This is a genomic window from Conexibacter sp. JCM 18997 (assembly GCF_055391915.1).
Genome location: NZ_AP043885.1, coordinates 2757028 through 3643088, shown reverse-complemented (window position 1 = coordinate 3643088; position 886061 = coordinate 2757028). Strand labels below are relative to the sequence as shown.

Sequence of the window (886061 nt, the reverse complement as noted above, 5' to 3'; positions counted from 1 at the left end):
ACAGAAGCCGCGTGGGCAGCTCGGTCCACCGCGTGAGCCAGTAGGGGACGGTCTCGTAGGCGTAGTACAGCGGCGGGTTCTGGCCGACCGGGTTGGGGCCCGTGCCGTCGGAGCGGAAGTTGTCGGGCGGGTTGCGCAGGAAGCGGTCGTAGCCCTGTTCCTCGGCCGGGTTCCAGCCCGGGCGGGCGCTGACCACCCCGATCAGGGCCAGCAGGTTCTCCCACGCGTGCAGCTGCTGCTGCTCGGTCGACCAGCTCCCGCCGGTCGTCGGTCCGAAGCTCGGGCCGCTACCCGTCTCGGCCAGGTTCTGGACGTAGCCGACGTGGTTGTGCTCGTCGGGGCCCTGCAGCGGGGCCATCGTCACCGCCCAGGCGACCGACAGCAGCGTGCAGGCGATCAGCAGGCCCAGCAGCGGTCGCGGGATCGCCGGCCAGCGCGTGCGGGCGCGGGCGGGCGCGGAGGTCACGGCGACGGCCAAGGGCAGCGTGCGGTCGGCTAGTCGTCGGACGCGTGGCGCGCGCCGACGGGCTCGATCTCGGAATCGTCGGGCAGGGCGACGCCGCGTTCCTCCTGCCGGCGCAGGCGCTCCTCCAGCAGCGCCAGGCGCTGGGCCAGGACCTTGGACTGGTCGGCCAGGCGCGAGACCACGGCGGAGAAGTGCAGCAGCAGGATCAGGACGAAGGCGAACGCGACGAAGAACAGCGCGTTGGGCGCGTAGGCGATGCCGAAGGCGTTGGCCAGCCGAGCCAGCCCGTCGCGCCAGATGGCCAGGCCCAGCAGCACCGTGGCGCAGAACAGCCACACCAGCGCGTAGCGCTCCAGCAGGCGGCGCCGGCGGACCATCTCCAGCACGAAGAGCAGCAGCCCCGCGGCGCCGACGATCGCGACCGCCTGAATGCGACTGTCCACGGCTAGATCCCCGTCTCCGCGGCCACGGGCGCCGCTCCGCCGGGCTCGGGCACCGGACGGCGGCGGAACATGCCCACGAACAGCGCCAGCAGCACCTTGACCATGTAGTACGCCGACTTGCCCGACGAGATCGAGGAGACGCCGCCGCCGCGGGTGTACATCCGCACGGGGATCTCCTCCATCTGCAGGCGGTGGTGATGGAGCATCAGCACCGCCTCCACCTCGGGGTAGTCGTGCGGGTAGTCGTTGGCGAACAGCCGGATCGCGCGGCGGTTGTAGAGCCGGAAGCCGGACGTCGGGTCGCTGATCGGCTGGCGCACGAAGCGCGACAGCAGGAAGGCGAAGATGTGGATGCCGGCGCGCCGGCTGATCGGCGCCGGGTAGCGATGCTCGTTGTCGCGCAGGAAGCGCGAGCCGCACACGACGTCCAGCTGGGGGCGGGCGCGCATGTGGTCGACCAGCTTGTCCAGCTCGGCCGGGTCGTGCTGCCCGTCGCCGTCGACCTGGGCCATGTAGTCGTAGTCCTGCTCGGCCGCGTAGACGAAGCCGGCCTGCACCGCGCCGCCGATGCCGAGGTTGAACGGCAGGCGCACCACGCGGGCGCCGGCAGCCTGCGCGGCCCGCGTCGTGTCGTCGGTCGAGCCGTCGTCGACCACCACGACATCCCACTCCGGAGCATCGGCGTGGATCCGGCGCACGACGTCGCCAACCGTGGCCGCCTCGTTGTAGGCGGGGACCACGGCAAGGTGTGAGGTGTCTGGGCGCACAGAGGTCATGACGTGTGGCGGGGCCGTTCGTTGCGCAGGTGACCGCAGCCCGAAGCTCCCGGATTGTACGAGCCGCCCTCCTAGGATCGCCTGCGTGCGCCTCTCGCTCGTCGTGGTGACCTACGGATCGGCCCCCGCGTTGGAGGCGCTGCTGCCCGCGCTGGCCCGTGAGCTGGAGGCCGACGACGAGCTGATCGTCGTCGACAACGCCTCCGTCGACGACTCCGTGCAGCGGGCCGAGCAGGCGGGCGCGCAGGTCGTGCGCAACGCGGGCAACGTCGGGTTCGCCGCCGCCTGCAACCAGGGCGCCGCGCGGGCCACCGGCGACCTGCTGGTGCTGCTGAACCCCGACGCGATCCCCGAGCCGGGCTTCCGGGCGGCGATCAGCGCACCCTGGGGCGGCGCGTGGGACGCGTGGATGGGCCTGGTGCTGGACCGCGACGCGATCAACACCAGCGGCGGGGTCGTGCACTTCACCGCGATCGCCTGGGCCGGCCAGGCCGGCGAGCCGCCCGCCGCCGCGCCGGCCGCACCCCGTCCGGTGGGCTTCCTGTCGGGTGCCTGCCTGGCCCTGCCGCTGGCCACGTGGCGGGCGCTGGGCGGCTTCTCGCCGGAGTTCTTCATGTACCACGAGGACGTCGACCTGTCGCTGCGCCTGCGGTTGCGCGGCGGGCGCCTGGGCGTGGTGCCCGACGCGCGCGTCGACCACGACTACGCGTTCGCCAAGGGCCAGGCGAAGTGGCGGATGCTCGAGCGCAACCGCTGGGCGACGATCCTGCGCACCTATCCGACGCCGCTGCTGCTGGCGCTGGCGCCCGCGCTCGCCGTGCTCGAGCTGGCGCTGTGGCCGGCCGCGCTGGCCGGCGGCTGGGGTCGGCCCAAGGCGCTGGCCACGCTCGACGTGCTCCGCGCGCTGCCGCGCCTGCGCCGCGAGCGGCGCGCCGTCCAGGCCACGCGCACGGCCAGCGTCGCCGACTTCGCCGCGGCGCTGACGCCCGAGCTGTCGTCGGCCTACCTGGGCGCGCTGGGCCGCTCGACCGTGCTGGCCGGCGCGCTGCGGGCCTACTGGTCGCTGGTGCGCGCGCTGGTCAGTCGAGCTTGACGTCGAGCACCTGCACGCCGCGCGTGGCGTCGGGTGGGCCCAGCGCGCGCAGCGTCAGCAGCGTGTACTTCGTCTTGGGGTCAAAGCGCGCGGTGCCGTGCACGACCGTCGTCTGGCCCGCGGCGATCCGGCCCCGGCGGCCGTCGAACTCGTAGCGGGCCGGCTGGTCGCCGGGCCACGTGCCCAGCGTCACGGTCACCGGGACCGACCGCTCGTCGGGCGTGCGCGGGGTGGCGGCCAGGTAGGACGGCGGCGCGCCCTGGGCCAGGCGGCCGGTGTCGTCGAAGGTGGCCACGAGCTGCCAGTCGGCCACGGGCGGGGAGGGCGTCTGCAGCAGCTGGATGCCGAAGCGGTCGACCAGCAGCTGGGCGTCGCGGAACGCGAACGAGCGGTCGCTGGCCGCCTTGACGAAGTACGGCCCGTCGCCCACGCCGAGGCTGTCGGCCAGGGCGATGAACTCGCCGGCGGGGCCGATCGCGAACTGCTGGGGATAGGGCTGCTGCAGGTCCGGGGTGGTGGGCAGCTGCAGCGTGCGGTCGACCGACGCGTTCCAGAACGACACGTCCCACCACACCCCGTAGGAGGAGCCGGGGTCGCCCAGCGTCGAGGCGATCACCTGGGCCTGGGCGCCGGGCGGCAGCGTCGCGTCGACCCAGCGGCGCCCGTCGATGAAGTCCTGGCTGACGCCGGCCTGGGTGTCGGCGATCTTGCGCAGCGAGTAGGCGGTCTCGGCGGCGCAGAACAGCGTCACCGCTATCAGCAGGGCGACGCCGGCCGGGCGCCCCCAGCGCCCGCGGCGGGCCAGCGCCAGCAGCACGACGACGATCAGCGCGACGACCGCCATCAGGTGCGGGAACGTCAGCTCCGGCATCCCCAGCGTCTTGCCCAGCTGGGCCGAGCGGCCGATCAGCACGGTGTGGAAGGTCTGCTCGGGTGAGACCAGCGACGGCCCGGCCTGCGTGATCTGCGCGCCGTAGACGATCCAGGCCACCCCGGCCGCCGCCAGCGCCAGCGGCCACGTCGCCGGCCGGCGATCGGCCACCAGCGCGACCATGCCGACGAACAGCAGCGGGCACAGGTAGAACAGGTAGCGGCTGTTGATCCCCTGCGGCGTGTAGCGCGCGGTGAACGCCCCGACCACGAGCGTCAGCAGCACCGCCGAGATCACGGCGACCAGCGCGAACGCGTGCTGCTCGCGGCCCAGCGGACGCCACAGCGTCTGCAGCGCCCAGGCCGCCGCCAGGGCCAACGGGACCAGGGCGACGCCCACGGCGACGTAGGCCAGCATCTCGCGGCTGAACATCCACTGGCCGGTGGCGTCCAGCGCGTTGCCGGCCACGCCCTGGCGGCTGTAGCCGCCGAACAGGTTGGGCCGGGCGATCGCGTAGACCACGACGCCCAGCAGCGCGGCGCCCAGCAGCCAGCGGTGGCGCACGACCGCGGCGCGCAGCCCGCGGCCCAGGCGCACGCGGCGCGGCGCCGTGGCGTCGGCCGGGTCGGTGGCGAAGCGCAGCTCCTGCACGAGCAGCCCGGCGATCAGCGCGACGGCCAGCACGGCCAGCTGCGGGCGGGCGGCGTAGGCCAGCAGGATGCCCAGCACGCCGATCAGGTCCCCGCGCCCCGACGGTCGGGCGATCGCGTGCTGCACCGCCAGCGTGGCCCACAGGAACGCCGGATAGGCGGCCACCTCGGTCATCATCGTGGACGCGGCGGCCATCCACGGAACGATCACCGTCAGCAGCGCCACCAGGTAGGACAGGCGCCGGTCGGCGACCACGCGCATCGACAGCAGGTAGGCGGGGATCGCGGCCGAGGCCATGATCAGCGCGTTGACCACGCCCATCACCTGATGGGCGACGTTGGTGTCGCGGATCATCCACACCGGCGCCAGCAGGATCGGCTGCAGCTGCGACCACGACGTGAAGTAGGCGTCGCCGGGCAGCAGCGGATGCAGCTCGTCGCCGATCTGGCGCGACTGCTTGAGGTACTCCAGCTCGTCGGGCTGGATGAAGTACTGCACGCACTGCAGGACGAACCAGATCGTGATCGCCGCGCCGACGGCGATGATCGCCACCAGCGGCCAGCGCACCCGCACGCGGGCCAGCCACGCCGGTCGGCGGCGCGCGCGCTCCTCGGGCGCGGGCGCTCTTACGAGAACGTCGCTCGCCATAGCACCGAGTTCATCGCCCGCCACAGGGCGTCGGGATCGCGCCAGACGCCGGCCCGCACGTCGGCCGCGACCGCCGCGCGGTCGATCGCCGGGTCGCCGGCGTTGTCGTCCAGCAGCACGTCGGTGGCCCAGGCGCGCCCGGCGTCGGAGCTCAGCCAGGCCGCCTGGGGCGGCTCGAAGCCGACCTTGTCGCGGCGGGCCAGCACGTCGGCGGGCACCAGGTCGCGCACGGCGTCGCGCAGCGCCGACTTGGTGAAGCCGTCGCGGATCAGGAAACCGGGGGGCAGCGACAGGGCCAGCTCGGCCACGCGCCGGTCCAGGAAGGGCAGGCGCACCTCGCGGCTGTGGGCCATCGAGTTGCGGTCGCCGTAGCGCAGCAGCTCGGGCAGGCTGGTGAAGAACGCCTCGCGCAGCAGCTCGTCGCGCAGCGGGTCGCGCGGGCGCGGCCAGTCGGGCTCCTGCGGCGTCGCGTCGGCCCCGGCCTGGGCGGCCGTGGCGCTGGCGTAGGGCGAGACGTCGCGCCCGCGCAGGCGGCGGGCCAGCGCCTCGGGCATCAGCCCGCGCCCGACCGCGGCGCGCAAGGGCAGCCGCGTCTCGGGCTGGGTCGCGTAGGCCTGGGCCATGGCCACCGGTCCCATCGAGCGCAGCGCGTAGCCGCGGGTGAGGATGTAGCCGGCCAGCAGCTCGTCGGCGCCCTGGCCGTCGAGCAGCACGGTCACGCCGGCCGCGTGCGCCGCGGCGAACACCGACCACTGCGCGTACTGGTTGAGCTTGAGCACCGGCTCCTGCTGGGCGGCGACGAACGCGGGCAGGTCCGCGCGCAGCGCCTCCAGCGTCGGCTCGGTGGCGTGGTGCTCGGCCACGCCGGCCGCGCGGGCCACGGCGTCGGCGTAGCCCCACTCGTCACGCGCGTAGCCGGGGAAGCGCGCGGTGAAGGCGTGGCGGGAGTGCTCGCCGGCCAGGTGCGCGGCCAGCGCGACGATCGCGCTGGAGTCGACGCCGCCGCTGAGCGAGGTGCCCACCGGCACGTCGGCGCGCAGGCGCAGGCGGATCGAGTCGGTCAGCAGCTCGCGCAGCTCCGCGACGGCGTCCGGGTAGTCCTCGGGCACCGCGACGGGCTCGGGCGCCCAGTAGCGGCGGGTGTGCAGCTGGCCGTCGTGCCAGCGCAGCACGTGCCCGCCGGGCAGCTTGCGCACGCCGGCGAAGAACGAGCGCTCGACGGGCGGCATCGTGCCGCGAGCCACGAACGCCGCCACCGCGGCCTCGTCGGGCGCGCCCGCGCCCGGGATCGCCTCGATCAGCGCCTGCACGTCGGAGGCGAAGGCGATGCGCCCGGCCTGCGGCACGTACAGCAGCGGCTTCTCGCCGAACGGATCGACGGCCAGCGTCAGCGAGCCGTCGCGCTCGTCGAACACCGCCAGCGCGAACATCGCGTTGATGCGATCCAGCGCGCCCTCGCCCCACTCCTGCCAGGCGTGCAGCAGCACCTCGGTGTCGGACTCGGTCACGAACGCGTGGCCCAGCGCCTCCAGCTCCGCGCGGCGCTCGCGGTAGTCGTAGACCTCGCCGTTGAAGACGATGTGCAGCGGGCCCAGGTGCATCGGCTGCATCGCCCGGTCGGCCAGGTCGATGATCGCCAGCCGGCGGAAGGCCAGCCCGCAGCCCTCGTGCATCCACGTGCCCTGCCCGTCGGGGCCGCGGTTGGCCATCGCCGCGGCCATCCGTTCGAGCACGGCGCGATCGGGCAGCGGGGCCCCGGCGATGCCTGCGATGCCGCACATGCAGGCGTCGAGGCTAGCTTGGACGGCATGCGTCGTCTCGCCCTCGTCCTGTTCGCCCTGGCCCTCCTGGCGGCCGCTCCGGCGGTGGCCGCCACACGCATCAGCGCCACCAGCGGACCGGGCAAGAAAGCCGCGGCCACGGCGTTGGCGGCGACGCACGGCGGCACCGTGGTGCGCGTCACGCGCGACAACAAGGCGCCGGCCTTCATCCGCTACGACGTCGTCGTGCGCAAGGGCTCCAAGCGGCTGTCGGTCGACGTGGCCGCCGACTTCAGCGTCACGCGGGTCGGCCCCGCCGGCTGACCTCGCTCAGGCGGCGCGGGCGGGCGCGTCGGCGAACGCCTCGGCCAGCAGCTCGTAGGAGCGCAGCCGATCGGCGTGGTCGTGGACCATCGTCGTGACGATCAGCTCATCGGCGTTCGTGCGCTGCTGGAGCTCGAGCAGCTCGCGCCGGACGGTCTCGGGCGAGCCGACGATGTGCGACGCCTGCCACCCGTCGACGAACGTCCGCTCGGCCGGCGTGAACTCGTAGGCCGCCGCCTCCTCGGGCGTGGGGAAGCGCCCCGGTCGCCCGCTGCGCAGCCGCAGGAAGGACAACAGCCCCGGCCCGTGCAGGAAGCGCGCGTGCTCGTCGGTGTCGGCCACGACCACCTGCACGCCGATCGAGGCGTACGGGTCCTCCAGGCGCAGCGACGGCTGGAAGCCGCTGCGGTACAGGTCCAGCGCGCCGAGGGTGTTGGCGGGCATGAAGTGGTGGGCGAAGCTGAACGGCAGGCCGAGCGCCGCGGCCAGCTGGGCGCTGTAGCCGCTGGAGCCCAGCAGCCAGATGTCGGGCGCGTCGCCCTCGCCCGGCGTGGCGTGGACGCGCTGGATCGAGCCGTCGAAGTACCCGCGCAGCTCACCCAGCAACTGGGGCAGGTCGTCCCCGCCGCCCTCCATCGAGCGGCGCAGCGCGTAGGCGGTCACCTGGTCGGTGCCCGGCGCGCGGCCGATGCCCAGGTCGATGCGGCCCGGGTGCAGCGCCTCGAGCGTGCCGAACTGCTCGGCGATCACCAGCGGCGAGTGGTTGGGCAGCATCACGCCGCCCGAGCCGACCTTCAGCGTGGTCGTCGCGGCGGCCAGGTGGGCGATCAGCACGGCGGGCGCCGAGCTGGCGATGCCGGACATGTTGTGGTGCTCGGCCACCCAGTGGCGCACGTAGCCCAGACGCTCGACGTGCTGGGCCAGATCGATCGAGTGACGCAGCGCCTCGCCGGCGCTGGAGCCCTCGGAGACCGGCGCGAGGTCGAGGACGGAGAGGCTGGCGGAACCCACTGACGGCATGCATCCAGTGTCGCAAACCGCCAGGTTCGGCATCTGCGGGTTGTGGGCGAGGCGTCAGAACGAGAGGATCCGGTTCATGCGGGCCGGGGTGACCACGATGATGGTGCTGTGCGGGCTGGCGAGCGCGCCGGCGGTTGCGTCCGCGCAGCCGGGTGTGACGGCGATCGCCGTGCAGGTGGTGGCCCCGCCCCAGGTGGTGCTGGGCAGCGACGGCCGCCAGCACATCGAGTACGACCTGCTGGTCACCAACGCGTCGACCGCCGACGTGACGCTGACCTCGTTGGAGGTGCGCGACGAGCGCCACCACCGGCTGCTGCGCCTGGAGGGCGACGCGCTCTCGGGCGCCACGTCCGCGCTGCTGGAGGACGAGCCGACCGCGACCGTGCCGGTGTCGGGCACGGTGCAGGTGGTCGTCGACGTCGCGGTGCGTCCCGGCGCGGTGCCGGCGCGGCTGTCGCACCGCATCGCCTACGCCGTGCCGCCCGACGCGCCGGCCCCCGAGCTCGTCGAGAGCACCCGCGTGGACGGGCCGGCCGTGCGCGTGCCCCGCCAGCGGCCCGTGGTCATCGGCGCGCCGTTGCGCGGCGCCAACTGGGTGGCCATCAACGCCTGCTGCCGTCCGTCCAGCCATCGCGACGGGCTGTACGCCGCCAACGGGCGCTTCGTGACCAGCGAGCTGTTCGCGATCGACTTCGTGCGGCTGGACCGCGGGAACCTGTACGTCGGCGGCGGCAGCACGGCCGAGTCGTGGGCGGGCTACGGCGCGCGGGTCGTCGCTGCCGCGGCGGGCACCGTGGTGCACGCGGTCGACGGCCGCAAGGAGATCGCGCCCGTGCCGTTCGGCACCCGCGGGCCGTTCGCCTCGCTGGACGAGCACGGCGGCAACTACGTCGTCCTGCGGATCGCGCCCCGGGTCTACGCCTTCTACGCCCATCTGCGGACCGGTTCGGTGCGCGTGCGGGCCGGCCAGCGCGTGCGCGCTGGGCAGGTGCTCGGTGCGCTGGGCAACAGCGGCAACACGAACGCGCCGCACCTGCACTTCTCGATCAACGACGGTCCCGATCCGAAGACCGCCAACGCGATCCCCTGGGTGCTGGACCGCTTCCGCCTGAGCGGCACGGCGACGATCACGCCGACCGCCGAGGGGGGTCTGCAGGCCGCCGTGCCGGTGGCCGGCGCCGCGGGGTCCATGCGCTTGCGCTACCCGGTCAGCAACGCGGTCGTCACGCTGGAGGGACCGTGACCGACCAGGAGGCCCGCGACGCCTTCGGCCAGCCCTCGGGCGCGGCGAGCTCGGAGGCGGTGCGGCCTCCGAAGCCGTCGCGCCGGCGTGAGCCGACGGACGGCCGGCCGCGGCGCAGTCCGATCCCGCTGCTGTTCACGCTCGCGGCGATCGTGGTGACGGGCTACGTGCTCTACCAGTCCGACCAGGACGCGCTGGACTCGCCGACGGTCATCCGGCGCGAGCTGGACGGCCACGCGCTGGCCGGACCGTCGCTGGTGCGCGCCGCCAACCTGCGCCGCGCGCTGGGCGCGGTGCGCAGCGAGATGGAACCCGGCGAGGTCCTGCTGAGGTTGCAGCTGAAGCCCGAGGGGCTGTCGACCACGGTGCGAGACGACAACGGCAACACGCGGTTCATCGACGTCGGTCTGAACTTCGACGTCCGCGCCCGGGACTGGTCGACCGACACCAGCTCCAAGCCGCTGGACATCGCGGCGCTGGACCCGGCCGCGGCCGAGAAGGTCGTGCGCGGGGCCCTGCGCGGCGCCAAGGCCGACGACACGCATCTGGCCTACGCATCGCTGTCGGGCGGCGATCCGCCCACCTGGTACGTCTCGCTGGAGGACGTGCCGATCGGCGAGCAGACGTGGTCGGCGGACCTGGCCGGCATCGCCGTGACGCATCCCGGCGAGCTGCCCTTCGCCTCGGGGCTGACCGGGCGCTCCCTGCTGCGCGACGAGAACTTCGCCGCCGCGCTGGAGCAGGCCAGCACGTACGGCCGGCGGGTGACGTCGGTGCGCCTCGGCCCCCAGTCGCTCAACGTGACCGTGCGGGGCGACGGGCGCTCGCGCGACGTCCAGGTCGACGCCGCGCAGCGCCTCACCGTCCGCGACACGTCGGGCAGCACGTCGGGCCCGTCGATGGCCATCGACGCGATCGACACCGCCGCCCCGGCGCGGGCGTTCCGCACGGCGGCCGAGCGGGGCGGCGTCTCGCCGGCCAAGGCCGACTACGCGGTCCTGTTCCCCGCGTCCCCCGGCGACCAGACGGGCGCCCGGTGGGGCCTGTACTTCAAGGACGTTCCCGACGAGCGCGCCTACTGGCGCTCCGACGCCGCCGGTCGTCACGTGGAGCGCACCGGATGATCCGCACGGTCCGCCAGCTGGTCGGTGCGGCGCTGGCGCTGGCCGGCGTCGTGATCCCGGCCTGGGCGGTCTTCCACCTGTTCCGCGAGGGCTCCTGCGGCAACCCGGGTGAGGTGGCCTGCCCCGACGAGCTGGGCTGGTGGATCATGGGCCTGGTCGGCTCGTACTGCCTGCTGCTGCCGCTGGGCGTGCTCCTGGCGGGCAAGGACCGGGCCACCGGACGGCCGCTGCTGCTGGGCCCCGTGATCGCGCTCGGCGGGACGGCGCTGGTGGCCGGCGTCGTCTACTCGTTCCTGGGCTCCTCCGCCAACCCCGACACGCGCTGGGTCGGCTACGTGGTCGGTGGCATCGCCGCCGTGATCCTGATCCCCGTGATCCTCGGCGTCATCGGCGGCCTGTCCCGCAGCACCGTGTCGGCGCCGAAGATCGCGCTCACGCCCCATCCGGTCGACACGGCCGAGACCGCGGCGTTGGATCAGATGGCCGCGCTGGCCGCGACGCTGCAGCAGGTCCGCACGGCCAAGCCCAAGCCCAAGGCGTCGACCGCGGCCAAGACCGACTTGGCCGAGCGCCTGAAGACGCTGGACGACCTGCACGCCTCCGGGTTGATCGACGACGCCGAGCACCGCCGCCGGCGCGACGAGATCCTGGCCGAGATCTAGCCCGTGGCCGAGCGGTCGCGGTCGCGCGCCCGCAGCGAGGCCTCGGGGCGGACCGGCTCGCCGGGCACGTAGCGCTGGACGAGGTAGGCGCCGTGGCGGGGGTCGATCCGGGTGGCCAGCGCGGCCGCGCGGACCGGGAGCGGGTAGTAGCCGACGGTGCGGGCCAGGTCGACGCGCAGCCCGTGGTACTCGGCCAGCTCGGCCAGGGCGCGCCCGGTGAACAGGCGCATGTGCATGTGCACCCGCTCGCCCAGGTGGCCTTCCATGAAGTCCATCGGGTTGCCGACCACGACCTCGTCGGAGACGTGGCTGACCTGCGGCTGCCAGCCCAGCACCAGCGAGGCGATGTTGTGCCAGCTGGCCAGGTTGTTCGTCGACACGACCGCGTAGCCGCCGGGGCGCACGATGCGGCGGATCTCCTTGAGGAAGTGGTCGGTGTCGGCCAGGTGCTCGATCACCTGGTTGCTGTGCACGACGTCGACCGAGGCGTCCTCGAAGGGCAGGCGCTCGGTCACGTCGGCCTCGACCACCTCGATGCCGCGCTCGCGGGCCTGGGCGGCGTCGAACGGGTCCAGCTCCACGCCGATCACCCGCGCGGCGCTCGCGCGCTGGGCGACGCGGGCGGTGAACGCGCCGTCGCCGCAGCCGAGATCGACGAGCGTGCCCTGCGGCCGGGGCAGGATCGTGGCCAGGATCGCCCGGTTGTTGGCCTCGTGGGTCTCGTCGTAGATGCGCGCCAGGGCTGACATTCGGCGCGCAACCTAGCCCAGCGCCGTGGCGAGCACCGCGGCGACCGTCGGCTCCTCGGCCGCCCAGCTCAGCCCTGGCGCGGCCCGCTGGACGTTGGCCCGGTAGCGATCGAGGTCGCCCCGCAGAGCGGCGATGCCCGCAGCCAGCGCGTCGGGGTCCGCCGGATCGACGACGACGCCCAGGTCGTCGCGCTCGCAGGCCTCGCGGATCGCCTCCATGCCGGCCGGCACGATCAGCGGCAGCCCCGCGGCGACGGCGTGGAACAGCCCGTTGACCAGCATCGTGGGGGAGTTGGCGTTGACCGGCACGTACAGCAGCGCGGCGGCGTCGGCCGGCGCGATGAACGCCGCGATCTCCGCGGGTGCCACCGACCCGACGTAGGCCACGCCCTCGCGCGCGGGCTGGTCGTCGTAGCCGTCGCCGACGAAGGCCAGGCGCACGCCCGCCGGCAGCCGCTCGGGCACCACGGTGCCCGGCTTGTGCTGGCCGACCATGACCAGCAGGAAGTCGTCGGGCGCCGCGCCGGCCAGCGCGCGCAGGTCCGCGGTCGCCGGCCGGGCCAGCCGCGCGTCCTGGGCGTTGCGCAGGACGGTGAACGAGCGGCCGTGTCGCGCCTGGTAGGCCCGGGCCATCGCGTCGCTGGTGGTCACGCACGCGGCGGCCCGGCGGATGCACCGCGCCTCGATGCGGGCCCGCACCCAGTGCGTCGCGCGTTCGCTGCGCCGCAGCCGGCGCCCGTCGAAGGGCAGCGCCTCGTACAGGTCGTGGGCGTCGTAGACGTAGGGACGGCGCCGCACCCAGACGGCCAGCACCTGCTCGAAGCCGTGCACCCAGTAGAGGTCGGCGGCGGGCAGGCGGCGCGCGGTCAGCAGGTTGAACGCCGCCCACGAGGCCAGGAAGTACAGCGGGCCGGCCACGCGTCCGGCCAGCGCGGTCAGGCGCTGCACGACGTCGCGCCCGACGTCCGGGGCGTCGCTGCCGGCGTCGGCCAGCGATTCGCCCACCGAGCGCAGCGTGAGCAGCTCGAACGGCGCGGCGGAGAAGTCGACGGCCGAGGCCTGGGCCTCGACGACGATCGACTCGTGGCCCAGCCGGGCGATGGTCGTCGCCTCCTTGAGCGTGCGCGAGTCGCGCTCCAGGCGCGCGGGGGTGAGGGAGACGACGCGAGCCACGGTCCGCGGCGAGCCTAATGGGGCTCGAAGCCGAGGATCGCGGTGGCGCGGTCGACGTGCGCGGCTCCCGGGCCCGACCAGGAGGCCCAGCGCAGCCGCGAGGCACCCGCCCGCCGGGTCACCGCGGCGACGGCGGCGACCAGCGCGATCGCCGCGCGCACCCCGCCGCCGGCCAGCTCGACGGCGATCAGCTCGGCATCGTCGCCGGGCGCCGCCGGCCAGCGCACCAGCGCCAGCGGGGCCAGCACGCCGGGCAGCGCCACCATGCGCAGCGGGTCGCTGGCCGCGGTGGCCGGCGCGCCCACCAGCGCGGCGGGCGGGAAGCCGCTGGCGTCGCGCGCGGCGGCATGCCCCGGTCGCAGCAGCGTCGCCCGGACCGCCAGCCCCACCAGCGACGCCCACGCGCCGCGCGGGCCGGGCCGCAGCGCCAGCGCGCGCTCGGTCACGCGCCGTTGGCGGCCGCGCGGCGCTGGGCGCGGGCCATGGCGAAGCGCTTGAGCGGCCGCGCGATCGGGCCCGGGATCGAGGCCAGCGCCTTCAGCCACAGCGGCATCACCACGCGCATCAGCACGGCCACGAACCACCACGACGCGCGGTCCTGCCATTGGGCCACGGCGAAGGCGCGGGCCGCGGCCGGCGCGTCGCCCGCGGGCGCCACCGCCTCCACGCTCTCCACGAACCCGCGATAGGTCCAGCGCCCGCCCTGCACCACGTCGGCGAACGCGGCCTGCGTGATCGCCGCGCGGCGGTCGTCGCGGCGCATCGTCTCCAGCACCTCGTCGAGGTTGGAGAAGTCCGGCTCCAGGGGGATGTAGTGGCGGTCGGCCTCGAGCACGCCGTTGTACTCGCCGCGCACGAGCACCTGGCAGGTGCGCGACACGCAGGCCTCCAGGTGGCGCGGGGAGATCGCGAACAGCTTCAGCTCGCCGTCGCGCCCGGGGAAGCAGGCCGCCTCGACCTCGGCGAACGTCGCGTCGGGGTGGTCGAGCTCGTAGTCGTAGACCTTGACCCGCAGCGACCCGTCCTGGTCGAGGATCGAGGCGCCGCCCTCCACCCCGATCGTGTACTTCGAGCGGGCCTGGAAGCGCGACCAGTCGTCGCCGTACAGCGTGTCCTCGTCGCGGGTGGAGATGTCGACGTGCAGGCCGTGTGCCGGGCCCTGCTCGGAGAACACGCGGGCGATCTCGGTCTTCAGCTGGCCGTGGCGGCCCAGCCACTTGGCCGCGTGCCAGGCCCGGTAGCCGACGTCGATGTCGCGGCCCGGCCCGGCGTCGACGTCCTCGGCGATGGCCACCATGCGCGCCACCTCGTCGTCGTCCAGGTAGCCGGTCAGGGCCACGTGGAAGCGCACGCGGTCGAGGTCCATGCGCCCGTAGACCTTGCCGTGCTCGGAGGGCGGCACCGGCGTGAACACGTGATCGACGCCCAGCTCCTCCATCACGTCGGCGACCAGGTCCGAGCGCAGGAAGTCGTCCTGGGGCAGCGCCACGCGCACCCGGCCCAGCCCACGCAGCGCCTGCGAGCGCCGGCGCATCCACGGCGCCCCGTCGGGCGTCCAGCGGTAGGTGGCCAGGTAGGAGGTGTGGAAGACGACCAGGTCCCACCGGGTGCGCCGCACCCACGCGGGGACGTGGCGGCGGACTGCCAGGTTCAGATACGCCGTGCGCCCGGACGAGTAGCGCTCGAACGCGTACAGGTGGTCGCGGATCGTCGCGCGCAGGGGCGACTGGCGCAGGGCGTAGACCACGAGGACGTTGGGGCCAGCGGGCATGCGGGGACGACGGTAGCCTGCCGCGCGTGCATCCCCGTGTGGAGCGAGTCGCCAGCAAGGTCCTGCGCTTCGGCATCGTGCCGAAGGCCAAGGCCCGCGCGGGGCAGGCCTACATGCAGGCGCGCGCCCGCCGCGGGGGCCCGGCGCCGCAGATCCGCAGCGCCGACGACGATCACAACGCCGTCGACGACTACTGGACCGGCCACCTGGTCAACAGCGCGCCGTTCCTGACCGCGCGCCAATCGGCGCGCTACCTGGACTGGCGCTTCGACCAGTACCCGCTGTTTCGCGAGTTCTCCGGGCTGTACGGCCAGCACGACGGCGAGACCGTGCTCGACTACGGCTGCGGCCCGGGCAACGACGTCACCGGGTTGGCCATCCACACGGGCGCCCGGCGGATCGTCGGCGCCGACGTGTCGCCCAGCGCGCTGGAGCTGACCCGCCACCGGCTGTCGCTGCACGGCGTCGGGCCCGATCGCGTCGAGCTCGTGCGCCTCAGCGACGCCCACGTCGGCCTGCCCTTCGACGACGCCAGCTTCGACTTCGTCTCCAGCCAGGGCGTGATCCACCACACCAGCGACCCGCTGGCCATCCTGCGCGAGCTGCACCGGGTGCTGCGGCCCGGCGGCGAGGGCTCGATCATGGTCTACAACCGCGACTCGGTCTTCCTGCACCTGCACGTGGCCTGGGAGCTGCAGATCCGCGACGGCCGCTTCAGCGACCTGCCCGTCGAGGAGGCCTTCGCCAAGGCCACCGACGGCGAGGACTGCCCGATCGCCCTGTGCTACTCCGGCCCCGAGTTCGTGGCGCTGCTGGAGCAGGCCGGGTTCGAGGCGCGCTACCTGGGCGGCTACCTGTCGCAGTGGGAGCTGCGGGCCATGCAGGAGTCGTGGGGGTTCGCGATCGCCGACGAGCGCCTGGCTCCCGAGCACCGCCGGTTCCTGCGCGAGCTGCGCTACGACTACAACCACCGCCCGATGGTCGGCGACCTGCACGCCGGCTACGGAGGCGCCTACCGGATCCGTCGCGTGGCATGACGCCGGCGCGCGGCGGGCGTGTCCTCGCGGTCGACGGGCTGCGGGCCTGCGCCGTCCTGGCCGTCATGTGCTTCCACTCCGGCTTCGCCGTGGTCGGGCACGGCGGGTACCGGGGCGTCGACATCTTCTTCGTCCTCAGCGGCTTCCTGATCACCGGCGTCCTGCTGGGCGAGCGCGAGGCCACCGGCCGCGTGTCGCTGGGGCGCTTCTACGCCCGCCGGGCGCTGCGGCTGTACCCGCCGCTGATCGTGCTGGTGATCGTCCTGACGCCGTTCGGCGCCTCGATCGCCCACAGCTTCGACGCCTGGGTGTCGGCCAGCTTCCTGGCCCTGACCTACACCACGGACCTCGTCCAGTTCTTCCCCTGGCTACCGCACGGGTCGTCCAACCCGTTGGGTCAGACCTGGAGCCTGGCCGTCGAGGAGCAGTTCTACCTGCTGTGGGCGCCGCTGTTCGTGCTGGCCGGGTTCGGCCTGCGCGAGCGGCGCGGCCTGCGCGCCGTGATCGCCGTGCTCGGGCTGGCCGTCGCGCTCGTCGGCCTGCTGCTGCTGACCCGCCGGGCGGACCCGACCTCCGCCTCGGTCTACGACCGCCCCGACCTGCGCTTCGCCCAGCTCCTGGTCGGCGCCGCCCTGGCCTTCGCGCTGGACGCGGCCCGGCCCGGCCCGGCGCTGCGCCGCGCGCTCGGCCCGCTGTCGCTGCTGGCGGTCGCCGGCATCGTCCTGACCATGCACGAGCTCCCGTTCCCGTTGGGCAGCCCGTGGGGCTCGTTCCTGATCTGGACGACGGTCCTGACGCTGTGCACCGCGGTGGTCATCGCCCGGCTGGTCACCGACGACCGGGCGGTGCTGTCGCGGATCCTGGCCTGGCCGCCGCTGGTGGCGATCGGCGTGCGCTCCTACGCCCTGTACCTGTGGCATGTCCCGCTGTTCGAGCTGATCCAGCCCGAGCTGCTCGGGCGCTCGCTGTCGCGAACGACCGAAGCGGTGATCGAATGGGCCGTCACGTTCGCCGCGGCCGAGCTGAGCCTGCGGCTGGTCGAGCGCCCGGCCTGGCGGCTGAAGGACCGGCTGCGCTCGACGCCGGTGGCCGGCATCGAGCCGGTCGAGCCGCTGCGGTCGGTCGCCTGAGCGTCACGCCCGGCGGCTAGCCTGCGGCCCATGGACATCCGGGGCAAGAAGCTCGTCGTGATCGGCGGCGCGGGGCTGATCGGCTCGCACACGGTCGACGCGCTGACGCGTGAGGACGTCGGCGAGATCGTCGTGTTCGACAACTTCGTGCGCGGCACGACGGAGAACCTGGCCGGCGCGCTGCGCGACGACCGCGTGTCGGTCTTCGAGATCGGCGGCGACGTCACCCAGACGGACATCCTCAACGCCGCGCTGAAGGGCGCCGACGGCGTCTTCCACTTCGCCGCGCTGTGGCTGCTGCAGTGCCACGAGTACCCGCAGTCGGCCTTCGACGTGAACATCCGCGGCACGTTCAACGTGCTCGAGGCGTGCGTCGCCCAGGGCGTCCAGCGGCTCGTCTACTCCTCCAGCGCGTCGGTCTACGGCGACGCGGTCGAGGAGCCGATGACCGAGGACCACCCGTTCAACAACCGCAACTTCTACGGCGCCACGAAGATCGCCGGCGAGGCGATGGCCCGGGCCTACAACGAGCGCTACGGCCTCGACTACGTCGGGCTGCGCTACATGAACGTCTACGGCGCCCGCCAGGACTACCGCGGCGCCTACATCGCGGTGATCATGAAGATGCTCGACGCGATCGACCGCGGCGAGCCGGTGACGCTCTACGGCGACGGCTCCCAGGCCTACGACTTCGTCTACGTGACCGACTGCGCGGCGGCCAACGTGTGCGCGATGCGCTCCGACGCGACCGACGGCTTCTACAACGTGGGCACCGGCGTGCGCACGTCGCTGCGCGAGCTGGCCGAGATCGTGCTCGACATCACCGGCTCGGACGTGGGCATCCGCTACGAGCCGCAGGGCCTGACGTTCGTCAAGAACCGCATCGGCGACCCGACCGCGGCCACCCGCGACCTGGGCTACCGGGCCGCCGTCGGCCTGGAGGACGGGCTGCGCGAGCTCGTGGCCTGGCGCCGCGGCCACCTGGACGAGGTGGCCCGCAAGCGCGACCTGGCCGCCGGCGAGCAGCGCCGCGCGCTGGAGCTGGAGCAGCCGGTCGCGGCCGAGGCCGGCGCGGAGTAGGCCATGCTCGGCGCGCCCCTGGCCCGCCTGCGCGTCGCATGGCAGCGCCAGCGGGAGCGCGGCGACGCCGTCGAGTGCCCGATCTGCGGCGGCACCTTCCGCCGCTTCCTGCCCTACGCCGGGCGGGAGGGCGCGGTGTGTCCGGGCTGCGGCTCGGCCGAGCGCCATCGGCTGCTGTGGCTGTGGCTGTGTGAGGAGGACCGGCTGAAGGGCCGCGTGCTGGCCTTCGGCCCCGACGACGCGACCGACGCCAAGCTGCAGCGACTTTCGCGGGTGCGCTACGTCTCCACGGACATCGATGCCAGCCAGGCCATGGTCGCCGCCGACATCACCCAGCTGCCCTTCGACGACGACACGTTCGACGTCGTGCTGTGCTCGCACGTGCTCGAGCACGTCGAGGGCGAGCAGGCCGCGCTGGCCGAGCTGCGCCGCGTGCTGCGCCCCGAGGGGTGGGCGGCGCTGATGGTGCCCGTCGACCGCACGGTGGCCACCACCCTGGAGGACCCGACCGCGACGACCCAGCAGCAGCGGCTGGAGCGCTTCGGCCAGATCGACCACGTGCGCCTGTACGGCACCGACGTGGCCCAGCGGCTGGGCGCGGCCGAGGTGATCGACCCGCTGACCCGCTTCGGCGCCGAGCGCGAGGCGCGCTTCGGCCTGCGCCGCCAGGACCACTTCGGCCCGGACGAGATCTACCTGCTGCGGGCCGACCCGCCCTCGGCCTGATGGCCATGCGGCGCGCCATGGGCGCGGTCGTCGGGCTGTTCGTCGTCGCGCTGACCTGGGTGGCGGTGTGGGTGCCCTACCACGCCACCGACGCGCTCATCTACGGCCGCTGGTCGCGCCTGATCGAGCTGGGCGGGCCGATCGCGCCCGAGTCGCTGGGCGCCGGCTATCTGCACCGCCCGCTGTTCTACGTCGTGCAGGGCTGGCTGTGGGAGCTGTTCGGGTTCCACGAGTGGATCGGCCGCCTGTGGGCGCTGGTCTTCCTGGGCGCGCTGGTGTGGGCGGTGTGGCGGCTGTCGGGCAGCGACCGCGGCGGCGCGGTCGCCGGGGCGATCGGCGCGCTGCTGCTGGTGGCCACGCCCGACGTGGTGCAGCTGGGCGCCTCCGGCCTGACCGACGTGCCGGTGGCCGCCACGGTCGGCGTGGCCGGGGTGCTGGCGCTCGGCGTGGGCGGCCCGCGCAACCGCTGGAGCCTGGCCGCGCTGATCGCGCTGGCCAGCGTGCTGGCGGGCCTGGCCAAGCCGTCGAGCTTCATCGCGCTGTTCGGCATCGGGTTGGCCCTGTTCGTCGGCCCGCGCCGCGAGCTGCTGGCGCGGCTGGTCTGGCGCGGGGTGCCGCTGGCCGCCGGCGCGCTGCTGGCGCTCGTGTGGGCGGTGATCCAGGCCGGCCGGCTGGACCTGGGCGTGACCGCGTTCCTCAAGGGCGGCGACGCCGACACGATCAGCGCCGCGGTCTACAGCTTCTACGACCAGCTCAACGCCCAGTCGCGCGGCTCGTTCATCGCCGGGATGGAGTGGCTGGGCCCCTACCTGACGCTGCCGCTGATCTTCGCGATCGTCTACGCGGCGTTGCGCATCGCCGCCCGCTCGCACCGGCTGTCGGCCACGATCGCCGCGCCCGTGGCGATCGTGCTCTCGTGGCTGCTGCCCTTCCTGGCCAACCCCGCCGGCGGCACGGTCGGCCCCTACGACCTCGACCGGCCGATCGCCGTCGTGGCCACGGTCGTGCTGTTCGTCCCGCTGTGGCTGTCGCGCGACTGCCCCGAGGACGAGGCGCCGACCCGCGAGCACCTGGCCCGCATGGCGCTGTGGGCGCTACCGCCGACGCTGGCCTGGATCAGCTCGGCGCCGTTCAACACGCGCTACCTGTCGCCCGCCTGGGCGCCGCTGTTCGCGCTGATCGCCGTCGCGCTGTGGACCGCGCTGCGGGGCACCGCCGCGGCCCGCGGCGCGCGCTGGGCCTGGGTCGTGGTCGTCGTGCTGCTCGTCGTCGGCGTGGTCGACCTGCGCAACCTCGACGGGCTGGGCCAGCGGCCCGACGGGTCGATCGACGCGGCCCGCACGCTGCGCGAGCTGAAGGTCACCGGCTGGTTCGATGCCGACCGCGCGCGGGTGGCCGCCGATCCGTCGCTCGGCCTGCTGGTCGAGGACACCGCCGCCGCGCTGCGCGCACCCGGACGGCTGATCTCCGCCGACGGGCGGCTGCCCTTCTACTGGCCGCTGCGCACCACGCGCGCCGAGCCGCAGCGCTGCGGCGACCTGCGCGGCTACCGCACGCTGGTGGTCACCCAGAGCGCCAGCGGGCTGGCCGCCGATCGCCAGAAGGCCCTCACCCCGGCCGAGCTGGCCGAGGCCACCGGCGGACGCGCGGCGCAGATCGGCTTCTGGCCGCGCTGCCAGGATCCGCCGGTGCGCACGCTGTCGGCCGTGCCGCGCGAGTTCGCCGTCTTCCGCGTGGGGTCGTGAGCGTCCCCGCCGCGGCCCCCGCTGACGGGCCGCGGTCGCTGCGCAGCGGCGCGCTGCTGATGGGCGGCGCGCAGCTGCTCACGGCGGTCACCGGCTTCGCCACGACGATCGTGGTCGGGCGCGTGCTCGGGCCCGACGGGGTGGGCGCCTACACCGTGGCCCTGTCGGTCGTGCTCGTGCTCGGCGTGCTCGCGCCCCTGGGCCTGGAGAACGGGATCGCCTGGGCGGTGGCCGGCGGGCGCTGGGCGCCGCGCGACGCGCTGGCCCAGTCGCAGCTGGCCGCGTTCGTGCTCGGCCTCCTCGCGGCGGTCGTCGCGGTGGCCGCGCGCCTGGCCTTCCCCTCGGCCTTCGCGGGGCTGACCGTGGCGCTGATCGCCGCCGTCGGGGTGGGCCTGCCGTTCTACATCTCCTGGCAGTACACGCGCTGGCTGGCGGTGGCGCTGGACCGCTACGAGGCGTTCGTGCTGCCGCCCGCGCTGGCCTCGCTGCTGGTGCTCGTGCTGTGCGGGATCGGCGCCGGCGTGGACGGCGAGCGGGGCATGATCATCGGCATCCCCGTGGCCTACGCGATCACCGCCGCCGTGTCGCTGGGCGACGCGCTGAAGCGCACGCCGCACGACCATCCGGCCACCGCCCGCCACGGCGCCGAGCCGCTGCGTGAGGCGACCGGCTTCGGGCTGCGGGCCAACGCGGCCAACGCGCTGCAGTTCCTCAACTACCGGATCGACCTGTTCGTGCTCAGCGCGGTCGTCTCCGCGCATGACTTGGGCCTGTACTCGGCCGCGGTGGCCGTCACCGGCGTGATGTTCCTGGCCCCGCAGACGCTGGCCTACGTCGTCTTCCCGCGCGTGGCCGCGCTGACCGCCGGCGGCGCGGACGAGCTGGCCGCGCGCGCCGTGGTCGAGCGCAAGTCGCTGCGCCACGTGTCGCTGCTGACGCTGGTGTCGCTGCCGGTGGTCGCCGCCGCGATGGCCATCGGCATCCCGCTCCTGTACGGCTCGGAGTTCGACGGCGCGATCACGCTGGGCCTGATCCTGCTGCCCGGCGTGGCCCTGTTCGGCATCGCCGCGGTACTGGCCGCCACGATCAACGGCCGCGGCTTCCCGACCTACTCCCTGCGCGCGGCGGTGATCTCCACGCCGGTCGCGCTGGTCCTCTACGCGGCGCTGATCCCCACGCTGGGCGACAACGGCGCCGCGCTGGCCTCGACCGTCTCCTACGCGTTCAACTTCGCCGTCACCGCCGTCTACTACCATCGCGCCACCGGCGACCGCGTGGCGCCGCTGCTGGTGCCCACGCGCGAGGAGATCGCCGACCTGCGCGGGCTGGTGCGCCGATGATCATCGTCGCCCGCAGCCCCGGTCAGCTGGGCAACCAGCTGTTCCTGTTCGCCCACGCGCTGGCCTTCGCCGCCGAGGCCGGCGTGCCCGTGGCCAACCCCGCCTTCGCCCGCTACGGCGCTTGGTTCCCGGCCTTCGCCGGCGACCCGCTGTGTCGCTGGCCGGCCGCCCCGGGCTGGCGGCCCCGAGGCCGGCGTGTGCGCCGCGCCGCCACCGGGCTGGCCTCCCGCGGGCTGCCCGTGGCCCGGTGGCTGCCCGGCGTGGACGTCGTCGCGGTGGCCGACGACGAGGCGGCCGACCTCGACGATCCGGCGCTGCTGGCCCGCGCGCGATCGGCCCGCGCGCTCGTGCTGGCCGGTTGGGAGCTGCGGGGGCTGCGGGGGCTGGCCCGTCATCGCCAGACCGTCCTGCAGGCGCTGGCGCCCGACCCCCGGACCGAGGCTGCCGCCCGATCGGTCAGCGACCGCGCCCGCGGCGCCGGGCCGCTGGTCGGCCTGCACGTTCGCCGCGGGGACTACGCCGACTACCAGGGCGGGCGTTTCGACTTCGGGCCGCAGCGCTACCGCGCCATCGCGGAGCGAGCGCTGGAGGCCCACGGTCCCGGGGCGACGTTGCTGGTGTGCAGCGACCAGCCGTTGGACCCCGGCGTGCTGGACGGGCTGCCCGCCACGCCGGGACCGGGCGACGTGCTCGGCGACCTGTGCGCGCTGCGGGCCTGCGACACGCTGATCGGGCCGCCGAGCACGTTCAGCATGTGGGCCTCGTTCAGCGCCGGGCTGCCGCTGCAGACCCTCCAGGCGCCCGATGCGCCGATCGGGCCCCAGCACACCCGGATCGTCGCCGGCTGACCGGGCTCAGGCCGCGGCGGCCGCGGCGGCCGCCGCGACGTGCGCGACCTCGGCGTCGGTCAGCTCGGGGAACAGCGGCAGGGAGACGATCTCGCCGGCCAGCCGCTCGCTGACGGCCAGCGAGACGCCGTGCTGCCCCAGCTCGGCGTAGGGCGGATGGCCGTGGATCGGCCGCGGGTAGTGCACGAGCGTCTGCACGCCGGCCGCCTGCAGCGCGGCCTGGAAGCCGTCCCGGTCGGCCACCCGCACGACGTACAGGTGGAAGGCGTGGTCGCGCTCGGGCAGCCGGGCCAGCGGCCGCGCCGCGGTCCCGGCCAGCGCCGCGTCATAGGCCGCGGCGATCGCCTGGCGGCGCCGCACGCCAGCGGCGAGTCCGGGCAGGCGCACGCGCAGGATCGCCGCCTGCAGCTCGTCCAGGCGGCTGTTGACGCCGTGCTCGACGTGCAGGTAGCGCTCGGACTGGCCGTAGGCGCGCAGCAGGCGGACCCGCTCGATCAGCCCGGGATCGGGTGAGGCGACGGCGCCGCCGTCGCCCAGCGCGCCGAGGTTCTTCGTCGGGTAGAAGCTGAACGCGGCCAGGTCGCCCAGCGAGCCGGCCGGGCGGCCGCGCAGCCGGGCGCCATGGGCCTGGGCGCAGTCCTCCACGATGGCCACGTCACCGGCCACCGCGCGGATCGCGTCGACGTCGGCGCACTGGCCGTACAGGTGCACGGGCACGACGGCCCGGGTGCGGGGGGTCAGCGCGTGACGCAACGAGTCCGGGTCCATCGTGCCCGCCTCGTCCTCGACGTCGCACAGCACCGGCGTGGCGCCGGTGCGCTCGATGCCGGCGATCGTGGGCACGCACGTGTTGGCCTGGGTCACGACCTCGTCGCCGGGGCCGATCCCCAGCGCGCGCAGCGCCAGCTCGATCGCGTCGGTCCCCGACGCGACGCCCGCCGCGTGGCCGCCGCCGCACACCGCCGCGGCGAACTCGGTCTCGAAGGCGCGGCCTTCCTGCCCGAGCACGTACCAGCCGCTGTCGAGCACCCGGGCCAGCGCCGCGTCGTGCTCGGCCCGGGTCGCCGCCACCGCGCGGGTCAGGTCGTTGAACGCGACCTTCACGGCGCGGCCTGCGTGCCGTTGGGATAGCGGATGCGGGCCAGCGCGGGAAAGCGGCGCAGCGCGCTCTCGCCGAAGCGCACGCGCAGCTCGGCGACGCGCTCGGCGATCGGCGGGTCGTCGCCGAAGCCCGCGTCGAAGCCGGGGTCGATCGCCTCCAGCTCGGCCCGCGCGGCGTCGAGCGCGGCCAGGTAGGGCCGGTAGATCAGCCGCATCGTGCGACGCGGGACGTGGTAGCCGGGCGGGTGGTAGCCGTGGTGGCCGCTGCGGCGCAGCTGCACGCGGTGGAAGTGGAAGAACACCAGCGGGAGCCCGTCGACGGTCACCCGGCCGTCGCGGGCCACGATGTCGTACTGCAGCGCGTTCCACGGCGCCAGCCCGCCGCCGGGATGGGCCAGCTCGTGCACACCGTCAAAGCGCGTGGGCCAGTCGTCGAGGTACTTCTGGTCGCCCAGCTTGCCGTCCTCGAGGCGGTAGTAGCACCACTCCAGGCAGCGCTCACGCCACCAGCGCAGCGCCTCCAGGCCGTCCGCGGTGCGCCGGAAGGTCAGGAACTGGACGTTGTAGATGCCCGAGATCGCGTGGTGGGCGTACTCCGGCGCGTAGCGGTGCGGGGTGATCAGCACCGACGCGTCGCCCATCTCGTCGAACAACGGCTCGGGGCTGGAGTAGAACAGCAGGTCGGCGTCGAGGTAGGTCACCTCGGTCAACTCCGGACGCGTGTCCAGGAGGTAGAGCGGCAGCGCCGGCGTCGACGTCCAGCAGTACTCCACCGGCGTGCGGTCGCTCTTGACCGCGGCCAGGCTGGTGTCGTGGGCCTCCAGGTCGCGCAGGGGCACGACGGTCAGGTGCGGGAGCGCGAGGCGCCCGAGCAGCTCCTCGGCGCGCTCGTCGAACGTGAAGGCGGTCAGGTGGAACGGCTGGGCGACGCGCTCCATCGAGCGGTACATGGCCAGCGCCTTGACCAGGTAGTTGCTGTCGAAGAGCGTGCAGTACTCCCGCATCGCGACGGATGCTAGGAGCCGGACCCGATCGGCCGGGCGGGATTGCCGGCCACGATCTGCCCACGCGCGACGTGGCCGGTGACCACCGCGCCGGCGCCCACGACCGCGTCGTCCTCGATCGTGGTCCCCTTCAGCACGATCGCGCCCGTGCCCACGAAGACGTTGCGCCCGATCGACACGCGGTGCTGGGGCTGCGGCGTGGGCATCGGCGCGTGGCGGCGCTCGATCGGCTCCGTGGGATGGAAGTCCGTGTCGGCGATCGTCACGTTGGCCCCGATCAGCGTCCCCGCGCCGATCGTCACCTCGATCGCCGCGATGATCGCTCCGCCGCTGATGCCGACGTCCGGGCCGACGACCAGGCGCGCGCCCGGCGCCAGCGTGCGCAGCACCGTGGGGTGGTTGACCCCGAGGTCCGTTCCGCGCGAGTTGGAGCAGATGTGGACCTTGTCGCCCAACTCGATGGTGGAGCCGGGCACCAGGGAGACGATCGGGATGCCGTCGAAGACGACACCGGCGCCGACCGCGACGCCCTGCGCGCGCACGAGCCGGTCGGCCAGCCGCTGCTGCACCGCCCGCCAGCGGGCCTGCGCGGCGGGAAGGAGCGACGCGATCATCGTCTGGAGTCTATGACCGCGGCTTGGCCTGATGCCGCTCACGAAGGCCTGAGCGCGGCCCCCCTCGGGGCTAGGCTGTCGGACGCATGTCGGCTCAGGCAACGCTCGACCGGACGGATCCCACGCCGAACGGCGACGAACACCCGCACGCGGCGCGCCACGTCCGGATCGAGGCCACGCGCGGCTGGGTCTCGCTGCGCCTGGGCGACCTGTGGAGCTACCGCGAGCTGCTGTTCTTCCTGGCCTGGCGCGACGTCAAGGTGCGCTACAAGCAGACCGCGCTCGGCGCCGTATGGGCCGTCCTGCAGCCGCTGGCCCTGATGGCCGTGTTCGCGCTGATCCTCGGCCAGGTGCTGAAGGTCCCCTCCGACGGCGTGCCCTACCCGGTGTTCGCCTACACCGCGCTGCTGCCGTGGACGTTCTTCGCGCAGTCGCTGAACGCCTCGTCGACCAGCCTGGTGGCCAACGCCAACCTCGTGTCGAAGGTCTACTTCCCGCGCCTGGTGCTGCCCATCTCGGCGACGCTGGGCTTCCTGATCGACCTGGTCATCGGCCTGTGCCTGCTCGTGGTCATGATGGCGCTGTACTCGGTGCAGCCGACCTGGTGGGCGCTGCTGCTGCCCGTGCTGATCCTGTTCACGCTGATGACCGTGCTCGCCGCGGCGGTGTGGCTGGCCGCCGTCAGCGCCCGCTACCGCGACGTGATCTTCGGCATGCCGCTGCTGATCCAGCTGTGGCTGTTCGCGTCGCCGATCGCCTACTCGTCGTCGGTCATCCCGGGCAACTGGAAGTGGCTGTACGCCCTCAACCCGATGGCCGGCGTGATCGACGCCTTCCGTTGGGCGCTGCTGGGCGCCGACTCCCCGGGGCCCGAGGTGATCGTGTCGATCGCCGTCACGGTGATCGGGCTGGCCACGGGCGTGGCCTACTTCCGCCGCACCGAGCGCAGCTTCGCGGACGTGATCTGATGACCGACCTCGCCGTGGCCGTCAAGGGTCTGTCGAAGGAGTACCGCCTGGGCATGAGCGGGCCGCAGTACGGCCGCCTGACCGAGTCGATCTCCGACGCCTTCCGTCGCCGCGGCCGCCGCGAGCGGCCCGCCGTGGAGGAGCGCTTCATGGCGCTGGACGACGTCGACCTGGAGATCCGCGAAGGCGAGGTCGTGGGCATCGTCGGGCGCAACGGCGCGGGCAAGACGACGCTGCTGAAGATCCTCTCGCGCGTGACCGAGCCGACCACGGGCACCGTCGACCTGTGGGGTCGCGTGAGCGCGCTGCTGGAGGTCGGGACCGGGTTCCATCCCGAGCTGTCAGGCCGCGAGAACATCCAGCTCAACGGCGCGATCCTGGGCATGAGCCGGGCCGAGGTGGCGCGCAAGTTCGACGAGATCGTGGAGTTCGCCGAGGTCGAGCGGTTCATCGACACGCCCGTCAAGCGCTACTCCAGCGGCATGTACGTCCGCCTGGCCTTCTCGGTCGCCGCTTCGCTGGAGCCGGAGGTCCTGATCATCGACGAGGTCCTGGCCGTCGGCGACGCGCGCTTCCAGAAGAAGTGCCTCGGGCGGATGACCGAGGTGGCCCGCGAGGGCCGCACCGTGCTGTTCGTCTCCCACAACACCGGCGCGGTGGCGGAGCTGTGCACCCGGGCGGTGCTGCTCGAGCACGGCCGCAAGGTGACCGAGGGGCCCGTGGGCGACGTGCTGGTCGCCTACGCGCGCCTGGCCGGACCGGAGGACCACGAGGTCGACTTCGACGAGGACGAGTCCCTGCCCGTGTCGATCGTCGGGCTGTCGCTCCGCGACGGCAGCGGTGTGCCGTCCACGACCTTCGATCTCGCCGACGAGGTCGAGCTGCGCGTCACCTACCGCGTCCGCGAGCCCACCCACGGCTACCAGGTCGTGCTGAACCTGGCCCGCAACGTGGTCGACGTCCTGCACAGCTTCGACACCGATGAGCCGGACGCGCCGGAGGAGCCGCGCGGCCCGGGCACCTACGAGGCGACGTGCCGGCTGCCGGCGATGTTCCTCAAGGCGGGGCTGTGGTCGGTCAACCTGGCCGCCGGGACGCCGTCGCAGCTGTTCCAGTCCTGGGAGGGCGTCGTGCGCTTCGAGGTCGAGGAGCGCAACGCCAACACGCAGTTCCGCGGCTACCGCCGTGACCGTCCCGGCCACGTGATCTCGCCGGGCCGCTGGAGCACACGGGAGCTGCCGGAGTGACGCCGTCGCCCGAGCGGGTCGAGGTCGCCGCGCCGGCGCTGTTCGACGCCTTCCGTGAACGCCGCACGCGCGGGCAGCGCCGGCGGGCGCGGCGCGACGCGGTCTACACCGCCGTGGCGCGCCTGCGCCGGCGGCTGGGGCGCGGATGAGCGACTCGCTGGAACGCTCGTGGGGCGCGTTCACGCCCGGCCTGGCCGGGCGGTACCTGCGCAGCTACGGCGCGCCGGCCGAGGGCTCGCGTGTCCTCACCGCCGAGGTCATCGAGGAGCTCGCGCCCGCGGACCGTCCGGTTCGCGTCGTCGACCTCGGATGCGGCAACGGGCAGCTGCTGGAGCTCTTCCGCGAGCGCCAGATGAACCTCGAGTACGTCGGGGTGGACTTCTCCGAGCCGCTGCTGGACGTCGCCCGCGACCGGTTCGCGGGGGACGCGCGCGCCGCGTTCGTGGTCGCCGACGTCAACGAGCCGACCGGGCTGGAGGGCGGATTCGACGTCGCGCTGTACTCGCACGTCGTCGAGATCCTGTCCAGCCCCGAGGCGTCGTTGCGCCGCGCGCGCGAGCTGGCCCGCTACACGCTGATCCGCTTCTTCGAGCCGCCCGAGCATGACGTCGACGTGGTCGAGCTGCGCGAGATGGAGATCGGCGACGGCGCATCGGTGCCCTACCTGCGCCGCAAGATGGCCCGCGACAGCTACCGGCTCATGCTGGCCCGGCTGGGCTGCAGCGCCGTCGACGTCTACCGCGACCAGGGCTCGCGCGACCAGGTCCACGTGCTGCATTACCCGCCGCGCTGATGGCCAGCCTGCTGAAGCTGCCCGACGCGCGCACCAAGGGCGTGCTCACGGTCACCACGCAGGAGCGCGACAACCTGCTGCGCCCCTCGCCGGAGCTGACGGCGCGGCTGCTGGGGCTCAAGGACCGCTGGGTCGTCGGCCTGCACCACAACTGGCACGACCACCAGTTCCGCTACGACCCCCTCTACGACTTCAGCATGGCCGGCCCCGACGATCTGCGCGAGGTCGACGGGCGCCCGGTGCCGCTGGTCCAGCTCGACGCCTGCAACTTCACCCCGGCCGACTTCCGCCCGGGCCAGGTCGAACGCTTCTGGGACGTCCTCTACGTGGCCCGCCCGGTCGCCTTCAAGGGCTTTCCCACGTTCCTGGAGACGGTCCGGCGCCTGTACGACGACGGGCACGACCTACGGGTGCTGTGCCTGTGCCCGATGCCGCCCTACGTCGAGGCCGACCGCGACACCGTCATGTACGACGTGCGCGAGCGCTACGAGGCGCTGTTCCCCGACCGGGCCGAGCAGGACCGCTTCACGCTGCTGACCATGGACTGGCGCTATCCCTTCCCGCTGGACCTGCCCACGCTGGCCCACCTGTATCGCTCCAGCCGGGTGTTCGCGCACTTCGCTCCCGACGAGCGCCGGTGTCGCGTCGCCGCCTACGCCTGGTCGACCGGCCTGCCGGTGGTCGGCACCGCCGCGGTCGGCTCGCTGCTGCCGCCCGAGCTGCGCCGTCCGCCGGCGTTCTTCGAGGCCCAGCCCGACAAGGCCAAGACGTTCGCGCGGGCGATCGTCCGGGCGCTGGGCGAGGGGCAGGGCTATGACGCCGAGCCCGTGCGCGGCGAGGTGTCCGAGACGCGCACGACCGACCGGTTGCGCCAGGAGATCGACGCGGTCACCCCGCAGGCGGGCTGCGCGGGCGCGCAGATGGCGCTGGGCAAGCTCGATCTGCGCCTCGGCCGCCACCACGGCATCAGCCTGGGGACCAACCGCGTCCCGATGACGCTCGAGCAGCTGCTGGCCCGGATCACCCATGTGGATGAGCCGCTGCAGGCGGCCATGCGCGCGCCCGACCCCGAGCTGGCGCTGGCCGAACCGCCGATTTCGGGCCGCCGAACACTGCTAGCCTCGAAGAGCCTTCGACTTCTTCGACCCGGGAGCCGAGACCGATGAGCCTGACTGCCACCGCCAAGAAGATCCGCCACAACGCGCTGCCCACCGCGGTCCAGCTGCGGGCCGACTTCGACGACTACCGCGCCGGACGCGGCAACGACCTCGAGAGCAAGCTCGATCCGCGCCAGCTCAAGGCGCTGGCCGATCTGCGCCGCGATGGCTACGCGGTGATCGAGAACTACTGGGAGCACGACCGCGCGATCGCGCTGCGCGACCAGCTCGAGGCGCTCCTGGCCGAGGGCCAGGACCGCGACTGGGACGACGCCTGGCTGCGCTTCTGGGACGGTCGCGGCTACGACCAGGGCGTGCGCCGGCTCTACCACGTCGAGCAGGTCGTGCCCGAGCTGAAGGAGATGAAGGACGACCGCTTCATCTTCGACATCGCCGACGCCTACTACGGCCTCCCGTTCTACAGCGGCGCGCTGGTCTTCCAGCACAACCTGCAGAGCAACGCGAACACCCGCACCTACCACGTGGACGCGTTCATCAAGGAGTTCAAGTCGTTCCTGTACCTCGACGACGTCGACAACGGCAACGGCCCGTTCACGTACCTGCCCGGGACGCAGCGCAAGCACCTGCTGCGCCTGAAGAAGCAGCTGATCGGCAACGGCGAGGGCGAGTCCCCGACGACGGTCTTCCCCGAGGACATCAAGGCCAGCGAGATGGCCCGCGAGACCCGCATCACGGGTCCCGCCGGCACGCTGATCCTGGCCGACGTGCGCGGCCTGCACCGCGGCTCTCCGCAGGAGAACCGCTCGCGCTCGGTGCTGGTCAACTACATCGTCAAGCACCAGCACCAGCTGCAGATCGACCGCTAGCGGACCGCCTGCTCGAACTCCGGCGCCAGTGCGGCGCTGGTGGTCACGCTGATGTGCCCGCCGTCGCGGAACAGCGGTTCGCCGTCGCGGTGGGTCGAGCACACGTCGTGCGGGCAGAAGAACGCGCGGAGGTCGAGCACCTGCGCGCCGGTGGCCCGCGCCACGTGCTCGATCGCCGCCCGCGGCGCGGCCTGGATCTGATCGGCCAAGGCCCGCGGGGTGAGCACCGGGCTCGGGCAGCGGCCGCGCAGGACGCCGAGCGTCGTGCAGCGCGTCGGATCGAACAGGATGTCCACGTCGTCCCCGTCCACGCGCTGAGGCTTGGGGATCGGCTGCAGCAGCAGCACCGACTGGTCCGCCCCCTGGAGGCCCTGGACGATCGTCTGCAGGTCGCTCTCCAGGTAGGGGTGCTTGATCTTGGGGTCGTCGCTCTCGCTGACCCGGTCAGGTCCGGCGCCGACGTGTGGATCGACCCACAGCGAGTCGGAGATCCCGATCACCACGTCCCCCGGCATCGCCTGGGCCAGCCAACCCAGCGTGCCGTCGACGTAGGCCCGGCAGGCCTGCTGATGGGCGTCGTCGGAGTCCGACCAGGAACGGCCCAGGAACGAGCAGCCGTTGAACGTGGAGATCAGCACCGGCCGCCCCAGATCCTGGCCGGCGCGGATCAGCGCCTCGCTGAACTGATCGGCGTTGGAGTCGCCGATCACGTAGATCGGCTTCCCCGTCGCGTCGCCGTTCCAGACGCAGGTCGGCGTGGGCGTCGGCAAACCGTTGGTGCAGCCCGCCTCCGCGGCCGCATGCAGCGAGTCGACCGACGCCTCCAGGTCGCGCACGTTCGTGGACCAGAACCCCTGGTTGACCGCGACGAGCAGCAGCGCAGCCAGCGCCAGCGGCGGCACCAGCGTGGCCACGACGATCCGCCCCATGCGCTTCCAGCCCACGCTGCGCAGGCTGCGGATCGGCTGCTCGACGTAGCGATAGGAGAGCACCGCCGGCCCGAGCGAGACGAGCGCGGCCAGCTCGGTCGCCAGGTCATGGCCCGGCCACAGCAGCGCGGCGAACACGATCAGCGGCCAGTGCCACAGGTACCAGGAGTAGGAGATGTCCCCGATCCAGACCAGCGGGCGCGTCGACAGCAGGCGGGTGACCGGGTTGTCGTCGGCCAGGCCGGCGTGGATCAGCAGGACGGTGCCCACGACGGGCAGCAGCGTGGCGAACCCGGGGAACGTCGTCGTCGAGGTGATGACGTGCAGCGAGACGGCCAGCAGGAGCGCGCCGGCCAGCCCGCACAGCAGGCGCAGCGTGCGCCCGCGCAGCACCGCGGGAATCGCGATCAGGGCCAGGAGCGCTCCCGCGCCGAACTCCCAGGCCCGGGTCAGCGAGCTGTAGAACGGCTGCGCGGGCAGGTGCGAGATCCCGTAGCCGCCGCGGGCGATGACCACCGTCAGCAGGAGCGACAGGCCGGCCACCACGGCGGTGGTCAGCACCGGCCCCCAGGCGCCCAGCCGCAGCCGACGCCCGAGCCACCAGCCGACCATCAGCACGAGCGGGAACACCAGGTAGAACTGCTCTTCGACCGACAGCGACCACGTGTGCAGCAGCGGGTTGATATCGGCGGCGGCGTCGAAGTAGCCACCGGTCGTGTTGGCGATGACGATGTTGGCGACGAGCAACATCGCGCCCAACGCGGTGTGGGCGGCGTTGTCCTGGCCCTGGATCGGCGACAGGATCAGCGCGGACAGCACCATCGTCACGGCGACCATGAGCGCCAGCGCCGGGGTCAGACGGCGGAAGCGCCGGGCGTAGAACCGGGGCAGGTCGATGCGGCCCGACGCGCTCGACGTGCGGCGCAGCATCGCCGTGATCACGAAGCCCGAGATGACGAAGAACACGTCGACGCCGACGAAGCCACCCGGGACGGGAAGGCCGGCGTGGAAGACGACGACGAACAGGATCGCGACGGCGCGCAGACCCTGGATGTCCGGGCGCCGGCGACCCGGCTGCTCCGGAGCTGAGCTGGGCACTGGCGACACCCTAATGCGGCGAGGGATGTACTAGCTTGGCGCGAATGTCCCCCACGGTCGTCGCCGTCATCCCGGCCCGCGGCGGCTCGCGGCGGCTGCCCGGCAAGAACCTCGTCCCGGTGGCCGGGAAGCCGTTGCTGGTCCACACGATCGAGCAGGCCCGCGCCGCGGCGCGCGTACACGTCGTCCTCGTCTCCACCGATGACCAGCAGATCGCCGCGGTGGCCGACGCTGCGGGGGCCGAGGTGGTCGTCCGGCCGCCCGAGCTGGCCGGCGACCACGCCACCAGCGAGTCGGCGGTGCTGCACGCGCTGGACGCGCACGGGGACGATCCCGACATCGCGGTGCTGCTGCAGGCCACGTCGCCGGTGCGTCGTCCGGGCGACATCGACGCGATGGTCGCGCTGGTGGCCGAGGGCGGCGCCGACTCGGCCTTCTCGGCGGTGCCCGGGCACGTGTGGCTGTGGGAGGAGCGGCCCGAGGGCGTGCGCTCGGTCAGCTACGACTGGCAGGCGCGGCCGCGCAGCCAGGACCAGCACCCACAGCTGCTCGAGGACGGCTCGATCTACGTGACCCGGACGATGCTGCTGCGCGCGACCGGGAACCGGCTGGGTGGCCGCATCGCCGTGCACCGGATGGCCGTCGACAGCGCCATCGATCTGGACGACGCCGACCAGCTGGAGGCGCTGGAGGCCGCGATGGCGCGGCTCGACGTCCACTAGCCTCGGCGGCCGATGTCCGACGCTCCCTGGGCACCCCACCCGATCCGGCTGCGCGATCGCACGATCGGCGAGGGCGAGCCCTGCTTCATCATCGCCGAGGCCGGGGTCAACCACAACGGCCAGCTCGACCTGGCGCTGAAGCTGGTCGACATGGCCGCCGACGCGGGCGCCGACGCGGTCAAGTTCCAGAAGCGCCACCTGCCCAGCCTGTATCCGGCGGGGCTGCTGGCCGACGCCAACACGGCCGAGTGGAACTTCCAGTACCTGCTGCCCACGCTGCGCGACACCGAGCTCTCCGACGACGAGTTCCGCCGCATCCGCGAGCGCTGCCGCGAGCGCGACATCCGCTTCATGTGCACGCCGTGGGACGAGCACACGCTCGAGTTCCTGGAGGACCTCGACGTCGAGCTCTACAAGGTGGCCTCCGCCGACCTGATCAACCTGCCGCTGGTCGGCGCGATCGCCGACACCGGGAAGCCGCTGGTGCTGTCGACCGGCATGGCCACCTTCGACGAGATCGAGACGACCGCCGCGTTCCTGGGCGAGCGCGACGCGTCCTTCGCGATGCTGCACTGCGTCAGCACCTACCCGGCCCCGTTCGAGGGCCTGAACCTGCGCCTGATCGAGCGCCTGAAGGGCCTCGGGATCCCGGTCGGCTACTCCAGCCACGAGCGCGGCATCGCCATGCCGCTGGCCGCCGTGACGCTGGGCGCCTGCATCGTCGAGAAGCACATCACCGTCGACCGCACGCTGCCCGGCCCCGACCATCCCGCCAGCGTCGAGGCGGCGGGCATCCAGCGCCTCGTGCGCGACATCCGCAACCTCGAGCTGGCGCTGGGCGACGGCGAGGAGAAGACGCTGTCGGCCATGGAGCTGCAGAACCGCCAGGTGCTGCGCAAGAGCCTGGTCGCCGCACGCGACCTGCCCGCGGGCACCGTGGTGGAGCGCGACATGGTGGCCACGCTGGGCCCGGGCAAGGGCCTGTCGCCCCAGCGCATCGACGAGCTGGTCGGGGTGGAGCTGCACCGTGACGTGGCGGCCGACGAGCCGTTCGACGACGGCGATCTGGAGGGCCCGGCCGACCTGCAGATGCACACCGAGGGCCTGCGTCGCCGATGGGGTCTGAAGGCGCGCTTCCACGACCTGGCCGAGGTGCAGGCGCTCAAGCCCGACATCGTCGAGCTGCACTTCTCCGAGGACGACGTCGGCCACCCGTTCGTCGCGCCGGCCACGCCCTACGAGCAGCAGCTGGTGATCCACGCGCCCGAGTTCGCCGACCAGCGTCTGCTGGACCTGTGCTCGGCCGACCCGGACACGCGCGAGCGGGCCCGGGTCCTGATCCAGGCCACGATCGACCGCGCCGCCGACCTGGCCCCGCACTTCGCCGGCGGACCGGTCTCGATCGTCATCCACGTGGGCGGCATGTCGATGGACGAGCCGCAGCTGGACATCGACGTGCAGCTGCAGCGCGCGGCCGACGTGTTCCGCTCGTTCGATGACCGCGGGCTGACGCTGCTGCCCGAGAACCTGCCTCCGCGGCCCTGGTACCTGGGCGGCCAGTGGTTCCAGAACGCGTTCACGCACCCCGACCACCTCGTGTCCTTCTGCGAGGAGCTGGGGATCGGCTGCACGCTGGACATCTCCCACGCGCAGCTGTGGTGCGCGGAGAGCGGCATGCCGCTGCAGGAGTTCGTCGATCGCACGCTGCCCTTCGCGCGCCACCTGCACCTGGCCGACGCCGCGGGCATCGACAACGAGGGCCTGCAGATCGGCGAGGGCGTGATCGACTGGACCGCGCTGCTGACCCAGCTCGAGCGGGCCGAGTTCTCGTGGGTGCCGGAGATCTGGAGCGGCCACCTGCACCACCACCAGGGCTTCGTGCACGCGGTCAACCGCCTGGCGGCGCTGGGCGGGCTGTGAGCGACCCGCAGCGACGGCGGGCTCACGACTTCCTGACCACGCTCAGCGACGCGATCGCCGCTGCCGTCGACGACGCGGGGCCGGACGCGCTGCGCTACCGCGGTGCCGGCCTCGGTCCCGCCATGGAGCGCGGCCTGTTCGTCGCCTTCAGCAACGACGCCGCGCTGTACGACGCCTTCGCCGACGGCGCCGGGCTGGCGGTCAACGGCGTGCTGGAACGGGCGGTGGCCGAACGGTTGCTGGACGGACCGGTCACCGGACCGGGGGCCGTGCGGCGGCTGTGGGCCGGCCTGGGCGAGCGTCGTCTGCTCGGGCGGATGGGGCACGCGTCGTCGTCGTCGGCGGCGGGCTTCGGCGACCCGCCCGCCGGTGAGACGTGGTTCGTGCTGGACCATCCGAAGTTCCTGCCCCTGGTCGAGCCGATCGCCGGTGCGCTGGATCAGGCGCCCGCGCGGATCCTGTGGGCGGACGCGGCGTTGCGTCCCGCGGCCCGGGCGGGCGATCCCGCGCTGGACGAGGCGCCTGGCGCCGAGCCGTCGCGGATGGGCGACGCCGGCCGGGCGCTGCGCGGGCACGCCGGGCTGCTGGCCACCTACGACCGGCTCCTGGCCGCTCTGCGGGCGCTGGCCCCGCGCCGGCTGGTCGTGGTCGAGGGCAACAGCCCGTTGGACGCGCTCGTCGGCGCGGCCGGGGAGACCCTCGACGTTCCGGTGGTCTGCGTCCAGAACGGCTGGTCGCCGATCGTCCACGCCGGCTTCCGGCGCATGCCCTACCGGCGCATGTGCGTGTGGGGTGAGGGCTTCGCGGAGCTGCTGGCTCCGCACAACCCGAGTCTGGAGCTCGTCGCCACCGGTCATCCGACGCTCTCGGGCGACATCGGCGCGCCGGCCGAGCAGCCGACGGCGGGGTTCTTCCTGCAGCCCGGCTCGCCCTACAACGCGCCCGCCCATCTGGTCGAGCTCGACGCGCTCGTCGATGCCGTGGCCGAGGCCGCCCCGCAGGCGCGCGTCCTGGTCCGGGAGCACCCGGGGTATCCGGCGCCGACGCGCCCGCGCCCGGTCAACGTCGAGGCGGCCAACGCGCCGCAGGTCGCCCTGCGCGATGTGCTGTCGGCCAGCCGCGTCGCGGTGTCGATCTACTCGACCTCGCTGGTCGAGGCGACCGCGCTCGGGCGCCCGGCGGTGTCGCTGAACCGCACCGCGCTTCCGCGGCTGTCGCCCGATCTGCAGGCCGAGGGGGCGGGGATCGAGACCGCCGACCCGGCCGCCGCGTGCGAGGCGATCGTCGGGTTGCTGCAGCCGGGGGCCGGGCGACCATACGAGGCGGGCATGGCGCGGATCCGCGATCGCTACTTCGACGGCTTACGGCCTGGCGCCGCCGCCCGCGCCGCCGGCGCGATCATGGAGGTCTAGTGCGCATCGCGATCGTCGACACGCTCTACGCGGCCTTCGTGGCCGATCACTACGCGGGCCGTCCGGGGCTGGCCGACGCGTCCTACGACGCCCAGCACGCGGCGCTGATGGCCCGGTCGTTCGGGACGTCAGACGCCTACTCGGTCAACCTGCGGGCGCTGGGCCACGACGCGGTCGACCTGCTGGTCAACGTCGAGCCGCTGCAGCGCGCATGGGCGCGCGAGCACGGGGTGCGGCCGGCGCGCACGCTGTCGCCGCGGCTGCCCGCGCTGGTCCGGGCCCGCCTGGACGGCGGGGCGCGTCGCGTGGCCCGCGCGCAGATCGCCGCGCACGAGGCCGAGGTCGTCTACTGCCAGGACCTCTCGTTCTTCACGCGCGCGGACCTGGACGCGCTGCGCGGCGAGGGCCGCCTGGTCGTGGGGCAGATCGCCTCGGCGCCGCCCGACGAGGAGCGCCTGCGCGGCTTCGACCTGATCCTCACGTCGTTCCCCCACTACGTCGAGCGCTTCCGCGCGCTGGGCGTGGGCAGCGAGTACTTCGCGATCGGCTTCGACGCACGCGTGCTCGACCGCCTGCGGGCCGAGGGCGTCGATCCGGACCCGGGTGCGGCCGGGCGCGACGGCGCGGTGTTCGTCGGCGGGGTCAACCCACACGTGCACGGCACCGGCGTGCAGCGCTGGGAGCGCCTCCAGGAGCAGGTCCCGTTCGCGGTCTACGGCTACGGCGGCGAGCAGCTGGACCCGGCCAGCCGGCTGCGGGCCGCGTGGCGGGGCGAGGCGTGGGGGCTGGACATGTACGCGGCGCTGGCCCGGGCCGGCATCGCGCTCAACCGGCACATCGCCGCGGCGGAGGGCTTCGCCAACAACATGCGGCTGTTCGAGGCCACCGGCGTGGGCGCGCTCCTGCTCACCGAGCAGGCCCCGAACCTGGCCGAGCTGTTCGCCCCCGGCAGCGAGGTCGTCACGTACGCCGACGACGACGACCTGGTCGAGCAGCTGCGCCACTACCTGGCCCACCCCGACGAACGCCGCGCGATCGCGGCCGCCGGCCAGCGGCGCACGCTGACCGACCACACCTACGCCCAGCGGATGCGCGAGCTCGGCGAGATCCTCGCCGCCCACAGCGTCTAACGCGGCCGCAGGTCCCAGGCGTCGAGGTCGTGGAAGCGCACCGGCGTCGCGTCGTGCGTCGCCCGCCACAGCCGTTCGAAGGCGGCGCGGTTGCGCAGCCAGCCGGCGTTGGTCGCACCCCGGCGCGACAGCCGGCGCCGGACCTCCCAGGACATGCGCCGCAGGCCGGCGATCTCGCTGGCCAGCACGAGGACGCGGTGTCCGGCGAAGCGCCGCATGAGCGCGCGCCACTGGGCGTTGGTCAGCTCCGTGTCGACCCGGTGGAACAGGTGCAGCGGGGCGTCCAGCGGCGCGTCGGTGAGCAGGTCGAAGCGGAGCACCTCGGCCTCGGGAAACAGCGCGCCCAGCCGCTCGATGGCTAGCGGCGTGTAGTCGCTGAGCACGAGCGCGCGCTGCGGGCGCTCGCGCCACAGCAGGTACTCGAAGACCGCGCCGCCGACGCCGTAGGAGGCGATCCGGTCCAGGCCCTGGCCGTCGAGCCAGGTGTTCAGCGCCGCCGCGCGGCCCACCAGCTCCGGGCGCGACAGGGCGGTCTGCTCCCAGGTCGCGCGGTCGGCGGGCAGGGCGAACGGGCCATCGGTCTCCACGCGCAGCGCGTCCCAGGCCTCGGGGCGCACCAGGTCGTCCCCGACCAGCGCTCGCTCTCCGCCGAAGTCGTAGACGTGGCGAACGGTCAGCGGGATCATCGGAACAGCCCCGCGCGGATCGCCAGCCGGCCCAGGCGCGCCTGCACCCGCTCGCGGCCCGACAGGCGCGCGGCGAACAGCTCCTCGAAGCGCCGGGCCTCGCGCTTGAACGGCTCCAGGTCCGCCGACTTGGCTTCGCCATGCATGTACCGCACCGCCAGTTCGCGATCGACGAGGGCGGGCAGCTCACCCGCATAGGCCAGGCGCAACATGAACTCCGTGTCGAAGACGTAGTGCAGATCCTCGCGGAACGGACCGTACCGCTCGAACAGCTCGCGGCGCCAGAACGTGGCCGGCTGAGGCACCGCCCACGGCTGCAGCAGCCAGGAGAAGCGCCGCCCCTGGGGCAGCACGGGCCGCCACACGTGATCGATCTCGCCGCTGTCGCCGTCGACGAACTGGCAGGCGCCGGAGACCCAGCTGGCGCCCGTGCGCTCCAGCGCGGCCACGGCCGCGTCGATCGCCCCGGGCAGCAGGTAGTCGTCGCTGTTGACGTAGGCGATCACGTCGCCCGTGGCCCGGCGCAGCGCCTTGTTGAGCGCGTCGGTCTGGCCGCGGTCGGGTTCGCTGACCCACCAGGCCAGGCGGTCGGCGTAGCGCTCGACGATCGCCACGGTCTCGTCGGTCGACCCGCCGTCGACCACCAGGTACTCCAGCGGCTCGTAGCCCTGGTCGAGGATCGACAGCAACGTGCGCTCGATGTAGGCACCCTGGTTCAGCGAGGGCGTGATGACCGTGACCGACGGGCCGCTCACGACCAGTAGTGCTCCCCGTGCTCGCGGTAGAAGGCGAAGGTGCGCTCCAGGCCGTCGCGCAGCGTGACCTGCGGTTGCCAGCCGGTGAGCGCGCTGAGGCGATCGTGGGAGACGTAGATCGAGCCGATGTCGATCTTCTCGCGCTCAGGCGGCCACGGAACGGTCGTGGCGGTCCCGCCCGCGCCGGCCAGCTCCTGGCACAGGCGGGCCACGTCGAGCAGCGAGACGGGCTCCTGCCCGCCGACGTTGAAGGCGTGGCCGAAGGCGTCGTCGTGCAGCGCGGTGAGCAGGAACGCGTCGACGCAGTCGCTCACGTAGGTGAAGTCGCGCAGCTGGCTGCCGTCGCCGAACACCTGGAGCGGCTGGCCCTCCAGCGCGCGCCGGATGAACACGGTGATGAACCCCTGGCGGCCGTGCTTCATGAGCAGGTGCGGTCCGTAGGTGTTGGTCAGGCGCAGCGACGCCGCGCGGATGCCGTGCACCTGGTGGTAGAGCAGGTGGTAGCTCTCGCCCGCGATCAGGTTGATGCCGTTGACGTCGACCGGCACCAGCGGGTGGTCCTCGGTCACCGGGACGAACTGGGGCCGGCCGTACTGCTGGCGCGAGGCGGCCAGGACGATGCGCACGTCCGGGTTGCCCGCCCGGCAGGCCTCGAGCAGATCGACCTGCGCCTTGACGTTGATCTCCAGGTCGGTCTGCGGGTCGGTCATCGAGTCCACATGGCTGACCTGACCGGCCAGGTTGAACAGGAAGTCCTGGCCGCGCACGAGCTGGCGCAGCGACCACGGATCGCGGATGTCGGACAGGTTGATCTGGACGTCATCGGCGATGTCGCGCACGTTGAACAGGTTGCCGCCGTACTCGGGGATCAGCGAGTCGACGATCGTCACGTCGGCGCCGAGCTGCACCAGCCGGCGCGCCAGGTGCGAGCCGATGAACCCCAGTCCGCCGGTGATCAGAACGCGCGCACCGTTGTAGGACTCTTCGGGAACGGCCACGGGCGGCGATGGTAGTGGCCCTGGGTACCATCCGACCGCTCTGACCGTCTCTGTCGTCGTCCCGTCGTTCAACGGCGCCCGGTTCCTCGAGGCCGCGCTGCGCAGCGTCCTCACCCAGGATCCGCTGGAGGTGATCGTCCAGGACGGCGGCTCGACCGACGACACCGCGGCCGTCGTGGCCGCGCTGGACGATCCACGTGTGGTCTTCCTCAGCGAGCCCGACGCGGGCCAGTCCGACGCGCTGAACCGCGCGATCGCCCGGGCCCGGGGGGAGTGGATCGCCTGGCTGAACGTCGACGACCTGGCGCTTCCGGGGCTGCTGGCCACCGGCGCCGCGCATCCGCACGCCGATCTCGTCTACGGCGACTTCGACTTCATCGACGAGCACGATCGGGTCGTGCGCCACTTCGACCCGGAGCCGACGCTGAGCGCCCACCGGCTGCTCACCCACGGCTGCTACCTGTTCTCCGGCGCGGCCCTGTTCCGGCGCACGCTGTTCGAGCGCTACGGCGCGCTGGATCCGCAGCTGCGCTACGCGATGGACTACGACCTGTACCTGCGGGTCGCCCCGCACATCACGGCGGCCTACGTGCCCCAGACGCTGGGCGCCTTCCGGGTGCACGGCGCGTCGAAGACCAGCGGCCTGACCTGGGGCATCTTCCGGGAGACCGCGACGGTGCGCCGCCGCCACGGCGGCTACGGCTTCGAGACGCGCGTGCCGGTGCTGGTCAACCAGGCCAAGCAGCTGGTCGACCTGGCCACGCTGCCCGTGCGCCGACGCGCGGGGTGGCGATGACCGTCGGCGATCCCCAGCGCGCGGCCCTGCGGATCATCCAGGCGTTCCTGGCGGTGGTGCTCGTCGTGGCGCTGTTCCTGGCCCTCGTCGTGCCCTACCACGCGACGGACGGGCTGGTCTACGGCGCCTTCTCCAAGGAGCTGTCGCTGCATGGCGGGTTCCTGCTGGACCAGGTCGGCTACGGCTCCTACGCGCGCCCCCTGTTCTACGTGCCGCAGGGCTGGCTGTGGTGGGCCTTCGGCGCCCACGACTGGATCGGGCGGCTGCTGTCGCTGGCCTTCTTCGCGCTGCTGCTGTGGTCGGTCTTCCGGCTGACCGCCGACCGCACGCTGCCGCGCGTCGCGCCGTGGCTGGCCGTCCTGGCGCTGTTCGCCAGCCCCGACGTCGTCGTGCAGGCCTTCGCCGGCCAGACCGACGTGCCGGTCGCCGCGCTCCTGGGGGCCGCGGCGGTCGTCCTGTGGCGCCGGCCCGGCAGCTGGGGTGCGTTCGCGCTGATCGCGGTCATGGCCGCGGCCGCGGTCCTGGGCAAGTCGACGGCGCTGCCCGCGCTCGTGGGCCTGGGCCTCGCGCACCTGATCGGTTCGCGCCAGGAGCTGGCCGGGCGGGTGCGCTGGGGGATCGCGCCGCTCGCGCTGGGCGCGGTCGTCGGGCTGCTCTACGACTTCGCGCTGGCCCGGCACTTCGGCGTCTCGATCGACGTCTTCCTGGGCGGGGCCTACACCGATCCCGGCCAGTCGTCCCTGACCGGCGCGGTCTCCGCCCTGCCCGACGGCGTCGCCGCGGCGACGCCGTCGGGGGCGATCACCGAGCGCGTGCGCATCGCCTTCGACGCGTTCTTCGCCAGCGACCGGCACGCATCGGCGCTGGTCCAGTTCGCCTGGCTGGGCCCGTACCTGCGCCTGGTGCTGCTGTTCTCGCTGCTCTACGCGGTGGCCCGTGCGGTCGGCGTCGCGCACCGGCGCAGCGCGCTCGCCGCGATCGGCGTGACCGTGATCGTCTTCGTGATCGGTCCGCTGGTGCTGCCCGGCGCGGGCTCCATCGGCGGCGGCGGCGCGATCGCGCTGCTCGGGACGGTGGCCCTGGCCCTCGTCCTGGCCAGTTCGGCCTGGGTGCCCCAGGAGTGGGTGGTCTCGCGCGAGCTGGTGGCCCGGCTGCTGGTCTGGTCGATCCCCTCGATCGCCGCCTGGGTGCTGTTCGGCATCCTCGAGGACACGCGCACGATGTCGCCCGCCTGGCCCGCGGTGTTCCCGCTGATCGGGGCGACCACCGCGATGGGCGTCGCCGCGATCGCGGCGCGGCGGGCCTGGCTGGGCGCCGGCGCGGCGGTCGTGCTGCTCGTGCTGGCCGTGGCCAACTTCCGCAACTTCGACGGCCTCGGGGTCCAGCCCGACGGCAGCTACTCCGCCTGGTCGGCGCTGCGCAAGCTGACCCCCGGCACGTGGACCGACCCGGCGGCCGCCCGCCGGGCCGCCGATCCGCAACTGGGCGGGCTGGTCGATGGCGCCCTGGCCCGCGCGCCTGGGACGGCGGTGCGCACCAACGACGGGCGGCTGATCTTCTTCGATCCCGAGCGGACCACGGTGGAGCCGGCCCTGCCCGCCGACTGCGCGGAGTTGAAAGGCACCGGCGCGGTCGCGGTCATCACCGCCGGCTACCCGGCGGCCGATCTCCAGCGCCTCGCCGCGCTGCCCTGCCTGGAGCCGATCGGCGGCGCGCCCGGGTCCTGGGCGACCTACCGGGTGACCAGCTAGGGCACGCGCCGCGCGACGAGCTCGACGTTCGTCGCGAACTGGTTGAGGCCCGGCACCCGGGCCAGCGCGCGATTGGCCGCCCACACCGGGCCGGCCACGCGCTCGCCGCGCTCGCCCGTGATGCCCAGCGGCAGCATGTTGGCCAGCCGCAGCTCGGTCACCTCGAAGCCGCGCGCCTGCAGCAGCCCGCGGGCCACGGGGCGGGTGTACATCGTGTCGAAGGGCATGTGGCCGTGGTAGTACAGGCCGGTCCGCCGGGCCACCAGCTCCAGGTACGAGCGCCGGTTGGGCAGCTTGTAGACGTACAGGATCCCGCCGGGGCGCAGGACGCGATGGAGCTCGTCGAGGCTGCCCGCGGGGTCGCGGACGTGCTCGAGCACCCCCATCGAGAGGGCGGAGTCGAAGCTCGCGTCGGGGTAGGGCAGCTTGACCGGCTCGGACGTCATCAGCATCTCGACGTCGGGGTAGCGCTCGGAGCGCACGAGCGCCCCGTCGGTGGCGGCCGGATCGTGCTCCAGGGAGCTGACCGTCACGCCGCGCTCCTTGAGCAGATGCGACAGCTGGCCGTAGCCGCAGCCCCAGTCCAGCAGATGGCCCGGGCGGTCGGCGGCGATGCGGTCGGCGGCGGCGAGGTACTCGCGCATCTGGGGGCCCGAACGGAGGTGCACGTCGGCGCCGCGGTCGCGGCGGGCGCTGCGCTCGAGCTGTTGCTTGGCAGTCGGCATTCCGCCGCGGGAGCCTACTGCGCGTCGTTGCGCAGCCGGCCGACGAGCACGGCGCGGGCGCTGGAGTTGCGCCAGTCGTAGCTCAGCCCCAGAACGGTGCGCGGATCGACCTCCTGCCAGGCTGGACCGGCCGCGGTGCGCCGCAGCGCGCGCAGCTCCAGGCCGGGCAGCTCGCCGTCGGCCAGCGCGCGGTCCAGCTCGGGGTTGTAGCCCACCGGCACGGTGACCAGCAGCTCGCCGCCGGGGGCCAGGCGGCCGGCCAGCAGCGACGCCGCGGCCGCGCCCCGGCGCGGATCATGGGGGGCGTCGTCCACGCCGACGTGCTCCAACGTGGAGATCGACAGGATCAGGTCCCAGCGGCGGTCGGGCTCCAGATCGAGCACGTCGATGTTGCGCACGCCCGGGCCGTGCTCGTACTTGTCGACGACCTCGTGGGGCGGCGCGCCGTAGTGGGCCAGCACGTTGCCGATCTCCAGCACGCGCTGCCCGGCGTGCTCGGCGATCGTCTGCTGGGCGATCGGCACCTCGACCGCCCGCTCGTTCATCCACGTGTTGTTGTAGCGGTGGTACAGGTAGCCGACCGGCTCCCCGTCGAAGGTGAACTGGCGGCCGCCGCCGGTGAACGTCCGCAGGATGCCGGTCAGGAACACCGGATAGGAGTCCAGCGTCGGCACCGGCGACCCGCGCCGGGTGACCGTGCGGTGGCGCATCAGATGGCGCGACCAGTCGTGGCCGTCGGGCCGGTGTCCGCCGATCGGGCGAGCCAGGTCGGCGGGCCGGGCGTCGTGGGCGTCCTTGCGCGCCGCGGCGACCAGACGGGGCACGAGCTGCTCGGCGCCGAAGCGCTCGGTCAGCAGCGCGCGTTCGGCCGCCCCGTCACCGGTGGGCGCGGGCTGGGCCAGCGCGGCGGCCAGGCCGGCGGGATCGCGGTAGCGGCGCACGGTCAGGCCGTCGAAGTCCTCGCTCCACAGCACGTCGCGCAGGATCACCGGGCGCCCGTAGAGCAGCGCCTCGATGATCACCGTGGGCTGGCCCTCGTTGCCGGTCGAGGGCACGACGAGCGCATCGACGCCGGCGAAGAAGTCGCGCAGGCCGTGGACCTCGCCCAGCAGCTCGATGCGGTCGCCCAGGCCGAGCTCGGCGATGCGGGCCCGGACCGTCGCCTCGTAGCGCGCGTCCTGGGAGGGCGCGCCGATGCGCACGCGCTCCCAGGCGTCGGGGATCGCGGACAGCTCCTCGACCAGCTCGAGCAGGCCCTTCTCGGGGATGAAGCGGGCCAGCACGCCCAGCACCGGCCGCTCGCCAGCCGGCAGCGGCGTGCGCTCGGCGGCCATCCGGGCCATGTCCGCTTCGCCCAGGAAGTTGTTGATGCGGGTGACGGCGACGTCGGGCAGCCGGTCGCGGTAGGCCGAGGCGGCGTTCTCGCCGACCGCGACGAGCGCGCCGAAGCGCCGGTAGACGGCCCGTGCGCTGATCCGCTGGGCCGAGTCCTGCTCCTGCATCAGGTGCACGAACAGCGGCCGCTGGGGCAGCGCCAGCATCCCGGCGGTGGCGTAGCCCTGACAGCGGGCGGTGTTGCCGATGACCAGCGCGCCGGGCGGCAGCTGGTTGAACAGGTGGCGCAGGCGGTGCACGGTGGTCGGCATCGCCCAGAAGGCCGGCGGGACCAGGCGCGGGTAGTGCACGTCGGCCACCTCGAACCCCGCGGCCGCCGCCTCGCGCCCCAGGCGGGACTTGGCCGGGACGGCCAGGCCGACGTGGATGCCCTCGGTGCGCATCAGGTCGGCGAGGCGCAGCGCAAAGCGCTGTCCACCACCCATGATGAGGCCGTCGTCGAGGATCCAGGCCTCGGACGGGCGTACGTACTCGGCAGCCATGGGCCTCAGGACACTAGCCCGCGACGACGCGATCGCGGCCGATGTCGGACGGTTCGTGAGGCTCTTCGACCAGCTCGCGCTCGGGCGCCGCGTCGATGCCGCTGACGCCGGTGGTGCGCAGCCGGTCCTTCAGGCGCAGGAACGGGTTCTCGACGACGCGCCGGCTGATGTAGGCGGCCACGAAGGTCGCCGCGACGACGCAGGCGCCGCGCACCCACACGTTGTCGATGTGCGGGCGCAGGAGGATCAGCAGCGGCAGGTGCCACAGGTAGATGCCGTAGGAGATGTCCCCGGCGAACAGGAACAGCCGCCGTTTGAGGATCCAGGCCATCACGCCGTCGTCGCGGTGCGACAGCCGCAGGATCACCCCCGCGGCCCCGAACGCGGCGAACGGCAGCAGGATCAGGAACGTCGAGATGCGGATCGAGAAGGGCTCGGGGATGAAGATGACCATCAGCACGATCCCGATGCCGCTGACGTTGCCGATCCACGGGATCGCCCGGTCCAGCCAGCCGGGCAGCGGGCGGGGCAGCGCGGTCAGCGCGATGCTCATGGCGCAGCCGATCAGCACCTCGGCGAAGCGCAGGTCCGGGCGCGAGTAGACCGTCAGCGAGTTCGGCCACGGGCGGTGCACGAGGAAGTTGAAGACGTACAGCGCGACCGCCACGCCCAGCACCCACGCGGCCACCTTCAGCGTCGGCATCCGCTTGCGCATGACGAACACCAGGACGGGCGCCCACAGGAGGTAGAACTGCTCCTCGATGGCCAGCGACCAGGTGTGGGCCAGGCCGCCCATGGTCGACTCGTTCCAGTAGGTGGGCAGGTCGATCGTGTAGGTGATCGACAGCAGCGCGTCGCGCAGCCACCGGCCGTAGTCGCCGTACAGGGCCACGTCGCGGCCGAACGGCATGAGCAGCAGGATCATGACCAGCAGCGCGGGATACAGGCGCAGGAAGCGGCGGTAGTAGAAGCGGCCCAGGCGCACCCGGCCCTTGGCCTCGCGCTCGCCCAGCAGCACGCCGGTGATCAGGAACCCGCTGAGCACGAAGAAGATGTCCAGCGTGAAGTAGCCGCCGTTCGTCATCCCCGGGATCTCCGCGTGGAAGAGGACGATCGTCAGGACGGCGATGCCGCGCAGGCCGTCGAGCGAGACGAGCCGGCCGGCCGCGACGGCGTTGGAGCGCTTCGACATCGACGGCGAAGCGTAGATGAGTCGTACCCTGTCGCCCCGTGCATGTCGGGCTGAACCTGGTGTACCTGGTGCCGGGCTTCACCGGCGGCACCGAGGTCGTGGCGCGCGAGCTGCTGCCCGCGCTGGTCGCCGCGGCCGGCGACGACGTCCGCTTCACGGCGTTCGTCAACCGCGAGGCGGCCGAGGCGCCCGGCGGGCCGTGGAAGGAGCTGATGCCGACGGTCACGGTGCCGGTGCGCGCCCGCAACCGCGTCGAGTGGGTGCGTGGCGAGCAGCAGCACCTCCCGCGCCTGGCCACCCGCGCCGGCGTCGACGTGCTGCACAGCCTGGCCAACACCGCGCCGGCCTGGGGGCGCTTCCGGCGCGTGGTCACCGTGCACGACCTGATCCACCGCTTCTACCCCGACACCCACGGGGGGCTGAAGGCCAAGGGCATGCAGGTGCTGGTGCCGCTGGCCATCCGCCGCTCCCACCGGGTGATGGCCGACTCCGCCTCGACCGCCGCCGACCTGGAGCGCGAGCTCGGCGTACCCGCCGCCAAGGTCGACGTGGTGCCGATGGGCGTGGGCACCACCGCGCGGGCCACGCCCGAGCCCGAGGCCGAGCTGCGCGCCCGCCACGAGCTCGGCGACCGCCCGTTCGTCCTCACGGTCGCGGCCAAGCGCCCGCACAAGAACCTGCCGCGCCTGATCGAGGCGATCGCCCAGATCCCGCCGCAGCGCCGCCCGCTGCTCGTCGCGCCGGGCTACGGCACCTTCCACGACGACGAGCTGGCGCAGCTGGTGCAGCGCCTCGGCGTGGCCGGCGACGTGCGCCTGCTGGGCTGGGTCTCCGACGAGGAGCTGGAGGGCCTGTACGCCGCGGCGGCGCTGTTCGTGCTGCCGTCGCTCTACGAGGGCTTCGGGCTGCCGGTGCTGGAGGCGATGGCCCGCGGCCTGGCCGTGGCCTGCAGCGACCGCGGCTCGCTGCGCGAGATCGCCGGCGACGCGGCCCGCGTGTTCGACCCCGAGCGACCCGACGACATCGCGCGGGCGATCTGCGAGGTGCTCGACGACCCCGTCGAGGCCGAGCGCCTGCGCGTGGCCGGGCGGCTGCAGGCGGCCCGCTTCACCTGGGCCCGCACCGCCCAGCTCACGCTGGAGGCCTACCGGCGAACCTAGGCCTTGGTGGCGCGCAGCCCGACGACCCGCTTGGCGCTGACGAACACGTCGGCGGCGGCGAAGTGCTCGGTCGCCGCGGCCCGGAACGCGTCGTCGATCGCCGGGTCGTACAGGTTGTAGGCGCTCCAGTAGCCGACCAGCGCGTCGGCGGAGTCGAAGCGCATCTCGTCGGTGAACTCGAAGCGCTCGACCGTGGCGAACAGGTCGGCGCACCAGGCGGGCGCGTCGGTGGCCATGAACGCCTGGGCCGGCGTCGGGCCGGGCACCGGCTGGCCCAGCAGGCCGAAGTGCAGCTCGCGCAGCTCGCGGTTGTTGGCCACCGACGGGCCGCAGAAGAACAGGACGCCCGCCGGCTCCAGCAGCGCCTCGATGCGGGCCAGCAGCGCCTGCTGGTCGTCGGCGTAGTAGAGCGAGTAGCAGGCCAGCGCGCGCTCGAAGCGCCCGTCGCACGGCTCGCCGATCAGGTCGTCGAAGCGCCCGGCGCGTGTGGTCACGTTGTCGCGCCCGGCGGCGTCGATCGTGGCCAGCGACTCGGCCGAGGCGTCCACGGCCAGGATCGAGCGCACGTCGGGGGCCAGGCGCAGCGTCTGCTGGCCGGTGCCCGCGCCGAGCTCGAGCACGCGGTCGTCGGGACGGGCGCCCAGGTGCTCCAGCGCCCAGCCGGTCATGTCGCCGGTCGAGTAGCGCTGGTGGGCGGCGTTGCGGGCCTGCAGCGCGGCGGTGTCGGTGTCGAAGCGGCCGATCTTGCTCATCAGGTCGTGACCTCGGTCGGGGACAGCAGGCCGCTGCGGCGCGAACGGCGCACGACGTTGGCCAGGGTGCGGTCGAAGGCGAGCGCGTCGAACGGCGCCAGGCCGTTGGTCTGCTCGCGGTAGAAGGCCTCCAGGCGGTCGCCCGCGCTGAGGTGCTCGTCGCCCCACCAGAACGGGTGCACGAGCAGCTGGACGGTCTCGCAGGGTGGCTGGCGCATCAGCGGGCGCGGGTCGCCGTGGCGCCAGGCGCCGGCCGAGTCGGCCAGGTAGCAGCCCATCAGCGGCGCGGCGTAGGCGTTGACCATGCCGCAGACCTCCGACACCGGGCCCAGCGCGGCGACCAGCGGATCGGCGGGGCGATGGAAGGAGATCGAGCACACGTCCTGGCCGAGCACGGCCTGCAGGCGGTCGCGGCAGGCCTCGACCTCGGGCCGCACGTCCTCCAGCACGAGGCCGACGCGCTCGCCGCGCGGTCCCAGGTCCATGTGCAGGCCGACGTCGTGCCCCTGCTCGACGAGCGTGCTCAGCGCGGCCCGGGCGGCGGCCCGGTCGAGGTCGTACAGCGGCGAGTCGACCATCACCAGGAACGTCGCGGGCACGCCGGCCTCGGCCTCGACCGCGCCGACGGCCACCGCGCGCTCGAGCGACAGGTCGATGTCGTGGCGCACGACCAGGCCGGGCGCGTCGACGCCGTCGGCCAGCCGGCGCACGTCACCGCGCTCGCGGGCGATGGCCAGCAGCTCGCGCAGGAAGTCGTAGGTGAAGTCGCCCGCCCAGGGCCCCGTGGCGTTCACGCCAGGTCCCCGATGCGCGCGCCGCCTCCGTCCTTGGCCAGGCGATCGGCGAGGTCCAGGAACGCGGTCATCGCGCCCGGTCCGCTGTTGCGGAACTTGACGGCGTCCAGCTCGCCCACCTCGGCCAGCGGCTTGGACGCCTTCAGGCGCTCGTAGGGCTCGAAGGTCCGGCTGTTCAGCCACACGTGGACGGGATGGAAGTCGAAGATCCGCAGGCCGGGCGCGTCGGCCACGGCGGCGGCGTTCCAGTTGGGCTCGGGCGAGTACATCTCCATGTTGTCCTGCCAGACGTACGGGAGGCGCAGAAGTCGCCCGGCCGGGCTCCACTGGACGACCGGCTCGACGTCGACCGCGCCGGGCAGGAACAGCGAGACGTCGATCTGCACGTCGCTGCCCCGGATCAGCTCGTCGTGCAGCGGCGTGGACTGCAGCAGGCAGTGCGTGCGCACGGCGCGGGCGCCCGGCACCAGCGCGGCGCAGTGGGCGACGACGTCGGCGGGCGTGCGGCCGTGCGACGAGCCCTCCAGGAAGTTCGGGTGGATCCCCAGCTCGAACAGCTCGGGGTGCTCGCGCAGCCGGGCCACCGCCTCGCTGTGGTGCGTGAGGAACCAGGTCGCCTTGACCTCGCGGTCGACGAGCGCCTGCGCGGCCGCGTCGATCATGAAGTCCGGCGCCCAGTCGACGTCCAGCGTGATCGCGACGCGGCTCATGGGGCCACTCCCTGCAGGTCGATGGCCACGCCGTCCTCGAAGGAGATCGGCTCGGGCAGATCCAGCACGGCGCGGCGCTTGGTCAGGTCGGCGACGAAGCAGGGCGGCTCGCCGTCGCGCGCCTCGAAGACCGGCGCGCGCCCCACGACCCGGCCGATCGCCTCGGCCATGTCGCGGATGCCCAGCTCGGCGCCGCCGACGTTGAGCAGGTCCAGCGCGCCGGTGGCCGGCGGCCGCTGGACCGAGGCGATCACCGCGCGAGCGACGTCGGAGGCGTGGATCGGGCTGGTCAGCAGGCCGCGCTCGCCCTGGACGGTCACCGGGTGCCCGGTCTCGACGCGGTGCAGCAGGTCGGCGACCAGGCGCCCGTCGCGCACGGCGCCGTAGGTGGTGAAGATGCGCAGCGCCCGCACGGGCAGGTGCGCGGCGTAGGGGATGGCCAGCAGCTCGGCCGAGCGCTTGGAGGCGGCGTAGACGGAGTGCACCCGGACCGGCGCGTCCTCGGCCAGGGGCTCGGGGCGCGGCTCGTAGACGGTGGCGGTCGAGGCCAGCAGGACCTGCCCGATGTCGTGGCGGGCGGCGTGGTCCAGCAGCGCGGCGGTCGCGGTCACGTTGACGGCGACGACGCCGGGCGCGCACTCGGGGAAGTGGCGGTAGTCGCGCGCCTGGGCCAGATGGACGATCGCGTCCAGCCCGGTCGGGAGCATCGCGGCGAAGCTCGGATCGGTGAGGTCCGTGGTGACCGTCGCGATCCCGGGGATCTGGGCGCGCGCGACCGCCACCAGCTCCCAGTCGGCGGGCGCCTGGCGGACGACTTCGCGCCCGATGAGACCGGTCGCCCCGGTCAGCAGGATCCGCATCGGCTCGGAGGGTATCCCGCAACACGGGCGCCTAGGCTCCGTCTCCGCTCCTCGCCATGTGTGGCATCTCCGGCATCCTCAACCTCGACGGTGAGCCCGTCGCCCCGCACGCCGTGCGCGCGATGGCCGACGCCCTCGCCCACCGCGGGCCGGACGGCGAGGGCAGCTACGTCGACGGCGCGCTGGGCCTGGGGCATCGCCGGCTGGCGGTGATCGACCGCACCGCGGCCGCCGAGCAGCCGATGGCCACGCCCGACGGGCGCTTCGTGCTCAGCTACAACGGCGAGGTCTACAACTTCCGCGAGCTGCGCCGCGAGCTGGAGGCCCAGGGCTGGCAGTTCCGCTCGACGGGCGACACCGAGGTCGTCCTGTACGCGCTGGCCCAGTGGGGCGCCGGCGCGCTGGAGCGCTTCAACGGGCTGTTCGCGCTGTCGCTGTGGGACACGCAGGAGCGCACGCTGCTGCTGGCCCGCGACCGCTACGGGATCAAGCCGCTGTACTGGACCCGCCAGCAGGACACGGTGCTGTTCGGCTCGGAGATCAAGGCGCTGCTGGCCCATCCGGCGATGCGCGCGCAGATGGACGAGCGCGCGCTGCTGGAGTACTTCACCTTCCAGAACCTGTTCACCAAGCGGACGCTGTTCGCCGGCGTCGAGCTGCTGCCGCCCGGCACGTTCCTGCGCCTGCGCGGCGGCGACCCGATCCCCGAGCCGACGGTCTACTGGGACTTCGACTTCCGCGAGCCCGGTCCCGACGAGGGCCCGGTCGACGAGCGCGAGTACCTCGAGGAGCTCGACCGCCTGTTCCGCCAGGCGGTCAACCGCCAGCTGGTGGCCGACGTGCCGATCGGCTCCTACCTGTCGGGCGGCATGGACTCGGGCTCGATCACCGCGGTCGCCGCGCCCCAGTTCGACGTGTTCAGCTCGTTCACCGTCGGCTTCGACCTGAGCTCGGCGTCGGGCATCGAGCTGGCCTTCGACGAGCGCGACCGGGCCGAGCGCATGTCGTACCTGTTCTCCACCGAGCACTACGAGATGGTGCTCAAGGCCGGCGATCTGGAGCGCGTGATGCCCGCGCTGACCTGGCACCTGGAGGACCTGCGCGTCGGCCAGTGCTACCCGAACTACTACGCCGCCCGCCTGGCCTCGAAGTTCGTCACGGTCGCGCTCTCGGGCGCCGGCGGCGACGAGCTGTTCGGCGGCTACCCGTGGCGCTACTACCGCGCCGTCGTCAACAACAGCTTCGACGACTACGTGAGCAAGTACTACGGCTTCTGGCAGCGCCTGCTCCCGCCCGACCAGATCGAGCGCGTCTTCGCCCCGATCTGGCCGCGGGTCCGCGACATCGACACGCGCGAGATCTTCGCCTCGGCCTTCGCCACCCACGCATCCGAGCTGACCCGCCCCGAGGACTACATCAACCACTCGCTGTACCTCGAGGCGCGCACGTTCCTGCACGGCCTGCTGATGGTCGAGGACAAGCTCTCGATGGCGCACTCGCTGGAGACGCGCCTGCCCTTCCTGGACAACGACCTGGTCGACTTCGCCCAGAAGGTCCCGGTGGGGTTGAAGCTGGGCAACCTGGGCGAGGTCGTGCGCCTGGACGAGAACGAGCCCGGCTGGAAGACCGAGAAGTTCTTCAACAACGCGCGCGACGGCAAGCTGCTGCTGCGCCGCGCGATGGAGCGCTACGTGCCCGCCGACATCACCGGGCGCGAGAAGCAGGGGTTCGCCGCGCCGGACGCGTCGTGGTTCCGGGGCGAGTCGATCGACTACGTCCGCCGGCGCCTGCTCGACGGCGACGCGCGCATCTACGACTACCTCGACCGCGACGCCGTGCGCGTGCTGATCGAGGACCACCTGTCGGGCCGCGAGAACCGCCGCCTGCTGATCTGGTCGCTGCTCTCCGTCGAGGAGTGGTGTCGAACCTTTCTCACGAATTGAGACGCGAGGCGTAGAGTCGCGGCATGTTCATGCCACGTCGGCGGCCGCTCATGCGCGGCGCCATGATCGGAGGGGCCGGCTACATGGCCGGCAAGAACGCGGCCAACAAGCGCGCCGCGGAGCAGGATCAGAACGAACGCATCGCCGAGCTCGAGGCCCAGCAGGCGCCCGCGCCGGCCGCGGCCGCGATGGCCCCGCCGGCCGCCGCTGCCCCGGCGCCGCCCGTCCCGGCCGGCGGCACCGACATCGTCGCCGAGCTGACCAAGCTCAAGGGCCTGCTCGACGCCGGCGTGCTCTCCCCGGACGAGTTCGAGGTGGCCAAGCAGAAGGTGCTGGCCTCATGATCGGCCCCGTGCAGCTGCTGATCGTCGGCTTCGATCCCGAGGCCGAGCTGAAGGGCGAGATCCTGGCCGAGCTCGAGCGCCTGTCCGAGGCGGGCATCGTGCGCGTCGTCGACGTGCTGATCGTGGCCAAGGGCGAGGACGGCCTGATCGCGATCATCGACGCCAACGAGGACGGCATCGCCGCCACGCTGACCGGCCTGGTCGACGAGGACGGCGACGGCGTGCCCGACTCGATCGCCGGCATCGACGACCCCAACGTGCTGGTCGTGGCCGACGAGATCCCGCCGGGCGCGACGGTGGCCATCGTGCTGCTGGAGCACCTGTGGGCGCTGGGCCTGAAGGGCGCGATGCAGAGCACCGGCGGCATGCTGATCGCCGAGAGCTGGATCGACCCGCTCGAGCTCGAGGCCGTCGGTCTGACCTGATCCTTGCGGGGCCGGACGTGCGCGCGCCATACCATTTGGCGCCGCATGTCCGAGACCCGTTTGCAAGAAGCCTTCCAGACCGCGCTGGATCTCCCGGCTGACACCGACTGGGCGTCGCTGGCCTACGCCCAGCACGAGCACTGGGACTCGCTCGGTCACATGGCCCTCGTGGCCGAGATCGAGGAGGCCTTCGACATCATGATGGAGACCGACGACGTGATCGGCATGAGCTCCTATCCCGTCGCCGTCGAGCTGCTGAAGACCCGCTACGACGTCGCGCTGTGACGCCCGGCGTGGCGCTGGTCACCGGCTCCACGCGGGGCATCGGGCTGGCGGTCGCGCGCCGGCTGGCCGAGGACGGGTACACGGTGGTCGTCAACGGGACGGACGCAACGGCAGCCCAGGCCCGCGCCGAGGAGCTCGGCGCCGACGCGCTGGCCTTCGACGTGTCCGACGCCGACGCGGTCCAGGCCGCGGTGCGCGACCTCTTCTCCCGCCACAAGCGCCTCGACGTGCTGGTCAACAACGCGGGCATCCTCGACGACGCGCTCCTGGGGATGATCCAGCCGCAGCGCACGTTCGACATCAACGCGATCGGCGTGCTCAACACGATGCAGTCCTGCGCGCGCCTGCTGGCCCGCGGCGACGGCGGCGCGATCGTCAACGTCGCGTCGATCATCGGCGTGACCGGCAACACGGGCCAGGTGGCCTACGCGGGATCCAAGGCGGCGGTCATCGGCATGACCCGCAGCGCGGCCAAGGAGCTGGCGCCGAAGGTGCGCGTCAACGCGATCGCCCCGGGGTTCATCGACACCGACATGACCCGCGCGATGACGCCCGACGTGTTCGACGAACGCGTCGGCCAGGTCGCGCTGGGCCGCGCCGGCACGCCCGAGGAGGTCGCCGAGGCGATCGCCTTCCTGGCCTCCCCGGCGGCGCGCTACATCACCGGCCAGGTGCTCGGCGTCGACGGGGGGATGGTCATCTGAGCGACCCGGTCTTCCTGGAGGGCGACCGCACCTGGAGCGCCGACGAGTTCGCCGGCGAGCTGCCCGGGCGCGAGCTGGTGCTCGTGCGCACGCGCGCCGACGCGCGCTCGGCGCTGGCCTACCTGGCCGCCTTCCGCGCCGGCCACGCGGTGATCCTGCTCGAGGCCGACGCCGATCCGACGGCCATCCTCGAGACCTACGACCCGCGCTTCGTCGTCACCGGCGAGCAGGTCGAGGTGCGCGAGGACGCGGCGCCCGCGCAGCTGCACCCCGACCTGCGCCTGCTGCTGTCGACCTCGGGCTCGACCGGCTCGCCCAAGCTCGTGCGGCTGACCGAGGCCAACGTCCAGGCCAACGCGCGCTCGATCGCGCAGTACCTCGACCTCGGTCCCGGCGAGCGGGCGATCGCCTCGCTGCCGCTGTCGTACTCCTACGGCCTGTCGGTGCTCAACAGCCACCTGCACGCGGGCGCGTCGGTCGCCTTCTCGCCGCACAGCGTCATCCGGCCCGAGTTCTGGGCCGACGTGCGCCGGCACGGCGTCACCTCGTTCGCCGGGGTGCCCTACGCCTACGCGATGCTCGAGCGCATCGGCATGCGCGACATGGACCTGCCCACGCTGCGCACGATGACCCAGGCCGGCGGCCGGCTGGCCCCCGACGTCGTCGACCGCTTCGCGCAGCGGGCCCGCTTCTTCGTCATGTACGGCCAGACCGAGGCGACCGCGCGCATCGCCTACGTGCCGCCCGAGCGCCTGGCCGACAAGCGCGGCTCGATCGGGATCGCGATCCCCGGCGGGACCCTGGAGATCGACGACGGCGAGCTCGTCTACCGTGGTCCGAACGTCATGCAGGGCTACGCCACGCAGCGCGAGGACCTGGCCCGGGGGGACGACCTGGGCGGCGTCCTGCGCACCGGCGACCTGGGCCATGTCGACGACGAGGGCTTCTTCTACGTGACCGGGCGGGCCAAGCGGATCGCCAAGGTCTTCGGTCAGCGCATCAACCTCGACGAGATCGAGGCGGCCATCGACGGGCCCGCGGGCGCCGTGGCCGGCGACGACCGCATCGACGTCTACGCCGAGCGCGGCGCCGACGCGCGCGCCCTGGCCGCCCGCTTCCGCCTGCCCCCGCGCTCGATTCGCGTGCACGAGATCGACGCGCTGCCGGTCAAGGCGTCGGGCAAGATCGACTACGGAGCGCTGGCCGGTGGCTGAGTACGCGCAGCCCCAGGCCGAGAAGGCGGCGCGGTTGAGCGCGCGCCTGAGCGAGCTCGTGCGCCACCACCGCGACGCCTGCGCGCCCTACCGCCACATCGTCGACCACGTCGCGCCCGGCTTCGAGTCCGCGACCAGCGTGGCCGACGTGCCGCACCTGCCCGTGTCGCTGTTCAAGACGCACGAGCTGCGGTCGATCCCGGCCGACGAGGTCTTCAAGACGCTGACCTCCAGCGGCACCACCGGCCAGCTGCCCAGCCGGGTGTTCCTCGATCGCGCGTCGGCCGCCGCGCAGACCAGGACGCTGTCGACCACGATGCAGCACTGGCTGGGGCCCAAGCGGCTGCCGATGCTGATCGTCGACACGCGCAGCGTCCTGCAGGACCGCACGCAGTTCTCCGCGCGCGGCGCCGGGATCCTGGGCATGGCCCCGTTCGGGCGCGACCACCTGTACGCGCTCGACGTCGAGCCCGCGGAGGTGCAGGCCTGGCTGGACAAGCACGCGGGCGAACCGGTGCTGGTGTTCGGCTTCACGTTCATGGTCTGGCAGCACCTGCCCGAGGGCGTCGACCTGAGCGGGGGCGTGCTGATCCACTCCGGCGGCTGGAAGCGCCTGATCGAGCAGGCGGTCTCGCCGGCCGAGTTCCGGCGGGTGATCACCCAGCGCACGGGGATCGAGCGGATCCACAACTTCTACGGGATGGCCGAGCAGACCGGCACCGTGTACGTCGAGTGCGAGGAGGGCGTGCTGCACGCGCCCGACTCCGGCGACGTGGTGATCCGCGACCCGGTCACCTGGGCCGCGTGCCCGCGGGGCGAGCAGGGCGTCATCGAGGTCGTCTCCACGCTCCCGGAGAGCTACCCGGGCCACGCGCTGCTGACCGAGGACCTCGGCCGTGTCGTGGCCGTCGACGACTGCCCCTGCGGGCGCCTCGGCCAGGCGATCGTGATCGACGGTCGCGTCCCCAAGGCCGAGCTGCGCGGCTGCAGCGACACGGCGGTCTGACCGTGCGCGTCGAGACGCTCGTGCCCGCCCGCGGAGAGGGCGAGCTGGAGGAGATCGCCGCGAGGCTGTCGGCCGCGCCGTCGGCCACGCCGTTCGCCGACGAGGTGCTGGACTTCTGCCACGGCGTGTCGCGGGCGCTGTTCGCCGACAAACGGGCCAAGCGCCACCCCGAGCTGGTGCCGCTGGCCTCGTTCCTGCGCCGGGCCAGCGTCAGCGCGCTGGCCGACGAGTTCGCCGCCGGGGCCGTCGAGGGCGTGATCCAGGTCCCGCGCGGCCTGGCCTTCCACGTGCCACCGTCCAGCGTCGACACGATGTTCGTGTACTCGCTGGCCGTGTCGCTGCTGGTCGGCAACCGCAACGTCGTGCGCCTGTCCCAGCGTCGCTCGGAGACCACCGAGGTGCTGATCGACGCGCTCAACACCGTCGCGGCCGAGCATCCGGCGGTCGCGCGCTCGCTGGCCGTCGTCTCCTACGGGCACGAGCTCGAGCCCAGCGCCCTGCTGTCGCGGGCCGCCGACGTGCGCGTGATCTGGGGTGGCGACGCGACGATCGACACGATCCGGGCGCTGCCGCTGGCCCCGCACGCCACCGAGCTGCTGTTCGGCGACCGCTTCTCGCTGGCCGTGCTCGACGCCGACAGCGCCGAGGACGACCTGCCCCGGCGGCTGTTCAACGACGCCTACTGGTTCGATCAGATGGGCTGCTCGTCGCCGCGCCTGGTCGTCGCGGTGGGCGCCGGCGGGCCGCAGCGCCTGGAGCAGCTGTTCGACGGCCTGCACCACGAGATCGCCCAGCGCCACTACGAGCTCGAGCTGGGCGCCGTGCTGGCCAAGCGCGCCTACGCCTACGGCGCGCTGGCCGACCGGCCGATCGCCCGCTTCCGCGAGCTGGGCAACGCGCTGACCGTGCTCGAGCTGTCCACGCTGGACGGCTTTGACCGCACGCATCCGGGCGCGGGCCTGTTCTACGCGATCGCCCTGCCGTCGCTGGACGACCTCGCGCCCTACGTGGTGCGCAAGGATCAGACCATGACGATCAGCGGCATCGCGCCTGACCGCCTGGCCCGGTTCGTGCGCAAGGTCAACGGGCGCGGCATCGATCGCATCGTCCCGTTCGGCGAGGCGCTGACCTTCGGGCGCTACTGGGACGGCTACGACCTGCTGGCCGAGCTCACGCGCCGGGTGTACGCGCCGTGATCTCGCCCACCGCGCAGATCGCCCCCGACGTGATCATCGAGGCCGACGAGGTCACGATCGGCGACGGCGTCAAGCTGCTGCCGGGCACCGTGCTGCGCGGCAAGTCGATCCGCATCGACCGCCGCTGCGAGCTGGGGCCCGACGTGCGCATCGACTGCCGCGAGGTGATCCTGGGTGAGGAGACGATGCTGCGCGCCCGCGTGACCGCGGCCGGCCTGGCGCTGCCCGACTCGCGCCTGGAGCTGGGCCGCCGGGTGCGCGTCTTCCAGGACACCTTCCTGAACCCGTCCAAGCCGCTGACCGTCGGCGACGAGAGCGGCCTGGGCGGCCGCTCGCTGATCTTCACCCACGCGGCCTGGCAGTCGATCCTCGAGGGCTATCCCGTCGAGTTCGCGCCGATCACCATCGGGCGCAACGTGTGGCTGCCCTGGCAGGTCTTCGTGCTGCCCGGCGTGGAGATCGGCGACGACGTGACGGTCGCCGCCGGCAGCGTGGTGTCGCGCTCGATCCCCAGCCGCTCGCTGGCCGCCGGCTACCCGGCGCGCGTCCTGCGCCGCGCGCCCGACTACCCGCCCACGCCGGAGCCCGACGAGCAGTGGGAGATCGCCCGCCGCGTGTTCCGCGACCTGGCCTGGTTCCTGACCGAGCGCGGCGAGACGGTCACCGCCAGCGAGGGCGACGGCTGGCTGTCGCTGGGCACGGTGGCGCTGGTCCGCGACGGCCACGCGGCGATTCCGCCCGGCGCGCTCGTCGTGGCCGCGCTGCACGGCCGGCCCACGGTCGACGACGACGTCACCTGGCTGGCGCTGCTGGAGCGCGAGCGCGGAGGGCCCGAGACCGAGACGGCCGAGGCGGTGGCCGAGTTCGTGTCGCGCTACGGCCTGCGCTTCCAGCGCACCTAGGCGGCGACGGCCCGCGCGCCCAGCGCGGCGCGGACGATCGTGGTCGCCGCGTCGCTCCCGGTGGGCTGCTGCACGTCGATCGCGCTGAGCAGCGAGGCCACGAACGCGTCGGGCAGGTCGCGGCCGGCGGCAGCCACCTGGTCGGCGGCGTCCAGCGCGTTGCGGCGCACGACCGCGCGGGCCAGGCCGCGGGTCAGGTCGGCGATCTCGCGGCCGACCAGGAGGGGGGCCAGCCGGCAGACCACGCGGGCCAGGTAGGCCTGCAGCTCGGGCGCGCCGTTCTGCAGGCCGAAGCCGATCGCCTCGACGATCTGGGCGCGGGCGCCGGGCATGAAGTCGTCCCACAGCAGCGGCGCGGCGGCCAGCGCGGCCCAGCCGTGCACGATGTGCTCGCCCTCCAGCCAGCCGTCCTGCAGCTCGAGCGCCAGCACGGCGGGAATCACGATCCGGTCGCCGGCCTCCAGCAGGTCCAGCACGCTGGGGCTCAGCGCGGCGATCGCGCGCCGGCGCTTGCTGGGATCGCGCAGCAGCGCGCTGCAGCGCCCGGCCGCGGTGGCCGCGCTGGCCTCGTCGGCCTCGACGATCCGCAGGTACAGCGCGCGCGTCCCGCCGGCGGCGGGCGTCGTGCCCGGGCGCAGCAGGTCGTCGACGAGGTGCGCGGTGACCATCGGCCAGGCCCCGCGCGGCACCTCGGCCAGCAGGCGGTCGAGCTGCGCGGGCGTGGCCGTCGCCGCCAGCTGGGCGCTCTGCACGACGACCCGGCGGACCTGCTCGGCGCCGACCGCCTGCTCGACGAACCGCGCGCACAGGCTCAGCGCGGAGAGCAGCTCGAAGGCCGCCTGGGGCGAGGTCGCCGCGACCGCCTCGGCCGCGGGGGCGAGCGTCGACGTGGCGTTCAGCAGCGCCTCGATGCCGTCCTGGACGGCGAGCGCTCCGTCGGTCCCGGGCTCGACGAACCAGACGTCGCCCGCGGGCCGCGCCTCGGACACCGCGGCCCACGCGGCGCACACGGCGGTGCTCAGATCGCCGCGCGCCCAATCGGGCCGCGCCGCCTCTCGCACCAGCTCATGAAGGCCATCCAAGCCATCCGCATGCATGACCACTGTGTCGGGCGATCGGATGAGTGAGGCATAGCCGAGGTGCCGGTTTTCGATCAGATGTCCAATACCGACCCAGCACGGGTAGCGTCCGCACCATGGATCTGTGCGTGATGATCGAAGGCCAGGAGGGCGTCTCGTGGGCCGACTGGCAGGCGATCGCGGAGGCCTGTGAGGCACACGGCATCCCGGCGCTGTTTCGCTCCGACCACTACCTCCCGCTCGGCGGCCACGAGGAACGCCAGGTGCTCGACGCGTGGGGCACGGTGATCGCGCTGGCGGCGACGACCTCCACGCTGCGGCTGGGCACGCTCGTCTCGCCGGGCACGTTCCGCCACCCGTCGGAGTTCGCCAAGCTGGCCGTCACCGCCGACCACGTCTCCGGCGGGCGCATCGAACCCGGACTGGGCGCCGGCTGGAACGATCGCGAGCACGCGGCCTACGGCTTCCCGTTCGCCGACAGCGCCGAGCGCTTCGAGGTCTACGCCGAGCAGCTGGAGATCGTGCGCGGCCTGTGGGGCCCGGGCCCGTTCACCTTCGCCGGCAAGCACTACCGCCTCGACGACATCGACGCGCAGCCCAAGCCGCTGCAGGATCCGATGCCGCTGATCGTCGGCGGGTTGGGCAAGCCGAAGACGATCGCGCTGGCCGGGCGCTTCGCCAGCGAGTACAACACCGTCTTCGCCACCCCGCAGGAGGCGCGCGAGCGCCGCGCGCTGGTGGATCCGCGCTTGCGCTTCTCGGTCATGACCGGCCTGGTCGGCGGGCGCGACGAGGCCGAGCTGGCCCGCCGCCAGCGCCGCCTGGCCGACGAGCACGGGCACGAGGAGCTGATGGAGGGCTGGATCGTCGGCCTGCCCGACGCGCTCGAAGCCCGCCTGCGCGAGTACCGCGACGCCGGCTGCGATCGGCTCATGCTCCAGCTGCTGCTGCACGACGAGCTCGACCAGATCGCCCTGATCGGCGAGCTGGCCCAGCGGCTCTAGCGTCCGCGCGCCACGCCCGTTGTCCGCTTGAGCCCGCAATGCGGGTCGAATCGGACAACGGGCGCGCGAGGCGGACGCTCGCGGCCCGGGAGGTCAGCTCAGGAGCCGGTTGACCAGGTCGGCGTAGCCGGCCTTCAGCCGCTCCAGCGGCATCGAGCGGACCTGGCGCTGATGCACGAAGTTCTGCGGGCTGAGCGAGCTCAGCAGCACGTCGGTGGCGTAGTCGACGTCGCAGGACGGCCGCGCCGCCTCGACGAGCATGCGCATGTGCAGCCAGTAGACCGCGTACGGGCCTGAGCGGGCGAAGCCGCCGCCGCTGGCCTTCTCGGCGTCGAACAGGATGTCGGTGTTGGCCTCGAGGTGGTCGAGCATCGCGTCGCCGAACGCCCGCAGCCGCTCGCACGGTGCCGCGCCCGGCCCCAGCGGCGGTGGTCCGTGCAGCGCGCCGTCCTGGAGGGCGCGGGTCGACTCGTCCAGCACGGCCAGCGCCAGCGACGCGCGGTCGCCGAAGCGGCGGAACAGCGTGCCCTTGCCGACGCCGGCCTCGCTGGCGATCGCGTCCATCGAGGTGCAGGCCACGCCCTGCTCGGCGAACAGCTTCTCGGCCGCCGCGAGGATCCGCCGGCGGTTGCGGGCGGCGTCGGCGCGCTCGGGCGGCTCGGGCTGGAGGACGGGAAGTTCCATGGGGGACGTGGGAAGAAGCATCTCTATCGGACTGCGGTCCGGTTATGGTACCGTGCTCTGCAACAAGCGGACCGTAGTCCGATACAGCAACCCCAAGGAGCAACCGATGGCCACCGACGTCACCCAGGACCGCTTCACCGGCACCTGGAACTTCAGCCCCGTTCATTCCGCCGCGACCTTCTCGGTCAAGTACCTCGTCGCCAGCTTCAGCGGCTCCTTCAGCGAGGTCGAGGCGACGTTCGCCGACGGCAAGCTGTCGGGCGACGTCAAGGTCGCCTCGATCGTCGTCAAGGACGAGAACCTGGCCGCGCACCTGCTGGCGCCCGACTTCTTCGACGCCGAGCAGCACCCGACGATCTCCTTCGCCTCCGACGCCCTGACCGTCGACGGCGACGACCTCACGCTCGAGGGCGCGCTGACGCTCAAGGGCGTCACCAACCCCGTCCGCGCCACCGGCAAGGTCCAGGGTCCGACCGAGGACTTCATGGGCAACACGCGCCTGGGCTTCACGCTGTCGGCGACGATCGACCGCACCGCCTACGGCGTCAACTGGAACGCCGACCTGCCCAAGGGCGGCCGCGCGCTGGGCAACGACGTGACGCTGACCGTCGAGCTCGAGTTCGTGAAGGCGGCGTAGCGCGCATGCGGATCCTGGCCATCTCGGGATCCCTGCGACGCGAGTCGCACAACACGGCGCTCCTGCGGGCGGCAGCGGACCTGCTGCCGCCCGGGGTCGAGCTCGTGCTGCACGACGGACTTCGCGAGATCCCGCCCTACGACGACGACACGCGCCACGATCGCCCCGCGAGCGTGCAGCGCCTGTGGGACGAGGTCGCCGCGGCCGACGCCGTGCTCGTCTCCACGCCGGAGTACAACCACTCGATCCCCGGTCAGCTGAAGAACGCGCTGGACTGGCTGTCGCGCCCGCTGGCCGACTCGCCGCTGAAGGGCAAGCCGGCGGCGGTGGTCGGCGCCTCGACCGGCATGTTCGGCGCGGTCTGGGCCCAGGCCGAGGCGCGCAAGGTGCTCGGGGCGATCGGCGCCCGCGTGATCGATCGCGAGCTGCCGGTCCACACCGCCGACGAGCAGTTCGCCGACGGCCGGCTCAGCGACGCCGACATCGAGGCCGAGCTGGTCAGCATCATCGCCGAGCTGGTCGAAGCGACCCGCGCGCGTGACGCGGCCCGCGCCGCCGCGTAACGTTGTTGTCCGGTTTGGGCGCCCCCGTGCGTCTGACCGGATGACATGACCCAGCTGGAGACCATCTTCCACGAGCAGCAGCGGCCGCTGATGCGCCGGTTGGTGCGCATCGTCGGCGACCGCGAGACCGCGGCCGACCTGTGCCAGGAGACGTTCGTGCGGGCCTGGCGCAAGGCCCCGCGCGAGGCCACGCCCGACCAGCACCGCGGCTGGCTGCACACCACCGCCTCCAACCTGGCCCTCGACGAGCTGCGCCGGCGCCGGCTGCGCACCCACGCGCCGCTGGACGAGCAGCTCGACGCCGCCCCCTCCGACGACACGATCGAGCGCATGCACGCCCGCGAGGCGATGGAGACGCTGGCGCCGCACGAGCGCCTCGTGCTCCTGGCCCGCTTCGACATGGGCCTCAGCCACCGCGAGATCGGCGCGCTGCTGGACCTGACCGAGGAGGCGGCGCGCAAGCGCGTCGAGCGCGCCCGCGCGGCCTTCATCGCGGCCATACGCCGCGAGCGTCCGCTGGCCACGCCGACGGTCCTGTTCATCCGCGGCGAGCACGACGACGACTGCTACCGCGTGTGGGTCGAGCGCGCGGGCGGCCGCTTCAAGCCGATCGACCACCGTGACGTCGAGCGCGAGATCGCCTCGGCCGACGCGCTGCTGCTGGGCGGCTCCTACCGCGACGTCGACCCGTCGCTGTACGGCGAGACCGAGCGCTTCCCCGACGCCGAGTACCCGGTCGATCCCGTCGCCGACCGCCGCGACCTCAAGGCGCTGCGCCTGGCCCTGCGCCACGACGTGCCGATCGTCGGCGTCTGTCGCGGCCACCAGCTGCTGAACATCGTGCTGGGCGGGACGCTCTGGCAGGACATCGAGGGCGACGGCGCCGGCCACACCGACCACCGCGGCGGCGACCACTCGATCAACACCGGCGAGCACTCGCTCTCGCGCACGATCCTGGGCCGCTACGCCGAGGTGGCCTCCGAGCACCACCAGGGCGTCCGCCGGCTGGGCCGGGGCATCCGCGTCACGTCGGCCACGCCCGACGGCGTCGTCGAGATGCTCGAGGTGCCGTCCAAGCGCTTCGTCCTGGGCCTCCAGTGGCACCCGGAGCGGGCCGACGTCTCCGACGCGGGCGACCGCGTCGCCGAGTCCCTGCTGGCCGCGGCGCGCACGCGCCGGGTGCAGCTCAGCCGCGCGGCCTAGGGGTGCCGTAGGCGACCCCGACGCCGACGCGACGCCGGGCGGTGATCACGTCGCCGGAGACGGGCCCCCCGGGCGCAACCGGTAGAAGTGATAGGACCGCCAGGCGTCGATCTGGTGGTCCTCCTGGCCGGTCACGTCGAGGCCGGCGGCGGCGAACAGCGCGACCGCCTCGTCGGGTCCGAACCGCTCCATGTGGAAGCGGTCCTCGGCGCCGTCGGGCACCTCGAGCGCCTCGTACCAGTCGTGGGAGACCGTCGGCTTGGGTGCGCCCTCGCGCTTGTGGCCGAGGTAGACGGAGATCGTGCCGCCGGGGCGCAGCACGCGGATCGCCTCGGCCAGGGCGAGGCTGGGGTCGACGAAGTGGTCCAGCGTGCCGGCGAACAGGACCACGTCGAAGCCGTCGTCGCCGAAGGGCAGGTGCTCGGCCAGGGCGCGGAAGCGCTCGTAGCGGGCCTCGCGCTCGCCCACGAGCGGATCGACGCCGGTGAAGCGGGTGCCGTCGGCGTGGTGGTCGAAGTAGGCCGGCCAGGGCTGCGGGCCGCAGCCCACGTCGAGCACCTCGCCGTGCAGGCCGCTGAAGCGCGAGTAGCGCTGCACGTCCTCGCGGGCGCCGACGCCGAGGTTGTGCTCGGGGTCGGCCTCGTAGGACACGGCGCCGTTGGCCTGCAGCTGCTCCCAGGTGGCCCATTGCCCGTCGGTCAGCGCCTCGCGCGGCGGCGTCAGATCCCAGGCGAAGGGCAGGCGCGCGTAGCGTGCGCCGCAACCGGCGCAGCTGATCGCATCGCCCTCCAGGGCGGGCAGCGGCGTGCGGCAGGCGGGACAGGCGAGCGTCATGCGCCGGCTGAGGCTAGCCGGGCGTGGGTATCGGATCGCCATGCTCCTCCGTCTCGTCCCGGCCGCGGTGCTCGCGGTCCTCGCCGCGCTGGTGCTCGCCGCTCCGGCTCCCGCCGCCTTCCGCTCCTGCGGCAAGATCCCCATCGGGTTCACCTCGGCCAAGATCTCCGGCCAGGGCATGTCCTGCTCCGCCGCGCGCGAGCTCTTCCGCGCCTGGCGCGTGGTGAACCGCAAGGCGAGCAACGGCGGTCGGCCGCCCGCGCGCGTCACGGTCGGCCTGTTCTCGTGTCACCTCGGCGGCAACGACCTGACCGTCAGGCTCGACTGCGCCGGGGCGGACGGCAAGCAGGCGATGAAGGGTCGCTGGGGCGGCTAGCTCCGACTGTCGCGCCGGCTTGGGCGAACGGAATCATCGAAGAGAGCGTGCGCCGAGCGGCGCTGCCGGCGTTCGCGACAAGCGAGACGGTCCATCCGACCTCCGAATCTGTTGTCGTGCCGAGTGGCGTATTTCGCCCGCTGGGCGGGCGATATTCGCCACTCGGCGGAGATGGGGCAATCGGTCTCGCCTCTAGGGCTCAAGTGGGGCGCAAGCGTTTCGCTTCTCGCACGCGTTGGCGTCACGCGACCGCTCGCGTGCCTTCGATGATGTCGTTCGGCAGTCTCACCCCGCCAGGTAACGCTGCAGCGTCGGGCCGTAGAGCACGGCCAGCTCGTCTGACGTAGCCGAGGCCACGGGCTCGATCCGCAGCACGTAGCGGGCCGTGACGAGCCCGAGCACCTGGCTGACCGCGGCAGCGGCGCGCAGGGGCGCATCGGGGCGGTCGATCACGGCGGCGAACCGGCTGACGATCTCGCGCTCGATGAACTCGCCCAGCGCGTCGCCATGGCTGGGGGCGGAGCGCAGCACGGCCACGAGTGGGGCGCCGCGCTCGGGGTCGTCCCAGACGGTCAGCAGCGTGCGCACGAGCCGATCGCCGATGTCCTCCAGCCCGCCGCTGAGCAGGCCGTCGATCACCTGCCCGGGCGTCACGGGCAGCTGCAGGGTCGCGATGAACAGGGCGTTCTTGGAGCCGAAGTGATAGCTGGGCAGCGCGGCGTCGACGCCGGCGGCGCGGGCGATGGCCCGCAGCGTCGTGGCGTCGTAGCCGTTGAGGGCGAACTGCTCACGGGCGGCCTGCAGGATCGCCTCGCGCGCCTCGCCGGTGTTGGCTCTCGGTCCCCGCTGTTTCATCAGATGTTGAAATCTACACGACGTCGTGGCATAGTCGGTTTCAGCACCTGTTGAAATCAACCACGGAACTCCTCATGACCACTACCCAACGCCGCGTCCTGGCCGTGATGTGCCTCGCGCTGGCCACCGTCGTCAGCGCCGTCTCCTCGCTCAACGTCGCGCTGCCGGATCTGGCCCGCGCGACCGGTGCCTCGACCACCGAGCTGCAGTGGATCGTCGACGCCTACGCGCTCGTGTTCGCCGGGCTGCTGCTGCCCGCCGGCGCGCTGGGCGACCGCCTCGGTCGTCGGCGCATCCTGCTCGTCGGGCTTGGCGTCTTCGGCGCCGGCGCCCTCGCGGCCATGCTGGTCAGCGACCCGTCCACGCTGATCGCCATCCGCGCCGTCATGGGCATCGGCGCCGCGCTGATCATGCCGACGACGCTGTCGATCATCACCGGCACCTTCGGTCCCGACCATCGTGACCGTGCGGTGGCCGCCTGGGCGGGCGTGGCCGGCGGCAGCGCGCTGCTCGGCCTGCTCGTCTCCGGGGCGCTGCTGGAGGTCTTCTCGTGGTCGTCGGTGTTCGGCCTCAACGTCGTGCTCGCCGGCCTGGCGCTCGTCGGCACGCTGCGCTTCGTGCCCGAGGTGGCGACAGAGGACCGCACCGCGCTGGACCCGATCGGCGCCGTCCTGTCCGCGCTCGGCCTGGGCGCGTTCGTGTGGGCGTTCATCGAGGGCCCGCAGCGCGGTTGGACCGACGCGCTGGTGGCCGGCGGCTTCGTCGCCGCGGTCGTCCTGCTGACCGCCTTCGTCGTCTGGGAGCTGCGCCGGCGCGAGCCGCTGCTGGACCCCCGGCTGTTCGCCCTGCGTGGCTTCAGCGCGGGCTCGGCGTCGGTCTTCGTCCAGTTTTTCGCGGCCTTCGGGATGATCTTCGTGCTGCTGCAGTACCTGCAGCTGGTGCTCGGCTACTCGCCGCTGCAGGCCGGCGCCGCGCTGGCGCCGGTCGCGCTGGTGATGGTCGCCGTCGCGCCACAGGTGCCCAAGCTGGTCGAGCGCGTCGGCGTGCGGCCGGTCGGCCCCACGGGGCTGGCGTTGATGGCCGCGGGCTTCGTCGTGCTGTCCACGATGGGCGTCGGCTCGTCGTACTGGCATCTGCTCGGCGCCGGCCTGCTGTTCGGCCTGGGCATGGCGCTGGCCACCGCCCCGGCCACGACGGCGATCGTCGCGTCGCTGCCGGCCGGCAAGCAGGGCGTGGCCTCCGCGGTCAACGACACCGCCCGTGAGGTCGGCGGTGCGCTGGGCATCGCGGTGCTCGGCTCGATCCTGGCCGACCACGTCCAGGTCGGCCCGGGGATGGACCCCGGCGCGTTCGTCGACGGCTTCAGCGCCGCGCTGCTGGTCGGCGCGGGCGTCCTGCTGGCCGGCGCGGTGTTCGTCGCCCTACGGGTTCCCGGTGCCGCGCATCAGCGCGTCGACGATCGACAGGCCGGGCGGCCCGCCGGTGTCGGGATGGGTGAAGCCCAGTAGCCGGAAGCCCAGTCCGGCGGCGGCGTAGCGCGGCTCCTCCTGGTAGCCGTCGGCGCCGTCGCCCGACAGGTAGGCGTCGCCGCCGGCGGCCTGGACCAGGCCGATCAGCAGGTCGGTGGCGGCGGCGTCGACCGCGGGCAGGTCGGACTGGCGCACGAGCTTGTGCGCGTGGTCCGGGGCCAGCCGGCGGATCGACTCCTCGTTGAGCACCGCGATGCGGTCGGTGTCGAGCTCGAGCAGCTCGCGGACGATCGGCATCACCTCGGCGAAGCGCGGCGTCTTGGCGTAGCTCTGCTCGATCGACTTGATCGCCTTGCGCCGCCAGGGTTGGCGGTCGTCGATGCGGATCTCGCCGATCTCCTGGACGCCGTCGCGCACGACGGGCACCGTCACCCAGGCGGGCTGGCCGCCGATCAGCAGCTGCACGCGGTTGGTGTAGGTGCCGCGCGAGGTGCGCGGGAACTGGACCCGGTCCAGCAGCACGAAGCGATCGGCCTGGGCGAGCTTGTCGAAGTAGCCCAGCCAGGGCAGGAAGTTCGGCTGATGGCAGGCGACGAGCATCAGCCGGCCTGCCGCTCGAGGACGACCTTCTGGTCGTCGGTGGCCAGCGCGTCGACCGTCGTGCCCAATCGCGTGGCCTGCTCCTCGAGGATCTCGCGCAGCTGGCGGCCCGACCACAGCGTCGGATGCGTGAGGAACTGGATCCGCTGCGCGTCGCGCAGCTCGGCCTCGGGGTCCTTGCCGCGGAAGTTCTGGTTGGAGTCGCTCAGGTAGGCGATCTCGCTGAAGAAGCGCGGCGCGTAGGTGTTGACGCGGTCCTCGCCGAGCTCGAGATGGCCGACCGGGCGCACGCCGGGCATGTGAAACGAGACGACGCGGATCGGGGTGTCGTAGCGCTGCTCCAGCTGGTCGGCCTCGCGTGCGACGCCCTCGACCACCTCGTCGTCGGACGCCATGCCCGACGAGTCGAAGTGCAGGCCGAGCTCGTGGCCGTGGTCCAGCAGCGCGGCCACGGCGCGATCGGCTTCCATGTCGAGCCCGTAGAACGGCGAGCGCACCTGCAGGCAGTAGGTGGCCACCGCGCCCTGCTCGGCCTCGACGGCGGCCATCGGCTCGATCCAGCGTGGACGGTCGTCGATGTCGTGGCGCAGCAGCAGCGCGCGCTCGGGCAGCTCGTCGGTGAAGCGGAACGACGCGGGCGCCAGCGCGAGCAGGCGGCCGTAGTTCTCGAAGGTCATGACCCGTGACATGCGACGCGGAGGGTACTTTCCGTGGCCGTGGTCACCCTCGAGCCGCTTCGCGACGACGACTCCGACGCGCTGTTTGACTGGATCAACGACCGCGACCTCGTCGAGCACAGCGCGATCTTCCGGCCGGTCACACGCGCCGAGCACGACGCGTGGTTCTTCGCGGTGCGCACGCGCGACGACGTCGACATGCACGCGATCCGCGAGGACGGCCTCCTGGTCGGCACCTGCCAGCTGATCGTCGACGGCGCGCAGGCCGAGCTGCGCATCCGCATCGGCGTCGCCCGGGCGCAGGGCCGGGGGATCGGCACGTGGGCGGTCGACGAGCTGGTCCGCCGCGGGTTCGAGCAGCTCGGTCTGCAGCGCATCTGGCTGCAGGTCTTCGCCGTCAACGCCCGCGCGATCCGCAGCTACGAGAAGGCCGGCTTCTCCACCGTGGCCACCGGATCGACGCTGATCATGGAGATCCGGCCGGCCTAACGCGTCGCCGCCGGGCAGCGGGTCGTCTTGCACGGCCCGGCGGGTCGCGCGGGCGGCGACGGAACCGCCCGCCGCCCGCGCCCCGCCGCGCAGCGATGCGTCCGGCACGTGGCCGGCCGCTCGATCGCACGTCTGTGGCTCATTCGGTCGTTCACCCGACCATCTCCCGCGCCGGCCCGCCGGGGAGGAACATCGGCAGCGCGTCGGCCAGCGGCGCGACCGCGATGCGCAGGAGCGCCGGGCCGGGCTCGGCCAGCGTCGCGGCCAGCGCGTCGGCCAGGCCGTCGGCGTGCTCGACCGAGCGGGCGGCGATGCCGAAGCCGCCGGCCAGCATCCGCCAGTCCATCGTGTCGGCGAACTCGCTGGCCGCGCGGCGGCCCTCCCAGAACATGTCCTGCTGCTGGCGGACCATGCCCAGCGAGCCGTTGTCGATCAGGATCACCTTGACCGGCAGCTGCTCCTGCACCGCCGTGGCCAGCTCCTGCAGGTTCAGCAGCAGCGAGCCGTCGCCGCTGATGCACACGACCTGGCGATCGGGGAACGCCGCCTGAGCGCCCAGGGCGGCCGGCAGGCCGAAGCCCATCGTGCCCAGGCCCCCGCTGGTCAGCCACCGGCGCGGCGTCTCGAAGCCGATCCGGTTGGCCGCCCACATCTGGTGCTGGCCGACGTCGGTGGTGACGATCGCGTCGCGGTCCAGCGCGGCGGCCAGCAGGTCCAGCGCGCCCTCCGGATCGATCTCGCCCTCCTCGCCGTGCTCGGCCTCGCGCAGCGGATGCGCGGCGCGCCAGCCGTCGATGCGCGTCCACCACTCACGCCAGCGGCCGGGACCGGGGGCCAGCGTCGACAGCTCGCGGGCGATCCCCTCGAGCGCCTGCTTGGCGTCGCCCACGACCGGCACGTGCGCCTCGACGTTCTTGCCGATCTCGGCGGCATCGACATCGATGTGGATGATCCGCGCGCGCTGCGCGAACGTGCCCAGCTGGCCGGTCACGCGGTCGTCGAAACGCGCGCCCACCGCGATGATCAGGTCGGCCTCGTCCATCGCCCAGTTGGCCGGCCGCGTCCCGTGCATGCCGAGCATGCCCAGCCAGCGCCGGTCGGACGCCGGGAACGTGCCCAGCGCCATCAGGGTCGTGGTGACGGGCAGATCCAGGCGCCGGGCGAACTGCGTGAGGACCTCCGAAGCGCCCGAGTGCACCACGCCGCCGCCCGCGTAGAGCACCGGCCGGCGGGCCGAGGCGATCGCCGCGGCCGCCTTGCGCAGCTGCTTGCCGTTGGGCACCACGCGCGAGCGGTAGCCCGGCAGCGACGGCCGCTCCCCACCCTCGCGGGCCGGCGACTTGGCCGCATCGGCGGGCACGTCGACCACGACCGGTCCGGGTCGGCCAGTGCGGGCCACATGGAACGCCTCGTGGATCGCCTGCGCCACCTGGTCGGGACCCTCGACCGTGATCGAGTGCTTGACGATCGGGTGCGTCATCCCGATCACGTCGCACTCCTGGAAGGCCATCGTGCCCTTCAGATGCGTGGCCACCTGGGCGGTGATGAACACCGTCGGCACCGAGTCCATGAACGCGTCGGCGATCGGCGTCATCAGGTTGGTGGCGCCCGGGCCGCTGGTCACCAGCGCCACGCCGACCTTGCCGGTGGCCTTCGCGTATCCCTCGGCCGCGTGCCCGGCGCCCGCCTCGTGGCGGACGAGGACGTGGCGGATGGGCGCGTCGTGCAGCGCGTCGTGGATCGAGAGCGACGCGCCTCCGGGCATCCCGAAGACCGTGTCGACGCCCTCATCGACGAGCGCCTGGATCAGCCGGTCGGCGCCGCGCATGACCACTCCTGATGAAGATCGATGTTGGTGAGGACGGGGATGAGTACGAGCTCGAGAATGCGCATGGACGCGCTCCTTGCGGAGAGGGGGACTTGGGCGGAGAACGGTCGGACGGGCGAGAGCCCGTACGACCTAGCGAATGCCGATGGAGGAACCGGCTACTCGTACGCCGACGAAGACGCCTACGGAGGCGCCCGGAAGTCGAGTCGGCGTGAGGTGACGAGAAGTCACGGCGACGAATGATGCCACAACGGGCGCGCGGGTTCTACGGGCGGTTGCGTCCGTAGGCGTCGTGGGCGTCGACCCACTCCTCGGCGACGATCGCCGAACCCAGTGACAGCTCGCCGCACAGCACCGTGGCCGCGACGATCTCGGTGAACTTGCCGACCTTGCCCGAGCCGTAGCAGTCCATCAGCTCCAGGCACTCGCGCTGGGTGGCCAGGCCGGTGCCGCCGCCGTAGGTGGCGACGATCAGCGAGGGCAGGGTGATCGAGTAGTAGTAGTCGCCGTTGTCGCGGCGCTCGGCGTAGACCATGGCCGCCGAGGACTCGGCCACGTTGGCCACGTCCTGGCCGCAGGCGATGAACATCGCGGTGATGCCGTTGGCCGAGTGGGCGCCGTTGTTGTTGACGCCCGACAGGAACCCGCCCAGATGCGACACCTGCCGCGCGCGGTACATGTCGGCGCTGTTGGTGTTCATCATCGAGCGCAGGAGCGCGTCGGGGATCGTCGCCTCGGCCACGACGCGCTTGCCGCGCGTGCGCAGCATGTTGATGCGCGAGGCCTTCTTGTCGGTGGCGAAGTTCGCCTCCAGGAAGAAGCGCTCGATCTCGCCGGGGTAGTTGGCCAGGATCCACCGGCAGGCGTGCTGGGTGGCCTTGCCGGTCATGTTCTGGCCGGCGGCGTCGCCGGTCGTGTAGTCGAAGCGCGTGTAGAGGACGCGCGACGCGTGGTAGCGCTCGATCTCGATCAGCGTCCCGGAGCTGGTCGTCTCGCCGGCCACCGCGGCGATCGCGTCGAAGGACTCCTCCAGCCAGGTGGCGAACGCCTTCGCCCCGCGGGCGCTCTCGAACACGAACGCGGGCGCGCGCTGCATGCGGTCGTCGACGATCGTCGTCGTCACGCCGCCCGCCGCGTGCAGCAGCTTCATCCCACGGTTGTAGGAGGCGACCAGCGTGCCCTCGGCGGTGGCCAGCGGCACGTAGAACTCGCCCTGGGCGTGCTCGCCGTTGACCACCAGCGGCCCGGCCACGCCGATCGGCACCTGCGCCACGCCGGTGAAGTGCTCGACGTTGCCGGGCAGGATCGCCGGGTCGAACGAGTACTGCCCGACGTGCTCCAGCGACGTGCCGGTCTGCTCCGTCAGGAAACCGCGGCGCAGCTCGGCGGCCTCGCGGCTGTAGTCGTCGGACGGGTGGCGGGGAACCGGGACGCGTTCGTTCACGGCAGGGAGGATGCCGCATCGCCCCACGGCGCGGGCGGCAGCGTCCCGTCCAGCAGACCGCGGTAGATCCCGTCCCAGGCGCGCGCGGCCTCGCGCGAGCCGTGCCACTTGACCGCGAACTCGCGCGAGCGGCGGCCGATCTCCAGGCGCTTCTCCGGGTGGTCCATCAGGTCGATCAGCACGTCGCGGATGGTGTCGGGCGTGGCGCTGATGACCGGCAGCTCGTCGGCGTAGGCCGGCAGCTCGCGGCGCATGTTCTCCAGCCACTCGGGCTGCAGGTAGCAGACCACGGGCTTGCCGAGCATCATGCCCTCGCGCGCGGTGGCGCCGAAGAACCCCGCGGTGAGCATGTCGACGAACACGTCGGACTGGGCCTGGTAGTAGCGCAGCTCGAGGTTGGGGACGTCCTTGAAGAACAGCAGCTCGATGTCGCGGCCCTCGGCCTTGAGCCCGTCGATCAGCGGCAGGTAGACGTGCGTGGACTTCGTGTTGCGCATCGTCCCGGCCTGCGAGCGCGTGTCCGCGTTGCCGACCGAGTGGTAGACCTTGAACGTCTCGTCGGGGAGCCCGAGGCGGAAGTTGGAGGGGATCAGCAGGTCGGGCTGCCACAGGTCCTCGTCCAGGCAGTAGACCCACGGGTTCTCGTGCACGTTGGGCGCGACGTTGGCGTCGTAGCGGTAGCCGCCGAGCAGCGCGACGTAGTCGCTCAGCGCGTTGCGATCGCGGCCCCAGCCCACGTTCATCGCGTCGTTGCAGACGTCGGGGCGGGACTGGAACGGGCAGTCGTCGCAGGTCGGGAAGGGCGGCACGTTGCGGTAGGTCGTCTGGGCCACGCCGTCCAGGCAGCCGTTGGTCGTGTAGACGATCTTCTTGCCCAGCCGCCGCAGCAGGCGGATCTCGTCGTACTCGTGGAAGCGGTGCGCGGCGAAATCGTGGATCGCGTCGCCGAAGCGCAGGCCGTGGGCGTTGGCGAAGTGGAAGACGTCGTACTCGCGCGCGGCCCGGGCGAAGAACGCGGTGTGGCGGACCAGGTCGCGGCGCGAGCGGCCGACCAGCCGGACGTCCTGGCCGTGATAGTGGCCGGCGTGCCCCGCGTCGAAGTTGACCAGGTCGGCCTTCCAGCCCAGGTCGCGCAGCCGGCGCGACAGGTACCAGTGGTTGTAGTAGGCCTGGCCGACGAAGAGGACGGAGCGGCGCATCAGCTCGGCGTCAGCTCGTAGATCGCGCCGGCCTGGTCGTCGGAGACGTACAGCGACCCGTTCGGTCCGACGACCGCGTCGGCGGTGCGCCCCCAGCGCGTGCCGTCGGCCGCCTGGAAGCCGCGCAGCAGATCCTGGGGCGGGCCCAGCGTGCCGTTCTTCCAGGGCAGGAAGACGATGCCCGGGGGCTTGGGCGGCTGGCTGTTCCACGAGCCGTGCAGCGCCAGCGTGGCGCCGGCGGGCAGGTCGCCCAGCGCGCCGGCCTTGATGAAGTGCAGGCCCAGCGGCGCGTTGTGGGCGGGCAGCTTGACCTCGATCGGCGGCAGGTCGTCGCAGTTGCGCAGCGTGCCGCCGGGGTTCGTCTCCGCGTCGGGCGTGAACGTGTCCGAATCGGGCTCCGGGTTGCACGTCGGCCACCCCAGATCACGGCCCTTCCACAGCTTGGCCAGCTCCTCGGGCGGGTGGTCGTTGACGTAGGCCTGGTCGACCTTGCCGGTGGCGGGATCGAGGATGTTGTCGCGGTTGTTGACCGCGGTCCACAGCGACCCGTCGGGCGCGAAGGCCAGGCCCTCGCCGTTGCGGATCCCCTTGGCCCAGATCGTCAGCGACCCCGTCTTGGGGTCCACCTGGGCCACGGTGCCGCGCGGCGGATCCATCCGCTCGTCGGCCAGGCCCGCGTTGGTCGAGCTGGGCAGGGGCAGGTAGAGCATCCCGTCCGGACCGACGACGACGGACTTCCAGCGATGCACGTCGTCCCCGTCGATGTCGGTGTCGGGCAGGTGGTCGATCACCGTCTCGCGCGCGCCGAGCCGGCCGTCGGCCCAGCGGTAGCGCAGGATCGCGTCGGACTCGGCCACGTAGAGGGTGTCGTCCCCGGCGAAGGCCATGCCCTGGGGCTGCATCAGGCCGGAGGCGATGACCTTGGGCCGGCCGTCGACGATCTCGCTGATCGTGCCGTCGTCGGGAGAGGTGACCAGCAGCGTCTTCTGCGGCGTCCAGGCCAGCCAGCGGGGCTGGTTGAGCCGCGCGTAGACCGAGGCCTTCCAGCCGTCCGGGACCTGGACGTCGTGTCCGAGCAGCGTCGGCTTCTCGCTGCTGCCGCACCCGACGAGCGCCACCGCGAGCAGCGCGATGACCGCCAGCCGCCTCACAGCAGCCCGGGCACGTCGGCGATCGAGTCGACGGTCGCGGTCGGCCGCCAGCCGGAGGACTCGACCAGCTCCGCGCGGTACTTGCCGGTACGCACGAGCACGCCGTGCAGCCCGGCCTCCAGCGCGCCGCCGACGTCGGCCTCGACGTCGTCGCCGACCATCACGCACTGCTCGGCCGGGACGCCCACGCGCTCGACCGCCGCGGCGAAGAGCGCCGCGGACGGCTTGCCCACGGTCAGCGCCTTGACGTCGGCCGCGTACTCCAGCGCCGCCGCCCACGCGCCCACGTCGAGCATCAGGCCCTGCGGCCGCTGGTAGTAGCGGTTGTGCCCCAGCGCGAGGAGCTGGGCGCCGGCGATCAGCGCGCGGAAGGCCGCGTTGAGCGTGTCGACGTCGAAGCCGTGGCCGGTGTCGGCCAGCAGGATCGCCTGCGGATCGCCGTCCAGGCCGACGTCGTCGAGCTCGGTCAGGTCCTCGCGCAGGGCGTCGGCGACCAGGAGCGCGACGCGCTGCAGGCCGCGCTCGTGGCACGCGCTCACCGCGATGCCCGCGGGCGTGATCACGTCGCCGGGCTCCACGTCGAAGCCCAGCCCGCGCAGCTGCGCGACGACCCCGCCGCGGGACTTGGTCGTCGTGTTGGTCAGCAGCGCCACGCCGTCGGCGCGCTCGCGCAGCGCGGCCAGCGCCTCCAGCGCGCCGGGGATCGGCGCGCTGCCGTCGTGCAGCACGCCGTCGATGTCCAGCAGCACGCCGCGCACGTCGTTCAGTGAGGTCATCCGTCCACGCTCCAGGAGGTCTGCGGTCGCAGCGCACCGCGCACGACCGCCCACGGCCAGCGATCCTCGCCGCCGTCGAAGGCGGTGTTCAGCGCGGTGAAGGTCAGGGCCTGCTCGACGAAGTCCATGGTCAGCCCGATCAGCCGGTGCATGCCCACGTCGATCGTGAACTCACCGGGCAGCAGGGTGGTCGAGTCGAAGCGGGCGCGGATCTCGTGGCGGCCGGGCGTCAGGTTCAGCAGCGTGCCCTCGCCGTCGACGTTCTGCACGGTGGCCACGCGCGTGCCGTCGGCGGTCGAGATGCCCAGCTCGATGACCCCGTCCTCGACCGGCTCGTTGACCAGGAACGTCATCGCCACGCTGAACGGCTGGCCCAGCGTGAGGCGGTCGGTGGGCACGTTGTCGGCGCCGATCAGCGCGACCTGCTCGAGCGTCACCGCGCCGGTGGTCGAGCGCGGCACGTTGGGGCCGATCGTGGCGATGCCGCCGTCCTGCGTGGCCCCGGCGTGGTGCAGGTACTGGGCCACGACCTCGTTCGTCGGGCCCTCGGCCTTCAGTTGCCCGCCGTCGATCCAGTAGCAGCGCTGGCACAGGCGGGTGACCGCGCTGAGCTGGTGGGAGACGAACACGACCGTGCGCCCGCCGCGGGCGACGTCGTCCATCTTGCCGAAGCACTTGCGCTGGAACTCTGCGTCGCCGACCGCCAGCACCTCGTCGACCAGCAGGATGTCGGTGTCCAGGTGCGCGGCCACCGCGAAGGCCAGGCGCACGTACATGCCGCTGGAGTAGCGCTTGACCGGCGTCTCCAGGAACTTCTCGATGCCCGAGAACTCGACGATCTCGTCGAAGCGGTCCTGCACCTCGCGCCGGCGCATGCCCAGGATCGTGCCCGACAGGAACACGTTCTCGCGCCCGCTCAGCTCGGGGTGAAAGCCCGTCCCGACCTCCAGCAGCGTGCCCACGCGCCCGGTCAGCTGGATGCGCCCCTCGGTCGGCGGCGTGATGCGCGAGAGCACCTTCAGCAGCGTCGACTTGCCCGCGCCGTTGCGCCCCACGAAGCCGACGACCTCGCCCTGGTCGATCTCCAGGGAGACGTCGCGCAGGGCCCAGAAGTCCTGGCCCTTGGGCGCGCGGCGGCCGATGCGCTCGCTCAGCAGGTCGGTGGACGCGCCGCCCAGGCGGTAGCGCTTGCCCAGGCCCTCGACGTGGATGGCGGTCTCAGATGACATCGGCGAAGTCCCGTTCGGCTCGGGCGAAGTACCAGGCGCCGGTGACCAGCAGCACCACGGCGGCGGCCAGCGGGATCAGGATCAGCGCGCCCGGCCACTCGGCCGCCGGGAAGAGCATCCAGCGGAACGTCTCCAGCACGCCGACCATCGGGTTGATCGCGTAGAACGGCTGCACCGACTCGGGCACGCTGTCGAACGGGTAGACGATCGGCGTGACGAACAGCCCGACCATGATCAGGAAGGGCACGGCCAGGCGGATGTCGCGGTAGCGCACGTTGAGCGCGCTCAGCCACAGACCAGCGCCCAGCGCGACGACGAGCGTCACCGCCATCAGCAGCGGCACGAGCAGGATCTGGATCGGCGGCACGATCCCGTAGGCCAGCTGCACGATCAGCGCGACCACGAAGGCCGGGATGAAGTCGATCGCCGGCGGTACCACCGCCGAGACCGGGATGATCATGCGCGGGAACCAGACCTTGGCGATCAGCTCACGCGAGGACACCGTGGAGTCCGACGCGAACTGCATGGCCTGGCTGAAGTACAGCCACATGGTCATGCCGGTCAGCGCGAACACGGGGTAGGGCACGTCGGCGCCCGAGGGCACCTTCGCGTAGTGGCCCAGGAACACGCTGAAGACGACGGCCAGCAGCAGCGGCTGCAGGATCGCCCACACCGTCCCGATCAGCGTCTGGCGGTAGCGGATCGAGACGTCGCGCTTGACCAGGAAGAAGGCGAGGTCGCGGTACTCCCACAGCTCGCGCAGGTTGGGGACCTGCCAACCGCGCGGCGGGGTGATCTCGCGCGTGTCAGCCAACTAGGCCGCCGCAGCCATCTGCGCGTCGTGCTTGGCGATGCACGACGCGATGAAGGCCTCGTTCTCGCGCGTCCAGGCGATCTGGCGCTGCAGCCCCTCGCGCAGATCCACGGAGGTCGAGAAGCCCAGCTCCTCGCGCGACTTGGTCGGGTCGCCGAAGCGCTTGCCCGAGCGGTCCCAGTCGCGGGCCGGCGCCACCTCGACCGAGCCCGATCCGGCCAGCTCGACGATCGTCTCGGCCAGCTCCAGGATGCTCGTCTCCACACCGCTGGCCAGGTTGTAGACGCCGCCCGGTTCGCCGCCGTCGGCGCAGGCGATCAGCCCGCGCGCCATGTCCTCGACGTAGATGAAGTCGCGCGTGGCGATGCCGCCGTTGTCCAGCGGCAGCGCCTCGCCGTGCAGCGCCTTCCACACGAACGTCGGCGTGACGTTGCGCCACACGGTGTTGACCGTGCCGCGCCACTGCCCCGCGCCCAGCACCTCGCCCGGCCCGTACACGTTCTGGAAGCGCGCCTTGACGATCGGCAGGCCCTTGCGCATCCAGAAGTAGTTGCCGTACAGCTCGCCGACCACCTTGGAGATCTGGTACGGCGAGTCCAGGTACAGCGAAACCGGCGCGTCCTCCTGCGTGGCCGAGGCCGACTCGAACGTCTTCTCGGCCACCGTGCAGCCGGCGCCCGCGTAGACGACCTTCTGCAGGTTCGGCAGCTCGCTCAACCGCAGAAACAGGTTGAGCGAGGTCAGCAGGTTGTGCTCGTGGTCGGCCAGCGGGTTCGCCATCGACGACTGGTTGCCGTGGTAGGTGACGAGGTTGAACGCCAGCTCGATGTCGTCGGGCACCTCGAAGTCGTTGACCGAGGCCTCGACGAGGGCCGCGCCGTCCGGCACGTTCTCGCGCTCGGCGCTCAGCAGGTTGTCGACGACCGTGACCTCGTCGCCGCGCGCCAGCAGCGCGCGGACGAGGTTGGAGCCCACGAAGCCGGCGCCACCGGCCACCAACACCTTCATCGAACCCGCAGCTCCTCTTCCTTGAGGTGCGTGTAGGTCTGCTCGATCCCGTGCTCGCGGTACCAGGCGATCGCCTGGGCCACGCCGTCGGGCATGGACACGCTGGTCTTCCAGGAGAAGTCGGCCTCGGTGCGCGAGGGATCCAGCAGGATCGACTCGGCGTCGTCGGCCGCGCGCGGGCGGATCTCGACGTCGATCGAGCCCAGGTCCAGCGCCGTGGTGGTCGCGTCGAACAGCTCCTTGATGGAGACGTCCGAGCCGCTGCTCACGTGGTAGGCGCCCGAGCCGGCGCCGTCGATCGCCTTGACGACGACGTCGACGAGGTCGGTCACGAACAGGAAGTCGCGCCGCGTGTCGGTCACGAAGCAGGCCTTGTCCGCCGTCAGGCGGCTGAAGAACGTGGGCAGCGGGCCCGACAGGTTGCGCGGGCCGTAGACGTTGGCCAGCCGGAACGAGACCCAGTTCAGCGAGCTCAGGCGGATGTAGTCCTCGCCGGCCGTCTTGGAGATCGCGTAGCTCGACTCGTACGGGCGCAGCGGATGGTTCAGCGTGATCGGCTGCTCTTCGGGCTTGACGCCGTAACAGAGGGCCGTCTGGAAGTAGATGAAGCGCGACACGCCGGTGCGCTCGGCCGCCTTGACCACGATCGCCGTGCCCAGCGCGTTGGTGCGGGCGTCCTCCTCCCAGGCGTCGGGGTCCTTGTAGGACGCCGCCGCGTGGACGATCGCCTCGGGGCCGAAGTCGTCGACGACGCCGTTGAAGAACGTCTCGTCGGCGATCGAGCCCTCGACGATGGTCAGGCGGTCCTGCGGCGTGAGGTTGTCGCGCCGGGACGTGGCGTACGTGTCGACGGTGAGGACCTCGTGGCCCTCGGACAGGAGGCGATCGGCGAGGTTGGAGCCGATGAAGCCGCCTCCGCCGGTGATGAGGATCTTCATGTGGTGGTCTCCGTGGTCGGGGCGAGCAGCGCGTGGAACTCGTGCTCGCGGTCGTGGAAGCGTTGCTGCCAGAGCTCGAGGCTGAACAGCCCCCAGAAGGTGCGGCCGTACTTCGCCTCGCCATCCAGGCTGGCCAGCGGCAGCTCGCGGTCGCTGTTGGCGAAGACGTCGTTGACGTAGTCGCGGGCCGGCCCCTTGGCCCACTCGACGAGCGGCACCGGGAAGCCCATCTTGTCCTTGCGCTGGGCGATGCGCTCGGGCACGGCGGCCCGGCTGGCCTGCTTGAAGACGTGCTTGAGCTCGCCGCCGGGGAACTTGACGTCGGCGGGGATCGTCGCGGCCAGCTCGACCAGCGGGTGGTCCAGCAGCGGCACGCGCGACTCCAGCCCGTGGGCCATCGAGACCCGGTCCTCGACCTGCAGCAGCGCCGGCAGCAGCGTCTTGAAGTCGAAGTGGGTCATCTTGTCGAAGTAGGACTCGTGGCCGACGTTGCGGCCGTTGAAGATCTCGGCGAACGTCTCGAACGGGTCGTACTCGCCGTCGCGCTGGGCCAGGCGCGGCGCGCGGTTGATCAGCCGGAAGTAGCGCCGGTCGAGATCCTCGAACAGCCCGTCGCGCCAGAACTCCTGCAGCATCGGCTTGTAGTTCCGCAGCGAGGCCAGCTGGGGGATGATCGACTCGTAGGTGACGACGAACTTGCCGCTGCCCGACGTGCCCTCGATCGCCGCCTTGATGCACTGCTCGAAGTAGGCGATCAGGTAGCGCGTGTAGCCACCGAAGATCTCGTCGCCGCCCTGGCCGCCCAGGATCACCTTGACGTCGCGGGCCGCCGCCTCGGAGACCATGAACTGCGGGAACGAGCCGGGGCCGGCCACCGGGAAGTCGAGGTGGTAGATGACCCGCTCGATCTCGCGGGTGAAGTCGTCGACGCCGATGTCGACGACGCTCAGGTCCAGGCCACGCTCGTCGGCCAGCAGCCGCGCGTAGCCGGACTCGTCGTACTCGGGTCCCTCGGTGAAGCGGCCGGTGAAGGCGCGCATCGGGTCGTCGGACTTGAAGCTGGCCAGCCCGGCGACGGCGCTGGAGTCCAGGCCGCCCGAGACGTAGGCGCCGACCGGGACGTCGGAGCGCAGGTGCAGCCCGACCGACTCGTGCAGGAGCGACTCGATGCGCTCCTCGAACCACGCCTCGCGGTGCTGCCAGTCGAGGTCGTAGTAGACCTCCCAGTAGCGCTCGGCCGTGGCCACCCCGCCGCGCACGACCAGGCGATGACCGGGCAGCAGCTCGCGGACGCCCTCGAACAGCGTCTTGCCGGCCAGGCAGAACTGGAAGGCCAGGTAGTCGCGCAGCCCGTCGGCGTCGGTCCGGATGGCGGGCAGGAAGGGCAGCAGCGCCTTGGCCTCGGAGGCGAAGTACAGGACGTCGCCGACCTGGGCGTAGTACAGCGGCTTGATGCCGAACCGGTCGCGGACCAGCAGCAGCTCGTCGCTGTGCTCGTCCCACAGCGCGTAGGCGAACATCCCGCGCAGGTGGTCGACGGCGCTGCGGCCCCAGCGCTCGTGGGCCCGCAGCAGCACCTCGGTGTCGGTCTTCGTCGCCCAGGAGCCGCCGAGCTCGGTGCGCAGCTCGGGCCAGTTGTAGATCTCGCCGTTGAAGCTGGTGACGCTGCGGGCGGGGCCGTGCATCGGCTGGGCGCCCGCCGCGGACAGGTCGAAGATCGACAGACGGCGGTGGGCCAGGCCCACGTGACCGTGCTCGTGCGCCCACGTTCCGTGGCCGTCCGGACCGCGATGCGCGATCAGCTCACCCATCACGTCGAGGCGACGTGCAAGATCCGGCACGGGTTCTCCGCGCAGGTTGATGGCTCCGGCGATTCCGCACATAGGGCTGTTCGATCCAACGAGTCCAGCGGTGGGAAGTCGCGCCGCTGGCGGATTTCGCCAGACTCCCCGGCCGTGAACGTGACCGGAATCGAACAGGGATCGTACTTCCTGGGTCGGCTCAGCTCGGTGCTGGGCGGCCGTGACCTGCTGCCGTATCTGGGCGAGCTGCACGACTCGCCGCTGCCCCGGCAGTTCGAGCGCATCGTGGCCGACGAGCCGACCTTCGCCAAGAAGCGCTTCGACTCGATCTGGCAGCTGCGCCTGTATCGGGTCTGGGTGTACTGCCTGGTGCGTGACCTGCGGCCCACCGTGTTCATCGAGACGGGCGTGCTGCACGGCATGCTCAGCGCCTTCGTCCTGGAGGCCATGCGGGTCAACGGCCACGGGCGGCTGATCTCGATCGACCTGCCCTCCTACGCGGAGTCGGGGCCGAGCAACGTCGACGGCTACCAGGGCACGCTGCCCCCCGGCCGCGAGCCCGGCTGGCTGGTGCCCGACGAGCTGCGCGACCGCTGGGACCTGCGCCTGGGGCCGTCGCTGGAGCTGCTGCCGGGCGTGATCGACGAGACCGCGGGCCAGCTCGACGTGTTCCTGCACGACTCCGACCACACCCACGAGACGATGAGCGGCGAGTTCGACCTGGCCTGGCCGGCGCTGCGCCCCGGCGGTGCGCTGATCGCCGACGACTCGACCGACAACACGGCGTTCGCGGAGCTGTGCGAGCGCGTCGGTCAGACGCCGCTGCTGTTCCCCAACCCCAACGAGCAGCCCCACGACGAGGCCCGCGCGGGCCTGATCGTCAAGCCACCGACGTCGTGATGCAGCTCTGGACCTTGGCCTCGGAGGCCGGATCCAGCGCACCCGACGTGGCCACCTCGAGCACGTTGCCGACGGCCTGCGCGGCGGTGTTCACGACCGTCGCGTAGTCGGTCGGGCGGACCTGCTGCATGCGCTGCATGCGGGCCTGGATGTCCTGGTAGCCGAGCTGGGCCGCCTCGGCGGAGGGGAAGACGATCAGCGTGACCGGCTTGCCCTTGAGCGTGACGGTGAAGCCGGCGCCGTCCAGCTTGGTCGCGTAGTCGACGGTCCCCTGGAACCACTGGTAGGTCTCGGCCGCCTTGCCGCCGACGCACGGCTCCAGCTTGGCGAACTGGGCCTGGGCATCGATGGTGCCCGACGTCGTGGGCGTGGTGGCCGGGGTGGTGGCGGTGGTCGTCGTCGCGGCCGTCGTGTCGGTCGTGGCGATCGTCGGCGGGGTCGTCTGGCCCTCGACCGGGGTGGTGCTCGTGTCGCCACCGCAGCCGGTGACGGCCAGAGCGACGAGAACGATTGCGGCTACGAGGACACGCGGCATCAGGGGGCGTGATGGTAGATCGCGGCCTCGATCTCGGTCTCCAGCTCGGCGGCCAGCGCGTCGTAGTGGAACTGCGGGGCGACGCCGTCGGGTGCCGTGGGCACGCGGCCGGCGACGACGTCGGCCAGCGCCCGGGCGATCGCCTCGGGGTCCTCCATCGGGGCCGCGCTGCCGGCGCGCGCCTCGACGACGATCCGCGCCGCCTCGGTGCGGTCGCCGACGACGAACACGGGCCGGTCGGCGGCGAAGTACTCGTACAGCTTCTGGCCGGTCTCGCTGGGGTTGCCGGTGGTGATCAGCAGCAGCGTGTCGGTCGCGCGCTGCAGGCGCATCGTCGTCTCGCGATCCAGCGAGCCGAGCACGCGCGTCATGCCGGCCAGGTCGGGCGCCTCGATCTGCGCGCGCTCGTCGTCCTCCAGCGGTCCGGCGAACAGCACCTCGATGCGGGCGGCCACGTCGGGCTGGGTGGCCTGCAGCGCGCGCAGGCCGGCCAGCAGCGCGGCGGGGGAGCGTTTGACGTAGCCCAGACGCCCGGTGTACAGCAGCGAGTGGCGGTCGGGGTTCAGCAGCCCGTCGGGCGGCGGCCCGCTCAGCGTGGCCAGCTCCTCGAGGTCGAAGCCGTTGGAGATCGTGGTGGCGTGCGCCGCGCCCAGGCGCCGGTGGGCGTCGTTGGCGATCGGCGCCGTCACGGCGGTGACGCGGTCGGCCGATGACGTCAGGCGCTGGTCCAGCCAGGCGTCCAGCGCGCGCTGGACGGCCAGCGGGAAATCGCCGTGGTTGCGCTCGAAGCGCCAGCCGTCACGGATGTCGGCGATCCACGGGAGGCCCAGGCGCTGCTGGAGCGCCAGGCCGACGAGGTTCGTGGACGGCGGCGGCCCGGTCGTCCACACGACGTCGGGGCGTTCCTCGCGGGCCACGCGCAGCGCGGCGGGCAGCGCGAACGGCACCCAGCCCACGAGCGCCAGGTCCGGCACCACGACGTCCTCCAGGCGCGACGGCGCGGGCGCGGCGGCGCCTTGGGTGTTCTGGCCCTGCAGCGCGTCGAACGAGCCGCGGCGCCAGTTGAGGTTGGAGGCCATCACGTCGCGGGTGCGCACGACCCGGGCCGCACCCTCGATCGGGCCGCTGCCGGAGATCTTCGAGGTGACGACGATCACCCGATGCCCGCGGCGGCCCAGGTACTTGGCGAAGCCGGCGGTGCGGCGTGCCGCCGACAGCGGTGAGGGCGGCGACAGGTGCGCGACGAGCAGGATGGTCCGCTTCACGGGGCCGTACGGTACGCGGCGCCATGTCCGAGCATGCCGACGTCACCGCCGTCGTCCCCTGTTTCAACTACGGCGCGTTCGTCGCCGAGGCGGTCGACTCGCTGCTGGCCCAGGAGGGCGGGCCGCCCCACGTCGTCGTCGTCGACGACGGCTCCACCGATCCGGCCACGCTGGCGGCGCTGGCCGCGCTCACCGTGCCGGTCATCCGCCAGGAGAACGCGGGGTTGTCGGCGGCGCGCAACACCGGCTACGCCTCGACCGACACGCCGCTGGTCATCTCCCTGGACGCCGACGATCGCCTACCGCCGGACGCGCTGCGCGCGCTCAAGGCGCCGCTGGACGCCGATCCCGGCATCGGCTTCAGCTACGGCGTCACGCACTTCTTCGGCGATTGGGACGGCGACCTGGCCTTCCCGCCGCTGGACGCCTACCGCCTGCTCTACCGCCACATCATCGGCCCGGTCGGGCTGACCCGCCGCGCGCTGTGGGAGGACGTCGGCGGCTACGACCCGGCCTTCCGCACCGGGTATGAGGACTGGGACTTCTGGCTGGGGGCGCTGGAGCGGGGCTGGCGGGGCGCCAAGGTCGACGCCGTCACGTTCCTGTACCGCCGCCACGGGGAGACGATGGTGTTCGGCGCGCGGCGCGAGTATCGGCGCCTGTTCGCGCAGCTTCGCGCCAAGCACGCCGGTCTGTACGCTCGCCAACGCGAGCTGGCCCGGGCCAGCGATGCCGGGCGTCTGGAACAGGCGATATACCGCTACTTCTGGGGCCCGCGGCCCGTTCCCCCACAGATGGAGCAGGCCATCTACCGGCTCGTGTTCCGCTCCAAGCGCTGACGCTACCCTCGGAGACCTTCATGCCACTGCTCAAGCCAAACGTCGGTCGCCTGCTGAGCGCCATCGGCGCGCTGATCGTGGTGCTGGCGCTGTTCATGACCTGGTACCAGATCACCCGCAGCACCGGGGCCGTGGAGGACTCCACGGGCTGGGACACGTTCACCAACCTGCGCTGGGTGATCCTGGCCGGCGGCATCCTCACGGTGCTCTCGGCGATCCCGGCCCAGACGCGCCCGCTGCTGATCGCCCGCACGCTGCTCGGCCTGCTGCTGTTCGTCCTGATCGTGCGGCGCATCATCGACCCGCCCGACCTGGTCGACGCCACCGTGAGCGCGCAGATCGGCGTGTACGCCGGCGCCATCGGCGCCGTGCTGGTCGCGTTGGGCGGGCTCGTCGACACCGGCCGCCACGTGGTCGAGGTCTATCCGAGCCTGTGGCGCCCGCCCGCCGGCGAGCTGGGCCGCGGCTCGCGCTCGCTCGGCCCCGGCGACGACCGCTAGCCCTCCCGCGGCAGCCGTCCTCGCGGTGCGTCGCCCTCGCGTTCCACGGCCCCTGCTCGCCGTGCTCGGCGTGGTGCTGGTCGCCGCGCTGGCCTGGACGTTCGCCGTGCCGCCGCTGCAGGGCGCCGACGAGAGCGCGCACTTCTCCTACGTCCAGAAGGTCGCCGACGCGCACGACATCCCCTGGACCCGCGACGAGTCCGGGCTGCTGCAGCCGACCTTCGGGCCGGCGGTGTCGACCGAGCTGGTCACGGCCTGGGTGTGGGCGGGGCTGGAGCCGTTGCGCGGCAACCTGGCCGCGCGGCCGTTGTGGACCAAGGAGGACGAGCGCATCTGGGCCCGCCAGAACGCGACGCTCGGTCCCGAGGCGCGCCGGGACGGGGTCGGCTCCAACGTCTTCCTCAACCCGCCGCTGTACTACCTGAGCGCCGCGGTGCCCTACGAGATCGCGGGCGGCACGTTCTTCGATCGCCTGTACGCGATGCGCCTGTACGGCGTCGCGCTGCTGCTGATCACCGTCGCGCTGACCTGGCTGCTGGCCGGCGTGCTGTTCGCCGGTCGGCGCGAGGCGCAGGTGGTGGCCGCGGTGGCGGTCGGCCTGCAGCCCGTGCTCCTGGACGTGACGACGCGCGTGACGCCCGACGCCCTGCTGATCCCGTTGTGTGCCGCGTCCCTGTATCTGATGGTGCTGCTGGCCGCCCGCGGGTTCTCGTGGCGGCTGGTCGCGCTGCTGGCCCTGGCGGTGACCGCGGCCTGCTTCACCCAGGGCCGGGCCAACGCGTTCATCGTGCCCGCGCTGTTCGCGATCGGGCTGTCGCTGTGGCGGCGCGGCCGACCGCTGGACGGCGAGCGCCGGCTGGGCCGGGGCGCGACCGCGGCGGCCTGGGCCGTGGGCATCGTCGTCGTGGTGCTCGGCTTCGGCTTCTACGCGGCGCGCTTCTCGGTCAGCGACATCTCCGGCTTCTGGTCCTACATGTGGCAGTTCTACCTGCCCAAGCTGCCCGGGATGGCCCAGCCGATCGGGCCCGACTGGGACGTCGACAACGTCTACCTGACGCGCTTCTTCGGCACGTTCGTGCAGTTCGAGGTGGGGTTCCCGCGCGACCTGCTCAACTGGATCCGGCTGTGCGTGTGGATCGGGCTGGCGCTGCTGGTGCTCGCCGCCTGGCGCCATCGCGCGGCGGTCAGCCGGCGGCGCGACGTCGTGCTGGTGCTCGGCGTGGCGCTGGTGCTCGTGCTGATCGCCGTGCACGCGGCGGCCTTCCGCGCGCTGCTGGAGAACCCCGCCGATCCGGTCATCACCGGGCGCTACCTGCTGATGCTGATCCCGTTGTACGGCGTGGCGGTGGCCGGTGCCATGCGTGCGCTGCCCGGGCGGCTGCGGGCGGCGACGACGGGCGCGCTGCTGGCCGGGCTGGTGCTGCTGCAGCTGTCGGCCTTCGGCCTGATCGTGGAGCGCTTCTATGCGTAGCGCGGCGATCCTGGGCGCGGTGGTCGTGTTCGTCCTGGGCGGCCTGTTCGTCGTGCGCCCGTTCGTGGCCACCCAGCGCGACATGCCCGCCGAGATCCCCTCGCCGGCGTCGCTGCTGCAGACCTCCAGCGTGCCGCTGGCCCCCGGCCAGCCGGTGTGCTTCGACGACGCGGTGGCCGAGGCCCACAGCGAGCTGATCCGCTTCCGCGTGTCGGCGCCCGACGGGCCGGCGCCGCAGATGACCGTGACCATCAAGGGCCCCGCGTATGCGGCCAACGCGGTGATCCCGGCGGGGCTGCAGGACACGCAGACCGCGCAGGCGCCGATCCCCGCGCCGCTGGTCGACCAGCCGGTGCGCGTGTGCATCCGCAACGACGGGACCACGCCGACCGCGTTGTTCGCCTCCAACGACCGCACGCGCTCGCGCTCGCTGGCCCAGGTCGGCGGGAAGACCGTCGACAGCAGCGTGTGGTTCTCGTTCTACGAGCCGCGCTGGCGGGCGATCAGCGAGCGCGTGCCGCTGACGATCGACCGGATGACCGTGTTCCGCCCCGGCTACGCGGCGCCCTGGGTGCTGTGGATCATCGCCGTGTTGTTCCTGGTCGGCGTGCCGATCGCCACCGTCTGGGCGCTGGTGCGCGCGCTGCGCGAGGACCACGTCGACGACCCCGCGCGGGTCGATGTCGACGTCGCCCGGCCGGCCTGGCGGCGCTGGCTGGACTGACCGCTCAACGGTTCGAGGTTGCACGCGACGTTGCATGTGCGATATGACACGTCATGCCTGGAGGAGGAGAGGGCGGTGCCCCGCTCGCGCTCGGCCCAGGTCGCGAAGGTAAGCGTGTCAAGCCGGCACCAGGGTCAGCCGGCCAGTGCTTGCAAAGGAGAAGCTTCGCGACCGGGGGCCTCGAGCCGGCGGGGCGCCGTTCACCTTTCGGTGACGGTGACCGTGGCGCGCCCCGGCCTGGTCGTCGCGTCGCCCGCGTAGCGCACGCTCACGCGCGCCCGTCGCGTCGTCTTGGGCAGCGTCGTCGTCAGCACGAACCGTCCGCGCTCGATCGGACGCCGGACCGTCCGCCGCTTCGTCCCGGTGGTGATCGAGATCTCGACCGTGCCCGTGGCAGCGCGGTCGAGCGCGCCCCGGAGCGCGAGGCGGCCGGTACGCCGCGACAGCGTCGCCGTCGTGAGCCGCAGCGCGGCGTCCGCCTTGGCCGGCGTCGTCGGGAAGGTGGGTGTCGTCGGTGTCGTCGGTGTCGTCGGCGTCGGTCCGGTGGGGATCGTCGGCGAGTCCGGCGCCGGGGCGTCTGCGGGCGGGGTCGCGGGCTTGACCACGCCGCCGCCGCCTCCTCCGCCTCCGCCACCGCCGGCGGACGGCGCCGTGTAGGAGATGGTGTCCGAGGCGGCGTTCAGCGGCGTCGCGTTGCCGGCGCCGTCCACCAGCCAGACACGGACCGTGTAGGTCCCGCTGACGCTCGGCAGGTTGCCGCTCGCGCCCGCCAGGGTGCCGGTGCCGGTCACGCAGGTGCCCGACGAGCAGGCGTCCCACCGCGTGCTTGCGTACGGCGACCCACCGTCGGCGGCCGGCGCCGTCCAAGCCAGGTTGATCCCCGCCGACGCCCCGCCCCCGGTGACGTCCAGTGCGGTCGGAGCCGGCGGCGCCGTGTTGTCGACCTGCACCCCGAACGCCCCGCCCTTCGTCTCATTCCCCGCGGGGTCCACCACCGCCGCCTGAATCGACCGAGTGCCATCAGCAAGCCCCGTCGTGTCCAGCGAATAGCTCACGTTCGACGCATCCGCGCACGGAACCGTCGTCGAGAAGTCACACGCCCGATCGGCGCTCGTCGACACCAGAGCCCCGTCCGCGTACCACCGCACCTTCTGCACCCCCAGGTTGTCCGACCCAGAGATCGTCCCGGCGACGCTACCGCTCTTCCAGCCCCCGGTCGTCACCGCGCCTGCGGCCGTGACGCTTGTGGGGGCCTGGTTGTCTGTGAGCGTGACGGTCGAGGCGTAGATGTGCGCCCAGGCTTGGTGGAGAGACGAGCCGGTGTTGCACGATGGGTATCCGAGGTCACCACACTCAAAGCCCCAGGCGATCCACGCCGTGTTAAGGCCTGAGAAAGTCTGAGGCGCAGTTCCTGAGCCCCCTACGTAGCAAACGGCCTGTCCACCCGGGATCGCACAGGAGTTGTCGAGTACGGCGCCGCTCGCGGTCTTGCCGTAGAGCGCGTAGCCGTCGTTGCGCTTGCCGAGATCGCGCTTGAGACTCACTGCCGTGATCACGGTCCCCGCCGGCGCAGTGAGGCGCATCTGCGCGCCGTCGCCTGCCGTCGGCGCCACACCTGACATGAGCTTCGTCCAAACAGATCGGCCGAGGATCTGAGGGTGATCAAGATCTGTGCCGATGGCCGTGCTCGTCGGCGGGCACGCGGCGGTTGGAACTTCGTAGCCTGCCAGGTTGTCGGTGATCGGTTGCCACGCATTATCGACGCCGCCTGTGGGCGCATCACCGCAACTCCTGACCTCGACCGTCCCAGCAAGCGCGGTTGGCGAGGCAGCGAGCACGAGCGTGGCGACCCCGAGAGCGACAGGTGCGATGAGTCGAGCGAGGCGCGGCAGAGACGGAGACATGTGATCGGCTGCGGAAGCTGAAATCAGCTGGAGTCGGCGATCTAGCTATCGGTGCGGGACTTGGCGACTTTAATTCTGACTATAGGGATCGTCTGAGTGTCTAGAACTCGCGTTCTGCCCGAACGGTCAGCGACGGTGACACACCCACTCCTGGCCGCAAGAGGCGCACTTGGACCGCTCTCCAGCGCTTCGACGCCAGCCTGATCTGCAACACCGAGGTTGCACGGATGTACGTCTTCCTGTCGATGCGGTAGATCGCTAGCTCGCCACCCTGGCGGCCCGAAATCCGCACGGTCAGAACCCCATTTTTCATCGAGAGCGATCGAAGAGTCGGCCTCCGCAACCGAGACGCACCGACTGGGGCGGAGACGGTCGGAACATCCATGATCGGGGCTGCGACCGGAGGGGCCTGCATCTCGATCGGGTCCGATACCGGTTGAGCGTCGTGCTTCGCCGCCGTCGCCGCTGAACCGCCCGCGCCGACCGGAGCCGCCGAGGCCGCTTCACATCGACTGGCGGCCTGTGCATCGATCCCGCTATGCGGCGCCCCGGCCACCATGCCAGCAACTGCTGGGTCAGCCAAGAAAGCGTTCGCGACGTTAAGGACCCTGAAGCCATTGACGATATCCGCACCGTCGAGCAACAGTTGCTCGGCGTGAGCAGGCGAGAGCGCCGGATCGTACGAGCGCAGCGCGGCCAGTGAGGCACTCACTAGCGGTGCTGCATAGGACGTGCCATCGCCACTCGCGAGGCGGGTGCCTCGACTGGTCGTGATGCAGACGTCGACGCCAAGGGTCGAGATGTCGAGCCCGGCGCCACGGTTGGAGAAGGGTGCGATCACGCCGCTTGAGTTCGTCGCGCCGACCGCAAACACCCCGTTCGCGCTCGCCGGATAACCAACCGTTGTCGCCGAGCCGTTGTTCCCAGCGGCGGCGACGACATTGATGAAGTAGGGCGCTCCCAGTACCTCGGTGATCTTGTCGTTCAGACTGTCTCGCTGAGCGATCGTTGTCGCACCTAGGCCCGACAACGACAGGTTGATCACTTTCACGCCTGCTTGGTTCGAGCACCACGCCATCGCCCGGATGTAGTCGTTCACCGTCGTTGTTGCGGCGCCAGCGAAGACACGACTCGAGTAGATCTTTGCCGCGGGCCAGATGCCACTCGTGCCGATGCCGTCGGGCTGGCTGGCGACCACGCCGGCGACGTAGGTGCCGTGCTTGGGCAGCGCGTCGCCTGTGTCACTGACTGATCCCGCGTCCCCCGGATCGCCTGAGACACCGCCGATCTGTGCGACCCGACTCACGAGCGCTGGACCTAGGTCCGTGTCCGTGTCCACGCCTGAGTCGATGACGCAGACACCTCCGCCTGCTGGGGGTGCGGGTGCGTTCGCGAGGAACGTGGCGTTGGCGGCGGTGGCCTGTGGGGTTCCCGGGCCTTCGGCTCCGGCCCAGGCGGTGGCTGGCACCGCGAGGAGGGCTAGGAGGGTGGCGGTGGTCAGGCGCTTCATCGGGCCTCCTTGGCGGTGACGCGCACGGATTGGGTGGTTGAGGGGCCGCTTTGCGTCAGGGTGCGGAAGCGGTAGGTCTGGCTCTGGAGGGTTCGGGTGAACCGGTAGCGGTGGCTGAAGGCGCCGTTGCGCAGGCGCGGTGTGGCGATCGTCTTCCAGCGGCTGCCGACTTGGACCTGGAGCTCGACGTCGGTGGACGCCGTTCCGCGGAACAGGACGGACTGGCCGTTGGTGACCCTGGTGCGGTCGATCGTCAGGGTCGGCGAGGTCGTCGCCGCGGCGATCGGGACGCTGGCCCAGTGGACGTAGGTGGCGTCGGACAGGTGCTCGCGGTAGCCGAACGTGAAGATCCGTGCTCCGCCCGGCGGGGGCCGGAAGGTGAAGCGACCGTCATCGTCGGTCTGGACCGCGCCGGCGATCTCGCCCTTCGCTCCCCGGACGGCCGCATGGACCATCACGTCGAGCTGGGCGTCGGCGATCGGCTCGCCCGTCGCGGTGGTCAGGCGGCCGGCGATCGAGTCGGCCCGCAGAGCGGCCGCGACACGCGCGGTGCTCTCGCCGTTGCGGCCGTTGACCCGGTGGACGAGCAGCACGGTGGGTGTGGGGAGCTCGTCCTCCGTCAACCGGACCGCCGCGCCACCACCCACCCCGCCGCCGGTGGCGGCCTGGGCGATCACGTCGCGTAGGCCGCCGGCGCCACCCGCTCCGCCGCCGAGGCCCGTGCCGGCGATCGCGTAGGACGGGGCCGACCGAGCCACGACCGTGCCGCCGTTGGTCGTCGCGCTGACCACCGAGCGCACGGTGTGGTCGGCCATCGCCACCGTGAGGGTCAGGGTGGAGCCGTTCTCGCCGGCGATCGGCACGCAGGCCAGCCCGGCGACGTCGCAGAGCTCCCACGCATACGCGTACGTCGCGCCGACGACGTCGTTCCACGTGCCGGTGTCCGTCGACAGCGCGCCGAAGGTCGTGGGCGTCCCCGTCAGCGTCGGCGTGATCGTGTTGGCAGGCGCACGCGCGATGCACGTGCCCGACTCGTCGTGAACTCCGTTGGCGCACGCCGTGCCCGGATCGGCGAGCGTGCCGCCGGGCGCGTTGACCCGCAGGGTCAGCGCCGGATCGATCACGGTCTCGCGGCCGCCAGCGTCCTCGACGCCGAGCGTCAGCCCCGGATGAACGCCGTCGCCCAGCGCAGCCAGCGAGAACTCCGGCGCGTACGCACGATCACCGGTGCCGCAGGGCACGAGCGACGTCGTCGTCGCGGTGAACTCGTACGCCGAGCCGATACCGGGTCGAGCGTCGCGGCAGGTTGCGCTGGCCGGATCGGCGAGCGCGTAGGTCGTCGTGGCGCCGTCGCGCAGGAAGAAGCGGTAGACGCCGGCGCCGGTGTCGGCGCCACGGACGGCGGCGACCTCGCTGCCCAGGGTCTGCCAGGTGCCGTCCAGCAGCGCGCCGCCCGTGCCGTCGAGCGCGGCCGTCGGGGCGGTTGTGTCGCCGATCGTGAGCTCCAGGCGGCGCATCCGCCACCAGCTGTCCGGGACGCAGCGCGGGTCCGGGTCGCTGCCGCCGATCGTCTGGCTGCAGCGCACGGTGACGCTCAGCGTCGAGGGATTGTTGATCGTGAGCGCCCCGTCGCCGGACTCGCCGGTGTAGCCGGGGATCGCATCGACGTCGCCGCGGTACTCCCAGCTCGTGAAGATCTGCGGTTGATAGATCGCGGTCCCGGCCGGTGCGTCGAACGCCCGGTCGACCCATGCCGAAGCGAATGTCAGTCCCGGCGGACGTGCCAGCGTTGCGCTGCGACTCCAGCCGTCGCCGACTCCCGTCGGCAGGACCATCTCCAGCGGCCCTCCGCTGAGCGTGCCGCTGCTCCATCCGCCGTCGGTGCTCGCCCACGGCCCGGCGGGTGTCGGGGTTCCGTCGGGCATCGAGACGAGGTACTGGGTGTAGCGGCCGGGGGCGGCCGCGGCGGGCGCCGCGGCCAGCGCCAGGGCCCCGAGGGTGGCGGCCAGCGCGTACAGGCGGGTCATGGCCGCACCTGCACGCTGACGCGGTTGGACGTGCCCGTCTCGTAGGGCCAGCCGGCGTCGGTGCGCACGACCGTGCGGAAGACGTACCGCGTCGAGCGGGTGGTGCGGGTGAACCGGTAGCGGTAGCCGAAGCGGCCTCCGTGCAGGCGTGTCGTCGCGAACGTCAGCCAGTGGTCGTCCTGGTAGACCTGCAGCTCGACGACCTTGCGCGAACCGGCCGGCGCGCTCTCGACGCGGCCGCGGAACGCCACCGAGTCGCCGTTGCGCAGGGCCCGCGGCGAGGCCTGCAGGTGCGCCACCGCGCGCACGCCGATCTCCAGCTCGGCCGTGTCGGCGTCGTCTCCGTCGTCGGCGAACGCGCGGTAGCTGAAGCGGATCGTGCGCGACGCGCCGGGAGCGATGACCGCGCGAAACGCGCCATCAGCACCGGTGACGACCGGAGCCTGCGGCGTGCTCGCCTTGCCGTTGACGGCACTCACGCCGACGCTGGCGCCGGCGATCGGCGCGCCACCGCGGCCGGCCAGCTGGCCGGTGACGACGACGGTCTCGCCGTAGGCGACGCTCACCCGCCGGGTCGGCGCCCCGTTGACGCGCAGGCTCAGCGAAGCGGCAGCGCTGGCGCCGGTGCCGTTGCCTCGCCGCTCGTCGGCTGCAGGCGTCACCGCGACCGGCGTCGCGACGACGGGAGCGACCGGTGTCGAGACCGCGCTGGCGGGCACGGGCGTGACGCCACCCGCCCCGCCGGCCCCGCCACCGCCTCCTCCTCCGCCACCGCCACCGCCCGCGGCGGCCACCTGGCACACGCCCGCCTCGTCGTAGGTGCCGCCACCGCACGCCCCGCCGGGGTCGCCGAGCGCCCCGCCGGTGCCGTTGACCCGCAGCGTCCGGTTGGTCAGCACGGTGCGCTCGTTGCCGCCGGCGTCCTCGATCCCGAGCGACACGAGATGGCTGCCGTCGCCGAGCTGGGTCAGGTCGAAGCTCGGCACGTAGGTCGCCGGGTTGGTCTGGCAGGGCACGAGCGTGAGCGCGGACGACACGAAGTCGTAGGCGCTGGCGTTGCCGGGCCGAGCGTCACGACAGCGCGTCGCGGCGGGGTCGGCGGCCGCGTACCAGGTCTGACCGCCCTCGCGGATGAAGGCGCGGTAGACGCCGGAGCCGAGATCTGAGGCGTTGACGCTCAACGACGCCGCGTTGCCGGTCTGCCATGAGCCATCGAGCAGGTCGCCGGTCATCGAGCCGGTCACCGAGGGCGCGTCGTCGTCGTGGAGCACGAGGTCGAGGCGGTCGATGTAGTAGGCGCTGGGGGTGCACGACCCGGCAACGCCGTCGAAGTTGACGCAGCCGACGCGGACCGACAGCGCCGTCGGGTTTCCGGCGGACACCGAGCCGCTGCCGGCGTCGCCCGGGTACCCGCCGTAGATCGTGGTGCCGGCATACGGATGCCCGCGGTTCTCCCAGGTGGTCACCGCCTGCGGCTGTGAGTGGTTGGCACCGGCCGGCAGGTCGTAGTGGCGCTGCGCGGTGGCCGAGGCGAACGACAGGTGCGCCGGTGCCGACAACGTCGCGGTCCGGGTCCACCCCTCGGACACCGCGCCCATGACGACGCCGAACGACCCGGTGCCGCCAGGGGCGTTCTCCGTCAGGCCTGTCCATGGCCCGACGGCGGTCGGGGTGCCGTCGGGCAGCGCGCCGAGGTGAACATGGAGGTCGCCCGCGGCGTGCGCAGGTCCGGCGCAGGCCAACGTGACGGCGACGACAGCAAGAGCGCGTGCAGGAACCGCCCGAGAACGGGTGGGTGAAGCCAGCATTCGAGGAGCTCCTCAGGGGAGGTTGGTGATGTCTGCTGGCCCTAGGTGGGGCGGGCGAACTTCTCGCCCCCCGGGCCAGCCGAATGCCCGGTGTAGCGTGATCTCTCGAACGCTAAAAGCGTTTGTGGACGTTCGTCGCAGGTGAAATCTGCGCTAATTGCGAAGCAATTGTTGCTCCAGCGGCATCGCGAGCGACCGAGCGGGGAAGCGCCAGGTTGTCGACCGCGACCGCGATCGAACGCTCGTCGTTGACCACCGCGCAGGCGAACCCCGCGTCGCGGGCGATCCCGATTGTCAGGTCGCTTACATCGCGGCCGGGCACGCCGAACGGATAGGAGAACGCGGACGGCGTCGAGCCGACCCACCGGGCGAGCTCGCCGCGCGAGCGCTCCATCTCCGCGCGCTGCTCCGCGGCGGGCAACCAGCGCAGCGACAGGTGGTTGCGGCCGTGGGCGCCGATCGTCACGTGCTGGGCCAGCTCGCGCAGCTCGGCCAGCGTCAGCGGGCGTGGATCCTCGCCGGCGGGTGCGTCGGCCCACGCGCGCACCTGCGCGAGCGCGCGCTCGATGTCGGCGACGCTGCGCACCTGCAGCCAGGCGTGCAGGCCGCGCCGGGCCAGCTCGCGGCCGGCCGCGTCGCGCGCGGGCCAGGTGCGCACGTCGTCGTCCAGCGCGACGGTGAGCGGGGCCGACGCGGTCGCGGTGGCCAGCAGCCGGGCGAGCTCGTCCCACCAGAACGTGCGGCCCTCCTCGACGTGGCCGGTGGAGATGAACACGGTCACCGGCACGTCGATCCCGCGCAGCGCGGGCAGGTTGTCGGCGTAGCCGTCGTCGAAGGTGATGGCCACGGCGCCGTCGGGGAAGTCGCCCGAGGCGAGCTGCTCCAGCGGGACGATGCGGTCGCGCAGCGCGTCGATGTGCGAGGCGAAGTTGGCCGGGGAGACGGCCAGGCCGAGCGGGTCGTGCTCGACGTCGGCGACCCGGTGATAGAGCAGCGCGGTGCCGCGCGGGCCCTCGTCCTCGCGGCGCAGGGACGGGAGCTTCAGCGCACGCTGGGGCTCGGGCACCGAGGGCCGGAACGGCGTCGAGGGCGCCGTCGGCTGCAGGCCACGGTGGGCGACCAGGGGCGCCGCGATCGCGCCCGCGTTCTCGACCGCGCGGCCGGCGCGATCGGACGCCGTCGCCACGTCGCCCTGGACCAGCGCGGCGCCCGCGCCGGCGATCCCGGTCGCCGCGGCCTTGAGCGCGCCACCGATGTCGCGCTTGGTGCCGACCAGTTGCGCCCGCCCGCCGTAGCGCAGCCGCTGCGTGGCCAGCTCGCGCGGCTTCAGCGCGCCCACGCGGACGATCCGCTCGACGGTCAGCTCGGGGCGGTACTCGATCGACCAGCCGGCGGCGCCGAGCTCGCGCTGGGCCAGATGCTCGACGGAGAACCAGTCGCGCTCCCCGGCCAGCGAGGGCCAGAAGCCGCCGGCGGCGCGCAGCGCGGCGGTGCGAAAGCCGATGTTGCCGCCGCGCAGCGTGCGTTGGCCGGGATCCAGCTCCAGCGCCTCGGTGCCGTAGTCCAGCGGGGCCAGCGTGGGCAGCAGCCCGTCGGCCAGCCAGCGGGGACGCGGCGCGTCGAAGCGCAGCGCGATCGGGCCACCGAGCACGGCGCGGTGGTCTGGGGCGGCGTCCCAGGCGGCCTGGACGCGGGCCCGCCAGCCCGTGCTCAGGGCGACGTCGTCGTCGAGCAGCACGAGGACCTCGGCGTCCCCGGCCGCGGCCAGCGCAGCGTTGCGCGCCTGCGCGATCCCGGGCTCGGCCTCGACGACCTGCGCACCGGGCACGGTGCGCGCGGTCATCTGGCGCACCGCGACGATCTCGGCGGCGGTCAGCCCGGCCGCCGCGATGATCGGCTCGGCGACCTCACGGCCGACGGCGGCCAACGCCTCGGGCAGGGCCGGGGCCAGCCGGTCCAGGCACACGGCGACGACGATCGCGGGCATCGCGGGCAACGCTAGCCGGAACGCGATCGATGTCTCGTCAGCGGGCGGTGCTAGCGGTGGCTAGCACCAGCGCTAGCCACGGCTAGGGCTTTCCCAAATCACGATGACGATCCGAATTGCCAGCGGCGAGCTAGCCGGCCAGCGCCGAGCCGGTGCGGCCGGCAACGCCGAGGCCGCGCATCAGCAGGTCGTGCAGTTGGGCCAGCTCGGCCTCGTCGAGCCCCTCGAACAGCTCGGCGACGACCTGTTCGGCCAGCTTGTCGGCCTTGGCCAGCGTGCGCTCGCCCGCCTTGGTCAGCATCACGCGGGAGCGGCGGCGGTCGGCGGGGTCGCGGGTGCGCTCGACCAGGCCCTCGGCCTCGAGCGTGTCGACGGCGGTGACGACGAGCGCGGGGGCCTTGCCCAGCAGGCGCGCCAGCTCGAGCTGGGAGCCCGGTCCGTCGACGTCGAGGATCGAGAGGATCGAGTAGGTGCGCCCGTCGAGGCCGGCGGGGGCGAGCGCGTCGTCGGCGCGGTCGATCAGGAAGCCGCCGGCGCGCGACAGCAGCAGGGCGGTGCGCGTCTCGGCACCACGCGGGATGCAGAACTCGCCCTCGTGCATGGGCAGCAGCCTACCCGTGGGAGAATCGTTCACGAGTTGAATCATATCGAGACTGTTGTTACATTTCCGACCGAATCGTTCAACCGACAAACGTTTCGGAAGGTGAATGCAAATGCGAACGAGCCGCTGGGCCACCCTCGCCGTCCTGGCATTGGCGCAGTTCATGGTGGTGCTCGACGTGACGATCGTGAACGTCGCGCTGCCCGACATCCGCTCCGCGCTGGGCTTCAGCGCCGACGGCCTGCAGTGGGTCATCTCCGCCTACGCGCTGGCCTTCGGCGGGTTCCTGCTGCTCGGCGGCCGCGCCGCTGACCTGCTCGGTCGACGGCGGGTCTTCTTCATCGGGCTGGCGCTGTTCGGCGCTGCCTCGCTCGTCGCCGGCCTGGCCACCAGCCCCGGCATGCTCGTCGCCGCGCGGGCCGCGCAGGGCTTCGGCGGCGCGCTGCTGTCGCCCGCCGCGCTGTCGATCCTCACCGTCACCTTCGCCCACGGGCGCGACCGCAACATCGCCATGGGCGTGTGGGGTGCGCTGGCCGGGCTGGGCGGCACGCTCGGCGTCATCGCCGGCGGCGTGCTCGTCGACTGGCTGGGCTGGGAGTCGATCTTCTTCGTCAACGTCCCGATCGCCATCGCGACGCTGATCGCCACGCCGCTGATCGTGCGCGAGAGCCGGGTCGACGGCGCCGCGCGCGACTTCGACATCCCCGGCGCCGTGCTCGGCACGACCGGGCTGCTGGCGCTGGTCTACGGCGTGATCCGCTCCGAGCCGCTGGGCTTCGGCTCGGCCGAGGTGATCGCCTGCCTGGTCGCCGCCGTCGGCCTGCTCAGCGCGTTCCTGTGGGTCGAGTCACGGGCCACGGCCCCGCTCGTGCCGCTGCGGCTGTTCCGCTCGCGCGGCCTGCGGTCCTCCAGCGCGGCGCTGGCCCTCAACGGCGGCGCGTTCATCGCGATGTTCTTCCTGACGGCGATCTTCCTGCAGCAGGCGCGCGGCGACTCGGCCCTCCAGGCCGGCCTGCACTTCCTGCCCATGGGCTTCGCCGCGGTGATCGGGGCGACCGTCGCCTCGCAGTTCGTCACCCGCGTGGGCACGCGACCGGTGCAGCTGGTCGGCGCGCTGCTCAGCGTGGCCGGGCTGGTGCTGCTGGCCCAGGCCGACGCGACCGGCTCCTACGCGCTGGAGATCCTGCCCGGGATCGTCGTCTTCGGCGTCGGGATCATGGGGATCGGCGTGGCCGCCCAGATCGGCGCGATCGCCGACGTGCGCCATGACGAGGCGGGCGCCGCGTCCGGCCTGGTCAGCGCCGGCTACCAGATCGGCGGTGCGCTCGGGCTGGCGATCGTCACCACGATCTCCGCGCAGGCCGACAGCCTGACCGGCGCGTTCCAGCGGGGGATGCTGGTGGCGGCGGCGTTCGCGGCGGTCAACGTCGTCCTGGCGGTCGTCTCGCCGCGGATCGAGGCCACGCCGGAGCTGCTGGCCGAGGCGGCGGCGGCCTGAGCGGGGGCGTCAGCGGGATGGCGTGCACGCGGGGGCGCTGATCGACGCGTGGATCACGCCATCGCCGCTCATCACCCACAGCGTGTCGTCGGTCTGGGCGACGCGCGCCGGGCCCGGCTGAGCGGCGTCGCGGTACTCGGCCGTCGCGTCGAGCACGTCCACCTCGCCGAGACGCTCCTCGAGGATCTCCCAGTAGGCCGCGTTGTTGACGTGGTCGGCCAGGTCCACGTCGGCGGCGCGGAAGCGCCAGTCGGACTGGGCCGCGTCGGCGGGCGGCGAGCCGTGCTGCAGGCGGGCGCGCTCGGCCCGCCGGCCGGCCGCGGCCTCGCCGTAGACCGCGTCGAAGCGGTCGTCCAAGCGGGCGGGCATGAGCGTCTCCCAGTCCAGGAAGATCCACAGCGCGTCGGCCTCCACGCGCGCGCCGCCCGCGCCCGTCAGCGACGTGCGCCGCTGGGCCCAGCGCGGGCCGGTGCCCGAGCAGAAGGTCTGCAGCGTGACGGGCTCGTCGAAGCGCGGAAACCGCTCGACGACCAGGCGCGTGCGGCGCACCACCCAGGAGCCGGCGTCGGCCAGGCCGGCGTCGCTGACGTCGTCGTAGGCCACGTCCTGCAGCCAGCGCACGAGCGCGTCGGTGCGCACGCGCCCGGCGGCGGTCACGTCGCCCAGGCGCCCGCGCGCCTCCCCGCCGAAGATGCGGCCTCGCTCGGGCAGAGCGACGAGCTCGCTCATGCGGCCCAGCCGCGGATCGCCGCCTCGAGCTGCGCGGAGGCCTGGGGCCAGGTGCGCGTGCCGGCCAGGGCCAGGCCCGCGGCGGCCCGGCGGTCGCGCTCGGCGTCGTCGTCGAGCAGGCCGGCGATCGCCTGGGCCAGCGCGATCGGATCGAACGGCGCCAGGGCGATCGGCCCGTCCGCGCCGAACGTGCCGCGCATCGCATCGGAGGCCAGATCGACGACCGGCAGCCCGCAGGCCAGCATCTCCAGCGGCACCAGCGACGGGTTGGTCATCGACAGCACGACGCCGACCGTCGCCTCGGCGTACAGCTCGGCCAGCTGCGGGCCGTCGAGCACGCCGGGCTGCTCGGCGTCGAAGCCCGCGTCGATCGGGCGCGCCTCGCCGTACAGGACGATGCGCGTGCGGGGGCGCTGGCGGCGCAGCTCGCGCAGCGCGAGCAGGCCGAGCGGCACCGCCCGGCGCGCGGTGACGGCGCGCGCGTACAGGGCGACGGTGTCGGCCCGGCGCTCGACATCGGCCACGGGCGCGTAGACGGCGTGGTCGACGCCGAGGTCGAACGCGTCGGCGCGCGCGCCGTAGCGCTCGCGCAGCAGGCCCGCCAGCCAGGGCGACGCGGCGATGCACGGGAGCCCCAGCCGGTAGGTCTCCTCGGCCCACACGCGCTCGGCCGACGTCCCGTAGAACTCGGGCTCGTGGTCCTGGACGAGGTACCCGCGGGCGCCCGCGTTGGCCAGCCGCAGGACCCGATGGACGGTCTGCCAGCCGGTGGCCAGCACGACGTCGGCGCCGCTCCAGGCTTCGAACGTCGCGTGCACGTCGATCGCGCTCGCGCCGAACCACTCGCGAAACAGCGCCTCGACCTGCTGCGGCTCCTGGCCGTGGTGCGTGCCGTCGGAGTCCTCGATCCACACCGAGCACGAATGCCCGCGGGCGGCCAGGCCGCGCAGCAGGTGCAGGATCGTCGAGTGGCCGCCGCTGCCGCGACGGAACTGGGGCACGACGACGGCGATGCGCAGCCGCTCGGCCAACAGGTTCGCGCTGCCCAGCGGCACGATCCCCTCGTGCGCGACCTCCAACAGCGCAGGCGGCGCGGTCACGCGCAGTGGGCCGCCGTCGCCGCGGCCCAGCACCCGGCGGGCAGCGCCGCGGATCACGACGGGCGCACCCTTCGCCACACCTTGCGCAGCGGGGCCAGCACCCAGCGCAGCGGCGCGCGCTCGACGATCGCGTCCAGGCGCTCCAGCGGCGCCACGCGGTAGCGCAGCTTGTCGCGCTGGCTGACCACGAGCGCCTGCGCCTCGACGGCGGCGCGCACGGTGCCCAGCGCGTTGGCCAGCGCGGGCGCGGAGTCGGGCTGGGGGCGGCGCACCAGCTCGCGCAGCGCGGCGGCCATCACCGTGCCCGACTGCTCCCACGACGGCCAGGCCCGCGCGGTGGCCAGCGCGCCCAGGCGCAGCCGGTGCAGCAGCGCGCGGTCGGCGGCGAGCAGGTCCAGCGCCCGCGACGTGCCGCGCGGGTCGTCCCAGTCGACGACCAGGCCGTTGACGCCGTGCTCGACGTACTCCTCGTGGCCGGTCACCGCGGTGACCACGCAGGTCGCGCCCATGTGGAAGCCCTCCAGCGGCGGGCCGAACATGCCTTCCACGCGCGAAAGCTTCAGCACCACGTCGCTGCGCGCGTACAGCGCCGCCATCTGCTCGTGGCTGAGCGGGCCGACGACCTCGTCGGCGCCCGTCGTGTCGACGTCGCGGACACCGGTGACCAGCGTCACGTGCCGGGGCTGGGACATCGCGCGCACGGCGCCCAGCGCCTCGCCGACGCCCTTGAACCACACGTGCGGGTTGCCCTCGATGACGATCCGCAGCGGCTCGCCGCGGCGCACGTCGAGGCCGGGCGGGGAGACGAACACGTCCTTGGCGATCCCGTTGCGCACGAGCAGCACCCGCTGGTCACCCCGCAGCTCCTCCAAGGTCTGGGCGATCCAGCGCGCCTCGGTGATCACGTGCACAGGCAGGTCCTGGGCCAGCGCCGCGCCCAGCCGCTGGGGCTCGTCGCGGCGGTAGAAGCGGTCCTCGAGCGACTGCACGAACGCCGCGCGGTGGTCGGCGTCGAGGTCGAACAGGACCGCGCTCGTCTCCCACCAGGTGCTCAGCGCGACGTCGAAGCGGCGCTCGCGCGCCTGCCCCAGCGACAGCACCTCGACCTCGCCCAGCCCGCGGAAGCGCCAGTCCGGGTCCTCCTGCTCGCGGGCCAGCACCAGGTGTGCGGTGATCCCGTGTCCGGCCAGCTGCCGCGCGTGCTCGACGACGACCCCCACGCCCCCGGAGAGCTGCAGGTCGTTGACGAGGAACGCGACGTTCAAGACGGCTTCAGCTGGGCGTTGAGGCGCGCGATCTCCTCCGAGGACCACTTGACGTTGGCGCGCAGCTCCTCCAGCTCGGCCTCGAGCACGGCCAGCGTGGACTCGCGCTGCCGCTCCCAGGTGCGCTGCCCGTCGAGGTCGGAGGGGATGGCCAGGGCGCGGGCGACGAGCTCGCCGCCGCGCGGGCCGAACGCGGCCAGGAAGTGGGAGGGCACCGCGTCGGGGCGCGGCGTGACGGGCGGCAGCGCCAGCGGGACGCCGTCGCCGACGACGAGGTGCGAGCCGTCCAGCGGGATCTGCTGGGCGACGACCGCGTTCTCGGGCAGCAGCCGGCGCAGCTCCTCGAACGCGCCCTCGCCCCACATCGTCTCGTGGTAGGGGTTCTCCAGCGCCCAGAAGGCGTCGTTGGGGACGCTGAGCACGACGCTCCAGCCCTGCTCGGCCAGCTCGATCAGCGCGCCGATCAGCGGGACGAACGTCGGCAGGTGCTCGATCACCTCGAAGCAGGTGATCGTGCCGGCGGTGTCTCCGAGGGCGGCGCGCACGGCGGCCACGCCCTGGTCGGTGGCCAGGTCGGCCTGCACGCGGACGGTGTCGCGGGCGCGCAGGTCGCGCCCGGCCTGGTCGAGCGCGTCGGCGTCGGCGTCGACCAGCACGACGCGGCCGAGCTGCTCGTCGCCGAGCGCGTCGGCGGCGGCCACGCCGGCACCGCAGCCCAGGTCGACCCAGGTCGGGGCGCCGATCACCAGCGGCACGGCGGCGGCGTACCGCAGGTCGTGCTCGACGCGGATCGAGGGCTTCGTGTCGCGCGTGATGCGCTCTTGCCAGTCGGCCATGGCGCCGTGGAGCGTACCCTCCGCTCGCGATGACGCCCCGCTTCGGCGAACCGCTGCGCCTGGCCTTCGTGGGACAGCAGACGTACTTCGAGGCCTGCGCGCTGGACGAGCGGTCCGCGCGCGTGCGCACGACGTACGTCGACTTCCGCGAGGGCGCCGACGCCGAGGCGATGCGCGCCGCGCTGGATCGCTTCGCCCCGCACGCCGTCGTCGTGTTCCGTCCGGAGATCGTCCCGGCGGGCGCGTTCGACGGCCTGAAGGCGCTGACGATCGGCTTCCTGACCGAGCCGATCCCGCGCGACAGCGGGCGCAAGACGCACATCGACCTGCGCCGCCGGCGCGAGGACCTGCGCAAGGCGGACCCGGGCTCCTGGGATCGCACCGTGGCCTTCGACCCGATGATCGTCGAGACCGCCGACGCGATCCTGCCGGTGTGGCGGGCGCTGCCCATCCCGGTGGCCGATCGCTTCTACGCGAGCGCCAGCGGCGGGGACGGCGCGCCCCGCCTGGCCTTCGTCGGGCGCTCGACCCCGCACCGCGAGGCGTTCCTGCGCCACCCCAAGCACGAGCTCGACATCCTGCACGTCGCCTTCGGGCTGCACGGGGCCGAGCTGGACGAGCTGATGCGCACGGTGGACGTGGCCATCAACGTGCACAACGAGCCCTACCCGTCCTTCGAGAACCGGGTCTGCCTGCACCTGGCCGCGGGGCATCTGGTGGTCAGCGAGACGCTGTCGCCCACGCACGGGCTGGAGCCGGGCATCGACTACCTGGAGTTCTCCGAGCCCGACGAGCTGCTGTCGATGCTGCGGACCGTCGCGCGCCACCCCGGCGCCTACCAGCGCGTGCGCGTGCGGGGGCGGCGCAAGGCCGAGCAGTACCGGGCTTCGGTGGTGTGGCCGCGGCTGGTGGCCGACGCCTTCGAGGACGTCGCGGCCTTCGGAACGAATCGCCGCTGAGAGCGGGAACAAGGCCGCCGGTTCGTCCGAGGCGGGTACTAGGGTCCTGCGTCCCGATGGTCCCCCTGCAACTCCTCGAACGCGGCCCCGTCGCCCAGCATCATCCGCTCGGCGCATCGACGGGCTACATGGCGCAGCAGCGCGGCGACTGGGAGGCCTTGGTCGCCTCGGCGCTGGAGACCTCGTCGTTCGCGGTCGAGCTGGCGGCGCTGTCGGAGACCGAGCTGCCGGGCCTGCTGGCCTTCCTGGACGGGGCGCCGCCGCTGCCCTTCCGCTACGTCTCGGTGCACGCGCCGACCAAGCACCTGCGCATGAGCGATGCCGAGCTGGTCGACGCGCTGCTGGACGGGCTGCCGGCCTGGATCGACTCCGTCGTCATCCACCCCGACGTGATCGAGGACATCGGCGCGTACCGCCGCCTGGGCGCGCTGGCCGTCGTCGAGAACATGGACCCGCGCAAGCTGGCCGGGCGCACCGCCGACGAGCTCGAAGGCCTGTTCGTGGCGCTGCCCGAGGCCGGCTTCTGCTTCGACATCGCCCACGCCGCCGCGATCGACGCGTCGATGGACGAGGCGCACGAGCTGCTGGACCGCTTCGCCGGTCGCCTGCGCCATCTGCACGTCTCCTCGCTGGACGAGGACTGCCACCACGAGCCGCTGACGGCCGCCGACGAGTCCGCCTGGACGCCCGTCCTGCGCCGCTGCCGCGACGTGCCGTGGATCCTCGAAGCACCCCTGCACGGCTGACGCTGCAACGCCGCTGTCGCTGATCGCCGCGGCGATCGGCGATCCTGCCGCGCGTGGCGACTCCCCTGGAGGAGCTGGCCGTGCGCAGCCTGGACGGCTTCCCGCACCTGCTGGCCGCGCGAGAGCGCACCGATGTCGCGCTGGCCGCGGCGCGCGAGCGGCTGGCCGGCGTGCCGCGCGATCGCGACGCGGCCGTGGTGCTGTTCGGCTCCTGGGGCCGGCACGAGCTGACGCCGGGCAGCGACGACGACTGGCTGATCCTGGTGGCCGGCGCGCACCGCGACGGCGTGGCGCCCGACGCCGCGGCCGTCGACGCCGCGCTGGGGCGGCGGCCGGGGCAGACCGGCACGTTCGGCGAGATCAGCTTCGCCGGCGAGCTGGCCGGGCGCATCGGCCTGGACGAGGACACCAACCGCAACCTCACCCGCCGGATGCTGCTGATGCTCGAGTCGGTCGCGGTGGCCGGGGAGGACGCGCACCGGGCCGCGCGCGACCTGGTGCTCGACGGCTACCTGCAGGGCGACGTCAAGGACCACCGCCCGCCGCGCTTCTTCCTCAACGACGTGATCCGCTACTGGCGCACGGTGGCCGTCGACTTCGTGGGCAAGGAGCGGGCCGGCGGCGGCGAGAAGGGCGCGCTGCGCAACCTGAAGCTGCGCCTCAACCGCAAGGTGCTGTTCGCCGGCGGGCTGCTGCCGCTGCTGCTCTGCCATCGCCTGCGGGCCGACGCGATCGCCCCCGAGCTGCGCCGCCAGTTGGACCAGCCGGCGACCGACCGCCTGGCCGAGGTGTTCCTCGAGTTCGACCCCGACGCGGGGGTGCGCACCCTGGGCGCCTACGACCGCTGGCTGGGGATGCTCACCGACGACGAGGTGCGCGCCGAGCTGGCGGGTCTGACGCGCGAGCAGGGCGACACCAACCGCGCGTTCCGGACCGCCCGTCGCCACGCCGACGAGCTGCAGAACGGCCTGCTCGCCGTGCTCTTCGAGGGTCCGCTCCTACCGCTGGTTCGCGAGTACGGCATCTTCTAGCGTCGTGCGATCGAGCTCGTCCTCAATCGCCTGGGTGATGCGGTTCTGGACGCCGGTCATCAGCCCGCCGATGCGCGCGCCCACGGGGCACGCCTCCGCCGGCCCATGCAGGCCCAGCACCGGCTCGTCGCCGTGCACCGCGCGCCACACGTCGCCCAGCGTCAGGTCCGCCGCGGCGCGGGTCAGCAGCCACCCGCCGTGCGGTCCGGGCCGCGACGACACCAGGCCCGCGTCGCGCAGGCGGCCGAGCACGCGCCGCAGGTAGACCGGGCTGGCCTGCACGCTGCGGGCCATCTCCTCGGAGCTGACCGGACGCCCGTCCGCGGTGACGATCAGCACGAGCACGTGGGCGGCGACGGCGAACTGGGTGTTGGTCGGGCGGGTCATCGACCACCGATCCTATAACTGCAACCGGATCGGCTACGATTTCCGGTCATGACCACCTTCGCCATCACCGGTGCGTCCGGCCACCTCGGTCGCCTCGTCACCCAGGAGCTGCTGGACGGCGGCGTCGCCGCGTCCGACCTCGTGCTCATCACCCGCTCGCCCGACGCGCTGGCCGGCGTCGGCGCCGACGTGCGCCACGGGGACTTCTCCCAGCCCGACACCCTCGCCGCCGCCTTCGCCGGCGTCGACCGCCTGCTGCTGATCTCCACCGACGTGGTCGGCAGCCGGCTGGACGGTCAGCGCGCGGCGATCACGGCGGCCGCGGCCGCGGGCGTCCAGCGCATCGTCTACACGTCGGCCGGCAACCCCGTGCCCGAGAACCCGGTCGCGGTGGCGCCCGACCACCGCGGCACCGAGGAGGCGCTGGCCGCCAGCGGCGTGGCCTGGACCGCCCTGCGCAACGCGATGTACGCCGAGTTCGACGTGCCCAACATCCAGCACGCGATCGCCTCGGGCGAGCTCGTCACCAACCAGGGCGACGGCGCGACCACCTACGTCAGCCGGGCCGATTGCGCCGCGGCCGCGGCGGGCGCGTTGCTGGCCGACGAGGGGGTCGACAACGTCGCCTTCGAGATCACCGGCACCGAGCTGCTAACCGCCGCCGACCGCGCCGCGCTGGCCGGCGACCTGGGCGGCCGGCCGGTCGCGGTCGTCCAGGTCGACGACGCCGCGCTGGTCGCCGGTCTGGAGGGCGCCGGGCTGCCGCCGGAGGCCGCCACGGTGATCGCCTCGTTCGGCACGGCGATCCGCGAGGGCTTCCTCGACCAGCAGACCGACGCCGTGCAGCAGCTGGCCGGCCGGCCGCCTCGCAGCCTGCGCGAGGTCGTGGAGTCCGCGCTGTAGCGGGTTCTTGAACGCCGTTCGACACGAGGGCGTATACGGAACAGCAACGTCTCGACCACATGTCGATAACCGTGGGCGGCGCTGACTGGGAGGGTGCCGACTTCGCCCGGGCACGGCCCGGGCGCTGCTCGGCCCCCACACACATCGGAGACGGACCCCTTGTTGCGAAGCAGGACGAGCGCCGCGATGGCAGTGGCCGTCGCGTCGCTCATCGCGGTGCCATGCGCGAACGCCGCCACACTCTCGGTCGACGACGACGGCGCGCAGTGCCCAGCCGCGCCGTATCAGTCGATCCAAGCCGCGATCAACGCGGCCACGGCCGGTGACACGGTCGCGATCTGCCCAGGCACGTACGCCGAGGGCAGCGGTGCCGTCGCGTCCAACGCGCTGACCATCACCAAGAGCGTGACCCTCAAGGGCGCCGGGGCAGACCTGGTGACGATCACCCCCGTCAACGCCGGCGGCCAGATCGCCGAGGGCGGGACCCCCGACATCCGCAACGGCATCGGCGACATCGTCGTGGCCAAGGGCCTCGTCGGTGCGCCGATCACGGTCAACATCTCCGGCGTCACCGTCTCTGGCGCCGGCGTGGCCTCCGAGGCCGGCGTCGTCTTCCTCGACGCCCAGGGCTCGTTGGTGCGCAGCCGCGTCACCCGCGTGGTGACCTCGCAGGCCAGCGACGCCGCCACCCAGCCCGGTGGCTACCGCAGCGCGATGCCCGGCTACGGCGTCGCGCAGGTCAGCGCCGCCGACGGCACGATCAGCGGCCTCGCGCCGCGGCCGCTGCTGATCGATCACACGCGCATCGACCAGTACAACCGCATCGGCGTGCTGGCCGACTCGGCGACCACCACCGCCGACAGCGGCACGCTGACCCCCAGCGGCGCGGTCAACAACCTGACGCTGACCGGCAGCCAGATCGTCGGGCGGCTGCTGTGCATCAACTACGTGGCCGACGGCAACTGCGCCTCGGTCAACCTGCTCACCACCGGCCAGCTGTACGGCCAGGACGGCGTCCGCGTCACGGGCGGGGCGACGGCGGCGGTCAGCAACACGCTGGTCTCGCAGAACCTCGTCAACGGCGCCGGTGCGCCGACCCGCAACTCGGCGACGAACAACGCCAACCTGACGCTCGGCGCCGGGCTGCGCTTCGTCGGCGCGGGCGGAAGCTCGGTCACCGGCAGCAATATCGTCGACAACGCCTACGGCATCCTCAACCTGACGGCCGCGCAGACGGCGGCCAACACGACGACGCCGGTGGCGGCGGAGAACAACTGGTGGGGGCTGCGCTACAACTCGTCCACCAACCCCGGCCCGGCGATCTCGCCGACCACCAACCCGCAGGTGCCCGAGAACCCGGTCAACGGCACGGCCGTGGCCGACGGGGCGGGGACGACGTCGACCGCGGTCGACTTCTACCCCTTCCGCAACGGACCCCAGGGCAGCCCCAACACGGGCCAGTACGCGCTGCAGATCGCGCCGCTGGCCATGGCCGACCTGGCCCCGCGGATCACCGCGTTCAGCGGCACGCCCGAGCCGTACTTCCCGGGCGGGACGCTGACGCTGCGCGCCGGCGCGACCGACGACTTCGGCGTCAAGCGCGTGGTCTTCTACCAGGGCGCGGAGGTCATCGGGATCACCGATCGCCCGGCCTACGAGGCGTCGCTCACGCTGCCCACCGAGTTCTGCGGGCAGCGCACGTTCACGGTCGTGGCCGAGGACTTCCTCGGGCAGACGGGCGCCAGCGTCATCGTCGTGCCGGGCCGGTGTGAGCCCGAGGTCGTCGCCGGCGGTGGTGGCGGCGGTGGCGGCTCGACCCCCGCCGGTGGCGAGCCCAGCACGGCTCCGCCCCCGACGGTCGCGCTGATCAGCCCGCCGACGACCATCGGCGCCCAGGGCACCAAGCTGACCGTTGATCCGAAGGCCGACGCGGGCGTCGCGCGCGTCGACTTCTTCCTCGGCAACCGGCTGGTCTGCTCGGCCGCCAGCGCGCCCTACACGTGTGACGTCAGCCCGACCGGGGCCGACGTCGGCAGCCAGACGCTGCGGGTCGTGGTGACCGACAACACGGGCGCCACGGCGGAGACCACCAGCCAGGTCACGGTGTCGAAGTTCGACCCCGCGGCGCTGACGCTGAAGGTGGCCAAGAAGAAGGCGGGCAAGGGCCTGACCAAGCGGACGATCTCCGGTGGCCTCGACCTCCCCGGCAGCGTCACCGCGGCCCAGGGCTGCACGAGCGGCACCGTCACGTTGACGGTCAAGCGCGGTGGCAAGACGTTCGACAACACGCAGGTGAAGCTGGACGGGAAGTGCGCCTTCTCACGGTCCTTCACCACTCGCACGAAGGGCAAGCCCTTCTCCGTGAAGGCCGAGTTCGGCGGCAACGCCGTGCTGGCCCCGATCAGCAACACCCGGAGGTTCTCCTGATGTCCTGCCGCCGTCTCCTGGCGGCCGCCACCACCGTGGCGGTCGCAGCGGCCCTCGCTGCGCTTCCGGGCGCGGCTGTCGCCGCGCCGGATCCGGAGGGCTGTACGCAGGACCTCCAGTTCGACAGCTCGATCCCGACGTTCCAGCAGGTCACGGGCGTCGAGCTCGGCGCGGGGGGCACGGGCACCAGCCCGCGCAACCCCTCGGCGACGCTCTACGCCTACGGCGACGCGCTGGTGACGGCCACGGCCGACAACCCGCGTGTGCGCGTGATCCCCAAGACGCTGGGCACCACGACGCTCGGCACGCGCCCGCTGAAGATCTACGTGATCGGCACGCCCGAGAACATCGCCAACCTCGACGCGGGTCGCAACGACGCCGCGTTCTGGTCGGGGGTGCGCGCGGGCACGATCTCCGAGGCCGACGGTCTGGCCGCGGTGGACACGCGTCCGGCGTTCGGCTGGATCACGGCGACGCCGCACGGCAACGAGCCGGCGGCGGGCGAGGCGATCAGCCGCGTCATGTACGAGCTGGCCGCGCGCCTGGACTGCGACAACGCCAAGCGTCTGGCGAACCTGGACTTCTTCCTGGACCAGGTCCGCAACCCGGACGGTCGCGACAACAACCAGCGCACCACGGCGTGGGCGTTCGACCCCAACCGGGACTTCGGCACGCAGACCCAGAAGGACAACGCCCTGTTCATCCCCGAGATGAACCAGTACCCGGGGCCGTTCTTCATCGACGCCCACCAGCAGTCGTCGGGCTACTTCTTCCCGCCCAACGAGGACCCGGTGCACCACGAGCTGTCGGACTTCTCGCTGGAGTTCATCCAGCAGAAGATCGGCCCGTCGTTGCAGCAGGCGTTCAACGACCAGTCCTCGCAGTACCGCAACTACAACACCTACGACCTCTTCACCCCGGAGTACGGCGACTCCGTCCCCTCCCTGGTGATGGGCGCCGCGGGCATGACGTTCGAGAAGGGCACCAGCGAGGTCTACGGCAAGCAGGTCTACGACCACTACCTGGCCATCGACGAGACGATGAACGTCACGTCGGAGAACAAGATCGAGCTGATGACCGAGTGGGTCAAGCAGTGGCAGGAGGCCATCGACCAGGGTGCGGCCTGCCAGCTGCAGCCCAACAAGCTGGTCAGCCCGCTGCACAGCGAGATCATCCAGCAGCCCTCGCAGTCGGTGTGCGGCTACTTCTTCCGGGCCGGCGAGCACGCCGGTGACCTGTCGAAGCTGTTCACCGAGCTGCAGGACCTGGGCGTCCACATCTACCGTCTCGACGGCGACGTGACGACCGCGGGCGTGCACGAGTTCGGCAAGAGCGACACGGCCGCGACCCTGACCGCCGGGACGTACTACATCCCGATGGCGCAGGCGCAGAAGCACTGGATCCAGGCGGTGCTCGGGGAGAACCCGTACATCACCTACCGGTTCTGGTACGACGTCGTGACCTGGTCGTACTCGCTGCAGCGGGGCCTGGCCGGCGACGGCTTCCTGTCCTCGCCGCTGCCCGCGGGCACGGCGATGACGGAGATCGGCACGCCGCAGTTCGGCACGGTCACGCCGGGTGACGGCACGGTCTACGCGTTCGACACCGACTCGGCCGCGGGCCTCGCGCTGGCCGCCGACCTGCTGTCCAAGGGCGCGCAGGTCGATCGCGGCGCGACCGCGTTCGACGCCGCCGGCCGGCACTTCGACACGGGTGCCGCGCTGGTGCGCAAGTCGAGCCTGGTCGGCATCGACGTGGCGGCGCTGGCCGCCAAGCGGGCCACGCCGGTGTACTCGATCGACGGCTACCCGGTGGCGCACTACGCGCTGACCACGCCGAAGATCGGCATCTACGCCGGCGCCTCGGTGCCCAACAACCCGGTGACCAACGGCCAGCACTGCACGAGCTCGGCCTTCTGCGAGATGTACTTCGTGCTGTCGCAGAAGCTCGGTCTGCCGGCGTCGATGGTGGTCCCCGTGACCAACGCCGACCTGCCGACCCTGCGCACGGCCGGCTTCACCGCCCTGATCAACCCCAACTCGACGATCAGCGACACCGCATCGGTGACGTCGTTCGTCAACACCGGAGGCCGCTACATCGGCTACAACGCCAACGCCACGACGACGGCACGCAACGCGGGCCTGACCACCCTCAACGCGAACGCGATCTCCGGCATCGCCACGCCGGGCACCGAGTTCGACGGCACGTTCGACACGACGAGCCCGGTGGCCTGGGGCTTTGACTCGGGCGGCTGGATCTACCGCGACGCGACCGGCAACCCGATCTACGACCCGAGCACGCTCGGGGCCAACGGGAAGGCGGTCGTCTCCTACGGGACCGACCCCAGCAACTACGTCAACCTGGTGGGCAAGTACGGCCTGTCGGAGAACGCGCAGGGGCTGTCCGGTCGCCCGGCGGTGGTCGAGTCCACGCTCGGCTCGGGCCGCGCGGTCCTGTTCGGCTTCAACCCGTTCTACCGCGCCTGGAAGGCGCAGGACGACCGGCTGGTGCTGAACTCGGTGCTGTACCCGCTCGGCGCCCCCGTCGCGGCGGACACGGTGTCGACGCGCGCCGACAAGAAGGCGGCCGACGAGCCGCTGGCCGAGGACGAGCTGCCGGAGACCGGTGACACCGGGCCGACGCCGATCTCGGGCATCGACGACGACGTGATCATCACGGTGGAGCCGAGCAACGTCTCGGCGCTGAAGGCCACCGTGGCCACGGCGGAGATCCCGAAGAAGTGGCGCAAGAAGGCGGCCTACGTGACGGCGCCGGGCGGGAAGGTCTCGCTCGTCATCCGCAACGTGCGCACGGACGACATGCACGACCGTCAGCCCTACGTCACGGCGCTGATGAGCGGGCTCAAGGCCAAGTCGGTGCTGCCCTACAGCGCGCAGCTCTGACCGGAGGTTCCCGACTGGAGGGGACACGCGGGGCCGGCGATTTCGCCGGCCCCGCGGTCGTTCTCAGCCGGTGATCGCGAACGAGTCCTCGACGGTCTCGGTGTCCAGCACGTCGTCGGGGGTGCGGTCCAGCGCGTCGACGGTCAGCGTGACGAAGCGGTCGCCGTCGCGGGCGATCACCGTCGTCACGCGGTCCTCGCGGTCGGGATCGGTGAAGGTGATGCGCCGCGCCTCGTCGGCGCCGGGGACGTCGACGTCCTCGCGGCGCAGGTTCTCCGCGCTCGGCGCCGCCATCTCGATGTTCTCCAGTGTGAAGCGCTCGTACTGGGCCATCGACCGGCCGCGGGCGGGGACGCCCGCGACCTGCACGGCGTTGCCCTCGTTGTCGCCGGCGGCCACGAACACGTCGGGCTGGCCGGAGATGACGGTGCGGAAGCCCTCGGAGTCGGGCAGGTAGGCGCGCACGTCGCGCTGGGCGAACACGCGGTAGCCGTCGGGCGGCCCGGCGGTCGAGGCGACGGCCACGATCGCGCCCAGGCCGACGATCACGCACGCGCAGGCGATCGGGATGCGCGTCCTCATCCGCGCCGCCCCTTCAGCCACCAGCGCACGCGGCGCACCGGCGCCGTCGCCTTCAGGAAGATCCCACGCAGCCACAGCCCCACCTTGTACGCGTTCTGGTCCTTGACCTCCTTGAGCACCGTCGAGGTGATCGTGTGGTCCAAGGTCATCCGCTGGCCGATGGCCAGGTTCATCTGGAAGTCCCGGGCCAGGCGCGCGCCCGCCACCCGGGGCGACGGCGCGGGCTCGGCGGCGATGCGCCGGAGGGCCAGCGCCATGAAGGCACCCGCCTGCTCCCACGACGGCCAGGCCCGCGCGGTGGCCAGCGCGCCCGCGCGCAGCTGATGCAGCAGGGCCCGGTCGCGGGCCAGCAGGTCCAGGGCGCGCGCGGTGCCGCGCGTATCGTCCCAGTCGACGACCAGGCCGTTGACGCCGTGGCGCACGTACTCGTCGTAGCCGGTGACCGGCGTGACGACGCACGTGGCGCCCATGTGGAAGCCCTCCAGCGGCGGCCCGAACATCCCCTCCACGCGCGAGAGCTTCAGCACCACGTCGTGCTCGGCGTACAGGCGGGCCATCTCGCTGTGGGGCACCGCGTGGATGACCGCGTCGGCGCCGGCGGGCACGTCGCCGTCGCGGTCGGGGGTGACGAGCGTGACGTGGCGCTGCTCGCTCATCGCCGACGTCGCGGCCAGCGCATCGCCGATGCCCTTGAAGGCGATCTGCGCGGAGCCCTCGACGAGGATCCGCAGCGGGCCACCGAGCGCGACCGGCGCCTGCGCGGGGGAGACGAACACGTCCTTGGCGATCCCGTTGCGGACCAGCAACGCGCGATTGCCCGGCTGCAACGCCTCCAGCGCGCCGGCGATCCAGCGCGCCTCGGTGACGAACCGCACCGGCAGGTCCAGGGTCAGGCCGGCGGCGATCCGCTCGACCTCCTCGGGCAGGTAGAAGCGCTCCTCCAGCGACTGCACGAACGAGGCGTAGCGGGCCGCGTCGAGGTCGAACAGCCAGTCGCTGGTCTCCCACCAGGTGCTCAGCGCGACGTCGAACCGCATCGCGCGGGCATCCTGCAGGCCCACCACGTGCAGGTGCTCCAGGCCCCGGAAGGACCAGTCGGGCGCGTCCTGCTTGCCGGTCAGCACCAGCGACACGTCGAAGCCGTGGCGGCGCGCGAGCTGCGAGGCGTGCTCGACGATCACGCCCACGCCGCCCGAGAGCTGGAGGTCCTGGGTGAGGAAGGCGACGCGCACGCGCGGTTACTGTACGGCCCGCCCATGCGTCAGCCCCGCTTCGGAGAGCCGGTCCGCGTCGCCTTCGTCGGCCAGGAGACGTACTTCGCCCAGTGCGCGCTGTCGGCGCCGACGGGTGGCCTGCACCCGCGCTTCTTCGACTTCCGGGCCGGCGTGGGGCACGACGCGGGCGCGCTGCGTGAGGCGCTGGACGACTGGGGCGCGCACGTGGTCGTCGTGTTCCGGCCCGAGATCATCCCGCCGGGCGCGTTCGCCGGCCTGCGCGCCGCCACGCTGGGCTTCGTCACCGAGCCGCTCAAGCGCACCGGCGGGGAGGACCACCCCGACCTGGACTGGCGCGAGTCCGAGCTGGCGCTGACCGACCCTGCCAACTTCGATCGGATCGTCGCCTTCGACCCGCACGTGGCCGGCACCGCCGACCGCCACGCGCCCGTGTGGCGCTCGCTGCCGCTGCCGGTGGACGACCGCATCTACCAGCCGGTCGCGGCCAGCGCCGCCGTCCCGCGGATCCTGTTCGTCGGGTACTCGACCGATCACCGCGAGCGCTTCCTGATCAACGCCAAGCACGAGTACGACGTGCTGCACTACGCGCACGGCCTGCACGGGGAGGAGCTGCGCGACGTCTTCGCCCGCACCGACGTCGCGCTGAACCTGCACGGCGAGCCCTACCCGTCCTTCGAGAACCGGGTGCTGCTGCACCTGGCCGCCGGCCACCTGGTGATCTCCGAGCCGCTGGACCCCACGCACGGGCTGGAGGCGGGGATCGACTTCCTGGAGATCCGCCGTCCCGACGAGCTGATGACGATCCTCTACCAGCTCACCCGCCGCCCCGACACGTTCGAGCGGGTCCGCCACCGCGGGCGCGCGAAGGCCGACGACTACCGGGCCAGCCGCATCTGGCCGCGGGTGATCGGCGACCTGCTGCGCGACCTCAGGGCGTTTGGCGCACGTGCGGCTTGAGCAGGCCCTGGAACGCCTCGACCTTCTGCTGGTACTCGGCCGGGCAGCCCTGCAGGCGGTCCTCGCCGAGGATCTGTAGCTGCTGCACCTGGTTGAAGGCCTCTTCGCTGGAGCCGGCGATCCAGCAGACGATCGAGTACGCGCGCTGCTGGTCCAGCGAGTGCGAGTCCCAGTAGTCGGCGGGCGCGAGCTTGCGCTGGCGGGCCGACAGCGCGTGGAAGAACCGCGCCGCGTCGAACGCGTACTCGTCGCCGCCGTCGACCAGCTTCGTCATGAACACCGTGGCGATCGCGTCGGCGGCGTCCTCCTCCTTGCCCAGCACCGGCAGGTCGAAGACGTCGACCAGGGTGTGCGCGAACTCGTGGACGAGGATGAACCCGTCGACCGCGGCCAGCGACCGGCCGAACTGCTCGTCGTTGGTGCGCAGCTCGGGGAAGTTCTTCTTCAGCAGCCCGGCGGTGTAGTCGACGAAGCCGTAGGACAGCGTGATCGTCTTGTCGGCCGGCGTGTAGTGCGGGCCGACGGTCCCGTTGACCACGTGGATGGTCACGTCGGTGGGCAGCTTGAACGACTTCGTGAAGCCGGCGGCGACGCCGTCGGTGCCCCCGAGGCTGAGGATCTCCTTCGCCGTGGCCGCGATCGTGTCCTCGGGGTCGTCGTAGATGACGTTGATCTCGTGGATCTGCTCGGTGGTCGCCGTCCGGGCCGGCGTCGAGCTCGTGCCCGAGCTCGACGCGGTCGACGAGGACTCCGACGAGCCGCAACCGACGGCGAGCGCCATGATCAGCGCGGCGCCGCCCAGCCCGGCGACCAGGCGGCGCGCGCGGCTCATGCGCAGTCCGTGGCGCCGAGCTTCTTGGCCGAGCTCTCGACCTTCGCGCCCAGCGGATCCATCTTGGCCAGGTCCTCCATGCCGCTCGGATCGGCCGCGTCGGCCTTCTTGCGGATCGTCTGGACCAGCTCGTTGGCCGCGTTCTGCTGCACCATGAACGCGTCGTAGTCGGCCTTGACCTCGTCGTCGGGCTCCAGCGCGGACAGCTCGTCGACCTGCTGCTGGATCAGCGGCGCGGCCTCGTCGAAGTAGGCGGCGGCCTGCGAGGCGTCGGTGATGTCGGTCGGCTCGGCGATCTTCTTGCCTTGCGTCTCGATCTTCTTGCAGATGTCGTTGGCCTGAGCCGTCAGGTCATCGCGGTTGAGTCCGCTGGAGTCCTCGCCGCCGCAGGCGGCCAGCGCGAGGACGGTGGCGGCGAGCGCGGCCGCAGTCAGGGAGCGAAGCAAAGTGTGGGGCATCGCGGCATCCTCCGTTGCTGGTTGCACGTCCCGCATCGGGGTCGACACCCCGATCTTTTGCCGGCCGCCAAAGGTCAGGGGGGACCCCCGGATGCCGCCGAGCCGCTCGCGCTTCACCATCGCGTCCGTGAACCCGGTGCAGCTGCAGCTCACGATCACCGCTCTCGAGCCGCTGGCCGGCCACTTTACCGGCGCCGACGCGCGCCTGCTGACGTTCAGCGGATGGGCCGGTTTGGCCGTCGCGCTGGACGCCGCGATTCAGGCCGACAGCGCAGCCGACAGCCCGTCGCGGCCCGGGACGTCGAGCTTGCGATAGGCCTGACGCAGGTGCGTCTCGACGGTCTTCATCGTCACGAACAGCTCCTGCGCGATCTCGCGGTTCGTCAGCCCCGCGGCGGCCAGGTCGGCCACGCGGCGCTCGCTCGCGGTGAGCGCGTCGACGCCGCTGGTGCGCAGCCGTCGCGGCCGCGCGCCCAGGATGACCAGCTCCTCGCGGGCCCGTTCGGCCGTGGCCGTCGCGCCGCAGGCGGTGGCCGCGTCGGCGGCGCGCTCGAGCAGCTCGCGCGCCTCCGTGCGGCGCCCGTCGCGGCGGAACACCAGCCCCAGGGCCGCGTCCACCCGTGCGCTCTCGGCCCGCAGGCCCGCGCCGACCAGCGCGGCCTGCGCCTCGCGCAGGAGCGCGTCGGCCGCCTCGGTCGGCCCGAGCATCGCGTGGGTGCGCAGCGCCGTGGCCAGCGGGCCGGGTGCGCCCCAGGTGCGGCACAGCTCGAGCTCCTCCGCGGTCAGCGCGAGCGCGGCCGCGGTGTCGCCGGTGGCCGCGGCGGCGCGCGCCGCCCAGGGCCGCCACGACGCGGTGCGGTCCTCGTAGCCCACGGCCCGAGCCGTCGCGCCCACGGCCAGCAGGTCCTCCAGGGCTTCGCCCGAGCGTCCCTGGGCCAGCGCGACGATGCCGCGCGCCTGGCGGACCCAGGCCAGCTCGGGGCGCGCGGTCAGGTCGTGGTCGGCCGCCTGGTCGCGCACGAGCGCGGCGGCCAGATCGAGCTTGTCCTGCTCGACGAGCACGTCGGCCAGCCACAGGATCGCCACCGACAGCACGCGCAGGGCGACCGCGCTGTCGCCCCAGTCGCGGGCCAGCCGCACCGCCGACGTGCCGTAGGCGGCGGCCTGGGCCAGGTCGCCGCGCTGGCGGCAGGTGTCCAGGCGCATCACCTCGTGGGTGAGGAAGTCGATCGAGGAGCCGCGCGCCCGGGCGCGCACGAGCACGGCGTCCAGCTCGCGATCGGCGGCGTCGAGATCGCCGCCCAGGGTGAGCGCGTACAGCGGCGGGCCGTAGGCGGCCGGTGGGACCAGCGGGTCGCCGATCAGCGCTCCGTCATGGAGCGCGCGGCGGGCGATGGCCACGACGTCGGCGGCCCGCGCGCTGGGGACGAACGCCGCGGCGATCGCGGCCGTCGACAGCGCGGCCCGCTCGGCCGGCGTGTCCCCGGGCAGGCCGGTGAAGCCGAGCATCTCGCGCTGCGCGGCCAGCGTGCGCGACGGGTCGAACAGCGCGATCGTCACGCGCTGGACGTCCAGGCGCATCGCGGGGTCGCCGGCCAGGTCGGACGCGGTCGCCTCGAGCATCTCGACCGCCCCGCTGATGTCGCCGGCACCGGCCAGCGCCTCGGCCAGGACCTGGGCGATCGGGACACGCCGGTCGGGATCGGTCTCGGCGGCCAGCGCGGCGCGCAGCTCGCCGCTGGCGCCGGCGCCGTCGCCCAGCGCCAGGCGGGTGCGGCCCAGCGCGAAGCGCACGTCGGGCAGCTCCGCGGCCACCGGCGGTTCGGCCACCGCGCGGGTCAGCAGGCGCTCGGCGATCGCCGCGTCGCCCCGAGCCAGCGCGGTGGAGCCGGCGCGGGCCAGCGCACGGGCGTGGTCGGGGTTCCCGGCGGGCTCGGTGGCCAGCAGGTGGTGGGCGATCCGGTCGGGCTCGGCCTGAGCGGCGATCAGCGCCGCGGCGGCGCGCTCGTTGAGCAGCACGCGCGTGGCGGCGGTGAGGTCGTCGTGGACCGTCGTGCGGACGATCGGATGCACGAAGCGCGCGACCGCGTCGGGGGAGGCGATCCCCGCTTGGGCCAGCGTGTGCAGCGTGTCGAGCACGACCGCACGCGGTCGGCGGCTGACCGCCGCCAGATCGTCCAGCGCGCAGTCGTCCCCCAGCACCGACAGCGCCTCGGCCACCGCGCGGGCGTCGGCGCCCAGCCCACCCAGGCGCAGCAGGAGCGCGTGGCGGACGGCGTCGGGCACCAGCGAGCGGACGAGCTGCACGGCGTCGGCGTCGGTCGCGTGGGCGCGCAGCGCGGTGCCGATCTCGCCCAGGAAGAAGGGGTTGCCGCCGGTCACCTCGTGGCCGGCGCGGGCGGCGTCGGCGGGCAGCGTCGCGCCGGCGCGCGCGGCCAGCAGCTGCGACGCGGCGGCCGGGCTCAGCGGTGCCGGGCGCAGGACGACGGCCCCGGGCTCGGCGGCCAGCTGGTCGAGCAGCTCGGCGCCGTCGGGCGCGTCGGTGCGCCCGGCGACCACGAGGATCAGCGACAGCCCGGCTCGGCGCCGGGCCAGGTGGACGAGGAAGGCCAGCGAGGCGGCGTCGGACCAGTGCGCGTCGTCGATCAGCAGCAGCAGCGGCCCGGCGTCGACCAGGTTGGCCACCAGCCAGTACAGCCCCTGGCGCAGCGCGCCCTCGTCGACCGCCGGGGCGGCGGCCGCGGTCAGCGCCGGCAGGGCCAGCCGCGCCGCTCCGGCCAGCAGCCGCTCGCGTTCGGCGGGGTCCGCCTCGACCACCCGGCGCTCCAGCAGCTGGATGACGACGCCGAGCACGAGGTCGCGCTCCAGGGCGCCTCCGCGGGCCTCCAGCACCGCGATCCCCGCCGCCGCGGCCTGCGTACGGGCGACGTCGATCAACCGCGTCTTGCCGATGCCCGCGGCGCCGCGGATGACCACCAGCGGGCCCTCGCCGCCGCGCACGCCGGCCACCGCAGCGGCGATCGCCGCGATCTCCACATCACGTTCGAGCAGGTCGGTGGGCTCGCGCACTTGGCGAGTCTAAAGCGGATGTCCGCGTGCGGACCGAAACTCGGGCGCGGCGGCGCTACGTGTACGTCGACGGGCGCGGCGGCTTGGCCGGGGTGTAGAGGTAGTCCTGGAAGAACTGGTCCAGGTCGCGGCCGCTGACCTCTTCGGCCACCGCGATCACGTCGGCGGTCGAGATCGACCCGTGGCGGTAGCGCGCGGCGATCGTCGAGAGGATGTCGAAGAAGTCCGTCTCGCCGACGATCTGCCGCAGGCCTTCGTAGGTCAGGAACCCGCGGTAGTAGACCGACGAGGAGAACAGCTGCTCCGCGGTCGGCGTCGCCGGCGCGATCGCCCAGAATGACGGCCCCGCGCCGTTGTAGATGCCCTCGAACTGCGTGGCGGTGGTCTGCGGGTTGGCGTTGACGTCGTGGTTCCAGCGGGTCTCGAACCACGAGGCCATGCCCTCGTGGATCCACAGGTCGCGGATCTGGCGGTAGGTGACGCTGTCGCCGAACCACTGGTGCAGCAGCTCGTGGGTGTGCGTGGTCGCGGGCTCGGTCGCGCTCGGGTAGAACGGCTTGGTCGCCACCTCGAGCGCATAGCCCAGGTTCGGGGCGTCCGCGGCGATCGCGCCGTAGGAGCCGAACGGGTAGGGCCCGAGGAGGCCGGCGATGTAGTCCACGGTCGCGGTCTGCTGGGCCAGGATCGGGTTGAGCGTCAGCAGATCGACCGGGGTGAACGCCTGGTCGACGAAGTTGTTGATCTGACGGCCCTGCGGGTCGGTCGCCTGCGTGACGTCGTAGTTGCCGATCGTCGCGGTGGTCAGGTAGGTCGAGATCGGCTCGCCCATGTGCCACCGCCACGTCGTCCGGCCACCGCCGCTGGTCGTGCCCACCAGCTCGCCGTTGCCGATCCCCGACATGCCGTCCGGCACCGTGATGGCCATGTCGAACGTGGCCTTGTCGTAGGGCACGTTGTTCTGCGGGAAGATCGCCTGGCAGCCGATCGGCTGGCACACGACGGCGCCGCCGCCGGCCGTGGGGAACCAGCCCTCCTCGGCGTCGTCGGGATCGACGACGGTGTCGGGCACGCCGCTGTAGTCGACGGTGACCGAGAACGGGCTCCCGTCGACGATCCCCGACACGGGCGTGATGACCAGCTTGGAGGCGATCGTCTCCGCGTTGCGCGCGGCCTGCGCGGGGAGCTCGCGGCTGAACGTGACGTTCTGGCCGTTGATGCGCACGCGCTGCACGGTCATGCCCTGGAAGTCCATGGAGAACTGGCCGAGGTTCTGCGTCGCGACGGCGTCCATCGTCGCCTCGCCGGTCAGCGACGCGCTGGCCTGGTCATAGGAGAGCTTCAGGTCGTAGTGCCGCGCGTCGTAGCCGCCGTTGCCGATCTGCGGGAACAGGATGTCGCCGCCGCTGCGCGCGCCGGGCGGGAACAGGATGGGCGCCGCGGGCGGGGACGTCGCGGGCGGGGCGGGCGGCAGGTCGGTCGACGGCGCGTCGGCGGTGACCGGCGGCGTCGTGCGAGGTGGCGGCGCGAGCACCAGGACCTTGGGGCCGGCGGTGCGGCAGGCGCGCGCGACGCAGGCGACGACGTCGTAGCGGCCGGTGGCCGTGCCGTCGGGGATCGTCGCGGAGACCCGGTAGCGCGTCTTGTTGTGCGCCTTGGCCCGCACGCGAACCGAGCCGATGGTCCGCGTGGTCCCGTCGGCGCGCAGGCTGAGCCGCACGGTGACCAGCGCGGCCCGGTTGCCGCGGTTGGCCACCTTGCCGCCGGCGGTCAGCGTCTGGCCGGCGGTCAGCCCCGCGGGGCTGAAGCCGAGCGAGCCGACGGTCGGTGCCGCCTGGGCGGCGGTCGCTCCCGCCGCGAGCGACAGCACGACGACCAAGCCACCGCTCAGGACTCTCCCCATGGCCACCAACCTACAGATCTGCCAGGGCTACGCTCTGCGCGTGCCGCCCGCCCCGCCTGCGGTCGCCGTCGACGGCGTCTCGAAGACCTTCCGCCTGCCGCACGAGCGGGTGCACACGCTCAAGGAGCGCGCGCTGCACCCGCTGCGGCGCATGGGCACGGAGGCGTTCCCCGCGCTGAAGGACGTCTCCTTCGCCGTCGACAACGGCGAGTTCTTCGGGATCGTCGGGCGCAACGGGTCGGGCAAGTCGACGCTGCTGAAGTGCCTGGCCGGCATCTACGCCGCCGACGCCGGGCGCATCTACGTCAACGGGCGCCTGTCCACGTTCATCGAGCTCGGGGTCGGCTTCAACAACGACCTGCCCGCGCGCGACAACGTGATGATCAACGCGACGATGCTCGGGCTCTCGCCGCGCGAGGCCAGGCGCCGCTACGACGCCGTGATCGACTTCGCCGAGCTGCGCGAGTTCGAGGACCTCAAGCTGAAGAACTACTCGTCGGGCATGGAGGTCCGCCTGGCCTTCAGCGTGATGATGCAGGTCGACGCCGAGGTGCTGCTGATCGACGAGGTGCTGGCCGTCGGCGACGCCTCCTTCCAGCAGAAGTGCTTCGACGAGTTCGCGCGCCTGCGCCGCGAGGGGCGCACGGTCATCCTGGTCACCCACGACATGGGCAACGTGCAGCGCTTCTGCGACCGCGCGATGCTGCTGGAGCGCGGCCAGGTCGTCGAGCTGGGCGAGCCCGACCGGGTCGCGTCGCGCTACCTGGAGCTGAACTTCAACCGCGGCGACGTCGAGGCCACCCGCGAGGACGCCGACATCGGCCGCTACGGCGACCGCAAGGCCGAGATCGCCGAGACCTGGTTCGAGGACGACGCCGGTGCGCGCGTCCAGACGATCCCCGGGGCCCATCGGCTGGCCATCTGCTTCCGCGCGCGCTTCGTCGAGGAGGTGGTCGATCCGCTGTTCGGCGTGGTCTTGGCCGACGACCGCGGCACGCCCGTGTTCGAGGCCTCCAACCTGCTGCGCGGGCCCTCGGGCACCTTCGCCGCCGGCGAGGAGACGACGATCCGCATCGCCTTCGACAACGTCCTGTCGTCCGGGCGCTACGAGGCCACGCCGGCCATCGCCCACAGCGGCAGCGGCGCCGCCTGGATCGACCGGCGCGAGCGCATCGCCTCGGTCGTGGTGACCGCGTCGCGCTCGACCGACGCCGTGCTCGACGTGCCCTTCGACCTCGAGGTGGGGGCCCGTGAGCGCCGCTGACACGTCCCTCGGACGCCAGATCAAGGGCCCGTCGGCGGTGGGCAGCGACCCACGCCGCTTCTGGCATCTGACCCGCGCGCTGGCGGTCACCGAGTTCAAGCTGCGCTTCTTCGGCTCGGTGCTCGGCTACGCCTGGCAGGTGATGCGCCCGCTGCTGCTGTTCGGGGTGCTCTACCTGCTGTTCACGCAGGTCATCGACGTCGGCAACGACGTGCCCTACTACGGCGTCGCGCTGCTGCTCGGCCTCGTGCTCTACACGTTCTTCAGCGAGGCCACCGGCGCCGCCGTCGGCTCGATCGTCGAGCGCGAGAACCTCGTGCGCAAGATCGAGTTCCCGCGCCTGGCCGTGCCGCTGTCGGTCGTGCTGACCGCGCTGTTCAACCTGGGGCTGAACCTGTGCGTCGTCGTGGTGTTCCTGCTCGCCTCGGGCGGCAGCGTGCGCTGGAGCTGGCTCGAGCTGATCCCGCTGCTGGTGCTCCTGGCCATCCTGGCCAGCGGCGTGGCCATGCTGGTCAGCGCGCTGTTCGTGCGCGCGCGCGACATCAAGCCGATCTGGGACGTCGTCCTGCAGGTGCTGTTCTACGCCTCGCCGATCTTCTACGCGATCGAGACCGTGCAGGAGACCGCGCCGACGTGGGTGGCCAAGGTGCTGATGCTGAACCCGTTCGCGGCGATCCTCCAGCAGGCCCGCCACGCGATGATCGACCCCCAGTACGACACGGCCGCGCAGGCGATCGGGCCCGACTGGCGGCTGCTGATCCCGCTGGCCATCATCTTCGGCGTGTTCGTCCTGGGCTACCTCGTGTTCCGCCGCGCGGCGCCGCGCCTGGCCGAGGACCTGTGAGCACGGCCGACCGGGCCCGTGCCGCGCTCGGCCGCGCCTACACCCGCGCCTGGCACCGCGGCACGCCGCGCTCGGCCCGCCGGACGCCGCGTCTGCCCGAGGCACCGCTGTCGCAGCGGTTCGGGCAGGACCGCGGGCGCCCGATCGACCGGGTCTACATCGAGCGCTTCCTGGCCCAGCACGCCGACGACGTGCACGGCCGCGGGGTGGAGATCTACGAGCCGACCTACCTCGAGCGTTTCGGCCGCTGCGACCGGATCGACGTGCTCGACGCCGATCCGCAGGCCGCCCGGGCGACGATCCACGGCGACCTGTCGGCCTTGCCGCCGGACAGCTTCGACGTGTTCATCTGCACCCAGACGCTGCAGGCGATCGCCGATCCGCTGGCCGCGCTGCGCCACGCCCACGACGCGCTGCGGCCCGGCGGCGTCCTGCTGGCCACCGTGCCGGGCATCTCCCAGATCGCGCCCGGCGATCCGTTCCCCGACCACGTGCGCTTCACCTCCCACGGCCTGCGCACGCTGGCCGATCAGGTCTTCGCCGACGCACAGGTCAGCGCCCACGGCAACGTCGCCACCGCCGCGGCCTTTCTGTACGGGCTGGCCGAGGACGAGGTCGACCCGGGGGCCTTCGGCTCCGACGATCCGGCCTACGAGCTCGTGGTGACGCTGCGCGCGCGGCGCGCTCCCGCCTGAGCCGGCCTCACGTCCCGTGTTCGGCCGCCCGGGCGCGCCGCTCCTGCGCGACCATCGCGCGGGCCACGTCGAGCGCCCGGTCGATCGCCGCGGCATCCGGCGCCGCCGCCCACCCCATCGCCACCGGCGTCTCCCGCGGGTCGCTGTTGAGCAACGTGCGCACGCGCACCGCGGTCTCCATGCAGGCGGTCACCTCGCCGCCGCGCATCAGCACGGCCAGCTCGGTCGGGCCGACGCGGGCGACCAGATCGGTGCTGCGCGCGTTGGCCCGCACCGCGGCCGCCACCCGGCGCAGCGCGTGGTCCTCCGCCTCGCCGTCGACGAGCAGCACGGCGTGCGGGCCGTCGCCGCCCGCGGCGCGCCGGCGGACGGTCTCGTCCCACCCGCCGAGGTTGAGCAGGCCGGTGACCGGATCGCGATGCGCGGTGGTGCGCCGCGCGGGCGGTGGTCGGTTGTCGGGCCCCGGCCGGACCTCGTCGCTGGGGAAGAAGGCGCGCACCGCGGCGGCCGCGTAGCGCGCGGCCCCGTCGGTCGGCGGCGCGGCGAAGCCGGCCAGCACGACGATCGTGCTGCCCCGGCGGTCGTGGTGGGGGACGAGCACGGCGTCGGTCGCCCAGTACGGACCACAGATCCGGCGCCGCGGGCCGACCGGGCAGCGGACCGTGCCGTGGCCGGCCAGCGCCTCGCGGATCAGCGGCTCGTTGGCGGTGTCCAGCGCCAGCGGCCCGTGCCAGTGCTCGCCGGCGACGATCGCCTCGGTCAGGGTCAGGTGCTGCGGGCCGCGCGAGTGCACGAGCAGCAGGTCGGCGGCGCCGGCGATCCGGGCGGCATCACCCAGGGCGGCGGCGCGCAGCTGCGAGCGGTCCGAGGGGCTTGGTGTCGGATGAGAGGTGGGGGTCATCACGCCCGCTTGTCGTGCGCGGCCGGCGTCTGACCCCCCTCGAATACTTGGCCAGAACGCCCTCTGACCGTTCAAGCCCTGGCATACTTCGAGACCACGATGTCCCAGCTCGGGGTGCAGCAGACATGACCCCGCGGGTCCGCGCGGGACGCTTTCGGGCTCAGCGTCAGCTGGAGCGCGATTACGAGGCGCTGAAGCCCACGACCCTGCGGTCGGTGGCGTCCAAGCTGCGCAGCCGCGGCATCACCGTGCCCGACGCCGATCTGGAGGCGTTCTACAACCAGGCCTGGCACGCGCTGTACGAGCAGGTGTCCGAGGGCGTCGCGGTGGAGAACACCGGCGGGTTCCTCGTGCAGGTGGCCTACCGCCGCGCGTTGGACGACCTGCGCCGCCAGGCGCCGCTGCAGCGGGCCGACTTCGCCGATGTCGAAGGCCACGCGGTCGAGGACGCGACGCTGGACCGGATCGACGATCGCCGTCGCCTGCGCGAGTTCGTCGAGGCCATGCGCGACGAGCTCGACGAGCGCGAGCGGACCGCGGCCAGCCTCTGCTACCTCCACGGCTACACGCGTCCGCAGGCCGCGGAGGCGATGGGGCTGTCGGAGGGGCGCATGAAGAAGGTCATGGACGACGTCTCCAAGACCGTCGGCCGCTTCACCCGTCAGATCGAGGCGGGCACGCGCTGCGAGTCGCGCGACTCTGCCAACAAGGCCTACGCGATCGGGCTGCTCGATCCCGAGGGCCCGCGCTACACCGCCGTGCGCTCGCACCTGGACGACTGCTCGGCCTGCCGCGCCGACGTGCTGCGCATGCGCGGCCTGGCGATCGTCGCCCCGCCGGTGCTGCTGCCCTGGGGCGCGGCGCTGGCCGCCGGCGCGATCGCGGGCGGCGGCGGAGCCGCGGCGGCCGGTGGCGCGAAGGCCGGCTCCGGGGGCGCCGGCCAGGGCTCGCGGACGGCGCAGGTGGCCGTCGGCGCGGGCGTGGCCGCCGCGGTCGCCGCGGCGGTCGTGGTCGCGGTGTTGGCCCTGAGCGGCGGCGACCCGGCGCCGGAGCCGGTCGCCGAGGCGCCCGCGGCGACGACGCCGTCGGCCTCCACCCCGGCGTCGACCCCGGCGCCTGCGGCGACCTCGAGCACGCCGGCGGCCAAGACCAAGCCCAAGGCGACACCGGCCCAGGCGGCAGCGCCGACCAAGACGCAGACGACCCGCACCCAGACCGAGCAGAAGACCGAGCCCGCGCCCCAGACGACGACGTCGGCGGCGTCCGCGTCGACCAGCGCGGCGGCGCCCGCGGCGGCGACGCCCGTCGCGACGCCCGCGCCCGCACCCGTCACCCCGCCCACGCAGACGGCGACGCAGCCTGCCGCGCCGCCCGTCGATGCCTCCCAGGAGTTCGGAGTCGAGCCGTGAAACGAGCCCTGATCCTCGCCGCCGCGACCGCGGCCGTCGTGGCGGCCGCCCTGCCGTCGGCCGCGTCGGCGGCGGACTTCAGCGTGTGGGCCTGCCGCGACGCCAGCGGTGCCCCCGCGCCCTCGTCGGCCTGGGCGCCGTACGGCACCGTCCCCAACGCGGCCACCCGCACCGACACGTGCGCCTCGGGCGGGTACCTGGAGGTGACGATGCCCGACGCTGCCGACCGCCCGCCCGGCGGCACGACCGGCTTCAAGTACGTCTTCCCCGCGGGCGTGACGCCGATCGCCTACCGCATCGAGATGGCCGGTGAGACGTCGTCGCCGCCCGGCGGCACGCTGTTCGGGATCGGCCTGACCGTCGGTGGCGATCCGGCCACGGAGCACATCACCGACGGCTGCCAGGACGACTCGGCCACGTACTGCACGTTCGGTTCGCTGACCGGCGCCTTCGACCAGGCGGCCAACGTGCACAGCGGGACGCTCGCGCCCGGGGATGGCCTGGCCTTCAGCGCGGTCTGCATCGCCAGCACGAACTGCGTCCCCAGCGATGTGGTCAACACCGGTCGCCTGTACCGCAGCGAGGTCACCTTCCGCGACACGGCCGACCCGACCGTGGGCGCCGTCTCGCTTCCGGCGACGGTGACCGGTCATCAGCGGGTGACCGCGGTCCTGCGCGACGTGGGCAGCGGCGTCCAGCGCGCCGACCTGCTGGTCGACGGCGCGGTCGTCGACTCGATCACGGGCGACGGCGACTGCGTCGCGCCCTACACGTCGCCCACGCCCTGCCTGGGCGCCTGGAACGTCGCCTTCGACCTGGACTCGACCACGCTGGCCGACGGCCCGCACGACGTCGCGGTGCGGGTCACCGACGCGGCGGGCAACGTCACCGACGGCGGCACGCAGCCGATCGACGTCTCCAACCCGCCCGTGCCGCCCACGATCGTGGCGGTCCCCGGCCCGACGCGGACGGTCGAGGTGCCCGTCCCGGCGACCCAGGAGCCTTCGGCGCAGGCGCCCCAGGCGGACGAGACAGAGACCCCCAAGCCGGTCTCGGTCACCCTGCGCGCCGCGGCGGCGCGGTCGACGCTCCCGCTGGCCTCCGCCCTGCGCGGCACCGCGACCGCGGCCGACGGCAGCCCCAAGGGCGGCGTCCAGCTGACCTTCGAGCGCCGGCCGTTCGGCGGTGACGAGGACGACTGGAAGACGGTCGGCGCCACGACGACCGCCGGCGACGGCTCGTTCCGCTTCCCGGCGGTCCGGCAGTCCGGGCAGGTTCGCGTGCAACCGACGCTGCCCACGGTCGGCGGACGCGCGCTGATCGTCGGCTTCGTGCAACCGCTGGAGGCGACGCTGGCCAGCTCGGCCGACACGCTGGCCAACGGCGACACGGTCACGCTGCGCGGGCGCATCGACGGCGACGGCGGCGCCTGGGCCGGCCGCGACGTGCTGATCCAGGCGATCGTCCGCGGCACCTGGCGCACGATCGACAGCGCCGAGGTCTCCGACCGCGGCCGCGTGACCTGGGACTACGCGTTCGCGCACACCCAGAACACCGCCGACTACCGCTTCCGGTTGCGCCTGCCCGCCGCACGCGGACTGCCCTGGAAGGCCGTCACCACCGACCCCGTGTCGGTGCTGGTCAAGGGCGGCTGACAGAGGAGTATCTTCGGTTGATGGTGCACGGCCGGGAGTTGTTCCCCGCCGACCGGGGACTGCAGGCGCGGATGGTCATGGCGGCCGTCGTGACGCCCCTGCTGGTTCTCGCGGCCATCGTCGCCGTGGTGTGGATCGCCCCGACCCGCGTGATCATCTTCGTGGGCATCGCCGCGATCATCGGCATCGCCATGGCGGCACGGGCCTACGGCGAGCGTGGCCACACCCAGCCGGTCTCGCTGGCCGACGCGCCGGAGCTGCATGCCGTCACCGAGCGGCTGTGCGCCGTGGCCTCGCTGCCCAAGCCGGTGCTGTTCCTCGACCACGAGCGCCAGCCGAACTCCTGGGTGATCGCGCGCCCGCTGCGCCCCGCCGAGCTGCACGTCACCGACGGCCTGGTCGCGCTGCTCGAACCGGTCGAGCTGGAGGCCGTCGTGGCGCACGAGCTCGCCCATCTGGCCAACCGCGACGCCACCGTCATGACCGTCGTGGGCGGACCCGGCGCGGTGCTCATGGAAGGCGGCGCCCCGCTCGTGCGCATGGGCTTCTGGGGCATTCCCGGCGGGCTGGTGGCGATCGGGATCGGCTGGATCTCGCGGCTGGGCACGAACACGCTGTCGCGCTATCGCGAGCTGGCCGCCGACGCGGGCGGCGTCGCCCTGACGGGCCGGCCCAGCGCGCTGGCCTCGGCGCTGGGGAAGGTCAGCGGGCGCATCGACTGGATCCCCGTCGAGGACCTGCGCGTGGTCGCCGGCCGCGACGCCTTCCACCTGCTGCCGGTGGGCGAGCGGGCGGACGCGCCGTGGTTCCACAAGGGCGTCGGCGCCACGCATCCCGCGGTCAAGCTGCGCATCGAGCGCCTGGAGGCGATGGAGCGCCGCCTCCAGAACGCTCGCCTCCCGAATTACTAGTCTCCCGCGTCCTATGCGACGCCTCGACACGCGCCTGCCTGGCCCGATCCTGCTCGAGCCGACCGTGCACGGCGACGACCGCGGCTTCTTCGTCGAGACCTTCCGGGCGTCGGCGTTCGCCGAGGCCGGGATCGACACCACGTTCGTGCAGCACAACCACTCGCGTTCCTCGCGCGGCGTGCTGCGCGGGATGCACTACCAGCACGGGCTGTCCAAGCACGTGCGCTGCGCCCGCGGCCGCATCCTGGACGTCGTCGTCGACATCCGCCGCTCGTCGCCCTGCTTCGGCCAGTGGGAGGCGTTCACGCTCGACGACGAGCGCCACCACCAGCTGTTCGTCCCCGCCGGGTTCGCCCACGGCTTCGTCGTGCTCTCCGACGTCGCCGACGTCGTCTACCTGCAGGACGACTACTACGACCCCCAGCGCGACCGGGGCATCACCTTCGCCGACCCCGACATCGGCATCACGTGGCCGCGGGATCTGGAGCTGCAGACGTCGGAGCGCGATCGCCAGGCGCCAAGGCTGCGCGAGGTCGATCCGGAGGATCTGCCGGAGTAGGCGCCGTCTCGCGCAGGCGTAGCGCGCTGGTCACCAGGTGGGCCAGGCCGACGAGGCCGAGCATCATGTAGGTGATCGACGTGCGGTCGGCCGCGGTGTCCAGATGGAACTGGATCTCCAGCACGCCGGTCCAGAACACCCACAGCAGCGAGGCGAAGAACAGCAGCACCGCGGCCAGGTAGAACGCGGCGATCGCGCGCAACCGCCCGCGCCCGACGGCGATCGCGGCGATCGTCAGGGCCAGGAACGTCGGCGCCACCCACAGGTACACGCCCTGGTTGCCGACCACCACCAGCAGCCGATGGAAGGCCAGGTCCAGGCGATCGGTGCGGTCCGACAGGTAGCTCCAGCTCAGGGTGGTGCCCAGGCCGGGGACGTCGCGGTTGGAGATGTCGTGCGCGGCCATCCAGATCTGCCAGGGCACGATCGCGAAGGCGGCCACGCCGACCGCGATCAGCCACGGGCCGAAGCGCTCTCGCCAGGGCGCCCGCTCGCGCCGGGCCAGGATCACGACCAGCGCCACCACCAGCACGATCAGCGCGGCGATCAGGCCCTCGTTCTTCGTGGTCGCCGCGCCGCCCAGCAGGACGCCGCCGAGCACCGCGCGGCCCGCGCGCCCGTCCTCCAGCCACAGGGCGATCAGCAGCGCACCCGACACGCTCAGCCCGGCGACCAGCGTGTCGACGTTGCCCAGCGCGATGTTGTCGACCACCGGCGTGAGCATCGGCAGCACCACGACGAACGGCAGCCAGCCGATGATCCGCCGGCCGCCGCTGGCCAGCGCCCAGCCCACCGTCCAGGCGAAGGCGGCCATGCAGATCCACAGCTCCAGGTGCACCAGGCGCAGGTCCTCGCCGCCCATGAACCGGAAGATCGTCGAGTTCAGCAGCGGGACCAGCAGCGGGTAGTCCAGATGGCTGGTCGAGTAGGCCGCGCCGGTGAACATGTCCTTCTGCAGGTCGCCGTAGAAGAACAGCCCCAGCGTGCGCAGCGACCAGATGCGGGCGTCGTCGACCTGGGTGGGCAGCTGGTCGAACGAGCGCGAGCCGAGCACGAACCAGACCGTGGTGATGGCGATGCCCAGGTAGGACAGCGTGCGCTCGGCGGTGGTCCGGAAGGCGGCGGGCCCGGGCAGGGGCGGCTCCAGGCCCCGGCGGCGCCCGATCGCCCACAGCGCCGCGCAGAGCAGCACCGCGACGACCAGCGCGGAGGCCAGCGACAGCCCGATCCCGAGGATCGCCTGCAGCTGCAGGATCGGGAACGTCAGCGCGATGCCGAGCAGATAGGCGGGGCCGATGGCCAGCGCGGCCGAGCGCAGGCGGGGCTGGATCATGCTCGTGCACCACAGCAGGAGCAGGCCCGGCGCCAGCAGCACCAGGTGGGCCACGATGAAGCCCAGCACCGCGCGCATCAGCCGCCCACCTTCAACACGCCCAGGTTCGGGGCGTACGACTGGTAGTCGGGGTTGCCGGCCACGGCCTGGTCGGCGTACTGCGGCGGGATCGCGCCGAAGAACACGACGTACTGGGCCCGCGCGGGGTCACTGGTCTGCACCGACGGCGCCAGGATCAGGGCCAGGCACATCGGCAGGCCGGTGGCGTCCTGCGCCGTCGGCAGCGCCAGCTCGTAGCGCGAGTAGTTCGGCACGTTGGCCTGGACGAAGCGGATGAAGTTCAGGTCGGGCAGGCCCGGCTCGTTGACGCACCACGTGCGCGCGCTCGCCTTGTCGGTGATGGCGAACTTCTTGTCGACGCTCTTGAGGTAGTCGACCGCGCCGTGCACGCCGACCGCGTACTGCCCGGCCAGCAGGACCGCGGCCACCCCGGCCAGCGCGACGGTGAACGCGCCGCGGCGGCGCGCGCCGAACAGCGAGAGCGCCACCCAGCCCGCGACGACGATCGCCAGGACCTGGAGGAGAAATCCGAACCAATCGGAGTCCAGCACGGCGGCGCACCATATTCCTATCCTCCAGAGCGGTGCTGTCCCGTCTGCCTCGCATCAGCCCGCGTGCCTACGCGATCGTCACGATCGTCGCGCTGGCCTCGCTGGTGATCATCGTCCTCAGCGGCGCCGCCGTGCGCGTCACCGGCTCGGGTCTGGGCTGCCCCACCTGGCCGGAGTGCAACGGCGCGTTCCTGCAGACCGAGCTCAGCTCACACGCGGCGATCGAGTACGGCAATCGCCTGTTCACCGGCGTGGTCAGCGTGGCCACGATCTTGGCCGCGCTGTGCGCCTTCCTGCGCCGCCCGTTCCGCCGGGATCTGGCCATCCTCGGCCTGCTGCTGCCGCTCGGCGTCGTCATGCAGGCCGCGCTGGGCGGGCTGACCGTCATCTACGACCTGCGCCCCGGCTTCGTGATGAGCCACTTCCTGCTCTCGCAGCTGTGCGTCGCCGCCGCGGTCGCGCTGGCCTGGCGCGCCTCCCACGAGCCCGGCGATCGCCCGCGCATCGCCGACCGCTGGGCGGTGTGGCCGGTGCGGGCGCTGCTCGTCTACGGCGGGCTCGTGCTGTTCGCCGGCACCGTGGCCACAGGCGCGGGGCCGCACGCCGGCGCGTCGGGCACCGGCGAGGTGGTCACGCGCCTGAGCTTCTGGGGCGGCGGCACCGCGCACAAGGTGATCGAGTGGCACGGGCGCATGGGCACGGCGCTGTTGATCGCGGCCATCGGCGTGTGGGTGCTGCTGTGGCGTCGCGGGGCCAACGACCAGGTGCGCCGCGCGATGACCGTGGTGATCGGCGCGATCTGCGTGCAGGGCGCGATCGGCATGTGGCAGTACTGGGTCGGCGTGCCCGCCGAGCTCGTGTGGTTCCACGTCGTCGCCGCGACGGGCACGTGGCTGGCCCTGCTGTGGGCCACCGCGGCCGCGGGCAACCTCACGCCGTCCCGCGGCACCGCCGCGGAGCCGGCTCAGCGGTCGCGGCCGCTGGACGTCGAGCCCGAGCGCGTCGGCGCGTAGCGCGCGACGCGGCGTGTGCGGCCGCCGGGGAGCAGTCGCCGCCAGCTGCGGCGTCCGGTCCAAGTGCGGTCGCGACGGGTCATCGACGACGCGTAGATGAAGGCGGGGCGCTCCATCGTCTCCTCGTCCCGGAGCCGACCACGCGCCGCCCGGCGCCGTCAACCCGTGGCGGCCGGAGATCCCGCAACCTCCGGGGTTTGCTCGTCCCGCGGCGGCGGGCGCAGCACCAGCAGCGCGATGTCGTCGCGCTGGGGCTCGTCGGCCTGGAAGGCGATCAGCGCCTCGTCGATCAGCGCGGCGACCTGACCCGCGGGCTCACCGGCGCCGGCGGCGACCACCTGCTCCAGGCGCTCGAACCCGAAGCGGTCCCCGTCGCCGCGCGCGTCGGTGACGCCATCGGTGTAGAGCACGATCGCCTCGCCGGGCTCCAGGGTGGCCCGCACGTCGTGCCAGTGGCCGGGCTCGAACGCGCCCAGCAGCGTGCCGGGGCGGCCGATCTCGTCCAGCTGGCCGCCGGCGCGCACCCGCAGCGGCAGGGGGTGCCCAGCGGTGGACACGGTCAGGTCGGCCAGCGCGCCGTGCTCCTCCTCGCGCGGCTCGACGAGCACGCACAACGCGGTGCACAGCCGCCGCCGCTCGGTGTCGTGCAGCAGGACGTGGTTGAGCCGCTCCAGCACGCGGCTGGGCTCGTCCTCGTAGAGCGCCGCGGTGCGGATCGTGTAGCGGGCCAGCGCGGTGATCGCCGCCGCCTCCGGGCCCTTTCCGGTCACGTCGCCCATCACGATCATCCAGGCCCGCGGCGTGCCGGGCACCTCGAAGACGTCGTAGAAGTCGCCGCCCACGCTGGTCCCGCCGCCGGTGGCCCGGAAGCGCGCGGCCAGCTCGATCCCGACGATCGCCGGGAGGCTGGGTGGCAGCAGCGCGGCCTGCAGGGTGGCGGCGATCTCGGAGCGGTCGCGGTGCACGCGCGCGTGCTCGACGGCGATCCCGGCCCGGCGACCGAGCTCCTCGGCCAGCAGGAGGTCGTCCTCGCCCAGCCGGCGGTGCGACTCGATCGTGCCCATCGTGATCGTGCCGATGGTCCGCCCGCCCGCGATCATCGGCACGATCAGCACCGAGCGCGCGCCGACGTCGCGCAGCGCCTGCAGCTGCGCGTCGTCGGTCGAGGCCATCCGCAGCAGCTGCTCGTCGATCAGCGGGTACAGCTCGGAGACGCCGGTGCGCATCACGTTGGGCGGGCCCACGGGCATCTGCGGCAGGCCGGTGTTCTCGGCGATGACCAGGCGCGACAGGACGGTGCGCTCCGGGGAGCGGTCCGCCGTGGCCACGCGCTGCAGCCGGCCGCGATCGTCGGGCATGTCCACCGCGCACCAGTCGGCCAGGTCGGGCACCGCCGCCCAGGCCACGTCCTGCAGCGTCTGCTCGGGATCCAGCGACGCGGTCAGCAGCTTCGTCGCGTTGGCCAGGAACGTCTGGCCCTGCTCGCGACGGCGCTGGTCGGTGATGTCCTCGACGACGGTCACGGCCAGCCGCGGCCGCCCGTCGGGGCCGGCCACCGGCGAGGCCTTGGCCAGCCGCCACTGCAGGCTGCCGGTGCGGCGATCGACGACCTGCAGCACCTGCTCGGGCTGCTGGACGCCGGCCATCGCGCGGCGGCCGGGGAGCTGGGCCGGGAGGACGGGGGCGCCGTGCTCGTCCAGCAGCTCGAAGCGATCGAACAGGACGCGCTGCGGATGGTCGAGCAGCTCGCGCACGGTGGCCACGCCGCTGATCGCCGCGGCCTGCTCGTTGGCGTAGACGATGCGCCCGGCGCGGTCCTCGACGAACACCGCCTCGGCCAGCACGCCGAGGATCGTCTCCAGCTCCGAGGCGACCTCGCCCAGCTCCGTGTCCAGGCGCGCGTGGTCGATGGCCAGGCCGGCGCGGCGGGCCACCGCCATCGCGACCTCGAGGTCGTCGGGGCTGAACTGGCTGCCCGTCTTGAACCGGACCAGCGCCAACGTCCCGATCGTGCGCCCGCGCGCGCTCAGCGGGACGATGATCGCCGAGCGGTAGCTCAGGCGCCGCAGCAGCTCGAGGTGCACCGGGCCCGTGCCGCTGGCCCACCGCTGGAGCCGGTCGTCGCCGAAGTTGTTCAGCAGCACGGGCTCGCCGGTGCGGGCGACGACGGCCACCGGGTGATCGCTGTCGGGCTGGACGGGGTTGGCCTGGCGCGCGTCGCGCATCGCCTGGGCGTCGTTGGCGTTGCGCCCGGCCACGCCGCCCGCGCGCAGGGCGCCGTCCTCACCGATCAGGTCCACGACGCACAGGTCGGCCAGGTCGGGCACCGGCAGCGCGGCGATCGCGTCCAGGTGGGCGAGCGGATCGGCGCCGCTCTCGAACAGCTGGCTGGCCCGGGCCAGCAGCGTGCTGCGGGCCAGCGCGCGCTCGGCTGTGCGCCGCAGCGCCCGCTGGCGCTCGCGGGTGGCGGCGACGATCGCGCCCAGCACCGCGCCGACCAGCACGGTGGAGATGGCCACGATGTGCGTTCCGGACCCGCCCTCGCCCACGACGACGCCGAGCACCACCGCGGCGATCACCGCGACCGCGCCGACGATCCCGGCGCCGCGGGCGTCGGTCGTCGCGGCGGCCAGCAACGGCCCGACGACGAGCAGCGGGACCAGCGTCACGTCGGCGTCGGTGATCAGATCCAAGGCCGCGATCGCGACCGTCGCGGCCAGTGCCGGAGCCAAAGACCGCAGCGTTTCCCGCATCGCGGCCGACTCTACCCGCGCCGCTTGGGTAGGGGTCCTGATGTACCCCAACCAGGAGAATCCCGATGCCGGTCGCACGACGCAGAGCAGAGACCACGTGGCAGGGCAGCGCCGCTGAGGGCAGCGGAACGCTGGTGCTGGCCACCAGCAACGCGGGTGGAGCGTTCCCCGTGAGCCTGTCCAAGCGCGCCGAGGACGGCGATCGCACGCAGACCAACCCCGAAGAGCTGATCGCCGGCGCGCACTCCACGTGCTACGCGATGGCCTTCTCCAACTACCTGTCCCAGCAGGGCAACGTGCCCGACTCGCTGGACGTCAAGGCCCGGGTCACGCTCGACAAGGCGGGGGAGGGCTTCGCCATCACCGAGTCCGAGCTGACCGTGACGGGCGTGGTGCCCGGTCTCGACCAGGCCGCCTTCGAGGAGGCCGCGCGCCAGGCCGAGCAGGCCTGCCCGGTCTCCAACGCGCTGCGCGGCAACGTGGAGATCGTGTTGAAGGCGACGCTCGAGAGCTGAGCGCCGCCCGGGAAATGGAACGGCCGGGCCCGAAGGCCCGGCCGCACCCTCCCGCGACAGGAGCTTGGTGGAGCTATGCCCGGTGGGCGACCGGCGCGGGCTCGAGAGCGACCTCGAGCACCTCGTCGATGCTCATCACCGGGTGGAACGTCATCTGCTCGCGGACGTCCTGGGGGACGTCGTCGAGGTCCTGGCGGTTGCGCTCGGGCAGGATCACGTCGGTCAGCCCGGCCGCGTGCGCGGCGAGCACCTTCTGCTTGAGCCCGCCGATCGGCAGCACGCGTCCCTGCAGCGTGACCTCACCGGTCATGCCCACGGTGTGCTTGACGGGGCGGCCCGTGAGCAGCGAGGTCAGCGCCGTGGTCATCGTGACCCCCGCGGACGGTCCGTCCTTGGGGATCGCGCCGGCCGGCACGTGCACGTGGAACTCGCGGTCGTCGAAGGCGTGCGGGTCGATGCCCAGCTCCACCGCGTGGCCGCGGATGTAGCTGAGGGCGATCCTCGCCGACTCCTTCATGACGTCGCCGAGCTGGCCGGTCAACGTCAGCCCGCCGCCCTTGCCGTCCATCGAGGTGGCCTCGACGAACAGGACGTCGCCACCGACGCCGGTGACTGCCAGGCCGGTGGCCACGCCGGGCACCGCCGTGCGGATCGCCGCCTCCTGGAACACCTTCTGGCGGCCCAGGGCCTCACGCACGAGCTCGACGTCGACCTGGACCGGCGCCTGCGCCGCGCCCGAGGCGATCTTCGTCGCCGTCTTGCGCAGCACCGTCCCGAGCTCGCGCTCGAGCTGGCGCACGCCGGCCTCCCGCGTGTACTCGCGCACGATCAGCTCGAGCACGTCGTCGCTGACGGCGACCTCGTCCTCGCGCAGGCCGTTGCGCTCGCGCTGGCGCTTCCACAGGTAGTCGTGGGCGATCTGCGTCTTCTCGGCCACGGTGTAGCCGTCGAAGCGGATGACCTCCATGCGGTCCAGCAGCGGGCCGGGGATCGTCTCGGCGGAGTTCGCCGTGGCGATGAACACGACCTGCGACAGGTCGAGCTCCACGTCCAGGTAGTGGTCGCGGAACGTCGAGTTCTGCGCCGGATCCAGGACCTCGAGCAGCGCCGCGCTGGGGTCGCCGCGCCAGTCGGCGCCGACCTTGTCGACCTCGTCGAGCAGGATCACCGGGTTCATCGTCCCCGCGTCGCGCAGCGCGCGCACCAGGCGGCCGGGCAGCGCGCCGATGTACGTGCGGCGGTGCCCGCGGATCTCGGCCTCGTCGCGGACGCCGCCCAGCGACATGCGCACGAACTCGCGGCCCATGGCCCGGGCGATCGACTCGCCGATCGAGGTCTTGCCGGTGCCGGGAGGCCCGATCAGGGTCAGGATCGCGCCGGCCTTCTTGTCGGCCTCGATCCCGCGGTCCTCGCGCAGCTTGCGCACGGCGACGTACTCGACGATCCGGTCCTTGACGTCGGACAGGCCGGCGTGGTCGGCATCCAGCACCTCGCGCGTGTGCGTGGGATCCAGGTCCTCCTCGGAGAACTCGCTCCACGGCACCGCGACCAGCCAGTCGAGGTAGTTGCGGATCATCTGCGACTCGCCGCTCTGCTCGCCGGCGCGCTCGAAGCGGGCGAGCTCGCGCTCGGCCTGCTCGCGCACGGCCTCGGGCATGCCCGACTCCTCGATCTTCGTGCGGTACTCCTCGATGACCGAGCCGTCGTCGTCGCCCAGCTCCTTGCGGATCGACTCCAGCTGCTTGCGCAGGATGTACTCGCGCTGCTGCTTGGCGGCGCCGGACTCGACGTCGTCGCGGATGCGGCGGCGCACCTGCAGCTCGGCCAGGCGCTCGCGCTGCAGCGACAGGGCCATCTCCAGTCGGGCGGTGACGTCGATCGTCTCCAGCAGCTTGACCTTGTCGTCGAAGCCCAGGTCGGGGGAGTAGCCGGAGGCGTCGGCCAGCGCGCCGGGCTCGGTGATCGCGCGCAGGAACTGCGAGACGCGGCCGTCGTCGCCGCGCAGCTCGAGGATCTCGTCGTAGGTCGCGCGCAGCTCGCGCTCGAGCGTGCGGGTGTGGCCGTCGACCGGAACGTCGTCGGGGGCCTCGGTCACCTCGACGCGCAGGCGTCCGCGCGAGTCGTTGTGGGCGGCGCCGGCGATGCCGCGCGCGACGCCCTCGAGCTGCGCGCCGCGAGCGCCGCCGGGGAGGCGGACGACTTCGGCGACGCGGGCGATCGTGCCGACCGACGCGAAGCTGCCTTCGTGCCGCGGGACCAGGAGCACGCGCTCCTCGTCGCCCACGTCCACGGGCAGGGTCACGTCCATGGTCGGGAAGACGACGGTGTCTTCCAACGGGACGATCAAAAGCGTGGTGGTCAGATCAGGCACTGGAGCATCCAAACTGTTGAGGTCATAAACCTTTGTCCGTGCATAGTAGCGCACGATCTGCGTGGCGTCCACTGAGATCTCTGGGAGGCGTAGGCTACTCCCGGTGAGCCCGGTCCAGGCCCGGTTGACGATCATCGCCGCGGTCCTCGGGTCGGTCGTCGTGTTCGTCGACTCCACCGTCGTCAACGTCGCCCTGCCCGCGATCGGCGACGACCTGGGCGGCGGCCTGGCCGGCCAGCAGTGGCTCAGCGGCTCCTACCTGCTGACGCTCGGCGCGCTGCTGCTGGTCGGCGGCTCGCTGGGCGACCGCTACGGCCGCCGGCGGATGTTCAGCATGGGGCTGATCGGCTTCGGCGTCACCTCGATGCTCTGCGCGCTCGCGCCGACGATCGAGACGCTGATCGTGGCCCGCGCGCTGCAGGGCGCGGCCGGCGCGCTGCTGGTGCCCAACACGCTCGGGCTGATCGTGGCGAAGTTCGCGCCGTCCGAGCGCGGCGCGGCGATCGGCTCGTGGACGGCGTGGGCGGGCATCTCGACGATCGCCGGTCCGCTGGTCGGCGGGGTGATCGTCGACAGCATCTCCTGGCGCTGGATCTTCGTGGTCAACGTGATCCCGGTGCTGGCCGCGCTGATGATCGTCGCGCGCCTGGACGCGGCCCACGACACGCCCGGCAACCGCCACATCGACTTCCTCGGCGCGACGCTGGGCACGCTCGGCCTGGCCGGACCCGTGTTCGCGCTGATCGAGCAGCCCCACCGCGGCTGGGGTGACCCGGTGATCTTCCTGCCGCTGATCATCGGGATCGTGCTGCTCATCGCCTTCGTCGTCGTCGAGCGGCGCGAGCGGGAGCCGATGCTGCCGCTCGAGCTGTTCGCGATGCGCAACTTCACCGTCGGCAACATCGCCACGCTGACCATCTACGGCGGCCTGGGCGCGGCGCCGTTCTTCCTCGTGCTCTACCTCCAGCAGGTGGCGGGCTACGACGCGCTGCAGGCGGGCCTGGCCACGCTGCCGATCACGTTTCTGATGTTCGTCCTGTCCAAGCGGTTCGGCGCGCTGTCGGACCGCTGGGGCCCCCGGTTCTTCATGGGCGCGGGGCCGCTGATCGGCGCGATCGGGATCGCGCTGTACACGCGCCTGGACGCGTCGGGCGACTACCTCACCCAGGTGCTGCCCGCGGTGCTCGTGTTCGGCTTCGGCCTGTCGCTGACCGTCGCGCCGCTGACCGCGACGGTGCTCGGCGGCGTCGACGAGCGCGAGGCCGGGATGGCCTCGGCCATCAACAACGCGGTCGCGCGCATCGGCGGCCTGCTGGCGGTCGCGGCGATCGGCGCGGTCGTCTCGTCGCGGCTGGGCAGCTCCGAGGCCACGCTGGCCACGGTGCCCGTGGACACCGCCACGTCGGCCTTCCACCTGTCGATGTGGATCATCGCCGCCCTGGTCGGGCTCGGCGGCATCGCCAGCGCGATCGGCATCGAGAACCCGCGGCGCAAGGTGCCCGCCGCCGACTGCCCTGGTGGGGCGATCGTCGGCGCCAGCCGCGACGCGGACGGCCGCGCCGCCGCGCCGGCCGCGGCCTAGTCGCCGCTGACCTCGACCAGTTGGGGCGCGGCCGCCGGTGCCGCCGGCTCGCGGCGCGGGAAGCGCACCGTCGGCGTGGGCGTGGCCGGTGGGACGGGCGCTTCGCCCGCGCCCTCCGCGCCGAAGTACAGGACGCTGCGCCAGTCGCTGACCCGCTCGGCCGTCGGCACGGGCACCGGTCGCGCCTCGCGGGCCGGGACCGCCGGGCGCTGCGCGCCCGCGGGCACATACAGCCATGACACCACGTTGATCCACACGTCGGCCAGCGAGTGGCGCAGGCCGACGAAGGCGACGATCGCGTACGCGCCCAGCGCGGCGTTGCCCGCGGCGAAGAACGCGTTGGCCCAGTGGTGCAGCGCGATGTCCTGGCGCAGGGTGACCAGCGACAGCGCGATCAGCGCGTACGGGAAGACGACGTAGAGCAGCGCTGGGACGGTGCGGCTGCGGACCTTCGGGGTGCGCCGGAACGTGCCCTTGGAGCCGGTCAGGCCCTGGGCCAGCGAGCTGGCCCAACCGGCCAGGTTGACCGCCACCAGCAGGAGGTTGAAGGCGTAGATGCGCAGGACGTCCAGGCCCTTGTAGCCGCAGGCGCGCAGGTCGATGCTCATGGCCACGAAGTACGGCGCGGCCATCAGGAAGACCAGCGGGCTGAGCAGCTGGCCGTCGAACTGGTAGACGAGCAGCAGCGGCAGCGAGATCGACGTCCAGCAGATCGACATCATGTAGTTGGAGCGCAGGCACAGCTCGGTCATGCTGTTGCGCTCGCCCCGCGCCCGGCGGGCCCGGATGTAGCTCAAGAGCTTGGGGGCGATCAGCAGGCCGCCGTTGGCCCAGCGCTGGCGCTGGATGCACAGCGAGCCGAAGTCCGGCGGCGTCGCGCTGTAGCTGAGGCGCTCGCAGACGTTCAGCAGCTGCCAGTCGTGGATGACCAGGTCGATGCTCGACTCGGTGTCCTCGATGACCGTGCGGTCCTTGATGTAGCGGTGCACGGGCGCGTCGCCCTCGTACGTCGTCTCGACGATCTCGTTCAGCGCGCGCTTGCGCAGCACCGCGTTGGCGCCGACCCAGAACGTCGCGCCGTAGTGCGTCATGCCCTGGTGGACGATGTGCTGGACGTCGGTGGTCGCGCCGGCGATCCGCTCCAGGCGCGTGTCGGCGCCCGGGTAGGCGCTGTACGGCGTCTGGGCCACCGCGATGCGCGCGTTGTGGGGCTGCTCGAGCACGTCGACCAGCCGCATGCAGTACTCGGGCAGCAGCACGCTGTCGGCGTCGAGCGTCAGCACGTAGTCGGGATCCTCGACGACCAGATCCGCCGGACCGTCGCCCGCATCGACGAGCGCCACGCCGCCGGGGCTGGGCACCTCGCGGTACCGGCCGCCCATCAGCCCGATGTACGAGTTGAGGTTCATCGCCTTGTTGGGCTCGTGCGACAGCGACGTGTAGCGCTTGCGCTCGAAGCTGGACAGCCGGGCGGTGAACGTGTTGACCAGGCGCGCGTACAGCTGGTCGACCCGCGGGGCCGGTAGCGCGGACCGCTGGTCGGCGGCGCCGCGCAGCGCGGCGGCGGTCACCGACAGGTCGGCGGCCAGGCGGCCGAGCACGTGTCCGGCGACGAACTGCTCGGCGTTGTCGCCGTGCTCGTAGCCGGCGCTGATGTCGTGCAACCAGCGGACCGCGGCCTCGTAGTGGGCGGCCAGCTCGGCGATCTCGGTCGGCGTCGCGTCGCCGCCTGCGCGGCCCCGCGTGGCGAAGCGCTCGCGGGCCGCGCGGAAGCGGGCGGCGGGGGCCTCGAGCAACGACTCGACCTGCCGCGGGAGCCCCAGCGCCGAGCGCCGCAGGACGTCGGGGCCGGCGTGGCGCGGGCGCGGCGGGTCGTCGATGAGCAGCACGATCTCCAGGTCGGGGTACTCCTGCAGCGCGGCGGTCAGCAGCGTCAGGCGCACGACCCCGGCCTCCTCCTGGTAGGAGGGCACGATCATCGTCAGGCGCGGCGCGTGGGTGCCCAGGCGCTCGTCGAGCAGGGCGCGCGGGGTGCGCCGGTGCTCGCGCGTGCGCATGAAGAAGCCCAGGCGGGCGATCAGGTAGGCCAGCGCGGAGTAGGCCAGCGCGCTGACCAGCGCGACGTAGATGAGCGTCTCGGCCAGGCCAGGCGGGTTCGCGCCCGGCTCGACGAAGCGCTTCCACAGCGTGACCACGCAGAAGGCCAGCCACGCGGCGAAGGTGATGACCACGGCCATGCGGGCCACGGCGATCGTGCCCTCGCCGGCCGCGGCGGGCACCGTGCGGATCGGGTCGTTGTGGCGATCGGCACCCCATTGACGTCCGCGGGCCATCAGGCGCCTCCTCCAGGTTGGCCGGGTTCGCCGCGCGCGCTGAACAGCTGCTTCCAGGGCGCGTCGGGGCCGGCGGGGATCTCGGTGTCGGGCACGATGCCCTGGACGTACCAGCGGGCCTCGAACGGCAGACCGCGGTAGATCACGCGGTCGCCGGCCCGGTAGGTGGCGCCCGCGGTCCAGCGCGGGTGGTCCAGCCCGGTGGTCATCGTCATGCGCATCGGCGGGTCGTCCTCGCGGACCGGGCCGAGGAGCAGCCACGGCGTCTGCGCCGCGGCCGACACGGGGCTGTCGGGCGCCTGGTTCTGGCTGAACCACTTGGCCTGGTAGACGTCGCCGTGCCAGACCACCTTGAAGGCGGCGGGATACGCCGCCGCGGCGCGCCAGATCGGGAAGGGGCTGGTGGCCGGGTCATCGGCGGGCGGCTCGGCGACCTGCGGGATCGCCGCCTGATGCAGGGTGGCCGCGTCGGCGGTCGCGGTGCCGGGCAGGCCCATGAGGATGTCGGTGAAGGCCAGCGGCGCCTGGCGCACGCCGCTGCAGGTGTTCGACAGGACGGCGACGCGGGCGAACACGGCGCCGCACTGCGCGTCGCGGTTCAGCGACCAGGCCGATACGCGGCGCAGGTCGTGCTCGGCGGCGAAGGTGACGAGGCCACGAGCATCGGCCAGCGTGAAGACCTGCCCGGGCACGTCGTTGCGGCCGATCATCACCGTGGCGCCCAGCCGGCCCCACAGCGCGCGGTCGTCGAGGCTCAGGCCGGCCCGCCGGGTCAGCGACCCGAGCTGGTCGTGCGTGGCGGTCAACGAGCGCTGCACGGCCTTGAGCATGGTCAGCCCGCGCACCGAGGCCGGATCGAAGTCCATGGTCATCGCGTTGACGCCGGCCAGCCGCACGCCGGCCCGCAGCATCGAGGCGATCGCGGCCTGGCCCTGGACGGTGAGGCCGTCCGTGCCGGCCGGAAGCGTCAGCCACACCGACAGCGGGCGCTTGGCCGCGCGACGGGAGCGCTGGAGGGCGGCCACCGCCTGGGCGCGGCGATCGTTGGCCGCGGTGTCGGCCAGCGCGGCGCCCTCGATGTCGAAGTCGGCGGTGCTGACGCCGTAGCGATCCAGGACGCTGGCGTAGGCGCGGGTCAGCGCGCCCGTGTCGGCGCAGGCCAGGGCCAGCTCGGTGTTGGCCTGTCCGCCGAAGGAGACCACCGGGGTACCGCCCTGGGTGGTCACCTGGGCGATGCGCCGGTCGAGATCGAGCGCGGACTCGGCTTGGCTCATCGTGTACGCGCCGCCCCAGCTGGGTGCGCAGTTGGCGGCGGGCTCGCGGGCGGCGGTCACGAAGCCCAGCGCGACGTCGCCCACGGGGTTGGCCGTCGGGTCCTGGAACGCGTAGCTGGGGGTCAGCGTCACGTCGACGTAGGGCGAGAACACCGGGGCGCCGGCGGCGGCGTCCGCGGGTGCGATGGCCGCCCTGCCCGGGGCGAGCGCGACGACGATGACCGCGGCCAGCGCGCCGGCGACGAGCACCAGCGCGGAGATCAGCCGGATCGGCGACAGCCGCGGGGGCGGCGGGTCGCCCAGCTCGGACGGCGGAACGTCGAGCGCCCAGTCGGTCCGGTCGTCGATGAGCAGGGGAGCCACGTGGGCCACCTTACTGCAACGCGTTCCAATAAGGTAGTAACGCGTTACAACAAGGCCACACGCTCAGGCGTCGGCGGAGGCCTCGAGCGCCGGGATCGTGTCGCGCACCAGCTGCAGGCCGGCGAGCGTCAGCAGCCGCTCGATGTCCTCGCGGCTCTGGTCGCCGGCCATCCAGCCGCGCACGGCTTCGACCAGGAAGGCCTGGAAGCAGCGCAGCGCGAAGCGGGTCGTCGGCGTGTCCCGCAGCACGTCGCTGTTGGCCTCGAGCATGCGGTTCACGCTGCGCTCGCGCAGGGCGATCATCAGCGCGTTGATCTGCGGGTCCCCGCCGGTGCCGTGGCCCACGATCGCCAGCCACGTCTCGCGGTTGGCGGCGATCACGTCGAGCCCGGCCGCCACGTTGCGGGCCAAGCGCTCCTCCAGCGGGGTCTCCGGACCGGCGGCGCGCTCGTCGCTCAGCTGCGCGCCGCTGGCGGCGACGACCGCCCAGAAGACCTCGTGGATGCCGCCGAAGTAGTGGTGCACCAGCGACCGCGCGACGCCCGCCTGCGCGGCGACGTCGGCCGTGGAAACCTGGTTGAGGGGGCGGTCGGAGAACAGCGTGCGTGCCGCGTCGATGATCTGCGCGCGGCGTTCGGTGGGCGACATCCGCCGCCGCGCGGCGGCCGTCTCGTCGGGATCGCGGGCCATGGTCCAAGCGTAGTTGCTAACCGTTCCAACAGCACGCCGGCCGCGGGTTGTTGAAACCGATCACTGTGTAGTACCGTGCCCGACCGCATGGATGCTCGCGGCCGAGTCGTCGGCCTCTCTCTGGTGCTCGCGGCGCTCGCGTGCACCCCGGCCGTGGCTCAGGCCCGCGGACCTGTCTACGTCGTCGGCGCCAAGGGCCTGAGCGTCACGCAGCGCGACGGCGGCCCGGCCGTCGTGCGCCTGAGCGACCCCACGGCGCACGCGACCCACGTCTCGGCGCGCGGCCGGGCGCGGGGCGGCATGACGACGCAGCGCCTGGTGCGCCACTGGCGCAAGTTCGGCTTCCACGGCCGCGCGCTGGCCACGATCGACCCGGCCGGCGACCGCCGCGGGGCGACGCTCGTGCGGCTCGGCCGGCCGCGTCTGGTCGCCGACGGCACGGCGCTGGTCGCGCCGGTGCGCGTCGTGGGCGGCTCCGGCGGGCCGCTGGCCGACCGCCTGGTCGACCGCGCCGCCGCCCTGCCCGCGACGGCCGGTCCGACGACGCTGTCGATCGACGCCGACGGCGTCGACCCACCGCCGGTCCCCGGCCAGTGGGTCAGGATCCTGCTGCTCCACTCGCTGCTGCTCGACGGCCGCCCGGGCGACCCCGCCTGCGACGGGTGGGCCGCGGCCAGCGGGACCACTGGGAGCTGCACGCTGCAGGTCTACGCCGGCCTGCCGCCGTTCGTCGGCTGCGGGTGCACCTGGGCGTGGACGGACGGGCTCAACGCGATGAGCATCACGATGCGCTCCCAGGACCAGCGCGAGTTCGCCAAGCTCGTCGGCTCGCTCCCGGACACGGCGTACACGCTGAGCGTCAGCGGTGGGTACGTGAGCTCGCCCGATCGGCCGGTCCACACCGGCGCCGATCCCAAGCTGGTCGGCAAGCAGGGCGGGCCGCTCGCGGTCGATCCCGAGCCGTACTACAACCAGGGCACCGGCGCGACGGGCACGACGGTGCGCATGGAGGGCTATGTCTGGCAGCCGGACAAGCCCGCTTAACGGCGCCTGAGCTTCCTGCCGATACTGCAGGTGGGATGCGCCGTGCTCTGCTCATGTGCTGCGCGCTGCTGGCTGCCCTGGCCACCATCGCGCCTGCTGCCCACGCCCGGTTGGCGTGGCCGTCGACGACCCTGCAGATCGGCGTCGACGACGAGGAGGGCGGCGCCGCGGCGCTACGGGCCAGCGCGCCGTTCGGCCTGCGCTACCACTACCTCGCGGGCGGGGTGAATACCGGCTCCACCTGGCAGACGTGGGCCACCGGGAACGGCAGCTTCGTCACGAACTTCGTCAACGACTCGATCGCCAACGGCGTGATCCCGGTGTTCTCCTACTACGAGCTGCGCCAGAGCCAGCCCGGCGGCGGCCAGGGCGACGAGAAGACCGCCGTGCTCGGCAACCTGGGCAACGCGCAGACGATGCGGGCCTGGTTCGAGGACCTGAAGGTGTTCTTCCAGCGCGCCGGCGCCACCGGGCAGCCCGTGGTGCTCCAGCTCGAGCCCGACCTGTGGGGCTACGTCCAGGTGCAGGGCGGCGACGACGCGGCCGACGTCCCGGCCCAGGTCGCGGCCAGCGGGCTGGACGAGCTCAAGGACCTGCCCAACACGGCCGCGGGCGTGGCCCAGGGCGTCAAGCGCCTGCGCGACGCCTACGCGCCGCAGGTCCGCCTCGGCTATCCGATGTCGATCTGGGGCACCGGCAAGGACATCGCGGTCTCCAACGAGGGCGACGAGTCGATCGACGCGCTCTCGCAGCGCTCGACCCGCTTCTACCGCTCGCTGCACACCGCCTTCGACGTGCTCTTCACCGAGGTCGCCGACCGCGACTCCGGCTACGCGGTCAAGCGCGACGGCAAGAGCGCCGACGGCGCCTGGTGGGACGACGCCGACTGGGCGCGCTTCTCGCGCTACATCGGCAACGTGCACGCCGACACGAAGCTGCCGGTGACGATCTGGCAGATCCCGCTGGGCAACACGCTGTACCGGGCCATGAACGACACGCCGCACCACTACGCCGACAACCGCGTGCAGTGGCTGCTGGGCGGCAGCGACCGGGCCCACCTGCAGTCGCTGATGGCCTCCGGCGTCGTCGCGCTCATGTTCGGCTCCGGCCAGGCCGACGGCACCTGCGCCTGCGACGCGGCCGGCGACGGCGTCACCAACCCCCCGGCCAGCGGCACGGCGACGCGCGACTCGATCGACTCCGACGACGACGGCGGCTACTTCCGCTCCCGGGTGCGGGCCTACTACGGCGCCGGCGCGCTGGCCCTGCCCGCCGCCACCCGCGGGCGCCAGGTGAAGGTGCGCGCGCCCGAGAACCTGAAGAACGCCGGCCGCTTCTCGACCCGCGCGAAGGTCAGCCGGGGCACGGTCGGACACGGCGGCAGCGTGACGATCCGCGCCGCGGTCCGCCCGACCAAGACGCAGAAGGCGCTCGTCTCGATCGAGGTCTACTCGGGCACCAACCAGATCTTCCAGCGCTACTACGACCACGTCGTGCTGCAGCGCGGCCGCGCGCGCTCGTTCGCGGCCAAGTGGAGCGTCGGCGACGCCGCCGCCGGCAGCTACACCGTGAAGATCGGCGTGTTCAGCACGGGCTTCGGCACGCTGCGCAACTGGAACGACGGCGCCGCGCACATCACCGTCCGGTAGCTACGCGCCTCATCTCCATCGAGTTGCATCTGAGTGCCGCTGAGCGCAACTCAGACGCAACTCGACAGAAAGAGGACGATGGCGTCTCGCTACGAGCCCTAGCCTGCGGGGCATGGAGCTGGAACAGGTCGGCGCGACCCTGCGCTCGTTCGTGTCCAAGAGCGGCGCGCTGCAGGCGATCGCCGCGACGCCGTTCGGGCTGGTCACGTGCGACGTCGCCGGCACGGTCGTCTTCCAGGCCACCGAGGACGACGAGCCGGTCGCGGTCGACACCAAGGGCGTCGAGCCGGTCGCGCTGGACATGGAGGTCCGCCGCCTGCCGCCGTTCGTCGTGGACGAGCTGCGCGGCGAGGTGCACGGCCCGCTGGGCGGGCTGGAGCACGTGGCCGAGGGCGTGCTGTCGCTGACGCGCGCGCTGGGTGCGCCCAGCGTGGCGATGACGTGGCCCCCGACGACCGATGACGAGACCCAGTTGGTGGTCTCCGGGCGCGAGGGCGAGGGGGTCGTCGTCGTGATCGGCGACGAGTCCTTCACGATGGACGAGGGCTGGCCGCCGAAGCGGCCAGCACCCTAGCCCAGGTCGAGTCTTACTTGCGGAACGACTTGCTGCCGTTCTTGAACGCGGTGTAGCCGGGACGGATCGACCCGTCCGCGTTCACGAGGCCGGCGTCGAAGCGCTCCTCGCAGTCGTTGCCCCAGTACGCGTAGGCGTACATGCGGTCGAGGTAGCGGTCGTACTTCTTGGCGAACTTGAACATGTAGGAGATGCGGTTCGCCGCCCGCTTCTCGTTGCAGGGCCACGCCCGGCCGAAGTCGACCAGGCCACCGGTCTCGGTGATCCAGAAGTGGGCCTTGCTGTTGTACTTGCGCGTCGTCTTGAAGGCATCGATCGTGCCCTTGGCGCGCATGCGGTTGACGTCGGAGTAGTTGTGGATCCCGACGAGCTTCGCGCGGCCGCGCCACGTCTTGCTCAGCGACTTGTAGAAGCCGTCGATGTAGCTGCCCACCGACGGGGAGGTCTGGTCGAGCACGTCGAGCGCGACGACCGTGCAGCCCTTGCACATGCCGTACATGGCCTTGAAGAACTCCGCGGCGCGCTTGGGCGACTTGTAGGTCGGCTGCGAATCGTGGTTGGCCTCGTTCCAGACGCCCCACTCGTCGACGCCCATGGCCTTGTAGCGCTTGACCAGCGCACCGACCTTGGACTTGTAGGACGCCACGGAAGGCAGCTTGGCCTTGCGGACGGTGAGGTTGTCGGTCGACGGGGTCATGAAGACCTCGGCGCCGTCCTTGCGGGCCTCGTCGACGAAGATGTCAGCCTGCTGGAGCTGGTAGTCGTCGTCGATCGCGTTCCACTTGATGAAGTAGCGGACCTTCTTGACACCAAGGTCCTTGAAGTTCTGCTGGCCGAACATCGAGGCGCTCTGGTCGCCGAGTCCGACGTACACGTTGGTTGCGGCGGAGGCGCTCGCGGGGAGCGCGACCGCACAGAGCGCCACGGCGGCGCTCAGCAGCATCGTTCTGAAGGTGGGCATATCCCCCCGAACCGATCCTGCGCGCGTGAGTTGCGGTCTGTGTGCGCTGGGTCACACAATGGTGACGCGCGTGCAGCAGAACGTTCACCGCTGAACACTTCACCCAGTCAGCGCATTTCGGTGCGGTCGGCCGGGTAGATACCGGCTCCATGCTCGCTGCTGCAGGGATCGCGCTTGAGCTCGGCATCGTCGCCGGTGGGGTCATCGTCGTGCTGGTGACGATGCGCATCGCCGCGCGCGCCCGCCCGCCGGTGGCCGCCACCGCAGCGCCCGCGGTGGCCTCCGGGCCCGCGATCCGCAAGATCGCCGGGCCCGAGCGGCGCTCGCTGACCCGCGCGCCCGTGGTGCGACCGGTCGTGGTGCGCCGCCCCGCCGGCGAGCAGCGCACCTTCGCGCTGGACGTGAGCACGGGCGGCCTGCTCGTGGCCGGGCCGGCCGACCTGACGATCGGCGAGCTCGTCGACCTGCAGCTGGACCTCGACGAGCCGGTGCGCGCGCAGGCCGAGGTCGTCCGCGACGCGCCCAACGGCATGAAGGGCCTGCGCTTCAACGCGCTGGGCGACGCCGACCGCGACCGCCTCGAGCGGTTCGTGCGGTCGAGCGTGCCTCAGCCCGCGTAGGAGACGTTCAGGCTCACCGGGCCGCTGGCGCCGCCCTGGCGCTGGAGGTGCACGGTGACCGTCTCGGTCGGCTTCTCGCGACAGCCCGAGGACAGCGACCACGTGCGCGATCCCTCGCTGTGCTTCAGCGGCACGGTCTGCGAACCAGACGTGAGCGTGACGTTCAGCTTGGCGCCCGAGGGGGCGGTCGCCGTGACCTTGAACGACCCGTCGAGCGTGAGCGGGATGTCGAAGGCCTGCGAGTTGCGGTCGGCGGCCATCTCGAACGTCTGGCTCGTGTTGCCCGACCACGGCGTCGTGACGTCCTTGAGCGCCGCCGCCAGGGCGCCGGCGTCCGGGCGCAGCAGACCCGTCCACGTCCACGGCTGCTCGGGGTAGGTCAGGCGGGCGTAGGCCTCAGCCCAGGCCTCGCCCGGGTTGCTGCTGTAGTGCGCGTTCTCGTCGCCCGGGAACAGCTTCCCCTGGCCCGACAGGTCGCAGACCAGCTCGTAGGAGGCCCAGTACTTCGGCCCCAGGTCCACCGCGGTGCCCCGGCCCAGCGGGCTGCGGCGGTTGAACGCGATGTGGTGGCCGTACTCGTGCGTGAGCACGTAGCGCACGGTGTACTCGCCCACGGTCGTCGCCGTGTCCAGGCCGGTGGACGGCACGATCATCTGGTTGCTGGCGTAGCAGCCGAGCACCTGGCTCTTCTTGTCGATGCTGCCACCGCACAGCCGGTTGACCTCGCGCGGCTTGGCCACCAACAGGCTCAGGTCCCCGAGCTCGGGGCCGTGCGGCAGCGACTCCAGGAACGCGACGTACTGCTGGGCCAGCACGGGCTGTCGGCCCACGGCGGCGGTGAACGAGACCTTCACCGACCCGCCCTCGATCAACGGGACGTCGATCGGGCTCGACCCGGCCTGGGCCGCCTTGGCCGTCGGGGTGCTCGTCGAGCTCTTGGTGGCGACGCGGTCGTTGAACGGCGCCGCCTGGGCAGCGGCGGGGACCGCAGCGAGCAGCGCGATCGTGAGCAGGGCAATCCGACGAGACATGAGGCCCAGGGTGGATGCCCAACATCAAGAGCGCTGAAAAATGTGGAGGACCGCATCGGACACTCCCGAAGGGTGTTCCGATCGCCGATGCGCGTCCGCCCCGTTCTGCTCGCCTCCCTCCTGCTCGCCCTGCTGTTGCCCGCCGCGGCGTCGGCGCAGGACAGCCCCGTCGATCCGTTCTCCGGCCACGGCATGTGGATCTGGCAGCTGCCCAAGGCCGCGGGCGGCGATCCGGTCGGGATCGCCGCGCAGGCGCGGGCCGCGGGCGTGGACACGCTGATCATCAAGGCCGCGCAGGGACGCACGCGCTGGACCCAGTTCTCGCCTGACCTGGTCGCGGCGCTGCAGGCCGAGGGCTTCACCGTGTGCGCCTACCAGCGCCTGGAGGGCTCGCGGATGGTCGCCCAGGCGGCGGCCGCCGCGGCCGCGGTCGACGCGGGCGCCGACTGCTTCGTGATCGACGCCGAGGCCGAGCTGGAGGGCCGCTACACGCAGGCGCGCCAGTACATGGCCGCGCTGCGCTCGCGCATCGGCGACGACTTCCCGCTGGGCTTCACCTCGTTCCCCTACGCCGACCTGCACCCGCTGCTGCCCTACTCCGTCTTCCTCGGAGCCGGCGGCGCGACGGTGAACATGCCGCAGATCTACTGGAAGGACATCGGCAACTCGCCGAGCGTCGCCTTCGCCCGCACCGTGTCGGCCAACCGCCTGTACCAGCGGCCGCTGGCCCCGGTCGGGCAGCTGTACCTCAAGCCGTCGACCAGCGAGGTGCTGGCCTTCCGCCGGCTGGCTCTGGCCTACGACGTGCTCGGCTCGAGCTGGTGGAGCTGGGACTCGGCGGTCTCCACCGGCTGGAGCGCGATCGCCCGCGCGGTCACCGCGCCGGCGCTGCCGGCCAGCGTGCCCGCCTATCCGACGGTCCGCCCGGGCGCGCGCAGCGACTACGTCGTGTGGGCCAAGGACCACCTGCGCGCGCTCACCTACAAGGTCACGACCGACACGCGCTTCGACACGACGACGACGCGCGCCGTGCAGGCCTTCCAGGCCGACAACGGCCTGCCGGTCACCGGGATCCTCGATCCCGACACCTGGAGCGCCTTGCTGGACGCCCAACCGCTGTCAGACTGACGCCCATGTCCCGTTGTCTTGTGCGCGCCCTGGTCGGCGCGTGCGCGCTGCTGCTCCTCGCGCTCACCCCCGCCGCCAACGCGGCCACCAACCCGTGGATGACCGATCGCTTCCTGAACTTCGCCCACCAGGGCGGGGAGGACGAGCTGCCGTCCAACACGATGTACGCGCTGCGCACGTCGCTGGCCGCCGGCGCTGACGCGCTCGAGCTCGACGTCGGCTACACGAAGGACGACCAGCTCGTGGTCATGCACGACAACACGGTCGACCGCACGACGAACGGCACGGGCAGCGTCAACGACCTGACGCTGGCCCAGGTGCAGGCGCTCGACGCCGCCTACTGGTTCGTGCCCGGGCGCAACGCCGTCCACGGGCTGGACCCGGCGGCCTATCCGCTGCGCGGCATCCGCACCGGCGCCAAGACGCCGCCCAAGGGCTTCAGCGCCGACGACTTCCGCATCCCCTCGCTGGCCGAGGTGCTCAAGGCGTTTCCCGACACCCCGCTGAACATCGAGATCAAGGGCCGCGACGGCAGCGACGACGCCGTCTACTTCCACGGCGCCGACCTGCTGGCCGCGCAGCTCAACGCCGCGCGCCGCACCGACATCATCGTCGCCTCCTTCAACCAGAAGGCGATCGACCGCTTCCATGCCGCGGCGCCGACGGTCGGGGTCGCGCCGGGCATCGACGGGATGGCCAGCTTCCTGCTCTCCAACGGCTCCCCGGGCCCCGGCGTCGTCGCCTTCCAGATCCCGATCACCTTCCAGTTCGGCGGGACGACGCTGACCGTCACCTCGCCCGACACCGTCATGCGCGCCCACGAGGCCGGCTACGTCGTGCACGTGTGGCTGTCGGACGACGGGGAGGATCGCGCGACCTACGAGAAGCTCCTGGACATGTGCGTCGACGGGATCATGGCCGCCAACCCGACGGCGCTGGAGCAGCTGCTGGACGAGCGCCACGTCGTGCGGCCCAAGGACGACGGCCGGGGCTGGACGGGCTGGGATCCGTGCGGCACGAAGGTGTCGGCCCGCTCGGCCACGGTCCAGGGGACGAGCGTCGCGCTGGCCATGACCCGCCAGGGCCAATCGCAGGAGGCGCGCTCGGGCACGGTCACCCTGCGGGCCGGCAGGCGCGTGGTCGGCCGCGGCCGGTTCGCGCTCGGGCAGAACGCCGCCACGACGTCCGCGACGGTGCGCCTGACCACCGCCGGCCGGCGCGCGCTGGCCGCCCGTCCGCGCCTGAGGGTCACCGCCGACGTGATGGAGCGGGTGCCCGCGAGCCAGTCGGCGCTGACGCTCAAGCGCTAGCCAGCGACTACCCTCGGGCCTCGATCCCATGGGCGACGATCCTCGCGACATCCTGGTGTCCACGGTGAAGGCGGTCTACGCCGCCTTCACCCGCGGCGACGTCGAGGCCGCGCTGGCCTACGTCGCGCCCGACTGCGAGATGCGGCCCGAGGGGACGTCGGCGGCCACCGGGCGCGCGGTCTACCGCGGCCACGACGGCATCCGCGACTACTTCGCCGACGTGGCCCGCGTGTGGTCGGGCGGGCTGCACATCTCCCCGCTGGACTACCGCGCGGTGGCCGGCTCGGTCGTCGTGTTCGGCCGCATCCACGGCGTCACCGACCAGGGGCCGGTCGACCGCGAGGTCGTGTGGGTGTGGAAGCTGCGCGACGGGATGCTCGTCTCCGGCCAGGTCTTCGCGACCAGCCAGGCGGCGATGGCCGCCGCCCAGGCCGCCTGAGCGGCTCAGATCGCGACGGGGGTGCCGTCGGTGCCGTGTCCGCGGCCGACGAACAGCGCCAGCACGGCGCCCACGAGCGCCAGGCCGATCGAGACCTCCATGCACGCGTGCAGGCCGCTCATGAACGCCTCGAACGAGCCGTTGGTGACCGCCGCCGCGGTCTGCGCGGACATGTCGGAGGTGACGGGCGCGACGCCCTGGGAGACGAGCTCCTTCTGGTCGGCGACCGTGCGCGCGACGCCGGCCGGCACGCCCGCGGAGAGCAGGTCGTCCAGCAGCCGTGAGCCGACGACGCTGACGATCACCGAGCCGAGCACGGCTGTGCCCAGCACGCCGCCCAGCTGGTTGGCCGTCGACTGCAGGCCGCCGGCGACGCCGCCGCGCTCGACCGGAGCGTTGCCGACGATCGCCTCGGTCGAGGCCACGATCACCAGGCCCAGCGCCAGGCCGACGCCGAAGAAGTACGGCCACAGCGCGCTGTAGCTGGAGTCGACCTCCAGCCCGGTCAGGCCCCAGAAGCAGCCGGCCATGATCAGCATGCCGGCCAGGAGCGGGATGCGCGGGCCGAAGCGCTGCGTGAGCACGCCGCCCAGCGGGGCGCTGAACGCGAACACGCCGGTCAGCGGGAGCATCCGCACGCCGGTCTGCACGGGCGAGTACCCGTGGACGTTCTGCAGGTAGAGCCCGACGAAGAACAGCACCCCGAAGAGCGCGAAGAACGCCACGATGACCAGCACGACGCCGGCCGACAGCGAGCGGTTGGCGAACAGCTCCAGTGGCAGCAGCGGTTCGCGGGCGCGGTGCTCGCGCAGCACGAACAGGCCGAGCAGCGCCAGCCCGACGCAGCCGAAGCCAAGCACGTAGGCCGACGTCCAGCCGTGATCCTGGGCCTTGATCAGCGCCCAGATGACCAGGAACAGGCCGCCGGACAGCAGGCCGACGCCGGGCAGGTCGAAGCCGCCGACGCTCGTCGTGTCGCGCGACTCGCTGACCCAGAAGAACGCGACCACCGCGGCCAGCGCGCCGAGCGGCAGGTTGAGCAGGAAGATCGACTCCCAGGAGACGTGCTCGACCAGCAGCCCGCCGATGATCGGACCCGAGGCGACGGCCAGCGCGGAGGAGCCGCCCCAGATGCCCACGGCCTGGTTGAGCTGCTCGGGCGGGAACGTCGCGCGCAGGATGGCCAGGGTGCTGGGCAGCAGCAGCGCGCCGGCCACGCCCTGGAGCACGCGGAAGAAGATCAGCAGCTCGATCGAGCCCGACAGGGCGCAGCCCAGCGAGGCCAGCGCGAAGCCGACGATGCCGGCGATGAACACCCGCTTGCGCCCGAACCGGTCGCCCATCTTGCCGCCCACGATCAACAGGACCGCCAGCGCCAGCAGGTAGCCGTTGGTGACCCACTGCAGCCCGGCCAGCGTCGCGTCGAGGTCACGCTGGATCGTCGGGTTGGCGACGCCGACGACGGTGCCGTCCAGCCCGACCATCATCACGCCGAGCGAGATGGCCACGAGCGTCAGCCAGGGGGAGCGGGTCTTCGCCATCGCGTAGACGGTACAGCGAAGTCTCGATTCGGTGTGCGCGGTACGTTTCGACGAATGGCGAACCTGGGACAGACCGACCTCGACGTCCATCCGCTCTGCCTGGGCGGCAACGTGTTCGGCTGGACCGCCGATCGCGACGCATCCTTCGCGGTGCTCGACGCCTACGCCGCGGCCGGTGGCAACTTCATCGACACCGCCGCGGGCTACTCGGCCTGGGTGCCGGGGAACCAGGGCGGCGAGTCGGAGACGATCATCGGCGAGTGGTTCGCGGCCCGGGGCAACCGGGACGACATCGTCGTGGCCACGAAGATCAAGGACGATCTCACGCCCGACAGCGTCCGCCGCCGCGCGCAGGAGTCCGCCCAGCGGCTGCAGACCGACGTGATCGACCTGTTCTACATCCACTACGACGACGTCGATCGTCCGCTGGAGGAGATCCTGGCCGGGTTCGACGCGCTCGTGCAGGAGGGGCTGGTCCGCTACAACGCCTTCTCGAACATCACCCCGGAGCGTCTGCGCGAGGCGCTGGCCATCATCGAGCGCGAGGGCTACGCCCCGTTCGTGGCCTGGCAGCCGGAGTACAACCTGATGGAGCGCGCGACGTTCGAGTCGCAGCAGCGCCCGGTGGCCGAGGAGGCCGGGCTGGCCGTGCTGCCCTACTGGGCGCTGGCGTCGGGGTTCCTGACCGGCAAGTACCGCCCGGGCGTGGACGTCGACAGCCAGCGCGCCCCGGCCGTGGCCAAGTACGTCGACGACCCGCGGGCCGAGGGCGTGCTGGCGGCGCTGGACGAGATCTCCGCCGCGCACGAGACCACGGTCGCCGCGGTCTCGCTGGCCTGGCTGGCCGCCCAGCCGACGGTCTTCGGGCCGCTGGCCAGCGCCCGCACGGTCGAGCAGCTCGCCGGCCTGCTGGCCTTCGTCGACCTGTCGTTGACCGACGCCGACCTGGCCCGCCTGGACGAGGTCAGCGCCGGGTGAGCGCGCCGTACACGTCCGCGCTGGCCGCCGAGCTCGGCCCGGGTCTGCTCGAGCGGTTCGACCGCTACGCGCGCGTGTTCACGACGTCCGGCCGTGACGGCGAGGGCACGCCCTCCAGCCCCGGGCAGTGGGATCTGGCCCGCATCCTGGTCGACGAGCTGCGCGCGCTCGGCCTCGACGACGCCGACGTCGACGCGCACTGCTACGTGACGGCCACCCTGGTCGGCGACGGGCCGGCGATCGGCTGGATCGCCCATCTGGACACGTCGCCCGACGCGCCCGGCGAGGGCGTCGAGCCGATCGTCCATCACGCGTACGACGGCGGCGTGATCACGCTCCCGCGCGGGGGCACCGTGCTGGATCCCGAGCGCATGCCCGAGCTGCGCGACGCGGTCGGGCACGACGTCGTGACGTCGTCGGGCGACACGCTGCTGGGCGCCGACGACAAGGCGGGGATCGCGGCGATCATGTCGGCGGTCGCCCACCTGGTCGCCTACCCGGACCTGCCGCGCCCGACGCTGAAGGTGTGCTTCACGCCCGACGAGGAGATCGGCAGCGGCGCCGCCCTGCTCGACCTCGAGGCCTACGGCGCGCGGTTCGCCTACACGGTCGACGGCTCGACGCTGGGCGAGCTGCAGGACGAGACGTTCACCGCCGCCGAGGCGGTGGTGACGATCGAGGGCCACGAGGTCCATCCGGGGTTCGCCACCGGCAAGCTCATCAACGCCTCGCGTCTGGCCGCCCAGATCGTCGCGGCGCTGCCCGCGGAGCTGACGCCCGAGCGCACCTCCGGTCGCGACGGGTTCATCCACGTGTACGCGCTGGAGTCGACCGCCGGGCAAGCGGAGATCCGGGCCATCCTGCGCGACTTCGACGACGACCTGCTGGCCGGGCACGCCGAGGTCGTGCGCGAGGTGGCCGCGCAGGTGGCGGCGAGCGAGCCGCGCGCGACGATCACGGTCGACGTGCAGCCCCAGTACCCGAACATGAAGCGCTACCTGGCGCCGCATCCGGAGATCGTCGACAAGGCCGATGCCGCGATTCGCGCGGAGGGCATCGAGCCGCTGCACACGCCGATCCGCGGCGGCACCGACGGCTCGCTGCTGAGCGCGCGCGGGCTGCCGACGCCGAACCTGTTCGACGGCGGCCACGAGTACCACTCGGTGCGCGAGTGGGCGTCGCTGCAGGACATGGCCGCCGCGGCCGCGGTGCTCGTGCGCCTGGCCGGCGAGTGGGCCGGCGCCGAGTAAGGTCGCCCGCACACCCCAGGAGGAGGGACCCTTCGTGCTGACCCGTACCCGCGTGGCCATCGCGGCCACCGCTGCGCTGCTGCCCGTCACCGCCGTCGGCGCCTACGCGGCCGGCCGCGCCGCCCAGGACACCGCGCCCGCGGCCCAGCGCGTGGACCTCGCGCTGCTGGAGAACCCGGCGGGCGCCAAGGGCCGCACGCTGGGGCTCTCGCGGGTGGTGATCCCGCCGCACACGGCGCTGCCGCTGCACAAGCATCCGGGCAACCAGATCGCGTCGATCCAGAGCGGAACGCTGACCTACACGGTGCGCACCGGCACGGTCGAGGTGTACCGCGGGCCGGCCACCACCGACGCCAAGCCCGTGCGCCTGGTCAAGGCCGGCCAGACCGCGCGGGTGCACCGAGGCGAGTGGGTCGTGGAGTCGCCCGGCGACATCCACATCGGGGCCAACCGAGGCGCCAAGCCGCTGGTCATCCTGCTGGCCACGCTGTTCCCCAACGGCGCCCCGGCCTCGACGGTGGTGGCCGGCTAGGCACGGTTGCCCCCCGGACAGGTTGGCGTTTGGCGCGTAGGCACCCGGGGAGGCCTACTGGGACGAGATGCGAGCGCTCGAGCCCATCCAGCGGTCTGTCGTTCTGGTCGCGGTCCTTGCCGCGACGCTCGTCCTGCTGCTGTCCGCGTCCGCCCGGGCTGACGTCTCGGTGGCCGTGGGCGGCGCCCAGCTCGTCGACGTTCCCCTCCAAGGGGCCGACGCGTCCGTGGCCGCCGGCGCCGACGGCGTCGCCGTGAACGCCGCGGTCGGCGCCAGCGCGGCCGCTCAGCCGGCCGTGGCCGTCAGCGCGTCGGCCGCCCCGAGCGGCATCGACGTCCAGGTCGACGCGCCGGCCGTGGCCGAGACCGCGGTCGCCGCGACCGCGAACGCCACCGCGCCGCCAAGCGCTGCCGTGCAGGCCGCCGGCACCCGCGCCGAGGTGGCCGCGCCCGACGTGCAGCGGGATCTGCCCGCGACGCCCGTCACTCGTGAACCTCAGCCTGCTCCCGCAGAGGCTCCGGCGCCCGCCGCCACGCCGGGCGCCGGAGCCGCCCCTGCGCCCGCCGCGGTCAGCGCCGCGTCGGCGGCCACCCACGCCGGCGCCGCGACCGTCGGCCAGCGGGCCCAGGCGCCGCGCCAGGCCGTGCGCGACGCGCGCCTGGAGCGCCCGGCCGGCGCCGCGCGGCCCGCCGCCCTGCGCGCCGCGGTGGCCGTGGCCCCCGCGGATCACCACGAGACGCGGCCGGCGCCGGTCGACGACCGCGCCGTCGCGCCCCCGCAGAGCGCTCCCCGCGCCGACGCGCCGACGGCCCCGTTCTCCGGCCTGGTCGCGAGCGCCGGTGGCGCCGTCTCGTCGGTCGCCGCGGCCGCCGCCGGTGGCGGCGCCGCGCCCGTGGCCATCCTCTTGTTGATCGCGTTCGCCGCGGCCCGGTTGGCCCGCGGCGCGCGCGTCCCCGCGCTCGCTGTCTCCGCGCCCGCCGCGCCGTTCATCGGCCGGCTCGCGCCGCCTGGCTGACCGCCTTCGAGGTCACACCGCAGCACCCAATCCACCTCGAAGGAAAGGAGCGTGACGTCCATGCGACGTTGCCTCACGGTCCTGGCTGCCCTCGCGGCGACCATGACCCTGCCTGCCCTGGCGCAGGCACAGAACCCGATACAGCAGGCCACCGGCGCCGTCGGCGCCGTGCAGGCCGGCGCGATCGACGTGAACGTGCCGATCAGCGTGGCCAGCGAGCAGGTCACCCCGGCCGCCGCGACGCCGGCGCCGGCGCCCGCGCCGGCTCCGGCCCCGCAGGCCGCGACCGACTCGACCGGCAGCGCCCAGGCGGCGGCGATCACCGTCAACGTCCCGGTGCGTGTGCTCAGCGACGGCGACAACGCCTCCAGCCCGGCCCCGGCGGCGACGCCGCAGTCGGCCTCGGACTCGGTCGGCTCGGGCCAGGTGGCCCCGGTCAGCGTCGACGTGCCCGTGCGCGTGCTCAGCGACGGCAACGACACCAGCTCCGGCGGGGCCGGCGGCGGTGGCGGATCGCAGACCGCGGACGACGCGGTCGGCGCGGCCCAGGTCAGCGCGGCCGACATCGACGTGCCGGTGCGCGTCCTCAGCGACGGCAACTCGGCCGGCGCGAACGCCGGCAGCGGCAGCGCTCCGACCGTCGACGACTCCCTCGGCTCGGCCCAGGTGCAGTCCGTCGATCTCGACGTCCCGGTCCGCGTGGCCAGCGCCGGCGACGACACGGCCGGCGCCCCCGCGTCCGGCGGTGGCGGCGGCGCGCAGACGGTGACCGACTCGATCCTCGGCGCGCAACTCGGGGCGGTCGATCTCGACGTCCCCGTGCGGGTGCTCAGCGACGGCGATTCGACGGGCGCGTCCAGCGCCGCGGCGGGCAGCAGCGCGGCTCCGTCGGTCGGCGGTTCGACCGGCTCGGCGCAGATCGACTCGGTCACCGCTGCGGTTCCGGTGCGGGTGTTGAGCGAGGGCAACGACACCACGACACGCACCAGCGGGAGCGGTGGGGGCAGCACGTCCACCGGCTCGACCGGCGTCCTGCAGCTGGCCCCGGTGGCCGTCGACGTCCCGGTGCGGATCCTCAGCCCGGGTGACGACATCACGACGACGGGCTCCACGACCACCCCCGTCGGCGGCGGCGGTGGGACCCCGACGCCCACGACCGACCCGCCCACGGGCGGCGACGCCAGCACGACGCCGACGGCCACCGCGGCCCAGGCGCCGGGCGACACGGTGCCCGGGGAGGACGTCGGCAGCTCGACGGCGGGCGACGACCCGAACGCGACGGTCGACGCGGCCGGCAGCGGCAGCACGCCGGCCGACGTCGGCAGCGCGAGCGACGGCGAAGGGACCGGCGACGGCACCAAGGCCGACGGGACGGTCGCGACCCAGACCATCGCCGACACGACGACCGCGGCGAGCACCGCGGCCGCCGGCGACGAGCTGCCGTTCACCGGCATGGCGCTCTGGCAGCCGCTGCTGATCGGCGCGCTCCTGGCGCTGCTCGGGTTCGGCCTGCGCCGTACGGCCACGCCCCGAATGTGATGAACCAGACCACGGTGAGGCCGCCGGTGGGGCGGCCTCACCGGTGATCTGCAGGACAAACTGAGCACTCTCTTTCAAGGAGAAGCGCGAAAAGGTCGATTGCATCGGCAATGAATGCGTCAGGCGTTCGTCTCCGCCGTCTGGTGGAACATCCGCTCATCTGGGCGGTGGGCCTCGGCGTGGCCTACCTGGCGCTCTCGCGGCTGTCGCTGGCCTTCGTCACCGAGCAGACCGGCGCGGCCACCTGGTGGCCGGCCAGCGGCGTGGCGCTCGCGGCGTTCGCGCTGGCCCCCCGGCGCTCATGGCCCTGGCTGATGGCGGGCGTCTTCGTCGGCAACCTGATCGCCCAGCTGCTGGTCCGCGACTCCGTGACCGTCTCGGCCCTGCTGTCCGTGGTCGACGCGCTCGAGCCGGTGCTGGCCGGGCTGGTGCTCGTGCGGGTGAGCGGGCGGCTGCGCGCGGACATCACCTCCGTGCGCACCGTCAGCGGGATCACCGCCGCGGCCTTCGGGGCCAACGCGATCACGGCGGTGCTCGGCGCGGCCGTGTTGTGCATCGCGTTCGGCGGCCCGCCGCTCCCGACCTGGACCGCGTGGTGGCTGGCCGACGGCGTCGGCATGCTCGTCGTCGCCCCCCTGCTGCTCTCGCTGGCCCGGCCGTTCCCCGGCCCGGCGGGACGCTTCGAGTCGGTCGCGCTCGTCGGCCTGGCCGCCGCCGTGGCCGTCGTGCTGTTCGGGCACCACCCGTCGGACGGGCCGCCGCTGCTCGGCTACGCCCTGCCGGTCGTCCCCTTCCTGCTCTGGTGTGCGCTGCGCCTGGGCACGCGCGGGACGACCGTCGCGCTCCTCGCGGTCACATTGATCGCCTCGGTGGCCACCGCCCACGGCCTCGGCCCGTTCGCGACCGATGCGCTCACCGGTGTCCATCGGGCCCAGGCGCTGCAGGGCTTCGTCGCGCTGGCCGTGCTGTCGACGCTGCTGATCGGGGCGGTGGTGGCCAGCCAGCGGCGCGCCGAGTGGCGGGCCAGCGAGGAGGCCGAGCGCCTGGCCAGCGTCCTGCGCGCCTCCGATGCGGCGATCATCGGCGCCGACCTGCGCGGCACCATCACGCACTTCAGCGAGGGCGCCGAGCGCATGCTCGGTTACTCCGCGAGCGAGATGCTCGGGGAGGACGGCGGGCGCTTCCACGACCGCGCCGAGGTCGAGGCCCGCGCCGCCGAGCTCGACCTGGAGCCCAGCTTCCAGGTGTTCGTCCATGCCGCGCTGCGCGGCGAGACCCGCGACTGGACCTGGATCCGCGCGGACGGCACCCGCCTGACCGTGTCGCTGGCCATGTCCGCCCAGCGCGACCGCTCCGGTCGCCTGACCGGCTTTCTGGCCATGGGCAACGACGTGACGGACCGGCGCGAGGCCCAACGCCGGCTGGCCGCCTCCGAAGAGCGCCACCGCCTGGTCCTGGCCAACATGCCGGAGGCCCAGATCTACCTGTACGACCGCGACCTCGTCTGCCTGCTCGGTGAGGGCCAGTCGGTCCCTGATGACGTCGACGAAAGCACCTACGTCGGTCGCCACCTGAGCGAGCTGCTGCACGCCGACGACGCCGCCTACCTGCTGCCGCGCTTCGAGCGCGCGCTGGCCGGCGAGCCGACGCAGACGACCTACGTCTCGCCCCGCACCGGTCGCCACCACGACGTGCACCTGCTGCCCCATCGCGGCGCCGCCGGCGAGCCCGACGGCGAGCCCGACGGCGTGCTCGTCGTCATGCGCGACATCACCGAGCGCCGCCGGCAGGAGCAGGCCGTCCGGCGTGCCGAGGCCGATCTGCGCACGATCTTCGAGGAGGCGCCGATCGGCAACGCGGTGTTCGACGCGCGCCTGCGCCTGGTCGACGCCAACGCCGCGCTGTCGGCGATCACCGGCTACGCGCGCGACGAGGCGCCGAACGTGCCGATCGAGGCGGTCGTCACGCCCCACGACGCCGCGACCGTGCTCGACCTCCTACGTCGGGTCAGCCGCGGCGAGCAGCGCGACGCCGAGACCGACATCGTGCTGCGCCACGCCGACGGCCATCTGGTCGACGTGTCGCTGAGCATCGTCGGCCTCGGGGTCGACGGCGACAGCGACGGCTCCCGGCGACGCACGCTGGTGCAGGTCGTCGACGTCAGCGAGCGCAAGCGCTTCGAGGAGCGCCTGCGCGTCCTGGCCGAGACCGACTCGCTGTCCGGGCTGCTGAACCGCCGCCGCTTCGACATCGAGCTGGCCGCGCATCTGGACCGCGGGCGCCGCTACGGCTCCAGCGGCGCCGTCGTGCTCGTCGACGTCGACGCCTTCAAGCAGGTCAACGACACGCGCGGCCACGCCGCCGGCGACGAGGTGATCGTCGCCGTGGCCCGGACGCTGGCCGCGCGCCTGCGCTCCAGCGACGTGCTCGCCCGCCTGGGCGGCGACGAGTTCGCGATCCTGCTGCCCTCGGGCGGCGCCGACGAGGCGGCCGCCGTGGCCGACGGGCTGGTCGACGCCGTGCGGCGCGAGACCGACGTGACGATCAGCGTGGGCGTCGCGCCGGTCGAGCGCACCACCCCGCTGACCGCCGATCAGCTCCTGCGCGACGCCGACACCGCCATGTACGCGGCCAAGGCCGCCGGGCGCGATCGCCACGCGCTGTTCGGCCAGGCCGCACCGAACATCACGGCTGGCGCTGCGTCGGCTGAACCACCTTCGCACCCGACGAGCTGACGACGAAGCGCCGCACGACGCGGGGCGCCACCAGACGCAGCACGCCGAACAGCCAGTAGTACCGCGGCACGTAGCGCTCGGGGCGGTGGTTGAGGACGCAGTCGGCCACCGCCTCGGCGGCCGTGTCGGCGTCGGAGACCAGCAGCTTGGGCAGCTTCGTGTGCGGGAAGCCCTCGGTGGCGATGAACCCGGGCAGCACGACGGACACGTGCACGTCGTGGGCGCGCTCCTCGGTCCACAGCGCGTCGCTCCAGAACAGCAGCGCGGCCTTGGCGGCCGAGTACGCGCCGGTGCCGACGCGCGCGATGCGGCCCGCGGTCGAGGCGACGTTGACGATCGACGCGGGCGTCGATGCGCGCAGCAGCGGGAGCAGCGCCTCGGTCAGCCGCACGGGCGCGTCGAAGTTGACCTCCATCGTGTGGCGCACGTTGGCGTAGCCGCCCTCGGCGAACGGGGCGCTCCAGGCCGCGCCGGCGTTGTTGACCAGCGCGTCCAGCCGCCCGCCGTGCACCTCCTCGATGTGCGCGCGGATGCGGGCCGGCGCGTCGGGGTCGGTGAGGTCCACGGCGACGTACGTGGCCGGGCAGGACAGGCGGGCGGCCAGGGCGGCCAGGCGCTCCTCGCGGCGGGCGACGAGGACCAGCTGAGCGGCCGGCTCGCGCGCGAGCCGCAGCGCCGACGCCTCGCCGATCCCGCTCGAGGCGCCGGTGATGCAGACGATCATGGTGCGGCAGTCTGCCGCACCGGCCTACATGCCGTGCTGCGCGGCGGCGACCTGCTCGGCGTCGCCCAGCGTCGCGCGCGGGACGCCATAGGCGTCGACCAGCGCCGCGGCGTGCGGACGCAGCCGCGCGCACAGGCCGTTGACCGCCTTGAGCACCGCCTTGGAGCGCGTCGACGACAGCCGTCCGTGCTCCTGGAACCAGCCGCGATCGCCCTCGATGACCGAGAGGATGTACAGCGAGCAGAGGTCGTCCAGCACCGCGCGGTTCGGTCCCTCGGGGTGGCTGGCGACGGCCTCGGCGAACGCCTCGGCGATCTTCTTCTCCACCCACGCGCGGGCGCAGGCGATCACGTGGTCCTGGCAGTCGACCAGCACGCTGAACGGGTCTCGGCCGGCGTCCATCCCGCCCTTCAGCCGCCGCGCGGCGCCCGAGCGGATGTGGTCGGCCCGCCAGCTCAGGAGCTCCAGCTGCACACCGCGGTCCATCACCGGGCCGTCGTCGTCGCGCCCCGGACGCAGGTCGTCGGCCAGGCGGCCGAGCAGCTCGCGCATCGCGCTCTTCTCGGCGATCGTCTCCAGCACCTGCCCGGCGAAGAAGGTGGCCGTGCCCAGCGGGTCGAGGTCGCCCAGCTCGTCGCGGAAGTCGCTGAGCAGGTTCTTGGCCGCCAGCTGCAGCAGCACCGTGTTGTCGCCCTCGAACGTCGTGAACACGTCCGTGTCGGCCTTCAGCTCGGCGAACCGGTTGCCGCGCAGGTAGCCCGAGCCGCCGCACGCCTCGCGACAGCCCTGGATCGTGTTCGTCGCGTGCCAGGTGGCGATCGCCTTCAACGAGGCGGCCAGCGTCTCCAGCTCGCGCCGCTCGCGATCGAGCTGACGGTCGCTGGTGAACACGCCGTGCAGCTTCGTGCGCAGCTGCTCCTGGGCGAAGTGCAGCCCGTAGTTCTCGGCCAGCGGGATCAGCAGCCGGCGCTGGTGGGTGCGGTAGTCCATCAGCACCGCCTCCTCACCGCCGGGCGGGCCGAACTGACGCCGGCGCAGGCCGTGGTGCACGGCGATCGTCAGCGCGACCTTCGAGGCGTTGATCGAGGCGCCGCCCACGCTCACGCGGCCCTGGATGAGCGTGCCGAGCATCGTGAAGAACCGCTTCGTCGGGTTCTCGATCTCGCTGAAGTAGACGCCGTCCGCCGACACCGTCGCGTAGCGATCCAGCAGCGACTCGCGCGGCACGCGCACGTGGTCGAACCAGATGCGCCCGTTGTCGACGCCGTCCAGGCCGAGCTTGGCGCCGCAGTCCTCGATGCGCACGCCGGGCAGCACCTCGCCCTGCTCGTCGCGCAGCGGCACCAGCAGCGCGTGGACGCCGCGCTCCTCGCCGCCGACGTTCAACTGGGCGAACACGGCGGCCATGCGGCCGTCGCGGGCGGCGTTGCCGATGTAGTCCTTGCGCGCCGAGTCGCTCGGCGTGTGGATGACGAACTCCTCGGTCTGCGCGTCGTAGGTGGCGGTCGTCTGCAACGCCGCGACGTCGGAGCCGTGGCCGGTCTCGGTCATCGCGAAGCAGCCGGGCAGGCGCACCGCCGCGATGTCGGCCAGATAGCGCTCGTGGTGGCGGGCGGTGCCCAGATGCAGGACGGCACCGCCGAACAGGCCGAACTGCACGCCGATCTTGACCAGCAGCGACAGGTCGCCGAAGGCGAGCGTCTCGAACGCGGCGATCGACGCGCCGACGTCGCCCATGCCGCCGTACTCGACCGGGTAGCCCAGGGAGGTGCGGCCGTCGGCGGCCAGGTCCTTCATCCACGCGAGCACCTGCGCTCGGTGGGCCTCCATCGTCAGCTCGGCGCCGCCGGGTGCGTTGCCGGATCGCGAGAGCCACTCGCGCACGGTGTCGCGGACCTCGGCGTACTCGCCGTCCAGGAATGACTGCAGCGCCTGCGGGTCGACCGCAGCAGGTGGGGTGGTGGTGACGGTGGCCATGTCGGGGGCCCTGATACCCCGCCGGGGGAGTCGCTAGCCTGTATGGCGGATCTGCGGCCCGCTTTGCGCCGTGCGATCCATCACAGAAAGGAGCACCCATGCGATATCTCTGTCGCACGTGCCTTCGCCTGTGGCCCGCGTTCCGTGTTGAGAACCGCAGCGCCTGCCCGTTTTGCGGCGGCGCGCTTCTTCAGCGCTAACGCGATCCAATACGCCTCAGGCGAGGCCCCAACGATCGACGCCCGGCCTCATCCGCCGGGCGTTTCTCGTTCCGGCGCCGCGCCCGCCAGCTCTCCCGCCGCGGCGGCGGCCTTGGCCTCCAGACCGCTGAGCTGGTCGAGGTGCAGGCCCGCCCAGGCGATCGCGGCGGCGGCGAACACGCGATCGCGGTCGCCGGCCTGGTGGGCATCGCGCAGCGAGGCGATCAGCGTCGGGTGGAAGGCCGGGTCGGACAGGTGCGGCGGCGGCGCCGTCGCCCGCGAGGTCAGGCTGTCGCCCAGCGCGAGGTACCAGGCCGACAGCGTGCGCGCGTCGTCGAGCACCACGTGGGCGCCCTCGGGGCGGGGCGTGGCGCCGATGCGCTCGGCCAGGTACTGCATCGCGTCGCTGGTGGCGCGCAGGCGCGTCGCGACGCTGACCAGCCGGGTGTGCGCGGCCAGGCGCATGTCGTGGCTGGGCCGCTCGGCCAGCCGCTGGCGCAGCGCCACGTCGAGGCGGTCGTCGGCCGCGACCGCGGCCAGGCCGAGCTCGACCGCCGCGCCGGGCCGGCCGCCGGCCAGGTGCTCGAAGGCGGCCTGCGTGTAGCGCGCGCCGGCGGAGATCGCGTCGTCCAGCGAGCGCCGCAGCACGGCGCCCGCGCCGCGCGGCCAGAACAGCACGCCGACGCCGAGGCTGATCAGGAAGCCGAGCGAGACGTCTTCCAGGCGCACGAGGCCGACCTCCCAGCCGGTCGGCGCGAGCAGGTCGAAGATCACGAAGACGGCCACGGTGAACCCGGCCTGCCCGGCCGCGAACGAGATCGCTCGCGGCGCGTAGGCCGCGATGAAGGCGGCGAACGGCAGCACGATCCACGACGCGGTCTCGTTGCTGCCCAGCGCGATCAGCAGCGCCCCGCCGGCGACGATGCCGACGACCGTGCCGACCAGCGCCTGCAGGATCGTCGCGCCGGTGTTCAGCGCGCTGGAGCGCAGCACCGACAGCGAGCCGAGCACGACCCAGAACGCGTGCTGGATCGAGGTCTCGCCGGCGATCAGGACGGCGATCGACAGGCCGATCGCGCCACGGATGCTGTTGCGAAACCACACCGAGCGGGCGCCCGCGTGCGCGACGGCCAGCCGCTCGGAGGCCACCAGCGCCACGCCCTGGCGGCGGATGAAGCGCATCCACCGCGGGCCGCCGCCGTCGCTCTCGGCGCCGCCGCCGGCCTGCACGGCCTTGGCCGACACGTCGAGCGCGATGTAGGAGACGACGCGCACGTCCCAGGCGCGGGCGATCGCCGCCCACAGCATCGCGTCGTCGCCGAGCACGCGGGGGTCGTCGAGCTGGGCGACGAGCTCCTCGAACACGCGCTCGCGCCCGGCCTCGAGCGCGTCGCGGTCCGGCAGCGCGTGCGCGCGCCCCTCGACGAGCTCGGCCGAGGCCAGCAGCGCGTCGGCGGACACCTCACGCAGGGCGATCTCGCCCGGCGTCGGGGCCAGCGGCGCGTCCGACGAGGCCGGCGCCAGCGCCAGGCCCTTGAGCCAGTCGACCTCGTCGATCATCGTGGCCAGGGCGCCGGTCGCGCCGGTCGGGCCGGTCGGGCGAAACGGGGTGGAGGCGAAGCGCTCGTGCAGCTCCTCGACGGCGGCGGTCAGCACCAGGCGGCCGTCCTCGCTGGGGTGGCGCACGTAGGCGGCCAGCGCGCGGCAGGCGGCGGCCACCCCGTCGCGCACGCGGTCGCGCGGGCGCGCGGGGAAGAGCAGCAGCGTGGCCGGGATCGACAGCGCGACGGCGATCCACCAGCCGCCCAGGCGCGCGCCGATCTCGCTCGTCGCGGCGGGCACCATCGCGGGCAGGATGAACGTCAGCAGTGCAGCCGAGGCGGCGGCGGCGAAGTAGCCGTTGATCACGCCGGCGAACAGGATCGCGAACCCGATGACGAGCATCGCGACGGCGGCCAGGATCGCGTGGCCGGAGCACAGCGTGCCCAGCGCGATCAGGCCGCTGGCGATGACGCCCATCGTCAGGTAGGCGATCACGCGCACCGGCCGCGGACCGCCGAAGTCGACGAACAGCAGCATGGCGATCGAGCCGAAGGCGGCGAACAGCGCGGTCTGGGAGTCGCCGAGCCACTGACCCAGCGCGACCGCGATGGGCACGATGATGCCGGTGCGCAGGGCCAGGCGCAGCGCGAAGTGCCCCGGGTCCGACGGGTGCCAGCGCAGCGCCTCGCGCAGGCTGTTCATGCCAGCTCGCGCACGACGTGGTTGGCCAGCTGGCGGCCGCGCAGGGTCAGGACCGCGTGCCCGTCGTGGATCGACAGCAGCCCGCCGTCGCGCAGGCGCTGCAGCGCATCGGCGTCGCACAGGTCGGTGGTCAGCCCCGCGGCCATGCGCACTTCGAGCATCACGCGCTCCAGCCGGCGCGCGCCCGCATCCAGCGTCTCGGAGTCGGCCATCGGCGAGCGCCCCGCCGCCAGCGCGTCGGCGTACGCGCGGGGGTGCCGCACGTTCCACCAGCGCGTGCCGGCGAGGTGGGAGTGGGCGCCGGGACCGATGCCCCACCAGTCGCCCGAGCGCCAGTAGCCGATGTTGTGGCGGCACTGCGCGCGCGGCTCGCGGGCCCAGCTGGACAGCTCGTACCAGGTCAGGCCGGCCGCGGTCAGCAGCGTGTCGGCGACCGCGTAGCGGTCGGCCATCGTGTCGGGATCGGGCCCGGGGCGCTGGCCGCCGCGCACCTGCGCGCTCAGCCGGGTGCCCGGCTCGACGGTCAGCGCGTAGGCGGAGACGTGGTCGACGCCGGCGTCGAGGACCGCGCGCAGCGAGGCCTCCCAGTCGGCGGCCTCCTCGCCGGGCGTGCCGTAGATGAGGTCGGCGCTGATCACGTCGAAGCCGGCGGCGCGCGCGTCGGCGATGGCCTGCAGCGCGCGCTCGGGTCCGTGCAGGCGCTCGAGCGCGGCCAGCACGTGCGGGCGGACGGACTGCACGCCGAAGGACAGCCGCGTGGCGCCGGCCTCGCGCAGCTCGGCCAGCGCGGCGCGATCGACCGTGTCGGGGTTGGCCTCGAGCGTCACCTCCACGTCATCGGCCAGGCCGATCCGCTCGCGCAGGCGCGCGAGCAGGCGGCCGATCTGCGCGGGCGTCAGGACGGTCGGGGTGCCGCCGCCCAGGAACACGGTGTCGACCGGCCGGTCCAACGTGCGCGCGGCCAGGTCGATCTCGGCCAGGGCGGCGCCGACGTAGGCGTCGTGGTCGCCCGACGTGTAGGTGTTGAAGTCGCAGTAGCCGCAGCGGGTCAGGCAGAACGGCACGTGCACGTAGACGCCGAGGGGCGCGGACACGCCCGGGACGCTACCGCCGTCGGGGCCGGAAGACGACCTTGTCGACCTGGATCTGGCGCTGGCCGTAGCTGCCCTTGTACACCGGGCCCGAGCCGGCCGCCCAGTCGCCCAGATGCGGGTCCTTGCGCGGGCGCAGATGCTTGTTGACGTCGAGCACGGTCACGCCGGGCAGCGTGATCGAGCCGCCGGCGATGATCACGTGCAGGTCGCCGTCGCCGTCGGGATCGACCGACTGCAGCGCGATCACGCGCCCGCCGGCCGAGCGGCAGTTCGAGGCGTCGGCCGGGCAGCTGGGGATCGGCCCGGCGGCGGCCAGCATGGCGAGCAACGCGGTGAGCATCGCTGGTCAGCCTACGCAGGCGAGGTAGTTGCACATGCAAGCAAATGGCGCTATAGTTGTTCGTGCAACAACGCCTCTCCCGCGAAAAGGACCACCATGAGCACCACCACCGCCACCACCCAGATCCCCACCGGCACCTGGAACGTCGACCCCGGTCACTCGACCGTCGGCTTCGCCGTCAAGCACATGGGCATCGCCACGGTGCGGGGCAAGTTCGAGCAGTTCGAGGGCTCCCTGGAGATCACCGAGCAGGGCGTCGTCGCCCGCGGCACCGTCCAGACGGCGTCGGTCAACACCAACGAGCCCCAGCGCGACGAGCACCTCCGCTCGGCCGACTTCTTCGACGCCGAGGCCAACCCGCAGCTGACCTTCGTCTCCACGGCCATCGAGTCCGTCGACGAGGAGACCTTCGAGATCACCGGCGACCTGACCATCAACGGCGTGACCAAGCCGATCACGCTGAAGGCCGAGGTCCAGGGTCTCGACACCGATCCGTGGGGCAACGAGCGCGTCGGCCTGGAGATCACCGGCCAGCTCTCGCGCGGCGACTACGGCATGACCTTCAACCAGGCGCTGGGCAGCGGCAACATGCTCGTCGCCGACAAGGTGAAGCTCGCCCTCGACGTCTCCGCCGTCAAGGCGTCCGCGTAGCTCGCAACTGCATCACCGAAGCACGCGCGGCCGGGGCGAGAGCTCCGGCCGCTGCGGTTTCCGGGTCGGTTCGGTTCGACGGACGTGGTCGCTGTTAGACGTCCTGTGCACGTGTAAGCGCGACCACGTCGCCGCCTTCGCTGCCGTCGTTCGTCCGCGTCGCCAACACCGTGAACAGCAGAGGGATGGGCTCGACCCCGCCGAGCCGGACGCGACAGCGCCCGTCGGCCTCGCGCACCGCGACGGTCCCGCGCGGGTCCTCGTCGACGTCGAGGTGCTCGACCAGGCCGTCGATCCGCAGGCCCGCGTCGATCGCCGCGCTGACGACCTCGCCGACCGAGTGGGCGTAGACGACGGTCTTCGTCGCCGTGACGTCGGCGTCGGGATCCGCGTAGGAGCCGGGTTCGTCGAACTCGCGCCCGCCGTCGTAGGTGTAGGGGAAGTCGACGACCAGCGGGTCGTAGGTCAGGGCCATGCCGTACAGCGGGTGGATCTCGACGAAGACGAGCTTCCCGCCCGGGCGCAGCGCGGCCGCCGCGCTGCGCATCCAGGCGCCCATGTCCTCGATCCAGCACATCACGCCGATCGTCGCGTAGACGAGGTCGAAGCGCCCGTGCAGCTCGTCGGGCAGCGCCGTGGCCTCGGACTCCACGAGCGTCAGCGACACGCCGCAGCGCGCGGCCAGCTCGCCCGCGGCGGCCAGCGAGCCCGGCGACAGGTCGACACCGGTCACGCGGGCGCTCGCGCGCGCGAGGGCGATCGAGTCGATCCCCACGTGGCACTGCAGGTGCAGGACGTCCAGGCCGTCGACCGAGCCGACGGCCGCGTCCACCGCGGCCTGCTCGACATCGCCCAGCGGGCGGCCGGCGATCACCGCGTCGAGGTCGTAGTGCCCGCCCGGGATGCCCGCGCCGTGTACGGCGGCGAGGGCATCCCAGTGGGCGCGATTGGTCTCCAGGGCGTCGCTCACGCCCCGGACTTTACGGCTGGCCGGCCAGCAAGTAGGCCGACTGCAGCAGCTCCGGATGCTCCTTCAGCTCGGCCGCGGTCCCGGAATGCTGGATGCGCCCGCGGTCCATCACGTAGGCCCGGTTGCTGACGCCGAGCGCGACGCTGGCGAACTGCTCGATCAGCAGCACGCCGACGCCCGCCTCGGCCACCTGGCGCAGCGTCGGCACCAGGCGCTTGACGATCACCGGGGCCAGGCCCAGCGACAGCTCGTCGACGAGCACGAACTTCGGCTTGGAGACGAGCGCCTGGGCCAGGACGAGCATCTGCTGCTCGCCGCCCGACAGCGACCGGGCCGACGTGTCCAGGCGCTTCTCCAGCTCCGGGAACATGGCCAGCGCGTCCTTGCGGCCCTGGCGACCTTCCTCGCGCGACAGCGAGTACGTCGCCACGTCGAGGTTGTCGCCCACGGTCAGGCCCGGCAGCAGACGCCGGCCCTCGGGCACGATCGCCACGCCGGCGCCGCGGATGCGCTCCGGGCGCTTGCCCAGCAGGTTGCGCCCGTCGACCATCAGCTTCCCCGACGTGGCGGGCAGCACGCCGCCCACCGCGAGCACGAGGCTCGACTTGCCGGCGCCGTTGGGCCCGAGCAGGGCGGTGACCTCGCCCGGCGTGATCTCGATCGTCACGTCGCGCACGACCGGGCCGGCGCCGCGAGCGACGGTCAGCCCCTCGATCAGCAGTGGCTCCGTCATCCCAGTGCCTCCACTTCGTCGGTGTCTTCGGCACCGAGGTAGGCCTTGATGACGTGCTCGTTGCGCAGCACCTCGTCCGTCGGGCCCGACGCGATCATCTTGCCGAAGTCCAGCACCGAGGTGACGGCGCAGCAGGCCGACACCAGCGCCATGTCGTGGTCGACCAGGATGGCCAGGGCACCGGTGTGCTCGGGGATCCGCGCGATGACGGTCCCCAGGTGCTCGGTCTCCTCGTCGGGCAGGCCGGCCGCGGGCTCGTCGAGCATCACGACCCTGGGCTTGCCGACGACCGCGCGCGCCACCTCGATGAGGCGACGCTCACGGGCGCCCATCGTGCCCACGGGCACGTCGGGGTTGACCTCGACGCCGACGAACTCCAGCGCCTCCAGCGCGGCCTCGCGGCGCGCGCCGGCGTTGCCGGAGCCCGGCGTGTTCTCGAGCACCATCGCGACGTTCTGCGCCGCCGACAGCTCCTCGATCGCCTGCTCGGTCTGGAACGTCCGCCGCAGCCCCCAGCGCGCACGCCGGAAGTGGGCCATGCCCAGCAGGTCGTCGCCGAACGCGGTGACCGAGCCGCTGGCCGGGTTGACGAACCCCGACAGCACGTTGAAGAACGTCGTCTTGCCGGCGCCGTTGGGCCCGATCAGCCCGCACGTGCCCGGCTCGAACGTGACGTTCACGCCGTCCAGCGGCGTGACGCCGCCGAACCGGACCGTGAGGCCTTCGATGACCACGCTCATTGCACGACCCCTTCACCCGGTGGAGCCTTGGCTCGTCGTTTCTGCCCGGTGATCTTCCCGTACAGGTTCTTCATGTCGCGCGGGAACTGCTGGGCGATGCCGCCCGGCGCGGTCAGCAGGACCTGCAGGACCCCGACGCCGAACAGGATCGTCAGCCAGTCGGCGGCCACGCCCCAGTTGTTCAGCAGCGCCGGCACCAGCGAGTAGAACACGCCCGCGATGATGCCGCCCCACAGGCTGTAGATGCCGCCCATCAGCACCACGGCGAGCAGGATGATCGACTGCTGCGTGGTGAACGTCAGCGAGTACAGCCGCTGCACGTCGGCGGCCAGCAGGGCGCCGGCCACACCGGTCATGAACGACGCGAGCGCGAACGCCCACAGCTTGTAGAGCGTGATGTTCACGCCCGCGGCGATCGCCGCCGGCTCGCTCTGGCGGATCGCCGCCCACGCGTGCCCGGCCCGGCCGCGCACGTGCCACAGCGCGAGCGCGAACATGATCAGGCAGATCACCACGGTGTAGCGGAAGTAGCCCACGTCGGTCATGGCGATCGAGGGGCGGGCCACCGGCTCGCTGGAGTTCGGATCGTTGCCCAGGAAGCCCGGGCCGCCGTTGGGGAACTGCGTCGTGCGCAGCGCCACCGTGATCGCGCCGGCCAGCATCAGCGTGATCAGCGCCAGGTACAGGCCGCTGAGGCGCAGGGCCGGCAGCCCGATGATCGTGCCCAGCACCATCGTGATCAGGCCCGTGATGAGCAGGACCAGCGGGAAGGGCAGGTTCGTCGAGAACGACAGCTTGCAGGCGATCCAGGCGCCCACGGCCAGGACGGCGATCTGCCCCAGCGAGACCAGCCCGACGCGGCCCATCAGCAGGCCCAGGCCCGCCGAGACGACCGAGAAGTAGGCCACCGCGGTGCAGATCGACACCCAGTAGTTCGACAGCACCGCCGGCAGCACGGCCAGGGCGATGATCAGCAGCAGCGCCGCGAAGATCAGCGCGCGCACCTCGTTGCGCCGCAGACGGGGCGTCTCACGCGGAAGTCGCGTGGTCGCCGCGCCGGCGCTCGTGTCCACCGCACCCATCAGCGCGCTCCTCGTGCCGTGGCCAGGTTGCCCTTGCGCGACATGAACAGCAGCGCGACCACCGCGATCACGAACGGGGCCATGTCGCGGTACTGCGAGATCGACAGGATCGGGGTGGCCAGCGCCTGCACCAGCCCGATGAACAGGGCCGCGGCCAGCGTCCCGTACAGCGAGGACAGCCGCGCGATCAGCGCGGCCGCCACCGACGAGATCACCAGGAACGTGAGGGTCGCGGCATCGAGCCCGATCAGGGTGCTCAACAGCAGCCCCGACGCGCCCGACAGGATCCCGGTCCCCAGCCACGCCGCTGCCTCGACGCGCCGCACTGGCACGCCGAGGCTGGCGGTGATCTCACGGTCATCGGCGAGCGCCCGCATCCCGGTCCCGAGCTTGGTGTAGCGCAGGAAGGCGGCCGTGGCCACCGTTACCGCGACGCCGAGCGCCACGCCGATCACCTGTGTCCACGTCACGAAGACGCTTCCGATGACAAAGGCCTCCTTGGTCGTCGGCAAGATCATGGAGCGCGCCTTGTCGCTCCAGATCAAGGACATGAGCCCCAGCAGAATCAGGGCCAGGCCCAATGTCGCGACCGCTTTGACCAGCGGATCGCGCCCCGCCAGAGGCGGGCCGAACGCCATCCCATACGCGAGCGTCACCACGCCGCCGAAGAGGACGCACACCAGATACGACACGCCCTCAGGCCAGCCGTGGTCATTGATCAACGCCCATGCGATGAGTGCCCCCATCGCCCCGATCGCGCCAGTCGCGAGGTTCAGCACCCCGGTTGCCCGATAGAGGACCACCATCCCGACGCCCGACAGGGAGTAAACCCCGCCGAGCGCCAGGCCGGTGACGATGAAGGGCTGGAAGTCCTGCCAGCTCGGCATCTCTACTCGATCCCCTGTTCCTTCTCGATCGCGCGCACCTTGGCGATGTCCGGATCGGCGTCCGAAATCGGGAAGCACTCCTCCTGGATGACCATCTTCCCGTCCTTCGGGGTCGTGGTCCAGTCGGTGTTGTTGGGGATGTGCAGCGGTGCCTCGCCGTAGTACCACGGCTTGCACAGGATGTCCGTCTCGTAGTTCTTCGTCGCGACGATCGCGGCGTTGGCGGACTCCGGGGTGACGTCACCCTTGATGGTCAGCAGGGCGTCCGTCGAGATCTTGGCCAGGAGGAAGCCCATCTGGCTGAACGAGCCCAGCGGGATGTCCTTGTTGTACTCCTGGATGACCTTGTTGTAGAGCGCCGTGTCCGGGCCGTCATGGTCGACGACGTTCAGCTCGGCGTTGACGAACAGCTTGTTCTCCCACTCCGAGCCGAGTGCCTCGGCCAGGAAGTCGGTGTTGCACGGCGTCGAGCAACCCCACTTCACGCGGTCCTGCAGGCCCTGGGACTGCGCGGCCTGGAGGATCTTCAGCGCCTCGGGAGGCGTGAAGTTCAGGACCACACCGCCGCCTTCGCCGGCCGCCTGCACCAGCTTGAGGGCGATCGAGTTGGCGTCCTGGATCGGCACGTTGTCCTTGAGGGACTCGAACGGGAGCCCGGCGGCCTCGGTGACGGCCTTCGGGCCGGCCTCGATGTAGCCGGTGCCCGGCACGTTGGACTGGTCGAAGACGATCTTCTTGACGCCCTGCTTGATCAGCGCCTGCGTGGCACCGTCAGAGCTGTACCGCGGGCCCATGTTGACCGCCGCCGAGTTGGACGTGCCGTAGCACTCCGGCGCGATGCCGGCGTCCATCTCGTAGAAGCCCTTGGACTCGTAGTACTTGTGGTTGACGGCGCACTCGATGATCGAGAAGGAGCCGACGATCGCGACGACACCGTCGTCCTCGATCAGCTTCTTGCCCAGCGAGGCGACCTGACCGGGATCGGTCTGCTCGGTCTCGACGATGTACTGCACCGGCCGGCCGTTGATGCCGCCGTTGTCGTTGACGCAGTCGTAGTAGGCCTTGGCCATGTTCGACCCGTCGGTGAAGTCCGTGCCCGGCTGCTTGGTGACGATCGCGCCGATCTTGATCGGGGCGCCCGTGGCCTTCTCGCCGTTGCCGAGGCCGCAGACCTCTTCCTCGCCCGAACCGCTGTCGGTGCTGGCTGTCGTATCAGGGGCAGCAGTCGTGTCGGCCGGCGTCGACGCGGCCGGCGCCGCAGCGCTCGTGCCCGTCGAGTCGTCGTCGCTGCTGCCGCATGCGCCGAGCGTCGCTGCCACCGCGACGGCGAGCACCGCCGCCGCGAGCACAGATCGCATCCGGCGCCATGGGTCCATCCTCATCGTGCTTCCTCCTCCATCGTGCGTCGTAGAGCGACGCGGTGTGACCCTGCCGAGCGTGGCCAAAGCGGCCGCGTAGATGTCCTCCCGCCCCGGGACCCATTCGTCCTCGAGATGAGGGCTCAGTGGGATCGGGGCAAATGGCGCACCCACCCGTTCAATGGGTGCATCCAGGTCGTCAAACGCGGCCGACTGCACCTGCGCCGCGATTTCGGCGCCCACCCCGCCGTGGGCGACGGCCTCGTGGGCGACCACGAGGCGGTTGGTGCGCTGGACCGATCCGACGATCGCCTCCAGGTCCAGCGGCACCAGTGTGCGTGGATCGATGACCTCGGCCTCGATCCCTTCCTCGGCGAGCAGCTCAGCTGCCGCCAAAGCCTCACCGACCATGCGCGAGAGCGCGACGATCGTCACGTCGCTCCCTTCGCGCACGATGCGCGCCCGGCCGATCGGCACGGGCTCGATCTCGTCGGCCAAAGTTCCTCGTTGGAAGTACAGGCCCTTGTGCTCGACGAACACGACCGGGCCCGGGTCGGCGATGGCGCTGACCATCAAGCCGGCCGCGTCGGCGACGCCCGAGGGCATCACGACCTTCAGCCCGGGGACGTGGGTCAGCCACGCCTCGAGCGACTGGGAGTGCTGGGCGCCCCCGCGGTGGCCGGCGCCGCCCTGCGTGCGCAGCACCAGCGGGACGGTCAGCTGGCCGCCCGACATCAGGTGCGCCTTGGCCGCCTGGTTGACCAGGTTGTCCAGCGCCAGCGTGATGAAGTCGATGAACATGATCTCCAGCACGGGCTTCAGCCCCGACTGGGCGGCGCCGATGGCCACGCCGGTGATCGCCGCCTCGCTGATCGGCGTGTTGATCACGCGGTCGCGGCCGAACGCGTCGGCCAGGCCGGCCGTCGTCGTGTAGGGGCCGCCCTCGGCGACGTCCTCGCCGATCACGATCACGCTGGGGTCGGCGGCCATCGCCTCCGAGAGCGCGCGCCCGACCGCCTTGACGAAGGTCGTCTCAGGCATAGACCAGGTCTCCGACGAGCTCGGCCGACGGGAACGCGCTGTCGCGGGCGAAGGTGACGGCGGCCTCGACGTCCTCGGCGGCGGCGGCGTCGATCGCCGCGCACTCCTCGGCCGACATCCAGCCCTCGGCGATCGCGTGGCGCTGCAGGCGCAGGACCGGGTCCATCTGCTGCCACTCCTCGTCGGCGATCGCCTCGCGGTAGGCCGCGGGGTCGCCTTCGTAGTGGCCGCGCAGGCGGACGGTCAGGCACTCCAGCAGGAACGGGCCCTGGCCCGCGCGGGCCGCGTCCAGGAAGCGGCCGAAGTGCTCCCACACGGCGAGCACGTCGTTGCCGTCGACCGTCTCGCGCTCGAAGCCGTACGGGGCGACGACGTCGGAGACGCGCTCGACGACCGTGTGGGCCGAGCGCGGGGTGAACTCGGCGAAGCCGTTGTTCTCGCAGACCAGGATCAACGGCAGCTGCCACAGCGCGGCCAGGTTGATCGTCTCGTTGAAGCCGCCGGCCTGGACGGCGCCGTCGCCGAAGAACACGACGGCGACCGCGTCGGTGCCCTGGCGGCGGGCGGCCAGCGCGCTGCCCAGCGCGAGCGGGATGTTGCCGCCCACGACGCCGGTCGCGCCCAGGAAGCCGTGCTCGACGTCGACCAGGTGCATCGAGCCGCCCATGCCCTGGCACAGCCCGTCGACGCGGCCCATCAGCTCGGCCATCGTGCGGTCCATCGGGGCGCCCTTGGCCAGCGCGTGGCCGTGCGCGCGATGCCCGCTGTAGACCGCGTCGTCATCGCGCAGCTGGCCGCACGTGCCGGCCGCGACGCCCTCCTGGCCGATGGCCAGGTGGATCAGCCCGTAGACCTCGTCGGCCCGCTTGAGCCGGCCCACGCGCTCCTCGAAGTGGCGGATCCGCCACATCGTGCGCAGTACGTGAGGAGCGTCGTGGCCCTGCATCGGCTAGGCGGCCACCGGGGCTTCGCCGCAGACCTGCCGCGCCGCGGCCGCGACCTTGGCGGCGTCCGGCAGCACGTGGGCCTCGAGTGCCTCGCTGTAGGGGACGGTCGCGTCCAGCGCGGTGACCAGGACGATCGGCGCCTTGAGCGAGTCGAACCCGTGCTCGGCCACCTCGGCGGCGATCACGCTCGCCGCGGACGCGTGCCGCGTGCCCTGGTCGACGCACACCAGGCGGCCGGTCTTGGCCACCGAGGTGAGGATCGACGGCATGTCCAGCGGGTTCAGCGTGCGCGGGTCGATGACCTCGGCCTGGATGCCCTCGCCGGCCAGCGTCTCGGCCGCCTCCAGCGCCCGATCGACCGTCCAGCCGGTGGCCACGATCGTCACGTCGGAGCCCTCGCGGCGGATCGCCGCCTCGCCGAACGGGACCAGGTGCTCGCCGTCGGGCACGTCCCCGTGCTCGAGCGTCAGCAGGTAGTGGTGCAGGTAGACGACGGGGTTGTCGTCGCGGATGGCGGTGGCCATCAGGCCCTTGGCGTCGGCCGCGGTGGTCGGCGCGACGACCTTCAGGCCGGGCACGCCCATGAACAGCGAGGTCAGCGTGCCGGTGTGCTGGCCGGCCCAGCCGGCGGTGAAGCCGTAGCCCGCCTTGAGCACCAGCGGCACCTTCACCTGGCCGCCCGACATGGCCCGGAAGCGGTTGCCCTCGTTGGTCACCTGGTCCATGGCGACGAGCATGAACTCGGCCATGTACAGCTCGACGACCGGGCGCATGCCGGCCATCGCGGCGCCGACGGCCATGCCGATCTCGGCCGTCTCGGAGATCGGCGTGACGCGCACGCGGTCGGCGCCGAAGTCGCTGACGAACGGCGCGTTCTCGACGGTGGCCAGGTTCTGGCCGAAGTACAGCACCGTCGGATCGCGCTCCATCTCCAGGTGGATGGCCTCGTCGATGGCGGCGATGTAGGGAAGCTCGTGGGACATGGTCGGGCTCCTCACGCGTAGACGTAGGCGAGCGCCTCGTCCAGGTCGGGGAACGGGCTGTCGAGGCCGAACTGCACGGCGGCCTCCATCTCCGCCCGCGCGGCGGCGGCGATCTCGTCGGCCTGCTCGGTGGTCAGGTGGCCCTCGGCGATCACGCGGCCGCGCATCTGCGGGACCGGGTCGCCCTGGAGCGCCGCTTCGTACTGCGCGCGATCGCCGAACACCTCGATCGCCTCGTGCTCGGGGTAGTGGAGCGGCACGCCGGGCGGGGCGATGATGTTCCCGTGAGCGGAGAGTCGGTACACCTTGGACTCCACCAAGGTGGGGCCCTGGCCCGCCCGGGCGCGCTCAACGGCGGCGGACACGGTCTCGTAGACCGCGACGGGATCGCCACCGTTGACCGTCACGCCCTCCATCGCGTAGCCGGTGGCCTTGATCGACAGATCCTGGCCGGCGGCGGCGTTGGCGTCCTCCTGGAAGGACTGCGTGACGACGTTGTAGCCGTTGTTCTCCATTACGAAGACGATCGGGAGCTTCCACAGCGAGGCGACGTTGAGCGTCTCGTGGAAGGCGCCCTGCTTGGTCGAGCCGTCGCCGAAGAAGGACAGGACGACCTGGCCCTCGCCGCGGATCTGCGCGGCCCAGGCGGCGCCGGCGGCGTGCGGGATCCCCTGGCCGACGATGCCCGACGTGCCCAAGAAGCCGTTGGCCGGGTCGGCCAGGTGCATCGAGCCGCCGATGCCCTTGCACAGGCCGGTCTGGCGGCCGTAGATCTCGGCCATCATCGCGTTGGGATCGGTGCCCAGCACGAGCGGGTAGCCGTGGCAGCGGTAGGTGGCCAGGACCTGGTCGCCGGGGCGCAGCGTGGAGACCGCGCCGACGATCGACGCCTCGACGCCGTCGGCCAGGTGCGTGTGCCCGCGGATCGTGCCCGGATGCGCCTCGAAGGTGCCCTTCACCCGCTCCTCGAACTCGCGGATGCGGACCATCTGGCGGTACATCTCGACCATCTGGTCGCGATCGAGGTCGGTCATGAAAGCGGGCTCCTCTCCAGGAACTGACTGGCGGTGGTGTCGTAGGCGCGGCGGAAGATCACGTCGATCGGGTTGTTGCGCAGCTCGTCGCTGAGCACCTCGACGCCCCATGGGCCCTGATAGCCGGCGTCGCGCGCGGCCTCGATGTAGGCGCGGATGTCGAACTCGCCCTCGCCGGGCAGGTTGCGGTGGTTGATGACCTCGTCGACGTGGTCGTCGTCGGCCATCCACTCGAGCTTGCCGTCGCTGAGCTCGACCCAGGTCAGCCACTTGGCCGGGATGCGGCGCAGCTCGTCGGGGGCGATGCCGAGCTTGACCATGTGCCAGGTGTCGATGACCAGGCCGCCGTTGGGCGCGTTGGCGCCCTCGACGACGGCCAGGGCTGTGTCGACGTCCTGGACGTTGACGTCGTGGGGCATGAACTCGTAGACGACGCGGGCGTCGGTGTGCTCGGCCGCTTCGGCGCACAGCCGCGCGTAGGCCTCGGTCAGCGCGTCGATCTCGAACGGGACGCCCGGGATGTTCGTGACCTTGATGTGGTGGGCCTGCAGCGCGCCCGCGGCTTCCAGCAGCAGCTGACGCGTCTTGTCGGAGGCCTGGCGGCGCGGGTCCGCGGGGTCCAGGAACCAGTCCATCAGGCACTCGAGCTCGAGGTACTTCAGCCCGTGGTCCTCGAGCAGGCCGGCGATGTCGGTCAGCGTGCGCGTCTGCAGCACGTGCTCGAGATCGGCATGCCAGATGCCGATGCCCTTGAATCCGACCTTCTCGGCCTCGGCGCAGCGATCGCCCAGGTCGAACAGGCTCCACTCACGACCGAAATGCACCTCGACGGGTCCGGACAGGGTCCAGTACAGGCCGACGAGCTCGACGTCCTCTCCCATGGCTCTCCTCCTGGGGTCTGAAAAGCGACGGTACGCGCCCGGCCGGGAACGCGCTTGCGTCCGCGTGCACCCTTTCTTGCCGATTCGTGCGGCTTGTCTTGCCCCCGGATGAGGCCTGGTGGTTGGCTCGCAACATGTCCGCCGTGACCGAGTCCGCAGCGCTCGCCGACTTCGTGGCCGCGCTCGGCGACGACGCCGTCATCAGCGATCCCGACGCCCTGCGCGAGTGGCGCGACCCGTTCGCGCACCCGACCTGGGACGACTACACCGCCTCCGCCGTCGTGCTGCCCACGACGGTCGAGCAGGTGCAGGAGGTGGTGCGGATCGCCAACCGCCACGGCGTGTCGCTGTGGACCCACTCGACCGGGCGCAACAACGGCTACGGCGGTCCGGCCCCGCGCGTGCGCGGGTCGGTGATCGTCTCGCTGCGGCGGATGAACCGCGTGCTGGAGATCGACGACGAGTGCGCCTACGCGGTGGTCGAGCCCGGCGTGCGCTGGTTCGATCTCTACGAGGCGCTCCAGGCCGGCGACCACAAGCTGATGCTGTCGATCGCCGACCTGGGCTGGGGCAGCGTGATCGGCAACACGCTCGACCACGGGGTGACCTACCTGCCCTACGGCGTCGACATGGGCATGCAGTGCGGGATGGAGGTCGTGCTGCCCGACGGCTCGGTGATGCGCACGGGCATGGGTGCGATGCCGGGCAACCGCGCGTGGAACGTCTACAAGCGCGGCCTCGGGCCGACGCCCGACCAGCTGTTCATGCAGTCCAACTACGGGATCGTCACGAAGATGGGCGTCTGGCTGATGCCCGAGCCCGAGGTCTACATGCCGCTGTGGCTGCGCTGCTGGCGCGACGAGGACCTCGTGCCGCTGCTGGACACGCTGCGCGAGCTGATGCTCGACGGGACGATCCGCATGGTCCCGCAGGTCATGAACGCGATGCTGCTCGGGGCCGTGCTGTCCACGCGCGAGCAGTGGTACACCGGCGAGGGCACGATGCCCGACGAGGCGATCGAGCGCATGGCCCGCGAGCTGGAGATCGGCCGCTGGTCGATGCGCTTCGCCCTGTACGGGGACGAGCCGGTGGTCGACCACCGCTTCGCCAAGATCAAGGCCGCGTTCTCGCGGATCCCGGGCGCCGACGTGTGGGGCACGAAGGTCGCGCCCGCGGACATCGCCTCGCTCGAGCACCCGGCCGAGCGCATCCAGGGCGGCGTGCCCAACCTGGACTGGAACAACATGACGGCCTGGTACGGCGGGGAGGAGGGCGGCCACATCGGCTTCTCGCCGGTGGGGCGCCTGACCGGGTCCGACGGCGCGGCGCTGCGCGATCTGCTGCGCGGCATCGTCCAGGAGGCGGGCCTGGACTACATCGCGGGCCTGCTGCCGGTCAACGCCCGCTCGTTCGTCCACATCACGATGGTCATCTTCGACACGAAGGACCTGGGTCAGACGACCGCGGCCTACGACGTCTCACGCCGCCTGGTCGTCGAGGCGGCCAAGCGCGGCTACGGCGAGTACCGCGCGCACCTGGACTTCATGGACCTGGCCAGCGAGCAGTACTCCTTCGGCGACCACGCCTACAGGCGGTTCACCGAGACGATCAAGGACGCGCTGGATCCGAACGGGATCCTGTCGCCGGGCAAGCAGGGCATCTGGCCGGCGCGGCTGCGGCCGGAGCGGTAGCGCTCGACGCGGGCGGTTACGACGGGCAGCGAAGGCGAACGGACCGTTCCGCGCCGCAGGCGTCCGCGGGAAGTGGCACGTTCGCGCTCCCCGACGGCTTCATTGTCGGATTAGCGTCGAATAGCGACGGTGAACTGACAACGACCGGCGGGAAGAGCGGCGACGTGCCAGAACCCCCGGCGGTGGGCGCTGCCGGACCGCCCACCCTCCCTTCGATGCCAGTTGTAAACGCCAGGTGCCGACGCAAGCGCAGACGGCAGGCCGTTACCAGCCGGCGATGGACCCGACGTCCACGGGCACCTCGGCGCCGTTGACGAAGGACGCGTCCGCGCTGCACAGCCACACGACGACCGCCGCCACCTCCGCCGGATCGCCGAACCGCTTGAGCGGCTGGGGGAAGAGGATCTCGGCGCGGCGGTCCTCGTCGAGGTTCGTCGAGAGGGGCGTCTCGATCGCGCCCGGCATCACGCAGTTGATGCGGATGCCCTGGGCGGCGTACTCGACGGCGGCCACCTTGGTCAGGCCGTTGATGCCGTGCTTGCTCGCGGTGTAGGCGCCGATCAGGTGCACGCCGCGCACGCCCGCGTTGGAGGACGTGTTCACGATCGCGCCCTTCTGCGCCCCGTCGTTGCCCAGCATCGCGTTGATCTGGGCGCGCATCCCGCAGAACACGCCGCGCAGGTTGATCGCGATCGTGCGGTCGAACTGCTCGTCGGTCGTCTCGGCCAACGCGGCGTGGATGCCGATGCCCGCGTTGTTGTGGGCGAAGTCGATCTGCCCGTAGCGCGAGACCACGTGGTCCACCAGCGCATCGCAGTCCGCCGACGACGCCACGTCGCAGGCCACGAACTCGGCCACGCCGCCCGCGTCGACGATCGCCGCGACGGTCTCCTCGCCACCCGCCCGCGAGGACTCCAGGTCGGAGACCACGACGTTCGCGCCCTCGGCGCCGAAGCGCACAGCGGATGCGCGCCCGATCCCGCTCGCCGCACCGGTGACCAACCCGGAGCGGCCGCTCATCATGCCCGCCACCTCAGGCCTCCGCCGCGACGGCCGCGCCGCGCACGTCGCTGGGCGTCATGTCGAACTCGCGCCGGAACACGCGGGCGAAGTGGGCCGCGTCGCGGAAGCCCCAGCGGAAGGCGATCTCGGTGACCGAGCCGCCGGTCGGCCGGCGCAGGTCCTCCAGGCACCGGGCCAGGCGCTCGCGGCGCACGAGCCCGGCGACCGACTCCTCGCCGTCCTCGAACAGCGCGTGCAGCGTGCGCACCGAGATCGCGTGCGCGCGGGCGATCGACTCCGGCCCGAGGTTGACGTCCTGCAGGTGCGCGCGGATGTAGCGGCGCACGTCGGCGCGGATCGCGCTGCGGCGCGCGCTGCGCGTCGTCGGCACGCCCGGCTCGACCGCCGCCCGCAGCAGCTCCAGCGCCGCTTCGGCCGCGGCGGCCGCGGCCGACTCGTCCATCCAGGGCAGCTCCTGGGCCAGCGCATCCAGGTAGCGCACGAGCAGGCGCGCGGCCGGCCCCTGCTCGATCGGCGACATGGCCAGCGCGTCCTCCAGGCGCGGGCACACCGACAGCACGCGGTCGGACGGGAACATCAGCGTGCGCTTGGAGAACGGCTCGATGATCTCGACGTCGACCGGCTGCCAGCCGTTCCAGATGATCACGTCGCCCGCCGTCAGCGCCATCTCGTAGCGGTTGTCGCGCACGTGCTCGACGCCGCGGCGCACGAACTGGAAGCCGATCAGCGAGTTCGTCGTCGCGTCGGCCAGCGTCGACGAGCGGTGACCGCGCCACTGCGACGACGTGCAGTCGACGAGCATCAGGTCGCCGAAGCGCCGGCGGCTGACCGCGCCGCGGAACGTCGACGGCGTGCGGTGCGTGGCCTCGACGTCGAAGCCGACGTGGGTGATCGACAGGATGTCGGCCCACTCCTCCAGACCTTGCGCGGCGGGCACGCCACGCAGGTGCCACTGCTCAGGCGCGCGCGGAACGGGCGCCGGTTGGTCCGTCGTCAAGGCCCACCTCTCTCCTCCGCTCTGAGGCCCGGACTGCATGTCGGATCGTATCGGCATCGGACCCTAGAACGGGAAGGGCTCGGCCTGGTCGCGGGACGTGCGCCACTGCCATTCGGTCCACAGCTCCAGCTGCGTCACGCCACCGAAATGGCCGCCGTTGCTGGACTGCCCGAAGCCGCCGAACGGGGCGTTGGCCTCCTCGTTGACGGTCTGGTCGTTGATGTGGACCATGCCCGCGTTGAGGCGATCGGCGACGGCCGCGGCATGCTCCAGCGAGCCGGACTGGACGGCGGCCGACAGCCCGTATTCGGTGCCGTTGGCCAGCGCGATCGCCTCCTCGTCGGTCGAGAACGCGATCACCGGCGCGACCGGGCCGAAGATCTCCTCGGCGAAGGCGGGCATCGTGGCCGAGACGTCGGCCAGCACCGTGGCCGGGAAGAACGCGCCGTCGGGCTTGCCGCCGGTCAGCGCCAGCGCGCCCTGGGCGATCGACTCGTCGACGATCCGCTGGACCCGCTCGACCTGCTTGGGGTTGATCAGCGGCCCGAGCGCGACCTCGTCGGTGTGCGGGTTGCCGTGCGGCAGCCGCTTGGCCCGGTCGACCAGCGCCTCCAGGTAGGGCTCGACGACCGACTCGTGCACGATGTGCCGGCTGGCGGCCAGGCAGATCTGGCCCTGGTGCAGGAACGCGCCCCAGGCACCCGCGCTGGAGGCCGCGTTGATGTCGGCGTCGTCGAGCACGATCAGCGGGTTGTTGCCGCCCAGCTCGAGCACGACGCGCTTGAGCGTGCGCCCGGCCGCCTCGCCGACCTTGCGCCCGGCCGCGGTCGAGCCGGTGAACGAGATCATCCGCACGCGCGGGTCCACGCACAGCGCCTGGCCCACCTCGGCCCCGCCGCAGATCATGTTCAGGACGCCGGGTGGCAGCCCCGCCTCCTCGAACAGGCGCATGTTCAGCACGCCGCCGCTGACCGGGGTGTTCGGATCGGACTTCAGCACGACGGTGTTGCCGAGCACGAGCGCGGGCGCGAGCGAGCGCATGGCCAGCACGACGGGGAAGTTCCACGGGCAGATCACGCCGACCACGCCCAGCGGCACGCGCTTGGCGATCGACGAGCGGCCCGGCACCGCCGAGGCGAGCACGTGCCCGAGCGGATGGGAGATCAGCGCCGCGGCCTGCTCGATCTGGGCGATGCTCGCGTTCAGCTCGACCGCCGCCTTGGGCGGGATCGACCCGGACTCGCGCACGATCCACGACTCCAGCTCGGGATGATGCGCGGCGATCAGCTCGCCGGCCCGGCGGACGATGGCCACGCGCTCGGCCATCGGCGTGGCGGCCCAGCCGGCCTGCGCCTCGGCGGCGGCGGCGATTGCGCGGTCGGCGCTGGACAGGTCGCCGATCCCCGCCGTGCCCAGGACCTCGCCGGTGGCGGGCTCGGTGGCGTCGATCGTCTGCGGCGCGTCGACCCAGCCGCCGATGTACTCCTTGCCCTCCCACGAGCGATCGGTGAGCAGGCCGGTGGCCGGCTGGACCTCGGCGGACGGGATGGTGGTCGTGCTCATGACTCTCCTGTTCACGCCAGCGCGGTGACCGCGCCGGCCGGCCTCTTGCCGGCAATCAGGTCGGCCGCCTTCTCGGCGATCATGATCGTCGGGGCGTTCGTGTTGCCGCGGGTGATCGACGGCATCACCGAGGCGTCGACGACGCGCAGTCCCTCGACGCCCTTCACGCGCAGGTCGCTGTCGACGACGGCGCCGATCGCACAGCTCGACGTGGGGTGGAAGACGGTCATCGCGTTGGTCTGGATGAACGCCAGGATGTCCGCGTCGGAGTCCGAGGCCGGCACCCGGTAGGGCGTGCGCAGCAGCTCGGCCAGCGGCGCCTGGCGGGCGATCTCCAGCGCCATGCGGATGCCCGCGATCATCGACGCGCGATCGTCCTCCTCGGTGAGGAAGTTGTGCAGCACCCGTGGCTTGGCGTCGGGCAGATGCGAGCGCAGGAAGACCTTGCCGCGCGCCTTGGGCTTGGCGCCCAGCGGGCCGAAGCAGATGCCGTTGTCGTGGGGCGGAACCAGCCCCTCGTCGTAGAGCATCGACGGCGCGTAGTGGAACTGGATGTCGGGCGCGCGCAGGCCGGCGCGGGTGCGGAAGAACGCGCCCGCCTCGGGGATGTTGGAGGTCAGCGGGCCGCGGCCCTCCTCCTCCAGCAGCGCGATGTTCTCCGGCGTCATCGCCTCGAACAGCGACGGCACGTGCGTCTCGTAGTTGAGCTGCGCCATCAGGTGGTCCTGCAGGTTCTCGCCGACGGGCAGGTCGACGCGCACCTCGATGCCCAGCGGCTCCAGGTCGGCGGGCTGGCCGATGCCCGAGAGCATCAGCAGCACGGGCGATTGGTAGGCGCCGGCCGAGACGATCACCTCGCGCTCGGCGCGCACCTCTGAGAGCTCGCGGTCGCGGGCCAGCTCGACGCCCACCGCGCGGTCGCCCTCGAACAGCAGCCGCGTGACCAGCGCGCCCGTGATCACCTCGAGGTTCGGGCGCGAGCGCGCGGGCTCCAGGAACGCCTTGGCCGCCGAGCAGCGCAGGCCGTCGCGCTGGGTCAGCTGGAAGCGGCCCACGCCCTCCTGACGGGCGCCGTTGAGGTCGGGGTTGCGCTCGTGCCCGGCCGCGACGGTCGCGTCGATCATCGCGTCGACGAGCATGTGGTTGGAGCGGCTCTCGCTGACGGTCAGCGGCCCGTCGGTCCCGTGGAAGGCGTCGGCGCCGCGCTCGTTGTCCTCGGAGCGCTTGAAGTAGGGCAGCACGTCGTCGAAGCCCCAGCCCTCGGCCCCGTTCTCGGCCCACTCGTCGTAGTCGGCGCGGTTGCCGCGGATGTAGATCATCGCGTTGATCGACGAGCAGCCGCCGATCAGCTTCCCGCGGGGCAGGAACAGGCGGCGGCCGCCCAGCCCGGGCTCGGCCTCGCCGTACAGGTCCCAGTCGACCGCGCTCTTGAACAGCAGCGGGAAGGCCATCGGCATCTGGACCTCGGGCGCCGTGTCCGCGCCGCCGGCCTCGATCAGCGCGACGCGGGTGTCGGGGTCCTCGCTCAGCCGCGCGGCGAGCACGCAGCCCGCCGAGCCGGCGCCGACGATCACGTAGTCATACGCCGATGACAACCTTCATCACCTCCGTGGGGTGCTCCATCGCGAACGCCAGCGCCTCGGGCGTGCGTTCGAAGGGGAAGCGGTGGCTGATCAGGGTCTTGGCCTTGGCCTGGTTGCGCTCGATCAGCGACACCGCGCGGGCGAACTCGTCGGCGCTGCAGACGCTGACGCCGAGCACGTCGAGCTCCTTGGCCACGAAGGAGACGACCGGCAGCGTCACCTGCGCGCCCGACATGCCCACGATCGCCACGCGCCCCGCGCTGGAGGCCATCTCGACGGCGGCGCCGATCGCGTCGGGGTTGCCGGTGGCGTCGATCACGCAGGGCACGCCGGCGTCGCCGGCCCAGCCCTGCGCCGCGGCCACCACCGTGGCCCGGTCGGTCCACGGGTGCGCGTCGGCGCCCAGCGCCCGGGCGTAGTCCAGGCGCGCGGGGATCGGGTCGACGGTCAGCACCCGCGCCCCCGCGTCGATCGCGGCCAGCGTGACCATCTGCCCGATCGGCCCGGCGCCGAGCACGACGACCGGCTCACCGGCGCTGACGCCGGCGCGGGCGATGGCCCGCACGGCGATCGAGGCCGGCTCGACCAGCGCGGCCAGCTCGGGGTCGTCGACGGCGATCGGGAAGAGCTGGTTGGCGGGGACGCGCAGCCGCTCGGCCAGCCCGCCGTCGACGTGGATGCCGACGAGCTCGAAGGCGTCGCACACGTTGGGCCGTCCGATGCTGCACGGGTAGCAGTCACCGCAGGCGCGCAGCGGCCACATGGCCACGCGCGTGCCGGGCGTCAGGTCGACGCCGGGGCCGGCCTCGAGCACGATGGCCGACAGCTCGTGCCCCTGCACGCGCGGCAGCGTCGGGTTCCCGACGACGTCGAGCTCGCCCGCCAGCAGGTGCAGGTCCGAGCCGCAGACGCCCACGACCTCGGGACGCAACAGCACCTGCCCGGGACCGGGCGCTGCGGGTTCGGGCACGTCGATCAGTTCGATCGCGTGCGGGCCGCGCGTTACCGCGGCCAGCACGACCCTGGCCTCTCCTCCATGGCCGCGACGCTACCCGCGGCTCGCTCAGCGGGGCCAGTCTGCGGGCGCGGTCTTTCTTGCCGATGCGTGCGTCAGGGCGCTGTTGCGGGTATGGCGGTGCGCATGCTCCAAGCACGCACGCTTTCGATTGCCGTCCTCGCCCTCGCCGCTCTGGCCGTTCCCGGCTGCGGAGGCGACGACTCCGGCGGCGGAGGCGACGACGAGGCGCAGATCCGCGAGACGGTCACCAACTACGCCAACGCGGTGGCCGACGGCGACGGCGACAAGGCCTGCGGCTTCCTGACCAAGAGCGCCAAGGACCAGATCGACCAGGCCGCGGAGGCCCTGGGCACCAGCGGCTGCGCCGAGACGCTGGAGAAGGCCACCGAGGGGGCGAGCGACGACGAGCTCGAGCAGGTCAAGAACCTCGAGATCACCTCGGTGAAGATCGATGGCGACCGGGCGACGGTGATGACGAAGGTCGATGGGGTCGACGAGGCCGACGCCGAGCCGGCGATCCTGACCAAGGAGGACGGCGAGTGGAAGGTCGCGGCCGATCAGTCCGGCGGCGCGGAGTCCGCCACCGTCGAGCGCCCGCAGGTGACCGCGGAGGCGCCCACGGTGGCCACCGTCACGGCCCCGTAGGACCGCTCAGCCGGGCGACGAGGTCGCGCCGCGAGCGCACGCCCACCTTTTCGAACACGCCCTTCAGGCGGTCCTGCACGGTGTGCGGCGAGATGAACAGCTCGCCCGCCATCTGCTTGGTGGACCGGCCCTGGAGGGCGAGTTCGACGATCGCGCGCTCACCGGGCGACAGCCCGTAGGAGCCGAGCAGGATCGGCAGCAGCGCCGCCGGGGTGCCGGCCTGGCAGGTGATCGCCACGCGGCCGCGGTCGGTGGCCGACGCGTGCAGCAGGCGCCACACCCCGTCGGCGCCGGGCGCGTGCACGCGCGCGCTCTCGCTGCGCCCGTCGGCGGCGTGCAGGCGCGCGCGGATGGCCAGCGTGACCAGCACCTCCGGCACGCGCGCATCGGGGGCGCCGGGATCGCGCAGCGCGGCGACGTGCGCGTCGCCGCCCGCGGTGCGCTCGACCAGCACGTCGTCGGCGTCCAGGAACAGCACGGCCGGCACGTCGCTGACCGCGGCGGCGACGACGTCGGGCCCGAGCGCGGCGTCACGCAGCGCGGGGGCGACGATGCCGGCCACCCGGCCCACGAGCGCGGCCTCGTCGGCGTCGAAGTCCGGCCGCTGGTCGCCGCGGAACAGGTGGATGAAGCCCCAGGTGGTCTGGCCCGTGCGCGCCGCGGCGCGCAGCTCGTGGCGCACGCCCAGCGGCCCCAGCACCTCGCGCCAGCGGGCGGCCCGCTCGAGCTCGCCGCCGGTCGACCGCGAGAGGATCGTCACCGGCACGCGCTCGTGGACGAGGTCGCGGTGGCGCCCGGGCTCGGGCTCGGTCCCGTGCTCGATCCGGTACAGCTCGGGCGCCAGCGTCCGGTCGACGCCGTCGACCGCGGTCGCCGTGGCCAGCAGCGTGGCGGGGTCGGACGCCGCGAAGCAGAACCCGTCGACCGGGACGGCGCGATGCAGGCGCTCCATCACGGCGACGCGCAGCGCGTGGCCGTCGGTCTCCCGCTCCGCCACCCGCGCGATGTCGCGCTCGACTCGTCCATGGTCGGGCATGGGAATCAGGGTCTCAGGTGCGTGCGGAGCTGTCGAGCGGATCCCCACATTCCTGGGGTGGTCGGCGCCGGTCCCTGACGGCAGCCTGCACTCCCATGCACACCACCACCGACACCACCACCAACGCCCACTGGTTCATGGGCGGCCGCATGACCGTCCTGCTCTCCGGCGACGACACCGCCGGTGCGCTCAACGCGATCGAGCAGGACCTGCCGGCCGGCCTGGCCACGCCGCTGCACAAGCAGCCCAACGACGACGAGACGTTCGTGCTGATCGACGGCGAGATCGAGCTGTGGGTCGAGGGCGAGCTGAGCCGCGCGAGCGCCGGCCAGGCCGTCTTCGTCCCGCGGGGCACCAAGCACGCGTTCCGCGTCGTCTCCGACGGCGCCCACCTGATCAGCTTCGGCACGCCCGCCGGGCACGAGCAGTTCTTCATCCAGGGCGGCGAGCCGGCCTCCGAGGGATCGGCGCCGTCCGACGGGCCGATCGACATGGCGCGCATGGCCGCGGCGGCCGCGGCCGCCCGGGTCGAGCTGCTCGGCCCGCCGCCGTTTGCGGTCTAACCCTCGAAGCGATCCCGATGGGCCGTGATCCAGTCGACCACGTCGACCGGGTCGCGGCCCGTCAGCTCGCGCACGGTGCCGGTGACCAGGTCGGCGCCGCCCGCCTTCCACGCGCGCATGTGCGCGAGCACGCCGATCTCGGCCGCCTCGGGTGTCATCCCGACCTGCTGCACCAGCACCTCGGCGAACGCCTCGTCGGGCATGTCGACGTACGCCACCGGCCGCTCGAGCACCTGCGTGAAGGCGTTGGCGCAGTCGCCCAGGCTGACCGACCGGGGGCCGGTGAGCTGGTAGTCGCGGCCGGTCTGCGAGCCGTCCACCAGCAGCGTCGCGCCGGCGCGGGCGACGTCCTCCAGCGCCACGATGCCCGCGCGCCCCTCGCCCGAGCTGCCGTACAGCCCGCCGGCGTGGATGATCGCCTGGGCCTGGCTGAAGAGCGTCGTCTCCATCACCGAGCTGGGCGACAGCAACGCCCAGTCCAACCCGCAGTCGCGGATGGCGGCGATCGACTGCTGGTGCAGGTCGCCGAGCGCGTCGTGGTGGGTGACCGCGCCGTGCAGCTTGACGATGCGCGTGACGCCCACGCGCAGCGCGGCGGCCAGCAGGTTGCCCTCGCGCACCGCGATCTGGTCGTCCATGGGGGAGACCACGAACAGCGTGTCGGCGCCGGCCAGCGCGCGATCCAGCGACTCGGGCGCGTCCATGTCACCCAGCACCGGCTCGACGCCCGCCGCGCGCAGCGCCGCCGCCGCATCCTCGCGCCGGACCAGCCCGCGCACGTCTCCACCACGCGCGGCGATCTCCGCCACGATCGCCCCGCCGAACATCCCGCTGGCCCCGCTCACCACGATCATGGCCGTCAACCTAATGCTGGGCGGCGAAGAACGCCTCGACCTGCCCGATCGCCGCTTCGCGCTCGTGCGGCGTGGTCGGGTAGATCGGCGGGCCGAAGGCGATGCGCACCGGGTGGCGCGGCTGCCAGGCCTTGCGCTTGGGCCACGACTGCCCTGGGGGCATGGCCTCGCGGGTGCCGGTCAGGTGCACCGGGATCAGCGGCAGGTGATGGCGCGCGGCCAGCAGCGCCGCGCCGGTGCGCAGGCGCCGCGGCTCCTCGGCCCCGCCGTGGCGGGTGCCGGCGGGGTACATGAGCAGCGACCAGCGCGCGGCCAGCAGCTCCTCGACGTGCCCGAGGTCGGAGCTGCCGCCGCCGTCGCGCGCCACGGGCACGGTGCCGAACAGCAGCGACACGAGCGCGGCCTTCGGGCGCTTGACGTAGAAGTAGTCGGCCGCCGCGGCGACGACCGTGCGCCGGCGCCAGGCCCGCGGCAGCGCGTTGAGGATCAGCGGCGTGTCGATGTGGCTGGAGTGGTTGGCCACGAACACCGCGGGCGCCGGAACGCGCGCGAACCAGTCGGCGCCGCTGACCTCGCGGCCCGTGTACCAGCCGAGGACCGGTTCGAAGAACCCGGACAGCAACGCGCCGCGCGCGGCCCGCGCGGGTCCCGAGCGCGACCACGCTTCGTCCAATCGGGCGCAGCTCTCCACGGGAGACTGGACACCGGCGGACGCACTCGGTTTCACGCATCTGCGAGGCTGCGGGCATGGCCGCGATGAAATGGTGGGGCTGGGGCCAGGAGGGCATCGCCTTCAGCCACGAGGACAAGCCGGCGCTGCGCGACTTCATCAAGCAGGCCGTGGGCGTCGACGTGGCGCAGCGCGGACGTCCGCCGATCGGCTTCGACGCGCTCGAGGTGACGCCGTCCCAGCTGCCCGACGCGCTGCGCGACGCGCTGGTGCAGGCCGTCGGCGCCGAGCACGTCAGCACCGACGAGGCCGACCGCGTCGTGCACATGCGGGGCAAGTCGCTGCGCGATCTGGTGCGCACCCGCCGGGGTGACCTCGGTCGCCTGCCCGACGTCGTCGTGCGCCCGGCTGACGAGGACCAGGTCGTCGCCGTGCTCGACGCCGTGCTGGGCGCCGACGCCGTGCTGATCCCGTTCGGCGGCGGCACGAACATCTCCGGGAGCCTCGAGGCGCCCGCCGACGAGGAGCGCCCGATCGTCTCGCTCGACGTCACGCGCATGGACCGGGTGCTGGAGATCGACGCGGCCTCGCGCCTGGCCCGCGTGCAGGCGGGCATCTACGGCCCCGAGCTCGAGCGCCAGCTGGCCGCACAGGGCTGGACCTCCGGCCACTTCCCCGACTCGTTCACGCACTCGACGCTGGGCGGCTGGATCGCCACGCGCTCGTCGGGCATGCAGTCCGACAAGTACGGCGACATCGCCGACCTGACCCGCGCGGTGCGCGTCGTCACGCCCCACGGCGTGCTGGCCACGCGGCCGGTGCCGACGACGTCGACCGGACCCAGCGTGCGCGAGATGATCCTGGGCAGCGAGGGCCGCCTGGGCGTCATCACCGAGGCGACGATCCACGTGCATCGCGTGCCCGCGCAGCGCCAGATCCTCGGGTACCTGTTCCCCGACTGGCCGCGCGCGCTGGGCGCGATGCGGGCGCTGGCCGAGAGCGAGGCGACGCCGTCGGTCACGCGCGTCTCCGACGCCCCCGAGTCGGCCTTCAGCTTCGCCACGCGCAAGCGCCCGACGCCGCTGGACCGCGTCAAGTCGCTGGTCCTGCAGCGGGTGATCCTCAAGCGCAAGCGCATCGACGCCCACCAGATGTGCCTGTCGTTCATCGGCTTCGAGGGCAGCGAGGGCCACGTCAAGCAGCAGCGCAAGCTCGTGGCCGAGGTGATCAAGCCGTTCGGCGGCTTCTGCCTGGGCGCCAGCCCCGGCCAGCTGTACGACCAGAAGAAGTTCGACACGCCCTACATCCGCGACTTCCTGCTCGATCGCGGCGCGCTGGCCGACGTGTCAGAGACCTCGGCGCCCTGGAGCCGGCTGGGCGAGCTGTACGACGCGACGACCGCCGCCGCGCGCAGCACGTTCGCCGACCTCGGCGTGCAGGGCTGGGTCATGTGCCACATGAGCCACAGCTACCACGCGGGCGCCTGCCTGTACTTCACGTTCGCGATCACGCCGTCGGGCCGGCGCGACGAGCTGGAGGAGTACGACGCGGTCAAGGCGGCTATCCAGCAGTCGTTCGTCGACCACGGGGCGACGCTGTCCCACCACCACGCCGTGGGCACCGAGCACGCGCCGTGGCTGGAGCAGGACATCTCGCCCGCCGGCGTCGCGCTCCTGCAGGGGCTGTTCGCGGGCGCCGATCCCGGGGCCAACCTGAACCCCGGCAAGATCGTCGCCTCAGCGCCGGAAGCGGCCGAGCTGCTCGACGTCGAGGTTCTCGACTCGTAGGACGGTCGGCCGTCCGCCGCGCACGCGCGAGAACCGCACCGCGCTGAGGCCGGCCGAGCTCTCGCCCGGCGGCGTGTAGGCGAACGTGTCCCCGCTCCAGTGGCGCAGCGGGAACGCCTGGCCGCCGCCCGGACCGAGATGCAGCGTGAGCGCGCTGCCGCGCGCGGTCACGCGAGCGGGGCCGTAGAACGGGTTGTGGGCGTAGCGGCCGGTGTACGCGCGCACCGCGCGGGCCGGGGCCGGGCGGGCGGGCGGCCGGCGGCCGGCCAGCTCGCCGTGGTCCTCGGTCAGCGCGCTGAACAGCGGCTGGTAGGCCTCCAGCCAGTCGCGCGTGACGCGGCCCTGCTCGGCCAGGTCCAGGAAGTCCTGGGCGACCGTCTCGGCCAGCCCGATCGGCGAGCCGTTGGTCAGCACGACGATGCCCAGGTCGAGGTCGGGGACCATCCACACGGTCGTCGCGCCGCCCAGGGCGAAGGCGCCGGAGTGGCTCAGGCGCACGCGCCCGGTCTGGTCGGCGCTGAGCTCCATGCCCAGGCCGTAGAAGCTCGGCCGGGCGGCCGCGGCGGGCGTCACCGACGCGGTGACGATGTGCGGCGTGAAGCTCTCCAGCAGCGCGGTGGCGCCGATGATCCGCCGGCCGTCGAAGCGCCCGTCGGCCAGCTCCAGACGCACCCACTTGGCCAGGTCGTTGGCGCTCGAGCTGGCGCCACCGGCCGGGGACTGCGCGTCGGCGTCGCGCTGGTGGAGCGGCTTCCAGGTGCCGTCGACGTCGACGTGCAGGTCGGCGCGGTTGGGCGCCTTGACGAAGTCGGCGTAGGACGAGCTGGTCGAGCGCATGCCCAGCGGGCGGTAGAGCAGGCGCTCGGACAGGCGTTCCCAGCTGGTGTGCTCGGCGTTGGCCACCGCCTGCGCGGCCGCGGTCATGCCGAAGTTGGTGTACGCGTAGTGCGAGCGGATCGGCGTCAGCGGCAGGTAGCGCAGCCGGCGCAGGATCTGCCTGCGGGTGTAGCCGAGGTCCTCGAGTAGGTCGCCCGCGTGGTCGGGCAGGCCGCTGCGGTGCGCGTACAGGTCGGCGATCGTCAGCTGTCGCGTGGTGCTGGGGTCGCGCAGCGCAAACCACGGGAGGTGCTTGGTGACCAGGTCGTCCCAGGCCACCGCGCGCTGGCTGACCGCGCGGGCGATGACCGACGCGCCCAGGGGCTTGGAGACCGAGGCCAGCTGGAAGACCGTGTCGGCGTCCACCGGTCGCCTGGTCTCGGTGCTGCGCACGCCGAACCCCTTGGCGTAGACGACGCGGTCGTCGTGCACGACCGCGATCGACAGGCCCGGCACCCCGGTGCGCTGCAGCAGGCCGGCGGCGATCGTGTCCAGCTGGCCGACGGCGGCGTCGATCTGCGCGGCGGGCGCCGGCGTGGCCACCGCGATCGGCGGCGGCACGTCGGCCTGGTCCTGCGCCTGCGCCGGCGCGCCGACGCTTGTCACGAGCGCGGCCCCCGCCAGCGCCCCCCACCCAAGGAGTCCCCGCATGGGCAGGCAACCTACGACCCCCCAGAATCTGGAGTCAGCGCAGGCGCACGGGCAGCGTCCGCAGCTGGTTGGCGAACGGCGACTGGACGAACACCGGCCGGCCGTCGAGCTGCATGTCCGGGAACCGGGCCAGCGTCTCCTCGATGAGGATCTTCAGCTCCAGGCGGGCCAGCGCGGTGCCCAGGCAGAAGTGGCGCCCGCCGGCGCCGAAGGCCTGGTGCTCGGTGGTGCGGCGCAGGTCGAAGCGGTCGGGGTCCTCGAAGCGCGTCTCGTCGCGGTTGGAGGAGACGTACCACATGACCACCTTGTCGCCCTCCTTGATCTGCGCGCCGTTGAGCTCGACGTCGCGCATCGCGGTGCGGCGGAAGTGGGCGAAGGCCGGGAACATGCGCAGCGACTCCTCGACCGCCTGGCCGATCAGCGTGGGGTCCTCGAGCACGAGCGCGCGCTGCTCGTCGTCCTCCAGCAGGGCGCGCATGCCGCTGCAGTAGGTCGCCTTCGTCGAGTCGTTCCCCGCCGCCATGAGCAGGAAGAAGCCCATGACGATCTCGTGCTCCTCCAGGCCTTGGCCGTCGAGCTTCGCGTGCACGAGCACCGAGGTCAGGTCGTCGGTCGGGTGGGCGCGGCGCTCCTCGATCAGCGCGTGGCAGCGCTCGAAGATCTCGGGCACGTCGCGCTGCATCACCTGCTCGACGGGGTTGACGTCGGGGTCGCCGGCGCCGAGCGTCGCGTTCATCAGCCGCGCCCAGATCTCGTCGTCCTCGGGCGGGACGCCCATGAAGCTGCCGATCACGCGGGAGACGACCGGCTGGGCCACGTCGGTGACCAGGTCGCAGGTCGGGCGGCCGTCGTCGACGCGCTCGAGCACCTCGCGCGTGATGGCCCGGATGGCCGGCTCGTGCTCGGCGATGCGCTTGGGGGTGAACCCGCGCTGGAAGAGCGACTTGAGGCGGTCGTGCTTGGGCGGGTCCATCCCGATGAACATCGCCTGCTGCAGCTCGAGCGGGAGGATCGCGTTGGTCAGCGCGGTGATGCCGCCGCGCTCGGAGGAGTAGGTCTCCCAATCGCGGCTGACCGCGTGCACGTCGTCGGCCGTGGTGATCGACCAGTAGCCGGCCTCGTCGGGGTACTCGCTGATGTGCGGCGTCCAGTGGACCGGGCACTCGGACCGCAGCCGGGCGAACAGCTCGTGCGGCGGTCCGTCCGGCCACAGCTCGCGCTCGGTGACCTGCAGCCCCTCGAGATCGGGCAGGTGATCGGTCGACATCGCTCTCTCTCCTGGTTGGTCAGCCAGCCATAGTCTGCACGATCCGTTGCACCAGACGGAAATGCTGGGGGGATCGCGACGGCCCTTGCTAGCGTCGCCGACCTGCCGCCCGTGCTTTCCGCCTTGCCCAAGTTCCCCCGCTCCGCCTGCCTGGCGCTGCTCGCCGCGCTCGTGGTGGCCGGCATCGGGCTCGCGCTGGACGGCGCGCCCGCCCGCGGCGATCTGCAGAGCCGCATCGACGCCCGCCGCTCGGCCGCCGCCCAGCTGCAGGCCGCCGTCGACGCCGAGAGCGCGCGCATCGAGGCCACCGAGAACGGCCTGGCCGACGCGCAGGCGCGGCTGGGCGAGCTGAACGCCGTCGTCGACCGCCGGCGCGACGAGCTGCAGCAGGTGCAGGCCGATCTGGTCAAGGCGCGCGACCGGCTGACCGTGCTGGAGAACCGCTTCCACCGCGCCTCCGTGGCGCTGAGCGACAACCTGCGCGCGTCGTACAAGAACGGCCAGGTCGACCTGATCAGCGTGGTGCTCAACAGCAACGGCTTCTCGGACATGATGGAGCGGGTCGAGTTCCTCAAGCGCGTCGCCCGTCAGGACGCGCGCATCCTCGACGCGACGAAGACCACGCGCATCGAGGTGATGGCCACGGCCCGCCAGCTCGTGGACCTGCAGGACCGCAACCGCGCGCTGGCCGAGTCGGCCGAGAAGGCGCGCAACCAGGCCGCCGCGGTGCAGACCGCGATCCTCAACAAGCGCGCCGCGCTGCTGGCCGGCCGGGCCGACAAGCAGGCCGAGCTGGACCAGGTGCAGGGCGAGCTCAGCGACCTGAAGGCCGAGCAGGCGCGCGCGGCCCGGGCCGCCGCCCGCGCGGCCCAGCGCGCGGTCGAGGCGTCCGGCGCGTCGCCCAACTCGTCGATCGGCCTGAACCCGGGCGGCACCGCCCAGGCGCCCGACGGCGCGCCCGAGGCGGTCAAGCTGGTGATCGCCGCCGGCAACGCGATCGCCGGTCTGCCCTACTCCTACGGCGGCGGGCACGCGAGCTTCCAGGCCAGCGCGTACGACTGCTCGGGCTCGGTGTCCTACGCCCTGGCCGCGGCCGGGCTGGTCACCTCACCGCTGGACTCGACCTCGTTCGAGAGCTGGGGCGAGGCCGGTCCCGGCCAGTACATCACCGTCTACGCCAACGCCGGTCACGCCTACATGGTCGTCGGCGGCTGGCGCTTCGACACGAGCGCCCTGTCCTCCGGCGGGACCCGCTGGACGACCGAGATGCGCTCCAGCGCGGGCTTCGTGGCCCGCCACCCGCCCGGCCTGTAGGCCGGCGATCCCACCTCCGTAGAATCGAGGAGGTGGCGTTCCGTCGTTTCCTGCATGGCTCCAATGCCGGTGGTCCTGAGCGGGCCGGTGGCGCGGGCGGGCCGCAGGAGATCCGCCACGACGAGCGCAGCACGCGGATGGCGGCCGGCACGCTGGCCTGCCCGCGCTGTGACGCGCCCGTGCTGCTGAGCGCACCCGCGATGGCGCCGGGCGATCGGCTGGAGTGCGCGTTCTGTGCTCACGCGGGGCCGTTGCGCGACTTCCTGTCGCTGGCCACGCCGACCCGCCCGACGCGGGTCGAGGTGCACGTGCGCCTGGGCGCCCCGTCGATCCGGGCCGCGCGGCGTTCGCGCGTGCAGGAGTAGCGGCTACCAGTCGGCGGCGCCGGGCAGCTCGCTGGAGGCGGCCTGCCCGATCGCGGCGCGCGCCTGGGCGCCGGCCGGGATCACCAGGTCGTAGCCCTGCGCGGCCAGCGCGGCGGCCTGGGCCTGGGCCTCCTGCAGCCCGCCGGTGTGGCGGACGACGGCGGTCGGACCGGCCTGCGCGGCGGCGGCGGTAAGGACGGCGGGGCTGGCGTCGGCGCCGGCCAGGACGGCGACCTTCGGCGGGGTGGATACGGGCTCGGGGCCCTTGGAGACCGCGGCGCCCGCGCTGATGGCGAGGATCGCGACGATCGTGGCAGCCAGGGCCGCGAGGGCCGGCGCTCGGGTGGTCAGTGAAGTGGTCATACGTATGATGGTACTACGTATGACGATTGGCGTCCAGGCGGACCCCCGCAGGCCAGTCGACCCCCGGGCCTGCTGGAATCACCGCATTCCGACCTCGCCCCGTAGCTCCCGCGCGCCCCGCAGCGCCCGCAAGGTGACCAGCGTCGACGTCGCGCGCCACGCCGGCGTGTCGCAGTCGACCGTCTCGCTCGTCCTGTCGGGCAAGGCGCCGGGCCGCGTCTCGCCGGCCACCGCCGACGCCGTGCGCGCCGCCGCCCGCGAGCTCGGCTACCGCCCCAACGCGGCCGCCCGGGCGCTGCGCTCGGGCAACGCGTCGGCCGTCGGCCTGGTCGTCTCCGATGTGACGCACCCGTTCTTCGGGCCAACGCTGCGCGGCGCCCAGCGTGCGGCGTTCGAGGCCGGCTACGTCGTTGTCCTGATCGACGACAACTACGGCTCGGTGTGGAGCGACAGCTCGGTGGAGATCCTGCGCGAGGGCACCGTCGACGGGTTCGTCTTCTTCGCCGCCGACCCGCCCGCGTCGCTGCGCCGCTCCGGCGCGCCCCCGGTGGTGCTGGTCGAGTCCGAGCGCGCCCGCATGCCGTCGGTGCGCCTGGACGTCGAGGCCGGCACCGACGCGGCGCTGGACCACCTGATCGAGCTGGGCCACCGGCGCATCGGCTACCTGCAGGCCGGCGTGCCGGGGCAGACGTTCGCGCGCCGCCACGAGCGCTGGGCGCAGCGGCTGCGCGCGCTGGGCGAAGATCCGGGCGACCAGGTGGTCGTCGCGTCGCTGTTCAACTCCGAGGCGGTCGTCGCCGCGGGCCACCAGCTGCTGGACCAGCTGGAGCGCCTGACCGCCGTGATCTGCGACGACGACTTCCTGGCCGCCGGCGTGATCGCCGCCGCCGGCGAGCGGGGGATCGCGGTGCCCGACCGGCTGTCGGTCACCGGCTTCGACGACCTGGCCATCGCGCGGCTGGTCACCCCGCCGCTGACCACCGTGCGCTTCGACGCCGGCGACCTCGGCGCCGCGGCCTTCGAGCTCCTGCTCGCCCGCCTGCAGGGGCGGCGCACGACGAACCGGGTGCTGCCCTGCGAGCTGCGCGTGCGCGGCTCGACCGGGCCCGTGCGCGCATCGTGACCGCGGTCGAGTCGGGGGCGGGCCGCTGGTCGGCCCTGCTGCGCCGGCCCGGCGTCCCGCCGTTCGTCATCTCCAGCCTGCTCGGACGCCTGCCGCTGAGCATGCTCCAGCTCGGGGTCGTCCTGCTCGTGCGCGGTGAGGGGCACTCCTACGCGATCGCCGGGGCGACGGTCGCCGTCTACACGATCGCGCTGGCCGTCGCGCAGCCGATGCTCGGCCGCCTGGTCGACCGCATCGGCCAGCGGCGGGTGCTGATCCCGCTGGCCTTCGCCTTCCCGGCCGCAGTCGGCGGCGTCGTGTTGGCCGCGGTGTCGGGCGTGCCGTCCGGGGCGCTGCTGCCGCTGGCGGTGGTGATGGGCGCGACGCTCCCGCCGATCGAGCCCTGCGTGCGCGCCGCCTGGCCGTCGCTGGCCCCGACGCCGGAGCTGCGCGCGACCGCCTACGCGATGGAGGCGACGCTGCGCGAGCTGGTGTTCATCGGCGGCCCCCTCGTCGTCGCGCTGGTGGCCACGATCGTCTCGCCCGCCGCCGCGATGCTGCTGACCGGCGCGATCGGGCTGGTCGGGACGCTGAGCTTCACGGCCACCCATGCGGTCCGCGTGTGGCGGGCGGTCGCGCACGAGGGACGCCGGTCGCGCCTGGGCGCGCTCGTCGCGCCGGGCGTGCGCACGGTGATCGGCGCCAGCTTCGCGATGGGCCTGGCCTTCGGCACGATCGCCGTCTCGATGCCCGCGTTCGGCGAGGACCACGGGTCGCGCAGCCAGGGCGGGCTGTGCATGGCCACGTTCGCCGCCGGATCGCTGATCGGCGGCCTGATCACCGGCGCGCTGCCCCACGCCCGCCACCCGGCCCGCCGCTACGTGGTCGTGCTGACCCTGTTCGCGGTGGGCCTCGTGCCGCTGGTCATCGCCTGGGCGATCCCGGCGATGCTCGTGGCCACGCTGATCGCCGGGCTGGCCATCGCGCCCACCTTCGCCACCGCCTACGGGCTGGTCGACGACCTCGCCCCGCCCTCGACGGTCACCGAGGCGTTCGCCTGGATGAGCACGTCGGTGAGCGCCGGCTACGGGCTGGGCACCGCGGTCTCCGGCCTGGCCATCTCCGGCGGCGGGACCACCTGGGCGCTGGCCGTCGCCGTCGTCGCGGCCGGCGTGGCCGCGCTCGTGGCGGCGGTGCGCCGGACGACGCTGCAGCCGCTCAGCCGGGCGGCGTGACGGAGCCGCCGGCGACGGCGGCGAGCTGCGCGAGCATGCTGCGCTGCGCGGGCTCCGGGCCCCAGAACTGGTGCTGGGCCGTTCGGCCCGCGGCGGTGTAGGCGGCGGCCAGATGCAGCGGGAGCGGATCCCAGGCGCCGACGTCGCGGATCCACGCGCCGTCGGTGTCGCGCCAGATCAGCAGGTGCGACAGCCCACGGCCCAGGAAGTGGCCCTCGTGCGTGGTCAGGATGACCAGCGCCAGCGGCTGCCCGCCGTCGGGCAGCGCGGGGCGCGCGTCGGGGCCGGCGCCCGCGGCGTAGCGCTCGAGCAGGCCGGTGACCGCCGCGTCCAGCCGCTTGGCCGCATCGGGACCGGGGTCGCCGATCACGCTGGGTCGGGTCTCCAGCGTCGTGCAGGTCACGTAGCCGCGGGTGAAGATCGGCGAGCGGGGCGTCGGCTCGGCGACGACCTCGATCTCGAAGGTCTGGCCCAGCAGGCCCGTCGAGCGCAGCGCGGTGAAGCGCCCGTTGGCGGCGCCCATGTCCGGCCAGCGCGCGGGTTGGGCCAGGAAGCGCAGCGCCGCCCCCGGATCGGGCAGCGCGACCGGGTCGTAGGTGGCCCAGTGCTGCTCTGCGGGTGCCAGGCGGGGCGGCGTCAAGGGCTGCAGCGCCGAGCGGCGCAGGCGCCGCTCGGGGCGGAACGCCTCGCGCTCGGCACCGGTGGCGAACGCGACGCCGTGGGCGCGGCGGTCGGCGTCGGTCCAGGCGTCGGCGAACCAGTCGCCCAGCAGCGCGGTCGCCCCGACCAGCAACGCGTCGTGGTCCAGGCGCCCGCCGCGGCGCCGGCGCAGGCGCCAGAACGCGCGGTGCAGCGCGACCAGGTCCAGCGCGCCCAGCCGCCCGCGATCGCGCTGGGCCCAGCGCGTGGTCAGGATCCCGTGGGCCAGGCGCAGGTCGGCCACGTCGCGCTCGGCCTCGGGACGCGCGTAGTAGGCGGCGTTGAGGAAGTCGGTCACCCACGCGGCGGCGCCGGGCGCGGCGATCGACGATCCGGCCATGCGGGCAAAGCGGGCGGCTCCGGGCAGACGGGGCATCGGCGGCGATCCTCTCACGCGCCGTGGGGGAGGTAGCGACGGTGGGCGGCCAACCCGACCAGGCCGAGCGGCAGCGGCAGCCAGTAGGAGAACAGGCGGTAGGCCAGCGTGGCCACCACCGCGGCGCCCGCGGACACGCCGGCCAGCGCGAGCATGCCGGTCAGGCCGGCCTCGACGAAGCCCAGGCCGCCCGGCGTCAGCGGGATCTGGGCCAGGATCTGCGCGCCGCAGAAGGCCAGCAGCACCAGGCCGGGGCGCGGGTGCGCGTTCACGGCGGCCAGCGCGGCCAGCAGGGTCAGGTAGTCGAACAGCCAGCGGCCCGCGGTCGCGGCGGCGGCGCCCTTCCAGCGCGGGCCGAACGTCTGCAGGATGCGGTCGCGCTCCTTCAGCAGGCGCGCCGGCAGCGTGTGCAGCGGCGGGCGCTTGGGCCGCACCCGGTTGCGCACGCGCTGGGCGCCGCGCCCGACGGCCTCCAACGGACGATCGAGCGCCAGCAGCACGGCCGAGAGGGCGACGAGCACGACGAACAGCACGATGCCGACGATCGCCAGCTGCAGCAGCGAGCGCGAGACGCCGCCGCGCAGGAGCGAGGGGATGGCCAGCACCGGCAGGGACAGCACCGCGGCGAACACCAGCAGGTTGACCACGGTCAGCCCGCCCACGGCGCGCTCGCGATCGACGCCGACCTGCACGAGCATCCGGTACTGCAGCGCCGCGCCGACGGCGCCGCCGCCCGGGGCGACCTTCGACAGCGCGTTGCCCGCCAGCTGCGAGGTGATCACCGGCGCCAGCGCGACCGGTCGCAGCGCCAGGCGCTGGAGCAGCCACAGGCAGGCCAGGCTGGCGCCCTGGCAGACCGCCATCGCCGCGAACCACAGCGGGTCGATGTTGGCCAGGCGGTGCCAGGAGTCGAGCAGGTCCAGCAGGCTCGGCGCGACCACGTACAGCGAGATCGCCGTGATGGCCAGCCAGATCCCGGTGCGCACCCAGTTGCGCCGCGGCTCGGTCTCCAGCCGCCGCTCGCCCTCGACCACCTCGCCCGCCACGTCGAGGCGGCGCTCGATCGCCCCCTCGACGCGGTCGCCCATGCTCGTGCGGTGCTCGGGCGACGCGCTCATGGCGCGAGGCTACGGGTTCGTCATCGTTCAGGCTGCGTTCAGGTGGGTGGGCGCCGCATCGGGCATCCTGAGCAGTGGTGGCGAACGCGACGGCGGGCATCTGCGAGGACGACGACGAGCTGCGCGGGGTCCTGCGCCGCGCGCTCGAGGGCGAGGGCTTCCGGGTGCGCGCATCCGCGACCGGCAGCGACGCGGTCCGCGCGTTCAGCGACGACCCGCCCGACGTGCTCGTGCTCGACATCGGCCTGCCCGACTCCGACGGGCGCGACGTGTGCCAGGCGCTGCGGGCCAACGGCGTCAGCGCGCCGGTCCTGTTCCTGACCGCCCGCGACGCGCTGCCCGACCGGCTCAGCGGGTTCCACGCCGGCGGCGACGACTACCTGACCAAGCCGTTCGCGCTGGCCGAGCTGCTGGTGCGCGTCAACGCGCTGGTGCGCCGCGGCGGCGCCGAGGCGCCCGGCGGCGCGCTGGTGCTCGATCCGGCCGCCCACGCGATCCGCCACGACGATCGCGTCGAGCGCCTGACGCCGACCGAGTTCCGCCTGCTGGCCGCGCTGGCCGCGCGCCCCGGTGCGGTGGTGCGCCGGGCCACGCTCGTCGCCGCGGCCTGGCCCGACGGCGCGATCGTCCACGACAACACCCTGGACGCCTACCTGGCGCGGCTGCGCCGCAAGCTGCGCGCCGTCGGCCACAGCGCGGCGATCGAGACGGTGCGCGGCGTCGGATACGTGCTGCGGTGACCTTCCGCACCCGCCTGCTGGCGACCTCGCTGCTGACGCTGGTCGTCGGCCTGGGCGCGCTCGTCGTGGCCGGCAACGTGCTGCTCGCCGTGCAGATCCGCTCGACCCAGTCGAGCCTGCTGGCCGAGCGCGCTCAGGCGCTGCTGGCCTCGGTCGAGGTGCGCGACGGGCGCGTCGTCACCCGCGAGGCGCCCAACGACGCCCGCCTGGATCGCCAGTCGTGGGTGCTGGACGGCCCGACCGTGCTCGAGCGCCCTGGGTCGATCGACGCGGCCGTCGACGCCGAGGCCGTGCGCCTCGGGCGGACCGCCACCGCGGGCGATCACGAGGGACCGGACGACACGCGGCTGCGCGTCCAGCCGATCGTCGATCCCGCGGCGGACCGTCCGGTCGGCGCGGTCGTCGTCGCGCTCTCGGAGGAGTCGCTGGAGCGCGTGCAGAAGGCGGTGCTGCTCGGCTCGCTGGTGATCGCCGCGCTGGTCATCCTGGCCGGCGGCCTCGCCGTGCGCGGCGCGGTCGACGGTGCGCTGCGCCCGGTGGCGCAGATGACCGACGAGGCGCAGGAGTGGGGCAGCCACGATCTGGACCGGCGCTTCGCGCTGGGGCCGCCGCGCGACGAGCTGACCCGATTGGCGGCCACGCTCGACGGGCTGCTCGGGCGCATCGCCGCGTCGCGTCGCCACGAGCAGCGCTTCGCCGGCGAGGTGGCCCACGAGCTGCGCACGCCGGTGGCGGGCATGCGCGCGCGGGCCGAGCTCGCGCTGGCCAGCGGCGACGGCGACGAGCAGGTCGAGGCGTTGCGCGCGGTCGTCGCCCAGGCCGAGCGCCTGGACGCGGCGATAACCGCGCTGCTGGCCGTGGCCCGCCAGGAGATCGCCCCGGCCGCCGGCGCGTCGGACCTGGCCGGCCTGGCGCGCGAGTTCGAGGGCGTCGCGGTGCGCGCCGAGCCCGGGCTGCCCCGGGTCGAGGGCGAGGAGGAGGTCGTGCGCCGCGCGCTGGCGCCGCTGGTCGACAACGCCCGCCGCCACGCGGCCGGCGCCGTGACGATCGAGCTGTCGACCGACGGCGGCGTCGTGCGCGCCGCCGTGCGCGACGACGGCCCCGGTCTGGATCCGGCCCTGGGCGAGCGGGTCTTCGAGCCCGGCGTGCGCGACGACGCGTCGGGCGGCGCCGGCCTGGGCCTGCCGCTGGCCCGGCGCCTAGCGCAGTCCTGCGGGGGCGACGTCGTCGCCGGCGACGGTCCCGGCGGCTGCTTCGTGCTCGTCCTGCCCGCGCTCGGCCCCGGCGCGTAGCGCCAGGCGCAGCCACACGTCGGCGCCGCCCGGAGCGTCGGCGATGCCCACGTCCGCGCCGTGCGCGTCGGCGATCGCCCGGACCAGCGCGAGCCCCAGGCCGGCGCCGTCGCCCTCGCGGGCCGCGTCGCCGCGCGTGAAGCGCTCGAAGGCGCGCTCGCGCAGCGCGGGCGGGAACCCGGCGCCGTGGTCGCGCACGTGGATCGTCATGCGGCCCGCCTCCTCGCGGGCGACGAGCTCGACCGGCCCCTGGCCGTGGCGGGCGGCGTTGTCGACCAGGTTGACCAGCGCCTGCTCGATGCGCAGCGGGTCGACGTCGACGATCCGCCCGGGCGGCGCGTCGATCGCGGCCGGAGGCCGGGCGCGCGTGGCCACGCGTCGCAGCAGCTCGGTCAGGTCCGTCGGCTCGGGCCGGATGGGCAGCCGCCCCTGGTCGGCGCGCGCGAGCACCAGCAGGTCGTTGGCCAGCGTGATCAGGTGGTTGGTCTCCTGGGCCGCCGAGTCGACCGCGTCGCGCAGCTCCCGAGCGCTGCGCCGCCCGGTCGCGGCCAGATCGAGCTCGGCCTTCAGGCGGGCCAGCGGGGTGCGCAGCTCGTGGCTGGCGTCGGCGACGAAGGTCCGCTCGCGCGCGAAGGCGTCCTCCAGGCGAGCCAGCATCGCGTTCAGGCTGTCGGCCAGGCGGCGCACCTCGTCGCGGCTGGGCGGCACGGGCAGGCGCTGGGCCAGGTCGCCGGCCCCCAGGCGCTCGGCGTGACGGCTGAGGTCGGCCACCGGGCGCAGCGCGCGGCCCGCGGCTAGGTAGCCGGCCAGCGCGGCGACGACCAGCGCCGCCGGGAGGCCGAGCAGCAGGAGGCGATCGAGGTTGGCCAGCGCGTCCTGGCGCTCCTCGATCGACGCGCCGACCACGGCGACCCGCCCGCCCGCCGGCACGGCCAGCAGGCGAACGACGTCGTGCTCTCCGGGCAGCGTGCGGCGGTGGATCGTCAGCGGGCCCTGGCCGGCGCGCCGGACCTCTGCGGCGCTGAGCAGCGGGTCCGCGGTCAGCCCGGGCGCGGCGGCGACGACCGAGCCATCCGCGGCCAGCACCTGCGCGATGTTGTCGCCGGGATCGACCAGCCCGTCGCGCCCCAGGACCTGCAGGGACTGGGCGTCGACGGCCAGCGCCGACAGGTCGCTGGCCCGCTGGCGCAGCACCGAGGTGATCGAGGCGTCCAGCTCGGCGGCCAGGCGCTGGTGCAGGAAGCCCCCCAGCGCGGCCAGCACCACCGCGGAGGCCAGCACGAACGCGAGCGTGACCCGGACGCGCAGGCTGAGGCGGGCGATCACGGCGCGGGCACGGCGGTGCGCCCGCCGTCGGCGCGCAGGCGGTAGCCCGTGCCGCGGACCGTCTCGATCGACGCCACGCCGAACGGGCGATCGACCTTCTCGCGCAGATAGCGGATGTAGACGTCGACGACGTTGGAGCGGCGATCCTGGGCGGTGTCCCAGGCGTGGTCCAGGAGCTGTGCGCGATCGAGCACCTGGCCGCGGTGGCGCAGCAGCACCTCCAGCAGGGCGCGCTCGGTCGTCGACAGCTCCAGCTCGCGGTCGCCCCGCCAGGCGCGGCGTTCGGCGGGCACCATGCGCAGGTCGCCGGCGCGCAGCTCCACCGGCCGCTCGACCGGGCCGCGGCGGCCCAGCGCGCGCAGGCGGGCGCCGAGCTCGTCGAAGGCGAACGGCTTGGGCAGGTAGTCGTCGGCCCCGCCGTCCAGGCCGCGCACGCGGTCCTCGATCGCGTCGCGCGCGGTGAGCATCAGGATCGGCGTCCAGTCGCCCCGCTCGCGCAGGCGGGCGCAGACCTCGAAGCCGTCCCCGTCGGGCAGCATCACGTCCAGGACGATCGCGTCGACGCGGTCCTGCGCCAGCCAGGCCAGCGCGTCCGCGCCGGTGTGCACCACCTGTGCGTGCAGGTCGGCCTCGGTCAGCCCGCGGCGCAGCAGCGCAGCCAGCTTGCGGTCGTCTTCGACGATCAACAGGCGCATCGAGGGCCATCCTGGTGTCGGGTGATGAGCTGTGGATGAGAGCGGCGACGCGCCAGCTTCGGTCGCCTCATGTGCGTCTCATGGCCGCGCTGCACCGTGCAGGGTGTCCATCCGCACCAACCGCAGGAGACGCCATGAATCGCATCCAGAAGACCGTCGCCGGAGTCGCCGCCCTGGCGGCCCTCGGACTCGGCGGCAGCGCCATCGCCGGCGCCGCCGGGGGCAGCGGCAGCACGCCCGAGCCCGCCCAGCCCAACGACGCCCCGGACCAGCCGCTGACCGGCCCCGCCGCTCAGCAGGCCGGTGACGCGGCGCTGGCCAAGGTGGCCGGCGGCACGGTCGAGTCGGTCGAGGCCGCCGACGAGGGCGGGACGACGGCCTACGAGGTGAAGGTCACCGACCCCACGGGCCAGCTCGTCGAGGTCGGCGTGTCCAAGACCTTCACGGTCGTGTCCCAGCAGGCCGACGACGACGGCGCCCAGGGCGACGGCGACGGTGAGACCGCCGACGACCACGGCGCCCAGGGCGACGGCGACGGCGAGACGGCCGACGACCACGGCGCCCAGGGCGACGGCGACGGCGAGACCGCCGACGACGGCGCGGCGGCGAAGTAGCGATCGGGCTCGGTCAGGCATGGCCGCCGGATCATCGGCGCGCCTGCCTGACCAGCGCCTGAACGCGGGAGACTGTCTCCCGCATGCCCGACCGCAACCGCGTGACCCCGCTGGGCGACATCGTGGCGATCCCGCTGCGCGGCGCCTGGACCGGCAACCGCGGCCAGCTGCATCGCGGGCGCGAGATCGTCCGCTTCCACGCGGGCGATCTGTGGATCACCTGCGCGCTGCGCTTCAAGGACCGCTGGGACGAGCAGTGGCGCCCGCATCGCTTCACGTGGCTGTACTTCCACGACGAGGCGGTCGCGTTCGCCGCGGGGCACCGCCCATGCGGTGAGTGCCGGCGCGCCGCCTACGTCGCCTACCAGCAGGCGTGGGCGGCCGAGCTGGGCGGGCCGCCGCCGGGCGCGCGCGACATGAACCGCCGGCTGCACGCCGAGCGGCTCGTGCGCGGCACGCATCGCCGGCGCCGGCACGAGCTCCCGTGGCGCACCCTGCCCGACGGCTCCTTCGTGCTGCTCGACGACGCACCCGCCGTCGTGCACGGCGCCTCGCTGGTGGCCTGGACGACCGACGGCTACGGCGCGCGGCGCCGGCGCCCGGCGCGCGGCACGGCGACGGTCATCACCCCGCCGGCCAGCGTCGCCGTCCTGCGCGCGGGCTATCCGATCCAGCTCGATGCGGCCGCTTGATAGCGTCGGCGCATGCCCCTTACCGGTGAGTACGAGCCACATCCCGAGGCCTGGGTCCGCAATCAGGTCGAGGAGTACGAGGCCAGCAACGGCGAGCGCGCGAACACGCTGCTCGACACCGGCATCCCCGTGATCATCGTGACCACGCGCGGGCGCAAGAGCGGCAAGCTGCGCAAGTTCGCGCTGATGCGCGTCGAGCACGACGGCGAGTACGCGCTGGTGGCCTCGCTCGGCGGTGCCCCGAAGAACCCCGTCTGGTACGCCAACGTGATGGCCGACCCGACCGCGCTGATGATCCAGGACGGCGCCGAGCCGCACGACTACGTGGCCCGCGAGGTCGAGGGCGACGAGCGCGCCCTGTGGTGGGAGCGCTCGGTGGCCGTCTACCCCAGCTACGCCGACTACCAGGAGAAGACCAGCCGGGTCATCCCCGTGCTCGTGGCCAAGCCCGCCTAGGGACCAGCCGGGCGGTAGGTGCAGACGACGACGCCGGTGCTGGCGGTCGTCGCCGAGACGAGCTCCAGCGGCCGCGCGGCACCGTCCTGCGGGAACACGCGCTTGCCGCCGCCGACGATGATCGGCTCGATCAGGAACACGTACTCGTCGACCAGGTCCGCTTCGATCAGCTGCCGCGCGAGGTCCGAGCTGCCCCACGTCTGCAGCGCGCCGCCGTCGCGCTCGCGCAGCTCGCCGATCGCGCCGATCGCGTCGTCGGTGCTGAGCAGGTGCGAGTTGTTCCAGGTCAGGTCGTCCGGGCCGAGCGTGCGCGAGGCCACGTACTTGGTGATCGCGTTCATCTGGTCGGCGAACGGGTCGCCCGCGCGATCGGGCCAGGCGCCCGCCATCGTCGCCCACGTGCGCCGGCCGAACAGCAGCGCCTCGGTGCGGCTCATCACGTCGCCGATGACCGGTCCCATCACCGCTTCGTCGAAGTAGGGCGCCGACCAGCCGCCATGGGCGAAGCCGCCGTCGGGGTCCTCGCCCTGGCCGCCGGGCGCCTGGACGACGCCGTCGAGGGTCATGAAGTCAATGAGGATCGTCTGCATGCCCCCCAGACTGCCCTGGCGGGGCGGACTCATCGGCCGTTAGCGTTGGCGCATGACTGCTGCCCCGTTCGTGCTCGTCGTCGGTGCCGGCCCGACCGGCCTGCTGCTGGCCGCCGAGCTGCGGCGCCGGGGCGTCGCCTGCCGGGTGATCGACGCGCACGCGCAGGTGCTGGCCTGGGACCGCGCGACGGTGGTGCATCCGCGCTCGCTGGAGGTCTTCGAGTCGCTCGGGTTGCTCGACGCGTTCCTGGCCGCGGGGACGGCGCAGCGCGCGGCGCGGGTGTACTCCGACGGCGCCGTGCTCGGCGAGATCGACCTGGAGGGGTGCGGCAGCCGGCACGCGTTCAACCTGGGGATCTCCGAGCAGGTGACGGAGGCGATCCTGACCGAGCACCTGCACGCGTTGGGCGGCGCGGTCGAGCGCGGGGTGCGGCTGGTCGAGCTCGAGGTGGGGCCGGACGGGCCGGTGGCCACGCTCGAGCACGACGGCGTCCGTGAGACCGTCGCGGCGGACTGGGTCGTCGGCTGTGACGGGCTGCACAGCCTGACCCGCGAGCGGGCCGGCGTGGAGCTGGTCGGCCACGACATCCTCGAGCCCTGGGCCGTCTTCGACGTCACGCTGGAGCCCTGGGCCGAGGCCTACGACGTCAACCACGTCTACCTCGACACGCTCGCCGTGATTCTCACCGCGCTGCCCGATCGCCGCTGGCGGGTCTACGTGCGCCCCAGCGGGGCGGACTCCGACTTCGTCGCCGACGCGGCGGGCACGATCGCCCGCTACGCGCCGGCCGCGCGCCTGGTCGACGTGACCGACCCGCGCCGCTTCTCGTGCCACACCAAGGTCGCCTCGCGGCTGCGGGTCGGGCGCATCCTGCTGGCCGGCGACGCGGCCCACGTGTGCTCACCCGCGCAGGGGCACGGGATGAACAGCGGCATCCAGGACGCGTTCAACCTGGCCTGGAAGCTCGCGCTGGTCTGCGCGGGCGACGCGGGGGAGGCGCTGCTGGACAGCTACGAGGCCGAGCGCCGGCCGGTGGCCGAGCGCATCACGCGCTCCGGGGACGAGACCGAGCACGCGCAGACGCTGACCGATCCACAGGAGCGCCTGGCCCGCGACGCGACGCTGCGCGCGGTGCTCAGCGATCCGCAGACCCGCCATCAGGAGGCGATCGCCGAGGCCGAGCTGGACACCGACTACGCGGACTCGCCGATCGTCCTGGGCGGGCCGCGCGCGGGCCTGTGGCCCGGTCAGCGCCTGCCCGACACGCTGGTCGCGCGGCCGCAGGGCGGCGAGCCGGTGCCGCTGTACGAGCTGATCAACCGGGCCGGCCACACCGCGATCCTGATCGGCGCCGACGGCGCGTTGCGCGGCGCGGTGGCGGCGGCGGCGCGCCCGGCGATCGTCGAGGCGACGATCGCCGTGGAGGCCGAGGGCGACCTGGGCGCGGACGCGCCGACGCTGGTCGTCGTGCGCCCGGACGGGCACATCGGCGCGATCGCCGGTGGCGATCACGCCGAGGTGCTCGCCGCCTACCAGGCGCGGCTGGCCGGCTAGTTCCTAGGGCTGCTGCAGCTCCTTCTGGGCCTTCTCGAGCTCGGCCTTGGCCTCGTCGGGCACGCCCTCCAGATCGCCGGCGGTGTCGAGCGCCTCGCCTGCGGTCGTGCGCGCCTGCGCGTCGAGCCGGTCGGTCACCTCCTGGATCTGGGCCTCGGCGTCCTCGGCGCTGAGCTCGCCGGACTGGACCTTGCGCTGGATCGCCTCCAGCTGCGTCTTGGCGTCGGTGGCCGACTCCTGCAGCTGCGTGCCCTGCTGCTGGAGGGTCTCGAGCTTGTCGTCGTTGGAGCTGCCGCAGCCGGTGGCGGTGGCGAGGGCGGCGACGGCCAGGATTCCAGCGATGGCGCCGCGGTGGAGCGTGGGGTTCAGGTTCATGGGTCGACCGTCCCAGGGCGGGGCGCGCGCGTCAGTGCCGGATCAGTGTCATCTGCACTCACGAGGGCGATATGTAACCATATGGTGACACTAGGCCGATGACTTTGGCTTCGCGCCGACGTCTGAACAGCCGAACCCACAGGAGGAACCCATGCTTCCCCAGAACACCCCGCCGGTCGTCTCGCCCGAGCAGTGGCACGCCGCTCGCCAGGAGCTGCTGGTCAAGGAGAAGGAGCTGACCCGGGCGCGCGACGCGCTCTCCGCCGAGCGCCGGCGGATGCCCTGGCTGGCCGTCGAGAAGGACTACGCGTTCGAGGGTCCGGACGGACCGGTCAAGCTCGTCGACCTGTTCGACGGGCGCTCGCAGCTGATCGTCTACCGCTTCTTCTTCGAGCCCGGCGTCGGCGAGTGGCCCGAGAGCGGCTGCCGCGGCTGCTCGATGATGGCCGACCAGGTCACCAACCTCGCGCACCTCAACGCGCGCGACACGACGTTCGTCAACGTCTCACGCGCGCCGCAGCCCGACATCGAGCGCTGGAAGGCGCGGATGGGCTGGGAGATTCCCTGGTACACGCTGACCGACGACTTCGACGCGGACTTCGGCGTCGACGAGTGGCACGGGACCAACGCCTTCGTGCGCGACGGCGATCAGATCTACAGGACCTACTTCATCGACAAGCGCGGCGACGAGCAGCTCGGCACCGCCTGGGCCTACCTGGACATCACCGCGTTCGGCCGCCAGGAGATCTGGGAGGACTCGCCCGAGGGCTACCCGCAGACGCAGGCCTACGTGTGGTGGAACCTGCACGACGAGTACGACCACGCGACCGACTTCGCGGCCGCCACGGCCGAGTCGTCGGCCTCCCAGCGCGGCGCCAACAGCGTCTGATCGTGGTCGCGCACGTGGCCGGGGTGCCGCTGGAGGAGCTGCTGCCGTCGCTGGGCGGCGCGAGTGCGGGCCTGCTCATGGTCCGCACCTGGCTGGCGGTCCACCTGCGCCGCCGCCGGTCCTCAGAGCGCGTCGAGCTCGGCCCGAAACGCTGACGCCGGCGAGACCGCGGCGCCGGCCGCGCTGGCCAGATCGGACAGGACGTGGTCGGAGGTGACGACCCGCGTCTGGGACAGGTCGGCCAGCGCGTGCAGGCGCCGCACGATCTCGTCGTCGGCGCTGTTGGCCCGCGCCCGCGGCGCGTAGGCGATCTCCACCAGCGTCGAGCGGATCGGCGGCGAGGGCTTGCTCTCGAAGACCACCGTCACGTCCTCGCCGGTGGCCGCCACCCAGCGCTCCAGCTGCTCGACCAGCCGCAGCATCGCGGCATGCCGGTCGCGCCACCAGCCGTCCGGGCGGGTCCCGATCACGTTCATGCCGTCGACGAACCGGTGCATGCCGGCGGTCACATGCCCGTCTGGTAGCGGTCGCGCATGCGCTGGTCGGCCTCCAGGTGGCCGACGCGCTGCTCGACGCTGTCGACGACCTGGGCCAGCGCGATCAGCTGCGGGCGCAACGCGGCCAGCGCGTCCGGCCAGGACGGCTGCTGCGCGATGGCGTCCAGCGACTCGGTCAGTCCCTGCTCGATCGGTCCCATGGCCCGACGCTACCGGTCAGGCCAGCGGGCGGGTGGCCCGCTCCAGCAGGCGACCGGCTCGGGGCATGTGCGCGGTGCGCCACACGCCGCGCTGCTCCGGCGGCCACGCGTAGATCGGGCTCCCGTCCTGCACGAGCCCGAGCAGGCGCGGCTCGTCCAACGCGGTGGCCGACCACTCGTACAGGCGCTGCAGCCGCGGCACGATCACGGCGTAGTCGAGCATCCGACCCAGGCGCTGCTCGTCGGCGATGTAGCGGTCGACGTCGCGCACCAGCGGGTAGCGGTCGGGCAGGACGCGGTGCAACGAGAGGAAGGCGCCGGCCATCCCCAGGCGCGGATCCCCGAGCACGCGTCCGAACGGCGCGAACCGGCCCAGAGCCAGGCGCGGCGCGCCGGCCAGCGCGTGCGCGTAGAGGACCCGCACGAGCGCGACGTTCATGAAGAAGCGCTCGGGTGCGCTCTCGGACTCGGCCACCGATTGGTGCTCGAGGTAGCCGGCGACGACGCTCGCGTTGTGCGCGGCGTACCAGTTGGCGGCGGTCGGCCGGTCGGCGAAGGCCAGCCAGCGATCGACGGCGGGCGCCGATGGCGGGCCGGGCGCGCCGCCGAGCAGCGCGATCGTCTCGCAGCCGTCGCGCAGCAGCCCCTCGTTGACCGACCGCCACCACCGGCTGCCCGGTGGTGAGGCGTGCAGCGGCTCGAGCAGGCCGCGGCGCTGCTGCCAGCGCATGAACGACAGCGCCGCGCGCCGGTAGGGCAGGTGCCGCGGCGCGCGGCCGGTCGGCCCGCGGAACACGCGCGCCATCAGCGCAAGCCGCGCCGCCGGGTCGTCCCGGACGGCGGCGACCTGCGCCGCGGCGGACGTGCGCGCGTCGGTCAGGACTTCAGGAACTCCAGAAGGTCGGCGTTGATCGTCGGGGCCTCGGTCGTCGGCATCCCGTGCGGGAAGTTCGGGTACGACTTGAGCGTCCCGTTCTGGACGAGCTCGGCCGACAGCGGACCCGAGTCGGCGTAGGGCACGATCTGGTCGTCCTCGCCGTGCATGACCAGCACCGGCACCGTGATCTTCTTGAGGTCCTCGGTGAAGTCGGTCTGCGAGAAGGCGACGATGCCGTCGTAGTGCGCCTTGGCGCCACCCATCATGCCCTGGCGCCACCAGTTCTCCACGATCGCCTCGGAGAACTCGCGGTCGTCGCGGTTGAAGCCGTAGAACGGGCCGGAGGGCAGCGCCCGGTAGAACTCCGAGCGGCTGGCGGCCAGCTGCGCCTGGAGGTCGTCGAACACGCTCTTGGGCAGGCCGCCGGGGTTGGCCTCGGTCTGCACCATGATCGGCGGCACCGCGCTGATCAGCACGGCCTTGGCCACGCGGTCCTCGCCGTAGGTGCCGATGTAGTGCGCGACCTCGCCGCCGCCGGTGGAGTGGCCGACGTGGACCGCGTCGCGCAGGTCGAGGTGCTCGACCACCGCGCGCAGGTCCGCGGCGTAGTGGTCCATGTCGTGGCCGTCGCTGACCTGCGTGGACCGGCCGTGGCCCCGGCGATCGTGCGCGATCACGCGGTAGCCCTCGCTGAGGAAGAACAGCATCTGGGCGTCCCAGTCGTCGGCGGACAGCGGCCAGCCGTGGCTGAAGACGATCGGCTGTCCCGAGCCCCAGTCCTTGAAGTAGATCTCGACGCCGTCGTCGGTGGTGATGGTGGGCATGTCGGTGAACCTACGGCCTGGGCCTAAGCCTCGCATGTGTCATCTGACCGTCGTCGTCGCGCGTCGCCTCCGTGACTCGCCCGACCTGCTTGAATCGCCGCGCCATGAGCTCTCCCGTCACGTACGCCGATGGCCGCATCGTCCTCGACGACGGCAAGGTCAACGCCTTCTCGATCCCCACCCTGCGCGCGCTGCACGGCGCGCTCGACGAGGCCGAGGGCACCGGCTCCGGGCCGCTGGTCATCACCGGCCGCGACGGCTGCTTCTCGGCCGGCTTCGACCTGAAGGTCTTCCAGTCCGGCGACGGCGAGGCGGTCATCGAGATGCTGGCCATGGGCGCTGCGCTGTGGGAGCGCCTGCTCGCGTTCCCGCGCCCGGTCGTCGTCGCCGCCACCGGTCACGCGATGGCCGCCGGCGCCTTCGTCCTGCTCGCCGCCGACGTGCGCATCGGCGTCGACGGCCCGTTCCGGGTCGGGCTCAACGAGGTGGCGATCGGCCTGACCGTGCCCTGGGCCGGGATGGCGCTGGCCGAGTACCGCCTGGCCCAGCCGCACCTGCAGCAGGCGCTGTTGGGGGCGACGCTGTACGCGCCCGCCGACGCCGTGACGGTCGGCTACCTCGATCGGGCGGTGCCCGCCGAGCAGCTCGAGGCCGAGACCGCCGGGGTGGTCGAGCAGCTCGCGGCGCTCAACGCGGACGCCTTCGCCGGGACCAAGGCGCGCCTGCACCGCGACGTGATCGAGGCGGTGCGCACCGGCGCCGAGCGCACGACGGGCGAGCTGCGCGCGGTCGTCGACGCGGCCTGACGTCTACGGCGCCGCGGCGTGCCCGGCGGTCTCCCCGCCGTCCACGATGAACTCCGCCCCCGTCGAGTACGACGCGTCGTCGCTGGCCAGGTAGACGGTCAGCCGCGCGACCTCGACCGGCTCGCCGACGCGGTTCAGCGCGAACCCGGAGACGTCGAACTGGGTCTCGTCCTCGCCGACCATCGGGGTGCGGATCAGCCCGGGGTGGATCGAGTTGACGCGGATGCCGTACCGGCCCAGGTCCAGCGCGGCGGCCTTCGTCAGCCCGCGCACGCCGAACTTCGCAGCCACGTAGGCCGGCGCGGCCGGATAGCCGCGCAGCCCGACCGCCGAGGACACGTTGATGATCGACCCGCCGCCGGCCTCTCGCAACGCGGGGATCGCGGCCCGCATCCCGTTGAACACGCCGGTCAGGTTGACGGCCAGGACCGCGTCCCAGTCGGCCTTCGAGTGCTCCTCGATCGGGGCGTTGCGCAGGATGCCCGCGTTGTTGACCAGCACGTTCAGGCGCCCGTAGGCGGCGGTCGTCGCGGCCACCGCCGCATCCCAGTCCGCTTCGCTGGTCACGTCGAGGTGGACGTACGTGACGCTCGATCCCAGCTCCGCCGCCAGCGCCCGGCCCGCCTCATCCAGGACGTCGCCGATGACCACCCGCGCGCCGGCGCGGACCATCTCCCGCGCGGTCGCGGCGCCCATCCCCCGAGACCCACCGGAGATCAGCGCGACCTTCTCCTCCAGACCTGACACGACTTCCTCTCCTCGCCGAACAACGCAGGATCTCGTATCAAATCGTAATCGAGGATCGGTGCGCAGTTTCGAGGCGGGCGGGTGGCGCTACTCCGGCGGCCCTTGGCGGATGAGGCCCCGCGCCTGCTCGATCGACGCGTCGTCGGGCATCTGCTCCAGCCACCAGGTGAGGCCGAGGGTGGCGTAGGCGCCCGGGTCGGACGCGCTGGGCACGCCGCGCGTGCGCCCGCAGGTGACCAGGTCGTAGCCGTCGGGCACGCGGGTGGCGTCGGCGCCGAAGGTCAGCTGGACGGCGTGGGCGAGCTCATCCGGTGAGAGGGGCGGACCGGCCCAGTCGCTGGCCACGGGAAACAGGCCCTCCAGCGTCGCGGCGCGGGCGAACGGCTTGCGCGGCTGCCGCCGCCCGGGGTCGCGTTGGATCCGCGCTCCGGCCCAGAACGGGATGGCCTGCGGCGGTCGAGGTGTGAAGGCCGGGCTGGCGACGACCAGCGCGCCGAGCACGGCCTCGCGATCCGGCGGCCGGGTCCAGCGCACCGGGTCCGGGCTGGACAGGAGCTCGCGCACGATCTCCAGGCCGTCGTCCAGCGCCGCGCCGCGCTCCTGGTCGGACTGCAACTCGGAGCTGAACGCCCGATAGTCGGCCGGCACCCCGAGGCCGACGCTGGCCACGATCCGGCCCGGGGCGAGCGCGGCCAGCGACGCCAGCTCGCGCGCGACCTTCCACGGCCGCCGGCGGGCCAGCGGCGTGAGGAGCGCGCCGGTCGCCAGGCGCTCGGTGCGCGCGGCGATGGCCGCCAGCGTGATCTGCGGGTCGGCCGCTGCCGCGTCGGCGTCGAGCAGGTGGTCCCAGATGAAGAAGCCGTCCCAGCCGCTGGCCTCGGCCTCGAGCGCCAGGTCGAGCAGGCGGTCGGGGGAGCCGAAGTCCCACAGGTTGGGGACGTAGATGCCGTAGCGCACGCCTCCAGTGTCGCGGGTCAGAGCGACTGCAGGATGCGGGCGCGCTGCTCGGCGTGCTCGGCCGCGGTGATCGTGCCCGCGGCGCGCATCGCGTCGACCTGGGCAAGCCGGTCGGCCACCGTCGCGGGGGTGGCGGAGGCGGAGGCGGAGGCGGTGAGCGAGGACAGAAGCGCGGCCATGTCGGTCGGCGTGGCCATCCGCGTGGCACGCGTCCCGTAGATCGAGGGCGGCGGCGCCTCGCCCTCGGTCCACTGGCCGGCGGGCTTCTGCATGTCCGCGTCGTAGCGCGGGTCACCCTTGAGGTCGAACGCCGCCTTGTGGGTGCGCGGGTTGTAGCGGACCTTCAGCAGATCGCCGCGCTTGGGCGCCCAGAACAGCGTGAACGCCTCCTTGATGTGCGTCTGGAACGGCGCCTCGTCCGCCGGCTGAACCTCGACGGTGTACTTGCGGGTCAGGAAGGCATCCGGCTGCTGCATCGCCGAGACGGTCACGTCGAGCACGCGCGCGTCGGCCTGCGTGCCGTGCTTGAGCAGGCACCGGCGGAACGGGTTGAGGTCGATGTCATCCATGAGCCGAACCTACGTCTCGGCCGGACGCCAGTCAGTGCCGATCCAGTCCCAACGTCCGGGTCCGCCAACGCAAGTGCCCGCGTTGTTGTATTTGGCCGCGAAGGTCGGTGCGCTGGATTTTCACGATTGTTCGCCCGTCCACCTTGGGGCGGGCGACTTCAATAGCGGCAAGCTCGATGAGTCAGCCCGGCTCACCCATCACAACCGGGTCAGCTCGAGCACCGACCCCAACAACCACACCACGAGCTACGGCTACGACCCGGCGGGCAACCTCATCGAGATCACCCCACCAATCGTGTCGAGTGGCCCGCAGATCAACAAGACCACGATCGGGTACACGACCTCCATCAGTCGGATCTCCAGCGTCACCGACGGCAACTCACTTCGGCTACCGCTGGTACATGCTCGAGATCGGCCCTTGGACTCAACAGGTCCCGTTCAGCATGTCATCGATCTCAAGCGGCAATCGGTTCGGCTATGTCGGGGCGACCCGATCAACTTCACTGACCGATCGGGTCTCAAGCGCAGCGCCTGCATCAGTGGTGAGGCGGCATTTGCTGTTGATGACGCTGCCCATAAGGTGTCCAAGGCAGTCAGCGATGTCTTCTGACGCCGGCAACGAAGAGAAGTTCATCTCAAGTCCGCTATTCGGGGCGATTGCCTTCCTTCCGTTCGCAGTCTTGCTGGTCGGTATCGGCCTCGGCCTCTTGGTGTTGATCGCCGCCCCGGACGATGATGGGGGAGATTCGTCGGCGATCGGAGGCGTAGTGATCGTCGGCGTCTTGGCAGTTGCCATGGTGGCTGGTCTGTACTCGACCTGGCAATGCTGGAAAGACGCCACGATCCGTTCGAAACGAGATCCCGCAATTGCCCACTGGCGCAGCCAACTCTGGCTCTGGCCGATGTTCGCGGCGCCGGTGTACTGGCTGGAGGTAGTCCGCCCCGACTCTAAGAACGCGAAGACCAGTCCATAGGCGTGCGCTGATGCTGATCGCAGGCTTCGCACTAATCCTCGTGGCTGTCGGAACCGCGCTCATGGGCGTCCTGGCGGGGAACTGGACCGGCTCGGCTAACAGCACAATGAGATATGCGATCTTCGTCGTCAACGAACTCGGTGCAGTGGTGTGTTTGATCGTCGGGGCCGTACTTGTTCACGTCTCACGTCGGAAAGGGCCGGCGGGCCAGGGCGTCGCTGAGTAGGTCCCTCGCGATGACGGCTTGGGAGACCATGACTTGCCGATCAGCTCGGTCCACGCTCAGTCTCCGTCGATCCCAGCCTGGCTCAGTAGTAGACAGGCCTGGATTGCACGGCCATTCTGGCCCTTGCTGGCGTCCGGGCGGAAGACCCGGACGGCGTTGGTCTGGTAGAGCGTCTTGCCTGGCGCGTCGCCGCAGTTTGGCGCTGCAGTCGCGCGGGCGCCGTGAGCCATAACATCGCGACGGCGCTGAGGCAAGAGGTCGCCGTTACAACCGGGCGGACCACGCATCGGAGATTTCCCATACGGAGCCCCAGAGGTCCGCCTCGCGCAGTGACGGGGCCGGGTTGGATCGCGTTGTCCGCGTCAGCCACCTTCGGCAACACCCACGATGACGAAGTACACGAGGAGGTACGTCGCAACGCTCGCGCCGGTCAGCAGCAGGGACCTCGCCGGATACGGCGAGCGGCTCGCCGAAGTAAGTCCTGCGGCACCTAGTGCAAGCCCAGATAACGCCGTAGCGACGCCCGCGAGAGCCGGAAGACCCGACGTCGCGCCAGCGGTGACCGCGAACACCGCGCCGACCAGCAAGATGCCCGCAAGCACCGCAAGTGCTGCAACGAGCATCGCTATTGCGCGGACACCTTGGCGCTCATTCATCGGTGGCCGGCTCGATCAACACTTCAGGTGCCCCTCCAACGCGCCGTTGGTGGGCGCCGGCAGTCGCTCTCCGGGCGAGACCTTGGGCCGGTCGTGTCCAACCGTACGAAGGAAACGCCCCTGCTTCAGCGCGGCGCGCGTGGACTGGGCGAACAGCACGATCGTGACGCGCCCTGTGTAGATCTCGACCCGCCCATCGAGGATCGCGGCGGGAGCGCCGCGTACGCGGATGCGACGCTGCGGCGTCGTCGCAACGCTCGATGCGTTGCGTTCGCAGGCCGGCCAGGTCTGAACTTGCACTCCGATCGTGCAGGCATCGCATGTGTCGTACCGAGCGAACCAGAAGTTTGCCCGGACGGGCTCGCCGCGTGCGGGGTGCCTGTCGCAGGTACGGCCCGTTGCCTCGAGAGGCTTGCCTGCGGCGTCGGGTCCCAGGAAGTAGCGAGGGAACACTTGCGCTCGATCCGATCCGCACGCTGGCACGGTCGCGGGCGAAGTCGCCTCAGTTGGACCAGCCAGCACTAGAACGAGCGCGGTCGCGCAGGTAGTCAGCGCGGCGGTGCGTCTCAGCGCTGTGAGCGCGCAGTTACGGGGCCGTCGCGCCACGTTCGACCCGGATGAGTACGCCGTTGCCGTTGCTCCCCGCGAATTGCCCGTCGCACTGCTTCACCTGCTGCGTGTTACCAAAGTAATCGTCCTCGACGGGGTGCCGGCTGTGGCCGAGGTAGGCCTGGCGCATGCGTCGCCGGGCCAGGTCAAAGCCACTGGCCTGGCTCGAGGTGGTCGCATCGACCGCGTGCGAACCGGTGCCCGGTCCAGTGCCACAGTCGTTGTCGTTGTTCTGGCCGTCTCCCCACACCCAGTGCTCCTTGTGTGGCGTGGTGGACGCATAGAAGTTCTGGTTGGAATACCGGTTTCCTCGCAGGTCCCACATCCGCAGGTGGTAGCGGTCGTTCCCGAATCCGCTCGTCGAGGCGAGATCTGTATCTCCTGGATTCTCGACGCACCCATGGTCGGTCTTTGAATCCTGACGGAAGATGTTGTCCGTGTTGTGCCGCGTCCATCCGACATGACGAGTGATGTCGCCCAGAACGTCGCTCTGGAAAGGCCCGCCTCGGTCGTAGCCGGCCAGCCAGCGGTGCGTGGCGGCGGTTCCCCAGAACACGACCCCGATTGGGTCAGTCAATGCGCTTCGGGCGCTTCGACGGCCCCGGCGACCGGGGCGGGCAGGTTGCCGCTCGCGACGGTGACCACGGAGGGGCTCAGCGGTGGATCGGATGGCTCGACGCGCAATGCGTTGACGACGTCAGCGAGCTCCGTCGGGGTTCGGGCGAAGATGACGACCGTCGAACTGCCGGTGTAGACCTCGAGTCATAGTTCGTCGTCGAACTCGATGATGGGTACCCCGCGAGCCTGGCTTCCGAGCGCGGGAATCGGTCCGAGCAGGTCGGTCGCCAAACCGACTGTCAGGTCGGCGTAGCTTCGTTCGCACGCCGGCCAAGTTTGGATTTCGACTGGCGGGACGCAGGCCGAGCCATCGATGTCGGGGTCGACGTCGCAGGAACCGTAGATGTACGAAACGTAGTTGGCCCGGACGGATTCGCAGGCGTACGGCGCGTCGCACCGTCGAATCAGGGGCAGCACGGTCACCAACAGCTACAGCTACGTCGGTTCCCGTCGCGACACCATGACCGACGAGAACGGCGACGTTTGGACCGACGGCTACTGGCCCAACACCGATCGACTGAAGGTCGCCGCGAAGCACGCCGGCAGCCCGACCGGCCTGATCACGAAGTCGTACACATACACGTACGATAACGCCGGCAACATCACCCAGCGCGATGAGAAGACCGGCGGCACGACGGTCACCACCACCTACACCTACAACGAGGACAACGTCCTGCTCACCGACAGCTACACCACAGACGGCGCCGGGCAGCTAACCGGTGGCCCGGGTGGCCTATCGCTGAGCTACAACGCGCTGCAGCAGACCACTAGCGTCACGCCGGCCAGCGGAAGCGCCACCGCGCTTGGGTACGCCGGAGGCAACCAGGTCGAGCAGACCACCGACGGCACGACCACGCTGCAGAACTCGATCCTCGGCATCAGCCGGGCCATCGCCGCCTCCACCACCTACTACACGCGAGACAATCGCGGAGTACTCGTGGCCCAGCGGCGCTCCGGCAACAAGTGGTTCTACACCTACGACGGCCGAGGCAACGTCCGCGCCGTGACCAGTTCGGTCAACGGCAACAACTCGCAGTCCTACACCTACGACCCCTACGGCCAGACGACAGCAAGCGGCAGCTCCGCCAACGCGTTCCGATACCAGGGCGGATACACGTCCGCCACTGGGCTGACGCACTTCGGCTACCGCTGGTACAGCTCGGGCGTTGGACGCAGGAGGACCCGCTGAGCCACGCTGGCGATATTTCTCAGGGTGATCGTTTCACCTATGTGGGCGGAGACCCGATCAACCGCAGCGATCCGTCCGGTGAGGACTTCCTCGGTCTCGGCAGCACGTACAAGAAGATCAAGGGTGACATTGAGGCGGGGCTCGACACCGCCAGCGATGCCGCTACGGCCGCGGCACTACTCGGGTGTGCGGGCGGCGCGTATCTTGGACTACGTGTCGATGCGCCCGCCGAGGGATGCATCGCTGTCGGAGGGGCGGCGGCCACGGCCGGTGCCGTCGGTGGCTTCGGCTACGGCTACAGCAAGCACCGAGTCGAGTGCAGCGCGAAGGGGACGTGCTGAGGTGTCACGGCCCCAGAGGGTCCGCATGATGCTGCTCGGAGTCGTCATCGGCTTGTTGACGGTTGTCGCATACTGGGCGCTCGGAGATCCCTCGTCTCTCGTATTCGTCGGCGCGTCTTGCGTGCTGGCGCTGGTGATACTCGCCGCGGGCTACATCCGCCGCCGACGGGCGCAATAACGGCCCGTCCTGACGGTTCGAAGGGCGAGAGTGCGCACTGTGTGAGCCGGGGTGGATTCGACGGAGACCGTGATCTGACCCTGTTGCGGTGGAGTCGCAACGCTGGAATCAGGCGGTGTGGTTGGTGTCGTTAGTGATTGTGACGGAGGGCTCGGAGTCGTCGCCGTTTGGGATGGTCGCGCGGTCCGTCCTTGCGGCTCCCGTGGTGGTCGTGGCCGCGTTGGCCTGAAGCCATGCCGTCTCGATCTCGTCGGGGGTGCGCATCCCGAGCGCGGAGTGTCGGCGCCGCGGGTTGTGCCAGAGCTCGATGTAGTCGTGGATCGCGGTGGCGAGCTCGATGGCAAGGACGGGTTCGGCCGAGATGGCGCATGGTCGGGATGCTTGCTGGTCCCAGCGCGATGACGTGGCTGCGCTCGAGCGCAGATAATTCCGCAAAAAGCGGAAGAATATGCGAGCGCTGTCCGTGAGATGTAGATTTTTCCGCAAAAAGCGGTAGTATCTGCGTATGCCCGGCAAGCGCTACAACGAGCTGTATGAGCTGGCCACAGAGCAGTACGGCTACGTCACGACCGCTGACGCGCACGAACTCGGCATCGACGTCCGCCGCCTCAACGATCTGGAACGCCGCGGTCAGGCTGAGCACCCGGCCAGCGGCCTGTACCGCATCAACGCGATCCCGGTCACCAAGTGGGACCCGTACATGGCGGCCGCTCTGTGGCACCACGGCCTGGGCGTCATCTCGCACGAGACCGCGCTGGACCTCTATGACGTCAGCATCATCAACCCGGCCAAGATCCACGTCACGATCCCGCGCAAGCCGCGCCTCACGCGCACGCCCCCGCCCGGGTACGTCGTGCACAAGGACGCGCTGGACCCCAAGGACGTGACCCGCATGGAAGGCGTGCCGATCACCACGCTGGAGAAGACCATCCTCCAGTGCGCTGACGCGCACGTGCGCCCCGACATCCTACGCACCGCCATTGAGGACGGCTGGGCCGCCGGCTACCTCAGGCGCGAGCAGGCCGAAACGCTGCGCGACCGGCTCGGCTTCCCCCCGGCCACCTAGGCAGCATGAGCCCCGACGCCTCCCAGCCGCCGGCCAAACCCGTCAAGACCCCCAAGACCCGCAGCCGGCTTGAGCAGCTCGTCAGCCTGCAAGCGACCGCGACCGGACAGGCCCAGAACCGGCTGCGCAACTGGATCTCCTTCATGGTCTTCGCTGGCGCCATCGAACGCGCCGCCCTCAAGGACGGCAGCCCGGCCTTCTGGTTCAAGGGCGGGCTGACCATGGAAGCCCGCTTCCCCGGGCCAGCGCGTGCCACTCGCGACGTCGACGCGATGTTCCGCGTCAGCGCCTCAGCCCTGGACGGCGACGGCAACCCGCGCCGCCACGACGACGGAACCCCGATCATCGGCGTCGACGACGAGGCGCTGCGCGCCGTCTTGGACGCCGCGCTCGCCGACGAGTACCACGGCTTCACGTTCCAGGCCGAGGAACCCCAGCAGGTGATGGACACCGTCTACCGCGCCGCGCGCATCAAGCTGTTCTTCGCCGGGCGCAACTGGGGCAGCGTCAAGCTGGAGATCTCCCCGCCCGAAGGCAGCGCCCAGAAGCCCGACCAGGTCCCCGCGCTCCCGCTCGACTTCGCCGGCTTGCAAGGCCCCCGGACGCTGCCCTGCCTGCCCGTGCGCTACCAGATCGCCCAGAAGCTCCACGCCGTCACCGAACGCTTCGACCACCGCGAGAACGACCGCGAACGCGACCTGATCGACCTCATCCTGCTGCGCGAGATCGTTGACGACATCCCCGCCGTCCGCGACGCATGCGTCGAGATCTTCACCGGCCGCCGCAAGCACGCATGGCCGCCCACGCTGACCGCCGAGCCGGGCTGGTACGAACGCTACCGCGCCGCAGCCGCCGAGATCGGCCTCCCCATCACCGACCTCGACGAAGCCATCACCGAGGTCCGCGACTTCATCCGCGAGATCGCCGCGGCCGGCGGCGGCTAACCGCGCGGCGCGGGGCACTCTTAGTTTCGTGGCCAGCCACTCCCATTCAGCGGCCCGACAGGTCTCAATTCGTTGGCCGCGGTGGGGCGGCGACAATCAGGAAGGGCCCCGCTTGGCGGGGCCCTTCCTGGTCCTACTACGACTCCCGATCATGGGAGTCGGTGACATCTCGTGGCCAAACCGGTGCCATCCGGACGACCACTCAGATCATCAGCCGCAGCCGGTGTTGTTGCCGCAGCTCGAGCACGTGTAGCACGAGCCGGTCCGCTGCATCATGCCGCCGCACTGGTTGCAGGCGGGCCCGAGGTCGAGGCCCATCATGCGGGCGGGGACGACCGGTGGGGTCTGCGTCATGGCCGAGGCGGCCGGGGTGGGCGTCGCGGCGGGCAGGGTCGGCTTGGGCGCCGGGGTCGGGATGACGGCCTTGGCCGTCGCGCCGTTGGCCGGGCTGGCCGTGTCCGAGCTCATGCTGGTCGCCGTGTCCTGGGCGATCTTCCGCGACCGGACGGCCGGGGTCATGATCCCCAGCTCCTCCTGCAGGTCGGCGTCGCAGAAGCGCGAGGCCAGCCAGCGCATGATGTAGTCGGGCATCGACTTGGCGAACGGGATCTCCGGGTTCTGGGTGATCCCTTCCGGCTCGAAGCGCATGTAGGCGAACTTCTCGACCAGCGTCTCGAGCGGCACGCCGTACTGCAGCGCGATGGAGATCGCCGTGGCGAAGGAGTTCATCATCCCTCGCAGCGTCGAGCCCTCCTTGCCGATGTCGGTCAGGAAGATCTCGCCGACCGTGCCGTCCTCGTACATGCCGGCGGTGATGTAGCCCTCGTGGCCGCCGACGTTGAACTTGTGCGTGATCGACTGACGCTCACGCGGCATCTTGCGCCTGGCCGGGCCCATCTTCGAGCGCACATCGCTGACCGCGACGGCGACCGCCTCGTCCAGCTGCTCCTGCGTGTAGCCCTCGACGATCGTGACCGGCGTGTCCTTGCCCATCTGCGCGTCGGTGCGCAGCGCCTGCGCGGTCTTGGAGCCGTCGCGGTAGATGGCCAGCGCCTTGATGCCCAGCCGCCACGCCTGGGTGTAGGCGTCGGTGATGTCCTCGGCCGTCACCTCGTTGGGCATGTTCACGGTCTTGGAGATCGCGCCCGAGATGAAGGGCTGGACCGCGCCCATCATCTTGATGTGGCCCATGTGCGAGATGGCCCGCGCGCCGACGGCCACGTCGAAGATCGACAGGTGCTCGTCGGCCAGCCCGGGGGCGTCGACGATCGTGCCGTTCTCGTTGATGTGGGCCTCGATCTGCTCGATCTGCTCGGGCGTGTAGCCGAGCGTCTCCAGCGCCATCGGGATCGTCTGGTTGACGATCGTCATCTGGCCGCCGCCGACCAGCTCCTTGTACTTGACCAGCGAGAAGTCCGGCTCCACGCCGGTCGTGTCGCAGTCCATCAGGAAGGAGATCGTGCCGGTCGGGGCCAGCACCGTGGCCTGCGCGTTGCGGTAGCCGTGCAGCTCGCCGGCCGCGACCGCCTCGTCCCACGAGCGGCGGGCCGCGTCCAGGAGGTCGCTGTCGGAGCAGAAGCGGTCCGGGATCGCGTAGGACGCGTCACGGTGCATCCGCATGACCGCGTTGTGCGGCTCGCGGTTCTCCTCGTACTTCTCGTAGGGCCCGATGGCCCCGGCGATGCGTGCCGAGCCCAGGTAGGCCCGGCCCGTCATCAGCGCGGTGATGGCGGCGGCGGTCCCGCGACCCTCGTCGGAGTCGTAGGGCATGCCGTTGCTCATCAGGAACGCGCCCAGGTTGGCGTAGCCCAGGCCGAGCTGGCGGAACGCGCGAGCGTTGGCGCCGATCTCCTCGGTCGGGTAGCTGGACGGCCCGACGATGATCTCCTGGGCCAGGAAGACGATGTCGACGGCGTGCTCGTAGCTGGCCACGTCGAACGAGCCGTCCGGGCGACGGAACTTCATCAGGTTCAGCGAGGCCAGGTTGCAGGCCGAGTCGTCGACGTGCATGTACTCCGAGCACGGGTTGCTCGCGTTGATGCGCCCCGAGTTCGGGCACGTGTGCCACTGGTTGATCGTCGTGTCGTACTGGACGCCCGGATCGGCGCAGCGCCAGGCGGCGTCGGCGATCGCGTTCATGACCTCGCGGGCGGGCAGCGTCTCGACGACCTCACCGGTGACGCGAGCGATCGTGTCCCAGTCGTCGTCGGACGCGACGGCCTGCATGAACGCCTCGGTCACGCGCACCGAGTTGTTGGCGTTCTGGTACTGGATCGAGGTGAAGCCGTCACCGTCGATCGACATGTCGAAGCCGGCCCGGGCCAGCGCCTCGGCCTTGTCCTCTTCCTTGGCCTTGCACTGGATGAAGTCGATGATGTCCGGGTGGTCGACGTCGAGGACGACCATCTTGGCCGCACGCCGGGTCTTGCCGCCCGACTTGATCGTGCCCGCCCAGGAGTCGGCGCCACGCATGAAGGACACCGGGCCCGAGGCGGTTCCGCCCTTGGACAGCGGCTCCTTGGACGAGCGGATGCGGGACAGGTTGATGCCCGAGCCCGAGCCGCCGCGGAAGATCTTGCCCTCGCGGGTGTTCCAGTCGAGGATCGACTCCATCGTGTCCTCGACGGACAGGATGAAGCAGGCCGAGCACTGCGGCTGCTCCTCGAACCCGACGTTGAACCAGACGGGGCTGTTGAAGGCCGCCATCTGGTGCAGCAGGATGAACGTCAGCTCGCTCTCGAAGGCGTCGCCGTCCTCGGGCGTGGCGAAGTAGCCGCGCGAACGGCCCCAGTCGGCGATCGTGCCGGCGACGCGGGAGATCATCTGCTTGACCGAGCGCTCGCGGGTCGGCGAGTTGAGCTGCCCGCGGAAGTACTTCTGGGAGACGATGTTCGTCGCGTTCTGCGACCACGAGGACGGGAACTCGACGTCGGGCTGCTCGAACGCGACGCGGTCGCCGTGCCCGATCCGCGCGTCGCGGATCTCCCAATCGACGGTGTCGAACGGGTGCACGTCTGGCGTCGTGAAGAGGCGCCGGACGTGCAGCGCTTCACTGGCCGTGAAATCGGTGGCGAGTGGGGTCTGGGCGCTGATGTCCGTCATGCTGCTGCCTCCCGGAAAAGTGGGTCGAATGCGGGGAAATTCCCCTCCTGCCGCGGGTGAAGGGGTGTCTTCGGTGATGGGAAGACGGGGTCGTGAAGCGTCCTCTTCGGATCGGACGGAATCACGGACCTGGGGGGCTCTGCGCGAGACCACCCCGCATCCACCGCATATTTTAGCTCGCCGGGCTGCACAAACCCGGTCTTGAACCGGTTCGGAACGGGTCAGCGGTGGCGGGGCGAGAACCAGTCGCGAAACTGGGCCCAGGTGGCGCCGAAGCGGTAGCCGGCCTCGCCGACCGAGTGACGCAGCTGGGGCAGCCAGCCGGGCTCCCAGGCGGTCAGGCGCAGCAGCGCCCAGGCCAGGAAGGCGACCACGGCGAGGGCCAGCGCGACGAGCAGGCCGACGGCCAGCGGGGTCGGGCCGACGTCGTCCTCGGTCGGCCCGGGCGCGTTGATCTCGACCTGGGTGACGGGCTGCGTCGTGGTGGTGGCCGGAGCGGTCGACGTCACGGGCGGGACGCCCGTGGTGGCGACCGGCGCGGGCGTCGTCGCCGTCTGCGCAGCGGCCACGGCCGGCGCACACGCCAGCACCAGGACGCACAGCAGGGCGGCTCGCATCGCCCGGAAACTAGCCGAGTGCAGCCAGAGCATCGGCCAGCAGCGCGTCCGGGGGGCGCGAGGCATCGAGCACGACCCACCGCGCCGGCTCGGCCGCGGCCAGCGCGTCGTAGGCCGCCGCGATCGTCGCGAAGAAGTCCTGGCCCTCGGCCTCGAGCCGGTCGACCGGCTCGCCCCGCGCGCCCGCCCGCATCCGGGCCACCGCCGGGTCCAGCCGCAGCAGCAGCGTGCGATCGGCCACCAGGCCGCCGGTGCCGAAGTCGTTGATCGCCCGCACGGCCTCGACGCCCAGCGCCCGACCCGCGCCCTGGTAGGCCAGCGAGGAGTCGACGAAGCGGTCCAGCAGCACCAGCCGCCCGGCGGCCAGCTGCGGCGCGACGGCCTCCTCGACCAGCTGCGCCCGCGCCGCCGCGTAGAGCAGCGCCTCGGCCCGCGCGCCCACGCGCAGCCCCGGGTCCTTGACCACCGCGCGCACGCGCTCGGCCAGCGCCACGCCGCCCGGCTCGCGCAGCAGCACCGCATCGGGCAGCGCCGCGGCCAACCCGGCGGCCAGCGTCGACTTGCCCGCCCCGTCGATGCCCTCGATCGTGATCAGCGCCATCGGCGGGCAACCATACGATGAAGGCCGTCATGCTGCCCGGCCTCGAGGACCATCCCCACGCGCGCGCCGTCCTCACCGCGGCGCTGCCGCCCGAGGGTCACCCCAGCCACGCCTACCTGTTCCACGGCCCGGCGGGCAGCGGCAAGCGCGAGGTGGCCCGCGAGCTGGCCGCCGTGCTGCTGGCCGAGGGCGCTCCCGACCCACGCGAGGCCAGCGCCCGCGTGACGTCCGGCGCGCACCCCGACCTGACCTGGGTCACGCCCAGCGGCGCCGCCGAGATGCTCGTCTCCGACATCGACGAGCCGGTCGTCGCCGCGGCCACGCGCACGCCGTTCGAGTCGCGCCGGCGGGTGTTCGTGATCGAGCGCGCCGACACGATGAACGACAAGTCGGCCAACCGGATGCTCAAGACGCTCGAGGAGCCGCCGCCCTTCGCGCACCTGATCCTGCTCACCGACCGCCTCGGCGAGGTGCTGCCGACGATCGTCTCGCGCTGCCAGGTCGTGCGCTTCGACGCGCGCCCGCCCGCCGCGCTGGCCCAGAAGCTCACGCGGCACGGCATCCCCGACGCGACCGCGCAGGCCTGCGCCCGCCTGGCCCTGGGCGATGGCGACCGTGCGCTCGCCCTGGCCGTGGCCAACGGCCCCGCGATCCGCGACGGCGCCGAGAGGTTCGTGCGCGCGGCCCTCAACGACGACCTGATCGCCACGAAGCCCTGGGCGGCGCTGCTGGCCCAGGCCAAGGCGGCCGGCGAGCAGGCCGCCGCCGAGATCGAGGGGCGCACGCAGGCCGACCTGGAGGTGACGGCCAAGCGCGACCGCAAGCGCGTCGAGCGCGAGGGCGGCGAGCAGGGCAAGCGCGCCGCCCGCCGGGCCTCGACCTCGACGTTGGACCTGGGGCTGCAGCTCAGCGGCCTCTACCTGCGCGACCTGGCCTGCGTGGCCGACGGCGTCCCCGAGGTCGTCCACAACGTCGATCGCCAGGACCGCTTGGCGCAGGACGCGCGCGGCCGCGATCCCCAGCGCCTGCGCACGGGCGTCGACATCGTCGACGACACGCGCTTCCGCCTGCAGCTCAACGCGACCGAGGAGCTGGCGCTGGAAGCGCTGGCCTACCGGCTCGCGGACGCGCTGTAGCGATCGCGCAGCTCGCGCTTGAGGATCTTGCCGCTCGGGTTCTTGGGCAGCGCGTCGACGACCTCCACGCGCTTGGGCGTCTTGAACCCGGCCAGCCGTCCCCGGCAGAACGCGATCAGCTCGTCGCCGCTGACCGACGCGCCCGCGCGCAGCACGACGGCCGCCGTGACCGCCTCGATCCAGCGGTCGTCGGGCAGCCCGAACACGGCCACCTCGGCCACGTCGGGGTGCGCGTACAGCGCCTCCTCGACCTCGCGCGAGGCGACGTTCTCGCCACCCGTCTTGATCATGTCCTTCTTGCGGTCCACGACGCTCAGGTAGCCGTCGGCGTCGAACACGCCCAGGTCGCCGGAGTGAAACCAGCCGTCGCGGAAGGCCTCGGCGGTCTTGGCCTCGTCCTCCCAGTAGCCCAGCGTCGCGTGGGGCGAGCGGTGGACGATCTCGCCGACCTGGCCCGGCGCCGCCTCGACGCCGTCGTCATCGACCACGCGGGTCTGCACGAACAGCCCCGGCCGGCCCGCGGAGCCCGCGCGCGACTCCTGCTCGTCGGGGCGCAGGATCGTGGCCAGCGGCGCCATCTCCGTCTGCCCGTAGAAGTTCCACAGCGCGACCTCGGGCAGGCGCGAACGCAGCTCGCGCAGCACCTCGACGGGCATCGGCGACGCGCCGTAGTAGCCCTTGCGCAGCGTCGAGAGGTCGGCGTCGTCGAAGCCCGGATGGCGCAGCAGGCCGATCCACACGGTGGGCGGCGCGAACAGCTTCGTCGCGCCTTCGCGCTCGATCGCCGCGATCAGCGCCGCCGGATCGGGCCCGGGCAGCACCACGCTGGTGGCGCCGAGCATCAGGTCGGGCCCCAGGAAGCAGTCCAGCTGCGCGCAGTGGTAGAGCGGCAGCGAGTGCACGTCGATGTCGTCGGGCGTCATCGAGCCGTCGATCGCGCACGAGCAGTACTGGGCGATCAGCGAGCGCGAGGTGAGGATCGCGCCCTTGGGCCGCGACTCGGTCCCGCTGGTGTACATCAGGCGCAGCGGGTCGTCGTCGCCGACCAGCACGTCGACCGGCGCGGCGTCGTCCCAGCGCGTCCACGAGCGCACGTCCTCCCAGCCATCGGGCGCGTCCTGCCCGCCCAGCGCGATCCACCCACGCACGCGGGGCGCGTCCAGCCCGGCCTGCGCCATCGCCTCCACCGCCACGTCCGCCAGCGCGTCCTCGACCACGATGCCGACCGCGCCGCTGTGGCCGAGCACGAACGCCACCTCGCCCGCGGAGAGCATGAAGTTGACCGGCACGAGGATCACGCCCAGCCGCGCGGTGGCCTGGGAGAGCACGACGAACTGCCAGTCGTTGTGGCACAGCAGCGCGAGCCGGTCGCCGTGACCCAGCCCGCGGGTCGACAGGGCGTTGGCGGTGCGGTCGACCGTCTCGTCGAGCTGGGCGAAGGTCAGGCGCACGTCGCCGCTGACCAGGGCGAGCTTGTCGGGGTCGCGCCGGGCGCTGCGGCGCAGCAGATCGCCCAGGGCCTGCGAGCGGGCGACGGAGACGGACGAGGGCGAGGGCATTCCCGGAAGCTACGCCTTCGCCGATCGCAGAGAATGCCGCCCATGGACCAGGCCACCCTTCCCCAGATCACGCGTCCCGACGACGAGGGCTACGACGCCGGCCGCAGCGGCTTCAACCTGATGAACGACCTGCGGCCCTGGGGCCTGGCCTCGCCGACCACCGTCGAGGAGGTCCGCGCGCTGATCGCCTACGCCGCCGAGCACGACCTGGCCATCGCGGCATGGGCCACCGGTCACCTGGCCGGCGCGCTGCCCGACCTGTCGCGCACGCTGCTGATCAAGCCGCTGATCGAGGGCGGCGTGCGGATCGATCCCGACGCGCGCACCGCGCGGATTCCGGCGGGCACCCAGTGGGGCCCGGTGGTCGAGGCGGCGGCCGAGCACGGGCTGATCGGCCTGCACGGCTCCTCGCCCACGGTCGGCGTCGTCGGCTACCTGCTGGCCGGCGGCGCGAGCTTCTACGGCCGGCGCTACGGCGTGGCCGCCAACCACGTCCGGGCCATCGAGATCGTCGGCGCCGACGGCCAGCCCCGGCGCGTCGACGCCGCCAGCGACCCCGACCTGTTCTGGGCGCTGCGCGGGGGCGGCGGCACGTTCGGCGTGGTCACGGCCATCGAGATCGCGCTGTTCGAGGCGGCCACCGTCTACGCGGGCACGCTGTTCTACGCGGTCAGCGACGCCCCGGCGGTCATGCGCGCCTGGCGTGCGTTCTGCCAGACCGCGCCGCCGGAGATCTCCACCAGCTTCCGCATCCTCACGCTGCCGCCGCTGCCCGACGTGCCCGAGCCGCTGCGCGGCGTGCCCCACGCGGCGATCGACGGCGTGCTGCTCGGCGACGCGGCGACCGGCCAGGAGCTGCTGGCTCCGCTGCGGGCGGCCGCGCCGGTGGTGCTCGACGGGTTCGCCGAGATGCCCGCCGCGGCCGCCGCGCGCGTGCACGGCGACCCGGAGGTCCCGGTGCCCGGCCTGTCCACCAACGGCATGATCGACCACCTCGACGACGCGGCGATCGACGCGTTCCTGGGCGCGGCGGGCGAGGGCTCGGGCAGCACGCTGCTGGCCGCCGAGCTGCGCCAGCTGGGCGGCGCGCTGGCCGTCGCGCCCGCGGATGCCGGCGCGTGCGGTGAGCTGGGGGACGGGTACGTCCTGTTCGGCGTCGGCGTGCCGATGGGGCCAAACACGCCCGAGGCGGTCCGCGCCTCCTGCGACGGGCTGTACGAGGCCATGCGCCCGTGGCTGGGCGAGCGCGACTACCTGGGCTTCGCCGAGCAGGGCGGCAGCGCCGACCAGTGCTTCGCGCCCGACGTGTACGCGCGCCTGGTGGCGATCCGCGAGCGCGTGGACCCCGACCGCCGCTTCGTGGCCACGCACTCCATCGGCTGACCTACGAGATCGATCCGGCGGCGGTCAGCGCCAGGACGACGGCGCCGAGCACGATCCGGTAGACGATGAACACCGTCAGGTTGTGCGTGGTCAGGTAGCGCAGCAGCCAGGCGATCGCCGCGTAGCCGGTGACGAAGGCCAGCACAGTGGCCACCAGGGTCGGGGCCAGCCCGACGGAGCCCTCGCCGCCGATGTGGCGCGCCTCGAACAGGCCGCTGAGCACGACCGCGGGCACGGACAGCAGGAACGAGTAGCGCGCGGCGGCGGCGCGGTCGAACCCGCGCAGCAGGCCGGCCGAGATCGTCGCCCCCGAGCGCGACACGCCGGGGATCAGGGCCAGCGCCTGGGCCAGGCCGATCCACAGGCCGTCGCGCGCGTTGAGGTGCTCGATCGGACGCGCGCGCGAGCCGATCCGGTCGGCGATCAGCATCACGAACGAGAACGCGATCAGCACCGAGCCGATCAGGTACAGCGAGCGCGCGCCGTCCTCGATCTGGTTGCTGAAGGCCAGGCCGATGATGGCGATCGGGATCGTGCCCAGGATGATGAACCAGCCCATGTTGGCGTCCGTGCTGCGCTGGCGGTAGGGCAGGCGCAGCTCGGTCACCCAGGCGCGCGCGATGTTCCACAGATCGGCGCGGAAGTACAGGAGCACCGCCGCCATGGTGCCCAGCTGGATGACCGCGGTGAACGCGGTGCCCGGGTCCTCCCAGCCGGCCAGGGCGGGGACGATGCGCAGATGTCCGCTCGAGGAGATCGGCAGGAACTCGGTCAGCCCCTGCACGATCCCGAGGACGATGGCCTCGAAGATGCTCACAGCGCAGGAACGCTAGCGGGCGTCTATGAGACCGAGGCGGGGCGTGCGATCGGCCAGGTCGAAGGCCCGGAACTTCGAGAAATGCCGGTGCTCGGGGCCGTGGAAGTCGGCGCTGCCGGTGGTCAGCAGGTCGAGCTCCACCGCGCGGTCGTAGACCAGCTGCGTCTGCGCGGGGGTGTGCGTCGTGTAGAAGGCCTCGACGCCGTCCAGCCCGTAGCCCGCGTAGCGATCCAGCGTGGCGATCACCGCGTCGGGGTCCTTGATGTCCCAGAACGGATGCGCCCAGACGGCGACGCCGCCGGCCGCGTGGATCACGCCGATCGCCTCCTCGACGGTGGGCATCGTGCGCCCGGAGAACGCCGGCGTGCCCTCGATCAGGTAGGCCACGAGCACGGCGGGCGGGTCGGTCAGCTCCTCGGCGGCCAGGCGCTCCTGGTTGGCCGGATGGGCGAACACGGCGGCGGCGATGTGCGGGCGGCCGATCGGCTTGCCCGAGGCGGCGCGCTTCTGGATGCCCGACTCCTCCAGCTCCCAGCCCAGCTCGCGCAGCTTGGCGATCATCCGGTCCGAGCGCCCGTCGCGGTCGGCGCGGTAGGCGGTCAGCCGCTCCAGCAGCGCCTCGTCGTGATGGTCGATCCCGTAGCCGAGCACGTGGATGTCGGGATGCGCGCCGTCGGGCGCGGAGATCTCCACGGCGGGCACGAGCGTGATGCCGTGCTGGCGCGCGGCCGCCTGGGCCTCGTCGACGCCGGCGACGGTGTCATGATCGCTCAGCGCGAGGAGCTCGACGCCGGCGGCGGCGGCCAGCGCGACGACGTGCGCGGGCGGCAGGTCGCCGTCGGAGTGCGTCGAATGGGATTGCAGGTCGAAAGTGGGGGCGTCGGCCATGGTCGCCAGCCTGACAGGTGGCGGCGTTTGCCGGATGTGCGCCCCGGGCATGCCGGGAGGCAGACATGTGGATCACGGACGACGGACGAAACGACTGGATCGGCCTGCAGGTCGATGACCGCACGGGCGAGAAGATCGGCACGATTCGCGAGGTGCTGCTCGATCCCGAGACCGAGCTGACCTGGCTGCGGGTGCAGATGGGGAAGTTCGTCCGGCAGTTCACGCTGGTGCCGGTGACGGGCGACGCGATCGCCGCACGCGGGCATCTGCAGGTGGATCTGCGCCGCTATGACGTGCGCGAGGCGCCGCGGCCGATCACGCCCGACGCCTGGCAGACCGGCTCGTTCCGGTCATTGCTCTACCGCCACTACGGCCTCACCGGGCTGCCGCGTCAGCGCGGTGCCGCCGCCGCGCGCCCGTAGCGCAACGCGACGTCGCTGAAGCGCGCGACGTTCAGCGACCCCCAGCCGCTGGCCAGGTCGTAGCCCTTGGTGGCCGCGTAGCCGCCGACCGGCTGACCGTCTGAGAGCGGCGGCAGGATCGTCGAGCCGACGTCGTTGGTGCCCATCGTGACGTCGAAGAACGCGTTGCGGTCGGCCTTCGCGTTGGCCGTGGCGTAGATCAGCGGGTTGAGGAACCCGAGCGAGCGCTGGCCGCGCTTGGCCGCCGCCTGGTTGGCCTGCGCGATGCCCGCGGCGTACAGCGGCGTGGCCGCCGACGTGCCGCCGATCGTCATCCAGCCCACCGGCTGCTTGACCGCGGCGCACTCCGGGCTGGTGCAGTAGAAGACGTAGCCGGGCCGGTTGTCGGCCAGGCCCGAGATGTCGGGCACCGTGCGCTGCGGGCTGGCCACCCTGGTCTTCTGCCACCAGGGCGCGCCGAACAGCAGCGAGACGCCGCCGGTGCCGGAGGCCGGGCTCTCCGGCGAGTTGTTCCACACCCACTCGCCGACCAGCTGGTTGGCCGCGTTGAGCTCGATGTTCGTCCCGCCCACCGCGGTGACCCAGGGCGACGTGGCCGGGTAAGAGGGCGACAGGACCGGCAGCGGCGCGGTCGCCTGGGCGCTGGGGCTCAGGCAGCCGGTCGAGCCGGTGTCGCCGGTGGCCACCAGCACCGACGTGCCCGCGCCCGCGGCGAGCAGGAACTCCGCGTTGAGCAGCCGCACGTTGTCGATGAACTCGATCGCGTTGTTCTCACAGCCGGCGATCGAGATCGAGATCACGTCGGGGCGCGTCTTGGGGTTGCCCAGCGCCGCGGCCATGGCCAGCACGGGATCGGGGCTCTCGTAGACGTCGACGGACTCCAGATCGGGCACCGCGGCGGTCAGGATCTCCAGGTCCAGCAGCGTTTCGTCGCCCGTCGGGAACGGGTCCTTCATGCCCACCGGGATCGTGCGGATGGGCGGCAGCTCGTAGCCGAAGCAGGCCGCGAAGGTGGCCAGGTCGCTGGGGTCGAAGCCGTCGATCTCGATCAGCGCGACGCGCTGGCCCTGGCCGGTCAGCCCGCGCCGGCTCAGCGTGCGGTGGCCGTAGGCGGTCAGGTACTGGTTGGGCGTGAAGCCGGGCGAGTCGGGATAACGCGCGGCGTTGCGCCCCTCGGGACAGCCGGCGGCCGTGCCCGTGCGCAGCGTGCCCGACTGATCGACGCTGGGGTTCGTGGCCACCTGGGGCGTCAGGGCCAACGGGCGGCGCTGGCCCGCGCGCGGGCGCTTGGTCGGCTGCGGGCCGAACTGCTGGATCAGCTGATCGACGGTCCGGTAGCGGCGGTAGTGGCGGGAGGTCGGATCGGAGACCGCCCGCACGAAGGCCTGCAGGCCCTTCGAGGAGCTGAGGTGCAGCAGCGTCTGCTCCTGCTGGGCGGTCAGCCCGCTCTGGGCCACGGCGGGCGCCGCGGCGAGCAGGCTGAGCAGCGCGATCACGACCAAGACGATGCGTCTCATTGGATCGGCGAGACTACCGACGTGGAACCGTTGCGCCCTTCCGATCAGGCCACTGCCGCCGAGCCCGACTGGGGCGCCTGGTGCGACCACGTGATCGTCTGCGGCCTGCACACCGTGGCGCTGCGCACGGTCGAGCAGCTGCACCTGGCCGGCATCCCCGTGGTGGTCATCGACGACGAGCCCGACCCCCGCCTGGTCGGCACCGTCCAGGCCTGGGAGATCCCCTACATCCAGCGCAACACGCTGATCGGCGACCCCTTCGCCGCCGCCGGCCTGGCCGGGGCGGCGGCGGTCATCTGCGCCGAGAGCAACGACCTGCACACGCTGGAGACCGCGCTGCAGGTGCGCAGCCTGCGCCCCGACGTGCGCGTCGTCGTGCACCTCGACAACCCGGCGGTCGGCCGCGCGGTGGAGGGCATCACCGGCGTGGGCAGCGTGCTCGACGTGGCCGGGCTGTTCGCGCCGTCGGTGGTCGACGCCTGCCTGGGCCGCAACGCCCACGACCTCGAGCTCGGCGGCCAGCACTTCGTGGCCGTCGAGGTCGACGTGCCCCGGCTGGGCAGCCTGCGCGAGCTGTACGGCGACCTGGCCCCGATCGGCGCGCTGACCGGGCCCGACGAGCAGCTGATCGCCTGTCCGGGCCGTGACCTGGTGGTCGACGCGGGCGACCAGGTGACCGTGCTGGGCACACCGGGCGACATCGCCGCCGCGGGCATCGACGTCGACGAGCGCCACGGCGCGCCCCAGCGCCGGCGCGGGCCGCTGCGCCGCGTGATGCTGACCCTGCGCGACGCGGGCGACTACATCGACGGGCCGGTCCAGGCCACGCTGCTGGCCGGCCTGGCCATCTTCATCGTCTCGACGATCATCCTGCGCATCGGCTACGTGATCGCCGACGACCCCGACGGCCACATGAGCTGGCTGCAGGCGATGTACTTCACCGTCGAGACGAGCGCGACCGTCGGCTTCGGCGACTTCTCGTTCGCCAACGAGTCGTCGGGGATGCAGATCTTCGCGATCGGGCTGATCATCGCCGGCACGACGTTCGTCAGCCTGCTGTTCGCGTTCATCACCAACGCGCTGGTCAGCCGGCGGATCGAGGCGTCGCTGGGGCGCGCGAAGGTGCGCGGGACCGAGGGGCACGTGATCCTCATCGGCCTGGGCTCGGTGGGCATGCGCGTGCTGGAAGGGCTGCGCGACCGGGGCCGCGAGGTCGTGGTCATCGAGCGCGACGAGGACAACCGCTACTCCAGCCAGGCCCGGCTGATGGGCGTGCGGGTGATCGTGGGCGACTCGACCCTGAAGCGCACGCTGGAGGCGGCCAACCTGGAGACCTGCTCGGCGGTGGCGGTCATGACCTCGACGGACATGACGAACATCGAGACCGGCCTGGCCGTGCGCGACGGGCTGGGCGAGCGCTGGTCGGAGGTGCCGGTGATCCTGCGCGTGTTCGATCGCTCGCTGGGCCATCGCCTGGAGGAGACGTTCGACTTCCGTCACGTGTGGTCCACGGCGGCGATCGCGGCGCCCTGGTTCGTCGGCGCGGCGATCGGGATGGGCGTGCTGGCCACGTTCTACCTGGGCCGTCAGCCCTTCCTGGTCGCCCGCCTGACCGTCAGCGACGGCGGCGGCCTGTCGGGTCTGGAGATGCGCGCGCTATCGGCCAACGTGCGCGTGCTGGCCATCAGCCGCGACGCCGACGGCGGGCGCCTGGAGTACCCGCCGCGCCGCGATACGCGCTTCGCGGCGGGTGACCAGGCCTACCTCGCGGGCCCCTATGAGGAGCTCATGGAGGTCCTACGCAGCGATCAGTCGCGGGTCCCGCGGCCGTAGCCGAGTGCCGCGTCGGAGAACGCGGCGATCTTCAGCGAGCCCCAGCCCGTGACGTTGTCGTAGCCCTTGCCGGCGTCGCAGCAGCCGACCGGCTGCCCGTCGCCGACCGGAGCGGGCAGCGCCGTGCCGATGTCGTTGTTGCCGATCGTCACGTCGCTGAGCACGCGGCTGTAGGCCTTGGAGTTGGCCAGCTTGTAGATCAGCGGGTTGATCAGGCCGAGCGTCGGCTGACCGCGCTTGGCGGCCGCCTCGTTGGCCAGCGCGATGCCCGCGGCGGTCAGCGGCGTCGCCGCGCTGGTGCCGCCGAAGGACAGCCAGCCGCCCTGGGGCGCGCCCTGCAGCGCGCAGTCGGGGTTGGCGGTGCAGTAGATCGCGTAGCCGGGGATCGGGTCGCCCAGTGCCGAGACGTCCGGCGTGGAGCGCGTCGTGCCGTTGTCGAGGCTGACGCTGAGGCCCGGGCCGGTCTGCCACCAGGGACGCGGGAAGATCAGCGACTGGCTGCCGCTGGTCGCGCCCGCGTTGCCCGGCGCGTCGTTCCAGACGACCTGGCCCTGCAGCGTGTTGTCGGTGTTGAGCACGACGTTCGTGGCGCCGACGGCGGTCACGTAGGCCGACGTCGAGGGGTAGGTCGCGCCCTGCACCGGCAGGATCTGGTCGTTGGCGTTGCGGCACGGGGTCGAGCCCTGATCGCCGGTGGCCACCAGCGTCGTCGTGCCCGAGCCCGCCAGGACGGCGAACATCGAGTCGAGCACGTGCACGAGGCTGACCGCGTTGGTGTAGTTGTTCTCGCAGCCGTCCAGCGACAGCGACAGCACGTCGGGGCGGGTCTTCTCCGAGCCCAGCGTGGCGGCCAGCGTGTCGAGGATCGAGCCCTCGTAGATGTCGATCGCCTCGACGCCGGGGGCGCCGGCCGAGAGGATCTCCAGGTCGGCGGTCGTCTCGTCACCGGGCGGCAGGAGGTCCTTCATGCCGACGGCCTTGGCGTTCAGCGGCGGGATCTTCACGCCGAAGCACTCGCCGAACGTCTGGATGTCCTGCGGGTTGTAGCCGTCGATCTCCAGGACGCCCATGCGGATGCCCTTGCCGGTCAGGCCGCGCTGGTGCAGCGTGGTGTGGCCGTAGGCGGCCAGGTACTGGTTGGGCGTGAAGCCCTGGATCTCCGGCGGGCCGGGGGTGGCGTTCTGCCCGGCCGTGCAGCCGGCCGGGGTGCCCGAGCGGGTGCGGCCCGAGCCGTAGCCGGCCAGGCTGCTGCCGGGCGGCAGGGTCGCGGTGGCCTGGGCCTCGCTGACCGGGTTCTCGGGCAGCACGTCGGCGTTGGCCACGGCGCCCTCGAGGGCGGCGGGAACCTTCGGGCTCCAGGTCTTGGCGCCGGCGGCGGTGGCCGTGGTGGCGTCGCCGAACAGCGCGCCGGCCTGGTCGGGCGTGGTGGTGACGGTGGCGAACAGGCCGGTCTTGGAGACCTGCAGGTCGGCGCCGTTGTCGGCGGCCCAGCGCTGCGCGGCCTTGCGCGTCTTCTTCGTGGAGCCGAAGCGCTTGATCAGCTTGTTCGGCGTGGAGTACTGGCGGTAGTGGCGCGAGTCCGGATCGGACACCTGGCGCACGAAGTTGGGCAGGCCGGGCTTCTGGGCCAGCTGCAGCAGGACGGTGATCGAGTTGCTGCCGCCGCTCTTCTTCGTGGCGGCGTCGGCCGCGGGCGTCGCGGCGATGGTGGCGGTCAGAGCCAGGCAGCCGGCGCCCGTGAGCAGCCGGGAGAAGCGGGACATTCGGGGGAACCTTCCTTCGTGGAGCAGTGCGTCTCGGATGTCAATTCGGCATGTGCGGGCAAAACTTCAATTCAGGGTGGATTGGTCGAGCTCACCGAACCGCTCCTCCTCCAGATCGAGTTCGCGCTCCAGGCGCCGGGTGGTGGCCTGGTCGAGCTCCTCGTCGGAGTGCAGCTGCTCGATCGTGCGCCGCTCGGCCTCGACCAGGCGGCGCTGCAGGGCGCGCGCGGCGGGGAGCGTCTCGCTGTCGCGCTGCTCGCCGACGTGGCCGAGCCGGAGCTCGTAGCGCCGGCGGGCGAAATCGACCGCCTCCTCGGGGAGGTCGTGGTCCTCGCGTTGTGCTTCCTCGAGCTCGTGGAGCGCCGCCTTGGCCGCCTGCTCGCGGGCGTTGGACTCGGCTTCCTCGTCGGCCTCCTCGGGGGAGACCAGGTGCTTGGCCACCCAGGGCAGCGTCAGGCCCTGGCCGACGAGCGTGGCCAGGATCACCGAGAACGTGATGACCAGGATCAGCGGCCGGCCGTCGACGTCCATGGGGATCGACAGCGCCGCGGCCATCGACACCGCGCCGCGCATGCCGCTCCAGCCCAGCAGCGTGCGTTCGTTGAACGGCGTGGGGGAGCGGAAGATCGTGGGGACGACGAGCATCCAGAGCATGCGCGCGGCGATGACCGTGCCGATCGTCGCCGCCGCGGCCGCGACGACCGTCTGCGTGCTCGTGTTCTCGCTCATCGACTCGAGCACGGGCCGGATCTGCAGGCCGACGAGGATGAACAGGAGGCTGTTGAGCAGGAAGATCAGCACGTCCCAGAAGGCGAACGCCTGCAGGCGTGAGCTCGGGTTGAACAGGCCGGTGGGCTTCTGCCAGGCCAGGTACAGGCCGACGGTGACGGCGGCCAGGACGCCCGAGACGCCGAGCTCCTCGGCCGGGATGTAGGCCAGGAAGGGCGTGAAGAGGGAGAGGGTGATCTCGACGGGCGGGTCGTCGACGCGGCTGCGGATGTGGGAGACGAGCCAGCCCGCGGCGAGGCCGATGGCGATGCCGCCGATCGAGACCGAGACGAACTGCCAGCCGGCGTCCACGAAGCTGAAGCCGGCGGCGGTCGTCGCGCCGATCGCCACCCTGAGTGCGACCAGCGCCGTGCCGTCGTTGGTCAGCGACTCGCCTTCGAGGATGGTCGTGAGCCGCTCGGGCATGCCGATGCGGCCGAACACGCTCGTGGCCGCGACGGGGTCTGTGGGCCCGACCACCGCGCCCAGCACGAAGGCGGCGGGCCAGCTCAGGCCCCCGACCTCGTGGGCGACCAGCGCGACCGCCGCGATCGTCACGGCGACCAGGCCGACGGCCAGCAGACCGACGGCTCGCCATTCGCTCCTGAGCTCGCGCGGGCTGGTCAGGAAGGCCGCGTGGTAGAGCAGCGGCGGCAGGAAGACGAGGAAGACCACGTCCGGATCCAGCTCCACGTTCGGCAGCCCCGGAATCGCCGCGATCAGCAGCCCGCCGATGACCAGCAGCACCGGATAGGGCACCTGGATCACGCCAGCCAGCCGCGCGATGCCGGCCACGACGACGAGCAGGGTGATGAGCAGCTCCGCTTTGGACACGTGCGGAGCTGTTACCCCGTCTACAGGTCGATGACCTTCACGCTGTTATCGCGGCTTTGCAGGGCATCCGTGATGATCCGCCGATGGCAGCCCGCGGGGTCGGCCTCCAGGCACAGGAGCGCGGTCCGCGGGGCGTTCGGATTAGCGAGGTCCTGGCTCAGCTCGTCGATCGCCTCGGGTGCGTTCTCTTGCACGTGCGCGGCGTAGGCGGCGCGGGCTTCTGCGAGCTTGTTCTGATGGAACAGCGGCCGAATGTGCTGCGGCGTCCCGAGCTCCCTGCGGTGCTCATAGACGATCCCGTGATCCCGCAGCAGCTCCGAGAGCTTGGTCTTCGACATCCCCGCCCGCCGAGACTGAGGCCGCAACCGCACATCGATCACCCGCTGAACGCCCGCACCCACAAGCTCCGCCGCCAGTTCCGCCGGCAGCAGCTTCTCGTAGCCAATCGTCCAGATCGAGGGCACCGGCGTCGAAGCTAGCGCGACCAGACCGGCGCTACCATGGCCTGCGCGCCGACGTAGCTCAGCTGGTAGAGCACTTCACTCGTAATGAAGGGGTCAGCGGTTCGAATCCGCTCGTCGGCTCTTGGCGAAAGCGCCGGAGATCGCCAATATTCGGGCGCCGGCTGAGGGGGACGGTCATGAGTCCCCACCAACCATTCCGCCAACATGGCCATGGATCCTCGCCACGTGGTTTCTGCTGCGTGCACCGTCAGGGCGACGTTCGCACCGCCCCTCCGAGCGACCCGGTGTGGCTGCGATCTTGACTGCGCGCCTCAAGTAGCCCTCAGGCGGAATCCCTGCAAGCGCGCCACAACCGACGCCTCAGGCCCGAGTTGTCCGACGGCCTGTCTAGCGTGACCGGCCGTGACAGGTGGTGACAGCCCAGGACCGATGGTGCAGGGGATCGAGGTGCTCATGTCGATTGACGACGTAGTCGACGTGCTCCGCATCTCGGAAAGCGGCGTCTATCGCCTGGTTCGCAACGGAGAACTCCCAAGGGTCAAAGTCGGTGGTCGCACGCTCTTCGATCCCAACGACGTTCGTGCGCTCATCGCGAACAAGCGGCAGGGGGCAGGCGACCACGAAGGGGGGCGAGTTTTCTCGTCTCCGCCTCTAGAGGAGGGGTGAACCAATGGCTGACCAGAACGCAGTTGTGCTGCTGAGTGGAGGACTGGACTCGACCACGGTTCTGGCGATCGCCCAGGACCAAGGCTTCAACGTTCACGCGCTGTCGTTTAGCTACGGTCAGCGTCACAGCGTCGAACTCGACGCTGCCAAGCGCATCGCCGCGGCGGCGAATGTCGCAAGCCACGAAGTGGCGCAGATCGACCTCCGCACCTTTGGCGGCTCCGCGCTCACGAGCGACATCGAGGTTCCGAAGGCACGGTCGCTTGACGACATGGCGGATGACATCCCGATCACCTATGTGCCGGCGCGCAACACTGTGTTCCTGTCGTTCGCGTTGGCTTTTGCCGAGGTTGTGGAGGCCGACGACATCTTCCTGGGAGTCAATGCACTGGACTACAGCGGCTACCCGGACTGCCGCCCGGAGTACATCGAGGCGTTCCGGCAGATGGCGAATCTCGCGACCCGCCGCGGTGTGGAAGGCCATGAGATGCGGATCCACGTCCCGTTGATTGATCTGACCAAGGCGCAGATCGTCGCTCGCGGGCTCGAACTCGGCATCGACTACTCAGTGACCCTGAGTTGCTACGACCCGTCATCTTCGGGCGAAGCCTGCGGCGCGTGTGACGCCTGCCTGCTGCGAATCCGCGGCTTTGCTGAGAACGGCATCTCTGATCCCGCGCCTTACTCCGGGCAGGCCGCCGCGTAGATGTCGGGCGCGACCGTCAGCGCTCGCGCGCCCGCGCGAGCAAAGCTCTTCCCCGTAGTCGAGATCTTCGGGCCGACCATCCAGGGCGAGGGCGCTGAGGCTGGCTTGTCTACGCACTTCATCCGCGTCGGTGGCTGCGACTACCGCTGCAGCTGGTGCGACACGATGTATGCGGTCGACCCAGCGATCGTGCGAGCCACCGCTGAGAAGCTCAGCAGCAGCGAGATCGTGAGCCGCGTTTCTGCACTCCCGGGCCGCCCAGACTGGGTTGCCATCTCCGGCGGTAACCCGGCACTCCACGATCTCGGTGAGGTCGTCGCTGGTCTGCATCAGCGTGGCTTCCTCGTCTCGGTTGAGACGCAGGGTTCGCGCTGGGCATCCTGGCTCAGCGATGTCGATCGCCTGACGGTTTCGCCGAAGCCGCCGAGTTCGGGCATGGCAACTGCGCGTCACGCAGAGCAGCACGACTTGTTCATGCAGCAGGCCATCGCCCAGGCAGCTCGTCAGCTGGTTTTGAAGTTCGTCGCCTTCGACCAGCGTGACCTCGATTGGGCGACCGAGCTCGCTAGCCGCTGGGACGGCCTGCCGCTGTACCTCTCCGCTGGCACGCCAATGCCGGCTACATCCGATATCCGCGACGCGGTGGGCGACCGGTTTCGCTGGCTTTGTGAGACCGTCGCTGTCACGCCGGAGCTCAGCCGGGCCCGCGTCCTGCCGCAACTCCACGTCATCGCATGGAAGGGAGCGACCGGCGTATGAACCCGATCGAACTTCACGATCTTCGAGCGGCTCAGGCTCAAGCCCGGCCTTCGACCACATTGACTGAGATCTTCAAAGAGTTCACGTTCGAGTCGGCACACCGACTGCCGTACGTGCCCGAAGAACATAAGTGCGCACGCCTACACGGTCACAGCTTCCGCGTCGAGATCCACGTCTCTGGCGAAGTTGATCGGCGGGCGGGCTGGGTTATGGACTTCGCTGACATCAAGAGTGCTTTCGAGCCTCTCCACAGCCAACTCGATCACAACTACTTGAACGAGATTGACGGCCTGGAAAACCCGACCAGCGAGAACCTTGCTCGCTGGATCTGGGATCGCCTCCGACCCTCACTCCCTGGCTTGAGTCGCATCGTTGTTCGCGAGACCTGCACCTCGGGCGCCGTGTACCAGGGGTCGAGCGAGGACTAGGTTGTGCAGGTAACGATCACCGATGTCGCACTCCCGGACGTTCAGGCGGGCGAAGAGGATCGTGGGATCGCCATTGAGGCGGTCGGCGTCCAGGGCCTCCGTTACCCGATCACAGTGCGGCTCCCGGACGGGAGCGAGCACCCCACCTACTGTGAGGCGGAACTGACGGTCCCTCTTGCCGCAGATACCCGTGGCACTCACATGAGCCGATTCGTGGAGGCACTGCACGCCCATCGGTCGCGTATATCACCGGACGGGGTGCTTGCCCTGACGCGCGACGTCTCAGAGCGTCTCGGCGGTGCCGGCGCGACGGTTGAGTTGCGGTTCCCGCTGTTTGTGGATCGCTCTGCCCCTGTCACGGAGCGACCTGCCCTGCTAGCGGTCGACTGCTTGTTGTCGGCCAAGGTCAGTGATCAAAGCATGACGGTGACCGTCGGCCTGCGTGTTCCGGTGACATCGCTCTGTCCGTGCTCGAAGGAAATCTCCGACTACAGCGCGCACTCTCAACGCGGCTACATCACGGTTCGTGCCGTCGATGACGGACGGGCTAGCGAGGGCCACGGTATTTCGCCGCACGATCTGCTCGCTGTTTGCGACGGCGCGGCGTCGGCACCGGTGTATCCACTCTTGAAGCGTTCCGACGAACGCCACGTGACAATGCAGGCATACGACCGGCCGGCGTTCGTCGAGGACCTGGCGCGTGATGTCGCTTTCGCGCTCCAGGCCGATGACCGAGTCAGTTCGTTCACCGTCGAGGTGGTCAACCAGGAGTCGATCCACAACCACCAGGCCGTCGCCCGCATCGCGTGGCAACGGAGGGCGACATGACCGACGACCTCGTGGTGATCACGTCGTGCACAGCTTCAAAGCTCGAGCTTGCGGCAGGCGCGGACTGCGTCGCGGAGTCTTTCTACTCCGGTCAGCAGCACGTACGTTTGATGCGCGGGGTGCAGGAATATCGCGCTGCGGCTGAACCGGCGGGTGCGTTGCGACTTCGCATCCTGTCGGCCTTCTACGGCCTGTTGTCGCCGCAGCAGCGCATCACGGCGTATAACCACAGCTTTGCTGGAAAGCCCGTCCAGACGATCCGCCGCGAAGCCCGCGAGAAGCATGTTCCCGAAGCGATCCACGAGATTCTGCGCCAGCCTTTCGCTGCGGCTCTGCTCTTGCTCAGCGACCCGTACCTGCGGGCGTGTGACTTGTCCAATGATCTTCGTCTCGGTGGTCCTGTCGTGAGCTTCTGCTCACCGGCCGCCGCTCGTCGGATGCCGAACATCGCCGGGCTCCGCACGGTGGCGCTGAGCAACGCTGATACCCGTCGGTTCGCGTGCGGGCTAATCTCGCTGAAGGGAGAACTCGGCGGCCGAGTGCTGACGCGTCTTGCGGCGGGCCCGGGTGAGATCAGCGTGCTGACGTCACCGACCGCGAACCTCCTCGACTGGCTGGAGCCCACATCGCAGATGCCCTTGAGTGAGGCGGCGTAGTGGACTTCTACTTTCCTGACAGCCAGGATCAGATTGACCCGTTCTTCAATTTTGAGGACGACGAGCATCTGCCGTTTCATGTCCGGCAGCGCGATGATCTCTACGCCCACGAAGTCCACGATGAACCGCCGTACGAGGGGATTCTGGTTTCGAAGACGATGGTGGATGGCTATGAGGGCGCGGGGCGCTATACGGCGGCACATCGCCACCGGCTCTACCGCCTCGGTTTGCGGGAGTTCTACCGTCTCCCGGATGGCCTGAAGGTGCTCGGCGACTGTGGCGCGTTCAGCTACGTCGCTGAGGAGCGGCCACCGGTGACGGTCAGTGAGACGATTGACTTCTACGTGGGTGTCGGAGTTGACGAGGGTGTCTCCGTCGACCACGTGATCCTCGGCTACAAGCCCAATCTTGACCGCGATGGCGGGGTTCCAGAGGACTGGCTAGCGCGTCAGGCCCTCACGCTCGAGCTCTCCGTCGAGTTCCTAGAGGAACATCGTCGCCGCGCCTGCGCGTTCACCCCCGTTGGCGTTGCGCACGGTTGGAGTCCGCAGTCGTATGCGGCGTCCGTCCGGCGTCTTCAGGAGATCGGGTACCAGCGAATCGCCCTTGGCGGGATGGTGCCGCTAAAGACGATGCAGATCATCGAGTGTCTCGAGGCGGTGCGTGAGGTACGCGAACCGGGGGTCAGTCTCCATCTCCTTGGGATCTCGCGGACGGAGCACTATGCGACCTTCCGCGCCCTAGGGGTCCGCAGCCTTGACTCGACGTCGCCGTTTCGCCAGGCGTTCAAGGACGACAAGGACAACTACCACACGGCTACCGGGAACTTCGTGGCGTTGAGAATTCCGCCTTCCGACGCCAACGCCAAACTCCAAGCACGCATTCGTGCCGGCCACCTCGATCAGTCGACCGTGCGCTCAGCGGAGGAACGGGCACTAGACGCTGTGCGGGCCTATTCCGCGGATCACGGCACACTTACCGATGCAGTAGACGCCTTGCGCGCGTATGAGCATCTGCATGACACAAGCGGAAAGGATCGGACGACCTCGTATCGCACGTTCCTAGAAGCGCGCCCCTGGCTGAAGTGTCCGTGTGGCGTTTGTCGGCGCTGGGGCGTCGAGGTGGCGATTTTTCGCGGCACTGAGCGGAACAAGCGGCGGGGGTTCCACAACCTCTGGGTGTTCCATCAGGTCATGCAAGGTCACATCGCCGGCGCACCTCATTCAACGATCGAGCAGGGGTACGCGTGATGAGTGAACTGCGCCTTCCGGCGCTCGAGGTGCGGCAGGGCGATCGTCGGCTCTATCAGTTCGCCGTCGATGGCAAACGACTCCATGAGATCAGCACGGTGTCTCGGATCCATCGCGACGACCAGGGCGAGATCGGCGGCTACCAACGTCCCGAGGTTCTCCGGCACGTCAAGGCCATCCGTTCCTACCTCGAAAGCCCAAGGGCTCTCATGCCGAACGCCTTGGTCATCGCATTCGACTCCCGCGTCAGGTTTGAGCCAGTCGAGGGAGCAGAGGCTAACGCCAGCAGCGCGGTCGGCACCGTCGTCATTCCTATCGGCAAGAGCGGTGAAGAACCGCCGGGATGGGTGGTCGACGGCCAGCAACGTGCCGCAGCACTGCGGGACGCGCGCGTCGAAGCGTTTCCCATACCGGTCGTGGGATTCATCACGGATGACCTCGGCGAGCAGCGCGCTCAGTTCATCCTCGTGAACAACACCAAGCCTCTGCCGAAGGGTCTAATTCACGAGTTGCTTCCCGCGACCGATGGAGCACTGCCGGTTGCGCTGCTGCGCAAGCGGTATCCCTCGAAGTTGCTCGCGGCGTTGAACCTGACCCCTGGGTCGCCCATGCACGAAGCGATCCGGACACCGACGATGCCCGAAGGCCGAATCCGCGACAACTCTGTGTTGAAGATGATCGAGAACTCGATCACCGACGGCGCGTTGTACCGATACCGTAACCCGCGTACCGGCGAGGGCGACGGCGAGCGCATGCTCGAGATGCTCTGGAACTTTTGGACCGCGGTTGCGCAGACCTGGCCTGGAGCATGGGAGTTGCCGCCGCGCAAGTCTCGTCTCACACATGGCGCCGGGATCGTCGGGCTTGGCTACGTGATGGACGAGATCACTGACTGTGTAGCCGCGGGTAATGACGTCCCCAGTGTCGATGTCTATGCGCGCGAACTCGAGTCCCTCGTCGAGGTCTGCGCGTGGACGCGAGGGCAATGGGACTTCGGACTCCGCGACCGGCGCGCGTGGAACGAGATTCAGGTCACGCCGAAGGACATCCTCAGACTCGCAGATCTGCTGTTGCGGACCTACCGCGAGAGCCAGATAGCAACGGCGGGCATCGAAGAAGCGACGGCTTGACGCCGACGCTTACTCGCCGATCTTGATGTCCGGGTCCAGCGACCCCAGGATATTGTTGGCACGGGCCTCGAATGCAACGCGCTCAGCGCGCGGCGTACGCCGCCATTGTTTGATCATCACTGAACGAAGCCAAAGCTGATCGAGTAGCCGTCGGATCCGATCGTCCGTAGGTGAACCAAGAAGTTCGGCGCCTAGTATGTCGGCATCCCTCAGCGGCATCAGTAGTCGGACCGCGATGCCACTGGCGGGCCTCGCGACGGCGTTGGCTGCGTCGGTTCGTCTGGTCATGTCCCTGCAAGCTCGGCCGCTCGTCGACTGATGGTTCACGATGCACGAGCACCACCCCGTCGCCGTGGGCGGCCAACTGCCTCAGTCGCTCTAGGTGATCGAGCGCACTACGCCGCTTAAAGGTCGATCTTTGCAAATCGCTCTGACAACGAGATTGGATCCTCGCCTCTTACAGTGCAGTGCCCTTATCGATCGGGCGTCGGCGCGAGAGGGCCTCGCAAGACATGAACAGCCGCGCGATATGTGATTCGTAACGATGCCTGCCCTTCTGGTCTACGCCGTGAATCATTCGTTCTCCGTAGTCCTCTCAGACCCGGGCTGCCCACCGGGACGGATCAGTCCACCGAAGCAGGGGAAGGCGAGGCTCCCGTTCGAGGACTGACACGTGCTGTGCGGACGTTACGCTCGGCGGCACGCTGGGATGAGCCGTCCCGGGTCTTACCCGGCCCGGCGAGTGAGCGTGCAAACATGCGGCTGATCAGACGGCAGCAAGTTCGTCGAGGCGGCCCAGGACGGCGCGGACGAGACCTGTGCTGCCGGCGCTCCCGACCTCTAGCAGGGCGTCGTCGTCAACCACGCGGCGTATCGCGTCGGTAGCGGCGTGTTTCGCACTGGCGATCACCACGGCCATGACGTCCGCTCGGCGCGACAGGCTGCGCAATCGCTCGGACCCGTCGTGTTCGTGGTTCAACTCAATGATCATCCGCGGATAGCGCCGAGAGAGGATCGTCCGCGCACGCATCGCGGCCGGCTCGCTCAGCGTGTAGATGCCGATGAGCAGTTCACCGAGATCGCGCGCAGGCGAATCTGCGGGTGCCTCGACTTCACTGGTCGCGCCGTGTGTCGTCGCCAACGCTTGAACCTCGCCCTCGAATCGGCCTGCGAAGACCTGATCGGTTGCTAGGAGGGTGAGGAACTCGAGGTCGACGGAGTCGATCTCCCGCCAGGACGCCGCGTCGGCGAGTGCCTCTTGCACGAGTTCCGCTCTGGCGCCATCACTCGGGCATGGATGATCAACGAGCACTTGCAGGACGTCGACCAACCAGTCCAGGGTCTTGGGTGACCGCAGACCTTCCCGCCAGATATGGCCGGCCATCTCGATGATGCCTTCGTAGCTGTCGGCTGTAGGAGTGGCCTCCAGTAGGCGCGTCAGAACGGCGGTCGCTGCCTCCCGCACGGCCCGAGAGCGTGAGTCTCCGTAGGCGAGTAACTCGAGGATGGCGCCGTAGACAGGTGTAGAGGTGTCATCGGTCGTAGGGCGCCTGGTGAGGTAGGCGAGTAGGTGAGGAAGAGCGCGCTCCAGAGTCGGGCGCGCGCCGTCTGTAACGCTCGTCAGCGCGAGCGCCAGAGCCGATGCCTCCACTTCGTTCTCCGGTTCCGTAGGACGCCATTCCACCGAGCCGAGTTCAGCGATTTCGAGGGCGTTCGGAAAGTCTGCGTCCTCGGCCAGTCTTCTCAGCCACTGTTGCCAGGAGTCGATCACGGCGTCGCCGGCGCCGCCGAGCGTGAGCATGTCGCGCAGAGGCGTTCCGAGGAGAGGAAGCGCGAGCAACGTGTCTCGCTGATCCGCGCTCAACTGCTCGAACGCGACGACGACTTGGCGAGCAGCCTTCAGGCTGCGAATCGCCACCGCCGCGCCAAGAAGAAGCTCGACGGTCTCGATCGATGGCGGCGTTGCCTCAAGCAGTTGGAGCACACGGCGGTGGTCCTTCGCGTAGCCGGCTTCCCGAGCGGTGGCGATGAGCTGTGTCGCCTCGGTGCCGTCGGGCTCTGGCTCAACGGTTGGTCGCGCCTCCGTTGCGAGGTCAGCGAGGCGGTTGAGCCATGGCAGGTCGGTCGGTGGCGCGACTTCAAGCTGAGCGCGTGCTTCCTCTCGGGTGCCATCTCGCGAAACGATCTCAAGGATGCGCAGTTGCAGTGCATGCGCTGAGTCGAGGTCGGGGCCTGATTGCAGAAGCGGCGCAAATCGGTCGCGCACACCTTCTTTGAAGCTCGCGAGCGCCAGCGCCGCATCATCCGCAGCGGCCGCACGTGCGAAGTACACGGCATCCAGTGCCTCGACCAACATCGCCGTGACGCGGATCGGCCGTCGGGCGTTCACCACGTCATCCAGGCGCGGGTGTCGAAGCACTTCAGACCATCGTCCGGCGGCAGCCAGAAGGCGCAACTCGATAAAGAGCAGGTTCTGACTCGACATCTCGCCGCGCTCCCGAAGGACCACCAGGAGTCGTTCAGCCTCGGCAATCGAGGAGGTCTGAATAGCGAGCTCAATGTCCCGGAGCACCTCCGAGAGCGGCTCGAGGACCTCCCTTCGTGCCTCAGGGCGCTGATCCCAGGCGTACTTCAGTCGCTTCATCGCGGCCCAAGCCTTCGGTTTGTCGCGCACCGTCGCCTTCAACACCGGACCTCTGCCGAGCTCAGCCTGGAAGGCGAGCAGTGCAGCCTCTCGCGGGTCGGCGGGATCGAGTACAGATGGAGCGCCTTCGAAATCCGACCAACTCGGGCCAATCGCGGCCAGCAGTTCCTCTGCCAGACCTCGGGCCATCGGTCTTGAGCGTGCGATGCCGTAGAGGTGCAGGGCACCGTCGGCGTCCGTCGCTGGAAGGATCGTCGGCTGGCCGCGCCGCAGTCGCTCTACCCATGGAGCAAGCGACTGATGGAGCGATCCGTCGGAGCCCGCGAAGGCGGACAACAACTGGTTTATTGCGTCCTGGTCTTTGGCTACCACTGGTCGTCAAGCGCGATGCGCATCTCGGCGATCGCCGATTTGTCGACGTCGTACGTCACGGCTTCCTCGTTCAGATAAATTCCCTTGAGCGTAAAATTCATGGATCCGCGGATGAGGCACCGGCTCGTGAGCAGGCCCTTAGTGTGGAGGAGGGCGCTGCTCTTGGTGATGAGTTGCTCCGACGAATCGATGTCGTTCGCTCGACGCTCCAACTCACGGACGACCCCTACGCTGGCGTCCTCGGTTCCGGTCTTGAGCCGCACCGTCGTTCCGCGCTGGAGAAGGGTCATTAGGCAGTCCAGCAACCGGATCTCGCGGAGCCCCCAACGGGGCTGAACTGCGCTGAAGTCGCCGGCTCGGTTGTCGAGCACCGTCAAGTCGCGGATCCATGGCGACACGATCCAGATCTCATCCGAGGGACTCAGCAACTCACCGGCGAAGACTGCGCCGAGCAACTGACCGACCTCCTCCCTCGCTCGATCGTGGCGCTTGTAGATGGTGCGTGGTCCGGCGGACATCAAATCGGCGTCTCAAGCGCGATGGTGACGGAGAGGTCAGCAGCGTTCCGGTCGATGCGCTCGACCGAGGGGTGAAGCAGATAAGCGCCTGTGTCGATCGCCTGAGTTCCGAGGAGCGTCAAGGCGTCGGCCATCGTGTCCTCATGCGGCCGTGGGCACGTGAGGTCGCACATGCCCCTGTTCGCGAGGGCATCTGCCATCGCCGACCACCAGTCGGGCTCCGTGACGTCGACGCGCGTCACCGTGTCGGCGCCGAAGCCCCGGAGCATGCGGGCATCGGTCGGAATGGTCTCCTTGAACTGGTTGTAGTGCGACAGTGCGCCGGCCCTCACGCGCCAGCCATGGGGCCAGAGCAGTCCGAGGATTTGTCCGTATCGCCAGCCGGCATCGCCAACTCCGTTCCCTTCCGGGATGGCTGCCGCGACGTCCTCTCGTTGCCTGGACGCATAGGCAAAAATTCGTGTCTCGAGTTCGATACCGAGACGCTTCTCGGCCTCGGCCCAATCGTTGGCGAGGTCACGAAGCGCGATATCCGTGGCGGCCGAGGTTCCCGGCCGCAGCACGCGTGCGTTCAAAGCGGCCACTACTGCATGCCGGGTGTCAATGCCGGCAGCCCGCAGAGCGCGGACGAAGTCTTCGAGGGCGAGTCTCCTTTCTACATGGGACTCTGCGGCCCTGAAGCGAGCGACGGCGGTGCTCGTGGCTCCGGAGGTGGCGATGAGTTCCAGAGCTCTCGGGATCTCATGGTCTACGACCTCGAAGTCGCTCGGATCGAGCGTCCGATCAAGTAGCCGAAGAAAACGCCGGGGATCGGCGGTCATCCGGTGGTGCACCTCCTCGATCGCTCCACCGCCGCCGACAACACGTTCCGTCACCCAAAGGCTGGACTCGTCAACGCCGCCGTCTTGCTGCACTCCCCCGCCCATGTCCACGATGACCTCGTCCTCGGAGAAGTCGGGGCAGAGCCTTCCACAGGCAGAGGCGATAGCCGCCCCGAGGGTGGCGAGCCAACGCGCGCGTGCAAAGCGTTCCCACGCCTCATCCGCGGGATTCCAGAGCACAGGCGCGAGATCCCTCAGGACTTCGACGACTAGCGGTTCGTGCAGCAGCGCCGCGAGGCGATCGGCCCCCCGGCGGTCTTCTGCGCCATCCTGTGATCCGCTTGTGGGGATTGCGGTAGCGAAGATCCCGTCGACCGCTTCCTGCAGCACTGGCGTCGCGTCGCTGGCGTGAAGCCACTGCCAGGCGTCCTCCAGGCTGCAGTGCGCCGCGATCGCCCGGTCCACCAAAGCGCTCAGATAGAGGTGCTCGAGTTGCTGACGCTTGAAAACGTTGGCGATCCCGTCCAGGCGAGGATCCGCAGCAAGCAGTTCCGCGAACAGCGCCGTGCGGAAGGGACGCACTGCCTCCGGATCAACGTCAGACGGCGCGAAGCGCTCGGGCAAGTTCGGGCGAATGGTGAAGCCATCCACCTCGATCTCGTAGCCCAGGCCGACTGGCTCGTCATCTGCGACGAAGAGATACGAGCCCTCCTCTTCGGATCCGTCGCGGTGCAGCGTGGCGTAGTCCCCGCCGATCGCGAAACGACGAACGGTCACGGGCCCGCGCCGATTGTGGGTATGAAAGTCGATGGTTTCGATCAGGCTCCGCCAAGGGGATGCGCTGGGGACCTTGACCCTGTGCGGGGCGGCGCCTCCTGCAATCTGGCTCTGCCAATGCAGATTCCCGCGAGAACTGTCACTGACGTCCTCCGGGACGCCATCCGTTCGAAACTCCCAGGGCCGGACGCACGGAACTTCCCGCACCTCGCCGCTGGTCTCATAGGCGAAGTCACCCAGCGTCTCCCCACGCGTCATGAATGCGTCGATGGATACGGCGGCGCCGGCAGGCGCAGGGATCCACGACCTTGCACCGCGCCGCTCAACGGCGAAGCGCATGCTGACGTTGCCGGGCGCGAACGTACGAAGGGAGAGAAGAATGGGAACCGCGGCCGTCTCTTCGTCTGCATTGGCGCTCTGCGGAGGTGTCGTGACCAAGACCTCTGGCAGGCTGAGTTCGCTGAAGAGGTTGGCTGGGATGAAGTCCGGCAGGGGGTCGTACTTGGCCCGAAAGTCTCGGTCTCGTCCGCCACCGTTCCTTGTTGGATGGAACCAGTCCGACTGTAGGCGCCGCAGGGCGGTCGGCAGCACCGCCGTAAGCAGAGCCCGGGGCGGTTCCCATAGGACGCTTTCGACTTGATCGTCTGTGAGCTGAAGCGCTCGCCGGAGATGTGCCCGCAAGTCCGCGAGTACCGACGGACTGGAGAGCGTCTGCTCGATCAGCGCGGCTATGGCAGTCCGTTGACTCGAACTGCTTCGCGGGCCGGCTAATGCCCGCCAGCCTGATGAACGATTCTGCGACGGCGCCAACCGACGGGCCGTCCAGTCGAGCCAGGCGTACGTGGCCTGCATCCGTAGCACGGCCCGGTTGCCGATCGGAAGAGGTCGCGGCCGCAGGATCGGATCGAAAAGCAGGTCATACGCGTCGTATACGAGCCTGTCACGCCCGAAGTCGCCGAGTGTGACGACCGTCCACGGACGCATGGCTCGCGTTCTTCCCGCCCGGCCGCGACGCTGGGTGAACGCCGCCTCGTCCCGAGGGGCCTTGTGCTGTATGACCCCACCGACTTCAGGGTCGTTGAATCCGACCTCAAGTGAGGCGGTGGCCACGATGAGGTCCGAACGATCATTGACTCCCGCGTCCTGAGACGACACGCGCGTCACATGAAGCAGCGTCTGTCCGGACAGATCGTGCCCAAGGTTCTCTGAGAGGTCCCATGCCTGGCCGTCCTGCCGGCGGGCAGCCGTGTCGGGGCGGTCAGTGGCACGTAGTGCAGCCAATGGGGTGGCGCCTGGTCGGCGCTCCTGCCGGTAAGGACCTAAGGCTTCGGCGTCTCGCGTGGCGTGATAGAGGCGGTTAGTGATCTCGAGATCGTCAGTGAAGACGAAGGCCTTGCTGCCGTATGCGCCGTTGCTTACGGGATCGGACCGAACGTCGAGAACTCTCCGAAGCAGCATGGCCGCCTGGATCGTGGTGGAGAGCAATTGTGTGCCCGAAGCTGGATCGCCTCTGAGAACGAGTTGATACTCCATTCCCTCCTCTTCGAACTCGAGCGGTTCGATGAGGGCGACGCGATCCTCGGGCACTCCCGTGAGTCGGGCGAAGAACGATGCGGCATCCGCCAATGTTGCAGAGAGGCCCACAAAGTGAACCTTGCCGCCGACAGCGGCGTGCCACCGGCGGAGCAGGAGGGCCGACTGTGCGCCCGACACGCTCGCGTAGGTGTGCGCCTCGTCGATGAGCGCGACTCTTGGAGGGTTTGCCCCCAAACCCAACAGCTGTTCATCCTCCCACGTGCTGAGGTGCCGATTGAGCATCTCTGTCGTCGTGAATAGGACGTCCGGCGGGGCCTTCCGAAGAGCCTCACGGGTGAGCGGCAGCTCATCTCCCGGGATGGAGACTGAGCAGTGAGGGTCTCCGCAAGAGAGCCGCTCCACCCCGTTGTTGCGATCGACGTTCAACCAGACCAGGGGACCAGAGCAGTCAGGTCGTGGGCATCGCATATATGGACAGGCAAGGCCGTCGCCGGCGCGTGTCCAGCCTCTTTGGCTGAACCAACGATCGTCGTCATCTGCACTGTGTGGCGTTGCTCCGAACAGCGCTCCCACTGTGAGCTTCGTTCCCGCCTGGGTCGCGCCATCGAGGCGCCGGGCCTCGATGAAGGTCTGGGACAACTGGTCCTTGAGCAGTTCGTTCCGGGGGTAAATGGCGAGCGCGTGAGGGCCTCCTCCACCACGGCTAGCGATGTCCGCCAACACCGGGAGGTAGAAGGCGAGGGTCTTTCCGCTGCCGGTGCCAGCGGTAATGACCGTGGCGCCGGCCTCCGAAGACGCGATGCCTCTGAGGATCGACGCGGTGGCTCTCACCTGGAAGGTCGAGAGCGCGAACTCCTCCGCTCTCGAGGGGTCCACTCGCGAGGTGAGTAGAGCTCGAAGAGCGGCCGATGTTGAGGGGGGCAGATCGACAACGTCCGCTTCGATCAGGCTGAGCGCTTGGTCGATGGAGATGTCCCGTGTGGGGTAACGGCGGGGACGAAGCGCCAGCCTGAAGTCGGCGACGAGCCGAGAAGCATTTCGCCACCCGGTCCCGGAATGCTTCGGGAAGAGCTGACGCAGTCGCACGAGCAATCGAACTGTCTCGGCCATCCGCGTCCGATAGAGGTCCGGACGGTCTGGGACTGGGACGACGAGACGTTGTTCCAGCAGCGCGTCGAGGAGTTCGTCAGCGCTGATAGACGCGCGGTGTCGATCGACCTCGACTTGCAACGTTGCGAGAACGTCGTCTTCACTGAACCCGCTGTCGACGATGCCCCACGAGAGCAATTCCGCCTCGGTGCGTTCCAGTGCGCTAAGCGCTTCTAGTTGAGCAGCAAGGTTCATCGCCGAGTCACGATCCGGAAGTCCGCGGCGACCCCGCTCGCTTGGAGTTCAGTGAGCAGTTCCGCGTCGATGTCGGCAAGGGTCAACGAGGTACTCGAGGACGCATCCTGGACGAATCGCAGAAGCCTCGCTTTCCGCGGCTCCGCGAGTTCGGCTAGGAGTTCCTTGATCCTGACCGCCGCGGCGTCGACCTGCTCGAGGTCTTCCTTCGTGCGCGGGAGTGCAGCCGCGTACTCCCCGAGCGTCCTGATCTCGACCGCTAGCGCATCGGCTGCTTCTTGGAGGCCGATCTTGCGGAGCGCGGAGACCGTGCCGACCTCGATCCCCGCCCTGGCCTCGTCAACGATCCGCTTCAGCGCTGGCTCCACCGCCTGCCGGCCAGACTCGACATACGTCGACACCGCATCGAGCTGACGTCGTCGATTCCTCACAGCATTCGGGTCTGCGTCCACCCTCTCGGCGAGCGCACGTAGGGAGCGCGCAGTCGGCCGTCCGTCTGGCAGGTCGACCGAGCGCCCGGTGTCGGAGAGGGCCCGGGCGCTCCCATGCAGCGACCTGACGTCGGCGAGGCGGGCTTCGAAGCTGTCGCGCGCCTCCTCTAGTCCCTGCAGGGCGTCAGCGGTCTCTTCGCGATTCTGTAACTGGTCGACGGCGTCACCGAGTTCCGCGGCCCGGCGCAGAAGTGATGTTGATCGCTCAGAGGCAATCTCGTCACGAGTCTCCGTCACACCGTCACCTCTAGCTCGTCGGCCAGGGCCCGAATGGCGGACGCCACCTGCGCGCTAATGGACGCGATCCCAACTCTTGCCTCCGGACGTCCACCGAGACCCGCGACGACAGCCGTCTGAGCGACACTCAGCGTCTGGTCGGCCCAGACGAGGTAGGAGTCGATGGATTCCAGTTCCTCCCGTTGGGCGCGGACGAGGAGGTCGAGCCGTCGTGGCCACCTGAGCTCTCCGATGCGCTCGAGATCCTTCAGTCGATCGAGCGCTCGCAGATCGGCGCCTCGGAACCGAGCTTCCCGCTCGCTCGTGTCCACCTCGAACTCCGGCGTGGCGACGCCGGCGTCGCGCGCTGAGTCGTGCGCTTCGCCGACTGCCTCGGCGATCTGGGCCGCGTCTCGGATCCCTCCTAACAAGCCGAGGGCATGGGCGCGTTGCTCACCAAGGACTGCGAGATGCGCTTCTACTGCAGCGGGCAGTGTTCGGCTGAGCGCTTCGCTGTGTCTCGAGATCGCCCGATCAACTCCCTCCGCCACTGTGACCTCCTCCCAGCCGTTCTTCCGCAGTTCCTCGATCGCGGTCATGACGGTACCGGAGTCGAGCGCAAGTGGGAGGAGGTTGTCGCCGACGGCTCGTCTGAGTTCGGTCTGAGTCAGCAGGAGGTCGATCAGGTCTTGTCGACTCGCGCTACCCGACGGCCCGCTCATCAACGTCTGTTGATAGCGAAGCCAGCCCGCGTCCGATGTCCGGTCCCCAAGACTCGGCTCGGCGAAGATCGCCTCCAGCAGGCGCTCGTCCGTGTCGCTCGGGCCCGCGATGCCCAGCGCCGCTGTCCCCAGAAGCAGGGTCTGCGTGGCGGCAACGATCGATCCGTCCGATGGCCGCAGGCGGCGCAATGCCCCCACGGCCCATGCGTCCACCAGACCGCTGAAGGTGACGAACCGCTCGATTCCCCGCTCGAAATTCCAATCGCCGCGTGCCTCCGCTTGGAGCACACCTTGCAGCAGGAACGCGTTCGCGTCCGATGGCTCGACAGTGCCAAGCGTCGCGGACGCCACTGATCCTTCTCCACGCGCTTTCGGTCCCAACGAGAATGCGCTCTGGCTGACGAGCGATTCCAGGGCGCGCTTCCCCACACCGAAACTCGACCATTCGCGGGCGCCCCGCACCGCTACCGCCAACGTCTTTCGGATGCGGTTCGCGAGGCTTTGCTCTAGCACGCCTCCTCGGCCCCAGGTGTCGAGCGCGAGACTCTCACGGTCTTCAGTGCTCGACGGTTGGGTCTTAGTTGAACGCGGTTCTTCCCCCCGGTGGCCCGGCCGCATGCCTCCCGAGGGCGATGTCTCTTCGGGGGGCGTGACCACCGTGTCCAGGTCCGGCAGGTCCGAAAGCCGAGGCAGGTCAAAGGCCTCGTGAATCTCCGGGCGCAGGTTGACAGGCTCGCGCGGAGTTCCACCCCAGAAGGTGATGAGCGCCTTGCGGCGTTCAGCCGTCGGCGGATCGGCCTGCTCGTAAACAGTGGAGACGGCGGCCGGCAGGTAGCGCAATTCGGGTCTGCCAATGACCGCTTGCTCGTCGTAGCGCTTGAGCCATTCGTGGTCAGGAAATCGGCCAGCGGTCAGAACGGCGTGCTGCGTGCGGAGCGCACCTTCGAGGATCTGGAGGATGTGCCGTGGGTCGAAGACATCCGTCTGCGAGTTGATGATGCGTTGCAGCGAGGGGCGATTGAATGGGTAGAGCCCGAAGCCCTCTGACTCGCCGAACGCCTCATGACACTTCTCTTGGAAAGGGCAGTCGGTGCAAGCATTTGGGAGCCAGTCCTTGTTGCTCGTCGCAACGGTCGACCGGCTCTCGAACGCATGTGTGAGCTTCTGGCGCCCGACCCGAGCGGCGTTGAGGTACGTCGCGACGAACGCCTCCACCGCCTCGTGTCCGACCGCGGTGTCGGCCTCACCGAGTTCGGCATCCAGGCTGTACAGGTACCCACCGCGTGAGTGGATGCGGGTCAGCGCACCTTCCTTGCCTTCGAAGTAGCCACTGGTAACTGCGAGGGCGCTCCTCATGGGGCACAGGACTCGTTCTCCTCGGCTCTCGGCTTCCGCGATCATGGCGTCGAGTAGTTGTGTTTCGACGCCGCGGAGAAGTGCGAAGTCCTCGACCAGGAGCACCAGCGTCCTTCCCTCTTCGAACAGCGCCTCGCGGACGTCAAGCATCACGTCGTAGACCTGGCGCCGATCGATTCCGAGCAACCCGCCGAGCGCTGGATTTATCTGCTCGTTGAGCATGCGGACGGCAAGGGCGCGCTGCTCCGGGTCGCCGTAGAGATCTTGGCGAAGGTCCCGTGCTACCGCTCCCGCGCGCATTACGTCCTGAACGTCGAGGTCGAGATCGCTATCGGTGAAGGCCGGTATCTCGCCGTCGCTTCGCTTCTCACCCAGGGTCCTTGCCACAGTTTCGGCGATGACACCGTCATCGGCGAGAAGGGGAGCCCGAAACTCGGGATCGTTCAGGAGGTCCGGCAACGACTCCGCTAGATCCTGCCTGTCGAGCAACTCGTCATCAGAAGCGGTGACGTCTGCTCCGTGTTCGCGCACAGCGAACGCGATCTCGGAAAGCAGCTTCAGTCTCGCTATCCCCTCGTCCAGGCCGGCTGCCGCCTTGTCAACCTCCGCTCGGAGTTCGATGAAGCGCTCACGGTGGCGGATGTTGGGCTGATCCAGGCCTTCGAGGATCTTGTGGATGACCTGCTTCAGACTGGTGCCTCGCTTCTCGATGTACACCACGTGCAGGTCGTCGGACCGTTCGATGTTGGCATCAAGCCAGCGGATGAGATGGGACTTGCCTGTGCCGGACTCACCGACCACCGGAACGATGCGATCGTCGGTGGGATCACCACCGAGGAGCGCGTCGAGCACCTCATGCTCGGTTACCGGTGTTCCACGATCGGAGCGGCTACGGCGAATGTCCTTGCGGAGCACCCGCGCGGGTCGGTGAACAGCGCTGAAGACTGCGGGAGCGTCGCGGTTGGCGTCGTCGACGAGAGTGCTGCCAACCTCCTCCACCTTCCAGCATGCGAAGTTCTTCATCTGGGCTGCCTCAGCACCGCGTGGGTGTAGGGCTGGGCGCCGACAACCAGCGAGCCACCTCGGTAGTCAGCTCGGCGCTCCAGGCCGATCGCTCCGGCGTTCTGCAGCCGAAGCAATGCGAGGCTGAGGCTGCCTGACGCCACTCCTGGCGTCTCCTCCAGGCCGACGTGTGCCAAGACCTCGCGCCGGTATGTGCCCCCGTCGATCACTGGCAGCGCTTCGGCCACCCGGGCGAGCAGGTCGACAATGGGAAGTTCCGCTCCGGCATCAAGTTCGGAGACGGCGTCCTGCACCGCGGGGGTGGGATCGGGGAAGAGTCCGTTTCTTCCGTTGTCACGAGCGAAGCCAAGAAATTGAGACCACCGCCGGAAGTTCACCCATCGGTTGTTGTTGCTCACTAGGTCGCGACCGTCGTACTGGCCTTGCATCAACTGAACGTTCCGGTCCTCCGGGCCGGTCCATTCGAGGGGAGGGCGACCGGGGTCCTGAAGCAGTAGCCAGCAAAGGATTCGCGTGAATTCACGTGACTGGTTCGCCGAAAGGGCCTGGCCGTCGGTTCGCTCGTCCTGGTCGCCGCCCTCGCCGCCCTCGCCGCCCTCGCCGCCCTCATAGGCCTCGTCGGGTGAAGCCGGCTGAAAAAGCGAGTCGTTGTTGCGCTTGAGGAGGACGAGACGTCTGAGTTCTCGAACGAAGAACGCGTCCGCAACTTCCTCGGAGCCACGCTTAGGCGGCCTGGGCAGAGCCAGGCGGTAGCGGTCGTCTTCAGCGGACTCGAGCACACCGATCGACACTGCCTCCTTGACCGTTCGCTCGGCGCTGAGCCTGGGCGCGGAGCCTCGGTGAATCGCGGTCTTCGGCGCGAGCAAATTCACGTATCCGTCGGTCGTGGCTTCGAAGGCCGTGGGCATCCGGACGCACAGGCGGTACAGAGCACGCATGATGCCGGGATGGACCTCGGTCGGATTCACGATTCCCACTAGGTCAACCTTCGTAGCAGTTCGTCGAGATCCATGATTGGTCGCCGCACATCGACGATCGCTCTATCTGGCCGCTCGAAGTCCGGTAGGTCGGCCGGCGTGATTAGGACCCCCGGCACGCCGGCGGCGAAAAACGCATGAAGATCTCGCCTGGGCGTATTCGCATCCGCGATCAACAAGGAAGGGCAACCCGGCAACTGTGCTAACTGGAAGCGCCTGCCGACGAAGACCGCACGCGTCGGAGTGCTTTTCCAAGCCTCGCGAATCGGCGCGAGAGCAAGAACGTCTTCTGGCCCCACGAGGGTGCGGACGCCTCCGCGCGTCAGGGCGGGCACTGCGCGACCCAACTTGCGCCTCAGACTCGCCGTCTGTCCGGCGCTCGGGCGGACGAAGTGCACGGTGAGGACGCCTGCTTCCGGCACGAGGTGAGTCAACTCGCCGTATAACGATCGGTCTGCATCAAGGAGCGCTGGCGGGGTTGGCGAGGCGTCACGTCGGACTGGCCGCCCAGTGCGCCGAGAGGCGGTGCAGCCGCCGTGTGATCCACCGACCTTCACCGAGACTTGCGGGAGCGTCACGGAGTCCCCGGCCGAGATTTCGTAAGCACTCCTAAGGAGGGAATCGAGGGGGGTCTCGCCCGAGAGCGCCTCCTCCATCAACTGCAGCGATGCTTGATCGCGCTTGTGTACCTCCTTCGCCTCGTCCTCCAGATCGGCCCAGCGGGTGCTGTCAGCCAGGTTGCCCGCACGAAGCCGAACCAGATGCTGCAACCACAGCTCATCCCACGCTTCCGGGTCTTCCTCCGGCGTCGACTCCGGTGCCTCCGGAAGCTCGACATCCAGCATCCCGGCCCGTTGCATAAGGAGCAGTGTCAGAAGGTTCCACTGCTCGTTCTTCTCGCTGTTGGCTGGGAGATAGGGGGGAATCGTGTCGAGTCGCACGATGTCGCCGGCTTGTCGAGCGGCCCACATAGACCGCCATCGAACGCTTGCCTTATCAACGCCGATGATTGTCTTGAGCGAGAGTCTTCTCGCCACGTCGAGGTCGGAATCCGTATGAAGGACAAGCGACAGAGAGGGCAGGCCGTCGCGACCTCCCCGTCCCACCTCTTGGTAGAAGCGGTCGATGGACTCGGGCACGCAGGCGTGTAGCACCGCACGCACGTCGGGCTGATCCACGCCAAGGCCGTACGCGCTCGTCGCCACTACGACATCCACTCCCGTTCGAGCGCGCCCGTCCGAGTCGACCGCGTCGCCCCGGACGCGCGCGATGACGTCACGCCTGCCAGCAGCCGACGTCTTGCCAGTCACGCTGGCGACCCGCGCGTAGCCGTCATCCTTCAGTCGCCGCAAGAGGCGCTCGGAGTCCTTGACCTTCGTCGTGTAAAGGATGATCGGGCGCGGGAGTCGGTGAACTGCCTCAAGCAGTCGTTCCTCGCGTTCCTCTGTTGTCGAACTGTGGGCTTGCCAATACGAAGGCTCGAGCCGGAGATCAACTGACGAGACCAAGTGGAGGCCTAGAGGGGAGCGGAACAGCAGCACCAAGGCATCGAGGGTTGTAGGCGTCAGCGTGCCTGTCATCAGCAGCGTCGAGAAGGGCTGCGGGCTCGCCTCCAGGAGCGTTCGCCGAACACTGCCGAGCGCTTGGAACTCCGGACGGAAGTCCTCGCCCCACTGGGAAACAGTGTGGGCTTCATCCACAACGAACAGGCTGATTCTGCCGGCCTCAGCTGCTTCCCTCACCGACAGCCGGAGAGCACCGAGAAGCCCTTCGGGTGACGTGAACACGATCACCTGCTCGCCGTCGCGGATACGGCGCTTCATGTCCTGCTTCTCAGCCTCGCTGAGCGCGCTGTGAAACGCTAGGCGGGTGGGCGCCGATTCGATGAGCGGCGAGTTGAGCTCTAGGAATTGTCGCTCCTGGTCGACCGCGAGAGCCGTCGTTGGTACGACGACAAGGGTTGTCTTGCCCTGGCTCGCCCCGAGGATGGCGGGTAGGAACGCGAGGGCACTCTTGCCGCTCCGCGTCGGAAGGTTGGCAACGATGGTGCTTCCCGGTCTCGCTGCCAGGACTGTGTGGAGGGCTACTCGCTGACCGCGTGAGCGATAGTGCGTTCGCCGCGTCGCGGCGTAGTAGAACGGGTCGGCCGCCGGCCCATCGTCACGTACCGGGCCGATGCCCTCATACCTTCCGAGCGAGGCGGCCCGCGCGGGGGGTTCGGCGTCGGACCCCGGGAGCCACGGCGGCGACCACTGATTAGCGCGGATCGTGAAACCGCCCGCGAACGGCGTGCAACTGCAGCCCCCATCTTCCCACTGCTTCGGAGAGGGGAGCCGGGGGTCCGCAGCAACCGCAATGGGGAAACGGTGGCCGTTCTCACGTCCGAGCAGTAGATGGCGCACGAGCGGAACAAGATCTCGCGGCGCCGTCGGCAGCGTGCGGTCGCCTGATCGGGCGCCGTGTAGCGCATGGGCTAGCCGGCGCTGCGCGCTCGACCATTCGGAAAGCGGGAACGGAACCTCACCGAAGGCTGGAAAATCCTTCAGGGCCGCCAAACCCCACTGGAAGCCGTCAGTCACCGGCCGCCTCAATCCGGTTGCCCGACAGGATCACGAGTCCTGCGGCATCAACTTCCGCGTGTGGAGCCTCGACGGCACGTTTGACACGCGTGGCGGCCTCTTCCTCGAAGCGAAGGGCCTCGGCGGAATCAGGGAACAGGACATGCCGAGTCCGGAGCGCCTCGATTCTTGCTTCACCGAACCTGGTCGATTCGCCGGTTGCGGCCTCGATCCGCTCGAGCACCGTTTCGCGCTGCATGGCAACCGCCAGGGCAGATTCGCGAGCGTGTGTGCACCAAGCCTCCCAGTCGAGCCCGACTAGGGTCCGTTCGACGAGTTCCCACCGATCGAGGCCCAAACGGACGTCGCCGAAGGACGGGGAGTACTTCGCGGTGAACCGCGCTCTCAGGCGAGGGTCATCCACCTCGCGGTTGTCCACGCCGACCCAGACCGTTTCGATCATCGGGGGTAGGAGACTGCCTGCTCGCCGGTCGATCACCCTGTCTCCGGCGAGATCGCCGGCAGTTGGTGCGCTCCCCGCTTTCACAAGGATGTCGAAGCGAAGCGCGGCGGTCCAGTCGCCGGCTTCCATGTCTGGGAGGAGACGCCAGATGCCGTATGCCCGACCCCGAACATCTGTCTCGCGCACGTACCGCAGGAGTCCATCGAGGAGTGCATCGCCAGCCCTCCAGACGCGTGCGCCAGCGTGCCGCAGCGCCGCCTGCCGGTCATGGCTTCCGTTTCGGACGACGCCCCGCTCGGATGTCGCTCCGAGCATGAAGGAGGTGAGATCGCGCTGGGGTATGAGTGGTTCGGTTCCTCGGCGAGGATCCTTCGCCCAGTAACTGCAGAGGGCCGCGTCGCGGAAGTACGGCTCGCGTGTGAACCGCAGGTTGCCTTTACCGGCACAGATGAGCCCTTCGTGGGCGGCCTCAAGTTCCTCCCAATGGGCGTCTAAGCCCCTGAGTGCCTCGGCCACCGGGTGCGAGATCTCGATCGCCTCGATCGAGTCGAGTTGGTCCTGCTGACTGATCTCGCGCTTCTCTGCTTCGAGGCGCTCAGGGAGGCGATCCGCAATTCGCCGGAGTCCGATCGGGCCTTCCTGCATGATCGCTGAGGTGATCTCCGGCGCCAGCGCGTCGACGACGAACTGAAACGACGAGATTGACCTATCGAAGACTCCGAAGCCGTCCCGAAGAAGGGCGATGGAAGCATCAAGCAGCGAGCCTTCGTAGCCGTCACCCAGCAGGATGTTATCTGCAGGGGAGCGTTCTCCGTGCCGATCCAAACGCCCGATTCTTTGCTCGAGTCGGTTCGGGTCGCCAGGCAGTTCGGCATGGATGAGGACCTCCGCGAACTGGAGGTTCAGCCCCTCTTCGGCGGACTCGTCGCAGACAAGGACATTGCACGCACGCTCCTCGCGGAATTGCCGAAGCGCTTGCTCGCTCTGATCGAGCGACAGGTCGGTCGTGTGCGTGACGACCTGGTCGTGGTCAAGGAGTTCCACGAGAGCGCTTCCGAGCTTCGCTGCGGTCGAGGCGAATCCGGCGAACACGACGACCTTGCGTCGGCGCGGGAAGGTCCATATGAGATCCAGGACGTGCTGGATGCGCGACTCTTCGCTCTCCATCAGTTCGGCTAGATCGAACGCTGCAAGGGCCGCTCGTTCCTCGGGTCCAACGGGGGCGCTGAGGGCATCCCGATCGGCGGCTCCTGCGCGAGCCAGCGAATGGGGGCTTCGGTCTCCGAGTCGGTACGCGACTGCGGCGTGAAGCACGCTGGGAAATGCCATCGCTCGGTCGAGCATGCAGCGGGCCGTAGCCTGCTGATCGCTGTCGAGTTCAGCCCCGCAGTCGTTTGCGAAAGCGGCTCTCCAACGGTCAAGCCATTCCGCAAGTCGAACGCCGCTGGCCGGCGACGTTTCGATGATCCGGTCGAGACGCCTGCCGCGAATCGGGAAGTCTGTTGCCTCATCTCGGCGGCTCCGGATCATTCGGTAATGAAGCCGATGACGGTCGCTGATCGCCACACGCAGAGCACGGATCCGACTGTCGAGTTCGTCTTGTTCAGCGTCCGCACCCAAGTCCAGTAACTCGTCTAACCGGGTGAGACTGGCCTCGTCCGACCCCAGCAACTCACGAAGACGATCCGCGTTGCGCTCAAGTCGGCGGTACGTCTGTCCTGGCCGAAAGAGCACGAACGCTCGGGCGAGGTCATGACGGTTCTCGACCCGCTGGCGAAACTCCGCGGCCCGGTCCAGTGCGTAATTGTCGGGATCGAGGAGATGCAGCATGCTTAGGTAGGTCGTCTCGTTGTGCGCGACGGGCGTGGCGGAGAGAAGAAGCAGCCCAGCCGATGAGTGGGCCAGCCGAGCGGCCTGCGCGAACCGCCCCTGCTTCACAGGAGATGCATGCGCTAAACGGGCAACGTGATGGGCCTCGTCGATCACGAGGAGGTCCGGAGGACCTTGTTCCCTGGAGACTCGCCAAGCCCCAGGATCGGCAGCGTCGATGACTTCCACCGTTGAGAGGAGGCTGTCGTCGATGAAGAATCGTTCCCTCAACTCCCGCAGCCACTGCTGGCACATTCGGGCCGGAGCGACGACGCGTACATGGGCTTCGGGATCGTCCAGTAGTTGCTGTCGGATCACGAGGCCAGCCTCGATCGTCTTGCCCATACCGACCTCGTCGGCGAGCAGGAACCGCCGTACCGGGTCGGAGAGGACCCGGCTCGCTACCCGGACCTGATGGTCGTAGATCTCGACGGAGGCCGAGGTCAGGCTCCGGTTCCCGCGAACGGCGGCGTCCTGAGCGAGCATCGAGTCGACGAACGCCCGACGTGCGAAGTAGTAGTACGGCGTCTCCAGGGCTCGATCGCGCAGCACGGCGACGGGATCATCAAGAGGTTCGTCCCACCGCACGAATAGCTCTTCGATTCCGAGCCAGCGATCGGCCGTGTCGCCGGGGGGGCGTACTTGGACACGACCAAGCTCCTCGTCCATTACGCGTCCCACGCTCCACTTTGAGCCGTCTCGAAAGTACACGCGCAATTGACGTTCGAGGCTGGCGCGTACGACGCGGTCGCTGGAAACGGTGTGTCTACCGGCCGCCGGGTTCGCGACGGAATCGAAATACTCGATCGTGACCGTTCCGCTCTGCGTTGCCACGATCTTGCCGATGCCCAACGATGTGTGGTCAAGGCTGACAACCAGCGCGCCGATGTCCGCCGACTCGGCGGCGGAGAGCGCATCAGACGGCGTCAAATGAGGATGGGCGCCGCAGACGCCGGGGTCGGTTGGTGTTGTTCATGAGGTCGGGGTACGCATCGCCGCGATTGTGCCGACAGCGCAGTCGTTGAGTCCCGTGCACCTCGCGTACCTGACGCCGTCTTGGCCGAGTCCAGCAGATGGATGCCTCTACGCGCAGGTCTCGAGAGTTCCGTTCAGCAGCAGAGTGCCGCCGGCATCCTCGCCTGCGGCCGTCGGCACCAATCGATCGATCTCTCCGATGTCCCGCCTCAGCTCGTCGAGAAACGGCCGCGTACCCGCGCCGAGGTGGTCCCGCCGCAACGCGCACGCCTCGAACAACGCCCGTTAGTGCCACCGCACCGACTCGCCTTCGCCGGCCTTGAACCGGTCCCAGAGCGCCTGCGCCGTGGACTCGGTAGTCGAGGTGGATCGCCCGAGCGTTGTGGAGCCTGTCGCCAGCGGACGCGCAACTGGTCGGGCTCCTAGTGAGCGATCGCCGCGATCGATCGCCGCGATGTACTCCTGCTTGCCTGCCCGCCACGTCGGCTTGGGCTTGACGTCGGTGTCGCTGTTGGCGGACACGATGCGCGCGACGTCCGTGCCGACGTGGGCCTGGATGTCGACCAGTTCCTCAGGGCCGCCGTCCTCGACGACATCGTGCAACAGGGCGCCGATTGCCTCGTCCTCGGTGCCGCTCATCTCCAGGACGAGCGATGTGACGGCGAGCAGATGGGATGTGTAAGGCACGTCTGTGCTTTTGCGGCGCTGCTGCAGAGAGCAGGCGAGCAGCCGCGCCGCGTCGAATCGATCCGTTAGAAAAGGAGTGGGCGAGCTCATCGGTCAGCGAAGTATGCGGCACCGTCGATGATCCGGTCCTAGCGCGCCTAGTGCTCGCCGAAACGGGACGTCCGCCTCCAGGCGATCGCACGCGCCCAGTCGGCCGCTGAGCTCATCGACCGGGTGGACGAGCGTGGTCTCGCGCGTGCGGGGCGTCACCGGGGTGCCGTATTACAGGCGGCCGTGGCGGGAGAGTCTCACTTGGAGAAGGGCCTAGGGCCTCGGCGCAGCCGGAGGGAAGTCCGGGCTCGGCTCGATCTCCCGGCGCACGCGGCAAAAGCCCGGAAAACGGAGATGACGGGTGGATCTGGGAGGAAGGGAGCTAACGAGGATGAAGTCGCGCGCCGGGATGTGGTTCTGGGTGCGGCTATTGGCTGCGGTTGGTCGATGGTCCGGCGCTGAACGACCACCCGTTGCTGCGCGTGTACTGCGCCACCGTCGAGTGGGTCAGATGCGAGGACGACGAAGACCTGGCGCGCTCCAGAGCACTGGATGGCCTGGAGCTTCGGATCGACGCGCTCGTCGACGACCGGGTCGCGTGCTTCTGGTCATAGGGCCCAATCGATATGGAGGCGCCGGGCGCTTGGGAGGTACCGGGCTGGTGGTCCGCGGCAGCGTAGTGTCCAGTCGGATGCTCCAGATCCATCGCGCTGAGCGGGCCGACGGGCTGGTCGAGGCGCTTGCCGGGCTGCTCGGCGGTTCGGCTGGCGATGCGTTTGCGCTGGATGTCGTCGCGGTGCCGACTCGGGGGATGGAGCGGTGGCTGACGCAGCGGCTCTCCGATGCTCTGGGCATCTGCGCGAACGTGGAGTTCCCCAGCCCTCGGCGGTTGGTTGGCGATGCGGTGGCGGCCGCTAGTGGGGTTGATCCGCTGACGGATCCGTGGCTTCCGGAGCGGGCGGTTTGGCCTTTGCTGGAGGTGGTGGAAGGGAGCTTGGATGAGCTGCTGATGCAGGCTTTGGTGGCTCATTTGGGTGGGGAGACGCGGCGGGCTCGGCGGTTTACGGCGATTCGGCATCTGGCGGCGTTGTTTGATCGGTACTCGCTGTATCGGCCGGAGCTGGTGCGGGGCTGGGCGGCGGGTGTGGATGGCGACGTCGCCGCGGACTCGGCTTGGCAGGCGGAGATCTGGCGGCGGCTTCGCAACTCCATCGGTGTTCCTGGGCCGGCGGAGCGGTTGGTCACGGCCTGCGAGGCGTTGCGGGCGGACCCGGGGCTGGTGGATCTGCCGGAGCGGATCTCGCTGTTTGGGCTCACGCGCATCCCGGCGGCTCGCCTGGAGGTGCTGCGGGCGCTGGCCGTGCATCGGGACGTCCATCTGTTCTTGCTGCATCCGTCCCCGGGGCTTTGGGATCGGGTCGCCGCGGCGCCTCCGCCGCCGACCCTGCGGCGCAAGGACGACACGACGGCCTCGCTGCCGCGCAATCGGCTGCTGGCCACCTGGGGGCAGGACTCGCGGGAGATGCAGGTCGTGCTGGCCTCGGAACCGGGCTCGGAGGAACGCCATCACCCGACCACGGCGGCGGTGGGCTCGCTGCTGAGCCACCTCCAGGCGGATGTGCGCGCGGATCGGCGGCCGGATGGGGCGGCGAAGCTGCACGACGAGGACCGCTCGCTGCGGATCCATGCCTGCCATGGCCGCGCCCGCCAGGTCGAGGTCCTGCGGGACGCGATCCTGCATCTCCTCCAGGCGGACCCGACGCTCGAGCCTCGCGACGTGATCGTGATGTGCCCGGACATCGAGACGTTCGCCCCGCTCATCCACGCGACCTTTGGCGCCAGCCATACGGACGAAACGAACGACGATGGGCTCGACAAGCCGGACCTGCACGTCCGGCTGGCCGATCGCTCGCTGCGCCAGACGAACCCGATCCTGGGCCTCGTCTCCCAGCTGCTGGACATCGCCGACGGCCGGCTGACCGCCTCCGAGGTGCTCGACCTCGCGGACCGGGATGTGGTGCGCCGACGGTTCCGGTTCGATGACGATGACCTCGCGCGCCTCGAGGACTGGGTGGGCGACGCCGGCATCCGCTGGGGCCTGGACGCCGCGCATCGCAAGCCGTTCAGCCTCGACGCCCTCGCCAACGGCACCTGGCGCTCGGGCATCGACCGGGTCCTCGCGGGCGTGACCATGAGCGAGGACGATCAGCGGCTGATCGGAGGCTCGCTGCTGCCGCTGGATGACGTCGACAGCGGCTCGATCGAGCTGGCGGGGCGCTTCGCCGAGTACGTCGATCGGCTGGCCACCTCGGTCGACCGGCTCAACACGTCGCAGACGATCGACGATTGGGCCACGACGCTCACGGATGTCGCCGACGCCCTCTCCGAATCGGCACCGCTGGAGCAGTGGCAGAAGGCCGAGCTGCGGCGGATCCTCGATGACGTCGTCAACGAGGCCACGGCCAACGACGTCGTCCACCCGGCCGAGCTGGAGCTGCCCGAGATGCGGGCGCTGCTGGCCGACCGCCTCCAAGGCCGCCCCACGCGCGCGAACTTCCGCACCGGGCACCTGACCATCTGCACGCTGATGCCGATGCGGTCGGTCCCGCATCGCGTCGTCTGCCTGCTGGGCATGGACGACACGGTCTTCCCGCGCAAGGCCCCCCGCGACGGCGACGACCTGCTGCTCGACGACCCGCACATCGGCGAGCGCGACCCGCGCGCCGAGGATCGCCAGCTGCTGCTCGACGCGCTGATGGCCGCGACCGACCAGCTGCTCATCACCTACACGGGCAACGACGAGCGCACGAACACCCCGCGCCCGCCCGCGGTGCCGATCGGCGAGCTGCTCGATGTGGTCGATCGAACCGTCACGACCACCGACAACAGGCCGGCGAGAGACCACGTCGTCATCCGCCACCCGTTGCAGCCCTTCGACCGGCGCAACTTCACCCGCGGCACGCTGGAGCGCGGCCGCACGTGGAGCTTCGATCGCGTCGCGCTGCAGGGGGCGGAAGCGCTCGAAGGCGACCGGCCGGAGCGGGGCGCGTTCCTGACCCAAGCCCTGCCCTACACGCCCGGCCCGATCCTCGAGCTCGACGACCTCGTCCGCTTCGTCCAGCACCCCGCGCGCGCCTTCCTCAGACAACGCCTCGGGATCAGCCTGGCCGACTTCACCACCGAGGTCGAGGACGCCCTCCCGATCACCCTCGACGGCCTCCAGCGCTGGCAGATCGGCGAGCGCATGCTCCAGGCCCGCCTGAACGGCAGCGACGCGACCGCCGCCTACAAGGCCGAGATCGCCCGCGGTGCGCTCCCGCCCGGGCTGCTGGCCAAGCCGATCGTCGAGCAGCTGCTGCCCACCGTCGAGGGCATCATGACCGGTGTCGAGGCGCTGCTGGGCGACACGATCCGGGCCTCGGTGGACATCCGCGCGCCGCTCCCCGGCGGGCGCACGCTGACCGGCACCGTGCCCTCGGTGGCCGGCAAGACGCAGGCCACGATGACCTTCTCGCGCATCAACCCAAGGCACCGGCTCGCGGCGTGGGTCCGCCTCCTCGCCCTCTGCGCCAGCGACCCCACCCGCGACTACGACGCGCTGATCATCGGCAAGGCCCGCCGCGGCAACAACGCCGGAGCGCTGGCCATCGCCTCGCCCGGCCACCAGGCGGCCACCCAGCACCTGGCCGACCTCGTCGACCTGCACGACCGGGCCATGCGCGCGCCCGTCCCGCTCTACACCCAGACCTCCGCCGCCTACGCCGAGGCCGTCCACCGCGGCGACGACGGCGCGCGCAACGCCAAGGACGCCTGGGAGTCGAGCTTCGACTGGGACAAGGAGGACCGCGAGCCCGAGCACACGCGGCTGCTCGGCGACGGCCTCACGTTCGCCGAGATCCACCGCCCCGCGCCCCACGAGGACGAGCACGGCCAGCCCTTCGACGCCACCGAGCCGACCCGCTTCGGCCGCTACGCCCGCCGCCTGTGGGCGCCGCTGCTCGATCTCGAATACGACCCGACGGCCAAGCCCCAATGACCGTCACGCCCGCCTTCGACGTCTGCGGTCCGCTGCCCACCGGCGTGACCGTGCTGGAGGCCTCCGCGGGGACCGGCAAGACGTACACGATCGCGGGACTCACCGCGCGCTACGTGGCCGAGGGCAAGCCGCTGGACGAGCTGCTGATCGTCACGTTCACGCGCATGGCCACGGCCGAGCTGCGCGACCGTGTCAGGGAGCGCCTGGTCAGCGCCGAGTACGGCCTCGAGCAGGCCCTCAACGGCATCGCGCTGACCGCGGCCGATCCGGTGCTGGAGCTGCTCACCGACGGCACCCCGCCAGAGCTCGAAGAACGACGGCAGAACCTGGCCACCGCGATCGCCGACTTCGACGCGGCCACGATCGTCACCACCCACGGCTTCTGCCAGGAGGTGCTCGGCGGCCTGGGCATCGCCGGCGACCTCGAGCCCGGCATCACCTTCGTCGAGGACCTCGACGACCTCGTCTCCGAGGTGGTCGACGACCTCTACGTGCGCCGCTTCCACAACCACGAGCACCCGGCGTTCGACCGCGCCCAGGCGCTGCAGATCGCCCAGGAGGCGGTCAACAACCCGGGCGCGCCGATCGAGCCCAGCGACGCCAAGCCCGACAGCACCGCCGCGATGCGCGCGCGGCTGGCCCAGGCGGTGCGCGCCGAGCTGGACCGGCGCAAGCGCCAGCGCGGCGTCATGACCTACGACGACCTGCTCACCCGTCTGGGCCACGCGCTGACCACCACCGGCGGGACGAACGTGGCCCGGCGCCTGCGCGACCGCTACAGCGTGGTGCTGGTCGACGAGTTCCAGGACACCGACCCGACGCAGTGGGACATCATGCGCCGCGCGTTCGGCGACGGCAGCACGACGCTCGTGCTCATCGGCGACCCCAAGCAGGCGATCTACGCCTTCCGGGGCGCCGACGTCTACGCCTACCTCGACGCCGCCCGCAGCGCCGGCGAGCGCGCTGACCTCGACGTCAACTGGCGCAGCGACCAGGGCCTGATCGACGCCTACGACGCGCTGTTCGGCGGCGCCCAGCTCGGCCACGAGGGCATCGTCTACCGCCCGGTCCGGGCCGCACCGCCCAACCAGCAGCCGCGCCTGATCGACGCGCCCGATCCCGCACCGGTGCGACTCAGAGTGGTCCCGCGCCTGCAGGCCGGCCTGACCAAGACCGGCTTCGCCGCCACCGACGGCGTGCGCACGCTGATCGCCCAGGACCTGGCCGCCGACATGCTCACGCTGCTGGAGTCCGACGCGCACATCGAGGCCCGGGGCAAGGCCGGCGAACCGCAAGGACGCCGCCCGATCGAGCCCGGCCACGTCGCCGTGCTGGTGCGCCGCCGGGCCGACGCCGAGCAGATCCGCCAGGCCCTGGACGACGTCGGCATCCCCGCGGTGTTCAACGGCGCGGGCAGCGTGTTCGCCACCCCGCCGGCCGACGACTGGCTCAAGCTGCTGGAGGCGATCGAGCGCCCGACGTCCGACGCACGCATGCGCGCAGCCGCGCTGACCGACTTCCTGGGCTGGACCCCGCAAGAGGTGGCCACCGCCGACGACGACGCCTGGGAGGACGTGCGCCGCCGGCTGCACGAGTGGGCCAACATCCTGCGCGTCAGCGGCGTCGCCTCGCTGGCCGAGACGGTCACGCTGTCGGAGGGCCTGCCCCAGCGGCTGCTGCGCTGGGCCGACGGCGAGCGCCGCCTGACCGACCTGCGCCACATCGCCCAGCTGCTGCACGCCACCGCGATGGAGGAGGGGATGGGCGTCGCCGCGCTGACCGCGTGGATGCGCCGGCGCATCGCCACCGCGGCCGAGGAGGGCGACGAGGAGCGCAGCCGCCGCCTGGAGTCCGACGCCCAGGCCGTGCAGGTGCTGACCATCCACCGCAGCAAGGGCCTGGAGTTTCCCGTCGTCTACCTGCCCTACCTGTGGCACCCGAGCTGGATCACCAAGCACCCGGTGCCGGTGGCCTACCACGACGGCGACCAGCGCAAGGTCGACGTCGGCCTGGAGGGGCGCAGCTACGCCGACCACAAGCGCCAGCACATCGCCGAGCAGCGCGGGGAGGACCTGCGCCTGGCCTACGTCGCCCTGACGCGCGCCCAGCACCAGGCCGTCGTGTGGTGGGCGGGCACCTACGACGCGCCCAACTCGCCGCTGGGCCGGCTGGTGTTCGCGCGCCAGCCCGACGGCAGCGTGGCCGAGAGCGGGCCGCCGACGCCCGACGACGAGGTGGCGCTGGCGCGCTTCGCCGAGATCGCCGAGACGGTTCCCGGGCGCATCAGCGTCGAGCTGGCCGAACCCGGACGCGTGCGCCGCTACGCCGGGCCGGAGCCGACGCAGGCCCTGCTGGAGACCGCGACCTTCGACCGGCGCCTGGACCGCGGCTGGCGGCGCACGTCCTACAGCGACATCACCGCGGCCGCCCACGAGGCCTGGGTGGCCAGCGAGCCCGAGGACCCGATCCTCGACGACGAGCCCGCGGCGCTGATCACCGCGCCCGCCGTCGACGACGGCCACGGCGAGCTGCGCGACGTGCCGTCGCTGTGGGCCGACATCCCGACCGGCGCGGCGGTGGGCACGCTCGTGCACCTGGTCATGGAGGCGGTCGACTTCACCCAGCCCGATCTGGCCGGCGAGGTCGCGCGCGCCCAGGCCCGGCGGTTCACCGACGTGGGCGATCACGCCACCGTCGTCACCGCCCTGCAGGCCACCCTCGACACGCCGCTGGGCCCGGTCCTCAACGGGGCGCGCCTGGCCGACATCGCGCCACAAGACCGCCTCGACGAGCTGCGCTTCGAGCTGCCGCTGGTCGGCGGCGACGCGCCCACCGGCCGCTTGGCCCCGGGCATGATCGGCGCCGTGCTGCGCGAGCACCTGCCGCCCGGGGATCCGCTGGCCGGGTACGCCGAGCGCCTGGACGACGCGGCCCTGCGCCAGTCGATCCGCGGCTACCTGACCGGCTCGATCGACCTGGTCATCCGCCAGCGCGGCGCCGACGGCGAGCCGCGCTTCGCGATCGCCGACTACAAGACGAACTGGCTGGCCGCGCCGGGCGAGGAGCTCAGCCTCTACCACCACCGGCCCGCCGCGCTGGTGCACGAGATGGAGCGCTCGCACTACGGGCTGCAGGCGCTGCTCTACACCGTCGCGCTGCACCGCTACCTGCGCTGGCGCCTGCCCGGCTACGCCGCCGAGCGCCACCTGGCCGGCGTCGTGTACCTGTTCGTGCGGGGGATGGCCGGACCGGACACGCCGGCCGTCGACGGCGTCCCGGTCGGCGTGTTCAGCTGGCAGCCGAGCGCGACGCTGGTGCAGGCGCTGAGCGACGTGCTCGATCAGGGAGCGGGTCGATGACCGAGAGCACCGCGCTGGAGGCCTTCGACGCGCGCCGGGCCCGCGGCGCCCGGGGCCTGCTGGCCGCGTTCAACGACGCCGGCGTGCTGGCCGCCGCCGACGTGCACGTCGCGCTGCGCCTGTCCGCGCTGGCCCAGGACGAGGACGAGGCGCTGCAGCTGGCCATCGCGCTGGCCGTGCGCGGTCCGCGCCTGGGCCACACCTGCGTGGACCTGGCCACGATCCGCGACACCGCGACGGTCGATCTGGACGAGGACGTCGACCTGTCCGCGCTGCCCTGGCCGCAGCCGACCGCCTGGCTGACCGCGCTGCGAGCGAGCGCGCTGGTGGCCGACGGGGAGGAGGCCGGCGCCCCGCGAGACCGCCCGCTGCGCCTGGTCGACACGACCCTCTACCTGGATCGCTACTGGCGCGAGGAACGCCAGGTGGCCGCCGATCTGCGCACGCTGAGCGACTCGCCGGTGGCCATCGACGACGCGCTCCTCGACCAGGGCCTGGGCCGACTGTTCGACGACCCCGGCCAGCGCGCGGCGGGCGCCGCCGCGCTGCGCCGCCGCTTCGCCGTGGTCGGCGGCGGCCCGGGCACGGGCAAGACGACGACCGTCGCGCGGATCGTCGCGCTGCTGCTCGAGCAGGCGCAAGCCGCGGGCCGGCCCGCGCCGTTCATCGCCCTGGCCGCGCCCACCGGCAAGGCCGCCGCGCGCCTGGAGGAGGCCGTCCACGCCGAAGCGGCCACGCTCGACGTCGACGCGCCCACCCGCGCGGCGCTCCTCGCGCTCAACGCATCGACCCTGCACCGCCTGCTCGGCTGGCGCCCCGACAGCCACAGCCGCTTCCGCCACAACGCCACCAACCGCCTGCCCCACGACGCGGTGATCGTCGACGAGACGTCGATGGTCTCGCTCTCGCTGATGGCCAGCCTGGCCCAGGCGGTGCGCCCGGGCGCGCGGCTGATCCTGGTCGGCGACCCCGGCCAGCTGACCTCGATCGAGGCGGGCGCCGTGCTGGGCGACATCGTCGGTCCGGGCGAGCGCCCCGATGCGGGCATCGTCGTGCTCGAACGTGTCCACCGCTACGGCGGCGGCATCGCCCGGCTGGCCGACGCGATCCGCGCGGGCGACGCCGACGCCGCGATCGAAGCGCTGCAGGCTGCCCCTGAGGGCGTCACCTGGATCGACGCCGACGCGGGCGAGGTGGACCCCGCGGGACCCGAGCTGGCGCCGGTCCGCCGCGCCGCCCTGCAGGCCGGCCGGGCGACGATCGAGGCCGCCCAAGCCGGCGACGGCGCGCAAGCGCTGCAGGCACTCGGCGCCTTCCGCCTGCTCTGCGCCCACCGCCGCGGCCCGCACGGCGCGCTGTACTGGATGAGCCGCGTGGAGGGCTGGCTGGACAGCGGCATCGGCCACTTCGCCGCCGACGGCGCCTGGTACGTCGGGCGCCCGCTGCTGATCACCCGCAACGACTACGCGCTGCGCCTGTACAACGGCGACACGGGCGTGATCGTCCGCTCGGGCCCCGACGCGGTGGCCGCCGCCTTCGAGCGCGGGGGCGAGGCGGTGCACATCCGCCCGTCGCGCCTGGACGCGGTGGAGACCGTGCACGCGATGACGATCCACAAGAGCCAGGGCTCGCAGTTCGCCACCGCCGCGGTGCTGCTGCCCCCGCTGGGCTCCCGGCTCCTGACCCGCGAGCTGCTCTACACCGCGGTGACCCGCGCGCGCGAGTCGCTGATCGTCGTCGGAACCGAGGAGAGCGTGCGCGCCGCGGTCCAGCGCCCGGTGGCCCGCGCATCGGGGCTCGGCGAGCGGCTACGCGCCTGAAGTTGCAACGCTAAAGCTTCTGGAGCATTGGCCGAATCCTGCGACTGTGCCCCCTGTTCGCCGGTCGTTCCTCCTCGCCGGATTGCTTGGCAGCCTGGCCTTTGCCGGTCCCGCCCTCGCCGCACCTGACGATCACGAGTACGGCGTCCTGCTGCAGCCGCGCGATCCGGCCGCGCTGGAGGCGTTCGCGACCGCGGCCTCGACCCCCGGCTCACCCCAGTTCGGCCAGTACCTGCGCGGCGGCGCGTTCGGCGAGCGATTCGGGCCCACCCCCGCGACGGTCGACGCGGTCCGCGCCGCGCTGAGCAGCGCCGGCCTGGAGGCCGGACGACTGCCGGCCAACAGCCTGATCCTGCCCATGCACGGCACAGCGGCCGCGGCGCAGGACGCGTTCGGCACGCTGCTGGTCGACAACACGCCGTCCAATCCCCCGAGCCTGCCTGCGGCGGTGACCGACGAGATCGTCGCCGCGCTGGACTACGGCAACCCGACCAACCCCGGGGGAGCGCGCGCGGCGCGCGGGTCGACGGCACCCACGCGGTCCACGCCCGCTCGCGTCGCGCCGCCCACGCCCTGCGCCGAGGTGGTCGCCGCCGCCGACGCGGCCGTGACCGCCGGCGGCAAGCGGCCGTGGCTGTTTGACCAGATCGCCCAGGCCTACGACTTCACGCGCGTGCGCGCGGCCGGCGGCTGGGGCCAGGGCGTGACGGTCGCGCTGATGGAGTGGGAGGGATTCCTGCCCGCGGACGTCGCGCACTTCCAGCAGTGCTACGGCACGTCCGCGGACGTCGTGCCGATCGACATCAACGGCGGCCCGGACTCCACCGGCCATCGGGGCGAGGCCGAGCTCGACATCGACGTGCTCGCCGGGCTGGCTCCCGAGACGACGATCCAGGTCTACCAGGGCCCCAACGCGGAGACGAACACCGATTGGCTCAGCGTGTTCGCCGCGATCGCCACCGACAACGAAGCCGACATCGTCAGCACGAGCTGGGGCGGCTGCGAGGCGACGGGCGACGCGGTGGTGATCGCGGCCGAGACGCCGCTCCTGCTGCAGATGGCCGCTCAGGGCCAGAGCGCGATGGCGGCGGCGGGCGACGACGGCTCGGAGGACTGCGGATACCCGCACCACGGGCTGAGCGTCGACGACCCCGGCGCCCAGCCCTGGATGTTGTCCGTCGGTGGGACCGGGATGTCGGCGATCGGCGATCCCCCAGCACTGCGCCCGACCGAGGTGGTCTGGAACGTCGGCAACGACCCCAGCTACGGCGGGGGCGGAGGCGGCGGTGTTTCGGAGAACTTCGTGATGCCGCCGTGGCAGGCCGGGCCGGGCGTGATCGGCCCGCGCTCCAGCCACGACATCTGCAACGCGCCGACCGGCCAGCACTGCCGCCAGGTGCCCGATGTCAGCGCCCTGGCCAACTCCAACCAGGGCTACCTGATGTACGACACGAACAACGGCGGGGCGTGGAACGGCAACGGCGGCACATCCGCCGCGGCTCCGCTGTGGGCGGCCATGGCGGCATCGATCCTCTCGACGCCGCAGTGCAACGGACAGCGGCTTGGCCTGCTCGGCCCGCGGCTGTACCCGCTGGCGGCGGTGGGCGGGTCGGCGGCGTTCAACGACGTGATGACGGGAACGAACGACCTGAGCGGCGTTGCCTCGGGCTTCTACGACGCCACGCCGGGCTACGACATGGCCAGCGGCCTGGGAACGCCGGTCGGCGGCGGGCTGCTCGCCGGCATCTGTCCGGTCGCGCCCGTGCCCACGTCGGCCGGCTCCGGCGCCGAGCCCGCGCCCGAGCGTGCGCCGGATCCGGCGGCGACGCCCGCGCCGGCGCCCGTCCAGGTCCCGACGCCGGCCATCGTGCCCGAGCCGCCCGCAGCGGCACCGCGCGCGGAGATCCGCGGGCAAGCCATCACGGCGACGCCCGACGGGCGCCTGTCGCTCGGCGTGCGCTGCCCAGCGGGCGAGGCCGACTGCCGCATCGACATCCGCGTGCGCGGCCGGGGCGTCGACCTGCGCCTGCGCAACCGCCGCGTGGAGGCGGGCGCCACCCGCTCCCTGCCGTTCCGCCTGCCCAGGCAGGCGCGCGGGAAGTCGATGACGCTCACGGTGACGGTGACCTCGCGCAGCGCCGACGGCCGGACCACCACCTCGACGAAGCGGATCACCGTGCGTCCGCGCGGCCGCGGGAAGGGCTGAGCCATGCGCCGCCTCCGACGGACCCTCGCCCTGGCCGCGCTGCTCGTCCTCGCGGGCGCGGGCCCAGCCGCGGCGGCGCCGACAGTCGAGTACGGCGTGGCGCTGGCGCCGCGCGACCCCGCCGCGCTGGACGCGTTCGTGGCCGCCGTCTCGACGCCCGGCTCACCCCAGTTCGGCCAGTACCTGCGCGGCGCGGAGTTCGGCGAGCGCTTCGGGCCGGCGCCCGAGACGGTCGCCGCGGTCAGCGACGCGCTGCGGGGCGCGGGCCTGGAACCTGGCTCGCTCCCGGCCAACAGCATCATCCTGCCGGTGCGCGGGACCGCGGCGCAGGTGCAGGCGGCGCTCGGGCCGCAGCTGGCCGAGCCCGGTGTCGCCACGCGGACCGCCGGGTCGCCCCTGCCCGCGTCGGTGACCGATGAGGTCCTCGGGGTGCTGGAGCTGGGTCCCGTCGCGGCGGACGGAGCCAGCGCCCTGCGCGCGCAGGGCCCGGCCGAGCCGACCACCCGTTCGGCGCCCAGCCGTCTGGCGTCGCCTCCGGCGGCGTGCCCGGCCGCGGCCACCGCCGCGGCGGGCTACTCGCCCGCGCCGTGGCTGTTTGACCAGATCGCCACCGCCTACGACGTCTCCACCGTGCGCAACGCGGGCGGCTGGGGCGACGGCGTGACGGTCGCCCTGATGGAGTGGGGCTCGTTCAACTGGACGGATCTCGTGGCGTTCCAGCAGTGCTACGGCACGTCGGCGAACGTCGTGGACGTGATGATGAACGGCGGACCGGCGGGTAACGCGACGCACGCGGAGCCGACCATCGACATCCAGACCGTCGTCGGGCTCGCGCCGCAGGCGACCGTGTTCGTGTACCAGTCACCGGGTGGGTGGAACGCCTCGATCGCCCAGAAGCTGAGCATGTTCTCGCTCGTGGCGACGAACAACAGCGCCGACATCGTCGTCGACAACTGGGGCACGTGCGAGGCGGACGCGAACGGCGTGGAGCTCGTCGAGGCGACGCTACTGGCGCAGATGGCGGCCCAAGGGCAGAGCGCGATGGGCCACTCGGGCAACTGGGGCTCGGTGGACTGTGGCGGCAGCCTGAGCGTCGATGACCCGGGCTCCCAGCCAGACATGCTCTCGGTCGGAGGGACGACCATGTCGGCGATCGGATCGCCACTCGCCACGCCACCGACCGAGGTGACCTGGAACAACGGCGCGGCCAACGGCGGTGGAGCGAGCGGCGGGGGGATCTCCGAGCGCCACGTGATGCCCACGTGGCAGGCCGGTCCGGGCGTGATCAGCGCGTCGTCCAGCGGCACGCCCTGCTCGGCGCCCCCCGGGAAGCTCTGCCGTCAGGTCCCCGACGTGAGCGCGCTGGCGGACTGGAACCAGGGCTACCTCTACTACTACACGGGCGGGGGAGAGAACGGCTGGTACAAGGACGGCGGCTCCAACGCGGCCGCATCGCTGTGGGCCGGATTGACCGCGTCGATCCTGTCGGCGCCGCAGTGCCACGGTCAGCGCCTGGGCCTGCTCGGACCACGGCTGTACGCGCTGGCGGCGGCCGGCGCGCCGGCGTTCAACGACATCACGTCGGGGAACAACGACCTCGCCGGCACCGATCCGACGCACTACGCGGCCGGGCCTGGCTACGACATGGCCACCGGGCTGGGGACGCCGGTGGGTGGCGGGCTGCTGGCCGGGCTGTGCCTGCTTCCCGCGAGCTCTGCAGGCGGTGGCGGTGGCGGCGGCGGCCGTGCGGCCTCGGCCGAGCGCGATCCGGACGGCACGACGACGCCCGCGCCAACGCCGACCGCGGCGCCGGCGCCTGGGGCTCCGGTGCCCACCGGCGCGCCTGCCGCGCCGGCGCCGCGCGCCGAGGTGCTCGACAAGACGCCGACCGTGTCGCGCGACGGCCGCTTCGCCCTGGGCGTGGGCTGCCCGGCCGGCAGCGCCGACTGCCGCGTCGACGTGCGCGTGAAGGGCAAGGGCGTCGACCTGCGCATGCACAACCGCCGCGTCGAGGCGGGCGATCGGCGCGAGCTGCCCATGCGCCTGCCGCGGAAGCTGCGCGGCCGCGACCGGGTCACGCTGACGGTCACGGTCACCACCCGCACCGCGGCCGGCCAGACCACGACATCGACGCAGAAGATCGTCGTGCGGAGGGCACGCGGCGCCTGACAGACTGCGCCGCATGTCCCAGGAAGGGCTCCCCAAGCACCCCAACCTCGTCCTGATCATCACCGATCAGGAGCGCGCCCCGATGCACTGGCCGGAGGGCTTCGCCGACGCGCACCTGCCCTCGCGCCAGCGGCTGCTCAACCACGGCATCTCCTTCGAGCAGGCCACGTGCAACACGTGCATGTGCTCGCCCAGCCGCGCGACGTTCTTCACGGGCACGATGCCCGCGCAGCACCGGGTCAGCGACACGCTCACCTACGGCGGCATCTTCAGCCCGGGCGAGACCGTGCTCGATCCCAACCGGCCGAACCTGGCCACGATGCTGCGCGACGGCGGCTACGAGGTCCACTACCGCGGCAAGTGGCACCTGAGCAAGGGGCCCGAGGGCGGCGAGGACGTGCGCGCCGAGGACGTCGCCGCCTACGGCTTTGCGGGCTGGATCGGCCCCGACGCGGGCGGCAACACGCAGCCGGCCTCGTTCGGCGGCGGCCGCGCCGACCACGACGCGCGCTTCATCGAGCAGTCGCTGGAGCTGCTGGACGAGCTCGCCGCGGCCCCGCGCGAGCAGCCGTTCGCGCTGGTCATCTCGCTGATCAACCCGCACGACGTGCTCGCCTACCCGGCCGGCTCCTGGAAGGACGACTTCACTCCGCAGGACATCGTCGGCGACATCCCGCTGCCCGAGACGGTCGACGAGGACCTGGTGGCCAACCACAAGCCGACGGCCCAGGAGCGCCTGCGCGTGATCGCCGACTTCGGCCTCGGCCCGGTGCAGCCCGACGAGCGCGCCGGCTACGTGAACTTCTACGCCAACCTGACCGCGCGCATCGACCGCCAGATCGCCCCGATCGTCGATCGCTTCTACGCCGCCGACGGCACGCCGACCGCGCTGGGCCAGGAGACGATCGTCGTGCGCATGTCCGACCACGGAGAGCTCGGCCTGGCGCACGGCGGGATGCGCCAGAAGGCGTTCAACGTCTACGAGGAGGCGATCCGCGTGCCGCTGATCGTCTCCAACCCGCACCTGTTCCCAGACGCGCGCGCGACCGACACGCCCGCCTCGCTGCTGGACCTGATGCCCACCGTGGCCAGCCTGTGCAACGTGGCGCCGCCCGCGGGCCTGCGCGGCACCGACCTCAGCCCGGTCATCCACGATCCCGAGGGCGGCCCGGTCCAGGACCACGTGCTGTTCACCTTCGACGACACGCGCGCGGCCGCCGACTCGATCCGCGAGCCGGTCGCGGCGGCCAACCGCATCCGCATGATCCGCGAGGCGCGCTTCAAGTTCGCCCGCTACTTCCACGCCGACGGAGCCTTCCCGACCGAGTTCGAGATGTACGACCTGGCCGAGGACCCGCTCGAGCTGGAGAACCTCGCGCACCCCGATCACCCGCGCTACGCCGAGCCGGATGTGGTCGCCGAGCGCGAGCGGCTGGCGGCCAAGCTGGCCGAGGCCGAGGACCGAAACGCGCGCCCGCTGCCCGTCTGAGCGGGGCGGGCGCGGCGGCGTCGTACCCTCCACGGCGCCATGCTCGTCATCTTCTCCCCCGACGCCACGACCGCCGAGATCGATGCCGTCACCCAGCGCATCCTCGCCACCGGCGCCGGCGCGCAGCGCGTCGTCGGCGCTGAGCAGACCGTGATCGGCGTCATCGATGCCGATCGCGATCACATCACGAGCCTCGAGCTGGACGCCGATCCGGGCGTCGACCGCGTCGTGCCGGTCTCGTCGCCCTACAAGCTGGCCCACAAGCATCGCCACGGCGACGTCGCCCATCCGGTGGAGATCGCGGGCGTCAGCTTCGGTGGCGTGGCGCCCGAGTTCCGCTTGATCCTCGGGCCCTGCGCGGTCGAGACGCGCGAGCAGACGCTGGCGGCCGCGCGCGCCTGCCAGGACGCGGGCGCCGACATGCTGCGCGGCGGCGCGTTCAAGCCCCGCACCAGCCCGTACGCCTTCCAGGGCCTGGGCCTGGACGGCCTGAAGATCCTGGCCGAGGCACGCGAGGAGACCGGCCTGCCGATCGTCACCGAGCTCACCGACCTGCGCGACATCGACGCGGTCACCGAGTACGCCGACGTCGTCCAGGTCGGCGCCCGCAACATGCAGCACTTCCCGCTGCTGACCGAGCTTGGCCGGGCCAACCTGCCGGTGCTGCTCAAGCGCGGGATGGGCGCCTCGATCGACGACTTCCTGCTCGCCGCCGAGTACATCCTCACCGAGGGCAACCAGAACGTGCTGCTCTGCGAGCGCGGCATCCACGCGAAGGCCACGCCGGCCCGCTCCGCGCTGGACCTGGCCGCGGTCACGGTGCTCAAGGAGCACACGCACCTGCCGGTGATCGTCGACCCCTCGCACGCCGCCGGCCGGCGCGCGCTGGTCGAGCCGCTGGCGCTGGCCGCGGCCGCCTGCGGAGCCGACGGCCTGATCGTCGAGTGCCACCCGGACCCGCGCAACGCGCGCTGCGACGGGCCCCAGGCGATCACGCTCGACGCGCTGCCGCAGTTCGCCGCGCGGGTGCGCGGCGTCGCGGCGCTCGTCGCCGCCTGAGCCGCCGACCACGCAGGAAACGCAAACTGGGACAGCAACGCTCAAGTCCCGTCCCGGACAGCCGATACGAGACGGACCGAGCATGTCCGATCCCGCTGCCGCAGCCCATGCGGCTCTCGACCGAGCCCGCGACACCTACTGGGAGCGCACGACCCAGGCGCTGAGCGTCGCCCAGGACGCCGAGCGTCTCGGGGCGCGCCACGGCGACGCGTCGATCGTGGCCCGGGCGCTGGCCCTGCGGGGCAACCTGGCGCTGCACAAGGGCGACGTGCGCCGGGCCTTCCAGATCGCCGCCGAGGCCGAGCCGCACGCCGATCGCTCCGACTCCCCGGGCACGCGCGCGGAGATCGCCGCCTTCCGGGCGCAGCTGCACTTCTTCTCCGGCGCCTACGCGCAGGCGCTGGTCCAGGCCGAGGCGGCGATTGAGCACGCGGAGGCGGCCGGCGACCTGCAGCTGCAGATCTACACGCGCCGGGCGGCGTGCATCGTCTTCGGCAACGTCGGCGTGCGCGGCTGGCCGCAGTACCTGGCCGCGACGCTGGCGCTGGCCGTCCGCGCCGGCAACCGCTGGCAGGAGGTGATCACCCGCAACGACCTCGCGCACTTCCGCATGGTCGAGGGCGAACCGGTCGAGGCCTACGCCGAGCTCGACCGGGCGATGGCCATCGCCGAGGCGCTGGCGCCCGACAACCACTTCGCGCTGGGCGTCCTGTTCTGCACCCGGGCCGAGCTGCACCTCGACCAGCAGGACCCACGCGCCGCGCTGGCCGACACGCAGACCGCCGTCGACCACCTGACCGCCGGGACCGACGCCAACCACTACGTGCTGGGCATGACCGTCGTCGTCCAGGTGCGCGCGCTGCTGGCCCTCGGCCGCCTGGAGGAGGCCCGCGACCTGGGCGAGCGCGCTCTGCTGCGCATCGGCGACCAGCTGCCCCAGGCCCGCTCGTTCATCCTGACCAGCCTGGCCACCGCCCTGCGCGACGCGGGCCACGCCGACGCGGCCTACGACGCGCTGGAGCGCAGCGCCGAGCTCGAGCGTCAGGCCTTCCGTGAGCTGTCCGAGCTGCAGGTCGGCCTCGAGCGGGCCCGCCTGGAGACCGACGCCGCCCGCCGCGAAGCCGACGCGTTCGCCACGAAGAACTCCGAGCTGGAGCGCGTGATCGCCGAGCTGGCCGAGGCGCACACCCAGTTGGAGCACCGCACCGAGCAGCTCGAGGGCCTCCAGGACGCGCTGCGCGAGCAGGCCGAGCGCGACTGGCTGACCGGCCTGCACAACCGTCGCTACCTGGCCCGCGAGCTCGATCGCCTCAACGGGCAGACGCCGACCGGCGCGTTCAGCACCGCCGTGCTCGACCTCGACCACTTCAAGGCGATCAACGACCGCTACGGCCACGACGTCGGCGACCGCGTGCTGCAGCGTCTGGCCCGCCTGCTGACCGGCGTGCTGCGCGCCTCCGATCGCGTCGTGCGCACCGGCGGCGAGGAGTTCGTCCTGCTCATGCCCGGCGCCGACGAGCGCTCAGCCCAGATCGGCTGCGAGCGCGTCTGCCGCGCGGTGCGCGAGGAGGCCTGGCACGAGATCGCCGACGGCCTCAGGCTGACCGTCTCGATCGGCGTCGCCTCCGCGCGCGCGGCCACCGATCTGCAGCACCTGGTGACGCTGGCCGACCGCCGGCTGTACGACGCCAAGCGCGGCGGCCGCGACCGCGTGGTCGGCGAGGCCGACGAGCTTCCCGATGTCGAGCCCTACGTGCGGCGCTTGGACGCGGTGTAGCCGCGGTAGGCGGCGAACAGGACGACGAGCAGGACGATCAGGAAGAAGATCTTGAGGAGCATGTGTCCTTGCTCCTACCCCGGCGGGCCTCCGGCACAACCAGCGGCAGGCCGGTCTGGGGGTCGGCGATGACCTGGCAGGGCAGGCCGAACACCGCCTCGACCAGCGCTGCGTCGACGATGTCGCGCGGTGGGCCCTCGGCCACGATGCGCCCCTCGCGCATGGCGATCAGGTGGGTGGCGTAGCGGCAGGCGTGGTTGAGGTCGTGCAGCACGGCGACCATCGTGTGGCCGCGCTCCTCGCGCAGCTCGGCGCACAGGTCGAGCACCTCGATCTGGTGGGCGATGTCCAGGAAGGTCGTGGGCTCGTCGAGCAGCAGGATCGGCGTCTCCTGGGCCAGCGCCATGGCCAGCCACACGCGCTGGCGCTGGCCGCCCGACAGCTCGTCCACCGGGCGGTCGGCCAGATCGGCGGTGGCGGTGGCGGCCAGCGCGTCGGCCACCGCGCGCGCGTCGTCGGCCGACCACTGGCGCAGCAGGCCCTGGTGCGGGTAGCGCCCGCGGGCGACCAGATCGGACACGGTGATCGCGTCCGGGGCGATCGGCGACTGGGGCAGCAGGCCGAGCTTGCGCGCGACCTGCTTGGACGGCTGCGAGGCGATCGCGGCGCCGTCCAGGAACACGGTGCCGGTGCGCGGCTTGAGCATTCGCGACAGCGCGCGCAGCAGCGTCGACTTGCCGCACGCGTTGGGCCCGACGATCACCGTGAACGAGCCGTCGGGGATGGCCACGGTCAGCTCGTCGGCCACGACCCGGTCGTCGTAGGCCAGCTGCAGCCCGTCGCCGTGCAGGCGGGCGTCGGTCATGCGCTCCTCCGGGATCGCCATTCGTGGGCCAGCAGCCAGGCCAGGTACAGGCCGCCGATCGCGCCGGTCATCACGCCGACCGGCAGCTGCTTGGGGGCCAGCAGCCGCTGGGCGATCAGGTCGCTGGCCTGCATCAGCAGCGCGCCCATCAGCGCCGCGGAGATCAGGCCGGGGCCCGAGCCGCGGGTCAGGCGGCGGGCGATCTGCGGGGCGGCCAGCGCGACGAAGGCGATCGGTCCCGCGGCCGCGGTGGCCAGCGCGGTCAGCCCGACGCCGACGATGGCCAGCGACAGGCGCGAGCGCTCGACGCGCACGCCCAGCGCGCTGGCCGCGTCGTCGCCCAGCTCGAGCATCTTCAGCGGTCGGGCCAGCAGGAAGGCCAGCGGCAGCAGGATGGCCAGGCCGATGGCCAGCGGCACGACCTGATCCCAGCCGCGGCCGTTGAGCGAGCCGGCGATCCAGATCGCCGCCTGCTGGGCGTCCTCCAGGCGGGCGCGGGTGAGCAGGTAGTCGTTGAGCGCCAGCAGCATGAAGCTGATGCCGATGCCGATCAGCACGAGCCGGTAGCCCTGCACGCCGCCGCGGTAGGACAGCGCGTAGACGACGAGCGCGGTCAGCAGGCCGGTGCCCACCGAGCCCAGCGCGATCGCGTTCTGCTCGGCGCCGAAGATGATGATCATCACGACGGCGCCGGCGGCCGAGCCGTAGGTGAAGCCGATGATGTCGGGGCTGCCCAGGGGGTTGCGCGTGATGCTCTGGAAGATCGCCCCGGCCACGCCGAGCGCGCCGCCGACCAGCAGCGCGCAGACGACGCGGGGCAGGCGCAGCGTCTCGACGATGAAGCTGTTGGCCGGGTCGCCGGCGCCGACCAGGGTGGTCAGCACGTCGCCGACGGAGATCGGGTAGTCGCCGATCATCAGGCCGGCGATGGCCGCCGCCGCCGTGGCCAGGGCGATCAGCGTGCCGGCCACGATCGGGCGGCGCGAGACCGCGAACGAGACGCGGCCACCGAACGGACGGGCGACGGCGCTCACAGCTGGGCGATCCGCTTGCGGCGCACCAGCGCGATGAACACCGGGGCGCCGATGAAGGCGGTGACGATGCCGACCTGCAGCTCGCCCGGCCGGGCCACGAGGCGGCCGATCACGTCGGCGCCGAGCAGCAGCACGGGGGCCAGCACGGCCGAGTAGGCCAGCACCCAGCGCTGGTCGGGGCCGGTGATCGCCCGGGCGATGTGGGGGACGGTCAGCCCGACGAAGACGATCGGCCCGATCGCCGCGGTGGCCGCGCCGCACAGCAGGGTGATGGCCAGCGCGCCGATCGCCCGGGTGCGGCCGATGTGGGCGCCCAGCGCGCGGCCCGCGTCGTCGCCCAGGGCCAGCGCGTTCAGCGGCCGGGCCAGGATCGCGGCCAGCAGCACCCCGGCGATCAGGAACGGGGCGACCATCCCCAGCGTGTCGCTGTCGCGCCCGGCCAGCGAGCCGACCGACCAGTAGCGCCAGGCGTCGAAGGTCTCGATGTCGGTCAGCGTGATCGCCTCGGTGAAGGCCACCAGCGCCGCGGTGATCGCCGTGCCGGCCAGCGCCAGGCGGACCGGGCTGGCCCCGGCGCGGCCGGTCGAGCCCAGCAGGTAGACGACGATCGAGGCGAACGCCGCCCCGATGAAGGCGAACCACACGTAGCCGCTGAGCGAGGTGACGCCCAGCCAGGCGACGGCCACGACCACCGCGGCCGAGGCGCCGGCGTTGACGCCCAGCAGGCCGGGGTCGGCCAGCGGGTTGCGGGTCAGCGCCTGCATCAGCGCGCCGGCCAGGCCGAGGGCGACGCCGCAGCCCAGGCCGAGCAGCGTGCGCGGGACGCGCAGCTCGCGCACGATCACCGCCGCGTCGGAGTCGCCGCCGTGCCACAGCGCGTCCCACACGGTCCCGGGGTCGATCGCCCGCGCGCCGAAGGCCACGCTGGCCAACAGCACGAGCAGGAGGAGGACGACCGCAAGCAGAAGTCCCAGGGGGCGCACCGCCACGGGGCGGCGCAGGGTCGTCGTCGGGCTGACGGCCATTAGGGCGCCCGAATATAACTGTCTCGACGCCTGTGCTCCGTGCCCTCCTCCTCACCCAGCGCCGTCCGCTGGTCATCGCCTGCGCCCTGCTGATCCTCCATCAGGCCTGTGAGGCGCTCGTGCCGGTGGTCATCGGCGCCGCGCTCGACCAGGCGATCGGCCCCAGCGACAGCGGCGCGCTGATCGAGTGGCTGGCCATCCTCGTCGTGCTCTTCGTCGTGCTGTCGTTCGCCTACCGCTTCGGCGCGCGCTTCAGCGCGAAGGCCAGCCTGCAGGGCGAGCACGAGCTGCGCGTCGCGATCGCCTCCCGGGTGCTGGCCGGCGGCGCGGCGGGCGGGCGACCGCCGGGCGTGCTGCTCGGCCTGGCCGTCTCCGACGCCCAGGCCGGCGCGCGCGTGATGCGGGTCATCTCCGGCGGGCTGGCCGCGTGCGCGGCGATCGTCCTGGGTGGCGTGCTGCTGCTGTTGATCTCGCCCTGGCTGGGCCTGCTGGTGCTCGTCGGGCTGCCGCTGCTGATCCTGGCCGCCGAGCGCCTGGGCCGGCCGCTGGCCGAGCGCGCCGCCGCCGAGCAGGACCGGGCCGCGCGCGCCGCCGGCGCCGCGACCGACCTGGTGCGCGGGCTGCGCGTCGTCAAGGGGCTGCGGGCCGAGCCGGCCGCCACCGCCGCCTACCGGGCGACCAGCGAGGCGGCCCTGCACGCGACGCTGCGCTCGGCCCGCAGCGAGGCCGTGGTGGAGAACGCCGCGCGGATCGTCAACGGCGCCTTCCTGGCCATCGTCGCGCTGGTGGCCGGGCGCCTGGCCGCCGACGGGGAGATCTCGATCGGCGACCTGATCGCCGCGCTCGGCCTGACGCAATTCCTGATCGGGCCGCTCGGCGTGCTCGGGTGGGTGGGCGCCGGCTGGGCGCGCTCGCGGGCGTCGCTGCAGCGCATCGACGAGCTGCTGCAGGCGCCCGACGCGAGGGTCGCCCCCGCGCCGCATGCCGCGGCGCTGGTCGACGCGGCCCGCGGCGGCGACGCGCTGACCGCGGTCGTGGCCGGCGATCCGGCCGACGCGCACACGCTGCTGGAGGCGCTGGCCGGCGTCCCGGGCGCGCTGGTCGCCCCCCACGAGGCCGACCTGTTCGAGGGCACGCTGCAGGCCAACGTGGCCGCCGGCCGGGCGCCCGACGAGCGGGTGAGCGCGGCGCTGGCCGCGGCCGCCGCCGACGAGGTCGCCGACGCGCTGCCCGACGGGACCGCCACCTGGCTGGGCGAGCGCGGGCGCACGCTGTCGGGCGGCCAGCGCCAGCGCGTGGCGCTGGCCCGCGCGCTGGCCGCCGACGCGCCGCTGCTCGTGCTGCACGACCCGACCACGGCGATCGACGCGGCCACCGAGGCGCGCGTGGCCCACGGCCTGCGCGCGCTGCGCGAGGGCCGGCCCACGCTCGTGGTGACCAGTAGCCCGGCGCTGCTGGCGCTGGCCGACCGGGTCGTGGTCATCGACGACGGCGTGGTCCGGGCCACCGGCACCCACGCCGAGCTGCTGCGCGACGACCCCGCCTACCGCGAGACGGTCGCCGGATGAGCGCGCGCGAGCTGCTGCCCACCGCCGACGCGCGGACCACCCGCGCCGCCGTGGCCGCGCTGATCCGCCCGCACCGGACGCTGGCCGCGCTGACCGCGGCGACGCTCGTGCTCGAGGCGGTCGCCGGCCTGCTGGTCCCGCCGCTGCTGGGCCACATCGTCCAGCTCGTGGCCGACGGCGAGGCGCCGGGCGCGCTGACCACCACGGTCGTCGCGCTGCTCCTCGTCACCGTGGCCGAGGGCCTGTTCGGCGGCGCGGGCACGATCCTCGTCGCCCGCCTGGGCGAGCCGGTGCTGGCCCGGCTGCGCGAGCGGGTGGTCCAGCGGGTGCTGGCGCTGCGCATCGGCGACGTCGAACGGGCCGGGTCGGGCGACGTGCTGGCCCGCGTCGGCGACGACGTCGGCCACGTGGCCACCGCGCTGCGCGAGGCGGTCCCGGCGATGGCCGGCGCGGGCCTGACCATCGGCCTGACCATCGTCGGGCTGGCCGCGCTGGACTGGCGCCTGGCGCTGGCCGGGCTGTGCGCGGTGCCGATCCAGGCCTGGACGCTGCGCTGGTACCTGCAGACCAGCGGCCCGGTGTACGCGGCCGAGCGCGAGGCCGGCTCGGCCCGCGCGCAGCAGCTGCTGGAGACGCTGGGCGGCCTGCCCACCGTGCGCGCCTTCAAGCTGCAGGACGATCATCGCGACCTGGTCGAGGGCCGCTCGCGCGACGTGCTCGAGCTGTCGCAGCGCACGGTGCGCCTGCAGACGCGCTTCTTCGGCCGCCTGAACATGGCCGAGCTGGTCGGCTGCAGCGCGATCCTGCTCGTCTCCTACTGGCTGGTGCGCGACGGCTTCATCGACATCGGCGCCGCGACCGCCGCCGCGCTGTACTTCATCCGCCTGTTCACGCCGATCAACACGCTGCTCGGGCTGGTCGACGAGGCGCAGTCGGCGGGCGCGTCGCTGGCCCGCCTGGTCGGCGTGGCCGAGCTGCCCGAGCCCGGTGAGGCGCTGCGGCCGGCCACCCAGCCGGGCCTGCGCCTGCGCGACGTCCGCCACGCCTACGTGCCCGGGCGGGAGATCCTGCACGGCATCGACCTCGACGTGGCGCCCGGTGAGCGCGTCGCGCTCGTCGGGGTCAGCGGGAGCGGCAAGACGACGCTGGCCCGCCTGGTCGCCGGGGTCGAACCGCCCCAGCAGGGCACGATCGACGGCGCGCCCGCCACGCTGGTCGCCCAGGAGGTGCACGTGTTCGCCGGGCCGCTGCGCGACGATCTGCGCCTGGCCGCGCCGCAGGCCGCAGACGAGCAGCTCCTGGCCGCGCTCGACGCGGTGGGCGCGCGCGCCTGGACGGTGGCGCTGCCCGACGGCCTGGACACGATCGTCGGCGACGGCGGCCATCGCCTCAACGCCACCCAGGCCCAGCAGCTGGCGCTGGCCCGCCTGGTGCTGGCCGACCGCCCGGTGGCCGTGCTCGACGAGGCCACCGCGGAGTCCGGCAGCGCCGGCGCGCGCACGCTGGAGGCCGGCGCCCGCGCCGCGCTGGACGGCCGCACGTCGCTGGTCGTCGCCCACCGTCTGGCCCAGGCGGTCGAGTCCGACCGGATCGTCGTGCTGCACGAGGGGCGCATCGTCGAGCAGGGCGGCCACGACGAGCTCGTCGCGGCGGGCGGGCGCTACGCCGAGCTGTGGGCGGCCTGGTCGGCCGCGCGCGGCTAGGGCGCGTCGGCCTGGGCCTGCACCATCTTCGACGGCTCCCGGAAGGTGGTGGCCGGCGTGGCCGGCTTGTAGTCGAAGTTCAGGCGCTCGAGCGTCCCGTCGGTGACCAGGCCGGCCATGTCGTGCGGCTTGGCCCGCAGCGCGTTGACGTCGACGCCGGGCACGGTCACCGAGGGGATCGTCACGTCGCCGACGGTGACGCCGGGCGTGCTGATCGGCGGCACGGTGACCGACACCGGCGGCAGCGTGGGCGCGCCCGGCACGGTCGTCGGCACGATGCAGGCGGCCGAGATGACCTTGGCCGGCTCGGGCAGCGTCCCGACCTCCAGGCGGGGCTTGGACTCGAAGTCGAACGTGCGCCCGATGTTCGTGGCGTACTTGTCGCGCACGGTCAGCGGGGCCAGGCCGTAGCGGTACTCGATCAGCTTGAGGATCGACTCGAAGCCCGACAACTGGTGGCTGACGTACTTGCGCCGGGCCCAGGGCGAGATGGCCACAGCGGGGATGCGGAAGCCCATCTGGCCGAAGTTCTCGTTGAGGTTGCTGCTGGCCCGGGCGTCGCGCACCGACGGGGGCTTGACGTGGTCGAAGAAGCCGCCCCACTCGTCGTAGACGATGAACAGCGCGCCGCGCTTCCACTGCGGCGACTCGATGAACGCGTGGACGATGTCGGCCATGAACGCCTGGCCGGTGCGCACGTCGCCGTGCGGGTGCTCGTCACCCGAGGTGCCCTGCTCCTCGCCGACGAACGCGGGATCGACGAACGAGACCGCGGGCAGCGTCCCGGTGGCCGCGCGCTCGTAGTACTCGGTCACCTGGCCCGAGCGGGCGATGCCCGCCGCGCCCCAGAAGGCGCTGACCGGGACGTCGGTGTAGAAGTAGCGATTGGACACGCCCGCCTTGCTCAGCGCGTTGAAGATCGTCGTGTCCGGGAAGCCGCCGGTGGCCGTGGGCAGCGTGTTGTCCTTCATCCCGTAGGACTGCGCCGCGTGCATGTACTCGCGGTTGGGATAGGTGGAGGCCAGCAGCGAGCAGAAGAAGCGGTCGTAGGTGGTGAACGCGCGCGCGACCGCCGGGATGAACGGCAGGTCGGGCTCGGTGTAGTAGCCGATCGCGAACTCGTCGTTCTCGCCCGAGCGCAGGAAGCCGTCGAGCTTGCCCCCGTCGTACTGCTCGCGCCCGCCCTCCCAGGAGTGGTCGGGGTCGGAGAACGCGCAGCCCTGGAAGTCGCCGGTCAGGCGGTGCGTGCGCTCGCGCTGGCCGTCGCGCCCGGTGTAGATCAGGCCCTCCTGGCGCCCGTCGGCGCCGGGCAGCCAGCCCAGGTAGTGGTCGAACGAGCGGTTCTCCATCATCAGCACGACGAAGGTGTCGATCGGGAGGTTGCGCGGGCCGGGCAGCGGGTTCTGGGCCTGCGCGGCGGCGGCCGCCTTGACGAGCGAATCCGGACCCAGCAGCGAGGCGGCCGACAGCCCCAGCCCGGCGGCCATGGCGGTTCGCTGGAGGAACTCGCGCCGTCGCAGGTAGGCCTCGGGTGCGTCGTGGGCGAGGCGCTCAGCGGCCTCCCCATCGTGGCGTTCGCTCATAGCCGCAGCAACGCTACGGCTTCCGGGCTATTGCGGTTGTGAAAAACCGTCAGCCGCGGTCGCGCGCGGCCAGCGCCTGCACGCCGCCGCCGATGAACGTCATCGCGTCGTCGATCAGGTCGCGGGCCTGCGTGAACACGTCGCCGTCGACCGGCTGCTGCTTGATCTCGCGTCCGAGCGCGTCGAAGGCGGCGACGGTGGCGGCGCCGACCATGTGCGGGATCAGGTCGTCGGCGGGCAGCTCGAGGTCGATCGCCACCGCCTCGGCGACGATCTGCTCGAAGCGGGCCATCTGGCCGCGCTCGTAGGTCATCAAGGCCGGATCGGACTCGATCACCTCGCGCCGGCAGCGCGCGTCGTCGAGGTTCAGCTCGCTGGCCGTGACGTGCTCGGCGATCCACGCGCGCATCGCGTCGACGGCGGTCTCGCCGGGCGCGCGCTCGGTCAGGCGCGCGCGCACGTCGGCCATCGTCTCCTCGGAGTCGTGGAAGACGAGCTGCTCCTTGACGGGGAAGTACGCGGAGACGGTCCGCGGGGCGACATCGGCGGCGTCGGCGATCTGCTTGATCGTCGTCTCGGCAAAGCCCTGCTTGGTGAACAGCTCGAGCGCCACGCGGACGATCGTCTCGCGCGTGCGCAGCTTCTTGCGCTCACGCAGGCCGAGCTCGGAGGGCGCTTCTGACCCGGTCGCCATTGCCCAATACGGTAGCAGATAGTTGCAGCGAGTGCAATTTTGCATCGCTGGCGAACTTGCAACGACTGTGCTAGAGTGCCGACCCGCCCATGTCTGCACTTCTCTCTCGCATCGCCACCGCCCTCACCCGTCACTGGGGCCGTGGTCTCATAGGACTCGTCGTAACGCTGGTAGTCATCGGTGTGGCGATCGGGTCGCAGAGCGGCACCGCCGCCGACGACTTCTCGATCCCGGGAACGGAGTCGCAGCGGGCGCAGGATCTGCTCACCGCGAAGTTCCCGGCCAAGGCCGGCGCGGAGAGCACGATCGTCTTCACCGCGGAGAACGGCAAGCTCACCGACCCGGAGGAGAAGGCGACCGTCGAGGCCGCGCTCCAGGAGGTGGCCAAGCTCCCGCACGTCGGCGAGGGCAACGTCTCCAACCCGTTGGAGCCCGACTCCCCGGCGCTGTCGCAGGACGGCAAGACCGGCTTCGCGACGGTGTCCTACGACGTCCGCTCGCTCGATCTGGACAAGGCCGACGGCGAGAAGCTGATCGACACGGCCGAGACGGCCAACAAGAACGGCGTGCACGTCGAACTGCGCGGCGAGACGGTCGACCTGGCCACCCAGCAGGTCGGCGGGCTGGGCGAGATCATCGGCCTGGGCATCGCCTTCATCCTGCTGTGGCTGCTGTACCGCTCGTTCTCGGCCATGCTCGTGACCCTGCTGGGCGCGATCGTCGGCGTGGCCATCAGCCAGATGATCATCATCGCGCTGCAGAAGCCGCTCGGGCTGCCGGACTTCACGCACACGCTCGCGCTGATGCTCGGACTGGGCGCGGGCATCGACTACTCGCTGCTGATCGTCAGCCGCTTCAGAGAGCAGTTGGTGGCCGGGGACGAAGCGCCAGAGGCGGCCGGTCGGGCCAACGCCACCTCCGGCGTCTCCGTGGTGGCCGCGGGCATCATCGTCGTGGTGGCCATCGCCGCGCTGCTGACCGTCGGCATCCCGCTGGTCGGCAAGATGGGCATCGGCACGGCCATCGCCGTGGCCTGCGTCGTGGTCTCCTCGATCTCGGTGCTGCCGATCTTCCTGGGCGCCTTCAAGCGCTGGATGTACCCCAAGGACCCCGAGCACGTGGCGCGCTCGGAGGGCTTCACCCGCTGGGGCGAGCGCCTGACCGCGCGCCCGTGGCTGGCCGTGATCGGCGGCGGCCTGGTGCTGATCGTCATCGCCATCCCGTTCACCGACATGCGCCTGGGTCAGCCCGACGACGGCAACCAGTCGACGTCGACCACCCAGCGCAAGGCCTACGACGAGCTCAGCGCCGCGTTCGGGCCGGGCTTCAACGGCCCGTTCATCCTGGCCATCGGCTCCAAGGACGGCAACAAGCTCGACGAGGCGCAGCTGACCTCGCTGCAGGGCTCGCTGGAGAAGGTCGACGGCGTCAAGAGCGTCAGCGCCGCGGTGCCCAACGAGGCCGGCGACGCGGCGGTCATCCGCTTGACGCCGACCACCTCGCCGCAGGACGCGGAGACGAGCGCGCTGGTCGAGCGCCTGCGCGACGACGTGCTGCCCAAGGACACCGCCGACACCAACCTGCAGGTCTACGTGGGCGGGCAGACCGCCGGCTTCGAGGACTTCTCCGCGAAGGTCTCCGGGCGCCTGCCGCTGTTCATCGCGGTGGTCATCGGCCTGTCGATCCTGCTGCTGATGGCGGTGTTCCGCTCGATCCTCGTGCCGCTGGCCTCCGCCGTGTTCAACCTGCTGTCGATCGGCGCCGCCTACGGCGTGGTCGTCGCGGTGTTCCAGTGGGGCTGGGGCGCGTCGCTGATCGGCGCCAGCTCCGACGTCCCGATCATCTCGTTCATCCCGTTGATGATGTTCGCGATCCTGTTCGGATTGAGCATGGACTACAACGTCTTCCTGCTCAGCCGGATCCGCGAGGCCTACTTCGAGGGCGACACGCCGCCGGAGAGCGTTGTGCACGGCCTGTCGCGCATCGCCAAGGTGATCCTCGTCGCCGGCCTGGTCATGTCGTCGGTGTTCCTGGCCTTCATCATCGGCGGCGACACCATCACGAAGATGTTCGGCGTCGGGCTCGGCGCGGCCATCCTGATCGACGTGCTGATCGTGCGCATGATCGTCTCGCCCGCGCTGATGACGCTGCTGGGCGACAAGGCCTGGTGGATGCCCGCCTGGCTGGATCGGATCATCCCGAACATCTCGCTCGAGGGCGGCGAGGACTCGCGCGCCAAGGCGCTGGAGAAGCGCGAGACCGCGAACGTCTGAGCGCTGCTAGCGACGGCGGCCGCGCCGGGTGGCGCGGTCGCTGAGCTCGCAGACGATCACCAGCGGGATCGCGCAGATCAGGAAGAGCAGGACGAGGCCCATACCCGCTCGGTCGGCCGCGCGGAGGGGAATTTGAGCGCGGTCGGCGAGTGTGCGAGTCAGGCGGCGCGGACCGCGCCGCGCTCGTCCTCCAGGAAGCGCTCGACCCAGTCGCGGGAGCGGCCGTCGGACTGGCGCTGCAGCGGCGGCTGCGGGAGCTCGACGTCGGCGGCCGCGGGGATCTCGAGGTACTCCAACGCCTGGCGCAGCGTCTCGTCCCAGTTCTCGATCAGCTCCTCGTACAGGATCGTGTGGGGCAGGACGCCGGCCCGCGCGAAGAAGCTGCCCCACTGGTCCTCGTGCGCGGTCAGGTAGCGCACGAGGTGGGCGATCGCCCGGCGGTGGTAGACGGGCTCGCGGCCGACCGGCGCGCTGGCCACGCCCGCGCGCCAGGTCTGCGTCTGGATCGCCGTCCACAGCGACACCGCCTGGTCGACCTTGGCCAGGCGCACCACGCGCACGAAGCGGGCGCCCGGGAAGGCCGACGTCAGGACGCGCAGGTCGTCGCCGTCGAAGCGCCCGGTGTCGCGCAGACGCCCGGTGAGCTCGCCCAGGTAGCCGTACATGAGCTTGGCGGCGAACACGCCGTTGGGCGTGGTGCCCTGACCGCGGACCCAGGCCAGGTAGTCGAGGTAGGTGGCGGCGCCGGCCAGCTCGGGCGCCGGCGTCGGTTCGAAGCGAGGCAGGAGCGCCTCAAGCTCGGCGTCCGGCAGGTCGAAGTACTCCTGAGGCTGGCGCGGGACGTCGGTTCCGCGCAGGGCCTCGAAGTACTCCGCCGGCCGTCCGGCGACGCCCGTCGCGGTCAGCGCCTCGCAGACGAGGGTGCTGCCACTGCGCGGGGTGGCGCAGACGAAGTAGGACGTTTCGCGGGCTCCCGGCATTTACCGACCAATCCGATCGAGATTGCTACCTTGAGGACATCGACGTCATGACCCCCCGTATTCCCAACGTCCTCTACGTTCACTCGCACGACACGGGTCGCTACGTCCAGCCCTACGGCCACGCCATTCCGACGCCGAACATCCAGCGTCTGGCCGACCAGGGGGTGCTCTTCCGCCAGGCCTTCTGCACCGTGCCCGCCTGCTCGGGCAGCCGCGCCGCGCTGCTCACCGGCCGCCACGCGCACGCCAACGGCATGCTCGGCCTGGCCCACCGCGGCTGGGCGCTGAACGACCACACCCAGCACCTCGTGCACACGCTGCGCGAGGCGCGCTACTGGACCAGCCTGATCGGCGAGTCCCACGTCAGCGTCGATCCCGGCGCGCTGGGCTACGACGAGGTCGCCGAGCTGCCCGACCACCACGCCGACACGGTCGTGCCCGAGTTCTGGGCGATGCTCGAGCGGCGCCCCAAGGACCGTCCGTTCTTCGCCTCGGTCGGCTTCATCGAGACCCACCGCGACTTCGCCGAGCCCGTGTCCGCGCGCGATGCGCTGTACGGCCTGCCGCCCGCCAACCTGCCCGACACGCCCGAGACGCGTCGCGACATGGCCGCCTTCAAGGCCAGCGCGCGCAAGCTCGACCAGGGCGTCGGCGGCGTGCTCGACGCGCTGGACAGCGCCGGCCTGGCCCAGGACACGCTGGTCATCTTCACCACCGACCACGGCCTGGCCTTCCCGGGCGCCAAGGCGACGCTGACCGACCGCGGCCTGGGCGTGCTGCTGATCATGCGCGGGCCGGGCGGCTTCACCGGCGGTACCGTGCAGGACGCGCTGGTCACCCACCTGGACCTGTTCCCGACGATCTGCGCGCTGGCCGGCATCGACGCGCCCGACTGGCTGCAGGGGCGCTCGCTGCTGCCGCTGGCCCAGGGCGCCGTGGCCGAGCTGCACGACGCGGTGTTCGCCGAGCTGACCTACCACGCCGCCTACGAGCCGCAACGCTCGGTGCGCACGCGCCGCTGGAAGTACATCCGGCGCTTCGACGAGAGCCACGACGGGGTGGTTCCGGCCAACACCGACGACGGCCCGTCCAAGACGTTGTGGCTGGAGCACGGCTGGCTGGAGCGGTCGGTGGCCTCCGAGCAGCTCTACGACCTCGTCTTCGATCCCAACGAGGCGGCCAACCTGGCCGCCGACCCGACGTACGCGCCGGTCGTGCAGGAGCTGCGCGCGCGCCTGGAGCGCTGGATGGACGAGACGGGCGACCCGCTGCTCGACGGTCCGGTCCAGGCGCCCGAGGGCGCGTTGGTCAACAGCCCCGACGACGTCTCACCGGACGCCACGCCGGCGTCCACCGCCGGCGCCGTCGTCTACTGACTCCGTCTACGCCGCCGGATTGGCGGGGTCGCGCTCGTCGACCCCGTGCGGCGCGCCGTAGTCGGCCAGCAGGTCGAGGAACGGCACCGCGTCCAGCGCCTCCGGGCCGAGCACGCCCGCGCCGCTCCACACGCCGGAGGCGATCAGCTCCATCGCCACCACCGGGTTGATCGCGGTCTGCCAGACGACGGCCTGCGAGCCGTCCTCGCGCATCGTGCGCTCGTTGTCGACCAGGTGGTAGAGGTAGGTCGCGCGCGGGTTGCCGTCCTGGCCGGTGCCCGTGACCAGCGTGCCCGCGCAGGTGCGGCCGGTCATCTTGTCGCCGAGCGTCGCCGGATCGGGCAGCGCGGCGGCGACCACGTCGCGCGGGGAGACCGGCACGCCGCGCACCGACAGCGGCTCGGTCGAGTCCAGGCCGAGCTTGTGCAGGGTGCGCAGGACGTCGATGAACTCGCTGCCCAGGCCGTACTTGAACGTCACCCGCCGCGCGTCGACCCAGCGCGGCATGAGCACGACCTCCTCGTGCTCGACGTTGACGCATTCGATCTCGCCGATGCCCTCGGGGAACCGGAACAGCTCGGGCTCGGAGAACGGCTCGGTCGTGTAGAAGCCGCGGCCCTTCTCCCAGATCAGCGGCGGGTTCAGGCACTCCTCGATGGTCGTCCAGATCGAGAAGGTGGGGGCGAAGTCGTAGCCGGCGACCACGAGGTCGGCACCGTCGCGCACCCCCAGCTCGTCGATCTCGCTGAACAGGTGATCGGCGGCGAAGCGGGCGGCCACATCGGAGAAGCCCGGCTCCACGCCGATGCCGCACAGCGCCAGCTGGCCGGCCATCTCCCAGCGCTCGTGCTCGAGGAACTGCTCGTCGCCCAGCATCACGCCCGTCTGCTCGTACGGATGCTCGGGATGCGGCCGGCTCAGCGTCATCGCCATGTCGAGGTAGGTGCACCCCGCCTCGAAGGCGGCCTCGAAGATCGGCGGGTTCAGGCGCGGATCGCAGGCGTTGAGGATCGTGTCGGCGTCGACCTCGCGGGCCAGCGCGACGATCGCCGCCGCGTCGGAGGCGTCGACCGAGCGCGCCTGCATCCGGTCCGGGCGGCCGATCCGGTCCAGCGCGGCCTGCGCGCGCGCCTGGTCCAGGTCGGCCAGCACGAGCGTCTCGAAGAAGTCGCGCCGGCGGGCGATCGCCGCCACCGCGGAGCCGACGCCGCCGGAGCCGACGACCAGGATGCGCACGGCGCTCAGTCCTTCTCGGCCCGCGCCTTGAGCTCGTCGGCGGCGTCGCCGACCAGCACCTGGCGCACCTTGTCGACGACCGGCCCGCGCAGCAGCATGCCCAGCATGCGACCGGGATCGACGTCGAGCGCGTAGGTCGCGGCGGTGCGCCCGCCGCCGAGGTCCTCGAACGTCCAGCCGCCCTCCAGCGACTTCAGCTCGCCCTTCTCCTGGCGACAGCGGATCGCGCCCGGCGGGTCGTAGGAGAAGCGCAGCACGGTCTTGACCGTCTTCACGCTGGCGTCCGAGACGGTCTCCACGAGCGTCGGGCGGCCCTCGGCGTCGCGCTCGAGCACGTCGACGGACTGCAGGGAGCGCTGCCAGTCGGGCGCGCGCTCCAGGTCGGCGGCGATGGCGTAGCAGCGCTCCACGGGAGCGTCGATCTCCACGGTGCTCGTGGCGTTGATGGTCCCCATCGGGCGGAGCATATGCCCGCTCCGCCCGACGGGGTCCCACCTACTCGTAGGCCAGCGCCCCGAGAACGTCCATCCGGGCCGCTCGCCGGGCGGGCAGCGCCGCCGCGATCGTGCCGGCCAGCACCGCCAGCACGGCGAACACGACGAGCCCGGTGACCGGGACCACGAACTGCAGTCCCTGGTCGGCCAGCAGCGACGTGACGATCGCCGCCAGCCCGAGCCCGGCCAGCGCGCCGAGCGCGGCGCCCAGCAGCGCGGTGACGATCGACTCCGCGCGCACCATCCGCCGCAGCTGCCGGCGGCTCATGCCCAGCGCCCGCAGCACGCCCAGCTCGCGGGTGCGCTCCAGCGTGGCCAGGACCATCGCGTTGGCGATGCCCAGCAGCGACACGATCACGCACAGCGCCAGCAGCACGCCGAACAGGGCGACGATGCCGTCCAGGCCGGCCAGCTTGGCGTCGATCCACGCCGCCTTGGCCTCGACCTGGGCCTCGGGGAACCGCGCGACGGTGCGCGACAGCGCCGCGGCGTCCGTCGTGTCGGCCAGCGTGATCGTGCGGTCCTGGGTCGACCAGCCGCCGGCCGCGAAAGCCTGTGCGGAGACGGTGATCGGGCCCAGGTTCATCATGTCCAGCACCGGCGAGCGCTCGATGCCGCGGACGACCAGCGCCACCGGGGCGCCGGTCGGCGAGGTGACCGTGAACCGGTCGCCGACGGCCAGGCCGTGCTCGGAGGCGAAGCCGCTGTCCAGCACCGCGCCGTCGGCGGCCAGCTGCGCGAGCGTGCCCGGCGAGCCGTCGACCCAGTCGAAGTCGAACAGCCCGCCCACCGTGGCCGGATCGACCGCGTTGATGCGCTCGCGCCCGCCGAAGGCCAGCGCGCCGTCCTGACGCAGGCTGGTCACCGCGGTCACGCCCGGCGTGTCGGCCACCGCCCGCTCGATCGTGTCGGGGATCGGCGACCAGCCGTCGGACCCGGACACCACCTGGGCGGCCTGGATGCGGTGCTCCAGCGAGCTGCGCTCGAAGCCGCGGAAACCCGCGGTGGCGACGAGCACGACGGTCATCAGCGCCACGCCGATGGCCAGCGCGGTGGCCGTCAGCGTGGTGCGACCGGGGTTGCGCAGCGCGTTGCGGCGGGCCAGGCCACCGGCCACGCCGCCGACTCGGGCCGCCGGCCAGCTCAGCGCGCCGACCAGCGGCGCGACGAGGCGCCCGCCCAGCCCGCGGCGGCCCGCGCCGGCGCCCGCGGCCTGCGTGAGCGCGGCCAGCGGCGTCACGCGGGTCGCGCGGCGGGCGGGCACCAGCGCGGCCAGGAGCGTGGCCAGCGTTCCCACCGCGATCGCCACGATCACCGCGGACGGCTCGATGACCAGGCCCGAATGGGGCAGGTCCAGCCCGACCGAGGCCAACACGCCGTTGAGCAGCTTGGCCAGGCCGAAGCCGGCCACCAGGCCGGTCACCGACGCGGCCAGCCCGAGCACCAGCGCCTCGGTCAGCACCAGCCGGCGCGCCTGACCGCGCGATCCGCCGGCCATCCGCAGCAGGGCCAGCTCGCGCGTGCGCTGGGCCACGGCGATCGACATCGTGTTGAGGATCGTGAACGCGCCGATCAGCACCGCGAGGATGCCGAAGGCGGTCAGCACGGTGCGCACGACGCTGACCACGGTGCCCAGCTCGTCCAGCGAGAAGCGGTCCTGGTCGGCGGCCGTCGTGACCTGCACCGTGGGGATCGCGGCGGCCAGGTCGCGCCGCAGCGCGGCCGGGTCGGTGCCCGGGCCCGCGGCCACCAGCACGCTGTCGTAGCGGCCGGGCTTGTCGAACAGCCGCTGCGCGGTGGGCAGGTCGAACACCAGCGCGCTGGTCTTGCCGCCCAGCGAGTCGGCCCCGCTGAAGCGCATCACCGCGCTGACCACGAAGGCCTGGGCGGGGCCGCGCGCGGCGATCCGCACGGTGTCGCCGACGGCGATGTGCTGGCGGTCGGCGGTGCCGGCCTCGATCGCCACCTGGCGCGCACCGCGCGGCCACGCGCCGTCGCGCAGGCGGAACGGCGTCAGCGCCAGCGCGCCCGGGGTCGCCGTGTCGACGCCCTCGGCGAACGAGAGGCCGTCGTTGACCGGCCGGCCGTCGTCGCCGAGCAGGATCGCCCGGTCGGACACGTTGCCGGCCGCGACGCCGACGCCGTCGACCGCGCGCGCCCGGTCCAGGACGCCGGCGGGGATCGGCGGCGCCTGCTGGCCGTCGCTGACGATCGGGCGGAACGGCATGTCGGCGACGAGCGCCGCGTCGGTGCCGTCGTAGGCCGACGCGGTCAGCGCGTCGGCGGAGCGCTTCAACGTGGCGCCGAGCACGAGCGCGGCGCTGACCAGCGCCACGCCGAGCACGATGGCCAGCGCGCTCAGGGCCGTGCGCGTGGGGCGCGCGGCCAGTCCTCTGAGGGCCAGGCGGTTCATCGCACGGTCTCCTGGTAGGCGGAGGTGATCTCCGCGTGGGTGGGGGACGCCAGGTCGGCGACGATGCGCCCGTCGGCCAGGAAGACCGTGCGGTCGGCGGTGGCCGCCGCGCGCGCGTCGTGGGTGACCATGACGATCGTCTGACCGTCGAGCTCGACCGCCTCGCGCAGCAGGTCGAGGACCTGGCCACCGGCGGTCGAGTCGAGGTTGCCGGTCGGCTCGTCGGCGAACAGCACCGACGGCGTGTCGATCAGCGCGCGGGCGATGGCCACGCGCTGCTGCTGGCCGCCGGACAGCTGCGCGGGCCGGTGGTCGCGGCGCTCGTGCAGGCCGACGCGGTGCAGCAGCGCGTCGAGCGCCCGCGGGTCGGTGCGCCGGCCGGCCAGCAGCGCCGGCAGCGCGACGTTCTCGGCCACGGTCAGCGTGGGCAGCAGGTTGAACGCCTGGAAGACGAAGCCGACGTGCTCGCGGCGCAGCCGCGTGAGCTGCTTGTCGCCCATGCGGCCGATCTCCTGGCCGGCGATCCGCACGGAGCCGTCGGTCGGGCGGTCCAGGCCGCAGAGCACGTGCAGCAGCGTCGACTTGCCCGAGCCCGACGGGCCCATGACCGCGACGAACTGGCCCGCGGGAACGTCGAGCGTGACGCCGCGCAGCGCGGGCACGGCGGCGTCGCCGGTGCCGAACACGCGCGTGAGCGCGGTGCCCGAGACGGCGGTGCTGGTGATCGTGGGTGAAGCGCTGAGGGTCGCGTCGGTCATGCGTCGGCCTTCCGGCTCGTGGGGTTGGTGGCGGCGGTCCATGTCCGCATGGCCGGGACGATCTCCGCCGTGACGTCGGGCGTCGTCGGCCGCGATGGCGATCTGCGGTCCTCCCGGTGGCCGATCCCGGGTCATCCTCAAGGAGGACGACGGCGGCTGGCGCGCGCGTTACGGTGCGCCCGTGCACAGGCTCCGTCGCACGATCGCCTGGTTCCGCGCGCTCGATCCGTGGCGCTTCGACCTGGCCCTGGGCGCGTTCATCGCGATCGAGGGGCAGATCGAGCTGTCGCTGATCGACGCGCCCGCCGACGAGGAGCTGCGCGTGCGCTTCCTCGTGGTCGTGCTGGGGTTCGGCATCGCCCTGCGCCGGCGCTGGACGCTCCCGGCGGTGGCGCTGATGGTCGCCGCCTACACGCTGATCCTGTCCAGCGACCAGGCGATCAACGACAACCTGCTCGTCCCGTTCTTCTCGCTGTTCATCTCCGGCTACACGGTGGGCTCGCGCACGCGCGGCTGGGGCACCGCGCTGGGCAGCGGGCTGGTGCTGGCCGGCGCGCTGGGGGCGCTGGCGCTCGATCCCTACCCGGACAACGCCGGCAACTTCACCTTCGCCGTGCTCGTGCTGGTGGTCGGGCCGATCGTCATCGGGCGCGTCGTCTCCGACCGCGTCGCGCTGGCCCGCACGCTGCGCGAGCGCACCGCCGGGCTGCAGCGCCAGCGGGCCGAGATGGCCGAGGCGGCGGTGCTGGCCGAGCGGGCGCGAATCGCCGGCGAGCTGCACGACGTGATCGCCCACGCGCTCGGCGCGATGGTCGTCCAGGGCGGCGCGGCCCGGCGGCTGGCCGAGCGCGACCCCGCGCACGCGCGCGAGGCCTTCGCGGCGATCGAGGCCACCGGTCGCGACGCGCTCACCGAGATGCGCGCGCTGCTGGGCGTCCTGCGTCGCGAGGACGAGGAGCTCGCGCTGGACCCGCAGCCCAGCCTGTCGCACGTGTCCACGCTGATCCGCCGCTCGAGCGCCGCCGGCCTGCCGGTCGACCTGTCGGTGGAGGGCGAGCGCGCGACGGTCCCGGCCGGCGTCGATCTGGTCGCCTACCGGGTCGTGCAGGAGGCGCTGGGTGGCGCGCTGCAGGGCGGCAGCGCCGGACGCGCCGCGGTGCGCGTGCGCTACGGCCGCGAGGCGATCGAGGTCGAGGTGACCGACGACGGCGCCGATCCGCGCACGCTGCCGGGCCTGCGCGAGCGCGTCAGCCTGTACGGCGGCGAGCTGCACAGCGGCACGCGGCGCAGCGGCGGCCACGCCGTGCGCGCCCGGCTCCCGGTGGTGGCGTCGTGAGGATCGGTCGCCGCCGCATCTCCCCGCAGCTGATCGACTGGCTCCTGGCCGGGGCCTTCGCGCTCGCCTTCACCGTCTCGGGCGTCGTCGGCGCCCACGACGGGCCGACGTGGGTGACCGTGCTGGCCGGCCTGGCGCTCACGCTGCCGCTGGCCGCCCGCCGCCGCCACCCGCTGCTCGTCGAGCTGGTCGTCGTGGCCGTCGCGGTGGCGATGGCCGCCTGGCTGATCGACGGGTACGCGACGGTCTCGCCGCTGATCCCCGTGCTCATCGCGGGCTACTCGACCGCCGTCCACGCGCGTGGGCGCCAGGCCCTGGCCGGCCTGCTCGTCGCGGTGGCGGCGCCCGCGCTGATCGCCCTGGTGATGGGCTCGACGGTGTGGGGCGACTACGTGTTCCCCAACGCGATCCTCGGGTTCGGCTGGCTGGGCGGCTGGCTGGTGCGCTCGCGCACGGAGCTGGCCGCGCGACTGCACGAGGAGGCGGTGCGGGCCGAGGACGAGCGCGAGCTGCTGGCCGAGATCGCGGTGGCCGACGAGCGCCGCCGCATCGCGCGCGAGCTGCACGACATCGTGGCGCACTCGATGAGCGTGATGGTCGTGCAGGCCGGCGGGGCCCGGCGCATCCTGGAGCGCGATCCCGCGCGCGCCGCCGACGCGGCCGCGCAGATCGAGCGCACCGGGCGCGAGGCGCTGGGCGAGATGCGCCGCCTGCTCGGCGTGCTCGGCGTGGACGCGGAGCGCTCGCCCCAACCGGGCATGGACCAGCTCGCCGAGCTGGTCGGCCGGGCGCGCGCCGCGGGCCTGCCGGTCGAGCTGGAGGTCGAGGGGCCGCCGCGGTCGCTGCCCGCCGGCGTCGACCTGACCGGCTACCGCATCGTCCAGGAGGCGCTGACCAACACGATGAAGCACGCCGCGTCGGCGCCCACCTCGGTGCATGTCCGCTACGCCGACGATGCGCTGGAGCTGCAGATCGCCGATCGGGGCACGGTCGCGCCGCGGGCCGGCGATCCGGGCCACGGCCTGATCGGCATGCGCGAGCGGGTGCGGGTGGTCGGGGGCGAGTTGCAGGCCGGGCCGCGGGTGGGCGGCGGGTTCGACGTGCGTGCGCGGCTTCCGCTGGTACGCGAGGGAGTGAGCTGAGCGATGGCCGGACCGATCCGCGTCCTGATCGCCGACGACCAGGCGCTGGTGCGCGCGGGCTTTCGGATGATCCTCGACGCCGAGGACGATCTGCTGGTGGTGGGCGAGGCGCCCGACGGGCTGCAGGCCGTCGAGCAGGCCAGGCGGGCCAAGCCCGACGTCGTGCTGATGGACATCCGCATGCCCGAGCTGGACGGCATCGAGGCCACGCGCCGGCTGTTGGAGGTCGTGCCCGACGTGCGCGTGCTGATGCTGACCACGTTCGACCTCAACGAGTACGTCTACGACGCGCTGCGTGCCGGCGCGTCGGGCTTCCTGCTCAAGGACACGCCACCGGAGGACCTGGCCGCGGGCATCCGGGTGATCGCGCGTGGCGATGCGCTGCTGGCCCCGTCGATCACCCGCCGGCTGATCGTGGAGTTCGCCCGCGCGGCTCCGACCGCGCCCGCGCCGCCGCGTGGGTTGGACGAGCTGACCGAGCGCGAGCTCGAGGTCTTCAAGCTGATGGCCCGCGGGCTGTCCAACGCCGAGATCGCGGCGGAGCTGATCGTCTCCGAGACGACGGTCAAGACGCACGTCGCGCGCGTGCTGATGAAGCTCGGCGTGCGCGATCGCGTGCAGGCGGTGGTGCTCGCCTACGAGAGCGGGATCGCCGTGCCACAGTCCGGCACCTAGGTGGTCGCCCTGATCCTCAAGCTGACGCTCGGGCTGCTGCGGTGGGCCGCGCTCGTGGCGGTCGGGCAACGTCGCGCGTGATCTTCGGCGCGAGCCCGTGTTCCCAGGGGCATGCGACGTTCAACGATCCTGTCCCTCACCGCGGCCGCCGCGCTCGCCGCCGCCCCGATGTCGGCCCTGGCCCACGGCGGTCATCACGGCGATGACGCCGCCGCCACGCCGGTGGCGACGGTCGCCTCGTTCGCCGACGGCAAGCTCACGCTGACGCTGACCGACGGCTCCACGCTAGTGGCCAAGGTCACCGACCGCACGCGCCTGGCCTGCGAGAGCGCCGCCCCGACGGCCCGCAAGGCGACGTTCCGCGGCCGCCACCACGGCGACGACCACGGGCGCCACCGCTTCCAGCGGTGCGGCACCGAGAACCTGACGGCGGGCACCAAGGTCACGGAGGCAGAGGTCAGCGCGACGACGTCCGGCGCCGTCTTCCGCGAGGTTGACCTCGTCAAGTAGCGGGCACGCCAGCGGGGATGCAACCGTCGGGGCTGTTGTCCAATCCGGTCCGGCTGGCCGGCACGTCGCTGCTGCGGCTGCAGTCCGACGAGCGCCTGGTGGAGCTGGCGCGCGCCGGGCACGAGCCGGCCTTCGACGCGATCGTCCACCGCTATCGGCCCGCGCTGCTGCGCTACTGCACGCGGATCCTCGGCCCGCAACGGGCCGAGGACGCCGTGCAGCAGGCGCTGGCCAGCGCCCACACCGCGATGACCAACGGCGACGACCGCGACCTGCAGCTGCGGCCATGGCTGTACCGGATCGCGCACAACACGGCGCTCAACCTGCTGCGCGGCCGGCGCGACGAGGTCGAGCTCACCGACGAGCAGTTCGCCGCCGCGCACACGCCCGAGGATCAGGTGGCCGAGCGTGAGCGCCTGGCGTCGGTTCTCACGGCGATCGCCCAGCTGCCGACATCCCAGCGCGACGCTCTCCTGCTACGTGAGCTGGAGGGGCGCTCGCACGAGGAGATCGGACGGGCGCTCGGGGTCTCGTCCGGCGCAGCGCGCGCCACGCTGTTCCGGGCGCGCGCGGCGGTTCGCACCGCGTGTTCTGCGCTGACGCCAACGGGGCTGGTGCTGCGCGCGGCCGAGGTCGGCGGGGGCGATGCCTCGTCGCACGTGGCCGCCAAGGCGGTCGCCGGGGTGCTGGCCGGCTGTGCGCTGGTGGGCGGCGGGGCGACGAGCGGCGTGATCGGCGGGACGCACCATCCGGTCGCGCCGGCGACGACGCATGCGGCGGCGTCCAAGCGCGAGGTCAAGCCGGTGCGCCCGGCGACCGCCTCCACCCCCGCGGCGGCGGCGGTGCCCGCGGCCAATGGCGCAGCGAAGGCGCCCGAGTCGCCGGTGGCGCTCCAGGCGGTCGAGGCGCCCAAGCCGGGCCGCGTCGAGAAGGTCAAACCGGCGCGGCCAGCGAAGCCGGCGCCGCCCGAGCCGGAGCATGGGCGCGAGCGGGAGCATGGGCGCGGGCACGACAAGCACCTCGAGAAACCGCCGCCGCCCGACGACGTGTGGCGAAATGAGTCCGACGGTCGGACTGAATCCGCCACACGTGGCCATGGGGAGGACCGTGGGCGTGGGGAGGACCACGGACACGGACACGACCGCGACCGCGGCCACGGCCACGGCCACGGCCACGGTCACGGCCAGGACGACGACGGTCAGGCGATCGCGGGGGTCTCCGGCAAGCGCGACAACGCGGCCTCCATGTCGGACTCCGAGAACTCCGGGTCCGGGAGGGATCCCGACAAGTAGGCGTCGTAGGCGGCCATGTCGAAGTCGCCGTGACCCGACAGGCCGAACAGGATCACGCGCTGCTCGCCGGCCTCGCGGGCCGCTTCGGCTTCGAGCACCGCGCCGCGCACCGCGTGGGCGGACTCGGGCGCCGGGATGATCCCCTCGCAGCGGGCGAACTGCACGGCGGCGGCGAAGCACTCGTTCTGGCGCAGCGCGCGCGCCTCGACCAGCCCCTCCTTGACCAGCGCCGAGACCAGCGGCGAGTCGCCGTGGTAGCGCAGGCCACCGGAGTGCACGGGCGGCGGCACGAAGTCGTGGCCGAGCGTGTACATCGGCATCAGCGGCGTCAGCCCCGCGGTGTCGCCGTAGTCGTAGCGGTAGGCGCCGCGGGTCAGCGTCGGGCAGGCGGCCGGCTCGACCGCGACGAACCGGGTCTTCGACTCGCCCTGCAGCACGCGGCGCAGGAACGGGATGGCCAGGCCGCCGAAGTTCGAGCCGCCGCCGCAGCAGGCGATGACCACGTCGGGGTCGTCGCCGGCCAGCTCCATCTGCGCGATCGACTCGATGCCGATGACCGTCTGGTGCAGCAGCACGTGGTTGAGCACCGAGCCCAGCGAGTAGTTGGTGTCCTCGCGCTGGGCGGCGATCTCGACCGCCTCGGAGATCGCGATGCCCAGCGAGCCGGTCGGGTGCTCGGCGTTCGCCCGGCCCGCATCGGTCAGGTCGGAGGGCGAGCGGTGCACCGTCGCGCCCCAGGTCTGCATCATCGACCGCCGGTAGGGCTTCTGGTCGAACGACGAGCCGACCATGAAGACCTCGCACTCCAGCCCGAACAGCGCGCAGGCGAAGGCGATCGACGAGCCCCACTGGCCCGCGCCCGTCTCGGTGGTGATCTTGCGGATGCCGGCCTGGGCGTTCTCGTAGGCCTGCGGGATCGCCGTGTTGGGCTTGTGCGAGCCCGCCGGCGAGGTGCCCTCGTACTTGTAGTAGATGTGGGCCGGCGTATCGAGCTCGGCCTCCAGCCGCCGGGCGCGGAACAGCGGCGTCGGGCGCCACAGCTTGTAGGCCTCGCGCACCGCCTCGGGGATGGCGATCTCCGGCTCGGCGCTGACCTCCTGCTCGATCAGCGCCATCGGGAAGATCGCCGCCAGGTCGGCGGGGCCCGCGGGCTCCATCGTCGCGGGGGACAACGGCGGCAACCCAGGGCCGGGGAGGTCGGCCATCAGGTTGACCCAGGCCGTGGGGATCTGATCCTCGGACAGCAGGAACTTCGTGGGCTCGGACATCGGGCGGGCTCTCCTCGTCAGCAGATCGGACGCTTGGGCTGGTGGGGCGGGACGGCGCCGGTGCTGCGACCCAGGGCCCATTCCAGGTCACCGGCCAGGAGGTCGACGAGGTCGCGCGAGACCGACTCGCGCACGACCATGCGCAGCACGGCCACGTCCTCGGCGTTGGCCGGCAGCTTGTAGGCCGGGATGATCCAGCCCTGCTCGCGCACGTGCGCGGACAGCTCGAACACGTCGTGTGTGCAGTCGGGCTTCATGGCCACGGCGATGACCGGCATGAACGTCTCCTCGCCGATCATCTCGAAGACCTCCATCTCACGGAGCTTCTGGCGCAGCGCCTTGGCGTTGGTGTCGATCGCCTGCATGACCTTCTGGTAGCCGGTGAAGCCCAGGCGCAGGAAGTTGTAGTACTGCAGCACGACGCCCTGGCTGGCCTGGGAGAAGTTCAACGAGTAGGTCGGCGAGGAGCCGCCCAGGTAGGTGATGTCGAAGATCAGCTGGTCGTCGACGTCGGACTCGTCACGGAAGATCACCGAGCCCATGCCGGGATACACGAGTCCGAACTTGTGGTTGGAGATGTTGATCGAGCGCACGCGCTCCAGCCGGAAGTCCCACAGCAGATCGGGCTGCAGGAACGGCGCGACGAAGCCGCCCGAGGCGCCGTCGACGTGGATCGGCACCTCATAGGGCAGCGTGCGCAGCATCGCGTCGATGCCCGCCACGTCGTCGGTCTCGCCGGTGAACGTGTTGCCCAGGATCGCGCCCACCGCGACCGTGTTCTCGTCGACCACGGCCTTGACCCGGTCGGCGTCCAGCACGTAGCGGCCGGGCTCCGGCGGAACGATCCGCAGCTCCAGGTCGAAGTAGCGCGCCGCCTTCTCCCAGCACGTGTGCACCAGCCCGCTGCAGACGACGTTCGGCTGGCCGGTGCCCTGGCCGCGCTTGCGCCAGGAGAACTTGTGGGCCAGCAGGCCGAGCATGATCGCCTCCGAGGAGCCGACCGTCGCCGTGCCCACCGGCGTGCACTCGTCGGGCGCGTTGAGCAGCGAGGCGAGCATCGCGTTGACGCGCCGGTGGATCGCCTCCGTGCGCGGGTACTCGTCCTTGTCGACGAGGTTCTTGTTGAGGACCTCCTTGGCCAGCTGGTCGGCCTCGGGCTCCATCCACGTGGTCACGAAGCTGGCCAGGTTCTGGCGCGGGTTGCCGTCCAGCGCCAGCTCGTCGCTGACCATCTGGTAGGCGTCGCGCGCCGGCATCGCGTGCTTGGGGATCTCCCACTTCGGGATGCCCTCCGTGAAGTACTTCTCCGCGTAGCTCAGCTCGAGGTCTTCGACATGGCGCATGTCTCGACCATACGTGAGCTCAGTTCATCGACGGGTCATCAGGCATCCGGGCCACCAGCGCGTACTGCCCGCCCAGCTCCTCCAGCGCGCTGACCCACAGGTCGTCGGCCGCCTCGGAGAACGGATCGCCGGCGGTCATCGGCGCGACGATCCAGTCCTCGCGCTCGAGCTCGTCGTCGAGCTGGCCCGGGCCCCAGCCGCTGTGCCCGAGGAACGCGCGCAGCCGCCGCGTGCGCGCGCCCAGCTGCTCCAGCGGCGCGCCGTCGGTGACCAGACCGATGTCGCCGCTGATCAGCAGCGACTCGCCCGGATCGGCGAAGTCGGCCAGCAGCACGATGTCCGAGGTCTGCACCGGCCCGCCCAGCCACAGGCGTGCACCGGCGCCGTCGCCCAGCGCCACGGAGACCTCGGGCACCGCCTCGACGGCCTCCAGCGGCGAGGGCCGGTTGAGCACCAGCCCGAGCGCGCCCTGGCTGGAATGCACGCAGACCAGGACCACCGTGCGATGGAAGTTCGGGTCCTCCAACGTCGGCGCGGCGATCAGCAGCTGGCCCTTCAGCGACTCGTCCATCAGACCCCAAGTCTTGCGCGTGCGTCGCGAACGGCGCTGCGCGCCTCCTCGCCGTCCATGCCCATCCCGCGCAGCAGGTCCACCGCGGTGGACCGGACCTGGCCCACGATCACGCTGGCCGACAGGTTGCCCGTGACCTCCAGCGCGGCGGTCGAGCGGGCCGCCGCGCGCAGCGCCGCCTCCTCGGCCGCGCGGTCGCGCTCGGGGTCGGCCAGCTCGCGCTCCAGCGCCCGCACCGACACGGCCAGCTCCCGGATCGCCTCGATGGCCAGCGGCGGGACGTGCTCGTCCAGCTCGACCGCGCGGATCGCGCCGCGCCCGAGCACGCGCGTGTTGCGCACCGCGTTGTCCAGCCCGCTGACCGCGGTCTCGTAGGGCACCAGGCGCGGGCGCAGGCGCCGCCGCGTGGGGGCCAGCGCGACGGTCTCGCGCGCGACGCCCAGCGCCTCGCGGTAGCGGCCCATCAGCGGGTCGATGCCGCGCGCGCGGGTCAGCGCCCGGGTGGCCGCCTCGCGGTCGTCGCGCTCGATCGCCTGCGCGGTGTCGTCCAGCGCGGCGGCCAGCTCGGTCAGCACCGGCTCGACGTGGCGCTTGACCAGGCGCAGCGGATCGGTCGGCACGATCGCGTTGACCAGCAGGGCGAAGGCCGAGCCGATCAGCGCGTCCAGCCAGCGCGACGGGTCGATGCCGCTGGTCGGCACCTGGATCGTGGCCACCAGCACCGCCGACACCGCGCACTGGTTGACCAGCAGCGTCCCGCCGCCGGCCAGCACCGCGGCGGCCATGGCCAGCGCCACGACCACCGAGATCTGCCACCAGCCCGCGCCGATGATGAACACGACCAGGTCGCCGACGCCGATGCCCAGCGCCACGCCGACGGCCAGTTCGATCGCCCGCCGCCCGCGCTGGCCGTAGGTCAGCCCGAGGGTGAGGATCGCCGCGACGGGCGCGAAGAACGGGCTGCCGTGGCCGACCAGGTGCTTGGCCACCAGCCAGGCCAGGCCGGCGGCCAGCGCGCACTGCAGGATCGTGAAGCCCGCGGTGCGCAGCCGCTGCACGCGCACCCGCAGCGACTCCCGCGACCGGCGCGACGCCTGGCCGAGCAACTCGCCGGGTTCGCGGATCGAGGACACCACGGGCACCGTACCCCCGCGGCGGCCTTGCGCATCATGGCCCGGCGGTGCTCGGGCGGATGCGCCGGGCCATCGCCCCGGCCACGGCGATCACGCCCAGGCCGGCGACCAGGTAGGCCAGCCGCGGCGACCACACCGAGGTGAGCAGGCCGCCGAGCAGGAAGCCGACGCCCGGGGCGGCGGCCGCGACCGACTCCAGCAGCCCGACCACGCGGGCCTGCAGCGCGTCGGGCACCGCCTCCTGCACCGCGGTCAGCACCGACACCCACTGCAGCCCGTTGCCGGCCCCGCCGACGATCGAGGCGACGCAGGCCAGCGCGATCGTCGGCGCGACGGCCAGGCCGAGGTAGCCGACGCCGACGGCCACGGTCGAGAACACCACGAGCACGCGCGTGGGCGCGTTGCGCACGCGCGCGAAGAGCGCCGAGCCGATCACCAGCCCGACGCCCCACGCGGCCAGCAGGGCGCCGTAGCCGATGTCGCCCGCGTCGAGCGTGTCGACGGCGTAGACGACCTCGATCGGGATGACCAGGAAGAAGAAGACGAAGGCCAGCGTCTGCGCGGCGATCAGCGTCTGGATCGGCTCCTCACGCACGGCGGCGATGCCCTGGCGCATGCGCGCGGTCCAGCCGACGTCCTCCTCGTCGGGTGCGCCGGGCGGCAGCTCGCGGCCGCTGAACAGCAGCACGGCGATCAGCGCGAAGGAGGCGCAGTCGACCCACAGCGCGGCCGGTGCACCGGCGGAGGCGACCAGCACGCCGCCCAGCACCGGCCCCGCCGCCGAGGTCAGCGCGAAGGCGCCGTTGAGGATGGCGTTGCCGCTGCGCAGCGCGCCGTGCGGCTTGAGCACGGCGGCCACCGCGGCGCGCGACAGCCCGCGCGCGGTCAGCGCCAGCGTCCCGTCGATCGTGGCCAGCAGCAGGATCCCGGGCAGCCAGAAGCCGTGCGCGGCCAGCAGCGCCAGGCCGGCGAAGGCGGCCGCCTCGATCGCGTACAGCGCGGGCAGCGACCGGCTGACCAGCTGACGGTCCAGGCGGGCGGTCAGGGCGGGCGCCAGGAACGCCGGGATGAAGCGCGAGCACAGGAACAGCGCGGTGGTGGCCAGCGCCGAGTTGGTGCCCTCGAGCACCAGCAGCGCGAGCGCGACGACCCCGAGGTTGTCGCCCAGTTCGTTGACGGCGTAGCTCCCCGCCAAACGCCGGAAGCCTGGAACGCTCAGAGGTGCTCGTTCGTCGGTCACGCGGTCGGCCACGCTAGCGCGCCCAGGGCTCAACTTCTGGTGCATTCGCGCCGATAAGCGGGACGGTGCGTCGCAAGATCCAGATAGGCGTCGTCTGCGTGCTGCTGCTCGCAGCCCTCGTCGTCGCCGCACTGCAGTCCCGCACGGCCGACTGGGAACCCGTCTCCCTCGTCGTCGTGCTGGCCGCGCTGGCCGTCATCAGCGACGCCCTGACGATCGTCACCCGCGGCCTGCGCCTGTCGGGCTCGTTCCTGGCGCTCGTGCTGGCCATGACCTTCCTGGGTCCGGCCCCGGCGGTGGCGATCGCGGTGCTGACGATCAGCATCGACGCGCTGCGCACGCGGCCGCGCATCGACGGCGCGCTGTTCAACATCCTCACCTACGCGACCTTCCCGCTGCTGGGCGCGCTGCTGGCCCGGGCCGCCGTCGACGCCGGCGTCGATCCGACCACCGCCTCCTACGCGCTGGTCGTGCTCGGCGTCTACGCGGTGACGATCCTGGCCAACTTCGCGCTGACCGCGCTGGGGCTGTGGGTCTTCTACGACACCTCGCCGACCAGGCTCGCGCGCGAGGTGCTGGCGCCGATCCTGCCCTCCGAGGCCGCGGCGGCGATGCTGATCGTCGCCTTCGCGCTGACCTACATCACCGCCGGCCTGGCCGCCCTGGTCGTGCTGCTGGGCGCGCTGATCGCCTTCCAGTACCTGACCCGCGCGCTGCTCATCTCCGAGGAGCGCGCCGAGCAGCTGGAGGCGCGCTCGACCGAGCTGGCCTCGCTGCAGGTCGGCGTCCTGGCCGCGCTGGTCCAGACGCTCTCGCTGCGCGACAAGATGACCGCCCGCCACTCCGCCGCGGTCGCGCGCTACGCGCGCGCCATCGCCCGGGCCACCGGGTGCAGCGAGGAGCAGCAGGACCTGGTCCACACCGCCGGGCTTCTGCACGACATCGGCAAGTTCATCTTCCCCGACCGGATCCTGTTCGCCGACCGGCGGCTGAGCGAGGACGACTGGGAGATCGTGCGCCGGCATCCGGCGCAGGGCGCGCGCGTCGTCGGCAAGGTCGCCGGCCTGGGCCCGGTGGCGGAGATCATCCGCTGCCACCACGAGCGCATCGACGGCACCGGCTACCCGCGCGCGCTGCGCGGCGACGACATCCCCCTGCTGTCGCGGATGATCTCGATCGCCGACACGTACGACGTGATGACCGCACGCGACTCCTACCGCACGCCCGTCTCCCAGGAGGCGGCGATCGCCGAGCTGCGGCGCGTGTCGGGCACCCAGCTCGACGGCGAGCTGGTCGAGGTGTTCATCCAGCTGCTGTGCGAGTCGGGCGTCGGCTTCCAGCACACGACGGACGCCGACTTCGAAGCCGAGCTGAACATCGAGGCGCGCGTGCGTGCCTTCGTCGGCTGAGCCGCACGGCTGACGCCGCCTCGTACATTCGTCCAAACCTACGCAAAGCGCGCTAAAGCGGCCTTTGCGTCGACCGGGCGAGATGCCACAGTTCCGTTTGCGTGTTCGCACGCAGCACAAGACGGGCGCTGCAACGCCCGTCTCGTGACTTCGATGTGTGTTTCTGACCAGCGTGTCGCCGCAGGGGCTTGCGGCGGGAAGGAGCGCCACGGTGGGCTTCAAGATCTGATTTTGCGCCTGTTCACCAGGCAACCAGAGGGCGTCCCACCGGGGCGTCCTCTCTCTTTTTCGGCAGGGATCGCGCGGCATGGAGCGCTGCAACAGATCTTTCGACGGATGTTCTAGTCCGGACACCCGGGGGAACGGAGGGCGGGAATCGCCGACGCGTTGGAAAACGAGCTTGCGGCGCTCTCGGGCGTCGCCACCGAGACGATCGGCGCGCCGCTGCACGCGGTGGCGTTGCTGACCGCGCTGGCCGGCGAGCTGGACCCCGGCGCCGCCGACGCGCTGAGCCTCCGCCGCCACTTGGCGGCCGCGCGCCGGCTGGCCGCGCACGCGGCGCTGGCCGCCGCCTGCGTCAACGGCGCGTTCGGCGACCGCCCCAGCATGGAGCGCGCCCGCGCGCGCGTGCTGACCGGCCTCGTGCCGCTCGCGCGCGCGACGACCACGCCGCCCGGGCGCGCGCTCGGCGCGGTCGCCCAGGCGGCGCTCGAGCTCCCGCCGCTGGGGGAGGAGGGCAACGGCGACTGGCAGCTGCGGGCCATCGCCTTCGTCGACGAGCACGCCCTGCGCGCGCTGCACGACGCCTGCGTCACGCTGGCCGCGTCCGCCCTGCGCGAGGCGGCGGGTCGCTAGCCAGCTACGCTCGGCTCATGCTCGGGCCGCGCCCGTCACCGCCGGCGGCATGGGTGGGCATCCTCACGGCGGCGCTCCTGATCGCCGCGGTCACGCTGGTCATCCTTCCGCTGCGCGCCCACGCCCCGGTGGCCGCGCTGGGCGTCGCCTACCTGCTCGTCGTGCTCGTCGTCTCGGTGCTGTGGCGTCCGTGGGTCGGCGTGGTGACCGCGCTGGCCTGCGCGGTGGCCTTCAACTTCTTCCATCTGCCGCCGACCGGCAGCTTCGCGATCCGCGACTCCGGCAACGTCACCGCGCTGCTGGCCTTCCTCGTCGTGGCGGCCGCGGTGATCGCCGTCGCCCAGCTGGCCCAGCGCCGCGCGCTGGAGGCCGAGCGGCGCCGGGCCGAGGCGGACCTGGCCGCGCAGGCCGCGCGCGTGCTGCTCGGCGAAGGCGACCTGCGCGAGGGCCTCGCGCTGCTGGCCGAGCGGCTGGCCGGGGCGCTGGCGCTGCCCTCGGCGGCGGTCCTCGTCGGCCCCGCGCCGGAGCCCGACCCGCGCCGCGAGGCGGTGGCGCTGGGGGACGCGGGCTGGCTGGTGGTCCCCGCCGCGCTGCCCAAGCCGCTGCGCGCCGAGCTCGAGGAGCGGATCGCGCCGGCGCTGGCGCCCGTGCTGGCCGCGGCGCTGGAGCGCGAGCGGCTGCAGGGCCAGGTGGTCGAGACGGCGGCGCTGCGCCAGTCCGACGTGGCCAAGACCGCCGTGCTGCGGGCCGTGTCCCACGACCTGCGCTCGCCGCTGACCGCGATCGTCACCGCGGGCGAGGCGCTGCGCTCGCCGACGCTGAGCGACGGCGAGCGCGAGGAGCTGGCCGACGTCGTCGTCTCGGAGGGCTCGCGCCTGTCGCGCCTGATCGAGAAGCTGCTGGACCTGTCGCGGCTGCAGTCGGGCTCGGACCGGCCGCGGCCGGAGCCGATCTCGCTGGAGGAGGTCCTGGTCGCCGCGGCCGACGAGGTCGACGGCCGCTTCGACCTGTCGCTGGGCGATCTGCCGCCGGTGCGGGCCGACGCCGCCCAGCTCGAACGGGCCTTCGCCAACCTGCTGGAGAACGCCGCGCGCTACTCGGGCGGTGAGGCGGTCAAGGTGCGCGCGCGGGCGCTGCACAACCGCGTGGTCGTGCGCGTGGTCGACCGCGGACCGGGCATCGAGCGGGCCGAGCAGGAGCGCATCTTCGAGCCGTTCCATCGCGGCGAGGACCGGCGCCACACGGGCGCGGGGCTGGGGCTGGCCATCGTGCGCGGGCTGGTCGAGGCCAACGGCGGCAAGGTGTCGGTCGAGTCGCTGCCCGGCCAGGGCGCGTCGTTCGTCGTCGAGCTGCCGCTGGAGCCGGTCGGAGCCCCCACGGCTTGAGCTCGGGCGAGCCACCCCGGATCCTCGTCGTCGACGACGAGCACCAGATCCTGCGCGCGCTGCGGGTCATCCTGCGCGACGCCGGCTTCGAGGTGATCGAGGCGGCCACCGCCGAGGAGGCGCTGGACCGCGCCGCCGTACGCCCGCCGCAGGCGGCGATCGTCGACCTCGTGCTGCCCGACGGCGACGGCATCGAGGTGGCCCGGCGCCTGCGCGAGTGGTCGGCCATGCCGATCCTCGTGCTCTCCGCGGTGGGCGAGGAGGACGAGAAGGTGCGCGCGCTGGAGGCCGGCGCCGACGACTACGTCACCAAGCCGTTCGGCCCGCGCGAGCTGGTCGCGCGCCTGCAGGCCGCGCTGCGCCGCGCCGGCGGCGGCGCCGAGGAGCCGGTCGTCCGCTCCGGCGACCTGGAGGTCGACCTCGCCGCCCGGGTCGTCCGGGTGGCCGGGGCGGAGGTGCACCTGACGCCGATCGAGTTCGACTTGCTGCGCACGCTGGTGCGCAACCGCGGCCGGCTGCTGACGCACCGCACGCTCCTGACGGAGGTGTGGGGCGCCGGCTACGCCGACGACACCCAGGTCCTGCGCGCCCACATCGCCAACCTGCGGCGCAAGATCGGCACGGGCGCGGTCAAGACGGACCCGGGTGTCGGTTATCGCTTCGTCTGAACGGCGTCAGTCGCCGGGCGTGGGCACCGGCTCGGCCACGCCGGCCTTGGACTCGGCCGGATCGAGCACGTCGGCCTCGAACCAGGTGTAGCGCCCGTCCAGCACCTTCTGGGCGGCCGTGTAGTTGTCGGCGTCGTCGTTGGCCCACAGCTCGTGGAAGAGCTTGTCGGCCCGGCGATGGGCCTGGTGGGCGAACAGGTCGGCCAGCTCGCGCGCCTCGTCGGTGTCCAGCGTCGTGGCGTACGTGATCGCCGCGGAGATCGCGTACAGCTCGGCGCCGATGTCGACGACGCGGCCCAGCAGGTGGCCCTTCTGCTCCAGGGACGCCTGGTAGCGACCCATCAGGTAGAAGATCGAGCGGGCCAGCTTGCGCGAGGCCTTCTCGACGTACCGGGCGTGCTCGGCCAGCGAACCGAACTGCTCGAAGCTGCCCGGCTTCTGGCCCTCGCCCACGGCGAGCTTGGGGAACCAGGTGGCGTAGAAGCCGCCGGCCTTCAGCGCGCCCTTGGCCTTGTCGGCGATCGCCGTCTTGGGGTCGAGGATGTCGCCGGCCACCGACAGGTGGGTGTCGACGGCCTCGCGCGCGATCAGCAGGTGCATGATCTCGGTCGAGCCCTCGAAGGTGCGGTTGATGCGCATGTCGCGCAGCATCTGCTCGGCCGGGATCGGCTTCTCGCCGCGCGCGCGCAGCGACTCGGCGGTCTCGTAGCCGCGGCCGCCGCGGATCTGGACCATCGTGTCGACGACCTGCCAGCCCAGCTCGGAGGCGTACAGCTTGGCCAGCGCGGCCTCGATGCGGATGTCGTTGCGCTTGTCGTCGGCCAGGCGGCTGGACACGTCGACCAGCGCCTCGATGCCGAAGGCCGAGCCGGCCACGAACGCGACCATCTGCGCGACGGGGTCGTGCTTGCCCACCGGCGCGCCCCACTGCTTGCGCGTGGCGGCGAACTCGCGGGAGATCTTCAGCGCGTACTTCGTCATCGCGGCGCAGATCGCCGGCAGCGACAGGCGGCCGGTGTTCAGCGTCGACAGCGCGATGCGCAGGCCGTCGCCCTCGCGGCCGACGATGTTCTCGGCCGGCACCAGCACGTCGTCGAACGTGGTCAGCGAGTTCTCGATGCCGCGCAGGCCCATGAACTGGTTGCGCGTCTTGACCTCGATGCCCTCGCTGTCGTAGGGCACGATGAAGGCCGAGATGCCGCCCTTGTGGCCCTCGGACTTCGGCACGACGGCCATCACGATGACCACGTCGGCGATCGCGCCGTTGGTGGCCCACAGCTTCGTGCCGGTCAGGCGGTAGCCGGTGCCGTCCTCGGTGGGGACGGCCGTGGTGGTCATGCGCGCGGGATCCGAGCCGACGTCGGGCTCGGTCAGCAGGAAGGCCGAGATGTGCGTGCGCGCGACCTTCGGCAGCCACTCCTGCTTCTGGGCGTCGGAGCCGAACATGCGCAGCGGCTCGGGCAGGCCGATCGACTGGTGGGCCGACAGCAGCGTCGAGATCGCCGAGTGCCAGGTGCCGGTCAGCGCCAGCGCCTTGTTGTAGTAGACCTGGCTGAGACCGAGCCCGCCGTACTCCTCGGGGATCTTCATGCCGAGCGCGCCCATCTCCTTGAGGCCGTCGATGACGTCCTCGGGGATCTTCGCGTCGCGCTCGATCTGGAAGGGATCGACCTTCTCGGTCAGAAAGGCCCGCATCTGCGCGAGAAACGCCTCGCCCTTGGCGGTCGCCTCAGCGGGCTCGGCCGGCTGAGGGTGGATCAGGTCGGGACGGAACGAACCGAGGAACAGCTCCTTGCCGAACGACGGCAACTTCCACTCGGTTTCGCGACTCGCCTCCGCAACCTGCTTGGACTCTTCATAGGTGGGGTTCGCGGCCATGGGTCATATGTACCCGATTGGCGAGTCAACGAGCGCCGTTTTGCTCACACTTCTGGCGCGCGTACAGGCGGCGCATCTTCTCCCGGCTGCCGCACGCGCGCATCGCGCACCAGCGTCGTCGCCCCGTGCGGTCGTAGAACAGCCAGCCGCAGTGGCGCCCCGGGCAGCGTCCGACGCGGGCCAGCTCGGTGGGGTCGGCCAAGAGGGCGACGGCGTCGACGACGGCGGCGAAACGCGGCCGGCGCGGGTCGGTCCGCGGCCAGTCCAGACGGAACCCGTCGTCGCCCGGGCGCAGGATGCCCGCCGCGGCCGCTTCGGCGTGCTGGGTGCTGAGCAGGGCGAGGTCGCCGGGTGACGGCTCGTGCTGCTCGGCGATCGCCGCGAACACGCGGTAGATGGCGTCCCGGGCGCTGCGGGTGCGGGCCAGCTCGGGGCGGTCGACCGGGGCGACGCCGCGGCCGGCGACCAGGTCGAGGCGCCGACCCCAGCGCAGCAGCGCGTCCGCGCTGGTCAGGACGTCGGTGGGGTCCGCGGCCAGGTGCGTCGCGTCGGCCGACCAGTCGACGGTGTTGGCGAAGTCCAGGCACAGCCGGCCGCCGCGCAGGGGGATCGTCTCGGGGGTCGTGGTGTCGAGCATCCTTACCTCTTGAGAGACTCTACTGGTAAGGTCCGCCGCGCGCCGATGGAACCCACGCAACGCACCTACCGCGACGGCATCAGGCTGGCGCTCCCGCTCGTCCTGCCCACGCTGGCCATCGGCATCTCCTTCGGGGTGATCGCCGCGCCGGTCATCGGCAAGGGCGCCGCCAGCGTCATGTCGGTCGTGGTCTTCGCGGGCAGCGCGCAGGTCGCGTCGGTCACCGTGCTGGAGAGCGGCGGCGCGGTCATCGCGGCCATCGCCGCGGGCCTGCTGCTGAACCTGCGCTTCCTGCCCATGAGCTTCGCGCTGACCCCGGCCCTGCGCGGCGGGCGCCTGCGTCGCGCGGCCGAGGCGCAGCTGATCATCGACGCGAACTTCGCGATGTCGGCCGACGGCCAGGGCGGCTTCAGCCGTGAGGTGATGATCGGCGGGTGGGTGCCGCAGGCCTTCGGGTGGATCGGCGGGACCGTGATCGGCGTGCTCGCCGGCGGCGCGCTGCCCGAGCCGGCCACGCTCGGGCTGGACGCGATCTTCCCGGCGTTCTTCCTGAGCATCCTGGTCGCCGAGGCGCGCGCGACGGGCACGGAGAAGACGCTGCAGGCGATCGGCCTGGCCGCGGTCATCACGCTCGTGCTGCTGCCCTGGGCGCCCGCGGGCGTGCCGATCATCGCCGCGTCGGCCGCCGCGCTGCTGGGGCTGCGCCGGTGAACCACGGCTGGATCGTCATCGCCGCGCTCGCCGTGGGCACCGTCGCGATCAAGGCCGCGGGGCCGATCGTGCTGGGCACGCGGCCGTTGTCGGTGCGGATGCTGGGCGTGATCGCGCTGATCGCCCCCGCGGTGATCAGCGCGCTGGTCGTCTACGAGACGTTCGCCGACCAGCCCGACGGGATCGTCGTCGACGCCCGCGTCGCCGGCCTGGCCGCGGCCGGCCTGGCGCTGCTCGCGCGCCTGCCGATGATCGCCGTGATCGTCATCGCCGCGGTCGTCACCGCCGGCGTGCGCGCGGTGACCTAGAGCCACCCGGCGCGCCGGAACGCGCCCCACAGGCTGAGGGCGATCGCCACCATCAGGGCCAGCGCGAACGGGTAGCCCAGGCCCCAGCCGAGCTCGGGCATGTCGTCGAAGTTCATCCCGTAGATCGTCCCCACGAACGTCGGCGCGAAGAAGATCGCGGCCCAGGCGGAGATCTTCTTGACCTCCTCGTTCGTCGTGTTGGCGGCCTGGCTGAGCGCCTTGGTCTCCAGCGTCAGGTTCGTGCTGAGGATGTTCTGCAGCAGCTCGCGGAACCCCATCACCTGCTCCTGGATGCGCAACGCGTGGTCGAGCACGTCGCGCAGGTAGCGGTGCTCCTCGTCGTCGACGTCGGCCTCGTGCATCAGGCCCTCGAGGATCGGCACGAGCGGCTTGATCGCGCGCTGGAAGGCGATCACCTCGCGCGTCAGGTCGTAGATGCGCCGCGAGGCGCTCGGGCTGCCGTCGAAGACGTCGTCCTCGATCTCGTCGATGTCGTTCTCCAGGCCGGCGACGACCGGCTCGTAGTCGTCGACCACGCGGTCGAGGATCGCGTGCACGATCGTGCCGGTCCCGCGGCACAGCAGGTCGGGCCGGCTCTCGAGCTTCTCGCGCACGCGGTGCAGATCCGGCGCCTCGCCGTGGCGCACGGTGATGACGAAGTCCGGGGCGGCGAAGACGTGCACCTCGCCGAACTCGACGGTGTCGGAGGCGGCCACGTAGCGCGCGGGGCGGAGCACGAGGAACAGCGCGTCGCCGTAGTGCTCGAGCTTGGGCCGCTGGTGCGCGGTGACGGCATCCTCGACCGCCAGCTCGTGCAGGTCGAAGTTGCGCGCCACCTCGGCGAACTCGGCCGCGTCGGGCCGGTACAGGCCGATCCACGCGACCCCCGGGCCGCCCCGGCAGGCGGCGTTGATCGCGGCCAGGTCGTCGGGCGCCGGGGCGCGGACGCCGTCTCGGTAGATGGCCCGGTCGACGATCACTGGCGCCACCGTACGCGTCGCGGCGGACCACGGGCCGCGTCTTCACACGATCTTGATGCCGGGGCGCGGTTCCTGCACGGAAGGCGCACGCGGCCGGGCTGACGATCTGGCCCATGAGCACCACCGACCTGTTCGGGCTGATCGTCTCGGCCCTCCTCGTTGTCTACCTGGTCTACGCGCTGCTGCGCGCAGAGCGTTTCTAGCCATGCTCCAGGGCTGGCTGCAGATGGCCGTCTTCCTGGCCATCACCTTCGCCTGCGTGCCGCTGCTCGGCGGCTACATGGCCAAGGTCTTCACCGGTCAGCGCGTGTGGCTCTCGCCCGTGCTGGCCCCGATCGAGCGCCTCACCTACCGGGTGCTGCGCGTCGACCCCGAGCGCTCGCAGGGCTGGAAGGGCTACGCCGGCACGCTGCTCGTGTTCAGCGCCCTGTCGTGGCTGGCGCTCTACGCGATCCTGCGCACCCAGGCGCCCTGGGATCTCTCGTTCAACACGAGCTCGTCGTTCGTGACCAACACGAACTGGCAGTTCTACGCCGGCGAGACGACCTTCTCCAACCTGGTCCAGATGGCCGGGCTGGCCGTGCAGAACTTCGTGTCCGCCGCGGTCGGGCTGGCCGTCGCCGTCGCGCTGATCCGGGCGATCGCCAGCCGGCGCGGCGGCGAGGCCACGATCGGCAGCTTCTGGGTCGACCTGGTGCGCGGGCTGCTCTACGTGCTGCTGCCGATCGCGCTCGTCGTCGCCGTCGTGCTGGTCAGCCAGGGCGTCGTGCAGACGCTCGGCCACGCCGTCGGCTTCTCCGGGATCGGCGGGCAGGACGGGACGATCGTCGTCGGGCCGGTGGCCTCCCAGGAGGCGATCAAGATGCTCGGCACCAACGGCGGCGGCTTCTTCAACGTCAACTCCGCCATGCCGCTGGAGAACCCCACCCAGTTCAGCAACTGGGTCGAGATGTGGGCGATGCTGGTCATCCCCGCGTCGCTGACCGCCACCTACGGGCGGATGGTCGGCAGCCGCCGTCAGGGCTGGGCGATCTTCGCCGCGATGGCGCTGCTGCTCGTCGTCTCGACGGTCGTCATCTACCTGGCCGAGGCGCACGGGTCGCCGGCCCAGCACCTCGCGGGTCTGTCGGGCGGCAACATGGAGGGCAAGGAGCAGCGGTTCGGCATCGCCAACACGTCGCTGTTCACCGCCCTGACCACCGCGATCTCCTGCGGCGCGGTCAACGGCGCGCTGGAGTCGCTCACCGGCATCGGCGGGCTGATCCCGATGGTCAACCTGTCCTACTCGGAGACCGTCTTCGGCGGGGTGGGCGCGGGCATGTACACGATGCTGCTGTACGTCCTGCTGGCCGTCTTCATCGGCGGGCTGATGGTCGGCCGCACGCCCGAGTTCCTGGGCAAGAAGATCGAGGCGCGCGAGATCAAGCTCGTGACGCTGGCGGTGATCTTCACGCCGCTGATCGTGCTCGTGTTCACCGCCCTGGCGATCTCCAGCAAGTACGGCGCGCCGTCGATCTACAACGACGGGCCCCAGGGGTTCAGCGAGACGATCTACGCCTACCTCTCGCAGGCCAACAACAACGGCTCGGCCTTCGCCGGCTACACCGGCGTGACGTTCGCCGACCTGATGGGCGGCCTGGCCATGCTGCTCGGCCGCTTCGTGCCGATCGTCCTCGTCCTGGGCATCGCCGGGACGCTGGCGCGCAAGCGCATCGCGCCGCCGGGCCTGGGGACGTTGCGCACCGACACGCCCACGTTCGTCGGGATGAACGTCTTCGTCGTCGTCCTGATCGGCGCCCTGACGTTCTTCCCCGCCCTGCTCCTCGGCCCCGTCGTCCAGGGCCTGACCAACCAGCTGTTCTGACCCATGCGAAAGACACTCACCTCCTCCCTCATCGCCGTCGTGCTGTTCACCCTGGTGCTGGGCGTGGCCTATCCGCTCGCCGTCACCGGGATCGCCCAGGTGGCCTTCCCCGGGAAGGCCGACGGGTCGCTCGTCCGCGTCGACGGCCGGGTGGCCGGCTCGACGCTGCTGGCCCAGCGGTTCGCCGGGGCCAGGTGGTTCCACCCGCGCCCGTCGCAGACCGGTTACGACCCGTCGGCCACCACCTTCGCCAACAGCGGGCCCAACCAGCGGTCGACGAAGGACTTCTACGACGCGCAGATCGCCAAGTACCGGCGCGTGGAGGACACCGACGTCGTCCCGATCGACGCGGTCACCACCTCGGGATCCGGCGTCGACCCCCACATCTCGCGCGCCAACGCCGCGATCCAGGCCCAGCGCGTGGCCCGCGCCCGCGGACTGTCCGTGGACCGGGTCCGGCAGCTGATCGACGACCACACCGACGGCCGCTTCCTCGGGTTCGTCGGCCAGGCCGGCGTCAACGTCACCGAGCTCAACCTCGCTCTCGAACAGGAGGCGTCGCGATGAACGCCGACGTCCTGCGCCAGTCGCTGGTCAAGCTGGACCCGCGCGTGCAGATCCGCAACCCCGTGATGTTCGTCGTGGAGATCGGCGCGCTGATCGTCACCGGTGCCTTCGTCGTGGGCGGGGGGACCGACCCGCGCTGGTTCACCGGCGTGATCGCCGTCTGGCTGTGGCTGACCGTGATCTTCGCCAACCTGTCCGAGGCGCTGGCCGAGGGGCGCGGACGGGCCCGCGCCGCCTCGCTGCGGGCGATGCGCGCCGAGACCGTCGCGCGGCTGCGCGACGGGCGCGAGGTGCCCGCCTCGCAGCTGGCCAAGGGCGACGTGGTCGTCGTCGACGCGGGCGAGGTGATCCCCGGCGACGGCACCGTCATCGAGGGCATCGCCTCGGTCGACGAGTCGGCCATCACCGGCGAGTCGGCCCCGGTCATCCGCGAGTCCGGCGGCGATCGCTCGGCGGTCACCGGCGGCACCCGGGTGCTCAGCGACCACATCGTCGTGGAGATCACCCAGGAGCCCGGCGGGTCCTTCCTGGAGCGCATGATCGCGCTCGTCGAAGGCGCGTCGCGGCGCAAGACGCCCAACGAGATCGCGCTGAACATCCTGCTGGCCGGCCTGACGCTGGTGTTCCTGGTGGTGATCGTCACGCTGAAGCCGATCGCCTCGTTCGCCGGCACCGACATCTCGGTGACCACGCTGATCGCGCTGCTCGTCGCGCTGATCCCGACGACGATCGGCGCGCTGCTCAGCGCGATCGGCATCGCGGGCATGGACCGCCTCGTGCGCCGCAACGTGCTCGCCCTGAGCGGGCGCGCGGTCGAGGCCTCCGGCGACGTCGACGTGCTGCTGCTGGACAAGACCGGCACGATCACGCTGGGCAACCGCCAGGCCTCCGAGCTGATCGCGATGCCGGGGGTGTCCGAGGCCGATCTGGCCGAGGCGGCGCAGCTGGCCTCGCTGGCCGACGAGACGCCCGAGGGCCGCTCGATCGTCGTGCTGGCCAAGCGCTACGGCATCCGCGAGCGCGAGCTGGCCGCCGACTTCGTCACCGTGCCGTTCACCGCGCAGACGCGCATGAGCGGGGCCGACCTGGACGGCTCGCGGCTGCGCAAGGGCGCCACCGACGCGGTTGTCGCCTGGGTGCGCGAGGAGGGCGGCCCGGGTGGGTGGGATTTCGATCATCTGGAGGGCGTGGTCGACCGCATCGCCCGCGAGGGCGGCACGCCGCTGGTCGTGGCCCGCGACAGCCAGGTGCTCGGCGTCGTCTACCTGAAGGACACGGTCAAGGAGGGCATGGCCGAGCGCTTCGCCCAGCTGCGCCAGATGGGCATCCGCACGGTGATGGTCACCGGCGACAACCGGCTGACCGCGGCCAAGATCGCCTCCGAGGCCGGCGTGGACGACTTCCTGGCCGAGGCGACGCCCGAGCGCAAGCTCGAGCTGATCCGGGCCGAGCAGGCCGAGGGGCGGCTGGTGGCCATGACCGGCGACGGCACCAACGACGCGCCGGCGCTGGCCCAGGCCGACGTCGGCGTGGCCATGAACACCGGCACCCAGGCCGCGCGGGAAGCCGGGAACATGGTCGATCTCGACTCCAATCCGACGAAGCTCATCGAGATCGTCGAAGTGGGCAAGCAGCTGCTGATCACGCGCGGGGCGCTGACCACGTTCTCGATCGCCAACGACATCGCCAAGTACTTCGCGATCCTGCCGGCGATCTTCGTGGCCACCTACGCGGCGGCCGGCCAGGCCGACGGGCCGCTGGCCCAGCTCAACGTGATGGACCTGGGCACGCCCCAGTCGGCGATCATCTCGGCGATCGTGTTCAACGCGGTGGTGATCCCGCTGCTGGTGCCGCTGGCCCTGCGCGGCGTGCGCTACCGGGCGCTCGGGGCGACCGCGCTGCTGCGGCGCAACCTGCTGCTCTACGGCCTGGGCGGCATCGTCGCGCCGTTCGTCGGGATCAAGCTGATCGACCTCGTCGTGCACAACGTCCTCGGAGCCTGAGCTTGCCCGGCCACCTCAAGGTCTTCCTGGGCATGGCCGCGGGGGTCGGCAAGACCGTGCGCATGCTCCAGGAGGGCCGGGCCGAGCTGGAGGCCGGCCGCGACGTCGTGGTCGGCCTGCTGGAGACCCACGGGCGCGCGGACACGCTCGCCGCCGCGGCCGGGCTGGAGGTGCTGCCCCGGCGGCGCGTCGACTACCGCGACACGACGCTGGAGGAGATGGACCTGCCCGCGCTGCTGCGGCGCGCGCCCGAGCTGTGCCTGATCGACGAGCTCGCCCACACCAACGCGCCCGGCGTCGAGCACGACAAGCGCTACGAGGACGTGCAGCAGGTGCTGGCCGCCGGGATCGACGTCCTCTCCACCGTCAACGTGCAGCACCTGGAGTCGCTCAACGACGCGGTGGCCGAGCTCAGCGGCGTGCGCGTGCGTGAGACGGTCCCCGACTCGGTGCTCAAGCGGGCCGACGAGATCGTCGTCGTGGACCTGACGCCCGAGGCGCTGCTGGAGCGCCTGCGCGCGGGCAAGGTGTACCCGGCCGAGCGCGTCGAGGCGGCGCTCAACGGCTTCTTTCGGATCGAGTCGCTCGGCGCCCTGCGCGAGACCGCGCTGCGGCAGGTGGCCGAGGAGATCGGCGCGCGGCGCATCGAGGTCGAGGGGCCGCTGGGCACCCGCGACCACGCCGTCGCCGATGCCGCGCGGGTGGCGGTGGGTGAGCGGCTGATGGCGTTGGTCCGTCCGGTGCCCAGCGCGCAGCGGCTGATCCGCCGGGCCTGGCGCTCGGCCCAGCGGCTGGGTGCCGACCTCGACGTGCTGTGGGTCGCGCCCGCCGGTCGCCGCGACGATCCCGCGCTGGCCCCCCTGCGCCAGCTGTGCTCGGTGCTGGGCGCGACGCTGCTGGTGGAGGAGGGCGACGACGTCGTCGCGGTGGCCGCGCGGGTGGCCGCCGAGCGCGGCGTCACCTACCTGCTGGTCGGCGAGTCGATGCGCCGGCGCCCCTGGCGCGCGCCGCTGCCCCAGCGGCTGATGCGCGCCGCGCCGGGGGTCGACGTGCGCATCGTCGCCGACCGCTCGCGCGGGACGGAGAGCGCCCGATGAGCCTCTGGCACGTCGTCGCGCTGGTGATCGGGCTGACCGTCGGCGCGAGCGGCGCCGTGCTGGTCGGGCGCCGGTTGTCGTGGCAGCGCCGCCGCGGCGCGGGACCGGTGCGCCGGATCCTCCTGCCCTTCTCGGGCACGGCCATCTCGCGCCGCGCGCTGGACGCCGCGCTGCGCCTGGCCCAGGCCGAGCAGGCGACGCTGATGCCCGCGTTCCTGGCCACCGTCCCGCGCACGCTGCCGCTCGACGCGCCGCTGCCGCGCCAGTGCACGAACGGCATGCCGGTGCTGGAGGCGATCGAGCAGCTGGCCGCCCATCAGGACGTCGCCGTCGACGCGCGCGTCAGCCGCGGGCGCTCGGCCCGTCACGCGCTCGAGCTGCTGCTGGCCGCCGAGCCGGTCGACCGCGTCGTCGTGCCGGCCACCAACGGCCTGGACGCCGACGACCTGATGTGGCTGCTGGACAAGGCGCCCGCCGAGGTGGTGATCCTGCGCCCGGCGCCCCAGGACGCGCTGACCGTCACCGGGGCGGCGGTCGCGGGTCACTTCTAGATCGCTAGATCGGGCGCACGCTCACGCGCGAGCGGCGCTGGCGCTCGCTGCCCACGCGGTCGGCCATGCGCATGCAGACCACGGCCTTCGTGTAGGTGATCGCGTTGACGTTCACGCGCATGCTCGAGCGGGCGGGCATCACGAACCGGCGCCGGCGCTCGCCCTCGCAGCGACGCACGGTGGCCGCGCGGGCACCATCGCCCCCGGGCTCGAGCTCGAGGCTGCCGCTGACCACGAAGCGCTCCTCGTTGCGGATCGTCGCGGTCAGCTCGCCGTGCTCCAGGCGCACGTCCTCCAGGCGCACCTGGGCGCGGTCGCCGAACGCGCCGCGGAACGAGCGGTCGCCCGCGCTCTGCGCGCCCGCCCAGGAGGGCAGGCCGACGAGGCTCAGCGCCGGTGGCATGCTGCGCACCCAGGTGCCCACCGTGCCATCCGGCGCCCACGGTGCGCGGGTCACGGTCAGGCCATCCTCGCCATCGAGCACGCGCAGCTCCAGCAGCTCGGTGCGCGAGGGCGACGGCCAGCCGGCCACCAGCGCGTTGTCGCGGTCGAGGTGGATCGGCGTCAGCGCCTCCTGGCCGATGGATCCCTCGTACGGCCGTCCCGCCAGGTAGGCGCTGTCGGCGTACAGGCCGTAGGGCACGACGTACTGCATGCGCTCGTGGCCCGCGGTGGCCCACACCTGGCCGTAGGTGCCCCAGGTGGGCACGCCGCGCGACGCGGCCAGCGTGATCCCGACGGCCAGCCCGCGGCAGAGCACGTGGTCGGTCTGCGAGTCGCAGAACTGCAGCGCGAACACGTCGCGGCTGCGCGGCCCCGAGAGCGAGCACTCCTCGCCGCCCAGCAGCACGTCGACGGTGCACAGGCGACGCACGACGAACGCGATGTCGTCGGCCTCGCTGCGCCGGAACGCGACCTGCGTGCCGTCGGGCGAGAACGCCGGGTCCTCGTCGTTGGCGGCGGGCGGCGCGGTGCCCAGGCGCCGGGCCTCGCCGCCCTCGGTGGCCACGTACACGCCGGGCCGCGCCGTGGGGCTCTCGCGGCCGACGAAGGCGATCGTGCGGCCGTCCTGCGACCACGACGGATCGCGCGCCTCGGGCGGCATGACCGCGCGGAAGCGGCGGGCGTTGGTCCCGTCCAGCGACATCGTCCAGATCTCCGTGCGCCCGGAGATGCGGCGCGTGAAGGCCACGCGCTGGGGCACGCCGTTGTCCGGGCGCGACACGTCGGGATCGCGGTCCAGACCACCGCGGTTGGTCAGCCGGCGCAGGTCGCCGCCGCCCGGGGTGAACGAGTAGATCTCGCCTTCGGCGTCCTGGTGGACGGAGGCGACGAAGATGCGCCCGTCGGGGACCGCCAGCGGCCGGAAGCTGGTGCCGGGGCGGGGCTCGGCGGGCGGGGCGCCCTCGCCGCCCGACGTCTCGCCGGCCGATCCGCCCGACGCGCCGCCGCCTCCGCCGCCCGGCACGCCGCCACCGCCACCGCCACCGCCGCCTCCGCCGCCCGGCCCCGGCACCGGGCCCGAGCCGCTCGTGCCGTAGCTCCAGGCCGGGCGGTTGGCGCCGTAGTTGGGCACCGCGGTCAGCGCGCGCGTCGGCTCGTCACCATCCCAGGCGCCGTCGGCGTCCAGCGTGGCCAGGTGGATCTGGGGCGTCCCGCCGCCGGCCACGAAGGCGATGTGGCGTCCGCTGGGCGAGAACGCGGGCTGGTAGCCCGCCACGCCGGCCGCGTCGCCGACCGGCCGAGGCGGGCCGCCGGGGGCGGACACGAAGATGCGGTTGCTGACCGTGTAGGCCAGCAGGTCCCCGCTGGGCGACCAGCTCGGCTCCGAGGAGAGCGCCGGGCCCGCGGGGAAGTCGGCCCCGACGCCGCCGGCCAGCGTGCGCACGCGCACCGCGGTGGAGGAGAAGTCGGGCTCGTACGCGGAGTAGGCCAGCTGCGTGCCGGAGGGCGACAGCTCGGGATCGGACGGGTTGACGCCGTAGGTGGGGATCACCGTGCGGTTGCCGCCGTCGGCGTCGATGCGCTCGATCGCGCCGGTCGGGCCCGCGCTGCTGGCGAACACCAGGCTGTCCCCGTCCGGCGCCCAGGACGCCTGCGACTCGTTCGTCGCCGGGGTGTCGGTCAGCTGGGTCCGCTGGCCGTTGGACGGATCCAGCAGCCACACGTCGCCGTCGTAGCTGAAGGCGATCCGGCCGTCCGGCGCCGGCGACGGGTCGTGGCTGCGCTGTGGGGCGCCGTTGACCTCCAGCCAGGCGCCGCCGGCCAGCGGCACCTCGGCCAGCACGCCGGCCGCCGTCTCGAACGACGTGAACACCACCGCGCCGTCGCCGCCGGGCACGACCGCGGCGGCGGGTGTGGCGGACAGCAGAGCGAGGGCCAGGACGGCGGTCAGGACAGGGCGGCGCATGGCGGCGACCTTGACACCGGGTCGTCTCGGTTGCGACCGTGAAGCACCGAAATGCGTAAGGGCCTCCTGGAGCGCGACGTCGAGCTGGACCTGCTCGACGCGCGCGTCGATCGCGCCGCCCGGGGCGAGGGCGCGATCCTGCTCGTGCGCGGCGCGCCCGGCATCGGCAAGACCGTGCTGCTGGACGCCGCGGCGGAGCGCTGGACCGGGCCGCTGCTGCGGGCCACGGCCAGCCCGCTGGAGCGCGACCACCCCTACAGCCTCGTGCTGGCGCTGGCCGGGTCGGCGCTCGGCGTCGACCCCGCGCTGCGCGACGTGGCCGGGCGGGCGGTGTGCGGGCTGGTCGACGGGGCGGAGGACCTGGGCGGCCTGGGACCGCCCGACGCGCGGCTGGCCGTCGAGCGCGGCCTGCGCCGGCTGTTGGTCGCGCTGGCCGGCGCGCCCGGCGGGCTGCTGATCGTGGCCGACGATGCCCATTGGGCCGACGCGGCGTCGCTGCGCGCGCTCGCGCTGGCCGCGCCCGACGTGGCCGCGGCCGGCGGCCTGCTGCTGATCGCCACCCGCCCCAGCGAGGACGCCGAGCTGGCCTGGCTGGCTCGGATCGCCATCGTCGTCGAGCCGCGGCCGCTGGGCCAGGACGCCGCCGAGGTGCTGGCCGCCGCGCTCGGCGGGCCCGCCGCCGCGGCGCTGCTGCAGCGCACGGCCGGCAACCCGCTGCTCGTCGTCTCGCTGGTCGAGCACGTGCTGCGCACCGGCGTCGCCGTCGACGACGCGCTCCCGGGCGACCTGGTCGGCGCGGTGGCCGGGCGCCTGGCCGAGCTCGACGAGCGCGCGCTGGCCGTGGCCCGGGCCGCGGCGGTGCTGGCGCCCGAGGCGTCGCTGCACCGGGTCGCCGCGCTGGCCGGGCTCGATCTGGAGGCGGTGGCCGAGGCGACCGACGAGCTCGTCGCCGCGCACGTGCTCGCGCCCAGCGTGCCCCTGCGCTTCGCCCATCCGGTGGTGGCCGACGCGACGCTGGCCGCGATGCCCGCCGCCGCGCAGGGGCTGCTGCGCCTGCGCGCCGCGCGTCTGCTGCACGACGAGGGCGTGCGCCCGGCCCTGGTCGGCGCGCACCTGCTGGCCGCGCCGGCCTGTGGCGAGGCGTGGGCCGTGCAGGCGCTGGTCGCCGCCGGGCTGGACGCGCTCGCGCACGGCGACCCGCCGACCGCCGGGCGCCTGCTGCGCCGGGCCCTGGAGGAAGGACCCGAGCCGGCGCTGCGCGAGCGCGCGGCGCTGGCGCTGGCCCGGGCCGCGGCCTTCGCCGGAGACCCCGACGCGCGCGAGCGCCTGGACGACGCGCTGGCCGGCGCGCTGCCCGCGCCGACGGCGGTCCTGCTGCTGATCGAGCACGGCGACGCCCAGGTGGCCGCCGGGCGCCCGGACGTGGCCCGCGATCTGCTGGTCGACGCCCGCACGCGCGCGGCCGACGGCGCGGTGCCCGACGAGCTGCGCGCCTACGCGGTGCTGGCCGCCGCGACCGCCGCGTGGCTGCACGGCGCGCCCCCGGGCGACCGGACCGCGGCGGCGCTGCGCCGGCCGCAGCCCGCCGCCGGCGCGGGCCCGCTGGAGCAGGCGGCCTGCGACGTGTCGGCGGCCGCGGCCGCCGCGCTGGCCGGGGCGCCCGACGCGCCGGCCGGGGCGCTGGCCCGCGACGGGCTGGGCCGCCTGACCGGGATCGCTCGCCTGGGCGGCGGCTTCCTGGCCTTCATGGCGCTCGGGGCCGGCGACACGCCCGCCGCCCTGCACGAGCTGATCGAGGACGGCACGGCCTGGGCGCGGGAGATCGGCTCCCCGCTGGGCATCGGCACCTGGCTGGCCGCGCGCGCGATCCTGGCCTGGGGCGAGGGCGACCTGGACACCACGCTGGAGCTGGGCGGGCGCGCGCTGGCGCTGGAGGCCGACGGCTGGGATCGCCACGCGCCGGCCCTGCGTGCGGCGCTCTCGGACGTGCACGCCGCACGCGGCGAGTCGGCCGCGGCGCTGGCCGTGCTGGACGGACCGCCCGAACGGTGGGCCGACCGCGTCGACGGGTTCGCGCTCCCGCTGGCCGCCGCGTGGCTGGCCGAGCCGGCGCGGGCCGTGTCGCTGGCCCGGGAGGCCGGTCGCCGGGCGGCGCGCGCGGGGGTGGTCACGCCGGCCTGGGCCGGATGGCGCGGCGTGGCGGCGCGGGCGCTCGTGGCCACCGATCCCGCGGCGGCCCACGCGCTGGTCGACGAGCAGTTGGCGCTGGCCCGGACGGTGGGCAGCCGGCGCGCCGTCGGGCAGGCGCTGGCCGCGGCCGGCGCCGTGCGCCGGGACCCCGCGCTGCTGGAGGAGGCGGTGGACCAGCTGGCCGCCTCGCCCGCGCGGCTGGAGCAGGCGCGGGCGGAGCTGACCCTCGGCGTGGTCCTCCTGCGCGCCGGACAGCGCGTGGCCGCGCGGGGCCCGCTGCACGCGGCGCTGCGCACCGCGACGATCTGCGGGGCCGACGGCCTGGTCGCCCAGGCGCACGTCGAGCTGCGCGCGGCCGGCGGGCGGCGCCGCCCCGGCGCGGCGCACGACGAGCTCACGGCGGCCGAGCTGCGCGTGGCCCGCCTGGCCGCCGCCGGCGCCGCCAACGGCGAGATCGCGGCCCAGCTGTTCGTGGGCCGGCGCACCGTCGAGATGCACCTGTCGCGCGCCTACCGCAAGCTCGGCATCCCGGGCCGCGCGCAGCTGCGCGACGCGTTGGCCGACTGAAGGGCGCAAGTTCCGCGTAGCGGCGCCGTTAGGGCGGACATGCTCCGTCACGCCGTGCTCCTCACCGCGAGTGCCGCCGCGCTCGCCGTGCCGGGAGTCGCCTCCGCGGCCCCGGCCTCGCTGCCCCCGGTGGAGCGCGCGCTGAGCGCGGCCGCCGGGCACTGCGACACCACCACCTATCAGGCGCCGATGTCCGGCTTCCTCAACACGCGCCTGGCCGGGCGCTCGGGCGACTGGGATCTGGCGCTGCGCGATGCCGCGACCAACCTGCCGCTGCGCACGTCGCGCTCGTTCGGCTCCGACGAGCTGATCCAGGGCTTCGTGGCCTCCGGTCAGAAGCTGATCGCCCAGGGCTGCCGCCGGGCCGGCGCCTCGGAGACCGCGACCGCGAGCTTCGAGATGGTCGACGTCGCGCCGCCCGCGTCGCAGACCGCCTCGCTGGTGCGGGTGCCCGCCAACCCCGCGCTGTTGGATCGCATGCAGCAGCTGGGGCTCGACGTGACCGAGCACATCCGCAACGGCAAGGCCGACGTCGTCGTCAACGGCGCCCGCCAGCTGGGCCTGCTGCGCGATCTGGGCCTGACGCCGCAGACGCGCATCGCCGACCTGGGCGCCTACTACGCGCAGTCGCGCCGCGCCGACGCCGCCTACGCGGCCAGCGTCGACGGGACGTCGTCCCTGCCCTCGGGCCGCACGAGCTACCGCGACCTGGACGACATCCAGGCCGAGCTCAAGCAGCTCGTGGCCGACCACCCCGACAAGGTGCGCCCGGTGACCATCGGCACGTCCTTCCAGGGTCGCTCGATCGACGGCGTCGAGATCGCCAACGACGTGCACGCGGCCGACGGGCGCCCGACCTTCTTCCTGATGGGCACCCATCACGCCCGCGAATGGCCGGCCGACGAGGCGAACATGGAGTTCGCCCACCTGCTGGCCGAGGACTCCAGCGCGCGGGTGACCGACATCCTGCGCAACGAGCGCGTGGTGATCGTGCCCGTGGTCAACGTCGACGGCTTCGTCTCCTCGCGCAACGCGGCGACGATCGACCCGGCCGACGCGATCCGCGACGCCAACGGCGGCGAGGAGGCCGACCCGCTGGGCACCGGCCTGCCGCTGTCGACCGTCGAGGCCGTCGTGCCGCCCGGCGGCATCCTGACCTACCGCCGCAAGAACTGCGACGGCGCGATTCCCGACCCCAACGTCCCGTGTGAGCTGCAGTGGGGCGTCGACAACAACCGCAACTACGGCAACCTGTGGGGCGGCCCGGGCGGCTCGCCGGACCCGACCTCGCAGAGCTTCCACGGTCCCGGTCCGCGCTCGGAGCCCGAGACGCAGGCCGTGTGGAACTACGCGCGCACCCACCAGGTGACGATGCTCATCTCGATGCACAACGTCGCCGCGCTGGTGCTGCGCCCGCCGGGGCTGGCCCAGCTCGGCCTGGCCCCCGACGAGAGCCGCATGAAGGAGATCGGCGACGCGATCGCCGCCGACACGGGCTACACGTCGCAGTACTCCTGGCAGCTGTACGACACCGCCGGCACGACCGAGGACGACACCTACGCGGCCACCGGCGGCTACGGGTACACGATCGAGATGGGGCCGGTCGACGGCGCCTTCCACATGCCCTATGAGACCGGCGTGGTCGACCAGTGGGACGGCACCGCGGCGGGCAACGGCAAGGGCCTGAAGGACGCCCTGCTGATCGCCGCCGAGGCCGCGGCCAACCCGTCCGACCACGCGGTCATCTCCGGCTCGGCGCCGGCCGGCAGCGTGTTGCGCCTGCACAAGGACTTCGTCACCGAGACGAGCCCCTACTGCGCGATGGGCATCGACCCGGTGATCTCGGTCACCGACCCGGTCTGCCCGACCGGCGTGCAGGACCCGCAGGCGCTGCAGGACCAGCTCGACTCGACCACCACGGTCCCCGCCGGTGGCGCGTTCAGCTGGCACATCAACCCGTCCACGCGGCCGTTCGTCGGCGGTGGCGGCGTGGTCGAGGAGCTCGACGACGAGCCCTACGACACGCAGGAGAGCGGGCCGACGTCCGACGGGCGCGTGCCGTTCACCGTGACCGACGCGGATGCCTCGGGCGCCGTCAAGGTGACGCTCACCCCGACGATCGCCGTCGAGGACTACGACCTCGAGGTCTACAAGGTGCAGGGCGGGACCGAGACGCTCGTGGGCTCCTCGGGCAACGCGCCGGGTGCCGCCACCGAGCAGGTCGTCCTGTCCAAGCCGGCCGCGGGCTCCTACGTGGCGAAGGTCGTCAACTTCACCGCGCTGACCAACCAGTGGTCGCTGTCGGTGGACCACTTCAAGACGACGCGGACCGTGACGCCGGGTCACACCGAGGCCTACACGCTGACGTGTGAGACGCCGTCCGGGACCGTCCTGGGCACCACCTCGCTGACGATCGCGCGCGGAGAGTCGCGGGCCATCGATCCGCCGTGCGGCGCGGTGGCGCCGCCGGCGGGCGGTGGTGGAGGTGGCGGTGGCGGCGGCGCGGTGACGCCTGCGGCTCCCGCTCCCGCACCCGCTCCGGCGCCGGCCGCCGAGGCGCCCGCATCGGGGGTTGCTCCGGCCGCCGCGCCCGGGCCGACGACGGCGGCGTCGAAGCCGGCGTCCACGACGGCAGCGAAGAAGAAGACGGCGGCGGCGAAGAAGGCGGCCGCGAAGAAGCGGGCGAAGGCGGTTGCCACCTGCCGGGCGAAGGCGCGCAAGGTGCCGGCGGGCGCCAAGCGCCGTGCGGCGCTGGCGCGCTGCGCGAAGCTCGCCCGCCGCACCACGTAGTCCGCCCGGGGCACGTGTGGCACGCTCGCCGCCACGACGGCGGTCAGGGTGCCACACGTCGCTCCTGGGTGAATGGTGATTAGACTCAGTCTCATGTTGGAGCCGTTCACCCTCCCGTTCATGCAGCGGGGACTCATCGAAGTGCTGCTGCTGGCCACCGCCGGAGGCCTGCTGGGGACGTGGATCGTCCTGCGTGGCCTGGCCTTCCATGCCCATGCCGTCGGGACGGCCACGTTCCCCGGGTTGGTGCTGGCCGACGGGCTCGGGTTCGCCGCGTCGCTCGGGGCGCTGGGCGCGGCTTTGCTCTTCACCGGTGGCGTGGCGGTCGCCGCGCGGCGGGGCTCTGACGAGCACGGACCCGCCACCGCGCTGGTGCTGGTCGCCTGCCTGGCCGGCGGGGTGATCCTGGCCTCCGATGTGTTCCACTCCGCGGCCAACGTCGACTCGCTGCTGTTCGGGTCGCTGCTGCTGATCGACACCGGCGACCTGGCGCTGGCCGGCGCCGCCGCCGCGCTGGCGCTGATCGCCACGCTGACGCTGGGCTCGCGCTGGCTGGCCCAGGGCTTCGACCCGGCCTCCGCGCCGGCGCTCGGGCTGCGCTCACGGATGCCCGACGCGGTCCTGCTCGTGCTCGTGGCCTTCACCGCGGTGGCCGCGCTGGCCGCGGTCGGTGCGCTGCTGGCCACCGCGCTGCTCGTCGTGCCCGCGGTCACGACGCGGCTGCTGATCGACCGGCTCGCGCTCTGGCAGGCGGCCACGGTCGTGCTGGCCGCGCTGGAGGGCGTGGCCGGGCTGCTGCTCAGCTACTGGACCGACGCACCGCCCGGCGCCACGATCGCCGTCGTCTCGGGCGTCGCGTTCGCCGCCGTCGCGCTGATCCGCGTGGCCCGCGGGCGCCGGGCGCTGGTCGCCGCCGCGGCCGTTGGCCTGATCGGCCTGGCCGGGTGCGGCGGGAGCGGCTCCAGCGGGGGCGAGGCCACGCTGAAGGTCGTGGCCACCACGCCGGTCGTGGCCGACTTCGCCCGCCAGGTCGGCGGCGACGCCGTCGACGTCACGCAGCTGCTGCAGCCCAACAGCGACCCGCACGCCTACGAGCCCCGGCCCAGCGACGTGCGCGAGACGGCCGACGCCCAGGTCGTCCTCGAGAGCGGCTTCCACCTCGACCACTGGATGGACGAGGTGATCGACCAGTCCGGCGCGGACCCCAAGGTGGTCGACCTGTCCAGCGGCCTGCCGGTGAAGCTGGCCGGCGACGAGGAGGAGAGCCCCAACGACCCGCACTGGTGGCATGACCCCGAGAACGCGATCGCCGCGGTGACCGAGATCTCCACCGCCTTCGCGCAGGCCGAGCCGGACAAGACCGCGACCTTCGACGCCAACGCGACGGCCTACATCGCCAAGCTGCAGGCCCTCGAGGAGCGGGTGCGCGCGTGCGTCGACGCGGTGCCCACCGCCCAGCGCAAGCTGGTCACCGACCATGACGCGCTCAACTACTTCGCCCAGCGCTACGGCATCGAGGTGGTCGGCGCGGTGATCCCGTCGCAGTCCACCCAGGCGCAGAGCTCCGCCGGCGAGGTCGCCGACCTGGTGCAGACGATCCGCGCCGAGGACGTCAAGGCCGTCTTCCCCGAGAGCTCGGTCAACGAGAAGCTGGCCCGCCAGATCGCGCAGCAGACCGGCGCGCAGGTGGGCCAGGAGCTGTACGCCGACACGCTCGGGCCGTCGGACTCCGATGGCGCCACCTACCTGGCCGCCGAGCAGCACAACGCCAACGCGATCGTCGAGGGCTTCACCGGCGGCGCGCAAGGATGTGGGGATGGCTGAGCTGGTTCACGCCCACGGGCTGTCCGGGGGCTACGGTGCCGCGCCCGCGATCTCGGGCCTGGACTTCACGCTGCCCGCGGGCGCGCGCGTCGGCCTGCTCGGGCCCAACGGCGGCGGCAAGACCACGCTGTTTCGCGCGCTGCTGGGCGAGCTGCCCCACCGCGCGGGCGAGCTGGACGTGCGCACGCGCTGCGGCGTCGTGCCCCAGACCGAGCGCTCGCGGCTGGACTTCCCGGTCAGCGCGCTCGACGTCGCGCTGATGGGCACGCTGTCGCGGCTGCCCTGGTGGCGACGGCCCAGCCGCGCCGACCGGCGCAGCGCGCTCGACGCGCTGAGCCGCGTCGGCCTGGGCGACCGGGCCCGGGACACGTTCGGCGAGCTCTCCGGCGGCCAGCGCCAGCGCGTGCTGATCGCCCGCGCGCTGGTCCAGGACGCCGGGCTGCTGCTGCTCGACGAGCCGTTCTCCGGCCTGGACGAGCCCAGCTCCCGCCTGCTGGAGGACCTGCTCTGCCAGCTGGCCGACGAGGGCAAGGGCCTGCTGATCTCCACCCACGAGGTCGAGCAGGCGCGCCGCTGGGACCTCGTGCTCTGCCTCAACCGCACGCAGATCGCCTTCGGCCGGCCCGACGCGGTGCTCACGCGCGACGTGCTGGAGCGCACGTACGGCGAGCAGGTCGTGGAGCTGCCCGACGGCGGGCGCGGGGTGCTGCCCGCCCACCACTGCGACCACGACCACGAGCACGACCCCGCATGATCGCCTGGCTCCTGGACCCGTTCAGCGACCCGATCGTGCGGCGCGCCGCGTTGGAGGTCGTCCTGCTCGGCCTGACCGGCGGGCTGCTCGGCTGCTGGATCGTCTTCTACGAGCTGTCCTACTCGGCCGAGTCGCTGGCCCACTCGCTGTTCCCGGGTCTGGTCGGCGCGGCGCTGCTGGGCATCCCGATCATCATCGGTGGCGCCGCCGGGCTCCTCGTGGCCGCGCTGGCCGTGGCCCTGGCCGGGCGCGTGCCGGGCGTCGGGCGCGACAACGCCACCGCGGTCGTGGTCACCACGCTGTTCGGCGCGGGCGCGCTGCTCGCGCTCTCGCGGTCCTCGCCGCCGGGCCTGGGCGAGCTGCTGTTCGGCGACGTGCTCGGCGTCAGCGACACCGACCTGATCGCCGCCGGCGTGCTGGCCCTCGCGGTGGTCGTCGCGCTGGCGCTCCTGCACGGCCGCCTGCTGGCCGTCGCCTTCGACCGCTCCAGCGCCCGCGCGCTGGGCGCCGCCCCGGGCCTGGTCGACGCGGCCCTGCTGATCCTGCTGGCCGCGGCGATCCTCGTGGCCGTGCAGGGCCTGGGCAACCTGCTCGTCGTCTCGGTGCTGGTCGGGCCGGCCGCCACCGCGCGCCTGCTCAGCGACCGGTTGGCCACGATGATGGCCTGGTCGGTCGGGCTGGCCGTCGTGGCCGGGATCGGCGGGCTGCTGGTCAGCTATCACGCCGACACCGCGGCGGGCGCGTCGATCGCGCTGGCCACCGTCGTGCTGTGGGTCGCGGCCTTCGGGGCCCGTGCGCTGCGGCGCGCGCGGCAGCGCGCCCAGGTCGCCGCACTACCCTCCACAGCGGCATGAGCGAGGAGTGGATCGAGCACGCCGAGCGCACGCTGGCCTCCGCCGGCTTCCGCAGCGGTGCCGCTCGCCGCGCGGTCATCGAGCTGCTCGGCCGCAACCCGTGCGCGATGACGGCGGCCGAGATCGAGGAGCGGCTGCGCAGCGGCGACCGTGCCGTCGGCCGCGCATCGGTGTACCGCACGCTGGAGCAGCTCGACGAGCTGCACCTGGTCTCCCGCCTGGACGTCGGCTCGGGCACCGCGCGCTACGAGGCGGCGCTGCCCTCCGGCGAGCACCACCACCACCTGGTCTGCGACACCTGCGGCAAGGTCGAGCCGTTCGAGGACCCCGAGCTGGAGTCGGCGATCGAGCGCGTGGCCGAGAAGGTCGGCTCGTTCACCGTCGGAGAGCACGACATCGTGCTCCACGGCGAGTGCGCCACCTGCGCGGCTTAGAACGCGGTCTTCGTCAGCGCCAACAGCGCCTGCGCGGTCACCCACACGGGCGTCTGCGCGCTGGTGCGCGAGTAGCGCACCGACCCGTCGGCGGCCTGCAGGCTGCGCAGGTAGCTGAGCGGATCGCGGCTGCCGCCGCGGGTCGTCCTGGCCGGGTCGGTCCCCGCGGCCACCAGGCCCTGGATCGCCCACGCCGTGGACTGCGCGTTGGAGGCCGCGCCGATGCGCAGCGGGAACCCGCCGTCGGCGCTCTGCTGGGAGCGCAGGAAGCGCAGCGCCGACCGCACGCTGGCCGACGAGCGCGACGCTCCGCCGCGCACCAGCGCCTGCAGGCCGGCGGCGGTCTCGTCGATGCCGCTGGCCGCGCCCTTCCCGGCCGCGCTGAACCCGCCGTCGCGGTTCTGCTGGCCGGTCAGCCACGCGCCGGCCCGGCGCACAGCCGTGTCGCGGGTCGAGCGGCCCGACGCGCGCAGCGCGAGCACCCCGAACGCGGTCGTGGTGACCAGGCCGTCGAACGACCCGTCGCTGCCCTGCAGCGCGGCCAGCCGCCGGGCCAGCGTGCTGGCGCCGCCCGACGCGCGCAGGGCGAGGATCGCCCGCGCCGTGCTGGAGGCGTTGTCGAGCTCGCCGCCCGCCGTGCGCGCGACCGCGGTGGCCAGCGTGTCGCCGCCCAGGTGGGCGATCTTGGCCGGGTCACGCCCGGCCGCGCCGAGCCCCATCGCGGCCCACTGCGTCCCGATCGCCGTCGTCGAGTCGCCCGGGGCGAACCCGAAGCCGCCGTCGGTGTTCTGCGCGCGCTCGAGGTAGACGACCGCGCGCTGCGTCGGCGTCGCCGCCGGCGCGACGGCCGGGGCGACGAGCGTCGCCCCGGCGATCAGCCCGATGAGGGCGCTACGCCACACGGAACCGCAGGCTCTGCACCGAGCTCTGGTTGCCCGCGGCATCCGTGGCGCGGACCTGCAGCTGGTACAGCCCCGAGGCCAGCTTGGACGGGAGCAGGTAGCTCCAGTCGGCGGTCGAGCCGACGCTGAACCAGGCGGCCTGCTTGGCGCACGAGGTCTTCGCGAAGCGCTCGGCGGTCCCGTCGAACGAGAAGCAGGCCTTGCCGCTCTGGCGGCGCAGGCGCACCTCGACGGACTTCAGCGCGCCCGTGTCGCTGACGGAGCCCTTCAGCTCGCGCGGGCCCTTGCCCTTGGCGAAGCGCTGGCGGTTGGTCAGGCTGGCGATCGTGGCGATCGGGGCCTTCGTGTCGGCCTGCGACGGGGCGTCCGGGGTCGGGGCGGTGGTGGCCGGCGTCGTCGTGGTGGCCGGCGGCGTGTCGACCGGCGCCGACGTGCTGGGCAGGACCGCGACGACCGCCACGTTCGGGCGGGGCGAGTTGACCCGGCTGCCCTGCGAGGCGACCAGCTGGATCGGGCCGCTGAGCGGCGCGGTCAGCGTGGCCTGGCCGTTGCTGTCGGTGACGGCGCTGGAGCTGCCGTCGCTGACCGTGGCGCCGACGGCGGGGCCGGAGGTGGTCGTGGTGCCGTCGCTGAGCCGCTCGATCACCGAGACGGTGTAGGGCGCACCGGCGGCGACGGCCGTCGGGGCGCTGGAGAAGTACAGCGGGTAGATCGTGCCCACGAAGCCGGGGCCGTCGACCTGCTTGTAGAACAGCAGCTCGTCGCCGGGCTGCACCGTGTAGGCGCAGATGCCGACCTGGCTGTAGCTGCCGTTGACCCAGAAGGCCCAGTAGTCGCTGGCGGCGTAGGAGTGGTCCTCCCCGAGGATCGTCGAGACGAACGCCGAGCGATCCCAGTTGCCCAGCGTCGCCTTCTCGAGCGCCTCGCCGGCGCTGTTGGGCCCGCACGAGGCGAGGCCGGGGACGCCGGAGCCCGTCGTGTTGACGGGGATCGCGCCGGCCACCGTGTCGCCTTCGATCCGCACGGTGACGGGCGTGGCGAGCGCTGGCGCGACCAGCAGCGCGAGAGCGAGGACGGTGCCGGCAACCAGCCGGGCTAGGAAGTGCTGCATTTCGGGAGCCCCTTTCCGCGAGGGCGTATGTGATCCGTTGACTCGGCCGGAGGTAGGTCTCCTGGCTCCCGGGCCCATCGGGTCACGCCTTCCCAGCGGCGACATCGCCCCCAGTGGCTGCGCGTTCGTGCGCGGTGACCGGACATCCCCGGTGACAGTGGCGGGACCGCGCCGGATTCACACCGGACTTCCCTGACCACCGACCGTTGCCCAGCAGGTTACCGCGCGACGGCGCCCATCACCTCTTGCCACCAGCCGCGCTCGTCGTCGGTCTGCGCGCGCTCCAGGCGCCGGCGGGCGTAGCGCTGCAGGTCAGAGGCCGAGCCGATGGCCAGCGTCGGGCCGGTGACGGCGTAGCGCCCGTCGTCCAGCGCGACGAGCGAGCCGCGCACGTCGCGGCGGTTGCGCATGCGCTCGATCACCTTGACGCCGAGCACCTGGGTCGGGCGCGCCGGGTCGCCCAGCCGGTCGTTCCACGGGCGGGTGGAGAAGATCACCTGGCGGCCGTGGACCGCCGGGCGGCGCCGCGGCGCGTCCTCGAACGGGCCGTTGCGCCAGCGGTCGATCAGGCTGTCGAACTCGCCCGAGACCTCCTGCAGCACGAGCACGTGCAGGCGATCGCCGGCCTCGATGCGCGTCGAGCCGCGGGGCGGGAGGACTTGCTCGTTGCGCACGATCACGTTGACCAGCGAGTCGCGCGGGAGGCCGAGGTCGCGCACGCGCCGCCCGATGATCGCGTCGCTCTGGCCCACCGGGTACTCGACGACGTCGGCGCCGAGCGAGCGGATGTTGCCGGTCTCCAGCAGCGGCGCGGGCACGGCCGGCTCGTCGGTGGTGACGCCGAGCAAGGTGGCGAACGGGACGAACGTGACGCCCTGGACGATCGTCGAGATGACCACGGCGAAGAAGACGATGTTGAACAGCTCGTTGTCGTGGGGGACGTCGGCGATCACCGGGAAGATGGCCAGCACGACGGGCACGGCGCCGCGCAGCCCGGCCCAGCCGAGCAACGCCTTCTCCTGCCAGGAGAACCCCTGGAAGGCGGTGGATATGACCGTGGCCACGGGGCGGGCCACGGCGACCACGACGAGCGCGATCACGGTGCCCTGCCACCAGAAGTCGACCAGCGAGCTGGGGAAGACGAGCAGGCCGAGGGTCAGGAACATGGCGATCTGCGCGACCCAGGCCATGCCCTCGTGGAAGGCGACGACGGTCGACTTGGCCGGGATCTGGCCCGAGCCCAGGGCCAGGCCCGCCAGGTAGACGGCCAGGAATCCCGAGCCGTGCAGCGCGTCGGCCGCGCCGAAGGCGATCGCGGCGGCGGTGATCGAGGCGACGGGGTACAGGCCGGCGGTGTCCAGGCGGGCGTTGCGGAAGGCCCACACCGCGGCGAAGCCGACCGCGGCGCCGACGGCGCCGCCGATCGACATCTCCAGCACGAACTCCCACAGCATGTCCAGCGCGCCGTAGTGGGGCTCCTCGATCCACTTGATGAAGCCGAGCACGAGCAGCACGGCGACCGGGTCGTTGAAGCCGGCCTCGCCCTCCAGCGTGCGGGCCAGGCGCCGGCGCAGCGTCGAGCCGCGCAGCAGCGCGAACACCGCGGCGCCGTCGGTGGAGGACAGGACCGCGCCGATCAGCAGGCCCTCCAGCAGGGGCAGGTCGAGGATCCAGGCCGCGATGAACCCGGTGATCAGCGCGGTGATCAGCGTGCCCACGGTGGCCAGCGACAGGGCCGGGCGCAGCACCGGGCGGATCTCGGCGAAGCCGGCGCTCAGGCCGCCCTCGAACAGGATCAGGGCCAGGGCGATGATGCCGACCGTCTGGGCGACCTCGTAGTTGTTGAAGTCGATCCAGCCCAGGCCGTCGGTGCCCAAGATCATCCCGATGGCCAGGAACAGCACCAGGCCGGGCAGGCGCAGCTGGCGGGCGAGCAGGGATGCTCCCAACCCCGCGGCAAGCAGGGCGCCTGCTACGAGGATGAGCTCGCCGTCGGACACGCGTTGGCGATTCTAAAGGGAGCGGTCCAGTCGGGCACGTGTGTTAGGGTGCCCTAACAGTGCTCCCGTTCTCGCTCGCCGCCGGTCTCAGCTGCCCGACGCACGCCGATCTGGCCGCGGCGCTGGCCGCGGAGTTCCACCCGGTCGACGAGACCGCGGTCGACGACGCGCTCGACGCGCTGGCCATGGGCCTGGCGCCCGCCCGCGGCGCCGATCCGCTCGATCAGCTCGACGCGCTGACCGGTGCGATGGCCGCCTTCGAGGCAGTCGGCGCGGCGCTGGACGCGCGCGCCGTGCACATCGACGTGACGCTGCAGAAGCTGGCCGGACACCCGACCACGCTGGCCGTGATCGCCACCGAGGTCGCGCGCCGCGCCGGCCTGGACCTGGCCATCGCCGCAGCGGGCGGCCACCACGTCGTCGCGCACCGCGAGTACGGCGTGCAGGTGGCCTTCGACTCGGCCCTGCCCGGCGTGCGCCGGGTGCGCCCCGGCGTCCAGGCGCCCACGTGGCGCTGCTCGCACCAGGTCGCCTTCACGCTGCTGCGGGAGCACCTCGACCGCGCGCTGCGCGCCGGTGACATCGCCGGCGCGCTGCGGGCGGCCGAGCTGCGCCTGGAGCTCCCGATCGACGCGGCCACGCGGTCGCGCCTGCGCATGGAGCAGCTGATGCTCCGCTCCCGCCTCAACTAGTCGGCCCACCAGTCGCGCGTGCCCTCGACGTCCCCGCGCGGATCGTCGCCCAGGTTGGGCGCGCCGATGACCAGCAGCTCCAGGCCGTCCGGTCCGGCCTCGTAGCCGCGCCAGGCGCCGGGCGGCACGCGCACCGCGTCCCATTCGCGCAGGTCGACGATCGCGTCGTCGACCTTCATCCGTCCGCTCCCGCGCACGACCACGTAGACCTCCTCCTGCGTGCGGTGCGTGTGGCCGTAGGGAAACCGGTAGCCGGGCGGGACGCGCTGGTAGGTCAGGCCCGAGCGCTCGAGCTCCAGCGCCTTCGTCGCCGCGCGGAACTCCAGGTCCGGCGGGCCGTCGAAGTTGGAGCCGAGGTCCTCCAGATCCGCCTTGAGGTTCCTGCGCGAGAAGGGCACCGCCCGACGCTAGTTGAGCTGCTCACGGACCTGCTGAACAGGGCAGGGCCGCGTATTTGATGGATGTGTCCGGCCCCGACCGGAGGCTGAGAGGTGCGACCCACCACAGCCCAAGAAGGGACCGGACACATGACAGACCGTAGATGTCGCTATGCGATGGCGGCGAGGATCGAGATGGTCCGCCGCCGCCAGGCGGGCGAGTCGTTGCGGCAGATCGCCGCGGCGGTCGGGTGTTCGCCAACCACGGTCAAGACGATGTGTGACCGGTTCGGCCAAGCCAGCGAGGCCGAGAGGGCAGATTTCTCGTGCTTGGCGCCGAGGCGGCCGGTTCCGCTGTCGTGTCCTTGGGCGCTGACGGCGGCCCAGGAGCGCGAGATCCTCGACGCGCGCCAACGCACGAACTGGGGGCCGATGCGCCTGGCGTTCTTGACCGGCCGTCACCGCTCGACGAACTGGAAGGTGCTCAGGCGCCACGGCGTCAGCCGCCGACGCCGCAGCGAGCGGGCGACCGTTGGCAAGCGCTATGAGTGGACCCAAGCCGGCGCCTTGTTGCACATCGACGCGTTCTCGGCAGCGAAGTTCGATGAGCCCGGGCATTGGGCGACCGGTGATCGCTCCCAGGCCCAGCGCTCGCGCGGGGCGGGCAAGACGGTGGTCATCGGAGTGATCGACGACCACACCCGCCTGGCCTACTGCGAGCTGCACGCAGCCGAGAACAAACACACCGTCTCAGCCACGCTCAAGCGCGCCGCGGCCTGGATGGCAGAACAAGGCTGCGGCCCCGTCCAGGCGGTGATGAGTGACAACGCCAAGTGCTACTCCGAGAGCCACCAGTTCGCCCAAACACTGCACCAGCTCGGTGCCCGCCACATCCTCACGCCGCCCTACACCCCCCGCTGGAACGGCAAGATCGAGCGCTTCTGGCAAACCCTGGACACCGAATGGGCCCACAGCCGCGTTTGGCCCAACAGCACCCAACGCGACCGCGCCCTGTCATCGTTCATCCGCTTCTACAACCGCCAACGCCCACACTCAGCCGCCGGCGGCCGACCACCCATCACCCGCGTCCAGCAAGTCCGCGAGCAGGACAGCTAGCGCAGCGGTGAGACCTCGTCGGGCTGTGGCTCGGGCTCGGCCTCCAACACCGGCTCGGGCGCGGGGCCGTCGCCGTTGGCGGCCGCCGCCGCCTCCGCCTCCGCGCGCTTGCGCGCCTGGCGCCGCGGGCGCTTGATGCGCACCTCCTCGGCCAGGTAGTACGAGCCGATCACGAACGCCGCCGCGAGGATCTGCGCGCCGATCGTCTCCCACGTGGGGTAGACGCCGAGCCACTGGCCGGCCCAGTAGGGCAGGTCGATGTCCAGCGGGGTGATCGGCGCCCAGCCGGTGCCCTGCATCGTGCGCACCGTCTGGCCGACCATCATCACCAGCACGACGCCGATCATCACGCCGGTGACGATCAGCATCTTCTTGTAGGGCAGCTTGCGCTGGAGCGCGAAGGTGGCGATGGCCACGAGCAGGGTCAGGCCCAGGCCCAGCGCCGTGCCCTCGAGGACGGCCACCGTGCCGGCGCTGAGCTGCAGCGACTGCAGGAACAGGACGGTCTCGAAGCCCTCGCGGTAGACCGAGGTCAGGCCCAGCAGGCACAGGCCGACGGCCTGCGCGCTGAAGAACATGAACTTGTCGCCCTGCTGGATCTTCTTGCGGCGCTTGTGGAACGAGCTGATCCAGCCCGTCCAGTAGACCTTGTGGAAGAACCAGTTGGTGATCAGCAGGAGCACCGCGATGGCGATCAGCCCGACCACCGCCTCGAGCTTCTCGCCGTACTGCGACAGCGACTTCAGCAGCGTCTGCGCGGCCACCCAGGTGATCACCGAGACGAGCAGGCCCAGGCCGGCGCCGATCAGCACCGGACGGCGCTCGCGCCGGCGCGCGGCGGCGAAGCTGGCCGTGATGGCGGCCAGGATCAGCACCGCCTCCAGGCCCTCGCGGAAGACGATGATCGCGGCGTTGGTGACGACCGTGGCCCGCGAGGTCGAGTCGCCCAGCGTGGCCTGCGCGTCGCTCAGCGCCTCGTCGAGCTTGATGCGCGTGGGGCGTACGTCCTGGCGGCTCTTGTGGTCGGCGATCAGCGTGGCCAGGCCCTCCTCGCCCTGCGCGCCGAACCAGATCAGGCCTTCGATGTCGTTGGTCAGCGCCGGGTCGAACGCGACCAGGCGGCGCTCGGGGCCGAACTCGAAGAACGCGTAGGCCTCCAGGCGGGCCTGCTCGGCCTGGCCGAACTGGCCCGCGCCGATGGCCGCCTCCATGCGGTCCAGCGTGAGGTCGATCAGGTCGAAGTCGGAGTCGGTGGTCGACTTCTTCCAGGCCTCGGGGAACGTCGCGTCCAGCTGGTCCTCGATGCGGTCGCCGAGCGCCTGCACCTCGTCCTCGGGCGTGACGCCCTCGGTGCGCTGCCCGGCCTCGTCGACCATGCCCTGCAGCTGGTCGAGCTCCTGGCCCACCCGCTCGGTCATCGCCGGATCGAGCTTGGCCAGCGGGTCGCGCAGGTCGTCGAAGGCGCCGCGAGCGCCGGTGGCGAAGGCGATCGCCTCCTGGATCTCGAAGTCGAGCGTGACGCGGTCGCCGTCGACGCCGCGGCCGTACTCGACCGGGACCAGGGCCAGGAAGCGGATCAGCTGCTGGGCGCGCCGGGCCGCCTCCTCGGGCGTGAAGGGCGCCGCGGTGAAGCCCTCCAGGGCCTGATCCACGCGCCCGCGGGCGTCGGCGAAGGCCGCGTCGTCGGAGGCGATGGCCGCGGCGCGCAGGTCGGCGAAGGCCTCGCGCGCCTGCTGCGTCTGGGCCGCTCCGCGCTCCTGCTGGTAGCGGGCGGCGAGGATCTCGAACGAACCGGCGGCGTGCGCGGCGGCCTCGGCCCGGCGCGAGGCGTTGCCGTTCTCGGCGGCGGCGTCGGCGTCGCCCAGGTGCTCGCGCAGCCGGGCCTGGTAGCCGTCGAGCAGGTCCTTGTTGACGATCAGGCGGGCGGCGGCGGGCTGGACCGCGCCCCGGGCCAGGTCGGCCACGGCGCGCGTCCCGTCGACGCCGGGGCGGGTGAAGCGGGTGGCGGTGCGGAACTCGCGCAGCTTCAGCCAGGAGGCCGCGGTCTCGGCGTCGCCCGCGGCGACCGCGTCGAGCGTGACGGCGTAGGAGCCCTGGTAGAGCGCCCCGCGGATGTCGCCCCGGGCGGCGGCCAGCGCGAGGTCGTCGTCGGCGGCGACGGCCTTGGCCGCCTCGCGCAGCCCGCGCCGCACCGCGGCGTCGGCCTTGGGCGCGTCGGCCCGGAAGCTGCCGCGCAGGTCGCCGTCGTAGGCCGCCCGCGCTTCGCGCACGTCCTGCGCCGCCACCGAGGCGTCCGACAGGATCAGCTCGGTCTGGGCGGCGAACAGCGCCTTGTCCAGCGCTGCCGCCGCCTGCCAGGGCGGGGCGTCAGCAGCGCTGGCCGAAGGGGCGACCCCGACCGCGGCGGCGGCGCTCAGCGCGAGCGCGAGTGCCCACCGCCGCACCTGCATCAGGCCTGCAGCTCGATTCCCAGCTGCTCGGCCGCCTGCGTGACCTGGCCGGCGATGGCCTCGGCCTGGTCCTGGGCCTCGGAGCCGAGCGTGTCGGCGTCCTGGGCGGTGAACTTCTTGCCGTTGGCCTCCTCGTCGCGCAGGCGCGCGGCGAACTTCTGCAGGTCCTCCAGCGACTGCCCGGTCTGGGCGGCCTGATCCGGATCGGCCTGTTCGATCAGCGGGCGCACGTTGTCGTATACGAGCACGAGGCCACCAAGGATGTCAGCGATGTCCTGCAGACGCGATGCGGCCACGAAGCCGGACTCGGTCGCCTTGTCGCCGGCGATGGCCCGCGAGTTCTTCCAGGCGGCGAAGTACTCCGACATCGTCGGGGTCATCACGACCAGCGCGGTGAGGGCGTCGCTCTGGGTCGGCTCCCAGGCCTGCGCGTCCTTCTCCAGCTCCTGCGCCATCGTGTGGAAGTCCTTCGTGGCGGCGACGAGGAAGTCCGCGTCGGGGAGCGCCTCGCCGAAGGTCACCTTGCCGTTCCCGTCGAGGTCGGGCTTGACGCCCTGGGCGACGAACTGCTCCTCGGTGCCCCACAGCGAGGTCTCCGTCAGGAAGAAGAAGTTGCCCGGCTGCTTGAAGGTCTTGCCGCCCGGCGTCTCGATGGTGAACGAGACGGCGCTCTCCGGATCGCTGCCGTCCGAGCCGGCGTCGATCTGCACGTCGTAGTCGGCCAGCGACGGAACGCCCGCGACGACGCCCTCCATCTGCTCGTAGGCCGGGTTGGCCTTCTTGAAGGTCGCCTGCATGCGCTCGATCAGGCCCTTGACCTCGTCGCCGTGGTCGGCCAGGAGCTTGTCGTAGTCGAAGTCGACGCTCTCGGCCAGGTCGTAGTACTGCTGCGCGTCGGCGGCGAGCGTCGCCGTCTCGGTCTCCAGCAGCTCGGTGTGCTGGGTCAGGTAGGACTTGATCGCCGACAGATCGACCGCTTCGGTCGCCGTCTCCTCGGCGGGCGTGGAGGTGGCGCCTGTGGCGGCCGCCACCGTGGCGCTGCTGGTGTCCGAGCTGTCGTCGCTGCCGCAGCCGACGACGAGGGCGCCGCACAGCAGCAGCGCGAGAAGGCCGATCCGGGGGTTCATGGCCCGGAGCTTAGTCGGTTCTTAGGGAGACCTAATCGTCTGGCTTGTCCTGGCGCTTGCGCCTGCGGTCGCGCCACTCGCTCCACTTGAGCAGCGCGACCACCGCGAGCACCGGGGACAGGTACACCGGCAGGCCGACGTACCAGTGCCCCAGGTGCGCGAACGGCACGATCACGGCGCCCTCAGCGCACCGTGAACTTCCACGTGCCCGACTCGCTGTGGCCGTCGTCGGCCCGGGCCCGCCAGCTGACGGTGTAGGTGCCCTTCGACAGCGCCTTGGCGAACGTGGCCTGCAGGACCGCGTGGTTGGAGGCCTTCAGGCCGGACGAGGCCGCCTGCACGTCGCTGCCGCCCTTGGTCACCGAGATGAGCCCGGTGACGACCGACTCGCCGAACGTCACCTTCACGGACTTGACGTTGGCGGCCGTGGAGCCGGGGGCGGGCGTGCGGCTCTTGACCGGCGAGTGGGCGGCGGTCGCCGTCGGGCCGCGCAGTGCGGCGGGCGGCGCGGCCAGCGTCACGGTCGGTGCCGGGGTGTCGGCGCCGGGCGCGCCGGTCCACTTGACCACCTCGCCGTCGGAGTAGGTCTGGTAGGCCGGGAAGGTCAGCGTGGACCCGGGCTGGTTGGGCATCTGCAGCGACAGCGGGAACTCCTTGAACTGCCCCGGGGCGATCCGGCCCAGCCCGCGGCCGCCGCCCGTGAAGGTGACCGAGCTGACGCGCTGGGTGATCGGGCCGTCCTCGGTCTGGACCGGGGTGGCCATCGTGGTCTTGCGCACGACCGCCTTCCAGCCGGCCTGCGCGGCGTAGGAGACCGAGTAGATGCCGTCGGGGAACTCGACGCGGACCTTCGTCGTGGAGGCGTCGTCGCGCTCGTTGGGCACGCGCACGTTGACCACCGTGTAGGCGCCGGCCACCTGGGCCTTGGGCTGCAGGGTCACGTGGGCGCTGGCGCTGGCCGGCAGCGCGATGAGGGTGCCGACGACGAGGGCGCCGGCGAGAAAGCGGTGCTGCATGGGAGGAACTCCTGAAGGTTGAAGGCGAACGATGCGGTTGAGCCATCGATCGACCGTCGGCGGTCCGCGGCCGGCCAGGCCGGCGGCGATCAGGAGGCCGCCGCGCGGCGAGGTGCGGCGCGGCGGGCGGGGAAGCGGCGCGCGGACCGGGCGCCGCCGGGGTCGCGGGCGGGCCCGCAGCGGCCGGGCCAGCACGTGCTCGCCCGGGTAGCGGCCACCGAGCAGGAACGCGGCCAGCAGCAGCGCCGGCGCGAGGTACAGCAGCCCGATGACCGTCGCGGCCAGCATCGGTCAGGCGGTCCTCCGCCGGCGGGTGGCCAGCAGCGTGCCGAACGCGGCCAGCAGCGCGACGACGCCCAGGGCGAGCGCCGCGACGGCCATGCCGTCCGCCGATCCGCCGTCGTCATCGGTGTCGGTGTCGGTGGCGGGTGCGGCGGCGGCGGTGGTGGGCTGCGCGTCGGCGCTCCCCGCGGCGGTGACGGTCACGGTCGGCGCCGGCTCGTCGGAGCTCGGGCTGCCGATCCAGCGCACGACCTCGCCGCCGGAGTACGTCTGCAGCGCCTTGAAGGTCAGCACGTCGCCGGCCTTCCCGGGGATCTGCATGGAGATCGGGAAGTCGCGGAACTGGCCGGGGCCGATCTGCCCCTCGCCCGAGCCGCTGCCCGTCCACGTGACCGTCGAGACCGCCTCGGTGATCGGCCCATCGGGCGTCTGGATCGGCGTGTCCAGCTTGGCCTTGGCCACCTTCGTCGTCCAGCCGGGCGTCGGCTCGTAGGAGACGCCGACCACGCCGGGCGGCATCTGCACCTCGACCTTGACCGTCGACGCGTCATCGCGCTCGTTGGGCACGCGCACGTCGAGCACGGTGAACGCCTCGGCGGGCGCCTGCTTGGGGTTGACCGTCACGTGCGCGGACGCGGCGGCGGGGGCGGCCAGGGCGAACGCGACGCTCGCCGCGGCCAGGGTTCTGCGGCTCATCGGATGGGCACCTCGATCTGCTGCTCGTATTGGTCGAAGTCGGAGACCCGCACGGCGACGTCCAGCGTCCAGTCGCCGGGCACCGCCAGCGCGGCCGGGGCGGACGTGACGTAGTGGCCGGGGCCGGCCTTGCTCAGCGGGATGGACAGTGGGCCGATGCCCTTCTCGGGCTGGGTGGCGCTGAGACGCACCTCCTTGGCCCGGTCCCACTGCGCGCCGTCGCTGGGGTCCAGCAGGTACAGGTGGATCTCGTTGGCGCCGACGCCGGCCAGGTCCACGGTCAGCTGCAGCTGGGCCGGACCGACCATCGTCGTGCGGGCCACGGGGCCGGAGGCCTGCACGGTGGACGGCGCGTAGGAGGTCAGCGCCGCGGTCACGCCGAGCACGACGACGATCAGCGCGACCTCGGCCCGCAGGGCCCGGCGCACGGCCACGCCCGCGCCCGCCGGCGGCTGGCCGGCGGCGGCGATCGCCTGCAGGCCGGGGATCGAGGCGCGCCGGTGCCAGGCGCCGATGGCGATCAGCGCGCACAGCAGCACGACCTTGATCAGCACGCAGCGCCCGAACGCGGTGTCCAGGAGCGCCCCGAACGAGTTGACCTCGACGATCGCCTGCCCGACGCCGGCCACCGTCAGCACGGCGACGGCGCCCAGTGCGAGCGGCGAGAAGCGGGCCAGCGTGCCGGCCAGCAGCCGCGTGCGCCCGTCCGCCGGGAGCTCGCGTGTGGCCACCGGCAGCGCGGCGACGAGCATCACGAGGCCGCCGGCCCACAGGCCCATCGCGGCGACGTGCAGCGCGTTGGCCGGGAGCATCAGCCACACCGGGTCCTGGGTGCGCGCGTGGCCGCCGAGGCCGGGCACCAGGATCAGCCCGACGGTGGTCAGGATCAGCAGGCCCAGCCCGACCGTGGGCCGCGGCCGGATGGCGATCAGCGCGAGCAGGGAAGCGGCCAGCCAGAGCAGCACCGACACGCCCCAGACCAGGCCGATCGTCGTGCCCAGCGTCTCGGAGACGATGTCGGGGTCCAGCGCCGACCAGCCGCTGATCCCGGCCGCGGTCGCGCCCTCGAGCACGACGACCCCGGCCGCGCCCACCGCGCCGACGAGCCCGGCGCCGACGAGCAGCGCGCGCAGGCGCCGGGTGAAGGCCTCCGAGGTCCCGCGCCAGCACCACAGCAGGAAGCCCAGCCCGCCGACCAGCACGGCCAGCGCCGCGAAGGTCAGGCCCTTGGCCACGCCCGCGGCGACCTTGGTCACCGGGCCGGTGTTCGTGCCGGCCAGCAGCTGCTCCACGGTCTCGCCGGGGCCGGTGGCCGCGCCGATCGAGAACGTCGAGCCGCCGCTGACCACGTGGCCGTCGCTGGAGACGACGCGGTAGGTGGCCGTGTAGGTGCCGTCGGCCAGGGACGGCTTGAGGTGGACGGCCAGCTGCTCGCCGTGGCCGTCGGGATGGAACGCGTCGCCCGCGTCGGCGCGCTCGCCGGTGCGGTCGTACACGCGCACCGCGCCGAAGTTGCCCTCGACCGCCTCGTCGAAGCGGAACGTGACCGCTCCGGGCTGGGGATCCACGACCGCGCCGCGCTGTGGGGTGACGTCCTCGAGCTGGGCGTGCGCCAGGGCGCCGGCGGGCAGCGCCAGCGTGACGACCAGCGCGACGAGGAGCGCTCTCACCATGCTTCGCGCTCGACGGTCGGCGCGCCCCGGCGCCGGCGGCGCACGAACACGACGAAGCCGCCGCCGACCAGGGCCAACGCGATCAGGCCGACGATCGCCGCGACGGGCGGGCCGGCGTCCTCCTGGGGCGTCCAGAACAGCGTTCCGGTGATCGTGCCGTCGCGGTCGCCGACCTTGATCGGGATCGACCAGTCGTTGACCTTCGTCGGCTGGTCCGGGTCCTTGACGTTCGGCGGCGTGCCCGTGCCCATCCAGTGGAAGCGGTGGTCGTGCCACTCGAACTTGCTGTTCCTGCTCTCGGTCCGCCAGTCGACCGGCGCGCCCTTCTGCGCGTTGGCGGGCACGGGGACGTCGCCGTCGCGCTCCTCGTTGAGGTAGGTGGCCGGGGAGTTGCGGTTGACCTGGACGGTGCCGTCGGCCAGCACCCGCGCGTACGGCTCGCCCTCGTAGCCCTCGATCTCGATCGTCTGATCGGACCGGTTGGTGAGCAGCAGGCGATCGTCGCGGTTGAGCACCTCGATCGTGACGCCGTCCGTGGTGGGCGTGAGCGCCCGCACGTCGGAGCGGAAGTTGGGGTTGCCCTGGTGGGCGGATGCCGTCGCGACGGGCGCCACGCAGGCGCAGCCGATCGCGATGGCGAGCAGGCGGCGCACGTGCGCCCTCCTCTCGACTCGGAGTTGACCGGGGTTAGGTCAGAGCCGGGGGAGGCCGCGTCGCCAGCGAGGAGGCGAGCAGCAGGCCGCCGCGGGGCACGAGCGCGAGGCTCGGGCGGCGGCGGGGTGCGGCGGATGTGCGCGCGCGGCGCGCGGGCGGCGCGCTCGCCCGGGCGGTGCGGACGCGATCGATCGTGCGCTCGCCGAGGTAGCGCCCGGCCAGTAGCGGCAGCGCGAAGGCCAGCGCCGGAGCCAGCATGACCAGCCCCTCGGTGGGGGCCCCGACGCCGTGCGCGAGCACCCAGGCCACCAGGGCCAGGGAGGCAACGACCAGCGACAGCAGCGCGCGGCGCACGGCCAGGAGGCTACTTACTTCCCGGCGTTGTCGGCGACGTACTGCGACACCGCCTGGATCTCCGCGGGGCTGAGCGAGTCCTTGAACGCGGGCATGCTGCCGCCGCCGTTGGTCACCTGCTTCTCCACGGTGGCCAGGTCCGGCTTGAGGTCGTCGAGGTTGGGCCCGACGCCGCCGGTCGAGTCGGCGGCCTTCAGCGTGTGGCAGCTGGCGCACCCCGACGAGGCGAAGATCTTCTCGCCGTCGGCCGACGCCGTCGCGGTCGAGGCCGGCGCGGAACCGGTGCTCGCGGACGAGCTGGTGCCGCCGCCGGAGTCGCCGCCGCAGGCCGCGAGGGTGAGCGTGGTCAGCAGCGCGGCCGCGAGCGACAGGGCGCCGCCGCGGCGCAATTTGGTGCTCGGCATGCACGCAACGATGCCAGGCAGGCGCCCGCAGGTGCGTCGCGAAGAGTCTGGTGGCAGACCGCTCTGCATGGCGTCCTGCCGTGTTTTCGGACCGAGATGGCCACCATGGACTGCTGCGCATGACCCCTGTCCCCTCTGATCTCACCCGCCGCCGCCTGCTCGGGCTGGGCCTGCTCGGCGCCGGCGCCGTCGTGCTGGAGTCCGTCCCGGGCGCGAGCAGCGCGCTGGCCGCCGACGGCCAGCTGCGCGCCCGCTCGGCGGTGCTCGGCCTGCACGACGCCACCCGCCTGGGGCCGATCCGCGTGCCCGGCGGATTCGACCTCGCCGGGCTCAAGTGGGCGGGCCGCTCGCAGCCCCGCATCGAGCTGCGCGCGCGGCGCCGGCGGGGCGCCTGGACCGAGTGGCTGCCGGTCGGCAACGCGCACGATCACGGCCCCGACGCGACGCCGGCCAACGCGGCCACCGATCCCGTGTGGACCGGGCGCGCCGACGAGGTCGAGCTGCGCCTCAGCCATGCCGTGCGCGGCCTGACGCTGCACACCGTGCGCAGCGACGGCCTGCGCCGGCGGATCATCGTGGCCCGCGCGGCCCAGACGCCGACGCCGCCCGGGATCATCACCCGCGCCGCGTGGGGCGGCACCTCGCTGAAGACCCGCGGCACCCCGCAGGTCGGCACCGTGCAGATGGCCTTCGTCCATCACACGGTCAACGCGAACACCTACACGGCCGAGGACTCGCCCGCGATCGTGCTGGCCATCGCGAAGTACCACATCAGCTCCAACGGCTGGAACGACATCGGCTACAACTTCCTCGTCGATCGCTACGGGCAGATCTTCGAGGGGCGCGCCGGCGGGATCGACCAGGCGATCATCGGCGCCCAGGCGCAGGGCTTCAACTCCTACTCGACCGGCATCTCGAACATCGGGACGTTCGAGTCGGTGGCCCAGACCGACGCCGCGATCAACGCCCAGGCGCAGCTGATCGCCTGGAAGCTGGCGATCCACGGCGTCACCCCGGACGGCACCGTCGACCTCGTCTCGGCCGGCGGCGAGTCCAACCGCTACCCGACCGGCCGGACCGTCACCTTCCAGCGGGTCTCCGGCCACCGCGACGCCGACAAGACCTCGTGCCCGGGCAACGCCCTGTACGCGCAGATCCCGACCATCCGCGCGCGGGCCATCGCCCAGGACTACCCCGTCGCCGACACCACCGCGGTGGGCGGCACGGTCGGCGTCGACCAGCTGTCGATCGCCGCCGCGGCCACGCAGGTCGCCGCCTACACGCAGGTGCAGGTCACCGGCGCGCTGGCCGACGTGGACGGCGGCCCGATCGGGGGCGTCGAGGTGCGCGTGCAGAAGCTCGGCGCGACGCGCTGGTCGACCGCCGCCCGCGCGATGACCGACGCCTCGGGCCGTTTCACCACGCCGGTGATCGTGCGCCAGACGGCCAAGCTGCGCGCCTACTACGGCGGCGAGCTGGCCATCGGCGGCGAGGCATTGACCTCGGCCGAGGTCGCGGTCAGCGCGATCCCCAAGCTCTCGATCGACCTGTCGGCCAAGCACGTGGGCATCGGCCAGACCGTGACGGTCAAGGTCGCGGCCAAGCCCAGCCGCTCGCGCATCGAGGTCACGCTCTCCAAGCGCGGCACCGACGGGCGCTACCGCACGGTCACCCGGGCCAAGATCACGCTGAGCGGCGGCGTCGGGTCGACCGCGCTGCGGATCCCGTCGGCCGGGCTGTACGGCGTCACCGTCGCCTCGCCGGCCGACGACAAGGGCATCGCGGTGACCGCGCCGCGCATCCACGTGCGCTGCTCGCGCGGCGCGACGGCATCCGATCCGACGCACATCGAGGCGGGCGGCATCGTCGAGACCTCCGGTGGCGCGACCGTCGCCGCCTCCTGAGTAGACTCAGTCTCATGTGTGGGCAATGCGTAGCCGTCGCGATGACCGCGGCGGCCGGCGCGTCGGGCGCGCGCTCGGCGCTCAGCGGCTGGGTGCGGACGCGCTTTGGCGAGAAGGCGCTGTCGCGGATGACGGCGGTGCTGCTGGGCAGCGTGCTGATCGCCTCGGCGCTGCTGGTCTCCGGCTCGTCCTAGACGAGCGCCAGGGCGACGACCGGCGCCGGCCCCGCGACCTCGACGCGATCGCGGCCGCCGCGCTTGGCCGCGTACAGCGCCTGGTCGGCGGCGTCGAACAGCGGCCCGTAGGCCACCTCCGCGCCCGCGCCCGCGCTGACCCCGAGCGAGACGCGCACGTCCAGGCCGTCCGGGTGGCGCTCGGCGATCCGCAGGCGCAGCCGCTCGGCCACGCCGGCGCCGTGCTCGAGGTCCACGCCGGGCAGCACGATCAGGAACTCCTCGCCGCCCACCCGGTAGGCCAGCTCGAACGAGCGCAGCTCGCCGCGGATGGCCGCCGCCACCTCGCGCAGGACGGCGTCGCCGCGTGCGTGCCCGTGGGTGTCGTTGATCTGCTTGAAGTGGTCGATGTCCAGCGCGATCAGCGCGACGGCGTCGCCGGTCAGGCGCGCCTGCTCGGCCAGCTCGGTGAAGCGCCCGGGCAGCGAGCGGCGGTTGAGCAGGCCGGTCAGGTCGTCCAGCGAGGACTCGGTGCGCGAGCGGCGCTCGGCGCCCATCATCGCCGCCGAGAACCAGCCGATGGCCAGGGTCAGGGGCACGACGGCGATGACGAACACCGGGTCGTCGACGAACGCGTGCGGGTGCAGCGCGCAGATCGCCGCCAGCGCCAGCAGCACGATCCCGGTGCCGCCCCACACCCCGCGCAGGTCGAAGCGGCCGGCCAGCGACACGACGGGGATCACCATCCAGGCGATCAGCGGGCTGGCCGGGCCGCCGGTCAGCGCGGCGGCGGAGGCGATCATGCCGACGTTCAGCACGAACCCGGCGCTGACCAGCACCGCGGGATGGGCGCTGCGCTCCAGGCGCCGGCGGATCAGCAGCTCGTAGGCGCCGCCGAGCAGCGCGACCATGCCGATCGGCCACCAGCCCACCCACGGCCCCATGATCAGCAGGCCGATCGCGCAGCCGCCGTAGCTGAGCAGGCGCGCGCGACGCAGCGGCCGCTCGAGCTCGATCAGCCGCTCGCGGTCGCTTTCGGCGGGACACAGGAACGCACTGAGCGGATCCATACTGCGCGCATCGGCTGCTGACGCGCCGTGATGAAGAAAGTCGAACGGGAGTCGGTCATGCGTCCGACTCGTCCGTTCAGCGACGCAACCGGACCCGCTGGCGGGTGGTCGTCCGCTGGTCGCCGGCCTGGACGGTGGTCTGCACGAACACCACGACCGAGCGGTGCTGGCGCATCAGCTTGCGGCCGGCCGGGTTGAGGCGCAGCCGGACCCGCCGCGTCGCGCCCGCGGGCACCGTCACCTGGGCGCGCCCGAGCCGCTGCAGACGCGGCCGCGCCGCGGCGGCCCGCGCCGTGTTCCCGCCCAGCGGGCGGCCGAGCACGAAGATGAAGCGGCACGGGGTGCTCTCGACGAAGCACTCGCCCCGCAGCACGATGCGCTCGGTCGGATCGACCCGGATCGGGCCGTCGACGACGATGCCCCCGGGTGCGGTGACCGCCGGCGGTGGGGTGGGCGGGGCCGGGAACGCGGGAAGCCCGGGCACCGGGGCGTCGGCCGACGGCGCCGACGTGGGGGTGGCCGGGGTGGACGGGGTCGTCCCGCCGCCGCCGCCCGTGGCCGGCGGGTTCGGGGTGGGCGTCGGGGTCGGGTCGGGACCGGGGCCGGGCGGCGGCGTGGCGGGATCCTCGAAGACGCGCACGCGCTGCACGAGCGCAGCGCCCGCGGGCTCGCGGTAGACGAACAGCGCGCCGCCGGTGCTGCTGACCGCGAGGTCGTCGGCGATCACGCCCTGGCCCGCCGGGGCCACGGCCAGGGTGGTGGGCGGGGCGATGGCGGTGCCGGCGCCCAGCGCCACCGACAGCGAGGACACGTTGTCGCTGGACGTGCAGCGGTCGCCGTCGTCGCCGTCGGTCTGGCTCACGAACGACACGCCGAGCCGGTCGCCCGCGACGGCCAGGCGGGCCAGCTGGGAGTAGCCGCCCGCGATGTCGGCCGGCGTCTGCCAGCCGTCGGTGTCGCGCACGGCGACCTGGACCACGGCGTTCGGGGGCCGACAGCCGGGCGTGTCGCCCGGTTGCGGGTAGCGCGTGTAGGCCACGACCGGGTGGCCCGAGCTGGTCACGGCGAGCGCCCAGTCGTTGTCGATCGCCTCGTCGGCGCCGATCTGCACGACGGTCTCGGGCGCGCCGAACGCGCCGCCGGGCGCGCGCACCGCGGCGACGATCCGGTGCGGATGCTGGTTGGCGTCGACGTCGGCGCCCCAGGCGACGATCGCGTGGCCCGACGGGCCGGCCGCGAACACGTGGCGGACGGCCGACGTGGGGATGGCCACCGGGGTGCCGAACAGCGGCGGCGTGCCGGTCGTGGACGTCTGCAGCAGCGTGCCCGACGGGCGGCTGCGGTACACCGCGGCGGCCTGGCCGTCGGGGTCGTAGGCCACGCCCACGGGCGTGCTCTGCGTGTCGCCGTCGGCCGGCGGCAGCGCGATCGCGTTGGCCAGGTCGAAGTCGCTGCCCAGGCCGGCGGGGCGGAAGAGGATCCGCGACTGCGCCCCGGTGTCGCTGATGGCCAGCGCCGGGCCGCTGTCCAGCAGCCGCGCGGCGGCGATCCCGGTGTTGCCGGCGCCCGCGGGACCGAACGCGGCGCCGGCGCCGGCCGGCCGCAGCGCCGTGCGGCGGCTGTCGAAGCTCCACAGCAGCGCGTTGCCCGCCTGGTCGGTGGTCAGCAGCGGGGCGGTGTTGCCGCCGGCCATGCCCGTGGGCAGGCTGGTCAGCGCGCCGAACGGACCGCCGAGCGGGCGCACGCCCAGGCGGAACGCGTCCACGCCGGCCGACGCGCGGACGAGCGAGTACGCGGTGCCGGCGGCGTCCATCCACGAGCGCGAGTAGGTGCCGAACGCGGTGCCGCCACCGGCCGGGACGATCTCGCCTGCGGTGACCGTCGGCTCGGGCGCCTGCCAGGCCGGTGTGGCGGCGGCGGGAGCGGCGGCGAGGGCCATGACGAGCGATGCGGCGGCCGCCGCGACGAGGCTGCGAGGCATCCCGTGACCCTTCCAACGGCCCCGCGGGCGCGCAATACGGCGATCACCGTACTTCTGGGGCGGCCCCGTAGGCCCGCGCGACCGCCTCCGCGCGGGTGTGCGCGCCGAGCTTGTCGTAGATGTGCTCGACGTGCTTGCGGACCGTGCGCACGCTGATCGTCAGCTCCTGGGCGATGTCGCGGTCGCCGAGGCCCAGCGCGGCCAGCCCCAGCACCTGGGCCTCGCGCCGGGTCAGGCCCAGCGCGCGCAGCGCGTCGGGATCGGGACCCGTGCGCCGCTCCTCGATCAGCAGCAGCGCGTCGAGCAGGCGGATCGTCAGGGTGCGCCCGGGCACCTCGACGCGCAGCGGCTCGCGGCGCGGGTCGCCGTCCAGCCAGGCCCGCAGCTCGTCCAGGGTGACGGCGTCGTCCAGGAGGGCGCGCGCGTCGGCGGGCAGCGCATCGAGGCGGTCATCGCGCTCGAGCAGCACGACGGCCGCGCCCGCGCGGGCGGCCGCGGTGCCCAGCGCCGACAGCGCCGCCCGCGCGCGCTCCCACGCGCGGGCCTGCTCGTAGGCGTGCGTCAGCGCCGGCCGGACCGCCTCCAGCACCGCCCGGTCTCGCGCGGTGAAGCTCCGGCGCGCGCGGTTCATGGCCACGCCGACGACCACCTGGCCCGGCAGGCCGAACGCGAGCTGGTCCTCGGCGCCCAGGCGCCGGTACAGATCGGCGTACAGCTCCAGGCGATGCAGCTGGCGCGCCGTCAGGTGGTCGGAGATCGTCGCGGCGCGCAGGTCACCCCGGGCCTGGCGGGTGATCAGCGGGTGCTCGTGGGCCACGCGGGCCAGCGTCTGGTCGATCCCGTCGAAGGTGGCGTCGACCGGATCGAGCACCACCAGCGCGTCGCCGGTGCGCACGTCGACCTCGTTGTAGCCGAACAGGTCGGCGGCCACGAGCTCGCGCACGCGGTGCAGCGTCAGCTCCCGCACGGCCGCGACGCTGCGGCAGCCTCCGGCCTCGCCCGTGATGTCCAGAACAGCTTCCAGATCAGCGCGGGCGAGCTGGCCCATGCCCTACCCGATGCGCCCCGCGTCGCGCGCGGCCTGCTCGGCCGCCTGCAGCTGCCCCTCGACCAGGTCCAGGCCCGCCGACCAGAAGCCGGGGTCGGTCAGGTCGATCCCGACGATCTTGCCCAGGTCCTCGGGCAGCATCGAGCCGCCGGCGCCGAGCATCTCCAGGTAGCGCGGCACGAACGACTCGCCCTCCTCCAGGTAGCGCCCGTAGACCGACAGCGCCAGCAGCTGGCCGTAGGCGTAGGCGTACACGTAGCCGGGCGTCCCGATGAAGTGCGGGATGTAGCTCCACCACGACTTGTAGCCCTCGGTCAGCTCGACGGCGTCGCCGAACAGCTCGCCCTGGGACTCGGCCCACAGCTGCGCGAAGCGGTCGACCGACAGCTCGCCCTCGGTGCGCCGCGCGGTGTGCACGCCGGCCTCGAACTGGTTCATCGCCGTCTGGCGGAACACGGTGGCGATCGCGCCCTCGATCGCCTCGGCCAGCAGCGACAGCCGCGACTCGGGATCGGTCGTCTGGTCCAGCAGGCGGTTGAAGACGATCGTCTCGCCGAACACCGACGCGGTCTCGGCCACGGTCAGCGGCGTGCCCTGCTGCAGCACGCCCTGCTTGGCCGCCAGCGCGAAGTGCAGGCCGTGGCCCAGCTCGTGGGCCAGCGTCAGGACGTCGCGCCGGTTGAACGTGAAGTTCAGCATCACGTACGGGTGCACGCTGGGCACCGCCGACGCGCAGAACGCGCCGCCGCGCTTGCCGGGACGCACCGGCGCGTCGATCCAGCGCTCGTCGAAGAAGCGACGGGCCAGCGCCTCCATCTCCGGCGAGAACGAGCCGAAGCTGTCGAGCACGAGATCGCGCGACTCCTCCCAGCCGAAGCGCTCGTCGGCGGTGGTCACGGCGGCGCTGCGGTCGTAGTCGGCCAGCTTGTCGACGCCGAGCATCTGGGCCTTCAGCCGGTACCAGCGCTGGGGGATGTCGTAGCGCGACTTGACCGCGTCGACCAGCGCCTGCACGGACTCGTCGGAGACCTCGTTGGACAGGTTGCGCGAGGTCAGCCAGGTCGGGTAGTTGCGCAGCCGGTCGTCGACGGCCTTGTCGTGCAGCAGCGTGTTGAAGATGAAGGCGCGCGTGCGCAGCCCGGGCTCCAGCGCGCCGGTGACCGCCTCGGCGGTGGTCCGGCGCAGCTCGCGGTCGGGCGACAGCAGCTTGCTCAGCGCGACGTCCAGCGCCTCGCCCTCGACCTCGATCGCGCTGACGTGCTCGGAGAACAGGCGGCCCCAGGCCGAGCGGCCGGTGACCGACTTCTCGGTCAGCAGCTTCTCCTCGGGCTCGCTGAGCAGGTGGGGCCGGTAGCGGCGCTCCATGCGCAGGTAGTGGCGCGCGAAGTCCAGGCCGTCGGCGGCCAGCAGCTGCTCGGCCGTCTCGTCGTCCAGCGCGGCCCACTCCAGGCCGAAGAACAGGAGCTTGGTCTCGATCGCCGTGCCCCGCTCGGAGACCTTCTGCAGCAGCGCGCCGCGGGCCGGGTCCGAGGTGTCGGTGGAGAAGCGCAGCGAGGCGTAGGAGCCGGCCTTGCCGACCAGCTCGTACAGGTCGGCGATCTCCTGGATCGCGGCGACGAACTCGGCGGGCTCGAGCGTGGCCAGCTGTCCCACGTAGCGCTCGGCGAACGCGTCGGCGCGGGTCTGCGCCTCGGCGAGCTGCTCGTCGACGCGTTCCTCGCCCTGGCCGTCGAGCAGCGGCTCGAGGTCCCAGGCAGCGGCTTCCAGTGCGGGGTCGGTCTGCGTCTCGGCGGCCATGGTCTGAGGTTACTCAGCCAAACAGGCCTTCGAGAATTCCGCCGATCGAGCGCGGATCCTCGTGGTACTTGGCCTGGAAGCGCTTGTTCTCGGCATCGTCGGCCAGCGCCAGCACGAGCTCCTCGCGCGACGAGCCGAACTCGCAGGCCGCGCGGTCGATGCGCCCCAGCGCGAAGTCCTGGATGGCCCCGAAGATGCCGCCGCTGTCGGGCTGTTCTCGGTCCTGACAGGGGTCGGCCAGCACCACCGGCTCGGGCTGCTCGCGCTCGTCGATGCGGATCGCCGCGACGACCGCCGTGGCGCACAGCAGCGCCACCGCGGTGGTGGTGGCCAGCGCGACCATCCGGAAGCGGACGAACAGCACGAGCACCAGCGCGGCGGCGAGCGCGATCGCCGCGGTGATCAGGAAGGCCGGCTTGAACGCCTTGGCCACCGCGGCGACGATCACGTCGTCCAGGCGGTTGGCCAGCTCGTCGAACACGACCTCGTCGTCGCCGACGAACTGCGCGCGCTGGGAGTCGACCGCCTCGGTCAGCCCGCCGCGCGGATCGTCGGAGTCCACGCCGCCCAGCAGCGCGGGCGCCAGCGCGATCTTGTCGCGCGGGTCCAGCTTGGCGTCGAGCACCACCGCGACGCCCTGGTAGCGGGCGGTGTCGGTGATCGTCTCCAGCTGGTTGGAGACCACCGGCGCGAGCACGAGCAGCGCGATCACGATGCCAGCGTGGCGGGCGATCAGCAGCCGCGCGGCGTCGCCCGAGGTGCGCTCGGGCAACATCCCGCCGGCCAGCGCCGGGAAGGCCAGGCCCATGCCGGCGCCGGCCAGGACCTGCGGGGCGACGGTCCAGATCAGCTCGGCGTCGGGCAGGTAGGCCAGCGCGGCCGCGCCCGCGGCCACGAGCAGGCAGCCGCAGGACGCGCGCACGTGCGGGTCGCCGGGGATGCGGCTGGCCAGCAGCGCGGCGGCGGGCAGGACGGTGACGGCGATCGCGGCCGACAGCGGCTCGACCGACCAGCCGGCCACGAGCTCGAGCACGAGCAGGAACAGCACAGCGGTCAGCGCGGCGGAGATCGCGCCCAGGGCGATCGTCGGTCGCCACAGGATCGGCCCGGTCGCGTGCGCGCCGGGCGCCGGGACGCGCAGGCTCCAGCAGGCGATCGCGGCGGCGACCCCGACCGGCGCCTGGGCGATGAAGATCGCGCGCCAGTCCAGCGCCTCGGTCAGCGCGCCGCCGATCGCCGGGCCGGCGGCGCTGCCGAACACGGCGGCGGCGATCCACAGCTTGCGCCCCAGCGAGCCCTCGTGGCCGCCGGCGTCCATCAGGTCGAACACGGCCAGCAGGCCGGCGGCGCCGCCGGCGGCCTGTACGCCGCGGAAGATCAGCAGCGTGGTCAGGTCGTTGGACACCGCGCAGCCGATCGACGCGCCCGCGAAGATCAGCATGCCGATCGCGCCGACGTGGTTGGCCCCCAGGCGGCGGGCCAGCCAGGCCGCGGGCCAGATGCCCACGGCCAGCACGAGCGTGTAGACGCCGATGACCGCGGCGACGCCGGTGATCGACGTGTTCAGCTCGGTCAGCAGCGGCGGGAGCGCCAGCGCGACGATCGACGAGTCGGCCAGCGCGAGGCCGGCGGCGAGGGCGACGATGATCAGCTGGGCGCGGCGCACGCGGCGCAGTCTGCCGGACACCGGGTCCGCGCACAGTGGGGCCAGCCCTACTTCACGACGCGGTCACGAGCTCCAGCGTGCCGGCGGGGACGTAGCGCCCGTCGGGCATGGGGCGATCGTGCCGGGTCGGGCCAACGGCGGGCAGCGAAGACGCGCGAGCGCTTGTGGTGACGCCACCGACCGCAGAGGCTGGCACGTTCCCGCTCTCCGGCGAGACCGTTGTCGGCTCGGCGTCGCTATGCGACGCCAACCTGACAATGACCTGGCTGGGGAGCGGGAACGTGCCAGAAACAGCGGCCGCTGGAACCCGCGGAAAGGCCCGCTCGCCTTCGGTGATGCCGTTCGCCCGACCCGTCCGGGCGGCCTGAAGTCCGTCTGGCGGACCGGCTAGGTTCCCGCCCTCTTGACGGACCTCGCAGCACCCATTCACCGCGGCCGGAAGCTCCCGGATTGGCCCGCGAACCGGCCTCTGCGGGCCTGGCAGCGGGAGGCGCTCGCCGTGCTCGCCGAGCACGATGGCTCGTCGTTCCTGGCCTCGGCCACGCCGGCCGCTGGGAAGACGACGTTCGGCCTGCGCGTGGCCTGGGAGATGCTGCGCAGCGGGCGCGTCGCGCGCGTCGTGGTGGCCGGGCCGACGACGCACATCTGCCGCCAGTGGGCGGCCGACGCGGCCCGCTACGGCATCGACCTGGAACCCAACCGGCCCAACGCGGAGGGCCCCGAGCCGCGCGACCGCGACGGCGTCGCCGTCACCTACCAGACGATCGCCGCGGGCCCCAAGCTGCACGCGGGCGCGACCGCGCGCCGGCCGACGCTGCTGATCGCCGACGAGCCCCACCACATGGGCGAGCACGCGGCCTGGGGGCGCAACGCCCAGCAGGCGTTCGGCGGCGCCGTGCTGACGCTGCTGCTCTCCGGCACGCCGTTTCGCTCCGACAACTCGGCGATCCCGTGGGTCACCTACAGCGACGAGGGCATCTCGAAGGCCGACTACGTCTACGGCTACTCCCAGGCCCTGGTCGACGAGGTCTGCCGCCCGATCACCTTCCTGCCCTACGACGGCGAGATGGAATGGCGCAGCGACGGCAAGCTGCGCACGGCCGGCTTCGACCTCGTGCTGCCGGCGGCCGAGTCCGCGCGGCGCCTGCGGACCGCGCTGGCCGCCGACGGCGACTGGATGGGGGAGGTGCTGCGCGACGCTGACGCGCGCCTCTCGCGGGTGCGGGCCGACGGCCATCCCGACGCCGGCGGCCTCGTCGTCGCCTCCGATCAGGAGCACGCCCGGGCGATCGCCGCGCGGCTGGGCGCCCTGTGCGGCGAGACGCCCGAGATCGTCATGAGCGACGAGCCCGAGGCCAGCGCGCGGATCGCCGCGTTCAGCGCGTCGTCGCGGCGCTGGCTGGTCTCGGTGCTGATGGTCTCCGAGGGCGTCGACATCCCGCGCCTGCGCGTCGGCGTCTACGCGACCGCCGCGCGCACCGAGCTGTTCTTCCGCCAGGTGGTGGGCCGCTTCATCCGCCGCACGCCCAATCCCCCGCCGGCCAAGCAGATGAGCTACCTGCTCCTGCCCGCCGACTCGCGCCTGAAGGCGCTGGCCTTCGCGATCGAGGAGGAGCGCCGCCACGCGCTGGACCTCTCGCCCCGCGAGCTGGGCGACGACCCGCTGGCCCTCGACGAGATCCCCGAGGAGCAGGAGCGCCGGCCCACCGGCGAGGGCTTCGAGGTCCTCTCCTCGCACAGCGCGACGCTCGACGGCGAGATCCTGTCGGAGACGACGATGCAGCTGTTCTCCTTCGAGGAGCCCAAGCCGCACGCGGCGCTGGCGGCCTTCGGCGGGGCGATCGACCGCACGCAGGCGATCCAGGCCGGCGACGGCGGCGCGCACGACCAGATGCACGAGACCGCGTTCGCCTCCCGCGAGAAGCTGCGCGACGAGCGCGCGTCGCTGGTCTCCCAGCTGTCGCGGCGCACCGGCGAGCCGCACCGCGACATCCACTCGCGCATCAACCGCAAGACCGGCGCCCCGTCGGTCACCGCGGCCACCGCGGAGCAGCTGCGCAAGGGCAACGAGCTGATCCAGCGCCTGCTGGCCAAGTAGGCACGCCGCCGGGCGAACGGTCCCGTACACTTCCAAAGATGACGCAGGCGTCATTTGATGTGGACTGGGTCGTGATCGGCTCCGGGTTCGGGGGGAGCGTCAGCGCGCTGCGCCTGGCCGAGAAGGGCTATTCGGTCACCGTGCTCGAGCAGGGCTCCGAGCGCGACGACGCCGAGATGCCGCGCTCGACCTGGGATCTGCGGCGCTACTTCTACGCGCCCCGCCTGGGCCTGCGGGGGATCTTCCGCATCACGCCGTTCAAGGACGTGCTGGTCGTCTCCGGCGCGGGCGTCGGCGGCGGCTCGCTCGGCTACGCGATGACGCTCTACGTCCCACCGCCCGCCTTCTTCGCCGATCCCCAGTGGGGCGCGCTGCGCGACTGGCGCACCGAGCTGGCCCCGCACTACGAGACGGCCCAGCGGATGCTCGGCGTCACCGACGTGACCGCCGACGACCCGGCCGACGGCTGGCTGCGCGAGTACGCCGACGAGCTCGGCGTCGCCTCGACCTACCGCAAGGCCCGGGTCGGCGCCTACCTCGACAACCCCGGCGAGACCGTCTCGGACCCGTACTTCGGCGGCGAGGGTCCAGCCCGCATGGGCTGCCAATCCTGCGGGCGCTGCATGGTCGGCTGTCCGATCGGGGCCAAGAACAGCCTGCCCAAGAACTACCTGTGGTTCGCCCGCAAGCGCGGCGCCAAGGTGCAGGCCGACCGCCAGGTCGTCGCGCTACGCCCGCTCGGCGGCGCCGACGGTCGCGACGGCTGGGAGATCGTCCACGAGCGCACCGGCGCGTGGCTGCGCAAGGACCGGCGCACGATCCGGGCCCGCGGCGTGGTCGTGGCCGGCGGCGCGCTGGGCACCAACCGCCTGCTGGCCCAGGCCCGCCAGGCCGGCGACCTGCCCAACCTGTCCGCGCGCCTGGGCGACCTGGTGCGCACCAACAGCGAGGCGGTCCTGGCGGTCACCGTGCCCGAGGGCCAGGCGGCCAACCTGCAGCGCCGCGTGGCCATCACCTCGTCGATCTACCCCGACCCGCACACGCACATCGAGACCGTCGTCTACGGCACCGAGGGCGGCGCGATGCGCTCGATGTTCTCGCTGATGACCGGCGACGGCTCGCGCGTCACGCGCCCGCTGAAGCTGCTCGGGCAGATGCTGCGCCACCCGCGCCGCCTGGCCGAGATCAGCTTCTCGCGCAACTGGGCCGGCCGCACGGTCGTGGTGCTGGTCATGCAATCGCTGGACAACGCGATCAAGCTGCGTCCGCGCCGCGGCCCGTTCGGCCTGCGCCTGCAGACCGAGCAGGACCCCGAGAAGCCCAACCCCACGTTCATCCCGGTGGCCAACCACTTCACCGACTGGCTGGCCCGGCGCACGGGCGGCGTGGCCTCCAGCTCGCTGCTGGAGTCGACGATGTCGATCCCCACCACCGCGCACATCCTGGGCGGCGCGCCGATCGGGGCGACCGCCGCCGACGGCGTCGTGGACGCCGACCAGCGCGTGTTCGGCTACGAGAACCTGCTCGTCTGCGACGGGGCCGCGGTGCCCGCCAACGTCGGCGTGAACCCGTCGCTGACCATCACCGCGATGACCGAGCGCGCGATCGCGCAGCTCCCCGACAAGCCCGGCGCCCCCGTGTACGCCCCGGTGGGGGTCGATCCGGTGGCCGAGCAGACCGCGACCGCCGCGCCCGAGCCGCTCCCGGCGTGACCGTCCACGCGCTGCAGGACGTCGCCGGCGTCCCCGAGTCCGCGCTGGCCGACGCCGTCGCCGCGCAGTTCCCGCCGACCAGCGCGCCTCCGCCCTGGAACACGCGGGCTGACGTGCTGGTGTGGATGCACCGCGCGGCGCCCGACGCCGCGCGCCACCTGCCCGACGCGTTGCGCGACCGCCGCACGATCCCGCTGACCGTCGGCGCCTTCATCCGCTATCTGGACACGCCGGTCGGCCCCTACGGCGAGATCCTGGCCGCGCCCGTGCTGCTGGCCGAGGCGCCCGTCCCGCCGTCCTGTGTGCCGTTCATCGCGGTGGACTCGATCCCGTCGATCCGCGGCGGACGCGAGAACTGGGCGCTGCCCAAGACGCTGGCCCGCTTCGCCTTCGGCAACGGCACGATCAGCGCCGAGGGCGACGGGTGGCAGGTCGACGCGCGCGTGCGCGCCCGTCCGCGCGGGCTGCCGGTGCGCCTGCCCGTGCGCAACCGCCAGCCCGGCGTGGGCCTGATCGACATCCTCGGCACCGGCCGCGCGCAGCTGGCCACCGTGGACCTGAACGTGGCGGGCCCGGAACTGCCGAGCTGGCTGCTTCCGGGCCCGCATCCTGCGCTGGTCATCCGCGACGGGCGGATGACGTTCGGCGCACCGCGCTAGTCGCTAGGCGACGACCTTCTCCCGCTGCGGCTCGAGCGTTCGCTCCGGCTCGACCACCGCCGGACCGTGCTCGAAGCGCGGCAGCCACTCCAGCCAGCGCGGCAGGTACCAGTTCCAGTCGCCCAGCAGCTTCATCGCCGCCGGGAGCAGGACCGCGCGGATGATCGTCGCGTCGATGAGGATCGCCACGGCCAGGCCGACGCCCATCTGCTTGAACTCGAGCATCGACAGCGTCGCGAAGATCGAGAAGACCGCGACCATCACGATCGCCGCGCTCGTCACCACCGACGCGGTCGCCTTGATGCCCTCGCTGACCGCCCGGTCGGTGCCCAGCCCGCGATCGACGCCCTCGCGGATCCGGCTGAGGATGAACACGTGGTAGTCCATCGACAGGCCGAACAGCACGACGAACAGGAACAGCGGGAGCCAGCTGGTGATGCCGCCGTTGGAGTGGAAGCTCAACAGCTTCTCGAAGTGGCCGTCCTGGAAGACCCAGACCAGCACGCCGTAGGCGGCGGCCACGCCCAGCAGGTTGAGCACGATCGACTTGATGGCGATCACCAGCGAGCGGAACGTGACCAGCAGGAGCACGAAGGCCAGCAGCAGCACGAAGGCGAACACCAGCGGGCCGCGTGAGGCCATCAGCGAGCTGAAGTCCTCGGTGCCGGCGGTCATGCCGGTCACGTTGACCTCGGCCCCCGGGATCGTCCCGACCGTGGCCGGGATCACCTCGTCCTTCAGGCGCTGGAGCGCCGCGCTGGAGGCCGCGTCGGTGCCGCTGCCCGCCAATGGGATGTCGACGATCGCCGCGTGGCCCTGGGGCGACAGCGTCACCGACACCGGCCCGCCCATGTCGTCGGCCGACAGCGCCTCCTGGCGCAGGGCGTCGATCTGCTTGGTCACCTGCGGCGCGCGCACGTCGTCGGCCTGGACGACGACCACGGCCGGCGTCGGGCCGCCCGGGAACGCGGCCTGGATGCGGTCGTAGGTCTGCATCACCTTGATGTCGCGCGGCAGGCTCTCGGCGCCCGGGATCACCAGGTGCAGGTTCAGCGCCGGCAGCGCGAGCGCGACCAGGACGGCGATCGCGGCCACGGCGGAGACCGCGGGATGCCGCAGCACGCGGTCCAGCAGCCAGTTCCAGGCGCGCGGCGTCTGGCCGGGCTTGCGCAGGCGATGCAAGAGCGGGACCCGGCCCTTGTTGACCTTGTCGCCCAGGACCGACAGCAGCGCGGGCAGCACGGTGACCGAGCCGATCATGGCCACGCCGACCACGATCAGCGTGCCCGTGGCCATGCCCGTGAACGTCGGGTCGCCGGTCAGGTACATCCCGGCCATGGCGATCATCACGGTCAGGCCCGAGATGAGCACCGCGCGTCCCGAGGTCGCCGCCGCGATCTGCAACGCGGCCCGCGACGAATGTCCGTGCTCGCGTTCCTCTCGTTCTCGGCGCATGTAGAACAGCGAGTAGTCGACGCCGACCGCCATGCCGATCAGCAGGATCACCGAGGAGACCGCGTCGTCGACCGGCCAGATCTGGCTGGGGATGGCCACGAGGCCGAGCGCGGCGGCGACCGAGGTCAGCGCCAGCAGCACCGGCAGACCCGCGGCCACGAGCGCGCCGAAGGTCACGATCAGGATGGCCAGCGTGATCGGCAGCGAGAGGAACTCGGCCTGCTGGAAGTCCTTGTCCAGGCGCTCGCCCAGTGCCTTGTCGGCGCTGGCGTCGCCGAACTGCTCGATGCGCAGCTCGGGATGGGCCTTCTGCGCGTCGGCCACCGCGGCCAGGATCGTGTCGACCTTGTCCTCGGCCTGGTCGGAGTCGCCGGCGATGTCGAGCTCGACCAGCGCCGAGCGCCCGTCCTTGGAGATCTGGCTGGCGTTCTCCTGCGTCAGCGGGGAGAACACCTCCTCTACCTCGGGGAGCCGCTGCAGCCGTCGTTGGACATCACGGATGGCCGCGGTGAAGGCTGGATCGCCGGCCTGCAGCTGGCCGTCGCGCGCCTGGATCAGCACCGTCTCGGAGGCGGTGTCGGGGAATTGCTCGTTGATGACCTGCTCGGCCCGGCCCGAGGATCCGCTGCCGGTGTCGTCCTCCAGGGACTTGGTCCCGAGCATCCCGCCGATGACGAGGCTGACGAGGACGAAGGCGAGCCATCCGACGATGGCCGTCTTGCGGTGGCTCGCGCTCCAACGACCGGCGCGAGCAGCGAGGCTTTCACGTGTGGGAGACATGGTGCAGAGGCTCCCGCCGACGCGAGCCGCCGGGTAGGGAGGCGACCCGGTGGACCGGGGACGGCCACCTCCTCAACCTGGGTGCGGACAACCGCACCGGTAGCCTGCGCGCCGATGCGACTCGCCACCTTCGTCCCACTCGATGGCGCCCCCGACGCGGCGCCCCTGGCCGGTCAGGTCGACGGCGACCGGATCGTCGCCTTCGCCGACGGATCGACCGTCCTCTCGCGCCTGGCCGACGGCGACCGCACCCCGGCGGCCGGAGACGCCTGGGCGCTGGGCGACGTGCGCCTGCTGGCACCGGTCGCGCGGCCCCGGGCGATCTTCGCGATCGGCCGCAACTACGCCGATCACTCGGCCGAGATGGGCAACGAGCCGCCGCCGGAGCCGATCGTCTTCCTGAAGCTGCCCACGAGCTCCTGCCCACCCAACGACCCGGTGGCCGTGCCGCAGGCCGCGCGCGGGATGCTCGACTACGAGGGCGAGCTGGTGCTGGTCATCGGCGGGGACGGCCAGGTGGCCGGCTACGCGGTGGCCGACGACCTCAGCGCCCGCGACCTGCAGGGCCGCGAGCCGCAGTGGACGCGCGCGAAGGGCTTCGACAACAGCTGCCCGTGGGGGCCGTGGGTGACGACGGCCGACGAGATCGCCGACCCCGAGACGCTGTCGCTGCGCACCTGGGTCAACGGCGAGTTGCGCCAGGACGCCTCGACGTCCAGCCTGATCTTCGGCATCGACGCGCTGATCGCCTGGATCTCGGCGACGATCACGCTGGAGCCCGGCGACCTGATCCTGACCGGGACGCCCGCGGGCGTGGGGATGGCGATGGACCCGCGCCGGTTCCTGCAGTCCGGCGACGTGGTGCGCATCGAGATCGAGTCGCTCGGCGCCATCGAGCACGCCGTCGCCTAGCTGACCGATCGGTCAGAACAGCGATTCGAAACAGCTCTGTCGGGGCACGGGAGGGCTATGCCACCCCGCTGCCGGATGCTGCTCGCCCTCGTCGCCTCATTGCTGCTGCTGGCTCCCGCCGCGGCCTCGGCGCGCACCTACAGCGCGACGGTGATCGCCCCGGCGGCGGCCGACAGCGCGGGCCGGCTGACGCTGCCGCTGCTGCTCAGCCCGCGCGGCGAGCTGCGGGCCAAGAAGCCCGTGGTGGCGCCCATCGTCCCGTCCGGAGCCCGGCCGGTGAAGTGGGGCACGCGCCGGCTGGCGCTGGCCCAGCTGCGCCCCGGGGACAAGGTGTCGGTCGACCTGCGCGGATCGCGCGCCCGCACGATCTCGCTCCAGCGCAGCGGCTCGGCCGACGACTTCGACCGCATCTACCGCCAGCTCAAGGCGCTCGGCGCCGCGGCGACGAAGACCACCGAGCTGGGCACCCCGGTGGCCGCGGCGGCCGGCGGCTCCTACCCGCGCGACCAGCTGAAGGTGCTGCGCGACCAGGTCAGCGAGCTGCAGGGCCAGCTGGACGCGATCGACTCCGACGTCCAGACCTCGCTCACCCGGCTGGCCGGCGTGCGCCCGCGCGAGCAGCACCGCCACGACGCGGTGGCCGCCGCCCAGGCCGCCTACGAGAAGCAGCTGACCGGTGTGCGCGACGCCGCCCGCACGGCGCGCCAGCAGTCCGAGCTGGCCGCCGAGGGCCTGGACGCGGTCGCGCTGATCCCCGGCTCCAACGACGGCACCCAGACGCCGGTCGATCCCGCCGCGCCGATCGAGCTGCCCTTCGGCACGACCTCGACGGTCAGCGGCCTGCTGAACACGCTGATCGTGCTGTCGGACTCGATCAACCTGGCCGAGCCCCCGCTGATCGGCTAGGTCCCAGTGTCAGGGCACTAGTGCCCTGAGTCACTAATTCGCCCGCATCTGGCGGCGCCGGAATCGTGTCTGCCGGCACTCGCCATCACCACCCGGACCACCAGTACGACAGGTGATGGCGATCACCGGCAGACCCGCCCCGGCATCCACCAGCTGCACACGAATTACCGACTCAGGACACTAGTCCGGCAGCCCGACCAACGCCGCGATCGCATCCTCGATCGCGGCGCGCAGCTCGCCCGCCTCGGCCGAGGCCAACGGCTCGATCGGCGCCATCGAGCGCAGCGCGACGATGCCGTTGAACAGGGCGAGCACCAGCTGGGCGCGGAGCTCGACCTGGCGATGACGCGGCGATCCGGGCGTCCCGGGGTCGACGCCGCTCCAGGCGATGATGCGGGCCACGCCGCCCGCCATCCCGGCGGCGCGCAGCGTCTCGACCTCCTCGCCGGCGCCGCTGTCGCGCAGCAGCAGCAGCAGCGGATGGCTGCCGAACTCCGGCCAGGCCTCGGGCCGTAGCCCGTCGAGGAAGTCGCCGACCAGGTCGCCGCTGCCCTCCGGGGCCTCCAGCACCGCCTGCGGCGCGCTCTCGACGACCGCGCGGAACAGGCCGTCCTTGCCGCCGAAGTACCGGTTGATCAGCGAGATGTTGACGCCCGCGTCCTGGGCGACGTCGCGCGTCGTGGTGCGGTCGTAGCCGAGCACGGCGAAGCGCCGGCGCGCGGCGGTCAGGAGGTCGCGGCGCGTGGCCTCGGCGTCGCGCGGGCGGTGGGCGGGGGGATCGGTCATGTAATCGCTCGTTGACAAGTCGGTGGATCGGGCGTAGTCTGCGCTATGTAATCACTCGTTTGCAACTCTACCGCCACCTCTGCTCCCATGAACTCTTCCGCTCCTGACCCCACCGCGCCCGCTCCGGCCGCCGGGCTGGCGATCGCCGCCGTCGGCCTCGGGGCGCTGGCCGCCGCGCTGGCGCAGACCCTGATCATCCCGGTCCTGCCCCGACTGGCCGCCGATCTCGACGTCAGCACCGGCGACGCCCAATGGCTGCTGACCGCCACGCTGCTGGTCGCCGCGATCTCCGTGCCCGTGCTCGGACGCCTGGCCGACATGTTCGGCCGCCGCCTGGTGCTGCTGGTCAGCCTCACCGGCCTGGCCGCCGGCTCGCTCATCGACGCGCTCACCTCGAGCTTCGGCATGATGCTCGCGGGCCGCGCCGTCGCGGGCCTGTCCGCCGCGGCGATCCCGCTGGGGATCAGCCTGCTGGCCACCGTTCTGCCCCCGCAGCGCCGCGGTTCGGCCACCGCGCTGATCAGCGCGATGCTGGGCATCGGCGGCGCCCTGGGGCTGCCGCTGGCCGGCCTGATCGGCGACAACGCCGACTATCACGTCCTCTACTGGATCGGCTTCGGCGGCGCCGTGCTCAGCGCGCTGGCCATCCTCGCGTTCGTCACCGAGCCGCCGTTCGTGCGCCAGCGGCAGATCGACTGGGCCGGCATCGTGCTGCTGGCCGTCGGCCTGGGCACGCTCGTGCTGGGCATCTCCCAGGGGACGTCGTGGGGCTGGGGCTCGGCCCGCATCCTCGCGCTGTTCGCCGTGGCCGTCCTGGCGCTCATCGCGCTGGTCGTCGTCGAGGGACGCGCGGCGAACCCGCTGATCGACCTTCCGGCGCTGCGCCGGCCGCCGATCGCGCTGACCAACATCGCCTCGCTGTTCATCGGGTTCGCGCTGTTCGCCAGCTTCACCGGCACCGCGTCCTACGTGCAGGCGCCCGAGTCGACGGGCTACGGCTTCGGCTCCTCGATCCTCACCGCGGGGCTGTGCCTGCTGCCCAGCGGTCTGCTGATGCTCGCGCTGGCCCCGGTCGCGGCCAAGCTGATCGGCCGGTGGGGACCCGCGCAGGTGCTCGCGCTGGCCGGGATGATCCTGGCCGCGGGCCTCGTGTTCCGCATCGTCTTCGTCGACGCGCTGTGGCAGGTCGTCGTCGGGACCTCGATCATCGGCGCGGGCACGGGCATCGGCTACGCCGCGCTGCCGTCGCTGATCAACACGCACACCCCGACCGCCGAGCTCGCGGCGGCCAACGGGATCAACGCGCTGGCCCGCAGCCTGGGCAGCTCGCTGGCCAGCGCGGTCGGCGGGGCGCTGCTGTCGGCCCTGACGATCAGCGTGGCTGGGGCGGCGCTGCCGTCGCTGGGCGCCTACCGGGTCCTGTTTGCGATCTGCGCGGGCGCCGCCGTGCTGGCCAGCCTGATCGGGTTGGCCATCGCCGCGCGCACGCGCGGCGAGCGGCAGGCGCTGGCCGGCGTGCCCAGCGCCTGACGCCTAACGCCTAGTGCGAGGAGATGACGCGATCGATGAGGCCGTACTCCACGGCCTCATCGGGCTTGAAGAAGCGGTCGCGCTCCATGTCCTTGTGGACCTCTTCCTCGGGCTTGCCGCACGCCGCGGCGTAGATCTCGTCGATGCGCTTGCGCGTCTTGAGGATCTCCTGGGCGTGGATCTCGATGTCCGTGGCCTGTCCCTCGAACCCGGAGGACGGCTGGTGGATCAGGATGCGCGAGTTGGGCAGCGAGAAGCGCTTGCCCTTCTTGCCGCCGGCCAGCAGGAGCGAGCCCATGCTCATGGCGATCCCGCAGCAGATCGTCGACACGTCGGGCTTGATGAAGTTCATCGTGTCGAAGATCGCCAGACCGGCGTAGATCGACCCGCCCGGCGAGTTGATGTAGATCGAGATGTCCTTGTCGGGATCAGCCGACTCGAGGTGCAGGAGCTGCGCCACGATCAGGTTGGCCACCTGGTCGTCCACGGCCGAGCCCAGGAAGATGATCCGCTCGTTGAGGAGCCGCGAGAAGATGTCGTACTCGCGCTCCCCACGGGCGCTGCGCTCGACGACGGTGGGGATCAAAGGCATGCCGTTGAGACTAGTGCCCCGCCGCGTCGTCGGATGCGCAGGCCAGCAGCGCGCTGACCACGTCGCTGACCGGCGTGGCCACGCCGACGCGGCGCCCGGTCCGGCCGATCACGCCGTTGCGCGCGTCCCACTCCAGCTCGCGGCCGTTGGCCTTGTCGACGGCGATCGAGGTCGTCGCCTCCGCGGGCAGCGCGCGCAGGTGCGCGATGACCCGCTCGGGCAGCTCCTCGTCCAGCGCGACGCCCGACGCGCGCGCGACCGCGACGACCTCGCGGGCCAGCTCCAGCGCGACCGCGCCGCTGTCGGCCCGGGTGAAGACCGAAGCGCCCGACGTGCCGGTCAGCGCGAGCAGGCCGGCGACCGCGTTGACCGCCAGCTTGTGCCACAGCTCGCGGTCCAGCGTGTCGGTCTGCTCGACGGACACCAAGCTGCCGGCCAGCGCGTCGGCCAGGCGCTGACCCGCGGCGCCGCGTTCGGTGACGAGCCCACCGGGCCCGTTCACCGTGGCCCGTCCGGGACCGTCATGCGACACCGGCGCCCAGACCACGCACGGGATCACCGTCGCGTCGCCGGCCAGCGGCCCGACCTGCTCACGCTGCTCGACGCCGTTCTGCAGGACCGCGACCACCGTGTCCGCGCCGCACAGCGCGGTCAGCCAGCCCGCCGTGCCGGCGGTCTGATGCGCCTTGACCGCCAGCAGCACGAGGTCGACCGCGGCCGGCGCGTCCGCCGGATCCAGCAGGACGGGGGCGCGCACCTCCAGGGGCGGCGAGCCATCGCGGTAGGACAGGACGAGCGTCTCGGGCAGCGCCGACCGCGCGCAGACGACCAGGTCGTGGCCGGACTGCGCCGCGGCGACGCCGAAGGCCAGCCCGATCGCTCCTGGTCCGACGAGCGCGACGCGCATGCTCAGCGTCCGACCGACCGCAGCGACGCCTCGGGGTAGCGCGTCCCGGCCGCCTCGGGCAGGGCGTCGGCGATCGTCGCGCGCTCGTCGGCGCTCAGCGTGATGTCGGCGGCGGCGACGTTCTCCTCCAGGTAGGCGCGCCGCTTCGTGCCCGGGATGGGGACGATGTCCTCGCCCTGGGCCAGCACCCAGGCCAGCGCCAGCTGCGAGGCGGTCACGCCCTTGTCGGCGGCCAGCCGCCCGATCACGCCGACGAGCTCGAGGTTGCGGGTGAAGTTCTCGCCCTGGAAGCGGGGGGAGCTGGCCCGGAAGTCGTCGTCGGCCAGGTCGTCAGGCGACCGGATCGCGCCGGTCAGGAAGCCCCGGCCCAGCGGCGAGTAGGCCACGAAGCCGATGCCCAGCTCGCGCACGGTCGGGAGGATCTCGTCCTCCGGATCGCGCGACCACAGCGAGTACTCCGTCTGCAGCGCCGCGATCGGGTGCACCGCCTGGGCGCGGCGGATCGTCGCCGGGCCCGCCTCCGACAGCCCCAGGAAGCGCACCTTGCCCGCCTCGACGAGCTCCTGCATCGCGCCGACCGTCTCCTCGATCGGGACGTCCGGATCCACGCGGTGCTGGTAGTAGAGGTCGATGTGGTCCAGGCCGAGGCGCCGCAGCGACGCCTCGGCCGCGGAGCGCACGTACTCCGGCCGCCCGTCGATGCCGCGGGCGGAGGGGTCGTCGGGATCGCGCACGAAGCCGAACTTCGTGGCCAGCACCACCTGGTCGCGGCGGTCGGCGATCGCGCGCCCGACCAGCTCCTCGTTGATGTGCGGGCCGTACATGTCGGCGGTGTCCAGCAGCGTGACGCCGAGCTCCAGCGCGCGATGGATCGTGGCGGTCGACTCCGCGTCGTCGCGGGCGCCGTAGAACTCCGACATCCCCATGCAGCCGAGGCCGAGAGCGGAGACGGTCAGGTCGGTTCCGAGCTTGCGCGTGTCCATCCGGTAGACGGTACGCCTCCTAACCTCTGGGCCGGTGTCTGTCCCAGCGCTGCAGCTGACGGGTCTCACGAAGCGCTACGACAGCGGCTTCCTGGCGCTCGACGCGTTCGACCTGACCGTCCCCGACGGCGAGTTCTTCGGCCTGCTCGGTCCCAACGGCGCGGGCAAGACCACGCTGATCAGCGCGGTCTGCAACCTGATCCGGGTGACCTCGGGCGACGTCAGCGTCTTCGGCCGGCCGCACACCGACTGGGAGGCCCGGCGGCTGATCGGGCTGGCCGAGCAGGACGTCAACCTCGACCGCTTCCTCGACGTCGAGGAGACCCTGGTGTTCCACGGCGGCTACTACGGCATGAGCCGCGCGCATGCGCGCCGGCGGGCGCGGGAGATGATGGACGTCTTCGACCTGCGCGCGAAGGCGGGCACGCGCGCCCCGGCGCTGTCGGGCGGCATGCGCCGGCGCCTGCTGCTGGCCCGCGCGCTGATGCACGAGCCGCGCCTGGTGATCCTCGACGAGCCGACCGCGGGGGTGGACATCGAGCTGCGGGTGGAGCTGTGGCGCTACATCCGCCGCCTGCACGACCTGGGCACGACGATCCTGCTGACCACGCACTACCTCGAAGAGGCCGAGGAGCTCTGCCAGGACATCGCGCTGATCCGCGACGGGCATCTGATCGCTCGCGACACGGCCGACAACCTGCGCCTGCAGTTCGACGCGGCGACCCTCACCGAGGTCTACATGAAGGCGATGGCGGCTTGAGGACCGGGCTGCTCGCGCTGACCCACCGCGAGGTGGTGCGCGTCCTGAAGCTGTGGACGCAGACGATCGCCGCGCCCGTCGTCTCCTCGTTCTTGTTCATCCTCGTCTTCGGGCTGTCGCTCGGCGGGCGCATCAAGCAGGTCGACGGCGTCGACTACGAGGTCTTCATCGTCCCGGGCCTGATCACGATGGCCATGGTCCAGGCGGCCTACTCCAACAACTCCGCGACGGTCTTCCAGGCCCGCTTCGACCGCTACCTCAACGACATCCTGGCCTCGCCCATGCGCCCGTGGGAGATCAACCTCGGGCTGACGCTGGGCGGCGTGGTGCGGGCGCTGCTGATCGCGCTCGGCCTGCTCGCGCTGGCCATCCCCGTGACGGGCGTCCCGATCCACCAGCCGGTCGAGCTGATCGTCGCCGTCGCGCTGGGCCTGACGCTGTTCGCCTCGCTGGGCGTGGTCGTGGGCATCTACGCGGAGTCGTGGGACCACGCCGGGTTCGTCAACAACATCGTGATCCTGCCGCTGACCTTCCTGGGCGGCGTCTTCTACTCGGTCGACCTGCTGCCTGCGCCGTGGCAGGAGATCTCGCACGCCAACCCGATCTTCTATCTCGTGCAGGCGATCCGCTACGGCTTCCTGGGCACGAGCGACGTGAGCGTCGCGCTGTCGCTCGGGGTCACCGGCGTGCTCGCCGCGGCGATGGTCGCGTGGTCCTCGTGGCTGTTCCAGACGGGTCGCAAGCTCAAGCCGTAGGCGTGGCCGGGCCGCTGGATCGCGTCCCGCCGCTCGCGCTGATCCTCACCGGGATCGTCTCCGTCCAGGTGGGCGCGGCGCTCGCCGTCGGCCTGTTCGACGACGTCGGCGCCGCCGGCGCGGTGCTCCTGCGCATCGGCTTCGGGGCGCTCATCCTCGCCGTGGTCGTGCGGCCCCGCTGGCGCGGCCGGTCCCGGGCCGACCTGGGACTGATCGCCGTCTTCGGCGTCGTGCTGGGCGTGATGAACCTGACGTTCTACGAGGCGCTGGACCACATCCCGTTGGGCATCGCGGTGACGATCGAGTTCTGGGGGCCGCTGGCGGTCGCGGTGATCGGCTCACGCCGCCCGCTGGACCTCGTGTGGGTGGTCCTGGCCGCGGCGGGGATCGTGCTGCTGGCCAACCCCGGCGGCGGCGGCCTCAACGCGCTGGGGCTGGTCCTGGCCGCGGTGGCCGGCCTGTGCTGGGCGCTGTACATCGTGCTGGCGGCGCGCGCGGGGCCGCGGTTCCGCGGCGCCGACGGCGTGGCGATGGCCATGGTCGTCGCGGCGATCATCCCGATCGGTCCGGGCATCGCCGAAGGCGGCAGCGCGCTGCTGCGCCCCGAGATCCTGGCCATCGGCATCGGCGTCGGGCTGCTCAGCACGGCGATCCCGTACGCGCTGGAGACCGAGGCGCTGCGGCGCATCCCGCGCCACGTGTTCAGCGTGCTGATGAGCCTGGAGCCGGCGGTCGCAGCGCTGGCCGGCTTCGTGATCATCGGGCAGGACCTGCACGCCCGCGAGGTCGTGGCCATCGGGCTGGTCGTCGTGGCCAGCGCCGGCGCATCGAGAAACGCCGCACCCCTGCTCGATCCGTAACGTTCTCACCACAGCCCGTGTTCCCGGTCAACCTGCCCAACGTCCTGACGGTCCTGCGCATCCTGCTGGTGCCGGTCGTCGTCGTGGCGCTGCTGAACGAGACGCCCAACGGCGACCTGCTGGCCGCGATCGTGTTCGCGCTGGCCTCCGTCACCGACTGGGTCGACGGCTACCTGGCCCGCTCGCGCGGCTCGATCACCACGTTCGGCAAGCTGATGGACCCGATCGCCGACAAGCTCCTGGTCGTCGGCGCGCTGGTCTCGCTCGTCTCCTTGGACCGCCTGCAGGCCTGGGTGGCGATGGTCATCATCGCCCGCGAGCTGGCCGTGACGATGAGCCGCATGGCCGCCACCGGCCAGGGCGTGGTGATCGCCGCCAACCGCTGGGGCAAGGTCAAGACCGCGCTGCAGGTGCTGATGATCTTCCTGCTCATCACGGTCAGCGGCTCGCCGCTGTGGCTGGACCTGCTCGTCTACGGGACCGTCGCGGTGACGGTCATCTCCGGCCTGGAGTACTTCTTCGGGCTGCGCCGCAGCCTCAACGCCGCGAAGCAGCGTGAGCAGGCGCCAGCAGCGCCGCGATCGCCTCAGGGCTGACCGGGCGGCTGAACAGGTAGCCCTGGCCCAGGCGTGAGCGCATCGAGCGCAGCTGGTCGGCCTGGGCGATCTCCTCGATGCCCTCGGCCACGACCTCCATGCGCAGGCTCTCGCTCAGCTGGACGATGCCGGCCACGAGCTTGGCCTGCTCGGGGCTGGTGTGGATCGTGTCGACGAACGACTTGTCGATCTTGACGATGTCGATCGGGAGCTCCTGCAGGTAGGACAGCACCGAGTGGCCGGTGCCGAAGTCGTCCACGGCCAGGCGCACGCCGATGGCCTTGATGCGCTCCAGCTCGACGATCGTCTCCGCGGGCTCCTCGATCAGCAGGCTCTCGGTCAGCTCGACCACCAGCGACTCGGCGGGCAGGCCGCTGTCGGCCAGCACCGCGGCCACCTGAGCGGGGAAGTCGCCCGCGCGCAGCTGCTTGATCGAGACGTTGACGCTCAGCTCGAGGTCCTCGCAGCCCGGCTGGGTGGTGCGCAGGCGCTGGACCTCGAAGCAGGCGTGACGCAGGACCCAGGCGCCGAGCGCGACGATCGCGCCGGTCTCCTCGGCCAGCGGGATGAACTGGCCGGGACCGAGCAGGCCGCGGGTCGGGTGCTGCCAGCGCACGAGCGCCTCGACGCCGGTGATGGCCTCGGACTCCAGCTCGACGATCGGCTGGTAGTCGAGCACGAGCTGCCCGTCGGCGATCGCATGGGCCAGCTCGGAGCCGAGCTCGAGGCGGTCGACGGCCATCTGGTGCAGCTGGGCCTCGAAGACGCGGATGCCGCCCTTGGCGTGCTGCTTGGCGCTGTACATGGCGATGTCGGCGTTGCGCAGCAGCTCCTCGGCGCGCGCACCGGGCTCGGCCATCACCAGGCCGATCGACGCGCTGATGCTCAGCGCTCGACCGCTCAGGCGCAGCTCGGGGGCCAGCGCGGCGGCCAGCCGCTCGGCGACGGCCAGCGCGGCGCGCTCGTCGTCGACGTCGCAGAGCAGAACGGCGAACTCGTCGCCGCCCTGGCGGGAGGCCAGGTCCTCGGCCCGCAGCACCGACGTGATGCGCCGGGCCACGATCCGCAGCAGCTCGTCGCCGGCCTCGTGGCCGAGGCTGTCGTTGATCGTCTTGAAGTCGTCGAGGTCCAGGAACAGCAGCGCGACGTCCTTCTCCGAACCCGACGCGGCGGCCAGCGCGGTGTCCAGGCGCTGCCCGAAGAGGGTGCGGTTGGCCAGGCCGGTGAGCGGATCGTGGAAGGCCTGGTGGCGCAGCTGCTCCTCCAGCGCGCGGCGCTCGCCGATGTCGCGCAGGCTGAGCAGCAGGCCGCGCACGGCGGGATCGCTGATGCGGTTGTCGGCGATCACCTCGACGTGGACCCAGGTGTCGTCCTCGTCGTGGTGCACGCGGGCGGTGAAGGTCTGGGTGCCGCCGCCGGCCAGGCAACGCACGAGATGGCGCTCGACGCGCACGCGGTCGTCGGCGTGCACGAGATCGACGAGCGGGCGCCCGAGGCGGTCCTCGGCCTGGCCGCCGAGCATGCGCTGCACCGACGGGGCCTGCCAGGCGATGGTCAGGTCGCGGTCGACGATCGTCACGACGTCGGAGGCGTGCTCGACCAGCGCGCGGATGCGCTCCTCGCTGCGGCGCTCGACGGCGCGCACCTCGCGGTCGACGGAGGCCCGCCGGCGGATGCGGGCCATGGCCAGCGTGAGCAGCAGCAGCAGGAGCATGCCGCCGGCCAGGGAGGCGAGCACGGCGATGCGGGCGCGCTGGCTGGCCTCGTCGGCGGCTCGGTCCTTGGCCACGCCGACGGTCTGCAGCTCGCTCTGCAGCTTGGCCAGCAGCGGGCGGATCTGGCGCTGCTGCGTGGTGACCGCGGCGCGCAACCCGCCGCCCTGGGCGTCGGCCTGCAGGCCGGAGATCTCGTCGAGCAGGCGCTTGACGTCGGTGGCCAGCGCGTCGGTGCCCGGGCCCGGGGCGACGTCGCGCAGCCGGTCCAGCGTGGCGTTGGTCTCGTTGTAGAGCTTCACGCCGGGCTCGGAGAACCGCAGGATCACCTCGCCGATGGTCAGGTCGCCGACCAGCCGGGCGACGGCCGCGTGGCCGGCCAGCGCGTCGAGCGACTGCGCGTCGGCGTGCAGCCGCTCGACCGCGGTCTGGGCGCGGCGGGCGCGGTCGGACTGGTCCTGCGCGCGCAGGGCGATCCAGGCGGCAACGGCGGTGATGGCGACCGCGCCGACGATGAAGGGCCACACGCGCAGCGTGTCGAGGACGCGGGTGGGCAGGCGCAGCGAACGCGACATTGGACCGGTCATCGGTCAAGCGCGGCACGCTTTGAGGGGTCCGCGCTCGGTTCAGGTGGTCTCGGCGTCGTGCACGAGCAGCGCGACCTGCACGCGGTTGTCGACGTCGAGCTTGGCCAGCAGCTTGGACACATGCGCCTTGACCGTCGGCACGCTCATGTGCAGCCGGCCGGCGATGTCGGCGTTGGCGCAGCCCTCGCCGACGGCCTGGGCGACCTCCAGCTCGCGGGGGCTGAGCGTGCCGAGCTTGGCGCGTGCGCGGTCGCGCCGGGCGCCGGCGTCGTCGCCGGCCACCAGCCCGATCAGGCGCCGTGTGACGGTGGGCGAGAGCATCGCGTCGCCGCCGTGGACGAGCTCGATCGCCCGCACGATCTCGGCGGGCGGCGTGTCCTTGAGCAGGAAGCCGGACGCGCCGGCCTGCAGGGCGCGCAGCACGAGCTCGTCGGCGTCGAAGGTCGTGAGCACGACGACCGCGGGCGGCGAGGGCTGCGCGCGGACCAGGCGCGTGGCGGCGATGCCGTCGAGCTGGGGCATGCGGATGTCCATCAGCACGACGTCGGGGCGGTGGCGATCGACCGCGGGCAGCACGGCGCGGCCGTCGTCGGCCTCGCCGACCACCTCGATGTCCGGCGCGCCGGCCAGCAGGAGCCGCAGGCCCTGGCGGACCAGCGCGTCGTCGTCGACCAGCAGCACGCGGATCATCCGGCCGCCCAGGGGAGCGTCGCCTCGAGCACGAAGTCGCCGATGTCGTCTCGCCCGCTGGTCAGCTGGCCGCCGGCCAGCACCACGCGCTCGCGCAGCCCGATCAGGCCGGTCCCGGTCCCGGGCGGCGGCGGGGTGAGGGCGACGCCGACGGGCGGACGGCTGGCGATGCGCACGGCGAGCGCCTCGGCCGTGCCGGCGATGGTCACGGTGACCGACGCGCCCGGTGCGTGCTTGCGCGCGTTGGTCAGGCCCTCCTGCACGATGCGGTAGGCGGTCCGGCCGAGGCCGACGGGCGGCGCGCCGGCGGACAGGTCGACGACGAGCTCGACGCGCGTGCCGGCGGCGCGCGACTCGTCGACCAGCGCGCCGATGCGGTCCAGCGTCGGCTGCGGCGGCGCGGTGCCCGCGCTCTCGGCCTCGCGCAGCACCCCGATCACCTGGCGCAGCTCCTCCAGCGCGGCGTGGGCGTTGTCGCGGATGACGGCGGCCGCCGCGCGCACCTCGTCGGGCGAGGCGTCGGCGCGGTACTCCAGCGCGCCCGCGTGCAGCGACAGCAGCGACAGGCGATGGGCCAGCACGTCGTGCATCTCACCGGCGATGCGCCGGCGCTCGGCCTCGCGGGCCTGCTCGACGCGCATGCCCTGTTCGGCCTCCAGGCTCTCGGCCCGGGCCTGCAGCTCGACCAGCAGCTGGTGGCGGGCGCGCGCGTACAGCGCCCAGCCGAACACGATGGCCAGCACGAGCAGGCCGAAGACCAGCTCGAACAGGTAGCCGTCGCCGGTGGGGTAGACGAGCGGGACGGTGGCGGCCGAGACGACCGCGCTGGCCCACACGGGCACGAGCGTGCGGGGCGAGCAGCGGACCGTGGCGGTGAAGGCGGCGACGACCGCGGGCCCGGCGGCCAGCCCGGAGACGATCGCCGCCAGGTTGAGCGCGATGGCGATCGGGGCGGGATGCCGTCGCCGCCAGCACAGGGCGGCCAGCGCGGCCAGCCCGAGGACGACGTCGACGGGCCAAGTCAGGCCGTTGTGCTCCTGGGCCGTGGTGGCCAGCACGGCCACGCCGACGCCGAACGCGAACGCGAGCGCCGCGACGTCGACGACCCAGTCGCTGACCGTTCGGCGTCCCGTCATGGAGGCCAGCGTACGCCCGCTCGGCGCGCCGCACCCCCTACCGAAGTCGATGGCGGACTATGCCTGTGGCCGATGTCGGCCGCCGCCGCGACCGCCAGGATGGCGGCCATGATCGAGTCTGCTGGGCTGACCAAGCGGCTGGGGGGACGCGTCGTGGTCGACGACGTCTCCCTGCGGTGCGAGCCGGGGACCGTGACGGGCTTCCTGGGTCCCAACGGCGCCGGCAAGACGACGACGATGCGGATGCTGGTCGGGCTGTCGCGCCCGGACGCCGGCAGCTCCACCGTGCTCGGCGTGCCCTACGCGGCGCTGCCGAACCCCGGGCGCGAGGTCGGCGTGCTGCTCGACGCCGCCGCCCAGCACCCCGGCCGGCGCGGGCGCGAGGCGCTGGCGGTGTCGGCCCAGACGATGGGCGTGCCCGACGCGCGGGTCGACGCGCTGCTCAACCGCGTGGGCCTGGACAAGTCGGCGGCGCGCAAGCGCGTGCGGGCGTACTCGCTGGGCATGCGTCAGCGGCTGGGCATCGCGCAGGCGCTGCTGGGCGACCCGCGCGTGCTGATCCTCGACGAGCCGGCCAACGGGCTGGACCCCGAGGGGATGCGCTGGATGCGCGAGCTGCTGCGCGACTTCGCCGATCGGGGCGGGACGGTGCTGCTGTCCTCGCACCTGCTGCGCGAGGTCGAGGCGGTGGCCGACCAGCTGGTGATCATCGGCGACGGGAAGATCGTCGCGTCGGGCTCGCAGTCCGAGCTGCTCACCGGCGTGGGGGTGACGCTGGTGCAGGCGACCGACGAGATCGCGTTGGTCGCCGCGCTCGGTGACGCCGGGCTGTCGGCGCGGCGCAACGGCGCCGACGGGTCGTTCCTGGTCGACGCCGAGCCGGAGGCGGTGGGCCGCGCCGCGCTGGAGGGCGGCGTGGTGCTGACCCGATTGGGGCCGTCGGAGAGCGCCGGCCTGGAGAACCTGTTCTTCGAGCTGACCGGAGGTGCGCGATGAGCGCCGAAGCGATCACCCGCCCGCCGCTGCCCCGCCTGACCGCGGTCGAGCTGCGCAAGATGACCGACACCCGCGCGGGGATGTGGCTGCAGATCGTCGTCGGGCTGCTGACCTTCGCCGTCGTGGTCCTGGTCGTGGCCGTCGGCAACGACCAGGACCGCACGTTCCACGAGCTCGCGCACGTGGCGATCCAGCCGGCGACGCTGCTGCTGCCGGTCATCGGGATCCTGCTCGTCACGTCGGAGTGGTCGCAGCGGACGGCGCTGATCACCTTCGCGCTGGTGCCGCGGCGCGAGCGCGTGGTGATCGCCAAGCTGGGCGCGGCGATCGGCCTGGGCCTGCTCGTCGTCGTGCTGTGCCTCGCGCTGGCGCTGCTGGCCACCGCGGTCGGCGGCGGCTCGGACTCCGACACCTGGACGTTCCGGCCCGGCCTGATCGGCCAGGACTTCCTCTACGTGGTCACCGCGATGATCACCGGCGTCGCGTTCGGCATGGTCGCCCGCGCGTCGGCTCCCGCGATCGTCGCCTACTTCGCACTGCCGATCGCCTTCGCGTTCCTCTTCGCGATCCCGGGCCTGGAGGGCGTGGGCCACTGGCTCGACACGACCCAGACCCTCGAGCGGCTGGTCGAGGGCTCCCTGACCGGCACCCAGTGGGCCCAGGCCGGCGTCTCGCTGCTCGTCTGGATGGTCGGCCCGCTGGTGCTCGGCACCTGGCTCTTGCTGCGCGGCGAGGTCCGCTCGTAGCGAAGGCGGTCCTCCAGGCGTTGCTTGTCAGATCCATGTTCATCGAGACCATCGATCCGACAAGCAACGCCTGAGACGGGCGAAGCCTCTCGGGGTCCTACGCGGCCTCGCGCCGGTACGGGATGCCGTCCGCGGCCGGCGGCGTCGACCGTCCGACCAGGCCGGCGACCGCGATCAGCGTCAGCACGTAGGGCAGCGCCTGGAACAACGTCCCGGCCTGCTCGGAGAACGCGGGCAGACGCTGGGCGACCGCGGAGGAGGCGCCGAACAGGAGCGTCGCGCCGAGCACGCCCATCGGCTTCCAGCGGCCGAAGATCAGCGCGGCCAAGGCGATGAAGCCCTTGCCGGCGGTCATGTTCGGGCTGAACGAGTGCACGAAGCCGATGGACAGGAACGTGCCGCCGAGCGCGGCCAGGCCGCCCGAGGCGATCACCGCGACGTAGCGGGTGGTCAGCACGCGCACGCCGACGGTCTCAGCCGCGCGCGGGTTCTCACCGACGGAGCGCAGGCGCAGGCCGCCGGCGGTGCGGAAGATCACCACCCACACGACGAACACGGCCAGCAGCGAGCCCCACACGAGCAGGTTCAGCTCGTGGAAGCCCTCGCCGATGAAGCCGAGGCTGTCGATCGGCAGCGTCAGGTTGGGCACCTGGGCCAGATCCGACGGCGTGCCCTGCTCGCCGTAGAACTGCACGTACAGGTACCCGGTCAGGCCCAGCGCGATGAAGTTCAGCGCGGTGCCCGAGACGATCTGGTCGGAGCGCAGCGACACGGAGAAGATCGCGTGCACGAGCGCCAGGAGCATGCCGGCGGCCACGCCGAAGACCAGGCCGAGCACCCACGAGCCGGTCTCCGCCGCGCCGTAGGCGCCGAAGAACGCGCCCATCAGCATCATGCCCTCGAGCCCGAGGTTCACGACGCCGGAACGCTCGCTGACCAGGCCGCCCAGGCCGGCGAACAGCAGCGGCGTCGCGTAGCGCAGCGTCGCGGCCAGCAGCGCGCCCCACGAGACGACCGCCTCGAGGTTGCCCACGCCCGACTGCGTCGCGCCCCAGCCCAGCCCGAAGGCCACCACCGCGGCCACGATCGCGCCCCAGGCCAGGCGCTTCTCGCCGCCCATGCGCAGGCATTGCGCGCCCAGGCCGGCGGCGATCAAGGCCAGCAGGAGCGTCGGGACCCACGTGCGCACGGTGAACGGCGGCAACGTGATCAGGAAGGCGATGATGGCCAGCACGACGCCGCCCCAGCCCACGAGCCGGTCGGGGGTCAGGCCGCGCTTGGGCCCGCCCTCGGGCGCCTTGGTGGAGCGCAGCCGCTCCAGCCAGCGATCGGTTCCACGGTCGCTCATGCCGCGCCCTCCGCGGGCTCGAGCGTCGCGCCACCGCGTCGTCGTCGATTCAACAGCCGCTTCCACAGCACCACGACGAACACGTCGATCGTGGCCAGCAGCACGACGAGGCCCTGGATGATCGTGGTCAGGTAGCCGGCCAGATCGGGCTCGAACACCGACGGATCGAGGTTGCGCACCGACGTGCCGTTGACCAGCGCGCCGAACAGCAACGCGGCGGCGAACGTGCCCACCGCGGTGTTGCGGCCCAGCAGCGCGACCGCGATGCCCAGGAAGCCCAACTGGGTCGTCTGGATGTCGTTGGTGGCGATGTGGAACTTCCAGCCGAGCACGTCGATCGCGCCGGCCAGCCCGGCGAAGATGCCGCACAGCACCATCACCCGCACGTAGGTCTTGCCCACGGGAATGCCGGAGGTGCGCGCCGCCTCGGGGTTCAGGCCGACCGCGCGCGCCTCGTAGCCCCACGTCGTGCGCTGCAGGATGATCCAGAACACGATCCCCGCGGCCAGCGCGATGAACAGGCCGATGTGCAGGCCCTGCAGCTCGGCGTCGCCCCAGAACACCGGCAGGTGCACGTTGGCGAAGATCTCCTTGGAGATCGGGACGTCGGGCTGCTCGGGGTCCTGCAGCGGGCCGCCGAGCGAGAACAGGTAGACGCCCACCCAGATCGCGATCCAGTTGAGCATGATCGTGGTGATCACCTCGTTGGCGCCGGTCGTCGCGCGCAGCAGGCCCGCGATGCCCGCCCAGGCGCCACCGGCCAGCGACCCGACAACGATGGCCAGGACGATGTGCAGCCAGCCCGGCAGCCCACCGAACGACGACCCGACCCACACGGCGAAGACCGAGCCGACGATGTACTGGCCCTGGCCGCCGATGTTGAACAGGCCGGCGCGGAACGCGTAGGCCACGGCCAGGCCGAGCAGGGCCAGCGGCGTGGCGATCAGCAGCGTCTGCTGCAGGTTGATGGCCGACAGCTCGCGGTCGTCCGACCACGGGATGAACCAGTTCAGGCCCGAGCCGTTGAAGATCGCCTTGTAGGTCGAGAACGGGTCGTGGCCGGTCAACGCGACCGCCACGCCGCCCGCGGCGAAGGCCACGAGGATGGTCAGGAACGCGGCGATGATGCCGCCGCCCTGCAGGTGCTGGGTCAGCCGCGTGGCGACGGTCGGGCCGGCGCCCTCGAGCGGATCGGCGTCGGGCCCGGGCTGGATGTCCTCGGGCTGGCTCATGCCGCGCCCGCGTCCGCGGTCGGCCCGCCGCCGCCGGTCATCATCAGGCCCAGCTCCTCGTCGGAGGCGTCGGAGGAGACCTCGCCGACGATCTGCCCGGCGTACAGGACGAGGATGCGGTCGGCCAGCGCCCGCACCTCCTCCAGCTCGAGCGAGAACAACAGGATCGCCCGGCCGCTGTCGCGCTCGGCCAGCAGGCGCTTGTGCACGAACTCGATCGCGCCGACGTCCAGGCCGCGGGTCGGCTGCGCGGCCACCAGCGCGGCCGGGTTGTCGGACACCTCGCGGGCGATCACGACCTTCTGCTGGTTGCCGCCCGAGAGCGATCGCGCCGGCGTGCCCGGCGAGCCGCCGCGCACGTCGAACTCCCGCAGGAGCTTGCCGGCGGTCTCGCGCATCCCGCGCATCGACAGCATCGGGCCGCGGGCCCGCCGGCGGTAGCTGCACAGCGCGAGGTTGTCGGCCAGGGAGAAGTCGAGCACGAGGCCGCGCTTGTGGCGGTCCTCGGCGATGTGGCCGATCCCGGCGTCGCGGGCGCCGGCCACCGACGCGCCGGTGATGTCCTGGCCGTCGACGCGCACCAGGCCCGACAGGGGCGAGCGCAGGCCGGTGATCGCCTCGATCAGCTCGGTCTGGCCGTTGCCGTCGATGCCGGCCACGGCGACGATCTCGCCGGCGCGCACCTGCAGGGTGACGCCGTTGACCGCGGGCAGGCCGCGGTCGTCCTCGACGTGCAGCTCCTCGACCTCGAGGATCGGCTGCTGCGGCTGGGAGGGCGTCTTGTCGACGCGCAGGACGACGTCGCGGCCGACCATCATGCGGGCCAGCAGCGCCTCGTCGGCGCCGGAGGTCTCGACGGTGCCGATCGTCCTACCGCGCCGCAGCACGGTGACGCGGTCGGCGATGTCGAGCACCTCGCGCAGCTTGTGGGAGATGAAGACGATGGAGGTGCCGCTGTCGCGCAGGCCGCGCAGCACCACGGCCAGATCGGCGGTCTCCTGGGCGGTGAGCACCGCGGTGGGCTCGTCGAGCACCAGGATCTTCGCGCCGCGGTCCAGCGCGCGCAGGATCTCGATGCGCTGCTGCTGGGCGACGGACACGTCGGCCACGACGGCGTCGGGATCGACGCGCAGGCCGTGGCGGTCGGACAGCTCGCGCGTGCGCCGCTTGGCCGCGCCGATGTCGAGCAGGCCGCCCTTGCGCGGCTCGGCGCCGAGCACCAGGTTCTCGGCCACCGTCATGACCGGGATCAGCATGAAGTGCTGGAAGACCATCCCGATGCCGTGGGCCATGGCCTCGCGCGGCGAGCCGATCGTGACCGGCCGGCCGTCGACGCGGATCTCGCCCTCGTTGGGGGTGAGCATCCCGTAGACCATGTTCATCAGCGTCGACTTGCCGGCGCCGTTCTCGCCCAGGAGGGCGTGGATCTCGCCGCGACGCAGCTCCAGGTCGACCCCGTCGTTGGCGGTCAGCGCCCCGAAGCGCTTGACGATGCCGCGGAGCTCGAGTGCGAGCTCCGCGGCCTCAGTCGTCACAGGTGACGTCTCCGTCAAGGTCCTACTTGACCGTGTCGGGCACCGTGATGCTGCCGTCCATGATGCCCTTCTTGGCCTCGTCGACCTGGGCCTGGTACTTCGTGCCCTCGGCGTTGAGCTTGCCCACGCCGACGCCGTCGGTCTTCAGGTCGAAGATCGTGTCGCCCGCGGAGTACGCACCGTCCTGCACCTGCTTGACGGTGTCGAACACGGCGACGTCGACCTTCTTCTGGGCGCTGGTCAGGATGTAGTCGCCCAGGTAGGCCTGGTCGGCGTCAACGCCGACGCCCAGCTTGCCCTGCTCCTTGGCGGCGTCCAGCGCGCCGAGGCCACACTGGCCCGCGACCTGGAACACGACGCCGGAGCCCTCGTTGATCTGGTTGAGGGCGAGCTCCTTGCACTTCGACTGATCGACGAAGTCCTGCGAGTAGCCGTTCAGCGTCTTGATGCCGGGATCGGCGGCCTTCGCGCCCGCCTGGAAGCCGGCGATGTAGCGGTCGACCGGCGGGATCTTCTGACCGCCGACGGTGGAGACCGCGTCGATGCCGTTGTCCTTGGCGTAGTTGCCGGCCACGATGCCCGCGAGGTACCCAGCCTCCTGCTCCTTGAACAGCAGGCCCTCGACGTTCGTCGGCTTCGTCTTCATGTCGGCCTGGGCCGAGTCGATGATCGCGAACTTCGCGTCCGGGCACTTGTCGGCGACCTTCTCGACCGACTCGGCCATCAGGAAGCCGACGCCGATGATCAGGTCGTACTTCTGCTGGCACAGGCTGGTCAGGTTCGGGACGTAGTCGGCGTCGGACTTCGAGGTCAGCACGCGACCGTCGATGCCCAGCTCCGTCTTGGCCCGCTCCAGACCGTCGTTGGCCAGCTGGTTGAACGAGCGGTCGTTGAGGCCGCCGATGTCGGTGACGAGGCCGACCTTGATGGCCTCGCCCTCCGGCGCGGCCGCCGTGGTCGACGCGCCGGTGTCGGCCGCAGCCGTCGAGGCGGCGGTACCGGTGTCGGAGCTGTCGTCAGAACCGCATCCGGCGGTGACGACAGCAAGCGAAGCGACACACGCGAGCGGCGCGATCGCTTTGAACAAGCGGGATGACAGCAACAGACTTCCTCCGTGTGTGGAACGAGCGGAGGGACAGGCGGCCCATATGACCCGGGTCGCAACGGGAACCCTACTGGTCCCGCAGAAACCCGCGTCACCCCCAGGACCCGTCGCCTCCGCGTAGCGAAGCGATCACCCTATCCGCTCGACCACGACCGGCGTGGCAGCCGAAGCGGCATCTGAGACGGAGATTGCCGCAACGAGCGAACGTTCTGCGGCCGCGGCGGCCGCCTCGTCGCGGGCGTGGACCACCCCGAGCGGTCGGCCGCCGGGGGAAACGTCGTCCCCTACCAGGGCAATTTGTGAAAGCCCGACCGCGTGGTCGATGCGCTGGCCGTCGCGTTCGCGGCCGCCGCCGAGGGCCAGGACGGCCAGCCCGAGGTCGCGCGTGGCGTGCTCGCTGACCACCCCGGCGGTCTCGGGATAGACCTCGACGACCACGGGCGCGCGGGGCAGGTGCCGGGCGGGGTTCTCGAGGATGTCGGCCGGACCGCCGAGCGCGGCGACCATCCGCGCGAAGTGGTCGGCCGCGGCGCCGGAGGCCAGCGCGGGACGGGCCAGCGCCGGGTCCAGGCCGCCGAGCTCCAGGAGCGCCTCGGTCAGGGCCAGCGTGACCTCGACGAGCCGCTCGTCGGCGGTCTCGTGGCCGGTCAGCACGTCGATCGACTCCTGCACCTCGAGCGCGTTGCCGGCGCTGTGGCCCAGCGCGGCGTCCATGTCGGTGATCAGCGCGACGGTGGGCAGGCCGGCGGCGACGGCCACGTCGACCAGCGACCGGGCCAGCTCGCGCGCGTCGTCCAGCTCGGGCAGGAACGCGCCGGAGCCGTGCTTGACGTCCATGACCAGGCCGTCCAGGCCGGCGGCGAGCTTCTTGGAGAGGATCGACGGGACGATCAGCGAGCGCGTCTCGACGCTGCCGGTGGCGTCGCGGATCGCGTACATCTTGCGATCGGCGGGGGCCAGGTCGTCGGTCTGGCCGATGATCGCGCAGCCGGCGGGCCCGGCCACGACCTCACGCAGCCGCGCGGGATCGGGTGCGGTGTCGTAGCCCGGGATCGACTCGAGCTTGTCCAGCGTTCCGCCCGTGTGGCCCAGGCCGCGGCCCGAGAGCATCGGCACCCCGGCGCCACAGGCGGCGACCAGCGGGGCCAGGATCAGCGAGACCTTGTCGCCGACGCCGCCGGTGGAGTGCTTGTCCAGGACCGGCTTGCCCAGCCCGTCCCAGTTCATGACCCGCCCGCTGTCGCGCATGGCCAGCGTGAACGCGGGCAGCTCGTCGGCCGGGTCGAGACCCTGGAAGTAGATCGCCATGGCCAGCGCGGCCACCTGCGCGTCGGTCAGGCCGCCGTTGGCGATCCCGTTGGCCAGCCGGCGCAGCTGCGCGCCGGTCAGCGTGGCGCCGTCGCGCTTGGCCCGGATCAGCTCCTTGAAGGGGGCGTCGTCGGGCAGGCTCATGCGAGGAGCTCGTCGAGCAGGGAGCTGGCGCCCAGGCGCACGGTGTCGGGCGAGACCCAGTCGGGACCCAGCAGCGCGGCGGCCTGGGCGATGTAGGCGTCGGCCTGCGCGCCCGTGCGCACGCCGCCGGAGGCTTTCACGCCGCCGTGGCCGGCCGCTTTGACCGCTTCCAGCAGGACCCCGAACGCCTCCGGGCTGGCGCCGTCGCCGTGCTTGCCGGTCGACGTCTTCAGGAAGCCGGCGCCGGCGGCCAGCGCGGCGTCGGCCATCGCCCGGGTGGTGGCCGCGTCCGGATGCGAGCCGGTCTCCAGGATCACCTTCAGCGTCTTGCCGCCGGCCGCGTCGACGCAGGCCGCGACGAGGTCGCCCACCGCGCTGGCGTCACCGGCCAGGTGCGCGCGCCAGGGCGCCACGACGTCGACCTCGTCGACCCCGTCGCTGACCTGCGCGGCGACCTCGCGGGCCGCGGCGAGGACGTCGTTCTCGCCCGCGGGGAAGTTCGCCACGGTGGCCACCTTGATCGGGCTGGTGCGCAGCTCGCGGACGGCCAGCGCCCCGAACGGCCCGTAGACGCAGACCGCGGCCACCGGCCCGCGCGGCGTCTGCGCCTTGGCGCACAGCGCGACGATCCGCTCGTCGGTGTCGTCGTCGTTGAGCGAGGTGAGGTCGAGCAGCGAGATCGGGTCGATCATCGATAGTCCTCCGCGAAGCGCACGAGCAGGCGGCGCAGGTCGTCGGCACCGCGCTGGGCGCCGGCCAGCGTGTGCTCGTGGGTCAGGGGCGCGTCGCTCATCCCGGCGGCCAGGTTCGTCACACACGAGATCGCCGCGACCCGCAGGCCGCAGTGACGGGCGACGATCGTCTCGGGCACGGTCGACATGCCGACCAGGTCGGCCCCCATCGTCTTGAACGCGCGGATCTCCGCCGGGGTCTCGAAGCTGGGGCCGGCCACGGCCAGGTAGACGCCCTCGTCGAGCTCGACGCCGAGCGCCTGCGCGGTGGCGTGCAGCGCGGTGCGCAGCGCGGGGTCGTAGGCGTCGTCCATCCCCACGAAGCGCGGGCCGATGGTCTCGTCGTTGGGCCCGATCAGCGGGTTGGCCCCCATCATGTTGATGTGATCGCTGAGCGCGACGAGGCGGCCGGGGCCGATCTCGGCCCGCAGCGAGCCGGCGGCGTTGGTCAGCACCAGCGTCTCGACGCCCAGCGCGCGCATCGTGCGCACCGGCACGGCGAGCTTGGCCGGGTCGAAGCCCTCGTACAGGTGCGCGCGGCCCTGCATGACCGCGACGTGCGTGGGGCCGAGCGTGCCCAGCACGAGGCGCCCGTGGTGGCCGGCCACCCCGCCGACGGGGAAGCCCGGCAGCTCGTCGTAGGGCAGCACGAGCTGGTCGGCGACGGCGTCGGCCACGCCGCCCAGGCCGGAGCCGAGCACGATGGCCAGGCGCGGTGCCGGGCGGTCGCCCAGGCGGGCGCGGATGACGTCGGCGGCCTGGGTCATCTCAGGTCAGGTCCTCCGGGCCGAACGACAGCGGCAGGAGGTCGTCGAAGGTGACCGTGCGGCGCAGCCCCTCGGGTCCGCACAGGTGGACCTTGACGTCGGGCGCGGTGAACTCGCGCAGGCGCTGGCGGCAGCCGCCGCAGGGCGTGATCAGGTCGGAGTTGCCCGCCACGGCGATCTCGGTGATGCGCGCGCCCCCGCCGGCCACCAGGACGCCGATCGCGGAGGCCTCGGCGCACTGGCCCTGCGGGTAGGCGGCGTTCTCGACGTTGGCGGCGGCGTGGATCGTCCCGTGCTCGTCGCGCAACGCCGCGCCGACGGGGAAGCGCGAGTAGGGGACGTAGGCCCGCTGCATCGCCTCGCGGGCGCGATCGACCAGCGCCTCGCTGCCGGCGCCCAGCAGCAGCGCCGCGTAGCCGCGCGGCTCGAGCTGGTCGTCGGCGATGTCCAGCGCCGTGCGCAGGTGCGCGACCTTCGCGTGCTCGGCCTGCAGATCGGAGTCGGCGGGCGCCACCGCCTCCAGCTCGACGAAGCTGCCCAGGCCGGCGACGGTGTCGAGGTGGATGCGCACGCCGTCCCACAGCAGCAGGCGGCGCTCCTTGATCACGTCGACGCTGACCCCGTAGGTGCTCCCAAGCGCGGCGGCCAGGGCATCGGGATCGGGCACGTCCACGAGCCGGTAGGCGCTCTCCCGGGCGCCCGGCGCGTCGGCCCGGTCGTAGGCGATCAGCTGGGCGCCGTGGTCCTCGCGGCGCAGCTTGAGCCGGCCGGTGGCCGCGCGGAAGTAGGTGTCGCGCTGGTGCAGCACGCCGCGGTCGTCGACGCCGTCGAGCGCCAGGGCGCCGTCCAGCGTCGCGGCCGGGTGCGGGTCGTGGGCCTTGAGCTCGACGTTGCGGCGGTCGTGCATGGTCGCGGCGAGGCTATCGCCCGGCCGCGTCCAGCCATTCGCGCGTGCTCGTGTGCGTGAGCGCGTGCTCGCCCGTGCGCAGCTCCTGGCGCAGCTCGCCCAGCAGGCCGAAGCGCTCGGCGACGACGTTGTGCTGATGGATCGTCTCCAGGTTCTCCTGGCGGGCCGAGACGAAGTGCTGGTCGGAGAGCTGGGGCAGCTCGTCGACGACGCCGCGGATCATCTCGCGCACGCAGTCCTCGACGAACCGCGGGCGGCGGTGGGCCTTCTCGACGACGGCGCCCTCGTCGGAGCGCTTCATCATCTCGTAGATCTCGCTGGACATCGAGTCCTCGGCGATGCGCAGCAGGTCGGCGGCCTCGAGCTCGATCTCGCAGCCCTCCGGGCAGCCGATGTGCAGCGTGGCCAGGCCCCGCTGGTTGTGCGTGGCCACCGGAACGTCCTCGAAGATCTGCTCGATCTGCTCGTCGTTGAAGCCGTGCCCGACGAGGCGCTCGCGGGCCGCGCCGGCGACGAGCTGCTGGGCGCACGGGCAGGCGGTCATGCCCTGGGCGGCGACGCCGACGAGGCGGCGCGTACCGGCCTCGCTGGCGGCGGCCGAGCCGTACAGCGTGTAGATCTCCTGGGTCTGGATGCCCGAGACCGGCGCCGGCTTGTGCTCGGGGTATCGGGCGGCGATCGTCACCTCGGCGCGGCGCGCGCCCTGGCGCTCGCGCACGAGCTCGGCGATGCGCACGGCCAGCGTCTCGGCCCGGAAGGCCTGCTCGCCGAGGATCACCTCGCCGATCACGTCGTTGACCGTCTCCTCGAAGCGCGACATGTGCGCGCCCTTCTGGGCAGGGCCCAGATCGACGAAGCACTCGAGCTTGGCGTAGAAGAGCTGCTGCTGGACGCGGATGACCTTCTCGACCCCGGTCACGCCCACTCGCGAGAGGGAGATGCGGACCGTCGGGAGGCTGGCCTGGACGTCTGGGACTTCGACTAGCTGCATGTTCGATAGCCAACGGTAGCTGAGTCCTGTGCTATCACTCCGGTCGGGGAAAAGGGATTTCAAGCCTCACGCCGACGCGGTCGATACCGCAACTGGACATTCGTACGACTGCTGTACGGGGAAGCTCATGCTCAGGGGGAGCAGGTTTTGACGGACAAGGCTGAGGTGCTGCTGGCTGACGAGGCGCCGATCCACGAGCTGGACGAGCTGCGAGACCTGATCGCCGCCGGACACGATCGTGGGTTCGTCACCATCGAGGAGATCACGACCTGTCTGGAAGAGGTCGAGGTCACCAAGGAGCAGGTGTCCGAGCTGCATGGGCACCTCGTGGACCAGGGCATCGACATCGTTGGAGCCGACGGCAAGCCCGTCGCGGGGCCGTCAGAGCCCAAGCGCAACAAGGACGACGACGCGCCGGACGGCACGGCGGTCAAGAAGCCCGAGATCGACCTCACCGTCGAGCCCTCGCTGGACTCGCTGCGTCTGTACCTGCGCTCGATCGGTCGTGTGCCGCTGCTCACCGCCCAGGAAGAGGTATCCCTGGCCAAGCGGATCGAGCGCGGCGACATGGCCGCCAAGCAGCAGATGGTCGAGGCCAACCTGCGCCTCGTCGTGTCGATCGCCAAGGGCTACCTGGGCCGCGGGCTGACCTTCCTGGACCTGATCCAGGAGGGCTCGCTGGGCCTCATCCGCGCGGTCGAGAAGTTCGACTACCGCCGCGGCTACAAGTTCTCGACATACGCGACGTGGTGGATCCGCCAGGCCGTGACGCGCGCGATCGCCGACAAGGGCCGGACCATCCGCATCCCGGTGCACATGGTCGAGAAGCTCAACAAGGTCGTCCACGTCGAGCGTCAGCTGGTCCAGTCGCTGGGCCGCGAGCCCACGCCCGAGGAGATCGCCCGCGAGCTCGAGTGCCACCCGCGCGAGGTGCGCGACATCCTGCGCATGTCCCAGCAGCCGATCTCGCTGGAGAAGCCGATCGGCGAGGAGGACGAGTCCGAGCTGGGCGACTTCGTCGAGGACCAGACGGCCGAGTCGCCGTTCGAGCTGGCCTCGGAGAACCTGCGCCGCGAGAACGTGCGCAAGGCGCTGGCCGCGCTGCCCCAGCGCGAGCGCGAGGTCATCGAGATGCGCTTCGGCCTGACCGGCGAGCGCCCGCGCACGCTGGAGGAGGTCGGGCGCGCGTTCAACGTCACGCGCGAGCGCATCCGCCAGATCGAGAACCACACGCTGAAGAAGCTCGAGTCGCTGCCCGAGGCGCAGCGGCTGCGCGACGCGGGCTAATAGCCGCCGGTCCCGGCCGTCTCCCGGTCGAGTGGCGATGTGGTCCCGCTGGGCGGGACCACATCGCCACTCGGCGCGCGGGCGGCTGGTGCCACGGGCCAACGCGACCTGATCGCTACACTGCCCCGCGCGTCGTTTGGGCGCCCTGGCGGGATTCCCGAGCGGTCAAAGGGGACGGACTGTAAATCCGTTGGCTCAGCCTTCGAAGGTTCGAATCCTTCTCCCGCCACTCAAGGCTCCGCATCGCGGAGCCTTGGTCGTTCTTGGCCCATGAGGTCGGTCACGTCGCCCCCTTTCGCCGCGCGTCCCGCGGCGCGCGGACGACTCAGCCTTATGCGCGTTATACGACCTACGTGACGATCAGGACCGGCACGGAGCTGTGCTGCGCGAGTCCCGAGGAGACGCTGCCGAGCACGGCGGCCTGGAGGCTCGAGCGGCCGCGGGAGCCGGCGACGATCGTGCTCGCCTCGTGCTCGCGCGCTGCGGCCAGGACGCCGGCCCACACGTTCGTGGTGGTCGAGCGCGTGGCCGCCTCGGCGGCCCAGCCCGCGGCGACCAGCTGCTCGACGCCCTCGGCGGCCAGCGCGGCCGCGTCCTGCTCGGCGGCCGTGTCGAGCTTGCCGATCGCCTCGCGGGTCACGCTGTCGGGGACCGCCAGGCGGCCCAGGCCGGCCGAGCGCTCGTGCGAGCTCCACACGGTGACGACGACGCCGTCGCGGCCGGCCAGCCGCGCGGCGCCCTCGGTCAGCGCGCGCTTGGCGGCGTCCGAGCCGTCGTAGGCGAACAGGACGGGGCCGTCGGCGCTCATGCGCGTCAGCCTACGTGACGCGCGCTCCAGTCCCGCAGGGTCGTCGAACCCAGCCACGCGCCGGGACCCGGGACCAGCGTGTCGGCGGCCGCATCGGCGCCGAAGTAGCCCACCGATGGGTCGCTGACGACCGCGCGCTCGTCACCGCGCTCGCGCAGCACGCCCGCGATCAGCTCGTCGAGCCGGAAGGCCTCAGGGCCGCCGATCTCCGTGGCCGCGTTCGCGGGCGCTGAGACGGCCGCCACCGCCACGCGGTCGGCCACCTCGTCGGCGGCGATCGGCTGGATCCCGATCGGCGCGAGATGCACGCCATCGGGCTGGGCCGAGCCGGCGATGATCCCGTCGAGGAACTCGAAGAACTGGGTGGCCTGGACGATCGTGTACGGGATCGGCGACGCCGTGATCAGGTCCTCCTGGGCGATCTTCGCGCGCATGTACGGCGAGCCGCCCAGCGCGTGCACGCCGACGATCGACAGGGCGACGTGATGGCCGACGCCGGCGGCCTGCTCGGCGGCCAGCAGGTTCGCGGTCGCCGTCTGGAAGAAGCGCAGCGCGTCGTCGTTCTCCCAGGACGGGGCGTTGGCGACGTCGACGACCACGTCCGTGCCGGCCATCGCCTCCGCCAGGCCGGCGCCGCTGATCACGTCGACGCCCGAGGACGGCGACGCGGCGATCGCCTCGTGGCCCTGCGCGGCCAGGCGCTCCACGACCTTGGCGCCGATGCGCCCGCTGCCGCCGATGACGAGGATCTTCATGGTTGGTGCCTTTCGATTCGGGGGTTCACCAGCCCAGACCGGACAGCCCCGCGATCTGTGACGGGCCTACGCTCTCCCGCGTGTCCGTGGACGCCCTCGACGCCTTCGCCGCGGCGCGCCCGCGACTGTTCGGCATCGCCTACCGGATCACCGGCAGCGCCGCCCAGGCCGACGACCTCGTGCAGGACACGTGGCTGCGCTGGCAGTCGGCCGATCACGCCACGGTGCGCGACGCGCCCGCCTTCCTGGCCACCGTCACCACCCGCCTGGCCATCAACGCGATCCAGTCCGCCCACGCCCGCCGCGAGACCTACATCGGCCCGTGGCTGGCCGAGCCGGTCGACACCAGCGCCGATCCGCTGCTGGGCGCCGAGCGCGGCGAGGCGCTGGAGCTCGCGGTGCTGGCCGTCCTGGAGCGGCTGACGCCGAGCGAGCGCGCCGCGTACGTCCTGCGCGAAGCGTTCGACTACCCCTACGACCGCATCGCCGAGATCCTCGAGACGACACCCGCCAGCGCGCGCCAGCTCGCCTCGCGGGCGCGCGGCCACGTGGATGGAGAGCGCCGCAACACGGTCAGCGCGCCGGAGCGCCAGCGGCTGCTCGGCGCCGTGGTCGACGCCGCTCGCGACGGCGAGCTGGAGCGGCTGGAGCGGCTGCTGGCCGACAGCGTCGTGTCGATCTCCGACGGCGGCGGTGTCGTTCACGCCGCCCGGCGCCCGGTGCTCGGCCAGCACAAGGTGGCCAACGCGCTGCTCGGCTTCGCCCGCAAGTACTGGCAGGGCGCGACCGTCGACCCCGTCTCGTTCAACGGCGCGCCGGGCCTGCGGATCGCCCGCGGTCAGGAGCGGATCGCGCTGATGACGCTCGAGGCCGGCGACGACGGCGTCCGGCGGATCTTCTTCGTCGTCAACCCGGAGAAGCTGACGCGAGCGTAGATGACTGATTCATCTAGGCCTGGCGGAAGGCGTCCTTGAGGCGAACGCGGGCGCCCATGCGCATCACCGCGTTGGCGTAGATGCGCCCGGTGATGCGCACCAGCGCGGCCACCAGCACGGCGGTCAGCACGAGCGAGAAGATCAGCTCGCCCGCGGTGGCGACGCCCATCGCCTCGCGCATCGGCATGAGCATCGGCGAGAACAGCGGGATCAGCGAGAGCGTGCGCACCAGGCCGTTCTCGGGGTCGGCGGGCAGCGCCGAGACGCCGACCACGTAGGGCACGATGATCAGCATCATCAGCGGCATGGTCACGCTGCCGACGTCCTCCTGGCGGGAGACGAGCGCGCCCGCTGCGGCGAACAGCAGCGCGTACAGGAAGTAGCCCAGCAGGTACCAGACGATGGCCCAGGCGATCGTGCCCGCCGCGACCGACGTGGGCAGGCTCAACACGCCCGTCACGGCCGCGGCCAGCGCACCCGCACCAAGCACCACCGCCAGCTGCAGCAGGCCGACGATGCCGATGCCCAGGACCTTGCCGGCCATCAGCTGCCAGGCCCGGATCGTCGACAGCAGGATCTCCACGACGCGACTCGTCTTCTCCTCGACGACGCCCTGGGCGACCGCCTGCCCGTAGGCCAGCAGGCCGACGTAGATGAGCACGCCGACGATGATCCCGATGATCAGGCGCTCGTCGTGGTAGGGCTCCTGGGGCTCCAACGAGGAGACCTCCAGCCGCGTCCGGGCCAGCGCCGCGTTGACCTGCGTCGGATCGCCGCCCAGCTGCGTCACCTGCCGGTCGAGCGTCTCCTGGCGCGCGAGCGCGGTCAGTGTCAGGCGCAGGCTGTCGTCGAGCTCGTTCTTGACGCTGACCCGGAAGTCCGTCGGCGGGCCGGCGATCAGCGCGTCGAGCTGGCCGTCGCGTACGGAGCGCGCGCCCGCGGCCGGGGAGATCACGTTGACGGTCTCGATGTCCTCGCCGCTGGCCTGCCCCGCTGCGCGCAGCGGCTGGGCCAGCTGCTCCGCCTCCTGGGTCAGGCCCACCTTCTGCGCCGACGAGCCGCCGCCGGTCAGATCCAGGACCACGATCAGGCCGACGAGCGCGACGACCATGATCGCGGTGACGATCTTCGTCGCCTTGGAGCCGATCCGGGTGCGGATCTCGCGGCCGGCCACCAGCCGCACGACGGGCCACCAGCTCACGGCGACACCACCTCCTCGCTGACCACGTGACGGAAGAGCTCCATCAGCGACGGCTGGCGGCGCGCGAACTCGTGCACCGGCCCCGTGGCCAGTGCGGCGGCCAGCACGGCCTGGTCGTCGGCGCCCTCGTCGAGCTCGAGGATCGTCCGTGGGCCTTCCTGGCCGCGGACGGTCACGCCGGCCAGCCCGTCCGCCCAGCCCGGCGGGGCGGCGGGCGCCTGCACCGCGAGACGCTCGGTGCCGCCCGCGCGCAGCTCGTCGACCGTCCCGCTGGCCACCATCGCGCCGTCGCGCACGATGCCGACGCGGTCGCACAGTCGTTCGACCAGATCGAGCTGGTGGCTGGAGAAGACGACGGGCACGCCGGCGGCGCTGGTCTCGCGCAGCACGTCGCTCATCACGTCGACGGCGACCGGGTCCAGCCCGGAGAACGGCTCGTCGAGGATCAGGATCTCGGGGGAGTGCACGAGCGCGGCGGCCAGCTGCACGCGCTGCTGGTTGCCCAGCGACAGCTTCTGCACCTCGTCGTCGCGCCGGCCGGCCACCCCGAGGCGCTCCATCCAGGTGTCGGTGGCGCGCTGGGCCGCGTCGGGCTCCAGGCCGTGCAGGCGCGCGAGGTAGACGAGCTGCTCGGCCACCTTCATGCGCGGATACAGCCCGCGCTCCTCCGGCATGTAGCCGGTGCGCCGGCGCATCTCGAGGTCGAGCGGGCGCCCGTCCCAGCGCACCTCGCCCGAGTCGGCGGCCAGCACGCCGAGCGCGATGCGCATCGTCGTGGTCTTGCCCGCGCCGTTGGAGCCGACGAACCCGAAGAGCTCGCCGGCCGCGACGTCGAACGTCATCTCCTGCAGCGCGACCACGTCTCCATAGCGCTTGGAGACGTGGTCGATCTCCAACTCCCGCCCTGCCATACGGCAGGTCCTACCCGTCTTCCTAGTTGCGATTCCCGCCGAAGATCGACAGGAAGAACAGGAAGATGTTCACGACGTCGAGGAAGATCGACGCGGCGATCAGCGGGGCCACTTCCATGCCCGACCGCTTCAGGCGGTTGAAGTCCAGCACCGTCAGCAGCCCGAAGACGCCGAGGCCCAGGACGCTGTAGATGATGTTCTCGCCCGGGATCGACACGAAGAACAGGACGAACCCGAAGATGATCAGGCCGATCAGCGCGAAGAAGGCGTAGCGGTACAGCGCCGACAGATCCCGCGAGGTGGCGTAGCCGAACGAGCCCAGCAGGCCGACGAACAGGCCGGTGGCGATGCCCGCCTGCCACACGACGCCCGGCTCGGACGACGCGTAGTAGTTGATCGTGGGCGCCAGACCCAGGCCGAACAGCAGGCCGAAGCCGAACAGCAGCGCGATGGCCAGCGACTGGTTGCCCTTCTTGACGGCGAAGTTCATCGCGATCAGCGGCACGAGGCCGCAGAGCATCAGGATCAGGCCGGTGGTGCCGCCGAGATCGCGGCCGATGTAGGCCCCGAGCGCGAAGAAGCCGAGCGTGAACCCGACCAGACCCATGGTCTGGCCGAAAACGGCACGCGTGTCGGTTTCCTGCGCGGTGGCCTCCCGCCCGAAGGCGAGGGACGGATCGGTGCCCATGTGAGCAGCAGTCCTTTCTAGGAGAAGGGTTCCCGAAAGGTATCGGCAAAATCGGCCGGGAATCCAGTCGGAACGGGCCCAGTGCTTGCCTGTGCAAGCATCTGACCTATGCCGCTCGACGTCACCGAGTTCACCGACCCGGGCTGTCCCTGGGCCTACTCCGCCAATCCGGACCTCGCCGCCCTGCGCTGGCGCTACGGCGATCAGCTCGACTGGACGCTGGTGACGATCGGCCTGACCGAGGAGCGCCGGCAGTACGAGGAGCGGGGCTACAACCCGGTGCGCTCGGCCAAGCACCAGCGCGCGTTCGCCCGCTTCGGCATGCCGTTCTCGCACGAGCCCAAGGCGTCGGTGGCCGCCACCGCCCGCATGTGCCGCACGATCGTGGCCACGCGCCTGCAGGCCCCAGAGCGGGAGCGCGCGGTCTTCCGGGCGCTGGCCTTCGGGCAGTTCACCACGCCGCTGGTGATGGACGAGGACGCCTCGCTGCTGGAGCGCGTGCGCCTGGTGCCCGGCGTCGACGCCGAGGCGATCGTCGGCGCGCTGGACAGCCCCGAGGTGACCGCCGGCTACGAGGCCGACCGCGCCCGGTCGCGCAGCGCCGAGGGCGGCGCCACGCACTTCCAGGGCAAGCACGCCGAGAGCGACGGGCCGGTCCGCTACACGGCGCCCTCGCTGATCTTCGTGACCGAGGACGGGCGCTCGCTGGAGGCCGGCGGCTTCCAGTCGCTGGAGGCCTACGACGTGTGCATCGCCAACCTCGACCGCTCGCTGGATCGGCGCCCGGCGCCGGAGGATCCGCTCGACGCGCTGGCCGCGTTCCCCTATCCGCTGGCCACCGCGGAGCTGGTGGCGATCATGACCTCGGGATTGGCCCCGCGCGAGCGCCAGCCGGTCGACGACGCGCTGATCGACCACCTGGCCGCGGGCCGCGTCCAGCGCATCGCCGCGGGCGACGACGCGCTCTGGCGGCTGGCGGGGTAGACCCGCCGCGCTGCGGGTGGGACGATCAACACCGTCCCACCTGAGAGAGGAGCCTGAGCATGGAGTCGTCCACGCCGACGCGGGTCCTGATCGTGGCCTACAAGACCGCCGCCACGCCGGCGCTGCTGGCCGCCGTGCGCGAGCGCGCCGCCCGCGGGCCGTGCCGCTTCACCCTGCTGGTCCCCGCCGCCGCCCACGGCCTGCAGCGCGTGGTCGATCCCGAGGACGCGGACCGCGGCGAGGCCGAGGCGGTGCTCGAGCTGGCGCTGCCGCTGCTGGAGGACGCGGCCGGCGCGCCCGTCGAGGGGCTGATCGGCGCGCCCGCCGCGCTGACCGCGGTGATGGACGCCGTCAACCTGCACGGCTTCGACGAGGTGATCGTCTCGACCCTGCCCGCGCACATCTCCAAGTGGCTCCACCTCGACCTCCCGGCGAAGATCGGCGGCCTCGGGCTGCCGGTGACCACGGTGACGGCGAAGGAGCGGTCGAAGGTCGCGCTAGAGTGACCCGCTACGCCCTCCTAGCTCAGTTGGTAGAGCACTTCCATGGTAAGGAAGGGGTCATCGGTTCGAGTCCGATGGAGGGCTTCGCACAAAAGCCCCGCTAACCGGATGTTTCGCTAGGGCGGGGCTTTCTTTACGCTGGTCGCGCTGCGGCGTTTTGGAAGCGTTTTGGAAGCAGTCGCCATCGAACGGGCTCCAACGCAAGAATGCGCGCGGGCAGGCACGCGACTTCCGACCGTGGGCCGAGATTGCGGACCCTCACGTCCAGCGTCACACCGAACAGGCTGTCAACCGAGCCGCTCGGCAAGTAACTGCAGCGTGGCGTCCGCCGTCGCCGCACCCTCGTAGGGCCCTGGCATCACGAACACGTCGATGCTGGCGACGGTCACGCCGGGCAGGAAGCCGTTGCCGTTGAAGTTGCCTACCAGCACTTGTGCCGTCTTCTTGAACGTGAAGATGACGAGTTCCACTCCTCCAGGCGATACGGAGCCAGCAGCTCGTCCATCTCGGCGAAGCGGCCGGCCAGCGTCGCGGCGTTCGCGTCCATGTTGACGAAGACGAAGCCCTGCCAGATCTCGACGGCGAACTGGGACAGGCAGTAGCCGTCCTTCTCGCGCTCGAACAGGGTGCTGCGGTTCATCAGCGGGGCGCCCGTGAGCGAGCCCTCGGTGTCGAACGCCCACGAGTGGTACGGACACACGAACGAGTCCTTGTGGCCGTAATCGTGGCCGGCCTCGCGCTCGACCTTCAGGATGTCCATGAATCTGTGCGGGCAGACGCGTGACAGCGCGCGGACCCTCATGTCCTTGCCGCGCACAAGCATGATCGGCTCGCCGGCGATCTCGGCCGAGTACCAGTCTCCGGGGTTCTCGACCTCGTCCGTGCGACAGACGTACAGCCAGTCGCGCCGGAAGATCTTCTCGACCTCGAGGTCGTAGAGGGCCTCGCTTATGTAGTAGGAAGCAGGCAGCGCCTGCGCCTCCTCCATCGGGCGCGAGGCGTGCTCGACGATCAAATCGACGAGCTCCTGCGCCGTCGGCTGGCCGTTGCGGTGGGGGTGGTTGCCGTTGGCTTGGCCGGTGTGGTGGCCGTTGCTCAGCGCCTGCGGACCGGGATGCATCCGATTCTCCTCACGACGTCTGACAGGGAGCGCTGCAGCGTGTCGCCGCAGTGCACCGGGAGAAGGTTGCGCTGCTGCGCGGGTACGGACAATCGGCCGAACGGCCAATCTTGGGCCCGCCCGGGCCTCGGAAGTGTCCTTTCGGACAATGGCGCTCGGACGGCGCGCGAGGTTAGCTAGCGGGGCGGTTCCCGCACGTGGAGCAAGGGACCGTCCGAACGTTGGCAGGACGGACTGGAGAAGGAGGCCCAGATGCCCCAGTTGCGGCGATCTGATTGGTACGACATCGCGCGGGACATGAACTGGACACTGAGCTACGTCCCGTTCGAGGAGGCGTTTCCGCCCCAGCTCGTCGGCTCGATGGGCGACACCTCGCCGGCGACGTGGTGGAAGTGGGACGAGCCCTACAAGCTGTCCTACCGCGAGTACGTCTACAACCAGGTCGACAAGGACGCAGGCGTCGCCGCCGTCGGTGCCGCCATCGCCCGCTCGCACCTGTTCGACCAGCTCGACGAGGGCTGGAAGGGCGCGATCAAGGCGCACTTCGGCGCCGTCACCGTCTCCGAGGGGCAGTCCACCCTCGCGGAGTCGCGCATGGGCCGCTTCGGACTGGCCGCTGCCTGGCGCAACATGGCCCTGTTCGGCGCGCTGGACGAGATGCGCCACGTCCAGATCCAGCTTCGCGTCGCGCACTCGCTGCTCGAGAAGGACCAGCAGTTCGACTGGGCGCACAAGGCCTACCACACGGGCAACTGGGCGATCATCGCCGCGCAGAGCCACAACGACGAGCTGTTCATGGCCAGCGACGTCATCTCGACGGCGATCCAGCTGACGTTCACGTTCGAGACCGGCTTCACCAACCTCCAGTTCATCGGCATGGCCGCTGACGCCATGGAGCTGGGCGACGTCGAGTTCGGCGCGCTGATCTCCAGCATCCAGACCGACGAGGCGCGCCACGCCCAGCAGGGCGAGCCGACGCTCAAGCTCCTGCTCGAGACGGGTCAGCGCGAGCTGGCGCAGAACCTGATCGACGTGTCCTTCTGGCGGGCGTGGCACCTGTTCGCCACCCTGACCGGGCCCTCGATGGACTACTGGACGCCGCTCGAGCACCGGACGATGTCCTTCAAGGAGTTCATGGAGGAGTGGATCATCCGCCAGTTCATGGACCAGCTCGAGGACCTCGGCCTCGAGAAGCCGTGGTACTGGGACCAGTTCCTCGACGAGCTCGACTGGTATCACCACTCCGAGCACGCCGGGATCTGGTACTTCCGCAACACGGTCTGGTGGCACCCCGACGCGGGCGTCTCCGACGCAGAGCGCGAGTGGCTCGAGGCCAAGTACCCGGGCTGGGAGAAGAAGTTCGGCAGCCTCTGGGACACGATCGGCGAGAACGTGCGCGCCGACAACATCGACGCGAGCTTCGGCAAGACGCTGCCGATCCTGTGCAACACGTGCCATCTGCCGGTCTTCAAGATCCCGGGCACCACGTCGGACTGTGACCCGCGCCAGTCGGTGCACGGGGAGCGCAAGTACTCGTTCTGCTCGGAGCCGTGCCAGTGGATCTTCGACCAGAACCCCGAGCGCTACGCCGGCACGAAGACGATCATCGACCGGCTGATCATGGGCGACATCCAGCCGCCGACGATCGAGGGCATCCTCGACTACATGGGCATCACGCCCGACATCGCGGGTGACGATGCGGCGGGCTACCGCTGGGCCAAGCCACGCGAGTCCGCCCTGGCGTCCGGCGCCAGCGCGGCCTAGCCGCAGACCATTCCCAGCCAGGAAGGAACAGCACCGATGTCAGACGCCCCGACGGGGCTCGACGGGGCGCGCGTCCCAGGCGCACCCCCGGAAGCGAACCCCGGAATCCTGCCGATCGGCTTCATCTTCGGCGACGACTTCCTCGTCCACCACGTCAACGTGGACCCGGAGGCCACCGTCCGTGACATCTGCGAGACCGCGGCGGATTTCGTGTCCGGCATCCGGGTGCCCGAGCAGGGCCGCGACTTCCGCCTGCTCTTCAAGGGCGTGGAGCAGCCGCTGGACGCCCGCGCGGTGGACGTCGGCATCGGCTGGCTCGACTACGTCGAGATCAAGGTCGGGGGCTAGGAGCCGCCCGTGGCCGTGAAGAACGACGACCGCTGGGTCAAGGCGGTCGAACTCGACGATCTGTGGGAAGGCGAGCTGATGGCGGTGACCGTCGACGGCGAGGAGCTGATCGTCGTGCACCTCGAGGGCGGACGGGTCAGCGCGTTCCTGTCGTCCTGCCCGCACCAGGGCACATCGCTCGCTGACGGATACCTGGAGGACGACAAGCTCGTCTGCCCGGCGCACCTGTGGGAGTTCAACGCCGAATCCGGCGCCGGGGTCAACCCCGACAACACGTGCCTCGTGCAGCGGCAGGTGCGCATCGAGGACGACGCGGTGTGGATCGGCCGTCCAGCGAGCCAGGCCGTTGGACATTCATCGACGAGGAGCAACTCACCTGATGGCTGCTGAACAGAGGACGAGGTACGTGGGCCCGGTGATCAGCAACAGCCACGTGGCCGAGGCGGTCGCGCGGGCGATCGCCACCGACAACGGTCAGACGCCGACGTTCGACGACCGGGGCGCCTACGTCCGCATCGGGCTGCCGTCGGAGTGCCGGCTGACCCAGCAATCGCTCGACGAGGAGCTCGGCGGCGAGCTGCGGATCTCCGCGTTCGAGAGCGTCATGCCGTCGTTCGCCGGTCGCATCAAGGTGACCGACGACGAGATCGTCTGGTACCTGGGGGAGGGCAAGTGAGCGGTCCGGAGACGTCGCGCCCGGCGCGCAAAGCGCCCAAGACGTGGAGCCAGCTGTCGACGGGGGCGCGGCGCAAGCCCTCCGAGTACGAGGTCGTCACCCACAACCTCATCTACCACCACGGCAAGTCACCGGCCCCGTTCGAGGTCTCGCCCACGGCGCCGCTGAACGCGTGGTATCTCCAGCATCGCGAGGGATCGACGTTCCGCGTGGACGACTGGAACGGCTTCCGCGACCCGCATCGCCTGACCTACCACACGTACGTCGAGCAGCAGAACCGCCGTGAGACGTACCTGGACGGGATCGTCGAACGCTTCGAGAGCGGTGGCCGTCCCGGGGCGCCGTCCGCCGAATGGGTCGACGTGCTGAGTCGCGTGTACCTGACCTCGCGGTTCTCGTGCCATGTGCTGCAGATGGCGGCGATGTACCTCGCCCAGCTGTCGCCGAGCTCGTACATCTCCAACTGCGCCGAGTTCCAGGCCGGCGACGAGATGCGCCGCATTCAGCGCATCGCCTACCGCGCGAAGTCGCTGAGCCTCGAGTTCGGCGCGGAGCTGGCCGACACGCAGACGGCGCGCGCGATCTGGGAGGAGGATCCCTCCTGGCAGCCGCTGCGCAAGGTCCTCGAGGAGCTGCTCGTCGCCTACGACCTCGGCGAGTGCTTCGCGGCGCTCAACCTGGTCGTCAAGCCGCTGTGCGACGGGCTCTTCGTCGACGTGCTGCGGCAGACGGCGGAGGCCGAGGGCGACGAGGAGCTCGCGCTGACGCTCGACGACATCCGCCTCGACAGCGAGCGCTCCAAGGACTGGAGCAAGGCGCTCGTGGCCTACAGCGTCTCGCAGCGCCCGGAGAATCGCGAGGTCCTCGACGGGTGGATCGAGAAGTGGCGCCCGCGCACCGAGGAGGCGGTCGCGGCGGCGTCGGCGATGCTCGCCGGCTCCCGCTGGCCTGATTCCGCCCCCGACCGCGGCGAGGTCGTGTCGGCGGCCCACACCGCGTTCCTCGCGGAGTGCGGCCTGCAGACCGCGCCGGCGGCCTGAGGCGGGTGCGGACGCAGGTGCGCACGGCGGTCGAGCGTCCGCGCTGGCGGATCACCGAGGACTGGATCACCAAGGATCCGCCTCGGTGCCTGCAGGATGTCCCGCGGCGAGCCGGTGGCCGCGCGGACATCGCTCGGCAGTTCCCGTGCGCGCAGGTGACGCAGGCCGACCGGGCGACGGCCCAGGAGGAGATCCTGGCGCTCGTCGCCACCTGGCCCGAGGTCACCGTCGCGCCCGTGCGACAGACGATCCCGGGCGCCCAGGCCCTGCTGCTGGACGAGCGCCGGGCCGAAGGTCAGGGGGAGGCGTTCATCCTCGGCCTGGAGTTCGCGCACGTCCGGGCCGAGGGCAGCGTCCACACCGCGCTCGCGCCCGAATGGGCCGAGCCGCTGCTGGAGAAGGGGTGGGGGCAGATCCACCCGCTCGCGCTCTACGGGTTGATCCAGCCCCAGAGCCTCGTGTTCTACGCCCCGCGCGACGAGAACGAGCTGGGCGTGATCGAACGCATCCTGGTCGCCGCGTACTCGTATGCGTGCGGCCACTACGTCGAAGGCGCGCGGTGATGGACGCGCGCGCCGATGCGATCCGCACAGCCGCGCGCGACCTGGGCTTCGAGGCCCGCTGGGGGGAGGGGGACCTGCCGCCCTTCGTGATCGAGCGCTACGCGAACTGGCTGAGCGAGCGCCGGCACGCGACGATGGGCGAGCTGCAGCGCGGCGTCGAGGTGCGCCTCGACCCGCTCCAGCGGTTCGGCTGGGTGCGCAGCGCGCTCGTGCTGGGCGCCGCGCACGCCTATCCGGATCCGGGGGCGCCCCAGGACGGCCTGCGCATCGGCCGCGTCGGCCGGATGTACTGGGTGCGCGAGCAGGGCTACGTCGAGCGCGTCCTGCGCCCGCACATCGAGCAGCTCAAGAGCGTGTGTCGGGAGCATGGCGTGCGGGCGCGCGACTGGGTCGATCAGGGACCGCTGCCGGTGCGCAGCTACGCCGCGCGCGCAGGCCTCGGCTGGGTCGGCCGCAACGGGATGGTCATCACCCCGCAGCTGGGGACCTACACGACGCTGACCGTGCTCCTCACCGATCTCGAGGTGCCAGCGGCGGTCGAGCACAAGAACCGCTGTGGCAGCTGCACGCGGTGCCTGCCGGCCTGTCCCACCGGAGCCCTGCTCGGCGACGGGACGATGGACGCGCGGCGCTGCATCAGCTACTGGACGACGCAGCATCCGGGGTTGATCCCCACCGAGATGTGGTCCGGCATGGGCACATGGGTGTTCGGCTGCGACGTCTGCCAGGAGGTCTGCCCGTGGAACGCGAAGGCCGAGGCGTTCTGGTCGGGATACATGCCCGAGGCGACGCTGGCGCATCCCGACCTGCGGACGTTCTTCTCCGCGCATCCGGAGGCCGGGATCTTCGAGCGCCTCTACGCGGGCAGCGCGTTCGCCCGCGCGGGACGCGGCCGCGTCGCGCGCAACGCACTCATCGCGCTCGCCAACACCGGCGACCCGGTGCACCGGCCCTCCTGTCGACTCGGCGCGAGCGACGTGGATCCGATCGTCCGCGCGACCGCAGCCCACGCACTCGTCCGCCTGGGCGATCGCCGGTCCGTCGGCCAGCTGCTCGATGACCCTGACGAGGCCGTGGCGCGCGCCGCGCGCGCGGCCCTGATGGACGAGCCGGACGGGCTGAGAGCTCCGCCGCAGACGCCCGATGTCACCGCAGCGATGGCCTGATGAAACGAGAAGGAGGACGTCCGCGATGATCGCGAATCCTGTGCCCTGGCCCAACAACGCCCGTGTGGCGGTGTCGTTCACGTGGGACGAGGACGCCGACAGCATCCTGCATCTGATGCACCCGGAGACGGGGCACCGCAAGGTCGACACGCAGACGTTCCTGCGTTACGGCCCAGACGTCGCGGTCCCGCGGCTGGTCGACATGGCCAAGCGGCAGGAGATCAAGATGACGTTCTTCATGCCGGGGTGGGCCATCGAGACCTATCCGCGGGCGGCCGAGCTGATCGTCGCCAACGGGCATGAGCTGGGCCACCACGGCTACATCCACGAGATGCCCAACGAGCAGTCCCCCGAGGAGGAGGAGCACTGGCTCGTGCGCGGCATCGAGATCATCCAGGGCATCACCGGTCGGGCTCCGGTCGGCTACCGCGCCCCGTGGTTCAAGTACTCCGATCGGACCACCGACCTGTTGATCAAGCACGGCTTCCTCTACGACGCCAGCCTGATGGGCGACGACATCCCGTACGTGATGCGGGGCGAGGGCGGAGAGGTCATCGAGCTGCCGTCGCACTGGGGGATGGACGACTACCCCCACTACGCGCACGTCCCGGACTACGACTACATGATGCCCCCGAAGTCCGGGGAGGAGGCGATGCGCGTCTTCCGCGAGGAGTTCGACGCCATGTGGGAGCACCGCGGCCTGTGGGTCACGATCTGGCACCCCTTCAACTCGGGTCGCCTGGCGCGGGCGATCGAGGTCGAGAAGCTCATCGAGTACATGAAGGACAAGGGCGACGTCTGGTTCGCGACGACGCAGGAGATCGCCGAGCACGTCCGCGCGTGCATCGACGACGGCTCGTACACGCCGCGCGTCGACACCCTGCCGTACTACCCCGACGCCGTTCAGCCCAGGACGCCGACCGCATGAGCGCCGGCACCACGACCGACCAGGGCGCCCGCTACTTCCCGCTGTCGGAGTACCACGAGCGGTGGGAGCGGGTCCATGACGAGATGCGCCGGCGGGGCTATGACGCCGCCGTCGTGTGGAGCCGCTCCGGCGGCTCCTACGACCGGTGCGCCGACGTGCTGTGGCTGGCCAACTACTACTCCCAGGCGTCCGGGCAGGGCCTCGACACCGCCGTGTTCAACGCGCGCGGGCTCGGGGCCGTGATCCTGCAACCAGGCACGGAGGCCGACCTGCAGGCCGATGAGCCGTGGCCGCGCCTGGACGTCGTCGCGGCGGGGAACGTCGAGTGGCACTACGACCCGATCAAGGGCGTCGCCGACGCGCTGCGCCGGCGCGGGATTCGCGGGCGTGTGGCGATCGTGGGGACGCAGATCCTCCCGATGAAGCACTGGCTGCAACTGGAGCGCGAGACGACGGCGGACGGGATCGAATGGGTCCACGACGACGACCTCGTGCTCGACGTCCGGCGCAAGAAGTCGGCGGCGGAGATCCGTTGCATGCGCGAGGGCGGCCAGGTCATGACGCTGGCGCTCAACCGCCTCATGCAGGGCCTCATCGACGGGGAACGCGAGAACGTGGCGGCCGGCGCCGCCAGCGAGATCATCGTGCGCGAGGGCGGGGCGGTGCACATGGTCCCCTGCTCCCATGGAGAGATGATCCGCTACTGGGTCAGCAACCCGCTGACGGGGCATTCGGATGTCGCACCCAATCCGGGCGATCTCGTGCGCGGTTGGATCTACGGGCCCGTCCGTGAGGGCTACTGGCTCGACCCCGGCCGGACGGCGGTCTGCGGCGGCCAGCCCAACGACGACCAGCGGTCGATCGTCGAGGACAACGCGCGGATCATCCACACGCTCATCGACGCCATCAAGCCGGGTGTCCGCGTGAAGGAGGTCGCCGAGCTGGGAGAGAGGCTCGTCACGGAGGCCAGCGACGAGAAGGATCAGGCGGCCGAGAAGTGGCCGCACTTCGGCCACTACATGGGGATGTTCTTCGAGACGCCCTACATCGGCGCGACCATGTGCGGCGACGACGACGTCTTCGAGGCGGGCACCGTCCTCGGCGTCGAGGCGTTCATCGCGCGCAAGGACGTCGGGGCCTCGGGCATCGAGCAGAACTTCATCCTGCACGAGGACGGCAGCATCGAGCACATCACCACGACGCCGATGGTGTGGTGGTGATGTGGACCAACCGTATGGCATGAGTCCGCCCACATTGCCATTGCCAGCCCGGGTCAGGCGACCATAGGGTCTCGAACACATGTCGGGCGGCGTCATCGACGTGGTGTCCAGGGCGGCGGAGATCGCCGCCTCGGGCTCCGACGTCGAGGAGAAGGTGGCGGAGATCCTCGATGCGGCCGAGCCCATCGCGCGGGTCGACGGCTGGATGATCTGGGGCCTCGACCCGATGACCGGCCAGCGCCACCAGCTGTACGCCAAGGGCTATCCCGCGGACCTGATGACGTATCTGGACGGCCCGGATTTCGAGATCGACGTGCTGACGCCGTTCGCGCAGGCCGAGACCGGTTGGCCGGCGCGCGTGCGCGACCTGCCGTTCAGGCCGTCCGATCTGCGGTGCATGTCCGAGTTCTACCTGCCGGTCGGGTTCGTCGAGGGGCTCGTGGCGCCGCTGGCGTCCGCGGGTGGTCGCCTGACGGGGTTCCTGGACTCCTCGGCGTCCGATCGGCGCAACCCCTCCGACGAGGCGCGCGAGCTGATGTCGCATCTGTCGCGCGTGCTCGGTCGCGTGATCGACCCGGTCGAGGAGAGCCGGCGGGCCGGACAGCTCCTCGCCGGCGAGCAGTACGTGCTGAAGATCGAGGCCGAGCGGGACGGGGACACGAGCGGGCCGCAGGTCGAGGTCGTCCGTCGCCGGGCCGAGGAGGGGCACGAGCTCGTGGCGTTCTTCGCCGGCGTCGTCGACCTCATCCTCGCGTCCCAGCGCGACTGGTGGACCACCCAGTTCTTCTGGGAGGGAGCCGCGGATCAGTGGTACCGGTGCCGGTGCGTGCGTCGTCACGACGGCGGGATCATCGCGGGCCTGTCCCGGCTGGAGCGGCTGCCCTACGGGCTGTCGCGACGCGAGCTCGACGTGCTCACCCTGGTGGCCGACGGTGCGCGCAACGACGACATCGCCGCGGCCCTGGTGGTGACGACCCGCACCGTGAAGGCCCACGTCCAGCACATCCTCGAGAAGCTGGACGTGTCGAGTCGCTCGGCGGCGACGCGAACGGCGATCGAGGAGGGCATCCTGCTGCGCCCGCCGCGGACCGCGCTGGTGGGCGGCGGGCCGACGAGTCACGACCGGTGGCCGCTGCCTGCGCTGCGGGCCGCCACCGCACGGGCAGCGCACACGCCGCCCGACGTGCGGTGACGGCGGCGGCCGTCCCAGGAGAGGCGTCCTCGCGGACGCGCGACGTACACCCGACCCGCGAACCGGCGGTTCACCGAGTGCGGAGGTCGGTTCGGATCGAGGTCACGAGAAGGGCAGGACGGAGAGAGACATGACGATCAAGACGGTGGCGATCATCGGGGCGAGCCTGGCGGGGGCCAGTGCGGCGGTGACGCTGCGGGACGAGGGCTTCGACGGCGAGATCCTGCTCCTCGGAGACGAGCAGGAGCTGCCCTACGAGCGGCCGTCGCTGTCGAAGGAGTACCTGGCGGGCAAGCAGCCGTTCGAGCAGGCGCTCGTGCACCCGGCCGAGGCGTACGAAGGGCGCGCGATCCAGCTGCGCTCCGGTGCGGCGGTCGCGTCGCTGGACACGCGGGAGCGGGCGGCCGTGCTCGCGGACGGGACGCGGCTGCGGGCCGATGCGTTCGTGATCGCCACCGGCACCCGCAGCCGGCGGCCGGCGATCCCGGGGCGGGAGCTCGAGGGCATCCACGACCTGCGCTCGCGCGCCGACGCAGATGCCCTGCGCGCGGAGATCGCGCCCGGCCGGCGCGCGGTCGTCGTCGGAATGGGGTTCATCGGCTGCGAGGTCGCCGCGACGCTCGGCCAGGCCGGCGTCGAGGTCGTCGCCATCGAGGCGTTCTCGGTCCCGCTGGAGCGGATCCTCGGGCTCGACGTCGGGCAGGTCGTGGCCGACATACATGCCGAGCGCGGGGTCAAGCTGCTGCTCGGAGACGGGGTGCACGCCTTCGAGGGCGACGGACGCGTGCGCGCGGTCCGCACGGCGACCGGCCGGCTGGTGGAGTGCGACTTCGCGGTCGTCGGTCTCGGCACCCGGCCCAACACCGAGCTGCTGGATGGCAGCGGGGTCGGCGTCGCCGACGGCGTGGTCGTCGACGAGTACTGCCGCACCAATGTCGAGGGCGTCTACGCCGCCGGCGACGTGGCGCTGCACGCCCACCCCCTGTTCGGCGGGCACATCCGCGTCGAGCACTGGCGCAACGCCGCCCGCCAGGGCGCGGCCGCCGCGCGCTCCATCCTCGGCAAGGGCACGCCGTACGAGGAGCTGCACTGGTTCTGGTCGGACCAGTACGACACCAACATCCAGTACCTCGGCCATCACGGCCGCTACGACGAGCTGGTCGTCCGCGGGAGCCTCGACGACCGGCGGTTCCTCGCGTTCTACCTCCAGGACGGCGTGCCACAGTCGGCGGTCGCGGTCAACATGGGGCGCGACCTGCGACGCGCGTCCAAGATCCTGGAGGCGCGCCGACCGGTCGACGCCGGGCTGCTGCGCGATCCCGACGCCGACCTGCGGCGGGTGGTGGCGGCGTGAGCGCCACGAGCACCGCGCACGTCACCATCGACCGGGAGCGCTCTCGCGACCGCATCGCGCGCGACGTCCTGACCTTGGCGGGTCCCCAGTACACCCGCAGCGCGGACGCGGTGTGCCGCTACGCGTACACGCCGCAGTGGCGGCGGGCGCACGAGTACTTCGCGCAGCAGCTGCGCCAGCTCGGCTTCGAGGTGCGGGACGATCCGGTCGGCAACCTGGTCGCGCAGAACGTCGCGCGCGGCGAGCCGGTGTACGGGCTGGGGTCGCACTGCGACTCCAATCGCAACGGCGGGCCGTGGGACGGTCCGCTCGGCGTGGCCCTGGCGGTCGAGGTGGCGCGGCTGGACCGCGAGCAGGGCCTCGGCCTGCCCCTGCGGATCATCTCGTTCCTGGAGGAGGAGGGGTCCGGGTTCGGCCAGCTGCTGCTGGGCAGCCGGATCGCCGCGGGGCGGATCGGCGAGGCGGAGCTGCGCGACGACGTGCGGGCGCTCGACGACGGCCGGCCGTTCTTCGAGCTCGCCGCCGAGGCCGGCCACCGGCCGCAGGACTGGCGCGAGTGCGCGGCGACGCTGGACGATCTGGTCGGCTGGGTCGAGACGCACATCGAGCAGGGACGCGTGCTGCAGGACGAGCACGTGACGCTCGGGGTGGTCGAGGCCATCTCGGGCTACGTGCATGCCGACGTGCACCTGACCGGCCGATCGGGGCATGCCGGCGCGACGCCGCTGGCCGGCCGCAGCGACGCGCTGGCCGCGGCGGCCGAGATCGTCCTCGAGGTCGAGCGGCTGGCCGCGGCCGCGGGGCGCGGGACGGTGGCGACGGTCGGCGAACTCGATGTCGAGCCGGGCCTCATCAACGTGATCCCCGGCGCCGTGCGCCTGTCGCTGGACATCCGCGGCGTGGATGGCGATGCGGTGCAGGGGGTGGCGGCGGCGATCGAGGCGTTCGCCGCCGAGGTCGGGCGCCGGCGGTCGGTCGGCGCCCGCTACGCGGTGCGCCAGGCCGTCGCGCCGACGCCGATGGATCCGTCGATCCTCGAAGCGCTCGAGGCCAGCGCCGCGGCCGCCGGCGTGACGCACCGGCGGATGACGTCCGGGGCGGCGCACGACACCATGTGCGTGGCCGACCGGTCACCCGCGGCGATGGTGTTCGTGCCGTGCCGCGACGGCATCAGCCACGCGCCCGAGGAAGAGGCGGACCCGCTCGACGGGGCACGCGCCGCGGAGGTCGTCCTCAACGCGCTCGTGCGCCTTCAGCAGGCCGGGACGCTCACCGCCAGGCCGCCGCGGGCGGTCTCCTTGTAGCTCTCGTGCATGTCGCGCCCGGTGCGGCGCATGGCGTCGATGACGTTGTCCAGTGACACCACGTGGACGCCGTCGGAGCGCAGAGCGAGCTTGGCGGCGGCGATCGCCTTGCCGGCGCCGAGCGCGTTGCGTTCGATGCAGGGCACCTGCACGAGGCCGCCGATGGGGTCGCACGTCATGCCCAGGTGGTGCTCCAGGGCGATCTCCGCCGCGTTGGCCACCTGGGCCGGCGTTCCCCCGAGCGCCTCGGCCAGAGCGGCGGCAGCCATGGAGGCGGCCGATCCAACCTCGCCCTGACAGCCGACCTCCGCGCCGGAGATCGAGGCGTTGTGCTTGATGAGGGCGCCGATGGCGGCGGCGCAGAGCAGCATCCGCACGATGCCCGCATCGTCGACGCCCTCCACCCGCTGCGCATAGCGCAGCACGGCCGGAAGCACTCCGGCAGCGCCGTTCGTCGGCGCCGTCACGACCCGGCCGCCGGCGGCGTTCTCCTCGTTGACGGCGATCGCCCAGAGCGCGACCCACTCGAGCTCTTCCAGGGGCCCGCCGCCGTTGGTGAGCAGCGACTGGTGCAGGCCCGGCGCCCGTCGGCGGACCCGCAGGCCGCCCGGGAGCTCCCCCTCCGATCGCAGACCGCGCTCGATGCAGTCGCTCATCGCCTGGGCGATGGCCTGCAGGCCCGCGGTGACCTCGACGGCGGGGCGGCGCGCGGCCTCGTTGGCGGCCGCGACGGCGGCGATGCTGCCGAGCCGGTTGGCGTGGTCCAGGAGCTCCTCGCCGGACGTGAACGCGAACGGGAGCTCCGCCGACTCCGACGTCGACGGCGCCCCGTCCTGCGTCAGGAAGCCGCCCCCGATCGACCGGTAGGTGCGGTGGAGCAGCATGCCGCCCCGGTGATCCGTGGCCTCGAAGCGCATCGCGTTGGGGTGCCCGGCGGGACCGCCGCGAGCCTGCTTGTGCAGCTCGTAGCGGACGGACGCGCCGTCGGACAGGACCACGCGCTCGGGCGTTGCCGGGAGACCGAGGACGAAGGCTGGGTCGATCGTCCGCGGATCGGCTCCGCCCAGGCCGGCGACAAGGGCCCGATCGGTTCCGTGACCCTTGCCGGTGAGGGCCAGGGATCCGAACAGCACCACGCGCACCACGGCGACGGGGGCGCCGGCCAGGTCGGCCGCGACCAGCCGGGCCGCCGACATGGGGCCGACGGTGTGGCTGCTGGAGGGACCGACCCCGATGCGGAACAGGGCAAAAGCGCCGGCGAGCATCGCTGGAGTATTGGTCCAACCATTCGCCCGAGCAATTGGTCCAACGATCAATTGACCGACCGTCCGCGCGGGGCCACAGTGATCGACCGAGATCTGATGATGACCGTGACCGACGTACCCCAAGACGTGCTGAATCGACCGCTCGCCCAGGTCGATCCCGAGATCGCCGAGGTCCTCCGCGGTGAGCTGACCCGCCAGCAGAACACGCTGGAGATGATCGCCTCGGAGAACTTCGTCCCACGCGCCGTCCTGGAGTGTCAGGGCAGCGTGCTGACGAACAAGTACGCGGAGGGCTACCCGGGCAAGCGGTACTACGGCGGCTGCGAATGGGTCGACGTCTCCGAGCAGCTGGCTCGGGACCGAGCGCGTGCGCTGTTCGGGGGCGACCACGTCAATGTCCAGCCGCACTCGGGGGCGCAGGCCAACGCAGCGGTCTACCACGCGCTGCTCGATCCCGGTGACACGCTGATGGGCCTGGCCCTCGATCACGGCGGCCATCTCACCCACGGGATGAAGCTCAACGTCTCGGGGCGCCTCTATCGCGTCGTCGCCTACGGCGTGCGACGCGACACGGGGCTGATCGACCTCGACGAAGTGCGCGAGATCGCGCTCGCCGAGCGCCCGAAGGTGATCGTCGCGGGCTGGTCGGCCTATCCGCGCCAGCTGGACTTCGCGGCGTTCCGTGAGATCGCCGACGCGTGCGGGGCACAGCTGGTCGTGGACATGTCGCACTTCGCCGGGCTGGTCGCGGCCGGGCTGCACCCCAGTCCCGTGCCCCACGCCGACGTCGTGACGACGACGATCCACAAGACGATCGGCGGCGCGCGCGGCGGGATGATCATCTGCCGGGAGGCGCTGGGCCGCAAGATCGACTCCGCGGTGTTCCCCGGTCAGCAGGGCGGGCCGCTGCAGCACGTGATCGCCGGGAAGGCGGTCGCCCTGCGGATCGCCGCTTCGCCCGCGTTCGCTGAGCGCCAGCGGCGCACGCTGGACGGCGCCCGCGCCGTCGCGGAGCGGCTGCTGGCGGGCGACGACGGCCTCGGCGTGTGGTCGGGCGGGACCGATGTCCACCTCGTCGTCGCCGACCTGCGAGGCACCGATCTCGACGGGCAGCAGGCCGAGGACCGGCTGGATGCCATCGGCATCACCGCCAACCGCAACGCCGTCCCGTTCGACCCGCGCCCGCCGATGGTCTCGTCGGGTCTGCGACTCGGGACGCCGGCGCTGGCCACCCGCGGCTTCGGCCAGGACGAGTTCACCGAGTTGGGCGACATCATCCGGATCGCGCTGTCGCCCTCGTTCGACGCCGAGCAGGACGCGCTGCGTGATCGCTGCCGCTCGCTCGCCGCCCGCTTCCCGCTCTACGAGTTCCTGGGGCCGGCGGGCGCCACCGCATCGTAGATCGGCGCGGGTTCCGGTCGCTGGCGCGGCAGAGATGGTCCTTTTGGCCAATAGCCCCGTGACGAGGCCCGACAGATGATGGGCACGGCTCTGGATGGAGGAGAGCTGCGACAGAGCCAGCCCATTCGCCCGTAGTCGAGAGGAAGTTCGTGCCACACCTGATTGCAGCCGTCTTCGAAGACCAGACGACCACCGACATCTTCGCCCAGGTGGTGTTCTACGGCGTCGCCGTCGCAGCGCTGTTCCTGGCCGCGGTAGCGCTCGCGTTCATCGATGCCGGCGGTGTCCGGCGCAAGAACCTCGTTGATACGTGGGTGCAGAAGCTCATCGCCATGCTCATCGCCGGCGGCTCGATGATGATCATCGGCTACGGCGTGTGGGAGTGGCAGTTCAACCAGGCGTTCGGCGTGCCGAACCCCCTGGGGGAGGCGTTGAAGGGATGGTGGCTGGGCGGGACGAACTATCGGACGCTCGCGCAGAACCTCGATCCGGCGATCGTCCCGAGCGCCGACGTCCTGCAGATCTTCGGGGCCTTCTTCTTCACGTGGGCGGCCGTGTTCGGCGCGCTCATCCACAGCGCCGGCCTCGAGCGCGTCAAGGCGTCGGCGACGTACATCCTCGCGGCCGTCGGCGGCGGCATCGTCATGCCGATCGTGGCGTACCTGAGCTGGGGCTCGGCGGGACCGCTGACCAACGCCGGGCTGCACGACTTCCTGGGGGTCTACACGCTGTACATCCTTGTGGGGGTCTGGACCCTGATCCTGGCCTGGCGGGCCGGCCCTCGCCGTGGAACCCCCGTCCCGCACAACCTGAGCTGGACCGCCGCCGGCGTCGGCCTGTTCCTCTTCGCGCTGCCGCTGGCCGTCGTCGGCTGCGGCTACTTCATCCCCGGCTCCGGCTATTTCGGCATCTCGATGGCCGACTCGAGCATCGGCATCGTGGTGACGAACGTCTTCGTTTCCTACTTCGCCGGCGCGCTCGGAGGCGCGCTGATCGCCTACCGAACGCGCAACGTCGCCATGGCGCTGCTGGGTCCGGTCGCCGGCTACATCTCGTGCGCCTCCTCGTTCGATGTATACCGCCCGTGGGAGACGTTCATCGTGGCGTTCTTCGGGCCGCTGGCCGTATACCTCGGCATCCTGTTCATGCGTCGTATCCGGGTGGACGAGGGCAAGGTCGTGGCGTTGACGCTGTTCGGTGGCATCTACGGGGTGGTCGTCAGCGGCTTCGTGGCCTGGCACACGAAGGTGGGCGGCTACTTCGGGATCACCGAAGGCAAGTACGCCTTCCAGAACGCCCAGGTCACGCCCTGGATGCAGCTCTGGGGGGTCGTGCTGATCCTGGCCATCGCCGCCGTCACCGGCCTGGCGCTCGTGTTCCTCATCGAGAAGACCATCGGGCTGCGGGTCAAAGCCGCCGATGAGGATGCGGGTCTGGACGTTGCGTACTGGGATCTGCCCACCCAGGACGACCCGGAGGTCACGGAGATCGCCAGGTCCGTCGCGATCGCGGCGCGACCCGAAGGCGAGCCGGAGCCTGTGTTCTGACAGAGCGCACTGATGACCTCCGCCGCCGCCCGACTCCAGAGGCATCCTCACCCGCAAGCGAGGGCGTGTGCATCACTGTCCGATGCGTGTACCGCGTTCCGGGGTGCGGCGTCGCGAATCCGAGACCGGCGGTTCGTCGGTCCGTGCCGCGTACTCCCTGCGTACTCCCAACTCGGAAGAACGGGGCGAGCGGTGGAGCACTACACCGAACTGAAACGCCCGAACAGGGCTTGAGAGAGCCAAATTTGGCGCCTCTCATAATCGGTCCTATGGACCCTGCGGCGGTGATCCGTCACGGAGGTCAGTCGGCCGGCGCGGTCCGGAGGCGGTCAAGGCACTGTCGCGGCGTCCAGACCGGAGGATCTTCCAGTCCCACCTCGACCAGGTCCTTGTCGCCGCTGACGATCGCATCCACGCGTTCCCTGCGGGCGAGCGCGACGAGGTAGTCGTCGTCGGGGTCTCGGGTCGCGCCCTCTGAGCCGCCCGGGTCGTGGACGACGTCCGCTTGGAGTCTCACGCGAGCCAGATACTCGTCACGCTCGCTCGGCGTCACGCGTCTGCTGAGCTTGGGACGGTGGAGAACCTCCTCCAACTCCTGGAGGACCGTCTCACTGATCACGATCTCGATCTCGTCTTCGGCCAGCGCATCAAGGATGACGCGGGGCGCGGAGGTGGCCTTGCCGATGAGACCTGAGACGAGGACGTTCGGGTCGAGGACGAGCCTCACTCGGCTGCGCGACTGACCCGCACAGCCCGCTGCTCCTCGAGAGCGAGTTCCATCGCGTCGTCGTCGGAGAGGTCCGACCGCGCGTTGACCTCGTCGAGCAGCGCTTCGAGCAGATACCCGTTGAGCACGCGCTGCACGACGACGGCGTCGGGCTCGCCGGGCGCGGCGCCCAGACGTGCGCGGGCCTTGGCGACATCGTCAGCGTCGAGTTCGACCGTGACCTTCGCGACGTCAGCCATGCCGTTACGGTACCGCTGACCCCGGTCGCTGGCCAATCCTGGAGGGCTCTGGACTCATGAAGATCCGCGTGACGAACGACGAGCCGTCGGCCGAGACGACATTGGTCGACCCCGCGGACTTCCAGGCGTTCAGCGTCGAGATCGTCGGCGAGGCGAGCGTGGCCACCGATGGCGCGCTGGATGCGCTCGGTCGCGTCGACGATGACGACCACGTGTGGGTCGACCAGGCCGCGCTGCTGCGGCTGGCCGGATCGCACGCCGACGACCCCGCCTGGCGCGACCGCCTGACCGGGATGATCGGCTACGCGCGGTCGCGCGACTGGGTCGACGACAGCGGCGCGATCCGCGCGCACGTCGAGCACACGCTCCGCTAGCGCGGTTTCACAGGTCGGCCGGACGGCGCAGCTCGGGCACGTGGGCCGTGCGCACGTCGACGATCGTGCCGTCGGGCATCCGCGCCGCCGGGGTGGCCTTCGGGCCGGGGGAGACGGCGGCGCATTCGCTGGCGGTCATGAACGCGCGGCGGTCCTCGCCCCGGGCCCAGATCGGGCGGCCGCCCGGCGGGCGGAAGCGCGGCATGACCTGCTCGGCGAACAGCGTCATGCTCTTGTCGATCATCCAGCGGGGCGTGCTGCCGTGGTCGAACATCAGGATCACGCGGCCCGCCTCGGTCTCGTCGGTCAGCTCCTCCAGACGCTCCGCGACCGTCTCGGGTGACCCCGCGATGAGGTTGCCGGCGATCATGTCGTCCCACGTCGCGTCGGAGAAGTCCCGGCTGCGGTAGCCGCCCATGGCCAGCGCGGTCGCCCGCAGGGACGTCTCGCTGACGTGGCCGGGTGGGAAGGAGTCCTGGAAGGTCGAGCGCAGGAAGTTCTGCATCTGCCACCCGAGATGCGCCTCGGCCTCCACGCGCGCCTGCGCGTCGGTCTCGGCGGTGTGGATGAGCGCGACGAGCGTCACCTGGCGCGGATCGGCGGTGTAGCCGTGCTCCTGGCACAGCTCGCGGAACAGCCGGATGTTGCGCAGGTTGACCTCGCGTGCGCCGCCGACCACCTGGTAGGTGTAGCGGTGCTTGGCGCACAGCTCGAGCGTCTCGCGCGAGCCGGCCGCGGGGATCCAGATCGGCGGATGCGGCTCCTGCACGGGACGCGGCCACAGGTTGACGTAGGGCACGTGGAAGAACTCGCCGGCGAACTCGAACGGTCCCGGCTCGGTCAACGCGCGGATCAGCAGGTCGTGCGCCTCGCGGTAGCGCGCGCGGGCCAGCGACGGGTTCATCACCCCGTAGGAGTGGTACTGGCCGCCGATGCCCATCGGCAGCCCCATGATCAGCCGCCCGTTGGACATCATGTCGACGAGGGCGATCTCCTCGGCCAGCCGCACGGGGGACAGGTAGGCGTTGAGCACCGGCCCGACCGCGGCGATCAGCAGGCGCTCGGTGCGCGCGGCCAGGTAGGCGGAGGTGACCATCGCCTGCGCGCTCAGCCCGATCGGCGTGTTGTGGTGCTCGGAGTGCACGATGCCGTCGTAGCCCAGGCGCTCGGAGTTGATGGCCACCTGGACGAAGTCGTCCAGCGTCCGCTGCCCCAGCGCCTTGTCGTAGAAGGTGTTGGGGAGCGAGATGTAGTTGGACCGCGAGTGCTCCTCGACCACGCTCTTGTGGGGCATCCACCGGTACGCGTTGTGATGCATCGCGTAGAACTCAAGCTCTCGCACGGCGTCCATCGTACACGATAAGTGTCCGGAAAACGTGCTTGCGTGTCCGATAGTGCGGCGGCGTGCCGGATCGGCCAGGCATCGGAGGTGGTGCTTGCACAGATCGTGCACGATCGACTAGCGTGATCGAACGCCGTCAACCGAATACCGGCCACGGCCTCGAGGCAACGGAGAGAGAGGGAGCGCACACGAGATGGGACGGACAACGACTTTGAGCGTCGCCGCGCTGGTCGGGCTGGCCGCCATGAGCGGCTGCGGCTCGAGCGATTCGGGCTCGACCTCCACGACGCCGTCCACCGGCGGGGAGACGGCCGCGACGACCGCCGCGGCCAAGCCCGCGAACATCGCCTTCATCAGCGGCTCCTACACCGACTTCAACCAGGTCGAGGAGCAGGGGCTGAAGGACGTCGTCGAGCCCGGCGGCGGCAAGGTGCAGACCTTCAACGCCCAGTTCGACCCGGCGAAGATGCTCCAGCAGTGCAATGACGCGATCAGCAGCGGTCGCTTCAACGCGATCGTCATCGAGGCTGACCCGGTCAGCGGCCCGCCGTGCGTGCAGGCCGCCGCGGTCGCCAAGATCCCGGTGGTCCAGCTCGACGTTCCGCTCCCCGACGTGGCGATCGACGAGCCACAGCTGGAGGGCGTCGTCGGCAGCGCGGTGCTGTCGCTGAAGTCGAACGTCGACAACAGCGTCAAGCTCGTCGAGGACGCCTGCCAGGGCCTGGATCCCTGCAAGGTGGTGGCCGAGATCACCTCGCCGCCCGACACGTACTACGGCCCGGCCATCGAGGCGGTCAAGAAGCTGCCCAACGTCGAGGTGGTGCAGACGATCTCCGGGAAGTTCGACCCGTCGGTGATCGCGACGACGATGCCCGACGTCCTCACCGCACACCCGGACGTCAACGTGTTCCTGTCGACCGCCGACAGCCAGGCGCTGGCCGCGATGCCGGCCATCAAGCAGGCGGGCCTGGACGGCAAGATCAAGGTGATCGGCAACGGCGGCAGCCGGCTGGGCGCCAAGGCCGTGGCCGACGGCACGCTGTTCGGCTCCCAGGGCAACTGGCCCAAGCAGGGCGCGGAGGCGGCGGCCAAGATGGCCATCCAGGCGGTCAACGGGGAGCCAGTCGACCCGCAGGTGGTCGACGTGTCCGCGATCGACTCCCCGATCCTGCTGACCAAGGACACCATCGGTCAGTTCACGCCGGAGTGGGGTGCGGAGTGACGGACGTGACGGCCGACCACGTCGACGTCGGTGGCGTCGACGTGGCCTACCGGCGGCGCGGGAACGGGCCGCCGCTGTTGTTCTTCCACGGGCTCGGGCTGAGCCAGCGCTGGCTTGAGCTGTACGACCGGCTGGCCCGCGACCACGACGTGATCGTGCCCGACCATCCCGGCTTCGGCGATACGGCGCCGGCGCCGTGGATGGCGGACTTCGACGACCTGGCCCTGCACTACGCCGAGCTGGCCGATCGGCTGCGGCTCGGCCCGTTCCACCTCGTGGGGCACTCGTTCGGCGGGTGGGTGGCGGCCGAGTTCGCGGCGTTCTACCCCGAGCGCGTGCGGTCGCTCACGCTGATCACGCCGCTCGGTCTGCGCGTCCCCGGCCATCCGCCGACCGACCTGTTTCGCACCGGCGCGGAGGGTCGCTTGGAGCTGTTGCTCAACGGGCAGGCCGAGGCGATCGCGCAGGTCATCGGGCAACAGGACCCGCTCGAGCAGCTCCTGCAGGACTACGGCGACCTGACCGCTTTCGGCCGGTTCGCCTGGAACCCGCGTTACGACGCCCGCCTGGAGCGGCGCGTGGCGCGCATCGCCGGACCGACGCTGATCGTCGGCGTCGACGAGGACCGGATCCTGCCGGCGGCGCACATCGCCCGGTGGGCGGAGGTCGTGCCCGGCGCCCGCGCGGTGACGGTGTCAGGCCGTGCTGCCCCCAGTGGGCACGGCGTGGTGGTCCAGGAACCCGAGGCGATCGCCGCGGTGATCGACAGCAACACGAAGGGGCAGTGATGCAGGAGCTCGAGTTCTACACGATCGTCGACCGGGTCTACCCGTGGTTTCCGCCCACCTTCGACCGCGACTCGATGGGGATCGACCTGACCAACGGCCACTACGACCCGGATCTCGGGCAGGAGGTGCTCGAGCAGGTCGTCGACAGCACCGTGCTGGCCGAGCGCCTCGGCTTCGACGGCGTGCTGATCTTCGAGCAGCACGGCCATCCGCTGGCGCTGTTCGGCAACGCGCTGACCGGCGCGGCGTGGCTGGCGGCCAAGACATCCGGCATCCGCATCGTGGCGGGCGGGCCGATCCTCAACGCCTACCTGACGCCCGTGCGCCTGGCCGAGGAGATCGCGCTGATCGACGCGCTCAGCGGAGGCCGTCTGACCGTCGCCTTCCCGTTGGGGATCGGCGCGCAGTACCACGCGATGGGCGTCACGAACCCCGTTCACGCCCGCGCTCGCTTCCACGAGACGATCGCGCTGCTGCACAAGATCTGGACCGAGGACGGCCCGTTCGAATGGGCGGGCGAGTACTTCCACATCCCCTACGTGAACGTCTGGCCCAAGCCGCGACAGGCGCCGCACCCGCCGGTGTTCCTGCCCTCGGCGGGCTCGCGCGAGACGATCGAGCTGGCCGCCAGGTACCGCTTCACCTACCAGGCGATCCTGCTGCCCAAGCCGACCCTGCTGCGCAGCTGCCAGCTGTTTCGCGATCTGTGCCAGGAGCACGGCTACGAGGCCGACCCGCGTCAGATCACCGCCGTGGTCGGGGTGCACACGGCCGAGACCGATGAGCAGGCGCGGGCCGAGCTCGAGCGCCACGCGCTGTGGGGCGCCCAGAACATCGTGCGGTTCGCCTTCCACGAGTCGTTCCCGCCCGGCCACGTGAGCCAGTCGTCCCTGCGGGCGATGATGTCGGGCGGCTACCGCAGCTCGGATCCGTCCCAGATGACGTGGGAGGACATGGGCTACATCGCCGGATCGCCCGAGACGGTCAAGCAGCGCCTCGCGGACCTGACCGGGGAGATGGGCGCGGGTCGGGTGATCGTCAGCCAGGAGTTCACGCTGCCGGCCTGGCTGCAGCACAAGTCGATGGCGCTGTTCGCCGAGCAGGTGATGCCCGCGTTCCGCGCGCCCGACGGCAAGGCCGTGTGGCAGCGCGAGCCCAAGCTGGGCTACGACACCGTGACCGAGCGGATCGGTCGCGAGCCGCGGCGCGGCGGGATCCCGCTGGTCCAGATGAACGGGGAGCGGGTGCCGCTCTACCCGGAGATCGGCGCGGCGAGCTGAGCGTGCCCGACCAGGTCCAGCGAATCGAGCGCGGCGATGCCGCAGCGGGGGTCGACGCGGATGATGTGCGCGTCGTCCCCGCCGCCGGCGGCCGGATCGCTGCCCGCCTCTTCGACGAGCAGCCACGGCCGTCCGGCCGCGTAGTGCGCAACCGCCGGCGCCTTGCCGAACTGCACGGGCAGGAAGGTCCAGGGCTGCGCGGGGAGCCGCAGCACGGGCGCCAGCGCGGTGTGCGCGTTGTGCCCCCAGGCGCTGGCCCACACGATCTCGAAGTGCTCGGCCAGGCGAGCGATCCGGTCGGCCGCGACGACGGGCACCTGGATGTCGCGCCGCCAGCGACCCCAGGCGCTGACGCGGTGATCGGACACCGGCACGCGGGCCGGCGCCTCCAGGGCGATCACCCCGTCGACATCGAGCGCGAGCACCGGCACGGGCATGCGGCGACCATACCGCAATCCACGACGAATCGTGTACGATTCTGCGACCGGGAGGCGCGCTGATGGACACCGGGACGGCCTACGGACGCGCCGCAGGGGAGCCGCTGTACCAGTTGGCCCAGGTCGGGCCCGGCACGCCCATGGGCGAGGTGCTGCGTCGCTACTGGCAGCCGGTGGGGCTGGCCGCCTACGCGACGACGACCCCACGGGCGATCCGGATCCTCGGCGAGGACCTCATCCTGTTCCGCGACGGGCAAGGACGGCCGGGGCTGCTGACGCCGCGCTGCTGCCACCGCGGCGCCTCGCTGTTCTTCGGCGGCGTCGAGGCCGACGGCATCCGCTGCTGCTACCACGGCTGGGTCTTCGACGTCGAGGGACGCTGCATCGAACAGCCGTGCGAGCCCGAGCTCGGGCTGCACCGCGACCGCGTGCGCCAGCCCTGGTATCCGCTGCAGGAGCGCTACGGCCTGATCTGGGCCTACCTGGGGCCGGCCGAGCGCAAGCCGCTGCTGCCCCGCTACCAGGTGCTCGAGGAGCTCGGGGACGGCGAGCAGGTCTACGCCGACGACACGTCGCTGGGCGGTGGCGGCCCCCAGGTCCTCGACTTCAACTGGCTGTCGCACTGGGAGAACGTGCTCGACCCATTCCACGTCCCGATCCTGCATGCGCGTTTCAGCGGCAACCAGTTCGTGCCCGAGATGGCGATCATCCCCGAGTGCGAGTTCGCCTACCGCGACACGGGGGTGCGCACGATCCAGCACCGCGACCTGCCCGACGGCCGGCGGCTGCGACGCATCACCGAGACGGTCTTCCCCAACCTGCGCGTGGTCGCCGACCCGAAGCTGACGATGGGGCCGTGCGACCTGCTCGGCTGGGTCGTGCCGATCGACGACACGAGCTTTCAGATCTTCACCGCCTACCGGTCCGCCGACCCCGAGCGGCTGGCCAAGATGCGCTCGACCTTCGGCGGCAAGGCCTGGGCCGAGCTGACCGACGCCGAGCACCAGCGCATGCCCGGCGACTACGAGGCGCAGCGCAGCCAGGGCCCGATCAGCCGCCACACGGAGGACCACCTGACGACCACCGACCAGGGCGTCACGATGCTGCGCCGGATGATGGGGCGGGTGGCCCAGGCCGTGGCCGCCGGACAGGACCCGCCCGGCCTCGTCTTCGACGAGGCCGACACGCTGGTGAGGATCGAGGCGGGCAACTTCATCGAGGAGGCGCCCCACCAGGTCTCCCCGGGCTGATGCGCGCCCTGCGCGTCCGCGCGTTGCGCTGGGAGGCCGAGGGCGTGGTCTCGATCACCCTCGAGGACCCCTCTGGTGCGCCGCTGCCGGCGTGGACGCCGGGGGCCCACGTGGCGATCGCGCTGCGTCCGGGGCTGGAGCGGCAGTACTCGCTGTGCGGCGACCCGAGCGACCACGCCAGCTGGCAGGTCGCCGTGCTCCACGAGCCCGACGGACGGGGCGGATCGGCCTGGGTGCACGAGCGGCTGCGCCCCGGCGATCTGGTTCACGCGCGCGAGCCGCGCAACGACTTCGCGCTCGTCGCCGCCGACGCCTACCTGTTCATCGCCGGCGGGATCGGCATCACGCCGATCCTGCCGATGCTCGCGGCGGCCGACGCGGCGGGCACGCCCTGGCGCCTGCTGTACGGCGGCCGCCGCCGCGCCTCCATGGCCTTCGCCGCCGCGCTGGCCCGCCACGGCGAGCGGGTCACGCTCGCGCCGGAGGACGAGCACGGCCTGCTCGACCTCGATCGAGCGCTGGCCGACCGTGGGGCCGGGGACCGCGTCTACTGCTGCGGACCGGCGCCGCTGCTGGCCGCCGTCCAGGAGCGCGTGCCCGCCGCCGCGCTGCACGTCGAGCGCTTCGCGCCGCTGCTGGACGCCGAGCAGGCCCGCGACGGTCAGGCGTTCGAGGTGCAGCTCGTGCGCTCCGGGCTGACGCTGCAGGTCCCCGACGGCCGGTCGATCATCGAGGTCGCCGAGGCCGCCGGCGTGGTGATCGAGTGCTCCTGTCTGGAAGGCACCTGCGGCACCTGCGAGACCGTGGTGCTCGAGGGCCGACCCGATCATCGCGACGTGATCCTCACCGAGGAAGAGCGCGCCGCCGGCACGACGATGATGATCTGCGTCAGCCGCTCGCGCTCACCCGTGCTGCGCCTCGACCTCTGAGTCGAGCCGCACCTCGAGCCCGTCCGCGGTCTCGCGCACGGGGAGGAACGTCAGCGGGATCTCGGCCGGCTCGAGCTGGACCGACCCGTCGATCAGCGAGAACTCCGCGCCGTGGCAGTTGCAGATCAGCACGCCTTCGGCGGGCTCGACCTCGCCGTAGTCGCTGAAGGCGCACTCGGCGTGCGTGCACAGGTCGGCGAACACGCGCCAACGGCCCTCGTGCAGCACGGCGACGAGCGCCCGGTCGCCGGCCCGGGCCTCGATCACCTCGTCGGGCTCGGCCTCGCCCAGCAGCTCCAGCGTGAGCCAGGACTCCGTCATCGCCGTCAGACCTCCAGCGCGGCCGCGCTGCTGGCGTGGCGGCTGGCCGCGACGGTGCGCAGCGTGTGGGCGCGCGCCTCGGCCTCGATGTCGAAGCTCGGCGCGCGCGTGGCGATCAGGGCGATCAGGTGGTCGTGCTCCTCCAGCGACGTGAACGCGCGCAGCGGGATCGCCCCGTACAGCGTGCTGCGGGCCACGTGCAGCTGGCGCCACGTCTCGGTGATCGAGCGCTTGAGCTCGGGGTTGGGCGTGTGGTCGAAGATCCGCTGGTGAAACCGGGCGTTGAGGCCGGTGAAGGTGGCGAACCCGTCCTCGGCCACCGACGCGCGCATCTGCTCGTTGAGCGCCCGCAGCTCGGCCAACCCGTCCCCCGCCCGCAGCGCCTCGGCCGCCTCGGCCGTCGCGTAGCCGGCCAGCACCGCGAAGGGCGTCATCACGTCGACCCAGGCCTGCGGGTCGCGCTCGGCGACGCGCATGCCGGCGTTGGGCTCGTAGCGCAGCCACCCTTCGGCCTGCAGGCGCCGCAGCGCCTCGCGCACGGGGATGTTGCTGACGTTCAGCTCGCGCGACAGCTCGGCGACGTTCATGCGTCGCCCCGGCGCATACGCGCCGTCGATCAGCCGCGAGCGCACGTACTCGTAGACCTGGTGCTGCTTGCTCGGCGCCGACTCGGCCATCAGCTCGACCATATCGATGGCCCGCTCAGCCGCGCCTGGGCAACAGGGCCACCGACGGGTTCTCGGCGTCGATCTCCCGGGCCAGCCGCTGGCCGCTGAACAGCGCCTCGGCCAGGTCCTGCGGGGCGGCGCAGTCGCCGATCCGGTACAGCGCCTGGATCCCCGCCTCGGCGCGCCGCTCGGGTTGGCCGAGGAGCTCGAGGTAGAGCGCGTCGTCGGAGGCCCGGCGGGTCAGCAGCACGACGGCGTCGCAGGCGACGCGCTCCTCGTTGAACGCCTCGTCCATGAACGTCGCCCCATCGGGCCGGACCTCGGTCAGGACGCGTCCCGGCCGCAGTCGCCCACCGGCCGCCAGGATCTCGCCGCGCAGCGCGAACGAGATGCCGTCCTGGTGGGCGCGCATGCCGATGTCCGCGAACGGGCTGGCCAGCTCGACCTCGTGGCCCTGGGCCTGCAGATACTGCGCGACGGCCAGCGGCGTCTGGTCGGCCTGGCAGTCGTAGACCAGCACGCGCCGCCCGGGCACCGGCTTGCCCCCCAGGATCACCTGCTCGGGCGTCAGCACGTGGGGGAGCCCGGCGTCAGCGCCCGGGATCGGCTGGTTGGAGAAGAAGTCGACCGCCTGCGTGGCCCACGGGGCACCGGTGGCGATGATCACGATCGCGCCGCCGTAGTCCAGCACGCCGTCGGTGTCCAGACGGGTGTTGGGCACGAAGGTCACCTCGCGCAGGTGCTCGACCAGCCACTGGCGGTGCTCGACGACGCGACCGACGGCGTTGTAGCCGGGCAGCTGCGTGTACCAGCGCAGATGGCCGCCCATGCGCCGGTCCGCGTCGACGATGTGGATCTGCTCGAACCCGCGGCGGGCCAGCACGGTCGCGCACTCCAGTCCGGCGGGCCCCGCGCCGACGATCAGCACGGACTGGTCGGCGTTGGTGGCGCGGCTGTACTGCTCGGGATGCCAGCCGCGGCGGAACTCCTCGCCGGTGGTCGCGTTCTGGCTGCAGCCCATCGTGCTCTGCACCTGGCTGTAGGCGCAGTGGTTGGAGCCGATGCACTCGCGGATGCGTCCGAACTCGCCGGCGGCGATCTTGCGCGGCAGGAACGGATCGGCGATGCCCGGGCGGGCGGCGCCGATGAAGTCCAGGTCGCCGGACCGCAGCGTGCGCAGCATCAGGTCGACGTCGGTGAAGCGGGCCGAGCCGACGACGGGCTTGGCGGTCGCCTCCTTGGCCCGCCGGCTCCACTCCAGCGAGGCCCCCTCCTCGTACAGGCGCGACGGGGTCAGGTCCCGGTCGGCATTGGCCAGGCCGCCGATCGCGATGTCCCACAGGTCGACGAGCGGATCCGCCATCCGCATCACCTGCAGCGCCTCCTCGATCTCCAGGCCGCCCGGGCCGAGCGCCTCGATCGCGAAGCGGCAGGCGATCGCCGTGTCGTGCCCGATCTCGTCGCGGATGCGCTGCAGGATCTCCAGCAGGAAGCGGGCGCGGTTCTCCAGCGAGCCGCCGTACTCATCGGTGCGCTGGTTGTAGTACGGGGCCAGGAACTGCATCGGCTGGCCGCTGTGGGCGCAGTGCACGTAGACGATGTCGAAGCCGATCTCGCGGGAGCGGCGCGCGGCGGCGACCCATTCGTCCTGCACGCGCCGGATGTCCGGCAGCGTCATCGTCTGGCCGACCGCGCTGGAGAAGAACAGCGCGTCGCTCTGCATCTGCGTGGTGGCCAGCGCGGGCACCCGGAACTGCCCCGGGTTGGCGATGCCGCCGTAGTGGACGAGCTCGATGCCGGCCAGCGCGCCATGCGCGTGGATCGCCTCGACGATCGGCTGGATCTCCCGCGCGTCGGCGTCGTCGAACAGCTCCAGGCCGGGGATCAGCTGCGTGGTGCCTTCGGGCGCGACGACCGCTTCGCCGGTGGTGACGACGCCCCAGCCGCCTTCGGCGCGGATCCCCCGGTGGGCGACCTCGAGGTTGAGCTCGTGCATGCTCCAGCCCCCGGCGTAGGGGACGCTGTAGAACCGGTTGGGCGCGATCTTGGGGCCGATGGCCAGCGGCTCGTACAGCGGCGCGTAGCGCTCCGGCGCGCTGCTGCGCAGCTCGTCGTGGCTGAACGTCCCCATGTTCCAGCGGTGTGCCTGTGACACGTCTGACTCCTCCATCGCGGCGGTCGTGGTGGTAGATTATCGGGGCACGCTGTCCTGATATCGAACACGTCGGAGGAGTCACCGTGTCCGCCGAGTCGCCGCCGGCCGAGCACCCGCAGGTTCGCCTGCCCCAGCGGGGCCTGTTCATCGACGGCGGATGGCGCGACGCCGAGGGCGGCGCGACGTTCGAGGTCATCAACCCGGCCACCGGGCAGGTCGTCACGACGGTGGCCAGCGCGTCGGCCGCCGACGTCGACGCCGCGGTGCAGGCGGCGCGCCGCCAGTTCGACGGCGGCCCGTGGTCGCGGCTGTCGGGCCCCGAGCGGGCCAAGCTGCTGTGGCGGGTGGCCGACCTGATCGACGCCGACACCGCCAACCTGGCCGCGCTCGAGGCGATCGACGTGGGCAAGCCCGTGGGCGATCCCGCGGCGGTCGACCTGCCGATCGCCTCCGACACCTTCCGCCACTTCGCCGGCTGGGCCGACAAGGTGCACGGCAGCACGGTGCCCGTGCCCGACTACTTCGGGCGCCCGCGCTTCTCCTACACGCTGCGCGAGCCCGTCGGCGTGGTCGGCGCGATCACGCCCTGGAACGCGCCGACGATGATCGCCTCCTGGAAGATCGCGCCCGCGCTGGCCGTCGGCTGCACCGTGGTGATCAAGCCGCCGGAGGACGCGTCGCTGTCGACGCTGCGCCTGGCCGAGCTGATCGCCGAGGCCGGGGTTCCCGACGGCGTCTTCAACGTCGTGACCGGCACCGGCCGGGGCGCCGGCGCCGACCTCGTCCGTCACCCTGGCGTCGACAAGGTCTCGTTCACCGGCAGCCCCGAGGTCGGTGCCGAGATCGCCCGCGAGGCGGGCGCCGCGTTCAAGCGCGTGACGCTCGAGCTGGGTGGCAAGTCGCCCCAGCTGATCCTGGCCGACGCCGACCTCGACGCGCTGATGCCCGTGGCGGCGGCCGCGCTGTTCGCCAACCAGGGCGAGATCTGCGCCGCAGGGACGCGCGTGCTGGTGCACAACAGCGTGCGCGACGACGTCGTCGCGGGGCTGGCCGAGCAGGCCCGCGCCGTGCAGGTCGGCGACCCGTTCGCGCCCGACACGACGATGGGCGCGCTGATCAACGCCCGTCAGCTCGATCGCGTGATGGGCTACATCGAGCAGGGCACGGCCGAGGGCGCCGAGCTGATCACCGGCGGCCGGCGCCTGGACCGCCCGGGCTTCTTCGTCGAGCCCACCGTCTTCGTCGGCACCAACGACCTGACGATCGCCCGCGAGGAGATCTTCGGGCCGGTCGGCACGGTGATCGGCTTCGACAGCGTCGACGAGGCGGTGCGCCTGGCCAACGACACGCGCTACGGCCTGGCCGCCGTCGTGTGGACCAAGGACCTGTCGCTGGCCCACCAGGCCGCTCACGCCCTGCGCGTCGGCGCGGTCTGGGTCAACGGCTGGGGCGCACCGGACCCGCGCCTGCCCTGGGGCGGCACGAAGACCAGCGGCATCGGTCGCGAGCTCGGGCTCGCCGGCATCGACGGCGCGACCGAGGAGAAGGTCGTCTCGGTGATCCTGTGATCGCCGGCGACGCAACGACAACAGCGAAGGACTCATGAGACTCGCCACGTACCTGCAGGTCGGAGACGCGCGCTTCGGCGCCGTCGACGGTGATCACGTCATCGACGTCAACCGGGCCGCGGTCGCGCTGGCCCGCGCGCGCGGTCACGCCGCGCCGCAGGCCGCCGCCGACGCGGCGGTGGGCACCGACGTCCTGCAGTTCCTCCAGCTCGGCGCCGACGCGGTGACCGCCGCCCAGGAGGCCGTGGACCAGGCGGGCGCCGACCTGCGCACCCCGCTGGCCGACGTGACGCTGCTTCCGCCGGTCCCCAACCCGCCGAAGATCATCTGCGTGGCGCGCAACTACGCCGAGCACGCCAAGGAGGCCGGGCTGGAGATCTCGCCGATCCCGATCGTGTTCGCGCGCTTCGCCAGCACGCTGGTGGCCGACGGCGCGCCGATCGTCCGCCCCGCGGTCTCCGCGGATCTGGACTGGGAGGGCGAGCTGGCCATCGTCATCGGCAAGGGCGGGCACCGCATCACGCGGGAGAACGCGATGGAGCACGTGGCCGGCTACTCGGTGTTCAACGACGTGACCGTGCGCGACTACCAGTTCCGCGTGCCGCAGTACACGTCGGGCAAGAACTTCGACGCCTCGGGCCCGTTCGGCCCCTACCTCGTGCTGGCCGACGAGATCGCCGATCCGCACAAGCTCGACCTGTGGCTGGACGTCAACGGCGTGCGCAAGCAGACCGGCAACACGTCGGACATGATCTACGACATCCCGACGATCATCGAGCACATCTCCGAGTGGATCACGCTCGAGCCGGGCGACGTGATCCCCACGGGCACCCCGTCGGGCGTGGGCTTCAAGCGCAACCCGCCGGAGTTCCTCAAGGCGGGGGACACCGTCACCGTGGGCGTCGAGCACGTCGGGACGCTGACCAACCCCGTGATCGAGGAGAGCGACCGATGAGCCAGGAGCTGTTCGACAAGGGCCTGCAGATCCGCCGCGAGGTGGTCGGGGCCGAGTACGTCGACCGGTCGCTGGCCCAGGCCGACGACTTCTCGCGTCCGTTCCAGGAGCTCGTCACCGAGTACTGCTGGGGCGCGGGCTGGGGGCGCGAGGCGCTGACCCGCCGCGACCGCTCGCTGCTGAACCTGGCCATGATCTCGATCCTGGGTCGCAACGCCGAGTTCAAGCTGCACCTGCGCGGTGCGCTGCGCAACGGCTGCACGAAGGCCGAGATCCAGGACACGCTCATCCAGATGTCGATCTACGCCGGCATCCCCGCGGGCGTCGAGGCCTTCCGGCTGGCCAAGGAGGTCTTCGCCGAGGTCGAGGCCGAGGAGGCCCCGACCGCCTAGGCCGAGACCGGCTCGCCGTGCAGCGTCTGCGACAGGCGCGCCGACGCGGCCAGCAGCGCGTCGGTGTGCTGCGTGAGGTTGTTGGCCCGGGTCACGGGCACGAGGATCGCCAGGCTGGCGACCGCGTGCCCGGTCTGGTCCAGCACCGGAACGGCGAGGCCGTGGACGCCCTGCTGCAGCTCGTCGTGGGAGACCGCGTAGCCGAGCTGGCGCACGCCGTCGAGCTGGCGGCGGATCGCCTCGGCGTTGTCGAGCTTGCGGGTCACGCGCTCGATCAGGTTGGGCGCCTGGAAGGCCAGCAGCGCCCGGCCGCTGGCGCCCGACAGCAGCGCGTGCCGCGAGCCGATCTCGTGCTCGACGCGCACGACGTTGCGGTCGGAGACGACCTGGTCGAGGACGACCGCGTCCTCGCCGTCGGCGATGTGCATGACGACGGTCTCGCCCACCTCGTCGGCCAGCCCGCGCATGACCTTGCGGCCCTGCGCGCGCAGCTCCGGCTGGACGTGCTCGGCGATGCGCACGAGGATCGCGCCCGGCACGTAGCCGTTCTCCTGGCGCGTGATGAACCCGCGCTGGTGCAGCGTCGACAGCAGGCGGTGCACGACCGTGCGGTTCATGCCCAGCGTGCGGGCCAGCAGGGCCGGGGTCGCCGGCCCGCGCTCGCCCACCTCGAGCAGCACGGTCAGCGCCTGGTCGGCGGTCTTGGAGATCTCGGCCACGGCGAGACCATATAGACCACACGCGACGGCCCTAGATGGTACCGTTTGTCGAACGTCGTATCACGTAAATCGAACAGTGCGAGAGGGTTAGAAGAATGAGCCAGACCGCCGAGGCGCCGCGCGACTGGGCGCACTGGACGGAGCCCCAGTGGGTCGAGGTCGACGGTCTGCCGACCGCCTACCGGCGCAAGGGCCAGGGCCCGCCGCTGCTGTACCTGCACGGCGCCGGCCTCACGCGGGCCTGGCTGCCGCTGTACGAGGAGCTCAGCCAGCGCTACGACGTGATCGTGCCCGAGCATCCCGGCTTCGGCGACACGGCGATGCCCGACTGGCTGCGCCGGATAGACGACCTCGTCCTGCACTACGACGGCTTCCTGCGCGCGCTGGGCATCGAGGACGCGCACCTGGTCGGCCACTCGCTGGGCGGCTGGATCGCCGCCTCCCTGGCCATCTTCTACCCCGAGCGCTTCCGCTCGCTGACGCTGGTCACCCCGATCGCGCTGCGCGTGCCCGAGGCGCCGATCACCGACCCGTTCCGCATGGGCCCCGAGCTGGCCATGGAGACGCTGCTCAGCGGCGCGCCCCCGGAGCAGTACCTGGAGTACTTCCAGCAGGGCGACGAGATCGAGAACACGATCCAGGTCTACAGCGAGTCGATCACGTTCGCCCGGCTGCTGTGGAACCCGCGCTACGACATCACGCTGGACCGGCGCCTGGGCCGCATCCAGATCCCGACGCTGGTCATCGGAGCCGACGAGGACCGCCTGATCCCCAACGTCCACGTCGAGCGCTGGGCCGAGCACATCGCGGGCGCGCGCACGACCACGGTCGCGGGCGCGCCGGGCGAGCCCACCGGCCACCTGCTGATCATCCAGCGGCCGGCCGAGCTGGCCGCGGCGATCGCCGCGGGCGTCGCTCAGTAGCCGATCGTGAAGCGGCGGCCGCGGAACTGCGGCCGCTCGAGCTCGTCGAGCACGGCGATGGCGTAGTCGGGGATCGTGATCCGGCTGTGGCCGTCGTCGTCGACGACGAGCGCGTCGCCGCCGGTGCGGTAGCTCCCGGTGCGCTCGCCCGGCTCGATCACGTGCGCGGGGCTGAGGTAGGTCCAGTCGATGCCCTCGCCGGTCTCGCGCAGGATCGTCAGCGCCTGACCCTGGGCGTGGGAGCTGGGCTTCCACGCGTCGGGGAAGTCGGGCTGCGAGGAGACGGTGCCGCCGTCGGGGTGCTCCAGCGATCCGGCGCCCCCGACGACGAACACGCGCGCGCCGTCGACGTCGCGCAGCCCGGCGACCAGCGCCCGGGCCACGTCGACCACGACCTCCGGCCGCCCGTCGCCCATGCCGCCCACCGCGCTGACCACGACGTCGGCGTCGGCCGCCGCGGCGGCGACCGACGACGGGTCGGTGGCGTCGCCGGTGGTGGTGGCCAGGCGCTCGTGGGTCTCGGTCACGCGCGCGGGATCGCGCGCGACGGCCACGACGTCATGGCCGCGCTCGAGCGCCTCGGCGGTGATGGCCGCGCCGATCGAGCCGTTGGCCCCGTAGATGGCGATGCGCACCGCGGTCAGTCCTTCCGGGCGTGCGACGTGCGCACGTCGACCCGCTCGCCGTCGGGCATCACGGCCTCCGGGTGGCCGCGCAGCTCGCGGCCCATCAGGTCGGCGCCGAGCTGGGCGTGCGTGGGCACGGGACGATCGTCCTGGCGGGCCCACACCGGGGCGCCGCCCGGCGCGCGGAAGCGCGGGATCACCTGCTCGGCGAACAGCGTCATCGACTTGCGCACCATCCAGTTGGGCATGGCGCCGTTGTCGGCGATGCAGATCACGCGGCCGGCGCCGAGCTCGTCGACGATCGAGGCCAGCTGCTCGGCCACCGTGTCGGGCGAGCCGATCACGCCCCAGCCCTCCTCGACGATCTCCTCGTAGGTCATGTCCCCGATGTCGCGGTTGCGGTAGCCGCCGCCGGTCAGGAAGCCGCGCAGCGACGCGGGGCTGAAGTGCCCGGGCGGGAACGCGTCGTACGCGTTGGCCCGGATCATGTTCTGGAAGACCCAGCGCAGATGCGGCTCGGCCTCCAGGCGCGCCTGCGCGTCGGTCTCGGCCGTGTGGACGAACAGCACCGACACGATCTGCTTGGGGTCCGGCGTGTAGCCGAACTCCTCCTCGGCCACCTTGCGGAACGCGGTCACGTTGCGCAGCAGCGCCTTCTTGGGCGAGAACAGCGTCTGGTAGGTGTAGTGATGGCGCGCGCAGCGCTCGAAGGTCAGCTTCGAGCCGGCCGCGGGGATCCAGAACTCGGGATGGGGGTCCTGGACCGGCTTGGGCCACAGGTTCGCGTAGGGCACATGGAAGTACTCGCCCTGCCACTCGAAGGGCCCCGGCTCGGTGAACGCCTTGATCATCAGATCGTGCGCTTCCCAGTTGCGGTCGCGCGCGTAGGCGGGGTTCATCCCGCCGGCGGCATGCCAGTTCTGGCCGTGGCCCATGGGCAGGCCGACGATCAGGCGCCCGCCGCTCATCGCGTCCAGCAGGGCGATGTCCTCGGCGGCGCGCATCGGCGACAGGTACGTGTTGAGGATCGGTCCGAGCGCGACGATCCGGATGCGCTCGGTGCGCGCGGCCAGGAACGCGGCGGGCAGCGTCGAGCTCGGCGTCACGCCGATCGGTCCGCCCATCTGCGTGGTCGTGCACAGCCCGTCGAAGCCGAGCTTCTCCCCGAAGGCCAGCGTGTCCAGGTAGGTGTCGAGCACCCACTGGCCCTTGCGCCGGTCGTAGTAGTCGTTGGGCAGGTCGATGTACAGCGAGCGCCGCGGCGTGTCGTCGACGTGCGGGACGTCCGGGTAGGACCCGAAGTTGAACAGGTAGAACTCGAGCTCGGACATGGCGGCGGCCTCAGCTGTCGGAGAGCACGGCGGCCCACTCGAAGGAGACCATCTCCACGAGCGAGCCCCACTCCTCGAACAGCGGTGTCAGGTGGGTGTTGGCCAGCGCGTGCTCCGCGCCCTCCTTCGAGGTCCAGTACCACAGGTCGACCCAGGTCCCGCCCTCTTCGGGGGCGAGCAGGCGACAGCTGACGAACACGTCAGGGAACTGCTCGCGGTAGGACTGCACGAGGTCGTCGCGGATCTCCAGCAGCCGCGCCTCGGCAGCGGCGTCCTTCGGGCGGATGCGGACAATCTCCGCATAGAGGTCGTCGGCCATGGGGCCGATCGTACCCATAAACGAACCACGATGCACGATTAACGTGTCATGATCGCCGGGTCGTGCTGCTGGCGCTCCTGCTCCTGACGCAGTTCCTCGTCGTCCTGCTCGATGTCGACGTGACGCTTGCGCTGCCCCACATCCAGCGCGAGCTGGGCTTCAGCGACGCGGGCCTGCAGTGGGTGCAGACGGCCTACATGATCGGCTTCGGCGGGTTCCTGCTGCTGGCCGGCCGGGCCGCCGACCTGTTCGGCCGCCGGCGCGCGCTGGTCAGCGGCCTCGTCGTCTTCACCGCGGCCTCGGTGGTCTGCGGGCTGGCGGGCTCGGCCGAGGTGCTGGTGCTGGGCCGCGCGGCGCAGGGCCTGGGCTCGGCCCTGGCCGGCGCGGCGGCGCTGTCGATCGTCACGGTGACCTTCACGGCGGAGGGGGAGCGCGAGCGCGCGCTCGGGCTGCTCGGCCTGGTCTCCGGCGTGGCCGCGACGCTCGGGCTGGTCCTCGGCGGCGCGGTCACCGAGCTGCTGGACTGGCGCTGGGTCTTCCTGCTGCTGGTGCCGGTCAGCGCGGCCGCGGCGCTGGCCACCCAGCGCGTCGTGCCCGCGCATCCCGGCGCGCCGGGCGCCGGACCGCTGGACGTCGTGGGAGCCGTCGCGGCCACGGCGGCGATCGCCCTGCTCGTGCTCGGCGTCTCGCAGTCGGGCAGCGCCGGCTGGGGCGCACGGGCCACGCTGGCCCCGCTGCTGTCGTCGATCCTGCTGGTCGCGTTCTTCGTGGCCTGGGAGCGGCGCGTGGCGGCGCCGATCCTGCCGCTGTCGGTCTTCCGGATGCGCAACCTGGTGGGCGGCAACGTGGGGACGATGGTCTTCGGCGCGCTGATGCTGGGCATCCTCGCGCTGCTGTCGATCTACCTGCAGGACGCGCGCGGGCTGTCGCCGATCGAGTGCGGGCTGTGGATGCTGCCCACCGGGCTGGGCTCGTTGCTGCTGTCGGTCGTGGCCGCCCGACTGGTCGCCCGCTTCGGCTTCCGGCGGATGCTGGCCATCGCGCTGGCGCTGGCCAGCGCCGGCGCGGCGGGCCTGGCCGCGGTGGGCGCCGACGGATCGCTGTGGCTGGTCTACCTGCCCGCCGCGGCGCTGTTCGGCGTGGGCATCTGCTTCTCGGAGGTCTCGTCGGTGATCGCCACCAGCGACGACCTCGGCCACGGCGCCGAGGCGGGCCTGTCCTCGGGGCTGTGGAGCACCAGCACGCAGGTCGGCGGCGCGATCGGCCTGAGCGTGATGGCCACCGTGATGGCGCACGCATCGGACCTGCCCGGGCCGGCCGGCGTCGCCGTCGGCTTCCGGGACGCCGCGCTGCTGGGGGTGGCGGTCGGGCTGGTCGGCGTGGTCGCCGTCCTGGCCATCGTGCGCGACTTGACGACCGAGCAACGCCGTGGAAGGGTGTCGTACAGGAAACGATCGTTCAACGAAATGCACGACTGAGGCCTGGTATGCGCACCACCGTCGAGTGGATCTCCGACATCACCCCCGACAGCCTGGACGCCGATCCGTACCCCGCGTACGCCCGGCTGCGCGACGAGGCGCCGGTCAGCTGGCTGCCCTGGGCCGAGGCGTGGCTGGTCACCCGGTGGGACGACTGCGCGGCGGTCTCGACCGATCGCCAGACGTTCACCGCGGCCACGAACCACCCGACGCTGAACCGCATCTTCGGCGAGCCCAACGTGCTGACCACGGCGGGCGACGTGCACCAGGACCTGCGCGACGGCGTGGATCCGCTGCTGCGCCCGCGGGCGGTCAACGGCTACATCGACGAGCTCGTGCGCCCCGCCGTGCGCGAGTATCTGGCCACCCTGGCCGGCCGCGGCGAGGCCGAGCTGATGGGCGACTTCTTCGAGCCGGTCAGCGTGCGCGGCCTGGGCGACCTGCTCGGCCTCGGCGTCGACGACGCCACGCTGCGCCACTGGTTCCACGAGCTCAACGTCGGGATCTCCAGCTCCGATCTCGACCCGGCCAAGCTCGCGCGCGCCGACGCCGTGTCGGCCGACATCGAGGAGCGGCTGGTCCCGCTGCTCGAGCGCCTGGTGGCAGAGCCCGACGACAGCATGCTCTCGCACATGGTCCACGGCGGCCGGGCCGACGGCGATCCGCGCACGCCGGACGAGGTGATGCCGTCGCTGAAGGTGATCCTGCTCGGCGGCATGCAGGAGCCCGGCCACGCCGCGGGCTCGACGATGCTGGGGCTGCTGGGCCGGCCCGACCAGCTCGAGCGCGTCGCCGCAGACCCGTCGCTGGTGCCCACCGCGGTCACCGAGGGGCTGCGCTGGATCGCCCCGATCGGCTGGACCGAGCGCCAGGCCGCGCAGGACACGACGATCGCCGGGGTCGACATCGCCGAGGGGGACGTCGTCGAGGTGGTGCTGGCCTCGGCCAACCGCGACGCGACGCGCTTCGAGCGCCCCGACGCGTTCGACATCGACCGCCCGCGCCAGTCGCACATGTCGTTCGGCAACGGCGAGCACTTCTGCTCGGGCCACTACTTCTCGCGTCAGCTGGAGCGGATCGCGCTCGAGGAGCTGCTGCCCGCGCTGCCCGGCCTGCGCCTGGACGCCGAGCGCGAGCCGGTGGTCAGCGGCTTCGCCTTCCGGGCGCCCAAGCAGCTCTACGTGCGCTGGGACGCCGCATGACCGACGCCGCCGCGCACGTGGCCGGCAACGTGCGCCTGCTGCGCACGCGCCAGGGGCTGAGCCTGGGCCAGCTGGCCACGCGCGCGGGGATGTCCAAGGGCACGCTGTCCAAGCTGGAGACCGGCGCCGCCAACCCGACGCTCGACACGCTGGCCACGCTGGCCGGCGCGCTCGCCGTGCCGCTCAGCGAGCTGTTCGCCGCCCCGCACGCCGGCATCGAGGTCGTGCGCGCGGGCGGGGGCCTGGAGCTGGGCGACGCCGAGATCAGCGCCCGCCTGGTCCACGTCCTGTCGCGCGATCAGCTGCTCGTCGAGGTGCACGACCTGACCATCCCGGCGGGCATGGCCGAGGTGTCGGCCACCCACGGCGAGGGCTCGTGGGAGCACGTCCTCGTGCTGTCGGGCCGCATCGCCGCGGGCCCGATCGACGAGGTCGCCGAGCTCGACGAAGGCGACTACGCCGTCTATCCCGCCGACCGCCCGCACCGCTGGGAGGGCCTCGGCCCCGGCCCCTCCCGGGTGTGGGTCGTCCTCACGACCGCGCATCTCCCGCGCACGTCCTGATCAGGAGCACGATGCCCGAACCGACCATCGCCACCGACGTGATCCCCCTGTCGGAGCAGTTCGACAACCACGACGCCTACCGGCCCGAGCCGACCGACGCGCTGGCCGGCCGCGCGCTGGCGCTGCACCTGAAGGACGGCTCGACGCTCGACGTGCGTTTCGACAGCGCGACCGAGCTGACCTGGAACGAGGGCACCGACGCCTACGAGGCGATCGAGCTGCGCCCCGAGCTGTACCTCGTGGTCGCGGCGCGCCTGGCGCAGCGCACCAGCCTGCTGGCCATCCTCGACCTCGCGCACGCGCGCGTGCTGCTGAACCTGACGCGGCTGGTCGACAACGGCGACGGGATCGAGGAGGTCACGACGTTCGGCCAGGCCGGGATCGGCGGGCCGGTCGGCGCGCGCTTCCAGCGCACCGACGAGCTGGTCGGCAAGCGCGTGCACCACCGCTACAGCGACACGCACGCGTTCGAGCACATCTACCTGAGCTCGCGCACCTACGCCTATCAGGGCCTCGAGGGCCCCGAGGCGGGCATCGCCGACGTCGACTTCACCGACGCCTACAAGCTGGACGACCGCCTGTACCTCTTCTCCTGGCACGAGCGCGCGCAGCCGTTCAACGGCGCCGTCGTGCTCGACCTCGAGGCGGGCCGGGCCACCGGACGGCTGTTCGGCTGGGAGTCGCAGACCGGTCGGGCCCTGCAGATCCGCACCGGCTCGATCGCCACCTTGCTCAACGAAACAACCTACGAGGGGCTGTAGCCATGACCGCCGTCGAGACGTCCCGCCAACCGCGCACCATCGCCCGGGCCGAGCCGGTTGGGAGCCTGCTGCGCAACGCGCAGATCACCGCCCAGATCGACAAGATCTTCGAGGGGTCGACCACCTACGTGCGCCCGCTCGTGCTCGAGCACCGGGCCGAGCAGATCGCCGAGCTCAACCGCCTGGCCGACACGGCCGCCCGCGACCTGGTCCAGCGCCAGATCGACGCCGGCCTGGACGTGGTCACCGACGGCGAGCAGCGCCGCAGCACGTTCATCGGCAGCTTCTACGACTCCGTCGACGGCCTGGGCGAGCCCGACAGCCGCATCACGGTGGAGACCGAGAGCGGGGTGTACGACAACTTCGGCGAGCCGCTGTTCATCGACCGCGTCCGCAAGGCCTACGCGCCCGCCGCCGAGGAGGCGGCGTTCATGCGCTCGATCGCCGGCGACTACCCGTTCAAGATCACGATCCCGGCGCCGTCGTACTTCCTGACCGACTTCATCGTCCTGGAGGGCGGGGCCTACGCGTCGCACGCCGCCTTCCTGGAGGACGTGGTCGCCGTCACCCACCGGATCGTCTCCGAGGTGATCGCGGCCGGCGCGCGTTGGATCCAGTTCGACTTCCCGATCTACCCGGCGCTGGTGGCCGAGAAGACCAGCAGCCTGGGCTCGATGCTGCAGTCCGCCGAGGGCCAGGGCGAGACGAAGGCCTCGCTGCTGGACAAGGCGCTGGCCGCCGATGCCGCCGTCGCGGCGGCGATCCCCGACCACGTGACCACGGCGCTGCATCTGTGCCGGGGCAACTTCGAGGGCGGCTTCTGGAGCGGCTCGCTGGCCCCGATCGCCGAGCGCATCTTCAACGAGCTGCCCCACGAGCGGTTCCTGTTCGAGTGGGAGGACATCGGCCGCGAGGGCGACTACTCCCCGATCCAGTCGGTGCCCAAGGACCGCGTGATGGCCATGGGCGTGGTCAGCACCAAGACGCCCGAGCTGGAGTCCGAGGACGAGGTCGTCCGCCGCATCGAGGCGGCGGCCGAGCACCTCGACATCGACCAGCTGGCGCTCTGCCCGCAGTGCGGGTTCGCCTCCATCTACGGCGACCACCTGGTCAGCGCCGAGGACGCGCAGTGGCGCAAGCTCGAGCTGATCGGCCGCGTCGCCGACCGGGTGTGGGGCAGCGCCTGACGCCTACGCCGGGCTGACCGCTCCCGCCGCCGCGGCGAGGTCGGGAGCGGTCCAGCCGTGGCGGTCGTAGTCGGACATGCAGCGATCGACCAGATCGCGGTAGCGCTGCACGGAGCCGTCGCCCTCGGCGATCTCCAGCATCCCCAGGTGGTTGAGCTCGGGCGGCCCGAAGTAGTTGAGCTCGTACAGCTCGTGGCGTCCCCCGAACTCGCTGCCGATCGCGTCCCAGAAGAGCTTCATCACCTTCGAGCGCTCCTCGGCGGTGATGCCGCCGGTGCCACGCATGAAGCGATCGAGGTACACGCGCATCTCGGGCGTGTCGAAGTCCACCGCGCTGGAGTTCAGGTAGATCAGGCCGGAGGAGACCGTCGACTGGATGATCTCCTTGACCCGCCGGTACATGACCGGGGCCATCGCCGCGTAGGCGGTGCCGTAGGACTCGTTGGGGATCAGGGCCCGGCCGCCGTTGTGGGGCAGTGCGTTCTCGATGCAGCCGTCGACGATCGCCGCGACCGCGTTGCGGTAGACGATGATCTCGCCGAACGCGGCGCGCAGCTGGCGGCTGTCGCCGCCGCCCTTGATCTCCAGCGCCTTGCTCATCAGGCCGGCCAGGAACTCGAGCTTGACCGTCATGCGCGTGGCCGCCTGCAGCAGCGCGCGCCCGATCCAGCCGCTGCTGGCGTCGAACGCGTTGGTCCGGTCGACGTCGTAGACCAGCACGTTCTCCCACGGGATCAGCGCGCGGTCGAAGACGATGATCGAGTCGTTCTCGTCCAGCCGGCTGGACAGCGGGTAGTCGAACGGGCTGGCCGCGCGGTGGGCGACCAGCTCGTAGGACGCGCGCGAGAGGAGCTTGACGCCGGGCGCGTTGGTGGGCGCCATGAAGATCAGCGCGTACTCCTGCTTGCGCAGCGGCACCCCGAAGTGCGAGATGAACACGTTCTGGGTCAGCGGCGACCCGGTGGCCACGACCTTCGCGCCGCTGACGATCAGGCCGTTGTCGGTCTCGTCCTCGACGTGGACGAACACGTCGGCCACGTCGTCGGGCGGCAGGTGGCGGTCGACGGGCGGGTGCACGATCGCGTGACCCAGGTACAGCGTGCGCTCCTGGCCGTCGCGGTACCAGCGCTCGGCGTTGGGCGCGTACTCGCCGAACCACGCCGGGTCGGCGCCCAGCGCGCCGAGCAGCGACGCCTTGTAGTCCGGTGAGCGACCCATCCAGCCGAAGGTCAGCTCGGCCCACACGCGCACGGCGTCGCGCGAGGCGCGCAGGTCGTCGCGCGTGTGCGCGACCTTGAACAGGGGATGCGTGAAGCCGCCGTTGCCGGTGTCGGTCGGGGCGGTCAGCCGGTCGGCGTACTGCGGGTCGTGCAGCGCGTCGTACAGCCGCGCGATCGAGCGAGCGGAGTTGCGGAAGGCCGGATGCGTGGTGACGTCCGCGACGCGTTCGCCGTAGAGCCACACCTCGCGGCCGTCGCGCAGGCTCTCCAGGTACTCGTCGCCCGTGAACGGCAGCTGCTGCTCGATCTGGGTCATCCGCTCTCCAAGGTGCATCGGTGGACAGGCTTATGGACAAGCGTCCATATAGCGGTACCGTAGCACGGACTGTGGAGACCGAAAAACGAACAGCAGGGCGCCGACCGCTAGCCCGGCAGGGCGTGGCGGAAGAGCGGCTCGGCCTGGGTGGCCGGGACCGGGCGATCGAGCACGACCGCTTGGACCAGGAGCCCCTCGAAGATCTGCGCCACCACGAGCGCGGCGACGTCGTCGGGGGCGAAGCCGCGGATCAGGGCCTGGATGTCGTCCAGCCAGCGCTGTGCGGCCTCGCGCAGCGCGGGCCGGCGGCGCGCGGCCAGGAACAGCTCGTAGTCGAGCACGAGCCGCTCGCGCTGGCGGACCGTCAGCTCCTCGACCAGCCCGGCCATGGCGGCGGCGAGGTCGCGCGCGGGATCCAGGCCCAGCAGGATCTCGGTGAGCGCGTCGCGGTTGAGCTCCTCGGCCAGCTCGACGGCGCTGTGGAGCAGCTCGTCCTTCCCGGCGAAGTGGTAGCTCGTCGAGCCGAGCGGGACGTCGGCCTGCTTGGCCACCGCTCGGTGGGTCAGTCCCTCGATCCCGTCGCGGGCCACCACGTCGATCGCTGCCGCGGCGATGCGGCGGCGGCGGTCGGGGTCGTGGCGGCGGCGACGCGGCTCGGGGAGGGCAGGTTCCACGCGGCAACCGTATCGACCGTCGGTCGGAGTCCAACCGCAAAGTGCCCGAATATCGTTGCAACCTGTTCGGATTCAGTTACGATCCCGCCACCACCGCGGGATCGTGGTGGGCGCGCACGACGGGGAAAGGACCGGGGATGGACGGCGACGGGGTGAGGCCGACACACGTCGAGCTACGAGGCGTGTCGAAGAACTATGGCGGCGTCCAGGCGGTCCGCGACGTCAGCTTGTCGATCGCGCGCGGATCCATCCACGCGATCGTCGGCGAGAACGGCGCGGGCAAGTCGACGGTCAGCAAGATGATCGCCGGCGTGATCCCGCCCAGCGACGGCGAGCTGCTCGTCGCCGGCGAGCCGGTCAGCTTCGGTTCGCCGCGCCAGGCGCTGGCCACGGGCATCGCGATCATCGACCAGGAGCTGGCGATGGTGCCCGCCCGGTCGGTGCTGGACAACGTCTTCCTGGGGACCGAGTCGCGCAAGGCCGGTCTGTTCGACCGCCGCGGCCAGCGGGCCCGCTTCAAGGAGCTGATCGAGCGCACCGGCTTCGACCTGCCCCGTGACACGCCCGTCGGCGCCCTGCGCGTCGCCGAGCAGCAGAAGGTCGAGATCCTGCGCGCGATCGCCCGCGACGCCGAGTTCATCATCATGGACGAGCCGACCGCGCCGCTCACGCAGGTCGAGTCCGAGCAGCTCTACGAGATCATCTGGCAGTTGCGCGACGGCGGCACGACCGTCTTGTACATCTCGCACTTCCTCGAGGAGGTGCTGCACGTCTCCGACACCGTCACCGTGATGCGCGACGGGCGCCACGTCAGCACGAAGCCGTCGGCCGAGGAGACCGAGGAGTCGCTCGTGCGCGGCATGCTCGGGCGCTCCCTGGAGATGGCCTTCCCCGACCGGCGCCCGTGCGATCCCGACACGGCCCCCGTGCTGGAGGTGCGCGACCTGTCGGCCGCCGGCCGCTTCGCCGACATCAGCTTCGACCTGCGTCCGGGCGAGATCGTGGGCATGGCCGGCCTGATCGGCAGCGGCCGCTCCGAGGTGCTGCGCGCGGTCTTCGGCGCCGATCCCGTCGACAGCGGCGAGGTGCTGCTGGGCGGGCAGCGGCTGCGGACGTCGCCGCGCAAGGCGATCGCCAACGGCCTGGTCATGCTGCCCGAGAGCCGCAAGGACGAGGGCCTGGTGATGGTCCGCTCGATCGCCGAGAACATGGTCATGGCGCACCTGGACGACGTCAGCTCGGCGGGCATGCTGCGCCCCGACCGCCAGAGCGCCGCGGTCAAGAAGCTGATGGCCGACCTGGACGTGCGCGCCGGCAGCTCCGCCGCGCCGATCTGGAGCCTGTCGGGCGGCAACCAGCAGAAGGTGCTGTTCGCCAAGTGCCTGATGGGCAACCCGCGCGTGCTGCTGATCGACGAGCCCACACGCGGCGTCGACGTCGGCGCCAAGCGGGCGATCTACGAGCTGATCGTCTCCCTGGCCGCGGAGGGCATGGCGCTGCTGGTCGTCTCCAGCGAGCTGGAGGAGGTGATGGGCCTGGCCCATCGCCTGCTCGTCATGCGCCGCGGACGCATCGTCGCGGAGATGCCCGCTGACGAGGCGACCGAGGAGACCGTGCTGGCCGCGGCCTTCGGCACCGCGGTGGCCGCGTGATGCGCCATCCGTTGCTAATGTTCGAACGCATCGCTCCGAATAACGAACGACAGGGATTGGAAGGATGACCACCTCGGCCCCGCCCTCAACGCCGCCCGCGGCCACCACCGAGCGCCGTCGCCTGCGATCCCCGCGTGTGGCGGACCTGCGCGACTACGGGATCGTGCTGTTCCTGATCGCGCTGATCATCGGCCTGTGGATCTCGACCGACACGTTCATGACGGTCACGAACCTCAAGAACGTGCTCGACGGTGCGGTGGCGGTCGGCCTGATCGCCGGCGCCGGCACGATCGTCATCATCGCCGGCGGCTTCGACCTCTCGGCCGGCGCGATCTTCGCCGTGTCGGCGATCATCGGCGTGAAGGTCAGCAACGACGTGAGCCCGATCGTGGGCATCCTCGTGGGCATCCTGGTCGGGTGCGGCCTGGGCCTGATCAACGGCCTGCTGACCACCGTCGGCCGCATCAACGACTTCGTGGCCACGCTGGGCACGATGATCGCCTTCGGCGGCGTCGCCGTGGCGATCAGCGGCTCCGGCCTCGTGCTGATCAACGACCCGTCGTTCGCCAACCTGGCCAACACCGACGTGGCCGGGTTCCACCTGTCCTCCTGGATCCTCGTCCTGGTCCTGCTGTTCTGCGCCTTCCTGCTCAACCTGACCGTGTTCGGCCGTTCGGTGTTCGGGCTGGGCGGCAACCCGGCGGCGGCGCGCCTGTCGGGCCTGCCCATCAACCGGGTCAAGACCGCGACCTACGTGCTCTCGGGTGGCGTGGCGGGCCTGGCCGGCCTGATCGTCGCCGCACGCAGCCTGTCGGTCAGCGCCAACGCGGGCTCGTCGATCATCTTCGACGCGCTGGCCGCGATCCTGATCGGCGGCAACAGCGCGTTCGGCGGCGAGGGCGCGATCTGGCGCACCGCGGTCGGCGTGGCCATCCTGGCCATCATCAGCAACGGCTTCAACCTGCTCGGCGTCGATCCGCTGTACCAGCAGATCGTCAGCGGCACGATCATCCTCGTGGCCGTCGGAGCCGACGCCTGGACGCGCCGCCGCGTCTGACGCACCGCGCCGAACGCGCCCCTGTAGTCCGATGCCCGGATCATGTGATCCGGGCATCGGTCGTTCAGTTGGCAGTTGCGCCAACTGCGGCGAGTCGTTATCGTCGATCGGACAAGTACGTTCGATAATCGCACTCTTCTGAACGCGGGGCTCGGGCCCCCGTCCGACGAGTCAACGAGGGGGAAAGTCAATGCGGTGTGCACGGGTGCTCGCACTCGGAGCGGTGATGAGTGCAGCGGCGCTGGCCGTTGCCGGATGCGGTTCCGATGACAGCGGCTCAACCTCGACGGCGAGCACGAGCGGCACGGCGGCCGCGACCGGCGCGTCGACGACCGCGGCCGCCGGCGGCGATCCGGTCAAGGTGGCCTACCTGACGTATGCCCTGACCGACTACGTCCAGGCCGAGGAAGAGGGCATCAAGGGCGTCGTCGAGCCCGGTGGCGGCAGCGTGACGGTGTTCAACGCGAACTTCGATCCGACCAAGCTGGCCCAGCAGTGCCAGGACGCGGTCAGCAGCGGTCGGTACAACGCGATCCTGCTGGCGGCCGTGACGCCGCCGACCGGCGTGCCCTGCGCGACCGCCGCCAAGGCGGCCGGCATCCCCGTGGTGACGATCGAGGGCCAGACCGGCACGTCGGTCGAGGACATCAACCCGCAGGTCGACGGCGTCGTGGGCGTCGTCACGATCCCCGTCTCGGCCAACGCCAAGGCCGTCGCCGGGATCACCGAGGAGGCCTGCAAGGGGCTCGATCCCTGCCAGGTCATCGCTGAGGTCGCGACGCCGAACGACCCGCTGACCACCACGGCGATCGAGGCGGTCAAGAAGCTCCCCAACGTCGATGTCGTGCAGACGATCTCCGGGCAGTACGACCCGAGCGTGATCGCCAAGGCCTTCCCGGACGCGCTCAGCGCCCACCCGGATGCCCAGGTGTTCGTCTCGGCTGCCGACTCGCAGGCGCTGGCCGTGGTGCCGGCCCTCAAGCAGGCCGGCAAGCTCGGCGAGATCAAGCTCGTCGGCAACGGCGGCAGCCGTCTGGGCGCGAAGGCCGTGGCCGACGGCACGCTGTTCGGCACGATCGGGAACTGGCCGAAGCAGCAGGGCGAGATCGCCGGCAAGATGCTGACCCAGGCGGTCAACGGCGAGACCGTCGACCCCAAGGGCGTCGACGGCCTGCAGATCGACACGCCGTTGCTGCTGACCAAGGACAACGTCGCCGACTTCACGGCGGAGTGGGGCGCCGAGCGCCCCGAGTAGTCGGCGCCAAGCCCGACGGACTGCGGCGGCCCTAGGGCCGCCGCAGCACCGCCTCGAAGATCCCGATCGAGCCGACCTCCATGTCCTTGACCGAGTTCTCGGCCATCACCAGGGTCTGCTCGCCGAACAGGAGGAAGATGTCGAGCCCCTCGATCGTCTCCTCCTGCAGCTCGCTCTTGGCGTGCTCCTCGTCCATCGCGTCGTTGGCCTCGTGCGCGGACGCGGTGGTGTCGTTCCAGTCGACCACCTCGAACCCCGCCGACTCCAGCGCGTCGCGCATCTCGGCGTCGCTGAGCAGGAAGCTGATCGAGTCGTCCTGACCCCAGAAGGCGGGGAAGTGCACCGGGTCGCCGGCCCCGCGGTAGAGGTCGTGGACGACGGCCCGGCCGCCGGGCTTGAGCACCCGGAAGAGCTCGGCGAAGAACGTCGCCTTGTCGGGGATGCTCTGCGCCGCGTGCTGGGTCCACACGACGTCGAACGCGCCGTCGTCGAAGCGGATGGCGGTGGCGTCGCCGCGCTCGAGCAGCACCTGGTCGCTCAGCCCCGTGACCTCGTTGAGCAGCTCGGCCGTCTCCAGGTAGGGCTGGGTCATGTCGATGCCGCGCACCGTGCAGCCGTAGGTGCGGGCCAGGTAGCGCGCCGGACCGCCCATGCCGCAGCCGACGTCGAGCACGGCGTCGTCGCCGCTGACCTGCGCCAGCTCGGCCAACCGCCGCGTCGGCACGAGCCCCTCGACGTGCCACTGGTCGAGGCCCGCGAGCTCCTCGACGGTCGTGTTGGAGGCGTCCTTGCCCGCCTTCTGCAACACGGCGGCGACGCGGTCGCGCAGGTCCGGGGGCGCGAAGTGCGCCGCCATCTTGTCTACGACTTCGGACATGGGTCCCCCTCGAATTTGGATGCCCGCGCGACGCTACGGAATTCGCATATCGGTCGCAAGTGTCCGTATGATGGGCACATGGCCGCAGTCACGAGTCCTCCCCGCACGATCCCCCGCGCCGAGATGGTCGGCAGCCTGCTCAAGCCGCCGCGCCTGCAGGAGCTCTTCCAAGAGGTCTACGCCGGCATCAGCGCGCAGGAGGTGCTGGTTCCCGCCGAACGCCAGGAGCGCCTGGCCGAGCTACGTGCGGTCGCCGCCGAGGCGATCCGCGACGCGGTGGCCCGGCAGATCGACCTCGGTCTCGACGTGATCGGCGATGGGGAGCTGAACCGCGGCTACTTCCTCAACTCGCTGTATGACGGCGTCGACGGGCTGGAGTCGCTGTCCGAGGAGCAGGACCCGATCTTCGCGCGGCTGGAGCCCTACGTGGCCGGGCCCATGCACAAGGTGGCCAACCCGCTGGCCGAGGAGCTGGCCTTCCTGCGGTCGCTGACCGACCGGCCGGTGAAGGCCTCGCTGCCCGCGCCGTCGATCTACCACATGAACGGCTACAGCCGGTCGGCGGACGCCTACGCCGATGCGTACGCGTTCATCGCCGACGTCGTCGAGATCGAGCGCGCGATGGTGCGCGAGGCGGTGGCCGCCGGTGCGGACTACGTGCAGTTCGACTACCCGATCTACACGACGCTCGTGGACCCCAACGCCCAGGGGATGGTCTCCAGCGACTGGCAGCGCGCGTTCGACCACGCGCTGGCCGCCGATGCCGCGGTGCTGGCGGAGCTGCCCGAGGGCGTCATGACCGCGATCCACATGTGTCGCGGGAACTTCAAGTCGGAGTCGATCGTCACCGGCGCGCTGGACCCGATCGCCGAGCGCGTGTTCAACGAGCTGCCCCACGACCGCTTCCTGATCGAGTGGAACGACGAGGCGCACACCGGCGGCTTCGACGCGATCCGCTTCGTGCCCAAGGGCAAGGTCGTGGTGATGGGCCTGGTCTCCACGCAGAGCGAACGCCTGGAGACGCCCGACGAGCTGCTGCGCAAGCTCGACGAGGCGCAGCGGTTCCTGCCCGTCGAGCAGCTGGCCATCTCGCCGCAGTGCGGGTTCGCCTCGTTCTTCGAGGGCAACGAGAACGCGCGCGACGTGATGTGGCGCAAGCTCGAGCTGGTCGCCGAGGTCGCCGATCGCGTGTGGCCGCGCTGATGGCCCGCTCGATCCCGCGGGCCGAGACCGTCGGCAGCCTGCTGCGCCCGCCGGCGCTGCGCGCGATGTTCCCCCAGGTCTACGCGGGCCACAAGACGCCCTCGCCCCGGCTGCTGGACGCCGCCGGCCTGGAGCGCCTGGCCGAGCTGGAGCGCCTGGCCGACGCCGCGGTCACCGATGTCGTCGCCCGCCAGATCGAGCTGGGCCTCGACGTGATCACCGACGGCGAGATGCGCCGCGCCTCGTTCACCCATTCGCTGGTCGACGCGCTGGGCGGGTTCGACGACAGCGAGGTCGAGTTCGCCTTCACCAACCAGGCGGGCGAGGTGATGGTGCCGCCCAGCGGCCCCGCCGTCGGCGCCCAGCGCGTCAGCAAGGTGGCCAACCCGGCGGTCGACGAGGCGCGCTACGTGCGCTCGTTGACCGACCATCCGCTGAAGGTCACGTTCCCGGCGCCGTCCTACTGGTTCTGCGAGCCGGTCGACCTCGCGGGCGGCGCCTACGCCACCCAGCGCGAGTTCGTCGACCAGGTCGTGGAGATCCAGCGCGAGCTGCTGGCCGAGGTCGTGGCCGCCGGCGTCAAGCACGTGCAGATGGACTGGCCCGCCTACGTGATGGCCATCGACCCGCGCTGGCGCGACCACCTGCCCGGCACCGAGGGCCTGGACCTGCCGGAGCTGATGGCCGAGCTGATCGCCGTCGACAACGCGGTCATCGCCGATCTGCCCGACGACGTCACCAAGGCGCTGCACGTGTGCCGCGGCAACTACCGCTCGATGTGGATGACCGAAGGGTCGCTGGAGCCGATCGCCGAGCAGCTGTTCAGCGAGCTCGACTACGACCGTGTGCTGGTCGAGTGGGACGACAGCGCCCGCGTCGACGACTTCGCCATGCTCCGCCACGTGCCCGCCGACGGCCCGGTCGTGGTGATGGGCATCGTCAGCTCCAAGAGCACCGAGGTCGAGTCGGCCGACGACGTCCAGCGCCGCCTGGAGGAGGCCGCCCGCCACGTGCCCATCGAGCAGCTGGCGATCTCCCCCCAGTGCGGGTTCGCCTCGACCTGGGAGGGCAACGAGCTCGCCGAGGAGAGCCAGTGGCGCAAGATCGAGGTCGTCGTCGACGTCGCCGATCGGGTCTGGGGGCGGTAGTTCCGGACCCGGTGGTGACGCTGCTGAGCACGACCCCGATCAAGGGTCTGCGCATGCATGCTCCGGCCGAGGTGCAGTTGGACGCGGGGGGAGCGATCGGGGATCGCGAGTTCCTGCTCGTGGACGGCGACGATCGCGTGCGGTCGGTGACGCTGGAGGGCGCGCTGCTGACGATGACGGCGACGTACGACATCGAGCGCGGTCGGCTCACGCTGGTCTGCGCCGACGGGCGTGGTTGCGAGGGGCCGGTGCGGCTCGGTCGCGCGCTGGTGGCCAACGCGCTGGACGTGAGCTTCATCCCCGCGCGCGAGGTCGAGGGACCGTGGAGCGCCCTGATCTCCGACGTCGTGGGCAGGCCGCTGCACCTGGTCAAGGCCGACCGGCCCGGCACCGCGTCGGATCTGGCGCCCGTGACGCTGCTGGGCGACGGGTCGCTGCGCGAGCTCGAGCGGCGCGCCGGTCTGGAGACCGTCGACCCGCGCCGGTTTCGCATGCTGATCCAGTTCGGCCCGGGCGAGGCCCACATCGAGGACACCTGGGAGGGCCGCACGCTGACCATCGGCCAGGCGCGGCTGCGCGTCGGCGCGACGGTGCCCCGCTGCGCCGCGACGACGCGTCACCCGCAGCGCGGCGTGCGCGACGCGCCCATCGTGCGAGCGATCCGCGACTACCGCGGCGTCCAGCCGACCGGCTGGGGCGACGGCGTGCCGTTCGGCGTCTACGCCGAGGTGATCGAAGGTGGACGCGTCCGCCTCGGCGATCCGGTCCGCATCGACCCGACGACTTGAGAACCACCCGAGGAGCAGCCATGCCCGAGTACCGCGTCATCCCCAACCCCGCGCCCACCCACCCGTTCTCGCTGGCCGCGGCCGGCGATGAGCTGGTCTTCATCACCGGTCTGGGCGGCCACGAGCCGACGGGCGACATCTCCGAGGACGCGTCCGAGCAGACGCGCCGGGCGATCGCCACGATGGAGGAGCTGCTCGTCGCCTCCGGCAGCGCGCTGTCGGAGATCGTCTTCTTCCGCCCGATGGTGACCAAGCGGGAGTACGCGTTCGAGATCGACGCCGTGTTCCGCGAGCTGCTGCCCGACCCCAAGCCCGCCTGCGCGGCGTTGCTCATCTGCGAGCCGGCCGATCCGCGCATGAAGGTCGAGATCGAGGCGATCGCCCACCGCGGCGCGAAGCTGACGGTGATGGCGCCGCCGCAATGACCGAGGACCGGTTCTCGATCGCCGGCCGCCGCACGCTGATCACCGGCGGGACGGCGGGGATCGGGCTCGGCGTCGCGGCGCACTTCGTCGACGCGGGCGCCGAGGTGGTGATCAGCGGCCGGCGCGCGGGCGGCGACAGCGTCGCCCGATCGGTCGGCGCGCGCTTCGTGGCGATGGACGTGCGCAACGACGCTTCGGTGCGTGACGGGACGGCCGAGGCCGTCGGTCTGCTCGGCGGCCTGGACGTGCTGATCCTCAACGCCGGGGTCGCGCTGTCCTGCGGGCCGCTGGCGCAGCTCGACCTCGACCGCTTCCGCGAGGTGATCGACGTCAACCTCGTCGGGGTCATGCGCGGCCTGCGCTTCGGCCTGCCGCACATGCGGACCGGCGGCGTCGTCCTGGCCACCGGATCGCCCGGCGGCCGCCAGGCGCTGGCCGCGCCCGGCCTGGTGGCCTACTCGGCCTCCAAGGCGGCGCTCGACATGGTCGTGCGGTCGGCCGGGCTGGAGCTCGCGGGGAGCGGGATCCGCGTGTCGGGCGTCCTGCCCGGGTTCATCCACAGCGAGCTGGGCGGCGACGGCGACGCCTCGTGGCTGGCCCAGTTGACGGCCAGCGGCCAGGCCCGCGAGCCGGCCGACATGGGGCCGGTGTTCCACTTCCTGGCCAGCGACGCGGGCGCGATGCTGCAGGGCTCGGTCGTGGCCGCCGACGACGGCTGCACGGCGGGCCTCAGTGCGGCCGTGCTGGGCCGTCTGGTCGGTGCCTAGCCGGCTGGTCCACCGATCCGTGAGAGGCCGATAAGCGAACATGGTTGCCCGATAAAAGAGCATCCGTTACCGTCGAGGGAAGACCGTCCCTTCGAAGGAGCGCGCGCCTTGCCATCCGGATCGACCCCCACCACCCTGCGCCGCCCCGCGCAGCACCTCGACGTGCGCGGCCTGGACGTCGCCTACCGCCGGCAGGGTGACGGCGCCCCGCTGCTGTACCTGCACGGCATCGGGATGACGCAGCGCTGGCTGCCGCTCTACGAGACGCTGTCGCAGTCCGCCGACGTCGTCGTGCCCGAGCACCCGGGGTTCGGCGAGACCCCGATGCCGGAGTGGCTGGACGGCTTCGACGACCTGGTCGTGCACTACGCGGAGCTGATCGACCGGCTCGAGCTTGGCCCGGTCGACCTGGTCGGGTACTCGTTCGGCGGGTGGATCGCCGCCGAGCTGGCCGCCTTCTACCCCGAGCGGCTGCGCAGCCTGACGCTGATCGCGCCGCTCGGGCTCCGGGTGCCCGGCCACACGCCGACCGACGTCTTCCGCATGAGCCATGAGCGCTTCGTGGAGGAGTGCTTCAACGACGACGCGTCCGCCTACGCCGAGTACGTCGACGACGGCGACGAGACGCTGTTCACCTCGTACGCGGAGATGACCGCCTTCGCCAAGGTGGCCTGGAACCCGCGCTACGACCGCAAGCTCGACCGCCGCCTGGGTCGGGTGACCGCCCCTGGGTTGGTGATCGCCGCCCAGGACGACCGGATCCTGCCCCGCGCCCACGCCGACCGCTACGCCGAGCTGATCGGCGCCAGCGTCGCCGTCGTGCCCGGCACCGGCCACGGTCTCGTCGCGCAGGAGCCGGCGCTGGTCGCCGAGCAGATCACCGCCCTGATCGGAGCCCGCTGATGCATCAGCTCGAGTTCATCCAGATCGTCGACGCCTCCTACCTGTGGTTCGAGCTCGGCGAGCGCGAGTCGATGGGCATCGACCTGCCCAACGCGATCTACGACCGCGACCTGGGCCAGCAGGTGTACGAGCGGGTGCTGGCCAGCACCCGCAAGGCCGAGGAGCTGGGCTACGACGGCGCGCTGATCTTCGAGCAGCACGGCCATCCGCTGGCGCTGTTCGGCAACGCGCTGACCGGGGCGGCCTGGCTGGCCGGCGAGACCGATCGCATCCCGATCGCCGCGGTCGGGCCGCTGGTCACCAACTACCTCACGCCGGTCCGGCTGGCCGAGGAGATCGCGATGGTCGACGCGGCCACCGGCGGGCGCCTGATCGTCGGCCTGCCCATGGGCATCGGCGTCCAGTACCACGCGATGGGCATCCCCAACCCGGCCCACGCCCGCTCGCGCTACCGCGAGTCGGTCGCCCTGCTGCACAAGATCTGGACGGAGGACGGCCCGTTCGCGTGGGAGGGCGATCACTTCCACATCCCCTACGTCAACGTGTGGCCCAAGCCGCGCCAGGAGCCCTACCCGCAGGTGTTCATCCCGGCCGCGGGCTCGCGCGAGTCGCTGGAGCTGGCCGCCCGGTATCGCTTCACCTACCAGGCGATCCTCGTGCCGCGTCCGGTGCTGCTGCGCAACTGCGAGACGTTCCGCGAGCTGTGCCGCGAGAACGGCTACGAGGCCGACCCCCGGCAGATCGCCGCGGTGCTCGAGGTCCACGTGGCCGAGACCGACGAGCAGGCCAAGCGCGAGATCGAGCACCACGCCGTCTGGACCTACCAGAACGTCTTCAAGTTCCCCTTCCACGAGTCGTTCCCGCCCGGGCACGTGAGCATGGCCTCGCTGCGCGGCATGATGGCCGGCGGCTACCGCAGCAGCGACCCGTCCAAGCTGACCTTCGAGCAGCTGCTGGAGACCAACTCGATCATCGCGGGGTCGCCCGAGACGGTGCGCGAGAAGATCGCCGAGCTGACCGGCGCGATGGGCGCCGGCCGGGTGATCGTCGGAACCCCGTGGTCGATGCCCATGTGGATGCAGCACAAGTCGATGACGCTGCTGGCCGAGGAGGTCATGCCGCACTTCCGCCCGCCGGCCCCCAAGCCGCACTACGCGGGACGGCCGTACGTGACCACGCCCGACGGCGGCCGCGTCGAGCTCTACCCGACCGACGCGGCATGAGCGTGACCGAGTTCTTCGTCGTCCTGGACGGCGCCTATCCGCAGGTGCCCTACGCGGGCAAGCGCAAGTCGAACTTCGTCGACCTCCCCAACGCGCACTACGACCGCACGCTCGGGCAACGGGTCCTGGAGGACCAGCTCGAGACGGCGGCCGCGCTGGAGGACCTCGGGTTCGACGGCGTCGTGGTCTCCGAGCAGCACAACGGGCCCATCGGGGTGCTCGGCAACCCGATGATCGCCGGCGGCTGGCTGGCCGCGCGCACACGACGCCTGAAGATCGGCGTCGTCGGGTCGATCATCAACGACTACCTGACGCCGCTGCGCCTGGCCGAGGAGATCGCCACCGTCGACACGATGTCGCGCGGGCGTCTGATCGTCGGCCTGCCGGTCGGTCACGGCATGCAGCACCACTCGACCGGCGTGATGAACCCCGCGCTGACCCGCGCGCGCTACCGCGAGGCGCACGAGCTGCTGATCCGGGCCATGACCGAGGACGGCCCGTTCGCCTTCGAGGGGGAGTTCTTCCACATCCCGTACGTGAACCTGTGGCCCAAGCCGCTGCAGGAGCCCCACCCGCCGATCTGGATCCCCGGCGGCGGCTCGGCCGAGACGCTCGAGCTGGTGGCCAAGCACCGGTACACGTACATGGCCGTGCTCAGCCCTCGGGCCGTGCTGCTGAAGAACTTCCAGCGGCTGCGCGACCTGTGCCGGCAGGAGGGCTACGAGGCCGACCCCAAGCAGATCGTCCAGGTCGTCGCGGTGCACGTGGCCGAGTCCGACGCGCAGGCCCGCCGCGAGGTCGAGGCCCACGAGCTGTGGGTCTACCAGAACTTCTTCCGCTCGCCGATGCACGACAACTTCCCGCCCGGCTACACGAGCAAGGCGTCGCTGGCCGGGATCCTGGCCGGCGGCTACCGCAGCAAGCCGCTGTCGGAGCTGCGCTACGACGAGCTCATCGAGATGGGCTGGCTGGTCGCGGGTTCGGCCGAGACGGTGGCCGCCCGCCTGGGCGAGCTGGTCGAGGAGGCGGGCGCCGGCCGCGTGGTGATCGGCGCCAACAACGGCTCCAAGCCGCGCTGGCTGGCCATGAAGAGCCTGACCATGTTCGCCGAGGAGGTCATCCCGCGGCTGCGCCCCGGCGGTCTGCCGACGTGGCAGGACGCCAAGCTGACCGGCTACGAGTCCAATGCCGAGTTCGGTGCGCGCCAGCCCGCCGACGCGCCGGCGCCGACGGCCGCGGGGCTCGTGGACGGCGCGCTGGTCGACGTGCGCACCGCCCACGTCGAGGAGCTGCGCCGCCCGGTCGAGCGCTGGCCGGCGTCCTAGCCGTACAGGCGCGCGCTGGCCAGCCGCGCGCCGTCGACCAGCGCGCCGAGCTTGGCCCACTGGATGCTCGGGTGCACGCGCTGGACGTAGGGGCCCTGGGCGAAGCCGCAGTCGGTCCCGGCGATGACGTTGTCGGGACCAACGATCTCGGCCAGGCGGACGATCCGCTCGGCCACCAGCTCGGGGTGCTCGACGACGTTGGTCACGTGGCTGATCAGCCCCGGGATCAGCTTGCGCCCCTCGGGCAGCTCGACGTCCTTCCACACCTGCCACTCGTGCTCGTGGCGCGGGTTGGCCTGCTCGATCTGGTAGCCGCCCACGGGCACCTGGAGGACCAGGTCGACGATGTCGCGCAGCGGGATGTCGCCCACGTGCGGCGCGTTCCACGAGCCCCAGCACACGTGGTAGCGCGTACGCTCGGCGGGAATCCCGTCCAGCGCGCGGACCAGCGCGTCGATGCGCAGCTGCGCCCAGGCGCGGTACTCGGTCAGGTCCGTCGGTGAGCCCATGGTGTCGAACACCGTGGCCAGGTAGGCGTCGTCGATCTGGCAGATCAGCCCGCTGTCGACGATCGTGCGGTACTCGGTGTTGAGCGCGTCGGCGACGGCGAAGACGAACTCCTCCTCGGTGGCGTAGTGCTCGTCCTCGCGCAGCGGCACGACGCTGGCCGGCGCGACCACGGGCAGGAAGCCGTCGACGACGTCGACCTTGGCGACGGCGGCCTTGATGTCGTCGATGTCGCGCTGCAGAGCGGCGACCCCGGTGTACGTCACGTCGCCGGTGCACACCCAGTTGGTGATCGTGCCCGTGAAGTTCTGCGTCTTCTCGTACGCGTCGTAGAAGTCACCGAACAGCTGCTTGTCGGTGCCGGGCAGCACGTTGCGCCCGGTCATGTCGGCGGGCATCTCGCGCTGCTCGAACCCGCCGATGCGCTCACGGATGTAGCGCGCCCAGCTCAGCGTCTTGCCGTACTCGCCGTCGCTGACGATGTCCAGGCCGAGGTCCGCCTGCTGGGCCACGACCGCGTCGACCGACTCGCGCAGGACGCGATCGAACTCGGCGTCGTCGACCGGCTGGCCGTCGTCGCGGGCGCGCAGCAGCGCGACGAGCTCGGGCGGACGCACGAGGCTGCCCACGTGCGTGGTCAGGATCCGGTCCACGTCAGCGCTCGCCGGCCAGCTCGGCGACGCGGTCGGCGATCGCCTGGGGCTCCTGCACGATCAGCAGGTGACCCGTCGGGTAGGCGGTGCCGGGGATCGTCACCACCGGCACCTGGCCCAGCCAGTAGGCCCACGCCTCGAAGTGCTCGTGCGGGATCAGCCGGTCCTCGTCGGGGATCAGCACCTGGCAGTCGGCCTGCACGCGGGCCAGGCGGCGGTACAAAGACGGCGCGGTGTCGTAGGAGAACCGCACGGCAGCGGAGAACTCGTCGTCGGCGGCGGCCACCACGAGCCCTTCGTCGTCGCCGTTGCGGTAGGCCTCGTAGGCGGCCTGGTTGTCGTTGAGCAGGACGCTGTCGAAGTCGAAGCCGGGCGGGATCTCCCCGTCGGGCTCCATCGCGTCGGCGGGCGCGACCGTGGCCATCGGTGCGGGCGTGATCAACGTCAGCGACAGGACGCGCTCGGGAAACAGCCCGGCGAACGCGCCGGCGACGCGCCCGCCGAAGGAGTGGCCGACGACGTGGGCGGCGTCCACGCCCAGCGCGGTCAGGAAGTCGGCGTGGTGGATGGCGATGTCGTCGACGTCGCGAAACCAGGCCGGGCGCACGGTGTCGCCCCAACCCGGGTGCTCGGGGACGATCACGTCGAAGCGCTCGGCCAGCACCCCGTAGAGGTCCAGCCAGCGCCGGGTCAGGCCCATCCCGTGGAAGTAGACGAGCGGCGGGCCGGAGCCGGCCCGGCGGTAGGCGACGTCGACGCCGTTGACGTCGAGGTGCAGAGGCGTGTCCATGGTGTCGTTCATCCGATGTGTCCGGTGTAGCCAGCGACGCGGTTGCCGAAGTCGATGACCTTGGAGGGCTTGCCGGTGCGCAGCTCGGCGTGGTCGCCGTACTGGCGCAGCGTGGCGATCGCGGCCGAGCCGATCGCCCGCAGGGGCTCGGGCTCCCACTTGCGTGCGGGCGGCCCGACGTAGGGCAGGCGGGTCAGCTCGGTGTCCTGCCCGAGCAGCAGGTCGCGCAGCGTGCGGCCGGCCAGGTTGGACGTGGCCACGCCCTCCCCGACGTAGCCGCCGGCCCAGGCCAGGCCGGTCGCGCGGTCCAGCCCGACGCCCGGCGCCCAGTTGCGCGGCGCCGCGAACACGCCCTGCCAGGAGTGCTCGATGCGCACGTCGCGCAGCGCGGGGAACAGCTTGATCAGCTCGCCGCGGTACATCTCGAGGACCTTCTGCGGCGCCGCCTCGTCGCGGCTGGGCGCCGATCCGTAGCGGTAGGGGATGCGGTTGTCGTCGCCGCCGATCGTGATGCGGTGGTCGGCGGTGTGCTGGAGGTGCAGGAAGGGGTGCTCGGCCAGCAGCGCCTCGCGCCCGTCCCAGCCGATCTGCGCCCACACGTCGTCGCCCAGCACCTCGGTGACCAGCATCGACGTGTGCACGGGGACCATCAGCCGCTTGTGCGTCTCCAGGCTCTCGGTGTAGGCCTCGGTCGCGCGCACGACGAATCGGGCGCGCACCTCGTGCCCGTCGGCGGTGCGGGCCACGCCGGGCTCGATCGCCGTCACGCGGGTGCCCTCGTAGATGGTCGCGCCCAGGCGCTCGACGGTGTCGGCCAGGCCGCGGACCAGCGCGCCGGGGTGGATCGAGGCGCAGTGCGCGTTGTAGCGGGCGCCCAGCGCGCCGGCCACCTGGATGCGCTCGAGCACCTCCGGGCCGGTCAGGTAGCGGGTGTCGTCCTCGGTCAGGCCCCACGCGCGGTCCTCGTCGATCGAGGCCTTGAAGCGCTCGTTCTCCAGCGCGGTGCGCGCGACCATGACGACGCCGTTGCGCGCGTAGGAGCACTCGATGCCCTCGCGCTCCACGGCGGCGCCGACCTCCGCGACGGCGCCCTGCACGGCGCGCTCCATGGCCACGACGCCGGCCCGCCCGCCGCGCTTGCCCCAGTAGTCGCGCGAGCCGTTGAACTGCGCGATCACGGCGCCGCCGTTGCGGCCGGAGGCGCCGTAGCCGGCCACCTCGGCGTCGAGCAGGACGACCTCGAGCGACGGGTCGGCGCGGCGCAGCTCGTAGGCCGCCCACAGGCCCGTGTAGCCCGCGCCGACGATGCAGACGTCCGCTTCGCGCGAGGCCGACAGCGCCGGTCGCGCGGTCAACCCCGAGGGGTAGAGCTGCCGGAACCAGTGGGAGATGCGCCCGGGGTCGGCGAGGACAGAGCTGTTGGACACGGGACCGCCTGATCGGTTGTGCGAATATCGATCACCGCTGACCGAATTCGTTTACCCTATGGCCTCGCTGCTCGCTGCGCAAGCGCCGACCCGGAGAAGCTGACATGGCTACGACCGCCGAGAACCAGGCCCCATCCTGGTCGTTCTACACCCCGCCCGAGACGATCGACATCCGTGGTCTGGCCACGGCGTACCGTCGCGGCGGTGAGGGTCCGACCGTCGTCTACCTGCACGGCGCCGGCCTCACGCAGCGCTGGCTGCCGTTCCACGAGCGCCTGAGCCAGCGCGTCGACCTGCTCGCGCCCGAGCAGCCCGGATTCGGCGACACGCCGATGCCCGACTGGCTGCGCTCGATCTCCGACGTCGTCCTGCACCTCGACGACCTGCTGGCGGCGCTGGGCATCGAGGACTTCCACCTCGTCGGGCACTCGCTGGGCGGCTGGATCGCGGCCGACTTCGCGGTCACCTACCCGCGCCGCCTGGAGAGCCTGACGCTGATCGCGCCGCTGGGCCTGCGCGTTCCCGGCAGCCCGCTGTACGACATCTTCCGCATGACGCCCGACGAGGCCGACGACGTCCTGTTCAACGGGCAGGCCTCCAACTACGGCCCCTACCTGGAGTCGGGCGATCCCGTCGAGGCGCTCGTGCACGGCTACGGCGAGCTGACCGCCGCCGCGCGCCTGGCCTGGAACCCGCGCTACGACCACCGCCTCGACCGGCGCCTGGCCCGCGTGGAGTGCCCGGCGCTGGTCGTGGTGGCCGACGACGACCACGTGGTGCCGCGCTCGCACGGCGAGCGCTACGCCGAGCTGCTGCCCCAGGGCCGCCTCGAGGTGATCACCGGCACCGACGCGCCCACCGGCCACCTGCCGATGGTCCAGGAGCCCGATCGCCTGGCCGACCTGATCGCCGACTTCGTCACCGAGACCGCCCGATGAGCGAGCTCGAGTTCTACGCGTTCCACAACGCGGCCTACCCGCACGTCCCGCACAAGAGCGTCATCGCCGAGCACTCGCGCTCGAACTTCGTCTCGCTGCCCACCGACTTCTACGACGGGGCGCTGGCCCAGCGGGCCTGGCAGGACTTCGTCGACCTGATGGTGCACTGCGAGCGCCTCGGCTTCGACGGGGTGCTGCACTCCGAGCAGCACAACGGGCCGATCGGCCTCAGCGCGCAGGGGATGGTCACGTCGGCCTACCTGGCCGCGCAGACCGAGCGGATCCTGATCGCCGCGGTCGGACCGATCCTCAACGCCTACCTGTCGCCGGTGCGCCTGGCGGAGGAGGTGGCGATGGTCGACATGATGTCCAACGGCCGGCTGATCCTCGGCCTGCCCATGGGCCTGGGCGCGCAGTACCACTCCTACGGGGTCACGAACCCCGCGGCGGCGCGCGACCGGTTCCGCGAGGGCCACGAGCTGCTGATCCGCGCGCTGACCGAGCCGGGCCCGTTCGCCTTCGAGGGCGACTGGTTCAACGTGCCCTACGTCAACCTGTGGCCGCGGCCGGTGCAGAAGCCCCACCCGCCGATCTGGGTGCCCGCGGCGGGGTCGCGTGAGTCGCTGGCCCTGTGCGCGCGCAACCACTACACCTACCAGGCGATCCTGGCGCCGCGGAAGGTGCTGCTGCGCAACGTCGACCTGTTCCGCCAGCTGTGCGCCGACGAGGGCTACGAGCCCGACCCGCGCCAGATCGCGGCGGTCCTGTTCGTGCACACGGCCGAGACCGACGAGCAGGCGCGCCGTGAGGCCGAGCCGCACTACGCGTGGCTGATGCAGAACTTCTTCCGCTCGACGTTCCAGGACGCGTTCGCGCCCGGGCACGTCAGCGAGCCGTCGCTGCGCGGCATGATGGCCGGCGGGTACCGCAGCCGCGACATCTCGGAGATGACGTGGGACGACCTGGTGGCCGAGGACTGGCTGATCGCCGGCTCGCCCGAGACGGTCGCCGAGCGTCTGGAGGAGCTGACCAGCGAGATGGGCGCCGGCCGCGTGATCCTCGACATCGACCACGGCAGCATGCCGCGCTGGATGATCGAGAAGAGCGCGACGATCTTCGCCGAGCAGGTGATGCCGCGCTTCCGCCCGCCGGGCGGCCAGCCGGTGTGGGCCCGCGGGGAGGATCGCCGCGCGCTGGTCACGGCGAGCGAGTGCGCGGCCCGCAGCGGCGGTGCGCGGGCCGTGGCGGCCAGCCAGCTGGCCAACGGCGACCTGATCGAGACGGGCACGGCACACGTGCCCGAACTGCGCCGGCCCGTGGAGCTCTGACGGGCCGCGCCGCAGTTGACGGTCCCCAGGGACTGAAGTAGGGTAAACGACATTCGAACGTCGCTGTTCGATATTCGGCCGATTAAGGAGACAACGCTGTGCAGGTCCGAGTCAGGAAGCTGGGTCACATTGGGATCACCGTGCGGGATCTCGATCGGTCGGTCGACTTCTACACCGACATGCTCGGGATGCGCCTGACCGAGCGGTTCCAGTACCCCGCCGACGAGGTCGGCCACGGCGTCACCGTCGCCGCCGGCGCGTTCGTGCGCTGCACGTCCACGCACCACGCGATCTCGATCTTCCAGCTCAAGGACGGGCTGGTGCCCGACGACGCGCCCGACAGCTCGGTGCCGGTCATCGGGTTGCACCACATCGCCTTCGAGCTGGCCACGCCCGGTGAGCTGCTGGCCAAGCTGCGCGAGTTCCGCGCGGCCGGCGTGCCGATCGTCAACTGCCGCAAGGGCGGCCCAGGCAACCAGCCGCGGTTCTACGCCCGCGATCCCGACGGGCATCTGCTCGAGTTCTACTGGGGCATCGACGACGTGGGCTGGGACGGCGTTCCCCGCGAGTACGAGCCGATCCAGGAGATCGACCTCGACGAGTTCGACTTCGAGGCCTACCTGCAGGAGCGCGAGCAGGCCGCCGAGCGCATGCAGTCAGCCGCCGAAGCGGCCAAGCTCGAGCGCGCCTGACCCATTGGCGGCCGACCCGCGGCCGTTGCGCCGGCTCATCCGGCTGGCCGCGGTCGCGCTGAGCCTGGAGGCGGCGCTGTACTCCGCGGTGGCGCCGCTGCTGCCGCACTACCGCGACGAGCTGGACCTGTCCAAGCCCGCGGCGGGGATCCTCACCGCCAGCTACACCGCGGGCATGGTGGTCGGCTCGCTGCTCGGCGCGCTCGGCTCCAGCAAGCTGGGCCCGCGCCGCACCGTGGTGGTCGGCTTCGTGATCCTCGGTCTGGCCAGCATCGCGTTCGGCTTCGCCGGGTCGATCGAGCTGCTCGACCTGTCGCGGGCCATCCAGGGCCTGGGGGCCGGCATCGTGTGGTCCGGGATGCTGGCCTGGCTGATCGCCTCCGCGCCCGACGACCGGCGCGGCCAGGTGCTCGGCGCGGCCATGGGGGCGGCGATCTTCGGCACGCTGTTCGGCCCGGTGCTGGGCACGGCCGCGGTGGCCGTGGGGCCGAGGATCGTGTTCCCGTTGACCGCGCTGCTGGCCGCGGTGATCATCGGCGCCGTGCTGCGCACCCCGGCGCCCGCGCGCGAGGCCGACCTGCGCACGGACTGGCGCCGGGCCGTCCACCACCGGCTGCTCATCGCCCTCGCCGCGTTGAGCCTGCTGCCGGGGATCGTGATCGGCGCCATCAACGCGCTGGTCCCGCTCCGCCTCGACGCCGGCGGGCTGTCGGAGGCGATGATCGGCGGGGTGTTCCTGGTCGGCGCGCTGCTGGCCGCGGTCACCTCGCCGCTGGTCGGCCGCCAGTCGGACCGGATCGGGCGCGTCCCGCTGATCGCCGCCGGTCTGGCCGCCGGCACGCCGGTGCTGATCGCCCTGGGGATCGTCGAGTCCGGTTGGGCGATCGCCGCGCTGATGGTCGTGGCCTTCGGCGGGGTCGTGACCGCGTTCAGCGTGCCGCTGATGGCGCTGCTGTCACGGGTCGCGGAGGGCGCGGGCCTGACCGCCGGTCCGGCGGCGGCGCTGATCAACCTGACCTTCGCGGGCGGCGAGACGATCGGCGCGCCGGCCAGCACCGGCCTGGCCAGCGCGACGAACGACGGGCTGCCGTTCATCCTGCTGGGCGTCGTCGCGTTCGGCGCGATGCTGCTGGTGGTCCGACGCGTGCGCGACCCAGGCGCTGCGCCTGCGCCCGCGGTCGCTCAGCTGCGCCCGTAGAGCGCGCGCGACAGCGAGGTCGACGTCTGCGTGAGCGCGTCCAGGTGCGCCGGCAGGTCGCTGGCCCGCGTCGTCGGCGCGAGCAGCGCGATCGAGGCGACCGCATGGTCGTCGGTGTCGCGCACCGGCACCGCCAGGCCGTGGACGCCCTGCTGTAGCTCGTCGTGGGAGAGCGCGTAGCCGAGCTGGCGCACCGTCTCGAGCTGGCGCTGCAGTGCCTCGGGATGCTCCAGCGTCGCGCTCACGCGCTCGATCGCCGGCTGGCCCAGGAAGGCCAGCAGCGCGCGGCCGCTGGCGCCCTCGTGCATCGGATGGCGCGAGCCGATCTCGTGCTCGACGCGGACGATGTTGCGATCCGGGACGGCCTGCTCGAGCACGACGGCGTCGGCGCCGTCGGCGATGTGCATGACCGCCGTCTCACCGACGGCGGCCGACAGCTCGAGCATCGCGGCGCGCCCGGCCGAGCGCAGCTCGGGCTCGACGCGCTGGGCGATGCGCACGAGGATCGCGCCGGGGACGTACCCGCCCTCCTGGCGCGTGACGAAGCCGCGCTGGTGCAGCGTGGACAGCAGGCGATGCACCACGGTCCGGTTCAGGCCCAGGGACCGAGCCAGCTCCGCCGGGGTCATCGGGCCGTTCTCGCCCACCTTCAACAAGACGGTCAGCGCCTGGTCCGCGGTCTTCGAGATCTCTGCCACGCGTCAAATGATACTCGCTACCGGGTCGGAATGACCGGATATCGACCGGTTCGGGGGTGGAATGACCGATGAGTGGCCGGTGTCCGATAGTCGCACGCTCTTGCCCGATTCGGTGCCGTCCCATAGGGTGATGCCCGTCGTCGCCCTCGTCAGGAGCTTCCATGGCCGTCGTCTGCACCGTTCGCATCCCGCATCCGCTCGATCACGTCCAGCAGGTCGAGCAGGACAACCCCGACGTGATGGAGGCGATCATGACCGCCGCCATGAAGTACATGACGGGGCACCGCCGCACGACGGCGGGCGACGAGGTGATGGACCTCGACGAGTTCGCCAGCCGGGAGGACTACGACGCGTTCATCGCCGAAGCGGGTGCGGCGATCCAGCGCTACGGCGCGCTCCTCGGCGCGCCCGCGCAGGACACGGTCTACACCGTCGTCGAAGGCGGCTGACGTGTCGGCCATCCCGGAGCGCACGGACGTGGTCGTGATCGGCGCCGGCCTCTCCGGTCTGGTCACGGCGCGGCGGTTGGCCGCGGCCGGTGTCGACGTGGTGGTCGTGGAGGCGCGCGACCGCGTGGGCGGCCGGGTGTGGCGTGTGCCCACCGCGTCGGGCGGCGCGATCGAGGGCGGCGGCGAGATGGTCAGCCCCCACCAGCCCGCGATCAACGCGCTGGCCGGCGAGCTCGGCGTGCCGATCATCGACCTGCCCCTGACCGAGGGCACGATCGTCCGCTTCCACGAGGGCGAGCGGCTGCTGGAGTCCTTCCCGTACGAGCGCAACCCGGAGATCGCCGAGGCGCTGAAGGCGGCCACCGACGCGCTGGACGAGCTCGCGCGCGAGGTGCCCGTCGAGGACCCGTGGAACGCGCCCCGCGCCGCCGAATGGGACGCCCAGACGCTGCTGCAGTGGGTCGAGGCCAACGTCGAGAGCCCCGGCGCGCGGGCCGGTCTGGCCGGCGAGTTCAACTTCTGCGGCGGCAGCTTCAGTGAGCTGTCGCTGCTGTACGCGCTGTGGACGATCCACGCGATGGGCGGGTGGGAGACCTGGGAGATGGGCACCAGCCAGCGGCTGCAGGGCGGCTCGTCGGAGCTGGTTGCCCGCATGGCCGCCGAGCTGGGCGACCGCATCGTGCTCGACGCGCCGGTGCGGCGGGTCACCCACGGCCCCGAGGGCGTCAGCGTCGTCACCGACCGCGGCGCGATCGCCGCCGCCAACGTCGTCGTGGCCATCTCGCCGATGCTCTGCTCGCGGATCGAATGGCAGCCGGCGCTGCCGCCCGCCCGCGACCGCCTGCAGCAGCGCTACCTGATGGGCCACGGCATCAAGTTCGTCGCGCTCTACGACCACGCCTGGTGGCGCGACGCCGGGTACATGGGCCTGGGCTCGGGCCAGGACCCGGTCTGGGTGCTGATCGACGTCACCGGCCCCGACGATCCCGGCGCGCGCCTGGTCGGCTTCTCGGCGATCACCGGCGCCGACATCGCCAAGTGGTCGGACGTGTTCGCCGACCAGGACGCGGCCAAGCGGCTGTTCGTCGACCAGGTCGCCGCGTACTTCGGCGACGGCCCGGCGCCCACGGAGCTGCACCTGTTCGACTGGAGCGGCGATCCGTGGTCGACCGGCTGCGCCGCGGGCCTGGGGCCCGGAACGCTGTCGACCGTGGGCCCGTGGCTGCGCGCCGCGGTCGGCCCGATCGTGTGGGCGGGCGCCGAGACCGGCATGCCCCAGAACGACTGGATGGAGGCGGCGATCTCCGCGGGCGATCGCGCCTGCGGCGAGGTGCTGGAGCAGCTCGGGGCGCGCTCGCGCGCATGAGCGCGGGCGAGCTGCGCTGCGAGCAGGGGTTCCGCTGGGTCTCGGTGGCCAACACCGCGACCGTGCCCGATCCGGTCGCCGGCACCAGCGTCGTGCATCGCTCGCCCGACGGAAAGGTCACGACCGCGTACGAGAGCCTGCGCGACGGCGTGCGCTTCCACCAGCCGGCCGACGCCGTGGACGAGGTGTTCTACGTCGTCGAGGGCACGATCACGTGCACGCTGGACGACGGGACGGTGCAGGTCTGGCGCACCGGCGACCTCGGGTACCGGTCGACCGCGGCGCCCTGCGAGGTGGCGTTCAGCGACGGCCTGCGCGTGGTGCGCTTTCGCTGGTCGCGCACCGTCGCTCGGGCGGCGCCACCCGCGGGCCTGCATGTCTTCGGCGACCAGGGCCCGATGCTGCGCTACCACGGCGCGCCCGTCAGCAACCGGGTCGTGCACGAGTCGGCCGACGGGCGCGTGCTCGGCTTCTACGGCGTGCTGCCGGAGGGCGTCGCGTTCACCGAGGTCCCGGCCGATCTGCACGAGAGCTTCTACGTCGTGCAGGGCAGCATCCGCTGCCGGCCCGAGGGCGGCCCGCCGATCGTGTGGCAGGCCGGCGACCTGGTCTACTGGCCCTACGACCGCCGCTTCGCGCTGGAGTACAGCGTCGGGTTGGGCTGCGTCTGCTTCTTCTGGTCCGACGAGCGGCTGCCGGACTTCACCGGCGGCGCGCAGTCGATCTAGGCGGGCCGCAGCAGCGGCGCGTGCCCGCTGACCGTCAGCCCGTAGCCCTCCAGGCCCGGGAGCGGGCGCGGGTGGTCGGTGAGCACGTGGATGGTGCGCAGCCCGAGGTCGACGAGGATCTGGGCGCCGATGCCGAAGTCGCGCACCTGCTCGTCGCTGGCGCGCTCCTGATGATGGTGGTAGCCGCGATGGGCCAGGTGCACGATCACGCCGCGATCGGCCGCGGTGATCGCCGCGGTGGCCGCGTCCAGCCGTGCCCGGCAGTCGCACGCGCGGCTGGTGAAGACGTCGCCCTCCCAGCAGGACAGGTGGATGTAGACCAGGACGTCGTCCTGACCGGCCACGTCGCCGCGGACCATCGCCATGTGCTCGGCGTGGTCGAGCGCGGCCAGGTAGCCGTAGGCGCGATACATGCCGGTCGCGGTGGCGATCGACGCCTCGGCCACGCGGTCGACCAGGCGCTCGGTCTGGCGCCGGTGGGCGATCAGGTCGCCGATCGTCAGCATCGGCAGGCCGTGGCGGGCGGCGAAGGCGGTCACCTGCTCGCCCTGCATGGCCGAGCCGTCGTCGTTGGCCAGCTCGCCGGCCACGGCGGCGGGAGTGAGGCCGGCCAGCGCGGCCAGGTCCAGCGCCGCCTCGGTGTGCCCGGCGCGCTTGAGCACGCCGCCCGGGCGGCCGCGCAGCGGCAGGATGTGGCCGCCGAAGCGGATGCCCTCGCGCCCGATGGCGGGGTCGATCGCCACGGCGATGGTGTGGGCGCGCTGGTCGACGCCGACGCCCGCGCCGATCGCGTCACGGGCCTGGATCGTCACGGTCAGCGGCGCGTGCTGGAGGGAGTCGTCGCGGGCCGCGACGAGCTCGAGGCCGAGCTCCGCGCAGCGCTCGTCGGTCAGCGCCAGGTAGCTCCAGCCGGTGGCCAGCCGCCCGAGCGCGTGCAGCTGCGGCGGGGTGGCGAACTGGGCGCCGAGCACGACCATGCCGAGGTTGTCGGGGCTGTCGGTGTCGACCAGGACGACGAGGTCGCCCCGGGCGATCGCCTCCAGCGCAGGCGGGACGCGCCCGCTGTCGGCGGTGTCAGGCGTCACGCGCTGGGGTGTCTCCGTGTCTACCGGCATTCGGAACGTGTTGTTCGACTACCGGAGTGTAGGGCATCGGGACGCGCTACAGGAACGAGCCCCCGCTGGCGTCGACGACCTGCCCCGTGATCCACCGGCCGGCGTCGGACGCCAGGAAGGCGACCACGTCGGCGATGTCGTCGGGCGTTCCCATGCGGCCCAGCGCCGCGATGGCCATGGCGTCCGCGCGATCCTGGGCGCTGACCATGGTGTCGGCGTTCATCTCCGTGTCGACGACGCCGGCCGCCACGGCGTTCACCGTGATCCCGCGCGGCGCCAGCTCGCGCGCGACGATGCGCGTCATGCTGTCCAGCGCGGCCTTGGTCATCGTGTAGACCAGCCACTCGGGCAGCGCCTGGCGCGTCGAGGCCGAGGAGATCGACACGATCCGCCCGCCGTCGCCCATCCGTGGTGCGGCCGCCTGGGTGGCCAGCAGCGCGGCGCGGGTGTTGATCGCGAACTGCTGCTCGAAGGCGTCCGTCGTGACGCCCTGCAGGCCGTCGGTGATCGCGATGCCCGCGTTGTTGACCAGGACGTCGAGCCGCGGCTGCGTCAGGCGCTCGCCCAGCTCGCGGTCCAGCGCGGCGAACAGGCCATCGATGTCGCCCGCGGCGCCGAAGCGCTGGGCGACGGCGAAGGCGCTTCCGCCCGCGTTCTCGATCAGCGCGACGGTCTCGCTCGCCGCGCGCGCGTCGGTGCCGTAGTGGACGGCCACCAGCGCGCCGTCGGCGGCGAGCCGCTGCGCGATCGCGCGGCCGATGCCGCGCGATGCCCCGGTGACCAGCGCCACCCGTGCGCCGTCCATCGGCTACGCCGCCTCGCCCAGCAGCTCCAGGTACTCCTCGAGGGCCGCCTTGATGAACGACTCGCGCGTCGGGCTGTTGGGCCCCGGGACGAACCGGCGGGAGTTGACGCCGCGCTGGTTGAGCGCGGCCAGCTCGCCGTCCTCGATGTTGGTCACGTGGAAGACGCCGATCAGCTTCTCGACGTCGTAGTCGACGCCCTCGACCGCGTCCTCGTGGACGATCCACTGGCAGACCAGGCGCGTGTGGTCCTTGTCCAGCGGCGTCAGGTCGAGGTGCACGCCGTGGTCGGCGAAGTACACCGGCCCGGAGAAGAACGGCACGTTGAGGTAGCCGGTGATGTGCCGCGGGTCGAAGCCGGCGCCGAGCGGCTTGCGGCACACCCACTCGCCGTCCATCGAGAACGTCTTCATGCCGTCGCGCAACGGGAAGTGACCCTTCTCGGCGTTGAGCGCGCGGGCCTCCGCGTCGCGCGGCGCGAAGAAGGCCGCGTAGTCGCAGGTGGCGGCCAGCGACGGGTGGGCGCCGGCGCAGTGGTAGCACTCGCAGTTGTTCTCCAGCAGGAGCTTCCAGTTGGCCTTGATGTCGTAGACCTCCTGGTGGGCGATCTTCGTCTTCTCCGGCTCCAGTGCCGCGAGCATGTCGAGATCGTGGGCCATGCCGCCCAGCGTCTCGCCCAGCGGCGGGGCCTCGGTGGGGTCGCCCAGCCACACCCAGATGCCGCCGAAGAACGTGTCGCACAGCGCCTCGTGCATGGGCCAGTCGCGGTAGTCGAAGTCGACGCCGTCGGGCGAGCCGGGCGCGCCCAGCAGCCGCCCGTCCAGGCCGTAGCTCCAGCGGTGGTACGGGCACACGAACTGCTTGGCCCGGCCGGCGGTCCCGGTCTCGCACAGCTGGGCGCCGCGGTGGCGGCAGACGTTGAAGAACGCCCGGATCGCGCCCGCGTGGTCGCGCGTGACGATGATGCTCTCGGCCCCGATGAGCCGGCTGAAGAAGTCCCCGGTCTCGCGCACCTGGCTGACCTGCCCGGCGTACAGCCACTGGCGCTCGAAGACGCGCTCGAGCTCCTGCTCGTAGATCGCCTGCGACGTGTAGTAGGTCCCCGGCAGGCTCGTGAAGTACCCGGGGTGCTGGATCACCGACGACATGCGTGCCTCGCTGTGAGTTGGGACAAATGGTCCAAGTCGGGACGGACTATACGCTGCGGCCCGATGGCCGTGCAACCACCGCGCCGGATCGACCGCCAGCGCCGCCAGCGCGTGATCGACGGGGCCCTGGATGCGATCGCCATCCACGGCGTCGAGGGGCTCACCCACCGCAAGGTCGCGGAGGTCGCCGGGGTGCCCAAGTCGGCGACGACCTACTACTTCAGCTCGCTGGAGGATCTGCTCGACGCGGCCATGAGCGACGCCGCGCAGCGCGACATCGCGGCGCTGCGCGCGCGCTTCGGCGCGCCGGGCGATCCCGTCGACGTGGTCGAGGTGCTGACCGCCTACCTGTACGACACCGCCACGGTCAACCGCCGCGAGGGCGTGATCGTGGCCGAGCTGTACGTCGCCGCGCTGCGGCGGCCGCGGCTGCGCGCCGTGGGCGCGGCCTGGGACGCGGCGTGGGCGGAGCTGCTCACCCCGTCGCTGGGCGACGCCGCCCGCGTGGTCACGACGGCGATCGGCGGCCTCGCGCAGCGCGCGTTGCTGTCCGAGGGCGACGTCGACCGCGACGAGATCCGGCGCGACGTGCGCCTGCTCGTCGGGACGGCGGGTTAGTCGTCAGTTGGTCTCGCGCGCGGCGGGCTCCACGATCGCGCCGTGAATCGCCGGCCGCGTCGTGTACCAGAGGGTGAAGCGCCCCACGAGGCGGCCACCGTCACGGATGAACCCGGCGAGCCGCTGCTCGAGCGACGCCGAATCGGTGTCGAAAAGGCTCTGCCTGTCTCCCATGGCCTGATGATCGGCCGGTGGGGGGCAGATCTGTATCAACCAGGGGTCCAGGGTTGTTCCCCCTGCACCCGGCCAGGTTGTCGACCGTTCGGCACCGTCCGATCCGGCCGGACCTGACACGCTGCCCGGCATGACCGACGACGCGACGTTCGTGGCAGGCGATCTGAACTGGTTCTCGGCGGCCGCGCGCGGCGGTGGCCTGGTGTTCCTGGCCGGCCATGTCGGCAGCCAGGCCGACGGCAGCGGGGAGCACGCGCCGTTCGCCACCCAGGTGGAGCAGACGCTCGACAACCTCGAGGCGACGCTGGCCAAGGCCGGGCTGACCTTCGGCCACCTGCTGAAGCTGAACGTGTACCTGGCCGACATCGCCGACTTCGCCACGTTCAACCAGATCTACTGCGACCGCTACCCCGAACCGCGGCCGGCCCGCACGACCGTGCAGGCGCCGCTGGCCAAGGGCTGGCAGTTCGAGGTCGACGGCGTCGCCCGCGACGCCGCCTGACCTCGACCGCCGTGCTCAGCGCGCGTCGTTGAGCCCGTTGAGCAGCACGCCGCACTGGGTGTTGCCGGTGGGCCGCTGCGAGTTCATCAGCAGGGCCAGCGACAGCTTCTGGGGCCCGGTCATCACGCAGGTGTGGATCTCGGTGTTGGGGAAGTAGCCGTCGCCGCCGTGCCACCACACGTCGGCTGACTTGAACGCCGGGTTGTTGGAGTTGGGGTTCCAGCCGAGGCGGTTGTCGAGCATGCTGGTGCGCGCCGGCGTCGACAGGATCGCGTCGGAGTTGCGCATCCGGTCGGCCACGGCCGCCAGGTCGCGGGCCGACAGGTGCAGGCCGCGATGGCCGCCGCACTCCTGGGTCACGGTGCCGGTGTACTCGATCTGCTGGCCGCCGTTCTGCAGGTTGTTGCGGTCGTAGGCGCGCGCCGCGGTGTCGTCGAAGTCGTCCCAGCACTTCGCCGCGGAACGGCCGGCCGGGATCATGATCTTCTCGTTGACGTAGGCCCGGTAGCGGTCGCCGTGGTTGGCGGCCGTGACGGCGGACTGCGGCCCGCCGGACTTCTTCCACAGGCCCGGGAGCAGCACCCGCAGCATCGCGTAGTTGGCGTTCTTGTAGGAGTAGGTGTTGGGCACCACGCCGGTCTTGACGATCGCCTGCACGCCGGCGAACGTGTTGCCCCAGGCGGACGTGTCGATCTGCGCGTTGCCGAAGGCCTGGTTGATGCCCGACGTGTGGGTCAGCAGGTGCTTGAACGTGATCGCGTTCGGCCCCGAGCCGACGAAGCCGGCACCGTGGGCCCAGCCGGCCGGGAGGTAGGGCCACACCGGGTCGTCCACGCTGACGCCGGCGTCGTCGAGCGCCTTGACGATCGCCATGCCGGTGATCGTCTTGGTCGCGCTCATCAGCTCCATGCGTGTGTTGATCGTGAAGATCGTGCCCTTCGGGTTGCCCTCGCCGTCGTTGGGGCGGCGAGCGAACCCGAACCCGTCGCCGGCCACGAACTTGCCGTCCTGCAGCACGACGTAGGCCCAGCCGACGGGCTCACCCTGCTTCATGCGCGACTCGATGCCGCTGACCAGCTTGGGGATCGAGACGAGCGCCGCGCCCGCGGTGCCCGGTGAGGGGTTGGCCGGCGCGGGCGGGTCGGGCGTCGGCGTCGGGGCGGGGACGCCGATCGGGCCCGGCGCCGGAGCGGGGGTCGGCGTCGGCGTCGGCGTCGGCGTCGGCGTGGGCGTCGGGGTGGGGGTCGGCCGCGTCGGCGGCGGCGGGGGATCGACCGGATCGGTGGGGAGCTGGGCGGAGGCCACGGCCGGGAAGGACAGGGCCAGTGCGGCGACGAGCGCGGCGCGGGTCAGCGTGCGGGGAGAACGGAGCATGGGTGCAGCCTCCCGGCGGGCGTCCGAAACCGCATGAGGGGTTGACCCCTGTCTTGCCTCTGGGGGATTCCCGGCGCCGATGCCGTAGAACACGACCATGGCCGCGTCGTCGGAAGCTTTCATCGAGGCTGGTGGGCGCGAGGTGCGGGTCTCCAGCGCCGACCGCGTGATCTTCCCGCAGACCGAGCGCACCGCGGCGGTGACCAAGCTCGACGTGGCCAACTACTACGTCTCCGTCCAGGACGGCATCATGCGCGCGCTGCGCAACCGGCCGACCACGCTGGAGCGCTGGCCCAAGGGCGTGCACGAGGGGATCGTGCTGTCCACGCGCGAGCGCGGCGGCGGCGACGCGTTCTTCCAGAAGCGCGTGCCCAAGGGCGCGCCCGACTACGTGGAGACCGCGCGCATCGCCTTCCCGTCGGGCCGGTTCGCCGACGAGATCGCGCCCACCGAGATCGCCGTCGTGGCCTGGGCGGCGCACATGGGCACGATCACCTTCCACCCGTGGCCGGTCCGCCGCGACGACGTCGACCACCCCGACGAGCTGCGCATCGACCTCGATCCGCAACCCGGCACCGACTTCGCCGACGCCGTGCGCGTGGCCGCGACCGCGCGCGAGCTGCTGGCCGATCTGGGCTACGTCGGCTTCCCCAAGACCTCGGGCGGTCGCGGCGTGCACATCTACGTGCGCATCGAGCCGCGCTGGACGTTCACCGACGTGCGCCACGCGGCGATCGCCTTCGGCCGCGAGCTGGAGCGCCGGCGGCCCGGGGAGGTCACGACGAAGTGGTGGAAGGAGGAGCGCGGCGAGCGCATCTTCGTCGACTACAACCAGAACGCCCGCGACCGGACGATCGCCTCGGCCTACAGCATCCGGCCCAGGCCGGGCGCGCCCGTGTCGGCCCCGGTCACCTGGGACGAGCTGGGAGACGTGCGGCCCGAGGACTTCACCGTCGCGACCATGCCGGCGCGCTTCGCCGAGGTCGGCGACCGCCACGCGGCGATCGACGACGTGCACCACTCGCTGCAGCCGCTGCTGGACATGTACGCGGCCGACGAGGCCGGCGACATGCCCTATCCGCCCGACTACCCGAAGATGCCGGGCGAGCCCAAGCGCGTGCAGCCGTCCCGCGACCGGGACCGGCCCAAGGACGAAGGGGACTAATCCTCGGGCGCGGACTGGGGCAGCTTCTTCGCGCCCCGCTTGGTCACCGGCGCCGAGGGCGGCGGCACGACCGGCCCGATGTCGCCGTCGGGTGCCTCATCCAGGTCGACCATCACAGGGGCGTGGTCGGACGGCCCCTTGCCCTTGCGGGCCTGGCGGTCGATCCACGCCGCCTGCACCCGCTCGGCCACCGCGTCGCCGGCCAGCACGAGGTCGATGCGCATGCCCAGGTCCTGGTGGAACATGCCGGCGCGGTAGTCCCAGTAGGAGAACACGCGCTGGTCGGGCCAGCGGTCGCGCACCACGTCGTGCAGGCCGACGGCCTCCAGCGCGGCCAGCGCGTCGCGCTCGGGCTTGGTCACGTGCGTGTGGCCCGCGTAGGCCTCGGGGTCGAACACGTCGGCGTCGGTCGGGGCGATGTTGACGTCGCCCAGCACGACGGTGGACGTCGGGTCGCCCGCGGCCACCAGGTCGCGCAGGACGCCCAGCCACGCGAGCTTGTAGCGGTAGTGGTCGGAGTCCGGCGTGCGCCCGTTGGGCACGTACACCGAGACGAAGCGCACGCCGCCGCAGGTGGCCCACACCGCGCGCGGCTCGGGATCGGGGAAGCCGGGCCCGTCGGGCAGCCCGAGCACGACGTCCTCGAGACCGACCTTCGACAGGATCGCCACGCCGTTCCACTGGGCCACGCCGTGTGCGGCGTACTCGTACCCGCGGGCCTGGAGCTCCCCGCCCAGCAGCTCGGTGAACGCGGCGTCGGCCAGCTTGGTCTCCTGCAGGCAGACGACGTCGGGCCGGCGCTCGTCCAGCCAGGGCAGGAACCGGGGCACGCGCTGCTTGATCGAGTTGACGTTCCAGGTGGCGATCCGCACCCGCCCTACGGTACGCGCGTCAGCCGACGTCCGGCGGGTGCGCCGGTGTGTTCTGCGGCGTGGTGTAGACGTGCTCGCAGTGCGTGAAGGTGTCGTGCGGGTCGCCCACGGCGACGTCCTCGCCGGGGCCGCAGTCGATCACGTCGTGGTTGCCGTCCTTGGTGGAGAACCGGTCGTTGCCCGGGCCACCCTCCAGGATGTCCTTGCCGTGGTCGTCGAACAGCTCGTCGTCGCCCGGCCCGCCGGACAGGTGGTCGCGGCCGGCGCCGCCGAGCTCGATGTCGTCGCCGGCGCCGCCGGTCATCGTGTCGTCGCCGGGGCCGCCGATCAGCTCGTCGCTGCCGGCGCCGTCGTGGATCACGTTGTCCTCGTCGTCGCCGTGGCGGACCGTCGGGACCGGGTCGGCGACCGTCGTGCGGGCCATCGCGGCCACCGGCGCGACGAGGCCCGAGGTCTCCGGCGTGCAGTCGTGGAACGTGCGCACGCCCCAGCCCCACGGGCTCCAGTTGTGGTAGGTCGGGTACACGCCGGAGTCGCCGTCGGTCTGCGCGCCGCTGCGCGTGTAGGCCGGGCGCAGCTCGCCCAGCGGGAAGTTCCAGACCACCCACTCCCCGTTGTAGGTCCAGTAGTCCCAGGCCATCGCGCTGACCAGCTTGGCCCCGTTGGAGCCGGGGATCCGGTACCCGTTCGGGCAGGCGGGCCCGCTCGCCTCGGCCGGGTCGCGGGCGGATCGGTGTGGTGGCGCCTGGAACCGGGCATAGCAGATGCGCGTCGGGTTGCCGTGCCCGTCGCGCTGTTGCGAGATCCCGTCCCCGTGGCAGGGGTCGTGCGGGGTGCGGGCCTGGGCGGCGGACGCGCCGGCGAGCAGGACGCCCGCGGCCAGGGCCGGGATGAGCAGCCGGCGGAGCATCAGCCCACGTGCGGCGGATGGGCCGGATCGTCGGCGGGCGAGCGGTAGGCGTGCTCGCAGTCGACGTAGGTGTCGTGTGCGTCGCCGATGGCGATGTCCTCGCCGGGGCCGCAGTCGATCACGTCGTGGTTGCCGTCGCGCGCGGAGAAGCGGTCGTTGCCCGGGCCGCCCTCCAGGATGTCCTTGCCGTGGTCGTCGAACAGCTCGTCGTCGCCCGGGCCGCCGGACAGGTGGTCGGCCCCGGTGCCGCCCAGCTCGACGTCGTCGCCGGCGCCGCCGGTCATCGTGTCGTCCCCGGGGCCGCCCACGAGCTCGTCGCTCCCCGCGCCGTCGTGGATCACGTTGTCCGCGTCGTCGCCCTGGCGCACGTCGGGTGCCGGCTCGGCCAGCGTGGTCCGGGCCATCATCGCCACGGGCGCGACGAGACCCGAGCCGATCGGCTCGCAGCCGGCGAACGAGCGCGCACCCCAGTTCCACGAGCCCCAGTTGTGGACGTAGGGGTAGTAGCCGGAGAGGCCTGTCGCTCTCGTGCCGTCCGTGTTGGTCGCGTGCACGCTCAGGCTGTACAGGTTCCAGGTGACCCACTCGCCGTTGTGGGTCCAGTAGTCCCAGTCGGACGGGAAGCGCCCGCCGTGATCGCCGGTCGAGCCGGGGATCCGGTACCCGTCGGGACAGGTCTCGCCCGCTCGGTGGTGCGTGCCGGCCGGGTCCACCATCGTCCGGTGCGGCGGGACGTGGAACCTGCGGTTGCAGGCCCGCTGGGGCTGGCCGTTCTCGCGTTGCAACGAGAACCCGTCGCCCTGGCAGGGATCGTGGGCGGTGCGGGCGTCGGCGGCCGACGCAAGGACCGACAGGGCGCAGACGGCCAGCGCGAGGCACAGAGAGCGGCGGACCACATCCCGGAGTATCAGGGTTCGGCGACGCTGGTGGACCCGCGACTTTGGGCCGGGCCACCCTGCAATTTCGCGCCGATCAGCGACTGCGGGCCACGCGCCGGCCGCGCGCGTCGTAGCCGCTGACCCCGGTGACCTTCGCCGTCGTCGTGGGCAGCGCGTCGGCGCCGAAGTACCGGACCTTGGCGCCCAGCACCCGGCTCCACGCCTGCGGGCCGGCCTTCGTGGCGATCTTCAGACGCTGGCCATCGGCGAAGGACACCGTCACCGACCGCGCCTGGGCGGTGACCACGCCGCCGACGACGTAGGACGTGGTCGTCTCGCCCGACGCGCTGCTTGCGCTGACCGGCACCACGTTGCCGCCGGCGTGCAGGCTGCCGGCGGCGCAGCCCGTGCCGGTGCCGGGGTGGAACCCGTCGGCCAGCGTCGCGTCGATGTCCAGGCACACGCCCTTGACGCCGCCGAGGCTCTGATGGTGCGCGCTGATCGACCAGGTCCCGCCCGCGGCCAGCGGGCCGGAGAGGATGGACGTGGCGGCGGCGGCGATGGCGAGGATCATCGGGTGGCTATCCCCGCTGACGGCGCACTTGAGACGCGCCGGGTGCGCGCGTAGGCTCGCGCGGTCCACGCAGGGCGGCAACCGAGGCGGGCGGAGGCAGCATGGCCAAGCAGTTCCAGGGCAAGATCGAGCTCGATGTGCGCGACTCGGTGATGGATTGGGGTCCCTACCGCGAGGAGCCGGCGCCCGAGGGCGCGCCCAACGTGCTCGTCGTGCTCTACGACGACACGGGACTGGCGGCCTGGTCGCCCTACGGCGGGCGCATCCAGATGCCGACGATGGACCGCCTGGCCGCGGGCGGCCTGACCTACTCGCAGTGGCACACGACGGCGTTGTGCTCGCCCACGCGCTCCTGCTTCCTGACCGGGCGCAACCACCACCAGAACGGGTTCGCGCAGATCGCCGAGGGGGCGCAGGGCTTCCCCGGCCACACCGGCCACATCCCCATGGAGAACGCCACCGTCGGTGAGGTCCTGCGCGAGAACGGCTGGAACACGTTCTGGGTCGGCAAGAACCACAACATCCCCATCGACGAGTGGGCCATGGGCGCGACCAAGCGCAACTGGCCGCTGGCCCGGGGCTTCGACCGCTTCTACGGCTTCATCGCCGGCGAGACGAACCAGTGGTATCCCGACCTGGTCGAGGACAACCACTACACCGAGCCGCCTTACACGCCCGAAGAGGGCTACCACCTGTCCAAGGACCTGGCCGACAAGGCGCTCGGGTTCATCCGCGACTCCAAGCAGTCGCATCCCGACAAGCCCTGGTACATGTGGTTCTGCCCGGGCGCCAACCACGCTCCGCATCACGCCCCGCAGGAGTACATCGACAAGTACAAGGGCCAGTTCGACGACGGCTACGAGGCCTATCGCGAGTGGGTCCTGCCCCGGATGATCGAGCGCGGCATCCTGCCCGAGAGCACGGAGCTCTCGCCGCTGAACCCGCTGCCCGACGGTTGGTCGATCGACTCCGACCAGGTGCTGCCCTGGGAATCGCTGAGCGCCGACGAGAAGCGCCTGTTCAGTCGCATGGCCGAGGTGTACGCGGGCTTCAGCGAGTACACCGACGCCCAGGTCGGGCGGATCGTCGACTACCTCGAGGAGTCCGGCCAGCTCGACAACACGCTGATCCTCTACTGCGCCGACAACGGCGCCTCGGGCGAGGGCACGCCGACCGGCTCGGTCAACGAGCAGAAGTTCTTCAACGCCTGGCCCGACAGCATCGAGGACAACCTGGCGATGATCGACAAGCTCGGCTCGCCGGAGACCTACAACCACTACCCGACCGGCTGGGCCGCGGCGTTCTGCACGCCGTTTCAGATGTTCAAGCGCTACACGTACCAGGGCGGGGTCGCCGATCCGCTCGTGGTGCACTGGCCCAAGGGCATCAAGGCCCGCGGCGAGGTGCGCGACCAGTACCACCACTGCACCGACATCGTCCCGACGATCCTCGAGTGCTGCGGCGTGTCGATGCCCGACTTCGTCCAGGGCTACGAGCAGACGCCGCTGCCCGGCGTGTCGATGAAGTACACGTTCGACGACGCGTCGGTGCCGACGATGAAGCAGGTCCAGTACTACGAGATGTTCGGCACCCGGGCGCTGTGGCGCGACGGCTGGAAGGTCGTCGCCCAGCGGGGGCCCAACGTGGGCAAGGGCCACTTCGAGAGCGACACCTGGCAGCTCTTCCACGTCGAGGAGGACCGAGCCGAGAACCACGACCTGGCCGGCGAGAACCCGCAGCTCGTGCAGCAGCTCGTGGCCCAGTGGTACGTCGAGGCGGGCAAGTACGACGTGCTGCCGTTGGACGACCGCACGGTGGCCGAGCTGATCGCCACGCAGCCCGAGGCGCTGATCCCGCCCGGCGGGATCTACCGCTACTACCCGGGCACGCTGGAGGTGCCGGAGTTCGCGGCGGCCAACACGCGCGGCCGCTCGTACAAGATCCTCGCGCAGGTGGAGCTCGACGACGGCGGCGCCGAGGGCGTGATCTACGCCCAGGGCGCGCGCTTCGGCGGCCACTCGCTGTTCATCAAGGGCGGCAAGCTCTGGTACGTCTACAACTTCATCGGCATCCCGCCAGAGCAGCAGCTCGTCTCCGAGGTCGACCTGACCCCGGGCCAGCACGTGCTGGGCATGGAGTTCGTCAAGGAGTCGACCGACGACCGCCACACGTCGCACGGCACGGCCAAGCTCTACGTCGACGACGCGGTCGTGGCCCAGGCCGAGCTGCGCACCCAGCCGGGGCACTTCGCGCTGTGCGGCGAGGGCCTGACCATCGGTCGCGACGGCGGTGACCCGGTCTCCAAGGAGTACGCCGCCGGCTTCGGCTTCACCGGCGGGCGGATCCTCGAGGTCGAGGTCAACATCGGCGACGACGTGTACCTCGACGTGGAGCGCGACTTCGCCGCCGCGCTGGCGCGCGACTGATGCTCCAGCAGGCCATCGGGCAGGTCCTGTCGTTCGGCGTCGGCGTGGCCATCAGCCCCGTGCCGATCATCGCGGTCGTGCTGATGCTGGGCACGCCGCGCGCGCGGTCCAACGGGCCGGCGTTCCTGGTCGGGTGGATCGTCGGCCTGGCCATCGTCGGCGCGATCGTGCTGCTGGTGGCCGGCAGCGCCGGGGCCGACGACGACGGCGGGACATCGGGCGGCGTGGCCTGGGTGAAGATCGTGCTCGGGCTGGTGCTCATGCTGCTGGCGCTGCGCCAGTGGCGCTCGCGTCCGCACGGCGGCCAGCAGGGCGAGCTGCCCAAGTGGATGGCGGCGATCGATCAGTTCGGCCCGCCCAAGGCGGCGGGCATCGCGGTGGTGCTGTCGGCGGTCAACCCGAAGAACCTGCTGCTGACCGTGGGCGCCGGGCTGGCCATCAGCCAGACCGGCGCGTCGACCGGCGACGAGGTCGTCGCGCTGGCCGTGTTCATCCTCATCGCCACGCTCGGCGTGGCCGCCCCGATCGTCATCTTCTTCGCCATGGGCGAGCGCGCGGTCAAGCTGCTGGACGGCATGAAGACCTGGCTGGGGGCCAACAACAACGCGGTCATGGCCGTGCTGTTCCTGGTTCTCGGCGCCAAGCTCCTGGGCGACGGCATCACCATCGCGTGACCTGGCTGCTCCCCTCGCTGCGGGGCTATCAGCGAGGGTGGCTGCGCGGCGACCTGATCGCCGGGCTGACCGTCTGGGCCGTGCTCGTGCCCGAGGCGCTGGCCTACGCGACGATCGCCGGCGTCTCGCCGGTGGTCGGGCTGTACGCCGCGCCGGGCGCGCTGCTGCTCTACGCGCTGCTGGGCAGCTCGCGCCACCTGGTCACCGGGCCGATGTCGGCCACCGCGGCGCTGAGCGCGGCAACGGTGGCCGACGTGGTCACCGGCGACGCGGGCGCGTTCACCACGGCGACCGCGGCGCTGGCCATCACGGCGGGCGGCGCCGCGCTGGTCGCCGGGCTGCTGCGCCTGGGCTTCCTGGCCTCGTTCATCTCCGAACCGGTGATCAAGGGGTTCATCGTCGGCCTGGCGCTGACCATCATCGTCGGCCAGGTGCCCGATCTGCTGGGCATCCCCAAGGGCTCGGGCGACTTCTTCGAGAAGGCCTGGGACGTCCTGGCCAACCTGGGCGACGCGCACGCGCTGACCGTGGCGGTGGGGGTGGGATCGCTGGCGGTGGTGCTGGCGCTGCGGCGGTTCGTGCCCGCGGTCCCCGGATCGCTGGTCGCCGTGGCCATCGGCATCGCGCTGGTCGAGCTCTTCGGCCTCGACGACCACGGGCTGGAGATCGTCGGCCACATCGACAGCGGCCTGCCCGCGCTCGGCCTGCCCGACGCCTCGGCCCACGAGTACGGCTCGCTGGTGGCCGGCGGGATCGGCGTGATGCTCGTCGGGTTCGCCGAGGGGCTGGGCGCGGCCAAGACGTACGCGGCGCGCGAGCACTACGAGATCGACGCCAACCGCGAGCTGCTGGGCCTGGGCGGGGCGAACCTGGCCGCGGGCCTATCGTCCGGGATGGTGGTCAACGGCTCGCTGTCCAAGACGGCGGTCAACGGCTCGGCCGGCGCGCACACCCAGCTGTCGGGCCTGATCGTCGCCGTGCTGACCGTGGTCACGCTGCTCGTGCTCACCGGCCTGTTCGAGTCGCTCCCGTTCGCCACGCTGGCCGCGGTGGTCATCGCGGCCGTGATCGAGCTCGTCGACGTGCCCGCGCTGGTGCGCCTGTACCGAGTCACCCGCGGGGTGCGCGCCGACTTCGTCGCGGCCATTGCCGCGCTGCTCGGCGTGACCATCTTCGACACGCTGCCCGGCCTGTTCATCGGGATCGCCGCCTCGCTGGTGCTGCTGCTCTACCGCGCCTCGACGCCACACGTCACGCCGCTGGGCAAGGTGCCGGGCACGCCCGATCAGTACGGCGATCTGCGCCGCCATCCGGAGAACGTCGTGCCCGAGGGCGTGGTGATCCTGCGCGCGGAGGGCACCCTGTTCTTCGCCAACGCCGATGCGGTGCGCGAGCGGATCCTGCACGCGGCCGCGGCCGACGGCGTGCACGCGGTCGTGCTCGACGCCGAGACGGTGCCCGACGTCGACGTGACCGCGGCGACGATGCTGGTCGCGCTGGACGGCGACCTGCGCCGGCGCGGCGTCACGCTCGTGCTGGCCCACGACGTGGGACGCGTGCGCGACGCCCTGCGCCGGACCGGCGACGCCCCACGCGTGGAGGCGACCGTCGCCGCGGCGGTCGCAGCCGTCAGCGCACGCTGAGGCCGAGCTGCGCGAACGCGGCGGTCCAGCCCGCCTCGGCCCGCTCGGCGCCCCCCGGCGGGAACGGCCCGTCGCTGAACGTCATCCGCGTGCGGTCGCCGTGGTCGTGCAGCTCGATGCGCACGTAGCTGGGCTCGAGCATGCCGGCCTCGGGGATCGGGTCGGCACGCAGGACCAGCAGCGCGGGCGCGTCGAGCTCCACGATCTCGTAGACCAGCCGGTGCGCGCCCCGCGGGCCGGCCATGGTCAGCGCGTACTGGCCGCCGACGCGCAGGTCGATGTCGACGCTGTCGCGCGCCACGTCCATCCCGGGTGGCCCGAACCACGCCGCCACGTGATCGGGGTCGGTCCAGGCCCGGAAGACCCGGTCGCGGGGTGCGTCGAACACGCGCGTGAGCAGCACGGTCTCAGGCATCGGTCATCTCCTCCAGGTGTGCGTCCAGGCGATCCATCCGGGCCTCCCAGGTGCGCTTGCGCGACTGCATCCAGGTGACGGCCTGGTCGAGCGGCTCGGCCTGCATCCGGCTCGGCCGCCACTGGGCCTGGCGCCCGCGCACGATCAGCCCCGCCTGCTCGAGCACCTTCAGGTGGCGCGAGATGGCCGGCTGGCTGATCGGCAGCGGCGCGGCCAGCTGGCCCACCGTGGCCTCGCCGTGGGCCAGGCGCGAGAGGATCTCGCGCCGCGTGGGATCGGCCAGGGCGGCGAACGTCTGGCTGAGCGGGTCCGGATGAGGCATATAGCAATAATGCTATATAACGAATCAGCGAAATACTAGGCGATGAGGTTCTGGGTCGCGACGACCCGGAGGCGCCGATGGTCGATCCGGCCGCGGCTGGGGCGCTGACTACGAGACCGCGCCCACGGCGCGGCGCGAGCCGGCGATGCGGTTGACGACGACGGAGGTGCCCGCCGGCACGGCCCCGGTCAGCAGGCCGGGCAGCGCGTCGTCGTCGCCGCCGTCGCTGGTGCCCTCGACGATCACGATCAGATCGGTTCCGCTGAAACGCGCACCGACGAAGCGCTCGTCGTTGCCGGTGGCCCAGCGCGAGGCGATCGCGTTCACGTCGTCGAGCCGATCGGCGAGCTGGACGGTGCGCGCCGTCGTGACCCCCAGCGCCGCGACGACGACCGCGGCGCCGACGGCCACGACGGCGAGCACCGGCCGGCGGCGCAGCGCGTCGGAGTGCGTGGGGATCGGCTGCAGGCGGGTCAGGCCGAAGATGGCCATGCCGACCACCACGATGGCCAGCACGTTGGTGACGAACAACAGCAACGCCCCGCCCGCGTCGTTCCAGTCACCGGCCTGAGCGGTCACGCCCACCACCGCCAGCGGGGGCACGAGCGAGATGGCGATCGCCACGCCCGGCAGGATGTCGCCGACGTCCCGACGGGCGACGGCGAACGCGCCCGCTGCCCCGGTGGTCGCCGCTGCGACCAGGTCGACGATCGTGGGGGAGACGCGCGCGGTGACCTGGGTGTTGTCGGCCAGGTCCTTGAGTTGGGGCAGCAGCGCGCCCAGCGCGGCGGCCAACCCGACGACGACGACGATCGCCGACAGCAGGATCAGCAGCGAACGAACGAGCGGGCGGACCTCGCCGTAGGCGATGGCCAGCGCGATGCCCTGGATCGGGGTGGCCAGCGGGGCCACGATCATCGCCCCGATCACCGTGGCGGTGGAGTCGCCGACGATCCCCGCCGTGGCGATCGCCGCGGCCAGGACCAGCAGCAGCCAGAAGCGCGTCTGCTTGGCCGCCACGTCGCCGGTGGACAGGTAGACGGCGTCGCGGATCTCCTCCGGCGTGCGCCGCTCGCTCATCAGTCGTTCGGTGAAGCGCGACGCGTGTCCCATCCGGCGGTCCTTCGGCGTCCGCGACGAGGTTTCCTGCGCGCTGCGGGTCGGTCTGGCGGTTTGCCCGGCTGAGCGCTAACGTGCCGTTTGGGAGCGAGGGAGGTGTGCGTGTCGGGCGGGTGCGCAGGTTGGATTTCGGTCGGGTTGGTCGCGATGGCGTGGCTGTGTGCCGCGCCGGCGGTCCACGGGGCCGGTGAGCGTCTGTCCAACGAGCGCACGCTCACCCGCTGGGCGCACCCGGTCCAGCTGGTCCAGGCCCGGCTGAACCCCGATCCGCGCTCGCGCTCGGTGGCCCGGCTGCACTGGCTGACCGAGGACGGACGGCCGGAGGTCTACCTGGCTCTGCGCGAGCGACTCGACGGCGCGGGCCGCGCGTGGGTGCAGGTGCGGCTGCCGCGGCGACCCAACGGCGCCACCGGCTGGGTGCCGCGGACCGCGCTGGGCGTGCTGCGCACGGTGCGCACGGCGCTGGAGATCGACCGCGGGGCGCTGCGCATCCGGTTGCGCCAGGCGGGCCGGGTCGTGTGGTCGGCCCGCGTCGGGATCGGTGCGGTCGGCACGCCGACGCCGGCCGGGCGCTTCTACGTGCGTGAGAAGCTGCGCAACCTGGCCGGCGGCAACCCGCTGTACGGCCCGTGGGCGATCGGGACGAGCGCCTACTCGCGGCTGACCGACTGGCCCGGCGGCGGGGTGGTCGGCATCCATGGCACCAACCAGCCGCAGCTGATCCCAGGACGTCCGTCGCACGGATGCGTGCGCCTGGCCAACGACGACATCGCGGCGCTCGTGCGCCGCCTACCCGTGGGGACGCCGATATGGATTCGCTGACGTGGCGGCGACTGGCCGCGATGGTGACCGTGCTCGTGCTGGGCGGCCTGGTCGCCGCGCTGGCCGCGGACGCGCAGAGCGGCACGCCGGAGACCACGACCACGAGCACGACGCCGACGACCACGACCCCCACCACGCCGACCACGACCACGCCGACGACGACCACGCCGACGACGACCACGCCCCGACGCACCCCGAAGGTGTCCAAGCTCGTCACCTACGCGGCGCGCGTGTGCGACAGCTACACCGACGTCACGGCCAACCTGGCCCGCAACGACATCCAGGAGAGCCTGCGCGACCTCGGGCCCGACACGCTGTACACCGGCGGCGAGCCGATCTCACCGGCCAAGGAGGCCCAGGGCCAGCCCAACTGCCGACCGCTCTCCGGCTGGCCGTTCGTGCTCGGCCAGGGCTACGTGGGCGCGGCGGCCGTCGGTCCCTGGGGGTCGATGTCGGCCGTCAGCGGCGCGTACGCGACGCCGATCGTGACGCTGCCCCAGGTCGCCCTGCGCGACGCACAGGGCCAGGACACCGGCCAGACACTGGCCGGCGCGGTGACCCTCCCGCTGACCGCCGCGCAGGCCGACCGGGCCTCCGCCGGCCAGTCGCTCTGGCTGCAGGGCGGCCTGCCGGCCGACCCGGTGCTGAACACCGCCTACCCGGGGCGCTACGGGTTCGCGGCGCTGCGCTGCGCCATCGACAACCTCAACGGCGACAACGTCGAGTACATCGGCTTCCCGGCCGGGACCGATCATGTCTTCTGCTACGCCTACTACGTCACGCCGCCGCCCACCAGCGGGACGATCATCGTCAAGAAGGTCGTCGACGACCCCACGGCGACGGCATCGCAGGCGTTCACGTTCAGCGGCAACATCTCCTACAACGCCGACCATCGCTTCACGCTGTCGGCGGGCTACGGGGCGCCCGCGCAGCAGTCCTTCTACCGGGGCGCCGTCGGCCCGGGCGATCCGGCGTGGACGTTCCAGGAGGAGGTGCCCGACGGTTGGACGCTGAAGAGCCTGGACTGCGTGTCGGCCAGCGGCGCGAGCACGTCGACGACCGACGTGGCGAGCGGGCAGGCGTCGGTGACGCTGGCTGCCGACGACACGGTCACCTGCACCTACACCGACAGCCTGCAGCCGCCCCCGTCGGGGCTGCAGCTGGGCAAGCGCACGATCGGGGGGATCGGCACCTTCGACTTCTCGGTCAGCGGCCCCGGCAGCACACAGCAGACGATCGCCACCACGGCCGAGGGCGTGTGGACGGGCGGCGCGCCGCTGACCGGCGTGTCGGGGACCTACCAGGTGGCCGAACAGGCGCCCGCGCCGCGGGCGGCGGGCACCTGGCGCACGACGCAGGTCGTCTGCAACGGCGCGGCCCAGCCGCTCAACGCGCCGGTCAGCCTGACCGTGCCGCCGGGTGAGGGCGCGACCTGCGGCTTCACCAACACGTTCATCCCGGGCGGCTCGCTGATCGTGCGCAAGGAGACGATCGGGCGCACGGGCGACGCCGGCTTCCAGATCGCGCGGGTCGGCGGGACGGCGGCCAGCTACGACCAGACGGCCAAGGTGCGCGACACCAAGACGCCGACCCTGGCCCGGGGCGACAGCACGACGAGCATCCCGCTGGGCACCTACACGATCACGGAGTTCGCGCTGGCCCCGCCGACGAAGGGCGCGTGGCGCCTGCAGTCGGTCGTCTGCAACGGGCGCCCGATCACCGCATCCGGCGGGCAGGCGCAGGTGCAGCTGACCAACGCCGAGCCCAAGCTCGACTGCACGTTCACCAACCGCTACGACCCGGACCTCAAGCCCCGGCCGACGCCGACGCCCACCCCGACGCCGTCACCCCCGCCGGCGCCGACACCCACACCCACGCCGGACGGCGGTCAGCCGTCCACGGACGACCTGGCGCCGGCCGACGGCCCGTTCGCCGATCTCGTCATCACCAAGACGGTGACGCCGTCGAGCGTGCGCATCGGCGACAAGGCGCACTACGAGATCGTCGTGGTCAACCGAGGGCCCGACCCGGCGCAGGACGTCGTGGTCACCGAGGTCTCGCCCAACGGGGCCCGCGTGCTCACGCTGAGCAGCACCAAGGGCACCTGCGACGGCCGGCGGCCGGCCAGCTGCTCGCTGGGCACGCTTCAGCCGGGCGAGCGCGTGGTCATCACCACCGACAACGCCCCGGAGCGCGTGGGGCGGCTGGTCAACCGCGTGGCCACGACCTCGTCGACCAGCGACCCCAACCCCGACGACAACGAGGCCCGGGCCGGGCTGACCGTGCGTCCGCCGCTGCCCGAGCAGGGGGCGGTGTCGCCGGCGTTCACGGGCTAGTGACTCAGGGCACGAGCGAACACGGTCTCCCAGTCGCGCCGCATGCTGACGACGATCCAGCCGAGCCGGGCGCCCACGTCGGTGATCGCCTCGTCGGCCTGGAAGGAGACCGCCTCGCCGGCGTAGGCGAACTCGCGCTCGGCGTCGTCGTGGTCGATCAGGACCGCGACGCCGCCGCGCGGGTGGGCCTGCGCCCACTCGAGCATCTCGCGGTCGCCGGCCGAGTTGCCGGCGGCCAGGATCGGCGCGCGGCCGACCTGGGACTGGATGTTCTCGATCTTGGCGCCGCCCTCGTTGGCCTTCCCGATCTGCGCGATCGTGCGGCGCACCACCGGGTGCCCCGCGTCGTCGCGTCCGGACTCGTAGCCGATCAGGGTGCCGACGACCATCCCCGGCTCGACGCCGTAGTACGTCTTGCTCACCCGCCGGACGAACTCGGTCCCGCCGCCGGTCACGATGCCCACCGTGAACTCGTGCGCGCGCAGCTCGGCCAGCAGCTCGAGCATCGGCTGGTAGATGACCCCGCCCACGGGCACGTGCCGGGTGGGATGGCGGTAGCGGGTCAGGAAGTCGTCGGCCGCCGCACCGAACTCCTCCGGCGTCTGCCCATCGAACAGCGCGGCCAGCGCGCCGGCCACCTTGGTCAGGCCGATCTCGGCGATCGCGGCCATGTCCCCGGCCAGGACGGCGGCGAACTCGGGCCGCTGCGCCAGCGCGGGATCCGCGGTCGCGCGTTGGCGCAGCGCGTCGACGAAGAAGTCGAGCTGCACGTAGCTGGGCTTCTCGCACCACATCGTGCCGTCGTTGTCGACGTAGGCCACGCGCTCCTCGATCGGCACCGCGTCGATGCCGTCGAGGAACGCGATCAGGGCATCGCGGGTCGGGCCAGGACGCCACGAGGGCAGTCGGTCGCTCATCTCGCCTCCGATGTGGGGGGTGGTGGTTCGGTCGCGGGCCACACGCAGCGAAAGCCGATGTGGCTCATGCCGGTGTCGATCATCTGCGGGCGGCGCGCGGCCGGCCGGTAGCGCAGGCAGTAGCTGTCGGCGCACAGGTGCGAGCCGCCCTTGATCACCTTCCGCGGGGTGCGGAACTGCGGCTGCGCGGGATCGAGGCTGGACGCGCGATCGCCGCCGCGCGGGTTGACCGGCGCGCAGCAGGACCCGCCGGGATCGGCGTGCGCGGCCCACCAGTCGTCGGTCCACTCCCACACGTTGCCGGCCATGTCGTGCAGGCCGAAGCCGTTGGCCGGGAAGGCGCCCACCGGCGCCGTGCGCAGATGGCCCGACGCGCCCGTGGAGCGCCAGGGGAAGTCGGGCCCGTCCCAGGTGTTGGCCATCAGCCGGCCGTCCGGGCGGGGCTCGTCACCCCAGGTGAACGCCGCGCCCTCCAGGCCACCGCGGGCGGCGAACTCCCACTCGGCCTCGGTGGGCAGGCGGGCGCCCGCCCAGGCGGCGAAGGCGGCCGCGTCCTCGTGCGCGATGTGGACGACCGGATGGGCGGATCGCTCCGCGACCGACGAGCCCGGGCCCTCCGGCGCGCGCCAGCTCGCGCCGGGCACCCAGGCCCACCACTGGCTCAGGTGGCGCAGGTCGACCGGACCCGGGGTGGGGACGAAGACCAGCGAGCCCGCGACCAGGTTCTCCGCCGGGGCGCCGGGGAACTCGGCCGGGTCCAGCGGGCGTTCGGCGACGGTCACGTAGGCGGTGGCCTGCACGAAGGCGGCGAAGCGCGCGTTGGTGACGGCGTAGCGGTCGATCGCGAACGGGTCGAGCCGGACGCGATGCACCGGCGCCTCCTCGGCGTAGTGGCGGTCGGAGCCCATGGTGAACTCGCCGCCGTCCAGGGCGACGACGTCGGCGATCATCGGCCACTCCGATCGATCACGACGAGGTCGTGGCGCCACAGGCGCTGCACGAACGCCGGGTCGCCCAGGTCGGCGATCGTCCGCTGACCGTCGATCGCCTGGAAGACGTCGAGCTCGCGGGCGTCGGCGAACAGCACGAGGTCGGTGTCGGTGTGCGCGCGGTTGATCAGCGCGGCGGCCACCCCGGGCGGCAGGCGCTCCCGCACGACGACCGCGGTGGGCACCACGACCGGCACGCCGGCCCCCGCGAAGTCCAGCGCGCCGGAGCCGGCGTCGTCGGCGGCGAAGGCGATCGCCGTGTGCCGGGTGATCGTGCCTCGGAACAGCTCGACCGCGGCGTACTGCTCGGCGGAGGTCAGCGCCGCGATGCGGGCCGCGTGCGGCGTCTCGCTGATCGCGCCGCAGTCGGGCAGGTACGGCGCCTGGCGCTCCCAGCGGCCGAAGCGCAGCCCCGCCCCGTCGATCAGCGCCAGCAGCTCCGGCACGGCGTAGGCGCGATCGCGCGGGTTGCACAGCGCGTCGGCCAGGGCGCCGTCGTCGGCGAAGTCGCGCGCCTCGCGCAGCAGCCGGCTGAGCGGATGGCCCAGCGGGATCTCGCGCAGCGTGGCCACCAGCTCGGCGAGCTCGGCGGGATCGGTGCCGACGCCCAGGCGCCGGCAGTACTCCTGCAGCAGGTACACGCCGGTCCGTCCGTGGCGCGCGTAGACCATCAACGTCACCGCGCCGCCGGGGGCCAGCACCTCGCGCAGGGCGCGCAGGCCGGCGTCGGGGTCGGCCAGGTGGTGCAGGACGCCGGTGCAGACGACGTGGTCGAAGCGCTGGCCCAGCGTGGCGGCGGCCTCGATCGGCAGCTCGTGCAGCTCGAGGTTGGTGACCGCGTGATGGGCGGCCAGCGCGCGCGTGTGCGCCAGGCTCTCGGCGCTGACGTCGATCCCGACGACGGACGCGCCGGGGTGGCGCAGCGCCCAGCGGACCGCCTGTGCCGTTCCGCACCCCGCGACCAGCACCGACCCGACCGAATCGGCCGGCCGTCCCGGCCAGATCCGGTGGTGGGCCACCCGCGCCGCCCGCCCGTCGTCGGAGCGGGCGGCGACATCGCCCAGGTCGGCGACGGGCGGCGGGTAGGGGTGGCGGTCGTAGAACGCCGCGATCGCGTCGGCGGGCACGCCGCTCACGCCGGGGCCGCCGTCACGAGCTGCCCGCGGCTCCCGCCTGCAGTTTCTGCAGCACCTGCTCGATGTTGAACGACGCCGGCTCCTGCCGCGCCGGGAACTCGACCAGCGACTGCAGCATCTGCGCCACGTACTGCTGGGCCGGAATCAGCAGCCAGGCCCGGGTGAGCAGCCAGTCGTAGTACGTGTTGGAGGTGATGTCGGCCCGTTCGTAGGGATCGGTGCGCAGGTTGAAGATCTTCGGCACCCGCAGCTCGGTGAACGGCTCGGCCCACACGCGCAGGGTCCCGGCGGCCCGCTGCTCGAGGAAGACGATCTTCCAGTTGTCGAAGCGCAACGCGCTCAGATCCCCGTCGTCGGTGACGTAGAAGAAGTGGTGGCGCGGGGAGGCGTCGGCCGCGCCGGTGATGTACTCCAGCTGGTCGAAGCCGTCGAGGTGGACCTTGTACTGCGTCCCGTCGAGCTCGGCGCCCGCCCGCAGCTGCTCGGCGATGTCGGGGTTGCCGGCGGCGGCCAGGAGCGTGACGAACCAGTCGGCGTGGCTGACGATGCCGTTGAGCACCGTCCCGGCCGGGATCCGGTCGGGCCAGCGCAGCAGCAGCGGCACCCGATAGGCGCCCTCCCAGTTGGAGTTCTTCTCGTTGCGGAAGGGGGTCATGCCGGCGTCCGGCCACGAGTTCATGTGCGGGCCGTTGTCGGTCGAGTACATGACGATCGTGTTGTCGGCGATGCCCAGCGCGTCGAGCTCGTCGAGCACCTGGCCGACGATCTCGTCGTGGTAGACCATCGTGTCGTGATAGGGCGACTGCCAGCGCCCGGCCCGGCCCAGATCCTCGTCGCGCGTGTGCGTGCGGAAGTGCATGTGGGTCGTGTTGAACCACAGGAAGAAGGGCGTCTCGTCCTCGTGCTGGCGGCGCATGAAGTCGATCGCCGCGTCGCGGAACTCCTCGTCGCACGTCTTCATCCGCTCGATGGTCAGCGGCCCGGTGTTCTCGATGCGCTGCGTCCCGTCGCCGTTGGCCCACGTGTGCAGCACGCCGCGCGGGCCGTAGCGCTCGCGGAAGTTGGGGAACTCCTCCTCGGTCGGGTAGTCGCGCTCCTCGGGCTCCTCCTCGGCGTTGAGGTGGTAGAGGTTCCCGAAGAACTCGTCGAAGCCGTGCATCGTGGGCAGGAACTCGTCGCGGTCGCCGAAGTGGTTCTTGCCGAACTGGCCGGTGGCGTAGCCCTCGGCCTTCAGCGCGGTGGCGATCGTCGGGTCCTCGGCCCGCAGGCCGATGTCGGCGCCGGGGAAGCCGACCTTGGTCAGCCCGGTGCGGTACGGGTTCTGGCCGGTGATGAACGCCGCGCGGCCGGCGGTGCAGCTCTGCTCGCCGTAGGAGTCGGTGAAGCGCACGCCCTCATCGGCCAGCCGGTCGATGTTCGGCGTCCGGTAGCCCATCAGCCCGTCGCTGTAGCAGCTGAGGTTGGTGATCCCGATGTCATCTCCCCAGATGATCAGGATGTTCGGCTTGTCAGCCACGGCGGCCTCCTCTTGCATCGACGGACGTGCACACTCCCGGCCGCGGCGAGTCTACGCGCGAATAGGCTGCCGTGTCGGCATGGACACGCGCACCCCGCCGACCGACATGACGTGGATTTCCGGTGCGACGTTCCGCATGGGCTCCGAGCGGTTCTACGCCGAGGAGGGGCCGGTCCATCGCGTCGAGGTCGACGGGTTCTGGATCGACCGCAGCCCGGTCACCGTGCGCCAGTTCAAGCGCTTCGTGGCCGATACCGGCTACGTCACCGTGGCCGAGCGCCCGCTCGATCCGGCCGACTACCCGCAGGCCGATCCCACGCTGCTGGTCCCGGGCTCGCTGGTCTTCGTCAAGGCGCCCCACCGCGTGCCCCTGCACAACCATCAGCAGTGGTGGGCCTACGTGCCGGGGGCGTCATGGCGCTCCGTGCGCGGGCGCGACAAGCACCCGGTCACGCACGTCACGCACGAGGACGCCGCCGCCTACGCGGCCTGGGCCGGGCGGTCGCTGCCCACCGAGGCCGAGTGGGAGCTCGCCGCGCGGGGCGGGCTGGACGGCGCGACGTTCGCCTGGGGCGACGAGGAGCGCCCGGGCGGCAAGCTGATGGCCAACACCTGGCAGGGCGAGTTCCCCTGGCAGAACCTCAAGGCCAACGGCTACGAGGGCACCTCGCCGGTGGCCACGTTCCCGCCCAACGGCTACGGCCTGTACGACATGACCGGCAACGTGTGGGAGTGGACCGACGACTTCTTCACGCCGCGCCACCCCGACGACGAGCTCGGCGACTGCTGCCTGCCGCGCAACCCGCGCGTCGACTCGCCCGAGCGCAGCTACGCCGTGGGCCAGCCCGGCGCCGACATCCCGCGCCGGGTGATCAAGGGCGGCTCGCACCTGTGCGCGCCCAACTACTGCCTGCGCTACCGGCCCGCCGCCCGCCAGGCCGAGGCGATCGACACGTCCACCAGCCACATCGGCTTTCGCTGCGTCCTGCGGGCGCCCGGGCCGTGAGCGCCGTAGCGCTCCCGGCGTGGGTGCGGGAGTACCGGTCGGCCGATCTGCGGCCCGATCTGGTCGCCGGTCTGGTCATCTGGTCGGTCGTCACCCCGCAGGCGGTGGCCTACGCCCAGATCGCCGGGCTGTCGCCCGCGGCCGGGCTGATGGCCGCGCCGGGCGCGATGCTGGCCTACGGCCTGTTCGGCACCTCGCGCCAGCTGATCGTCGGCGCCACGACCTCGACCGCGGCCGTGTCGGCCGCCGCGGTGGGCACGCTGGCCGCCGGCGACCCGGCCAAGTTCGCCGCGCTGTCGGCGGCGCTCGCGGTCGTGGCGGCGATCGTGTTCGTGATCGCCGGCCTGCTGCGCTTGGGCGCGGTCGCCGACCTGATCTCGTCGTCGGTCATGACGGGCTTCCTGTTCGGCCTGGGCCTGACCATCGCCGTGGGTCAGGTGGCGGCGCTGCTGGGCGTCGAGGACCCGGGCGGTGACCCGTTCCCGCGGGCCTGGCACCTGATCGGACGCCTGGGCGACACCGACCTGCTGACGCTGGTCGTCGGCTTGGCGTCGGTGGCCATCCTGCTCGGGGGCCGGCGGGCGGCGCCCCGGCTGCCCTGGTCGCTGATCGTGCTCGTCGCCTCGGTGGCGCTGTCGGCCATCTTCCAGCTCGACGAACACGGCCTGGCCACCGTCGGCGATCTGCCCACCGCGCTGCCGGATCCGTCGCTGCCGGACGTCAACGCGGGCGACATCGTGCAGTTGATCGCGCCGGCGTTCGGCGTCCTGATCCTCAGCGCCGAGGCGATCGGCGTCTCGCGCTCGCTGGCCGCCAAGCACGGTGACCCGATCGACACCAACCGCGACCTGGTGGCCATGGGCGGCTCCAACCTGCTGGCCGGCCTGTCGGCGGGCTTCGTGCAGACCGGCGGCGCGAGCCAGACCGCCGCGGCGGACGCGGCCGGGACGCGGACCCAGTTGGCCGGCCTGGTCTGTGCCGCGCTGGTGCTGGCCACCGGCGCGTTCCTCTCGCCGCTGTTCGAGCCGCTGCCCAAGGCGACGCTGGCGGCGATCGTGATCGTCGCGGTCTCCGGCTTCTTCAACGTCGCCGCCATGCGCCGGTTCGCGCGCGTGCGGCGCGTGGCGTTCGTGTGGGCCTGCGTCGCGCTGCTCGGCGTGCTCGTGCTGGGCATCCTCCAAGGGCTCGTCGTCGCGGTCGTCGGGACCCTGATCTACGTCGTCCAGCGCATCGCCCGACCCGACATCCACGTGCTGGCCCGCGATCCCCTCAGCGGCGTGTGGGGCGCGCTGGACCGCCACCCCGACTGGCGCCCGGCGCCCGGCGTGCTCGCGGTGCGCTGCGACCTGATGCTGCTGTATCCGAACGTCGGCGTGTTCAAGGACCGCGTCATCGCCCTGGTGGACGGCGCCCAGCCGGCGCCGACCGCGGTCGTGGTCGACATGGCCCCGACCCCGGAGCTCGACGTGCAGACGGCCGACACGCTGGGCGAGCTGGCCGACGTGCTGGACCGGCGGGGGATCGCGCTGCGCCTGGGCGAGGTCCGCGAGCCGGTGCGCGAGGTGCTCGAGCGCGCCGGCGTCGCGCCGCGGCTGGCGATCCGGCACTCGTTCGACGAAGCTGTGGCCGGATGAAAGACCGGCTGCTCCAGCATCGACACGTCGCCGCGGCGATCGCCTTCGTCCGCCATTGCCTGCAGCGCCTGGTCGAGCTCGAGTTCGTCGATCGATCCGTCGCGCTGGCCTCGCTGACCTTTACCGCCCTGATCCCGCTGGGCGTCGTGCTCGGCTCGATCGTGCCGGGCATCCACCGGGGCAACTTCGCCGACTCGTTGATCGAGCGGTTCGACCTCGATCCGCGCACGGCGGAGATCGTCCAGGCCGCCTTCTCCCCACCGCCGAACGTGCAGTCGTCGCTGTCGGTGCTCGGCGTGCTGCTGCTGATCGTCTCGGCGCTCAGCTTCACGCGCGGCCTGCAGCGCGCCTACGAGACGGCCTGGCGGCTGCCGCGGCTGGGCGTGCGGGCCACGCCGTCGGGTCTGATGTGGCTGGTCGGCGTCGCCGCCTTCCTCTCGATCTTCGGCGGCCTGCGCTCGGCCGCGGTCGATCTGTCGCGCCCGTTCATCTCCGCGGTCGTCGCGCTGTCCTTCTCGGGCGTGGTGTGGCTCTACACGCCGTGGATCCTGCTCTCGCGGCGGGTGCCCTGGCGGGCGCTGATCCCGACCGCCGCCCTGACCTCGGTGTGCATGACCTGCCTGTCGATCGGCGGGATCATCTACCTGCCCAAGTCGATCTCCAGCTCGGCGGCCAGCTACGGCACGATCGGCGTGGCCATCTCGCTGGTGTCCTGGTTCGTGTCCGCCGGCTTCATCCTGGTCGGCTGCGCGGCGGTGGGCGCGGTGTGGGGCGAGGCTAGGTTGGAGCAGCCGCTCCCAGGCGCGCGGGCCGCGGGAGCGTCAGACACGTCAGCGCCGCGATGACCAGGACGACGGTCGCCGCGGCCAGCATCGTGTCGTAGGAGCCGGTGGCGTCGTACAGGACGCCCGGGATCCAGGCGCCGAAGGCCGAGCCGAGCTGGTGGATCCCGTTCAGGCAGCCGAAGGCCAGGCCGACGGTCTGGGGTGAGACGTAGCGGGCGGCCAGCCACTGCGTGGGGGCGACGACGCTGAAGTCCACCACGCCGAACAGGAGGGCGAAGCCGATCAGCGCGCGGGCGTCGACCAGCGTGGCCAGCACGACGAACGACAGCGCCCGCGTGCCGTACAGGGCGGCCAGCAGCAGCCGGTTGTCGACCCGGTCGGCCAGCGGACCCGACAGCAGGATGCCGGTGACGTTGGCCGCGGCCAGCAGCGCGACGGCCAGCCCGGCCGTGCCGCCCGGTATGCCCCGGTCCTGGGCCAGCGGGATCAGGTGGGTGTCGACGAACCCGGTGGTGGTCAGGCCGCACACGAAGAACGGGATGCCCAGGCCCCAGAAGCCGCGCGAGCGCACGAGCTGGCCGAAGCCGAGCGCGAGCGGTGGCGCGTCGGAGTCGGGGTGGTCGTGGGTGGCCACCGCGGCCGGGAGCGGACCGCCGATCGGCAGCAGGCCGACGTCGGCCGGGCGGTCGCGCAGCCAGCGCCACAGCACGGGCGCGACGACCACGGCCAGCAGCGCGGCGCCGGCCAGCAGCGTGTCGCGCCAGCCGATCAGCGAGACGAGGCCCAGCGCGAGCGGGACCAGCAGCAGCTGGCCCGCGCCGAACCCGGCCTCCACCAGCGCGAAGGCCACGCCGCGCCGCTGCGTGAACCAGTAGGTGACGGCCACCGAGGCGGCCACGCCCGAGGCCCCGCCGAAGCCCAGCGACGCCACGACCCCGTAGGCCAGCGCCAGCTGCCACACGCTCTGGGCCAGCGCGCTGAGCACCAGCCCGACCGCGACCAGCAGCGTGCTGACCGTCAGCGTGCGGCGGATGCCGAAGCGGTCGACCATCTTGCCCACGAACGGCTGCGAGCCGCCGTAGACCAGGAACGACAGCGACCCGATCAGGGTGATCGTGCCCCGCGAGGCGCCGAACTCGTGCTCCCAGGGATTGACGAACGCGCCGAAGCTCAGCCGCACGCCCTGGGCGAAGAGGATCGCGCCGAAGCACAGCGCGAGGATCTTCCAGGCGTAGTGGCCGCGCACGCCGTCCCGCGCCGCGCGTCAGCCCGCGGGGGTGCCGTAGACGCGGTCGCCCGCGTCGCCCAGGCCGGGGCGGATGTAGCCGTTCTCGTCCAGGCCGCGGTCCAGCGCGGCCACCCAGATCGGCACGTCGGGATGGCGCTCGTGGACCGCGGCGACGCCCTCGGGCGCGGCGACCAGGCAGATCAGGCGCACGTCGGTGGCGCCGACCTCGGCCAGGCGGTCGAGCGCATGGACCGCGCTGCCGCCGGTGGCCAGCATCGGATCGAGCACGAAGGTGTGGGCGGCGTCGAGGTGGGCGGGCAGCCGCTCGAAGTACCCGCGGGGCGTCAGCGTGTGCTCGTCGCGCTGCAGGCCCAGGTGCCCGACGCGCGCATCGGGCAGCAGGCGCAGGAACCCGTCGACCATGGCCAGGCCCGCGCGCAGCACGGGCACGACGGCGACCTCGCCCTTCAGGCGCTCGGCGGCGGTCGTCTCCAGCGGCGTCTGCACCTCGCCGGTGACCGTGGGCAGGTCGCGGGTGGCCTCGATGGCCACGATCGCCGAGGCCTCGTGCAGGGCCCGGCGGAACGCGCCGTGCGGGGTGGTCTCGTCGCGCAGCAGGGCGACGCGGTCGCGCAGGACGGGATGGTCGACGACGGTCAGCTCGGCGGGCATCGGGCGATGCTCGCACGAAGTGCTCAGACGTGCATCTCGGCCAGGCGTTGCGCCTCGGCGCCCACCGCTCGGCGATCGGCGCGATCCAGCGGCGTCTCGGGTCGAAGCGGACAACGGCGGGCAGCGCAGGACGGCGAGCGGTGGCGGAGACGCCACCCGCCGCGAGAAGTGGCACGTCGCCGCTCCCCACCGGCGCCGTTGTCAGCTGGGCGTCGCATAGCGACGCGAACCTGACAACGGGCGACTTCACCTCGGAGTCTGCCCAGAAACCACGAAAGGCCCCGGCCGAAGCCGGGACCTTTCGATCAGGTGTCTGATTCAGAGTGGCCTACGTCCGGAGGAGAGAGGGGAGGACGCAGACCGGTCATTCACCAACGATCGTCGCGGGATATGGGCGACGAACAAGACGGATGATACGGCAACTAAGGGTCTCGTTTGTGTGACAACGATCACCTTTCCCCCGAGTGGGGGAGTGGCGTTCAGGAGCGGGCGCGCGAACGCTGTCCGCCGCGGCGGCGGGAGCGCGAGCCCTGGCCCTGACCCTGCCGCGGGGCCGGTCCGGCGCCCGCGGTCGAGTTGGACTGGAAGCCCGAGCGCGCGAACTCGCGCGACAGGTCCAGGTCGCCGGCGATCTTGGCCACGTCCTTGGCCTGCTCGGCGCCCACGAACGTGATGCCGATGCCCGTGCGCCCGGCGCGGCCCGTGCGGCCGACGCGGTGGACGTAGCCCTCGCGGTCGTCCGGCGGATCGAACTGGATCACGTGCGTGATGCCGTCGATGTCGATGCCGCGGGCGGCCACGTCGGTGGCCACGAGCGTGTCGACGGTGCCGGCCTCGAAGCGGGCCAGCGCCTTCTCGCGCTGGGACTGCGACTTGTCGCCGTGCATCGCGACGGCGCGCACGCCCTCGCGGTCCAGGCGCTTGACCAGACGGTCGGCGCCGCGCTTGGTGCGCACGAAGACGAGCGCGCGGTCGCGGTCGCCGTCGCGCAGCTCGCGGACGAGCGCGTCGAGGCGATCGTCGCGCTCGGCCCGCACGAAGCGGTGCTCGATCTGCGCGGTCTTGTGCTCGGTGGGGACGTGCTCGTGCAGGCGCGCGTCGTTGGTGTACTGCTGCGCGATGCGGCCGGCCTCGCCGTCCAGCGTGGCCGAGAAGAACACCGTCTGGCGGTCGCTCGGGCACTTGGCGACGATGCGGTCGACGGCCGGGCGGAAGCCCATGTCGAGCATGCGGTCGGCCTCGTCGAGCACGAGCAGGCGCACGTGCTTGAGCGAGAACGTGCCGCGCTGGAGGTGATCCTCGAGCCGGCCGGGCGTGGCGACGATGATGTGCGCGCGGGCGGCTTCGCGGCCCTGCTTCTCCATGCCGACGCCGCCGTAGACGGCCTTGATGCGCAGCGCGCGGGAGTGGGCGACGGTGTAGAGCTCGTCGACGATCTGGGAGGCGAGCTCACGCGTGGGGGCGAGCACGAGCGCCGCGGGGCGCGGGTCGTTGGCCTCGATGATGTCGACCATCGGCAGGCCGAAGGCGAGGGTCTTGCCCGAGCCGGTCGGCGACTTGGCCAGGACGTCATGGCCGGCCAGCACGTCTTCGATGACGAGCTGCTGGATGGCAAAGGGGGACTCGATGCCGCGCTCGGTCAGCGCCGCCACCACGGGCGGCGACACGCCGAGATCGGCGAAGGTCTGCGTAGACACTGGAACTGCTCCTTCTGAGGCGGCGCTACCGGGCCGCGGAGATTCGGGAGACGGCTACAAGACCCGAACCGCCGGCGGCGGAAGAGAGCAAGCGAGCTGCCTCGCGGCCGACCGGTTGTCGACCGCACGTAAGACACAGACTAGCGACGTTCGCTGCGGGCGAGCGCCAACGTGACCAGAGCCGCCGCCGCGGCGTAGCCCGCGGCGACCCAGAACGCCGCCTCGTAGCTGACCAGCGCGGCCACGGCGCCGGCGATCGGGGCGCCGATGCCGAAGCCGGCGTCGAAGAACGCCGTGAAGGTCCCCAGCGCGGCGCCCCGGCGCTCCTCGCCGACGCGATCGACGACCCACAGGGCCAGCGCGGGGTACAGCGTCGCGAAGCCGAAGCCGGTGACGACCCCGCCGACCGCGGCGATCGGCCAGTCGTGGGCCACCGCGATCAGCGCCAGGCCGGCGCAGGCCGCCAGCGCGGCGGCCATCGCCGTGGGCAGCGGGCCGAGCCGATCGGGCAGCGAGCCGAGCACGAGCCGCGTGGCCACGACCGTCGCGCCGAACGTCACGAAGACCAGCGTCCCGTGCCCGGCGCCGCGGGCGGCCAGGTGCAGGCCGACGAACCCGGCCAGCGTCGCGTAGCTGGCGTTGATGAGCAGCAGCGCCACGCCGGGGGCCAGCGCCTCGCGGGTGATCAGCGGTGCGCGGGGCGCGTCCGGATGGGGCACGCGGGCGTCGGACGGTTCGCGGGCCGCCACCACGGCGCCCGCGAGCGGCAGGAGCGTGGCCAGCGCCCACACGGCCTCGTATCCGCCCAGCGAGTCCATCACGGAGCCGATCGCCGGACCCAGGCTCAGCCCGAGCCACACGGACACGCCGAACCAGCTGATCGCGCGCCCGCGCCGGTCGGCGCGGGCGAGGTCGACGATCCAGGCCGAGCCGGCGGTGAACACCACGCCCTCGCCGACCCCCACCACGAGCCGGGCGACCAGCGCGCCGGGGACGCCGGCGGGCACGAACATCAACGCGCTGCCCACCGAGACGATCAGGCACCCGCCGATGACCATCAGGCGCCGCCCGCGCGCATCGGCGTTGCGCCCGGCCCACGGGCGCGCCACGATCGCCGTGAAGGCAAAGGCGCCGACCACGAGCCCGGTCTCGACGTCCCCGCCGTGCAGCGGTCCGTGCACGTAGCGGGGCAGGATCGGCAGCACGCAGCCGATCGCCGCGAAGCAGCACCAGCTGGCCAGGAAGACGGCCGCGGACGATCCGCGGACCTTGTCGGCGGGTGCGCCGGACGCAGGCGCGACGTTGGCCGACATGGCGATCAACGGTAGCCCGCCGGTCGAAGCGGGAAGCTGTGTGCCCGTGGGAAATTCCCGACCCGTGACGATCTCGCCGACGGCGCCCTTCTACGACGAGCTGGTGGACGCCGCCGGCGGCGCTCGTCCGCACACCGCCGGCCTGGTCGACGCGCTCAACCGCATCGGGGGCGACGGGCTGGTCGCGGCCGGTCGCCGCCGCGACGCGATCTTCCTCCAGCAGGGCATCACCTACGAGGCCAACGAACAGGGCGAGGTGGTCAAGGACCGCCCGTTCCCCCTGGACCTCGTGCCCCGCGTCATCCCCGCGGGCGAGTGGGCCGAGCTCGAGCGCGGGCTGCGCCAGCGCATCCGCGCGCTGAACGCCTTCATCGACGACGTCTACCACGGCCGCGAGATCGTCCGGGCCGGGATCGTGCCCTGGTCGCTGGTCGTCTCGCGCACCCACTTCGCGCGTGCCGTGCACGGCATCCGCCCGCCGGGCGGCGTGTACTGCCACGTCGCCGGCTGCGACCTGGTGCGCGACGCCGACGGCTCCTGGCGCGTGCTCGAGGACAACGTGCGCACGCCGTCGGGCATCTCCTACGTGCTGGAGAACCGCGTGGCGATGACGCGCCTGCTGCCCCAGCTGTTCGCCGGCCACCGCGTGCGGCCGGTCGACCACTACCCGCAGCTGCTGCTGGCCGCTTTGCGCGCGGTCGCGCCCGCCGCCGAGGGCGAGGCGACCGTCGTGGTGTGGACCCCCGGCTCGCTGAACCCCGCCTACTTCGAGCACGCGTTCCTGGCCCGCCAGATGGGCGTCGAGCTGGTCGAGGCCTCCGACCTCGTCGTGCGCGACGACGTGCTCTACATGCGCACGACCAGCGGCCTGCAGCGCGTCGACGCGGTCTACCGCCGCCTGGACGACGACTTCGTGGACCCGCTGGAGTTCCGGCCCGACTCGCTGCTCGGCGTCCCCGGCCTGATCCGGGCCTACCGCTCCGGCAACGTGGCCATCGCCAACGCGATCGGCACCGGCGTGGCCGACGACAAGGCGGTCTACCACTACGTCCCGGAGATGATCCGCTTCTACCTGGGCGAGGAGCCGATCCTGCAGAACGTGCCGACCTACCTGCTCAGCGACCCCGAGCAGCTCGACCACGTGCTCGGCCGCCTCGACCAGCTGGTGGTCAAGCCCACGGGCGAGTCGGGCGGCAAGGGCGTGTTCATCGGACCGCGCTGCACCGACGAGGAGCTGGCCGGCCTGGCCGAGGTGATCCGCCGGGTGCCCGAGCGCTGGATCGCCCAGGAGGTGGTGCAGCTGTCGACCGTGCCGACCGCCGACGGCGAGGGCACGCTCAGCCCGCGCCACGTCGACCTGCGCCCGTTCGCGGTGTTCGGCGAGACGATCGAGATCATCCCCGGCGGCCTGACCCGCGTGGCGATGGTGCCCGGCTCGATGATCGTCAACTCCTCGCGCGGCGGCGGCTCCAAGGACACCTGGGTGCTGGACGAGGCGGCCGAGACCGGGCGCCGGCCGCGGCCCGCCCCGGTCGAGCAGCCCGCGCTGCCCGACCTGCGCTACGGCGGCTGGCAGTCGCAGGCCCAGCAACAGCAGCAGCACCGTCCGCTCCGTCCCCAGCCGCGCGGCGCGCAGGGCCGCTAGATGCTCGCGCGCATCGCCCACGACCTGTTCTGGCTCGGGCGCAACCTGGCCCGCGGCGAGCACACCGCGCGGATGCTCGAGGGCGTCTCGCAGGCCGACCTGCAGTCGCCCATCGACGACGACCCCGGCGCCGTGCTGCTCAGCTGGGACGGCGTGCTGGCCATCATGGGCGCGCCGCCGCTGGACGGCCACGCCACGCGCGAGCAGGCCCTGCGCGTGCTGACCACCGAGTCGACCAACGACGCCTCGGTGCGGGCCTGCGTGGTGCGGGCGCGTGAAGGCGCGCGGGTCGTCCGCGACGTGATCTCGGCCGAGATGTGGACGGCGGTCAACCGCCTCTACCTGGAGATCGAGGCGGCCGACTACTCCGGGCCCTACGGGTTCCTGCAGCGCGTCAAGGAGCGCACCGCGCTGTTCTGGGGCGCCACCGAGGCGACGATGCTGCGCGACGAGGCGGCCGCCTTCCTGCAGGTCGGGCGTCGGCTGGAGTCCGCCGACATGGTCCTGCGCATGCTGCGCGTCGCGCTGCCCTTCGGCCGCGAGGACGGGGCCACCGACGGCCAGGCGCTGGCGCTGCTGCAGGCGGTGGGCGGCTTCCAGGCCTTCCGCCGCGCTGTGCCCGCGCCGCCCAACGCCGGCCCGGTCGCCCGCTTCCTGCTGTTCGAGCGCGCCTATCCCGACTCGGTCGCCGCCTCGGTCGAGGCGGCCCGCGCCGCGCTGGCCGCCGCCGACCACAACGACCGCGTGTCCGAGCCGGTCCTGCGCCTCAGCCGCGTGGTGGCCGACCTGGAGTTCCGGGCCCGCGACGGCGCCGACCAGGACCTGCGCGAGGTGTTCGCGCTCGTCGGGCGCGAGCTGCAGTCGCTGGACCGCGACATCTCGTCGCGATACTTCGCGGGCGCCCTCTCCTGACGCCATGCACTTCCAGCTCCGCTACCTGACCGAGTACCGCTACGACGAGAGCGTCAGCGACAACCTCAACGTGCTGCGCGTGCGCCCGACGAACAACCGCACGCAGCGCATCGACGACTTCGTCGTGCGCGTCGACCCGGAGACGCGCCTGGGTCGCCACGAGGACTACTTCGGCACCGAGGTGATCGAGTTCGGCATCAGCCGGCCCCACGACCACCTGACGATCGACGTGCGCGCCCGCGTGACCACGTCGGACCCCGGCGACCCGCCGCAGGCCGGCTGGGACGCGGTCTCCACCGACGCCTACGCGCAGGCGGGCGGCGAGTTCCTGCTGCCCGACGCCGACACCACCGGCGACGCGCGGCTGGACGACCTGACCGAGCGGCTGCGGGCCGAGACCCCGCTGGAGACGTTGCGCACGCTGACCACGCTGATCCCGGACGCGTTCGAGTACCGCCCCGGCGTGACCTACGTGGACTCGACCGTCGAGGACCTGCTCGACGGCGGCGCCGGCGTCTGCCAGGACTTCGTGCACCTCGGCCTGCTGCTGCTGCGCCGCCACAAGATCGCCGCCCGCTACGTCTCGGGCTACCTGTGGTCGCCCGGCGAGGGCGGCAGCGAGGACAGCATCGAGGTCGACACCCACGCCTGGCTGGAGGCGCTGCTGCCCTCGCCCGAGGGCGCGGGCGAGCCGGTCTGGTGGGGCGCGGACCCGACCAACCGCCGCCTGGCCGGCGAGGCCCACGTGAAGATCGGCCACGGCCGCCACTACCGTGACGTGCCGCCCATCCGCGGCGTCTACCGGGGGGCCGCGGAGGCCCACCTGGACGCCTCGGTGACGATGACCCGGCTGGACCCAGCGGCCAGCGCCCGGGCCTGATCCCGGCACGTAGTACCATGGTCTGTCCGACCTGCCGCCGGCGGGTCGTTCCTTTGTGTCCCGAACCGGGAGCCCGCCGAGATGGCCCGCGGAGACGTGCGCATCGCTGTAACCCTCGCCTGCGAGGACTGCAAGCGGCGCAACTATCAGACGAACAAGAGCAAGCGAAACAACCCCGACCGCATCACCCTGCGCAAGTTCTGCAAGTGGTGCCGGTGCGTGACCAGCCACCGGGAGACCCGGTAGGCCTCACCCAGTCATGGCTAGTGATCGCCCTCGCAACGACGACGACCCACTCCGGAGAGAAGATCTCCCCGGAGAGCTCGAGCACGCCTCGGGCGATGTCGACGAGGTCGAGGCCCGGATCGTCTCCGGTGCCGGGGGGGATGTCAGCGAGCTCAGTGACAAAGAGCTGGAAGAGCAGGCCATCGCTGGTGGCGCGGCTGCTCGCATTCCCGCCGACGAGCGCGGTGGACCGCGCCCGGGCGGCAACCGTGTCCTGAACTTCCTGCGCGCCAGCTGGGCCGAGCTCCAGCGCGTGCAATGGCCCGATCGCCGGCAGGTCACCCAAGCGACCGCCGTGGTCCTGGGCTTCGTCGCGATCGCGGGCGCCTACCTCGGCGCCGCCGACTGGGCAGCCCAGCGGGTCGTCGACTTCATCATCTGATCAGAGAGAAAGCATGTTCCGCTGGTACGTCGTCAACACCTATTCAGGGCACGAGAAGAAGGTCAAGCAGAACCTCGAGCACCGCGTGGTCTCGCTGGGTCAGCAGCGCTCCGTGCGGTCCGTGGTCGTCCCGACCGAGACCGTCTCGGAGATGAAGGACAACCAGAAGGTGATGACCGAGAAGCGGACGATGCCCGGCTACGTGCTCGTCAACATGGACCTCAACGAGGACTCATGGACGCTGGTCAAGGGCACGCCCGGGGTGACCGGCTTCGTCGGCGCCTCCAACGAGCCCGTGCCGCTCACGCAGGCTGAGGTCGACCGGCTGCTGAAGAAGGAGGTGGCGACCGCTCCGCGGACGCGCGCCCAGTTCTCCATCGGAGAATCGGTCAAGGTCATCTCCGGCCCCCTCTCGGACTTCTCTGGGGAGATCTCCGAGATCAACGAGGACGCCAGCCGGCTCAAGGTCCTCGTCTCTATCTTTGGACGCGAGACCCCGGTCGAAGTGGGCTTCGACCAGGTCAAGAAGATCTAGGAACCCGCACTCATGGCGAAAAAGGTCCTCACCACCATCAAGCTTCAGGCGCCGGGCGGCCAGGCCAGCCCCGCGCCGCCCGTCGGCCCGGCCCTGGGTCAGCACGGCATCAACATCATGGAGTTCGTCAAGGCGTTCAACGCCCAGACGGCGAACGACATGGGCACGACGATCCCGGTCGTCATCACCGTGTACGAGGATCGCTCGTTCACGTTCGTGACCAAGACCCCGCCGGCCGCGGTGCTGATCCGCCAGGCGCTGGGTCTGGACAAGGGCTCCGCCGAGCCCAACAAGACGAAGGTCGGCACGATCTCCCAAGCGCAGCTGCGCGAGATCGCCGAGAAGAAGCTCCAGGACCTGAACGCGCACGACGTGGACCAGGCCGCGAAGATCATCGCGGGCACCGCCCGCTCGATGGGCGTGGAGGTGGCTGGCTGATGGCCAAGCATGGGAAGTCGTACGTCGAGGCCCTCGGTCAGGTCGACCGCGAGCGCGAGTACCAGCCGTCGGAGGCGATCGAGCTCGTCAAGGAGCTCAAGCGGGCCAAGTTCGACGAGTCGATCGAGGTCCACATCCGCACGGGCCTGAACGTCCGTCACGCGGACGAGCAGCTGCGCGGCACGATCGGCCTGCCCAACGGGCTGGGCAAGAACGTGACCGTCGCCGTCTTCGCGCAGGGCCCCAAGGCCGCCGAGGCCGAGGCCGCGGGGGCCGACATCGTCGGCGCCGAGGACCTGGCCAAGCGCATCGAGGACGGCTTCAACGACTTCGACGTGGCCATCGCCACGCCGGACCTGATGCCGGTCGTCGGCCGTCTGGGCCGCATCCTCGGGCCGTCGGGCAAGATGCCCAACCCCAAGGTCGGCACGGTGACGATGGACGTCGCCAAGGCCGTCGAGGAGTCCAAGGCCGGCAAGGTCGAGTACCGCACCGATCGCACCGCGATCGTGCACTTGACCATCGGCAAGACGTCGTTCGACAGCCAGGCGCTGTTGGAGAACTACGCCGCGGTGATCGACGAGATCATCCGCGCCAAGCCGTCGGTGGCGAAGGGTCGCTACATCCGCTCGATCACCCTGGCTTCGACCCAGGGCCCGGGCGTGAAGGTCGACCCGAGCCGTACCCGAGACATCGTTGGGGAGCCTGCGCCGGCTGCGGCCTGAGCACGCTCCTCTCCGCAGACCCCCGGCAATCTGTAAGCCCGGGCTAGGAGGCTGATGAACCGAGAGCAGAAAGCTGCGGCGATCGAAGAGATCGCCACCGAGATCCAGGAGTCGTCCGCGGTGTTCGCCGTGGACTACCGGGGCATCTCGGTCACGCAGGCGGCCGAGCTGCGCACGCGACTGCGTGACGCAGACACCCGCTTCCGCGTGGTGAAGAACACCCTGACCGAGCGCGCGGCCGACCAGGTCGAGACCCCGGCGTTGAAGGACTTCCTGCAGGGCCCGACGGCCCTGGCCTTCGTGCGCGGCGATGCTGCCGCGGCCGCCAAGGCGATCGCCGACTACGCGCGAGCCACCGACCTGCTGCCCTTCAAGGGCGGCATCCTCGATGGCGAGACGCTGGATCCGGATCAGATCCGGGCCATCTCGCGCCTCCCCTCGCGTGAGGTGCTGTACCAGCAGCTCGTGGGGATCGTGGCGTCGCCCATCTCGGGCCTCGCGCGCACCCTGAACGCGCTCATCGGCGGCCTGGCGATCCAGCTGGGCCAGATCCAGGAGCAGGGCCTGGTCGGGCAGGGCGCCGAGGCGCCTGTCGCCGAACCCGCTTCCGAGCACGAAGCCGCCCCCGCGGCCGAGGAGCCCGAGGCTGCGGTGCAGGAGCCCGCCGCCGAGTCCGACGCCGAAGCCCCTGAGGCCGTGGCCGACGACGCATCAGCAACCACTTCGAACGACGAGGAGCAGTAATCACCATGGCCACCAGCACCGCTGATTGGATCGAAGAGCTCAAGGGCATCTCCGTGCTCGAGCTCGCCGAGCGCATCAAGGCGCTCGAGGAGGAGTTCGGCGTCTCGGCGCAGGCCGTGGCCGCGGCCGCGCCGGCCGGTGGCGGTGGCGGCGACGCCGCGCCCGCCGAGGAGGAGTCCTCCACGGTCGACGTCGTCCTGACCGCCGCTGGCGACAAGAAGATCCAGGTCATCAAGGTCGTCCGCGCGGCGACCGGCCTGGGCCTGAAGGAGGCCAAGGCGCTCGTCGACGAGGCCCCCAAGCCCGTCAAGGAGGGCATCGAGCGCGACGAGGCCGAGAAGCTCAAGGCCGAGCTCGAGGAGGCCGGCGGCTCCGTCGAGCTCAAGTAGCTCGCGGCCACCAGGCTGCAGTCTTGGACGGGGCGCCTTCGGGCGCCCCGTCTGCGTTCGGTACCGTGCCCGGCCGTGCTCACCCTGCGCGCCGGACAGATGGAAGCCGACGTCGCGCCCGAGGCGGGGATGGTCGTCGCCTCGCTGCGCTGGCGCGGCCAGGAGCTGCTCGGGCTGCGCAAGGGCCTGGACGCCTACGTCCAGTCCGGCGCGACCTTCGGCGTGCCGCTGCTGTACCCGTTCGCCAACCGCCTGTCGGAGGTGGTCGGCGAGCGCATCGACGCCAGCGACGCGCGCCGCGACCCCGCCGGGCTGCCGATTCACGGGCTGCCCCGGGCCCGCGGGCCGTGGCGGGTCGAGGACGACACGCCTGAGACCGTGCTGGGTTCGCTGGCCTGGGACGACCCGGCGTTCGCGCCCGCCCATCGCGTCGAGGTCTCCCACGCGCTGGACGGCGCCGGGCTGACGGTCACCACGCGCGTGCTCGGGTCCGGCGTCCCGGTCGCCTTCGGGTGGCATCCGTACCTGGCCGTCGATCGGGCCTCGTCGGTGATCGAGGTGCCGGCGCTGCGCCGCCACCTGCTGGACGAGCGCGGGCTGCCGTCGGGGGAGACGACCGAGGTGGAGGCCTGGTCGGGCCCGCTGGGCGATCGCGCGCTGGACGACCTCTACGAGGCGCCCGCCGGTCTGCGCGTGCGCGCCGGCCGCGTGGCCGTGGTGTTCGAGGCGGGCGCGCGGTGGGTGCAGCTGTTCGCGCCCCCGGGTGAGGGCCTGCTGGCCGTCGAGCCGATGGCCGCGCCCACGAACGCGCTGATCAGCGGCGACGGCCTGCAGACCTCGCCCTACGAGCTGCGCTTCCGCATCGAGCTGGCCGATCGCGCCGACGGCTAGCGCGGGCGCCGGCCGTTGTCCGATTCGTCCCGGTATGCGGCTTCGATCGGACAACGGCCTCCCGCGGGCGCTGGCGCCGGTGGCAAGGCCGCGTTCGTCTTCGCCGCGCGTCCGCTCTCTCCTAGTCTCCGCAGGCGTGATCCTGGCCGACCGCTGGGCGACGATCGATGCGATCGTCGCCGCTCACCAACCGCTCAAGCTCGACCTGGGCTGCGGCTACGTCAAGGAGCCGGGCTACGTGGGGCTGGACGACCTGCGGGGCGTCGGCGGGCTGGCCGGGCAGTTCCCCTCCGTGGAGGGCGGTCCCGACGTGCTGCTCGATCTCAACGAGGACGCCTACCCGTTCGCCGAGGGCAGCGTCGAGGAGATCCGCTCGCGCCACTTCCTCGAGCACTCGCACCTGGACCACGTCTTCGAGCAGTCCCACCGGCTGCTGCGCCCGGGCGGGACGTTCGTGGGGATCGTGCCCTACGCCAACAGCGCCGACGGCATGTCGCCCGGCCACAACGTGTTCCTGACCGAGCGCTTCTTCGAGCGCAATCCGTCGTTCGGGCAGAAGTTCCAGATCACCCGCATCAGCTACCGCCAGAGCGAGGAGTGGGAGGCCTGGCCGCGGGTGCTGCGCCGGCTGATCCCCTACGACTGGGCTCGGACGCATCTCTTCAACGTCTGCAAGGAGATGCGGGTTGAGGCGGTCCGCCGACCGTAGCGACGGCGTCCTCGGCTTCCGCGACTTCCGGCTGCTGCTCGCCGCCTGGGGCCTCAGCGCCCTCGGCGACTTCCTCACCGTCGTCACGCTGACGCTGCGCGTCCAGGAGCAGACGGGCTCCGGCTTCGCCGTGTCCGGCCTGCTGATCGCCTCGGCGCTGCCGCTGGTCCTGATGAGCACGCTGGCCGGCTGGTTCGTCGACCGGTTCGAGACACGGCATGTCCTGGCGGTGACCGCCGGCCTGCAGGGCGTCTGCGTGCTCGCGCTCGCCGCGGTCGACCACCTGGCCGCCACCTACGCGCTCGTGTTCGCGCTCAACCTGGGCGGGGCGATCGAGCGCCCGGCGCTGTTCGCGCTGATCCCGCGGGTCGTCGGCGAGGAGCGCGCGCCCGCGGCCTACGCCTGGTTCGAGTCGCTGAAGTACGCCACGGTCACGCTCGGCTTCCTGCTCGGCGGCGTGCTCACCGGCCTGGTCGGCAGCTCGACGACGCTGCTGATCGACGCGTCGACGTTCGTGGTCAACGTGGTGGTGGCGCTGGCGCTGCGCACCCGCCGGGCGCCGGCCCCGGAGGCCGCAGGGCCGGTGGAGCGCGAGGCCGACGCCGAGCGGGCGATGTCCGCGGGCCTGCGCCTGCTGCGCCGCGACCGCGTGCTGCGCGCGATCGTGCTGGTGGTCGCCGGATCGATCCTGTTCGGCGGCATCGACAACCTGGCCAACGTGTTCTTCGCCAAGGACAGCCTGAAGGTGGGCGACGCCGGCTACGGCGCGCTGGCCGCGGCCTGGGGCGTGGGGATGATCGCCGGCGCGGTCGTCGCCGGGCGGCGCATCACCGCGGCGATGGCCACCACCGCGGTGGTCGGGGCCGTCGCCGTGATGGGCCTGGGCATCCTGCTGACGGCGCCCGCGCCCGCGCTGTGGGTCGCGCTGATCACGCTGGCCGCGGGCGGCGTGGGCAACGGGCTGTCGAACGTGTCGCTGCGGGTGCTCATGCAGGCGCGCGTCGAGGACGCGCTGCGGGGCCGCGTCTACTCCGCCGCCCAGGCCTGCTACACCGTCGCCGACTTCGTGGCGCTGGGGCTGGGCGGCGTCCTGGTCCAGCTGCTGGGGGCCCGGACGACGCTAGCCGTGGCGGGCGGTGGCTGCCTGCTGGCCGCGCTCGCCGGCCTGCCCGCCGTGCGCCGCGCCCGCGCCGCTCAGCCCGCCGGGTAGGCGATGATCTCGATCGGCTGACCGCCCGGCGCCTCGAGATAGAACGAGCGCGTGCCGTCGCGGTGCGGGTGGATCGCCATGTCGTGGTGCGCGGCCAGGCGCTCGAGCTCGGCCTCCGACACGCGCCAGGCCAGGTGGTTGGGGTGCTGGTCGGCCATCACGAACGCGAGCTTCGCGCCGCCCGCCTCGATCAGGCCCCAGGTGGGGTCCTCGTAGAGGACGGTCACGCCCGGCACCATCTCGCGCCACCAGGCGATCGCGGCGCCGATATCGGGGACCTGCTGAGCAACGTGGTCGAACTGCATGTTCGTTGGTACAGTACGCGCCGTCGGCCGATAGTCGCAGCCGCCCAAGCAACGCCGTCGCGCCACATACGCGATTGGCCCGGGCGGGGTCCGTGAGCGCCGAACGCCCCCCGTGGGGGCACAGCCATGCGCTGTGCTAACTTGGAACGTCGCGCGTTCTCTTCGGAGCACGCGATCCCCGCCGCCCGCTTCACCTTCGACCCTTCCAGAGGAGTCGCCGTCTTGGCTGCTACTGATGCCACGCGCACGCGCCGTACGTTTGCGCGCCTGAGCAAGCCCCTCGAGGTCCCGAACCTCATTGACATTCAGCGCCGTTCGTTCGAATGGCTCACCGATCCCGAGAACGGTGGCCTGCGCGAGACGATCGACGACATCACGCCGATCGAGGACTACACCGGCAACCTTGCCGTCGACTTCGGCGAGTTCACCTTCGACGAGCCCGTCGCGTCGATCGAGGAGTGCCGCGAGAAGGACCTCACCTACGCGCGTCCGCTGACCGTCACGGTCGCGTTCGTCAACCGCGAGACCGGTGAGATCCGCGAGCAGTCCGTGTTCATGGGCGACTTCCCGTGGATGACCGAGCGCGGCACGTTCATCATCAACGGCACCGAGCGCGTCGTCGTGACGCAGCTGGTCCGTTCGCCGGGCGCCTACCTGATGGAGCCCAAGGATCGCGAGAAGCAGGTCTTCATCGCGAACCTGATGCCGGCTCGCGGCTCGTGGCTCGAGCTCGAGATCGACAAGAAGGGCAAGGTCTTCGTCCGCATCGACCGCAAGCGCAAGCTGCCGGTCACGGTGCTGCTGCGGGCCATGGGCTACGCCAGCGACGAGGAGATCCTGCGTCTCTTCGACAACAGCCTCTACATCCGCAACACGATCGACAGCGACACCGAGGTCACCAAGACCGAGGAAGGCGCGCTGATCGAGCTGTTCAAGAAGCAGCGCCCCGGCGAGCCGCCGAGCGTCGACAACGCGCGTGCGCTGCTCAACCAGCTGTTCTTCGACCCCAAGCGCTACGACCTCACCCGCGTCGGTCGCTACAAGCTGAACTCGCGTCTCAACCTCGACATCGACCTCGAGACGCGCACCTTGACCCACGACGACATCCTGGCCCTGGTCAAGGAGCTCGTCGCGCTGCCCAAGCTGCTCGGCATGCCCGAGGAGCCGGAGGTCGAGATCAAGGACTACGCGGCCGAGTCGCAGGCGATGCCGCGCGAGCCCATCCAGGAGCACCTGGATGAGTACGAGCACTTCGGCAACCGCCGTCTGCGCACCGTCGGCGAGCTGATCCAGGAGGCCTTCCGCATCGGCCTCTACCGCATGGAGCGTGTGGTGCGCGAGCGCCTCACCACCGAGGACGCGGACACGATCACCCCGCAGACGATCATCAACATCCGCCCGGTCGTCGCGGCGCAGAAGGAGTTCTTCGGCTCCTCGCAGCTGTCGCAGTTCATGGACCAGACGAACTCGCTGTCGGGCCTCACGCACCGTCGCCGCCTGTCGGCGCTGGGTGCCGGCGGCCTGACCCGCGAGCGCGCGCCGATCGAGGTGCGCGACGTGCACCCGACCCACTACGGCCGCATGTGCCCGATCGAGACGCCGGAGGGCCCGAACATCGGCCTGATCGGCTCCCTGTCGAGCTTCGCCCAGGTCTCCGAGCACGGCTTCGTGACGACGCCCTACCGCGTGGTCAAGAACGGCGTGCTGACCGACGAGATCGTCCACCTGGATGCCACCCAGGAGGAGGAGCAGCTGATCGCGCAGGCCGACACCCCGGTCGACGCCAGCGGCAAGATCACCGCCGAGGAGTGCCTGTGCCGGACGCAGGCCGGTCAGTACGTGACCGTCCCGCCGGCCGAGGTCGACCTGATGGACGTCTCGCCCGAGCAGATCTGGTCGGTCGCGACGGCGATGATCCCGTTCCTGGAGCACGACGACGCCAACCGCGCGTTGATGGGCTCCAACATGCAGCGCCAGGCCGTGCCCCTGCTGAAGACGGATGCTCCCGTCATCGGCACCGGCATGGAGCGTCGCGCGGCCCTGGACACCGGTGACGTGGTCCTGGCCAAGAACACGGGCACGATCGCGTTCGTCGACGCCACCCACATCACGGTGGAGCACGCCGACGGTCGCGACGAGTACGCCCTGCAGAAGTTCATGCGCTCCAACCAGGGCACGCTCATCCACCAGAAGCCGCTGGTCAAGCCGGGCGACTCCGTGGAGGCCGGCGACGTGCTGGCCGACGGGTCCTCGACCGACCACGGCGAGATGGCGCTGGGCAAGAACCTGATGGTCGCCTTCATGTCCTGGGAGGGCTACAACTTCGAGGACGCGATCATCCTTTCGAAGCGCCTGGTCAAGGACGACGAGCTCACCTCGATCCACATCGAGGAGTACGAGATCGACGCCCGCACGACCAAGCTGGGCGACGAGGAGATCACCCGCGACATCCCGAACCGCAGCGAGGAGTCGCTGCGCAACCTCGACGACCGCGGCATCGTCCGCATCGGCGCCGAGGTCGGGTCGGGCGACCTGCTGGTCGGCAAGGTCACGCCGAAGGGCGAGACCGAGCTGACGGCCGAGGAGAAGCTGATCCGCGCGATCTTCAAGGAGAAGGCGCGTGAGGTCCGTGACACCTCGCTGAAGGTGCCCCACGGCGAGGGCGGCGTGGTCATCGACGTGATGACCTTCAGCCGCGAGAACGGCGACGACCTGCCGCCGGGCGTCAACGACCTCGTCCGCGTGTTCGTGGCCAAGAAGCGCAAGATCTCCGAGGGCGACAAGCTCGCCGGACGCCACGGTAACAAGGGCGTCATCTCGAAGATCGTCGACGAGCAGGACATGCCGTTCCTCGAGGACGGCACCCCGGTCGACGTGATCCTGAACCCGCTGGGCGTCCCGTCGCGCATGAACGTCGGCCAGCTGCTGGAGACCCACCTCGGGTGGGCCGCCGCGCAGGGCTGGTACGACGACGGCACCGAGGCCTACAAGGAGGCCCAGGAGCGCAAGGCCAAGGTCTACGTCTCCACGCCGGTGTTCGACGGCGCCACGCTCGAGGACGTCGACAACGCCCTGGTCAAGTGGCAGGAGCACCACAAGGGCGCCATCAAGATGGACATCGACATGAAGCGCCGTGACGGCGAGAAGGCCTCCGGGAAGCTGCAGCTGTTCAACGGCCGCACCGGTGAGCCCTTCGAGCAGAAGGTCACGGTCGGCTACATGTACATCCTGAAGCTGCACCACCTGGTCGACGACAAGATCCACGCCCGCTCGACCGGCCCGTACTCGCTCGTCACCCAGCAGCCGCTGGGCGGCAAGGCGCAGTTCGGCGGTCAGCGCTTCGGCGAGATGGAGGTGTGGGCGCTGGAGGCGTATGGCGCCGCGTACACCCTCCAGGAGATGCTGACCATCAAGTCCGACGACACCGTCGGGCGCGTGAAGGCCTACGAGGCGATCGTCAAGGGCGAGAACATCGCCGAGCCGTCGATCCCCGAGTCCTTCAAGGTGCTCCTCAAGGAGATGCAGTCGCTGGCGCTCGACGTCAACGTCGTCTCCGACGAGGGCGCACGCGCCGAGATGGGTGACGAGGACGACGACCTGTTGCGCGCGGCCGAGGAGCTGGGCATCGACCTGTCCGGCGTCCGCGCTGGCGAGGCTGCCGGCGCCGACGAGCAGGTCGAAGGCGAGGACGACACGGATGCCGTCACCGCCGACGATGACGAGGACACCGAGGCCGACGTCGATGTGGACATCGACGCCGACGTGAACATCGCGGACCTTCCGCAGGAGTAACGGCCTACATGATCGACATCAACAACTTCGACGCCATCGAGATCGGTCTCGCGTCCTCCAAGCAGATCCGCAGCTGGAGCTCCGGCGAGGTCACGAAGCCCGAGACGATCAACTACCGCACGCTGAAGCCCGAGAAGGATGGGCTCTTCTGCGAGCGCATCTTCGGTCCCACCAAGGACTGGGAGTGCTACTGCGGCAAGTACAAGCGCGTCCGCTACAAGGGCATCGTCTGCGAGCGATGCGGCGTGGAGGTCACGCGGTCCAAGGTCCGCCGTGAGCGCATGGGCCACATCGACCTGGCCGCCCCCGTGAGCCACATCTGGTTCTTCAAGGGCGTGCCGTCGCGCATCGGCTACCTGCTGGACATGGCGCCCAAGGACCTGGAGAAGGTCCTGTACTTCGCCGCGTCCATCGTGACGTGGGTCGATGACGACGCCCGTCAGGCCGACCTGCCCGAGCTGGAGACCCGTGTCAACGAGGTGCTCGACTCCTACGCCGCCGAGCGTGAGGAGCGGGTGCTGGAGCTGCGCGAGTCGCTGGCCCGCCGCGAGGCCTTCCTGACCGAGGGCGACCAGAAGGGCTTCAGCGACGAGGACCACCTGTGGGCCGACTCGCTGGACATCAACGTCAAGAAGCTCGACGACGACGAGCGCGACAAGCTCCTCAAGGAGCTGCGCAAGACGTTCGAGGCCGACATCTCCGACACGGAGGCCTACATCGAGGACGCGGCCGAGCGCATGCGTCAGGTGTGGGACCTGTTCAAGGAGATGGAGCCCAAGCGCATCGAGCACGACGAGACCACGTTCCGTGAGCTCAAGGAGCGCTTCGGGTCCCCGTACGGCTTCGGTGAGTACTTCCGGGGCGGCATGGGCGCCGAGGCGATCCGCGACCTGCTCGAGCAGATCGACCTGGACGCCGAGGCCGCGCACCTCGAGGAGCAGGTGCGCACGGCCAAGGGCCAGAAGCAGGCCCGCTCGGTCAAGCGCCTGAAGGTCGTCTCGGCCTTCATCCAGTCGGGCAACCGGCCGGACCAGATGATCCTCGAGGCCGTTCCGGTGATCCCGCCGGAGCTGCGTCCGATGGTGCAGCTCGACGGTGGCCGTTTCGCGACGTCCGACCTCAACGACCTGTACCGCCGCGTGATCAACCGCAACAACCGCCTCAAGCGGCTGTTGGACCTGGGCGCGCCGGAGATCATCGTCAACAACGAGAAGCGCATGCTCCAGGAGGCCGTCGACGCCCTGTTCGACAACGGCCGCCGTGGGCGCCCCGTCACCGGCCCGGGCAACCGGCCGCTGAAGTCCCTGAGCGACATGCTCAAGGGCAAGCAGGGCCGCTTCCGTCAGAACCTGCTGGGCAAGCGCGTCGACTACTCGGGCCGCTCGGTCATCGTGTCGGGTCCGTACCTGCGCCTGCACCAGTGCGGTCTGCCGAAGCTGATGGCGCTGGAGCTGTTCAAGCCGTTCATCATGGCCCGCCTCGTCGAGCGCAAGTCCGCGCAGAACATCAAGGCGGCCAAGAAGATGGTCGACTCGATGATCCCCGAGGTGTGGGACGTGCTCGAGGAGGTCATCCACGAGCACCCGGTGCTGCTCAACCGCGCGCCGACGCTCCACCGCCTGGGCATCCAGGCGTTCGAGCCGATCCTCGTGGAGGGCAAGGCCATCCAGGTCCATCCGCTCGTCTGCTCCGCGTTCAACGCGGACTTCGACGGCGACCAGATGGCGGTCCACCTCCCGCTCAGCGCCGAGGCGCAGGCGGAGGCCCGCATCCTGATGCTGTCGGCCAACAACATCCTGTCCCCCGCGCACGGGGCGCCGCTGGCGACGCCGTCGCAGGACATGGTGCTGGGCGCCTACTACCTGACCTACGGTCCGGAGCCCGACGAGATCGCCAAGCTGGATCCGGCGAAGCTCGAGAAGCGTCCGCGCATCTACCGCACCGCCCAGGAGGCCGAGCAGGCCTACGACCACGGCGCGGTCAAGCTGCACGACCTGGTCGAGTACCGGCCGGTCGGGCAGGACAGCCACATCCTGACCACGGTCGGGCGCATCATCTACAACGACCGCATCGAGCGGGCGCTGGAGGAGGCCGTCGGGGAGAGCTTCGACCCGGCCAGCTACGTGTTCGTCAACCAGCCGATGAAGAAGCGCGACACGTCGCGCATCATCGACGCGCTGGTGCAGGCCTACGGCGCCCCCGCGGTGTCGCTGGTCCTGGACGCGTTCAAGGACCTCGGGTTCAAGTACGCCACGCAGGCCGGCATCACCGTGTCCAAGAACGACGTGGTCGTGCCGCCGTCCAAGCCGGAGATCCTCACCAAGTACGACGGCCTGGTCGCGGAGATCGAGGACCAGTACGAGATGGGCCTGATCACCGAGGAGGAGCGCAAGGAGGCGATCGTCTCGCAGTGGGACGCCGCCACCGACGAGGTCGCTGAGGCGATGGTCGCCAACCTCGACGTGCTCAACCCGATCTACATGATGGCCAACTCGGGTGCCCGTGGCTCGTTCAAGCAGATCCGCCAGCTGGCGGGCATGCGTGGCCTCATGGCCAACCCGAAGGGCGAGATCATCCCGCGTCCGATCAAGGCCAACTTCATCGAAGGCCTGTCGGTGCTGGAGTACTTCATCTCGACCCACGGCGCCCGCAAGGGCCTCGCGGACACCGCCCTGCGTACGGCCGACTCCGGGTACCTGACCCGGCGCCTGGTCGACGTCTCGCAGGACGTCATCATCCGCGAGCCCGACTGTGGCACCGAGGCGTTCATCGAGCTGCCGATCTTCAACGAGGCGGGTGAGCCCAACGACAACCTCGTCGGGCGCTGGATGCCCGCCGCGGTGAAGGGTCCGGACGGCAAGACGGTGATCGTGGCCAAGGGCGACGAGATCGGTCGCGCGGAGTTCGCGCAGATCATCGAGGCGTTCCAGCCCGGGTTCGACGACGACAAGGTCAACCCGCGCATCGCGGTGCGCTCCGTGCTCAAGTGCGAGGCGCTCTCGGGCGTGTGCCAGGCCTGCTACGGCCGGTCGATGGCCACGGGCCAGACCGCTCAGATCGGCGACGCGGTGGGCATCATCGCCGCGCAGTCGATCGGCGAGCCGGGCACGCAGCTGACCATGCGCACGTTCCACACCGGCGGCGTCGCCGGCGCGGACATCACGCACGGCCTGCCGCGTGTCGTCGAGCTGTTCGAGGCGCGCAAGCCCAAGGGCCTGGCGCAGATCAGCGAGGTCGACGGCACCGTCGCGCTGGAGGAGACCGAGAAGGCGATCAACATCCTGGTCACCGACGACGCGGGCGACGAGCACAAGTACTCGTTCCCGCGGCGCACGCGCATGTTCGTCGAGAACGGCCAGAAGATCGAGCGGGGCACGCAGCTCAACGAGGGCTCGCTGTACCCGCACGACGTGCTCCGCGTCCAGGGGCGTACGGCGACCGAGCAGTACCTCGTCAAGGAGGTGCAGGTCGTCTACAAGTCCCAGGGCGTCGACATCAACGACAAGCACATCGAGCTGATCGTGCGTCAGATGCTCAAGAAGGTGCGCGTCGACCAGAAGGGCGACACCGAGTACCTGCCGGGCGCGTTCATCGACCGCTACGACTTCGCGCGAGCGAACGACGCGGTCAAGGCCGCGGGCGGCGAGACGGCCCAGTACGAGGAGATCATCCTCGGCATCACGAAGGCCTCGCTGAACACGGACTCGTTCCTGTCGGCGGCCTCCTTCCAGGAGACCACCAAGGTCCTCACCGATGCGGCGCTCGAGGGCAAGATCGATCGCCTCAACGGTCTGAAGGAGAACGTGATCATCGGCAAGCTGATCCCGGCCGCGACCGGGCTGAAGCGCTACCGCCGGATCGAGATCGAGCCGTCGGAGCCGCTGCCGCGGGCCGACGAGGTCGGTCTGCTGGACTCCGACGACATCGCCGCCGAGCTCGGGCTCAACGGCGAGGGTCTGGGCGGGTTCGGCTTCGACGACCAGGAGCTGGCCTCGCTGGGCGAGATCGGCAACGGCGGGGGCGTCGACCCCGGCTTCGCCGAGGAGCTCGCCGACCTGGACGTCCCGGATCCGGACGACCGCAAGTAGTCAGGCGCCGTTGGGGAGCGCCTGCGCCCAGGTGCGCAGGCGCTCCGCCAGCGCGTCGGTCAGACCGCTCACAGGGGCCGTCTCCACGATCAGCGTGGGGGCGGCCCTTTGTGCTGCCCAGTCGCGGACGGCGTCGTTGACGTCGTCGTCGATCCAGGCCAGCGGCCGCTCGCCGGCGTGGGCGATGACCGACGCGAGCTTCCAGTGGCCCGCGCTCTCGCCGAACGTCAGGTGCGGGTAGGGGCCCAGCCGGAGCACGTGGGGGAGGTGATCGTTGGCGCGGTCCTTCCAGCCCGAGCACCAGACGATCTCGTAGGTGGCGTCGAGCCGTTGAAGGTGCTCGGCGGCATCGTGCGAAAGGAGGTGCAGGATGCCGTCGACTTGGTGCCAACTGCAACGTTCGGGGACGTCACTCGGACGAAAGCCGAAAAGACTCAAGACGCCGTCGATGTCGACGAAGAGCAGTGGTTTGTCGCGCATTTCCAGGAATTCTCGAAGAGGTCGACCGATTGGCCTGGGCTTTAGGCCCGGATCGCTATGGTGCCAACACACGCCGGGCATCAAGGTTGGTGCCCCGGTGGTCGATTCCCCTAGTAGACCCCGGCCACCGCGATTTTCCTACCGCCGCGGCGTTCTCTCTTTCTGAATGACTCTTCATCTCGGCATCCTTTTCGCGCTGCTCTGCGCCTTCGTGACGAACCTCGCGTTCCTCTACAAGCACCGCGGCGCGTGCGCAGCACCGCCGGTTGACATCCGTCATCCCCTGGCCTCCGCGGCCGGGCTGTTCCGCTCGCCGTGGTTCGCGATCGGCATGCTCGTCGCCGTCGGCGCGTGGGTCTTCCACGTCGCCGCCCTGGCCATGGCTCCCATGTCCGTCGTGCAGGTCGTCCTGGCCGGCGGCCTCGTGCTGCTCGCCGTGATGGCCGACCGCCTGTTCGGCTTCACCGTGGGCAAGCGCCAGTGGTTCGGCCTGGCCGCGATGGCCATCGGCCTGGGCCTGATCGCCCTCACGCAACCGGCCACCCACGGCTCGCACTCCTCCTACTCCGTCTTCGCGATGGTCGCCTTCGAGGGCGGTCTGCTCGGCATCGGCGCGCTGCTGATCGCCGGTCCCCGCGTGGTCGGCGCCCGCGAGGAGCACCACGGCCTGGCGCTCGGCGCCGCCGCCGGCGTCCTCTTCGGGGTCTCCGACGTCGCCATCAAGGCGCTCACGGGCCTGATCGGCCTGGACGGGATCTTCGGGCTGCTGTCGCCCTGGCTCGTCGTGGCGATCGTCGCCTCGATCGCCGCCTTCTACGCCTCGGCCCGCGGCCTGCAGGACGGCGAGGCGGTTCCGGTCATCGCCATCACCGGCACGGCGGCCAACGTCTCCTGCATCGCCGGCGGCATCCTCGTGTTCGGCGACCCGATGCCCGGCGACGCGATCGGCATCGCCCTGCAGTCGGTGGCCTTCATCCTGATCATCGTCGCCGCCGCGCTCACGCCGGCCCCGGTCCGCGCCGCGCGCGTCGACGGGGCGCTCGCGCCCGCCGCGTAGCCGCCCGCCCTCAGAGCAACGTCAGCGCCACCCCGGCGCCCGCTCCGAGCGCGAGGCACGGGCCGAAGGCCAGCGTCGCGGTGCGGTAGGCGCGCAGCCCGCGCCGGGCGAGCACGCCCAACCCGTACGCCGTGCCCGCGGCGAAGGCCACGACCAGCGCCACGGCGACCGCGGCCCCGCCCAGGCACAGGCCCATGACGCCGGCCAGCTTCACGTCGCCCAGCCCCATGGCGCCCGGACGCACCAGCGCCGCGCCGAGCAGGAAGCCGGCGGCGGCCAGCCCCGCGGCCAGCCGCTGCGGCTGTCCCGCGGGGTCGAGCACCAGGCCGACCAGCAGCGCGGCCAGCGCGCCCGCGCCGGTCAGCGCGTTGGGGATCTCGCGCCGGGCCAGGTCGGTGCGGGTCGCCGCCGCGGCCACGACGAGCACGAGCGCGCTCAGCGCCCACGCCGCCATCACCGCCCCGCCGCCAGGAACGCGTCGGCCTGGCCGGCCACCACCTCGACCACCGATGCGGCGGCCCAGCAGCAGCGCAGGCGCCGCGGCCGGACGCCGCGATCGACGCGCACGACCGCGCCGCTGTCGTCCAGCCACAGGAGGTCCAGCGCGAAGCGCATGCCGCACGTGTGCACCGACCGGCAGCGCGGGATCTGCAGGCCGGCCATCGGGTCCAGCGCGTCCAGGCGGGCCAGCCCGCGGGCCCGGGCCACGCGGGTCGTGGCCAGGAACACCACGCGCCCGCCACCCAGCCAGCGCTGCGGGAGATTGGAGAAGCGGCTGATCGACACACCGCCTCTAGGGTCCCCCCGCGCGCTATTCGCCCCCCGCGCTCGCCTCCAGCAGCAACGCGGCGACGCGCGCCGGGTCGTCGAACATCGGCAGGTGGCCGAGCCCGGGGAGCGTCACCACGCGCGCGCCGTCGAGCACCCGCGCGGCGCGCCCGGCCTGGCGGGGCAGCAGCAGGCGGTCGCGCGTGCCCCAGCCGATCGTCACCCCGGTCCCGTCTCCGCCGGGCAGGCGGTAGTCGCGGTAGGCATCGGCGATCGCCGCGAAGCCGGGGATGGCCACGTCGGACAGCCCGAACGCCTGCTGGGGCGTCAGCGCCCACGGGCGCGCGACGACGTGCGCGTAGCCGAGCGTGCGCGTCACCGGGGTCGCGGCGATCGCCCGGCGCAGGGCGGCCGGTCCGTGGATGAACTGCGCCGACGCCCGCACCAGCCCCTGCACCCAGGCGGCCTCGCGCGGCGTCCACAGCCCGATGGGCGCCAGCGCACAGGCCGATCGCGCCCGTCCGGCCAGCGCGAGCTCGATGGCCACCGCCGCGCCCAGCGAGCTGCCCGCGACGTGCGGGCGCTCCAGCCCCAGCTCGTCCAGCAGCCCCGCGACCGCGCCGGCCAACGCGGCGGGCGTCGGCCGTTGGGCCAGCGGCGCCGACGCGCCGAAGCCCGGCAGGTCGACGGCGATCACGTCGCGCCGGGCCGCCACGGCGTCGAACACCGGTCGCCACACGCGCCAGTCGCAGGCGGTCCCCGGGATCAGGACGAGCGGCGGGCCGGAGCCGAGGCGGACGTGGTGCACGGGGAAATCAAATACCGTTCGAACGACGATGTCGAGCACCGAGTCGGTTCACGCGGTCAGTCACCAGGAGCAGGCCCGCCGCCACCTGTGGATGCACTTCTCGCGGATGGGCGCCTACGACGCCGACCACGAGATCCCCGTGATCGTCCGGGGCGAGGGCTGCCACGTGTGGGACGAGCACGGCCGCAAGTACTTCGACGGCCTGTCCGCGCTGTTCTGCGTGAACATCGGCCACGGCCGCGCCGACGTGGCCCAGGCCGGCGCCGATCAGGCCAAGGACCTCGGCTTCTTCACCAACTGGTCCTACGCGCACCCGCCGGCGATCGAGCTGGCCACGCGCATCGCGCAGCTCGCCCCGGGCGACCTCAACCGCGTGTTCTTCACCAGCGGCGGCAGCGAGGCCGTCGAGTCGGCCATCAAGCTGGCCCGGCATTTCCACAAGCTCACCGGGCATCCCAACAAGACGAAGCTGATCGCCCGCGAGGTGGCCTACCACGGCACCAGCCTGGGCGCGCTGAGCGCGACGGGCATCACCGCGCTGCGCCAGCCCTACGAGCCGTTCACGCCGGGCGGCTGCCACGTGCCCAACACCAACCAGTACCGGCTCAAGCCCGGCTACGGCGCCGAGACGCTGGCCGAGGCGGTCCGCGAGCGCATCGAGTTCGAGGGCCCCGACACGGTCGCCGCCGTGATCATGGAGCCCGTCCAGAACGCCGGCGGCTGCTTCACGCCGCCCGAGGGCTACTTCCAGCGCATCCGCGAGATCTGCGACGAGTACGACGTCCTGATGATCTCCGACGAGGTGATCTGCTCGTGGGGCCGTCTGGGCGAGTGGTTCGGCGCCCAGCGCTACGACTACCAGCCCGACATCATCACGACGGCCAAGGGCATCACCTCGGCCTACGCGCCGATGGGCGCCATGCTGTTCTCCGATCGCCTGGCCGAGCCGTTCCTGGAGGGCAACGCCAGCTTCACCCACGGCTTCACCTTCGCCGGGCACCCGATGGCCTGCGCGGTGGCCAGCGCGAACATCGACGTGATGGAGCACGAGGGCGTGCTGCAGAACGTGCGCGACAACGAGGCGGGCTTCCGGGCCATGCTCGAGTCGCTGCGCGACATCCCGATCGTCGGCGACGTGCGCGGCGCCGGGTACTTCCACGCGATCGAGCTGGTCCGCGACCGCGACACCAAGACGTCGTTCAACGAGGACGAGTCCGAGTGGCTGCTGCGCGGGTTCCTGTCCGGCGAGCTGTACCGCCGCGGCCTGATCTGCCGCGCCGACGACCGTGGCGACCCGGTCATCCAGCTGTCGCCGCCGCTGATCGCCGGGCCGGCCGAGTTCGAGGAGATCGAGTCGATCCTGCGCCCGACGCTCGAGGACGCCTGGGCCGAGATCGGCCGCCGCTCGCACTAGAAGTCCAGGGTGGCACCCGGTGGCTATGGCCTCGCCGGCGGGGCGAAGCTCCGGCGATGCGTCCCCTCATCGCCGTGCTCGCGACCCTCGCCATCGCGCTGACCGCCGTCTCGACCGCGGCGGCGGCCGAGCCCATCTCGCAGTTTCACCTGGGCGTCGACGACGCGGTCACCACGCGGGTCAAGATGAAGGCCGGGCAGGTCTATCCGATGGAGATCTCGGGCACGCGGACGAAGGTCCTGGGCACCAGCCCGCCCACGACGTCGTTGGAGGACGCGTTCTTCTGCGTGACCTCGACCAACCCGTCCTGTCCGCCGAAGGCCGACGCGCCCAGCGCCGGGGTGCCGATCACGGCGCGCACGTCGGAGACCACGACGCTCCATCCGCTGCAGGAGTACGTCGCCGAGGGCGAGCCCATGGCGCTCAACCCGACGTGGAGGCACCCGCCCTACAACGCCGGACACGTCTACGCCTTCGGCTTCCGCCCGAAGCTCAGCGGGAAGCTCATCATCACGACGAGCGAGACCTGCTCGCCGCCGAGCCGCTGCTCCGGCGCCGGCTTCGACGTGAAGATCTTCGCGCCGCAGACCGAGGAGCCGGCCGACCCGTGTGACGGCGCGGCGCCGACGGCCGGCACGGCCGCGGTCAACGAGGTGCGGGTCGTCGCCGTGCAGCCCGACGTCCAGTGGCATCCGGCGGGCGCGCCGGAGGACGACTGGCGCCCGGTGTGCCGGGACACCGTCCTGCAGCAGGGCGACGAGATCAGCTGCGACCCCGATGGCGCGGTGACGCTCCAGTTCGCCGACAACTCGACGGTGGTCGTCAAGAACACCACCCAGCTGAAGATCGCCTCGTTCTTCACCGAGGGCGGCGTCGTGCGCACGGAGATCCTGCTGAAGATGGGCGAGATCGCCGCGCAGGTGCACAAGTCGGAGGCGACCGCGTCGGACTTCCGCATCAAGGCGCCGACCGGCACCGCGAGCGTGCGCGGCACCGACTTCAGCGTCGCCTACGACCCGGGCGGGAAGGCGATGGTGACGACGGTGCGCGAGGGCGTGGTCGACGTCGCGCCCGAGACCGCCGGGCTCCAGCCGGCGCAGCTGACGGCCGGGCAGGAGGTCGAGGTGACGACGCAGGCGGTCTCGCCGGTCGCCCCGATCGGCCAGGCCGGCGCCCGCGGCGGGCTGGGGCGGTTCGCCGCGCTGGCCACGGTCCTGCGCACGGTGGCCCGGGCCGACGAGGCCTGCCGGATCACGCTTCCGCGCGTGAACGCGTTCGCCGTCACGGAGGCGCCCGGCGGCTGGAGCGTGCGCGTGAAGGTGCTGGGCAAGCGCAAGGGCCTGGCCCGCTGGACGATCAAGGGCCCTCGCGCGACGGCGGCGAACCCGCTGGCCAAGGCGATCACGAAACGCTGTCGCTAGGAGTCGGCGCCTGCGTCGTCGACCGAGCGGCGGAAGGACCGCGTGCGCATGACGATGCGCGTCTCGGTCACCGCGGCGCCGGCGCGGCGCAGCGCGCGCACCGTCTGGTCGAGGTCGTCGGCGTCCAGGCAGGACGCGCGCAGCTGGTAGTCGAAGCGCCCGGTCAGGAACGTCAGCTCCCGCACCGAGGGCAGCTCGGTGCAGCGCTGCTCGAAGGCGTCGGGGTCGGCGTTGGAGCCCAGGCGGAGGTCGACGAGCGCCTCCAGCCCGCGCCCGATCGCGCCGAAGTCGACGGTCGCGGCGAAGCCGGTGATGACGCCCGCGTCGACCAGGCGACGCACGCGCGGCCCGACGGCGTGGGGGCTGAGCCGGGTCAGCTCGCCGAGCTGCGTGTAGGTCGCGCGTCCGTTGTGGACCAGCTCGCTGAGGATCACTCGGTCGATGTCGTCCAACGCGATCGATTTCACGGTCCTACTCCATGTCCAGTGACATCCATGTGGGCAGGAGAGATGATGACGCGCATGACCGTGATCGGCGTCCCCACTGAGATCAAGACCGACGAGTACCGCGTGTCGCTGACGCCGTCAGGAGCCCGCGAGCTGACCGACCACGGGCACGAGGTCATCGTGCAGTCCGGCGCCGGAGTCGGCTCCGCGATCGAGGATGCCGCCTATGTCGAGCAGGGCGCGCGCATCGTGCCCGACGCCGACGCCGTCTTCGCGGCCGCCGAGCTGATCGTCGGGGTCAAGGAGCCCCAGCCCGAGGAGGTCGCGCGGCTGCGCCCGCACCACACGCTCTTCACCTACCTGCACCTGGCGCCTGATCCCGAGCTGACGCGGTCGCTGATGGAGACGGGCGCGACCTGCATCGCCTACGAGACGGTCACCGACGCGCGCGGCCGCCTGCCGCTGCTGGCCCCGATGAGCGAGGTGGCGGGCAAGATCGCCACGCAGGCCGGTGCGTTCATGCTCGAGAAGCCGCTCGGGGGCCGCGGCATGCTGCTGGGCGGCGTGCCCGGCGTGGCCGCCGGCAAGGTGATGGTCATCGGCGGTGGGGTCGTCGGCCAGAACGCGGCCGAGATCGCCGTCGGCCTGGGCGCCGAGACCTACGTCTACGACCGCTCGATCGACCGGCTGCGCGAGCTCGAGGTGCTGCTCAACGGCAACGTCTCGACCTGCTTCGCCTCGACGCTGGAGATCGAGTCGCGCCTGCCCGACATGGACCTCGTCGTCGGCGCCGTCCTGATCCACGGCGCCAAGGCCCCGCGCGTGATCACCCGCGATCAGCTGAAGATCATGAAGAAGGGCTCCGTGCTCGTCGACGTCTCGATCGACCAGGGCGGCTGCTTCGAGACCTCCCGCCCGACGACGCACTCCGACCCGACCTACGAGATCGACGGCGTCATCCACTACTGCGTGGCCAACATGCCCGGCGCCGTGCCGATCACCTCGACCTACGCGCTGACCAACGCGACGATGCCCTACATGGTCAAGCTGGCCAACCGCGGCCTCGCCGCCCTGGCCGACGACCCGGGCTTCCTCGAGGGGCTCAACGTCTTCGACGGCAAGGTCACCTACGCCCCGGTCGCCGAGGCCGTGGGCGTCGACGCGTTCGACCCGGCCGCGGTCGTCGCCTGAGCGCGAGACGCTCTCCTCGGCTCGAGGCCGTCGCGGGTTCGGGCCCCGTCCGCGCCCGTTGTCCGCTGAGGCCCGCATAGCGACCGTGAGCCGACAACGACCGCTTCCCGCGGCCGTCGCTACGGCCGCGCGGCCGCGTTCCTCTTCGGTGCCTGTCGTCACCGCTGCGACCCGGCGCGCGGCGTCCTGCGTCGCGGTTACGGCGGGCAGCGAAGGCGAACCGGCGGTCGCGGGTTCTGGCCCGTCCGCGCTTCCCGCCAGGTCCGCGCTCCCCGCCACGCGTTGTCAGGTTGGCGTCGGATAGCGACGCTCGGTCGACAACGGTTCGCGCGCTCGGTGCTCGTTGTCGGCTGAGGTCCGCATAGCGACCGTGAGCCGACAACGACCGCTTGACGCGGCCGTCGCTCGCGGCCGGGCGGCCGCGTTCCTCTTCGGTGGCTGTCGTCACCGCTGCGACTCGGCGCGCGGCGTTCTTCGTCGCGGGTACGACGGGCAGCGAAGGCGAACCGGCGGTCGCGAGTTCTGGCCCGTCCGCGCTTCCCGCCACGTCCGCGCTCCCCGCCACGCCCTTGTCAGGTTCGCGTCGAATAGCGACGCTAGGTCGACAACGGTTCGCGCGCTCGGTGCTCGTTGTCGGCTGAGGCCCGCATAGCGACCGTGAGCCGACAACGGTCCGCTTCCCGCGGCGGTTCCGCGGGGCCGCGCGGTCGCGTTCCTCTTCGGTGCCTGTCGTCACGGCTGCGACCTGGCGCGCGGCGTCCTTCGTTGCGGGTACGGCGGGCAGCGAAGGCGAACCGGCGGTGGCGAGTTCTGGCCCGTCCGCGCTTCCCGCCACGTCCGCGCTCCCCGCCACGCCCTTGTCAGGTTGGCGTCGGATAGCGACGCTCGGTCGACAACGGTTCGCGCGCTCGGTGCTCGTTGTCGGCTGAGGCCCGCATAGCGACCGTGAGCCGACAACGACCGCTTCCCGCGGCCGTCGCTCACGGCCGCGCGGCCGCGTTCCTCTTCGGTGCCTGTCGTCACCGCTGCGACCTGGCGCGCGGCGTCCTGCGTCGCGGTTACGGCGGGCAGCGAAGGCGAACCGGCGGTCGCGAGTTCTGGCCCGTCCGCGCTTCCCGCCACGTCCGCGCTCCCCGCCACGCCCTTGTCAGGTTGGCGTCGGATAGCGACGCTAGGTCGACAACGGTTCGCGCGCTCGGTGCTCGTTGTCGGCTGAGGTCCGCATAGCGGCCGTGAGCCGACAACGACCGGTTTCCGCTATTTCGGCGACGGCGTGTCGCGGCCCACGAAGGGCACGCTGGCCAGGTCCGCGCGCAGCGCGGTGAGCTCGGTGGCCATCTGGTCCATCTTCGGCGGCAGCGCGTGGACGCCGCGCTCGACGGAGGCGAGGTCGTCGTCGAGGGGGTCGATGCCCTTCTGGATGCCCTCGAGCTGGTGCTCCATCGTGGTCAGGCTCTTGGTCAGGCCGTCGATCTCGCCGCGCAGCAGGCCGACGTCCTGGTGGACGTCGCGGAGCAGGCGCGAGATGCGGGGGAGCTCGGCCACCGCGTCGGCGATGCGGGTGAGGTCGCCGGCCAGGCGCAGGGGAAGCCGGAAGGGATCGAGGGGAGAGGGCATTCTCCGTCGCCTACCCGTCGACCGGACGTCGCATCCGGACGCTGCTACGCTTCTCCGTCGCATGCCCACGACTTCCCAGCTGATCCGCAAGGGCCGGAAGGCCAAGCCCAAGAAGCTCGCGACCCCCGGTCTCAAGTCCGGCAAGGGCCGCAAGAAGCAGGTTGCCGCGCCCCAGCGTCGCGGTGTCTGCACGCGTGTGTTCACGACCACGCCGAAGAAGCCGAACTCCGCGCTGCGCAAGGTCGCGCGTGTTCGCATCACGGGCTCGATGGAAGTCACCGCCTACATCCCCGGTGAGGGGCACAACCTGCAGGAGCACTCCGTCGTGCTCGTGCGTGGCGGTCGCGTCAAGGATCTTCCGGGTGTGCGCTACAAGGTCGTCCGCGGGACGCTCGACGCCGCCGGCGTGAGCGACCGCAAGAAGGCCCGCTCCCAGTACGGCGTCAAGAAGAAGTAGAGAAATGCCTCGTCGCGCAGCTGCCCAGATCCGGCCGATCGAGCCGGACCCCGTTCTTCGCTCCCGCCTCGTCCAGCAGGTCATCAACAAGGTGATGCTGGACGGCAAGAAGTCCACCGCCGAGCGGATCGTCTACGACGCGCTCGCGATCATCGAGGAGCGCACCGGCAAGGACGCGATCGAGGCCCTCGAGGCGTCGATCAAGGCCCTCACCCCGGTGCTCGAGGTCCGCTCCCGCCGCGTCGGCGGCGCGACCTACCAGGTCCCCGTCGAGGTGCCGCAGCGCCGCGCCCGCACGCTCGCCGTGCGCTGGCTGGTCGAGTTCGCCCGCCAGCGTCGCGAGAAGACGATGGCCCAGCGCCTCGCCAACGAGCTGATGGACGCGTCCTCCCAGCAGGGTGGCGCCTACAAGCGCAAGGACGACATCTACCGCATGGCGCAGGCCAACAAGGCCTTCGCGCACTACCGCTGGTAGTCGGCCCCACCATCTGAAGCATGCGTTGATCGCGCGCCCACCGGGCGCGCTTTCTCGTTCTAGGGCGGCCGCTCAGACGTCGGAGTCGAGCTCGGACAGCCACGCCGTGGCGTTGCCGTCGCTCGGCGCGCGCCAGTCGCCGCGCGGGGACAGCGAACCGCCGCTGCCCACCTTCGGCGCGTTGGGCATCGCGGAGCGCTTGAACTGCGACGTGCGGAAGAAGCGGTCCAGGAACACGCCCAGCCAGTGGCGCACGCGCTCGGGGTCGTACACCTCGCCCCAGGCGTGATCGGCCAGGAAGGCGACCTTCGTGGGGCGGTGGCCGAAGCGCAGGACGTAGTAGAGGAAGAAGTCCTGCAGCTCGTAGGGCCCGACGACGCTCTCGCTGTCGGCCCGCGGCGCGTCGCCGTCGCCCTCGACCAGCGGGATCAGCTCCGGCGAGATCTCCGTGTCGGCCACCGAGCGCAGCACCGCGCTGGCCTCGGGCCCGAGCTGGTCGGTGTCGGCGGCCCAGCGCACGAGGAACTGGATCAGCGTCTTGGGCACCGAGGCGTTGACGTTGTAGTGCGACATGTGGTCGCCCACGCCGTAGGTCGCCCAGCCGAGCGCCAGCTCCGACAGGTCGCCCGTGCCGAGCACGATGCCACCGTGGAAGTTGGCCAGGCGGAACAGGTGCGACGTGCGCTCGCCCGCCTGCACGTTCTCGTAGGTGATGTCGTAGACCGGCTCGCCCGCGGCGGCCGGGTGGCCGATGTCGCCCAGCATCTGCGTGGCCGCCGGCTTGATGTCGATCTCGTGGGCGCTGACGCCCAGCGCGCGCATCAGCGCGTGCGCGTTGGCCAGCGTGTGGCTGGACGTGGCGAAGCCCGGCATCGTGTAGCCGAGCACGTTCTCGCGGGGCAGCCCGAGCTCGTCCATGGCCCGCACGGCGACGACCAGCGCATGCGTGGAGTCCAGCCCGCCGGACACGCCGATGACGACCTTCCGGATGCCCGTGGCGCGCAGCCGCGTGGCCAGCCCCTGGACCTGGATGTGGTAGGTCTCCTCGCAGCGCTCGTCGCGTCGCGCGTGGTCGGCCGGGACGTAGGGGAAGCGCTCCACGACGCGCTGCAGCGGCACGTCGCGGTCGCCCAGGCCCAGCGTGAACTCGACCCGGCGCAGCGCCTCGATGCGCGCGCGGTGGTCGCCGACCGCGTCGACGAAGCTCGTCATCCGCATGCGGTCCTGCACGAGGCGGTCGAGATCCACGTCGGCGGTGATCACCCGGTCGGCGTCGCTGAAGCGCTCGCCCTCGGCCAGCAGGTCGCCGTTCTCGGCGATCAGCGCCTGGCCGTCCCAGGCCAGGTCGGTGGTCGACTCGCCCGCGCCCGCCGCGGTGTACACGTAGGCCGAGATCGTGCGCGACGACTGGGCGAAGCACAGCCCGCGCCGGTAGTCGGCCTTGCCCACGGTGATGTTCGAGGCCGACAGGTTGGCCAGGACCGTCGCGCCGCCCATCGCCGCGTACGTGCTGGGCGGGATCGGCGTCCACACGTCCTCGCAGATCTCCACGTGCAGCGAGAAGTGCTCCACGTCGGCGCAGTCGAAGACGAGGTCGGGGCCGAAGGGCACGCGCTGGCCGGCCACGACCACCGTGTCGGCGATCGCCGAGCGCGCCGCGGCGAACTGGCGCTTCTCGTAGAACTCGCGGTAGTTGGGCAGGTAGCTCTTGGGCACGACGCCGAGCACGCGGCCGCCCTGGATGACCACGGCGCAGTTGAACAGGCGCTGCTCGGTGACCAGCGGCGCGCCGACGACCAGCACCGCCTCCAGCTCCGCGCTGGCGGTGACGACGTCGGCCAGCCCGGCGCGCGCGGCCAGCAGCAGCGCGTCCTGGTGGAACAGGTCGTCGGCCGTGTAGCCGGTCAGGCCCAGCTCGGGGAAGATCACCAGCGCGGCGTCGCGCGCCGCGGCGTCGCGGGCCAGCGCGATCGTCCGCTGCGCGTTGTGGCGCGGGTCGCCGACGCGGATCGTCGGCACCGCCGCCGCCACGCGGACGAAGCCGTGGCGGTAGATCGAGTCGCTCATCGCTCCATCCGGCGCACGCCGCCGGCGGGCGTCCACAGCTCGATGACCATCGCCGTGCGCTCGGCGTTCAGCCCGGCCACGCTGAGCTCGTCGATGTCGGCCCGGAACAGGTGGGCGTCGCTGAAGTCCGGGTCCTCGGGCTCCTCGGCGCTGGACGGCGTGCGCAGCGCGAACACCGCGGCCTTGCGGGCGTCGTCGGTGATCTCCTCGACCACGCCGGCGAACTTCGCGTCGCCGTCCCAGCCGGCGCCCGGGTCCTTGGAGCCGCTGTGCAGCGCGTAGCGCGGATCGCGCTGCAGATCGCGGGCCTTCAGCGCGCCGGGCATCGAGCCGAACCAGATGTCGCCCTCGCCGAAGAAGATCTCGGTGCCGCTGATGCGCGGCGCGCCGTCGCGCCGCAGCGTGGCCAGGGTCTTGTGCACGTGCGCGTCGAGGTAGGCCCGGGCGCGGGCGGCCAGCTCCGGGGCCGCCTGTTCGATCTCGCTCCAGCTCGCCATGACGCCGATCCTACGAGGCCGACGGCACCCGATCGGCAAGGTGCCGGTCACCGCCGCTTCACTGGCCGGTGAAAGGTCCGTGAACGTTCGTGCGCGGGCCCCGCCGGCGGGCATAGGTTGCTGCACGTCATGGATACCGGAGACATCATCGTCGCACTGGTCGTCGCCTTCGCGCTGACCTTCGACTTCACCAATGGGTTCCACGACACCGCCAATGCGATGGCGACCACCGTGGCCACCGGCGCGCTCAAGCCGCGCATCGCCGTCGCCATCGCGGCGATCCTCAACTTCGTCGGCGCCTTCATCTCGCTGAAGGTGGCGGCCACGATCGCCAGCGGCATCGTCGACTCGGGCGCGATCACGCCGACCGTCGTCTTCGGCGGGTTGGCCGGGGCGATCGTCTGGAACCTGATCACCTGGTGGTTCGGCCTGCCCTCGTCCTCGTCGCACGCGCTGATCGGCGGCATCATCGGCTCGACCTTCGTCGCCGTGGGCAGCTCGGCGATCGAGTGGGGCGGGATCATCTCCGACGTGATCATCCCCGCGTTCGCCTCGCCGATCGTCGCCGGCCTCGTGGCCGCGCTCGGCGTCTACCTGGTCTACCGCATGATCCGCCACTTCGTCCCGACCCGCTCCGAGCGCGAGTTCCGCTGGGCCCAGGTGGCGTCCTCCTCGATGGTCGCGCTCGCGCACGGCACCAACGACGCGCAGAAGACGATGGGCGTGATCTCGCTGGCCCTGATCGCCAACGGCTCGATCTCCGGCGGCGAGAACTTCGACGTGCCCACCTGGGTGGTCGTCTCCTGCGCCACGGCGATCGCCCTGGGCACCTACACCGGCGGCTGGCGCATCATCGCCACGCTCGGCACGAAGGTCGTCGAGGTCCGCCCGCCCCAGGGCTTCGGCTCGGAGACCACGGCCGCCGCGGTCATCCTGGCCTCCTCGCACGTGGGCTTCCCGCTGTCGACCACGCAGGTCGTCTCGGGCGCCGTGGCCGGCTCGGGCGTCGGTCGCCCCGGCGCGGTGGTCAACTGGCTGGTCGCGCGCAACATCGTGATCGGCTGGCTGCTGACCCTGCCCGCCGCGGCCATCGTGGCCGGCCTGGCCTACCTGGTCATCGAGCTGTTCGGCGAGAGCAGCGCGGTCGGGCCGATCGTCCTCAGCGTGGTCTTCATCATCGGCGGCGTGCTGCTCTTCCAGGCCAACCGCCGCCACGGCATCAAGCCCGAGGACACCGTGTCCGAGAACCCGACGTTCGGCGTCAAGCCGGGCGCCCAGCCGGAGGTGCAGCCCGCATGATCTTCTCCGCCGTCGACGTCGACTGGGCCAAGCTGTTCGAAGCGGCCTACGTCTCGGCCGGGTTCGCGCTGGGCGTGATGATCGTCGGCGGCCTGGCCGTCGTCGCCTCGCTGCGCGGTCAGGACCGCAAGGCGGCCGGCGAGGGCGGCGTGATCGCCTACGACGTGCTCACGGGCGCCTGCGTCCTGCTGATCGGCGCGGCGATCGTGTTCGGTATCTACATCATGACCCAGAAGTGATGCCCGACTCCAAGGACTCCATCCTGCGCCAGCGGCCCGTCGTCAGCGTCCTGGACCTGCTGCGCAAGCGCATCGACCACCACGACTTCGACGCGGTCGCGCTGTCGCTCGACGCGCTCGTCGTGGACCTCGGCTACGGCGACGTGCGCGCGCTGGCCGGCAGCGTCAAGTGGATCGAGAAGCTGCGCGACGAGCGCAAGAAGATCGCCGTCGTGGCCTCCAGCGACCGCGCCTCCCAGGCGCTGGAGCTGGCCGACATCGACGCGCTGGTCGACGTCGTGGTCAGCGGCTCGCACGCGGCCGAGCGGATGGCCGAGCTGTTCGAGAGCCTCGACGTCGAGCCGGCGCGCATCGTGCTGGTGGCCACCGACGCCGACGAGCTGCGCGCCGGGGCCGACGCCGGCATCGGCGTCGACATCGGCCTGGCCCGCGGTGGGTCGTCGCCCGAGCAGCTGCGCCGGGCCGGCGCGGATGCCGTGGTGGCCGACCTGGAGGAGTTCCTCCGGGTCCCGTGAGCGCGCGCGCCGGCAGCCGTGAGCTGCTGGCGCTGGGGTTCCTGCTCTGCGCGGCCGCGGTGCTGATGACGCGCAGCCTGGGCGCGCCGTCGTTGGACTTCGACGAGGGCGTGTACCTGTCCAGCGCGCAGCTGGTGGCCGGCGGCCTGCAGCTGGGCACCGACGTGTTCAGCTCCCAGCCGCCGCTGTTCTTGACGCTGCTGGACGGCGCGCACCGCCTGACCGGCGGGGATGCGGTGGCCATCCGCCTGCTGCTCGTCGCGCTGACGATCGCCGGTGCGGCCGCGGGCTGGGCCCTGGTCCGCCACATCGCCGGACCGGTCGCGGGCCTGGCCGCGGCGGGGCTGGTGGCGGTGGCGCCGGGCGTGATCGACGGGGCCGCCGTGGTCAGCGCCGACGTCCCCTGCGTGGCGCTGGGCACGGGCGCCCTGCTGGCCGCCCGGGCCGCGCGCGGACAGCCGCGCTGGGCGCTGGCCGCGGGCGCGCTCCTGGCCGCGGCCCTGCTGGTCAAGCTGCTGGCGCTGCCCTTCGCGCTCGCGCTGGTCGTGGGCGCGCTGGTCGATCGCCCACCCCGGCGCGCGCTGGCCTGGTTCGCGGCGGGCGTGCTGGGCGTGGCGGCGGCCACGGCGCTGGCCAACCTCGGCGCCCTGGGCGCCCTGTGGAACGGCGCGGTGGTCCTGCACCTCGAGGCCCGCGCCGCCGGCCCCAGCCACCTGCCCGGCCCTCCGCAGACGCTGCTCGTGGTGCTGATCGTGCTGGGCTACGCGGGGCTGCTGACGATCCTGGCCGCCGGCTGGCCCAGCCGGCGCCGCCTGCGCGAGCGGGCCGACCTGATCGCGCTGGTGCTCGGCGGGATCGCGCTGTGCGCCGTGCAGAAGCCGCTGCTGCACCACCACCTGGTGGCCATCGCCTGGCCGCTGGCGCTGCTGGCCGCCTCGACGCTGACCGAGCGCCCGCGCGGGCGCCGGCTGCTGGTCGTGGGCGCGGGGCTGGCCCTGCTGGCACCCTGGGTGGCGCACGGGCGGATCCTGCTGCCCGCATCCGACCAGGCCCGCGTGCAGCGCCTGGCCGCCGAGATCCGGGCCAGCACCGAGCCCGGGCAGCCGGTGGTCAGCGACCTGCCGCTGGTCGCGCTGTACGCCGGTCGTCCGGCGGCGGCGCTGACCGCGGACCCGTCCTTCGTGCGCGTCGACACGGGTTCGCTCACGCGCGCCCAGGTGCTGGCCGCCGCCGACGGCGCGGGCGCGGTGGTCGTGGCCCGCGCGTTCGCCACGATCCCCGGCCTGGACGGCGCGCTGCGCGACCGCTTCACCGCCCGCGAGGTGATCGACGGCGCGGTGCTCTACGCCCGACCCCGCCCCGATCCTCTTTGGATCAGCGACCAGACGGCCGAGCCCAGCAGCGCGAGCGCCGCCACGAGCTCCAGCCAGAAGCCGAAGCCGGCGTTCGTGCGGCCGGGGTCGCCGGCCAGCCCGTAGGGGCCGGTCGCGCCCACGTCGGGCAGGTCGCCCAGGGCCCACAGGCCGAGCGTCACCAGGCCCAGCAGGCCCAGCCCGGCGATGCCCACCAGCACCGCTGCGCCGCGCGCCCGTCCGCCGTAGACGATCCAGGCCAGCGCGAGCGCGCAGAGGGCCAGCAGCGCCGGGGCGACGCCGTGCCGGTCGGCCCCGGAGATCGTGTCGCGCACGCTGGTTCCGACCGTCACCTCGACTACCGTGGCGACCTCCACCACCCCGAGCAGGACCGCCCCGACGACTGCCATGAGCAGAGGGCCGAGACCCGGTCCGCTGGTGGTCTGGGGCTGCTGCGGCTTTTTGCTATCGTCCTCTGCCGCTGCGGATTGGTGCGCAATCACCGCAGCGACCAAACCCGCACGGATGGTGACTTCGACCAGATAGCGACTTCGTTGCCGATAAGGACGGAGTCGTGTGCGGGCCCACTGGGCCCGTTCTTTTTGCCCGAAGTACCCCCGTAGACCAACAGATCGCTCTTTCTCATGCCCCGTAAGTTCAGCCTCTTCAACACCCGAAACATCGGGATCATGGCGCACATCGACGCCGGTAAGACGACGACGACCGAGCGCATCCTCTATTACACGGGCCGCACCTACAAGATCGGTGAGGTCCACGAGGGCGCGGCCACGATGGACTGGATGGAGCAGGAGCAGGAGCGGGGCATCACGATCACGTCGGCCGCCACGACGTGCGAGTGGCGCGACCACCGCATCAACATCATCGACACGCCCGGCCACGTGGACTTCACGGTCGAGGTCGAGCGCTCGCTGCGCGTCCTCGACGGCGCCGTCGCCGTGTTCGACTCGGTCGCCGGCGTCGAGCCGCAGTCCGAGACGGTGTGGCGTCAGGCCGACACGTACCACGTCCCCCGCATCGCGTTCATCAACAAGATGGACCGCATCGGCGCGGACTTCGACCGCTCGGTCGAGACGATGATCGACCGCCTGGGCGCCAACGCGATCCCGATCCAGCTGCCCTGGGGCTCCGAGTCCGACCTGATCGGCATCGTCGATCTGATCGAGATGAAGGCGACCCGCTACCTCGACGACCTGGGCAAGGACATCGAGGTCGTCGACATCCCGGCCGAGCTGGTCGAGAAGGCCGAGGCCGCCCGCGAGGCGCTCATCGACGCCGTCGCCACCTTTGACGACGATCTGGCCGAGTCCTACCTGGAGACGGGCGAGGTCGACACCGCGCAGCTGAAGGCCGCGATCCGCACGGCCACGCTGGCCCTGGAGATCAACCCGGTCCTGTGTGGCTCGGCGTTCAAGAACAAGGGCGTGCAGCCCCTGCTCGACGCCGTGCTCGACTACCTGCCCAGCCCGCTCGACGTCCCGCCGGTCACCGGCGTCGTCGAGGTGCGTGGGTCGGACGAGCCGCGCGAGGAGACCCGCGAGACGAGCGACGACGCGCCGTTCGCCGCGCTGGCCTTCAAGATCATGGCCGACCCGTTCGTCGGCAAGCTCACCTACTTCCGCGTCTACTCGGGCAAGCTCGAGGCAGGCTCGAGCATCCTCAACGTCTCCACGGGCAACCGCGAGCGGATCGGCCGCATCCTGATGATGCACGCCAACGATCGCGAAGAGGTCCAGGAGGTCTACGCGGGCGACATCGCCGCGGCGGTCGGCATCAAGAAGGTCATCACCGGCGACACGCTGGCGGCGATCGACAAGCCGATCAAGCTGGAGACCATCGACTTCCCCGAGCCGGTCATCAAGGTGGCCGTCGAGCCGAAGACGAAGTCCGACCAGGAGAAGATGTCGGTCGCCCTGGGCCGTCTGGCCGAGGAGGACCCGACGTTCCAGGTCCAGACCAACGAGGAGACCGGGCAGACCGAGATCTCGGGCATGGGCGAGCTGCACCTCGAGGTGCTGGTCGACCGCATGAAGCGCGAGTACAAGGTCGAGGCCAACGTCGGCCGCCCGCAGGTCTCCTACCGCGAGACGATCAAGGGCACCGCGACGAAGATCGAGGGTCGCCACGTCAAGCAGACCGGTGGCTCGGGCCAGTACGGCATCGTCTACATCGACATGGAGCCGGCGCCCGGTGAGGGCTTCGACTTCATCTCGGCGATCAAGGGCGGCTCGGTTCCGATCGAGTTCATCCCGGCCGTCGAGAAGGGCTGCGAGGACGCCATGCAGACCGGCGTCCGCGCCGGCTACCCGATGGTCGACGTTCGCGTGAAGCTCGTCGACGGCAAGTCGCACGACACGGACTCCTCGGAGATCGCCTTCCGTCTGGCCGGCCGTCAGGCCTTCCAGGAGGCGGCGCGTCGCGCCAAGCCGATCATCCTCGAGCCGATCTTCGCGGTCGAGGTCGTCACCCCGGAGGACTTCCTGGGCGACGTCATCGGCGACCTGTCGCGTCGCCGTGGCCGCATCGAGGGCCAGGACCGCCGCGGCAACGCGCTGGCGGTCACCGCTCGCGTCCCGCTGAGCGAGATGTTCGGCTACGCGACCGACGTGCGGTCCATGACCCAGGGTCGCGCCAACTACACGATGCAGTTCGACGGCTACGAAGAGGTGCCGCCGAACATCGCCGACAAGATCGCCGGCGAGCGTACGGGCGATCCGGTCCCGGCCTAGGCCCAAGGACCTAGTTCGTGATTTTCAGTACTTTCCTTCAGTTCGAGATTTCAAAGGGAGAAAGGCACAGTGGCTAAGGAGAAGTTTGAGCGCGGCAAGCCGCACGTCAATGTCGGAACGATCGGTCACATCGATCACGGCAAGACGACGCTGACCGCTGCCATCACCAAGGTCCTCGCCGACACCTACGGCGGGCAGGCCCGTTCGTTCGCCGAGATTGACAACGCTCCGGAGGAGAAGGAGCGCGGCATCACGATCGCTACGTCGCACGTCGAGTACGAGACGCCCAACCGTCACTACGCGCACGTCGACTGCCCCGGTCACGCCGACTACGTCAAGAACATGATCACGGGTGCCGCCCAGATGGACGGCGCGATCCTGGTCGTGTCGGCCGCCGACGGCCCGATGCCCCAGACGCGTGAGCACATCCTGCTCGCCCGTCAGGTCGGCGTCCCCTACATCGTCGTGTTCCTCAACAAGGCCGACATGGTCGACGACGAGGAGCTCCTGGAGCTCGTCGAGGTCGAGGTGCGCGAGCTGCTGAGCGAGTACGAGTTCCCGGGCGACGACATCCCGTTCGTCATCGGGTCCGCGCTGAAGGCGCTCGAGGGCGACGAGGAGTACACCGCCAAGATCGTCGAGCTCGCCGAGCAGCTGGACACCTACATCCCGGAGCCCGAGCGCGACCTGGACAAGCCGTTCCTGATGCCGGTCGAGGACGTCTTCTCGATCACGGGTCGCGGCACGGTGGCCACGGGCCGCATCGAGCAGGGCATCGTCAACACGGGTGACACCGTCGAGATCGTCGGCGTCAAGGACACGACCACCACGGTCGTGACCGGCGTCGAGATGTTCCGCAAGATCCTGGACCAGGGCCAGGCGGGCGACAACGTCGGCTGCCTGCTGCGTGGCACCAAGCGCGAGGAGATCGAGCGTGGCCAGGTGCTGTGCAAGCCTGGCTCGATCACGCCGCACACGAAGTACAAGGCGGAGGTCTACGTCCTCAAGAAGGAGGAGGGTGGCCGTCACACCCCGTTCTTCTCGGGCTACCGTCCCCAGTTCTACTTCCGGACCACCGACGTGACCGGTGTCGCCAACCTCCCCGAGGGTGTCGAGATGGTCATGCCGGGCGACAACGTCCAGATGGAGATCGAGCTGATCCAGCCGATCGCCATGGACGCCGGCCTGCGGTTCGCCATCCGTGAGGGTGGCCGCACCGTCGGCTCGGGCGTGGTCACCGAGGTCATCCAGTAGGAAGGCCTCCGGCCACGAAAGGAATTCGCTGAGCACGGGGGCGGCACGCAACACCTGCCGCCCCCGACTCACGAGACGTAACAGACACCATGGCAACCGCCGCCCAAAACAAGATCCGCATCCGCCTCAAGGCATACGACCACTCGGCCATCGAGACGGCGGCCAAGGAGATCGTGGAGACCGCGACGCGCACCGGCGCGACGGTCTCCGGTCCCGTGCCGCTGCCGACCGAGAAGAACGTCTATGCCGTGGTGAAGTCCCCCTTCAAGGACAAGGACTCCCAGGAGCACTTCGAGATCCGCACCCACAAGCGGCTCATCGACATCCACCAGCCCACCCCGAAGACCGTCGACTCGCTTCAGCGCCTGGACCAGCTCCCGGCCGGCGTCGACATCGAGATTCGTCTCGCCTAAGACTGCAATGACCGCCATCCTCGCCCGCAAGCTCGGCATGACCCAGGTGTTCGCCGAAGACGGCCACGTCGAGCGCGTGACCGTCCTCGAGGCCGGCCCCTGCCCGGTCACGGCGATCCGCACGCTCGACCGCGACGGCTACGAAGCCGTCCAGCTCGCGTTCGGCGCCACCAAGGAGAAGCACCTCACCAAGGCCGAGCTCGGCCACCTCAAGAAGGCCGACGCCCCGCCGATGCGCCACGTCGTGGAGTTCCGCGACGAGGCCGGCGAGCTGATGGTCGGCGAGACCGTCACCGTCGAGGCGTTCACGCCCGGCGACAAGGTCAAGATCGCCGGCACGTCCAAGGGCAAGGGCTTCCAGGGCACGATCAAGCGCCACAACTTCGCCTCCGGCCCCAAGAGCCACGGCTCGCACAACAAGCGTGCGCCGGGCTCGATCGGCGCGTCGGCCACGCCGTCGCGCGTGTTCAAGGGCATCCGCGGCCCGGGCCACATGGGCCACGAGCGCGTGACCCAGAAGGGCCTGACCGTCGTCGAGGTCCGTCCCGACCAGAACCTGCTGCTGGTGCGCGGTGCCGTCCCCGGCCCCCGCAACGGCGTCGTGGAGGTGCGTACCGATGGCTGACGCTCCCGTCCTGGGCGGCACGAAGAAGGTCACGCTCGACGACAAGGCGTTCGGCGCAGCCTGGAACGTCTCGCTCGTCCACGAGTCGGTCCGCGCCGAGCTCAACGCTCGCCGTCAGGGCACGCACTCGACCAAGACGCGTGGCCAGGTCTCCGGCGGTGGCGCCAAGCCGTGGCGCCAGAAGGGCACCGGCCGCGCCCGCGCCGGCTCCTCGCGCAACCCCTTGTGGACCGGCGGCGGCACCGTCTTCGGACCCCAGCCGCGCCACTACACGTTCAAGGTCAACCGCAAGGAGCGCAAGGCCGCGCTGCGCAGCGCGCTGTCGCTGCACGCCGACCGCGAGTCGCTGGCCGTGCTGGACCCCGCGCCCTACCTGGACGCGCCGTCGACCAAGCAGGCCGCGGCGCTCCTGGCCGACTGGGCTCCCGAGCGGGGCGGCGTGCTCGTCGTCCTGACGGACGCGCAGTCCAAGGCCTCCCTGTCTTTCCGCAACCTCGATCGCGTGTCGGTGCTGCCGGCCACCCACGTCGGCATCGCCGACCTGGTGGGCGCCGCGGCGGTGCTGGCCTCCAGCGATGCCATCGACCAGCTCACGGAGCGTGCCAAGTGAACGCCACCCAGGTGATCATCCGCCCGATCGTGAGTGAGAAGAGCTACGTGCTCTCCGCGGTCGACAAGTACACCTTCCGCGTTCATCCGAACGCGCACAAGACGCAGATCCGCCAGGCCATCGAAGAGCTCTTCGACGTCCACGTGGTCTCCGTCCACACCATGTCGGTCAAGAGCAAGCCCAAGCGCCGCGGCTTCACCGCGGGCCGGACGCGCTCGTGGAAGAAGGCGATCGTCCAGCTGAGCCCGGGCGACAGCATCCCGCTGTTCCAGAGCGGGCTGGAGGACCTGTAGCCACATGCCCATTCGCAAGCCCAAGCCGACGAGCCCGGGACGCCGCTTCGCGACGTACCCCGACTTCGCCGAGATCACCAAGAGCGAGCCCGAGAAGTCCCTGGTCGAGGGTCTGACCAAGTCGGGTGGCCGCAACAGCTACGGCCGCAAGACGTCCCGCCATCGCGGCGGCGGCGCCAAGCGCCTGTACCGCCGGATCGACTTCAAGCGGACGAAGGACACCGTGCCGGCGAAGGTCGCCGCCATCGAGTACGACCCGAACCGCACGGCCTACATCGCGCTGCTGCACTACGCCGACGGCGAGAAGCGCTACATCCTGGCGCCCAACCGCCTGCAGGTGGGCATGACCGTGATCAGCGGTGAGGGGGCCGACATCGCCGTCGGTCACTGCCTCCCGCTCGAGCGGATCCCCACCGGCACCGTGGTGCACAACGTCGAGCTGCAGCCGGGCCGCGGCGGGCAGATGGCCCGGTCCGCCGGCGCCGGCATCCAGCTGATGGCCAAGGAGCGTGGCATGGCCACCCTGCGCCTGCCCTCGGGCGAGATGCGCCTGGTGCCCGCCAGCTGCCGCGCCACGATCGGCACCATCGGCAACGCCGAGCACCAGAACGTCACGGTCGGCAAGGCCGGTCGCAAGCGTCACATGGGCGTTCGCCCGCAGACGCGTGGCACGGCCATGAACCCGGTCGACCACCCGCACGGCGGCGGCGAGGGCTCCACCACCCCGGGTCGTCACCCGGTGACCCCGTGGGGCGTCCCGACGCTGGGCTACCGCACTCGTAAGAAGAACAAGGCTTCGGACCGCCTCATCGTGCGCGGCCGCAAGCGTGGGAAGGGCCGGAGCCGATGAGTCGCTCAAGCAAGAAGGGACCGTTCATCGAGGAGCGCCTGATCGGGCGCATCGAGGCGATGAACCAGTCCGGCAACAAGACGATGATCCGCACCTGGTCGCGGACCTCGACGATCTTCCCGGAGATGGTCGGGCACACGATCGCCGTCCACGACGGCCGCAAGCACGTGCCCGTGTTCGTCTCGGAGTCGATGGTCGGGCACAAGCTCGGCGAGTTCGCGCCCACGCGCACCTACCGTGGCCACGCCGGCTCGGGGAAGGTGCGCTGATGGCCGACGAGGAGAAGAACGTGGAGGAGACCGAGGTCGAGGAGACCCCGGTCGCCGAGGCGGACGCTCCCGTCGAGACCGCTGCGCCGGACGAGCCGGTGGCTGAGGTCGAGGAGGCTCCCGCCGAGGAGGCCGTCGCCGACGAGCCCGTCGCCGAGGAGACGCCCAAGCCCAAGCGCGCCCCGCGCAAGAAGGCCGAGCCCAAGGTCGAGGCGCCCGCTGCTCCGGCGCCCAAGGCCGCCAAGGCCAAGCCGGAGACCGAGGCCACGCCGCCGGTCGTGCGCGCCCAGGCCAAGTACGTGCGCACCTCCGCGCGCAAGGCCCGCCTGGTCTGCGACAACATCCGTGGCAAGTCCGTCGACGAAGCGCGCGCGATCCTCGCGTTCACGCCGCGCGCCGTCGCCAAGGACTGGGCCAAGCTGCTGAACTCGGCCGTGGCCAACGCCGAGCACAACCACGAGCTGCTGGGCGACGATCTGAAGATCGAAGCCGCGTACGCGGACGAGGGCCCGACCCTCAAGCGCTTCCAGCCGCGGGCCATGGGCCGCGCGACGAAGATCCGCAAGCGCACCAGCCATCTCACGATCACACTGACGCCGAAGGGGTAACGAATGGGACAGAAGGTTCATCCCGAGGCCCTGCGGGTCGGCTACATCCACGACTGGAAGTCGAACTGGTTCAACGAGCGCCAGTTCGCCGATTACCTGGCGGAGGACGTGGCGATCCGCCGCCACATCATCGGGAAGCTCTCGCACGCCGGCCTGAGCGACATCACGATCCGCAAGGACGCCAACGAGGTGGAGGTCAACATCCACACCGCGCGTCCCGGCATCGTGATCGGCAAGTCCGGCAGCGAGGTCGATGCGCTCCGCAAGGACCTGCATCGCATGACGCAGAAGTCGATCAAGGTCAACATCCTCGAGATCAAGCGCCCGGAGCTGGACGCCAAGCTCGTGGCCCAGTCCGTGGGTGAGCAGCTCCAGAACCGCGTGGCCTTCCGCCGCGCGATGAAGCGCGCCCTGACCAGCGCGATGCGCTCGGGCGCCAAGGGCTGCAAGATCCAGGTGTCCGGTCGCCTCGGCGGCGCGGAGATGGCCCGTACGGAGATGTACTCCGACGGTCGCGTGCCGCTGCACACGCTGCGCGCGGACATCGACTACGGCTTCTACGAGGCCCGCACGACCTTCGGCCGCATCGGCGTGAAGTGCTGGATCAACAAGGGCGAGATCATGCCCGAGGGCTTCACCGGCATGGACCTCACCGACATGAACGCGCCTGCGCCCCAGCAGGATCGCGATCGCCGCGACGGCCGTGACGGCCGTGGGCGCGGTCGCGGTCGCGGTGGCCAGGGCGGCGGTCCCGGTGGCGGCCAGGGTGGCGGCGGCGGTGGCCGTGGTCGCGGCGGTCAGGGCGGCGGCGGGCGTGGGCCCGGCGGCCCGGGCGGTCGTGGTGGCCAGGGTGGCGGCGGTCGTGGCGGCCAGGGTGGCGGCGGTGGGTACCGCGGCGGCCAGGGTGGCGGCGGCGGTGGCCGACCCGGCGGTGGCGGCGGTGGCCGTCCCGGCGGCGGTGGCGGCGGCGGTGGCCGTGGCCCGCAGGGGGGTGGGCGCTAGATGCTGTCCCCCAAGCGCGTCAAGCACCGCAAGCAGCACCGCGGGCGCAAGCACGGGTTCTCGCGCGGCCAGACCACGGTCCAGTTCGGCGAGTACGGCCTGAAGTCGCTGGACGCCAGCTGGCTGACGGCCCGCCAGATCGAGGCCGCTCGTATCGCCATGACCCGCAAGATCAAGCGTGGCGGCAAGGTGTGGATCAACGTCTTCCCGGACAAGCCCTACACGAAGAAGCCGGCCGAGACCCGCATGGGCTCCGGCAAGGGCTCTCCGGAGGGCTGGGTCGCCGTGGTCAAGCCGGGTCGTGTGATGTTCGAGCTGGCCGGCGTGCCGGAGCCCCTGGCGCGCGAGGCGCTGCGCCTGGCCGGCCATAAGCTGCCCGTGCGCACCAAGTTCGTGACCCGAGAGGACGGTGAGAGCTAGATGGCAACGACTCAGACCGCTCTCGAACTGCGTGAGCTCGACGACGAAGCGCTGATCGAGCACATCAAGACCACGCGCCGCGACCAGTTCGGCCTGCGCTTCCAGCACGCCACCGGCGAGCTGGAGAACACCGCGGGCCTTCGCAACTCCAAGCGCGCGCTCGCGCGGGCCCTCACTGTGGCCCGCGAGCGCGGCATCGACACCAACGAGATCTGATGGCTGACGAAGAGACAACCGAGGAGACCACGACCGCCGAGGAGACTCCGGTCGAGGCGACCGAGGCCGCGCCGACGCTGACCCGCAAGGAGCAGCGCACGCAGGCGCAGCATCTGGCTGCCTCCAAGCGTCCCGCGCGCACCCCCGAGGAGCGCCAGGCCGAGCGCGACGCCGAGCGCAAGCGCAAGGCGCGTCTGCGCACCGCCCGTCGCGCCAAGGAGCGCGCCGCGCGCAAGGACGAGCCCAAGACCGAGCCGCCGGCTGCCGTCGAGCACGTCCACGGGCGCAAGAAGGTGCGCCAGGGGATCGTGACCTCCGACAAGGCCGACAAGACGATCACCGTCCGCATCGACTCCGCCCGCCGTCACCGGCGCTACGAGAAGGTCGTGCGCTCGTCCAAGTCGCTGCACGCCCACGACGAGACCAACGACGCCCGCGAGGGCGACACGGTCCGCGTGGAGGAGAGCCGTCCGCTGTCGCGCTCCAAGCGCTGGAAGCTCATCGAAGTCCTGGAGCGCGCCAAGTGATCCAGAACGAGTCCCGCCTCAAGGTCGCCGACAACTCGGGTGCGCGCGAGATCCTCGTGATCCGCGTGAAGGGTGGCTCACGCCGCCGCTATGCCCACGTCGGCGACGTCATCACCGCGACCGTCAAGCAGGCCAACCCCCAGGGTGCGGTCAAGAAGGGCGAGGTCGTGACGGCGGTCGTCGTGCGCACGAAGAAGTCCTTCGGCCGCGACGACGGCACGTACATCGCGTTCGACGAGAACGCCGCGGTGATCATCGACGCCCAGAACAACCCGCGCGGCACCCGCATCTTCGGGCCCGTCGCGCGTGAGCTGCGCGATCGCAACTTCATGAAGATCGTCTCGCTCGCTCCGGAGGTGCTGTAGCCGATGGCCGCTAGCCTGAAGATCCGGCGCGACGACACGGTGATCGTCATCGGCGGCAAGGACCGCGGCAAGACCGGCAAGGTCTTGCGGGTCGACCCGAAGAAGCAGCGGGTCTACGTCGAGGGTCTGAACATCGTCAAGCGCCACCAGAAGCCGTCGGCCCTGAACCCAAACGCTCAGGCCGGCGTCATCGAACGGGAAGGCCCGATCCACGTGTCCAACGTGGCGCTGGTCGACCCGAAGGACAAGAAGCCGACGCGCGTCGGCATCAACCGCGAGGACGGCAAGCGCTTCCGCGTCGCCCGTCGCTCAGGACAGCAGATCGACTGATGGCCACCGACACCACACCCACCCAGCCCGCCCGTCTGAAGACGCGCTACGTCGACGAGATCCGCCCTGCCCTGCAGGAGCAGCTCGGCCTGGCCTCGATCATGCAGGTCCCGAAGATCGAGAAGATCACGCTGAACATGGGCGTGGGCGAGGCCAAGCAGGACAGCAAGATGTTCGAGGCCGCTCAGGAGCAGCTGGCCACGATCGCCGGCCAGCAGCCCAACGTCCGTCGGGCCCGCAAGTCGATCGCGGCGTTCAAGCTGCGCGAGGGCATGCCCGTCGGCCTGACCGTCACCCTGCGTGGCGACCGCGCCTACGAGTTCCTCGACCGGCTGCTGTCGATCGCCATCCCGCGCATCCGCGACTTCCGCGGCCTCAAGCGCACCTCGTTCGACGGCCGGGGCAACTACACGCTCGGTGTCCGCGAGCAGATCATCTTCCCGGAGATCGACTACGACGCCATCGACCAGGTCCGTGGCCTGGACGTGACGATCACGACCTCCTCCCCGAACGACGAGGGCGCCCTCGCGCTGCTCCTGGCGTTCGGCATGCCCTTCACCCGAGAGGACCAGTAACCCCGCCATGGCGAAGACCTCGCAGCGCGTCCGCCAGGCGCGCCCCGCCAAGTACAAGACCCGTGAGTACACTCGTTGTCGCCGTTGTGGCCGCCCCCGCGCCGTGTACCGCAAGTTCGGCATCTGCCGGATCTGCCTGCGCGAGCTGGCCCACGATGGCTACATCCCCGGGATGACGAAGAGCAGCTGGTAGCCCCATGTCCATGACCGATCCGATCGCCGACTTCCTCACGCGCATTCGCAATGCGATCCATGCTGCGCGCGAGACCGTCGAGATCCCTTCGAGCAAGCTGAAGGTCGAGCTGGCCCGCATCCTCAAGGAGCAGGGCTACATCGACGGCTACGAGATCGAGGCGCCCACCGCGGACCGCCCGGCCGAGCTGATCATCGTCCGCCTCAAGTACACCGACAGCCGTCAGTCGGCGATCACCGGGCTGCAGCGCGTGTCGCGCCCCGGCCAGCGCCGCTACGTCCCGGCGACCAACATCCCCAAGATCCAGGGCGGCATGGGCACGGCCATCGTGTCCACGTCCCACGGGGTCATGACCGGCCATGACGCGCGTCGCGCGGGCGTGGGCGGCGAGATCGTGGCGAAGGTGTGGTGACGTGAGCCGCATCGGACGCAAGCCGATTCCCGTGCCCACGGGTGTGACCATCTCGATCGAGCCCGACGTCGTGCGCGTGCACGGCCCCAAGGGCGAGCTGACCGAGCGGGTTCACCGTGACATCACGGTGACCCAGGACGGCGACACGCTGACCGTCACCCGCCCGACCGACCGCGGTCCGCATCGCGCCCTGCACGGGCTGACGCGGTCGCTGGTGGCCAACATGGTCGAGGGCGTCACCAACGGCTACACCAAGACGCTGGAGATCCAGGGCGTCGGCTACCGCGCCGTGCTCAAGGGCCGCGACCTCGAGCTCGCGCTCGGCTACTCGCACCCGGTCTCCATCAAGGCTCCGGACGGCATCGATTTCGAGGTGCCGATCCCGACCCGCGTGATCGTCAAGGGGATCTCCAAGCAGGTCGTCGGCGAGATCGCGGCCAACATCCGCAAGCAGCGGCCGCCGGAGCCCTACAAGGGCAAGGGCATCCGCTACGAGGGCGAGTACGTCGCCCGGAAGGTGGGCAAGCGCGCATGAGCGTCAAGACGAAGGAAGCGCGCCGCCTGCAGCGCCGCCGGCGTGTGCGCGCGAAGATCACCGGGACCGCCACGCGTCCGCGCCTGGCCGTGTTCCGCTCCAACAACGGGGTCTTCGTCCAGCTGATCGACGACGAGGCCGGCGTCACGCTGGCCGCCGCGCAGTGGACGGAGTCCGACGTCAAGAGCCTGGGCCGGACCGAGCAGGCCACGAAGATCGGTGAGCTGATCGCGCAGCGCGCGAAGGCCGCCGGCATCGAGAACGCCGTGTTCGACCGTGGCGGCTACCAGTACCACGGTCGCGTCAAGGCCGTGGCCGAAGGTGCCCGCGAAGCCGGACTGGCAATCTAGGACTGAGTTGCAAATGCTTATCGATCGTTCAGTGAGCCCCGCCGGGCTGGACCTCCAGGAGCGCGTGGTTGAGATCAACCGCGTCGCCAAGGTGGTCAAGGGCGGCCGGCGCTTCTCGTTCACGGCCCTCGTGGTCGTCGGTGACGAGGAGAGCGTGGTCGGCGTCGGCTACGGCAAGGCCAACGAGGTCCCGCTCGCCATCCAGAAGGGTGTCGAGCAGGCCAAGAAGAACCTCTTCCGCGTGCCCAAGCACGGCTCGACCATCACCCACCCGGTCGACGGCATCTTCGGCTCCGGCCACGTGATGCTCAAGCCGGCTTCGCCCGGTACCGGCGTCATCGCCGGTGGCGGCGTGCGCGCGGTGCTCGAGCTGGCGGGGATCCACGACATCCTCTCCAAGTCGCTGGGCACCCAGAACCCGATCAACCTCGTCAAGGCGACGATCGCCGGCCTGCAGGGCCTGCGTCGGCCCGAGGAGGTCGCGCAGTTGCGCGGCCTGTCGATCAACGCGGTCCTCGGGCTGGGCGGCGACGCCCCGGCGCCCGAGGTCGAGCCCCAGGAGGCGACGACGGCCGCGGCCGACGCGCCCGCCGAGGAGGTCACCGCCTGATGCCCGCCGTGACGCAGGTCAAGAGCAAGAACGGCGCCAACCACGCGCAGCGCGAGACGCTGCGTTCGCTGGGGCTGCGCAAGATCGGCCAGACGGTCGAGGTCAAGGACAACGAGCAGACCCGGGGCATGCTGCACCGGGTCCGGCATCTGGTGAAGGTCGATGGCTGACAACGAAGAGACAACTGAGCGGATCGGGCTGCACTCCCTGCACCCGGCTGAGGGCTCGCGCAAGCCGCGCAAGCGCGTCGGCCGTGGCGAGGGCTCGGGCACCGGCAAGACCTCGGGTCGCGGTCAGAAGGGCGCCGGCTCGCGAGCCGGCTCCAAGGACCGCTCGCGCTTCGAGGGCGGCCAGATGCCGATCCACATGCGGATGCGCAAGCTGCGCGGCCCGCACATGAAGAAGTCGATGCCGTTCGAGCCGTTCCGCACCCACACCCAGCCGGTCAACCTGGGCGACCTGGAGCGCCGCTTCGACGCGGGCGCCGAGGTCACGCTGGAGGACTACGCCAAGGCGGGCATCGCCAAGCGCAAGGGCGTTCCGGTCAAGGTCCTGGCCAAGGGCGATCTCAGCAAGGCGCTGACGGTCCACGCCCACGGGTTCAGCGCGGGTGCGCGCGAGCGCATCGAGGCCGCCGGCGGCACGTGCGTCGTCGTCGAGTCCTAGCGGACCGGCGAAAGCGCGAGCGTCGGTAGTCTCAGGACGGTCCCATGCTGTCGACGATCCTCAGCGCGTTCACCGTTGCCGACATCCGCAAGAAGCTGCTGTTCACGGCAGCGATCCTTGCGCTGTACCGCCTCGGGTCGCACATCCCGGTTCCCGGCGTCTCTGCTGACGCGGTCGACGCGCTCAAGGCGCAGTCGCAGTTCAGCAACGGCGGCGTCCTGCAGTTCCTGAACGTCTTCTCCGGCGGTGGCCTGTCCCGGATCGCGCTGTTCGCGCTCGGGATCATGCCGTACATCACGGCCTCGATCATCCTGCAGCTCCTGACGGTCGTCGTGCCGTCGCTGGAGAAGCTGCAGAAGGAGGGCGAGGTCGGCCAGCAGCGCATCACGCAGTACACGCGCTACCTGACCGTCGGCCTGGCCTTCGCCCAGGCCATCGGCTACGTCTTCCTGTTCAAGTCCTTCACCGACGACCAGGGCGTGCCGCTGATCCAGCCCTTCAACGTGGGCACGGTCTTCCTGATCGTCCTGTCGCTGACCGCCGGCACGATCCTGCTCATGTGGATGGGCGAGCTGATCACCCAGCGCGGCATCGGCAACGGCATCTCGCTGATGATCTTCGCCTCGATCGTCGCCGGCCTGCCCAACGGCATCTCCCAGTGGTGGAACAGCGACGACGCCGTCTTCAAGGTGATGATGCCCTTCCTGGCGCTCGGCGTGATCGCCGCGATCGTCTTCATCCAGGAGGGCCAGCGCCGGATCCCGGTCCAGTACGCCAAGCGGGTGATCGGCCGGCGCATGACCCAGGGCGGCCAGACCTACCTGCCGCTGCGCGTGAACATGGCGGGCGTGATCCCGGTCATCTTCGCCGCGTCGATCATGGCCTTCCCGCCGACGATCGGCCAGCTGCTGAACACGCCATGGGCGACGGACTTCTCCAACTTCTTCGCCCCGTCGAAGTGGCCCTACCTGGTCGGCGAGTCCTTCTTCATCATCATCTTCACGTACTTCTACACGGCGGTCACGTTCAACCCCGTCGACCAGGCGGAGAACCTGAAGAAGTACGGCGGCTTCATCCCCGGGGTGCGACCAGGGCGCCCCACGGCCGAGTTCCTCGACCGCATCCTGGCGCGCCTGACCTTCCCAGGAGCGCTCTACCTGGCCGCCATCGCTGCGCTCCCGACGATCCTCATCAGCCAGACGTCGGCGACCTTCTACTTCGGCGGTACCTCGATCCTCATCGTCATCGGCGTTGCGCTGGACACGATGAAGCAGCTCGAGGCACAGCTGATGATGCGCAACTACGAAGGCTTCTTGAAATAAGTAGGCTCGGACGTCCGTGTCGGAGCTGAATCTCATCCTCCTGGGTCCCCCGGGGGCCGGTAAGGGCACGCAGGCCGAGCGCCTGCAGCAGGACTTCTCCCTGCTCTACCTGGCCACCGGCGACATCCTCCGCGGCGCGGTCAAGGACGGCACCGAGCTGGGGCAGACCGCCAAGGGCTACATGGATCGCGGCGAGCTCGTGCCCGACGAGGTGATCATCGGCGTGATCGTCGATCGCCTGGGCGGCGACGACGCGGCCGACGGGTTCCTCATGGACGGCTTCCCGCGCACGGTTCCGCAGGCCGAGGCGCTGGAGGAGGCCGTGGGCGAGCTGGGGCGGACGCTGACCGCCGCGCTGGTCATCGACGTGCCCGACGAGGTGGCCATCAAGCGCATCTCCGGCCGCCGCGTGAGCGCCAAGACCGGCCGCCTGTACAACGTCTACTACGACCCGCCCAAGCACGAGGGCATCTGCGACGTCGACGGCTCGCGGCTGATCCAGCGCGACGACGACAACGAGGAGACGGTCCGCCGTCGCCTGCAGGTCTACCGCGAGCAGACCGCTCCGCTGGTCGACTACTACGAGGAGCGCGGCCTGCTCAAGCGCTTCGACGGCTCGCGCCAGCCCAACGAGGTCCACGACCACATCCGGGCGACGTTGGCGACGCTGCGCCTGGAAGAGCAGATCTAGCTTCTACCCTGGGTCGTCGGATGATCGTTCGCAAGACCCCAGAGCAGATCGAGAAGATGGCCGCCGCCGGTGAGGTCCACCGGCGCACGATGAAGCTGCTCGAGGGCAAGATCCGCCCGGGCGTGACCACCAAGGAGCTCGACACGGCGGCGGAGAAGTACATCCGCTCCCAGGGCGCGGTGCCCTCCTTCAAGGGCTATCGCGGGTTCCCCGGCTCGATCTGCGCCTCGCCCAACTCGATGGTCGTCCACGGCATCCCCGGCAGCTACACGCTGGAGCGCGGCGACATCCTGTCGGTCGACATCGGCGTCACGCTCGACGGCTGGGTGGCCGACGGCGCCCGCACGTTCCCGGTCGGCGCGATCTCCCCGATCGCCCGCAAGCTGCTGGACGTGACCGAGCAGTCGCTGTTCGACGGCATCGCGTTCGCCAAGGCCGGCAACCGGCTGGGCGACATCTCCCACGCCGTGCAGGCGACGGTCGAGGCCGAGGGCCTGTCGGTCGTGCGCTCGCTGGTCGGCCACGGCATCGGCCAGGAGATGCACGAGGACCCGCAGATCCCCAACTACGGCGATCCGGGCCGCGGCCCGGTGCTGGAGGAGGGGATGGTCCTGGCCATCGAGCCGATGACCACCGCCGGGCGCCACGCCGTGCGGATGGGCTCTGACGGCTGGTCGATCTACTCCCAGGACGGCTCGCTGGCCGCCCACTTCGAGTTCACCGTCGCCGTTGGCGTCGACGGGCCACGGATCCTCACGCCGTGGCATCTGGACACGGCGCGCGCAGCGGCGTGACGACCGCCGCGGCGGTCGTCGAGGTCGACGACCTCCACAAGCGCTACGCCTCCGCACCCGACGAGGCGGTGGCCGGCGTCAGCTTCTCCGTGCTGGAGGGCGAGATCTTCGGGCTGCTGGGCCCCAACGGCGCGGGCAAGACCACGACGATCGGCACGATCACCACGCGCGTGCGCCCGACCGGCGGTCGCGTCACGGTCGACGGCTTCGACGTGCTGCGCGCGCCGGTCGCGGTCAAGCAGCGCATCGCCGTGGTGCCCCAGCGCCCGAACATCGACCGGTCGCTGACCGCGCTGGAGAACCTCGTCTTCCACGCCGCCTACTTCGGCGAGCCGCGCGCCTCGCGCCGGGCCCGGGCCGAGGAGCTGCTGGGCCGGATGGGGCTGGAGGGCCGCGGCGGCGACAAGGTGGACAACTACTCGGGCGGCATGGCCCAGCGGCTGATGATCGCCCGCGCGCTGATGCACGAGCCGCGCGTGCTGATCCTCGACGAGCCGACCACCGGCCTGGACCCGCAGTCGCGCCTGTTCCTGTGGGAGACGATGGTCGATCTGCGCGCCCGCGGGGTGACGCTGATGCTGACCACGCACGACATGGCGGAGGCGGACCGCCTGTGCGACCGCATCGCGATCGTCGACCACGGCAAGGTGATCGCGCTGGACACGCCGCGCGGGCTGCGCCGGCTGCTGCCCTCCGAGCACGGGCTGGAGGTCGTCGTGGCCGGTACCGAGCCGTTCGCCGGCGCCGAGGGCGCGGCCGAGGAGGACCGCTGGCGCGGGCGCGTGTACGGCGAGGTCACGCCGGCCGAGCTGGCCCGCCGGGTGGCCGACGCCGGGCGCGACCTGATCGAGCTGCGCACGCTGGAGGGGTCGCTGGAGGACGTCTTCGTGCATCTGACCGGGCGGGAGCTGCGATGAGGGTCGAGCGCGCCTCGATCACCGCCTTCCTCGCGTTGTGCGAGCGCGACCTGTACGTCACGGTGCGCCGTGACCTGCTGCCGTTCCTCAGCCAGGCGCTGCTGCAGCCGATCTTCTTCCTGTTCGTGTTCGGCCGCGTGCTGCCGGAGATCGGCGCCGCGCAGGGCGCCTACGGCGACGAGCTGCTGCCCGGCGTGCTGGCGCTGACGCTCGTGCTCACCGCCCTGCAGAACGTGGCGCTGCCGCTGATCATCGAGTTCTCCTTCTCGATGGAGATCGAGGACCGGCTGCTGGCCCCGCTGCCCGTCACCTGGGTGGCGGCCGAGAAGCTGGTGATCGCGTCGCTGCGCGGGATCGTCGGTGGCCTGCTGATCCTGCCGCTCGGCGCGCTGATCCTGCCCGGCGGCATCAACCTGGGCGACGCCTCGATCCCCGGCCTGATCGTGATGATCGTGGTCGGCGCGATCGTCGGCGCCTGCATCGGCCTGGTGCTCGGCACCGCGGTGCCGCCCAACCGGATCGCGGTCGCGTTCGGCCTGATCCTGACGCCGATGATCTTCACGGGCGCGACGTTCTACCCGTGGGAGGCGCTCGACGGGCTACGCTGGTTCCAGGTCATCACCCTGGCCAACCCGATGACGTACGTCAGCGAGGGGATGCGGGGCGCGTTGACCGACACCCCGCACCTGGCGACGGGTTGGGTGGCACTGGGAATCGTCGTCTCGCTGGGCGTCTTCGGGACGCTGGGCGTGCGGGGATTCCTGAAGCGCGCCGTCGATTGACGCGGCAGTTAAGCCGTCCGATCGCCTGTGCTATCTTCAACGGTCGCGCGTTTTGCGGGTCCCTGCCTGCGATCGCCTGTTCTTCTTCCCTTGAAAGGTCCCATGAAGGTACGACCGTCGGTCAAGCCGATGTGCGAGAAGTGCAAGATCATCCGCCGCCACCGCGCGGTGCTGGTCATCTGCTCCAACCCCCGCCACAAGCAGCGGCAGGGCTAGAGCATGGCGCGCATCTCCGGCATCAACATTCCTCTGAACAAGCGCGTCGAGATCGGCCTGACGTACATCTACGGCATCGGGCGCTCGACCTCCAACGAGCTCCTCACCGAGACGGGCATCTCGCCGGACACCTACGTCCGCGACCTCACCGAGGACGAGGTCTCCAAGCTGCGTGACGCGATCGACCGTGGGCTCACGGTCGAGGGCGACCTGCGCCGCGAGCGCTCTCAGGACATCAAGCGCCTCATGGAGATCGGCTGCTACCGCGGCCTGCGCCATCGTCGCGGCCTGCCCGTGCGCGGCCAGAACACCAAGACCAACGCCCGGACGCGCAAGGGTCCCAAGCGCATGCAGGTCGCCGGCAAGAAGAAGGCAGGGAAGAAGTAGTGCCCGCTCCCAAGCGCCCCTCGCGCGGCCGCCGCAAGCCGAAGAAGAACATCCCCATCGGCCAGGCGCACATCAAGACCAGCTTCAACAACACGATCGTGTCGCTGACCGACCGCGAAGGCAACGTCATCGCGTGGGAGTCCGCCGGCGGCGCCGGTTTCAAGGGCTCGCGCAAGTCGACGCCCTTCGCCGCGCAGGTCACCGCTGACGCCGCCGCCCGCAAGGGCATGGAGCAGGGTCTTCAGAAGGTCGAGGTGTTCGTCAAGGGGCCGGGCTCCGGTCGCGAGACCGCGATCCGCTCGCTCCAGGCCGCCGGCCTCGAGGTCACCGGCGTGCGCGACGTCACCCCGCAGGCTCACAACGGCTGCCGCCCTCGCAAGCGGCGCCGCGTGTAGGAGAACCCCCTTGGCTCGAGATACTTCCCCCCAGTGCAAGCAGTGCCGTCGTGAAGGCCAGAAGCTCTTCCTCAAGGGAGAGCGCTGCCTGACCGACAAGTGCGGCGTCGAGCGTCGCAACTACCCGCCGGGTGACCATGGCCGTGGCCGCCAGAAGCAGTCGGAGTACCGACTGCAGCTGCGCGAGAAGCAGAAGGCCAAGCGCTACTACGGCATCCTCGAGAAGCAGTTCGCCAACTACTACGAGAAGGCGAGCCGTCAGACGGGCATCACGGGTGAGAACCTGCTGTCCCTGCTCGAGCTCCGACTGGACAACGTCCTGGTGCGTCTCGGCTTCGCCGCCTCGCGCCGCCAGGCCCGCCAGCTGGTCCGCCACGGCCACTGGCTCGTCAACGGCCGTCGCGTTGACATCCCCAGCTACCAGGTGCGTGCTGGCGACGTCATCTCGATCAAGGCTGACAGCTCCGCCGAGGCGGCCATCCGCGACGCGACCGAGCTCACCGGCCAGGTGCCCGCATGGCTGCAGGCCGATCACGACACGCTGACGGCCAAGGTCCTGCGCAAGCCGGAGCGCCGTGAAGTGGCTGCTCCGGTGCAGGAGCAGCTCATCGTCGAGCTGTACTCGAAGTAACGAATCACTTAGAGAGACGCGCGGCGCCCTGGGTTGTCCCCGCGCCGCCCCCAGAGAACGACAGTTAGGCCCCCATGCTCGACTTCCAAGTCCCCCGGATCACCAGCGAATCGGTCGACGACAACCGCGGCACCTTCACGATCGAGCCGCTCGATCGTGGCTTCGGGTACACGTTCGGCAACTCGCTGCGCCGCGTGCTGCTCAGCTCGCTCAGCGGCGCTGCGGTGACGAGCGTGCGGATCGAGGGCGTCGCCCACGAGTTCTCGACCATCCAGGGCGTCAAGGAAGACGTCACGGACATCGTCCTGAACCTCAAGGGCATCGTCTGCAAGATGCACTCCGACGCCAGCGAGGTCGAGGCCCCGCTGGTCGTCACGGGTCCCGGCGACATCACCGCCAAGGACATCGACCTGCCCGCGGGCGTCGAGATCCTCAACCCGGACGTGCACGTCGCCACGCTCGAGAAGAAGACCAAGCTCGAGCTGTACCTGACGATCGGCCGCGGCCGCGGCTACCGCCCGGCCGAGGACAACAAGACGGCCGACCAGCCGATCGGCGTCATCCCGATCGACTCGATCTTCTCGCCCGTCCGTCGCGTCGCCTACGCCGTCGAGCCCGCCCGCGTCGGTCAGCGCACGGACTTCGACAAGCTGACGATCGACATCGAGACCGACGGCTCGATCGACCCGCACGCCGCGCTGCGCGAGGCGGCCGAGCTGCTCATCTCGCAGCTGGCCATCTTCACCGACGCCGACCGCGTCGAGGAGCTGCGCGCCGGTCCGGCCGGCCAGCTGGCCGACGGACTCGCGGCGGCCGGCAACGGCCACGCCGGTGGCGCTGCCGCTGCGGCCTCCGGTGGCCCGATGCACGACATCCTCATCGAGGAGCTCGAGCTCGGCGTCCGTTCGTACAACTGCCTCAAGCGCGCTGGCATCCAGACGGTTGGTGACCTGGTGTCGAAGTCCGAGGGTGAGCTCAACGCGATCCCGAACTTCGGCAAGAAGTCGATCGACGAGGTCATCGAGACCCTCGAGGCCCGCGGGCTGAACCTCCGCGAGGACTAGGACCAACGCCATGCGCCATCAGAAGACCCGCCACAAGCTCTCGCGTGACACCGCCCATCGCAAGGCGCTGCTGCGCAACCTGAGCAAGCAGCTGATCGAGCACGAGCGCATCAAGACCACCGAGGCCAAGGCCAAGGCGGTCAAGCCCGAGGTCGAGAAGCTCATCACCCTGGCCAAGCAGGGCGACCTGCACGCTCGTCGCCAGGCCTACAGCACGCTGGGCCAGAGCACCTCGACGGTGCACGTGGTCCACAAGCTGTTCGAGGAGGTCGCCCCGCGTTACAGCGAGCGGCCGGGTGGCTACACCCGCATCCTCAAGATCGGTCAGCGTTCGGGTGACGCGACCGAGATGGTCTACCTCGAGCTGGTCTAGGACCGGCCCGCGGTTGACTACCCTGGCGGGTATGGCCGGGGTCGTCCTTGCGTCGGATGCAGATCGCGAGCGCTGCTCGCGTCTGCTCCACGGCGCCTACGCCGAGGGCCGCATCTCGATCGACGATCTCGAGGCGCGCCTGGAGCGCGTCGAGCGCGCGTCGTCGCGCGTCGAGCTCACCCTGCTGGCCCGTGACGTGCCCAAGCAGCGCGTGCAGCGTTTCGGCGCCGCGGTCGATCGCTTCGACCGCGCCGCGCTGAAGGCGCACGGCACGTCGGTGGTCGTGGTCAACGGCTCGCTGATCGGCATCTGGGAGCTGACCGGCGGCTCGGGCTTCTTCTGGCCGGCCATCGCGCTGGTGCCCAGCGCGCTGCTGTTCACCTGGCACGGCCTGTCGTCGTGGACGGTGCGGCGCTTCGTGCGCCGCCGCTTCGGCTGATGCTCGCGGCGGTGGTCGCGATGACCGCGCTGGCCGGCGGGCCCGTCCCGACCGATCGGCCGCTGGACTGGGCCCTGGCCGGCGTGGGCTCCGGTGGGCGCGCGCTGATCATCCAACCGGGCGTCACGGGCGGCTGCGACCAGGGCGACCCGCAGATCTCGGTGCGGGCCGGCGCCACGGAGCTCGTCGTCGCCGTGAGCGTCAAGTCGGTCCAGGGCCCCGAGGTCGTCTGTCCGGCGATCGCGCATCTCAACCAGCCCCAGACCGTGCGCCTCGCGGCCCCCGTCGCGGGCCGGACGGTGAGCGGCGACCTGCGCTCCGCGCGGCCCGGGTTCCTGCTGGAGTCGCGCACGCCAGCCAGTGGCCCGCCGCGGGTCCCGCGCGTGGTCGGCCTCGCCGCGACCGACGCCCGCCAGGTGCTGTGCAGCGCCCAGATCCGCGCCGTGGGTGCGAACCGCGGGCGCGTCGTCGCCCAGCGTCCCGCCGCGGGCGTCGCCTACCGCGTGCCGACCGTCGCCGCGCCGAACGGGTGCGGGGGCCTGCCGGCCCGGCCCGTCGCCCGCCTCACCGTTCGGTGATCTTGATCTTCGGCACGACCCGGAAGGCGCCGCGCATGAACGGGTGGATCCGGCAGAAGTAGGTGTAGGTGCCGGGCGAGAGGTTCTTCGGCGTCTTCCACGTGTCGGTGCCGATGCAGCTGGTGGTCAGCGCCTTGGTCAGCGCGCCGGGGCCACCGGTCGTGCAGTTCGCCGCGGCGGCGGGCGTCTCGACCACCGGGGTGAGCGGGACCTGGTCGCTGTCGCCGTAGATGGCCCCGGAGATCGTCGGCCCGAAGCCGAGCTCGCCCGAGTCGAACAGGCCGGCGCCGTTGGCCAGCGGGAAGCCGATGCCGCTGCCCCGGTTGCACGGGGCCGCGCAGGCGGTGACCGTGTGGAAGCGCACGGTCGTGGGCTGGTCCTCGTTGACGAAGGTCAGCGACTGGCCCTGCACGACCTGGGGCGGCTGGCCCTGGCGACCGGGCATGGTCAGGTCGCCCTGGCCGTAGACGAAGTTGCGGATCACGACCTTGCTGACCAGCGGCCCGGAGCGCATCTTGGCGGCGACGTTGTAGGCCGGGTTGACCTTCGTGGTGCCGGCCGGGTCGATGTTCTCCTTGAGCCGCCCGTGGGTCAGGTAGCCGGCCTGGTCGACCTGGCCGGTGAACGGGTCGACGCCGCCCTGGTCATCGGTGGTGATGCCCACCACCATGATCCCCATGACCTCGTACCACGAGGCCTTGCTCGTGTCGTAGGTCGCGTTCGTCGAGAGGATGTCGCCCTTCTCGATGTGCACGCGCCAGTCCGGCGGGGTCGCCTCCATCGCGACGTCCCAGGACACCGCGCCGCTGGGTTCGTAGTAGTTCGCGCGCGAGCGGAAGAGCCGCACGGTCTTCCCGTCGCGGGTCAGGTTGAGGTCGGTCCACAGCCCGCCCGGGTGCAGATGCCCGGCGGTGACCACGAGCGTCGCGTCGCGGTCGGCCACCCACTGGTTGCGCGGCCGGTCGGGCCGGTCGGGGTAGGGGTTGGTGGCCTGATCGGGGAAGGTGAAGCGGCCGTTGGTCCCCGAGCCCTTCAGCGCGTTGAACACCGGGTAGGGTTTGACGCCCTCGACGTCCATCCACTGCGTGCGGATCTCGTGCATGCCCGCGGCCTCGGGGGCCGTGTCGGGGATGAAGTAGATCGTGTAGGTGATGTACACCTCGTGCGGCTGGCCGACCAGGTCGTGGATCATGTGGTTGATGAGCCAGTTCTGCTTGGTCGTGTAGCGCCAGCCGAAGCCCTGCGGGGCGTTGAAGTTCGTCTTCTCCTCGCCGGCGGCGAACGTCGGCTGCAGATCGACCAGCCACACGGCATGGTGCAGGTGCACCTCGCTGACCGGCGGGTTCTTGCCGGTCTTGGCGTCGATCAGCCCGGGGCGGAAGCCGACGATCCAGCCGTCGACGTCGGGCCGCTCCTTCTGCACGTCGATGTCGATGACGTTCTGCCCGGGCTGGATCTTCATCGGGCCGAACCGGTACTTCAGGACCTGGGCCCCGGGCGGCGGGGCCGGATCGCGCACCGGGATCTCGGGCGTGGTGGCCCGGAAGGCCGACGCGCCCGCGTGGGCGGACGTCGTCAGGAACGCGAAGGCGATCGCGGCCAGCGCGACGCAGCGGAGAAGCGAGGACACCGAGCTGACCACGAGCCAAACCTAGCCGCTCACGATGCGTCGTGCGCCACAAACGTGCGGTGCTGCCCGCGCGCGGCGACCAGGTAGAAGATCGCTCCCAGCGTCGCGTAGGCGGCGAGGCCCGTCACCTTCGGGTCGTCCGCCGCGGCCATCGAGACGAAGGCGACGCCGGCGATCGCCGAGATGCCGCCGCTGAGCATCAGCGGAAGCTGACCGGGCACCCGCCGCCTGCGGTGGAGCGCGACCGCCAGCTGCAGGGCTCCGCTGACCAGCGCCCAGACGCCGAACACCCGCAGGACGGCGGTGGTGTCCTGGCCCGCGGCGATGGCGATCGCGACGAGGGCCGCGGCGCTGAGGCTGGCGTTCAGCCACTGCACCCGCAGCCGCGTCGAGCGCGCGTCGGCCACGGAGGCGACGACGTCGATCGCGGGATAGGCGATCAGCAGCGCCGTGGTGGCCCCGCCGAGCTCGCCGCCCGCGAGCAGCAGCGCGGCGGCCCACAGGAGCGCGACGCCGGCTCGGGTGAGGGAGATCCGTTGCAAGAACGATCGTTCTCTCTCTGGTAGATTCACCCGATGTCGCCGGCCGCCTCCGAGTCCCCCCGGGATCGCCTGCTGACCACCGCGCTGCGGTTGTTCTACGAGGAGGGCGTCGGCCGGATCGGGGTCGACCGGATCGTCACCGAGGCGCCGGTGACGCGGGCGACCTTCTACCGCCACTTCCGCAGCAAGGACGAGCTCGTCGCGGCCTGCCTGCAGACGTTCGATGCGCTGCGCCGCGCGCAGGCCGAGGCGCTCGCGGCCGAGTCTCCGGCCCCGGCCGACCGGCTGCGGGCCATCGTCGCGGGCATCGGCGACGAGCTGTGCACGCCGGGGTTCCGCGGCTGCGTGTTCATCAACGCCGCGGCCGAGTACCCGGATCCCGCGAGCGCGCCGCGCCAGGCGATCGAGGAGCACCGGCGCTGGTTCGCCGAGCACCTGCGCGGCCTCTTGGCGGAGGCCGGCCACCAGCATCCCGACCGTGCGGCGCGGCACCTGGTGATGTTGCGCGACGGAGCGATGGTGGCGGGTTCCCTGGCCGACCCGGTCGCGGCTCGCGAGACGCTGGTCTCCGGGACCGATCGCCTCCTGCGCGTCTCCGGCATCGACTGAACGTGCCGACGACGCGCCTCACGATCGCCTACGACGGCGCGCCCTTCTTCGGATGGGCCAAGCAGCCGGGCCTGCGCACGGTGCAGGCCGAGGTCGAGCGCGCGCTCGGCGTGCTGCTGCGCGGCCCGGTGGCGCTGACGGTGGCCGGGCGGACCGACGCGGGCGTCCACGCGTGGGGCCAGGTCGCCTCCTACCCCGGCGAACCGCCCGATCGCCTGCAGGGCGTCAACGCGCTGCTGCCGCCCGAGATCGTCGTGCTCGACGCGCACGCCGCGGCGGACGGCTTCGACGCGCGCCGCGACGCCCGCTCGCGCACGTACTGCTTCCGCGTGCTCAACCGCCGCACGCGCGACCCGTTCGAGCGTGGCCGCGCCCTGCACTGGCCCGCGCAGCTGGACCGCGACGCGCTGGACGCCTGCGCCGCGCTGCTGCCCGGCCCGCACGACTTCACCGCGTTCACCCCGACCGAGACCGACCACGTGCGCTTCGAGCGGATCGTGTCGACCGCCCGGTGGGAGCGCCACGGCGACCTGCTCAGCTTCTGGATCACCGCCGACGCGTTCATGCGCAACATGAACCGGATCCTGGTCGGCACGATGCTGGAGGTGGCCATGGGGCGGCGCAGCGTCGAGGACTTCGCGGTGCTGCTGACCGGGCGCCCGCGCAACGAGGCGGGGCAGACCGCGGCACCGCACGGGCTGTACTTCGCCTCGGTGGACTACTCCTAGAATCCGCCCCGCGATGCGGGTCCTGCTCACCAACGACGACGGCATCCACGCCGAGGGGCTCCAGACGTTGCGGCGCGCGCTGCTGGAGGTGCCCGACGTCGAGCTGGTGACGATCGCGCCCGACGGCAACCGCTCGGCGACGGCCCGCTCGATCACCACGCGCCGCCCGCTGTGGGTCGAGCGCGTCGAGTTCGACGACGGCACGCACGGCTACGCGACCGACGGCACCCCGGTGGACTGCGTGCGGCTGGCCACCCACGGGCTGGTCGAGGGCTTCGAGGCCGAGCTGATCGTCTCGGGGATCAACCACGGCGCCAACCTGGGCGACGACATCACCTACTCGGGCACGGTGGCCGCCGCGCTGGAGGGCGTCCTGCTCGGCCTGCCGGCGATCGCCGTCTCCCAGCAGTCGTCCGAGCGCGAGATGGACTTCCGGCCCCCGGGGACGTTCGACTTCCGCGTCGCGGCCCGCTTCGCCGCGCAGATCGTCGACCGCCTCGACGAGGTGCCGCTGCCCGAGGGCACGCTGCTGAACATCAACGCGCCCGGCCGCCATCCGGATGGGGTGGAGGTGTGCGGGCTGGGCAAGCGCGTGTACCGCGACGAGCTGCAGCTGAAGGTCGACGAGGGCGCGCGCCGGCAGTACTGGATCTACGGCACGGCCGACCAGCACGGCTACGTCGAGGGCGACGGCACCGACCTGGCCGCGGTCGACGCGGGGCGGATCGCCGTGACGCCGCTGCACTTCGATCTGACCGACGTGGCCGGGATGGATGCCCTGCGCCGCTACGACCTCGCGCGCATGGTGGCGCCGGCGGCCCAGGACCTGGAATGACGCCGGCGGAGCGGGTGGCCGAGCTGCGGGCGTCACTGCGCTACCACGCCAACCGCTACTACATGCTCGACGACCCGGAGATCGGCGACGACGAGTACGACGCGCTGTACCGCGAGCTCGAGCAGCTGGAGGGCGCGCATCCCGAGCTGGTCACGCCCGACTCGCCCACCCAGGTGGTCGGCGGCGGCCTGGTCGCGGTCAGCCGGCTGGAGAAGGTCGAGCACCTGCAGCCGATGCTGTCGCTGGCCAACGCGCGCTCCGAGGCCGAGCTGCGCGACTGGGTCCAGCGGATGCGCAATCACCTGGCCCGCGAGGGGATCGAGGACCCGGCGTTCCGCTTCGTGTGCGAGCCGAAGATCGACGGGCTGGCCATGTCGCTGCGCTACGTCGACGGGGTGCTCGAGCGCGGCGTGACCCGGGGCGACGGGACGGTCGGGGAGGACGTCACCCACAACCTGCGCACGATCGCCGCGATCCCGGCGCGCATCGACGACGCGCCGGCGCTGCTGGAGGTGCGCGGCGAGGTGTACATGTCGCTGCCCGACTTCGCCGCGCTGAACGAGCGCCGGGCCGAGGCGGGCGAGTCGACGTTCATGAACCCGCGCAACGCGGCCGCGGGCACGATCCGCCAGCTGGACGCCAAGCTCGCCGCGCAGCGTCCGCTGTCGTTCTGGGCCTACGGGGTCGGCGCGATCGAGGGGCACGCGTTCACCAGCCACCACGACGCGCTGGCCTGGCTGCGCGCGCACGGCTTCCCGGTCAACGCGCAGATCGCGGTCGTGGACGGGGAGGAGGCGGTCGTCGAGCGCTGCCTGGACTGGGAGCAGCGCCGCGGCTCGCTGGACTTCGAGATCGACGGGGTCGTGGTCAAGGTCGACGACGTCGAGCTGCAGCGGCGCCTGGGGGTCGTGGGACGCGATCCGCGCTGGGCGATCGCCTGGAAGTTCCCGCCCACGACGAAGGTCACCCGGCTGAAGCGCATCCTGTGGAACGTCGGCAAGTTCGGCGACCTGCACCCGTTCGCCGATCTCGAGCCGGTGCCCGTGGGTGGGGTGATCGTCAAGCTGGCCACGCTGCACAACGAGGAGGACATCGTCCGCAAGGACATCCGCGAGGGCGACGACGTGATCGTCCTGCGCGCGGGCGACGTGATCCCGCAGGTGCTCTCGCCCGCGCCCCACGTGGCCGAGCGGACCGATCGCAACCCGCCGCCGCACCCGCCGCCGCGTTGCCCGTCGTGCGACACGCCGACGGTCAAGCCCGAGGGCGCCGTGTTCACCAAGTGCCCCAACCGCAAGGGCTGTCCCGGCCAGCAGTGGCAGCTGACCAAGCACTTCGTCTCGCGCGGCGCGATGGACATCGAGGGCCTGGGGGAGCTGCAGGTCGGCCGGTTCCTCTCCGAGGGCCTGATCGCCGACGCGGCCGACCTGTACACGCTGACGCCGGAGCGCATCCAGGCGCTCGACGGCTACGGCGATGTCTCGGCCGGGAACCTGGTCGACGCGATCGCCCGTTCCCGCGAGGTCCCGTTCGGGCGCGTGCTGTTCGCGCTGGGCATCGAGGAGGTCGGCTTCGTCACCGGCCGCAACCTGGCCGCCCACTTCCGCACGATCGACGCGCTCCTGGACGCCACGCCCGACCAGATCGCGCAGACCCCGGGTGTCGGCCCGAAGATGGCGCTGGTCATCGACGAGCAGCTGGCCGACCCGGACATGCGCGACCTGATCGACCGGCTGCGGCCCTACCTGCGTTTCGAGCAGGAGGGCCCCGCGCCCGGCGAGGGCACGCTGGCCGGACGCACGTTCGTCCTCACCGGCGCGCTCCCCGACCTCACGCGCGAGCAGGCCACCGAGCGCATCACCGCCGCCGGCGGCCGCGTCACCGGCTCGGTCTCCAAGAAGACCGACTGGCTGGTGGCCGGCGAGGGCGGCGGCGCCAAGCGCGCCAACGCCGAGCGCCTCGGCGTGGCCATCATCGACGAGGCGGCGCTGCTGCAGCTGATCGAGCACGGACCGCCGGACGAGCCGGCGGCCGCGCCCTGAGGTTCACGATCGCCCCGTCTAGTGTCAGGGCACTAGACCCCGTTCACCGACACGCTGATGTCGTAGGGCGAGTTCTGCGCGTTGCTGACCAGCGTGAGCGTGCCGCTGGCCGGGCCGGTCGTCTTGGGCCGGGTGCGCAGCTGGATCGCGCAGTAGTCCCGGACCGCCCGGCTGGTGCAGTCGGTCGCGCTCACGCGGAAGCTCGCGCCGCCGCTGGTGTACATCGCCGACGTGATCCTCAGCGGGACGTCGCCCGTGCTGAAGATGATGATCTGGCGCGGCGCGGACAGCGTGTCGGTCGGCTGGTCACCGAAGTCGACGGGTCCGCCGTAGTAGGCCAGGCCGGCGGCGATGCCCCGGACCTTCAGCGTGAAGCTGGCCGAGCCGCTCGGGGTGTTGGTCTTCAGCACCACCGAGGCCGAGGCGGCGCCGGTCTGCCGCGGCCGCGTGCGGACCACGACGTCGCAGGTGCCGCCGGGAGCGATCTCGCCGGCGGCGATGCAGCCGGAGGCGTCCACGCGGAACGACTTCTGGCCGTCGGGGCTGATGGCGGCCAGCGACGCCGCGCTGATCTTCAGCGGCGCGTCACCGGAGTTGGTGATCGTCGCGGTCCGCGGGCCCGACAGCGTGTCGACCAGGACATCGCCGAAGTCCACCGGGTCCGGCGACGCGGTGACGGCGGGCGCCAGCCCGTGCGCGGCCAGCCCGACCACGATCGGATCGGTCGCGGCGGTCGTGGTGATCTGCAGCTCGGCCGTGACATCGCCGCCCGCGACGGGCCGCGCGCGGACGCGCACGACGCACGTCGCGCCGGGGCTGAGGCTCGGCGCGCTGAGGCAGTTGCCGGCGTCGACGCGGAAGCTCGACTTCGCCGGCCCGGCCAGCACCGCGCGGGTGAACGTGATCGGCGCGCCACCGGTGTTCTCGACCGTGACGTTCTCGGCGTCGCTGAGCGTGCCGAAGTGGACGTCGCCGAAGTCGACCGCCATCGGCGACGCCGTCGCCCCGGCGAGCACGCCGGTGGCGCTCAGCGGCACGTCCAGGGTGGCCGGCCGGCCGTCGCCGGTGACGCGCAGGGTGGCCGAGACGGGGCCGACAGCCTGCGGGCGCGCCCGCGCGTCCACCGAGCAGGACTGCCCCGGCGACAGCGTGAGGCCGGTGCACGAGTTGCCCACCACGCGGAAGCTGCCCGCGCCCGCGCCGGTGAGCTGGACGCCGCTGAGCTGCAGATCGGCGTCCCCGTCGTTGGCGATGGTGATGCCGCGCGTGTGGGAGCCGCCGACGAGCACGTCGCCGAAGTCCACGGACGTGGGATCGGCCGTCGGCTGGCCGCTGGGCGGGTAGATCGTGACGTCATAGGGCGCGGTGGCCCCGTCCATCGTGGCCGTCACCGTGCCCGAGCCACCCTCCGCGGGCGTCTGCACGACCGCCGTGGTGGTCCCGTCGCTGCCCAGCACCGCCGACGTGGGCGACACGGTGCCCAGCGTCGTGCTCCACTGGATCGCGAACGGGGCGATCGGGGTCGACGGCGCCGAGCCGTCGCTGGGCCGCAGGCCGGTCTGGACCGTCAGGTCGCCGCCACCCGACGGCGTCGGGCCGACGGCGATCGTCTCGAACCGCAGCCAGGGTGACGTGTCGACGGCACCGGTGGGGGCCGGCGAGCAGCCGTCCACGCCGGGACCGCCGTTGCAGCCCCAGTAGTTCTCGGTGGCGTCGACGGTCGCGCCGCCGGGGAAGCTCTCGACCGCCGGCCCTGACGTCGACGGCGCGAAGCGGTTGGCGTGCAGCTGGGCCGTCCCCGGGTCGTAGAACCAGAACGCCGGCGCCGTCCCCGTGAAGGTGTTCCCGGTGGCGGTGAGGTCGACCGGCACGCCGCCGTACATCGTGATGTCGTTGACGTGGACCGAGGCATCCGACGTGCCGGTGTTGTCGAACGTGTTGTCGGTGAGCACCGCCGGCCCGGCGAACGGGTTCAGGACGACCGCCGGGGCCGACCCGACGAACAGGGACCGCTCGATGGTCACGGCCTGGCTGGACTGGAGCACGCCCACGCCCACGGCCTCGAACCGGGAGTTGCGCAGCGTCGTCCCGGGGCCGCCGATCAGGCCGATGCCGGCCTGGCCCGTGCTCGGGTTGACGAAGGAGAGCCCGTCGACCACGATGCCCGGCGCCGCGAAGTCGAACAGCGCGTTGCTCAGGCCGGACTCGTCGCGGCGGTAACGCAGCGTCGCCTCGGGGCCGCTGCGCCCGGGCGCGGCCACGCCGGCCTGCGGTCCGGAGATCGTCAGGTTCGCCTTGTTGACCGTCGCGCTGTCGGGGAAGTTGGCCAGCGTGTAGTCGCCCGCGGCCAGGTGGATCGTGTCGCCCGCGGCGGCGACGCCGTAGACCTTCGGCCAGGTCAGGCACGGGGCATCCGCATCGGTGCAATCACCGGCGTCGACGCCGTCGACGGCCAGGTAGCGGTCGGCGGCCGAGGCGGCCGAGGCGGAGGTGGCCAGCAGGAACAGGGCGCCGAGCACGGCGAACAGCGAACGCAGGGACATGGAGCCGACGGTAACGCTGGAAACCGGTGCGAAAACCCTCGACTTTCGCCGTCTGAACCCTCGAATTTGAGCGTGCGCTAGCCGGGCTGCGGCGTCAGCTCCGACGTGCAGAACGCGCACCGGCGGGCGGCGATCGGCACCTCGCTGAGGCACTCCGGGCAGGTGCGCGTTGTCTTGGCGATCGGCGGCTCGGTGCGCATCGCGGCCATCAGGCGGTTGGCCGGCAGGACGACCAGCCAGAACACCGCGGTGGCGATCGTCAGGAACGAGATCACGGCGGTCAGGAACGCGCCGTAGCCGAACACCGAGCCGTTGATCGTGAAGGTCAGGTCGGAGAAGTCGGCCTTGCCGAAGATCGCGGCGACGACCGGCGTGACGAGGTTGGTGACCAGCGAGGTGACGACCGCGCCGAACGCGGCGCCGATCACGACGGCCACGGCCAGGTCGACGACGTTGCCGCGCAGCAGGAAGTCCCGGAACTGCTTCAGGTTGTCCGACATGGGGCGGTCTTCGCCGCCCGCTCGTGTGGTCCTACTGCAGGCCGGCGATCGACGTGACCATGCGGTCCTGCAGGACGTGCGCGGTCGTCGGGCTGATCGAGTTCATGAGGATCGCGAAGGCGACCTGCTCGCCGCCGGCGGTGGTGCAGATGCCGGCCACGTTGCTGACGTCGTGCAGCGTGCCCGTCTTGGCGTGGCAGCGCCCGGCGGCCGCGCCCGTGCGCATCCGGTACATGAGCGTGCCCGAGCGCCCGGTGACGGCCAGCGAGTCGACGAAGTCGTCGCTGTTCTCCCCGCCGGCCATGGTCAGCAGCAGCTGGACGACCATCCGCGTGGTGGTGCGATCGCCGCGCGACAGGCCCGAGCCGTCGACCACGGTCGGCTTGATGTCGAGGTCGCTCAGCTCGCTCTGGACGACCTCGGCGCCGTCCTGGGTGGTGCCGCCATCGCCGTAGGTCGCGCCGATCAGCTTCAGCAGCGTCTCGGCGTAGAAGTTGTCCGACGGCGTGTTGGTCAGGCGGATCAGCGTGGACATCGGCGCCGAGCTGATGCTGGCCAGCTCGGTTGCCTCCTCGGGCGCCGTGCCGACCCCGGCGTTCTTGCCCCGGACCGGGATGTCGCGCTGGACCAGCGCCGAGCGCAGCGCGTCCGCGGCCACGGCGGCCGGTCGCTTCTGCCAGCCGCTGGAGGCGTACCCGCGCGAGGTGATCAGCGCGCTGAGCTGGCCGCCGATCTCGCTGTCCAGGCGGCCGCCCGTGTTGGTCGAGCCGCGCAGCTGGTCGAAGAGCGACTCGTCACCGAGGACGGCGCCGTCGACACGCGTGAGGCCGGCGCTCTTGAGCGCGTCGGCCAGCTCGCCCAGGCGGGCGCCGGAGAGCGTCGGGTCACCGCCGCCGTGCAGGTACAGGTTGCCCTTCAGCACGCCGCCGTCGTCCAGCGCGACCTTCGACAGCGCGGTCGTCTCGATCCGCTCGCCGGGGCCGAACAGGTCCAACGCGGTCGAGGTGGTGAAGAGCTTGTTGACGGACGCCGGGATCAGCGGCCGGTCGGCCCGCAGCGTGTAGAGCGGCTCGTCGCCGTCCACGCGGACGACGTAGACGCTGGACGCCGCGCCCGCCTGGCGCATCTGCGCGGCCAGCGCGGAGCGCAGGCCGCTTTCGGAGATGGCCAGGGCGGGCGCGGGCAGCGCGAGCACCACGGCCACGAGCAGGCCGGGGGCGAGACAACGGCGGAACACGGAGAATCGGAACACAGTCGGTCGGCGAGGGTTGCGGGCTCTAGAATGCCCGAGGCGATGGACAACGTCGTCCACCTCCCACCGAAAAGCGGTGGAAAGCAGCGCCGATCCCGCAAGCGCTCGAAGACCGCTCTGGTCCTCGGGGGCGGCGGTTTCACCGGCGCGGTCTACGAGATCGGCGCCCTGCGCGCGCTCGACCTGCTCTCCGTCAACCGCACGGTCAACCAGTTCGACGTCTACGTCGGAACGTCGGCCGGCGCCTTCGTGGCCGCGATGACCGCCAACGGCGTGACGCCCGAGGAGATGATGCGCGTCGTCAACCAGCAGGTGCCGACGCCCTTCCGCGACGTCGACGTGGGCACGCTGCTGCGGCCGAACCTGCTGGCCTGGGCCCGCAAGGGCGCGGCGCTGCCGCTGCGCGCGGCGCTGCTGGCCCGCGAGCTGGCCGGGCAGAAGATCGGCTCGGTCTCGATCATGGACCTGCTGCTGGGGCTGGCCGAGGGGCTGCCGTCGGGCATGTACAGCGGTGCGGGCCTGGAGAAGTACGTGCGCAACGTCCTGTCGGACCCCGATCGCTCCGACGACTTCCGGTTCCTGGATCCGGAGCTGTACCTGACCGCGACCGACCTGGACACGTGTGAGCGCATCGTCTTCGGCTCGGAGGGCTGGGACGACATCCCGATCTCCACCGCCGTGCGCGCGTCCACCGCGCTGCCGATGGTCTACGAGCCGGTGCGGGTGGGCGATCGCGAGCTGGTCGACGGCGGGATCGTCTCGACCACCAACCTGGACATCGCCGTGGAGGCGGGCGCCAAGTTCATCGTGGTGGTGAACCCGCTGGTGCCCTACGTCAACGACTTCACCAAGGACACACCGACGCTGTTCGGCTCGCGCCCGCGGCGGGTCAGCGACATGGGCTTCCCGCAGATCGGCTACCAGGCCTTCAAGCTGCTGGCCTACCAGCGCCTGCACGAGATGGCCCGCCAGTGGGAGCAGCGCTATCCGGGCGTGGACATCGTCCTGATCGAGCCGGCTCCCGACGACGAGCTGATGTTCCAGACGTCGATCATGAACTTCACCAAGCGCGTCGACATCGCCCGCCACGGCTTCGAGACGGTCACCCTGCGCCTGGCCTCCGACTACGACCACTTCCGCGAGATCTGCGAGCGCCACGGCATCCAGATCTCCGCCACCCGCGTGCGCAAGGTGGTCAAGCACTTCGCCGCGCGCGACGCCGAGGAGCCCGACGATCCGCGCGCCTGGCGCCGGATCCTCGAGCAGACCACCGGCACCCTGCTGCGCCAGTCCGCCGACGACTGAGCCGGCTCAGGCGACGGCGTGGGTGATCGCCTCGAGCAGGCGGTCACCCGCGGCGCGGTCCTGGACGGCGGCGCGCACGTGCGTGTCGCCGCCGAAGCGCCCGCCCGAGGCGACCAGGACCTTCGCGCGCTCCAGGCGCGCGGCCAGCTCGGCGCCGTCCAGGCCGTCGGCGGCGATCCACAGCAGGTTGGCGGCGCTCGGGGCGACGGTCAGGCCGAGGCGCTCCAGCTCGCCGGTCAGGCGCTGGCGCTCGGCCTCGACGTCGGCGACGCGCCGGTGCACGACGCCCTCGCTGCTGCGCAGGGCCTCCAGCGCGCCCGCCTGGGCCAGGTCGCCGACGCCGCCCGCGGGCACCAGGCGCTCCAGCAAGGGCTCGCTGCCCGGGCCGGCGGCGGCGTACCCGACGCGCAGGCCGGCCAGGCCCCAGGCCTTGGAGAACGTCCGGACGGCGAGCAGGCGTGGGAAGCGCTCGACCAGCCGGGTGGCGGCCGAGGGCGCGTACTCGACCAGCGCCTCGTCGAGCAGGACGACCACGCGCTCGGGCAGCTGGGACAGCAGGTCGCCCAGCGCGGCCTCGTCCAGCCACTCGCCGGTCGGGTCGTTGGGGTTGGGCAGCGCGACGACGCGCGTGCGCTCGGTGACCGCGCGCAGGATCGTCTCGGCGCCGAAGCCGGGGGCCGGCACGGCGGTGGCGCCCGCGCGCGAGGCCAGCACCGGCAGCAGCGGGTAGGAGGGCCAGGGCGTGACGAGCTCGTCGCCGGCCTCCAGCAGCGCATCGGCGGCCGCCGCCAGCAGCTGCGCGGCGCCGCTGCCCACCACGACGCGCGTCTGCGGGAGCTCCAGGCGATGGGCCAGCTCGGAGCGCAGCTCGCTGGCGAACGGATCGGGCGGGCGGTGCAGCCCGCGGCGGGCGACGTAGGTGACCGCGTTGACGACGGTCGAGGGCGGCAGGTGGGGCCAGGTCAGCGTCGACAGGTCGACCGTGTCGACCTGGGCCAGCGCGACGCGCCGGCGCTCATCGGCCTGCGAGCGCAGCCGCGCGCTGGTCTCCTCCGGCGGCTCCTCCTCGAACTGGCGGTAGTAGTCGCGCAGCCCCACGGAGCGTCAGGATTGGCCCGGCATCGTCGACGAGCCGAGGCCGGCGATGAAGATCAGCCAGATCGTGAAGCTCGCGCCGCCGATCACCGCGCACACGGCGAACATCGGCCCGATGATGCCCTTGCGCTGGTCGTGGCCGGAGGCCCGGCGCAGCAGGATCCACAGCGCGTCCAGGCGCTTGAGCACGACGAGCCCGATCATCAGCACGGCCAGGCACAGGCCGAACGCGGCGACGATGGCCAGGAACACGTTCTTGCCGTCGTCGCTGATGTGGGCGGCCACCCACAGCGCGGCCGCGGGCGCCGGGCCCCAGAACAGGAGGTTGACGACGGCCATCAGCCCGGCGACGACGACCGCGAACAGCGCGTCGACGTGCTGGCGCCGCGACGAACCGCGCTCGGGCGTCTCGCGATAGCGCACCGGGGCTGTGCCCGGGCGACGCCCGGTGAACAGCCCTCCCGTATCGGTGGGATCAGTGCGCATGGCGACTCGTCTTCAGGCTAGCCGCCGTAGAGCTCGTCGAAACGCTCGGAGTAGAGGTCGTTGACCACGTTGCGCTTGACCTTCAGCGACGGCGTCAGCTCACCCGTCTCCTGCGTGAAGTCGTGATCGAGGATGAAGAACTTCTTGACCTGCTCGACCTGCGCGTACTTCGCGTTGGCCTTGTCGAGCTCGTCCTGGATCAGCGCGACGACCTGCGGGTTGGTGGCCAGCGTGGCCAGCGACGCGTCCTCGATGCCGTTCTGCTGCGCCCACGGGACGATCGTCTCCTCGTCCAGCGTGATCAGCATCGACGGGAATGGCCGACGGTCGCCGTGCATCACGGCCTGGGAGACCCACTGGGACTGCTTGAGGTCGTTCTCCAGGTTGGCCGGCGTGAGGTTCTTGCCGCCCGCGGTGATGATGATGTCCTTCTTGCGGCCGGTGATCGACAGGTAGCCGTCCTCGTCCAGCGAGCCGAGATCGCCGGTGTGCAGCCAGCCGTCGACGACCGCGCCGAACGAGGCGTCGTCGTTGCGCCAGTAGCCGCGGAACACGTTGGCGCCCTTGATCAGGATCTCGCCGTCGTCGCCGATCTTCAGCTCGACGCCGGGCAGCGCGCGGCCGACCGTGCCGAACTTGTGGTTCTCGGGCGTCGAGACGGTCGCCGCGGTGGCGGTCTCGGTCATGCCGAAGCCCTCCATCACCGGCACGCCGCAGGCCCAGAAGAACTCGAGGATCTCCTTGGCGATCGGGGCCGCACCCGTGACCGCCTCGCGCAGGTTCCCGCCGAACGCCGCGCGCACGTTGGAGAACAGCGTCGCGTCGAACTGGTCGTAGGCCGCCTGCAGCTCGTCGGGGACCGGCTGGCCGGCGATGCGCAGGTCCGCGACCGCGCCGCCCACCTCGATCGCCTTGGCCAGCGTGTCGGGCTCGACGTTGGCGCCGACGAGGCCGTAGATCTTCTCGAAGATGCGCGGCACCGACGGCAGGTAGGTCGGCTTGACCGCGGCCAGCTCGGCGACGATCTGCTTGACGTCGCCGCCGAAGTAGGCGATCGACGTGCCGCCGTCGAACGCCGCCAGCTCGACGAGCAGCGCGAACGAATGGGCCAGCGGCAGGTACAGGTAGACGAGGTCGTCCTTGCCCCGGAACAGCTCCCGCGCGTTGACCATGTCGATGATCTGGCGGTAGTTGCCGTGCCCGAGGATGCAGCCCTTCGGCGGCCCGGTGGTGCCCGACGTGTAGATGATCGTGTACGGCTCGTCGGTGGAGACGGCGGCGGTGCGCGCCTCCAGCTCGGCGACGTCGCGCGCGCGGCCGCGCTCGCGCAGCTCGGCGACGCTGATCGCGCCGTCGACCGGCTCGATCGAGATCACGTGGCGCAGGTTGGGCAGGCGGCCCTCGACCTCGCGCACCTTGGCCACCTGGCCCGCGTCCTCGCAGAAGACGGCGACGGCCTCGGAGTCCGACAGGACCCACTCGCACTCCTCCGGCGAGTTGGTCGGGTAGATCGGGACGACGACGGCGCCCGTCTCGGTGATGGCGAACGACGCGTACGTCCAGTCCGGACGGGTCGTGCACAGGATGCTGACGCGGTCGCCGGCGGCGATCCCGAGGTCGAGGAGGCCGAGCCCGATCTCACGGGCGATCTCCCCGACCTCGGCAAAGGTCAGCTCGCGCCAGTCGTCACCGACCTTGTGCTTGATCGCGACGTGGTCGCCGAACAGCTCCGCGGCCCGCGGCAGCAGGTCGGCGATGGTGCGCGACCCCGTCTGTGACGGGGTCGCCGTGGTGGCCTCCATGTCCTCTTCCTCCTCCAGGAATCAGATGCGAGGCCCGATGCTACTTCGAAGCCGCCGCGCCGGCGACGGCTTCAGACCCTGGAGGGCTGCGCCTGGGGTACGTCCTCCGCGCGCATGGTCTCCATGAAGAGGCTTTTGTCGATGCGACCCTGGAAGATCGGCACGCCCAGCTCCATGCACTTCGAGATGACTTCTCGTCGTTCGAGTCCCGATTCGCGTGCGAGCTCGGTGGGCGTGAGGTGGATCGCCATTGGCCTTCCCCCTGTGTTTGGTGGACGTGCCGCGACCGTAGCGCACCTTGAGGACGTCCTCAACGTTCCCTGTCAGACCGGATTCGGGAGATCGACGAACGTGTGGCGCATGCCGAAGCGCTCGGCGAGCAGGTCCCCGAGTGCGCGGATTCCGAAGGTCTCGGTGGCGTAGTGCCCCGCGGCGAGGAACGTCACACCGCCTTCGTGGGCGATCGACATGATCCGCTCGGCCGGCTCGCCGGTCAGGAAGGCGTCCAGGCCGCGCTCGATCGCCTCGCCGATGTCGTCGGCGGCGCTGCCCGAGACGATGCCCAGGCGGCGCACGAGCGCCGGCCCGGCCGGGAACACGAGCGGCTCGCGGGCGGTCAGGGCGGCCACGTCGGCGACCAGCTGGTCGCGCTCACGCGGCGGGTCGAAGTCGGCGATCACGCCGATCGCCCGGCCGCGGTGCACGGCGAACGGCTCCGTCCCGGTGGCGCCCAGGCCGGTGGCGATCAGCGCGTTGTTGCCGACCTGCGGGTGCGCGTCGAGCGGCAGGTGGTAGGCGGCCAGCGCCATGTCGTGGTCGAACAGGAGCTGGAGGCGGCGCTTGAGCGCCGGGGTGATCGGGCCCGCCGGCTCGCCCGAGAACAGGCCGTGGTGGACGAGCACGAGGTCGGCGTCCAGCGCGGCGGCGCGCTCGAACAGCTCGGCCGACGCCGACACGCCGGTGACCACGTGCGCGACCTCCTCGGGGCCGGGCACCTGCAGTCCGTTGGGGCCGTAATCGGCGAACGCCGGCGACTCCAGCAGCTCGTCCAGATGGCTGATCAGCGCGCGAATCGAGGTCATTGGAAAATTCCCGGGTTTGTATGCGTTTGTGAACGTTGGCGTTCGGGTACCGACGCGCCTGGGGCTATGGAGGACTCACGGACGCGGGTGCAATGGAAGCAGCAACGCTGACGCCTTTGGCGCGCGGGCGACGCGCGCTGGCCACGGACGAGAAGCTGGTCGCGGCGACGCGCCTCGGCGACGACGGCGCGTTCGAGACGCTCTACCACCGCTATCACCGGCGCATCAACGCCTACGTGCTCGGCATGGTCAAGGACCACCAGCGGGCCGAGGACGTGACGCAGGAGATCTTCATGAGCGCGCTGCGACGCATGCGCGCGACCGACCGCGACATCGTCTTCAAGCCGTGGATCTACGAGATCGCCAAGAACGCGTGCATCGACCAGTTCCGCCGCGCCCGGCGCACCGACGAGGTGTCCTACGACGCCGACGGTGAGGAGGGCGGCGTCGCGCCGCTGGTCAGCAAGGGCCTGGCGCCCGACGAGGCGGTCGAGTCGCGCAAGCAGCTCGACGACCTGTGCGGCGCGTTCGGCGGCCTGTCGGACAGCCACCACAAGATCCTCGTCCTGCGCGAGCTCGAGGGCCGCAGCTACCAGGAGATCGGCGAGCGCATGCAGATGACGCGCCCGGCGGTCGAGTCGACGCTCTTCCGGGCCCGCAAGCGCCTGGGCGAGGAGTACGGCGAGCTGGTCAGCGGCGAGCGCTGCCAGAAGGTGCAGGCGATCATCTCCACGGCCAGCGAGGGGTCGCTGGGCGTGCGCGACAAGCGCACGATGGCGCGCCACGTGTCGCACTGCCAGCCCTGCCGGCGGGCGGTCGCGATGGCCGGCCTGACCGAGCTGGTCCCGGCGCGCACCGGCGTGCGGGCGAAGATCGCCGCGGCGATCCCGCTGCCCGCCTTCCTGCGCGACCGCTGGCTCGGCGTCGGTTCCCAGCACGCGGCCGGCGCGGCCGACGGCGGCGCCGCGGGCGTCGGCCTGATGGGCTGGCTGCACGCGGCCGCGCCGATGGCCGACAACGCCTCGGGCTGGGTGAAGGCCGTCGCGGCGACCGTCACGGTGGCGGTGGCCGGCGTGGGCGCCGGCGCGGTGGCCACCCACAACGGCGGCGACGATCGTCCGGCCCCGCCTTCGGCGCAGCAGGGCAAGGTCACGCGCGCGGGCGGCCAGGCCGTCGCGACGCGCGCGGCCACGGCGTCCACGCCCGCCGGCGCGGCACGGTCCTCCTCGTCTTCGTCCACCGCCAGGCCCGAGTCGACCAAGACCTCGGCGCAGGCCCCGGTGGAGGTCTCCCCGAGCAGCGGGCTGGGCCAGGCCGGGCAGACCGCGGCGGCCAGCGGCGACACGGCGGCCAAGCGCACCGGCAGCTCGGGCACCACGTCCTCGGCGTCCGCCGCGCTTCCGGCCACGCCGGCTGATGCGGCGGTCGACCACGCGGCCGACACCGCGGACTCCACGGCGAGCAGCACCAAGGACACGGTGTCGACCGCGACGCAGGGCGTGAAGGTGACCCCGCCCGTGCCGGTGGTTCCCTCGATTCCGCCGGTGGGGGATACTCCGCCCACGGTGCCCTCGCTCGGTGACGTGACCAACGCGGTCGGCGACACAGTCGACCAGACCCTGCAAGGCGTGCAGGGCGCGGTCGACGACGCGCAGGACGGGCTGAAGGGCGCCGCCACCGGCGGCGTCAACCTGTCCCCCGGCGGTTGACCGCCGACCCGCTGCCCGACCCCGGCCTGGAGGCCGGCGAGTTCCTCGCGTCGCTGACCGACACGAGCCTCTACTCGATCGGCGCCTTCTTCGCCGATCGCCATCCCGACCTCGTCGAGGACGTGATCGCCCAGGCCCAGGAGATCGAGGACGTCGGCCTGGAGCCCTGGGCCGCGGCCGAGGAGATCGAGGTCCAGCGGGCCTTCCAGACCCTGATCACCGGCCTCGCGGTGCGCTACTACAAGGCCGTCGCGGGCGGCGGCTGACGATCTTCTAGACTGCGTCCCCTCATCGGGGCGTGGCGCAGCCTGGTAGCGCGCACCGTTCGGGTCGGTGAGGTCCCGAGTTCAAATCTCGGCGCCCCGATTGTTGTTCCGAAGGGCCGCGATTCGTCGCGGCCCTTCGGCGTTTCTACATGCGCAACAGGGCCAGGACGTCCTCGGCGACGAACTGAACCCACGCCGTCGTCAATCGGAGTCCAGCTGTGGGCGATCGAGGTCAGCCGGGGAGCGTCCGCGCGAAGCCGAACGCGGTGTTCAGCGTCGGGTCGTGGAAGGCGACGACGCGCGTGACGCCGGTGGCGGTCGCGGCCAGCACGACCACGCCGGCGGCCCGCAGCACACCGGCCGGATCGCGGCGGTAGATGGCCGCGGCCGGCTGGCCGTTGGCGCTGGTGGGGAGCATCCGCCACTGCCCCGGTGCGTCCAGCACGTCGGTCTCGAGCAGCCGGATGCAGTCCACCCGGCCGGACCGCCATTCGCGCAGCGGCGTGGCCTCCAGCGTGGCGTCCATGCGCAGCACGCGTTCGAGCAGGCTGGCGTCGGCGCTCTCGAAGGCCGCGATGTAGCCGTCCAGCAGGGCTCGCGCTCGCGGGTCGGTCGGCTCGAGCAGCTCGTCGGGCTGGGGCTCGAGCGCGTGCATGCGGGCGCGGGCCCGCTGCAGGCCGCTCTTGACCGCCACCGTGGTGGTGTCGAGCAGCTCCGCGGTCTCGGCCGCGCTGAAGGCCAGCACCTCACGCAGGATGAGGATCGCGCGCTGGCGAGCCGGCAGGTGCTGGAGGCTCGCGATCAGCGCCAGGCGGACCGACTCGCGGGCCAGCGCCCGCGCCTGCGGATCCTCATCGTCGTCGATGGCCAGCCAGCGGTCCGGCAGCGGCTCCAGCCACGAGACCTCGCCGGCGGGCCCGGTCAGGCCCGAGGGCAGCACCCGGAACCGGCGCGGCTCCAGGGCGGTCAGGCAGACGTTGGTGGCGATCTTGTACAGCCAGGACCGCAGCGAGGCGCGACCCTCGAACCCGGGGTACGACCGCCACGCCCGCAGGTAGGTCTCCTGCACCAGATCCTCGGCCTGGTGCGCGGAGCCGACCATCCGGTAGCAGTGCGCGAGCAGCTCACGGCGCAACGGCTCGGTATCGGCGGCGAACCGGTCCTGGCTGGTCACGTGGCGGGCAGCAGGGCCAGCTTGCCGACCGTGGCCCGGGACGCGAGGTCGGCCAGCGCCTGCGGGCCGTCGGCCAGGCCGTAGGTGGTGGGACGGCCCGGGCGGATCACACCGGTGCCGATCAGCGCGAACAGCTGGGCCATGACGTCGCCGAAGAGATGAGGGGTGAACTGGATCAAAGCGCCGAGGTTGAGGCCGATCAGCTGGACCTGATGCTTGTACACGAGATCCCAGTTGGTCACGACCGCGTCGCCGCCCGCCACGCCGTAGACGACGACGCGGCCGGTGACCCGCTTGGCGGCGGCCAGGCTGGCCGCGAAGCTGGTGCCGCCCGCCGACTCCAGCACCAGATCGGCACCCGCGCCGTCGGTCAGCGCGAGCACCTGCGCGGCGAGGTCGCCGGTGCGGGAGTCCACGACGTGGTCGGCGCCGAGGGCCAGGACCGTCTCGTGCTTGTCCGGCGCGGCGGCGGCGATCACCCGCGCGCCGTGGTGCTTGGCCAGCACGACCGCGGCCTGCCCGGTCGCGCCCGCCGCGGCGCCGATCAGCACCGTCTCCCCGGGAGCGAGGCGACCCAGCGGCCGCAGCGCGGCGAGCGCGGCGGGCCAGTTGACGACCAGCCCCAGCGACTGCTCGGCGCTCCAGCCGTCCGGGAGCGGCAGCGCCGCGGCGGCGGGCACAACCATGTACTCGGCGAAGGCGCCCCCGGCGGCGCCGATCACGTGCGCGCCTCGCGGCGGCGCGGACACGCCGTCGCCCACCTCGACGACCTCGCCCGCGCCCTCGAACCCGGCCACGAACGGTGGTTGCGGCCCACCCAGGAAGGTGCCGTGGGCGCGCGAGATGTCGACGAAGTTGACCCCGGCGGCGGCGACCCGGACGAGCACCTCGCCCGGGCCGGGCCGCGGCACCGGTGCATCGCTGATCAGACGTGTGTCCTGTGGGCCGTGCAGCGACGTCTGCTGCAGGGCGCGCATGGTGGTGGGAGTGGGCATCGATCAGGTAGACCGCCCACACCGCCGGAAGGAATCGGCCGACGGTCAGTCCGGCGTCAGAGCCGCCGCCCAACGGGGGATCAGCGCCTCGACGTTCGTCGCGTCGATGGCGGCGCGCTGCTCGCCCAGGAAGGCCAGGTCGGGCGCCGGGTCGCCGGGCGTCTCGGGCATGGCCAGGTAGGGCCAGTCGGTGCCGAAGACGAGCTGCTCGGTGGGCACCAGCAGCTGCGTGGAGCGGATCGCGATCTCGTTGTTGGACAGGCCGGTGTCGTAGCGCAGGCGCGACAGGTACCCGAGCGCGCCCGCGGGCGCGAGCTGGGCCAGGTGCGGCTCGCGCGCGGCCAGCGAGGCCAGCCGGTGGGCCAGGAACGGCGCGGCGCCGCCCAGGTGGGCGACCTGCCAGCGGATGTTGGGGTAGCGCTCCAGCGTGCCGGTGTAGATCAGGTTGGCCAGCGCGCGGACGGTGTCGAAGGGGAACTCGTACAGCCAGCCGGGATGCGCGAGCGCGACGCCGTTGGCCGGGATCGTCGGGTGCAGGAAGACGTAGGCCCCGCGGCGATCGAGCTCCTCGTACAGCGGCGTGAGCGAGTCGTCGCCCAGGTAGGTGCCGGCGACGTGCGAGGTCAGGATCACGCCGTCCAGCGCGAGCGTGTCCAGCACGTGGGCCAGCTCGGCCAGCGCGGCGTCGACGGACGGCAGCGGGACCATGCCCAGCGCGGCGAACCGGTTGGGGTCGCGGTCGCGCACGCCGGCCATCGTCTCGTTGACCAGCCGGGCCAGCTCGTCGGCCTGGGACTGGTCGCCGAAGAACAGCCCGGGCGGTCCGACGCTGACGATCGCGCGGTCGATCGCGTAGCGGTCCATCATCGCCTCGAGCTGCTCGACGGTGACGATCGGGGGCTTGGGCAGGTTCCCGCCGGGCTCGGGGATCGCCTCGATGTACTCGCGCGGCAGGACGTGGCTGTGGGCGTCGATCCTCATGCCGGCTCCGCCACGCAGGCGTTGCGCTGGGCGCCGAGGCCGGTGATCGACCCCTCCATCACGTCGCCGGCCCGCAGCCAGCTGTTCTCGTGGTGGGCGGCGTTGCCGGCGGGGGAGCCGGTCAGCAGCAGGTCACCGGCGCGCAGGTCCACGACGCTGGAGACGAACGCGATCAGCTGCTCGATGCCGTAGATGATGTCGTCGACGCCCTCGTCCTGCTTGACCTCGCCGTTGACGCTCAGCGTGATGCGCAGCGCGCGGTAGTCGGGGACGAACTCGGTGGGCACGATGTACGGACCCACCGGGAAGAACGTCGGGCGCAGCTTCGTCATCGCGAAGTCGGTCATCGGGAAGCGCGGGCGGAACATCACGTCGCGCGTGCTGACGTCGTTGGCGATCGTGTAGCCGGCGACGTGCGCCAGCGCGTCCGCCTCGGGGATGTTGCGCCCGCCGCGGCCGATCACCACGGCCAGCTCGAGCTCCCAGTCGTGCTCCTCGCCCGGGCCCCACAGGATCACGTCGTCGGTGGCGCCGCACAGCGCGCTGGGCAGGCCGGCGAAGAAGTACGGGTCCTCGTCGGTCGCACGGCGCGCCGCGGTCTGCACCGCCTCGGCGCGGACCTCCGCCTCGGGGCGGGTGTCGCCCTCGCGGCGCAGATGCGCGTAGACCATCTGGTGCAGGTGCTTGTAGTAGTTGGCTCCGCCGCACAGCACCTGGCCCGACGGCTCGACCGGCGGCAGCGGGCGCAGCGCGTCCAGCGCCTCGCCCGCGGGTCCTGCCCCGGCCAGCTCGCGCAGCCGCGGCAGCGTCGCGTCCCAGTCGCGCAGCATGGCCAGCGTCGAGCTGAACTCGGGGCGCAGGTCGCGCACGTGCCCGTCCACGACCAGCCCCGGATACGGCGCGCCGTCGGCGGCCGCGAACGTCCCCAGACCGAAGCTCACTGGACCGGGCCGGGGGTGGTGAAGAAGTCGTCCAGGAACGGCGACGGCATGAAGCTGTCGGGCGCGCCCGGGACGGTTCCCTGGGTGGTCAGCGTCCAGCCGGGCTCGGCCCAGTCGGCCAGGTTGGCGTCGTTGATGATCGGCTCCTCGGCCACGAGCGTGTTCAGCTTCACGCCCTGACCGGCGAGCATGCGCGCCGTGATCTCGGCCACCGCGCGGGCGGCCGGCACCGGCGGCATCGACGTCGACGAGGCGTGGTAGGTGGCCTGGTTCTCGTTCCAGTAGCCCAGGAAGCCCTTGTCCATGCCCACCTCGGCGGCGGGCGGGATCGGGCGGCCGAGCTGCTGGAAGGCCTGCAGCGCGCCGACCGCCTCGCCCGGCATCACGGCCAGACCGTCGACCTTGGTCGGGTGCGTGGCCAGGAACTTCTGGGTCTCGGACTTGGCGCCGGCCTCGGAGAAGCCGCCGTAGACCTCGCCGAGGATCTTGATCCCCGGGCACGAGGCGAACGCGTTCTTCCAGGCGGTGGCCAGCTGGGAGTCGACGCCGGCCACGGCCAGCGCGCGCACCAGCAGGACGTTGCCCTGGCCGCCGAGGATCTTCGTCAGGTACGAGGCGCCCTCGGCCGCGCTGAGGTAGTTGTTGCCGTCGACGTTGACCGCGCCGTCGACCGGCACGGGGCTGAGCAGCGTGACCGTCGGGATGCCCTGGTCGGCGGCCTTCTGGATCGAGTCGTTGAAGGAGTCCGGCGACGGCGACTCCATGATGATCAGGTCCGGCTTGGACTGGACCAGGCTGTTGTACTGCTGCAGCTGCTGGGCGATGTCCAGGTTGCTGCCCGTGGTGCGCACCTCGACCTCGCCGATGCTGTCGTAGCCGTCGAGGTCCTTCTTGAGGTTGTCGAGGATCTGCACCTGGAAGTCGGAGACGAGCTGGCCCCAGGACACGGCGACCTTGAACGGGCCGGCGTGCGCGGGCTTCCAGTCGGCCCAGCGGCTCTTGAGGACCTGCACCGTGGAGCCCTTGTAGTCGGCGTAGCCGCCGAGCGCGGTCTGGTGCGCCTGGTCGAGCGCGGCGATCACGCCGTCGGGATCGGCGGGCGTCTTGACCGGGTAGCTGCCGCAGCCGCTCGTCGGCGGGGTGAAGTTCGCCGCGTAGGACGGGATCTTGGCCCCGTCGGCACCGCCGCCCGTGGCCGGCGTGCTGCCGCCGCCACCCGAGTTGCCGCACCCGGCAATCGCCACACACACCGTGGCCGCCGCAGCGGCCATGACCACACGCCTCATCGATCCTCCGGACTCTCTCTCCAAGCGAGCAACGAGCGTAACCCACAGCCGAACTGGAAATCAAGTTCGAATCTGCGCGAACGCATATTCGGGTTTTGCGTTAGGGTCTGGCCATGGCGACCACCGAGCCCGAGGCGCTGCGTCCCCCGCTGCAGAACCGCAGCCGCGAGACGCTCGAGCGCGTGCTCGACGCCGGCGAGAAGCTGCTCGTCGAGGCGGGCTGGGACGGCTTCACCGTCCAGGAGGTGAGCCGGCGCTCGAAGGTGTCGATCGGCTCGATCTACGCGCGCGCGCCCAGCAAGGAGGCGCTGCTGCTGGCCATCTACGACCGGGCCACCGAGCGCATGGCGCAGGAGAACGACGCCAAGCTGGCGCCCGACGAGCAGTGGGACGGCCTGGAGCCGCGCGAGCTGATCCTCCGCGCGACGCGCGAGATGGGCGAGCAGATGCTGCGCAACCAGGACATGCTGCGGGTCTTCATGAACCGCTCGCCGGTCGATCCCGTGATTCGCGAGCGGGGCGCCAAGACCGTGCGCCGGCTGGCCAGCCGCTACGAGGAGCTGCTGCTGCGCCACAAGGACGCGTTCACGCATCCCGATCCGGACCTGGCCATCGAGATCGCCTTCCGGATGGCCTTCGCGCCCATGCGCGCGCGGGTGTCGATGGGCACAGACTTCGGTGCCTACCGCATGGTCGACGACGACGCGCTGGTCGACGAGCTGGGCCGCGGCGTCGCGGCCTACCTGCTCGAAGCGCGCGGCCGCTGATCAGCGGCCGCGCCCTCGGGGTCCGGCCGCTAGTACTTGACCGAGCCGATGTAGGTGAAGGTGCCCGTCGACAGCTTGCCGGTGAACGTGCCCTTGCCGGTGATGCCCTTGAACTTGCCGGTGCCCGAGCCCTTGGTGATCGACCAGGTGCCCTTGGCGTCGTCCGCCGCGCCGGTGGTGCCCACGCCGACGACCTTGAAGCTGCCGCCCTTGCACACCCAGTTCTGCTCGGTGTTGGGGATGACCAGCTTGCCCGTCATCTGGCAGGTGCCGAACGGGGCGCCCTTGTAGGTTGACTTCAGGTCGACGCCGGTCTGGCCGCCCTTGCCGATGACGTTGACCTTGTAGGTCTTGGCCTTGGCCTCGGCGACGCCGGTGAGGGCCAGTGCGGCGACCGCGGCGAGCGCGGTGATCTTGCTGATGCTGCGAAGCATTGCTTCTCCTCCTGGTAGGGAACGGCGGTGTTGGTGTTAGACCCGGTCTCTCAGCCGCCGTTCGCGGCCATAGCTGGCCACGACGAGCAGGATGAGGACCCCGAAGATGATCTGCTGGTCGGCCTGGTCGTAGCCCTTGCCGACCAGGATCGTGGTGAGCACGGTGAGGATCAGCGCGCCGATCACGGTGTGCGTGTAGTCGCCGCGCGCGCCCATGAACGTGGTGCCGCCCACGATCACCGCGGTCAGGCCGCTGAACAGGTACGGATCGCCCAGCGTCTGGTCGGCGCCGGCGAAGCCGGCCAGCAGCACGCCGACCATCCCGGAGGCGATCGCGCTGAGCAGGAACGTCCCGACGACCACGCGCCCGGTCTTGATGCGGGCCAGGCCGGCGGCGCGCGGGTTGGCGCCGGTGAAGTACAGGTTGCGGCCGCCCAGCGTGCGGTGCAGGGCGACGGCGCCGACGATGGCCACCAGCGCCCAGATGACGACGACGGGCGGGATCGACAGGCCGAAGGTCGTGCCCGTGGCGGTGGTCAGCTTGGACAGGAACGGCGGGGCGGCGCCGGTCAGCTTGCCCTCGGTCCAGGCGACCGCGCCGCCGGCGCTGAGCGCGCCCATGCCCAGCGTGACGATCAGCGGCTGCACGCGCCAGCGATGGCAGATCCAGCCGGTCAGCGCGCCGAGGACGCCGGCGATCACGACGACGGCCAGGATGGCCAGCACCGGCGACCAGTGATACGTCCCGTACAGCTGGCTGACCACGATCGCGCCCATGACGATGTGGCCCGGCACGCTGAAGTCGATGCCGCCGAGCACGAGCACGAGCGTCTGGCCCAGCGCGGCCAGGCCGAGCAGCGCGGCCAGCACGAGCATCGAGTCGACGCTCGTCTCGGTCGAGAAGCCGTCGATCGTCGAGGCGCCGTACAGGAACAGGACCAGCAGCGCGAGCAGCTGCAGCAGCGGCATGCGCCGCTGGGCGGAGACCAGGCGGGTCATGCCGCCGCCCCCCGCGGGCGCAGCGTGAGCAGCTTGGCGCCGACCACCACGCCGGCCACCAGCATCGCGCCGTAGACGAAGTTCAGCCACGAGCTGGACACGCCGGCCGCGCCCAGGAGCGTCTGCATCAGGTAGATGCAGCAGGCGCCCAGCAGGGAGGCGATCAGGCCGCCGCGACCGCCCGCGAACGAGGTGCCGCCCAGGGCGACGGCGGCCAGCGCGATCAGCGTGTACTGGGCGAACCCGGCGCTCTGGGTGGACTGCACCAGGGCGGTCAGGGCGATGCCGCCGATCGCGGCGAAGCAGCCGCCCAGCGCGTAGGCGATGATCCGCGTCGCGGTGACGTTGACGCCCGCGCTGAACGCGGTGGCGTCGTTGCCGCCGACGGCGTACAGGTTGCGGTGGAAGGCGGTGCGCGAGAGCACGAACCAGATCACCAGGGGAATCGCCAGCAGCAGCAGCGCGCCGGGGATCGGGCCGACCGTGTCGGCCAGGTTGACCGTCCAGTTGCCCGCCTCGGGGGTCTTGGGCGTGGGCGCGATCTTGGCCACGACGCCGGCCACCACGAAGAACGTGCACAGCGTGGCGATCACCGACTGGTAGCGCAGCACCGCGACGAGGACGCCGTTGACGGCCCCGATCCCGGCGCCGATCAGCATCAGCAGCGGGATCCCGACCCACGCGCTGTCCAGCCCGGAGTGGGGCAGCAGCCAGGCCACGAGGATCACGTTGGACAGGACGGCGATCGGCCCGATCGAGATGTCCAGCCCGCCGCCGCCGGACAGGATCGCCGGCGTCGAGGCCATCGCCACGATCGCGAACGGCGCCAGCGTGCCCAGCTCGACGGCCCAGTTGCCCGGCTTGCCGAACGTCGGCTCGGCGATGATGTTGGCGGCCAGCAGGGCGATCGCGAGCAGCGCCGCGAACAGCCAGGGCCGACGTCGCAGCTGATCAGCCAAAGAACGCTCCCACGATCGACTGGCGCGACAGCTCGGCGCGGGCCAGTTCCTTGTTGACGGCGCCCTCGCGGAACACGAGGACCCGGTCCATCAGCTCGACGTGCTCGTCGACCTCGGTCGACAGCATCACCACGGCCATGCCCTGTCCGGCCAGCTCGAGCAGCAGCGCGTACAGGTCGCGCTTGGCGCCGATGTCCACGCCGCGCGTCGGGTCGTTGAGCAGCAGGATCTTCGGATCGGTGGCCAGCCAGCGGGCCATGACGACCTTCTGCTGGTTGCCGCCCGACAGCGTGGTGATCAGGTCGTCGCTGCCGCCCAGCTTGATCTTCAGCCGGTCGACGTAGCCGGCCAGCCTCGCGCGGGTGCGCTTGGGCGAGATGACGCCGCCGCGGGTGTCGCGGCCCAGCGTGACGACGGCGAAGTTCTCCAGGATCGACTTGGACTCGAAGATCGACTCGGCGCGGCGCTCGCGGGGCACGTAGGCGGCCTGCTCGCCGCCGGCCGCGGCCAGCGCGCGCAGGAACGCGTCCTGCCCGTGGCCCTCCAGGCCGGCCAGGCCGACCAGCTCGCCGGCGTGCAGGTCCAGGCCGGGGACCGACAGGACGACGGCGCCCGGTTCGCGATGCGGGCGGTGCGCGACCTCGGCGGTCAGCTGGTCCGCTCCGGTCATCAGGCGCACGAGCTCGTCGGCGGTCGCGTCGCCGCGCTCCAGGGTGGCGACGGTCTCGCCGGAGCGCATGACGGTGCAGCGGTCGCCGATGTCGGCGATCTCGTCCATGCGGTGGGAGATGAAGATCGCGCTGGCGCCGGCGGCGACGCGCTCGCGCACCAGCCCGAACAGCCGGTCGCGGGTCTGCACGTCCAGCGCCGAGGTGGCCTCGTCGAGGATCAGGATCTGGGGATCGCGGACCAGCGCCCGGGCCAGGCAGCAGGCCTGGCGCTCGCTCAGCGACAGCTGCTCGACCGGCATGTCCAGCGGCGGCGCCTGACCCAGGAGCGCGGCCAGCACCTGCGTGGCCCGCTCGCGGCGCTCGGACGCGGGGACCTTCGTGGCGAACACGCCGTCGGTGCCCATCCAGACGTTGTCCAGGACCGAGCGCGGCTCGACGACCAGCACCTCCTGGAAGACGGTGGCCAGGCCGGCCGCGGCGGCGCGCCGGGGCGAGGACAGCGCGCCGGCAGGCTCCCCGCGCAGCTCGATCGTGCCGGCGTCGGGCGCGTGGACGCCGGACAGGATCTTCACCAGCGTCGACTTCCCCGACCCGTTCTCGCCGACGATGCAGTGGACCTCTCCGGCCCGCAGCTCGAACGAGCACGCACGCAGGGCCTGGGTCGCGCCGAACGCCTTCGCCAGGTCGGCGACGCGTAGGGCGACGGGGTCCAGGGACGCGTGGTCGCGGGCAGGGATGTCCGTGTTGATGGGTACGCCGGCTGACAAAGCCGCTCACTCTCCTCCGACGAACTCGATCACGAGTACGAGTTCTAATTCGGACTTCTACCGGACGGTCGCGGGCCACGTCAAGCGCCGACCCGCGAGTTGACTTTCGACGGACCGCGGGCGTACTATCGAATTAGAACATCGGTTCCAGTTGTTGGTCGGAGGAGAGGTACATGGACGAGATCGAACGGGTCCTCGTCGTCGGCGGCGGGATCGGCGGGCTGTCGACGGCGATCGCGCTGCGCAACGTCGGGGTGGCGGTCGACGTGGTCGAGCGCAACCCGCAGTGGGATGTCTACGGCGTGGGGATCATCCAGCCGCCCAACGCGCTGCGCGCGCTGGATGCGCTCGGCCTGGCCGAGCGCTGCCTGGCCGCCGGCCACCCGATCATGGGTGGGCGCAACTTCCTGGCCGACGGCACGCCCTTGGGCGAGGATGACTATCCGCCGGTGGTGCCGGGCTGGCCGCCGATGAACGGGCTGACGCGCTCCGCGCTGCACGAGATCCTCACCTCGACCACGCTGTCGTCCGGCGCGCAGGTGCGCGTGGGCGAGACGATCACCGAGATCGTCCAGCGCGAGGACGGCGTCGACGTGACCTTCACCGACGGCACCGGCGGGTCCTACGACCTGCTCGTCGGCGCGGACGGCCTGTACTCCGAGGTCCGCGAGATGGTCTTCGGCGCCGACGTGCGCCCGCGCTACACCGGCCAGGCCTGCTTCCGCTACAACCTCCCGCGTATCGAGGGCCTCGATCGCATCGAGGTCTACGTCGGTGGCCTGGCGGGCACCGCCGGGTTCGTCCCGCTGTCGGACGAGCTCATGTACATGCTCTTCATCCTGGCCTGGCCCGAGGATCAGCGCCGGCAGGACCCCGCCGGCCTGGCGGACCTGATGCGCGCGCACCTGGCGCCGTTCGGGAGCCGGGTGGCCGAGTACCGCGACCTGATCGTCGATCCGGCGCAGGTCGTCTACCGCCCGGTCGACAACGTCCTCGTCCCGGCGCCCTGGCATCGCGGCCGCGTCCTGCTGATCGGCGACGCCGCGCACGGCACCTCGCCGCACGCCGGCCAAGGGGCCGCACAGGCGATCGAGGACGGCGTGGTGCTGGCCCAGGAGATCGCCGCGGGCCAACCGGCGTCCGCCGTGTTGGACGCCTTCATGGCGCGCCGGTTCGAGCGCTGCCAGCAGGTGGTCGAGCTGTCGGCGTCCATCGGCGCGTGGGAGCAGCGCCCCGACCCGGCGGTCAACCCGGGCGACATTCGCAACCAGATCATGGCCGTCTGCGCCGTGCCGGTCTAAGAGGAGAACCCGATGATCGAGAACCACCGCGGCGACGTGCTGCTCGTCGGCAGCATGCCGTTCGACACCTCCGAGGAGGCGATGCGGGCCGCCGCCGAGCACCTCGGCGACCACCTGCCGTCGATCGGCGACGGCGAGGTCGGCCTGCGCAAGATCTGGATCGGCTACCTGCCGATGACGATCTACAGCCGCCACCCGCAGCTGGAGGTCCTGCGCGCGCCCGAGGGCGGCGCGCCCAAGCCGCCCACCGACGGCAAGCCGGACGTCTACGAGTCGGCCTTCCTGGTCGGCATCAAGGACGGCGAGGAGCTGCGCTTCGAGACGACGACCTACGGGCCGATCGGCGTCGAGTCCTACGCGACGTTCAAGCGCCTGCGCGAGGAGGGCGTGATCCCCGAGGGCGTGCGCTTCAGCGTCACCTTCCCCGGCACCGGCAGCGCGATCTCCTACTTCTTCCGCGAGTCCGACTGGCCGGCCGCGCACGCCGCCTACCACGACGCGATCCGGCGGGACATCGAGCTGCTGCTGCAGACCGTGCCCGCCGAGGACCTGCAGATCCAGTTCGACCTGGCCCAGGAGTTCGTCGACATGGCCGCCGGCGACGGGCGCGGGATCGCCGACTGGCCCGCGGACACGCTGGAGGAGAAGATCCAGCGCCACGCGGCGACGCTGCCCGAGCTGGCGGCGACGGTGCCCGAGGGCGTGCGGCTCGGCTTCCACTGGTGCTACGGCACGTGGGGCGGCTGGCCCATGAAGGACATGGCCGACATGGGCCTGTGCGTGCGCATGACCCAGGAGGCGATCGATCGCGTCGATCGCCAGGTCGACTACGTGCACATGCCGGCGGTCAAGCACCCGCAGGCCGAGTTCTTCGCGCCGCTGGCCGAGCTCGACGGCGACGCGCTGAACATCTACCTGGGCCTGATCCACCATTCCGACGGCGTCGAGGGCTTCCGCGAGCGGATGGAGCTCGTGCGCCGCTACCTGCCCCGCTTCGGCATCGGCGGCGTGTGCGGCTACGGCCGGGTCGATCCCGCCGAGCTGCCGCACGTGCTGGCGGTCCACCGCGACTGCGCCGCCGAGCTGCGCAAGGAGGGCGCGATCCGTGGCTGACGCGATGCTGGTCGGGAGCGCGAACGTCGAGGACGCCGAGGAGCTGTTCCGGCTCGTGGCGGCCACCAGCGACGGCACGATCCCGCGGATCCCCGACGGGGAGCGGGGCCGCCGGCGCAACTGGCTGGCCGCGCAGGGGCCGTTCCTGGCCTCGACCGAGCAGCTCGAGGCGGTCGACACCGGGCCCAACCGCTACGGATCGCGTGGGCAGGTGGGCAAGCGGTTCCGCCCGCGCGACGGGGTCGATCTGGCCACGCTGACCCTGGACCTGCCCTACTTCGAGGACGCCGTCGAGTCGTTCGCGACGTTCCGGGCGCTCCAGGACGACGGCGTGCTGGAGCCCGGCACGCGCATGCAGGTGTGCATCCCCACCGCGATGGCCACGTGCCTGGCCCTGATCGCCCCCGAGGTGCAGCGCGCGATGCTGGCGGTGATCGAGCGCACGCTGGCCGACCAGGTGCGGCGGATCGCCGAGGCGCTGCCGCAGGACGCGATCGCGATCCAGTGGGACGTGGCCGCCGAGTTCATGCACATGGAGCTGGCCGGCGGTGCCACGTTCCCCCAGGAGGAGATCGAGGCGGCGCTGGTCCGGCTGGCCGCCCTGGTGCCCGACGCGATGGAGATGGGCTACCACCTGTGTTACGGCGACGCGCCGCCGGAGCCGGGGGCGAAGGGCAAGCACTTCGTCGAGCCCTCCGACGCCGGGCGGCTGACCGAGATCGCCAACGCGATCGCCGCCGGCGCGGACCGGCGGGTGGACTGGATCCACATGCCGGTCCCGATCAACCGCAGCGACGAGGCGTACTTCGCGCCGCTGGCCGGCCTGCGCCTGGCCCCGGAGACCCGCCTGTACCTCGGGCTGGTGCACGAGGAGGATGGGCTGGAGGGCGCGCAGCGGCGGGTCGCCGCGGCCGCGCCCTACGTGACGGGGTTCGGGGTGGCCACGGAGTGCGGCCTGCAGAACGAGCCGCGTGACGCCCAGGCGCGGGTGCTGGAGATCCAGCGCGACCTCGAGGTGCCGTCGGAGGTCGCGACCTAGGCAGACGTCGGGCGCGGCGCCATGTGGTCAGCGGATGGCCGCGCCCGACCCCTCGGCCGTCAGCCACACGTGATCGGCGGCGATCTGCCGCGCGCGTTCGCCGTCGTGCTCGGTGAGCGCGTCGATCAGGGCGGGGTGGTGCGCGTGCAGGCGGCCCAGGAGCGCCGGATCGATGCCGCCGGCCAGGTGCAGGTGGGCGTAGGCCGCGGCGGCGTCGCGCAACGACTCGATCATCTCCAGCAGCTGGGGCCGCCCGGCCGCGGCGAAGATCGCCTGGTGGAACGCCCGGTCGGCGCGCTCGTAGCTGTCCGGGTCGCCGCCACCGCGGGTGCGCTCCACCGCGGCGTCGACGTCGGACAGCAGCTGGCGCAGGTGATCCGCCGCGGCCGCGTCGAAGCGGGCCGCCGCGAGCTCGGTGGCCAGCGGCTCCAGCGCCAGGCGGATCTCGAAGTTCTCGCGCACGTCCGCGGCGGTGGGCGGGAAGACGATCGCGCCGCGATGCGCGTCGTGGTGCACGAGGCGCTCGCGCGTGAGCACCGCGAGCGCCTCGCGCACGGGGGTCGAGCTGACGCCGAACTGCGCGGCGAGGTGGTCCTGGCGCAGCCGGGTGCCCGGGGCCAGCTCGCCCGAGCGGATCATCCGCCGCAGCTCGTCGGCGATCAGGGCGGAGCGGATCTTCGTGCGCGGGCCCCGGCGGGTCATGCCCGCAAGTGTGCCCAACGCTCCGTGTCGAGCACCTCGGGGTTGACGGTCGCGGCGGGCCGGTGCCCGCAGAGGACCGCGGCCACGTTCTCCGCCGCCAGCCGGGCGAGCTCGGCCATCGACTCCTCGGAGTAGAAGGCGGTGTGCGGGGTGGCCAGCACGCGGTCGCTGCGCAGGAGCGGATGGTCGGGATCCAGGCGCTCGGGGACGAACACGTCCAAGCCGGCGCCCTCGATCGCGCCCGCCTCGAGCGCCTCGACGAGCGCGTCCTGGTCGACGATCGCGCCGCGCGCCGCGTTGATCAGGTAGGCGGTGGACGGCATCGCGGCGAAGAACTCGCGGCCGATCAGGCCGTGGGTCTGCGCGGTCAGCGGCACGTGGACCGAGACGAAGTCGGCGCGGCGGGCCAGCTCCAGGAGGTCCACCACCTCGACACCGGCCGCTCGGGCTCGCTCGGGCCCCAGCGGCTCGTAGGCGATGACCTCCAGGCCGAAGGCGCGCGCCCGCCGGGCCAGCGTCTCGCCGATCCGACCGAACCCGACGATGCCCAGCGTCCGGCCGCGCACGCGCCGGGTCGGGAGCCCCGTGGCCAGCGACCAGTCGCCGGTGCGGACGGCGCGGTCGTAGCGATGCAGGCCGCGCACCAGGCTGAAGATCATCGCCAGCACGTGCTCGGCCACCTCGTCGAGGCAGTACGCCGGCACGTTGGTGACGGGGATCCGGCGCGCGGTCGCCGCCCCGACGGCGATGTTGTCGACGCCGATCCCGTAGCGGCCGATGACCTGCAGCCGCTGCCCGGCGGCCACGACGGCTGGTGTGACCTGCGCGAAGCAGGTGAGGATCGCGTCGGCCTCACGGACCAGCTCGACGAGCTCGGCCTCCCCACCGGTGGGCGCCAGCACGAGCCGCGCGTCGACACGATCCAGGATGGCCTGCTCGACGCTGGTGTCGGGCCAGCTGATGTCGGTCACGAGGACCGTCGACTCGGGCATGGACAGATTATGCATAATCTTCGGCCATGGAGTTGAACCAGGCATCCCTCGGCGCGTACCTGCAGGGTCGCGGCGTCGCCCCCGAGGACGCGGCCATCGAGGTCGTCGAGCTGGCCGGTGGCGTGTCCAACACCGTCCTGTGCGCGCGCTGGCCCGGCGGTGCGGTGGTGGTCAAGCAGTCGCTGGCCCGGCTGCGGGTCGCCGTGGACTGGCAGTTCGACCGCGCACGGATCCTGGTCGAGCGCGACTGCCTGCTCACTCTCGACGAGCTGCTTCCTGGCGTCGCGCCGGTGGTCGTCTTCAGCGACGAGGCCGAGTTCGTCCTCGGCATGACGCTCGCGCCGGACGACGGCGAGGTGTGGCGCGCGCAGCTGGCCGACGGCCGCGTCGACCCCGCCACGGTCGAGCGCGCGGCGACGCTGCTGGCCCGGCTCCAGGGGGTCACGGCGGACTCGGCCGCGGTGGCCGCGCGCTTCGACGATCGCATGCCGTTGATCCAGGGGCGCCTCGATCCGTTCCATCGCCACGTCGCCCAGCGGCATCCGGACCTCGCCGGGCGCATCGAGGACGAGATCGCGCGGACGCTGACCACGCGGTCGGCGCTCGTGCACGGCGACTACTCGCCCAAGAACCTGCTCGCCTACCGCGATCGGGTGCTGGTGCTCGACTGCGAGGTGGCGCACTGGGGCGATCCGGCCTTCGACGTGGCCTTCCTGCTCTGTCACCTGCTGCTCGACGGCGGCCATCGGCCCGAGCTCGCACCCGCGTACGCCGGCGCCGCGATCGACGCCTGGCGCAGCTATCGCGCCGCCGGCGGCCGCGCCGACGACGAAGCGGCGGTGGTGGCCGAGCTCGGCTGCCTGGTGCTCGCTCGCGTCGACGGCAAGTCGCCGTTGCCCAACCTCGTCGACCGGGCCGACGCCGTGCGCGCGTTCGGTCGCGATCTGCTCGTGCGCTCGCCGGCCGTCGGCGTCGAGGCGGCGATCGCGTCGTCCGTCGACTTCCTTGCCCCCTCGTCCCAGGACCGTGCCTGATGCCCCCCACCATCGCTGCCGTCGACGCCCTGCAGGTCCTCGACTCCCGAGGTCGCCCCACGGTCGAGGCCTCGATCACCCTCTCCAACGGCGAGGTCGTGCGGGCCAGCGTGCCGTCCGGCGCCTCGACCGGCACCCACGAGGCGGTCGAGCGGCGCGACGGCGACCCGGCCCACTACGGCGGGCGCGGCGTGCTGGGCGCGGTCGCCGCGGTCGAGGGGGAGATCGCCCGCGAGGTCGTGGGGCGCGAGCCCGACCAGCGCGAGGTCGACGACGCCCTGCGCGCGCTGGACGGCACGCCCGACAAGTCGCGCCTGGGCGCCAACGCGATCCTCGCCGTCTCGCTGGCCACGGCGCGGGCTGTCGCGGTCGTCCGCGGCGTGCCCCTGTGGCGCAGCCTGGCAGGCGACGGGCCGGTGGCGCTCCCGCTGCCGATGGTCAACATCATCAGCGGCGGCCTGCACGCCGGCCGCCAGCTCGAGTTCCAGGACTTCCTGGCCCTGCCGGTGGGCGCCCACACCTTCGGGCAGGCGCTGGAGATGATCGTCGCCGTCCACGCCGCGACCGCCGCGCTGCTTCAGGAGCGCGGCCTGACCACGCTGAAGGCCGACGAGGGCGGCTTCGGACCGCCCCTACCCGACCACGGCGCGGCGCTCGACCTCCTGGACGCCGCGGTGCAGCGCGCGGGCTACCGGCTGGGTGACGACATCGCCTACGCGCTGGACGTGGCCGCCACGCACTTCCACGATCCGGCGACCGGCCGCTACGCGCTGCGTTCCGAGGGGCGCGACCTCGACGCGGACGGCCTGGCCGACTACATCGCGCAGCTGGCCGCCGCGCACCCGGTCGTCTCGGTCGAGGACCCGCTGGCCGAGGACGACTGGGCGGCCTGGACGACCTTCACCGCGCGCCTGGGCGACCGGCTGCAGATCATCGGCGACGACCTGTTCACCACCGACATCGCCCGGGTGCAGCGCGGCATCGCCCAGGGCGCGGGGAACGCGGTGCTGGTGAAGATGAACCAGATCGGCACGATCACCGAGACGCTCGAGGTCGTCGCCCGGGCGCAGGCCGCGGGGTGGCGCACGGTGATCTCGGCGCGCTCGGGCGAGACCGAGGACGACGCGCTGGCCGACCTCGCCGTGGGGTCCCGCGGCGGTCAGATCAAGGTCGGATCGGTCACGCAGTCCGAGCGGCTGGCCAAGTACAACCAGCTGCTGCGCATCGAGCGGGCGCTCGGCGACGACGCGCGCCTCGCGCCCGCGCCCGCCTGAGCGCGGTCAGGCCGGGCTGGCCGGGCGCGCCGCCTCGACGGCGTCGATCTCGGCCAGCTGCTTGAGGATGTGCCCCGGTGTGGCCTCGCCGATCACCTTCTGCAGCAGCGGGGTGTGGTCGTAGACGAGGTCGCGCACGGGGCGCAGCGGCGCGGGCAGGTGGTGGAACATGCGCCCGAGCCGGTAGGCCATCTCGGTCACCTGCTTGGTGTGCGGCTTGCGGCGCTCCTCGAAGGCCTGCAGCGCGCCGCGCACGGCGACGGCGTCGGTGACGTCGATGCGCTCCAGCTCGGCGGCCAGGAAGTAGCCGTCCTCGATCGACATGCCGGCGCCGTAGGCGGCGTACGGCGAGGTCGGGTGCGCCGCGTCGCCGACCAGCGTCACCCGGCCCTGGGACCACTGCTTCAGCGGCTTGCGGTCGCGGATCGGCCAGCGCTGCAGGTGCTCGGCCGGGGTGTCGGCGACGAGCTGGGGGAGCGGATCGGCGAAGCGCTGCGCGCGCTCGCTGGCCCAGGCGTGCAGGTCCTCGTCGAACGGCTTGGACGGATCGAAGGCCTCCAGCACCCACCACTCGTAGCCGTACTTGCCCTCGTGGCGGATCGCCGAGTAGCTGCCCTGCGTGGTGCGGTCGTGCATGATCACCGTGTCGTTGGGCGGCGGCCCGTCGAGGAACAGGTAGCCGCCGACCAGGTGCAGGCCCTGCTCGCGGATCGGCTGGTCGCCCCACAGCTGCCGGCGGACGGTCGAGCGCAGCCCGTCGGCCCCGATCAGCACGTCGGCCGCGGCGCTCGTGCCGTCCTCGAACTGCAGCGTCACGCCGGTCGGGCCGTCGGCGAACGAGGCCAGCCGCTTGTTCATGTGCAGCACGCCCGCGGGGAGCGCGTCGATCATCCGCTGGTACAGGCCCCAGCGCAGCAGGCCGATGAAGCCGCCGCCGTACTCGGCCTCCACCTCGGGCGTCAGCGTGACGTCCGCCCGCAGGTGGCCGTCGGCGCGCCGGAAGGTGGAGTGCGCGGGCGCGCCCAGGTCCACGGTGTCGACGCCGATCAGCTTGAGGACCTTCTGCGGCGGGGGCCACAGGTTGAGGATGTTGCCCGCGGCCTTGATCTCGGGATAGGCCTCGTACAGCGCGACGTCGAAGCCGCTGCGGTGGGCGGCCAGCGCGGCCGCCATGCCCCCGGGGCCGGCGCCGACGATCGCCACCCGACCCGTGTTCGTGCTCTCCATGGCCGGATCAGACCACAGTCGCGCGTCCGAGTCAATAACTTGTATTACAGTTACGTTCCTGCTGGGATCCCGTCCGTGAGCGAGCCCTTCCCGGCGATTCGCGCGCCCCTCCAGGCGCGTTCCCGCGCGACCTGGGCCCGCGTCCTGGACGCCGGCGTCGACCTGCTCGAGGAGGGCGGATACGACGCGCTGACGATCGGCGCGCTGTGCGAGCGCGCGGGCACCACGCCGCCGGCGATCTACGCGCGCGCCGGGAGCAAGGCGGGCGTGCTGCGGGCGATCTACGACCACGCGCTCGACCGGATCAACCGCACCGCGATCGACCCGGCCGATCCGTCGTGGGACACGCTCACCCCCGACGCGGTGATCCGCCGCGCGGTGCTCGCGCTCTGCCGCACGTGGCTGGACAACGCCGCGCTGCTGCGGCCGATCGTCCATCGTGCCGCCACCGACGACGAGGTCTTCGGCCGCGGCTCGCAGACCAGCCAGATCGAGGCCGTCGCCTTCCGCGCGGTCCTCGCGCGCGCGGGAATCGCCGAGGATCGCGCCGACGCGGCCTTCCGCGTGGTCTACGCCGCGCTGGTCCAGCGGGTCATGTACGGCGAGCGCTTCGAGTCCGACCGGCCGCTGCCCGACGACGAGCTGTCCGAGGTGCTGGTCGCCGTCGTGGTGGGCTTCGTGGAGATATAAGAACAAGAGATCTGATTCTGTTTTTCCGATATGGTCGTTCCCGGGCGCAGGCCCGAGGGACCATTCAGAGGAGAGGCGGAGTAGGGCGTGGATCAGATCGTGCTGTTCGTGCTGCTGGGGCTGGCCCCGGGCGCGCTGATCGCGGCGATGGCGCTGGGCGTGGTGCTCGCCTACCGGGGCGCGGGCGTCATCAACATGGCCACCGGCGTGATCGCCGTCTGGGGCGCGTACGTCTTCTACGGCCTGCGCACCGAGGGCTCGCTGTTCCTGCCCCCGCTGCCGTTCTGCCCGCACTTCTTCAACTTCGGCGCGCCTTGGGGCATGGTCCCGGCGCTGCTGGTGGCGATCCTGTACTGCGCGGTGCTCGGGCTGCTGTTCGAGGTGCTCGTGCTGCGCCCGCTGCGCACGAGCTCGCCGCTGGCCAAGCTGCTCGCGTCGCTGGGCGTGTTCCTCACGCTCCAGGCGATCCTGCAGATGCGCTTCGGCTCCGACGGGCAGACCGCGCCGTCGGTGCTGCCCAACGGTCCCGACGACGTCGTGGCGATCTTCGGCGTCAACGTCCCGTCGGATCGCTTCATCCTGACCGGCATCGTGATCGCGGTGACGGTCGCGCTGATGGCGCTGTACCGGTTCACCCGCTTCGGCCTGGCCACGCGCGCGGCGGCCGAGAACGAGACCAACGCGACGCTCTTCGGGCTCAGCCCCAACCGGCTCTCGCTGATCAACATCCTGCTCGCCTTCGTCCTGGTCGGGGCGCTGGGCGTGCTCGTCGCGCCGGTGACGACGCTGGACCCGATCACCATCCCCAACACGATCGTCCCGGCGCTCGGCGCCGCGCTGCTGGCTCGCTTCACGTCCTTCGGAATCGCCGCGGCGGCGGGCATCGCGATGGGCGTGCTGCAGTCGCTGGTGGTCTACGCGCAGACCAAGAGCTGGTTCCCGACGACCAACGGCGGCGAGCCGCTGCCCGGCGTCAGCGACCTGCTCTTCTTCGTGATCATCGTTGCGGCGATGTACTGGCGCGGCGCCAGCCTGCCCACGCGCGGCATGCTCAGCGAGCGCCGCCTGCCCGCCGCGCCGGCGGCCCGCCGAATGGCGCTGCCCGCCACCGTGGGCGTGCTCGGCTGCGTGATCTTCTTCCTGGTCGTGCCCTTCGACTGGCGCCAGGCGGGCACGAACTCGCTGATCGGCGTGATCGTCTGCCTGTCGTTGGTGGTGATCACCGGCTTCATCGGCCAGACCTCGCTCGTGCAGGTGGGCCTGGCCGGGGTCGCCGGGTTCGTGCTGTCCAAGCTGGCGGTGCACGCGGGCCTCGGCTTCCCGCTGGGCGCGTTGATCGCGATCGCCGCGGCGACCGCGATGGGCGTGCTGGTGGCGGCCAGCGCCTTGCGGGTACGCGGGGTCAACCTGGCCATCGTCACGCTGGCAGCGATGGTCGCGCTGGAGAACTTCGGCTTCGCCAACTCGACCTGGGGTGGCGGCCCCAGCGGATCGCCGGTGCCCGACCCGCACCTGGGCCCGGTCAACCTGGGCAACACCGCGTCGTTCCCGATCAACGGCGGGTCGCTGCCCAGCCCGGTGTTCGGCTTCGTGTGCATCGCGGTGGTGCTGATCACCTGTCTGATCGTGGCCAGCCTGCGCCGGGGCGGGCTGGGGCAGCGGATGCTGGCCGTCCGCTCCAACGAGCGCGCCGCGGCCGCGGCCGGCATCGACGTCGGGCGGACCAAGCTGCTGGCCTTTGCGCTCTCCTCCGCGCTGGCCGGGACCGCAGGCGTGCTGTACGCCTACAACTTCGGCTCGGTCACCGGGGCGCGCTTCGGCCTGTTCATCTCGCTGACGTTCATCGCGTTCGCCTACATCGGCGGCATCACCACGGTGCAGGGCGCGTTGCTGGCCGGTCTGGGCGTCACCGAGGGCATCCTCAACCTGGTCCTCAACGACAAGATCGGGATCCCGGTCGAGTACCAGTTCCTGCTCGGTGGCCTCGCGCTCGTCGTGATCATCATCACCAAGCCCGAGGGCCTGGCCTCCAACAAGGGCATGACCCCGCCGCACCTGGTCCTGTACCGCTGGGTGACCGGTCGAGGAGCCACCGCCGCGCCGACCGCGGAGGTGACGAAATGACGGTCCTGCAGACGCGCGGCCTGTCGGTCCACTACGGCGGCGTCAAGGCGCTCAGCGACTGCGACCTCGAGGTGGGCGAGGGCCGTCTGGTCGGCCTGATCGGCCCCAACGGCGCTGGGAAGACGACGTTCATCGACGCGGTCACCGGCTTTGCCGCCGCGTCGGGGACGGTCTCGCTGGACGGTCGCGACATCTCCGGCCTGGCGCCGCATCGGCGCAACCGCGTGGGCCTCGGGCGGACGTGGCAGTCGGCCGAGCTGTTCGACGAGCTGACCGTGCGGGAGAACCTCGCGGCGGGCACCGGCCCGAAGACGCTCAAGGCGGTGTGGCGCGAGCTGTGGCGGGCTCGCGCCGAGGTCCCGCCGGTGGTCGACGAGACGATCGCCCAGCTCGGCCTGGAGGAGCTGGCCGACCGCTCGCCCGACGAGCTCACGCAGGGCCAGCGCAAGCTGGTCGGCGTCGGCCGGGCGCTCGCCGGCCGGCCGCGCGTGGTGCTGCTCGACGAGCCCGCCGCCGGTCTGGACACGACCGAGTCCCAGGAGCTCGGCCGCGAGCTGCGTCGGCTGGTCGACGACGGCCAGGCGATGCTGCTCGTCGACCATGACATGGGCCTCGTGCTGTCGGTCTGCGACGAGGTCGTGGTGTTGGAGTTCGGCGCGGTGATCGCGCGGGGCACCCCGGACCAGGTGCGCCGCGACCCGAAGGTCGTCGAGGCCTATCTCGGCGGCGCGGCCGAGGTGCTGGCGGGTGCGACACAGGAGGAGGGCCAGTGACCCTGTTGGAGCTGGACGGCGTCAGCGCCGGATACGACGGCGCCGCCGTCGTGCGGAACGTGAGCCTGACCGTCGCCGCCGGCGAGGTGGTGGCCGTGCTCGGTCCCAACGGCGCGGGCAAGACGACGACGCTGCGGGCGATCACCAACGTGCTGCGCCCGCTGGCCGGCACCGTGACCTTCGACGGCGTGCCGATCGGGAAGACCTCGCCGCAGCAGCTGTCGCACCTGGGCATGGCGCACGTGCCCGAGGGGCGCGGCGTGTTCTTCGGGCTGACCGTCGGCGAGCACTTCCGCCTCGGCCACCGGGGCAAGGGCCTGGACTTCGATCAGGCCTGCGACTACTTCCCGGCGCTGCGCGAGCTGCAGGATCGCCAAGCGGGGCTGCTGTCGGGCGGCGAGCAGCAGATGCTCTCGCTCGCGTGCGCGCTCGCGCGCGCGCCCAAGCTCCTGCTCGTCGACGAGCTCAGCCTCGGTCTGGCGCCGGTGATCGTCGAGCGGTTGCTGCCGATCGTCCGCCGGTACGCGGACGAGGCCGGGGCCGGCGTGCTCCTGGTCGAACAGCACGTGCAGCTGGCCCTGGAGATCGCGGATCGCGGGGTCGTGCTCGCCCACGGCGAGGTCGTGCTCGCCCGTTCGGCCGCGCAGCTGCGCAACGACCGTGCGCTGCTCGCCGCGAGCTATCTGGGCGAGGCCGTCACGACAAAATAGAAATCGGACTCTGTTTCTGTTACGTTCGGTCACCATGCGGATCGACGTCCACGCCCACTACTTCCCGACGGCCTACGTCGAGCGGATGCGCTCGCTGGGCCGGACCGACCTCCACCCCGGCATGGGGCAGTCCAGCGACCTCTCGTCGCGGATCGCCACGATGGACGCGGCCGGGGTCGAGCTGCAGATCCTCAGCGCGGTCGGGCTGGACTGCCAGATGCACGACCGCGACGCGGCGGTCGACGCGGCCCGGTTCATCAACGACACCTACCGCGAGGTGATCCAGGAGAGCGGTGGCCGCTTCGGCGCGTTCGGCTGGCTGCCGCTGCCCTACGCCGAGGAAGCTCTCGCCGAGGCCGCCCGCTGCCTGGACGAGCTCGACTTCCACGGCATCGCGATGTCCTGCTCCTTCCAGGGCCGCTCCTTGGACGACGCCGAGTTCGAGCCGTTGTGGGCCGAGCTCAACCGCCGTGCGGCCGTCGTCTACGTGCACCCGGTCGGAGCGCACTCCTGCGGCCACCCGGGCATGGATCGCTACGGCCTGCACACCGCCTACGGCAGCTTCGTCCAGCCGAGCCTGGCCGCGACCCGCCTCGTCTACTCCGGCGTGACCCACCGCTATCCCGACATCCGCTTCACGTTCGCCGTCTGCGGCGGCGCCCTGCCCTACCTGTGGCCGCGGGTGGAGCGCAACCTGCGCCGCGCCTTCGATCAGAGCGCGACCGCGGCGGTGGGGGCCGGCTTCTTCTCGTGGATCAAGGAGCTGCCGCTGGAGGCCGACGACCCGATGGCCCCGTTCCGGCGCTTCTTCTACGACACCAGCGTGCAGGACCTGCCGTTCGCGTTCATGCACGCTCGTCACACCTACGGGGTCGATCGCCTCGTGCTCGGCAGCGACGAGATCTTCGCCTCGCTGGCCGAGATCGTCGAGCAGATCGAACAGACCGAGTACCTGTCCGCCGAGGAGAAGGTGGCGATCCTCGATCGCAATGCCCAAGCGCTCCTCCGTCTCGCCGCCTGACCCAGGAGTTCGCGATGCACCTCTCGATGTTCCTCGGCCCGATCGTCTTCGGCCCCCAGATGGACAAGCCCGTCATCGATGCCGGAATCGAGCAGGCGCTCGAGGCCGACGACGCCGGGTTCGCGGCGATCTACGTCGGCGAGCAGCACAACAACAACTACGAGCCCTACAGCAACCCGTTCATGATGGGTTCCTACCTGGCCGGGCAGCTCCAGCAGGCGTGGATCGGCACGAGCGTCGTGCCGCTGATCCTGCACCACCCGATGTTCCTGGTCGAGCGGTTCAACCTGCTCGATCAGCTCACCGAGGGCAAGGTCATGTTCGGCATCTCCGCCGGGCGCCCGGGGGACGGCAAGACGTTCGGCGTCGACGCGCTCAGCGCCGCCGAGCGCCAGCGCCTGTTCGAGCAGCGCCTGGACGTGATGCGTCGCGCCTGGGCCTACGACCCGACCGACGGCCCGTTCACGTTCGCCACCGACCGCGAGGAGGGCGTGATGGAGGGGCGGGTGATGCCGTACTCCTACCGCGCCGACCACCCGCTGTTCGCGGTCTCGACGAACACGCCCGCCAAGGCGCTGCAGGCCGGCACCGACGGCCACTACCTGCATCTCGGCCCGATCAACCTCGACGGTGCGGTGGAGATGGCCGGCCTCTATCGCGAGGGGCTCGCCGCGTCGGGCGCGGACGAGGCGGCGATGGCCGCGCGTCTGCGCTGGCTGTTCTCGACGAAGTGGATCTACACCGCGGAGACCGAGGAAGAGGTGTGGGAGGGCGCCGAGCAGCTGTGGAGCTTCGGACTGCGCGCGCTGCCCTGGCTGCAGCAGGAGGGCTACGAGGGCATGTCGGTGCGGGAGATGTACACCTGCGATCCGGGCCCGTTCGCCCCCGCGCCGGGCATGCCCGAGTCGCCGGCCGCCTGGCTGCAGCGCGGGATGATCTGCGGCACGCCTGACCAGGTGGCCGCCGAGTTGCAGCGCTGGGAGGCCGCCGGATTGGCGCACGTGCACACCCGTTTCCTGATGAACGGCATGCAGATCGACCGCTGCGCCCGCTCGTGGCGGCTGTTCGTCGACGCCGTGGTGCCCCAGCTGGATCTGCGGCCGATCCCTGGCCCGACCGCCGAGGAGGTCCGGCCGATGTACCGGGACACCAGTCCGGAGCCGGTCGCCTGAGCAGCTGGCGGCGGCGAGCGCTCCGCCACCGCTCCTCGGGCATTCACTCTCCCCTGGGGTCGGTCGGCGGAGCGCTCGCGGCCGCCAGCTCGGTCAACGCGTCGATCGCCGCCAGGAACTTCTCCTGGGTGCCATAGCGGCCCATCCCGCACTCGGTGGCGATGCCGAACGGGCGCTCGACGCACGCCCGGGCATGCGCGATGCGCGTGCGTGCCGCGCCGGCTCCGTCCTGCGGATGCACGACGCCGAGGAACAGCTCGGTGTCGGGCAGGTTGCGGGCCACCTGACCCAGCGGGGCGAAGTCGGCGCCCGAGGCCCAGCCGATCGGTATGGCCGTGTGCACGAAGTCGACCCGCCGCCCCACGTGTGTGGCGATCGCCGCGCTGATCCCGGCCAGCGGGCTCGCGTCGTCGGGCCGCGCGCCGTCCAGCTGAAACGGTGAGGGCAACCCCGGGCGGATGTTGTCGCGATTCGTGTCGCCGAAGCACAGGTGGAAGCCCAGCTGGACATCGGGCGGGATCCAGCTGGACAGACGCGCGAGCTCGGCCTCGACGTCGCCGGTCTCGAAGGTGCCGCCGAGGTCGGTCGTGCCGTACGGACCCAGCTCGCCGACGAGGTCCCACTGGATGGCCAGGTCCTCATGGGGGAGGGCATCAAGCATCTCACGCACTGACGCCTCCAATTGCGCCTCATAGGGCGCGACCGAGGCGCGGCGCGAGTCGGGGTGGACGAAGATGCCGATCGGGTTGATCGGCGCGGGCATGCAGACGAGCAGCCGGGCGTCCGCGCGGACGGCCCCGCGCTCACGCGCCGCGACGAACAGCGCATGCGACGCGATCGCCGCGCGCCCGTAGTCGAACGAACCGAAGGTGACGTCGGCGGCGTCGTCGCGGATGCGCGCGCTGGGCATCGGGACGATCGCGTCGGGTGCCGGGGGCACCAGCTCGTAGGCCGGGTTGGCCGCGAAGAACGGGATCTGCGTGGTGATCCACGCCGCGCGGTCCCCGGTCTCGTCAGGCACACGCGTGACCCACGGCTTCAGCCGCTGGCCCACGAAGGCGAACAGCTCTTCGCCCGTCTCGAAGGGCATCGAGCCGACGAGATGGATGTCCGTCATGTCACAGCCCCTTCGGCGGCGGCGCCGCGTTGAACATCACCCATCTCCACTCGCCCGCCTCGCGCCGGTAGACGCAGTGGGCGATCCAGCCCGTCTCGGGAACCCCGGGCAGCACCAGGCGCCCCTCGGCGTAGGCCCACCCGGTGTCGCCGTCGCGGTAGGCCTGGACGGAGTCGAACCACACCTTGCCGCCGTCGGGTCCGGCGGAGGCGGGCACGACGGCGCGCAGGAAGGTCGCGATCGCCTCGCGCCCCACCGTCAGCCCGCCTGGGCCGCCCATCACCACGAGCGGGTCGTCGGCGATGGTGGCCAGGACGCCGTCGGCGTCGCCGGCGCGCCAGCGCTCCGACATCGCGCGGACGGCGTCGGCCACGTCGGGCGCTGCTTCGATGGCCATGACGCTCAGCCCCAGGCGCGCTGGGCGGTGTCGACGATCAGCTCGAGCTTGGCTCGCTCGGCGTCGATCGACATGTAGTGGCTGTCGCCCGGGCGCGCCCCCGAGGCAAAGCCGCACTGCGGCCCCAGTGCCAGCTGCCCGGGATCGATGAACCGCGACGCCTCGTCGATCCGGCGTAGCAACGCGTCCTGATCCTCGAGGTCCGGCGTCTTGGTGCTGACCAGGCCCAGCACGACGACGCGGTCCTGGGGCACGAACCGCAGCGGCTCGAACCCGCCGGCGCGATCGGTGTCGTACTCGAGCAGCAGGCGGTCGACGTGCAGATCGCTGAACAGCTGCTCGGCCGCGGCGTCGTAGGGGCCGCTGCCGAAGTGCTCCTCGGTGTTGCCGCGGTTGCCGCGACAGAAGTGGATCGACGTGGTCACGCCGCGGCCCGCGACGCTGTCGTAGGCGCGGTTCTCGCAGGCGATCTCGGCGGCCAGCGCCTCGACCGGGTCCTCGCCGCCGGCGCGCATCGCCGCGCGGATCTCGTCGTCGACGAACGCGGTGATGACCTTGTCGAACTGCAGGCGGGACACGCCCTCGTCGGCCAGCTTCTGCATCTCGTCGATGTAGGCGTCGACGATGTCGGCCTGCACCTCGCTCCAGTCGGCGTAGGGCGCCGGCGGCTGGTCCTGCAGCTCCATGCCCGGGAACAGGAAGCGCAGCATCTCGGGGCGCACGAGGCACGGCGTGGGCATCGTCATCTTCAGCGGGGCCTGTGCGCGCTCGAGGCTGAAGGCGACGTCGGCGGGGTCGAAGAACCGGCGGGCCTTGGTCAGCTTGCCGTCGATCCAGCCGAAGCGCTCCTTGGAGTAGCCGTCGATCGCGTCGATCACGTGGCTGCCGTAGTGCAGCCGGCGCATCTCGCCGTCGGTCAGGACGCCCACGCCGGTCTCGCGCTGGAGCCGGAAGGCGTCGTCGATCGCCTCGTTCTCCAGCGCGTGAAGCTCCTCCGGCGTGATCTTGCCGATCATCGCGCGCAGGCGGGCCTGCATCAGCTCCTCCGGGCGCTGCAGGGACCCGACATGCTCGGTACGCATAGCTCTCCTCCTAGGTATCTTCCTGAGGAAGATACCAAAAACAGAGAGAAGATTCTGTTATTCGGCGAGCCGCGCGCGATAGGCCGCGGTCTCGTCGCGGATGAACTCCAGGTAGCGCAGCAGCGTCTCGAGCTCGGCCGGCTCGCGTTGGGCCAGATAGGTGCGGGTGACGGAGGCGAGCGGCTCGTACAGGTCGACGAGCTGCCGGCGTCGCACCGGATCGGCGGTGACGACGACGATGCGGCGGTCGTCCGCGGGGCGCTCGCGGCGCACGAAGCCGTCGGCCGCCAGGCGGTCGATCGCCTTGGTCGTCGCCCCGGTCGTGAGCCCGCTGAGCTCGGACAGGCGGCCCGCCGTGAGCGAGCCGCCGTGCTGGTCGAGCAGGTCCAGGCACCGCGCGTCGGTGCGGTTGAGGTTCAGCCGCTCGGCGACGGTGTGGTCCAGCCCGTCGCCCTCGAAGTGGACCGCCCGATAGGCGGCGCCGATCGCCTGGACCAGTTCGTCGTCGGTCACCGGCCGATCGTAGGGCGGCGTCAGCCGCCGCCCAGCTCGCCGACGATCCAGTTGCCGTCGGTTGCGTCGGTCCACTGATCGTCGCCGTCGTACTGGAAGAAGCGCATGCCCAGGCCGGGCAGCGCCGGCAGCATCTGGATGGCGCCGTAGGCGACGGTCGGGATCCCGATCCACATGGGGCCGGTGAAGGCCTTGGCCGCGGTCGAGAGCTGGGCGCGGGTGGCGGCGGCGCCGCCGGCCTGGTTGAGGGCCCGGACCGCCGTCAACATGACCTGCAGCGTGACGATCGGCTGCGTGTCGTCGCCGGCGGCGGCCAGCGGGGCGAACCAGTCGTTGGATGCCTTCAGCTGCGCCTCGACCTGCGGGTCCTGGGAGGGGACCAAGACGCTGTCCGTGTCGGCGCCGTAGATCCACTTCGGGTAGTCCCCGAAGCCTTGCTTCAGCGTCGAGGTCAGGCACCCGTAGAGCGCGAGCACCGGGGTGTCGGCGACGTTCAGGCGCTTGAGCGTGTTGGCCATGCCCAGACACTGCGGCGGCGTCAGCACGAGCGGGACGATCACGTCGGCCTTGGTGGCGCCCGCCGCGGCCAGCGGCCCCGTGACGTCGGTCTGGGCGATCGAGAACGACGACTGCTGGACCTTCATGCCGGCCAGCTCGAAGCCCTGCTTCATCAGGCGCGCGACGCTGGTGGAGGTCGGCTCGCCGGCGACGTTGACCAAGGCGACGGTCTTGGCGTGGAGGTACTCCTTGGCGAACTTCACGTAGCCGGGGATCGTTCCCATGATCCCGGCTGCCGTGTAGTAGGAGTCCGGCGACAGCGCGTCGACGGTCGAGACGGCCAGGCCGCCGATCACCGGGATCTTCCGGGCGGCGACGGCGGAGTGGAACGGTCCCTGTCCGTTGGACAGCGCGAACTGCAGGACCGCCTTGATCTGGTCGTCGTTGGCGAACTTCTGGCCGCAGCTCTGGCCCTCCTCCTCGGCCGAGACGACGTAGCACTTGACCAGCTGCAGCGGGTGGCCGCCGATGCCCCCGAGCTCGTCGTTGATCGTCTTGACCATGGCGTCGGCCTGCGTGGTGAACTGCGGGTAGGAGAACGCGCCGCCCTCCTGGTTGATGAAGCCGAGCTTGACCGGCGCGAGCGAGGGGTCCGCCGCGCCGAGCTCGGAGCCGGTGTAGGCGGCGAACTCCTTCAGGGTGGCGGGGCTGGCCTGGCCCGGCGCCGCGTCGGAGGAGGCGGTGTCCGTGGTCTTCTGGTCACCGCCCACGCTGCTGGTGCCGCCGCAGCCGACCAGCGCCGCGGCGCCGATCAGCGCGGCGATCGTCGCGCGCCTCACTGTGCCTCTCCGAGCTTCCCGGCGATCCACTGGCCGTCCGCGGCGTCCAGCCACGTGCCGTCGCCGGTGTACTGGTAGAAGCGCAGCGCCAGAGACGGGAGCGCCGGCAGGATCGGGATCCCGCCGTAGTCGACATCAGGCGGGCCGAGGAAGATCGGTCCCTTCCAGGCGCTGGCGGCGTCGATGATCGACGCCCGGCTCGCGTCGGCGCCGCCGGAGTCGTTGAGGAACTTGACCGCGGTCAGCACGCCCTGCAGCTGGCCGACGCCGCTGGTCTCGTCACCGGCGTCCTTGAGCGGCTGGAACCACTCCTTGTAGGCGTCGACCTGCGCCTGCTCGGTGGGGTTGGCCGCCGGGGCGAGCTCGCTGACCAGGCCGGCACCGTAGTACCAGCGGGGGTAGTCGCCGAACTGCTTGGCCACCGACTCGGTCGCGCAGCCGTAGAGGGCGAGCGTCGGCTTGTCCTCCAGTCCGGCCCGCTTGAGCGTGTTGGCCATGCCCAGGCATTGGGCCGCCGAGATGACCAGCGGGATGATCAGGTCGGCGTTCTGCGCGTCGGCGGCGGCCAGCGACGCCGTCGCGTCCGTCTGGCCCTGGGCGACCTGCGCCTGCTTGACCTGGAGGCCGGAGAGGCCGAAGCCCTGGCGCATCTGCCGCGCGACGAGTCCCGAGACCGGATCGCCGGCCAGGGTGATCAGCGCGATCTTCTGCGCGTGCAGGATGTTCTTGGCGAAGTAGACGAAGTCCGGCACCGTGCCGTAGACGCCCGAGCTGAGATAGAAGCTGTTGCGGGAGAGGTTGTCGGCCACGGCCAGCGGATAGCCGCCGGTGACCGGGATCTTCTGCTTGTCGACCACCGCGTGGAACGGTGCGGCGCCGTTGATCAGGGGGCCCTGGACCACCATGCGCAGCTGCGCGTCGTTGGCGAACTGCTGCCCGCACTTCTGGCCCTGCTCCTCGGCGCTGACGATGATGCACGTGACGAGCTTCAGGGGGTGGCCGTCGATGCCGCCCATCTGCTCGTTGACGAGCCTGACCGCATCCTCGGTCTGCGTGGTGAACTGCGGGAACGCGGCCGGTCCGCCCTCCTGGTTGAGCCAGCCGATGGTCACGGGCGTCGCGTCGGGATCGGCCTTGCCGGCCTTCGAGCCGGTGTAGTCCAACAGCGTCTGCAGGGACGCGGAGGAGAGGGCCTTGGACGAACCGCCGGTCGTCGGGGCGGCGGTGTCGCTCCCGCCGCAGCCGGCCAGGGCGGCGAGTGCCACCGCCACGGCGGCCGCGGTGCGTACTCGGGTACTGCGACCCATCGATCTCTCCTCGTCGGCTAAAACAGAGTCAGACTTCTATTTCTAGTTACGCTAGCCTTCTCGCCGAAGGCCGTCAAGCGACAACCGACGGGTGTCGCCGCCTGAGCGTCGCCTAGGCTTGCCCCGAATGTCCGCCAACCCCGAACCGCTCATCCGCCCCCCGGTCCAGCAGCGCAGTCGGGACACGCTCGAGCGGGTGCTCAAGACCGGGGTGGAGCTGCTGAGCGAGGGCGGTTGGGAGGCGGTCACCGTCACCGAGATCGGCAAGCGCGCCAAGGTGTCGATGGGCGCGCTGTACGGTCGCTTCTCCAACAAGCGCGCGTTGTTCCTGGCCATCCAGCAGCGCGTGCTCGACACGTTGGCGGCCGAGCAGCGCGAGATCTTCGACGACCCGATCTGGGAGGAGCTCGACGCGCGCGCGGCGATCGACCGGGCTGTCCGCCAGACCGCCGCGTTGTTCGAGCGCAACGAGCGCGTGCTGGGGCAGCTGATGGCGCGCAGCACGGAGGACGAGGAGGTGCTGGCCCGCGGCTCGGCGTCGGCGCGCGATCTGGGCATCGCGTTTGTGCGCGTGTTGTCGGCGCACCGCGCGGAGATCCAGCATCCGGACCCTGAGCTGGCGCTCCAGTTCGGCTTCCGCGCGGCGGCCGACATGCTCGCCCGGCGCGTCACGGACCTCGCGCAGGTCCGCGGCAGTCACCAGCTGGGCTGGGACGTGTTCGCCGACCAGCTCGTCCGGCTGGTCACCAACTACCTGCTCCTGCCCGAGGCATAGCCACTGGGCCGGGGCCGGCGCGCGCACCGGCCCCGGCGCAGCGTCACCAGGACATCGAGCCCTTGAAGGTGAACGGGGCGCCCGCCTTGAGCGCGCCGGTCAGCGTGCCCTTGCCCTTCGCCTTCTTGTACTTCCCGGTGCCGCCCGTGGCCTTCCAGGTGCCGGTGATCTCCGACGACTTGAGCACGGTCGTCGCGACCAGGTTCACCGTGCCGCCCTTGACCGACAGCTTGTAGGTGACGGTCGGCACCTTCGACGAGTCGACCAGCGCCTTGAACGTGCCGAACGGCGCGCCCGAGCACGACGAGGTGACCGGCTTGGTGATGTCGGTGGTGGCTGCGCCCTTGCAGCTGAACGACACGCTGGCAGCGGATGCGGCCGACGGGATCGCGAGAACGGCGGCGACCAGGCCAACCGCGGACAGCGCGGCAACGCGCTTCATGGCTCTCTCCTCCTTGATGGATGGATGGGGGTCCGGTATAGATAACAGAAACAGAAGCCTGATTCTGAAAATCAGAGGAGAGTGAGGCACGACATGAGCATCGACGGAACCTGGCAGATCACCATCCAGACGCCGATGGGCGCGCAGCAGTCCAAGCTCGAGGCGGCGACCGACGGCGCCGCGCTCAGCGGCACCTTCGCGGCCGAGGGCGAGATCCAGTCGATCTACGAGGGCAGCATCGACGGCGACACGGCGACCTGGAAGGTCGACGTGACCAAGCCGTTCCCGCTGAACATCACGTTCACCGGAACGATCGCCGGCGACGAGATGACCGGCGACGCCAAGGCCGGGATGTTCCCGGCGTCGCCGTTCATCGCCGAGCGCGCCTAGTGTCCTGATTCGGAAATTCGTGTGCAGCTGGTGGATGCCGGGGCAGACACGATTCCGGCGCCACCAGATGCGGGCGAATTTTTGAATCGGGGCACTAGTACGGCTTCTCCAGCTCCATGATCGCCGGGACGCGCACCTGCGCGATCTCCATCGGGGAGCAGCCCTGCTGCTCCATCTCGGCGACGCGCACGGAAGCGCGCACGACCATCGCGGCCCGGTCGAACCGCCGGGCCGCGTAGGCGCCGAGCGCCGCTTCGATGTCGAGGTCGGCCAACTCCTGGCCGAGGACGACGGCGTCCTCGAGGGCCATCACGCCGCCCGAGGCCATGTGCGCGGTCGTGGCGTGTGCGGCGTCGCCGACCAGCACGACGCGCCCGCGGACCCACGGCTCGTCGACGAGCACCCACCGGTAGGCGCGATAGAGGACCTCCTGGTCGTCGCGCAGGCGCTCCTTCAGCGCGACGACGTAGGGCGCGGTGAAGACGTCGAGCTGCTCGCGCAGGAGCGCGACCGCCTCCGGGCCGGCGACGTGGCGCTCCCCGCCGTCGTCGAAGTTGACGGCGACGTAGGTCGTGCCCTGCGGGAGGCCATAGCTGGCCAGCTGCACCGGGCCGGCGCGGTAGAACGAACCGGGGCCCTCCGGCGGCGCGCCGGGCGCCATCCAGCGCAGGGATCCCTGGCCGGCAAGCGTCGGCTCAGCGGCGTCGGGAAAGACCAGCCGGCGCACGGTCGAGTTGATGCCGTCGGCGCCGATCACCAGGTCGTAGCGCCGCTCGGTGTCGTCGTCGAACCGGGCGCTGCCGGTGGCATCCAGGTCGACCAGCCGCGCGCCACCCACGACGACCGAGGCGCCCTGCGCGCGGGCGGCAGCAGCCAGGATCTCCGCCAGCACGGGCCGGTGGATCCCCACGCCGCGCGGCGGCCCCTCGCCGGGCGGACCGAGCGCCAGCGTCTCGTGGCCCGCGCCGTCGAAGAACCGCAGCTGGGTCTGGGTCATCGGCGTGCCGGTGGCCAGGCAGTCGTCGAGCACGCCCAGCGCGGCCAGCGAACGCATCGGCGAGCCACCCGAGAACGAGATCGACGTGCCGATCGGGCGATCGGAGAGCTCGATGACGTCGCAGTGCGCGCCGGCCTGCCCGAGGGCGATCGCGCTGGCCAGACCGGCGATGCCGCCGCCGACGACGAGGGCCGACAGCTCAGCCATGCGCGACGGCGCAATCCAGCTCGGTGGCCAGCTCACGCAGGGTGGCAACCGCGGCGTCGAACTTCTCCGTGGTGCCGTAGCGGCCCATCCCACACTCGGTGCCGATGCCGAACGGACGACCCTCCAGGGCATCGGCGGCCAGGCGGGCGCGCACACGGGCGCCATCGATCCCGTCCTGCGCGTGCACCACCCCGAGGTAGACCTCGGCGTCCGCGGGGAACCGGGCCACGCGCAGCGGGGCGAACGGCTCGGGTTGCGTGAACCCGATCGGGATCGCCAGGTGCACGAAGTCCACCCGCCGCTCGACGCCCTCCGCGATGGCCGACAACGCACCGGACAGCTGCTCGGCGTCGCTGGGACGGTGGCCCTCGATCGTGAACGGCGACGGCACGCCAGGCCGGATGTTGTCGCGGTTGGTGTCGCCGAAGCACAGGTGGAAGCCGAGCTCGACGCCGGCGGGGACCCACCGCGCCAGCTCGCGGACCTCGGAGATGACCTCCTCGCGGTCGAACACCCACATGGCCTCGGCGCCGACTGATGCACCCAGCTCGTTGACGAGATCCCACTGGATCGCCAGGTCCTCGGGAGGGATGGCCGCAACCAGCGTCTCGACGTTGCGCCGATGCGCGGCCATGTAGGCCGGCAGCACGTCGCGCTGGCTGTCGGGATGGCTGAACATCCCGACCGGGTTGTGCGGCGCGGGCATCGCCACCAGAAGTCGCGCGTCCGGTCGCAGCTCGCCGCGCTCGCGCGCTCCGACGAGCAGAGCGTGCGAGGCGATCGCCGCCTCCGCGTAGGCGAAATCGCCGAAGGTCAGGTCGGCGGGATCGACATCGGCGCGCAGTCGGGCAATCGGCATCTGCACCGGCGAGCTGGCCGGCGCCGGCGCCATCTCGAAGGCAGGGTTGCTGAAGAAGAACGGCAGCTGCAGGGACACCCAGCCGGCGCGGTCGCCGGTCTCGTCGGGCACGCGGCGGACCCACGGGCGCAGCTGGTCGTAGACGAAGGCGAACGCCTCGTCGCCGCTCTCGAACGGGAGCGATCCGACGAGGTGCACGCCGGGGAACGCGCCCGCCATCAGAACGCCGGTCCCTGGTCGGTCCAGCGGATCGTCAGCTCGACGCTGGTGAAGCGCCAGCGGTCGGCGTCGCGCCGGTAGGCGCAGTCGTACCAGCCGCCCGCCTTCCAGCACTTCGTGGGGTCGGCCTCGTCGCGAACGTGCGTGGCCTGCAGGTAGGACCGCGACCGGGCGACGTCGCCGTCGATCTCGATCTGGTGGTTGGTCGACAGGTGGTGCGTGGCCATCGGCGGCGGGGGGCCGGTCATCGCGGCGATGGCGTCGCGCCCCTCGAATCGCCCGAAGGGCAGCGCGAGGACGGCGTCCTCGGTGAAGTTCGCGGCGTAGCCCGCCTGGTCGTGGGTGTCGATCCGCCGGGCGAAGTCCGCCAGCAGGTCGCTGATGCACGCGCGGTCGACGAGCCACTGCAGCTGCGCGGCCGGGTCGCTCGGCGGCGGGGTGGTGAACCCCGCCGCCGAACCGAGCTCGAGCGTCATCAGTAGCTGACCTTGCCCTTGAAGTGGAAGGGCACCGATCCGTCGATCGCGCCGCGTGCCGTCCCGCTGCCCTTGGCGCCGGCGAACGTGCCGGTGCCGCCGGTGATCTTCAGCGGCCCGGAGGCGATGATGCCGTCGAGCTTGGCGTCGAACCGCGCGCTGATCGTGCCGCCCTTGAACTTCCACACGTAGGTCGTGACGGGCACGATGGTCTTGCCCGTGAACGAGCCGTTGCCGAACGGCTTGCCCACCAGCTTGCCGCTGAGGTGCGACAGGTCGGTGGGGACCTTGCCGGTCTTGGCGATCGAGTAGTCGAAGGCGACCGTCTTGGCCTGCGCTGCCGGGACGGCGACGAGCGTCAGGCCGGCGAGGCCGGTGATGAGTGCCACGGCGAGGGCGCGGCGGGGACGACGGGACATGCTGTCTCTCCTCCTGGGGTTGGTGATCACTTCGGGGTCGAGCCGTTGTCGAACAGCGGGTCGAGGTAGTCCTCCGTGAGGAAGACCCCGTCTGGGCCGAGCGCGGTGCCGACCGTGCGCAGGTCCCAGCCGGGCTCCACCCACTCGTCGAGGTTGCGCTCGGTGATGAGCGGCAGACGCTGGGTGATGAGGTTGGACTTGACGCCCTGCCCCTCGAGCATCCGCAGCGCGACGCTGGCCGCCGCACCCCCGAGCTGCTCGGGCGGCAGACCGGCGCCCACGCCGAGGTAGTCGGCCCGGTGGTCGTTCCAGTAGCCGAGCGAGCCCTTCTGGTTGCCGATGTCGCCGACCACCGGCATCGGGCGCCCGGTCTGGTCGAACGCGCCCATCACGCCGGGCGCCATGTTGGCCACCTGCAGCACCGCGTCGATCTTCTGCGGGTGCGTGCCGAGGAACTTGAGCGTCTCGCTCTTGGACGTCGAGGTGCTGAAGGCGCCGGTGACGTCGCCGAGCTTCTTGACGTCAGGGCATTGGTCGAGCACGGCGGCGAACGCGGCGGACTCGGTGTTGTCGACCTGCATGCCGATGACGCCGTGGGCGAGGATCACGTTGCCCTTGCCGCCGATGATCTGCATCTGCCGGGCGGCGGTCTGCGCGGCGGCGGCGTAGTTGTTGGAGTCGACGTTGACCGCTTCGGCGATGGGCGGGCCGCCGAGGACCGTGACGACCGGTGTGCCGGTCGCGGCGATCTTCTTGATCGGGCCGACGAACGCCTCGGGTTGCCCAGGCTGGGTGATGATCAGGTCGGCGTCCTGCTGGGCCGCGGCCGCGAGCTGCTGCAGCTGCGCGGGCACGTTGAGCTGACCGAGGGTGCTCGTGCTGACGTCGCTGATCAGCGGGCTGGCCTCCAGGCGCTTCTTGATCGCGTCCAGCGTCAGCGTCTGGGAGTCGCTCTGGGGCGGGCCCCACACGATCGCGACCTTGTAGGGCGGCGCGTGGTCGGGCTTCCAGTGGCGCCAGGCGCTCTCCAGGACGGGATCCGGTGAGCTGTCGTACTGCGCCTTGTAGGAGGCGGGCAGGCTCGCGACGACGCCGTCGGGGTCCTTGACCGCCGGGTTGGGGACGCTGCCACAGCCGCTGTCGGGCGGGGTGGCGGCCAGGGTGCGACCGGGGCCGTCGTCGGTCCCGCCGCTGGTCGTCGTGTCGCTGCCGCCGCAGCCGGCCATGGCCAGCGCGAGCGTGAACAGGCCGGCGCACAGGGCGGTGGTCCAGGTGGTCCTCATCAGCTCTGCTCTCTCCTCGGGGACTGACGGGCGGCGACTGTACAGATGGATTGAGTGGGACTCAACCCTCAACCGCGGGCAGGCCGAAGCGCTCGCCGGTGGCGAGGCTCGTCCAGGTCGCTTGGCCTCTGGTCAGCGAGCGAGGAAGAAGGCCGCGTCGACGCCCGACTCGGGCTCGACCGCGGCCACGTGCGCCAGCGTCGCGTTGAGGTCGTCGACGAACAGGTCGCGGACCTTCACACGGCTGACCTCCGGCGTGGAGAGCCACACCATCGCGCCGCTCATCAGGCACCCCATCCAACCGCGCAGGGCGACCCGCAGGAAGGGGGTCGGCTCCTCGATGCCCATGCGATCAAGCACCCGGCGAATGCCCCACTCCTGCTGCTCGTCGACCAGTTCGCTGACCTCGGCGAGCAGGTCAATCCCAGCGCCGATCGACTTTGGTGGCCGCTCGAGCATCCCGAACAGGAACGTCTCGATCTCCTGCACGATCCACCGGTGTGGCTCGGCATCCGGGTTGGCCTCGAAGCCGGCACGGATCTGCGCCAGCGCGAGGCGGTTCACCTCGACATAGAACTTGCGCTTCGTGCCGAAGTAGTGGAACAGCAGCCCTTGGGCGACGCCGGCCCGCTCGGCCACACGTTCGGTCGAGACCTGTTCGTAGGAGAGCCGCCCGAACGCCTCCAGGCCAGCCTCCAGCAATCGCTCGCGACGATCAGTGGTCAGAGGGCGTGCGGGCACGACCACGAATCCTATCGTGCGACTATGGGTTGATTGGGACTCAATCTGTCGGTACGGTGCCGCGCCGAAGGAGGAGAGTCCTGTCCGAGAACCCCCATACCGCCCTCCGCGCCCTTGGCGTGGCCAAGTCGTTCGGTCCCACCCAGGCAATCCGGTCGGCCACCTTCGACCTGCTCCCGGGCGAGATCCATGCGGTCGTGGGCGAGAACGGCTCGGGCAAGTCGACGCTGGTCAAGCTGCTGGCCGGCGTGCATCAGCCCGATGGAGGGAGCCTGGTCGTCTCCGGGACACCGCGCCCAGGCGGCCTGCGCAACCCGCGCGCGGCGCTCGGCGCCGGGATCTCGACGGTGTTCCAGGAGGTGCTGGTCGTCGAGGGACGCTCGGTGCTCGACAACGTGTGGCTCGGGAACGAGGGCTTCCTGCGGGCGACGATCTCCGACGCGGCCAAGCGGGCGCAGGCGGCGCAGCAGCTGCAGATGCTCCTCGGGTACCCACCGCCGCTGGACGCACCCGCCGGGATGCTCTCGCTCAGCGACCGCCAGGCCTGCTGCATCGCCCGGTCGCTGGTGCGTGAGCCACGTGTGCTCCTGCTCGACGAAGCCACCTCCGCGCTGGACGTGGCCACCAGAGGGCGTCTGTTCGACCACCTGCGACGGATGGCGGCCGGCGGTGCCGGGGTGGTGTTCATCTCCCATCGCATGGACGAGATCGACGAGCTCGCCGACCGGGTCACCGTGATGCGCTCCGGCGAGACGGTGGCCACGCTGGCCCGCCAGGACGCCACCACCGACCGGCTCGTCGAGCTGATGACCGGGGCCGACCACCTGACCGCGGGCGTGGGCGCGCCGTCGGCGCGGGAGGCGGCGGCCGCCGCCGGCCAGACGCCGATCGTGCTGCGCACGCGCGACCTCCGCCTGCGGCCCGGCGGCCGGCCCATCGACCTCGATCTGCGTGAGGGCGAGCTGGTCGGGCTCGCCGGCCTCGAGGGCCATGGTCAGGACGCGTTCCTGCGCGCCCTGTGGGGCGGAGGATCCGCCGGGGGTGGGGAGGTCGAGCGCGAGGGCGCGCCGATCACGTCGCCCCGCCAGGCCGCGCGCCTGGGCGTCGCCTACGTGCCGCGCGAACGACGGGCTGAGTCGCTGTTGGCCTCGAAGTCGATCCTCGAGAACTTCGCGGTGGCCACGCTCGGCCGCGACGCCGCCGGTGGCCTGCTGTGGCCCGCGCGCTCGCGCCGCCGTTTCGCCGAGTACACGGAGCGACTGCGGATCGTGCTCGGCGACCCCGGCGACCCGATCACGTCGTTGTCGGGCGGCAACCAGCAGAAGGTCGTGATCGCGCGCTGGCTGGCCGCCGGACCGCGGATCCTGCTGCTCAACGACCCGACGCGGGGGATCGATCTGGGGGCCAAGCGCGACGTGTACCGGCTGCTGCGCGAGCTGGCCGCCGGTGGCGTCAGCGTGGTGATGCTCTCGACCGAGGTCGACGAGCACGTCGAGCTGATGGACCGGGTTCTCGTCTTCCGCGAGCACGAGCTGGCCGCCGAGCTCGCGCGCGAAGGGCTGAGCCGCCACACCCTCGTGTCCACGTTCTTCGGAGGGACCGTCCATGCCTGACGTCGGCCGGGCGCTACGCACGCATCCGTGGCTGTTCGCAGCCTCGCTGTCGCTCGCGTTGCTGATCGCCAACATCGCGGTCGAGCCGAACTTCGCCAAGCCCGGCAACTGGCCGCTGCAGCTGGCGACGCTGGCGCCGCTGGCGCTGGCGGCGATGGCTTCGACGCCGTCGATCGTCTCCGGCGGAGGCGGGCTGGACATCTCCGTCAGCCCGATCATGGTGCTCGTCAACGTCGTGTTCATCAAATGGCTCGTCGGCCACGACGTGATCGGCGACTGGTACGTCGCGCTCCCGCTCCTGCTGGCCATCGGCGCGGCGGTGGGCGCCGGCAACGGCCTGATGGTCACGTTCGGGCGCATTCCACCGGTGATCGCCACGCTGTGCACGCTGTTCGTGATCGGTGGCCTGGCCGTGAAGATCGCCGGCGACCCGCTGCCCGCGCCGGCCAACTGGACGAGCGATCTGGCCGACCAGGTGTGGTTCATCCCGGGCGCGCTGATCCTGATGGCCATCCCGGTGGTCATCTGGAACGTCCTGGCCCGTACGCCGTTTCACCGCACGCTGTATGCCGTCGGCGGCAACGACGCGACGTCGTACTCCGCCGGCGTCGACGTGTACCGCACGCGCCTGATCGCCTACGCGCTCAACGGGCTGTTCGCGGCCGTGGGCGGGATCGCCCTCACCGCGCTGGTGCAGTCGACGCAGGCCACTGCCACCGCGCAGTACCTGCTCGTCGCGCTGACGGCGGTGGCGCTCGGCGGGACCCCGCTGTACGGCGGCCGCGGGGGCCTGGCCTGCTCGTTCTTCGGGGCGTTCGTCCTCTACCTGGTCCAGACGTTGCTGTCGGCGGCGCAGATCTCCTCGACCTGGTTGAACCTGGTCTACGGCGTGATGCTCGTGGTCGGGGTCGTCGTCGGCGCCCGGCTCACGTTCCAGCGTCGCGGGCTGGTGGCTGCATGAGCGACCTGACCACCATCCAGCGGATCTCCCGCGTGCAGCGGCGCGTTCCGATCCTCCAGCTGGTCGCGCTCGTCGCGCTGTTCGTCTACGGCGCGACGACGATCGACTCGTTCTCCAGCAGCTCGTCGATCCGCTCGATGCTCGTCCTCGCCGCGATCACCGGATTCGCTGCCGCGGGGCAGACGCTGGTGATGATCGTCGGAGGCCTGGATCTGTCGATCTCCGGCTACATCTCCGCCGCGGCGATCATCCTGGCCCAGCTGTGCGGCGCGCACGGCTGGGGGTTCCTGGCCGCCTTCGCCTTCATTCTCGTCGTCTTCGCGGCCCTCGGCGGCCTGGCCGGTTTCATCTGCCACCGCTTCATGCTGCAGCCGCTGATCGTCACCCTCGGCCTCGGCTCCGCTGCGCTGGGCGCGTGCGTGGCCTGGACCGGTGGGCAGATCACCGGCAGCGCGCCCGCCTTCCTGTCGGAGATCACGGCCGCCAACGGCACCACGTTGGGCATCGAGGTGCCGCCGGTCGTGGTGATCTGGGCCGCCGTCGCGGTCGCGCTGGCCGTGTTCCTGCATCGCACCGTGGCGGGCCGACGGGTGTACGAGACCGGTGCCAACCCACGTGCGGCGGGCCTGGCGCTCGTGCCCACCCGCGCCGTGTGGATCGGCGTGTTCGCGGCCAGCGCGATCTTCAGCGCGCTCGCTGGGGTGCTGCTGGCCGGGTTCTCCGGCGCCGACCAGACCGTCGGCGACCCGTTCTTCTTCCAGGGTCTCACCGCGGTGATCGTCGGCGGCACCACCGTGATGGGCTCGCGCGGCGACTACACGCACACGGTCGTGGGTGCGCTGATCCTGACCGTGCTGGGCACGGTGCTGGTCGGCAAGGGCTACGACTCCGCCGACCAGCAGATCATCTTCGGCGTTCTGATCGTCGCGGTGGTGGCGACCTACGGGCGCGAGGCGCGCCTGCGCGACCGGATCTAGTGCCCTGAGCAGAAATTCGCCGCCAGATGCACACCAACCACCGACGCACGACACTAGACCTGCGGGCGGACTCCGGCGAGGACTTCGTCGGCGGCGATCGCCGAAGCGAGCGCGACAAGCGTCTCGCCTTCGCGTCGAGCGGCCGCGCGCGCCTCGCCGGTGAGCTGCTTGTCCTCGGCGAAGCCGTCCGTTGACAGGTACAGGCCGGGCGGCACGACCCAGGCGCCGAAGAACGTGGAGAGGACGTCACGCAGGTCGTTGAGCGCGAGGAAGTGATGCCACGATGCGCCGGTCGCGACGATCGAGACGGCGCGGCCGGTGATCGGCGCCTCGGTCTCGCCCCAGAATCCGCGCGGCAGCGCATCCAGGAACGCCTTCGTCTGCGCGGTGTAGGACGCCCGATAGACCGGCGTGCCCAGCACGAGCGCGTCGGCCCGTGTCGTCGCCTGAACTGCGCTGGCCGCGTCGGTCTCGGCGAGGGACACGAGGCTCGTCGTCGCGCCGGCCGAGGCGGCGCCCTCGAGCACCGCCTGCAGGACGCGTTTCGTCCGCCCGCCGGTCGGCGAGCCGTCGACGGCCAGGACCCGCATCAGGCGACCGCGGCGGCGGCCGCCGCGACGTCGTCGGCCGTCCCCTCGTCCTCCCGCAGCCCCGCGTCGATCAGCAGCGGCAGGAGATGCTCGCGGAACTGCACGAGGCCCTCCTCGTAGTTGACCCACTGGACGGTCAGGCCGTCCAGCCCCGCGTCGGCGAACCCGGCCATCTGCTCGACGATCGTCTCGGGCGTCCCGATCAGCGGGACTGCACCGTGGCCGGCGATGAAGTGGCGGGCGAAACCGCGCATCTGGGGCGGGAGCTCGCGCGCGCCGCCGGTCGCGTCCTGCACCTGCGGGAACAGCGACGAGAGCACGTTGGCGGCCGCCTCGTAGTCGCCCATCTCGTCGACGTAGTACTCGAAGTAGCGCTGCGCCTCGGCCTCGGTGTCGGCGCAGACGATCTGGACACCGCCGAAGACCCGGATCTCCCGCCCGAACTCGTCGCGGGCCATGCGCTTGGTGTCGGCGACCATCGCCGCGGCGGATGCCGGGTCCTGCATGACCACGAAGTTGATGTCGCAGTTCTGGGCCGAGAAGCGGCGTCCGCGCGGGCTCACGCCGGCCGACATGTAGACGGGCCGCGGCGCCTGGATCGGCTTGGGCTCGGAGTAGAGCCGCTCCAGGTCGAAGAACGCGTTGTGGATGTCGAAGTACCCGTCGCGGTCCATGAGCGCGTTGCAGACCTCGAAGAACGAGTCGGCGTACTCGTAGCGATCGTCATGCTCGCGCTGCTCGTGACCGAACATCGCCATCTCCGCGCTGTTCCAGCCGGCGACGATGTTCAGACCGAAGCGGCCTCGCGCGACGTGGTCGATCGTGGCGATCGTCTTGGCCAGGCGGACCGGGTGGGCGGTCGGGACGTGGTAGGTCGCGAACACGGAGCACTGCTTGGTGACGGCGGCCATGGCGGCCGCCCACGGCAGCGTCTCGTACGTCTTGCCCTGGAAGTTCGTCGGTCCGCCGTAGCCCGCCCAGCGTGCGCCCGGCAGGACCGCCTCGATGTTCGCCTCGTCGGCGAGCCGGACGATGCGCAGCTGCTCGTCCCAGTCGTCGCCCTTCGGCGGCCCGGGGGCGGCGGTGACGGTGGTTCCGCCGGAGCCGCTGAAGCCGAACACCGCGAGCTTGAGCTTGTTCGGGCTGGCCAGGATGCGGTTGTGCGTAAAAGGGACTCTCTCCATGGAAAGCTTTCTACAGAAAGATTCTCTCCTAGGCAAGGTGCAGGGGCGGCGATAGGCTCGCGCTCGATGTCCGAACGCTCCAAGGTCGACCTGCTCGACGCGATCGGCGAGGCCTACCGCGCGTTACACGTCGAGACCGCGGCCCTCGACGAGCTGCTGGCCGACCGCCAGGGCCTCAACCGCACCGATGCGCGGTGCCTGGACCTCATCGACCAGCACGGCGGATCGCTCGCAGCGGGACGCCTGGCTGAGCTGACCGGGTTGACCACCGGGGCGATGACGAAGGCCATCGATCGCTTGGTCGCGCGCGGCTTTGCGCGGCGCGAGAGCGACCCGGCCGACCGGCGCCGCGTCCACGTCGTGCTCGACGAATCCCGGCGCCGCGAGAGCCTGGCCTACTACGAGCCGATCGCCACCCGCAGCCGCGCGCGCATGGCCCGCCACACCATCTCGGGCCTCGAGAGCGTCCTCGCCTTCCTGAGCACCATGCACGACGAGACCGCGAGCCGGCGCCGACAGCTCGACGTCGATCCGGCGGACTGAGGCAGCGCGGCCAGGCAGCTGATGGTCGACCGCTACGCGATCGCCCAGGACCGCGTCAAGGGCCAGCCCTACTGGGTGGCCGGCCGCGAGACGGGCTCGCGCTCGCCCGCCGCGCGCAGCAGCCAGGCCACGTGCGCCTGGTGCTCCAGCGACTCGGCGATGTCGACCGCCTCGGCCAGGGTGCGCCCGACGGTGATCGCGCCGTGGCGCTCGAGCAGGACGGCGGCGCCGTCGCCCAGCGCGGCGACCGCGGCGGTGGCCAGCTCGGGGCTGCCGCCCGTGGCGTACGCGGCGACGCCGACGGTGCGGTCCATCGCGTAGTAGCGCGTCTCCTCCAGCGGCATCTCGAAGCGGTCGGTCACGCACGACCAGGCCGTCGCGTAGGGGCTGTGGGTGTGCACGACCGCGTGGATGTCGGGGCGGGCGGCGTAGATCGCCGCGTGCGTGCCGAGCTCGCTGGTGGCCCGCGTCGGGCGCTCGTCCAGGCCGGCGACGTCGACGAGGTCGAAGGCGGCCAGCGCACCGAGGCGGGCGCCGCCGGCGGTGACCAGCAGCCCACCCGGCGTGCGGACGCTGATGTTGCCCGAGCGGGCGCGCAGCAGCCCGGTGGCGGCCAGGCGCCGACCGGCGTCGATCAGCTCGGCGTGCGGCTGGCCGCGGTCGGCGCTGGACAGGTGGCGGGCGGGGTTGGTGCTCATGACGGGCGCACAGTGTCTCCGAAACCGCCGGTGGCGGCCAAGACCCCCGGTTGGGTGTATCCAGTCGACTGGACTGGATCCACTTGAGTACGGTTCGCGAATGACGCGCTGGGTGGTGGACTTCAAGGACGGCTCGCGGGAGCTGCGGGACCTGCTGGGCGGCAAGGGCGCCAACGTCGCGGAGATGACGCGCGTGCTCGGCGCCGAACGGGTGCCGGCGGGCTTCACGATCACCACGGAGGCCTGCGTGGCCACGATGCGCGACGGCGCCTTCCCCGACGGCATGCTCGACCAGGTGCGCGAGGCGCTCGGCCGCCTCGAGGCCCAGGCGGGCCAGGAGCTCGGCGACCCCGACGACCCGCTGCTGGTCTCGGTCCGCAGCGGGGCGCGCGAGTCGATGCCCGGCATGCTCGACACGGTCCTGAACCTCGGGCTCAACGACGCCAGCGTCGTCGGGCTGGCCCAGAAGACCGGGAACGAGCGGTTCGCCTGGGACTCCTACCGGCGCTTCGTGCAGATGTTCGGCAACGTCGTGCGCGATGTCGCCGGCGAGCGCTTCGAGGCGGAGATCAAGCGCGTCAAGGCCGACCGCGGCGTCACGCTGGACACCGAGCTCGACGTGGCCGCGCTGCAGGAGCTGACGCGCGCGTTCCAGGCCTTCTACGACTTCCCCCAGGACCCGCAGGTCCAGCTCGAGCAGGCGATCCAGGCCGTGTTCGACTCGTGGACCGGCGACCGGGCGATCAGCTACCGGCGCATCAACCACATCCCCGACGACTGGGGCACGGCGGTCAACGTCCAGCAGATGGTCTTCGGCAACAAGGGCGACACGTCCGGCTCCGGCGTCGCCTTCAGCCGCGACGAGGTGACCGGCGCGCCCGAGCCGTCGGGCGACTTCCTGGCCAACGCGCAGGGCGAGGACGTCGTCTCCGGCGTGCGCAACACGCGCGACATCGCCGAGCTGCGCGACTGGCTGCCCGACGTGCACGCGCAGCTGATGGAGATCCTGCGCACGCTCGAGGCCCACTACGGCGACATGCAGGACTGCGAGTTCACCGTGGAGGAGGGCCGGCTCTACATGCTGCAGACGCGCAACGCCAAGCGGCCCGCGCAGGCCGCCGTGCGGTTCGTCGTCGACGCCGTCAACGAAGGCCTGCTCGACAAGGCGGCGGCGATCGCCACGATCGACGCGGGCAAGCTCGACGCGCTGCTGCACCCGACCTTCGATCCGAGCGCCGCCTACACGGTGCTGGCCCGCGGCGTGGCCGCCTCGCCCGGCGCGGCCAAGGGCACGATCGTCTTCACCGCCGCCGACGCGGTGGCCCAGGGCGAGGCCGGGGAGGACGTGATCCTCGTGCGCCCGTTCACCGAGGCCGACGACGTGGCCGGCTTCCACGCGGCGCGCGGGATCCTCACCTCCGAGGGCGGCAAGGCCAGCCACGCGGCGCTGGTGGCCCGGGGCATGGGCGTGCCCGCGGTGACCGGCGCCAGCGCCGTCGAGATCGACCTCGACGCCGGCCAGGCGCGCGTCAACGACACGGTGCTCAAGGCTGGCGACCGGATCGCCATCGACGGCACGACCGGCACGGTCACCGTCGACGACGTGCCGCTGATCGAGCCCAAGGTCGACGAGCACTTCCAGACCGTGCTGGAGTGGTGCGACGAGCTGCGCCGCCTGGGCGTGCGGGCCAACGCGGACACGCCCGACGACGCGGCCAAGGCCCGATCGTTCGGCGCCGAGGGCATCGGCCTGTGCCGCACCGAGCACATGTTCCTCGGTGACCGTCAGCAGCTGATGGCCGACGTGATCCTGGCCGCCGACGAGGCCGGCCGCCGGGCCGAGCTGGCCAAGCTGCTGCCGCTCCAGCGCGAGGACTTCCGCCAGATCTTCGAGGCGATGGAGGGCCTGCCGGTGACGATCCGGCTGCTCGACCCGCCGCTGCACGAGTTCCTCCCGCACCCGTCCGAGCTGGAGCCCGGCTCGGCGATCCGGGCCCGCGCCGAGGCGCTGCAGGAGACCAACCCGATGCTCGGCATGCGCGGGGTGCGCCTGGGCATCGTCCACCCGGAGATCTACGCGATGCAGGCCGGGGCGATCGCCATGGCCATGCGCGACTTCTACGAGACCTGGCAGGTATGGCCGGCCGTCGAGGTGATGATCCCGCTGGTCGCCTACGAGGCCGAGCTGGCGCTGGCCGCCACGCTGGTCGAGCAGGTGATGGCCGACTCCGAGCTGTACCGCGGCGAGCACTACCTCGTCGGCACGATGATCGAGCTGCCCCGGGCCTGCTTCATCGCCGACCACATCAGCCCCGACGCCGATTTCTTCAGCTTCGGCACCAACGACCTGACCCAGACCGCGCTGGGCTTCAGCCGCGACGACATCGAGGGCAAGATCCTCGACCGCTACATCGACACCGGCATCCTCGACCGCTCGCCGTTCGAGACGATCGACACCCCGGGCGTCGGCCAGATGGTGCGCATGGGCGCCTGGCTGGGCCGCCAGGGCCGCCCGTCGCTGAAGCTCGGCATCTGCGGCGAGCACGGCGGCGACCCCGACAGCATCGAGTTCTTCCACCACAACGGGCTGGACTACGTCAGCTGCTCGCCCTACCGCGTGCCGATCGCCCGGGTGGCCGCGGCCCAGGCCGCCGGGACCCCGGGTTAGGCGTCGGGCAGCGCGTCGAGCCCGGCCCGCAACCCGGCGCCGAGCTCGACGAGCTCGGCCTCGGTGATGGTCAGCGGCGGCGAGACGGCCAGGCCCGTGCCCAGGCCGCGGGCCAGGACGCCCGCCTCGCGGGCGGAGCGCTGCCAGGCGCCGACCGCACCGGGCTGCTGGGCCAGGTAGGCGTCGCTGAGCTGGGCGGCGGCCATCAGGCCGGTGCCGCCCCGGACCTCGGCGATACGTGGGTCGTCGGCCAGCGGCGCCAGGGCGTCGTGCAGCGCGCCTTCGAGCTCGCGGCCGCGCGCGATCAGGCCATCGCGCTCGTACAGGTCCAGCGCGGTGAGCGCCGCGACCGAGCAGGTCGGGTGGCCGGCGTAGGTGGCGCCGTGGCGGAAGATCGGTGCCCCGGGCCCGGCGGGGAAGAACGGGGCGGCCACGTCGGGGCTGACCACCACGCCGCCCAGCGGCAGCGTGCCGCCGGTGACGCCCTTGGCGAAGACGATTAGGTCGGGCCGGATCGGCCAGCGGTCGACGCCCCACCAGGTGCCCAGGCGCCCGAACGCGTTGATCACGCAGTCGGCCACGAACAGCACCCCGTGGCGGGCGCAGATCGCCGCCGCCTGCTCGATGTAGCCGTCGGGCGGTGCGTAGACGCCGCCGGCGCCGATCACCGGCTCGCAGAAGAACGCCGCGACCGTGTGGGCGCCCAGCCGCTCGATCTCCGCCTCCAGCGCGGCGGCGTCGTCGTAGGGGACCACCGAGGCATCGGGCACCACATCGCCGAAGTGCTGGGCGTTGGCGGGGATGCCCGCGATCCCGGTCCCGATGCCGTGCGTGCCGTGGTAGCCGTGCTCGCGGCTGATCAGGTGGACGCGCTCGGGCTGGCCGGCGTGGCTGTGGAAGGCGCGGGCGATCTTGGCCGCGGTGTCGATCGCGTCGCCACCACCGGAACCGAGGAAGACCTTGCTGCCCGCGGTGGGGGCCAGCGCGCTGAGGCGGTCGGCCAGCTCCAGGGCGGGGCGGTTGGCGTAGTCGCCGAACGTGCTGTAGGCGTCCAGCTCCCGCAGCTGGGCCGCGACGGCCTCGGCGATCTCCGGCCGCCCGTGGCCGAGGTTGGCGTACCACAGCGAGGCGGACCCATCGAGGTAGCGGCGGCCCGCCTCGTCCCACACCCAGACGCCCTCGCCGCGGGTGATGACGAACGGATCCGCGGCCACCGCGCCCATGTCGGCGAAGGGGTGCCACAGCGCGTGCGCGGTCATGTCTCTCCGATCAGCTGTGCGGCTCGCTCGGCCAGGACCATGACCATACCGACAGGGTTCAGCGCGGTCATCGTCGGGAACACCGACGCGTCGGCGACGCGCAGCCCGGTCAGGCCGCGTACGCGCAGCTGGGGGTCCACGACGGCGAGCGGGTCGTCGGGGGCGCCCATGCGGCAGGTTCCGCACACGTGGAAGACCGTGCTGTGGGTGGCGCGGACGACCTCGGACAGGTCGGCGTCGGAGACGACATCGGGGCCGGGGAAGACCTCGGCGCCGAACCACGGTGCGGCCGGCTGGGCGCGGGCGATGCGCCGGGCCAGGCGCACGCCCTCGACGAGCACGCGCGCGTCGTGGCCGTCGGGATCGGTGAACGAGCCGTAGTCGATGCGCGGGGGCGCGTCGGGATCGGCCGAGTCGACCCACACCCGGCCGCGGCTGTGCGGCTTGGCCACGTTGGGCGTCATCGTGATCGAGCGCTCCGGGATGGCCACGCCGCGGGCCAGCGCGTGGTCGGCGTAGGTCATCAGCGGCAGGTGGATGACCACGTCGGGACGGTCGGCGCCCGGATCCAGGCGGGCCAGGACCGCGGCGTCCCAGTACGAGGCGTGCGTGTGCGGCAGGTCGCGCGCCGCTTCCCACACCACCAGGCCCTCGGGATGGTCCTGCAGGTTCTCCCCGACGCCCGGCAGCTCGTGGACGGGCGCGATCCCCGCCGCCCGCAGGACGCCGGCGGGTCCGATGCCCGACTGCAGCAGCAGGCGCGGCGTGTCGATCGCGCCGCAGCACAGCACCACCTCGCGGCGGGCCCGCACGGTGTCGGTCGTCCCGTCGGGGGCCAGCGTCTGCACGCCGACCGCGCGGTCGCCCTCCAGCAGCAGCCGGGTGGCGCGCGTGTGCGTGCGCACCTGCAGCCCGTCGCGGTCGGCGATCGGGTGCAGGTAGGACGCCGACGAGGACGAGCGCCGGCCGGTCGACGGGTCGTAGGCGATCTCCACGAAGCCGGCGCCGTCCAGGATGGCGGAGCCGTCGTTCCAGCGCGAGCGCAGCGGCACGTCCAGCGCGGTCGCGGCGGCCTGCACGGCGTCGGCCAGGAACGGGTTGCGGTCCGCCGGCGCGACCGGGCCGAAGCGGGTCGTCTCGCGGAAGCGCGCGACGGCGTCGCCCAGGGCGGGCGCATCCCAGCCCGCGGCGCCCGCGGCCACCCACTCGTCCAGGTCGCTGGCCAGCGGCCGCCAGGTGATCATCGTGTTCACCGACGACGATCCACCCAGGATCCGCCCGCGCGTCTGCAGCACCGCGCCGTTGCCGGCGGCCTGCGGCTCGCACGGGTAGTGGACCGCGTGCTCGCTCTCGAACAGCTCCGGCCAGCGGTCGAGCTGCAGCGCGCGCGGCTCGTCCTCGTCGCTGGCGCCCCACTCCAGCAGCGCCACGGTGCCCTGGCCGCGCTGGGCCAGCCGCGCGGCGATCACGGCGCCGGCGGCACCGCCCCCGACGACGACGTAGTCGAACGTGCTCAGAAGACGACCGTCGCGTTGCCGTCGACGATCACGCGGTCCTGGCAGTGCCAGCGCACCGCGCGTTGCAGGACGGTGCGTTCGACGTCGGCGCCGGCGCGGGTCAGCTCGGCGGCGCTGTCGGCGTGGGTGACGCGGACGACGTCCTGTTCGATGATCGGGCCTTCGTCGAGGTCTGCGGTGGCGTAGTGGGCGGTGGCGCCGATCAGCTTGACGCCGCGTTCCTTGGCGCGTTCGTAGGGGCCGGCGCCGGCGAAGGCGGGCAGGAAGGAGTGGTGGATGTTGATGACCGGGCAGCCCACGGCGCGTAGGAAGTCGTCGGACAGGATCTGCATGTAGCGGGCCATGACGACGAGGTCGTATTGGCCGCCGCCGAGCAGCTCCAGCTGTGCGGCTTCCGCGGCGGGTTTGGTGTCCTTGGTGACGGGGATGTGGTGGTAGGGGAGGCCGAAGCCCTCGACCTCGCCGCGCAGGTCCTCCCAGTTGGACACGACCGCGCCGACCTCGATCGGCAGCTCGCCGCGGCGGGCGCGCCAGAGCAGATCGACCAGGCAGTGGTCGTAGCGGGAGACCATGATCGCCACGCGCTTGGGCACCGACGCGTCGAACAGGCGCGTGTCCATGTCCAGCTCCTGCAGGCGCGCGCGCAACCGCTCCAGGTCGCCCTCGAAGGAGAAGGCCATGCGCAGGAAGAACCGCCCGCCCTCGGGGTCGGTCGAGTATTGGTCGGACTGGGCGATGTTGGCGCCCTCGGCGGCCAGCAGCGACGAGACCGCGGCGACGATCCCCGGCCGGTCCGGGCACGAGACGAGCAAGTGGAACATGGCGATCAGTGGCTGACGGCGGCGGCCGCGAGCTCGGACACGAGGTTGTCCTCGTAGAAGCGCTCGAGCGCGAACGGGGCGATCAGGTCGGGGGTGCGGCCGGTGGCCACCAGCTCGGCCAGGGTCTGGCCGACGATCGGCGACGCCTTGAAGCCGTAGGTGCCCCAGCCCGCCGAGACGTGGAAGTTCTCCACCTCGGTCTGGCCCAGGATCGGGCTGTAGTCGGGGCTCAGGTCACACAGGCCGGCCCACGCGCGCAGCAGCCGCGCGTGCTCCAGCTGCGGGAACAGCTCCAGCGTGTGCTTGGTCAGGTCCTGCAGGAAGTTCAGCGTGCCCTGCGTGCGATACGTCGTCCACGGCTCGATCTCCGAGCCCATCACGAACTCGCCGCGATCGGACTGGGAGATGTAGACGTGCATCTGGGAGCTGACGATGACCACGTCCAGGAACGGCTTGACCGGCTCGGTCACGCAGGCTTGCAGGATGTGGGTGGTGATCGGCAGCTGGACGCCGGCCATGTCGCACAGCAGCGTCGACCAGCCCGCCGTGCAGTTCAGGACCGTGCCCGCCTCGACGCGGCCGCGGTTGGTGTTGACGGCGGTGATGCGGTCGCCCGTGCGCTCCAGGCCCGTGACCTCGGTGTACGGATGGATCTCCGCGCCGCCCTCGTCGGCGCCGCGGGCGAACCCCCACACCACCGCGTCGTGGCGGATGATGCCGCCGGGCGGGTGGTACAGCGCGCCCAGGATCGGATACGTCGTGTCGGGCCCGACGTACATCGTGGGGGCCAGCTCCTTGACCCGGTCCGGGCCGATCAGCTGGCTGTCGATGCCCTGGAGGCGGTTGACCTCGGCGCGGTTGGCCATCACGAACATCGCGCGGTCGCTGTGGGCCAGCGTCAGGTGCCCGCACTGGCTGAACAGCAGGTTGAAGTTCAGGTCCTGACCCAGCCCCTCGTACAGCTTGACCGAGGCGTCGTAGAAGCGCGCGCCCTCGGGCGTCTTGTAGTTGGAGCGCAGGATCGTCGTGTTACGTCCCGCCGCGCCGGACCCGATGTAGCTCTTCTCCAGCACGGCGACGTTGGTGATCCCCTGCTGGCGCAGGTAGTAGGCGGTGGCCAACCCGTGTGCGCCGCCGCCGATGATCACCACGTCGTAGCGCTTCTTCAGCTCGGCGCGCGGGCGCCACATCCGCCGCTTGCGAAACAGGTCACGCATCCAGGGCCTCCGATCCGACCGCACAACCGCCCAGACGCGTCGCCGCGTCGGTGACGACCTCCCACACGTAGGCGCCGTAGGCGGCGCCGAAGAGCATCAGGAAGCGCTCGTCGTCCTCGCGCAGGACGAAGCCGGGGGTTCGCGCCACCGAGCCGGGGCGGAAGCCCGTGACCGGCAGCTTGCTGGCCCGCAGGTCCAGCGCGCAGAAGCGGGCGAACGTCTCGCGGGCCAGCGGGCCGGCGATGACCAGCGCGCCGAACACGCCGGTCACGTCGAGCGCGCGGGCGCCGGAGGGGACGTCGGCCGGGGCGCCGATGACCAGGGCCCGACCGGGCGTCACCGGGCAGTACCAGCCCGCGCCGGTGCGCACGGCCGTGTTGAGCTCGTGGCTCAGGTCGCCCTGGAGCTCGGTCTTGCGCAGCAGCGAGACGTCGGCCACGGCCACCGTCTCGACCACCGCGCGGCGCTGGGCCGCCGGATCGCCGAGCGTCGGCGGGGCGATCGGGCTGACGGCGTTGCCCGCGCTGGGATCGACCTCCAGGAAAGCGAGAGACGTCACGAGCGCAGCACCTTCCCTTCGGGGTCGTAGAACGGCTTGGTGGTGACGACCGCGTTGATGCGCTGGCCCGCGTCGGAGATCACGATGCGCGCGTCGTCGGTGGCCAGGCCGGGCGGCACGGTGGCCATGCCGATGGTCATGGCCAGCTTGGGCGAGTGGCGTGAGCTGGTCACCTGACCGGCGGGCTCGCCGTCGACGAGCACCACCGCGCCCTCGGTCGGCACCTCGCCGCCCGGGCAGGTGAAGCCGACCAGGGCGCTCTCGGGCGCGCGGTCGGCCGCGCGCTCCAGCGCCCACTTGCCGATGAAGTCCTGGTCCTTGCCCAGCTTGACCGCCCAGTCCAGGCCGGTCGTGTAGGGCGTGGACTCCGAATCGGTGTCCTGGCCGACGAGGATGTGCAGCTTCTGCAGGCGCAGGATCCGCTGGGGCTCCAGGCCGAAGCGGCGCAGCCCGTGCGCCTGGCCGGCGGCCAGCAGCGCGTCCCACACCGCCTGGGCGTGGGGCGCGGCGCAGTGCAGCTCGTAGCCGACCTCGCCGACGAAGCCGATGCGCAGCGCCAGGCAGGTCACGCCGGCCACGGTCAGCTCGCGGGCGTCCAGGTAGGTGAAGGCCTCGTTGGACACGTCGGCGTCGCTGGCCGTGGCCAGGATCGCGCGGGCGTTGGGCCCGGCCAGGTTCATCGCCGCGATGCCCTGGGTGACGTCGGTGACGCACACGTCCAGCTCCCATGCGGTCAGCCACCAGGTCATCTGGGCCTCGACCGCGGCGGCGCCGCTGGAGGTCGTCGTGACGTAGAACGTCTCGTCGTCGATGCGGCAGACCGTGCCGTCGTCGGTGATGCGCCCCGCCTCCGAGGTCATGATCCCGTAGCGGATGCGGCCCGTCTTCAGGCTGGACATCGCGTTGGGGTAGAGGCGGTCGAGCAGCTCGCCGGCCTCGGGCCCGCGCACGAGCAGCTTGCCCAGGGTGGAGACGTCGATCAGCCCCGCCGTGGTCTGGACCGCGAGCGCCTCGCCCTGGGGATCGCCGTAGTCGTAGGCCCGGCGCCAGTCGCCCGCCCACTTGACGGTCGCCCCGTCCAGGGCGATCGGCGAGCGCTTGCCCGCCTCGAACGGCCGGCCGGCCAGCGCGCCCATCGGCACGGTCACCCACGGCGGGCGGGCCGTGGTCAGGCCCACGTCGCCCAGCGTCTGCCCGGTCGCGCGGCCGAGCGCACGGACCGAGGCCAGCTGGGAGAAGCGACCCTGTGACGGGCCCATCGTGACGGTCGTGTAGCGCTTGGACAGCTCGATGCTGTCGTAGCCCTCGTCCACGGCGTACTCGATGTCCTTGACTGTGATGTCCTCGTCGAGATCGACGAACGCCTTGCCCTTCGTGCCGCCGTCGGTGGCCAGCGCCGGCGGCGTGGCCACCGGGCTGAGCGCGGCGGGGACGGAGGTCGACGCGGAGACCCGGCCGGCGGCGGCATCGGCGCCGGCGCGAGCGCCGGACTCCTGCGCGTCGTCGGCGCTCTCCCGGCCCGCGACCGCGCCGGCCACGTGCACGCCGGCGGGCAGGTCGCCGGCCTGGAAGCGGCCGGTCGACGCGTCGTAGCGGGCCCGGGCGCCGGACTGCAGCAGCAGCGAGGTGGCGGGCGCTTCGGGGCCGTTGACGACCAGCAGGTCGCACTCGACGCGCTCGGGCGTTCCGATCGCGTAGCCACGCTCGTCGACGGCGGCCAGCGCCGCGCCGGTCACGCCCTTGCTGCCCAGCGCGCGGACGACGGTCGCGCCCTGGCGGACCGAGATGCCCGCGGCCTGCAGCTCGGCGGTCAGCGCCGACGGCGCGTCGCGCAGGTCGGCCACGGCGGCGACGCGCACGCCGGCGCGGTGCAGCGCCAGCGCGGCATCCAGCCCGCGGTCGCCCACGGCGGAGACGACCGCGGTCTGGCCCGGCCGCACCCCGAAGACGCCGGTCGCGCGGCGCGCCGCGCCGGCCAGCATCACGCCCGGGAGGTCGTTGTCGGGGAAGATCAGCGGCTGCTCGATCGTGCCGGTGGCAGCCACGAAGCGGGCCGCGCGGATCTGATGCAGGGTCGAGCCCTGCCACACCGGCACCAGCCCGTCGAAGAAGCCCAGCGCGGGGGCGCGGGAGAGGATCTCCACGCCGGCGGCGCGGCAGGCGTCGGCCAGCGCGCGGGCCCGGTCGCGGCCGCCCTCGGCCAGCAGCTGCCCACCGGGTTCGACGTCCTCGTCGCACAGCACGACGTCGGCGCCCGCCTGCGCAGCGGCCAGGGCCGCGGCCAGGCCGGCGATCCCGCCGCCCACGACGAGCACGTCGCAGTGGCGACGGCGGTACTCGGTCTCCCACTCGCGCTCGTCCTGGTGGCGCGGCAGCTTGCCCAGGCCCGCGGCGCGGCGCAGGACGGTCTCGTAGACCGGCCACAGCTTCCGCGGGCGGATGAACGTCTTGTAGTAGAAGCCGGGCGGCAGCAGCTTGCCGCCGAAGCGGTTGGTGGCCGCCATCACGTCGAAGTCCAGCGACGGCCACGCGTTCTGGTGCTCGACGCGCATGCCGGCGACGATCGGCTCGCCGCAGGCGCGCACGCCGGGGCGGCCGTCGACGGTGACCAGCGAGTTCGCGCAGGCGCCGCAGAAGCACAGCTCGCCGCGCGGGCGGTGGTACTTGAACGAGCGCGAGAACACGCGCGTGCCGGAGGCGAACAGCGCCGAGGCGATCGTGTCGCCGGCCAAGCCCGAGACGGGCTTGCCGTCCCAGGTGAACGTGACCGGGGCGGCGCGGTCGATGCGCTCGCCGGGCTGGGCGGGAAGCCGGGTCATCCCGCGACCTCGGCCGACGCCGGGGCGTCGGCGGGCAGGGCGGTCCACTGCACCTCGTTGGTGCGCGTGTCGCGCTCGGCCAGGAACCAGGCGCGGCAGCCCGAGCGATGCACCCACCACTCGCGCTGAACGCCCGCGGCGTTGCGGCGGAAGTAGTTGTAGGCGTTGAGCTCGCGCTCCGAGGGGCGCTCGGTCGGCCGGGGCGAGACCTCGCCGCCGAAGCCGAAGTCGGTCACCTCACGCACGCCGCAGTTGGGGCAGGTCAGCAGGAAGGACATCGCAGGTCAGCGCCCCGGGACCCAGGTCGTGCCCGCCAGCGGCACCCGCGCCATCGCGGCCGCCTCGACGGTCAAGGCCACGAGGTCCTCGGGCTCCAGGTTGTGGACATGGGACTTGCCGCACGCGCGCGCGAGCGTCTGCGTCTCGAGCGTCATCGTGCGCAGGAAGTTGGCCAGGCGACGGCCGCCCAGCTCGGGATCCAGGCGCTCGGCCAGGGCGGGATCCTGCGTGAGGATCCCCGCCGGGTCGTTGCCCGCGTGCCAGTCGTCGTAGAAGCCGGCGGCCGAGCCGATCTGGGCGTAGTCCTCGTCGAGCTCGGGCGCGTTGTCGCCGATCGCGATCAGGGCGGCCACGCCGATCGACACCGCGTCGGCGCCCATGGCCAGGGCCTTGGCGCAGTCGGCGCCGGAGCGGATGCCCCCGGAGACGATCAGCTGCACCTGGCGGTGCATGCCCAGCTCCTGCAGCGCCTCGACGGCCTGCGGGATCGCGGCCAGCGTGGGGATGCCGACGTGCTCGATGAACACCTCCTGCGTGGCGGCGGTGCCGCCCTGCATGCCGTCGAGCACGACGACGTCGGCGCCCGACTTCACGGCCAGCGCCGTGTCGTAGTAGGGCCGCGACGCGCCGACCTTGATGAAGATCGGGACCTGCCAGTCGGTGATCTCGCGCAGCTCCTGGATCTTGATCTCCAGGTCGTCGGGACCGGTCCAGTCGGGATGCCGGCAGGCCGAGCGCTGATCGATGCCCTTGGGCAGATCGCGCATCTCGGCGACGCGGTCGGAGATCTTCTGCCCCAGCAGCATGCCCCCGCCGCCCGGCTTGGCGCCCTGGCCGATGACGATCTCGATCGCGTCGGCCTTGCGCAGGTCGTCGGGATTCATGCCGTAGCGCGACGGCAGCAGCTGGTAGACGAGCTTGTCGGAGGACAGGCGCTCCTCGGGCGTCATGCCGCCGTCGCCGGTCGTGGTCGACGTGCCCATCGCCGAGGCTCCGCGACCGAGCGCCTCCTTGGCCTGGGCCGAGAGCGCGCCGAAGCTCATGCCCGCGATCGTGATCGGGATGTCCAGGTGGATCGGCTTGGCCGCGAAGCGCGAGCCGAGCACGACGTCGGTCGCGCAGCGCTCGCGGTAGCCCTCCAGCGGATAGCGCGACATCGACGCGCCCAGCAGCAGCAGGTCGTCGAAGTGCGGCACCTTGCGCTTGGCGCCGTGGCCGCGGATGTCGTAGATGCCCTCGCGGGCCGCGCGCTGGATCTCGGCGATCGTGCCGCGGTCGAACGTGGCCGACTCGCGCAGGGACCAGGAACTCATCGGTAGGCCCCCGCATCGTCGACGTTGAAGGTGTACAGCTGGCGGGCCGAGCCGTAGCGGCGGAAGTCGCCGGCGTCGAGGTCGGTGATGCCCGCGGCGGCCAGCAGCTCGGTCAGCTCCTGGGCGTGGAAGGGGAGGAGCTCCTTCTCGATGCAGTCGGCGCCCAGGCTGGCCACCGAGCCCGCCACGTACAGGTGGGCCTCGTAGATCGAGTCGCCCAGCGCGTCGCCCGCGTCCCCGCACACGACGAGCCGGCCCTTCTGGGCCATGAAGGCGCTCAGGTGCCCGACGGAGCCGCGCACGACGATGTCGACGCCCTTCATCGAGATCCCGCAGCGGGCCGAGGCGTTGCCGTGGACGACGACCAGGCCGCCGTGGCCGGTGGCGCCGGCCGACTGGCTGGCGTCGCCGTCGACCTCGACGCGGCCGGACATGATGTTCTCGGCCACGCCGACGCCGCAGCTGCCGTGCACGCGCACGGTGGCCTGCTGGTTCATCCCGGCGCAGTAGTAGCCCGCGTGCCCGTCGATGTCGATCTCCAGCGGGGCCTTCACGCCGGCGGCGATGGCGTGCACGCCGCGCGGGTTGCGCACGAGGAAGCGGCCCTCGCTGGCCTCGTGCAGCGACTGGTTGAGGTCGCGGACGCTGGTGGTGGCCAGGTCGACGTCGACGACGTCGGTCGACGCGCTCATGCGGTGGTCACCGCGCCCCAGCTGTAGACGACGCCGGGGCTGGGCTCCCACACGGTCGCGTCGCCCGCGTTGGGCAGCTCGGCCAGCGCGCGGTACTCCGAGGCGATCGCCACGTACTCGTCGGTCTCGGCCATCACCGCGGGCTTGCAGGCGATCGGGTCGCGCAGCACCGCAAAGCCGTCCGAGGTGCCGACGGCGAAGGTGTAGAAGCCGTCGAGGTCCTCCAGGCAGCCTTCGAGGGCCTGCTCGAGCGTCGCGCCCTCGCGCATCCGCCAGGTCAGGTAGCCGGCGGCGACCTCGGAGTCGTTCTCGGTGCGGAAGGCGATGCCCTCGCGGCGCAGCTCCTGGCGCAGCCGGTTGTGGTTGGACAGCGAGCCGTTGTGCACCAGGCACAGGTCCATGCCGGTGGAGAAGGGGTGCGAGCCGTCGGTGGTGACCTTCGACTCGGTGGCCATGCGCGTGTGGCCGATCGCGTGCGAGCCGGCCATCGAGGCGATGCCGAACGTGTCGACGAACTCGCGGGGGCGCACGGCCTCCTTGTAGATCTCGATCTTCTGGCCGGTGCTCATGACGGTCACGCCGGGCAGCGCTGCCTCGGCCCAGGCCTGCGCCTCGCTGGGCTCGACCTCGACGTCGAGCAGCAGGTGGCGCGCGGTGACCGGCACGCTGCGGCTGACGCCCAGGGCGGCCGCGGCCGCCTCCTCGACGTCGGGCCAGCGCACGCCCGGGTCGGTCGCGTACAGCGACAGCTTGCTGGCGCCCGCCGCGACGGGGTCGCGATAGATGGCCACGCCCGCGCTATCGGGGCCGCGATCGCCCATCTGGACGAGCATGTCGCCGACGAGCTGCCCGAGCTGGTGCTCGATGGCGGGGGTCTTGCAGAAGATTCCGACGATGCCGCACATGTGGATCGGGAAGCTACGCCGCCCCACATGGACCTTCCATGGCACACAGGCGCACACTTGCCCCAGTTGCTGTAGATGAATCGTCTACATCTGTTGGCGAGTCCGGCGAGGTATTGTGGGCTAGCTCCACGCCGGACGACCGGGATGCGGAGGATGTCCACATTGTCTGGATCCTCCATGCCCGGTTGGATTGGTCGCCCGACCTAGAACCCAGGAGCTCGTGAGCACCGTGCCAGCACTTCCGACCACCGCCGACGACGTTCGGGCCTTCGTCGCCGACAACGGCGTGCGCTTCATCTTCGCCCAGTTCGTCGACATGCACGGCAAGCCGAACGCGAAGCTCGTGCCGGCGCATCATCTCGACGACCTGTTCAGCGACGGCGCCGGATTCGCGGGCGCGGCGGCGGGCGACATCGGCCAGCGGCCCAACGATCCCGACCTGGCCGCGATGCCGGACGCGCGCAGCTTCACCCCGCTGCCCTGGCGCCCGGACATCGCGCGGATGGCCTGCGACATCGAGGTCGAGGGCGAGCAGTGGGGCTACGACCCGCGCACGATCCTGCGCAACCAGCTCAAGCGCGCGGCGGACCTGGGCTACGAGTTCAAGATCGGCGCCGAGCTGGAGTACTTCCTCGTGCGCCAGACCGAGGACGGCGGCATCGAGGTGGCCGACAAGCTCGACACCCTCGACCAGCCCTGTTACGACATGCGCGCGCTGACGCGCAACCTGGACTTCGTCACCGAGGTGGCCGACCACCTCACCGCGCTGGGCTGGGACAACTACGCCACCGACCACGAGGACGCCAACGGCCAGTTCGAGCAGAACTGGGGCTTCGCCGACGCGCTGACCACGGCCGACCGGGCGGTGTTCTTCCGCTACATGGTCGAGACGCTGGCCCAGCAGCGCGGCCTGATCGCCACCTTCATGCCCAAGCCGTTCGGCCACCTGACCGGCAACGGCTGCCACTTCCACATGAGCCTGTGGAAGGACGGCGTCAACGTCTTCGAGGCCGACCCGGCCGAGGACGCTCACGGGCTGGGCCTGTCCCAGACGGCCTACCACTTCCTGGGCGGTCTGAAGGCGCACGCGCGCGCCTACATCGGCCTGACCGCGCCGACCGTCAACTCCTACAAGCGCCTGGTGATCGGCTCGCAGAGCGGCTCGGCCTGGGCGCCCGTGTACATCAGCTACGGCAACAACAACCGCACGCAGATGCTGCGCATCCCCGGCCCCGGCCGCATCGAGGACCGCACGGTCGACGGCTCCTGCAACCCGTACCTGGCCGCCACGGCGGTGCTGGCCGCCGGCCTGGACGGCATCGAGCGCGGGCTGGACCCGGGCACCCCCAGCTCCGGCCTGAACCTGCACGAGCTGTCGGCCGCCGACCGGGCCGAGCGCGGGATCGACACGCTGCCCGGCAACCTGCTGGACGCGATGCGCGAGCTGGAGGCCGACGATGTCCTGCGCGCGGCCCTGGGCTCCTGCGGGCGCGAGGACTACCTCGACTACTACGTCTCGACGAAGAAGGCCGAGTGGGAGCAGGCGCACAACCAGGTGACCGATTGGGAGCTGAAGCGCTACCTCCAGCTGTTCTAGGCCCGCCCGATGCGTCGCAGCTGCGGCTCGAGAACGAGACGCTCTCGGCCGTCGTCGCGATCATCAGCTCGACGCCGGACCTCCAGCAGGTGCTGGCCCGGGTCGTCGACCTGCTCACGCGGGCGACGGCCTGCCACGCCTGCTTCGTCTACCTGCTGGAGGACGACGAGCTGCGGCTGCGCGCCGCGTCGCCGGTCTACGCGCACCTGATCGGGCGGGTGCGCTTCGGCGTCGACGAGGGGCTGGCGGGCTGGAGCGTGCGCAACGGCCAGCCCGGGTTCATCCGCGACGAGGCGATGAACGACCCGCGCACCGTCTACGTGGCCGAGCTGGAGGAGGAGCGCTTCCAATCGATGGTCGCCGTGCCGATCCCGGCGCGCAACCAGCAGGCGCTCGGCGCGATCGTCCTGCACACCGAGGCGCCGCGCGAGTTCGACGAGGCGATCATCCTGGTGCTCACGCGCGCGGCGGCGCTGGTCGCCGGCGCGATCGAGAACGCCAAGCTGTTCGAGGAGTCCGAGCTGCGCGTCCAGGCGCTGACGCGCTGGACCGACCTGGCCCAGCGGCTGGCCGGAGCGGTCGACCGGGCCGAGCTGTACCGGCTGGCGCTGGCCGGCGCGCGCGAGCTGCTGCCCTGTGACCACGCGCGCCTGTACGAGCTGGACGCCGACGATCGCCTGCGCGCGGTGGCCGAGGATCCGCCCGCCGACCCGCCGCTCACCGAGGGGGCCAGCGCGCGCGTCGTGCTCGACCTGCTCGCCTCACCGGCGGTCGACGCCTCGCGGCTGGAGACGGTCGGGCGCGAGCTGGGGCTGGACGAGACGCCCGGCGCGGCGATGGCGATCCCCTTGAGCGCCGGCAACGAGCAGCGCGGCGTCCTGCTCGTCGCCGCGCGCGAGCCGTGGCGCGCGCACGGCGCCGAGCTGGCCCGGGCGCTGGGCCACCTGCTGGCACTGGCCCTGGAGAAGGCGGACCTGATCGAGCACCTGACCGTGGAGAACGTCGCGCGCGAGCTGTTCGACGCGTTGGGCCGCGGCGACGAGGCGCGCGCGCTGGGCCGCGCGCGCAGCGCCGGCGTGGACCTGGAGCGGGCCCACGTGATCGTCCACGCGCGCCCCTTCGACGCCGCGGCCGACGCCGACTGGGAGACCGATGGGCCGCGGGTCGAGCGCACGTTGCGCGCCGCGGTGCCCGGCGCGCTGTGTGACCTGGGCGCCGGCGAGCTGCGCTGCCTGCTGCCGGTGGCCGAGCACGGCCCGGCGCCCAGCCGCGAGCTGCTCAGCGTGCTGGAGCGCATCGCCGGCGCGCACGGCGCCGCGATCGGGCTCAGCGACGGGCGCGGCGGCGCGGCCGGGGCCGCGCGCTCGCTGACCGAGGCGGTCGACGCGTCACGGCTGGCCCAGGCGCTGAACGAGACGCCCGCGGCGATGCTGCATCGCGACGCCGGGGCCTACCGCTACCTCACGCACCTGCTCGACCAGGACGCGCCGCGCGACCACCTGCACGAGGCCGTCGCCGCGCTGGCCGCCTACGACCGCCGCCGGCAGGCCAACCTGCTGCCCACGCTGGAGCGCTACCTGGAGTCCGGCCGCGCCTACGCGCCCACGGCGCGCACGCTGAACATCCACGTCAACACGCTGCGCCAGCGGCTGCAGCGCGTCGAGGAGATCAGCGGGCTGTCGCTGGAGGACGAGGACCTGCTGTCGCTGCAGCTGGTGATCAAGCTGGCGCGGGCGCGCCGTCCGAGCTCTTGAGCACGGCGCAGATCTCCGCGTAGACCGCGTCCTCGGTGCCGCCGCCGTCGATGCGGTGCAGCCGCTCCTGACGGGCGTAGTAGCCGGCCACCGGATCGGTCTGCTCGTGGTAGACGACCAGGCGCCGGCGGGCGGTCTCCTCGGTGTCGTCGGCGCGCTGCTGGTCGGCGGCGCGGCCGATGATCCGCCGGACCGCCTCGTCGTCGTCCAGCTCCAGCAGGACCGCGGCGTCCAGCGCGCGGCCCAGCTCGGCCAGCGCCGCGTCGAGCGCCTCGGCCTGGGCCACCGTGCGCGGGAACCCGTCGAGCAGGAACCCGCAGTCCGGGTTGGCGTCGCGCAGCGCGTCGGCGATCACGTCGACGATCAGCGCGTCGGGTACCAGGTCGCCCGCGTCCATGAACGCCTTGGCCTGCCGGCCGAGCGCTGAGTCGTCGGCCACCGCGGCCCGCAGGATGTCTCCCGTGGCCAGGTACAGCAGGGACGGATTGGTGCGCAGGCGGGCGGCCTGCGTGCCCTTGCCCGCGCCGGGCGGCCCGAGGAGGATGACGTTGGTGGGACTCTCGTTCACGCAGGAAGCAAATCGAAAGTCGTCAGCGCGTGCAGTTCGGCCACGCGGGCGTCGACCTCGTCGCGGGTCAGGCGGGCGACGCGCTCGGTGCCGAACTCCTCGACGTTGAAGGACGCCACCGCGGTGCCGTAGGCCACCGCGCTGCGCAGGTCGGTGCCGGTGGCGATCGCGCCGACGAAGCCGCCCGCGAACGTGTCGCCGGCGCCGGTCGGATCGACGACGGTCTCCAACGGGAAGGCCGGCAGCGAGAAGTACGTGTCCGCGGAGATGGCCACGGCGCCGTACTCGCCCTGCTTGGCGATCACCACGGACGGGCCCATGGCCAGCAGCTCGTTGGCCGCCGCGACGAGGCTCGGCTTCCCGGTGAGCATGCGGATCTCGGCGTCGTTGAGGATCAGGCAGTCGACGCGCTCGATGACCTTGACGAGATCGTCGCGGGCGATGTTGATCCACAGGTCCATCGAGTCCAGCGCGGTGAAGCGGGGGCCGTCCATCTGCTCGAGCACGTCGAGCTGCAGCGACGGTTGGATGTTGGCCAGGAACAGCACCTCGGCGGCGCGCGAGGTGGCCGACAGCTTGGGCGCGAACGTCTCGAACACGCCCAGCTGGGTGTCCAGCGTGTCGCGCGAGTTCATGTCCCAGTGGTACTCGCCGGCCCAGAAGAACGTCTTGCCGCCGGCCACGCGCTCGACGTCGTCGAGGTTCGTGCCGCGGGTGCCCAGGACGGCCAGCTCGGCGTCGCCGAAGTCGTCGCCCACCGGGCCGACGACGTTGACCTCGTCGAACAGCGAGGCCGACAGGGCGAAGTGCGTGGCCGCGCCGCCGAGCATGCGCTCGCGCTCGCCGAAGGGCGTCTTGACGGCATCGAAGGCCAGGGAACCGACGACGGTGATGCTCATGGTGAGGTCCTCTCGGATCAGGCGACGACGGCGAGCGGCTGCACGGGCTCCGCGGCCGGCCGGGTGTAGGCGTCGCGCGGACGCGCGGTCAGGACGACGGTGTTGGAGCGGTCGCGATGGGCGAACGGCTGGACGCCCACGCGGAAGCCGCTGCGCTCCCCGACGAGCTGGAAGATCGGGCCGTTGAGCCAGTTGAGGATCGAGCCCTCGAGCTTGCCGGGGCCGCGGAAGGCGGCGTACTGGCTGGTGTCGCGCACGAAGATGTCCTGGGCCACGAGCAGGCCGTCCTGGTGCAGCAGCGCCAGCGTCTGGGCGAAGCTCTCGACCGCGACGGTGGACATGTGCACGCGGGTCCACTCGGGCAGGCCGTCGAGCAGCTCGTCGAGATGGACGTCGGCGCTGGGCGCGACCCGCCGGGCCGCGGGGGCGGGCACCTCGACGTACAGCTCCTCGAGGTGGACGGCGTCCCACACGTCGGCCCAGAAGCGCACGCCGGCGCTCAGCTCGCCGTGGGCGGCGGGCCCGTCGCGCAGGATGCGCTGGACCGTGCAGACGATGTCGGCCTCGGCCACGCCGTGGTCGCGGGCGATCGTGGCGATCTCGCCCGGGGTGATCGACGCGCGCACGAGCGGCTCGTAGGCACGGTCGCCGACGCGCATCAGCTCGTCGGTGGGGAGGTTGTCGTACAGGTTGCAGGCGTGGACGAACAGCACCTTGCCGCGCAGGTGGCCGAGGCCGAGCACGGGGTTGCGGAAGTCCAGCTCGAGGCACTCGACGCGGTCGTCGTAGGCGGCCAGCGCCTGGCGGGCGCGCTGCAGCACGTGCGGCGAGTAGTCGGCCATCACGTAGCGCACGCGGGACAGGTAGTCGCGTCCGCGGGCGGCGCATCCGGCGGCGAACGTGTCCAGCCACACCTTGGCCTGCTGGCCGTCGCCCACGCCGAACTCGAGCACGGGGATCTCGTCGGGCAGCTCGGACCACTCGTCCAGGCGATCGAGCGTGTCCAGGAACGTGTCGACCTGCTCGGCCCAGAAGGCGGGGTTCGTGCCGTCCGAGACGCCGCCGGGCAGCGCGGCTGCGTAGTCCTGCTGGAAGGTCTCGTCCCAGGCGGCCAGATGGCGCCAGTAGGAGCGGTTGAACGACCAGACCACGCTCTTGGACGGGCGCACCCACTCCTCGAGGTGGACGCACTCGTGCACGTCGGGGACGATGCCTAGCGCCTTGCGCACGCGGTCGGCGATCTGCGCGACGAGCTCGTCGTGGGGGATCTCCTTGGCCCGGCGCACGTCGATGGCGATCTCGGCCAGCGGCCCCACGTCGGGGCTGCCCGGCTCGCGCCCGAACGGGCGCACCATCACCGGCGCGCGGAAGTTCTTGCGGTACTGGACCCAGTCCAGGACGGCCGCCAGACGCGAGTGGTCGAGGTCGGGCGCGTCGGTCGCCTCGGCCAGCGCGGGGAGGATGGTGGCGAGGTCGTTGGGGTCGGCCCGTCCGACGCAACTGAGCTGGATCAGCATGGTGGGCATGCTCCCGGCCGGGGTCCGCTCGGCGCGACGGCCGATGGGGCGGTATTGCCTCACCCAACGGATAGGTCGGGCGGGCAGGCCCCCTCCGCGAAGGGCGCAAATCCCCTCCCTTCGAGAGGCGCAGGCGGGGAGGAGGCCGCTCTACGGTCCTGGCCATGAGCGAGAGCGAGTACCTGTTCACCTCGGAGTCGGTGACCGAGGGACATCCCGACAAGGTCGCCGATCAGATCTCTGACGGCGTCCTGGATGCGGTCCTGCGGGACGATCCGACCGGCCGTGTCGCGTGCGAGACGCTGGTCAACACCGGCCTCGTGGTGGTCTCGGGTGAGATCTCCACGTCGACCTATGTCGATGTGCAGGACATTGCGCGGTCGGCGATCCGAAAGATCGGCTATGTCGATGCGGATCTGGGGTTCAGTGCGGATTCGTGTGCGGTGATCAACGCGATCGACAAGCAGTCTGCGGATATCGCGCAGGGTGTGGATGCGGCGTTGGAGACGCGTGAGGGCGGCGATTCGGGTGAGTTGGACATCGCTGGTGCGGGCGATCAGGGGATGATGTTCGGCTACGCGTCCAATGAGACGGCGGAGTTGATGCCGTTGCCGATCAGCTTGGCGCACAAGTTGGCCAAGCGGTTGGCTGATGTGCGTAAGGACGGGTCGGTGGGCTATCTGCGTCCGGATGGCAAGACGCAGGTGTCGGTCCGTTATGTCGATGGTCGGCCGGTGGCGATCGAGAAGCTGTTGATCAGCACGCAGCATGCCGACAGTGCGACGAACGACCAGATCCGCAAGGACTTGTGGGAGCAGGTCGTCCTGCCGGTGCTGCCCGCCGATCTGTTCGATGAGAACGCGTTGGCCAAGGAGTTTCTGGTCAATCCGACGGGCCGGTTCGTGATCGGCGGCCCGGTCGGTGACTGCGGCCTGACCGGGCGGAAGATCATCGTGGACACCTACGGTGGGATGGCTCGTCACGGCGGTGGCGCGTTCTCGGGCAAGGACCCGAGCAAGGTGGATCGCTCGGCGGCGTATGCGGCGCGGTATGTGGCCAAGAACATCGTGGCTGCGGGGTTGGCGGATCGGGCGGAGGTGCAGGTGGCCTACGCGATCGGTGTCGCGCATCCCGTGTCGGTGATGGTCGAGACGTTCGGGACGGAGAAGATCGGCCGGGGCCGGATCGCGGAGTTGGTCAACGAGCATTTCGACCTGCGTCCGGGCGCGTTCCGTGAGTACCTCGATCTGCATCGGCCGATCTACCAGAAGACCGCCGCGTACGGCCACTTCGGCCGCGACGACGCGGACTTCACGTGGGAGCGGACCGACCGTGCCGAGGCCCTGGCCGACGCCGCCGGCCTGGCCGAGCCCGCGATCGCCTGAGCGACACGGACGATGACCGCAGAGCTGATCGACGGCACCGCGGTCGCCGCCCGCGTGCGCGCCGACGTCGAGCGCCAGGTGCGCTCGATGTCGGCGCCGCCGACGCTGGCCACGATCCTCGTCGGGGACGACCCGGCGTCGGAGATCTACGTCACGCGCAAGCGCCGCATGTGCGTCGAGGTGGGCATGCGCGACCTGCACCATCGCCTGCCCGGGGACGTCACCCAGGCCGAGGTGGCCGCGCTGATCCGATCGCTGTCGGCCGATCGGACCGTCCACGGGATCCTGCTCCAGCTGCCGCTCCCGCCACAGCTCAACGCCCGGCGGCTGATCTCGCTGATCGATCCCGACAAGGACGTCGACGGGCTGACCTCGGAGAGCGCCGGGCGCCTGACGCTGGACGAGCCGGGCCTGCGCCCGTGCACGCCGACCGGCGTGATGGCGCTGCTGGACGCCTACGACGTCGAGATCGAGGGCGTCGAGGCGGTCGTCGTCGGCCGCTCGGACCTGGTCGGGCGCCCACAGGCCCAGATGCTGCTGGAGCGCGACGCCACGGTGACCAGCTGCCACAAGGGCACGCGCGACCTACGCGCGATGACCCGGCGGGCCGACATCCTCGTCGTGGCCGCCGGCGCGCGCGGCCTGATCACGCGCGACCACGTCAAGCCCGGCGCGACGGTCATCGACGTGGGCATCCACCGGACGGCCGACGGACTCTCCGGCGACGTCGTCTTCGACGAGGTGGCGCCGATCGCGTCACGCATCTCCCCGGTCCCCGGCGGCGTCGGCCCGATGACCATCGCCATGCTGCTGGCCAACACCGTGCAGGCCGTCCGCCTGCAGGAGCTGGCCTGGCACACGCGCCGCCTGGAGGCCGTCGGTGAGCGCTGACCCGCGGCACTCGCGCTTCGAGATCCTGCCCTTCGGCACCGGGGAGGAGGAGGCGCTGGCGCTCGACCACCCGGTGACGATCACCGTCACCTGCTCGCCCCGCCACGGGATCGATCGCACGCTCGAGGTGGCCACCCGGCTGGCCGGTCACGGCCACGACGCGGTCGTCCACCTGGCCGCGCGCCAGGTGCGCGACGAGGCCCACCTCGACGAGCTGCTGGGCCAGATGCACGCGGCCGGGATCCGCGACGTCTTCCTGATCGGCGGTGACGCGCCCGACCCGCACGGGCCGTACCACTCGGCCGCGCTGCTGCTCGAGGTCCTGCACGAGCACCGGCACCGCCCCGCGCGCATCGGCATCGGCGCCTACCCCGAGGGCCATCCGCTGATCGACCCGCCGACGCTCCAGCGCGTGCTGGCCGAGAAGGGCGCGCTGGCCGACTACGTGGTCACCCAGCTGTGCTTCGACCCGGGCAAGCTGATCGCCTGGATCGCCGAGGCGCGCGCGACCGGGCTGGCGCTGCCGATCTACGCCGGCATCCCCGGCGCGGTGGATCGCAAGCGGCTGCTGGAGGTGTCGATGCGCGTCGGCGTGGGCGCATCGGTCTCGTTCCTGCGCAAGCAGCGCGGGCTGCGACGGCTGTTCAGCAGCCCCGTGCACGCGGCCGAGCGGCTGCACGGCGCGCTCGCGCCTCGCGTCGGGGACCCGCAGCTGGGCCTGGCCGGACTGCACTGGTACACGTTCAACAAGCTGCAGGACACGATCGCCTTCGAGCGCAATCGGCTGGCCGCCGAGGCCCGCGCGCTGTCATAAGGCGGACACTTGTCCTGAAACGGCCGGGCTTCGTCAAGCTCGGAGCGGACGCAGCCGTCTCAGTTCCCCATGCGACTGGTACCGGTCGAGCTCCTGGCGGATGACGCGATCCTGGCGCGCGAGGTGCGCGTCGGCGCGCCCGGGACCGCGCCGCTCGTGCGCGTCGGCGCCACGCTGAGCGCGTCGCTGCGCGAGAGCCTGCGCCGGCGCGGGGTGGGCGCGGTGTGGATCGACGATGGCGCGCTGTCGGAGGGCGTCGAGCCCAACGACCCGCTGCCCGCCGGCCTGCGCGACGACGCGCAGGCCACGGTGATCTCGACGCTGGCCACCGCCCGCCGGCGGCTGGAGCTGGGCCGGACGCTGAGCGACGCCGACATCGCCGAGCTGTCCCAGGTGGCCGACGCGATCGCCGGGCATCTGGTCGACGCGCCCGCCGCGGTCTACGCGCTCAACGAGATGAGCACGTCGGACCAGTACACGCACGAGCACTCGGTGCGGGTGTGCACGCTCGGCGTCCTGCTCGCCTCGCACCACTGGCGCCGCCACGGCTGGACCGACTACCGCGGCCGCCCGCGCTACGACGGCATCGAGCGGCTGCTGGCCCAGCTCGGCCTCGGGCTGCTGATCCACGACATCGGCAAGCTGCAGATCGACCGCGCGATCCTCGACAAGCCCGGCCGGCTGACGCCCGAGGAGCGCGTCGAGATGGAGCGCCACCCGACGCTCGGCCGCGAGATGCTCGTCGGCACCGAGATGTCGATGATCTCGCTCGGCGTGATCCAGTCCCACCACGAGCGCTGGGACGGGCTGGGCTACCCCAACGGCGTGCGCGGCGAGCGCATCCAGGACTTCGCCTGCCTGGCCGCGATCGCCGACACCTACGACGCGGTCTGCTCCGTGCGGCCCTACAAGGCCGCCCAGCCGCCGCACGTCGGCGTGCGGATCGTGCGCGACGGCGCGGGCACGCAGTTCAACCCGCCGATGGTGGAGACCTTCTGCCGGTTGGTGATGCCCTATCCGGTCGGCCACCAGGTCGAGCTGTCCGACGGGCGCGACGCGGTCGTCGTCGCCGTCGATCCGGCGCGGCCCTACCAGCCGACGGTGCGGGTGCGCGAGGGCGGCGCGGTGATCGAGCGCGAGGTCAACCTCGGCGAGCCCTACGCGCTGCAGACGGCGCTGGCTGCTTAGTGTCCTGATTCGAGATCCAGCAGCGCGCGCTTGACCTCCAGCCCGCCTCGGTACCCGGTCAGGCGACCGTCGCTGCCCACCACGCGGTGGCAGGGCATGACGATCGGGATCGGGGTGCGGCCGTTGCTGGTGCCGACCGCCCGGCTCAGGCGCGGGTCGCCGAGCTGGCCGGCCACCGCGCGGTAGGTCGTCGTCTCGCCGTAGGGCACGGCCTGGACGGCGGACCACACGCGCCGTTGGAACGGCGTCCCGGCGTGGTCGAGCGCGAGGTCGAAGACCCGGCGGGTGCCGGCGAAGTACTCCTCCAGCTGCGTGCGGGCGACGGCCAGCGCGGCGTCGTCGCGGGCGGCGGGGTCGGGCGCGACGCGCTCGTTGGCGAAGTGCACGCCGCTCAGCCCCCGCGGCGTGGCGGTCAGCGTGAGCGGCCCGATCGGGCTGTCGAGGATCGTCCAGCGCGCGTCCATCGCGGGGCAGACGCTACGCGGGCCGCTCACGTGAGGCGGTCAGGGCAGCAGCACGATCTTGCCCCGGGTGTGGCGCTTGGCCAGCTCGTCGAAGGCCTCGCGCACCTGGTCAAGCGGGTACGTCGCGGCGATCGGGAGCTCGAGGTCGCCGGCGGCGATCAGCCCGACCAGCTCGGCCAGGACCTCGGCCGAGGTGCCGGCCAGGCTGCCCTCGCCCTTGACGCCGTCGCGGCGCTCGGGCGGGATGATCGTGTTGACGCGGTCGGGGGCGACGCCGAGGTCGACGAGCGCCAGGTCCAGGTAGCCGCCGAACGTGTCGACGAAGGCGTCGACCCCGTCGGGTGCCGCGGCGCGGATGCGGTCGGCCACGCCGTCGCCGTAGGCCACCGCGATCACGTCGTGGGCGCGCAGCCAGTCGTGGTTGGCCGCGCTGGCCAGGCCGATGACGCGGGCGCCGGTGCGGCGGGCCAGCTGCACGGCCAGCGAGCCGACGCCGCCCGCGGCGCCGGAGATCACCACGGTCTCGCCCGCCTGGGGCGCGACGGCGCGGACCGCGGCCCACGCGGTGGCGCCGACGACGTACAGCGCGCCGGCCACCTCCCAGGGGACCGACGGCGGCTTGGCCGTCAGCTGGTCGGCGCCGACGACGACCAGCTCCGCATGGCTGGAGCGCTGGTCGCTCCAGCCGAGGACCTCGTCGCCGGGCTGCCAGGCGGTCACGCCGGCGCCGACGGCCTCGACCACGCCGGCCAGGTCGCTGCCCTCGCCCGACGGGAAGGTCGAGGGCCAGACGGCGTCGAGCAGGCCCTCGCGGATCGAGGCTTCGCCGGGGTTGATGCCGGCGGCCTTGACGCGCACGAGCACCTCGCCCGCGCCGGGGGTGGGATCGGGGACGTCGATGACCTGCAGGACGTCGACGTGGCCGTATTCGTGGAGGCGGACTGCTTTGGACATACGCACAGTTCAGCGCATGCTGGTGCGGCTATCCATGCTGGAATTGTGCGTATCCATATGCAATCGTCTCAGCAGATGGACGTTCTCACGGATCTGCTGCAACGCTCGCGTGCGCGGGGTGCCGCGTTCTCGCGCTCCACGGTCCGCGGGGCCTGGGGTATCGCCTACGGCCCGTCGAAGGGGATCGCGGTCCACGGGATCGTCGAGGGGGAGACGTACCTGTGGGCCGACGATCCGGCGCGGGCCCGCCACGTGCTGGCCGGCGACCTGGTGCTCGTCCGCGGCGCCGTCGCGCATCGCCAGGCGCATGCTCCGGGGGCGGCCTGTCGCCCGATGGCCGAGGTGCGGGCCACCGGCGCGATGGGCGCGGCCACCCGCACCCTGCGCATCGACGATCGCGGCGACGGCCCGGGCGCGGTGTTCTTCTGCGGCGCCTACCAGTTCGACGGCGACCTGGCCGGGCCGCTCCTGGCCGGGCTGCCCGACGTCATCCACCTGCGCCCGAAGGTCGGCTCGACCCTGCGCGCGACGATGGACATCATGGGCGCCGAGCTGCTGCAGCCCGAGCCCGGCCAGCAGGCGCTGCTCGATCGCCTGCTCGACGTCGCGCTGGTGCAGGTGCTGCGCGAGCAGTTGGCCGCGGACGTCGAGGCCGCGCCGGCCTGGTTTCGGGCGATGGACGATCCGGCGATCGGCACGGCGCTGCGCGCGGTGCACGCCGAGCCGCAGCGCCCGTGGACGGTGGCGGAGCTGGCCGCCGAGGCCGCGCTCTCGCGGGCCACGTTCGCGCGGCGCTTCCACGAGCTGGTCGGCGTGGCGCCGCTGACCTACCTGACCGACTGGCGCATGGCGCTGGCCCGCGAGCAGCTGCGCGACGGCGACGCCGGGCTGGCGGCGATCGCGCAGTCGCTCGGCTATGCGTCGGAGTTCTCGTTCGCGGCGGCGTTCAAGCGGCGCGAGGGCGTCGCACCGGGGCGCTGGCGAGCCGCCCTCCGTACGTGATAGCGTACATCTGTATGTCGACACGGGACTTCGACGCGCGCACCTACCACCGCGTCTCGACGGTGCATCAGGACTGGGCGGAAGGGCTGTTCGACCGCCTCGCGCTGACCGGTGACGAGACCGTGCTGGACGCGGGCTGCGGCTCGGGCCGGGTGACGGTCAAGCTGCTCGATCGGCTGCCGCGCGGACGGGTGATCGCCGTCGACGGCGCGCCCTCGATGGTGGCCGAGGCCCGCGCGCTGCTCGGTGATCGCGCGACCGTGATCGCCTCCGACCTGGTGGGGCTCGAGCTCGACGAGCCGGTCGATGCCGTCTTCTCCAGTGCCGTCTTCCACTGGATCCCCGATCACGACGCGCTGTTCGCGCGCCTGTTTGCCGCGCTGCGGCCCGGCGGGCGGATGGTCACCCAGTGCGGTGGCGCGGGCAACATCGCGCGCTTCCGCGAGCACGCGGCGATCGTCTCGGCGCGCGAGCCCTACGCGGCGCACCTGGCCGGCTTCACCGGCGTGTGGAACTACCAGGACGCCGAGCGCACGGCGGAGCGCCTGGCGGCGGCGGGGTTCACCGACGTCGAGACCTGGCTGCAGCAGTGGGCGACGACGCCGCCGGAGCCCGAGGCCTTCGTGCGCACGATCTGCCTGAACCCGCAGCTCGAGCACCTGCCCGCGGCGCTGCACGACGCCTACGTCGCCGACGTGCTGGCCCAGGCGGGCGACCCGCTGGTGCTCGACTACGTGCGCCTGAACATCAACGCGCGGCGTCCGCTCTAGCGAGGGCGATCTCGGCCTCGGCCATGTGCTCGCGCAGCACGTCGGGGCCGTCGCGCTCGATGGCGGCCAGCAGCGCGACGTGGTCGGGCCCGAGGCGCTCGCGCGTCCAGGCCGGGCGCAGCTGCGTGACGAACAGGCGCATCTCGGCCTCCAGCGCGTCGTAGGCCCGGCTGATGCGCGGCGCGCCGGCCGCGTGCACGAGCGCGCGGTGCACGTCGTTGTGGGCCTCGGCCACGTCGGCCCAGGACGCGCGGCGGCGGGCGGCGATCGTGGACAGGCGCTCGGCGGCGGCGTGGACGGCGGCGGGGAGGCGCTCGTCGTTGGCGGCCAGCGCGAGCGCCGCGGCCTCGCGCTCGAGGGCCAGGCGCAGCGCGAACAGGTCGTGCAGCGCCGCGGGGTCCAGCTGCGCGACGCGGGCGCCGCGGTTGGGCTCGATCGTGATCAGGCCCTCGGCGGCCAGCACGCGCAGCGCGGCGCGCAGCGTGTGGCGGGCGACGTCGTAGCGCTCGACCAGCTCGCGTTCGACCAGCCGCTCGCCCGGCGCCAGCTCGCCGTCGACGATCCGCTCGCGCAGCACCAGCACCAGGGCGTCGACGGCGGACACGCGCGGCAGGGCGCTCAAACGGGAAGCACCTCCGCGGGGATCGGGCGTCGGCGTCCGGGCAGGGCGAGCACGGCCAGCCCCGCGAGCACGAACGCCGCGCCGGCGATGGCGATCGTGCCGGGTTGCTCGCCCAGCACGACGACGCCGAGGATGACCGCGGTCAGCGGCTCGGCCAGCACCAGCGTGGTGGTCTCCCCGCTGGACAGGTGCCGCAGGCCGCGCGCGAACAGGACGTAGGCCAGCGCCGTGGGGATCGCGCCGAGGTAGAGCACCATGGCCAGGCCGCCCGCCTCGCCCAGGAAGCCGGGGCCGGCCAGCAGCAGGACGGGCACGAGCAGGATCCCGGCGCCGCCGAAGCCCGCGGCCATCACGCCGATCGGCTCGGCGCCGCCGTCGAGCAGGCGCTTGGCCATGACCGTGTACGTGGCGTACCCGCTGCCGGCCAGCACGGCCAGCAGGATGCCGCCGATGTGCACGTCGGCCTCGTTGCCGCCGGCGGCGACGAGCAGGACGACCCCGACGGCGGCGAGCGTCGTGGCCGCGGCCCAGCGGGCGGTCAGGCGCTCGCCGTTGACCAGCGCGCCGAGCAGGCCCGCGACGGCTGGTCCGGTGCCGATGGCCACGACGGTGCCCACCGCCACGCCGGTCTGGTTGACCGAGGCGAAGAAGGCCAGCTGGTAGATCGCGATGGCCACGGCGATCGCCGCCACGACGCGCGGGCTGCGCGGAAGGGCGGCGCGCAGCACGCGGGCGCAGAGGACCAGCAGCGCGCCGCCCACGATGATGCGGGCCGAGCCCACGGCCAGCGGATCGGCCGACGGGCCGAGCGCCTGGGCGGTGCCGGTGGTGCCGAAGCAGATCGCGGCGAGCAGGACCTGGAGGCGGGCGGCGGCCATGACATGTGGAATTGTTCCACAATCTGACGGCGGCCGCGAGCGGGGTGCTAGGCGGCGACGAGCGCGGCGGCGTCGTGCAGCCGCCCGACGGCGGCGTGTCCTCCGGCTCGGCGGAAGCGGGCGGCGGCGAGCTCGTGGTTGGGCGCGAGCGGGTCGGGCGTGAGCAGCAGCAGGACGTCGGCGTGCAGGTCGGTGGCCAGGGCGGCCGAGGCCAGGGCCGGGTCGAAGCGGTCGTCCTCGGCTTCGCAGACCGCGACGATGCCCGCATCCAGGAGCGCCTCGACCGCCTGGCGCTCGGCCACGTGCAGCGCGCCGTCCGGGCCGGCGGCCGTCTGGGTCAGCAGCGTGGCCACCGCGCGTGGGCGCAGCAGCGCGGCCAGCTCGCGGGCGATCGCGCCGGCCGGGCCGTCCGTCGGATCGGGCGCGTGGGTGACCACCAGCTCGTGCTCGGCGGCGACCTGCGCGAGCGCGCGGGCGGCCGCGATCGGATCGGTCCGTGGGAGCCCGAGTGATGCGACGACCCGCATGCGAGCGCGAGCCTACGCGGAAGACGAGAAGGCTGCGCGCACGCGGCGCACCGCGGCCGACGGCGACCCGGCGCGCCAGAGCAGCACCAGGGGGAGCGTGACCGCGTCCTCCAGCGCGACCTCGACCACGCCGCGGCTGGGTGCGGAGTCCACCGCCCGCAGCGCCACGCTCTGGGTGCTGGCCAGCTCCTCGAAGGACATCGCCCCGGTCACACGCGCCTCGACCGGCTCGACGTGTGCACCCGCGGCGGCGACCTGGGCCAGCAGCAGGTCGGTGAACGGCGTCCCCACCGGGCTGCGCACCAGCAGCCGCTCGCCGTCGAGATCGGCCAGCCGGATCGACGCGCGCGCGGCCAGCCGGTGGCCCTCGGGCACCACGGCCAGCGCGGGCAGCGGCCGCAGGGCGACCGAATCGACCTCGGGCCCGCTGCGCGAGGTGTGGGCCAGCACCAGATCGAGCTCGCGGTCGTGCAGCATCCGGGCCACGTCGCCGGGGCGGACCTCGAGCACGGACACCGACAGGTCGGGCGCGCCGTCGCGCAGCACGCGCACGACCTGCTCGCGCAGCGCCGGCCCGATGGGCGGGGACACGCCGACGTGCACCGTGCCCGACAGGCCGCGCCCGACCTCGACGGCGCGCGCGAACGCCGTGTCGGCGGCGACCAGCAGCTCGCGTCCGTCCTCCAGCAGCGACGCGCCCGCCGCGGTCAGGCGGACCTCGCGCGTCGTGCGCTCCAGCAGCTCGACCCCGAGCTCGGCCTCGAGCTGGGCGACCGACTTGGACACCGCCTGCTGGGCCAGGTGCAGGCGCTCGGCCGCGCGCGTGAAGTTGCGCTCCTCGGCCACCGCGACGAACGTGCGCAGCTGACGCAGGTCAGGCACCGCGGACACCCACAACGATCGGTGGTGAAGCGACGTCCGAGCGCTGTTTCCCTTGGCCGCGCACGGCACCGATCATCGCACTCATGACCACGAGAACCCTTGGCACCACCGGCCCCACGGTCTCCGAGCTCGGCCTGGGCTGCATGGGCATGTCCGACCTGTACGGCCCGGCCGACGAGACCGAGAGCATCGCCACGATCCACGCCGCGCTCGACGCCGGGATCACCCTGCTGGACACCGGCGACTTCTACGGCATGGGCCGCAACGAGCTGCTGATCCGCGACGCGCTGCGAACGCGTGATCGCGACGACGTCGTCATCAGCGTCAAGTTCGGCGCCCAGCGCAGCCCCGACGGCGGCTGGATCGGCTACGACGCCAGCCCGAACGCCGTCAAGACCGCCGTCGCCTACACGCTCAACCGCCTGGGCACCGACCACATCGACGTCTACCGGCCCGCCCGCCTGGACCCCACGGTCCCGATCGAGGAGACGGTCGGCGCGATCGGGGAGCTCGTGCAGGCCGGCTACGTGCGTCACATCGGCCTGTCCGAGCTGGGCGCCGAGTCGATCCGCCGGGCCGCGGCGACCCATCCGATCGCCGATCTGCAGATCGAGTACTCGCTGCTGTCGCGCGGCATCGAGGCCGAGGTGCTGCCCACCTGCCGCGAGCACGGCATCGCGATCACCGCGTACGGCGTGCTCAGCCGGGGCCTGCTGTCGGGGCACTGGTCGCCCGAGCGCGACCTCACCGCGACCGACTTCCGCGCCCACAACCCGCGCTTCCAGGGGGAGAACCTCGAGCGCAACCTGGCGCTGGTCGAGGCGCTGCGCGCGGTGGCCGACGAGCAGGGCGCGACGGTCGCGCAGGTGGCGATCGCCTGGGTGGCCGCGCAGGGCGAGGACATCGTCCCCCTGATCGGCGCCCGTCGCCGCGAGCGGCTGCACGAATCGCTGGGCGCGCTGGCGCTCACCCTCGGCGCCGACGACCTGGCCCGCATCGAGGCCGCGGTGCCCGCCGGGGCGGCCGCGGGCGACCGCTACGACGCCCGCGGAATGGGAACGATCGGGGTTCGCTGAGGGCGAAATGGGACGCTAGGTTTCCGCCATGCGCAAGGTCCAGCTCGCTCTCACCCTGGCCACGGTCGGCGCCACCGCCGCCGTGGCCGGCCCCGCGATGGCGGAGACCAACGTCTCCACCCAGGTCGCCACGTCGACCGCCCCGCAGTTGATGCCGATCCTGTTCGGCGGCACCGCCTCGATCTACGGGCAGCGCGTCGACCAGGGCGATCCGATCCCCAAGGGCAGCACGGTCGTGACGATCACCATCCAGCCGCTGGCCGGTCAGACCGGCGATGCGCTGTTCACGGCATCGTGCCCGGAGGGCAGCGGCGCCGCCGACTTCGGCCAGCCGTCGGGCGGCGCCTCGCTGGGCGGCGGCTTCGACGCGCCGCTGGCGCAGCAGACGATGCAGTTCCGCTTCGTGCCGCCGTTCACCGGCGCGGCCGGCTTCAGCGACGTGTTCATGCTCTGCCTGCCCACCGTCTCCAACCAGGTCACGACGCTGAAGACGAAGATCGTGCCGGTGACGATCCCGACCGGGAACCCGCGCGAGAAGCTGACCAAGGGCGCGCACCTGCCCGCCGGACAGCTGCTGGTCCGCAACCGCCTGGTCGGCCTCCAGCAGGGCGAGGCGGCCCAGGCGCTGACCAGCTGCCCGAAGCGCTATCTGCCCAGCTACGCGGCCAGCGCCACGAAGGGCGTCAAGGTCATGGCCGGCGGGGACGTGCTGGGCATCCTGCCTCCCGCCAAGGGCGTCACCCGCGCCACCGTCTACACGGTGTGTGCGTCGGCCGCCGTCCGCTGATGGCATGATCGGCGGCGGGTCATGCCGCTCGTCGCCGATCTACCGCTTCCCGAGCTCGACGTCTCCGATCCCGACCTGCGCGGTGAGCGCTGGCACGCGGCGATGGACGAGCTGCGCGCCGGCGGTCACTGGCTGGCCCGCGCGCCCCTGGCCACGGTGGTGCTCGACCGGGCCGCCGGCGAGCACTTCCTGCGCACGAAGGCGGCGATCTTCCCGGGCGTCCTGATCGCCGAGCTGTTCGGCATCACCGACGGCCCGCTGCACGAGCAGGTGCAGGCCAACATCATCAACGTCAACGGGGACGCCCACCGGCGCCTGCGCAGCCTGGTCAACCCCGCGCTGGCGCCGCGCGCCGTCGACCGCTACCGGCCCGTGATGCGCGGCTTCCTGGACGAGCTGTGGTCGGCGGTCGCCGCCGACGGGCGCTGCGAGCTGGTCGACGCGGTGTGCAAGCCCTACCCGGCCCAGACGATCGCCACGGTGATGGGCGCGCCGCTGTCCGACGCGCCCAAGCTGCACGACTGGTCGCAGTGGATCCAGCGCCAGTTCGACCCGATCGCGCTGTCCGATCCCGCGCAGCTGGAGGCGATCCAGCGCAAGGTCGGCGAGTTCTACGCCTGGGTGCGCCCGCTGATCGCCCGCCGCCGTGACGACCCGTCCGACGACCTGATCAGCACGCTGATCAAGGCCGAGGAGGAGGGCGACCGGCTGTCGGACGTCGAGCTGGAGAACCTGGTGCTGAACATCCTCGTCGGCGGCGTCGACACGACGCAGAGCCAGCTCGCGCACGCGGTGCGGCTGCTGGCCACGCACCCTGACCAGTGGGCCGCGCTGCGCGCCGATCCGCAGCGGCTGGTCCCCCGCGCGGTCGAGGAGACGCTGCGCTTCGAGCCGATCACGCCGTTCACGGCGCGGCTGCTCGTCGAGGAGGTCGAGTACGACGGCGTCACGTTCCCGCCGGGGACGGTGCTGATGGTCTGCGCGTTCAGCGCCAACCGCGACCCCGAGGCCTTCGAGTCGCCCCAGGCGTTCGACCTGACCGGCGAGGCCAAGCCGGGGCGCGTGCTGACCTTCGGGGCCGGGATCCACTACTGCGTCGGGGCGAACCTGGCCCGGGCCGAGCTGCAGGAGGCGCTGGGCCTCCTGGTCGAGCGGGTCGCCACGCTGCGCCTGGACGGCGAGCCCGAGCTGCAGTCGGTCAGCGGGATCTACGGCACCGACGCGCTGCCGATCGCCTTCACGGCTGCCTGACCGGCGGCGGCCCGTGGGTCGCCCGGGCGACCAGCGTCGGCTCGATCACCACGCGTCGGGCGGGCAGCGGGTCGGTCGCGTCGATGCGCTCCAGCAGCAGGTCGACGGCGCCCCGCACGAGCCGATGCAGGTGCTGGGAGATCGTGGTCAGGCGGAACGTCGACCAGCGCGCCATCGCGATGTCGTCGAAGCCGATCACCGTGATCTGCCCGGGCACATCGACTCCCCGCGCGTGCAGGGCGTCGAGCGCGCCGAGCGCGAGCACGTCGTTGGCGCAGAACAGCGCCGTCGGCGCCCCGTCGAGCAGCGCCATCGTGCTGGCCCGCCCGAAGGCGAAGTCGAACGGCCCCCGCCGCTCGAGCGCCGGGTCCAGCTCGACGCCGCCGGCGCGCAGCGTCGTGCGCAGACCGATCTCGCGGTCGCGGCCGGTGCTCGTCGTGGCCGGTCCGTGGATCGCTGCGATGCGCCGGTGGCCCAGCCGCAGAAGCTCGGCCGCGGCCAGCGCGCCACCCGCGCGGTTGTCGGTCACGCACTGGTCGCCGGCGACGTCGTCGACCGTGCGGTTGAGCAGCACGAACGGGAACTGGCGGGCGGCCAGCTCGCGCGGGAGGGTCGAGGCCAGCGACGTCGTCGTCAGCAGCGCGCCGTCCAGCGAGCCGTCGAGCAGCCGGCTGAGCAGCGCGTCGTCGTCGCCGTCGTGGGTGAGCGCCAGCAGGCGCAGGTCGGCGGCGGCCAGCGCGGTGTGCGCGAGCTCGAGCACCTCGACGAAGAACGGGTTGGCCAGGTCGCTGACCACGAGGCCGATCTGGCCGGTGCGTCGAGTGGACAGGCTGCGTCCGCGCTGGCTGGCGACGTAGCCCAGCTCGGCGGCCGCGGAGCGCACGCGCTCGCGCGTCGCCGCGGCCACATGGGGATCGTCGCGCAGCGCCCGGGAGACCGTCGGCTGCGAGACGCCTGCCAGTCGGGCGACATCGTGGCTCGTCGGCACCGGGCTCATGTATGGTTCAGCATACGTATTCAGACGAGGAGAGCAAGCGATGATCGTTGAGCGGGTGCTGATGCCCGTCACCCCCGGAAGCGAGGCCGATTTCGAGGCCGCGATGACCCAGGCCCGCGTGGTGGTCGCCCAGGCCAAGGGCTTCCGCTCGATCCGCGTCACGCGCGGCATCGAGAGCCCGTCGACCTACCTGCTGCTGATCGAGTGGGACACCGTCGAGGACCACATGGTCGGCTTCCGCGAGTCGGAGGCCTTCCAGCAGTGGCGGGCGCTGATCGGCCCGTTCTTCGCCGAGCCGCCCGCCGTCGAGCACTACACCCCGATCGACTAGGAGCGCACGATGCGCATCGCCACCTACGAGCACGACGGCGCCGAGCACGTCGGGATCGTCGTCGACGACACCGTCCGCCGGCTGCCGCCCGACATCACGGTGCTGGACCTGCTGACCGCCGACCCGGCCGAGCGCGCGGGCCTGGCCGCCACGGCCGACGAGCCGACGCCGCTGGACGGCGTGCGCCTGCGACCGCCGCTGCACCCGCCGACGGTGCGCGACTTCGTCGCCTTCGAGCAGCACATCGAGGGCATGATCATGACCGAGGGTCCCGGCGCGGCCGTCGCGCCCGAGTGGTGGACGGTGCCGGCCTTCTACTTCAGCAACCCCAACGCGCTGTTCGGCGTGGGGGACGAGATCGAGGTCCCGCCGCGCTGCCAGCGCCTGGACTACGAGCTCGAGGTCGCCGCGATCATCGGCACGCCCGGGCGCGACCTGACCGTGGAGAACGCGCGCGACCACATCGCCGGCTACGCGATCTTCAACGACTGGTCGGCCCGCGACCTGCAGGGTCTGGACATGAAGCTGAAGATGGGCTGGGCCAAGGGCAAGGACTTTGCGTCGACGCTCGGCCCGTGGATCGTCACCGCCGACGAGCTGGAGCCCCACCGCAACGCCGAGGGCCGCCTGGATCTGGCCATGACCGTGTGGCGCAACGGCGAGCAGATGGGCACCGACACGCTGGCCTCGGCCGCCTGGTCGTTCGAGCAGATGCTGGTCTACGCCTCGCGCGGCGTGTGGCTGGTGCCCGGCGACGTGATCGGCTCGGGCACCTGCGGCGCCGGCTGTCTGGGTGAGCTGTGGGGCCGTGCGGGCCGGGTCGAGCCGCCGCCGCTGGCCCCCGGCGACGAGGTGACGATGACCGTCGAGGGCATCGGCACGATCACCAACACGATCGTCGCCGGCGTCGAGCCCGTCGAGATCGGAAGCCCCAAGCGCCGATGACGCATTTCCTGAAGGACCCCAACCCGCCGACCATGCAGGCGACGGACGACCTGCGCGATCGCGTGGCGTCGATGCTGCGCGACATCGAGCTCGGCGGTCTGGACGCGGTGCGGCGCTGGTCGCTGGAGCTCGACGGCTGGGGTGGGTGGGATTCCGGTTCGTTCGTGGCCTCCGACGCGGACTTCGCGGCGGCCGAGGCGCAGATCGATGACGAGCTCAAGGGCCACATCGCCTTCGCGCTGGAGCAGGTGCGCGGGTTCGCCGGGGCCCAGCGCGACTCGCTGAGCGAGGTGACCGTGCAGATGGGGCCGGGCGTGACGCTCGGCCACAAGCTGATCCCGGTGCAGACCGTCGGCGCGTACGTGCCCGGCGGGCGCTACCCGATGCTGGCCTCGTCGTTCATGACGATCGCGGTGGCCAAGGTGGCCGGGGTCGACACCGTCGTGGGCTGCGCGCCGCCGCAGCGCGAGGGCGGCGTGCACCCGGCGATGCTCTACGCGATGCAGCAGTCGGGCGCGGACGCCGTGCTGTCGCTCGGCGGCGTGCAGGGGCTGGCCGCGATGGCCTACGGCCTGATCGACGGCCTGCCGGCGATCGACATGCTCGTCGGCGCGGGCAACGCGTACGTGGCCGAGGCCAAGCGTCAGCTGTTCGGGCGCGTGGGCATCGACCTGCTGGCCGGGCCGACCGAGGTGCTGGTCATCGCCGACGACAGCGCCGACCCGCGCCTGGTCGCCGCCGACCTGCTCGGTCAGGCCGAGCACGGGCCTAACTCCCCGGCGGGGCTGATCGCGATCGGCGAGGACGTCGGGCGCGCGGTGATCGCGCAGGTCGAGGACCTGCTGGAGACCTGGCCCACGGCCGACGTGGCCGGGGTGGCCTGGCGCGAGCACGGCTGGGTGGCGGTCGCCGCCGACGACGACGAGGCGATCCGCCTGTCCGACGAGGCGGCCAACGAGCATCTGGAGGTGCAGGTGGCCGAGGACAAGCTCCCCATGTACCTGGAGCGGCTGCGCAACTACGGCTCGCTGTTCCTGGGCGAGCGCGCGACCGTGGCCTACGGCGACAAGGCGATCGGCACCAACCACGTGCTGCCCACGCTGGGTGGCGCGCGCTACACCGGCGGGCTGTGGGTGGGCAAGTTCCTGAAGACCTGCACCTGGCAGCAGCTGACCGACGAGGGCACGCGTCGCGTCGCGCCGGCGGTCGAGGCGATCTGCGCGGCCGAGCACTTCGCCGGGCACGGCCTGACCGCGACGATGCGCCTGGAGCGCGCCGGGGCGGCCGCTTGACCGATCGGTGGCGGCTGGACGGGCGCGTCGCGCTGATCGCCGGGGGCAGCCGGGGCCTGGGCCTGGGCTGCGCGCAGGTGCTGGCCCAGGCCGGCGCGACGGTGCTGATCGCCGCGCGCGACGGCGACGTGGCCCGGGCCGCCGCCGCGGCCATCCCGGGTGCGGCGGCCCACGTGGCCGACGTGACCGACGAGGCGCAGATCCCGGGGCTGCTGGAGGCCGCGCACGCGCTGGGCGACCTGCGCGTGCTGGTCAACGCGGCGGGCACGAACCGCACCGGCCCGGCGCGCTCCTACGCCGTCGCCGACTGGGACGCGCTGTTCGCCGTCAACGTGCGCGCGACGTTCCTGACCTGCCGGGCCGTCGGCGACGACCTGCTCACCCGCGCGGTGCCCGGCGCGATCGTCAACCTGTCCTCGCAGATGGGCAGCGTCGGCTACCCCGGCCGCGCCGCCTACTGCGCGACCAAGCACGCGGTCGAGGGGCTGACCAAAGCGCTGGCCGTCGAGTGGGCCGCGGACGGGATCCGGGTCAACGCGGTGGCCCCGACGTTCGTGCTGACGCCGTTGACCGCGCCGATGTTCGAGGATCCGGCCTTCACGGCCGAGGTCATCGAGCGACGCCTGCCCACCCACGAGCTGGCCACGATCGAGCAGGTGGCCGACGCCGTGCGCTACCTGGCCTGCGACGCTTCGGGCTCGGTGACCGGAACCACGTTGAAGGTGGATGGGGGCTGGACTGCATGGTGAGAGCGGGCCGGGTGGCCGGTCGGGTGATCGTCGTGACCGGCGCGGCCGGTGGGCAGGGGGCCGCGGAGGTCGACGCGCTGGTGGCCGAGGGGGCGTCGGTGATCGCCGCCGACCGGCAGGCGCCGCCGTCGCGCGAGCACGTGGTGGGGGTGGCGCTGGACGTCGCCGACCCCGATGCGTGGGCCGGCGTGGCCGAGCTGGCCCGCGCGCGGTTCGGTCGCGTCGACGGGCTGATCAACAACGCGGGCGTGACGTCGCGCGTGCGCATCGGCGACGTGACGCCCGCGGAGCTGACGCGCGTGCTGGACATCAACGTGGCCGGCGCCGTGTGGGGGATCCAGGCGCTGCTGCCGCTGATGGGCGAGGGCGCCTCGATCGTCAACGTCGGCTCGCTGGCCGGGCTGACCGGGCACTACACCGTCCCCTACACGACGTCGAAGTGGGCGCTGCGCGGGCTCACGCACGCGTGCGCGATGGAGCTCGGCCCCCGCGGCATCCGCGTCAACGCGGTGCATCCGGGCTATATCGAGACGCCGATGACGGCGACCGCGCCGTCGACGTTCCTGGCCGCCAACGTCGCGGTCACGCCGCTGGGCCGCCCGGGCCAGCCCGAGGAGGTGGCCGCGCTGATGGTCTTCCTGATGTCGGACGAGTCGTCGTTCATCACCGGGGTCGACATCCCGGTCGACGGCGGCATCCGGCACGGCGGCGTCCCCAAGTACCTGTCCGACGAGGTCCGAAAGGCCCAGCCGTGAGCCACGTTCCCCGCCGCATCGTCACCGGCCACGACGCCCAGGGCGTGTCCGTCGTCCTGTCCGACGGGCCGGTGCCGGTCTCGCGCGAGCTGCCCGACGACGGGGTGGTCTTCCACGAGGTGTGGAGCACCGACACGGCGCCCGCGCCGGTGGGGCCGGCCGAGCCCAGCGAGCCGACCGCGCGCTCGCTGCGGGTGCCGCCCGAGCCGCTGGGCACGAAGATCCGTGTCAACGTCTTCCACCCCGGACACCTCGACGATCGCGGCCTGCAGTCGCCGGTGCATCGCACCGAGTCGGTCGACTACGGCATCGTGCTCGAGGGCGAGATGGTGCTGATCCTCGACGACTCGGAGGTCGCGCTGAGGGCGGGCGACATCGTGGTCCAGCGCGGCACCGACCACGCCTGGGCCAACCGCTCCGACCAGGTCGCGCGCATGGTCTTCGTGCTCGTCGACGGCCGCTTCACCGACGAGCTGCGGGCGATCCTGCCCGAGGGCGCGGTCGAGGGGCTGATGCACGGGGCCCCGCGCCCCGAGGCCGAGTAGTCCAGGACCCGCGCGTTGGCCCGTTGCGGCCGCGCGGACCGCGCGTAGCGTGCCGGGTATGACTCCGACCGGCCAGCACATCTGGATGAGCGGGCGCGTGGTGGCCTGGGCGGACGCCAACGTCCACGTCCTCACGCACGCGCTGCACTACGGCACCGGCGTGTTCGACTCGCTGCGCGCCTACGACACCGACGACGGCCCGGCGCTGTTCCGCCACCGCGAGCACCACGAGCGCCTGCACCGCTCCGCGCGGCTGTACGGGATGGAGCTGGCCTGGGACGTCGACGAGCTGATGGAGGCCACGCGCGGGCTGGTGGCCGGCAGCGGGCTGGACGAGGCCTACGTGCGCACGATCGCCTTCCGCGGCGCCGGTCCGATGGGCGTGTCGCCGCGCGGGTGCCCGATCGAGCTGGCCATCGCGGTGTGGGCCTGGCCGGCCTACCTGCCGGGCGCCGAGCAGGGCATCCGGGCGAAGGTGTCGTCGTGGTCGCGGATCGGCCACGACGCGCTGCTGCCCGGCGCCAAGGCCACCGCGCACTACCTCAACTCCGTGCTCGCGCGCACCGAGGCCGAGGAGCTGGGGTTCGACGAGGCGATCCTCCTGGGCACCGACGGGATGCTGGCCGAGGGCTCCGGCGAGAACCTGTTCCTGGTCGAGGGCGGCACGCTGCTGACCCCGCCGCTGGCCTCCGGGGCGCTGGGCGGGATCACCCGCGCGTCGGTGCTGGCGCTGGCCGACGCGCTCGACATCCCGGTGCAGCAGCGGCCGCTGACCCGCGGCGAGCTGTACCTGGCCGACGAGGTGTTCATGACCGGCACCGCGGCGGAGATCGTCCCGGTGCGCGAGATCGACGCGCGCGTGGTCGGCTCCGGCTCGCCGGGACCGGTCACGTCCCGGATGCGCGACGCCTACCGCGACGTCGTGCACGGGCGCGACACGCGCTTCGCCCACTGGCTGGACCCGGTCCGCGCCGCCGTCAGGGCGTGACGGCGGCCCACGCCGCGGCCAGCCGGCGCACGCCCTCGCGCAGCACGTCCTCGGGTGGGGAGAAGGCGACGCGGATGCTCGTCGACGCGCCCTCGCCGGGAACGTGGGCGCTGCCCGGCCCGACGCGCACGCCATGCGCGGCCGCCGCGGCCGTGAACGCGTCGCCGTCGACGGCGCCCAGCTGTGCCCACAGCGCCCAGCCGCCCTCCGGCACTCCGAGCGTCCAGGCCGGCAGCGCCGCGGCCAGCTCGGCGCGCAGGAAGGCCAGGCGCGCGCGCCCCTGAGCGACGCGGGCGGCGCGCAGCGCGTCGACGTCGCCCAGCAGCCGCAGCGCCGCGAGCTGGCCCAGCGCGCCCGCGCCGATGTCGCGGGCGCCCTTCAGCCGGGCCAGCCGGCCGACCAGGTCGCGCGGCCCGCAGATCCACCCGACGCGCAACCCCGCCCACCCGAGCTTGGACAGCGACCCGACGTGCAGCACCCGTGCGGGCGCCAGCGCGCGCAGGGCGACCAGCGGCCCGTCGAAGCGCAGTTGCTCCAGCGCGGCGTCCTCGACGACCAGCGTGTCGTGCGCGGCCGCGGCCTCCAGCAGCGCCGGCCGGCGCCCCGCGGCGACCGACCGCCCGGTGGGGTTGGCCACGCCGGGCATCAGGTAGACGAAGCCGACGCCGCCCTGGGCCAGCACGGCCTGGAGCGCGTCGGCGCGCATGCCCGCCGAGTCGCCGGCCACCGCGACGGGCTCGCCGCCCGCGCGGGCCAGCACCTCGAGCAGCCCCGGGTAGGTCAGCGGATCGACGGCCACCGGCTGGCGCCGGCCGACCAGCAGCGCGGCGATCAGCGCGAGCGCCTCGTGCGCGCCCGAGGTGATCAGCACCTCCTCGGGTGTGGTCGGCGCGCCGCCGCCCGTCATGAAGGCGGCCACCGCCTCGCGCAGCGCGGGCAGGCCCCAGGGCGCGTACCCGTGGCCGCCCGCGTCGCCCAGCGCCACCGACACCGGACCGACGACCTCGTCGATCACGGGGGAGGGGATCGACAGGTCGATCGCGTCGCTGGGGGTCAGCAGCTGGGCGAGCTGGAACATCTGCCCGCGCGGCGCGACCTGGCGGCGGCGCAGCGGGCGCACGACGGTGCCCGAGCGCTCGCGCGACGCGACCAGGCCCTGCTCGCGCAGCGACTCGTACGCGCGCACGACGGTCGACCGCGACACGCCGAGCGCCTCGGCCAGCCGCCGCTCGGCGGGCAGCACCACGCCGTCCAGCGACCCGCGCTCGATCGCCCCGGCCAGCGCACCGGCCAGGCGCGCGAACTGCGGGCCGTCGCCGTCGCGCCAGGCGCCGAGCAGCGCGGTGACCCGGGCGGCGTCGGCCATCAGCCCGCGCTGAGGCCGACCAGCCGGAACGTCTCGACGTCGACCAGCCCCTGGTCGGTCAGCTTGAGCGCCGGGATCACCGACAGCGCCAGGAACGACAGCGCCATGAACGGCGTGGCCATCGACACGCCGCTGTCGCGCAGCTGGCCCTCCAGCGCGTCGAGCGTGTCGACGACCAGCGCGGCCGGCTCCTCGGACAGCAGCCCGGCGATCGGCAGCGCCAGCTCGCCGGTGATCGCGCCGTCGCGGGCCACGCACACGCCACCGCCCAGCTCGGCCAGACGCTCGACGCAGGCCAGCATCGACGCGTCGTCGCAGCCGACGACGACGATGTTGTGGGCGTCGTGGGCGACCGTCGAGGCGAACGCGCCGCCCTGCAGCCCGAAGCCGCGGACCAGGCCCAGGCCGACGTTGCCGGACCCGTGGTGGCGCTCGATCACGGCCATCTTGGCCAGGTCGCGCGCGGGATCCGCGACGATCTGCCCGTCGGCCACCGTCGGCTCGTCGACCAGCGACTCGGTGACGATCTGGCCCGGGATCACGCCGATCACGCGCACGCGCTGCGGGCCGGCGTCGAGCACGAGATCACGGGCGTGGACGGGCGCCGGGCGGACCGTCCCGCGCACGAACGCCGGCACGGGCGCCGGGTCGAACGGGAGCACCTGGCCGTCGCGGGCGACCAGCTCGCCGCCCCGCCACACGTGCGTCGGGCGCAGCAGCGCGGGGTCCTCGACCAGCGCCATGTCGGCCAGGAACCCGGGGGCGATCGCGCCCAGGTCGCTGAGCCCGTGCGCCCGCGCCGCGTGCAGCGTGCCCATGGCCAGCGCGTCCTCGACGGCGATCCCGTTGGCCACGCACAGGCGCAGGCCGTGGTCGACCGAGCCGTCACGCAGCAGGTCGTTGGGCTCGGTGTCGTCGGTGCACAGCGCGCAGCCCTCCGGCCCGTAGCGGCGCACGAGCTCCAGCAGCTCGACCAGGTTGCGCGCGTTGGAGGCCTCGCGCAGGAACACCCACATGCCGCGGCGGCGCTTGTCCAGCGCCTCCTCCCAGGTGACCGACTCGTGGTCGGAGCGGATGCGCGCCGACGCGTAGGCGTCCAGCGCGCGCCCGCGCACCTCGGGCGCGTGGCCGTCGACGTGCGTCGCGCCGCGCACCGCCATCTTGGCCAGCACGTCGGGGTCGCCGGCGATGACGCCCGGGAAGTTCATCATCTCGGCCACGCCGAGCACGCGGTCGCGCAGCAGCAGGCCCTCCATGTCGCCGGGGCCCATCGGGCGGAACGCCGTCTCGAAGTCGCTCGCGGGCACGCAGGACGGGGCCATCACCCAGACGCGCAGCGGTAGCCCCTCGGTCGCGTCCAGCAGCCAGTGCACGCCGTCGGGGCCGAGCACGTTGGCCAGCTCGTGGGGATCGGCGACGACCGACGTGACGCCCCGCGCCACGACCACGCGGGCGAACTCGGCGGGCGACAGCTTCGAGGACTCCACGTGCATGTGCGCGTCGATCAGCCCGGGCACCAGCGACCGGCCCGCGGCGTCGATGCGCTCGGTCCCGCCGGCGAAGGATCCGACGCCGGCCACCCGGCCCTCGGCCACCCCGACGTCGCCCTCCAGCCACTCGCGCGTGAACGGGCAGAACACGCGCGCGCCCGTGATCACGAGGTCGGGCTCGGCGTCACCGCGCGCGACGGCGATCAGGCGGGAGAGGGCGGTCATGCCAGCGGTGTCTAGCAGCTACAGCGATCCTGGTCGGTAGCCGATACTTCACCGGATGGCCACAACCGGACGAGTGGCGCGCGAGCGCGCACGCAAGCAGATCGCCAGCAGCGGCGCCGCCGCCCCGCGCGGCCCCAAGGCCCCCGGCACGCCGCCGCCGACGCCGACGGTCTGGCAGCGCCTGCGCTACCGCTTCGACGCGACGATGTCCAACGGGCCGATCGCGCTGGTCCTGTGGCTGGCCGCGCTGACCGTCGTCCTGATCCTGGCCGGCGTCGCGCTCGTGCTGGTGCTCGGGCTGGTGCCGCGCGACGGTCGCCACAGCTTCATCGGCCAGATGTTCTCGACGCTGATGCACGCGCTGGACCCCGGCACGGTGGCCGGGGACGGCGGGGGCGCGGGCTTCCTGATCGTGATGCTGCTGGTCACGCTCGGCGGCCTGTTCATCGTGTCCGCGCTGATCGGCGTGATCGCCACCGCGCTGGACGAGAAGCTGCTGCACCTGCGCAAGGGCCGCTCGTTCGTGATCGAGACCGACCACACGATCGTCCTCGGCTGGTCGGAGTCGGTGTTCACGATCCTCTCCGAGCTGGCCGTGGCCAACGAGAGCGAGCGCAACCCGTCGGTGGTCATCCTGGCCGAGCAGGACAAGGTCGAGATGGAGGACGCGATCCGGGCCAAGGTCGCCGACCTGCGCGGCACGCGCGTCGTCTGCCGCACCGGCTCGCCCATCGACCTGACCGATCTGGCCATCGTCAACCCGCAGTCGGCGCGCTCGATCATCGTGCTGTCGCCCGCCGGCGAGGATCCCGACGCCGAGGTCATCAAGACCGTCCTGGCGCTGACCCGCGGCCCGCATCGGCGCGCGGACGGCTACCGCATCGTGGCCGAGATCCACGATCCGGCCAACCTCGAGGCCGCGCACCTGGTCGGCGGCGATCAGGCCGTCTTCCTCGACAAGCGCGACACGATCGCCAAGCTCATCGTGCAGGCCTCGCGCCAGGCCGGCGCCTCGGTGGTCTACGGCGAGCTGCTCGACTTCGACGGCGAGGAGATCTACTTCCGCCGCGACGACGCGCTGGCCGGGCGCCGCTACGGCGACGCGCTGCTGGCCTACGAGGACGCCACCGTGATCGGCGTCCAGCGCGCCGCGGGCGACGTGCTGGTGAACCCGTCGATGTCCACCGTCATCGAGCCGGGCGACAGCGTCATCGCGATCGCCGAGGACGACTCGGTGCTCGAGCGCGCCACCCCGTTCGCCGGCAGCGTCGACACGACCGCGTTCGTGCAGCGCGTGCGCACCCCCGAGCTGCCCCAGCGCGTGCTGGTGATCGGCTGGAACGGGCGCACGTGCACCGTCGTCAGCGAGATCGATCACTACGTCTCGCCCGGGTCCGAGGTCGTCGTGGTGGCCGAGACGCCCGCCGCCGAGACCGCGATCGCCGTCAACTGCAGCGACCTGGCCAACATCGCCGTCAGCTTCCGCCACGGCAACACGACCGACCGCGCGACGCTCGAGTCGCTCGACGTCGGCACCTTCGATCACGTGATCGTCATGTGTTACGCCGACCACCTCGATCCCCAGCGCGCGGACGCCCGCACGCTGATCACGCTGCTGCACCTGCGCGACATCGCCTCGCGACTGGACCACCCGGTCTCGATCGTCAGCGAGATGCTCGACGACCGCAACCACGAGCTGGCCCAGGTCACCCAGGTCGACGACGTGATCGTGTCCGACAAGGTCCTGTCGCTGCTGCTGGCCCAGATCTCCGAGAACGAGCACCTGGCGGCGGTCTTCGCCGAGCTGTTCGAGGCCGACGGCTCGGAGATCTACCTGCGCCCGGCCGAGGAGTACGTCGAGCTGGGCACCGAGGCGAGCTTCGCGACGGTCGTCGCGGCGGCGCGTGAGCACGGCGAGACCGCGATCGGCCTGCGCCTGGCCGAGCTGTCGTCGGACCCGTCGGCGGCGTACGGCGTGCGCCTGAACCCGGCCAAGTCGGCGCCGTACGTGGCGGCCCCGGGCGACCGGGTCGTCGTGCTCGCCGAAGACTGAGGGAGAAGTTGAGGGAGCCTCCCTCAGGCGCCTGAGGAGTGGGGGCGGAAGGCTGCGCGCATTCCTCTTCCTGACCCCAAGGAGTGCTCCATGCGCCGTCCCAGTCCCGCCCTCGTGATCGCCGTCACCGCGCTGATCTTCGCCTTCACCGGCACCGGCTACGCAGCGTCGAAGTACATCGTCTCGTCCAAGTCGCAGATCGCGCCCAAGGTGCTCAAGGCGATGAAGGGCAAGACCGGCAAGACCGGGAAGACCGGCCCCGCGGGCGCCGCCGGCCCGCAGGGCCCCAAGGGCGACGCCGGCCCGGCGGGCGCCCAGGGTCCCGCCGGCGCGACCGGCGCGCAGGGCCCGGCCGGTCCGACCGGGGCGCGCGGCGCCACGGGCGCCACGGGTGCCGCCGGCACGAACCTGACGACGCAGACCCCGCTGGGCCCCGGCGAGACGGAGTCGGGCACCTATGGCGTGAGCATCACGCCGCCGGCCAACAGCATCGGCCACGGGATCCCGTCGATCTCGTTCGCCCAGCCGCTGGCCGCCTCCCTCGACGCCGCGCACGTGGTCTACGTCCCGGCCGGCATGTCGCCGGCCACCCACTGCCCGGGCGCCGGCCAGGCCGACCCCGGCTACCTGTGCGTGTACGAGACCGCCAACGTCAACCTGACCCCCATGGCGGCCCCGATCCAGAACCCGGTCACCTTCGCCGACGGCTCATCGCCGTACGGCGCGGTCATCCGCTACACCGCGGTCTCCGGCAACACGGAGATCTTCGCCTACGGCTTCGGCTCCTGGTCGGTGACGGGCGCCTGAGCCGTCGGTCCTCAGGCGCGGGCGCGCAGATGGACGCGCTCGCCCTGAGGACCGAAGATGGCCAGGATCTCCGCCGGGCCGTCGACCGCGCCCATCCAGTGCGGCGTCCAGGTCGAGAACTCGGCGGCGTCGCCGGGCTCGAGGATCAGGTCGTCGTCGCCGAGCAGCAGGCGCACGCGGCCGTGCAGGACGTAGAGCCATTCGTGCCCCTCGTGGCTGCGCTGGTCCGGCGCCGAGGGGAGGTCGGGCAGCGCCATGCGGAAGACGCGCATGCCGCCGGGCGCGTGCTGCGACAGCGTCCACACGGTGTGCTGGCCGACCTTGCGCGGGCGCGCCCGCACGCGCGGGTCGCCGGTGGTGGCGGGGGCCAGCAGCTCGCCCACGTCGACGCCGAGCGCGCCGGCCAGCGGCGTCAGGTGGTCGAGCGCCAGACGGCGCGCGCCGGACTCCAGGCGGCTGAGCGTCGAGGTGGCCATGCCCGCCCGGCGGGCGACCTCCTCCTGGCTCAGGCCGCGGTCGGTGCGCAGGGCGCGCAGGCGCTCGCGCACGAGGCGATCGGTGTCGTTCGTTGCCATTTCGGCATGAAATGTTGCCACAACCGTCCGGCGGGACTCACCCTGGAGCCATGGACTTCGATTGGGATTGCATCGTCATCGGGGGCGGCCCGGCCGGGCTCAGCGCCGCGTTGACCCTGGGCCGCGCCCGCCGCCGCGTCCTCGTCCTCGACGACGGCGCCCCGCGCAACCACGCCGCCCTCGCCATGCACGGCGTGCTCGGCCACGACGGCATGGCGCCCGCGCAGCTGCGCTCGCGCGGGCGCGAGGAGGTGGCGCGCTACGGCATCGAGGTGCGCGACGCCGATGCCGACGCGGTCGCGCTCGTGGACGGCGGCGTGGTGGTCGACGGCGAGCGCGCGCACACGCTGATCCTGGCCACCGGCCTGCTCGACGAGGTCCCACCGATCGACGGGTTCGCCGACCTGTACGGCGTCAGCGCGCACACCTGCCCGTACTGCGACGGCTGGGAGCACGCCGACGAGCGCATCGCGGTGCTGGCCGCCGAGCCCGAGATCGTCGACCACCTGGGTGGGCTGCTGCGCCAGTGGTCCGCGGACGTCGAGCTGCTCGCCGTCGACGAGGTCGCGCGGTTCGAGAGCGAGGACGGCCGCCTGCGCCGCGTGCACTTCGCCGACGGCCGCCCGCCGCTGGAACGCGACGCGCTGTTCTTCCACCTGGCGCTGCACCCGCGCAGCGTGATCGCCCAGGCGCTGGGCTGCGCGGTCGACGCGGCCGGGTTCGTCGAGGTGGCCGACGACCGCCAGACGACGGTCGACCGCGTCTACGCCGTGGGCAACGTCGCCGACGCGCGGATGAACGTGCCGATGGTGATCGCCGACGGCGCCCGCGCGGGCGTGGCCGTCAACGTGCGGCTCGTGCAGGAGGGCTACGTCCAGCCCGGGCGCACCAGCCCCGTCTCGTAGGCCCGCCGCTCCGCGTTGCTTGTCAGATCCATGGTCGTCTTGACCACCGATCCGACAAGCAACGGCGGGGCGGGGCGGTCGGTCGGCGGGTCAGCCCCAGATGAGCAGCCGGCTGATCGCGAACAGACCGACGACGACGATCAGCGCGCGCAGGGCGTTGGGGGGCAGGCGGCGGCCGTAGCGGGCGCCGAGGATGCCGCCGATCAGGGAGCCGACGGCGATCAGGGCGACCGGGCCCCAGGCCACGTCGGCCACGATGATGAAGACGATGCCCGCGATCAGGTTGACCAGGCCGGCGAGGACGTTCTTCAGCGCGTTGATGCGCTGCAGGTCGTCGCCGATGGCCACGGCCATGACGGAGATCAGCAGGATCCCCTGGGCGGCGCCGAAGTAGCCGCCGTAGACGCCGCAGGCGAACACCGCGAACCACAGCCACAGCGCCTCGTCGCGATTCTCCGGGCGGTGCTTGGCCACGAGCGCGGCGAGCCTGGGCTGCGCGACGATCAGCACCAGCGCGAGCGCGATCATCGCCGGCACGATCGCCTCGAAGACCGCATCGGGCAGCGTGAGCAGGGCGATCGCGCCGCAGATCCCGCCCAGCACGGAGGCCGGGACCAGGCGCCGCAGCCGCGCCCGCTGCGTGGACAGCTCGCGGCGATAGCCGACCGCGCCGCTGACCGACCCGGGCACCAGGCCGATCGTGTTGGAGACGTTGGCCACCACCGGCGAGTAGCCGACGGCGAGCAGGACCGGGAAGGTGAGCAGCGTCCCGCTGCCGACCACGACGTTGATCATGCCCGCGCCGATCCCGGCCGCGAGCACGGCGATCATGTCCAGCGCGCTCACGGCGACGGCGCCGGCGGCTCCAGAAGCTCAGGGCCCTCGTTGGCGACGTTGTTGACCAGCGGGTTGGCGGGCGTGACCGTGAGCAGGCCCTCGCCCAGCGGTCGCAGGACGTCACGCACGCCGTCGTAGTCCAGCTCGCGATCCAGCCAGGTGGCCTGCGCCTCCTCGTCGGCGAGGATCACGGGCATCCGGTCGTGGACGGCGCGGACGGTCGCGTTGGCCGCCGTCGTGATGATCGTGCAGGTGGCGATGCGCTCGGCCTCGGGCTCGTCCTTGGGCCGCCAGTAGGTCCACAGGCCGGCGAACGTGAACGGCGCGCCGCCCTCCAGCGCCATGTGCATCGGGATCTTCTGGCCCTTGGGGTCCTCCGGGCGCAGCCACTCGTAGTAGCCGTCGGCGACGATCAGGCAGCGCGAGCGGCCGTTGGCGACGAGGTTGCGGAAGGCGGCCTTCTCGCCCAGCGTCTCCGCGCGCGCGTTGATCATCTTCGACCCGATCTTCAGGTCCTTGGCCCAGAACGGGACCAGCCCCCAGCGCAGCGGGCCCATGCGCCGCTCGCCCGCCTTGTCGGTGACGACGGTCAGGACGTCGTCGGTCGGCGCGACGTTGAAGCGCTCGAACAGGTCGTCATGGCCGCTGATGGAGCCGACCTGCGGGAAGATGCCGGCGAGGTCGTCGCGCTTGAGCGTTTGCGAGTAGCGGCCGCACACGCCCCGCACTCTAGGACCCGTCGCCCCGGCCTCTTCGCTGGTTCTTCGGCGGTATTCGGGGTTGCTTCAGCGGTCGATGATGCGATCATCGGATGCGCGTGAGGATCCTCGTGGTCGACGACGAGCCGGCCGTGCGCTCCGCCCTGGAGCGCGCGCTGCAGCTCGACCACTTCGATGTCGAGCTGGCCGCCGACGGGCGCGACGCGCTCGATGTCCTGGCCCAGCGCCACGTCGACGCGATCGTGCTCGACATCGGCATGCCGCGCCTGGACGGCCTGGAGGTGTGCCGGCGCCTGCGCTCGGCCGGCGACCGCACGCCGGTGCTGATGCTGACCGCGCGCGACGCCGTCGACGACCGCGTCGAGGGCCTGGACGCCGGCGCCGACGACTACCTCGTCAAGCCCTTCGCGCTGCGCGAGCTGCAGGCCCGCGTGCGCGCGCTGCTGCGTCGCACCGAGGCGGTCAACGAGGCCGACGCGCTGCGCTTCGCCGACCTGGTGATGGACCCGACCGCCCACGAGGTGCGCCGGGCCAACCGCCTGATCGAGCTGTCACGCACCGAGTACTCGCTGCTGGAGCTGTTCCTCAGCCACCCGCGCCAGGTGCTGACGCGCTCGACCATCTTCGAGCGCGTGTGGGGCTACGACTTCGGCCCGACCTCCAACTCGCTGGGCGTGTACGTCGGGTACCTGCGCCGCAAGCTCGAGGAGGCCGGCGAGCCGCGCCTGCTCCACACTGTTCGCGGTGTGGGCTACGTGCTGCGGGACTAGCGGGACGCGATGTCGCTGAGGCGCCGCCTGGTGCTGCTCTCGGCGACCGCCGTCGCGGTCGCGGTGATCGCCGCCGCCCTGATCAGCTACGTCGTCGTGCGCAACGAGCTGCGCGACCAGGTCGACTCGCAGCTGCGCGACCAGGCCGGGATGGTCGACCGCCTGCCGCCCGGCGGGTTCATCATCCAGACGCCGGACCCCAACCAGATCCCCGACCTGCCCGCGCGCCGGGGCGGCCCGGCGGGCTATGCGCAGTTCGTCGCCCCCGACGGCGAGTCGGCGGCGCGCGATCCGTCGTCGGCGCTGCCCGTCACCCGGTCGGTGCTGGCCGTCGCCCGCGGCCAGCAGACCCAGCTGGTGACCGACGTGACCGTGGACGGCGAGCACCTGCGGATGCTCGTGCGCCACGTCCCCGGCGGCGGCGCGCTGCAGCTCGCGCGCTCGCTGGAGAGCGCCGACGCGGTGCTGCGCCGCCTGGCGCTGATCCTGGTGCTGCTGTGCGTGGCGGGCATCGCGCTGTCGGTGCTGCTGGCCCGGATCGTCGCGCGCTCGGTCCTGCGTCCGATCGACGACCTGACCGAGGCGGCCGAGCACATCGAGCTGACCGGCGACCTGCAACGGCGCATCGAGGCGCCCGGCACCGACGAGGTCGGGCGGCTGGCCGCGCGCTTCAACGCGATGCTCGACCGCCTGGGCTCGTCGCTGGCCGCCCAGCGCCAGCTGGTGGCCGACGCCTCGCACGAGCTGCGCACGCCGATCACCAGCCTGCGCACGAACATCGAGGTGCTGCTCGAGGTCGACGACATGGACGTCGTGGCGCGCCGCGAGCTGCTGCACGACGTCGTCGAGCAGAGCGACGAGCTCGGCGCGCTGGTCGGCGACCTGATCGAGCTGGCCCGAGCGGACGAGCCGCCGTCGGTGGCCAACGAGGACGTGCGCCTGGACGCGCTGCTGGAGGACGCGGTCGCTCGCGCGCGCCTGCACCACCCGGGGGTCGACTACCGGCTCGACAGCGAGCCGTGCACGCTGGAGGCGCGCCCGGATCGCCTGGGGCGCGCGGTCAACAACCTGCTCGACAACGCCGCCAAGCACGGCGGCGACGGCCCCGTCGAGGTGACGCTGCGCGACGGCGTCCTGCTCGTGCGCGATCACGGTCCGGGCGTGCCCGAGGCCGACCGCACGCTGATCTTCGACCGCTTCTACCGCGGCGCCGCGGCGCGCGCCGGCTCGGGCACCGGCCTCGGCCTGGCGATCGTCCGCCAGGTGGCCGAGGCCCACGGCGGCAGCGTCGCGTTGCGCGTGCCCGCCGACGGCGGCGCCGCCTTCGAGCTGCGCCTGCCGGTCGAGCGCCGCGTCGCGGCGTAGGCTGCAGGGCATGTGGCAACGGCTGGCCATCGCCTGGGCGTGCAACATCGCCGCGATCTTCGTCGCCGCCGCGCTGCTGGACGGCATCGCCTACGGCGACAGCTGGTGGGCGCTCGTGCTCGCCGCGCTGGTCTTCAGCCTGGTCAACGCCTTCGTCCGGCCGGTGATCTTCGTGCTGTCGCTGCCGCTGATCGTGCTCACCCTGGGCATCGCGCTGTTCTTCGTGAACCTGCTGATGCTCTACGTGACCAGCTGGATCGTCAGCGACTTCCGGATCGACGGCTTCTGGTCGGCGGTCGGCGCCACGATCATCATCTGGCTGGTCAACGCCCTGCTCCAAGCCACCGTTTTCAAGCGCTTCAACGAGGAGCAGAAGCGCGAGCGCGAGGAGCGCTACCGCGTCTGAGAACGGCATCCCCCAACTGGGGGATATTGGAGCCAATGACTTGCATTGGATCCACGGCGGGGGTAGCTTACGAAAGGTGATTGCGACTCATATGACCCTCATGGTCACTCGCTCTCACTTCACATAGCGAATACCCGTCCCTTCGGGGACACCCTCTCCTCCCCTTGAACGCCTCGGTCCCCACCGGGGCGTTCATCTTTCTCCAGACGTTCACGCGCGCCTACCATCAGGGGCATGTCGTCCGAGACCGCACCGGCAGATGTCGTCGACCTGATCGTCGGCCTGCTCGGCGAGGTCGACGAGGAGGACTTCCACCTCGCGCCGCGCTCGGAGTACTACAGCCGGCTGTGCCAGGCCGTCTGCCAGGTGGTGGGGATGGACCGCGCGCTGCTGTTCCTCGATGACGAGGTCCGGCGCGCCGTGCGCCCGATGGGCAGCCACGGCTTCGACGGCGCGCTGCTGGAGTCGATCAACGCGCCGCTGACCAGCTCGCGCCTGGTGCAGAACGCGCTCGGCCGCGACGAGGTGATCGTCTTCAACCCGCCGTTCACCGAGGACGAGCTGCCCAGCGAGTACGTCGACGCGTTCGGCCTGTCGACCGTCGCCTGCACGCCGCTCAGCGCGGCCAGCCGCTGGCGTGGCGTGATCATCTCCGACCGCGGCGGCCAGCCCTTCACGCTCACCGCGCAGGAGCGCGACCGGCTGTGGTCGCTGGGCAAGGCCGCGGCGCTGGCCGCCACCGCCCGCGTGGCCACCCGCCAGCAGCTGCTCAACCAGCAGCTGTCCGAGCGCCTGGGCCTCGCGCGCGAGCTGCACGACTCGGTCATCCAACGGCTGTTCGGCATCACCGCGCTGCTGCGCTCCGGTGAGACGCTGGGCCCCGTCGAGCGCGAGCGCTGCGCCGAGGAGGCCGAGCGCGCGATGCACGAGCTGCGCGAGGTGATCGAGCGCCCGCTCGCGCCACCGGACCTCGACGACTCCGCCCTGACCCTCAGCCAGGAGCTCGAGCGCATCAACGGCCAGCCCGGCCAGACGCCGCTCGACGTGCGCTGGCAGCGCGGCTGCACAGTGCCGCCCCAGTACGAGCCGTTGCTGCAGTCCGTGCTGCACGAGGCGCTGCGCAACGCCGACAAGCATGCCCACGCGACGACGATCGAGGTCGACGTGCGCGCGACCGAGGAGGCGCTGCACATGACGGTCGTCAACGACGGCATCATCCCCAACCCGTCCAACAAGCCCCGCGGCACCGGCGTCGGACTGCGCCTGTGCGCGATGGAGGCGCTGCGCGACGGCGGCGCGCTGGAGTTCGGCCCGCGCGGCAACGGCGTCGAGTGGCGCGTCCGCGTGACCCTGCCGCTGCCATGAGACGCCACTACGACAAGCTGCGGGTGCTGATCGTCGACGACCACGAGGTCGTCCACTGGGGCCTGCGCGCGCTGCTCTCCGGGCAGGAGTGGGTGGAGCGCTGCCTGGTCGCCTCCAACGCCGCCGACGCGCTGGAGATGACCGAGCGCTACGAGCCGCACGTCGCGCTGATCGACCTGTTCCTGGGCGACGCGTCCGGCGCCGAGCTGTGCCGCGAGCTGCGCAAGCGCTCGCCGATCACCAACGTGCTGCTGTTCTCCGGGTCCGGGCGCATGAGCGCCGCGGCGGCCCGCGCGGCCGGCGCCTCGGGGTTCGTCTCCAAGGGCCTGGGCGCGCGCGACGTGATGTCGGCGATCCGCGTGATCGGGCTGGGCGGGCAGGTGTTCGGCGAGGGCACGCCCGCCGCCGAGGAGAGCCAGCAGCTGACCGAGCGCGAGCGCGAGGTGCTCGCTCTGGTGGCCACCGGCGCGACGAACCGCGAGATCGCGCTGCAGCTGCATCTCAGCCACCACACGGTCAAGGACTACACGCGCAACGTGTTCCGCAAGCTCGAGGTGCGCAACCGCGCCGAGGCAGTCCAACGCGCCCAAAGGCTCGGCCTGCTGGCCTGACCGGGCACGGTTTTGTCCCGATCGGGGTAGCTTGGCCGTCATGCGATGCGGGATCGCGCTGGTGTTGACCGTCGCCGCCACGGCCCTGGTGGCCTGTGGCTCGGATTCGACGGACGCACCCGCCAAGACAGTGGACACGTCCACCGCGGCCGAGTCACCGGCCGCCACCACGGCACCCCAGACCGAGCCCCAGGCCCAGGCCGCGGCCAGCGGCGTGCGCCTGAAGAAGGTGGGCACGTTCACGGAGCCGGTGGCCTTCGCGGCGCCGCCCAAGGACACCCACCGGCAGTTCGTCGTCGAGCAGAGCGGGACGATCAAGGTCATCAAGGACGGCAAGGTCCTGGCCACGCCCTTCCTCGACATCCGCGACCGCGTCGTCGCCGGCGGTGAGCAGGGCCTGCTCGGCCTGGCCTTCGCGCCCGACTACGCGACCTCCAAGCGCTTCTACGTCTACTACACCGCCAAGGGCGACGGGGCCAACACGGTGGCCGAGTTCCGGGCCGCCAGCGCCGACCGCGCCGATTCCGGCAGCGCGCGCGTGCTCTTCGCCCAGCCCGACAGCGAGTCCAACCACAACGGCGGCCAGCTCCAGTTCGGCCCCGACGGCCTGCTGTACGTCGGCCTGGGCGACGGCGGCGGCGGCAACGACCAGCACGGCTCGCGCGGCAACGGCCAGAACAAGGGCACGCTGCTGGGCAAGATCCTGCGCATCGACCCGCGCGAGTCCGGCGGCAAGGCGTACTCGATCCCGTCGGACAACCCGTTCGTGGGCGAGTCGGGCGCGCGCGGCGAGATCTACGCCTACGGGCTGCGCAACCCCTGGCGCTTCTCCTTCGACCGGGCCAACGGCGCGCTGACCATCGCCGACGTCGGCCAGAACGAGGTCGAGGAGATCGACTACGCCTCCAAGGGCAAGGCGCGCGGCGCCAACTACGGCTGGCGGGCCATCGAGGGCGACCGCAAGAACTTCGACGAGCCCGCGCCCGGCGCGGTCTCCCCGGTGCTGACCAAGACCCACGGCGACGGCTGGTGCTCGATCACCGGCGGCTACGTCGTGCGCGATCCGGCGCTCAAGGCGCTGGCCGGCCGGTACGTCTACAGCGACTTCTGCCTGGGCGAGCTGCGCTCGGCGCGGCTCAGCGACGGGCGCGCCACCGGCGACCGGGCGATCGCCGGCCTGCCGAAGGTGCAGAGCGTCTCGTCCTTCGGGGAGGACGCGCGCGGGCGCGTGTACGTTCTGTCGCTCAGTGGCCCCGTGTACCGCTTCGTCAGCAAGTAGGCCGTCGTGATCGCCGGCGTGGATGTCGCGCTCGTGCGAGCCGACAACCCGGGACCGCTGACCCTGAGCGGCACGAACACCTGGCTGCTGGGCCGCGATCCGTGCTGGATCGTCGATCCCGGCCCGGCGCTCGACGGCCACCTCGACGCGGTCGCGCACGCCGCGACGCTGCGCGGCGGGGTGGGCGGCATCGCGCTGACCCATGACCACAACGACCACAGCGATGGCGTGCCCGGCCTGCTGGAGCGCGTCGGCGCGGTCGAGGTGGCCCGCATCGGCGAGCTCGGCCCGCTGCGCGCGCTGCTCTCGCCGGGGCACTCGGCCGACTCGGTCACCTGGATCGCCGGCACGGTCGCGTTCTCCGGCGACACCGTGCTGGGCGCCGGCAGCGTCTTCGTCGCCGGCCAGCTGGGCGAGTACCTCGACGCGCTGGAGCAGCTGCGCGCGCTGGAGCTGACGCTGCTGCTGCCCGGCCACGGCGATCCGGTCCTGGATCCGAGCGCCCGCGTGGGCGAGCTGATCGAGCACCGCCTCGAGCGCGAGCGCAAGCTGGTGGCCGCGCTGGACGACGGCGCCCGCAGCGTCGACGCGCTGCTGGACCGGGCCTGGAGCGACGCCCCGACCGAGCTGCGCCCGGCCGCGGCCTGGAGCCTGGCCGCCCACCTCGACAAGCTGGAGGCCGAGGGCCGGCTGCCCGACGGGGTGCAGCGGCCCTAGCCCTGACCGCCGGTGGCGGCCTGGGCACGTCGGGCTGGGGAGCGCGACGGGCCGGAGCTTGCGGCCGCGCTCAGCGGACCTGGATCGGCGTGCCGATCGGCGCGTGACGGGCCAGCCAGCGGATGTCGGCGTTGCGCAGGCGCATGCAGCCGTGCGACGGGCGGCCCGGCAGCAGCTCGGGCTGGTCGGTGCCGTGGATGCCGATCACGCCGCCGCCCGGCCAGTCCGACAGGACGGAGTAGTTGCTCGTGCCGAACGCGTACGGGCCGTACATCGGGTGCCCGGCGGGCACCTTCAGCAGCTCGCGGATGACGAAGCGGCCGGCGGGCGTCGGGGTCGCGGCCTTCCCCACCCCGACGGGCAGGCGCCGGACGAGGCGCCCCGCGCGGTACAGGGTCAGCGTCAGCTTGCGCCGGTCGACGACGATCGCCTCGGCCACGACGTGGATCGCGCCCAGGGCGTTGCGCGGGACCCAGCCCGTGCGGCCGTTCGGGCGGCCGGGCACGCGCAGCTGCACCCACCTCTGGCCGTCGGCGGTGCTGCGCTTGCGCAGCAGGAGGTACACCTCGCGCTGCTCGTCCTCGGTGCGGCTGTGCAGCCGCGTGATGCGCGCCGCGGTCGCCGACGGGCCGGTGCGGATCCACGCCGCCGCGGCCGGGTGGGCCCAGCGGCTCTCGGTCCGCTCGTCGGACAGGCGCGTGACGTGCGCGGCGCGGGCCGCCGGCGCCCCGAGGGCGCCGGCGGCGAGCAGCACGATCAGCGTGGCGGACGCGCGCCGCACGGTCAGCCGGTGAACGACGGGCTGACGGCGGCCGGCCGGCGCTCGGCCTGCGCGGCCTTGGCCAGCGGGATGCGGATCACGACGCGCTGCACGGTGCGCACGTTCGGGCCGCCGTCCAGGTGGTTGTCGATGGTCAGCGTGGCGCGGACCTTGCGGATGCCGTCGTGCTGCAGGCGCTTGACCACGGAGGGCTTCAGGCGGACCTTCAGCAGGTGCGACTGGCCCGCGGCGATCTCGACGCCCCGGAAGCTGGCCAGCGTCGTGAGCCTGCGCGCCGCGGCCCGGGCCAGTTCGGTGGGCAGGTCGATCGTCAGGTCGCCGCTGGCGTCACAGCCGGTGGCGGTCGCCGGGCAGGCCAGCGGCAGCTTGGCCTGACCGGCCTTGGTGGTCGGGACGACCGGCAGCGACGAGCGGCCGTCGGAGGCGCCCGAGCCGCCCTCGTCGGCGCCGCTCAGGTGCACGCCCCAGGCCGTCTGGACGGCCTTGGTGTTCGCCGTGGCGGCGGTCGGCAGCGTCGGGCCGCCCGCCGTGGGGGCCTTGGGCGTGAGCGTGACCGGGCCCGGCAGGTTGGTCGGCGCGGTCGGCTCGGGAGCCGTGGCCTTGGGCGCTTCGGCCGGGGTGGTGGTCGGCGTCGTGGGGAACGGCGTCGTCGCGGGCAGCGCGTCGACGGTCCAGGTCAGCTTCACCGAGCCGACGCCGTACCCGGTGGCCAGCGCGTACGCACAGCTCGTCGCGGGGGACGAGCAGTCGGACATCCCGCCGCCGCCCGGGCCGCCGTAGCCGTTGATCGAGCTCCCGCCACCGCCGCCGCCGTACAGGCCGGACCCGCCGCCACCGCCGCCCCGGAAGGCATCGGGCGCGTTGACCGACCCGTTGGCGCCCTGTCCACCCTCGCCCGCCTCGCCGAGGACGGTGAAGTTCGTCCCGGGGACGCCGTCCTCGACGTAGTCGAACACGTGCGTGCCGGTGTTGGGATCCTTCGCGCCGCCGGCACCGGGGCCGGAGTCGGTCGCGCCCAGGCCGCCGGCGCCCTGGCCGGGACCGGCCGGGAGGTCGGTGATGCCGTCCCCGGCGGGATGGCCGGGCCAGCCCGCGTCGCCCCCCTGGCCGTAGTGCGGCGTGATGCCCATGCCGAAGTTGCTCGAGCCGCCGCCTCCGCCGCCGGCGGCGATCAGCTGGGGACGCACGGTGTAGCCCCACGGCGCGATGCTGACGGACGCCATGCCGCCACCGTCGCCGAAGCCCATCAGGTCGCCACCCAGCGCCTGGGAGCGGTCGACGCAGACGTACACCGACTGGCCGGCGGTGACGGGCCAGTCGGCGGTGACCACCGCGCCGCGGCCGGCGGGGTTGGGGTCGAGGTCGGTGTAGCCCGGTGAGCCCGAGGCGCCCTGCGCACGGATGTGCAGCGTGGAGACGCGGCTGGGGACGACCGCCTCGTAGCAGCCCTTGACCGAGAACGTGGTGGGGCTGGAGACCAACGGCGTGATGGTCGGGGGCGGCGGACCGCCGGCGGCGAGGGCGCCCGGCGCGGTCGACGCGGCCGCGCCGATCAGGAGGAAGGCCGACGCGGCGCCGGCGGTGAAACGAGACATGGCCGCTTCGATCGGCTCGGCCCGGGCGGCCTGAACCCTTGATCGGTCATCCGGCCAGCAGGTTGCGCCGGGCCAGCTCGTGGGCCGCGGTCAGCGGCGTCGCGTCGATCGCGCGGGCGTCGGCGTAGACGCGGCGCAGGGTGTCGGCGATCCCGCGCACGCGTGTCCGGGCCCGGCGCGGGTCGTAGCCCTCGGGCTCCAGCTCGACGGCGATGTTGATGATCCCGCCGGCGTTGGCCACGAAGTCCGGCGCCCACAGGATCCCGCGCGCGTGCAGGAGATCGGCGACGACGTCGTCGGCCAGCTGGTTGTTGGCCGCGCCGGCGACGACGGCGCAGCGCAGGGCGGGCGCGGTCTGGTGGTCGAGGACGCCGCCCAGCGCGCAGGGCGCCAGCACGTCGACGTCGGCGAGCATCGCCTTCTGGGGCGTCATCCAGCGCGCGCCGAGGTCGGCGGCCAGGGCGCGCTTGGCCGGATCGATGTCGGCCACGACGAGCTTGGCGCCCGCCTTCGCGCAGGCCTGGGCCACCCGCGCGCCGACGTGCCCGAGGCCGACGACGGCGACCGACCGGCCCTTCAGCGACGCCGAGCCGAGCGCCTGCTGCACCGAGACGCCGATCGCCGCCTCGACGCCAAGCGCGGTCCACGGTGACGGGTCGCCCGAGCCGCCGCGCTTGCGCGACAGGCCGGTGACGTGGCCGGTCACCCCGGCGATGACCTGCATGTCGCGGGCCGAGGTGCCCACGTCCTCGGCGGTCACGTAGCGGCCGTCGAGCGCGGCCACGGTGTCGCCGAAGTCCGCCAGCGCGGCGCGCCGGCGCGCGGGCGAGATCGGTTCGTCGGCGGGCAGCATCACGACGCCCTTGCCGCCTCCGAGCGGCAGCGCGGCGACCGACGACTTGAACGTCATCGCGCGCGACAGCCGCAGCGCGTCACGCAGCGCAGCGCGCGCGTCGTCGTAGCGCCACACGCGACAGCCGCCGAGCGCCGGCCCGCGCACGGTCGAGTGGACGGCGACGATCGTGAACAGCCCTGATCGCCGCCCGCGGCGGATCAGGACCTCCTCGTGGTCGAGCGTGGCGAGGTACTCCACGCCGACCGGGGAGGTCAGGGAGCGACCGTGCCGACCGGCGTGCTGGCCGTGATGGGGGCGGCCGTGCCGGCCGCGGCCGCCGGGCCGGTGGAGACCGACCCTGAGGCTGAAGTCGAGGTTGAGGTCGAGGAGGTCCCGGACGTCGTTCCGGTGCTCGTGCCGGTCGTCGTCGTCGCGCTGGCGCTCGTGCTGCCGGTCGCGCTCGTCGTCGGGGCCGAGCCCGTCGCGCTGGTCGCGCCCGTCGTGCTCGTCGGATCCGTCGTCGGGGTCTCGGTCGGCGGAGACGGTGCCACGGCGCCGCCGGTCACGTTGGCCACGGCCGGCTTGGCCGTCGCGCTGGCCGCGGCGTCCTGCGCGTTGGCGTCGGCGTAGATCTCGTCATCGGGTGTGATCGGCTGCGGCGCGTTGGCCGCGGCGGCGGCGCTCGGCTTGGCGGCTTCGCGCAGCGCCCGCACGTGGGTGGCCCGGTCGGCGGCGGCGGTCGTCGCACCCGCGGCCGCCGAAGCGGCCACCGGCGCCGCGGTCAGCTTCTCCATCGGCGAGCGGCTGAGCGTGGCGCCCCGCGTCACCGGCGTGCGGCTGGCGGCGTTGGCGGACGCGCCGCTGATCGAGGCAGTGTGCGCCGGGGCGGTCAGCGGCTGCACCGCGCGCTTGACCGCGTTCTCGATGTCGCCGGCCGCGCCGGTGACCAGCGCGGCCGAGCACACGACGACGGCGACCTTGCAGGCCGTGGCCGTCGCGGCACCGCCGCCGACGACCGTGGCCGCGCCACCGCCGCCCAGCACGGCGCCGCTGCCGGCGGCCGCGCCACCGGCGCCGCTGCCCAGGCCGAAGAGCTTCAGGAACGCGCCCATCGGGCCGTGCGACGGCGCCAGGGCGCCGAGCCCGCGCTGCAGGCTGCGCAGCTCGGTGCGGTAGGTCCGGCAACCGGAGCAGTCGCGCAGGTGCCGGCGCGCCTTGCCCGACGCGCGCACGCCCTTGTCGTAGGACGCCATCAGGTCGTTGCGGATCTCCACGCAGGAGGTGTCGCGCGCCTCGATCGCCTCGACCAGCCCGATGCGGGCCCGGACGAGCAGCGACTTGATCGCGGGGACGGTGACGTCCAGGGCGTCGGCCAGCTCCTGGTAGCTGAGGCCGTCCATCTCGCGCATCAGCAGGGCGGAGCGCTGCGCCTCGGGGAGCCGCTGGACGTCCTCGACGAGGCGGCGCAGGTCCTCGCGGCGCTGGCTCTCCTCGAGCGGGTCGCGCAGCGGGGAGCGCGAAAGATCGAACACGTCGGCCTGGGCGGGCGTGGGCCGGCGCAGCTGATCGATGCAGCGGTTGTGGGCCACCCGGTACAGCCAGGCGCGCAGCGACAGGGGGCGGTCGTTGGCGCGCAGCGCGCCGTAGGCCCGCAGGAAGACGTCCTGCAGCGCGTCCTCGGCGTCCTGGCGCGAGCCGCCGAGCATCTGACGGGTGTAGGCGAAGAGCCGTTGCCGGTAGCGGTCGAAGATCACCTGGAAGGCGTCTTCGTTGCCGGCGCGGAAAGCGGCGACGAGCTGCTCGTCCGAACGGAGACGCAGAAGCGGGCTCGCGATCGAGATCCGACTGAGCCCTGCAGGTGCGTGAAGTGCGCCGGCTTCCATTGGGTGTGCTCCTTTCCGGCGACTCTAACCCCTCACGCCGCCGGAAGTTTCTCCCTTTGGTCCGGCGAGGACGTTCGGCGGCGCCGGGGTGCGCGGGAGTGCGCCCGGTACGCTGCCGCGATGGCGGACGCCTCCCCCTTCCCGCGCATCGCGGACTACGCGTTCCTGTCGGACTGTCACACCGGGGCGCTCGTCGCTCCGGACGGCTCGGTCGAGTGGCTGTGCCTCCCGTGGTTCGACAGCCCGAGCGCCTTCTCGACGCTGCTCGATCGGGGCGCCGGAGCCTTCCGCGTGGGTCCCTACGGCGTGTCGGTCCCGGCCGGTCGCCGCTACGACCCGGGCACCAACGTGCTCGAGACGACGTGGATGACCAAGGGCGGTTGGCTGGTCGTGCGCGACGCGCTGACCATCGGCGAGTGGCGCGACGACGGGGAGAGCCAGTCGCACGTGCGCCCGCCGCAGGACTACGACGCCGAGCTGATGCTCGTGCGCACGATCGAGTGCACCTACGGCGAGGTCGCGGTCGAGTTCGTCTGCGAGCCGCAGTTCGAGTACGGCCAGATCGCCGCCAGCTGGGAGGCCTCGCCGCTGCCCACCGGCCACCAGTCGTTCATCACCACCAGCGGCGGCGAGCCGGCGCTGAAGCTGACCAGCTCGCTGCGCGGCGGGATCGAGGGCGACCGCGTGCGCGGCCGGCACGTGATGACCGAGGGCGAGCGCGCCTTCGTGGCGCTCTCGTGGCGGGGCGACGACGAGTTGCCCCACGACGTCGACGACGCCTGGGCCAGGGTCGACCGCACGCGCCACTACTGGCGCCGCTGGCTGGAGACCGGCGAGTTCCCCGACCACCCGTGGCGGGTCTACCTGCAGCGCTCGGCGCTGGTGCTCAAGGGCCTGACCTTCCAGCCCACCGGCGCGCTGGTCGCCGCGCCGACCACGTCGCTGCCCGAGACGCCGCAGGGCGAGCGCAACTGGGACTACCGCTACTGCTGGATGCGCGACGCCGCCTTCACGCTGTGGGGGCTGCACGCGCTGGGCATGGACTGGGAGGCCGAGGACTTCCTGCAGTTCGTCGCCGACCTGGAGCGCAACGCGGACGGCTCGCTGCAGATCATGTACGGCATCCGCGGCGCCAAGGACCTGACCGAGTCGACCTTGGACCACCTCAAGGGCTACGAGGGCGCGGTCCCGGTGCGGATCGGCAACGGCGCGTTCGACCAGCGTCAGAACGACGTCTACGGCGCGGTGCTCGACTCGGTCTACATCCACACCAAGGAGACCGACCACATCCCCGAGCGGCTGTGGCCGGTGCTGGTCGACCAGGTCGAGGCGGCGGCGCGCGTGTGGTGTGAGCCCGACCAGGGGATCTGGGAGGCCCGCGGCGAGCCCCAGCACTACGTCTCCAGCAAGGTCATGTGCTGGGTGGCGATGGATCGCGGGGCCGATCTGGCCACGCTGCGCGGCGAGACGGAGCTCGCGCTGAAGTGGCGCGCGATCGCCGACGAGATCCACGCCGAGGTGCTGGAGAAGGGCGTCAGCGAGCGCGGGGTCTTCCGCCAGCACTACGCCACCGACGCGCTGGACGCCTCGACGCTGCTGATCCCGCTGCAGCGGTTCCTGCCCGGCGACGATCCGCGCGTCCGCGCGACGGCGGAGGCGATCGCCGACGAGCTGACCGAGAACGGGCTGGTGCTGCGCTACAAGGTCGACGAGACCGACGACGGCCTGCACGGGCGCGAGGGCACGTTCCTGATCTGCTCGTTCTGGCTGGTCAGCGTGCTCAGCGAGATCGGCGACAAGGACCAGGCCAAGGCGCTGTGCGAGCGACTGCTGTCCTACGCCGGGCCGCTGCTGACCTACGCCGAGGAGCTCGATGCGGTGTCCGGCCGCCACCTGGGCAACTACCCGCAGGCGTTCACGCATCTGGCGCTGATCAACGCCGTCTCACATGTGATCGCCGACGATTCGTGACGTTTCGCATTTAGACGCGCCGGGAATTGGTGGAGCGCCATGAAGAGACTCCTCCTCCTCGGCGCCCTCGGTGGCGCCCTCATCGCCGCTGGTCCCGCTGAAGCCGCCAAGGTGCACCCGTGTGGACGCAGTGGTCTCGCACAGATCACGAAGGTGTTCCACGCGGGCATCTCGTGTGGCGACTCCCTCGTGGTGGTCCGCTCGGTCGAGGCCCACAAGGCGCAGTGCGCGCCCTACACCCAGCAGACGGTCGCGCCGTTCCGCGAGTGTGTGGTGACGCCCGCGCTGTCGGTCGGCAACCGCAACTTCTTCTGCCGCTCGGCCTACGAGACCAACGACTCCAACAAGCGCTACTGGCGCACGACGTGCAAGTCGTTCTCCGGTGACGTCGTGAAGTACCGCCGCGACGGTCAGTACGTCGGCTGATGCAGCTGCTGGTGCTCGCCGACGAGCCGGTCGACGCCGCGCGCGTGCGCGCGGCGTTGCCCGACGAGTCCGGCCTCGACGAGGCGCGCGTGCTCGTGGTGACGCCCGCCCGCAACGAGTCGTCCCTGGCGTTCTGGATGTCCGACAGCGACGAGGCGATCGAGGACGCCACCGAGACCGAGGAGCGCAGCGTCGAGGCGTTGCGCTCCGACGGGATCCAGGCGGCCGGTGAGGTCGGCGAGAGCCAGCCGCTGCTCGCGCTGCAGGACGCGCTGGCCACCTTCCAGGCCGATCTCGTGCTGCTGCTGACCGAGGACGACGAGCTCGAGCGCCAGGCGCGCGAGGAGCTCGACGTGCGGGTCGTCCGCGGCTAGAGCTCGAGGTCTTCGCGCGCGGCGACGACCGTCTCGTGCAGGGTGGCGCGCGCGTCGTGGCGCGGGCGCCACTTCAGCTCGCGCCGCGCCTTGGTCGCGCTCATCAACACCGGCGTGCGCGCGGCCTCGATCCACTTGGCCTCGTCGGGCACGAACGGCAGCCGGGCGACGACCTCGGCCACCGCGTCCACGGCCAGCTCGGGCACCGGCACGCTGTACCAGTGCAGCTCGTCGGCCAGATCGGACATGGTCACCTCGCCCGACGCGGCGAGGTTGTAGACGCCGGCCGGGCCGCGGCCCAGGATGCCGGCGCGCAGCGCGGTGGCCACGTCGTCGTGGTGCACGAGCTGGAACGGGATGCCGGGATCGGGCAGCACCGGCTTGAGCACCGGGACGCTGTCGAACAGCGCGCGGATCGCGCCGGGCAGCTTCGCGCCGATCCGGATGTAGGGGAGCTCCTCGATCAGCATCAGCGCGTCGGGCCCGGCGACGATGCACGGCCGGAACACGTAGGTGTCGATCGACGCGCCGTCGGTCTCCTGGGCCAGCACGTCCTCGACCGCCGCCTTGTGATGCGAGTACGGATGGCGCTCGGACCCGCGCGTGGGGACGTCCTCGGTCAGCGGCGACGGGTTGTCCTCGTGGAAGCCGTAGGCCGCGACCGACGACGCGTAGACCAGACGCTGGGCGCCGGCGGCGATCGCCGCCTGGAAGACGTTGCGCGAGCCCTCGAGGTTGATGCTCTCGCTGGCCGCGGATCCGGCCACGATCACGAAGGCCAGGTGGACGACGACGTCGGCGCCGCGGACCAGCGCGTCGACGTCGGCGCGGTTGGTGACGTCGCCCTGGCGGAACTCGACCTTGCGCAGTCCGTCGGCGTGCGGGTCGTACGGGCGCCGGGCCATGGCCACGATCTGCGTCACGTCGCGCGAGCGGTCCAGCGCGCGCAGCAGGGGACGGCCGAGGTCGCCCGTGGCGCCGGTGACCGCGACGCGCACGCTCATGACTCGGGGAAGCCGGGTTCGCCGGGCAGCAGGATCCGCGCGGTCTCGCCGGTGACCACGACGCGCGGCTCGACGGGCACGACCTCGCTCGTGCGCGCATGGGCCAGCACCGCATCGGCGCTGTCGAACAGCCGCAGCTGCTCGAGGTGCTTGATGGTGGGGAAGACCAGCAGCAGCTCGCCGGCCTGATGCGCGGCCAATGCGCCGGCCGGGCTGAACCAGCCGAAGTCGACGCACTCGCCGCCGTCGACGCTGGGCTCCTGGCCGGCGGGCAACGGCGTCACGAAGAAGCGCGTGTCGAAGCGGACCTTCAGCTCGGGCGGCGTGATCCAGCGGCTGAACGTGGTCAGCGTGTCTGGATCGACCCGGACCGCGGCCTCCTCGTGCAGCTCGCGCGCGGCGGCCTCGGTGTCGCTCTCGTCGGCCTCCACCGAACCGCCGGGGAAGACCCATGCGCCGCCCATGAACCGCGACTGCGGATTGCGCTGCACCAGCAGCACATCGAGCGCGTCCGCGCCGCCACGCAACAGGATGACCGTGCACGCGTCACGCGGCACGACCACGACCCCGTCGTCGCTGAGCTCCTCCACCACGGCCACGACGATACCGTTGCGGACATGAGCGAGACGAGCACCGTGCAGCAGTGGATCTGCGAGTCGTGCGGATTCATCTACGACCCGGCCGAGGGAGACCCCGACGGCGGCATCCCGCCGGGCACGGCGTTCGCCGACATCCCCGACACCTGGTTCTGCCCCGTCTGCGGCGCGCGCAAGAAGGACTTCGTCCCCTACGAGGACTGAGCCGACAATGGCGCCCAAGCCCGACAAGAAGGCCGCGAAGGCCGAGGCCAAGCTGGCCAAGGTCGACGCCGCACCCGCACCCGCACCCGCGCCGGCCACCGTGCCGGCCGTTGCCGCACCGCCCAGCGGGGCGCCGCTGATGGAGGTGGCCGACCGTCTCGGTGGCGCGCGCCTGTGTTACGGGTCGCCCGTGCAGCAGGGCGATCGGACGATCGTCCCCGTGGCCCGGGTGCGCGGCTTCGGCGGCTTCGGCTGGGGCGCCAACCGGGGCGACAGCGGCGGCGGCGACGGTGGTGGGGGCGGTGGCCGCATGAACGCCGTCCCGATCGGCTTCATCGAGGTCGGGCCGACCGGTTCGAGCTTCACCCCGATCGTCGACCCGATCGCCCGCGCGCGCACCGTCATGGCGGTCGCCGCGGCGGCGGTCAGCGTGGCCGGCGCGGCCACGGTGACGGTGGCCGGGGGCCTGGCCGCCGCCCGCCTCGTGCGCGCCGGGCGCCGCGTGCGCCACCCGTTGCGCCGGGGCCGCTGACCGCGCGCCCCTAGTCTGGGGCGGCCGCCAATGCCGTCCCTGTCGACCACGCGCCGGATCCAGCTGATCGCCTTCGTCGAAGGCGTGTCGACGCTGGGTACCGAGATCGCCGCCGCGCGCCTGCTGGCGCCGTACTTCGGCGACTCCACGCTGATCTGGGCCAACACGATCGCCACCGTGCTGGTCGCGCTGTCGATCGGCTACTGGATCGGCGGTCGCTGGGCCGACCGCGATCCGACGCTGCGCGGGCTGTGCCGGCTGGTGCTCGTGTCGGCGGCGCTGCTGGCCATCGTGCCCTTCGTCGCCCACCCGTTCCTGGGCTCCGCGGTCGACGCGCTCGACTCGATCGAAGCGGGCGCCTTCGTCGGCTCGCTGATCGCCGTGCTCGTGCTGGTCGCCGTGCCGGTGCTCGTGCTCGGGATGGCCTCGCCCTACGCCCTGCGCCTGAGCATGCGCGCCGTCGAGGAGGCGGGCAGCACCGCCGGGCGCCTGTCGGCGATCTCGACGATCGGCTCGCTCGTGGGCACGTTCCTCAGCGCGCTGCTGCTGATCCCGTTCATCGGGACGCGGCGCACGTTCCTGGTCTTCGCGCTGCTGCTGGCCATCGCCGCGGTCGTCGGGCTGGGCCGTCGCGCGCTGGTCGCGCCGGCGATCGTGATCGGGCTGCTGGCCATCCCGCCCGGCACGATCAAGGAGGCCACCGACGGCGGCCGCCTGCTCGAGGAGGCCGAGACCGACTACGGCTACGCGCGGGTGATCGAGCGCCCGACCGGCGCGCGCTGGATGGAGCTCAACGAGGGCCAGGCGATCCACTCGCTGCTGCCGCCCGACCGCTCGTACCTGACCGGCGACTACTGGGACGAGCCGCTCGTGCTGCCGTTCGCCGGGCGCCCCGCCGCCGACCCGCCCAAGCGCGTGGCGATCCTCGGCAACGCGGCCGGCACGATCGCCCGGGCCTACGGCCACTACTTCCCCGACACGCGCGTGGACGCGGTCGAGATCGACGGCAAGCTGACCGAGATGGGCCGCAAGTGGTTCGACCTGCGCGGGCCCAACCTGCACACCTACACGGCGGACGCGCGGCCCTATCTGCGCGCCACCGACGCGCGCTACGACCTGATCATCGTCGACGCCTACCGCCAGCCCTACATCCCGTTCTACCTGACCACGCGCGAGTTCTTCGAGCTGACCCGCGACCGGCTGGCCCCCGGCGGGATGGTCGTCATCAACGTCGGCCACCCGGACTCGTCCGACAAGCTCGAGCAGGTGCTGAGCGAGACGCTCAACGCCGTCTTCCCGGTGGTCGTGCGCGACCCCGTCCAGTCGACGAACACGATGCTCGTGGCCAGCGAGTCGCCGGTCTCGGCCGACGCGCTCGACGCGGCCGCCGCGCAACTGCCGGCCGATCTGGCGCCGGTGGCCCAGGCCACCGCGCAGCGCCTGGCGCCGCGCCTGCCGGGCGGCACGGTCTACACCGACGACGTCGCGCCGGTGGAGTGGCTGGTGGACTCCTCGATCCTGCAGGTCGCCGAGACCGGAACGCGCTAGGCCGCGCGGGGCATCGCGCCCGGCGCCTGCCCGTCGAACGGGCGCGGCGGCAGCGCGGGCGCGCGCTCGCCGGGCTCGGCCGCGTGCGTCGCGGCCAGCGGCACGCCGGCGGCCGGGCGAAAGCCGCAGCGCATCGCGGCGCGGCCCAGCACTTGCGCGGCCTCGCGCAGCTCGTCCTTCGTGTGGGAGGCCATCACCGTCAGGCGCAGGCGCGAGGTGCCGGCGGGCACGGTCGGCGGGCGCAGCGCCTCGGCGAACACGCCGTCCTCCAGCGCCGCCTCGCGGATGCGCACGGCCAGCGCGGCGTCCCCGACGACGAGCGGCACGAGCTGGGTCGTCGAGCCCGCGGTCTCGAAGCCCTCGCGGGCCAGCTCGCTGCGCAGCACGTCGGCGTTGGCGTGCAGCTTGTCGACGCGGTGGGGCTGCTCGAGCAGCAGCTCCAGGGCGGCCAGCGCGCCGGCCACGGCGGGCGGCGGCGGCGCGGTCGAGGCCAGCAGCGTGCGCGACCGGCTGGCCAGGAAGCGGGCGGTGGTGGTGTCGCAGGCCACGTAGGCGCCGTAGGAGCCCAGGGCCTTGCCCAGCGAGCCGATGATCACGTCGACGTCGTGATCGAGGCCCGCCTCGGCGACCGCGCCCCGGCCCGCCGGCCCCAGACAGCCGATGCCGTGGGCCTCGTCGATGACCAGGCGCGCGCGGTGGCGGCGGGCCAGCTCGACGAGGTCCTCCAACGGCGCCACGTCGCCGTCGGTGGGGAAGACGGCGTCGCTGGCCACGATCAGGGGGCGACCGGCGCCGGCGATCAGCAGCGACTCGAGGTGCTCCATGTCGCCGTGGGCGTACAGCTGGGTCTGGGCGCCGGTCAGCGCGCAGCCGTCCAGCAGCGACTGGTGGCTGAGCTCGTCGCACAGCAGCAGCGCGTTGGGCTCGGCCAGCGCGCCGACGACGCCGAGCGCGGCCAGGTAGCCGGAACCGAACAGGAGCGCGTTCTCGGTGCCGTGGAAGGCGGCCAGGCGCTCCTCCAAGCGGCGGTGGATGGTCATGGTGCCCGCGGCCACGCGCGAGCCGCCGGCGCCCACGCCCCAGCGCATCGCCGCGTCGGCCGCGGCCTCGCGCACCCGCGGATGGTCGGCGAGACCGAGGTAGTTGGACGAGCACAGCAGCAGGACGGGCTTGCCGTCGAGCACGACGCGCGGACCCTGAGGCCCGCTCACCAGGCGCATGCGGCGATAGAGGCCGAGCTCTTTGAGCTCGTCCAGTCGCTGCTCCAGATCCATCGAGACCTCTCCCTCGTGGTCAGCCCAGCCACCGCGGGGCGGATCGCCGGATCAGCGGTGGCTGCATGCTCGCGCAATGTAGGCGGCGCATCGGACTGAAACGGTTGTCCAGGCGCCCGGAGAGTCGCCGGACGCGTGGGTAGCGTGTTTCGAATGGCCGTTCGAGTCTTCCTGTGCGATGACGTCCCGGAGTTCCGGGCGCTCATGCGTGCCGTTCTGGAGGACTCCGCCGGCTGCGAGGTGGTGGGGGAGGCCGCCGACGGCGTGGAAGGCGTGATGGGCGTGACCGTGACCCGCCCCGACGTGGTGCTGCTGGACCTCGACATGCCCGGCGGCGACGGTCTGTCGGCGATCCCCGGCATGCGCCGCGCCGTGCCCGACGCGCGGATCATCGTGCTGTCGAGCTTCACCGCCGAGCGGATGGAGCGGCGCGCGCTGGAGGCGGGCGCTGACGCCTACCTGGAGAAGCGCACGCCGCTGACCGAGGTCTGCGCGGCCGTGTGCCGCCCGCCCTCCGGCGGCGCTCAGGCCGCCGCGCGATAGCGGTAGGCCAGCTCGGCCCGTTCGACGAACCCGTCGCCGGCATAGAGCGCGCGCGCCGGGAGGTTGTCGCGCTCGACCTGGAGGTAGAGCCGCTGGGCGCCCGGTGTCGCGTGCGCCGCGGCGAGCAGCCGGCGGGCCAGCCCCGCGCGGCGCGCGGCCGGCGCCACGACCATGCAGAAGATGCCGGCCAGCGGCCCGTCGGCCACGACGATCGCGGCGGCGCGCTCGTCGATCAGCAGGTAGCGGACGGGCGGCTCGATGCGCGCCAGCACCTCGCGCTCGGTGGCCTCGACGTCATCCCGGCCGGCCAGCGCGCTCCAGGCCCGCACCCACGTCGCCCGCTCGACGTCGAGGGGCTCGCTCGCGCCGCCCCGGGCCGGCGCGACCAGGATCGCCGTCTCGGCCTCGGCCGCCCAGCCCCGCGCCGCCAGGCCGCGGTCGACGGCGTCGTCGAGGCCGACCTGCACGAGCCGCGACGGCACCCGATCGAGATCCGGCGCCGCGACCAGGGCGCGCGCCGAGTTGCAGCGCCGGCGCGCGACCCCCGGCGTCTGGCGCAGCTCCCAGCCGCCGTCGACGCGCGCGCGTCGCGCCGACGGCCACGCGCGGTCCATCGCGGCCACGTACGCTGCGGAGACGGTGTCGAACTTCATCAACGACGACGCTAGGGCGGTGCTCGATCGGTACGCGACGTGGGCGGTCGTCGGCTGGTCGCCGGATCCGTCGCGCGACTCCAACCGCATCGCTGCGCTGCTGGAGCGCATCGGCAAGCGCGTCATCCGCGTCAATCCGGTGGCGCCACCGGAGACCGGGGCGGTCGCCTCGCTGGCCCAGGCGGGCGACGCGGTCGACGTCGTCGACGTCTTCCGGCGCGCGGACCAGGCCGGCGTGCACGTCGAGGAGGCGATCGCGCTGGGCGCCCAGGCCGTGTGGCTGCAGCTCGGCGTGATCGACGTCGCCGCCGCCCAGCGGGCGCGCGACGCGGGCCTGGAGGTCGTCATGGACGACTGCCCGGCGATCGTTCTGCGGCGCGGGTGATCCCGCGGGCGCCCGCCCGCGAACCCTTGGTGATGCTTCCCGCCGCCCTGGACACCCTGCTGGACCGCACCATCGCGCCCGGCTACTCCCGGGTCGGCTATGCGGTGCGTTCGCGGGCTTGGCACGACAGCGACCCCGCGCCTCACGCGCTGCGAGGGAAGACCGTCGCGATCACCGGTCCCACGTCGGGGATCGGCCGAGCGGCCGCGCAGGCCTTCAAGGACCTGGGCGCCGACGTCCTGCTCATCGGGCGCGATCCCAAGCGCACCGAGGACGTGCGCGTCGAGCTCGACGCCGAGGCCGAGCTGTGCGACATCAGCCGGCTGTCCTCGGTCCGGGATCTGGCCGCCCGGCTGCAGGGCCGTGAGCTGCACGCGCTCGTCCACAACGCCGGGGTCATGCCCGACGAGCGCACCGAGACGGCGGAGGGCAACGAGGTCACGCTGGCCACGCACGTGCTCGGCCCGCACCTGCTCAGCCGGCTGCTCGCCGATGCGCCGCCGACCCGCACGATCTGGGTCTCCTCCGGCGGCATGTACGCGCAGCGGCTGGACGCGCGCGACCTGCAGTACACCGAGGGCGACTTCAACGGCACGACGGCCTACGCGCGCACGAAGCGCATGCAGGTGGTGCTCGCGCAGGAGTGGGCCAAGCGCACCGCCCGGCCGGCCGTCGTGCACGCGATGCACCCCGGCTGGGTCGACACGCCCGGCGTGATCAGCGGCCTGCCCACGTTCCACAAGCTGACCAAGCCGATCCTGCGCCCGCCGGCCGAGGGGGCCGACACGATCGTCTGGCTGGCCGCGGCCGACGCGCCGGCCCACAGCACCGGCGGGTTCTGGTCGGACCGTCGCGAGCGGCCCACGCACTACCTGGGCCGCACGCGCGAGAGCCCGTCAGACCGCGACGCCCTGTGGGCGGCCTGCGAGCGCCTGACGGCCGACTGATGCGGAGGGCGCGGGCGCCGCGACCGCCTCGGTGACCGGCTCGTCGGCATGCACGATCAGCACCGGGATCGGGCTGTGGTGCAGGACGTGGTGGCTGACGCTGCCCAGCAGCGCGGCCGAGACCGCCCCGCGGCCCCGGCTGCCCATGACGATCAGGTCGTGACAGCCCTGGTCGGCGCGGGCCAGCAGCGCGCGCCGGATCGGCTCGGCGGTCAGGACCGTCGTCACGGGCACCTCCTGGGGGACCAGCGAAACCGCATGTTGGAGGAGCGCCGCCCCGCGCTCCTCCAGCTGGGGACCCAAGCTTCGTGCGGCGGCGAGCGTCTCGGGGGTCGAGGCGGTCCAGCGCGCCGGTGTGCAGATCGCCGTCAGCACGGTCAGCCGGCCGTGGCCGCTGGCCGCGAGGTCGATCGCCTCCAGCAACGCCTTCTCGGCGTGAGCCGAGCCGTCATAGGCGGCGAGGACGTTGCGGAACATGGTTGCTTAGCTAGCTTATCAAACTCGCTTGGGGTGACGCGGCGACGACCCGCGCGGCTTCTGACTGGCGGGCGGGATCGGCACGCCGCAGAAGGTCAGGCCGGTCGTGCAGGTCACGTCATCGGTCTGCAGGAAGCGCAGCCGCTGCCACACGCGCGTGGTGACGCACCGGCCCGAGCGGACGTGCTGGCCGGCGATGTACTGCGCGATCTCCATCCCCAGGCAGTCGTAGTCCTCACCGTGGGCCTGGTTGAGGAACGAGTACGTGCTGGGCAGGCCGGTGGTGTAGCTGGCCGGGTTGATCGCGGTGCCGAACACCTGGTCGACCATCGTCTGCCCTGACGGCGCGCAGTTGGCCATGCGCGCCCGCTGCATCGCGTTATTCACGTAGGACGAGGTGATGCATTGGCCGGTGAGCCGGTTGACCACCTTCCACGCGCTCCCGTCGGTCCCGTGCCCGGAGAACGGGCAACCGACGTGGATGGCGCAGTCCCAGAACGTGTCGAGGAAGTCGGTGAGCGGGCCGCTGCCGGTGACGTCGGGCACGTGGGGGTACATCGGCTGGGCCAGCACCCACTGCTGGCTGAGGTCACCGGAGCGGTAGCGCTGCAGGTCGAGCGAGCCGTCGGGCTCGGCCGTCAGGAACAGGCTGAGCTGCCCGGGGTACTCGGCCTGCACGTCGATCGAGTAGAAGCGGGTGCGGGTCTGGTCGGCGCTGGCGACCGTCGCGCAGGCCAGGACGGCGACGGCGGCGACGGCGAACGTGGCGATGAGCTTCTTGGCGAGCATGGCGCCATGCTCGTCTGGCGGACGCGCCAGCACCGTCGGCCCGCGACGGTGCGAGTGTCAAATCGGCGACGCTAGCGACCCTGCCAGCGGGCCTGGCGCTTCTGCCCGAACGCGCGCACGCCCTCGCGCAGGTCCTCGGAGGCGAAGCAGGCCTTGCGCAGCGCGATCAGCTCGGCCTCGATCGCCGGGTCCAGCTCGCCGGCCGCGCTGAGCAGCTCGCGCAGCACGCGCTTGTTGCCGGAGATCGACAGCGGCGCGTTGGCGGCCAGCTCCTCGGCCAGCTCCAGCGCGGTCTCCTGCAGGTCGGACTCGCCCACGACGCGGTGCACCAGACCCCAGTCGGCCGCGGTCGCGGCGTCGATGTTACGGCCCAGCAGGAACAGCTCACGCGTGCGCGGCTCGCCGATCGCGTCCAGGAACTTGCGCAGCCCGGTGTGGGAGTAGACGAGGCCCAGCTTGGCCGGCGGCATGCCGATCTGGATGCCGTCGCGGGCCACGCGCATGTCGCAGCTCAGCGCCAGCTCCAGTCCGCCGCCGATCGTGTGGCCGGACATGGCCGCGACGGTGGCGTACGGGTAGCTCTCCAGCGCCTGGATCGCCGCCGTGAACGGGTGGGCGACGAGCTTCTCGGCCTCGACGGAGAAGACGTCTTCGGGGATGTCGCCGATGTCGTAGCCCGAGGAGAACATCCCCTGGGTCCCGGTCAGGATCACGCAGCGCGCGTCCAGCCCGCCGAGCAGCGAGGCGAGCTGGTCGAGGATCGCGTGGTCGAGCGCGTTGCGCTTCTCGGGATGGGAGATGGTCAGACGGACGACGCCCTCGGCGGGCTCGTCGAGGAGGACCTCGCCGGGCATGGGGCCGGCCTACTCCAGGACGACGAGCGTGTCGCCTTCGCTGACCGCCTGGCCCTCTTCGCAGCGGATCTCCTTGACCACGCCCTCGTCCTCGGTCTCGACGGGCATCTCCATCTTCATCGACTCGAGGATCACCACCGTGTCGCCCTCGGAGACCTCGTCACCGACCGCGACCTCGATCTTCCAAACCGTGCCGGTGATGTGGGCTTCGACGTCGGGCAACAGGAGCTCCAGAAAGGTCGGGGACTGCGGTCGGTGGGACGATACCCGCCGCCATGCCCGCACGACCGCCCGTCGTCCTGATCGCCGCCCGTGACGAGGCCGCGCGCCTGCCCGCCACCTTGGCCGCGCTGGAGCGCGCCTTCCCCGGCGCCCGCGTCGTCGTGGCCGACGACGGCTCGACCGATGCGACGTCCGCGCTGGCCCGGGCCGCCGGCGCCGAGGTGGTGCGCGCGCCGCGCGCGCTGGGCAAGGGCGGCGCCGCGACCCTCGCCGCGCGCGCCGTGCTCGACGCCACGACGGCCACCGACCCGCCGATCGTGCTGCTCTGCGACGCCGACCTGGGCGACAGCGCCACGCGCCTGAGCGCGCTGGTCGACGCGCTGGAGGTGGGCGACGTCGATCTGGCGGTGGCCGTGTTCGCCCGACGGGTGGGCGGCGGCTTCGGCCTGGCCGTGGGCGCGGCCCGCCACGTGATCGCCCGGGCCACCGGGCTGCAGCTGCAGGCGCCGCTGTCGGGCCAGCGCGCGCTGCGGGGCGAGGTCCTGGCCTGCGTCGTGCCGTTCGCCGAGGGCTTCGGCATGGAGGTGGGCATGACGATCGACGCGCACCGCGCGGGCTTCGCGGTGGGCGAGGTCGAGCTCGAGCTGGAGCACCGCGCGACCGGCCGCTCGCTGCGCGGGTTCGCCCACCGCGGGCGCCAGCTCCGGGACCTCCTGATCGCCGCCGCGCGCCGGCGCTGAACGCGGCCCGGCGGGTTGGTACCGCCGGTCGATCGAAGTTCCGACCGCCGGTCGATGGGAGGGGGGTCGGGGCGGGCGTACCTTTCCACCCATGCACTCGACAGCCCACAACGGACGTCCGGCGGTCTCTCCTCCTCCGGCCGGGGCTCCGGGTGCGAATGGCGCGACGGTGGCCTGACCCACTGCCGTCGACCACGGTGAGGGACCGGCCGGGGCGTTTTCGCCCGGTTGCTGGACGGGACAGCCAGCAACCGGGTGGCCCCGGCCGGGATCACCTCACCTCCTGACCCGCAGGCCGCATGACACGATGCGGCGATGCTCCTCGCCATCGACCAGGGCACGACGGGCACGACCTGCCTGGTCTTCGACGAGACCGGCGAGCTGATCGGCCGGGCCTACCGCGAGTTCGAGCAGCACTTCCCCCAGCCCGGCTGGGTCGAGCACGACGCCGCCGAGATCTGGGCGGTCACGCGCGCGGTCGCCGACGCGGCCCTGGAGGACGCCGGCGCCGACGAGGACGAGCTCGCTGCGATCGGCATCACCAACCAGCGCGAGACGGTGTGCGCCTGGGATCCGGACACCGGCGAGCCGCTGACCCGCGCGCTCGTCTGGCAGGACCGGCGCACCGCCGCCCGCTGCGACGAGCTGCGCCAGGCCGGCTACGAGCCGCTGATCCGCGAGCGCACCGGGCTGGTGCTCGATCCGTACTTCAGCGGCACGAAGATCGAGTGGCTGCTGCGCAACGTCGACGGGCTGGCCCAGCGGGCCCGCGAGGGGCGGGCGGTGTTCGGCACGATGGACGCGTGGGTCGTCTTCCAGCTCACCGGCGAGCTGGTCACCGACGCCTCCAACGCGTCGCGCACGCTGCTGTTCGACATCCGGGCCGGCGACTGGGACGACGAGCTGCTGGACCTGTTCGGCGTCCCGCGCCGGGCGCTGCCGCGCGTGGTGCCCAGCTCCGGCGAGGTGGGGCGCACGGCGTCCGGCGTGCCGGTGGCCGGGATCGCCGGCGACCAGCAGGCCGCGCTGTTCGGTCAGGCCTGCCTGGAGCCCGGCCTGGGCAAGAACACCTACGGCACCGGCTCGTTCGTCCTGCTCAACGCGGGCACCCGCACGCCGCCCGCGCCCGAGGGCCTGCTGACCACGGTCGCCTGGCGGATCGGCCACAGCACCACGTACGCGCTGGAGGCGGCGATCTTCGTCACCGGCGCGGGCGTGCAGTGGCTGCGCGACGGCCTGGGGATCATCCAGCAGGCGTCCGACACCGAGCCGCTGGCCGCCTCGCTGGACGGCAACGACGGCGTGTACTTCGTCCCGGCGCTGACCGGGCTGGGCTCGCCCTACTGGGATCCCTACGCGCGCGGCACGATCGTCGGGCTGACGCGCGGCACCGGACGCGCGCACCTGGCTCGCGCGACGCTCGAGGCGATCGCCTACCAGGCCGTCGACGCGGTCAGCGCGATGGAGCGCGTCGGCGCGCCGCGGCTGACCGAGCTGAAGGCCGACGGCGGCGCGACGGTCAACCGCTGGCTGATGCAGTTCCAGGCCGACGTCCTCGGCGTGCCGGTCGTCGTGCCGGAGATCGCCGAGACGACGGCGCTGGGCGCCGCCTACCTGGCGGGCGTCGGTGTCGGGATGTGGACAATCGACGCCGTCGGGCGCAACTGGCGCGAGCGCGAGCGCTATGAACCACGCATGGACGCCGCGCAGCGAGAGGAGCTGTTGCACGGGTGGCATCGGGCGTTGGAGCGGGCCGGTGACTGGGCGCGGTAACCGCGCGCGCACCGTCGGGTAGAACTTCTCACCAGATGGCTGACGAGAACCTCTCGGAGATGAAGGCGCAGGTCTACAAGGACCCGCGGCCTGCCTCCTACTTCACCCGTTTCCACGAACGCGCCCGGTCGCGCCAGCCCGACTGGGTCTACGAGGTCGTGCGCGTCGTCACGACGATCTACGGCTACGTGTTCTTCCGCGCCCGTGGCATCGGCGCCGACAACGTGCCCGTCGACGGGCGCGTGATCGTCGCGCCCAACCACTTCTCGTTCATGGACCACTTCTTCACCGGCATGTTCATCCGCCGGCGCGTGCGGTTCATGGCGAAGTCGCAGCTGTTCCACGGGCCGATGCAATGGATCTACATGCACGGCGGCGTCTTCCCGGTGCGCCGCGGCCACCGCGACGAGGAGGCGTTCGCCACCGCCACCGGCATCCTCGAGGCCGACGGCTGCATCACGATGTACCCGGAGGCCGGACGCTCGCGCACGGGCAAGCTGGCCGACTCGGCCAAGCCGGGCATCGGGCGCTTGGCGCTGGAGACGGGCTCGCCGGTGGTCCCGGTGGCGATCTTCGGCTCGCACAAGGTGCGCAACTGGAAGAAGCTCCAGTTCCCGAAGGTCACGGTGCAGTACGGCGAGCCGCTCACCTACCCACGGGAGGCCAACCCGTCGCGCGAGCGCATGCAGGAGGTGGCCGACGAGGTCTTCGCCCACATCCGTGAGCTGCACGCCGGGCTGGAGCAGCACGGCCGCAAGGGCATCGCTCAGCGAGTGCGCGAGCAGCAGCGCGCGCTGCGCCGGGCCAAGCGCCGCCCGGCCGCGCCCGCGTCCTAGGAGTAGACCTCCGAGAGCTTGGGCCAGTTCTCCGGGTCGTGCCCGCAGATCACCTCGGCGGTCGGGGTCAGCTCGAGGTACTGACGGATCTCGCCGAGCGAGCGGTCGAAGCGATGCTCGTCGGCGATCAGCAGCGGCTGCTCGCCGGGGTCGATCGTGCGGCGCCGGTAGGCCGCGTCGCCGGTCAGCAGCAGCTCGCGGTCGTGCAGGCGGACGATCACCGACTGGTGACCGAGCGTGTGACCCGGGGTGGAGACGAGCCGGATCGACCCGTCGCCGAACAGGTCGACGGAGCGGCCGAACGCGGCGAACGAGCTGACGTGGTCGGTGCCCTCGTAGTCGATCGTGCGCCAGTCGAAGGCGTGGTCGAACTGGCGGGTGCGGTAGCCCTGGAACGTGCCGCCCCGGGACGCCGCCTCCCACTCGGCCCGGCTGACCACGAACGTGGCCTGCGGGAACTGCGCGACCCCGCTGGCGTGGTCGTAGTGCAGGTGGGTCATGACGACGGTCTTGACCGCGTACGGGTCGACGCCGAGCGCCTCCAGCTGCGCCGGGATCGCCTGCTCGGGGCGCATGCGGATGGCGTACATCCGGGCGCCCAGCGCGCCGAGGTTGTCGCGCGGGTCGGTGGCCACCGAGGCGTGCAGCCCGGTGTCGACGAGCACCGGCCCGGCGGTCGGATGGTCGATCAGGAAGGCGGGGATCGGCGTGGGGCGCCAGGTCGAGCGGCGGGTGGCCATCACCCGGGCCATGGCCAGCGGGAGCGGGCCCGACGGGCGGTCGTAGAAGCCGGGCTCGGGGCAGAGGATCTCGGCGCTGAGCAGCGGGCGCACGCGGACGGTCGCGCCTTCCTGTCCGCCGGGCAGCGCGTGGATGAACGGCTTGGGCTCGGCGGCGACGGGCATGGTCGCGGGACGCTACCGTGCCGCGCGTGCTTCGCGAGGGCCTGCTGACCGATCTGACCGTGCTGGCCGCGCCGCGCACGGCGATGACCGACGCCTGCCTGGCGCTGGGCGCGCGCGTGGACGCGCTGGAGACCGACCTGCTCGACGAGGCCGCGACGCTGGCCGCCGCGGAGGGACTGACGCCCGACGTGATCGTCGTCGACGCGGGGCCGCTGTTCGGCGCCGGGGGAGAGGCCGCGCTGCGCGTCGGCCTGGACGGCACCTGGTCGGCCATCCACGCCGGCTTCGCCGCCGAGCGCGCCGGTCAGGTGCTGATCGTCGGTCCGCGTCCGGGCGCCGGCCCGTTCGCCGAGGCGCTGCGGACCGGCCTGGAGAACCTCGCGCGGACGCTCTCGATCGAGTGGTCGCGCTACGGGTGGCGGATCGTGACGATCCTGCCGGGACGCCGCACGAGCGACGCCGAGGTGGCCGAGCTGGTGGCCTTCCTGGCGTCGCCCGCGGGCGCCTACTACAGCGGCTGTGCGCTGACGCTGACCTGAGTCAGGTGGTCATCCCGCCGAACATCCCACCGGTGATGTTCAGCACCTGCCCGTGCACGTAGTTGCTCCACGGTGAGCACAGGAAGAAGACGCCGCCGGCGGCCTCGGCCGGGGAGGCGGGACGCCCGAGCGGGATCATCATCGAGGCCATCCCGCGCATCTGCTCGGGGATGCCCAGCTGGACCTTCTCGCCGTCGATCTCCATCTGGTTGTCGTCGACCTTGGCCTGGGTCAGGCGCGTGTCGATGAACCCGAAGGCGACCGCGTTGACGTTGACCTTGAACTGGCCCCACTCCTTGGCCACGGTCTTGGTCAGGCCGACGACGCCCGCCTTGCCGGCCGAGTAGTTGGCCTGGCCGGCGTTGCCGAACGTGCCGGACGTGGAGGAGACGTTGACGATCTTGCGGAAGACCTCGGTGCCCTCCTCGCGCTCCTTCTTGGCCGGCTCGCGCAGGTGCGGCGCGGCGGCCCGGATGACCTTGAACGGGACGGTCAGGTGGATGTCGAGCATCTTCTCCCACCAGTCGTCGCTCAGCTTGTGCACGGGTCCGTCGAGGGTGTAGCCGGCGTTGTTGACGACGATGTCGAGCTTGCCCCAGGCGTCGATCGCGGTCTGGACGAGCTGGTCGGGCGCGTCGCCCTTGGTCAGGTCGCCGGAGTAGACGACCGTCTCGCCCTGGATCTCCGAGGCGGCCTGCTGGGCCACGTCGCCGTCGAGGTCGTTGATGACGACCTTGGCGCCGTGCTCGACCAGCAGCTCGGCGGTCGCGCGGCCGATCCCGCGCGCGGATCCGGTGACGATCGCCACCTTGTCGTCGAGGACACCCATTTTCTCGCTCCCTCCAATTGGTTCAGCTGAAGGCGCCGGAGGATACGGCGAGCGGCGATGTGCCGATCAGATGACGCTTCGTCATCGATCGATGGGTGGCGGTAGGCTGGGTCGCTCGATGAGCACGCCGACCCGCGCCCGGCCCCGCCAGCAGCCCGACGAGACCCGGACGTTGATCCTCGACACGGCCGAGGAGCTGCTGCGCACCCGCCCCTTCCGTGAGCTGTCCGTCGACGAGGTCATGCGCCCGACCGGCTACGGGCGCACCGTCTTCTACCGCCACTTCGCCGGCCTGCCGGACCTCGTGCTCGCCGTCCTGTCGCGCGTCCTGCCCGAGTTCACGCAGGGCACCCAGGCGTTCCTGGCCGTGGCCGGCGACCCGCTGGACATGGACGACGCCCGCACGATCCTGCGCCCGATCGTCGAGCACTGGGCCGCCCACGGGACGCTCATGCGCTCGATGCGCGACGCCGCCGTCTACGACGAGGCGATCGACGAGCTGATCGCCACCACCCAGGCCAACTACCGCGCCCTCGTCCTCCAGGCACTCGAGCGCCGTCGCGAGACCGGCGTGCTCCAGACCGCGAACCTCCCGGAGGTCGCGCAACTGCTGGAGGCGATGAACCAGCGCTACCTGGTCGCCACGTTCGGCCAGGGCGGCGGCGACATCGAGCTGGCCATCGACACGCTCGCGCTCGGCTGGTTGACGATCCTCAACGCACCCTGACGGCCCGCGGTCGCCCAAACCGATGGTCCTGGTTCACGATCGCCAACTGGATGCGTCGAAGCGGCGCCGCTGTGGTGCCCGACACGCTCAGGACGAACCGCTGCCGCCCGCGGCCTCGGACGTAATCGCTGGAATTCTGGCTCAATGCGGCTGGTCGGCCATAGGCGTAGAGCACGCCGCGGAGCGGGCGGTCAAGGCGCACCACAACGCGCACAGACAGTCCGCGTCGGGTGGCCCTCACCCCAACGATGTGCGGCATCGGGCGGAGCGGCGCACCGCGCAGCCGTGGGCGCAGGGTGCGGGTGGTCGCCCCTGAGCCGTCAGGCGTGCAGGCGGTCACGATGACCGGAACTCTCGCGACGGTTCCGGGTGCGACGAACGTCGATGGGCCGGTCGCCGGCAACCGGAGCGTGGCACCCTGCGCGTCGACCGGGCGCGAGATCGCAACAGGACGCCCATCGGACTGGCGTCTGTCGTCAAGCAAGCGGGTCTTTGAGCGCGTGTAGACCTCGCACGGTCCCGACGGGCAGCGCACCTTCAGCTTCAGCGGCTCACCGGCGTGCACGGTCGACGACGAGACGAACGTCGCCGTCACACGCGGGGCAGCCGCGGGCGGTGGCGTGGAACCGGTGCGGACGATCGAGAGGCGCCCGTCGCCCTCCGGGAACGCCAGTCCGAAGTCCTGGGCGGCCCGCGCGTTGTCAGCCCAGGCAACGGCGACCGTGGCGTCGTCCAGGACCACAGCAGCGATGGCATCGGCGGCGCGACATGGGCTGCCGAGTCGCTCAGGGCGTCCGAGGCCGCCGGAGATCGTGCCGAAGGCGGCGTTGGGCGTCGCCGCAGAGCCGTCGTCCGGCTTGTCGATCCAGGCAACCACCGCCTGGTCACCGTGCACCGCCGCCGACAACACTCGCGACGAATCGCCGTCGTAGGGGACGCCAGGGCGGTCGCCAGCGCTCAAGAGCGAAAAGCCCCCGCCGATGAAGCCGCCCGCGGGAGGCGGCCGATGTGTGAGGTCGATCAGGTCGCCGAAACCCCGCTCCGCGGGGCGCGTCGCGTAGAAGACGCGGCCCTCGTCGCCGCTGGTGGCCACGACCGCCTCGCCCTTCGGTCCCAGCGCGAGCGCAACGGTCGCCGCGCTCACCGTCGGGTCGCCATGCGGCTGCGGCAGCGACGTGAAGCGTGCCGCGCCGGGCTGGCGCTCGTAGAGGAGCGGAAGCCCGCTGAGCGAGGCGAGCAGCGCGCGACCGTCGGGGTTGACCACCAGTGCCAGGTCGTCGATCACGCCGGCGTCGAAGCGCTGATCGACCGCGAACACACCGTGCGCATCGGCGCTCGCCACGGACAGCGACGGTTCGAACTGCCGGCCCTCGCCGCTGGTCCAGGCCAGCGTTGCCCGACCGGCGCCGTCGATGCCGGTCACGACATCCACGCCGGTGTATCGGTCCAGGTCTTTGTCGACGACGGTCGCCTGGCCGAAGGTGGCGCCGCCCGCCGGCCGCATCGCCGCGAGCAGTCGCGCATACGGACGTCCCGGGCCACCCAGGTCCATGTTCGTCTCGACCCAGGCGACGACGGCGGCTCCGGACGCGTTGACCGCCAGCGACTGATCGACGAATCCGGCGGTCGCGGGGCGGCCGATGGATTGTGGCGTCGTACCGGCGGTCGCGGCGCGCATCTGCTGTGACCACGGGACGTCGTCGGCATGGGACGTGAGCGCCACACCGGCCAGGGAGACCCCGCCGCCGGCTGCGCCGCTGACCGCCGGGCAGTCGACCAACCAACCGAGCGACGTCGCGCTGGTCGGTGCGAGCCCGTCCGACCCGAGTTGGAGCACGTCCATCGCTGTGGTCGTGCGGCCAAGCCTGCCGAGGAGGCCGAATCGCCCCGCACCCGCGTCACGCAAGCAGGTCGCCACGCCGTCGTCGGGGACGTCGTAGGTCGCGACCGGCACCCACGCCTGGGCCGAAGCGGCCAGGACGAGCACGCTGATGCAGGGCGCGAGCGCGCCGATGATCCGCCGCATGAGGCGGCGGATCCTGTCAGAGACCGAGGGTCTTGCTCAAGATCTCCCGCATGATCTCGTCGGTGCCGCCGCCGATCGGGCCGAGGCGGGCGTCGCGGGCCATGCGCTCGATCTCGTATTCGCGCATGTAGCCGGCGCCGCCGTGGATCTGCAGGCAGGCGTCCATCACGTCGAACGAGGCCCGCTGGGTGATGAGCTTGGCCATCGTCACCTCCTGCACGGCGTTCTCGCCGTCGAGGAAGCGGGCCAGGGCGTCGTAGGTCACGCAGCGGCCGGTGTGGATCGTCGTGTAGATGTCGGCGAGCCGGTGGCGCAGGGCCTGGAAGCCGGTCAGCGGACGCCCGAAGGCCTGGCGGTCGCGCGCGAACGCGACGGTCTTCTCGTAGGCCACCTCCATCGCGGCGACGGCACCGAGCGCCATCAGCAGCCGCTCCCACTGGAAGTTGGCCATGATCAGCTTGAAGCCCTCGTCCAGCGGCCCGAGCAGGTTCTCCTCGGGCACGAAGGCGCCGTCGAAGGCGATCTCGGCGGTGTCGCTGGCGTGCCAGCCGAGCTTGCGCAGCTTGCTGGACCGCACGCCCGGCTGGTCGGTGTCGACCAGCAGGAACGAGATGCCGGCGTGGCCGGTCGTCCCGCTCGTCCGCACGGCGGTGACGATCACCCCGGCGCGCACGCCGTTGGTGATGAACGTCTTGGCCCCGTCGACCGCCCAGCCGCCGTCGACGCGCGTCGCCCGCGTGCGCAGCGCGGCGACGTCCGATCCGGCGTCGGGCTCGGTGATGCCCAGCGCGGTGATCGTCTCGCCGCGGATCGCCGGCGCCAGGTAGCGCTCGTGCTGGTCGGGCGTGCCGAACTTCCAGATCGGCGGCGTGGCGATCCCGGTGTGCGCGCCCAGGCCCGCGGCGACGCCGCCCGAGCCGCAGCGCGCGAGCTCCTCGGCCCACACCGCGTCGTGCAGGTAGTCGCCGCCCTGGCCGCCCAGCGCCTCGGGGTACTTCAGACCGAGGAAGCCGAGCTCGCCGGCGCGCACGAAGATCTCGTCGGGGAACCAGCAGGCGTCCTCCCAGGCCATCGCGTGTGGTCGCAGCTCGGCGGCCACGAAGCGGCGGATCGAGGCGCGCAGGTCGTCGTGCTCGGCGGTGAACGGGGAGGGCACGCCGCGAGACTACGCGACGTCCAGATCTCTCAGGGCGCGGCGAGCGCGCCCTGAGAGGAGCCTGGGATCAGCTGGTCGGCGCGTTTGCGCACTGGAACGGCTGGTTGATGACCTTCGGGCCCTTGGGCTTGGCGCCGGTGTAGGTCATCTGGACCTTGCGGAACTGGAAGGAGTCACCGCACTGCGTGACCTTCGAGAACGCGAGCTTGACCGGGAACTTCTTCGTCTTGCCGGCGGCGCAGTTGGGCTCGCACAGGTTGACGTAGGCCGTACCGGTGGCGGCCGCGGTCTTCGCGCCGTAGCTGGAGTACTTGATCGACTTGACGACGATGCCGGCGTCGGCACAGGTCAGCGTGATCATCTTCGGCTTGTAGACCTGCGTCTCGCAGTTGGAGACGTACACGCGCAGGTTGTCGTTCTGTGCGGAAGCGGCGGTCGCCGGAATCGCCACGGCGGCGATGGTCGCCGCGGCGACGAGGGCGGGGAGAGGGCGGAACATGGCGGCAACCTAGCGCTGGCGCCTGTCACCATTGCCACATGCCTCGCAGCACGACGGTCACCTGGCACGATCCACACGAGGTCCTGGCGCAGATCGGCGACCTCGACGGGCTCGGCTACGTCGAGGCGGTGCGCGACGGGCTGATCCCGCCCGATCCGCTGATGGAGGCGATGGGCATCCGCACGGTCGAGGTCGGGACGGGTCGCGTCGTGATGACCTGCGTGCCCGCCGGCCCGCACATCAACCTCGGCGGCATCGTCCACGGCGGCGTCCTGTCGACGCTGATGGACTGCGCCACCGGCTTCTCCGTCCACTCGACGCTGCCGCCCATGTACACCGCGCCGCACGTGTCGGCCAACTACCAGTTCCTGCGCGCGGGGAAGGCCGGCGTCGAGCTGCGCTGCGAGGCGAACGTGCAGCGCCGCGGACGGACCGTCTCGCACGCACGGGCCGAGGTCCACGACGCCGACGGTCGCCTGCTGGCCACCGGCGAGACGACGCACGGGGTGCTCGACGTCTCCCGCGCCACCACCATGCGTCCCGGTCCGTCGGCCTAGTGCTCGTCCAGATCTCCGACCCGCACCTCGGTCGCGAGCCGATCGCCGGGGAGCAGCTGGGCGACGCGGTCGGACGCATCCTCGCGTTGCCCCAGGCGCCCGACGCGGTGCTGGTGACCGGCGACCTCGCCGACCACGCGGCGGCCGAGGAGTACGACTGGGTGCGCGAGGGCCTGTCGCCGCTGACGATGCCCGTCCACGTGCTGACCGGCAACCACGACGACCGCGCGCTGGTGCGCGAGACCTTCGGCCTGCCCGGCACCGGGGCCGAGCCGATCCGCTACGCCGTCACGTGCGGCGACCTGCGCCTGGTCGCCTGCGACACGTCGATTCCGGGCTCCGACGACGGGACGATCGACGTCGCCTGGCTGGCCGAGACCCTCGATGCCGACACCGAGACGCCGACGATCGTCGCGCTGCACCATGCGCCCATCCCGATCGGCATCCCGGCCATCGACGCCAGCCTGGCGCCGGCCGAGGAGCGCGACGCGCTGTCGGACCTGCTCGGCCGCTCGCCCCAGGTCCGCCGCGTCGTGGCCGGCCACGTGCACCGCACCGCGTTCGCGACGCTGGCCGGCTGCCCGGTCCTGCTGCTCGGCTCGACCCAGGTCGCGCTGCATCTGGACTTCACGGCGACCGAGTTCGACATGCGCTCCGAGCCGCCGCTGCTCGCCGTCCACCGGATGGTCGACGGCGAGCTGGTCACGCACCTCCAGCCGGTCTAGCCATGGATCAGATGACGCGCGACCTGCTCGACCGTGTTGTCGCTCGCGCTGCCGAACTGCGGGTGCGGGGCGCCTGGGCGGCGGAGGCGGATGACCGGCGCGCCGCCGTCGTGCGCTGGCGTCTAGCCAGCTCGTCGGCCGGCGACATCGTGAGTGCGGTGCCGCTCGTCGCTCGGGCGGGTCAGGGCCGGCCGGGACGGTGGCTCGATCCCGGTGAGGAGGAGGAGGTCCATAGTCGCGTCCGCGTTGGTTTCGACCGCGAGGATCGACCGCTCATCCATGAGGACGACGACAGTGAGTTCGTGTTCGTCCATCACACCTGGCGCTACTGGGACGATCACCTCGAGGAGACGTCCTTTCACGGCGATGAGCCGCATGTCACCTGGCTCGTCGAAGCAGGCGCGGTCGGTGTCGTGCGCGCCGAGCGCTGGGTCGAGCAGTGGGTGAGCGATGCCGAGGGGCGGATCGGGCGCGTGGAACGGGCCGAGGCGGGCGAGAACCGATGGCTGGACGTGTCCGCCGCGACGGCTGAGTACGACGGCGACGGCCAGGTGCTGTGCATCCGACGAGCGCGCGGCGCGCATCCGGCTCGAGAGGACAACCGCCTCGCTGCCGATGCGGTGGTCCCGGCGATCGAGCGGGGCCTGAACGAGGCGCAAGACCTGCTCTGCGACGAAGTCATTTGGACGGCGCGCGCACAGCGACCCGAGCGGCTGCGTCAGGACATTCTCGACTACGTGCCGCGGTTGGCGGACGCCTTCGATGCCGCGATCCGTGCGGCGCAGCGCGAGACCGGCCCGCCGCATCCGTTCACGGCGACGGTCCGACTGAACGCACTCGATGCCGGCGCGCTGCCACCGGGAGTTGGGGTGGGCGATGTGTCATGGCGGAACGCCGTGCGTGCTCGCTCTCCGGTCGATGGGGAAGCGGTCGCGACGCTATGGGCGGGACGTGAGTCGGGGCAGGTGGTCTGGCTCGAGCTGGCGCCGCGCTGTGACGACGAGACGATGCGCCTCTGCCGCGAGCTCAACGGCGCACTGCGCTTCGACGCGAGGCGCGCCGAGGCCGCGCGCGCCGGCGCGGTGGTCGAAGCGCTCGGCGAGGAGCTGACCCGGCGGCTGAACGCGCCGGGCGTCTTCCCTGGCGCGGTGCCCGAGTTCCTGGCCGACGTGAACCTCTCTGCCAGCGTGTGTTTGGCGGAGCACCGCGATCGCGACCGCACACGGCGACTTCTGGGCGACGAGCGCGTCGACCGGTTCTTGGAGTCCGTGCGCAGCCGCAGTCGCGTGCGGGATCCCGACCCGATGTTGGCGCTGCGGGCGACGGCTGATCGCGATGGGCTGGCGGAGCTCCTGAGCGTGCACGGCATCGATGCCGTCACGGCATCGCGGCTGGCCAACGATGTCGCGGAGCTCGGCCTGCTGCTCGTGGAGGACGCCGGTGCGCGCAGTCGGCTGGGCGGCCCCGGCCTCCTTCCGCCCGGCGCCGATTGGCCCCACGCGGCCGGCGAGCGGCCGCTGAGCTTTCTCGGCGGCATCGACCTCGGGGAGTTGCCGGCTGGGGTGCTTCGCGCTCAGTGGCCGCGTGACGGCTGGTTGCTCTTCTATGCGGACCTCGACAACGAGGAGGCGTTGGGGCTGATCGAGCCAACCTCTGCCGCGGACGAGGGCGCGCCGGCGCGGGTGCTCGTGGTCGCACCGGGGGACGCCCCAGCCGCTGCCGCGCCGCCCGCGTTCCTGGTCGAGCGCATGCTGGTGCTGCGCGAACGCCGCGTCGGCGTTCGCGCGCAGCTCACGCTTCCCGACGGGTTCGGGGCGGCGCAGGAGCTCGGTCTGCCCGCCGCCGACGCAGTCGGCTACCGGGCCGCGATCGGCGCGCTGTCTGCGGCCCGCCTCGCTGACCTGCGGCAGCCCCACCATTGGATCGGAGGTCATGCGACCGGCGCCCAGGGTGAGACGCCGGACGCGGGGACGACCCTTCTGCTCCACCTCGAGGGCGACGACGCACTGGACTTCGCATTCGAGGATGGCGGCGTGATCCAGTTCCGCATCCCTGACGCCGCGCTGGCCGCCGCCGATTGGTCTCAGGCGACGGCCGAACCCGATTCGTGCTGACTACAGCCCGTACGACCGCCCGATCACGTCAAGCATGATCTCGTCGGTGCCGGCACCGATGCGGTTCAGGCGCATGTCGCGCCAGACGCGCTCGACGCCGTACTCGCGCATGTAGCCCGCGCCGCCGTGGATCTGGATGCACTCGTCGGCCACCTCGACGGCGATGCGGGCCGCGTGGAGCTTGGCCATCGAGATCTCGCGGACGGGGTACTCGCCGTTCTGGAAGCGCCAGGCGGTCGTGTAGGTGAGCTGGCGGGCGGTCTCGATCTTCGTGGCCATCTCGGCGAACTTGTGGCGGATGACCTGGAACTTGCCGATCTCGCGGCCGAAGGCCTTGCGCTCGGTGGCGTACTTCAGCGTCATGTCGAAGCAGTGCTGGGCACCGGCGACGCAGCCCGCGGCGCCGATCAGACGCTCGCCCTGGAGCTCCCACATGATGTGGTAGAAGCCCTTGCCGACCTGGCCGAGGACCGCCGACTCGGGCACGCGCACGTCCTGGAAGGCCAGCAGCGCGGTGTCGGAGGCGTGCATGCCCAGCTTCTCGAGCTTCTTCTCGCGGATCACGCCGGGCGCGTCCATCGGCACGAGGAACAGCGTGAAGCCGTCGTAGCCCGCGTCGGGATCGGTCTTGGTCACGAGGACGATCACGTCGGCGCGGTGGCCGTTGGTGATGTACGTCTTGGACCCGTTGATGACGTACTCATCGCCGTCGCGCACCGCGCGCGTCTTGATGCCCGAGACGTCGGAGCCGGCGTCGGGCTCGGTGATCCCCAGGCTGAGGATCTTCTGTCCGGCGATCGCGGGGGTGACCCACTCCTGCTTCTGCTCCTCGGTGCCGAAGGCGAGGATCGGGGGCATCGCCATGTCGGTGTGGACCGCGATGCCCATGGCCAGGCCGCCGGAGCGCGCGTGCACGATCTCCTCGGCCAGCACCAGCGACGTGTAGTAGTCGCCGCCCTGCCCGCCGTACTGCTCCGGCTTGTCGAGCCCGAGGAAGCCGAGCTCGCCCATCCGGTGGAAGACCGAGTCGGGGAAGGTCGTCTCCTCCCACTCGTCCGCGTGCGGCGCGAGCTCCTTGATGGCGTAGTTGCGGATCGACTCGCGCAGCTGCTCGTGCTCGTCGTTGAAGATGAAGTGGCGGCGCTTGGCGCCGAAGTCGGGCTTTTGGACGGTGTCGGTGGCGGCCATTCGCGGACGGTACCGCGATTCGCGTAAAGTGGGAAGTGGAACGTCCTACTTCCTAGGAGTGCGGGTTGAAGGTTCGCTACGCAGCGGGGACGGGTGGGTTGTCATCCGTCGCCACGATCACGCTGGATGACCCCGACACGCGCAACGCGCTGTCGACGGAGCTGCTGGACGAGTTGATCGAGGCCTTCGAGCTGGCCCGCGACGACCCCGGTGTCCGCTGCGTGGTGCTCGAGTCGTCGCACGAGCGCACGTTCTCCAGCGGGGCGAACCTCGGCGGGTTCGGGGTCGACGCGCCGCTGACGGCCAAGCACGAGGCGTCCAAGCGCTTCGTGGACCTGTTCCAGATGATCGGCGAGCTGGGCAAGCCGACGGTGGTCAAGGCCGGCGGGCACGTGCTCGCCGGAGCGCTGGGCATCGCGCTGGCCTGCGACCTGATCGTCGCCTCCGAGAGCGCCAGCTTCGGGACGCCCGAGATCAACGTCGGGGCCTTCCCGTTCATGATCATGGCGATCATCTACCGCAACGTCGGGCGCAAGAAGACCAGCGAGCTGCTGCTGCTGGGCGAGCGCATCAGCGCCCGCGAGGCGGAGCGGATCGGGATCGTCAACCGCGTGGTGCCCGACGAGGAGCTCGACGGCGCGGTGGCCGAGTGGGCGGCCAAGCTGGCCGCCAAGTCGCCGCTGATCATGCGCCTGGGCAAGGACGCGATGTACCGCCAGATGGACATGGACTTCGTGCAGGCGCTGGACTTCCTGCGCAGCCAGCTGACCATCGCCCAGTCGACCGAGGACATCGTCGAAGGCGTGACGGCGTTCTTCGAGAAACGGGATCCGGTGTGGAAGGGCCGCTGATCGCGGTGCCCGGGTCGTTCACCGGGCGGACCGACGTCGGGCCGGGCACCGAGGCGCTCGCACGCCTGCTCGGCGAGCCGGCGATCGTCGACGCCGACGTGGCGGCGGTCCGGGCCGGGCAGTGGGACGCCGGCGCGAGCCCCGTCGCCGACGTCCCCGCCGCGCTGGGCGACGCGCCCGTGCACATCCATCTCGACTGCGACGTGATCGAGGGCTACCCGGCGGCGTTCCCCGTCCCGGGCGGACCGAGCGCCGAGCAGGTCCGCGCGCTGCTGGCCTCCGTGGTGGACGGCCGGCGCGTCATCGCCATCACCGTCACCGCTGTCACCGGGGACCCACACGTGCCCGCATCGATCCTGGAGGTCCTGCCTTGACGTCCCTGCTGCGCCCGCTCGTCGAAGAGCTGGCCGAGCGCCGCGCCGCCGCCCGCGCCGGCGGCGGCGAGGAGCGCGTCGCCCGCCAGCACGACAAGGGCGCTCTGACCGCGCGCGAGCGCGTCGACCTGCTGATGGATGACGGCACGTTCGTCGAGCTCGGCCTCCACGCCGGCATCCACTACAGCGTGCGCGGCCTGGAGGACAAGGAGGCGCCGGCCGACGGCGTCGTCACCGGCTACGGCAAGGTCGACGGGCGGATGGTCGCCGTCGCCGCCTACGACTTCACGGTGATGGCGGGCTCGATGGGCATGACCGGCGAGCTGAAGGTCACCCGCCTGCGCGAGCTGGCGCTGAGCAAGCGCATGCCGCTCGTCTGGCTGCTGGACAGCGCGGGCGCGCGCATCCAGGAGGCGGTCGGCTCGCTGTTCGCCGGCTCCGGGCACCTGTTCCGCGAGGAGGTCGTGGCCTCGGGCGTGATCCCGCAGGTCGCCGCGCTGCTGGGGCCGTGCGCCGCCGGCACCGCCTACATCCCCGGCCTGGCCGACTTCGTCCCGATGGTCAAGGGGCGCGGCTCGATGGCGCTGGCCGGCCCACACCTGGTGCGTGCCGCGATCGGCGAGGACGTCACCCAGGAGGAGCTGGGCGGCTCGCGCGTCCACACGCGCAAGTCGGGCGTCGGCGACATCGAGGTGGCCGACGACCAGGAGTGCATCGCGGTCATCAAGCAGTACCTGTCGTTCATGCCCTCCCACAACGAGGAGCCGCCGCCGATCGCCGCGGTCACGGACCCGATCGACCGGATGGAGGAGGCGCTGCTCGACGTCCTGCCCGAGTCCAACCGCAAGCCCTACGACATGTACGAGGTCATCTCGCGCATCGTCGACGACGGCGAGTGGCTGGACATGAAGGGCGCGTGGGGCAAGACGATCATCACCTGCTTCGCGCGTATGGGCGGGCGGCCGGTGGGGATCGTGGCCAACCAGCCCAAGCAGCTGGGCGGCATCCTCGACAACGACTCGGCCGACAAGGCCGCGCGCTTCGTCAACCTGTGCAACGCCTACGGCATCCCGCTGATCTTCCTGATGGACGTGCCGGGCTTCATGGTCGGCACGAAGGTCGAGGCGGGCGGGATCATCCGCCACGGCGCGAAGATGCTCTACGCGGTGGCCAACGCGACCGTGCCGAAGATCACCGTCGTGCTGCGCAAGGCCTACGGCGCCGGCTACTACGTGATGAACGGGCGCGCGTACGAGCCCGACCTGATCGTCGCCTGGCCCAGCGCCGAGATCAGCGTGATGGGCGCGGAGGGCGCGGTCGAGATCGTCTTCCGCAAGCAGGTCGAGGCGGCCGACGATCCCGCGGCGATGAAGCAGCAGCTGATCGAGAACTACCGCAAGATCATCGACGTCTACATCCCGGCCAAGAACGCGATGATCGACGACGTGATCGACCCGCGGGAGACGCGTCCGACGATCATCCGCGCGCTGGAGATGGCCGAGCGCAAGCGCGTGCAGCGCCCGTGGAAACGCAACGGCGTCGTACCGGTCTGACCGGAATCTGGTTGACTGCCGCTTCGCATGGACGCCAAAGCACGAGAGTCGATTGAGCGCTTCGAGGGCGCGCACCGTCACGCCGAGCACAACGGCGACGGGGACGGGGACGGACCGACGCTGCACCTGATGCGCAACGCGGCGATCGTCGTCGCGATCTTCGCCGCCTTCCTGGCCATCGCCACCTTCATGGGCGAGACGGCCATGAAGGAGGTCATCACGGGCGAGACGAAGGCGGCGGACGCCAGCGCCAAGCTCGAGGCCAACTCGATCAAGACGACGATGGCCGAGAACGACGCGACGGTTCTGCGCGCGGTGGCCGACGACAGCGAGGAGAAGGCCGCGACCAAGCACGCGGCCCTGCTCGAGGAGCGACTGGTCGAGCACTACGGGCCGATCGACGAGGAGCTCACGCACGAGATCGCCTTCGAGGAGCACGAGCGCGACCACGCGGAGGAGCGCCACCACCTGTTCGAGTTCGCCTCGGTGGGCATCCAGATCGCGATCGTGCTCGCGTCGATCTCGATCATCGCCCGCAGCGTGGCGTTGCTGCGCGGTGGCGCGGCCCTCGGGGTCGTGGCCATCGGCGTGCTCGCTGCCGGATTCCTGGCCTAGCAGCCGGCGATCTGGCTAGGCTGCCCGCTCCGCATGGAGGCGAAAGCAAAAGAGGCGCTCGAGCACTTCGAGCACGCACAGCACGCTGGGGGCAGCGGCGGCCACGGTGACTTCGACGACGCCTCGACGTCCCACCTGGTCCGCAACGCCGCGATCACGGTGGCGGTCCTGGCGGCCTTCCTGGCCATCGCCACGTTGCTGGCCACCAAGGCGATGACGAAGGTCATCACGGGCGAGACGAAGGCGGCCGACACCAACGCGGCGCTGCACGCCAACGAGGTCAAGACGACCTTCGCCGAGCATGACGCGCAGCTGCTGCGGGTGATCGGGGTCGGCAACACGCAGGAGCAGGCGGCGGCGGAGCGGGCCGCCGAGATCGAGGAGCAGATCGTCAACCACTACGGGCCGATCGACGAGAAGCTCGCCGCCAAGGCCCACGCGTACGAGGCCTCGCGCGACGACGCCGAGCAGAAGCACAAGCTCTACGAGTACTCGACCGCCGGTCTGCAGATCGCGATCGTGATCGCGTCGATATCGATCATCGCCCGGCGGCGCTGGCTGTTACAGGGCGCGGTGCTGGCCGGCGTGGCCTCGGTCGGCGTCCTGGCCGCCGGACTGATGGCCTGATGTCGCCCCTGCTCGCGGGCGGCAACCCGCAGATCCCCAAGGGTGACGGCGACGGCCCCGTGCAGGCCTACATCGCGGCGATGCCCGGCTGGAAGCAGGACGTGGGGCGCCACCTGGACGAGCTCATCGTGCGGACGCTGCCCGAGGTGGAGAAGGCCGTCCGCTGGAACTCGCCGTTCTACGGCGCGGGCGGCGAGGGCTGGTTCCTCAACTTCCACTGCTTCACGAAGTACGTCCGCGTCGCGTTCTTCCGCGGCACGTCGCTGGAGCCCATGCCGCCGGGGAGCTCCAAGATCGAGGGCACGCGCTACTTCGACATCCACGAGGACGAAGCGATCGACGACGCGCTGTTCGCCGGCTGGGTGCGGGACGCGTCCCAGCTGCCGGGCTGGGCTCCGTAGCGTCCGGCTAGTTCGAGCGGCGCTTGGGCAGCTTCGCGCGCGGGGCGCCGGGCGGCGTCTGCGGGCGCCGCTTGGTCGGGCGCAGCGCCTCGGCCAGCGCGCGACGACGAGCCATCTCGAGGCGGACGCGGTCGACGAGGGGTGACGCCGGGTCCTGTGGGGCGGGGCTGCTGCTATCGGTCATGCGGGTCCTCCATGGTCTCTGCTGTCCTGCCAGAGGGCCAAGCCCGCGCAACCGCTGCGGATTCACCAAGCCGTTCCATCTGGCGCTGCTGGGCGACGCGTTCCCCGAAGGTCTCGCACCGCTCGGATCGTGGGTACCCGGCCGGTCGCTGTCTCATGCAGGACATCTGTCGCTCGGGCCACATCGCGCCGCGGGCGACGCGACCTCGGCCTCCTTGACCCATCGGCTCGCGTCCGCGAAAGTGGGTAGTAGGACTTCCCACTCCCAACGGAGGCAGTTGGCTTGTGAGCCTCGACGACCCGGTCATCATCACCTGTTCCATCTCCGGCGTGATCGCCAACCGCGATCAGTGCCCGGCGATCCCCTACACGCCCGCGGACTACGCGGCGGAGGCCCGGCGGATCGTCGACGAGGGCGGCGTGATGATCCACATCCACGCGCGCAAGCCCGACGGCTCGCCCAGCTACGACGTGGAGGACTTCCGCGCGATCACCGAGGCGATCCGGGCCGAGACGCCCGAGGCGATCATCAACTACTCGACCGGCGCGATCGGCGTGCCGCTGGACCAGCGCATCGCCTACCTGCGCGAGCTGCGTCCCGAGGTGGCCGCCCTGAACATGGGCTCGATGAACTACGCCAAGTACTCGTCGCGGCGCAAGGACTTCGTCTTCTCGACGGTCTTCACCAACCCGTTCGAGGAGATCATCGAGCTGCTGGGCGCGATGAACGAGGCGGGGATCAAGCCCGAGCACGAGTGCTTCGACCTCGGCCACGTCGGGTCGCTGGCGCCGCTGGTCGACATGGGCGTGCTCCAGCCGTCGCTGCACGTCAGCGCGGTCATGGGGATCGTCGGCGGCGTCCCGCCGACCGCGCGCAACCTGGCCGCGATGGCCGACAACGTGCCCGAGGGCTCGCACTGGGGCGTCATCGGGATCTCGCGCAAGCAGTGGATGCTCGTGGCCGCCGCGCTCACGCTGGGCGGGTCGATCCGCGTCGGCCTGGAGGACAACTTCTACCTGCCCAACGGCGACATGGCCCGGTCCAACGGCGACCTGATCGCCAAGGCGCGCCAGATGACCGAGGACGTCGGTCGCCGGCCCGCGACGTTCGCGGAGGCGCGGGCGCTGCTCGGCATCCCGGCCCGGGCCGTCGCCTGATGGGCCTGCCACTGGAGGGCATCCGGGTCCTGGACCTGTCGCGCCTGCTGCCGGGGCCGTTCTGCTCGCTGCTGCTGGCCGACTTCGGCGCCGACGTGGTCAAGGTCGAGGACACCGGCATGGGCGACTACGCCCGCTGGGCGCCGCCGAACTTCGCCGGCGTGGAGAGCTCCGCCGCCGGCGCGTTCTTCCTGGCGCTGAACCGCAACAAGCGCTCGATCCGCATCGACCTCAAGACCGAGGGCGGGCGCGACGTGCTGCTGCGCCTGGCCCGCGACGCGGACGTGGTGCTGGAGTCGTTCCGGCCCGGCGTGCTCGACCGCCTCGGCGTCGGGTACGAAGCGCTCAAGGCCGAGAACCCGGGCATCGTCTACTGCGCGATCAGCGGCTACGGCCAGGACGGGCCCTACCGCGACCGCTCCGGGCACGACATGAACTACCTCGGCCTGGCCGGTGTGCTCGGCCTGACGGGGGAGAAGGACGGCCCGCCGGTGCAGGCCGCGGGCCAGATCGCCGACATCGGCGGCGGCGCGCAGATGGCGGCCTTCGCGATCCTCGCCGCCCTGCGCGAGCGCGACCGCTCGGGTGAGGGTCAGCTCGTCGATGTGTCGATGACCGACGGGGCGCTTTCGTGGATGACGATGCTGGCCGCGCGGGTGTTCGCCGGCGACGGGGCCCCGCAACGCGGGGCGCTGGAGCTGGCCGGGAACCTGGTCTGCTACCGCCCGTACGCGGCCTCAGACGGCTGGGTCACGCTCGGTGCGCTGGAGCCGAAGTTCTGGCAGGCGTGGTGTCGCGGCGTCGACCGCGAGGACCTGATCGAGCGCCAGTTCGACCCGCCGGGGACCGAGGCCCACCGCGAGGTCGAGGCGATCTTCGCCGCGCGCACGCGTGACGACTGGCAGGCGTTCGCCTCCGAGCACGACTGCTGCCTGGAGCCCGTGCTCGAGCTCGACGAGGTGCTCGACTCCGAGCTGGTCGCCGCGCGGGAGATGGTCGTCGAGCTGGACCAGCCGGGCGCCACCGAGCCGGTCCGCGCGCTGGGCGTGCCGATCAAGCTGTCGCGCACGCCGGGCGACCCGCACCGCCTGCCCGGCCCCGGGCTGGGCGAGCACACCGCCGCGCTGCTGGCCGAGTCCGGCTTCGGCGAGGACGAGATCGCCGCGCTGCTCCAAGCGGGCGCGGTGGCCGGTCCGGCCCAGCAATCGCAGGGGTCCTTCCGGGCATGAGCACGGCGGACGGCCTGCTGAAGATGAGCGAGTTGGCCGACCAGTCGGGCGTCAGCGCGGGCACGATCAAGCACTACCTGCGCGAGGGCCTGCTGGGCAGCGGCGACGAGGTCGTGCGCACGTCGCGCAACATGGCCTGGTACCCGCCGATCTACGTCGAGCGCATCCGGCTGATCAAGCGACTGCAGGAGGAGCGGTTCATGCCGCTGAAGGTGATCGCGCAGGTGATGTCCGACGACCCAGACCGGGTCGCCGCGCTGATCGAGCTCGAGGACCGCATCCTGGAGCGCGCGATCACCGCCCAGGAGACCGATCGCGTGACGCGGGCCGAGGCGAGCACGCGCTACGACGTGCCCGATCCCGTCCTGGACCGCCTGGCCGAGATCGGCGTGCTCACGCCCACGCCCCGCGGCTACGACGCCGACGACGTGGCGATCATCGAGGCGATCTCCCGCTTCCGGGCCGGCGGCTACGACGAGGCGCTGGGCTTCACCGTCTACGACACCCTGCGCTACAAGGAGGCGCTCGAGCCGCTGGTCGAAGAGGAGATCCGCACGCTGCTGGAGCGCCTGGCCGGCGAGGTCGAGCCCGACCGCGCCGCCGAGATCATCGCCTCGGGCGCCGAGCCGCTGCGCGAGCTGATCGGCGCGATGCACTCCAAGCTGCTGCTCGTCGCGCTGCACCGGGCGCGGACGTCACGCTAGTCGCGTTGTCGATCACCTCGATGAGCTGTTCGAGGGTGAGGACTTCGGCGAGGTCGAGGATCGTGTGGGCGATCTTTGTGACGCGGATGCCGTCGACGCGCATCGTGTCTCCCGGGTGCAGGCGTCCGACGTTGCGGTGCAGCCACCCCGCAGCTACCCGGTGCTTCACGCCGTCTGGAGAGACACCGGCATCGAGGAGCTGGGCGTAACGGATCACACCGTGCTGCCGCGCCGCGATCCAGGCGACCCGCGCGTCCTTCGCCAGTGACGTGCCTGCTGTTATGGGCGTCATACGCCCATAAGGGCAGGCACGTCGGGAATTCGCCCCCCCGTATGGTGCAAGCGCATGAGGCCCGAGATCGCCACGCTGTTCGGGGAGGGGCGCAACTACCCGACGCTGGCCACCACGATGGACGACGGGGCGCCGCATGCGGTGTCGCTGTGGAGCGGCGTGGAGGGCGACAACATCGTCTTCTTCACGTCGCCGACGTCGCGCAAGGGGCGCAACATCGAGCGCGATCCGCGCGTGGCGTTGAGCTGCGTGAACTTCGAGAACCCGTACATCACCGGTCGCGTTCGTGGGCGGGTCATCGACCACTTCGACGGTGACCGCGCGATGGAGGTCGTCGACCGCATCGCCGCGCGCTACATCGGCGCGCCGTTCCCGATGCGCGAGTCGACGCTCTACGTCGTCGAGGTCGTGCACGAGGAGTTTCAGGAGCTGCCCTTCCAGGAGCCGCCGAAGCGCGTGTGACGCGCGCCCGCAGCGGGGACATCGCCGCTGATGTCGGTGACCCGAGTCCTGTTGGCGGTGGCGCTGGAGTCCGAGCGCGAGCGCATCGCCACGCGCCGGGCCCGCTTTGACGAGGCGCTCGCGCTCGCCGGGCCGGAGCTCGACGCCTGGCTGGTCGAGCGCTGGGTGCAACGCGGGCTGCGCAGCGGGGGGCGCGTGTCCTGGCTCCAGCTGCTGCTGGCCGACCCGGCGCTGGCCGGGGCGGCGAGCCGCTGGCTGCGCGAGCACGGTCATCCGCTCCCGTCCGAGGTCGCCCACACGCCGCAGGCGCAGCTCCCGCTGACCGACCAGGATTGGGCGCTGCTGGTGGCCGACTACGCGCGGCACGCGCCGCCCAGCCCGGCCCGCGGGGCCGTCGTCGACGCGCAGGCGGAGCTGGCCGGCACCGCCGCCACCGTGCTGCGCGGCTCGGCCGTCAAGCCGGGGCTGGCCTGCGACGCGCTGGCCGCCGAGGACGAGGGACGCGGCGGCGCGCTGCGGGCGGTCGTGCTGGCCGATGGCGTCGCGCAGGCCCAGGCGGTGCGCGAGGCGATCGCGGCCGACGAGCGGCTCGTGGACCTGGGCGACCGCGCGACCGTGCAGTCCGACGGCGACGGCGACGGCGACGGCGGGTGCGGCGATGCGAACGTCGTCGTCGACCTCCGGGGCGAGGCCCGCGCCGACACCGTGTGGGTGATCGTCTGCGTGGACCCGGGGCTGCCGGGCGGCGGGCCGGACTACGCGGCGCTCGTCGCCCGGGCCGCCGACCCGGCGGCGATCGACCCCGCGCTGACCGCCGCGGGGGCGCCACCCGCCGAGCGCTTCGCCGAGATCAACCTGCGCCAGCGCGACGCGGCCACCGGCGGCGCGATGGGGGCGCCCGCGCTGCTCGCACCGGCGACCGCCGCTGCGCCGGTGCGGCACAAGGCGACGCTGTGGCAGAGGTTCGTCGCCGCGGTGCGGCGGGCCGGGCGCCGCCGGCCCGCGCATCCCGACCAGGCCGAGCTCCCCGCCGACTGGGCCGCCCACGCCGTCTGCGACGCCTACGTCGCGCTGGGCGAGCTGCGCCGCCACTTCGGGATGCGCTTCACGCCCGGCTCCGACGGGCGGCTGCGCCACGAGCTCCAGGGCGTCGACGACGCCGAACGCGCCCGCGTGCAGTCCGCGCTCGCTCCGCTGCTGGGACCGGGCGCCGTGCCGACGTGGGTCGTCTCGCGCCAGGTCGTGCTGCCGGGGGCGCGGTCCAGCGCGCGCGCCTGGTATCCGGTGCCCGACGACTTCGCGCGGGCGCCCGAGCGGCGGGCGGCGTTCGTCGAGTCGTGGCGGCGGTGGATGGGCCCCGGCTGGCTGCTGGAGATCGGCGAGGCCGAGCTGGAGGACCCCGAGCTGGCCGCGCTCGCGGTCCTGGCCCAGCGCCCGGGCGGGGTCGACGACGGCAGGGCCGACCTCGGCGACCGCCCCGACGACGGCTCAGACCTCCCAACCCTCCCCGAGCGTGCGCGCCTCTAGGAGCACCCGGTCGAGCTGACGCAGCGCGCCCGGCAGCGTCGTGGCCAGCTCGACGCCGTGGTCGGTCAGCGAGACGGCGCGGCTGGTGCGCTTCAGCAGCAGGCAGTCGAGGTCGTTCTCCAGGCGCCGGATGCGCCGGCTCAGCGTGGGCTGGGAGATGTCGAGGCGGTCGGCGGCGCGACCGAAGTGGAGCTCGTCGGCGAGCACCAGGAAGGCGCGCAGGTCTCGGAGCTCGGCCATCGGTTCATGGCCGACCCTAACCGATGCAGCTATTGCATCGAAAGCAGACGCAGGATGGCGTTGATCGCCGGCGCGTGCCCGCCTAGGTTGCGTCCGGAGAGAGAGTCCACCGGAGAGGAGAACGGTGATGGAGTCGAGCATCGGCATCGTCGGGTCCGGCGTGTCGGGGTTGCACCTCGGGCTGTACCTGCGTCAGCACGGCGTCCCCGTGACGATCTACGCGGAGCGCTCGCCCGACGAGCTGCGTGCGTCGCGCCTGCTGAACACGGTGGGGCACCACCACCACACGCTGGAGCGCGAGCGCGCGCTGGGCGTGCACCACTGGGACGCGGAGGAGTACGGCTACTCCTGCCACCACCACACGATCCTCACGCCCGACGGGCCGCTGAACTTCCGCGGCGACTTCGACCACAACTCGAGCGTCATCGACTACCGCCTGTACCTGCCCAAGCTCATGGAGGACTTCGCCGACCGCGGCGGCGAGCTGATCGAGCAGCGAGTGACGATCGACGACATCGAGCGCGTCTCGCAGAACCATGACCTGATGGTCGTCGCCGCCGGTCGCGGCGCGATGGGCGAGCTGTTCCCGCGCCGCCCCGACAAGTCGCCCTACACCAAGCCGCAGCGCCGGCTGTCGGCGGGCATCTACGCCGGCGTGACCTACTCCGACCCCAAGGGCGTCGGCGTGCACTTCTCGCCCGGTCACGGCGAGCTGCTGGAGCTGCCGATCTTCTCCCACGACGGGTTCGGCACCGCGCTGCTGTTCGAGAACATCCCCGGCGGCGACCTCGAGGTGCTGGCCGACATCCGCTTCGACGACGACCCGGCCGCGTTCAACGCGCTCGTCCTGGAGAAGCTGCGCACGCACTACCCGAGCGTGGCCGAGCGCGTCGATCCCGCGGCGTTCACGCTGTGGTCGGGCCGCGACATCCTGCAGGGCGCGCTCACGCCCGTCGTGCGTCAGGACTACGCGCGGCTGAACACCGGCACCTACGCGATCGCCGTCGGCGACGCCCACTGCGTCGTGGACCCGATGATGGGTCAGGGGGCGAACTCGGCGTCGTTCTCGGCCTGGACGATCGGCGAGGCGATCGTCGACGACCACTACTACGACGAGCGCTTCTGCCAGCGGGTCGCGCGCAACCGCGAGCGGTTCGTGACCGGCGTCAGCGACTGGACGAACATCATGCTCAACCCCCAGCCGCACGTGATGGAGTTCATCGGGGCGATGTCGCAGGACAAGGCGCTGTGCGACGAGTTCACGACGAACTTCAACGACCCGGCGCGGCAGGTCGACGTGCTCTCCACGCCGGAGCGCACCCACGCGTTCCTGCACGATCGCGCGGCCGCCGCATCTGTGGGAGGCTGAGCCGCATGCACCGCATGCTCGTCCTGTACCCGCCGCCGGCCGATCCGGACGCGTTCCGGACCTACTACGAGGAGACGCATCTGCCGCTGGCCGATGCGATCCCCGGCCTGCGCTCGCGCACCTATGGCTTCGACCTGGCCACGCCCGACGGCAGCGACTCGCCGTACTTCGCCAAGTTCGAGGCGGAGTTCGACGACGAGGCCGCCTTCGGGGCCGGCCTGGGCTCGCCCGAGGGGCAGGCCGCCGGCGCCGATCTGGCGAACTTCGCCACCGGCGGCGCCGTGCTGTTGCACTACGACGTGCGCTGACGCTCCACGCGCAGGACGTGCTGGCGCCGCCCGCGACGGCGGCGCCGGCCCGTCTCCTGGAAGCCGAGCTTGTGGGCGACGGCCAGCGACGCGTCGTTGCCGACGTCGACCACGGCCAGCAGCTCGCGCTGGTCGAGCGCGTCGAAGGCGACGTCGCGGCAGGCGCGCGCCGCCTCGGTGGCCAGCCCTCGTCCCCAGCGGTCCTGGCGCAGGAGGTAGCCGAGCTCCAGCTGCGGCCCCTGGCCGTCGAAGGGCGCCAGCCCCGCCTCGCCGATCAGCTCGCCGGTGGCGCGCTCCTCCAGCGCCCAGAAGCCGAAGCCGAACTCGGTCTGGTGGCGGATGTAGGCCGCCACCCACGTCGACGGGTCCTCGCCGCGCGTGTCGATGTGGAGCATCACGCGCGGGTCGGCGTACATCGCCTGCATGGCCGACTGGTCCGCCGGCGTGAACGCACGAATGGCCAGACGGTCGGTGTGGATGGGCAGGACGACGGGCACGACTGGGAAGGTTCGCGTATGGAGCGCTTCTTCCACATCCGGGAGCGAGGATCGACGCCGCAGCGCGAGGCGCTCGGTGGCGTGTCGACCTTCCTGGCGATGTCCTACATCGTGTTCGTGAACCCGGCGATCCTGTCGGAGGCGGGCGTGCCCTTCGCGGGCGTCGCCGTGGCCACCGCGCTGGCCGCGGGCATCGCCACGATCGTCATGGGGCTGGTGGCGAACATCCCCCTGGCGCTCGCCTCGGGCCTCGGCCTCAACGCGGTCGTGGCCTTCGACATCATCCTGGGCCAGAACGTCGGCTGGGGCGTGGGCATGGCATGCGTGGTGATCGAGGGGCTGATCGCCGTGGTGCTCGTCGTGGCCGGCCTGCGCGAGGCGGTCGTGCGCGCGGTGCCGCAGTCGCTGAAGCTGGCCATCGGGGTGGGCATCGGCATCTTCATCGCCTTCATCGGGCTGCGCGACGCCGGCATCGTGGTCAACGACCCGGCCACCGGCGTGGCCCTGGGCGACCTGACCGCGGGGCCGCCGCTGATCGCGTTGGCCGGGATCTTCGTGGGCGCCGCGCTGACCGCCCGCGGCCAGCGCGGCGCGGTGCTCGTGGCCGTGCTGACCACGACGGCGGTGGGCCTGATCTTCGGCGTCCTGGACGGCCCGGACGGCATCGCCCGCTGGCCCGGCTCGGCGGGCTTCGAGACGATCGGGGAGGGCCTCAAGCCGAGCAACCTGGCCGACGCGCTCACCTGGGCGCTGGTCCCGTTGATCTTCGCGCTCTTCATGTCGGACTTCTTCGACACGATCGGCAGCGCGGTCGCGGTCAGCACCGCGGGCGGGCTCAACGACGCCAACGGCGATCCGCCGGAGCTGAAGAAGCTGCTGCTGGTCGACTCCGGCTCGGCCGCGTTCGGCGGCGCGATGGGCGTCTCGTCGGTGACCGCCTACGTCGAGTCGGGCGCGGGCGTCGCGGAGGGCGCGCGCACCGGCTTCGCCAACCTCGTGACCGGCGCGCTGTTCCTGGCCACGATCGTCTTCGTCCCGCTGATCGCCGTGGTCGGGCAGTCGGTGCCCTACGTCGGCGGCTCGTCGGTCTCGCCGGCGATCGCCCCCGCGCTCGTGCTCGTCGGGTACCTGATGATCCGGCTGGTCGCCGAGATCGACTGGCAGACCCCCGAGCACGCGCTGCCCGCCTTCCTGATCATCGTCGGCGTCCCGCTGACCTTCTCGATCGCCGCGGGCATCGGCCTGGGCGTGGTCGGCTACGCGGTCGTGATGCTCGCCCGCGGGAAGGTGCGCGCGGTGCACCCGGTGATGTGGCTGATCGTGGTGCTCTTCCTGATCTTCTTCGCCAGCGACTGGCTGCAGGCCAACGTGTTCTGATGACGGTGGCGCAGTGACGGCGTCTGCCTCCTACCACCGTGCTCGGTGGTCCTCCATCACGCCGAAGCCCTCGCGCAGCGCGACGCCGCCCGGGAGCGTGCCGCTGAACGTGCCGAAGGGCTGGACGTAGTCGCTGCGGGCGAGCAGCAGCTCGTCGTGGCGCTCGCGGGTCGCCTCGGCGACGAAGTCCAGCGCGCCGCCGTCGGCGGGGCTGCGCACCGATGACAGATCGGCGGCGAAGGTGCACGGGGCGGCCTCCTGCACGAGGCCGTCGATCCACACGGAGCGCTCGCTGCGCTGCGGCGGGTCGTTGACGCCGGAGACCAGGTTCCACCCGGCGGGACGGCCGTCGGCGGTGGTGCCCACGCCGGCCGACCACTTCCAGGCGGTGTGCTTGGCGTGATAGCCGGCCGTGTCGTCGACCGCGCCGAAGCCATCGAGCCGCAGCTCGCGGCCGTCGCGCAGCCGCACGCTGCCGCGCATCGCGACACCGGCCTGCTTGCGCGTCCAGATCCAGCCCGCGCCGTGCGGGCAGACGGTCTCCACGCCGGGGGTCTCCGGGAACGTCAGGTCGATCGCGGTGTCGCGGTCGCGCACCGTGACCAGTCCGGGACCGAAGCGCACCGCCGCGCGCGGGCGGATGAACACGGTGTGCTCGTCCAGCGTGCGGGCGCTGCGGTCCCACACGGCCCACCACGACTGCGGGATGCCGCCGACGTGCGCCAGCCCGGCGCACAGCATCAGCTCCGGCGAGAACGCACCGACCCAGCGCCAGCGCTTCAGCCCGCGGCCGTCGCGTCGGGTCGGAAGGTCAGACAGCTCGACCGGGCGGGGCCCTGCGTCGTCGGTTGAACGCCAAGGTTCCATGAGACCCGAACGCTATCGTTGACCCGCGAGTCAACGAGATGGGGTCCACTCCGACACTCCGGGCGGCTGCGGTGCAGCTCAACGCGACCGACGACGTCGCGGCCAACCTGCACGCCGCCGACCAGCACGTCCGCGCCGCCGCCGCCGACGGAGCCACGCTGATCGTCCTGCCGGAGAAGTGGTCGGTGCTGGGCACGACCGAGCACCTGCGCGCCGGGGCCCAGCCGCTCGACGGACCGATCGTCCAGTGGGCCCGGGACATCGCCCGCGAGCTGGGCGTCGACCTCGTCGCGGGCTCGATCTCCGAGCGCGTGGAGAACGAGGAGAAGCTCAGCAACACCTCCCTGCACGTGGGCCCGGACGGCGAGCTCAAGGCCGCGTATCGCAAGATCCACATGTTCGACGTGACCGTCGACGGCAAGGAGTACCGCGAGTCCGACGGCGAGCAGGCCGGCGACGAGATCGTCACGTCGGTCACCGCGGAGGGCGTCGAGCTGGGCCTGAGCATCTGCTACGACCTCCGCTTCCCCGAGCTCTACCGCGTGCTGGCCCTCCACGGCGCGCGCGTGCTGACCGTGCCCGCCGCCTTCACGCTGGCCACCACCCGCGACCACTGGGAGGTGCTCGTCCGCGCCCGCGCGATCGAGCAGCAGGCCTTCGTGATCGCCGCCAACCAGATCGGCCCGCACCCAGGTGGGATGCGCTCGGGCGGGCGGTCGATGATCGTCGATCCGTGGGGGCTGGTGCTGGCCACGATGCCCGACCGCGTCGGCCACATCGTCGCCGACCTCGATCTCGACGCGCAGGCGCGCGTGCGGGCCGAGCTGCCGTCGCTGGCCAACGCGCGGCTGGTCGATCGCCCCGAGGCGGAGGCGCACGCCTGATGGCCGCCACCAGCCGCAGCCAGGCCGCCGCCGACAAGCGCCGCCTGATCCTCGACGCCGCCGTCCGCGTGTTCGCCCGCCAGGGCTTCCACGCCTGCCGCGTCTCGGACATCGCCGACGAGGCGGGCGTGGCCTACGGCCTGGTCTACCACTACTTCTCCAGCAAGGACGAGATCCTCGACACGCTCTTCCTGGAGCGCTGGAACGTGCTGCTGGCGGTGATCGCCCAGAGCGACGCCCGCGACGTCCCGGTGCGCGAGAAGCTGCAGGAGATCGCCTCGTTCATCGTCGACTCCTACGTCCACGATCCGGACGTGATGAAGGTCATCATCGTCGAGGTGACGCGGGCGGCCAACTCGTTCGGGCGCACCCACCTGGGGAAGATCCGCGAGGCCTACGAGCTGATCGGCGAGATCGTCGCCAAGGCGCAGGCGGCGGGCGAGCTGCGCACCGACGTGACGCCCGACTTCGCGGCCCTGGCCTTCTACGGCGCCATCGAGCAGGTGCTCACCGGCTGGATCTTCCAGCTGATCCCGCAGACCGCGGCCGACACCGAAGCGGCCAAGTCCCAGATCGTCGACACGATCTGCGATGGTCTCGACGTGATAGGACTTCCCTCCGCATGACGAACAACGACCTCACCAAGCGCCTCATGTGGTCCGGCCTGCTGGCCGGCCTCGGCGCGCTCGCCTCGATCGCGACCACGAAGGCCGCGACGGTGATTTGGCGTCGGGTGTTCGGGGAAGACCCGCCGGACCAGTGAGCAGCGACGCGACGACGACATCCGGTCCCAACCCGGCCATCCTCGTGGGCGCAGCCTTCGCCGGCGGCTTGATCGCCGCCCAGATCCTCAAGCGCATTGTCCCCTGAACCAAACGAACCCACGGGTAGCCCCAAGGAGATCTCCGCCGCCGTGCAGGAGGTCGCCGCGCGGGCGCAGATCCTGGTCCGCGAGGAGATCGAGCTCGCCAAGGCGGAGATCACCGTCAAGGCGCGCAAGCTGGCCAAGGGCGGCGCCATCGGCGGCGCCGCGGCCATCTTCGTGCTCGGCGCCCTGCTGCTGATCCTGCACGGGTTCGCCTGGCTGATCTGGTGGCTGCTGCCGGTGGGCGAGAGCATGTACTTCGTCGGCTTCTTCGTCGAGGCGCTGGTCCTGCTGATCTTCGCGGCGATCGCCGGCCTCGTGGCCTCGAAGCTGTTCAAGGCCGGCGCCCCGCCGACGCCGGATCTGGCCATCGAGGAAGCCCAGCGCATCAAGGACACGGTGACGCAGTAATGCCGCCCCAGCGCAGCCCTCAGGAGATCCGCGCCTCGGTCGAGGCCAACCGCATCGAGCTGGGCAACTCCGTCGCGAAGCTGCGTGGCGAGGTCGGCATGGCCACCAACTGGCGCTACCAGCTCGAGCAGCACAAGCAGCAGGTGATGATCGGCGCCGCGGTGGCCGGGTTCGTCATCGGCGGCGGCCTGGCGATCATCACCCGCCGCAAGCGCAACCGGCGCTGACGCCGGTCGCGCCTGGCGACACGTCTACTCGCAGACCGGGACGCCCGGGATGCCGATCGTGTCGATCTTGCCGGTCTTGCTGTCCACGAAGAACTGGATCCGGCCGCCGGCCGCCTTCGGGATCGTCACGAAGTCGCCGCCGAAGGTGTCCTCGAGCGACTTGTCGACCTTGACCACCTTGAAGGCGCTCTTGATGTCGGCCAGCGTGTCGCCGACCTCGACGCCGTTGGCCGAGGGGCCGCGGCCGTAGACGGCGATCACGTTGACCTTGCGCGGGTCGGACATGGTCATGCCGACGGTGCCCTTGAAGGCCTTGACGTCGGCGGCCTTGGTGCCGGGACCGGCCAGCTCGCAGCCGGTGACGAGCTTGCCGATCAGGCCCTTGTCCTGCAGCGACGCGGCGCTCGCGCCCAGCTTGACCTGGCCGACGCCCTGCGGCGTGATCTTCTGGTTGTTGGTCGCGCCGCCCGCGGAGGCGACGAGGGCGACGGCGACGCCTCCCGTGATCAGGACAGCAGCGCCGGCGCGGCGCAGGTGAGGAGCTTGCATCGCGCGACCCTACCTGGCGACTCAGCCGTAGGTAGAGGATCAGCCGAGCAGGCCGCGCGGCACGCCGCCGGCGCCGATCAGGCCCGGTCCGACGTGCGCGCCGATGACCGGCCCGATCTCCGAGACGAAGACCGGCTCGGTGCCGAAGATCTGGCGGCCCTCGTCGGCCAGCCGGGCGGCCTCCTCGGGCGCCTGGATGTGCTGGACCACCCAGCCGTCGACGCCGTCGGCCTGCAGCGTGCGCAGCATCTCGGCCATCCGCGCGAACGCGCGCGCCGAGGTGCGCACGCGCTCGACGGGCGTGATGTCGGACTCGACCGACAGGATCGGCTTGATCCGCAGCGCCGAGCCGACCATGCCCTGGGCCTTGCCGATGCGCCCACCGCGCACGAGGTACTCGAGCGTGTCGATCGCGAACCACAGCGTCAGCCGGTCGCGCGCCTCGCTGGCCCGGGCCAGGCACGCTTCGATGCCGATCCCGTCGCGCGCCCCGGCCGCGGCGGCCAGCGCCATCAGGCCGAGGCCACCGCAGGCGGTGGCCGAGTCGACCACGTGGACCTTGCCCGGCTCGCACTGGGCGGCGGCCTGGCGCGCGGACTCCACGGTCCCGGAGATGCCCCCCGACAGGTGCAGCGAGATGATCTCCTGGCCCGCGGCGACCAGCGGCTCGTAGACGGCCAGGAAGTCGCCCACCGACGGCTGGGACGTCGTCGGCAGCTCGCGCGAGGCGCGCAGCCGGTCGTAGAAGGCGTCGAACGAGGGCATGTCCGACTCCCGCTCCTGGGCGTCGGGCCAGTTGACGTAGAGCGACACCTGGTGGATGTCGTTGGCCTCCACGAGCTCGCGCGGGAGGTAGTGCGTTGTATCGGTGACGACCGCGACCCCGGACATGGGCGGGACCCTACTGAGTAGCCTGGCGGGCGTGACCACGCTGGTGACCGGAGGAGCGGGCATGGTCGGGTCGCACGTCGCCCGCCAGCTGGCCGCGCGCGGCGACGACCTCAAGCTCGTCCTGCGCCGCACGAGCCGCCGCGACAACCTCGCGGGCCTGGACGCGAAGATCGTCGTCGGCGATCTGCTCGATCGCCAGGCCGTGCGGCGGGCCATGCGGGGCGTCGATCGCGTCTTCCACGCGGCCGGCCTGACCTCGCTGCGCGCGTCGCCCGAGCGGCTGTACCGGACCAACGTCGAGTCGACGCGGATCGTGCTCGAGGAGGCGCTGCGCGCGGGCGTCGAGCGGGTCGTGTTCACCTCGTCGATCGCCGCCGTCGGCCCGGCCAAGCGCCACTCGACCGCCGACGAGCGCCAGCGCTATCCCGGCGAGCCCGCCCAGATCCCCTACGTCCGCTCCAAGCGCGAGGCCGAGGTCGAGGCGCTGCGCGTCGGCGCGCTCGGCCTGCCGGTGGTGATCGTCAACCCCGCCCACGTGTTCGGCCGCGGTGACGTCAACCGCTCCTCGACCGATCTCGTGCGCCGGTTCCTGCGCCGCGAGCTGCCCGCCTACGTCGACGGGGCGATCAACATCGTCGACGCCGAGGACGTCGCGCGCGGGCACCTGCTGGCCGACGAGCTCGGCGTGCCCGGCGAGCGCTACATCCTCGGCAATCGCAACTTCACCTGGGACCGCCTGTTCGCCGACCTCGGCCGGCTGTCGGGCGTGGAGCCGCCGGCGCTGAAGCTCCCGCTGCCTGCTGCGTTGGCGCTGGCGTCCGCGGCCGAGCGGCTGCCGGGTCGGCCGGTGCTGACCGTCGACGAGGTCCGCCTGGCCTCCTACTGGTGGGCGCTGCGCTCCAACAAGGCGCGCCGCGACCTCGGCTGGCAGCCCTCCCACCACGAGGACACGCTCCAGGCGACGATCGACTGGTACCGCGAGCGCGAGCCGCACCGCCTGGCCCCGGCGGGCGCCCGCCAGCCACTGGCCCTGCGCGTCGCCGGCGGCACGCTGCGCGAGCTCGGCCGAGCGGTCGGCCGCATCCCGGTCGGATGACGCCGACGCTCTACCGCTGCCCGACGCGCACGAACTGGCTCTGCCCCTGCGGCCGCGTCGAGCGCGAGCTGCGCCGGGCCGGCATCGAGCACGAGGTCGTCCGCGTGCCGTACGCCAAGCGGCGGCGCGACGACGTCCAGCGCGTGTCCGGCCAGCGCGTGGTGCCGCTCCTGGTCATCGACGCCGAGCCGATCTGCGACTCCAAGCGGATCGTCGAGCACCTGCGCTGGCGCGCGGCTACTGCGCAGCGGTAGGGCTAGGGCCGCAACGACGCGCGCAGCGCCAGCACCCGCTCGGCGCCCGCTTCCAGCTGCGCCCGGGGGAGCTTCTCCAGCGACCGCGCGGCCCGTTCGGTCGCCGCGTACGAACGGGCGTAGAGCAGCAGGTCGACGCCCGCGCTGACACCCAGGCGGGCCAGGCGGCCCGCGTCGCCGTACGGCTGCAGGGCGTTGGCCTCGAGGTCGTCGCTGATCGTCACGCCGCCGAAGCCGAGGCGGCCGCGCAGCTCGCCCGCGACGATCGGGCGCGACAGCGAGGCCGGCAGCTTGGGGTCCAGCGCCGGGTACAAAGCGTTGGCCAGCATGACCAGCGTCGCCCCGGCGCGGACGGTCGCGGCGAACGGCGGCATGTCGCGCTCGCGCAGCGTCTGGGCCGTCAGGTCGATGCGCACGACGCGGTCGTCGGTGTTGCTCGTCGCCGCGCCCAACCCCGGGAAGTGCTTGGCCGTGGCCAGCACGCCGCCCTCGCGCAGGCCGGCGGCGAACGCGCCGGCCAGCGTGCCTGCCGCGGTGGACGTCGCCGCGAACGTGCGGCCTTCGCCGGCCAACGCGCTGTCGGGGCGGCTCAGGTCGGCCACCGGAGCGAGGTCGACGTTCACGCCGGCCTGGCGCAGGGCCCGACCGGTGGCCCGGCCGGCGCTGCGCACGCCGCGCGCGCCGGAGGCGGCCAGCTCGTGGGCGCTGCGGGACGGCGGCGCGTCGCGCAGGCGCCGGACCGCGCCGCCCTCCTGGTCGATCAGGACCAGCAGCGGATCGCGCAGCCCGGCCGGACGCGGGATCGCCTGCAGCCGGTCGGCCAGGCGGCGGGCCTCGGCCACGGTGTCGGCGTTCTCGGCGAACAGGATCACGCCGGCCAGCTCGCCCCGGCGGATGCGGGCCAGCAGCTCGGGCGGCGGCGTGCCGGTGCCGCGGAAGCAGGCGATCAGGCGCTGCCCGGCCAGCTGGGCGACGGTCAGCTGGGACGCGGCACGCTGGGCCGCCTGGGCGACCGCCGGCGCGGGCGCGCCGGGACGCGGCGCGGAGGTGGCGGCGTGGGGCGGCGCGGCGTCGCCGCAGGCGGCGAGCACCACGGCCAGGACGAACGCCAGGGACAGGCGGCGGAGCGGCACGACGCCAATCATGTCGGGTCCGGGACAGCACGGCGCGGACGGGCGCCGGACGCGAAGTATTGTGCTGCCACTGAATGCTCCGACGCCTGCTGACCGCGACCGCTCTGCTGCTGCTCGCGGCCGCGGCCCCCGCCCTCGCGGCGGACCCGATCATGCCCCTCTCCGAGGTCCAGCCGGGCATGCGCTGCACCGGCCTGACCGTCGTCCAGGGCACGACGATCTCCTCGTTCGTCGTGGACATCGTCGACGTCGTGCCCGGTGACCAGGTCGCCGACCAGCCGCTGCTGCTCGTGCGCGTGTCGGGGCCGGCGGTCGACGACTACGGGATCGCCGAGGGCTTCTCGGGCTCGCCGGTCATCTGCGACGGCCGCATCGCCGGGGCGATCGCCTACGGCAGCGGCGACTACGGCAACCAGCTCGGCTACGCGACGCCGATCGAGGCGATGCTCGGCGAGCCGGTTCCGCCGGTCCCGTCCACCAGCCTGACCACGTCGCCGGCGCTGCGGTCGCTGGCCACCCCGATCTCGGTCAGCGGCATCTCCGAGCCGGTCTTCACCCCGTTCGCCCACGCGGCGGCCAAGGCCGGGATCCGGCTGACCACGGTTCCGGTGGCGCCCGACGTCGCGCGCTTCCCGGCGCAGACGCTCGTGCCCGGCGCGTCGGTCGCCGTCGGGCTGTCCAGCGGCGACGTGACCGCCGGCGCGATCGGCACCGTCAGCTACGTGGACGGCGCCAAGGTCTACGCGTTCGGTCACCCCTACAGCGGCACCGGCCGGCGCTCGCTGTTGCTCCAGGACGCCTACATCTACGCGGTGGTCGACAACCCGCTCGGGCTCCAGGACGCCGTCTCCGCCAAGCTCGGCGCGCCCGGTCACGACCTGGGCACGCTGACCTACGACGGCCGTGACGGCGTGGCCGGCCTGCTCGGCGGCCTGCCGCCGTCCACCGCGCTGACCATCAGCGCGCGCAACGCGACCACCGACGTGACCCGCGTCTCCCACGCGCGCGTGGCCGACGAGGCCGAGGTGGGCCTGCCCGACGGCGTCTCACCGATCGTCCTGGTCGGGCCGATGGCGCTCTCCCAGGCCGCCTACACCGGGCTGGACGGCAGCCCGGTGTTGCAGAGCGCGCGCATGTGCGTGCGCCTGACCATTACCCAGCTGGACAAGCCGACCGGCTTCTGCCGTCGCTACGTGGGCGCCTACGGCGGCGACCAGGCATCCGCCGGCGGCCCGTTCGTCACCGATCTGCAGACCGCGCTGACCGACATCGACCTGTTCTCCTACGGCACGCCGCAGCTGACCAAGGTCGACGTCACGGTGACGCTGGAGCCCGGCCTGCGCCAGGCGCTGCTGCGCGGCGTCATGGGACCGGCGCGGCTGCGCCCCGGCCACGACGCGCGGCTCGTCCTGCAGCTGCAGCACTACCGCGGCGAGCGCTTCACGCGCGTCGCGCACCTGCGTGTGCCGCGCGACACGCCACGCGGGCCTGTCGAGGTCGAGCTCGTCGGCAAGGGCCTGGACGGCGGGATCAACGGCGACGACATCGAGATCGTCCTGGGCGGCCAGGGCGCCGATGACGGCGGCGACCCCGGCCCCAAGTCCTACCGCGGGCTGGACGACCAGATCCGCGCGTTGGGCGGCTTCGACGGCGTGCGCGTCCGCATCCGCTCCAGCGGCGGCAAGGGCGGGCGCGCGCCCGCGCGGCGGCTCTACGCGGACCCGCAGGTCCGCATCAGCGGGACGGCGAGCTACCGCGCCCGCGTCGTGCGTTCGCGCTAGCCGAGGCGGTTCTCGATGCCCAGCGGAGCGGCCTGGCCGGCGGGCTCGGCCGGAGCGGACGTGTGCGCCGGGGCCTCGACGCCGAGCGTCTCGGCCAGCTCGCCGTTCTCGTAGAGCTCCATCACGATGTCGCAGCCGCCGACCAGCTCACCGTTGACGAACAGCTGCGGGATCGTCGGCCAACCCGACAGGCCCGACAGCTCCTGGCGGATGCGCGGGTCGGGGAGGATGTCGACCGCCGCGAACGGCGTCTCCAGGGCCTGCAGCGCGGCGACCGTGCGCGCGCTGAAGCCGCAGGCCGGCGCGTCCGGCGTGCCCTTCATGAAGAGGATCACGTCGTTCTCGCGAATGGCCTCGTCGAGGGCGTCGCGAAGGGGGTTCTCGGACATCTCTAGGGCTCCTGGGTCTTGAGCGAGAGGGCATGGATGGCGCCGCCGATCTCATCACCGAAGACGGCGTAGACCATCTGGTGCTGCTGGATCCGCGTCTTGCCGGCGAAGGCGGGGGAGACCACGACGGCGCGGAAGTGATCGCCGCCGCCGGTCCAGTCCTCCACCTCGGCGGTGGAGTCGGGGATCGCCGCTTCGATGCGGTGCTTGAGCTCGTCGGTGCTGGGCATCCTTCGCAGACAGGTTAGAGAACACGGGGGCCCGCCTTGCAGCGGGAGACACCGGATACCTCCTTTTTCGGCCAGGCCGCTGCAGGCACCCCTGGCCGCTCGCTATCCTTTTTGAAGCGACCTCCATTCGCTCCCAGGCAGGAAGGCGAAAGACCCACCATGATCCTCATCACAGACAAGGGCGCCGAGAAGGTGCACGAGTTCCTCTCCGGCCAGAACGCGGACGTGCAGACCGCCGGTCTGCGGGTCGGTGTCCGTGGTGGTGGCTGTTCGGGCTTCCAGTACAACCTCGCCTTCGACGAGGTCCGCGAGGACGATGCGGTCTTCGAGACCCACGGCCTCAAGCTCCTGTGCGACCAGCAGTCGCTGCCCTACGTGGCGGGCTCGACGATCGACTACGTCGACTCCCTCCAGGGCGCGGGCTTCCAGGTCAACAACCCCAACGTCGTCGCCGCCTGCGGCTGCGGCTCGTCCTTCCGCGTGGCGGAGGACGAGGCCGTGAGCGCTGTCTAGGGGTGCCGACGCCGCCCCCGGCGGCTTAGGGTTGGGGTCCGGCCGCTGGCGGCGGGAGGCGGGCCCCCGTGCGCTCTAAGCGACACGGACTCCTCGCCGCGGGCGGTTCGCTCGCGGCGGTCCTCATCGTGGTGCTGGTCGTCGTGCTGACGCGCGGCGACGAGTCGCCGCCCGCTCCGCCGCCGCCAACCACGGCGACGACCGCGCCACCGGCCACCCAGACGACGCCGGCGCCGCCGCCGGACCTGCCCCAGCCCGGTGAGGTCCCGCTTGCGCTCGGCCTGACCGAGGCCAACCCGCACCTGATCGCGCCCGGCGCCCAGCCGCCCGAGTTCACGCCCTGGCGCGACGACGCCGCCGCGCTGCGGGCCGGCATCCTGCGCGTGCTCGTCGACTGGCGCCGCGTGCAGCCCGCGCCCGACGTGCCGCCCGACTGGAGCCAGCCCGCCGACGGCTGCCTGCGCGGCCTGCCGCCCTGCGCGTCGTTCTCGGGGATCGCCGACGAGCTGCGCGCGGCCAAGGCGGCCGGCATGACCCCGCTGATCGTCATCCTCAACACGCCCGACTGGGCCGCCTCGCCGGCCGCCGGCTGCGAGGCCACCGAGGCCACGCCGCAGGCGCGCATGCCCGCCGACCTGACCGCCTACCGCGCGCTGGTCCGCTCGCTGGCCGACTTCGCGCAGGCCCAGGCCGTCGACCTCCCGCTGTGGGCGCCCTGGAACGAGCCCAACCATCCGCTGTTCCTGGGCCCGCAGCGCGCCGATTGCGACGTCGACTCCGCCGCGCTGACCCCGGGGCTGTACACCCAGCTCGCCCAGGCCATGCAGGACGAGCTCGACGCGGTGCCCGGCGACCAGCGGCTGGTGCTCGGCGAGACCGCCGGGTTCGACGCGCCCCGGACCAAGGCGGCCGGCGCGGCCGAGTTCGTCGCCGCGCTGCCGGACGCGCTGGTCTGCGGCGCGGCCGCCTACGGTCAGCACGCCTACGTCAAGGTCGAGGGCGATCTGGCCGCCGACGGCACCAACCCGACCACGGCGCTGCTGTCCGGCCTGCGCGACGCGCTGCGCGCCCACGACTGCCCGGGCGGCCCGCCGCCGATCTGGATCACCGAGACCGGCACCGCCTCGACCGCCGGGGCCGACGGCTGCCGGGCGATGGGCCAGGCGCTGCAGGCCTGGAGCGACGATCCGGACGTCGAGCTCGCCGTCCAGTACACGTTCCGCGAGGACACGGCGTTCCCGGTCGGCCTGGCCGACGCCGGCCTGACGACGCTCGAGCCGGCGTATCCGGCCTGGCTGGCGGTCGCCGAGGGTCGCGACCCGGTCGCCGCCTGCGGATAGGCCGATAGCCTCCACGCGCCCCATGGCCCTCCTGCCGCCCGCGCTTCGCCGCCTCACGCCCGACCGCCTGCGCGACGACCCGCGCCTGCGCGCGCTGGCCGTCGGCTCCGGTCTGATCCCGCCCCGCACGATGCACTCCGACGTCGAGGCCGACCTCCTGCGCCGGCTGGGCGCCGAGGCCCGCCGGGTTGTCGAGATCGGCGTCTACGAGGGCAGCTCCGCCGTCGTGCTGGCCCAGGTGATGGGCCCGACGCAGGAGCTGCACCTGATCGACCCCTTCGGCCACCACGCGATGGCGCTGCCCTCGGGCTGGGGCGCCACCGAGCGGGCCAGCAAGCGCGTCGTGGCCCGGGCCGCGCGCGACAACGGCCCACGTGTCGTGTGGCACCCCGCCTTCAGCTTCGACGTGGCGCCCGACTGGGTCGCGCCGATCGACCTGCTGTTCATCGACGGCGACCACGCCCAGGACGGCGTCCAACGCGACTGGGACGACTGGCACGGGTTCGTGGCGGCCGGCGGTCACGTGCTCTTCCACGACGCCCGGCTGGGGCAGGAGGGCGGCCGCGGGCTGCCCGGCCCGACCGCGGTGGTCGATCAGCTGCTGCGCGGCGCCGGTGGCCCGCCACCGGGCTGGACGATCGCCGCCGAGGTCGACCGCACCGTGGCGGTCCGCCGTGACTGAGCTGTGGCTCCACGGCTTCCCGGTGATCGGGGCGAGCGCCGACCTGGCCCGACGGGCCGAGGCGTGGGGCTATGACGGGCTGCTGCTGGCCGACAGCCAGTGCCTGCAGGGCGACGTCTACGCCGGCCTGAGCGCCGCGGCGGCGGCGACCACGACGCTGCGCATCGGAACCGGCGTCACCAACCCCCTGACCCGCCACCCGACCGTGACGGCGTCGGCGATCGCCACGATCCAGGCCGAGTCGGGTGGCCGCGCGCTGCTGGGCATCGCCCGGGGCGACTCGGCGGTCGCGCAGATCGGGATGGCCGCGGCCACCCCGCAGGAGCTGGGCCGGCACGTCACCCGCCTGCGCGCGCTGCTGCGCGGCGAGCAGACCGATGCCGGGACGCTGCGGTGGCTGGATCCGACGCTGGCGCCCGTCGCGGTCGACGTCGCCGCCACCGGTCCGCGCACGATCGCCGTCGGGGCGTCGGCGGCCGACCGGGTCACGCTGACCGTCGGCGCCGAGCCGGCGCGCCTGGCCGAGGCGATCGCCGCCGCCCGCGCCGCCGGGCCCGCGCGCGTGGGCGCCTACGTCAACGTCGGCTGCGCCGAGGACCCCGCCGCAGCGCGCTCGCTCGTGCGCGGCAGCGCGGCGATCTTCGCCCACTTCTCCGCCCAGGCGCCCGCCGCGGCGCCCGACGTCGATCGCGAGGTGATCGAGCACATCGGGCGCGACTACGACGAGGCGCGCCACGGGCAGTCGGTCGCGCGCCACGCCACGGAGCTCCCCGACGACTTCCTCGATCGCTTCACCGTCGTCGGGACGCCCGCGACCGTGCGGGCGCGCCTGGAGGAGCTGATCGCGCTCGGTCTCGACCACCTCGTGCTGGTGCCCGGGTCCAAGGACAGCGACCCGGATCTGCTGGCCCGCAGCGATGCGCTGGTCGCCGGCGTGATCGGCGCCCTGAGGTAGTCAGCAGGCGCGGCGGCCGCCAGCAGGGAGGAGCCGCCGCGCCCGCCGCTGTGCGCCATCCGGGCGCCGGCAGGACTGCACGCATCCGTGCGTTGAGGCGACTATACGGATCGACGTTCGGTTCGTGGGAAATTATTGGACGACGTGCAACTTGGGCGCGACGACCGGCTCGGGCGCCGCCGGCGGCGCGCCCGCGTGCAGCCCGTGTGGGGTCTTCTCCCACAGGAACGGGTTGCGGATCAGCTGGATCAGCGCCCGCCACGCCGCCCACGAGTGCAGCACCCAGTAGAGCGGGTTCAGCAGGGCCAGCGGCGCCCAGCGCCAGCCCCGGTCGCGCACCGCGGCCAGGGCGCACAGGAAGATCATCGCCACGTTGCCGGCGACCAGGTCGCCGAGCGCCACCCAGGCCATCCAGCCGTGGCTGACGATGGGCAGGTCGGCCCCGAAGACGAGCAGCGCGATCGTGCTGACCCACAGCAGCGGCGCCAGCAGGAAGGTCAGCGGCGTGCCGGCGATCAGCAGCACGAAGCCGAGCGTGTCGCGGAAGCCCAGCGTGCGTGCGAGCTGGATCGGCGAGCGCGAGTGCACGATCACCGTCTGCATGTAGCCCTTGATCCAGCGCGTGCGCTGACGGATCCACGGGCGCACCTGCGAACAGGCCTCCTCGTCGGTCCACGAGTCGATCACCTCGACGCGGTAGCCCTCGACGGCGGCCCGGATGCCCAGGTCGGCGTCCTCGGTGACGTTGTGGGGGTCCCAGCCGCCCAGCTTGCGCAGCGCGTCGACGCGGAAGTGGTTGGACGTGCCGCCGAGCGGGATCGGCAGGCGCAGGCGATCCAGGCCGGGCAGCATCGTCCCGAACCAGTAGCCGTACTCCAGGCCGAACATCCGGGTCAGCAGGTTGTGGCCGGCGTTCCAGTAGAACAGCCGCGCCTGCACGCAGACGGTCTGCGGGCCGGACTGGCGGAACGCCGCGACGGCCTTGCGCAGCTGGTCGGGCTCGGGGCGGTCCTCGGCGTCGTAGATGACCAGGTGCTCGCCGGTGGCCAGGAACAGGCCGACGTTGCAGGCCTTCGGCTTCGTCTTGGGCTGCGCGTCGGGCACGACCACCAGGCGGACGGTCTCGGGCGGCCGGGCGGCGCGCGCGGCGTTGATCGTCTCCTCGTCGTCGGACTCCAGCAGCACGAGGATCTCGAGCTTCTCGGCCGGGTAGTCCAGCGCGCCCAGGTTGCGCATCAGGTCGCCGATGATGTTCGCCTCGCGGTAGACCGGCACGAGGATCGTGTAGCGCGGCAGGTCGCGGTCCTCGCGGGCCACCGGCTGGATGTGGCGGCGGCGGGCGCCGATGCCCAGCAGCGAGGCGACGACCTTGAACAGGATCGCGCCCAGGAAGACGAGGTCGGCGCCGGCCAGCAGCAGGCCGAGCGTCAGCGCCCAGTTCCACACCAGCGCGCCCACGATCGTCAGGGCGCCCACGACCAGCCCGGCCTTCTGCTGCCAGGAGTACCCCGAGGCGGCCGACAGCTCGGGGCGCTCGGTCAGCAGCTCGACGGTCGAGTGCTCGACGATGAAGTGCTTGAAGCACGACAGCACGGCGCGCTCGATGTCGAGCGTCGTGGTCGTGCGCTGGTCGATGACGATCCGCGCGCCGAGCTCGCGGCGCAGCGCGTCGCGGATCGCGTCGGTCAGCGGCTCGCAGGTGGCGACGACCACGCGGCCGCCGTCGCGGCGCACGGGCATCCAGCCCTCGGCCACCAGGCGGTCCGGGGCGAAGCGCTGGGCCAGCTCGGTGTCGATCGGCGTGTGCAGCAGGTCGATGAACGGCAGGCCCCACTGCTCGGCCAGCACGTGGCGCAGGTCCAGGCGGCTGACCTTGCCCGCGGCCAGCAGGACGCGGCCGAGCCGCTCGCCGGTGTCGCGCTGGCGCTGCAGCGCCCAGGTCAGCGTGTCGCGGTCGATCAGACCGCGGTCGATCAGCAGCTCGCCCAGCGGCCGCTGCGCCGGCGCGGGAGCGGCGGCGTGCGAGGAGGCGTTCCGGAACAGACGCAACAACGGCACGTCTGTTGCATCGGCAACGACGCTGGCGCGCTCGCGTTCATTGGACGCTCGTATGAGCGCCGGTCATCAGATCGGCTCATTCTCCAGCGACTGCCACAGGTGCCGGCAGGCCTGCGAGCGGTAGGGACGCCAGGGTTCGGCGATCGCCTCCAGCTCGCTGGTGCTGGGCAGGTCGTCGAGGCCGTACAGGCGCTTGACCGCGTGGCGGATGCCCAGGTCGCCGACGGCCAGCACGTCGGGGCGCTGCAGCTGGAACATCAGGAAGACCTGGGCGGTCCACGGGCCGATGCCCTTCACGGCGGTCAGGGCGGCGGTGACCTCGTCGTCGGAGTGCTCGGAGAGGTGCTCGAGGTCCAGGGCGCCGGACTCGACGTGCTCGGCCAGCGAGCGCAGGAACGTCGTCTTCGCGTGCGACAGGCCGACCGCCTCGCGCAGCGTGTCGGGATCCTCGGCCAGGATCTCGGCGGGCGTCGGATCGCGCCCGGCGTAGCGCTCCTGGATGCGACCGTGGATCGCGGTGGCCGAGCGCACGGACAGCTGCTGGCCGATGATCGCCCGGACCAGCGCGCCGTACGGGCCGGTCGGCGGACGCGGCGGTCCGAGCGGCCCGTTGGCGTCGATCAGCGCGCCCAGGACCGGATCGGCCCGGCGCAGGTGCGCGTCGGCCGGATCGGGCTCAGTCACCGAGCGACGGCTCGCGCGTGAGCGCCTCGCCGTCCAGGGCGTTGAGCGCGCGCTCGACCGACGAGCCGATGCAGGTGAACGACGGCGTGTCGCGCAGCGTGTACTTCGAGGCCTCGGTCGTGCGCAGGCGCTGCACGAGATCGAGGAACGCGGCGATGTCGTCGGTGTCGAACGCGACGACGAACTCCTGGTCGTCCAGGCCGAAGCTGTAGGTCGTGTGGTTGTCGACGTTGGGGTACTCGCGACCGACCTTGATGTGCTCCTGCATCGCCTCCCAGCGGTCCTCACGGCTCATGCCGTACCAGGCGCGGGTCTTCACGAAGGGGTAGACGAACAGGTACTTGCCGTTGAACGGCCGGGCCACGAAGCGCTGGTCGTCGGAGTACTCCGAGCTCTTGCGCATCCCGAGGAACGAGTAGGGCATCTCGGCCCACTTCATGACGCCGGACTGGGCCAGCACGACGTGGAACTCGTGGATGCGATCGAGGTTCTCCGCCTCGGCAACGAGCATCATGTCGACATCGCCTCGGGTTCCCACGAGGCTGAACGCCTGCAGCAGGTGGTCGGTGCCGAAGTCCTCGCAGGCGGCGAGGAACTCGCGCTTGTGCTCCGCGCGCTCGGCCTCGTCCAGGCGTCGCCACGCCGGATCCATCTTCAGGAAGGTGTACTTCACGAAATGACGCTCGTCGGCCATGCAACGAGGATAGGCGCCCTGGCGCTGGCGCTGCTCGTGCTCTGCGTGGCCCGAGCCGACGCGGCAGCGCTCGTGGTGTTCGTCCCCGGAGCGACCGTCGAGCAGCTCGCCGATCAGGACGGGGCGTCGGCGGCCCTGCTGAACACCTCGCAAGGCCGCTACGACCGCACGCAGTTCCTGCTCGACGTCTCGCAGGGCGCGCGCACGTCGATGTCGGCGTACACGCCGCACGACCCGCCGGTGCTCCGCGTGACGGCGGGCGGACGCGTGCTCGGCTGGCCGGCGGCGGTGGCCCGCGCGGACGGCGCGCCCGCGACGGTGGTACCGGGTCTGCTGGGTTCGTCGGTGGACACGGCCTTCGTCGGTGGGTCCGGTGCGCGGGACCTGGGCGTCGTCGCGGCCACCGAGGCGGGGCGCGTCGATCTGCGTCCCGGGCCGCGTGACGTCCGGTTCACGCGCGTGCCGGATCTGGACGGTCTGCGAACGCTCGTGGGCCAGCGGCCGGCAGGCGATCTCCTGCTGGCGATCGCCGAACCGCCGGATGGCCCGCTTCCGGGGGCCGTGCTGCCGGTCGCCGCCTTCGGCCTGGGGGATGGACGCGCGCTGCGATCGGCGACGACGCGCACCGACGGGCTGGTCAGCGCGATCGACATCGCCCCGACGCTGCTGTCGTGGGTCGGCCGCCCGGTCCCCGACGACATGACCGGCGAGCCGATCCGGGCCGGCGGCGCGCTCGACCTGGCGGCGCTGGACTCGCTGCGCGACCGGGGTGCGGTGGTCAAGGGCCGCCGCCTGCCCGCGCTGGGAGCGCTGATGGCCGCCTGCGCGCTGCTGGCGCTCGGCGGGTTCGTCGTCGCCCGGGGCCGCGGGTTGCGCTGGGCGGTGCGCACGAGCGCGCTGGCCGTGCTGTGGGTGCTGCCGCTGCTGCTGCTCACCGCCCGCCTGGCGCCCAGCGCGGTCGTGGAGGTGATCGCCGTGGCCGTCGGCGCGCTGGTGCTGGGCGCGCTGACCGACGCGCTCGTGCGCTGGCCGGTCGGGCCGCTCGTGCCCGGCGCGATCACGCTCGTGGCCTACACGGTCGATCTGGCCTTCGGCTCGCCGCTGATCGTGCGCTCGCTGCTGGGCTCCAACCCGCTCGGTGGCTCGCGCTTCTACGGGATCGGCAACGAGCTGGAGGCGCTGCTGCCGGTGATCGCGCTGGGGGCGCTGGCCGCCGGCGCGTGCGCGGTGGGCGCCGCGCGGCGCTCACCGCGGCTGGCGCTGGCCTTCGGGCTGGCCGGCGTCGCGCTGGGCTTCGTGCTGGGCTGGAGCCGGCTGGGCGCCGACGTCGGCGGCGTGATCACCGTCGGGGCCGGGTTCGCGGTGGCCACGATGCTGGCGCTCCCCGGCCGGCTGACCTGGCGGCGCGTGGCCATCGCGGTGGCGGTGCCGGTCGCGGCGCTGGTCGCGCTCGCGGCGCTGGATCTGGCCACCGGCGGCGAGGGGCACTTCTCGCGGCTGGTGCTGCACTCCGGGCGGGGCGAGGCGTTCGGCGACGCGCTGCACCGGCGCGGCGACCTGGCGCTGGACAACCTCCTCTACAACGGCGCGATGCCCGTGCTCACCGTGCTGGCGCTGGGCGCGATCGCCTGGGGCGTGTGGCGTCGCGACGCCCTGCTGGCCGGCATCCCGGGCGCCGACGCGTGGCGTTGCGCGCTGGCCGGCGGCGCCACGGCCGCGGTCATCGGCGCGCTGGCCAACGACTCGGGCCCGCTGCTGCTGGTCTTCGCGATGTTCGTGACCGCCTGGCTGGCGGCGTACCTGGGTGCGGGTAGCCGTATGGGAGCGGACCACCCGATGGTTTAGGCTGCCTTGAATGCGCATCGCCCTGGTGTCGCCATATTCATGGACGTACCCCGGGGGCGTGACGCGGCACATCGAAGCGTTGGCGGGTCAGTACCTCCAAGGAGGGCACGACGTTCGGGTGCTTGCGCCGTACGACCCCGACGATCGCCGCTCCGTGCGGATGCATCGTGGCGCCCAGCCCCAGCCGCGCGAGATCCCCGACTACCTGGTGCCGCTCGGGCGCACGATCGGGGTCCAGTCCAACGGCGCGGTGTCCAACATCGCCCACGCGCCCAGCTCGATCGTCGCGATGCGCCGCGAGCTGCGCACCGGCGGCTACGACGTCGTCCACCTGCACGAGCCGGTCGCCCCGACCCTCGGCTGGGACGCGCTGATGTCGACCGACGCGCCGCTGGTCGGCACGTTCCACACCTACTCCGAGAACGCGTTCTCGCACGGCACCGCCGCCCTGCTGGGCTCCCGCCGGCGCATGAACCGCCTGGCCGTGCGCGTGGCCGTCAGCGACGCCGCCGCGTGGACCGGGCGCCGCTTCTACGGCGGCCGCTACCGCGTGATCCCCAACGGCGTCGACGTGGGCGAGCCGATCACGCGCCCGCTGCGCGCCGTCGATGAGCCGCTGCGCATCGCGTTCGTCGGCCAGGCCGTGGAGCGCAAGGGCCTGCCGATCCTGCTGCGCGCCTTCGAGGCGCTGCGCGAGCACGTCCCGGCCCACCTGGACATCGTCGGCGCCAACACCGCCGACGTCGCGATGCTGCTGGAGGACCTGGAGGGCATCGACGCGTGGGGCCCGGTCGACGACGCCCGCAAGCTGGAGATCCTGCGCACCGCCGACGTGCTGTGCGCCCCGTCGCTGGGCGGCGAGTCGTTCGGCATGGTGCTGACCGAGGCGTTCGCCGCGGGCACGCCGGTCGTCGCCTCCGACATCGCCGGCTACCGCGACGTCGTCCGCCACGGCCGCGACGGCCTGCTGGTTCCCCGGGGCGACGCGACCGCGCTGGCCGAGACGCTGCGCGACCTGGCGCTGGAGCCAGCCCGCGGGCACGAGCTCGGCGCGCAGGCCGCGCAGTCGGCTCAGCGCTTCGCCTGGCCGACCGTGGCCGGGCAGCTGCTGGAGAGCTACGAGGACGCGGCGGCGATGCCCGCGCCCGAGGGCGCCGTGCGGCGCTTCGGGGCCAAGCACGGGCTCGTGCCCGCCGACGGGCAGCCCTATGAGCGCGCCCGGCGTCAGCCCAGCCTGGAGCCGGCGCCCGCCGGTACGCGGCCGGGCTGGGTCACCTTCGCCCGGCGCTTCGGCGTGATCCTGGCCGCCCTGGCCGGCATCGGCCTGTCCTGGCTGGCGCTGGAGCGGATCGGCGTGCAGCGGATCGGCGATGCGCTGTGGCGCTCGAGCCCGACCTGGGTGCTGACCGGACTGGCCCTGATGTGCCTGTCGATGGTCGTGCGCTCCGTGGCCTGGCGGGCGATCCTGCGGGCGGCGTTGCCGGGCGTGCGGGTCGGCCGGCGCGATGTGCTGCGCGGGACCTCGATCGGCGTCCTGATGTCCGCGACGCTGCCGGCGCGCCTGGGCGAGCCCGCGCGTGCGCTGGTGGTGTCCCGGCGGATCGGCGGCCGTCAGCGCGAGGTGCTCCCGACCGTGGCGGGCACGATCGTCTCCCAGGCGCTGCTGAACGTCTTCGCCCTGGTGCTGCTCGGCATCGTGATGTTCTCGTCGATCGGGCTGTTCCGCGGGCACAAGGGCGCGCTGATCGCCTTCGCGGTCGTGCCGCTGATCCTGCTGGTCATCGTCCTGCTGGCGCCGGCGCTGCTGCGCGCGGGTGCGCCGTCGCGTTCGCGCCGGGTGCGCAACGCCGTGGCCAAGAGCCGCGCGGCGCTGACCCGGGTGCGCGAGGGTCTGGCCGTCTTCCGCAAGCCGCGGCTGGGCTCCGAGGCCGTCTTCATGCAGCTGCTGGCCTGGGTCATCCAGTGGATGTCCTGCTACGTCCTGCTCGTCGCGCTGGGGCTGGACGCGCGCGCCGGCCTGGCTGCCGCGGCGGCCGTGCTGTTCGCGGTCAACGTGACGGCCGCGGTGCCGATCACGCCGTCCAACATCGGCGTCTTCCAGGCCGCCTGCGTCGCGGTGCTGACCGCCGGCTACCACGTCTCCTACGCCGACGCGCTGGCCTACGGCATCATCCTGCAGGCCGTTGAGATCGCCACGGCCTTCGTGATGGGCGCGCCGTCGCTGGTCAAGGAGGGGCTGTCCTGGAAGGACGTTCGCCTGCGCGCGATCCACACCGCGCCGGTCGAGCTGCGGCCGCTGCGCAACGACGGCGGCAGCACGGCCAAGGTCGAGGCCTAGCGCGAGCGTCCGCGAGCGCCCGCCACCGTTGTCGGATCGGCGTCGCTATGCGACGCCAACCTGACAACGGCCCGGGGGTCAGCGAGCCGGTCCAGCACCGCGGCGTTCTCCGCCACCAACGCGCGCCCGGTCGCCTCGAGCGCGGCGAGGTTCTCCGGCGACGCGTCGTCCATGTCGTCGTTGGCCCGATCGAGCGCGGTCTGCAGGCGCACGTAGCGCTCGCCGAGCACGTGCTCGAGCTGGTAGTCGACCGCGTCGCTGGACCCGTCGAAGACGACGTCGATGATCGGGCGGGCCCATTCCAGGACGCCCCAGCCGCGCGCGTGCTCGAGCGGGATCGGGCGGGTCTGGCTGCCCGTGCCCAGCGATAGGACGGTGATGTCCTCGCCCGGCCACAGGCGCACCGCCTCGGCGTAGGCGCACATCGCCGGGTTGCCCGCGAACACGCCGCCGTCGATCAGGGCGGCGTCGCCGACGGCGACCGGCTCGAAGTAGGTCGGCGCGGCGGCGGTCGCCTCGGCGGCCAGGGCCATCGGGATGCCGGCGTCCTCGCGCCAGCTCTTGAAGAACCTCGGCTTGCGCGCGATCAGGTCGTAGGTGGTGACGAACACGTCCGTCAGCGCCTGGTCGACGGTCGTCTCGCCGAGGTAGCGCTGGAGGACCTCGCGCAGCGGCACGTTGGAGTAGCGCTCGTCGATCAGGCCCTCGACGCTGCTGATGCGCCGGCCCAGCGAGCGGGAGAAGATCCGCGGGCCCTCCTCGCGGTACAGCGCGACGATCTCCTCGGCGGTCCAGCGGGGCGCCCCGTCGCCTGGCCGGGTCAGGGCCAGCGCGAGGATGCCGCCCGTCGACGTGCCGCCGATCAGGTCGAACAGCTCGCACACCGGCCGCCCGGCGCGCGCCTCGAGCGCGGCCAGCACCGTCGCGGGGACGATGCCCCGGATTCCCCCGCCATCGATGCTCAGGACCCGCATCGCAAACGCCACGTTACGCCTTTCCGGGACGCCGGGCGATAGCGTGCCGGACGGATGTTGCACACGGTTGTCGGTCTGATCCTCGCCGCGCTCCTGCTCGCCGCTGCGGGGCTCAAGCTCGCAGCGCCCCGCACCAGCGTGGCGGCGCTGGCCACCTTCGGCCTCCACGCGCCCGCGCTGCAGCGCGTGGCCTGGGCGGCGGTGGTGCTGGCCGAGGTCGTCCTCGCCGTGACGGTGGCGATCGGCCTGGATCCCGCCGCCTACGCCGCCGCCGCGCTGATGGCGGCGTTCGCCGTCGGCCAGGGCGTCGCGCTGGCCCGCGGCCGCCGGGGCGCGCCGTGCGCCTGCTTCGGCGCCCGCTCGACCGTCAGCCCGGCCGCGGTCGTCCGCGACCTGATCCTGGCCGCCGCCTTCGCCGCGCTGCCCTTCCTGCCCGACGGTCCGGCCTCGACGCAGGCCTGGCTCGCGCTCGGCCTGGGCGCCTGCGCGGTGGCCATCGCCGGCCTCGTGGTCGCCGTGCTGGCCCTGGCCCGCGAGGTCGGCGTCCTGCGCATGGCCATCGGGCCGCAGCAGGCGCTGGAGATCCCCGAAGAGGGTCCGCCGCTGGGTGAGCCCGCGCCGCTGCTGCTCGAGCGCGCCGAGCCGACCGCGCAGACCCGTCTGGCGCTCGCGGTCTTCTCGTCGGAGGGCTGTCGCATGTGCCAGGCCGTGGCGCCCGCCGTGGCCATGCTGGCCCGCGAGGACGAGCTCGCCGTCGTGGTGCTCGACGAGGTGGCCGACGCCGACGCCTGGCGCGCCGCGGCGATCCCCGGCAGCCCGTTCGCGGTCGCGCTGGACCCGCTCGACGCGACGGTCCTGGCCAAGGGCACGTTCAACGGGCTGGGTCAGCTGGAGAGCGTGCTGGCCACGGCGCAGCACCGGGCCGCGGAGGGCGTGGGTGGCTGAGCCCGACGGCCGGCGGAGCGTCGGCGACCTGGCCGAGGGACTGGCCGCCAACACGTCGCGTCGCGGGCTGCTCGCGCGCGTCTCCAAGCTGCTGTTCGCGGGCACCGCGGCGGGCGTCGCGGCGCGCGCGATCAAGCCCGGGGAGGCCGAGGCCTTCCACTTCTGCGGCCACATCTACACGACCGGCTCGTGCCCACACCCGACCGGCCTGCCCCGGATCGACGCGCGCGGGCTCCCGATCCGGGCCAAGGACGGCAAGCCGGTCGACGACCTGGGTCGGCGCATCGACGCCCAAGGGCGCCCGGTGGCCGAGGACGGCACGCCGCTGACCGATCCCGACGGGCGCCCGCTCCCGGTGGCCACCCGCACGAAGGTCTGCACCGCGGCCGGCGACCGGTTCGACTTCCAGCCCCGCGTCGACGGCTCCTGGTATCGGTGCTGCGGCGGCCACGTGCGCAAGCTCGTCGACTGCTGCGCCCACCACGACAAGCGCATCAACGGCGACGCCGCGCTGACCGGCTACTGCTACGAGGGCCGCAAGGTCTTCTGCGTCATGTACTTCCAGACGAAGGTGCCGTGTTGACCGTCACGCTGGCCGCGATCGCGTTGGCCGTGGCCGGCCTGGTCGCCGGGTTCACCGGCACCTGGTCGCCCTGCGGCTTCTCGATGATCGACACGCTCGGCCCCGCCGGGCACGCGGGCGGGCGCCGCCGGACGATCGCCTCCTGCGTGACGTTCGCGCTGGGCGCGCCGCTCGGCGGAGCGATCACCTTCGGCGGGCTGGCCGCGCTCGGCTCGGCCCTGCAGGGTGGGGGCGCGGCGCTCGGCCTGGCCGCCGCGATCGCGCTGGTGGCCGCCGCGCTGGACGCGCTGGGCATCCGCATCGCGCCCCAGCTGCGCCGCCAGGTGCCCGAGTCATGGCGGCGCGTCCTGCCGCTGCCGGTCGCCGCGTTCCTGTACGGGATCCTGCTCGGCCTCGGCTTCACCACGTTCGTGCTCTCCTTCGCGCTGCCCGCCCTCGCCGCGGTCAGCGTCGCCGTGGCCGACGTCCAGCTGGGCCTGATCCTCGGCCTGGCCTTCGGCGTCGGCCGCGCGCTGCCGATCGTCGTGCTGGCCCCGCTGACCGACACCGCGTTCGGCGCCCGCGCGATCACCGCGATGGCCGAGCGCCCGGCGCTGCTGCGCACCACGCGCCTGGTCGACGCGCTGGCCCTGCTCGGCGTGGCCGGCGCGCTGGCCGGCGGCTCGGCCCACGCGGCCACGCAGGTGGCCAGCCCGGCCACGGATCCCAGCGTCGACACCGGCGCGCTGGCCTGGAGCGTTCCCGGCGCCGACGGTTTGATCGCGGCCGGCGCCGCGCCCACGTCGGTCGGCGGCCGCCTGCCGGCACTCGGCGGGGGCAAGCTGGCGTTCGTCGCCGCCGACGGCACCGTCACCGTCGTCGACCGCGCCACCGGCGCCGCGACGCCCGTCCCGCTGGCCGCCGGCGCCGACGCGCTGGCCGTCTCGGCGCGCTGGCTGGCCTGGCGTCAGCCCAGCCCCGACCGCGTGCGCGTGCTCGACCTGGCCACGCCCGGCGCTCTGCCGCGCACGATCGACAGCGCGCCCGCGCCCGGATCGATCAGCCGCCCCGCGTTGAGCGGCGACCTGCTGGCCTGGGCCAGCGCGACGACCCGCGGCTCGCAGATCCGCGCGCTGAACCTGGCCACGCCCGGCGCCCGCTCGACGACGCTGCGCCGCGAGGCGCGCGTGCTGCTGACCGCGCCCGCGCTGTACGGCGACCAGCTGCTGTTCGTGCGCGCGACCGGGCTGCACCAGGAGCTGCGCCTGACCACGGCGCGTCCCGGTCGGGGCGGCCGGGTGCTGCTGCGCACCGGCGGCCTGGCCGCCCGTGACGGCGGCCACGGCCACGGCCACACCGACCAGGGCGTGCGGCCCGAGGATCGCGACGGCGTGGTGCCCGCCGCGCCCTATCGCCTCCTGGGCACGGCGCTGGACGCCACGGCGGCCTACGTCACCCGCCAGCCCCGCCGCGGCGGCGCGCCCAGCGTGCTGCGGGTCGCGCGGTGAGCGACGCCCCCGCGGCCTGGGTGTACCTGTTGCGCTGCGGCGACGGCTCGCTGTACTGCGGCTGGACCAACGACCTCGATCGCCGCGTGGCCGCGCACGCGGCCGGCAAGGGCGGGCGCTACACCGCCAGCCGCCAGCCGATCGAGCTGGCCGCGGCGCTGCCGATGGTCGACCGCTCGGCGGCGATGCGTGAGGAGATCCGCATCAAGCGCCTGACGCGGGACGAGAAGCTCGCGCTGGCCGCGCGCCACACGCCGCCCGTTCAAGCTTCCTGAACCTGCACGTTTCGCGTCGTCTCTGGGCGCGAAACCTCCACATCGCTGCGCGTCCGTCTCGGATCGGCGCGGTCGTGCGCGACGGTGGCGGTCCAGCCCGCTTGGGAGGCGGCGGGAGATTCATTCCCCAGCTGGAGAACCCCCGGTGATCTACATCAGCCTGCTCGGCATTCCGATGGTCCTGCTCGTGGTCCACATGCTGCTCGTCCTGTCCAAGCCGTCGATCGAGTCGCAGCGCACCGCGGTGCAGACCTCGGTGCGCCGCTCAGGCTGAGCGCGTCAACAGGCGCGTCGGCGTGCGCCCGGTCAGCGACCGGGCGTCGCCGCTGAGGTGCGCCTGGTCGGCGTAGCCCGCGGCGGCGGCCAGCGCGGCCAGCCCATCGGCCGGGGCCGCCCGGGCCAGCGCCAGGAAGCGCTGCAGGCGCAGCACGCGCCCCAGCGTCTTGGGCCCGTAGCCGACGGCGTCGTGGAAGCGCCGGCGCAGCTGGCGCTCGCTGAGGGCCACGTCGCGGGCCACGTCGGCGACGCGCTCACCGCGGCCGATGCGCTCGGTGGCGGCCAGCGTGACCGGATCCAGCGGCCCGACCCGCGCGGCGACCGCGTCCTCCAGCAGGGCCGCGCGCTCGGCCACCGAGCCGGCGTCCTGCAGGCGCTCGGTCAGCTCGCGTGCGGTCCGCGCGCCCCACACGTCGGCCAGCTCGACCCGGGCGTCGCGCAGCTCGCTGGCCGGCAGCCCGAGACCCGGGCCGCCGGCGCCGGGCCGGAAGCGCACGCCGACGATGTGCGTGGGCTGTGCGGGGACGGCCGAGCGGTTGGCGATCGTGTCGGTGCCCGCGACGAGCAGCCGGGAGCCGGTCCACAGCACGTCCATGCAGCCGTCGGGCAGCACGTCCTCGGCGTCGTCGGAATCGATGTCCCAGACGCACTGCACCCACGGCCGCACCGGGGCGGCGCCGGCTCGCTCGCGATAGCCCACGAGCCTCAAGCTACCCCGCCGGCAGCGCTCCCAAAGACGCGTCGCGGTCGGAGCCCTTGATGACGTCGTCGGGCGAGGCCTCCTCCGGCAGGAACCCGGACTTCATGCCGAAGTACACGGCCTGCGGGTGGTGCGCGACGATCGCCACGGTCGACTGCTCGGGCTCCAGCGCGTAGCCGCCCGACAGGCGCAGGCCGATCGACGGCGCTTCCATCACCGTGAAGAACTTCGTCAGCTCCGACTGCTCCGGCGCGGCCGGGTAGCCCCACGACCAGCGGCGGCCCTGGGTGGCCTCGATGCCCAGATCCGAGCGCACCTTCGCGTGCACCCACTCGGCCAGGCCCTCGGCCACCTGCACGCCGAGCCCGTGCACGAACAGCTGCTCGGCGAACTCGCCGTCCTGTTCCAGCTTCGCCATCAGGTCGGTGACCTCGTCGCCGGCCGTGACCGCCTGGAAGGCGACGACGTCCAGCTCGTCGCTGTCCTTGGGGCGGTAGAAGTCGGCCAGGCAGATGCGCGAGTGCTTGGGCTGGCGCGGGAAGACGAAGCGCTCGAGCACGGTCTGGCGATCCTCGGGATCGAGCACGACCAGCTCGTTGCCCTCCGAGTAGCACGGGAAGTAGCCCAGCTTGGCCTTCGGGCGCAGGTAGTCCTGCTCGCGCCACATGCGCTCCAGCCGGGGCTGGAAGTCCTCGTTGACCAGCTGCTCCCAGGCCTCGCCCTTCACGCCGCGCCCGCCCCAGTGGAGCTTGAACAGCACGTGCGTGTCGAGGTGGGGGTAGACGTCCTCGAGGTCGACCTCCAGCTCCCGCACGCCCCAGAACGGCGGCTCGGGAACCGGGTTGTCGGTCCGCGCCGCGCTGCGCACGCTGTCGTCGCCGGTGTCGAGCTCCTCGGCCTGCGGGCCCTTCTCCCGCAGCCGCTGGGCGCGGTCGCGCGTGTCGGCGACCAGCGCCGCGCGCGCGTCGGGCTCCACCAGCGCGTCCATCTTGGCCAGGCCCTCGAAGGCGTCCTTGCAGTAGAACAGGCCGGCCTCGTAGGTCTCGTCCGAATCGGCGCCCTTGGGGTACAGCGCGCGCAGGGCGAAGTCGCGGTTGATCGCCGCGCCGCCGACCAGCACCGGGAACTCGAGCTTGCGCTCGTGCAGCTCCTGGATAGCCAGCGGCATCTGCTTGGAGGTCGAGACGAGCAGCGCGCTCAGGCCGATCGCCGTCGCGTTGTGCTCGACCGCGGCCTCGACGATCGTGCCGATCGGGACCTGCTTGCCCAGGTCGATGACCGTGTAGCCGTTGTTGGACAGGATCGTGTTGACCAGCGACTTGCCGATGTCGTGCACGTCGCCGAACACGGTGGCCAGGACGACCGTGCCCTTGGTGTAGCCCTCGAGGCGGTCCAGGTAGTTCTCCAGGCGCGCGACGGCCTTCTTCATGACCTCGGCGCTCTGCAGCACGAAGGGCAGGATCAGCTCGCCGGCGCCGAACTTGTCGCCCACTTCCTTCATCGCGGGCAGCAGGACGTCGTTGAGGGTCGGGACCGCGCCGATCTTCTCGACGCTGCGGTCGATCCAGTCCTCGACGCCGTCCTTCTTGCGGCGCAGGATGTGGAAGTGCAGCGCCTCCTCGGGCTCCATGCCCGCGGTGGCGTCGACCTTCTCGTCCTCGGCCACCGCGCCCTTGGACTCGAAGTGGGCGATGAACTTCTCCAGGGCGTCCTCGGAGCGGTTCCAGACGAGGTCGTCGGCCAGCTGGCGCTCGTGCTCGTCGATCTCGCCGTAGGGCGTGATGTGGTTGGGGTTGACCATCGCCAGGTCCAGCCCGGCCTCGACGCAGTGATGCAGGAAGACCGAGTTGAGCACCGCGCGGGCGGGCTGGCCCACGCCGAAGGACACGTTGGAGACGCCGAGCGACGTCTTGACACCGGGCAGCGCGGCCTTGACCTCGCGGATGCCGTGGATCGTCTCGACCGCGGACGGGCGCCACTCCTCGTCGCCGGTGGTCAGCGTGAAGGTCAGCACGTCGAAGATCAGCAGCTCGGGGTCGAGCCCGTGCTCGTCGCAGGCGATCTCCTTGATGCGCGTGGCGATCTCGACCTTGCGCGCGGCCGTCTTGGCCATCCCGACCTCGTCGATGGTCAGCGCGATCAGCGCCGCGCCGTGCTCGACGGCCATCGGGATCACGGTGTCGGCCTTGTCGCGGCCGGCCTCGAGGTTGATCGAGTTGACGATCGCCCGGCCCGGGATCTGGTCCAGGGCCTTGGCGATCACGTCGGGCTCGGTCGAGTCGACCTGGATCGGCGCGGGCTGGGCCAGCGACACGCGCTTGGCCACCGTGCGCATCTGCTCGTCCTCGTCGGCCCGCTCGGTCAGCGCGACGCACAGGTCCAGCACGTGGGCGCCGCCCTCGACCTGGTCCTCGGCGACCTGCACGAGGCCGTCGTAGTCGTCGGCCAGCAGCAGCTCCTTGGCCTTGCGCGAGCCCTGCGAGTTGACGCGCTCGCCGACCAGCGTGGGGGAGGGCTCCTGCACCAGCGGCGTGGCGGCGATCATCGACGACACGCGCGGCGGGCGCGGGGCCGGGCGCGGGCCGAGCTTGTGGGCCTTGCAGCGCTCGGAGATCGCGTGGATGTGGCCGGGGGTGGTGCCGCAGCAGCCGCCGACGATGCCCACGCCGTAGCGCTCGACGAAGTCGCCCAGCGTGTGCGAGAGCGGGCCGGGCTCCTCGGGGAAGATCGTCTCGCCGTGCGGGCCCTGGATCGGGATGCCCGCGTTGGGCACGCACGAGATCGGCAGCGGGGAGTTCTCGCCCAGGAAGCGGATCGCGTCGCGCATGTCCTCGGGGCCGGTGGAGCAGTTCAGGCCGATCACGTCGACCTTGAGCGCCTCCAGCGTGGTCAGCGCGGCGTCGATGTCGGTGCCCAGCAGCATCTTGCCGCCGTTGGGCAGCAGCGAGACGGAGACCTGGATGGGCACGGCGCGGCCGGCGGCCTTGAACGCCTCGCGCACGCCGAACACGGCGGCCTTGGCCTCGAGGATGTCCTGGACGGTCTCGATGACCATCAGGTCGACGCCGCCCTTGAGCAGGCCGCGCGCCTGCTCCGCGAAGATCGCCACCAGCTCGCGGAAGCCGATCGCGCCGAGCGTGGGGTCGTCGGAGGCGGGCAGGAAGCCGGTCGGCCCGATCGAGCCGGCCACGAAGCGCTCGTCGCCGCCGCCGATCGCGTGGCGGGCGATCTCCGCGGCGACCTGGTTGATCTCCAGCGTGTAGTCGCCCAGGCCCCACTCGTCGAGCTTCAGGCGGCTGGCCTGGAAGGTGTCGGTCTGCACGACGTCGGCGCCGGCGGCGACCATCGAGTCGTGCACGCCCGCGATCACGTCGGGGCGGTGCAGGATCAGCGCCTCGTGGCACTTGCCCGGCAGCCCGCCGTAGTCGGCCTCGGTCAGGTCGAACTGCTCGAGGGTCGCACCCATGCCGCCGTCGAAGATGACGACGCGCTCGCGAATGGTCCTGGCGTAATCCCGCATCGACACGAGATCCTAGCGCAACCTTGACACGACCGCGTCAAGGTTGTGGACGGATGGTCATGCACTAGCGTCGCCGTCATGGAGAAGTGGCTCTGGCGCTCGTTCGTGTGGCACACGTGGCTCGTGCGCATCACCCGCGGCAGGATCGGCGGCCGCTTCGGGCGCCTGCACTTCCTGCTGCTGCACCACGTCGGCGCGAAGTCGGGCACGCCCCGGACGACCCCGCTGCTCTACCACCCGATGGCCGACGGCTCCGGGTACGTGATCGTCGGATCCAAGGGCGGCACCGCCCACAACCCGTCCTGGATCTACAACCTGCGCGCCCACCCCGACGTCGAGATCGAGATCCCCGGAGAGGACCGCCGCCGGGCCGTGCACGCGCGCGAGGTCCCTGAGGGCCCCGAGCGCGAACGGCTGTGGGCCCTGATGGTGGCCGACTGGAAGTTCTTCGCCAGCTACGAGAAGCGCACCGAGCGGCGCATTCCCGTGCTGCTGCTCGAGCCCCGCTAAGGCGCTTAGACCGGGCTGCCGAAGCGCTTCAGCGAGCGCGCGATGCCCAGCATCTGGTTGTTGCTGAGCGAGTTGGTCAGCGTGTTGGAGACCCAGTACACGCCGTTCTTCGTCTTCAGCGCCACCACGCGCAGCTTCTTGCCGTCCCAGTAGAGCTGGAACGTGCGCCCGTCCATGCGGCGCTTGTCGAACGACCCGTCGAGGATCGGCGGGTTCATCCAGTTCGTGCCCTGGATGCCGTAGTACTGACCCAGCACCGGGTTCTCGGACACGACCAGCCGGTAGGCGCGGTGCTTCTTGTCGTCGCGATCGCGGATCGTGTAGATCCGCGGCGAGCGGGCGTTGGGCGGCGTGTCGGCGGCGTAGCGCCCGTTCGGCGTCAGCCAGCTGGGCAGCAGGAACGGCAGGTCGCCCCGGTGCTTGGTCATCGTCGTGGCCACCAGGTCCTCGCCGGTGGTGCGCGCGTCGATCAGCCCGTAGTGGTCGGGCTCGTCGTCGCGGCTGGTGCGCTTGCTCTCGGTCGCCTTCTGCTTCTCCGAGCTCGACGCGTCCGGGGCGGCGTCCTGGTCGGACTGCTCGCCCTCGGGTACCGGCGCGGCGTTCATGAACTCGTGGACGATGTCGGCCAGCTGGTCGGGCGTGGCGGTCACGTAGTCGCCCATGCCCGTGACCGTGCCGTCGAGCAGGCCGTCGGTCTGGTTGACGAAGGTGGCCGGGAACTTGATCTGACGCACCGGATGGCCGGAGGAGTAGATGGCCAGGCGAGCCAGGCCGAGCAGCGACGACGAGCTCTGCAGGCTCTTGTCGGTCTCGGTCGCCTTGGCGAAGATCCGCACCAGCGGCTTCATCTGGCCGAGCAGGTCCTGGGTGGCCATCTGATCCTTGGCGTCGCGCAGGAACGCCTGCTGGCGCGCGGCCCGGACGAGGTCGTTGTCGAGATGGCGGAAGCGCACGAAGGCCAGCGCCTGGTTGCCGCACAGCTTCTGGTAGCCGGGCTGGATGTTGATCTCGGCGTACTGCTCGGAGGCGGGGAGGCCGGCGTTGGAGTGGTAGTAGCGACGGTCGACCTCGGAGTACACGCAGCCGATCTGGTCGACCGCGTCGCGGAAGCCGACGAAGTTGACGCCCACGACGTGGTTGATCTTGAACGGGTCGCCCGGCTGGGAGAGCAGCTGCTTGATCGTGCGCGCGACGAGGTCCAGGCCGCCCAGGCTGTAGGCCTCGTTGATCTTCGCGATGCCGCGCCCGGGGATCTCCACCTGCAGGTCGCGCGGGATCGACAGCACCGCGGTGGCCTGCTGATCGGGATCCAGGCGCACGAGCATCATCGTGTCCGAGCGCGCGTCCTGGCGCTCGGTGCCGTAGCGGTGGTCGGACCCCACGAGCAGCAGCGTCTGCGGCTTGCCCGGCTTGACCGGCTCCAGTGTGCCCGGGCTGACCTGGGCGACGTGGCCCTCGTTGCGGATGATGTCGACGACGTCCTTGACCTGCAGCAGGACCGTCGCGGCCACGGCGCCCGCCGTGGCCAGCACGATGATGACCCCGCCCAGCGCCAATCGCCACAGGACGCTGAGCGCGACCCGCGGTGGGCGATCGTCGTCGATGCTCGTCCCTGAAACCGCCAAAGGCGTCAGGGTAGTCAGGCAGCAGGACGCTTTCCGGGGTAGGCTCCGCGCGATGCCCAGCTACAAGCCGCCCAAGCCGGACTCCAAGGCCTGGAAGGCGATCGACCTCGCGGGCAAGCTGCACGTCGTGCTGCTGCGGGTCAGCGGCGGGCGGATCGGGGCGAAGTGGGGCAAGGCGGGCATCCTCGTCCTGCACCACGTCGGGGCCAAGTCGGGCACCGAGCGGACGGTGCCGCTGGTCTTCGGCCACGACGGCGACAACCTGGTGATCATCGCCTCCCGGGGCGGCTCGGACCGCAACCCGGCCTGGTACCACAACCTGCTCGCGCACCCCGACGTGACCGTCGACCTGCCCCGCGAGGACGCGCCGCGCCCGGTGCACGCGCGCGTCGTGGAAGGCGAGGAGCGGGAGCGCCTGTACGAGATGATGGTCGAGCTCTACAAGGGCTACGACACCTACCGCCAGGCCACCGACCGCCACATCCCGGTGCTCCTGCTCGAGCCCCGCTAGCTCGTCTGGGCCTGCGCCGCGTGGCGCTCGCGCCCGCGCTGGTGCAGGAAGGCGCCGAACGCGCCGGCCAGCGTGGCCACGACGGTGATCGCGTAGACCTCCATCCCGACGTCGAGGATGCGCCCGCCGGTGGTCAGCGGGTTCTTCATCGAGGACGAGACGGTCAGCAGCTGCGACGACGTCCAGAACAGCGCCGAGCCGAAGGTGTGCACCTCGGTGTCCGGCGCGTGGCGCTCCAGGCGCCAGGCCAGCACCCCGCAGATCAGGTCGACGATGACCGTGAACAGCACCAGCGCGACGATCCGCTCGCGCAGGCGGTTGTGCGTCTCGGTGGCCCCGCGCAGCACCCGCCCGATCTCCCGCGCCGCCTCGGCCATCACGCGGTGCGGGCGCACGCGGCTAGGCCGACTTGACCAGGTCGCGTGCCGGGTCGATCGCCCAGCGCTCCGCGACCTGCGCGAGCTCGCCGTCCAGCGTCCAGCGATCGGGCAGCGCGTCGCCCTCGTGCTCGGGCGAGCCGCCCTTCAGCGCCATCGAACCGACGTTGTCGCCGATCGCGCGCAGCTCGTCGACCTCGGCCGCGCTGAGCAGCACCTCCGCGGGCAGCGTGGCCATCTCCTCACGCTTGTGCTCGACCGTGCGGGCGCCCGGTCCGGCCTCCTGGATCAGCGAGGGGGCCACGCAGCCGACGGTCGGGTGCGCGAGGTTCCACTGGCAGGCCAGCTGCATCACCGTGAGGCCGTGGCGAGCGGCGATCGGGCGCATCCGCTCGAGGCGCTCGCTGCCGCGCTCGATCCAGCCGGCGGGGCGGAAGCGGCGATGGTCGTGCTCGCGCAGGTCGTGCCCGGGCCGTACGTCGTCCCAGAACAACCCGCCGTAGTCGGCCACGCGGGTGATCGTGCGCACGTCGTGCGCGGCCGCCGCGTCGAGCACGAGCTCGCCCGGCCAGGGCTCCATCGGGCTGAGGATGATCATCGCCCAGTCGATGCTGGAGCCGAAGCGCTCGAAGCAGTCGATCAGGTCCAGCGTGAAGCCGTTGGCCGGACCGGGCGCGACGCCGAGCCGGCGCGTGAGGCCCGCCGCCCGCACCGCCTCCAGCCCCTCCCACACGCGCGGGTCGCTGTAGCCGGCCCGGTCGGGGTTGTGCAGCAGCAGCAGGTCGAAGGCGTCGACGCCGCAGCGCTCGGCCGAGCGCGCCGTCGCGTCGCGCAGGTACGTGGCCCAGCGCTCGGGCGGCTGCGTGGCGGTGAAGCGGGGGAAGCCCTTGGCCCCTTGGCGCTCGCCCTCGTAGAAGTCGTGGCCGACCGCGCCGACCAGGCAGAAGCTGTCGCGGGGCCGGTCGGCGATCGCCCGGCCGACCAGCACGTCGGCCTCGCCCTGGCCGTAGACGTCGGCGGTGATCACGGTGTCGACGCCGTCGCCGGGGGTCAGCAGCGCGGTCAGGCGCTCGTCGTCCAGCGGCTCGCCGAAGTGCATGAAGCGCCCGCCCGACCAGGCGCCGAGCGCGGTGGGCGTGGGGTCCAGAGCCATGCCCCGCAGGCTAGTGGGCCACCCGCGATACTGCGGCCCGTGCTGATCGACGAGCTGACCGCGCTGCTGGGGTCCGAGCGGGTGCAGACCGGCGACGACGTGCGCCGCCAGCACGGCACGGACGAGTCCTTCCACGCGCCTGCGCCGCCGGACGTCGTCGTGTTCCCGCACAGCAACGAGGAGGCCGTGGCGATCGTGCGCATCTGCCGCGCGCACGCCACGCCGATCGTCCCGTTCGGCGCGGGCACCTCGCTGGAGGGCCACATCGCCGCGCTGCGCGGTGGCGTGTGCGTCGACCTGAGCCAGATGAACCGCATCCTGCGCCTGTCGATCGACGATCTCGACGTGACCGTGCAGGCCGGCGTGACCCGCCGCCAGCTGGAGGCCAAGCTGCTGCCCGAGGGCGTCTTCTTCCCCGTCGACCCCGGTGCCGACGCGACGATCGGGGGGATGGTGGCCACCGGCGCCTCGGGCACGATGACCGTGCGCTACGGCGCGATGCGCGAGAACGTCCTGTCGCTGCTGGTGGTCACGCCGGGCGGTGAGCTCGTGCGCACGCGGTCGCGGGCGCGCAAGTCGTCGGCCGGCTACGACCTGACCCGGCTGATGATCGGCTCGGAGGGCACGCTCGGCCTGGTGCTCGAGGTGACGCTGCGCCTGCAGCCCACGCCGGAGGCGATGTCGGCCGCGGTCGCGGTGTTCGCCACGCTGCGCGCGGCGGTCGAGTGCGTGATCGCCGTCAGCGCCGAGGGCGTGCGCGTGGCCCGCATGGAGCTGATCGACGAACGGCAGGTCGAGGCCACCAACCGCTACGCGCAGATGGACATGACCGTCGCGCCGACGCTGTTCTTCGAGTTCCACGGGGGCGCGGACGAGGTCGTCACCCAGGGCGCCGACGTCGAGCGGATCGCCGGCGAGCACGGGGTGCTGGAGTGGCGCTTCGCGGCGTCGGAGAGCGAGCGCCGCGCGCTGTGGCGGGCCCGCCACGACGCCTACCACGCGGCCAAGTCGCTGCGCCCGGGCTGCACGGTGATGACGACCGACGCCTGCGTCCCGGTCAGCGCCCTGGTCGACGTGCTGCTGGCCACTCGCGCCGACCTCGATGACCACGGCCTGATCGGCACGATCCTCGGCCACGTCGGCGACGGCAACTTCCACGTGACGCTCCTGCTCGACCCCGACGACGCCGCCGAGCGCGACCGCGCGATGGCCTTCCACGACCGCCTCGTGCGCCGGGCCATCGACCACGAGGGCACCTGCACCGGCGAGCACGGCGTCGGCTACGGCAAGTCCCAGTACCTGGAGGCCGAGCACGGCGCGGGCGGCGTCGAGCTGATGCGCGCGATCAAGCGCGCCCTCGATCCCGACGACCTGTTCAATCCCGGGAAGGTCGCTAGCGGCGCCTAGCGCGGGCCGTGGCGACGATTGTCGGTTCAGCGTCGCTATGCGACGCCAAGCTGACAACGGCGGCCGCGCGCGGAACGACGAGAGCCCCGGCCGGGGCCGGGGCTCTCGCACCACATCAAGGTCGGCCGGGGCCTACTTGATGAACAGCATCTCCCAGTACTTGGGCAGCGGCCACAGGTCGTCGGCCACGATCTTCTCGAGCTTGTCGGCCACCTCGCGCACGCCGAGCATCGCGGGGATCACGACCTCGAGCATGTACTTGGCCTCCTCGTGGATCGTCGAGTCCTGGTGGACCTCGTTGGCCGACTCGAGCTTCTCGATGGCGAAGAACAGCTCCTTGAGGAGCTCGTCCGTCTCGCCGATGAGCTGCTCGTTGCCGGCCGCCTTCAGCTCGGACAGGTGACGGACCGCGGCGGGCAGGATCATCGTGCGCGCGATCTGGGCGGTGGTCTCGCCCTCGATGTTGAGCTTGATGACGTACTGCTCGGTGAGGATCTCCTCGCGCGCCTCCAGCTCGCGCTCGGACAGCACCGCGTACTTCTCGAACAGCGCCACCGTGGCCGCGTCGGTCAGGTAGGGCAGCGCGTCCGGCGTGGTGCGCAGGTTCAGCAGACCGCGCTCGGCGGCCTCCTTCTCCCAGTCCTCCGTGTAGCCGTCACCGTTGAACACGATCCGCTTGTGGGCGGTGTAGGTGTCCTTGACGACCTTCAGCACGGCCTCGCCGAGGTCGGTGCCGGCGTCCAGCAGCGGGGCCAGCTGACCGGCCAGATCGTCGATGGCCTCGGCGGCGATCGTGTTGAGCACCGTGTTGGTCAGCGAGATCGACTGCGACGAGCCCAGCGCGCGGAACTCGAACTTGTTGCCCGTGAAGGCGAACGGCGAGGTCCGGTTGCGGTCGCCGCCGTGCTTGGGCAGCACGGGCAGCAGGGGCGTGCCCAGGTCCAGCGTCTCCTTGGGCGTCTTGCCGTCGCCGACGCCGCTCTCGATGAACTCGAAGGCGTTGGTCAGCTCGGAGCCGAGGAACACCGAGATGATCGCCGGCGGGGCCTCGTTGGCGCCCAGGCGGTGATCCTGGCCGGCGTTGGCCACGGTCGACCGCAGCAGCGCCTGGTAGGTGTCGACGGCCTTCAGGACGGCGGCGCAGAAGAACAGGAACGTCAGGTTCTCGTGCGGCGTCTCGCCCGGATCGAGCAGGTTGGCGCTCGACGTGCCGATCGACCAGTTGTTGTGCTTGCCCGAGCCGTTGACCCCGGCGAACGGCTTCTCGTGCAGCAGGCAGACCAGCCCGTAGTTGCGGGCCACGTTCTGCATGATCTGCATCGTCAGCTGCTGGTGGTCAGCGCCGACGTTGGAGCCCTCGTAGATCGGCGCCAGCTCGAACTGGTTGGGCGCGACCTCGTTGTGGCGGGTCTTGATCGGCACGCCCAGGCGCTGGAGCTCGCGCTCGGACTCCATCATGAACGCGAGGATGCGCTCCGGGATGGCGCCGAAGTAGTGATCGTCGAGCTGCTGGCCCTTGGGCGGCTTGGCGCCGAACAGGGTGCGTCCGGTGTTCACCAGGTCCGGGCGCTCGTAGTAGTACTGCTCGTCGATCAGGAAGTACTCCTGCTCGGGCCCGACGCTCGTGTAGACGTGGTCGGCCTCGACGCCGAGCAGCGCCGCCGCCTTGACCGCGGCCTTGGAGAGCGCGTTCATCGAGCGCAGCAGCGGGATCTTCTGATCCAGCGCCTCGCCGGTCCACGAGACGAACGCCGTCGGGATGCACAGCAGCGCCCCGTTGGGGTTCTCCAGGATGAAGGCGGGCGACGTCGGGTCCCAGGCGGTGTAGCCGCGGGCCTCGAAGGTCGCGCGCAGACCACCGGAGGGGAACGAGGAGGCGTCCGGCTCGGCCTGGATCAGGTCCTTGCCCTTGAACTCCGTGATCGCGGTGCCGTCGGGCTGCGGGTCGAAGAAGGCGTCGTGCTTCTCCGCGGTCGCGCCGGTGAGCGGCTGGAACCAGTGGGTGTAGTGGGTCGCGCCCTTCTCCAGCGCCCACTCGAGCATCGCGTTGGCGACCTCGTTGGCCAGATCGACGTCCAGACCCTCGCCGTTGGCCACCGCGGCCTGCAGGCGCTTGAACGTGTCCTTCGACAGGCGGTCCTTCTGCACTGCGGGCGAGAAGACGTTCTCGCCGTAGTAGTCAATCGACTCGGTGAGGTCGGTGGCGCCCAGACCGCCATTGGCTGCCCACTGGGCTGCGGTGACGTTCTGCTGACGGGTCCTCGGGGCGGGCATGGGTGAGGTTCTTCCTCCTCGTAAAAAGTCCGGTTCGGCCGTGAGCGGGTGAGGCTAGATGCGCAGGCGCTGTTCGACCTTATCCCGCTGTCGAAACATGGTGTAGCTGCTTTCGCACGTCGGGCCAAGCCCTCTCGACAACGTGGACAACCCGGGTCAGCGGATCTTTCGACATCGGTCCATATGAGGGTGCGGGGGTTGTCTTGAGGATTCACGTCGCACTCTCACCCCCCGAGGAGGACATCCTGGCAATGAGTCGTTCACGCCTGGCTGCGACCGCGCTTGTCGTCGCGGTCGCCGCATTGGCACTTCCCCAGGCGGCGTTCGCCGACTTGTACACCGGCAGCCCCGCGGATTCCGTCGGCATCAACTCGATGTGGGTTGCCGTCGCCGGCATCCTCGTCATGTTCATGCAGGCCGGTTTTGCTTTTCTCGAGATCGGCTTCTCGCGTGGAAAGAACGCAGGCACGGTCGTCGCGAAGGTTCTGACCAACTTCTCGATCGCCGCGATCTGTTACTGGGCCGTTGGCTTCGCGTTCGCCTTCGGCGGCGAGGCCGGCCACATCATCGGCACGCACGGGTTCTTCCTGCGCGACTTCGGCGATCCCCAGACGGCGTTCCCGATCATGGGCTTCTCGGACGCGACGATCGAGTCCAAGTGGTTCTTCCAGATGGTGTTCTGCGCCGTGTCGCTGGCCATCGTGTGGGGGACGACGCTCGAGCGCATCAAGTTCGGCGTCTACATCATCTACGCCGTCATCTTCGCCTCGGTCATCTACCCGATCTTCTCGGGCTGGGTGTTCGGCGGCGGCTGGCTGCAGAACAACCTGGGCATGCAGGACTTCGCCGGTTCCACGGCGGTCCACCTGATCGGCGCCACCGGCGGCCTGGCGGTGCTGCTGCAGCTCGGGCCGCGGAAGGGCAAGTACGACAGCAACGGCAAGCCGCGGGCGATTCCCGGGCACAACATGCCGCTGTTCGGCCTGTCCGTGTTCATCCTGTGGCTCGGTTGGTTCGGGTTCAACCCGGGCTCGACGCTCGGCGCGCTGGACGGACGCTTCACCGAGGTCATCATCACCACGCAGCTGGCCGCCTCGGCGGGCGTGCTGCTGGCGCTACTGACCGCGAAGCTGAAGACCGGCACGATCGACATCGGCATGGCCGGCAACGGCGCGATCGGTGCGCTCGTGGCCATCACCGCACCATCGGGCTACGTGGCCCCGTGGGCGGCGGTCGTGATCGGCGCCGTCGCGGGCGTGATCGTGCCGCTCGGTGTGTACGCCATCGACAAGAAGCTGGACGATCCGGTGGGCGCCCTCACCGCGCACGGTCTGTGCGGCATCTGGGGCACGCTCGCCTGTGGTCTGTTCACGCTGCCGGCGCTGGCGGAGTACAACGCGGTCGGCGATCCCGGCCTGGTGTACAGCGGTTCGTTCGAGCAGCTCGGCGTCCAGGCCCTGGGCGTGGCCGTCGTGTTCTTCGGCGTGCTGATCAGCAGCTCGATCGTGTTCTACCTGATCAAGGTCACCTACGGCCTCCGTGTGACGGAGGAGGAAGAGGACGCCGGTCTGGACATCTCCGAGCACGGGATGTACGGGTACCCGGAGCAGTTCATCCCGCCGGCTGAGCTCATCGGCTACGGCGGGGGTCCGACGGCGACGGTGGCGCCTGCGCCGGTCGCCTCTTCCCAGGAGGTCACGACATGAAGATGGTCGTCGCTTACGTGCGGCACGAGGCGTTCGAGCCGATCCGTACCGAGCTGCTGAACCTCGGGTTCCCCTCCATCACGATCACGGAGGTCAAGGGCTCGGGGCGGCAGAAGGGGATCACGGAGCGCTATCGCGGCGCCGAGCTGACCAACTACCTGCGGCCGAAGATCAAGGTCGAGTGCGTCGTCGCTGACAGCGACGTGCAGACGATCGTCGACACCGTTCTCAAGCACGGCCGCACGGGTGCGGTCGGCGACGGGAAGGTGTTCGTGCTGCCGGTCGAGCAGGCGTTCCGCGTGCGGACAGGAGAGTCCGGCGAGGAGATCCTGCAGTCCCACCCCGATGCGGCGGCCGCCGCGTCCTGAGATCCGCGCCACGGGTGCGGGGGAGGCGGGCACCGATGCCCGCCTCCTCCGCCCCGGTGCGCAACACCTTCTTTGAATCGATGTCCCTACCGATGCCTCAGCCTCGACTTCAGCCTGACAGTGGCGCGGGTGCGGGTCTTGTCACCCGCCTGCGCGAGCTGCACCTCCAGATGGTCGACGCCGTCCTCGGCGGCGAAGGCCTGACCCGGGTCGCCCAGCTCGCATCCAGCGCTGCCGGCGGGCCGGTCGCCATCGTCGTGCCGCGACTGGCCGTCGCCGTCGCCTTCCCGGAGGACGCCGAGATCGGCGCGCTGCGCCGCTACGCCACCGATCGCGTCAAGGACCGGCCCTCGCCGCTGCCCGAGAACCTGGTGGCCGAGGCCCCGATCCAGTCCGGCGACGACGTCGTCGGCGTGGTCGCGCTCCTGACCGCTCCGGGCGAGCCGCACCCCGACGCCGCCGAGTTCCTGCACCTGGCCGCGGTCGCCTCGCTGACCGAGGTCGCCGTCGAGGAGGCCAAGGAGGAGGTCGAGCAGAACCTGCGCGGCTCGCTCCTGGAGGAGCTGCGCTCGCGCCCCGACCTGGATCCGCGCGAGGTCGTGCGCCGGGCCGGCCGCCTGGGCTGCGACCTGTCGCGCGGCGCCGTGATCCTGTGCGCCGAGCTGACCACCGACCGTCCGCGCCACGTCGTGGCCACGATCTCCGGAGAGCACCCGGGCGCGCTGGCTCAGCACATGGACGACGCGCGCGTCTACGCGCTGCTGCCCGCGGTGGGCGGCGACGACGCGCCGGAGCGCACGCTGGAGGCCGCGCGCCGGCTGGCCACGCGCCTGCAGCGTCACGGCACCGTTGGCGTCTCGTCGTTCTACGCGGACCCCAGCGACCTGTCGCGGGCGATCCAGGAGGCCGAGCTGGTGCTCGACGTCCTGCGCCAGAGCGACGCGCCGATCGCCGAGGACATCGGCACCGGCACCTACCGGCTGCTGTTCCGCGTGCTCGCCTCGCACCCCGAGGAGGTGCGGTCCTTCTACGAGGACACCGTCGCCCCGATCGTCCGCTACGACGACCAGTACCGCACGGACCTGGTCGGCACGCTCGAGGCCTACCTCGAGCAGAACTGCAACATGAACGCGACGGCGGCGACGATCTACGCCCACCGCCACACGGTCGCCTACCGGCTCGACCGCGTGAAGGAGCTGACCGGCCTGGACCCGATGCAGTCCGAGGACCGCGAGCGCCTCGGCCTCGGCCTGAAGGCCTACCGCATCATCGCTCCGCGCCTGCCGCGCTGAGCGCACGCTGGAGGAGCACCGCGACGGCTTGCGGTTCCCGGGTGATGCGCCGATGCGTGAGGCGCATCACCCGGTAGCCGTTGGCGACGTGGTCGGCGTCCCGCCAGCGGTCGCGCTCGAAGGCCAGCAACGTGTGGTGGTGCGCGCGGCTGTCGAGCTCGACCACGAGCCGCTGCTGCGGCCACTGGAGGTCGACTTCGTGGCCGTGCAGATGCAGGTTGACCTGCGGCATCGGCAGGCCCGCGTCGCGGATCAGCGGGAGCGCGTGACGCTCGAGCCACGAGCTCAGGCGCCGCGGCTCGGGGACGTAGACGTCGAGCGCGCGCCGCAGCGGCTTGACGCCCCGGCGGCCCTTGGCCCGATCGAGCACGTCGAGGACGGCGTGCAGATCGAAGAGCCCGCGCTTCTCCGACTCCTCCAGCGCGCGCTCCAGCTGACCGGGGCGCGCCACCTCCGCGAAGTCCAGGAACGTCCGCGCGAGCGTGGTCACCGGGATCCCGCTGCGCTCGGTGACGTCGCCCGGATCGAGCTTGCACCGATGGATCGTGATGCCGTCCGGGTGCTTGGCCCCACCGGTGCGACGCGGAACGGTCACGTCGATGCGCGCCCGGCTCGTGCGCGCCACCTCCCAGAGCATCGCCCCGTCGCGGAAGGTCAGCGCGGCATCCGGTCCGCAGGCCAGGACCGCCGCCATCCACCGGCCCTCGATGAGCAGGGCGGCATGGCCGACCGCGACCACGCCGCGGTACAGGGGGACATACCGGCGATCACCGACGCGGTGGCGGATCATGTCGTCGCTGACCCCGAGGTCTCGGAGCTGCCGCGTGGCGACGACACCATGCTGCCGCTCGGCCAGCTCGCCCACGGAGCGATGGATCCGCGCCGCATCGGGACGTTGGCGGAGTTGTCCGCGACTGTCACGGCCTTCTCCGCCAACGTCGCGGGGGTGGGGCGGGTTCGTGGCCATGGCGCCAACCGTGGCCGGGATCGTGTTACAGCGCTACACCAGTGTGCGACGAACGTGCGTCAGAACGGACCCACGCGCAACACGACGACGAGCACGAACGCGGCGATCGCCACGGCCAGCGCGATGAGGGCGCCGATCCGCTGGGGCTCGCGCGCGCGGGAACGAGTGGGCGGGGTCGATCGGCTGGAGCCGATCGAGCGGGCGCCCACGCGCGTGGCGCCGTCGGCCAGCGTGGCCGGCTCGCGCTCGTCCTCGGCGCTGTGGCGCGCGCGGCGGCGGCCCGACAGCACGCGGACGGTCTCGTCGTTGCCGGTGTCGACGACCTCGGTCGGCGCCGCGGACGCCGGGATGGGCGTCGGCGTGGGATCGCGCCACAGCTGACCGGCCGCCGTCGACGGGCGCACCCGCTCGGCGGGCTGCGGAGCCGCGTCGCCCGCGGCCGCCTGCTCCTCCAGCGCCGTCTTCATCGCCCGGTCGGCCTGCTCGCGCACCGCGGCCAGCTCGCGCTCGTGGCGCTGGCGCTCGGCCTCCGCACGCGAGCGCACCGCGTCGATCGCCTGCTCGGCCTCGTCCTCGGCCGTGGACAGCGAGTGGTTGGCCTGCTCGCGCACCGCGGCGACCTCGCGCGCGTGGCGGGAGCGCTCGACGTCGAGCGCCGCCTCGGCCGCGGTGGCCGCCGAGGCGAGCAGATGATCGGACTGCTCGCGCACCGCCTCGACCTGCCGGGCGGCCTCCTCGGTCGCCGCCGCGGCCGCCGCTTGGGCCTTCTCGACCGCCGCGGCCGACTCCAGGCGCGCCAACTCTGCCGCCTGCTCGGCGGCGGCCGCCTGCTCGGCCGCCTCGTCCAGGCGCCGACGCAGCTCGTTGGCCTCCCGGGCGAGGCGGGCCAGACGCTCGCCCTCGTCGCGGTCGCCCTCGCCGACGTCCGGCGCGGGCAGGTCGACCAGCAGGTCGCGACCCACCTCGAGCGCGAACGTCGACCGGCCCAGCGCCGCGGACGGCAGCGCGAACGACGCCCGCCAGGGCACGCCGCCCGGCCCCGCGGCCGCATCGGCGCCCGCGACCGGGCTCAGCTCGAAGCGCTCACGCCCGGCCTCGACGAGCAGCGACGGCCGGCCCAGGCGGGTCGGCGTCGGATCGCTGAAGCGTCCCTCGAGCTCCAGGACGACCACCGCCGAGGTCACCGGCATGGCGCGGAAGGCGCGGACCTCGAACGTCGGAGCGCTCACGGGCGAAGGCCGGGGCGGGTGGGCGGGACCGCTTAGGAGGCGTCGTCGCCGTCGGGGCGGTCAGAAGGCTTGAGCGGCTGGGTGCGCTCGGGGTCCGGCGAAGCGGCCGTCGACTGCGCCGGCGGCTTGGGCCGCGCCGGCCGCTTGGGCTTGGGCGGCGCGGGTGGGGGATCGGGCACGTCGGAGACCGTCGTCGGCGCTTCGGCCGCTTCGGGCGTGCCGGCCGACGGGGCCTGCCACAGCCCGGAGGCCCCGCCCGGGCCGCTCGGGCCGGGGGAGGGAGCCGCGTCGCCGTCCTCCGCGCGCGCGTCCACGGCGGCCATGCGCTGGCGGCGCTCACGCTCGGTCACGTCGATCGTCACCGAGATCTGCAGCAGCGCGAGCACCGCACCACCGACCATCAGCGCCGCGCCGGCCAGCGCCAGCCACGCGCCGATGTCGCGATCGGCACCGCGGGCGGCCGGCGGGGGATCGAGCAGCTGGGCCACGATCACGAAGGCCAGCAGCCCGCAGATCCAGGCCAGCCGGTTGGTCGGGGCGCCGCTGGAGCCCGAGAACGACTCGGTGGCGATCACCACCAGCGCGCCGATGGCCAGCGCCACCAGCAGCCAGTCGGTGAGCTCGAACACGTCGAAGGCGTTCAGCCCCGGCTCATACCAATCCAGGAACAGGCTGACCAGGACGGCCACCGCTCCGATGCCGACGAGGGCTGTGCTGAGGTCGTAGTTGCTGCGCCGCACTACCCCGACACTACCTGGCCGGTGTCGGGATCGACGCGTGCGGCGGCCGGTTCATCCGACACCCGCACCGTGAACGTGCCCGCGGGACGGGACCCGCCCGACGAGCGGGCCATCGCCTTGCCGTTGAGGCCCGCGGCGACGGTCCACTTGACCTCGTGGGTGCCGGGCACCGCCGGGGCCAGCTTCAGCTTGAACTCCTGCGTGCCGCCGGGCGGCAGCGGGCCCATCGCCCAGGTGAAGTCGAAGGCGGTCGAGTCGGCCGTGGGCTGGCTCTCGATGATCCACACGGGCTGCTCGGGATCGGCCAGCCCCGGACCGGGGTTGCGATCCGACAGGCCCTGCAGCGAGATGGCCAGGTCGGGCACGGTCTGCTTGCCGGCGTTGCGCACGACGATGCGCATCGGCACCGGGCTGGAGATCGACTGGTCCTCGGGGAACGACGCGGTCACGACCTGGATGTCGAACGTGCCCGCCGTCTCGTTGGCGTCCTGGCGCTCGCCACCGCCGCAGCCGGTCGCCATCGCGACCAGCGCGCAACACACCGAGAACGCGAGCACCCCTCTCACAGGGCCGGGACGGTACCACTCGCGGCGGCATCCGAGGTGCAACTGAACGTGCGGTCACCTAGGATCACCGCCAGTCCAGGGTCTGTGCTGCGTTTCACACAGAGACATGAACAGTTGTGGTTTGGCAGGGATCCGGTTCGTTGCATACGATCCGGCCCGGTCAGCGGGTTCCCGAGGGTGCCTGCCTGACTCCCGCACTTCAGGAGGGTGGTGATGGTCCGAAGCGTCGCCGATCGAGCGTTCTTGCCGACGAAGAACCTGCTCGAAGAGACGGGCGACATGATGATCCTTACGGGGAAGACGATTTCGTCTGCCCTGCGGCCGCCCTACCCCTATGGCGGCGAGTTCGTGTCGCAGTTCCTGTTCGCGATCAAGCTGTGCTGGTTCCCGCTCCTGGTCAGCACGGTCGCGTTCGGCTACGGCGCTCCCGGCCTGCAGGCCGCGAACTTCCTGGTCATCTTCGGCGCGCTGGATCGTCTCGGCGGCTTCTTCGTGCTCGCGTCCATCCGCGAGTTCGCCCCCTTCGTGACGGCGATCGTGCTGGCCGGCGTGGCCGGCACGGCCATGACCGCCGACCTCGGGGCCCGCAAGATCCGAGAAGAGCTCGACGCGCTGCAGGTGCTCGGCGTCGACCCGATCAAGAACCTCGTCGTGCCCCGCTTCCTGGCGCTGATGCTGGCCACCGGCCTGTTCAACATCTACGCGCTGATCTTCGGCGTGTTCGGCGGCATCCTGGCCACGCTGACCAACGGCGCGCCGCTCGGACCGTTCTGGGCCACCTTCTTCACGAACGCGTCGACCACCGACCTGTGGGGCAGCGTGCTCAAGACGACGCTGTTCGGCGCGATCATCGCGATCGTCTGCTGTTACAAGGGCATGACCGCGTCCGGCGGCGCCGAAGGTGTGGGCCGCGCCGTCAACCAGGCCGTGGTGATCGCCTTCCTCGGCGTCTTCGCGTTCAACTACGTGTTCACGCAGACGCTGCTGGCCACGCACCCCGAGATCCTGGTGATCCGCTAGATGGGGTGGCTGACCGTCCCACTCGACTGGCTCTCCTCGTTCGGGGAGATCGCCAAGTTCGGCGGGCGGATCCTCGGTCAGGTCTACTCCTTCAAGGTCTTCCGCTTCTTCGGGGAGACGCTGCGCCAGGCGGGCATCCTGATCGTCTCCTCGACGATCGTCATCTGGGGCCTGGTCTTCATCATCGGCCTGCAGTGCGGGATCGAGGGCGCGTACTTCAGCCGCTCGGTCGGCGCGCCGTCCAACGCCGGCGTGTTCGCCGCCTGGTGCGATCTGCGCGAGGTCGTGCCCTACGCCTTCGGCTACATGATGGCCGCCAAGGTGGGCACGGGCATCGTGGCCGAGCTCGGCTCGATGCGCATCTCCGACGAGATCGACGCGCTCGAGGTGATGGGCATCGACTCCGTCCTGTTCCTGTGCGCGACGCGCCTGCTGGCCAGCTGGATGGTGCTGCCGTTCGTGTACCTGGCGGCAGTCGGCGCCGGCTTCTTCGCCTCGTACCTGGCGGTGGTCGAGCAGATAGGCGAGGTCTCCAGCGGCGGCTATTTCCTCATTTTCTGGATGTTCCAGAACCCACCCGACTTGCTCTACAGCCTGATCAAGGGCATGGTCATGGCCACCGCGATTGTTTTGGTCGGGTGCTACTACGGATACAACGCGTCCGGCGGTCCGGTGGGAGTTGGCACCGCGACGGCGAAATCCATGGTCTTGAACATCGTGCTGGTCCACCTCATCGGGATGTTGGGGACGCAGGTGTTCTGGGGCTCCAACCCACGAGCTCCAATCGGAGGGTGACATGAGCGAGGACGACAAGAACAAGCCGATCGAGGACCCGCGCGAGAAGCTCGAACGCGCGCGGGCCGACGCCGGCCCGGTCGAGATCCCCGACGAGGTGCGCGAGAGCCCGACGCCGCAGGAGCGCGACGAGGCCGCCGACGAGGAGCGCGCCGAGGAGCAGTCGCGCGTGTCCGTGGTCAAGGAGAACCCGGGCACCGGCGAGGGCCAGGACGACGAGTTCAAGTGGCACACCGGCAAGCAGCAGCCGACCGGCGTGCAGGACGCGATCGAGTTCGTCGACGTGCACAAGGCCTTCGGTCGCAACAAGATCCTGCGGGGCCTGAACATGGGCATCCCCGAGGACAAGATCTCGATGATCCTGGGGCCGTCCGGCACCGGCAAGTCCGTCTGCATCAAGCACATGGTCGGCCTGCTCTATCCCGACCAGGGCGACGTGATCGTCCACGGCGAGTCCGTGCCCAACATGCACGACGACGAGCTGTTCGACATGCGCAAGCGCTTCGGCGTGCTGTTCCAGGACGGCGCGCTGTTCGGCTCGATGAACCTGCTCGACAACGTCGCCTTCCCCCTGCGTCAGCACACCGACAAGGGCGAGGAAGAGGTCATGGAGATCGTCAACCGGCGCCTGGCCGAGGTCGGGTTGACGAACGCGGGCGACAAGATGCCCAACGAGCTGTCGGGTGGCATGCGCAAGCGCGCCGGCTTCGCGCGGGCCCTCGTGCTCGATCCCGACATCGTGCTCTTCGACGAGCCCGACTCGGGCCTGGACCCCGTCCGCACGGCGCTGCTGTGCGAGCTGATCCAGGAGATCCACGAGGAGAACGGCGGCGCCTACGTGGTCATCACCCACGACATCATGAGCGCCCGCCGCGTGGCCGAGCACATCTCGGTGCTGTGGAAGGGACGGATCGTCGAGTCCGGTCCGGCCGAGCAGCTGTTCAACTCCGACAACGCGTTCGTGCGCCAGTTCCTGTCAGGGGACTCCCAGGGTCCCCTTGGCATGGAGTAACCCCACACCGGTGAGGGTCAACCGCCACCCATGATCGCCCGCGGCATCGCATTCGCCGCGCTGGTCGCCGCCGTCGTCGTGGTGGCTGTCCTGCTGCTGCGCAGCGGCGACACCCACAAGTACGACGTGGTCTTCGAGACCGCGGGCCAGCTCGTCAAGGGTGACCAGGTGCAGGTCGGCGGCCGCGCGATCGGCTCGGTCGACGACATCTCGCTGACCAACGACAACCAGGCGAAGGTCGAGATCTCCGTCGAGAGCGGCTACGCGCCGCTGCGCGAGGGCACGACGGCGCTGATCCGCCAGACGTCGCTGTCGGGCGTGGCCAACCGCTACATCGCGCTGACGATGGCGCCCAACAGCAACCGCGCGCTGGACGACGGCGCCACGATCGGCGCGGAGAAGACCACGTCGCCGGTCGACCTCGACCAGCTGTTCGACACGCTCGACGCGCCCACCCGCAAGGCGCTGCAGAACGTGATCCAGGGCTCGGCCACCCAGTTCCAGGACAAGGGCGAGCAGGCCAACGCGGCCGCCGAGTACTTCAACCCGGCGCTGTCGACCACCCGCGCGCTGGTCAACGAGGTGACCAGCGACCAGCAGGCGCTCAGCGACCTGCTGTCCAACGGCGCCGACGTGACCCAGGCGCTGTCGGCCCGCTCGGACGACATCACCAACCTGGTCACCAACGCCAACGCGACGACCGGCGCGATCGCCCAGGAGCGCGCCGCCCTGTCGGAGGACCTCCAGCGCCTGCCGGTCACGCTGCGCCGGGCCAACACGACCTTCGTCAACCTGCGCGCCACGCTGGACGACCTCGACGTGCTCGTCGACGCGTCCAAGCCGGCCACGAAGGACCTCGCCCCGCTGTTCCGCCAGCTGCGCCCGCTGGTCCGCGACGCGCGCCCGACGATCGCCGACCTGCGCACGCTGATCAACAACCCGGGCGCCAACAACGACCTGACCGACCTGCTCAACAAGGCGCCGTCGCTGGACCGCAACGCGACGCCGGCCTTCAAGAACGCCACCACGGCGCTGCGCAAGTCGATCCCGGTCCTGAACTTCATCCGGCCCTACACGCCGGAGCTCGTCGGCTTCCTGCGCGACTTCGGCCAGGGCGCGTCGAACTACGACGCCAACGGGCACTACGCCCGGATCATGCCGATGTTCACGCCGTACTCCTTCACCGACAACCCGGCCGGCGGCCTGCTCACGCCGCAGAGCCCGGTCGGGAAGCTGACCGGCACCTCGACGCGCAACGTGACGCGCTGCCCCGGCGCGGCCAGCCAGCCGGCGGCCGACGGCTCGGCGCCCTGGCGCGACACCGACGGCAAGCTCGACTGCAACCCGGCGGAGGTGCTCCCCGGGCCATGAAGCGGGCAATCGGCATCGTCGCCGTCCTCGCCGCCGCGGTCGTCGTGGCGGTCCTGGCCATCGGCGCGTCCAACGACGACAACGGATCGGGCACCTACCGGGTCCGCGCGATCTTCGACTCCGCCTTCTCGGTGATCCCGGGCGAGGACGTCAAGATCGCCGGGGTCAAGGTCGGCAAGATCACGGCGCTCAGCGTCACCGACGACAACAAGGCCGCGGTCGTCATGGACATCGACAAGGCCGGCTTCGGCGACTGGCGCCAGGACGCCACCTGCCAGATCCGCCCGCAGTCGCTGATCGGCGAGAAGTTCGTCGAGTGCACGCCGACCGAGCCGCGTGGCGAGGACGAGCAGGCGCCGCCGCCGCTGAAGAAGATCGAGTCGGGGCCGGGCGAGGGCGAGTTCCTGCTGCCCGTCACCAACACGCTCAAGACGGTCGACCTCGACCTGATCAACAGCATCTACCAGCTGCCCGAGCGCCAGCGCCTGACGATCATCCTCAACGAGTTCGGCACCGGCCTGGCCGGCCGTGGTGGCGACCTCAACGAGGTCATCCGCCGCGCGAACCCCGCGCTGATGGAGACCGACAAGGTCCTGGCCATCCTCAAGGAGCAGAACCAGGTCCTGGCCGACCTGGCCGAGGAGTCCGACGCCACGCTGGCGCCGCTGGCCGAGAAGCGCGCCCAGGTCGCCGACTTCATCACGCGGGCCAAGAACGTCAACCAGACGACCGCCGAGCACCGCGGCGCGCTGGAGGACAACTTCGAGAAGCTGCCCGTCTTCCTGCGGGAGCTGCGCCCGACGCTGGTCCGGCTGGGCCAGCTGAGCGACCAGATGACGCCGGTGCTGACCGATCTGGACGCGCAGTCGGACAACATCAACACGCTGATCCAGCGGCTCGGGCCGCTGGCCGAGGCCGGCCGCGCGTCGTTCCCGTCGCTGGGCCGGGCGGCCGAGGTCGGCACCCGGGCCATGAAGACGGTCCGGCCGATCACCCAGGACGTCAACGACCTGTCGACCTCGCTGGCGCCGCTGGCCAGCGACCTCAACAGCCTCCTGGTCAGCCTGCGCGACACGGGCGGCATCGAGCGGGCGATGGACTACCTGTTCTTCCAGATGACGGCGATCAACGGGTTCGACACCGCTGGTCACTACCTGCGCGCGGGCCTGCTGCTGAACACCTGCTCGACCTACGCGACCGAGCTGACGATCGGCTGCGAGGCGACCTTCACCAAGGCGGGCGCCACCGCGCGCAGCGTCGAGGACGCGGGCACCAAGGCGCTCAAGGGCTGGGGCGACAAGCAGTCCGGCGACGACCCGGCCAGCGCCGCCGAGCAGCCGATCTCGCTGCCGCCGGCCGTGCTGCCCGGCTCGACGCCCGCACCGTCGGCGCCGACCACCGCCGACCCGGCCGCCACGAGCGATCCGGCCGCGGCGACCACCACCGCGGCACCCACCACCACCTCCGCTGATCCCGCGCCCGCCGCGGCCGACCCGGCGGCCAGCAGCACCGATCCGACCGGCCGCCTGCTGGACTACCTGCTCGGAGGCGGCAAGTGAGGCGCCGTCGCCGTCAGAGCTCGATCGCGGCCAACCCGGTGCTGATCGGCGCGGCCACCGTGCTGGTCATCGTCGTGGCCGTCTTCCTGGCCTACAACGCCAACAACGGCCTGCCGTTCGTGCCGACCTACACGCTGAAGGTCAACGTGCCCAACGCGGCCAACCTGGTCGTCGGCAACGACGTGCGCGTCGGCGGGACGCGCGTCGGCGCGATCTCCGAGATCACGCCCAAGCGCAGCCAGGACAACCGCTACTACGCGCAGCTGACGGTCAAGCTGCAGACCGACCAGGACCCGCTGGCCACCAACTCGACCTTCCAGGTGCGCCCGCGCTCGGCGCTGGGCCTGAAGTACCTGCAGATCAACCGGGGCGACGGCAAGGAGGGCTTCGAGGACGGCGCCACCACGCCGATCTCGCAGGCCAAGCCGATCCCGGTCGAGTTCGACGAGTTCCTGAACATGTTCAACGAGCCGACGCGCAAGGCGCAGCAGGTTCAGCTGAACGAGTTCGGCGCGGCGCTGGCCGGGCGCGGTCAGGACATCAACCGCGCGATCGAGGAGCTGAACCCGCTGCTCGCCAACCTCGTGCCGGTCATGCAGAACCTGTCCGACCGCCGCACGCGGCTGGGGCAGCTGTTCCAGGCGCTGGAGCGCGGCGCGCGCATCGTCGAGCCGGTCGCCCAGACCCAGGCCGACCTGTTCGTCAACCTCGACACCACCTTCAAGGCGCTCGACCAGGTGCGCCCGGAGATCGCCGAGTCGATCGAGGGCGGCCCGGCGGCGCTGGACGCGGCGATCACCGGCTTCCCGCAGCAGCGGCCGTTCCTGGCCAACTCGGCCGCGCTCTTCCACGAGCTGCGCCCGGGCGTGCGTGCGCTGCGCACCGCCGCGCCGGACCTGGCCGAGGCGGCCACCAACGGCGAGCGCTCGCTGCGCCGCTCGATCGCGCTCAACGAGCGCCTGATCCCGACCTTCGAGTCGCTGGAGCGCTTCGCCACCAACCCGGCGACCTCGCTGGGCATCGCCGACCTGCAGACGACGACCGACATCCTCGCGCCGACGATCAACCACCTGGCCCCGGCCCAGACCGTCTGCAACTACATCACCCTGTGGTTCCGCAACATCGCCTCGCTGCTCAGCGACGGCGACGCCAACGGCACCTGGCAGCGGTTCATGGTGATCGTGGCCCCCAACGGGCCCAACAACGAGGGCGGCCCCGCGTCCAAGCCGGCCGCCGGCCCGCTGCGCGACAACTACCTGCACACCAACGCCTACCCGAACACGGCGTCGCCGGGCCAGCCCGACGAGTGTGAGGCGGGCAACGAGACCTACATCCCGGGTCAGACCGTGATCGGCAACCAGCCGGGCACGCAGTCGAACACGACCGAGAAGACGACGCGGAGCCTGGACGACTGATGGCCCTCTTCCGGCGCAACGGGGCGGGTGGGACCGACAAGCCGCGCATCCCGCGCAAGGACCGCCGCGGCATCCACCCGGGCCTGGCCGGCGGGCTGGTGCTGCTGGTCTGCGCGATCGGCGTGTACTTCGCCTTCGCCAAGAAGGTGCCGTTCACGCACGGCTTCCGCGTCCAGGCGGTCTTCCAGAACGCCAACTCGATCCGGCCCAACTCGCCGGTGCGCATCGCCGGCGTCGACGTGGGCAAGGTCACGAAGATCGAGCGCTGGAAGGACACCGACATGTCGGTGGTCACGCTCGAGCTGAAGGACAAGGCGCTGCCCATCCACAAGGACGCCACCGCGAAGATCCGCCCGCGCATCTTCCTGGAGGGCAACTTCTTCGTGGATCTGCAGCCCGGCACGCCGAGCTCGCCGACGATCGACGACGGCGACTCGCTGAACTACACGCAGACCGCCGCGCCGGTGCAGTTCGGCGACGTGCTGACCGCGCTGCAGCAGGACACGCGCCGCTCGCTGCAGCAGGTGCTGCAGGACTACGGCAACGCGCTGACCGCCCAGCCGACCCCCGCCGACGACGCGCAGGCCGACCCCGACACCCGCGGGGAGACGGCGGCGCAGTCGCTCAACGACGCGTTCGACACGGCCGGCCCCGCCGAGAAGAACGTCTCGATCGTCAACGAGGCGTTCCTGGGCCAGCAGCCCGACGACCTGTCGACGATCATCGCCAGCCTGGCCAAGGTGACCGGCGCGCTGGGCCGCAACGAGCGCGTCCTGCAGGACTTCGTCACGAACTTCAACTCGACGATGAAGATCTTCGCCGACGAGTCCGACAACCTGCGCACGACGATCCGCGAGCTGTCGCCCACGCTCGACGTGACCGACCGCACGCTGGCCAGCCTCAACCGCGCCTTCCCGCCGACGCGCGCCTTCGCCCGCGAGATCCTGCCCGGCGTCAAGGAGACCCCGGCCACGGTCAAGGCGTCCTTCCCGTGGATCAAGCAGACGCGCGCGCTGCTGCAGCCCAGCGAGCTGCAGGGCCTGGCCCGCGAGCTGTCGCCGGCCACGCAGGACCTGGCCAAGGTGATCGACAGCACCAACGAGCTGCTGCCCCAGACCGACCTGGCCTCCAAGTGCGTCGCCCGCGTGATCCTCCCGACCGGCGACATCGTCATCGAGGACGGTCCGCTGACCACGGGCAAGGAGAACTACAAGGAGTTCTGGTACGCGATGGTCGGGCTGGCCAGCGAGGGGCAGAACTTCGACGGCAACGGCATGTACGTCCGCTTCCAGCCCGGTGCCGGCACCCAGACGATCTCCACGGGCAAGAGCGCGATCTCCGGTGAGCAGCTGTTCGGCCGCGCCGACACGGCCCCGCTGGGCACGCGCCCCGCCTACCCGGCCCAGCGCCCGCCCTACCGGCCCGACGTGCCCTGCTACACGCAGCAGCTGCCGGACCTCAACGGTGCCGCGGTGGGCGCCGGCGAGTCGTCGCGCACGACGCCGCCGACGACGATCGGCAACGCGACGCAGCTCGTCGACACCGCCGCCGGCCCGCTGCAGCCGATCATCAACAGCCTGGTCACCGACCTCACCGGGCTGGCCGACCAGCTGACCAGCCAGGGCGCGATCGGCACCGTCACCAACACGGTCACGGGCGCGGTCGGCCAGGTCCTGGGCGGCACGCCGGTGGGCGGCGGCACGACGAAGCTCAAGGCCAGCAAGAGCGCCAAGAAGCAGGCGGCCAAGACGAGCAAGGCCAAGGCCGCCAAGGCCCGCCAGCGCGCCGTCGTGCCCGACGACGACGTCGCCGGCCAGCTGCTGAGCCGTCTGAACCCGTTCCGCGGCGTGGGGAGCGGCGGCTGATGGCCCGCGCGATCCGCAACCACGCCAAGGACTTCGCCGCGATCATCGTGCTGCTGCTGATCGCGATCGTGGTCGGCGGCTACATCCTCTCCAACCAGCGCTTCTACCTGCCCGACTGGGTGCCGATCGTCGGATCGGACTTCGTCGACCGCCAGCTGGAGATCTCCACCGCCCAGGCGCTCATGCCGGGGCAGGGTCAGGAGGTGGCGATCGCGGGCGTCAAGGTCGGCGAGATCGCCAAGGTCGAGCTGGTCAACGGCCGCGCCGTGGTGACGATGAAGATCCACCGCGGCGACGCGCAGCTCTACAACAACGCGACCGCGGTCGTGCGGCCCAAGACCGGGCTGAACGACATGACGATCCAGCTCGATCCGGGCACGCCGTCGGCCGGCAAGGCCGCCGCGGACTGGGTGATCCCGTCCAGCCACACCGAGGCGACGGTCAACTTCGACCAGATCCTCGCCTCGCTGGACACCGACACCCGCGAGTACCTGCAGATCCTGCTCGGCGAGGCCGGCCGCGGGCTGAAGGGCCGCTCCAACGACCTGGCCAACACCTTCCGCCGCTTCGAGCCGACCAGCCGCGACCTGCTGGAGATCACGCGCCTGCTGGCCGAGCGCCACGAGAACATCAAGCGCTCGATCGGCAACTTCCGGCTGCTCACCGAGGCGGTCGCCACGAAGGACAAGGACCTGGCCCAGCTGGTCGACGCGTCCAACGCCGTCTTCCAGGCCTTCACCAACCAGGACCGCGCGCTGCGCTCGACGCTGGACCAGCTGCCCGAGACGCTGCAGGTGGCCCAGACGAACCTGGGCAAGGCCAACAAGCTGGCCAACGTGCTGGGGCCGACACTGCAGGACCTGCGACCGGCCGCCCGCGCGCTCGGGCCCACGCTGCAGCAGATGCGGCCGTTCCTGGAAGAGACGACGCCGATCATCCAGAACCAGCTGCGCCCGTTCGCGCGTGAGTCGCTGCCCACCGTGCGGATCCTGCGGCCCGCCGCCCAGAACCTGGCCAAGCTCACGCCGGACCTGACCAGCGCCTTCAAGGTCGTCAACATCCTGCTCAACGAGCTGGCCTACAACCCGCCCGGCGACGCCGAGGAGGGCTACCTGTTCTGGGCCGCGTGGACCAACCACGCGGGCAACTCGATCTTCGGGGCCCAGGACGGCATGGGCGCGATCCGCCGCGGCGCGGTGCTGGCCTCCTGCTCGACCCTGCAGACGTTGCCGAACCTGATCCGGGCCAACCCGCGCCTGGGCCAGCTGGTCAGCCTGCTGAACCCGGTCACGCCGAGCAGCGTCTGCTCGACGCCGGCCTCGGCGGGCACGACGCCGCCGTCGACCACGGGCACCGGCACCGCCGGCACACCGACGGTTCCCACCGCCGCGACACCGGGGGCGGGTGGGTAGTGGTTCCTTCCGCACACCCCCGCGCCGCCGGGAGGAGCCACTGATGCAGAAGCAAGCTCCGACCTTCGGCCGACTGCTCGTGATGGTGGGCTTCGCGCTGTCCTGCTTCGGCCTGCTGCTGTTCCTGTGGCTGGCCTTCGGCGGCCCGACGCCGCTGGCGCCCAAGGGCTACCGCTTCACGACCTCGTTCGGCGAGGCCACGCAGCTGGCCAAGGAGGCCGACGTGCGCATCTCCGGCGTGTCGGTCGGCAAGGTCAAGCAGATCGAGACGACGAACGACGGCCGCTCGATGACGGTCATCGAGATGGACCGCGCGTACTCGCCGATCCCCAAGGACACGCGCGCCGTCCTGCGCCAGAAGACGCTGCTGGGGGAGACCTACGTCGAGCTTTCGCCCGGGCACAAGGACAAGGGCATGCTCCCCGAGGACGGCAACCTGCCCGCCTCGCAGGTGTCGGACACGGTCGAGCTGGACGAGCTGCTCAGCACGTTCGACAAGAAGACGCGGGACGCGTTCCAGGTGTGGCTCCAGGCGCAGGCCCAGGGCCTCAACGGGCAGGGCAAGAACATCAACGACGCGCTGGGCAACCTGGCGCCGTTCGCCGTCGACACCAACCAGCTGCTGCGCATCCTCAAGTCGCAGGGCACCGACGTGCGCAACATCGTCAACGGCACCGGCGACGTGTTCAACGCGCTGACCGCCCGCGACGACCAGCTCGCCTCGCTGATCACCAACTCCAACGCGGTCTTCCAGACCACGGCCCAGCAGGACGAGGATCTGCAGGCCTTCTTCAAGGCGCTGCCGACGTTCGAGCAGGAGTCGACCGAGACGGTCAAGCGGCTGACGGCGTTCGCCAACAACACCAACCCGCTGGTCACCCAGCTGCGCCCGTTCGCGCGTGAGCTGTCGCCCACGCTGAAGGAGCTGCAGGGGCTGGCGCCGGACCTCAACGCCTTCTTCCGGGATCTGGACCCGCTGATCGACGCCTCCGAGAAGGGGCTGCCCGCGGTCCAGTCCTTCCTCGATCAGCTGGCGCCGTTCCTGGGCGAGTTCGACGCGCCGCTGGCCCAGCTCAACCCGGTGCTGGCCTTCATCGGCGAGTACCCGCGCGAGCTCAACGCGTTCTTCGCCAACGTCGTCGCGGCCACGCAGGCCACGGCCCCGTCGGGTGACAGCCCGCCGATCCACTACCTGCGCACGCTCAACCCGATCACGGCCGAGAACCTGGCGATCTATCCGCGCCGGCTCCCGACGAACCGCCCGAACCCCTACCAGCACCCCAACGCGTTCGACGGGCTGGCCCAGGGCCTGTACTCCTACGAGACGCGCCAGTGCCTCGACGGCCGTGGGCTGCCCGCCTTCGCCACGCCGGAGCTGCTGATCGGCGCGGTCGGCGGGGCGACGAACTCGCTCACCTCCCTGCTGCCGCCGGCGGTGCAGGGCCTGACCGCCGAGCAGGGCCAGCAGCTGGTGTCGATCTTCAACTCCTACGTCGCGCCGGCGCTGCAGCTGGACCTGCTCACCAACCTGCTGGGCGGCTCGCTGACCACCGGCCTGCTCGGGAACATCGCGCCGCCGTGCAAGCAGGCCGCGGACTTCACCACGCGGGCGGGCACGACGCAGTACCCGCAGATCTCGGCCGCGCCCAACGGGCACACGGCCGAGCCCTAGCCTGAGGCCATGACCTTCCTGGCGCGGTGGGTGGCCCAGGTGGGGCGCCGCCCGCGGACGGTGCTGGCCGTCGTGCTGCTGCTCGCGGCCGGGGCGGCCGCGCTGGCCGTCACGACGCTGAAGCCGTCCAGCGGCGCCGACACGCTCGTCGGGCAGTCCTCCGACGCGTGGCAGTCGACGCAGGACTACTACGAGCGCTTCGGCGACGACGCGGTCTACGTGCTGGTGCGCGAGGACCTGCGCCGGCTGCTGCTGACCCAGGACCTCGACGCCGTGCTCGGGCTGGAGGGGTGCCTGTCGGGCAACCGTCCGTCGGACGCGACGCCGCCCGGCGGCGTCGACTCGCCCTGCGGCAAGCTCGCCGCGCTGAAGCCGGTCCAGGTCGTCTACGGGCCGGGCACGTTCGTCAACGAGTCGGTCCGCCAGATCTCCGACGAGTTCCAGAAGCGCTCGACGGCCAGCGCCGCGCAGGCCAAGCAGGCGGCCACGGCGGCCCGCGAGCTGGCGCTGAAGAAGGGCTACTCGGCGGCCCGCGCCGAGGAGTTCGCCAAGCAGGCGCGCGAGGTGGTCAACGCGCAGTACACGCGCGACGTCCTGTCGATCGCGGTCCAGTACGGGCTCACCGGGGTCCCGCAGCTGAACGACACGAGCTTCGTCAGCAAGCTCGTGTTCGCCGACGGCTCGCCCGACGGCGCCGGCGTGCCCAAGGCGCGCTTCGCCTACCTGTTCCCGACGCGCGGCTCCGCGCTGATCCAGGTGCGCCTGCGCCCGGGCCTCAGCGACGCCGACCGGCGCGAGGCGATCGCGCTGATCCGCCAGGCCGTGGCCATGCCGCAGTGGCACCTGGGCGAGGGCGGCCGGTACGTCGTCACCGGCGCGCCGGCGGTGCTCAACGACCTGGCCGACGCGATCACCCATTCGCTGGTCACGCTGCTGATCGTCGCGCTGGTGGCCATGGCCGTCGTGCTGGCGCTCGTCTTCCGGGGGCGCCCGCGGCTGCTGCCGCTGCTGATCGCGCTGTGCGCGGCGGGGCTGACCTTCGGCGCGCTGGCCCTCGCGGGCCTCCCGCTGACGATGGCGTCGATCGGTGTGGTGCCGGTGCTGATCGGCCTGGCCGTCGACTACGGCATCCAGTTCCAGTCGCGCGCCCGGGAATGCGATCCCGCCCACCCCGATCCGGTGGCCGCGGCGCGGCTGGGCGGCCCGACGATCGTCACCGCGGGCATCGCCACCGCGGCCGGCTTCGCGGTGCTGGGACTGTCGCCGGTGCCGATGGTGCGCGACTTCGGCCTGCTGCTCGTCGCGGGCGTCCTGCTGGCGCTGGCCTGCACGCTGACCGCCGGCGCGGCCGTGCTCACCCTGGTCCGGCGCCGCGGCCCGGGCGGGGCGCGGCTGCGGGCCTGGCGCGGCGCCGTGGCGGGCGCGGACGACCTCGTGGCCAACAACCCGCTGGCCCGCGCGGTGCGCCGCGGCGGGCGGCGCGCGGGCGACTGGGTCGTTGGCGCGGCGCTGCGGCGCGGGGCGGTCGTCGTGGGCGTCGCGGTGGTGCTGGCCGCGGCCGGCTGGGCGCTGGACACCCAGGCCACGGTCGAGTCCGACGTCAACAAGCTCGTGCCCCAGGACCTGCCCGCGCTGGGCGACCTGCGCGCGCTGCAGGAGTCCACGGGGGTGGGCGGCGAGATCGACGTGATGGTCGACGCCGACGACCTGACCGACCCGGCGGTGCTGTCGTGGATGGCCGACTACCAGCAGCGCGTGCTGCGCGAGTTCGGCTACGGCAGCGGCCAGCGTTGCGGGCAGGCGACGCTGTGCCCCGCCTTCTCGCTGCCCGACCTGTTCGCCGGCCAGGACACGCCCACCCAAGCGCAGGCCAAGGCGCTGCTGGACGCGGTGCCGCCGTACTTCTCCCAGGCCGTGATCACGCCCGACCGCAGCGCCGCGACGCTGGCCTTCGGCATCCGCCTGATGCCGCTGGAGCGCCAGCAGCAGGTGATCGACACGATGCGCGCCGAGCTCGATCCGCCGCCCGGCGTGACCGCCAAGCTCGTCGGCCTGCCCGTGCTGGCCGCGCAGGCCAACGACGCGGTCGCCTCGCCGTGGCGGCGCTTCGGGCTCCTGCTGGCCTCGCTGCTGGCCGTCGCGCTGGTGCTCCTGATCGCGCTGCGCTCGGCCCGGCGCGCGCTGGTGCCGCTGGCCCCGATCGTGCTGGCCACCGGCTGGTCGGCGCTCGTGCTGGCCGTGCTGCGCGTCGAGCTGAACCCGATGTCGGTGACGCTGGGCGCGCTGGTGGTGGCGATCTCGACCGAGTTCAGCGTGCTGCTCTCCGAGCGCTACCGCCAGGAACGCGAGGGCGGTCTGGAGCCGCGCGCGGCGCTAGAGCGCACGTACCGCTCGACCGGCGCGGCGGTCGTCGCCTCGGGCGTCACCGCGATTGCCGGGTTCGCGGTGCTGATCGTCTCCGACATCCAGATGCTGCGTGACTTCGGCTGGGTCACGGTGATCGACCTGGCGGTCTCGCTGATCGGCGTCCTGATCGTCCTGCCGGCGGTGCTGGTGGCCGCCGAGCGGCGGGCGGCGCGACGCGCGCGCCGGGCCGACGAGCGACCGCAGCCGGCGGTCCCCGCCTGATGGGCGGACCGCTCGACTTCCGCCCGGACGCCGAGCCGGACGAGTCGCCCCCGCCGTCCGCCCCGCCGCCGCGCAAGCCGCCCACCGCGCCGGTGCCCAACGTGCGCCCGCCGTGGGCCAGCCGCTGGGGCTGGCTGGTCGGTGCGCTGGCGCTGGTGGGGATCGCGCTGATCACCCTGAACGCGTTCGGCGGCGACGCGGGCGGCTCGTCGGGCCTGGCCCCGGGCACGCGGATCCCGCCGTTCGCGGCGCCGCTGGCCACCAGCGACCTGGAGGGCGACGTCAACGTCGCGCGCAAGCCCGACTCGGGCAGCGCGGGCGACCGGCCCGCCTGTGCGGTGCGCGGGCCGAAGGTGCTCAACTCGTGCGAGCTGCTCGAGCGCGGCCCGCTCGTGCTCGCCTTCCTGGCCACCCGGGGCGGCGACTGCACCGACGCCCTCGACGATCTCCAGGACATCCACCAGCGCTACCCCAAGCTGCAGGTCGCGGCGGTGGCGATCCGCGGCGACCGTGGCGACCTGCGCCGGACGGTGGCCGAGCACGGCTGGACGTTCCCGGTCGGCTACGACCACGACGGCGTGCTCGCCGGCCTGTACGGCGTCGCCGTCTGCCCGCACGTCGCGTTCGTCTACCCCGACGGCACCGTGCGCGGAACGGTGCTGGGCCACGAGCCGGCGGCGGAGCTGGACGGGCGCGTGCGGCGGCTGCTGGCCGCCTCGCGGGAGCGCGGGTGGACGGGCTGATCGAGGTCGGTGCCGTCGCGCCGGCGATCGCCGAGGAGTTCCCGGCGCTCGGCCTGCTGTGGACCACGGTGGCCGCCGCGCCGATGCGCACGCCGCCCGACGTGCGCGCGCGCCTGGCCCACCTGTCGGACCGTTGGCGCGGCCCGCAGGCGGTGGCCCTGCGCCGCCAGCCGGTGGCCCACGCGCACCGGGTGTTCTTCCGCCACGTGGGCGTCGACCCCGACGTCCACCGCGTGCCCCAGGAGGAGGCGGTGGTCAAGCGCCTGATCGACGGCGGGTTCCTGCCCCGCGGGCTGCCCGACGACGCGCTGACGATCGCCTGCGTGGAGACGGGCGTGGGCGTGTGGGCGGTGGACGGCGCGGCGGTCGACGGCGCGCTGGCCCTGGGCCTGGACGACCTCGGGCGGATCGCGGTGTGCGACGCGACGGGCGTCGTCGCCGCGCTGTTCGGCGCGCCCGGCGAGCGCGCGGCGGCGACGAAGGCCACCCGCACGCTGGTGCTCTACGCGGTCCGCGCGCCCGGGGTGCCGGAGGTCTTCGTGCGTGAGGCGCTGGAGCTCAGCGCCGAGCTGCTGGACCCGGACGGCGCGTCCGGCGGCGGGGCGGAGTAGCCTCCAGCGCATGGTCGTCGTCCTCGACCGTGTCGTCGTCCCCGACCACGCCGCCGCCCGCGCCTCGCTGCGCGCGCAGCTGACGCGCCTGGAGCGCGAGCTGTCGGCGCTGGACGTCGCGCTGGCCACGCCCGGACGCACGCGCGGCGCGCGGCTGCTGAGCCTCGGCGAGCTGGAGCGCGCCCGCGACGCGCTCAGCGCCCGCCTGGCCCACGCGCAGGCGCTGCAGGCCGAGCGCGGCCGGGCCCAGGAGCAGGCCCGCGTCCAGCTCGAGCGGATGCTGCTGGCGCCCGGACGCCACCGCTTCGCGCGGATCCCGGCCAGCGCGCTGGGGGAGGGCGGCTGCGGCGTCTACGCCGTGCGGCCGCGCCTGGGGATCATCGGCATGCTCGCCGGCTGGTGGCACGTCAAGCTGTCGTCGGGCTGTCCCTTAGCCAGCTGCTAGCCCGCTGACATGGCCACCCGCAAGAAGCGCAAGCGCCCGGCGCACCGCGCCGCCACGCCGCGGTCGCGCGCCCGCGCCGAGCAGCCGCCCGCTGCCCCGCCGACCGATGCGCCGACGTCCGCGCCGGCTCCGGCTCCGGCGCCGCCGGCCGCGCTGCCCCGCAGCCGCCGCGCCCGCCTGGAGGAGGCGCCCAAGGCGCCCTGGAGCCCGTTCCCGCTCGTCGAGCTGACGATCCTCGGCGGGATCGTGCTGCTGATCCTCGGCCTGTTCGGGGTGGCCTCCGACCAGAAGGCGTTCGTGATCTGCGGGCTGGCGCTGGTCAGCGTGGCCAGCCTCGAGCTGTCGGTGCGCGAGCACTTCGCCGGCTACCGCTCGCACTCCTCGCTGCTGTCCGGCGCGGCCGTCGTGCTCGTCGTCGGCGGCCTCGCGTTCTTCACCGGGATTCCCCGAGTCGCGCTCATCGGCGTGGGCGTCGTGGTGTTCGCCGCGTGCTTCTTCGCGCTGCGAACCGCCTTCCTGCGTCGGACCGGCGGGCTAGGGTTCCGGACGTGACCGAACCGACCGCGCCTCGGCGCATGCAGCTGACCGGGCTCCACCACGTGACGTTGATCGTCCGTGACCTGTCCGCGACCACCGCCTTCTACCGCGACACGCTGGGGCTCGCGCTCGTCGAGCAGGGCGTCAACGAGGATGACACCGCCCATCACCGCCACTTCTGGTTCGGCGACGGCGCGGGCAGCTCGGGATCGCTGCTCTCGTTCATGGAGTACACCGAGATGCAGCCCGTGCGTCCGGGGCCGGGCGCGGCGCACCACCTGGCGCTGACCGTCGACTCCGGCGAGGAGCTGGACGCCTGGCGCGACTACCTGCGCAGCCGCCAGGTGCAGACCACCGAGATCATCGACCGGGGTCGGTTCCGGTCGCTCTACCTGCGCGATCCCGACGGGCACATTCTCGAGCTCGCCACGCGCGTCTGAGCCGCAGACCAGACGCGCGCGGCGAGTCCGAGCAGCGGCTCAGGCGACGGCCGCGACCTGGCGCGACGCGCGTGACAGCACGCGCGCGTCCTCGGTGATCAGGCCCACTCCGACCGGGACGCTCCCCAGCGACGTCGCCACAGCGCGGCGCTGGCGCTCCGTGAGCGAGCCGATCGTCTTGGTCTCCGAGAGCGGCACAGAAGCCAGGAATCGCCGGCAACGGGTCCGACCCCACCGGCGCTGGCTCATGAGCAGATCGGCGACGGCCATGCTCTCCGCCTCCCACGGGGCGTCGAGGACCACCTCCGAGGCCGTCAGCTCGCCGTCGGCAACGCGGCGCTTGAGCTCAGCCCTGGCGAGGCGGACCTCATTCGCGCGCTGCAGTGCCCGCAGATGTTGCGGTGCAGGGGCGATCGCTGTTGGCGATGTCATGCTTCCTCCCTGCCTCGGGCCACCGGCCCTCGGCATCGATTCGTGTGCGAGTGCGTGCGCCAGCGCGGGCATGGGACAGGCTCCCAGTCCGGGGTATCCCTGCAGGGTCTCCCTCTCGGCCACCGGTCCCGACCCAGGTCCGGTGTCGCCTGCTCTCTCCTTCCCCATGCGACCGCGAGGACGCTCCGAAAACCTACGGGCCGCGGCGCGGGACGGTCAACCGTTACAACTGGGAAACATGCGCTCGGAGCGCACGTTTCTTCACAGTCTCGATACAGCGTCGAGACATCTGCCGCGGGACGCTCAGGGCGTGGGCAGCGGACCGTGCTCGGCCTCGAACGAGGCCTTCACGGAGCTGAACGCGTCGAGCGCGCGATCGAGCGTCACGGCGTCGTGCGTGGCCATCACGGAGGTGCGCAGGAGCGCGCCGCCGGGCGGCACCGCCGGGTGGATCGCCACGTTGACGAACACGCCCGCGTCGTAGAGCGCGCGCCACAGCAGGGCGGCCTTCCAGTCGTCCTCGACGAGCACGGGGATGACCGGCGTGCCGATCTCGTGGTCGACCGTCTTGAAGCCGCGCTCGCGCAGGCCGCGCCGCAGGTAGTCGGCGTTCTCCAGCACCTTGGCCATCAGCTGCGGGCCCTCGTCGGAGCGGATGATCCGCAGCGAGGCCAGGGCCGCGCCGACGGCCGCCGGCACGCCGGCGGCGGTGAAGATGTAGGCGCGGCTGGAGATGCGCACGAAGTCGATCACCTCGGCGTCGCCGACGACGAACCCGCCGCAGCTGGCCAGCGACTTGGAGAACGTGCCCATGCGCAGGTCGACGCGGTCCTCGACGCCGAGCAGCTCGCTGGCGCCGGCGCCGCGCGCGCCGAGCACGCCGGCGCCGTGCGCCTCGTCGACCATCAGCCGCGCGCCGTAGCGCTGGCACAGGTCGGCGATCTCCGGCAGGGGCGCGACGTCGCCCTCCATCGAGTAGACGCCGTCGACCACCACGAGGATGCCGCCGCCGTCCTCCTGGCCGCGCTGCAGCTGCTTCTCGAGCTTGTCGAGCTTGTTGTGGCGGAACGGGCGCATCTTGGCCCGCGACTGCAGGACGCCGTCGAGGATCGACGCGTGGTCGCCCGAGTCGACGATCACCGTGTCGCCCTGGTCGAGGATCGTCCCGATCGTGCCCAGGTTGGCCTGGTGGCCCGTGGTGAACACGATGCAGTCCTCGGTGCCCATCCAGTCGGCGATCTCCTGCTCGAGCTGGACGTGCAGGTGCGTGGTGCCGTTGAGGAAGCGCGAACCGGTCAGGCCGGTGCCGTACTTGTCCAGCGCGTCGCGGGCGCCCTGGATGACGCGCGGGTCCCCGGTCAGGCCGAGGTAGTTGTTGGAGCCGAGCATCACGCGCTCGGCGCCCTCCATCTCCGTGATCGGGCCGGCGGGACCGGTCAGCTCGCGGAAATAGGGGATCAGATCGGCCTCGCGAGCGGCGCGCAGCTGTTCGGCGCGCTCGTGCCCGCGGACCTTGGCGAAGACGTCTACGGTGGTGGGCATATGAGCCTTGAGATCCGGGCGGTGTCGTCGCACCGCGAGGTTCGGGAGTTCATCGAGCTCCCGTATCGGCTGCACTCTACCTCCCCGCAGTGGGTGCCCCCGCTGCGCATCGAGCGGCGCCTGTTCCTCTCGCGCAAGCACAACCCGTTCTTCACCCACGGCGACGCGCGCCTGTTCCTGGCCTGGCGCGACGGGCGCGTGGTCGGTCGCATCAGCGCGCAGGTCAACGAGGCCTTCAACCAGGTGCACGGCGATCGGACCGGCATGTTCGGCTTCCTCGAGCTGGAGGACGACCCCGCGGTGCTCGACGGCCTGCTGGCCGCCGCCGAGGGCTGGCTGCGGGCCCGCGGGCGCGACCGCATGATCGGCCCGATGGACTTCACGATGAACGACGAGAGCGGCATCCTCGTCGAGGGCTTCGACCGCGAGCCGTTCATCCGCCAGCCCTGGCACCCGCCGTCCTACCAGCGCCTGTGCGAGGCGGCCGGGCTGACGAAGGCGATGGACCTGCTGATGTGGGAGCTGCACATCGCCGATCGCAGCAAGATCATCCCCGCGCTGTTCACGCTGGCCGAGGAGGCCGACACCAAGCACGGGGTCAAGCTGCGCAAGATGAACCGGCGCAACCTGCGCGCCGACATGGACCGCTTCGCCGAGGTCTACAACAGCGCCTGGGCCGAGAACTGGGACTTCGTGCCGTTCTCCAAGGAGGACCTCGACGCCTACGCGCTGGACATGCAGCTCGTGTTCGACCGCGACTGGTTCATGGTCGCCGAGAAGGACGGGGAGACGGTGGCGGTGGCGATCACCATCCCGGACATGAACCAGGTGCTGCGGCGCATGCAGGGCCGCGTGCTGCCCTTCGGCTGGGTCCACTGGCTGCGGCGCAAGACGATCATCGACCGGGTGCGCGTCGGCTTCCTGGGGGTCAAGCCCGAGTTCCAGCACACCGGGGTGGCCGCACAGCTGTACATCGAGCACTTCGACATGGCCGATCAGACCACGCGCAAGTGGGGCGAGATGGGCTGGATCCTCGAGAGCAACACGGCGATGAACCGCGGGATGGAGGCGATGGGCGGACGGATCGTCAAGCGCTACCGCGTGTATGAGCGTGCCCTCTGACCGCGTTGGTAGGTTTCGTAGTTCATGGCGGATGACATAACCCAGGCGCAGACCGAGCCGGAAGTGGTCGACGGCGTCGTCGTCCGCGAGGCGGCCCCCATCGAGCGGCGCACGGCCACGCCGATGGCGGTGCAGGCGGCTGCGGTGGCGGGCGCGTCGATCGTCGCCGGCGCCACCGCCGTCGTGCTGGCCAAGGGCGTCGCCCGGGCGGCCCGCGCCCCGCGCCGGCGCTCGGGCTCCGGCCTGCGCCTCGGCGGCCGCCGCAAGGGCACCCGCCTTGACGTCGTGGCCACGCGCACGTTCCTGGTGGACGTGCACCTCGTCGACCGCCGCTGAGCGTCGCGTGCTCGAAGTCCGCGTCGAGGTGCGCCCGCCGTGGCCGTTTCGGCTGCAGCGGCACGGCGGCAAGGACGGCGTCCTGCGCTGTCGCAACGGCGTGCTGCAGCGCCTGCTGCACGTCGAGGGCGAGCCCGCGGTCGTGCGCGTCGCGCAGCCGTCGCGCGAGCGGGTGGTCTTCGGCGCCACCGCCGAGCACCGTGACGTGGCCGAGTACGCGATCCAGCGGATGCGCTTCGCGGTGGCCGTCGACGACGACCTGCGCCCGTTCTACGAGCGCTTCCGCTTCGACCCGCTGATCGGGCCGTCCGTGCGCGCGCTGCCGCACCTGCGCATCCGCCGGCGGCCCGAGCCGTTCGAGGCGCTGGCCTGGGCGGTGTGCGAGCAGCTGATCGAGTTCGAGCGGGCCTGCGAGATCGAGCGCCGCATCGTCTGGCACGCCAAGCGCAAGGATCCGGCCAGCGGCCTGTGGGACGTGCCCACCGCCGCGGAGGTCGTCGCGATGAGCGCGCCCCGGCTGGAGTCCTTCGGGTTGACCGAGACGCGGGCGGTGGCGCTGACCCGCGCCGCGCGCGAGGTGGCCGCCGGACGGGTCGACCTGCACGACCCCGATCACGAGCGCGGCTGGGCCCGATTGCGTCAGATCCGGGGCATTGGGGAATGGACGTTGGAGTTCCTGGCTCTGCACGGGCAGGGCCGTCATGACCAACTGCCCGCGGGCGACCTCGCGTACCGCAAGTTCCTGGGGAAGCTGCGGGCCGGAGGACGCCCGTCGGCACGGGCCGAGGAGGATGAGGTGCGCGAGTTCTTTGCTCCCTACGGGGAGTGGGCCGGCCTGGCGGGCGCCTATGCGCTGGCGGGATCCAGCCGCACGTCACGGGCGCTGGCGGCATGAGCCCGCGCGTCCTGGCCGCCGGCGCGGCGCTGGCCACGCTCGTGGTTCCGGCCACCGCCGCCGCTCAGCCCACGCCCAAGCAGGTCGCGGCCGCGGTGAAGGTGCCGGCGATGATGAAGCACCTGGCCGCGCTGCAGGGCATCGCCGAGGCCAACGGCGGCAACCGCGCGGCCGGCACACCCGGCTACACCGCCTCGCGCGACTACGTCGTCGCCCAGCTGAAGGCCTCCGGCTATCGGCCCGAGGTGCAGGAGTTCACCTTCACGCGCTGGACCGAGCTGGCGCCGCCCGTCCTGGAGCGCACGGCGCCCACGCCGGCGGCCCTGGCGGTCAAGACGGTCTCCTACTCGGGCGCTGGCGACGTGACCGCGGCGGCCGTGGCCGTCGACGTGCACCTGGACGGTGACCGCGCCTCGACCAGCGGCTGCGAGGCGGCCGACTTCGCCGGCTTCCCGGCCGGGGCCGTCGCCGTGCTGCAGCGCGGCACGTGCACGATCGGCGAGAAGATCGACTTCGCGCTGGCCGCGGGCGCCGCGGGCGTGGTCGTCTTCAACCAGGGCGACACGCCGGACCGCGAGGGCGAGTTCGAGGTCACCGCGGGCGACCCGAAGACGATCCCGGCGGTGACCACGACGTTCGCCGCGGGCGCCGAGCTGGCCGCCGGTGGCGCGACCGTCCACCTCGCGGTCAGCACGCAGACCGACGTCGTGCCCACCTGGAACGTGGTCGCCCAGACGCCGGGGACCGGTCCGGCGCTGACCGTCGGCGCGCACCTGGACTCCGTGCCCGCGGGCCCCGGCATCAACGACGACGGATCGGGCACCGCGTTCCTGCTCGAGCTCGCGCGCCAGGTGCACCGGCTCGGCCTGCGGCCGGCCGCGCCGCTGCGCTTCGGCTTCTGGGCCGCAGAGGAGGAGGGGCTGTACGGGTCGGCGCACTACGTCGAGGCGCTGGGCGACGGCGCGCAGGCGGCCGTCTCCGGCTATCTGAACTTCGACATGCTCGGCTCGCCCAACGGCCTGCGCCTGATCTACAAGCCCATCGAGAGCACGCCGCCCGGCTCGGCCAACATCGAGGGGGCGTTCTACTCGTGGTTCCGGGCCAACCACCTGACGGCCGAGGCCACGCCGATCGACGACCGTTCCGACTACGCCTCGTTCGCGGACGTGGGCATCCCCGTCGGCGGTCTGTTCTCCGGCGCCGAGGAGCTGAAGACCGAGGCGCAGTGGCGCGAGACCGGCGGCATCGTCGGCGTCCTCACCGACCCCAACTACCACACGGCCAACGACCGGCTGTCGAACATCAACACGAAGCTCTACGGCCAGCTGACCAGGGCCGGCGCGCACGTGGCGGTGCGCCTGGCGCTCGACCCGGCGCTGCTGACCCGGCCGTAGCCCGCATGGAGGCCGGGGTCGCTCGACGGGCCCCGGCCGCCGCGCTGGCGCTGCTGTGCGTCGCGCAGTTCGTGCTGCAGCTCGACTTCAGCATCGTCAACGTCGCGCTGCGCACGATCCAGAGCGAGCTGCACTTCGCCGCCTCCTCGCTGCAGTGGGTGGCCACGGGCTACGCGCTGACCTTCGGCTCGCTGCTGCTGTTCGGTGGTCGCCTGGGCGACGTGCTGGGCCGGCGCCGGCTGCTGGTCGTGGGCCTGTGGGCGTTCGGCGCCGCCTCGCTGGCCTGCGGCCTGGCGGGATCAGCGGCGCTGCTGGTGATCGCCCGCTTCGTGCAGGGCGCGGGCGCGGCGCTGATGGCGCCGACGATCCTGGCCACGCTGACCGCGCTGACCTCGCAGGGCCCGGAGCGCAACCGCGCGCTGGCGCTGTGGACGACGGCCACCGCCGCGGGCGGCATGACCGGGATCGTCCTCGGCGGCGTGCTCACCGAGCTGCTGGGCTGGCGCTCGATCTTCCTGGTCAACCTGCCGATCGTCGCCGTGCTGATCGTCCTGGCCCGCACGCAGCTGCCCGAGCTGCCCGGCGATCGGCGCATCCGGCCCGACGCCGGCGGCGCGGCGCTGGTCACGCTGACCATCGCGGCGCTGATCTTCGGGGTCACCGACGGCGAGCAGCACGGCTTCGCCAGCGCGAGCGCGCTCGCCGCGCTGGCGGCCTGCGTGATCCTGGCCGCCGCCTTCGTGGCCTATGAGCGCCGCCAGAGCCATCCGATGATCCCGTGGTCGTTCCTGGCGGTCCCGGTGCGGCGCACCTCGCTGGCGGTGATGTTGATCGTCGGCGGGGTCTTCGCCGCCTACGCCTACGTGATCGCGCTCTACCTCCAGCGCGTGCTCGGGTTCAGCGAGATCCAGACGGCCTGGGGGCTGGTCGCCGCCCCCGCCACCCTGGCCGTCGTCTCCGCCTTCCTGGCCCGCCGGGTGATCGCCCGGATCGGGCTGAAGGCGACGATGCTGGTCGGGCTGCTGCTCGTCGGCGCCGGGCAGCTGTGGCTCACCCGGCTGGGCTCGGACAGCAGCTACTGGCTCCACGTGCTGCCCGGGATCGTGCTCACGCCGGCCGGCGGCGGCCTGCTCTTCCCGGCGGCGTCGGTCGGCACGATGCGCGACGTCGGCCAGGCCGAGCAGGGCCTGGCCGGCGGCCTGCTGCCGACCGCCCAGCAGGTCGGTGCCGCGATCATCCTGGCCGTCCTGGCCACGGTCGCCGCGGCCCGCACCGACCATGCGCACGGATCGCTGGTCGCCGGGTACCGCCTCTCCTACTTCGTCGCGGCCTGCTTCATCGGGGTGGCCGCCGTGCTCGTGGCGTCGACCCCGATGCACCGCCAGGCGGGTGCCTAGCCGGCGGTGGGGTCGTCGGCCGCCTCGAGGCCGGCACCGGGCAGGAACTCGTTGGTGATCGAGCGCGGCAGCGGGCGCGCCTTCAGCAGCTGGTGGTCGTACATCCAGTCGCCGTACCGGCCCCAGGCGCCGCCGTCCTGCCAGCCGAACGGCTCATCGGGGTCGGTGGGGAAGAACGCCGGCAGCGTCTTCTCGACCTGGGCCAGCGTGTCGGCCGGATCGAGGTCGGGGTTGGCGTCCAGCAGCGGCTGGATCCCCTCCTGCGGGTTGTCCTTCAGCTGCTGGTGGCTCTGTGCCAGCGCGCGCAGGAACGCGCGCAGCACCGGCCCGCGGTTGCGGGCGGTGTCGACGCGCACGGCGAAGACGAGCTCGTCGTACGTCGGCACGCCGGCCTCGTCGACGGGGATGATCAGCGGATCGCGCTTGGCCCGCTGCAGCTCCACGCCCTCCACGTTCCAGAAGGCGCCCAGCGTGGCGTCGACCTTGCCCGAGAGCATCGCGGGCACCAGGTTGAAGCCGACGTTGACCTCCTTGACGGTGGACGGATCGACGTTGGCCTCCTCGAGGATCGTCTTCAGGTAGGCCGACTGGTAGGGGATGCCGGCCGTGCCCACCGTCTTGCCCTCGAGGTCGGCGATGCCCGTGACCTTGCTCTTGGGCAGCGACATGACCGAGGTCAGCGGCTTCTGGGCGAGCGCGCCGATCGAGACGATCTGGGCGCCCTGGTCGCGGGCCAGCAGCACCTCGGGCTCGTAGGAGATCACCACGTCGACCTTGCCGGCGGCCAGCAGCTTCAGCGGCGTGGCCGGATCGGTGGGCGTCTGGATCTCGACGTCGAGGCCCGCGCGCTCGAAGTCGCCCGCGCCCTGGGCCTCGTAGATGCCCGCGTGGTCGGCGTTGGGCAGGTAGTCGAGCATCAGACGCACCGACTCGGTGGCCGGCGCGGCGGTGTCGTCGGACTTCTCGCCACAGGCGGCGAGCGACAACACGGCGGTGAGGGCGATCAGGGCGGCGATCAGGCGGCGGATCACGGGGTCCTTTCGGTCGAGGTCCAGGGGACGAGGCGACGCTGCGCCACGTCCAGCGCGGAGAAGAGGGCGATCGCGAACGCGGCCAGCACGACGACCGCGGCCCAGGCACGCGCGGTCTCCAGCTGCGGGATCGCCTGGAGGATCAGGTGGCCCAGCCCCTCGCTGGAGCCGGAGTACTCGGCGAAGACGGCGCCGATCACCGCGATGGCCACGGCGATCTTCGCGCCGCTGAGCGCGGCGGGCAGCGCCGCGGGCGCCTCGGCGAAGCGGAAGGCCGACCAGCGGCTGGCGTCCAGCGTGGTCAGCAGCTTGAGCGTGTCGCGGTCGACGCGGCCGAGCGCGTCGAGCGTGGTGACCACGATCGGGAAGAAGCAGACGAGCGCGATGATGGCGATCTTCGGGGCCAGGCCGAAGCCCAGCCAGACGATCAGCAGCGGCGCGACGACGACGATCGGGATCGCCTGGCTGGCCACCAGCAGCGGGTAGGTGGCCTTGCGCAGCGATCGCGAGAAGTGCAGCGCGACGGCGCACGCGAACCCGAGCACGAAGGCGGCCAGGATGCCCAGCGCGACCTCCTGGGCGGTGACCAGCAGGTTGTCCCACAGCAGCCCGCGGTCGTCCCACAGGGCGGTGGCCACCTCGGTGGGGGCGGGCAGGATCAGGTCGTCGACGTTGCCCAGGTCGGCGTACAGCTGCCAGGCGCCCAGCAGCGCGGCGATCAGGATCAGCGCGATCATCGGCGCAGCGCCTCCAGCGCGCGGGCGCGCAGCTGCACGACGCCCGGATCGGTGGCGCTGCGTGGGCGAGGCAGGTCGACCGCGATCTCGGCCACCACCCGGCCCGGGCGCGGGGACAGCACGACGACGCGGTCGGCCAGCACCACGGCCTCCTCGACGTCGTGGGTGACCAGCAGCACCGTGCGCGGCTCCTTGGCCAGCGCGTCGGTCAGCCAGCGCTGCATGTCGGCCCGGGCCAGCGCGTCGAGCGCGGCGAACGGCTCGTCCAGGCACAGCACCGGCTTGCCCGCCAGCAGCGTGCGCAGGAAGGCCACGCGCTGGCGCATGCCGCCCGACAGCTCGGCGGGGCGCGCGCGCTCGAAGCCGCCCAGCCCGAACTCGGTGAGCACGGGCGCCGCGGTGGCGCGCGCCTGGGCGCGCCGGATGCCGCGCACGCGCAGCGGCAGCGCCGCGTTGTCCAGCGCCGAGGCCCAGGGCAGCAGCAGGTCGCGCTGGGGCATCAGCGCGGCGGGATCGGCCTCGACGCTGCCCGCGTCGGGCGCGGCCAGCCCGCACACCAGCTCCAGCAGCGTCGACTTGCCACAGCCAGACGGGCCGACGACCGCGACGACCTCGTCGGGCGCGACGCGCAGCGACAGGCCGTCGATCGCCGTGACGTCGCCGAAGCGGCGGGTGGCGTCGGCGACGCGGATCCCGATGCGGGACTCTGGCGGCACGGTCGCCGCCGCGGATGTCGTGATGGACGCGCTCTGCATGCTTCCCTTCGCGGGGATTGCCCCACAGGTTCGAAGGGTCAGCGCCGGTGCGAAGCGCTATCTCAGCCGGCCGTTCCCGCCAGCCCCCCTGCATGTCAACTGCCTGGACTGTAGTGGTCGGGCGGTCGCTACGCCGCCACTGACAGGTCGATGCGCGCGTCCAGAACGGCCCGGAAGGCGGCGACCACGTCCGGGTCGAACTGCGAGCCGGCGCAGCGCTGCAGCTCGGCCAGCGCGACGGCGGGCGAGAGCGCGCGGCGGTAGGGCCGGTCGGTGACCATCGCGTCCCAGGCGTCGCACAGCGCGACGATCCGGGCGCCCAGCGGGATCCGCGCGCCGGCCAGCCCGTCGGGGTAGCCGCCGCCGTCCCAGCGCTCGTGGCTGGCCCGCACGAGCGGGGCGACGTCGGCCAGCGCGGGCGCGGCGAGCAGGATCCGCTCGCCGACGATCGTGTGGCGGTGCATGAACGCCCACTCGGCCGGGTCCAGCGGGCCGGGCTTCTCGAGGATCGCGTCGGGCACCGCCAGCTTGCCCACGTCGTGCAGCTCGGCGGCGGCGCGCACGCGCTCGACGTCCTCGTCGGTCAGGTCCAGCTCGCGGGCCACGAGCACGGCCACGCCGGCCACGTCGCCCACATGCCCGCCCAGCGCGGGGCTGCGCTCCTCGACGGCGCGCAGCAGCACGTCGCGGGTCTGGGAGATGGCCGAGACGCGTCCACCGCGCTTGGCCGCGTACATGCGCTGGTCGACCAGGGCCAGCGCCCCGGCGGCGTCGGCCACGTCGTCGGGCAGGCGCACGACGCCGCGTGAGCCGACGATGTCGAAGCCCTCGCCGTGCTCGCGCAGCGCGGCGTCGGCGGCGGCCAGCACCGGCTCGGCCTGCGCGGGGTCGACGATCACGCAGAACTCGTCGCCGCCGATGCGGAACACGCGGCCCGGGGCGGGGACCGCGGCCAGCAGGCGCCCGGCCAGGCGCTGGAGCAGCGCGTCGCCGGCCGGGTGGCCGTAGCGGTCGTTGTAGGTCTTGAAGCCGTCGAGGTCGTACAGGGCGAGCACGACCGGCCACGCGCGCGTGTCGATCCAGTCGAGCGTCTCGATCAGCGAGCGCCGGTTGGCCAGGCCGGTCAGCGCATCGGTGCGCGCGTCGCGCTCGGAGGCGTCGAGCATGCGCCGGTTGGCGTGGGCCAGCAGGGTCAGGCGGGTCAGCAGGCCCGCGACGCAGGCGGCGCCCAGCCATAGGCTGGCGGCGGGCAGGCGCTCGTAGTGATCGACGAGCAGGAGCGCGATGACGATCACGCCGGTGGCGCAGGGCACGAGCAACGCGCCGCGCGGGTTGCGGCGCTGCGCGGCGATCGGCCGGCTGGGTGGCCACGCGGCCAGCGCCAGAGCCAGCAGCGCGGCCGGCCACAGCGCGTCCAGCAGCGTGCCGATCTCATAGCCGCCGGCGGCCACGCGCAGCAGGAAGACCAGGTCGGCCCAGACGAACAGGGCCATGCCCAGCAGCAGGAGACGGCAGCTCGTGCCGCGCGAGCCGAGCACGCCGAACAGCCCCGCGACCATGCCCAGCAGGACGAGGTCGCAGACCGGATAGGCCAGGGAGGTGAGCACCACGAGCCGGTCGCCGCCGGTGTCGCGCAGCAGCGGCGCGGCCACCGCCACGGCGAGCGCCCCGGCGCCCAGCGCCGCGATAACGCCGTCCAGCCACTGCAGCCGCGACACGCGCTCGCGGCGGGCATGCGCCAGCAGGCCCAGCGCCAGGTAGGCCAGCGGGTAGAAGGCGAGGTAGAGCGCGTCGCCGATCGTCGGGAAGTCGACCGCGTCGGGATCGGGCGCGATGACCAGCCGGTAGTGCAGCGCGGCGGCGGCCCAGCAGCTGATCGCCGCGGTCATGGCCAGCCAGGCGGCGCGCTCCGCGCGGACGGTCAGCGCCCGCCAGCCGCACAGCACCGCGGCGCCCACGGTCACGCCGGTGAACGCGAAGCTGGCGACGCCGGGCAGGCGGTCCGGTCCGACCAGCGCCCGCAGCGCGACCACCCCGAGCAGGGCGAGGAGCAGGGCGAACAGCAGACGGGGACCGCGGGGAACCGGCGACATCCCGTCTCACATCGTCCGCGGGCCGCGCGGGCTTGAGCGCTATTCGTAGACGACGACGTTGGGCGGCGGCTTGAGCCTGACCACCTGGCGCGGCTTGAACAGCCCCGAGTCCTCCTTGAAGAAGAGCTTGAAGCCGTTGTAGAAGCGCGTGTTCTGGCGGGCGAACTCGCGGTACTTGGCCCGCTTGATCGCCTGGCCGCCGAAGCCGTCGACGTTGATCGTCAGGGCCAGTCCGGGACGCTCCTTGAGCAGGTCCTGGTCGGCGATCATGTCCTCGGTGAAGCGGTGGATCAGGAACAGCTTCTGGGGCAGGTTGCCCTCCTTGACCAGCCCGGCCAGCCAGTACGACACGGCGTTGACCTCGCGCGCGCTGACCGAGCCGATCACCTGCCCGGGGACGTTGGCCGCGTCGACCCGCCACTCCGGGTCCAGCGCCAGCGACACGTCGGGCTTGCGCAGCCACTTCTCCAGCGCCATCGCCTCCTGCAGGAAGTCCGACCGGCCCGGCTGGATGTCCAGGATCAGCAGGGCCTTGATCTTGCGCGCCGCCCGCAGGTAGCGGCGGATGACCGCGTCGGTCTGGCGCGTGCGATACATGCCGTCGTCGCCGGGCGCCGCGTTGGCGATCACCGCGATCAGCTCCATGGCCGGCAGCGTCGGGCCGTACTGGTCGTAGGCCTTCGTCGTCTTGGCCAGCTCCTGGCCCGCCTGGGCCGGGGTGCCGATGCCCAGGATGCCCAGCTCGTCGTCCTGCGGGGCGCCGTAGTAGGCGATCACCCGGTGGCCGGGGAGGATCCGCCGCCCGCCCTGGGGCAGCTGTGGCGGCGCCGCCCGGTCGGCCGACGCGCTGTCGTCGCCCGAGCCCGAGTCCGAGCCGCCGCAACCGCGCGCAAGGATCACGACGGCCACGAGCAGGACCGCCAGTCCGCCGATCAGGATGGCGCGCCTGCGCCAGAAGACGGTCTGCACGGCGCGAACGCTATCCGCCAGCGGGCGATCGGGTCAGAAGACGCGGACGGGCGTGCCGATCGAGACGAACGCGTAGACCACCGGCGCCTCGGGCAGCGGCAGCCGCGCGCAGCCGTGCGACGCGGGCTGGGCGGGGACGTCGGGGTACCCGTGCAGCGCCCAACCCCGATCCCAGTAGGCCGCGTAGGGCAGCCACGTCTTGAAGGGGATCGACCACGACTTCTGTTCCTTGCGGTAGATCTTGAAGCTGCCGGGCGGCGTGCCCAGGTCGGGGTCGTCGCCGCCCTGGCCGGTGGACGTGTGGATCGCGCGCACCGTCGTGCCGTTCTCGATCAGCAGCACGACGCCCTGCTCGCGATGGATCTCGACGCGGCGGCCGGCGCCGCGCGCGCCGGGCACCGGCACCGCGGCGGTCTGCAGCCTGGCCGCGGTCAGCGGGCCGACGACGCCGTCGCGGCCCAGGCCCTCCCAGGACTGGAAGGCCAGCACCGCCTGCTGGGTGCGGTAGTCGAACGTGCCCGAGGCGGCGTCGGCCGGCAGGTAGGTCAGGCGGATGAGCGCGGCCTGGACGGAGGTCACGTCGGTCGGCGCGGCGCCCTTGACCGGCGGCGCGGTGGGCGCGTCGTAGCGCGTGGGGTCGAAGCTGTTGCGGGTCAGGCGCACGGCCTTGCGCGACCGCACGCGCACCGTGACCTTGTCCAGGCCCGTCAGGCCGGTGGCGGTGTAGACCACCTGGGCCAGGCGCGCCCCGAACAGCGACAGGTCGTCCTCGCCGGCCGGGTCCTCGGGATCGGCGGCGAAGCGTTTGTCGAAGGACAGGATCACGCGCCGGTGTGGCGCGTCGACCCGCGCGGACAGGAGCTTGGCGCCGTCGGGGATCGACGAGCCGAAGCCGTCGCGCTCCTCCTTGGCGGTCGGTCCGGCCAGCAGCTGACCGATCGTGTCGGTGATGATCGTCGCGCCGTTGGGCGCCTCGCGCTGCACCGGTGAGAACGTCTCGCCCTGCAGGAAGAAGACCTTGACCGTGGCGGCATGGGCGACGGCCGGCGCCAGCAGGAGCGCCGCGACGGTGAGCAGGATCAGACGCCGCATCAGCCGGTCATCGGCTTCGTCAGGTCCTTGACGAACTCCTCGAGCTGCTGGGTGGTCCAGCACTCGTAGGCGTGGCAGTACTGCTCGTAGGCGGAGATCACCGAGTCGCCGTAGTTCCAGTACAGACGCGGCTCGGGATTCAGCCAGAACGTGCGTCCGGCCAGCGAGGCGACCTGGCCGAAGACGTCGGCCCGCGGGTCGCGGCCGTTGGTGCGCGCGTCGCCCAGCACGATGATCGTGGCGCGCGGGTGCAGCTCGTCGGCCACGGCGTCACGGAACTCGTCCCACACGCGGCCGTAGTCGGTGTAGCCGGAGATGTCGGCCACGCCGGCGTCGCGCGAGATCGCCTGGTTGACCGCCTGGAAGTCGCGCTCGCGCTCGAAGACCTCGGTGACCTCGCTGATGCGCTCGATGAACACGAACGAGCGCATCTTGCGGAAGCTGTCGTGCAGGGCGTGCAGGACCGACAGGAAGAACACCGAGGCGCTGGTCACGCTGGTGGAGACGTCGCAGAGCACGAAGATCTCCGGGCGGCGCGGGCGCTTGGGGCGGAAGCGCAGCTCGACGGGCACGCCGCCGGTCTGCAGCGAGGCGCGCATCGTGCGGCGCACGTCGATGGCCGTGTTGCGCTTGCGGCCGCGCTGCTCGTTGCCCTGGGTGGCCAGGCGGCGGCGCAGCTGGGCGACGACCTTGTGCACGGCGGCGAGGTCCTGCAGCGGGCCCGAGGGCAGCGAGCGGTCCAGCTCGTTGAGCGGCCGGGAGGCCGGCAGCGTGGCGGTGCGCTCGATCTGCCCGCGTTCCAGCTCGCGGCGCAGCAGCTGCTCGAAGCGGCGCAGCTGGTCGCGGGGGAGGCCGTCGCGGCGTGGGTCCTCCTCGGGCAGGTCGGGCTGGGGCTCGGAGCGCAGGCCCAGCGAGCGGCGGATGCGCTGCACGTCGACGCCGATCACGCCCGAGCCGGTGCCCTGGCGCCCGAACGCGGCGATGGCCAGGCGGGCCAGGTCGCGCATCGCGCCCTCGGCCCCCTCGCGGATCGCGTTGGCGATCGCCTCGCGCAGGGCGTCGAGGTCGATCTCGCCGCCCTCGCCGTTGCCCTCGCCCTCGCCGGGTGCCCCGTCACCCTCCGAGGAGCCGTCGTGCTCGCGGATGCCGGCGTGCACCGCCGCCGCCTCGGTGGCCCGGAAGAAGAAGCGGTCGAAGACGAGCTCGAAGATGCGCCGGTTGTCGGGCGACTTGGCCAGCGTGGCGGCCAGCGCCTCACGGAAGTCGGCGGGCTCGGTCCAGGGCACCTCGTTGAGCGCCTCGAAGGCGTCCAGCAGCTCGGAGGTGCCGACCGCGACGCCCTCGCCACGCAGCGCCTCGCCCAGCTCGATCAGGCGAGCGGAGATCCCGGGGGGACCGGGCTCAGGCAGCCTGGGAGCCAAGGCCGCCCCCGAGTTTGACCCCGACGCGCTCGGCCACGATGTCCAGGTCGGTGCGGTGCTTGACGATCACCGACATCGTCTCCTTGAAGACCTTGGCGTCGATGTCGTCGGCGCCGAGCAGCAGCAGGGCGCGGGCCCAGTCGATCGACTCGGCGATCGACGGCGGCTTCTTCAGGTCGAGCTCGCGGACCATCCCCACGACCTCGACGAGCTTGGCCGCGACCTGGTCGGACAGCTCGGGCGTGTGCAGCTTGACGATCGCCAGCTCCTGCTCGACCGGCGGGTAGTCCAGCCACAGGTACAGGCAGCGGCGCTTGAGCGCCTCGGTCAGCTCGCGCGTGTTGTTCGACGTGAGCAGGACGATCGGATGCGACTTGGCGTGGATCGTGCCCAGCTCGGGGATCGTGATCTGGAAGTCCGACAGGATCTCGAGCAGCATCGCCTCGAACTCCTGGTCGGTCTTGTCGATCTCGTCGATCAGCAGGACGACCGGGTCCGGCGACGCGATCGCGGTCATCAGCGGGCGCTCGAGCAGGAACTCGTCGCCGAAGATGTCGTCCTGGACTCGCTCCCAGCCGGTGTCCGTGGCTTCGGCCTGGATGCGCAGCAGCTGCTTGCGGTAGTTCCACTCGTACAGCGCCTTGGCCTCGTCCAGGCCCTCGTAGCACTGCAGGCGCACGAGCGGGCGCTGGAGGTAGCGCGAGAGCGCCTTGGCCAGCTCGGTCTTGCCGACGCCCGCGGGCCCCTCGACGAGTACGGGCTTGCCCAGGCGGGTGGCGAGGTAGGAGACGAGAGCGGTCGACTCGCCGGGCAGGTAGCCCACGGAGCCGAGTCCCTCGCGCACCTCGTCGACGGAGGTCGGGTCGGTCATCGGAGCGCCAGATGGTAGAACGCCTCTTCCCGATGGTTCCGATCGCTGCGTCGCAGCTTCCCGCAGCGCCGTTCCTCGCCGTCATGGCCTTCGGCGTCCTGGTGGCGATCGCGGGCCACATCACCAAGCTGCGCTGGCTGGTGGTCACCGGCCTGATGCTGCTGTTCGTGGCCACCGCCGGGATCTTCGTGAGCGGGTTCATCTCCTACCACGACGACCCCAACAGCGACCCGCGCCAGGAGCGCAACTACAAGGAACCCGCCTTCTAACGCGTGACGACGATCTTCGTCGCCGGCTCCAGCAGCGCCTCGGCGGCGTCGGCCCAGGCGACGTGGGCGCTGGTCACGCGCTCGGGGTGCAGGCGGCCCGCGGCGACCAGCTCGAGGATCTGCGGGATCACGGGCCGGGCCATGACCCGGCCGACGTGCAGGTTGATGCCGCGCACGTACATCTCGAACATCGGCATCGGGGTGTCGGCCTCGAACAGCATGCCCACCGGGGTGCAGTCGCCGCCGGCGTCGGTGGCGCGGATCGCCGTGGTCAGACCCGCGCGGGTGGCGGTGGCGTCGACGACGATCGGGAAGTGGCCGCGCTTGGCCTCCAGCGGGCCGTCGTCGGGCTCGGCGCCGAGCGCCTGGGCGACCGCGAGCCGGCCGGGGTCGTCGTCGACGTAGACCACGCGGGAGGCGCCCAGCGCCAGCGCGCAGTCGACCGCGTACAGGCCGATCGAGCGGGCGGTCCCACCGAGGATCAGGACCTCGGCGCCGGGATGGCGCTCGAGGTGGGGCGCGACGGTGCGCCAGGCGTCGGGGACGTTGTCGGCGACGCTGGCCACGGCGGCGGGATCGACGCCGTCGGGCAGGCGCACGAGCATCGCCTCGGCGTAGGGCACGCGCAGCAGGTCGCTGAGCGCGCCGCCCCAGTCGCCGCCCAGCGTGCCGAAGCCGTACATCGCCGTGCCGCGCACCGCGTGGCAGGAGCCGGTCAGGCCGCGGGCGCAGCGGTCGCAGTCGCCACAGGAGATCTGGAAGGGCACCACGACGCGCTCGCCCGCCGCGAACCCGCCGCCGGCCTCGACGACCTCGGCCACGCACTCGTGCCCGAGCGCCATCGCCCCGCCGATCGGCGCCTCGCCGAAGATCATCGGCTGGTCCAGGTCGCACAGGGCCACGGCCAGCGGCCGGACGATCGCCTCGCCCTCGCCCTGGCGCACCGGGTCGGCCACGTCGTGCCACGCCAGCCGGCGCGGTCCCTCCAGGGTCAGCTGGCGCATGGCCGCGACGCTACCGGTCGGGCTCGCACGCGGCGAGCAGCTCGAGCACCGGCTCGCGGTCGATCGCGTTCTCGGCGGCGATGCTCTCGATCCGCCAGCGGCTCAGCGCGTCCTCCAGCAGCGGGCCGTCGGGATGCGCGGCCAGGCGGTCGGCCGCCGCGGCGATGTCGCGCCCGTAGTCGGCCTCGATCTCGAAGAACGTGGCGCAGTCGCCGCTCAGGTCGTGGGCGAAGCCGTCCTCGATCGCCTGGCTCTCACGGGCGTACTCGACCAGCGCGCTGGCCTGCGCCCGCGCGCACGCGCCGTCGGTGCAGGCCGACAGCCGCTCCTTGCCGGCGGCCATCCGCTCGGACACACGGCAGTCGGTGTCGATGCGCCGCAGCGCGCTGTCGACCTCCCCCGGGGGCAGATGCCCGCACAGCAGGTCCTGGCGGTCGGCGCCGCTCAGGTCCACGACGCCGATCCCGATCGACCGGGCCATCGCCGTGTACGCCGGCCGGCTCAGCTGCGTCGGCGCAGCGGGGGAGAGGATCGCGGCCACGATCGCCACCACCACGAGGAGCCCTCCGGCGAGGGCGACGGTCACGGCGAGTGGGCGCACACGGCGCGATGATGCCAGCCGCGCGGCCGCGGGCGACCCAGCGGGCGGCGCGATCGTCGCCACGGCGCCCGCTCGCAGCACAGCGAGGCGCGTCGAAGGCCTCGAGCGCGGCCGTCACTGCTCGTCGGGCAGGCGCTGCTTCTGCGTCTCGGCCTCGTCGAAGGACAGCTGGCCGCGCATCTGGCCCTCGTCGTCTCCGCCGCCACCGTCGCGCGGGCGCCGGCGGCGGGCCGCCGGGGCCTGCTCGGTGGGGGCCTCGGAGGGCAGCGGGGGCGGCGGGATCTCGGTGGGGATGTCGCGCCGGGGGCGCTCGCCCCGGCGACGGGGCGGCACCCCGGGCGCCGCTGCGGGCGGGGGCGGCGTCACGGCGATCGTCGGGCCGGTCGCGCCGGTCACGTCGTCGGGCAGCGGCGGCTCGGCCCGGTGCGCGGCGTGGATCCGATAGCCCGCGTAGACGAGGAACGCGGCGGCCAGGAAGGCGATGAACACGCCCCACTGGATGCCGATCGTCGCGCCGCGGCCGCTGACGTCGGGGTGGTCGAGCACCCGGTAGAAGATCAGCAGCGCGGCCCAGCCACCGGCGGCCATGATCACGATGCCGTCGCCGAAGGGCAGGTGGAACGCGCGGTCCTCGCCGCGGGCCCACAGCAGGGCCAGCACGCCGAAGGCGACGAGCACCACCGAGGCCATCACGAAGTCGGCCGAGCCGAAGCCGGTCAGCGCGTCGGGGACGAACTTGCCCTGCTTCTCGTCGAAGATCGACTTCTGGTACCAGGGCAGGAAGAGCGTGGCCAGCAGCACGAGCGCGGCGATCGCCGCCACCCGCTGCTCGCGGGCCAGCGTCTTCCAGACGCCTCTAAGCCGGTCCACCGGACTCCAGCGCCGACAGGCGCCGCTCGATCAGCGCGGCCACGCGCTCGTCCACGCCGCCGCCCGCGGCGACCTCGCGCGCCTGCAGCAGCGCCTCGCGGGCCCGCCGCTGGCGATCGTCGTGGTCGCCTTCGTTCTTCAGGACGTTGTCGGCCCGCAACAGCAGGGTGCGCACGCGGTCGGCGGGATCGGTCACGCGCGCATCCAATCAGGCGATCGGGATGTCCTCGGCCGTGCGCGTGGATCCTTCGCGGGTGGCCTCGACCTCGCGCTCGATACGGGCCACGAGCCAGTCGATCAGCGCGCGCAGCACCAGCAGCAGCTGCCGGACGAGATCGGTGATCTGCTCGCGCAGCTCCGGGGGCACGAGATCGCGCAGCGCCTGGAGCAGGCTGACCAGCGCCTGGACCTCCTCGGTGAACCCGCCGGCGTCGCCGCGCGGCACGTCCCACCCGCGTGAGGGCACGCCGCTGCCCATCAGCCGCTCGGCGGCCTCCTGGGTGGCGCGCACTTGGGCGCGCAGCTCGTCGAGCGGGTCAGGATCGGCCATCGGGATCGTCGAAGCGCAGTTCCAGAGCGCCGTCCTCGAACGACGCTCCTGCCGCACGATAGCCAGCGAGGGCGGCCGGGAGGACGACCGTGCGCTTGTGCCCGTCGACGCGGACGATCACCTCGGCCCCGATCTTGCGCAGCGCGATGTCGGCCTTCTCGATGAACGGCAGGTCCAGGCGCAGCGTGGCGGTACCCTCGCCGAGCAGCAGCTCCTGGGCCAGGCGCTTGTGCAGGAGCGCCTCGGGCGCCTGGTCGGCGAACAGCGCGTCGGCCAGCTCGTCGAGCCGCTCGCCGCCCACGACCTCCTGGGAGAAGTACGGCGCGGTCAGCACCGGCACGGGCGCGAAGCCCGCGCGCACGTCATCCAGCGTCTTCAGCTGACGCTCGCGCCAGGCGCCGAAGTAGCCGCCCACGTCTTCGGGGAACACGCGGTTGACCACGATCGCGTCGGTCAGGAACCCGTACAGGTTCAGGTAGGTGAACGTGCGCCGGGCCTCGTCGACGACCATGCGGTCGGGCGTGGTGACCAGGCGGATCGAGACGTGCTCGCGGTCGCGGAGGATCTCGTTCATGGCGATCAGGTTGCTGACCAGCCGGTTGACCTCCTCCATCACCTCGTCGCCGGGCAGGCGCAGGTCCAGCATCACGCGGGCGATCGGCCGGGCCGCGTCCATCAGGCGCGACTGCTGCGGGAAGACCTTCGACAACCACCAGCGCAGCACGTCGGGGAAGGACAGCAGCCGCAGCGTCTCCCCGGTGGGCGCGCAGTCGACGATCACCACGTCCCACTCGCCGCTCTCACGATGCGCCTTGAGCTGCAGCAGCGAGAACAGCTCGTCCATCCCCGGCGGCACCGTCAGCTCCTCGGCGCTGATGCGGTCCGCGCCCCGCTCCTGGAGCAGGTCACCGGCCCAGGCCTGGACGGCCGACCAGTGGCGCTCCATCTCCTCCTGGGCGGCGACCTGCTGGCCGTAGAGCCGCTCGGCCACCGGCGTCGGCTGCCCGCCGAGCTCGAGCTCGAAGGCGTCGGCCAGCGAGTGCGCGGGATCCGTCGACAGCACGATCGTCCGCAGCCCGGCCGCCGCGCAGCGGCGCGCGGTGGCGGCGGCGACCGAGGTCTTGCCGACCCCGCCCTTGCCCGTGTAGAGGATCGTCCGCGGCGTCATCGCCGCGCGAACCTACCCCTTCCGGGAGAGGACGATCTCCTTGGAGACCTCGGCGTCGTTGCTGGCCAGGTCGCGCGCCTTGAGCGTCACCGTGTAGGTGCCCGACTTGGACGAGCCGGCCCAGGTCAGCGTGTGGGTGCCATAGGCCAGGTAGGCCGACGTGATCGGCACGTCGTTGACGTACAGGCTCACCGTCGAGCGCTTGCTGAGCGTGAAGCGGATCGGCACCGACGCCTTGGTCTTGGCCTTCGACGTGACGATCCGCAGCGCCGGCGGCGTCGTCTGGTCCGCGGTGAACCGCGCGGCGGTGTCGCAGTAGATCGGCGTCTGCGTGCGGTCGCACAGGTTCTGGGCGAACCCGGTGACCAGCTGGTGGTAGCTCAGCGAGGACTCGTTGGTGCCCTCGTACAGCGACCAGGCGCCCGTGTCGTACTTGGGGATCTCGGCCTGGGCCTCGGTGTCGCCCTGCTCGAAGAGCTGCAGCCCGACCGGATCCTGCGACAGCTGCGCGTAGTCGTACAGGCCGGTGATGGCCTGCAGGAACCCGTTGAGCACCAGCAGCCTGGAGTTGGTCGAGTAGATCAGGTAGTGGACGCCGTTGTCCTCGGGCAGCGCGACGCCCTCGGGCGGCGGCGTCTTGAAGACGCCCAGCGCGTTGGTGGCGTCCGTCATGTAGTCGGGGCGGGCGAGCTTGGCGCCGGCGTGGGAGTAGGCCGAGATCGCCGTGCCCTGGGTCAGCGCGCTGACCCACACGGGCGCCGCGCCGCTGAACGAGAAGAAGCTCTCCCAGGCGATCCCGCCCGCGCGGGGCGTGGCCAGCGTCAGCGCCTCGTCGAGCGTCTCGACGGTGTCCGCGGTGACGCTCTTCTTCAGCGACTTGGAGCTGGCCTTGGAGTTGGCGAAGCCGAACGTGCCCAGCCACTGCGGCTGCAGGCCCGCGCCCGGGTAGAACTGCCACACGATCCGGCTGCCGGTGAAGTCGACGCGCGCGCCGTAGGCCAGCAGCGCCCCGTTGTTCCAGTACTCGGCGTTGCGGGCCACGATCTCGGTGATCACCGGCACGCGCGCGGCGGTCAGCTGGTTCTTGGCCGCCAGCGCGTCGGCCAGGTCCAGCGCGTCCTGCAGGTTGTCCTTGCGGGCGCCGGCGGGCAGCTTGCGCAGCAGCGAGCGCGTGGCGGCGGCCGCGTCACGAGCCGCGTCGTACTGCAGCTCGTCGATCTGGCCCGCGGCGAACAGCGTCTCGATGGTCTGGGCGAACGTCTTCTTCGTGGCCGCGGCGCGCGCGGCCAGGGCGCTGACCTTGCGCTGGGCGTGGGCGGAGACGGCCGCCGGGGGGAGCGGGTCGGCGGGCGGAAGGCCGGCCACGTCGCGCACGACGGTGCGTCCATCGGGCTTGAGCACGTGGATCGACGCCGCTGGCGAAGAGGCAGCGAAGAAAAGGGTGGCGAGGGCCGACAAGGCCAGCAGAACTGCGGTGCGGGGCACCATCACGATGCTAGGTTCAACCGCCCATGCGGCCGCAAGTTGCGTTGCCGTCCATCCTGATCGCAGTCCTGCTGGGCGTCTTCGTCCTCGCGGGTTGCGGTGGAGGGGACGATGGATCAAGCGAGTCGGCGTCTGAGCTGATCAAGCAGACGTTCGGCAACGACGCCCAGCTCAAGAGCGGGCGGATCGGCCTCGGCATGGACGCCGAGCTGAAGAGCGGCACCGTCCAGGCCAGCATCGACGCGCGCTTCGCCCAGGGCGATTCCGGCCAGCTGCCCAAGCTCGACGGCACGCTGAAGCTCGACTCGGGCACCAGCGGCACGCTGCAGGCGGGCGCCATCTCCACCGGCGACAAGGGCTACGTCACGGTCGCGGGTCAGGCCTTCGAGATCCCGGCGTCGGAGTGGAGATCATTCACCGACGGCTACCTGTCCGATCAGAAGGAGACCGACCAGAAGCGGGCGTCGTCGCCGTCGCTGACCGCGTTGGGGATCCATCCCGAGCAGTGGCTGACCGATCCGCAGAAGGCCGGCGAGGGTGAGGTCGGCGGGGACAAGACGATCCACATCACCTCGGGCGTGGACGTGCCCAAGATGCTCGCCGACGTGGCCAAGGTGGCCAGCAAGACCAGCGCGGGCACGCAGCTGACCTCGTTGGGCGCCGACATCAAGTCGGCCACCGTGGAGATCGACACCGGGGCCGACGACCAGCGCCTGCGCCGCCTGGCCATCCACATGGTGCTGTCCAGCGGCACGCTCGATCTGCGCATCTCCTACAGCGACCTCGACCAGCCCCAGACGATCGACACGCCCAAGGACGCCAAGCCGCTGTCGGACCTGACCGACGCGCTCGCCGCGGCCACCGGATCGACCGGCACCGGCACGTCGACGACCCCGCAGGCATCGGGGTCCAACAACGCGAAGTACCTCGAGTGCCTGCAGGCGGCCGGCCAGGACGTGGCCAAGGTCCAGGCCTGCGCGAAGTACCTGTAACGTCCTTCGCAGTGCGGTTGCGCTTCCTGACCAGCTCTGAGGGCTGGCCTTATCTGCTGGTCCCGATGATCCCGATCGCGATCATCCTGGACATCGTCGCGGCCGGGCCGGTGGTCATCTTCTTCGCCTCGGCGCTGGGCGTGATCCCCACGGCGGCGCTGATGGGCCGGGCGACCGAGGAGCTGGCCGCGCGGTCGGGCCCCGGGATCGGCGGCCTGCTGAACGTCACCTTCGGCAACGCGCCGGAGATCATCATCGCCCTGTTCGCGCTGAACTCGGGCCTGCACGAGGTCGTCAAGGCCTCGCTGGTCGGCTCGATCATGGGCAACATCCTGCTCGTGCTGGGCGCGTCGATGGTGGTCGGCGGACTCGGTCGCGAGCGTCAGTTCTTCGACCGCACCGCCGCCAACGCGCAGTCGCTGATGCTGCTGCTGGCCGTCGCGGCGCTGTGCGTCCCGGCCATCTTCGAGCTGGTCGAGGGCAAGGGCCTGCCGGCGCCGGGGTCGGAGATCGTCAACTACGACTCGACTGTCGAGCAGCTGTCGCTGGCCGTGGCGCTGGTCCTGATCGTCACCTACTGCTTCGGGCTGCTGTTCTCGCTGAAGACGCATCGCGAGCTGTTCAACCCGCACGAGCAGCGCGATCCCGAGGCGCCCGCGGAGGCCAGCGCCCCCAGCGACGAGGACGAGCACGGGGAGCCGTGGTCGGTCAAGAAGGCGGTCATCGCCCTGGCCATCGCCGGCGTCGCGGTCGGCGTGATGAGCGAGATCCTCGTCGGCTCGATCTCCGAGGCGGCCGAGTCGATCGGCCTGAGCGAGTTCTTCGTCGGCGTGATCGTCGTGGCGATCGTCGGCAACGCGGCCGAGCACTGGGTCGCCGTGCTCGTCGCCCGCAAGAACAAGATGGACCTGGCCGTGAACATCTCGATCGGGTCCAGCGCGCAGATCGCGCTGTTCGCGGTGCCGGTGCTGGTGATCTGCTCGTTCTTCCTGGGGCCGCACCCGATGCCGTTCGTGCTCAACGGCTTCGAGCTGGGCGGGATCATCCTGGCGGTGATCATCGCCAACCAGGTCACCAACGAGGGCGAGTCACACTGGTTCGAGGGCGTCCAGCTGCTGGCCGTTTACGTCGTCTTGGCCCTGGGCTTCTACTTTGCTTAGCTGAATGTCGTCCTTCGCGGTCATCTCCGGACCGGGCCCGATCGCCGCCGCCGCGGCGATCATCATCGCGCTCCTGCTCGTCGACCTGCTGCTGTTCGCCCGCGGTCGCGAGCCCACGTTCCGCGAGGGCGTGATCTGGTCGATCGGCTGGCTCGTGCTGAGCATGCTGATCGCGCCGCTGCTGATCCTGATCGGCGAGACCGACGTCGCGGTCGACTACACGACGGTCTACCTGATCGAGCGCACGCTGTCGCTCGACAACCTGTTCGTCTTCCTCCTGCTGTTCTCGTACTTCGGCATCCCGGCCGAGAACCGCCCCAAGCTGCTGTTCTGGGGCATCTGCCTGGCCCTGGTCATGCGCGGGCTGGCCATCATGGGCGGCACGGCGCTGCTGGAGGAGTTCCACTTCGTCATCTACATCCTGGCCGCGACGCTGCTGGTGCTGGCCTACCGGATGTTCAAGGGGGTCGGCCACGACACCGACCCGGAGAAGACGTTCCCGGTGCGGATCGCCCGGCGGGTCAACCCGAACGCCTCGCCGCTCGTGCTCTGCCTGGTGGCGATCGTCTTCGCCGACATCGCCTTCGCGATCGACTCGATCCCCGCCGCCTTCGCGATCACCACCGACGCGTTCGCGATCTGGATCGCCAACGCGTTCGCGCTGCTGGGCATGCGCGCGCTGTTCGTGCTCGTGGAGGGCCTGGTGCGGCGCTTCCGCTACCTGGACGAGACGATCGCCATCGTGCTGGCCATCGTCGGCATCAAGCTGCTGATCGAGGACCTCGTGCACATCGGTCCCGAGGCCAGCCTGGGCATCGTCGTGCTGGCCTTCGCGATCGGCATGACCGCTTCGGTGATCGCCGACAAGCGCGACCCCGACGCCGAGGCCAAGAAGGCCGAGCGCGCCGACAAGACCTCGGCGCACTAGGCCTCAGGCCACCAGCGCCAGGCGCTCCTCCGCCACCCTGACGGTCAGGCGCTGGCCCCAGTCGAAGGCCAGCCAGTCGCTCTCGATGCCGTCGCCGAACACGACGCCGCCGGCGCCCAGCTCGCTGGTCACGGTCAGCGTCTGGTCGGGGCCGACCAGGCCGCCGTCCAGCTCGACACCCGTCGCTGCGCTGGGCCAGGCCTCACGGACCAGGCAGGCCAGCGCGGGCTCGGTCGGGCCGGGCAGCGCCAGCGGCTGGCGACGCGCGCCGTTGATCGACGCCGCCCATCCGGTCGCGCCCGTGCCGGTGGCGACGATCAGGCCCGACGAGGACTGGTGCTCGCTGCGGTCGCCCAGGCGCAGCTCGTAGCGCGCCGACTGGTGGCTGGCGTGGCCGACGAACAGCTCGTTGAGCGCCAGCAGCCGCTGGCCGTCGTCGAGGCTGCCCTCGGCCATCGTGCGCGCCTCGATCGCCGCGCGACCGCGCTGCACGTCGGCCAGCAGGTCGGCGGTCGCGGCGGGCGCGTGGCGCACGAGCACGCCGGGGTGGCGGTCGGGCTCGGGGTCCAGCCCGATCACCGGCTGGCCCCGCAGGTACTTGGCCACGTTGGCCACCAGCCCGTCCTGGCCCAGCGCGATGACCACGTCATCGGCGGCGAACAGGAACCGGTCCAGCTCGGAGCGATCGACGACGCTGCGGCGCCAGTCGGCCGGGATGGCGGCGAGCACCTGAGCGCGGGTCTCCTCGTAGGCGAGGTGGCGCCGCTCGACCGTCTCCAGCGTCAGGCCCCGGCCGGCCAGGAAGAAGCGCACCTGCTCGCGCGTGCCGTGACGCGCGAGCAGGTCGCGGTACTCCGTCGGCCGCTCGACGAGGACGGCGCGGGGGAGCATCGCGTCACGCCTCCTCGCCGGTGGTGACGGCCGGCGGCTGCTGCTGGGCCGCGCCGACCTTGGCCAGCAGCGGGGTGAGCAGCTCGGGCGTGATGGTCAGGTGCTCGACCTGGCCCAGCTGCCCGGCCAGCTCCTGCAGGGCCAGCGCCAGCAGGACCTGCGGCCCCATCGTCTTCTGGATCTCACCGCGCTCGCGCTCGGCGGCCAGCTGAGCGGCCTCGACCACCTCGGTCGTGCGGGCCTGGCGTGCGGCGTGCAGCTCGGCGCGCTCGTCCTCGGCGCGGGCCGCGACCAGCCGGGCCGCCGCCTGCTCCTCGGCCCGCCGGCGGTCGTTGGCGCCCTCCTGGGCGACCAGCGCCTCCTGGCGCTTGGCCAGCTCGACGCGGTTGGCCAGCTCGTTCTCGGCGATCGCGCGCTCGCTGTCGACCGCCTGCGCGCGCCGCTCGAACGTGGCCTCGTCGGCCCGCTGCTGGATCGCCTCGCGGGTGGGCTGCTGGAGCGCCTTCTCGACGTCGGCGGTCGGCGTGACCGCGGCCACGCGCACCGCCACGACCTCCAGCCCCAGGTCCGCCAGGGCCTGCTCGCCGGCCAGGCCCGCGGCGATCCGGTCGCGGATCGGCGCGACGCCGTCGGTCAGGATCGTGCGCACGTCGAGCTTGACCAGCTCGTCGATGACGAACTGCTGGCCCAGCTGGGTGAGCAGGCCGGCGACCTGCTCCAGCGGGGTCTGCGTCCAGCGGCCGGTGCGCAGGTCGATGCTGAAGTCGACGCGACGCGCCAGGTGCTGGGGCTCGGCCACGCGGAAGGTGATCACGCCCTGGACGTTGAGCGGCTGGAAGTCGGCGCTGCGCGCGTGGAACAGGAAGGGCAGCTCGCGGTCGTCGACCGGCACCTCGGCGATCGAGGTGTGCAGCGGACGGAACCACCAGGCGTCGCCGGCCCCGTCGTGCACGAGCGTGCCGCGCCGCCAGCCGAGCACGTGGCTGGTCGGCTCGGCGCGCAGGTGGCGGACGAAGGGATAGGTGCGGATCTCAGCCATGACGGTGCCTCCTCGGTAGTTATTGTCATACTGCCCATAAATGGAGCGTAGCATGCACGAGATGGCGTGGACGGCCCGCAATTCCGAGGGATACCAGGCACCCGTGGCGCTGGCCGCCGACGCCGTCGTGCTGACGGTGCGCGACGGCGCCCTGCTCGTCCTGTGTGTGAGCGGCGCCGACGGCGGGCTGGTCCTACCCGGCGGCTTCGTCGGCGAGTCCGAGACTCCGCTGGACACCGTTCGGCGCAAGCTGGCCGAGAAGACCGGGGTGGACCACGGCTACTTCGAGCAGCTCGAGACGTTCGCCGATCCCGGTCGCGATCCGCGCGGCTGGATCCCGACCGTGGCGCACCTCGCGCTCGTCGCGCCCGTCACCGAGCCGGCCGATCCGGCTGCGTCCTGGCAGCCCGCGCGCCCGGCGCCCGCGCTGAGCTTCGACCACAACGCGATCCTGGCCACCGCGCTCGAGCGCCTCGAGGGGAAGCTGTGGTGGTCCAACGTCGTCGTGGGGATCCTCGATGGCCCGTTCACGCTGTCGCAGGCTCGCGCGGTGTACGCGGCGATCGCCGGCGTCGAGTACGACCCGGCCACGTTCGCGCGCGACCTCAAGGCCACCGGGCTGATCGAGCCGACGGGTGAGCAGCGCGCCGAGGGCCCCGGTCGCCCGGCCGCGCTGTTCCGGTTCGTCAGTGCCGATCCGGCCTGGGGAGCGGGGCGGCGCAAACGGGTAGCCCCGTCCTGATGGATCGTCTCCAGGTCGTCCGCGACAGCTACGCGGCGTTCGCCGCCGGCGACCGTGCCTGGATGGAGACGCTGCTGGCCGACGGGTTCCGCTTCAGCGCGCCGCCGGACCCGCTGCTGGAGGGCGAGGACTACTGGGAGCGCTGCTTCGCCAACGGTGGCGACGGCACCGCGTTCGACGTCGTCCGCCTGTTCGAGCACGGCGACGAGGTGGTCGTTACCTACGAGGCCACGCGGCCCGACGGCACCCGCTTCCGCAACACCGAGGTGTTCGGCTTCGACGAAGGTCGGATCGTCCGCATCGAGGTCTACTTCGGCTGGAATCTGCCCTGTTCGCGCGGTTAGGCTGGCGCTCATGCGCCATCTTCTGCTCGGTCTGGTCGTCGTCGCGGGGCTGTTCGCTGCTCCCGCTGTCCATGCCCAGGGGCCCGGGTCGGTCACGCTGCCCCCGGGGCCGCTCGCCTTCACCGAGGGCAACGGCTCCCCCGGCGGCGTCTACACCGTGCAGCTGAGCGGCCAGAACATCGATTTCCTCACCGGCGGCCTGCTGCCGTCGTTCTCGCCCAACGGGAAGCAGATCGCCACGGTCGGCCTCACCGGATCGGTCTACGTCTCGAACGTCAGCGGTGGCGGCGGGGCCAAGAAGGTCGCCTCCCAGGAGGGCATCGGGCTGAACTACGGCCCGGCGGCGTGGTCGCCCAACGGCAAGCAGCTGGCCTACACCTCGGGCGGCGACGTCTACGTGGTCAACGCGACCGGCGGGAAGCCCAAGCAGGTCTACAGCCAGAGCGCGTTCCAGAACGAGGCCACGCATCCGGTCTTCTCCAAGAGCGGCAACAGCGTCTACTTCATCGTCCTCAACGAGGCGGCCTCGGCCGAGGTGCCCTTCTACGAGGTGATGAGCGCGCCGGTGAACGGCTCCGGCAAGCCGGTGACCATCCAGCCGAGGATCCCCCCGGCGACGCCGTACTGGGGACTGACCCCGTTCTCCCTGAGCCTCTCGCCGTCGGGCAGCACGCTGGCCGTCACGCTGGCCCAGCGCGCGACGCCCGCGCCCGGCAGCAGCGCCGCGCCCTACACCGCGTTCGCTGTCGGCCTGTATCCGACCGTCGCCAGCGCCGCCTCCAGCCCCTTCGTCACCGTCGTGCCGGGCTTCAGCGCGGCCGCCTGGGCGCCGACCGGCTCCCAGCTCTGCGCCAACGACAGCTCGGGCAACCTCGACGTGATCGACACCAGCGGCAACATCAGCTCGACGCCGGTCGCGGCCAGCGCGAACCCGGCCGCCTGCACCTGGGTTCCGTAGGCGCAACTTGGCCGGCTGCCAGCGCCGACGACGTCCTCCGCCGCGGCACCGTCACGGCGCCTACGGCAAGTCCTTCGCCCTACCGACCTGAAAAGGGGGGGGCGAAAGCCCGACGTGCCTGCCCTTGTGGGCGTATGACGCCCATAACAGCAGGCACGTCATTGCCGAAGGACGCGCGGGTCGCCTGGATCGCGGCGCGGCAGCACGGTGTGATCCGTTCCGCCCAGCTCCTTGATGCCGGTGTTTCTCCAGACGGCGTGAAGCACCGGGTAGGTGCGGGGTGGCTGCACCGCATCCACCGCGGCGTTTTCGCCGTCGGCCATCGCGGGCTGACCCCGCGCGGCGTCTGGGCGGCCGCCGTCCTGTCGGCCGGCGATGGAGCGGCCCTGTCGCATCGCTCGGCCGCCGCGCTGTGGGGCATCTGGCCCGATGGCGACCGACCCGCCATCACCTCCAACGGGATCGACCGACGAGGCGCACCCGGCATCGAGACCCACGTCGGACGCCTGCACCCGGGAGACACGATGCGCGTCGACGGCATCCGCGTCACCAAGATCGCCCGCACGATCCTCGACCTCGCCGAAGTCCTCACCCTCGAACAGCTCATCGAGGTGATCGACAACGCGACGAACAACCGCCAGCTCCGCCCAACCCTCATGTCCTCGATGATCAAGCAGTCCCAGGGCCGCCACGGGCTCAAGCCCCTCAAGCAGGCCCTCCTGATCACCAGGCCCCAAGACGTCCTCACACGGTCAGAGCTCGAACGCCGCGCCCTCAAGCTCATCAACAAGGCCGGCCTCCCCAAGCCCGAGGTCAACCAACACCTCCACGGCTACGAAGTCGACCTCCTCTGGCGCCCCGCCCACCACATCGCCGAGCTCGACGGCCGCGAGTACCACGACCCCGAACGCGACACCCGGCGCGACAACAACCTCCTGGCCCACGGCTGGACCACCAACCGCTTCACCTGGCGCCAGGTCGTCAACGACCCCGACTGGGTCGTCGACTGCCTGACCACCTACCTCCGAAGCTGACTAGAGGTCGTCGCGGCCGACTTCCTGGTCGTCGGCTTCGAGCTCGTCGACCTCGGCGTCGTCCTCTTCGTCCTCGGCGGCGTTGAGCGTGCGCTCCGTGCCGGGGTGGTAGCGGACCTGGAAGCCCTCGATCAGCTCGTCGCGCGTGTTCTCGTCGACGGGGACCTCGTCGGCCACGAGGACCCACTCGGCGCCCTCGTACTTCTCCATGTTGAAGATCTCCTGGTCCATCTCCGGAGAGTCGTCGACGATCAGCAAGACCTCGGTCTGCGGATTGAAGTACGTGCCTGGTCGGTTGACCAGGTCTTCCAGTTCGAAGACGCGCGGATCTGCCATGTCGCGTTTGTACCAGGAACGGATCGCGGGGTCCCGGCTCAGCCCAGGGCGTCGAGCTGGCGGCGGACCTCGGCCTCGACGTCGAGCGGCTCCTGGCCCTTGCGCGCGCGGCGCGCGTTGCGCGCCACGACGAGCTCGCGCACCTCGGCCTCCAGCGCCTGGTCGACGATCGGCCGTTTGAGACGGGCCAGCTCCTCGTCGACGTCGCGCGGGGCCTGTCCGCGCCGCTCACGGCGGGCGTTGGCGGACTCGATCATGTCGCGGATCTCCGCCTCGGTGGCCGCGGCGACGGGCTTCTCGGGCGGCGGCCGGTCGATCGACAGCCCGCCCTGGCCGATCTCGTCGTAGGCCTTGTTGCGGGCCGCGAGTCCGGCCACGGCGACGATGATGGCCAGGAAGACCACCACGAAGACGACGATGCCGAAGGCGTCCTGCATGTGCGAATTGTGACGGACGTTCGTCCAGTTACGTTCCGGACGCGTCCTCTTGGGTACCCTATGCGTAGGTCGTTGACTGACGAGTCAATCGCACGAACGCCAAGAGAAGGATCAGCATGGTCGACTTCACCCTCACCGACGAGCAGAAGGCCCTCCGCGAGCTTGCGCACGACTTTGCCGAGAAGGAGATTCGGCCGGTCGCGTGGGAGCACGACAAGGACGGCAGCTGGCCCCAGGAGGTCTTTGACAAGGCCTGGGAAGTGGGGCTCATGAACACCCACGCGCCCGAGGAGTACGGCGGACCCGGTCTGTCGTTCCTCGACGGTTGTCTGATCGAGGAGGAGCTCTCCTGGGGCTGCTCCGGCATCACGACCTCGCTGGGCGCCAACGGCCTCGCGGCCGCCCCGGTCGCCCTCGGCGGCTCGGAGGAGATCAAGAAGGAGTACTTCACCGATCTCACCGAGAACCGCGCGCTGGCCTCGTTCTGCCTGACCGAGCCCGACGCCGGCTCGGACGTCTCCGGGATGCGCACGCGCGCCGTCAAGAAGGGCGACAAGTACGTCCTCAACGGCAGCAAGTGCTTCATCACCAACGGCTCCTACGCCGACTGGTTCACGGTCTACGCCAAGACCGACCCGGACGCCGGCCACCGCGGCATCTCCGCCTTCCTGGTCCACAAGGACGACACCGTCTCCGTGGACAAGAAGGAGGACAAGATGGGTCAGCGGGCCTCCAACACCGCGACCATCACGTTCCAGGACACCGAGATCGACGCGAAGTACCTGATCGGTGAGGAGAACAAGGGCTTCAAGCTGGCGATGATGACCCTGGACCGCACGCGCCCCGGCGTGGCGGCCATGGCCACCGGCATCTCCCGCGCGGCCTTCGAGTTCGCCACCGAGTACTCCAAGGAGCGCGTCCAGTTCGGCGTGCCGATCGCGATGCACCAGGCGATCCAGTTCATGATCGCCGACATGGCCACCAAGGTCCACGCCTCGCGCCTGATGACCTGGAACTCGGCCGTCCTGCTCGACCAGGGCAAGCGCAACACGCTCGAGTCCTCGCACGCCAAGCGCTTCGCCGCGGACTCCGCGATGGAGGTCACCACCGACGCCGTGCAGGTCTACGGCGGGTACGGCTTCATCAAGGAGTACCCCGTCGAGAAGCTGATGCGCGACGCGAAGATCATGCAGCTCTACGAAGGCACGTCCCAGATCCAGCGTCTGGTCATCGCCCGCGAGACGCTGCTGCCGCGCCGGGTGGAGACGCCCGCCGCCGTCTGAGCACGCGCTGACACAGCACTTCCGCTCCACAAACCGGAACCACAGGGCCCGCCACTCGGCGGGCCTTGTGCGTTGTGGGGGGCTCGCGGCCGATTACCGGGTACATGCGTGCCGTGTATCGCCTCCTCCTGCTGGCCCTGCTGTTCTCGGCGGCGGCCGCCCCCGCGTCCGCGCGCTCCTACGTGGAGCGCACGGGGCCGGAGACGACCAGCGGCGCCGTGATGGTGCTGCGCGGCGGGGGCTGGGTCGGTGACCAGCCCTGGAAGGTCGCGGCCACGCGCGCCACCGCGCGCCGCTTCGCCGCCCACTGGCTGACGCTCAACACCGACTACCGCTCCAACGCCGCCGGCTTCGACGACGTGCTGGCGCTGTACGACTACCTGCGGGCCGAGCGCGGGCCCGACTTCCCGATCTGCGTGTGGGGCTCGTCGGCGGGCGCGACCTGGGCGCTGCTGCTGGCCCAGCAGCGCGACGTCGCCTGCACGATCGCCGAGGCCGCGCCCACCGATCTGCGCACGGTCAGCCCGTTCCTGCGCCCGGCCGTCGGCTGGGCCTTCGGCGGCGATCCGGCGGTGCTCGAGCGCTACAGCCCGGCCGCGCACGCCGCCGACACGCACGGACCGGTGCTGCTGGTCAACGCCGATCCGGACCTGATCGTCGGGCGCGACCAGGCCGACGCGTTCCTGGCCGGGGCGCCCGACGCGCGCCTGATCACCCTGCCCGCGGGCGACGGCAAGCTGCTGCACGCCCACGCCGCGGTCGACGCGGGCGCGCTCACCGCCGCCTGGGACGACGAGGTCGCGTTCGTCGCCGACGCCCTGGGAGACTGAGATGCGTGCAGATCCCGATCGCCACGCTCCGTGCGATCCAGGCCGGCGAGGTGACGCTGGCCTTCCGCCGCTGGGAGCGCCCGCGCGTGAAGGTCGGCACGCGGATGCGCACGGCCGTCGGGCTCGTCGAGGTGCTGAGCGTCGAGCCGGCTGAGGTCGCCGACCTGACCGAGGCCGATGCCCGCGCGGCGGGCGCGCGATCGCTGGAGGCGCTGCGCGCCGCGGCGCCCAAGCGGGCCGCCGCCGGCCAGCCGCTGTGGCGCGTCGGACTGCGCTGGGCGGGCGAGGATCCGCGCGCGGCGCTGCGCAAGGATGCGGCCGGTCTGGACGAGGTCGTCGCCGCGCTGGAGCGGATCGACGCGCGCAGCACCCGCGGCCCATGGACGCGCGAGGTGCTCGAGCTGATCGGCCGGCGTCCCGAGACGCTGGCCGCCGATCTGGCCGCCGAGCTGGGCCGTGAGCGCCTGCCCTTCAAGGCCGACGTGCGCCGCCTCAAGGAGCTCGGCCTGACCGAGAGCCTGCCGGTCGGCTACCGGCTCTCGCCGCGCGGCCGCGCGGTCCTGGAGCGCGTCACCTTTGCCCTCTGACGGGGTATGTGTCGGTGAGATGCGCATCATCACCACCGCACGTACGAGCGCCTCCGCCGCGCGCTCCCTGCACCGTCACCGCCACGAGCTGCGCGACGGCGAGCAGCGCCGCGAGGGCCTGGCGCTCGTCGCCGCCGAGGTCGGGCACGAGCCGCTGAAGATCGCCGCCGAGACCGTCGCCGTGGCCGGCACCGCGCGCCTGGTCGCGGGCGGCATCGCCGCCGGCACGATCGCCGCCGGTGGGGCCACAGCCGTGGCCGCGCCGATCGTGGCCGGGGTGGCCGCCGCCTACGTGACCGGCAAGGCCGTCGACCACGTCCACGGCCGCTACACCAGCGGTCGGGCCACGGTGGCCGGCGATCTGAACCGCGTGCGCGGCGTCGTCGGCGCCGGCACGCGCCCCGTGCGCGGGCTGCTCGGCGGCGCCAAGCAGCGCTTCGCGCCGCCCATCGCATAGCGTCTGCGGCCTGCCCGCTCGCCGCTCCCGCAGCTCGACTGATGAGGCCGTCGCCGAGGCGGCGCCCCTGGAGGACGCGCGCCGGGCCGCGGGCGCACCCGCCGGCGGTACGGGATCGTCGGATCCGCTCGTCGCCGGCCTGCGTCGGGCCGGGCTGCTGCGGCTGCTCGTGCTGCACCTGTGCGGCCAGGAGCCGCGCTACGGCAACCAGCTGATGGAGCGCATCGGCGAGCTCAGCGGCGGGCTGCTGGCCGTCAACCCCAACACGATGTACCCGCTCTTGCGGCAGCTCGAGGCCGACGGCCTGATCGCGGGCGAGTGGGAGCACCCCGAGCGGCGCTCGCGGCGCTTCTACCGCGTGACCGAGGCCGGCGAGGCCCAGCGCGTGCAGCTGGCCCAGGAGATCGGGCCGCGGCTGGAGTCGGCGGCGACCGCGATCGACAACATCCAGGCGGAGCTGGCCTGATGCCCGCGGTGCGCGCCACGATCGCGGTGCCCGAGCCGATCTTCAACGCCGAGGAGCTCTGGTACGACACGTCGCGCTGGGCCGCGTTCGTCGACGGGTTCGGGCACGTCGTCAAGACCGAGGGCGACTGGCCCCGCGGTGGCGCGATCCTGTGGGACTCCCATCCCGGCGGCCGCGGGCGGGTGATCGAGGACGTCACCTGGTTCAGCCCGCGCGAGGGGCAGGACGCGTCGGTCGAGGACCCCAAGCTGACCGGCACCCAGCGCGTGCGCTTCACGCCCGGCCGCGTGACGATCGAGCTGGAGTACCGGTTGAAGGACTCGATGTGGCTGGTCGACCTGCTGTTCATCCGCGGCCAGCTGCGCCAGTCGCTGCGCCGCACCCTGCGCCGCTTCGCGATCGAGCTGAACGCCGAGCGCGAGCTGCACGGGGGCGGCCGCTAGCGAAACCGGTTCAGCGGGCCCTGCTCAGCCCGTCGAAGACGAACCACTCGGGGTAGCGGTTGCCGTGGCTGCCGTTGGGCAGGACCTCGTGGATCGTGGCCAGGTCGGCAGCGCTGAGCGCGACGTGGGCGGCGCCGGCGTTCTCGACGGCGCGGGTCAGGCTGCGCGTGCCCGGGATCGGGACGATGTCGTCGCCCTGGGCCAGGAGCCAGGCCAGCGCGAGCTGGCTGACCATGACGCCCTTGCTCTGGGCGAGCTCGGTCAGCCGGCGCACGGCCTCGGCGTTGCGCTCGTAGTTGCCCGGCTGCCAGCGCTCGTCCATGTCGCGGCGCATGTCGCCCTCCGGGTACTCGTCGGCCGGCTTGAGGTCGCCGGTGAGCATCCCGCGGCCCAACGGGCTGTAGGGCACGAAGCCGATGCCCAGCTCGCGGACGGTGGGCAGGATCGCGTCCTCGACCTCGCGCTCGAAGATCGAGTACTCCGTCTGGACGACCGAGACGGGCGTCACGGCGTGCGCGCGGCGGATCGTCTCGGGCGCCGCCTCGCTCAGGCCGAAGTAGCGGACCTTGCCCTCCGCGATCAGCGCGCCGACGGTCTCGGCCACGTCCTCGATCGGCACGTCGGGGTCGACGCGGTGCTGGTAGAGGACGTCGATCACGTCGGTGTCGAGGTAGCGCAGGCTGTTCTCGGTCACCTCGCGGATGTGGTCCGGTCGGCTGTCGAAGCCGCTGTAGTCCGCGCGGCTCATGTCGAACCCGAACTTCGTGGCCACGATCACCTCGTCACGGAACGGCTGGATCGCCCGGCCCACCAGCTGCTCGTTGGAGCCGGTGCCCATCCCGTACAGCTCAGCCGTGTCGAAGAAGGTCACGCCGGCGTCGTACGCGCCGCGGATGGTGGCGATCGCCTCGTCCTCGGTGCTGCCGTCGCCGTAGGCCATCGTCATCCCCATGGTTCCGAGGCCGATGGCCGAGACCTCGAGTCCCTGCCTGCCGAGCGTTCTGCGCTGCATGTCGTGCTCCTTGGATCGATGGCCGAACCAAACTGTTTGGTTTGGCCTTGGTCGAAGGTAGCATGCGGGGCGTGGGTGACTCGCTGACTCCTCGGGAACGCGTGCTCGCGGCGGCCTTCGCGGAGTTCGCCGCCCACGGCGTGGCGGGCGCGCGCATCGACCGCATCGCGGCGGCGGCCAGGACGAGCAAGGAGCGCGTCTACGCGTACTTCCGCTCCAAGGACGAGCTCTACCTGGCGGTGGTCGCCGAGATGGTCCGCGAGACGATGGACAACGTCGGCCTCGACGTCCACGACCTTCCCGGGTACGTCGGCGCGGTCTTCGACTTCTACGTCGGCCACCCGGAGTTCCTGCGGTTCGTCGCCTGGGGCCGCTTGGAGCGCCCCGACGGCTTCGGCCCGGACGCCAGCGCCGCGACCGAGGCCAAGGTCCGCACGCTCGCCGAGGCGCAGGCGGCGGGCGTGCTGCCGGCGGACATCCCGGCCCGCGACCTCCTGATCCTCCTGTTCCAGGTGGCGACCGCCTGGCTGACCGCCGTGGAGCACCACGGCGACCTCGACTCCACCGATCCGGCCGTGATCGCAGAACGCCGGGCGGCGGCCGTGGCGATCATCGCGCGGCTGGTTCCGGCGGGCTAATACGCTGGGGCCCATGTTCGTCTTCAAGGCCGCCGTCGTCGGCGCCGGCACCATGGGAGGCGAGATCGCGCAGACGATCGCCGCCGCCGGCATCCCCGTCCTGCTCAAGGACGTCGACCAGAAGTTCGTCGACGTCGGGCTCGCCAAGGCGCGGGAGGTGACCGCCGCCCAGCAGGGGCGACTGGTCAAGAAGGAGAAGATCACCCAGGAGCAGGCCGACGCCGCCGTGGCCGAGGTCCTGGGCCGCATCACCGGCACGACGTCCTACGACGGGTTCGGCGATGTCGACTTCGTGATCGAGGCCGTTCCGGAGCGGATCGGCCTCAAGCAGGCGGTCTTCCAGGAGCTCGACGCGGTCACGCCCGGCCACGCGATCCTCTCGTCCAACACGTCGTCGCTGTCGATCGCCGAGATCGGCGACGCGACGACGCGCCCCGACAAGGTCGTCGGGTTCCACTTCTTCTACCCGGCGTCGATCATGCCGCTGCTGGAGATCGTCGAGGGCGACGAGACCGCGCCGGAGACCACGACCGCGGCGATCAACTTCGCCCAGGCGATCAAGAAGCAGCCGATCACCTGCGCTGAGGTGCCGGGCTTCGTGGTCAACCGGATCCTGACCTCGGCGCTGAGCGAGATCTTCCGCGTCCAGGAGGAGCGGGGGCTCTCGATCAAGTCGATCGACGAGGGCGTCGGCGCCAAGAACGTCGCGCCGATGGGCCCGTTCTTCCTGATCGACCAGCTCGGCCTGGACACCGTCCACCACGTGGGCGAGTACCTGGCCGAGTCCTACGGCGACGAGCGCTTCTACGTCCACCAGGGCATGAAGCAGCTGGTGGCAGACGGCAAGCTGGGCGCCAAGACCGGCGGCTCGGGCTTCTACGCCGACGGCGAGCCGCAGCTGCCCGGCGACGCCGAGGCCGATCCCGACGAGCTGGCCGAGCTGTACATCCTCAAGCTGCTGCTCGAGGCCTGCCTGGTGCTCGAGGAGGGCGTCGCCCAGACCCGCGCGATCGACCTGGGCCTGATGGCCGGTGCCGGCCTGGACCCGCGCCGGGGCATCCTGCCTCCGCTGATGCGGGCCGACATCGAGGGGCTCGACGCGTCGCTGGAGCGGATGGAGAACGCCGCCGAGAAGTACGGCGAGCGCTTCACCCCGCCGGCGATCCTCACGCGCCTGGTCGGCCAGGGCCGCCTGGGCCAGAAGTCCGGACAGGGCTTCTTCCCGTGGCCGCGCCCCGACGAGGGCTGGGGCGACGGCCCGGTGCAGCTGGAGACGCGCGGCAGCACCGCGATCGTCTGGCTGAACAACCCGCCGGCCAACTCGATCGCGCCCGCCGTGGTCGAGGGGCTGCGCAAGGTCTGGGACCACCTGCAGACGACCGACGTGCGCGCGATGGTCATCGCCTCGGGCAACCCGCTGCTGTTCAGCGCCGGCGCCGACATCAAGGCGTTCACGACGTTCGACGCGGCCAGCGGTGCCGAGTTCATCACCACCACGCACGCGCTGTTCCGCGAGTTCGAGCGGTCGTCGATCGCCACGATCGCCGCGGTCAACGCGCTGGCCTACGGCGGCGGCTGTGAGCTGGCGATGGCCTGCGACGTGCGCGTCGCCGCCTACTCGGCGCTGTTCGCCCAGCCCGAGATCAACCTGGGGATCATCCCCGGCTTCGGCGGCACGCAGCGGCTGCCGCGGCTGGTGGGCGCCTCCAAGGCCCTGGAGATGAACCTGACCGGCGACGCGATCACCGGCGAGGAGGCCTTCGAGTTCGGGCTGGCCGGCGAGGTGGTGCCCGACCACGAGCTGCTCGACGCCGCGCTGGCCTGGGCGCGCAAGCTCGGCTCGCAGGCCCCGCTCGCGCTGCAGCAGATCAAGCAGATCAGCGCTGCCGGCGACCTCGACGAGGGGCTGGCCGCCGAAGCGGGCGCGTTCGGGACGATCTTCGCCTCGGCCGACGCGCGCGAGGGCATCGGCGCGTTCCTGGGCAAGCGCAAGCCGGAGTGGCAGGGCAGGTAACGCAACTGGCGGCGCTGCTGCGCGCGGCGGACTCCGTCGTCGCGCTGACCGGCGCGGGGATCTCGGTGCCCTCCGGGATCCCCGACTTCCGCTCGCCGGGCACCGGGCTCTGGGAGGACGTCGATCCCATGAAGGTCGCCCACATCGATGCCTGGCGGGAGGACCCGGAGCGCTTCTGGTCGTTCTACGGCCAGCGCTTCGACACGCTGGAGGACAAGCAGCCCAACGGCGCGCACGCGGTGCTGGCCGAGCTCGAGGCGCGCGGCGTGCTCGATGCCGTGGTCACGCAGAACATCGACATGCTGCACCGCAAGGCGGGCACGCGGCGGCTGATCGAGGTGCACGGGACGATCGAGTCGTCGGTCTGCCTGCGCTGCGGCGCCCGCTACGCGCTGGCCGACGTGCGCGAGCGCCTGGCCGATGACCCGGCCGGCGTGCCCCGTTGCGACTGCTGCGCGCCGCTCAAGCCGGGCGTCGTCCTGTTCGGCGAGATGCTCCCGCTCGGCGCGATGGAGGAGGCCAGCGAGCTGGCTCGGCGCGCGGACGTCCTGCTCTGCGTCGGGTCCTCGCTGGAGGTCTGGCCGGTGGCCGGCCTGGCCGACGTGACCGCCCGCAGCGGCGGCGCGGTGGCGATCGTCACCCAGGGCCCGACCCCGTTCGACGACGTGGCCACGGTCAAGCTCACCGGCGACGTGGTCGCCGAGCTCGAAGCGGTGCTGGAAGCCCTCTAGGTCCCAGCGCGGTCCTCGAGGCCGACGGTCTCGCGCAGCTCGCCGGCGCGGTCGCGCAGCTGCGGGTTGGACTCCATCAGGTCGGCCAGCGCCCCGGCGATGATGTTCAGCTTCTCCTGGGCCGCGTTGGAGTCGCGGCGACCGGCGTTCTCCAGCAGCGCGACGAGCAGCAGCGTGACCACGCTCGTGATCGTGTGGATCACCACCTGCCACGACTTGGCGTCGGGGAACAGGGGATAGGAGATCAGCCACGCGCCGATCACCAGCACGCAGACCAGGAAGAACGGCGCCCGGCTGACCCGGGCGTGGGTGGCTTCGACGAAGCGATCGAAGCGGCCGGCGCTGGCCGGCGAGGCGGGGGAGCTCACGCCGAGCACCATACGGTTCGCCCGATCCCGACTGGGTCAGTGGACGATGGGGCGTGTCGGGCGCTAGCGATCGAGGACGACGTGCGCCTGGCGGATGTGGCGCACCGCCGCGTCCATGTGGGCGCGGAACTCGATCATCCGGCGGCTCGGCTGACGGATCTCCAGCCACGCGCGGTCGGCCTCGTCGAGGGTCGCCTCGCACTCGGCCACGCGCGCTGCGTCGATCCATGCTTGTGCTGAGTCCATCGAACATCAGCGTGCCCGTAGGAACTCATTCGTTCACATGGGCCGTCCGGATTAGAACAACTCAACCGCCAGACGTGACGGAGCTCAGCCGGCTGGACAGCGCGGCAGCCTCAGACCAGCGGGTCGCCCGCGGGCGGTGGCGCGCCGTGGACGCGATGGCGCCCGAGGTGGTGGTACTTGGCTCGCGCCGGGTCGTGCAGCGTGTGCGTGCGCGCGTTGCGCCAGTGGCGGTCCAGCCCGTGCCGGCGGTCGGCCGCGCTGGCGCCGGAGACGTCGAAGATCGCGGTGGCCACCTCGAGCGCGAGCTCGCCGCCGAACGCCTTGGCCGCCGCGGTCTGCAGCCGCGCGTGGGTGACGGCGTCGGCGTCGCCCGGCTCGGCGTCGGCGATGTCGATGGCCCGGCCCGCGTCGGCCAGCAGCGCCTCCGCGGCGCGCACCTGCGCCTCCAGCCGGCCGATCAGCTGCAGCAGGTGCGGGTCGTCGGCGGCGCGCTGCACGCCCGCCTCGCGCCAGGGCCGCGCGTGGGCGCGCAGGAAGGCGGCGCCGTCGTCCAGCGCGCCGCGCGCGATGCCGACGTCGACCGCGGCGTGCATCAGCTGCCCGAACGCGCCGTGGGTGTCGGCCGGCTCACCGCCGAACGGGCGGCGCAGGACCCAGACGTCGTCGACCGCGACGTCGGTGAAGGTCGCGGTGCCGCTGAACGTGCCGCGCTGGCCGAAGGCGTTCCAGTCCTGGTCGACCTCGACGCCGGGGGCGTCCCGCGGGACGTAGACGATCGCCACGGCATCGTCCTCGTCGAAGGCGAAGACCGGCACGATCTGGGCGGTCAGCGCGCCGGTGGCGTAGTACTTGCGCCCGTTGAGGCGACCGCCGGCCAGGCGCGTCGTCCAGTCGCGAGCCGTGTGCCCGCCGCGCTCCGACAGGGCGTTGCCCAGCCGCGCGCCGGCCAGGAACTGCGGGAGGAACAGGGCGCGCTGTGCGGCGCTGCCGTAGCGGATGATCGTGTCCACGAACTGGACGTGGTTCTGCGGGATCTGGCCGATCGCGGGATCGGCGGTGGAGATCACGCGGAAGACCTCGGCCACCGTCTCGGCGCTGACCTCGCCGCCGCCGAAGGCCCGCGGGACGCGCATGCCCAGCAGCCCGGTGGCGGCCAGGTCGGCCAGCTCGGCGTGCGGGAGCAGGCCGCCGGCGTCGCGCTCCACCGCGCCCGGCGCGATGCGCGCCGCGTACCCGGCGGCGGCGGTGACCGCCTCCTGGTCGGAGGCGATCACCGCGACGTCCGCCGCGATCACTGCGGGTTGATGTACTGGTTGAACGTCGGGATGAAGACGTCCTGGGCCTTGACCGGCTTGGTCACGATCCCTGCGGCGACGAGCTCGTCGATCACCGGCTGCTCGTGGTCCCAGAAGGCCTGATCGATCTTCTGGAAGCCCTGCGCGCCGCGCGCGTAGGTGGTCTTGATCGCGCTCTCGCTGAAGCCGAGCTTCGGCGCCAGCAGCTTGGCCTGCTCGTCCGGGTTGGCCTTGATCCAGCCGAAGTCGTCGGCCACGGCCTGCAGGACCGCACCGATCGCCTCCGGCTTGTTCTTGATCGCGTCGGCCGTGGCGACGTACGGGTACAGGTTCTCGACGCCCTGGTCCTCGTAGGTCGAGATGACCCGGCCGCCGGTCTGCTCGACGAGGTCGGCCAGGTTCGGGTCGATGCTGTAGTACGCGTCGACCTGGCCGCTCTCGAACGCCTTGTTGGCCGCCGGGCCGGCGATCTCCACGATCGTGAAGTCGTCCTCCTTCAGCCCCTCCTGCTTGAGCAGGTGCAGGAACCCGGTGTAGGAGTTCGTCGACTTCAGGAAGGCGATCTTCTTGCCCTTCAGGTCGGCCAGCGAGGTCGCCGTGCTGTCCTTGGGCACGAGCAGGCCGCCGTTCTTGGCGTTCGGCTCGGTCACGGCGACGGCCTGCACGTTGCCGCCGTTGACGTAGGACTGCACCGCGCCGACATCGCCGATCTCGGTCAGGTCGATCTTGCCGCTGTTCAGCGCGGTCAGCATGTCGGTGAAGACCGGGAAGTACTTGTATTCGATCTTCACGCCGTCGGGCTGGACGTTGCGCGCCCACAGCGTGCTCAGGTAGCCGAAGTTGCGGGGCACGCCGACGGTGATCGTCTGCGTGGCCGCCGACGACGACGCGGCGGTGGCGGAACCGGTGGTGGCGCTGCCGCTGTCGTCGGACGAGCCGCAGGCGGTCAGGCCCAACGCGGCGACGGCGGCCAACAGGGCAGGGAGACGGGTGCGTTGCATTGCGGAAGGTCCTTCTTCTGGTTTCGGTGAGGGGTGGGTCAGGCGGGGACGGCGCCGACGAGCTCGCGGGCCGCGCGCAGCGGGCCCTCGTCGAGCCACTCGTGGACGTCGAAGGTGTTCTCGATGTAGCCGTGGGCCAGCAGGAAGTCGCGCTGGGACTCGATCGCGGCGACGAGCTTGGGATCCAGCGACGGCTCGAGGTTGGCGTGGATGTCGAGCGGATAGCCGGGCAGCACGAAGTCCTCGGCGATGCCGACCTCGTGGGCGATGATCCGCCGCGTCTGCACCGCGTTCTCCTTGGCCCACTGCGCCGCGCGCAGCGTGGCCGCGACGTAGCGGGCGACCAGGTCGGGACGCTCGTCCAGCAGCGCGCCGCTGACGGTCAGCGCGGCCGGCGTGATGTTGTTGATCTTCAGCTCGTCGTCGTCGGCCCCGGCGATGTCGAACACCACGTCGACGCCGACCAGCGCCTCCAGGTCCGGGCCGCGGCCGCCGGCGATGTAGATCGCGTCGACCTCGCCGCGCACCAGCGCCAGCACCTCGGCGCGCTGCAGGCGGCGGTTGGACCAGGCGCCGAACAGCGAGCCGCTGTGCGAGGCCTCCTCGGCGGCGCTGAAGCCCGGCCGCAGGTACTGCTCGGTCACGGGCAGGTCCACGAGCGTGACGTCGTCCAGCGACAGGCCGACGTGGCGCAGCACGCCGTCGAAGCCGCGCAGCGAGGTCGCGTGCCAGAAGTCGATCTGGTCGTTGACCCGGCGGGCGATGCCCAGCCGGCGGCCCTTCAGCCCCTCGGGACCGGAGATCCCGCTGCCCGACAGGGCGACGATCGCCTGGTACTGGTGGGCCCACGACAGGCCGATCAGCCGCACGTCGCTGCCCCGCGAGCGCGTCCAGATCGGCGGGATGTTGCCGCCCTGGCGGAACGAGTCCGGCTGGGTGTGGTCGAAGTGCGACTCGCGCACGGCGTCGTCGGGCTTGGAGCGCAGCGACGCGACGGTGATGCCGTCGGCGGCGAACTCGTCGTCCAGCCAGCCCTGGGCGATGGCCAGGCTGGAGGCGGTCGGGACGGGGCAGCGGGTGTACCACAGCTCGGTCACGGCACGGGAGGTCACGGACATGGGGGTCTCCTTGCGGGGTCGGGGTCAGGCGGCCGCGGAGAGGGTCCGGGCGCGGACGCGCGGGATCACCTCGGTGCCGAAGCGCACGACCTCGGCCTCCAGCGGCTGGAACTGCAACATGAAGAGCTCGATGCCGGCCGCCGAGAAGCCAGCGATGCGGTTGGCGACCTGCTCGTAGCTGCCGACGAGGCCGGCCAGCGTGCCGCCGTTGGTGCCCACGCGGGGCTGGTCGGCGTTGACCTTCATCATGGCCACGGCCTTGTCGGTGCCGGTGATCAGCCGCGAGCGGTCGTCGCGCCCGCTGAGCTCGAGCAGGTGCTCGAACTCCGCGCGCGCCTCGTCCTCGTCCTCGCGGGCGATCACGAAGGCGGCCAGGCCGAAGCGCAACGGGTCGCGATCACGCGGCCGGCGGCGCAGGTCGTCGATCAGGTCGACGGTCTGATCCAGCGGACGCCCGTTGATGAAGAACACGTCGGCGTCGCGCGCGGCCAGCCGGCGCGCCGCCTCGGACTCGCCGCCGAAGTACACGGTCGGGCCGCCCGGCCGGGTCGGCGGGTGGCGCAGGTCGAGCTGGCGCAGCGGGAAACGCTGGCCGAAGCCGTCGACCGGGCCGCCCTCCCACAGCGCGCGCACGTCCGACAGCCACTCGCCCGACAGCTCGTAGCGCTCGTCGTGGGGCGGCATCTCGATCCCCAGCTCGTCCATCTCGGTGGCGAACCAGGCCGACACGAGGTTGATGGCGAAGCGCCCGCCGCTGATGTCGTCGATGCCCAGCGCCATCTTGGCCAGCACCGCGGGGTGGAACAGCAGCGGCTTGATCGCGGCGATGATCTCGAGGTTCTCGGTGGCCTCGGCGATGGCCGCGGCGGCCGTCCACGTCTCCAGCGTGGCCACCGCGGGGTTGCTGGGGTTGACGATGTGCTGGGCCAGCAGCGTGGAGTCGAAGCCGTGCTGCTCGGCCAACCGCAGCAGGTCGCGCGTGCGGCGGTAGGAGGAGTCGACGGGCTCCTCGGGGTTGGTGCGGGCGCCCCACGTGCCGTACACGGGGGCCCACACGCCGAATCGGGGGTGGTGAGTCATCGGACCTTCCTGGATGTCAGTCGGTGTGCGCGCTGAGGGCGGCGTCGATGTCGGAGACCCCGAGGTCCTCGAGGATCCGCACGCGCAGCTCCTCGAAGCGGGGGTCCAGCCGCGACCGGGGCCGCTGCATCGACACGTCGATCAGGTCGGCGACGACGCCGCGATCGAGCACGGCGATGCGGTCGGCGAGCAGGATCGCCTCCTCGACGTCATGGGTGACCAGCACGATCGAGAAGCCGCGCTGAAGCCACAGGCCGCTGACCAGCGCCTGCATGCGCAGCCGCGTGAGCGCGTCCAGCGCGCCGAAGGGCTCGTCGAGCAGGAGCACGGAGGGATCGCGGGTCAGCGCTCGGGCCAGCGCGACGCGCTGGGCCTCGCCGCCGGACAGGGTCGTCGGCCAGGCGTCGGCGTGGTGCTCGAGGGCGACGTCGGCCAGCGCGGCCAGCGCGCGCTCGCGCCGCTCGGTCCTGCTGCCCGGGACGCCGAAGACGACGTTCTCCCACACCCGCGCCCAGGGCAGCAGGCGCGCGTCCTGGAAGCCGAAGGCCACGCGGCCCTCGACGTCGATCTCACCGGTGTAGCCGTCGTCCAGGCCGCCGATCTCGCGCAGCAGGGTGCTCTTTCCGCACCCGCTCTGGCCCACGATGACCAGGAACTCGCCCTGCTGGACGGTCAGGTCGACCTGCGTCAGGACGGCGCGATCGTTGAAGGAGCGGCCGACCCCGCGGACCGCGACGGCGCTCATGAGATGAAGTCCTTGCGCCAGGGCAGCAGGCGCCACTCGATCAGCCGGACGAGACCTTCGAGCAGCAGCCCGAGCAGCGCGTAGATGACCAGACCCATGACGATCACGTCGGTCTGCAGGTACTGCTGGCCCTGCATGATCAGGTAGCCGATGCCCTTGTCGGCGTTGACCGTCTCGCCGATCACCAGCGACAGCCAGGCGATGCCCAGCGAGAAGCGCAGGCCGACCAGGAAGGCCGGCAGCGCGCCCGGCAGGATCACCTTGGTGATCACGCCCCAGCGGCCCACGCCGCAGGCCTTGGAGAGCTCGGCGAAGCGCGGATCGACGGCTCGGATGCCCTTGTGGAGGTTGAGGTAGATCGGGTAGATCACGCCGATCACGACGAGGCCGACCTTCACGCCCTCGCCGATGCCCAGCCACACGATCAGCAGCGGCATCAGGCCCAGGAAGGGCAGCGAGCGGATCATCTGCATCGGGCCGTCGACGATCTCCTCGCCGAAGCGCGAGAGGCCGGCGATCAGGCCGAGCGCGGTGCCGATCGAGACGCCGATGGCCAGGCCGATGACGACGCGGCGCAGCGAGGTGAGGATCGAGGGGCCGAGCTGGCCCGACGTCCACGAGTCGACGAAGGCATGCCACACCTGGACCGGTGAGGCGAGCGTGCTGTCATCGATCCAGCCGGCCCAGGAGGCGACCTGCCACAGGACGACGAGCAGGATCGGCACGAGCGAACGGCGGGCGATCATCGCCGCCCGGCGGCGGCCGGTGCGCTTCCGGGCTGGGCGGGAGGGGGTCAGTGAGGCGGGGTGGGCGGTGCTGCTGACGGCCCCGGCCTCGTAGGCGGTCTGGCTCACGTTTTTCAACGTGGCACGGATTTCTGCCTTTGTCAATCAAAACGGTGGACTTTGTGCATTACCCTGTGTCGGGATGTCGCTAACCACCGGTGAAGACCACCTGCTGCTGGAGCAGATCGCTCGCGGCGCCGCCGAGCGCGAGCGTGACCGCATCCCGCCGTTCCACGAGATCCGCCGCATCGCGGAGGCCGGGCTGGGGGCGCTGCGCGTCCCCGTCGAGCACGGCGGCCCGGGCGGCTCGCTGCGCGATCTGCTCACGCTCGTGATCGCGCTGGCCGCGGCCGACTCGAACATCGCCCAGGCCCTGCGTTCGCACTTCCACTTCGTCGAGGGGCGCATCGTGGCCGGCGACGAGCGCTGGCTGGGCGAGGTGCGGCGCGGGCGGCTGTTCGGCAACGGGACCGTCGAGCGCACCACCGAGCAGATGTTCGGCTTCGAGACCGCCTTGAGGCCCGACGGCGACGGCTGGCGCCTGGACGGCACGAAGTACTACTCGACGGGCAGCCTGTACTGCGACTGGATCGTCGTCGGCGCGCGGTTGCCCGACGACACGATCGCCTCAGCCGTGGTGCCCGTCGATCGGGCCGGCGTGACGCTCGAGGACGACTGGGACGGGATGGGGCAGCGGCTGACCGCCAGCGGCACGTCGCGGTTCGTCGACGTGCGCGTCGAGGCCCACGAGGTGCTGCCCAGCGCGATCGGCCAGGCGGCCACCGCGCCCCGCGGCGCGTTCCTGCAGCTGTACCTGGTGGCGGTCTCGGCCGGGATCGCCCGCAACGCGGCGACCGACGCGGCCGCCGTGGCCCGCGGGCGGTCGCGCAACGTCCCGCACGCGCCGACCGGGACGCCGCGGGCGGACCCGCTGGTCCAGCGCGTCGTCGGGCAGATCTCCGCCTACGCCTACGCCGTCGAGCACGCCGTGCTGGCCGCGGCCGACGCGCTCGATCGGGGCGACCCGCACGCGGCCGCGCTGGCCGCGGCCCAGGCCCAGGTCGTGGCCGCGGAGCTGGTGCCGCGGGCCGGGGAGCTGCTGTTCGACGCCGGCGGGGCCTCGGCCACGGCGCGCGAGCTGGACCTTGACCGTCACTGGCGCAACGCGCGCACGCTGGCCTCGCACAACGCGGCGATGTACAAGGCGGTGGCGATCGGCGATCTGCTCGTCAACGAGACGCCGCTGCCGGTCTCCGGGTACTTCTAGGCGCGCGCCCGTCGTCTGGTTTCTGTAGCTTCGCGGCATGCGGCGGGGGTGTCTCATTTCATTGGCGTGCGCGCTTGCGCTCGCGGGCGGGGCCGGCGCGGCCAACGCGGCGGTCACACAGGACCAGCTGGAGGACATCGCGGCCGAGGCACACGCGCGCATCGCCGCGCGCATCGGCGTGCCGTTCCCGATGACCATCCAGGTGCAGATCAGCAACGTCAAGCCACCGCCCGACGAGGCCGACACCGCCGCCTTCCAGGACCCGGCGCAGACGACGGACGCCAACTGCACCGTCGTGTACACCAAGCTCGGCGCCGCCTCCACCGTCCCCGAGGCGCGGGAGATCATGCTGCACGAGGTGACGCACTGCCTCGAGTCGCTGCTCAACAAGGGCCAGTCGCCGCTGCAGGGCTGGGTCTCGGAGGGCGGGGCCAGCTTCGTGGGCGCGGTCCTGGGCGCCGAGTGGAACAACGGCAAGACCGACGAGACCAGCGCCAGCTTCTGGGAGACCTACTTCGACTCCGCCGCGGAGTCCCTGTTCAGCCGCAAGTACACCGCGATGCCGTTCTTCGTCGGCCTGCAGAACGCGGGCGTCGACGTGATGAAGCTGCTGCCGCAGCTGTTCGCCGCGCAGAACCCCGAACAGCAGAACTACGACATGGCGCTCAACGCCGCGCTCGGCACCAGCGGCGACACCTTCCTGCGTACGCTCGCGCCGTCGATCGTGCGCAAGCCGGCGCTCGGACAGGACTGGACGATCAAGGGCCCGTCCCTGCCGCCCGCGGCCAAGGCGAAGATGCCCGTGCCGGTGAAGACCGTCTCCGCCGGACATCCCGTGTCCGTCACGGCGCCGGCCTACGGCTCGCGGGGCGCGACGATCCGGGCCAAGGGCAAGGTCCTGATCGTCGAGATCGACGACGACGTGGCCACCAAGGGCATGTTCCACACCGCCGACGACGACGTGCTCGAGTCCGGCGCCTACTGCCTGAAGGGGACCTGCGCCTGTCCCGGCGGCGACGACGCGCTGCGCAAGCTGGGCCAGGAGGGGACGCTGGCCATCTACGGCGATCGCCAGGCGGCCACCGTGAAGTTCCGCGTCTCCTCCAAGGTCAAGGACGGCTGCCCCAAGTCGGGCACCACGCTGAACGTCTCCGGAGCCGAGAGCACCACGCTGACCAAGGACGGCAACTGCTCGAACTTCCGCTACGGCGACGACGACATCCTGGTGATCTTCTTCGAGGTCATCGACGGGGTCTCGACGCAGCTCACGCTCGAGCTCGACACGCTCACCGGCCCGGGCGCCTACGAGGCACCCCCGTCGCACGTCGTGCTGGCCCGCGGCGAGCACGCCTACGACACGTTCGTGCGCAACGAGCCGCCGGCCTATCCGTCGTCGGGCGTCATCAACGTCACGTCGATCAACGCCGAGGGCATGAAGGGCACGGTCAGCGCGACGATGCGCGCCAACGACGTCGAGACGTCCGTCGTCGGCTCCTGGACCTGTCACCGGCCCTGACGGAGGCCGGACGACACCGCGGCGACGCGATCGATGGTCCGCCCGAGCGTCGCGCGGGTGGTCGCGGGCGCGGTGACCACCAGGCGCAGATGCCGGCGGCCGCCGACCAGCGCCGAGCTGATGTGCACGTCGCCGTCGGCCAGCAGGCGGTCGCGCACGGCGACCTGATGGGCGTCGTCGCCGTCGACGCGGAAGCAGACGATGTTCGTCTCGGGCGCGTAGGGGACGCTGAAGCCCCGCCGCTCGCGCAGCAGCTCGTAGGCGTCGTGGGCGACGGCGAAGCGCTCGGCGACATCGGCGCCCAGTCCCCGCTCGCCGCGGGTGGCCAGCTCGAGGAACACCTTGACGCCGAGCGCCGCCTTGGTGCACTCGACCGTGCGGGCCAGCAGGTCGGGGCCGGGGGCGCCGTCGTGGTCCTCGTAGAACAGGTAGCTGGCCTGCTGGCGGAAGGCGGCGTCCAGGGCGGTCTCGTCGCGCACGAGCACGGCGGCGCACAGGCCGGAGACCCGCAGCAGCTTGTGGGCGTCCCACACCACCGAGTCGGCCCGGTCGATGCCCGCCAGCCGGGCCCGGTGCGCGGGGGAGAGCAGGGCCGAGGCCCCGTGGGCGCCGTCGACGTGCAGCCACAGGCCGTGCGCGGCGGCGAAGTCGGCGGCCGCGTCGAGGTCGTCGTACAGGCCGGTGCTGGTGGCGCAGGCCGCGGCGACCAGCGCGAACGGGCGGCGACCGGCGGCGCGGGCCGCGGCCAGTGACTCGCCCATCCGGTCGGGGTCGATGCGGTCGAGGTCGTCGACGGGCAGTGGGATGATCGCGTCGGTGCCCAGCCCGAGGATCCCGGCCGCGCGGGCGATCGAGTAGTGCGCCGAGGGCGTGCACAGCAGGGCCAGGTCGGGCGGCGTGCCGGTGCTCCAGGCGTCGGGCGCCGCCTGCGCGCGGGCGGCCAGCAGCGCCGTCAGGTTGGCCAGCGAGCCGCCGTGGGTGAGCACGCCGCCGGCGCCGGGACCGGGGAAGCCGATCTGCTGGGCCATCCAGTCGACGATCGCCAGCTCGATCGTGGCCGCGGCCGCGCCCATCTCGTAGATGCCCATCGGGTTGTTGATCGCGCCGTGGACGAGGTCGGCGACGGCGGCGGGCACGTCGGGTACCGCGACCTGGTGGGCCAGCGACTGCGGATGGTGCAGGCGCGTGGTCAGCTGCAGGTAGCGCTCGAGCCAGTCGGCCAGCGCGGGGACGTCCATCCCGCCGTCGCGGATCCAGCGTTCGAGGTCGAGCCGCTGGGCCACCTCGGCGACCGGCGGACGGGAGACGACGGGGCCGTCCCCGGCGGCGGAGCGGGCCAGGTAGGGCTCGAGCGCGGACGTGGCGGCAGCGACGGCCTCGGTCAGCTCCATGCTCGACATGATCGCACCGGAGAGGGGGCAGTTGGTGGCTTCTTTCGGCGCGGTCGCGGCAAGATGCGCAATGATCTGCCCCATGGATGCCCTGGACGCCCAGATCCTGTCGGTGCTGCAGGAGGACGGCCGCATCACCAACGCGGAGCTGGCCGAGCGCGTCCAGCTGTCGCCCTCGCCCTGCCTGCGCCGGTTGCGCCGGCTGGAGCGCGAGGGCGTGATCAGCGGCTACCGCGCCACGCTGGACCGGCGCAAGCTCGGTCTCGGCGTGACCGTGTTCGTCGAGGTCAAGGTCAGCGGCCACTCCGCCGACATCGCCGACCGGGTCGAGCGCGCCCTGGCCGACATCCCCGAGGTGATCGCCGCCCACATCGTCTCCGGTCCCGCGGACTTCCTGCTCGAGGTCGTGGTCGCCGACCTGGACCACTACGAGCGGCTGCTGATCGAGCGCCTCCTGACCCTGCCCGGCGTCAGCGACGTGCGATCGAACTTCGCCCTGCGCACGATCAAGCGCGCTGCGCCGCTGCCGGTGGGGTAGAGATCCGGCCATGAGCGACAAGGGCTACGCGATCGTCGACCCCGACGACGTCGACGATCACTACGCCGGCACCGACGTGCCGGGCGAGTTCCGCCACCTGACCGACGCGCTGGGCGCCGAGCAGCTGTCGGCCACGCTGATCCGCGTGCCGGCGCACTCCGACTTCGAGCAGGGCACCGGCCACTTCCACGACGAGATCGAGGAGCTGTACATCGTCACCCGCGGCACGCTGACGATGCGCTTCGAGGACGACATCCACCACGTGCGCGCGCCGTCGGCCGTGCGGGTGACCGCGACGACGCGGCGCTCGCATCGCAACGAGGGCGACGAGGACGTGGAGCTGTGGGCGATCTCCCGTCAGCTCGGCCACGGCGACGCGACGAAGATCGACGCGTTCTGGGACGCCTCGGCCGACGCCGCGCAGAAGCGCTGACCCACAACTTCCGCCGAGTGGCATGTTCCCGCCGCTGAGCGGCGCGAATGTGCCACTCGGCGGGTTGCGACGTGTAGGATAGTTGCATGCGCAAGCGAATTGGCTTTCTCTCCTTCGGCCACTGGGGACGCTCGGCCGGCTCGCAGACGCCCACCGCGGCGGACGCGCTGATCCAGTCGATCGAGCTGGCCGAGGCCGCCGAGGCGATCGGCATCGACGGCGCGTACGTGCGGGTGCACCACTTCGCGCGCCAGCTCGCCTCGCCCTTCCCGCTGCTGGCGGCGATCGGCGCGCGTACGAGCCGCATCGAGATCGGCACTGCGGTGATCGACATGCGCTACGAGAACCCGCTGTACATGGCCGAGGACGCCGCTGCCGCCGACCTGATCGCGGGCGGGCGGCTGCAGCTGGGGATCAGCCGCGGGTCGCCGGAGCCCGCGCAGCGGGGCAGCGAGGCGTTCGGCTACGTGCCGCGCGAAGGGCAGACCGACGCCGACATGGCCCGCGAGCACGCGCGCGTGTTCCGCCACGCGATCAACGGGGCCGGCGTCGTGCGCTCGGATCCGACGATGACCGGCAGCTCGGCGGCCTTGCACATCGAGCCCCAGTCGCCCGGCCTGGCCGACCGCATCTGGTGGGGCGCGGGCACGCGCCAGACCGCCCGCTGGGTGGGCGAGCAGGGCATGAACCTACAGAGCTCGACGCTGCTGACCGAGGACACCGGCGTGCCGTTCGGCGAGCTGCAGCTCGAGCAGATCAACCTCTTCCGCGCCGCCTGGGCCGACGCCGGCCACCAGCGCGAGCCGCGCGTGTCGGTCAGCCGCAGCGTGCTCCCGATCACCACCGACGAGGACCGCCTGTACTTCGGCGGGCGCAACGCCGACAGCCAGGACCAGATCGGCTACCTCGAGGGCGTGACCGCGCGTTTCGGGCGCAGCTACACCGGCGAGCCCGACGTGATCGCCGAGGAGCTCGCGGCCGACCCCGCCGTGCAGGCGGCCGACACCGTCCTGCTGACGGTGCCCAACCAGCTCGGCGTCGAGTACAACGCGCGCCTGCTGGAGACGATCGCCGAGCACATCGCGCCCGCGATCGGATGGGAGCGGGCGGGTATGCCCTCCGCATGAGCATCGTCATCGTGGGCGCGGGCCCCAACCTCGGCCTGGCCATCGCCCGCCGTTTCGGCCGCGAAGGCCTCCCGGTCGGCCTCGTCTCGCGCGACCAGTCCAAGCTCGACGACCTCGCCGCGCAGCTGGGCGCCGACGGCATCCACGCGCGCGGGGAGGCGGCCGACATCCGCGACCCCGACGCCCTCGACGGGGCGATCCGGGCGCTCGCGGCGCATCTGGGTCCCGTCGAGGTCCTCGAGTACTCGCCGCTGCCCGCGCGCGAGTTCATGAAGCCGATCCTGGAGACGACCGTCGACGACGTGCGAGGTCCCTTGGAGTTCAGCGTGCTGGGCGCCGTCGCGGCCGCCCGCGCCGTGCTGGACCCGATGCTGGACGCCGGTCGCGGCACGATCCTCTACACGACCGGCGGCGCGGCCATCAAGCCCTACCCGCTGCGCGCGGGCGTCGGGATCTCCTTCGCCGGCGAGGTCGCCTACGCGCGCATGCTCCACGAGGAGCTGGCCGAGCGTGGCGTCCACGTCGCGCACACCGCGATCGCGGGACGGATCGCGCCGGGCCAGGACCACGAGCCCGCCGACGTGGCCGACGTCCTGTGGAACCACCACGTCGACCGCGACGTGTTCCAGACGCGCCTCGGCTTCGACGACTGACGGGCCGCTGAGGCCCGGGCCCGGCTCGACGGCTACGTTCTCGGCGGTCCGCAGGGCGCCGCGTCGTGGTCCGTTGCGCCGGGCGTCGTCAGACTGCCGTGGATGCTCCGCACCGCCCTCGCCCTGATCGGCGCCGCGCTGGTCGCGGCCCCGGCCGCCCACGCGGCCGATCCGCCCTCGACCTACCTGTCGGGCCGTACCTTCGCCTGCTGGCAGACGTTCGCCAGCTACGGCCCGGACGGGACGCTGAGCGGGTACAACCGCGCTGCCCGCGGGACGGTCGCCTTCGCCACCGACTACGTGCCCAACTACCTGGTCGCGGGTCTGGACGACTACCTGCCGCGCGGCTCGGCCGACCAGGGCTCGTGGGCGCCGACCGCGACCGGCGTGCGCTTCACCAGCGGCGCCTTCTTCCAGCCGGCCAAGGGCTGGCGGCTGGTCGGCGACGTGCACCCGGCCGGCGTGCGGATGCCGCACGACAAACGCGCGGGCACCCGCTACCAGCTCGTGCTGCGCTCGGCCCCGGGTCGCGGCCCGGTCTCCGACGACGCGCCGCCGCGACGGGTCGGGCGGAACTTCTTCATCACCCCGTGGTACTGCCAGGCTCGGCGCTGACGCGCTCGCGCGCCGCCTCGCTGAGCCCGGCCAGAACCTGATCGAAGGCGCGCGCGAGCTCGCCCTCCCCGAGCAGCGACGCCGTCGGGCGCCGGACGATCGCGCTGCCGCCTGACGCGCGGGCCACGACCGCCAGGCGCAACGGGATGTCGACCGCGGCGTCGAGGTCGTGGGCCAGCAGCTTGGCGCCGGCGGCCGGGTTGCCGAAGATCAGCGTCCAGGCGGCGAACCCGGGTGCGCCCGCCGCGGCCATGTCGTGTCCGTGGTCGACGACCGCGTACTCGGTGATGCCGTGGTCGCGCAGCAGGTCGCGCAGCGCCTGCACGACCGTGGCGGGCGGCGCGTCGATGGCCACGCGCTCGTAGGTGCTCACGGCACTTCGACGATCTCGTAGCGCGTGTGCCAGCGCGCGCCGAGCTGCATCCGGGCCGCCATCTCGAGGTTGCCGCGCGCGGCCTGGCGGGAGTAGCGGTCCGCCGTGAAGGCGAAGCGCGCGCCGCCGTCGGCGTCGACCTCGGCCGCCTCGGCGTTCGCGACGCGCGCGATCGACGCCAGCTGCTGGGCGGACAGCGGCTCGGAGGACTTGGGTTGGACGATCAGGTGGATCGGGTCGGCGATCGGCACATCGTCTCAGCTACGCCGCCCCGACCGCTAGTGTCAATTGGAGCGAGAAGCGGCGCCCGAGCCGCGTCGTCTTCCATCTCGTCAAAACGCGAAGGGCCGTGCAGCCATGGCAGTTGACAAGTCCCACCGTCCCGACATGCGCACGTCGGCCGAGCTGGCCCGCCTGCTGGAGCGCCAGCACTCTGACGATCCGGTCGCGGCGGACGCCTCGCAGCGCTTCCCGACCGAGCGCGTCCAGAAGCTCGACGATCCCGAGGACCGCCGCCGCCGGCGGGCCCTGCGCCAAGCCGGCCTGTAGCCGCGCTCAGCGGGCGCAGCAGCCCGCGAGGTGGTCGTTGACCAGCCCGCAGGCCTGCATGCCCGCGTAGGCGGTCGTCGGACCGATGAACACGAACCCGCGCCGCTTGAGCTCCTTGGCCAGCGCCTTGGACTCGGGCGAGACGGCGGGGACGTCGGCGAACGTGCGGGGGGCCGGTCGCGTGTCGGGATCCGGCGCGAACGACCACAGCAGGTCGGTCAGCGTCGTGTCCTGGAGGTTCTGGATCGCCCGTGCGTTGGCGATCGCCGCGGTGATCTTCGCGCGGTTGCGCACGATGCCGGCGTCCTGCATCAGACGCGCGTGGTCGGCGTCGGTGAACGCCGCCACCTTGGCGATGTCGAAGCCGGCGAACGCGGCGCGGAAGTTCTCGCGCTTGCGCAGGATGGTCAGCCACGACAGGCCGGACTGGAACGCCTCCAGCACGAGGCGCTCGAACAGCCGGTCGTCGCCGCGGACGGGGCGGCCCCACTCCTCGTCGTGGTAGGCGACGTAGTCGTCGGTCGACACGCCCCAGCGGCAGCGCAGCTGTCCGTCAGGGCCGGGGGCGAGGTCCGCGTCGGGCATCGGCGGCCAAGTCAATCGAAGCCGGCGGCGGCGCGCGCCCGCAGCGCGGCCTCCAACCGCTGCAGGATGCGGTCGACGGTCGCTTCCTCGTCGCCGTCCAGCCCGCCCTCCAGCGCCCGGTGGGCCACGGCGGCGACGTCCTCGCGGGTCGCGGCCAGCTCGGCCAGGCGCGCGCTCAGGTCGGCGCGGTCGCTCCACGGCACGAGCTCGGTCAGCGCGGCCTCGAGCGCGATCCGCAGGATCAGCGCCGCCTCGCGGCTGCGCCCGGCGGTCAGGTCGGCGCGGGCCCGCTGGGCCAGCAGCTCGCTGGCCAGCATCGCGTCGCGGCCGCTGAGCAGCGCCGACAGCCGCTCCTGGGAGCGCAGCGCCGCCGCGCGCCGCTCGGCGCGCACCGGCGGCAGCTCGACCGCGCGCGTGTGGCGACCCTCGGCGACCTCCTCGCCGACGCCGTAGCCGACGCGGACCACGAGCGTCGCGGTGCGCGTCACGTCGCGGGCGCCCGGGTCGTTGGCGGCGATGCGGTGGGCGGCGATCACCCGGTTGAGCGCGGCCAGCCCCCGGACGGCCTCGCCGTCGCCGTCGGCGCCGTCCAGCCAGCGTCCCGCGGCCGACTCGCTGTCCAGCGGCCGGGCGTCGATCACCGTCGCCCGGGTGACGGGCACGGGGGAGACGGACGGCTCCTGGTCGACGGGCCGGGGCCGGCGCGCGGAGCGGCCGAGCCAACGCCGCTGTTGGGCCCCGAGCGTCGTCAGGACGACGACGTGGCTGGCGTCCTCACCGGCGTGCGGGCGCAGCACGTAGCGTCCGTCCGCGGGCCCGAGTGCCCACGGGACCTCGAACTGCGCGAAGCGGAACGCCTTAGCTATCCGTTGTCGCCCGTCTTGACCGGCAGCGAGTACTGCGACGGCGTCAGCGGCACGTCCGGGTTGGACAGGTTGCTGAGGCGGTCGACCAGGCGCGTCCACTGGCCCGGCTTGAGCACCGACTGGAACTTGACGGCGTTGGCCCCGTCCAGCGGCTGGAAGCCGACGTGGATGTGGTCGTTGTGATCGGCCAGCGCCAGCGTGTTGTCCGTGCCGGGGTAGCTGTACAGCGTGATGATCTGGTGCGGCTTCATCGCGCCCTGCAGGGTGAGCAGGCGGCGCACCGTGATGTCGGTGATCGACCCGTCGCCCTGGTGGCCGAGGATCGGGATGCCGTTGATCTTGGCGATGTCGACCGCGTCGCCCGAGGAGTGCTCGGAGACGTTGCCGCCGTCGGTCAGGTAGGAGTGGCCGCACTCCAGCGCGCTGACCGTCGGGCGCAGGCCCGAGGCCGACAGGAAGGCCAGCGTGGCCAGCACGCGGCGGTCGATGACGCCGGCCTCGATGTCGCGACGGCCGCAGTCGTAGATCTCGATGCGCGGGTCCTCCAGGACGCGGCCCTGCAGCTGCTCCTTGCTCATCAGCAGGAGCTGGCCGATGGAGGCGTCGCTGTCGGGGGCGAGCAGTGCGTTGCGGCCCTCGGCGCGGTAGATCGCGGTCGACTCCAGCAGCTTCCAGCCGTCGAGGATCGGCTTGGGGTCGATGCGCGGCGCGCCACGGCCGGCCGGGCGGATCGCGAAGGCCACGCGCGACTTGCCGCCGGCGGGGCGCTTGGCCAGGCGGCCGAGGATCGTGCCGGCGATGACCTTCGAGTCGACCTTGAGGGGGACGAGCTTGACGTCCTTGCGGTTCAGGCCGTAGGGGCTGGTGAAGTAGCTCTTGTAGCTGGACACGCCCTCGACGGAGCTGCCCGAGGCCAGCAGCTGCTCGCGTCCGCCGGACTTCAGCGCGGCCGAGCGCGAGGGGTTGGCGAACAGTCGAGTCTTGCTCGAGAGTGGCGTCTTGTTCGTCTGGCGCTGGTTGGCGGGCTCGGACGTCTTCTGCGCGGCGCCCGTCGGGTGCGTGCCGGCGGTGGCGGCCTCGGTCGGCGCGGGATCGGAGGCCTTGGGCTCGAGGTCGAGCTCCTTGGCCACCTGCTTCTGGCTGACCTTCTTGGCCTTGGGCACCGGGATCTCGGTGGCCAGCCGGCCCAGGTGCGCGTACGTGTAGGTGTTGCCGTAGGCGTCGCGCAGCTTGAGGAACTTGCCGAGCTTGTCCGACGTGCCCATGTCGACGATGCGGCCGTCCTGCACCGCGATCACCGGCGCGCCGCCCTTGGCGTAGACGTTGATCGAGCGGCGCTCGCTGTCGGAGTCGACCGGCAGCGCGGCGTTGTCGCCCTTGGCCACGCGCAGGGCGCTGGCGTTCTCGGACAGGTCGTCGGCGTAGGTCGCCTTGGCGTAGACCGGGAAGCGGCCCTGCGTGAGCCCGGTCAGCGAGCCGACGAAGTCCGCGGGCAGGCCGCTGATCAGGCGCGCGCGCAGGATGACGGAGTCGACGTACCAGTCGGCGTGGTTGTAGGCGAAGATCGCCTTGCGCAGATCGGTGTCGGCGCCGGCGGCCTTCAGGTAGCGCGCGGCGGCGAAGATCGCGTCGACCGGGTTGTACGGATCCTTGCGGCCGTCGTCGTTGGCGTCGACGCCGTAGGACTTCCACGAGGACGGCATGAACTGCATCCAGCCCAGGGCGCCCGCGGAGGAGACGTTCAGGTTGCGGCCGTAGTCGGTCTCGATCTCGTTGATCGCGGCCAGGACCTCCCAGCGCACGCCGTACTCGATGCCGGCGGCCTGGTAGATCGAGAGCAGGAACGGCGGGATGCGGAACTTGTCGATGAAGAAGTTCGGGACGCCGATGACCGCGGCGCCGGGCTCGGCCAGCGTGTAGGTCGGATCGGCGGGCGTGGGCGAGCCGTCGTCGGCGCGCTTCTTGGGCGCGGCCGGATCGTCGGCCGTGTCCGCAGCCTCGACCTCAGCTTCAGCCTCGTCCGTCGCCTTCTGCTGGGCGCCGTTGCCCTTGCCGTCCTTGGCCACCTGCGGGCCGCGGGCCGGATCGCCGCCGGCGGACGCCTGGACGTCGGGGATCTGCTCGTCCTCCAGCGCCGGGGTCGTCGGCGTGGTGGGCGTCGTCTGCGGCGTCGTCTCGGCGGGCGTCGTCTCGGCCGGCGTGCTCGTCGTGGCGGGATCGGTCGCCGGCGTCTCGGCCGGCGGGGCCGCGGGCGCGGGGGCGGGCGTGATGTCGGTGACCGAGGCGATCACGCCGGTGACGCCGGGAATCGAGATCTGGTCGACCGGCGTGCCGGGCGGCACGTCGACGGTGACGGTCAGCTGCGAGCCCCCGACCAGGGTGACCAGGAGCGTGCGCGACTCAGCCGACGCCGACCCAGCCGGTAGGGCAACCGCAACGGCTACCGCGGCCGCGGTGAAAAGGGCGATGGGAAGCTTGCGCCAGATCATGGAATACGCCGTCGGTTCCTTCCCCAGGGACCCAGATCGGGACCGACAGCTCGGCCGGTGCGCCCGAAGCTAGCACGGGCGGATGACCGCTGGCGCAGGACCGTATATATCTCCATCGGAAGGTGCAACGCGCAACTGAACCCAGAATTGCGGCGTTGCACCGGTTCTTTGCGCGCGTGTAAGCGACGCGCGGGTGGGAACCGGGCTCCCACAGGGGCGTGGGGCCGCAGTGAATCTTTCACCGTTCCTTCACGTCCACCTGCGTCTCTAAACACCGATCTGTCACCGCTTGGGAACATCTCACCCTCGACTTGAAGGTGAGGAATGCTGGATTGTCGCGATCGGGGTAGCCTCCCGGACATGGCCGCCGACAGCGACGGGATCAAGCAGCGCGTGCAGCGCTCGGGCGAGGACGCCCTTGGCAAGCTCACCCAGGAGCTCCTCGAGAACCCGCTCGTCACAGGGGCGATCGCGCGGGTGTTCGAGGCCCGCGAGAAGGCGACCGCCGCCCAAGAGGTGGCGATGGGCGCGCTCAACCTCCCGTCGGCCTCCGATCTGGAGCGGCTCACCCGCCGGCTGCGCTCCGTCTCCCAGCGCCTGGAGGGCATCGAGGACGGCGTCGACCGCCTCGACCAGCGCCTCGGCGATCTGACCGTCGTCGCCGGTATCGACGCCCGCCTCACGCAGATCGAGGAGGCGATCGACGCGCTGCGCCGCCAGATCGTCTCGCTCGGCGACGCGCTGCCCGACGCGGCCTCGCCGCTCCCGCGTGAGCAGGAGCGCCTCGAAGTCCCCGCCGACTGACGTCAGCCCAGCGCCGCCAGCGCGGCGCGACCGGCGACGGCGACCAGATCGTCGTCGCCGTCCTCGCCGACCAGCACCGCGGCCGCGGGCAGGCCCCGCAGCGTCGCCGCCTGCAGGACGGCCGCCGTCTCGAGGTCGCGGGCGGGGCCCAGCGCCTCCAGCGTGTCGCACGAGCGCACCGCCATGACCAGGCCCGCGCCCCGCAGCGCGTCGAGGAGCCCCGCGTCCGGCGCCACCGACGCATCCGCGCCCAGCGCGCGGCTCGTCCCGTCGGCGCAGTCGGCACGCTCGACGACCAGCAGCCCGAGCACGCTGACCGCGCTGCCCACGAACACGAACCGCTGCGCGCCGAGCGCGGCCAGCTCCCCGACCACGATCGCCGCGCTCGGGCCACCGATGCCCGTGGCCTGCAGCGTCAGCGGCGCGCCGTCCAGGCCCGTCCCGCTGTAGCCCCACAGGCCGCGCGCGTGGTTGAACATCAGCGGCGTCGGGTCGCACAGCACCTGAGCCAGCGCCAGCGCCCGGCCCGGGTCGTCGACCAGAATCACGCGGGGCGCCAGCTCGGCGGTGGGGTGGAGGTAGGTCATCGGCGGCGCGCGACGTTAGCCTTCCGCGCACATGGCCGATCGCAAGCCCCGCCGCACCGAAGCCGTCCGCACCGCGGTCGACGACGCGTTCGCCGCCGCCGCGGGTCAGGCCACGTCGACGGCGCAGTCGACCGGGCGCCGCGCGCAGGACCTCGTCGACGAGATGGGCCGGGCCGCCGGGCGCGTCGGCAAGGCGCTGGACGACCTGCGTCCGCCCAGCGGCGAGGAGCTGCGCGCGCTGCGTCGCGAGGTGCAGGAGCTCAACGAGCGCGTGGCCGCGCTCGAGCGCGCGGCCAAGCAGCGTTCCTAGGAGGAGAGAGAGACCCCATGGCGTCACCGCAGTTCTCGTCACCGGCAGAGTTCCGTGAGGTGATGGATCGTGTCTTCGCGATGATGAGCGAGGACGCGGAGATGGGCCCCGCGCTGCGCGACGCGGACGTCCCGCAGCGCTTCGAGATCCCCGACATGGACGCGGTCATCAACATCCGCGCCGTGCGCGACGGGGAGGACGGCAACCTCCACTGGGAGTGGACCGACGACGTCGACTGGGAGCCCAAGGTCAAGATGGAGATGTCCTCGGAGACCGCCAACAAGTACTTCCAGGGCAAGGAGAACGTGGCGATGGCGATCGCCCGCCGGCGCATCAAGACCGGCGGCGACGTGAAGGCCGCCCTGGCGATCATGCCGATCACCAAGCCCGTGTTCGAGCGCTACCGCTCGATGGTCGTCGACGAGTACCCGCACCTCGCCGTCTGATCCCGGACCCGTGGCGTTGACATCTCGCATCCGGGGGTGGGAACGTCGTGGTCCGACAAGTCAGGCATCAAGCCCGGGGTCGATGAGACACCGGCTGATTCCGCGGGCCGTGCCCGCAGGCGGCGGGGCAACTCATTGCGAGGCTCCGCCGCCTTCATGAGCGGACCGATCTCGATCACCCAGGCTGCTCGGCAGGCGGGGGTGACGCCGCAGACGCTGAAGCGCTGGCAGGCGGCCGGCGTCGTCAAGGTCGCCGAGCACGGCTGGGACGAGAGCGCGTCGGCGCAGGCCCGGATGGTCGCGCGGCTGCGCGAGCGCGGCCACTCGCTGGCGTCGATCCGCGACGCCGTCGACAGCGGACGGCTGGTGTTCGGCTACATGCAGGAGCTGTTCCCGGCGCCGGTCGACGGCGTCACGCTCGACGACGCCGCCCGCCAGACGGGCCTGGAGCCCGCGCTGATCCAGCGCATCTTCCAGACGATCGGCTTCAGCTCGCTGGAGCTGCTGACGCCCGACGACGTGCAGTTCCTGCGCTACTCCGCCGCGGTGCTGGCGGCCGGCTTCCCGCTGATCGCCTTCCTGCAGCTGACCCGGGTGTACGGCCAGGCCGTGGCCCAGATGGCCGACGCCGAGGTGCGCCTGTTCCACCTCTACGTGCACGAGCCGATGATGCGCGACGGCGTCCCCGGGATGGAGATGGCCGAGGAGATGTCGACGCTGGCCTCGGCGACGCTGCCGCTGGCCTCGCCGATCATGGACTACGTCCACCAGCGCTTCCTGCAGCACTTCATCGAGCAGGACGTGATCGGCCACATGGAGTCCGATGCCGGGTTCGGCAGCGACCTCGGGCGCCTGCGCGTGGCCATCGCCTTCGCCGATCTGGCCGGGTACACCCGGCTGACCGAGGAGGAGGGCGACGAGGAGGCCGTCAACGCGGTCGAGCGGTTCCTCGAGGCGGTCGAGACGACGCTGCCCGACGACGCCCGCGTGATCAAGACGATCGGCGACGAGGTGATGGTCGTCGGCACCGACGGCGCGGCGCTGACCGACTGGGCCGTCGGCTTCCAGATGCTCTACGACCACCGCCCGCTGCCTCGGATCGGCATGCACGTGGGCGAGGTCGTCTACCGCGACGGCGACTACTACGGGCGCGAGGTCAACCTGGCCGCGCGCGTGGCCGCCCGGGCCGCCGGTGGCGAGGTGATCGTCACGCGGCCGGTCGTCGACGGCGCGGGCAGCCACCTGGAGTTCGAGCGCATCGGCGAGGTGCGGCTGAAGGGGTTCGCCGAGCCGACGGAGCTGTTCGTCGCCGCGCTCGCCGATGAGTGAGCTCGAGCGGCGGGTCCGCGAGGACGGCCTGCTGGTGGCCGGCCGCCCGGTCCTCGTGCTGCTATCGGGGGGCCGCGACTCGGTCTGCCTGCTCGATCTCGCCGTGCGCATCTGCGGGTCCGGGGCGGTCCGCGCCTTGCACGTCGACTACGGGCTGCGCCCGACCGCCGCGGCCGACGCGGCCTTCTGCGCGGCCCTGTGCGAGCGGCTCGGCGTGCCGCTGGAGCTGGTCGGCGCCGACCCACCGCCCGACGGCGGGAACCTGCAGGCCTGGGCGCGCGAGCTGCGCTACGCGGCCGCGGGCGCCTTCGGCATCGACGTGGCCACCGGGCACACGGCCTCGGACCAGGCCGAGACGATCCTCTACCGGCTGGCCGCGGCGCCCAGTCGCCGCGCGCTGCTGGGCATGGCCGCGCGCACCGGGAGCGTGATCCGCCCGCTGCTGTCGCTGACCCGGGCCGACACCGAGGCCTGGTGCCGTGCCGCCGGCCTGGACTTCCGCGACGACCCCACCAACGCCGATCCGCGCTTCGCCCGCAACCGCCTGCGCGCCAACCTGCTGCCCGCGCTGCGCGAGATCCACCCGGCGGCGGAGGCCAACGTCGTGCGCGCCGCCGCGGTGCTGCGCCTGGAGGCCGACGTGCTCGACGCGCTCGTCGCCCAGGCGGTGGGGGAGGGCCGCACGATCGCGCTGGCCCGGCTGCGCACGCTCGGGCTCGCGCTGGCCCGCCTGGTGGTCAGCCGCCTGGCCGACGACGCGGCCGGCGCGCTGGTGCCGCGCGCGGCGGCGCGGACCGAGGAGATCCTCGCCCTGGACGACACGCGTGCGTGGACCGCGCTGGACATCGGCGACGGCGTGCGCGCCGTCGTGGAGGGCGGGACGCTCCGCTTCGAGGCGCACGGATAACGTTGGGCGGGCCATGCGCGACCCAAAGATCGGCGAGATCCTCGTCCAGCCCGACCAGTTGCAGCGCCGTGTGCGGGAGCTCGGCCAGCAGATCAGCGCCGACTACGAGGGTCGCAACCCGCTGCTGATCGGCGTCCTGAAGGGCGCGGTGTTCTTCCTGGCCGACCTGATGCGCGAGATCACCTGCCCGTGCGAGCTGGACTTCATGGCGATCTCCTCCTACGGCTCGGCCACCGCCTCCAGCGGCGTCGTGCGCATCCTCAAGGACCTCGACGCCTCGATCGACGGCCGCGACGTGCTGATCGTCGAGGACATCGTCGACTCCGGCCTGACGCTGCAGTACCTGATGCGCAACCTGGGCGCTCGCTCGCCCGCCTCGCTGGAGGTCTGCGCGCTGCTGACCAAGCCCGATCGGCGCAAGGTCGACCTCCCGACGCGGTACCTCGGCTTCGAGATCCCGGACAAGTTCGCCATCGGCTACGGGCTCGACTACGCCGAGCACTACCGGAACTTGCCGTACGTCGCTGCGTTGGAAGAGGCCTAGTCGTCGGCAGCGCCGGTAAACCGAACCGGCCTGGCGGCCGAATACAGGTTGGTAGCCTAAGACTCCACCGCCAGACCCCCGGAAGGCGATTTTCCTCACATGAGCAGGTTCTTCAAGAGCGCCGCGTTCCCCATCCTCATCGTGGTGGTGCTGGCGTTCTTCGCCCAGAAGCTGATCAGCCCTGGGACCCCGACGAAGGAGACTTCGTACGCGGACTTCGAGACGCAGCTGGCCAACGGCGACGTCGACAAGGCCACGGTCAAGCAGAAGGACAACACGATCGACGTCACGCTCGACGACAAGTCGAAGTACACCGTCGGTTGGGTCAACGACAACGGCAACGAGCTGATCTCGGCGCTGACCGAGGCCAAGAAGGCCGACAAGATCGGCGACTTCAACGTCCAGGGCACCAAGTCCAACGGCTGGCTGTCGCTGCTGACCTACGTCCTGCCGTTCCTGATCTTCATCGGGTTCTGGATCTTCCTGATGAACCAGGTCCAGGGCGGCGGCTCCAAGGTCATGTCGTTCGGCAAGTCGCGGGCCAAGCGGATGTCGGTCGACTCGCCCAAGATCACGTTCCGGGACGTGGCCGGCGCCGACGAGGCCGTCGAGGAGCTGCACGAGATCAAGGAGTTCCTCGAGAACCCCAAGAAGTTCCAGGCCCTCGGTGCGCGCATTCCCAAGGGCGTCCTGCTCTACGGCCCTCCGGGCACCGGCAAGACGCTGCTGGCCCGCGCGGTGGCCGGCGAGGCGGGCGTGCCGTTCTTCTCGATCTCCGGCTCGGACTTCGTCGAGATGTTCGTCGGCGTGGGCGCCTCGCGTGTCCGTGACCTGTTCGAGCAGGCCAAGCAGAACTCGCCCTGCATCATCTTCATGGACGAGATCGACGCCGTCGGCCGCCACCGTGGCGCCGGCATGGGCGGCGGTCACGACGAGCGCGAGCAGACGCTCAACCAGCTCCTCGTCGAGATGGACGGCTTCGAGGCCAAGGACAACATCATCATGATCGCGGCCACCAACCGGCCCGACATCCTCGATCCCGCCCTGCTGCGTCCCGGTCGCTTCGACCGTCAGATCACCGTGGACCGCCCGGACCGCAAGGGCCGCGAGAAGATCCTCGAGGTCCACACCCGCGGCAAGCCACTGGCCAAGGAGATCAACATCGCCGACCTGGCCGGTCAGACGCCCGGGTTCACCGGCGCCGACCTGGCCAACCTGGTCAACGAGGCCGCGCTGCTGTCCGCGCGCAACGGCAAGCGCGAGATCAGCCAGGTGGAGCTCGAAGAGGGCATCATGCGCGTCGTCGCCGGCCCGGAGAAGAAGACCCGGGTCATGGGCGAGAAGGAGCGCCTGATCACCGCGTACCACGAGATGGGTCACGCGCTGGTCGGCCACTACCTCGAGCACTCCGACCCGGTCCACAAGATCTCGGTCGTGTCCCGCGGCCAGGCCCTGGGCTACACGATCTCGATGCCGACCGAGGACAAGTTCCTCACGACGCGGGCCGAGCTCAACGACACGATGGCCATGACCCTGGGTGGCCGCGCCGCCGAGGAGATCATCTTCGACGAGATCACCACGGGCGCGTCCAACGACCTGGAGAAGGTCACGGCGTCGGCCAAGCAGATGGTCATGCGCTTCGGCATGAGCGACAAGCTCGGCCCGCGCGTCTTCGGGCACAACCACGGCCAGCCGTTCCTGGGCCGCGAGTTCTCCTCGGAGCCCGACTACTCCGACGAGATCGCCCGCGAGATCGATGACGAGATCCGGCGCATCGTCGAGTCCGCCCATCAGAAGGCCAAGGACATCCTGACCGAGCATCGCGAGATGCTGATCTCGATCTCCGAGATCCTGCTGCGGCGCGAGACGATCGAGCGTCCGGAGTTCCTGGCGCTGCTGGACGGCAAGAGCTACGAGGACGTGTTCGGGCCCGACGACGAGCCCGGAACGCCCGAGACGCTGCCGCCGGCACCCGACGGGTTCACCGCGCCGCGGCCGCTGCCGCGTCCCGGGTTCGCGACGGATCTGCGCCTCGACTCACCGGAGAAGCCGGAACCCGCCTGACCTGCGCAGGTCGCGCCTTGCAGCGCGACCTGCAGGTTTGCCGCTGTGCGCTGGTAGCTTCGCCCCGCTGTGAGGTCGACCGTCCTGCGCATCGCGGTGCTGTCCGGCGCGGTCGTCGCCGCGCTGTCGGTCGTGCAGGTCGGGCACAGCCGGGCGAGCGGCTCGCTGTCGCAGCGGATCGCCGCGGCGCGCCGGCAGGAGGGCACGCTGCAGGCCGGCATCGACACCGAGAACCGGGCGATCGCGGGGTACCGCGGCCGGATCGCCGACCTGCAGGAGCAGCTGGGCGGGATCCAGGCGCGGCTCGACGCCGAGCGGGCCACGCTGTCGCAGACCCAGAACGAGCTGCGCTCATCGCGTGGGTCGCTGTCGCGGCTGCGGGTCACGCTCGATCATGACCGGCGCGCGCTGGCCCGGCAGCTGCTCAAGCAGTACGAGGCCGGCGACCCGCAGCTCGTGCAGGTGATCCTCGGCGCGGCCAGCCTCAGCGACCTGCTGGAGACCGGCGAGATGATGCGGCGCGTCCAGCAGGCCAACGCGCGCATCACCGATCGTGTGCGCACGACGCGCGACCAGGTCTCCACCGAGGTCCGGCACCTGGCCGCGCTGGAGGCGACGCAGGAGCGCGAGGCGGCCACGGTCCTGTCCCAGCGCGACGCCGTGGCCGAGGTCAAGCTCGAGCTGGCCAACCGCGAGCTGGCCGCCGAGCAGGCGCGCGACCGGCAGTCGTCCAAGCTCGGGGCGCTGCGCGCGCAGCGAGCGTCCCTGGAGAAGCAGGCGGCCGCCGCGCAGGCCCGCGCCGTCGCCGCCCAGTCGCGCGCGTTCATGATCACCACGCCCGGTTCGGCGGCGTCCGGCGGCGACGGGTTCTTCCCGGCCGCGGGCACCGACTACACCGTGGGCAACGAGCCCGAGCTCGCAGCCCGGCTGAACCGCATGGCGCTGGCGCTGCACCTGCACCTGATCGGCCTGTCGGGCTACCGCTCGCCCGAGCACTCCGTGGCGGTCGGCGGGTTCCCCAACGACCCGCACACGCGCGGCGAGGCCTCCGACACGCCCGGCGTCGAAGGCGTGCCCGAGGCCGTGCTCAACCAGTACGGCCTGACGCGCCCGTTCGGCGGCGCCGCCGAAGCGGACCACATCCAACTCACGTAAGCTTTCCGGCGCGCGCTGTGAGGGCGCGTCCGGTCCGCGGGCAGGGCCTCAGGCCCACCTCCTCTTCGCTGTATCTGTGCGGTTCGTCGCTCGCCGATCGACCTCCGCCCTCGCGGACCAGGGCGATCTGCGAGGTGATCGAGATGGACGGACGGATCGACCTGGACCGGGCCCGCCGCGAGGCCAAGGCACTGCTGCGGGCCTGGCGGGCTGCGGGCCGCGCGGACGCGACGCTGGCTGACGCGCAGCGCGCGGTGGCGCGCGAGCTGGGCCTGCGCTCCTGGCCGGCGTTGGTGGCGCGGGTCGAGGCCGAGGCGGTGGCCCGCGAGGAGCGCGCGCGGGCCTTCGTGGAGGCGGCGACCGACCGGCGCCGCGACCGGGCCGACGCGCTGCTGGCCGTGGAGCCGGGCGTGGCCCGGGCGGGGATCGACGCGGCGCTCGTCCTCGGCGACGTCGAGCGGGTGCGCGCGGCGCTGCCCGACCTGGCCACGGCGACGGCGGTCGGCTCGCGGAGCTGGCCGGCGCTCTGCTACGTCACGTTCTCGACCTACCTCGGTGGGGAACGCACCGACGCGCTGCTGGCCTGCGCGCGGGCGCTGCTGGACGCGGGCGCCGACGTGGACTCGGCCTGGCGGCACCCGCAATGGGGCATGGAGAGCGCGCTGTACGGCGCGGCGGGTGTGGCCCACGAGCCGCGCATGACCGCGCTGCTGCTGGAGGCCGGCGCCAACCCCGACGACAACGAGTCGGTCTACCACGCCTGTGAGGAGCCCGCGCTGACCTGTCTGCCGCTGCTGCTGGACGCGGGCGCGGCGATCGTCGGCACCAACGCGCTGGGCCACGCCCTGGATCGCGAGGACCCCGCGGCGCTGGAGCTGCTCCTGGAGCGCTTGGGCCCGGTCGACGACGCCGAGCGCATCGGCCTCGGCGCGCTGGTGCCCGCCGCGGTGTGGCGCGAGCGCTCGCCGGCCTTCGTGCGCCTGCTGGCCGGGGCGGGCGCGGATCTGGAGGCGATCGGGAAGGAGAGCGGCGCGCGGGCCTACGCGCTGGCCGTGCGCTTCGGCCGCGACGATCTGGTCCAGACGCTGGTCGAGCTCGGCGCCCTGCCGCGGGCCCGGCCCTTCGACGAGCTCGTGGGTGCCACCCGCCGCGCCGACCGGGTGCGGGCGGAGGAACTGCTGCGCCTGGACCCCGACCTGCGCGAGCGCCTGCGCAACGACGAGATCATCGCCCGCGTGGCCGCCGACGGCAACGACGCGGCGGTGGCGCTGCTGCTCGACCTCGGCGTCCGCCTGACCAAGCGGGGCGGCGGCATGGGCGGCACGCCGCTGCACTGGGCCGCGTGGTGGGGCCGCGTGTCGACCGTCGAGTTGCTGCTCGACCGCGGCGCCGACCCGCTGGCCGAGTCGCCGAACCTGTTCAGCACCCCGCTGGGCTGGGCCGTCCACGGCTCGCGCAACAGCCCGCGCGCCGGCGACGAGGACTACCTGGTGGTCGGCCGGCGGCTGGCCGAGGCGGGCGCGCCGATCGAGGAGATCTACGCCGACGCGGCCGTCGGACCGCTGTCGGAGTGGCTGGAGGGCCGATGCGCGCAGACGAGCTGACCATCGGCGGCGCGCTGCGCGTCGACGGACGCCCGGCGCGGGTCACCGAGGTCGTGCGCGACGACGACGGCTTCGTCGCCGCGCTGGTCGACGCGCCCGGCCAGTGGGCCACGCTGGTCACCGCCGGTCCGCAGGGTGGGGTCGAGATCTACGAGCTGACCGACCCGGCGTTCGTGGTCGACGCCCAGCACGCGCTGGCCCAGGCGCGGATCGCCGACGAGGATGCGTTCTGGGCCGCGCAGGGCGACCCGGAGGCGGTCATCGGCGCGTTGGTGCCGGCGACGACGCCGCCGGTCGCGCTGGCCACGCTCGTCCACGACGACTTCCTGGCCACCGACCGCCTGATGGCCGGGCTGCTCTATGACCTCGACCGCCGCGAGTACTGGATCGTGCGGAAGGTCGACGAGGTCGACTAGTCGTGGTCCCGGCGGCGCGCCAACGGGCGCGGCCGGGGCGGCGATGCCGGTGGGGCGGGCGCGCGCTTCTCGCGCGCCCGCTCGCGGTCCTCCGATCGCCCGACGGCGTAGAACACGCCGGTCGCCGCGAGCACCAGGACGATGCCCACGACGATCAGGACGATCAGGCCGGCACTCACGTGCGCGCTACGCGGCGACCATCGCGTCGCGCTTGGACTCGATGCCGGCCAGCAGCTCGTGCATCGAGTCCTTGAACTTGTCGACGCCCTCGATCTCGAGGGTGTTGGTGACGTCCTCGATGTCCACGCCGGCGGCCTCCAGATCGGAGAACAGCTGGTGGGCGTCCTGCACCTCGGTGTCGATCGTGCGGGCGACCTCGCCGTGGTCCTGGAAGGCCTCGATCGTCTCGATCGGCATCGTGTTGACGGTCTCGGGCCCGATCAGGTCGGCCACGTACATCGTGTCCGGGTAGTTCGGGTTCTTCACCGACGTCGACGCCCACAGCGGCCGCTGGGCCTTGGCGCCCTGGGCGGCCAGGCCCTTCCAGCGCTCGGTGGCGAACGCCTCGCCGAACACCTCGTAGGCCAGCTTGGCGTTGGCCACCGCGAGCTTGCCCTGCAGGTCCTCGCGGCCCAGCTTCTCCAGGCGCTTGTCGGCCTCGGTGTCGACGCGCGACACGAAGAAGGACGCGACCGACTGGATGTCGGACACGTCGCCGCCGGACTCCAGGCGCCGCTCGATGCCGCGCATGTAGGCCTCGATGACCTCGCGGTAGCGCTCCAGGCCGAAGATCAGCGTCACGTTGATGGAGATGCCGTTGGCGATCGACTCCTCGATCGCGGGCAGGCCCTCCTTGGTGGCCGGGATCTTGACCAGCAGGTTGGGCCGGTCGACCCACTCGTGCAGGCGCTTGGCCTCGTCGATCGTCGACTGGGTGTCGTTTGCGTAGCGCGGATCGACCTCCCAGCTGATGTAGCCGTCGGTGCCCTGGCCGCTGTCGTAGATCGGGCGCAGCAGGTCGGCGGCGTCGACGATGTCGTCGTGGGCCAGCGCGTAGAAGATCTCCTTCGGGTCCTGCTCGGTCTTCAGCACCTCGCGCAGCTGATCGTCGTAGGCGTTGCCCTCGGCCATCGCTTTCTGGAAGATCGACGGGTTGGACGTGACACCGACGACGGCGTCCTCCTCCATCATCCGGGCCAGCTCGCCGGACTTCAGGGCGGTGCGGGAGATGGAGTCGAGCCAGACGGACTGGCCCTCGGCGGACAGCCGGTGAAGCGGGCTATCAGGCATACGTGCTTTCTCCTCGTTTTCTCGCTCTTCTTCTGCCTCAGAAGCTACCCCACGCGCGTCCGGCGTCAACCGCTGGAGGACAATGGTTCACATGCACCAGGTGATGGGCATCGTCAACGTCACGCCCGACTCGTTCTCCGACGGCGGCGCGTTCCTCGATCCGCGCGCGGCGATCTCCCACGGCTACCGGCTCGTCTTCGAAGGCGCCGAGATCCTCGACATCGGCGGCGAGTCGACCCGGCCGGGCGCCGCGCCGGTCGACGAGCAGACCGAGCTGCGCCGGGTCATCCCGGTCCTCGAAGGCCTGGCCGACACTGGCGCCCGGCTGTCGATCGACACGTTCAAGCCGGCCGTCGCGCGCGCCGCGATCCAGCGCGGGGCGACGCTGATCAACGACGTCACCGGCCTGCGCCGCGCGCCCGAGCTGGCCGCGCTGGCCGCCGAGCACGGCTGCGAGCTGTGCGTGATGCACTCGGTCGGCGAGCCGCGCACGATGCAGGAGGACCCGCGCTACGACGACGTGGTCTCCGAGGTCAAGGCGTTCCTGGAGGACCGGCTGGCCTTCGCGGTGGCCGAGGGCGTCCCGGCGGAGCGCGTCCTGCTGGATCCCGGCATCGGCTTCGGCAAGACGATCGAGCACAACCTGCAGCTCCTGCGCCGCCTGGACGAGATCGTGGCGATCGGCTGCCGGGTGCTGATCGGCACCTCGCGCAAGTCGTTCCTGGGCACGATCGCCGGGCGGGACGTGCACCAGCGCCTGGGCGGCACGATCGCCACCAACGTGCTCGCCCTGGAGCGCGGCGCGGCGGTCTTCCGCGTCCATGACGTGGCGCCGGTCGCCGATGCCCTGGCGGTCGCCGCCGCTACCCTGGCCGGGCGATGGCCGGCGACGACGAAGACGTGAACCACGACGACTCATTCGACGACGACCAGGAGGCCGTCGAGACGGTCGTCACGGTGGAGATCACCGGCCTGTCGATCTTCGCCGCGGTGGGCGTCAGCGACGCCGAACGCGAGGTCGGCACGCGCATCCTGCTCGATCTGCGCATGGACGTGGGCGAGTGCGACGCGACCGTGACGGACATGGTCGAGGACACCGTCGACTACGGCGTGGTCTGCCAGACCGCCCTGTTCGTCGCTCAGGAGCGCCAGTACAAGACGCTCGAGCGCCTGTGCTCGGTGATCGCCGATCGCATCCTCGCGGACTTCCCCGTCGAGTACGTCTGGGTCAAGGCGGCCAAGCCCGAGCCGCCGATCCCGCTGTCGGTCGGCGAGGTCTCCGTCGAGGTCTCGCGCGAGGCCGTCGACGACGACTGAGTTGACCGCCTTCGATCGCGACTCGGCCGTCGAGGCCCTGGGCGACGGGCGCTTCGCCGCTCGCTTCACGCCCGCCTGGCGGGTCGTGCACGGTCCCAACGGCGGCTTCGTGGCCGCCGTGCTCGTGCAGGCGATCGAGGCCGCGGTCGCGGACCCGGCCCGCCAGCTGCGCTCGCTGACGGTGCACTACCTGCGCGTGCCCCAGGAGGCCGACGCCGAGGTCGAGGTGACGATCGAGCGCACGGGGCGGGGGATGTCGACCGTCTCGGCCCGCTGCCGGCAGGACGGCAAGACGGTCGCGCTGGCGCTGGCCGCGCTGGGCGCCGACTACCCCGGCGCGGTCGCCTACGCCGACGCGGTCGCGCCCGACGTGCGCCCGCCCGAGGAGCTCGCGCCGCCCGACCTGCCCGCGGGCATCCCCGACATCCCGTTCCGCCACCACTTCGAGCTGCGCCCGGCGATCGGCCCGAAGCTGTTCTCCGGGGAGGGCCCGGCCCGGACCGGCGGGTGGATCCGCCTGCGCGAGGCGCGCCCGCTGGACGCCGCGCTGCTCGTCGCGCTGTCGGACGCCTGGCTGCCGGCGCCCTACGTCCTGGCCGACCGGCTGCTGGTCGCGCCGACGATCGACCTGACGGTGCATCTGCGCGCCGCCCTGCCGCTGCCCCACGACGACGTGCTCATCGAGGTCACCTCCGACACGGCCGCCGACGGGTACTTCGAGGAGGACACGCGCATCTTCTCCCGGGCCGGCACGCTGCTGGCCCACTCCCGACAGCTGGCGCTGGCGCTGTGATCGGCTACCTGAGCCTCGGCTCCAACGTCGGCGACCGGCGGGCCAACCTGCAGGCGGCAACCGACGCGCTGCCCCGCCACGGCGTGCGCGTGCTCACCGCGTCGGCCACCTACGACACCGACCCGGTGGGCGAGATCCTCGACCAGCCGTCGTTCCTCAACGCCTGCCTGCGGGTCGAGACCGACCTGGAGCCCGAGGCGCTGCTGGACGCCTGTAAGGCCGTCGAGCGCGAGCTCGGCCGCCCCGAGCAGTACGTGCGCCACTCGCCCCGGGCGATCGACGTCGACCTGCTGCTGCTCGGCGATCGCGCCTACGCGTCCGACCGGCTCACGCTGCCCCACGAGCAGGTGCTGGCCCGGCGCTTCGTGCTGATCCCGCTGCTCGAGCTGGACTTCGACCTGCGCACGCCGGACGGCCGGGCGCTGGCTGACGCGCTGGCCGCGCTGCCCGTGCAGGAGGGCGTGCGCCGGGCCGGGGACCCGCTGCGGGTGCCCTGAGATGTTGTGGTCGATGTTGGGGTGGACGGCGAAAAGTTTGGGGTAGGCGTGGCCCCATGGCGCTGCGTAGCGTCGCGTCATGGGACTGCTGAGGGGTATCACCACGGCCGCCATGACGGCGGCGCTGCTGGCGCTGGGAGCGTCGGCGGCCTCCGCGAACGCGCCGGGCGGCGCCGGCGCGGTCATCACCCACGAGAACGTGCAGCTGGGCGTCAACTCGTGGGGCAACCTGAACTTCGCACCGCCGGACGACACGTCGCCGGATGAGCGCGTGCCGTCGCAGGGCGGCAACTCGACCGTCGGACTGCGCTTCCTGCGCGGCGAGGAGCCGCCGCTGGAGGCGACCGCCGATGGGTGCACCTGCGAGGGCTGGGGCATCGCCGACGCCGGCAGCGGCCTGAGCGGCTCCGCCAACGACGACAGCGGCTACCGCGGCCTGGAGCTGGTCGACTTCAGCTTCGACGAGACCAGCGCCACGTCGATCATGCGCACCAACGGCAGCATCAGCGGCGGCGGCACGGTCGACCGTGCGGTGGTCGAGGGCGATCCGCTGCCCGTCATCGAGGTGCGCCAGGCCTACGCGCCGGCGCCGGGGAGCGACGCGATGTACCAGGACCGCGTCACCGTCACCAACGTCGGCGACGTGCCCGTGACCGACCTGCGCTATCGGCGGGTCATGGACTGGGACGTCGAGCCGACCGCGTTCAGCGAGTTCTCGACGATCGACGGCACCGACACCGCCAACCTGCTGTTCAGCTCCGACGACGGCTTCGACACCGCCGACCCGCTCGGGGCGCGCGGCTTCTCCTCCTATCCGCAGTGCACGGGCGGCGGTGACGACGACTGCACCGGGTTCTTCACCGACGCCGGGCCGGGCGACCACGGCGCGCACTTCGACTTCGGCTTCGGATCGCTCGCGCCGGGCGAGTCCAAGACGTTCTTCGTCTACTACGGCGCGGCACCCGACGAGGCGGGCGCGCTGGACGCCGTCGCGGCGGTCGGGGCCGAGGTGTGGTCGTTCGGGCAGTCCAGCGTGGAGAACGGCCCGACGCTGGGCGTTCCGGCCACGTTCATCTTCGCCTTCTCGACCACCGGCGCGATCGGGGGCGGCAGCGGCCCGGCGCCGTCGCTGACGCTCGACGCGCCAGCGGTCGTGGGCGTCGGAGCGGACGGCTCGACCAAGTCGTTCGACGTCCGCGCGACGCTGCGCAACTTCGGCGGCGCGCCGGCCACGGGGCTGGTCGCCGGGCTGACCGCTCCGTCCGGCCTGACCGTGTCGGGTGGCGGCACCGCCGCGCTCGGCGACCTGGCGCCGGGCATGGTGGCCAACGCCGTGTTCACCGTCGATCCCGACGACGCGTGCGCGGACCGCACGCTGCGCATCGGTGGCACGGCGCAGTGGAACGAGGCGGTCCGCACGCCGGGCCTGACCGCGTCCAAGACGATCATCATCCACGGCACCTGCGGGCGCGTGTTCGGCGTGCTGGCCGGCACCGACCGCTCGGGCCACGGCGGGATCGCCAACGCCCAGGTCGACCTGTGTCCGGCCACGGGCGACTGCTCGACCCCGGTCGACTCGACGCAGACGAACACCGCTGGGCGCTACGAGTTCGGCGAGCTGCCCGAGGCCGACTACCGGGTGATCGCCCATGGGGCCGGCGCGTTCGCCGACCCGGCGTCGCAGACGACGACGGTGTTCCACGTGGGCCCGGGCGCCGACGTGCGTCGGGACTTCACCTGGGAGAACCTCGATCGCGTCGATCCCGACACCGAGATCGGCGGAGCGGGGCTGGTCGGCCTGACCGACGGCTTCCCGACGCTCTACTGGGAGGCCGAGACGCTGATCCGCCACGCGGGGTGCCCGGTCGGCACCGCGGTGGCCGACGCGACGTTCCGCATCATCGGGCCGGCGCCCGACAACGAGGTGTTCTTCTCCGGCCCGATGCGGCTGGAGACCGACGGGGACTTCTCGATCACCGTCCCGCGGCTGTTCCCGCACCATGGTGAAGCGCACGCGGAGTTCGCGATCACCTGCGACGCGGCCGTCACCACCCCAGGGTTCGACCTGTACATCGACCCGAGCGGCAACGTCGTGGACACGCTCGGCCGCCCGGTCGTGGGGGCGACGGTCACGCTGCTGCGCTTCGAGGGAGCGACGCTCGGCTACGTCGCGCCGCCGTCGGGCAGCGCGGTGATGTCGCCGGCCAACCGGGTCAACCCCGACACGACGGACGGCGCCGGCCACTTCGGCTGGGACGTGACCGCCGGGTTCTACGTGGTCGAGGCCCGCAAGGCCGGCTGCCACGCGCCCGGTGACCCGTCCGCGCCGGTCGTGCAGACCCCGACGATGACGATCCCGCCGCCGGTCACCGACATCGTGCTCACGCTGGACTGCGGCGAGGGCGCGACGAGCGGCGGCCAGACGCCGTCGCCGGGAACGTCCTCGGACACCCCGCAGGGGCCGACGCAGCCGTCGGCCGCCGCCTCGGCGCTGGCGACCGATGCCGGTCCGGGTGGCGGAGCGGGCTCCGGCGCCGGGCCGGGCACGCCGAAGCTCACCGTCGGCCTGGCCGGCCGCGGGGTGCGGACGCAGCGCGGGCGGCGGGTGGTGCTGGTGCGGTCGTCGCTGACGCTCAACCGGGGTGGCGGCGTGCGCCTGCGCATCGTCGACGCCAAGGGCCACGCGCTGGCGCTGCTGCCGGGCTCCAAGCTGGGCGCCGTCGCGCAGCTGCGGCGGGCCAGCAGCATCGTGGCCGCGTTGCCGGCAGGCCCGACCGGCGCGACGCTGCGCGTGCCCCGCTCGGCGCTGAAGGCCGGGTCGCGCTACCGGCTGGTGGTCACCGGGAGCACCGGTGGCCGGGGCACTCAGATGGGGAGCTTCAGCTTCCGCGGCTAGCGGCTTCGTCGCGGATCTCGCCGACGAGCTCCTCGAGCACGTCCTCGAGCGCGACGACGCCGAGCACGGCGCCCGCCTGGTCCGTCACCCGGGCCAGGTGGGCGCCGCTGCGTTGCATGGTGGTCAGCGCGGCGCGCAGGCCCACGTCGGCGGACACGCTGACCAGCGGGCGGATCCACGACTGGGCGATCGGCCGGTTGCGGTGGCGGTCCTCGGTCTCCAGCGCGTCCTTGAGGTGCAGGTAGCCGACGAGACCACCGTCGCGCAGGACCGGGAAGCGGGAGAACCCGGTGCTGGCCGCGAGCGCCTCGACGTCGGCGGGCGTCGCGTCGGCGGGCACCGTGACCAGCGAGGCGGTGGGCAGCAGGACGCTGCGCACGTCGCGCTCGGTGAACTCGAGCGCGCCGGTGAGCAGGCGCCCCTCGTCGGCATCGAGGATGCCCTCGCGGCGGGACTCGTCGACCAGGCCGGCGACCTCGTCGCGGGTGAACGCGCTCGTCACCTCGTCGCGCGGGGTGACGCCGACCAGGCGCAGGGTGTGGTTGGCGATCCAGTTGAGCGCGAGGATCGCCGGACGGAGCGCGCGCACGACCATCACCAGCGGCGGCGCCAGCAGCAGCGCGGCGCGATCGGGCCCGGCCAGCGCCAGGTTCTTGGGGACCATCTCGCCCAGGACGATGTGCAGGTAGCTGATGATCGACAGCGCGATCGCGAAGGCGATCGGATGGATCAGGCTGTCGGGGATGCCGATCGACTCGAACGGGCCCTCGAGCGCGTGGGCGATGGCCGGCTCGCCCAGGTAGCCCAGGCCGAGCGAGCAGACGGTGATGCCGAGCTGGGCGCCGGCCAGCATCACCGACACGTGCTCCATCGCGCGCAGGGTGATGCGCGCGCCCATCGCGCCGTCCTGGGCGCGCGGCTCGATCGAGGAGCGGCGCGCGGAGATCAGCGCGAACTCGGCGCCGACGAAGAACGCGTTGAGCACGAGCAGGACGGCGGACAGGAGGAGCGCGGGACCGGTGCTCATCGCTCCTCGGGCTCCTCGGGCGGCGCGGCCTGCAGCTCCAGGCGCACGCGGTCGACGCGCCGGTCGTCCATCGCGGTGACGGTCAGCGTGACGTCGTAGGGGTCGCCGTCGTCGTCGCGGGTGCGCAGGTGGACGGTGTCGCCGACGTCGGGCACGCGGGCCAGGTGCATGGCCAGCAGGCCCGCGAGCGTCTCGTACTCCTCGTCCTCGGGGATCTCGACGCCGACCAGGTCGGCCACCTCGTCGGGGCGCAGCAGGCCCGACAGGTCCCAGGCCGCGCCGTCGCGGCGGGCGCGGTCGTCGCCGGGGTCGTGCTCGTCGCGCACCTCGCCGACGATCTCCTCGACCAGGTCCTCGAGCGTGACCACGCCGTCGACGCCGCCGTACTCGTCGACCACGATCGCCATCTGCAGGCCGCCCTCGCGCAGCGTGGCCAGGAGCGAGTCGAGGTCCAGTGACGTCGGCACCACGACCGGCTCGGACATGATCTCGCGCACGGTCACGGCATCGCGCTCGGCGTGGGGGACGCCGACGGCGCGCTTGAGGTGCACGACGCCCTCGAGATGCTCGCTGCCCTCGCCGAAGACGGGGAAGCGGGAGCGGCCGGTGGCTCGGGCCGACGCGATCACCGCGCTGACCGGGGCGTCGGGCGAGAGCGAGTGCATGCGCACGCGGGGTGTCATCACGTCGCCGGCGTGGCGCTCGCCGAAGGCCAGCGAGCGCTCGACCAGCGTGGCGGTGTCGGCTTCGAGCGTGCCCTGCTGCGCCGAGCGGCGGACCAGCGAGGTCAGCTCCTCGGGCGAGCGGGCGGAGGCGAGCTCCTCCTGGGGCTCGATGCCGAAGCGGTGCAGGAGCGCGTTGGCGCTTCCGTTCAGGAGCGAGATCGCCGGCGCGGCGACGCGACTGAAGCCGCGCTGGAAGCGCTGCACCGCCTTGGCCGTGGCCAGCGGCTGGGCGATGGCCAGGTTCTTGGGCACGAGCTCGCCGAAGACCATCGTCACGATCGTCGCGGCCAGCAGCGCGATCACCACCGCGAGCACGTCGACGACGCTCGCCGGCAGCCCGATCGACGCCAGCGGGCCGTCGATCAGCTGAGCGATCGAGGGCTCGGCCAGGAAGCCGATCAGCAGGTTGGTGACCGTGATGCCGACCTGCGCGGCCGACAGCTGGGTGGACAGCCGCTTGAGCGCGGACAGGACGCCCGCGGCGCCGCGATCGCCGTCGGCAGCGGCCCGCTCCACGCTGGAGCGGTCGACGGTGACGAGCGAGAATTCGGCGGCCACGAACGCGCCGCACGCGACGACCAGCGCGAGCGCGACGAGGATCAACAGGACTTCGACTATGCGCTCAGGCTAGGGGGCGGCCGGAAGCCACTCGGCCGGCAGCGCGCCGGCCGGGACGCTCCCGGGGTACACGGGGAACAGCGCGCCGGCCTTCGCGGTCGCGGGTCGGCCGGCGAACCAGGGCTGCAGATCCTCGACGGCCGACAACAGGCGCACGGTCGAGAGCAGCTGCAGGTCGGCGACGTTGGGGGTGGCGCCGCCGATCGTGCCGTCGGCGATCCAGTCGTCGATCCGATCGAGGTGGCCGGGGAGCGCGCGCAGGTCGGCCATCACCGCGTCGGGGTTGGCCCGGTTGACCGTGCGGGCGGCGCGGATGACCAGCGCCGTGCTGCGGGCGGCGATCGCGTCCGGGATCGGCAGCTCGTAGCCCGCGCTGAAGCTCATCATCGCCGGGGGCACGAACGACAGCGCGGTCCACGGGATCCGCCGGCCCATGGGCTGGAGGATCGTGTCGCCCCACGTCTCGGCCGCCTCGACCCGGGCGCGCAGCGCGTCGTCGTCGGGGACCAGGCGCGGGTGGGGCTCGAGCCCGTCGAGCACCCGCAGGATGGCCATCGAGCCCACGGCGCGGGCGCCGTCGGGGAACACGATCCCGGGCACGGTGCGCCGCCCGAACAGGACGCGCATGGGGACCGTGTGCAGGACCGGAAGGTGCACCACGCGGTCGTAGGCCAGGCCCTTGAGCTGCAGCGCGCGCTCGACGGCGACGCACGGGTGAGAAGCGGGCACGACGTGGAGCACCAGTCGATCGGCCACGTGGGCGAGCATACTTCCCGTCCGCATGCTTCTCGTCGTCGACGTCGGCAACACCCAGACCCATTTCGGCGCCTTTGATGGCGACCAGCTGATCGAGCACTGGCGCTTCGCCACCGTGCGCACCTCCACGGCGGACGAACTGGGCGCCGTCCTGCGCAACCTGATGGAGCTGCGCGGCCTCGGCCTGGCCGACCTCGACGGCTCGATCGTGTCCTCCACGGTGCCCCAGCTGCGACCCGAATGGCGCGCGGTGGGCTCGCGCTACCTGCGCCACGAGACGATCATCGTCGGGCCCGGCATCAAGACCGGGATGGCGCTGCGCTACGACAACCCGCGCGAGATCGGCCCGGACCGGCTGGTCAACGCGGTGGCCTCGTTCGAGGCGATCGGCGGCGCCTGCATCTGCGTCGACTTCGGCACCGCGATCACCTTCGACCCGGTGTCCGCCGACGGCGAGTACCTCGGCGGGATCATCTTCCCGGGCGTCGAGATCTCGATGGAGGCGCTGTCCACCCGCGCCGCCGCCCTGCCGAAGATCGAGCTCCACGAGCCGCGCTCGCTGATCGGCAAGTCGACCATCGACGCGATCCGCTCGGGCATCGTCTTCGGCTTCGCCGGCATGGTCGACTCGGTCGTCGGCCGCCTGCGCGACGAGCTCGGTCACGACACCGCCACCATCGCCACCGGGGGGCTGGCCGCGTCGATCGTCCCGTTCACGGAGTCGATCGACCAGCTCGACGAGATGCTCACGCTCACGGGGCTGCGGCTCCTGTGGGAGCGCAACCGCTGAGGACGTCGGTCAGGCTGTCGACGACCCAGGACGGGTCGTTGACCACCTGGCGCCAGGTGAAGCGCAGCACGCTCCAGTCACGGCGCATCAGGTTCGTCGTGCGACGGGTGTCGCGGGCGAGGGCAGGTGGGCCTTGGCGATCAGCTTGAGGGCGCGTCGTTCGAGCTCGGAGCGGGTGAGGATGTCTCGGGGTCGGGTGATGAGGAGGGCGGCCTTGAGGGGCTTGACTCCGTGGCGGCCGTGGGACTCCTTGATCACCGAGGACATGAGGGTCGGGCGGAGGAGGCGCTTCGCGGTCGCGTCGTCGATGGCCTGGACGAGCTGGTCGAGCGTGAGGACCTCGGCGGCATCGAGGACAAGACCCCAGAGCGCGCCCGTCGAGCAATGAGAGAGCACCGCATCGGGAACCGGCGGCGAGCGTCGCCGCCATCCAGCGCCCGGGCGGCGTCAGACCCGGATGGCCAACGGCGAAGACGCCGCGATGCACGCGGTGCAGCCAGCCCGCCGCGACCCTCCGTCGGATCCCCGACTCCGAGAGCCCGGCGTCGAGGAGCTGCGCGTGACCGACGAGACCGTGCTGTCGAGCCGCGACCCACGCCACGCGCGCGTCCTTGGGAAGCGACGTGCCTGCTGTTAGACCTGTCATGGAGGTGTTAGCGCAGGCACGTCGGAGTTTCGCCCCCCGCGTCGTACCCTGAGGGCGTGCTGACTGACTCGTGGCAGCTGGGCGGGCTGACCGTCCCGAATCGCGTGGTGCTGGCGCCCCTGGCGGGCATCGGCACGTGGTTCGTGCGCCTGCAGGCCAAGCGCTATGGCGCCGGGATGGCGACGAGCGAGATGGTCTCGAGCTTCGCGATCCACTACCGCAACGAGAAGACCCTGAACGAGCTGCTGCGGGTGCATCCGGACGAGCGCACGACGAGCGGTGCGCCGACGTCGCTGCAGCTGTTCGGTCAGGACCCCGAGATCATGCGCAGCGCGGCGGCGTACGTGCGGGAGCACGTGCCCGGCGTCGACGTGATCGACCTGAACATGGGCTGCCCGGTGCCGAAGGTCTGCAAGACGGGCGCGGGCGCGGCGCTGCTCAGCGATCCCGACACGGCGGTCGCGGTGGCCAGGGCCGCGGCCGAGGGCTCCGGGCTGCCGGTCACGGTCAAGCTGCGCTCCGGCCAGCGCAAGGGCGAGACCGACGGCGTGCGGCTCGCGCATCGGCTCGTCGACGAGGCCGGCGTGGCCGCGATCGGCTTCCACCCGCGCAGCGCCCAGGTCCAGCACAAGGGCACGCCCGACTACGCGCTGGCCGCCGAGCTCGTCCGGACCCTGGACGCCCCGGTGATCATCTCCGGCGGCCTGCACGACCTCGAGGCCGCCCAGCACGCCTACGAGGTCACCGGCGCGACGGCGATCATGCTCGCCCGCGGCAGCCTCGGCAACCCGTGGCTGTTCGCGCAGCTGCTGGGCGAGCGCGACGACGAGCCGACCCCCGACGAGGTCGTCACCGAGCTGGAGTGGCTCATGGAGCGCGCCGTCGAGCACATGGGCGAGGACCGCGGCGGGCGCTGGATGCGCAAGGCCTACCCCTGGTACGTCGAGCGCATGGGCGGGGGCAAGGAGCTCCAGGCCGCCATGCAGCGCGCCGACACGATCGCCCAGGCCCGCGAAGCGCTGTTCGCGGCCACGCCCGCGTAGCCGGTCCGCCGCATCACCAGCCACAGAAGAAGGGGAAGTGGCGTTGCTAGACTGCCCGCCCCTCGAAGACGAATCCGCGAGAGAGAAGCGCCCGAGACACCATGCCGAAGGATGTCATCCTCACCCCCGACGGCCTTCAGAAGCTGAAGGACGAGCTCGACGAGCTGTCCACGGCCAAGCGCCGTGAGGTCGCGGCCCGCATCAAGGAAGCCCGCGAGTTCGGCGACATCTCCGAGAACTCGGAGTACGACGACGCCAAGAACGAGCAGGCCATGCTCGAGCAGCGCATCGCGCTGCTGGAAGAGCGCCTCCGTGGCGCCCAGGTCATCGACGCGGAGGACCTCGACACCGATGTCGTCCGTGTCGGCTCGGAGGTCAACGTCAAGGACGAGGACACCGGGAACAGCCAGAAGTTCATGATCGTGGGCTCGGCGGAGGCCAAGCCCCCGGAGCGGCTCTCCAACGAGTCACCGGTCGGCCGCGCGCTGATTGGCCACAAGAAGGGCGACGTCGTCGACGTGGTCCTGCCCAACGGCAAGAAGCGCCAGCTGAAGATCACCAAGATCGACGTCGGTCTGTAGGCCGCGGGACGTGTCCGAAGAGGAGCTTCCCGAGCTCCTCGCCCAGCGGCGAGCCAAGCTCGAGCGACTGCGGGCTGACGGGATCGACCCGTTCCCGCACGCGTTCCCGGGCGTGGTGCCCGCTGCGCGGGTCGGCGCCGAGCACGAGGACCTGCCCGCGGGCGAGGAGACCGACGACCGCTACCGGATCGCCGGCCGCCTCGCCGCGCGTCGCGGGCAGGGCAAGATGGCCTTCCTCGACCTGGTCGACCGCTCCGGGCGCCTGCAGCTGCAGGCGCGCGTGGACGTGCTCGGCCCGGAGAAGATGGAGCGCCTGCTCGGCCTCGACCTGGGCGACCTGATCGGCGTCGACGGCGTCGCGATGCGCTCCAAGCGGGGCGAGATCTCGCTGCGCGTCGACGACGTCACCGTGCTGGCCAAGTCGCTGCGCCCGCCGCCCGACAAGCACCACGGCCTGGCCGACGTCGAGACGCGCTACCGCCAGCGCGAGCTGGACCTGATCGCCAACGAGGAGGCGCGCGACCTGTTCGTGCTGCGCGCGAAGGTCGTCTCCGCGGTGCGCGCCCAGCTGGACCAGGACGGCTTCGTCGAGGTCGAGACGCCGGTGCTGCAGCCGCTGTACGGCGGCGCGCTGGCCCGGCCGTTCGTCACCCACCACAACGCGCTGGACCGCGACCTGTACCTGCGCATCGCCACCGAGCTGTACCTCAAGCGGCTGATCGTGGGCGGCCTGGAGAAGGTCTACGAGCTGGGTAAGGACTTCCGCAACGAGGGCATCTCGCCCAAGCACAACCCCGAGTTCACGATGGTCGAGTGGTACGAGGCCTACGCCGACTACGAGGACGAGGCGCGCCGCCTGGAGCAGCTGGTCAGCGGCGTCGCCACGGCCGTCGGCTACGCGGGCGAGCTCGACTTCACGCCGCCGTGGCGCCGCGTCACCCTGCGCGACGCGATCCTCGAGGCCACGGGCGTCGACATCCTGGCCAGCCGCGATCGCGACGCGCTGGCGGCGGCGATCGGCGACCAGGTGCCCACCGAGGGGCGCACGTGGCCGCAGCTGGTCGACGACCTGTTCTCCAAGGCCGTCGAGCCGACGCTCGTCCAGCCGACGTTCGTCATCGACTACCCGGTCGAGCTGTCGCCCTTCGCCAAGCGCCACCGCAGCGGGGCCGAGGGCCTGGTCGAGCGCTTCGAGGCGTTCGTCGGCGGCATGGAGATCGCCAACGCCTTCACCGAGCTCAACGACCCCGACGACCAGCGCGCGCGCTTCGAGCAGCAGGTCCGCTACGCCGCCGAGGGCGACGACGAGACGCAGCCGTTCGACGAGCTGTTCCTCGCGGCGCTGGAGCACGGCATGCCGCCGACCGGCGGCCTGGGCCTGGGCATCGACCGCCTGGTCATGGTCATGAGCGGCCGGCGGTCGATCCGCGAGGTCGTGCTGTTCCCCGCCATGCGCGACTGAGCGAGCCGCCTGGCGTCGTCGCCGCTACGAGGCGCGCACGACGTGCAGCTCGCCGAAGCCGACGCGCGCGTCGATCTCCAGTCGCGGCGCGCCCGGCCCGGCGCCCGACGCGCGCGTGCGGTCCACGCCGATCCCGTCCTCCTGGAGGCCGAAGGCCCGCGCGTTGCCGGCCAGCACGCGCCCGTCGACCACGACCTCGACGCCGCGCGGCACGATCACCAGCGCCTGGCCGAAGCCGACGTCGACCTGGGTCCGCGTCGTGCCCCGCGGGAAGGCGACGTCGCGCAGGTCCAGCCGCAGCTGACCCGCGCCCAGCTCGAAGCCCCCGGCCAGCGCGGCCGCCGACTGCGGGCGCGGGGTGCGCTCGCCGACGCCGCTGCCCATCGGCAGCCCCAACGCGAAGCCGGCCAGGACGGCGAGGACCACGAGCGTCGCGCTGATCAGGCCCAGGCCGGCGGCGATGGCCAGGCCCACGCGCAGGCGGCGCGAGGAGGAGGTCTGGGGCGCGGGCGGCTCGGGATCGGGGCGGGCCGCCTCCCAGGTGGGGGCGACGCGCACGAAGCGCTGCTCTTCGAGGGCGGTGGGCGACATGGGTGGAGCATCGCGCGCCACGTTCCGGGGAACCATCGGGGATGACCCTGGCCGCACCCTGACGAACCCCGGGGACCGCCGGTCCCCACTGGTAGACTGCCCTATGCCCGCGATAGGACCCGCAACTCAGCTTTCGGCCCCCACAGGTCGATAACACGAGTAGCGGGTAGTTCACCGTCCCCGAACCGAACAAGACCCCAGCGCCGCCCAGTAGGAAGGACGTACTCCATGTTCGAGCGATTCACAGAACGAGCCCGCCAGGTCGTCGTTCTCGCGCAGGAGGAGGCGCGGACGCTCAAGCACAACTACATCGGCACCGAGCACATTCTCCTCGGCCTCCTGCGTGAGGAGGAGGGCCTCGCCGCTCGCGTGCTCGAGTCGCTTGACATCACCGTGGAGCGGGTGCGCGCGCAGGTCGTGCGCATCGTCGGCTCCGGCGAAGAGGTGACGTCAGGCCAGATCCCCTTCACGCCACGTGCGAAGAAGGTGCTTGAGCTGGCGCTTCGCGAAGCGCTGAGCCTTGGCCACAACTACATCGGCACCGAGCACATCCTGCTCGGCCTGGTCCGGGAGAACGAGGGCGTCGCGGCCCGCATCCTCCTCGACTTCGACGCCGACTCCGAGAAGATCCGCAACGAGGTCATCCGGATGCTGTCCGGTCCCGGCGGTCGCCGCCAGGGCTCCGGCTCCGGTTCGAGCGCGGCGGCCGGCTCGGCCGCCCAGGGCGAGGGCAAGAAGTCGTCCAAGCTCCTGGACCAGTTCGGCCGCAACCTGACCAAGCTGGCCTCCGACGGCAAGCTCGATCCGGTCGTCGGTCGCGAGACCGAGATCGAGCGGATCATGCAGATCCTCTCGCGCCGCCAGAAGAACAACCCCGTGCTCATCGGCGAGCCCGGCGTCGGCAAGACCGCCGTCGTCGAAGGCCTCGCCCAGCGCATCACCAACGCCGACGTGCCGGAGCTGCTGAAGGGCAAGCAGATCTACACGCTCGACCTGGCCGCGTTGGTCGCCGGTTCGAAGTACCGCGGCGAGTTCGAGGAGCGCCTCAAGAAGGTGATGAAGGAGATCACCCAGCGGGGCGACATCATCCTGTTCATCGACGAGCTCCACAATCTCGTCGGTGCCGGTGCGGCCGAGGGCGCGATCGACGCGGCCTCGATCCTCAAGCCGGCGCTGGCGCGTGGCGAGCTGCAGACGATCGGCGCCACGACGCTCGACGAGTACCGCAAGTACCTCGAGCGCGACGCGGCGCTGGAGCGGCGCTTCCAGAAGATCACGGTGAACCCGCCGTCGATCGAGGAGACCGTGCAGATCCTCAAGGGCCTGCGCGATCGCTACGAGGCGCACCACAAGATCAACATCACCGACGAGTCGCTGGAGGCCGCGGCGGAGCTGTCGGACCGCTACATCAGCGACCGCTTCCTGCCCGACAAGGCGATCGACCTCATCGACGAGGCCGCCGCCCGCATGCGCATCAAGTCGATGACCTCCCCGCCCGTGTACCGGGACCTCGAGGAGGAGATCGAGACGACGCGGCGCCAGAAGGAGACCGCGATCGAGGCGCAGGAGTTCGAGAAGGCCGCCAACCTCCGCGACAAGGAGCGGCGCCTGACGAACAAGAAGCGCGAGCTCGAGGAGCAGTGGGAGCAGGGCGAGTCCGGCGACCGTCCCTCGATCGGCGAGGAGGAGATCGCGGACATCGTCTCGATGTGGACCGGGATCCCCGTCTTCAAGCTGACCGAGGCCGAGACGCAGAAGCTGATGCGCATGGAGGAAGAGCTCCACAAGCGCGTCATCGGGCAGACCGCCGCCGTCGAGGTCATCTCGAAGGCGATCCGGCGCTCGCGGGCCGGGCTCAAGGATCCCAAGCGGCCGACCGGTTCGTTCATCTTCCTCGGGCCTTCGGGCGTGGGCAAGACCGAGCTGGCCCGCACGCTCGCCGAGTTCCTGTTCGGTGACGAGGACTCGATGGTCCGCATCGACATGTCGGAGTACATGGAGAAGCACGCCGTGTCCCGCCTGGTCGGCTCGCCTCCCGGCTACATCGGGTACGACGAGGGCGGCCAGCTGACCGAGGCCGTGCGGCGCAAGCCGTACTCGGTGCTCCTGCTCGACGAGATCGAGAAGGCCCACCCGGACGTGTTCAACATCCTCCTGCAGATCCTGGAGGACGGCCGTCTGACCGACGCCCAGGGGCGCACGGTCGACTTCCGGCACGCGATCGTGATCATGACCTCGAACATCGGGGCCAGCGAGATCGCGCGCAACACGCCGCTCGGGTTCGCGGTCACCGAGGACGAGACCGGCATCACGTACGACGACATGAAGAACCGGATCATGGGAGAGCTGAAGAAGGTCTTCCGCCCCGAGTTCCTCAACCGCATCGACGACGTGATCGTGTTCCACAAGCTGCAGAAGGACGAGATCAAGCAGATCGTCGACCTGCTGCTGCTGCGGATCCGCGGTTCCCTGGCGGAGCGCGAGCTCCAGCTGGAGCTGTCGGAGTCGGCTCGCGACTTCCTGGTCGACAAGGGCTGGGACCCGGCCATGGGCGCGCGTCCGCTGCGTCGCGCGATCCAGCGCTACATCGAGGACCCGCTGGCGGACTTCGTCCTGCGCAGCGAGCTGCACGCCGGCCAGATCGTCCTGGCCGACGTCCCCTCGGGCCCGGAGAACGACGGTGCCGAGATCGAGCTCACGCTGCTCGACGGTGCGCCGGCGCTCGTCGGCGCCGACGGCGGGCCGGAGTCCGAGGCCCACGACGCCTCAGACGACGCGCCACCGTCCGAGACGGCGGCCGAGTAAGCATCCGGAACGGGCGGCCCACGGGCCGCCCGTTTCAGTTCAGGAGCAGCTCGAGCACGTGCTGGGGTCCCAGGACCCCGGCGGTGTACAGCTCGCCCGTGTCGCGGAAGCCCGCGCGCAGGTAGGCGCGCCGGGCCACCGCGTTCTGCCGGTTGACCGTCAGGGCGATGCGGTCGGCCTCGGGGTAGTGCTCCCGCACGTAGGCGGGCAGCGCCTGCAGCAGCGCGGTGCCCAGCCCGTTGCCCTGGCGGCCGGCCGCCACGTAGAACGCGCGCACGCCGACCGTGCCGGGTCGGTGCACGGCGATCATCGACGCCCCGGTGTCGAGGATCAGGAACGCGAACGGCTCGCCGTCGTCGTCCAGCGCGGTGACCGGGCGGCGCAGCGGCGTGGCGGTGGTCAGCGCGATCGTGTCGCGGGCGCGACCCGAGTAGCGCACCTGCTCGGGCAGCGGCTCCAGCGCGATCACGCGCTCGCGCAGCTCGGGCGTCACCTCGGTCAGGCGCATGCGCGGTGCAGGGTACGCTCGGTCACGCATGACCGATGAGCCGATCGTCGAGATCAAGGTCCGCGACAACGGTCCCTACAAGGTCACGGGGCCGATCCGCCTGATCGACGTCGACGGGCGCGCGTGGGAGCTCGAGGCAGGGCGCGCGGTGGCGCTGTGCCGCTGCGGGCTGTCGTCCGACAAGCCGTTCTGCGACCGCGCCCACCGTGACGGGGGCTTCGAGAGCTGCGCGCGGGCGCCCGCCGGGTAGGGCGGGCGCGCCGACTCAGGTGGCCAGCAGCTTGCGCGAACGCCGCGCGAGCTCGACCGTCGCGCTGCGCAGGCCGTTGGGCTCGGTGATCGGCTCGGCGAAGCCGACGCGCGTCGTGGCCCGGCCCCGCGGCGTGTGCACGACCAGATCGAGGCCGTAGCGGTCCGCGGCGGTGCAGCGGGCGTGCGTGGCGTCGGTGTAGCCGGCGATGGCCCGGGCCATGTCCAGCAGCGCGTCGTCGTGATCCTCGTTGAGGTGCGCGACCGCGTAGGGCGCCGAAGCGGCCACCGGATCGGGCTCGGCGGCGTGGTAGGACGCCGCGTCGGCGGAGGCCATGCGCCCGAAGCCGCCGACCCAGCGCACGCGCTCGATCTGCAGGACGTAGATCGTGAAGTCACCGAAGTCCATGAACGCGGCCGCGTCCTGGACCGCGTTGCGGTAGGCGTCGCGGGCGTCCTCGAGCGCCAGGCCGGTGGGGACGATGGCGGTGCCGGCCAGCGTCACGCGGCCGGAGTCCAGCGGGTCGTTGTCGCCGGGGCTGGAGGCGACGACGAGCGAGGCGCGCGGGTCGCGCGGAAGGTTGCGGCCGTGCTCGGCCAGCGTGGACAGGCACAGGACCGGCGAGCCGTCGGCCAGCGTGCCGTAGGTCACGAACGAGCCCCACGGGTGGCCGTCCTCGCTGAGCGAGGCGAGCGTGGCGAGGTTCGTGCCCGCGACGATGGTGCGCGCCTCCTCGGCGGCGGTGCGGCGGCGAACGTCGCCGATGCCTTCGGTCAGCGGGCCAGGGGAGGCAGGCTGGGCCATGCCGGGCGGCACCTGGTGGGGCGTCGCCTGGGCCGAGTGGGGGTTGGCCGGAGCGGCGGTGTCAGTCACGTCGCTTAGGTTACCCTAAGCCCCTCCCCATGGCCATTCTCCGTCTGTCGTTCTTCGCCTCCGCCGCCGCGCTCGCCACGGCGGCCACCGTCGCCTCCGCAGCCCACGCCCAGGACACGCGGATCGCGCTGCGCGGACCGGCCGCGGCATCGCTGCAGGCGCAGGGGATCCAGGTGTCGGCGGGCCGGCCGGCCAAGGCCACGCGCGGCGGCGTCGCGCTGCCCACGACGACCGTGAAGATCTCCGGCCGCACGGCGACCGTCGGCCACGGCGGGACGCTGAAGCTCGCCAGCGGTGGCCGCTCGGTGACGCTGAGCGGCCTGCAGGTGACGGTCGGCTCGCGTTCTTCGCTGAGCGCCGTCGTCGGGGGGCGGCGCCGCACGATCGCCAGGATCACCGCACCGGACACGCGCCGCGCGGTCGATCCGGCGGGCACCTACGTGACCGAGGCGCCGCTGACGCTGACCAGCTCCGCCGTGCGCCTGCTGCGCTCGTCGCTGCACAAGCCGGGGCTGGCCGGTGGCCGCCTGGGCACCGTGGATCTCGAGGCCTCGACGACGGCCGCGCCGAGCGGCGGCGACATCCCCGGCGCGCCCGCCGCGCCGACCGTCACCGGACCGCCGACGCCGGGCGCCGCGACCGCCTCGACGCGCCCGGCCGCCGCGACGTCGATCAGCGGGGGGACGGTGACCTGGTCGCCACGGGCCTCGTGGCTGAACTACCTGGCCTCCAGCGGGGAGGCGGGCAGCGTCACGGCGCAGGCGCCCGCCACCTACGACGGCACGTCGCGCTTCACGCTGCCCATCACCAGCGGGTGGTTCGACGCGGCCACGGGCGGCGCGCTGATCACCACGGCCGGCGCGACGAACTTCCGCTGGAAGGGCCACTCGCTGGACATGTCCTTCGCCGACTGGACCTACGACCTCGCGGCGGCGACGCCCAAGGCGGTCGTCAAGGTCCAGCGCGCGTCCGGCTCCCCGAAGTCGGTGATCGGCAGCCGGCAGTCGATCGGCCTGCTCAAGCTCAACGGCGTCACCCCGGTCGTCTCCGGCGCGACGGTGACCTGGACCGACGTTCCGATGACGCTCGCCGCGGAGGGCGTCTCGCTGTACCGCGCGTACCTCTACGACAGCGATCAGGGCCAGGTCACGATCTCCGCGACGCTCGGGTGAGACGGGCCCTCGCGTTGGCCTGCGCGGCGCTCGCCCTGAGCGCGGCGCCCGCCTTCGCGGACCCCGGGATCGCCTTCGAGGTCGACGGCCGCGACGTCACGGTCAGCGCGGCGCAGCTGGCCGCGGCCGCCGACGTGGCGCCCACGACCTACGTGGTCGACGGCGTGGCCCAGTCGCTGACCGGCACGTCGGTCCGCGCCGCCGTGGCTTTGGCCGGGGCCGATCCCAACGCGGTCAGCGCGGTGACGGCCAGCGCGGACCTGGCGCTGCTGCAGCTGACGCGGCCCGAGCTGGGCGCCGTGCCGCCGTTCCCGGAGGGTCCCGCGCTCGTGTGGATCGACGCCGACGGGCGCACCTCGCTGCTGCGCCCGGCGACGGCCAGCGGTCGCGCGGCGCAGGTGATCCGCTCGGCGCCCAACGCGCCGCTGGACGTGACGATCGAGGGCGCGACGCTGCTCGAGGTGGCGATCATCGCCAGCGTCGAGAAGGCCGACGTCGGCCAGCGGGTGCCGCTGCTGGCCCAGTCCAGCACGGAGGACGCGACCTACACCTGGGACTTCGGCGACGGCACCAGCGAGGTCGGCTCCGAGGTCGATCACGCGTTCGCGCGGGCCGGGCGCTACCGCGTCACCGTGACGGTGTCCGACGGCGCCGGCGGCGGCGGGACATCGGACCCGGTGACGATCGTCGTCGGCGACCCGAAGCGCCGCACCGCGGATGCGGTCCGTGGGACGGACACCGGACGCGACTCCGCCGCGGCGCCCGCGCCCGTCCCGGCGGCGCCCGCGCCGGCGGCGACGCCCGCCCCGGCGCCCGCGGCCGAGCCGGAGGTCACGCCGCAGGCGACGCCGAAGGCCACGCAGCAGAAGCCGCGCAAGCGGTCCAAGCCCAAACCGGACGAGCCCGAGCAGGCGCCGCCGAAGATCGATCCCGACGCCGTCTCCGGCACGTTGCTGGCCGACGCGTCGACGCCGGAGTCGATCGCCGTCCAGCAGGCGGTCGTGGCCGCGTCGGTGCCCGACACCGACGGCGGCTTCCACGTTCCGCCGGGCCTGGTCGTGGCGCTCGCCGCCGCGGCGGCGCTCAGCCTGGGAGCGTGGGCGGAACGCCGACGTCGGTAGTCGACGGTCGCTCGTCCAGCCAGCGCACGTGCAGGGCGGTGCGCCCGCTGCCGTCGGCCTCCAGCTCGGCGTGCACGTGCCACACGTCGCGCAGCTGCTCGGTGTGCAGCACCTCGGCCGGCGTGCCGGTGGCCACCGAGCGCCCGTTGGAGATCACCACCACCTCGTCGGCCACGGCGGCGGCCAGCGCCAGGTCGTGCACGACGAGCACGACGGCCAGGCCCTCGTCGGCCAGGCCGCGCAGCAGGCGGGCCATCGCCGAGGTGGCGCCCAGGTCCAGCGCGGAGGTCGGCTCGTCGGCCATCAGCACCGGTGCCTCCTGGGCCAGGCCGATGGCGATCTGCACGCGTTGCAGCTCGCCGCCCGACAGCGTCGTCAGGCGCCGGTCGGCAAACGCGAGCACGCCGGCGCGGTCCATCGCCCGCTCGGCCGCGTCGCGATCGCCCGAGCCGAGCCGCTCCAGCGGACGCAGGTGGGGCGAGCGGCCGATCAGCACGGCCTCGCGCACGACGATCCCCTCCGGCACGCGCGGGCGCTGGGGGATGTAGGCGCGGATCAGCGCGAGCTTGCGGGCCCGGATCGATCCGAGGTCCTCGCCGTTCCAGCGCACCGAGCCGCCGGCCAGCTTCTGCAGGCCGGCCGCCGCACGGGCCAAGGTCGACTTGCCGGCGCCGTTGGGGCCGACGACCGCGACGAGCTGGCCGGCGTCGACGCTCAGGTCGGCGCCGTGGAGGATCTCCTTGTCGCCGATCCGCACTGCGGCATCGCGCACCTCGAGGATGGCCACCGGACTACACGGCCTTCCGCAGCAGCCACAGGAACAGCGGCACGCCGATCACGACCATCATCGGGCCGACGGGCAGCTCGAGCGGCGCCTTGAGCGTGCGCGCGACGACATCGCCGGCGGTCAGCAGCGCGGCGCCGGCCAGCGCGGAGATCGGCACGACGTAGGTGTTATTCGAGGTCCCGCCCAGCAGGCGCACGGCGTGGGGGATGACGATGCCCAGGAAGCCGAGCAGGCCGGCCAGCGCGGCCGAGCCGGAGGCCAGGATCGCCGCCGCCAGGATGGCCAGCACCCGCACGACGCGCGGCGAGGTGCCCAGCGACGCGGCCACCTCGTCGCCCAGCGCGAGGCGATTGAGCGGGCGCATCAGCGTGAACGCGAGCACCAGCCCGACGATCAGGTAGGGCGCGACGCTGCGGATCGTCGGCCAGCCCTCGGTCTGCAGCGAGCCGGCCAGCCACATGACGGCCGACGGCGCGCGGCTCGGGTACAGGGCCATCAGCATCGACGTGCCGGCGGTGAAGATCGCGCCGATCGCGATGCCCGACAGGATCAGCCGCCCGACGCCGCCGCGGTGCACGCCGGTCCACGAGAGCGCGATCACCAACAGCGCGGCGAGCAGGCCGAAGACGAGCGCGCTGAGCGGCAGCAGCGCGACGTGGCCCGGGGACATGAGGATGATCACCATCGCGCCGAACGCCGCGCCGCCGGTCACGCCGACCACGTCGGGCGAGGCCAGCGGGTTGCCCAGCGAGCCTTGGAGCATCGCGCCGGCCACGCCCAGCGACGCGCCGACGGCGATGGCCGTGACCGTCCGCGGCAGGCGCAGCTGCAGGATGATCTCGCGGTCGACGCCGCTGGCCTGGTGGCCGGTCAGCCAGCCGAACAGCGACTTGACGACCTCGCTGAGCGGCACGGTGACCGAGCCGAAGGCCAGCGAGCAGCACACCGCCGCGATCAGCGCGACGAGCACGCCGAGGGCGACCGCCGTCCGGCGCACGCCGGTGCGCGCGGGGGTGTGCAGCTGTGGTGCGGGCCGCTCCGTGGCCGCGGTGGCCATCTGCGACAGCCCCTAGTTCTTCAGGTAGTCGCGCCGGACCTTGCGGATCAGGCTGGCGGGGTCCGAGGTGGCCTGCAGGAGGAGGTCGTCGGTGGGCACGTAGATGCGCCCGCTCTTGGCCGCCTTGGTCTTGCGCCAGGGCGCGAAGTTCTTGTAGTAGCGGGCGATCGTGTCGACGTCGCTGGCGGCGCCGTGCGGCACGACGATGATCACGTCGGGGTTCATCTGCACGACGGCCTCGTTGGAGAGGTTGCCGACGACGGCGCCCTCGTTCGTCGTGGCGATCGGCTTGATGTTCTTCGTGACCAGCTCACCGCCCGCCGCCTCGATGATGTCGCCGCCCCAGGAGTTGCCGAGCATGGCCAGCGTGTACTGGGCCAGGCCCATGACCAGCAGCACGCGCGGGTGGCTCTTGGGGTTGGTCGCGGCGGCGCGGTAGGCGCTCTGCACGCGGTTGGCCAGCGCCACGCCCTCGGACGGCTTGCCCACGAGGTTGGCGATCTTCTTGATGCCGATCGGCACCGTTCCCAGCCGCTGCGGATCCAGGGAGTCGTAGACCGTGATGCCGAGGTTCTGGATGCGCGGGGTGCCGGCCCGCCAGATCGGCGACGAGAAGACGGTGTCGGGGCGCAGCGAGACGAGCTGCTCGAGGTTGGGCCCGTTGGGGTGGCTGAGCGTCAGGCGCTTGACGCCGTTGAGCCGGGGATCCAGGCCTTCCTCGCCGGCGCCGGGCTCGCCGACGGCGACGGGCGTGACGCCGAGCTGAGCCAGGACGTTCGCGGTGAAGGGGGTGATGGCGACGATCCGTCCGGGGTCGGCGGCGTTCGCGGTGGAGGCGAACAGCAGAACGGCGAGGACGGCGGCGATGAGGGGGCGGGCGAGCTGCATCGGCGGCCATGGTATTAGGTGTGCCTAAGCGGGCACGCTCATTTGGCGCGTGGGGGCGAGGACGTCGGGTGCAGGGCCTACGGTTGTCGATCCCACCATGGCGCGCGCTTCCACCATCCACGTCTGCTCGGCCTGTGCCCACGTCGAGCCCCGCTGGCAGGGCCGCTGCCCCGGCTGCGGCGAGTGGAACACCTTCGTCGAGGAGCAGGCGCCGACCGCGGCGGCGTCCCCCGGCCGTCCACGCAGCGGCTCCGCCTCGTCCGGGCGGGCGGTCAAGCCCATCCGGCTGCGCGACGTCGCGGCCCCGCGCGTCGCGCGGCTGTCGACCGGCATCGGCGAGTTCGATCGCGTCCTCGGCGGCGGCCTCGTGCCCGGTTCGCTCGTGCTGCTCGGCGGCTCGCCGGGCATCGGCAAGTCGACGCTGACCGGCATGGCGATGGGCAACCTGGCCGGCGCGGGCGTCGGGACCCTGTACGTGTCCGGCGAGGAGTCGGCGGCCCAGGTCAAGCTGCGCGCCGCGCGGCTGCCCGGCGCGGCGCTCGACGTGCCGGTGCTGGCCGAGACGGATCTGGAGACCGTCGTGGCCACGCTGCTGGTCGAGCGGCCCGAGGTGTGCGTGATCGACTCGGTCCAGACGCTGCATGCGGGCGAGCTGAGCGGCGCGCCCGGCTCCGTCGGCCAGGTGCGCGAGGTCGCGGGCCGGCTGGCCCGCGTGGCCAAGGAGACCGGCACCGCCGTGCTGCTGGTCGGCCATGTGACCAAGGAGGGCGCGCTGGCCGGTCCGCGCGTGCTCGAGCACCTCGTCGACTGCGTGCTGCAGTTCGAGGGCGAGCGCGAGCGCACCTACCGCACGCTGCGCGCGCTGAAGAACCGCTTCGGCTCGACCAACGAGGCCGGCGTCTTCGAGATGCGCTCGGGCGGGCTGGTCGAGGTGCTCGACGCCAGCGGCCGGTTCGTGGGGGAGGCGACGCGCGCTCCCGGCAGCGTCGTGCTGGCCTCGATGGAGGGCTCGCGGCCGCTGCTGGTCGAGGTGCAGGCGCTGGTCTCGCCCAGCGAGATCGTGCCGCCCCGGCGGATGGTCAACGGCATCGACCGCAACCGGGTGGCCCTGGTGCTGGCCGTCCTGGCCCGCCACGCGGGCGTGGCCACGGGCTCGGCCGACGTGTTCGTCAACGTCGTCGGCGGCGTCCGCGTCGACGAGCCGGGGGCGGATCTGGCCGTGGCGCTGGCCGTCGCCTCCGCCGTGCGCGGCGCGTCGCTGGGCGGCGACTCGCCGCAGCCGCTGGCCTGCTTCGGCGAGGTCGGGCTGACCGGCGAGCTGCGCTCCGTCGGCCACCCGGAGCGGCGCTTGGACGAGTGCAAGAAGTTCGGGCTGCGCACGGTCGTCGCGCCCGAGGGCAGCGGCGGACACGCGCTGGCCGTCAGCTCGCTGCGCGCGGCCCTGCGCGCGGCGCTGCCGCCCGAGGGCCGCGCGGCCCGCGCCGCCTGAGCCGCGCGCGCGTTTCCGGCCGGCATCGAGGGCCGCCCGGGCCGCGCGTCGGCTCCTGCCGCCGCGGGTTCTGGCCCGTCCGCGCGCTCCGGCGGGACGTGGGGCCACCCGCCGCCGTTGTCCGATACGACCCGCATGCCGGGCTCGAGCGGACAACGGCGATCGCGGCGACGTCCCCCCGCGGCCCACGCATCAGTCGGGGGCGCGGCGGGAACGCTGAGCGCATGGGGCTCCTGCTCATCGCGGCGGTCATCCTGGTGGCCGGCGTGAGCGTGATGGTCGTCGGCGCGCGGCGGTCGCGGACCGCGGCCGGGCTGCGCGAGGGCGCGCGCGCCGAGGCGACGATCGTGGACACCAAGACGGATTGGACGCCGATGCTGTTCGACCCGCTGGGCGGCCCGGCCACCCGGCCGGTGGTGCGCTTCCAGCCCGCCGACGGGCCGCAGGTGCAGACGCGCGCGGCGACCCCGCCGGGCCTGTTCCGCGTCGGCGACGCCGTCGTCGTGCGCTACGACCCGCGCCGGCCCAGCCACGCGCAGCTGGACAGCTGGGTGAGCAACGGCGGCAACGGCGCGATCCTGCTGGTCGGCGGCTGCGCGCTGACGGTGATCGCGGCGTTGCTGACCGCGCTCAACGTCGCCACGATGTAGGGCATGGATCCGATCGTCGACGTCGCCTGGCTGCGCGACCACCGCGCCGAGGTCGTCGTCGCGGACGTGCGCTACTACCTCGACGGGCGCTCCGGGCGCGAGGCCTACGCCGGCGGGCACCTGCCCGGCGCGGTGTTCGTCGACCTGCACGAGGCGCTGGCCGACCCGCCCTCCGCCGAGCGCGGCCGCCACCCGTTCCCCTCGCCCGAGCACTTCGCGCAGGCGCTCGGCGCGCTGGGCATCGCCGACGACGCCGCGGTCGTGGCCTACGACGACACCGGCGGGATCATGGCCGCCCGGCTGGTCTGGATGCTGCGCGTGATCGGTGCCCCCGCCGCGCTGCTGGACGGTGGCCTGCCGGCCTACGACGGGCCGCTGGAGCAGGACACGCCGCTGCGCGCGACGGTGCAGCGCACGCCGGTGCCCTGGCCGGCCGAGCGGCTGGCCGACATCGACGAGGTGGCGACCACCGCGGCGCCGCTGCTCGACGCGCGCGCCGGCGCGCGCTTCCGTGGCGAGGTCGAGCCGCTGGATCCGCGGGCCGGCCACATCCCGGGCGCGCGCAACGTCTCGACCGCCGCCAACCTCGCCGCCGACGGCCGCTTCCGCGCGCCGGCGGACCTGCGCAAGCGCTTCGAACGCCATGGCCTGGCCGCCGCTGACACCCCGATCGCCTACTGCGGATCGGGGGTCAGCGCGTGCCATCTGCTGCTCTCGATCGAGCACGCCGGGCTGGGAATGGGACGGCTGTATCCCGGTTCCTGGTCGCAGTGGAGTGCCGACCCCGCGAGACCCGCCGAAAAACATGGCGGTTAGCAGGGCTTTATCTTGCCTTACAGATCGCTAGAATGTGTTCTTCATGTCGGCGCGATCTGGGGAAGAGCTCAACGAGCTCGAGTCACGACAAGAGCCCCGGCTCGTCAAGTCGCTGGAGATGGTTGCGCCCGGCACCGCGCTGCGTGAGGGCATCGACAACATCCTGCACGCCGACACCGGCGCGCTGATCGTCGTCGGCGAGCCCGACGAGCTCAGCTTCCTGTTCTCCGGCGGCATCAAGCTCGACGTCGACTACACGCCGTCGCTGATCTACCAGGTGGCGAAGATGGACGGCGGCATCGTCTGCAACGCCAACGCGACGAAGATCGCGATGGCCAACGTGCAGCTGATCCCGGATCCGACGATCCTGTCGCTGGAGACCGGCACCCGCCACCGCACCGCCGAGCGCGTCTCCAAGCAGACCGACGCGCTGGTGATCGCCATCTCCAAGCGGCGCGAGGTCATCTCGCTCTACGTCGACGGCGCGAAGTACATCCTTGAGGACATCCCCGTCGTCCTGGCCAAGGCCAACCAGGCGCTGGCCACGCTGGACAAGTACCGCACGCGCCTGGACCAGGTCTCCACGCGCCTGACCGCCCTGGAGTTCGAGGGCGGCGCCACCCTCCACGACGTCCTCACGGTCCTGCAGCGCTCCGAGCTGGTCACGCGCATGGCCGTCGAGATCGAGCGCTACATCGTCGAGCTGGGCACCGAAGGGCGCCTGATCGAGATGCAGCTCGAGGAGACGATGGTCGGGACCGCCTCCGACAAGGCCGCGCTGATCCGCGACTACCTCGCGGACCCCAGCGACGAGGCCTTCGCCACCGCTTTGGACCAGATCGGTCGCCTGCCCCATCAGGACCTGCTCGACTTCGGCCGCCTCGCCGAAGTGCTCGGGTACGACCGCAAGCTCAACACCCTGGACTATCCCGTCTCGCCCCGTGGCTACCGCATCCTGGGACGGATCCCGCGGTTGCCCAAGATCGTCGTCACGCAGATCGTGCGCGACTTCGGCGGGCTCGACGAGATGCTCGCCGCGACCGACGCCGAACTGGAGGCCGTCGAGGGCGTGGGCGAGATCCGGGCGAAGGACATCCGCGAGGGCCTTCGCCGTCTGCAGGAGATCAACCTCGTTGATCGCTACCTGCAGACCTGATTTGCCGGAACCAAGCAGGACCCTGAAGGAGGGACACCATCACCGACGTCACTGAAGAGCAGCTCCTGGAGGACCTGGAAGTCGTCCGCGAGGTCGAGTGCATCGACTTCGAGGTCGGCGACTCCGTGGTCTATCCCCATCACGGGGCAGGCAAGGTGCTCAAGAAGGAAAACAAGAAGATCTTCGGTGAGGAGCGGCAGTACCTCACGATCAAGATCCTGCACAACGACATGACCGTGATGGTTCCGTGCGAGAACGCGGCGATCGCTGGTCTGCGCCGCATCATCGACGAGGAAGCCGTCAAGAAGGTCCTGGGCGTTCTCGAGGACTCCGAGTCGGAGATGCCGAAGAACTGGAACCGGCGCTTCAAGCACAACCGCGACAAGATCAAGACCGGCGACATCTACGAGCTGGCCGAGGTCGTCCGCAACCTGGCCCTGCGC

General features: G+C 72.1%; 866 protein-coding genes, 4 tRNA genes, 3 pseudogenes and 1 riboswitch (2 of these 874 only partly in view). Of the genes and pseudogenes, 476 read left to right on the top strand and 397 right to left on the bottom strand.

Going from position 1 to position 886061, the window contains the following annotated elements; all coding sequences use genetic code 11:
• The 3 genes in view from ACZ5UI_RS18375 to ACZ5UI_RS18365 are tightly spaced (at most 29 nt apart) and all read right to left on the bottom strand, a layout consistent with a single transcriptional unit that may run on beyond the window.
• Nucleotides 1–466: the 5' end (the start) of a glycosyltransferase family protein gene (locus ACZ5UI_RS18375; RefSeq protein ID WP_464189571.1), read on the bottom strand. It extends 1016 nt beyond the left edge of the window; only the first 466 of its 1482 coding nucleotides appear in the window; it begins with the start codon at nt 464–466; its stop codon lies beyond the left edge, outside the window.
• Nucleotides 467–495: 29 nt separating this feature from the next.
• Nucleotides 496–909, bottom strand: coding sequence for a DUF2304 domain-containing protein (locus tag ACZ5UI_RS18370; RefSeq protein ID WP_464189569.1), 414 nt, complete (start codon nt 907–909; stop codon nt 496–498).
• A 2-nt stretch (nt 910–911) separates the two neighbouring features.
• A complete protein-coding gene (locus ACZ5UI_RS18365) occupies nt 912–1649 on the bottom strand; it encodes a glycosyltransferase family 2 protein (RefSeq protein WP_464189567.1) in 738 nt (245 codons plus the stop codon).
• Nucleotides 1650–1770: 121 nt separating this feature from the next.
• Between ACZ5UI_RS18365 and ACZ5UI_RS18360 the strand changes: the two genes are divergently transcribed.
• Nucleotides 1771–2778, top strand: coding sequence for a glycosyltransferase (locus tag ACZ5UI_RS18360; protein ID WP_464189565.1), 1008 nt, complete (start codon nt 1771–1773; stop codon nt 2776–2778).
• Here ACZ5UI_RS18360 and ACZ5UI_RS18355 read toward each other — a convergent pair.
• Together ACZ5UI_RS18355 and asnB (ACZ5UI_RS18350) are read right to left on the bottom strand one after the other, a co-directional pair.
• Entirely contained in the window at nt 2765–4948 is a 2184-nt protein-coding gene (locus ACZ5UI_RS18355) for a hypothetical protein (protein WP_464189563.1), read from the bottom strand. The genes ACZ5UI_RS18360 and ACZ5UI_RS18355 overlap by 14 nt on opposite strands.
• A complete protein-coding gene (asnB, locus tag ACZ5UI_RS18350; RefSeq protein ID WP_464189560.1) occupies nt 4927–6729 on the bottom strand; it encodes an asparagine synthase (glutamine-hydrolyzing) in 1803 nt (600 codons plus the stop codon). The genes ACZ5UI_RS18355 and asnB (ACZ5UI_RS18350) overlap by 22 nt, the downstream gene beginning before the upstream one ends.
• A 27-nt stretch (nt 6730–6756) precedes the next feature.
• Between asnB (ACZ5UI_RS18350) and ACZ5UI_RS18345 the strand changes: the two genes are divergently transcribed.
• A complete protein-coding gene (locus ACZ5UI_RS18345) occupies nt 6757–7032 on the top strand; it encodes a hypothetical protein (protein WP_464189558.1) in 276 nt (91 codons plus the stop codon).
• A gap of 6 nt (nt 7033–7038) precedes the next feature.
• Here the strand turns inward: ACZ5UI_RS18345 and ACZ5UI_RS18340 are convergent, their stop codons facing one another.
• Nucleotides 7039–8052 carry an LLM class flavin-dependent oxidoreductase gene (locus ACZ5UI_RS18340; RefSeq protein ID WP_464189555.1) on the bottom strand — a complete coding sequence of 338 codons (1014 nt, stop codon included), beginning with the start codon at nt 8050–8052 and terminating at the stop codon, nt 7039–7041.
• Between the two features lie 76 nt (nt 8053–8128).
• Between ACZ5UI_RS18340 and ACZ5UI_RS18335 the strand changes: the two genes are divergently transcribed.
• The 3 genes from ACZ5UI_RS18335 to ACZ5UI_RS18325 are packed head-to-tail and all read left to right on the top strand — an operon-like array spanning nt 8129 to nt 11081.
• Nucleotides 8129–9295 (top strand): M23 family metallopeptidase, encoded by a 1167-nt coding sequence (locus ACZ5UI_RS18335; RefSeq protein WP_464189553.1) that lies wholly within the window; start codon nt 8129–8131, stop codon nt 9293–9295.
• Nucleotides 9292–10419, top strand: a complete 1128-nt coding sequence (locus ACZ5UI_RS18330; protein WP_464189551.1) for a hypothetical protein — start codon at nt 9292–9294, stop codon at nt 10417–10419. The genes ACZ5UI_RS18335 and ACZ5UI_RS18330 overlap by 4 nt, the downstream gene beginning before the upstream one ends.
• Nucleotides 10416–11081 carry an SHOCT domain-containing protein gene (locus tag ACZ5UI_RS18325; protein ID WP_464189548.1) on the top strand — a complete coding sequence of 222 codons (666 nt, stop codon included), beginning with the start codon at nt 10416–10418 and terminating at the stop codon, nt 11079–11081. Before ACZ5UI_RS18330 ends, ACZ5UI_RS18325 begins: the two co-directional genes overlap by 4 nt.
• Here the strand turns inward: ACZ5UI_RS18325 and ACZ5UI_RS18320 are convergent.
• Genes ACZ5UI_RS18320 through ACZ5UI_RS18305 form a run of 4 tightly spaced genes read right to left on the bottom strand, consistent with a single transcriptional unit; the run spans nt 11078 to nt 14774 of the window.
• A complete protein-coding gene (locus ACZ5UI_RS18320) occupies nt 11078–11830 on the bottom strand; it encodes a class I SAM-dependent methyltransferase (protein WP_464189546.1) in 753 nt (250 codons plus the stop codon). The two genes, ACZ5UI_RS18325 and ACZ5UI_RS18320, sit on opposite strands and share 4 nt — an antisense overlap.
• 12 nt (nt 11831–11842) lie before the next feature.
• The gene (locus ACZ5UI_RS18315) at nt 11843–13003 is read right to left on the bottom strand and encodes a glycosyltransferase (RefSeq protein ID WP_464189543.1); all 1161 of its coding nucleotides are present in this window, start codon (nt 13001–13003) and stop codon (nt 11843–11845) included.
• Nucleotides 13004–13017: 14 nt separating this feature from the next.
• On the bottom strand, nt 13018–13449 hold the full coding sequence (locus ACZ5UI_RS18310; protein WP_464189541.1) for a hypothetical protein: 432 nt from the start codon (nt 13447–13449) through the stop codon (nt 13018–13020).
• Nucleotides 13446–14774 (bottom strand): hypothetical protein, encoded by a 1329-nt coding sequence (locus ACZ5UI_RS18305; RefSeq protein ID WP_464189539.1) that lies wholly within the window; start codon nt 14772–14774, stop codon nt 13446–13448. The genes ACZ5UI_RS18310 and ACZ5UI_RS18305 overlap by 4 nt, the downstream gene beginning before the upstream one ends.
• Before the next feature lie 26 nt (nt 14775–14800).
• Between ACZ5UI_RS18305 and ACZ5UI_RS18300 the strand changes: the two genes are divergently transcribed.
• From ACZ5UI_RS18300 to ACZ5UI_RS18270, 7 genes are read left to right on the top strand one after another with little or no spacing between them, the layout of a single operon-like run.
• Nucleotides 14801–15811 (top strand): class I SAM-dependent methyltransferase, encoded by a 1011-nt coding sequence (locus ACZ5UI_RS18300; protein ID WP_464189537.1) that lies wholly within the window; start codon nt 14801–14803, stop codon nt 15809–15811.
• Nucleotides 15808–16941 (top strand): acyltransferase family protein, encoded by a 1134-nt coding sequence (locus ACZ5UI_RS18295; RefSeq protein ID WP_464189535.1) that lies wholly within the window; start codon nt 15808–15810, stop codon nt 16939–16941. The genes ACZ5UI_RS18300 and ACZ5UI_RS18295 overlap by 4 nt, the downstream gene beginning before the upstream one ends.
• Nucleotides 16942–16971: 30 nt before the next feature.
• Nucleotides 16972–18021, top strand: a complete 1050-nt coding sequence (locus tag ACZ5UI_RS18290) for an NAD-dependent epimerase/dehydratase family protein (protein ID WP_464189533.1) — start codon at nt 16972–16974, stop codon at nt 18019–18021.
• A gap of 3 nt (nt 18022–18024) precedes the next feature.
• The gene (locus ACZ5UI_RS18285) at nt 18025–18747 is read left to right on the top strand and encodes a methyltransferase domain-containing protein (RefSeq protein ID WP_464189531.1); all 723 of its coding nucleotides are present in this window, start codon (nt 18025–18027) and stop codon (nt 18745–18747) included.
• A complete protein-coding gene (locus ACZ5UI_RS18280) occupies nt 18747–20492 on the top strand; it encodes a hypothetical protein (RefSeq protein ID WP_464189529.1) in 1746 nt (581 codons plus the stop codon). Before ACZ5UI_RS18285 ends, ACZ5UI_RS18280 begins: the two co-directional genes overlap by 1 nt.
• Nucleotides 20489–21832, top strand: coding sequence for a lipopolysaccharide biosynthesis protein (locus ACZ5UI_RS18275; protein WP_464189527.1), 1344 nt, complete (start codon nt 20489–20491; stop codon nt 21830–21832). Before ACZ5UI_RS18280 ends, ACZ5UI_RS18275 begins: the two co-directional genes overlap by 4 nt.
• Nucleotides 21829–22680, top strand: a complete 852-nt coding sequence (locus ACZ5UI_RS18270; protein ID WP_464189525.1) for an O-fucosyltransferase family protein — start codon at nt 21829–21831, stop codon at nt 22678–22680. The genes ACZ5UI_RS18275 and ACZ5UI_RS18270 overlap by 4 nt, the downstream gene beginning before the upstream one ends.
• Before the next feature lie 6 nt (nt 22681–22686).
• Here ACZ5UI_RS18270 and ACZ5UI_RS18265 read toward each other — a convergent pair whose 3' ends face one another.
• Genes ACZ5UI_RS18265 through ACZ5UI_RS18255 form a run of 3 tightly spaced genes read right to left on the bottom strand, consistent with a single transcriptional unit; the run spans nt 22687 to nt 25399 of the window.
• Nucleotides 22687–23784 carry a DegT/DnrJ/EryC1/StrS family aminotransferase gene (locus tag ACZ5UI_RS18265; protein WP_464189522.1) on the bottom strand — a complete coding sequence of 366 codons (1098 nt, stop codon included), beginning with the start codon at nt 23782–23784 and terminating at the stop codon, nt 22687–22689.
• The gene (locus ACZ5UI_RS18260; protein WP_464189520.1) at nt 23781–24785 is read right to left on the bottom strand and encodes a glycosyltransferase family protein; all 1005 of its coding nucleotides are present in this window, start codon (nt 24783–24785) and stop codon (nt 23781–23783) included. Before ACZ5UI_RS18260 ends, ACZ5UI_RS18265 begins: the two co-directional genes overlap by 4 nt.
• An 11-nt stretch (nt 24786–24796) precedes the next feature.
• Complete coding sequence (locus ACZ5UI_RS18255) at nt 24797–25399, bottom strand: acyltransferase (RefSeq protein ID WP_464189518.1); 603 nt, start codon at nt 25397–25399, stop codon at nt 24797–24799.
• Between the two features lie 86 nt (nt 25400–25485).
• Here ACZ5UI_RS18255 and ACZ5UI_RS18250 point away from each other — a divergent pair, with 86 nt between their 5' ends.
• From ACZ5UI_RS18250 to ACZ5UI_RS18225, 6 genes are read left to right on the top strand one after another with little or no spacing between them, the layout of a single operon-like run.
• Entirely contained in the window at nt 25486–26367 is an 882-nt protein-coding gene (locus ACZ5UI_RS18250; RefSeq protein ID WP_464189516.1) for an ABC transporter permease, read from the top strand.
• Complete coding sequence (locus tag ACZ5UI_RS18245) at nt 26367–27614, top strand: ABC transporter ATP-binding protein (protein ID WP_464189514.1); 1248 nt, start codon at nt 26367–26369, stop codon at nt 27612–27614. The genes ACZ5UI_RS18250 and ACZ5UI_RS18245 overlap by 1 nt, the downstream gene beginning before the upstream one ends.
• The gene (locus ACZ5UI_RS18240) at nt 27611–27763 is read left to right on the top strand and encodes a hypothetical protein (RefSeq protein WP_464189512.1); all 153 of its coding nucleotides are present in this window, start codon (nt 27611–27613) and stop codon (nt 27761–27763) included. Before ACZ5UI_RS18245 ends, ACZ5UI_RS18240 begins: the two co-directional genes overlap by 4 nt.
• Entirely contained in the window at nt 27760–28407 is a 648-nt protein-coding gene (locus ACZ5UI_RS18235) for a class I SAM-dependent methyltransferase (RefSeq protein WP_464189510.1), read from the top strand. The genes ACZ5UI_RS18240 and ACZ5UI_RS18235 overlap by 4 nt, the downstream gene beginning before the upstream one ends.
• Nucleotides 28407–29573, top strand: a complete 1167-nt coding sequence (locus ACZ5UI_RS18230) for a glycosyltransferase family protein (protein WP_464189508.1) — start codon at nt 28407–28409, stop codon at nt 29571–29573. The genes ACZ5UI_RS18235 and ACZ5UI_RS18230 overlap by 1 nt, the downstream gene beginning before the upstream one ends.
• Nucleotides 29570–30391, top strand: coding sequence for a phytanoyl-CoA dioxygenase family protein (locus tag ACZ5UI_RS18225; protein ID WP_464189506.1), 822 nt, complete (start codon nt 29570–29572; stop codon nt 30389–30391). The genes ACZ5UI_RS18230 and ACZ5UI_RS18225 overlap by 4 nt, the downstream gene beginning before the upstream one ends.
• Here the strand turns inward: ACZ5UI_RS18225 and ACZ5UI_RS18220 are convergent.
• A complete protein-coding gene (locus ACZ5UI_RS18220) occupies nt 30388–32418 on the bottom strand; it encodes an acyltransferase family protein (RefSeq protein WP_464189504.1) in 2031 nt (676 codons plus the stop codon). The two genes, ACZ5UI_RS18225 and ACZ5UI_RS18220, sit on opposite strands and share 4 nt — an antisense overlap.
• 44 nt (nt 32419–32462) lie before the next feature.
• Here ACZ5UI_RS18220 and ACZ5UI_RS18215 point away from each other — a divergent pair, with 44 nt between their 5' ends.
• The 4 genes from ACZ5UI_RS18215 to ACZ5UI_RS18200 are packed head-to-tail and all read left to right on the top strand — an operon-like array spanning nt 32463 to nt 37602.
• Nucleotides 32463–33140, top strand: a complete 678-nt coding sequence (locus tag ACZ5UI_RS18215) for an acylneuraminate cytidylyltransferase family protein (RefSeq protein WP_464189501.1) — start codon at nt 32463–32465, stop codon at nt 33138–33140.
• Between the two features lie 12 nt (nt 33141–33152).
• Nucleotides 33153–35060, top strand: coding sequence for an N-acetylneuraminate synthase family protein (locus ACZ5UI_RS18210; RefSeq protein WP_464189499.1), 1908 nt, complete (start codon nt 33153–33155; stop codon nt 35058–35060).
• Nucleotides 35057–36472: a hypothetical protein gene (locus ACZ5UI_RS18205; RefSeq protein ID WP_464189497.1), complete on the top strand. Its 1416-nt coding sequence runs from the start codon at nt 35057–35059 to the stop codon at nt 36470–36472. Before ACZ5UI_RS18210 ends, ACZ5UI_RS18205 begins: the two co-directional genes overlap by 4 nt.
• Nucleotides 36472–37602 carry a CgeB family protein gene (locus ACZ5UI_RS18200; protein ID WP_464189495.1) on the top strand — a complete coding sequence of 377 codons (1131 nt, stop codon included), beginning with the start codon at nt 36472–36474 and terminating at the stop codon, nt 37600–37602. The genes ACZ5UI_RS18205 and ACZ5UI_RS18200 overlap by 1 nt, the downstream gene beginning before the upstream one ends.
• Here the strand turns inward: ACZ5UI_RS18200 and ACZ5UI_RS18195 are convergent.
• Genes ACZ5UI_RS18195 through ACZ5UI_RS18185 form a run of 3 tightly spaced genes read right to left on the bottom strand, consistent with a single transcriptional unit; the run spans nt 37599 to nt 40041 of the window.
• Nucleotides 37599–38288, bottom strand: a complete 690-nt coding sequence (locus ACZ5UI_RS18195) for a hypothetical protein (protein ID WP_464189493.1) — start codon at nt 38286–38288, stop codon at nt 37599–37601. The genes ACZ5UI_RS18200 and ACZ5UI_RS18195 overlap by 4 nt on opposite strands.
• Nucleotides 38285–39043 carry a glycosyltransferase family 2 protein gene (locus ACZ5UI_RS18190; RefSeq protein WP_464189490.1) on the bottom strand — a complete coding sequence of 253 codons (759 nt, stop codon included), beginning with the start codon at nt 39041–39043 and terminating at the stop codon, nt 38285–38287. The genes ACZ5UI_RS18195 and ACZ5UI_RS18190 overlap by 4 nt, the downstream gene beginning before the upstream one ends.
• Entirely contained in the window at nt 39040–40041 is a 1002-nt protein-coding gene (locus ACZ5UI_RS18185) for an NAD-dependent epimerase/dehydratase family protein (protein ID WP_464189488.1), read from the bottom strand. The genes ACZ5UI_RS18190 and ACZ5UI_RS18185 overlap by 4 nt, the downstream gene beginning before the upstream one ends.
• Nucleotides 40042–40081: 40 nt before the next feature.
• On the opposite strand from ACZ5UI_RS18185, the gene ACZ5UI_RS18180 reads away from it, so the two are divergent.
• Nucleotides 40082–40837, top strand: a complete 756-nt coding sequence (locus tag ACZ5UI_RS18180) for a glycosyltransferase family 2 protein (RefSeq protein WP_464197842.1) — start codon at nt 40082–40084, stop codon at nt 40835–40837.
• Nucleotides 40828–42588 (top strand): hypothetical protein, encoded by a 1761-nt coding sequence (locus tag ACZ5UI_RS18175; RefSeq protein WP_464189486.1) that lies wholly within the window; start codon nt 40828–40830, stop codon nt 42586–42588. The genes ACZ5UI_RS18180 and ACZ5UI_RS18175 overlap by 10 nt, the downstream gene beginning before the upstream one ends.
• Here ACZ5UI_RS18175 and ACZ5UI_RS18170 read toward each other — a convergent pair.
• From ACZ5UI_RS18170 to ACZ5UI_RS18160, 3 genes are read right to left on the bottom strand one after another with little or no spacing between them, the layout of a single operon-like run.
• Nucleotides 42585–43313 carry a class I SAM-dependent methyltransferase gene (locus ACZ5UI_RS18170; protein ID WP_464189484.1) on the bottom strand — a complete coding sequence of 243 codons (729 nt, stop codon included), beginning with the start codon at nt 43311–43313 and terminating at the stop codon, nt 42585–42587. The two genes, ACZ5UI_RS18175 and ACZ5UI_RS18170, sit on opposite strands and share 4 nt — an antisense overlap.
• Before the next feature lie 14 nt (nt 43314–43327).
• The gene (locus ACZ5UI_RS18165; protein WP_464189481.1) at nt 43328–45190 is read right to left on the bottom strand and encodes a glycosyltransferase; all 1863 of its coding nucleotides are present in this window, start codon (nt 45188–45190) and stop codon (nt 43328–43330) included.
• Nucleotides 45191–45203: 13 nt separating this feature from the next.
• Entirely contained in the window at nt 45204–46382 is a 1179-nt protein-coding gene (locus ACZ5UI_RS18160; RefSeq protein ID WP_464189479.1) for an acyltransferase family protein, read from the bottom strand.
• 38 nt (nt 46383–46420) lie between these two features.
• Between ACZ5UI_RS18160 and ACZ5UI_RS18155 the strand changes: the two genes are divergently transcribed.
• The gene (locus tag ACZ5UI_RS18155) at nt 46421–47542 is read left to right on the top strand and encodes a glycosyltransferase family 4 protein (RefSeq protein WP_464189477.1); all 1122 of its coding nucleotides are present in this window, start codon (nt 46421–46423) and stop codon (nt 47540–47542) included.
• On the opposite strand, the gene ACZ5UI_RS18150 is transcribed toward ACZ5UI_RS18155, so the two are convergent.
• From ACZ5UI_RS18150 to ACZ5UI_RS18135, 4 genes are read right to left on the bottom strand one after another with little or no spacing between them, the layout of a single operon-like run.
• Nucleotides 47539–48294 (bottom strand): class I SAM-dependent methyltransferase, encoded by a 756-nt coding sequence (locus ACZ5UI_RS18150; protein WP_464189475.1) that lies wholly within the window; start codon nt 48292–48294, stop codon nt 47539–47541. The genes ACZ5UI_RS18155 and ACZ5UI_RS18150 overlap by 4 nt on opposite strands.
• Nucleotides 48294–49088 carry a polysaccharide deacetylase family protein gene (locus tag ACZ5UI_RS18145; protein ID WP_464189473.1) on the bottom strand — a complete coding sequence of 265 codons (795 nt, stop codon included), beginning with the start codon at nt 49086–49088 and terminating at the stop codon, nt 48294–48296. Before ACZ5UI_RS18145 ends, ACZ5UI_RS18150 begins: the two co-directional genes overlap by 1 nt.
• Nucleotides 49085–49798, bottom strand: a complete 714-nt coding sequence (locus tag ACZ5UI_RS18140; RefSeq protein WP_464189471.1) for a polysaccharide deacetylase WbmS family protein — start codon at nt 49796–49798, stop codon at nt 49085–49087. The genes ACZ5UI_RS18145 and ACZ5UI_RS18140 overlap by 4 nt, the downstream gene beginning before the upstream one ends.
• Nucleotides 49795–50658 carry an NAD-dependent epimerase/dehydratase family protein gene (locus ACZ5UI_RS18135; RefSeq protein WP_464189469.1) on the bottom strand — a complete coding sequence of 288 codons (864 nt, stop codon included), beginning with the start codon at nt 50656–50658 and terminating at the stop codon, nt 49795–49797. The genes ACZ5UI_RS18140 and ACZ5UI_RS18135 overlap by 4 nt, the downstream gene beginning before the upstream one ends.
• 56 nt (nt 50659–50714) lie before the next feature.
• On the opposite strand from ACZ5UI_RS18135, the gene asnB (ACZ5UI_RS18130) reads away from it, so the two are divergent.
• The 9 genes from asnB (ACZ5UI_RS18130) (at nt 50715) to ACZ5UI_RS18090 (ending at nt 58677) form a co-directional block, all read left to right on the top strand.
• Nucleotides 50715–52601, top strand: a complete 1887-nt coding sequence (gene asnB, locus ACZ5UI_RS18130) for an asparagine synthase (glutamine-hydrolyzing) (RefSeq protein ID WP_464189466.1) — start codon at nt 50715–50717, stop codon at nt 52599–52601.
• Nucleotides 52602–52663: 62 nt separating this feature from the next.
• Nucleotides 52664–52945, top strand: coding sequence for an SHOCT domain-containing protein (locus tag ACZ5UI_RS18125; protein ID WP_464189464.1), 282 nt, complete (start codon nt 52664–52666; stop codon nt 52943–52945).
• Nucleotides 52942–53370, top strand: a complete 429-nt coding sequence (locus ACZ5UI_RS18120; RefSeq protein WP_464189462.1) for a hypothetical protein — start codon at nt 52942–52944, stop codon at nt 53368–53370. The genes ACZ5UI_RS18125 and ACZ5UI_RS18120 overlap by 4 nt, the downstream gene beginning before the upstream one ends.
• Before the next feature lie 45 nt (nt 53371–53415).
• Nucleotides 53416–53655 (top strand): acyl carrier protein, encoded by a 240-nt coding sequence (locus ACZ5UI_RS18115; RefSeq protein WP_464189460.1) that lies wholly within the window; start codon nt 53416–53418, stop codon nt 53653–53655.
• Complete coding sequence (locus tag ACZ5UI_RS18110; protein WP_464189457.1) at nt 53652–54359, top strand: SDR family oxidoreductase; 708 nt, start codon at nt 53652–53654, stop codon at nt 54357–54359. Before ACZ5UI_RS18115 ends, ACZ5UI_RS18110 begins: the two co-directional genes overlap by 4 nt.
• A 77-nt stretch (nt 54360–54436) precedes the next feature.
• Nucleotides 54437–55573: an AMP-binding protein gene (locus ACZ5UI_RS18105; RefSeq protein ID WP_464189455.1), complete on the top strand. Its 1137-nt coding sequence runs from the start codon at nt 54437–54439 to the stop codon at nt 55571–55573.
• Nucleotides 55566–56579, top strand: coding sequence for a LuxE/PaaK family acyltransferase (locus ACZ5UI_RS18100; protein WP_464189453.1), 1014 nt, complete (start codon nt 55566–55568; stop codon nt 56577–56579). Before ACZ5UI_RS18105 ends, ACZ5UI_RS18100 begins: the two co-directional genes overlap by 8 nt.
• 2 nt (nt 56580–56581) lie before the next feature.
• Nucleotides 56582–57775, top strand: a complete 1194-nt coding sequence (locus tag ACZ5UI_RS18095; RefSeq protein WP_464189450.1) for an acyl-CoA reductase — start codon at nt 56582–56584, stop codon at nt 57773–57775.
• A complete protein-coding gene (locus ACZ5UI_RS18090; RefSeq protein WP_464189448.1) occupies nt 57772–58677 on the top strand; it encodes an acyltransferase in 906 nt (301 codons plus the stop codon). Before ACZ5UI_RS18095 ends, ACZ5UI_RS18090 begins: the two co-directional genes overlap by 4 nt.
• On the opposite strand, the gene ACZ5UI_RS18085 is transcribed toward ACZ5UI_RS18090, so the two are convergent.
• Entirely contained in the window at nt 58674–59738 is a 1065-nt protein-coding gene (locus ACZ5UI_RS18085; RefSeq protein ID WP_464189446.1) for a hypothetical protein, read from the bottom strand. The two genes, ACZ5UI_RS18090 and ACZ5UI_RS18085, sit on opposite strands and share 4 nt — an antisense overlap.
• A gap of 134 nt (nt 59739–59872) precedes the next feature.
• Between ACZ5UI_RS18085 and ACZ5UI_RS18080 the strand changes: the two genes are divergently transcribed.
• Complete coding sequence (locus ACZ5UI_RS18080; protein WP_464189444.1) at nt 59873–60760, top strand: LLM class flavin-dependent oxidoreductase; 888 nt, start codon at nt 59873–59875, stop codon at nt 60758–60760.
• 93 nt (nt 60761–60853) lie between these two features.
• Here the strand turns inward: ACZ5UI_RS18080 and ACZ5UI_RS18075 are convergent, their stop codons facing one another.
• Entirely contained in the window at nt 60854–61444 is a 591-nt protein-coding gene (locus ACZ5UI_RS18075; RefSeq protein WP_464189442.1) for a TetR/AcrR family transcriptional regulator, read from the bottom strand.
• Nucleotides 61445–61550: 106 nt separating this feature from the next.
• Here ACZ5UI_RS18075 and ACZ5UI_RS18070 point away from each other — a divergent pair, with 106 nt between their 5' ends.
• The 3 genes from ACZ5UI_RS18070 to ACZ5UI_RS18060 are packed head-to-tail and all read left to right on the top strand — an operon-like array spanning nt 61551 to nt 63847.
• Nucleotides 61551–62081: a YceI family protein gene (locus ACZ5UI_RS18070; protein WP_464189440.1), complete on the top strand. Its 531-nt coding sequence runs from the start codon at nt 61551–61553 to the stop codon at nt 62079–62081.
• A gap of 5 nt (nt 62082–62086) precedes the next feature.
• Nucleotides 62087–62644: an NADPH-dependent FMN reductase gene (locus ACZ5UI_RS18065; RefSeq protein WP_464189438.1), complete on the top strand. Its 558-nt coding sequence runs from the start codon at nt 62087–62089 to the stop codon at nt 62642–62644.
• Nucleotides 62645–62689: 45 nt separating this feature from the next.
• Nucleotides 62690–63847: a sigma-70 family RNA polymerase sigma factor gene (locus ACZ5UI_RS18060; protein WP_464189436.1), complete on the top strand. Its 1158-nt coding sequence runs from the start codon at nt 62690–62692 to the stop codon at nt 63845–63847.
• A 45-nt stretch (nt 63848–63892) separates the two neighbouring features.
• On the opposite strand, the gene ACZ5UI_RS18055 is transcribed toward ACZ5UI_RS18060, so the two are convergent.
• Complete coding sequence (locus ACZ5UI_RS18055) at nt 63893–64681, bottom strand: methyltransferase domain-containing protein (protein WP_464189434.1); 789 nt, start codon at nt 64679–64681, stop codon at nt 63893–63895.
• 40 nt (nt 64682–64721) lie between these two features.
• On the opposite strand from ACZ5UI_RS18055, the gene ACZ5UI_RS18050 reads away from it, so the two are divergent.
• Nucleotides 64722–65057, top strand: coding sequence for a hypothetical protein (locus ACZ5UI_RS18050; protein WP_464189432.1), 336 nt, complete (start codon nt 64722–64724; stop codon nt 65055–65057).
• 285 nt (nt 65058–65342) lie between these two features.
• On the opposite strand, the gene ACZ5UI_RS18045 is transcribed toward ACZ5UI_RS18050, so the two are convergent.
• Complete coding sequence (locus ACZ5UI_RS18045; protein ID WP_464189430.1) at nt 65343–65912, bottom strand: TetR/AcrR family transcriptional regulator; 570 nt, start codon at nt 65910–65912, stop codon at nt 65343–65345.
• A 74-nt stretch (nt 65913–65986) separates the two neighbouring features.
• On the opposite strand from ACZ5UI_RS18045, the gene ACZ5UI_RS18040 reads away from it, so the two are divergent.
• On the top strand, nt 65987–67420 hold the full coding sequence (locus tag ACZ5UI_RS18040) for an MFS transporter (RefSeq protein ID WP_464189428.1): 1434 nt from the start codon (nt 65987–65989) through the stop codon (nt 67418–67420).
• Here ACZ5UI_RS18040 and ACZ5UI_RS18035 read toward each other — a convergent pair.
• Nucleotides 67334–67981 (bottom strand): WbqC family protein, encoded by a 648-nt coding sequence (locus tag ACZ5UI_RS18035; protein ID WP_464189426.1) that lies wholly within the window; start codon nt 67979–67981, stop codon nt 67334–67336. The two genes, ACZ5UI_RS18040 and ACZ5UI_RS18035, sit on opposite strands and share 87 nt — an antisense overlap.
• Nucleotides 67981–68670: a hypothetical protein gene (locus tag ACZ5UI_RS18030; RefSeq protein ID WP_464189424.1), complete on the bottom strand. Its 690-nt coding sequence runs from the start codon at nt 68668–68670 to the stop codon at nt 67981–67983. The genes ACZ5UI_RS18035 and ACZ5UI_RS18030 overlap by 1 nt, the downstream gene beginning before the upstream one ends.
• A gap of 21 nt (nt 68671–68691) precedes the next feature.
• Between ACZ5UI_RS18030 and ACZ5UI_RS18025 the strand changes: the two genes are divergently transcribed.
• The gene (locus ACZ5UI_RS18025) at nt 68692–69147 is read left to right on the top strand and encodes a GNAT family N-acetyltransferase (RefSeq protein ID WP_464189422.1); all 456 of its coding nucleotides are present in this window, start codon (nt 68692–68694) and stop codon (nt 69145–69147) included.
• Between the two features lie 151 nt (nt 69148–69298).
• On the opposite strand, the gene ilvB is transcribed toward ACZ5UI_RS18025, so the two are convergent.
• The 10 genes from ilvB to asnB (ACZ5UI_RS17975) all read right to left on the bottom strand — a co-directional run bounded on the left by ilvB (nt 69299) and on the right by asnB (ACZ5UI_RS17975) (nt 81417).
• Nucleotides 69299–70975, bottom strand: coding sequence for a biosynthetic-type acetolactate synthase large subunit (ilvB, locus tag ACZ5UI_RS18020; protein WP_464189420.1), 1677 nt, complete (start codon nt 70973–70975; stop codon nt 69299–69301).
• 265 nt (nt 70976–71240) lie between these two features.
• Nucleotides 71241–72419 carry a hydroxymethylglutaryl-CoA reductase gene (locus ACZ5UI_RS18015; protein WP_464189418.1) on the bottom strand — a complete coding sequence of 393 codons (1179 nt, stop codon included), beginning with the start codon at nt 72417–72419 and terminating at the stop codon, nt 71241–71243.
• Nucleotides 72416–73618, bottom strand: a complete 1203-nt coding sequence (locus ACZ5UI_RS18010; RefSeq protein ID WP_464189416.1) for a glycosyltransferase — start codon at nt 73616–73618, stop codon at nt 72416–72418. Before ACZ5UI_RS18010 ends, ACZ5UI_RS18015 begins: the two co-directional genes overlap by 4 nt.
• Nucleotides 73618–74769 carry a PQQ-dependent sugar dehydrogenase gene (locus ACZ5UI_RS18005; protein WP_464189414.1) on the bottom strand — a complete coding sequence of 384 codons (1152 nt, stop codon included), beginning with the start codon at nt 74767–74769 and terminating at the stop codon, nt 73618–73620. The genes ACZ5UI_RS18010 and ACZ5UI_RS18005 overlap by 1 nt, the downstream gene beginning before the upstream one ends.
• Entirely contained in the window at nt 74766–75545 is a 780-nt protein-coding gene (locus ACZ5UI_RS18000; RefSeq protein WP_464189412.1) for a TIGR01458 family HAD-type hydrolase, read from the bottom strand. Before ACZ5UI_RS18000 ends, ACZ5UI_RS18005 begins: the two co-directional genes overlap by 4 nt.
• A complete protein-coding gene (locus ACZ5UI_RS17995; protein ID WP_464189410.1) occupies nt 75542–76774 on the bottom strand; it encodes an ABC transporter ATP-binding protein in 1233 nt (410 codons plus the stop codon). Before ACZ5UI_RS17995 ends, ACZ5UI_RS18000 begins: the two co-directional genes overlap by 4 nt.
• Nucleotides 76764–77588 carry an ABC transporter permease gene (locus ACZ5UI_RS17990; protein ID WP_464189408.1) on the bottom strand — a complete coding sequence of 275 codons (825 nt, stop codon included), beginning with the start codon at nt 77586–77588 and terminating at the stop codon, nt 76764–76766. Before ACZ5UI_RS17990 ends, ACZ5UI_RS17995 begins: the two co-directional genes overlap by 11 nt.
• Nucleotides 77589–78596, bottom strand: a complete 1008-nt coding sequence (locus ACZ5UI_RS17985) for an NAD-dependent epimerase/dehydratase family protein (protein WP_464189406.1) — start codon at nt 78594–78596, stop codon at nt 77589–77591.
• Nucleotides 78593–79534, bottom strand: a complete 942-nt coding sequence (locus ACZ5UI_RS17980; protein ID WP_464189404.1) for an NAD-dependent epimerase/dehydratase family protein — start codon at nt 79532–79534, stop codon at nt 78593–78595. The genes ACZ5UI_RS17985 and ACZ5UI_RS17980 overlap by 4 nt, the downstream gene beginning before the upstream one ends.
• Complete coding sequence (asnB, locus tag ACZ5UI_RS17975) at nt 79531–81417, bottom strand: asparagine synthase (glutamine-hydrolyzing) (RefSeq protein ID WP_464189401.1); 1887 nt, start codon at nt 81415–81417, stop codon at nt 79531–79533. Before asnB (ACZ5UI_RS17975) ends, ACZ5UI_RS17980 begins: the two co-directional genes overlap by 4 nt.
• Nucleotides 81418–81489: 72 nt before the next feature.
• Here asnB (ACZ5UI_RS17975) and ACZ5UI_RS17970 point away from each other — a divergent pair, with 72 nt between their 5' ends.
• The gene (locus tag ACZ5UI_RS17970) at nt 81490–82236 is read left to right on the top strand and encodes a class I SAM-dependent methyltransferase (protein WP_464189399.1); all 747 of its coding nucleotides are present in this window, start codon (nt 81490–81492) and stop codon (nt 82234–82236) included.
• On the opposite strand, the gene ACZ5UI_RS17965 is transcribed toward ACZ5UI_RS17970, so the two are convergent.
• The gene (locus ACZ5UI_RS17965; protein WP_464189396.1) at nt 82217–82771 is read right to left on the bottom strand and encodes a hypothetical protein; all 555 of its coding nucleotides are present in this window, start codon (nt 82769–82771) and stop codon (nt 82217–82219) included. The genes ACZ5UI_RS17970 and ACZ5UI_RS17965 overlap by 20 nt on opposite strands.
• A complete protein-coding gene (locus ACZ5UI_RS17960; RefSeq protein WP_464189394.1) occupies nt 82771–84036 on the bottom strand; it encodes a glycosyltransferase in 1266 nt (421 codons plus the stop codon). The genes ACZ5UI_RS17965 and ACZ5UI_RS17960 overlap by 1 nt, the downstream gene beginning before the upstream one ends.
• Nucleotides 84037–84059: 23 nt before the next feature.
• Between ACZ5UI_RS17960 and ACZ5UI_RS17955 the strand changes: the two genes are divergently transcribed.
• Genes ACZ5UI_RS17955 through ACZ5UI_RS17940 form a run of 4 tightly spaced genes read left to right on the top strand, consistent with a single transcriptional unit; the run spans nt 84060 to nt 87570 of the window.
• A complete protein-coding gene (locus ACZ5UI_RS17955; RefSeq protein ID WP_464189392.1) occupies nt 84060–84875 on the top strand; it encodes a glycosyltransferase family 2 protein in 816 nt (271 codons plus the stop codon).
• 20 nt (nt 84876–84895) lie between these two features.
• Nucleotides 84896–85375 (top strand): hypothetical protein, encoded by a 480-nt coding sequence (locus ACZ5UI_RS17950; protein ID WP_464189390.1) that lies wholly within the window; start codon nt 84896–84898, stop codon nt 85373–85375.
• Nucleotides 85376–85400: 25 nt separating this feature from the next.
• Entirely contained in the window at nt 85401–86846 is a 1446-nt protein-coding gene (locus tag ACZ5UI_RS17945; RefSeq protein WP_464189388.1) for a glycosyltransferase family 39 protein, read from the top strand.
• Nucleotides 86839–87570, top strand: coding sequence for a hypothetical protein (locus ACZ5UI_RS17940; protein ID WP_464189386.1), 732 nt, complete (start codon nt 86839–86841; stop codon nt 87568–87570). The genes ACZ5UI_RS17945 and ACZ5UI_RS17940 overlap by 8 nt, the downstream gene beginning before the upstream one ends.
• A gap of 200 nt (nt 87571–87770) precedes the next feature.
• Here ACZ5UI_RS17940 and ACZ5UI_RS17935 read toward each other — a convergent pair whose 3' ends face one another.
• The 6 genes from ACZ5UI_RS17935 to ACZ5UI_RS17910 form a co-directional block, all read right to left on the bottom strand.
• Nucleotides 87771–89408 carry a hypothetical protein gene (locus tag ACZ5UI_RS17935; RefSeq protein WP_464189384.1) on the bottom strand — a complete coding sequence of 546 codons (1638 nt, stop codon included), beginning with the start codon at nt 89406–89408 and terminating at the stop codon, nt 87771–87773.
• A gap of 166 nt (nt 89409–89574) precedes the next feature.
• Nucleotides 89575–90984: a S8 family peptidase gene (locus tag ACZ5UI_RS17930; protein ID WP_464189382.1), complete on the bottom strand. Its 1410-nt coding sequence runs from the start codon at nt 90982–90984 to the stop codon at nt 89575–89577.
• Entirely contained in the window at nt 90981–93011 is a 2031-nt protein-coding gene (locus tag ACZ5UI_RS17925) for a hypothetical protein (protein WP_464189379.1), read from the bottom strand. Before ACZ5UI_RS17925 ends, ACZ5UI_RS17930 begins: the two co-directional genes overlap by 4 nt.
• Complete coding sequence (locus tag ACZ5UI_RS17920) at nt 93008–94600, bottom strand: hypothetical protein (protein WP_464189377.1); 1593 nt, start codon at nt 94598–94600, stop codon at nt 93008–93010. The genes ACZ5UI_RS17925 and ACZ5UI_RS17920 overlap by 4 nt, the downstream gene beginning before the upstream one ends.
• A 331-nt stretch (nt 94601–94931) precedes the next feature.
• Nucleotides 94932–96806, bottom strand: coding sequence for a polysaccharide deacetylase family protein (locus ACZ5UI_RS17915; RefSeq protein ID WP_464189375.1), 1875 nt, complete (start codon nt 96804–96806; stop codon nt 94932–94934).
• Nucleotides 96807–96936: 130 nt separating this feature from the next.
• Nucleotides 96937–97407: a MarR family winged helix-turn-helix transcriptional regulator gene (locus ACZ5UI_RS17910; RefSeq protein WP_464189372.1), complete on the bottom strand. Its 471-nt coding sequence runs from the start codon at nt 97405–97407 to the stop codon at nt 96937–96939.
• Between the two features lie 112 nt (nt 97408–97519).
• On the opposite strand from ACZ5UI_RS17910, the gene ACZ5UI_RS17905 reads away from it, so the two are divergent.
• A complete protein-coding gene (locus ACZ5UI_RS17905; protein ID WP_464189370.1) occupies nt 97520–98905 on the top strand; it encodes an MFS transporter in 1386 nt (461 codons plus the stop codon).
• Between the two features lie 9 nt (nt 98906–98914).
• Here ACZ5UI_RS17905 and ACZ5UI_RS17900 read toward each other — a convergent pair whose 3' ends face one another.
• Genes ACZ5UI_RS17900 through ACZ5UI_RS17885 form a run of 4 tightly spaced genes read right to left on the bottom strand, consistent with a single transcriptional unit; the run spans nt 98915 to nt 102835 of the window.
• Nucleotides 98915–99634 (bottom strand): acyl-ACP thioesterase domain-containing protein, encoded by a 720-nt coding sequence (locus ACZ5UI_RS17900; protein WP_464189368.1) that lies wholly within the window; start codon nt 99632–99634, stop codon nt 98915–98917.
• Entirely contained in the window at nt 99631–100791 is a 1161-nt protein-coding gene (locus ACZ5UI_RS17895; RefSeq protein ID WP_464189365.1) for a glycosyltransferase family 4 protein, read from the bottom strand. The genes ACZ5UI_RS17900 and ACZ5UI_RS17895 overlap by 4 nt, the downstream gene beginning before the upstream one ends.
• Nucleotides 100788–101999: a glycosyltransferase family 4 protein gene (locus ACZ5UI_RS17890; RefSeq protein ID WP_464189364.1), complete on the bottom strand. Its 1212-nt coding sequence runs from the start codon at nt 101997–101999 to the stop codon at nt 100788–100790. The genes ACZ5UI_RS17895 and ACZ5UI_RS17890 overlap by 4 nt, the downstream gene beginning before the upstream one ends.
• Complete coding sequence (locus tag ACZ5UI_RS17885; RefSeq protein WP_464189362.1) at nt 101996–102835, bottom strand: methyltransferase domain-containing protein; 840 nt, start codon at nt 102833–102835, stop codon at nt 101996–101998. Before ACZ5UI_RS17885 ends, ACZ5UI_RS17890 begins: the two co-directional genes overlap by 4 nt.
• Before the next feature lie 29 nt (nt 102836–102864).
• Here ACZ5UI_RS17885 and ACZ5UI_RS17880 point away from each other — a divergent pair, with 29 nt between their 5' ends.
• Genes ACZ5UI_RS17880 through ACZ5UI_RS17870 form a run of 3 tightly spaced genes read left to right on the top strand, consistent with a single transcriptional unit; the run spans nt 102865 to nt 105571 of the window.
• The gene (locus tag ACZ5UI_RS17880) at nt 102865–103794 is read left to right on the top strand and encodes a CgeB family protein (protein ID WP_464189360.1); all 930 of its coding nucleotides are present in this window, start codon (nt 102865–102867) and stop codon (nt 103792–103794) included.
• A 56-nt stretch (nt 103795–103850) separates the two neighbouring features.
• The gene (locus ACZ5UI_RS17875) at nt 103851–104540 is read left to right on the top strand and encodes a hypothetical protein (protein ID WP_464189358.1); all 690 of its coding nucleotides are present in this window, start codon (nt 103851–103853) and stop codon (nt 104538–104540) included.
• Between the two features lie 53 nt (nt 104541–104593).
• Nucleotides 104594–105571: a hypothetical protein gene (locus ACZ5UI_RS17870; protein ID WP_464189356.1), complete on the top strand. Its 978-nt coding sequence runs from the start codon at nt 104594–104596 to the stop codon at nt 105569–105571.
• On the opposite strand, the gene ACZ5UI_RS17865 is transcribed toward ACZ5UI_RS17870, so the two are convergent.
• Nucleotides 105539–105958, bottom strand: coding sequence for an Rrf2 family transcriptional regulator (locus ACZ5UI_RS17865; RefSeq protein ID WP_464189354.1), 420 nt, complete (start codon nt 105956–105958; stop codon nt 105539–105541). The two genes, ACZ5UI_RS17870 and ACZ5UI_RS17865, sit on opposite strands and share 33 nt — an antisense overlap.
• A gap of 48 nt (nt 105959–106006) precedes the next feature.
• Here ACZ5UI_RS17865 and ACZ5UI_RS17860 point away from each other — a divergent pair, with 48 nt between their 5' ends.
• The 3 genes from ACZ5UI_RS17860 (at nt 106007) to ACZ5UI_RS17850 (ending at nt 112191) form a co-directional block, all read left to right on the top strand.
• Nucleotides 106007–106861 carry an NAD(P)H-binding protein gene (locus ACZ5UI_RS17860; protein WP_464189352.1) on the top strand — a complete coding sequence of 285 codons (855 nt, stop codon included), beginning with the start codon at nt 106007–106009 and terminating at the stop codon, nt 106859–106861.
• A 186-nt stretch (nt 106862–107047) separates the two neighbouring features.
• Entirely contained in the window at nt 107048–109288 is a 2241-nt protein-coding gene (locus ACZ5UI_RS17855; protein ID WP_464189350.1) for an Ig-like domain-containing protein, read from the top strand.
• The gene (locus tag ACZ5UI_RS17850) at nt 109288–112191 is read left to right on the top strand and encodes a M14 family zinc carboxypeptidase (protein WP_464189348.1); all 2904 of its coding nucleotides are present in this window, start codon (nt 109288–109290) and stop codon (nt 112189–112191) included. The genes ACZ5UI_RS17855 and ACZ5UI_RS17850 overlap by 1 nt, the downstream gene beginning before the upstream one ends.
• Nucleotides 112192–112254: 63 nt before the next feature.
• Here ACZ5UI_RS17850 and ACZ5UI_RS17845 read toward each other — a convergent pair whose 3' ends face one another.
• Both ACZ5UI_RS17845 and ACZ5UI_RS17840 read right to left on the bottom strand, forming a co-directional pair.
• Nucleotides 112255–112773, bottom strand: coding sequence for a hypothetical protein (locus ACZ5UI_RS17845; protein WP_464189346.1), 519 nt, complete (start codon nt 112771–112773; stop codon nt 112255–112257).
• Nucleotides 112770–114005, bottom strand: a complete 1236-nt coding sequence (locus tag ACZ5UI_RS17840; RefSeq protein ID WP_464189344.1) for a glycosyltransferase family 4 protein — start codon at nt 114003–114005, stop codon at nt 112770–112772. The genes ACZ5UI_RS17845 and ACZ5UI_RS17840 overlap by 4 nt, the downstream gene beginning before the upstream one ends.
• A gap of 24 nt (nt 114006–114029) precedes the next feature.
• Here ACZ5UI_RS17840 and ACZ5UI_RS17835 point away from each other — a divergent pair, with 24 nt between their 5' ends.
• Nucleotides 114030–114965: a glycosyltransferase family protein gene (locus ACZ5UI_RS17835; protein WP_464189342.1), complete on the top strand. Its 936-nt coding sequence runs from the start codon at nt 114030–114032 to the stop codon at nt 114963–114965.
• Here the strand turns inward: ACZ5UI_RS17835 and ACZ5UI_RS17830 are convergent.
• The 4 genes from ACZ5UI_RS17830 to ACZ5UI_RS17815 form a co-directional block, all read right to left on the bottom strand.
• The gene (locus ACZ5UI_RS17830) at nt 114937–115797 is read right to left on the bottom strand and encodes a DUF4344 domain-containing metallopeptidase (protein ID WP_464189340.1); all 861 of its coding nucleotides are present in this window, start codon (nt 115795–115797) and stop codon (nt 114937–114939) included. The two genes, ACZ5UI_RS17835 and ACZ5UI_RS17830, sit on opposite strands and share 29 nt — an antisense overlap.
• Nucleotides 115794–116375: a hypothetical protein gene (locus tag ACZ5UI_RS17825; protein ID WP_464189338.1), complete on the bottom strand. Its 582-nt coding sequence runs from the start codon at nt 116373–116375 to the stop codon at nt 115794–115796. Before ACZ5UI_RS17825 ends, ACZ5UI_RS17830 begins: the two co-directional genes overlap by 4 nt.
• Nucleotides 116376–116513: 138 nt before the next feature.
• Complete coding sequence (locus ACZ5UI_RS17820) at nt 116514–119324, bottom strand: ATP-binding protein (RefSeq protein WP_464189336.1); 2811 nt, start codon at nt 119322–119324, stop codon at nt 116514–116516.
• A 55-nt stretch (nt 119325–119379) separates the two neighbouring features.
• Complete coding sequence (locus ACZ5UI_RS17815) at nt 119380–121224, bottom strand: M1 family metallopeptidase (RefSeq protein ID WP_464189334.1); 1845 nt, start codon at nt 121222–121224, stop codon at nt 119380–119382.
• Between ACZ5UI_RS17815 and ACZ5UI_RS17810 the strand changes: the two genes are divergently transcribed.
• Genes ACZ5UI_RS17810 through ACZ5UI_RS17800 form a run of 3 tightly spaced genes read left to right on the top strand, consistent with a single transcriptional unit; the run spans nt 121223 to nt 124027 of the window.
• On the top strand, nt 121223–122488 hold the full coding sequence (locus tag ACZ5UI_RS17810) for an ABC transporter ATP-binding protein (protein ID WP_464189332.1): 1266 nt from the start codon (nt 121223–121225) through the stop codon (nt 122486–122488). The genes ACZ5UI_RS17815 and ACZ5UI_RS17810 overlap by 2 nt on opposite strands.
• Nucleotides 122475–123332, top strand: coding sequence for an ABC transporter permease (locus tag ACZ5UI_RS17805; protein ID WP_464189330.1), 858 nt, complete (start codon nt 122475–122477; stop codon nt 123330–123332). Before ACZ5UI_RS17810 ends, ACZ5UI_RS17805 begins: the two co-directional genes overlap by 14 nt.
• Nucleotides 123329–124027 (top strand): class I SAM-dependent methyltransferase, encoded by a 699-nt coding sequence (locus ACZ5UI_RS17800; protein WP_464189328.1) that lies wholly within the window; start codon nt 123329–123331, stop codon nt 124025–124027. Before ACZ5UI_RS17805 ends, ACZ5UI_RS17800 begins: the two co-directional genes overlap by 4 nt.
• Nucleotides 124028–124034: 7 nt before the next feature.
• On the opposite strand, the gene ACZ5UI_RS17795 is transcribed toward ACZ5UI_RS17800, so the two are convergent.
• Nucleotides 124035–124928: a diguanylate cyclase domain-containing protein gene (locus ACZ5UI_RS17795; RefSeq protein WP_464189326.1), complete on the bottom strand. Its 894-nt coding sequence runs from the start codon at nt 124926–124928 to the stop codon at nt 124035–124037.
• Nucleotides 124929–125053: 125 nt separating this feature from the next.
• Between ACZ5UI_RS17795 and ACZ5UI_RS17790 the strand changes: the two genes are divergently transcribed.
• From ACZ5UI_RS17790 to rfbC, 4 genes are read left to right on the top strand one after another with little or no spacing between them, the layout of a single operon-like run.
• On the top strand, nt 125054–126337 hold the full coding sequence (locus ACZ5UI_RS17790; protein ID WP_464189324.1) for a sigma-70 family RNA polymerase sigma factor: 1284 nt from the start codon (nt 125054–125056) through the stop codon (nt 126335–126337).
• On the top strand, nt 126334–127992 hold the full coding sequence (locus tag ACZ5UI_RS17785; protein ID WP_464189322.1) for a hypothetical protein: 1659 nt from the start codon (nt 126334–126336) through the stop codon (nt 127990–127992). Before ACZ5UI_RS17790 ends, ACZ5UI_RS17785 begins: the two co-directional genes overlap by 4 nt.
• A 20-nt stretch (nt 127993–128012) precedes the next feature.
• Nucleotides 128013–128903 (top strand): M48 family metalloprotease, encoded by an 891-nt coding sequence (locus tag ACZ5UI_RS17780; protein WP_464189320.1) that lies wholly within the window; start codon nt 128013–128015, stop codon nt 128901–128903.
• 13 nt (nt 128904–128916) lie between these two features.
• On the top strand, nt 128917–129462 hold the full coding sequence (gene rfbC, locus ACZ5UI_RS17775) for a dTDP-4-dehydrorhamnose 3,5-epimerase (protein ID WP_464189318.1): 546 nt from the start codon (nt 128917–128919) through the stop codon (nt 129460–129462).
• Here rfbC and ACZ5UI_RS17770 read toward each other — a convergent pair.
• Nucleotides 129368–130873, bottom strand: coding sequence for a hypothetical protein (locus tag ACZ5UI_RS17770; protein WP_464189316.1), 1506 nt, complete (start codon nt 130871–130873; stop codon nt 129368–129370). The genes rfbC and ACZ5UI_RS17770 overlap by 95 nt on opposite strands.
• Nucleotides 130873–131406, bottom strand: coding sequence for a hypothetical protein (locus tag ACZ5UI_RS17765; protein ID WP_464189314.1), 534 nt, complete (start codon nt 131404–131406; stop codon nt 130873–130875). The genes ACZ5UI_RS17770 and ACZ5UI_RS17765 overlap by 1 nt, the downstream gene beginning before the upstream one ends.
• 32 nt (nt 131407–131438) lie before the next feature.
• On the opposite strand from ACZ5UI_RS17765, the gene ACZ5UI_RS17760 reads away from it, so the two are divergent.
• Entirely contained in the window at nt 131439–132419 is a 981-nt protein-coding gene (locus ACZ5UI_RS17760; protein ID WP_464189312.1) for a COX15/CtaA family protein, read from the top strand.
• Nucleotides 132420–132577: 158 nt separating this feature from the next.
• Here the strand turns inward: ACZ5UI_RS17760 and ACZ5UI_RS17755 are convergent, their stop codons facing one another.
• Nucleotides 132578–135151 (bottom strand): SpoIIE family protein phosphatase, encoded by a 2574-nt coding sequence (locus ACZ5UI_RS17755; RefSeq protein WP_464189310.1) that lies wholly within the window; start codon nt 135149–135151, stop codon nt 132578–132580.
• Between the two features lie 86 nt (nt 135152–135237).
• Here ACZ5UI_RS17755 and ACZ5UI_RS17750 point away from each other — a divergent pair, with 86 nt between their 5' ends.
• The gene (locus ACZ5UI_RS17750) at nt 135238–135687 is read left to right on the top strand and encodes an OsmC family peroxiredoxin (RefSeq protein ID WP_464189308.1); all 450 of its coding nucleotides are present in this window, start codon (nt 135238–135240) and stop codon (nt 135685–135687) included.
• A gap of 73 nt (nt 135688–135760) precedes the next feature.
• Here ACZ5UI_RS17750 and lon read toward each other — a convergent pair whose 3' ends face one another.
• Nucleotides 135761–137995, bottom strand: coding sequence for an endopeptidase La (gene lon, locus ACZ5UI_RS17745; RefSeq protein WP_464197840.1), 2235 nt, complete (start codon nt 137993–137995; stop codon nt 135761–135763).
• A gap of 166 nt (nt 137996–138161) precedes the next feature.
• Between lon and ACZ5UI_RS17740 the strand changes: the two genes are divergently transcribed.
• Nucleotides 138162–139640, top strand: coding sequence for a DHA2 family efflux MFS transporter permease subunit (locus tag ACZ5UI_RS17740; RefSeq protein WP_464189306.1), 1479 nt, complete (start codon nt 138162–138164; stop codon nt 139638–139640).
• Here ACZ5UI_RS17740 and ACZ5UI_RS17735 read toward each other — a convergent pair.
• The 3 genes from ACZ5UI_RS17735 to ACZ5UI_RS17725 all read right to left on the bottom strand — a co-directional run bounded on the left by ACZ5UI_RS17735 (nt 139637) and on the right by ACZ5UI_RS17725 (nt 144300).
• On the bottom strand, nt 139637–141973 hold the full coding sequence (locus ACZ5UI_RS17735; protein WP_464189304.1) for a glycosyltransferase family 2 protein: 2337 nt from the start codon (nt 141971–141973) through the stop codon (nt 139637–139639). The two genes, ACZ5UI_RS17740 and ACZ5UI_RS17735, sit on opposite strands and share 4 nt — an antisense overlap.
• Nucleotides 141973–143610, bottom strand: coding sequence for a chitinase (locus tag ACZ5UI_RS17730; RefSeq protein ID WP_464189302.1), 1638 nt, complete (start codon nt 143608–143610; stop codon nt 141973–141975). Before ACZ5UI_RS17730 ends, ACZ5UI_RS17735 begins: the two co-directional genes overlap by 1 nt.
• 63 nt (nt 143611–143673) lie before the next feature.
• Entirely contained in the window at nt 143674–144300 is a 627-nt protein-coding gene (locus ACZ5UI_RS17725; RefSeq protein WP_464189300.1) for a TetR/AcrR family transcriptional regulator, read from the bottom strand.
• A 123-nt stretch (nt 144301–144423) separates the two neighbouring features.
• Here ACZ5UI_RS17725 and ACZ5UI_RS17720 point away from each other — a divergent pair, with 123 nt between their 5' ends.
• The 3 genes from ACZ5UI_RS17720 to ACZ5UI_RS17710 all read left to right on the top strand — a co-directional run bounded on the left by ACZ5UI_RS17720 (nt 144424) and on the right by ACZ5UI_RS17710 (nt 147567).
• Nucleotides 144424–145344 carry a hypothetical protein gene (locus tag ACZ5UI_RS17720; protein ID WP_464189298.1) on the top strand — a complete coding sequence of 307 codons (921 nt, stop codon included), beginning with the start codon at nt 144424–144426 and terminating at the stop codon, nt 145342–145344.
• Between the two features lie 35 nt (nt 145345–145379).
• Entirely contained in the window at nt 145380–146993 is a 1614-nt protein-coding gene (locus ACZ5UI_RS17715) for a hypothetical protein (RefSeq protein ID WP_464189296.1), read from the top strand.
• A gap of 112 nt (nt 146994–147105) precedes the next feature.
• Nucleotides 147106–147567 carry a hypothetical protein gene (locus ACZ5UI_RS17710; RefSeq protein ID WP_464189294.1) on the top strand — a complete coding sequence of 154 codons (462 nt, stop codon included), beginning with the start codon at nt 147106–147108 and terminating at the stop codon, nt 147565–147567.
• 13 nt (nt 147568–147580) lie between these two features.
• Here ACZ5UI_RS17710 and ACZ5UI_RS17705 read toward each other — a convergent pair whose 3' ends face one another.
• Complete coding sequence (locus tag ACZ5UI_RS17705) at nt 147581–148528, bottom strand: hypothetical protein (RefSeq protein ID WP_464189292.1); 948 nt, start codon at nt 148526–148528, stop codon at nt 147581–147583.
• Between the two features lie 149 nt (nt 148529–148677).
• Here ACZ5UI_RS17705 and ACZ5UI_RS17700 point away from each other — a divergent pair, with 149 nt between their 5' ends.
• Nucleotides 148678–149148, top strand: coding sequence for a PilZ domain-containing protein (locus tag ACZ5UI_RS17700; protein WP_464189290.1), 471 nt, complete (start codon nt 148678–148680; stop codon nt 149146–149148).
• Here ACZ5UI_RS17700 and ACZ5UI_RS17695 read toward each other — a convergent pair.
• Nucleotides 149136–150179 carry a hypothetical protein gene (locus ACZ5UI_RS17695; protein ID WP_464189288.1) on the bottom strand — a complete coding sequence of 348 codons (1044 nt, stop codon included), beginning with the start codon at nt 150177–150179 and terminating at the stop codon, nt 149136–149138. The genes ACZ5UI_RS17700 and ACZ5UI_RS17695 overlap by 13 nt on opposite strands.
• Nucleotides 150180–150266: 87 nt before the next feature.
• Between ACZ5UI_RS17695 and ACZ5UI_RS17690 the strand changes: the two genes are divergently transcribed.
• From ACZ5UI_RS17690 to ACZ5UI_RS17680, 3 genes are read left to right on the top strand one after another with little or no spacing between them, the layout of a single operon-like run.
• On the top strand, nt 150267–151307 hold the full coding sequence (locus ACZ5UI_RS17690) for a peptidoglycan-binding domain-containing protein (RefSeq protein ID WP_464189285.1): 1041 nt from the start codon (nt 150267–150269) through the stop codon (nt 151305–151307).
• A 5-nt stretch (nt 151308–151312) separates the two neighbouring features.
• The gene (locus ACZ5UI_RS17685; protein ID WP_464189283.1) at nt 151313–152617 is read left to right on the top strand and encodes a glycerophosphodiester phosphodiesterase; all 1305 of its coding nucleotides are present in this window, start codon (nt 151313–151315) and stop codon (nt 152615–152617) included.
• A gap of 28 nt (nt 152618–152645) precedes the next feature.
• A complete protein-coding gene (locus ACZ5UI_RS17680; RefSeq protein ID WP_464189281.1) occupies nt 152646–153056 on the top strand; it encodes a nuclear transport factor 2 family protein in 411 nt (136 codons plus the stop codon).
• Between the two features lie 5 nt (nt 153057–153061).
• On the opposite strand, the gene ACZ5UI_RS17675 is transcribed toward ACZ5UI_RS17680, so the two are convergent.
• Nucleotides 153062–154597: an MFS transporter gene (locus ACZ5UI_RS17675; protein ID WP_464189279.1), complete on the bottom strand. Its 1536-nt coding sequence runs from the start codon at nt 154595–154597 to the stop codon at nt 153062–153064.
• A gap of 54 nt (nt 154598–154651) precedes the next feature.
• Between ACZ5UI_RS17675 and ACZ5UI_RS17670 the strand changes: the two genes are divergently transcribed.
• From ACZ5UI_RS17670 to ACZ5UI_RS17645, 6 genes are all read left to right on the top strand, one after another.
• On the top strand, nt 154652–155575 hold the full coding sequence (locus ACZ5UI_RS17670) for an aldo/keto reductase (protein WP_464189277.1): 924 nt from the start codon (nt 154652–154654) through the stop codon (nt 155573–155575).
• A complete protein-coding gene (gene pepT / locus ACZ5UI_RS17665) occupies nt 155572–156825 on the top strand; it encodes a peptidase T (RefSeq protein ID WP_464189274.1) in 1254 nt (417 codons plus the stop codon). Before ACZ5UI_RS17670 ends, pepT begins: the two co-directional genes overlap by 4 nt.
• A gap of 34 nt (nt 156826–156859) precedes the next feature.
• Nucleotides 156860–157357: a cupin domain-containing protein gene (locus ACZ5UI_RS17660; protein WP_464189272.1), complete on the top strand. Its 498-nt coding sequence runs from the start codon at nt 156860–156862 to the stop codon at nt 157355–157357.
• Between the two features lie 67 nt (nt 157358–157424).
• On the top strand, nt 157425–158372 hold the full coding sequence (locus ACZ5UI_RS17655; RefSeq protein WP_464189270.1) for a hypothetical protein: 948 nt from the start codon (nt 157425–157427) through the stop codon (nt 158370–158372).
• 102 nt (nt 158373–158474) lie between these two features.
• Nucleotides 158475–159911 carry a hypothetical protein gene (locus ACZ5UI_RS17650; protein ID WP_464189268.1) on the top strand — a complete coding sequence of 479 codons (1437 nt, stop codon included), beginning with the start codon at nt 158475–158477 and terminating at the stop codon, nt 159909–159911.
• A gap of 143 nt (nt 159912–160054) precedes the next feature.
• Nucleotides 160055–162646: a diguanylate cyclase domain-containing protein gene (locus tag ACZ5UI_RS17645; protein WP_464189266.1), complete on the top strand. Its 2592-nt coding sequence runs from the start codon at nt 160055–160057 to the stop codon at nt 162644–162646.
• Here ACZ5UI_RS17645 and ACZ5UI_RS17640 read toward each other — a convergent pair.
• The 5 genes from ACZ5UI_RS17640 to ACZ5UI_RS17620 all read right to left on the bottom strand — a co-directional run bounded on the left by ACZ5UI_RS17640 (nt 162597) and on the right by ACZ5UI_RS17620 (nt 169225).
• Nucleotides 162597–163370 (bottom strand): SDR family NAD(P)-dependent oxidoreductase, encoded by a 774-nt coding sequence (locus ACZ5UI_RS17640; RefSeq protein ID WP_464189264.1) that lies wholly within the window; start codon nt 163368–163370, stop codon nt 162597–162599. The two genes, ACZ5UI_RS17645 and ACZ5UI_RS17640, sit on opposite strands and share 50 nt — an antisense overlap.
• Nucleotides 163371–163394: 24 nt before the next feature.
• Complete coding sequence (locus ACZ5UI_RS17635) at nt 163395–165347, bottom strand: acyl-CoA dehydrogenase family protein (RefSeq protein ID WP_464189262.1); 1953 nt, start codon at nt 165345–165347, stop codon at nt 163395–163397.
• 248 nt (nt 165348–165595) lie between these two features.
• Complete coding sequence (locus tag ACZ5UI_RS17630; RefSeq protein ID WP_464189260.1) at nt 165596–167791, bottom strand: FUSC family protein; 2196 nt, start codon at nt 167789–167791, stop codon at nt 165596–165598.
• Nucleotides 167788–168885: a radical SAM family heme chaperone HemW gene (gene hemW, locus ACZ5UI_RS17625; protein WP_464189258.1), complete on the bottom strand. Its 1098-nt coding sequence runs from the start codon at nt 168883–168885 to the stop codon at nt 167788–167790. Before hemW ends, ACZ5UI_RS17630 begins: the two co-directional genes overlap by 4 nt.
• Nucleotides 168886–168895: 10 nt before the next feature.
• Nucleotides 168896–169225: a hypothetical protein gene (locus ACZ5UI_RS17620; protein WP_464189256.1), complete on the bottom strand. Its 330-nt coding sequence runs from the start codon at nt 169223–169225 to the stop codon at nt 168896–168898.
• Nucleotides 169226–169321: 96 nt separating this feature from the next.
• On the opposite strand from ACZ5UI_RS17620, the gene ACZ5UI_RS17615 reads away from it, so the two are divergent.
• Complete coding sequence (locus ACZ5UI_RS17615) at nt 169322–169876, top strand: YceI family protein (protein ID WP_464189254.1); 555 nt, start codon at nt 169322–169324, stop codon at nt 169874–169876.
• Between the two features lie 94 nt (nt 169877–169970).
• Here ACZ5UI_RS17615 and ACZ5UI_RS17610 read toward each other — a convergent pair whose 3' ends face one another.
• The 11 genes and pseudogenes from ACZ5UI_RS17610 to ACZ5UI_RS17560 form a co-directional block, all read right to left on the bottom strand.
• Nucleotides 169971–170846: a class I SAM-dependent methyltransferase gene (locus tag ACZ5UI_RS17610; protein ID WP_464189252.1), complete on the bottom strand. Its 876-nt coding sequence runs from the start codon at nt 170844–170846 to the stop codon at nt 169971–169973.
• Nucleotides 170847–170856: 10 nt separating this feature from the next.
• Nucleotides 170857–171579, bottom strand: coding sequence for an ABC transporter ATP-binding protein (locus ACZ5UI_RS17605; RefSeq protein ID WP_464189250.1), 723 nt, complete (start codon nt 171577–171579; stop codon nt 170857–170859).
• Nucleotides 171576–172319, bottom strand: coding sequence for an ABC transporter ATP-binding protein (locus ACZ5UI_RS17600; protein WP_464189248.1), 744 nt, complete (start codon nt 172317–172319; stop codon nt 171576–171578). The genes ACZ5UI_RS17605 and ACZ5UI_RS17600 overlap by 4 nt, the downstream gene beginning before the upstream one ends.
• Nucleotides 172316–173401 carry a branched-chain amino acid ABC transporter permease gene (locus tag ACZ5UI_RS17595; RefSeq protein WP_464189246.1) on the bottom strand — a complete coding sequence of 362 codons (1086 nt, stop codon included), beginning with the start codon at nt 173399–173401 and terminating at the stop codon, nt 172316–172318. The genes ACZ5UI_RS17600 and ACZ5UI_RS17595 overlap by 4 nt, the downstream gene beginning before the upstream one ends.
• On the bottom strand, nt 173401–174288 hold the full coding sequence (locus ACZ5UI_RS17590; protein WP_464189244.1) for a branched-chain amino acid ABC transporter permease: 888 nt from the start codon (nt 174286–174288) through the stop codon (nt 173401–173403). The genes ACZ5UI_RS17595 and ACZ5UI_RS17590 overlap by 1 nt, the downstream gene beginning before the upstream one ends.
• Nucleotides 174289–174290: 2 nt before the next feature.
• Nucleotides 174291–175361, bottom strand: a pseudogene (locus ACZ5UI_RS17585) (ABC transporter substrate-binding protein); the annotation flags it as partial.
• 372 nt (nt 175362–175733) lie between these two features.
• A pseudogene (locus ACZ5UI_RS17580) lies at nt 175734–176687 on the bottom strand (alpha-ketoacid dehydrogenase subunit beta); the annotation flags it as partial.
• Nucleotides 176680–177597 (bottom strand): thiamine pyrophosphate-dependent dehydrogenase E1 component subunit alpha, encoded by a 918-nt coding sequence (locus tag ACZ5UI_RS17575; protein ID WP_464189242.1) that lies wholly within the window; start codon nt 177595–177597, stop codon nt 176680–176682. The pseudogene ACZ5UI_RS17580 and the gene ACZ5UI_RS17575, both read right to left, overlap by 8 nt.
• Nucleotides 177598–177636: 39 nt before the next feature.
• Complete coding sequence (locus ACZ5UI_RS17570; RefSeq protein WP_464189240.1) at nt 177637–178617, bottom strand: alpha-ketoacid dehydrogenase subunit beta; 981 nt, start codon at nt 178615–178617, stop codon at nt 177637–177639.
• 11 nt (nt 178618–178628) lie between these two features.
• On the bottom strand, nt 178629–179651 hold the full coding sequence (locus ACZ5UI_RS17565; RefSeq protein WP_464189238.1) for a thiamine pyrophosphate-dependent dehydrogenase E1 component subunit alpha: 1023 nt from the start codon (nt 179649–179651) through the stop codon (nt 178629–178631).
• Complete coding sequence (locus ACZ5UI_RS17560) at nt 179648–180532, bottom strand: sugar phosphate isomerase/epimerase family protein (RefSeq protein WP_464189236.1); 885 nt, start codon at nt 180530–180532, stop codon at nt 179648–179650. The genes ACZ5UI_RS17565 and ACZ5UI_RS17560 overlap by 4 nt, the downstream gene beginning before the upstream one ends.
• A gap of 143 nt (nt 180533–180675) precedes the next feature.
• Here ACZ5UI_RS17560 and ACZ5UI_RS17555 point away from each other — a divergent pair, with 143 nt between their 5' ends.
• Nucleotides 180676–182223, top strand: a complete 1548-nt coding sequence (locus ACZ5UI_RS17555) for an FAD-binding oxidoreductase (RefSeq protein ID WP_464189234.1) — start codon at nt 180676–180678, stop codon at nt 182221–182223.
• A 264-nt stretch (nt 182224–182487) separates the two neighbouring features.
• Here ACZ5UI_RS17555 and ACZ5UI_RS17550 read toward each other — a convergent pair whose 3' ends face one another.
• From ACZ5UI_RS17550 to ACZ5UI_RS17530, 5 genes are all read right to left on the bottom strand, one after another.
• Nucleotides 182488–183243, bottom strand: a complete 756-nt coding sequence (locus tag ACZ5UI_RS17550) for an SDR family NAD(P)-dependent oxidoreductase (RefSeq protein ID WP_464189232.1) — start codon at nt 183241–183243, stop codon at nt 182488–182490.
• Nucleotides 183244–183256: 13 nt separating this feature from the next.
• Nucleotides 183257–184243, bottom strand: coding sequence for a helix-turn-helix domain-containing protein (locus ACZ5UI_RS17545; RefSeq protein WP_464189230.1), 987 nt, complete (start codon nt 184241–184243; stop codon nt 183257–183259).
• 63 nt (nt 184244–184306) lie between these two features.
• Nucleotides 184307–185806, bottom strand: coding sequence for an aldehyde dehydrogenase family protein (locus ACZ5UI_RS17540; protein ID WP_464189227.1), 1500 nt, complete (start codon nt 185804–185806; stop codon nt 184307–184309).
• An 11-nt stretch (nt 185807–185817) separates the two neighbouring features.
• The gene (locus ACZ5UI_RS17535) at nt 185818–187401 is read right to left on the bottom strand and encodes a GMC family oxidoreductase (RefSeq protein WP_464189225.1); all 1584 of its coding nucleotides are present in this window, start codon (nt 187399–187401) and stop codon (nt 185818–185820) included.
• The gene (locus ACZ5UI_RS17530) at nt 187385–188407 is read right to left on the bottom strand and encodes an alcohol dehydrogenase catalytic domain-containing protein (RefSeq protein ID WP_464189223.1); all 1023 of its coding nucleotides are present in this window, start codon (nt 188405–188407) and stop codon (nt 187385–187387) included. The genes ACZ5UI_RS17535 and ACZ5UI_RS17530 overlap by 17 nt, the downstream gene beginning before the upstream one ends.
• A 123-nt stretch (nt 188408–188530) precedes the next feature.
• On the opposite strand from ACZ5UI_RS17530, the gene ACZ5UI_RS17525 reads away from it, so the two are divergent.
• Complete coding sequence (locus ACZ5UI_RS17525; protein ID WP_464189221.1) at nt 188531–189052, top strand: DUF4878 domain-containing protein; 522 nt, start codon at nt 188531–188533, stop codon at nt 189050–189052.
• Here the strand turns inward: ACZ5UI_RS17525 and ACZ5UI_RS17520 are convergent.
• Nucleotides 189039–190088: a helix-turn-helix transcriptional regulator gene (locus tag ACZ5UI_RS17520; RefSeq protein WP_464189219.1), complete on the bottom strand. Its 1050-nt coding sequence runs from the start codon at nt 190086–190088 to the stop codon at nt 189039–189041. The genes ACZ5UI_RS17525 and ACZ5UI_RS17520 overlap by 14 nt on opposite strands.
• 95 nt (nt 190089–190183) lie before the next feature.
• On the opposite strand from ACZ5UI_RS17520, the gene ACZ5UI_RS17515 reads away from it, so the two are divergent.
• The gene (locus ACZ5UI_RS17515; protein WP_464189217.1) at nt 190184–190651 is read left to right on the top strand and encodes a cupin domain-containing protein; all 468 of its coding nucleotides are present in this window, start codon (nt 190184–190186) and stop codon (nt 190649–190651) included.
• Here the strand turns inward: ACZ5UI_RS17515 and ACZ5UI_RS17510 are convergent.
• Together ACZ5UI_RS17510 and ACZ5UI_RS17505 are read right to left on the bottom strand one after the other, a co-directional pair.
• Nucleotides 190648–191505, bottom strand: a complete 858-nt coding sequence (locus ACZ5UI_RS17510) for an NmrA family NAD(P)-binding protein (RefSeq protein ID WP_464189215.1) — start codon at nt 191503–191505, stop codon at nt 190648–190650. The genes ACZ5UI_RS17515 and ACZ5UI_RS17510 overlap by 4 nt on opposite strands.
• Before the next feature lie 10 nt (nt 191506–191515).
• Entirely contained in the window at nt 191516–192178 is a 663-nt protein-coding gene (locus ACZ5UI_RS17505; protein WP_464189213.1) for a lysophospholipid acyltransferase family protein, read from the bottom strand.
• Between the two features lie 74 nt (nt 192179–192252).
• Between ACZ5UI_RS17505 and ACZ5UI_RS17500 the strand changes: the two genes are divergently transcribed.
• Nucleotides 192253–193962, top strand: coding sequence for an FAD-binding oxidoreductase (locus ACZ5UI_RS17500; protein WP_464189211.1), 1710 nt, complete (start codon nt 192253–192255; stop codon nt 193960–193962).
• Here the strand turns inward: ACZ5UI_RS17500 and ACZ5UI_RS17495 are convergent.
• Both ACZ5UI_RS17495 and ACZ5UI_RS17490 read right to left on the bottom strand, forming a co-directional pair.
• Nucleotides 193912–195489 carry a serine hydrolase gene (locus ACZ5UI_RS17495; protein WP_464189209.1) on the bottom strand — a complete coding sequence of 526 codons (1578 nt, stop codon included), beginning with the start codon at nt 195487–195489 and terminating at the stop codon, nt 193912–193914. The two genes, ACZ5UI_RS17500 and ACZ5UI_RS17495, sit on opposite strands and share 51 nt — an antisense overlap.
• A 34-nt stretch (nt 195490–195523) precedes the next feature.
• A complete protein-coding gene (locus ACZ5UI_RS17490; protein WP_464189207.1) occupies nt 195524–196756 on the bottom strand; it encodes a cytochrome P450 in 1233 nt (410 codons plus the stop codon).
• 111 nt (nt 196757–196867) lie between these two features.
• On the opposite strand from ACZ5UI_RS17490, the gene ACZ5UI_RS17485 reads away from it, so the two are divergent.
• Together ACZ5UI_RS17485 and ACZ5UI_RS17480 are read left to right on the top strand one after the other, a co-directional pair.
• Complete coding sequence (locus ACZ5UI_RS17485; RefSeq protein ID WP_464189205.1) at nt 196868–198070, top strand: coiled-coil domain-containing protein; 1203 nt, start codon at nt 196868–196870, stop codon at nt 198068–198070.
• Nucleotides 198071–198102: 32 nt separating this feature from the next.
• Complete coding sequence (locus tag ACZ5UI_RS17480) at nt 198103–198435, top strand: hypothetical protein (protein WP_464189203.1); 333 nt, start codon at nt 198103–198105, stop codon at nt 198433–198435.
• 3 nt (nt 198436–198438) lie between these two features.
• Here ACZ5UI_RS17480 and ACZ5UI_RS17475 read toward each other — a convergent pair whose 3' ends face one another.
• On the bottom strand, nt 198439–198798 hold the full coding sequence (locus ACZ5UI_RS17475) for a hypothetical protein (protein WP_464189201.1): 360 nt from the start codon (nt 198796–198798) through the stop codon (nt 198439–198441).
• 133 nt (nt 198799–198931) lie between these two features.
• On the opposite strand from ACZ5UI_RS17475, the gene ACZ5UI_RS17470 reads away from it, so the two are divergent.
• Complete coding sequence (locus ACZ5UI_RS17470) at nt 198932–199921, top strand: LacI family DNA-binding transcriptional regulator (RefSeq protein WP_464189199.1); 990 nt, start codon at nt 198932–198934, stop codon at nt 199919–199921.
• Nucleotides 199918–201135 (top strand): MFS transporter, encoded by a 1218-nt coding sequence (locus ACZ5UI_RS17465; protein ID WP_464189197.1) that lies wholly within the window; start codon nt 199918–199920, stop codon nt 201133–201135. The genes ACZ5UI_RS17470 and ACZ5UI_RS17465 overlap by 4 nt, the downstream gene beginning before the upstream one ends.
• Here ACZ5UI_RS17465 and ACZ5UI_RS17460 read toward each other — a convergent pair.
• Nucleotides 201119–202210 carry a hypothetical protein gene (locus ACZ5UI_RS17460; RefSeq protein WP_464189195.1) on the bottom strand — a complete coding sequence of 364 codons (1092 nt, stop codon included), beginning with the start codon at nt 202208–202210 and terminating at the stop codon, nt 201119–201121. The genes ACZ5UI_RS17465 and ACZ5UI_RS17460 overlap by 17 nt on opposite strands.
• Nucleotides 202211–202224: 14 nt before the next feature.
• Complete coding sequence (locus tag ACZ5UI_RS17455) at nt 202225–203328, bottom strand: lysylphosphatidylglycerol synthase transmembrane domain-containing protein (protein WP_464189193.1); 1104 nt, start codon at nt 203326–203328, stop codon at nt 202225–202227.
• Between the two features lie 77 nt (nt 203329–203405).
• On the opposite strand from ACZ5UI_RS17455, the gene ACZ5UI_RS17450 reads away from it, so the two are divergent.
• Nucleotides 203406–204068 carry a response regulator transcription factor gene (locus ACZ5UI_RS17450; RefSeq protein WP_464189191.1) on the top strand — a complete coding sequence of 221 codons (663 nt, stop codon included), beginning with the start codon at nt 203406–203408 and terminating at the stop codon, nt 204066–204068.
• Nucleotides 204065–205360 (top strand): sensor histidine kinase, encoded by a 1296-nt coding sequence (locus tag ACZ5UI_RS17445; protein ID WP_464189189.1) that lies wholly within the window; start codon nt 204065–204067, stop codon nt 205358–205360. The genes ACZ5UI_RS17450 and ACZ5UI_RS17445 overlap by 4 nt, the downstream gene beginning before the upstream one ends.
• Here the strand turns inward: ACZ5UI_RS17445 and ACZ5UI_RS17440 are convergent.
• The gene (locus ACZ5UI_RS17440; RefSeq protein WP_464189187.1) at nt 205268–206686 is read right to left on the bottom strand and encodes a sensor histidine kinase; all 1419 of its coding nucleotides are present in this window, start codon (nt 206684–206686) and stop codon (nt 205268–205270) included. The genes ACZ5UI_RS17445 and ACZ5UI_RS17440 overlap by 93 nt on opposite strands.
• Nucleotides 206683–207381, bottom strand: coding sequence for a response regulator transcription factor (locus ACZ5UI_RS17435; protein ID WP_464189185.1), 699 nt, complete (start codon nt 207379–207381; stop codon nt 206683–206685). The genes ACZ5UI_RS17440 and ACZ5UI_RS17435 overlap by 4 nt, the downstream gene beginning before the upstream one ends.
• Nucleotides 207382–207515: 134 nt before the next feature.
• Here ACZ5UI_RS17435 and ACZ5UI_RS17430 point away from each other — a divergent pair, with 134 nt between their 5' ends.
• The 3 genes from ACZ5UI_RS17430 (at nt 207516) to ACZ5UI_RS17420 (ending at nt 209143) form a co-directional block, all read left to right on the top strand.
• Nucleotides 207516–207995: a PepSY domain-containing protein gene (locus ACZ5UI_RS17430; protein ID WP_464189182.1), complete on the top strand. Its 480-nt coding sequence runs from the start codon at nt 207516–207518 to the stop codon at nt 207993–207995.
• 83 nt (nt 207996–208078) lie between these two features.
• Complete coding sequence (locus ACZ5UI_RS17425) at nt 208079–208687, top strand: hypothetical protein (protein ID WP_464189180.1); 609 nt, start codon at nt 208079–208081, stop codon at nt 208685–208687.
• Between the two features lie 12 nt (nt 208688–208699).
• A complete protein-coding gene (locus ACZ5UI_RS17420) occupies nt 208700–209143 on the top strand; it encodes a nitroreductase family deazaflavin-dependent oxidoreductase (protein ID WP_464189178.1) in 444 nt (147 codons plus the stop codon).
• On the opposite strand, the gene ACZ5UI_RS17415 is transcribed toward ACZ5UI_RS17420, so the two are convergent.
• Nucleotides 209140–209733 carry a dihydrofolate reductase family protein gene (locus tag ACZ5UI_RS17415; protein WP_464189176.1) on the bottom strand — a complete coding sequence of 198 codons (594 nt, stop codon included), beginning with the start codon at nt 209731–209733 and terminating at the stop codon, nt 209140–209142. The genes ACZ5UI_RS17420 and ACZ5UI_RS17415 overlap by 4 nt on opposite strands.
• Nucleotides 209734–209785: 52 nt before the next feature.
• Here ACZ5UI_RS17415 and ACZ5UI_RS17410 point away from each other — a divergent pair, with 52 nt between their 5' ends.
• Nucleotides 209786–211288, top strand: a complete 1503-nt coding sequence (locus tag ACZ5UI_RS17410) for an FAD-dependent monooxygenase (protein WP_464189174.1) — start codon at nt 209786–209788, stop codon at nt 211286–211288.
• Nucleotides 211289–211291: 3 nt separating this feature from the next.
• Here ACZ5UI_RS17410 and ACZ5UI_RS17405 read toward each other — a convergent pair whose 3' ends face one another.
• Nucleotides 211292–211663: a hypothetical protein gene (locus ACZ5UI_RS17405; protein WP_464189172.1), complete on the bottom strand. Its 372-nt coding sequence runs from the start codon at nt 211661–211663 to the stop codon at nt 211292–211294.
• 151 nt (nt 211664–211814) lie between these two features.
• Here ACZ5UI_RS17405 and ACZ5UI_RS17400 point away from each other — a divergent pair, with 151 nt between their 5' ends.
• Together ACZ5UI_RS17400 and ACZ5UI_RS17395 are read left to right on the top strand one after the other, a co-directional pair.
• On the top strand, nt 211815–212552 hold the full coding sequence (locus ACZ5UI_RS17400; protein WP_464189170.1) for a DUF899 domain-containing protein: 738 nt from the start codon (nt 211815–211817) through the stop codon (nt 212550–212552).
• A gap of 2 nt (nt 212553–212554) precedes the next feature.
• Entirely contained in the window at nt 212555–212707 is a 153-nt protein-coding gene (locus ACZ5UI_RS17395) for a hypothetical protein (protein WP_464189168.1), read from the top strand.
• Here the strand turns inward: ACZ5UI_RS17395 and ACZ5UI_RS17390 are convergent.
• The 4 genes from ACZ5UI_RS17390 to ACZ5UI_RS17375 form a co-directional block, all read right to left on the bottom strand.
• Entirely contained in the window at nt 212675–213049 is a 375-nt protein-coding gene (locus ACZ5UI_RS17390; protein WP_464197838.1) for an NYN domain-containing protein, read from the bottom strand. The two genes, ACZ5UI_RS17395 and ACZ5UI_RS17390, sit on opposite strands and share 33 nt — an antisense overlap.
• An 8-nt stretch (nt 213050–213057) precedes the next feature.
• Nucleotides 213058–213249, bottom strand: a complete 192-nt coding sequence (locus tag ACZ5UI_RS17385; protein WP_464189166.1) for a hypothetical protein — start codon at nt 213247–213249, stop codon at nt 213058–213060.
• A gap of 16 nt (nt 213250–213265) precedes the next feature.
• Complete coding sequence (locus ACZ5UI_RS17380) at nt 213266–214054, bottom strand: hypothetical protein (protein ID WP_464189164.1); 789 nt, start codon at nt 214052–214054, stop codon at nt 213266–213268.
• A 71-nt stretch (nt 214055–214125) separates the two neighbouring features.
• Nucleotides 214126–214950 carry an alpha/beta fold hydrolase gene (locus ACZ5UI_RS17375; RefSeq protein ID WP_464189162.1) on the bottom strand — a complete coding sequence of 275 codons (825 nt, stop codon included), beginning with the start codon at nt 214948–214950 and terminating at the stop codon, nt 214126–214128.
• Nucleotides 214951–215054: 104 nt separating this feature from the next.
• On the opposite strand from ACZ5UI_RS17375, the gene ACZ5UI_RS17370 reads away from it, so the two are divergent.
• Nucleotides 215055–215756 carry a crotonase/enoyl-CoA hydratase family protein gene (locus tag ACZ5UI_RS17370; protein ID WP_464189159.1) on the top strand — a complete coding sequence of 234 codons (702 nt, stop codon included), beginning with the start codon at nt 215055–215057 and terminating at the stop codon, nt 215754–215756.
• Between the two features lie 3 nt (nt 215757–215759).
• Here the strand turns inward: ACZ5UI_RS17370 and ACZ5UI_RS17365 are convergent, their stop codons facing one another.
• From ACZ5UI_RS17365 to ACZ5UI_RS17355, 3 genes are all read right to left on the bottom strand, one after another.
• Nucleotides 215760–216503 carry an SDR family oxidoreductase gene (locus tag ACZ5UI_RS17365; protein WP_464189157.1) on the bottom strand — a complete coding sequence of 248 codons (744 nt, stop codon included), beginning with the start codon at nt 216501–216503 and terminating at the stop codon, nt 215760–215762.
• Between the two features lie 87 nt (nt 216504–216590).
• Nucleotides 216591–217460 carry an LLM class flavin-dependent oxidoreductase gene (locus ACZ5UI_RS17360; RefSeq protein WP_464189155.1) on the bottom strand — a complete coding sequence of 290 codons (870 nt, stop codon included), beginning with the start codon at nt 217458–217460 and terminating at the stop codon, nt 216591–216593.
• A gap of 17 nt (nt 217461–217477) precedes the next feature.
• Nucleotides 217478–218029: a hypothetical protein gene (locus ACZ5UI_RS17355; RefSeq protein ID WP_464189153.1), complete on the bottom strand. Its 552-nt coding sequence runs from the start codon at nt 218027–218029 to the stop codon at nt 217478–217480.
• Between ACZ5UI_RS17355 and ACZ5UI_RS17350 the strand changes: the two genes are divergently transcribed.
• Genes ACZ5UI_RS17350 through ACZ5UI_RS17340 form a run of 3 tightly spaced genes read left to right on the top strand, consistent with a single transcriptional unit; the run spans nt 218028 to nt 219229 of the window.
• The gene (locus ACZ5UI_RS17350; protein ID WP_464189151.1) at nt 218028–218639 is read left to right on the top strand and encodes an RHS repeat domain-containing protein; all 612 of its coding nucleotides are present in this window, start codon (nt 218028–218030) and stop codon (nt 218637–218639) included. The two genes, ACZ5UI_RS17355 and ACZ5UI_RS17350, sit on opposite strands and share 2 nt — an antisense overlap.
• Nucleotides 218629–219003 (top strand): hypothetical protein, encoded by a 375-nt coding sequence (locus tag ACZ5UI_RS17345; protein ID WP_464189148.1) that lies wholly within the window; start codon nt 218629–218631, stop codon nt 219001–219003. Before ACZ5UI_RS17350 ends, ACZ5UI_RS17345 begins: the two co-directional genes overlap by 11 nt.
• A gap of 10 nt (nt 219004–219013) precedes the next feature.
• Entirely contained in the window at nt 219014–219229 is a 216-nt protein-coding gene (locus ACZ5UI_RS17340; RefSeq protein ID WP_464189146.1) for a hypothetical protein, read from the top strand.
• A 362-nt stretch (nt 219230–219591) separates the two neighbouring features.
• On the opposite strand, the gene ACZ5UI_RS17335 is transcribed toward ACZ5UI_RS17340, so the two are convergent.
• From ACZ5UI_RS17335 to ACZ5UI_RS17320, 4 genes are all read right to left on the bottom strand, one after another.
• Nucleotides 219592–219885, bottom strand: a complete 294-nt coding sequence (locus ACZ5UI_RS17335; protein WP_464189144.1) for a hypothetical protein — start codon at nt 219883–219885, stop codon at nt 219592–219594.
• A gap of 15 nt (nt 219886–219900) precedes the next feature.
• Entirely contained in the window at nt 219901–220338 is a 438-nt protein-coding gene (locus ACZ5UI_RS17330; RefSeq protein WP_464189142.1) for a hypothetical protein, read from the bottom strand.
• 133 nt (nt 220339–220471) lie between these two features.
• Complete coding sequence (locus ACZ5UI_RS17325) at nt 220472–221050, bottom strand: hypothetical protein (protein WP_464189140.1); 579 nt, start codon at nt 221048–221050, stop codon at nt 220472–220474.
• A gap of 206 nt (nt 221051–221256) precedes the next feature.
• Entirely contained in the window at nt 221257–221535 is a 279-nt protein-coding gene (locus ACZ5UI_RS17320) for a hypothetical protein (protein ID WP_464189138.1), read from the bottom strand.
• A gap of 37 nt (nt 221536–221572) precedes the next feature.
• Between ACZ5UI_RS17320 and ACZ5UI_RS17315 the strand changes: the two genes are divergently transcribed.
• Together ACZ5UI_RS17315 and ACZ5UI_RS17310 are read left to right on the top strand one after the other, a co-directional pair.
• A complete protein-coding gene (locus tag ACZ5UI_RS17315) occupies nt 221573–222301 on the top strand; it encodes an RHS repeat-associated core domain-containing protein (protein ID WP_464189136.1) in 729 nt (242 codons plus the stop codon).
• A 41-nt stretch (nt 222302–222342) separates the two neighbouring features.
• The gene (locus ACZ5UI_RS17310; protein WP_464189133.1) at nt 222343–222642 is read left to right on the top strand and encodes a hypothetical protein; all 300 of its coding nucleotides are present in this window, start codon (nt 222343–222345) and stop codon (nt 222640–222642) included.
• A gap of 286 nt (nt 222643–222928) precedes the next feature.
• Here ACZ5UI_RS17310 and ACZ5UI_RS17305 read toward each other — a convergent pair whose 3' ends face one another.
• The gene (locus ACZ5UI_RS17305; protein ID WP_464189131.1) at nt 222929–223255 is read right to left on the bottom strand and encodes a hypothetical protein; all 327 of its coding nucleotides are present in this window, start codon (nt 223253–223255) and stop codon (nt 222929–222931) included.
• Between the two features lie 70 nt (nt 223256–223325).
• On the opposite strand from ACZ5UI_RS17305, the gene ACZ5UI_RS17300 reads away from it, so the two are divergent.
• Complete coding sequence (locus ACZ5UI_RS17300) at nt 223326–223886, top strand: type IV toxin-antitoxin system AbiEi family antitoxin domain-containing protein (protein ID WP_464189129.1); 561 nt, start codon at nt 223326–223328, stop codon at nt 223884–223886.
• 5 nt (nt 223887–223891) lie between these two features.
• Nucleotides 223892–224830, top strand: coding sequence for a nucleotidyl transferase AbiEii/AbiGii toxin family protein (locus ACZ5UI_RS17295; protein ID WP_464189127.1), 939 nt, complete (start codon nt 223892–223894; stop codon nt 224828–224830).
• A gap of 210 nt (nt 224831–225040) precedes the next feature.
• On the opposite strand, the gene ACZ5UI_RS17290 is transcribed toward ACZ5UI_RS17295, so the two are convergent.
• The 3 genes from ACZ5UI_RS17290 to tmk all read right to left on the bottom strand — a co-directional run bounded on the left by ACZ5UI_RS17290 (nt 225041) and on the right by tmk (nt 229150).
• Nucleotides 225041–227932 (bottom strand): vitamin B12-dependent ribonucleotide reductase, encoded by a 2892-nt coding sequence (locus tag ACZ5UI_RS17290; protein ID WP_464189125.1) that lies wholly within the window; start codon nt 227930–227932, stop codon nt 225041–225043.
• A gap of 221 nt (nt 227933–228153) precedes the next feature.
• Nucleotides 228154–228549 carry a hypothetical protein gene (locus ACZ5UI_RS17285; RefSeq protein ID WP_464189122.1) on the bottom strand — a complete coding sequence of 132 codons (396 nt, stop codon included), beginning with the start codon at nt 228547–228549 and terminating at the stop codon, nt 228154–228156.
• Nucleotides 228550–228559: 10 nt separating this feature from the next.
• Nucleotides 228560–229150 (bottom strand): dTMP kinase, encoded by a 591-nt coding sequence (gene tmk, locus ACZ5UI_RS17280; RefSeq protein WP_464189120.1) that lies wholly within the window; start codon nt 229148–229150, stop codon nt 228560–228562.
• 29 nt (nt 229151–229179) lie between these two features.
• Between tmk and ACZ5UI_RS17275 the strand changes: the two genes are divergently transcribed.
• Nucleotides 229180–230286, top strand: coding sequence for a DNA polymerase III subunit (locus tag ACZ5UI_RS17275; RefSeq protein WP_464189118.1), 1107 nt, complete (start codon nt 229180–229182; stop codon nt 230284–230286).
• Here ACZ5UI_RS17275 and ACZ5UI_RS17270 read toward each other — a convergent pair.
• Nucleotides 230262–231845, bottom strand: coding sequence for an acyl-CoA synthetase (locus tag ACZ5UI_RS17270; RefSeq protein ID WP_464189116.1), 1584 nt, complete (start codon nt 231843–231845; stop codon nt 230262–230264). The two genes, ACZ5UI_RS17275 and ACZ5UI_RS17270, sit on opposite strands and share 25 nt — an antisense overlap.
• Before the next feature lie 42 nt (nt 231846–231887).
• Between ACZ5UI_RS17270 and ACZ5UI_RS17265 the strand changes: the two genes are divergently transcribed.
• A complete protein-coding gene (locus ACZ5UI_RS17265; protein ID WP_464189114.1) occupies nt 231888–233228 on the top strand; it encodes an FAD-binding oxidoreductase in 1341 nt (446 codons plus the stop codon).
• Between the two features lies 1 nt (nt 233229).
• Here the strand turns inward: ACZ5UI_RS17265 and ACZ5UI_RS17260 are convergent, their stop codons facing one another.
• Both ACZ5UI_RS17260 and ACZ5UI_RS17255 read right to left on the bottom strand, forming a co-directional pair.
• Nucleotides 233230–234045 (bottom strand): undecaprenyl-diphosphate phosphatase, encoded by an 816-nt coding sequence (locus tag ACZ5UI_RS17260; protein WP_464189112.1) that lies wholly within the window; start codon nt 234043–234045, stop codon nt 233230–233232.
• Nucleotides 234046–234057: 12 nt separating this feature from the next.
• Entirely contained in the window at nt 234058–234933 is an 876-nt protein-coding gene (locus ACZ5UI_RS17255) for a PHP domain-containing protein (protein ID WP_464189110.1), read from the bottom strand.
• A 65-nt stretch (nt 234934–234998) separates the two neighbouring features.
• Between ACZ5UI_RS17255 and ACZ5UI_RS17250 the strand changes: the two genes are divergently transcribed.
• Entirely contained in the window at nt 234999–235355 is a 357-nt protein-coding gene (locus ACZ5UI_RS17250) for a PRC-barrel domain-containing protein (RefSeq protein ID WP_464189108.1), read from the top strand.
• Here ACZ5UI_RS17250 and ACZ5UI_RS17245 read toward each other — a convergent pair.
• Nucleotides 235325–236872 carry a S53 family peptidase gene (locus ACZ5UI_RS17245; protein ID WP_464189106.1) on the bottom strand — a complete coding sequence of 516 codons (1548 nt, stop codon included), beginning with the start codon at nt 236870–236872 and terminating at the stop codon, nt 235325–235327. The genes ACZ5UI_RS17250 and ACZ5UI_RS17245 overlap by 31 nt on opposite strands.
• A gap of 30 nt (nt 236873–236902) precedes the next feature.
• Here ACZ5UI_RS17245 and ACZ5UI_RS17240 point away from each other — a divergent pair, with 30 nt between their 5' ends.
• Nucleotides 236903–238705, top strand: a complete 1803-nt coding sequence (locus tag ACZ5UI_RS17240) for an NAD-binding protein (RefSeq protein WP_464189104.1) — start codon at nt 236903–236905, stop codon at nt 238703–238705.
• Here the strand turns inward: ACZ5UI_RS17240 and ACZ5UI_RS17235 are convergent.
• From ACZ5UI_RS17235 to ACZ5UI_RS17225, 3 genes are all read right to left on the bottom strand, one after another.
• Nucleotides 238681–240468, bottom strand: coding sequence for a S53 family peptidase (locus tag ACZ5UI_RS17235; protein WP_464189102.1), 1788 nt, complete (start codon nt 240466–240468; stop codon nt 238681–238683). The two genes, ACZ5UI_RS17240 and ACZ5UI_RS17235, sit on opposite strands and share 25 nt — an antisense overlap.
• 66 nt (nt 240469–240534) lie before the next feature.
• Nucleotides 240535–242070, bottom strand: coding sequence for a Na+/H+ antiporter (locus tag ACZ5UI_RS17230; protein WP_464189100.1), 1536 nt, complete (start codon nt 242068–242070; stop codon nt 240535–240537).
• 20 nt (nt 242071–242090) lie between these two features.
• Entirely contained in the window at nt 242091–242534 is a 444-nt protein-coding gene (locus ACZ5UI_RS17225) for a DUF488 domain-containing protein (RefSeq protein ID WP_464189098.1), read from the bottom strand.
• Nucleotides 242535–242581: 47 nt separating this feature from the next.
• Here ACZ5UI_RS17225 and ACZ5UI_RS17220 point away from each other — a divergent pair.
• The 9 genes from ACZ5UI_RS17220 (at nt 242582) to dbpB (ending at nt 248957) form a co-directional block, all read left to right on the top strand.
• Nucleotides 242582–242654: transfer RNA gene (locus tag ACZ5UI_RS17220), tRNA-Thr, on the top strand.
• 309 nt (nt 242655–242963) lie between these two features.
• Nucleotides 242964–243200, top strand: a complete 237-nt coding sequence (locus ACZ5UI_RS17215) for a helix-turn-helix domain-containing protein (protein ID WP_464189095.1) — start codon at nt 242964–242966, stop codon at nt 243198–243200.
• Nucleotides 243201–243204: 4 nt separating this feature from the next.
• Nucleotides 243205–243906, top strand: a complete 702-nt coding sequence (queC, locus tag ACZ5UI_RS17210) for a 7-cyano-7-deazaguanine synthase QueC (RefSeq protein WP_464189093.1) — start codon at nt 243205–243207, stop codon at nt 243904–243906.
• A complete protein-coding gene (queE, locus tag ACZ5UI_RS17205; RefSeq protein ID WP_464189091.1) occupies nt 243907–244665 on the top strand; it encodes a 7-carboxy-7-deazaguanine synthase QueE in 759 nt (252 codons plus the stop codon).
• A complete protein-coding gene (queD, locus tag ACZ5UI_RS17200) occupies nt 244662–245093 on the top strand; it encodes a 6-carboxytetrahydropterin synthase QueD (RefSeq protein WP_464189089.1) in 432 nt (143 codons plus the stop codon). The genes queE and queD overlap by 4 nt, the downstream gene beginning before the upstream one ends.
• 3 nt (nt 245094–245096) lie before the next feature.
• Complete coding sequence (gene folE2 / locus ACZ5UI_RS17195; protein ID WP_464189087.1) at nt 245097–245921, top strand: GTP cyclohydrolase FolE2; 825 nt, start codon at nt 245097–245099, stop codon at nt 245919–245921.
• Entirely contained in the window at nt 245918–246577 is a 660-nt protein-coding gene (locus tag ACZ5UI_RS17190) for a hypothetical protein (protein ID WP_464189085.1), read from the top strand. Before folE2 ends, ACZ5UI_RS17190 begins: the two co-directional genes overlap by 4 nt.
• Nucleotides 246577–247827, top strand: coding sequence for a tRNA-guanine transglycosylase DpdA (gene dpdA / locus ACZ5UI_RS17185; protein WP_464189082.1), 1251 nt, complete (start codon nt 246577–246579; stop codon nt 247825–247827). Before ACZ5UI_RS17190 ends, dpdA begins: the two co-directional genes overlap by 1 nt.
• A complete protein-coding gene (gene dbpB, locus ACZ5UI_RS17180; protein ID WP_464189080.1) occupies nt 247827–248957 on the top strand; it encodes a DGQHR domain-containing protein DpdB in 1131 nt (376 codons plus the stop codon). The genes dpdA and dbpB overlap by 1 nt, the downstream gene beginning before the upstream one ends.
• Nucleotides 248958–249723: 766 nt before the next feature.
• Here dbpB and dpdD read toward each other — a convergent pair.
• The 9 genes from dpdD to ACZ5UI_RS17135 form a co-directional block, all read right to left on the bottom strand.
• Nucleotides 249724–251973 (bottom strand): protein DpdD, encoded by a 2250-nt coding sequence (gene dpdD, locus ACZ5UI_RS17175; RefSeq protein ID WP_464189078.1) that lies wholly within the window; start codon nt 251971–251973, stop codon nt 249724–249726.
• Nucleotides 251967–252428 carry a phospholipase D-like domain-containing protein DpdK gene (gene dpdK, locus ACZ5UI_RS17170; protein WP_464189076.1) on the bottom strand — a complete coding sequence of 154 codons (462 nt, stop codon included), beginning with the start codon at nt 252426–252428 and terminating at the stop codon, nt 251967–251969. The genes dpdD and dpdK overlap by 7 nt, the downstream gene beginning before the upstream one ends.
• 62 nt (nt 252429–252490) lie before the next feature.
• Nucleotides 252491–256969 carry a protein DpdJ gene (dpdJ, locus tag ACZ5UI_RS17165; RefSeq protein WP_464189074.1) on the bottom strand — a complete coding sequence of 1493 codons (4479 nt, stop codon included), beginning with the start codon at nt 256967–256969 and terminating at the stop codon, nt 252491–252493.
• Nucleotides 256966–257697, bottom strand: a complete 732-nt coding sequence (locus ACZ5UI_RS17160) for a hypothetical protein (RefSeq protein ID WP_464189072.1) — start codon at nt 257695–257697, stop codon at nt 256966–256968. The genes dpdJ and ACZ5UI_RS17160 overlap by 4 nt, the downstream gene beginning before the upstream one ends.
• Nucleotides 257694–260777 (bottom strand): protein DpdH, encoded by a 3084-nt coding sequence (gene dpdH / locus ACZ5UI_RS17155; protein ID WP_464189069.1) that lies wholly within the window; start codon nt 260775–260777, stop codon nt 257694–257696. The genes ACZ5UI_RS17160 and dpdH overlap by 4 nt, the downstream gene beginning before the upstream one ends.
• Nucleotides 260774–261745 (bottom strand): protein DpdG, encoded by a 972-nt coding sequence (dpdG, locus tag ACZ5UI_RS17150; RefSeq protein WP_464189067.1) that lies wholly within the window; start codon nt 261743–261745, stop codon nt 260774–260776. Before dpdG ends, dpdH begins: the two co-directional genes overlap by 4 nt.
• Before the next feature lie 8 nt (nt 261746–261753).
• Nucleotides 261754–264333 (bottom strand): protein DpdF, encoded by a 2580-nt coding sequence (gene dpdF, locus ACZ5UI_RS17145; RefSeq protein WP_464189065.1) that lies wholly within the window; start codon nt 264331–264333, stop codon nt 261754–261756.
• Complete coding sequence (gene dpdE, locus ACZ5UI_RS17140; RefSeq protein ID WP_464189063.1) at nt 264326–267574, bottom strand: protein DpdE; 3249 nt, start codon at nt 267572–267574, stop codon at nt 264326–264328. The genes dpdF and dpdE overlap by 8 nt, the downstream gene beginning before the upstream one ends.
• 330 nt (nt 267575–267904) lie before the next feature.
• Nucleotides 267905–268396: an HD domain-containing protein gene (locus ACZ5UI_RS17135; protein WP_464189061.1), complete on the bottom strand. Its 492-nt coding sequence runs from the start codon at nt 268394–268396 to the stop codon at nt 267905–267907.
• Nucleotides 268397–268776: 380 nt separating this feature from the next.
• Here ACZ5UI_RS17135 and ACZ5UI_RS17130 point away from each other — a divergent pair, with 380 nt between their 5' ends.
• The 9 genes from ACZ5UI_RS17130 (at nt 268777) to ACZ5UI_RS17090 (ending at nt 286251) form a co-directional block, all read left to right on the top strand.
• Nucleotides 268777–268950 (top strand): hypothetical protein, encoded by a 174-nt coding sequence (locus ACZ5UI_RS17130; RefSeq protein WP_464189059.1) that lies wholly within the window; start codon nt 268777–268779, stop codon nt 268948–268950.
• 77 nt (nt 268951–269027) lie between these two features.
• Nucleotides 269028–272372 (top strand): exodeoxyribonuclease V subunit gamma, encoded by a 3345-nt coding sequence (gene recC, locus ACZ5UI_RS17125; protein ID WP_464189057.1) that lies wholly within the window; start codon nt 269028–269030, stop codon nt 272370–272372.
• Entirely contained in the window at nt 272369–275731 is a 3363-nt protein-coding gene (locus tag ACZ5UI_RS17120) for a UvrD-helicase domain-containing protein (RefSeq protein WP_464189055.1), read from the top strand. Before recC ends, ACZ5UI_RS17120 begins: the two co-directional genes overlap by 4 nt.
• Nucleotides 275728–277551, top strand: a complete 1824-nt coding sequence (recD, locus tag ACZ5UI_RS17115) for an exodeoxyribonuclease V subunit alpha (protein ID WP_464189053.1) — start codon at nt 275728–275730, stop codon at nt 277549–277551. Before ACZ5UI_RS17120 ends, recD begins: the two co-directional genes overlap by 4 nt.
• Before the next feature lie 82 nt (nt 277552–277633).
• Nucleotides 277634–279757 (top strand): S53 family peptidase, encoded by a 2124-nt coding sequence (locus tag ACZ5UI_RS17110; protein ID WP_464189051.1) that lies wholly within the window; start codon nt 277634–277636, stop codon nt 279755–279757.
• Nucleotides 279758–279760: 3 nt separating this feature from the next.
• Entirely contained in the window at nt 279761–281926 is a 2166-nt protein-coding gene (locus ACZ5UI_RS17105; RefSeq protein WP_464189049.1) for a S53 family peptidase, read from the top strand.
• Nucleotides 281927–281939: 13 nt separating this feature from the next.
• Entirely contained in the window at nt 281940–283415 is a 1476-nt protein-coding gene (locus ACZ5UI_RS17100; protein ID WP_464189047.1) for a sulfatase-like hydrolase/transferase, read from the top strand.
• 39 nt (nt 283416–283454) lie between these two features.
• Nucleotides 283455–284474, top strand: a complete 1020-nt coding sequence (aroF, locus tag ACZ5UI_RS17095; protein WP_464189045.1) for a 3-deoxy-7-phosphoheptulonate synthase — start codon at nt 283455–283457, stop codon at nt 284472–284474.
• An 82-nt stretch (nt 284475–284556) separates the two neighbouring features.
• Complete coding sequence (locus tag ACZ5UI_RS17090) at nt 284557–286251, top strand: GGDEF domain-containing protein (RefSeq protein ID WP_464189043.1); 1695 nt, start codon at nt 284557–284559, stop codon at nt 286249–286251.
• A gap of 37 nt (nt 286252–286288) precedes the next feature.
• On the opposite strand, the gene ACZ5UI_RS17085 is transcribed toward ACZ5UI_RS17090, so the two are convergent.
• The 3 genes from ACZ5UI_RS17085 to ACZ5UI_RS17075 are packed head-to-tail and all read right to left on the bottom strand — an operon-like array spanning nt 286289 to nt 289175.
• Nucleotides 286289–287137, bottom strand: a complete 849-nt coding sequence (locus tag ACZ5UI_RS17085) for an ABC transporter ATP-binding protein (protein ID WP_464189041.1) — start codon at nt 287135–287137, stop codon at nt 286289–286291.
• Nucleotides 287113–288150, bottom strand: a complete 1038-nt coding sequence (locus tag ACZ5UI_RS17080; RefSeq protein WP_464189039.1) for a FecCD family ABC transporter permease — start codon at nt 288148–288150, stop codon at nt 287113–287115. The genes ACZ5UI_RS17085 and ACZ5UI_RS17080 overlap by 25 nt, the downstream gene beginning before the upstream one ends.
• A complete protein-coding gene (locus ACZ5UI_RS17075; RefSeq protein ID WP_464189037.1) occupies nt 288147–289175 on the bottom strand; it encodes a FecCD family ABC transporter permease in 1029 nt (342 codons plus the stop codon). The genes ACZ5UI_RS17080 and ACZ5UI_RS17075 overlap by 4 nt, the downstream gene beginning before the upstream one ends.
• Before the next feature lie 32 nt (nt 289176–289207).
• Here ACZ5UI_RS17075 and ACZ5UI_RS17070 point away from each other — a divergent pair, with 32 nt between their 5' ends.
• A complete protein-coding gene (locus ACZ5UI_RS17070) occupies nt 289208–290743 on the top strand; it encodes an ABC transporter transmembrane domain-containing protein (protein ID WP_464189035.1) in 1536 nt (511 codons plus the stop codon).
• The gene (locus ACZ5UI_RS17065) at nt 290740–292446 is read left to right on the top strand and encodes an ABC transporter ATP-binding protein (protein WP_464189033.1); all 1707 of its coding nucleotides are present in this window, start codon (nt 290740–290742) and stop codon (nt 292444–292446) included. Before ACZ5UI_RS17070 ends, ACZ5UI_RS17065 begins: the two co-directional genes overlap by 4 nt.
• On the opposite strand, the gene ACZ5UI_RS17060 is transcribed toward ACZ5UI_RS17065, so the two are convergent.
• On the bottom strand, nt 292443–294029 hold the full coding sequence (locus ACZ5UI_RS17060) for an alkaline phosphatase family protein (RefSeq protein ID WP_464189031.1): 1587 nt from the start codon (nt 294027–294029) through the stop codon (nt 292443–292445). The two genes, ACZ5UI_RS17065 and ACZ5UI_RS17060, sit on opposite strands and share 4 nt — an antisense overlap.
• A gap of 49 nt (nt 294030–294078) precedes the next feature.
• The gene (locus tag ACZ5UI_RS17055) at nt 294079–294723 is read right to left on the bottom strand and encodes a TetR/AcrR family transcriptional regulator (protein ID WP_464189029.1); all 645 of its coding nucleotides are present in this window, start codon (nt 294721–294723) and stop codon (nt 294079–294081) included.
• A gap of 182 nt (nt 294724–294905) precedes the next feature.
• Here ACZ5UI_RS17055 and ACZ5UI_RS17050 point away from each other — a divergent pair, with 182 nt between their 5' ends.
• Entirely contained in the window at nt 294906–296996 is a 2091-nt protein-coding gene (locus tag ACZ5UI_RS17050; RefSeq protein WP_464189027.1) for an MMPL family transporter, read from the top strand.
• Between the two features lie 158 nt (nt 296997–297154).
• On the opposite strand, the gene ACZ5UI_RS17045 is transcribed toward ACZ5UI_RS17050, so the two are convergent.
• The gene (locus ACZ5UI_RS17045) at nt 297155–297976 is read right to left on the bottom strand and encodes a Stf0 family sulfotransferase (protein ID WP_464189025.1); all 822 of its coding nucleotides are present in this window, start codon (nt 297974–297976) and stop codon (nt 297155–297157) included.
• A gap of 47 nt (nt 297977–298023) precedes the next feature.
• Here ACZ5UI_RS17045 and ACZ5UI_RS17040 point away from each other — a divergent pair, with 47 nt between their 5' ends.
• Nucleotides 298024–299352: a sulfatase family protein gene (locus tag ACZ5UI_RS17040; protein WP_464189023.1), complete on the top strand. Its 1329-nt coding sequence runs from the start codon at nt 298024–298026 to the stop codon at nt 299350–299352.
• Between the two features lie 6 nt (nt 299353–299358).
• Here ACZ5UI_RS17040 and ACZ5UI_RS17035 read toward each other — a convergent pair whose 3' ends face one another.
• From ACZ5UI_RS17035 to ACZ5UI_RS17020, 4 genes are read right to left on the bottom strand one after another with little or no spacing between them, the layout of a single operon-like run.
• Nucleotides 299359–300588, bottom strand: a complete 1230-nt coding sequence (locus ACZ5UI_RS17035; protein WP_464189021.1) for a saccharopine dehydrogenase family protein — start codon at nt 300586–300588, stop codon at nt 299359–299361.
• Between the two features lie 5 nt (nt 300589–300593).
• Complete coding sequence (locus ACZ5UI_RS17030) at nt 300594–301043, bottom strand: type II toxin-antitoxin system RatA family toxin (protein ID WP_464189018.1); 450 nt, start codon at nt 301041–301043, stop codon at nt 300594–300596.
• Nucleotides 301044–301083: 40 nt separating this feature from the next.
• Entirely contained in the window at nt 301084–303495 is a 2412-nt protein-coding gene (locus ACZ5UI_RS17025; RefSeq protein WP_464189016.1) for an FtsX-like permease family protein, read from the bottom strand.
• Nucleotides 303492–304253, bottom strand: a complete 762-nt coding sequence (locus ACZ5UI_RS17020) for an ABC transporter ATP-binding protein (protein ID WP_464189014.1) — start codon at nt 304251–304253, stop codon at nt 303492–303494. The genes ACZ5UI_RS17025 and ACZ5UI_RS17020 overlap by 4 nt, the downstream gene beginning before the upstream one ends.
• A 181-nt stretch (nt 304254–304434) precedes the next feature.
• On the opposite strand from ACZ5UI_RS17020, the gene ACZ5UI_RS17015 reads away from it, so the two are divergent.
• The 5 genes from ACZ5UI_RS17015 to ACZ5UI_RS16995 all read left to right on the top strand — a co-directional run bounded on the left by ACZ5UI_RS17015 (nt 304435) and on the right by ACZ5UI_RS16995 (nt 309208).
• Entirely contained in the window at nt 304435–305589 is a 1155-nt protein-coding gene (locus tag ACZ5UI_RS17015) for a sensor histidine kinase (protein ID WP_464189012.1), read from the top strand.
• A complete protein-coding gene (locus ACZ5UI_RS17010; RefSeq protein ID WP_464189010.1) occupies nt 305586–306731 on the top strand; it encodes a sensor histidine kinase in 1146 nt (381 codons plus the stop codon). Before ACZ5UI_RS17015 ends, ACZ5UI_RS17010 begins: the two co-directional genes overlap by 4 nt.
• A gap of 3 nt (nt 306732–306734) precedes the next feature.
• Nucleotides 306735–307406 carry a response regulator gene (locus ACZ5UI_RS17005; protein ID WP_464189007.1) on the top strand — a complete coding sequence of 224 codons (672 nt, stop codon included), beginning with the start codon at nt 306735–306737 and terminating at the stop codon, nt 307404–307406.
• A 111-nt stretch (nt 307407–307517) separates the two neighbouring features.
• Nucleotides 307518–307916, top strand: coding sequence for a hypothetical protein (locus ACZ5UI_RS17000; protein WP_464189005.1), 399 nt, complete (start codon nt 307518–307520; stop codon nt 307914–307916).
• Nucleotides 307917–307951: 35 nt separating this feature from the next.
• Complete coding sequence (locus ACZ5UI_RS16995) at nt 307952–309208, top strand: RNA polymerase sigma factor (RefSeq protein ID WP_464189003.1); 1257 nt, start codon at nt 307952–307954, stop codon at nt 309206–309208.
• Here ACZ5UI_RS16995 and ACZ5UI_RS16990 read toward each other — a convergent pair.
• Genes ACZ5UI_RS16990 through ACZ5UI_RS16970 form a run of 5 tightly spaced genes read right to left on the bottom strand, consistent with a single transcriptional unit; the run spans nt 309115 to nt 314718 of the window.
• Nucleotides 309115–310476 (bottom strand): TrpB-like pyridoxal phosphate-dependent enzyme, encoded by a 1362-nt coding sequence (locus tag ACZ5UI_RS16990; protein ID WP_464189001.1) that lies wholly within the window; start codon nt 310474–310476, stop codon nt 309115–309117. The genes ACZ5UI_RS16995 and ACZ5UI_RS16990 overlap by 94 nt on opposite strands.
• Nucleotides 310477–310493: 17 nt before the next feature.
• A complete protein-coding gene (locus tag ACZ5UI_RS16985) occupies nt 310494–311819 on the bottom strand; it encodes a glutamate decarboxylase (RefSeq protein WP_464188998.1) in 1326 nt (441 codons plus the stop codon).
• A gap of 19 nt (nt 311820–311838) precedes the next feature.
• The gene (locus ACZ5UI_RS16980; protein WP_464188996.1) at nt 311839–312390 is read right to left on the bottom strand and encodes a YqgE/AlgH family protein; all 552 of its coding nucleotides are present in this window, start codon (nt 312388–312390) and stop codon (nt 311839–311841) included.
• Nucleotides 312390–313523 carry an FUSC family protein gene (locus ACZ5UI_RS16975; RefSeq protein WP_464188994.1) on the bottom strand — a complete coding sequence of 378 codons (1134 nt, stop codon included), beginning with the start codon at nt 313521–313523 and terminating at the stop codon, nt 312390–312392. Before ACZ5UI_RS16975 ends, ACZ5UI_RS16980 begins: the two co-directional genes overlap by 1 nt.
• Nucleotides 313524–313557: 34 nt before the next feature.
• On the bottom strand, nt 313558–314718 hold the full coding sequence (locus ACZ5UI_RS16970; protein ID WP_464188991.1) for an MFS transporter: 1161 nt from the start codon (nt 314716–314718) through the stop codon (nt 313558–313560).
• A 110-nt stretch (nt 314719–314828) separates the two neighbouring features.
• Here ACZ5UI_RS16970 and ACZ5UI_RS16965 point away from each other — a divergent pair, with 110 nt between their 5' ends.
• The 4 genes from ACZ5UI_RS16965 to ACZ5UI_RS16950 all read left to right on the top strand — a co-directional run bounded on the left by ACZ5UI_RS16965 (nt 314829) and on the right by ACZ5UI_RS16950 (nt 319080).
• Nucleotides 314829–316172, top strand: coding sequence for an HD-GYP domain-containing protein (locus ACZ5UI_RS16965; RefSeq protein WP_464188989.1), 1344 nt, complete (start codon nt 314829–314831; stop codon nt 316170–316172).
• A 387-nt stretch (nt 316173–316559) separates the two neighbouring features.
• Entirely contained in the window at nt 316560–317027 is a 468-nt protein-coding gene (locus tag ACZ5UI_RS16960; RefSeq protein ID WP_464188987.1) for a hypothetical protein, read from the top strand.
• 17 nt (nt 317028–317044) lie between these two features.
• Nucleotides 317045–318412, top strand: a complete 1368-nt coding sequence (locus ACZ5UI_RS16955; RefSeq protein WP_464188984.1) for a sensor histidine kinase — start codon at nt 317045–317047, stop codon at nt 318410–318412.
• On the top strand, nt 318409–319080 hold the full coding sequence (locus ACZ5UI_RS16950) for a response regulator transcription factor (protein ID WP_464188982.1): 672 nt from the start codon (nt 318409–318411) through the stop codon (nt 319078–319080). Before ACZ5UI_RS16955 ends, ACZ5UI_RS16950 begins: the two co-directional genes overlap by 4 nt.
• Nucleotides 319081–319086: 6 nt before the next feature.
• Here ACZ5UI_RS16950 and ACZ5UI_RS16945 read toward each other — a convergent pair whose 3' ends face one another.
• Together ACZ5UI_RS16945 and ACZ5UI_RS16940 are read right to left on the bottom strand one after the other, a co-directional pair.
• Nucleotides 319087–320958, bottom strand: a complete 1872-nt coding sequence (locus ACZ5UI_RS16945; RefSeq protein WP_464188980.1) for an acyl-CoA dehydrogenase family protein — start codon at nt 320956–320958, stop codon at nt 319087–319089.
• Between the two features lie 25 nt (nt 320959–320983).
• Nucleotides 320984–321595 (bottom strand): CGNR zinc finger domain-containing protein, encoded by a 612-nt coding sequence (locus ACZ5UI_RS16940; RefSeq protein ID WP_464188978.1) that lies wholly within the window; start codon nt 321593–321595, stop codon nt 320984–320986.
• Between the two features lie 45 nt (nt 321596–321640).
• Between ACZ5UI_RS16940 and ACZ5UI_RS16935 the strand changes: the two genes are divergently transcribed.
• Nucleotides 321641–322306, top strand: coding sequence for an AzlC family ABC transporter permease (locus ACZ5UI_RS16935; protein WP_464188976.1), 666 nt, complete (start codon nt 321641–321643; stop codon nt 322304–322306).
• The gene (locus tag ACZ5UI_RS16930; protein ID WP_464188974.1) at nt 322303–322614 is read left to right on the top strand and encodes an AzlD domain-containing protein; all 312 of its coding nucleotides are present in this window, start codon (nt 322303–322305) and stop codon (nt 322612–322614) included. The genes ACZ5UI_RS16935 and ACZ5UI_RS16930 overlap by 4 nt, the downstream gene beginning before the upstream one ends.
• Here the strand turns inward: ACZ5UI_RS16930 and corA are convergent.
• Nucleotides 322611–323594 (bottom strand): magnesium/cobalt transporter CorA, encoded by a 984-nt coding sequence (corA, locus tag ACZ5UI_RS16925; RefSeq protein WP_464188972.1) that lies wholly within the window; start codon nt 323592–323594, stop codon nt 322611–322613. The genes ACZ5UI_RS16930 and corA overlap by 4 nt on opposite strands.
• A 113-nt stretch (nt 323595–323707) precedes the next feature.
• Between corA and kdpF the strand changes: the two genes are divergently transcribed.
• Genes kdpF through ACZ5UI_RS16895 form a run of 6 tightly spaced genes read left to right on the top strand, consistent with a single transcriptional unit; the run spans nt 323708 to nt 329676 of the window.
• Nucleotides 323708–323797, top strand: coding sequence for a K(+)-transporting ATPase subunit F (gene kdpF, locus ACZ5UI_RS16920; RefSeq protein WP_464188970.1), 90 nt, complete (start codon nt 323708–323710; stop codon nt 323795–323797).
• 2 nt (nt 323798–323799) lie between these two features.
• A complete protein-coding gene (gene kdpA, locus ACZ5UI_RS16915) occupies nt 323800–325458 on the top strand; it encodes a potassium-transporting ATPase subunit KdpA (protein ID WP_464188968.1) in 1659 nt (552 codons plus the stop codon).
• A gap of 3 nt (nt 325459–325461) precedes the next feature.
• On the top strand, nt 325462–326025 hold the full coding sequence (gene kdpC / locus ACZ5UI_RS16910) for a potassium-transporting ATPase subunit KdpC (RefSeq protein ID WP_464188966.1): 564 nt from the start codon (nt 325462–325464) through the stop codon (nt 326023–326025).
• Nucleotides 326022–328028, top strand: a complete 2007-nt coding sequence (gene kdpB, locus ACZ5UI_RS16905) for a potassium-transporting ATPase subunit KdpB (RefSeq protein WP_464188964.1) — start codon at nt 326022–326024, stop codon at nt 328026–328028. The genes kdpC and kdpB overlap by 4 nt, the downstream gene beginning before the upstream one ends.
• 2 nt (nt 328029–328030) lie before the next feature.
• Entirely contained in the window at nt 328031–329125 is a 1095-nt protein-coding gene (locus ACZ5UI_RS16900) for a histidine kinase (protein WP_464188962.1), read from the top strand.
• Entirely contained in the window at nt 329122–329676 is a 555-nt protein-coding gene (locus ACZ5UI_RS16895) for a universal stress protein (protein WP_464188959.1), read from the top strand. Before ACZ5UI_RS16900 ends, ACZ5UI_RS16895 begins: the two co-directional genes overlap by 4 nt.
• Before the next feature lie 4 nt (nt 329677–329680).
• Here ACZ5UI_RS16895 and ACZ5UI_RS16890 read toward each other — a convergent pair whose 3' ends face one another.
• Nucleotides 329681–332086, bottom strand: coding sequence for a TolB family protein (locus tag ACZ5UI_RS16890; RefSeq protein ID WP_464188957.1), 2406 nt, complete (start codon nt 332084–332086; stop codon nt 329681–329683).
• Between the two features lie 51 nt (nt 332087–332137).
• On the opposite strand from ACZ5UI_RS16890, the gene ACZ5UI_RS16885 reads away from it, so the two are divergent.
• From ACZ5UI_RS16885 to ACZ5UI_RS16860, 6 genes are all read left to right on the top strand, one after another.
• A complete protein-coding gene (locus tag ACZ5UI_RS16885; protein ID WP_464188955.1) occupies nt 332138–334843 on the top strand; it encodes an AAA family ATPase in 2706 nt (901 codons plus the stop codon).
• Nucleotides 334844–334882: 39 nt separating this feature from the next.
• Nucleotides 334883–337633, top strand: coding sequence for a M14 family zinc carboxypeptidase (locus ACZ5UI_RS16880; RefSeq protein WP_464188953.1), 2751 nt, complete (start codon nt 334883–334885; stop codon nt 337631–337633).
• 93 nt (nt 337634–337726) lie between these two features.
• Nucleotides 337727–339457 (top strand): metal ABC transporter solute-binding protein, Zn/Mn family, encoded by a 1731-nt coding sequence (locus ACZ5UI_RS16875; protein ID WP_464188951.1) that lies wholly within the window; start codon nt 337727–337729, stop codon nt 339455–339457.
• Nucleotides 339450–340211 (top strand): metal ABC transporter ATP-binding protein, encoded by a 762-nt coding sequence (locus ACZ5UI_RS16870; protein WP_464188949.1) that lies wholly within the window; start codon nt 339450–339452, stop codon nt 340209–340211. The genes ACZ5UI_RS16875 and ACZ5UI_RS16870 overlap by 8 nt, the downstream gene beginning before the upstream one ends.
• On the top strand, nt 340208–341065 hold the full coding sequence (locus tag ACZ5UI_RS16865) for a metal ABC transporter permease (protein ID WP_464188946.1): 858 nt from the start codon (nt 340208–340210) through the stop codon (nt 341063–341065). Before ACZ5UI_RS16870 ends, ACZ5UI_RS16865 begins: the two co-directional genes overlap by 4 nt.
• Nucleotides 341062–341499, top strand: coding sequence for a Fur family transcriptional regulator (locus ACZ5UI_RS16860; RefSeq protein WP_464188944.1), 438 nt, complete (start codon nt 341062–341064; stop codon nt 341497–341499). The genes ACZ5UI_RS16865 and ACZ5UI_RS16860 overlap by 4 nt, the downstream gene beginning before the upstream one ends.
• On the opposite strand, the gene ACZ5UI_RS16855 is transcribed toward ACZ5UI_RS16860, so the two are convergent.
• The 3 genes from ACZ5UI_RS16855 to ACZ5UI_RS16845 form a co-directional block, all read right to left on the bottom strand.
• On the bottom strand, nt 341496–342401 hold the full coding sequence (locus ACZ5UI_RS16855) for a prenyltransferase/squalene oxidase repeat-containing protein (protein WP_464188942.1): 906 nt from the start codon (nt 342399–342401) through the stop codon (nt 341496–341498). The genes ACZ5UI_RS16860 and ACZ5UI_RS16855 overlap by 4 nt on opposite strands.
• A complete protein-coding gene (locus tag ACZ5UI_RS16850) occupies nt 342391–343512 on the bottom strand; it encodes a DUF4430 domain-containing protein (RefSeq protein WP_464188940.1) in 1122 nt (373 codons plus the stop codon). The genes ACZ5UI_RS16855 and ACZ5UI_RS16850 overlap by 11 nt, the downstream gene beginning before the upstream one ends.
• 34 nt (nt 343513–343546) lie before the next feature.
• Nucleotides 343547–343728, bottom strand: a riboswitch (cobalamin riboswitch).
• Nucleotides 343729–343730: 2 nt separating this feature from the next.
• Nucleotides 343731–345512 (bottom strand): potassium/proton antiporter, encoded by a 1782-nt coding sequence (locus tag ACZ5UI_RS16845; RefSeq protein ID WP_464188938.1) that lies wholly within the window; start codon nt 345510–345512, stop codon nt 343731–343733.
• A 59-nt stretch (nt 345513–345571) separates the two neighbouring features.
• On the opposite strand from ACZ5UI_RS16845, the gene ACZ5UI_RS16840 reads away from it, so the two are divergent.
• Nucleotides 345572–346204, top strand: coding sequence for a transglutaminase family protein (locus ACZ5UI_RS16840; RefSeq protein WP_464188935.1), 633 nt, complete (start codon nt 345572–345574; stop codon nt 346202–346204).
• On the opposite strand, the gene ACZ5UI_RS16835 is transcribed toward ACZ5UI_RS16840, so the two are convergent.
• The gene (locus ACZ5UI_RS16835) at nt 346201–346602 is read right to left on the bottom strand and encodes a cupin domain-containing protein (protein WP_464188933.1); all 402 of its coding nucleotides are present in this window, start codon (nt 346600–346602) and stop codon (nt 346201–346203) included. The genes ACZ5UI_RS16840 and ACZ5UI_RS16835 overlap by 4 nt on opposite strands.
• Before the next feature lie 156 nt (nt 346603–346758).
• On the opposite strand from ACZ5UI_RS16835, the gene ACZ5UI_RS16830 reads away from it, so the two are divergent.
• Entirely contained in the window at nt 346759–347697 is a 939-nt protein-coding gene (locus ACZ5UI_RS16830) for an IS481 family transposase (RefSeq protein WP_464188931.1), read from the top strand.
• Here ACZ5UI_RS16830 and ACZ5UI_RS16825 read toward each other — a convergent pair.
• From ACZ5UI_RS16825 to ACZ5UI_RS16785, 9 genes are read right to left on the bottom strand one after another with little or no spacing between them, the layout of a single operon-like run.
• Nucleotides 347694–350147: an FTR1 family iron permease gene (locus ACZ5UI_RS16825; RefSeq protein ID WP_464188929.1), complete on the bottom strand. Its 2454-nt coding sequence runs from the start codon at nt 350145–350147 to the stop codon at nt 347694–347696. The two genes, ACZ5UI_RS16830 and ACZ5UI_RS16825, sit on opposite strands and share 4 nt — an antisense overlap.
• Nucleotides 350147–351274: an imelysin family protein gene (locus ACZ5UI_RS16820; protein ID WP_464188927.1), complete on the bottom strand. Its 1128-nt coding sequence runs from the start codon at nt 351272–351274 to the stop codon at nt 350147–350149. Before ACZ5UI_RS16820 ends, ACZ5UI_RS16825 begins: the two co-directional genes overlap by 1 nt.
• Before the next feature lie 31 nt (nt 351275–351305).
• Complete coding sequence (locus tag ACZ5UI_RS16815; RefSeq protein ID WP_464188925.1) at nt 351306–351449, bottom strand: hypothetical protein; 144 nt, start codon at nt 351447–351449, stop codon at nt 351306–351308.
• 7 nt (nt 351450–351456) lie between these two features.
• Nucleotides 351457–352578: a DUF1775 domain-containing protein gene (locus tag ACZ5UI_RS16810; protein ID WP_464188923.1), complete on the bottom strand. Its 1122-nt coding sequence runs from the start codon at nt 352576–352578 to the stop codon at nt 351457–351459.
• Nucleotides 352579–352581: 3 nt separating this feature from the next.
• Complete coding sequence (locus tag ACZ5UI_RS16805; RefSeq protein WP_464188921.1) at nt 352582–353268, bottom strand: YcnI family protein; 687 nt, start codon at nt 353266–353268, stop codon at nt 352582–352584.
• The gene (locus ACZ5UI_RS16800; protein WP_464188919.1) at nt 353265–354941 is read right to left on the bottom strand and encodes a copper resistance CopC/CopD family protein; all 1677 of its coding nucleotides are present in this window, start codon (nt 354939–354941) and stop codon (nt 353265–353267) included. Before ACZ5UI_RS16800 ends, ACZ5UI_RS16805 begins: the two co-directional genes overlap by 4 nt.
• Nucleotides 354935–355594 carry an LPXTG cell wall anchor domain-containing protein gene (locus ACZ5UI_RS16795; protein ID WP_464188917.1) on the bottom strand — a complete coding sequence of 220 codons (660 nt, stop codon included), beginning with the start codon at nt 355592–355594 and terminating at the stop codon, nt 354935–354937. Before ACZ5UI_RS16795 ends, ACZ5UI_RS16800 begins: the two co-directional genes overlap by 7 nt.
• Nucleotides 355595–355628: 34 nt before the next feature.
• Nucleotides 355629–355949 carry a hypothetical protein gene (locus tag ACZ5UI_RS16790; RefSeq protein ID WP_464188915.1) on the bottom strand — a complete coding sequence of 107 codons (321 nt, stop codon included), beginning with the start codon at nt 355947–355949 and terminating at the stop codon, nt 355629–355631.
• A gap of 14 nt (nt 355950–355963) precedes the next feature.
• Nucleotides 355964–356353: a c-type cytochrome gene (locus tag ACZ5UI_RS16785; RefSeq protein WP_464188913.1), complete on the bottom strand. Its 390-nt coding sequence runs from the start codon at nt 356351–356353 to the stop codon at nt 355964–355966.
• A gap of 119 nt (nt 356354–356472) precedes the next feature.
• Between ACZ5UI_RS16785 and ACZ5UI_RS16780 the strand changes: the two genes are divergently transcribed.
• Both ACZ5UI_RS16780 and ACZ5UI_RS16775 read left to right on the top strand, forming a co-directional pair.
• Complete coding sequence (locus ACZ5UI_RS16780; protein WP_464188911.1) at nt 356473–358257, top strand: peptidoglycan recognition protein family protein; 1785 nt, start codon at nt 356473–356475, stop codon at nt 358255–358257.
• A gap of 41 nt (nt 358258–358298) precedes the next feature.
• Nucleotides 358299–358451 carry a hypothetical protein gene (locus ACZ5UI_RS16775; RefSeq protein ID WP_464188909.1) on the top strand — a complete coding sequence of 51 codons (153 nt, stop codon included), beginning with the start codon at nt 358299–358301 and terminating at the stop codon, nt 358449–358451.
• On the opposite strand, the gene ACZ5UI_RS16770 is transcribed toward ACZ5UI_RS16775, so the two are convergent.
• The 5 genes from ACZ5UI_RS16770 to ACZ5UI_RS16750 all read right to left on the bottom strand — a co-directional run bounded on the left by ACZ5UI_RS16770 (nt 358448) and on the right by ACZ5UI_RS16750 (nt 365992).
• Complete coding sequence (locus tag ACZ5UI_RS16770) at nt 358448–359500, bottom strand: GGDEF domain-containing protein (protein ID WP_464188907.1); 1053 nt, start codon at nt 359498–359500, stop codon at nt 358448–358450. The genes ACZ5UI_RS16775 and ACZ5UI_RS16770 overlap by 4 nt on opposite strands.
• Nucleotides 359501–359576: 76 nt before the next feature.
• Nucleotides 359577–361481 carry a hypothetical protein gene (locus ACZ5UI_RS16765; protein WP_464188905.1) on the bottom strand — a complete coding sequence of 635 codons (1905 nt, stop codon included), beginning with the start codon at nt 361479–361481 and terminating at the stop codon, nt 359577–359579.
• A 43-nt stretch (nt 361482–361524) separates the two neighbouring features.
• The gene (locus ACZ5UI_RS16760) at nt 361525–362529 is read right to left on the bottom strand and encodes a response regulator transcription factor (RefSeq protein WP_464188903.1); all 1005 of its coding nucleotides are present in this window, start codon (nt 362527–362529) and stop codon (nt 361525–361527) included.
• A gap of 3 nt (nt 362530–362532) precedes the next feature.
• On the bottom strand, nt 362533–364326 hold the full coding sequence (locus ACZ5UI_RS16755; RefSeq protein WP_464188901.1) for a M3 family oligoendopeptidase: 1794 nt from the start codon (nt 364324–364326) through the stop codon (nt 362533–362535).
• A 13-nt stretch (nt 364327–364339) separates the two neighbouring features.
• Nucleotides 364340–365992 (bottom strand): MFS transporter, encoded by a 1653-nt coding sequence (locus tag ACZ5UI_RS16750; RefSeq protein WP_464188899.1) that lies wholly within the window; start codon nt 365990–365992, stop codon nt 364340–364342.
• Between the two features lie 499 nt (nt 365993–366491).
• On the opposite strand from ACZ5UI_RS16750, the gene ACZ5UI_RS16745 reads away from it, so the two are divergent.
• From ACZ5UI_RS16745 to ACZ5UI_RS16735, 3 genes are read left to right on the top strand one after another with little or no spacing between them, the layout of a single operon-like run.
• Nucleotides 366492–368090 carry a DEAD/DEAH box helicase gene (locus ACZ5UI_RS16745; protein WP_464188897.1) on the top strand — a complete coding sequence of 533 codons (1599 nt, stop codon included), beginning with the start codon at nt 366492–366494 and terminating at the stop codon, nt 368088–368090.
• A gap of 38 nt (nt 368091–368128) precedes the next feature.
• The gene (locus ACZ5UI_RS16740; RefSeq protein WP_464188895.1) at nt 368129–369802 is read left to right on the top strand and encodes a GMC oxidoreductase; all 1674 of its coding nucleotides are present in this window, start codon (nt 368129–368131) and stop codon (nt 369800–369802) included.
• The gene (locus ACZ5UI_RS16735; protein WP_464188893.1) at nt 369799–370461 is read left to right on the top strand and encodes an acetoacetate decarboxylase family protein; all 663 of its coding nucleotides are present in this window, start codon (nt 369799–369801) and stop codon (nt 370459–370461) included. Before ACZ5UI_RS16740 ends, ACZ5UI_RS16735 begins: the two co-directional genes overlap by 4 nt.
• Before the next feature lie 3 nt (nt 370462–370464).
• On the opposite strand, the gene ACZ5UI_RS16730 is transcribed toward ACZ5UI_RS16735, so the two are convergent.
• The gene (locus tag ACZ5UI_RS16730; RefSeq protein ID WP_464188891.1) at nt 370465–372696 is read right to left on the bottom strand and encodes an MMPL family transporter; all 2232 of its coding nucleotides are present in this window, start codon (nt 372694–372696) and stop codon (nt 370465–370467) included.
• 114 nt (nt 372697–372810) lie between these two features.
• Between ACZ5UI_RS16730 and ACZ5UI_RS16725 the strand changes: the two genes are divergently transcribed.
• On the top strand, nt 372811–373608 hold the full coding sequence (locus ACZ5UI_RS16725; protein ID WP_464188889.1) for a fumarylacetoacetate hydrolase family protein: 798 nt from the start codon (nt 372811–372813) through the stop codon (nt 373606–373608).
• 75 nt (nt 373609–373683) lie between these two features.
• Nucleotides 373684–374514, top strand: a complete 831-nt coding sequence (locus ACZ5UI_RS16720; protein WP_464188887.1) for a hypothetical protein — start codon at nt 373684–373686, stop codon at nt 374512–374514.
• A 180-nt stretch (nt 374515–374694) separates the two neighbouring features.
• On the opposite strand, the gene ACZ5UI_RS16715 is transcribed toward ACZ5UI_RS16720, so the two are convergent.
• Entirely contained in the window at nt 374695–375300 is a 606-nt protein-coding gene (locus tag ACZ5UI_RS16715) for a TetR/AcrR family transcriptional regulator (RefSeq protein WP_464188885.1), read from the bottom strand.
• Nucleotides 375301–375387: 87 nt separating this feature from the next.
• Here ACZ5UI_RS16715 and ACZ5UI_RS16710 point away from each other — a divergent pair, with 87 nt between their 5' ends.
• On the top strand, nt 375388–376830 hold the full coding sequence (locus ACZ5UI_RS16710) for an MFS transporter (protein WP_464188882.1): 1443 nt from the start codon (nt 375388–375390) through the stop codon (nt 376828–376830).
• 10 nt (nt 376831–376840) lie between these two features.
• On the opposite strand, the gene ACZ5UI_RS16705 is transcribed toward ACZ5UI_RS16710, so the two are convergent.
• From ACZ5UI_RS16705 to ACZ5UI_RS16695, 3 genes are read right to left on the bottom strand one after another with little or no spacing between them, the layout of a single operon-like run.
• Nucleotides 376841–377422: an ATP-dependent Clp protease proteolytic subunit gene (locus ACZ5UI_RS16705; RefSeq protein ID WP_464188880.1), complete on the bottom strand. Its 582-nt coding sequence runs from the start codon at nt 377420–377422 to the stop codon at nt 376841–376843.
• A gap of 10 nt (nt 377423–377432) precedes the next feature.
• Entirely contained in the window at nt 377433–378329 is an 897-nt protein-coding gene (locus ACZ5UI_RS16700) for a 2-dehydropantoate 2-reductase (protein ID WP_464188878.1), read from the bottom strand.
• Between the two features lie 2 nt (nt 378330–378331).
• Complete coding sequence (locus ACZ5UI_RS16695; RefSeq protein WP_464188876.1) at nt 378332–379312, bottom strand: aldo/keto reductase; 981 nt, start codon at nt 379310–379312, stop codon at nt 378332–378334.
• Nucleotides 379313–379346: 34 nt separating this feature from the next.
• Between ACZ5UI_RS16695 and ACZ5UI_RS16690 the strand changes: the two genes are divergently transcribed.
• Genes ACZ5UI_RS16690 through pgsA form a run of 4 tightly spaced genes read left to right on the top strand, consistent with a single transcriptional unit; the run spans nt 379347 to nt 382283 of the window.
• The gene (locus ACZ5UI_RS16690) at nt 379347–380072 is read left to right on the top strand and encodes an ABC transporter ATP-binding protein (protein ID WP_464188874.1); all 726 of its coding nucleotides are present in this window, start codon (nt 379347–379349) and stop codon (nt 380070–380072) included.
• Nucleotides 380069–380827 carry an ABC transporter permease gene (locus tag ACZ5UI_RS16685; protein WP_464188871.1) on the top strand — a complete coding sequence of 253 codons (759 nt, stop codon included), beginning with the start codon at nt 380069–380071 and terminating at the stop codon, nt 380825–380827. Before ACZ5UI_RS16690 ends, ACZ5UI_RS16685 begins: the two co-directional genes overlap by 4 nt.
• Nucleotides 380828–380829: 2 nt before the next feature.
• Complete coding sequence (locus tag ACZ5UI_RS16680) at nt 380830–381687, top strand: EamA family transporter (protein WP_464188869.1); 858 nt, start codon at nt 380830–380832, stop codon at nt 381685–381687.
• A 17-nt stretch (nt 381688–381704) separates the two neighbouring features.
• Complete coding sequence (gene pgsA / locus ACZ5UI_RS16675) at nt 381705–382283, top strand: CDP-diacylglycerol--glycerol-3-phosphate 3-phosphatidyltransferase (protein WP_464188867.1); 579 nt, start codon at nt 381705–381707, stop codon at nt 382281–382283.
• Here pgsA and ACZ5UI_RS16670 read toward each other — a convergent pair.
• The 3 genes from ACZ5UI_RS16670 to ACZ5UI_RS16660 are packed head-to-tail and all read right to left on the bottom strand — an operon-like array spanning nt 382225 to nt 386408.
• Nucleotides 382225–384570, bottom strand: a complete 2346-nt coding sequence (locus tag ACZ5UI_RS16670) for a putative bifunctional diguanylate cyclase/phosphodiesterase (RefSeq protein ID WP_464188865.1) — start codon at nt 384568–384570, stop codon at nt 382225–382227. The genes pgsA and ACZ5UI_RS16670 overlap by 59 nt on opposite strands.
• 51 nt (nt 384571–384621) lie before the next feature.
• A complete protein-coding gene (locus tag ACZ5UI_RS16665; protein ID WP_464188862.1) occupies nt 384622–385272 on the bottom strand; it encodes a response regulator transcription factor in 651 nt (216 codons plus the stop codon).
• Entirely contained in the window at nt 385269–386408 is a 1140-nt protein-coding gene (locus tag ACZ5UI_RS16660; RefSeq protein WP_464188860.1) for a sensor histidine kinase, read from the bottom strand. The genes ACZ5UI_RS16665 and ACZ5UI_RS16660 overlap by 4 nt, the downstream gene beginning before the upstream one ends.
• A 108-nt stretch (nt 386409–386516) precedes the next feature.
• Between ACZ5UI_RS16660 and ACZ5UI_RS16655 the strand changes: the two genes are divergently transcribed.
• On the top strand, nt 386517–387404 hold the full coding sequence (locus ACZ5UI_RS16655; RefSeq protein ID WP_464188858.1) for an ABC transporter ATP-binding protein: 888 nt from the start codon (nt 386517–386519) through the stop codon (nt 387402–387404).
• Complete coding sequence (locus ACZ5UI_RS16650; protein ID WP_464188856.1) at nt 387401–388150, top strand: ABC transporter permease; 750 nt, start codon at nt 387401–387403, stop codon at nt 388148–388150. Before ACZ5UI_RS16655 ends, ACZ5UI_RS16650 begins: the two co-directional genes overlap by 4 nt.
• A gap of 97 nt (nt 388151–388247) precedes the next feature.
• Here ACZ5UI_RS16650 and ACZ5UI_RS16645 read toward each other — a convergent pair whose 3' ends face one another.
• From ACZ5UI_RS16645 to mptA, 9 genes are all read right to left on the bottom strand, one after another.
• A complete protein-coding gene (locus tag ACZ5UI_RS16645; RefSeq protein WP_464188854.1) occupies nt 388248–389498 on the bottom strand; it encodes an ABC transporter permease in 1251 nt (416 codons plus the stop codon).
• A complete protein-coding gene (locus ACZ5UI_RS16640; RefSeq protein WP_464188852.1) occupies nt 389495–390730 on the bottom strand; it encodes an ABC transporter permease in 1236 nt (411 codons plus the stop codon). Before ACZ5UI_RS16640 ends, ACZ5UI_RS16645 begins: the two co-directional genes overlap by 4 nt.
• Entirely contained in the window at nt 390727–392265 is a 1539-nt protein-coding gene (locus ACZ5UI_RS16635; RefSeq protein ID WP_464188850.1) for an ABC transporter ATP-binding protein, read from the bottom strand. Before ACZ5UI_RS16635 ends, ACZ5UI_RS16640 begins: the two co-directional genes overlap by 4 nt.
• Before the next feature lie 22 nt (nt 392266–392287).
• Nucleotides 392288–393367: a BMP family lipoprotein gene (locus ACZ5UI_RS16630; protein ID WP_464188848.1), complete on the bottom strand. Its 1080-nt coding sequence runs from the start codon at nt 393365–393367 to the stop codon at nt 392288–392290.
• A 132-nt stretch (nt 393368–393499) separates the two neighbouring features.
• Nucleotides 393500–394822: a thymidine phosphorylase gene (locus ACZ5UI_RS16625; protein WP_464188846.1), complete on the bottom strand. Its 1323-nt coding sequence runs from the start codon at nt 394820–394822 to the stop codon at nt 393500–393502.
• Nucleotides 394819–395514, bottom strand: a complete 696-nt coding sequence (gene deoC / locus ACZ5UI_RS16620; RefSeq protein WP_464188844.1) for a deoxyribose-phosphate aldolase — start codon at nt 395512–395514, stop codon at nt 394819–394821. Before deoC ends, ACZ5UI_RS16625 begins: the two co-directional genes overlap by 4 nt.
• Nucleotides 395511–396320 carry a purine-nucleoside phosphorylase gene (locus ACZ5UI_RS16615; RefSeq protein WP_464188842.1) on the bottom strand — a complete coding sequence of 270 codons (810 nt, stop codon included), beginning with the start codon at nt 396318–396320 and terminating at the stop codon, nt 395511–395513. The genes deoC and ACZ5UI_RS16615 overlap by 4 nt, the downstream gene beginning before the upstream one ends.
• Nucleotide 396321: 1 nt before the next feature.
• On the bottom strand, nt 396322–397227 hold the full coding sequence (locus tag ACZ5UI_RS16610; protein ID WP_464188839.1) for a cytidine deaminase: 906 nt from the start codon (nt 397225–397227) through the stop codon (nt 396322–396324).
• 13 nt (nt 397228–397240) lie between these two features.
• On the bottom strand, nt 397241–398218 hold the full coding sequence (gene mptA, locus ACZ5UI_RS16605; RefSeq protein ID WP_464188837.1) for a GTP cyclohydrolase MptA: 978 nt from the start codon (nt 398216–398218) through the stop codon (nt 397241–397243).
• Nucleotides 398219–398365: 147 nt separating this feature from the next.
• On the opposite strand from mptA, the gene rpoD reads away from it, so the two are divergent.
• Together rpoD and ACZ5UI_RS16595 are read left to right on the top strand one after the other, a co-directional pair.
• Complete coding sequence (gene rpoD, locus ACZ5UI_RS16600) at nt 398366–399505, top strand: RNA polymerase sigma factor RpoD (protein ID WP_464188835.1); 1140 nt, start codon at nt 398366–398368, stop codon at nt 399503–399505.
• Nucleotides 399506–399652: 147 nt separating this feature from the next.
• A tRNA-Tyr gene (locus ACZ5UI_RS16595) sits at nt 399653–399734 on the top strand.
• A 120-nt stretch (nt 399735–399854) separates the two neighbouring features.
• Here ACZ5UI_RS16595 and ACZ5UI_RS16590 read toward each other — a convergent pair.
• The gene (locus ACZ5UI_RS16590) at nt 399855–400313 is read right to left on the bottom strand and encodes a universal stress protein (protein ID WP_464188833.1); all 459 of its coding nucleotides are present in this window, start codon (nt 400311–400313) and stop codon (nt 399855–399857) included.
• Nucleotides 400314–400318: 5 nt separating this feature from the next.
• Nucleotides 400319–401068: an SDR family oxidoreductase gene (locus tag ACZ5UI_RS16585; protein WP_464188831.1), complete on the bottom strand. Its 750-nt coding sequence runs from the start codon at nt 401066–401068 to the stop codon at nt 400319–400321.
• A gap of 80 nt (nt 401069–401148) precedes the next feature.
• On the opposite strand from ACZ5UI_RS16585, the gene sigJ reads away from it, so the two are divergent.
• Nucleotides 401149–402003 carry an RNA polymerase sigma factor SigJ gene (gene sigJ / locus ACZ5UI_RS16580; protein ID WP_464188829.1) on the top strand — a complete coding sequence of 285 codons (855 nt, stop codon included), beginning with the start codon at nt 401149–401151 and terminating at the stop codon, nt 402001–402003.
• A gap of 13 nt (nt 402004–402016) precedes the next feature.
• Here sigJ and ACZ5UI_RS16575 read toward each other — a convergent pair whose 3' ends face one another.
• Genes ACZ5UI_RS16575 through ACZ5UI_RS16565 form a run of 3 tightly spaced genes read right to left on the bottom strand, consistent with a single transcriptional unit; the run spans nt 402017 to nt 404803 of the window.
• Nucleotides 402017–403204, bottom strand: coding sequence for an ABC transporter permease (locus ACZ5UI_RS16575; RefSeq protein WP_464188827.1), 1188 nt, complete (start codon nt 403202–403204; stop codon nt 402017–402019).
• Entirely contained in the window at nt 403201–404115 is a 915-nt protein-coding gene (locus tag ACZ5UI_RS16570) for an ABC transporter ATP-binding protein (RefSeq protein ID WP_464188825.1), read from the bottom strand. Before ACZ5UI_RS16570 ends, ACZ5UI_RS16575 begins: the two co-directional genes overlap by 4 nt.
• Before the next feature lie 22 nt (nt 404116–404137).
• On the bottom strand, nt 404138–404803 hold the full coding sequence (locus tag ACZ5UI_RS16565) for a Bax inhibitor-1/YccA family protein (RefSeq protein ID WP_464188823.1): 666 nt from the start codon (nt 404801–404803) through the stop codon (nt 404138–404140).
• 108 nt (nt 404804–404911) lie between these two features.
• Here ACZ5UI_RS16565 and ACZ5UI_RS16560 point away from each other — a divergent pair, with 108 nt between their 5' ends.
• The 3 genes from ACZ5UI_RS16560 to ACZ5UI_RS16550 all read left to right on the top strand — a co-directional run bounded on the left by ACZ5UI_RS16560 (nt 404912) and on the right by ACZ5UI_RS16550 (nt 406374).
• Complete coding sequence (locus ACZ5UI_RS16560; protein WP_464188820.1) at nt 404912–405787, top strand: DsbA family protein; 876 nt, start codon at nt 404912–404914, stop codon at nt 405785–405787.
• Between the two features lie 59 nt (nt 405788–405846).
• Nucleotides 405847–406293 carry a hypothetical protein gene (locus ACZ5UI_RS16555; protein WP_464188818.1) on the top strand — a complete coding sequence of 149 codons (447 nt, stop codon included), beginning with the start codon at nt 405847–405849 and terminating at the stop codon, nt 406291–406293.
• A gap of 8 nt (nt 406294–406301) precedes the next feature.
• A tRNA-Thr gene (locus tag ACZ5UI_RS16550) sits at nt 406302–406374 on the top strand.
• A 203-nt stretch (nt 406375–406577) separates the two neighbouring features.
• On the opposite strand, the gene ACZ5UI_RS16545 is transcribed toward ACZ5UI_RS16550, so the two are convergent.
• Together ACZ5UI_RS16545 and ACZ5UI_RS16540 are read right to left on the bottom strand one after the other, a co-directional pair.
• Nucleotides 406578–406760, bottom strand: coding sequence for a hypothetical protein (locus ACZ5UI_RS16545; RefSeq protein WP_464188816.1), 183 nt, complete (start codon nt 406758–406760; stop codon nt 406578–406580).
• Nucleotides 406712–407410 (bottom strand): aromatic ring-hydroxylating oxygenase subunit alpha, encoded by a 699-nt coding sequence (locus ACZ5UI_RS16540; protein WP_464188814.1) that lies wholly within the window; start codon nt 407408–407410, stop codon nt 406712–406714. The genes ACZ5UI_RS16545 and ACZ5UI_RS16540 overlap by 49 nt, the downstream gene beginning before the upstream one ends.
• A gap of 252 nt (nt 407411–407662) precedes the next feature.
• Here ACZ5UI_RS16540 and ACZ5UI_RS16535 point away from each other — a divergent pair, with 252 nt between their 5' ends.
• From ACZ5UI_RS16535 to ACZ5UI_RS16480, 12 genes are all read left to right on the top strand, one after another.
• Entirely contained in the window at nt 407663–409174 is a 1512-nt protein-coding gene (locus ACZ5UI_RS16535; protein ID WP_464188812.1) for a YHS domain-containing protein, read from the top strand.
• Nucleotides 409175–409210: 36 nt separating this feature from the next.
• Nucleotides 409211–409522 carry a toluene-4-monooxygenase system B family protein gene (locus tag ACZ5UI_RS16530; protein WP_464188810.1) on the top strand — a complete coding sequence of 104 codons (312 nt, stop codon included), beginning with the start codon at nt 409211–409213 and terminating at the stop codon, nt 409520–409522.
• Between the two features lie 9 nt (nt 409523–409531).
• The gene (locus tag ACZ5UI_RS16525; RefSeq protein ID WP_464188808.1) at nt 409532–409912 is read left to right on the top strand and encodes a Rieske 2Fe-2S domain-containing protein; all 381 of its coding nucleotides are present in this window, start codon (nt 409532–409534) and stop codon (nt 409910–409912) included.
• A 25-nt stretch (nt 409913–409937) separates the two neighbouring features.
• A complete protein-coding gene (locus tag ACZ5UI_RS16520; protein ID WP_464188806.1) occupies nt 409938–410198 on the top strand; it encodes an MmoB/DmpM family protein in 261 nt (86 codons plus the stop codon).
• Nucleotides 410195–411238, top strand: coding sequence for a ferritin family protein (locus ACZ5UI_RS16515; RefSeq protein WP_464188804.1), 1044 nt, complete (start codon nt 410195–410197; stop codon nt 411236–411238). Before ACZ5UI_RS16520 ends, ACZ5UI_RS16515 begins: the two co-directional genes overlap by 4 nt.
• Nucleotides 411239–411243: 5 nt before the next feature.
• Nucleotides 411244–411801 (top strand): luciferase domain-containing protein, encoded by a 558-nt coding sequence (locus ACZ5UI_RS16510; RefSeq protein ID WP_464188802.1) that lies wholly within the window; start codon nt 411244–411246, stop codon nt 411799–411801.
• Entirely contained in the window at nt 411801–412967 is a 1167-nt protein-coding gene (gene queG, locus ACZ5UI_RS16505; RefSeq protein ID WP_464188800.1) for a tRNA epoxyqueuosine(34) reductase QueG, read from the top strand. The genes ACZ5UI_RS16510 and queG overlap by 1 nt, the downstream gene beginning before the upstream one ends.
• A gap of 25 nt (nt 412968–412992) precedes the next feature.
• Nucleotides 412993–413895, top strand: a complete 903-nt coding sequence (locus tag ACZ5UI_RS16500; protein WP_464188798.1) for a polysaccharide deacetylase family protein — start codon at nt 412993–412995, stop codon at nt 413893–413895.
• Complete coding sequence (locus ACZ5UI_RS16495) at nt 413892–415115, top strand: M24 family metallopeptidase (protein ID WP_464188796.1); 1224 nt, start codon at nt 413892–413894, stop codon at nt 415113–415115. Before ACZ5UI_RS16500 ends, ACZ5UI_RS16495 begins: the two co-directional genes overlap by 4 nt.
• Before the next feature lie 79 nt (nt 415116–415194).
• A complete protein-coding gene (locus ACZ5UI_RS16490) occupies nt 415195–416307 on the top strand; it encodes a helix-turn-helix transcriptional regulator (protein ID WP_464188794.1) in 1113 nt (370 codons plus the stop codon).
• Nucleotides 416308–416437: 130 nt separating this feature from the next.
• Nucleotides 416438–417661 carry an NAD(P)/FAD-dependent oxidoreductase gene (locus ACZ5UI_RS16485; protein WP_464188792.1) on the top strand — a complete coding sequence of 408 codons (1224 nt, stop codon included), beginning with the start codon at nt 416438–416440 and terminating at the stop codon, nt 417659–417661.
• A complete protein-coding gene (locus ACZ5UI_RS16480; protein ID WP_464188790.1) occupies nt 417658–418965 on the top strand; it encodes a hydantoinase/carbamoylase family amidase in 1308 nt (435 codons plus the stop codon). Before ACZ5UI_RS16485 ends, ACZ5UI_RS16480 begins: the two co-directional genes overlap by 4 nt.
• Here ACZ5UI_RS16480 and ACZ5UI_RS16475 read toward each other — a convergent pair.
• Nucleotides 418914–420230, bottom strand: coding sequence for an L-serine ammonia-lyase (locus tag ACZ5UI_RS16475; RefSeq protein ID WP_464188788.1), 1317 nt, complete (start codon nt 420228–420230; stop codon nt 418914–418916). The two genes, ACZ5UI_RS16480 and ACZ5UI_RS16475, sit on opposite strands and share 52 nt — an antisense overlap.
• A gap of 96 nt (nt 420231–420326) precedes the next feature.
• Here ACZ5UI_RS16475 and glyA point away from each other — a divergent pair, with 96 nt between their 5' ends.
• Nucleotides 420327–421631, top strand: coding sequence for a serine hydroxymethyltransferase (gene glyA / locus ACZ5UI_RS16470; protein ID WP_464188786.1), 1305 nt, complete (start codon nt 420327–420329; stop codon nt 421629–421631).
• 149 nt (nt 421632–421780) lie between these two features.
• On the top strand, nt 421781–423178 hold the full coding sequence (locus ACZ5UI_RS16465; protein ID WP_464188784.1) for an ammonium transporter family protein: 1398 nt from the start codon (nt 421781–421783) through the stop codon (nt 423176–423178).
• Between the two features lie 301 nt (nt 423179–423479).
• Here ACZ5UI_RS16465 and ACZ5UI_RS16460 read toward each other — a convergent pair whose 3' ends face one another.
• Nucleotides 423480–423905, bottom strand: coding sequence for a putative toxin-antitoxin system toxin component, PIN family (locus ACZ5UI_RS16460; protein WP_464188782.1), 426 nt, complete (start codon nt 423903–423905; stop codon nt 423480–423482).
• Complete coding sequence (locus ACZ5UI_RS16455; protein ID WP_464188780.1) at nt 423902–424144, bottom strand: hypothetical protein; 243 nt, start codon at nt 424142–424144, stop codon at nt 423902–423904. Before ACZ5UI_RS16455 ends, ACZ5UI_RS16460 begins: the two co-directional genes overlap by 4 nt.
• A 56-nt stretch (nt 424145–424200) precedes the next feature.
• Here ACZ5UI_RS16455 and ACZ5UI_RS16450 point away from each other — a divergent pair, with 56 nt between their 5' ends.
• On the top strand, nt 424201–424518 hold the full coding sequence (locus tag ACZ5UI_RS16450) for a hypothetical protein (protein ID WP_464188778.1): 318 nt from the start codon (nt 424201–424203) through the stop codon (nt 424516–424518).
• Between the two features lie 7 nt (nt 424519–424525).
• Here the strand turns inward: ACZ5UI_RS16450 and ACZ5UI_RS16445 are convergent, their stop codons facing one another.
• A complete protein-coding gene (locus ACZ5UI_RS16445) occupies nt 424526–425860 on the bottom strand; it encodes an LLM class flavin-dependent oxidoreductase (RefSeq protein WP_464188776.1) in 1335 nt (444 codons plus the stop codon).
• A 211-nt stretch (nt 425861–426071) separates the two neighbouring features.
• Here ACZ5UI_RS16445 and ACZ5UI_RS16440 point away from each other — a divergent pair, with 211 nt between their 5' ends.
• From ACZ5UI_RS16440 to ACZ5UI_RS16430, 3 genes are read left to right on the top strand one after another with little or no spacing between them, the layout of a single operon-like run.
• A complete protein-coding gene (locus tag ACZ5UI_RS16440; RefSeq protein WP_464188774.1) occupies nt 426072–427082 on the top strand; it encodes a sugar ABC transporter substrate-binding protein in 1011 nt (336 codons plus the stop codon).
• Nucleotides 427079–427870: an alpha/beta fold hydrolase gene (locus ACZ5UI_RS16435; protein WP_464188772.1), complete on the top strand. Its 792-nt coding sequence runs from the start codon at nt 427079–427081 to the stop codon at nt 427868–427870. The genes ACZ5UI_RS16440 and ACZ5UI_RS16435 overlap by 4 nt, the downstream gene beginning before the upstream one ends.
• The gene (locus ACZ5UI_RS16430; protein ID WP_464188770.1) at nt 427870–429150 is read left to right on the top strand and encodes an LLM class flavin-dependent oxidoreductase; all 1281 of its coding nucleotides are present in this window, start codon (nt 427870–427872) and stop codon (nt 429148–429150) included. The genes ACZ5UI_RS16435 and ACZ5UI_RS16430 overlap by 1 nt, the downstream gene beginning before the upstream one ends.
• Here ACZ5UI_RS16430 and ACZ5UI_RS16425 read toward each other — a convergent pair.
• Nucleotides 429123–429587 carry a hypothetical protein gene (locus ACZ5UI_RS16425; RefSeq protein WP_464188768.1) on the bottom strand — a complete coding sequence of 155 codons (465 nt, stop codon included), beginning with the start codon at nt 429585–429587 and terminating at the stop codon, nt 429123–429125. The genes ACZ5UI_RS16430 and ACZ5UI_RS16425 overlap by 28 nt on opposite strands.
• A gap of 62 nt (nt 429588–429649) precedes the next feature.
• Between ACZ5UI_RS16425 and ACZ5UI_RS16420 the strand changes: the two genes are divergently transcribed.
• Together ACZ5UI_RS16420 and ACZ5UI_RS16415 are read left to right on the top strand one after the other, a co-directional pair.
• Nucleotides 429650–430837 carry a Rieske 2Fe-2S domain-containing protein gene (locus ACZ5UI_RS16420; RefSeq protein ID WP_464188766.1) on the top strand — a complete coding sequence of 396 codons (1188 nt, stop codon included), beginning with the start codon at nt 429650–429652 and terminating at the stop codon, nt 430835–430837.
• On the top strand, nt 430837–431766 hold the full coding sequence (locus ACZ5UI_RS16415; RefSeq protein WP_464188764.1) for a PDR/VanB family oxidoreductase: 930 nt from the start codon (nt 430837–430839) through the stop codon (nt 431764–431766). Before ACZ5UI_RS16420 ends, ACZ5UI_RS16415 begins: the two co-directional genes overlap by 1 nt.
• On the opposite strand, the gene ACZ5UI_RS16410 is transcribed toward ACZ5UI_RS16415, so the two are convergent.
• From ACZ5UI_RS16410 to ACZ5UI_RS16400, 3 genes are read right to left on the bottom strand one after another with little or no spacing between them, the layout of a single operon-like run.
• The gene (locus tag ACZ5UI_RS16410) at nt 431740–432087 is read right to left on the bottom strand and encodes a Rieske (2Fe-2S) protein (RefSeq protein ID WP_464188762.1); all 348 of its coding nucleotides are present in this window, start codon (nt 432085–432087) and stop codon (nt 431740–431742) included. The two genes, ACZ5UI_RS16415 and ACZ5UI_RS16410, sit on opposite strands and share 27 nt — an antisense overlap.
• Before the next feature lie 5 nt (nt 432088–432092).
• Nucleotides 432093–432764 (bottom strand): GntR family transcriptional regulator, encoded by a 672-nt coding sequence (locus ACZ5UI_RS16405; protein ID WP_464188760.1) that lies wholly within the window; start codon nt 432762–432764, stop codon nt 432093–432095.
• Nucleotides 432765–432789: 25 nt separating this feature from the next.
• Complete coding sequence (locus tag ACZ5UI_RS16400; RefSeq protein ID WP_464188758.1) at nt 432790–434910, bottom strand: oxidoreductase; 2121 nt, start codon at nt 434908–434910, stop codon at nt 432790–432792.
• A gap of 83 nt (nt 434911–434993) precedes the next feature.
• On the opposite strand from ACZ5UI_RS16400, the gene ACZ5UI_RS16395 reads away from it, so the two are divergent.
• From ACZ5UI_RS16395 to ACZ5UI_RS16385, 3 genes are read left to right on the top strand one after another with little or no spacing between them, the layout of a single operon-like run.
• Nucleotides 434994–436478: an aldehyde dehydrogenase family protein gene (locus ACZ5UI_RS16395; RefSeq protein ID WP_464188756.1), complete on the top strand. Its 1485-nt coding sequence runs from the start codon at nt 434994–434996 to the stop codon at nt 436476–436478.
• A 34-nt stretch (nt 436479–436512) separates the two neighbouring features.
• The gene (locus tag ACZ5UI_RS16390) at nt 436513–437433 is read left to right on the top strand and encodes a fumarylacetoacetate hydrolase family protein (RefSeq protein WP_464188754.1); all 921 of its coding nucleotides are present in this window, start codon (nt 436513–436515) and stop codon (nt 437431–437433) included.
• Nucleotides 437430–437825 carry a carboxymuconolactone decarboxylase family protein gene (locus tag ACZ5UI_RS16385; protein WP_464188752.1) on the top strand — a complete coding sequence of 132 codons (396 nt, stop codon included), beginning with the start codon at nt 437430–437432 and terminating at the stop codon, nt 437823–437825. Before ACZ5UI_RS16390 ends, ACZ5UI_RS16385 begins: the two co-directional genes overlap by 4 nt.
• On the opposite strand, the gene ACZ5UI_RS16380 is transcribed toward ACZ5UI_RS16385, so the two are convergent.
• Nucleotides 437822–438544, bottom strand: coding sequence for an IclR family transcriptional regulator (locus ACZ5UI_RS16380; RefSeq protein WP_464188750.1), 723 nt, complete (start codon nt 438542–438544; stop codon nt 437822–437824). The two genes, ACZ5UI_RS16385 and ACZ5UI_RS16380, sit on opposite strands and share 4 nt — an antisense overlap.
• A gap of 95 nt (nt 438545–438639) precedes the next feature.
• Between ACZ5UI_RS16380 and ACZ5UI_RS16375 the strand changes: the two genes are divergently transcribed.
• Nucleotides 438640–439467, top strand: a complete 828-nt coding sequence (locus tag ACZ5UI_RS16375) for an alpha/beta fold hydrolase (protein WP_464188748.1) — start codon at nt 438640–438642, stop codon at nt 439465–439467.
• Here the strand turns inward: ACZ5UI_RS16375 and ACZ5UI_RS16370 are convergent.
• Genes ACZ5UI_RS16370 through ACZ5UI_RS16360 form a run of 3 tightly spaced genes read right to left on the bottom strand, consistent with a single transcriptional unit; the run spans nt 439461 to nt 441743 of the window.
• Nucleotides 439461–440102, bottom strand: a complete 642-nt coding sequence (locus ACZ5UI_RS16370; protein ID WP_464188746.1) for an NAD(P)-dependent oxidoreductase — start codon at nt 440100–440102, stop codon at nt 439461–439463. The two genes, ACZ5UI_RS16375 and ACZ5UI_RS16370, sit on opposite strands and share 7 nt — an antisense overlap.
• 5 nt (nt 440103–440107) lie before the next feature.
• Complete coding sequence (locus ACZ5UI_RS16365; RefSeq protein WP_464188744.1) at nt 440108–441424, bottom strand: LLM class flavin-dependent oxidoreductase; 1317 nt, start codon at nt 441422–441424, stop codon at nt 440108–440110.
• Between the two features lie 10 nt (nt 441425–441434).
• Entirely contained in the window at nt 441435–441743 is a 309-nt protein-coding gene (locus ACZ5UI_RS16360; protein ID WP_464188742.1) for a hypothetical protein, read from the bottom strand.
• A gap of 62 nt (nt 441744–441805) precedes the next feature.
• On the opposite strand from ACZ5UI_RS16360, the gene ACZ5UI_RS16355 reads away from it, so the two are divergent.
• Genes ACZ5UI_RS16355 through ACZ5UI_RS16335 form a run of 5 tightly spaced genes read left to right on the top strand, consistent with a single transcriptional unit; the run spans nt 441806 to nt 446934 of the window.
• Nucleotides 441806–443221, top strand: a complete 1416-nt coding sequence (locus ACZ5UI_RS16355) for an MFS transporter (protein ID WP_464188740.1) — start codon at nt 441806–441808, stop codon at nt 443219–443221.
• An 8-nt stretch (nt 443222–443229) separates the two neighbouring features.
• Nucleotides 443230–444423, top strand: coding sequence for a cytochrome P450 (locus ACZ5UI_RS16350; RefSeq protein ID WP_464188738.1), 1194 nt, complete (start codon nt 443230–443232; stop codon nt 444421–444423).
• Nucleotides 444420–444986: a helix-turn-helix domain-containing protein gene (locus ACZ5UI_RS16345; RefSeq protein ID WP_464188736.1), complete on the top strand. Its 567-nt coding sequence runs from the start codon at nt 444420–444422 to the stop codon at nt 444984–444986. Before ACZ5UI_RS16350 ends, ACZ5UI_RS16345 begins: the two co-directional genes overlap by 4 nt.
• 11 nt (nt 444987–444997) lie before the next feature.
• Nucleotides 444998–445747, top strand: a complete 750-nt coding sequence (locus tag ACZ5UI_RS16340) for a MoaF C-terminal domain-containing protein (protein ID WP_464188734.1) — start codon at nt 444998–445000, stop codon at nt 445745–445747.
• A 2-nt stretch (nt 445748–445749) separates the two neighbouring features.
• A complete protein-coding gene (locus tag ACZ5UI_RS16335) occupies nt 445750–446934 on the top strand; it encodes a uroporphyrinogen decarboxylase/cobalamine-independent methonine synthase family protein (protein ID WP_464188731.1) in 1185 nt (394 codons plus the stop codon).
• Nucleotides 446935–446937: 3 nt separating this feature from the next.
• Here ACZ5UI_RS16335 and ACZ5UI_RS16330 read toward each other — a convergent pair whose 3' ends face one another.
• Both ACZ5UI_RS16330 and ACZ5UI_RS16325 read right to left on the bottom strand, forming a co-directional pair.
• On the bottom strand, nt 446938–448470 hold the full coding sequence (locus ACZ5UI_RS16330) for a 4-hydroxyphenylacetate 3-hydroxylase N-terminal domain-containing protein (protein WP_464188729.1): 1533 nt from the start codon (nt 448468–448470) through the stop codon (nt 446938–446940).
• Nucleotides 448471–448577: 107 nt separating this feature from the next.
• The gene (locus tag ACZ5UI_RS16325; protein WP_464188727.1) at nt 448578–449144 is read right to left on the bottom strand and encodes a TetR/AcrR family transcriptional regulator; all 567 of its coding nucleotides are present in this window, start codon (nt 449142–449144) and stop codon (nt 448578–448580) included.
• A 182-nt stretch (nt 449145–449326) separates the two neighbouring features.
• Between ACZ5UI_RS16325 and ACZ5UI_RS16320 the strand changes: the two genes are divergently transcribed.
• The 3 genes from ACZ5UI_RS16320 to ACZ5UI_RS16310 all read left to right on the top strand — a co-directional run bounded on the left by ACZ5UI_RS16320 (nt 449327) and on the right by ACZ5UI_RS16310 (nt 453108).
• Nucleotides 449327–450796: a sugar ABC transporter ATP-binding protein gene (locus ACZ5UI_RS16320; RefSeq protein ID WP_464188724.1), complete on the top strand. Its 1470-nt coding sequence runs from the start codon at nt 449327–449329 to the stop codon at nt 450794–450796.
• 64 nt (nt 450797–450860) lie between these two features.
• Complete coding sequence (locus ACZ5UI_RS16315) at nt 450861–451853, top strand: ABC transporter permease (protein ID WP_464188722.1); 993 nt, start codon at nt 450861–450863, stop codon at nt 451851–451853.
• Nucleotides 451854–452058: 205 nt separating this feature from the next.
• On the top strand, nt 452059–453108 hold the full coding sequence (locus ACZ5UI_RS16310) for a sugar ABC transporter substrate-binding protein (protein ID WP_464188720.1): 1050 nt from the start codon (nt 452059–452061) through the stop codon (nt 453106–453108).
• A 31-nt stretch (nt 453109–453139) separates the two neighbouring features.
• On the opposite strand, the gene ACZ5UI_RS16305 is transcribed toward ACZ5UI_RS16310, so the two are convergent.
• Nucleotides 453140–453985: a methyltransferase domain-containing protein gene (locus ACZ5UI_RS16305; RefSeq protein WP_464188718.1), complete on the bottom strand. Its 846-nt coding sequence runs from the start codon at nt 453983–453985 to the stop codon at nt 453140–453142.
• 78 nt (nt 453986–454063) lie between these two features.
• Here ACZ5UI_RS16305 and ACZ5UI_RS16300 point away from each other — a divergent pair, with 78 nt between their 5' ends.
• The 8 genes from ACZ5UI_RS16300 (at nt 454064) to ACZ5UI_RS16265 (ending at nt 461767) form a co-directional block, all read left to right on the top strand.
• The gene (locus ACZ5UI_RS16300; RefSeq protein ID WP_464188716.1) at nt 454064–455188 is read left to right on the top strand and encodes a cobalamin-independent methionine synthase II family protein; all 1125 of its coding nucleotides are present in this window, start codon (nt 454064–454066) and stop codon (nt 455186–455188) included.
• Entirely contained in the window at nt 455176–456336 is a 1161-nt protein-coding gene (locus ACZ5UI_RS16295) for a cobalamin-independent methionine synthase II family protein (RefSeq protein WP_464188714.1), read from the top strand. The genes ACZ5UI_RS16300 and ACZ5UI_RS16295 overlap by 13 nt, the downstream gene beginning before the upstream one ends.
• Nucleotides 456337–456347: 11 nt before the next feature.
• Nucleotides 456348–457124: an MOSC domain-containing protein gene (locus ACZ5UI_RS16290; protein ID WP_464188712.1), complete on the top strand. Its 777-nt coding sequence runs from the start codon at nt 456348–456350 to the stop codon at nt 457122–457124.
• Between the two features lie 20 nt (nt 457125–457144).
• Nucleotides 457145–457549, top strand: coding sequence for a RidA family protein (locus ACZ5UI_RS16285; protein WP_464188710.1), 405 nt, complete (start codon nt 457145–457147; stop codon nt 457547–457549).
• Nucleotides 457546–458316 (top strand): SDR family NAD(P)-dependent oxidoreductase, encoded by a 771-nt coding sequence (locus ACZ5UI_RS16280; protein ID WP_464188708.1) that lies wholly within the window; start codon nt 457546–457548, stop codon nt 458314–458316. Before ACZ5UI_RS16285 ends, ACZ5UI_RS16280 begins: the two co-directional genes overlap by 4 nt.
• 108 nt (nt 458317–458424) lie before the next feature.
• Nucleotides 458425–459219, top strand: coding sequence for an alpha/beta fold hydrolase (locus ACZ5UI_RS16275; RefSeq protein WP_464188705.1), 795 nt, complete (start codon nt 458425–458427; stop codon nt 459217–459219).
• On the top strand, nt 459219–460442 hold the full coding sequence (locus ACZ5UI_RS16270; protein WP_464188703.1) for an LLM class flavin-dependent oxidoreductase: 1224 nt from the start codon (nt 459219–459221) through the stop codon (nt 460440–460442). The genes ACZ5UI_RS16275 and ACZ5UI_RS16270 overlap by 1 nt, the downstream gene beginning before the upstream one ends.
• Nucleotides 460439–461767, top strand: coding sequence for an LLM class flavin-dependent oxidoreductase (locus ACZ5UI_RS16265; RefSeq protein ID WP_464188700.1), 1329 nt, complete (start codon nt 460439–460441; stop codon nt 461765–461767). Before ACZ5UI_RS16270 ends, ACZ5UI_RS16265 begins: the two co-directional genes overlap by 4 nt.
• Here the strand turns inward: ACZ5UI_RS16265 and ACZ5UI_RS16260 are convergent.
• Genes ACZ5UI_RS16260 through ACZ5UI_RS16250 form a run of 3 tightly spaced genes read right to left on the bottom strand, consistent with a single transcriptional unit; the run spans nt 461764 to nt 465144 of the window.
• Nucleotides 461764–462927: an epoxyalkane--coenzyme M transferase gene (locus ACZ5UI_RS16260; RefSeq protein ID WP_464188698.1), complete on the bottom strand. Its 1164-nt coding sequence runs from the start codon at nt 462925–462927 to the stop codon at nt 461764–461766. The genes ACZ5UI_RS16265 and ACZ5UI_RS16260 overlap by 4 nt on opposite strands.
• A 1-nt stretch (nt 462928) precedes the next feature.
• Entirely contained in the window at nt 462929–463717 is a 789-nt protein-coding gene (locus ACZ5UI_RS16255) for an alpha/beta fold hydrolase (RefSeq protein ID WP_464188696.1), read from the bottom strand.
• A gap of 8 nt (nt 463718–463725) precedes the next feature.
• On the bottom strand, nt 463726–465144 hold the full coding sequence (locus ACZ5UI_RS16250; protein ID WP_464188693.1) for an NAD(P)/FAD-dependent oxidoreductase: 1419 nt from the start codon (nt 465142–465144) through the stop codon (nt 463726–463728).
• Between the two features lie 104 nt (nt 465145–465248).
• Here ACZ5UI_RS16250 and ACZ5UI_RS16245 point away from each other — a divergent pair, with 104 nt between their 5' ends.
• The 4 genes from ACZ5UI_RS16245 to ACZ5UI_RS16230 all read left to right on the top strand — a co-directional run bounded on the left by ACZ5UI_RS16245 (nt 465249) and on the right by ACZ5UI_RS16230 (nt 469300).
• Entirely contained in the window at nt 465249–466082 is an 834-nt protein-coding gene (locus tag ACZ5UI_RS16245; RefSeq protein ID WP_464188691.1) for an alpha/beta fold hydrolase, read from the top strand.
• Entirely contained in the window at nt 466079–467410 is a 1332-nt protein-coding gene (locus ACZ5UI_RS16240) for an LLM class flavin-dependent oxidoreductase (RefSeq protein ID WP_464188688.1), read from the top strand. Before ACZ5UI_RS16245 ends, ACZ5UI_RS16240 begins: the two co-directional genes overlap by 4 nt.
• Before the next feature lie 140 nt (nt 467411–467550).
• Entirely contained in the window at nt 467551–468102 is a 552-nt protein-coding gene (locus ACZ5UI_RS16235; RefSeq protein ID WP_464188686.1) for a VOC family protein, read from the top strand.
• 25 nt (nt 468103–468127) lie between these two features.
• Nucleotides 468128–469300, top strand: coding sequence for an MFS transporter (locus ACZ5UI_RS16230; protein ID WP_464188684.1), 1173 nt, complete (start codon nt 468128–468130; stop codon nt 469298–469300).
• Here the strand turns inward: ACZ5UI_RS16230 and ACZ5UI_RS16225 are convergent.
• Nucleotides 469285–469998 (bottom strand): IclR family transcriptional regulator, encoded by a 714-nt coding sequence (locus tag ACZ5UI_RS16225; RefSeq protein WP_464188682.1) that lies wholly within the window; start codon nt 469996–469998, stop codon nt 469285–469287. The two genes, ACZ5UI_RS16230 and ACZ5UI_RS16225, sit on opposite strands and share 16 nt — an antisense overlap.
• Before the next feature lie 161 nt (nt 469999–470159).
• Here ACZ5UI_RS16225 and ACZ5UI_RS16220 point away from each other — a divergent pair, with 161 nt between their 5' ends.
• The 3 genes from ACZ5UI_RS16220 to ACZ5UI_RS16210 are packed head-to-tail and all read left to right on the top strand — an operon-like array spanning nt 470160 to nt 472541.
• Nucleotides 470160–470447: a hypothetical protein gene (locus ACZ5UI_RS16220; protein ID WP_464188681.1), complete on the top strand. Its 288-nt coding sequence runs from the start codon at nt 470160–470162 to the stop codon at nt 470445–470447.
• A gap of 1 nt (nt 470448) precedes the next feature.
• Complete coding sequence (locus tag ACZ5UI_RS16215) at nt 470449–471813, top strand: flavin monoamine oxidase family protein (RefSeq protein ID WP_464188679.1); 1365 nt, start codon at nt 470449–470451, stop codon at nt 471811–471813.
• Complete coding sequence (locus tag ACZ5UI_RS16210; RefSeq protein ID WP_464188677.1) at nt 471810–472541, top strand: cupin domain-containing protein; 732 nt, start codon at nt 471810–471812, stop codon at nt 472539–472541. Before ACZ5UI_RS16215 ends, ACZ5UI_RS16210 begins: the two co-directional genes overlap by 4 nt.
• On the opposite strand, the gene ACZ5UI_RS16205 is transcribed toward ACZ5UI_RS16210, so the two are convergent.
• The 3 genes from ACZ5UI_RS16205 to ACZ5UI_RS16195 all read right to left on the bottom strand — a co-directional run bounded on the left by ACZ5UI_RS16205 (nt 472538) and on the right by ACZ5UI_RS16195 (nt 475607).
• Entirely contained in the window at nt 472538–473626 is a 1089-nt protein-coding gene (locus ACZ5UI_RS16205; protein WP_464188674.1) for a 3,4-dihydroxy-2-butanone-4-phosphate synthase, read from the bottom strand. The genes ACZ5UI_RS16210 and ACZ5UI_RS16205 overlap by 4 nt on opposite strands.
• Nucleotides 473627–473702: 76 nt before the next feature.
• Nucleotides 473703–474461 carry an SDR family oxidoreductase gene (locus ACZ5UI_RS16200; RefSeq protein WP_464188671.1) on the bottom strand — a complete coding sequence of 253 codons (759 nt, stop codon included), beginning with the start codon at nt 474459–474461 and terminating at the stop codon, nt 473703–473705.
• A 3-nt stretch (nt 474462–474464) separates the two neighbouring features.
• Nucleotides 474465–475607, bottom strand: a complete 1143-nt coding sequence (locus ACZ5UI_RS16195; protein WP_464188669.1) for an aromatic ring-hydroxylating oxygenase subunit alpha — start codon at nt 475605–475607, stop codon at nt 474465–474467.
• 63 nt (nt 475608–475670) lie between these two features.
• Here ACZ5UI_RS16195 and ACZ5UI_RS16190 point away from each other — a divergent pair, with 63 nt between their 5' ends.
• Nucleotides 475671–476225 carry a TetR/AcrR family transcriptional regulator gene (locus tag ACZ5UI_RS16190; RefSeq protein WP_464188667.1) on the top strand — a complete coding sequence of 185 codons (555 nt, stop codon included), beginning with the start codon at nt 475671–475673 and terminating at the stop codon, nt 476223–476225.
• A 3-nt stretch (nt 476226–476228) separates the two neighbouring features.
• Here the strand turns inward: ACZ5UI_RS16190 and ACZ5UI_RS16185 are convergent, their stop codons facing one another.
• Entirely contained in the window at nt 476229–476399 is a 171-nt protein-coding gene (locus ACZ5UI_RS16185) for a hypothetical protein (protein WP_464188665.1), read from the bottom strand.
• Nucleotides 476400–476529: 130 nt separating this feature from the next.
• Here ACZ5UI_RS16185 and ACZ5UI_RS16180 point away from each other — a divergent pair, with 130 nt between their 5' ends.
• Nucleotides 476530–476901: a RidA family protein gene (locus tag ACZ5UI_RS16180; protein ID WP_464188663.1), complete on the top strand. Its 372-nt coding sequence runs from the start codon at nt 476530–476532 to the stop codon at nt 476899–476901.
• A gap of 15 nt (nt 476902–476916) precedes the next feature.
• Here the strand turns inward: ACZ5UI_RS16180 and ACZ5UI_RS16175 are convergent, their stop codons facing one another.
• Complete coding sequence (locus ACZ5UI_RS16175) at nt 476917–478275, bottom strand: serine hydrolase domain-containing protein (RefSeq protein ID WP_464188660.1); 1359 nt, start codon at nt 478273–478275, stop codon at nt 476917–476919.
• A gap of 97 nt (nt 478276–478372) precedes the next feature.
• On the opposite strand from ACZ5UI_RS16175, the gene ligD reads away from it, so the two are divergent.
• Nucleotides 478373–479440, top strand: coding sequence for a non-homologous end-joining DNA ligase (ligD, locus tag ACZ5UI_RS16170; RefSeq protein ID WP_464188658.1), 1068 nt, complete (start codon nt 478373–478375; stop codon nt 479438–479440).
• Here ligD and ACZ5UI_RS16165 read toward each other — a convergent pair.
• The 4 genes from ACZ5UI_RS16165 to ACZ5UI_RS16150 form a co-directional block, all read right to left on the bottom strand.
• Nucleotides 479437–480312 (bottom strand): exodeoxyribonuclease III, encoded by an 876-nt coding sequence (locus tag ACZ5UI_RS16165; RefSeq protein ID WP_464188656.1) that lies wholly within the window; start codon nt 480310–480312, stop codon nt 479437–479439. The two genes, ligD and ACZ5UI_RS16165, sit on opposite strands and share 4 nt — an antisense overlap.
• Before the next feature lie 19 nt (nt 480313–480331).
• On the bottom strand, nt 480332–481222 hold the full coding sequence (locus tag ACZ5UI_RS16160; RefSeq protein ID WP_464188654.1) for a calcium-binding protein: 891 nt from the start codon (nt 481220–481222) through the stop codon (nt 480332–480334).
• Nucleotides 481222–482118, bottom strand: coding sequence for a calcium-binding protein (locus ACZ5UI_RS16155; RefSeq protein ID WP_464188652.1), 897 nt, complete (start codon nt 482116–482118; stop codon nt 481222–481224). Before ACZ5UI_RS16155 ends, ACZ5UI_RS16160 begins: the two co-directional genes overlap by 1 nt.
• Before the next feature lie 76 nt (nt 482119–482194).
• Entirely contained in the window at nt 482195–482674 is a 480-nt protein-coding gene (locus tag ACZ5UI_RS16150) for a hypothetical protein (RefSeq protein WP_464188650.1), read from the bottom strand.
• A gap of 101 nt (nt 482675–482775) precedes the next feature.
• Here ACZ5UI_RS16150 and ACZ5UI_RS16145 point away from each other — a divergent pair, with 101 nt between their 5' ends.
• Genes ACZ5UI_RS16145 through ACZ5UI_RS16135 form a run of 3 tightly spaced genes read left to right on the top strand, consistent with a single transcriptional unit; the run spans nt 482776 to nt 487417 of the window.
• Nucleotides 482776–485100 carry an arylsulfatase gene (locus ACZ5UI_RS16145; RefSeq protein WP_464188648.1) on the top strand — a complete coding sequence of 775 codons (2325 nt, stop codon included), beginning with the start codon at nt 482776–482778 and terminating at the stop codon, nt 485098–485100.
• On the top strand, nt 485100–485774 hold the full coding sequence (locus ACZ5UI_RS16140; RefSeq protein ID WP_464188646.1) for a GAP family protein: 675 nt from the start codon (nt 485100–485102) through the stop codon (nt 485772–485774). Before ACZ5UI_RS16145 ends, ACZ5UI_RS16140 begins: the two co-directional genes overlap by 1 nt.
• Before the next feature lie 5 nt (nt 485775–485779).
• The gene (locus tag ACZ5UI_RS16135) at nt 485780–487417 is read left to right on the top strand and encodes a SulP family inorganic anion transporter (protein ID WP_464197836.1); all 1638 of its coding nucleotides are present in this window, start codon (nt 485780–485782) and stop codon (nt 487415–487417) included.
• Here ACZ5UI_RS16135 and ACZ5UI_RS16130 read toward each other — a convergent pair.
• The 3 genes from ACZ5UI_RS16130 to ACZ5UI_RS16120 all read right to left on the bottom strand — a co-directional run bounded on the left by ACZ5UI_RS16130 (nt 487404) and on the right by ACZ5UI_RS16120 (nt 489267).
• A complete protein-coding gene (locus ACZ5UI_RS16130; RefSeq protein ID WP_464188644.1) occupies nt 487404–487832 on the bottom strand; it encodes an SRPBCC family protein in 429 nt (142 codons plus the stop codon). The genes ACZ5UI_RS16135 and ACZ5UI_RS16130 overlap by 14 nt on opposite strands.
• A complete protein-coding gene (locus tag ACZ5UI_RS16125; protein ID WP_464188642.1) occupies nt 487825–488154 on the bottom strand; it encodes an ArsR/SmtB family transcription factor in 330 nt (109 codons plus the stop codon). Before ACZ5UI_RS16125 ends, ACZ5UI_RS16130 begins: the two co-directional genes overlap by 8 nt.
• A 108-nt stretch (nt 488155–488262) precedes the next feature.
• The gene (locus tag ACZ5UI_RS16120) at nt 488263–489267 is read right to left on the bottom strand and encodes a TIGR00341 family protein (RefSeq protein ID WP_464188640.1); all 1005 of its coding nucleotides are present in this window, start codon (nt 489265–489267) and stop codon (nt 488263–488265) included.
• 153 nt (nt 489268–489420) lie between these two features.
• Here ACZ5UI_RS16120 and ACZ5UI_RS16115 point away from each other — a divergent pair, with 153 nt between their 5' ends.
• Complete coding sequence (locus ACZ5UI_RS16115; RefSeq protein ID WP_464188638.1) at nt 489421–490095, top strand: L,D-transpeptidase; 675 nt, start codon at nt 489421–489423, stop codon at nt 490093–490095.
• Nucleotides 490083–492431, top strand: coding sequence for a DUF11 domain-containing protein (locus ACZ5UI_RS16110; protein ID WP_464188636.1), 2349 nt, complete (start codon nt 490083–490085; stop codon nt 492429–492431). The genes ACZ5UI_RS16115 and ACZ5UI_RS16110 overlap by 13 nt, the downstream gene beginning before the upstream one ends.
• Here the strand turns inward: ACZ5UI_RS16110 and ACZ5UI_RS16105 are convergent.
• Genes ACZ5UI_RS16105 through ACZ5UI_RS16090 form a run of 4 tightly spaced genes read right to left on the bottom strand, consistent with a single transcriptional unit; the run spans nt 492428 to nt 496989 of the window.
• A complete protein-coding gene (locus ACZ5UI_RS16105) occupies nt 492428–493348 on the bottom strand; it encodes an HAD family hydrolase (RefSeq protein WP_464188634.1) in 921 nt (306 codons plus the stop codon). The two genes, ACZ5UI_RS16110 and ACZ5UI_RS16105, sit on opposite strands and share 4 nt — an antisense overlap.
• Nucleotides 493345–494298 (bottom strand): formylglycine-generating enzyme family protein, encoded by a 954-nt coding sequence (locus tag ACZ5UI_RS16100; protein ID WP_464188632.1) that lies wholly within the window; start codon nt 494296–494298, stop codon nt 493345–493347. The genes ACZ5UI_RS16105 and ACZ5UI_RS16100 overlap by 4 nt, the downstream gene beginning before the upstream one ends.
• Nucleotides 494295–495473 carry a class I SAM-dependent methyltransferase gene (locus ACZ5UI_RS16095; protein ID WP_464188630.1) on the bottom strand — a complete coding sequence of 393 codons (1179 nt, stop codon included), beginning with the start codon at nt 495471–495473 and terminating at the stop codon, nt 494295–494297. Before ACZ5UI_RS16095 ends, ACZ5UI_RS16100 begins: the two co-directional genes overlap by 4 nt.
• A 13-nt stretch (nt 495474–495486) precedes the next feature.
• Entirely contained in the window at nt 495487–496989 is a 1503-nt protein-coding gene (locus ACZ5UI_RS16090) for an arylsulfatase (RefSeq protein WP_464188628.1), read from the bottom strand.
• 79 nt (nt 496990–497068) lie between these two features.
• Here ACZ5UI_RS16090 and ACZ5UI_RS16085 point away from each other — a divergent pair, with 79 nt between their 5' ends.
• From ACZ5UI_RS16085 to ACZ5UI_RS16075, 3 genes are read left to right on the top strand one after another with little or no spacing between them, the layout of a single operon-like run.
• A complete protein-coding gene (locus tag ACZ5UI_RS16085; RefSeq protein WP_464188626.1) occupies nt 497069–497995 on the top strand; it encodes a formylglycine-generating enzyme family protein in 927 nt (308 codons plus the stop codon).
• Nucleotides 497992–499629, top strand: coding sequence for a SulP family inorganic anion transporter (locus ACZ5UI_RS16080; protein ID WP_464188624.1), 1638 nt, complete (start codon nt 497992–497994; stop codon nt 499627–499629). The genes ACZ5UI_RS16085 and ACZ5UI_RS16080 overlap by 4 nt, the downstream gene beginning before the upstream one ends.
• A complete protein-coding gene (locus ACZ5UI_RS16075) occupies nt 499626–500474 on the top strand; it encodes a YhjD/YihY/BrkB family envelope integrity protein (RefSeq protein WP_464188622.1) in 849 nt (282 codons plus the stop codon). The genes ACZ5UI_RS16080 and ACZ5UI_RS16075 overlap by 4 nt, the downstream gene beginning before the upstream one ends.
• Here ACZ5UI_RS16075 and ACZ5UI_RS16070 read toward each other — a convergent pair.
• The 4 genes from ACZ5UI_RS16070 to ACZ5UI_RS16055 form a co-directional block, all read right to left on the bottom strand.
• Complete coding sequence (locus ACZ5UI_RS16070; RefSeq protein WP_464188620.1) at nt 500407–501660, bottom strand: MFS transporter; 1254 nt, start codon at nt 501658–501660, stop codon at nt 500407–500409. The genes ACZ5UI_RS16075 and ACZ5UI_RS16070 overlap by 68 nt on opposite strands.
• 18 nt (nt 501661–501678) lie before the next feature.
• Nucleotides 501679–502314: a uracil phosphoribosyltransferase gene (upp, locus tag ACZ5UI_RS16065; protein WP_464188618.1), complete on the bottom strand. Its 636-nt coding sequence runs from the start codon at nt 502312–502314 to the stop codon at nt 501679–501681.
• Nucleotides 502315–502793: 479 nt separating this feature from the next.
• Entirely contained in the window at nt 502794–504011 is a 1218-nt protein-coding gene (locus ACZ5UI_RS16060) for a DEAD/DEAH box helicase (RefSeq protein ID WP_464188617.1), read from the bottom strand.
• A gap of 140 nt (nt 504012–504151) precedes the next feature.
• Complete coding sequence (locus ACZ5UI_RS16055; protein WP_464188615.1) at nt 504152–505324, bottom strand: MFS transporter; 1173 nt, start codon at nt 505322–505324, stop codon at nt 504152–504154.
• Between the two features lie 64 nt (nt 505325–505388).
• Here ACZ5UI_RS16055 and ACZ5UI_RS16050 point away from each other — a divergent pair, with 64 nt between their 5' ends.
• The 13 genes from ACZ5UI_RS16050 to ACZ5UI_RS15990 all read left to right on the top strand — a co-directional run bounded on the left by ACZ5UI_RS16050 (nt 505389) and on the right by ACZ5UI_RS15990 (nt 515069).
• On the top strand, nt 505389–506969 hold the full coding sequence (locus ACZ5UI_RS16050) for a circularly permuted type 2 ATP-grasp protein (RefSeq protein WP_464188613.1): 1581 nt from the start codon (nt 505389–505391) through the stop codon (nt 506967–506969).
• Entirely contained in the window at nt 506970–507881 is a 912-nt protein-coding gene (locus ACZ5UI_RS16045; RefSeq protein ID WP_464188611.1) for an alpha-E domain-containing protein, read from the top strand.
• Between the two features lie 4 nt (nt 507882–507885).
• On the top strand, nt 507886–508761 hold the full coding sequence (locus ACZ5UI_RS16040) for a transglutaminase family protein (RefSeq protein ID WP_464188609.1): 876 nt from the start codon (nt 507886–507888) through the stop codon (nt 508759–508761).
• Between the two features lie 81 nt (nt 508762–508842).
• Complete coding sequence (rpmG, locus tag ACZ5UI_RS16035; RefSeq protein ID WP_464188607.1) at nt 508843–509007, top strand: 50S ribosomal protein L33; 165 nt, start codon at nt 508843–508845, stop codon at nt 509005–509007.
• 13 nt (nt 509008–509020) lie between these two features.
• Entirely contained in the window at nt 509021–509428 is a 408-nt protein-coding gene (secE, locus tag ACZ5UI_RS16030; protein WP_464188604.1) for a preprotein translocase subunit SecE, read from the top strand.
• 13 nt (nt 509429–509441) lie between these two features.
• Entirely contained in the window at nt 509442–509963 is a 522-nt protein-coding gene (gene nusG / locus ACZ5UI_RS16025; protein ID WP_464188602.1) for a transcription termination/antitermination protein NusG, read from the top strand.
• A gap of 12 nt (nt 509964–509975) precedes the next feature.
• Nucleotides 509976–510401: a 50S ribosomal protein L11 gene (rplK, locus tag ACZ5UI_RS16020; protein WP_464188600.1), complete on the top strand. Its 426-nt coding sequence runs from the start codon at nt 509976–509978 to the stop codon at nt 510399–510401.
• Nucleotides 510401–511126 (top strand): 50S ribosomal protein L1, encoded by a 726-nt coding sequence (rplA, locus tag ACZ5UI_RS16015; protein WP_464188598.1) that lies wholly within the window; start codon nt 510401–510403, stop codon nt 511124–511126. Before rplK ends, rplA begins: the two co-directional genes overlap by 1 nt.
• 54 nt (nt 511127–511180) lie before the next feature.
• Nucleotides 511181–511870, top strand: a complete 690-nt coding sequence (gene rplJ, locus ACZ5UI_RS16010; RefSeq protein WP_464188596.1) for a 50S ribosomal protein L10 — start codon at nt 511181–511183, stop codon at nt 511868–511870.
• A 5-nt stretch (nt 511871–511875) separates the two neighbouring features.
• Nucleotides 511876–512259 carry a 50S ribosomal protein L7/L12 gene (gene rplL / locus ACZ5UI_RS16005; RefSeq protein WP_464188593.1) on the top strand — a complete coding sequence of 128 codons (384 nt, stop codon included), beginning with the start codon at nt 511876–511878 and terminating at the stop codon, nt 512257–512259.
• 75 nt (nt 512260–512334) lie between these two features.
• Nucleotides 512335–513150 (top strand): aldose 1-epimerase, encoded by an 816-nt coding sequence (locus ACZ5UI_RS16000; protein ID WP_464188591.1) that lies wholly within the window; start codon nt 512335–512337, stop codon nt 513148–513150.
• A 136-nt stretch (nt 513151–513286) separates the two neighbouring features.
• Nucleotides 513287–513859 carry a class I SAM-dependent methyltransferase gene (locus ACZ5UI_RS15995; RefSeq protein WP_464188589.1) on the top strand — a complete coding sequence of 191 codons (573 nt, stop codon included), beginning with the start codon at nt 513287–513289 and terminating at the stop codon, nt 513857–513859.
• On the top strand, nt 513837–515069 hold the full coding sequence (locus ACZ5UI_RS15990) for an MFS transporter (protein WP_464188587.1): 1233 nt from the start codon (nt 513837–513839) through the stop codon (nt 515067–515069). Before ACZ5UI_RS15995 ends, ACZ5UI_RS15990 begins: the two co-directional genes overlap by 23 nt.
• Here the strand turns inward: ACZ5UI_RS15990 and ACZ5UI_RS15985 are convergent.
• Nucleotides 515054–515374: a VOC family protein gene (locus ACZ5UI_RS15985; RefSeq protein WP_464188585.1), complete on the bottom strand. Its 321-nt coding sequence runs from the start codon at nt 515372–515374 to the stop codon at nt 515054–515056. The two genes, ACZ5UI_RS15990 and ACZ5UI_RS15985, sit on opposite strands and share 16 nt — an antisense overlap.
• A gap of 222 nt (nt 515375–515596) precedes the next feature.
• On the opposite strand from ACZ5UI_RS15985, the gene rpoB reads away from it, so the two are divergent.
• Nucleotides 515597–519166 carry a DNA-directed RNA polymerase subunit beta gene (gene rpoB / locus ACZ5UI_RS15980; RefSeq protein WP_464188583.1) on the top strand — a complete coding sequence of 1190 codons (3570 nt, stop codon included), beginning with the start codon at nt 515597–515599 and terminating at the stop codon, nt 519164–519166.
• An 8-nt stretch (nt 519167–519174) separates the two neighbouring features.
• The gene (locus ACZ5UI_RS15975; protein ID WP_464188581.1) at nt 519175–523254 is read left to right on the top strand and encodes a DNA-directed RNA polymerase subunit beta'; all 4080 of its coding nucleotides are present in this window, start codon (nt 519175–519177) and stop codon (nt 523252–523254) included.
• On the opposite strand, the gene ACZ5UI_RS15970 is transcribed toward ACZ5UI_RS15975, so the two are convergent.
• Nucleotides 523255–523734 carry an HAD domain-containing protein gene (locus tag ACZ5UI_RS15970; protein WP_464188579.1) on the bottom strand — a complete coding sequence of 160 codons (480 nt, stop codon included), beginning with the start codon at nt 523732–523734 and terminating at the stop codon, nt 523255–523257.
• A gap of 166 nt (nt 523735–523900) precedes the next feature.
• Here ACZ5UI_RS15970 and ACZ5UI_RS15965 point away from each other — a divergent pair, with 166 nt between their 5' ends.
• A complete protein-coding gene (locus ACZ5UI_RS15965) occupies nt 523901–524791 on the top strand; it encodes a hypothetical protein (RefSeq protein WP_464188577.1) in 891 nt (296 codons plus the stop codon).
• Nucleotides 524792–524801: 10 nt separating this feature from the next.
• Here ACZ5UI_RS15965 and ACZ5UI_RS15960 read toward each other — a convergent pair whose 3' ends face one another.
• The 3 genes from ACZ5UI_RS15960 to ACZ5UI_RS15950 are packed head-to-tail and all read right to left on the bottom strand — an operon-like array spanning nt 524802 to nt 526367.
• Entirely contained in the window at nt 524802–525245 is a 444-nt protein-coding gene (locus ACZ5UI_RS15960) for a prepilin peptidase (protein ID WP_464188575.1), read from the bottom strand.
• A complete protein-coding gene (locus ACZ5UI_RS15955) occupies nt 525245–525577 on the bottom strand; it encodes a DUF192 domain-containing protein (protein WP_464188573.1) in 333 nt (110 codons plus the stop codon). The genes ACZ5UI_RS15960 and ACZ5UI_RS15955 overlap by 1 nt, the downstream gene beginning before the upstream one ends.
• Before the next feature lie 25 nt (nt 525578–525602).
• Nucleotides 525603–526367 carry an alpha/beta fold hydrolase gene (locus ACZ5UI_RS15950; protein ID WP_464188570.1) on the bottom strand — a complete coding sequence of 255 codons (765 nt, stop codon included), beginning with the start codon at nt 526365–526367 and terminating at the stop codon, nt 525603–525605.
• A gap of 28 nt (nt 526368–526395) precedes the next feature.
• Between ACZ5UI_RS15950 and ACZ5UI_RS15945 the strand changes: the two genes are divergently transcribed.
• Together ACZ5UI_RS15945 and ACZ5UI_RS15940 are read left to right on the top strand one after the other, a co-directional pair.
• Nucleotides 526396–527781 (top strand): aspartate aminotransferase family protein, encoded by a 1386-nt coding sequence (locus tag ACZ5UI_RS15945; protein ID WP_464188568.1) that lies wholly within the window; start codon nt 526396–526398, stop codon nt 527779–527781.
• A gap of 56 nt (nt 527782–527837) precedes the next feature.
• Nucleotides 527838–529202: a FecR family protein gene (locus ACZ5UI_RS15940; protein WP_464188566.1), complete on the top strand. Its 1365-nt coding sequence runs from the start codon at nt 527838–527840 to the stop codon at nt 529200–529202.
• Here the strand turns inward: ACZ5UI_RS15940 and ACZ5UI_RS15935 are convergent.
• On the bottom strand, nt 529199–529669 hold the full coding sequence (locus ACZ5UI_RS15935) for an Lrp/AsnC family transcriptional regulator (RefSeq protein WP_464188564.1): 471 nt from the start codon (nt 529667–529669) through the stop codon (nt 529199–529201). The genes ACZ5UI_RS15940 and ACZ5UI_RS15935 overlap by 4 nt on opposite strands.
• Before the next feature lie 54 nt (nt 529670–529723).
• On the opposite strand from ACZ5UI_RS15935, the gene ald reads away from it, so the two are divergent.
• Nucleotides 529724–530839: an alanine dehydrogenase gene (gene ald / locus ACZ5UI_RS15930; RefSeq protein ID WP_464188562.1), complete on the top strand. Its 1116-nt coding sequence runs from the start codon at nt 529724–529726 to the stop codon at nt 530837–530839.
• Between the two features lie 1257 nt (nt 530840–532096).
• Here ald and ACZ5UI_RS15925 read toward each other — a convergent pair.
• The gene (locus ACZ5UI_RS15925) at nt 532097–532456 is read right to left on the bottom strand and encodes a hypothetical protein (RefSeq protein WP_464188560.1); all 360 of its coding nucleotides are present in this window, start codon (nt 532454–532456) and stop codon (nt 532097–532099) included.
• 61 nt (nt 532457–532517) lie between these two features.
• On the opposite strand from ACZ5UI_RS15925, the gene rpsL reads away from it, so the two are divergent.
• Nucleotides 532518–532913 carry a 30S ribosomal protein S12 gene (rpsL, locus tag ACZ5UI_RS15920; RefSeq protein ID WP_464188558.1) on the top strand — a complete coding sequence of 132 codons (396 nt, stop codon included), beginning with the start codon at nt 532518–532520 and terminating at the stop codon, nt 532911–532913.
• Between the two features lie 4 nt (nt 532914–532917).
• Nucleotides 532918–533388, top strand: a complete 471-nt coding sequence (gene rpsG, locus ACZ5UI_RS15915) for a 30S ribosomal protein S7 (protein ID WP_464188556.1) — start codon at nt 532918–532920, stop codon at nt 533386–533388.
• 72 nt (nt 533389–533460) lie between these two features.
• On the opposite strand, the gene ACZ5UI_RS15910 is transcribed toward rpsG, so the two are convergent.
• The gene (locus tag ACZ5UI_RS15910) at nt 533461–535455 is read right to left on the bottom strand and encodes an NAD(+) synthase (RefSeq protein WP_464188554.1); all 1995 of its coding nucleotides are present in this window, start codon (nt 535453–535455) and stop codon (nt 533461–533463) included.
• A complete protein-coding gene (locus ACZ5UI_RS15905) occupies nt 535452–535952 on the bottom strand; it encodes a pyridoxamine 5'-phosphate oxidase family protein (protein WP_464188552.1) in 501 nt (166 codons plus the stop codon). Before ACZ5UI_RS15905 ends, ACZ5UI_RS15910 begins: the two co-directional genes overlap by 4 nt.
• Before the next feature lie 129 nt (nt 535953–536081).
• Between ACZ5UI_RS15905 and ACZ5UI_RS15900 the strand changes: the two genes are divergently transcribed.
• The 40 genes from ACZ5UI_RS15900 (at nt 536082) to ACZ5UI_RS15705 (ending at nt 561816) form a co-directional block, all read left to right on the top strand.
• A complete protein-coding gene (locus ACZ5UI_RS15900) occupies nt 536082–537251 on the top strand; it encodes an anion permease (RefSeq protein WP_464188550.1) in 1170 nt (389 codons plus the stop codon).
• The gene (locus ACZ5UI_RS15895; RefSeq protein WP_464188548.1) at nt 537248–537490 is read left to right on the top strand and encodes a hypothetical protein; all 243 of its coding nucleotides are present in this window, start codon (nt 537248–537250) and stop codon (nt 537488–537490) included. The genes ACZ5UI_RS15900 and ACZ5UI_RS15895 overlap by 4 nt, the downstream gene beginning before the upstream one ends.
• Complete coding sequence (locus ACZ5UI_RS15890; protein ID WP_464188546.1) at nt 537490–538005, top strand: HAD family hydrolase; 516 nt, start codon at nt 537490–537492, stop codon at nt 538003–538005. Before ACZ5UI_RS15895 ends, ACZ5UI_RS15890 begins: the two co-directional genes overlap by 1 nt.
• Entirely contained in the window at nt 538002–539483 is a 1482-nt protein-coding gene (locus ACZ5UI_RS15885; protein ID WP_464188544.1) for a glycosyltransferase family 39 protein, read from the top strand. Before ACZ5UI_RS15890 ends, ACZ5UI_RS15885 begins: the two co-directional genes overlap by 4 nt.
• Nucleotides 539484–540001: 518 nt before the next feature.
• On the top strand, nt 540002–542104 hold the full coding sequence (fusA, locus tag ACZ5UI_RS15880) for an elongation factor G (RefSeq protein ID WP_464188543.1): 2103 nt from the start codon (nt 540002–540004) through the stop codon (nt 542102–542104).
• 69 nt (nt 542105–542173) lie between these two features.
• Nucleotides 542174–543358 carry an elongation factor Tu gene (gene tuf / locus ACZ5UI_RS15875; protein WP_464188541.1) on the top strand — a complete coding sequence of 395 codons (1185 nt, stop codon included), beginning with the start codon at nt 542174–542176 and terminating at the stop codon, nt 543356–543358.
• A gap of 89 nt (nt 543359–543447) precedes the next feature.
• Nucleotides 543448–543771, top strand: a complete 324-nt coding sequence (gene rpsJ, locus ACZ5UI_RS15870; RefSeq protein WP_464188539.1) for a 30S ribosomal protein S10 — start codon at nt 543448–543450, stop codon at nt 543769–543771.
• A 7-nt stretch (nt 543772–543778) separates the two neighbouring features.
• Nucleotides 543779–544396, top strand: coding sequence for a 50S ribosomal protein L3 (gene rplC, locus ACZ5UI_RS15865; protein ID WP_464188537.1), 618 nt, complete (start codon nt 543779–543781; stop codon nt 544394–544396).
• The gene (rplD, locus tag ACZ5UI_RS15860) at nt 544389–545006 is read left to right on the top strand and encodes a 50S ribosomal protein L4 (RefSeq protein WP_464188535.1); all 618 of its coding nucleotides are present in this window, start codon (nt 544389–544391) and stop codon (nt 545004–545006) included. The genes rplC and rplD overlap by 8 nt, the downstream gene beginning before the upstream one ends.
• Nucleotides 545003–545299, top strand: a complete 297-nt coding sequence (gene rplW / locus ACZ5UI_RS15855) for a 50S ribosomal protein L23 (protein WP_464188533.1) — start codon at nt 545003–545005, stop codon at nt 545297–545299. Before rplD ends, rplW begins: the two co-directional genes overlap by 4 nt.
• Nucleotides 545300–545303: 4 nt before the next feature.
• The gene (rplB, locus tag ACZ5UI_RS15850; RefSeq protein WP_464188531.1) at nt 545304–546149 is read left to right on the top strand and encodes a 50S ribosomal protein L2; all 846 of its coding nucleotides are present in this window, start codon (nt 545304–545306) and stop codon (nt 546147–546149) included.
• Nucleotides 546146–546418, top strand: a complete 273-nt coding sequence (gene rpsS, locus ACZ5UI_RS15845) for a 30S ribosomal protein S19 (protein WP_464188529.1) — start codon at nt 546146–546148, stop codon at nt 546416–546418. Before rplB ends, rpsS begins: the two co-directional genes overlap by 4 nt.
• Before the next feature lie 278 nt (nt 546419–546696).
• A complete protein-coding gene (gene rplV, locus ACZ5UI_RS15840; protein ID WP_464197834.1) occupies nt 546697–547026 on the top strand; it encodes a 50S ribosomal protein L22 in 330 nt (109 codons plus the stop codon).
• 3 nt (nt 547027–547029) lie between these two features.
• Complete coding sequence (gene rpsC, locus ACZ5UI_RS15835) at nt 547030–548028, top strand: 30S ribosomal protein S3 (RefSeq protein WP_464188527.1); 999 nt, start codon at nt 547030–547032, stop codon at nt 548026–548028.
• Nucleotides 548029–548448 (top strand): 50S ribosomal protein L16, encoded by a 420-nt coding sequence (gene rplP / locus ACZ5UI_RS15830; RefSeq protein WP_464188525.1) that lies wholly within the window; start codon nt 548029–548031, stop codon nt 548446–548448.
• Complete coding sequence (gene rpmC / locus ACZ5UI_RS15825) at nt 548449–548664, top strand: 50S ribosomal protein L29 (protein WP_464188523.1); 216 nt, start codon at nt 548449–548451, stop codon at nt 548662–548664.
• Complete coding sequence (gene rpsQ / locus ACZ5UI_RS15820; protein ID WP_464188521.1) at nt 548664–549191, top strand: 30S ribosomal protein S17; 528 nt, start codon at nt 548664–548666, stop codon at nt 549189–549191. The genes rpmC and rpsQ overlap by 1 nt, the downstream gene beginning before the upstream one ends.
• Entirely contained in the window at nt 549188–549556 is a 369-nt protein-coding gene (gene rplN, locus ACZ5UI_RS15815; protein WP_464188519.1) for a 50S ribosomal protein L14, read from the top strand. The genes rpsQ and rplN overlap by 4 nt, the downstream gene beginning before the upstream one ends.
• 3 nt (nt 549557–549559) lie before the next feature.
• A complete protein-coding gene (gene rplX, locus ACZ5UI_RS15810) occupies nt 549560–549886 on the top strand; it encodes a 50S ribosomal protein L24 (protein WP_464188517.1) in 327 nt (108 codons plus the stop codon).
• A complete protein-coding gene (gene rplE / locus ACZ5UI_RS15805; RefSeq protein ID WP_464188515.1) occupies nt 549886–550461 on the top strand; it encodes a 50S ribosomal protein L5 in 576 nt (191 codons plus the stop codon). The genes rplX and rplE overlap by 1 nt, the downstream gene beginning before the upstream one ends.
• Nucleotides 550462–550468: 7 nt before the next feature.
• Complete coding sequence (locus ACZ5UI_RS15800; protein ID WP_464188513.1) at nt 550469–550654, top strand: type Z 30S ribosomal protein S14; 186 nt, start codon at nt 550469–550471, stop codon at nt 550652–550654.
• A 4-nt stretch (nt 550655–550658) separates the two neighbouring features.
• Nucleotides 550659–551066 carry a 30S ribosomal protein S8 gene (gene rpsH, locus ACZ5UI_RS15795; protein ID WP_464188511.1) on the top strand — a complete coding sequence of 136 codons (408 nt, stop codon included), beginning with the start codon at nt 550659–550661 and terminating at the stop codon, nt 551064–551066.
• Between the two features lies 1 nt (nt 551067).
• Entirely contained in the window at nt 551068–551601 is a 534-nt protein-coding gene (gene rplF, locus ACZ5UI_RS15790) for a 50S ribosomal protein L6 (RefSeq protein WP_464188509.1), read from the top strand.
• Complete coding sequence (rplR, locus tag ACZ5UI_RS15785) at nt 551598–551951, top strand: 50S ribosomal protein L18 (RefSeq protein ID WP_464188507.1); 354 nt, start codon at nt 551598–551600, stop codon at nt 551949–551951. Before rplF ends, rplR begins: the two co-directional genes overlap by 4 nt.
• Nucleotides 551952–551964: 13 nt before the next feature.
• Entirely contained in the window at nt 551965–552561 is a 597-nt protein-coding gene (gene rpsE, locus ACZ5UI_RS15780; RefSeq protein ID WP_464188505.1) for a 30S ribosomal protein S5, read from the top strand.
• Complete coding sequence (gene rpmD, locus ACZ5UI_RS15775; RefSeq protein ID WP_464188503.1) at nt 552561–552731, top strand: 50S ribosomal protein L30; 171 nt, start codon at nt 552561–552563, stop codon at nt 552729–552731. The genes rpsE and rpmD overlap by 1 nt, the downstream gene beginning before the upstream one ends.
• Nucleotides 552724–553227: a 50S ribosomal protein L15 gene (gene rplO, locus ACZ5UI_RS15770; RefSeq protein WP_464188501.1), complete on the top strand. Its 504-nt coding sequence runs from the start codon at nt 552724–552726 to the stop codon at nt 553225–553227. The genes rpmD and rplO overlap by 8 nt, the downstream gene beginning before the upstream one ends.
• Before the next feature lie 44 nt (nt 553228–553271).
• A complete protein-coding gene (secY, locus tag ACZ5UI_RS15765; protein WP_464188499.1) occupies nt 553272–554549 on the top strand; it encodes a preprotein translocase subunit SecY in 1278 nt (425 codons plus the stop codon).
• A gap of 25 nt (nt 554550–554574) precedes the next feature.
• Entirely contained in the window at nt 554575–555240 is a 666-nt protein-coding gene (locus ACZ5UI_RS15760) for an adenylate kinase (protein ID WP_464197832.1), read from the top strand.
• A gap of 20 nt (nt 555241–555260) precedes the next feature.
• Nucleotides 555261–556034, top strand: a complete 774-nt coding sequence (gene map, locus ACZ5UI_RS15755; protein ID WP_464188497.1) for a type I methionyl aminopeptidase — start codon at nt 555261–555263, stop codon at nt 556032–556034.
• Nucleotides 556001–556951 (top strand): ABC transporter ATP-binding protein, encoded by a 951-nt coding sequence (locus ACZ5UI_RS15750; RefSeq protein WP_464188494.1) that lies wholly within the window; start codon nt 556001–556003, stop codon nt 556949–556951. Before map ends, ACZ5UI_RS15750 begins: the two co-directional genes overlap by 34 nt.
• Nucleotides 556948–557733, top strand: coding sequence for an ABC transporter permease (locus ACZ5UI_RS15745; RefSeq protein ID WP_464188492.1), 786 nt, complete (start codon nt 556948–556950; stop codon nt 557731–557733). The genes ACZ5UI_RS15750 and ACZ5UI_RS15745 overlap by 4 nt, the downstream gene beginning before the upstream one ends.
• A gap of 102 nt (nt 557734–557835) precedes the next feature.
• Nucleotides 557836–557949 (top strand): 50S ribosomal protein L36, encoded by a 114-nt coding sequence (gene rpmJ / locus ACZ5UI_RS15740; RefSeq protein ID WP_259312273.1) that lies wholly within the window; start codon nt 557836–557838, stop codon nt 557947–557949.
• Between the two features lie 3 nt (nt 557950–557952).
• Nucleotides 557953–558336: a 30S ribosomal protein S13 gene (gene rpsM, locus ACZ5UI_RS15735; protein ID WP_464188487.1), complete on the top strand. Its 384-nt coding sequence runs from the start codon at nt 557953–557955 to the stop codon at nt 558334–558336.
• Complete coding sequence (gene rpsK, locus ACZ5UI_RS15730; protein WP_464188485.1) at nt 558336–558731, top strand: 30S ribosomal protein S11; 396 nt, start codon at nt 558336–558338, stop codon at nt 558729–558731. Before rpsM ends, rpsK begins: the two co-directional genes overlap by 1 nt.
• 10 nt (nt 558732–558741) lie before the next feature.
• Nucleotides 558742–559362 carry a 30S ribosomal protein S4 gene (gene rpsD, locus ACZ5UI_RS15725; RefSeq protein ID WP_464188482.1) on the top strand — a complete coding sequence of 207 codons (621 nt, stop codon included), beginning with the start codon at nt 558742–558744 and terminating at the stop codon, nt 559360–559362.
• A 74-nt stretch (nt 559363–559436) separates the two neighbouring features.
• Entirely contained in the window at nt 559437–560426 is a 990-nt protein-coding gene (locus ACZ5UI_RS15720) for a DNA-directed RNA polymerase subunit alpha (RefSeq protein ID WP_464188480.1), read from the top strand.
• Nucleotides 560427–560436: 10 nt separating this feature from the next.
• The gene (rplQ, locus tag ACZ5UI_RS15715) at nt 560437–560799 is read left to right on the top strand and encodes a 50S ribosomal protein L17 (protein WP_464188478.1); all 363 of its coding nucleotides are present in this window, start codon (nt 560437–560439) and stop codon (nt 560797–560799) included.
• Nucleotides 560800–560830: 31 nt separating this feature from the next.
• Nucleotides 560831–561238 carry a DUF1707 SHOCT-like domain-containing protein gene (locus ACZ5UI_RS15710; RefSeq protein WP_464188476.1) on the top strand — a complete coding sequence of 136 codons (408 nt, stop codon included), beginning with the start codon at nt 560831–560833 and terminating at the stop codon, nt 561236–561238.
• The gene (locus ACZ5UI_RS15705; protein ID WP_464188474.1) at nt 561238–561816 is read left to right on the top strand and encodes a hypothetical protein; all 579 of its coding nucleotides are present in this window, start codon (nt 561238–561240) and stop codon (nt 561814–561816) included. Before ACZ5UI_RS15710 ends, ACZ5UI_RS15705 begins: the two co-directional genes overlap by 1 nt.
• Here ACZ5UI_RS15705 and ACZ5UI_RS15700 read toward each other — a convergent pair.
• On the bottom strand, nt 561803–563446 hold the full coding sequence (locus ACZ5UI_RS15700) for a hypothetical protein (protein ID WP_464188472.1): 1644 nt from the start codon (nt 563444–563446) through the stop codon (nt 561803–561805). The two genes, ACZ5UI_RS15705 and ACZ5UI_RS15700, sit on opposite strands and share 14 nt — an antisense overlap.
• A gap of 29 nt (nt 563447–563475) precedes the next feature.
• Entirely contained in the window at nt 563476–563988 is a 513-nt protein-coding gene (locus ACZ5UI_RS15695) for a DUF308 domain-containing protein (RefSeq protein WP_464188470.1), read from the bottom strand.
• Between the two features lie 33 nt (nt 563989–564021).
• Here ACZ5UI_RS15695 and ACZ5UI_RS15690 point away from each other — a divergent pair, with 33 nt between their 5' ends.
• The 4 genes from ACZ5UI_RS15690 to ligA are packed head-to-tail and all read left to right on the top strand — an operon-like array spanning nt 564022 to nt 568202.
• Nucleotides 564022–564597, top strand: coding sequence for a TetR/AcrR family transcriptional regulator (locus ACZ5UI_RS15690; RefSeq protein WP_464188468.1), 576 nt, complete (start codon nt 564022–564024; stop codon nt 564595–564597).
• Nucleotides 564598–564599: 2 nt separating this feature from the next.
• A complete protein-coding gene (gene truA / locus ACZ5UI_RS15685) occupies nt 564600–565325 on the top strand; it encodes a tRNA pseudouridine(38-40) synthase TruA (RefSeq protein ID WP_464188466.1) in 726 nt (241 codons plus the stop codon).
• Between the two features lie 13 nt (nt 565326–565338).
• The gene (gene surE / locus ACZ5UI_RS15680; protein ID WP_464188464.1) at nt 565339–566160 is read left to right on the top strand and encodes a 5'/3'-nucleotidase SurE; all 822 of its coding nucleotides are present in this window, start codon (nt 565339–565341) and stop codon (nt 566158–566160) included.
• Nucleotides 566157–568202 carry an NAD-dependent DNA ligase LigA gene (gene ligA / locus ACZ5UI_RS15675; protein ID WP_464188462.1) on the top strand — a complete coding sequence of 682 codons (2046 nt, stop codon included), beginning with the start codon at nt 566157–566159 and terminating at the stop codon, nt 568200–568202. The genes surE and ligA overlap by 4 nt, the downstream gene beginning before the upstream one ends.
• A gap of 32 nt (nt 568203–568234) precedes the next feature.
• Here ligA and ACZ5UI_RS15670 read toward each other — a convergent pair whose 3' ends face one another.
• The 3 genes from ACZ5UI_RS15670 to dacB form a co-directional block, all read right to left on the bottom strand.
• A complete protein-coding gene (locus ACZ5UI_RS15670; RefSeq protein WP_464188460.1) occupies nt 568235–570745 on the bottom strand; it encodes a choice-of-anchor D domain-containing protein in 2511 nt (836 codons plus the stop codon).
• Between the two features lie 77 nt (nt 570746–570822).
• Nucleotides 570823–571245, bottom strand: a complete 423-nt coding sequence (mscL, locus tag ACZ5UI_RS15665; protein ID WP_464188458.1) for a large conductance mechanosensitive channel protein MscL — start codon at nt 571243–571245, stop codon at nt 570823–570825.
• A 31-nt stretch (nt 571246–571276) separates the two neighbouring features.
• The gene (dacB, locus tag ACZ5UI_RS15660) at nt 571277–572482 is read right to left on the bottom strand and encodes a D-alanyl-D-alanine carboxypeptidase/D-alanyl-D-alanine endopeptidase (protein ID WP_464188456.1); all 1206 of its coding nucleotides are present in this window, start codon (nt 572480–572482) and stop codon (nt 571277–571279) included.
• 57 nt (nt 572483–572539) lie between these two features.
• On the opposite strand from dacB, the gene ACZ5UI_RS15655 reads away from it, so the two are divergent.
• Nucleotides 572540–573802 (top strand): patatin-like phospholipase family protein, encoded by a 1263-nt coding sequence (locus ACZ5UI_RS15655; RefSeq protein WP_464188454.1) that lies wholly within the window; start codon nt 572540–572542, stop codon nt 573800–573802.
• 6 nt (nt 573803–573808) lie between these two features.
• Here ACZ5UI_RS15655 and ACZ5UI_RS15650 read toward each other — a convergent pair whose 3' ends face one another.
• The 5 genes from ACZ5UI_RS15650 to ACZ5UI_RS15630 all read right to left on the bottom strand — a co-directional run bounded on the left by ACZ5UI_RS15650 (nt 573809) and on the right by ACZ5UI_RS15630 (nt 578267).
• A complete protein-coding gene (locus ACZ5UI_RS15650; protein WP_464188452.1) occupies nt 573809–574900 on the bottom strand; it encodes a pyridoxal phosphate-dependent aminotransferase in 1092 nt (363 codons plus the stop codon).
• Nucleotides 574901–574906: 6 nt separating this feature from the next.
• Entirely contained in the window at nt 574907–575383 is a 477-nt protein-coding gene (locus ACZ5UI_RS15645) for a hypothetical protein (protein WP_464188450.1), read from the bottom strand.
• A gap of 17 nt (nt 575384–575400) precedes the next feature.
• Nucleotides 575401–577185 (bottom strand): AMP-dependent synthetase/ligase, encoded by a 1785-nt coding sequence (locus ACZ5UI_RS15640; RefSeq protein WP_464188448.1) that lies wholly within the window; start codon nt 577183–577185, stop codon nt 575401–575403.
• A 71-nt stretch (nt 577186–577256) separates the two neighbouring features.
• The gene (locus ACZ5UI_RS15635) at nt 577257–577436 is read right to left on the bottom strand and encodes a hypothetical protein (protein WP_464188446.1); all 180 of its coding nucleotides are present in this window, start codon (nt 577434–577436) and stop codon (nt 577257–577259) included.
• A gap of 72 nt (nt 577437–577508) precedes the next feature.
• The gene (locus tag ACZ5UI_RS15630; protein WP_464188444.1) at nt 577509–578267 is read right to left on the bottom strand and encodes a Nif3-like dinuclear metal center hexameric protein; all 759 of its coding nucleotides are present in this window, start codon (nt 578265–578267) and stop codon (nt 577509–577511) included.
• Nucleotides 578268–578383: 116 nt separating this feature from the next.
• Between ACZ5UI_RS15630 and ACZ5UI_RS15625 the strand changes: the two genes are divergently transcribed.
• The 3 genes from ACZ5UI_RS15625 to ACZ5UI_RS15615 all read left to right on the top strand — a co-directional run bounded on the left by ACZ5UI_RS15625 (nt 578384) and on the right by ACZ5UI_RS15615 (nt 580342).
• Nucleotides 578384–579976 carry an RNA polymerase sigma factor gene (locus ACZ5UI_RS15625; protein WP_464188442.1) on the top strand — a complete coding sequence of 531 codons (1593 nt, stop codon included), beginning with the start codon at nt 578384–578386 and terminating at the stop codon, nt 579974–579976.
• Nucleotides 579973–580242: a hypothetical protein gene (locus ACZ5UI_RS15620; RefSeq protein WP_464188440.1), complete on the top strand. Its 270-nt coding sequence runs from the start codon at nt 579973–579975 to the stop codon at nt 580240–580242. Before ACZ5UI_RS15625 ends, ACZ5UI_RS15620 begins: the two co-directional genes overlap by 4 nt.
• A 26-nt stretch (nt 580243–580268) precedes the next feature.
• A tRNA-Pro gene (locus tag ACZ5UI_RS15615) sits at nt 580269–580342 on the top strand.
• Between the two features lie 132 nt (nt 580343–580474).
• Here the strand turns inward: ACZ5UI_RS15615 and ACZ5UI_RS15610 are convergent.
• From ACZ5UI_RS15610 to ACZ5UI_RS15590, 5 genes are read right to left on the bottom strand one after another with little or no spacing between them, the layout of a single operon-like run.
• On the bottom strand, nt 580475–581416 hold the full coding sequence (locus ACZ5UI_RS15610; protein WP_464188437.1) for an RNA polymerase subunit sigma-70: 942 nt from the start codon (nt 581414–581416) through the stop codon (nt 580475–580477).
• Nucleotides 581413–582411 carry an NADPH:quinone oxidoreductase family protein gene (locus ACZ5UI_RS15605; RefSeq protein WP_464188435.1) on the bottom strand — a complete coding sequence of 333 codons (999 nt, stop codon included), beginning with the start codon at nt 582409–582411 and terminating at the stop codon, nt 581413–581415. Before ACZ5UI_RS15605 ends, ACZ5UI_RS15610 begins: the two co-directional genes overlap by 4 nt.
• A 45-nt stretch (nt 582412–582456) precedes the next feature.
• Nucleotides 582457–583392 (bottom strand): amidohydrolase family protein, encoded by a 936-nt coding sequence (locus tag ACZ5UI_RS15600; protein ID WP_464188433.1) that lies wholly within the window; start codon nt 583390–583392, stop codon nt 582457–582459.
• Complete coding sequence (locus ACZ5UI_RS15595; protein ID WP_464188431.1) at nt 583389–584333, bottom strand: fumarylacetoacetate hydrolase family protein; 945 nt, start codon at nt 584331–584333, stop codon at nt 583389–583391. The genes ACZ5UI_RS15600 and ACZ5UI_RS15595 overlap by 4 nt, the downstream gene beginning before the upstream one ends.
• Nucleotides 584330–585619 (bottom strand): substrate-binding domain-containing protein, encoded by a 1290-nt coding sequence (locus ACZ5UI_RS15590; protein ID WP_464188429.1) that lies wholly within the window; start codon nt 585617–585619, stop codon nt 584330–584332. Before ACZ5UI_RS15590 ends, ACZ5UI_RS15595 begins: the two co-directional genes overlap by 4 nt.
• A 113-nt stretch (nt 585620–585732) precedes the next feature.
• Here ACZ5UI_RS15590 and ACZ5UI_RS15585 point away from each other — a divergent pair, with 113 nt between their 5' ends.
• Nucleotides 585733–586386 carry a TetR/AcrR family transcriptional regulator gene (locus ACZ5UI_RS15585; RefSeq protein ID WP_464188427.1) on the top strand — a complete coding sequence of 218 codons (654 nt, stop codon included), beginning with the start codon at nt 585733–585735 and terminating at the stop codon, nt 586384–586386.
• Between the two features lie 29 nt (nt 586387–586415).
• Here the strand turns inward: ACZ5UI_RS15585 and ACZ5UI_RS15580 are convergent, their stop codons facing one another.
• From ACZ5UI_RS15580 to ACZ5UI_RS15565, 4 genes are read right to left on the bottom strand one after another with little or no spacing between them, the layout of a single operon-like run.
• Nucleotides 586416–586820, bottom strand: coding sequence for a DUF3224 domain-containing protein (locus ACZ5UI_RS15580; protein WP_464188425.1), 405 nt, complete (start codon nt 586818–586820; stop codon nt 586416–586418).
• Nucleotides 586821–586856: 36 nt separating this feature from the next.
• Nucleotides 586857–587819: an ABC transporter permease gene (locus tag ACZ5UI_RS15575; RefSeq protein WP_464188423.1), complete on the bottom strand. Its 963-nt coding sequence runs from the start codon at nt 587817–587819 to the stop codon at nt 586857–586859.
• The gene (locus tag ACZ5UI_RS15570) at nt 587816–588778 is read right to left on the bottom strand and encodes an ABC transporter permease (protein ID WP_464188420.1); all 963 of its coding nucleotides are present in this window, start codon (nt 588776–588778) and stop codon (nt 587816–587818) included. Before ACZ5UI_RS15570 ends, ACZ5UI_RS15575 begins: the two co-directional genes overlap by 4 nt.
• Nucleotides 588771–590216, bottom strand: coding sequence for a sugar ABC transporter ATP-binding protein (locus tag ACZ5UI_RS15565; RefSeq protein WP_464188418.1), 1446 nt, complete (start codon nt 590214–590216; stop codon nt 588771–588773). The genes ACZ5UI_RS15570 and ACZ5UI_RS15565 overlap by 8 nt, the downstream gene beginning before the upstream one ends.
• 173 nt (nt 590217–590389) lie before the next feature.
• Here ACZ5UI_RS15565 and ACZ5UI_RS15560 point away from each other — a divergent pair, with 173 nt between their 5' ends.
• From ACZ5UI_RS15560 to ACZ5UI_RS15550, 3 genes are read left to right on the top strand one after another with little or no spacing between them, the layout of a single operon-like run.
• Nucleotides 590390–591517 (top strand): FAD-dependent monooxygenase, encoded by a 1128-nt coding sequence (locus ACZ5UI_RS15560; RefSeq protein WP_464188416.1) that lies wholly within the window; start codon nt 590390–590392, stop codon nt 591515–591517.
• Between the two features lie 12 nt (nt 591518–591529).
• Nucleotides 591530–592630 carry a hypothetical protein gene (locus ACZ5UI_RS15555; protein ID WP_464188414.1) on the top strand — a complete coding sequence of 367 codons (1101 nt, stop codon included), beginning with the start codon at nt 591530–591532 and terminating at the stop codon, nt 592628–592630.
• Complete coding sequence (locus tag ACZ5UI_RS15550) at nt 592623–593669, top strand: hypothetical protein (RefSeq protein ID WP_464188412.1); 1047 nt, start codon at nt 592623–592625, stop codon at nt 593667–593669. The genes ACZ5UI_RS15555 and ACZ5UI_RS15550 overlap by 8 nt, the downstream gene beginning before the upstream one ends.
• A 27-nt stretch (nt 593670–593696) precedes the next feature.
• On the opposite strand, the gene ACZ5UI_RS15545 is transcribed toward ACZ5UI_RS15550, so the two are convergent.
• Both ACZ5UI_RS15545 and ACZ5UI_RS15540 read right to left on the bottom strand, forming a co-directional pair.
• Nucleotides 593697–594371, bottom strand: coding sequence for a GntR family transcriptional regulator (locus ACZ5UI_RS15545; protein WP_464188410.1), 675 nt, complete (start codon nt 594369–594371; stop codon nt 593697–593699).
• Nucleotides 594368–595363, bottom strand: coding sequence for a C-terminal binding protein (locus tag ACZ5UI_RS15540; RefSeq protein ID WP_464188407.1), 996 nt, complete (start codon nt 595361–595363; stop codon nt 594368–594370). Before ACZ5UI_RS15540 ends, ACZ5UI_RS15545 begins: the two co-directional genes overlap by 4 nt.
• 26 nt (nt 595364–595389) lie before the next feature.
• On the opposite strand from ACZ5UI_RS15540, the gene ACZ5UI_RS15535 reads away from it, so the two are divergent.
• Both ACZ5UI_RS15535 and eno read left to right on the top strand, forming a co-directional pair.
• Nucleotides 595390–596397, top strand: a complete 1008-nt coding sequence (locus ACZ5UI_RS15535) for a phosphotransferase family protein (protein WP_464188405.1) — start codon at nt 595390–595392, stop codon at nt 596395–596397.
• Nucleotides 596397–597671: a phosphopyruvate hydratase gene (gene eno, locus ACZ5UI_RS15530; RefSeq protein ID WP_464188402.1), complete on the top strand. Its 1275-nt coding sequence runs from the start codon at nt 596397–596399 to the stop codon at nt 597669–597671. Before ACZ5UI_RS15535 ends, eno begins: the two co-directional genes overlap by 1 nt.
• Nucleotides 597672–597677: 6 nt before the next feature.
• Here eno and ACZ5UI_RS15525 read toward each other — a convergent pair whose 3' ends face one another.
• Complete coding sequence (locus ACZ5UI_RS15525) at nt 597678–598898, bottom strand: FAD-dependent oxidoreductase (protein ID WP_464188400.1); 1221 nt, start codon at nt 598896–598898, stop codon at nt 597678–597680.
• Nucleotides 598899–598973: 75 nt separating this feature from the next.
• Between ACZ5UI_RS15525 and ACZ5UI_RS15520 the strand changes: the two genes are divergently transcribed.
• The 6 genes from ACZ5UI_RS15520 to ACZ5UI_RS15495 all read left to right on the top strand — a co-directional run bounded on the left by ACZ5UI_RS15520 (nt 598974) and on the right by ACZ5UI_RS15495 (nt 605388).
• A complete protein-coding gene (locus ACZ5UI_RS15520) occupies nt 598974–599588 on the top strand; it encodes a TetR/AcrR family transcriptional regulator (RefSeq protein WP_464188398.1) in 615 nt (204 codons plus the stop codon).
• Nucleotides 599589–599675: 87 nt separating this feature from the next.
• Nucleotides 599676–601712: an ABC transporter permease gene (locus ACZ5UI_RS15515; protein ID WP_464188396.1), complete on the top strand. Its 2037-nt coding sequence runs from the start codon at nt 599676–599678 to the stop codon at nt 601710–601712.
• Complete coding sequence (locus tag ACZ5UI_RS15510) at nt 601709–602485, top strand: ABC transporter ATP-binding protein (protein WP_464188394.1); 777 nt, start codon at nt 601709–601711, stop codon at nt 602483–602485. The genes ACZ5UI_RS15515 and ACZ5UI_RS15510 overlap by 4 nt, the downstream gene beginning before the upstream one ends.
• The gene (locus ACZ5UI_RS15505) at nt 602482–603195 is read left to right on the top strand and encodes an ABC transporter ATP-binding protein (RefSeq protein WP_464188392.1); all 714 of its coding nucleotides are present in this window, start codon (nt 602482–602484) and stop codon (nt 603193–603195) included. Before ACZ5UI_RS15510 ends, ACZ5UI_RS15505 begins: the two co-directional genes overlap by 4 nt.
• A gap of 34 nt (nt 603196–603229) precedes the next feature.
• On the top strand, nt 603230–604216 hold the full coding sequence (locus ACZ5UI_RS15500; protein ID WP_464188390.1) for an amidohydrolase family protein: 987 nt from the start codon (nt 603230–603232) through the stop codon (nt 604214–604216).
• A gap of 14 nt (nt 604217–604230) precedes the next feature.
• Entirely contained in the window at nt 604231–605388 is a 1158-nt protein-coding gene (locus ACZ5UI_RS15495; protein ID WP_464188388.1) for an LLM class flavin-dependent oxidoreductase, read from the top strand.
• Between the two features lie 43 nt (nt 605389–605431).
• Here ACZ5UI_RS15495 and ACZ5UI_RS15490 read toward each other — a convergent pair whose 3' ends face one another.
• The 6 genes from ACZ5UI_RS15490 to ACZ5UI_RS15465 are packed head-to-tail and all read right to left on the bottom strand — an operon-like array spanning nt 605432 to nt 611105.
• On the bottom strand, nt 605432–606505 hold the full coding sequence (locus ACZ5UI_RS15490) for a hypothetical protein (protein ID WP_464188386.1): 1074 nt from the start codon (nt 606503–606505) through the stop codon (nt 605432–605434).
• A 1-nt stretch (nt 606506) separates the two neighbouring features.
• Entirely contained in the window at nt 606507–606902 is a 396-nt protein-coding gene (locus ACZ5UI_RS15485) for a YybH family protein (RefSeq protein WP_464188384.1), read from the bottom strand.
• 5 nt (nt 606903–606907) lie between these two features.
• Nucleotides 606908–607984, bottom strand: coding sequence for a hypothetical protein (locus tag ACZ5UI_RS15480; protein WP_464188382.1), 1077 nt, complete (start codon nt 607982–607984; stop codon nt 606908–606910).
• A 57-nt stretch (nt 607985–608041) separates the two neighbouring features.
• A complete protein-coding gene (locus tag ACZ5UI_RS15475; RefSeq protein WP_464188379.1) occupies nt 608042–608497 on the bottom strand; it encodes a MarR family winged helix-turn-helix transcriptional regulator in 456 nt (151 codons plus the stop codon).
• Nucleotides 608498–608517: 20 nt separating this feature from the next.
• Nucleotides 608518–609834 carry an ABC transporter substrate-binding protein gene (locus ACZ5UI_RS15470; protein ID WP_464188377.1) on the bottom strand — a complete coding sequence of 439 codons (1317 nt, stop codon included), beginning with the start codon at nt 609832–609834 and terminating at the stop codon, nt 608518–608520.
• Nucleotides 609831–611105, bottom strand: a complete 1275-nt coding sequence (locus ACZ5UI_RS15465) for an ABC transporter substrate-binding protein (protein WP_464188375.1) — start codon at nt 611103–611105, stop codon at nt 609831–609833. The genes ACZ5UI_RS15470 and ACZ5UI_RS15465 overlap by 4 nt, the downstream gene beginning before the upstream one ends.
• Nucleotides 611106–611268: 163 nt before the next feature.
• Between ACZ5UI_RS15465 and ACZ5UI_RS15460 the strand changes: the two genes are divergently transcribed.
• Nucleotides 611269–611916, top strand: coding sequence for a TetR/AcrR family transcriptional regulator (locus ACZ5UI_RS15460; protein ID WP_464188373.1), 648 nt, complete (start codon nt 611269–611271; stop codon nt 611914–611916).
• 43 nt (nt 611917–611959) lie between these two features.
• Here ACZ5UI_RS15460 and ACZ5UI_RS15455 read toward each other — a convergent pair whose 3' ends face one another.
• Nucleotides 611960–612358, bottom strand: coding sequence for a hypothetical protein (locus ACZ5UI_RS15455; protein ID WP_464188371.1), 399 nt, complete (start codon nt 612356–612358; stop codon nt 611960–611962).
• A gap of 93 nt (nt 612359–612451) precedes the next feature.
• On the opposite strand from ACZ5UI_RS15455, the gene ACZ5UI_RS15450 reads away from it, so the two are divergent.
• Nucleotides 612452–612748: a hypothetical protein gene (locus ACZ5UI_RS15450; RefSeq protein WP_464188369.1), complete on the top strand. Its 297-nt coding sequence runs from the start codon at nt 612452–612454 to the stop codon at nt 612746–612748.
• A gap of 94 nt (nt 612749–612842) precedes the next feature.
• Here ACZ5UI_RS15450 and ACZ5UI_RS15445 read toward each other — a convergent pair whose 3' ends face one another.
• From ACZ5UI_RS15445 to ACZ5UI_RS15420, 6 genes are all read right to left on the bottom strand, one after another.
• Nucleotides 612843–613952 carry an FAD-dependent monooxygenase gene (locus tag ACZ5UI_RS15445; RefSeq protein WP_464188367.1) on the bottom strand — a complete coding sequence of 370 codons (1110 nt, stop codon included), beginning with the start codon at nt 613950–613952 and terminating at the stop codon, nt 612843–612845.
• Nucleotides 613945–615030 carry a hypothetical protein gene (locus tag ACZ5UI_RS15440; protein WP_464188364.1) on the bottom strand — a complete coding sequence of 362 codons (1086 nt, stop codon included), beginning with the start codon at nt 615028–615030 and terminating at the stop codon, nt 613945–613947. The genes ACZ5UI_RS15445 and ACZ5UI_RS15440 overlap by 8 nt, the downstream gene beginning before the upstream one ends.
• Nucleotides 615030–615506, bottom strand: coding sequence for a nuclear transport factor 2 family protein (locus ACZ5UI_RS15435; protein WP_464188362.1), 477 nt, complete (start codon nt 615504–615506; stop codon nt 615030–615032). The genes ACZ5UI_RS15440 and ACZ5UI_RS15435 overlap by 1 nt, the downstream gene beginning before the upstream one ends.
• A complete protein-coding gene (locus tag ACZ5UI_RS15430) occupies nt 615506–615925 on the bottom strand; it encodes a hypothetical protein (protein ID WP_464188360.1) in 420 nt (139 codons plus the stop codon). The genes ACZ5UI_RS15435 and ACZ5UI_RS15430 overlap by 1 nt, the downstream gene beginning before the upstream one ends.
• Nucleotides 615926–615951: 26 nt before the next feature.
• Entirely contained in the window at nt 615952–617208 is a 1257-nt protein-coding gene (locus ACZ5UI_RS15425) for a substrate-binding domain-containing protein (protein WP_464188358.1), read from the bottom strand.
• 132 nt (nt 617209–617340) lie between these two features.
• A complete protein-coding gene (locus ACZ5UI_RS15420; RefSeq protein ID WP_464188356.1) occupies nt 617341–617955 on the bottom strand; it encodes a TetR/AcrR family transcriptional regulator in 615 nt (204 codons plus the stop codon).
• Nucleotides 617956–618068: 113 nt separating this feature from the next.
• Between ACZ5UI_RS15420 and ACZ5UI_RS15415 the strand changes: the two genes are divergently transcribed.
• Genes ACZ5UI_RS15415 through ACZ5UI_RS15405 form a run of 3 tightly spaced genes read left to right on the top strand, consistent with a single transcriptional unit; the run spans nt 618069 to nt 621500 of the window.
• Complete coding sequence (locus ACZ5UI_RS15415) at nt 618069–619562, top strand: sugar ABC transporter ATP-binding protein (RefSeq protein WP_464188353.1); 1494 nt, start codon at nt 618069–618071, stop codon at nt 619560–619562.
• Entirely contained in the window at nt 619555–620523 is a 969-nt protein-coding gene (locus ACZ5UI_RS15410) for an ABC transporter permease (RefSeq protein WP_464188351.1), read from the top strand. The genes ACZ5UI_RS15415 and ACZ5UI_RS15410 overlap by 8 nt, the downstream gene beginning before the upstream one ends.
• On the top strand, nt 620520–621500 hold the full coding sequence (locus ACZ5UI_RS15405; protein WP_464188349.1) for an ABC transporter permease: 981 nt from the start codon (nt 620520–620522) through the stop codon (nt 621498–621500). The genes ACZ5UI_RS15410 and ACZ5UI_RS15405 overlap by 4 nt, the downstream gene beginning before the upstream one ends.
• Before the next feature lie 53 nt (nt 621501–621553).
• Here ACZ5UI_RS15405 and ACZ5UI_RS15400 read toward each other — a convergent pair whose 3' ends face one another.
• Nucleotides 621554–622090, bottom strand: coding sequence for an NADPH-dependent FMN reductase (locus ACZ5UI_RS15400; RefSeq protein ID WP_464188346.1), 537 nt, complete (start codon nt 622088–622090; stop codon nt 621554–621556).
• Entirely contained in the window at nt 622090–623274 is a 1185-nt protein-coding gene (locus ACZ5UI_RS15395) for an LLM class flavin-dependent oxidoreductase (RefSeq protein WP_464188344.1), read from the bottom strand. Before ACZ5UI_RS15395 ends, ACZ5UI_RS15400 begins: the two co-directional genes overlap by 1 nt.
• Before the next feature lie 66 nt (nt 623275–623340).
• Between ACZ5UI_RS15395 and ACZ5UI_RS15390 the strand changes: the two genes are divergently transcribed.
• Entirely contained in the window at nt 623341–623817 is a 477-nt protein-coding gene (locus ACZ5UI_RS15390; RefSeq protein ID WP_464188342.1) for a MarR family winged helix-turn-helix transcriptional regulator, read from the top strand.
• A gap of 68 nt (nt 623818–623885) precedes the next feature.
• On the opposite strand, the gene ACZ5UI_RS15385 is transcribed toward ACZ5UI_RS15390, so the two are convergent.
• Complete coding sequence (locus ACZ5UI_RS15385; protein ID WP_464188340.1) at nt 623886–624515, bottom strand: class II aldolase/adducin family protein; 630 nt, start codon at nt 624513–624515, stop codon at nt 623886–623888.
• Nucleotides 624516–624615: 100 nt separating this feature from the next.
• On the opposite strand from ACZ5UI_RS15385, the gene ppdK reads away from it, so the two are divergent.
• The gene (gene ppdK, locus ACZ5UI_RS15380) at nt 624616–627183 is read left to right on the top strand and encodes a pyruvate, phosphate dikinase (RefSeq protein ID WP_464188337.1); all 2568 of its coding nucleotides are present in this window, start codon (nt 624616–624618) and stop codon (nt 627181–627183) included.
• On the opposite strand, the gene ACZ5UI_RS15375 is transcribed toward ppdK, so the two are convergent.
• The 10 genes from ACZ5UI_RS15375 to ACZ5UI_RS15330 are packed head-to-tail and all read right to left on the bottom strand — an operon-like array spanning nt 627180 to nt 638564.
• The gene (locus tag ACZ5UI_RS15375; RefSeq protein ID WP_464188335.1) at nt 627180–628442 is read right to left on the bottom strand and encodes an aminotransferase family protein; all 1263 of its coding nucleotides are present in this window, start codon (nt 628440–628442) and stop codon (nt 627180–627182) included. The genes ppdK and ACZ5UI_RS15375 overlap by 4 nt on opposite strands.
• Nucleotides 628439–629911 carry a GMC family oxidoreductase gene (locus ACZ5UI_RS15370; RefSeq protein WP_464188333.1) on the bottom strand — a complete coding sequence of 491 codons (1473 nt, stop codon included), beginning with the start codon at nt 629909–629911 and terminating at the stop codon, nt 628439–628441. The genes ACZ5UI_RS15375 and ACZ5UI_RS15370 overlap by 4 nt, the downstream gene beginning before the upstream one ends.
• Before the next feature lie 44 nt (nt 629912–629955).
• Nucleotides 629956–630780, bottom strand: a complete 825-nt coding sequence (gene purU, locus ACZ5UI_RS15365) for a formyltetrahydrofolate deformylase (protein ID WP_464188331.1) — start codon at nt 630778–630780, stop codon at nt 629956–629958.
• A gap of 5 nt (nt 630781–630785) precedes the next feature.
• The gene (locus ACZ5UI_RS15360) at nt 630786–631997 is read right to left on the bottom strand and encodes an FAD-dependent oxidoreductase (protein ID WP_464188329.1); all 1212 of its coding nucleotides are present in this window, start codon (nt 631995–631997) and stop codon (nt 630786–630788) included.
• On the bottom strand, nt 631990–632556 hold the full coding sequence (locus ACZ5UI_RS15355) for a hypothetical protein (protein ID WP_464188327.1): 567 nt from the start codon (nt 632554–632556) through the stop codon (nt 631990–631992). The genes ACZ5UI_RS15360 and ACZ5UI_RS15355 overlap by 8 nt, the downstream gene beginning before the upstream one ends.
• Nucleotides 632553–635375: an FAD-dependent oxidoreductase gene (locus tag ACZ5UI_RS15350; protein WP_464188325.1), complete on the bottom strand. Its 2823-nt coding sequence runs from the start codon at nt 635373–635375 to the stop codon at nt 632553–632555. Before ACZ5UI_RS15350 ends, ACZ5UI_RS15355 begins: the two co-directional genes overlap by 4 nt.
• Nucleotides 635372–635653 (bottom strand): sarcosine oxidase subunit delta, encoded by a 282-nt coding sequence (locus ACZ5UI_RS15345; protein WP_464188323.1) that lies wholly within the window; start codon nt 635651–635653, stop codon nt 635372–635374. Before ACZ5UI_RS15345 ends, ACZ5UI_RS15350 begins: the two co-directional genes overlap by 4 nt.
• Before the next feature lie 6 nt (nt 635654–635659).
• Nucleotides 635660–636967 (bottom strand): FMN-binding glutamate synthase family protein, encoded by a 1308-nt coding sequence (locus tag ACZ5UI_RS15340; protein WP_464188321.1) that lies wholly within the window; start codon nt 636965–636967, stop codon nt 635660–635662.
• Nucleotides 636964–637659, bottom strand: a complete 696-nt coding sequence (locus ACZ5UI_RS15335; protein ID WP_464188319.1) for a glutamate synthase — start codon at nt 637657–637659, stop codon at nt 636964–636966. Before ACZ5UI_RS15335 ends, ACZ5UI_RS15340 begins: the two co-directional genes overlap by 4 nt.
• Nucleotides 637656–638564 (bottom strand): class II glutamine amidotransferase, encoded by a 909-nt coding sequence (locus tag ACZ5UI_RS15330; RefSeq protein WP_464188317.1) that lies wholly within the window; start codon nt 638562–638564, stop codon nt 637656–637658. Before ACZ5UI_RS15330 ends, ACZ5UI_RS15335 begins: the two co-directional genes overlap by 4 nt.
• A 220-nt stretch (nt 638565–638784) precedes the next feature.
• Between ACZ5UI_RS15330 and glnT the strand changes: the two genes are divergently transcribed.
• Nucleotides 638785–640161 (top strand): type III glutamate--ammonia ligase, encoded by a 1377-nt coding sequence (gene glnT / locus ACZ5UI_RS15325; RefSeq protein ID WP_464188315.1) that lies wholly within the window; start codon nt 638785–638787, stop codon nt 640159–640161.
• The gene (locus tag ACZ5UI_RS15320; RefSeq protein WP_464188313.1) at nt 640128–641915 is read left to right on the top strand and encodes a GAF domain-containing protein; all 1788 of its coding nucleotides are present in this window, start codon (nt 640128–640130) and stop codon (nt 641913–641915) included. Before glnT ends, ACZ5UI_RS15320 begins: the two co-directional genes overlap by 34 nt.
• Here the strand turns inward: ACZ5UI_RS15320 and ACZ5UI_RS15315 are convergent.
• Genes ACZ5UI_RS15315 through ACZ5UI_RS15305 form a run of 3 tightly spaced genes read right to left on the bottom strand, consistent with a single transcriptional unit; the run spans nt 641881 to nt 644899 of the window.
• On the bottom strand, nt 641881–642483 hold the full coding sequence (locus ACZ5UI_RS15315) for an adenylate kinase (protein WP_464188311.1): 603 nt from the start codon (nt 642481–642483) through the stop codon (nt 641881–641883). The genes ACZ5UI_RS15320 and ACZ5UI_RS15315 overlap by 35 nt on opposite strands.
• The gene (locus tag ACZ5UI_RS15310; RefSeq protein WP_464188309.1) at nt 642480–643382 is read right to left on the bottom strand and encodes a PfkB family carbohydrate kinase; all 903 of its coding nucleotides are present in this window, start codon (nt 643380–643382) and stop codon (nt 642480–642482) included. The genes ACZ5UI_RS15315 and ACZ5UI_RS15310 overlap by 4 nt, the downstream gene beginning before the upstream one ends.
• Nucleotides 643383–643399: 17 nt before the next feature.
• Entirely contained in the window at nt 643400–644899 is a 1500-nt protein-coding gene (locus ACZ5UI_RS15305; RefSeq protein WP_464188307.1) for an SAM-dependent methyltransferase, read from the bottom strand.
• A gap of 164 nt (nt 644900–645063) precedes the next feature.
• Between ACZ5UI_RS15305 and metK the strand changes: the two genes are divergently transcribed.
• The 4 genes from metK (at nt 645064) to ACZ5UI_RS15285 (ending at nt 649177) form a co-directional block, all read left to right on the top strand.
• The gene (gene metK, locus ACZ5UI_RS15300; RefSeq protein ID WP_464188304.1) at nt 645064–646284 is read left to right on the top strand and encodes a methionine adenosyltransferase; all 1221 of its coding nucleotides are present in this window, start codon (nt 645064–645066) and stop codon (nt 646282–646284) included.
• 12 nt (nt 646285–646296) lie between these two features.
• Entirely contained in the window at nt 646297–647175 is an 879-nt protein-coding gene (locus ACZ5UI_RS15295) for a bifunctional 5,10-methylenetetrahydrofolate dehydrogenase/5,10-methenyltetrahydrofolate cyclohydrolase (RefSeq protein ID WP_464188302.1), read from the top strand.
• A complete protein-coding gene (locus ACZ5UI_RS15290) occupies nt 647165–647989 on the top strand; it encodes a methylenetetrahydrofolate reductase (protein WP_464188300.1) in 825 nt (274 codons plus the stop codon). The genes ACZ5UI_RS15295 and ACZ5UI_RS15290 overlap by 11 nt, the downstream gene beginning before the upstream one ends.
• A 69-nt stretch (nt 647990–648058) precedes the next feature.
• Entirely contained in the window at nt 648059–649177 is a 1119-nt protein-coding gene (locus ACZ5UI_RS15285) for an HD-GYP domain-containing protein (protein ID WP_464188298.1), read from the top strand.
• Here ACZ5UI_RS15285 and ACZ5UI_RS15280 read toward each other — a convergent pair.
• Both ACZ5UI_RS15280 and ACZ5UI_RS15275 read right to left on the bottom strand, forming a co-directional pair.
• On the bottom strand, nt 649174–649641 hold the full coding sequence (locus ACZ5UI_RS15280; RefSeq protein ID WP_464188296.1) for a methylated-DNA--[protein]-cysteine S-methyltransferase: 468 nt from the start codon (nt 649639–649641) through the stop codon (nt 649174–649176). The genes ACZ5UI_RS15285 and ACZ5UI_RS15280 overlap by 4 nt on opposite strands.
• Before the next feature lie 39 nt (nt 649642–649680).
• Nucleotides 649681–650595, bottom strand: coding sequence for an NADP-dependent oxidoreductase (locus ACZ5UI_RS15275; RefSeq protein ID WP_464188294.1), 915 nt, complete (start codon nt 650593–650595; stop codon nt 649681–649683).
• 75 nt (nt 650596–650670) lie between these two features.
• On the opposite strand from ACZ5UI_RS15275, the gene ACZ5UI_RS15270 reads away from it, so the two are divergent.
• Complete coding sequence (locus ACZ5UI_RS15270) at nt 650671–651597, top strand: AraC family transcriptional regulator (protein ID WP_464188292.1); 927 nt, start codon at nt 650671–650673, stop codon at nt 651595–651597.
• A gap of 14 nt (nt 651598–651611) precedes the next feature.
• Nucleotides 651612–652367 (top strand): methyltransferase domain-containing protein, encoded by a 756-nt coding sequence (locus tag ACZ5UI_RS15265; protein ID WP_464188290.1) that lies wholly within the window; start codon nt 651612–651614, stop codon nt 652365–652367.
• Here the strand turns inward: ACZ5UI_RS15265 and ACZ5UI_RS15260 are convergent.
• The 4 genes from ACZ5UI_RS15260 to ACZ5UI_RS15245 are packed head-to-tail and all read right to left on the bottom strand — an operon-like array spanning nt 652345 to nt 655276.
• Nucleotides 652345–652989, bottom strand: a complete 645-nt coding sequence (locus ACZ5UI_RS15260; RefSeq protein ID WP_464188288.1) for a GntR family transcriptional regulator — start codon at nt 652987–652989, stop codon at nt 652345–652347. The two genes, ACZ5UI_RS15265 and ACZ5UI_RS15260, sit on opposite strands and share 23 nt — an antisense overlap.
• A complete protein-coding gene (locus ACZ5UI_RS15255; RefSeq protein WP_464188286.1) occupies nt 652986–653867 on the bottom strand; it encodes a DMT family transporter in 882 nt (293 codons plus the stop codon). Before ACZ5UI_RS15255 ends, ACZ5UI_RS15260 begins: the two co-directional genes overlap by 4 nt.
• Before the next feature lie 47 nt (nt 653868–653914).
• A complete protein-coding gene (locus tag ACZ5UI_RS15250; protein ID WP_464188284.1) occupies nt 653915–654394 on the bottom strand; it encodes an amino acid kinase family protein in 480 nt (159 codons plus the stop codon).
• Between the two features lie 12 nt (nt 654395–654406).
• Nucleotides 654407–655276: a LysR family transcriptional regulator gene (locus tag ACZ5UI_RS15245; RefSeq protein ID WP_464188282.1), complete on the bottom strand. Its 870-nt coding sequence runs from the start codon at nt 655274–655276 to the stop codon at nt 654407–654409.
• Between the two features lie 83 nt (nt 655277–655359).
• Here ACZ5UI_RS15245 and ACZ5UI_RS15240 point away from each other — a divergent pair, with 83 nt between their 5' ends.
• Genes ACZ5UI_RS15240 through ACZ5UI_RS15230 form a run of 3 tightly spaced genes read left to right on the top strand, consistent with a single transcriptional unit; the run spans nt 655360 to nt 658390 of the window.
• Nucleotides 655360–656352, top strand: a complete 993-nt coding sequence (locus tag ACZ5UI_RS15240; RefSeq protein ID WP_464188280.1) for an aldo/keto reductase — start codon at nt 655360–655362, stop codon at nt 656350–656352.
• Nucleotides 656353–656380: 28 nt separating this feature from the next.
• Nucleotides 656381–657139, top strand: coding sequence for a hypothetical protein (locus ACZ5UI_RS15235; RefSeq protein ID WP_464188278.1), 759 nt, complete (start codon nt 656381–656383; stop codon nt 657137–657139).
• 21 nt (nt 657140–657160) lie between these two features.
• A complete protein-coding gene (locus ACZ5UI_RS15230) occupies nt 657161–658390 on the top strand; it encodes a cytochrome P450 (protein ID WP_464188276.1) in 1230 nt (409 codons plus the stop codon).
• On the opposite strand, the gene ACZ5UI_RS15225 is transcribed toward ACZ5UI_RS15230, so the two are convergent.
• The gene (locus ACZ5UI_RS15225; protein WP_464188274.1) at nt 658377–659387 is read right to left on the bottom strand and encodes a LacI family DNA-binding transcriptional regulator; all 1011 of its coding nucleotides are present in this window, start codon (nt 659385–659387) and stop codon (nt 658377–658379) included. The two genes, ACZ5UI_RS15230 and ACZ5UI_RS15225, sit on opposite strands and share 14 nt — an antisense overlap.
• 40 nt (nt 659388–659427) lie before the next feature.
• Here ACZ5UI_RS15225 and ACZ5UI_RS15220 point away from each other — a divergent pair, with 40 nt between their 5' ends.
• From ACZ5UI_RS15220 to ACZ5UI_RS15190, 7 genes are read left to right on the top strand one after another with little or no spacing between them, the layout of a single operon-like run.
• On the top strand, nt 659428–659718 hold the full coding sequence (locus ACZ5UI_RS15220; RefSeq protein WP_464188272.1) for an antibiotic biosynthesis monooxygenase family protein: 291 nt from the start codon (nt 659428–659430) through the stop codon (nt 659716–659718).
• A gap of 9 nt (nt 659719–659727) precedes the next feature.
• The gene (locus tag ACZ5UI_RS15215; protein WP_464188270.1) at nt 659728–660663 is read left to right on the top strand and encodes a fumarylacetoacetate hydrolase family protein; all 936 of its coding nucleotides are present in this window, start codon (nt 659728–659730) and stop codon (nt 660661–660663) included.
• Complete coding sequence (gene hisD / locus ACZ5UI_RS15210; RefSeq protein WP_464188268.1) at nt 660660–661955, top strand: histidinol dehydrogenase; 1296 nt, start codon at nt 660660–660662, stop codon at nt 661953–661955. Before ACZ5UI_RS15215 ends, hisD begins: the two co-directional genes overlap by 4 nt.
• Nucleotides 661952–662704 carry an SDR family NAD(P)-dependent oxidoreductase gene (locus ACZ5UI_RS15205; RefSeq protein ID WP_464188266.1) on the top strand — a complete coding sequence of 251 codons (753 nt, stop codon included), beginning with the start codon at nt 661952–661954 and terminating at the stop codon, nt 662702–662704. The genes hisD and ACZ5UI_RS15205 overlap by 4 nt, the downstream gene beginning before the upstream one ends.
• On the top strand, nt 662698–663459 hold the full coding sequence (locus tag ACZ5UI_RS15200; protein WP_464188264.1) for an SDR family NAD(P)-dependent oxidoreductase: 762 nt from the start codon (nt 662698–662700) through the stop codon (nt 663457–663459). Before ACZ5UI_RS15205 ends, ACZ5UI_RS15200 begins: the two co-directional genes overlap by 7 nt.
• Nucleotides 663456–664004: a cupin domain-containing protein gene (locus ACZ5UI_RS15195; RefSeq protein ID WP_464188262.1), complete on the top strand. Its 549-nt coding sequence runs from the start codon at nt 663456–663458 to the stop codon at nt 664002–664004. The genes ACZ5UI_RS15200 and ACZ5UI_RS15195 overlap by 4 nt, the downstream gene beginning before the upstream one ends.
• Nucleotides 664005–664062: 58 nt before the next feature.
• Complete coding sequence (locus ACZ5UI_RS15190; protein WP_464188260.1) at nt 664063–664992, top strand: branched-chain amino acid transaminase; 930 nt, start codon at nt 664063–664065, stop codon at nt 664990–664992.
• Here ACZ5UI_RS15190 and ACZ5UI_RS15185 read toward each other — a convergent pair.
• Both ACZ5UI_RS15185 and ade read right to left on the bottom strand, forming a co-directional pair.
• Nucleotides 664982–666358 carry an aminotransferase-like domain-containing protein gene (locus tag ACZ5UI_RS15185; protein WP_464188258.1) on the bottom strand — a complete coding sequence of 459 codons (1377 nt, stop codon included), beginning with the start codon at nt 666356–666358 and terminating at the stop codon, nt 664982–664984. The genes ACZ5UI_RS15190 and ACZ5UI_RS15185 overlap by 11 nt on opposite strands.
• Nucleotides 666358–668073 (bottom strand): adenine deaminase, encoded by a 1716-nt coding sequence (gene ade / locus ACZ5UI_RS15180; RefSeq protein ID WP_464188256.1) that lies wholly within the window; start codon nt 668071–668073, stop codon nt 666358–666360. Before ade ends, ACZ5UI_RS15185 begins: the two co-directional genes overlap by 1 nt.
• Before the next feature lie 55 nt (nt 668074–668128).
• Between ade and ACZ5UI_RS15175 the strand changes: the two genes are divergently transcribed.
• Nucleotides 668129–670126 (top strand): CASTOR/POLLUX-related putative ion channel, encoded by a 1998-nt coding sequence (locus ACZ5UI_RS15175; RefSeq protein ID WP_464188254.1) that lies wholly within the window; start codon nt 668129–668131, stop codon nt 670124–670126.
• Nucleotides 670127–670216: 90 nt separating this feature from the next.
• Nucleotides 670217–670933: a hypothetical protein gene (locus ACZ5UI_RS15170; RefSeq protein ID WP_464188252.1), complete on the top strand. Its 717-nt coding sequence runs from the start codon at nt 670217–670219 to the stop codon at nt 670931–670933.
• An 11-nt stretch (nt 670934–670944) separates the two neighbouring features.
• Here ACZ5UI_RS15170 and ACZ5UI_RS15165 read toward each other — a convergent pair whose 3' ends face one another.
• Nucleotides 670945–671508: a helix-turn-helix domain-containing protein gene (locus tag ACZ5UI_RS15165; protein ID WP_464188250.1), complete on the bottom strand. Its 564-nt coding sequence runs from the start codon at nt 671506–671508 to the stop codon at nt 670945–670947.
• Between the two features lie 50 nt (nt 671509–671558).
• Here ACZ5UI_RS15165 and ACZ5UI_RS15160 point away from each other — a divergent pair, with 50 nt between their 5' ends.
• Entirely contained in the window at nt 671559–672413 is an 855-nt protein-coding gene (locus ACZ5UI_RS15160; protein ID WP_464188248.1) for an NAD(P)/FAD-dependent oxidoreductase, read from the top strand.
• A 90-nt stretch (nt 672414–672503) separates the two neighbouring features.
• Here ACZ5UI_RS15160 and ACZ5UI_RS15155 read toward each other — a convergent pair whose 3' ends face one another.
• Together ACZ5UI_RS15155 and ACZ5UI_RS15150 are read right to left on the bottom strand one after the other, a co-directional pair.
• Nucleotides 672504–673259, bottom strand: a complete 756-nt coding sequence (locus tag ACZ5UI_RS15155) for a sulfite exporter TauE/SafE family protein (RefSeq protein WP_464188246.1) — start codon at nt 673257–673259, stop codon at nt 672504–672506.
• The gene (locus ACZ5UI_RS15150) at nt 673256–673969 is read right to left on the bottom strand and encodes an SOS response-associated peptidase (RefSeq protein ID WP_464188243.1); all 714 of its coding nucleotides are present in this window, start codon (nt 673967–673969) and stop codon (nt 673256–673258) included. The genes ACZ5UI_RS15155 and ACZ5UI_RS15150 overlap by 4 nt, the downstream gene beginning before the upstream one ends.
• 98 nt (nt 673970–674067) lie before the next feature.
• On the opposite strand from ACZ5UI_RS15150, the gene ACZ5UI_RS15145 reads away from it, so the two are divergent.
• The 7 genes from ACZ5UI_RS15145 to ACZ5UI_RS15115 all read left to right on the top strand — a co-directional run bounded on the left by ACZ5UI_RS15145 (nt 674068) and on the right by ACZ5UI_RS15115 (nt 680482).
• The gene (locus ACZ5UI_RS15145) at nt 674068–674739 is read left to right on the top strand and encodes a response regulator transcription factor (RefSeq protein WP_464197830.1); all 672 of its coding nucleotides are present in this window, start codon (nt 674068–674070) and stop codon (nt 674737–674739) included.
• Nucleotides 674740–674748: 9 nt separating this feature from the next.
• On the top strand, nt 674749–676104 hold the full coding sequence (locus tag ACZ5UI_RS15140) for a sensor histidine kinase (protein ID WP_464188241.1): 1356 nt from the start codon (nt 674749–674751) through the stop codon (nt 676102–676104).
• A gap of 10 nt (nt 676105–676114) precedes the next feature.
• A complete protein-coding gene (locus ACZ5UI_RS15135) occupies nt 676115–676510 on the top strand; it encodes a phage holin family protein (RefSeq protein WP_464188239.1) in 396 nt (131 codons plus the stop codon).
• 234 nt (nt 676511–676744) lie between these two features.
• Nucleotides 676745–677875, top strand: a complete 1131-nt coding sequence (locus ACZ5UI_RS15130; protein WP_464188236.1) for a GAF domain-containing sensor histidine kinase — start codon at nt 676745–676747, stop codon at nt 677873–677875.
• Nucleotides 677872–678486, top strand: a complete 615-nt coding sequence (locus ACZ5UI_RS15125; RefSeq protein ID WP_464188234.1) for a response regulator transcription factor — start codon at nt 677872–677874, stop codon at nt 678484–678486. The genes ACZ5UI_RS15130 and ACZ5UI_RS15125 overlap by 4 nt, the downstream gene beginning before the upstream one ends.
• Nucleotides 678487–678526: 40 nt before the next feature.
• Nucleotides 678527–679765 (top strand): PQQ-dependent sugar dehydrogenase, encoded by a 1239-nt coding sequence (locus ACZ5UI_RS15120; RefSeq protein WP_464188232.1) that lies wholly within the window; start codon nt 678527–678529, stop codon nt 679763–679765.
• 6 nt (nt 679766–679771) lie between these two features.
• Nucleotides 679772–680482, top strand: coding sequence for an MBL fold metallo-hydrolase (locus ACZ5UI_RS15115; RefSeq protein ID WP_464188229.1), 711 nt, complete (start codon nt 679772–679774; stop codon nt 680480–680482).
• 70 nt (nt 680483–680552) lie between these two features.
• On the opposite strand, the gene ACZ5UI_RS15110 is transcribed toward ACZ5UI_RS15115, so the two are convergent.
• The 4 genes from ACZ5UI_RS15110 to ACZ5UI_RS15095 are packed head-to-tail and all read right to left on the bottom strand — an operon-like array spanning nt 680553 to nt 685447.
• The gene (locus ACZ5UI_RS15110) at nt 680553–681263 is read right to left on the bottom strand and encodes a L,D-transpeptidase family protein (protein WP_464188227.1); all 711 of its coding nucleotides are present in this window, start codon (nt 681261–681263) and stop codon (nt 680553–680555) included.
• Between the two features lie 2 nt (nt 681264–681265).
• Nucleotides 681266–682858, bottom strand: a complete 1593-nt coding sequence (locus ACZ5UI_RS15105) for a hypothetical protein (protein ID WP_464188225.1) — start codon at nt 682856–682858, stop codon at nt 681266–681268.
• A 46-nt stretch (nt 682859–682904) separates the two neighbouring features.
• The gene (locus ACZ5UI_RS15100) at nt 682905–683951 is read right to left on the bottom strand and encodes a Glu/Leu/Phe/Val family dehydrogenase (RefSeq protein ID WP_464188223.1); all 1047 of its coding nucleotides are present in this window, start codon (nt 683949–683951) and stop codon (nt 682905–682907) included.
• Nucleotides 683952–683965: 14 nt separating this feature from the next.
• Nucleotides 683966–685447, bottom strand: a complete 1482-nt coding sequence (locus tag ACZ5UI_RS15095) for an RNA polymerase sigma factor (protein WP_464188221.1) — start codon at nt 685445–685447, stop codon at nt 683966–683968.
• A 249-nt stretch (nt 685448–685696) separates the two neighbouring features.
• Between ACZ5UI_RS15095 and ACZ5UI_RS15090 the strand changes: the two genes are divergently transcribed.
• From ACZ5UI_RS15090 to ACZ5UI_RS15080, 3 genes are read left to right on the top strand one after another with little or no spacing between them, the layout of a single operon-like run.
• Nucleotides 685697–687547, top strand: coding sequence for a glycoside hydrolase family 15 protein (locus tag ACZ5UI_RS15090; RefSeq protein WP_464188219.1), 1851 nt, complete (start codon nt 685697–685699; stop codon nt 687545–687547).
• Between the two features lie 39 nt (nt 687548–687586).
• Nucleotides 687587–687973 (top strand): hypothetical protein, encoded by a 387-nt coding sequence (locus tag ACZ5UI_RS15085; protein WP_464188218.1) that lies wholly within the window; start codon nt 687587–687589, stop codon nt 687971–687973.
• Complete coding sequence (locus tag ACZ5UI_RS15080; protein WP_464188216.1) at nt 687973–688347, top strand: hypothetical protein; 375 nt, start codon at nt 687973–687975, stop codon at nt 688345–688347. The genes ACZ5UI_RS15085 and ACZ5UI_RS15080 overlap by 1 nt, the downstream gene beginning before the upstream one ends.
• Here the strand turns inward: ACZ5UI_RS15080 and ACZ5UI_RS15075 are convergent.
• Together ACZ5UI_RS15075 and ACZ5UI_RS15070 are read right to left on the bottom strand one after the other, a co-directional pair.
• Nucleotides 688344–689351, bottom strand: coding sequence for an NAD-dependent epimerase/dehydratase family protein (locus tag ACZ5UI_RS15075; RefSeq protein ID WP_464188214.1), 1008 nt, complete (start codon nt 689349–689351; stop codon nt 688344–688346). The genes ACZ5UI_RS15080 and ACZ5UI_RS15075 overlap by 4 nt on opposite strands.
• Nucleotides 689348–689950: an NUDIX hydrolase gene (locus ACZ5UI_RS15070; protein ID WP_464188212.1), complete on the bottom strand. Its 603-nt coding sequence runs from the start codon at nt 689948–689950 to the stop codon at nt 689348–689350. The genes ACZ5UI_RS15075 and ACZ5UI_RS15070 overlap by 4 nt, the downstream gene beginning before the upstream one ends.
• A gap of 18 nt (nt 689951–689968) precedes the next feature.
• Between ACZ5UI_RS15070 and ACZ5UI_RS15065 the strand changes: the two genes are divergently transcribed.
• The 3 genes from ACZ5UI_RS15065 to ACZ5UI_RS15055 are packed head-to-tail and all read left to right on the top strand — an operon-like array spanning nt 689969 to nt 692231.
• The gene (locus ACZ5UI_RS15065) at nt 689969–690151 is read left to right on the top strand and encodes a rubredoxin (protein ID WP_464188210.1); all 183 of its coding nucleotides are present in this window, start codon (nt 689969–689971) and stop codon (nt 690149–690151) included.
• Between the two features lie 7 nt (nt 690152–690158).
• Nucleotides 690159–690683, top strand: coding sequence for a hypothetical protein (locus tag ACZ5UI_RS15060; RefSeq protein ID WP_464188207.1), 525 nt, complete (start codon nt 690159–690161; stop codon nt 690681–690683).
• 30 nt (nt 690684–690713) lie between these two features.
• Nucleotides 690714–692231, top strand: a complete 1518-nt coding sequence (locus ACZ5UI_RS15055) for a spermidine synthase (protein ID WP_464188205.1) — start codon at nt 690714–690716, stop codon at nt 692229–692231.
• Here the strand turns inward: ACZ5UI_RS15055 and ACZ5UI_RS15050 are convergent.
• Entirely contained in the window at nt 692228–693505 is a 1278-nt protein-coding gene (locus tag ACZ5UI_RS15050) for an aminotransferase class I/II-fold pyridoxal phosphate-dependent enzyme (RefSeq protein ID WP_464188203.1), read from the bottom strand. The two genes, ACZ5UI_RS15055 and ACZ5UI_RS15050, sit on opposite strands and share 4 nt — an antisense overlap.
• Nucleotides 693506–693658: 153 nt before the next feature.
• Here ACZ5UI_RS15050 and ACZ5UI_RS15045 point away from each other — a divergent pair, with 153 nt between their 5' ends.
• A complete protein-coding gene (locus tag ACZ5UI_RS15045; protein ID WP_464188201.1) occupies nt 693659–694048 on the top strand; it encodes a response regulator in 390 nt (129 codons plus the stop codon).
• Here ACZ5UI_RS15045 and ACZ5UI_RS15040 read toward each other — a convergent pair.
• Entirely contained in the window at nt 694030–694701 is a 672-nt protein-coding gene (locus tag ACZ5UI_RS15040) for a GNAT family N-acetyltransferase (RefSeq protein WP_464188198.1), read from the bottom strand. The two genes, ACZ5UI_RS15045 and ACZ5UI_RS15040, sit on opposite strands and share 19 nt — an antisense overlap.
• On the opposite strand from ACZ5UI_RS15040, the gene ACZ5UI_RS15035 reads away from it, so the two are divergent.
• Nucleotides 694688–695086 (top strand): CoA-binding protein, encoded by a 399-nt coding sequence (locus ACZ5UI_RS15035; RefSeq protein WP_464188196.1) that lies wholly within the window; start codon nt 694688–694690, stop codon nt 695084–695086. The two genes, ACZ5UI_RS15040 and ACZ5UI_RS15035, sit on opposite strands and share 14 nt — an antisense overlap.
• Nucleotides 695087–695118: 32 nt before the next feature.
• Nucleotides 695119–696033 (top strand): SDR family oxidoreductase, encoded by a 915-nt coding sequence (locus ACZ5UI_RS15030; RefSeq protein ID WP_464188194.1) that lies wholly within the window; start codon nt 695119–695121, stop codon nt 696031–696033.
• Here the strand turns inward: ACZ5UI_RS15030 and ACZ5UI_RS15025 are convergent.
• The 4 genes from ACZ5UI_RS15025 to ACZ5UI_RS15010 form a co-directional block, all read right to left on the bottom strand.
• On the bottom strand, nt 695983–696510 hold the full coding sequence (locus tag ACZ5UI_RS15025) for a universal stress protein (protein ID WP_464188192.1): 528 nt from the start codon (nt 696508–696510) through the stop codon (nt 695983–695985). The two genes, ACZ5UI_RS15030 and ACZ5UI_RS15025, sit on opposite strands and share 51 nt — an antisense overlap.
• Nucleotides 696511–696528: 18 nt before the next feature.
• The gene (locus ACZ5UI_RS15020; protein WP_464188190.1) at nt 696529–697299 is read right to left on the bottom strand and encodes a hypothetical protein; all 771 of its coding nucleotides are present in this window, start codon (nt 697297–697299) and stop codon (nt 696529–696531) included.
• A gap of 71 nt (nt 697300–697370) precedes the next feature.
• Nucleotides 697371–698153: an enoyl-CoA hydratase/isomerase family protein gene (locus ACZ5UI_RS15015; RefSeq protein ID WP_464188188.1), complete on the bottom strand. Its 783-nt coding sequence runs from the start codon at nt 698151–698153 to the stop codon at nt 697371–697373.
• 9 nt (nt 698154–698162) lie between these two features.
• Nucleotides 698163–698375 carry a biotin/lipoyl-binding carrier protein gene (locus ACZ5UI_RS15010; RefSeq protein WP_464188186.1) on the bottom strand — a complete coding sequence of 71 codons (213 nt, stop codon included), beginning with the start codon at nt 698373–698375 and terminating at the stop codon, nt 698163–698165.
• A 53-nt stretch (nt 698376–698428) separates the two neighbouring features.
• Here ACZ5UI_RS15010 and ACZ5UI_RS15005 point away from each other — a divergent pair, with 53 nt between their 5' ends.
• The 3 genes from ACZ5UI_RS15005 (at nt 698429) to ACZ5UI_RS14995 (ending at nt 701724) form a co-directional block, all read left to right on the top strand.
• Entirely contained in the window at nt 698429–699115 is a 687-nt protein-coding gene (locus ACZ5UI_RS15005; RefSeq protein WP_464188184.1) for a glycosyltransferase family 2 protein, read from the top strand.
• A gap of 315 nt (nt 699116–699430) precedes the next feature.
• Nucleotides 699431–700888, top strand: coding sequence for a glycerol kinase GlpK (gene glpK / locus ACZ5UI_RS15000; protein ID WP_464188182.1), 1458 nt, complete (start codon nt 699431–699433; stop codon nt 700886–700888).
• A gap of 35 nt (nt 700889–700923) precedes the next feature.
• Nucleotides 700924–701724 carry a lysophospholipid acyltransferase family protein gene (locus ACZ5UI_RS14995; RefSeq protein ID WP_464188180.1) on the top strand — a complete coding sequence of 267 codons (801 nt, stop codon included), beginning with the start codon at nt 700924–700926 and terminating at the stop codon, nt 701722–701724.
• Here the strand turns inward: ACZ5UI_RS14995 and ACZ5UI_RS14990 are convergent.
• Nucleotides 701721–702629, bottom strand: a complete 909-nt coding sequence (locus tag ACZ5UI_RS14990; protein ID WP_464188178.1) for an N-acyl homoserine lactonase family protein — start codon at nt 702627–702629, stop codon at nt 701721–701723. The two genes, ACZ5UI_RS14995 and ACZ5UI_RS14990, sit on opposite strands and share 4 nt — an antisense overlap.
• Before the next feature lie 26 nt (nt 702630–702655).
• On the opposite strand from ACZ5UI_RS14990, the gene ACZ5UI_RS14985 reads away from it, so the two are divergent.
• The gene (locus tag ACZ5UI_RS14985) at nt 702656–703168 is read left to right on the top strand and encodes a hypothetical protein (RefSeq protein ID WP_464188176.1); all 513 of its coding nucleotides are present in this window, start codon (nt 702656–702658) and stop codon (nt 703166–703168) included.
• A 1-nt stretch (nt 703169) separates the two neighbouring features.
• On the opposite strand, the gene ACZ5UI_RS14980 is transcribed toward ACZ5UI_RS14985, so the two are convergent.
• On the bottom strand, nt 703170–703997 hold the full coding sequence (locus tag ACZ5UI_RS14980) for an SDR family NAD(P)-dependent oxidoreductase (RefSeq protein ID WP_464188174.1): 828 nt from the start codon (nt 703995–703997) through the stop codon (nt 703170–703172).
• A gap of 118 nt (nt 703998–704115) precedes the next feature.
• Here ACZ5UI_RS14980 and ACZ5UI_RS14975 point away from each other — a divergent pair, with 118 nt between their 5' ends.
• Nucleotides 704116–704724: a TetR/AcrR family transcriptional regulator gene (locus ACZ5UI_RS14975; protein ID WP_464188172.1), complete on the top strand. Its 609-nt coding sequence runs from the start codon at nt 704116–704118 to the stop codon at nt 704722–704724.
• Here ACZ5UI_RS14975 and ACZ5UI_RS14970 read toward each other — a convergent pair.
• From ACZ5UI_RS14970 to ACZ5UI_RS14960, 3 genes are all read right to left on the bottom strand, one after another.
• On the bottom strand, nt 704711–706750 hold the full coding sequence (locus ACZ5UI_RS14970) for a hypothetical protein (protein WP_464188169.1): 2040 nt from the start codon (nt 706748–706750) through the stop codon (nt 704711–704713). The genes ACZ5UI_RS14975 and ACZ5UI_RS14970 overlap by 14 nt on opposite strands.
• A gap of 16 nt (nt 706751–706766) precedes the next feature.
• On the bottom strand, nt 706767–707906 hold the full coding sequence (locus tag ACZ5UI_RS14965; RefSeq protein ID WP_464188167.1) for an acyl-CoA dehydrogenase family protein: 1140 nt from the start codon (nt 707904–707906) through the stop codon (nt 706767–706769).
• Between the two features lie 67 nt (nt 707907–707973).
• On the bottom strand, nt 707974–708405 hold the full coding sequence (locus tag ACZ5UI_RS14960) for a hypothetical protein (RefSeq protein ID WP_464188165.1): 432 nt from the start codon (nt 708403–708405) through the stop codon (nt 707974–707976).
• A gap of 38 nt (nt 708406–708443) precedes the next feature.
• Here ACZ5UI_RS14960 and ACZ5UI_RS14955 point away from each other — a divergent pair, with 38 nt between their 5' ends.
• Genes ACZ5UI_RS14955 through ACZ5UI_RS14945 form a run of 3 tightly spaced genes read left to right on the top strand, consistent with a single transcriptional unit; the run spans nt 708444 to nt 711801 of the window.
• Nucleotides 708444–708962, top strand: a complete 519-nt coding sequence (locus tag ACZ5UI_RS14955) for a PaaI family thioesterase (protein WP_464188163.1) — start codon at nt 708444–708446, stop codon at nt 708960–708962.
• Nucleotides 708962–709687: a metallophosphoesterase gene (locus ACZ5UI_RS14950; RefSeq protein ID WP_464188161.1), complete on the top strand. Its 726-nt coding sequence runs from the start codon at nt 708962–708964 to the stop codon at nt 709685–709687. Before ACZ5UI_RS14955 ends, ACZ5UI_RS14950 begins: the two co-directional genes overlap by 1 nt.
• 11 nt (nt 709688–709698) lie before the next feature.
• Nucleotides 709699–711801: a DUF1963 domain-containing protein gene (locus tag ACZ5UI_RS14945; protein ID WP_464188159.1), complete on the top strand. Its 2103-nt coding sequence runs from the start codon at nt 709699–709701 to the stop codon at nt 711799–711801.
• On the opposite strand, the gene ACZ5UI_RS14940 is transcribed toward ACZ5UI_RS14945, so the two are convergent.
• A complete protein-coding gene (locus ACZ5UI_RS14940) occupies nt 711802–712989 on the bottom strand; it encodes an acyl-CoA dehydrogenase family protein (RefSeq protein ID WP_464188156.1) in 1188 nt (395 codons plus the stop codon). It abuts the gene before it with no gap.
• A 98-nt stretch (nt 712990–713087) separates the two neighbouring features.
• On the opposite strand from ACZ5UI_RS14940, the gene ACZ5UI_RS14935 reads away from it, so the two are divergent.
• From ACZ5UI_RS14935 to ACZ5UI_RS14910, 6 genes are read left to right on the top strand one after another with little or no spacing between them, the layout of a single operon-like run.
• On the top strand, nt 713088–713840 hold the full coding sequence (locus ACZ5UI_RS14935) for an enoyl-CoA hydratase/isomerase family protein (protein ID WP_464188154.1): 753 nt from the start codon (nt 713088–713090) through the stop codon (nt 713838–713840).
• Nucleotides 713825–714214, top strand: a complete 390-nt coding sequence (locus ACZ5UI_RS14930; RefSeq protein WP_464188152.1) for a hypothetical protein — start codon at nt 713825–713827, stop codon at nt 714212–714214. Before ACZ5UI_RS14935 ends, ACZ5UI_RS14930 begins: the two co-directional genes overlap by 16 nt.
• Nucleotides 714211–715767 carry an acyl-CoA carboxylase subunit beta gene (locus ACZ5UI_RS14925; RefSeq protein WP_464188150.1) on the top strand — a complete coding sequence of 519 codons (1557 nt, stop codon included), beginning with the start codon at nt 714211–714213 and terminating at the stop codon, nt 715765–715767. The genes ACZ5UI_RS14930 and ACZ5UI_RS14925 overlap by 4 nt, the downstream gene beginning before the upstream one ends.
• A gap of 27 nt (nt 715768–715794) precedes the next feature.
• The gene (locus ACZ5UI_RS14920; protein ID WP_464188148.1) at nt 715795–716382 is read left to right on the top strand and encodes a DUF4337 family protein; all 588 of its coding nucleotides are present in this window, start codon (nt 715795–715797) and stop codon (nt 716380–716382) included.
• Nucleotides 716383–716415: 33 nt separating this feature from the next.
• On the top strand, nt 716416–717009 hold the full coding sequence (locus ACZ5UI_RS14915) for a DUF4337 family protein (RefSeq protein WP_464188146.1): 594 nt from the start codon (nt 716416–716418) through the stop codon (nt 717007–717009).
• Nucleotides 717009–717410, top strand: a complete 402-nt coding sequence (locus ACZ5UI_RS14910; RefSeq protein WP_464188144.1) for a DUF1801 domain-containing protein — start codon at nt 717009–717011, stop codon at nt 717408–717410. Before ACZ5UI_RS14915 ends, ACZ5UI_RS14910 begins: the two co-directional genes overlap by 1 nt.
• Before the next feature lie 7 nt (nt 717411–717417).
• On the opposite strand, the gene ACZ5UI_RS14905 is transcribed toward ACZ5UI_RS14910, so the two are convergent.
• The gene (locus ACZ5UI_RS14905; protein ID WP_464188142.1) at nt 717418–717594 is read right to left on the bottom strand and encodes a hypothetical protein; all 177 of its coding nucleotides are present in this window, start codon (nt 717592–717594) and stop codon (nt 717418–717420) included.
• Between the two features lie 284 nt (nt 717595–717878).
• Here ACZ5UI_RS14905 and ACZ5UI_RS14900 point away from each other — a divergent pair, with 284 nt between their 5' ends.
• The 5 genes from ACZ5UI_RS14900 to ACZ5UI_RS14880 all read left to right on the top strand — a co-directional run bounded on the left by ACZ5UI_RS14900 (nt 717879) and on the right by ACZ5UI_RS14880 (nt 722965).
• The gene (locus ACZ5UI_RS14900) at nt 717879–718751 is read left to right on the top strand and encodes a beta-keto acid cleavage family enzyme (protein WP_464188140.1); all 873 of its coding nucleotides are present in this window, start codon (nt 717879–717881) and stop codon (nt 718749–718751) included.
• Nucleotides 718751–719980 carry a CaiB/BaiF CoA transferase family protein gene (locus tag ACZ5UI_RS14895; protein ID WP_464188138.1) on the top strand — a complete coding sequence of 410 codons (1230 nt, stop codon included), beginning with the start codon at nt 718751–718753 and terminating at the stop codon, nt 719978–719980. Before ACZ5UI_RS14900 ends, ACZ5UI_RS14895 begins: the two co-directional genes overlap by 1 nt.
• Nucleotides 719977–720684 carry a MerR family transcriptional regulator gene (locus ACZ5UI_RS14890; protein WP_464188136.1) on the top strand — a complete coding sequence of 236 codons (708 nt, stop codon included), beginning with the start codon at nt 719977–719979 and terminating at the stop codon, nt 720682–720684. The genes ACZ5UI_RS14895 and ACZ5UI_RS14890 overlap by 4 nt, the downstream gene beginning before the upstream one ends.
• A 346-nt stretch (nt 720685–721030) precedes the next feature.
• On the top strand, nt 721031–721438 hold the full coding sequence (locus tag ACZ5UI_RS14885) for a pyridoxamine 5'-phosphate oxidase family protein (RefSeq protein ID WP_464188134.1): 408 nt from the start codon (nt 721031–721033) through the stop codon (nt 721436–721438).
• Nucleotides 721439–721468: 30 nt separating this feature from the next.
• Nucleotides 721469–722965: a hypothetical protein gene (locus ACZ5UI_RS14880; RefSeq protein ID WP_464188132.1), complete on the top strand. Its 1497-nt coding sequence runs from the start codon at nt 721469–721471 to the stop codon at nt 722963–722965.
• Here the strand turns inward: ACZ5UI_RS14880 and ACZ5UI_RS14875 are convergent.
• Entirely contained in the window at nt 722927–723205 is a 279-nt protein-coding gene (locus ACZ5UI_RS14875) for a LysR family transcriptional regulator (protein WP_464188130.1), read from the bottom strand. The genes ACZ5UI_RS14880 and ACZ5UI_RS14875 overlap by 39 nt on opposite strands.
• 127 nt (nt 723206–723332) lie before the next feature.
• Between ACZ5UI_RS14875 and ACZ5UI_RS14870 the strand changes: the two genes are divergently transcribed.
• Nucleotides 723333–724574, top strand: a complete 1242-nt coding sequence (locus ACZ5UI_RS14870; protein ID WP_464188127.1) for a styrene monooxygenase/indole monooxygenase family protein — start codon at nt 723333–723335, stop codon at nt 724572–724574.
• Nucleotides 724575–724579: 5 nt separating this feature from the next.
• Nucleotides 724580–724882, top strand: coding sequence for an EthD family reductase (locus ACZ5UI_RS14865; RefSeq protein ID WP_464188125.1), 303 nt, complete (start codon nt 724580–724582; stop codon nt 724880–724882).
• Here the strand turns inward: ACZ5UI_RS14865 and ACZ5UI_RS14860 are convergent.
• Complete coding sequence (locus tag ACZ5UI_RS14860) at nt 724867–725379, bottom strand: GNAT family N-acetyltransferase (RefSeq protein WP_464188123.1); 513 nt, start codon at nt 725377–725379, stop codon at nt 724867–724869. The two genes, ACZ5UI_RS14865 and ACZ5UI_RS14860, sit on opposite strands and share 16 nt — an antisense overlap.
• Nucleotides 725380–725397: 18 nt before the next feature.
• Between ACZ5UI_RS14860 and ACZ5UI_RS14855 the strand changes: the two genes are divergently transcribed.
• Nucleotides 725398–726756, top strand: coding sequence for an NCS2 family permease (locus tag ACZ5UI_RS14855; RefSeq protein WP_464188121.1), 1359 nt, complete (start codon nt 725398–725400; stop codon nt 726754–726756).
• Between the two features lie 30 nt (nt 726757–726786).
• Here ACZ5UI_RS14855 and ACZ5UI_RS14850 read toward each other — a convergent pair whose 3' ends face one another.
• Nucleotides 726787–727623, bottom strand: a complete 837-nt coding sequence (locus ACZ5UI_RS14850) for a DUF2804 family protein (protein ID WP_464188119.1) — start codon at nt 727621–727623, stop codon at nt 726787–726789.
• 71 nt (nt 727624–727694) lie between these two features.
• Between ACZ5UI_RS14850 and ACZ5UI_RS14845 the strand changes: the two genes are divergently transcribed.
• The 5 genes from ACZ5UI_RS14845 (at nt 727695) to ACZ5UI_RS14825 (ending at nt 730010) form a co-directional block, all read left to right on the top strand.
• Nucleotides 727695–728507, top strand: a complete 813-nt coding sequence (locus ACZ5UI_RS14845) for a carbon-nitrogen hydrolase family protein (protein ID WP_464188116.1) — start codon at nt 727695–727697, stop codon at nt 728505–728507.
• Nucleotides 728507–729133, top strand: coding sequence for a TetR/AcrR family transcriptional regulator (locus ACZ5UI_RS14840; protein WP_464188114.1), 627 nt, complete (start codon nt 728507–728509; stop codon nt 729131–729133). The genes ACZ5UI_RS14845 and ACZ5UI_RS14840 overlap by 1 nt, the downstream gene beginning before the upstream one ends.
• Nucleotides 729130–729270, top strand: a complete 141-nt coding sequence (locus ACZ5UI_RS14835) for a hypothetical protein (RefSeq protein ID WP_464188111.1) — start codon at nt 729130–729132, stop codon at nt 729268–729270. The genes ACZ5UI_RS14840 and ACZ5UI_RS14835 overlap by 4 nt, the downstream gene beginning before the upstream one ends.
• Nucleotides 729271–729420: 150 nt before the next feature.
• Nucleotides 729421–729783, top strand: coding sequence for a phage holin family protein (locus ACZ5UI_RS14830; RefSeq protein ID WP_464188109.1), 363 nt, complete (start codon nt 729421–729423; stop codon nt 729781–729783).
• A complete protein-coding gene (locus tag ACZ5UI_RS14825; RefSeq protein WP_464188106.1) occupies nt 729783–730010 on the top strand; it encodes a DUF3618 domain-containing protein in 228 nt (75 codons plus the stop codon). The genes ACZ5UI_RS14830 and ACZ5UI_RS14825 overlap by 1 nt, the downstream gene beginning before the upstream one ends.
• Before the next feature lie 24 nt (nt 730011–730034).
• On the opposite strand, the gene ACZ5UI_RS14820 is transcribed toward ACZ5UI_RS14825, so the two are convergent.
• Both ACZ5UI_RS14820 and ACZ5UI_RS14815 read right to left on the bottom strand, forming a co-directional pair.
• Nucleotides 730035–730559, bottom strand: a complete 525-nt coding sequence (locus ACZ5UI_RS14820; RefSeq protein WP_464188104.1) for a hypothetical protein — start codon at nt 730557–730559, stop codon at nt 730035–730037.
• A gap of 39 nt (nt 730560–730598) precedes the next feature.
• Entirely contained in the window at nt 730599–731450 is an 852-nt protein-coding gene (locus tag ACZ5UI_RS14815; RefSeq protein ID WP_464188101.1) for a DegV family protein, read from the bottom strand.
• A gap of 31 nt (nt 731451–731481) precedes the next feature.
• Here ACZ5UI_RS14815 and ACZ5UI_RS14810 point away from each other — a divergent pair, with 31 nt between their 5' ends.
• Together ACZ5UI_RS14810 and ACZ5UI_RS14805 are read left to right on the top strand one after the other, a co-directional pair.
• On the top strand, nt 731482–732546 hold the full coding sequence (locus ACZ5UI_RS14810; RefSeq protein WP_464188097.1) for an NAD-dependent epimerase/dehydratase family protein: 1065 nt from the start codon (nt 731482–731484) through the stop codon (nt 732544–732546).
• On the top strand, nt 732543–732800 hold the full coding sequence (locus tag ACZ5UI_RS14805; RefSeq protein ID WP_464188095.1) for a glutaredoxin family protein: 258 nt from the start codon (nt 732543–732545) through the stop codon (nt 732798–732800). The genes ACZ5UI_RS14810 and ACZ5UI_RS14805 overlap by 4 nt, the downstream gene beginning before the upstream one ends.
• Nucleotides 732801–732802: 2 nt before the next feature.
• Here the strand turns inward: ACZ5UI_RS14805 and ACZ5UI_RS14800 are convergent, their stop codons facing one another.
• Nucleotides 732803–733933, bottom strand: coding sequence for a glycoside hydrolase family 3 N-terminal domain-containing protein (locus ACZ5UI_RS14800; protein WP_464188093.1), 1131 nt, complete (start codon nt 733931–733933; stop codon nt 732803–732805).
• Nucleotides 733934–734007: 74 nt separating this feature from the next.
• Between ACZ5UI_RS14800 and ACZ5UI_RS14795 the strand changes: the two genes are divergently transcribed.
• Nucleotides 734008–735714, top strand: a complete 1707-nt coding sequence (locus ACZ5UI_RS14795) for a SpoIVB peptidase S55 domain-containing protein (RefSeq protein ID WP_464188091.1) — start codon at nt 734008–734010, stop codon at nt 735712–735714.
• Here ACZ5UI_RS14795 and grxD read toward each other — a convergent pair.
• Together grxD and ACZ5UI_RS14785 are read right to left on the bottom strand one after the other, a co-directional pair.
• Nucleotides 735711–736103, bottom strand: a complete 393-nt coding sequence (grxD, locus tag ACZ5UI_RS14790; protein WP_464188088.1) for a Grx4 family monothiol glutaredoxin — start codon at nt 736101–736103, stop codon at nt 735711–735713. The two genes, ACZ5UI_RS14795 and grxD, sit on opposite strands and share 4 nt — an antisense overlap.
• Nucleotides 736104–736105: 2 nt before the next feature.
• On the bottom strand, nt 736106–736333 hold the full coding sequence (locus ACZ5UI_RS14785; protein WP_464188086.1) for a BolA family protein: 228 nt from the start codon (nt 736331–736333) through the stop codon (nt 736106–736108).
• 159 nt (nt 736334–736492) lie between these two features.
• On the opposite strand from ACZ5UI_RS14785, the gene ACZ5UI_RS14780 reads away from it, so the two are divergent.
• The 4 genes from ACZ5UI_RS14780 to ACZ5UI_RS14765 all read left to right on the top strand — a co-directional run bounded on the left by ACZ5UI_RS14780 (nt 736493) and on the right by ACZ5UI_RS14765 (nt 739823).
• The gene (locus ACZ5UI_RS14780; protein WP_464188084.1) at nt 736493–736846 is read left to right on the top strand and encodes a HesB/IscA family protein; all 354 of its coding nucleotides are present in this window, start codon (nt 736493–736495) and stop codon (nt 736844–736846) included.
• Between the two features lie 68 nt (nt 736847–736914).
• On the top strand, nt 736915–738186 hold the full coding sequence (locus ACZ5UI_RS14775) for a hypothetical protein (protein WP_464188082.1): 1272 nt from the start codon (nt 736915–736917) through the stop codon (nt 738184–738186).
• A gap of 22 nt (nt 738187–738208) precedes the next feature.
• Nucleotides 738209–738868, top strand: a complete 660-nt coding sequence (locus ACZ5UI_RS14770; protein ID WP_464188080.1) for a class I SAM-dependent methyltransferase — start codon at nt 738209–738211, stop codon at nt 738866–738868.
• Nucleotides 738861–739823, top strand: coding sequence for an LLM class flavin-dependent oxidoreductase (locus tag ACZ5UI_RS14765; protein WP_464188078.1), 963 nt, complete (start codon nt 738861–738863; stop codon nt 739821–739823). Before ACZ5UI_RS14770 ends, ACZ5UI_RS14765 begins: the two co-directional genes overlap by 8 nt.
• 132 nt (nt 739824–739955) lie before the next feature.
• On the opposite strand, the gene ACZ5UI_RS14760 is transcribed toward ACZ5UI_RS14765, so the two are convergent.
• From ACZ5UI_RS14760 to ACZ5UI_RS14750, 3 genes are all read right to left on the bottom strand, one after another.
• On the bottom strand, nt 739956–741872 hold the full coding sequence (locus ACZ5UI_RS14760; protein WP_464188076.1) for a glycosyltransferase family 2 protein: 1917 nt from the start codon (nt 741870–741872) through the stop codon (nt 739956–739958).
• Between the two features lie 75 nt (nt 741873–741947).
• Nucleotides 741948–742565, bottom strand: a complete 618-nt coding sequence (locus ACZ5UI_RS14755) for a DNA-3-methyladenine glycosylase family protein (protein ID WP_464188074.1) — start codon at nt 742563–742565, stop codon at nt 741948–741950.
• Nucleotides 742558–743259 carry a chlorite dismutase family protein gene (locus ACZ5UI_RS14750; RefSeq protein ID WP_464188072.1) on the bottom strand — a complete coding sequence of 234 codons (702 nt, stop codon included), beginning with the start codon at nt 743257–743259 and terminating at the stop codon, nt 742558–742560. Before ACZ5UI_RS14750 ends, ACZ5UI_RS14755 begins: the two co-directional genes overlap by 8 nt.
• Between ACZ5UI_RS14750 and ACZ5UI_RS14745 the strand changes: the two genes are divergently transcribed.
• On the top strand, nt 743242–745104 hold the full coding sequence (locus ACZ5UI_RS14745) for a hypothetical protein (RefSeq protein ID WP_464188070.1): 1863 nt from the start codon (nt 743242–743244) through the stop codon (nt 745102–745104). The genes ACZ5UI_RS14750 and ACZ5UI_RS14745 overlap by 18 nt on opposite strands.
• 10 nt (nt 745105–745114) lie before the next feature.
• Entirely contained in the window at nt 745115–747442 is a 2328-nt protein-coding gene (locus tag ACZ5UI_RS14740; protein ID WP_464188068.1) for a lysylphosphatidylglycerol synthase domain-containing protein, read from the top strand.
• Here the strand turns inward: ACZ5UI_RS14740 and ACZ5UI_RS14735 are convergent.
• The gene (locus ACZ5UI_RS14735) at nt 747439–748416 is read right to left on the bottom strand and encodes a CBASS cGAMP-activated phospholipase (protein ID WP_464188066.1); all 978 of its coding nucleotides are present in this window, start codon (nt 748414–748416) and stop codon (nt 747439–747441) included. The two genes, ACZ5UI_RS14740 and ACZ5UI_RS14735, sit on opposite strands and share 4 nt — an antisense overlap.
• A gap of 54 nt (nt 748417–748470) precedes the next feature.
• Between ACZ5UI_RS14735 and ACZ5UI_RS14730 the strand changes: the two genes are divergently transcribed.
• The 5 genes from ACZ5UI_RS14730 (at nt 748471) to ACZ5UI_RS14710 (ending at nt 751980) form a co-directional block, all read left to right on the top strand.
• Nucleotides 748471–749361 (top strand): MauE/DoxX family redox-associated membrane protein, encoded by an 891-nt coding sequence (locus ACZ5UI_RS14730; RefSeq protein ID WP_464188064.1) that lies wholly within the window; start codon nt 748471–748473, stop codon nt 749359–749361.
• A complete protein-coding gene (locus tag ACZ5UI_RS14725; protein ID WP_464188062.1) occupies nt 749354–749944 on the top strand; it encodes a hypothetical protein in 591 nt (196 codons plus the stop codon). Before ACZ5UI_RS14730 ends, ACZ5UI_RS14725 begins: the two co-directional genes overlap by 8 nt.
• On the top strand, nt 749941–751431 hold the full coding sequence (locus ACZ5UI_RS14720; RefSeq protein WP_464188060.1) for a hypothetical protein: 1491 nt from the start codon (nt 749941–749943) through the stop codon (nt 751429–751431). The genes ACZ5UI_RS14725 and ACZ5UI_RS14720 overlap by 4 nt, the downstream gene beginning before the upstream one ends.
• Nucleotides 751428–751706 (top strand): GIY-YIG nuclease family protein, encoded by a 279-nt coding sequence (locus ACZ5UI_RS14715; protein WP_464188058.1) that lies wholly within the window; start codon nt 751428–751430, stop codon nt 751704–751706. The genes ACZ5UI_RS14720 and ACZ5UI_RS14715 overlap by 4 nt, the downstream gene beginning before the upstream one ends.
• Before the next feature lie 145 nt (nt 751707–751851).
• Nucleotides 751852–751980 (top strand): hypothetical protein, encoded by a 129-nt coding sequence (locus ACZ5UI_RS14710; RefSeq protein ID WP_464188056.1) that lies wholly within the window; start codon nt 751852–751854, stop codon nt 751978–751980.
• Here ACZ5UI_RS14710 and ACZ5UI_RS14705 read toward each other — a convergent pair.
• Entirely contained in the window at nt 751972–752682 is a 711-nt protein-coding gene (locus ACZ5UI_RS14705) for a helix-turn-helix domain-containing protein (protein ID WP_464188054.1), read from the bottom strand. The two genes, ACZ5UI_RS14710 and ACZ5UI_RS14705, sit on opposite strands and share 9 nt — an antisense overlap.
• Nucleotides 752683–752692: 10 nt before the next feature.
• Nucleotides 752693–756202 (bottom strand): methionine synthase, encoded by a 3510-nt coding sequence (locus ACZ5UI_RS14700; protein ID WP_464188052.1) that lies wholly within the window; start codon nt 756200–756202, stop codon nt 752693–752695.
• A 78-nt stretch (nt 756203–756280) separates the two neighbouring features.
• On the opposite strand from ACZ5UI_RS14700, the gene ACZ5UI_RS14695 reads away from it, so the two are divergent.
• Nucleotides 756281–756712, top strand: a complete 432-nt coding sequence (locus ACZ5UI_RS14695) for a nitroreductase/quinone reductase family protein (RefSeq protein WP_464188050.1) — start codon at nt 756281–756283, stop codon at nt 756710–756712.
• 5 nt (nt 756713–756717) lie between these two features.
• Here ACZ5UI_RS14695 and ACZ5UI_RS14690 read toward each other — a convergent pair whose 3' ends face one another.
• Nucleotides 756718–758337 (bottom strand): LCP family protein, encoded by a 1620-nt coding sequence (locus ACZ5UI_RS14690; protein ID WP_464188048.1) that lies wholly within the window; start codon nt 758335–758337, stop codon nt 756718–756720.
• Nucleotides 758338–758389: 52 nt separating this feature from the next.
• Between ACZ5UI_RS14690 and ACZ5UI_RS14685 the strand changes: the two genes are divergently transcribed.
• Nucleotides 758390–758848, top strand: coding sequence for a nitroreductase/quinone reductase family protein (locus ACZ5UI_RS14685; RefSeq protein WP_464188045.1), 459 nt, complete (start codon nt 758390–758392; stop codon nt 758846–758848).
• Here ACZ5UI_RS14685 and ACZ5UI_RS14680 read toward each other — a convergent pair.
• Together ACZ5UI_RS14680 and ACZ5UI_RS14675 are read right to left on the bottom strand one after the other, a co-directional pair.
• On the bottom strand, nt 758845–759243 hold the full coding sequence (locus ACZ5UI_RS14680; RefSeq protein ID WP_464188043.1) for a hypothetical protein: 399 nt from the start codon (nt 759241–759243) through the stop codon (nt 758845–758847). The two genes, ACZ5UI_RS14685 and ACZ5UI_RS14680, sit on opposite strands and share 4 nt — an antisense overlap.
• Nucleotides 759244–759247: 4 nt before the next feature.
• Nucleotides 759248–760378, bottom strand: a complete 1131-nt coding sequence (locus ACZ5UI_RS14675) for an aldo/keto reductase (protein WP_464188041.1) — start codon at nt 760376–760378, stop codon at nt 759248–759250.
• Between the two features lie 39 nt (nt 760379–760417).
• Between ACZ5UI_RS14675 and ACZ5UI_RS14670 the strand changes: the two genes are divergently transcribed.
• Nucleotides 760418–761785 (top strand): FAD-binding oxidoreductase, encoded by a 1368-nt coding sequence (locus ACZ5UI_RS14670; RefSeq protein WP_464188038.1) that lies wholly within the window; start codon nt 760418–760420, stop codon nt 761783–761785.
• Between the two features lie 132 nt (nt 761786–761917).
• Here the strand turns inward: ACZ5UI_RS14670 and ACZ5UI_RS14665 are convergent, their stop codons facing one another.
• Complete coding sequence (locus tag ACZ5UI_RS14665; RefSeq protein ID WP_464188036.1) at nt 761918–764059, bottom strand: glutamine synthetase III family protein; 2142 nt, start codon at nt 764057–764059, stop codon at nt 761918–761920.
• A 251-nt stretch (nt 764060–764310) separates the two neighbouring features.
• Here ACZ5UI_RS14665 and ACZ5UI_RS14660 point away from each other — a divergent pair, with 251 nt between their 5' ends.
• The 3 genes from ACZ5UI_RS14660 to ACZ5UI_RS14650 all read left to right on the top strand — a co-directional run bounded on the left by ACZ5UI_RS14660 (nt 764311) and on the right by ACZ5UI_RS14650 (nt 767425).
• Nucleotides 764311–765765 (top strand): ammonium transporter, encoded by a 1455-nt coding sequence (locus ACZ5UI_RS14660; RefSeq protein WP_464188033.1) that lies wholly within the window; start codon nt 764311–764313, stop codon nt 765763–765765.
• Nucleotides 765762–766133, top strand: coding sequence for a P-II family nitrogen regulator (locus ACZ5UI_RS14655; protein ID WP_464188031.1), 372 nt, complete (start codon nt 765762–765764; stop codon nt 766131–766133). Before ACZ5UI_RS14660 ends, ACZ5UI_RS14655 begins: the two co-directional genes overlap by 4 nt.
• Before the next feature lie 170 nt (nt 766134–766303).
• Complete coding sequence (locus ACZ5UI_RS14650) at nt 766304–767425, top strand: PucR family transcriptional regulator (protein WP_464188029.1); 1122 nt, start codon at nt 766304–766306, stop codon at nt 767423–767425.
• Here ACZ5UI_RS14650 and ACZ5UI_RS14645 read toward each other — a convergent pair.
• The 4 genes from ACZ5UI_RS14645 to ACZ5UI_RS14630 form a co-directional block, all read right to left on the bottom strand.
• The gene (locus ACZ5UI_RS14645; protein ID WP_464188027.1) at nt 767400–768290 is read right to left on the bottom strand and encodes a DUF559 domain-containing protein; all 891 of its coding nucleotides are present in this window, start codon (nt 768288–768290) and stop codon (nt 767400–767402) included. The two genes, ACZ5UI_RS14650 and ACZ5UI_RS14645, sit on opposite strands and share 26 nt — an antisense overlap.
• 161 nt (nt 768291–768451) lie before the next feature.
• Nucleotides 768452–769621, bottom strand: coding sequence for a hypothetical protein (locus ACZ5UI_RS14640; protein WP_464188025.1), 1170 nt, complete (start codon nt 769619–769621; stop codon nt 768452–768454).
• Between the two features lie 32 nt (nt 769622–769653).
• Nucleotides 769654–770361 carry a hypothetical protein gene (locus tag ACZ5UI_RS14635; RefSeq protein ID WP_464188023.1) on the bottom strand — a complete coding sequence of 236 codons (708 nt, stop codon included), beginning with the start codon at nt 770359–770361 and terminating at the stop codon, nt 769654–769656.
• Complete coding sequence (locus tag ACZ5UI_RS14630; protein ID WP_464188021.1) at nt 770361–770927, bottom strand: hypothetical protein; 567 nt, start codon at nt 770925–770927, stop codon at nt 770361–770363. Before ACZ5UI_RS14630 ends, ACZ5UI_RS14635 begins: the two co-directional genes overlap by 1 nt.
• A gap of 279 nt (nt 770928–771206) precedes the next feature.
• Here ACZ5UI_RS14630 and ACZ5UI_RS14625 point away from each other — a divergent pair, with 279 nt between their 5' ends.
• The 15 genes from ACZ5UI_RS14625 to ACZ5UI_RS14555 are packed head-to-tail and all read left to right on the top strand — an operon-like array spanning nt 771207 to nt 788452.
• Complete coding sequence (locus ACZ5UI_RS14625; RefSeq protein WP_464197828.1) at nt 771207–771947, top strand: MlaE family ABC transporter permease; 741 nt, start codon at nt 771207–771209, stop codon at nt 771945–771947.
• Nucleotides 771948–772742, top strand: a complete 795-nt coding sequence (locus tag ACZ5UI_RS14620; protein WP_464188018.1) for an ABC transporter permease — start codon at nt 771948–771950, stop codon at nt 772740–772742.
• A gap of 1 nt (nt 772743) precedes the next feature.
• Nucleotides 772744–773754, top strand: a complete 1011-nt coding sequence (locus tag ACZ5UI_RS14615; protein ID WP_464188016.1) for an ABC transporter ATP-binding protein — start codon at nt 772744–772746, stop codon at nt 773752–773754.
• Between the two features lie 30 nt (nt 773755–773784).
• The gene (locus ACZ5UI_RS14610) at nt 773785–775125 is read left to right on the top strand and encodes an MlaD family protein (protein ID WP_464188014.1); all 1341 of its coding nucleotides are present in this window, start codon (nt 773785–773787) and stop codon (nt 775123–775125) included.
• Nucleotides 775122–776684 (top strand): MlaD family protein, encoded by a 1563-nt coding sequence (locus ACZ5UI_RS14605; protein WP_464188012.1) that lies wholly within the window; start codon nt 775122–775124, stop codon nt 776682–776684. The genes ACZ5UI_RS14610 and ACZ5UI_RS14605 overlap by 4 nt, the downstream gene beginning before the upstream one ends.
• The gene (locus tag ACZ5UI_RS14600; RefSeq protein ID WP_464188010.1) at nt 776681–778099 is read left to right on the top strand and encodes an MlaD family protein; all 1419 of its coding nucleotides are present in this window, start codon (nt 776681–776683) and stop codon (nt 778097–778099) included. Before ACZ5UI_RS14605 ends, ACZ5UI_RS14600 begins: the two co-directional genes overlap by 4 nt.
• Nucleotides 778099–779964, top strand: coding sequence for an MlaD family protein (locus ACZ5UI_RS14595; protein ID WP_464188008.1), 1866 nt, complete (start codon nt 778099–778101; stop codon nt 779962–779964). The genes ACZ5UI_RS14600 and ACZ5UI_RS14595 overlap by 1 nt, the downstream gene beginning before the upstream one ends.
• Complete coding sequence (locus ACZ5UI_RS14590; protein WP_464188005.1) at nt 779964–781376, top strand: MlaD family protein; 1413 nt, start codon at nt 779964–779966, stop codon at nt 781374–781376. Before ACZ5UI_RS14595 ends, ACZ5UI_RS14590 begins: the two co-directional genes overlap by 1 nt.
• 43 nt (nt 781377–781419) lie before the next feature.
• Nucleotides 781420–783048, top strand: coding sequence for an MlaD family protein (locus ACZ5UI_RS14585; protein ID WP_464188003.1), 1629 nt, complete (start codon nt 781420–781422; stop codon nt 783046–783048).
• A gap of 9 nt (nt 783049–783057) precedes the next feature.
• Nucleotides 783058–785676 (top strand): efflux RND transporter permease subunit, encoded by a 2619-nt coding sequence (locus tag ACZ5UI_RS14580; RefSeq protein WP_464188001.1) that lies wholly within the window; start codon nt 783058–783060, stop codon nt 785674–785676.
• Nucleotides 785676–786419, top strand: coding sequence for a TlpA family protein disulfide reductase (locus tag ACZ5UI_RS14575; protein ID WP_464187999.1), 744 nt, complete (start codon nt 785676–785678; stop codon nt 786417–786419). Before ACZ5UI_RS14580 ends, ACZ5UI_RS14575 begins: the two co-directional genes overlap by 1 nt.
• Nucleotides 786407–787030: a hypothetical protein gene (locus ACZ5UI_RS14570; RefSeq protein ID WP_464187997.1), complete on the top strand. Its 624-nt coding sequence runs from the start codon at nt 786407–786409 to the stop codon at nt 787028–787030. The genes ACZ5UI_RS14575 and ACZ5UI_RS14570 overlap by 13 nt, the downstream gene beginning before the upstream one ends.
• A 10-nt stretch (nt 787031–787040) precedes the next feature.
• Entirely contained in the window at nt 787041–787475 is a 435-nt protein-coding gene (locus tag ACZ5UI_RS14565; protein WP_464187995.1) for a hypothetical protein, read from the top strand.
• 9 nt (nt 787476–787484) lie between these two features.
• On the top strand, nt 787485–788027 hold the full coding sequence (locus ACZ5UI_RS14560; RefSeq protein ID WP_464187993.1) for a hypothetical protein: 543 nt from the start codon (nt 787485–787487) through the stop codon (nt 788025–788027).
• The gene (locus ACZ5UI_RS14555; RefSeq protein ID WP_464187991.1) at nt 788024–788452 is read left to right on the top strand and encodes a VOC family protein; all 429 of its coding nucleotides are present in this window, start codon (nt 788024–788026) and stop codon (nt 788450–788452) included. Before ACZ5UI_RS14560 ends, ACZ5UI_RS14555 begins: the two co-directional genes overlap by 4 nt.
• 39 nt (nt 788453–788491) lie before the next feature.
• Here the strand turns inward: ACZ5UI_RS14555 and ACZ5UI_RS14550 are convergent, their stop codons facing one another.
• Both ACZ5UI_RS14550 and ACZ5UI_RS14545 read right to left on the bottom strand, forming a co-directional pair.
• Nucleotides 788492–788884, bottom strand: coding sequence for a hypothetical protein (locus ACZ5UI_RS14550; protein ID WP_464187989.1), 393 nt, complete (start codon nt 788882–788884; stop codon nt 788492–788494).
• Between the two features lie 303 nt (nt 788885–789187).
• Nucleotides 789188–790426, bottom strand: a complete 1239-nt coding sequence (locus ACZ5UI_RS14545) for an aminotransferase class I/II-fold pyridoxal phosphate-dependent enzyme (RefSeq protein ID WP_464187987.1) — start codon at nt 790424–790426, stop codon at nt 789188–789190.
• Here ACZ5UI_RS14545 and ACZ5UI_RS14540 point away from each other — a divergent pair, their 5' ends adjacent.
• The 5 genes from ACZ5UI_RS14540 to ACZ5UI_RS14520 are packed head-to-tail and all read left to right on the top strand — an operon-like array spanning nt 790427 to nt 795570.
• Entirely contained in the window at nt 790427–791548 is a 1122-nt protein-coding gene (locus ACZ5UI_RS14540) for a GNAT family N-acetyltransferase (protein ID WP_464187984.1), read from the top strand.
• 24 nt (nt 791549–791572) lie between these two features.
• The gene (locus tag ACZ5UI_RS14535) at nt 791573–791884 is read left to right on the top strand and encodes a hypothetical protein (RefSeq protein WP_464187982.1); all 312 of its coding nucleotides are present in this window, start codon (nt 791573–791575) and stop codon (nt 791882–791884) included.
• A gap of 7 nt (nt 791885–791891) precedes the next feature.
• On the top strand, nt 791892–792779 hold the full coding sequence (locus tag ACZ5UI_RS14530) for a DNA-3-methyladenine glycosylase family protein (RefSeq protein ID WP_464187980.1): 888 nt from the start codon (nt 791892–791894) through the stop codon (nt 792777–792779).
• On the top strand, nt 792776–794173 hold the full coding sequence (locus ACZ5UI_RS14525; protein WP_464187978.1) for a M20/M25/M40 family metallo-hydrolase: 1398 nt from the start codon (nt 792776–792778) through the stop codon (nt 794171–794173). The genes ACZ5UI_RS14530 and ACZ5UI_RS14525 overlap by 4 nt, the downstream gene beginning before the upstream one ends.
• Nucleotides 794174–794178: 5 nt before the next feature.
• Nucleotides 794179–795570, top strand: coding sequence for an MFS transporter (locus tag ACZ5UI_RS14520; protein ID WP_464187976.1), 1392 nt, complete (start codon nt 794179–794181; stop codon nt 795568–795570).
• On the opposite strand, the gene ACZ5UI_RS14515 is transcribed toward ACZ5UI_RS14520, so the two are convergent.
• The 8 genes from ACZ5UI_RS14515 to ACZ5UI_RS14480 all read right to left on the bottom strand — a co-directional run bounded on the left by ACZ5UI_RS14515 (nt 795567) and on the right by ACZ5UI_RS14480 (nt 804539).
• Nucleotides 795567–796601, bottom strand: a complete 1035-nt coding sequence (locus ACZ5UI_RS14515) for an ABC transporter substrate-binding protein (RefSeq protein ID WP_464187974.1) — start codon at nt 796599–796601, stop codon at nt 795567–795569. The two genes, ACZ5UI_RS14520 and ACZ5UI_RS14515, sit on opposite strands and share 4 nt — an antisense overlap.
• The gene (locus ACZ5UI_RS14510) at nt 796598–797338 is read right to left on the bottom strand and encodes an ABC transporter permease (RefSeq protein ID WP_464187972.1); all 741 of its coding nucleotides are present in this window, start codon (nt 797336–797338) and stop codon (nt 796598–796600) included. Before ACZ5UI_RS14510 ends, ACZ5UI_RS14515 begins: the two co-directional genes overlap by 4 nt.
• The gene (locus ACZ5UI_RS14505) at nt 797335–798093 is read right to left on the bottom strand and encodes an ABC transporter ATP-binding protein (RefSeq protein WP_464187970.1); all 759 of its coding nucleotides are present in this window, start codon (nt 798091–798093) and stop codon (nt 797335–797337) included. Before ACZ5UI_RS14505 ends, ACZ5UI_RS14510 begins: the two co-directional genes overlap by 4 nt.
• Before the next feature lie 128 nt (nt 798094–798221).
• Nucleotides 798222–800186, bottom strand: coding sequence for a bifunctional diguanylate cyclase/phosphohydrolase (locus ACZ5UI_RS14500; RefSeq protein WP_464187967.1), 1965 nt, complete (start codon nt 800184–800186; stop codon nt 798222–798224).
• Nucleotides 800187–800225: 39 nt separating this feature from the next.
• A complete protein-coding gene (locus ACZ5UI_RS14495) occupies nt 800226–801155 on the bottom strand; it encodes a hypothetical protein (protein WP_464187965.1) in 930 nt (309 codons plus the stop codon).
• 33 nt (nt 801156–801188) lie between these two features.
• Entirely contained in the window at nt 801189–802247 is a 1059-nt protein-coding gene (locus ACZ5UI_RS14490) for a L,D-transpeptidase family protein (RefSeq protein ID WP_464187963.1), read from the bottom strand.
• Complete coding sequence (locus tag ACZ5UI_RS14485; RefSeq protein ID WP_464187961.1) at nt 802247–803668, bottom strand: VWA domain-containing protein; 1422 nt, start codon at nt 803666–803668, stop codon at nt 802247–802249. The genes ACZ5UI_RS14490 and ACZ5UI_RS14485 overlap by 1 nt, the downstream gene beginning before the upstream one ends.
• Entirely contained in the window at nt 803649–804539 is an 891-nt protein-coding gene (locus ACZ5UI_RS14480; RefSeq protein WP_464187959.1) for an AAA family ATPase, read from the bottom strand. Before ACZ5UI_RS14480 ends, ACZ5UI_RS14485 begins: the two co-directional genes overlap by 20 nt.
• A gap of 83 nt (nt 804540–804622) precedes the next feature.
• Here ACZ5UI_RS14480 and ACZ5UI_RS14475 point away from each other — a divergent pair, with 83 nt between their 5' ends.
• Nucleotides 804623–804808 carry a hypothetical protein gene (locus ACZ5UI_RS14475; RefSeq protein WP_464187957.1) on the top strand — a complete coding sequence of 62 codons (186 nt, stop codon included), beginning with the start codon at nt 804623–804625 and terminating at the stop codon, nt 804806–804808.
• Here ACZ5UI_RS14475 and ACZ5UI_RS14470 read toward each other — a convergent pair.
• The 7 genes from ACZ5UI_RS14470 to ACZ5UI_RS14440 all read right to left on the bottom strand — a co-directional run bounded on the left by ACZ5UI_RS14470 (nt 804805) and on the right by ACZ5UI_RS14440 (nt 810486).
• The gene (locus ACZ5UI_RS14470; protein WP_464187955.1) at nt 804805–805812 is read right to left on the bottom strand and encodes a zinc-dependent alcohol dehydrogenase; all 1008 of its coding nucleotides are present in this window, start codon (nt 805810–805812) and stop codon (nt 804805–804807) included. The genes ACZ5UI_RS14475 and ACZ5UI_RS14470 overlap by 4 nt on opposite strands.
• A 10-nt stretch (nt 805813–805822) precedes the next feature.
• Complete coding sequence (locus ACZ5UI_RS14465) at nt 805823–806398, bottom strand: hypothetical protein (protein ID WP_464187953.1); 576 nt, start codon at nt 806396–806398, stop codon at nt 805823–805825.
• Between the two features lie 129 nt (nt 806399–806527).
• Entirely contained in the window at nt 806528–807283 is a 756-nt protein-coding gene (locus ACZ5UI_RS14460; RefSeq protein ID WP_464187951.1) for a hypothetical protein, read from the bottom strand.
• On the bottom strand, nt 807270–807479 hold the full coding sequence (locus ACZ5UI_RS14455; RefSeq protein WP_464187949.1) for a hypothetical protein: 210 nt from the start codon (nt 807477–807479) through the stop codon (nt 807270–807272). The genes ACZ5UI_RS14460 and ACZ5UI_RS14455 overlap by 14 nt, the downstream gene beginning before the upstream one ends.
• 12 nt (nt 807480–807491) lie before the next feature.
• On the bottom strand, nt 807492–807833 hold the full coding sequence (locus ACZ5UI_RS14450) for a hypothetical protein (RefSeq protein WP_464187947.1): 342 nt from the start codon (nt 807831–807833) through the stop codon (nt 807492–807494).
• Nucleotides 807820–809001 (bottom strand): ArsA family ATPase, encoded by a 1182-nt coding sequence (locus ACZ5UI_RS14445; protein ID WP_464187945.1) that lies wholly within the window; start codon nt 808999–809001, stop codon nt 807820–807822. Before ACZ5UI_RS14445 ends, ACZ5UI_RS14450 begins: the two co-directional genes overlap by 14 nt.
• Nucleotides 809002–809013: 12 nt before the next feature.
• The gene (locus tag ACZ5UI_RS14440; RefSeq protein ID WP_464187943.1) at nt 809014–810486 is read right to left on the bottom strand and encodes a D-glucuronyl C5-epimerase family protein; all 1473 of its coding nucleotides are present in this window, start codon (nt 810484–810486) and stop codon (nt 809014–809016) included.
• Between the two features lie 26 nt (nt 810487–810512).
• Here ACZ5UI_RS14440 and ACZ5UI_RS14435 point away from each other — a divergent pair, with 26 nt between their 5' ends.
• The 3 genes from ACZ5UI_RS14435 to ACZ5UI_RS14425 all read left to right on the top strand — a co-directional run bounded on the left by ACZ5UI_RS14435 (nt 810513) and on the right by ACZ5UI_RS14425 (nt 813566).
• Complete coding sequence (locus ACZ5UI_RS14435) at nt 810513–811478, top strand: hypothetical protein (protein ID WP_464187941.1); 966 nt, start codon at nt 810513–810515, stop codon at nt 811476–811478.
• A gap of 65 nt (nt 811479–811543) precedes the next feature.
• Nucleotides 811544–812638 carry a calcium/proton exchanger gene (gene cax / locus ACZ5UI_RS14430; RefSeq protein ID WP_464187939.1) on the top strand — a complete coding sequence of 365 codons (1095 nt, stop codon included), beginning with the start codon at nt 811544–811546 and terminating at the stop codon, nt 812636–812638.
• A gap of 4 nt (nt 812639–812642) precedes the next feature.
• Nucleotides 812643–813566: a TerC family protein gene (locus ACZ5UI_RS14425; protein ID WP_464187937.1), complete on the top strand. Its 924-nt coding sequence runs from the start codon at nt 812643–812645 to the stop codon at nt 813564–813566.
• Nucleotides 813567–813569: 3 nt separating this feature from the next.
• Here ACZ5UI_RS14425 and ACZ5UI_RS14420 read toward each other — a convergent pair whose 3' ends face one another.
• A complete protein-coding gene (locus ACZ5UI_RS14420) occupies nt 813570–814457 on the bottom strand; it encodes an NAD(+)/NADH kinase (protein WP_464187935.1) in 888 nt (295 codons plus the stop codon).
• Nucleotides 814458–814461: 4 nt separating this feature from the next.
• Entirely contained in the window at nt 814462–815496 is a 1035-nt protein-coding gene (locus tag ACZ5UI_RS14415; RefSeq protein WP_464187933.1) for an SPFH domain-containing protein, read from the bottom strand.
• 61 nt (nt 815497–815557) lie between these two features.
• Here ACZ5UI_RS14415 and ACZ5UI_RS14410 point away from each other — a divergent pair, with 61 nt between their 5' ends.
• From ACZ5UI_RS14410 to ACZ5UI_RS14395, 4 genes are all read left to right on the top strand, one after another.
• On the top strand, nt 815558–816238 hold the full coding sequence (locus tag ACZ5UI_RS14410) for an NUDIX hydrolase (protein WP_464187931.1): 681 nt from the start codon (nt 815558–815560) through the stop codon (nt 816236–816238).
• A complete protein-coding gene (locus ACZ5UI_RS14405; protein ID WP_464187928.1) occupies nt 816238–816582 on the top strand; it encodes a nuclear transport factor 2 family protein in 345 nt (114 codons plus the stop codon). The genes ACZ5UI_RS14410 and ACZ5UI_RS14405 overlap by 1 nt, the downstream gene beginning before the upstream one ends.
• 10 nt (nt 816583–816592) lie before the next feature.
• Nucleotides 816593–817540, top strand: a complete 948-nt coding sequence (locus ACZ5UI_RS14400; protein ID WP_464187926.1) for a TolB family protein — start codon at nt 816593–816595, stop codon at nt 817538–817540.
• A gap of 161 nt (nt 817541–817701) precedes the next feature.
• Complete coding sequence (locus ACZ5UI_RS14395) at nt 817702–818574, top strand: type IV toxin-antitoxin system AbiEi family antitoxin domain-containing protein (RefSeq protein WP_464187924.1); 873 nt, start codon at nt 817702–817704, stop codon at nt 818572–818574.
• On the opposite strand, the gene ACZ5UI_RS14390 is transcribed toward ACZ5UI_RS14395, so the two are convergent.
• Entirely contained in the window at nt 818575–818910 is a 336-nt protein-coding gene (locus tag ACZ5UI_RS14390; protein WP_464187922.1) for a hypothetical protein, read from the bottom strand.
• Nucleotides 818911–818948: 38 nt separating this feature from the next.
• Complete coding sequence (locus ACZ5UI_RS14385; protein ID WP_464187920.1) at nt 818949–819347, bottom strand: hypothetical protein; 399 nt, start codon at nt 819345–819347, stop codon at nt 818949–818951.
• 116 nt (nt 819348–819463) lie between these two features.
• Between ACZ5UI_RS14385 and ACZ5UI_RS14380 the strand changes: the two genes are divergently transcribed.
• The 6 genes from ACZ5UI_RS14380 (at nt 819464) to ACZ5UI_RS14355 (ending at nt 823413) form a co-directional block, all read left to right on the top strand.
• Nucleotides 819464–820630 carry an acyl-CoA dehydrogenase family protein gene (locus ACZ5UI_RS14380; protein WP_464187918.1) on the top strand — a complete coding sequence of 389 codons (1167 nt, stop codon included), beginning with the start codon at nt 819464–819466 and terminating at the stop codon, nt 820628–820630.
• Between the two features lie 113 nt (nt 820631–820743).
• Entirely contained in the window at nt 820744–821460 is a 717-nt protein-coding gene (locus ACZ5UI_RS14375; RefSeq protein ID WP_464187916.1) for an alpha/beta hydrolase family protein, read from the top strand.
• Between the two features lie 5 nt (nt 821461–821465).
• The gene (locus ACZ5UI_RS14370; RefSeq protein ID WP_464187914.1) at nt 821466–822047 is read left to right on the top strand and encodes an ASCH domain-containing protein; all 582 of its coding nucleotides are present in this window, start codon (nt 821466–821468) and stop codon (nt 822045–822047) included.
• A 19-nt stretch (nt 822048–822066) separates the two neighbouring features.
• A complete protein-coding gene (locus tag ACZ5UI_RS14365) occupies nt 822067–822504 on the top strand; it encodes a hypothetical protein (RefSeq protein ID WP_464187912.1) in 438 nt (145 codons plus the stop codon).
• 169 nt (nt 822505–822673) lie between these two features.
• On the top strand, nt 822674–822970 hold the full coding sequence (locus ACZ5UI_RS14360; protein WP_464187910.1) for a PadR family transcriptional regulator: 297 nt from the start codon (nt 822674–822676) through the stop codon (nt 822968–822970).
• Nucleotides 822970–823413: an SRPBCC family protein gene (locus tag ACZ5UI_RS14355; RefSeq protein ID WP_464187908.1), complete on the top strand. Its 444-nt coding sequence runs from the start codon at nt 822970–822972 to the stop codon at nt 823411–823413. Before ACZ5UI_RS14360 ends, ACZ5UI_RS14355 begins: the two co-directional genes overlap by 1 nt.
• Nucleotides 823414–823423: 10 nt before the next feature.
• Here ACZ5UI_RS14355 and ACZ5UI_RS14350 read toward each other — a convergent pair whose 3' ends face one another.
• On the bottom strand, nt 823424–824425 hold the full coding sequence (locus ACZ5UI_RS14350; protein ID WP_464187906.1) for an aldo/keto reductase: 1002 nt from the start codon (nt 824423–824425) through the stop codon (nt 823424–823426).
• A 71-nt stretch (nt 824426–824496) separates the two neighbouring features.
• On the opposite strand from ACZ5UI_RS14350, the gene ACZ5UI_RS14345 reads away from it, so the two are divergent.
• The 3 genes from ACZ5UI_RS14345 to ACZ5UI_RS14335 are packed head-to-tail and all read left to right on the top strand — an operon-like array spanning nt 824497 to nt 827808.
• Nucleotides 824497–825063: a TetR family transcriptional regulator gene (locus ACZ5UI_RS14345; RefSeq protein WP_464187904.1), complete on the top strand. Its 567-nt coding sequence runs from the start codon at nt 824497–824499 to the stop codon at nt 825061–825063.
• A 13-nt stretch (nt 825064–825076) separates the two neighbouring features.
• A complete protein-coding gene (locus ACZ5UI_RS14340; RefSeq protein ID WP_464187902.1) occupies nt 825077–827077 on the top strand; it encodes a 3-hydroxyacyl-CoA dehydrogenase/enoyl-CoA hydratase family protein in 2001 nt (666 codons plus the stop codon).
• Entirely contained in the window at nt 827062–827808 is a 747-nt protein-coding gene (locus ACZ5UI_RS14335; protein WP_464187900.1) for an SIR2 family NAD-dependent protein deacylase, read from the top strand. Before ACZ5UI_RS14340 ends, ACZ5UI_RS14335 begins: the two co-directional genes overlap by 16 nt.
• On the opposite strand, the gene ACZ5UI_RS14330 is transcribed toward ACZ5UI_RS14335, so the two are convergent.
• The 8 genes from ACZ5UI_RS14330 to ACZ5UI_RS14295 form a co-directional block, all read right to left on the bottom strand.
• Nucleotides 827805–828176 carry a low affinity iron permease family protein gene (locus ACZ5UI_RS14330; RefSeq protein WP_464187898.1) on the bottom strand — a complete coding sequence of 124 codons (372 nt, stop codon included), beginning with the start codon at nt 828174–828176 and terminating at the stop codon, nt 827805–827807. The two genes, ACZ5UI_RS14335 and ACZ5UI_RS14330, sit on opposite strands and share 4 nt — an antisense overlap.
• A gap of 63 nt (nt 828177–828239) precedes the next feature.
• Nucleotides 828240–828422 carry a hypothetical protein gene (locus tag ACZ5UI_RS14325; RefSeq protein WP_464187896.1) on the bottom strand — a complete coding sequence of 61 codons (183 nt, stop codon included), beginning with the start codon at nt 828420–828422 and terminating at the stop codon, nt 828240–828242.
• Between the two features lie 110 nt (nt 828423–828532).
• Complete coding sequence (locus tag ACZ5UI_RS14320; protein WP_464187894.1) at nt 828533–829717, bottom strand: SfnB family sulfur acquisition oxidoreductase; 1185 nt, start codon at nt 829715–829717, stop codon at nt 828533–828535.
• Complete coding sequence (locus tag ACZ5UI_RS14315) at nt 829714–830691, bottom strand: ABC transporter substrate-binding protein (protein ID WP_464187892.1); 978 nt, start codon at nt 830689–830691, stop codon at nt 829714–829716. The genes ACZ5UI_RS14320 and ACZ5UI_RS14315 overlap by 4 nt, the downstream gene beginning before the upstream one ends.
• Before the next feature lie 65 nt (nt 830692–830756).
• Complete coding sequence (locus tag ACZ5UI_RS14310) at nt 830757–831836, bottom strand: ABC transporter substrate-binding protein (RefSeq protein WP_464187890.1); 1080 nt, start codon at nt 831834–831836, stop codon at nt 830757–830759.
• Nucleotides 831837–831860: 24 nt separating this feature from the next.
• Entirely contained in the window at nt 831861–832916 is a 1056-nt protein-coding gene (locus tag ACZ5UI_RS14305; protein WP_464187888.1) for an LLM class flavin-dependent oxidoreductase, read from the bottom strand.
• A gap of 16 nt (nt 832917–832932) precedes the next feature.
• The gene (locus ACZ5UI_RS14300; RefSeq protein WP_464187886.1) at nt 832933–833661 is read right to left on the bottom strand and encodes an ABC transporter ATP-binding protein; all 729 of its coding nucleotides are present in this window, start codon (nt 833659–833661) and stop codon (nt 832933–832935) included.
• Nucleotides 833658–834515, bottom strand: coding sequence for an ABC transporter permease (locus tag ACZ5UI_RS14295; protein ID WP_464187884.1), 858 nt, complete (start codon nt 834513–834515; stop codon nt 833658–833660). Before ACZ5UI_RS14295 ends, ACZ5UI_RS14300 begins: the two co-directional genes overlap by 4 nt.
• A 73-nt stretch (nt 834516–834588) precedes the next feature.
• Here ACZ5UI_RS14295 and ACZ5UI_RS14290 point away from each other — a divergent pair, with 73 nt between their 5' ends.
• On the top strand, nt 834589–835713 hold the full coding sequence (locus tag ACZ5UI_RS14290) for an acyl-CoA dehydrogenase family protein (RefSeq protein WP_464187882.1): 1125 nt from the start codon (nt 834589–834591) through the stop codon (nt 835711–835713).
• 61 nt (nt 835714–835774) lie between these two features.
• Nucleotides 835775–837229 carry a hypothetical protein gene (locus ACZ5UI_RS14285; RefSeq protein WP_464187880.1) on the top strand — a complete coding sequence of 485 codons (1455 nt, stop codon included), beginning with the start codon at nt 835775–835777 and terminating at the stop codon, nt 837227–837229.
• Here the strand turns inward: ACZ5UI_RS14285 and ACZ5UI_RS14280 are convergent.
• On the bottom strand, nt 837217–838620 hold the full coding sequence (locus ACZ5UI_RS14280; RefSeq protein WP_464187878.1) for a pyridoxal phosphate-dependent decarboxylase family protein: 1404 nt from the start codon (nt 838618–838620) through the stop codon (nt 837217–837219). The two genes, ACZ5UI_RS14285 and ACZ5UI_RS14280, sit on opposite strands and share 13 nt — an antisense overlap.
• A gap of 82 nt (nt 838621–838702) precedes the next feature.
• Here ACZ5UI_RS14280 and ACZ5UI_RS14275 point away from each other — a divergent pair, with 82 nt between their 5' ends.
• The 5 genes from ACZ5UI_RS14275 (at nt 838703) to ACZ5UI_RS14255 (ending at nt 841986) form a co-directional block, all read left to right on the top strand.
• A complete protein-coding gene (locus ACZ5UI_RS14275) occupies nt 838703–839158 on the top strand; it encodes an Lrp/AsnC family transcriptional regulator (RefSeq protein ID WP_464187876.1) in 456 nt (151 codons plus the stop codon).
• A 10-nt stretch (nt 839159–839168) separates the two neighbouring features.
• Complete coding sequence (locus ACZ5UI_RS14270) at nt 839169–839591, top strand: cupin domain-containing protein (protein WP_464187874.1); 423 nt, start codon at nt 839169–839171, stop codon at nt 839589–839591.
• An 86-nt stretch (nt 839592–839677) separates the two neighbouring features.
• The gene (locus ACZ5UI_RS14265) at nt 839678–840718 is read left to right on the top strand and encodes an LLM class flavin-dependent oxidoreductase (protein WP_464187872.1); all 1041 of its coding nucleotides are present in this window, start codon (nt 839678–839680) and stop codon (nt 840716–840718) included.
• Nucleotides 840715–841371, top strand: coding sequence for an SDR family NAD(P)-dependent oxidoreductase (locus ACZ5UI_RS14260; protein WP_464187869.1), 657 nt, complete (start codon nt 840715–840717; stop codon nt 841369–841371). Before ACZ5UI_RS14265 ends, ACZ5UI_RS14260 begins: the two co-directional genes overlap by 4 nt.
• Before the next feature lie 102 nt (nt 841372–841473).
• On the top strand, nt 841474–841986 hold the full coding sequence (locus tag ACZ5UI_RS14255; protein ID WP_464187867.1) for a hypothetical protein: 513 nt from the start codon (nt 841474–841476) through the stop codon (nt 841984–841986).
• Here the strand turns inward: ACZ5UI_RS14255 and ACZ5UI_RS14250 are convergent.
• Both ACZ5UI_RS14250 and ACZ5UI_RS14245 read right to left on the bottom strand, forming a co-directional pair.
• A complete protein-coding gene (locus tag ACZ5UI_RS14250) occupies nt 841955–842359 on the bottom strand; it encodes a DUF302 domain-containing protein (protein WP_464187865.1) in 405 nt (134 codons plus the stop codon). The two genes, ACZ5UI_RS14255 and ACZ5UI_RS14250, sit on opposite strands and share 32 nt — an antisense overlap.
• Nucleotides 842356–842610: a hypothetical protein gene (locus tag ACZ5UI_RS14245; RefSeq protein ID WP_464187863.1), complete on the bottom strand. Its 255-nt coding sequence runs from the start codon at nt 842608–842610 to the stop codon at nt 842356–842358. Before ACZ5UI_RS14245 ends, ACZ5UI_RS14250 begins: the two co-directional genes overlap by 4 nt.
• Nucleotides 842611–842716: 106 nt before the next feature.
• Between ACZ5UI_RS14245 and ACZ5UI_RS14240 the strand changes: the two genes are divergently transcribed.
• Complete coding sequence (locus ACZ5UI_RS14240; protein WP_464187861.1) at nt 842717–842908, top strand: hypothetical protein; 192 nt, start codon at nt 842717–842719, stop codon at nt 842906–842908.
• Nucleotides 842909–842914: 6 nt separating this feature from the next.
• Here the strand turns inward: ACZ5UI_RS14240 and ACZ5UI_RS14235 are convergent, their stop codons facing one another.
• The 3 genes from ACZ5UI_RS14235 to ACZ5UI_RS14225 form a co-directional block, all read right to left on the bottom strand.
• A complete protein-coding gene (locus ACZ5UI_RS14235; RefSeq protein ID WP_464187859.1) occupies nt 842915–843493 on the bottom strand; it encodes a DNA-3-methyladenine glycosylase I in 579 nt (192 codons plus the stop codon).
• 11 nt (nt 843494–843504) lie between these two features.
• Nucleotides 843505–844290, bottom strand: a complete 786-nt coding sequence (locus ACZ5UI_RS14230; RefSeq protein ID WP_464187857.1) for a hypothetical protein — start codon at nt 844288–844290, stop codon at nt 843505–843507.
• 65 nt (nt 844291–844355) lie between these two features.
• On the bottom strand, nt 844356–846848 hold the full coding sequence (locus ACZ5UI_RS14225; protein WP_464187855.1) for a lytic murein transglycosylase: 2493 nt from the start codon (nt 846846–846848) through the stop codon (nt 844356–844358).
• A gap of 360 nt (nt 846849–847208) precedes the next feature.
• Between ACZ5UI_RS14225 and ACZ5UI_RS14220 the strand changes: the two genes are divergently transcribed.
• Nucleotides 847209–847652, top strand: coding sequence for a hypothetical protein (locus ACZ5UI_RS14220; protein WP_464187853.1), 444 nt, complete (start codon nt 847209–847211; stop codon nt 847650–847652).
• A gap of 2 nt (nt 847653–847654) precedes the next feature.
• Here the strand turns inward: ACZ5UI_RS14220 and ACZ5UI_RS14215 are convergent, their stop codons facing one another.
• Entirely contained in the window at nt 847655–848239 is a 585-nt protein-coding gene (locus ACZ5UI_RS14215) for a nucleoside phosphorylase-I family protein (RefSeq protein ID WP_464187851.1), read from the bottom strand.
• 31 nt (nt 848240–848270) lie between these two features.
• On the opposite strand from ACZ5UI_RS14215, the gene ACZ5UI_RS14210 reads away from it, so the two are divergent.
• From ACZ5UI_RS14210 to ACZ5UI_RS14170, 9 genes are all read left to right on the top strand, one after another.
• A complete protein-coding gene (locus tag ACZ5UI_RS14210; protein ID WP_464187849.1) occupies nt 848271–848549 on the top strand; it encodes a hypothetical protein in 279 nt (92 codons plus the stop codon).
• Nucleotides 848550–848566: 17 nt separating this feature from the next.
• Entirely contained in the window at nt 848567–848995 is a 429-nt protein-coding gene (locus tag ACZ5UI_RS14205; protein ID WP_464187848.1) for a hypothetical protein, read from the top strand.
• Between the two features lie 156 nt (nt 848996–849151).
• Nucleotides 849152–850324: an adenylate/guanylate cyclase domain-containing protein gene (locus ACZ5UI_RS14200; protein ID WP_464187846.1), complete on the top strand. Its 1173-nt coding sequence runs from the start codon at nt 849152–849154 to the stop codon at nt 850322–850324.
• Entirely contained in the window at nt 850317–851231 is a 915-nt protein-coding gene (gene tilS / locus ACZ5UI_RS14195; protein WP_464187844.1) for a tRNA lysidine(34) synthetase TilS, read from the top strand. The genes ACZ5UI_RS14200 and tilS overlap by 8 nt, the downstream gene beginning before the upstream one ends.
• A 13-nt stretch (nt 851232–851244) precedes the next feature.
• Entirely contained in the window at nt 851245–851775 is a 531-nt protein-coding gene (gene hpt / locus ACZ5UI_RS14190) for a hypoxanthine phosphoribosyltransferase (protein ID WP_464187842.1), read from the top strand.
• Nucleotides 851776–851874: 99 nt separating this feature from the next.
• Nucleotides 851875–853839, top strand: coding sequence for an ATP-dependent zinc metalloprotease FtsH (gene ftsH, locus ACZ5UI_RS14185; RefSeq protein ID WP_464187840.1), 1965 nt, complete (start codon nt 851875–851877; stop codon nt 853837–853839).
• A gap of 69 nt (nt 853840–853908) precedes the next feature.
• A complete protein-coding gene (locus tag ACZ5UI_RS14180; protein WP_464187838.1) occupies nt 853909–854994 on the top strand; it encodes a hypothetical protein in 1086 nt (361 codons plus the stop codon).
• A gap of 143 nt (nt 854995–855137) precedes the next feature.
• Nucleotides 855138–856598: an ankyrin repeat domain-containing protein gene (locus tag ACZ5UI_RS14175; protein ID WP_464187836.1), complete on the top strand. Its 1461-nt coding sequence runs from the start codon at nt 855138–855140 to the stop codon at nt 856596–856598.
• A complete protein-coding gene (locus ACZ5UI_RS14170; protein WP_464187834.1) occupies nt 856580–857014 on the top strand; it encodes a hypothetical protein in 435 nt (144 codons plus the stop codon). The genes ACZ5UI_RS14175 and ACZ5UI_RS14170 overlap by 19 nt, the downstream gene beginning before the upstream one ends.
• Here ACZ5UI_RS14170 and ACZ5UI_RS14165 read toward each other — a convergent pair.
• Nucleotides 857011–857193: a hypothetical protein gene (locus ACZ5UI_RS14165; RefSeq protein ID WP_464187832.1), complete on the bottom strand. Its 183-nt coding sequence runs from the start codon at nt 857191–857193 to the stop codon at nt 857011–857013. The two genes, ACZ5UI_RS14170 and ACZ5UI_RS14165, sit on opposite strands and share 4 nt — an antisense overlap.
• Nucleotides 857194–857200: 7 nt before the next feature.
• Nucleotides 857201–858304, bottom strand: coding sequence for a transaldolase (gene tal, locus ACZ5UI_RS14160; protein WP_464187830.1), 1104 nt, complete (start codon nt 858302–858304; stop codon nt 857201–857203).
• A 91-nt stretch (nt 858305–858395) separates the two neighbouring features.
• On the opposite strand from tal, the gene folP reads away from it, so the two are divergent.
• The 5 genes from folP (at nt 858396) to ACZ5UI_RS14135 (ending at nt 863807) form a co-directional block, all read left to right on the top strand.
• Nucleotides 858396–859208, top strand: a complete 813-nt coding sequence (folP, locus tag ACZ5UI_RS14155) for a dihydropteroate synthase (RefSeq protein WP_464187828.1) — start codon at nt 858396–858398, stop codon at nt 859206–859208.
• Nucleotides 859184–859621 (top strand): dihydroneopterin aldolase, encoded by a 438-nt coding sequence (gene folB / locus ACZ5UI_RS14150; RefSeq protein ID WP_464187826.1) that lies wholly within the window; start codon nt 859184–859186, stop codon nt 859619–859621. The genes folP and folB overlap by 25 nt, the downstream gene beginning before the upstream one ends.
• A gap of 1 nt (nt 859622) precedes the next feature.
• A complete protein-coding gene (locus tag ACZ5UI_RS14145; RefSeq protein WP_464187823.1) occupies nt 859623–860414 on the top strand; it encodes an acyl-CoA thioesterase in 792 nt (263 codons plus the stop codon).
• Nucleotides 860411–860911 (top strand): 2-amino-4-hydroxy-6-hydroxymethyldihydropteridine diphosphokinase, encoded by a 501-nt coding sequence (gene folK, locus ACZ5UI_RS14140; protein ID WP_464187821.1) that lies wholly within the window; start codon nt 860411–860413, stop codon nt 860909–860911. Before ACZ5UI_RS14145 ends, folK begins: the two co-directional genes overlap by 4 nt.
• A 79-nt stretch (nt 860912–860990) precedes the next feature.
• Nucleotides 860991–863807 carry a hypothetical protein gene (locus ACZ5UI_RS14135; RefSeq protein ID WP_464187819.1) on the top strand — a complete coding sequence of 939 codons (2817 nt, stop codon included), beginning with the start codon at nt 860991–860993 and terminating at the stop codon, nt 863805–863807.
• On the opposite strand, the gene ACZ5UI_RS14130 is transcribed toward ACZ5UI_RS14135, so the two are convergent.
• From ACZ5UI_RS14130 to ACZ5UI_RS14120, 3 genes are read right to left on the bottom strand one after another with little or no spacing between them, the layout of a single operon-like run.
• Nucleotides 863791–864834, bottom strand: a complete 1044-nt coding sequence (locus ACZ5UI_RS14130; RefSeq protein ID WP_464187817.1) for a hemolysin family protein — start codon at nt 864832–864834, stop codon at nt 863791–863793. The two genes, ACZ5UI_RS14135 and ACZ5UI_RS14130, sit on opposite strands and share 17 nt — an antisense overlap.
• Entirely contained in the window at nt 864831–866162 is a 1332-nt protein-coding gene (locus ACZ5UI_RS14125) for a hemolysin family protein (RefSeq protein WP_464187815.1), read from the bottom strand. The genes ACZ5UI_RS14130 and ACZ5UI_RS14125 overlap by 4 nt, the downstream gene beginning before the upstream one ends.
• Nucleotides 866163–866186: 24 nt before the next feature.
• The gene (locus ACZ5UI_RS14120) at nt 866187–866933 is read right to left on the bottom strand and encodes a glutathione S-transferase N-terminal domain-containing protein (RefSeq protein ID WP_464187812.1); all 747 of its coding nucleotides are present in this window, start codon (nt 866931–866933) and stop codon (nt 866187–866189) included.
• Between the two features lie 25 nt (nt 866934–866958).
• Between ACZ5UI_RS14120 and ACZ5UI_RS14115 the strand changes: the two genes are divergently transcribed.
• On the top strand, nt 866959–867723 hold the full coding sequence (locus tag ACZ5UI_RS14115) for a type III pantothenate kinase (protein WP_464187810.1): 765 nt from the start codon (nt 866959–866961) through the stop codon (nt 867721–867723).
• Between the two features lie 87 nt (nt 867724–867810).
• Here the strand turns inward: ACZ5UI_RS14115 and ACZ5UI_RS14110 are convergent, their stop codons facing one another.
• Both ACZ5UI_RS14110 and ACZ5UI_RS14105 read right to left on the bottom strand, forming a co-directional pair.
• Entirely contained in the window at nt 867811–868119 is a 309-nt protein-coding gene (locus ACZ5UI_RS14110; protein ID WP_464197904.1) for a hypothetical protein, read from the bottom strand.
• Nucleotides 868120–868246: 127 nt separating this feature from the next.
• Nucleotides 868247–868369, bottom strand: a pseudogene (locus tag ACZ5UI_RS14105) (hypothetical protein); the annotation flags it as partial.
• 56 nt (nt 868370–868425) lie between these two features.
• Here ACZ5UI_RS14105 and ACZ5UI_RS14100 point away from each other — a divergent pair.
• From ACZ5UI_RS14100 to lysS, 3 genes are all read left to right on the top strand, one after another.
• On the top strand, nt 868426–869412 hold the full coding sequence (locus ACZ5UI_RS14100) for a tRNA dihydrouridine synthase (RefSeq protein ID WP_464187808.1): 987 nt from the start codon (nt 868426–868428) through the stop codon (nt 869410–869412).
• A 101-nt stretch (nt 869413–869513) separates the two neighbouring features.
• On the top strand, nt 869514–869993 hold the full coding sequence (greA, locus tag ACZ5UI_RS14095; protein WP_464187806.1) for a transcription elongation factor GreA: 480 nt from the start codon (nt 869514–869516) through the stop codon (nt 869991–869993).
• Between the two features lie 10 nt (nt 869994–870003).
• Nucleotides 870004–871455, top strand: coding sequence for a lysine--tRNA ligase (gene lysS, locus ACZ5UI_RS14090; RefSeq protein WP_464187804.1), 1452 nt, complete (start codon nt 870004–870006; stop codon nt 871453–871455).
• A gap of 24 nt (nt 871456–871479) precedes the next feature.
• On the opposite strand, the gene ACZ5UI_RS14085 is transcribed toward lysS, so the two are convergent.
• Nucleotides 871480–872046: a LiaF domain-containing protein gene (locus ACZ5UI_RS14085; protein WP_464187802.1), complete on the bottom strand. Its 567-nt coding sequence runs from the start codon at nt 872044–872046 to the stop codon at nt 871480–871482.
• Between the two features lie 228 nt (nt 872047–872274).
• Here ACZ5UI_RS14085 and ACZ5UI_RS14080 point away from each other — a divergent pair, with 228 nt between their 5' ends.
• A complete protein-coding gene (locus ACZ5UI_RS14080; RefSeq protein WP_464187800.1) occupies nt 872275–874851 on the top strand; it encodes an ATP-dependent Clp protease ATP-binding subunit in 2577 nt (858 codons plus the stop codon).
• A gap of 34 nt (nt 874852–874885) precedes the next feature.
• Here ACZ5UI_RS14080 and ACZ5UI_RS14075 read toward each other — a convergent pair whose 3' ends face one another.
• Nucleotides 874886–875359: a GNAT family N-acetyltransferase gene (locus tag ACZ5UI_RS14075; RefSeq protein ID WP_464187798.1), complete on the bottom strand. Its 474-nt coding sequence runs from the start codon at nt 875357–875359 to the stop codon at nt 874886–874888.
• Between the two features lie 28 nt (nt 875360–875387).
• Between ACZ5UI_RS14075 and ACZ5UI_RS14070 the strand changes: the two genes are divergently transcribed.
• A complete protein-coding gene (locus ACZ5UI_RS14070; RefSeq protein ID WP_464187795.1) occupies nt 875388–875609 on the top strand; it encodes a CDGSH iron-sulfur domain-containing protein in 222 nt (73 codons plus the stop codon).
• A 15-nt stretch (nt 875610–875624) separates the two neighbouring features.
• On the opposite strand, the gene ACZ5UI_RS14065 is transcribed toward ACZ5UI_RS14070, so the two are convergent.
• Complete coding sequence (locus ACZ5UI_RS14065; protein WP_464197826.1) at nt 875625–876413, bottom strand: HugZ family pyridoxamine 5'-phosphate oxidase; 789 nt, start codon at nt 876411–876413, stop codon at nt 875625–875627.
• A gap of 98 nt (nt 876414–876511) precedes the next feature.
• On the opposite strand from ACZ5UI_RS14065, the gene ACZ5UI_RS14060 reads away from it, so the two are divergent.
• Both ACZ5UI_RS14060 and ACZ5UI_RS14055 read left to right on the top strand, forming a co-directional pair.
• On the top strand, nt 876512–877654 hold the full coding sequence (locus ACZ5UI_RS14060) for an HtaA domain-containing protein (protein WP_464187793.1): 1143 nt from the start codon (nt 876512–876514) through the stop codon (nt 877652–877654).
• Nucleotides 877651–878775 carry a PKD domain-containing protein gene (locus tag ACZ5UI_RS14055; RefSeq protein WP_464187791.1) on the top strand — a complete coding sequence of 375 codons (1125 nt, stop codon included), beginning with the start codon at nt 877651–877653 and terminating at the stop codon, nt 878773–878775. Before ACZ5UI_RS14060 ends, ACZ5UI_RS14055 begins: the two co-directional genes overlap by 4 nt.
• Here the strand turns inward: ACZ5UI_RS14055 and ACZ5UI_RS14050 are convergent.
• The 3 genes from ACZ5UI_RS14050 to ACZ5UI_RS14040 are packed head-to-tail and all read right to left on the bottom strand — an operon-like array spanning nt 878738 to nt 881507.
• Nucleotides 878738–879562 (bottom strand): ABC transporter ATP-binding protein, encoded by an 825-nt coding sequence (locus ACZ5UI_RS14050; RefSeq protein ID WP_464187789.1) that lies wholly within the window; start codon nt 879560–879562, stop codon nt 878738–878740. The genes ACZ5UI_RS14055 and ACZ5UI_RS14050 overlap by 38 nt on opposite strands.
• Nucleotides 879563–879566: 4 nt before the next feature.
• A complete protein-coding gene (locus ACZ5UI_RS14045) occupies nt 879567–880619 on the bottom strand; it encodes a FecCD family ABC transporter permease (RefSeq protein ID WP_464187787.1) in 1053 nt (350 codons plus the stop codon).
• Between the two features lie 12 nt (nt 880620–880631).
• Nucleotides 880632–881507 (bottom strand): ABC transporter substrate-binding protein, encoded by an 876-nt coding sequence (locus tag ACZ5UI_RS14040; protein ID WP_464187785.1) that lies wholly within the window; start codon nt 881505–881507, stop codon nt 880632–880634.
• 97 nt (nt 881508–881604) lie between these two features.
• Between ACZ5UI_RS14040 and radA the strand changes: the two genes are divergently transcribed.
• The 5 genes from radA to ACZ5UI_RS14015 form a co-directional block, all read left to right on the top strand.
• Nucleotides 881605–882996, top strand: a complete 1392-nt coding sequence (gene radA, locus ACZ5UI_RS14035) for a DNA repair protein RadA (RefSeq protein WP_464187783.1) — start codon at nt 881605–881607, stop codon at nt 882994–882996.
• Between the two features lie 224 nt (nt 882997–883220).
• Nucleotides 883221–883646, top strand: coding sequence for a DUF3592 domain-containing protein (locus ACZ5UI_RS14030; RefSeq protein WP_464187781.1), 426 nt, complete (start codon nt 883221–883223; stop codon nt 883644–883646).
• A 3-nt stretch (nt 883647–883649) separates the two neighbouring features.
• Nucleotides 883650–884462, top strand: a complete 813-nt coding sequence (locus tag ACZ5UI_RS14025) for a sulfurtransferase (protein ID WP_464187778.1) — start codon at nt 883650–883652, stop codon at nt 884460–884462.
• Nucleotides 884463–884505: 43 nt separating this feature from the next.
• Nucleotides 884506–885618, top strand: coding sequence for a DNA integrity scanning diadenylate cyclase DisA (disA, locus tag ACZ5UI_RS14020; protein ID WP_464187776.1), 1113 nt, complete (start codon nt 884506–884508; stop codon nt 885616–885618).
• 155 nt (nt 885619–885773) lie between these two features.
• Nucleotides 885774–886061: the 5' portion of a CarD family transcriptional regulator gene (locus tag ACZ5UI_RS14015; RefSeq protein ID WP_464187774.1), read on the top strand. 177 nt of this gene lie beyond the right edge of the window; the window shows 288 of its 465 coding nt (coding positions 1–288); it begins with the start codon at nt 885774–885776; its stop codon lies off the right edge, out of view.

What these genes read in the sequence shown, in the direction of transcription:
- ACZ5UI_RS18355 (WP_464189563.1), bottom strand. Translation starts at nt 4,948, where the DNA reads ATGGCGAGCGACGTTCTCGTAAGAGCGCCCGCGCCCGAGGAGCGCGCG.
- asnB (WP_464189560.1), bottom strand. Translation starts at nt 6,729, where the DNA reads ATGTGCGGCATCGCAGGCATCGCCGGGGCCCCGCTGCCCGATCGCGCC.
- ACZ5UI_RS18345 (WP_464189558.1), top strand. Translation starts at nt 6,757, where the DNA reads ATGCGTCGTCTCGCCCTCGTCCTGTTCGCCCTGGCCCTCCTGGCGGCC.
- ACZ5UI_RS18340 (WP_464189555.1), bottom strand. Translation starts at nt 8,052, where the DNA reads ATGCCGTCAGTGGGTTCCGCCAGCCTCTCCGTCCTCGACCTCGCGCCG.
- ACZ5UI_RS18335 (WP_464189553.1), top strand. Translation starts at nt 8,129, where the DNA reads ATGCGGGCCGGGGTGACCACGATGATGGTGCTGTGCGGGCTGGCGAGC.
- ACZ5UI_RS18325 (WP_464189548.1), top strand. Translation starts at nt 10,416, where the DNA reads ATGATCCGCACGGTCCGCCAGCTGGTCGGTGCGGCGCTGGCGCTGGCC.
- ACZ5UI_RS18320 (WP_464189546.1), bottom strand. Translation starts at nt 11,830, where the DNA reads ATGTCAGCCCTGGCGCGCATCTACGACGAGACCCACGAGGCCAACAAC.
- ACZ5UI_RS18305 (WP_464189539.1), bottom strand. Translation starts at nt 14,774, where the DNA reads ATGCCCGCTGGCCCCAACGTCCTCGTGGTCTACGCCCTGCGCCAGTCG.
- ACZ5UI_RS18295 (WP_464189535.1), top strand. Translation starts at nt 15,808, where the DNA reads ATGACGCCGGCGCGCGGCGGGCGTGTCCTCGCGGTCGACGGGCTGCGG.
- ACZ5UI_RS18290 (WP_464189533.1), top strand. Translation starts at nt 16,972, where the DNA reads ATGGACATCCGGGGCAAGAAGCTCGTCGTGATCGGCGGCGCGGGGCTG.
- ACZ5UI_RS18285 (WP_464189531.1), top strand. Translation starts at nt 18,025, where the DNA reads ATGCTCGGCGCGCCCCTGGCCCGCCTGCGCGTCGCATGGCAGCGCCAG.
- ACZ5UI_RS18280 (WP_464189529.1), top strand. Translation starts at nt 18,747, where the DNA reads ATGGCCATGCGGCGCGCCATGGGCGCGGTCGTCGGGCTGTTCGTCGTC.
- ACZ5UI_RS18270 (WP_464189525.1), top strand. Translation starts at nt 21,829, where the DNA reads ATGATCATCGTCGCCCGCAGCCCCGGTCAGCTGGGCAACCAGCTGTTC.
- ACZ5UI_RS18260 (WP_464189520.1), bottom strand. Translation starts at nt 24,785, where the DNA reads ATGCGGGAGTACTGCACGCTCTTCGACAGCAACTACCTGGTCAAGGCG.
- ACZ5UI_RS18255 (WP_464189518.1), bottom strand. Translation starts at nt 25,399, where the DNA reads ATGATCGCGTCGCTCCTTCCCGCCGCGCAGGCCCGCTGGCGGGCGGTG.
- ACZ5UI_RS18250 (WP_464189516.1), top strand. Translation starts at nt 25,486, where the DNA reads ATGTCGGCTCAGGCAACGCTCGACCGGACGGATCCCACGCCGAACGGC.
- ACZ5UI_RS18245 (WP_464189514.1), top strand. Translation starts at nt 26,367, where the DNA reads ATGACCGACCTCGCCGTGGCCGTCAAGGGTCTGTCGAAGGAGTACCGC.
- ACZ5UI_RS18235 (WP_464189510.1), top strand. Translation starts at nt 27,760, where the DNA reads ATGAGCGACTCGCTGGAACGCTCGTGGGGCGCGTTCACGCCCGGCCTG.
- ACZ5UI_RS18230 (WP_464189508.1), top strand. Translation starts at nt 28,407, where the DNA reads ATGGCCAGCCTGCTGAAGCTGCCCGACGCGCGCACCAAGGGCGTGCTC.
- ACZ5UI_RS18225 (WP_464189506.1), top strand. Translation starts at nt 29,570, where the DNA reads ATGAGCCTGACTGCCACCGCCAAGAAGATCCGCCACAACGCGCTGCCC.
- ACZ5UI_RS18215 (WP_464189501.1), top strand. Translation starts at nt 32,463, where the DNA reads ATGTCCCCCACGGTCGTCGCCGTCATCCCGGCCCGCGGCGGCTCGCGG.
- ACZ5UI_RS18210 (WP_464189499.1), top strand. Translation starts at nt 33,153, where the DNA reads ATGTCCGACGCTCCCTGGGCACCCCACCCGATCCGGCTGCGCGATCGC.
- ACZ5UI_RS18195 (WP_464189493.1), bottom strand. Translation starts at nt 38,288, where the DNA reads ATGATCCCGCTGACCGTTCGCCACGTCTACGACTTCGGCGGAGAGCGA.
- ACZ5UI_RS18170 (WP_464189484.1), bottom strand. Translation starts at nt 43,313, where the DNA reads ATGCCGACTGCCAAGCAACAGCTCGAGCGCAGCGCCCGCCGCGACCGC.
- ACZ5UI_RS18165 (WP_464189481.1), bottom strand. Translation starts at nt 45,190, where the DNA reads ATGGCTGCCGAGTACGTACGCCCGTCCGAGGCCTGGATCCTCGACGAC.
- ACZ5UI_RS18160 (WP_464189479.1), bottom strand. Translation starts at nt 46,382, where the DNA reads ATGTCGAAGCGCTCCAACGCCGTCGCGGCCGGCCGGCTCGTCTCGCTC.
- ACZ5UI_RS18150 (WP_464189475.1), bottom strand. Translation starts at nt 48,294, where the DNA reads ATGAGCAAGATCGGCCGCTTCGACACCGACACCGCCGCGCTGCAGGCC.
- ACZ5UI_RS18140 (WP_464189471.1), bottom strand. Translation starts at nt 49,798, where the DNA reads ATGAGCCGCGTCGCGATCACGCTGGACGTCGACTGGGCGCCGGACTTC.
- ACZ5UI_RS18135 (WP_464189469.1), bottom strand. Translation starts at nt 50,658, where the DNA reads ATGCGGATCCTGCTGACCGGGGCGACCGGTCTCATCGGGCGCGAAGTC.
- asnB (WP_464189466.1), top strand. Translation starts at nt 50,715, where the DNA reads ATGTGTGGCATCTCCGGCATCCTCAACCTCGACGGTGAGCCCGTCGCC.
- ACZ5UI_RS18125 (WP_464189464.1), top strand. Translation starts at nt 52,664, where the DNA reads ATGATCGGAGGGGCCGGCTACATGGCCGGCAAGAACGCGGCCAACAAG.
- ACZ5UI_RS18120 (WP_464189462.1), top strand. Translation starts at nt 52,942, where the DNA reads ATGATCGGCCCCGTGCAGCTGCTGATCGTCGGCTTCGATCCCGAGGCC.
- ACZ5UI_RS18115 (WP_464189460.1), top strand. Translation starts at nt 53,416, where the DNA reads ATGTCCGAGACCCGTTTGCAAGAAGCCTTCCAGACCGCGCTGGATCTC.
- ACZ5UI_RS18080 (WP_464189444.1), top strand. Translation starts at nt 59,873, where the DNA reads ATGGATCTGTGCGTGATGATCGAAGGCCAGGAGGGCGTCTCGTGGGCC.
- ACZ5UI_RS18075 (WP_464189442.1), bottom strand. Translation starts at nt 61,444, where the DNA reads ATGGAACTTCCCGTCCTCCAGCCCGAGCCGCCCGAGCGCGCCGACGCC.
- ACZ5UI_RS18070 (WP_464189440.1), top strand. Translation starts at nt 61,551, where the DNA reads ATGGCCACCGACGTCACCCAGGACCGCTTCACCGGCACCTGGAACTTC.
- ACZ5UI_RS18065 (WP_464189438.1), top strand. Translation starts at nt 62,087, where the DNA reads ATGCGGATCCTGGCCATCTCGGGATCCCTGCGACGCGAGTCGCACAAC.
- ACZ5UI_RS18060 (WP_464189436.1), top strand. Translation starts at nt 62,690, where the DNA reads ATGACCCAGCTGGAGACCATCTTCCACGAGCAGCAGCGGCCGCTGATG.
- ACZ5UI_RS18055 (WP_464189434.1), bottom strand. Translation starts at nt 64,681, where the DNA reads ATGACGCTCGCCTGTCCCGCCTGCCGCACGCCGCTGCCCGCCCTGGAG.
- ACZ5UI_RS18050 (WP_464189432.1), top strand. Translation starts at nt 64,722, where the DNA reads ATGCTCCTCCGTCTCGTCCCGGCCGCGGTGCTCGCGGTCCTCGCCGCG.
- ACZ5UI_RS18045 (WP_464189430.1), bottom strand. Translation starts at nt 65,912, where the DNA reads ATGAAACAGCGGGGACCGAGAGCCAACACCGGCGAGGCGCGCGAGGCG.
- ACZ5UI_RS18040 (WP_464189428.1), top strand. Translation starts at nt 65,987, where the DNA reads ATGACCACTACCCAACGCCGCGTCCTGGCCGTGATGTGCCTCGCGCTG.
- ACZ5UI_RS18035 (WP_464189426.1), bottom strand. Translation starts at nt 67,981, where the DNA reads ATGCTCGTCGCCTGCCATCAGCCGAACTTCCTGCCCTGGCTGGGCTAC.
- ACZ5UI_RS18030 (WP_464189424.1), bottom strand. Translation starts at nt 68,670, where the DNA reads ATGTCACGGGTCATGACCTTCGAGAACTACGGCCGCCTGCTCGCGCTG.
- ilvB (WP_464189420.1), bottom strand. Translation starts at nt 70,975, where the DNA reads ATGCGCGGCGCCGACCGGCTGATCCAGGCGCTCGTCGATGAGGGCGTC.
- ACZ5UI_RS18010 (WP_464189416.1), bottom strand. Translation starts at nt 73,618, where the DNA reads ATGCGCCGCTCCGTCCTCTTCGTCGGCCAGGCCTACTACAACCACTGG.
- ACZ5UI_RS18000 (WP_464189412.1), bottom strand. Translation starts at nt 75,545, where the DNA reads ATGACCTCACTGAACGACGTGCGCGGCGTGCTGCTGGACATCGACGGC.
- ACZ5UI_RS17995 (WP_464189410.1), bottom strand. Translation starts at nt 76,774, where the DNA reads ATGTCATCTGAGACCGCCATCCACGTCGAGGGCCTGGGCAAGCGCTAC.
- ACZ5UI_RS17985 (WP_464189406.1), bottom strand. Translation starts at nt 78,596, where the DNA reads ATGAAGGTGTTGGTGGCCGGTGGCGCCGGCTTCGTGGGCTCCAACCTC.
- ACZ5UI_RS17980 (WP_464189404.1), bottom strand. Translation starts at nt 79,534, where the DNA reads ATGAAGATCCTCATCACCGGCGGAGGCGGCTTCATCGGCTCCAACCTC.
- asnB (WP_464189401.1), bottom strand. Translation starts at nt 81,417, where the DNA reads ATGTGCGGAATCGCCGGAGCCATCAACCTGCGCGGAGAACCCGTGCCG.
- ACZ5UI_RS17965 (WP_464189396.1), bottom strand. Translation starts at nt 82,771, where the DNA reads ATGCCGCGTGTCCTCGTAGCCGCAATCGTTCTCGTCGCTCTGGCCGTC.
- ACZ5UI_RS17955 (WP_464189392.1), top strand. Translation starts at nt 84,060, where the DNA reads ATGTCCGAGCATGCCGACGTCACCGCCGTCGTCCCCTGTTTCAACTAC.
- ACZ5UI_RS17950 (WP_464189390.1), top strand. Translation starts at nt 84,896, where the DNA reads ATGCCACTGCTCAAGCCAAACGTCGGTCGCCTGCTGAGCGCCATCGGC.
- ACZ5UI_RS17940 (WP_464189386.1), top strand. Translation starts at nt 86,839, where the DNA reads ATGCGTAGCGCGGCGATCCTGGGCGCGGTGGTCGTGTTCGTCCTGGGC.
- ACZ5UI_RS17930 (WP_464189382.1), bottom strand. Translation starts at nt 90,984, where the DNA reads ATGAAGCGCCTGACCACCGCCACCCTCCTAGCCCTCCTCGCGGTGCCA.
- ACZ5UI_RS17925 (WP_464189379.1), bottom strand. Translation starts at nt 93,011, where the DNA reads ATGACCCGCCTGTACGCGCTGGCCGCCACCCTCGGGGCCCTGGCGCTG.
- ACZ5UI_RS17915 (WP_464189375.1), bottom strand. Translation starts at nt 96,806, where the DNA reads ATGCCCGCGATCGTCGTCGCCGTGTGCCTGGACCGGCTGGCCCCGGCC.
- ACZ5UI_RS17910 (WP_464189372.1), bottom strand. Translation starts at nt 97,407, where the DNA reads ATGCACGAGGGCGAGTTCTGCATCCCGCGTGGTGCCGAGACGCGCACC.
- ACZ5UI_RS17905 (WP_464189370.1), top strand. Translation starts at nt 97,520, where the DNA reads ATGCGAACGAGCCGCTGGGCCACCCTCGCCGTCCTGGCATTGGCGCAG.
- ACZ5UI_RS17900 (WP_464189368.1), bottom strand. Translation starts at nt 99,634, where the DNA reads ATGAGCGAGCTCGTCGCTCTGCCCGAGCGAGGCCGCATCTTCGGCGGG.
- ACZ5UI_RS17885 (WP_464189362.1), bottom strand. Translation starts at nt 102,835, where the DNA reads ATGGCCGACTGGCAAGAGCGCATCACGCGCGACACGAAGCCCTCGATC.
- ACZ5UI_RS17880 (WP_464189360.1), top strand. Translation starts at nt 102,865, where the DNA reads ATGACGCCCCGCTTCGGCGAACCGCTGCGCCTGGCCTTCGTGGGACAG.
- ACZ5UI_RS17875 (WP_464189358.1), top strand. Translation starts at nt 103,851, where the DNA reads ATGGTCCCCCTGCAACTCCTCGAACGCGGCCCCGTCGCCCAGCATCAT.
- ACZ5UI_RS17865 (WP_464189354.1), bottom strand. Translation starts at nt 105,958, where the DNA reads ATGACCCGCCCGACCAACACCCAGTTCGCCGTCGCCGCCCACGTGCTC.
- ACZ5UI_RS17860 (WP_464189352.1), top strand. Translation starts at nt 106,007, where the DNA reads ATGACCACCTTCGCCATCACCGGTGCGTCCGGCCACCTCGGTCGCCTC.
- ACZ5UI_RS17855 (WP_464189350.1), top strand. Translation starts at nt 107,048, where the DNA reads ATGGCAGTGGCCGTCGCGTCGCTCATCGCGGTGCCATGCGCGAACGCC.
- ACZ5UI_RS17850 (WP_464189348.1), top strand. Translation starts at nt 109,288, where the DNA reads ATGTCCTGCCGCCGTCTCCTGGCGGCCGCCACCACCGTGGCGGTCGCA.
- ACZ5UI_RS17845 (WP_464189346.1), bottom strand. Translation starts at nt 112,773, where the DNA reads ATGAGGACGCGCATCCCGATCGCCTGCGCGTGCGTGATCGTCGGCCTG.
- ACZ5UI_RS17835 (WP_464189342.1), top strand. Translation starts at nt 114,030, where the DNA reads ATGCGTCAGCCCCGCTTCGGAGAGCCGGTCCGCGTCGCCTTCGTCGGC.
- ACZ5UI_RS17830 (WP_464189340.1), bottom strand. Translation starts at nt 115,797, where the DNA reads ATGAGCCGCGCGCGCCGCCTGGTCGCCGGGCTGGGCGGCGCCGCGCTG.
- ACZ5UI_RS17825 (WP_464189338.1), bottom strand. Translation starts at nt 116,375, where the DNA reads ATGGTGAAGCGCGAGCGGCTCGGCGGCATCCGGGGGTCCCCCCTGACC.
- ACZ5UI_RS17810 (WP_464189332.1), top strand. Translation starts at nt 121,223, where the DNA reads ATGGCCACCAACCTACAGATCTGCCAGGGCTACGCTCTGCGCGTGCCG.
- ACZ5UI_RS17815 (WP_464189334.1), bottom strand. Translation starts at nt 121,224, where the DNA reads ATGGGGAGAGTCCTGAGCGGTGGCTTGGTCGTCGTGCTGTCGCTCGCG.
- ACZ5UI_RS17795 (WP_464189326.1), bottom strand. Translation starts at nt 124,928, where the DNA reads ATGACCCCCACCTCTCATCCGACACCAAGCCCCTCGGACCGCTCGCAG.
- ACZ5UI_RS17790 (WP_464189324.1), top strand. Translation starts at nt 125,054, where the DNA reads ATGACCCCGCGGGTCCGCGCGGGACGCTTTCGGGCTCAGCGTCAGCTG.
- ACZ5UI_RS17780 (WP_464189320.1), top strand. Translation starts at nt 128,013, where the DNA reads ATGGTGCACGGCCGGGAGTTGTTCCCCGCCGACCGGGGACTGCAGGCG.
- rfbC (WP_464189318.1), top strand. Translation starts at nt 128,917, where the DNA reads ATGCGACGCCTCGACACGCGCCTGCCTGGCCCGATCCTGCTCGAGCCG.
- ACZ5UI_RS17770 (WP_464189316.1), bottom strand. Translation starts at nt 130,873, where the DNA reads ATGCGCGCGGTGCTGGGCTTCATCGTGGCCCACCTGGTGCTGCTGGCG.
- ACZ5UI_RS17750 (WP_464189308.1), top strand. Translation starts at nt 135,238, where the DNA reads ATGCCGGTCGCACGACGCAGAGCAGAGACCACGTGGCAGGGCAGCGCC.
- lon (WP_464197840.1), bottom strand. Translation starts at nt 137,995, where the DNA reads ATGGACGTGACCCTGCCCGTGGACGTGGGCGACGAGGAGCGCGTGCTC.
- ACZ5UI_RS17735 (WP_464189304.1), bottom strand. Translation starts at nt 141,973, where the DNA reads ATGGCCCGCGGACGTCAATGGGGTGCCGATCGCCACAACGACCCGATC.
- ACZ5UI_RS17725 (WP_464189300.1), bottom strand. Translation starts at nt 144,300, where the DNA reads ATGGCCCGCGATCCCGACGAGACGGCCGCCGCGCGGCGGCGGATGTCG.
- ACZ5UI_RS17715 (WP_464189296.1), top strand. Translation starts at nt 145,380, where the DNA reads ATGCGCCGTGCTCTGCTCATGTGCTGCGCGCTGCTGGCTGCCCTGGCC.
- ACZ5UI_RS17710 (WP_464189294.1), top strand. Translation starts at nt 147,106, where the DNA reads ATGGAGCTGGAACAGGTCGGCGCGACCCTGCGCTCGTTCGTGTCCAAG.
- ACZ5UI_RS17705 (WP_464189292.1), bottom strand. Translation starts at nt 148,528, where the DNA reads ATGCCCACCTTCAGAACGATGCTGCTGAGCGCCGCCGTGGCGCTCTGT.
- ACZ5UI_RS17700 (WP_464189290.1), top strand. Translation starts at nt 148,678, where the DNA reads ATGCTCGCTGCTGCAGGGATCGCGCTTGAGCTCGGCATCGTCGCCGGT.
- ACZ5UI_RS17695 (WP_464189288.1), bottom strand. Translation starts at nt 150,179, where the DNA reads ATGTCTCGTCGGATTGCCCTGCTCACGATCGCGCTGCTCGCTGCGGTC.
- ACZ5UI_RS17690 (WP_464189285.1), top strand. Translation starts at nt 150,267, where the DNA reads ATGCGCGTCCGCCCCGTTCTGCTCGCCTCCCTCCTGCTCGCCCTGCTG.
- ACZ5UI_RS17685 (WP_464189283.1), top strand. Translation starts at nt 151,313, where the DNA reads ATGTCCCGTTGTCTTGTGCGCGCCCTGGTCGGCGCGTGCGCGCTGCTG.
- ACZ5UI_RS17680 (WP_464189281.1), top strand. Translation starts at nt 152,646, where the DNA reads ATGGGCGACGATCCTCGCGACATCCTGGTGTCCACGGTGAAGGCGGTC.
- ACZ5UI_RS17675 (WP_464189279.1), bottom strand. Translation starts at nt 154,597, where the DNA reads ATGGCGAAGACCCGCTCCCCCTGGCTGACGCTCGTGGCCATCTCGCTC.
- ACZ5UI_RS17670 (WP_464189277.1), top strand. Translation starts at nt 154,652, where the DNA reads ATGGCGAACCTGGGACAGACCGACCTCGACGTCCATCCGCTCTGCCTG.
- ACZ5UI_RS17655 (WP_464189270.1), top strand. Translation starts at nt 157,425, where the DNA reads ATGCGAGCGCTCGAGCCCATCCAGCGGTCTGTCGTTCTGGTCGCGGTC.
- ACZ5UI_RS17650 (WP_464189268.1), top strand. Translation starts at nt 158,475, where the DNA reads ATGACCCTGCCTGCCCTGGCGCAGGCACAGAACCCGATACAGCAGGCC.
- ACZ5UI_RS17640 (WP_464189264.1), bottom strand. Translation starts at nt 163,370, where the DNA reads ATGATCGTCTGCATCACCGGCGCCTCGAGCGGGATCGGCGAGGCGTCG.
- ACZ5UI_RS17635 (WP_464189262.1), bottom strand. Translation starts at nt 165,347, where the DNA reads ATGGCCACCGTCACCACCACCCCACCTGCTGCGGTCGACCCGCAGGCG.
- ACZ5UI_RS17630 (WP_464189260.1), bottom strand. Translation starts at nt 167,791, where the DNA reads ATGAACAGCCTGCGCGAGGCGCTGCGCTGGCACCCGTCGGACCCGGGG.
- ACZ5UI_RS17620 (WP_464189256.1), bottom strand. Translation starts at nt 169,225, where the DNA reads ATGCTCACCGCGTTGCTCGCCATGCTGGCCGCCGCCGGGCCGATCCCC.
- ACZ5UI_RS17615 (WP_464189254.1), top strand. Translation starts at nt 169,322, where the DNA reads ATGAGCACCACCACCGCCACCACCCAGATCCCCACCGGCACCTGGAAC.
- ACZ5UI_RS17605 (WP_464189250.1), bottom strand. Translation starts at nt 171,579, where the DNA reads ATGACGGAGCCACTGCTGATCGAGGGGCTGACCGTCGCTCGCGGCGCC.
- ACZ5UI_RS17600 (WP_464189248.1), bottom strand. Translation starts at nt 172,319, where the DNA reads ATGAGCGTGGTCATCGAAGGCCTCACGGTCCGGTTCGGCGGCGTCACG.
- ACZ5UI_RS17595 (WP_464189246.1), bottom strand. Translation starts at nt 173,401, where the DNA reads ATGGGTGCGGTGGACACGAGCGCCGGCGCGGCGACCACGCGACTTCCG.
- ACZ5UI_RS17590 (WP_464189244.1), bottom strand. Translation starts at nt 174,288, where the DNA reads ATGCCGAGCTGGCAGGACTTCCAGCCCTTCATCGTCACCGGCCTGGCG.
- ACZ5UI_RS17575 (WP_464189242.1), bottom strand. Translation starts at nt 177,597, where the DNA reads ATGTGGCGGATCCGCCACTTCGAGGAGCGCGTGGGCCGGCTCAAGCGG.
- ACZ5UI_RS17570 (WP_464189240.1), bottom strand. Translation starts at nt 178,617, where the DNA reads ATGTCCCACGAGCTTCCCTACATCGCCGCCATCGACGAGGCCATCCAC.
- ACZ5UI_RS17565 (WP_464189238.1), bottom strand. Translation starts at nt 179,651, where the DNA reads ATGACCGACCTCGATCGCGACCAGATGGTCGAGATGTACCGCCAGATG.
- ACZ5UI_RS17560 (WP_464189236.1), bottom strand. Translation starts at nt 180,532, where the DNA reads ATGGGAGAGGACGTCGAGCTCGTCGGCCTGTACTGGACCCTGTCCGGA.
- ACZ5UI_RS17550 (WP_464189232.1), bottom strand. Translation starts at nt 183,243, where the DNA reads ATGAGCGGCCGCTCCGGGTTGGTCACCGGTGCGGCGAGCGGGATCGGG.
- ACZ5UI_RS17540 (WP_464189227.1), bottom strand. Translation starts at nt 185,806, where the DNA reads ATGAGCACGACCACCATCCCGTCCGCCGAGGTCCAGCCGGCCACCGGC.
- ACZ5UI_RS17525 (WP_464189221.1), top strand. Translation starts at nt 188,531, where the DNA reads ATGCTCCAAGCACGCACGCTTTCGATTGCCGTCCTCGCCCTCGCCGCT.
- ACZ5UI_RS17520 (WP_464189219.1), bottom strand. Translation starts at nt 190,088, where the DNA reads ATGCCCGACCATGGACGAGTCGAGCGCGACATCGCGCGGGTGGCGGAG.
- ACZ5UI_RS17515 (WP_464189217.1), top strand. Translation starts at nt 190,184, where the DNA reads ATGCACACCACCACCGACACCACCACCAACGCCCACTGGTTCATGGGC.
- ACZ5UI_RS17510 (WP_464189215.1), bottom strand. Translation starts at nt 191,505, where the DNA reads ATGATCGTGGTGAGCGGGGCCAGCGGGATGTTCGGCGGGGCGATCGTG.
- ACZ5UI_RS17500 (WP_464189211.1), top strand. Translation starts at nt 192,253, where the DNA reads ATGGCCGCGATGAAATGGTGGGGCTGGGGCCAGGAGGGCATCGCCTTC.
- ACZ5UI_RS17495 (WP_464189209.1), bottom strand. Translation starts at nt 195,489, where the DNA reads ATGCGGGGACTCCTTGGGTGGGGGGCGCTGGCGGGGGCCGCGCTCGTG.
- ACZ5UI_RS17490 (WP_464189207.1), bottom strand. Translation starts at nt 196,756, where the DNA reads ATGTCGACCGATCACCTGCCCGATCTCGAGGGGCTGCAGGTCACCGAG.
- ACZ5UI_RS17475 (WP_464189201.1), bottom strand. Translation starts at nt 198,798, where the DNA reads ATGACCACTTCACTGACCACCCGAGCGCCGGCCCTCGCGGCCCTGGCT.
- ACZ5UI_RS17460 (WP_464189195.1), bottom strand. Translation starts at nt 202,210, where the DNA reads ATGCCCCGTCTGCCCGGAGCCGCCCGCTTTGCCCGCATGGCCGGATCG.
- ACZ5UI_RS17455 (WP_464189193.1), bottom strand. Translation starts at nt 203,328, where the DNA reads ATGAGCGCGTCGCCCGAGCACCGCACGAGCATGGGCGACCGCGTCGAG.
- ACZ5UI_RS17435 (WP_464189185.1), bottom strand. Translation starts at nt 207,381, where the DNA reads ATGCGCCTGTTGATCGTCGAAGACGACCGCAAGCTGGCTGCGCTGCTG.
- ACZ5UI_RS17430 (WP_464189182.1), top strand. Translation starts at nt 207,516, where the DNA reads ATGAATCGCATCCAGAAGACCGTCGCCGGAGTCGCCGCCCTGGCGGCC.
- ACZ5UI_RS17425 (WP_464189180.1), top strand. Translation starts at nt 208,079, where the DNA reads ATGCCCGACCGCAACCGCGTGACCCCGCTGGGCGACATCGTGGCGATC.
- ACZ5UI_RS17420 (WP_464189178.1), top strand. Translation starts at nt 208,700, where the DNA reads ATGCCCCTTACCGGTGAGTACGAGCCACATCCCGAGGCCTGGGTCCGC.
- ACZ5UI_RS17415 (WP_464189176.1), bottom strand. Translation starts at nt 209,733, where the DNA reads ATGCAGACGATCCTCATTGACTTCATGACCCTCGACGGCGTCGTCCAG.
- ACZ5UI_RS17410 (WP_464189174.1), top strand. Translation starts at nt 209,786, where the DNA reads ATGACTGCTGCCCCGTTCGTGCTCGTCGTCGGTGCCGGCCCGACCGGC.
- ACZ5UI_RS17405 (WP_464189172.1), bottom strand. Translation starts at nt 211,663, where the DNA reads ATGAACCTGAACCCCACGCTCCACCGCGGCGCCATCGCTGGAATCCTG.
- ACZ5UI_RS17400 (WP_464189170.1), top strand. Translation starts at nt 211,815, where the DNA reads ATGCTTCCCCAGAACACCCCGCCGGTCGTCTCGCCCGAGCAGTGGCAC.
- ACZ5UI_RS17390 (WP_464197838.1), bottom strand. Translation starts at nt 213,049, where the DNA reads ATGCACCGGTTCGTCGACGGCATGAACGTGATCGGGACCCGCCCGGAC.
- ACZ5UI_RS17385 (WP_464189166.1), bottom strand. Translation starts at nt 213,249, where the DNA reads ATGGGACCGATCGAGCAGGGACTGACCGAGTCGCTGGACGCCATCGCG.
- ACZ5UI_RS17380 (WP_464189164.1), bottom strand. Translation starts at nt 214,054, where the DNA reads ATGGCGCGCGTGTTCCGCGGGCCGACCGGCCGCGCGCCGCGGCACCTG.
- ACZ5UI_RS17375 (WP_464189162.1), bottom strand. Translation starts at nt 214,950, where the DNA reads ATGCCCACCATCACCACCGACGACGGCGTCGAGATCTACTTCAAGGAC.
- ACZ5UI_RS17370 (WP_464189159.1), top strand. Translation starts at nt 215,055, where the DNA reads ATGAGCTCTCCCGTCACGTACGCCGATGGCCGCATCGTCCTCGACGAC.
- ACZ5UI_RS17350 (WP_464189151.1), top strand. Translation starts at nt 218,028, where the DNA reads ATGAGCCGAACCTACGTCTCGGCCGGACGCCAGTCAGTGCCGATCCAG.
- ACZ5UI_RS17355 (WP_464189153.1), bottom strand. Translation starts at nt 218,029, where the DNA reads ATGGATGACATCGACCTCAACCCGTTCCGCCGGTGCCTGCTCAAGCAC.
- ACZ5UI_RS17345 (WP_464189148.1), top strand. Translation starts at nt 218,629, where the DNA reads ATGTCTTCTGACGCCGGCAACGAAGAGAAGTTCATCTCAAGTCCGCTA.
- ACZ5UI_RS17340 (WP_464189146.1), top strand. Translation starts at nt 219,014, where the DNA reads ATGCTGATCGCAGGCTTCGCACTAATCCTCGTGGCTGTCGGAACCGCG.
- ACZ5UI_RS17335 (WP_464189144.1), bottom strand. Translation starts at nt 219,885, where the DNA reads ATGAATGAGCGCCAAGGTGTCCGCGCAATAGCGATGCTCGTTGCAGCA.
- ACZ5UI_RS17315 (WP_464189136.1), top strand. Translation starts at nt 221,573, where the DNA reads ATGACCGACGAGAACGGCGACGTTTGGACCGACGGCTACTGGCCCAAC.
- ACZ5UI_RS17300 (WP_464189129.1), top strand. Translation starts at nt 223,326, where the DNA reads ATGCCCGGCAAGCGCTACAACGAGCTGTATGAGCTGGCCACAGAGCAG.
- ACZ5UI_RS17295 (WP_464189127.1), top strand. Translation starts at nt 223,892, where the DNA reads ATGAGCCCCGACGCCTCCCAGCCGCCGGCCAAACCCGTCAAGACCCCC.
- ACZ5UI_RS17290 (WP_464189125.1), bottom strand. Translation starts at nt 227,932, where the DNA reads ATGACGGACATCAGCGCCCAGACCCCACTCGCCACCGATTTCACGGCC.
- ACZ5UI_RS17285 (WP_464189122.1), bottom strand. Translation starts at nt 228,549, where the DNA reads ATGCGAGCCGCCCTGCTGTGCGTCCTGGTGCTGGCGTGTGCGCCGGCC.
- tmk (WP_464189120.1), bottom strand. Translation starts at nt 229,150, where the DNA reads ATGGCGCTGATCACGATCGAGGGCATCGACGGGGCGGGCAAGTCGACG.
- ACZ5UI_RS17275 (WP_464189118.1), top strand. Translation starts at nt 229,180, where the DNA reads ATGCTGCCCGGCCTCGAGGACCATCCCCACGCGCGCGCCGTCCTCACC.
- ACZ5UI_RS17270 (WP_464189116.1), bottom strand. Translation starts at nt 231,845, where the DNA reads ATGCCCTCGCCCTCGTCCGTCTCCGTCGCCCGCTCGCAGGCCCTGGGC.
- ACZ5UI_RS17265 (WP_464189114.1), top strand. Translation starts at nt 231,888, where the DNA reads ATGGACCAGGCCACCCTTCCCCAGATCACGCGTCCCGACGACGAGGGC.
- ACZ5UI_RS17255 (WP_464189110.1), bottom strand. Translation starts at nt 234,933, where the DNA reads ATGGCCGACGCCCCCACTTTCGACCTGCAATCCCATTCGACGCACTCC.
- ACZ5UI_RS17250 (WP_464189108.1), top strand. Translation starts at nt 234,999, where the DNA reads ATGTGGATCACGGACGACGGACGAAACGACTGGATCGGCCTGCAGGTC.
- ACZ5UI_RS17245 (WP_464189106.1), bottom strand. Translation starts at nt 236,872, where the DNA reads ATGAGACGCATCGTCTTGGTCGTGATCGCGCTGCTCAGCCTGCTCGCC.
- ACZ5UI_RS17235 (WP_464189102.1), bottom strand. Translation starts at nt 240,468, where the DNA reads ATGTCCCGCTTCTCCCGGCTGCTCACGGGCGCCGGCTGCCTGGCTCTG.
- ACZ5UI_RS17215 (WP_464189095.1), top strand. Translation starts at nt 242,964, where the DNA reads ATGGTGCAGGGGATCGAGGTGCTCATGTCGATTGACGACGTAGTCGAC.
- queC (WP_464189093.1), top strand. Translation starts at nt 243,205, where the DNA reads ATGGCTGACCAGAACGCAGTTGTGCTGCTGAGTGGAGGACTGGACTCG.
- queE (WP_464189091.1), top strand. Translation starts at nt 243,907, where the DNA reads ATGTCGGGCGCGACCGTCAGCGCTCGCGCGCCCGCGCGAGCAAAGCTC.
- queD (WP_464189089.1), top strand. Translation starts at nt 244,662, where the DNA reads ATGAACCCGATCGAACTTCACGATCTTCGAGCGGCTCAGGCTCAAGCC.
- ACZ5UI_RS17190 (WP_464189085.1), top strand. Translation starts at nt 245,918, where the DNA reads ATGACCGACGACCTCGTGGTGATCACGTCGTGCACAGCTTCAAAGCTC.
- dbpB (WP_464189080.1), top strand. Translation starts at nt 247,827, where the DNA reads ATGAGTGAACTGCGCCTTCCGGCGCTCGAGGTGCGGCAGGGCGATCGT.
- dpdJ (WP_464189074.1), bottom strand. Translation starts at nt 256,969, where the DNA reads ATGAACCTTGCTGCTCAACTAGAAGCGCTTAGCGCACTGGAACGCACC.
- dpdH (WP_464189069.1), bottom strand. Translation starts at nt 260,777, where the DNA reads ATGAAGAACTTCGCATGCTGGAAGGTGGAGGAGGTTGGCAGCACTCTC.
- ACZ5UI_RS17135 (WP_464189061.1), bottom strand. Translation starts at nt 268,396, where the DNA reads ATGAGCTCGCCCACTCCTTTTCTAACGGATCGATTCGACGCGGCGCGG.
- recC (WP_464189057.1), top strand. Translation starts at nt 269,028, where the DNA reads ATGCTCCAGATCCATCGCGCTGAGCGGGCCGACGGGCTGGTCGAGGCG.
- ACZ5UI_RS17120 (WP_464189055.1), top strand. Translation starts at nt 272,369, where the DNA reads ATGACCGTCACGCCCGCCTTCGACGTCTGCGGTCCGCTGCCCACCGGC.
- recD (WP_464189053.1), top strand. Translation starts at nt 275,728, where the DNA reads ATGACCGAGAGCACCGCGCTGGAGGCCTTCGACGCGCGCCGGGCCCGC.
- ACZ5UI_RS17105 (WP_464189049.1), top strand. Translation starts at nt 279,761, where the DNA reads ATGCGCCGCCTCCGACGGACCCTCGCCCTGGCCGCGCTGCTCGTCCTC.
- ACZ5UI_RS17100 (WP_464189047.1), top strand. Translation starts at nt 281,940, where the DNA reads ATGTCCCAGGAAGGGCTCCCCAAGCACCCCAACCTCGTCCTGATCATC.
- aroF (WP_464189045.1), top strand. Translation starts at nt 283,455, where the DNA reads ATGCTCGTCATCTTCTCCCCCGACGCCACGACCGCCGAGATCGATGCC.
- ACZ5UI_RS17090 (WP_464189043.1), top strand. Translation starts at nt 284,557, where the DNA reads ATGTCCGATCCCGCTGCCGCAGCCCATGCGGCTCTCGACCGAGCCCGC.
- ACZ5UI_RS17085 (WP_464189041.1), bottom strand. Translation starts at nt 287,137, where the DNA reads ATGGCGATCCCGGAGGAGCGCATGACCGACGCCCGCCTGCACGGCGAC.
- ACZ5UI_RS17075 (WP_464189037.1), bottom strand. Translation starts at nt 289,175, where the DNA reads ATGGCCGTCAGCCCGACGACGACCCTGCGCCGCCCCGTGGCGGTGCGC.
- ACZ5UI_RS17065 (WP_464189033.1), top strand. Translation starts at nt 290,740, where the DNA reads ATGAGCGCGCGCGAGCTGCTGCCCACCGCCGACGCGCGGACCACCCGC.
- ACZ5UI_RS17060 (WP_464189031.1), bottom strand. Translation starts at nt 294,029, where the DNA reads ATGAGCGAACGCCACGATGGGGAGGCCGCTGAGCGCCTCGCCCACGAC.
- ACZ5UI_RS17055 (WP_464189029.1), bottom strand. Translation starts at nt 294,723, where the DNA reads ATGGCGACCGGGTCAGAAGCGCCCTCCGAGCTCGGCCTGCGTGAGCGC.
- ACZ5UI_RS17045 (WP_464189025.1), bottom strand. Translation starts at nt 297,976, where the DNA reads ATGCCGGGAGCCCGCGAAACGTCCTACTTCGTCTGCGCCACCCCGCGC.
- ACZ5UI_RS17040 (WP_464189023.1), top strand. Translation starts at nt 298,024, where the DNA reads ATGACCCCCCGTATTCCCAACGTCCTCTACGTTCACTCGCACGACACG.
- ACZ5UI_RS17030 (WP_464189018.1), bottom strand. Translation starts at nt 301,043, where the DNA reads ATGGGGACCATCAACGCCACGAGCACCGTGGAGATCGACGCTCCCGTG.
- ACZ5UI_RS17025 (WP_464189016.1), bottom strand. Translation starts at nt 303,495, where the DNA reads ATGAACCGCCTGGCCCTCAGAGGACTGGCCGCGCGCCCCACGCGCACG.
- ACZ5UI_RS17020 (WP_464189014.1), bottom strand. Translation starts at nt 304,253, where the DNA reads ATGACCGACGCGACCCTCAGCGCTTCACCCACGATCACCAGCACCGCC.
- ACZ5UI_RS17005 (WP_464189007.1), top strand. Translation starts at nt 306,735, where the DNA reads ATGGCCGGACCGATCCGCGTCCTGATCGCCGACGACCAGGCGCTGGTG.
- ACZ5UI_RS17000 (WP_464189005.1), top strand. Translation starts at nt 307,518, where the DNA reads ATGCGACGTTCAACGATCCTGTCCCTCACCGCGGCCGCCGCGCTCGCC.
- ACZ5UI_RS16990 (WP_464189001.1), bottom strand. Translation starts at nt 310,476, where the DNA reads ATGTCCGAGCCCACGAAGTTCCTGCTGTCCGAGGATCAGATCCCCACG.
- ACZ5UI_RS16985 (WP_464188998.1), bottom strand. Translation starts at nt 311,819, where the DNA reads ATGCGCCATGTCGAAGACCTCGAGCTGAGCTACGCGGAGAAGTACTTC.
- ACZ5UI_RS16980 (WP_464188996.1), bottom strand. Translation starts at nt 312,390, where the DNA reads ATGGACGAGTCGCTGAAGGGCCAGCTGCTGATCGCCGCGCCGACGTTG.
- ACZ5UI_RS16955 (WP_464188984.1), top strand. Translation starts at nt 317,045, where the DNA reads ATGCTCGGGCCGCGCCCGTCACCGCCGGCGGCATGGGTGGGCATCCTC.
- ACZ5UI_RS16945 (WP_464188980.1), bottom strand. Translation starts at nt 320,958, where the DNA reads ATGGCCGCGAACCCCACCTATGAAGAGTCCAAGCAGGTTGCGGAGGCG.
- ACZ5UI_RS16940 (WP_464188978.1), bottom strand. Translation starts at nt 321,595, where the DNA reads ATGCTCGACACCACGACCCCCGAGACGATCCCCCTGCGCGGCGGCCGG.
- ACZ5UI_RS16935 (WP_464188976.1), top strand. Translation starts at nt 321,641, where the DNA reads ATGGAACCCACGCAACGCACCTACCGCGACGGCATCAGGCTGGCGCTC.
- kdpF (WP_464188970.1), top strand. Translation starts at nt 323,708, where the DNA reads ATGAGCACCACCGACCTGTTCGGGCTGATCGTCTCGGCCCTCCTCGTT.
- kdpA (WP_464188968.1), top strand. Translation starts at nt 323,800, where the DNA reads ATGCTCCAGGGCTGGCTGCAGATGGCCGTCTTCCTGGCCATCACCTTC.
- kdpC (WP_464188966.1), top strand. Translation starts at nt 325,462, where the DNA reads ATGCGAAAGACACTCACCTCCTCCCTCATCGCCGTCGTGCTGTTCACC.
- kdpB (WP_464188964.1), top strand. Translation starts at nt 326,022, where the DNA reads ATGAACGCCGACGTCCTGCGCCAGTCGCTGGTCAAGCTGGACCCGCGC.
- ACZ5UI_RS16895 (WP_464188959.1), top strand. Translation starts at nt 329,122, where the DNA reads ATGAGCCTCTGGCACGTCGTCGCGCTGGTGATCGGGCTGACCGTCGGC.
- ACZ5UI_RS16890 (WP_464188957.1), bottom strand. Translation starts at nt 332,086, where the DNA reads ATGCGCCGCCCTGTCCTGACCGCCGTCCTGGCCCTCGCTCTGCTGTCC.
- ACZ5UI_RS16885 (WP_464188955.1), top strand. Translation starts at nt 332,138, where the DNA reads ATGCGTAAGGGCCTCCTGGAGCGCGACGTCGAGCTGGACCTGCTCGAC.
- ACZ5UI_RS16880 (WP_464188953.1), top strand. Translation starts at nt 334,883, where the DNA reads ATGCTCCGTCACGCCGTGCTCCTCACCGCGAGTGCCGCCGCGCTCGCC.
- ACZ5UI_RS16875 (WP_464188951.1), top strand. Translation starts at nt 337,727, where the DNA reads ATGTTGGAGCCGTTCACCCTCCCGTTCATGCAGCGGGGACTCATCGAA.
- ACZ5UI_RS16870 (WP_464188949.1), top strand. Translation starts at nt 339,450, where the DNA reads ATGGCTGAGCTGGTTCACGCCCACGGGCTGTCCGGGGGCTACGGTGCC.
- ACZ5UI_RS16865 (WP_464188946.1), top strand. Translation starts at nt 340,208, where the DNA reads ATGATCGCCTGGCTCCTGGACCCGTTCAGCGACCCGATCGTGCGGCGC.
- ACZ5UI_RS16860 (WP_464188944.1), top strand. Translation starts at nt 341,062, where the DNA reads ATGAGCGAGGAGTGGATCGAGCACGCCGAGCGCACGCTGGCCTCCGCC.
- ACZ5UI_RS16850 (WP_464188940.1), bottom strand. Translation starts at nt 343,512, where the DNA reads ATGCAGCACTTCCTAGCCCGGCTGGTTGCCGGCACCGTCCTCGCTCTC.
- ACZ5UI_RS16830 (WP_464188931.1), top strand. Translation starts at nt 346,759, where the DNA reads ATGGCGGCGAGGATCGAGATGGTCCGCCGCCGCCAGGCGGGCGAGTCG.
- ACZ5UI_RS16825 (WP_464188929.1), bottom strand. Translation starts at nt 350,147, where the DNA reads ATGCAGGTGCGGCGGTGGGCACTCGCGCTCGCGCTGAGCGCCGCCGCC.
- ACZ5UI_RS16820 (WP_464188927.1), bottom strand. Translation starts at nt 351,274, where the DNA reads ATGAACCCCCGGATCGGCCTTCTCGCGCTGCTGCTGTGCGGCGCCCTC.
- ACZ5UI_RS16810 (WP_464188923.1), bottom strand. Translation starts at nt 352,578, where the DNA reads ATGCTGGCCGCGACGGTCATCGGGCTGCTGTACCTCGCGCCGGCGCTG.
- ACZ5UI_RS16805 (WP_464188921.1), bottom strand. Translation starts at nt 353,268, where the DNA reads ATGAGCCGCAGAACCCTGGCCGCGGCGAGCGTCGCGTTCGCCCTGGCC.
- ACZ5UI_RS16800 (WP_464188919.1), bottom strand. Translation starts at nt 354,941, where the DNA reads ATGGTGAGAGCGCTCCTCGTCGCGCTGGTCGTCACGCTGGCGCTGCCC.
- ACZ5UI_RS16785 (WP_464188913.1), bottom strand. Translation starts at nt 356,353, where the DNA reads ATGCCGAGCACCAAATTGCGCCGCGGCGGCGCCCTGTCGCTCGCGGCC.
- ACZ5UI_RS16780 (WP_464188911.1), top strand. Translation starts at nt 356,473, where the DNA reads ATGACCCCTGTCCCCTCTGATCTCACCCGCCGCCGCCTGCTCGGGCTG.
- ACZ5UI_RS16775 (WP_464188909.1), top strand. Translation starts at nt 358,299, where the DNA reads ATGACCGCGGCGGCCGGCGCGTCGGGCGCGCGCTCGGCGCTCAGCGGC.
- ACZ5UI_RS16770 (WP_464188907.1), bottom strand. Translation starts at nt 359,500, where the DNA reads ATGGATCCGCTCAGTGCGTTCCTGTGTCCCGCCGAAAGCGACCGCGAG.
- ACZ5UI_RS16765 (WP_464188905.1), bottom strand. Translation starts at nt 361,481, where the DNA reads ATGCCTCGCAGCCTCGTCGCGGCGGCCGCCGCATCGCTCGTCATGGCC.
- ACZ5UI_RS16760 (WP_464188903.1), bottom strand. Translation starts at nt 362,529, where the DNA reads ATGGGCCAGCTCGCCCGCGCTGATCTGGAAGCTGTTCTGGACATCACG.
- ACZ5UI_RS16755 (WP_464188901.1), bottom strand. Translation starts at nt 364,326, where the DNA reads ATGGCCGCCGAGACGCAGACCGACCCCGCACTGGAAGCCGCTGCCTGG.
- ACZ5UI_RS16740 (WP_464188895.1), top strand. Translation starts at nt 368,129, where the DNA reads ATGACGCAGGCGTCATTTGATGTGGACTGGGTCGTGATCGGCTCCGGG.
- ACZ5UI_RS16730 (WP_464188891.1), bottom strand. Translation starts at nt 372,696, where the DNA reads ATGTCTCCCACACGTGAAAGCCTCGCTGCTCGCGCCGGTCGTTGGAGC.
- ACZ5UI_RS16725 (WP_464188889.1), top strand. Translation starts at nt 372,811, where the DNA reads ATGCGACTCGCCACCTTCGTCCCACTCGATGGCGCCCCCGACGCGGCG.
- ACZ5UI_RS16720 (WP_464188887.1), top strand. Translation starts at nt 373,684, where the DNA reads ATGCTGCTCGCCCTCGTCGCCTCATTGCTGCTGCTGGCTCCCGCCGCG.
- ACZ5UI_RS16715 (WP_464188885.1), bottom strand. Translation starts at nt 375,300, where the DNA reads ATGACCGATCCCCCCGCCCACCGCCCGCGCGACGCCGAGGCCACGCGC.
- ACZ5UI_RS16710 (WP_464188882.1), top strand. Translation starts at nt 375,388, where the DNA reads ATGAACTCTTCCGCTCCTGACCCCACCGCGCCCGCTCCGGCCGCCGGG.
- ACZ5UI_RS16705 (WP_464188880.1), bottom strand. Translation starts at nt 377,422, where the DNA reads ATGCCTTTGATCCCCACCGTCGTCGAGCGCAGCGCCCGTGGGGAGCGC.
- ACZ5UI_RS16700 (WP_464188878.1), bottom strand. Translation starts at nt 378,329, where the DNA reads ATGCGCGTCGCGCTCGTCGGACCAGGAGCGATCGGGCTGGCCTTCGGC.
- ACZ5UI_RS16695 (WP_464188876.1), bottom strand. Translation starts at nt 379,312, where the DNA reads ATGGACACGCGCAAGCTCGGAACCGACCTGACCGTCTCCGCTCTCGGC.
- ACZ5UI_RS16670 (WP_464188865.1), bottom strand. Translation starts at nt 384,570, where the DNA reads ATGTCGCGTTCGCTGCGCCTGCCCACCCGCGTCCTCGACACGCTGCGC.
- ACZ5UI_RS16665 (WP_464188862.1), bottom strand. Translation starts at nt 385,272, where the DNA reads ATGATCCGCGTGCTGCTGGTCGACGACGACGCGCTGGTCCGCCAGGGC.
- ACZ5UI_RS16660 (WP_464188860.1), bottom strand. Translation starts at nt 386,408, where the DNA reads ATGACGGGACGCCGAACGGTCAGCGACTGGGTCGTCGACGTCGCGGCG.
- ACZ5UI_RS16655 (WP_464188858.1), top strand. Translation starts at nt 386,517, where the DNA reads ATGATCGAGTCTGCTGGGCTGACCAAGCGGCTGGGGGGACGCGTCGTG.
- ACZ5UI_RS16650 (WP_464188856.1), top strand. Translation starts at nt 387,401, where the DNA reads ATGAGCGCCGAAGCGATCACCCGCCCGCCGCTGCCCCGCCTGACCGCG.
- ACZ5UI_RS16645 (WP_464188854.1), bottom strand. Translation starts at nt 389,498, where the DNA reads ATGAGCGACCGTGGAACCGATCGCTGGCTGGAGCGGCTGCGCTCCACC.
- ACZ5UI_RS16640 (WP_464188852.1), bottom strand. Translation starts at nt 390,730, where the DNA reads ATGAGCCAGCCCGAGGACATCCAGCCCGGGCCCGACGCCGATCCGCTC.
- ACZ5UI_RS16625 (WP_464188846.1), bottom strand. Translation starts at nt 394,822, where the DNA reads ATGAGCCTGCCCGACGACGCCCCCTTCAAGGAGCTGATCCGGGCCAAG.
- deoC (WP_464188844.1), bottom strand. Translation starts at nt 395,514, where the DNA reads ATGATCGACCCGATCTCGCTGCTCGACCTCACCTCGCTCAACGACGAC.
- ACZ5UI_RS16615 (WP_464188842.1), bottom strand. Translation starts at nt 396,320, where the DNA reads ATGACCCAGGCCGCCGACGTCATCCGCGCCCGCCTGGGCGACCGCCCG.
- ACZ5UI_RS16610 (WP_464188839.1), bottom strand. Translation starts at nt 397,227, where the DNA reads ATGCACGACCGCCGCAACGTCGAGCTCAAGGCCCACGACCCGCACCCG.
- mptA (WP_464188837.1), bottom strand. Translation starts at nt 398,218, where the DNA reads ATGCAGCTAGTCGAAGTCCCAGACGTCCAGGCCAGCCTCCCGACGGTC.
- ACZ5UI_RS16590 (WP_464188833.1), bottom strand. Translation starts at nt 400,313, where the DNA reads ATGAGCGCCGACGGCCCCGTCCTGTTCGCCTACGACGGCTCGGACGCC.
- ACZ5UI_RS16585 (WP_464188831.1), bottom strand. Translation starts at nt 401,068, where the DNA reads ATGAAGATCCTCGTCATCGGCGGCAGCGGGCGCATCGGCGCCAAGGTC.
- ACZ5UI_RS16570 (WP_464188825.1), bottom strand. Translation starts at nt 404,115, where the DNA reads ATGGCAGGGCGGGAGTTGGAGATCGACCACGTCTCCAAGCGCTATGGA.
- ACZ5UI_RS16565 (WP_464188823.1), bottom strand. Translation starts at nt 404,803, where the DNA reads ATGGGCACCGATCCGTCCCTCGCCTTCGGGCGGGAGGCCACCGCGCAG.
- ACZ5UI_RS16560 (WP_464188820.1), top strand. Translation starts at nt 404,912, where the DNA reads ATGCCGCTCGACGTCACCGAGTTCACCGACCCGGGCTGTCCCTGGGCC.
- ACZ5UI_RS16555 (WP_464188818.1), top strand. Translation starts at nt 405,847, where the DNA reads ATGGAGTCGTCCACGCCGACGCGGGTCCTGATCGTGGCCTACAAGACC.
- ACZ5UI_RS16540 (WP_464188814.1), bottom strand. Translation starts at nt 407,410, where the DNA reads ATGCATCCCGGTCCGCAGGCGCTGAGCAACGGCCACCACACCGGCCAA.
- ACZ5UI_RS16535 (WP_464188812.1), top strand. Translation starts at nt 407,663, where the DNA reads ATGCCCCAGTTGCGGCGATCTGATTGGTACGACATCGCGCGGGACATG.
- ACZ5UI_RS16530 (WP_464188810.1), top strand. Translation starts at nt 409,211, where the DNA reads ATGTCAGACGCCCCGACGGGGCTCGACGGGGCGCGCGTCCCAGGCGCA.
- queG (WP_464188800.1), top strand. Translation starts at nt 411,801, where the DNA reads ATGGACGCGCGCGCCGATGCGATCCGCACAGCCGCGCGCGACCTGGGC.
- ACZ5UI_RS16500 (WP_464188798.1), top strand. Translation starts at nt 412,993, where the DNA reads ATGATCGCGAATCCTGTGCCCTGGCCCAACAACGCCCGTGTGGCGGTG.
- ACZ5UI_RS16495 (WP_464188796.1), top strand. Translation starts at nt 413,892, where the DNA reads ATGAGCGCCGGCACCACGACCGACCAGGGCGCCCGCTACTTCCCGCTG.
- ACZ5UI_RS16490 (WP_464188794.1), top strand. Translation starts at nt 415,195, where the DNA reads ATGTCGGGCGGCGTCATCGACGTGGTGTCCAGGGCGGCGGAGATCGCC.
- ACZ5UI_RS16485 (WP_464188792.1), top strand. Translation starts at nt 416,438, where the DNA reads ATGACGATCAAGACGGTGGCGATCATCGGGGCGAGCCTGGCGGGGGCC.
- ACZ5UI_RS16475 (WP_464188788.1), bottom strand. Translation starts at nt 420,230, where the DNA reads ATGCTCGCCGGCGCTTTTGCCCTGTTCCGCATCGGGGTCGGTCCCTCC.
- glyA (WP_464188786.1), top strand. Translation starts at nt 420,327, where the DNA reads ATGATGACCGTGACCGACGTACCCCAAGACGTGCTGAATCGACCGCTC.
- ACZ5UI_RS16455 (WP_464188780.1), bottom strand. Translation starts at nt 424,144, where the DNA reads ATGGCTGACGTCGCGAAGGTCACGGTCGAACTCGACGCTGACGATGTC.
- ACZ5UI_RS16450 (WP_464188778.1), top strand. Translation starts at nt 424,201, where the DNA reads ATGAAGATCCGCGTGACGAACGACGAGCCGTCGGCCGAGACGACATTG.
- ACZ5UI_RS16430 (WP_464188770.1), top strand. Translation starts at nt 427,870, where the DNA reads ATGCAGGAGCTCGAGTTCTACACGATCGTCGACCGGGTCTACCCGTGG.
- ACZ5UI_RS16425 (WP_464188768.1), bottom strand. Translation starts at nt 429,587, where the DNA reads ATGCCCGTGCCGGTGCTCGCGCTCGATGTCGACGGGGTGATCGCCCTG.
- ACZ5UI_RS16420 (WP_464188766.1), top strand. Translation starts at nt 429,650, where the DNA reads ATGGACACCGGGACGGCCTACGGACGCGCCGCAGGGGAGCCGCTGTAC.
- ACZ5UI_RS16415 (WP_464188764.1), top strand. Translation starts at nt 430,837, where the DNA reads ATGCGCGCCCTGCGCGTCCGCGCGTTGCGCTGGGAGGCCGAGGGCGTG.
- ACZ5UI_RS16410 (WP_464188762.1), bottom strand. Translation starts at nt 432,087, where the DNA reads ATGACGGAGTCCTGGCTCACGCTGGAGCTGCTGGGCGAGGCCGAGCCC.
- ACZ5UI_RS16405 (WP_464188760.1), bottom strand. Translation starts at nt 432,764, where the DNA reads ATGGCCGAGTCGGCGCCGAGCAAGCAGCACCAGGTCTACGAGTACGTG.
- ACZ5UI_RS16390 (WP_464188754.1), top strand. Translation starts at nt 436,513, where the DNA reads ATGAGACTCGCCACGTACCTGCAGGTCGGAGACGCGCGCTTCGGCGCC.
- ACZ5UI_RS16385 (WP_464188752.1), top strand. Translation starts at nt 437,430, where the DNA reads ATGAGCCAGGAGCTGTTCGACAAGGGCCTGCAGATCCGCCGCGAGGTG.
- ACZ5UI_RS16375 (WP_464188748.1), top strand. Translation starts at nt 438,640, where the DNA reads ATGAGCCAGACCGCCGAGGCGCCGCGCGACTGGGCGCACTGGACGGAG.
- ACZ5UI_RS16365 (WP_464188744.1), bottom strand. Translation starts at nt 441,424, where the DNA reads ATGTCCGAGCTCGAGTTCTACCTGTTCAACTTCGGGTCCTACCCGGAC.
- ACZ5UI_RS16360 (WP_464188742.1), bottom strand. Translation starts at nt 441,743, where the DNA reads ATGGCCGACGACCTCTATGCGGAGATTGTCCGCATCCGCCCGAAGGAC.
- ACZ5UI_RS16350 (WP_464188738.1), top strand. Translation starts at nt 443,230, where the DNA reads ATGCGCACCACCGTCGAGTGGATCTCCGACATCACCCCCGACAGCCTG.
- ACZ5UI_RS16345 (WP_464188736.1), top strand. Translation starts at nt 444,420, where the DNA reads ATGACCGACGCCGCCGCGCACGTGGCCGGCAACGTGCGCCTGCTGCGC.
- ACZ5UI_RS16340 (WP_464188734.1), top strand. Translation starts at nt 444,998, where the DNA reads ATGCCCGAACCGACCATCGCCACCGACGTGATCCCCCTGTCGGAGCAG.
- ACZ5UI_RS16335 (WP_464188731.1), top strand. Translation starts at nt 445,750, where the DNA reads ATGACCGCCGTCGAGACGTCCCGCCAACCGCGCACCATCGCCCGGGCC.
- ACZ5UI_RS16330 (WP_464188729.1), bottom strand. Translation starts at nt 448,470, where the DNA reads ATGACCCAGATCGAGCAGCAGCTGCCGTTCACGGGCGACGAGTACCTG.
- ACZ5UI_RS16315 (WP_464188722.1), top strand. Translation starts at nt 450,861, where the DNA reads ATGACCACCTCGGCCCCGCCCTCAACGCCGCCCGCGGCCACCACCGAG.
- ACZ5UI_RS16305 (WP_464188718.1), bottom strand. Translation starts at nt 453,985, where the DNA reads ATGTCCGAAGTCGTAGACAAGATGGCGGCGCACTTCGCGCCCCCGGAC.
- ACZ5UI_RS16300 (WP_464188716.1), top strand. Translation starts at nt 454,064, where the DNA reads ATGGCCGCAGTCACGAGTCCTCCCCGCACGATCCCCCGCGCCGAGATG.
- ACZ5UI_RS16285 (WP_464188710.1), top strand. Translation starts at nt 457,145, where the DNA reads ATGCCCGAGTACCGCGTCATCCCCAACCCCGCGCCCACCCACCCGTTC.
- ACZ5UI_RS16280 (WP_464188708.1), top strand. Translation starts at nt 457,546, where the DNA reads ATGACCGAGGACCGGTTCTCGATCGCCGGCCGCCGCACGCTGATCACC.
- ACZ5UI_RS16270 (WP_464188703.1), top strand. Translation starts at nt 459,219, where the DNA reads ATGCATCAGCTCGAGTTCATCCAGATCGTCGACGCCTCCTACCTGTGG.
- ACZ5UI_RS16265 (WP_464188700.1), top strand. Translation starts at nt 460,439, where the DNA reads ATGAGCGTGACCGAGTTCTTCGTCGTCCTGGACGGCGCCTATCCGCAG.
- ACZ5UI_RS16255 (WP_464188696.1), bottom strand. Translation starts at nt 463,717, where the DNA reads ATGGACACGCCTCTGCACCTCGACGTCAACGGCGTCGACGTCGCCTAC.
- ACZ5UI_RS16245 (WP_464188691.1), top strand. Translation starts at nt 465,249, where the DNA reads ATGGCTACGACCGCCGAGAACCAGGCCCCATCCTGGTCGTTCTACACC.
- ACZ5UI_RS16240 (WP_464188688.1), top strand. Translation starts at nt 466,079, where the DNA reads ATGAGCGAGCTCGAGTTCTACGCGTTCCACAACGCGGCCTACCCGCAC.
- ACZ5UI_RS16220 (WP_464188681.1), top strand. Translation starts at nt 470,160, where the DNA reads ATGGCCGTCGTCTGCACCGTTCGCATCCCGCATCCGCTCGATCACGTC.
- ACZ5UI_RS16210 (WP_464188677.1), top strand. Translation starts at nt 471,810, where the DNA reads ATGAGCGCGGGCGAGCTGCGCTGCGAGCAGGGGTTCCGCTGGGTCTCG.
- ACZ5UI_RS16200 (WP_464188671.1), bottom strand. Translation starts at nt 474,461, where the DNA reads ATGGACGGCGCACGGGTGGCGCTGGTCACCGGGGCATCGCGCGGCATC.
- ACZ5UI_RS16195 (WP_464188669.1), bottom strand. Translation starts at nt 475,607, where the DNA reads ATGTCGTCGGTGATCCAGCACCCCGGGTACTTCACGAGCCTGCCGGGG.
- ACZ5UI_RS16190 (WP_464188667.1), top strand. Translation starts at nt 475,671, where the DNA reads ATGGCCGTGCAACCACCGCGCCGGATCGACCGCCAGCGCCGCCAGCGC.
- ACZ5UI_RS16185 (WP_464188665.1), bottom strand. Translation starts at nt 476,399, where the DNA reads ATGGGAGACAGGCAGAGCCTTTTCGACACCGATTCGGCGTCGCTCGAG.
- ACZ5UI_RS16180 (WP_464188663.1), top strand. Translation starts at nt 476,530, where the DNA reads ATGACCGACGACGCGACGTTCGTGGCAGGCGATCTGAACTGGTTCTCG.
- ACZ5UI_RS16175 (WP_464188660.1), bottom strand. Translation starts at nt 478,275, where the DNA reads ATGCTCCGTTCTCCCCGCACGCTGACCCGCGCCGCGCTCGTCGCCGCA.
- ligD (WP_464188658.1), top strand. Translation starts at nt 478,373, where the DNA reads ATGGCCGCGTCGTCGGAAGCTTTCATCGAGGCTGGTGGGCGCGAGGTG.
- ACZ5UI_RS16160 (WP_464188654.1), bottom strand. Translation starts at nt 481,222, where the DNA reads ATGCTCCGCCGGCTGCTCATCCCGGCCCTGGCCGCGGGCGTCCTGCTC.
- ACZ5UI_RS16150 (WP_464188650.1), bottom strand. Translation starts at nt 482,674, where the DNA reads ATGATCCTCGCCATCGCCGCCGCCGCCACGTCCATCCTCTCCGGCCCG.
- ACZ5UI_RS16145 (WP_464188648.1), top strand. Translation starts at nt 482,776, where the DNA reads ATGGCCAAGCAGTTCCAGGGCAAGATCGAGCTCGATGTGCGCGACTCG.
- ACZ5UI_RS16140 (WP_464188646.1), top strand. Translation starts at nt 485,100, where the DNA reads ATGCTCCAGCAGGCCATCGGGCAGGTCCTGTCGTTCGGCGTCGGCGTG.
- ACZ5UI_RS16130 (WP_464188644.1), bottom strand. Translation starts at nt 487,832, where the DNA reads ATGCCTGAGACCGTGCTGCTCACGCGCGTGTTCGACGCACCCCGCGAC.
- ACZ5UI_RS16125 (WP_464188642.1), bottom strand. Translation starts at nt 488,154, where the DNA reads ATGCCTCATCCGGACCCGCTCAGCCAGACGTTCGCCGCCCTGGCCGAT.
- ACZ5UI_RS16120 (WP_464188640.1), bottom strand. Translation starts at nt 489,267, where the DNA reads ATGGGACACGCGTCGCGCTTCACCGAACGACTGATGAGCGAGCGGCGC.
- ACZ5UI_RS16115 (WP_464188638.1), top strand. Translation starts at nt 489,421, where the DNA reads ATGGCGTGGCTGTGTGCCGCGCCGGCGGTCCACGGGGCCGGTGAGCGT.
- ACZ5UI_RS16110 (WP_464188636.1), top strand. Translation starts at nt 490,083, where the DNA reads ATGGATTCGCTGACGTGGCGGCGACTGGCCGCGATGGTGACCGTGCTC.
- ACZ5UI_RS16105 (WP_464188634.1), bottom strand. Translation starts at nt 493,348, where the DNA reads ATGAGCGACCGACTGCCCTCGTGGCGTCCTGGCCCGACCCGCGATGCC.
- ACZ5UI_RS16100 (WP_464188632.1), bottom strand. Translation starts at nt 494,298, where the DNA reads ATGATCGCCGACGTCGTCGCCCTGGACGGCGGCGAGTTCACCATGGGC.
- ACZ5UI_RS16085 (WP_464188626.1), top strand. Translation starts at nt 497,069, where the DNA reads ATGGACACGCGCACCCCGCCGACCGACATGACGTGGATTTCCGGTGCG.
- ACZ5UI_RS16075 (WP_464188622.1), top strand. Translation starts at nt 499,626, where the DNA reads ATGAAAGACCGGCTGCTCCAGCATCGACACGTCGCCGCGGCGATCGCC.
- upp (WP_464188618.1), bottom strand. Translation starts at nt 502,314, where the DNA reads ATGCCCGCCGAGCTGACCGTCGTCGACCATCCCGTCCTGCGCGACCGC.
- ACZ5UI_RS16055 (WP_464188615.1), bottom strand. Translation starts at nt 505,324, where the DNA reads ATGTCGGCCAACGTCGCGCCTGCGTCCGGCGCACCCGCCGACAAGGTC.
- ACZ5UI_RS16045 (WP_464188611.1), top strand. Translation starts at nt 506,970, where the DNA reads ATGCTCGCGCGCATCGCCCACGACCTGTTCTGGCTCGGGCGCAACCTG.
- ACZ5UI_RS16040 (WP_464188609.1), top strand. Translation starts at nt 507,886, where the DNA reads ATGCACTTCCAGCTCCGCTACCTGACCGAGTACCGCTACGACGAGAGC.
- rpmG (WP_464188607.1), top strand. Translation starts at nt 508,843, where the DNA reads ATGGCCCGCGGAGACGTGCGCATCGCTGTAACCCTCGCCTGCGAGGAC.
- secE (WP_464188604.1), top strand. Translation starts at nt 509,021, where the DNA reads ATGGCTAGTGATCGCCCTCGCAACGACGACGACCCACTCCGGAGAGAA.
- nusG (WP_464188602.1), top strand. Translation starts at nt 509,442, where the DNA reads ATGTTCCGCTGGTACGTCGTCAACACCTATTCAGGGCACGAGAAGAAG.
- rplK (WP_464188600.1), top strand. Translation starts at nt 509,976, where the DNA reads ATGGCGAAAAAGGTCCTCACCACCATCAAGCTTCAGGCGCCGGGCGGC.
- rplA (WP_464188598.1), top strand. Translation starts at nt 510,401, where the DNA reads ATGGCCAAGCATGGGAAGTCGTACGTCGAGGCCCTCGGTCAGGTCGAC.
- rplJ (WP_464188596.1), top strand. Translation starts at nt 511,181, where the DNA reads ATGAACCGAGAGCAGAAAGCTGCGGCGATCGAAGAGATCGCCACCGAG.
- rplL (WP_464188593.1), top strand. Translation starts at nt 511,876, where the DNA reads ATGGCCACCAGCACCGCTGATTGGATCGAAGAGCTCAAGGGCATCTCC.
- ACZ5UI_RS15985 (WP_464188585.1), bottom strand. Translation starts at nt 515,374, where the DNA reads ATGCAGTTCGACCACGTTGCTCAGCAGGTCCCCGATATCGGCGCCGCG.
- ACZ5UI_RS15975 (WP_464188581.1), top strand. Translation starts at nt 519,175, where the DNA reads ATGATCGACATCAACAACTTCGACGCCATCGAGATCGGTCTCGCGTCC.
- ACZ5UI_RS15970 (WP_464188579.1), bottom strand. Translation starts at nt 523,734, where the DNA reads ATGCGCGACAAACCACTGCTCTTCGTCGACATCGACGGCGTCTTGAGT.
- ACZ5UI_RS15965 (WP_464188577.1), top strand. Translation starts at nt 523,901, where the DNA reads ATGACTCTTCATCTCGGCATCCTTTTCGCGCTGCTCTGCGCCTTCGTG.
- ACZ5UI_RS15960 (WP_464188575.1), bottom strand. Translation starts at nt 525,245, where the DNA reads ATGGCGGCGTGGGCGCTGAGCGCGCTCGTGCTCGTCGTGGCCGCGGCG.
- ACZ5UI_RS15945 (WP_464188568.1), top strand. Translation starts at nt 526,396, where the DNA reads ATGTCGAGCACCGAGTCGGTTCACGCGGTCAGTCACCAGGAGCAGGCC.
- ACZ5UI_RS15940 (WP_464188566.1), top strand. Translation starts at nt 527,838, where the DNA reads ATGCGTCCCCTCATCGCCGTGCTCGCGACCCTCGCCATCGCGCTGACC.
- ald (WP_464188562.1), top strand. Translation starts at nt 529,724, where the DNA reads ATGACCGTGATCGGCGTCCCCACTGAGATCAAGACCGACGAGTACCGC.
- ACZ5UI_RS15925 (WP_464188560.1), bottom strand. Translation starts at nt 532,456, where the DNA reads ATGCCCTCTCCCCTCGATCCCTTCCGGCTTCCCCTGCGCCTGGCCGGC.
- rpsL (WP_464188558.1), top strand. Translation starts at nt 532,518, where the DNA reads ATGCCCACGACTTCCCAGCTGATCCGCAAGGGCCGGAAGGCCAAGCCC.
- rpsG (WP_464188556.1), top strand. Translation starts at nt 532,918, where the DNA reads ATGCCTCGTCGCGCAGCTGCCCAGATCCGGCCGATCGAGCCGGACCCC.
- ACZ5UI_RS15910 (WP_464188554.1), bottom strand. Translation starts at nt 535,455, where the DNA reads ATGAGCGACTCGATCTACCGCCACGGCTTCGTCCGCGTGGCGGCGGCG.
- ACZ5UI_RS15905 (WP_464188552.1), bottom strand. Translation starts at nt 535,952, where the DNA reads ATGGCGAGCTGGAGCGAGATCGAACAGGCGGCCCCGGAGCTGGCCGCC.
- ACZ5UI_RS15900 (WP_464188550.1), top strand. Translation starts at nt 536,082, where the DNA reads ATGGATACCGGAGACATCATCGTCGCACTGGTCGTCGCCTTCGCGCTG.
- ACZ5UI_RS15895 (WP_464188548.1), top strand. Translation starts at nt 537,248, where the DNA reads ATGATCTTCTCCGCCGTCGACGTCGACTGGGCCAAGCTGTTCGAAGCG.
- ACZ5UI_RS15890 (WP_464188546.1), top strand. Translation starts at nt 537,490, where the DNA reads ATGCCCGACTCCAAGGACTCCATCCTGCGCCAGCGGCCCGTCGTCAGC.
- fusA (WP_464188543.1), top strand. Translation starts at nt 540,002, where the DNA reads ATGCCCCGTAAGTTCAGCCTCTTCAACACCCGAAACATCGGGATCATG.
- rpsJ (WP_464188539.1), top strand. Translation starts at nt 543,448, where the DNA reads ATGGCAACCGCCGCCCAAAACAAGATCCGCATCCGCCTCAAGGCATAC.
- rplC (WP_464188537.1), top strand. Translation starts at nt 543,779, where the DNA reads ATGACCGCCATCCTCGCCCGCAAGCTCGGCATGACCCAGGTGTTCGCC.
- rplD (WP_464188535.1), top strand. Translation starts at nt 544,389, where the DNA reads ATGGCTGACGCTCCCGTCCTGGGCGGCACGAAGAAGGTCACGCTCGAC.
- rplB (WP_464188531.1), top strand. Translation starts at nt 545,304, where the DNA reads ATGCCCATTCGCAAGCCCAAGCCGACGAGCCCGGGACGCCGCTTCGCG.
- rpsS (WP_464188529.1), top strand. Translation starts at nt 546,146, where the DNA reads ATGAGTCGCTCAAGCAAGAAGGGACCGTTCATCGAGGAGCGCCTGATC.
- rpsC (WP_464188527.1), top strand. Translation starts at nt 547,030, where the DNA reads ATGGGACAGAAGGTTCATCCCGAGGCCCTGCGGGTCGGCTACATCCAC.
- rplP (WP_464188525.1), top strand. Translation starts at nt 548,029, where the DNA reads ATGCTGTCCCCCAAGCGCGTCAAGCACCGCAAGCAGCACCGCGGGCGC.
- rpmC (WP_464188523.1), top strand. Translation starts at nt 548,449, where the DNA reads ATGGCAACGACTCAGACCGCTCTCGAACTGCGTGAGCTCGACGACGAA.
- rpsQ (WP_464188521.1), top strand. Translation starts at nt 548,664, where the DNA reads ATGGCTGACGAAGAGACAACCGAGGAGACCACGACCGCCGAGGAGACT.
- rplX (WP_464188517.1), top strand. Translation starts at nt 549,560, where the DNA reads ATGGCCGCTAGCCTGAAGATCCGGCGCGACGACACGGTGATCGTCATC.
- rplE (WP_464188515.1), top strand. Translation starts at nt 549,886, where the DNA reads ATGGCCACCGACACCACACCCACCCAGCCCGCCCGTCTGAAGACGCGC.
- ACZ5UI_RS15800 (WP_464188513.1), top strand. Translation starts at nt 550,469, where the DNA reads ATGGCGAAGACCTCGCAGCGCGTCCGCCAGGCGCGCCCCGCCAAGTAC.
- rpsH (WP_464188511.1), top strand. Translation starts at nt 550,659, where the DNA reads ATGTCCATGACCGATCCGATCGCCGACTTCCTCACGCGCATTCGCAAT.
- rplR (WP_464188507.1), top strand. Translation starts at nt 551,598, where the DNA reads ATGAGCGTCAAGACGAAGGAAGCGCGCCGCCTGCAGCGCCGCCGGCGT.
- rpsE (WP_464188505.1), top strand. Translation starts at nt 551,965, where the DNA reads ATGCTTATCGATCGTTCAGTGAGCCCCGCCGGGCTGGACCTCCAGGAG.
- rpmD (WP_464188503.1), top strand. Translation starts at nt 552,561, where the DNA reads ATGCCCGCCGTGACGCAGGTCAAGAGCAAGAACGGCGCCAACCACGCG.
- rplO (WP_464188501.1), top strand. Translation starts at nt 552,724, where the DNA reads ATGGCTGACAACGAAGAGACAACTGAGCGGATCGGGCTGCACTCCCTG.
- secY (WP_464188499.1), top strand. Translation starts at nt 553,272, where the DNA reads ATGCTGTCGACGATCCTCAGCGCGTTCACCGTTGCCGACATCCGCAAG.
- map (WP_464188497.1), top strand. Translation starts at nt 555,261, where the DNA reads ATGATCGTTCGCAAGACCCCAGAGCAGATCGAGAAGATGGCCGCCGCC.
- ACZ5UI_RS15745 (WP_464188492.1), top strand. Translation starts at nt 556,948, where the DNA reads ATGAGGGTCGAGCGCGCCTCGATCACCGCCTTCCTCGCGTTGTGCGAG.
- rpmJ (WP_259312273.1), top strand. Translation starts at nt 557,836, where the DNA reads ATGAAGGTACGACCGTCGGTCAAGCCGATGTGCGAGAAGTGCAAGATC.
- rpsM (WP_464188487.1), top strand. Translation starts at nt 557,953, where the DNA reads ATGGCGCGCATCTCCGGCATCAACATTCCTCTGAACAAGCGCGTCGAG.
- ACZ5UI_RS15720 (WP_464188480.1), top strand. Translation starts at nt 559,437, where the DNA reads ATGCTCGACTTCCAAGTCCCCCGGATCACCAGCGAATCGGTCGACGAC.
- rplQ (WP_464188478.1), top strand. Translation starts at nt 560,437, where the DNA reads ATGCGCCATCAGAAGACCCGCCACAAGCTCTCGCGTGACACCGCCCAT.
- ACZ5UI_RS15710 (WP_464188476.1), top strand. Translation starts at nt 560,831, where the DNA reads ATGGCCGGGGTCGTCCTTGCGTCGGATGCAGATCGCGAGCGCTGCTCG.
- ACZ5UI_RS15705 (WP_464188474.1), top strand. Translation starts at nt 561,238, where the DNA reads ATGCTCGCGGCGGTGGTCGCGATGACCGCGCTGGCCGGCGGGCCCGTC.
- ACZ5UI_RS15690 (WP_464188468.1), top strand. Translation starts at nt 564,022, where the DNA reads ATGTCGCCGGCCGCCTCCGAGTCCCCCCGGGATCGCCTGCTGACCACC.
- surE (WP_464188464.1), top strand. Translation starts at nt 565,339, where the DNA reads ATGCGGGTCCTGCTCACCAACGACGACGGCATCCACGCCGAGGGGCTC.
- ligA (WP_464188462.1), top strand. Translation starts at nt 566,157, where the DNA reads ATGACGCCGGCGGAGCGGGTGGCCGAGCTGCGGGCGTCACTGCGCTAC.
- ACZ5UI_RS15670 (WP_464188460.1), bottom strand. Translation starts at nt 570,745, where the DNA reads ATGTCCCTGCGTTCGCTGTTCGCCGTGCTCGGCGCCCTGTTCCTGCTG.
- mscL (WP_464188458.1), bottom strand. Translation starts at nt 571,245, where the DNA reads ATGTCGGACAACCTGAAGCAGTTCCGGGACTTCCTGCTGCGCGGCAAC.
- ACZ5UI_RS15655 (WP_464188454.1), top strand. Translation starts at nt 572,540, where the DNA reads ATGGACAACGTCGTCCACCTCCCACCGAAAAGCGGTGGAAAGCAGCGC.
- ACZ5UI_RS15645 (WP_464188450.1), bottom strand. Translation starts at nt 575,383, where the DNA reads ATGCGCACTGATCCCACCGATACGGGAGGGCTGTTCACCGGGCGTCGC.
- ACZ5UI_RS15640 (WP_464188448.1), bottom strand. Translation starts at nt 577,185, where the DNA reads ATGGAGGCCACCACGGCGACCCCGTCACAGACGGGGTCGCGCACCATC.
- ACZ5UI_RS15635 (WP_464188446.1), bottom strand. Translation starts at nt 577,436, where the DNA reads ATGGCGATCCACCTCACGCCCACCGAGCTCGCACGCGAATCGGGACTC.
- ACZ5UI_RS15630 (WP_464188444.1), bottom strand. Translation starts at nt 578,267, where the DNA reads ATGACCTCGATTCGCGCGCTGATCAGCCATCTGGACGAGCTGCTGGAG.
- ACZ5UI_RS15605 (WP_464188435.1), bottom strand. Translation starts at nt 582,411, where the DNA reads ATGCCCACTCCCACCACCATGCGCGCCCTGCAGCAGACGTCGCTGCAC.
- ACZ5UI_RS15600 (WP_464188433.1), bottom strand. Translation starts at nt 583,392, where the DNA reads ATGAGGATCGACGCCCACAGCCACGTCCTGCCGCGCGAGTACATCGAG.
- ACZ5UI_RS15590 (WP_464188429.1), bottom strand. Translation starts at nt 585,619, where the DNA reads ATGAGGCGTGTGGTCATGGCCGCTGCGGCGGCCACGGTGTGTGTGGCG.
- ACZ5UI_RS15585 (WP_464188427.1), top strand. Translation starts at nt 585,733, where the DNA reads ATGGCGACCACCGAGCCCGAGGCGCTGCGTCCCCCGCTGCAGAACCGC.
- ACZ5UI_RS15580 (WP_464188425.1), bottom strand. Translation starts at nt 586,820, where the DNA reads ATGCTTCGCAGCATCAGCAAGATCACCGCGCTCGCCGCGGTCGCCGCA.
- ACZ5UI_RS15575 (WP_464188423.1), bottom strand. Translation starts at nt 587,819, where the DNA reads ATGACCCGCCTGGTCTCCGCCCAGCGGCGCATGCCGCTGCTGCAGCTG.
- ACZ5UI_RS15560 (WP_464188416.1), top strand. Translation starts at nt 590,390, where the DNA reads ATGGACGAGATCGAACGGGTCCTCGTCGTCGGCGGCGGGATCGGCGGG.
- ACZ5UI_RS15555 (WP_464188414.1), top strand. Translation starts at nt 591,530, where the DNA reads ATGATCGAGAACCACCGCGGCGACGTGCTGCTCGTCGGCAGCATGCCG.
- ACZ5UI_RS15545 (WP_464188410.1), bottom strand. Translation starts at nt 594,371, where the DNA reads ATGACCCGCCGGGGCCCGCGCACGAAGATCCGCTCCGCCCTGATCGCC.
- ACZ5UI_RS15540 (WP_464188407.1), bottom strand. Translation starts at nt 595,363, where the DNA reads ATGCCCGAGTCGACGGTCCTCGTGACCGACATCAGCTGGCCCGACACC.
- ACZ5UI_RS15535 (WP_464188405.1), top strand. Translation starts at nt 595,390, where the DNA reads ATGGAGTTGAACCAGGCATCCCTCGGCGCGTACCTGCAGGGTCGCGGC.
- eno (WP_464188402.1), top strand. Translation starts at nt 596,397, where the DNA reads ATGCCCCCCACCATCGCTGCCGTCGACGCCCTGCAGGTCCTCGACTCC.
- ACZ5UI_RS15525 (WP_464188400.1), bottom strand. Translation starts at nt 598,898, where the DNA reads ATGGAGAGCACGAACACGGGTCGGGTGGCGATCGTCGGCGCCGGCCCC.
- ACZ5UI_RS15510 (WP_464188394.1), top strand. Translation starts at nt 601,709, where the DNA reads ATGACGGTCCTGCAGACGCGCGGCCTGTCGGTCCACTACGGCGGCGTC.
- ACZ5UI_RS15500 (WP_464188390.1), top strand. Translation starts at nt 603,230, where the DNA reads ATGCGGATCGACGTCCACGCCCACTACTTCCCGACGGCCTACGTCGAG.
- ACZ5UI_RS15495 (WP_464188388.1), top strand. Translation starts at nt 604,231, where the DNA reads ATGCACCTCTCGATGTTCCTCGGCCCGATCGTCTTCGGCCCCCAGATG.
- ACZ5UI_RS15490 (WP_464188386.1), bottom strand. Translation starts at nt 606,505, where the DNA reads ATGACGGACATCCATCTCGTCGGCTCGATGCCCTTCGAGACGGGCGAA.
- ACZ5UI_RS15485 (WP_464188384.1), bottom strand. Translation starts at nt 606,902, where the DNA reads ATGGCCATCGAAGCAGCGCCCGACGTGGCCGACGCCGTCCGCGCGATG.
- ACZ5UI_RS15480 (WP_464188382.1), bottom strand. Translation starts at nt 607,984, where the DNA reads ATGCGTACCGAGCATGTCGGGTCCCTGCAGCGCCCGGAGGAGCTGATG.
- ACZ5UI_RS15460 (WP_464188373.1), top strand. Translation starts at nt 611,269, where the DNA reads ATGTCCGCCAACCCCGAACCGCTCATCCGCCCCCCGGTCCAGCAGCGC.
- ACZ5UI_RS15455 (WP_464188371.1), bottom strand. Translation starts at nt 612,358, where the DNA reads ATGAAGCGCGTTGCCGCGCTGTCCGCGGTTGGCCTGGTCGCCGCCGTT.
- ACZ5UI_RS15450 (WP_464188369.1), top strand. Translation starts at nt 612,452, where the DNA reads ATGAGCATCGACGGAACCTGGCAGATCACCATCCAGACGCCGATGGGC.
- ACZ5UI_RS15445 (WP_464188367.1), bottom strand. Translation starts at nt 613,952, where the DNA reads ATGGCTGAGCTGTCGGCCCTCGTCGTCGGCGGCGGCATCGCCGGTCTG.
- ACZ5UI_RS15440 (WP_464188364.1), bottom strand. Translation starts at nt 615,030, where the DNA reads ATGGCGGGCGCGTTCCCCGGCGTGCACCTCGTCGGATCGCTCCCGTTC.
- ACZ5UI_RS15435 (WP_464188362.1), bottom strand. Translation starts at nt 615,506, where the DNA reads ATGACGCTCGAGCTCGGTTCGGCGGCGGGGTTCACCACCCCGCCGCCG.
- ACZ5UI_RS15430 (WP_464188360.1), bottom strand. Translation starts at nt 615,925, where the DNA reads ATGTCCCGTCGTCCCCGCCGCGCCCTCGCCGTGGCACTCATCACCGGC.
- ACZ5UI_RS15425 (WP_464188358.1), bottom strand. Translation starts at nt 617,208, where the DNA reads ATGAGGACCACCTGGACCACCGCCCTGTGCGCCGGCCTGTTCACGCTC.
- ACZ5UI_RS15410 (WP_464188351.1), top strand. Translation starts at nt 619,555, where the DNA reads ATGCCTGACGTCGGCCGGGCGCTACGCACGCATCCGTGGCTGTTCGCA.
- ACZ5UI_RS15405 (WP_464188349.1), top strand. Translation starts at nt 620,520, where the DNA reads ATGAGCGACCTGACCACCATCCAGCGGATCTCCCGCGTGCAGCGGCGC.
- ACZ5UI_RS15400 (WP_464188346.1), bottom strand. Translation starts at nt 622,090, where the DNA reads ATGCGGGTCCTGGCCGTCGACGGCTCGCCGACCGGCGGGCGGACGAAA.
- ACZ5UI_RS15395 (WP_464188344.1), bottom strand. Translation starts at nt 623,274, where the DNA reads ATGGAGAGAGTCCCTTTTACGCACAACCGCATCCTGGCCAGCCCGAAC.
- ACZ5UI_RS15390 (WP_464188342.1), top strand. Translation starts at nt 623,341, where the DNA reads ATGTCCGAACGCTCCAAGGTCGACCTGCTCGACGCGATCGGCGAGGCC.
- ACZ5UI_RS15385 (WP_464188340.1), bottom strand. Translation starts at nt 624,515, where the DNA reads ATGAGCACCAACCCCGCCCGCCACCTGTCCAGCGCCGACCGCGGCCAG.
- ppdK (WP_464188337.1), top strand. Translation starts at nt 624,616, where the DNA reads ATGACGCGCTGGGTGGTGGACTTCAAGGACGGCTCGCGGGAGCTGCGG.
- ACZ5UI_RS15375 (WP_464188335.1), bottom strand. Translation starts at nt 628,442, where the DNA reads ATGACCGCGCACGCGCTGTGGCACCCCTTCGCCGACATGGGCGCGGTG.
- purU (WP_464188331.1), bottom strand. Translation starts at nt 630,780, where the DNA reads ATGTTCCACTTGCTCGTCTCGTGCCCGGACCGGCCGGGGATCGTCGCC.
- ACZ5UI_RS15360 (WP_464188329.1), bottom strand. Translation starts at nt 631,997, where the DNA reads ATGCGTGACCTGTTTCGCAAGCGGCGGATGTGGCGCCCGCGCGCCGAG.
- ACZ5UI_RS15350 (WP_464188325.1), bottom strand. Translation starts at nt 635,375, where the DNA reads ATGACCCGGCTTCCCGCCCAGCCCGGCGAGCGCATCGACCGCGCCGCC.
- ACZ5UI_RS15345 (WP_464188323.1), bottom strand. Translation starts at nt 635,653, where the DNA reads ATGTCCTTCCTGCTGACCTGCCCCAACTGCGGCGTGCGTGAGGTGACC.
- ACZ5UI_RS15340 (WP_464188321.1), bottom strand. Translation starts at nt 636,967, where the DNA reads ATGAGTTCCTGGTCCCTGCGCGAGTCGGCCACGTTCGACCGCGGCACG.
- ACZ5UI_RS15335 (WP_464188319.1), bottom strand. Translation starts at nt 637,659, where the DNA reads ATGAGCGCGTCGACCGACGTCGTCGACGTCGACCTGGCCACCACCAGC.
- ACZ5UI_RS15330 (WP_464188317.1), bottom strand. Translation starts at nt 638,564, where the DNA reads ATGTGCGGCATCGTCGGAATCTTCTGCAAGACCCCCGCCATCGAGCAC.
- ACZ5UI_RS15310 (WP_464188309.1), bottom strand. Translation starts at nt 643,382, where the DNA reads ATGAGCATCACCGTCGTCGGTTCCCTGGCCTTCGATGCCGTCAAGACG.
- ACZ5UI_RS15305 (WP_464188307.1), bottom strand. Translation starts at nt 644,899, where the DNA reads ATGCTGATCCAGCTCAGTTGCGTCGGACGGGCCGACCCCAACGACCTC.
- metK (WP_464188304.1), top strand. Translation starts at nt 645,064, where the DNA reads ATGAGCGAGAGCGAGTACCTGTTCACCTCGGAGTCGGTGACCGAGGGA.
- ACZ5UI_RS15295 (WP_464188302.1), top strand. Translation starts at nt 646,297, where the DNA reads ATGACCGCAGAGCTGATCGACGGCACCGCGGTCGCCGCCCGCGTGCGC.
- ACZ5UI_RS15285 (WP_464188298.1), top strand. Translation starts at nt 648,059, where the DNA reads ATGCGACTGGTACCGGTCGAGCTCCTGGCGGATGACGCGATCCTGGCG.
- ACZ5UI_RS15280 (WP_464188296.1), bottom strand. Translation starts at nt 649,641, where the DNA reads ATGGACGCGCGCTGGACGATCCTCGACAGCCCGATCGGGCCGCTCACG.
- ACZ5UI_RS15275 (WP_464188294.1), bottom strand. Translation starts at nt 650,595, where the DNA reads ATGTCCAAAGCAGTCCGCCTCCACGAATACGGCCACGTCGACGTCCTG.
- ACZ5UI_RS15270 (WP_464188292.1), top strand. Translation starts at nt 650,671, where the DNA reads ATGGACGTTCTCACGGATCTGCTGCAACGCTCGCGTGCGCGGGGTGCC.
- ACZ5UI_RS15265 (WP_464188290.1), top strand. Translation starts at nt 651,612, where the DNA reads ATGTCGACACGGGACTTCGACGCGCGCACCTACCACCGCGTCTCGACG.
- ACZ5UI_RS15255 (WP_464188286.1), bottom strand. Translation starts at nt 653,867, where the DNA reads ATGGCCGCCGCCCGCCTCCAGGTCCTGCTCGCCGCGATCTGCTTCGGC.
- ACZ5UI_RS15250 (WP_464188284.1), bottom strand. Translation starts at nt 654,394, where the DNA reads ATGCGGGTCGTCGCATCACTCGGGCTCCCACGGACCGATCCGATCGCG.
- ACZ5UI_RS15240 (WP_464188280.1), top strand. Translation starts at nt 655,360, where the DNA reads ATGACCACGAGAACCCTTGGCACCACCGGCCCCACGGTCTCCGAGCTC.
- ACZ5UI_RS15235 (WP_464188278.1), top strand. Translation starts at nt 656,381, where the DNA reads ATGCGCAAGGTCCAGCTCGCTCTCACCCTGGCCACGGTCGGCGCCACC.
- ACZ5UI_RS15230 (WP_464188276.1), top strand. Translation starts at nt 657,161, where the DNA reads ATGCCGCTCGTCGCCGATCTACCGCTTCCCGAGCTCGACGTCTCCGAT.
- ACZ5UI_RS15225 (WP_464188274.1), bottom strand. Translation starts at nt 659,387, where the DNA reads ATGAGCCCGGTGCCGACGAGCCACGATGTCGCCCGACTGGCAGGCGTC.
- ACZ5UI_RS15220 (WP_464188272.1), top strand. Translation starts at nt 659,428, where the DNA reads ATGATCGTTGAGCGGGTGCTGATGCCCGTCACCCCCGGAAGCGAGGCC.
- ACZ5UI_RS15215 (WP_464188270.1), top strand. Translation starts at nt 659,728, where the DNA reads ATGCGCATCGCCACCTACGAGCACGACGGCGCCGAGCACGTCGGGATC.
- hisD (WP_464188268.1), top strand. Translation starts at nt 660,660, where the DNA reads ATGACGCATTTCCTGAAGGACCCCAACCCGCCGACCATGCAGGCGACG.
- ACZ5UI_RS15200 (WP_464188264.1), top strand. Translation starts at nt 662,698, where the DNA reads ATGGTGAGAGCGGGCCGGGTGGCCGGTCGGGTGATCGTCGTGACCGGC.
- ACZ5UI_RS15190 (WP_464188260.1), top strand. Translation starts at nt 664,063, where the DNA reads ATGACTCCGACCGGCCAGCACATCTGGATGAGCGGGCGCGTGGTGGCC.
- ACZ5UI_RS15185 (WP_464188258.1), bottom strand. Translation starts at nt 666,358, where the DNA reads ATGGCCGACGCCGCCCGGGTCACCGCGCTGCTCGGCGCCTGGCGCGAC.
- ade (WP_464188256.1), bottom strand. Translation starts at nt 668,073, where the DNA reads ATGACCGCCCTCTCCCGCCTGATCGCCGTCGCGCGCGGTGACGCCGAG.
- ACZ5UI_RS15175 (WP_464188254.1), top strand. Translation starts at nt 668,129, where the DNA reads ATGGCCACAACCGGACGAGTGGCGCGCGAGCGCGCACGCAAGCAGATC.
- ACZ5UI_RS15170 (WP_464188252.1), top strand. Translation starts at nt 670,217, where the DNA reads ATGCGCCGTCCCAGTCCCGCCCTCGTGATCGCCGTCACCGCGCTGATC.
- ACZ5UI_RS15165 (WP_464188250.1), bottom strand. Translation starts at nt 671,508, where the DNA reads ATGGCAACGAACGACACCGATCGCCTCGTGCGCGAGCGCCTGCGCGCC.
- ACZ5UI_RS15160 (WP_464188248.1), top strand. Translation starts at nt 671,559, where the DNA reads ATGGACTTCGATTGGGATTGCATCGTCATCGGGGGCGGCCCGGCCGGG.
- ACZ5UI_RS15140 (WP_464188241.1), top strand. Translation starts at nt 674,749, where the DNA reads ATGTCGCTGAGGCGCCGCCTGGTGCTGCTCTCGGCGACCGCCGTCGCG.
- ACZ5UI_RS15135 (WP_464188239.1), top strand. Translation starts at nt 676,115, where the DNA reads ATGTGGCAACGGCTGGCCATCGCCTGGGCGTGCAACATCGCCGCGATC.
- ACZ5UI_RS15130 (WP_464188236.1), top strand. Translation starts at nt 676,745, where the DNA reads ATGTCGTCCGAGACCGCACCGGCAGATGTCGTCGACCTGATCGTCGGC.
- ACZ5UI_RS15125 (WP_464188234.1), top strand. Translation starts at nt 677,872, where the DNA reads ATGAGACGCCACTACGACAAGCTGCGGGTGCTGATCGTCGACGACCAC.
- ACZ5UI_RS15120 (WP_464188232.1), top strand. Translation starts at nt 678,527, where the DNA reads ATGCGATGCGGGATCGCGCTGGTGTTGACCGTCGCCGCCACGGCCCTG.
- ACZ5UI_RS15105 (WP_464188225.1), bottom strand. Translation starts at nt 682,858, where the DNA reads ATGTCTCGTTTCACCGCCGGCGCCGCGTCGGCCTTCCTCCTGATCGGC.
- ACZ5UI_RS15090 (WP_464188219.1), top strand. Translation starts at nt 685,697, where the DNA reads ATGGCGGACGCCTCCCCCTTCCCGCGCATCGCGGACTACGCGTTCCTG.
- ACZ5UI_RS15085 (WP_464188218.1), top strand. Translation starts at nt 687,587, where the DNA reads ATGAAGAGACTCCTCCTCCTCGGCGCCCTCGGTGGCGCCCTCATCGCC.
- ACZ5UI_RS15080 (WP_464188216.1), top strand. Translation starts at nt 687,973, where the DNA reads ATGCAGCTGCTGGTGCTCGCCGACGAGCCGGTCGACGCCGCGCGCGTG.
- ACZ5UI_RS15075 (WP_464188214.1), bottom strand. Translation starts at nt 689,351, where the DNA reads ATGAGCGTGCGCGTCGCGGTCACCGGCGCCACGGGCGACCTCGGCCGT.
- ACZ5UI_RS15065 (WP_464188210.1), top strand. Translation starts at nt 689,969, where the DNA reads ATGAGCGAGACGAGCACCGTGCAGCAGTGGATCTGCGAGTCGTGCGGA.
- ACZ5UI_RS15060 (WP_464188207.1), top strand. Translation starts at nt 690,159, where the DNA reads ATGGCGCCCAAGCCCGACAAGAAGGCCGCGAAGGCCGAGGCCAAGCTG.
- ACZ5UI_RS15055 (WP_464188205.1), top strand. Translation starts at nt 690,714, where the DNA reads ATGCCGTCCCTGTCGACCACGCGCCGGATCCAGCTGATCGCCTTCGTC.
- ACZ5UI_RS15050 (WP_464188203.1), bottom strand. Translation starts at nt 693,505, where the DNA reads ATGGATCTGGAGCAGCGACTGGACGAGCTCAAAGAGCTCGGCCTCTAT.
- ACZ5UI_RS15045 (WP_464188201.1), top strand. Translation starts at nt 693,659, where the DNA reads ATGGCCGTTCGAGTCTTCCTGTGCGATGACGTCCCGGAGTTCCGGGCG.
- ACZ5UI_RS15040 (WP_464188198.1), bottom strand. Translation starts at nt 694,701, where the DNA reads ATGAAGTTCGACACCGTCTCCGCAGCGTACGTGGCCGCGATGGACCGC.
- ACZ5UI_RS15030 (WP_464188194.1), top strand. Translation starts at nt 695,119, where the DNA reads ATGCTTCCCGCCGCCCTGGACACCCTGCTGGACCGCACCATCGCGCCC.
- ACZ5UI_RS15025 (WP_464188192.1), bottom strand. Translation starts at nt 696,510, where the DNA reads ATGTTCCGCAACGTCCTCGCCGCCTATGACGGCTCGGCTCACGCCGAG.
- ACZ5UI_RS15020 (WP_464188190.1), bottom strand. Translation starts at nt 697,299, where the DNA reads ATGCTCGCCAAGAAGCTCATCGCCACGTTCGCCGTCGCCGCCGTCGCC.
- ACZ5UI_RS15015 (WP_464188188.1), bottom strand. Translation starts at nt 698,153, where the DNA reads ATGCCCGGCGAGGTCCTCCTCGACGAGCCCGCCGAGGGCGTCGTCCGT.
- ACZ5UI_RS15005 (WP_464188184.1), top strand. Translation starts at nt 698,429, where the DNA reads ATGCCCGCACGACCGCCCGTCGTCCTGATCGCCGCCCGTGACGAGGCC.
- glpK (WP_464188182.1), top strand. Translation starts at nt 699,431, where the DNA reads ATGCTCCTCGCCATCGACCAGGGCACGACGGGCACGACCTGCCTGGTC.
- ACZ5UI_RS14995 (WP_464188180.1), top strand. Translation starts at nt 700,924, where the DNA reads ATGGCTGACGAGAACCTCTCGGAGATGAAGGCGCAGGTCTACAAGGAC.
- ACZ5UI_RS14990 (WP_464188178.1), bottom strand. Translation starts at nt 702,629, where the DNA reads ATGCCCGTCGCCGCCGAGCCCAAGCCGTTCATCCACGCGCTGCCCGGC.
- ACZ5UI_RS14980 (WP_464188174.1), bottom strand. Translation starts at nt 703,997, where the DNA reads ATGGGTGTCCTCGACGACAAGGTGGCGATCGTCACCGGATCCGCGCGC.
- ACZ5UI_RS14975 (WP_464188172.1), top strand. Translation starts at nt 704,116, where the DNA reads ATGAGCACGCCGACCCGCGCCCGGCCCCGCCAGCAGCCCGACGAGACC.
- ACZ5UI_RS14970 (WP_464188169.1), bottom strand. Translation starts at nt 706,750, where the DNA reads ATGCGGCGGATCATCGGCGCGCTCGCGCCCTGCATCAGCGTGCTCGTC.
- ACZ5UI_RS14960 (WP_464188165.1), bottom strand. Translation starts at nt 708,405, where the DNA reads ATGTTCCGCCCTCTCCCCGCCCTCGTCGCCGCGGCGACCATCGCCGCC.
- ACZ5UI_RS14955 (WP_464188163.1), top strand. Translation starts at nt 708,444, where the DNA reads ATGCCTCGCAGCACGACGGTCACCTGGCACGATCCACACGAGGTCCTG.
- ACZ5UI_RS14945 (WP_464188159.1), top strand. Translation starts at nt 709,699, where the DNA reads ATGACGCGCGACCTGCTCGACCGTGTTGTCGCTCGCGCTGCCGAACTG.
- ACZ5UI_RS14940 (WP_464188156.1), bottom strand. Translation starts at nt 712,989, where the DNA reads ATGGCCGCCACCGACACCGTCCAAAAGCCCGACTTCGGCGCCAAGCGC.
- ACZ5UI_RS14920 (WP_464188148.1), top strand. Translation starts at nt 715,795, where the DNA reads ATGGACGCCAAAGCACGAGAGTCGATTGAGCGCTTCGAGGGCGCGCAC.
- ACZ5UI_RS14915 (WP_464188146.1), top strand. Translation starts at nt 716,416, where the DNA reads ATGGAGGCGAAAGCAAAAGAGGCGCTCGAGCACTTCGAGCACGCACAG.
- ACZ5UI_RS14910 (WP_464188144.1), top strand. Translation starts at nt 717,009, where the DNA reads ATGTCGCCCCTGCTCGCGGGCGGCAACCCGCAGATCCCCAAGGGTGAC.
- ACZ5UI_RS14905 (WP_464188142.1), bottom strand. Translation starts at nt 717,594, where the DNA reads ATGACCGATAGCAGCAGCCCCGCCCCACAGGACCCGGCGTCACCCCTC.
- ACZ5UI_RS14895 (WP_464188138.1), top strand. Translation starts at nt 718,751, where the DNA reads ATGGGCCTGCCACTGGAGGGCATCCGGGTCCTGGACCTGTCGCGCCTG.
- ACZ5UI_RS14890 (WP_464188136.1), top strand. Translation starts at nt 719,977, where the DNA reads ATGAGCACGGCGGACGGCCTGCTGAAGATGAGCGAGTTGGCCGACCAG.
- ACZ5UI_RS14885 (WP_464188134.1), top strand. Translation starts at nt 721,031, where the DNA reads ATGAGGCCCGAGATCGCCACGCTGTTCGGGGAGGGGCGCAACTACCCG.
- ACZ5UI_RS14880 (WP_464188132.1), top strand. Translation starts at nt 721,469, where the DNA reads ATGTCGGTGACCCGAGTCCTGTTGGCGGTGGCGCTGGAGTCCGAGCGC.
- ACZ5UI_RS14875 (WP_464188130.1), bottom strand. Translation starts at nt 723,205, where the DNA reads ATGGCCGAGCTCCGAGACCTGCGCGCCTTCCTGGTGCTCGCCGACGAG.
- ACZ5UI_RS14870 (WP_464188127.1), top strand. Translation starts at nt 723,333, where the DNA reads ATGGAGTCGAGCATCGGCATCGTCGGGTCCGGCGTGTCGGGGTTGCAC.
- ACZ5UI_RS14865 (WP_464188125.1), top strand. Translation starts at nt 724,580, where the DNA reads ATGCACCGCATGCTCGTCCTGTACCCGCCGCCGGCCGATCCGGACGCG.
- ACZ5UI_RS14855 (WP_464188121.1), top strand. Translation starts at nt 725,398, where the DNA reads ATGGAGCGCTTCTTCCACATCCGGGAGCGAGGATCGACGCCGCAGCGC.
- ACZ5UI_RS14850 (WP_464188119.1), bottom strand. Translation starts at nt 727,623, where the DNA reads ATGGAACCTTGGCGTTCAACCGACGACGCAGGGCCCCGCCCGGTCGAG.
- ACZ5UI_RS14840 (WP_464188114.1), top strand. Translation starts at nt 728,507, where the DNA reads ATGGCCGCCACCAGCCGCAGCCAGGCCGCCGCCGACAAGCGCCGCCTG.
- ACZ5UI_RS14835 (WP_464188111.1), top strand. Translation starts at nt 729,130, where the DNA reads ATGACGAACAACGACCTCACCAAGCGCCTCATGTGGTCCGGCCTGCTG.
- ACZ5UI_RS14825 (WP_464188106.1), top strand. Translation starts at nt 729,783, where the DNA reads ATGCCGCCCCAGCGCAGCCCTCAGGAGATCCGCGCCTCGGTCGAGGCC.
- ACZ5UI_RS14820 (WP_464188104.1), bottom strand. Translation starts at nt 730,559, where the DNA reads ATGCAAGCTCCTCACCTGCGCCGCGCCGGCGCTGCTGTCCTGATCACG.
- ACZ5UI_RS14815 (WP_464188101.1), bottom strand. Translation starts at nt 731,450, where the DNA reads ATGTCCGGGGTCGCGGTCGTCACCGATACAACGCACTACCTCCCGCGC.
- ACZ5UI_RS14805 (WP_464188095.1), top strand. Translation starts at nt 732,543, where the DNA reads ATGACGCCGACGCTCTACCGCTGCCCGACGCGCACGAACTGGCTCTGC.
- ACZ5UI_RS14795 (WP_464188091.1), top strand. Translation starts at nt 734,008, where the DNA reads ATGCTCCGACGCCTGCTGACCGCGACCGCTCTGCTGCTGCTCGCGGCC.
- grxD (WP_464188088.1), bottom strand. Translation starts at nt 736,103, where the DNA reads ATGTCCGAGAACCCCCTTCGCGACGCCCTCGACGAGGCCATTCGCGAG.
- ACZ5UI_RS14785 (WP_464188086.1), bottom strand. Translation starts at nt 736,333, where the DNA reads ATGCCCAGCACCGACGAGCTCAAGCACCGCATCGAAGCGGCGATCCCC.
- ACZ5UI_RS14780 (WP_464188084.1), top strand. Translation starts at nt 736,493, where the DNA reads ATGATCCTCATCACAGACAAGGGCGCCGAGAAGGTGCACGAGTTCCTC.
- ACZ5UI_RS14770 (WP_464188080.1), top strand. Translation starts at nt 738,209, where the DNA reads ATGGCCCTCCTGCCGCCCGCGCTTCGCCGCCTCACGCCCGACCGCCTG.
- ACZ5UI_RS14745 (WP_464188070.1), top strand. Translation starts at nt 743,242, where the DNA reads ATGACGCTCGTCGGCCATGCAACGAGGATAGGCGCCCTGGCGCTGGCG.
- ACZ5UI_RS14750 (WP_464188072.1), bottom strand. Translation starts at nt 743,259, where the DNA reads ATGGCCGACGAGCGTCATTTCGTGAAGTACACCTTCCTGAAGATGGAT.
- ACZ5UI_RS14740 (WP_464188068.1), top strand. Translation starts at nt 745,115, where the DNA reads ATGCGCATCGCCCTGGTGTCGCCATATTCATGGACGTACCCCGGGGGC.
- ACZ5UI_RS14735 (WP_464188066.1), bottom strand. Translation starts at nt 748,416, where the DNA reads ATGCGGGTCCTGAGCATCGATGGCGGGGGAATCCGGGGCATCGTCCCC.
- ACZ5UI_RS14730 (WP_464188064.1), top strand. Translation starts at nt 748,471, where the DNA reads ATGTTGCACACGGTTGTCGGTCTGATCCTCGCCGCGCTCCTGCTCGCC.
- ACZ5UI_RS14700 (WP_464188052.1), bottom strand. Translation starts at nt 756,202, where the DNA reads ATGCGGGATTACGCCAGGACCATTCGCGAGCGCGTCGTCATCTTCGAC.
- ACZ5UI_RS14695 (WP_464188050.1), top strand. Translation starts at nt 756,281, where the DNA reads ATGGAGAAGTGGCTCTGGCGCTCGTTCGTGTGGCACACGTGGCTCGTG.
- ACZ5UI_RS14685 (WP_464188045.1), top strand. Translation starts at nt 758,390, where the DNA reads ATGCCCAGCTACAAGCCGCCCAAGCCGGACTCCAAGGCCTGGAAGGCG.
- ACZ5UI_RS14675 (WP_464188041.1), bottom strand. Translation starts at nt 760,378, where the DNA reads ATGGCTCTGGACCCCACGCCCACCGCGCTCGGCGCCTGGTCGGGCGGG.
- ACZ5UI_RS14665 (WP_464188036.1), bottom strand. Translation starts at nt 764,059, where the DNA reads ATGCCCGCCCCGAGGACCCGTCAGCAGAACGTCACCGCAGCCCAGTGG.
- ACZ5UI_RS14660 (WP_464188033.1), top strand. Translation starts at nt 764,311, where the DNA reads ATGAGTCGTTCACGCCTGGCTGCGACCGCGCTTGTCGTCGCGGTCGCC.
- ACZ5UI_RS14655 (WP_464188031.1), top strand. Translation starts at nt 765,762, where the DNA reads ATGAAGATGGTCGTCGCTTACGTGCGGCACGAGGCGTTCGAGCCGATC.
- ACZ5UI_RS14650 (WP_464188029.1), top strand. Translation starts at nt 766,304, where the DNA reads ATGGTCGACGCCGTCCTCGGCGGCGAAGGCCTGACCCGGGTCGCCCAG.
- ACZ5UI_RS14625 (WP_464197828.1), top strand. Translation starts at nt 771,207, where the DNA reads ATGATGATCCTTACGGGGAAGACGATTTCGTCTGCCCTGCGGCCGCCC.
- ACZ5UI_RS14620 (WP_464188018.1), top strand. Translation starts at nt 771,948, where the DNA reads ATGGGGTGGCTGACCGTCCCACTCGACTGGCTCTCCTCGTTCGGGGAG.
- ACZ5UI_RS14615 (WP_464188016.1), top strand. Translation starts at nt 772,744, where the DNA reads ATGAGCGAGGACGACAAGAACAAGCCGATCGAGGACCCGCGCGAGAAG.
- ACZ5UI_RS14610 (WP_464188014.1), top strand. Translation starts at nt 773,785, where the DNA reads ATGATCGCCCGCGGCATCGCATTCGCCGCGCTGGTCGCCGCCGTCGTC.
- ACZ5UI_RS14605 (WP_464188012.1), top strand. Translation starts at nt 775,122, where the DNA reads ATGAAGCGGGCAATCGGCATCGTCGCCGTCCTCGCCGCCGCGGTCGTC.
- ACZ5UI_RS14595 (WP_464188008.1), top strand. Translation starts at nt 778,099, where the DNA reads ATGGCCCTCTTCCGGCGCAACGGGGCGGGTGGGACCGACAAGCCGCGC.
- ACZ5UI_RS14590 (WP_464188005.1), top strand. Translation starts at nt 779,964, where the DNA reads ATGGCCCGCGCGATCCGCAACCACGCCAAGGACTTCGCCGCGATCATC.
- ACZ5UI_RS14585 (WP_464188003.1), top strand. Translation starts at nt 781,420, where the DNA reads ATGCAGAAGCAAGCTCCGACCTTCGGCCGACTGCTCGTGATGGTGGGC.
- ACZ5UI_RS14580 (WP_464188001.1), top strand. Translation starts at nt 783,058, where the DNA reads ATGACCTTCCTGGCGCGGTGGGTGGCCCAGGTGGGGCGCCGCCCGCGG.
- ACZ5UI_RS14575 (WP_464187999.1), top strand. Translation starts at nt 785,676, where the DNA reads ATGGGCGGACCGCTCGACTTCCGCCCGGACGCCGAGCCGGACGAGTCG.
- ACZ5UI_RS14565 (WP_464187995.1), top strand. Translation starts at nt 787,041, where the DNA reads ATGGTCGTCGTCCTCGACCGTGTCGTCGTCCCCGACCACGCCGCCGCC.
- ACZ5UI_RS14560 (WP_464187993.1), top strand. Translation starts at nt 787,485, where the DNA reads ATGGCCACCCGCAAGAAGCGCAAGCGCCCGGCGCACCGCGCCGCCACG.
- ACZ5UI_RS14550 (WP_464187989.1), bottom strand. Translation starts at nt 788,884, where the DNA reads ATGACATCGCCAACAGCGATCGCCCCTGCACCGCAACATCTGCGGGCA.
- ACZ5UI_RS14545 (WP_464187987.1), bottom strand. Translation starts at nt 790,426, where the DNA reads ATGCCCACCACCGTAGACGTCTTCGCCAAGGTCCGCGGGCACGAGCGC.
- ACZ5UI_RS14540 (WP_464187984.1), top strand. Translation starts at nt 790,427, where the DNA reads ATGAGCCTTGAGATCCGGGCGGTGTCGTCGCACCGCGAGGTTCGGGAG.
- ACZ5UI_RS14535 (WP_464187982.1), top strand. Translation starts at nt 791,573, where the DNA reads ATGGCGGATGACATAACCCAGGCGCAGACCGAGCCGGAAGTGGTCGAC.
- ACZ5UI_RS14525 (WP_464187978.1), top strand. Translation starts at nt 792,776, where the DNA reads ATGAGCCCGCGCGTCCTGGCCGCCGGCGCGGCGCTGGCCACGCTCGTG.
- ACZ5UI_RS14520 (WP_464187976.1), top strand. Translation starts at nt 794,179, where the DNA reads ATGGAGGCCGGGGTCGCTCGACGGGCCCCGGCCGCCGCGCTGGCGCTG.
- ACZ5UI_RS14510 (WP_464187972.1), bottom strand. Translation starts at nt 797,338, where the DNA reads ATGATCGCGCTGATCCTGATCGCCGCGCTGCTGGGCGCCTGGCAGCTG.
- ACZ5UI_RS14505 (WP_464187970.1), bottom strand. Translation starts at nt 798,093, where the DNA reads ATGCAGAGCGCGTCCATCACGACATCCGCGGCGGCGACCGTGCCGCCA.
- ACZ5UI_RS14500 (WP_464187967.1), bottom strand. Translation starts at nt 800,186, where the DNA reads ATGTCGCCGGTTCCCCGCGGTCCCCGTCTGCTGTTCGCCCTGCTCCTC.
- ACZ5UI_RS14490 (WP_464187963.1), bottom strand. Translation starts at nt 802,247, where the DNA reads ATGCGGCGTCTGATCCTGCTCACCGTCGCGGCGCTCCTGCTGGCGCCG.
- ACZ5UI_RS14480 (WP_464187959.1), bottom strand. Translation starts at nt 804,539, where the DNA reads ATGACCGACCCGACCTCCGTCGACGAGGTGCGCGAGGGACTCGGCTCC.
- ACZ5UI_RS14475 (WP_464187957.1), top strand. Translation starts at nt 804,623, where the DNA reads ATGGCCTTCGGCGTCCTGGTGGCGATCGCGGGCCACATCACCAAGCTG.
- ACZ5UI_RS14470 (WP_464187955.1), bottom strand. Translation starts at nt 805,812, where the DNA reads ATGCGCCAGCTGACCCTGGAGGGACCGCGCCGGCTGGCGTGGCACGAC.
- ACZ5UI_RS14450 (WP_464187947.1), bottom strand. Translation starts at nt 807,833, where the DNA reads ATGGCCGATCCTGACCCGCTCGACGAGCTGCGCGCCCAAGTGCGCGCC.
- ACZ5UI_RS14445 (WP_464187945.1), bottom strand. Translation starts at nt 809,001, where the DNA reads ATGACGCCGCGGACGATCCTCTACACGGGCAAGGGCGGGGTCGGCAAG.
- ACZ5UI_RS14435 (WP_464187941.1), top strand. Translation starts at nt 810,513, where the DNA reads ATGCGGCCGCAAGTTGCGTTGCCGTCCATCCTGATCGCAGTCCTGCTG.
- cax (WP_464187939.1), top strand. Translation starts at nt 811,544, where the DNA reads ATGATCCCGATCGCGATCATCCTGGACATCGTCGCGGCCGGGCCGGTG.
- ACZ5UI_RS14425 (WP_464187937.1), top strand. Translation starts at nt 812,643, where the DNA reads ATGTCGTCCTTCGCGGTCATCTCCGGACCGGGCCCGATCGCCGCCGCC.
- ACZ5UI_RS14420 (WP_464187935.1), bottom strand. Translation starts at nt 814,457, where the DNA reads ATGCTCCCCCGCGCCGTCCTCGTCGAGCGGCCGACGGAGTACCGCGAC.
- ACZ5UI_RS14415 (WP_464187933.1), bottom strand. Translation starts at nt 815,496, where the DNA reads ATGGCTGAGATCCGCACCTATCCCTTCGTCCGCCACCTGCGCGCCGAG.
- ACZ5UI_RS14410 (WP_464187931.1), top strand. Translation starts at nt 815,558, where the DNA reads ATGGCGTGGACGGCCCGCAATTCCGAGGGATACCAGGCACCCGTGGCG.
- ACZ5UI_RS14405 (WP_464187928.1), top strand. Translation starts at nt 816,238, where the DNA reads ATGGATCGTCTCCAGGTCGTCCGCGACAGCTACGCGGCGTTCGCCGCC.
- ACZ5UI_RS14400 (WP_464187926.1), top strand. Translation starts at nt 816,593, where the DNA reads ATGCGCCATCTTCTGCTCGGTCTGGTCGTCGTCGCGGGGCTGTTCGCT.
- ACZ5UI_RS14390 (WP_464187922.1), bottom strand. Translation starts at nt 818,910, where the DNA reads ATGGCAGATCCGCGCGTCTTCGAACTGGAAGACCTGGTCAACCGACCA.
- ACZ5UI_RS14385 (WP_464187920.1), bottom strand. Translation starts at nt 819,347, where the DNA reads ATGCAGGACGCCTTCGGCATCGTCGTCTTCGTGGTGGTCTTCCTGGCC.
- ACZ5UI_RS14380 (WP_464187918.1), top strand. Translation starts at nt 819,464, where the DNA reads ATGGTCGACTTCACCCTCACCGACGAGCAGAAGGCCCTCCGCGAGCTT.
- ACZ5UI_RS14365 (WP_464187912.1), top strand. Translation starts at nt 822,067, where the DNA reads ATGCGCATCATCACCACCGCACGTACGAGCGCCTCCGCCGCGCGCTCC.
- ACZ5UI_RS14355 (WP_464187908.1), top strand. Translation starts at nt 822,970, where the DNA reads ATGCCCGCGGTGCGCGCCACGATCGCGGTGCCCGAGCCGATCTTCAAC.
- ACZ5UI_RS14350 (WP_464187906.1), bottom strand. Translation starts at nt 824,425, where the DNA reads ATGCAGCGCAGAACGCTCGGCAGGCAGGGACTCGAGGTCTCGGCCATC.
- ACZ5UI_RS14340 (WP_464187902.1), top strand. Translation starts at nt 825,077, where the DNA reads ATGTTCGTCTTCAAGGCCGCCGTCGTCGGCGCCGGCACCATGGGAGGC.
- ACZ5UI_RS14325 (WP_464187896.1), bottom strand. Translation starts at nt 828,422, where the DNA reads ATGGACTCAGCACAAGCATGGATCGACGCAGCGCGCGTGGCCGAGTGC.
- ACZ5UI_RS14310 (WP_464187890.1), bottom strand. Translation starts at nt 831,836, where the DNA reads ATGTCCGTGACCTCCCGTGCCGTGACCGAGCTGTGGTACACCCGCTGC.
- ACZ5UI_RS14305 (WP_464187888.1), bottom strand. Translation starts at nt 832,916, where the DNA reads ATGACTCACCACCCCCGATTCGGCGTGTGGGCCCCCGTGTACGGCACG.
- ACZ5UI_RS14300 (WP_464187886.1), bottom strand. Translation starts at nt 833,661, where the DNA reads ATGAGCGCCGTCGCGGTCCGCGGGGTCGGCCGCTCCTTCAACGATCGC.
- ACZ5UI_RS14290 (WP_464187882.1), top strand. Translation starts at nt 834,589, where the DNA reads ATGTCGCTAACCACCGGTGAAGACCACCTGCTGCTGGAGCAGATCGCT.
- ACZ5UI_RS14280 (WP_464187878.1), bottom strand. Translation starts at nt 838,620, where the DNA reads ATGGAGCTGACCGAGGCCGTCGCTGCCGCCACGTCCGCGCTCGAGCCC.
- ACZ5UI_RS14275 (WP_464187876.1), top strand. Translation starts at nt 838,703, where the DNA reads ATGGATGCCCTGGACGCCCAGATCCTGTCGGTGCTGCAGGAGGACGGC.
- ACZ5UI_RS14270 (WP_464187874.1), top strand. Translation starts at nt 839,169, where the DNA reads ATGAGCGACAAGGGCTACGCGATCGTCGACCCCGACGACGTCGACGAT.
- ACZ5UI_RS14265 (WP_464187872.1), top strand. Translation starts at nt 839,678, where the DNA reads ATGCGCAAGCGAATTGGCTTTCTCTCCTTCGGCCACTGGGGACGCTCG.
- ACZ5UI_RS14260 (WP_464187869.1), top strand. Translation starts at nt 840,715, where the DNA reads ATGAGCATCGTCATCGTGGGCGCGGGCCCCAACCTCGGCCTGGCCATC.
- ACZ5UI_RS14255 (WP_464187867.1), top strand. Translation starts at nt 841,474, where the DNA reads ATGCTCCGCACCGCCCTCGCCCTGATCGGCGCCGCGCTGGTCGCGGCC.
- ACZ5UI_RS14240 (WP_464187861.1), top strand. Translation starts at nt 842,717, where the DNA reads ATGGCAGTTGACAAGTCCCACCGTCCCGACATGCGCACGTCGGCCGAG.
- ACZ5UI_RS14235 (WP_464187859.1), bottom strand. Translation starts at nt 843,493, where the DNA reads ATGCCCGACGCGGACCTCGCCCCCGGCCCTGACGGACAGCTGCGCTGC.
- ACZ5UI_RS14225 (WP_464187855.1), bottom strand. Translation starts at nt 846,848, where the DNA reads ATGATCTGGCGCAAGCTTCCCATCGCCCTTTTCACCGCGGCCGCGGTA.
- ACZ5UI_RS14220 (WP_464187853.1), top strand. Translation starts at nt 847,209, where the DNA reads ATGGCCGCCGACAGCGACGGGATCAAGCAGCGCGTGCAGCGCTCGGGC.
- ACZ5UI_RS14215 (WP_464187851.1), bottom strand. Translation starts at nt 848,239, where the DNA reads ATGACCTACCTCCACCCCACCGCCGAGCTGGCGCCCCGCGTGATTCTG.
- ACZ5UI_RS14210 (WP_464187849.1), top strand. Translation starts at nt 848,271, where the DNA reads ATGGCCGATCGCAAGCCCCGCCGCACCGAAGCCGTCCGCACCGCGGTC.
- ACZ5UI_RS14205 (WP_464187848.1), top strand. Translation starts at nt 848,567, where the DNA reads ATGGCGTCACCGCAGTTCTCGTCACCGGCAGAGTTCCGTGAGGTGATG.
- ACZ5UI_RS14200 (WP_464187846.1), top strand. Translation starts at nt 849,152, where the DNA reads ATGAGCGGACCGATCTCGATCACCCAGGCTGCTCGGCAGGCGGGGGTG.
- tilS (WP_464187844.1), top strand. Translation starts at nt 850,317, where the DNA reads ATGAGTGAGCTCGAGCGGCGGGTCCGCGAGGACGGCCTGCTGGTGGCC.
- hpt (WP_464187842.1), top strand. Translation starts at nt 851,245, where the DNA reads ATGCGCGACCCAAAGATCGGCGAGATCCTCGTCCAGCCCGACCAGTTG.
- ftsH (WP_464187840.1), top strand. Translation starts at nt 851,875, where the DNA reads ATGAGCAGGTTCTTCAAGAGCGCCGCGTTCCCCATCCTCATCGTGGTG.
- ACZ5UI_RS14175 (WP_464187836.1), top strand. Translation starts at nt 855,138, where the DNA reads ATGGACGGACGGATCGACCTGGACCGGGCCCGCCGCGAGGCCAAGGCA.
- ACZ5UI_RS14170 (WP_464187834.1), top strand. Translation starts at nt 856,580, where the DNA reads ATGCGCGCAGACGAGCTGACCATCGGCGGCGCGCTGCGCGTCGACGGA.
- tal (WP_464187830.1), bottom strand. Translation starts at nt 858,304, where the DNA reads ATGCCTGATAGCCCGCTTCACCGGCTGTCCGCCGAGGGCCAGTCCGTC.
- folP (WP_464187828.1), top strand. Translation starts at nt 858,396, where the DNA reads ATGCACCAGGTGATGGGCATCGTCAACGTCACGCCCGACTCGTTCTCC.
- folB (WP_464187826.1), top strand. Translation starts at nt 859,184, where the DNA reads ATGGCCGGCGACGACGAAGACGTGAACCACGACGACTCATTCGACGAC.
- ACZ5UI_RS14135 (WP_464187819.1), top strand. Translation starts at nt 860,991, where the DNA reads ATGGGACTGCTGAGGGGTATCACCACGGCCGCCATGACGGCGGCGCTG.
- ACZ5UI_RS14130 (WP_464187817.1), bottom strand. Translation starts at nt 864,834, where the DNA reads ATGAGCACCGGTCCCGCGCTCCTCCTGTCCGCCGTCCTGCTCGTGCTC.
- ACZ5UI_RS14115 (WP_464187810.1), top strand. Translation starts at nt 866,959, where the DNA reads ATGCTTCTCGTCGTCGACGTCGGCAACACCCAGACCCATTTCGGCGCC.
- greA (WP_464187806.1), top strand. Translation starts at nt 869,514, where the DNA reads ATGCCGAAGGATGTCATCCTCACCCCCGACGGCCTTCAGAAGCTGAAG.
- ACZ5UI_RS14085 (WP_464187802.1), bottom strand. Translation starts at nt 872,046, where the DNA reads ATGTCGCCCACCGCCCTCGAAGAGCAGCGCTTCGTGCGCGTCGCCCCC.
- ACZ5UI_RS14080 (WP_464187800.1), top strand. Translation starts at nt 872,275, where the DNA reads ATGTTCGAGCGATTCACAGAACGAGCCCGCCAGGTCGTCGTTCTCGCG.
- ACZ5UI_RS14075 (WP_464187798.1), bottom strand. Translation starts at nt 875,359, where the DNA reads ATGCGCCTGACCGAGGTGACGCCCGAGCTGCGCGAGCGCGTGATCGCG.
- ACZ5UI_RS14070 (WP_464187795.1), top strand. Translation starts at nt 875,388, where the DNA reads ATGACCGATGAGCCGATCGTCGAGATCAAGGTCCGCGACAACGGTCCC.
- ACZ5UI_RS14065 (WP_464197826.1), bottom strand. Translation starts at nt 876,413, where the DNA reads ATGGCCCAGCCTGCCTCCCCTGGCCCGCTGACCGAAGGCATCGGCGAC.
- ACZ5UI_RS14060 (WP_464187793.1), top strand. Translation starts at nt 876,512, where the DNA reads ATGGCCATTCTCCGTCTGTCGTTCTTCGCCTCCGCCGCCGCGCTCGCC.
- ACZ5UI_RS14045 (WP_464187787.1), bottom strand. Translation starts at nt 880,619, where the DNA reads ATGGCCACCGCGGCCACGGAGCGGCCCGCACCACAGCTGCACACCCCC.
- ACZ5UI_RS14040 (WP_464187785.1), bottom strand. Translation starts at nt 881,507, where the DNA reads ATGCAGCTCGCCCGCCCCCTCATCGCCGCCGTCCTCGCCGTTCTGCTG.
- radA (WP_464187783.1), top strand. Translation starts at nt 881,605, where the DNA reads ATGGCGCGCGCTTCCACCATCCACGTCTGCTCGGCCTGTGCCCACGTC.
- ACZ5UI_RS14030 (WP_464187781.1), top strand. Translation starts at nt 883,221, where the DNA reads ATGGGGCTCCTGCTCATCGCGGCGGTCATCCTGGTGGCCGGCGTGAGC.
- ACZ5UI_RS14025 (WP_464187778.1), top strand. Translation starts at nt 883,650, where the DNA reads ATGGATCCGATCGTCGACGTCGCCTGGCTGCGCGACCACCGCGCCGAG.
- disA (WP_464187776.1), top strand. Translation starts at nt 884,506, where the DNA reads ATGTCGGCGCGATCTGGGGAAGAGCTCAACGAGCTCGAGTCACGACAA.